Below are 914459 nucleotides of genomic sequence, written 5' to 3'. Positions count from 1 at the left end.
GACGACGGCCACCGTCACGGCCGCGCTGCTGACGGGGCTGGCGGCGCTGCTGCTGTCGCTGCTGGTGTTCAAAATGCTCAAACGCCTGGAACTGGTGCGCGATGCGCTCGACGATATCGCCTCGGGCGAAGGCGACCTGACGCGCCGCCTCGACGCTTCCGGCGTGGATGAACTGGCGCAGATCGCCGGCGCCTTCAACCGCTTCATCGACAAGATCGCCGCCGTGCTCGTGAAAATCCGCACGGCCAGCGAATCGGTGAAGGTGTCGTCCTCGGAAATCGCCGCCGGCAACCAGGACCTGTCGTCGCGCACGGAACAGCAAGCCAGCTCGCTGGAAGAGACGGCCGCCTCGATGGAAGAGCTGACCAGCACCGTGAAACAGAATGCGGACAATGCGCGCCAGGCCAACCAGATGGCGCAATCGGCGTCCGGCGTGGCCAGCAAGGGCGGGCAAGTGGTGGCGCAGGTGGTCGATACCATGGCCTCGATCAACGATTCGTCGAAGAAGATCGTCGACATCATCAGCGTCATCGACGGCATCGCCTTCCAGACGAATATCCTCGCGCTCAATGCTGCCGTGGAAGCGGCGCGCGCGGGCGAGCAGGGACGGGGCTTTGCCGTCGTGGCCACGGAAGTGCGCAGCCTGGCGCAACGCTCCGCCGGCGCGGCCAAGGAAATCAAGCTGCTGATCGACGATTCGGTGGGCAAGGTCGATTCGGGCGCCCGCCTGGTCGACGAGGCGGGCGCGACGATGCAGGAAATCGTCGACAGCGTGCGCCGCGTGACGGACATCATGGGCGAGATCACGGCCGCCAGCGCCGAGCAAAGCTCCGGCATCGAGCAGGTGAACCAGGCGATCGCGCAAATGGACCAGGTGACGCAGCAGAATGCGGCCCTGGTGGAGGAGGCAGCCGCCGCGGCGGAAAGCCTGCAGGACCAGGCCAGCACCCTGGCGCAGGTGGTGGGCGTGTTCAAGCTCGATGAGGGGCAGGCGCCGGCGCCTGTCAAACCGGTGGCGCGCCCACCCGTCGTGCAGCGCATCGCCAGCCGTCCTGTCGCCAAGGCGGCTGCCCGCAAGACGGAACAGTCCGAGGAGTGGGAGACTTTTTAAGTCGTGTTCAGACCCGCCGGGGTGCCAGGGTCGGCGCCATCTGCCTGGCCACCTCGAAAAAGGCGTTGGTGGCCGGCGTGTTCTGGCGCCGGTCGCGCACGGCCAGGCCCACCTTGCGGCTGACGGGCGGATTGAGCGGCAGGGCGGCCAGCTCCGGATACTGCTCGCGCAGGCGCTGCGGCAAGGCCAGTTCGGCGACGATGGACAGGCCGTCGCCGCGGCTGACCATGTCGAGGATGGTGATCACCTGGCTGATGCGGTAGGGCACATGCGGCTGCAAGCCCGCGTTGGCGAACAGCGGCTCGATCAGGCAGGCGCAGCCCGCCTCGGACATGATGAACGGCCCTTCGCACAGCTGCGCCAGGGTGATGGCGGTTTCGCCTGCCAGCGCATGGCTGCGCGGCACCAGCGCCATCATCTGGTCTTCCACCAGCGGCGCCGTGTCGAAACGCTCGTCGGGCAGCACGACGAAGCCGACATCGACCCGGCGTTCGCGTATCCACTGCACCACCTCATGGTCGGCCCCTTCGTCGATGCGCAGGTCGATGCCCGGATAGCGCAGGCGAAATTGCGCCGTGATGGCCGGCAGCAGATTCAAGGAAGACGTCGGGCCGAAGGAGCCGATGCGCAGGCTGCCCTGGCGCTGGCCCAGCACGTCGGCCGCTTCCTGGCGCATGGCTTCCGACAGGCCGAGGATTTCGCGCGCACGCACGAGCAGCTGGCGGCCCACGTCCGTCAGCTCGGCCGACGCCTGGTGGCGCACGATCAGATCGACGCCCATCTCCTTTTCCAGCGCCTTTAACGCATGCGAGACGGCCGACTGGCTGATGCCCAGCTGCGCGGCGGCGGCGGAAAAGCCGTGCAGTTCGGCCACCAGGGTAAAAATTTCCAGTTGCGTGAAGGTCATGGTGTGGTTTTGTTGAGTTATGAGTATTTGCTCATTATTTCATGAGTTGATATTAGTATTAATATATACGCACACCACCCGCCACACAAGCGGCCTTCAGGATGCACCCTAGGATATCCCATGTCTTCTTCCGCCGTACCCCAGGCTCCGCTGCTCGCCGCGCAGTCGCCGCTCGTCTACATCAAACTGATCTTCGTCGCCCTGTTCTGGGGCGGCACCTTTATCGCGGGGCGCGTGCTGGCGCAGCAGATGCCGCCCATGACGGCCGCCAGCGGCCGCTTCGGCGTGGCCGTGCTGTTGCTGCTCGTGCTGGCGTGGAAGCTGGAAGGGGGCTTGCCGCGCCTGGACCGCAAGCAGCTGGCGACGACGGCGGCCCTGGGCCTGACGGGCATCTTCCTGTACAACCTGTGCTTCCTGGCGGCCCTGTCGCGCATGCCGGCGGGACGCACGGCCCTGTTCGTGGCCCTGAATCCCATCGTCACGGCGCTGGCCTCGGCGATGCTGTTCCGCGAACGGCTCGGTTCCTTCAAGTGGCTGGGCATCATGCTGGCGTTTTGCGGCACGGCCATCGTCATCACGCGCGGCGATCTGGCCGGCGTGCTGCACGGGACGGGCGGCGGCATCGGCATGGGTGAAGTATTCATGTTCTGCGGCATTTCCAGCTGGGCCGCCTACACCCTGATCGGCCGCGTGGCGCTCAAGGGCTTGTCGCCGATTGCCGCCACCACATATGCATCGATGTGGGGCCTGGCCTTTTTGCTGGTGGGGGCGGCCGTGGAATTCCCGACCGTGCCATGGCACAGCTTCGGCTGGCAAGTGTGGGCCGCCATCGGCTACCTGGGCGTGTTCGGCACGGTGATCGGCTTTGTCTGGTATTACGAAGGCGTGAAAGCGCTGGGACCGTCGCGCACGGCCGTGTTCAACAACCTCGTGCCCGTGTTCGGCATCGTGCTGGCGGCGGGGCTGCTGGGCGAACCCGTGCTCGTCTCGATGCTGGTGGGCGGCGCGGTGACGATTGCCGGTGTGGTGATGACCAACCGGCAAGCGAAATAACTATTTTGCGCGGCGGCGTTTACCAGGCTTCGCCGGCGCCTTCTTGTGCCGGCTGACGGAGGCGCGCATCACTTTCGGTTCTTCGATGCCGTTCTCGGCCGCCAGCATGCGGCGGATGTTGACGGCGTCCATGGCGCGCACGGAATTGGCGCGCGCGTTGAGCAAAATCATGGTGGCGAACTTGCCGGCCGACTTGATGCGCATGATCAGGCAGCGGCCCGCTTCATTCGTGTAGCCCGTCTTCGACAGGCCGATATCCCAGCCCTTGGCGCCCACCAGGCGGTTCGTGTTGTGGTATTCCACGTCGCGCCCCTTGATCTGGATCACGTCCTTCGAATCGGTGGTGATGCGGCTGATTTCCGGGTAATGCGAGGCGGCCACGGCCATCTTGACGAGGTCCGCCGCCGTCGACTGGTTGTTCGGCGACAAGCCCGTCGGTTCCTCGATCACGGTCTGGCGCATGCCCAGGGCCTTGATCTTGGCGTTGACGGCCACGGCAAACGCCGTCGGGCCACCGGGGAAGGTGCGCGCCAGCGAGGCGGCGGCGCGGTTGTCGGACGACATCAGCGCCAGTTGCAGCACGTCGTGACGGCTCAGGGTGGCGCCCACGGGCACGCGCGAGGTGCTGTGCTTGAGGGTATCGACATCCTCGCGGTCGATGCTGATCTCTTCCTGCATATTCGCCTTGGAGTCGAGCACGACCATGGCCGTCATGAGTTTGGTCAGCGAGGCGATGGGGACCACCACGTTGGAATTTTTTTCAAGCAAGACTTTGCCTGTGCCGTCTTCGACCACCAGTATCGACTGGGAACCGAAGGGCACGGCGATGGCCGCTGTCGAAAGCGTCATCAGCACCGCGGCGAACATTTTTTTGAGCATGGGATTGTATGTGGGAAAGCAGTTTTGGGGCGCCATCGTGGGCGCTGCGCGCAAATCCGGAAGCGGGCCGCGCGGGGACGCGGCGTGTATCTCGGAGGCAATATTTGCCAAGCTTAAACAATACCATTAAAGATCAAGCGATGTCTACGGGATAAGGGCGCCACAGGCTGTGTAGCGGCCAATTTGGCAAATAAACGGGGCTATTCTTGCCGTAGTGAAAATTGTTGCGCGATTATTGATTTCGTCTTGGAAACTTCGTATTATTTCAGCAATATTGGCAGCCATGGTCCGGCAGGCGCCGCGCGCTTCGTCGTTGATGCCTGCCGCTTCGTGCTTCGTCGCCCCACGCTATGCCCTGCAACAGGGGCGCCGTAGACTGCGTTCATGCCTGATTGACACGACAAGGAGAACGCAGCATGTGGGAAAAATTTGCCGGATGGTATCGCTGTTACGACGATGAAACCCTCAGGGTGCTTGCGCATCCGGACACGGCGGCCCAGTTGCCGCCTGGCTGGCGGCGCTGGGTGGCGTTGCGGCTCATCACCCTGACGCCGATCGAGCGCCAGCAATTCCACGCCTTCATGCTCAAGTACCGGGGCGCCGGCTTTTACCTGGCGGCGGCCAGGCTGATGCTGCTGTTCAGCTGCATCGGCGTCGTGCTGCATTTGCTGCTGCCTGACAAGGTCGGCTGGGCCAAGGCTGTGGCGTTCAGCAATGTCCTGGGCCTGGCGATGGCCTGGGGCGTGCTGGGGGTCTGGTTCAATTACCGCAAGCTGGCGCAGCGCAAGCTCAAGGTACTGTTGCTGCTGCTGGTGCCGGCCCTGGCCGGTGTGGCGATCGGCGTGCTGCGCGCCATGCTGGAAGGCCATGCTTCCATCGGCGTGGCGCTCGAGCGGGGCGCGCGCGTGGGCGGCTGGGCCGCGCTGACGGCCGGGCTGGTGTATATGGTGCCGATGACTATCGTCGTGCTCTGGCGCAACCGCCAGTACGAGGCGCTGGCCCTGCAGCTGCAGCAGGATGCCGAGCGCGACCGCCTGGCGCGCGAACTGAGCGAATCGCAGCTGCGCCTGCTGCGCGCGCAGATCGAACCGCATTTCCTGTTCAATACCCTGGGCGCCGTGCAGCAGCTGGCCGAGCAGGGCGCCCACGGGGCGGCGCAGGCGGCCGCGCTGACGGCCAACCTGATCGCCTTCCTGCGCGCCAGCCTGGCCGAGATGCGCGCCGACCAGGTGCCCCTGCAAACGGAATTCGACGTGGTGCAAGCCTATCTGCAAGTGATGCAGGTACGCCTGGGCGCGCGCCTGTCCTTCCGCCTCGACTTGCCGCCCGGCCTGGCGCAGATACAAGTGCCCAGCATGATCTTGCTGACCCTGGTGGAAAACGCCATCAAGCATGGCATCGAGCCATCGCTGCGGGGCGGCGAGATCGTCGTCTCGGCCGTGCTGGACGGGGACGGCGCCATGCGCTTGCGCGTGCAGGATAGCGGCGTGGGCCTGGGCGCCGCGAGTGCGCCTGGAGGCGGCCTGGGCCTGGAAAATGTGCGCCGCCGGCTGCAGCTGGCCGCGGCCGCTGCCTGCGTGCACGTGCAAAATGGCGAGGAAGCGGGCGTGCTCGCCGAAATCGTGTTGCCGATGGATTTGAAGGAAACCGCCGCATGAATGCCACCATCCTGATCGCCGAAGACGAACCCCTGATGCGCGAACGCCTGCAAACGATGCTGGCGCTGGCCTGGCCCGAGGCGCGCATCGTGCTGGTGGCGGAAAACGGCAACGATGCCTGGGACGGTTTCCTCGAGCATGAGCCGGACGTGGTCTTCCTCGACATCCGCATGCCGGGCCTGTCTGGCCTGGAAGTGGCCGAGCGTATCGGCACGCGGGCGCACGTGGTATTTGTCACCGCGTATGACCAGTATGCCGTCGACGCCTTCGACGCGGGCGCCGTCGATTATCTGTTGAAACCCGTGCAGGCCGAGCGCTTGCAGCGGGCGCTGGCCCGGCTGCGCGACAAGCTGGGCGCCCAGCCGGCCGACATGGCTCATCTGCTGCAGTCGCTGCGCGCCGCGCTGCCGGCGCCGCCGCGCGAAAAACTGAAATGGATCAAGGCCAGCGTGGGCAAGCAGATCCGCCTGATCGACATCGACGACGTGCTGTTCTTCCAGGCCGACACCAAATACACGCGCGTGGTGCTGGCCGGCTCGGAAGCGCTGGTGCGCACGCCGCTGAAGGATTTGCTGGGCGGGCTGGATCCCGCACAGTTCTGGCAAATCCACCGCGGCACCATGGTCAACGTGAAAGCCATCGAGGCGGCCGAGCGCATCGACGCCGAGCGCATGCAGGTGCTGCTGCGCGGCAGCACGGAAAAGCTGCCCGTCAGCCGCACGTTTACCTATTTGTTCAGGGATTGATATGATGGCAATGTTTTTAATCTGCCACCATATGGACTTTTCATGACAATTCTACGCCGCTGGTTCGCCGCCATCCTTCTTTCCTTGCTCTCCTGTACTGCCGCCCACGGGGCGCAGAAGGAGGAAAAGGTCGTGTATCACGTCAATGACGCCAGCAATGCCACGGCTGCGCTGAGGAATATCCGCAACCACCTCGATGCCAGCCCGCAGGTGACCATCGTGCTGGTCGCCCACGGTCCCGGCATCGACTTCCTGCTCGACGGCGCCATCGACAAGCAGGGCACTCCGTATGACGTGGCGGTGCGCGAGCTGGTCAAGCGGGGCGTGAGCTTTCGTGTCTGCAATAACACCTTGCAAGGACGCAATATCGACCGCCAGCGCGTGCTGCCCGAAGCCGTCATCGTGCCGTCGGGCGTGGCCGAACTGAGCCGCCTGCAGGCGCAGGAAGGCTATGTGTATATCAAGCCCTGATGCACGCGCCGTTGCCAGATGGCAACGGCGCGGCGCATGGACAGGCGATGCTTACTGGATCTTGGCGATCGACACCTCCGTCGATTTCACCAGCGCGATGACTTCGCTGCCCACTTTCAAGTCCAGGTCCTTGATCGAGCGCGAGGTGATCACCGACGTGACGATGCCGTGCGGCGTTTCCACGTCCACTTCCGACACCACGGGGCCAAAGATGATTTCCTTGATCTTGCCGCGAAACTGGTTGCGTACATTTACTTCCGAGATAGCCATGATATTTCCTTTGTACCCGTAATACGCCGTGCGGCGCGACATGGCCAGAGTACGGCGCGCGCGCGCTTTTGACCACGAATCGATGCGCATATCGATATGCGGAAATGGTGCGCGGATGCCGCCGCAAGCATATTATTCGCCTATACTCGTCCGTCTATCCACGCGGAGGTTTGCCATGCGTCCATGCTTGCTGTCGTTCCTGTTGTTGCCCCTGCTGTTGCCCACCTCTGCCGCGCTGGCGCAACCGGTCGCTGCCCTGCAGCCGATGGCTTTCCTGGCCGGGCATTGCTGGAAGGGAGAGTTTCCTGGCGGCAGGCAGACGGATGAGCACTGTTTCCAGTGGTTGTATGGCGGCCGGATGCTGCGCGACGTGCACACGGTGCGCAGCCCCGGCAAGCCCGATTATGTGGGCGAAACCACGTATTACCACGATGCCGCCGAAGGCAAGGTGGCCTTTCTGTATGTGGAAAACAGCGGCGGCTACAGCCGCGGCACGATGCTGCCGGCGGACGGCGGCCTCGACTTTCCTGCCACGCAATACGTGGGCGCCAGCGGCAAGGCGCTGACGTACCGCGTGCGCTGGACGCCGTCGGGCGATGCCTATGAGGCGGCCAGCGAGATGCTGGTGGACGGGCGCTGGCTGCCGCAATTCAAGCTGCTGCTGAAAAAGCAGTGACGCGGCGGCGGCAATAAAAAAAACCGGGACTCGTCCCGGTTTTTTTATTGATGTGGCGCAAGCTTACTTCTGATAAATCTTGTCGAACTCGCCGCCATCGTCAAAATGTTTCTTTTGCGCTTGTTTCCAGCCGCCAAAGACGTCATCGATGGTGAACAGGGTGATCGGCTTGAAGCTGGCCGCGTATTTCTTCGCCACTGCCGCCGAACGGGGGCGCAGATAGTGCTTGGCGACCAGTTCCTGGCCCGGTTCCGAGTACAGGTATTGCAGGTAGGCCGTGGCTTCCTTGCGGATGCCGCGACGGTCGACGACCTTGTCGACGACGGCCACCGGCGACTCGGCCAGGATGGAGATGCTTGGATACACGACTTCGAAGTTGTCGCCGAATTCGGCGCGCACCAATTGCACTTCGTTTTCAAACGTCACCAGCACGTCGCCGATTTCGCGCTGCGTGAAGGTGGTGGTGGCGCCGCGGCCGCCGCCGTCGAGCACGGGCACGTTCTTGAACAGCTTGGTAACGAGGTCGCGCGCCTGCGCTTCGCTGCCGCCTTTTTTCACGGCATAGCCCCACGCCGCCAGGTAGGTGTAGCGGCCATTGCCCGAGGTTTTCGGGTTCGGCACGATGACCTTGATGCCGGGCTTGGCCAGGTCGTCCCAATCCTTGATGTGTTTCGGGTTGCCTTTGCGCACCAGGTACACCATGGTCGAGTAGAACGGCGCCGCATTGTTCGGGAATTTCTTGGCCCAGTCGGCCACCACCAGGCCGCGGTCGACGAGGATGTCGATGTCATTGGCCTGGTTCATGGTCACGACGGATGCTTCCAGGCCATCGGCGACGGAGCGCGCCTGCTTGCTGGAGCCGCCGTGCGATTGCTTGATGGTGATGGTTTCGCCCGTTTTGGCTTTCCAATCTGCAATAAATGCGGGATTCACGTCCTTGAACAGTTCGCGCATCACGTCGTAGGACGCGTTCAGCAAGACCACCGGTTCGGCGGCGCTGGCGGCCATCGGCAGGCTCATGGCGGCAGCGGAAGCGGCCAGGGCGCTGGCCAGGAACCAGCGGCGCGAGCGTTGGGTGAGCGTAGCTGCGGCAGTCGATACGGCGTTGGAATGGGTCATGTTGAACTCTTGTTGTGAGAATAGATAGACATAGTCTAAAATTCCGGCCGGAAAAGAAACGAATTTTTCGTAATATGCTTAGAGCCTATCCCAGCAGATGAATACATCCCCTGCTGGCGCCCCTCAGAAGCGGGGACTGCGTTGCTCGTCGTCGCGTGGCTCGCCACGCGTCCTCCTCACGCCTTGTCCGCGCTCCTGATGCGCTGCCAGCAGAAGACGCTCCCTGCGGGGATAGGCTCTTAGATTCGATTCCCGTTTGCGCTAAAAAACATATATCGATTTCTGGAAACATTCGTGGGCAAGATGCGCATCAGCACTTAGTCTGCACGCATGGCGCCATAGGCAAAACCGGTCCGTGGCGTGCGGCAAAAAACCCGAAAGCGCCGCTTGGTGTATAGTCGAATCGCACGATACAGGGGTAAAACCGCCTGCATCGGCAACTGGAATATTTTGTGAGCGTACATGAGTCTTGAAATTCGTATTGCAACATCGACCGACGCTTTCGAGGCGTGCAACGTATTACGACGCTCCATCGTCGAATGCTGCAGCCTCGATCATCGGGACGATCCGGCCATCCTGGAAGCCTGGCTGGGTAATAAAACACCGCAGATGGTGGCGTGCTGGTTCGCGTCGCCCACCAATTTTTCGCTGGTCGCAGTCGAGGCGGGCGCCGTCGTCGGCGTCGGCTTGCTGACGCGCGCCGGCAAGCTGGCCCTGTGCTACCTGCTGCCCGAGGCGCAAGGCCGCGGCGCCGGCAAGGCGCTGGTGGAGCAACTGGAAGCGCAGGCGCGCGAGTGGGGCATCAAGGCCCTGCAACTGCACAGCACGGCCAGCAGCCAGGCCTTTTTCGTCAAGCAGGGGTATGTCGAGGCGGGCAATGTGCGCTCGCCGTATGGCGTGGAAACGATTTTTTGCTGGAAACAGATTGACCCCGCAGGCATCGCCAGCGGCGACCCCAAGCGCAAGCGCTTTTGCAACTGCAATTCGGCCTGACGCCGGTCTTGCCCCTCAGCCCGCCCATCCGGCGGCGGGCCATTTCCTCCCTTTGAATATTTCCCTTCAGTAACTGATCTGGATATACACGCCTTGTTGCGCGCTATCGTTTGCCGGCAGCAAGGTGCCGCCGGCAAACAGTTTCAGTTCGCCGGGCGCGAACGCCAGCCAATCCTCGTTTTGTGTCAATGGATGCGTGGCGATGACGGCGATGCGGTCGTCCAGGTGATTATGCTGGCGAAAGTCGATGCTGCGCTCGCAGTCGATCAGTTGCGCCACGGAAAACGGGTATTCGCGGATCACATAGTGCAAATGCGTGGAACAGTGGGCAAACAGCAGTTCGCCGTCCGACAGGATGAAATTGAAGGTGCCGTGCGCGGCAATCTCGCGCGCCACTTCGCCGATGGCGGCGCGCAAGTGGGCGCGCGCTGGTTCGCCCAGGGGAAACTGCGTGCGCAAGCGGGCCAGCAAGTGGCAGAACGCTTGTTCGCTGTCCGTGTCGCCGCTGGCGTGGTAGTGCGCATTGGCGGGCGCGCGCCACGTTTTCAAGTCGCCATTGTGGGCGAAGGACCAGGTCTTGCCCCACAGGTCGCGGGCGAACGGGTGCGTGTTTTCAGGCGCGATGCGGCCTTGCGTGGCCTTGCGGATGTGCGCGACGATGTTTTTCGCTTTCACGGGATGCTGCTGCACCCGGGCCGCCAGCGGCGAATCGATGGCCGCCAGGTGATCCGTCAGCAAGGTGCAGCCGCTACTGGAATGATAGGCGATGCCCCAGCCGTCGCGGTGCTCGTCCGTGCGTCCGCCCCGTTCGGCAAAGCCGGCAAAGGAAAATCCCAGCGCGGCTGGCTTGCTGCTGTTCATTGCGAGTAACTGGCACATGGCGGCCCTTCCTGATGGTATCGGTACACGCCCACAGTAAAGGCCGGGGCAGGCCGCTGGAAGGAATGTTTCCGACTATCGTTATGCACTGCCCGTCGTTGCGGCCATATATGCTGGACGCATATCAAATGGCGAAACCATTCGTTCTCCTTTGGTTGGCGCTGCCTTACTCTGCACACTTTGGCGCCGCCTTCCCCATCAGGGCAGCTGGCGCAGCCCGATGAAGGAGCACGTATGCCATTTCCCGTCCTGAAAAACTACCTGGCCCGTTTGTCGCACCAAACCCAGGCGGGCACCAGCGTCTGGCTCGACGGGGAGGGCAGGGCGCTGGGGCGCTTTTTCAATTGCACCATGACCAGCGCCTTCCAGCCGCTGCGCGAACTCGAAAGCGGCAAGCTGGTGGCGTTCGAGGGCCTGGCGCGCAGCGTGTCGAAGGCGGACGAGGGCTTGTCGCTGTGGCGTTTGCTCGACCATGCGGCCAGCGACGATGAATCCGTGGAACTGGACCGGCTGTGCCGCATGTTGCACGCCATTAATTTTTTCCGGCAGGCGGAAGCGGAGCAGGCCGACCTGTACCTGAACGTGCATGACCGCCTGTTGAGCGCCGTCAGCAGCAATCACGGCCATGCCTTCCAGCGCATCCTCGACGCGCTGGGCTTGCCCATCGAACGCATCGTGCTGCAATTGCCGACGGTGACGCCGAATCAGGGTTGGCTGCTCAACTATGTGGCCGACAATTACCGGCGCAATGGTTTCCGCCTGGCCATCAACGTGGCCAGCGTGCATGAGGCCACGGGCATGCTGGAGCGCCTGCACCCGCATGCGTTCAAGCTCGATGCGGGCAACCTCAGCGACGAGCAGGCCGTCGCCAGCTTCGTCACCCTGTGCCATGCGGCGAAAATCCGCGTCGTCTTCAAGCGCCTCGACACGCCGGCCGCGCTGGCTGCGCTGCAGCGCGTCGCCGCCATCACGGGCTTGCCCATCGTGGCCCAGGGTTATCTGCTCGACAAGCCATTGACGGCGCTGGCGCAGGCAAAGCAGGACGCGGCCGCCAGCGCCGCCGCGTGAGCGGTTTCCCGCTTAAGCAGGCTCAGCGGAAAATACGTGAGAAACAGGCAGAGACGATAGAAAATGAGGGTTTTTCTTCGCAGCACAATACGCTATAGTATTCCCATCGTTATATTGGACTGACTATGGCATCGCGCAGAAACTTTCTACACCATGGTATGGGCCTGGCCGCGTTGGGCCTGGTTGCCACTCCTCTCATCGGCTGCGCCTCGCGCACGGCCGCTCCCGCCTCCGCTTCGGCCAGCGCCAAGCCGCGCGCGCCGCGCACAGGCGTGCCGCCCCAGCCGACGCAACTGGCCAGCATCGACCGCTCGATCACCTCGCAGCAGCGCCCGGCCATCACCGAGATGGAACCGCCTCCCGACATCTTCGACGCACAGGCGCTGGACCTGGAATTCTGGCTTAAGCCCCGCACCCTGGAAGTGGTGCGCCCGGCCAGCAATGAAAAAGCCAGGCTGCTGTACTGGAAAGATGGCGAAGTCATCGATTCCGCCTACCAGGAACTGTGCCACTTGCTGCGCGACGTGAACGGCAAGAAGACGGCGCCCATCGACCCGAAACTGCTGGAAACCCTGTGGGGCACGCAGGCGTTCGTGGCCCGCTACGGCATCGAGCAGCCGCTGGAAATCTTGTCGGGCTACCGCACGGCCGAGTCGAACAGCCGCCTGCGCGAAGCGGGCGTGCCGGCTGCGCGCCAGTCGCTGCACATCTCGGGCCGCGCCGCCGACATCCGCGTGGCGAACTTGAACGCGGAAGTGCTCGGTTCGCTCGTGCGCAGCTTCAAGCAGGGCGGCGTGGGCTTCTATTACCGCTCCGGCCCCCGTGGCGGCTGGATCCATGCGGATACGGGCCTGCAGCGCACCTGGAAGGGGTAAGCGTTAGCACTGAGCGCTAGTCACGCTAGTCATAGTGATACGGCGGTTCCGGCACGCTGTCGTTGCCGGCGCGCCGCCATGCGTCGAAATTCACGGGGCGTTCCCAGTAAATGCGCCAGCCCAGGCGCTGGCTGGCTTGCGCCTCGGGATGCGCTTGCAGATAGCCGTCGATAAAGCGCGTGAATTCCGAGACATAGCCGCCGCGGCGGTAGGGAAGTGGACGAGTCATGGCTCCTCCTGCTGTTGACATTTCTTTCATTCTATCGCCAGCGGCGGAAAAGCGCCGCCCGTTTCCAGCTTCCCATGAAACTTTCCAGCCATAACATCGAACTGTTCCTGGCCGTCGTCGACGGCGGCTCGTTCTCGGCCGCCGCGCGCGCCTTGCGGCGGGCGCCGTCGGCCGTCAGCATGGCGATGGCCAACATCGAGGCGGAACTGGGCATCACCCTGTTCGACCGGGGCGCGCGCGAAGCCGTGCCCACGCCGGCCGCGCTGGCCCTGCTTCCCCACGCGCGCCTGATCGCCGAGCAGTTGAAGCAGTTGCACCTGCACGTGCAGGAATTGTCGCAGGGGCTGGAAAGCCGCATTTCGCTGGGCATCGCGGCCGAGCTCGACCATACGCCTTTCCTGGCCGCCGTGCGCGCGCTGTCGCAGCGCCATCCGCTGCTCGACATCGAAGTGCTGACGGCGCCGCAGGACGATGTGCTCGACATGCTGCACCGGGGCCGCATCAGCGCCTGCATGGCTTTCGCTGGCGGGCGCATCAATCACGAGGAACAGTTCCAGCTGGTGGGCAGCGATGCCTTGCTGGCGATTATTTCCACCCAGCATCCGCCCAGCGCGGCGGGCCAGCCCCTGTATATCGAGGAATTGGTGAATTTGCGCCAGATCATCGTCGCCAGCCGCGAACTCGACCTGGCCGATGCGCGCCCCGTGGTGGGGCTGTCCTATTGGCGCACGGACAGCTTGCCGATGGCGCTGGCCATGGTGGAAGCGGGCTTGGGATGGGGCAACTTTGCCGCCTCGGCCATCCAGCATTCTCTGGCGGCGGGGCGGGTGCGCTGCGTGGCGTTCAAGAATACGGGCAATGGCCTGGTCGTGCCCATCCACCTGGTGTGGATGAAGGACCGGCCGCTGGGCATGGCGGCGCGGTCCTTTCTTCAGTTGCTCAGCGAAGCAGCCTGAACGTCAGTGGCTTCTTCCTTCGGCTGCTGCGCCGACAGGGGCACGCCGAACAGGCCGTCGAAGAAGTAATTGAAAATGAAGCTGTAGCACGGGATGATCAGCATCAGCGCGAAGTCCAGCACGAACGCTTGCCACAGGCTGATATCGAGCCACCAGGCGATCAGCGGGATCAGGTAGATGACCAGGGTGATCTGGAAGCCGATCGCGTGCAGGATGCGGCGCCAGACGGTGCGCGTGCGCGACACCTGGCGGATTTCCCAGTATTCGAAGGCCGTGTTGTAGAGCAGGTTCCAGATCACGGCGATGGTGGTGATCATGATCGCCAGGGGCCCCGTGCTGGTGGGCGACTCGCCCGAAAGCAGGGTCAGCCAGGCCGTGGAAATGGCCATGCCGATGATTTCAAAGGCGGTGACGTAGACGATTTTGCGTTTGATGCCTTGCATGTAAAGCCTGTAAAGAAGAGATGGCGCGTATTTTAAGTCAGGTGTGCTGATGTTTGAAGTCGATAGCTGTCAGTTTTTCTGATGGATTCGCTGTGGGAATACCGTGCATGGCGCGAACGGTGGATAATGGCGGCTGGCAGGCAACCGGTCCCGCCGCATCACCGCAGAAAAGGTCAACGAGCATGCAAGGCGCAGCAGACAGCAATATCCCCGATACCCCCGCCGATACCCCCGCCGGCGCGGACGAACGTCCCCGTTTCCGCCCCCGTCCGTGGGAGCACCTGGAAACGCCGTACGACGTGGAAGTGTGGGTCGAAGAACATAACCGCAGCATGCAGGACAATATCCGCGCCACGGAAACGGGCGTGGGCATTTGCTTTACCCTGGTCGAAGGGGGCGATATCTATATGCAGACGAGCGCCGATGGCGCCGTCGTGCTCGACGTGACGCCGGACGCGGCCTGGGTCTCTCCCCTGATCAGCGCAGCCACGGGTTGCGAGGCGCCGGATGGGGCGCTGTGGATCTTGCCTGACGATAAGTTGATCCAGCTGATCGTGGGGCTGTCGAGCCTGGTGGCCAGCACCTTGCTGGTGGTGGGCCATGATTTCGGCTTGCGCCGGCGCGGCATGGGCCGCTGAGCCGTTCGCGCGCCGCCGGGGCCGGGCGGCCATGCTCCATGCCTCTTGTCCCGCTCCCGTTTGCGCTGTATCATGCGGGCGTTGCAAAATATGCCATGCCCGCGCCTGGCATGCCTTCCGCCTACATTCGATGAAAAGCCTGTAATGCATAAAGACAAGCTGGACCTCCGCGACATCAGCCTGGTGTGCGTGGAAACGCGTTATCCCGAGCTGGCCAGTTTTGCCATCGAGCGCTGCCTGGCCGGCGCCGATTTCAAGGAATGCCTGCTGTTCACTTCCCGCCTGCATGACTTGCCCCCGCACATACGCCAGGTGCTGATCGCCCCCATCGAGAGCGTGGAAGCGTATTCGGCATTCATGGTGCATGAGCTGGGCGCCCATTTCAGCGGCACGCATGCGCTCGTCATGCAGTGGGACAGTTTCATCGTTGATGCGCGTCAATGGCAGAGCGCTTTCCTCGACTGCGATTATATCGGCGCACCGTGGTCGCATCGCCCGGTAGCCGTCGGCAATGGCGGCTTCTCGCTGCGTTCGCGGCGCCTGTATGACATCTTGCCGCAGCTGGCCATCACGCAACCCCATCCTGAGGATTATGCGATCTGCGAATTGCATGGCGACCGGCTGCGCGAGGAGTTCGGCGTGCGTTTCGCCGATGCGGGCCTGGCCTCCAGCTTTGCTTTCGAAGGCATCATGCCGGCCGGTCCCACGTTCGGTTTCCATGGTTTTTTCAACTTTGGCGAAGTGCTGGACGACACGGAACTGACCGATTACCTGCGCAAGTGCGACGATGCCATAATGCATGCGCCAACCGCGCGCGGGCTGATCAAGCAGCTGTACCGCTCCGGCCGCTACCGGATGGCGGCACGGATATTGCGCCGGCGCATCAACGGCGGCGCGGCGCTATTCGGCGATGCCTGCCTGCTTGCCTTGCGTACAGGCATGCACGCGCTCACGCACGCCCGCTCGCGCCCAGCGTCGCCGCGCGCCTAGCCGTCCTGGCGGCCGCCGCGCCGGCTGGCGCCATGCATCGCTCGACACTGAGCCTTGCGCATGCTAGTCTCGGGACAGCATCCGCCTGATCGCCTGGGCGGTGGTGCAAAGGATAGCCATGGACAATACACCGCATGCGGTCTCAGCTCCTGATTCCTCCCTGCATGGCCAGGACCCCGTGTCGTGGCCGGCCACTCCCTTGCTTGACGATGGCGTCTTCAGTCCGGAACGGGTGAAGGCCGAGCGCGAGCAAGCCTATTTCAACGATTTATACCTGCTGGCGCCCGTCGCCTATTTCGTGCTCGGTCTCGATGGCGTGATCGTGCAAGTCAACCTGGTGGCGGCCGAATTGTTCGGCCTGGTGCGCGAGCGCCTTGGCCACGTGCTGTTCCGTTCGTATGTGCACGAGGCGTTCCGCCACGATTTCGAGCAATTCGTGCAGCGCGTGCTCAATAGCAGCGAGCCCGAACGCATCCAGTTGCAGGTGCGGCGGCGTCCCGGCGCGCGCGAGGCCGGCTTGCCCGTCAGCCTGCTGGGCAGCGCCGATCCGAACGGCCAGGCGCTGCGCCTGGTGCTGGAGCAGGCCGAAGGCAAGCTGGCCGCGCTGGAACGCAGCGAAGAGCGTTTCCGGCGCATCGTGCACAGCGCCGAAGAGGGCATCTGGGAAATCGATGCGCAGGCGCTGACCAGCTTTGTCAATCCGAAGATGGCGCAGATGCTCGGTTGCCAGATCGAGGATATGCTGGGCCAGCCGCTGGCCGCCTTCATGGATGACGAGGGGCGCGCCATCCTGGAGCGTAACATTGCGCGGCGCCAGGATGGCATCGTCGAGCGCCACGAATTCAAGTTCCTGCGGCGTGACGGCAGCACCTTGTGGGCCACCCTGGCCACCAATCCCATCTTCGACTCCGGCGGCGCCTACCTGGGCGCGCTGGCGCTGGTCAGCGATATCACGCTGCAGCGCACGGCGTCCGAGCGCCTCTGGCGGCAAGCCAATTTCGACCCCTTGACGGGCTTGCCGAACCGCCACCTGTTGCTCGACCGCTTGCAGCACGAGGTGCGCCACGCCAGCCGCGAAGGCGGTTGCCTGGCCTTGCTGTTCATCGACCTCGACCATTTCAAGCTGGTGAATGACCGCCTCGGCCAGGAGAAGGGCGACATGCTGCTGCGCCAGGCGGCGCTGCGCATCTGCGAGCGCGTGCGCGCCAGCGATACGGTCGCGCGCCTGGGCGGCGACGAATTTGCCGTCATCCTGGCCGGCGTGCGGCAGCTGGGCGGCATCGAGCGCGTGCTGCAGGAGCTGACGACGGCGCTGGCCCTGCCTTTCGTGCTCGATGGCGACACGGCGCACGTGTCGGCCAGTGTGGGCGTGGCGCTGTATCCGGCCGACGCGGAGTCCACGGACAGCTTGCTGCGGCATGCCGACCAGGCCATGTATGCGGCCAAGAGCGCGGGGCGCAACGGCTACAGCTACTTCACGCCGGCCTTGCAGCAGGCGGCCGACCTGCGCCGCGCGACGGTGCGCGAGATGCGCCTGGCGCTGGCGCAGGATCAGTTCGAAGTGCATTACCAGCCCATCATCCGCCTGTGCGATGGCAGCATCGAGCGGGCCGAGGCGCTGCTGCGCTGGCGCCATCCGCTGCGCGGCTTGCTGCTGCCCGCCGATTTCATCGCCTTTGCCGAGGCCAACGGCCTGATCATCGATATCGGCGAGTGGGTCTTCCGCCAGGTCGTAAGCCAGGCGCGGCAGTGGCAAGCAGCGCATGGCGCCGTGTTTCAGATCTGTATCAACAAGTCGGCCGTGGAATTTCGCTGCGATGCCGCGCTCTACCAGGACTGGGGCAATGCGCTGGCGCGGGCCGGCCTGGCGCCGGGCGCCATTATCATCGAGGCAACGGAAGCCGTGCTGCTCGACGAGACGCGCCCGGTGGCCGACCGTCTGCGCCAGTTCCGCGCCATGGGCCTGGCGCTGGCGCTCGACGACTTTGGCGCCGGCAACACTTCGCTGGCTTGCCTGAAGCGGGGCGATCTCGAGGTACTCAAGCTCGACCCTTCGCTGGTACGGGAACTGGGGGCGGGAGGCGCGGCGCCGGCCGTCTGCGCGGCCATCATCAGCCTGGCGCAGGGGCTGGGCCTGAAAGTGGTGGCGGAAGGGGTAGAAACGGCCGCGCAGCGTGAGTTGCTGCGGGCCGCCGGTTGCGATTATGCGCAGGGTTATGTATTTTCAGGCGCGGTGCCTGTGGAGCAGCTGAGTGCAATGCTGGCCGCGGGCCGGCGTTTTTAATCCAGGCCCAGCAGCGCGACGACGCGTTCGCGGCTGATGCCGACCAGCGCGGAGCTGATCGCCAGCAGCGATTCATAGCCGGGCTGGCGGGCCTTTTCCATGAAGTTTTCCGCCAAGGTATCCATGCTGACGTGCACTTGTACCGGCTGCGCGCGGGCCACCCGTCCCGTCGCTTGCGCCAGGGCCAGGCTGACGGAGCTGCGGGCCGCCTGCAACTGCGCCAGCGCCTGCACCACTTGCTGCAAGGTAGCGCGAAGGGCTTCCGTGTCGCCGGTATTCCATTCTTCCGGGGCGATGGCGGCCGGTTCCGCATCCGTGCGCACGCGGCTCATCTGGCCGGTCGGGTAGCGGATGCCGCTGCCGCGCACGGACAGGCTGTCGCGCACGTTGGCCCAGGCCGCTTCCGAGGTGCTGAACACCAGTTCGCCGTTCTCGCCCAGCTTGACGCCGATGCCGGACGGCATCAGTGCGCGGTCGAAGCGGGAAACGATTTCGCTCTGGCTCAAGCCAGGTTCGATGTTGACCGAGCGCAAGGCCTGGTTCGCGCCGCCGACGGAAAAGGCCAGCACTTCCTGCGGGCCTTCCTGCAGGCTGGCCATGGTCAGGCCGCGGATGCTGAAGTTCTGTTGCGCCGCCTGCGGGCTGGTATAGCTGAGCTGCGCGTCGAGCGTGCCGCCCGAGGCGCTGGCGCGCTGGCGCCAGGTATTGCTGAACTGGCGTACCCTGGCCTCGACTTGTCCTTCGCGGCCCTGGCGCGCGGCCAGCTTGGCCGCCAGTTCGCTCTTCAGCGCTTGCAACTGGCTGCTGCTGCGGTCCAGGTAGTCGAGGGTTTGTTGCGCGTTAGAAATTTCTCCCTGCAGCTGGTGATCCCAGTTGCTCAGGCCACGCTGCAGGCTCGCCGTCGAACTCCTCGCCGCCGGCGCCTCGCTGCGCGCGCTGGCGCCGCTTTTGACCGCGGCGGACGCGTCATCGACGACGCGGGCTGTGCCGGCGCCTTTGGCATTGACGCCGGACGAGGAGGAAGTCTGAACGATTTGCATGATGGTCAGAGAAGATCAAACAGGGAAAGGGTGCCAACCTTGGCGTACGCCTTGTATGTTGCCTGCAGGGCCGTCTGGTAGCCGTTCAGCTCGATGGCGGCCGCGCCCATGTCGGTCTTCTTCAAGTCGGACAAGGCCATGTCGTTCGACAACGAGACGTTGGCCAGGTTGCCGGAGAGCGTGGTCAGGATGTTTTGCGCGCCGCCAAAGATGGCGATCTTGCCAGAGAGTAAATCCATGCCGTCATCGGTGCCATCGAGCGCCGCGCCCACCACGCTGCGCACGGCCGGGTCGTTCGGGCTGACGCCAGGCTTGCCCAGCGTATCGATGGCCTGGTCGATCTTGTTCAGCCACACTTCCAGCTTGTCCACGTCGACGTTGGCCGCCTGCGTCACGCCATTGCCCACCACCACGGTCTGCGTGGCGGTGTTGCCGTTGTACGTGTAGCGCAAGCCGGGAGCCGCAGCGGGATTGAACGCGATGGCCGGCTTGTCGGTATCCGTGCCGGAAAACATGTAGCGGCCTTCCTGGTCCTTCAGGTTGGCCGTGTACAGCACGCTGTCGCGCATGGCGATCAGCGATTGCGTCATCGCATTCAGGTCGTCCGGCGCATTGCCGCCGTCGGCGGCCCATACCAGCAGGTCGCGCGCCTGGCCCATGTCGGTGACCATGCTGGTCAGATAGTTTTCGTTTTTCAGCAGGCGCACTTTCACCGTGGCGATATTGTCCTGGTATTGCGTGACCATGGCTTGCTCGCGCGTCAGGCGCGAAATGCGCACGTTGCCGATCGGATCGTCCGATGGCAGCTGGATGCGCAAGCCCGAGGCCATCTGCTGGGTCAGGTAATTGATGCGCTCTTGATTTTGCTGAAGAGAAATATTAATCAGTGATTGGTACTGGCTGCTGGCGACACGCATGATCTTCTCCTTAACCCATCATTTGCAAAGTGGCATCAAACAAGGTATTCGCCACGGAAATGACTTTCATGTTTGCCTGGTACATATTCTGGAATTCGACGAGGTTCATCGCTTCCTCGTCCTTGTTCACGCCGCTGGTCGACTTCCAGTCGTCGATGGCTTGCGCGCGCACCGTGTTGGAAGTCTTCAGCAGGGCCTGGTTCTGCTGGCTGTAGATGGCCAGCTTGCCGACGAGCTGCGTGTCCGCATCGCTCATCAGGACCGAACCCACCCAGCTGACGCTGATCGGTTGATTCTTGATATTGATCAATTCCTGCAAATTGCCGCTGTCGCCGGCCGCACCTGTCAACGACAGGGCCAGGTCCTTGGCGTTGAAGCCGGGGGTAATGCTCAGCTTGCCATTCGCGTAGGCCAGCAGGGGACCGCCGGATGTGCCAGCCATGGTCTTGCCCAGGGCCAGTTGCGCGTTGACCTTGCTGGTCAGCTGGGTGGCCATGTCTTGCAGCGATTGCTGCAGCGGTTTCAGGGTATTTTTCTCGAATTCGCCCAGGCCACCCATCTGGCCGCCGATGGCCACCAGATCGAGGTTGTACGACGACTTGGCGAAATCGAGGCTCAGGACCTGGTCGCCCGTGTTCGTCATGCTGCTGGTCAAGGTGCCGGCCAGGCTGCCGATGACCAGCGGCTGGCCCGACTTCAGCGCGATATTGCGCGAGCCGTCCGGCTGGTCGAGGACGTCGATGCCCATTTGCGAAGCCAGGCCGTCGATCAGCTGGTCGCGCGCATCCATCAGCGAGGACACGTTTGTGCCCGAGGCCGTGGCGGTGCTGATGCGCTGGTTCAGCGCGGCGATATTGGCCAGGGTGGTATTGGCTTGCGGCACGATCGCTGCGCGTTGCTGTTGCAACGACAGCAATTGGTTGCCCATCACGGTGCTGATGCTGTTGAAGCGCTGCGCCATGGAGTCGGCGGAGGTGATGATCTGCTGGCGCAGCGGTGTCGACGTCGGGTCGACGGCCGAGGCGTTGAGGGCGGCGAAAAAGCCGTCGATGCCGTTGCTGATGCTGGAAGCATCGTCGCCCATCACGCGCTCGAGCTGGGTCAGGTAAGGCTGGGTCTGCGAACGGGCGCCCTGGTCGGACGCGGCGCGCCACATTTGCTGGCTTTTATATGCATCGGCAAAGCGCAGCAAGGCGGACACTTCCACGCCATTGCCGGCCGAGCGTACGCCGGCGGTGGCGCCCAGCGATGACAGCAACACACCCTGGCGCGTGTAGCCCGCCGTTTGCAGGTTGGCGATGTTCTGGCTGGCCGCATTGAGTGCGGCCTGGGCGGCGATGCTGCCTGACAATGCATTGCTGATGATGCTCATTGGGCAAGTTTCTTTCGTGAAGAGTGTGGCGCGTGCGGGTGGGCAAGCATTGAATCGTTGTTACCTTGTACAGGCGACGCTTCAGACGGATTTATTAAGCGGTGCCGCAATATTGTCGGTATTGACAGTGCTTTTGGCGGCCACGGGGGCGCCGGCCGCCGGCAGCAGCTGGCGCAGGATGGCGTCGGCGATGCCGAAGGCGCGCTGGCCGGCCATCTTGTCGGCCACCAGGTTGTCGGCCATTTCCAGCATGTCGCTGTTGATGGGGTCCTTGAAGACGCTGTCTTCGCCCGCCATCTCGCGCGTGCCCGAACGCATCTGGCGCAGCATGTGCGAGATGAAGAACGCTTCGAACTTGACGGCCGCCTCGGTGGCCTTGGCCGCATAGCGCGGGTCGGCCGGCGTGGCGGCCGCAGGGGAGCGGTCGTCGAGCGCCGAGGGCAGGGCGCTGCTGCTGTCGTTGATATTCATCATATGACCACCAGTTCGCCTTCGATGGCTCCCGCCTGGTCGAGGGCTTGTAAAATTGCCATGATGTCATCGGGCGACGCACCCAGGCTGTTGACCACGTCGATGATCGATTGCAGCTTGGCGCCGGCCGGCCATTTGAACATATTGCCGTTGCCCTGGTCGACGGACACCTTCGATTGCGGCGTGACGGTGGTCTGGCCGCGGCCGAACGGCGCCGGCTGGCTGACGGCCGAGCTTTCGGAAATGACGACCTTGAGCGAGCCGTGCGTGACGGCGGCCGCCTTCACGCGCAAGCCTTCGGCGATGACGACGGTGCCCGTGCGCGAATTGAAGACCACTTTCGGCGTATCGACGCCGACGTCGACGCTCAAGGCTTCCAGCTTGGCCATGAAGGCCACGCGCTGGGTCGGGTTTTCCGGCGCCAGCACTTCCACGCTGGTGGCGTCGCGCGTGGTGGCGACGGCGCCAAAGCGGCGGTTGACGGCTTCGACGATATTGATGGCCGTCTCGAAATGCGGGTGGCGCAAGTTCAGGGTGACGGTCGGCTTGGTCGAGAAATCGCTGAGGATCTCGCGCTCGATGTTGGCGCCGTTGGGAATGCGTCCCGAGGTGGGCGTGTTGACGGTGACGGACGAGCCGCTCTTGCCGGTGGCGTTCAGGCCGCCGACGACGACGTTGCCTTGCGCCAGCGCATACGTTTCATTGTCGGCCGCGCGCAATTGCGTCAGGAGCAGGGTGCCGCCGCGCAAGCTTTTCGCATCGCCCAAGGACGACACGGTGACGTCGATGGCCTGGCCACGGCGGTATCCTGGGGGAAACACGGCGCTGACCATGACGGTGGCGACGTTCTTGCTTTTCGCTTCGGCGCCGTCCGGCATCTTCACGCCGAACTGCTTGAGCATGTTGACCACGGACTGGCTGGAAAACTTCACCTGGGTGGTGTCGCCGCTGCCGTTCAGGCCCACGACGAGGCCGTAGCCGACCAGCGGGTTGTCGCGCACGCCCTCGATACTGACCAGGTTGCGCAGCACTTGCGCGGCGCTGGCGGGCAGGGCAAAGCCGGAGAGCGCGGCCAGCATGGCTGCCAGGGGCAGGGCGGAACGAAATTTCATGAGGTCACCTTAAAACGGCATCCATGGGCCGACGAAGAAGCGCGTCAGCCAGCCTGGTGTATTGGCTTCGGCCAGGGTGCCCTGGCCGGAATAGGCGATCTGTGCATTGGCAATGCGCAAGGACGAGACCTGGTTGCTGGAATCGATGTCGGCCGCGCGCAGGTAGCCGCGCAGGCGCACGAATTCCTCGCCCTGGTTCAGGGTCAGGGTTTTTTCGCCCTGTACGCGCAGCAAGCCGTTCGGCAGGACTTCCTGCACGATCACGGTGATGGCGCCGGACAGCGCATTTTGCTGCGTACTGGTCGAGTCGCCGGCGAAGTTGCGGTCGGCCGACAGGTCGACGCCCGTCTTGGGCAGGGTCTTGCCGAGGATATTGGCCGCCTTCACGCCGACGGACGAGCCCTTGTTGAACGAGGTGCCCGCCTTCTTGCTGGCCTGCGTGGTTTCCTGCAGCGCCACCGTGACGACGTCGCCGACGCGGAAAGCGCGGCTGTCCGAGATCAGGTCCAGGCTTGCGTCGGGATTGAACACGCCGCCGGCCACGCCGCCGCGCGCAGCGCTGCGCGGCGCCACGGGCAGCGGCGTATCGGAAAAGCTCGGTGCCACCGGCGCGGCCGGCTGGCTGGCGCAACCGGCCATCAATACCAGCAGCATGGCTGCCGTGGCTTTCATGGCGACTGTCATCAGCGTGCCGCTTGCGCCAGGTATTGCAGCATATTGTCGGCGGCCGACAGCACCTTGGTGTTCATTTCATAGGTGCGCTGGGCAGCGATCATGTCGACCATCTCTTCGACCACCTGCACGTTCGAGCCTTCCAGCGCGAACTGCTTCAGCTTGCCCAGGGCGCCTTCGCCGGGACGGCCCTCCGTCGGCGTGCCGCTCGATGCCGTTTCCTGGAACAGGTTTTCACCGAGTGCCAAGAGGCCCGTCGGGTTGACGAAGCTGGAAAGGTTCAGCTGGCCCAGCTGGGTGCCGTTGACATTGCCCGGGACGGTGGCCGTGACCATGCCGTTTTCGCCGATGGTGATGGCCGTGGCGTTGTTCGGCACGGTGATCTGCGGCACCAGGGGCAGGCCCTGGGCGTTGACCATCACGCCGTTTTCATTGATGCCCAGCTGGCCGGCGCGCGTGTAGGCCGCTTCGCCGTTCGGGCGCAGCACCTGCAGGAAGCCGTTGCCGGTGATGGCGACGTCGAATTCGCGGCTCGTCGTTTGCAGGCTGCCGGTGGTAAACACCTTTTGCGTGCCGACCATGTGCGTGCCGTTACCCAGCTGTACGCCCGAAGGCGAGAGGGTGTTGTCGGCGCGCTGCGTGCCCGGCTGCTGCTCGACCTGGTAAAACAGGTCTTCGAAGACGACGCGGTCGCGCTTGAAACCGACGGTGTTGACGTTGGCCAGGTTATTCGCGATGGCTTGCAGTTTGGCATCTTGTGCCTGCACGCCGGTCTTGCTGATCCACATTGCTGGATTCATGTGTTGCTCCTAGTAATAGATTGGCGTGGGGCTCAAGCGCCCAGCAGGCGGTTGCCCGATTCCGTCATGGAATCGCTGGCCTTGAATACTTTCATCTGCATCTCGAAACTGCGGTTCAGGCTCATGGTGGCGACCATTTCCTCGACGGCCGAGACGTTGCTGCCTTCCAGGTGGCGGTCGCGGATGCGTACCGCCGGATCGGCCTGCAAGTCTTCGCCGCTGCGCGCCACGATCAGGCCCGCCTCGTTCTTGGTCAGCTCGCCCGCTTCGGCGTTGACCAGCTTGAGCTTGTCGACCGTCTGCATTTGCGCGGTGCCCGGCACCTGGATGGAAATCGTGCCATCGCTGCCGATCGACAGGCTGGTGTGCTCGGGAATCGTGATCGGGCCGCCTTCGCCCAGCACGGGCCGGCCATTGATGGTCAGCGCACCCGTTTCATCGAGATCCATGGCGCCGGCGCGCGTGTAGGCTTCGCCGTTTTGCCACTGCACCGCAAGAAAGCCGGGGCCCGTGACGGCCACGTCGAGTTCGCGTCCCGTTTCCTTGATGGCGCCCGTGCGCGTGCCGACGGCGCTCGACTGCGTCTGCGTCATGTGGCGGTCGTCGTAGCCATAGCCGTTTTGCAACGGCTGGGCAGTGGACACTTCCAGGTTGGCGCGAAAGCCGCCCGTCTCGATGTTGGCCAGGTTGTTGGCGTGTACCTGCTGTGCCCGCAGGGCACGGTCGGCCCCGCTCATGGCGGTATAAATCAGCGCATCCATTGCTCTTTACCTTTGCGTATCGTGGATTACAGCGCTTGCATCAGCGATTGCAGCATGGCGTTCTCGGTCGAGATGACCTTCGAGTTCGCCTGGTAGTTACGCTGCGACGTCATCAGGCCCACCAGTTCGGAGGTGATGTCGACGTTCGACTGTTCCAGCGAGCTCGTCGTCAGTTTGCCGGCCATGCCGACGCCCGGACGGTCATACATGGCGGTGCCGGACGTGGTCGAGGCGACCCAGCTGGTATCGTTGACGGCCGTCAATGCGCCTTCGTCGGGGAAGGTGGCCAGGGCGATCACGCCGATGCTTTGCTTCTGGCCGTTTGTGTATTTCGCCACGACGGAGCCGTCATCGGCCAGTTCCACGCCCGTGTAGGTGCCCGAGGCATAGCCGTCGGCGCGGTCGGTCGAGGTGGTCGCTTCGCCGGCGAACTGGGTGGTGCCCGTGTAGTCGATGGCGATCGACAGCGGCGCGGCGCCTGCCGGCGTGCCCAGCGCCAGGTTGACCGGCGCGGTCAGGTTCAGCTTGCCGGAAGTGTTGAAGGTCATGCTCGTCACCGTCCCCAGATCGGCGTTGTCGAGGGTGTAGTGCACGTCCACGCCCGTTGCCGTCTTGACGAAGTACTGGCCCACCGAGTGCTTGGCGCCCAGCGAATCGTAGACGATCGAGGACTTGGCGCTGTTGTAGCTCAATTCATTGGTCTTGTCGAAAGCCGGGGTCTTGATGGTCCATTCGGACGACATGTTGGCGGCATACGCCAGCTTGGTCGATGCCACGGCAGGAATCTGGCCCGTCGGAATGTTCATGTCGCCCATGGTGCCCAGGGTGGTGCTGCCCTTGACGGCGGCATAACCCTGCACCAGGCGGCCGTTCGAGTCGATCAGCTTGCCCTCATTGCTGGCCGAAAAGATGCCGACGCGGCTGTAGGTCATGGTGTTTTGCGCATCGCGCGTGACGAAGTAGCCGCGGCCATCGATGGCTGCGTCGAGCGCGCGGCCCGTGTTCAGCACGCCGCCATTGAGCGACATGCTTTGCGTGATCGAGCCCACTTCCGTGCCCGTGGCGCGCGAACCGGCGTACATGGCCGAAAAGTTGGCGCGGCTGCTCTTGAAACCGTAGGTGCCGGCATTGGCGATATTGTTACTGGTGCTGTTCAACTGTTGGTTGATGGACTGGATACCGGACAGGGCGATGTCGAAACTCATGTTGACTTCCTTTAGTGAAGGACGAGATTAGTGTGCAGGAAACGAAGGGGCGAGCGGATCAGGCCGTCTTGCCGTTAAAGCCGGTGATCGCGCCAGGGTTGACTTCGCCCAGGTTCGACACGCTCAAAATCATGCTGCCGCTGGACGACAGGCGCACGCTGTTGAGCTTGCCTGCAATGTCGACCGTTGGTTTTTCGGCGCCGCTGGTGCTGACCGTCATGCTGTAGGTGCCGGCAGGCAAGCCCAAGGCCACGGGATCGATGGTGAACGGCACCGTGCCGGGCGCCTTGGCGCCCAGTTCGATCTTGTATTCCTTGTCGTCCAGCCCTTTCAGGGTCACGGTGGTCTTGGTGGTGCTGGCGGCCAGCGCGATGGTGCCGCTGACCTTGCTCTTGTCGAGCTGGACCGTTTCAGTGTTGACCATGACTTCCGAACCCACTTGCGCGCCCAGGGCCAGCACTTGCATCGATTGCAGCACGCTGGCATTGGCGCTGGTCAGCGCCGACAGGTTTTGCATCGCTTCCGTCTGCGCCTGCTGCGTCAATTGATTGACGAACTGGCTCGGATCGGTCGGCGCGAGGGGATCCTGGTTCTTGATCTGCGCGACCAGCAACTTGGTGAACATATCCTGGGTGGCATTGCTTTGCGACTTGACGGCATTGCTGTTGCTATTGCTGCCGCTGGTATTATTTGTAAAGAGGTTGGTTTCCATGGATTATGCTTCACCTAATTTGAGGAGCGATTGCTGCATCGACTTGATGCGGCCCAGAACTTCGACATTTGTTTCAAACGCGCGCGACGCCGACATCATGTCGGTCATCTCGGCAACCTGATTGACGTTGGGATAGAACACCATGCCATCGGCATTGGCCATCGGGTGGCCCGGTTCATAGACCTTGCGCAGCGGCTCATCGCTTTGCACCACGTCGAGTACCTGTACTCTTCCACCGGCGCCGCTGGCGCCCGGGCCGTCCATCACGGCCGCAAACACGGGCTTGCGCGCGCGGTAGGTTTCGCCTTCGGAACCGGCAACGGAATCGGCATTGGCCAGGTTGCTGGCGATGGTATTGAGGCGCACGGTTTGCGCCGCCATCGCCGAACCGGCGATCTTGGAAATGTCCTGGAAGCTCATGCTGATCCTTATTGTCCGGAAATGGCCTTGGACAGACCCTTCAGTTTCATGTTGACGAAAGTGAGGCTGGTCTGGAAGTCGGTGGCATTCTGCGAGAACGCCGCCTGCTCGACGCCGATTTCGACGGTGTTGCCGTCGCGGCTAGGGTGGTAGGGGACGCGGTACAGGGCGCTGGCATCGTCATCGGTCGACAGCAGGCCCGCCTCGTTGTCCTGCAACTGCTGCAGGGCGCTGCCGAAATCCATGTCCATGGCCTGGAAGCCGGGCGTGTTTTCATTGGCGATGTTGGCGGCCAGTACGCGTGTACGGTCGGCACGCAGCGCGAGTGCATCGGCGTGCACGCCCAGCGCATCCTTGAAATTAATCCCCATGGTCATCCTTTGTGTTGAATTCGATCGTGCTTTTTGCGGTTCGGGCCAGAAAATAGGTGGTGCAGAGGTAAAATCCCAGCCTGGTCATGTTGACGCATGGTAAGGTCATGCCGCTTCAGTATCTTTGATTAAGGTTAGCAATGATTTACTTTGAGAACTATTCCGTGATGTGGAACAAGGCGCAATGTCGTCACATACTGCTTCCGGGCCTCTTTTTACTGACCAGCCTATATAGTAGTGCAGGATGCGCAGAATTGCCAGCCGACAATATATTTTCGCGTGTGGAACAATTGGCGCGCGAGCAATTGGTGCAGCAAGCAGCCTCGGCGGGACTGCTGGAACCGCAGTTTCAAGTGGCCGTGGTCAAAAGCACGCGCCCCGTGCCGGCGTGCGCGGCGCCCGTCGCGCTGGAAACGGCGGACAGCCGTTCGGCGCAGCGCATGCGCTTCGTGGCAGTGTGTCCTGGAAGCAACGGTTGGCGCTATGAAATGCTGGCGCGCGGCAGCATTACGGCCCAGGTCGCGGTGATGAGCGCCCCCGTGACGGCGAATACGCCGTTGCAGGCGGGCGACGTGACCCTGGCGCGGCGCGATGTGACGATGGTGCCGGACAGTATTTCCTCCTTGCCCGGCGCCGTTGGCCTGTCGAGCCGGCGCAGCTTGCGTGCCGGCGAAGTGTTGCGGCAAGGGCAACTGGCGTCGCCCGTGTTGATCAAGCGGGGCAGTGCGGTGAATATCGTGGCCCGCAAGGAGCAGGTGGAGGTGAGCATGGCCGGCGAAGCGCTGGATCCGGGCGCGCTGGGCGAGGTGATTCGCGTGCGCAACGCCACCAGCGGCACGGTGATACGTGCCAGGGTGGTCGATGCGGGCGTGGTGGAACCGGCCGAACTTCCCGGCCGTTAAGGAAACTACTCGGCGGCGGCCGTGCGCTGCAGACGCGTCGCCAGCTGGGTCAGCTTGGCGGCGTAGTTGGGGTCGGTGGCATAGCCGCCGCGCGCGAGGCCTTGCGCGAAAGCGCCCGCGTCGCTACCCGTGTTCAGGGCGGCGCGGTAGCGTGGATTGTCGAGCAATACTTGCGCATAGTCGCGGAAGGCGCTGGCCTGGTCCGGATAACTGCGGAAACGTTCCGTTTTCTTCAGGGCCGTGCCGCTGCCCGCCTCGTATTCGGTGGTGACATTGCTGGCCACGTCGCCTTGCCATTTGCCGCCGGCCTTGATGCCGAACAGATTATTTGTGTCCGCGCCCGTGCCCTGGCGCAGCGGACGCTGGCCCCAGCCCGATTCCAGCGCCGCGTGGGCGGCGACGATTTCCGGCGCCACGCCCAGGCGCGCGCCCGTTTCGTGCGTCCATGGCTTGATCGAGGCGAGGAATTGCTGCTGCGTTTCGCCGATCTCGCCGCCCTGGTTGATGCTGCCCAGCACATTGACGGGCTGGCTCTGTTCCAGGTAGGCGCGGCCTTGCGGGTTCAGGCTGGTGGCGTTGCCGCCGCCCTGTTCGATGAAGCGGGCCACTTCGCCCTGTACTTGCCGGAACACGCTGCTGAAACTGCCGGCGCCTGCCGTGGCAGGGGTTGCGTGCATATTGCTTTGCACGGCATTCGTCGCCATCGTCGACGGCGTGGCGGCCATGGCGCCCATCTGTGAAAAATCAGCCTGGCGCATACGTATCTTCCTCGCCATGCAGCACGCGCTGCATGATGCTGTACTGCTCTGTTAATAAATCGCTGTTGCGGGCATTCAGGCGCTTGCATTCGAGCACCATCTGCTCGAGCGCAGCCCAGTCGCGCTCGGCGGTGGTGCGCGCGTCATCTTGCAATAACGCAAACAATTGCGGCATATCGCCTTGCGGGCCCAGCAGGGCCGTGACGAGGCTGACCCGCTGGCGGCGGCGCGCATCGAGGGGCTCGACGGCGGCGATGACCTGGTCAGCCAGTGCCGTCAATTGCGCGCTCTGATGGTGCAAGGTCGCCTGGAATTGCTCTTCCAACACGGTTTGCAGGGCGGCATAGCCGATGCTGTCGTCTTTCATGCCTTGCAGCACGCGGCGCATGGCTTCCTGGCGCGTGATGCCCTTGCGCGGCGCGGTCACGATTCGCCGCCGTGGAAACGCTGGATCAAGCCTGCCAGTTTCGACGGATCGAACGGCAATTCGCCCTTGGCCAGCGCATCGCGCAGCATGGCCACGCGCTCATGGTCGATTTCGGGCATGGCGCGCAGGGCGGCCATGGCCGGTTGCAGCACGGCCGATTGCAGTTCCGCCCCGGCCGACGAGCCGCCCATGGCGCCGGCGGCGCCCGCGTTCTCGGCGATCGCCTCGGCCGGCGCGACGGCGCTGCTGCGTACGGCAGCGCCGGTATTGCCGGAGGAGATTTTCATACGTTGTCCCTTGCCCTTAATTTGCATGCTCATCCCGCTCCTTCTTTGCGGGCAAGCCCAGTTTCTCGCGCAGGCGCTGCAAGGTGCCCGAGTCCGGTTCGCCCACTTGCAATTCTTCGCCCTGCGGCTTTTGTCCGGCCATGCCGAACATGGCGGCGATGCTGTCAGCCTGGCCACGCGTCAATATTAACAGTTCGATGCGGCGGTTGATGCCGGCGCTGGCGTTTTTTACGTCCAGCGGCGCGCGGTCGGCCATGCCGACCACTTGCAGCACGCTGTCCGGACTCATGCTGCCGATCAACAATTGCGCGCGCGCCGACATGGCGCGGTTGGCCGACAGGGTCCAGTTCGAAAAGCCTTCATAGCCGGTATTGGCGTATTGCATCGAGTCGGTGTGGCCGACGATCAGCATCTGGTTATCCATTTGCGCAAACACGGGGCCCATCTGGCGCAGCAACTTGCGGAAACGGTCGGTCGGCACGGCGCTGCCGCGCACGAACATGCCTTGCTTGTCCGTGTCGTGCAGCATGACGCGCAAGCCGTACGGCGTGATCACGGATTGCAAATTGCTCTTCAATCCCGCTTCATCGCTGAGCTTATCGAGCGCGCGCGACAGGCTCAGCAAGTCTTCCGGCGACTGGTAGCTGACCTTGGTCTGGTTTTGCGGTGCGGCGCCAGCCTTGCCGTCCTGCATCTGCTTGCCTTCCGTGCGCGTGTCGCCCGTGCCCTTGCGGGGCATGGGGAAGCGCTCGATCAGGCTGCCGCGCGGGCCGCCTTTCTGTTCCGGCATGACGCCCTGGCCTTCGCCCTGGCGGCTGCCTGCCGACGCATCCATCATGATTTCCTTCATCGCCTGCTGCTCGCGCGCGGCCATCAGCCACAGCACGAGGAAGAGCGACAGCAGGGCCAGGCAAAAGTCGGCGAACGCTACTTTCCAGGCGCCGCCATGGCCATCGTCGTCGTGCTTGCGGCCGGCACGCTTGATGATGGCCTGTTCATGTTTCTCATGCGGCTTTAGCACGGCGGCCTCCCCGGCCTTGGCCTTGCTCTTGTTCGGCGCCGCCATCTTCCAGCGCATTGATCCAGCTTTCCAGCTGGGCGAAGCTAGGCTTGATGTTCAGCTGCACCAGGCGGCGGCCCGCATCGATGGCCAGCAGGGGCGGTTTGCCCGCCACGTGCGTGACCAGCACGACCTTCACGCATTCCATGGTCGAGCCTTCCTCGCCCACCAGCTGTTTCATCATGTTGCACATCGGATCGAGCACGCCGTAGCAGAAGAAGATGCCGATGAAGGTACCGACCATGGCGGCGCCCACTTTTTCCGAGATTTCCGCCGCATCGGCGCCGTCGGCCACGGAATTCATGGCCATCACGATGCCCAGAACGGCGGCCAGGATACCGAAACCGGGCATGGCTTCGGCGATCTTGTGCAAGGATTTCGACGGTTGCAGCAATTCGTCGTGGATGGCTTCCAGTTCCTGCTCCAGCACGCCTTCCAGCTCATGCGCGTTGATCTTGCCCATCGCCATCAAACGGAAGTTGTCGACGATGAAGGCGAGCAGCTTCGGCTCTTCCAGCACCAGCGGATAGCGCTGGAACAGGGCGCTTTCGCGCGGCGCCTCGACGTGGGCGTCGAGCGCCTTCAGGCCGCCGGCGGCCGTTTGCAGCAGTTCATACATCAGCAGCAGCAACTGGCGCTGGAATTCCGAGCCTTGCTTCTTGTGCGTGACGATCTTACGCATCTGGTGCAGCATTTCACCGAGTACATGCTTGGGGTTGCCCAGCACCAGGGCGCCGACGGCGGCGCCGATGATGATGATCAGCTCGACCGGTTGCCAGATCGCGTGGACGGTGCCGCCCATCAGGGCGAAGCCTCCGAATACACACCCCATCACGATTAAGATACCGATAATTACCATGTCAACTGCCTTTCTGCGTCATTGTGCTGCGTCAATTTGATGGATAGTGCTGAAACTTATGCGTCTTGCAGCATGGTTTTCATCTTGCCCAGCGCCGTCTTGTTCAACTGGCAGACGCGGGCGTCGCTCAGGTCTAGCACGGCGGCAATTTCTTTATAGCTCAGTTCGAATTCGTAATACATCTGGATCACGCGCTGTTCCCGTTCGTCCAGCGTGCGCAGCGCCTGTTCCAGGCTGCGCCGCACCATCAATTGCTCTTCCGGGCTCGGTGCGCTGTCGGCTTGTCCCAGGCTTTCCTGCAGCACTTCATCAAAACTGGCGATCAGCTCGGCGTTTTCCGCCAGCTGGTACTCCTGGAAGGCTTCCGGCGTCAGCTTCAGGGCCGCCATGATTTCCGCTTCCAGCGGCTCGCGCCCCAGGCGCCGGGTCAGGGCGCGCACGCTGTCGCGCAGGCGGTGGCTTTCCTGGCGCACGGCGCGCGGACGCCAGTCCTGGCGCCGCAATTCATCGAGGATGGCGCCGCGGATGCGCAGGCTGGCATAGCTGCCGAACGACTGGTCCGGCACGCCGTAGCGGCGCAAGGCCTCGAGCAAGCCCATCAGGCCGATCTGTTCCATGTCGTCGCGGTCGATGGCGCCCGACACCTGCGAATTGAGCTGGCGCACGATGCGTTTCACCAAAGGGGAGTACGCCACCAGATGTTGTTGTTCTTCGGCAACACTGAGCACTGCCGCGCAAGCGCTGGCGGCGGCATATTCGCCGGCGCCATACGCTTCCTGGTATTGCTCTACATAGGCCAAGGGATCTCCCACTAGGTCGGCTGGCGTGTTGGCTTATTCAATGATCAGCTTGCCGACCATGACTTCGGTGAACGGTTTTTCCATCTGTTCGCGTTCATAGCTGACATTGAAGGCCTTGTTGATCTGTTCGGCAAATTGCTCCACCGTCATCGTCTGTGCCTTGTCCATCGGGAAACTCGACAGGGTGCTGACGGCGATCGAACGCATCAGCGGCAAGTGGTCCTTGGTCAGCTTTTCCTTTTCTTCGGTGGTGGCGATCACCAGGTCGGCCGACAGGTAATGCGTTTCGCCTTCGCCGGGGCCGCGCCGCAGCATCACGATGACCTTGTCCAGCGTGAGGAACTTGCGCGCCTTCTTGCCTGTGGCCGGCGGCGGGGTCTTGGCTTCGGCCACCTCGGCATGGCCGGCAACCGGCTTGGCCAGGTACCACATGGCGCCGCCAGCGGCGCCGGCGGCCAGCACGGCCACGGCGACAAAGCCGCCTATCAGTTTCATTTTCATATTCATCAGGCAGTCTCTCGCTCATGCATGGCGTAAGTGGTACCGGCAGGGCTGCCGTCGGACAGGGCGCGCCCCGGTTCCGCGTCGTCGTTCTGGCGGCCCGGTTGACGCTGGCCGCGCGCATCGCCTTCGGCAAACGCCTGGGCGGCGGGGCTGCGCGGGGTGGCGCTGATATTCACGGCCACCTCGGTGTACTGGCGCTGCGCCAGGTCGCTGCGCATGTTTTCGCCGATGCCTTGCAGCTGGCGCAACACTTCCGAGTTCGACGCCGTGACGTTCACCTGCAGCGCGCCAGCCGTGTGGCGGATGGAAATTTCAATGCGGCCCAGCATGGGCGGGTCGAGGCGGATTGTCGCGTGTTCGCTGTTGCGGCCGATCTGCGTCTGCAGGCGTTCGCCCAGCGCTTCGCGCAGCGGTTCCTGCCATTGCTGGGCAGGGCCGTTGAGCTTGATGGTATCGCCGGACGGAGCCGCCGGGGCCGTATTGCCGACCGCGCCCGTCAAACCCAGGTTGGGCGTGGCGGGTGCCGGCGTCGCGGCGCCGCGTTCGCCCTCGCGCGCGGCAGGGGCGGCGGCGGCCGTCACGGGAGCGCCCTGTTGCAGCAGCGCTTCGAATGGCTGTGCCGGCGCGCTGCCCTTGGCGGCGGTCGCCGGGTTGGCGGCGGCCAGCGGTTCGCGCGTGTCGCGCCCTGGCGCTGGCGCCATTGCCGGCGCGGACGCGGTGAGGGTGACGGCCGCGGGATGCAGGCTGATGTTGAGTGCAGGGTTGGCTTGCGCCGCATTCGCCTGCACCGGTGTCTGTGTTTGTGTCTGGGCTGCGGCGCGCGCCTCGGCTGCGGCCGCGTCCGTTGGCGGCAGCATCGTCACCGGCAAGCCGATGACGGGGGCGGCCATGGCCGGCAGGCTGCTGTCGGCCTGGGTGTCGCTGTCACCGTCCTTGGCGGGTGCAGGCGCGGGCGTGCCGGCGTCGGCCGTTTCCACGGCGGTCACATCGAGCACCTGCGCAAACAGGGGCAGGGCGGAGGGCGCCGTTGCGGTGCTGCCATAGCCTGGCGTGCCGGGCAAGGCAGCGGTCTGTGCCGGCGCTGGCGCCGGTGCGGATGCAGCGGAGGCCGCCGGTGCCGGAGCGGCCGGCGCCGTGTTGAAGTTCATGATCATGCTTGATTCCCGTCCGAGTCGTATTCGCCGAGCGCGGCGTAGGCGACCCAACCTTCCTTATTTGCCTGTAATGCACCCAGGTGTAACCCCAGGCGTTCTTTTTCCTCAGAGCAAATTTTAACCGCTTGCGCGTGAATTTTGCGCAATTGCAACAATTCTGTTTGTTCCAGCGCATTCCATGCGCCCCGTTCAGCCAGCAGCGGGATGTTTTTCGCCAGGCTGGCCGAGAGTTTTTCCATCGCCTCCCAGTCCGGCTGCGCGATGGCCGCGCTCAATTGCCGGCTCAGCTGCTGCAGCGCGGCGCGCCTAGGCATTGTTGGCCTGGACGCCCACCCAGCCGCGCTTGATGGTGGTCATCAAGGTCGTCACTTCGTCGATCAGGGTTGGGTCGAGCTTGATGCCGGCCGTGTACAGGCGCGCCACGCAATAGTCGTACAGGCGCGCCAGGTTGACGACCACTTCGCCGCCATTGTCGAAATCGAGCGAGCTCGACAGACCGTTGATGATCTGCGTGCATTTATCCAGGCTGATGGCCTTTTGTTCGTAGCGCTTGCCCACGATATGCCCGCGCGCGCGCGCCAGTTCTTCCAGCAGGCCGTCCGTCAGCACCAGTACCAGTTCGACCGGTGTTGCGCGGGCGGTCTGGGCATCCAGGTTGACGGCGTGGTAGTTGCCGTAAGCTTCATTGTTTAACATGATTGTATTCTCGCTATGTTAACTGTGGCGGCGCGGCAGGCGCATCCGCCTTAGGATTTATTGTTGCTAAACATGGCATCGAACATATCGGACGTCTTGCTCATTTGCTCCTGCAATACTTGCAGACGCGTAAATTGATCGAGGAAGCGTTTGTATGCCGTGTCATATTGGGCCGTGAGGCGCTCGCCGCTCTTGACCAGGCTTTTCTGCAGCTTGTCCGTGGCGGCCTGGCGCTGGGTGATCTGGCCCTTGGTGACATTGCTCCACTGGCCCAGTACCTTGTCCAGGCTGCCGAGCACGCCGGCCGGGGCGGACAGGCTGTTGTTGCCAAAAAGCTTGTCCAGGCCCGTCGGGTTGTCGGCCAGCTTGGCCGTCAGCTTGGCGGCGTTGAGGCTGATGGTGCCGTCGCGCTGGGCCGTAATGCCGTAGGACACGAGCGAGACGCCATTGATGTTCAGGCGCAGGGCGTCGCCCATGCTGCTGCGCAAGGCATTCAGACCGGAATCATGGGCGAAGATGCCCGCGGCGATGTTCTTTTCCGGATTGCCGGGGCTGGCCAGGCCATCCATCAGGGTTTTCAGCTTGTTGTAGGCATCGACGAACGCCTGCACGTTGGCGGCGGTGCCGGAGTTGTCGGTGGCGACGGTCAGTGTGACGGGCGCTTCGGCGGCACTCATGGCGCGGGTGAACGTGATTTTCACGTCCTGCACGTTGGTGAATGTATTCGATGCCTGCGTGATGGCCGTGCCGCCGGGTTTGCCGCCCAGCCAGACGATGGCGTCGTCAGCCTTGACGACTTCCTTGATGTTGGCTGGAGCGATCAGCGCGCCTTTCAGCGCGATATTGTCGACAGCGCTGGCGTCGAGCGTGGCGGCGTTGGCAATGCCCGTCGCATTCGACGTCAGTACCAGTTGCGCCTGGTTATTGATGGTCACGATGGAGGCGGTGACGCGCGAATTGTTCTTGCTGTTGCCGTTGATGGCGGCAGCGATTTCCTGCGGTGTCAGTGTGCCGTTGCCATCCTTGTCGGCGGCGGCCAGGTCGATGTTGAGCGTGTTGTCGCCCACGCCATCGCCGATTTTCACTTTCAGCGTACCCGTGCCATCGGCGGTATTGACGTTGCTCAAGCCGCCATACGACATCTGGCTGGCCGTGGCCAGTTTTTCAACAAAAAAGGAATAGGTGCCCGGCGTCGCATTGATGCCGGCCGTGGCCGTGCCGTAACCGGCGGCGGGGAAGGTGGCGGACTGGCTCAGCACCGATTTGCTGCTGGTCATGGACGACATGGCGCTCTGGAAGGCGGAGATGGCCGACTTCAGGTTGCCCAGCGCCGTGCTGGTGTTGCTGGCCAGCGTGTTCTGCGCCTGCAGGGCGGCCTTTTGCGCGGCGATAGCCTTGGTAGCCAGTTTTTCGGCCGTTGGGATCGGATCGTATTGCGGTGCAGTAATTACGCTTGCCATGCCAGACTCCTGAATAAAGGGATATACCGGTACAAGGCGACCCCCATTCCCGTTTTGTGAAGTTTTCCTGAAAGAAACTTACACAAACCTCATTTTACCTGCCCGCGGAACCAGAATTGCGTCGCCAGCTCGTCTTGCCGCTTGGCATCGACACGTTGTTGCTCGTTTGCAACATACTTTTGTTTCTGCGTGAGGACCTGGTCCAGCACTTCACGCTTGGCCCAGGCCGTATTGAGCGCGCGTTGCGAAACGGCCATGTTGGCTTCGTGCAAATGCAGATCGGTACGGTGCTGGTCGGCCATCTGCATGACGGCTTGCTTGAAGTTGCCGCAGTTGACGGACAGGGCCAGGGGCAGGGCGCCGCTGGGGCCGCTATCCGTGTACAGGCCCGTCAGACGTTCCAGGTTTTTCTGGTAGCGCTCGCGCACGGCCGTCTGCGCCGCCATTTCGCCTTGCAGGCGTTCCACTTCGGTGCTGCGCAGGCCGACCAGGGTGGTCAGGTTGCGGATGGTATGCGCGTCGCTCACGTATGCTCCTAGGCCATGATCTGTTCAAGTTGTTCGATGCACGGCCCCATCGGCGCCTCTTCCTTGGTGCCCTGGCACAGGAAGGCTTCGATGGGCGCGTGCAGCTGGACGGCGCGGTCGGTGATCGGGTCGGCGCCGGGCACGTAGGCGCCCAGCGGGATCAGGTCGCGCACGCGCGCATGGCGCGCCATCGACGCTTTCAGCGCGCGCGCCGCCTGCATGTGGCTGGGCGTGATCACCTGCGCCATGCAGCGGCTGATCGAGGCGGCGATGTCGATGGCGGGGTAGTGGCCCCGCTCGGCCAGTTCGCGCGTGAGCACGATATGGCCGTCGAGAATCGCGCGCGCCGTGTCGACCACGGGATCCTGCTGGTCGTCGCCTTCGGCCAGCACCGTGTAGATGGCGCTCATGCTGCCTTCCGGGTGGGCGCCGTTGCCGGCGCTTTCCACCAGTTGCGGCAAGTTCGAAAAGACGGACGGCGGGTAGCCGCGCGTGGCCGGCGGCTCGCCCAGGGCCAGCGCCACTTCGCGCAAGGCCATCGCATAGCGCGTCAGCGAATCGACCAGCAGCAGCACGTGCTTGCCCTGGTCGCGGTAATGGGCGGCGATCGAATGGCACAGCTCGGTGGCCATGATGCGCATCAGGGGCGACTCATCGGCCGGTGCGATCACCAGCACGGCTTTTTTCAAGCCTTCGGCGCCCAGCGACTTTTCCACGAATTCGCGCACTTCGCGGCCCCGTTCGCCGATCAGGCCGACGACGACGACATCGGCCACCGTCTGGCGCGTGATCAGGCCCAGCAGCACGCTCTTGCCCACGCCGGAACCGGCCATCAGGCCCACGCGCTGGCCCTTGCCCAGGGTCAGCATGCTGTTGATGGCGCGCACGCCCACGTCCAGCGGTTCGACCACCGGTTGTTTCTTCAGGGGATTGATCTTCGGCGGCGTGACTTCCAGGATGTGTTCGCCACCGAGGCGGCCCAGGTCGTCGATCGGCTCGCCCAGGCCATTCACCATGCGGCCCAGCCACGACGGGCCGATCTGCAGGCTGGCCTTGTCGGGCAAGGGCAGAACCCTGGCGCCGGTGGTCAGGCCCGTGGCCTTCTTGAACGGCATCAGGTAGGACAGTTTTTCGCGAAAACCGACGACTTGCGCATCGAGCCACTCGCCGCTCACAGTTTCAATTTGACAACGCTGGCCCGTGTGCAGGCGGCAGCCGGCGCTTTCCAGCAGCAGGCCGGACGCGCCGACCAGGCGGCCGGTGGGTGTCGCGACCGGGATATCTCCGATCTCGAAACTGCGCAGCGTGTCGGCGATCATGCAGGCGCGCCCTGGTCTGCGTGTTCGGCGGCCAGCGCCAGGTGGCTGCTGACTTGCTCCATGCAGGCCGACAGGCGCTGATGGCAGCCCGCGTCGACTTCATTGTCGCCCGCCTTGATGCGGCATTCGCCCGCGTCGAGGCGCGCGTCGGCGATCAGGTTCCAGCGCTTGGCGCGCTTCGGATCGAGTTCGCTGATGCGTTTGAGTTCTTCCGGATTGAGGAACACGTCGATTTCCTCGCGCGTGGGCGGCATCGAGGCCAGGGTCTCGTCGACCAGGGCCAGCAACTGCACCGGCTGCAGCGCCAGTTCCGCGCGGATCACCTGGCGCGCCACCTTGGCCACCAGGTCGACCACTTCCTTGCGCTGCGCTTCGCGGTAATCGGCGCGCACTTTTTTCAGGTCGCGCAGGATGGCGTCGACGGGGCGCGCCAGGCGGTCCAGCGCCACCAGGGTTTCATTGCGGCCTTCTTCGCGGCCCTGCGCCATGCCGTCGCTGCGTCCGGAGTCGTAGCCGTCCTGCTGGCCTTGCACCAGGCCCACTTCGTAGCCGTCGCGCTGGCCCTGCTCGAAGCCTTCCGAGACGGACGCCTGCCACTGGCCGTCCGTGTCCTCGTTGGAGGCACGCTGGCCGGCGGCGATGAATTGCGACAGGGGCGGGAAACGATACGAGCGGAAGTGTTTCATTCGATCACCGCTTCGGCAAACAGTTGCACTTCGATCTCGCCCGCATCGGCGAGGCCCTTGACGGTGGCCATGATTTCCTGGCGCGTTTGTTCGATACGGCTCAAAGGCACGGGGCCGGAACGGCGCATCATGTCTTCGAAGCTCTGCGCCTGGCGGCGCGGCATGGTTTTCAGCACGGCGTCGCGGATCGACGGTTCCGCACCCTTGAGCGCGATGGCCCACTGTTCCATCGGCACGTCTTCCAGGATGCGCGTGAGCGTGACATCGCTCTGCGTGGCCAGGATCAGGAAGTCGTACATGCTCAGTTCGATTTCCGACACCACTTCCGGGTCGTGCGCGCGCAGCAGTTCGACCAGCGCGGCGCGGTTGCCCGGCATGCGGTTGAGAATCTCGGCCGCCTGGCGGATGCCTTCCACGCTGGTGCTTTGCGTGTCGAGCGTGCCCAGGCAGCGGCCCACCAGTTCGTCGAGCTCGACCAGCAGGTCGCGGTCGATCTCGTCCAGGCGCGCCAGGTTCAGCAAGACCAGATCGCGGCCTTCGACGGGCAGGGCGTCGAGGATCTGGCCGGCCAGCGCGGGCGGCAGGAAGGCCAGGAACACGGCTTGCATCTGCACGTGTTCATTGACGATGTATTCGGCCAGCCATTTTGGCGAAGCCCACTGCAGGCGCGCCATCTTGGGGCGGATCGCATCGCCGTAAATGTTGTTCAGCACGCTATTTGCGATATCGCTGCCCAGCGCCATGTCCAGCGAACGCTTCAGGTAGCTGCGCGAGGCGCCGTGCACGCCGCTTTGCTGGCGGTAGTCGTCGAAGAAGGTCTGCATGGCCGTTTTCACGGATTCGACCTTGATGCCGCTCATGCGCGACATCACTTGCGTGACTTCCAGCAATTCTTCGCGCGACAGGCAGCGCAGCACGTTGGCCGCCTGTTCTTCGCCTATGCTCAGCAGCACGATGGCAGCCTGTTCCACGGGGTTCAGGCTGGCGCTTTCGTATTCGGCGCCGTCGGAGGGATTATTGTTGTTGAGTTCGGCCATTTTTCTGCATCCATTGTTTGACGACTTCGGCGACACGCTCGGGTTCTTTTTCAGCCAGCACTTTCAGGTGGTCGACCATCACGTCGACCGCCGAGCCAGGTGGCGGCAAGTCATAGTTTTCCAGCAGCGGCACGACCGGCATGCTGCCGCCGGCGGCTTCGCCTTCGAGCGCCAGCGGTGTGCCATTCACGCCCAGGGCAGGCGCGCCGGCAACGGCCGCGCCGTTGGCGCCGGCGGCGGCGCTGCCGCCCAGCGCCAGGGCAGGGTCGAGCTGTTTCAGTGCCGGCGGCGCCAGGCGCGTGGTCAGCAGGCGCAGCAGCGGACGCAGGATCAGGAAGTAGCCGAGGATGGCGCCCAGTGCGTACAGCAGCCAGCTGCTGAAATCGACGACGGTATCGCGCTCTTCCCACCACTGCGCCACGGGCGGCTTGGCGGGGAAGGCCAGCGCCGTCAGGCTCAGGCTGTCGCCGCGCTGGGCGTTGATGCCCAGGCCGCTGTTGAGCATTTTTTCAATATTGCCCAGTTCGGCAGGAGTCCAGCCCGTTTTCGGGTTCGGTGCGGCGGCGCTGTTGAGGACCACGGCGACGCTGAGTTTTTCCAGGCGGCCACGGCTGCGCTTGATCTGCGTGATGCTGCGGTCGTAGGCGTACTGGCGCGTGGTGGCGTTCTTGCGGGCCGTGCCGTCGTCGGACGGTTTCGGCGCGCCGTCGGCGGGTGCGGCGCCGGCGGCGTCGGCCGGTGCCGGCACGGCAGCCGCCGGCGGACGGTTCGACAGACTGCCGGGAATGCCGGCCACGGTGCGGTTGCGTTCCTGCTCTTCGCGCATCGCTTCGCTCGTCACTTTCGGGGCTTCGCCGTATTTTTCCAGCGTTTCGTCCACGCGGTCGTTGTTCACGGCGGCCGTCACGCTGAGCTTGAAGTTGTCTTCGCCGATGACGGGACCGAGCAAGCCCGTGACGTTGCGGCGGATTTCATCCTGGAAACGTTTCGCGCCTTCATTGCCGGCGGCCGAGGCGTCGAAGCCGTCCGTCAGGTCGACGTGCGCAGACAGCAGGTTGCCGCCCTGGTCGACCAGGCTCACGCGCGTTGGAGCCAGGCTGGCGACGCTGCCGGCCACCATGTTGATGACGGCGGCGATCTGTTCCGGCGCCAGGGTGCGGCCCGGTTTCAGCGCCACGACGATCGAGGCGGACGATTTGTCGCCGTCGCTGGCGACGAACGATGTCGACTTCGCAATCGACAGATGGACGCGCGCCGAAGCGATTGCGTCCATCGTCATGATGCTTTGCGCCAGTTCGCCTTCCAGGCCGCGGCGGAAGCGCACGTCCTGCACGAATTGCGATACGCCCAGCGGGTCATTCTTGTCCATCAGCTCCAGGCCGGCCGGCAGTTGCGCCGTCACGCCCTTCGAGGCGAGCAGCATGCGCACCTTGCCCAGCATGGCGTCGGGCACCAGCACCTGGCCGCTGTCCGGATGCAGGCGGTAGGGGATGTGTTCGGCGTCCAGCGTGGCCATCATGTCCGTCACGGCCACTTTTTCGCGCGCGCCAAACACCGGCTTGTAGTTGGCCTGGTCGCGCCAGGCATACATGGTCACCATGGCGGTGATGCCGATGGCTAGCACGACGATGGGAACCAGGTTTTTCAGCAGGGCGGGCGGGATGGCGGGCTGGGCACCAAGGCGCCAGCGCGCAAATGCGGACTTCATGGGGGTAATCACTTGGGGTAACTTTCGCTGGGAGGCTGGGCGTGGATCAGGACGTGAAGATTACAGAGGCAGTTTGATGAGTTCGTCGACGGCGCCCATGACCTTGTTGCGCACTTGCATCAACATGGAGAAGGACAGGCTCGCTTCCTGGCTGGCCAGCATGGCGCCGACCATGTCGTCGCTCTTGCCGCTGTCGACGTCGCTCATTTTCTGCGCCGCCATGCGGTCATCGCCGTTGACCTTGCCGATGGCGTCTTTCATGCTTTGCGCAAAGGAGAAGCCGGATTGTTCCGGCGCGCCGAACTGGGCGGCGGGCGCGATGCTGGCGCCCAGGGCGCGCGCGTCATTGCTCAGTGCTGCCAGATCGGCCTTGATCAGACCTGCGAGTTCGTTGCTCATCGTGCCCTCTACTTTCAATATGCGGTGACGTATCAATCAGAAATTACTGGTGTTGCCATTCCGGCAGGCATGACATCCCGCGCCATCTTGCCCGGCCCGCTTACAGGGCCCATCAGTTTTATCAGTTGCCACACCATCCGCTCAAGCAGATTCAAACAAACCCGGCAGACCTGCGCCGACGTGATTCACATGGCCATGACAACTAATAATTATCTGATAAAAGTTTCTTCTGGTGGCAATAAGCGGGACTGGAAACTGCCATAAAAACCGGAATCAGGTAAGCGGAATGGCGCACTGCAAATCTATATTTTGTCGCTATAAGCTTACCTCGCGGCAACTATAAAGTAAAGAGAGGATTGCCTCAAGGAATATTGATACATGGCAATATTTAGCTTTTTCATGTATTGTTCAGCACCGTAGTCATCCAGCATGCGATACGATGCGCAATCGTTTGCTTGCAGACCGGTACGCCAGGTCAAGATGATGCTGTATTTAATTTCGGGCGATCCGTATAATTTGTTCTGCCACCGCAATACCGACATGACCACTACATGACAATCCTTACCAAGACAGATCAAACTGTGCGCCATCAAGTCCTCGATTCCTGTCTGCTTGGACGTCCTGTCCATTTGCTGCATGTATTCGGCGCCCAGCTGCGCGACGACCTGGCCGTGGCCCTGCGCCAGCCGATGAGTCGCCGCTACTGGGGGAATTTCCAGATCGATGCCGTGACCTTGTCGCGCGTGGAAAACGAGGACAGCGTGAACCGCTGGCTGAGTTTCTCCACGCCGGCCAGCCAGACGGGCTTTGCCCTCGAACGGCAGATACTCTTGAGCGTGCTGAACTATCGCTATGGTAGTGCCGGCGCCAAGGGCGCGCTGCCCGATCCGGCGCAGGTGCGCGTGACGGCCACGGAAGAGCGTCTCGCTGTGGTGCTTGGACAACAGTTGGTGAACAGTTTGTTCTCCCGCGTGCACAAGAACCTGCAAACCCTGGGCAAAAGCAGCGACATCGACACCAGTGCCGAGGTCGCCGCGCAGTCGGGCGTGCATCCGGTGCGTGGCAGCTGGATCGTCACGGTGGCGCTCAGCGACGTCGAGGCGGGGCAGAGCGGCCAGTTCTGGTTCTCGCTGGACAAGCGCCTGATGGCCGACGTGCTGCGCGGCTTGCTGCCCGAGCGCGCGCAGGCGAAGAAAGCCTTGCGCGGCAGCGTGCGTCCGCTCGCGTCGCGCCTGCAAGTGACCCTGGAAGGCCGGCTCGTCAGCAAACAGGTGCAGCTGGGCGCCTTGTTCGACTTGCGCGTGGGCGACGTGATTCCCGTTAGCCTCAGCCGCACCGACGTCATGCTCGACGACTCCCGTCTCTTTACAGCTGCTGTTTCCGAACACAAGGGCAAGCTCTGTTTAACCTCCTTTGAAGATGTCGAATAATATGAATATGACCGATACCAACCAGAGCGAAACCCTGCTGGAAGACCTGGGCGATGACATGATCATCGACCAGGGCGACGTGTCCGACGTGGCCAGCGGCCGCGCGCGGCGCGACATTCCGCAGATGATGCGCAAGATTCCCGTCACCCTGACCCTGGAAGTGGGCTCGGCCCGCATTTCGCTGGAAGAATTGATGGCCATCGGCCCGGAAAGCGTGATCGAACTCGACATGCTGGCCGGCGAACCGCTGGTGATCAAGGTCAACGGCACGCCGATCGGCCGTGCCGAAGTGGTGGTGGCCGGCGAGAACTATGGCCTGAAAGTCATCGACCTCGACGGCCTCAATCTCGACCTGATGACAGCATGAAGCTGGCGGTACCCGGCTTGAGCCGGCGCCGCGGCGCGCTGGCTGCCGCGCTGGCTGTTCCCGTTCTGATGCTGTGCTGCAACGCCGCTGGCGCGCAGGACCTGCTGTCCGGCGTGGTGCCGGGCGCGAAGACCGACCTGTCGGTGAAGATGCAGATCCTCGTCGTCATGACCCTGCTCGGGCTGCTGCCCGTGATGGTCATGATGATGACCAGCTTTACCCGCTTCGTCATCGTGCTGTCCCTGCTGCGCCAGGCCCTGGGCCTGCAGCAGGGCTTGCCCAACCGCATCGTCACGGGCATCGCCCTGATCCTCACCCTGCTGGTCATGCGCCCCATCGGCGACCAGGTGTGGAAGGAAGCGTTCGTGCCTTACGACCGCGACCAGATCGGCATGCAGGAAGCGCTGAAGATCGCCGAAGTGCCGATTTCGCGCTTCATGCTGGCGCAGACGAGCAAGGCCGCGCTGGCGCAGATCGCGCACCTGGCCGGCGAACCGTCGACCATGCGCCCGCAAGACCACAGTTTCACGGTCAAGCTGGCCGCGTTTGTGTTGTCCGAACTCAAGACGGCGTTTCAGATCGGCTGCATGCTGTTCATACCGTTCCTCATCATCGATCTGGTGGTGGCGTCCGTGCTGATGGCCATGGGCATGATGATGCTCTCGCCGCTGGTGATTTCGCTGCCGTTCAAGCTGCTGCTGTTCGTGCTCGTCGACGGCTGGACCCTGACCGTCAACACGCTCGTTACCAGCATACAGGGCTATTGATCCATGTTTACCCCTGAAGTCGCCGTCGACCTGATCATCGAAGCGCTGCACGTCGTGATGCTGCTGGTGGTGATCCTGGTCGTGCCCGGATTGCTCATGGGCCTGCTGGTCGCGCTGGTGCAGGCGGCCACCTCGATCAATGAACAGACCATGAGTTTCCTGCCGCGCCTGCTGGTCACCCTGCTGGCCCTGATCCTGGCCGGCCGCTGGATGGCCGGTTACCTGATGGATTATTGCGTGTCCATTTTTCAGCGCGCCGCCACCCTGGTCGGATAGCGCCGCGCGCCATGGATCAGATTTTCAATCAGGTGCTGCCGTTTCTGCTGGCCGTGTGGTGGCCGTTCTGCCGCATCCTGGCCATGCTCAGCGCCTCGCCCGTGATCGGCGACGCCATGGTGCCCGTCCCCGTGCGGGTGCTGCTGTCGCTGGTGCTGGCGATCCTGATGCTGCCCGTGATGCAGGCGTCGGGCATCTCGCAGGACTTGCTGAAGATCGATCCGTTTTCCCTGCACGCCGCCGTCGCCACCCTGGAGCAGGCCATCATCGGCTTCGTCCTCGGCCTGGCCTTCCACTTCGCCATGTCCGTCATGTCGGTGCTCGGTTACCTGGTGTCGAGCCAGGTGGGCTTTTCCATGGCCGTGATGAACGACCCGCTCAATGGCACCTCGTCGGACGTGATCACGGGGATGCTCACCATCATGTGCATGATCGTGTTTTTCGCCATCGACGGCCACCTCGTGCTGACGGGCGTGATCGGCGCCAGTTTCACGGCCTGGCCCGTGGGGCAGGGCTACGGACCGCTGCTGCTGCAGACGGTGGCGTATAACGTGGCGTGGATTTTCGCCGCCGCCATGCTGCTGGCCTTGCCCATCGTCTTTTCCACCATGGTGGTGCAGCTGGGCTTTGGCTTCCTGAACCGGGTGGCGCCGTCGCTGAACCTGTTTTCGCTGGGTTTTTCCATGATCACCGTGTTCGGCCTGCTGATGCTGGGGCAGATCGTGCGCTTTATCCCCGAGCACTACATCGCCATGACGAATCGCGTGCTGGAAATGATCGCCGAACAGATGCGGGTGGCCCATGGATAGCGCACGTGCCGACAAGCTGCTGCGCAGTCCACTTCCGGGCATCCGTTGCTCGCCGTACCTCCGTACAGCTGCGCTACTCAACCCGGCATTGAACTTGCTCGCTACGCTTGCAGGGCACGTGCGGAAAGGTGTGGCGCATGGCGGATAGCAGCACGGGCGACAAGACAGAAAAGGCGTCACAGCAAAAGCTGAAGAAATCGCGCCAGGAAGGGCAGGTGGTGCGTTCGCGCGACCTGTCGACGGCGCTGGGCATCCTGATCAGCATGAAGGTCTTCATTTACCTGCTGCCAAGCTATCTGCTGAGCTTTCGCGAGCTGTTCGCTATGGCTTTCATGCCGCTCGACAGCAAGGGCGCGCTGGAAAATGCCATGTCGATGGCGTTTACGACGTCGGTGGGCTTGCTGATCAAGATGATCGTGCCGCTGTTTTGCGTGCCCCTGTTCGTCGTGCTCGGCTCCTTGATCCCTGGCGGCTGGGTCATCAGCACGAAGAACTGGATGCCGAAGATGGAGCGCCTGAGCCCGGCCAAGAACCTGGGCCGTCTGTTTGCGCCCAAGCATGCTTTTGAATTCGGCCTGTCCATCGCCAAGGCCGCCGTGCTGGGCATGGTGCTCGTGCATGTGAGCCGCTCCAGCCTGACGCAGTATGTGGATTTGCAACACCGGCCCCTGCAGCAGGCCATGCTCGACGGCTCGGCGCTGATGCTCGACGGCTTGATGGCGCTCATTTCCGTCTTTGTCCTGTTTGCCATCATCGACGTGCCGGCGCAGGCGTTTTTCTTTGCCCGCAACCAGCGCATGAGCAAGCAGGATGTCAAGGAAGAACATAAAAGCAGCGAAGGGCGTCCCGAAGTGCGCCAGCGCATCCGCCAGCTGCAGCAGCAGATCGGCCGGCGCAGCGTGCGCAAGACCGTGCCCGACGCCGACGTGGTGATCGTCAATCCCGAGCATTACGCCGTTGCATTGAAGTATGACCAGGACCGCGCCGAGGCGCCGTTTGTCGTTGCCAAGGGCGTCGACGAGATGGCGCTGTATATCCGGCAAGTGGCGAAGGAACACGATATTGAAACGCTGGAGTTGCCGCCGCTGGCGCGCGCCATCTACAACACCAGCCAGGTGCAGCAGCAGATTCCCGTGCAGTTGTACCAGGCCGTGTCGCAGGTGCTCAACTACATCCTGCAGCTGAAAGCATTCCGTTCTGGGCAGCGCGCTGCCCAGCCCCCATTTCCCACCGAGGTGGTCGTGCCATCTCATTTGAGCGAGGTAGTACCTTCATGAATTTCCTGAACCGGTTGGTTGCCGAAATGCGCCGCCACAAGTTCGCCACGCCGCTGTTCCTGCTGGTGATCCTGGCAATGATCATCCTGCCGCTGCCGCCGGTGCTGCTCGATATCTTGTTCACTTTCAATATCGTGCTGGCACTGATCGTCATCCTCGTCAGCGTGTCGGCCAAGCGGCCGCTCGATTTCTCCGTCTTCCCGACGGTGATCCTGGCCACCACCATGCTCAGGCTGACCCTGAACGTGGCGTCCACGCGCGTGGTGCTGCTGCACGGCCACACGGGCGCGGATGCGGCCGGTAAGGTGATCGAGGCGTTTGGTAACGTCGTGATCGGCGGCAACTTCGTCGTCGGTATCGTGGTCTTCGTGATCTTGATGATTATCAACTTCGCCGTCGTCACCAAGGGCGCCGAGCGTATCTCGGAAGTGTCCGCGCGCTTTACCCTCGATGCCTTGCCGGGCAAGCAGATGGCCATCGATGCCGACCTGAACGCCGGCCTGATCAACCAGGAAAAAGCCCAGATCCGCCGCAAGGACGTGGCCGCCGAAGCGGATTTTTACGGCGCCATGGACGGCGCGTCGAAGTTCGTGCGCGGCGACGCCGTTGCCAGTATCCTGATTTTGATCATCAACATGGTGGGCGGCGTGGCCATCGGCTCGCTGATGCACGACCTGTCGTTCGGCGACGCTTTCCGCCAGTATGCACTGCTGACCATCGGCGATGGCCTGGTGGCGCAGATTCCGGCGCTGCTGCTGTCGGCTGCGGCCGCCATCCTGGTCACCCGCATCAGCGATTCGGGCGACTTCGAACAGCAAGTGGCAGGCCAGGTGCTGACGTCGCCGACGGTGATCTTCAGCGCGGCCGGCATGATGGTGGCGCTGGCGTTGATTCCGGGCATGCCGTGGTTCATGTTCATGACCTTTGCGGCCGTGCTGGCCTTCGTGGCCTGGCGTTTGACCAAGCGCGTGAAGGGACCGGACGCGGCCGGCATGGCGGCCATCGAGGCAGCCTTGCGCGAGGAGCGCCCGGCCGAGCTGGAGTGGCAGCAACTGCCTGCCGTGCAGCCGCTGATGGTGATGCTAGGCTATAAACTGGTCGGCATGGTTGATAAAACGCAAGGCGAACCGTTGAACAAGCGCGTCAAGGGCGTGCGCCAGAGCCTGTCTGAAGCGATGGGCTTGCTGCTGCCGAATATCGGCGTGCGCGACGACCTGGCCCTGAAGCCGTCGCAATACGCGATCGTGCTGTCGGGCACCGTGGTGGCGCAGGCGGAAGTGCAGGCCGACCGCCTGATGGCGATCCCGTCGCCGAACGTGTATGGCCAGCTGGACGGCATTCCCGGCATCGAGCCGGCCTACGGCATGCCCGTCACGTGGATCGAGCCGGGCGAGAAGGCGCATGCGCTGGGTCTCGGCTACCAGGTCATCGAGGCGCCCAGCGTGATCGCCACGCACTTGTCGAAAATGGTGCGCGAATACTTGCCGGAACTGTTCCGCCACGAAGACGTCTCGAACATGATGGAACGCCTGACGGCCCTGTCGCCCAAGCTCGCCGGCGCGCTGGACAAGGCGCTCACGCACACGCAGCTGCTGCGCGTGTTCCGCGTCTTGCTGGCGGAAAATGTGTCACTGAAGGATATCGTGCCCATCGCTACCACCTTGCTCGACAGTTCGGAAACGACCAAGGACCCGATCCTGCTGGCGGCCGAAGTGCGCTGCGCGCTGCGACGCCAGATCGTCAGCGGCCTGTTCGGCCAGAAGATGGAAATGCAGGCGTTTAACCTGGGCGGCGAACTGGAAAACATGTTGCTCGGTTCGCTGAACCAGGCGCGCCAGGCGGGCAAGGTGACTTTGGATAACTATCCGATCGATCCGCACCTGCTGTCGCAGCTGCAAGTGAACATGCCGGTGGCGCGCGAGCAGATGAAGCAGCAGGCCACGCCGCCGTTGTTGCTGGTGCTGCCGCAGATCCGTCCGCTGCTGGCCCGCTATGCGCGCCTGTTCGCGCCGGGCCTGCATGTGCTGTCGTACAACGAAATCCCGGAAAACCGCGAAGTGAGCATCATCGGCACGGTGGGATAAAACGCTGGCATGAAAAGAAAAACGGCGCTGCGGGCGCCGTTTTTTTATGCTGTATCAATTCTGTTGCGTCAATCCTGCTCGTCGATGGGCGGCAGCAGGTCGTGCTCCTGGCCGTCGGCCAGCAGCAGCACGGTGCGGCCTTGCGCCGCTTCTTCGTCGTCGCCATAGTCGTAACCGAGCGGCGCCGCCACTTCCTTCGAAACGATGATGGTTTCCTCTTCGGCCGCGTCCGCGGGGGCTGCGGGCGCATCGGGATCGGCCGCCGCTTCCGCTTCCGGCTGCGTCAGCAGCAGCGCCACTTCGGCCATGGCGCGGAACAGGGCCAGCGACAGCGAGGCGGCGCCCGCCTGCATCGGGTAATTGCCGTGCACGCGCTGCGCGTGCAGCTGGCGGTTCAGGCGGCAGCGCACCACGCGCAGGCCGGCGCGCCGCACGGCGTCGGCGATCTCGGGCAGGGCCAGGCGCACATGGCGCAATGCGGCTTCCTCGTCGGCGGCCAGCTCCAGCAGCACGCCGTCGCCGGACGGTTCCATCTGGATCACGACCCGGCCGATGCCGATGATGATCAGTTCGACGCGCAGCGCCACCTTGCCGCGCCGCTTGGGCGTTGCATCGTCTTCCTCGTCGCTGGCCAGCACGCGCAGCAGCAGGCGCTGGCCGCCCCAGCCATACACGGCGAAGCGCCACGCTTCGCTGTCGACCGTCAACGGCGGGCGGGCGCCTTCGCGCAGCAGGGCCGGTTGCTGCTCGGCCATGAACAGGTTGCCCGGCACGTGCTGGCCGCGCGCCTGTTCCTGCAAGGCCGCATATTGTTCGCCATACGTCTTGACCATCACGCGCCACGAGGCGGCCAGCTGCGCCGCGTCGGGCGGCTGCCAGACCAGCTGGCGCGTGAAGAACAGTTGATTGACTTGCATGGCGCTGCTGTCGCGCGGCATGGCGCCGCCCGTCCCGTCGGCATTCGGCTTGATGAGGGACGCCAGGCTGTCCTGTCCCTGCTGTTGCAGCTGGGCGGGCAGGGTGCCGGCGTCGGGCGCGGGCGCCATGTAGGGCCCGATGGGCACCAGCGGCTGGACCACGCCCGGCACCATCGGCGTCGCGGGGCTGACGTCGAAGCGCTGGGTAATCAGGGGAACCGGGTTGCCCGATGAAATGCGGTCTATCGCCATGTCACTGTGTCCAGATGAAAGTCTATAAGAGCCGGTGAATCAGGCGGTATCAGCCATCATGGCTGCAACAGGGACAGTATCATTTTCTGCATGCTCTGGCTTTGCTTGAGCATCGCCGTGCTCGCCTGCAGCAACATTTGTGCCGACACCATGTTGGCGCTTTCCGCCGCGTAATCGACATCCATGATGCGGCCGATGGCGGCCTTGGTATTGGTGACCATGTTGGCCAGGTTGTTGTGCACGTGGTCGAGGCGGTTGGCCGCCGCGCCCAAGGCCGAGCGCACGCCGCCGACCTGGTCGAGCGCTGCCGCCAGCTGGTCGATCATGTTGTTGGCGCTGCCATTCGTGCCGATTTCGCTGCCGGCCGTGCCGCTGGCGGCAAAGTTGGCCGAAATGGCTTTCAGCAAGGTGTCCAGGCCGCCCATCTTGCCTGACACGTCGAACTGCATGGTTTCACTGCTGCTGGCGCCGATCTGGAAGGTCATCGCCTCCGACAAGGTGCCCTTGCCGGCACTGCCGTTGCCCAGCAGCAAGCCGCCGCCGTAGGAAGTGTTGGTCATGACGTTGTACAGCTCGAGCCCCAGCGCATCGTATTCGGACTGCATGGCGTCGCGGTCGGTCTGGTTGGACGAAGCGTCGGCCGCCTGCGTGGCCAGGTCTTTCATGCGCACCAGCATGTCGGTGACTTCGCCAAACGCGCCTTCGGCCGTCTGCAGCATCGAGGTGCTGTTCTGCGTGTTGCGCATGGCCACCGTCATGCCGCTGACCTGGGCACTGAGGCGCGTGGCGATCTGCAAGCCGGCGGCATCGTCCATGGCCGAGTTGATGCGAAAACCGGTGGACAGGCGCTGCATCGACGTCGCCAGCCGGCTTTGCGCACTGGCGGCGGCGCTTTGGGCGTACATTGCGGCGATATTGGTGTGAATGCTCAGCACAAGGCGGCTCCGGTGGGCGGTGAGGGTGAATCGGGTCTACCTTGTATAGGCGACTGCGCCGTCCGCATTGTTAAATCGAAAGGCAATATAGTCAAATAAATACGTTTCGCGCATAAAAAAAGCCAGACCGCAGTCTGGCTTGGCGTTGCTGGCCGCAAGCGGCCCGGCAAAGATTATTGCAGCAAGGACATGACCATCGAGGACATGCTGTTGCTTTGTTTTAGCATCGCGGTGCCGGCTTGCAGCAGCATTTGCGACGAGGTCATGTTCGAGCTTTCGGTGGCGAAGTCAACGTCCATGATGCGGCCGGTAGCGGCCTTGGTGTTGGTGGCGATGTTCGACAGGTTGCTGTTGACGTGGTCGAGGCGGTTGGCGGCGGCGCCCAGGGACGAGCGGATCGTGCCGACATTGTCGATGGCATTTTTCAGCAGGTCGATCGTGGCGTTTGCCGTGCCGGTCAGTTCCGTGCCGACGCCGGCGCTGGTTGCCTTGAAGTTGTTGGCGGACAGGCCTTTCAGCGCGCCGTCCAGCGTGACCATGCCTGCTTGCACGGTGAAATCCATGGTTTCCGACTTGGCGGCGCCGATCTGGAAGGTCATCTTGGCTTCCGACAGGGTGCCCTTGCCGGTCGTGCCGTCGCCCAGCAGATTCTGGCCGCCGAACGTGGTATTGGTCATCACGTTGTACAGTTCCAGGCCCAGTGCGTCGTATTCGGCTTGCATGGCGGTCTTGTCGGCCGTGTTCGACGAAGCATCGGCAGCTTGCGTGGCCAGATCTTTCATGCGCACCAGCATGTTGGTGACTTCACCGAACGCGCCTTCAGCCGTTTGCAGCATCGAGGTGCTGTTTTGCGTGTTGCTCATGGCGACCGTCATGCCGCTGGTCTGTGCTTTCAGGCGGGTAGCGATCTGCAGGCCGGCAGCGTCGTCCATTGCCGAGTTGATGCGGTAGCCGGTCGACAGGCGGGTCATCGAGGTCGACAGTTGCGATTGGGTCTTGGCGATCGAGTTCTGTGCGGACAGCGATGCGTTGTTGGTGTGAAGGCTCAGCATTGTATTGCTCCTGGTAAGTGAATTCGTCGAGCGGCAGGTAATTTCTTGCCCTCACCCCTACAAGGCGACAGGGGAGCGTCTTTCATTAAATTCCACATGGAAATTTTTTATCTGGCGCGCCGCCATGAAAAAAAGCCCCGGCAATCGCTTGCCGGGGCTTTCATACAGCGCGAGGCGCCGGTGATTATTGCAGCAAGGACATGACCATCGAGGACATGCTGTTGCTTTGTTTCAGCATCGCGGTGCCGGCTTGCAGCAGCATCTGCGACGAGGTCATGTTCGAGCTTTCGGTGGCGAAATCGACGTCCATGATGCGGCCGGTAGCGGCCTTGGTGTTGGTCGAGATGTTCGACAGGTTGCTGTTGACGTGGTCGAGGCGGTTGGCGGCGGCACCCAGTGCCGAACGTACCACGCCGATGCTGTCGATGGCCGAAACCAGGCTGCCGATGGCCGTGTTGGCCAGGGTTTTCAGTTCGGTGCCGCCGGCGGTACCGGCGAAGTTGGCGGTGGCCGAACCCAGTGCGGTGGCGACGCTGCCCATCGAGGTGGACAGGTTGATGGTCATCGTTTCCGACTTCGCGGCGCCGATCTGGAACGTCATGGCGCTGGCGATGGTGCCGCCGGTCAGCAGAGCTTGGCCGCCGAACGTGGTGTTTTTCATCACGTTGGACAATTCCAGGCCCAGTGCGTCGTATTCGGCTTGCATGGCGTCTTTGTCGGACGTGTTCGACGAAGCATCGGCAGCTTGCGTGGCCAGATCTTTCATGCGCACCAGCATGTTGGTGACTTCACCGAACGCGCCTTCAGCCGTTTGCAGCATCGAGGTGCTGTTTTGCGTGTTGCTCATGGCGACCGTCATGCCGCTGGTCTGTGCTTTCAGGCGGGTAGCGATCTGCAGGCCCGCAGCGTCGTCCATTGCCGAGTTGATGCGGTAGCCGGTCGACAGGCGGGTCATCGAGGTCGACAGTTGCGATTGGGTCTTGGCGATCGAGTTCTGTGCGGACAGCGATGCGTTGTTGGTGTGAAGGCTCAGCATTGTATTGCTCCTGGTAAGTGAATTCGTCGAGCGGCAGGTAATTTCTTGCCCTCACTCCTACAAGGCGACAGGGGTGCGCCTTTCATTAAATTCCACATGGAAATTTTTTATCTGGCGCGGCGCCATGAAAAAAAGCCCCGGCAATCGCTTGCCGGGGCTTTCATGTGGCGCGAGGCGCCGGTGATTATTGCAGCAAGGACATGACCATCGAGGACATGCTGTTGCTTTGTTTCAGCATCGCGGTGCCGGCTTGCAGCAGCATCTGCGACGAGGTCATGTTCGAGCTTTCGGTGGCGAAATCGACGTCCATGATGCGGCCGGTAGCGGCCTTGGTGTTGGTCGAGATGTTCGACAGGTTGCTGTTGACGTGGTCGAGGCGGTTGGCGGCGGCGCCCAGTGCCGAACGTACCACGCCGATGCTGTCGATGGCCGAAACCAGGCTGCCGATGGCCGTGTTGGCCAGGGTTTTCAGTTCGGTGCCGCCGGCGGTACCGGCGAAGTTGGCGGTGGCCGAACCCAGTGCGGTGGCGACGCTGCCCATCGAGGTGGACAGGTTGATGGTCATCGTTTCCGACTTCGCGGCGCCGATCTGGAACGTCATGGCGCTGGCGATGGTGCCGCCGGTCAGCAGAGCTTGGCCGCCGAACGTGGTGTTGTTCATCACGTTGGACAATTCCAGGCCCAGTGCGTCGTACTCGGCTTGCATGGCGTCCTTGTCGGCCGTGTTCGACGAAGCATCGGCAGCTTGCGTGGCCAGGTCTTTCATGCGCACCAGCATGTTGGTGACTTCGCCGAACGCGCCTTCAGCCGTTTGCAGCATCGAGGTGCTGTTTTGCGTGTTGCTCATGGCGACCGTCATGCCGCTGGTCTGTGCTTTCAGGCGGGTGGCGATCTGCAGGCCGGCAGCGTCGTCCATTGCCGAGTTGATGCGGTAGCCGGTCGACAGGCGGGTCATCGAGGTCGACAGTTGCGATTGGGTCTTGGCGATCGAGTTTTGTGCGGACAGCGATGCGTTATTGGTGTGAAGGCTCAGCATTGTATTGCTCCTGTAGGATATATTCAGCGAGACGCGCTATTTTTCTGCTCTCACAAGCACAAGGCGGCTATTTCTGCTTATGTATTAAATGCTACATGGAAATATTTTTTAGCTGGCCGCTGGCCTGCGATGATTTTTATTGCCATGGAAATTATGATTAAAAATGCATCTTTAACTATTTTTCACGGCATCCCGCGCGCGCAATTGCTCTTCCGCAATTAACAGCCCCTGGTCGCGGCTGTTGATACGCTTCGCCGGTGTGCCCGCATAGATTCCCCACGCCGGCAGGGACCTGGTGACCAGGCTGAGCGCGCCCACGGCGACGCCTTCGCCAAGCTGCGCGCCGGGCAGCACCACGCTGCCCGAGCCGATGATGACGTGCCTGCCCAGGTGGACGGCGCCGCTCTTGCAGTTTGTAAATTCCGCCGGCACGGTGGGGTTGGTCATGCTCGCTCCGCTGTAGTCATCGGTCTTGCTGTACAGGCGCACGCCTTGCGACAAGCCGGCGTAGTCTTCCAGCGTGATGCCTGCGCCGCCGGAGAGAAAGCAGCCGCCGCCAATGTGAACGTAGCTGCCGATGCGGATATGGCCACCCGCCGCCACCAGCGTGCTGTAGCCATCGATGCGCACGTTGTTGCCGATGGCGATATTGTCGATGCCGATGATGACGCAGTTCCTGGCGATGCGCACGTTGTGGCCGAGGCTGCGAAACCCCGCGCCGTGCAAGTCTTCTTCGGTGTAATAGCCGGGATTGAAAAGTTCAGACATGGTCATCCTTGTGCGGGTGTGCGGCGCCGGCGCCGGCTTCCAGGTGGCGGCGCTTGCTTTCCGCCAGTTCTGCTATGACGCGCAGCGCCTCGCCGTCGTCGGCCGTCATGTTTTGCAGGAAATGCGCATTATTCTCGCGTATCCAGCTCAGCGGCAGTTCCCACCAGGCCAGCGCCAGCAGGGCTGCGCGCACTTCCTCGCTGAAGCGGAAGCGCAGCAGCCGCGCCGGCGTCCCGGCGTAAATGCCGTAGGGTTCGCTGCGGAAATTGGGCGGCACCAGCGTGCGCGCACCGATGACGCAGCCATTCTCGATGACCGCGCCGCCCAATATCATCGCCTCGTCGCCGATCCACACATCGTTCTTGATGACCGTATCGGCATATTGGGGAATCGGGCTGTTTTCCAGGCCCATGCCGCCCAATGCCAGAAGATACGTGGAAATGGTGCGCATGTCGTGCTGGCCGTTGAGGATGAAGCGCAGATTCGCGCCGCCGGAAACGTAGCGCCCGATTTGCAGGTGCTGCGCGGTCGAATCGTATTTGGCTTGCGAACCGATGCCGATGCCGGAACAGCGGCCAATGGTAAATTGCCCGAAGTCGGGCTCATTGCCCAGCCAGTTACGGAAAAAGCCATGCGGTATCAGGGTCTGTCCGCCACTTTTATAGGACAGCACGGTAAATTGTGCCGCCCAGCGATGGTCGTCGATGGTGCCGAAAAAGTCGGTGTCTGTGGAAATATTCATGGAGTCAGGCCGGCCTGTGCGTGACGCTCGACGATGGCGCAGATGGCATCGACCTGATCGAGATCCAGGCCGGGATAGATGGGCAGGCAGATGATTTGCCGCGATGCCTGCAGTGCGTTCGGCAGATTGCTGTGGGCGGCGGTCGGCATGCTGCGGTACATGGGGAAGTCGCTGATGAGCGGATAGAAATAGCGGCGCGCATAGATATTCTCGTCCCGCAGCAGCTGGAACAGTGCGTCGCGGCTGGTGCCGTAGGCTTCCTTGACGAGTATGGGGAAGTAGGAATGGTTGGCCGATTCTTCCTCTCCCGCCGGCAGGCAGTCGATGCCGGCGATGGCCGCCAGCCGTTCCCGGTAGCGGCCATCGATGGCGCGCCGCTGCAGGCGAGCCGCGTCGATGCCCTTCAATTGCAGGAGGCCGAATGCGGCGTTGATCTCGCTCATCTTGCCGTTGATGCCGGGCGCCACCACCGTCACTTCGTCGACGAAGCCGAAATTTTTCAGATGGTCGATGCGTTGCTTGGTCTTGGCGTCGGGGCAGACGATCGCGCCCCCTTCAAAGGTATTGAAAATCTTGGTGGCGTGAAAACTCAGCACGGACAGGTCGCCGCAATTGAGCACGCTGCTGCCCTTGTGCCGCACGCCGAACGCATGCGCCGCGTCGTAGATGACTTTCAAGCCATAGTTGTCGGCGATCTTTTCGATGCGTTCCACGTCGCAGGGACGGCCATAGCAGTGCACCGGCATGATGGCGGTCGTGTGCGGCGTGATGGCTGCCTCGATCCTGGCGGGATCCATATTCAGGCTCAGCGGGTCGATATCGACAAAAATGGGCTTGATGCCATTCCACAGCAGCGAATGGGCGGTGGCGACGAAGGAATAGGGCGTGGTGATCACTTCGCCGGTGATGCGCAGCGCCTGCAGGGCCGTGATCAGCGCCAGCGTGCCATTGGTAAACAGGCAGATGTGCTTGACGCCAAGATAGTCGCACAGCGCCTGTTCCAGTTGCTGGTGGAACGGGCCGCCGTTGGTGAGGATCTTGTTTTCCCAGATTTCTTCCAGATACGGCAGGAAATCTTGCAAATCCGGCATGAGCGGCTGCGTGACGTAAATGGGCTTCTTGTCGCTCATGACTGCACCGCCTGCTTGCTGGCGTCGTCGGGCGCAATGGCGAACGATGCGGGCGGCAAGCCGCCGCACCAGCGCTGCCACATGGTGCGGAAAGCCTGTTCCATATTGTGGGCAATCGCCCGGGAGTCGGCCAGCGCCGACTCTTGCATGCGGTTGCGCAAGTCTGCGCGCAGGACGGCCAGTTGCATGATGTTGTTAGACAAGAATATTCCTTTCCGGACGAAATCGTCGTCGTCGGTCGCGATGAAGGCGTCGAGCCCCACATGCTGCAAGATGCAGGCGCCGGCATGGCTCGGTACGCTTGTACCCTTGAGCGTCAGCGTGGGCACGCCCATCCACAGCGCGTGCAGCGTGGTGGTGCCGCCCGTGTACGGGAAGGTGTCGAGGCAAAGGTCGATTTGCTGGTGCAGGGCCAGATAGCCGCCCAGGTGGGTGCGGCCGTGGAAGGTCAGGCGGTCGGCGGCGATGCCTTCCTGCGCGAACCAGGCTTGCAAGGTGGCGATGTCGCTGTCCTTTTGCATGGCAGCCAGATGCATTTTCGCTTCGGGCAGGGCCCGCAGCAGCTTTGCCCAGCGGGCGATGACGCCTGGATTGAGCTTGCTGAGCCGATTGAAGCTGCCGAAGGTCAGGTAGCCGTTGCCCAGCGCGGGCGCGCGGACCAGTTCCGGGGAGTCCGACGATGGCAGGAAGGGCACGCTGGCGGGCAGCAGCACGACTTTTTCCGTGAAGTACTTTTCATCGACGTCGAATTGCGGGTCCGTCAGGTAGTAATCCATGGTTTTCAGGCCAGTTGTGCCGGGATAGGCGATCCAGCTGACCTGAATCGGCGCCAGTTTGCGGCCAAAGGCCGTCAGGCGGTTGAAGGCCGTATGGCTGGACAGGTCGACCAGGATGTCGATGCCGTCTTCGCGGACCTTTTCCTGCAAGTTGCTGTCACTCACTTCGATAATGTTTTGCCAATGCGGGAAATAGCCGCGCAGGCGCTGCGTGACGGCGTCTTCCAGCGTATTGTTGTAATAGGCATACAGGCTCAGGCCGGGGCTGGCGCTCAGGTGCGCGATCACGGGCACGACGAAATTGGACACCACGTGCGAATTGAAGTCGCCCGAGACAAAGCCGACCCTGATGCGCCGCGCGGGATTGTTGTCGTTGTGGAAACCTTGGCCTTCCGCCGTCCCGGCCGTGGACGGGTGGTCGAAGGCGTCGCCGAAGCGGCAATGTTCCTCAAACAGGCGTTGGGCGTCGATATCGATGCTATGGCTGAGGCAAAACAGCAGACCGCTGTGGCTTTCCGGAATATGCGGCGCCACCGTCCGCGCGCGATAGCCGCTGGCGATGGCTTCCTCCAGGTGGCCTTCGGCATGGAGTAGCGAGCACAGATTGATTTCCGCCGCTGCGTAGTCGGGCTTGATTTCCAGGGCGCGCTGGAACGCGGCCAGCGCTTCCTTGCTTTTGCCCATGGTGCGCATGACATTACCTAAATGAAAGTGCAATTCTTCATCATCTGGTTCGGATTCCATGGCCGTGTTGAGGCACGTCAATACATCCTGATACTGTTTCAGCGCCAGGTAGGCGGCGACCAGATTGTTCCGTGCCGCCCGGTAATCGGGTTTGATCTGCAGCGCGCGCTGGAAGCTGCGCACGGCGTCCTGCACATTTTTGTTTTCGTGCAGCGCCTGGCCGAGCCGGTTGTGCGCTTCGGCGTCGTCGGGCAATGCAAGGGTGGCGGCGCGGAAGCTGTCGGCAGCGGCGCCAAACTGTTTCTGGCGCAGCAGCGCATTGCCCAGGTTAAATGCCGCCAGCGCGTAGTCCGGCTTTAAGGCAAGGGCGCGGCGATAGCTCGCCACGGCCTCGTCCAGCCGGTTTTCCGCCTGGAGCAGGTTGCCCAGGTTGCAGTGCGCCTCGGCGAACGCAGGCTCGATTTCCAGCGCCCGCAGGTAGCAGTCGCGGGCTGCATCGAGTTTGCCGGCCGTTTGCCAGGCATTGCCCAGGTGGCCATGCGCCTGCGCATCGTGCGGCGTCAGTTCCACCGTCCGCTGCAGCGTGGCGAGGGCATCCTTGCCTTGCAGTTGCAGGGCCGTGCCCAGCACGCTCCAGCCGAATGGCGAGTCGGGATAGCTTGCCAGCAATTGCCGGCAGGCCGCTTCCATCTGCGCATGCTGGCCTGCCTGGTACAGCTGTACGATGTGGTCCATTTCCGGCTGCGACGGCGACAGGGCCGCCAGCGCGACGGCTTCCTGCGCCTGCCGGCGCAGCGCTTGCGAAGCATCGTTGTCCAGTCCGCGGCCGATGGCGGTGTCGACGATGTCGAGCGCTTCGTCGGGCTGTCCCGCCTGCAGCAATCCCTGCGCATAGGACAGCCAGAACTGGCCTTCGTCCGGGGCGACGGACAGCGCCTTGCGCAAATACGGCAGGCCGGCCACGTGCTGGCCCACTTGTCCGGCCAGCAAGCCCAGGTTGTGGTTGGCGATGGCATGGTAGGGATGGGCCTGCAGGATCGACAGGTAAATCTCTTCCGCCTCGGCAAAACGCCCTGCCTGGTGTTCAGCGATGGCTTGCTGTAATTCGGTGTCGGGGGAGACTGCGGGAGGGAGGGTCGGGTGCATGGGCTGAGGCTGGCAGAAATGTTTAGCAACGGGAATTGTAACTGGTGACAGTGCCCGTGAGAAACTTTCCGAGGGGAATTTGTTGACGTACGCCGCGCGAATGCGCACTTGCTGTTGCAGTTGGTCCAAAGTGCGGGCAATTCTGATCCTTCCGACAAAAAAACAGCGCACTGCCGGATGGGAGTGCGCTGTTCTGGCCGATTGTCAGCCGCTGCTGCGGAGCCTTGCGATTACATATTCGGATAGTTCGGCCCGCCGCCGCCTTCCGGTGTCACCCACACGATGTTTTGCGTCGGATCCTTGATGTCGCAGGTTTTACAGTGCACGCAGTTCTGTGCATTGATCTGCAGGCGTTCGGCGCCGTCGTCGTTCTTCACGAACTCGTACACGCCGGCGGGACAGTAACGGGCTTCCGGACCCGCATACGTGGCCAGGTTGACGTCGACGGGCACGCTGGCGTTCTTCAGCGTCAGGTGGATCGGCTGGTCTTCCGCGTGGTTCGTGTTCGAAATGAACACGGACGACATCTTGTCGAAGGTCAACTTGCCATCGGGTTTCGGATACACGATCTTCTTCGACTGGGCGGCCGGTTTCAGGCATTCGTGGTCGCCATGCGAGTGGTGCAGGGTCCACGGCGCCTTGCCGCGGAAGATCAGCTGGTCGATGCCCGTCATCAGGCTGCCCAGGTACAGGCCTTTCGACAGCCATGGCTTGACGTTGCGCGCCACGTGCAGCTCTTCATGCAGCCACGATTGTTCGAAGGCGACAGGGTAGCTCGTCAGTTCGTCGTGCTGGCGCTGTTCGCCCAGCGCGCCGAAGGCCGCGTCCGCCGCCAGCATGCCGCTCTTGATGGCCGCGTGGCTGCCCTTGATGCGGCTCATGTTCAGGAAGCCCGCATCGCAGCCGATCAGCGCGCCGCCCGCGAACACCAGTTTCGGCAACGATTGCAGGCCGCCGGCCGCAATCGCCCGCGCGCCGTACGAAATGCGCTTGCCGCCTTCGAAGAACTTGCGGATTTCCGGATGCGTCTTGTAGCGCTGGAATTCCTCGTACGGCGACAGGTACGGGTTTTCGTAGTTCAAGCCGACCACATACCCCACCATGACCTGGTTGTTTTCCAGGTGGTACAGGAAGGAGCCGCCGTAGGTTTTCGTGTCCAGCGGCCAGCCGCTCGAGTGGATCACCAGGCCCGGCTTGTGCTGGGCGGGGTCGATTTCCCACAATTCCTTGATGCCGATGCCGTAGGACTGCGGGTCCTTGCCGGCATTCAAGTCATACTTGGCCATCAATTGCTTGCCCAGGTGGCCGCGCGCGCCTTCGGCGAACAGGGTGTACTTGGCGTGCAATTCCATGCCCAGCTGGAAGTCGGGGCCCGGTTCGCCGTCGCGCTTGACGCCCATGTTGCCGGTCGCCACGCCTTTGACGGAACCGTCGTCGTTGTAGAGGATTTCCGCGGCAGGGAAGCCGGGGAAGATTTCCACGCCCAGGTTTTCCGCCTGCTGGCCCATCCAGCGCACCACATTGCCCAGCGAGACGATGTAATTGCCGTGGTTTTCAAAGCAGGCCGGCACGGCGAAGCCCGGCGTCTTATACGCTTTCGTTTCGGTCAGGAACAGGATGCGGTCTTCCGTCACTTCCGTGTTCAGGGGCGCGCCCAGTTCTTTCCAGTTCGGAATCAGTTCGGTCAGCGCTTTCGGGTCCATGATGGCGCCCGACAGGATGTGCGCGCCCAGTTCGCCGCCTTTTTCCAGCACGCAGACGGACACTTCCTGGCTCTTTTCAGCGGCCAGCTGCTTCAGGCGGATCGCCGCGGCCAAGCCTGCGGGGCCACCGCCGACGATCACCACGTCATACTCCATGGTTTCGCGCGGTCCGTACTGTTCAACTAAGTTATTAGGCTGTGTCATGGTCTCGATTTATAGTCACTCAATTAGGTAGCAAGGATAGGGAATAAAGCATCATCGGGGAAATTTAAGCACGAGTGTGCTTGTTTTTGACGAGGATTGCAACTTTGGCGCCATTTTGCGTGACATTGCCCCTCGCCGCAATCTAAATCCGGCCATTTTGTGTAATGATGGCGTTTACCTTTGCTCAAGTGCGACGCAGGGTATTTTGCCCCTGCGCCATCGGCACGGCGTAAAGTGTTATCTAAAATAAAACAGGAGTAGCTCGTGGGCATAGAAGTCAATTTCGAGGGCAAGATTGCCCTGATTACCGGCGCATCGAGCGGCCTCGGCGCGCGCTTTGCGAAAGTGCTGGCCCAGGCTGGCGCGCAGGTCGTGCTGGCGTCGCGCCGCACCGAACGCCTGAAGGAATTGCGCGCCGAAATCGAAGCCGATGGCGGCGCCGCGCACGTGGTGTCGCTCGACGTGACCGACTTCGCCAGCATCAAGTCGGCCATCGCGCACGCGGAAACGGAAGCGGGCCCCATCGATATTCTCGTCAACAATTCCGGTGTCTCCACCACGCAACGCCTGGTGGACGTCACGCCCGAGGATTACTCGTTCGTGATGGATACCAACCTGCGCGGATCGTTCTTCGTGGCCCAGCAAACGGCCAAGCGCATGATCGCGCGCGCCAAGGGCGACCCGAAGAAGCAGCACCGCATCATCAATATCGCCTCGATGGCGGGCTTGCAGGTGCTGCCGCAGATCGGCGTGTACTGCATGAGCAAGGCGGGCATGGTGCACATGACGCGCGCCATGGCCGTGGAGTGGGGCAAGTACGGCATCAACACGAACGCCATCTGCCCCGGCTACATTTCCACGGAAATCAACGAAGATTACTTTGCCACCGAACAGGGCAAGAAATTGATCGAAATGCTGCCGAATAAACGTCCGGGCAAGCCGGAAGACCTCGACGGCCTGCTGCTGTTGCTGGCGGGCGAGGATTCGCATTTCATCAATGGCGCCATCATTTCCGCCGATGGCGGCATGAGCACCTTTTAACGCCATAAAACCTGCTGCGCGTTGCGCTTCTCGGCCACAAATCGCTGCCGCTCGCGACGGTTTTACTTGGCGTTAAACGATAGTCACCTTGGCTGCAGCCTTAGCGCTGCAGCTGCAAGCCCACCAGCTTGTGCACCAGCTCGGACGACGTGGAGGCGGCGAACTTGCGCATCAGCTTGGCGCGGTGCATTTCCACCGTACGGGGGCTGAGGTCGATCTGGCGGGCGATGACCTTGCTGGTCTTGCCTTCCACCAGCAGGGCGGCGATTTCGCGCTCGCGCGGCGTCAGTTCCGCCGTCACGGGACGTTTCTCGCTGACATCCTCGAACGTCCAGATGCCCGGCCCCAGCGGTTCCCGCGGTAGCATGGCGTGGCCCGTGACGTGGCACCAGAACAATTCTCCATTACTGCGGCGCATGATGCGTTCGTCCGAATAGCGGCCCTTGGCGTTCATGATGGGGATGATGCGGTCACCCGTGCGCAGGAATTCGTCGTGCGTGGGGTAGAGTACTTCGAATGACTGGTCGTCCAGCTGGGCGCGCGCATAGCCGAACATGGCCGCCAGCGCTTCGTTGCAGCTGCGCATGATGCGGTTTTCCGACATGCACATGCCCACGGGCGCGTGCAGGAAGATACTTTCATAATCGATGGCTGACGCGGCGTTCATCTGATACGTATCACTCTCACAGGGGGATTGCCGGCACGGCGCCGGTAGTTCTACGGTATTGTACTTTCCACTCGCGTATTTTATGCTGAGTCGCTGCCTGAGTCATGGACTCAAGACCAAAGCTTAACAAAAGATAGAGGGACACCCATGAATAAAGTTTATCCTGACGCCGCCTCGGCGCTGGCCGGTATCGTCCAAGATGGCCAGACCATCGCCGTTGGCGGCTTCGGCCTGTGCGGCATACCCGAAGCCCTGATCGGCGCCTTGCGCGATTCGGGCGTGACGGGCCTGACGGCCATTTCCAACAACGCGGGCGTGGACGGCTTCGGCCTGGGCCAGCTGCTGACCACGCGCCAGATCAAGAAAATGATCGCCTCCTATGTGGGCGAAAACAAGGAATTCGCGCGCCAGTACCTGGCCGGCGAACTGGAACTGGAATTCACGCCGCAAGGCACCCTGGCCGAGAAGCTGCGCGCCGGCGGCGCCGGCATTCCCGCCTTCTTCACGAAAACCGGCGTGGGCACCATCGTCGCCGACGGCAAGGAACTGCGCGAATTCGACGGCGAACAATACGTGATGGAACGCAGCCTCGTGGCCGATGTGTCGCTGGTGAAAGCCTACATGGCCGACCGCGCGGGCAATTTGGTCTACCGCAAGACGGCGCGCAATTTCAACCCGAACGTGGCCATGGCGGGCAAGATCACCATCGTCGAAGTGGAAAAACTGGTCGAAGTGGGCGAGATCGACCCGGACCAGGTGCATACCCCCAGCATCTTCGTGCACCGCATCGTGGTCAATGCGAACCCGGAAAAACGCATCGAGCAGCGCACCGTGCGCACTGACTAATAAATAGAAGATTTACGCATGGCAAAACCGTAGCGAGCGGCAGTGATTTGTGGCTAAGAAGCGCAACCGTACTTTAGTACGGTGAGCATCGCAGGCCGCAAAGCGCGCCGCACAGTAGGTTTGGACAGGCGTTCCACGAAAATTGAGGGAGATGATAATGGCTTGGACACGTGACGAAATGGCCGCGCGCGCGGCAAAGGAATTGCAGGATGGCTTTTATGTGAATCTGGGCATCGGCTTGCCGACCTTGGTGGCGAACTATGTGCCGGAAAATATCGAAGTGTTCCTGCAGTCGGAAAACGGCTTGCTGGGCATCGGCCCGTTTCCCACGGACGAGGAAGTCGATGCCGACCTGATCAACGCGGGCAAGCAGACGGTGACGGCCTTGCCGGGCGCCGCCTACTTCAGCTCGGCTGACTCGTTCGGCATGATCCGCGGCGGCAAGATCAACCTGGCCATCCTGGGCGCCATGCAAGTGTCGGAAAAGGGCGACCTGGCGAACTGGATGATCCCAGGCAAGATGGTCAAGGGCATGGGCGGCGCGATGGACCTCGTCGCCGGCGTCAAGCGCGTCGTCGTGCTGATGGAACACGTGGCCACGGCCAAGGATGGCACGACGTCGCACAAGCTGCTGAAACAGTGTGACCTGCCGCTGACGGGCGTGGGCGTGGTCGACGTCATCATCAGCGACCTGGGCGTGATCGACGTGACGGAAAACGGCCTGAAGCTGGTGGAACTGGCGCCGGGCGTGACCAAGGAACAGGTGCAGGCGGCCACGGGCGCTGAACTGGACGTTTCCGCCGTATAAACGGATCGTTGCAGGCAATGAAAGGGCGGACAGCGATGTCCGCCCTTTTTTTTATGCGCTTGCCTTGCCGCGCAAGCCGTCCAGGCTGTAGGCGCCGGCGCCTGCCACTGCGAAATACAGGAAGGTGAAGCAATACATGACGGCCATTTCGCCGCCGTTCAGGATCGGCAGGAAGCCGGCAGGCGCATGCGCCATGAAGTAGGCGGCCGCCATCTGGCCCGACAGGATGAAGGCGACGGGGCGCGTGAACAGGCCCACCAGCAGCAAGCTGCCGCCGACGAGCTCGATGACGCCGGCCGCGCCCATCACGGACAACAGTTGCAAGCCGTCGAACATGGCCACGTGCGGCGCGCCGAACAGTTTGGCCGTGCCGTGTTGCAGGAAGAGGAAGCCGAGGATGATACGCAGCAGGCCCAGCAGGCGTGGGTTCCAGGTGGCGTAGAAGGCGGGCGAGAGGGACATGACGTACTCCATTCAAAGGTGAGGATGGTTCGGTGTCAGGCTTGCATTAACGCAATGTCATTATGCGGGAACCAGGTGGCGAACAGGTGACAGTACTGTAATAGTTTTTCATTCATTGATCATTCAGTAAAATATTGATGGATGATTTACTGTTTGTTGATCATGCTGGCAAAAGCCTGCGCGCATGAAAAAAGCCCCGCAGAGTGATCTGCGGGGCTTTTCAATGAAGCGTACGGCTTACTTGACGATATTCACGGTCGGGGCGACATACGCATCGTCGGTCGGGTGGGTTGGATGGGCCAGCTCGCTGTGCAGCTTGTCCATGTCCAGTTCTTTTTCCCATTTCGACACGACGATTGTGGCCACGCCGTTGCCGACAAAGTTCGTCAGCGCGCGGCATTCGCTCATGAAGCGGTCGATGCCCAGGATCAGCGCCATGCCGGCCACGGGGATGGTCGGCACGACGGCCAGGGTGGCGGCCAGGGTGATGAAGCCGGCGCCCGTGATGCCGGACGCGCCTTTCGAGGTCAGCATCGCCACGCCCAGGATGGTCAGTTCCTGCCAGATGGTCAGTTCCGTGTTGGTAGCTTGCGCCACGAACAGGGCAGCCATGGTCATGTAGATATTGGTGCCGTCCAGGTTGAACGAGTAGCCGGTAGGCACGACCAGGCCGACGACTGGCTTGGAGCAACCGAGGCGTTCGAGTTTTTTCATCAGGGCCGGCAGGGCCGATTCCGACGAGCTGGTACCGAGCACGATCAGCAGTTCTTCCTTGATGTACAACAAGAAGCGGCCGATGGAGAAGCCCGTGTACTTGGCGATCAGGCCCAGCACAACGAAGACGAACAGGAAGCAGGTCAGGTAGAAGGAACCCATCAGTTTCGCCAGCGGGATCAGCGAAGCCAGGCCGTATTTACCGATGGTAAAGGCCATCGCGCCGAATGCGCCGATGGGAGCGACTTTCATGATGATGTTGACCATGCCGAAGATGGCATGCGACAGCTCGTCGATCAGCTTGGTGACCGGACGGCCGCGCTCGCCCAGCAGGGACAGCGAAAAGCCGAACAGGATGGCGATCAGCAGCACTTGCAGGATGTCGCCCTTGGCGAAGGCGTCGACGAAGGTCTTCGGGATGATGTTCATCAGGAAGTCGACGGTGCTCATGCCTTCGGCGTGCGTGTATTGCGCGATCGACTTGGCGTCCAGGTGGGCCGGATCGGCGTTGAAGCCGGCGCCCGGTTTGAGGATGTTAGCAACCAGCAAGCCGATGGCCAGCGCGAAGGTGGAAACCACTTCGAAGTACAGCAGCGCCTTGCCGCCCACGCGGCCGATTTTCTTCACATCCTGCATGCCGGCAATGCCGGAGACCACGGTACAGAAGATCACCGGGGCGATGATCATCTTGATCAGTTTGATAAAGCCGTCGCCCAGCGGTTTCATGTCGACGGCGTTCGATGGGTAGAACACCCCCAGCAGCACGCCAGCCACGATGGCGAACAGCACCTGTACGTACAGGATTTTATAGAATGGTTTTTTCACGAGTGGTCTCCTCTTGCGGGTTGATGCTGCGATCATCCGCCCATTGCCAGGCAGGCTCAATTGTGGATAACCGCAGATATGCATTTTCGCTATATCGGGTATTGCGCCATGGCGAAGGTGCCAGTGCTGTGCTGCGCCGCAGCATTTCAGGCGCGCGCTTGGAGCATTGCCCGCGCTGCGCTACACTGCCGTAGCGTCGCGCGCGGGACACCCCATGGCTGGCAGGAAGCGGTGCTCTTTTTATATCGAATAAGGAAATCGCATGATCGAAGCGAGCATCAAGTCAGTGCAATGTATCTCCCCCGCAGGCTTGCACACCATGTCGTATAAAGAGTGGGGCGCGGCGGACAATCCGAACGTGCTCGTCTGCGCCCATGGCGTGACGCGCGTGGCGGACGACTTCGACAACCTGGCGCGCGCCATGGCCAGCGATTACCGCGTGATCTGCCCCGACGTGGTGGGACGCGGGCGCTCGGGCTGGCTGGCCAACCCGCAGTTTTACCGCGTGCCGCAGTATGTGAGCGACATGGTGACCCTGTTGGCGCGCGTGCTGGCCAATGGCGAGCGCCAGACGGTGGACTGGTTCGGCACCTCGATGGGCGGCTTGATCGGCCTGGGCCTGGCATCGTTGCCGGACAGCCCGATCAGCAAGCTGGTCTTGAACGATATCGGCCCGACCCTGGCGCCGGAAGCCTTGCAGCGCATCGGCGACTACATCGGCCAGGACCTGCGTTTCGAGACATTCGAGCAAGGCGCCAAGTTTGTGCGCGACGTGTCCGCCAGCTTCGGCCCGCACACGGACGCGGAATGGCATAAACTGGCGGTGGATGTGTTGCGCCAGGATAAGGATGGCCACTGGCGCCGCCACTATGATATGGGACTGGCCATGCCGTTCCGCTCGGCCACGCCGGAATCGGCGGCCAGCGACGAAGCCATGCTGTGGGCCGCGTATGATGCCGTGCGCTGCCCCACCTTGCTGGTGCGGGGCTCGGAATCCGATCTGCTGTCGCACGAGACGGCCACGCGCATGCTGGGCCGCGGCCCGAAGGCGGAACTGGTGGAAATCGCCGGCGTCGGCCATGCGCCCACGTTCGTGCACGACGACCAGATCGCCATCGCCCGCAAGTTTTTGCTGGGCAAGTAGTACCGCTGTACAGATTTTGAAACAACCGAAAGAAGAAGCATGGAAATTACACGACTGCACGTAGGCAAACGCCTCTCCGAAGTAGCCATACACAACAACACCATCTACCTGGCTGGCCAGATCGCGGAAGACACCACGCAGGGCATCGTCGGCCAGACGCGCGAAGTGCTCGGCCACGTCGACCGTCTGCTGATGGAAGCGGGCAGCGACAAGACTTGCATCCTGTCGTGCCAGATCTACATCGCCGACATGAAAGATTTTCCCGGCATGAATGAAGTGTGGGATGACTGGGTGGCTTCCGGCCACACGCCGCCGCGCGCCACGGTGGAAGCGAAGCTGGCCAATCCGGCTTGCCTGGTGGAAATCGTCATCATCGCTGCAGAGCGTTAAGTTATTCAGTTGTTGAGTTATTAAGTTTAAAGGTATTACATGGTTTCCATCTCGGCCCCGAATAGCGTCACCTCGGAACAACTGGTAGAGGGCTTGAGTGCGCCGGACAGCGCGCGCGTGCTGGACGCGCTCGCGTATGCCACCGAAGCGTATGGCGACAAGCTGACCTTTGCCGGCCGCTCCGCGCTGGACTTCGCCGTCGGCGTGGCCACCACCCTGGCGTTCCTGCGCAGCGATGCGGAAACGCGTATCGCCGGCCTGATGTTCGAGCTGACCCTGTTGGAACCGGACACGGCGGCCGACATCGAGCCGCGCTTCGGCAAGCAGGTGTGCGACCTGGCGACAGGCGTGCGCCAGCTGATCCGCTTGCGCGCGCTGACCCAGGCGCAGCACGGCAGCGCTGGCGGGCGCGGCAAGAATGCGGCGCAGCAAGCCGTGGCCCAGGTGGAAACCCTGCGCAAGATGTTGCTGGCGATGGCTTCCGACATGCGCGTCGTGCTGGTGCGCCTGGCTGCCTGCGTGACCACCTTGCGTTATTTTGCTGAACTAAAACTGTTCAATGAAATGACGCGCGAGTATGGCAAGGAAACGCTGGACCTGTACGCGCCGCTGGCCAACCGCCTCGGTATCTGGCAGCTGAAGTGGGAACTGGAAGATTTGTCGTTCCGCTTCATCGAGCCGGAAGCGTATAAACGCATCGCCAAGATGCTGGAAGAAAAGCGCATGATGCGCGAGGGTTTTGTTTCCTCGGCGATTCTGCGCCTGCAGACGGAGCTGGCTTCGGCCGGTATCCAGGCGGAAGTGTTTGGCCGCCCGAAACACATTTACAGCATCTGGAACAAGATGCGCGGCAAGGAGCTGGACTTTACGGCCCTGTACGACGTGCGCGCCTTCCGCGTCATCGTTGCCGACGTGAAAACCTGCTACACGGTGCTGGGCGTGGTCCACAATATCTGGACCCCCATCCCGAAAGAATTCGACGATTACATTTCGCGGCCGAAACCCAACGGTTACCAGTCGCTGCACACGGTGGTGACGGCCGAGGATGGCCGTCCGCTGGAAGTGCAAATCCGCACGAATGAAATGCACAGCTTTGCCGAATACGGCGTGGCCGCGCACTGGCGCTACAAGGAAGAGGGCGGTTCGAACTTTGCCGGCCAGAAATACGACGAAAAGATCGCCTGGCTGCGCCAGTTGCTGGCGTGGAAAACCGAGGTGGCCGACGCCGTCGTGGGCCAGGAAGAAATCCAGCGCGAATGGGTGGAAAAGCTCAAATCCGCCACCCTGGACGACCGCATCTTCGTCATGACGCCGCAGGCGCGGGTGCTGGAATTGCCCGTGGGCGCCACGCCCGTCGATTTTGCGTATCACTTGCATACGGACGTGGGCCACCGCTGCCGTGGCGCCAAGGTCGACGGCATCATGGTGCCGTTGAATACGCAATTGAAGAACGGCCAGACCTGCGAAATCATCACGGCCAAGGGCGCGCCGGGCACGGCGGGGCCGTCGCGCGACTGGCTCAGCGCCGGTTACGCCGTCAGCACGCGCACGCGCTCGAAGATCCGCGCCTGGTTCCACGCCATCGACATGCAGGAAACCCTGGCCCACGGCCGCGCGCTGGTGGAAAAGTCCTTGCAGCGCGAAGGCAAGACGGCCGTCAACCTCGAAGCGCTGGCGCAAAAGCTGGGCTTTGCGAAAGTCGACGAGCTGTTCCTGTCGGTCGGCAAGGATGAATTCAGCCTGCGCCACGTGGAGCACGCGCTGCACGACAATGGCGAAGTGGTGGTGCCGGAAGACGCCGTGCTGGTCGGCAAAAGCCGCGCGTCCAGCGTGGAGCAGGGCGCCAAGTCCGGCGTGCTGGTGGTGGGCACGGAAGGCCTCATGACGGTGCTGGCCAAGTGCTGCAAGCCGGCGCCGCCGGACAGCATCGTCGGTTTCGTGACGCGCGGCAAGGGCGTCTCGATTCACCGCGCCACGTGCAAGAACTTCGAGGAAATGCGCGCCAAATCGCCCGAGCGCGTGATCTTCACGGAGTGGGGCAGCACGGGCGGACACGATACGGTCTACCCGGTCGACATCTTCATCCTGGCAGGCGACCGCCAGGGCTTGCTGCGCGACATCTCTGAAATCTTTTCGCGCGAAAAGATCAACGTGATCGGCGTCAACACCCAAAGCGCCAAGGGCCAGGCCCGCATGACGTTTACGGCCGAGATCAGCTCGACGGCGCAGTTATTAAAAGCGCTGAATGTGATCAAGGATGTCAGTGGCGTGCTTGAGGCACGTCGTAGCTGACGCCTGACCAAACCTACTGCGCATCGGTATAGGCGGCCTGCGATGCTCACCGTACTAGAGTACGGTTGCGCTTCTCGACCACCTCTACCTTCCGCTCGCTACGGTTTTGTCAAGCGTTGTGACGCTTGTTGAACCTGGTGTTAATGCGTCTTGTCGCTCGCATGCAGCCCCGCCATCGTGGCCGTCTCCGGCTGCAGGGTAATGTGGTCGATGCCATGCTTGCTGAGTAACATCTTCTTGATCGCCCGCAATACCTTCGGCCAATGGTCGAGGTGCTCGATTTCCACGTGGCCGATCAGGGCCGGCTGGCCCGGCGACATGTCCCACACGTGCAAGTCGTGCACGGCAATCACGCCGTCCACTTCCTCCACGTCCGCACCCACCTGGATGTAGTCGATATGCATGGGCACGCCTTCCATCAGGAAGTGGTAGGACTCGCGCAGCACGCCGAATGTCGACTTTAAGATCAGCAGCGACACCAGCACGGACAGCAGCGGGTCGATCTGCATCCAGCCCGTAAAGTAAATCACGGCGCCGGCGACGATGGCGGCGACCGAGCCCAGCAAATCGCCCATCACGTGCACGAGGGCGGCGCGCGTGTTCACGCTTTGCTTGTCTTTCGACAATACCCACGCCACGACGATATTGATCGCCAGGCCGATGAAGGCGACGATGAAGACCATGCCGCCCTTCACGGGTTGCGGGGAGGAAAAGCGCAGCGCCGCTTCGTAGCAGATCCAGCCCACCACGCACAGCATGGCCAGGCCATTGACGAAGGCGGCCAGCGCCTCGGCGCGGCCAAAGCCGAACGAGTGGCGTGGCGAAGGAGGGCGGCGCGCGATCAGTTGCGCCAGCAGGGCCAGGCCCAGCGCGGCCGCGTCCGTGACCATGTGGCCCGCGTCGGAAATCAGGGCCAGCGAATTGGACAGGAAGCCGGCCGCCACCTCGATGCCGGCAAATGACAGGGTCAAGCCCAGCGCCCAAGCGAGGATACTCTGGCTGCGCCCCTCGAACGAGTGGGTGTGTTTGGCGTCGCCCTTCAGGTGGGCGTGCAAATGGGTGGCGTCGTGTTCGGTGTGCGTCGGCTGCATGGAATGCTTTGTGGAATGATGTTGCCGCCAGTGTAATTGAAAAGCAACAATATAGTCGGCACGAAAAAAAACCTGCAGGCCCGGAGGACTGCAGGTTTTTGATGGAACAGGCAATTTTATTGCGCCGCCGTCTCGCCAAACTTCCCTTCACGGAAATCCTGCACGGCCTGGAACACTTCCGCCTGGGTATTCATGACAAACGGGCCATATTGCGCGATCGGTTCGTTCAAGGGCTGGCCGGCGACGAGGATCACGCGGCCGCCTTGCGGCGCTTCGATGCGCACGCCGTCGGACCCTGGCGTGTTGGCGAAGATCGCCATGCGCAGGGCGGGCACGGCCTTGCCATCGACTTGCACTTCGCCACGGAAGGTGTACAGGAAGGCGTTATGGCCTGGCGGCAAGGGCTGCTCGAAGCTGGCGCCAGCCGGCAAGTCGATGTCGAGGTACAGCGGTTCCGTCAGCTCGCGCTGCACGGCGCCCGTCACGCCATGGCTGGCGCCGGCGATCACTTGCACGGTCACGCCCGCATCCGTCGTGTAGCGGGGGATTTCGCTGCTGTCGAAGTCGCGGTACCACGGCGTGCGCATCTTGTCGCGCGCGGGCAGGTTCAGCCACAGCTGAAAACCTTCCATCACGCCTTCTTCCTGTTCCGGCATTTCCGAGTGGATCACGCCGCTGCCGGCCGTCATCCATTGCACGCCGCCCGAGGTCAGCAAGCCTTCGTGGCCCGCGCTGTCCTTGTGGCGCATGCGCCCCGTGATCATGTACGACACGGTCTCGAAGCCGCGGTGCGGATGCTCGGGGAAGCCGGCGATATAGTCGTTCGGCTTGTCGCTGGCGAAATTATCGAGCATCAAGAACGGGTCGAGGCGGCGCTGCAGCTGCTGCGTCAGCACGCGGTTGATCTTCACGCCGGCGCCATCCATGACGGCCTGGCCGGCGATCACGCGCTCGACGGCGCGTGGCTTGTTGACGGTGGTGGTATCGCTCATTGTTCTCTCCTCTAGGCCAGGACGGCGCCAGTGCGCCGCCCCTTTCACTGCTGGGAATTACACCAGGATCGCGTTGATCTCGGCGTCCGCCTGGGCTTGCGCCTTGGCCACGGCTTCCGGGCCCATGCCCATGCCTTCCGAATACACGTATTGCACGTCGGTCAGGCCCAGGAAGCCGAACATGGTGTTCAGGTAAGGCACCTGGCTATCGTTGGCGCTGTCGCGGTGCAAGCCGCCGCGGGACAGGCCCACGTAGACTTTCTTGCCGGTCAGCAGGCCCACGGGGCCGTTTTCCGTGTACTTGAAGGTGACGTTGGCGCGGGCAATCGCGTCGAACCAGCTTTTCAGTTGCACGGTGATGCCGAAGTTGTACATGGGCGCGCCGATGACGATTACGTCCGCCGCTTGCACTTGCGCAATCAGAGCGTCGTCCAGGGCGATGCGGGCCGCCTGCTCCGGCGTACGCTTGTCCGCTGGCGTGAACAGCGCCTGCAGGGTCGGCTCGTCGAGCACGGGATGCGGTGCGGCAGCCAGGTCGCGGCGCACCAGGGCGGCGCCGGGGTTGGCCGCTTGTACGCGGGTAACGATGGCGTCAGCCAGGCGGGTCGAGGCGGAACCGGTGCTGCGGGCGCTGGAATTGATTTGCAGGATGTTCATCTTGTTTCTCCGTTGTGAGGTGTCTTGCGATGGATGAACTATAGCAATTCCAAAATTGATGCGGAAGCCGTTAAAATGGATAACATTAATCCATTAGTGGAACAATCGAACGTAAAGGTCAGTGATGGATATCGATCCCGGAGATTTGCTGCTGTTCGCCCGCGTCGTCGAATGCGGCAGTTTCTCGCGCGCCGCCGTGCGCGTGGACTTGCCCAAGTCGACCCTGTCGCGGCGCATCTCGCTGCTGGAAGCGAAATTGGGCGAACGGCTGCTGCTGCGCACCACGCGCAAGCTGGCGCTGACGGAATTCGGCGCCAGCCTGCTCGAGCATGCGCGCAAGGTGGTGGAAGAAACGGAGGCGGCCGGCGCGCTGGCCCAGCACCGCCAGGCAGGCCCTAGCGGCTTGCTGCGCATTTCCATGCCGGCCGATTTTGGCGACACGCTGATGCGCCAGGTGCTGGCCGAGTTCGTGCGCCGCTATCCGGCCATTTCGCTGGAACTGGACTTGTCGGCGCGCCGCGTGGATTTGCTGGAAGAGAACTTCGACCTGGCCATCCGCATGGGCAACTTGCCCGACGATGCCAGCCTGGCCGCGCGCCGCGTGGCCTTCAGCACCCTGGCCCTGTATGCCTCGCCGCAATACACGAGCGTGCACGGCTTGCCCGAGCATCCCGACGATCTGTATGGCCACGATTTATTGAGCTTGCCACGCGCCGTGCATGGCCTCGTGCACTGGACTTTGATCCGCGGCAAGACGACGTGGGAACGGGACTTGCCCGTGCGCCTGCTGGCGAATTCGCCGGAACTACTGGTGCGCATGGCGTGCACGGGCGTGGGCATCGCGGCCAGCACGGACCGCTTTGCCAAGGCGTATGTGGCGACGGGGGAGCTGGTGCGGGTATTGCCGGAATGGAGCTTTCCGCTCGTCACGGGCTGGGCCGTGTTTCCCGGCCGGCGCTTGATGCCGGCCAAGACACGCGCATTTCTGGACTTGATGGAGGAAATGTACCGGACCGACGCGCCCGTGTAGGCGCGCGTCTTGCTGCCTTACTTGGGCAGCTTGCCCATGACTTCGCCCAGCTGCACGGGGCCGGCCGGCTGCCAGCTGGCATTGAAATCGACCGTGTTTTTCGGGAACAGCATGACGACGGTGGAACCAAGCAGGAAGCGGCCCAGCTCGTCGCCTTGTTTCAGCACGACATTGTCGTTCGCATAGCTCCAGTCGCGAATTTCACCCGTGCGGGGCGGGTTGACGACGCCGTGCCAGACGGTGGCCATGCTGCCGACGATGGTGGCGCCCACCAGGGTCATGACGAAGGGGCCGTTGGCCGTGTCGAACACGCAGACGACGCGCTCGTTGCGGGCGAACAGGCCGGGAATGCCGCGCGCCGTCGTCGGGTTGACGGAAAACAGTTCACCGGGAACATAAATCATGCGCGTCAAGCGGCCATCGCAGGGCATGTGGATGCGGTGGTAGTCGCGCGGGCTCAGGTACAGATTGGCGAAGCTGCCGTGTTCGAACTGGGCTGCCAGGGCCGCATCGCCGCCGACCAGGGCCGTCGTGCTGAAATGGTGGCCCTTGGCCTGGAAGATCTGGTCCTTGTCGATCGTGCCGAACTGGCTGATGCGGCCATCGACGGGGCAGACGTAGTCCGCTTGCGCCAGCGGACGCGCGTCCGGGCGCAGCGCGCGCGTGAAAAAGTCGTTGAAGCTCGCGTAGTGCGTGATGTCCGGGTCCAGCGCCTCATCCATGTTGACGTTGTAGCGGCCGACGAACCAGCGGATCAGGCGCGTCGTCATGGCGCCGCCCTTGGCACCGGCGATCCGGCCGGCAAAATTGGTCAACGCTCCCTTGGGCAGCAGATATTGAGGCAAAACGGCAAGACGGTCAGACACGATGGGAAGCCTTTGACGGGGTGATGGGAACAATGATGAAAACGCATTATAGCGGCGATGTGGCGCGCAATGATATGTACCGTATGCAAGGGGGTGTAGCGCAGCCGGCCGCCGAATTTAATTTGCCATAGGAAATATTTTCAGGAAACTGTGCCACGCGGAAAAAATTACAGCACAATACAGCGGCCTGTTTTTTAGCTTTTAGCCATTTTTATTCAGCCAACTTTTTTAGCCAGGTCATGATGCCACGCCGTTGCCTTCGCCTTACCGTCCTTTGTTCCTCCGTGTTACTTGCCTGGAATGTCCAGGCCCAGCAATCCGAAACGCCAGCCGCGGATGCCGCCGCTGCGCCGCTGAAGGCCGATAAGGCCGATAAATCCGCCGCTCCCGCCATGCAGACCGTCGAAGTGAAGGGCAGCGGCTACGATCCGCGCCGCGACGATACGGCCAGCAAGATGATCGTGGGCAGCGAGGAAATCCTCAAATATGGCGACACGAATGTCACCGATGTGCTCAAGCGCTTGCCCGGCATTACCGTTTCCGGCGCGGCCGGACGCTCGGGCGGCGAAATCCGCATGCGCGGACTGGGCAGCGGCTACACGCAGATATTGCTCAACGGCGAGCGGGCGCCGGCCGGCTTTTCGCTCGACACCCTGTCGCCCGACGTGATCGAGCGCATCGAGATCTTGCATGCGGCCAGCGCCGAATACAGCACGCAGTCGATCGCCGGCACCATCAACGTGGTGCTGAAAAAGGCCGTCAAGACGGCGCAGCGCGACGTCAAGCTGGGCGTGGGGGGCGGGCGCGATGCGTTTTCCAGCAATGGCAACCTGCAATTGTCGGACAAGGATGGCATTTTTTCCTATTCGCTGGCGGCCTCCTTTTATCGCTACGACTATCACTATGCAAACCCGGCACGGGACCTGGGCTATGCGCCGGAAGGCCAGCAAAATCTGCTGCGCAGCAGCAAAGGCACGGGCGATGGCCGTTCGGAAGGCATCAATATGTCGCCGCGCCTGAACTGGGCTTTTCCCGGCGGCGACAATCTGACGGCGCAATTTTTCCTGAATGTGGGACGCAACGAAAGCCGTACGCACAGCCGTACCGACACGCTCATGGGCTTGCGGCCGGACTACGATACGAATGACAGCGACGGCGGCAACCATTATGTCTTTGGCCGTACGGACCTGACCTGGGTACGCAAGCTCGATGGCGGCGCCAGGCTGGAACTGGGACTGCGCGTAGGCCTGAGCAATAATTCCTCCGATAACCATCCGCTCGGCCATATCGATGGCGTGGGACTGGCGCTGGACCGCAGCGCGCGCGTGGATGCGTCGGAAAAGAGCGTGTCGTCCACCGGCAAGTATTCTTCGCCGCTCATCCCGGGCCATGCCTTGTCGATGGGCTGGGATGGCAGCTACGGCAAGCGGGACGAAGAGCGCTGGCAGCGCGAGCTGGCCTTGCCGGGCGGGCGCCCTCCATTCAACGTCGATGAAGACTTCAATGCCGACATCAAGCGCCTGGCGCTGTATGCGCAGGACGAGTGGGAGATCACGCCGCGCTGGTCCATGTATGCGGGCGTGCGCTGGGAAGGCATCGATACGCGCAGTATCGGCAACACCTATGACGAGGTACAGCAGCGCAGCAGCGTCTGGAGCCCGCTGCTGCAAACCTTGTGGAAATTGCCTGATACCAAGGGCGACCAGGTGCGCCTGGCCTTGACGCGCACCTACAAGGCGCCGGCCACTTCCAGCCTGATTCCACGCCGTATGATGTCGACGAACAATAGCCAGACCGAGCCTGACCGCGAAGGCAATCCGAACCTGAAGCCGGAGCTGGCGCTGGGCATCGACGCTTCCTACGAACATTACTGGGCCGAAGGCGCCTTGCTCAGCGCGCGCGCCTCGGCCCGCCGCATCGATGGCTACACGCGCCAGGGTTTGTTATATATCAATGAGCGCTGGGTATCGACGCCCGTCAACGATGGCCGCGCGAATACGCAGACACTGGAACTGGAAGCGAAGTTCCCGCTGCGCGCCGTGCTGGCCGCGCCCGTGCCGGCCATCGACCTGCGCGCCAGCGTCAGCCGCAACTGGTCGCAGGTGGAGCACGTGCCGGGACCGGACAACCGGCTCGACCAGCAAACCCCCGTCAGCGGCAACTTTGGTCTCGACTACAAGACGCCCGATGGCATGCTGACCACGGGCGGCAGTTTCAATTTCCGCAATGGCGGCCCCGTGCGCATCACGGAGCGCCAGAGCGCCTACACGTCGCCGCGGCGCGACCTCGACATTTATGCGCTGTGGAAATTCGATGCGAAGAACCAGCTGCGCCTGGCCGTGTCGAATTTGCTGGCGCAGGATTTTGAAAGCACCACCACGTATGCGGACGCCAGCGGCACGATCGTGCGCAACAACATTTCACCGAGTTCGCCGCAGGCGCGCGCCACCCTGGAAATGAAGTTCTGATGGCGATGTTTTAGTCGTGAAACCCCGGCCGGCATCCCCGCTGGCCTATAATCTCGGCAATCGCGCGCACGGCCCGTCCGTGCGCGCCACCTTTTCCTTTGCCAAGATTGCTTTTCCCATGACGTTTTCCTCCCTCGGCCTGATCGATCCCCTGGTCCGTAAACTTGACGAGCTCGGCTATGCCAAGCCCACGCCCGTGCAGGCGCAAGCGATTCCTGCCGTGCTGGCCGGACGCGACCTGATGGCCGCCGCCCAGACGGGCACGGGCAAGACGGCCGGCTTTGCCGTACCGCTGCTGCAGCGCCTGACCCTGGAAGGCGTGGTGGCGCCCCAGTGCGTGCGCGTGCTGGTGCTGGTGCCCACGCGCGAACTGGCCGAGCAAGTGTATGCGAGCTTCCGCAGCTATGGCGGCAACTTGCCGCTGCGCAGCTTTGTCGCGTATGGCGGCGTGCCCATCGAGCCGCAGATCAGCAAGCTGCGCAAGGGCCTCGACGTGCTGGTGGCCACGCCGGGCCGTTTGCTCGACTTGCAGACGCAGGGCGCCGTCAAGTTCGAGCAGGTGCAAACCCTGGTGCTGGACGAGGCGGACCGCATGCTGGACCTGGGCTTCGAGCGCGAACTCGATATATTGCTGATGACCATGCCCAAGCAGCGCCAGACGCTGCTGTTCTCGGCCACCTTCTCGGACGCCATCCGCGCCATGGCGAAAACCATGCTGAAGGATCCCGTCTCGGTGGAGGTCAGCGCGCGCAACAGCACGGTCAAGGCCGTGAAACAGTCGGTGATCGTGTGCGACAAGAAACGCAAGCCGGAACTGTTTTTGCACTTGCTGAAGAAAAAGCGCTGGGGCCAGGTATTGGTCTTCGTCAAGACGCGCAAGGGTGTCGAGCTGCTGGTGAACACCTTGCTGGAGCAGGGCGTGCGCGCCGATTCGATTCACGGCGACAAGACGCAGCCGAACCGCCTGCGCGCGCTGGCCCGCTTCAAATCTGCCGAGGTGCAAGTACTGGTAGCCACCGACGTGGCTGCCCGTGGCCTCGATATCGATCAATTGCCCGTCGTCGTCAATTTCGACTTGCCCACCGTGGCGGAAGATTATATTCACCGCATCGGCCGCACGGGCCGCGCGGGCGCCTCGGGCGAAGCGGTCTCGCTCGTTTGCGCCTACGAGGTGGAATTGCTGTCGGCCGTGGAAGCGCTGACCCGGCAAACCCTCAAGCGCGGCGAAGAACCGGGCTTCGAGGCCGAGCACCGCGTGCCGGGCACGTCCGCCGGCGGCACGATCCAGAAGAAGGTCGTCAAGGTGCTGGCGCCGAAGGCGGCGGAGCGGGCGAAAAAACGCCGCTTCTACAAGTAAGCGGGGAAGTTGGCCGGGCAGGGCAAGGCGCGCAGCACGGATATGCCATTCGTGCCATCATGCGCCTATGACCTCGATACCTTTGTTCCCGCTCAATACGGTGCTGTATCCCGATGGCTATCTGCCCCTGCAGATCTTCGAGGTACGCTACCTGGACATTATACGTCAGTGCATCATGGGCGAGCAGCCGTTCGGCGTGGTGCAGCTGCTGGACGGCGCGGAAGTGCGCAAGCCGGGCCAGCAGGAAACCCTGGCGCCCGTGGGCACCTTGGCGCGCATCGTCGACTGGGCTGCGCCCCTGTCGGGTTTGCTGCAAATCAAATGCATGGGCATGCAGCGCTTTCACATCGTGTCCAGCGAGCAGCTGAAGCACGGCTTGTGGGTGGCGCGGATCGAAACTCTGGCGCCCGACAAGACCATCCCCATCCCGCAAGAGCAGCAAAACGTGGCCGACGCGCTCGGCGCCCTGATCCGCACCTTGCAGGAGCAAAAGATCCCGCCTGAGCAAATGCCCCTGCAGCCGCCATACCGGCTCGACGAATGCGGCTGGGTGGCGAACCGCTGGTGCGAGCTGCTGTCGCTGAACGCCATGCAGAAGCAGCTTTTGCTCAGCCAGGACAATCCCGTGCTGCGCCTGGAACTGGTGCAGGATATGCTGACGGAAAATGGCTTGCTGGAAGAATAAATCAGCCGAAGCCGCATGTTTGCACACGCTTCCGTTGTGCAATTGCAATTTCTATTGAGAAATACTTTACGCTTTGCCGCCGCTGGCATAAGATAATGCCCCTGGGCAAGATTGCCCTGAGCAATATTCAAGAGTAAACGACATGGCAAAAGTAAGCGCGGAACAGATCAATGCGGCAATGGAAGCGATGGCGGGCGAAGGCCAGGCCATCACGGTGCGCGCCTTGCGCGAACGGCTGGGCAACGGCGCCTGCCTGGGCACCATCAGCAAGCTCTTGCAGCGCCGCAAGGCCGGTGCGCAGCGCCAGATCGCTGCCGCCGCGGAACTGTCGCCCGTGCTGCAGCAAGCCATCCTCGATTATGTAGGACAGGAATTAAGCGCCAGCCACAGCGCGCATGAAGCCGAGATGAACGACAATCAACAGGAATTGATGGACCTGGCCAGCGAGAACGAGCGCCAGCAAGAGTTGCTCGACTTGCAGGCCGGCGAGCTGGAAACCTTGCGCGAGGAGCTGGAACGGGAGCGGCAAGTGGCGAACCAGGCCCGCACGGACCTGGCCAAGGCGCAACTGCGCCTGGAAGGCTTGCCGCGCCTGGAAGAGGCGGCCGAGCAGGCGCGCATGGACCTGGCCAAGGCGCAATTCAAGCTCGAAGGCATCCCGCGCCTGGAAGAGGCTGCCGAAGCGGCACGCGCCGAACTGATCCAGGCCCAGCTGAAGCTGGAAAGCCTGACGCGCGTGGAAACGGAACTGGCGGCCGCGCGCCTGGAACTGGAAGCGGAACGCGAAGAGCTGGGCGAAACGCGCGCCGAGCTCGATGAAGAGCGCACCTTGCGCATCAAGGCGCAGCAGTTCATCGTCGATCCGATTTTCAAGACGCCCGTCTGAGGGCGCCTGGCCCCGATGCATCCCAGGGTGACATGGCGTCATGCGGCCCTGTGTTAGGCGGCGCACGGAATCGCGATGCAAGGCGCCGCAGAATAACTGCTGGACCTGAGCGCGAAAGGGGCCGGCATGGAAACGCTGATCGTCATGGGCGCCTCGGTGGGCGGCGTGGAAGCGCTGTCCGCCATCTTTTCCGCCTTGCCTGCCAATATGCCGGCGCCCGTGCTGGTGGTCGCGCATGTGGGGCGGCGCAGCAGCGTCTTGCCCGAGATTCTCGCTAAAACCTCCGCCTTGCCCGTGCGCTTTGCCGAAGAGCGCGAACCCGTGCGCGCGGGGCGCATCCTGCTGGCGCCGCCGGACCGGCACATGCTCGTTGCCAACCTGGCTGGCCAGGCGACGGTCGGGCTGAGCCGGGGCCCCAAGGAAAACCATACGCGTCCCGCCATCGACCCGCTGTTCCGCAGTGCCGCCGCCGCTTTCGGGCCGAAGGTGGTGGGCGTGATTCTCAGCGGCTATCTCGACGATGGCACGGCGGGCTTGCAAGCCATCAAGGCTTGCGGCGGCAAGGCGCTGGTGCAGGAGCCGCAGGACGCGGTGGCGCCGTCGATGCCGCAAAGCGCGATCGAGCATGCGGGGGTGGACTGGCGCTTGCCGGCCGCCGAGATCGGTTCGGCGCTGCTGGCGCTGGCCAGCGGCACGCCGGCCCGCGTCGCGCAACCCTTGCCGCCCGCGCCCCCATGGATCGCCGTGGAAAACCGTTTTGCCCGGGGAGTGGGAAATATGGACCAACTGGAAAAAATTTCCACGCCATCGACTTTCACCTGTCCCGAATGCCAGGGCACGCTGTGGGAGCTGCACGGCCAGCAGCCGCAGCGTTTTCGCTGCCATACGGGCCACAGTTTCACGGCGCAAATGCTGGGCGAGTTGCAGCATGACAAGGCGGAAGACGCCATCTGGGCGGCCGTCAGGGCACTGCAGGAAAAAGAACGGCTGTACCTGAACCTGGCCGCCAAGGCCCAGGCCTGGCTGCATCCGGGCACGGCCAGCGAATATGCCGCCAAGGCGCGCCAGGCGGGCGAGCAGGCCGATGTGCTGAAACGGACCTTGCTGGCTTAAAATAGCGCACTGTCGCGCCATGCCGCGCGACGCCTGATCGCAAAGAAGATTTATGTCTGCAGAAAAAAAAGAGCCGCTCCCGCTTGCAGCAGCCCCCATATCGACGCGCGCACTGCCGCCCAGGCCGCCGGCAGAATTCAGTTCTGCCGCAACAGCCCTTGCGCATAAGCAAGCGCGCGAAGCCAAGGATGCGCAGGTGCGCGGCGTCACCTCGATCGACGCCATGCGCGAGGCCATCAAGCAGGCGGCGCGCGACTTGCCCAGCATCACCGAGGTGCCGCGCCTGGCCATGCTGGACGCCGCCGCCTTCCGCGCGCGGGCCGCGCTGGGCCTGCCTTTCCTGATGCGCGGGCTGGTGCAGCGCTGGCCCCTGTCGGCCATGGGTTCCGACGTCTTGCGCGAGCAGTTCAGCCACGTGCCCGTGCGGGCGCGCGTGGGCGACTACATCAACACGGCTTTTGCGGCCGACCGCGCCATGCAGGATATGTCGATGGGGCAATACCTGGACCTGGTGGCAGAGGGCAGGCACGCGTTGCCGCCTTACCTGGGCAACCTGGAATTGCGCGAACTGAACCGTTTGTGCCACTGGCCCACGTATTTCGACAAGATGGGCCCGCCGCGCTTCTGGGGGGGGCCGGCCGGCACGGTCACGCCCCTGCATTGCGATTACGACGACAATATCTTCGCGCAAGTGTGGGGCCGCAAGCGCATCATGTTATCGCCGCCGCACCACGATGTCTTCCTGTATCCGAGCGAAGCGAACGCCATCCTGTTCGGCTCGCCCTTCGACCCGGAAGCGCCCGACTTCGAGCGTTTTCCCCTCGCGCGCCAGGCTGCCATGATCGAATGCCTCGTCGAGCCGGGCGACATGCTGTACGTGCCTGCCGGCTGGTACCACCAGGTGCGGGCGCTGACGTTTTCCCTGTCCTCGAACCGCTGGGCCAGGGCCGTGCCGCTGGCCTTGCATGGCGATGCGGCGCTGCGGCGGCGCGGGGACTGAAGCTTATGGCTGCACGGCCTTGGCCGCGCCGCGGCCCCGCTTCGGCCGCCATTCGCTGAGGATGCCCGCACAAATGATCAGAATCGCGCCCACGATGGCCAGGGCCGGCAGGCGCTCGCCGGCGATGCGTCCGATCACGCCGGCCCAGACCGGTTCGCCCGCATAGATCAAGGTGGCCTTGGTGGCGGAAATGCGCTTTTGCGCCCAGTTCATCACATACTGGATCAGCGCGCTGGCGCAGCCCAGTGCCAGCACGCTGAAGATGAAGGTCTTGCTGAGGACGGGCGGCGCTTCGCCCATGACGGGCATCAGCAGCAGGGCGATCAGGGACGCCGTCGCCAGTTGCACGATGGTCACGCGCAGGATGTTCAATTGCGGCGAGACGCGGCTGATGAGGATGATTTCCAGGGCGATCGCGATGGCGCCCACGGCAGTGATCAGCTCACCCGTGCCAAAACCCATGCTCAAGCCATCCGTGCCCGTCAATAACAGCAAGCCGATGAAGGCCAGCACGACGGCCGCCCACACGGCAGGGTGGGGCCGCTGCTTGAAGGCCAGCCATTGCACCAGCGGCACGATGGGCACATAAAAGGCCGTGATGAAAGCGGACTTGCTGCTCGTGATATACATCAAGCCATAGGTTTGCAGCGCATAGCCGCCAAAGATGCTCACGCCAATGGCCATGCCCGTCAGCAACTCCGCCTTCGTCAGCTGGCGCAGCTGGCCCCGGCAAATCAGGGCGCCGATGCTGGCGGCCACGGCAAAGCGGGCGGCGACAAAGGCCAGCGGCCCGCTGACCGTCATGGCATGTTGCACCACGAGAAAAGTGCCGCCCCAGATGAAGGTGATGGCGATCAGGGCCAGTTCGGGCATGCCGAGGGCGGGCGGGGGACTTGCGTGTGTTTTCATGGGGAGCTATGCTATGAGCAAAATATTTCCCATCATGATAGGAGCAATATATTGCGCAGTCAAGCCGAGGCCGGTGGCGTGCTGGAACACCTGGCCAAAAATCTGCGGCGCTTGCGCCTGGCCGCCGGCCTCAGCCAGGACGAGCTGGCGCGCAAGTCGGGCCTGAGCCGGCGCATGGTCAACGGCGTCGAGGCGGGCGGCACCAACATCAGCCTGGCCAACCTCGACCACGTGGCCGCCGCCTTGAACGTGGCCTTCGTCGACCTGGTCCAGCCGCCGCGGCAGCCGCACGACAGCTTGCGCGTGCTGATGTGGCAAAGCGCATCGCAAGCGAGCCAGGCCGTGCTGCTGGGGGCGGCGCCCGCCAGCCGCCAGGTGGAGCTATGGTCGTGGATACTGGCGCCGGGCGAGCGCTACGATGCCGATCCTGACCCGGCCGGCTTCAGCGAAATGCTGTACGTGCTGGAAGGCGAGCTGCAGCTGGAGCTGGCGGCCGGGACGAAAACGCTGGGCACGGGCGATTTCTTCGTGTTCAGCAGCGCGCAAGCGTATAGCTATGTCAACGCTGGCTCATCCACCTTGCGCTTTACGCGCAACGTGGCCAGCTGAGGGGGACTACCCAGGCCGCAGCCGATGAGGAGGAGCATCGGCCGCTCGCGCTCTTCCGCCAGGGCCGGCTGCAGGGCGACCTGCTCTTCGCTGGGACCCCATTCTTCCACGTGTTCCAGCTGGAAACCCGCTTGCAGCAACGCATTGATGGTCGTGCCCAGCGTGCGGTGCTGCTTGATCACACCGGGTGCCAGCCAGTCGGACACGCGCGGGCCTTGTTGCTGGTAACTGTCGACGGGCCAGCGCTTGCGGCCTTGCGCATCCGTCAGCCAGCCGGGTTGGCGCGGCGCCATGAAGATCGGATGCTCGATGGAAAACACCAGCTTGCCGCCCGGCTGTAAACCCTGGCGGATGGCGGCCAGCAGGGTGGCGTAGCCTTCGACGTAGTGGAAGGCCAGCGAACTGTAGACGAGGTCGTAGCTGGCCGGCGGCAAGGCCAGTTGTTCCAGGTCAAGCCGGGCATAGCTGACGGCCGCATGCTCTCCCATGCCGGCTGCCTGCGCCAGCATCTTTTCCGACACGTCCACGCCCAGCACCCGCGCCGCGCCGGCCTCGGCAGCCCAGCGGCAGAACCAGCCATAGCCGCAACCCAGGTCCAGCACGCTTTTTCCTTGCATCTCCGGCAGCATGGCGCGCAGGGCCGGCCATTCGGGGGCGCTGTCGAGTCCGCCGACGGAGCGCGGCAACTGGCTGTAGGCCGTGAAGAAGGCGTCGCTGTCGTAGATATTCTGCGTCATGGCTCGGGTTCCTCGCGGGGCGTGCGCTTGGCGTGGCCGCCCCGCTGCGCCCGGTAAATGCCCGCGTGGCCGGAAAACAGGTAGGCCACGACGCAGGCGATGGCCGCGTACACGCCGATCTCCGCACCGAACAGTTCCATCGCCATCAGGGTCGAGGCGATGGGCGTGTTGGCGGCGCCCGCAAACACGGCGACGAAGCCGATGGCGGCCAGCAGGGTGACGGGCTGGTGCAGCAGTGCTCCCAGCGCATTGCCCAGGGTCGCGCCGATGAAGAACAAGGGCGTCACTTCGCCGCCCTTGAAACCCGTGCCCAGCGAGACGATGGTAAACGCCATCTTGCCGAGGAAATCCCAGGCGGGCAGCGGTTCCTTGAGCGCATCGACGATGGTGGGGATGCCCAGGCCGATATAGCGATCCGTGCCCAGCAGCCACACGGCGAGCGCGACGACGAGGCCGCCTATCAGCGGGCGCAGCGGGGCGTAGGCAATCTTGCGTTTCATCCAGCCGCTCAAGCCGTGCGTGGCTTGCGCAAACACTTTGCCGGTCACGCCGAACAGCACGCCAGCGATGACCATGGCGCACAAGGTCCAGGTTGAAAAGGCGGGAATCAGCGGTACGGCGTAATGCGTATGCTGGACGCCCCACAGCAGGCCCACCTGGTCCGCGATGACGGCAGCTAGCAGGCAAGGCAGCATGGCTTCATAGCGCAGGCGGCCGATGGCCAGCACTTCCAGGCCGAAGAGGGCGCCCGCCAGCGGCGTGCCGAAGACGGAGGCAAAGCCGGCGCTGATGCCGGCCATCAGGATGATGCGGCGGTCTTCATTGTTCAAACGAAACATGCGGGTCAGCTGGTCGGCCAGGGCGCCGCCCATCTGCACGGCCGTGCCTTCGCGTCCGACCGAGGCGCCGAACAAATGCGAGACGACGGTGCCGCCCAGCACCAGCGGCGCCATGCGCAAGGGGATGATTTTTTTCGGGTCGTGGATTTCATCGATGAGCAGATTCGCGCCGCCTTCGACGCTGCTGCCGTAGCGCAAATACAGCCAGCCGACGGCAAAGCCCGCCACGGGCAGCAGCCAGATCAGCCAGGCGTGCGCCAGGCGCGTGCGTGTCGCCCAGTCCAGGGCGAACAGGAAAGCGGCCGAGGCCGACCCTGCCAGCACGGCCACGACGCTCGCCAGCAGCAGCCATTTCAACAGATGCTTTAACAGATCGGTGAGGGCGCTGAGGCGGTGCATCGGGCATCCAGTCAAGGTTGATGGGTGGAACGTTCTTACAATCCCAGTTCCGCCACAAGCGCCTGGCCGATGGCCCGCTGTTCGGCCAGGATGGCGCGCAAGTGGTGGGGGCGCGTCTTGACATTCGTCATGACCACGCGCAGTACATTGGTCGGGCCGGGGTAGCGCGTCGATTCGAGTACCGTGCGCGACACAAAGCTGTGGCCTTGCGCCTTTTGCCGGTTTTGCAGCTTGGCGTTCAAGGTGTTCAGCTGCTTGTTCAGTTCGGTCGCCGCGTCCACCTGGCCGCCGGCCAGCAAGGCCTCCATGCGCTGGCGCAAATGCGCGGGCACGTAGCGGTAGGTCAGGATGAAGGTGTCGGAGCGCGTGACGAGTTCGAAATCCTGCTGGTCTGCCAACAAGTCCTGCAACTGGCCGGACAGGGTGGCCGCCTGCTGCAGCAAGGTCGTGTAGCCGGACACGCCCAGCACCTTGAACGAGGTCCACAGTTTCAAGGCATCGAAGCGGCGCGAGCCTTCCAGCGAAGTCTGGCCCAGGTCGCCCGAGTTGTCGCGCAAGATGTAGTTGGCGTTGTGTTTCAGCAAGTTCAGGCTGGCGCTATCCTTGAACAGCACCATGCTTTGCGCCATCGGCACCCACAGCAATTTATGCCCGTCGATGACGACGGAGTCGGCCAGGGCGATGCCGTCGTAGAGCGCGCGGTACTGTTCCGCGATCAGCAGCGCGCCGCCCCAGGCCGCATCCACATGGAACCAGATGCTTTCCCGCGCGGCAATGGCTGCCATGGCGGCCAGCGGGTCGATGGCGCCCGTTTCCGTCGTGCCGGCGATGCCGATCATGGCGACGACCTTGATATTGCGCAATTTCAAGTCGGCAATCGTCGCTTCCAGCGCCTGGACGTCGATGCGGTTGTCGCGGTCGACGGCCACCAGGTGCAAGGCGTTTTCACCGAGGCCCAGGGTCGCCAGCGCCTTCTTCACGGAATAGTGGCTGCGGGCCGAGCCGATCACGGCCAGCCCCGCGTAGCCGGATTCTTGCATGGCGGCAAACAGCCCCCGCTTGCGCGTGCCGGGCAGCTGCTGTTCCAGCGCCACGGCCAGGGCTGTGAGGTTGCCCATGGTGCCGCCGTTGACGACATTGCCCAGCGCGCCGCTGGTGGCGGCCATCGCTTGCGTGTAGACATGTTCGGGCTGCTGGTACACCTGGCGGTGCAGCCAGCCCAGGATCTGTTTTTCGATCAGGGTCGACACGTACGCCGTCTCGATCTTGACCTGGTTCTGGTTCAGGGTGGCCGTAAACGCTTCGGCCAGCACGCTGATCCACGGCAAGGCCTGGGTCATGTGGCCGATGTATTGCGGGTGATTCAGCTGGGCCGTATTGGCCAGCACGGTGGTGTCGAGTTCTTGCAGGAAATCCGCCACGGGCATGCCGTGCGCGGGCAGGCTGGTGTCGGACAGCTGCGTCAGCAGCTCCGCATACGGCGTGTGCGGATAGGCCGTGTCGCGCTCGGCGGCCAGCCAGCCGCCCAGCATGCCCAGCGCCTGCCGCAGGGGCGCGGGCGCCTGCCGCAATGCATCGATGGAAAAATGCTGCTGCAGCAGCTGTTCGACAGGGGTATCGGTCATGGCGCGTTGTTTTCTCTACGGATTGCTGGTGCCACGGTGACAAACGAATTGCGCCCAGGCGGAAGCGGGATTTTACCCGACTCCGCCTGAGCGCATCAGTTTGCTATGTCAGTTTGCTATTGCTGCTGATCAGAAGTAGTTCAGGCCCAGCGCCGACTTGACTTCATCGGCCGTGCGGGCCGCCACTTCGCGTGCCTTGAAGGTGCCTTCTTTCAGCATCTGGATGACTTGTCCCTTGTCCTTGGCGAACTCTTCGCGGCGGGCGCGGATCGGCGCCAGCATTTCCTGCAAGACCAGGTCCAGGCGCTTCTTGACGATGCTGTCGCCCAGGCCGCCGCGCACGTAATGGGCTTTCATGTCGGCCAACGCCGCTTTTTCCGGGTCAAACGCATCCAGGTACGTAAAGGCGATATTGCCTTCCAGGTGGCCCGGATCTTCCACGCGCAGGTGCAGCGGGTCGGTATAGACTTTTTTCACGGCAGCCGTGATTTCGGCCGGGGTCGCGCCCAGGTTGATGGTGTTGCCCAGCGACTTGCTCATCTTCGCCTTGCCGTCGATGCCGGGCAGGCGGCCGATGTCCGGCACCAGCGCCTTGCATTCCATCAATACTTCGCGGTTATACATGCGGTTGAAGCGGCGCACGATTTCATTCGTTTGCTCGATCATCGGGATCTGGTCTTCGCCCACGGGCACCACGCCCGCCTTGAAGGCCGTGATGTCGGCCGCCTGGCTGGCCGGGTAGGTCAAGAAGCCGGCCGGAATGTCGCGCTCGAAGCCGCGCAGGCGGATTTCTTCCTTGACGGTGGGGTTGCGCTCGAGGCGCGCCACGGTGACGATGTTCAGGTAGTAAAAGGTCAGTTCGGCCAGTTCCGGAATCTGCGACTGGATGAACACGGTGGTTTTCGTCGGGTCGATGCCGACGGCCAGGTAATCGAGCGCCACTTCGACGACATTGCGGTGCACCTTGTCGATGTCGTCCATATTGTCCGTCAGCGCTTGCGCGTCGGCCAGCATGATGAATTGCTTGTAGCTGTTCTGGTAGCGCACGCGGTCGCGCAGGCTGCCCACGTAGTGGCCCAGGTGCAAGGGGCCGGTCGGGCGGTCACCCGTCAGGATCACGGATTGCGAAGCGATGGCGGCGGCGGACAGCGGCGCGGCGTCGTTCTGGTCCTGGGTGTCGGGGGTATCGGGCGTATTAGGCAAGCTCATCAAGTTTCCTTTTGAGCCGCCTGCATCGGGGATGATCCAGGCTGAGCCTGTTACGCCACCGATCGAGGCGGCGTGGATCAAATTCACATCACTATGCAGTGGCCGCGCGAAAGTGAGCGGGACCACCAATTTAAGCAGGCGTGTTGTGAAGGGATAAATTTCATGGCGTTATGGTTGCAGTTCGGGCGCGTTCTGTCAAGTTTGCGCCCGGATTTATCTGCTGCGCCGCGTCAGAGGCTTGCCTTATGTAAAACTTGCTTTCCGAGTACTATTGCCGTTCGGCCACTTTTGCGTGGCATGAATCATTGGAGAACAGTATGCGCATGTCGTCCCCCGTCCGGCTCACCGGCCTGGCTCTTGTTATCAGTTCCTTGTTTGCAGCACCCGCGATGGCGCAAACGCCGCCCATGACGCCCGATATCGGCGCCAAGCTGGCCATGCCCGACCTGAATGATTACGTCAAGCGCGTGGTGATGATCCCCATGCGCGACGGCGTCAAGCTGTACACGGTGATCGTCGTGCCGAAAGGCGCCCAGAAAGCGCCGATCATGCTCACGCGTACGCCGTACAATGCGGCCCGCCGCGCCCAGCGCGCTGCCAGCCCCAGCATGCTGGCCGCCTTGCCGCAGGGTGACGATACCCTGGTGGAAAACGGCTACATCCGCGTATTCCAGGACGTGCGCGGCAAGCATGGCTCGGAAGGCGATTACGTCATGACGCGCCCTGTGCGCGGGCCGCTGAACCATACCAAGGTCGATAACGTGACCGATGCGTGGGACACCATCGACTGGCTCGTCAAAAACGTGCCGGAAACGAATGGCAAGGTGGGCATGCTGGGTTCCTCGTACGAGGGCCACACGGTGCTGATGGCCCTGGTTGACCCGCATCCGGCGCTGAAGGTGGCCATTCCCATGAGCGCCATGGTCGATGGCTGGCGCGGCGACGACTGGTTCCACAACGGCGCCTTCCGCATGCCGAGCCTGTCCTACCTGGCGTGGCAGACGAGCGCGCGCGGCAGTAGCGAGGCGCCGGCGCTGGGTGTGTATGACGAATACGATGCGTATCTGCGCATCGGCTCGGCCGGCGATTACGCGAAGAAGTTCGGCATCGACAAGCTGACCTACACGAAAAAGCTGTTCGAGCACCCGGCCTATGACAGTTACTGGCAGGAACAGGCGCTCGACAAGATCCTCGCCAAGCGCCCGCTGATCGTGCCCACCATGCACGTGGTGGGGCAGTGGGACCAGGAAGACATCTATGGTCCGTACGCCACCTACACGGCGATGGAGGGACGCGACAAGCGCAACAACCTCAATTACCTGGCCATCGGCCCGTGGCGCCATAGCGGCGTCAACTATGACGGCTCCAGCCTGGGCGCCCTGAAGTTTGACGGCGACACGGCGCGCCAGTTCCGCGAAAAAGTCATGCAGCCATTCCTCAATCAATACCTGAAGGATGGCGCGCCGGAGGCGAACACGGCGCCCGTGGTGTCGTACCAGACCGGCACCAACCAGTGGCAGCGCCTGCAGCAGTGGCCGCTGGCCTGCGAGACCTGCGACACCAAGCTGACGCCGATCTACCTGCAGGACGGTTCCAGGCTGGGTTTTGCGGCGCCATCGGGCGCTGCGGATGCGGCTGAAGGCGCTTTCGATGAATACGTGGCCGATCCCGCCAAGCCCGTGCCTTTCGTGCCCCGTCCCGTGCGCCTCATGGACCCCGACGTGTGGAAGCCATGGCTGGTCAGCGACCAGCGCGGCTATGCCGACCGCACGGACGTGCTCAGCTATGTGTCCGAACCGTTGAAGACGGCCGTGCGCATCGCCGGTGCGCCGATGGTGAACCTGTTTGCCGCCACCAGCGGCACGGATGCCGATTGGGTGGTAAAACTGATCGACGTGTATCCGGACGAAGTGCCGTCGCAGCCGGCCATGGGCGGCTACCAGCTGGGCGTGGCGATGGATATCTTCCGCGGGCGCTACCGCGACAGCTTCGAGCACCCGACGCCGATACCGGCGGGCAAGGTGGAACGCTACCGCTTCGCTTTGCCGAACGCGAATCACGTCTTCCTGCCCGGCCACCGCATCGCCGTGCAAGTACAGTCGAGCTGGTTCCCCCTGTACGACCGCAACCCGCAAAACTACGTGCCGAACATCTTCCTGGCCGACCCGGGCCATTATAGAAAGGCGACGCAGCGCGTGTACCACGCGACAGGGGCGGCCAGCGCGATCGAGTTGCCGATTGCGCCGCTCGACGCCCGCTAAGCGATTCGCATCAGGATGGCGCCCGCCGCGATCAGGCCGATGGCCAGGTAGCGGCGGGGGCTGATTTTTTCGCGCAGGAACAGGGCAGCGATGGCGATGGCGAACAGGATCGACGTCTCGCGCAGTGCCGCGATGGCGGCCACGGGCGCCTGCGTCATGGCCCACAGGGCCAGGCCATACGAAGCGAGGGTGCCGAAGCCGCCAACGGTGGCCAGGCGCCATTGCGTTTGCGCATACGCAAGCAAGTCGGCGGGACGGCGCAACGCCGTCCACAGCAGTAGTCCTGCGCCGTTCAAGACAAAAATCCACATGGTGTAGGCGGCCGGCGCGCCGGACAGGCGCACGCCGATGCCGTCGATCAAGGTATAGCTGGCGATGACGCAGGCGTTGCCGAGCGCAAAGGCGGTGGCGCGGCCCGTGTTTTTCGGCATCCTGCCGATGGCGCCCGTGCGTGCGGCCACATACAGGCCGAGGATGCCCGCGCAGATGCAGGCGACGGCGCCCATTTGCATGGAAGAAAGCCGTTCGCCGATCAGCGGCCAGCTGGCCAGCGCCACGAGCAATGGCGCGCTGCCGCGCATCAGGGGGTAGGCATGGCTCATGTCGCCCGCCCTGTAGGCAGCCGCCAGCAGCGAGTAATAGGCCAGCTGCGCCACGGCCGAGGCGGCCAGGTAGGGCCAGCTGGCGGGTGCGGGAGTGTTGACGAAGGGCAAGACGGCCAGCGAAATCAGGGCCGCGCCCACGGAAACGAGCACCGTGCTGAGGAAGGTATCCTTGCCCGACTTGACGATGGCGTTCCAGCTGGCGTGCAGCAGGGCGGCAAACAGGACGACGGCGACGACCAGACCGGACATGCAGGCCTTAGCGGGGGCGTATGCTCAGCGACAACAGTTCCTGGCGGTGATGGCGCTGGAAGCCGTCCATCACGGCGCCGGAGCGGCCCGCCCTGTCGAGCAGTTCGCGCAGGGTCGCCTGGTCTTCCGCCGTCAGCGACTTGCGCGACAGGTAGACGCCGCTCATGCCCCACGGCAATTCCGGCAGCGCTTCCAGGCGCAGGCGGTCGGCCAGGCCATATACGCGCGCATCGTTTTGCGCCACGCCGGCGAGGATGGTGGGCGCCATGATGGTGGCGTCGATGAAGCCGCTTTGCATCAGGCGCGCCACGGACAGGGCGTCGACTTCGTAGAACAGGCGGCCCTGGCTGCTCAGCTCCTTCGCCAGCGCCTGGTACGGTGCGCCATAGTCGTAGCCGCGCACGAGCGCCACGCGCAATTCGCGCCGCTCGATCAGTTCCTGCATGGTGTTGATGGGCGGTCGCGCGCCCTGGAGCGAGATCAGCAGGGGGCGGCTGCCCAGCATGGGGATGAACAGGCCATGCTGGTCGCGCCGCAAGGTGCTGCTGGCCGGGATCAGCAAGTCGGCCTTGCCCGCCTCGAACATCGCTTCCAGGCGCGCGCGGGGCACGGCCGTGAAGATGAAATTGCAGCCGAGCTTGGCACCCATGCCGCGCAGCAAGTCGGGATAGATGCCGCTGATGGTGGCGCCATTCACCACCACGCTGGCGCCGATGGCCGAGACGGGCACCTGGATGTCGCGCGAGCATTGCGCGCCCGCCAGCGATGGCAGCGCCAGCGCCAGCATGGCCACGGTTCGGCGCCAGGCGCTGGAATAAAAGTCAGTCATACCCATCCTTGCTCACCATCGTATCGCCGGCGTCGGCAACGCCCGCTTGATTATCCCATTCTCGCCTATTTATTTCCCAAATACAATATTATCCCGCCGACTACTTTGTGGTGGAAACCATAAGTCTTGCCTGGCGTTGCGCCTTGAAGTAGCGCCAGGCCACCAGGATGCCCAGGGTTTGCATGATGGCGCACAGGTAGAAGGTGCTGCCGATGCGCCAGTCTTGCGGCGGCAAGTGGCTCACTTCGCCGAGGATCATGCTGCCGAGCAAAGGCATGAAGATGATGCCCAGGCTGCTGATCGATTGCAAGGAGCCCATCAGCTCTCCCTGTTCGCTGGCGTTGGACGACTTCGAGATGATGCCTTGCAGCGCCGGTCCGGCGGCAAAGGCCAGCAGGTTGCACAGGATCAACGCATACATCATCCAGCCCTGCGTCGCCAGGCCGTACAGCAGGTAGGTGAGGGCGCCCGAGGCCATGCCCAGCAGGGACAGGCGCACTTCGCCGAAACGCTTGATGAGGATGCCCAGCAAGCCCGCCTGCACGACGGCCGCGCACAGGCCCACGCAGAACAGGGCGATGCCGTTCTGGCGCGGTGTCCAGTCGAAGCGGAAGTGCGTGTACAGCACCCAGGTGGTGTTGAGCATCATTTGCGCAAACGTCATCAGGCCGAAGGCCAGCACCAGGCCGCGGATCTCCACGCGGCGCACCAGCTTGAGCAGGGCGGCAAACGGGTTGATGCGCGCCAGGGTGAACGGTGCGCGCGGACCCGGCTGCAGCGATTCGGGCACGCAGAAATAGCCGTAGATGAAATTGGCCGCCGACAGGCCCGCCGCCACGTAAAACGGCAGGTGCAGGTTGATCTCGCCCAGCAGGCCGCCCAGCATGGGGCCGCAAATGAAGCCCAGGCCGAAGGCGGCGCCGATCTTGCCGAAGCTCTTGGCGCGGTTGTCGTGCGTGGAGACGTCGGACGCGTAGGCGGACGCGACCGACATGCTGGCCGACGAGACGCCGCCGATGATGCGGCCGATGAACAGGCAGGCCAGGTTCGGCGCCCAGCCCGTGGCGAGAAAGTTGATGCCCATGCCAGCCATCGAATACAGCAGCACGGGACGGCGTCCCACGCGGTCGCTGATGGCGCCCAGCATGGGCATGAAGATGAATTGCAGCAAGCCGAAGACGGCCGCCATGATGCCGTACCAGAATGCTTGCTCATCCTTGCCGTTGACAAAGTCGCCGATCAGGATGGGCAGCACGGGCACCACCAGGCCGATGCCCAGCATGTCGATGAAGACGCAGACGAGGATGAAATTGAGGTTGCCGGCGCGCGCGGGCGCGGCGGGCGATGACGGTGAATGGCTGTCGGGGCTGGTTTTATCGGACATGCATGCTTTCGGCGCGCACCCCGCGCCGCCGTGCGGCGTGCGGAGTTCAGTTGTTGGCGTGGCGCCGGCGCGTGGCAGCTTCCTGCTGGCGCGCGGCGCGATAGCTGAGCCTTGCATTATAGACAGCGTGGGCCATGCTGGCTATCGCCACCCATGCTAGAGAGCAATTCCCCATTCGTCGGCAAAGGCGGCGCGGAAATCCGTCAGCACGGTCAGCCGCTGTTCGGCCAGCGCGCGGCCCGCCGCCGTCTGCATCTTGCCGGGCAGCTTGTCGAGCTTGGTGACGATATGGTCGAGCGCGTAAGCCTTGTCGTCGAGCGGACGCTGCTGTGCCAGCGGGTCCGTGCCGTGCGCCAGCGCGCTATCCATGCGCGCCGCCGTATAGAACAACCGCGCCAGTCCCACGGCGCCCAGCGCATCGATGCGGTCGGCATCCTGCACGATTTGGGCTTCGAGCGTGTGCGGCGGCAAGTTGGCGGAAAAACTGTGCGTCTCGATGGCGTGAGCCACGCCGGCCAATTTTTCTGATGGGAAATCCAGTTCCGCCAGCTGGCGGCAAGCCAGCGTTGCGGCCTGGCGCGAGGCCAGGTGGCGCTCGGGGTGGTTCTTTGGCAGGTTGACCAGGTCGTGCAGGTAGCAGGCGGCCATCACGGTGAGGGCGTCCGCGTCCGCATGTTCTTGCAGCAGGACACTGGCATTGCGCCAGACGCGGTGCAGGTGGTTGAGGTCGTGGGCGCCGTCATCGCCCAGGCCGGCCGTAGCCAGCGCCAGCAGGCGTGGTTGCCATTGGGAAAGCAAAGAATGCATGGTTCAAGGTCATAAAAAGCAGGGGCCGCCAGTGTGGCATAAAACACCGCCGCGTGCGGTGGCAAGCCTGGCACTGCTGCGTGCCGTATTCACCACATAACTTGCATTTGTGAAAAGATTTGATCAGGTGATCGCTCTTTTTTAGTGCATGTAAAATTTACATGGGGTAACATTGCCGCACGGAAATTAGAGGCATAAGCTAATTGCGAGAAAGTATTTGCAAAAACATACAAGTGGCTGCCATGTCATCGTGCATGCTTGGCCTGCGCCCCAGGCGAGTTAACTAAAGGATTATCATGAACACCAATTCCAGCGACACCGGCGCAACCGTTGCCAAGGCTGCCGAATACCTGGCCTTTACCCTGGGCCAGGAAGAATATGGCATCGACATCCAGAAAGTCAGCGAAATCCGCAGCTATGAAACGCCGACCCGCATCGCCAACGCGCCCGAGTTCGTCAAGGGCGTGGTCAACCTGCGCGGCATCATCGTGCCGATCGTCGACATGCGCATCAAGTTCAACCTGGGCACGCCCAGCTATGACCAGTTCACCGTCGTCATCATCCTCAATATCGGCAACCGCGTCGTCGGCATGGTCGTCGACCGCGTTTCCGACGTCACCACCCTGATGCCGGAACAGATCAAGCCGGCGCCGGACATGGGCCGTTCGATCAACACGGAATACGTGATCGGCCTGGGCACCATCGACGAGCGCATGCTGATCCTGGTCGATATCGACCAGTTGATGTCCAGCGCCGATATGGGCTTGATCGAAAAATTGGCAGCCTAGGCCGCCAGGAAAAGTCCAGGACGGCGTTGCATTGCCTCGCCGTACATTCGTACTGTCTTCGGCAACGCGCCTTGCCCTGAACATTTCCTGACACCCTAGTGCGAGAGGGTTTTTTAGAAACAATTGACCCCAAGCATTGTTTGCTTTTTCTGCAAGGCGCACGCTAGCGCATTTCCTGGCGCACGGTTCAGCCGAACCGTGCGCCAGTTTCACTTGAGTTTCACTTTTTACACCCGTTTCGCCATGGCAGCCAGCCCGCAGCAGCGCGAAACTGCCAGCCATGGCATCAGGGCTCTTTAGGACAGTCACATGAATTTATTACGCAACGTCAGCATCGGTGTCCGTCTGGGACTCGGTTTTGCCGTGATTTTGCTGTTTTCCATGCTCATTACGGGCATCAGCGTCTGGCGCTTGCACGATGTGGCCAGCGCCACGCGCGTCATGATGGAGCAGCCGCTGGCGAAGGAACGCTATATTTCCGACTGGTATGGCCGCATCGACAGCGCCGTGCGCCGCACCATCGCCATTGCCCGCAGCAGCGATACCTCGCTGAGCGGCTATTTCGCCGAAGAATCGAAAGTCTCGTCGTCCAGCTCGGCCGAGCTGCAAAAGAAAATCGAGGCGCTGATCGACAAGCCGGAGGAAAAAGCCATGTTCGCGGGCTTGCTGGAACAGCGCAAGGTGTACATCGGTTCGCGCGACCAGGTCTATAAGCTGAAGGGCGAAGCGCAGGTCGATGCCGCCAACGACGTGTTTGAAAAGACGTTCGTGCCGGCTGCCGCCAAATACCAGAAGATGGTGTCGGACTTGTTGGAACACCAGCGCGCCACGATCGACGCCACCGCGCGCGAGATCGACGCCGTTGCCAATACCAGCCGCAACCTGATGCTGGTGCTGGCCGCGCTGGCGCTGGCTTTCGGCGTCGTGTGCGCCTGGGTCTTGACGATGGGCATCGTGCGCCCCCTGCGCACGGCCGTGGACATCGCCCGCAAGGTGGCCGATGGCGACTTGACGGCGCAGATCGACGCCAGCGCCAAAGATGAAACCGGGCAACTGTTGCTGGCCCTGAAGGACATGAACACGAGCTTGCTCAATATCGTGGGCGAAGTGCGCAGCGGCACGGACAGCATCGCGACGTCGTCGACGCAAATCGCCGCCGGCAACCAGGACCTGTCTTCCCGCACGGAAGAGCAGGCCGGTTCCCTGGAAGAAACAGCCTCGTCGATGGAAGAGCTGACCAGCACCGTGAAACAGAATGCGGACAATGCGCGCCAGGCGAACCAGTTAGCGGCCTCGGCGGCGCAAGTGGCCGTCAAGGGCGGCGCAGTCGTGGCGCAGGTGGTGGGCACGATGGAATCGATCAATGCTTCGTCGAACAAGATTGTCGACATTATTTCCGTCATCGACGGCATCGCCTTCCAGACGAACATTTTGGCCCTGAACGCGGCCGTGGAAGCGGCGCGCGCGGGCGAGCAGGGCCGCGGCTTTGCCGTCGTGGCGTCCGAAGTACGCAACCTGGCCCAGCGTTCCGCATCGGCGGCGAAAGAGATCAAGACCCTGATCGGCGCTTCCGTGGAGCAAGTCAACGCGGGCAGCATGCTGGTGGCGCAAGCCGGTTCGACCATGAACGATATCGTCGACAGCGTGCAACGCGTGAGCGACATCATCACGGAAATCACGGCGGCCAGCAGCGAGCAAAGCGTGGGCATCGACGAGATCAATCGGGCCATCGGCCAGATGGATGCCGTGACGCAACAAAATGCGGCCCTGGTGGAAGAATCGGCGGCCGCCGCCGAATCGATGCAGCACCAGGCGCACAACCTGGCGCAAGTGGTCAGCGTCTTTAAACTCAATGGCCAGCAGGCCGGCGCCGGCGGCGTGAAGGGTGTGCAGCACGCGCAGAAACGCCCGGCAGCGCCGCAAACCACTTTGCGCATCGGCACGCGCTGATGCCGCCGCGGCTGCCCCGGGCAGCCGCAACCCCTTTTATATAGTCTGGTTCCGCTTTTTTAGGATATTCACATGAATTTGTTAAGAAACGTCAGTATTGGTGTGCGCCTCGGCCTGGGTTTTGCCGTGATTTTGCTGTTTTCCATGCTCATTACGGGCATCAGCGTGTGGCGCTTGCACGACGTGGCCATGGCCACGCGCACCATGATGGAGCTGCCGCTGGCGAAGGAACGCTATATTTCCGACTGGTATGCAAAGATCGATAGCGGCGTGCGCCGCACCACGGCTATCGCGCGCAGCAGCGACACGTCACTGGGCGCGTATTTTGCGGAAGAGGCCAAGCAATCGTCCGTCGTGTCGGGCGAATTGCAAAAGAAAATCGAAGCCTTGATTTCCAGCCCGGAAGAAAAGGAACTGTTCCGCCTGGTGAGCGAACAGCGCAAGGTCTACCTCGATTCGCGCGCGCAAGTGTCGAAGCTGAAGGCGGATGGACAGGAAGCCGAGGCAGAAAAGGCGTTCCAGGGCATCTTCGTGCCCGGTTCGACGAAATACCTGAAAGTGGTCAACGACATGCTGCAGCACCAGCGCGCCAGCATCGACACGACGGCGCGCGAGATCGACGAGGTCGCCAAGACGAGCCGTAACTTGCTGCTGACCCTGGCCGTGCTGGCGCTGGGCTTTGGCGTCGTCTGCGCCTGGCTGTTGACGACGGGCATCGTGCGCCCCCTGCGCACGGCCGTGGAAATCGCCCGCAAGGTAGCTGATGGCGACTTGACGGCGCAGATCGACGCCAGCGCCAAAGATGAAACCGGGCAACTTTTGCTGGCCCTGAAGGACATGAACACGAGCTTGCTCAACATCGTCAGCGAAGTGCGCGCAGGTACGGACAGCATCGCGACGTCGTCGACGGAAATTGCCGCCGGCAACCAGGACCTGTCTTCCCGCACGGAAGAGCAGGCCGGTTCCCTGGAAGAAACGGCATCGTCGATGGAAGAACTGACCAGCACCGTGAAACAGAATGCGGACAATGCGCGCCAGGCGAACCAGTTGGCGGCCTCGGCGGCGCAAGTGGCCGTCAAGGGCGGCGCAGTCGTGGCGCAGGTGGTGGGCACGATGGAATCGATCAACGCTTCCTCGAACAAGATCGTCGACATCATTTCCGTCATCGACGGCATCGCCTTCCAGACGAATATCCTGGCCTTGAACGCGGCCGTGGAAGCGGCGCGCGCAGGCGAGCAGGGCCGCGGCTTTGCCGTCGTGGCGTCCGAAGTGCGCAACCTGGCCCAGCGTTCGGCGTCGGCGGCGAAAGAGATCAAGACCCTGATCGGCGCTTCCGTGGAGCAAGTCAACGCGGGCAGCATGCTGGTGGCGCAAGCCGGTTCGACCATGAACGACATCGTCGACAGCGTGCAGCGCGTGAGCGACATCATCACGGAAATCACGGCGGCCAGCAGCGAGCAAAGCGTGGGCATCGACGAGATCAACCGGGCCATCGGCCAGATGGATGCCGTGACGCAACAAAATGCGGCCCTGGTGGAAGAGTCGGCGGCCGCCGCCGAATCGATGCAGCACCAGGCGCACAACCTGGCGCAAGTGGTCAGCGTCTTTAAATTGAATGGCCAGCAGGCCGGCGCCGGCGGCTTGAAGGCCGTGGGCGGCGGCAAGCGCCCGGCGGCCAAGGCGCCGCAAGAGGCATTGCAGATCGGCCGCGCCGCCTAAACGGCAAGGGGTGGAGGGTCTTCCTCCACCCAGCCGGCGATCGCCAGCTGCGACAGCCGGTCCGCCTCGCCATTGCGGTGGCGCGGCAGCCAGCGCAGCGTTACATCGTGTAATTGTTCCAGCAGGGCCACTACGGTGGCCCTGTGTATTTCCAGTCCCTTGGCGCCTGCCGCCGCCGTTCCCAATACATCGTTGATCACCACCTGGCTGTCGCCGTACAGCAGCAGTTGCGCGGGCGGCGGGCGCACGCCGAGTGCCGCCTGCAGCACGGCCGTCAGGGCCGCGTATTCCGCGTCGCTGCTGCTGCCATAACCGGCCGCCTCGCTCACTTCGATACGTTCGCCGTTCGGCCCCAGCAGCAGGGCGCCGATGCCCAGCTTGCCCGGATTCGGGTGGGCGGAGCCGTCGAACCAGCCGCGCCAGGCCGAAGCGGGGCCAGCCGGCAGGCGCCTGGCCGCTTGCGCCTGCTGGCGGTCGCTGATCTTTTGCGCCTTGCGCTGCGCGTCGGCCGCGCGCGCCTGCGTCCGTGTCGCCAGCAGGGCGGCAAGGCCCTGCGTGCCTGCCGCCTGTTCCAGTATGCGCTGCAGCGCCGCGTCGCCGGCGATGCCTTCCAGCGCCGCCAGCCGGCGCGCCTGTATCCGCTCGCTCTTGAACGCTGCTGCCAGCAATGTTTCCAATTCCTCTTGCATGGGACTTTCCCTGTTCGTTGTGCCGCGAATCTACGCGAGTGCGGCGCGGACCGCAAGACAGGCTGCGCCTTTTTCAGCATGTCCGCTTGCGTCGCATAACGCGGAGTGATATAGTCTGCGTTATCAAATCAAGGAGAAAAAACATGACACAGCGCGTATTGATCATTGGTGCCGGCTTTGCCGGCTTGTGGAGTGCCCTGGCCGCCGTGCGCCGCCTGCGGCTGGAAAACGTTGCGGCAGGCGACATCGAAGTGGCGCTGGTGGCGCCGGAAGCCGTGCTGACGATGCGCCCGCGCCTGTACGAGCCGGCGCCTGCCGGCATGGTGGTGCCGTTGCAGCAACTGTTTGACGACACGGGCGTGCGCTTCATCGCGGGCAAGGTCGAGGCCATCCGCAGCGCCAGCGACGAGGTCGACATCGTGGCCGCCGACGGCAGCCGTTCGACCCTGGCCTATGACCGCCTGGTGCTGGCGGCGGGCAGCAGCCTGTTCCGGCCGGATATTCCTGGCTTGCAAGAATTTGCCTTCAGCACCGACCAGCGCGACGACGCGGTGGCGCTCGATGCGCACCTGCATGGTCTGGCTGCCCGGCCCGCATCGGCCGCGCGCAATACGGTCATCGTGGCCGGTGGCGGCTTCACGGGCATCGAGCTGGCGGCCGAGCTGCCGGCCCGCCTGCGCGCCATCCTGGGGCAGGATGCCGAGATCAAGGTGATCATCGTCGAGCGGGCGCCCGACATCGGCCCCGACCTGGGACCGGGACCGCGTCCCGTGATCGAGCAGGCGCTGGCGGAGCTGGGCGTGGAATGCCGGCTCGGTTCGGCCGTCGCCGCCATCGACGGGGACGGCTTGACGACGGCCGATGGCGAGCGCATCGAGGCGGCCACCGTGGTGTGGACGGCGGGCGTGCGGGCCAGCGCGCTGACGGCGCAGATTCCCGGTGACAAGGACGCGGCGGGCCGCCTGCGGGTGGCGAACGACTTGCGCGTGCCTGGCGCGGGCAAGGTGTTTGCCACGGGCGACGCGGCCGTCGCGGCCACGGACGACGCTGGCAATCACACGCTGATGAGTTGCCAGCACGCCATGTTCCTTGGACGTTCCTCGGGCGATAATGCCGTGGCCGACCTGCTGGGCCTGGCCACGCGGCCCTACCGCCAGCCGTATTATGTGACGTGCCTGGACCTGGGGGCGTGGGGCGCGGTCGTCACGCAGGGCTGGGAGCGCAAGGTGTGGATGACGGGCAGCGAAGGCAAGGCCTTGAAGGTGGCCATCAATGGCCGCGTGATTTATCCGCCCGCCGACAGCGCGGCGGCGCTGGCGGCCGCCGATCCCGCGTTCGAGCTGTCGCTGTAGCCTTGCGGCTGCAAACGGGGAGTGCTACAGTCCCCGTTTTGCAACGGAGGAATGGCATCATGGCACATTATGGAAGCGGCACCGAGTATGGCTTGCATTGCCTGCTGTATCTGGCGCAGCCGCTTGCCGAGCCTGCCAGCAGCCGCGACCTGGCGGAATTGCAGGGCATTTCCGTCTCTTTCCTGGCAAAAATCTTCCCCAAGCTGGAGAAGGCGGGCATCGTGACGGCGTCGGAAGGCATACGCGGCGGCTACCAGCTGGCGCGTCCGGCTGCCGAGATCAGCGTGCTCGACGTGGTGGACGCCATCGAGGGGCCGAAACCGCTGTTCGATTGCCAGCAGATCCGCAGCCGCTGCACCCTGTATGAAGGCGAGCCGCCCGGCTGGATGACCAGCGGCGTGTGCGGCATCCATGCCTTGATGCTGCGCGCCGAGAAAAGCATGCGCGCCGAGCTGGCCAAGACGACCCTGGCCGACCTGGCGCAAGGCGTGGGCAGTGCGGCGCCGGCCGGCTTTGGCGAGGATTTGCAGGGCTGGTTCAGCGACCGCGTGCAGGTGCGCAGCGAGGCGCGCATCGCTGCCGTACGCGGACCGAAGCCGCGCCGCGTCAAGGGTGATGCCGTCTGACGCCAGCGACCTTAGGGTTTCAATAGCATGGTATCGACGAGGCTGCCGATCCAGCATGCCACCAGCACACCCACGGCCACCGTCATGGCGGGGCCGTCATGGGCCGACAGCGCATCGACTTTTTCCGCGATCAGTTGCACGTCGAGGGGCAGGGCGCCGCTGTCGATCTGCGCCATAACTTGATCCAATCGTGCCATGATCTGGCGCAATACGAGCACCAGCGCGACCAGCGCGGGCACAATGAACAGGCAGCCGCGCGCCTTGCGCTTTAATAAGAAATGCCCGCTGCCGGGAAACACGAGGCCCGACAGCAGCAGGGCCTGCGTGCGTTTGGATAGGGATGAAGGTGAGGGGGAGCCGCTCATGCGTGCCTTGTGTAGGGGTAAGAGCGGCCCATCATACTATTGCCAGCCGAATTTGCGCAGGTACACGCGTTTCATGAACGTCGTCAGCAGGGTGTAGCAGACGAGGATGCCCAGCAGCCATGGGAAGTAGCCCAATGGCAAGGCTTGCAGCTTGAAGTAAGTCGCCAGCGGACCCATCGGCAGGAAGACGCCCACGGCCATGATCAGGGTCGTGGCCACCAGCAGGGGCACGGAAGCGATGCTGTCGATGAAGGGCAGCTTCGGCGTGCGGATCAGGTGCACGATCAGCGTCTGCGTCAGCAAGCCCACGACGAACCAGCCGGACTGGAACAGGGTTTGCTGTTCCGGGGTATTCGCGCCAAATACATGCCACATCAGGATAAACGTGCTGATGTCGAAGATCGAGCTGATGGGGCCGAAAAACACCATGAAGCGGCCGATGTCGCGCGGGTTCCAGCTCAGCGGCTGCTGGATCAGTTCGGCGTCGACATTGTCGAACGGGATGGCGATCTGCGACACGTCGTACAGCAGGTTTTGCACCAGCAAGTGCAGCGGCAGCATGGGCAGGAACGGCAGAAAGGCGCTGGCCACCAGCACGGAAAACACATTGCCGAAGTTCGAGCTGGCCGTCATGCGAATGTATTTGAGCATGTTGCTGAAGGTGCGGCGGCCTTCCAGCACGCCTTCTTCCAGCACCATCAGGCTCTTTTCCAGCAGGATGATGTCGGCCGCTTCCTTGGCGATATCGACGGCGGAATCGACGGAAATGCCGATATCGGCCGCGCGCAGGGCGGGCGCGTCGTTGATGCCGTCGCCCATGAAGCCGACGATGTGGCCATTGCCGCGCAGGGCGCGCACGAGGCGCTCCTTGTGCAGCGGGCTGAGCTTGGCAAATACCGTGTTGTCCTCGGCCGCCTTGGCCAGGGTGGCGTCATCCATGTCGTCCAGTTGCGGACCTTGCAGCACGCCATGCACGGCCAGGCCCACTTCGCGGCAAATCTTCGCCGTCACGAGGTGGTTGTCGCCCGTCAACACTTTCACGGTCACGCCGTGTTCCGCCAGCGCGCGCAGGGCGGGCGCCGTCGATTCCTTCGGCGGATCGAGGAAGGCGACATAGCCGATCAGCGTGAGCGCCGTTTCATCGGCCACGCCGTACACGGTTTTATGGGGCGGCACTTCCTTGACGGCCACGGCCACCACGCGCAAACCTTCCGCGTTCAGGCCATGCGTGGTTTCCAGCACCTTGTCCAGCAGAGCCGCATCGAGGGGAATATTCACGCCGCCCAGGCGCAAATGGCTGCAGGCGGCGAGGATTTCCTCGACGGCGCCCTTGCAGATCAGTTCATGGTGATCATTCTTTTCGGAAACGACGACGGACATGCGGCGGCGCACGAAATCGAAGGGGATTTCATCGACTTTTACATAGTCGCGCGCCAGCTGCATTTCCGTCTGCAATTCCACGTGGTCGAGCACGGCGCGGTCCAGCAGGTTTTTGAGGCCCGTCTGGTAGTGGCTGTTCAAATAGGCGAATTGCAGCACTTCATCGGATTGCTGGCCGAACACGTCGGTGTGGCGCTCGAGCACGATCTTGTCCTGCGTCAAGGTACCCGTCTTGTCCGTGCACAGCACGTCCATGGCGCCGAAGTTCTGGATGGCGTCCAGGCGCTTGACGACGACTTTCTTTTTCGACAGTTTCACGGCGCCCTTGGCCAGGGTGCTGGTGACGATCATGGGCAGCATTTCCGGCGTCAGGCCCACGGCGACGGACAGGGCGAACAGGAACGCTTCCATCCAGTCGCCCTTGGTCCAGCCATTGATGAGGAACACGAGCGGCGCCATCACGAGGGCGAAGCGGATCAATAGCCAGCTGACGCTGTTCACGCCCGCTTCGAACGCCGTCGGCGTGCGCTCGGTGGCCGTCACGCGCGTGGCGATGGTGCCGAAGTAGGTGCGGTTGCCCGTGGCCAGCACCAGCGCCGTGGCGGCGCCCGAGATCACATTCGTGCCCATGAACAGCAGATTGGCCAGCTCCATGGGGTCGCGGCCAGCGCTGTCGGCCAGCTCGGCCATCTTTTCCACCGGCAAGGATTCGCCCGTCATGGCGGCCTGGCTGACGAACAGGTCTTTCGCGGACAGCAAACGGCAATCGGCGGGGATCATGTCGCCGGCCGACAGCACGATGAGGTCGCCCTGCACCAGCTGGCGGATCGGCAGTTCGACTTGCTGGCCATTGCGCAGCACGGTGGCTGTATTGCTGACCATGGCTTTCAGGCGCTCGGCGGCGCGGTTCGAGCGGCCTTCCTGCACGAAACGCAGCAAGGTCGACAGGATCACCATGGTGCCGATGACGATGGTCGCCTTCGGGTCTTCCGTCAGGTAGGACACGATGGCCAGCACGGTGAGCAGCAGGTTGAACGGATTCTTGTAACATAGCCACAGGTGCTGGTACCAGGCCAGCGGTTTTTCATGCTCGACCTCGTTCGGACCCGTTTGCGCGCCGATCACTTGCGCTTCGGCATCGCGCAAGCCTTCCAGGCGCGTGTGCAGGCGGTTCAGGGCGCTATCGAGGTCTTCGTGGGCGGCGGCCAGCAGCTGGCGCGCCAGGTGGTCGGGCACGGGGCGGGCCGTGCTGTTTTCCAGCGGCATGGCGCGGCGGCGGAAGTTGCCTGCCGTATGGCGCTTGCGCAGGAACGATTCGAATAAGCGGGTGAAGAGATTCATTGCTCTTCCTTTCACGACGAGGTGTTGACGGGCGGCGCAGCCGCAGGCAAGACTTGCGTGCCGCCAAAGCACGATAGTGCTGGCGGGCAATCCGGGTCAGTAGCCGGTCGCGATCGGAAAGAGGGGGGAGAGGCGCGCGGCCGGACTGGCCGCGCGAGACACCGCACCTTGCTCAGCAAGGCACGGAGGAAACGGAATTCCGCGTTGCTTGCTGTTTAGCTGCCGAGGCAATCGCCGATACAAGATCGGCTACTGTCACTAGAACAAGTACCCACGTGGGACTCCGTAAATGAATAATGGGGGCATCTTATGCACATGCTGCAAGAGTGTCAACTGAAGAAATCTTAGGTTTCCAAAGTGTAATGTGACTGTGGCAGGCCGCATGCTCAGCCATGTTGCGCCGCCATCGCCAGCGAATCGGACAATATCTGCCACAGCGCCGCGTGGCGCTGCTGCAGCGCGGCGCCGCCCGCGTAGATCAGCTCTACGTGCAGGCTGTCGACGATGCCCAGGTAGGCTTGCGCATACAGGTCGATGCGCTGCGGCGATAACGTGGGCGCGAGACGGGCCAGGCTCTGCACGTAATACCGCTGCAGCTGCGCCAGCAAGGCTTCGTAGCCCGTGCCCACTTCCACGCGCAGGGGCGCGGGCGGCAAATACGCCGTGCGCAGCAGAAAGCGCAAATGGGCCGAGTCCGCATAGCGCTGCGCCATGCGGTCGCAGTACAGGGCGCCGGCTTGCTGGCCGCCGGGCGCCGCCAGCGCCGCTTCGTCGGCGAAGCAGCTGTCCATGAAGGCTTGCTCTTCGGCCAGGGCGTCGGCAAACACGTCGAGGAAGAGGGCGTCCTTGCCGGCGAAGTGCGAATACAGCGACGCCTTGCGCATGCCCGCCTGCGCGGCGATGTCGCTGAGGGACGAAGCGTCGTAGCCGTGTTCCGAAAAGTGGACGACGGCGACGGCACAGATGTTATCGGCCGAGGCCGAGCGTTTTTTCATCATGGGGGTGATATGGGGTGAGGCGTCAGTGCGCTCCCAGGCTGCTGGCATGGACCGGATGGACGCGCGCAGTGGCCAGGGTCAGCCATGATACCAGCAGGCCGGCCACGGTCAAGAACAGCAGCCACGGCAGCGGCCCCCATTCGGACAGGCTGGCCGCCAGCGGCGTGGCCAGCGACGACAAGGTCATCTGGATGGCGCCCAGCAGGGCGGCCGTGGAACCGAGCGCGCGCTGCTGGGAACCCATGGCCATGGCCATCAGCGCCGCTTCCGCGATGCCCAGGCCAAACAGGGCCACGAACATGCCGGGCACGACGGCTGCAATGCCTGCTCCCGCCCAGGCGCCGAGCAGGGCCAGCCCCGCGCCGCCCAGCATGGCCACGCTGCCCGCCACGCAAAGGCGCGCCACGCCGTGCTTTTCCACCAGGCGGCCGCTGGCCATGGCGCCCAGCAGCACGGCCACGCCCGTGGCGCCGAAGACGAGGCCGAAGCTGCCCGCGGACAGGCCGAAATCGCGCTGATACACGAGCGATGCGCCGCCGATATAGGCAAACAGGAAAAAGAAAGTGGCCGACAGGGCCAGCGCGGGCAGCAGGAAGGCGCGGTCCAGCGCGATGCGCGCATACGTGCGGTGCATGCCGCGCGGCGCGACGCGCCGGGCCGCTGGCAGGGTTTCTGGCAGGAACAGCGCGCTATTGAGCAAGGTCAAGACACCCAGCGCGGCCAGGGCCAGCATCACGGCGCGCCAGCCGTAGTGGGCGTCGAGCAAGCCGCCCACGGCGGGCGCCAGCACGGGCGCCAGGCCGACGATGGTCATCAAGAGGGCAAACAGCTGCGCCGCTTTGACGCCATCGGCCACGTCGCGCACCATGCTCATCACCACGACCAGGGTCAGCGCGGCGCCCATGCCTTGCAGCAAGCGCGCCAGCAGCAGGGTGCTCAATTGATCCGCCTGCGACGCCCACACGGCGGCAAGAATGTACACGGCGATGCCGGCCAGCAGCGGACGGCGCCGGCCCAGCATGTCGGTCAGCGGCCCGCACAGCAATTGCCCGCCGCCCAGGGCGAGCAGGAAAACCGTCAGGCTCAGCTGCACGTTCGCATACGAGGTGTGCAGCTCGCGCGCCATGGCGGGCATCGAGGCCAGGTACATGTCGATGCCGGCTGGGCCGAGCACGGCCACCAGGGCCAGGGAAGCCGCCAGCCCGAGACTGGCGGCGGGGAGAGTGGTTTGCTGCTGCATTGCGCTTCCTTTGTATCGTCAAAAAACACGGCATGGACATTGCCGTCTTTTTTATTGTACACTGACTACCTACCGATAGGTAGCCAACTCAATAAAGGCAAAGGATGACGACGATGATGAATGTAACAATGGCGGCTGCGCCGCATCTGCGGGGAGAGCGGACATGACGGAAGTGGGTATTTCGCTCAGCGGCGTGGCCGTGGCCTTGCTGTTTGCCGCCTGGAGTTCGCACCGTGCCCGCTGCGAGCGGCGCGATGTCGTGCTGCTGACGATGCTGGGCACCGCCCTGGGATTGCCGGGCGCGGCCTTGCTGGCGCTGTAACGCGGCGCATAAAAAAACGGCAGACCTTGCGGCCTGCCGTTCTGGTTTAATGTTCCCGGTTTTCGCCGGGATTTTAATTCCTGATTACTGAGTATCGACGCCTGACAAAACCGTAGCGAGCGTCAGCGATTTGTGGTCGAGAAGCGCAACCGTACTTCAGTACGGTGAGCATCGCCGGCCGCAAAGCGCGACGCGCAGTAGGTTTGGTCTGGCGTTATTCCTCTTCGTAGGAGCTGATCGGTGCGCAACCGCAGAACAGGTTGCGGTCGCCGTACACGTTGTCGGCGCGGCCGACCGGCGGCCAGTATTTGCGCTGGCGCAAGGAAGCGACGGGGTAGGCGGCGATTTCGCGGCTGTACTTGCGTTCCCAGTTGTCCGACATCAATACCTGTGCCGTGTGCGGCGCGTTTTTCAGCGGGTTGTCGTCGTGGTCGAATTCACCGCTGGCGACCTTGGCGATTTCCGCGCGGATGGCGATCATGGCGTCGATGAAGCGGTCGATCTCCACTTTCGATTCGCTTTCCGTCGGCTCGATCATCAGGGTGCCCGGCACGGGGAAGCTCATGGTCGGCGCATGGAAACCGAAGTCCATCAAGCGCTTGGCCACGTCTTCGTTGCTGATGCCGGTGGCGTCCGTGATCGGGCGCAGGTCCAGGATGCACTCGTGGGCGACCAGGCCGTCGTGGCCCGAGTACAGCACCGGGTAGTGCGGCGCCAGGCGGCGTGCGATGTAGTTCGCCGCCAGGATCGCCGTCTCGGTGGCGGCCGTCAAGCCTTCCGCGCCCATCATGGCGATGTACATCCACGAAATCGGCAGGATGCTGGCCGAGCCGAACGGCGCGGCGCTGACGGCGCCGATGCCGGCGGCGTCGCGCTGGTAGCCCGAGGAACGCTGGTTCGGCAGGAATTTCGCCAGGTGGGCGCCGACGCCGATCGGGCCGACGCCTGGTCCGCCGCCGCCGTGCGGGATGCAGAAGGTTTTATGCAGGTTCAGGTGGGATACGTCGCCGCCAAACGAGCCGGGAGCGGCCACGCCGACCAGCGCGTTCATGTTGGCGCCGTCGATGTAGACCTGGCCGCCGTGCGCGTGGATGATTTCGCACAGTTCCTGGATGCCTTCTTCAAACACGCCGTGGGTGGACGGGTAGGTGACCATTACGCAGGCCAGGTTGGCGCTGTGCTTTTCCGCCTTCGCCTTCAGGTCGGCCAGGTCCACGTTGCCGTTGGCGTCGCAGCTGGTGACGACCACCTGCATGCCGACCATGTTGGCCGAGGCGGGGTTGGTGCCGTGCGCCGACGACGGGATCAGGCAGATGTTGCGGTGGCCTTCGCCGCGCGATTCATGGTAGGCCTTGATCACCAGCAGACCCGCGTATTCGCCCTGCGAGCCGGCGTTCGGCTGCAGCGAGACGGCCGCGTAGCCCGTCAAGGCGCACAGCATCTCTTCCAGCTGCGAAATCATCTCGCGGTAGCCGACCGTTTGCGCGTCCGGCGCGAACGGGTGGATGTTCGAAAATTCCGGCCAGGTGACGGGGATCATTTCGCTCGTCGCGTTCAGCTTCATGGTGCACGAACCGAGCGGGATCATGGTGCGGTCCAGCGCCAGGTCCTTGTCGGCCAGGCTGCGCAGGTAGCGCAGCATTTCGTGTTCCGAATGGTAGCTGTTGAAGACGGGGTGGGTCAGGTAGGCGCTTTCGCGCGCCAGTTGCGCCGGCAGGGCGCTGGTCACGCCCGCTTCCACGCTGTCCAGGTCCGGCGCGGCAGGCGCGTTGGCCAGGCCGTGCGCGAACACCTTCCACAGCAGCGCGATATCGTCGCGCGTGGTGGTTTCATCGAGCGACACGCCCACGTGGGTGTTGTCGATCTTGCGCAGGTTGACGCCGTGGTGCATGGCCGTCGCGTGCAGCTGCGCCGCATCGACGACGTTGATGGTCAGGGTGTCGAAGTAGCTCGCATTGACGACGCCATAGCCGAGGGTCTTCAGGTTGGCGGCCAGCACGCCCGTAAAGCGGTGCACGCGGCGGGCGATCTGCAGCAGGCCGGCCGGGCCGTGGTAGACGGCGTACATCGAAGCCATCACGGCCAGCAGCACTTGCGCCGTGCAGATGTTCGAGGTCGCTTTTTCGCGGCGAATATGCTGTTCGCGCGTTTGCAGGGCCAGGCGGTACGCCTTGTTGCCTTGCGCATCGACGGTCACGCCCACCAGGCGGCCCGACATATTGCGCTTGAATTCATCGCGCGTGGACAGATAGCCCGCGTGCGGGCCGCCGAAGCCGAGCGGCACGCCGAAGCGCTGGCTGTTGCCGACGACGACGTCGGCGCCCCATTCGCCCGGAGGCGTGAGCATGGTCAGGGCCAGCAGGTCGGCCGCGACGATGACCATGGCGCCGTTCGCGTGCAGTTTTTCCACGCCGGCGCGGTAATCGCGCACGACGCCGTTGACGCCAGGGTATTGCAGCAGCACGCCGAAGCAGGCGTCCAGCGATTCGATTTCCGCCGGATCGAACGTGCGCACTTCGATGCCGATCGGCTGGGCGCGCGTCTGCACCACTTCCAGCGTTTGCGGCAGCACGTCATTGGCCACATACAGCACGTTCGACTTCGACTTGCCCACGCGCTGGATCAGGGTCATCGCTTCGGCGGCGGCCGTGCCTTCGTCCAGCATCGAGGCGTTCGAGATGCCCATGCCGGTCAGATCGGTGATCACTTGCTGGAAGTTCAGGATCGCTTCCAGGCGGCCTTGCGAAATCTCAGGCTGGTAAGGCGTGTACGCCGTGTACCAGGCCGGATTTTCAAAGATGTTGCGCAAAACGACACCGGGCGTGAATGTGTTGTAGTAGCCTTGGCCGATCAGGGATTTGAGAACCTGGTTCTTGCCGGCGATGGCTTTCAGGCGCGACAGGGCTTCCTGTTCCGGCATCGGCTGCGAATAGGCGCCCAGGGGCAGGGCGCCCTTGTTGCGGATGTTGGCCGGTACCAGGGCGTCGATCAGCGCGGCGCGCGATGGATAGCCGAGGGTCGCCAGCATGGCTGCTTGTTCGGTGTGGGAAGGGCCGATGTGGCGGGCGATGAAGGCATCGCGTGCTTCGAGTTGGGTCAGGCTGGTGCGGGTCATGATATAGAGGCCAAAAAAGACTGAAAAACCGGGATGCGGCGCGCGGGCGCAGCGCAGAAAAAATGCAAACGGGCCGCGATTGCGGCCCGTGAGTCAAACGCGATTAGGCGCCGGTGGTGGCGCCATAGGCGGCAGCGTCGAGCAAGCCGTCCAGGGCCGACACGTCGGCTGGCTTGATCTTGAACAGCCAGTTGGCGTAGGCGTCGGCATTGATCGACTCGGGCGAGTTGACCACGTCGTCGTTGACGGCCACGACTTCGCCGGCGATCGGCGCGTAGATGTCGCTCGCTGCCTTGACCGATTCCACCACGGCGGCGTCGTCGCCGGCGCCGTAGGTGTTGCCCACGGTTGGCAGTTCGACGAAGACGATGTCGCCCAGGGCGTCCTGCGCGTACTCGGTGATGCCGACGGTGATCGTGCCGTCGCCTTCAAGGCGTACCCATTCGTGGGAAGCGGTGTACTTCAGGTCTGCAGGAATGTTCATGTGTGGCTCCAGATGGTAAGTGTTCGTTATTGATTATGGTTGTACGGTCTTGCGGGCGGCTCTATAAAACCTTACGCAGCCAGGATTTTACCGTTACGCACGAAAGGCAGCTTGACGACGGAAGCGGCCAGCTGCTTGCCGCGGATTTCCACGTGCACGGTGTCGCCCACGGCGACGCCGTTCGGCACGCGCGCCAGCGCGATCGCTTCCTGCATCGTCGGGCTGAAGGTGCCGCTGGTGATTTCGCCCGTGGCTTCGCTGCCGGCGATGATGACTTTCTGGTGGGCGCGCAGCACGCCGCCTTTTTCGCGCAGGATCAAACCGACGAATTGCGCATTCTGGCCCTTGGCCAGCAGGGCCGCCTTGCCGATGAAGTCACGCTCGCTGACCAGGTCGATGGTCCACGCCAGGCCCGCGTCGAGCGGGTTGACGGTTTCATCCATGTCCTGGCCGTACAGATTCATACCCGCTTCCAGGCGCAGGGTGTCGCGCGCGCCCAGGCCGGCCGGCTTGACGCCGGCCGCCGCCAGGGCGTTCCACAGCGCTTCCACCTGGGTCGCGGCCACGCCGATTTCAAAGCCGTCTTCGCCCGTGTAGCCGGTGCGCGCCAGCATGACTTCGCCGAAGGCCGTGTCCTTGACGATGACGACGTTGAACGGCTTGATGGCTTCGGACGCGGCTTGCGTTTCCGGCAGCACTTGCCACACCTTGGCGCGCGCGTTCGGGCCTTGCACGGCCACCAGGGCCATCGGATTGTTGGCATTGCGGCGCTCGGTGATCGTCAGGCCGCTGTTGGTGTTGGTGTTTTGCTGCTGCATCCACGCCACGTCTTTTTCAGCCGTGCCCGCGTTGACGACGAGGCGGAACCAGTTTTCGTTGAAGAAGTAGACGATCAGGTCATCGATGACGGTGCCTTCGGCATTGAGCATGCACGAGTACAGCGCCTTGCCCGACACTTGCAGCTTGTCAACGTTGTTGGCCAGCAAGCCGCGCAGGAAGGCGCGCACGTTCGGACCTTCGATATCGACCACGCACATATGGGACACGTCGAACATGCCGGCATCGCCGCGCACGGCGTTGTGTTCTTCGATTTGCGAGCCGTAGTTGACGGGCATGTCCCAGCCGCCGAAATCGACCATGCGGGCGCCGAGGGCACGGTGGGCGTTATTGAGTGGGGTCGCTTTGAGCGTCATGGATTCCTCGGGACGAAGGTAAAAGGGGAGTTAACAAAACATAGAATAGCCAAACACGGCTTTCCAGCGTGATCACTGACCCCCCTGTCCTTTGTACCTGAGAGATTACGGGGGCTTGCCCCGTGCGCCCCTTCGGTGGGCCGCCGGCAATAGCCGCGGCCGCTCTCCAGAGTTGAGCTGAAACGTGTCGCCAAAGCAACAGCTTCAGTCCGCCTGATCGGTCCTTTTGCCTGAGAGTTTTTGGGTAGTGCCCCTTCGGCGGCAACGCTGGTTTGCCCTCTCCCGATCAAGTGGGAGGAATATATGCCAGCAGGGTGTTTCTGTCAATCTGAAAAGACGTTGCCAAATTGCAGCAAAAGCCCCGGTTTGCGGGGCTGTCAGGGGGCTGGCGGCGCCGCAAAAGGGCGCCCGGCCGCGCGGGAATGCGCTATGATGAAATTCTGGCTTTCTTGCGGGTGCCTGCCATGAACACTACACAAAGCGAGACGCAAAACAACACCGAGCAGCACGGTTACTTTACCCTCTCGGGCGACGTCAACAGCGATATGGTGCGGCGCGTCTTCAACGCCGCGGCCGACATCACGGAAGACAAGCTCACCACCGCGCACATCCTGATCCAGTCGAACGGCGGCTATGTCAGCGACGGCATCTGTCTGTACAACTTCCTCAGCAAGTTGCCGCTCGACATCATCACCTACAACGCGGGCGCCGTGGCCTCCATCGCCGTCACCCTGTTCCTGGCGGGGCGGCACCGCCATGCCAGCGACACGGCCCGCTTCATGGTGCACAAGTCGCATGCGACGGCCTCGCCCGGTTCCCGCCCCGACGCGCTCAGCATCATCGTCGAGGGCTTGCGCGCCGACGACATGCGTACCGAGCGCATCCTGCGCGGCCACGTCAGCCTGACGGAAGAGCAGTGGCAGGTGCACGCGTATTCCGACCTGCACCTGACGGCCGACCAGGCGCTGGAAGTGGGCATGATCGAATCGATCCGCGACTTTGCGCCGCCCAAGGGCAAGCGCCTGACGAATATCTGACGCCTGCCGCGCTATGCCATGCCGGGCCGATGGTTTCAGCGTGGAAAGTTTGTAATCGAATGTAATTCTTCGCTGCAGCACAGCAAAAGCCGCGCGGAACAGGGCAGAGTCGTGGCATAGTGCAAGCTGATCATGAAATAAGTGCAGGCGCGATGACTTGGTGGAATGGGATTTCTTTTGCGGCCGATATGTCCGTGATGGGGCCGGCTGGCGTGGCGATTGCCCTGTGGCTGCTCGTCTCGCGCCAATGGCGCCTGGTGCTCAGCTGGAGCCTGTGGTACGGCGGCGGCCTGGCCCTCGTGGTGCTGTCGAAGCTGGCTTTCATGAGCTGGGGCGTGGGCAGCAGCGCGCTCGATTTTACGGGCTTCAGCGGCCACGCCATGCGCGCCGGCGCCGTGTTTCCCGTGCTGATGTATGTGCTGCTGCAGCGGGCCGCACCGCGCTGGCGCCATGCCGGCGTGCTCGTCGGCGTGGCCTTTGCCGTGCTGGTGGCCATTTCGCGCGTGGTCGTGCATGCGCACAGCGTGTCGGAGGCAGTCAGCGGCTGCGTGCTGGGCCTGGCGCTGGCGCTGGGCTTCATGTGGAGCGCCCGCGGCGCCGTGAATATCGCCGTCAGCCATGCGCTGGCCCTGGCCAGCCTCGTGCTGATGGTGGGGCTCAGCTTCAAGGCGGAGCCCATGCCGACCGAGCAATGGCTGCAAAAACTGGCCCTGGTACTGTCCGGCCATGAGCGTGTTTTTTCCCGCGAAGACTGGAAACTGGCGCAGGATGGCCGCCCAGCCCCGTAAGGCGGGGCACGCCGGCGCCTGGCGCTGCGGTTTTTTGGCCAGAAAAGCATCAGGAAATGGTATGATGAACCACTCCCTGCGGTGAGTGGCCGGACTGTTGCCGCAAGGGTGGCCAAGGTGGCCATGAACTGAATATGAACCGGGTTCACCCAAATATAACCGCCAGCATAGGCCAGGAACTCTAAAACACGTGCGTCTCTCTTCCATCAAGTTGTCGGGATTTAAGTCTTTCGTCGATCCCACCAATTTCCAGGTGCCAGGCCAGCTCGTGGGCGTGGTCGGGCCGAATGGCTGCGGCAAGTCGAACATCATCGACGCCGTGCGCTGGGTGCTGGGCGAATCGAAAGCGTCGGAATTGCGCGGCGAATCGATGCAGGACGTCATTTTCAATGGCTCCACCCACCGCAAACCGGCCGGGCGCGCTTCCGTGGAATTGGTGTTCGACAATAACGATGGCAAGGCGTCCGGCCAGTGGGGCCAGTACGCCGAGATCGCCGTCAAGCGCACCCTGACGCGCGACGGCACCTCCACCTATTACATCAATGGCCAGCCCGTGCGCCGGCGCGACATCCAGGACATCTTCCTTGGCACGGGCCTCGGCCCGCGCGCCTACGCCATCATCGGCCAGGGCATGATTTCGCGCATCATCGAATCGCGCCCGGAAGAATTGCGCGTCTTCCTCGAAGAAGCGGCCGGCGTATCGAAATACAAGGAACGCCGCCGCGAGACGGAAAACCGCTTGCAGGACACGCGCGAAAACCTGTTGCGGGTGGAAGATATCTTGCGCGAACTCAATGCCAACCTGGAAAAGCTGGAAGCGCAGGCCGCTGTCGCCACCCGTTTCCACGCCTTGCAGGCGGACCAGGAAGAAAAACAGAAGCTGTTGTGGCTGCTGCGCAAGAACGAGGCGCAAAACGAGCAGACGCGCTATTTCCGCGAAGTGGAACAGGCGCAGACGGACCTGGAAGAGCAGACGGCCAAGCTGCGCAACGTGGAACTGACCCTCGAGCAGATGCGCCAGGCGCACTTTGCCGTGGGCGACCGTTTGCATACGGCGCAAGGCCATCTGTACCAGACGAATGCGGAAATCGGCAGCCTGGAAGCGCAGATCAAGTTCGTCATCGAATCGCGCGCCCGCCTGCAGGCGCAGCTGGCCACCCTGACGGCCCAGCGCGACCAGTGGACGAGCCAGGGCGGCGAATACCAGGAACAGATCGAAGAGGCGGAATTCCACCTCGAAGAGCTGGCTGCGAAGGTGGAACAGTCGCAAATGATGGCGGAACAGAAGGGCGAGCAATTGCCCGAGCTGGACGCCGCCTGGCGCGCCGCGCAAAACAAGAGCACGGAATCGCGCGCCCGCATCATGCAGGCCCAGCAGCAGCTGGAGCTGGAATCGGCGCACCAGCGCAACGCCTCGAACATCCTGGCCAGCCTCTTGAGCCGCCGCGAGCGCCTGCAGCAGGAAAAGAACAGCCTCAGTCTGCCCGACAGCAGCCACCTGGAAAACCTGAAGCTCCAATTGGAAGAAAAGCAGCAAACCCTGGAAGAACAGGGTTTCTACCTGGAAGAAGCTTTGGAGCAGCAACCCAAGCTGGAACAGGAACGGGCCGAGGCGCAGGCGCAAGTCAATGCCGAGACGGCGGCGAATGCCCAGCTGGAAGCGCGTCTTTCCGCTTTGAAACAATTGCAGGAACGGGTGCAGACGCAGGGCAAGGTCCAGCCCTGGCTGAAAAAGCACGAGCTCGACACCTTGCCGCGTCTGTGGCAAAAGTTGCAGATCGAAGCGGGCTGGGAAGCGGCCATGGAATCGATCTTGCGCGAGCGCACGTCGGCCTTGCAACTGTCGAATATCGACTGGGCCAAGGCCTTCTTTGCCGACGCGCCGCCGGCCAAGCTGGCCCTGTACGCGCCATCCACGGTGGCGCCCCTGTCGCTGCCGGAAATCGCCGGCCTGAAACCCTTCCTGAACTTGTTGAAACTCAACGATCCGGGCTTGCGCGGCTTGCTGCAGGATTGGCTGTACAACGCCTATGCCGTGGAAGACGCGGCCGAAGCGCTGGCCGAACGCGCTAAATTGCCGCCGGGCGGCTATTTCGTCACGCGCGCCGGTCACGTCGTGACGGCCACCAGCGTGCGCTTCTATGCGGCCGATTCGGAGCAGGAAGGCATGCTGGGCCGCCAGCAGGAAATCGACAATATCGGCAAGCAGTTGCGTGCCCAGCAATTGCTGGCCGAAGAGGCGCGCGCCCGTTCCGTGCGGGCCGATGCGGCCGTCGCCACCCTGACGCGCAATCTGTCCGACTTGCGCTTGCGCATACAGCAACTGACGTCTTCCGTGCATACTCTGCAACTGGACGTGGTGAAACTGTCGGAAGTGGAAGCGCGTTTCAACCAGCGCAGCACGCAGATCGGCGCCGACCTGGCCGAGATCGCCGCGCAGGAAGCGGAGCAGATGCAGACCAAGCTGGAATCGGAAGAAAAATTCGAACAGCTGGACATGGAGTTGGGCAACTTGCAGGAAGCGCACGAAGACGGCCACACGGATTTCCTGCAGAAGGAACAGCGTCTGGCCGAGGCGCGCGAAGCCTTGCGCGACCTGGAACGGGCCGCCAAGGATACGGAATACGCGGAAAAAGCCCACCGCGCGAAGATCGAGGAATTGCGCCGCAACATCGCCACGGCCAGCACGCAGGCGCAGCAAGTGACGGAAAGCCTGCAGGCGGGCGAACTGGAATTGGCCAACCTGGAAAGCGGCGCGGCCGCCGACGGCTTGCAGGACTTGCTCGAACGCCGCACGACGCAGGAGCGGGCGCTGGCGGACGCGCGCCACGAACTCGATCAGATTACGCAGCAGCTGCGCCTGTCCGAAGATGCGCGCACGCAATCGGAACGCAGCTTGCAGCCGCAGCGCGACAAGATCATGGAAATGCAGCTCAAGGAACAGGCCGCGCGCCTGAACCAGGAGCAATTCGCCCAGCAATTGCTGGAAGCGGGCGCCGACGAGGTCGCGCTGACGGAGAAATTGCACCCGGACATGCGTCCATCGTATCTGCAGGGCGAAGTGACGCGCCTGACGAACGCCATCACGGGCCTGGGCGCCGTCAACTTGGCCGCGCTGGACGAGCTGGCGCAGGCATCCGAGCGCAAGAATTTCCTCGACGCCCAGAATGCCGACCTGACGGAAGCGATCAATACCCTGGAAGACGCGATCCACAAGATCGACAAGGAAACGCGCGACTTGCTGCAAGACACGTTCGACAAGGTCAACCATCACTTTTCCGAGCTGTTCCCGATTCTGTTCGGCGGCGGCCAGGCCAGGCTGACCATGACGGGCGACGAGATTCTCGATTCCGGTGTACAAGTCATGGCGCAGCCTCCCGGCAAGAAAAATGCCACCATCCACCTGTTATCGGGTGGAGAGAAGGCGCTGACCGCGACCGCATTGGTGTTTTCCATGTTCCGCCTGAATCCGGCGCCGTTCTGCCTGCTCGACGAAGTCGATGCACCGCTGGACGATTCGAACACGGAACGCTTCTGCCGCATGGTCAAGCGCATGTCCGACCAGACCCAATTCCTTTTCATTTCGCATAACAAGATTGCGATGGAAATGGCCCATCAATTGATCGGTGTGACGATGCAGGAGCAGGGCGTATCGCGCATCGTGGCGGTGGACATGGAGTCCGCCGCAAATTTTGCAACCGAGGCACAAGCAGCATGACAGACCTTCAAATTACCTTGTTCGGCGCCGGCGGCGTCTTTATCGTCGGTGTTTTCTCGTACAACAAATGGCAGGAATACAAGGCCAAGAAAAGCGTGGAACGGGCTTTTTCCACCGACCACGACGACGTGCTGATGCGCGAGGGCGACGCTCCTGCCGTGGAAGCCCAGGAACCCGTGCTGCGCCAGGAACCGCGCTTCGACGCCGCGCCCGCCGCCAAGGCCGAACCGTCGTTCGGTGCGCCGCCAGCGGCCGTGGTGCCGGACGCGCCCGTGCATGCGGAACCGTCGCTGGCCGATGCCGACCCTGCACCCGCCGCTCCTGCCGCGCCGGCGCAGCCGGAAGTCAGCGCCGCCAGCGAACAGGCGACCAGCCTGGTCGACCCGCTGATCGATTGCCTGCTGCCTTTGTCGCTGGAAGCGCCCGTGCGTGGCGACAAGATCCTGCCCGTGCTGCAAACCCTGCGCCTGGTGGGCAACAAGCCCGTCCACTTCATCGGTTTGCACGTGAATGGCGACTGGGAACCGATCACGCATGGCGGTGTCTACACCAAGATGCAGGGCGGCGTGCAGCTGGCCAGCCGCAGCACGGCTCTGAATGAACTGGAATACTCGGAACTGGTCACGCGCCTGCGCGGCGTGGCTGACGAGATCGGCGCCGAGCCGGAAGTGCCCGACATGATGGAAGTGATGGCCGAAGCGCGCAATCTGCACCGCTTCGTGGCCGGTCACGATGCCCAGCTGGGCGTCAACCTGCACACGAATGGCGCGCCATGGGCTATTTCCACCTTGCTGTTCGCGCTGGAAAAGCAGGGCTTCGACGTGCGTCCGGACGGCCGTTTCGTCATGCCCGACGGCGAAGGCGGCTATCTGTTCTCGCTGTCGACGAATGTCACCCTGGCCGAGGAAACGACGCCGCGCCTGACCCTGCTGCTGGACGTGCCATGCGTGGCGCCCGCGCGCGACGGCTTCGGCGCCATGGTCGCTTGCGCCAAGGCACTGGTGGGCCGCCTGGACGCCACCATCGTCGACGATTACAACCAGGCCTTGTCCGATGCGGCGCTGGCCGAGATCGCGGGCCAGGTGCAAGAGTTTTACCAGGAAATGGACGCGGCCGACATTCCGGCCGGTTCCACCCGCGCCCTGCGTTTATTTAGCTGAAGAATCCCGCAACAATGACTGATCCGATCAACCAGGACGCCGCCCAGCGGAATGCCGCTCAGCGCGTCCTGGCACTCACGGCCGAACTCAATCGGCATCTGCACGCCTACCACGTGCTCGACAATCCCACCATCCCCGACGCCGAGTACGACAAGCTGTTCGTCGAACTGCAGGCGCTGGAAGCGGCCCATCCCGACTTGCGCACGCCCGATTCGCCCACCTTGCGCGTGGGCGCGGCGCCCTTGCCGCAATTCGAGCAAGTCACGCACACGGTGTCGATGTTGTCGTTGAACAATGGTTTCACCGATGACGATATCGTCAACTTCGACCGCCGCGTGCGCGAAGGCCTGGACCTTGACGGTGCCGAAGTCGATTACGCTGCCGAAGTGAAATTCGACGGCCTGGCCATCAACCTGCGCTATGAAAACGGCCTGTTCGTGCAGGCGGCCACGCGCGGCGATGGCGCCACGGGCGAGGATGTGACGGCGAATATCCGCACCATTTCCGGCATCCCGTTGCGCCTGCATGGCGACCGGATTCCTGCCGTGCTCGACGTGCGTGGCGAAGTCATGATGTTCAAGGCCGATTTTGCCCGCCTGAACGAACGCCAGCGCGAAGCGGGGCAGAAGGAATTCGCCAACCCCCGCAATGCGGCGGCCGGCAGCCTGCGCCAGCTCGATTCGCGCATCACGGCCCAGCGCAAGCTGCGTTTCTATGCGTATGGCATCGGCGCCCTCGATGGCGCCGCCATGCCGGCGTCGCATTCTGCCTTGCTGGACTGGTACGACACCCTGGGCATTCCCGTATCGAAGGAGCGCCGTGTGGTGCAGGGCGCGCAAGGCTTGCTCGATTACTACGCGGACATCGGCGCGCGCCGTCCCGCCTTGCCGTATGAAATCGACGGCGTCGTCTACAAGGTGAACGCGACGGAAGACCAGCAGGAGCTGGGCTTTGTCTCGCGCGCGCCGCGTTTTGCGCTGGCGCACAAGTTTCCCGCCGAAGAGGCGCTGACGCAGGTGCTGGATATCGATATCCAGGTGGGCCGCACTGGCGCCATGACGCCCGTGGCGCGCCTGGCGCCCGTCTCCGTGGGCGGCGTGACGGTCACCAACGCCACCTTGCACAATGAAGATGAAGTGCGGCGCAAGGATGTGCGCGTGGGCGATACGGTCGTCGTGCGCCGCGCGGGCGACGTGATTCCGGAAGTGCTGTCCGTGGTGCTGGAAAAACGGCCGGAACCGGCGCCGCCGCCGTTCAAGATGCGGGAAACGTGCCCCGTGTGCGGCTCGCACGTGGTGCGCGAAGAGGGCGAGGCGATTGCCCGCTGCTCGGGCGGTCTGTTCTGCTCGGCGCAGCGCAAGGAAGCGTTCCGTCATTTCGCGGGCCGGCGCATGATGGATATCGAAGGCCTGGGCGAACGTTATATCGATACCCTGGTCGAACTGGAATACGTGCATGGCCTGGCCGACTTGTACAGCCTGACCCTGGATAAATTGCTGGAAATGAAAGTGCGCGCCGACGAGCGCGACGGTTCGACGCCAGAAACAGTGCAACAAGGCAAGATTCCCACCAAGTGGGCGGAAAACTTGCTGGCCGGTATAGAAGCGAGCAAGCGCCCGCCGCTTGAGCGTTTCCTGTTCGCGCTGGGCATCCGCCACGTGGGCGAATCGACGGCCAAGACCCTGGCCGAGTGGCTCGGCAGCCTGGCGTATGTGCGGCAAGCGCCAGCAGCCTTGCTGCGCGTGCTGCCCGATATCGGCGGCACGGTCGCCGAGTCGATTGCCGATTTCTTTGCCGAAGAAAAGAACCAGCAGGCGCTGCAGGCGTTGCTGGACGCCGGTGTCGCGCCGCAAGGCGAACATGCGCCCAGCGCCAAGCTGCGCACGCAGCTCGAACAAACCACCTTGCTTGCCGCCATCGGCATCCCGAAGCTGACGGAGCCGCGCAGCAAGCAGCTGGTGGAGCGGGGCGTGACCCTGGCCAGCCTGGCCGCGCAGGGCGCCAGCTTCCATGCGGGCTTGCCTGCCGCCGTGGCCGAGTCGCTGGCGCAATGGCTGGCCGATGAGGGCAATGTCAAGCTGCTTGGTCAACTGGACGCCCTGCGTCATGAATTACTGTCACAATTGCCTGAAATGCCAGCCGCTGGCGGCAAGCTGGACGGCAAGACTTTCGTCCTGACGGGTACCTTGCCCAACATGAGCCGCGACGAGGCGGCGGAGCTGATCGAAGCGGCCGGTGGCAAGGTCAGCGGTTCTGTTTCGAAGAAGACAGGATATGTCGTGGCCGGCTCGGATGCCGGCAGCAAGCTGGCCAAGGCCCAGGAACTGGGCGTGGCCATCCTCGACGAGGCTGGCTTGCTGGCTTTGCTCGCGCAGGATTAATTCTTAAAATATTACAGAAGACCCATGAAAAAAATCAGAAAAGCAGTCTTTCCCGTCGCCGGCCTGGGCAGCCGCTTCTTGCCAGCGACCAAGGCACAACCGAAGGAAATGTTGCCTATCGTCGATAAACCGCTGATCCAGTACGCGGTGGAAGAAGCGGTGGCGGCCGGTATCACGGAAATGATCTTCATCACGGGACGCAACAAGCGCGCCATCGAAGACCATTTCGATACGGCTTACGAGCTGGAATCGGAGCTGGAAGCGGCCGGCAAGCGCCAGTTGCTCGACATGGTGCAAAACGTCATTCCCAAGCATATCAATTGCATTTATATCCGCCAGTCGGCGCCGCTGGGCCTGGGGCATGCCGTGCTGTGCGCCCGTCCCGTGATCGGCGACGAGCCGTTTGCCGTCTTGCTGGCCGACGATTTCATGGATGTGCAAGAAGGCGTGCGCCCCGTGCTGGCGCAGATGACCGATGTCTTCCAGTATGAAAATTGCTCGCTGCTGGCCGTGCAGGACGTGCCGCGCGCGGAAACCAAGCAGTACGGTATTGTGTCGGCAAAGAATTATCAGCCCGACCTGGAGCTGGTCTCGGCCATCGTGGAAAAGCCCGCGCCCGAAGAGGCGCCGTCAACCCTGGCCGTGGTGGGCCGTTATGTGCTGACCAGCCGTATCTTTAACCATCTGGAAAATATCGGCACGGGCGCCGGCGGCGAAATCCAGTTGACGGACGGCATCGCCGCCCTGATGCGCGAAGAGCGCGTGCTGGCTTACCGCTACCAGGGGCAGCGTTATGATTGCGGCTCCAAGCTTGGTTACCTGAAGGCAACGACGGCGATGGGCATGAAACATCCGGAAACGGGCGCCGCCTTCCGTAGCTATCTGCAACAACTGCAAGCGACACTGGAAACAAAATGACGGTACGTGACATCCTCAAGATGGGCGATCCGCGCCTGCTGCGCATGGCCGAGCCCGTGCGTGAATTCGATACGCCCGAACTGCATGCCTTGATCGCCGACATGTTCGACACCATGCATGCGGCCAATGGCGCGGGCCTGGCGGCGCCGCAGATCGGCGTCAACCTGCAGCTGGTGATCTACGGCTTCAAGCAGAACCTGCGCTACCCCGATGCGCCGCAAGTGCCGGAAACCGTGCTGATCAACCCTGTGCTGACGCCTTTGTCGGAACGCAAGGAAGAGGGTTTCGAGGGCTGCCTGTCCGTGCCCGGCCTGCGCGGCAGCGTGCCGCGCTGGAGCGAGCTGCACTACGAAGGCGTGGACCAGTTCGGCCAGCCCATCAGCCGCGACTGTGACGGTTTCCATGCGCGCGTGGTGCAGCATGAAGTAGACCACTTGCACGGCATTTTGTATCCGATGCGTATCGTTGATTTTACGCAATTCGGCTACACGGAAGTGATGTTTCCGGATTTAGATCCAAACGACGACGATTAATTGCCGCTTAATCTGGGATCAGACCCGCCGGGGCAGATCCCAAACGTTGCCGGTGGTAATGGTTAATGAACAAAAAATGGCCGCGCAGCATCAGCTGGGCGGCCATTTTCCATGCGTGAAGCGAAGCTAGCGCACCTTGCGGCTGCTGCCCAGGTTGTCGAGCAGCATCTTCAACTCATCCTGCATGGCATCCGTCAGGTTCAGGAAGCGGCAGCCGATCTGCACCTGCTCGCCCAGCAGGAAGGAGCGGAAGGTGCGCGACAGGCGGATTTCCAGGTCGGCGATCATGACCTTGTTCGGTCCCAGCTCCAGGCGCACGCGCGACAGCTTGCGCCCCACGTACAGGCCTACCGTGTCGCGCGGATGGGCGCGCATGCCGATGCCGCCGGCCGAGAAATCATATAGTTGCAATTCATACGGACGCCCCTCGAGCACGAATGCGGCCAGGTAGTACACGCCCAGCGGCGTTTCCAGGCGTGCCGATTCCCGTCGTTCCAGCACCAGACAATGGCTGGGGAAGTTGGTCAGATACACGTTTGGCCGCTCGGGATACGCTTCCCATTCGCCATTGATGGTAAATTGCAACTTGGCGCTTTGCACCCACGACACAAACGTGGCGCCGCCTTCGGGCAGGGTGGCGCCTTCATTCAGTTCCAGCACGAATTGCGGCAAGTCGTCGTCGACGGACAGGATGCGCGCCATGATGACGTCTTCGCCGCCCGCCGGGTAGATGGAAATGGCGTCGCCGTTGTCTGCCAGGCTGCACAGGGTTTCGCCGATATCCCACGGATCGCTCATATGGTGCGGCTTGGTGCCTGGCGCCATCGGCTCGGCCACGTCAGCCAGGCTGGGCGCGCCTTTGCGCAGGGGATTGGGGATGGGATCGTTCACGACAGCGTATCTCTTTTGTTCTGATGGGGAATAGTGTATAGGTTTAAAGCAATATTTACTAAGTAAATCACAATAATTGTTTTTATATCACTATATTCCTGTTGCTTATATGGCTTGGCATGCCCTGCGGCATGCCACTTTGATACCGTCGCTTAAAACTGTTCGTCCGCGCTCAGGTAACGCCATTGGCCCGTCGGCAAGTCGCCCAGTTTGACCTTGCCGATGCGCACGCGTTTCAGGCCCAGCACTTTCAGGCCGACGGCTTCGCACATGCGGCGGATCTGGCGTTTCTTGCCTTCGCGCAAGGTAAAGCTCAGCTGGTCTTCATTTTGCCAGCGCACCTTGGCCGGCAGCAGCGGCTTGCCGTCGAGCCACAGGCCGTGGTTGAGCTTTTTCAGTTCGCTGTCGGGCAGGGTGCCGCCCTTGGTGTAGCTCACGCGCACCAGGTATTCCTTGTCGATATCGGTATCGTGGCCGATCAGTTGCTTGGCCACGCGGCCGTCTTGCGTCAGGACGAGCAAGCCGACGGAATCGATGTCCAGGCGGCCGGCCGCCACCAGGCTGCGCAGCTGGGTGGGGTGGAACTGTTCCGGGCTGCGGTCTTCCGCCCAGCGGTTTTCCGCCTTGATCAGGGCCACGGCCGGCGTGTAGCCGTCTTCGGCCTGGCCGCTGACATAGCCGACGGGTTTGTTGATCAGCACGGTGACCCGCTTCGATTGCTCGGCCGCCGCCTGGCGTTCCACGGTGACCCGCTGGCTCGGGTAGACCTTGCTGCCCAGCTCGGACACCACCTTGCCATCCACACGGACCCAGCCGCGTGCGATCCATTCATCGGCTTCACGGCGGGAGCACAGGCCCAGTTCGGACATGCGTTTGGACAAGCGTAATAATTCTTCGGTCATGTTGTTTCAGTTTCAGTAAGGTAGGCGCTGCGCGGAAAGTCTACACTTTCAGTGCATCGAGTAAGTCGGTTTCCAGCAATATCTGGTTGCGGGCATTGTTGAGCGCGGGACCGTCGACGAGGAAAACGTCTTCGACCCGCTCGCCCAGGGTCATGATCTTGGCTGTGTGCAAGTTGATGCGATACTTGGTCAGCACGTTGGCGATCGCATACAGCAGCCCCGTGCGGTCGTTGGCCGCTACCGACAGCAAATAGTATTGGCCCTTTTCATCGGGCCGCAAATCCACGGTCGGCTGGAAGGGGAAGGTGCGCGACAGGCGCGACAGCCGTCCCTTGCCCGGCGGCGGCAGCGGCGTTTGCGACTGCAGCAGCTCGCCCAGCTCATGCTCGATCAGGCTGATGATGTCGCGGTAGCTCTTGGCGAAGTTTTGCTCCGTGACAAGGAACGTGTCGAGCGCATAGCCATTCTTGGTCGTGTGGATCTTCGCGTCGAGAATGCTGAAGTTCTTGCGGTCGAAATAGCTGCAGATGCGCGCGAACAGGTCGGGCTGGTCGGGAATGTACACGGCCACCTGCAAGCCTTCGCCGATGGGCGCCAGCCGGCATTTTACCACCGGCAACTTGCTGTCGAGCTTGTCATACAGCGAGCGCGTCTGCCAGGCGATGTCGGACGCGTCGTGGCGCAGAAAATACGCCACGTCCAGCTGCTGCCACAGTTTCAGATGCGCGTCCGGCGGCAAGCCGTACAGGCGCAGGGTGGCCAGCGCTTCCTGCTGGCGGTTCTTCAGCTCGCGGTCGGCCGTGTGCGGCTCGCCGCCCAGCACGCGCAAGGTGATCTTGTACAGGTCTTCCAGCAGCTTGCCCTTCCAGGCATTCCACACTTTCGGGCTGGTGCCGCGGATGTCGGCCACCGTCAGCAGGTACAGGCCCGTCAGGTGGCGCTCGTCCTTGACCACCTTTGCAAAGGCGGCGATGACGTCGGGATCGGACAAATCCTGCTTTTGCGCCACTTGCGACATGGTCAGGTGATTTTCCACCAAGAAAGCCACCAGTTCCGTGTCTTCTTCCGACAGGCCGTGCTCCTGGCAGAACTGGGTGGCGTCGGCCACGCCCAGCTTCGAATGGTCGCCGCCGCGGCCCTTGGCGATGTCGTGGAACAGGGCCGCCACGTACAGCAGCCACGATTGCGAGAAATCGGCCATCAGCTGGCTGCAGAACGGGTATTCGTGCGCGTGTTCGCTCATGGTGAAGCGGCGCATGTTGCGCACTACCATCAAAATGTGCTGGTCGACCGTGTACACGTGGAACAGGTCGTGCTGCATCTGGCCCACGATGCGGCGGAAATTCGGCAGGTAGCGTCCCAGGATGCTCATCTCGTTCATGCGCCGCAGCGCATGGATGATGCCGACCGGCGCTTGCATGATGCGCAGGAAGAGGGCGCGGTTGACGGGGTCCTGGCGGAAGGCGGCGTCGATCTTGAAGCGCGCGTGCCACAGGGCCCGCGTGGCGCGCGAGGTCATGCCCTTCAGGGCGGGGCGTTCCGTCATCAGCACGAAGACTTCCAGCATGGCCGATGGGTATTGCTCGAAGGTATCGTCGGCGCTGATGTCGATCAGGCTGTTGACTTCATTGAAGCGTGCGTTGATGGGCACGGCCACATTGTCTTGTGGAAACAATCGCGCTTCGATGTTTTGCAGCAAAATCGTGTTGAGCTGGGTCACCGTCTTGGCGGCCCAGTAGTAGCGCTGCATGAGGAATTCGCTGGCGCGGCGCATGTGCGGCCCGCTGCCCGTCGCCTGCAAGCCCAGCGATTCGGCGATCGCCGTCTGCACGTCGAACACGAGGCGGTCTTCGCGCCGCCCGGCATGCAGGTGCAGGCGCACGCGGATATCCTTGAAGGCGCGCTCCTTTTCCATCAGCTGGCGCGCTTCCGTCAGGGTGATCAGGCCGCCCGTGGCCAGGGTGCGCCACGAGTTCGCCAGGCCCGCCGCCTTGGCTACCCACAGGATCACCTGCAAGTCGCGCAAGCCGCCCGGGCTTTCCTTGCAATTCGGTTCCAGGCTGAAGGCCGTGTCTTCGTATTTGGCATGGCGCTGGCGCATTTCCGCCGTTTTCGCCTGGAAAAACGCCTGCGGGTCCATGGCTGCGTCATAGCGTTGCTGCAATTGCGCGAACAAGTCCGCGTTGCCGCACACGAGGCGCGCTTCGAGCAAGCTCGTTTGCACGGTGATGTCAGCCTTCGATTCGACCAGGCATTCATCGACCGTGCGGATGCTGTGGCCGATTTCCAGGCCCAGATCCCACAGCAGCTGCACCAGTTCCTCGAGCTTTTCCTGCGTGGCCCCATCGGGCGGTTGTTGCAGCAGGATCAGCAGGTCGACGTCGGAATACGGAAACAGTTCGCCGCGGCCATAGCCGCCCACGCCCACCAGGGAAGTGCCTGGTGGCAAGCCCGCTTCCTGCCAGGCGCGCGCCAGCACGCCGTCGACGCTGTGGCGCAGGCTGCGCAGCAGTTTTTCAGGCTTGCCGTCGGCCTGGAAGGCCGCAATGACGACCTGGCGGTCGGCTTTCAGTTGCTGTTTCAGCTGTTCCCGAACTTGCTTTTTCATCTGGGCCCTGGGTGGCGGTGCGTGGGGTGGAGAATCAGGCTTTGTTCAGGATCAAGGCCGGTGGCGGTGGCATGCCGGGCGAGACGGTCAGCACTTCATAGCCCGTTTCCGTCACCAGCACCGTGTGTTCCCATTGCGCCGACAGGCTGCGGTCCTTGGTTTTGATGGTCCAGCCATCGTTCATTTCGCGGATTTCGCGGCGGCCCGAGTTGATCATCGGTTCGACGGTGAAAATCATGCCCGCTTCGAGGCGTTCCAGGGTGCCTGGCTTGCCGTAATGCAACACTTGCGGTTCTTCATGGAAGACCTTGCCGATGCCGTGGCCGCAGAATTCGCGCACCACGCTGTAGCCGGCCTTTTCCGCGTGCTGCTGGATGGCGTGGCCGATATCGCCCAGGTGTGCGCCGGGCTTGATCTGGGCTATGCCCAGCCACATGCATTCATAGGTGATTTCCGACAGGCGCTTGGCCAGGATGGTGGGCGTGCCGACGAGGAACATGCGGCTGTTGTCGCCGTGGTAGCCATCCTTGATGACGGTGATGTCGAGGTTGACGGAGTCGCCGCTTTTCAAGACCTTGTCGCCGGGGATGCCATGGCAGATGACGTCGTTGACGGAGGTGCAGATGGCTTTCGGGTAGGGCGTGTAGCCGGGCGGGCAATAGTTCAGCGGGGCAGGGATGGTGCCTTGCACGTTGACCATGTATTCGTGGCACAGGCGGTCCAGTTCGCCGGTCGTGACGCCGACCTTGACGAAGGGAGTGATGTAGTCGAGCACTTCGGCGCCGAGTTTGCCGGCAACGCGCATGCCTTCGATGTCGGCGGCGGTATTGATACGGATGGTGGACATGATGTAATTCGCAATCTGCAAGTTGTTCGGGTGAAAAGCACAGACGAATCTCAGCGTAGGAGGAAAAGTCTGCAAATATGTCGAAATTATAAACGAGGCGCCCTGTATCCGCCGCCTCCATCCTAGGGCGGGCAGGCGTTTTTTGCGGGAATGGCCATGGCGGATACGCCTTGCACCAGCGTGGTGCAACGCTTGCCGTCGCTGCGCGCGCGATTTGCGCCGTGGGCTTGATGAAATGGGCATTTCGGTGTAGAATCCCGGGTTGCTTGAATTCTCTTTTAAGCAATGTAGTAAAACAGTGTCTTTAATTTATATAAACACGCGAATCCGGTCGACAAGGGTGCCTGTATGGTGACTGATCGGATTCCAGACCCAACCCTGGAGTTAATAATGTCCGTAACAATGCGCGAAATGCTGGAAGCCGGTGTCCACTTTGGTCACCAAACCCGTTTTTGGAATCCAAAAATGGCACCGTTCATCTTCGGCCATCGCAACAAGATCCACATCATCAACCTGGAAAAAACCATGGCGATGTACCAGGACGCAATGAAGCACGTGCGTCAACTGGCTGCAAACCGTGGCACCATCCTGATGGTTGGCACCAAGCGTCAAGCTCGCGAAATCATCGCTGCTGAAGCACAACGCGCTGGCGTGCCTTTCGTTGATCAACGTTGGTTGGGCGGCATGCTGACCAACTTCAAAACGATCAAAACCTCGATCAAGCGTCTGAAAGACATGGAAGTGATGATCGAAGACGGTTCGATCGAGAAGCTGTCGAAAAAAGAAGCGCTGATGTTCTCCCGCGAAATGATCAAGCTGCAAAAATCGATCGGCGGCATCAAGGACATGGGCGGCATTCCTGACGCAATCTTCGTCGTCGACGTCGGCTACCACAAAGGTGCGATCACCGAAGCAGCTAAACTGGGTATCCCGGTCATCGGCGTTGTCGATACCAACCACTCCCCAGAAGGCGTGAACTTCGTGATCCCAGGTAACGATGACTCCTCGAAAGCCATCATGTTGTACGCTCGCGGTGTTGCTGATGCAATCATCGAAGGCCGTGCAGCTGCCGGTAACGAAGTTGTTGAAATGGTTAAAGCAGCCGCTGGCGACGAATTCGTCGAAGTAAACGAACAGGCTTAATGGCCAGGCTATCGCAGGATAGCCGTTTGTAAGCACAGCAGTAAGGGAAAAGGGGTGGCAGCAGCTCCCCCTTTTTTTTAACAAAAAAACGATAGTGACCGCTGGCGAGGCATGCATGCCCGGCCGCGACTATCGACTCACCGAATCAGGAGAAACACATGGCAGCGATTACAGCAGCGATGGTAGGCGAATTGCGCGGCAAAACCGACGCACCAATGATGGAATGCAAAAAAGCACTGACCGAAGCCGAAGGCGACATGGCTCGTGCGGAAGAGATCCTGCGCGTCAAACTGGGCGGCAAGGCATCGAAAGCATCGGCACGCATTACCGCTGAAGGCGTCGTGGCAACTTACATCGCCAATGGCGTAGGCGCCTTGGTCGAAGTGAACTCGGAAACCGACTTTGTTGCGAAAAACGACGATTTCCTGGCACTGGCCAACAACGCTGCCCGTCTGGTAGCAGAACACAACCCGGCTGACGTCGCTGCCCTGCTGGCCCTGCCACTCGATGGCAAGACCCTGGAAGACGTGCGCGCTGCCCTGATCGGCAAAATCGGCGAAAACATGACCATCCGCCGCTTCCAGCGTTTCGAAACCAGCGCCAAGCTGGCTTCGTACCTGCACGGTTCGCGCATCGGCGTGATCGTCGAATTCGACGGCGCCGATGAGCAAGTCGGCAAAGACGTGGCCATGCACATCGCTGCCATGAAGCCAGTGTCGCTGTCGTCGAACGAAGTTCCTGCGGAACTGATCGAAAAAGAGCGTTCGGTTGCACAACTGAAAGCCGAAGAAGACGCAGCCAAAGCGGCCGCCGAAGGCAAGCCAGCGCAATCGCCGGAAATCCTGGCCAAGCGCCTGGAAGGTTCCGTACAGAAGTTCTTGAAAGAAGTTTCCCTGCTGAACCAAGCTTTCGTGAAAAACGACAAGCTGTCGGTTGAGCAAATGCTGAAGGCGGCTAACACCAGCGTCAAAGGTTTCGCCATGTACGTAGTGGGCGAGGGCATCGAGAAGAAGCAAGACGACTTCGCAGCAGAAGTCGCAGCACAGATGGCTGCCTCCCAGGGAGCGTAAGTAAAGCGGGCCGAGAGGCCCGTTTTTTTGGCCCGCCCGCACCTGTCGTGCCGGGCGGCGGCATGGGCAGCTTCCTCCCGCCTATCCGGCGCTGCAAGGCGCTGCGCCATGTCATACTCGAATAACCTCATTTATGGAGCCCCAGCTCATGTCAAAACCAGCCTACAAGCGCGTCCTCCTCAAGTTGTCCGGCGAAGCCCTGATGGGTGATGATCCCTACGGCATCAACCGCGCCACGATCGAGCGCATGGTGGCCGATGTGGCCGAGGTGGCAAAGTTGGGTGTGGAACTGGCAATCGTGATTGGCGGCGGCAATATCTTCCGCGGCGTCGCGCCTGGTGCGCAAGGCATGGACCGCGCCACCGCCGACTACATGGGCATGCTTGCCACGGTGATGAATGCCCTGGCCCTGGCCGATGCCATGCGCCACGTCGGCATCACCGCGCGCGTCATGTCGGCCATCGGCATCGAGCAAGTGGTCGAGCCGTACGTCCGCCCGAAAGCCCTGCAATACCTGGAAGAAGGTAAAGTGGTCGTCTTCGCCGCCGGTACCGGCAATCCGTTCTTCACCACCGACACGGCAGCCGCCCTGCGCGGTTCCGAGATCAGCGCCGAGATCGTCCTGAAGGCCACCAAGGTCGACGGCGTCTACACGGCCGATCCGAAGAAGGATCCGAATGCCACCCTGTTCCACACGATTACGTTCGACGACGCCATCGCCAAGCACCTGCAAGTGATGGATGCCACCGCATTCGCCCTGTGCCGCGACCAGAAACTGCCAATCAAAGTGTTTTCGATCACCAAGCCGGGCGCGCTGATGCGCGTCATCATGGGCGAAGACGAAGGCACGCTGGTCCACGTATAGAAATAAGGAGCGCCGAGAAGCCGTCCATGGCTGCGTTGCAGCGCCTCGCCGTACATTAAGTACTGTCTTCGGCGCTGCGCCTTGCCCTGAACGGTTTTCGGCACTCCCGACTGCGCGGGTTTGTTTGCTGAATCCGGCAAAGTAGAATATTCATTGTTATCAAGATTGGAGAGCAGCATGTCCTTAGCTGACGTTAAAAAGAACACCCAGGAACGCATGACGAAGTCGCTGGAAACACTGCGGGCCGACTTGGCCAAAGTGCGTACCGGCCGCGCCCATACGGGTATCCTGGACCACGTGATGGTCGATTACTACGGTTCGCCGACGGCGCTGACCCAGGTCGCCAACGTGACCCTGATCGACGCGCGCACCATCGGTGTGCAGCCGTACGAAAAGAAGATGGCCAACACCATCGAAAAAGCCATCCGCGACGCCGACCTGGGTTTGAACCCGTCGGCACAGGGCGACCTGATCCGCGTTCCGACGCCGCCGCTGACGGAAGAGCGCCGCAAGGAAATGGTCAAGCTGGTCAAGAGCGAAGCGGAAGACGCGAAGATTGCCGTGCGTAACATTCGCCGCGATGCGAACGAGTCGCTGAAGAAACTGGTCAAGGAAAAAGCCTGCTCCGAGGACGATGAGCGCCGCTCGTCGGAAGAAGTGCAGAAGCTGACGGACAAGTTTATTGCCGACATCGACAAGATGGTGGTCGACAAAGAAAAAGAAGTGCTGACGGTCTAGTTTTCAGTTCTTTTGACACTGCCCGGAAAAGCATGGCTTTTCCGGGCAGTGCTATTTGGCGCATAATAGCTATCTTTTATTTTTGGTATTCGTGTTTTCATGATCTATTCGAGTTCGACAACGGCAGTACCTGAGGTGGGCACGGTGCCGCGCCATGTGGCAATCATTATGGATGGCAATGGCCGCTGGGCAACCAAGCGCTTCCTGCCCCGCGTGGCTGGCCACGTCAAGGGCGCCGACGCCGTGCGCGGCATCGTCGAGACTTGCCTCGATCGCGGTGTCGAGTACCTGACCCTGTTTGCCTTCAGTTCGGAAAACTGGCGCCGCCCGGAAGAAGAGGTGTCGATGCTGATGCGCCTGTTCGTCACGATGCTGGAACGCGAAGTGGTCAAGATGCACGCCAATGATATCCGCCTGAAGGTCGTGGGCGACCTGTCGCGCTTCAATGAGCAGTTGCAAACCCTGATCGCCAATGCGGAACGCAAGACGGCGAACAACACGCGCCTGACGGTGTCCATCTGCGCCAATTACGGCGGCCGCTGGGATATCATGCAGGCAGTCAACAAAATGACGGCCGAGGCGGCAGCCAACGGCCAGAGCGCCGGGCACGCCTACACGGAAGAGCAATTGGCGCCGCACCTGGCCATGGCTTACGCGCCCGAGCCCGATCTGTTCATCCGCACGGGCGGCGAGCAGCGCATTTCCAATTTCCTCCTGTGGCAACTGGCGTACACTGAGTTGTTTTTCACCGAGACTTTCTGGCCCGACTTCAATGACGAGTGCCTCGACGCGGCAATCGCGTCTTACCAGCAGCGCGAACGGCGCTTTGGCCGTACCAGCGCGCAATTAACTGAAAAGACAAACTGATGCTGAAAACACGGATAATCACCGCCCTGGTCTTGTTGGCGGTCTTGCTGCCGGTTCTGTATCTGAATTACTTCCCCGCCTTCGCCGTGATCGCCACGGCGTTCTTCGGCGCCGCCATCTGGGAAAGCTTCCGCATTTTCAAAAATCGCCAGGCGCTCCTGATTGCCGCCATCTGGACTGCCGCCTTCGCTTATACGTTTTTTGTCGGCAACGGCATGGCGCAGCTCAATTTCTGGTTCGCCCTGTGCGTGGCCATCTGGCTGATCCGCTTCGTGCCTTCGCTGGCGACGGGCTTGCCGCCCACCGAAGGCCTGGGCAATACCTTGCTCAGCCTGGTATATCCGGTGACCATCGTCGGCTGCTTCGTCGCCATCATCGCCTTGTTCCTGCATAGCCCTTTGTACCTGCTGTCAGTGATGGCCCTCGTGTGGATCGCCGATATCGGCGCCTACTTCTCGGGCAAGGCTTTCGGCAAGCGCAAGCTGGCGCCAAGTATTTCCCCAGGTAAATCTTGGGAAGGCGCCATCGGCGGCGGCATCGCCGTGCTCGTCATCGCCGCCATCACGATTTTCGCCGCGCCAGCACTGCCGGTCTTGCAAGACACCTTTGCCGTGCAGCTGCAATTGCGCCGCGGCTGGCTGGTAGCCCTGCTGGTGCTGCTGCTGATCGTCGCCGCCAGCATCGTCGGCGACCTGTTTGAATCCCAATTGAAGCGCCGCGCCGGCATCAAGGACAGCAGCAACCTGCTGCCCGGCCATGGCGGTGTACTCGACCGCATCGACGCGTTGATCCCGGTCCTGCCATTTGCCGCCCTCGTGGCCAGCTGGCTTTAAGGAAACTCATGCAATACATCACCATCCTTGGCGCGACCGGTTCGATCGGCGTGTCCACCCTGGACGTGCTCGCGCGTCACCCGGAGCAATACAGCGTGTACGCGTTGAGCGCGCACAGCCGTGTCGCCGAACTGGCCGCCCAGTGCCTGCAATTCCGTCCCCAGCGCGCCGTCGTCGGCACGGCTGACGCCGCCCTTGAGCTGACGCGTTTGCTGCGCGGGCAGGGCGTCGATACGCAAGTCGAGTACGGCGTGGAGGCACTGTGCGCCATCGCCAGCGCGCCGCAAGTGACGGGCGTGATGGCGGCCATCGTCGGCGCGGCCGGCCTGGCGCCGACCCTGGCTGCGGCCCGTGCTGGCAAGAAAGTATTGCTGGCCAACAAGGAAGCGCTGGTCATGTCCGGCCAGCTGTTCATCGATGCCGTGCATGACAACGGCGCCGTACTGCTGCCGATCGACAGCGAACATAACGCCATCTTCCAATGCATGCCGCATGCCCATGGCCGCGCGCCCGGCGCTGCGGGCGTCGCGAAAATCGTGCTGACGGCGTCAGGCGGCCCCTTCCTCACGCGCGACGTCGAGACGCTCGACACGGTCACGCCGGACCAGGCTTGCAAGCATCCGACCTGGGCCATGGGGCGCAAGATTTCCGTCGATTCGGCCACCATGATGAACAAGGGCCTGGAAGTGATCGAGGCGCACTGGCTGTTCGGCGCGCCGGCGGAGCAGATCGAAGTGCTGATCCACCCGCAAAGCGTGATCCATTCGATGGTCTCGTACATCGACGGTTCCGTGCTGGCCCAGCTGGGCAATCCGGACATGCGCACGCCGATCGCGCATGCGCTGGCATATCCACAGCGTATCAACTCTGGCGTGGCGCAGCTTGACCTGGCGCAAGTGGCCACCTTGCAGTTCGAACGTCCCGATTTCCGCCGCTTCCCCTGCCTGGCGCTGGCCTTTGACGCTCTGCGCGCGGGCGGCACGGCGCCGGCCTTGCTGAACGCGGCCAATGAAGTGGCGGTGCAAGCCTTCCTCGACGAACAGATCGGCTTCCGCCAGATCGACCGGGTCATCGCGCACGTGATCGAGACGGTGCCGCACGGCGCCGCTTCGAGCATCGAGGCTGTGATGGAGCAGGACCGCCTCGCCAGAGCGGCCGCGCACGCGTACATCGCCCACAGGCTGGCCGCATGACCCTGATTACCACCTTGCTGGCGTTCATCGTTGCGCTGGGCTCGCTGATCACCCTGCACGAGCTGGGCCACTACCTGGTGGCGCGCTGGTGCGGCGTGAAGGTGCTGCGTTTCTCGATCGGCATGGGAAAAGTGGTGTATTCGCGCAAGTTTGGCAAGGACCAGACGGAATGGGCGATTTCCGCGCTGCCGCTGGGCGGCTATGTCAGCATGCTCGACAGCCGCGCGCAAGACCTCAGCGATTTGCCGGAAAACGAATTGCGCCGCGAATTCACGCGCCAGAGCGTCTGGCGCCGCATCGCCATCGTGGCTGCCGGCCCGCTGGCCAACTTCCTCGTCGCCATCGTGCTGTATGCGGGCCTGTTCATGCATGGCATCGAAGAGCCGTCGAGCAAGCTCGGCCCCGTAGCCGAGCAGACCGCCGCCTATGCGGCCGGCTTGCGCAGCGGCGATACGGTCGAAGCGGTGAATGGCAAGGCCGTGGCCAGCTGGTCCGAGCTGCGCTGGGAACTGATCCAGGCCACCCTCGACAAGCAGCCGGCGCGCATCGAAGTGCGCCGTCCCGACCGTGGCCAGCAGGAAGCGACCTTGCCGACAGCCAGCCTGACGGAAGCGGACCTGGAAGGCGACGTGCTGGGCAAGCTGGGCCTGACCCTGGCCCGTTCCGCGCCCACCTTGATGGAAATCATGCCCGATGGCGCCGCCGCGCGCGCCGGCCTGCAGAAAAACGACCAGATCCTGGCCATCGACGAACAGCCCGTGCACGACGTGGCGGCCGTCATCGCCACCCTGAGCCAGGCGCCGGGCCGGACCTTGCAATTGCAGCTCTTGCGCCAGGGTCAGGACCTGACCCTGTCCATTACGCCGGACGCCGTACCGGGCGCCGGGGCAGAGGGAGCTGTAACAGTTGGTAAGATACAGGCAAAGCTGGGACAGGTGCCGGATATGATCACCGTGGCCTCCGGACCGTTCTCTGCCGTGGGCAAGGCGTCCGCCAAGGTCTGGGATACCAGTGTCATGAGCCTGAAAATGCTGGGCAAAATGATCACCGGCCAGGTCTCGCTGAAGAATGTGACGGGTCCCATTACCATCGCCGATTACGCGGGCCAGACGGCGCGCATCGGCCTGGTAAGCTACCTGAGCTTCATTGCCTTCATCAGTATCAGTCTGGGCGTGATGAATTTGCTACCCATTCCTGTTCTGGATGGCGGGCATTTGCTGTATTATTCGCTGGAAGTTTTGACCGGACGCCCCTTGCCGGAGCGCGTAGGCGAGATTGCCCAGCGCCTGGGGATCGGTTTGTTGCTGACCTTGATGGTGCTTGCCGTCTTTAATGACGTGTTGCGATTGCTGAATTAGGGCGGTGGTTGATGCCATTGCGTGAGTCGCACAAGCAATCTTTTGTGTATGTTGTCCATTGATTTACCATTGAATAACCCCAATGAAATTACATTCTGCTCGTTTTGCCTTGCCTTCCTTTCGTCGCAGCCTGATCGGCGCCGCCGTCATGGCCATCTGTTCCGGCCACGCGCTGGCCGTCCAGCCATTTACTGTCAAGGACATCCGGGTCGAAGGGATCCAGCGTACCGAAGCGGGCACCGTCTTTGCCTACCTGCCGGTGCGGGTCGGCGAAACGTTCTCCGACGAGAAGAGCGTTGCCGCCATCAAGGCCCTGTATGCGACGGGCATGTTCAAGGATGTGCGCCTGGAAGCCGAGGGCGACGTGCTGGTGGTGCTGGTCGAGGAACGTCCGGCCATCGCTTCCGTGGCATTTACGGGTACCAAGGAATTTGAAAAGGATGTGCTGGTCAAGGCATTGAAGGAAATCGGCGTGGGCGAAGCCAAGATTTTCGACAAGGCATCCGTTGACCGCGCGGAACAGGAACTCAAGCGCCAGTACCTGTCGCATGGCCTGTACGGCGTGAAGATCACCACCACCGTCACGCCGATCGAGCGCAACCGCGTCAACGTGGTGTTCGCCGTCGACGAGGGCGACGTGGCCCGCATCAAGCAGATCAACATCGTTGGCAACAAGGCCTTCACCGACAAGGAACTGCGCGAGCAGTTGGCCCTGAACACGGGCGGCTGGTTCAGCTGGTACACCAAGGCCGATCAATATTCGAAAACCAAGCTGACGGGCGACATCGAGTCGCTGAAGTCCTACTACCTGGACCGCGGCTATATCGAGATGCAGGTCGATTCGACGCAAGTGTCGATCACGCCCGATAAAAAAGACATTTACCTGACGATCAATATCACCGAAGGTGAAAAGTACAAGATCGCCGGCACCAAGTTCGAAGGCGAGATGTTTGGCCGCGAAGAAGAGCTGAAAGCCCTGAACCTGATGCGCGAAGGCGAAATCTATTCGGGCGCGCGCCTGACGGCGACGAACAAGCGCATCCAGGACCGCCTGGCCACGTTCGGCTACGCGTTTGCCAACGTCAACGCCAATCCGGAAATCAACCGTGAAAAGCATGAAGTCGGTTTCACCTTCTTCATCGATCCGGGCAAGCGCGTCTACGTGCGCCACATGAATATCGCCGGCAATACCACCACGCGCGATGAAGTCATCCGCCGCGAATTCCGCCAGTTCGAATCGTCCTGGTATGACAGCAACAAGATCAAGCTGTCGCGCGACCGTGTCGACCGTCTGGGCTACTTCAAGGACGTGACCATCGACACGCCGGAAGCGCAGGGCACGACCGACCAGGTCGACGTCAACGTGACGGTGGTGGAAAAACCAACGGGTAACTTCCTGATCGGCGGCGCTTTCTCGCAATCGGAGAAATTCACCCTGTCGGCGTCGATTTCGCAGGCCAACTTTGCCGGTAGCGGCAACACGGTCGGCATTGAACTCAATACCAGCCATTACAGCCGCACGATTGCGTTTTCGCAAACCAATCCGTACTTCACGGACGACGGCATTTCGCGCAGCTTTGAAGTCTACCTGCGGACGACGGAACCGCCAGCGCTGAACATCGGCAGCTACAAGATCAAGCAAACCGGTGGCCGCGTCAGTTTCGGCGTGCCGTTCTCGGAAGTCGACACCGTCTTCTTCGGTATCGGCGGCGAGCGCTCGCGCATCGAGACCGACGTCACCAGCCCGATCCGCTTCAAGCAGTACGTGGTGGACAATGGCGGCCCGTCCGACGGTATCGGTTCGGCCACCACCAATTCCATCCCGCTGACGGCGGCATGGCAGCGCGACAGCCGCGACAGCGCCCTGACGCCATCGATCGGCCGCTACCAGCGCGTCAACCTGGAGGCTGACCTGATCGGCGACCAGAAGTACTTCCGTGCCATCTATGAGCACCAGTACTTCCGTCCGCTGTTCAGCAAGGTCACCCTGGCGCTGAAGGGCGAGATCGATTACGGCCACGGTATCGGCAAGCACGTGTATCCGGTCTTCAAGAACTTCTACGGCGGCGGCATCGGTTCGGTGCGCGGCTATCTGAGTTCCTCGCTGGGCGCGGTTGAACCGAGCACCAACGATGCCCTGGGTGGCGCTTCGCGCTTGATCGGTAACGCGGAACTGCAAATGCCATTCCCCGGTTCGGGCAATGACCGCAGCCTGCGCTGGTTCGGTTTCCTTGACGGCGGCCAGGTCTACCAGGAAGGCGAAAAAATGCGGATTTCGCAATTGCGCTATTCTGCTGGCTTGGGCATCAGCTGGATTTCACCGGTGGGCCCGCTCAAGCTGAGCTATGCCAAGCCGCTGAACGCCAAGCCGACGGACCGCCTGGAGCGCTTCCAGTTCCAGATGGGCACCGGTTTCTAACCGGCCATCTGAAACGGGGCGACAGCTTTTACTTTTTGACCATGGAGTATCATGAACACCGCATCCGCCACCCTGCCCAAGTCCCTTGCCATGATTGCATTGTGCTGGAGTTCGCTGTTGCCGGTGCAGGCGCAGGCTCAGGAGTCGAAGATCGCCTGGATCAGCAGCGAACGTATTTATAACGAATCGAGGCTGGCCAAGCTGGCCAGCGCCAAGCTGGCCGAAGAGTTCCGCTCGCGTGAAAAAGCCGTGCAGGAACTGGCGGCCCGCTTCAAGGTCGCCAACGAAGCCCTGGAAAAGGACATGCCGACCCTGAGCGAGGCGGAGCGCGCCAAGCGCCAGCGCGAGTTTTTCGAGCTGGACAAGGAACTGCAGCGCCGCCAGCGCGAGTTCCGCGAAGACCTGAGCCAGCGCACGAACGAAGAGCGCAGCGCCATCGCGGAAAAAGCCAACACCATCATCCAGCAGATGGCGCATATCGAAGGATATGACATCGTGCTGCAGGAAGCCCTGTGGGCCAGCCCGCGCATCGACATCACCGACAAGGTCTTGAAGGCGCTGGACAAGTAATCGAAACGGTTTCAAGCCTGCCAGTGCATGCTCTGCGTGCACTGGCAGGCGTATTTATAAAGGTAATCAGATGGGCACTCGACTAGGAGAATTGGTCGAACGCTTCGGCGGGCAATTGGCGGGCGATCCGAACCTGGAAGTCACAGGCATCGCACCGCTGGCCGACGCCGGCGCTTCGCACATCAGCTTTCTCAGCAATACCAAATTCCGCGCGCAGGCGGCCCAGAGCGGCGCCGCCGCGCTGATCCTCACGCCGGCCGACGACGCGCTGATCGGCGACGAGTACGCGGGCGCGCGCATCGTCACACCGAATCCCTATGTGTATTTCGCGCGTGCGGCGCAGTATTTCGCCGCCTTGCACGAGATCAAGGCCCCGGTCGGCATCCACCCGGGCGCCTTTGTCGACGCCAGCGCGCAGGTTGACGCCAGCGCCTCCGTCGGCGCGCATGCGGTGATCGAAGCGGGCGCCGTGATCGGTGCCGGCTGCGTCATCGGGCCTGGCTGCGTGGTGGGGCGCGACGCCGTCATCGGCGCGGGCACGCAGCTGCTGGCCAACGTGACCTTCCATGCGCGCTGCGTGATCGGCCAGCGCGGCATCATCCATTCGGGTGCCGTGATCGGCACCGACGGATTCGGCTTCGCCAACGAAGGCGGCGTGTATATCAAGATTCCGCAGACGGGCAGGGTGGTGATCGGTGACGATGTCGATATCGGCGCCAACACCACCATCGACCGCGGTGCACTGGCCGACACCATCATCGAAGATGGCGTCAAGCTCGATAACCAGATCCAGATCGGCCACAACTGCCGCATCGGCGCGCACACGGCCATGGCCGGCTGCGTCGGCGTGGCCGGCAGCGCCATCATCGGCAAGTACTGCACCTTTGGCGGCGCCGCCATGGTGCTGGGCCACCTGACCATTGCCGACCGCGTCCACGTGGGCTCGGGCAGCATGGTCTCGCGTTCGATCGCGGAGCCGGGGCAGTACACGGGTTTTTATCCGCTGGCCAAGAACGCCGACTGGGAAAAGAGCGCCGCCATCGTGCGCAACCTGTCAAGCATGCGCGAGAAGATCCGCGCGCTTGAAAAAACAATTAAAACACTGACCACGCAAGACGAAAAATGACTACTGAAAAAAAGACCCTCGACATCCTGGCCATCAAATCGCTGCTGCCGCACCGCTATCCGCTGCTGCTGGTTGACCGCGTGCTGGACTGGGAAGCGAACAAAACCATCACCGCCATCAAGAACGTGACGGTCAACGAAGAGTTCTTCCAGGGCCATTTCCCGCACAAGCCGGTCATGCCCGGCGTGCTGATGATCGAAGCGCTGGCGCAAACGGCGGCCTTGCTGTCGTTCCTGTCGATGGGCGTGAAACCGGACGAAAATTCGGTGGTGTACTTTGTCGGCATCGACAATGCGCGCTTCAAGCGTCCTGTCGAACCGGGCGACCAGCTGAAGATGGATGTGGAAATCCTGCGCGTCTCGCGCGGCATCTGGAAATACAAGGCAGTCGGTTCCGTCGACGGCAAAGTGGCGTTGGAAGCGGAACTGATGTGCACCATCCGCAGCGCGCAGGATGCGAGCCAGTCTGCGAGCCAGCCAGCGGGGCAGTAAGATGGCGGCCATCCACTCCACGGCAGTCATCGATCCGAAGGCCGAGCTCGACAGCTCGGTCGAGGTGGGCCCGTACACCATCATCGGTCCGCACGTGCGCATCGGCGCCGGCACCAAGGTCGGCCCGCACGTGGTCATCGACGGCCACACGACGATTGGCAGCGACAACCACCTGTTCCAGTTTTCTTCCATCGGCGCGCAGCCGCAGGATAAAAAATGGGCAGGAGAGGCGACGCGCCTGGAAATCGGCGACCACAACACCATCCGCGAATTCTGCACCTTCAACACGGGTACCGTGCAGGGCGGCGGCGTGACGCGCCTGGGCAACGACAACTGGATTTCGGCATACGTGCACCTGGCGCACGATTGCCTGGTGGGCAATAACACGATTTTTTCGAACAACGCCCAGCTGGCGGGCCACGTGGAGATCGGCGACTTTGTCATCATGAGCGGCTTCGCCAATGTGCACCAGTTTTGCAAGATCGGCGCGCACGCCTTTGTCGGCATGAGCACCAGCCTGACGCAGGACGTGCCACCCTTTGTGTTGTTGAACGGCAATCCGGCGCAGGCGCATGGCGTCAATATCGAGGGCTTGAAACGCCGCGGCTTTACGCGCGAGCAGATCAACGGCATCCGCACCGCGTATAAACTCATTTACCGCTCGGGACTGACCCTGGAAGAATCGAAGGCAGCCCTGTTCGAAGAAGAAGCGGCGTCGTCGCCCGAGGTGGCGCAACACATTCGCGCCATGCGCGAATTCCTTGGCGTGGCCTCGCGTGGCATCGTCCGCTGACCAGGCCAGCGGCCTCGGCGTCGCCAACGTCGCCATCGTCGCCGGCGAGGTGTCGGGTGACCTGCTGGCCAGCCGGCTGCTGTCCGGCCTCGTGCCGCAGCTGCCCGGCACGCGCTTCCACGGTATCGGCGGCGAGCACATGGCCAGGCAGGGCTTTATTTCCGACTGGCCGCTCGACAAGCTGACGGTACGGGGCCTGTTCGAAATCATTCCCCGCTACCGCGAAATCAAGGGCATCCAGAACGCGCTGCGCGACCAGTTGCTGGCCGAGCGTCCCGCCGTCTTCATCGGCGCCGACTATCCCGGCTTCAACCTGGGCCTGGAACAGCAGCTCAAGGAAGGCGGCATCCCCACCGTGCACTACATCGGGCCGCAGATCTGGGCCTGGCGCGGCGGGCGCATCAAGAAAATCATCAAGGCCGTCTCGCACATGCTGGTGATCTTCCCGTTCGAGGAAGAGATCTACCGCAAGGCGGGCGTGCCCGTCACCTATGTCGGCCATCCGCTGGCCGAAATGATCCCCTTGCAGCCCGACGAAGCGGCCGCGCGCCGCACCCTGGGCTTGCCGGACGATGCGAACGTCGTGACCCTGATGCCGGGCAGCCGCATGGGCGAGCTCAAATACAATACGGTGGCGTTCGTGGCCGCCTGCAAGCTACTGCTGGCGCGCGACCGCTCCCTGCGTTTCGTCGCGCCCATGGCCGGTGAAAAACAGCGCCAGTACTTTTTGCAGCTGATCCGCGAAGCGGGCCTGCAGGACGTCGAGATACTGCTGACGGATGGCGGCTCGCATACGGCCATCTGCGCCGCCGATGCGGTGCTGGTGGCGTCCGGCACGGCCTCGCTGGAAGTAGCGTTGTACAAGAAACCCATGGTCATCGCCTACAAGATGATGCGCGCCTCGTGGGAAATCATGCGCCACATGGGTTACCAGCCGTGGATCGGTTTGCCCAACATCCTGGCGCGCGACTACCTGGTGCCCGAGCTGCTGCAAAACGCGGCCAGCCCGGAAGCGCTGGCCGAGGCCATGTGGCAGCAGCTGAGCGACGTGCCGGGCCGCCTGCGCCTGGTGCAGCGCTTCACGGACATGCACCACAGCCTGCTGCGCGACAGCGCGCGAGAGAGCGCCAACGCCGTCATGCAAGTCATCGCCGCCAACCGCAAGTAAGCCCCGATCACCGCTTCAACCGCAGTACCAACCAAAGATTCAACGTGAAAAATATCTATCCCGGCCTGTTTGACGACTTGCCATTCTCGCTCGATGAAATCGTCTGCGGCGTCGACGAGGCAGGACGCGGTCCGCTGGCCGGCCCCGTGTTCGCCGCCGCCGTGATCCTCGACCCGAACCAGCCTATCGACGGCTTGCGCGACTCGAAAAAACTCAGCGAAACCAAGCGCGACCTGCTGGCGCCGCAGATCAAGGCCAAGGCCCTGGCCTGGGCCATCGCCGAAGCGTCGGAAGAGGAAATCGACCGCCTGAACATTTTGCAGGCGTCGATGCTGGCCATGCGCCGCGCCGTCGAAGCGTTGGCTACCGTGCCGACCCTGGCCCTGATCGACGGCAACCGCTGCCCCGTGATGCCGATACGCGGCATGGCCATCATTGGTGGCGACGACAAGGTCGATTCGATCTCCGCCGCCTCGATCCTGGCCAAGACGGCACGCGACGCGGCCCTGGTACACCTGCATGCGGCCTATCCCGAATACTGCTTCGACCAGCACAAGGGCTACGGCACCAAGCTGCACCTCGAGCGCCTGCACCTGCACGGCGCCTCGCCCGTGCACCGCCGCTCGTTCGCGCCCGTGCGCAACGTGATCGCCTTGTTTGGCGGACAGGAGGTGGTGGCATGAAGACGATTACCTCGCGCGACAATGCGCAATACAAGGATTTGCTGAAACTGGCGGGCAGTTCGCAGGCGCGCCGCAAGTCGGGCCGCACCCTGCTCGACGGCGTGCACCTGTGCCAGTCCTACCTGCAGCTGCGCGGCATGCCGGAGCAGTGCATCGTCAGCGAAAGCGCCTTGCAGAACCCGGAAGTGGCGGACATCGTCGGCCAGCTGGAAAGCCAGCGCGCGCACGTTCTGGGCTTGCCCGACGCGCTGTATCACGCCGTGAGCCAGGTAGAGCACGGCGTGGGCGTGATGTTCCTCATCGAGACGCCGGAACGGGCCGTCACGCAGCCGCTGAGCGTGTCGGCCGTGCTGCTCGATAACCTGCAAGACCCGGGCAACGTGGGTTCCATCCTGCGCAGCGCGGCGGCCGCCGGTATCACGCAGGTGTATTGCAGCGCCGGCACGGCCTTCTGCTGGTCGCCGAAGGTGCTGCGCGCGGCGATGGGCGCACACTTCGTGCTCGACATCTTTGAAAACGTCGACCTGGCAGCGCTCGTTTCCGGCGCCAAGGTGGCGACGCTCGCCACCAGCGGCTATGCCACGCAGCGATTGTACGACGTCGACCTGCGCCAACCGGTCGCCTGGCTCTTCGGCCATGAAGGGCAGGGCGTCGCCGATGATTTATTGTCGATGGCGACGCACCAGGTGGTCATTCCCCACCTGGGCCAGATCGAATCGCTGAACGTGGCCGCCTGCGCCGCCGTCTGCTTCTTCGAGCAGCTGCGCCAGGGCCAGGCCTGAACAGGGTAGCCATGTCCTTCCCCCTGCTTGCCGACGGTGCCGCACGTGACGAGGCTTGGTGGCGCCAGGTGGCCGCCTTGTATCCTGCGCCGCCGGACGCCATCGTCAATCTCGAACACGGCTATTTCGGCGCCATGGCCGCGCCCGTGCAAGCGGCCTTCGAGCAGGCGGTGCGCTACACCAATGAGCAACTGAGTCCTTTCGTGCGCGGCGAATTCACGCGCACGCATGTGGCTATCCTGCGCCGGCGTGTCGCTGAACTGATCCATGCGGAACCGCACGAAATCCTGCTGACCCGCAGCGGCACCGAGTCCATGCAGGTGCTGATCACGCAATACCACGGCCTGGCGCCCGGCGATACGGTGCTGTGGAGTAATCTCGACTATCCGGCCATGCGCACGGCCATGCGCTGGCTGGCGCAGCGCCGTGGCGTCACCAGCACGCAAGTCACATTGCGCTTGCCCATCAGCGATGACGAGATCGTCGCCAGTTACGCGCAAGCCATGCGCCAGGCCGTCAAGCCCAGATTGCTGCTGCTGTCGCAGGTGACGCCGGCCAACGGCCAGCAACTGCCGGTGCAGGCCATCATGGCGCTGGCGGGCGAACACGGCATCGACGTGCTGCTCGACAGCGCCCATGCGCTGGGGCAGGTCGACGTGGACGTGCAGGCCATGGGCGTCGATTTCGCCGGTTTCAATCTGCACAAATGGCTGGGGGCGCCGGCGGGACTGGGTGTCGTGTATATCCGCGCCTCGCAGCTGCACAAGATCGAGCCGCATTTTGGCGACGAGGATTATCCGCCCGACGATATCCGCGGCCGGCTGCACATGGGCATGCCGCCGATCGGCGCCATCCTGGCCGCGCCTGCCGCATTGGATTTTCATGCGTGCCTGGGCGGTACGCCGGCCAAGATGGAGCGCCTGGCCTGGCTGCGCGATTACTGGGTCAGCCGCGCCGCGCAACTGCCCGGCGTGCGCATCTTGTCGCCGCTAGATGCGAAACGGGGCACGGCGCTGGTGGCCTTTGCCGTCGACGGCATGAGCGCGCGCCAGTTGCAGCAAGCCTTGCTGCAACGCTTTGGCATCTTCACGGTGGAGCGCAATATCGGCGATACCGACATCGTGCGCGCCACGGTGGCTATCACGACGCAGACCAGCGAACTCGATCAACTGGCCGCCGCGCTGACAGTGCTTTCGAGCGAAACGAACGCCTGACAAAACCGTAGCGAGCGGAAGGGAGAGGTGGCCGAGAAGCGCAACCGTACTTGGTACGGGGGCGCCGAGCCGGTGAGCATCGCAAGCCGCCTATACCGACGCGCAGCAGGTTTGGTCAAGCGTTCTAGTACTCGCGGCGGTTCGGCTTGATCTCTTGCAGGATCGTCGTGGAGATCTCTTCGATCGACTTGGTGGTCGACGACAGCCAGCGGATACCCTCGCGTTTCATCATTTTTTCCGCCTCGTTGACCTCGTAACGGCAGTTTTCGATGGCCGCATACTTGCTTCCAGCGCGTCTTTCGTTGCGTATTTCCGACAAACGTTCGGGCGTAATGCTTAATCCGAAAATTTTATTCTTAAATTCCAGCAAGGCCGATGGCAGCTTGTCGCGCTCGAAATCGTCGGGAATCAGCGGATAATTGGCCGCCTTGATGCCGTACTGCATGGCCAGGTACAGGCTGGTCGGGGTCTTGCCAGAGCGCGAAACACCCACCAGAATGACATCGGCCGAGGACAGGTTCTTGTGCGACTGGCCATCGTCGTGCGCCAGCGAATAGTTGATCGCCTCGATGCGGTTCTTGTATTCCTCGCTGTCGACAATGTTGTGCGAGCGCCCGATGGTATGGGTCGACATCACGCCCAGTTCCTGCTCCAGCGGGGCGACAAAGGTCTGGATCAGGTCCATGTGCATGCCGCTGGACTTGCGGATCACGGCCGACAGGTCGTTCTTCACCAGGGTCGAGAAAATGATCGGGCGCTGCCCATCGGTGGCGAAGGCTTCGTTGATCTTGCGCGCCGCCTCGTAGGCCTTGTCCATGGTATCGATGAAGGGCAGGCGGATCTGGCGGAAGCGCAGATCGAACTGCGTCAGCACCGAGTGGCCGAACGTCTCGGCGGTGATGCCGGTGCCGTCGGAAACGAAGAAGACGGTGCGGGCCGCGGAGGGCAGAGGAGGGCGTGGTTCTTGTGTCATGGGTTTTCGGATCAAGATTGTGCGTCGTCAATTTGCGCCGCACAAGGTAAAATGGCTGCAACGGTATGATTGTGCTGCACGACGCCAAGAATAACAAGAAGACTGTCTGTGCGCCGCGCGTAAAGATTTCTATCATCAGTAAGGGTGTCATTATGACCAACGCAGTATCGCAACAGCAGGAAGACAAGGACGCGGTGTATGTTGCCTCGTTCGAGCATTTGCGCATGACGGATGTCGAATCCGTCGGCGGCAAGAACGCCTCCCTGGGCGAAATGATCAGCCAACTGGCGGAAGCCGGCGTGCGCGTGCCCGGTGGCTTTGCCACCACGGCGCAGGCATTCCGCGATTTCCTGTCATATAGCGCCAACGGCGGCTTGCCGCTGGCCGAACGCATCGCCCAGCGCCTCGAAGGGCTGAACATCGATGACGTGCGCTCGCTGGCGCAAGCCGGCGCCGAGATCCGTCAATGGATCGTGGAAACGCCATTCCAGCCACGCCTGGCCGCCGAAATCGATCAGTTCTACGCCAAGCTGGTGGCCGATTCCGACACCGAAATGTCGTTTGCCGTGCGTTCCTCGGCCACGGCGGAAGACTTGCCGGACGCGTCCTTTGCTGGTCAGCAAGAAACCTTCCTGAACGTGGTCGGCATCGACAACGTGCTCGAAGCCATGAAGCAGGTGTTCGCGTCGCTGTACAACGACCGCGCCATCTCGTACCGCGTGCACAAGGGCTTTACGCACGCTGAAGTGGCCCTGTCGGCCGGCGTGCAGCGCATGGTGCGCTCCGACCTGGGCGCGGCCGGCGTGATGTTTACCATCGACACTGAATCGGGCTTCAAGGACGTGGTCTTCGTCACTTCCAGCTACGGCCTGGGCGAAACCGTGGTGCAGGGTGCCGTCAATCCCGACGAATTCTATGTGCACAAGCCGATGCTGGAAAAAGGCAAGTCGCCTGTGATCCGCCGCAATATCGGCTCGAAACTGCTGAAGATGGAATTCACGAATGAAGCGAAAGCCGGCCGTTCCGTGAAAACCGTCGACGTGCCCGTCGAAATGCGCAACCGCTACTCGCTGAACGACAGCGAAGTGGTGGAGCTGGCCAAATACGCCGTCATCATCGAAAACCACTACGGCCGTCCGATGGACATCGAGTGGGGCAAGGATGGCCGCGACGGCAAGCTGTACATCCTGCAGGCGCGTCCTGAAACCGTCAAGTCGCAGCAAAAGGCGACCGACGTGCAAGAGCGCTTCAAGCTGAAAAGCACCGGCACCGTGCTGACCTCCGGCCGCGCCATCGGCCAGAAGATCGGCGCCGGCCCCGTGCGCGTGATCCACGACCCGGCCGACATGGAACGCGTGCAGCCAGGCGACGTGCTCGTTGCCGACATGACGGACCCGAACTGGGAACCGGTCATGAAGCGCGCTTCGGCCATCGTCACCAACCGCGGCGGCCGTACTTGCCACGCGGCAATTATCGCGCGTGAGCTGGGCGTGCCTGCCGTGGTCGGCTGCGGCAACGCCACCGACGTGCTGAAAGACGGCACCTTCGTCACCGTGGTGTGCTCCGAAGGCGACGAAGGCAAGATCTACGATGGCTTGCTGGAAACGGAAGTGTCGGAAGTGTCGCGCGGCGAATTGCCGAAGCTCGACACCAAGATCATGCTCAACGTGGGCAATCCGCAGCTGGCGTTCGACTTCCAGTCCGTGCCGAATGCGGGCGTGGGCCTGGCGCGCCTGGAATTCATCATCAATAACAATATTGGTGTGCACCCGCGCGCGATCCTGGAATACCCGAACATCGATGCCGACCTGAAAAAGGCCGTGGAATCGGTGGCGCGCGGCCATGCTTCGCCAAAAGCGTTCTATATCGACAAGCTGGCCGAAGGCATCGCCACCATCGCCGCCGCGTTCTGGCCGAAAAAAGTCATCGTGCGCCTGTCCGACTTCAAGTCGAACGAGTACAAGAAGCTGATCGGCGGTTCGCGCTACGAGCCGGACGAAGAAAACCCGATGCTGGGCTTCCGCGGCGCGGCGCGCTACCTGTCGGCCGACTTCTCCGAAGCGTTCAACATGGAATGCGAAGCGATGAAGCGCGTGCGCAACGACATGGGCCTGACGAACGTGGAAATCATGGTGCCATTCGTGCGCACCCTGGGCCAGGCCGAGAAAGTCATCGACCTGCTGGCGAAGAATGGCTTGAAGCGCGGCGAGAACGACTTGCGCGTCATCATGATGTGCGAAGTGCCGTCGAACGCCATCCTGGCCGACCAGTTCCTCGACCATTTCGACGGCTTCTCGATCGGTTCGAACGATCTGACCCAGCTGACCCTGGGCCTGGACCGCGATTCCGGCATGGAATTGCTGGCCGCCGACTTCGACGAGCGCGATCCTGCCGTGAAAGCCCTGCTGGCCCTGGCCATCAAGGCTTGCCTGGCACGCGGCAAGTACATCGGCATTTGCGGCCAGGGGCCTTCCGACCATCCGGACTTCGCCGTCTGGCTGATGGAACAGGGCATCGAATCGATGTCGCTGAACCCGGACTCGGTGATCGATACCTGGCAAAAGCTCGCTGCGCTGAAAGCGTAAGCGTCTTGTCCGCCTTCTGAAAACCCGCTGCCGCTCACCCGGCAGCGGGTTTTTTTATGCCTGTCATGCGGCGCACGCCTGTATTCGATGGCATTGCGCCAGATCAGCTAAAATGATTCCACCAATACATTGAAACGGGAGTTCTCATGGCAAGCAAGAAACCGAGCAAAGTGGCAAAGATCGACATCGGCATTTCCGAGGCGGACCGCGCGAAGATTGCGGAAGGCCTGTCCGGCCTGCTGGCCGACAGCTACACCTTGTACCTGATGACCCATAATTTTCACTGGAACGTCAAGGGGCCGATGTTCAACACCCTGCACCTGATGTTCATGACGCAATACACGGAGCAGTGGGCCGCGCTGGACCTGATAGCCGAGCGCATCCGCGCCCTCGGCTATCCTGCGCCCGGCACCTACAAGGAATTCGTCAAGCTGGCCTCGATCAAGGAAATCGACGGTGTGCCGCCGGCGCTGGATATGGTCAGCCACCTGGTATCGGCACAGGAAGCGACCGCGCGCACGGCGCGCCGCCTGTTCCCGCTGCTGGAAAAAGCCAATGACCAGCCGACGGCCGACCTGATCACGCAGCGCCTCGATTTGCATGAAAAGACGGCGTGGATGCTGCGCAGCCTGCTGGAAGAGTAATTGCCGGGCCTGCGGCGCTAATTCGCCCCTGCCTATTGACGCCATCAGGAATTGCGTTAGACTGCTTGTATATAGGTGTTTGGCAAGAATAATATCAGGCAGTAATACGCATTAAACCCCGTCGCTTATATAGGCTGCGGGGTTTTTTATTTTCGGATTCGCAAAGATGGAGGCATCATGGCTGAATGGGTAGGCTGGTTTGTGGCGGCTGGCGCGGTATTGATCCTGGAGCTGTTTACTGGCACGTTTTATTTGCTGATGATCGCCATCGGTATCAGTGCCGGAGGACTGGTGGCGCTGGCGGGCGGCAATGGCGGCTGGCAAGCCCTGACGGTTGCCATTGTCGGCGTGGCGGCCACCCTGTTATTGCGGCGCAGCCGTTTTGGCAAGGCGGCGCGGCGCGATGCGGCGCAGGATCCGAATGTCAATCTCGATATCGGCCAAAGCGTGGCGGTCGCGCATTGGGTCGATGGCGCGGCGCGCGTCATGTACCGCGGCGCCTTGTGGGATGTGGAACTGATTCCCGGCAGCGATACGCAAGCCGGCCATTACACCATACGCGCCGTGCGTGGCAGCCGTTTGATTGTTGGATAACCTGGAGAGTAGATTATGGAAGTAAGCATCGGAAGCATGTCGTTGATCTTGTTATTGCTGGCATTGGTATTTGTCTTCAAGACGGTCAATGTGGTACCGCAGCAGCATGCCTGGGTGGTGGAGCGCCTGGGCAAGTTCCATGCGGTATTGGGCCCTGGCTTGAATATCGTCGTGCCTTTTGTCGACCGTATCGCCTACAAGCACGTGCTCAAGGAAATTCCGCTCGACGTGCCGCCGCAGGTATGTATTACGCGCGACAATACGCAATTGCAGGTCGATGGCATTCTGTATTTCCAGATTACCGACGCCATGCGTGCTTCGTATGGCTCGTCGAATTATATCGCCGCCATTACGCAACTGGCGCAAACGACCTTGCGTTCGGTGATCGGTAAAATGGAACTCGACAAGACATTTGAAGAACGCGACCATATCAATACGGCCATCGTGAATGCCATCGATGAATCGGCGGCGAATTGGGGCGTCAAGGTATTGCGCTATGAAATCAAGGATTTGACGCCGCCCAAGGAAATCCTGCATGCGATGCAGGCGCAGATTACGGCTGAACGCGAAAAGCGCGCGCTGATTGCCGCCTCGGAAGGGCGCAAGCAGGAGCAGATCAATATCGCCAGCGGCGAGCGCGAAGCGGCGATTGCCCGCTCGGAAGGCGAAAAGCAGGCGTCGATCAACCGTGCCGAAGGCCAGGCCACGGCCATCGTCGCGCTGGCGCAAGCCAGTGCCGAGGCGCTGCGCCAGGTGGGCGCCGCCATCCGCGAGCCGGGCGGCGAAGATGCCGTCAACCTGAAAGTGGCCGAGCAGTATGTGGGCGCGTTCGCGCAATTGGCGAAAACAAATAACTCGATTATCGTGCCGGCCAATCTGGGCGATATGAGCGGTTTGATCGCCACGGCGATGCAGGTGGTGAAAACGCAAAAGCCGAAAAGCGGCGTGGCGATTCCCTGATTGCCTGGTGAATAGCAAACTCGTAGCAAGTTAGTCGTCAAAACTGCCCGCCATATCGCGGGCAGTTTTCATTTGCGCTGCTGGAATATATGCTGGCAACAAGGCTCGAGTATCTGCGTTCTAAATGGCAATGTTGAAAATATTTTCTTTATGCTATGCTATGCGCACTTTCGGGATTATATGCTGCCGTGCGACGCTTATCTTTTTGATTGAAGTAGAATCTGCTGCTCATGCATTGCGATGATTCAACCGATATCCGCGGCGGATACTTGGGTAGTGTTTGGGAGCCGATGCATCATTGGCGATAGTATTGCTCCCATGTATATTTTGAATTGCAATTTATGATTACTATAAATTGCAATGAGGTAGAAAGTGCTGCAAAATAAATACTGTCGATGGTGCTGCATTGAATCGCGATCGCACAAGGAAGGGAAGTCGGCGCAGACAGTCGGTCCGGCGCGATGTCCGCTCCCTGGATTGAAGACTTACATCATCTGAAGGTCGGGGAAGTCGGGTTTTTGGTAAGAGAATTGTAAAAAACAATCAAATCTCAAGAAAAATCACCTCAGTCGCGTTACAATTGGATAGAATTTAACTGTTCAGTTATATTTTTCAACTCACACAAGGAAATATCATGGATCTGTCCAGCTTATCCCTGTCCGAACTGCGCACCTTGCAGGACGACATCAAGAAGCAAATGAAGAAACGCGAACAGGACGATCTGTCCAAAGCGCGTGAACAAATCCTGGCAATCGCCCAGAGCGTTGGCGTTTCCGTAAAAGATCTGGTTGGTACCGGTATCCGCGCTAAAACCGGCACGGTCGCAGTACGCTATCGCAATCCGGATGATGCGACGCAGCAATGGACTGGCCGTGGCCGTCAACCGAAATGGGTCAAAGAGTGGACCGATTCGGGCAAGTCGCGCGATCTGCTGAAGGTTTGATCCTGAAGGTTTAACAAACCGTTCATTCGGATGCTTGTCCTGTGGAGTAGTACAGGTGTAGTACAAGGCAGCATGCAAGCATCCGGAACTTTCCTGATTAATCGTCTTTGGCCAGGCAGGCAAAGCTGATTCATTCGCTTATCTCCATGGTATTTTCGATAATATCTGTCTTATTCCCGCAGTATTTCTTCCTTTTCCTGTTTTCATCCCATTGCGCTGTGCATTTCCGTTTGCCGCAGGTACCGGCAAAATAAAACCCGGCATATAGCCGGGCTTGGTGGTATTGGCGCAGATCGCTGCGCGTGGTGCCGGATCAGCGGCGGTGCGACTTCATTGCCGCCTGCACTTCGCGCGCGCCGTCGCGGTCGCGTTCCGCTGCCCGCTTGTCGTGCTGTTTCTTGCCTTTTGCCAGGCCGATTTCGCATTTGACGCGGCCGCCCTTGTAGTGCAGGTTGAGCGGCACCAGCGTATAGCCGGAGCGTTCCACCTTGCCGATCAGTTTATCCATTTCCGTGCGGTGCAGCAGCAGCTTGCGCGTGCGTACGGCTTCCGGGTGGATGTGGGTAGAGGCGGTCGGCAGGGCGCTGATATGCGCGCCGAACAGGAAGAGTTCATCGCCGCGGACGACAACGTAGGCTTCCTTGATTTGTACGCGGGCGTCGCGGATGGCTTTGACTTCCCAGCCTTCCAGCACGATGCCGGCTTCGTAGCGATCCTCGATAAAGTAGTCGTGGAAGGCTTTTCTGTTGTCTGCTATGGTCATGAGATGGTAAATGTGCGCGGGTCGGTTAAACTACTGTCTCGCGCAAGCGCGATAAAATCAAATGTATCCAACATCATAGCAAATGGTTCTTCAATGGCAGTAGTACATAAATCAGTTTTTCTCGGCTATAGCGCCGAACAAATGTTCGCGCTGGTGGCGGCGGTGGAGGATTATCCCAAATTCCTGCCCTGGTGCGGTGCGGTCGAGATTCGCGAGCGGGGCGAGAACACGGTCGTCGCCAGCGTGGGCATACATTACCACGGCGTGCGCCAAAGCTTCACCACGTCCAACGAGAACGTGCCGCCGAGCTCCATCAAGATGAAGCTGGTGGACGGTCCTTTCAAGACCCTCGACGGCGTGTGGACCTTCAAGGCCCTGCGTGACGATGCGTGCAAGATCGAACTGGACCTGCACTACGAGTTTTCCAGCCGCGTGCTCGAGCAGATCATCGGCCCCGTCTTCGGCATGATCGCCAACAGCATGGTCGATTCCTTCTGCAAGCGCGCGGAGACGGTGTATGGCTGAAGTGAGCATCCAGGTGCAAGTCTGCCATGCTTTGCCGGATAGCAGCTTCCTGCGCACCTTGACGGTGGCTGCAGGCGCCACCATCGGGCAGGCGGTGGAGCAGAGCGGCTTGCTGCAGGAAGTCCCCGGCATCGACCTGGCCGTGAATATGGTCGGCATCTATGGCAAGAAGAAGCCATTGGACACCGTCTTGCGCGAGCATGACCGGATCGAGGTGTACCGTCCGCTGCAGGCGGACCCGAAAGAAGCGCGCCGCCGGCGTGCCAGCGGCAAGCCCGCCAAGACCTGACGGGTCTGGAAGGGGGCAGGGCTGCGGCTGGCGGCTGGCCCTGGCGGGACATTTTTTTGCTATTTCCAAATATCTTTTCTATGCTGCAAGGACGGAGGGCGCTTTTTTCTGTATAATCTGCTTTTGCGCCAATAGGAAATGCTATGCGTCTACTTCAAAAAGCACTCACATTCGATGACGTGCTGCTCGTCCCAGCCTACTCCAACGTTCTGCCCGCCGATACGTCCCTCAAAACTCGCCTGACCCGCAATATCACCCTGAATATTCCCTTGCTGTCCGCAGCCATGGATACGGTGACGGAAGCCCGCCTCGCGATCGCGATGGCCCAGGAAGGCGGCATCGGCATCATTCACAAGAATTTGAATCCGAAAGACCAGGCACGTGAAGTGGCCCGCGTGAAGCGTTTCGAAGCCGGCGTGCTGCGCGACCCGATCACGATTCCGCCGGAAATGAAAATCCGCGACGTGATCGCCCTGACGGAACAATACGGCATCAGCGGTTTCCCTGTTGTCAAAGGCAAGGAAGTCGTCGGCATCATCACCAACCGCGATTTGCGCTTTGAGCAGGAACTCGACGCGGAAGCTTCCGCCAAGATGACCCCGCGCGAAAAACTCGTGGTCGTCAAGGAAGACGCCGATACGGCCGAAGCCAAGCGCCTGATGAACAAGCACCGCCTGGAGCGCGTGCTGGTCGTCAACGACGCGTTCGAGCTGCGCGGTCTGATCACCGTCAAGGATATCCAGAAGTCGACTTCCCACCCGTTCGCGTCGAAAGACAGCCAGGGCAAGCTGCTGGTCGGCGCTGCCGTCGGCGTGGGCGCCAAGGATGAAGAGCGCATCGACCTGCTGGTCGCTGCCGGCGTCGACGTGCTGGTGGTCGATACGGCCCACGGCCACTCGCAAGGCATCCTCGACCGCGTACGCTGGATCAAGACCAAGTACCCGCAAGTCGAAGTGATTGGCGGCAATATCGCTACCGCCGCCGCCGCCAAGGCGCTGGTCGAATACGGCGCCGATGCGGTCAAGGTCGGCATCGGTCCTGGCTCGATTTGCACCACGCGTATCGTCGCCGGTGTGGGCGTGCCGCAAATCACGGCCATCTCGAACGTGGCCGAAGCGCTGGAAGGCACGGGCGTGCCATGTATCGCCGACGGCGGTATCCGTTTCTCGGGCGATATCTCGAAAGCGCTGGCCGCTGGCGCTTCGACCGTCATGATGGGGTCCATGTTTGCCGGTACGGAAGAAGCACCGGGCGAAGTGATCCTGTACCAGGGCCGCAGCTACAAATCGTACCGCGGCATGGGTTCGCTGGGCGCCATGTCCGATGGTTCGGCTGACCGTTATTTCCAGGACGCCACCATGAAGGCCGACAAGTTCGTGCCTGAAGGTATCGAAGGCCGCGTGGCCTACAAGGGCAGCGTGCTGGCGATCATCTTCCAGCTGGTGGGCGGCGTGCGTCAATCGATGGGTTACTGCGGTTGCGCCACCATCGACGAACTGCGCGAAAAAGCGGAATTCGTGGAAATCACCTCGGCCGGCATGCGCGAGTCGCATGTCCATGATGTGCAGATCACGAAAGAAGCGCCTAACTACCGCTCCGAGTAAGCGTACTGGAGAAACTGTCCATGGCTGCGTTCCAGTGCCTCGCCGTACTGTTCGTACTGTCTTCGGCACTGCGCCTTGCCCTGAACAGTTTTCCAGCTACGCTATTGTGGTAGCGAAAGTCCAGACCGGCGCCCAGTGCGCCGGTTTTGCAATTGACCCTGAATAAAGCTCCGACCATGCACTCTAAAATCCTCATTCTCGATTTCGGTTCCCAAGTCACCCAGTTGATCGCCCGCCGCGTGCGCGATTCCGGCGTGTTTTCCGAAGTCTTCCCGTATGACGTCAGCGATGAATTCGTGCGCAACTATGGCGCCGCCGGCGTGATCCTGTCGGGCAGCCACAATTCCACGCTGGACGGCGATTCGCCGCGCGCGCCGCAAGCCGTGTTCGAGCTGGGCGTGCCCGTGCTGGGCATCTGCTACGGCATGCAAACCATGGCAGCCCAGCTGGGCGGCAAGGTGGAGAACGGCCTGGTGCGCGAATTCGGCTACGCCGAAGTGCGCGCCCGCAGCCATACCAAGTTGCTCAACGGCATTGCCGACTTCGTCACCGACGAAGGCCACGGCATGCTGAAAGTGTGGATGAGCCACGGCGACAAGGTGCTGGAAATGCCGCCAGGTTTCAAGCTGATGGGCAACACTCCGAGCTGCCCGATCGCCGCCATGGCCGACGAAGAGCGCCAGTTCTACGGCGTGCAATTCCACCCGGAAGTGACGCACACGGTGCAGGGCAAGGCCATGATCGGCCGCTTCGTGCATGAAATCTGCGGCTGCAAGTCGGACTGGAACATGCCCGATTACATCAGCGAAGCGGTGGAAAAGATCCGCGCCCAAGTCGGTACGGATGACGTCATCCTGGGCCTGTCCGGCGGCGTCGATTCGTCCGTCGCGGCTGCCCTGATCCACCGCGCCATCGGCGACCAGCTGACCTGCGTCTTCGTCGACCACGGCCTGCTGCGCCTGGACGAAGGCAAGATGGTGATGGACATGTTCGCCAAGAACCTGGGCGTGAAAGTCATCCGCGTCGATGCGGAAGACCAGTTCATGGGCCATTTGGCCGGCGTCACCGACCCCGAGCAAAAGCGCAAGATCATCGGCCGCGAATTCGTCGAAGTCTTCCAGGTCGAATCGGGCAAGCTGGTCAACGCCAAATGGCTGGCGCAAGGCACGATCTACCCGGACGTCATCGAATCGGCAGGTAAGGGCAAGAAAGGCCAGACCATCAAGAGCCACCACAACGTGGGCGGCTTGCCGGACACCATGAAGCTCAAATTGCTCGAACCCTTGCGCGAACTGTTTAAGGATGAAGTGCGCAAACTGGGCGTCGCGCTCGGCTTGCCGCATGACATGGTCTACCGCCACCCATTCCCGGGCCCGGGCCTGGGCGTGCGCATCCTCGGCGAAGTCAAGAAAGACTATGCCGATCTGCTGCGCCGCGCCGATGCCATCTTCATCGAAGAGCTGCGCAACACGCCGTACGAGTTCGTCGCCGGCCAGGCCGTCGACCCGGATGCGCTGCCAGCGAACTGGTACGAAGCGACCAGCCAGGCGTTCGCCGTCTTCCTGCCAGTCAAATCGGTGGGCGTGATGGGCGATGGCCGTACCTACGAATACGTGGTGGCCCTGCGCGCCGTGCAAACGCAGGACTTCATGACGGCCCACTGGGCGCATCTGCCGCACAGCTTGCTGGGCAAGGTCTCCAACCGCATCATCAATGAAGTGCGCGGCATCAACCGCGTCGTCTACGATATTTCGGGCAAGCCGCCGGCGACCATCGAATGGGAGTGATGAGCTCGCTTTAACTGTTTGATTTTAAAGTGAAAAATTGATGGCCGTTGATAATTCAAAAAGAATTATCAACGGCCATTTTTTTGATGTGCGTGCGGTTGATCCGTCGCGCCAAGGAAATGCGTGCATTGACGTCTCCACTGCGATCCCAGGTCAATGAATCCAGCCAGTCATCAGGCAGTTTTTTACCTACACAGGTCAGCGCATGGATCACGCTGCGCGTACTTCCCCGTGAGCCGCACCACTCCATCTGCCGCGACTTCTCGGCAAGGTAGTGATCCGGTTATTTCTCGCTCTTGCTTGCGGACTCGGCGCAATCCAAGGCTTTTTTGGGGATGGCTTCGAGGCCTTGATGCGCGAGGTCCAGCAGCGCTATTTCTACGGTGCAGCCATTTTGCATGGACAGGCGCTTCACGGCGGAGGCAAGCATGGGGGGAAGTTCCAGAAAATGCAGGATCAGCGCCCCTCCGGCCGCTACTGGCGGGTCGATTTGCGTCCCTCTGGCGATGGGCAACGTCCCATGCATTAACCAGGCGGTGCTGACGTCGAGGGCAGCGGCAATCTTCTCTGCCGCGTCCATAAGCAGTTTGGCTTTGCCTGATTCATAGCGATACAGTTGCGTGGGATTGATGCCCGCCTGTTCGGCAAGCAGCACTTGTGAGATACGAAGATTCTCGCGGCAGCTTTTGAGGCGCTCAGAAACATGGGTGTTGCCAGACATACATATTGCCTTTCAATATACGAAGTTCGTGAATGACCGGCTGTGGTGCAGCTGTCTCCACGGTGATGACAGGAGCAAGAGCGTTCTGCCAGCCACAGCTTGGTCAACAGCAATGATTTTACCGCCCGGGAGCGGCATGGCGGCATCCCTTGTTTCGTATTTCTTCCGGTGGGCATGGTCAATGTTGAGATCGTGTACGGATGCCGGATCTGACCCCGCTCCGCGCAGGGGAGGGAGCTGGACGCAGTTGAGCTTGCTAAGAGGTGGCCTGCGTTGCATGAGCTACCTTGCTTGACCTCGCTCTCAGGTCCTGGATGTCAGGGCTCAGGATGGATGAAATACTGACGAATACGGTTTTTCTTGCGGGAGCATGTGCTTTGCTTCCTCAAATTTCTCTTGGGCGAGCAACGCATGGATTGCATGGGCCAGCGGCGTCACATCCGCCACCCTGGTTATCCATTGATGTACGTAAAGTTCTACCGCCTTTTTGCTCAGGCCGATCTGAATGGCTCTGTGAGCTTGCGGCCGCAACAGCAGATCCCGTTCTGGATCCCATTGGATGCGCACGGGCGATGCCTCTTTTTTCGCCGACCATTCGTCCTTGCTCATAGACGTATCCGGGTGGCTCAGGCAGCCGTGCTCCAGTGCCCATTCAAATCCCGCTCGACTGATATCGATCGCCAGTATGCGTTGCTGACCAGCATCTTTGAATCCCCAGCCGGCGCGATACATCATCCATAAGAAAGACGGTTTAATCCACGTCATGCGTTCCATTTTGAATGGGGGCGAAGTAAATGTGCCGTTCGTTAATGCGTCATCTGCGATCACATCCGAATAGGCCTGATAGACACGGATGGTCGATTCGTCGTAGGTGGCCCTGATCTGACGTTCAGGGATGGCTGATGTTGGGTGCTGATCATCTTGCATTGTTACCTTGGTTGAAGCCAGGGAGAATCCCGGCAAGTTTTAACGTGACGCTGACAGTGCCGCCCGACTCCTGCGCGTGGCCTAAGCAATCCTTGCTGCCAGCCATACGTCGCCGGTTGATAGCCCATGCCGATGGGCCCATCAGGATGGTGGCAAGGTGGATGGCCCGACTGGCGAAAGTGGAGCGTGGTCAGCTTTGTAAATCTTACACGACCTTGGCCTCGTCCCGCTGCATGCGCAGGGTGCGCAGCTTGCCGATCAAGGCGATGGGGAGGCCGGGGGTATTCTTACCCGATCTCAGCCCATAGGGTACGCATCAGTTTCTCAAATGTGTATACGGTTCGACTGACTGTCTTACTCGCGCAGTGAAAAGCGCAAGATATGGTGACCGGTATGAGCGAACGGGCTTGCCTCTGCCCTCCAGTCCGCGACAAATCGGACAGGATGGATATATCCGGTGAGAGTATTTGCGAGGGTAGCAGCAGTTTAGTGGTTTGAAAATGTAGAACAGCCCATGGCTTAGCTATCCCATTGAGCATCGAGTTGGAGTAAGTTTTTTGTGGGAAACTTTGTGTATCGGAATGACTGAGCAAGCTGAAGACCTGTTTGACAGGGCTCTTTTATGGGCTCATGTCGATGCACCATCTCCTACTCACCTGTTTTGCTAGTGGTAATTGGATAGTTGAAAGGTGGTTACCAAAGAGGTAAAGTTCTCAAGAAATAAATAAAATTGCCATGCGGAAATAATTATTTTATAATCTACTTAAGAAAATATTTACGTAAGGCAACATATGCACCTGCGCTTGACGCCATGGTGCGGTGTATTTTTGTTTAGCGGCACCTTGTGCGCCGCCGTGTCCGCGCAGACCCGTCCTGAAATTGCACCGCCCCTTCCCAATCCGCCTGGCGCCAGCCAGCGCGACGATGCCAGCCAAGAACTTATCCGCCAGCAAGAACGTGAGCGCCTCCTGCGCCAGCAGCAGGAACGCACTCCCGACGTGCGCCTGCTCGATGCACCCGCGGCCGCGTCCGCCAACCGCCTGCCTGCGGGCGAATCGCCATGCTTTACGATTGACCAGTTGGTGTTGCGAGGCGAGGGCGCCGCGCAATTCCAGTGGGCGCTGGCTGCCGCCGGGCGCGACGACCTGGGTGCGCCGGACTCTGCGCTGGGACGCTGCCTGGGCACGCAGGCCATCAATGTGCTGATGGGGCGGCTGCAGAACGCCATCATCGCGCGCGGCTATGTCACCACGCGCGTGCTGGCCGAACCGCAGGACTTGAGCAAGGGGACGCTGGCCTTGACCTTGATACCGGGGCGCATCCGCCAGATCGGCTTTGCGCCCGGCACGAATCCCCGCGCCACGTGGTGGAATGCCGTGCCGGCGCGCCCTGGCGACTTGCTCAATGTGCGCGATACGGAACAGGCGCTGGAAAACTTCAAGCGCGTGCCGACGGCCGAAGCCGATATCCAGATCATGCCGGCCGAGGGCGGCAATGCGAAGCCGGGCGAGAGCGACCTGCAGATCCAGTGGAAGCAGGGCTTGCCATTCCGCCTGGCGCTGGGCCTCGACGATGGCGGTTCGCGCTCGACGGGCAAGCTGCAGGGCAGCGTGACCCTGTCGTATGACCATTGGCTGACCCTGAACGACCTGTTTTACCTGAGCCTGAACCAGAACGTCGACGGTGACCGCGACGGCCCGCGCGGCACGGCCGGCATGGTGGCCCACTATTCGATTCCCTACGCCTACTGGCTGCTGGCCTTCACGGTCAGCGACAGCCATTACCACCAGTCCGTGGCCGGCATCAGCCAGGACTACAACTACAGCGGCGCCAGCCAGAATCGCGAAGTCAAGTTGTCGCGCCTGGTGTACCGCGACGCCTCGCGCAAGACGACGGTGTCGCTACGGGGCTGGCAACGTTCCGCGCAAAACTTCATCGACGACACGGAAGTGGAAGTGCAGCGCCGCCGCATGGCCGGCTGGGAAATCGGTATCGGCCACCGCGAATTCATGGGCCAGGCGACCCTGGACGTGAACCTGCAATACCGGCGCGGCACGGGCGCGATGGAGGCGCTGGCCGCTCCCGAGGAAGCGTTTGGCGAGGGTACCTCGCGCATGCGCTTGCTGCTGGCCGACGCGGCCGTGTCGGCGCCGTTCATGCTGGCTGGCCAGCCGTTGCACTACACGGGTAGCTGGCGCACGCAGCACAACCGTACGCCGCTGGTGCCGCAAGACCGCTTCGCCATCGGCGGGCGCTACACGGTGCGCGGCTATGACGGCGAAAGCAGCCTGTCGGCCGAGCGTGGCTGGCTGCTGCGCAACGAAGTCGGCGTGCCGCTGGGTAGCAGCGGCCAGCAAGCGTATGCGGGACTCGATCATGGCGAGGTATCCGGGCCGTCCGCGGAATGGCTGATCGCACGGCGCCTGACGGGCGGCTTCGTCGGCTTGCGGGGGCAATGGCTGGGCGTGCAGTACGACGCTTTTGTCGGCTGGCCCGTGCACAAGCCTGAACTCTTCCGCACGGCCAGCCATACGGCCGGTTTCAGCCTGAACGCCAGTTATTGATATTTAGCAATGTAGTTACGTAGTTTTAAAGAATTAAGTCACTAAACGCAGCCATCCGCCAGACGTTTTCCTTTCCCTGTATTTGGCCGCTATTAGGACTTTCATGAACAAGAACCTGTACCGCATCATCTTCAACAAACGCCGTGGCCAATTGATGGTCGTCGCCGAAAATGCTTCGTCGCAAGGCAAGGCTGCCAAGGGGGAGGGAGGCCTGGACAGCGGCGTGTTTGGCGGTGATGGCGGTGGCGGGGTCAATGCCAAATTGCGGCCCCTGGCCTTGGCGATATTTGGCGCGCTGGGCATGGTGAGTTTTGTCGCCGGGCCGGCCATGGGACAGATCGTGGCCGATCCGAACGCGCCGGGCCGCCAGCGTCCGACCGTGGTGCAAAGCGCGAACGGCGTGACACAGGTCAACATCCAGACGCCGAGCGCGGCGGGCGTGTCGCGCAATACCTACAGCCAGTTCGACGTGACGGCGAATGGCGCCATCCTGAACAATAGCCGCGGCAATGTGCAGACGCAGACGGGCGGCTGGGTGCAAGGCAACCCATGGCTGGCGGGCGGCAGTGCGCGCGTGATCCTCAACGAAGTCAACTCAGCCAACCCGAGCCAGCTGCGCGGCTATGTCGAGGTGGCGGGCCTGCGGGCCGAAGTCGTCATCGCCAATCCGGCCGGCGTGGCCATCGACGGCGGCGGTTTCATCAATGCCAGTCGGGTCACGCTGACGACGGGCACGCCTATCCTCAACGGCGGCAACCTGGACGGCTACATGGTGCAGCGCGGCGTGGTCAGCATCAACGGGCGTGGCCTGGACACGTCGCTGAGCGACTACACGGCCATCCTGGCGCGCGCCGCACAGATCAATGTCGGCATCTGGGCGCAGGAATTGAAAGTGGTGACGGGGGCGAACCAGATCGATGCGGCGCATGGCGTGGCGGGCGGTATTGCTGGCGTGGGGCCGGCCCCGGCCTACGCGCTGGACGTGGCACAGCTGGGCGGCATGTACGCGGGCAAGATCACCCTGATCGGCACGGAAGCGGGCCTGGGCGTGCGCAATGCGGGCGTCTTGGCGGCCACGGCGGGTAATCTGGTGCTGCAATCGAATGGCTGGCTGAGCAACAGCGGCAATATCCAGTCCGCCGGCGCGGGCAGCCAGACCAGCATTGCCGTGACGGGCGACGTAGCCAATAGCGGCACCGTGTATGCGGGCGGCGACAGCCAGGTGCAGGCGCAGGGCAACATTGCCAACAGCGGCGTGATCGCGGCCCAGGGCAATGCCAAGGTGCATGCCACGGGGGCGGCGGCGCGCATCGATGCCACTGCTGGCTCGGTGCTGGCGGCTGGCTTGAATCTGGACAATACCTTGGCTGCCAGCGGCAAGCTGAGCGTTTCTGCTGGCGACACCATTGCCGTGCACGGCACGGCCGTGGCTGGCGGCGACAGCAGCCTGGCGGCGCGCCAGCTGGACCTTGCTGGGGCGCAAGTTTCGGGCGGGAATGTCAGCCTGGGCGCCAGCGCTGGCGACCTCGATGCCAGCCGCGCGCAGGTCACCGCCCGCGACCGCCTGCAACTGGACGCGGCGCACACCGTGCGCAGCGATGCGGCGCAACTGGTGGGTCAGCAATTGGGCGTGAACGCGCACGACTTGTCGAACGTGGGCGGCCAGATCATGCAACTGGGCAACGGTGATCTGGCCATCCGCTTGCCGGGTGCACTGGACAATACGCGCGGCGTCATCGCCACGAATAGCCAGGCTTTGCGTCTGCATGCTGCCAGCCTGAGCAATCAGGATGGGCAAATCCAGCATGCGGGTACGGGCGCGCTGGAGATCGGCGCAGCGCAAGTCAACTTGCAGCGCGGCAGCATCCTCAGTAATGGCGCCATGGCGCTCACGGGCGAGCACATCGACCACCGCGCTGCGCGCACGGTGGCGGGGCAGCTCAGCATCGACGCCGCAACCCTGGACAACCGGGGCGGCAGCCTGGCGCAGAGCGGCCAGGGCGCTACCGGCGTGCACGTGCGCGGCGGGTTGGACAATCGCGGTGGCGCGCTGGAAAGCAATGGCGCTTTGAGCGTGCAGGCGGGGAATGTACAAAATCAGAAGGGCCGTATCGTCTCGGGCACGGATGTGGCGCTGTCGACAGGTGCGCTGGACAATACCGAGGCGACCCTGGCGGCGGGCGGCAAGTTGCGCCTCGACAGCGGCGACGTCGACAATACGCGCGGCCAGATCCAGGCGCTGGCGGGCGATGCGGCCCTGACGGTGGCAAAGCTGAACAATACGGCCGGCAGCGTGTTTGCCGGTGGCAACCTTGCCACCCGGGCCAACGAAGTGCTCAATAGCGGCAACCTGTATGCGGCCGGCAGCCAGGCGCTGCAGGTCAGCGGCGCCGTCAGCAACAGCGGCGTCATTGCCGCGCAAGGCGATAACCGCGTCGACGCCAGCCGCATCGACAGCGCTACTGGCAGCCTGCTGGGCGCCGGCATCCGCGCCGACGGCAGCCTGGCCGGCAACGGCCAGTTGCAACTGACGACTGCGCAAGCGATCAGTGCGCACGGTCAGAACCTGGCCGCCGGCAAGACTAGCATGCACGCAGCGGCCATCGACCTGAGCGGCAGCCAGACGGGCGGCGCGGCGATTAGCCTGAACGCCAGCGCCGGCAACGTCGTCACCGATGGCGCACTGGTGACGACCACGGGCCTGCTGTCCGTGACGACGGCCGGCAGCGGCCAGGCCCTGTCGAACGTGCGCGGCACCCTGAGCGCGGGCCAGTTGGATATCACAACGGGATCGCTCGACAACCGCGGCGGCACCTTGATCCAGACGAGCGCTGGCGACACGGTATTGACAGGCAGCACCCTGGACAACACGGGCGGACGCATCGCCGTCAACAGCGCCAAGCTGGCGCTGACTGCGGAACAGGTGACTAATCGCGACGGCAGCATCGAGCACGCGGGCACGGGCAGCCTGAGCATCGACGCGGTGCGTTTCGATGACGAGCGCGGCAAGGTGACGGGCAATGGCCTGGTTGATATCCAGGCGGAAACAATTGATCACCGCCATGCCGTCACGACCGGGCAGCAGGTAACAGTGCAGGCCGACAATCTGGACAACCGCGACGGTACCCTGCAGCAGACGGGACCAGGACAGATGCGCGTGGACGTGGCGCAGACCCTGGACAATACGCGCGGCAACATTGCCGGCAATGGCGGCGTGCAAGTGCAGGCTGCTGTGGTGGACAACAGCAAGGGCCGTATCACGTCCGCTGCCTCGGCAGATATCACCAGCAAGGGCGCGCTGACCAATACGGACGGCGTGATTGCTGCGACTGCCGACTTGCATGTGGCAGGTGTAAATATTGACAACACGCATGGCGTATTGCAGGCGGACAATTTACGTCTGGGTGCGGCGACCTTGCTGAACCAGCAGGGCACGCTCAGCGCCGGTTCGGACCTGAGGGCGCGCCTCAGCGCAGACTTGAGCAACACCGGTCTGCTGTACGCGGGCCGCAACCAGCAACTGACGGTGGGCGGTGTGCTGAACAACAGCGGTTCCATCGCCTCCGTTGGCAACACCAATATTTCCGCTAATAAAGTGACCAGCAGCGGCTTGCTCGGCGCCGGCGTGAAAGCGGACGGCAGCTTGGGCGTGGCAGGTGATCTCAGCATCAACGCCGATGGCGTCTTGCAAGCGAGTGGCCAGAACCTGGCGGCGGGCAGCGCCGTGCTGGCGGGCGACAATGTGGACTTGTCGGGCAGCCAGACGGGGGCAAGCAACATCGCCATCACCGCGCGCAGCGGCGACGTATTGACGAACAAGGCCGTGATTTCCGCCAGCAATCTGCTGGCTATTACCGCCAATGCGAACAATGGACAATCGCTGGTGAATAGCCAAGGGCAACTGGTGGGTGGGCAGTTGCAGCTGAACGTGGTGAATGTGAACAACGCCAGCGGCGAGATAGTGCAGACAGGGAGTGGGGATACCGTCATCAGGACGGACAAGCTGGACAACACGGCCGGCCGTATCGCCGCCAACAGCGCGAACCTGGCGTTGAACGCGACGGTGTTGACGAACATCAATGGCAAACTGGAACACGCGGGTGCAGGCGTTCTGGCCATTAACGCAGGTCAGTTCAACAACCAGTACGGCAAGATCACGGGCAATGGCAAGCTTGACATCACTGCCGCCGCCATCGACCACCGCAATGCGACGACGGTGGCGAATCAGCTGATCGTCAACGCCGGCAGCCTGGACAACCGCGCCGGCAGCCTGGCGCAAACGGGTACAGGTTTGATGAGCCTCAATGCCGGCGGCTCGCTGAACAACACGGGCGGCAAGATCGAGGGCAATGGCGATGTGCTTGTGAAGGCAGCAACCTTGCTGAACAGCACGGGCCGCTTCGTGGCGGCGCAGGATGCCGAATTGAATGTGGGTAGCCTGGACAATACGGAAGGGATCGTGGCCGCAGGGCGCAACCTGGCATTGAGCGGTGCTGACATCAACAATACCAAGGGCCAGTTGCAAGCCGTGGCCGGCAACGCCACCTTGAACGTCGCGAACTTGAACAATGCGGCAGGCAACGTGTTTGCCGGCGCCAACCTGAACGCGACACTGGCCAGCCTGAATAATACAGGCAGCCTGTATGCGGCCGGGAATCAATCCCTGAACGCAACAGGCGCCATCGTCAACACGGGCGTCATCGCGGCGCAGGGAGATACCAGCATCACGGCCAATCGCCTCGATAGCAGTGCAAGCAGTCTCATTGGCGCCGGTATCCAGGCCGATGGCAAGCTGGGCACGTCTGGCGACCTGGCGATCGGCACCGCGCAAGCACTGAATGCACACGGCCAGATTTTGGCGGCCGGCAATGCCAATCTGACAGGTGCCACGCTCGACATCAGTGGCAGTCAGGCCAGCGCGGCCAACATCGGCCTGACGGCAACCCAGGGCGAGGTCAGCACGAACAAGGCCGTGGTGACGACGCCGGGCACGTTGAACGTGACGACCAGCGCCACGTTGCACAACACGGACGGTACTTTGCAGGCGGCCCAGCTCGACCTGCATGTGGCAAACCTGGACAACGCCAAAGGTACGTTGCTGCAAACGGGTACGGGTAACGCCGTCATCCAGACCGGCAATCTGGACAACACGGCTGGCCGCATCGCCGTCAACAGCAACAAGTTGGCCCTCGATGCGACTACGCTGACGAACCGCGATGGCAAGATCGAGCATGCGGGAACCGGCATCCTGTCCGTGCAGGCGGGCGTGCTGGACAACAACAAGGGCCGCATCACGTCGGCGGCAGCAGCTTCTGTCATCAGCAAAGGTGTGCTGAACAATACGGATGGCGTGATCGCCGCCACCACCAATCTGCAGGTTGGCGGCACTGCACTGGACAACACGCGCGGTGTATTGCAGGCGGACAATTTGCACCTTGATGCGGCGGCCTTGCTGAACCAGCAAGGCACGCTCAGCGCCGGCACGGACTTGACGGCGAAAGTGAGCGGTGACCTGAACAACGCTGGCCTGCTGTACGCGGGCCGCAACCAGCAATGGACGGTGGGCGGCGTGCTGAATAACACGGGGTCGATCGCCTCCGTCAACAACACCCATATTACCGCTGGCAAAGTGACCAGCAGCGGCTTGCTGGGTGCTGGCATCAAGGCGGACGGTAGCTTGGGCACGGCAGGCGATCTGACCATCCATGCCGATGGCGTGTTGCAAGCGAGCGGGCAGAACCTGGCGGCGGGCAGCGCTCAGTTGAAAGGTGGATCGGTCGATTTGTCGGGTAGCCAGACTGGCGCGGTGAATATCGCCATCATGGTAAATATTGGCGATGTAGTGACGAACAAGGCGGTGATTTCCGCCAGCAACGTGCTGGCCATCACGGCCAACGCGCATAACGCGCAGTCACTGGTAAATACGCAGGGCCAGCTGGTGGCCGGCCAGTTGCAACTGAACGTGGCCAACCTGAACAACGCCAGCGGCGACATCGTGCAAACGGGCACCGGCGATACAACCATTACCACAGGAAAACTCGACAACACGGCGGGTCGTATCGCCGTCAACAGCGCGAACCTGGCTTTGAACGCCACGGTATTGACGAACATCAATGGCAAGCTGGAGCACGCAGGCGCCGGCATCCTGGCCATCAACGCGGGCCAGTTCAACAATCAGTTCAGCAAGATTACGGGTAATGGCAAGCTCGACATCACGGCGACTAGCTTGGATCACCGCAATGCCACGACCATCGCGAACCAGCTGACGGTCAATGCGGGCACGCTGGACAACCGCAGCGGCAGCCTGGCGCAAACGGGTACAGGTTTGATGAACGTCAATGCGACTGGTTTGTTGGACAATACGGGCGGCAAGATCGAAGGCAATGGCGATGCGCTGGTAAAGGCCACTACCTTGCTGAACAACAAGGGCCGCATCGTGGCGGCGCAGGATGCCGCGTTGAATGTAGATCGTCTGGACAATACGGAAGGGATCGTGGCTGCAGGCCGCAACCTGGCATTGAGCGGTGCTGACATCGACAATACCAAGGGCCAGTTACAGGCCGTGGCGGGCGATGCGACCTTGAATGTTGCGACCTTGAATAATACGACAGGCAGCGTGTTCGCTGGCGGTAACCTCAGCGCTACGCTCGATACCTTGAATAACAGCGGAAGCCTGTATGCGGCTGGTAACCAGACCTTGACCGCCAGCGGCACCATCATTAACACGGGCGTGATCGCGGCACAAGGCAACACCAGCCTCACGGCAAAGATCCTCGACAGCAGCGCAAGCAGCCTCATCGGCGCCGGCATGCAGGCCGATGGCAAGCTGGGTACGGCTGGTGACTTGACCATCAACACCGCGCAAACGCTGGCTGCACACGGCCAGAATCTGGCGGCGGGCAAGGCGACCCTGACAGGCGCCAGCATCGACATCGGCGGCAGCCAGACCAGCGCGACGAACATCGGCCTGACGGCCACTCAGGGCGATGTTGCCACGAACAAGGCCGTGGTGATGACGCCAGGCACATTGAACATCACGAGCAATGCCGCCCTGCACAACACGGAAGGCACCTTGCAGGCGGGTCAATTCGACTTGCATGTGGGCAATCTGGACAACGCCAAGGGCACTCTCTTGCAAACGGGCACGGGCGATACCGTCATCCAGACGGGCAATCTTGACAACACGGCTGGCCGCATCGCCGTCAACAGCACGAACTTGAGTATCTATGCCGTCAAGGTCACGAACCAGGATGGCAAAATCGAGCATGCGGGCATGGGGACGCTGAATGTGCAGGCGGGTGTGCTGGACAACAACAAGGGCCGCATCACGTCGGCGGCAGCAGCTTCTGTCATCAGCAACAGTGTGCTGAACAATACGGATGGCGTGATCGCCGCCACCACCAATCTGCAGGTTGGCGGCACTGCACTGGACAACACGCGCGGCGTATTGCAGGCGGACAATTTACATCTTGAGGCGGCGACCTTGCTGAACCAGCAGGGGACAGTGAGCGCTGGCATGGACCTGACGGCGAAAGTGAGTGGTGATTTGAATAACGCTGGCCTGCTGTACGCGGGCCGCAACCAGCAATTGACGGTGGGTGGCTTGCTGAACAACAGCGGGTCGATTGCCTCTGTGAATAACACGACGATTACCGCTGGCAAAATGACCAGCAGCGGCTTGCTGGGTGCCGGCGTGAAAGCGGACGGCAGCCTGGGCACGGCAGGCGACTTGACCATCCATGCCGATGGCGTGTTGCAAGCGAGCGGGCAGAACCTGGCAGCGGGCAGCGCTCAGTTGAAAGGTGCATCGGTCGATTTGTCGGGTAGCCAGACTGGCGCAGCGAATATCGCCATCACGGCAACTACTGGCGATGTCGTGACGAACAAGGCGGTGATTTCCGCCAGCAACGTGCTGGCCATCACGGGCAACGCGCATAACGCGCAGTCACTGGTAAATACGCAGGGCCAGCTGGTGGCCGGCCAGTTGCAACTGAACGTGGTCAACCTGAACAACGCCAGCGGGGAGATCGTGCAGACGGGCACGGGCGACACCGTCATCACCACCGGCAAGCTGGACAATACGGCAGGCCGCATCGCCGTCAACAGCGCGAACCTGGCCTTGAACGCCTCCGTCTTGACCAATATCAATGGCAAGCTGGAACACGCGGGCGCGGGCATCCTGGCTATCAACGCGGGCCAGTTCAACAACCAGTTCGGCAAGATTACGGGCAACGGCAAAGTGGACCTCACCGCTGCGACCTTGGACCACCGCAATGCCACCACCGTGGCCAATCAGCTGACGGTGAACGCGGGCAGCCTGGACAACCGTGCCGGCAGCCTGGCGCAAGCGGGTACAGGTTTGATGAATGTCAATGCGACTGGTTTGCTGGACAACACGGGCGGCAATATCGAAGGCAATGGCGATGCTCTGGTGAAAGCAGGTACGTTGTTGAACAACAAGGGCCGCATCGTGGCGGCACAGGATGCCAAGTTGAACATCGGTAGCCTGGATAACACGGAAGGCACGGTGGCGGCGGGGCGCAATCTGGCATTGACCGGTGGCGATATCGACAATACCAAGGGTCAGTTGCAGGCCGTGGCGGGCGATGCGACCTTGAAGGTTGGCAAGCTGAACAACAACGCGGGCAGCGTGTTTGCCGGCGGCAACCTGAACGCTACGCTCGACACCTTGAACAACAGCGGCAGCCTGTATGCGGCCGGCAATCAAACCTTGACCGCCAGCGGCGCCATCGTGAACACGGGCGTGATCGCGGCGCAAGGCAACAACAGCCTCACGGCGAAAAGCCTCGATAGCAGCGCAAGTAGCCTGATCGGCGCCGGTATGCAGGCCGATGGCAAGCTGGGCACGGCTGGCGACTTGACGATCAGCACAACACAAACGCTGGCCGCGCACGGCCAGAACCTGGCGGCGGGCTATGCCAATCTGACAGGTGCCAGCATCGACATCGGCGGCAGCCAGACCAGCGCGACGAACATCGGCCTGACGGCAACAACGGGCGATGTCAGCACGAACAAGGCGGTGGTGTCGACACCAGGCGCGCTCAACATCACGACGAGCGCCAACCTGCACAACGCGGAAGGCACATTGCAGGCGGGCCAGCTCGACTTGCATGTGGGCAACTTGGACAACACCAAGGGCAGCGTCATCCAGACGGGCACGGGCGATACCGTTATTCAGACGGGCAATCTCGACAACAGCGCGGGGCGCATCGCCGTCAATAGCGCCAATCTGGCCCTGGGCGCGGCCACCTTGACGAATGCGGGCGGTAAGATCGAGCATGCGGGTGCTGGCACCCTGGCCATCACGGCAGCAAACTTGCAGGGGGCCGGCGGCAGTATCATCGGCAATGGCGCCGTCGATCTGAAGGCAGGCTTGTTCGACCACGCCAACGCCACCACCACGGGACGGTCCCTGAACGTGCAGGCCGAGAGCCTGAGCAACCGGGGCGGCCATCTGCTGCAGACGGGCGCGGGCGGCATGACGGTGGCCGTCACCGGCCAACTGGACAATTCAAATGGCGAAATCGTTGGCAACGGCACCTTGTCGGTGCAGACCGGCAGCCTGGACAACAGCAAGGGCAAGATCACCTCGGCCACGTCCGCCGACATCGCCAGCACTGGCGCGCTCGTCAATACCGATGGCGTGATCGCGGCGGCAACCGATTTGCACTTGGGCGGCGCCATCGACAATACGCGCGGCTTGCTGCAGGCGGGGACCGGCGCCTTGCGCCTGGATGCGGCCAGCCTGCGCAATGCGCAGGGCACGCTCAGCGCGGCCACGGATATCACCGCCAAAGTCGTCGGTGATGTGCTGAACGCTGGCGTGTTGTATGCGGGGCGCAACCAGACTCTGGATATCGGCGGCTTGCTCAGCAATACAGGCTCGCTGGCAGCCCTCGGCAATACGACGATCACGGCGGGCAGTCTGAGCGGTAATGGATTGCTGGCGGCAGGCATGCGCGCCGATGGCAGCTTTGCCGCGGCCGGTGACCTGACCGTGACGGCCCGTGGCGCCTTGCAGGCTGGTGGCCAGAACATGGCGGCCGGCCAGCTGCAGCTGACGGGCGCATCGATCGACGCGGGCGGCAGCCAGATCAGCGCGGCGAATATCGGCTTGACGGCCTTGACGGGCAATGTGACGAGCAGCAAGGCGGTCGTGTCGACGAATGGTTTGCTGGCTATCACGGCGAATGCGGCCAATGGGCAGGCATTGATCAACCAGGGCGGAAGTCTGAGTGCGGGGCAACTGTCCCTGCGCATGGCCAACCTGGACAACGCCAAAGGCATCTTGATACAGACGGGTGCTGGCGACACGGTCATCGAAACAGGCAAGCTGGACAATACGGGCGGGCGCATCGCCGTCAACAGCGCCAACCTGCGCCTGCAGGCGGGCGACTTGACGAATATCGACGGCAAGATCGAGCATGCCGGCAAGGGCGTGCTGGATATCCGCGCCACCAATTTGTATGGCCAGCGGGGCCAGCTGACGGGCAATGGCGCGCTGCAGGTGGCGGCCAATTACCTCGATCACCGCAATGCGAGCCTGCTGGCGCAGCAGGTGAACGTCTCCGCCGGCATCCTCGATAATCGCCAGGGGCAGATCACGCAGCTGGGCACGAGCGCGGCGACAGTGCTGGCCAGTACGCGCCTGGACAATAGCGGCGGCAAGATCGAGGCGAATGGCAATGTGCGCGTGGAAACGGGCGAGTTGCTCAATGAGCATGGCCGTATTGCTTCTGCACAAGATGTCAATGTGGCAGCAACGGGCAAGCTGGACAATACTAGCGGCGTGATCATTGCCGGGCGCGACCTGACGCTGGCTGGCGGCAAGGTAGACAATACCCTGGGCCAGTTGCAGGCGGCAGGCGGCAATGCGCAATTGACGATGGACGAGCTGCTCAATGCGCAAGGCAGCCTCGTTGCCAGCGGCAATCTGACGACGACGGCGGGCAGCGTGCGCAACAGCGGCAGCCTGTTTGCCGGCACAGAACAAACGCTCACCGTGACGGGCGCGCTGGAAAATGCCGGCGTGATCCTGGCCCAGGGCAACAACACGATCAGTGCCAACAGCGTCAACAGCGGCGCGGCCAGCCTGATCGGCGCGGGTGTGAAAGCCGATGGCAGCCTGCAGACGAGCGGCAATCTGCAAATCACGGCGCAGCAGGCATTGGGAGCGCATGGGCAAGTGTTGGCGGCAGGCAATGCCGTCCTGCGCGGCGGCAGCGTCGACCTCGGCGGCAGCCGCAGCAGCGCTGGCAATATCAGCCTGACGGCGACAAGCGGTGATGTCAGCACCAGTGGCGCCGTGGTCACTACGCCCGGCGCCTTGACGATTACATCTGGACAGGCAAGCTGGAACAACCAGCGCGGCGACATCAGCGCCGGCCAACTTGCCGTCACAGCCGGCAACCTGAACAACCAGCAAGGCAGCATCGTACAGACGGGTGCCGGCAATACGGCCATCGACTTGACATCGCCAGCAGGCGTGCTGGACAACACGGGCGGGCGCATCGCCGTCAACAGCGCCAACCTGGGCCTGAAAGCGGGTACGCTGACGAATACGGATGGCAAGATCGAACATGCGGGCAGCGGCACCTTGAGTCTGCAGGCCGCGCAGTTGAACGACCAGCGCGGACAGATCACGGGCAATGGCGCGCTGGTCGTCACGGCCGGCGCCATCGACCACCGCAACGCCAGCACCATCGCGCAGCAAGTGAGCGTGACGGGCACGATCCTGGACAATGCGGGCGGCAACCTGACGCAGCTGGGCAAGGGCGATACCAGCATTCAATTGACGACCAGCCTGGACAACCGCGGCGGCACGATTGCCAGCAACGGCAACACGACGATTGTTGCACCGACCCTCAACAATCAGGGCGGCAAGCTGCAGGCGGCCGGCACGGCCAACCTGACGCTGACGGCAAACAACGTGCTCGACAACCGCCATGGCGGCGTCATCGCCGGCGGCGGCAATGTCGTGCTGGGTGCCGGAAATCTGCTGAACCAAGGCGGCAGCGCCACGGCGGGCGGGCAGCTGACGGCAAATGTGGTGCAGGCATTGAACAATGCGGGCGGCTTGCTGGCCGCCACGGGCAATATGACCGTGAACGCGGCCAGCGTCGACAACAGCGCCGGGGGTAAGTTGGCCTCGGTACAAGGCCTGTTGGCGGTCACGTCCACGGGCGCCACCGTCAACAATGGCGGCACTCTGCAAGCGGGCGGCGATATCATCCTGCGCAATGGCGGTCTGTGGAACGGGCAGGGCACCATTGCGGGCGCGAATGTCACGCTCGACACGCACGGCCAGGTTTTCAACAATACGCAGGGCACGCTGGCGGGCGCAGGCACCGTCAACTTGCAGACGGGCATCCTGGACAACGATGGCGGCTTGCTGCAGTCGGGCGGCGCCATGACCATCGACACGCACGGCAACGCTTTACTCAACACCAATGCGGGCGCGTATGCCGTGCGCCATCCGGGCAGCGCGGGCGGCATCAGCAGCGGCGCAGGATTGACCCTGCAAACGGGCAGCTGGAACAATGCGGGCGGCTATCTGGGCGCGGCCGGCAACATCACGGGCAGCGTGGGCCAGCTGGATAACCGTGGTGGCCAGATCGTCGGCAAGTCGGCGCTGGACCTGACCCTGAGCGGCTTGCAGAACCAGGGCGGGCAAATCCAGGTGCTGGGCAATATCGGCCTGAACGCGGGTGGCGGCAGTATTAATAACCAGCAAGGCTTGATCCGCTCCGGCGCGGCCGTCACGGTGACGGGCGGCACCATTGACAATGCCAGCACGCTGGGTGCGAACCAGGGCGTCGAAGGCATCCATGTGACCCTGAACAGTGCCAATGTCAGCAATGTGCAGGGCGCGGTGCGCGCCGATGGCAACCTGGCGATCAACAGTGCAGGCATTATCAACAACACACTGGGCATGCTCAGCGCCGGCGGCGCGCTGGCACTGCAGGACACGGGCCCCGGCCGGGGACTGGCCGTCACCAACTCGGGCGGCACCATCATCGGCGGCCAGCGCACCGACATCCGCGCGGGCAGCTTGAGCGGCGACGGCAAGGTGTTGTCACAGAAAGATATGGCGCTGGACCTGGCCGGTAACTTTACGCTGAACGCGGGCGCCGAGATCATGGCCAACGGTAATGCGGATATCACCATCGGCGGACAGCTGGCCAATGCCGGGAAAATCCAGGCGCTCAGCATGCTGACCCTGGGCGCTGCGAATTTCGATAACACAGTCACGGGCGACATCAACGCGGGCACAACGCGCGTCAACGTCGGCGGCGTACTGAACAATCGCGGCGTGATCGATGGCATCAGCACACAACTGAACGTCGGCACGCTGAACAACGTCGGCACGGGCCGCATCTATGGCGACCATCTGAGCATAGCCGGCGGCACCGTCAACAATGACGTGGGAGGCGGCGTGGCGGCCACCATCGCCGCACGCGAGCGGCTCGATATCGGCGTGACGACACTCAACAACCGCGAACACGGCCTGATCTTCAGCGGTGGCGACATGGCCATCGGCGGCTACCTGGACGGCAACCGTATCGCCACAGGCTGGGCGGGAGCGGTGACGAATGCCAGCGCGACGATCGAGGCGTTGGGGAGCTTGAACCTGGGCGCGAGTCAGGTGAATGTGCTCAATAACCATCTGGTTTTTGAGGAAGGGCGGATGACGACGGAGAATATATCTGAGTATCAACCAGATGGGAGCGATATCACGTATGCAGAGGGTACTCCAGGCGTGATTCTGGATCGTATTGGTTACAACGATCCCAGCGACCTTTCTATATCGTTGGTGACACCTGGTGATATCTATCATCAAAATTTTATCAAGCGTGAAGTAATTCGTACAACCTATGAGAGCGTTGTCGTTAGTTCCGATCCAGGGAGAATTATTGCAAGCAATAATTTAAAAATTAGCTCAGGTTCGATTGTAAATGACAATAGTCATATTATTGCCGGTGGGACATTGGATATAGATCGGGCGATTCTTAATAATAAGACAACCAAGGGGGAGAAAGTTGTACATGAAAAAGGAAAAATAACCCGCTACCGTGTGAATAATAACCCTGGTTTGCTTCAGACGGGGATAAGCATCCGGCCCGTTGACATGACCAGGACTATTCCAGCCAGTTCTGTCAGTACGTCGCGCAATGAAGGAAATGCCAATACCGGCGGCCAGGGCACAAAACCAGGCAGTGCCGTCAAAAACGGCGTTGGTGGTGCGGCGGAACGCATAGGCGGTGCGGAAACGCAGGTGCGCACTTCGGCTTTTTCTACGGAGGCAACAGAAATCCGGAAAGCCGATGTCAGCGGTCAAGAAACTAATCGTGTCGATGGCGGCAGTGTTGTCCAAAAGACTGACCGTGCTGGCAATCCCGTCACCGATGCGGCTGTTGGCGTCACGCCAGGCAGCAAGCTTGATGGCGCGACAGGCATCGCTGCAGATACAGGGACATCACTGAACCACGTGTCGACAGGCGCGGCAGGTAGCGTTGCCGCACAGGGCGCCGCCACGGTGTCGGGCGCTCACGGTGCGACGGGCAGCACGCGTACGGGCGATGCGGCCCGTACTGTTGCCGTTGACACGGTTTCCGGCGCGCACGTTGATGCGGCCAGCGGCGCTGGCCAGCATGGCGCAGGCGTTGATGCGGCCTTGCTGTCTCGCTCGTCTGTGGGGGCGGTCACGGCCGTGTCGGGCGGCAAGGGGCCGGGCGGCGCGGCCCATGGTGGCGTCCTTGGCCAAGCTGGAGAGCTTGGGGCGGTGAATGCTGCCCAGTTGAGTGGCATTGCCGGCAGCCACGCCAGCTCGCATACAGGCCTTGGTCCCGTAGCCGGGGCCGGCATTGCGGCAGATCAAGTGCAGGGCAAGGGCGGACCAGGCGGTATTGCCGATGCCGCCAAGCTTGGCCGGGCCGGCGAAATTGCAACGCTGGCGTCGACTGCGCTGGCGGGTGTCAACGGCGCGCAAGCAAGCGCCGGAACCGGATTAAACCCGCTGAAAGACGTGGCTATTGCAGCCTCGACAGGCAGCGCGGCATACGCAGGTGCTGTCGGTGGAATAGGGCAGGTGCGCATGAATGGCATTACCCAGGTGAAACTGGGCAATCCATCCACGCGCGCACAAGTGGTGCGGACCACGGGTTCATCGCTGCAGATTCCGAACGCCAGCCTGTATAAAGTGAGCTCTGCGCCATCATCCCGCTATCTGGTGGAAACGGATCCGCGCTTTGCCAGTTATCGGGAGTGGACGGGTTCCGATTATCTGCTCAAGCAGGTGAAAAACGATCCCTCCGTGACGCAAAAGCGCCTGGGCGACGGTTTCTACGAGCAACGCCTGGTGCGCGAGCAAGTCGCAGAGCTGACGGGGCAGCGTTTCGTCGGCGATTACACCAGTGACGAACAGCAGTACAAGGCACTGATGGATCAAGGTGTCGCGTTTGCCAAGCAATGGGACCTTCGTCCCGGTATTGCGCTGACAGCGGAGCAAATGGCGGGGCTGACCAGCGATATCGTCTGGCTGGTGGAACAGGACGTCGTGCTGGCCGACGGCAGCACGCAAAAAGTGCTGGCGCCGCAAGTGTATGTGCGCGTGCGTGAGGGCGATATCGATGGCCAGGGCGGATTGTTGGCCGGCAAGGAAGTCAATCTGAATCTCGAAGGCGATTTGACCAATAGCGGTACGATCGCCGGACGCACGATCGTCAAGCTGAATGCGGAAAATATCGACAACCTGGGCGGGCGCATTACTGGCGACGCCATTTCGGCCCATGCCAGGAATGACCTGAACAACATCAGCGGCACCATTTCTGCCAATAGCGAGCTGCAAGTCAGTGCGGGAAGGGATATCAACGTGAAGACGTCCACGCTGACGTCCAGCGGCGGCGATGGCAAAAACAGCTTCAGTCGTACCACCCTGGATAATCTGGCGGGCCTGTATGTCACAGGCAATGGCACGGCCGGCAGCGGTAATTTGCTGGTATCTGCGGGGCGCGACGTGACTATCGCGGGTGCATCCGTCGTGAATACGGATGCCGGTGGCGGCATTGGCATCGCAGCTGGCCGTGATATTGCCGTCACGACAGTGAACAGCGGTAGTGAGTTCACGTTGGCAGGTCCTGGGCAGCGGCATATGACCGATACGTCCAGCAAAGAAACCGCCAGCACGATTGCATCTGCCGGCGATATTCGCCTGAGTGCCGGTGACAATATCCAGCTGAAAGCGGCAAATGTCCAGGCAGCGGAAACGCTGCAGCTGTCTGCGGAACGCAATATCGACATTTCTACGGCACGGGATACAGAAACGCGTCAAAGCTGGTATGGCAACAGCTCGACCAAAGGCACTAGCCAAGGCAGCGAGCTGGGCGGCAAGCAGATCGTCATGCTGGCCGGCAATGATATTAATAATACTGGCGGCCAGGTGATCGCGACAGACAAGCTCATCGCAAGCGCCGGACGAGACATCAACATCGTCACGACCACTGTCAGCAATGCCAGCAAGAAAGGGATGGGCAATAGCGAAACCAGCACCGTCGTCGACAAGGTGGCAGGCCTGTATGTGACCGGCACGGGTGAAGGCAATACGCTGGTCGCCCAGGCGGGCCGTGATATGACGCTGACCGGAGGCGTCATCGCCAATGCCGGCGTGAATGGCCAGACCAGCCTGGTCGCAGGTAATAACCTGACTCTCAATACCGTCGCCGTCGCCTCGACGCACGACCAAGTGCGCAATGCGGACAATTACCGCAAAGAAAGCAAGACAGGTGAAGTGGGCAGCCAGATCATGGGCGCCGGCAACGTCAATTTGCAGGCGGGCCATGATCTGACGGCGCGCGCGGCGGACGTGCAGGCGCGCGGTACCTTGGGCCTGGTGGCGGGCAATGACATCAGCCTGGTGAATGGTTTCCAGAACGAAGTGACTGATGTTGCCAGCAAATCGACGAAGAAGGGTTTCTGGAACAAGACCACGACGACCAAGCACGATGTGGTCGATACCACCACGGCCATCGGCACCTCGCTTGGCGGTAGCAGCGTGACGGTGCAGGCCGGGCATGATTTGCAAGTTACTGGTTCGAGCATCTTGAGCGACGACGCGACGCGATTACTCGCGGGCAACAACATCACGATCGACGCGGCCACCAATACGGTATACGAACTGCATCACACGAGTACCAAGAAAAGCGGCTTCATGAGCAGTGGCGGCATCGGCTTCAGCTATGGCACCAAGACCACGACCGTAGACCAGGAACGGGACGCCACCTTGCAAAGCGGCGAGGCGCGCAGTTCGATCGGCGCCACAGGCGGTGCATTGACGATGGTTGCCGGCAATAACGTGACGATAGGCGGCAGCGATATTCTTGCCGCGACGGATCTCGATATCATCGGCAAGAGCGTCACCATCAAGCCGGGCCAGGACAATGAGAAGGGGAAATTTGAAGTCAAGACGACGCAGGATGGCTTGACCCTGGCTTTGGGCGGCAGCGTGATCAGCGCCATCCAGACCTTGCAAACCATGAGTTCGGCGGCCAGCACGGCCAAGGACGGCCGTGTCACAGCGATGGCGGCGGCCACGGCGGCCATGGCCGCCAAGGACGCTGCCAAGGACATGATGAAGGAAGGCGGTCCAAGCATCAGCATCAGCCTGACGGCGGGCCATTCGGAAAGCATCCAGACGCAAAACACGGCCAGCACCACCCATAGCGGCAGCGTATTGACAGGCAACAATATCAACATCACGGCCCTGGGTGGCGGCAAGGATAGCAACATCAATATCCTGGGCAGCGACCTGAACGCGAAGAACGATATCCGCCTGCATGCCGACAATAACGTCAATCTGCTGGCCGCGCAGGACACGGAAAGCCAGCACAGCAAGAGCTCGAGCCTGAGCGCCTCCGTGGGCGTGAAGGCGATCGTCAGCACACAGGGCACCTCGTTCGGCTTCACGGCCAGCGTCAGCGGCAGCAAGGGGCATGAGGATGGCGATGGCACGACGCAGCTCAATACCCATGTGAATGCAGGCGACAAGCTGGTTATCACAAGTGGTGGCGACACCAACATCAAGGGCGCCGTGGCCAGCGCCAACCAGGTGATTGCCGACATCAAGGGCAATCTGAACCTGGAAAGCTTGCAAGACCTGGCCAAGTTCGACAGCAAGAGCCAGAGCATTTCCGCCAGCGGTACGGTGGGCATTGGCGCCAGCTTCAGCGGCAGCTATAGCCAGAGCAAGATGCACAACGACTATGCCAGCGTGCAGGAGCAAAGCGGCATCAGGGCAGGCAACGGCGGCTTCCAGATCAAGGTGGGCGGCAATACGGACTTGAAGGGAGCCGTCATCAGTGCCACGGAGGCGGGCAAGCTGAACAGCAGTTTGACGACCGCGACCCTGACGCATAGCGACATTGCCAACCATGCGATATCGAAGGGTAGCAGTGTGGGTGTTTCGGGCGGTTTTTCGGTAGCGGGCAAGGAGACCGAAGAGAATAAGAATTTGACCAATGTTGGCGGTAAAGGCGGCACCACCGCAGGCCTGCCTGCCATTGTCGCGCTCAGCGAGAACGCTAGTAGTACTACGCGTAGCGGCATCAGTGGCGGCACTCTGGTCATCACCGATGATGCGGCTCAGCGTGCAGCGACGGGCAAGGGAGCGGATGAAGCTATCTCCGATCTGAACCGCGATGTAACGACTGGAGTGGATTCCAGCGGTAAGATTGGCAATAATTTTGACAAGGCAGCGCTGCAGGCGACGATGGATGTGACGGCGGCGTTTGCGGCAGCTGCTGCAGAGAAGCTGGGGACCTATGCTTCCGATAAGCTGAAAGAAGCGACTGCATTGGCAGATGAAGCATATAAGCTTCGAGAAACCGATCCTGAAAGAAGCGCAGAGTTAACGCGTCAAAGTGTTGAGTTAACAGAGAATTGGAAAGAGGATGGACTCGCGCGTGTTGCCTTGCACACGGCAATTGGCGGGCTTGCCGGTGGCGCCAATGGTGCTTTGGGCGCAGGCGCGGCGGCGTTGTCGACTGATAGCATCGCCAAGCAGCTGAAGCAACTTGATATGCCTGAAACGCTGCGTGATGCGTTGACGCTGGCGGCGGGCGCTGCGGTGGGCGCCGCTGCTGGTGGGGCGACGGGAGCGGCGACCGCGGCAAATGAGGTGGCGAATAATTATCTGAAACACAAAGAAATTCTCGAACTTAGCGCCATATCAAAAGCATGTTCCAAGGATCCGAAAGGGAGTGGCTGTGATAAAGAAAGAGAAAAGCAGTTGCAAGCAAGCAGTGCTGAGCGGGATGCGAAGCTGGAGAGTTGTAAGTCAGATACAAGTGCCCAATGTCAGGCACTCAGAACGGAGCTTCGTTTGGCTGTTGATGAAATCGACAGGCTAGGTGGTGGGTATCGTGATAGCGTATATTTGCAGGAGAAAAAAAATGCGAAGGCAGAATTATTTGGAAAGAATATTTCCGATACATATAGAATAAAAGCCACAAGTTATCGTGAAATGAGTGAGGTAAAATTACCTTTTTTAATTGCATTGATTAATGATCCTCGCCCTGAATATGCCGCTGTCGCTACACAACTTGAACGTTATGCAAAAGCAGCAGAGGGGGATAAGAAAGCAATTGCGGAAACAATAATTATTGATGTCATTGCACCAATCGCAGGTGGAAAAGCTATTGCGAGTAATAATCGTGGCACGAAGCCGGGGCAGGGCAGGGAGGTATTTCAGGCCGAAGCTGTATTAGAGACGAAACCTGCAACCGTTGGAGTCCGACCTCATGTTCCAGTGGGAGATGAGCCTTATGCTGGTGCTAAAGGAATTTCAGATGGAGGAATGGCCCATCCAGTATCGGTGGTGCAGAGTCGGCCAAGTATAGATATTTCAAGCGGGCAAAACATAACAGATCGTGGGACGTTGTTGAATTTATATCCAGATCATGCAGTAGTAGCTCAATTTCCTGTGAGGAATTTATTGCAAGACGAAAGTGGACGTTATTGGTTGAAAAGTCCTGAAGGTAAAAAAATAACACCATCTGGATCGTATGATTTTGTTACTTTGCCGAATGGTGAAATTAAAGTGACAAGGCCAAATAGCAATCCCGATTTCTCCACGCACCTTGGTTTAAGTGGTGGAGGTGAGGTTAATTTTGCTGGATCCATTCGGTTCTTTAATAATATGGGGCCTAATCGAGGTGCAATTAGCAACTGGACAGACAGATCTGGTCATTATAAACCTCCAGCTACGTTGATTGATAATGCTGGATTGCCAAAAAATGTATTTAACTCCAAAGGGGGAAGGTAAAAATGGGTAATGATGTGAAAAATGAAATTGCCAATCTTAGAAAAATTCCAACTGACGAGGCGGTAGATTGGTTGTTGTTGAATTATTCTGTGGAGAATCCGGATTATTGGAAGGCCTTGCAAATAATTCCGCATTTGTCATGGCGCAGGGGGGATCAGATTCGTTTGGCAAAACATTATCTAAAAAAAATTCCTTTTGCTAATGGGAAAGTTTATGATATTTTCTTGTCTATTATGTCATTTAAGGTCTTTATAAAGGTCATGGAGGAGAAGCTTCCTATTAAAGGAGAAAATATTGAATTGTTGTTGTATTACCTAATTCCTGCTTTGGAACGTTATGCAAAAACGGATGATGAATATGAGTTGCTACATTCTTTTGTTTTGAAAATTAGGGAAGGCGATATTTAGAAACGTAATCGGTACAAGGGGTGGGATCAGATACCAATCCACCCAAGTTAAGTATAGATGTCCTCAAACTGTCTTGTAAGTCATGTATTTATGGGGTTTTTAAGCACACAGGGCCAGGGTCAGGTCCGCCATTTGTACATGATCTCCGCTTTAGTCATCTCTATTTGCGGCAAGTTGCGCTTTATTAATTGCCGATACGGCCCGACTGACTGTCTTGCTTGAGACGTGAAAAGCGGCGGTAGTGTGGGACAGGGTAAAAGCGGCAGACAGATAAGCTCGTCCCATTGTCTCGTCTCTGTCGCTATAGCGGGCTTGATATGGCGTTAATGACAGGGTGACAGCGCGGCGCTGAAGATCGGCGTATCCTTAAATTTATCGCGCGCTTTGATTGCTGCTGTGCTGAGATGAAGGCGTTGTCGCGACAAACCGGCAATAGCGGATTTTGCTGGTGAGGGTATTTTTGAGGGTATCGGTAACTGAATGGTTTGGAAGACACTGAAAAATCAAGCGCTTAGCCATCTCATTGACTATCGAATGGGAATAGTCACTCATTCGGCAGCGTCAGCTATGCCGTCTGCCCCAAGCTGGCCAGGCGCGCCAGGGTTTCCTGCGCATTCATGCTCTTGGCCAGTGAAACGGCAGTCATGCCGCGGCTGTCCACGGCATCGATGCGGGCGCCGTGTTGCAGCAGCAGGTCGAGGATGGCCAGGCGGTTGAACATGGCGGCCATCATCAAGGGGGTCTTGCCATCCGGACTGCTGCCTTCCACCTTGGCGCCGTGCCGGAGCAGCAGTTCGGCGATGTCCAGGTAACCCTTGTAGGCCACGCCGGCCAGCGGCGTCTGGCCCTGGTCGTTGGGGACGTTGGCGTCGGCGCCCGCTTCGAGCAGCAGGCGCGACGTTTCCAGGTGGCCGTGGTAGCTGGCCAGCATGATCAGGCTGTCGCCTTTTTCGTTGCGGAAGTTCACTGGCACGCCCTGAGCCACCATGGCGCCCAGTTGCTGCGTATCGCCTTCGCGCACCAGGGCGAACAGGCCCTGGATGAATTCCAGCGTTTCCGCATCCATCGTTGCCGGGATTTTTCGTGCATCGGTGTTCATCGTTTTCTTTCCGCGAAGGTGGGCTATGCCTGCAGTGTAAATGGATGTTGAAGCATTGGCCCGGAAGTTTCAATTGTACGATCCGTCTCCGCATTTGAGGTAAGTGCGGCAGGTGCTCTGCTTGTAAATTTCCATTATTAAACTATATTGGAAAATGATGTGATTTTTATATTGTGTCAGTTATTCCAATTCGGAAATTTAATACTTCCAGAAATTCCAAAGGAGGGGCGGGTCATGAGTGCGATGTTAGAAAAGAAATCCTTGGATAAGCCGGACGAAGTCCGACCATTCAAGGACGGAGCCGGCCGGATGGCTGTCTTTACGCTTGGCGAACAGACCATGGGGCGCGGCGAATTTGAGCCTGGCTGGCGTTGGAGTCTGCACGTAAAACCGATTGCAGGAACCGATTCGTGCCAGGCAGCTCATACCGGCATGGTCCTTGAGGGACGGATGGTGGTAAGGATGAATGATGGCGCCGAAATGGAATATGGCCCGGGTGACGTCTTCTATATGCCACCAGGGCACGACGCCTGGGTGGTTGGAAACCAGCGTTGTGTACTGTTCGATGTAACAGGCGTCGCAAAGTATGCCAAACCGCAATAAGCGGGGCCAATGCATGTGCGAGACAGTCGCTTACGCGCCCGCCGCCAGCGCCTTTTGCCGCGCGGCCAGCGCCGCGCCGATGAAGAGGGCGATGGCTGAGGCGATCAAGCCCCGTTCCAGGCCGGCAGGGCCGTCGGCGATCCAGCCGACAACGATGGGGCCGACGATCTGGCCCAAGGCGAATACCGTCGTGTAGGCGCTGATGCCTGCCGTCCAGGATTGCTGCGGCAGGTTATGCCGCACCAGGGCCGTGGTCGACGCCACCACCGACAGGAACACGGCGCCGAAGACGAGGCCGGAAAGGAACACGACGGGGACAAAGCTCGTCAGCGCGGGCAGGATGGTCGCCGCGCCCAGCACGCCATTCAATATCGCCAGCGATTCGCCGCCCTTGTAGCGGTCCAGCATGCGTGCCCAGATGCGCGACGACGCCACCACCGCCAGGCCCAATACCGTGTAGAACACCGTGATCAAGGTGGGCGGCATGCCTTGCTGCTTGAGCAGGGCGATGACGAAGGTCATGTAGCCGATGTAGCCGACGCCGAACATGAAGTAGCCGGCCAGGCTGGGGGAAAAGTCGCGCCAGGCGAAGCGCCGCGGCGTGTCGACGGTGCGCGGCGCTTCGCCGATCGCTTTCGCCGGCAAGGCCATGATGGTGGTGGCCAGCAGGCAGGCAATGCCCAGTGCCAGCCAGGGCCATTGCCACGCATGCGCGGCGCCGTGTTCCTGGGCGGACGCCAACGCGGCCGGCACCAGCAGGGCAGACAAGGCAATGCCAAAGCCCGTGCCGCCATAGTACAGGCCGATGTAGAAGCCGGCGCGCTGGCTGTGCATGGAACCGAGCCGCGCCGCCAGCACGCCGCCGGCGATGAACATGAAGGCGCTGGCCACGCCCGCGCACACGCGCTGCAGGAACAGGGCGGCCGTATCGCTGACGAGGCCCGACATCAGCATGAAGATGCTGGCCAGCACGGAACCGACGATCAGCAAGCGCCACACGCCCAGGCGGCGCATCAGGGCCGGCGTGGCCAGGGCGCCGAGAAAATAGCCGAGCGCATTGAAGGTGTTCATGGCCCCTGCCAGCAGGTAGGACCAGCCCAGGTCGGCGCGCATGGGCGGCAGCAGCAAGCCATAGGAAAAGCGCGACAGGCCCAGGGCGACGGCCGCGCCCAGCGAGAGCGCCAGCGCCGTGGCCAGCGGATGGGCCGGGGAATGATCGTGTATCGGCATGGCCAGGAGACCCGTCCAGGTGGAAAGCGTGGAGTTGGCGCCGGAGTGGGGCGGGCCGGCGGGCGAAGTCCGTGAAGGACGGTGGCACAGGGCGCTGACGGCGCGCTTTTTTACTACTAAGTTAATGAATCGGCCCGGGGAAGTCAAGCAGGGCCGCGCCTGAGTAGCGCCGGCAATCATGCAATCCTTGCCATCGTTACTTTTGGAGAGAATTGTGAGACATGCAATACCATATAATTGCCATTAGGAAATTAACTTGCCAAAAATCAATTTCGCAGGTTGCTCCTGATCCTCCATATCATAAGGGCACTATGAACAAGAATAAACCCGGCGCGTTGTTGATTGCAGCGCTGATTGGCGCGGCGTTGGCTGGTTGCGCTTCCGAATCCTCGCAAGCTTTGGCTGTCCCCACGGTTGCCAGCGCAGCCCGTCCCTACGTTGGTCCACGCACCCTGATCGCTGTCGGCAAATTCGACAACCGCTCGAACTTCATGCGCGGCATCTTTTCCGATGGCGTCGACCGCCTGGGCAGCCAGTCGAAAACGATCCTGATCGCGCACCTGCAAACGTCCAACCGTTTCAATGTGCTCGACCGCGACAACATGGCGGAACTCAAGCAGGAAGCCGAGTTCAAGAAGCAGGGCCAGAATATCAAGGGCGCGGATTTCGTCGTCACGGGCGACGTGACCGAATTCGGCCGCAAGGAAGTTGGCGACAAGCAATTGTTCGGCATCATGGGCCGCGGCAAGACGCAAGTGGCATATGCCAAGGTCACCTTGAACGTCGTCAACATCGCTACCTCGGAAGTCGTGTTTTCGGCCGCCGGCGCCGGTGAATACAGCCTGTCGAACCGCGAAGTGTTGGGTTTTGGCGGTACGGCCAGCTATGACGCGACCCTCAACGGCAAGGTGCTGGACCTGGCCATGCGCGAAGCGGTCGAGCGCCTGGTGGCTGGTGTCGAAGCGGGCGCAATGCGCAAACAATAAGGTATCCCATGAAAACAATGATGAACAAGGGCGCAGCCCTGCTGGCGCTGCTCGCCTGTGCCGCCCTGACCGGTTGCGCCACGCAATCGAAGACCCTGTACCAATGGGAAGGCTACGAGCCGCAAGTGTACGAATACCTGAAGGGTGAAAGCCCGGAACAGCAGATCGCCGCCATGGAAAAAGACTTGCAAGTGATCGGCGCGAAGGGCAACCACGCGCCGCCGGGTTTCCATGCCCACCTGGGCATGCTGTACTCGATCGCGGGCAAGCCGGAGCAAGTCGAAGCGCAGTTCGAAGACGAGAAAAAACTGTTCCCGGAATCGACGCCGTACATGGACTTCCTGTTGGGTAAAATGAAAAAAGGCGAGAAATTATGATGTCGCGCATGTTGAAAATGGCCTTGTGCCTGGGTCCCGCCATCTTCATGGTCGGTTGCGCCACCAAGCAGGCGGCCTACGATTACACGGCCTTCAAGGCAGCCAAGCCCCGCTCCATCGTGGTCTTGCCGCCGTTGAACAACTCGCCGGAAGTCAATGCCGGCAACAGCGTCTACGCGCAAGTGACGTATCCGCTGGCCGAAGCGGGATACTATGTGCTGCCGGTGGCCGTGGTCGGTGAAACCTTCAAGCAGAACGGCTTGACGAACGCCGCCGATATCCACGGCGTCGATGCGAAAAAGCTCAACGAGATCTTTGGCGCCGATGCGGGCCTGTACGTGACGATTTCCAAGTACGGCACGACCTATGCCGTGATCGACAGCGTGACGGTGGTGTCGGTCGATGCCAAGCTGGTGGACCTGAAGACGGGCGCCTTGCTGTGGCAGGGCGCGGCCAGCGCGTCCAGCAACGAAGGCAACAACAGCGGTGGCGGCGGCCTGGTCGGCATGCTGGTGACGGCGGCCGTCAAGCAGATCATCAATACCAGCACCGATGCCAGCCATCCGCTCGCCGGCACGGCAAATGCGCGCATGCTGTCGGCCGGCGTGCCGAATGGCTTGCTGTACGGTCCCCGTTCGGAACGCTATCTGGCGCAGTAAACGTTCGCGAGTAGCGTGCTCACGCCCTGCATCAGGCACGGCAGGGGCAGTGACAACCGGCGCCGGAGGAAATCGTGGACTCGTCCTCCGGCGCTGTCTTTCCTGAGTTCGTGCAGATTCCAGGCAGGGAGCAAGCGATGGGCATTCAATTCAACGTCCGTTACAACGTGGAAACAGACGATTTGCAAGGCAACTCCGTGCTGGTCTTCCTGAAGCTGCAGAACCCGCAGGGCCATTACCGCAGCCATGCCTGGCAGGTGTTGACGGGGTCGGCCGGCGCCACCGAATCGTTCCACTACGAGGACAGGATCTCGACTGACGTGAACAGTTTCGGCATCACCGGGAACAAGATCGTCTCGGGCCGCCAGGTCATCGCGCCGGGCCAGCTGCTGTCGGCCGTGAGCCCGCATGGCTTGTCGCCGCTGCTGCAGCCGGCCGCCGCCTCGCTGGCGCAATCGAAGCTGACGCCGGCACAATGCGGCGTCATGAACGAGACCAGCCCATTCATCCCATTCAGCTGCAACTGGTACGTGAACGACCGGCCGGTCGCGACCATGCCCGATGTCGATGCCAACATGACGGTCGGTTTCGAATACCTGCCCAGCCTGTATTTTGTGGTGGCCATGCGGCCGGCGGCGGGCCAGACCTACAGCCTGGAGAGTTTCCAGGACATGACGCAGTATGCGATGCCGGTCTCGGCTACCGAAGTGGACGTTACCTTGCACCGCAGCCAGGACGCGTGGCGCTTCGACTTCGCCGCCCGCTAGCGCGCCGCGACCGGCGCTGCTCACACTTCGACGGCCAGGTCGTCGAAATCGGCCAGGGTGCCGCCATTGGCGATCAGCTGCTCGAAGCTTTGCCGGCGGCGCAGATCGATGTCCGTGTTGCTGACTCCCCGTTTCCAGTAGCCCGCCACCAGCACCTGTTCCTTGGACAGGCCCGCGTCGACGCGAAAATGCTGGCGGATGGCGCGCATTTCATCGCGCTCGCCGGCGCCCCAGATCGCGTAATCGTGCGGATCTTGCAAGGCCCTGGCCTGGGCCGCCAGCGGCCCGTCCGGCGCCACGTGGGCCGTGCCGAGGCGTTGCAATGCCAGGCCCGGCACGGTGGGCAGCTCGGCAAAGGAGGCCGCATCATCCGTCACCACCCAGCCGATGCCGCTCGCGCCGGCGGGCCACTGCTGCAGCATGGCATACAGCGCGGGTATGCCCGTTTCGTCGAGGAAGAGGGCGATTTTCTTTTCGGCACCAGCAGGAACGATGAACTGCGGGCGCGGCCCCGTCAGGCGGAAGACCTCGCCCACGCGCAGGTTGTTACCCCAGTGCATCATCGGACTCGCGTGTGCATGCCGCACGATATCGAAGGTAAACGCGCCTGCCCGCGCGTCAAAGCTGCGCACGGTGTAGATGCGCGACGCGCCGCCATCGAGGTGGATGCGGAAAGCCACGTTGGGCAACGCCCATTGGGGATCGTCGCCGGAACGGTCCAGGCGGGCCGTGACGCGCAACACGCTGGGAACGGGACGGGCGATGGCGACGACGGCGGCCGTGACGTCATGCAGGCTGCGGTCATGCTCGGCGTTGCGCAAGGGACCGTTGGATTGCTGTTCTACTGGTGTTGCCATGGTAAGTACTCCTTGGTATTGGGTAATTAGTTTCATCATGCTAAACTAATTAACTGAAACCGACAACGCAGCTGCCGCCACGGACCATGACGATGACTATTGCAAGCACTTCGCCCCGCCCCGGGCGTCCCCCCAGCATCACGCGCGAACGCATCGCCGACGCCGGCATGGCGCTGGGCCTGCCCGCCATGACGTTTACCGGTGTCGCCACCTTGCTCGGCGTTAGCCATGTGGCGTTGTACAAGCATGTGGCGAACCTGGCGGCGCTCAAGCTGCTGGTGGCAGAGGAAATTTTTGTTCGATGGAAACTTCCGGCGACGGGCAACGACGACCTGGAGGGCTACCTGCTGCGTTTCAGCGCCTCGCTGCGCGCGCTGGTCAAGTCGCATCCGGGGCTGGCGCCGTACTTGCTGCGCAGAAAAGCGACGACGCCGGCCATGCTGGCCCGGATCGACGCCCACCAGGCGCAAGTGGCGGACAGCTACCGGCTGCCCAGGGAGCGCGCCCGCTGGCTGCTGTCGACCGTGGCCTTCCACTGCGTGGCCCTGGCCGACACCGTGTATGCGCCGGCCCGCGACGCCTGGGAAGCAGAGGACGATGCGCTCATCGAGGCCGAGTTCGAGCTGGGCATGCGCGCGCTGGTGATCGGGGCGCTTGCCATGCAGCCATAGCGGCAGCGCGTGGCAGCACGGCGGCGCAGCGATTTTTTTGCGGGCCGGCGGGTCAGCGGGCCGCGAGCGGCCGGCGCCGGCTCCAGAATGGCGCCGACGGCCAGCGTGTTTCTTGGCCGTAACAGTATGCCAGGTGGCGTCCGTATGCCGCGCCGATGGCCGCCAGTTCCGCGTTGTATTGCTGGCAAGCCGTGGTGTCGCCCTGCAGCGTGCGGTCGGCCGCTTCGGCGGCGGCCAGGCCCGTGTACAGGGCGTTGAAGATGCCTTGCGACGACAGCGGATCGAAGCTCAGGGCCGCGTCGCCGGCGGCGAACCAGCCCGGTCCGGCGGCGGCGTCCAGGGCGGCCGTATGGGCGGGCGTGGCCAGGGCCGGTGTATCGGCCCCGTAACCTTGCTGCTCCAGCAATTCCCGCGTGGCCGGCAAGCGCCGTGCCGCCGCTTCCAGCCAGCCGGCATCGCGCAGGGAGGTGTTGCCGAGCAAGTCCGCATCCGTATGCAGGGCCAGCACGCGGCGCTGGCCGGGCAGGGGCGCGCTGTACCACCAGCCGTATTCGCACGCCTCGATGTGGGCAAAGCCCCGCGCGGAGGGCGTGCGTTCATGTCCGTATTGCCATATAGATATCAGCCGGTCGCTGTGCCGGCGCTGCGCGCCCGCTTTGCGGGCCAGCCGGGCGCTGCGTCCCGTGGCGTCGATGACGATGCGCGCCGCCGCGTCGCAGGTGCCGTGCCGCGTTTCCAGCCGTACTCTCCAGCCGCCATCGTCCGGCGCGATGTCCGCGACCCTGGCCGAGGCCAGCAGGGCGGCGCCGCGTTGGCGCGCTTCGTCGCGCAGCCACAGGTCGAATGTGCCGCGCGCCAGGTGCCAGCCGTGGCCATCGGGGTCGCTGAGGAAGTGGTGTTCCGCCCAGGCGCCGTTCCACCACGCGCGGTTGCCGTGGTAGGGCGCATGGCCCTGGCGCAGGAAGGCGTCGAGCAAGCCCATGTCTTGCAGCAGGCGCGCGGCGGCGGGCGGCAGCGATTCACCGATGCGCGCCAGCGGCGCGGCCAGCCGGTCGACCAGCAAGACCCGGTGCCGCCCCGCCAGGTTCAGGGCGGCCGTGGCACCGGCCGGACCGGCGCCGACGACGAGCACGTCGGCCTGCAGCACCGTCACGAGCGGTGCCGCTGCAGATGCCGCGCTTTTTCCGTGCCTTCCAGGTCGACGTCGACAAACTCGTCCGGTATGGGCGCCGCGGCACGCAATGTATGCTTGCCGGCGATCGCTTGCGGCAGGTTTTCCACCTGCAGGAAGGCGGGGAAGCCGCTCACGTCCGTGGGGCCGGGGCGCACCTCGACCACGCCCACTTGCGCCAGGTCGGCGATCATGTTGTTGATTTGCTCTTCATAGCTGATGTTGCCCAGCGGACGTATCCACGCGGCGCGCCGGGCGAAGGCGGCCAGGCGGTCGTCGGTGGGGGCTTCCCGGTTCATCACCGTGTCGTAGGCGAGCTTGCTCATCACCTGGTTCGGCACGCGCGCGGGCCAGAAGGTCGGCACATAGGGATCGTAGTCGGATTGGTAGCCGGAGCGGCAGCTGGCCGTGTCCGTTTGCCAAGGCACGGCCATCCAGCGCGTGACGCCGCCGGCGATCTGCGCCGAGCAGGGGCTGCCGATATTGTCCGGCGTCAATACGGCACCGTAATCCGGCTCCACCCAGCCGGGCGGCCGGTGCGCCAGGCGGAATGGCGCGCTGTACATGCTGGCCTGGCGCATGGGCCAGGTCATTTCGCAGCCAGGGTGGAAAGCGTCGGCCAGGCAGAATTCCATGGCCGCGCGCAGCAGGGTGTCCGGTTGCTGCGCCACTTCCACGTCGGCCAGGCTTTGCGGCGGCGTCTTGCCGGGCGCATAGTCGTCCGTGAACTTGCCGTCGGCCCATTGCTTGAGGAAGCGCAACTGCAAATTGCTCAGCGCGCAGTTCTGGCGCGGCGTGTCTGCCGGCGGGATGGCCATCGCATCGCCATACAGCCATGGCCACGGCGATGGCGCCCAGGCGTCGCGCTCGAACTGGCGGAACTGGTTATAGATGACGTTGCGCCACTCCTTGCGGTTTTCGGACGGGCTGGCTAGGCGCGCCATCCATTCGTCGCGGCTGAATGGCGTGCTGCCATCCCAGCCGAAGGCGGCCGCGAAGCCGGCGTTGACCCATTGCAGGTTGGACAGGCGCTCGAAAATGGGACGGATGTCGTCCTGGAACGAGGGAACGGCAGGCGCGGTAATTTTGTTTTCGGAAACAAACAGGTCGCGCATCAAGTCCCACATGGTGCGCACCGACTTTTGCTGCGGCGCGTAGTCGGGCGGCGCGACGACCACCCAGGCCATGTCGACGGGCAAGGCCTGGCCCTGGTAGTGCACCGTGGCGCAGACGGGGCCGTCGGCCGTGTCGTCATGCCAGCCTTCGTTGTTGGCGAAGGTGATGGCGCGCGCGCCATTCCACGAGGCGGACTTGCCATGGCCGCCCAGCACGATCAGCCGTCCCATGGCGTCCGTGCGCAACTCGCCCAGGTAGACGGGCGTGCCCATGAAGCGGCCGCTGTCGAAGGCGACGGCCGGCTGTTCGCTGCCGCCGATCTTGCGCTCGCCCGGCGTGATGGACAGTTGCGCGCGGTCGGTGACGGCCATGTTGCGCAGGAACGAGGGCTGGGTGGCATTCGCCTCGGGAATGTCGAGCGCGATCTGGAACTGGTACCACGCCGCCTTGGTGTTGGCCAGCGTGACGGACCATTCGATGTCGGCATTGCTGGCGTTCAACTCGGCCACCGCCACGCCGGCGGCGTTCAAGCCGTAGATGCGAAAGCCCGCCGCCTGGCGCTTGATGGCCCCGGACGCATCGCGGTAATAGCCGGCCGGCCGCGGCGCCGGTTCCGGCACCTCCGGTCCCATAAAGTATTCGCTGGGGCTGTTGCCCACGCGGGCAATGCCGATGGGCGGATAAATCGCCGCCTTGACGATGACGGTATCTTGGGTGGAACTGGACATGGCATGCCTTTCCAGATGCGTGGAGGGAAGGAAAATATACCGCATAAAAAACGCGCCAAATGCGCACATAGTCACGGTATCGCGAATTCACGCCATGCATGGCATGGGCGGACACGGGGGCAATTCAGTTGCTGCGGAGATTGACTTGTTGCCGGCATGTAGCTATCTTGGACTGGCATTGCCTGTTTATCAATATACGAAATAATGTATTGATCCGATATTTTTCTATGCAAACTTTGAAGGAATGATATGAAAATCAAGGCTATTTTCTGTGTTGGCGCGGTATCCCTGCTGGCCGTTCTGCCCGTATCGCAAGCGGCCCAGCCCGGCGAGGCGCTCGCTGCGGCGGCACCGCTTGCGAAAGGCGTGGCGCTGTATCCGCAAGAAGGCAATATCCCGCCGTTCCGCGGGTCCGGGTCCAGGTAAGGCTACCGCGGCAGCCCCTGCGGCGCGGCGCCAGTCAAGGTAAGATGGTGGCTTTTTCAAGACTTTGAGAGGCCCGCGTGCGCGTGTTGCTGGTGGAAGACGATCCGATGATCGGGGAAAGCCTGGTCGAGGGCTTGCGCGGCGAGTGCTATGCCGTGGACTGGGTGCGCGATGGCCACGATGCGGAGCTGGCGCTGGCCGGCTTCGCCTACGATTTGATGCTGCTGGACCTGGGCTTGCCCGGCAAGGAGGGCATGGACGTGCTGCGTGCCATGCGCGCGCGGGGTGCCGAGTTGCCCGTGCTGATCATCACGGCGCGCGACGGCACGCCGGCCCGCGTGGAAGGGCTCGACAGCGGCGCCGACGATTACCTGGTCAAGCCGTTCGACCTCGACGAGCTGCTGGCGCGCATCCGTGCGCTGCTGCGCCGCCGCGTCAGCCGTTCGCGCTCCGTCATCGAGCATGGCGCGCTGATCCTCGACCTGGCCAGCCACGACGTCACGTTCGAGGGGGAGCTGATCAAGCTGCCGCCGCGCGAATTTTCCGTGCTGCGCGCCTTGCTCGACCATCCGGGCAAGGTGGTGTCGAAGCGCCAGCTGAGCGAAAAGCTGTACGGCTGGGATAGCGAAGTGGAAAGTAATACCGTCGACGTGTATGTGTACCAGCTGCGCAAGAAGCTCGGTGCGGATTGCATCCAGACCGTGCGCGGCGTGGGTTACAAGATGCGGCTGACGCCATGCTGACCATCCGCCGCCAATTGCTGCTCGGTTTGCTGGCCGCCACCCTGCTGTGCGTGCTGGGCGCCGGCATTTCCCTGTTCCGTTCGCTGCTGGAAGAAACCAATGAGCTGGCCGACTTGCAGCTGCGCCAGCTGGCCGTGGCCTTGCCCGACGAGTTCGAGCCGCAGGAGGGACTGGCCGCCGCGCAAGAGCCGGAAGAAGCGTTCGTGCTGCAGGCGTGGGACGAGGATGGCCAGCCCTTGCCCGTCCTGCAGGAGCAGCCGGCACTGCCGCGCTATGCGCTGGCCGGTTTCGCCGATGTCGAGCTGCACGGCGAGGATTGGCGCCTGTACGGCGAAACGCGGCGCGGCCGCTACGTGCAGGTGGCACAGGCGCAGGCCGTGCGCGACCAGCTGGCCTGGCGGATGACGATGCGGGCCGGCGCGCCCCTGCTGGTGTTCGCGCTGATCCTGGCGCTGCTGATCGTCGCCGTCGTGGGACGCGCGCTGGCGCCCCTGCACCGGCTGGCCGAGTCCGTGGCGGGCCGTTCGCCGGACGCCCTGATGCCTCTGGCGGCCGACGACATGCCGCCCGAACTGCGGCCCGTGGCGCTGGCGTTGAATAGCCTGATGGGGCAGTTCGAGGCGGCGCTGACGGCGCAGCGCACCTTTGTCGCCGATGCCGCGCATGAATTGCGTTCGCCGCTGACGGCATTGAAACTGCAGCTGCAGGTGGCCGAACGGGCCGGCAGCGAGGAAGAACGCCGCGTGGCGCTGGCGCGGCTGCACGAACGGCTGGACCGCAGCACGCACCTGGTGCGCCAGTTGCTGAGCCTGGCGCGCCATGAAACGGCGCTCACGGCCAGCCAGCTGCACACGGTGGACCTGGGACAATTGCTGGAAGCGGCCGTGGGCGACCATAGCGCACTGGCCGACAGCCGCGCGATCGACCTGGGCGTGGTGGAAGCGCTGCCCGCCAGGGTGCTGGTGCAGGCCGATCCCGACGGCTTGCAAGTATTGCTGAACAACTTGATCGACAACGCCTTGCGCTACACGCAGCAGGGCGGCCGGGTCGATTTGCAGGCGGCCGTGGAAGAGGGCAGGCCCTTGCTGCGCGTGTCCGACAACGGCCCCGGCGTGCCGCGCCAGCACCATGCGCGCCTGTTCGACCGCTTCTTCCGTCCCGACGGCAACGACGCCTGGGGCTGCGGCCTGGGCCTGTCCATCGTGCGCCACATCGCCGAGCACCACCAGGCCGATATCGCGCTGGCCGACGGCGAGGCGGGGCGGGGATTGCAGGTGACGGTGCGTTTTCCGCAGGCGGCCTGAACGGTCAAAAAATAGATGTCGATCAGTATGACATCACTGCTCAACACGCTAAAAATGAAGTACCTGCTCTAGCCCATAGCATTGTCCAGTGCGGTCTCTAGCCTTTTGCGGCTACTGGCTCGAACGTGATGCATACCAAGTCGCTTGGCCATCGCCATCACAGCATTGTCGCCAGAGCAACCTTCGCCGGTAATCAGTTGGGCGAGGGAGATCAGTTCCGCCATGCAAATTTCGTCCACGCTGCGTCCGCCGTTCCCGTTGTGGCTGAATATAATAGGACGCTCAGGTTCTCGGTCCCGTGCCCAGAAGAATATGCCGACGTCTTCCTCTGTGAATTTCAGACACGAAAGCGCTATCGAGGAGACGCGCTCCTGAATGCGCGCCCCGGTACGCTGCCAACCGTGCGCCCGTGCGATCCTGCGTGCCAGTACGGTGTCGCGTGATGGCCCATCGAAATCAATGATCTGCTCAATCATCTCTCGAAGATGGCCATCGTAGGATGCTTCAAAAAAGGCGTCGGCGTTCACGCCGCCTACCACTGCAGGGTCAGTCATTTCAAATTGCTGGGTGATCGGTGAGTCAATATCCTGACCGACGACAAAGCGTGAGGCGTATTGGATATCAAGAGCAGGTCTTGTTAATTCGATCATTTCTGTAGGTGCCATCGTTTCTGCTTGTGTCTTGGTTAGGATTTCCTTTGCCTCAGCCTCGGCCGCCTCGCGCTCCGCCACCTTGCTGCGCCTTTGCCGGCTGAACTCCAGCAAGCGCTCCAATGCAGCATGCGTCTTTTCAAGTGTACCTGCCCGGTCTATCCACCAGTCAGTAGACCAGATACGCACTATTTCCCACCCTAAGCCGCGCAATACCTGCTCACGTAACATGTCCCGGTCGCGCGCCGTTGCCGAGCGGTGGTAGGTGGCGCCGTCGCACTCGACTCCGCACAGGTAGATGCCAGGCGCATCGGGATGCACCACGCCCAAGTCCACCCGGAAAGACGAGGCACCGATTTGGGTATGCACCTGCCAGCCGCGAGAGGCAAGTGCTGTGGCGACTGCTTCTTCAAATGGACTGTCGAAGCCACCCAGGCTACCTTTGGTCACCTCGGCCAGTGCGCGGGGGCCACGTTCGGCAAACTCCAGAAAGTGTTTGAGGTCTCGCACTCCTGCGGCCTGCGTGCGAGACAGGTCGAACTGCTCCGGCTTCAGACTAGAAAATACTCTCAACTCCTGGCGCGCGCGCGTGATCGCGACATTCAGCCGACGCTCGCCGCCATCGCGGTTCATCGGGCCAAAGTTCATCGAGACAGCGCCCGCCAGGTCTGGACCATAGGTAATCGAGAAATAAATGATATCGCGCTCGTCACCCTGCACCGATTCCAGGTTCTTGATAAACAGCGGTTCGAGTTCCGTCTCCGAAAAATATGGTTCCAGAGCTGGGTCCTTCCGGCGTTCTTCGTCAAGCAAGTCTTCGATCAGGTTCATCTGTTCGGTATTGAAGGTGACAACACCGATTGTCAGTTTCGATTCCTGGAAGTTTGGCGCGCGCAGCTTTGCAACGATATCGGCCACCAGTTCCTTCGCTTCGCGTTTGTTGATGCGCGCGCCACCTTTCTCGTACACGCCATCTATGTGATGGAAGCTGACGGCACGGTCGTCGGCGACCGGCGATGGGAATGTTACCAGGCCACCGCCATAGTAACGATGGTTGGAAAATGCGATCAGGGATTCGTGGCGGCTGCGATAGTGCCAGGCCAGATTCATTGTCGGCAGGTTCGCCCCCATGCATTCGTCGAGAATACTTTCCAGATCGCCTTCGACATCTGCGTCATGGTCCGACGATTCGGCGCGATCAAAAAACGCGGTCGGTGGCAACTGTTTGGGATCACCCACCATCACTACCTGCTTGCCGCGCGCCATGGCGCCTATCGCATCCCATACTGGAATCTGCGATGCTTCGTCGAACACCACCAGATCAAATGCACTGGCATCAGTTGCCAGATACTGGGCAATCGATAGCGGACTCATTAACAGACATGGCGCCAGCTTGCCCAGTACCGAGGGAATCTTTTGTATCAGCTCGCGCAATGGCATGTGCTGCTTCTTTTTGTTGATTTCATGACGCAAATCGCCCCATTCCGATTGGCGCGCAACTTCCTCGGAGCGCGGCATGCCGGCGCACAGCGAGGCGCGCACCCATGCGCGCGTGACGTCCGTAAATTGTCGGTCAAGTGCGCGGAAGTCCCCGATTCGCTTTTCATGTTCGACAGAAACGAAGTTGCGTATGACGGTTTCGTTGTCGACAGCCTGATTGAGCCACCAGCGGCTGTAATTGGTTTCAAATGCGCGCAGTGCTTCCGCCGGTTTCACCGTGCCGGTCTCCATTGCGTCGACCAGCGATGCCAACGACAAGGACAGCGCTTCTGTGCGCACCTTGCGCCACGCGCACCATGCTTTCAGGCGTGGTTCTCCGGCAACGATCTGTTTGCAGCAGGTGATCAGCTCGTTTAATGGCAGCTCGTTGAACTGCATGGCTACGCCTTCGCTGAATGTGCCGACGGCGGCAAGATTGGCGAGTACGGGCTGCAGGGCGTTATGCGCGGCGCGATACTGAGCGCCAGCACTGGCTAGTACACCGGACGGTGCAAGTAGTGCGTTGCCTTCAACCACCAATTGTTCAAATGCCTGACGTAGCACGCCAGCGTCTTCGATTGTCTCGGCCAGGTTAGCAATTGCCACTGTAAGTACCGAATAAAAGGCTGCTACGCTGTCGATGTCGTCTGCGCGTGTTTGCAGGCCAGCCCAAGTGCCGCCAGTTGAGGCGCGCAGATAATCAAAGGCGCGCAGCTTTTCTTCAAGGATGGCGCGCTGGCGCACATGTTGGTAATCAGTCGCCAGCGCCGGGCCACAGTCTGACGTCGCGACCTCCGCGTGCTCGCCTTGCAGTGCGCCAGCGTCCTGCACAGCGCGCAAGGCAAGCGCGAAGCGCATGGCTGCTGCCAGCAGATGTGGATGTGTCACCTGGCCATTCCACAGTCCACCTGTCTCTGCGTTCAGTGGCTGCATGTCGGCGATCTCGGTATTGAGCGCGCGCAGTTGCCGCAAGCGCTCTAACTCCAGAGCAAGCAACTTGCCACATCGCCCGTTCTCGATGATGTCAAATCCCTGGTCATCCCAGGCTTCCTGTCGGCGCGCCTGCCCCAGCACATGCTGCAAGTAAAGCGCTGCCTGAACAAATTCAGGGCGCGTCTTCAAGCCCGCCCAGACACCTTCGCTTACCGGCCCCATTTCTACCTTGTCGATTGCGGACCGCAATTCGCGGATACGTACCAGCAAAGGCAGGTCGCGTGTGACATCGGTATTGCCGTCGCCGGTCACGCAGTCGGTCAGTACTTTGGTGATCTGGCGCTTGCGTATCCACGACAAGGGCCATGTACTGCGTTCTGCTTCGACCCACCCACGTTGAAGCTGGTGCACATTTAGTGCGTCCACCTGTTCGCCATACTGCACGGAAAGGCTGCTTGTACTCGCGGCCAGATCGTCGAGCAGTTTCAATCCTTTCTCTAACTCGGTCTGAATATCGTCAGACCACGGTTGGCCCAGTAGTGACATCACGCGGTCACGCTCGTCGAGCAGCGCCAGCGCTTTTTTGCATCGGGCGACGACGGACTCGTTCCATGCAGGACAGATGCGCGCATTCAGTTCACGATGCTGAAGCAGCAGTTGGTGCCCTTCACGTAGATCAGCCAGAAGCTCGCGCGCCTCAGGCCGAAACACGAAGCCCCATTGACGGCCAAAGGCATCAGGCAGCGCCTGCGACAGATCTGCTACTGCCAGGCGCGCGCGACGGCCAGTCGGCAAGCCCGCAAGACTAGTTGCATTTTCAAAATTCGTGATGGCCAATTGTAGTTCTTCAGCTGCTGGCGCCACCGCTCTGGTTGCGCTGATGAATGCCTGTTGCCAGGAAGGTGTCCACTCCGCTTGCCTGACTGCCATCAGCGGTCCCTTGAGTAATTCGCTGGAGCCAACCGCCTCGGCATTGACCTCCAGGCGGACACTCAAATCGCGCATCGCCTCAAGCTGGGTATGGTCATGCGCATTGGCATCGGCCCAGGAAAGATCGAGTTTAGGTACATCTTCGCCATCGACCACTATGCCGATCGCCTTGTAAATTGTCAGGCCATTGGGATGTCGATGGTGCAGTCGAGCGACATATTGGTTCAATTCATCGCGCAGTCGCTTCAACTTGACCGCCTGAGCGTTCCATTCTTCGGGATTGACTTCGCCTTGAGCCTCCCAAGCTTTTTGCAGCTGGGTGATCACATCGAGCTTGCGTGCCTTGTTCGAGTGCAGTTCTAGACAAAACTCGCCCAAACCCACTTCGCGCAAGCGCCGGTACACGACGTCAAGCGCTGCGATCTTCTCCGATACAAACAACACTCGCTTTCCCTCGGCCAGACACTGGGCGATCAGGTTGGCAATGGTCTGGCTCTTGCCTGTACCAGGTGGCCCGATCAGTACAAAATTTTTGCCCTTGGCCCCAGCCATGACTGCAGAGAGCTGTGACGAGTCGGCAGGAAGTGGACAGAATGTCTTATCAGGAGAAAATTGCGCATCGAGTTCTTTCGGCGGCGGAAACGCTACCGTGGACGGATAGGGGTCGCGCGGACTGTCGATCAAGTGGCGTACGACCGGGTTCTGGCGCAATTGATCCGTTCGCTGGGTCAGGTCAACCCACATCAGATATTTGGCGAACGAGAACGACGCTAGTACCACTTCGTCTGACACTTCCCAGCCCTTGATGTCTCGCACGGCATGAGAAACGGTACGCCAGATCAGCGCGACATCAAGTCCAGCGGCATCCTGCGGCAACTTGCCATCCATGACACCCAGGTTGAGATGGAAGTCTTGCCGCAGCATCTCGATCAGCGTCGGATTAAAGCGCGGTTCGTCTTCATGCAGGCATAAGGTAAAGCCGGAGCGCGCGCTCTTGCGCTGCAGCGACACTGGAATAAGAATCAACGGCGCCTTGCACTTCTGTCCCGCTTTGTCATCGCGCGTCCAGTTCAAAAAGCCCAGTGCTAGGAACAGCGTGTTGGCTCCCCCCTCTTGCAATACCGTGCGAGCACTACGATAGAGATCGACGAGTCGGGTCTCCAGTTCCGGCTCGTTCACGTTGACGAATACTTCGCGCCGTTTCAGTGCATCGAGGGCGTGCTCGCGACGTACATCTTCACGTGCGCGCTGTTCGTGTACTGCCTGGTTACGTGGATCTTGCCCATCCATAAGGTCCGGTCTTGGTAGCAAGCGTATCGGCGCACCGTTGGACAGCACATCCTCCAGCACGCCTGGTTCCGGTGCGTCGATCCTGAGGGATTTTTTACCGGTTTTGAAATTGAGAAGATTGTTCCGTAGCGATAGGTCAAGCAATTTGCGTTGCCATCGGGCCAACCTGTCGTTCGGATCGAATCCTGAGGGCTCGGTCGTCACCCCGTAGTCCGGCAAATCAGGTGCACCATCGTCAAACGTGGTTGCGGTTGCTTTCATCGCACTATCGGTGGGTGGAAGGATGACCGGGCTTGCACCGCTGGCAAGCGGTTTGATTCGTTGCATGCGGGCACGCCGTATATCAACCACCAGCTCGAATTGTTCTTCGACCTGTTCGGCGATCTGATTGGCTGCCAGATCGGTTGCATACGTAAAGGATGGCGCCGGCCGCGAGGTAATCAGTGTTGTTTCGAACAGGATCAGTTCTTTCAACCGGATGCGTTTGCGGATGGCCGTCACGTCATCGACAACTACTGTGGAAAATTCTTCCTGGCGTAGCCATACGCCAGCGAACGCGTGACCCTTCGTGAATACGACAATAGGATTCAAGCCCGCCTGCTCCAGCGCAGAGCAAAACATCAGCGTCAGGTCGAGGCAGGTGGCAATGCGGGCGTCCATCACCTGCGCCGCACTGCGTACCTTCTGGCCTCGGTGCTCGAAACTGGCTGGCGGCAGTGCGTAGTCCAATCCCAGCCCTGCCACGGCTGTCCACAGAGCCGAGGTCAGCTCCCATGCTCGTTTTGCACCCCCCTGATAGCCATCCAGCGCCGGGCTTTTTCCCGCCTGTCGCAATACCTCGGCGACTTGCTTGAGCAACCGGTCGATTGCCGGCTCATTTGGTTGCACGAATGCCGCTACAAGGTCGGGGAGGTGGGATAGTCCTCCCCACTGGTTACGCGGCAACAGCTCAACCTTGCGCTCTTCTGTCGCTAGCACACGCTCCGGGGACGAGCCGGCCTTGCCAACCAGTGTCAATGTAATTGTCGAGGTCTCAGCTTCGGTCAATTTGCCCAGTACGATGCCATCCAGCTGAACATCGCAGTCCCTGATGTCATAGTTGGACTTCGCCTGACAGGCATCTATCAACCAGGTCTTCGATTTCAAAAACGGAGGAAATGATTCTAGGCGCAACCGCAAGTCGGTGATCTCTCCATTACCGTCATTGATAATGGCCAGTTCACGTAGCAGAGGAATGGAGTTCTGGAAGTCTGCTAGGTTCAGCTTGCTGGCATTTGAGATGCGAATTGCGTACTCAGGTGCAGCTTTGACGGGCTGTTCCGCCAGGTCTTCTACTTGTTCCACTTACTTCCCCGTTAATGAATTCAATGAATTTTGTGTCTATTTTTGCAAATTAATTTGCTATAGAGATATTCATCGAACGACATTAACACATGGAAAGAGACAATTACTCACCAAATCTCACTTCAATGAGATTCGGTTCCGTTAGAGTGTTCTTACAGCGACTTGTCCGCGCTGCATGGCCAAGTTAATCAAGGGTGCGGGTGAGTCGCCATGAAAAAAGCGGATGCCGGTGAGGGCATCCGCTTTTCAGTCACGCTCGGGGCGCTTACACCAGCTCGGTGATGAATTGCTCGCGCGCAGGGCGCACTTTTTTCAAGTCCACCAGCCAGTCGCCTTCGTCGGCGCGGTAGCCCAGCGGCAGCATGACGACGGAACGCAGGCCTTTTTCGCGCAGGTTCAGGATTTCATCGACCTTGGCCGGATCAAAACCTTCCATCGGCGTCGAATCGACTTGTTCCTGCGCCGCGGCGATCAGGGCCGTGCCCACGCCGATGTAGGCCTGGCGTGCCGCGTGCTGGTAGTTGGTTTCCGCATCGCGCTGCGGATACGTGGCCAGGATTTGCTGGCGGTACGCTTCCCAGCCTTCATTCTTGAAGCCGCGCACCTCGTTGACCAGGTCGAAACGCGCGTTGATGCGTTCCACCGTGTAATTGTCCCAGGCGGCAAACACCAGCAGGTGCGAGGAATCCGTCACCTGGCCCTGGTTCCATGCATGCGGCTTGATCTGCTCGCGCAGGGCCGGATTCGTCACGACGAAGACTTCATAAGGATGCAGTCCGCTGGAGCTGGCCGTCAGGCGCACGGCTTCCAGGATGCGCTCGACCTTGTCTTGCGGCACCGTTTTCGTCGGGTCCATTTTCTTGGTGGCGTAGCGCCATTGCAGTGTTTCGAGCAGTGCGGACATGTAAATCCCTTTCATAATGAATAGTTCAGACTGGAAATGATAGCGGATTCAGGCATTTCAAGTGCGGCGGGCAAAAAGAAGCGATATTGCGTACTCAAATTAGCGTACTCGAGTACGCTTGTCTACAGGCCAAGCATGGCAAGTTCCACGTCCGGATAGCGCGCGCCTTGCACACTGGCGGGCGCGATGGCGGCGCCGATGGCGGCCAGCTCGCTGTCGCCCAGGGGGATACGCGCGGCGGCCACGTTTTCTTCCAGGTGCGCCAGGCTGCGGGCGCCGGGTATCGGCACGATGTCGTCGCCTTGCGCCAGCAGCCAGGCCAGGGCCAGCTGGGCCGCCGTGACGCCGCGCGCCGCCGCCAGGCGCTGCAATTCTGCCACCAGGTGCGCGTTGGCCGCCATCGCCTGCGGCTGGAAGCGGGGCAGGCTGTGGCGATAATCGTCGGGCGCCAGCATCGCGCTGGACGTGAGCTGGCCCGTCAGGAAGCCCCGGCCCAGCGGGCTGTAGGGAACGAAGCCGATGCCCAGTTCACGGCAGACGGGCAGCACTTCCGCTTCCACGTCGCGGCTCCACAGCGAGTATTCGGACTGCACGGCCGCGATCGGATGCACGGCATGCGCGCGGCGCAGGGTGGCGGCCGACACTTCCGACAGCCCCAGGTGGCGCACCTTGCCTGCGCGCACCAGATCGGCCATGACGCCGACGACGTCTTCGATGGGCACGGCGGGGTCCACGCGGTGCTGGTACAGCAGGTCGATGCATTCGATGCCCAGCCGGGACAGCGAACCCTCCACCGCCTGGACGATATGTTCGGGGCGGCTGTCGACGCCCGCCATGCGTGCCAAGCCTTTTCCTTCAGACAAGATCTTGAAGCCGAACTTGGTGGCGATGCTGACCTTGCCGCGCAGCTCCTTCACGGCGCGGCCTACCAAGTCCTCGTTGGCGTAGGGGCCGTAGACTTCCGCCGTATCGATCAGGGTCACGCCCAGTTCCACGGCCCGGTGCAGCACGCGCAGCGAGGCGGCTTCGTCCGCGCCGCCGTAGGCAAAGCTCATGCCCATGCAGCCCAGGCCGATGGGGGCGACGCGCAAGCCGGAGTTGCCCAGTGTTCTGTGTTCCATTTTTCATTCCTCTTCAAAAAAAGATGCAAGGAGTATGGATGAAGCAACAGCATGCGATAAGATGTCTAATCCTGCATGTATTGCTGAATATTGCTCATGAATTGCTTCCTGAATAATGACTGACCTCAACGAATTGACGGCCTTTGCCGCCGTCGCCCGCCTGCGCAGCTTTCGCAAGGCGGCCCTCGAACGGGGCGTCTCCGCGTCCGCCCTCAGCCATGCGCTGCGGACGCTGGAAGAGCGCCTGGGCGTGCGCCTGCTGAACCGCACCACGCGCAGCGTCACGCCGACGGAGGCGGGGCAGCAGCTATTGGCGCGGCTGGCGCCGGCCATGCGGGAAATCGATGATGCCTTGCTGGACCTGAGCGCCTTGCAGGATGTGCCCGCAGGCAAGCTGCGCCTGAACGTGCCCCGTCCGGCCGCGCGGCTGCTGCTCGCGCCCATGCTGGCCAGCTTCGTCGCCCGCTATCCGCGCGTGCAGGTGGAAGTGGTGACGGATGACGGCATGATCGATATCGTGCGCGACGGTTTTGATGCGGGCATCCGCTTTGGCGAGCAGGTGGCGGCCGACATGATCGCCGTGCCCGTGGGCGCGCCGCAACCGTTCGTCGTGGTGGCGTCGCCCGCCTACCTGGCGGCGCATGGGGCGCCAAGCACGCCGCGCGACTTGCTGGACCATGCCTGCATCGGCCGGCGTTTCCCCAGCGGGCGCCAGTATGCGTGGGAGTTCGAGCTGGAAGGGGAAGCCGTCAGCATCGCCGTCGGCGGCCCGCTGGTGTTCGACGACGATGAATTGATGCTGCGCGCGGCCCGCGATGGCGCGGGACTGGCGTATGTGTACGAGGCCGATGCGCGCGCCGATCTCGCGGCGGGGCGCCTGGCGTGCGTGCTGGAGCGCTGCCTGCCGCCGCCGCCCAGGTATTTCCTGTACTACCCGGGCCGGCGGCAGATGCCGCCCGTGCTGCGCGCCTTCGTCGACATGCTGCGCGCCCCGCCCGTGTAGTCAGCCGGCGGGCGGCGGGGCGCCATGCTCGACCGGCCACTTGATGGTAAACAGGCTGCCGCCCGCCTTGCCACGCGTGCAGACGGCGCTGCCGCCGTGGGCGCGCGCGATGGCTTCCACCACGGCCAGGCCCAGGCCGCTGCCCGCGTTCAGGTCGACCCTGGCGCTGTCGCCGCGGCGGAACGCTTCGAACACGTGCGGCGCCAGGTCGTCGGCAATGCCGGGACCCGCATCTTCGACGCTCAGGTAGTACTGGCCGGCCTGCACGCGGGTGCGCACGCGCAGCAAGCCCGGATGCGCGTAGCGGCGCGCGTTGTCGAGCAGGGCCAGCACGATTTGCCGGATGCGCGCCGCGTCGCAGCAGACGGGATGGTCGGACAGGTGCAGTTGCAGCGTAAAACCGGCCGCTTCCATCTCCTGCGCCAGCAGGCGGCGCACTTCCCCGATTTCCAGGGTCAGGTCCGTCCACGCCATGCGCAGCTGCATGTGGCCGCTGTCGGCCAGGCTCAGGGTGCGCAAGTCCTCGATCAGGCGGCCCAGGTCCTCGACTTGCGCCAGCAGGCTGGAAAACGGCACTTCCTCGGGCTTGAAGACGCCGTCGACGACGCCTTGCAAGGTGCCGCGCAGTATCGTCACGGGCGTGCGCAATTCGTGCGCGATGGCCGCATTCCACGTCTCGCTTTCCTTGGCCGCCCGCTGCAGGCGCTCGGCCATGCTGTTGAAATCGTCGACCAGCATGGCCGTCTCGCCCAGGCTGCGGTCGCCCGCGAAGGCGCGCGCGGACAGGTCGCCATGCGCCACGCGGCGCACGCTGTCCATCACGGAATTGATCGGCTTGAGAATGCGCGAAGCGAGCTTGATGGCGAAAAACGCCGCTAGTCCCAGGCCGAAGATGGTGATGGCGAAGATCCACAGCCATTCGGCCGTCGTCGGCGACCAGTCGTCCGGCTCGGACAGCATGCCGGGGTCGATCTTGAAGGCGATGGCGAAGAAGGTCCAGGAACCGATCCAGATGATCAGGATGCCGCTGACCATCAGCACGGACATCGACAGCACGATCTGCCGGTTCAGGCCCGTGAAGCGCATCAGAGGTCGCTTTCCAGGCGGTAGCCCACGCCGCGCAGGCTGGCCGGCATGTTCATCACGCCCGCTTCTTCCAGTTTCTTGCGCAGCTTGCTGACGTGGCTGTCCACCGTGCGTTCCATGGAATTGCTCTCGGGCATGCATGACTCCAGCAATTCCAGGCGGCTGCAGACGCGGCGCGGCGTGCGCGCCAGGTGGGCCAGCAGGCGGAATTCCGTCAGGGTCAGGCTCAAGGGCACGGGCGCGCCGTCGCGCAGCACGCTGGCCACGTACGTTTCCTGGTCGATCTCGATGGGGCCGCAGCGCAGGCGCTGGCCGCCCACCGGGTGGTGGCGCACGCGCGAGCGGCGCAGCACGGCCGCCACGCGCGCCACCACCTCGGCCGGATTGAAGGGCTTGATGATGTAGTCGTCGGCGCCCACGCGCAGGGCGGCCAGTTTGTCGGCATCCTGGTCGCGCGCCGTCAGCATGATGACGGGCGTTTCGCCGCGCCGCCGCACTTCCGCCAGCACGCCCCAGCCATCGACCCTGGGCATTTGCACGTCGAGCAGCAGCAGGTCCGGCGCCAGCGCCAGGTGCTGCTGCAGCGCTTCCTGGCCATCGTGCGCGAAGGCCGTGCGATAGCCGTCGCGCTCCAGGTAACCGGCGAGGATGCGGGCGATTTGCGGTTCATCTTCGGCGATCAGGACGAGGGCGGAAGGGGGCGTGGTGGCAAGGAAGGAGGGCTGGCTGGCGCTGTGATGATAGTTCATATAAATAGTCTAGCATTCTTCGCCGTCTCCATCGAATCTCCACATTTCTTTGACGGAACATCCATGTTGGCCTTCTATGCTCTTGTTATCTGTCGACCGGACCGCCGGTTGGGATCTGCCATAGAGAAAGACCATGCATCCGAGCCACCTCACCAAGAAAAACATGTTGATCGCCGCGGCACTGCTCAGCCTTGCCGCCTGTTCCAAACCCGCGCCGGAAGAAGGCGCGGCGCCGCCCGCCGCCGTGACGGTACTCAAGCTGCAGGCGGCGCCCGTCGTCCTCAGCGATGAATTGCCGGGCAGGGTGGCCGCCTTCCGCACGGCTGACATCCGCCCGCAAGTGGGCGGCATCGTGCTGCGCCGCCAGTTCGAACAGGGCGCCGAAGTAAAGGCGGGACAGAAGTTGTTCCAGCTGAACCCTGCGCCGTTCCAGGCGGACGTCGATTCGGCCGCCGCCGCCCTGCAGCATGCGGTGGCCACGGCGAACCGCGCCAGCAGCCAGGCCGACAGGTTGAAACCGCTGGTGGAGGCGGACGCCATCAGCCGCCAGGCGTATGACGACGCCGTGGCCCAGCGCGAGCAAGCTGTGGCCACCGTGGCGCAGGCGCGCGCCGCCCTGGCGCGCCGCCGCCTGGACCTGGCCTTCGCCAGCATCGAGGCGCCCATTGCCGGGCGCATCGGCTCGGAACTGGTGACGGAAGGCGCGCTGGTGGGCCTGGCCGATGCCACGCCGATGGCGCGCATCCAGCAGATCGACAAGGTGTATGTGGACGTGCGCCAGCCGGCCGCCGCGCTGGCGGCATTGCAAGCGTCGGGAACGGGCGGCGCGGACAAGCTGCCCGTGACCATCCTGGGCGCCGATGGCCAGCCGCATCCCGTCACGGGGCGCATCCTGTTCTCGGGCATCAGCGTCGATGCGGGCACGGGCGACGCCGTCATCCGCGTGCTGGTCGACAATCCGCAGCGCCAGTTGCTGCCGGGCATGTTCGTACGCGCCCGCATCGCCCGCGCCGTGCAGGCGAATGGCGTGCTGCTGCCGCAGCAAGCCGTCCTGCACAGCAGCGGCGGCCAGGCGCAGGCCTGGGTGCTCGACGGCACGAACAAAGCAAGTCTTAAACCCATCAGCGTGGGCGACGTGATCGAGCACCAGTACGTGGTCAATGGCGGCTTGAAGGCCGGTGAAACCGTCGTCATCGAAGGCCAGGAGCGCCTGCAGCCGGGCGCCACGGCCGCGCCGCAACCGTGGAAACCAGCCGTCGTGGCAACGGCGGCTGCCGCCAAGGCGCGTTGATGCACCATATGAATACAATGAAAGCCTAATGACATGCCTCAATTTTTCATCAACCGCCCCGTCTTCGCGTGGGTGGTGGCGGTCTTCATCGTCCTGTTCGGACTGATCGCCATACCGCAATTGCCGATTGCGCGCTTCCCCTCGGTGGCGCCGCCCAGCGTCAGCATCAGCGCCAATTATCCCGGCGCCACGCCGCAAACCATGAACGATTCCGTGGTGGGCTTGATCGAACGCGAACTGTCGGGCGTCAAGCACCTGCTGTATTTCGAGTCGTCCACCGATACCTCGGGCTCGGCCTCGATCACCGTCACCTTCCAGCCGGGCACGAATCCGGAAATGGCGCAGGTGGACGTGCAAAACCGCCTGAAAGCCATCGAGCCGCGCCTGCCGCAAGCCGTGCGGCAAAACGGCTTGACGGTGGAATCGGCGTCGTCCGGCTTTTTGATGATCGTCAGTTTGATCTCGGACAATGGTCAGCACGATGAAGTGGCGCTGGGCGACTACCTGGCGCGCAACGTGACGGAAGAACTGCGCCGCATTCCCGGCGTGGGCAAGGTGCAGCTGTTCGGCTCCGAGCGGGCCATGCGCATCTGGGTCGATCCGGCCAAGCTGGTGTCGTACAACATCGCCATGGGCGAGCTGACGGCCGCCATCGCGCAGCAGAATGCGCAGATCGCGCCGGGCCGCCTGGGCGACTCGCCCGCCGTGCACGGCCAGCGCGTGACCATCCCGCTGACGGTGCAGGGCCAGCTGCAAACGCCGGCCGAATTTGCCGCCATCGTGCTGCGCGCGAATCCCGACGGCTCGAAAGTGACCATCGGCGACGTGGCGAAAGTGTCGCTGGGCGCGCAAAGCTTCAATTTCAGCATCCGCGAAAACGGGCAAGCCGCGTCGGGCGCCGCCATCATGCTGTCGCCGGGCGCCAACGCCGTGCAGACGGCGGCCGCCGTGCGCGCGCGCATGGCCGAACTGGCGCACACCATGCCGGCCGGGATCAAGTATTCGGTGCCGTTCGATACGGCGCCGTTCGTGAAGATCTCGATCGAAAAGGTCATCGTCACGCTGCTGGAGGCGATGGTGCTGGTGTTCCTCGTCATGTACCTGTTCCTGCAAAAGATACGCTACACCCTGATTCCCGCTATCGTCGCGCCCATCGCCCTGATGGGGACGTTTACGGTGATGCTGCTGGCCGGCTATTCCGTCAACGTGCTGACCATGTTCGGCATGGTGCTGGCCATCGGCATCATCGTCGATGACGCCATCGTGGTGGTGGAAGCCGTCGAGCGCCTGATGGCGACGGAAGGTTTGTCGCCGAAGGAAGCGACTTCCAAGGCCATGCGCGAAATCACGGGCGCCGTGGTGGGCATCACGCTGGTGCTGACGGCCGTGTTCATCCCGATGGCGCTGGCCAGCGGTTCCGTGGGCGCCATCTACCGCCAGTTCACCCTGGCCATGGCCGTGTCGATCCTGTTCTCGGCGTTTTTGGCGCTGACCCTGACGCCGGCCCTGTGCGCCACGATGCTCAAACCCATCGGCCCGCATGACCATGACAAGAAGGGATTCTTCCTGTGGTTCGACCGCCAGTTCGAGCGCATGACGGCGCGCTATGAAAAGGGGGTGGTGGCGATGCTGAAACGCGCTGGGCGCTCGATGGTGCTGTACGGCGCCATCGTCGCGGCGCTCGGTGTGGCCTTCATGCAGCTGCCGTCGGCCTTCCTGCCGGAAGAAGACCAGGGCTATTTCATTACTTCGATCCAGCTGCCGTCCGACGCCACCATGGAGCGCACGCTCGATGTTGTCAAGCGGTACGAGCAGCACGTGGCCACGCGGCCCGGCATTGAGGTAAATCAATCGATCCTTGGCTTCAGCTTTTCCGGCGCGGGGCCGAATGCGGGCCTGGCGTTCACCATGCTGAAGGACTGGAAACAGCGCAACGGCGCCACGGCGCAGGAAGAAGTGGCGCTGGCGCAGGCCGCCATGTCGCAGGCGAAGGAGGGCGTGATCATGAGCCTGATGCCGCCCGCCATCGATGAACTGGGCAACTCGTCCGGCTTTTCCATGCGCCTGCAAGACCGCGCCAACCAGGGTATCGCTGCCCTGCAGGCGGCGCAGAACCAGCTGCTGGGCCTGGCCGCGCAAAGCAGCAAGGTGGCGGGCGTGTATCCGGACGGCTTGCCGCCGGGCGCCAGCGTGCGCCTCGATATCGACCGCACCAAGGCGGAAGCGCTGGGTGTGTCGTTTACGGCCATCGCCGACATGCTGACGGCGGCGATGGGCTCGACCTATGTCAACGATTTTCCGAATGCCGGCCGCATGCAGCAGGTGATCATCCAGGCCGATGCGCCGTCGCGCATGCAGCTGAACGACGTGCTGGCCTTGCGCATCCGCAATAACGCGGGCGGCATGGTGGCCCTGGGCGAGCTGGTGCGCCCCGTGTGGAGCGAGTCGCCGCTGCAACTGGTGCGCTACCAGGGTTATCCGGCGGCGCGCATTTCGGGCAGCGCGGCGCCCGGCGTGTCCAGCGGCGACGCCATGCTGGAAATGGAGCGCCTGGTGAAGCAATTGCCGCCCGGTTTCGCGCTGGCGTGGACGGGGCAGTCGCTGCAAGAGAAGGAATCGGCCTCGCAAGCGCCCATGCTGATGGCGCTGTCGATGCTGGTGGTCTTCCTCGTGCTGGCGGCCCTGTATGAAAGCTGGAGCATTCCCGTCTCCGTCATGCTGGTGGTGCCGCTGGGCTTGCTGGGCGCCGTGCTGGCCGTGATGTTGCGCGGCATGCCGAACGATGTGTTCTTCAAGGTGGGCATGATCACCATCATCGGCCTGTCCGCGAAGAACGCCATCCTGATCGTCGAATATGCGCGCCAGCTGCAGGCGCAGGGCAAGGGATTGGTCGAGGCGACGGTGGAAGCGGCCAGGTTGCGCTTGCGCCCGATTTTGATGACGTCGCTGGCGTTCGCGCTGGGCGTGGTGCCGCTGATGCTGGCCACGGGCGCCAGCGCCGAGACGCAGCACGCGATCGGCACGGGCGTGTTCGGCGGCATGATCACCGCCACCGTGCTGGCCGTGTTTTTCGTGCCCGTGTTCTTTGTCGTGGTGCTGGGCGCCGTCGACAAGATGGACCGTTATTTCAACAAACGCAGTAATCGCATCGCCGTCAAGGCAGTGGAAGGAGAGTTGTAATGCGTTTGATTTTTATCACACCGCTGGCCGCGCTGGCCTTGTCGGCCTGTTCATTGACGCCGCCGCTGGTCAAGCCGGCGCCGCCGATTCCCGCCGCGTATGCCGAGGCCGCCGCGCCAGGCACGGCCGACACGGCGGCCAACCTGGGCTGGCGCCAGATGCTGCTCGATGCGCGCCTGCAGCGCCTGGTCGACATCGCGCTGGAAAACAACCGCGACCTGCGCGTGGCGTCCCTCAACGTGGAAGCCGTGCGGGCCCAGTACCAGATCCAGGATGCGGGCCGCTATCCGGCGATTGGTCTCAACGGCGGCGGCACGCGCCAGCGCGCTGCCGATGCCACGGGACAAAATCCCACGGTGCAAAACCAGTTCACGGCCGGCATCGCCATGAGCGCGTTCGAAATCGACCTGTTCGGCCGCCTGCGCTCGCTGTCGGAGGCCGCCTTTGCGCGCTACCTGGCCACGCAGCAGGGCCAGCGGGCCGCCCACATGGCCCTGATCGGTGCCGTGGCCGACGCCTACCTGGAACTGCGGCTGGCCGAGGAGCAGCTGGCGCTGGCCCGGCAAACCCTGCTCGATTGGCGCCAGGCCCTCGTCTTGACGCAGCGCCTGCACGGCGCGCAGCAGGGCAGCGGTCTTGATGTAGCGCAAGCCGAAGGACAGGCGGCCACGGCGGAAGCGGACGTGCAGGCCCGCGAGCGGGCGACTGCCCTGGCGCGCAACAACCTGGAATTGCTGCTGGGCGCGCCGTTGCCCGCCGACTTGCCGGCGGGCCGGCCGCTCGACGGCCAGCCCGTGCTGACGCAGCTGCCGCCCGGCCTGCCGTCGGACTTGCTGGCGCGCCGTCCCGACATCCTGCAAGCGGAATACGCGCTGGTGGCGGCGAATGCGGAAATCGGCGCCGCGCGCGCCGCCTTCTTCCCGCGCCTGTCGCTGACGGCGCAGCTGGGACTGGCCAGCCCGGAACTGGGCGATTTGTTCCGCGGCGGCGCGCGCAGCTGGTCTTTCGCGCCGCAAGTGACGCAGCCGCTGTTCCAGGGCGGCCAGCTGCGCGCGGAGCTGCAGCTGTCGCGCCTGCGCAAGGACGTGGCCGTGCTGCAATACGAGCAAGCGATCCAGGCGGCGTTTCGCGACGTGCGCGACGGCCTGGCGGGCAGCGCCACGTATGCGCAGCAGATCGCCGCGCAGGAACGCGTGGTGACGGCGGCGCAGCAGCGCCAGCGCCTGTCGCAGCTGCGCTACGACGCGGGCCAGGACAGCCGGCTGGAATTGCTCGACGCGCAGCGTCAGTCGTATGCGGCGCAGCAAGCCTTGCTCGACGCGCGGCGCGACCAGTTCAAGTCGGCCGTGGCCCTGTACAAGGCGCTGGGGGGCGGGCTGGAAGAGTAGCCCGCTTTGCGGAGGGCGGCCAGCGGGGCGTGGGCTTGCCAGGCTACGCGCCGGGCCAGTCGATCAACAGCGGTTGCGGCATCCACGGGTGCCGGATGGCAGCCAGGTTCCACGGCAAGCGGCTCAGCAGTACATCGAAGGGATTGCGCGCGACAGCCAGCGTGCATTTCCCGTCGCCTTTTTGCAGTCGGCCTTCGCGCTGCAGAAAGACCTGGCGCAATCCCTCGGGCGAGGTTTGTCCCACCGCAGGCCAATGGCGCATCACGGCGGCCAGCACTTGTTCGCACAGGGCCCGTTCTTCTTCGCCGAGGTCGACGGGTGGAGCAGGGAAGTCCGGTTCCAGGCCGCACAGCAGCTTGTTCAGCAGCAATTGCTGCTCCGGCGCGACGCTCCTGCCATCGACCAGGTATTGCAGCAAGTGAACGGCGCGTGCGCCGTGTTCGCCGCGCAGCTGCGGCCTGCCATCGCCGCCAGTGGCGAGCAAGTCCAGCCGCTGGAACATTGTGGGCAGGAACGGGTGGAGCAGCGCCAGGCCGGCGTTGCCGATGTCGGCGATGTCAGTCGCGTGTACAGCGTCGTTCATGTGCTTATCCTGTAAATGCCCCGATCGGGCGGTTGCGCGCCAGGCTCCAGCCCGTCGTCTGCTGGTCGCCGGGCTGGCCGTCGGCCTGCTGCACGCTGTACGTCCAGAGGATTTCCGTAAAGTTCAGCTTGAACTGCTCGGTGGGCATGTCGTCGGGATGGGTTTGCAGCTGGATTTCGCTGATCAGGGCGTCGTGCAGGGCGATGGTGATGAGGTTGGCCGTCTTGTCGCCCGTCTGGCGGGTGATGTACAGCCTGGTCGGCTGGTCCGGGCCGCTGCCCAGCGGCTTCGCCCGCAGGCACAGATCGTACAGCCTGACCGAGGTCGCATCGACATACTTGACGCAGGTAAATTCGGTGATGACGGGCCGGCCGGACGTGCGCGCAGAGTTGCTGACGTCGGTCGTTATTTGCTGCTTCATGCCTTGATGTAATGACACCAGCTCAATGCACCGGCCCATGCCCCGCAGCGCGGCGGCGTCGCGCCAGATGGCGTCGATACCGCCGCTCTTGCTTTCACCGACCTGCGCCTTGCCGAACACGAGTTCCCCGTCGCCGGGTTCCAGTAAGATCAAATCCATGACGAATTCCTCCGCTTGATGGTCAGGTGCCGCCGTGCGACAGGCAACCTTTAAATCGGTGTGGCCGGGCCCAGCCTGCCTCGCCCGGGTGGTCGACAAAGCAGATGGTCAGTTGCGCGAAGCCTTGCGAAGTGAAATACACGCTGGCCGAGGCGTCCTGCCGCTCACGGGTGAGGAACCAATGGGCGTCGCCATGCGCCAGGCCCCAGCTGCTCACCCGCTGCACCAGCAAGTCGGCGTTGCCGCGCTGCACGATGGCCACGCGCACGTCCGCTTCGCCCATATTGTTGGTCTGGTAAATGCGCGCCATGTATGCTTCCTTGTTCGATCCTGGTGTCAACGGTGCTGCGACTATACACCGATTAAATTGCTTAAAGACAATCATAAATGGTGGCGCCCACTTTTTTTTGCGCCGCCGGCCTCCCGGCTGGCATGGCGCTGCAGTGAGGCGCAAGCACTGCGGTTTTGCGTTGATTCAATAATTCCAGTAATATAGAAGTATTGTTTTATTTCACAGGCTGCGGCGCATGGTGCCCGCGACGCCGCATTGCACGGGACCATTACCGCATGCTGACCGCTTTCCTGATCTTCCTCGCCACCCTCATCCTCGTCATCTGGCAGCCGCGTGGCCTGGGCATCGGCTGGAGCGCCGTCATCGGCGCCTGTGTCGCCTTGCTGGCGGGCGTCATCCACTGGGGCGACATCCCCGTCGTCTGGCACATCGTGTGGAACGCCACCGGCACCTTCATCGCCGTGATCATCATCAGCCTGCTGCTGGACGCGGCCGGTTTCTTCGAGTGGGCCGCCTTGCACGTGGCGCGCTGGGGCGGCGGCAGCGGCAGAAAACTGTTCGTGCTGCTGGTCTTGCTGGGCGCCCTGGTTTCCGCCGTGTTCGCCAACGACGGCGCCGCGCTTATCCTCACGCCCATCGTCATCGCCATGCTGCGGGCGCTGAAGTTTTCCGCCAAGGCCACCCTGGCCTACGTGATGGCGGCCGGCTTCATCGCCGACACGGCCAGCCTGCCGCTGGTGGTGTCGAATCTGGTGAATATCGTTTCGGCCGATTTCTTCAAGATCGGCTTTGCCGAGTATGCGGCCGTGATGGTGCCCGTCAACGTCGTCGCCGTGCTGGCCACCTTGGCGGCCTTGCTGCTCTTTTTCCGCCAGGATATTCCCCGCGATTATGCAGTGGCGCAGCTGAAACGTCCGGACGCCGCCATCCGCGACCTGGCCACCTTCCGCGCCGGCTGGCTGGTGCTGGCGCTGCTGCTGGTGGGATTCTTCTCGCAAGAAAGCCTGGGCGTGCCCATCAGCCTGATCGCCGCCGTGGGCGCCGCGCTGCTGCTGGGCGTGGCCGGCAAGGGCCACGTGATTTCCACGCGCTACGTGCTGCGCCATGCGCCATGGCACATCGTTGTCTTTTCGCTGGGCATGTACCTGGTCGTGTACGGCTTGCGCAATGCGGGCTTGACGGCTTACCTGACGGGCATGCTGAACCACTTTGCGCAGTACGGCGTGTGGGGCGCGGCCATGGGCACGGGCGTGCTGACGGCGTTACTGTCGTCCGTGATGAACAATCTGCCGACGGTGCTCGTCGGCGCGCTGGCCATCGACCCGACGACGGCGCAGGGGGCCGTGCGCGAAGCGATGATCTACGCGAACGTCATCGGCAGCGACCTGGGGCCGAAGATCACGCCGATCGGCAGCCTGGCCACCTTACTGTGGCTGCACGTGCTCGACAGCAAGAACATCCACATTTCCTGGGGATACTATTTCCGCGTCGGCATCGTGCTGACCGTGCCCGTGCTGCTGGTGACCCTGGCCGCGCTGGCGCTGCGCCTGTCCTGAGTTCCGTGTATGGTGGTGGCTGTGAGCAACTTTATACTGGGATGCAATGAAATTACTGCTCGTAGGCGCTACCGGTCTCGTCGGCAGCGAAGTGCTGCGCCTGGCGCTGATGGATGCGCGGATCACGGCCATCGTGGCGCCCGTGCGCAAGCCTTTGCCGTCGCATCCCAAGCTGGCCGCGCCTGTCATTGATTTCGATCAATTGCCGCTGGACGCATCCTGGTGGCAGGCGGACGCCGTCATCTGCACCCTGGGCACGACGATGAAGGTGGCCGGCACCCGGCAAATATTTTCGCGCGTGGACCACGACTATCCGCTGGCCGTGGCGCGGCTGGCGCTGGCGGCCGGCACGCGCACGTACGTGCTCAATTCCGCGGCCGGCGCCAACGCTGCTTCGCGCATCTTCTATAACCGCGTCAAGGGCGAGCTGGAACGCGACCTGCAAGCGCTGGGTTTTCGTTCGCTCACGCACGTGCGCCCGGGGCTGATCGGCGGCGAGCGCGCCGTGGCGCGGGCGGGCGAGGGCGCCGCCTTGCGCATCCTGCGCGTGCTCGGTCCCGTGCTGCCGCGCCGCTGGCGCATCAATCCCGCGCCGCGCATCGCCAGCGCCTTGCTGGAAGCGGCGCTGGCCGCCGCGCCGGGCGTGCACGTGGTGACGTCGGAGCAGCTGCTGTGAGTGCGCGCCCGTATAATCTGCGTTCCTGTTACTGAAGGTACAACACATGCAGATTGTACGCCCTTACCAGGCCGGCGACCGCGACGCCTGCCTGGCCCTGTTCGACGGCAATACACCGCGCTTTTTCGACCCGTCCGAGCGCGCGGACTTTGCCGCCTGGCTCGATACCTCGACGCATCCCTACCTGGTCATTCTGCGCGATGGCCGCATCGTCGCCTGCGGCGGCCATGCCATCGAGGCGGGCGGCAGCGTCGCCAGCCTGTGCTGGGGCATGGTGGCGCAGGATGCGCATGGCCAGGGACTGGGCCGGGCGCTGACGCAGGCGCGCCTGGACGCCATCCGCGCCGTGCCGGGCATCGCCAGCGTGCGCATGAATACCAGCCAGCACACGCAAGGCTTTTATGCGGGCTACGGTTTCGTGACGGTCAACGTGACGCCGGACGGCTTCGGGCCGGGCATCGATCAATGGGACATGGTGCTGCAACTGCCGGTGTAGCGGCGGCAGGCATGGCGCCGTGCCGCGCTCAATAATTGATTGAAATGCTAACGTTAATCGCTTACTATCGCTGGGTGTTTCAACTAGGAAAGATGCCCATGCACCCCTCGTTCTTGCTTGATTTTCCGCTGAAGATTGCCGCCAGGCAAGGATGGCTGCATGGCTGACCCATCCCCGCTCGTCATCATCGCCAGCAGCGGCACCGGCGGCGACATGCAGCCGTTTATCGCGCTGGCGCAGGGCTTGCAGCAACGGGGCCGGCGCGTGCTGCTGCTGGTGCCGGGCTGGCAGGAAGCGGCCGCGCAGGCGTCAAAGTTGCCGTATCGCACCTTCGGCAGCGCGGAAGAAGGGCAGGCCATGCTGGGCAACCCCGGCCTGTGGGATGAACGCAAGGGCTGGGGCGTGGTGTGGAACGGCCTCGTGCCGCACCTGGGCGCCGTGCGCGACATCGTGCAAGGCTTGCCGGCCGATGAGGCTTGCGTGGTGCTGTGCCATCCCATCCTCGTGCCGATGGCGGCCCTGGCGCGGTCCGTGCGCCCGGACTTGCGCATCGTCGCGGCGTATCTCGCGCCATCGAACCTGTGCAGCAGCCATGATTTCCTGACGGCCGGTTCGCTGCGCATTCCCGCGTGGGTGCCGCTGGCCTGGCGCCAGGCCCTGTGGCGGATGATCCACCGCGCCATGATCGACCCGGTGCTGCTGCCTGGACTGAACGGCGCGCGCGCGCAGCACGGCTTGCCGCCGGAAGCGCATTTTTTTGGACACATGCTGGCCGTGCCGGACGCTTCGCTGGGACTGTTTCCCGCCTGGTTCGCCGCGCCGCAGGCGGATTGGCCGCCGCACTTCGCGCAAGCCGATTTCACCGCCGCCGCCATGCCTGGCGCCGCAGCGCTGCCGCCGGAACTCGAACGTTTCCTGGGCGAGGGCGAGCCGCCCATCGTGTTTACGCCCGGTACCGGCCACCAGCACGCGCAACGCTATTTCAGTATCGCGCTGGACGTCTTGCGGCGGCTGGGGCGGCGCGGTCTGTTCCTCACGCCCCATGCGGCGCAAGTGCCGCAGCACTTGCCGGCTGGCGTGCTGTGGCAGGCGCACGCGCCGTTCGCGGCGCTGTTGCCGCGCGTGGCGGCCGTGGTGCACCACGGCGGCATCGGCACCAGCGCGGACGCCTTCCGCGCGGGCATCCCGCAGCTGATCGTGCCGTTCGCGTACGACCAGTTCGACAATGGCTGGCGCGCCAAACGGCTCGGTGTGGGGGAAGTCTTGCTGGCCAAGCGCTTGTCTGCCGGGCGCATGCAGCGGCAGCTGGCGCGCCTGCTGGCCGCGCCCGAAGTCAGGCTGGCGTGCTGCGAGCTGGCCCGCCGGATGGGCCAGGGGCTCGAATCAGCGCGCCTGCTGGATCACGTCGAAGCGGCCCTGGCCGAGTAGTCTGCCTAGGGAAGCCAGGTATCGTCGAGGGCGATGACCCGGTCGTTTGCGCCGGGCACGCAGCCGTCGGCGATCGGTTCCCAACCCCGGTGCACCACCACCTGCTTGCCGTCGTGGCAGATTTCCACGCGTTCGCTGGCGGGCAGGCGCTGGCGCGCGAACGCTTCCAGGCTGGCCGGCAGGCTCACCGCCAGCCGCATCGAGCGAATTGCCTCAGGCGGGTGGTCATCCATGTGCACGAGGGGCACGAAGATGGAGCCGAGCATCAGCCAGCGCGCACCCACGTCGACGGGGGCGGGCGCATATGGTGCGGCGCGCAGCCAGTCCTGGGCGCGGGCGCGCAAGTCGCCGCCTGCCGCCAGTTCGCCCCAGGCCGAGGCCAGCATTTCCACCACCCACTGATTGCAATTCTGGTATGTCAAATTGAAAGCATACGCGTTGGCGCTGTAGCGGCCCGCCAGCAACTGCTGCACGCGCACGGGGTCGAGCAGGGCGCGGCGCAGGGGCGGCACGGTTTCGGCCGGCAATTTCACGAGCGAGATGTAGCCGAGCGCCGGGTTTTCCGTGCCCATGGCAAAACCGGCCGTGCCCTGGTCGAAGATGCGCGGGCGCCCTTCGTCGCAGGCGTAGTACAACTGGCGCGCGGACCAGCCGCTGTCATTGTCGTGGCGCCAGGCCAGCGCGGCGTGCGAATAGCGGATGCCGAAGCGGGCCAGGTCCAGGCCGGAGCGGCTGATCAGGGCCACGCTGCCTTCGCTGGCGGCCAGTTCCTCGCGCACGACGGCGGCAAAGCGCAAGAGCCGGTCCTGTTCCGTGGCCGTGAGTTCCTGGGCGCGGTCGCAAAAGCGCGAGGAGGACATTGAGGTGCCTGCCTGGGCGGCGCCAGCCAGGACGAGCGCGGCGCAGCCGGCCAGCAGCGGCGCCAGTTTGCGCAAGATCAAAGGCTGACGGGACGCGTGGCCATTTCGCCGTACCAGTCGTCGGCCAGCACGAGGAAGAAGGCGGCGCGCGTGTCGTTGCGCGAGAATTCGATGCCGTAGGCGCGGTTTTGCGCATGCACCACGTCGCCCTGCGCAAGCTGCTGCTTGTCGAGAGCCGCTTGCGGCAAGTCCAGCACCAATGGCGTGGCCGTGGCGTCGGCCTGCATGGTCAAACGCGTCATGCCGGCGCGGCCCGGCACGGCGGCCACGTCGATGATGCGGTAGGGGCCATTGGCCACCTTGTTGTCGCGCGAAGAGCTGTTGCTCGAACCGTTGAGCGAATCGGAAATGCTGCCGCTCGACTGGGAACCGGCGCTGGAGGCCGAGGAAACGAAGCTGTCGGCGTTGGCGTTGCACGCCATGGTCAGAGCTGCGGCCAGGCCGAGCATGCGTAAGGAGGTAGTCAAGGCAGTTTTCCAGTGAGCATCAATGAAAGCGGACCGGGTCCATCCCGGCTCGCGCCATCATAGCAGATCGGCCATCAGCTGAGCAGTACCTCGATCAGGCCCTTCGCTTCGGCCGACGGCTGCGTGCGCAGCGCCTGCAGCACGGGATCATGCTCCAGATAGGCTTGCAGCGCCTCGCTGACGGTGACGCTGGCCTGCGGCAGCGGCGAAGGGACGGGAGAGAGCGCCTTGGCCAGCAGCAGGGTGTCGCGCAAGCCCTCGGGCGGCAGCATGATGGTGGAGCCGGGCAAGGCGTTGACGGCGTCGGCCACCGGCAGCGGCACGCCCAGCTGGCGCATCAGCGCGCGGCCGATCACTTCCAGCGTGGACGCCATCTGCGTTTCCAGCTGGGCGTACAGGCCCGGAGTCTTGTCGGCCTGGGCCAGCAAATAAAAGCCGGCCACTTCATGCACGATGCCGGCGAACAGCGCCGTATCGGCATCCGTCTGCGTGACGGTGGTGGCCAGCCCGTGCGCCAGCGCCGCCACATGCACGGTGTGCGCCCACAGCTGGGTGGCGCGGGCGCGCAAGGCTTCGTCGCGGATGCCCGCGTTCAGCTGGCGGATGACGGCCGCCGTCGCCAGCGCATACAGGTTGCGGTGGCCCAGCCGCTCGACGGCGGCGCGCACGCTGGTGATGGCGGGCGCCTGGCCGGGCGAGAACAGGGCCGAATTGGCCAGCGCCACGGCGCGCGCCGACAAGGTCGGTTCGCACAGCAGCAAGCGGCTGATGTCGGCCGAGTGGCAATCCGGGTTGGCCAGTTCCTTTTGCAGGAGCAGGGCCGTATTGATGCTGGTGGGAAAAGCCAGGGTTTCCGTTTCGGCGCTGGCCAAAAGTTGCGCCAGGCTGCTGAGCGTGTTGACGTGCATGGATAGGGGAGCGGGAAGTAGCAATGTCCCCATCTTATCAGGCAATCCAGGCCGCATGGCGCCCGGCTGCCTTTGCTGTCAGGCACGGCTGGCCGATGGTGCCATTCATAAGCTGTACTTATAGACTTTAGTGGATTTGCCTGTCTATTCATGGTGGGCGAGGGCGGGTACGCTTGATCTGCCACAAGCGTGCCTCGTACGCGGCTTGTTCCATATCAATGTTTACAAGGAAAATACAGATGCGTGATGAACTCCCCCAGCCGCAGCGGCGCACGTTCCTGAACACCTCGCTGGCCATGGTGGCCGGCGGCGCCGGCATGGCCCTGGCAGGCGCGGCCCAGGCGCAAGCACCGGCGTCCGCGCCCACCCGGCCCATGGTCGTGGGCCATCCCCGGCGCAACGGCGTCGCTATCGAACGCGTCGCGTTCCCCAACACCAGCGCGCAGACGGTCATCGCGGCCAACCTGTTCACGCCGGCGCGCTTCGATGCGGCCAAAAAATATCCCGCCATCGTCATCGGCCACCCGTTCGGCGGCGTGAAGGAACAGACGGCCGGCTTGCACGCGCAAAAACTGGCGGAGCTGGGCTATGTGACCCTGGCGTTCGACGCTTCGCATTACGGCGACAGCAGCGGCTTGCCCCGCTACACGGAAGTGCCGGGCACGCGCGTGGGCGATTACAGCGCCTGCGTGGATTTCTTCAGCAATCATCCGGCCGTGGACCCGGCGCGCATCGGCGTGCTGGGCATTTGCGGTGGCGGCGGCTATGCCGTCAGCGCGGCGCAGGTCGACCACCGCATCCAGGCCATCGCCACCGTCAGCATGTACGACATGGGCCGCGCGCGCCGCCAGGGGCTGGGCGACACGCTCACCTACGAGCAGCGCATGAAGACCTTGGACGAGGTCGGCGAGCAGCGCACGCGCGAGGCGCGCGGCGAGCCGCGGCGCGACATCCGCGCGCTGCCCGAGTCGGCCGGGCCGGACGCGCCGGAAATCGTGCGCGAATTCCTCGACTACTACGCCACGCCCCGAGGCCAGCACCCGCACTCGACCAGCCTGTACGCCTTGACGAGCCTGGCGCCGATGATGAATTTCTTCCCGTTCGCGCAGATCGAGACGATCGCGCCGCGCCCGTTGCTGATGATCGTCGGCGAGCGCGCCCCGTCGGCCTACTTCAGCGAGGATGCGTACGCCAGGGCGGCGCAGCCGAAAGAGCTGTTCGTCGTGCCGGGCGCCTCGCACGTGGACCTGTACGACCGGCCGCCTTACATCGCGCAGTCGCTGGCCAGGCTGGACGCCTTCTTTCGCCAGCACCTGGGGGCGTGATGGGCGTTTTTTCGAACAGCATGAAAGCGGGCTTCCTGGCGGCCTGCCTGGCGCTGCCCGTCTTTGCGCCAGCGCAAACGCTGGATGCGCAGAGCAAGCCGCCCTCGCGCGCGCAACAATTGATGGGGGACCTTGCGCCGAAGATGGCCGACCTCACGGACAAGGTGCTGTACGGCGACATCTGGGAGCGTCCCCAGCTGTCCAAACGCGACCGCAGCCTGGTGACCGTCAGCGCGCTGGTGGCCATGCACCGTCCCGAGCAGCTGAAATCGCACCTGTTGCTGGCGCGCCAGAACGGCTTGACGGAGGACGAGCTGGTCGAGGCGATCACCCACCTGGCCTTCTATGCGGGCTGGCCGAACGCCGTCTCGGCGCTGGCCGTGGCGAAAGAAGTCTTCCGCAAATAACGACCGCCGCCCCGCGCGGCAAGAAAGGATATCCATATGCACCGATACGCCGCGGCACTCTTGCCGCTTTGCCTGCCCGCCGGGGCCGTCTCCGCCGAGCCGGCTGCCGCGCCAGCGGCCGTCACCGTCACGCGCGCCGCCGCTTTGCCCAGCAGCATCGGCGACGCCGCCTATTTCACGGGGAAAGTCGCAGTCGACGCCAGGTTCCAGCGCCTGGCGCCGGCCCGCGTGGGCGGCGCCATCGTCACCTTCGCGCCCGGCGCCCGCACGGCGTGGCATACGCATCCGCTGGGCCAGACCCTGATCGTCACGCAAGGCCAGGGCTGGGTGCAGCACTGGCAGGGCCCGCTGCAGGCGCTGGCCGTGGGCGACGTGGCGTGGATACCGCCCGGCGTCAAGCACTGGCATGGCGCGACGGCCACGTCCGCCATGCAGCACGTCGCTATTGCCGAGGCGCAAGATGGCACGGCGGTGACGTGGCTGGAACAGGTGGCGGATGACGGCTATCCGCGCCAAGGCGCTCAATGACGATGCCGCGCCGGGCGTTCAGGCAGATTACGGCAGCAGCAGCGCATGCTGGCTGGCCGTGTGGAAATCGCGCCACACGCGGTTGATGGTGCTGTCTTCGCGGGCCGCGTACAGGCCGCAATACGGATACACATCACCGACGGCCGCGCGGCATGCGGCGACCAGGTCCAGCGAACGGTCCTGCACGGCTTGCATGGCATCCGCGCCGAGCGCCGCGCCGCCCGCCACCTGCGCCCAGCTGTCGTCCAGCACGGCATAGAAGCGGGTGCGGGCGGCCGCGAACGCTTGTTTCCTGGCTTGCAGCATGGCGGCCACTTCCGGCACGTCCAGCAGCGGCAAGCCGGCGCGCGCATGGCGGCGGTGGCGCATGCCTTCTTCGGCGAGTTGCATGAAATGGCTGGCCATGCCGGCCACGTTGGCGGCCAGGGTCACGTAGGCCAGCGAATAGAACGGGTAGCGGTACAGGGGGCCGTCGGCCGTCGCGGCGCTCGCATCGATGGCGAAGCCGTGTTCCTTGGCTACCCATTGACCGTCGATGCGGTAGCTGTGCGAGGCGCTGGCGCGCATGCCGATGCTGTTCCACGAGGGCACCAGCTGCACCAGGGCGGCGGGGACGAGGAAGGCGCGGATGCGCGGCTTGCCTTCCGCATCGAGCAGGGGCTGTCCATCGCGCCGCAGCCGGGCGTTCAGCGTGAAGTGGGTCGCCATCGGCGCGCCGCTGGCGTAGTCCCAGCTGCCCGTGATGCGGTAGCCGTCGCCTTCCTCTTCCGCTTCACCGGTGGCCGCGCCGCTGCCGCCCAGGCAGACGCGGGGCGTGCCGATGATGGTCCGCGCCATGTCGGGCGCCAGGAAGCCCGCAAACCATCCCGCGCCCGCGCACAGGGTCAGCACCCAGCCCATGCTGCCGTCGACGGCGGCCACGGCTTCCTCCAGGCGCACCACCTGCGGCAAGGGCAGCTCGGCCCCGCCCGCGCCGCGCGGCGCCAGCATCGTCAGCCAGCCGCGCCGGTGCAGCAGCGCTTGCTGGGCCGGATGCAGGAAGCGGGCGGCGTCGGCGGCTGGCGCATGGCGCGCGATGCGGCGCGCGTCGCGCTCGGAAAGGGTAGCTGGGGTAGCGAGGGCAGCGTGCGGCATGGGCAGAATCCGGCAATGGCGAAGGCGGGCATTTTCGCACAGAGCTGCATGCCGTGGGCGGCGCGAGCGCGTTGCACCGTGCAACGCCGCCCCTTGCGTCAAATCACTTTCCGATCTGTTTGCTGACCACATTTTCCTGCTGGTTCAGCGCGCGCTGGTCCGCCTTGGTGATATGGCCGTTATCGAGCTTGGCCATGCTGCGCTCTTCGCGGCGGATGCTGCGGTCCTCGCGGTGCAGGGCGGCCGCCTGTCCCTTGCTGATCTCGCCTTCCTTGACTTCCTTATGGATGCGCGCGTTCTGATGCGCGAGGCGGTTGTTCACCTGTTCGCGGCGGGGATGGTTTTTCTGCCAGGTCGTTTCTGCGGCAAAGCTGCTGGCGGCAGCCGAGGCAAGCACGATCACGGTGATGGCGGACAGGACGGTGGTTTTCATTGTAGTCTCCAGGTGGTCGATCAGGGATGTCACACTGCCTGAACGCGCTGCCGGGGCCGCCGGTAGACAGTTTTTATGTATAAAATGTAAGCAAATGTGGCCGGAAACACCGTTCTTGCCGCATCATGGAGCGGACTAGCGCCACCCACCAGGAGCTTCCATGAGCGCATCGGCTGCGACGCAAATGAACCGCTGGCAAGATGCCAGCGCCGGCCTGTCGATTGCCGGCCTGCTGCTGCCGGAAGCGGTGGCGTATGCCAGCATCGGCAACATGGCGCCCCAGGCGGGCATCCTGGCCCTGTTTGCGGGCTTGCTGTGCTACGGCGTGCTGGGCACGAGCCGCTTTGCCATCGTCTCGGCCACGTCGTCCTCGGCCGCCGTGCTGGCCGCCGCCATGGCATCCATGCCGGGCGGCACGGCGGGGCACCGGCTGATGCTGATGGCGGGACTGGTGATATTGACGGGGGCATTTTTCCTGCTGGCCTGGCTGGCCAGGCTGGGCAGCATCACGGAATTCATCGCCAAGCCCGTGCTGCGGGGCTTTTCCTTCGGCCTGGCCATCGTGATCATCGTGAAACAGTTGCCCGGCGTACTGGGCGTGCAGCCGGCGCACGGCGACGTGCCGCATCTGCTGGCGGGCCTGCTGGCAGGCGAAGGGCAGTGGAACGGGAGCGGCGCCGGCCTGTGCGCGGCGGCGCTGCTGTCGCTGTTCCTGCTGCGGCGGCTGCAGCGCTGGCCTGCCGGCCTGATCGTCATCGCGCTGGGCATCGCCGCCGGGCAATGGCTGGACTTGCCGCGCCATGGCGTGGCCCTGGTGGGCGCCATCGATGTGCGCCTGGCCATGCCTGTCCTGCCGCGCCTGACGCAGGAGGAATGGACGCGCCTGGCCGAGCTGGCGTTTGCGCTGGCGCTGATCCTGTATGCGGAATCGTATGGCGCCATCCGCAGTTTTGCCTTGAAGCATGGCGACGCCGTGGCGCCCGAGCGCGACTTGCTGGCGCTGGGCGCGGCGAACGTGGTGGCGGGCCTGTTCCAGGCCATGCCGGTGGGCGCCGGCTATTCGGCCACCTCCGCCAACGAGGCGGCCGGCGCCACCTCGCGCCTGGCGGGGCTGGTGGCGGCCGCCGTCGTGGGCGTCATCGTGCTGACCCTGCTGCCGCTGGTGGCCCTGATTCCCGTGCCCGTGCTGGCTGCCGTGGTCATCCATGCCGTCAGCCATACCCTGAACCCTGTTTCCTTGCGGCCTTATTTCACCTGGCGCCGCGACCGCCTGCTGGTGCTGGCGGCCATTGCCGGCGTGCTGCTGTTCGGCGTACTCGACGGCTTGCTGGCAGCCATCGCCATGAGCCTGCTGCTGATGCTGCGCCGCCTGTCGCGGCCGGGCCTGTCCGTGCTGGGCCGGCTGGGCGACAGCCACGATTACGTGAAACTGGCGTTGTACCCGGCGGCCCGCGCGCAGCCCGACACGTTGATCCTGCGCCTCGATGAACCCTTGTTCTTCGTCAATGCCGAGCGCAGCCTGCACCTGGCGCGCGCCATGCTGGAAGAGCGGGCCGGTCCGCTGCGCAAGGTGATCCTCAGCCTGGAAGAGTCGCCCGACCTCGATGGCAGCAGCGTCGAAGCCTTGCGCGACTTTGCCGCGTTTGCGCGCCAGCGGGGGCTGGCCCTGGCGCTGGCGCGGCTGAAGGAGCCGGCGTGCGCCGTGCTGCAACTGGCGCTGCGCGACATGCTGGCCGCCCAGGCGGGGCCGGCGCTGCTGCTCAGCGAATTGAGCGTGGCCGAGGCCGTGCGCCTGCTGGGCTGCGCCACGCCTGAAAAGTAGCGGCGACTATGCTACGCTGGCGGCCAGGCCATGCATCTGGGAGACGGTATGACAAGCGCGAAACCGCAACTGGTCAAGGGACGGCTGAACAAGCTGCTGCCCACGCAAATCACGGTGGGCATGGCCGAGGTGGCGCTCAAGCGCGCGCATTGGGCCAGCCTGGGCCGGAAAGCGCGGGCGGCGGCGCTGGCCGACCACTGGTTTCCCAGCATCATCGGTCCGGAAGGGCGCCACTACATCGTCGACCACCACCATTTCGGCCTGGCGCTGCACCAGGAAGGCGTGAAAAGCGTCAGTTTGATGATACTCAAGGATCTGTCCTGGCTGGAACCGCTGCACTTCTGGCATGTGATGGACCACCACCAGTGGGTGCACCCGTACGACAGCGAAGGCTTGCGCCGCGATTTTTCCGCCATCCCCCGGCACCTGAGCGGCTTGCACGACGATCCCTACCGCAGCCTGGCCGGCGAATTGCGCAGCGCGGGCGGCTACGCCAAGGACGTGACGCCGTTCAGCGAATTCCTGTGGGCCGATTTCTTGCGCAGCCGCATCGCGCCCGCCAGCCTGCAGAAAAATTTCCCCAAGGCACTGGCACAGGCCATGAAGCTGGCGCGCAGCCAGCAGGCGCGCTATTTGCCGGGCTGGAGCGGCATCGTGCCGCCCGCCTGAACCGCCTGCCGCTACAGCAGGAAGGCGCTGCCGGCCGCCAGTATGCCGGCCGCCGCCGCGCCCACCGAGCCCCACAGCAGCCAGCGGCGCCGCGTCAGCACGGTGATGGCGGCCAGCGCTACGGCGATCTGGATGAAGGTCAGGGCCATGGCCAGCCGTTCGTGCGGGCGCAGCTTGGCTTCCGACGCCTCGCCCAGCTTTCTCGACTGCTCTTCCAGCTGGCGCGCCTGCGCCTGCACCAGGGGCTTTTCCCGTTCCTGCCTGGCCTGTTCCGCCAGGAAGCGGGCCCGTACCTCGGGTACGCTGGCCAGAGCGGCCGTCGCTTCGGCGATATGGCCCTTCGTCGACTTCGCCTGGTACAAGGCCCACTGGTCGCTCGCCTGTGCCTGTTTCAGGATGCTCTCGTTCTTCAGGAACATGGCCTCGTTCTGCGCATTGCCGCTCTGGTAGCTGATCAGGGCGCCGATGGTGGCGAGGATGGCCGTCATCAGGGCGATTTTCTGCGTCAGGCCATCGCGCTCCTTCTCCGTCGCCTCTTCCACGGCGTGCTCATGGGGGCTGGGTACTTCGTATTCTTCTTCCATGGCGGACCTTTCGCGGGGGCAGGAGGAGGGATCATGTGTCGACATGGCGATACTACCGCATCCGCCGTGCAAGCCGGCGGGCGCTGCGACATGGTGCGAACGGGCATAAGCGGGTACAGTAAGGCGTTCTCCCCTTGAAAGCGCACAGCCCATGAGCACGTCCCGTCGGCCCGACCCGCACTTCGCCGAGAAAGTCCGCGCCAGTTTCGATCTGCAAAACGCCATGACCCTGATCCAGGCCAGCCTGCCCGTGGTCAGTCACGGCAGCACGGAAATTCACGTGCCGCACTGGCGCGGCATCGAGCAGCAGCACGGTTTCGTGCATGGCGGCGTGGTGGGCATGATCGCGGACTCGGCCGCCGGCTACGCGGCCATGACCATGGTGGCCGACGGCGCGTCCGTGCTGACGGTGGAATACAAGATGAATTTGCTGGCGCCCGCCGATGGCGAGAAATTGATTGCGCGCGGCAAGGTGGTGCGCCCGGGGCGCACCCTGATCGTCACGCAAGCCGAAGTGTTCGCCGTGCGCGATGGCAAGGAAACCCTGTGCGCGCTGATGCAGCAAACCATCATGGTGATGCACGGCAAGTCGGAAAAGACGTGAGCCGTGCACCGGGCGATGGCGCTCAAGCCGCCTTGGCCAGTCCTTCCGCTTCCAAAGCCGCCTTGACGCTGTCGCGCTGGGCTACGCGGGCCAGGAAGGCTTGCACATGCGCCAGCGCGGACAAGTCCACGCCCACGCCTGGCGCCCAGCCCGTGATGACGAACAGATAGGCGTCGGCGACCGTGAACGTGTCGCCCGTCAGGTAGGCCCGGCCTTCCAGGCGGCTGTCCACCCATTTGTATTTCTTGCCCAGTTGCTGGACGAACAAGGCCTTGGCGGCCGCGTCGATGCGCGGATCGAACAGGGGACTGAACGATTTATGCAGCTCGGACGTGATGTAGTTTTGCCATTCCAGCACCTTGTAGCGGGCAAAACTGCCCACGGACGGCAGCAAATCCTGCCGGCCAGCCTGTTCCGCGATGTACTGGGCGATGACGGGGCCTTCGCTCAAGGTCGTTCCATCGGCGAGCGCCAGCAGCGGCACCTGGCCTTTCGGGTTGAGTTCGTAGTAATTGCCGCCTTCCTGCGTCCGGTGCTGGCCCAGGTCGACCTTGACCAGAGTGAATGGCGTGCCCGTTTCGCGCAGGATGATGTGCGGCGCCTGCGAGCAGGCGCCCGGCGAATAAAAGAGTTTCATGGCGATCCTTGAACAGGTGGGAAAGTAGCCACTATAGTCCTGCGCCGCCGCACGGTAAACGCATGTTCGTTTGGCGACTGTCCACGCCCGGTGGACGATTGCGCTGGCTCAAACGCGGGGATAGCGCAAGGTGTCGAGCAGCAAGGTAAACGCGGGCGACGGGTGGCGCCGGCTCGGGTAATACAGCTTGTAGCCCGCGTACGCGGGGCACCAGTCGTCCAGCACGCGGACCAGGCGGCCATCGGCCACGTAGGGCAGGACCACGTCTTCCGGCATGCAGGCCAGGCCCAGGCCATCGAGCGCCGAATGCAGGCGCATGGCCATGTTGTTGTAGATCATCTGACCTTCCACGCGCACCTTCAGTTCCTGCCCATCCTTGGAAAATTCCCAGGCAAACAGGCCGCCCAGGGTGGGCAGGCGCATGTTGATGCAGTTGTGCGCCATCAAGTCCTGCGGCGTGACGGGCGGCGGATTCCGGCTGAAATAGGCGGGCGAGGCAACGATGGCCATGCGGAAATCGGGACCGATGGGCATGGCGATCATGTCCTTGGCCACCTGCTCGCCCAGGCGCACGCCCGCGTCGCAGCGCGCGGCCACGATGTCGGTCATGCCATTGTCGACGATGACTTCGATGTGGATGTCCGGGTAGTGGGGCAGCAAACGGGCGATGGCCGGCTGCAGCACCGTCAGCGCCGAATGCTCGCCCGCGCTGATGCGGATGTTGCCGGCCGGCTTGTCGCGCCGTGCGCTGAGCAGGGCCAGTTCCGCCTCGATTTCGTCGAAGCGGGGCGCCACCGTGCGCAGCAGCTGTTCGCCCGCCTCCGTGGGCGAGACGCTGCGCGTGGTGCGCACCAGCAGGCGCAAGTCGAGCCGTTCCTCCAGCGCGCGCACGGTCTGGCTCAGCGCCGACTGCGACACGCCCAGCTTGGCCGCCGCCCGGGTAAAACTGCCTTCGCGGGCCACGGCCACGAAGGCGAGTATGTCGTTGAAGTTGGTTTGTGCCATGGCGGATGTCTTTTCAATTCATTAGTTGCGCTAATAAGTTCATGCAGACTTTACCATCTATTCATGGTAATGCATACGGCTTACAGTGATGGCATGAACAATCCGCCAGTTGCTACTCCCTCTGCCGCGCCGCCCAAGGCGGCCATCCTCGCCATCATTCTCGTCAGTTACGTGATGATCGTGCTCGACACGTCCATCGTGCTGACGGGCTTGCCGAACATCCACCAGGAACTGGGCTTTACGGATACGGGCCTGGCCTGGGTGCAAAGCGCGTATACGCTGACGTTTGGCGGCTTGCTGCTGCTGGCCGCGCGCGCCGGCGACGTGGTTGGCCGGCGCCGCCTGCTGCAGCTGGGCCTGGCGCTGTTCACGCTCGCGTCGCTGGCCATCGGCCTGGCGCGCTCGCCGGCCATGATGATCGCCGCGCGCGCCATCCAGGGCGTGGGCGCGGCCATCCTGGCGCCATCCACCCTGGCCTTGCTGCAAACCACGTTTGCGGAAGGACGCGAACGCACGCGGGCCATCGCCCTGTACAGCGCCGTGGCGGGCATCGCCGCCAGCGTGGGGCTGGTGCTGGGCGGCGTGCTGGCCGAGTGGCTGTCGTGGCGCGTGGGCTTCTTCATCAACCTGCCCATCGGCGCCGCCATGCTGCTGGCCGCGCGCCGTTTCATCGCGGAAAGCTCGCGCAGCCGGGGCCGCTTTGACGTGGCTGGCGCGGCCAGTTCCACCCTCGGCATGTCGGCCCTCGTGTATGGCTTGATCCGCTCGGCCGGCGCCGGCTGGGGCGATTCCTTGACGCAAGGTGCGCTGGCGGCGGGCGTGCTGCTGCTGGCCGCTTTCATTGCCATCGAACGGCGCGCCGCGCAGCCGATCCTGCCGCTGCGCCTGTTCGCCGATGCGCAGCGCAATGCCGCGTACGGGGCCAGGGTGCTGTTCCTGGGCGCCATGATCGGTTTCTTCTTTTTCACCACGCAATTTCTGCAAGTGGTGCTGCGCTATCCGCCATCGCTGACGGGCCTGGCTTTCCTGCCCATGACCCTGGTCAACTTCGGCATGGCCCTGTGCGTGCCGCGTTTGACGCGTCGCCTGGGCAATGCGCGCCTGCTGGCCATGGGATTGGCGACAACCTTGCTGGGCATGGCATGGCTGAGCCGTATCGATGCGAACACGGCGTACTGGCTGGGCGTGGCCCTGCCCATGGTGCTGATCGGCGCGGGGCAGGGCATGGCCTTGAGTCCGCTGACGGCGGCCGGCGTGGCGGGCGTGCCCGCGCAGGATGCGGGCGCCGCCGCGGGCATCGTCAACGTGGCGCACCAGCTGGGCAATTCGTTGGGGCTGGCGGCGCTGGTGGCGATCTCGTCCTTTGGCGCACACCAGCGCGTCGGCGCGGCGCTGCTGGCGCACCGCGTGACGGTGGCCCTGGGCGGTGCGAGCGCCATGCTGGCGCTGGCCTTGCTGCTGGTGCTGTCAAGCCGCCGCGGCGGCTGACCACTCGCGCAGCAACTGTCTGAACGCTTCGGCCGCCGCCGTGCTGCCGGCGGCGCGCCACAGCAGCTGGAAGCGGGCGGCGGGCAGGGCGGGCAAGCCATGCTGGCCATCGATGACCACCATGCCGGGCTCCAGGTCGCCTTGCGGCAGGGCCGTGATGGCCAGGCCCGCCAGCACGGCGGCGCGCAAGCCCTGCTGGCTGGGCGAAGTAAATGCCACGCGCCAGTCGATTCCGGCGCCCTCGAGGGCGCCGACGCCCACTTGCCGGTGCATGCAGGGCGCCGGTGAAAACGCCAGCGGCAGGGGCAGTGCGCCATCGTGCCGGAAATCCTGCGCGCCCGCCCAGACGAAGCGCGTGCGGCGCAGCACGGCCGCTTCATCTTGCCCGTCCGCCAGGGTCATGACGACGGCCAGGTCCAGCGCATCGGCGGCGACCAGTTTTTGCAAGTCAAGATAGGTGCCGACCGTCACATCAAGGCGCACGGCGGGAAACAGGTGGGCGAACTGCGCCAGCAGGGCCGGCAGGCGTGCGCCCATGAAATTTTCCGGCACGCCAAAGCGCACGGCGCCGGCAAGCGAGGAACGCTGGAAGCGGCGCGACAGCGCCTCCTGGGCCGCCAGCACCTGCCGCGCGTGGCGCAGGAAATCCTCGCCATCTTCCGTCAGGCGCAGGCTGCGCGTCGTGCGCACCAGCAAGGGCGTGCCCGCTTGCTCTTCCAGGCGGCGGATCTGGTGGCTGATGGCGGACTGGCTCAGGTGCAGCCGTTCGGCGGCGCGCGTAAAGCCGCCCGTGTCCGCGACGGCGACCAAGGCGCGCAGCAGGGCGGTATCGAAGTCCATGGAGGTTCCTGTGATTCATGATGAAAATGAATGAATTGTACAAAATTTTATCATTTCCATCATGAGTCGAGGTTTTCTAGAATGCGGGCTCCCGGTGCGCCGCCTCTACGCGCCCCTCCATGACTACCGACATCAAGGCTTCGATGCTACCGACTACTTCGCAACAAAACGCACTGACCCTGGCCGCCGTCTGCCTGGCCTCGCTCATGTTTGGCCTGGAAATTTCCAGCGTGCCCGTCATCCTGCCCACCCTGGAAACCGTGCTGCATGGCGACTTCAAGGACTTGCAATGGATCATGAATGCCTACACCCTGGCTTGCACCACCGTGCTGATGGCCACGGGCACCCTGGCCGACCGCTATGGCCGCAAGCGCCTGCTGCTCGCCAGCCTGGCGCTGTTCGGCCTCAGTTCGCTGGCCTGCGGCTGGGCCGGCGGCATGGGCGTGCTGATCGCGGCGCGCGCGCTGCAGGGCATGGCCGGCGGCGCCATGCTGATTTGCCAGGTGGCCGTGCTGTCGCAGCAGTTCCCGGCCGGCGCCGCGCGGGGCCGGGCGTTCGGCGCCTGGGGCATCGTGTTTGGCCTGGGCCTGGGCTTCGGCCCTATCATCGGCGCGGCCATCGTCGCGCTGTCGAATTGGCAGTGGGTATTCCTCGTGCACGGACCGCTCGCCGTCGTCGCGCTGCTGCTGGCGGCCCTGGGCGTGAATGAATCGCGCGACCCGCAGCGGCGCAAGCTGGACGTGGCCGGCATCGCCACGCTGTCGCTGGCCGTGTTCAGCCTGGCGTGGTGCCTCACGCAGGGGCCGGCGCTGGGTTTCGATGATCCCCGTGCGCTGGCCAGCCTGGCCGTGGCGCTGGCCGGTTTTGCCGCGTTTGCCGTCATCGAACGGCGTCAGGCGGAACCGATGATCGACTTTTCCGTATTCCGCATCCGCCGCTTCTCGGGCGCGCTGCTCGGTTCGGCGGGCATGAATTGCAGTTTCTGGCCGTTCATGATTTATCTGCCCCTGTACGTGCAATATGGCCTCGGCTACAGCAGCCTGGACACGGGCCTGACCTTGCTGGCCTATACCTTGCCCACCTTGCTCGTGCCGCCGCTGGCCGAGCGGTTGGCGCTGCGCTACCGGGCCGATGCGGTGATTCCTGCCGGCTTGCTGGCCATCGGCACGGGTTTGCTGCTGATGTGCTGGGGCAGCCGCGCGGACGCCGCCAGCTGGCTGACGATCTTGCCCGGCTGCCTGCTGGCGGGCACGGGCCTGGGATTGACCAACACGCCCGTCACCAACACGACGACGGCTGCCGTGCCCGGCGAGCGGGCGGGCATGGCGTCCAGCATCGACATCAGCGCGCGCATGGTCAGCCTGTCCATCAATATCGCGCTGATGGGTTTTATCCTCGTTGCAGCCATCCAGTCCGCCTTGCGCCGGCATGTGCCTGCCGGGATTGACGGGGCGGCATTGCGGGCGTTGGCGGAGGCAGTGTCGGCAGGCAAGGGCGGCGCGCTGCCGGCCGGCGTGGCGAAGCTTGCGCTGGCACAAGGTTTTGGCGCCGTGATGCTGTACGGCGGCGTTGCCGCCTGCCTGTTCGCCGTGGCCAGCTGGCTCGTGTTTGGCGTCGGACGTGCGGGTGCGCCAAGGCTTGGGAGGCTATAATCTGGGCACGTTGACAAGTGTTGCTCAACGTCATTACGAGGCCGTCCATGCATAAACTGATTTCCGAACTCACCCGCCTGTACCTGTTCGATGAACAGCAGCACTATGTCGATGGCGAGGGCGGCGTGCAGCCGCTGACGCCGGCCGTGCTGGCGCGCCATCTGTCGGGCGAGCAGACGGTAGCGGTGCAACTCGTGACCGGGAGCGGCCTGACGCGCGCGCTGGTGCTGGAGTTTGGCGGCAAGGGCGGCGGCGAGGCGCACTGGAGCGCGCTGTGCACGATCGCCAATGCCGTGCAGCACGAGCTGGACTTGCCGGCGCCCGCCGTCAGCATCTCGGGCACGGCGTTCCAGTTATGGCTGTCGCTGGCCACGCCCGTGCCCGTCGCTCAGGCGCGCCAGTTCGTGCAACTGCTGCGCTCGACCTTTTTGCCTGCCTCGACCGACATCCTCGCCGCCGCGCCGCCCGCCGACGTGGAACAGGTGGCGCTGCCGCCAGGCCTGCAGCCGTCCGGCAAGTGGGCCGCCTTCATCCACCCCAGCATGGGCGCCGCCTTCGTCGACGAACCGGGCCTGGACATGCCGCCGCCGCCCGCCGCCCAACTGGGCTTCCTGGAAAGCTTGCGCAGCATCAATCCGGCCCAGTTCGCGCAGGCGCTGGCGAAATTACAGGGACATGCGGGCCTTTCGGAGTCTTCGCCAGCGCCTGTTCCCGTGGCCGCATCGCCTGTTGCATCTTCCGCCACCGCGCCAGGCTTGCTGTTGCAGGACGCCACCCTGGAAGACATCGTGCGCTGGCTGCATGCGCGCAACATCGAACCGACCTTCCGGCACCGGCTGCCGTAGCCACGGCATGGCTGGCCTGAGGTGAACAAGCAATATATATCGACATTCAGAACAATTGAAATTTCGGATGAAAGGCAGTATTCAATGGATTTCCATGTAGTCGCAAATTCCTATAATTGCTACGGTGGTCACACAACGTTGTCTCCGATCGGGGATTTTCTTCTCGCGGGCAGCGGCAGTTTTGGCGACGCGATCCAGGAAATTGCGGTCACGCTTCACTTCAGGGACTCTGGTCCGGCAAAGAAGACGCTGGAATCTCTGTTGGAGGCGCACAATAATTTCCGCGCAACGCTACCGAAGATCACTTATCGAAGAGCAAAGGGCAAGGTCGAGATCGACATCGCCAGCGAATTGATGGAAGGCCGGGACTGGACGCGTTCTTCAATATTGTCTTTGCCACTTTTTAAAGCAGGTGTGGATGAAGTCATCCATGCATTAGGGCTATTGAGCAAGCGATTGAAGCGCACTGATGATTTTAGCCTGGAGAAATTTCTGGATCACTGTGAAGCTGCCAGAAAACGCGTCCCGGATTCCGAGGAAGCCCTGCAACTCCTGGCATCCGGGCTGGAGGCAGCGGCACAAGCCAAGCGTGATGGAATGTCGGCCTGGGAGCAGTTGGGAATCGACTGGGAAGACTTTCATCCCAAGGCACGCGAGATATTGGATGATCCATTTTTTTGGAATTGCACGGATGATTTCTCGCCGAACGGCAATGATACTGGCGCTGATCTTCTGGAGAGCTATCTCGATTGGCACAAGACGCACAAGGAGGTCACGCCAATTCGATTCCTCGAGAAACTGGCAAAGCAATGGGGATACGCCGACATACACGCCATGGACGATGACGTGCGCTGCGAAGCGTCGATTGCTCTCGCATTTGCGGATATAAAGTTAAGAGCGGCATGCAACCAACAGGCGCGACAACTGGCATTGGACGCTATCGGGCAGCAAAGAGCCCAGGCGCTGGCTGCGGGGGACTGGTCTCATCGCGAAGAAAAGCTACATGCTTTGGATCAGATCGAAGCAAAGTTGAAGCAGATGGATAACACCATGCTGCATTTGACGGACTGAAGCGCAGCGATCACTTTGACGTTGAATGTGATTTCGGGCGGCACAATGGGGCGGAACCTGCCAATGACAGCAGCCACAAGCGGCCATGGGAAAGCACTTTTCCGCTAACCCAGTCAATATTACAGATGCACTTGATTAGAGATGTACTTGAAAAAAAATCAGAAAATGATATGCGTGGCGCTAGGTGCGATGCTGTTGTGGCCAGTAGTGGCGCAGGCCGATATTATTCAGCGACACGTGTTTACGGCTATTTCTAACGAGAAAGATAGCAAAGGCGCCGATGTGCTGACCGTGGCGGAATCTACGGCCTGCGGCGGCAATCAGCTGCGCATAAAAGAGGGGATGCTGGAAAACAAAGATGAGTATGCGAGCCTCAGACCCGCACTCGCCGAGCGCATCCGTGACAAGACAGCAATGGTCGTGACCTTGTTTGGCTGCCCTGTCGGGAAAGCCGGCGATGAGGCCATTCCGTTTGCGCGCATGATGACCGACTGTGGCCCGGACTCCTGTCCCGACGGCAAGGCGCGCCTCTACCTGGACGAACAGCTGATGCCGCAGGTCAAGCATCGCTCGCCTTATGTGCTGGTGCTGCCCTTACCAAAAGCAGCGTTGCCCGGCACTTGGAAGGTGGAGATTTTCGATACCATCAAGAGCGATCTGGTACGAATCTCCGGACAGACCAATGCAGCCGATTTTGTTTCTGGCAAGATGGTTGGCGGTTACCGCTATTATGATCGAGATGGCAATATCAAATCGCAGGTAGAGCTAGATGAGCATGGCCGCCAACACGGCGTAGCAACTACGTATTTTAGTCATGACAAGCTGGAGTCGCAGGGGCAATGGCGCGATGGCCAGCCCGTGGGTGTGCAAAATAGTTACCATCTCAACGGTAAGGTAAGCATTCGTCAGGTTTACAGTGATAAGGGCGTGCTGCTGAGTACCCAGCAGTTCAACGAGCAAGGTGTGCTGGTGTATTCAAGTGGTCAGAAGTCGAAAAAATGAACTGATGCGGTATGCCAGGCTCCCAGAGTATGTAGAGAGACGTAGCAGTGATGCACGACGTCGTGGGGTTCCGGTTCGTTTTGAAGGTGGAGTGGTTGGCTGAAATAGGCCAAGAGCGGGCATTCGTAGTACATGAATCACGGTGTAATAATGAAAGAATCGAGACAGCATGCGATGGTCGCAACTTAAGAAGCAGCTACACGATCGCATCGCGAAGAGCGTTGTGGCGAGCATTGATCTCAACCAGACACGATATCGCTATTCTCATGACGAAGAAGGAGAGTTCTGGATAAGTTTTCACGGTAGCCGAATCTTTAGCACTGGGTCGCTAAGCTATTTGTCATCGCTTGCAGCCTTGACTGCGAAGAATCGCGCCGATGGGTCAACGCCCGCACAGGCATACGAGCTGGCTTGGCCTGTCATGGACGCTAGCGGGCTGTTTCTTCTGGAGCAGATGAACAAGGATTTGTTCTGCAGTCTTAGCCTGACGGTTGAGGAAATGTTGGATCACAACAATCCAGTCGTTAGGGGTTTAGCGATCATCGACGCTCGTTACGGCAAGCGTCGGCTGGCCATGTTGAATCCAATTACCGAACATCCTCTTGTTCAGAGACTACATAATCTGCGGTGCGAAGCAGAAGGCGTAGAAGCTCATACCTTATCGTAACTCCTGGCTACAGCAGGTGCCGATGCAGGGTATTTGCGAACGCGTGGAGGTCCGCTTCGGGGCGACAGCGGACGCTCGCCCAGGCGACGAGTCTGCCTGCAGGCTGTGTCCACATTTTTTGTTCGTCCACACTCGATTATTGAAACAGGAAAATGCCAGCGATGAAGAATATCCTGCTTGCCGTTGCGCTGTGTTTTGCTACTGGTGCGCCGTCAGCGGCGCTTGCCGCCGACGCCGCGCCTGTGGTCACCATCGAGAACGCGTTTTCCCCCGATGGCGGGGCGGAGGCGCTGGTGCTCAAGGTCATCGATAGCGCTGCGTCGAGCATCCGGCTGGCCGCCTATTCGTTCAGTTCGCCCCATGTGGTCGAGGCCTTGCTGCGGGCGCGGCAGCGGGGCGTGGATGTCAGGGTGCTGGCCGATACGCGGCGCAACGCGCGCAAGAACAGCCGGGCCGCGCTGGACCGGCTCGTCGGCGCGGGCATTCCCACGCGCCTGATTTCCCGCTATGCCTTGCATCACGACAAGTATATCGTGGCAGATGGCGTGACCGTGCAAAACGGCAGCTTCAATTACACGGCCGATGCGGCCACCGCCAACAGCGAAAACGTGCTCGTCGTGTGGCACAGCGAGCGCCTGGCGCAGTCGTATCTGGCGCACTGGGAAAACCGCTGGGCCAGCGGCGTCGACTATGCGCGCGCGCCGCAGCCCTGATCATTGCCCCTGCGCCGCACCTTGCGCGCGCAGCCAGTCGAACACTTGCCCGACGATGGCCGAACGGGGATGTTCCGCCACGCCCGACAGCCACCAGGTGGCGCCCGGCACCCTGGGATAAGCGGGCAACACGTGCAGCAAGCCGCGCGCCAGGCTGGCATCGACCAGCAGGCGCGGCAGGCAGGCGATGCCGCGTCCGTCGAGCGTGGCGTCCAGCAACAGGCGCGCATCGTCGTAGATGGCCCGCTTGCGAAAGCGCGCCAGCGGCCCCAGGAACAATGGCGCCGTAGTGTCGCCCGTCAAGCTTTCTTCCAGGCACACCAGATCCGCGTGCAGGTGATGCGCATCCTGCGGCACGCCGGCCAGCCGCGCCGCCAGCTCGCTGTTGGCGACCATCACCCATTCATCGCGCAGCAGGGGGATTTCCTGCAAGTCCGGCTGCAGGATGGGGCGCTCGCCGATGGCGATATCGACGTCGATTTCATCGACGAAGCGGGCGCTCTCGTCGACCGACAGCAGCAAGCACAGTTCGGGCAGCCGCGTTTCCAGTTCCCGCAGCCGGGGCTGCAGCCAGCCGTGCAGCAGGGGTGCCGGACACACCAGCACGACCAATCCCGGATCGAGATAGGTGGCGATGCGCCCCAGGCCGCTGCGCAGCACGGTCATCGAGCGCTGCACGCTGCGCAGCAGCACTTCGCCCGCCACCGTCAGTTCCACGCCCCGTCCCGCGCGGCGGAACAGCGGCTGCTTGACTTGTTCTTCCAATAATTGCACCTGGTGGCTGATGGCCGATTGCGTCACGTGCAGCTCGTCGGCCGCGCGCGAGAAATTGCCGTGGCGGGCGGCCGCTTCAAAGCCCATCAAATACTTCAGCGAGGGAATGCGATGTTCTGACATATGAGAAAACCTAATGAATTTTGGTAAATCATATCATTTGTTTTCATATCTTGATCGCTCCACAATGCCGTCCATGCCAACGCATCGACTGCGCGGCACTCTGACTAACTAATCAAGGATGGATATGAATACACGTCGATATTTCTTGCGCCATTGCATGCTGGGCGGCAGCGCGCTGGCCATGGGCGGCATGCTGGCCGGCTGCGGCGGCGGCACGCCGGAAGCTGGCCCGGTGGCGCCATTGCCTCCGATCAATAGCGGCGGTGGCGTCAACCAGACCGACGGCTGGCGCATGCCCGACGAGGCCGAAGCCCACAAGGCGACGTGGATGGCGTATGGCGCCTCGAACGCCGTCTGGACGCGCGCGCAAGTGCCGCAAGTGCAGCTGGCGCTGGTGCGCATCGCCAACGCGATCGCCGCCTACGAACCCGTCAACATGCTGGTGCGTCCCGCCGAGCTGGCCAGTGCGCGGCAGTTGCTCGACGCCCGCGTGAACCTGATTTCCGCCGAGATGGACGATGTCTGGATGCGCGACACGGGGCCCGTCTTCGTGCGCAAGCCGAATGGCGAGCGGGCCGGCGTGAAGTTCAACTTCAATGGCTGGGGCAACAAGCAGCAGTCCGGCAAGGATGGCCAGGTGGCCGACGTGGTCGCGGCCCAGGCCCGGGTGCCGCTGCTGGCCACGCGCCTGGTGCTGGAAGGCGGGGCGCTGGAAGTCGATGGCAAGGGCACGGCCATCATCACGGAAAGCTGCGTGCTGAACAGCAACCGCAATCCGGGCTGGAGCAAGGCCGATTGCGAAGCGGAATTGGGCCGGCTGCTCGGCATCCGCAAGGTGATCTGGCTGCCAGGCATCAAGAACCAGGACATCACGGATGCCCACACGGACTTTTACGCCCGCTTCGTGCGCCCCGGCGTGGTGGCGGCGCACCGCGAGATGGATCCGGCATCGTACGATTACGCGCTGACCCGGCGCCACCTGGAGATTCTGCGCGGCGCCACCGATGCGGATGGCCAGTCACTGCAGATCGTCGTCATCGATGGCCCCGAGAAAATTCGTCCCGGAAACAACCCGAACACCTTCGCCGCCGGCTACATCAATTACTATGCCACCAGCAGCGCCATTTTCCTGCCAGAATTTGGCGATGCGCAAGCGGACGCCAGCGCCAGGGCGCAGTATGCGCAGCTGTATCCGGGACGCGCCGTGATCCAGATCAATATCGACCCCATCGCGGCCGGTGGCGGCGGCATCCATTGCACCACGCAACAGGAACCGGCGTAAGCGCGCCGCACAGGAGAACAGCATGCAACGACGACATTTTCTGACCAGCGCCATGGGCCTGGCGGCCAGCGCCGCAGCCGGTTTGCCGGCCTTGTCCGCGCTGGCGGCCGGCGCCGGCTGGCGCATGCCCGACGAAGGCGAGCGCCACGCCGCGACGTGGATGGCCTTCGGCGCGAATGACGACGTCTGGGGCAAGCGCCTGAAGGCGGGCGCGCAGGCGGATCTGGCGCGCATCGCGCAAGCGATCGCCAGCGTCGAACCCGTGCACATGCTGGTCAACGAGGAAGATTACGACGTGGCGGCTCGCCTGTGCGGCAATAAGGTCAAGCTGCTGGTGCAGCCCATCGACGACCTGTGGATGCGCGACACGGGCCCCGTCTTCGTGAAAAAGGCGGGCGGGGCGCTGGCCGGCGTGAATTTCAATTTCAATGGATGGGGAGAGAAGCAGGACTATGACGACGATGCGCGGGTGGCCCCTTTCGTGGCCGGACGCGCCGGCGTGGCCGTGCTGGAAAGCAGCCTGGTGCTGGAAGGGGGCGGCATCGAAGTCGATGGCCAGGGCACGGCCATCATCACGGAAAGCTGCGTGCTGAACGCCAACCGCAATCCCGGCGTCGGCAAGGCAGCATGCGAACGCGAATTGCGCCGGCTGCTGGGCATCGAGAAAGTCATCTGGCTGCCCGGCATCGCCGGCCAGGACATCACCGATGGCCACACGGATTTCTATGCCCGCTTCTGCGCTCCCGGCGTCGTGGCGGCCGGTTTCGACAGCGACCCGGCGTCGCCCGAGCGCGCCGTCACCCAGCGCCACCTCGACATCCTGCGCAAGGCCACGGATGCGCGCGGCCGTGCGCTGCAGGTGGTGGTCTTGCCGGGCCCTGGGTCAGTCCGTCCGCGCTATGAAAACAAGGACTTCGCCGCCGGCTACATCAATTTCTATGTCTGCAACGGCGCCGTGCTGTGCCCGGAATTTGGCGATGCGGCAGCCGACCGCACTACCAAGGCCATCCTGCGCGAGCAATTCCCCGGCCGCGACATCGTGCAGCTGAACATCGACGCCATCGCGGCCGGTGGCGGCGGCATCCACTGCACCACGCAGCAGCAGCCGGCGTAGGCGCTGATAGCTGAGGGAAATTCGCTGCTTTCCTGACGCGCGCCTCGTGTAAGATTTGCCAGCCGCGCGCATGCGCTTACAAGAATGGGAAGAAAATGAATAGTTGGTCTCCTCGCACCGTCCGCGGACTGCTTTTTTTGGGTATCGGCATGTGTGCCTTTAAATTGCAGCCGGTGATGACTGCCGCCCTGGCCAGCTCATTATTCTGGTCCGGCTTGTCGCAAGCGGGATTGAGCCTGGTCGGCATGGTCTGCTTGGCTGCTGGCGTTTATTTGCTGGCGACGCGGTATAAAAAATAAGACACGGGGCAGTCATCCGTCCACTGCCAGCCGTGCGAGGCAAGCCCACAGGCTGTCCTTGTAGTACGTCACCTCAACGCCATCCTGGAATCAGCGGGCCATTTCCCGCGCCAGGGTGGCCACCAATTCCTCCGCCCCCATTTCCCGCGCCAGCGGGGCGCCCTGGCCGGCCCACTGCGCGGCAAATTCGCTGTCGCCGCGCTGGCTGGCTAGCGCGTTCAATTGCTTGGCGGCATCGTAGGCGACGGGATAGTCGGCCGGCGGCGGGCTGCCCGGCGCTTCACCATGTTCGATCAGGCGGTTCACCATGCCGCGCGCCAGGCGGCCCGACAGCACGCTGGTCAGCCGGGTGGATGCCGCCCGCGCGCTTTTCAGGTTGGCCCGGTAGCCTGCATTGGCCGACGATTCCGGGCACAGCACGAATGCCGTGCCCAGCTGGGCGGCAGCCGCGCCCAGGTCCAGCGCGGCACGGATGCCCTGTCCATCCATGATGCCGCCGGCGGCGATGAGGGGGAGAGTGGTGCGGCCCGCCAGCAGGCGCAGCAGCACGGTGGTGCTGTGGCGTTCGTCCGGCGCTTGCGGGTCGAAGACGCCGCGATGCCCGCCCGCTTCCACGCCTTGCGCCACGATGGCGTCGACACCCGCCTGTTCGATCAGTGCTGCCTCGTGCACATTGGTGGCCGTGGCCATCGTGTAGATGCCGGCCTGGCGCAGGGCGGCGATCTGCTGCTGCGTCGGCAAGCCGAAATGGAAGCTGACGACGGCGGGACGCTGTTCCAGCAACAGGGCAAACGCCGCCTCGTCGCCGATGAACGTTTTATAGATCTCGTCGAGCGCCTCTGGTACGGTTGCACCCAGCTCCGCAAACAGGGGCGCCAGATGGGCCAGCCAAGCCGCTTCGCGCCGCGCATCCCTGACGGCCGGCGCATGGCAGAACACATTGATATTGAAGGGCTTGTCCGTCAGCGCGCGGGTGTCGGCGATCATCTGGCGCGCCTGCGCCACGGTGCCGGCGCCGATGCCCAGCGAACCGAGGCCGCCCGCGCTCGAGACGGCGGCGGCCAGGCGCGGTGTGGAAACGCCCGCCATCGGCGCCTGGATGATGGGCGATTGCAAGCCGAGACGGTCGAGGAAACGCTGGATTGACGTCATGATGATTCCTTCATGAGGTTGAGGATGCTGTATTTAATTCGTATTTTAAGAATATAATATCATAATCATTTTCAAAAAGAGAATACGATGGATTCGGAATCATTGCGGATTTTTTGCTCGGTCGCCAGTGAACTGAGCGTCACCCAGGCCGCCGCGCGGCTGGGCCGCGCGCCGTCCAGCGTCACCACGCGCATCCAGCAGCTGGAAGCCGATATCGGCGCGGAACTGTTCGTGCGCACCAATAAACGCATGGCCCTGACGGCGGCGGGCGAGCGCTTTCTCGAGTATGCGCAGCGCCTGCTGGCGCTGGCGGAAGAGGCGCGGCATGTCGTCACGGGCGGGCGCGAGGGCGGCACCTTGCGCGTCGGCAGCATGGAAAGCACGGCGGCCAGCCGCTTGCCGGCCTTGCTGGCCGCGTATCACGCGCGCAATCCGGCGACGCGCCTGGCGCTGGGCACGGGGCCGTCGCGGCCCCTGATCGAGCAAGTGCGCACGGGCTTGCTCGACTGCGCTTTCGTGGCCTTGCCGCCGGCATTCGGCGGCGCCGCCGCGCTGGCGGAGCTGGGCCTGGCATCGAGGCCCGTGTGGCGCGAGGAACTGTGCCTGCTGCTGCCGGCCAGCGAAGCGCAGGCGCGCCGCGCCATGGATGTACGCACGCGTTCGCTGGCGGCGTTTCCGCAGGGCTGCACCTACCGCGGCATCGCGGAAGAGGTGCTGGGCGTGGCCGGCAGCACGCAGTGGCGGGTGCAGGAAATGAGTTCGTATCACTGCATGATCGCCTGCGTGGCGGCCGGCGCCTGCGTGACCCTGCTGCCTGCCAGTGTGCTGGCGCTGTCCGGCGCGCCGGCCACCCTGGCGACTATTTCCGCTGGGCAAATTGACACCGTGCTGGTGTGGCGCGCGGGATTCGACGTGCCCGCGTTCCAGCACTTGCTGACGCAGCTCGGCGAGGCGGCGTGAGCGGGGCGGCCAGGCTGCGCGCGGCCATCGCCGCGGCCGTCATCCTCGCCATCGGCATGGGCTTCGGCCGCTTCGCCTTCACGGCCATCTACCCGCACATGCTCGAGGAAGGCGTCTTGACCTTGCGCGACGGCAGCCTGGCCGCCTCGGCCAACTATGCCGGTTACTTGCTGGGCGCCATCCTGGCCATGCGCGCGCGGGCGCACAGCGCGCACCGGCTGTGTTTATGGTCGGTGGCCGGCACGGCCCTGTGCCTGGGCGTGCTGGCCTGGCCGATGCCCGTCTGGCTTATCGTGGCGGTGCGCGGCGTGGCGGGCGTCTTCAGCGCCCTGGCCATGGTGGCGGCGTCGCTGTGGCTGCTGGTGCAGCGCGGGCAGGCGCGCGGCGCGCCGTTGCTGTACGCGGGCGTGGGCGCCGGCATCGCCGTCTCGGCCGAATTGCTGGTGCTGGCGTCGCACCTGGGCTGGCGCAGCGCCGGTATGTGGCTGCTGCTGGCCGGGGTCACCGTGCTGGCGGGGCTGGCGGCCGCGCCCGCGCTTGCCGTGAGCGGCCAGGCGACCCCGGATGCGCCGCCGCCAGCCGCCGCACCGGCGCTGGCGCCCGTGTCGCCCTGGCCGCTGGTGCTGATCTATGGACTGGCGGGACTCGGCTACATCGTCACGGCCACCTATCTGCCCGTGCTGGTGGGCGTAGCCTTGCCGAATCTCAATTCCGCCCACGTGTGGGCCGTGTTCGGCCTGGGCGCGGCGCCTTCGTGTTTCCTGTGGCACCGGCTGCACGAGCGCCTGGGCACGCGCCAGGCGCTGCGGCTGAACTTGCTGCTGCAGGCGCTGGGCGTGGCCTTGCCCGTGCTGGCGCCCTCGGCCGCCGGCTATCTGCTCAGCGCCATCCTCGTCGGCGGCACGTTCGTCGGCACGGTGACCATCGCGATGCCGGCTGCGCAGCGGGCAGCCGTCAAGGCGGGCGCCAGCATGATGGCCATCATGACGGTGGTATATGGCATCGGACAGATCATCGGCCCCGTGCTGGCCGGCAGCCTGTATGCGCAGTCGCACAATTTCAACGGTGCACTACTGGCGGCGGCCGGCGCGCTGCTGCTGGCCATCGCGGTGAGCTTGCGCCTGTAAACCTCAGAGGCCGAATGCGCAGCGCATGAAGTCGCCCCGCAGCGCGTTGACCCGGGCGGAATCGCGCGTGTAGTACAGCTTGTTCGTCAGCAGCACGGCATAGCGGCCGCGCCGTGGGCTGAGCCACATGGCCGTGCCGGTGAACCCCTGGTGGCACCAGACGTCGTCTTCCGGCCCGGTGCCTGCCGCCGGATGCCAGAACAGGCCGCGCGAGGGATTTAACGAACCCGTCTGCACCGTCAGCGAGGCGCGCACCCAGCCGGCGTCAAACACCTGGCCTGCGCCATGCAGGCCCGACGCCAGCATGGCCCGCAGGAAGCGCTGCAAGTCGGGCACGTTGGAAAACAGCCCGGAAATACCGCACACGCCGCCCAGCAGCCGGGCCGAAAAATCATGCACCACGCCGGCAAGGTGGGCGCCCGCCTGTTCGCAATACTCGGTCGGCGCCACTAACTGGCCGTGGCGTGGCGCCAGCGGGCCGTAGCCCGTGGCGGCCATGCCCAGCGGCTGCAGCACATGCTCTGCAAGCGCCTGTTCCAGCGGCTGGCCCAGCAGGCGCTCGATGACAAAGCCGAGGATCAGGGCGGCGCGGTCCGTGTATTCGACAGCCTGGCCCGGCGTGCCTTCCAGCGGCTCGCGCAGCACGCCGCGCACGATATCGTCGTACACCTCGCCATAGCTGGCGCGCAGGCGGGCGCGCAGCGGCAAGCCGGCCGTATGCGTGAGCAGCTGGAAAATCGTGATGGGCGCTAGCGCGTAGCCCGCCGTGCCGGGCAGCAGGTCGGCCAGCCGGTCGTCCAGGCGCAGGCGGTTGCGGCGCACCAGCCAACCCGTCAGCGACCAGACGCTGACGATCTTGGTCAGCGAAGCGATATCGAACAGGGTATCGACCTGCATGGCGGCGCTGGCGGGCTCCGGCGTGAGCCGCCCGGCCGCGCCCGCCACGCCGTGGTCGACGGTGCCGACGGCCCACGCCGCGCCTGGAAAAATGTGTTCGTGCACGCCGGCCTCTGCCAGCGCCGTCAGTTGCTCCGTGCGATAGGCTATCGGCATGATGATTGTGCCGTGTTGGTCTGCTCATCGCCTGCCGCTGCCACCCCCAGCCAGCGCGCCACCGACTGCGCCAGCCATTCCCCCTCGTCGAGCGGCAAGTCGTGCCCGGCGTCGCCGTGGATCAGGCAATCGGCTTGCCAGGCGCGGGCCAGGCGTTGCGAACAGCGGTGGTCGACCAGCTGGTCTTGCGCGCCGGCCATCACCAGCACGGGCATGGCGGGGCGGACGAGGGGCGCGCGGTAGCGGGCAGCAGACAGCAGCTGGCGCAGCGCGTTGCGGCGGCTGACCGGGTATTCCTGCTGATAAGTCAACCAGTCGGCCAGCAGCGCAGGGTGGCCGCCAGCATGCCGGCGGCTCGTCAGGCGCAAGATCAATGCTTCCTGGCTGGCGGCATCGCCCAGCAGCAGCTGGCGCAGCAGGGCGCCATAGTTTTGCCAGCGCAGGCGTTGATGGAAGGGATTGAACGGCCGCATGCTGGTGTTGATGAGCACGCAGCGGGCGATTTCCTGTGGGTAGCGGCTGGCCCATTCCACGGCCACCATGCCGCCCAGGGACAGGGCCAGCAAGTGGTAGGGTGCCGGGATGCCCCGCGCCAGCAACCCCCGGCGGCAGTCTTCCACCATGTCGGCCACGCGGGTGGCGCTGTCCTGCGCGTGGCGCGTGCCGTTGCCGGGCAAGTCGGGCGTGACGATGCGGGCGCCGGGCAGGGCGCGCGCGAGGGTGGCGGGGAAGCTGCCCCAGTGGCGCTGTTCGCGCATCAGGCCGCGCAGCAAGACCCAGTTATCGTGCGTGTTGATCTGCGTCATGATTCATACCATTGCGCCAGGGCGCGCCGGCGCTGTGCCTTGCGCAGCAAGCCTTCCGGCATCCAGCGGCCGTGGCTGCTGGCGGCGCGCATGAGGAAATCGAACCACACCAGGTGCCGGCGCAGCACGCGCTGCAGGCGGTGCGCGGCCGTGGGGTTGAAGATGCTGACCCGGTTGAACAGCTGGCGCGGGTTTTTCTTGACCCACAGCCAGGAACCCATTTCCAGGGTCAGCGGCAGGAACACGCGCCCGGTATAGCTGGTGCCGTTCAGGTACAGATAATCCCACAGGTCGCCATGCGTGCGGTATTGCCGGCTTTGCGGCTCGAATACATAGTTGTGGTTGGGGTAGCTCTGGCTGAACAGCTCTTCCAGCGCGCCGATTTCGGCCAGGTGTTCGATGGGCACCTTGGTATGCGCGTGGGGAAACCAGATGCGGTCGCGCAAGCCGAAGCCGGAATGGCAATCGAGGGCAATGCTGAACTGGCGCGACAGCAGTTCGCGCTCGACGAGGTCGCACACGGCGGCGCTTTCCAGCTCCATCGGCCCCCCGGCCGCGCCCCGGTACCAGGGCAGGCGGGCGCTGTAGCGCTGTCCGCCCAGCATGAACGGCACTTTTTCGCGCGCGCTCAGCGGCGCGTTGCGCATCAGGTCCACGCCGCGCGGATTGCAGCGCGTGGCTTGCCACATGCCGCCCGGATTGACCAGCGGCATGAACACGAGGCGCATGCTTTCCAGCTGCTGGTGCAGGGTGGCATCCCAGCGCAGGCGCGCGACCAGGCTTTCCAGGAAAGACAGGATGACTTGCGTGCCGATGCGCTCGAGGCCGTGGATGCCGCCGAAAAAGCCCAGCACGGGCACGTCTGGGCTCGGATTGCCCAGCGCGATGGAGTACACGGGAAACTCGCGCCCATCCATGGCGATGCTGCAGGGCGCGGCCACTTCCAGGTGGCTGCCGCCCTCGTCGATGAGGCGCTTCAGCATGACCAGCTCGGGCAGATTCTTTTCGATCATCAGGCGTCTGAAAGGGAAAGTGACAGCCAGTGTAGCCGAAATAGGTGGCGCGCCGGACGTCCCGCATGGCGAAATTTATGCACGCTGACGATGTCACGAAGCTGTCATTTTTTCTGTGTAGGCTATTGCAGTTGATGCAAGAGTTGTTACTTGGCAATGCCTTGTTTCCACGCAATTCCCCCCTCACACGATAGCGACTCGATAGCGATATGACAGGCAGCCCGGCATCCGTCCATGTGCTTGCGCTGGCAGGATACCTGGTTTTGCTGGGTTTCCTGGCCGCGGTGGGGCCCGTGCGGGCGCAGCCGGCCGACGGCCCCGTGCTGCAGTTCGATATCGCCGCGCAAAACCTGGGCGACGCGCTGGACCTGTACAGCCGCCGCACGGGCATCGCCGTGCTGATGGACCAGCGCTACGCGCAGCGCCAGTCGGGGGCCGTGCGCGGCGCCCATGCGGCCGGCGCGGCCCTGCAAGCCTTGCTGGAAGGCACGGGCCTGCAATCGCGCCTGTCCGACGCACAAGCCGTCATCGTGTACGCCCCGGCCGGCGCTGCCGCCGCGGAGGAGCTGCCGCAGGCCGCCGTCGTGGCTGCCGCTGACATCCCGGGCGCCACGCAGGGCGGCGGCGACCATGCGGCCTATGTGAGCCGCTTGCAGCACGTGCTGCTGGGCTTGCTGTGCCGCGCGGCGCAGACGCGTCCCGGCGGCTACCGGCTTGCGCTGCAACTGTATCTGAACCGCGCCGGCGTGGTGGACCGCGTGCACCTGCTCGACAGCACAGGCTTGCGCGCGCGCGACACGGCCATTGCGCGCCTGGTGCTGGGCATGCGCGTGGGCGCGGCGCCGCAGCCGTCGATGCCGCAACCCGTTTCCATCCTGCTGCTGCCGCAAGGGCCGGGCAGCGAAGTCGATTGCGCCCCCGGAACAATGGGAAGGCTCGCGCCATGAGCATGCCCGACCTGCGCACCAAGCTGAAACGCCACCTCAGTTCGCGCTACGCCGTGCTGCGCGGGCGCCTGGAGCGCGTGGTCGGCTGCAAGCACCATGCGGCCGATGCGCTGCAGGAAACGTGGCTGCGCCTCGAAGTGATGGTGGCGCCCGGTCCCGCCGCCGCGCCCGTCCACAACCCGGACGCCTATCTGCTGCGCATGGCGGCCAATATCGCTACCGATGCCTACCGCCGCGACCGCATCATCGTCACCGAGCGCGAGCGCGAAGAACTGATGCACATGGCCGACGAGGTGGGCGACGACATCAGCGACCCGGCCCGCATCGTCTCGGCGCGGCTCGACGTGCAGGCGCTCGACGCGGCGCTGGCGGGTCTGTCGCCGCGCCGCCGCGCCATCCTGGCGGCCGCCAGGGTCGATGGTTTGCTCAATGCGGACATTGCCGAGCGCTTCGGCATTTCCGTGGCGATGGTGAAGAAAGAATTGCAGGCCGCCATGCAACACTGTAAAACGTGCATGGCCGACGCCGACGCCGCCCAGCGTAGCGATGTGTCGGGCCGCCGTAAATATTGATGAATCTCATGACTGCTCCTGACCGCGATCCACGCGCCCCTTCCCATACCGCCGACAGCGACGCTGACATCGGCCGGCAAGCCGCTGCCTGGTGGGCGCGGCTGCGCGGCGACGATTTCACGCAGGCGGACGCCGACGCCTTGCGCGCCTGGTGCGCGCGCAGCCCCGCGCATGCGCGCGCCTGGCGCGAACTCCAGCAAGTGTGGCAGGCGCTGGCCCCCGCGTTGGACCGCGCTGCCGATGCCGCGCCGCAGCGGGCGAACGTGCTGGCGTTCCCGGCGCGCCCCGGGCGCCGGGCTTTCCTGGGCGGCGCGCTGGCGGCCGGCGTGGCCGTGCTGGCCTTGCGCCCGCCGCTGGGCGCCTGGCCGTCGCTGCAGGAATGGAGCGCCGACTACCGCACGGGCACGGGCGAGCAGCGGCAGGTGGCCGTGTCGCAGCAGATGACGGTACAGATGAATACGCAGACGCGCATCGATGTGCGGGCGCCGGAAGCCATCGAATTGCTCGGCGGCGAAGCGGAAATCCTCGCCAGCGGCGCGCGCCAGCCCGTCACGGTGGTGGCGGGCGCGGGGCGCTTGCTGGCGCAGTCGGCCCGCTTCAACGTGCGCCACACGGATGACGCCGTCTGCGTCACCTGCCTGGCGGGCGCCGTGGACGTGGTCTGGCAGCAGCGGCGCCAGACCCTCGATGCGGGGCAGCAACTGGTCTACGACGACCGGGGCGTGCAGGCGGCCACGGCCGCGCCAGCGGAGGAGGCCAGCGCGTGGCGCACGGGCGCGCTGTCGTTCGTCGGCAAGCCGCTGGCCGAAGTCGTCGATGAAATCAACCGCTACCGGCCGGGCCGGGTGGTGCTGCGCAATGCCGAGCTGGGGCGCCGCCTCGTGCGCATGCGTTTTTCCATCGGGCAAACCGATGGCGCGCTGGCGATGATACGCGACCTGTACGGCGCGCAAATGACCAGTTTGCCGGGCGGCATCGTGCTGCTCAGTTGATTTCCGCTGATTCCAGGTTTCCCTTTGGCAGGCTTATTTGAAAATATTTAAAAATATTTTTCAAAAAACATTATCCCTTCCGCCATCCGGCTACGTCATGGAGGCATGGACGCTTGCGCTACCGCCAGGCTCCGTTCCCTTCTCTCTAGCCAGGAAACCATTGCCATGACCAAGTTTCACACTGCCCAGCGCCCAGTCCCGAACGTCGACATGGACGCGCAGCGTACCTCCACGCTGGGCAGCCGCTTGCGGCTCACGCCGCTCGCCTACGCACTGACCACCATGCTGATGGCGGGCGCCTTTGCCACGCCGGCCCGCGCGCAGCAGGCGTTCAGCGGCGGCTGGTTCGCGGCAAAGGGCGCGGCGCAAAATACGGCGGCCACTTCGGGCCGCTTGCCGAATGGCCAGCCGCTGCCGCTGGGCAGCCGGCCCGAGGGTCAGCAACAGCAGGCGAACCAGCAGTTGCAGCGCTCGCTCAACAACCTGAACCTGGCCGCGCGCGCCATCGCCGCGCAGCAAGCGGCCCAGGCGCAGGCGCGCCAGGCGGCGGCCGGCGTGCCCGGAGCACCCGATGGCCTCGTGAAATGCGGCTTGCAGGTCGACACCAACAGCCTGACGGCCGGCTGGCTCAACGCCCAGGCGCCCGTGCAGACGGTGGCGAACGGCAAGACGGCCGTGGTGGTGCAGCAGACGGCGGACAAGGCCATCCTGAACTGGGAAACGTTTAACGTCGGCAAGGACACGACCTTGACGTTCCAGCAACAAAAGGATTGGGCCGTGCTGAACCGGGTCAACGATCCGCAAGCCCGTCCCAGCCAGATCCAGGGCCAGATCAAGGCCGACGGCACGCTGCTGCTCGTCAACCGCAACGGCATCGTCTTCAACGGCGCGAGCCAGGTCGATACGCGCAGCCTGGTGGCGGCCGCGGCCCGTATCAGCGATGCGCAATTCCAGAAAAACGGCATCTACAGCCCCGGCACGGCCGGCGCCACGACGTTCACGGACGCGGCCGGCAAGGTGCAGGTGCAGGCGGGGGCGCGCATCGCCAGCAATGCGCCCAAGGGCAGCACGGAAGGCGGCGGCTATGTGATGCTGCTGGGCAAGGAAGTCCACAACGGGGGGGAGATCAGCACGCCGAAAGGCCAGGCCCTGCTGGCCGCCGGCGACAGCTTTACCATTAAAAAAGGCGTGGGCACGGATGGCAACCCCCTGTCGACCACGCGCGGCAGCGAAGTCACGCCGCAGTTCGCGGCCGGCAGCACGGCGGGCAAGGTGGTCAACACGGGCCTGATCCAGGCGCGCGAAGGCGACGTCACCCTGGCCGGGCGCGATGTGCGGCAGGACGGCGTGCTGCTGGCGACCACCACCACGGCCACGCGCGGCACCATCCACCTCAACGCCCTGGGCAGCGACGCCGCCGTCACCGTGGGCCGCGGCGCCACCACGGCCGTCCTCGTCGAGGATGACGGCAAGACGACGGCGCTCGACAGCCAGCGCGACGCCATGCGCGGCCCGGCCGTGACGTCCACGGAAAACATCCTCGCCGTGAACGACCGCCGCGACCAGTCGCGCATCGAGATCGGCAGCGCCGGCACGGTGGAATTCATGGGTGACTCGCTGACCCTGGCCACGGGCGGCCAGATCGCCGTCAACGCGGCCAGCCGCAGCCTGCTGCGCGACGGCGCCCAGCTCGACGTTTCCGGCGCCGTGGGCGTGAAGGTGGCGATGGAAGCGAACAATGTCGAGATCAACGTGCAGGGCAACGAGCAGCGCGATGCGCCCGTCAACCGCGACGGCAAGGCTTTGATCAATAACAATATCTGGGTGGACCGCCGCAAGCTCGTGTTCGTGCCAAAAGGCACGAACGGCTACGACAGCGACCGCTGGTACACGGCGGGCGGCTTGCTGGAAGTGGCCGGCTACCTGGGCACGCAGGGCCACTCCGTCAGCGAATGGATGGCGCAGGGCGGCACGGTCAGCTTCGGCGGCAAGGATGTCGTCACGCAGCTTGGCTCCAGCATCAACCTGTCGGGCGGCACCCTGGACGTGCAGACGGGCGCGCTGCGCCAGACCTGGCTGAAAGGCGCGGACGGCAAGTTGTACGAAGCGGGCAGCGCGCCCGCCGACTTGCCGTATGCGGGCGTGTACAAGGGTTACGAGGAAGAACATGTGCGCTGGGGCAAGGATGCCAGCGCCTTCTACGCCAATCCTTTGATCGCCGCGCAAAAGCGCCTGGAAAACGGCTACACGGTGGGCCGCGACGCGGGCAAGCTGGTGGTGGCCACGGGGTCGGCCGTGCTGGAAGGGGGCATCGCGGGCGACGTTTTCCAGGGCGAGCGCCAGGCGCAGGCGCCGCAAGCGCTGCTCGACGGTTACCAGCAGTCGCAGCTGGCGGCCGCGCAGCGGGGGCAGCTGATCGTGGGCCAGTACGTGCCGATGTTCGACAAGCGCACGGGCGTGCTGCAGCATGCGCTGTCCGCCGTCATGGACGAGGTGCGCCTGACGCGCGTGCAGGACGGCATCGCCGCCGGCCTCGACGTGACAGGCTTGCTGTCCACTGAGCGCGAGGGCAAGCTGCTGCTCGACACCACCTTGCTGAACAATCAGCAATTGGGCGCCCTGCGCATCGCCGCCAAGGGCGCGATCACCGTCGACAGCGCGCTGCAGGTGGCCGATGGCGGCAATATCACCCTGTTCGGCAAGGACGTGGCCATCAATGCCAGCCTGCGCAGCCGCGGCGGCAGCATCGCGGCCGGCAACGTGCTGAACCAGATCGGTTCGCTGGGCATGCTCGATACCTTCGTCAATCCTGGCGTGCCTCCGGGCACGCTGGTGCTGGCTGACGGCGTCAGCCTCGATGCCAGCGGCCTGCTCAGTAACGTGCTGCGCGACCCGCTGGCCGCCGCCGGCCTGCCTTATATGAACGGCGGCAGCGTATCGTTGCGAACGTATGGTGACGTGCGCATCGGCAATGGCAGCCTGGTCGACGTCGGTTCCGGCGCGGCCATCCTGGCGCAGGCGAAACAGCAGGGCGGCAAGGGCGGCAACGTGACCCTGGCCAGCTACGGACCGAAGGCCGACCTGGTGCTGGGCAAGGGCGCGCAAGTGCGCGGCCATGGCGTGGCGGGCGGCGGCAAGCTGGAATTACAGGCCAACAAGATCATGATCGGCCACGTTGAAAAACCCGAGGCCGGCACCCTGCAGCTGGACGGCGGCTTCTTCGACAAGGGGTTTTCCAGCTACAGCCTGGTCGGCAAGCAGGGCGTCACGGTAGCGGACGGCACGCAGGTGGACGTGCGCATGCCGGTATTGCGCGTGGCGGACAATGAAAAACTGGTCCTGTGGATGCCGGAACAGGTCACGGAAAATCCGCTGAAGGGAACCTTGACGCAGCGCAAGGGCGCCAGCCTGGCCCTGCAGGTGGGCGATATCCAGTCCGGCGCGGCCGACATGGCCATCGCCGAATTGCTGGTGAGCAAGAATGCCGTGGTGAGCGTCGATGCGGGCCAGTCCATCAAGCTGTCCAGCGTGGGCCAGCTGACGGTGGAAGGGCGCCTGAACGCGTGGGGCGGCAAGATCAGCCTGGGCGGCGTGGGCGTCGACCGGACGGTTTCCGAAGCGGTGGAGGCGGCCGGCCATGGCCGCTCCATCTGGATCGGCGAGAACGCCGTGCTCGACGTCGCGTCGCGCGCCGTCAGCGCCACGGACGCGCAGGGCCGGCGCTACGGCAAGGTGGTCGATGGCGGCAGCATCGTCGTCGGCGGCGAGATCGACCATGCGCAGGGCGGCACTTCGGCGGCCAGCCTGTTCGTCGTCGTGCGCGACGGCGCCGTGCTCGACGCGTCCGGCGCGCACGCCGTGCTCGACGTCAATGGCGACGCCATCGACGTGGCCAGCGCGGGCGGCAGCATCGCGCTGGCGTCGAACAATGGCTTGTACCTCGATGGCCAGCTGCGGGCCAGGGCCGGCGGCGCGGGCGCGGCGGGCGGCACCCTGTCCGTGGCCACGGGCACGCCCGAATACCTGAAAGTGCTGGCCACGCCGCAGGTGCTGCAGGGCCGCCAGCTGGCCATGACGCAGCGCCAGGGCGCCAGCGACCTGGCCGCGCACGCGAGCGCGCAGGACGCCGCGGCAACGCTGCAGTATGGCCACGGCCGTTTTTCCGTGGAGCAGGTGGAGGCGGGCGGTTTCGCCAACCTGGCGCTGCTGGGCGCCGCTTCGTTCGACGGCGACGTGGCGCTGCGGCTGCAGCAAAGCTTCCAGCTGTACGGCGCGCCCGTGCTCACGCCCGGCAGCCAGCCCGGCGCGCGCATCAGCATCGCGGCGCCGTATGTGCGCCTGGCCAGCATCAAGCCGGCCGGCCGCGATTTCTATACGACGCCGGGCAGCGCGGGGGCATCGCCGGTCGCCAGCCAGATCAGCATTGCGGGCGACCTGATCGACGTGCGCGGCACGGTGAACATGCTGGCTGACGACGTGCGCCTGAGCAGCCGCGGCGACCTGCGCTTCCTGCTGTCGCCCTTGGGCTGGGACGGCAACCAGGCGACGACGGTGTTGTCCACGCCGGGCGACATGACCCTCGTTGCAGCCCAGCTGTATCCGGAATCGGGCGCCGGCGCCGCCGTGCGCGTGGGCTATGGTTCCGTTGGCGGCAAGTTCGGCTACGATCCTGCGCGCAGCCTGACCATCGGCCGCGCGACCGACGCCGTGCCGGCCATGCCGTATTCCGCTTTCGGCTCGCTGGAGCTGGAAGCGGCGCATATCGAGCAGGGCGGCGTGGTGCGCGCGCCGCTGGGGCGCCTGGTGATCGGCGCGGCCCGCTATGACAATGACAAGAGCCTGAGCGTGAATCTGCTGGCCAACAGCATCAGTTCCGTCAGCGGCGCGGGCCTGGTCATGCCGTATGGCGGCACCGTCGATGGCCAGACCTGGAACGTCAGCGGCAAGCCGGTCACCTTAATGGGCGTGGGCGGCATCAATGCGCAGGGCGGCCTGCGCATCGGCGTGGAATTGGCGGGCGTGGCCGTGGATGTGCGGCCGGGCGCGCTGCTCGACCTGTCCGGCGGCGGCGAATTGACGGGCGCCGGCTTCATCGCCGGCCGCGGCGGCTCCACCGATGCGCGCTACCATCCGCTGGCGCAGGTGGGCGCGAACGGCGGCTTTGTGTTGCCGGGCCTGGCCACCAACCCCGTGTACGCCATCGTGCCGGGCGTGCAGGCGCCGCAAGCGCCTTCGGGCGGCGAAAAGGCGGCGTCTGATCCGGCCGTGGGCCGGCAGGTGACGATAGGCAGCGGCGTGCCTGGCCTGGCGGCCGGCACCTACACGCTGATGCCGTCCACCTATGCGCTGTTGCCGGGCGCCTTCCGCGTGGAACTGAACGGTTTGGCGGGCCAGGGCGGCGCCGGCAGCGTGGCGCAGCCGCTGCGCAACGGTTCCTGGGCCGCGCCCGGCACCCTGTCGATCGCGGGCACGGACATCCGCGCGCCGCTGGCCAGCCAGCTGATACTCACGCCGGCCAAGGTCTTGCGCACGTATTCGCAGTACAACGAGACCGGCTATGCCGCATTCGCGCTGGCCGACGCGCAAACGCGGGGCATTCCCCGCGCGCTGCTGCCGTCCGATGCGAAAACGCTCAAGCTGAGCATGATGCAGGACGGCGGCCTGGACACCTTCCAGTTCAAGGGCACCGGCAAGTTCGGCGCCGCCGAGGGCGGCTATGGCGGCACCGTGATCGTGATGCCGAGCAATAGCGCCAAGGGCGACATTGAAATCCTTGCCGACGGCGCGCCGGCCACCCGCGACGCCGGACTGGTCAGCGTGCGCGCCTCGAGCCTGAACAGTATCGGCGCAGCCCGTATCCTGGTGGGCAATGCGCCGTCGGTGGAATATGGCCAGGCCGGCAACTACGTGAGTTTCGGCGCCAATTCGGCGCGCTCCATCTACCTGCGCGCGGGGGCCGTGCTGTCGGCGCCCGAGGTGTTCCTCGTCGCCCAGGACCCCAGCAGTTATCTGCTGGGCGACGGCTTGATCGATATCGCGGCCGGCGCCGGCATCAGCACCCTGGGCAAGGGCAAGGCCGCGTATGACGCCAACGACGGCTTCATCTACAAGAAGGGCCGCGAGGACGTGCACATGCTGGCCGCGTCGAACGGTTTGCTCAATGTGGCGCCGGTCAGTGGCACGGCGCGCGGCGGCATCCGCATCGGCACGGCCAGCCTGTACTCGGAAGGCACCTTGCTGCTGTCGACCAATGGCAGCTTCGCGCTGGACGATTCCGCCCGCTACGGCACGCGCAACCTGGGCCTGGCCGTGGGCGCCATCAACATGGGCAGCAGCGAAGCGCTGGCGGCGGCCCAGGCCAACGGCACGCGCGCCAACGGCCTGGCCATGAACCAGGGCGTGCTGGACCGCCTGCTGCGCGGCGACACCAGCGCGGGCGCGCCGGCCCTGCAGGCGCTGGTGCTGAGCGCGGCGGACGGCGTCAATTTCTATGGCGACGTGGTGCTCGACACCTACGACAAGACGACGGGGAAATCCACCTTGGAGCGCCTGGTGCTGACCACGCCCGCCATGTATGGCCAGGGCGATGCGGGCACGGTGGCCACCATCCGCACGGCCAACCTGGTCTGGGGCGGCGCCCTTTCGCCGGCCGGCAATGTGATTGCGCACGGCGCCGGCACGGGCAGCGGCACCCTGAACCTGGAAGCGGAACGCATCGATTTCGGCTTTGGCCCGTTCACGCAGCCGGCCAGCGTCGCTTCGTTCGACCGCCTGGCGCTCGGTTTTGGCACGGTCAACCTGAAAGCGTCGGGACAAGTCACGGCCAACCACAAGGGCAGCCTGTCCGTCTACCAGTCGCAGGGCGGGTATGAAACGGGCAAGGGCTACCAGTACAGCGGCGGCAACCTGAACATCAGTACGCCGCTGCTGACGGGCGACGCCGGTTCGGCGCACAGCTACACGGCGGGCGGCGCGCTGAAGGTGGCGGCGCCGGCCGGCGCGGCGCCAGCGGCTCCCGCCAAAAATAGCGCCGCGCTGGGCGCCCAGCTGGCCTTGAACGGCGACAGCGTCAGCGTGGCGACGGCCGTGGTGTTGCCTAGCGGCAAACTCACCGTCAACGCCCTGCACGACATCACCGTGGCTGACGGCGCGCGCATCGACATGGCGGGCCGCAAGACCACCTTCTTTGACGTGGACAAGTACAGCTGGGGCGGCGACGTGACCCTGGACAGCCGGGCCGGCGATATCCGCCAGGCTGCGGGCGCGGTGATCGACCTGTCGGCAGAGAACAACCGCGCCGGCAGCCTGAAGGCCGTGGCGCTCGATGGCGCGGCCGGCATGGTGGATTTGCAGGGCAAGATACTGGGCGGCGCCAGCGGCAGCTACGACGCGGGCGGCACCATGGTGCCGTACAAGAAGGGCAGCGTGGACGTGCGCGCGCAGACCCTGGGCGCCGGCGGCACCCTGGACAGCCAGTTCGCCTCGCTGAACAAGCGCCTGACGGACGGCGGCGTGACGGGCGCGCGCAGCTTCCAGCTGAAACGGGGCGACTTGACGATCGGCAATGAGGTCAAGGCGGGCGAGGTGCAGGTGGCCGTCGACAATGGCCGCCTCACCGTCGCTGGCGTGATCGATGCCAGCGGCGAGCGCGTGGGCAGCATCCGCCTGGCCGGCAAGCATGGATTGACCCTGGCCGGCAACGCCGTGCTCGACGCGCACGGTACCGTCCTGCGCGTCGACAGCTATGGCAAGATCATCGACAGCCCGAACCGCGCCACGGTGGAGCTGAATGCGGGCGAGGGTGCATTGAACCTGGCCGGCGGCGCGCAGATCGACGTGCGCCACGGCACGGCGGCCGTGGCAGGCAAGGGCAAGGGCGAACACGACGGCGTGGCACGCGGCACGGTGGAGCTGAGCGCGCCGCGCCTGGGCAGCGGCGGTGCGCGCACGGACCTTGACGCGGCCACCTTTGGCGACATCGCCATCGCCGCCGGCGGCGGCTTGACCATCCGCGGCGCGAAATCCATCGCCGTCAACGCCATGCAGCGCTACGACGACGCGGCCTACGCCACGGACCTTTCGGTCAGCGGCCGCCCTTACCAGGTGATCAACCAGGCTTACCTCGACAGCAAGCATGGGGACAGCACGGCCTTCATCGATGCGGCGCTGGCCAATACGAACTTGCGCAACGGCAAGCTGGCGGGCCTGGCCACGGCCGCGTATGCCGACGCGCTGCATTTGCGTCCCGGCGTCGATATCGTCAGCAAGACGGCGGACGGCGACCTGGTGGTGCAGGGCGACCTGGATCTGTCGGGCATGCGCTACGCCAGCCTCAATCCGCGCTTTCAAGTAAGCAATTTGCGGGGCTCGGGCGAGGTGGGCAGCCTGCTGCTGCGCGCCGGGGGCGATTTGAGCATCTATGGCAGCATCAATGACGGCTTCGCGCCGCCGTCCGCCACCCAGGACGACAGCGGCTGGAAACTGTTGCCGGGGCGCGACATCAACGGCAGCGACGTCATCGTGCCGGGCAAGGGCGTGACCCTGGCCGACGGCACCTTGTTCCCGGGAGGCATCGCGCTCAATTACGATTTGCCCGTCAAGGGCTTCAATCTGCTCGCCGACACGCGCCTGCCCGTGGCCGTGACCCTGGACCAGGCGATCACCTTGCCGCCAGGCACGGTGCTGGCGGCCGCCGTGCGCGACAGCGCCGGCAATATCGTCCACGCGGCGGGCACACTGCTGGCCACGGAGCAGACCTTGACCGCCGGCATGCGCCTCGATGCGGGCAGCGTACTGAAACAATCGGTGACGCTGCGCGCCATGACCTGGCCCAAGGGCGTGCCCCTGCCGGGCGTGGCGGGCGAGCGCTCGGTGTTCGCGCTCAACGTCCAGCTGGCACTGGCCGTGGGCTCGCTGATCCCGTCCGGCACCGACGTCAAGCTGTTGCCCAATGTGGATTCAATCGGCCTGCGTCCGGAAGTGGCGGGCAGCCAGGGCAAGCTGTGGGCCATCGCGCCCATGCTGGCCGAAGGCTCGCAAGCGTGGGGCATGCGCCTGGTGGCTGGCGCCGACCTGGACGGGGCCGATACGCGCGGCGTGCAGGCGCATCCCGCGCGCGGCACCCTGCGCCTGGCCGACAGCCACTACGGCATGTACGGCATCCTGGTCCCGCCGAAGGGCGTGCAGTACTGGACCAAGGAAGCGCAGGAGCTGGGCGAGCGGGAAGGCATTCCCGGCATCGTGGCGGGCGAACCCATCACCGAGGAATTTACCAGCCAGTTCGGTCAGACTGTCGAGGTGTTTTGCGCCAACGACCCTACCATGTGCCTGCTGAAGGTGGCCTATGTATGGACCAGGGAAGGCGCGGAAGAGTTTGGCGACCCCAAGACCAAGGCGGGCGACCTGCTCGATCCGGTGGCGCTGGGCTGGCCCACCATTTGCGAGGAAAACCCCACCTGGTGCGGCACATCGAACCCCACGTTCGACTACAAGGCGAGCAGCCTGCGCTACAGCGTGCTGCGCACGGGCACGGGCGACCTGGACCTCGTCAGCGGCGGCAGCCTGCGCATGGACAGCCTGTATGGCGTGTACACGGCCGGCATGTCGACCACGCCGACGGCGGCCGGCGACCCGTACAACCTGCCGCGTTCGCGCAATGCCGACGGCAAGGTGCTGGGCAACCCCGACGGCGCGCATGAACACCTGGTCGACGGCGGCGCCGACAGCATCTACCGCGCCTGGTATCCGGAGCAGGGCGGCAACCTGCTGCTGAAGGTGGGGGGCGACTTGAGCGGTTCGCTGGTCGATAAGTCCAGCGAAACCAACCAGCGTCCGGTCAGCAAGGATGGCATGGCCGATTCTGTGACAGTAGGCAACTGGCTGTGGCGCCAGGGCAGCGGCGGCGTGGCTACGGGTGGCCAACCCCAGCCGGTGGCGTGGTGGATCAATTTCGGCAGCTACGTGGGCCGCCCCACCCTGGCCGACACGGTGCTGGGCTTTACGGGTTTCGGCACCCTGGGCGGCGGCAATGTGCGCGCCGAGGTGGCGGGCGCCGCCGGCGTGCTGGCGCCGCTGACCGGCAGCACGTATAACGGCAGCATCAATCCCCGTTCGCAGGGCTTGCTGCTGGCCGTGGGCGGCACGGGCCGCATGCAGGCCGACGGCAGCCTGCTGCAGACGGGCGGCGGCGACCTGGACTTGCGCGTGGGCGGCGCCCTCAACCCAGGCGGCGGCTCCGGTGGCCGCCACCTGAATGGCGCGCTGGTCGATTTGCGGGGCCATGCGGAAGCGTCGGCCACGCAACTGGGCAGCGTGGCGCTGCAGTACGGCACCTGGGGGGGCGATCACGTGCCGCTGGAATCGCGCGCCTACGATGCCTTCCGCGCCACGCGCGCCACGCCCCGGGGCGCCATGACCCTGGTGCCCGGCGACGCCACCTTCAGCGTGGCAACCCTGGGCGACCAGGTGCTGCAGGATGTGGCCGACCCAGGCCGCGTGACCCCGTTCAATGCCACGCCGTTCACCGGCGCGGCGGGCGAGCAGGGGTATGGCTACAGCTGGTTCAGCCTGTGGACGCCGCGCACGGCGCTCGATCTGTACTCCGCCGGTGGCAACATGATCCCGCTGACTGCGGCGATCGACACGGACACCGACCTTGCCGTCGTCTATCCGTCCATCGTGCGGGCCGCGGCCGCGAATGGCAGTTTGTATTATGGCAAGGCGATCGGCAATCCGAATACCATCCGCGAATATGACCACCCACTGCTGCTGGCGCCGTCGCCCAACGCCCAGCTGCAATGGATGGCCAGCGACTCCATTTATGCGGGCGGTTTTTCCGTCAGCCAGTCCGGCGCCTCTGCCGACAGCATGGCGACGCCGTTCAAGCCGGGTTTCACGGGTTGGGATGTCCAGCCTAATGTGACCGATCCCCTGGCGGCGAATATCTCGAGCACGGGGACGGCGGCGACGAAATGGAACTTCCCGCTGTTCGCCTTCGGTCCCAACTCCTCGGCCGGTCCCGCCAACAGCGGCACGCAGACGGCCCGCATCTATGCCGTCACGGGTGACCTGGTGGGCGTGAACAGCGGCCGCATCCTCGAATTTTCCAATGTCAGGCGTGCAGGCATCACCTGGTACGAGGGCGGTCAGCCCGTGTGGATGAAGGCGGGCCGCGATATCGTCGGCAGCGGCACGGCGCAGCTGGAAGCCATTAACGGCAATACCAGCGGCAGCGACATGAGCTTCCGCAATATCAGCAACCTGGTCGTGCATAACAATGTGTATGACGTGTCGGTGGTGTCGGCCGGGCGCGATATCCTGAACAGTTCCTTCAACGTGGCCGGTCCCGGCACGCTGGACATCAGCGCCGGGCGCAACATATTGATGCAGGACAAGGGCAGCGTCGTCAGCCTCGGTCCCGTGGTGGCGGGCGACAAGCGTCCGGGCGCCGGCATCGCCATGCAGGCGGGCGTGGGCGCGGCCGGTCTCGACTACCTGCGCTTCGTCAAGCCGTATCTCGACCCGGCGAACGTGGCGCAGAAGGGCGTGCCGCTGGCGGACCAGGCCGGCAAGGTCGTGAAAGCGTACGACAGCGAACTGGCGGTGTGGCTGGGCGAACGCTATGCCTTCAAGGGCACGGCCGCCGAGGTTCTGGCCTTTTACCTGGCCTTGCCCGAGCCGCAGCAGCGCGTGTTCGCCCGCAATGTATATTTCGCGGAACTGAAGGCGGGCGGGCGCGAATACAACGACTGGGACAGCTCGCGCTATGGCAGTTTCCTGCGTAGCCGCAACGCCATCGCGGCCCTGGCGCCGGCCACGGACGCCAACGGCAAGGCGCTTGCCTATGCGGGCGACATCGTCATGTACCGCGGCCTGTACGCGGTGCGCAATGACGGCGAGCAGCGCTGGGATTACTTTCCCCGCAGCGGCTACGTGCACACGAACTTCGGCGGCGACATCCAGCTGCTGACGCCAGGCGGCAGGCAGGTGTTCGGCATCGAAGGCGAGGCGCCGCCGGCGACCTCGGGCGTCATCACCAAGGGCGGCGGCAATATCGAGCTGTTTTCGCACGGCAGCATCCTGCTGGGCCAGAGCCGCATCATGACGACGTTTGGCGGCGATATCCTCGGCTGGTCGTCGGAAGGCGACATCAACGCGGGGCGCGGTTCGAAGTCGACCATCGTCTACACGCCGCCCAAGCGCGTGTATGACAACTGGGGCAACGTGACCCTGTCGTCCGACGTGCCGAGCACGGGCGCCGGCATCGCCACCCTGGCGCCGATCGCGGAAGTGCCGGCCGGCGACGTGGACTTGCTGGCCCCGCTGGGTACCATCGACGCGGGCGAGGCGGGCATCCGCGTCTCGGGCAACGTCAACCTGGCCGCGCTGAAAGTGATGAATGCGGCGAACATCCAGGTCAAGGGCGAAGCGAAGGGCATGCCGACGGCGGCGTCCGTCAACGTGGCGGCCATGACGAACGCCAGCGCGGCTGCTTCCCAGGCCACGGCGGCGGCGCAGGACGTGGTGCAGCGCGAACGCGCCGCCACCCGTTCCGCGCAGCCATCCGTGTTCACGGTGCGCGTGCTGGGCTTTGGCAGCGAGGCGCCGCCCGACAGCGCGCAAGCGGCGCCGCAGGAGGGCGCGCGCATCGAGGCGGCCGACTACAACCCGCGCAGCGCCGTGCGCGTGCTGGGACTGGGCACCTTGCCGGAATCGGCCACGCGCCAGCTGACGGCGCAAGAGCGCAGCAGGTTGTCGCCATGATGGCCGGCATGGCGAATGTGGCTGCTGCCTTGCCCCTGCGCGCGGCGGGGCATGCCGGCATGGCCTGGTGCCGGCCCGCCATCCGGCCCCGCCTGCAGGCGGCCAACGACGTGGCGCCCCTGCCGATACCGGCGCCGGCGCAGGGCGCCCGGCTGCAGGCGGTGCTGGAAGGCAATTACGCGGGACTGCACCGGCGCCTGGCGCGCCACCTGGGCTGCGCCGAGCTGGCCAGCGACAGCCTGCACGACGCCTGGCTGCGGCTGGGTGCGCTGGCGGCCGGCGACGGTGCGGCGCTGGCGCACAGCCCCGTCGCCTATGTCTTCCGCGTGGCGTGCAATGCGGCCATGGACAGCCTGCGCCGCAACCGCGCCTGGCTGTATGCGGACGAGGGCGGTGACGATGGCGCCGCCGGCCTGGTCGATTTCCTGGCCGATACGGCGGCCGGGCCGGAACGCCTGGCCGAGCTGCAGGCGGACGTGCGGCGCCTGGCGCAGGCCGTCGACTTGCTGCCGCGGCGCCACCGGCAAGTGCTCGAAGCGCTGCGCGTGGACGAGCTGACCCGCCAGGAAGTGGCCGAGCGGCACGACATGTCGCTGCGCAACGTCGATACGGCCTTGCGCCAGGCGCTCGACCATTGCGCGCGCCACACGGGTTACGCGGCGCAGGGGGGCGTCGGCACGACCCGGCGCGGCCTGCGGCTGAACGTTCGTTCACCAGACTGCTGCTTCGGGCCTGCTATCCGCTGACCCTCGACAAGCTGCTGCAGGGGCTGCCTGTCATGACCTAGCCTCGGCCTGGCGTCCTGGCGTCGCTGCGCGCGTGACAAAGCGTGTATTTTTGGTAATTTTCAAGTGCTATGCTCGGAACGCATCTTGCGGGGCAGGTTTCAGGTCCGCAAGGCCATGCCGCCAGGAGAATGCATGAACAGTTCACCAATGCCGCCGCGGATACTGATCGTCGATGACGAGCTGGCGCATGTGCGCGCGCTGTGCGACACCTTGCGCGGCCAGGCTTACGACACAACGGGGCTCGCCTCGGGCGAGGCGGCGCTGTCGCTGCTGGCCGTCGAATCGTTCGACCTGCTGCTGGTCGACCTGATGATGCCGGGCATGAACGGCATCGCCGTGGTGGAAGCGGCGCGGCAGATCGATCCCGACCTGGCCTGCATCATCATGACGGGCGAAGGCACGATTGCTTCGGCCGTGCAGGCCATGCAGGCGGGTGCGCTCGATTACGTCGTCAAGCCGTTCAAGGTGTCGGGCATCCTGCTGATACTGGCGCGGGCGCTGGAAACGCGCCAGTTGCGCATCGCCAATGCGCGCCTGGAATTGCTGCTGCGCCAGCACACGGCCGAACTCGACGCCATGAACAAGGATTTGCAGCTGGCGCGCGAAGTGGCCGAGCGGGCGAACCAGGAAAAGACCAATTTCCTGTCCAGCATGAGCCACGAGCTGCGCACGCCGCTCAACGCCATCCTGGGCTTTTCGCAGATGCTCACGTCCGATTCCATTCCCTCGACGGCGCAGGAAAGGAAAACCTTTGCCTCGCACATATTCGGCGCCGGCCGGCATTTGTTGACCTTGATCAACGATATCCTCGACATCGCCAGGATCGAGTCGGGCAATATGTCGCTGTCGATGGAGCCCGTGGACCTGGCCGGCATCTACCACGAATGCTGGCAAATGATGGAACCGCTGGCGCACAAGCGCGGCATCACCCTGACGTTCGTGGAAGCGGTCGGCCTGCATGTGCTGGCCGACCGCACGCGCCTCAAGCAGGTGCTGATCAACCTGCTGTCGAACGCCGTCAAGTACAACCGCGAACAGGGCGAGATCCACGTCGATTGCCAGCCCGTCGATGCGCACCGGCTGCGCCTGTCCGTGCGCGACACGGGCGCCGGGCTGAGCGCCGCGCAGCTGGAGGCGCTGTTCCAGCCCTTCAACCGCCTGGGACGCGATGCGCGCGACGAGGAGGGCACGGGCCTGGGACTGGTGGTCAGCAAGCGCCTGGCCGAAGCCATGCAGGCCAGGCTGGGCGTGGCCAGCACCCCCGGACGCGGCAGCACCTTCTGGCTCGACATCGCCAGCTGCCCGGCGCGCCAGCCGCTGCAGGAAAGCCCGCGCCTGCCCGCCATCGCCCGGCGCGCCGAGCCGATAACGTTGCCGGAACGCAAGACGCTGCTGTATGTGGAAGACAATCCCCTGAACGTGACCCTGGTGGCGGGCCTGATCCATTTTCGCCCCGATCTCGACCTGCTGTCGGCCGGCGACGGGCAAACGGGCCTGGAGATGGCGCGCCGCCACCTGCCGCAGCTGATACTGATGGATATCGACCTGCCCGACATCAGCGGTACGCAAGTCATGCAGCTGCTGCGCGCCGATGCCCGCACGGCGCATATTCCCGTCATCGCCCTGACGGCCGTGGCGGGGCCCGGCGATGTCCGCCAGGGGCTGGCGGCCGGCTTTTACCGCTATCTCACCAAGCCGGTCGACGTGGTGGCGTTTTCCGAGGCCGTCAACAGCGCGCTGGAGTTGGCCACGGCGCAGTGCAGCGCATGAGCGGCCCGACGCCAGCGCGGCGGACGGTCTGGCTGGCGGCCGCACTGCTGCTGGCGGTGCTGGCCGCCATCGCCCTCTGGCGGCTGTTTGCCCGTCCCGCGCCGCCGCCCGTCCCCGTGGAAGAGCTGCGCCTGGCCGTGAACGCGGAATACGTGGGCAGCTGCCCCGTGCTGGCCGCGCACGGGCAGGGCTATTTCGCGCGCGAAGGCATCCACGCGCGGCTGCAATCCTACTCGTCGGGCAAGGCGTCGCTGGAAGCCGTGTTGCAGGGCCAGGCCGACCTGGGCACCGTGTCCGATATTCCCGTGGTGCTGGCGAGCCTGAAGAATCAGTCCGTCGTCATCATCGCCAGCATCTTCGAGGCCGAACGCGACCACGGCATCGTGGGGCGCCTGGACCGCGGCGTGTCCACGCCCGCCAGCCTGAAGGGCAAGCGCATCGGCGTGACCCAGGGCACCTCCGGCCAGTTCGCGCTGGACGCCTTCCTGAACCGCCAGAAGCTGCTGCCCGGCGAAGTCACCCTGCGCAACTACGCGCCGGACCAGCTGGCCGCTGCGCTGGCCCGCGGCGAGGTCGATGCGGCGGCCGGCTGGGAACCGTTCCTGACGGCCATGACGCACGCCATCGCGGGCAAGGCGGCCATCTTCTATGGCGAGGACGTGTACGCGGGCCTGTTCAACGTGGCCGGCGCGGGCGATTACGTGCGCGCGCACCCGGCGACGATGCGCAGGGTGCTGCGCGCGCTGATCGCCGGCGCGCGCTTTTGCCAGGACGAGCCCGACGCCGCGCGCGCCCTGTTTGCCAGGGCGTCGGCCAGCGAGGCGGCGCGCATGCAGGCGGCCTGGCACGGCTATCAGTTTGGCGTCGTGCTCGACCAGGGCTTGCTGCTGGCGCTGGAAGACGAGGCGCGCTGGGCCATCAAGAACCGCCTGGGCGAGCGCGGCGACATGCCGAATTTCCTCGACGCCGTCTACCTGGATGGCCTGGAAGCCGTGGCGCCATCGGCCGTGACGGTCATTCATTGAGAGGGCCACCGTGAAAATCGTCACGCGCTTCAAGCTGGCCCAATTGTTTTGCGTGGTGCTGGTGGCCATCATCGTCGCCGTGTTGTTCTCCACCACCATGGCGATGCAGCGCGAACTGGCGAAGAACAAGGCGGCGGCCGATATCCTGCAAGCCGTCACGTCGCTGCGCTACCTGTCGATCGAGTATGCGCTGCACCACGGTGCGCGCACGCGCGCCCAGTGGCAGCTGCGCAGCGAGTCGCTGTCCACGGGGCTGCTGGCCACGCCCGCCTTCAACGGCGACGAGGAGCGCAAGCTGCTGCGCGAATTGCAGGGCGACCTGGCCGGCGTGGGCGGCCTGTTCGAGCTGTTTGTCGCGAATCACCGCGAGCTGGGGCAGGATCCGCAGCGGCGCGAGGTGCTGGGCGAGCTGGAAGCGCGCCTGTCGGGCCAGATCATGGGCAAGGTGCAGGGCATGATTTCGGATGCGATGCGGCTGTCCGAATTGAGCCGGCAAGGCGTGCTGGAGGCGCAGCAGCAGGCCAACGTGGCCGTGATGCTGTTTGGCGGCATGATCATCGCGCTGGTGGCCGGCTTGATCTACTTCACCATGACCAGCGTCACGGGACCGCTGGAAAAGCTGCGCCAGGGTACCCTGATCGTCGGCGCCGGCAAGCTCGATTTTGCGCTCGGCGTGCACACCAAGAATGAAATCGGCGACCTGGCGCGCGCCTTCGACGGCATGACGGAAAAGCTGCGCCGCACCACCGTTTCGCGCGACGAGCTGGCGCACACGAATGCCGCGCTGGAAACGCAGATCGCCGAACGCCAGCTGGCCGAGCGCAAGGTGCATGAACAGCTCGAGCGCCTGAACCTGCTGCAGCAGATCACGCGCTCGATCGGCGAGCGGCAGGACTTGCGCAGCATCTTCCAGGTGGTGGTGCGCAGCCTGGAAGAGCAGCTGCCCATCGATTTCAGCTGCATCTGCCTGTATGAGCCGTCGCAGCACGCGCTGCAGGTGACGTGCGTGGGCGTGCGCAGCGAGGCGCTGGCGCAGTCGTTCATGATGAGCGAACACGCGCACATTCCCATCGATGAAAATGGCCTGTCGAGCTGCGTGCGCGGCAAGCTCGTGTATGAAGCCGACATCGCCGATGTGGCGTTTCCGTTTCCGCAGCGGCTGGCCCAAGGGGGGCTGCGCGCCCTCGTCATGGCGCCGCTGCTGGCCGAAAACACGGTCTTCGGCATCCTGATCGTGGCGCGCCGCGCCGCGCACAGCTTCACCAGCGGCGAATGCGAATTCCTCAGTCAGCTGAGCGAGCATGTGGCGCTGGCCGCCAACCAGGCGCAGCTCTACGGCGCGCTGCAACGCGCGTATGACGATTTGCGCCAGACCCAGCAGTCGGTGATGCAGCAGGAGCGCCTGCGCGCGCTGGGGCAGATGGCCAGCGGCATCGCGCACGATATCAATAACGCCATTTCCCCCGTGGCCCTGTACACGGAGTCCTTGCTGGAGACGGAAACCAATCTCAGTCCGCAGGGCCGGCATTGCCTGGAAGTCATCGAACGGGCCATCGACGACGTGGCCGCCACCGTGGCGCGCATGCGCGAATTCTACCGCCAGCGCGAACCGCAACTGGCGCTGTCGCCCATCAATGTCAACCTGGTGGTGCAGCAGGTGCTGGACTTGACGCGCGCGCGCTGGAGCGACATGCCGCAGCAGCGCGGCATCGTCATCGCCCTGCGCATGGAGCTGGCGGACGGGTTGCCCATGCTGCCCGGCAGCGTGGGCGAAATCCGCGAAGCGCTGACGAACCTGGTCTTCAACGCCGTCGACGCCATGCCGGAAGGCGGCACCCTGACCGTGCGCACGGCCTGCATCGCCGGGCCGGGCCAGGCCGGGGTACGGCAAGTGCAGGTCGAAGTGGGCGACACGGGCATCGGCATGGATGAGAATACCCGCCGCCGCTGCCTGGAACCGTTTTTTACCACCAAGGGCGAGCGGGGCACGGGCCTGGGTCTGGCCATGGTGTACGGCATGATGGAGCGCCATGGGGCCGGCATCGACATCGTCACGGCGCCGGGGCAGGGCACGGCGGTGCGCCTGGCGTTTCCCGCCTGCGCGGAAGGCGAGGGTGCGGAGGTGCCCGACACGGCCCACGCCGTGCCGCCGCGCCTGCGCATCCTCGTGGTGGACGACGACCCGATGGTGCTCAAGTCCCTGCGCGACATCCTGGAAATCGACGGCCACGACGTGGTGTCCGCCGATGGCGGCCAGGCCGGCATCGACTGTTTCCTGGCCGCTTGCGACAGGGGCGAGCATTTCGCGGTGGTCATCACGGACCTGGGCATGCCCCACGTGGACGGGCGCAAGGTGGCCAGCGCCGTGCGCCAGCATTCGCCGGCCACGCCCATCATCATGCTCACGGGCTGGGGCCAGCGCCTGGCGGCCGACAGCGACTACCCGGAACACGTCAACTGCGTGCTGGGCAAGCCGCCCCGGCTGAAGGAATTGCGGCGCGCCTTGAACATGGTCATTTCGACGGGGTAGGGCCGTGCCGGCGGTCCGATGTAAAAATACAATCAGAATCATTATCATTCGTGAGTCTGATAGATGAGTCTCCGTACTATCTCTCTTGCCGCATGAGCAATCGCTGGCGGCCCGCCTGTTTTACGGGATACAAGGGGATGGGTGCTGCAACGCCTGCTGTTACGGCTGCTCAACAAAACAGAAGCGCAAGACGTGGCTTCCGAAACAGTCGTGCGCATTCTGCACACGGGACAGCTGGTAGCCATCCGCGATCCTATCTGAGTATGATGGCTGAGAGCATCCTGCTGCTGCAATGGCGGCGCCGTGACCTCGAGCGTGCGGACATTGAGACCCTGCCGCTGCCGCCGCAATGTACTGGTTTTTTTGGGCGAGGAGCGAATTATTCCGTAAGGGAGAGGTCTTATTTTAGGTCTATATATGTCTGTACGACACCCATATGTTGGGTGCCATGATTAATTACTATTGTCAACGGAGGGGGGTATGTCATCCGGAAATCAATATACCCCATCGACAGACGCGCCAATGCCAACTGAGGTGCTAGAAAGAAACGATGCCAATACCAAACGCATAGAAAACGTCAATCACCTCGCATCATTGGCATACAAAATTGCCATTGCTATTGGCGCTATCGTCGTATTTTCATATTTATTTTCAATTAAATTTTTCCCTTCCGCCTTGGCGCCAGGCGAGATAATTTTGTTTGTATTTATTGCGTTGGCCTTCAGTTTTATATATGGAATACTCTGGATTTATGGAACTTTTTCTGCTTTATGGTTACTGCAGATTGTCAATTACATAAGATACAAGTGCCGGTTCAGGCGTAAGAAATTATCGCCATTTCGTCCATTGCGATATATCCAGGAAATAGCGGCCCTTCCGACTTCTCGCTGGTGGCCCCGTTTGCGTTGGATTCCAAAGAAAATACGTCAGTTTCGCAAGGGGGCGACGAGAAATAGCAGGACTCCACTCAATAAGCTGCCAAGTCCGCTGCGCGGCTTTTTTTCAGTATTATTTTCCCTCGTCGTGTTCATCGTGATGTTGAGTCTGGTTCTCGTCAAAGGCTTGATGGTTTTTACCTTCTTATTAATCGGCTGCTTCCTGGCTGGATTTTTCACCTTGCTGATGCTGATTGCGGTGACGTCAAGCGAGCAGCCAGACGCGGTTACGCGCCAATCCATACGTTCAGTCGTTTGGTGGCAATATGCTTTTTTCTTTTTTTTGCCACTTGCCTTTGTGCTTTTTTACTCCGGACCCATGACATTGCCGCAGATGGCTTTCAATGCCATGGGTATTCGAAGCTCGAATGTAAGTATTGAGGTAGCTGAGGCGGAATTGGGTACGATTGAACGCGCCACCGAATTTATAGGCAGACCTATTCTGGACTGTCGTAGAACTGCAGAGGGGCGATTGCTATTGCATGGCGCTGATGTAATGTGGACAGGCATAGGCGCTATCTCTCTTGTGAGCTTCAGCCTGCGAGGGCCGGATCGCTCCACTATCTTCGGTACCGAGCAGGTGGTGCGAAGAAAAATTTCCCTTCGATTCGACTCGGTTTCATTGCGTGTCATTACCAGCAGTCCTGCGATGGATATTTGTTTCGATCTTACGCATGACCTTGGACTTGAATCGCGTGGCGAGGAGTTGAACGCTGACATTCTGGAGCGGCTGCACGACGTACTCTTGACAGTTCGTGGCGCGGGTGTTCCGCGCAGCATTTTGGTCCTTGTGCAAGGCGTTCGCCAGAATCAGAATGTACTACTTCCCAACGATAAAGATGGCAATAAGTATTTTCAGCAGTCGCAGTTACGTGCCCGGGTAGTTGCCAATGCAATCAGGAAGGTAATGAATGACGACAATATCAAGATTGTGTCGGAAGCAGGGTTGATTGCTGGAGTTGAGCCTGATCGGGTCTTGGCTGGGTCATGCACACCCGATGTCCGAACGAGTTCATTTGATTGGAAACCATGCGATGCTCCGAATTTTCATGTTGAATTGCACGTGAAATACGCGACCGCGCACACGGACGAGCTTAGATAGGCATGAATCGTGTTGCTACCAGTGCCCGTCCTGCGTGTACGCTAAATACTGGCTGCTACGTTAAAACCGGTACGTCAACGTCCCCCGCACGCTGCGCGGGACGCCATACGTGCCTTGCGCGTAGGTGTTGATGTTGATGTACTTCTTGTCCAGCGTGTTTTCCACGTTCAGCTGGGCCGTCAACTGGCGCGACAGCTGGTACGTGGCCATCAGGCTGACTGTGCTGTAGGCTTCCTGCGTCACTCTTTCCTTGCCGTTCGGGCCTTCGTCGTCAAAGTAGAACTTGCTTTGCCAGTTGACGCCGCCGCCCACCGTGAGGTTGGGCTTTACCTTCCAGGTGGTGAACAGGCGCGCCGTCGAGCGGGGCGACAGGGTGTTGATATCCTGTTGCTCGCGGTCCCTGGCGCGGAAGTGGCTGGCGCTGGCCGTCACGTTCCAGTCCGGCGCCAAGCGGCCAGACAATTCCCCCTCGATGCCGCGGCTGGTGGCGCCGCGCGCCGCGTAGTACGCCTGCGTGGTGGTGCCGGGAATCCTATGCGCGCCGTCCGGCTGGGCCAGCTTATCCTGTTTGATTTCAAAGATGCCGATGGAACCGTTGGCCCGGCCCCCGGCCAGTTCTCCCTTCAAGCCCACTTCCATGCTTTGCCCCGTCAGCGGGTCCAGCCAGGCGCCCGTGCGGTCCTGGTTTTCCTGCGGGCGGAAGATGTCCGTGTAGCTGGCATACATCGAATAGGTGTCGTTCAGATCCACCACCACGCCCGCATACGGCACGAACTTGCTCTTGGCGAAGGCAAAGCGGGCGCTGCCGTCAAAGCCGATGCGGTCCTTGTCCCAGCGGCTCAAGCGCCCGCCGAGTATCAATTTGGTGTTGTCGGCAAGGTTCAGGCGCGCCGCGCCATACGCGCCATATTGCTTGGTCGTGTATTTTTCCGACAGCACGAGTTCGCCCCAGGCCGGCTGCGGGTAGCTGCCATCCCAGGCGAGGAAATTGCCGATCGGTTCAGGGTCGAGCGCTTCCTTGACGCTGAACTCGGCGTGCTGCACCGTGTAATTGGCCCCGACGATGACTTCATGCTGGCGTCCGCCCAGGGTAAACGGGCCGGACAGCTTCATGTCGGCGCTGCTCTGGTCGCGCGCGCCGATGTAGCGGTTCGGATAGCCGAGCATGCCCAGGCCCGTGATTCTATCGGGCCGCTCCGCCAGGAATACCAGCGGCGTGTCTTCCGTGTGCTTGCTGTACATGGCTTGCGCCTGCGCTTTCCAGCCCTGGCCCAGCGCATGTTCGACGGTGGCGTGCACATTCGTCTGTTCCGTGGCCCAGGCGGCCCAGCGGGGCGCCGTCGTGACGGATCGGTCGAAATTGGTGCGCGTGCCGTCGCTGTACCACAGGGGGAAGCCACCCCAGTTGCTGCCTTTCGGGTCGTTCTTCTGGTAGCTGGCGCCCAGCATGGCCACGGTGCCGGGCGCCAGGTCCGCCTCGACGGTGGCGTAGACGAGCTGGCGCTGGTTCGAATAGCCATTGGTAAACGACTTGCGGTCTTGCCAGGCGCCGGCCACGCGGCCGCGCACGGAGCCGTCGGCATTCAACGGCGTGGCCAGGTCGAGCGTGCCCCGGTAATCGCTCCACGAGCCGGCAGCCAGCGACCATTGCCCTTCGAATTGCCTGGCGATGGCCCGCTTGCGCACCAGGTTGATCGAGGCGGATGGATAGCCGGCGCCCGTCAGCAAGCCCGTGGCGCCCCGCGTCACTTCCACGCGGTCGTAGATGAGCGAATCCATTTCCGATTCGCCGCCCGAATACTGCACTTTATAGGTGGTGGGCACGCCGTCGTACTGGAAATTGTCGACGTCGAAGCCGCGCGCGGAAAAGGTGCTGCGTTCCGTGTCGAACTGGTTGACGGCGATGCCGGGCGTATTGCGCAGCACGTCGCGCACCGTCAGCAAGTCCTGGTCGTCCATGCGCTGGCGCGTGATGACGCTGACCGATTGCGGCGTCTCGCGCAGCGACAGCACCAGGCCCGTGGCGCTGGCCGTGGCCGGCGTCGTGTACGAGCCCGTGCCTTCCGTGCTCGTGCTGCGCTCGGCCGTGGCGCGCACGGCGATGCCGGGCAGGGTGGCAGCGTCGGCCGCCGAAGGCAGCTTGCGCACGGCGTAGTGGCCGCCGCCCTGGTCGACAGCGTATAAGCCGCTGCCATCGAGCAGGCGGGCGAAACCGTCGGCCACCTGGTAGTTGCCGTTCAAGCCGCGGCTGTTCAAGCCCGCATACAGGCCGGCGGCGCCGGAAATGCTGACCCCGGCGTCGGCCGCAAACGCGGACAGGACGGCACCGAGGGGGCCGGCGGCCACCTGGTAGTGGCGCGCGGGCGCCTGCTGCGGTTGCTGCTGGGCGGATGCGGGCGCGGTCAAGGCCAGGCTGCCCAGCAGGGCCAGGGTGATGCTGGTGTGGCGGTAGTGCTTCATTGCTTGTTTCCCTTCGTTCATGTGTTGGTCCTGTGTGGATTGACGGGGCACATGACGGAAAGGGACATTGTTCTCAAAAATTTTTATGCGGGCTCGACAGAAATCCACCAACGGCCGTGGCGCCGCACGCGGATGGGCAGCGACGCTTGCAGCAGGGCCAGCAGGGCGTCCGTGTCGCGCAGCTGGTACACGCCCGACACGCGCAGCCGCGCCACGGCCGGATCGCAGCGCACCACGCCGTGGCGGTAGCGGGCCAGCTGCGCCAGCACCTGCTCCAGCGGCGTGTCGTCCGCGTACAGCAAGCCCTTGAGCCAGGCGGCTGCGTGCGGCGCCAGCGGCTGCGGAGCGCCGGCGGCCGTTTCATCGAAACTGGCTTGCCAGCCCGCCCGCACGGTGACGGGCCGGCCTTCGGCGGGCCGCACTTCCACGGCGCCCTGCGAGACGGCCACGTGGGTGCGCGCGCCCAGCAGGCTGTCGTCCTGGCGCACCGTGAAGCGCGTGCCCAGGGCGCGGATGCTGCCGTTGCTGGTGCGCACGATGAAGGGGCGCCCGAGGGGATCGGGGCTGGTCGCCACGTGTATCTCTCCGCCGCGCAGCTGTACCAGGCGCAGGGATGCGCCGAAGGCGACATCGGCGGCGCTGGCCGTATTCAGGCTCAGGCCGCTGCCGTCGGCCAAGGTGAGGTGGCGGATTTCGCCTGTCGCCGTGCGCAGGTCGGCCGTCCATGCCTGCCATGGCGCCACGCGCAGCATGGCCCAGCCGGCTGGGCCGGCGACGATCAGCACGGCCAGGGTCTTCAGGATGGCGCGGCGCTGCGCGCGGGCCGGTCGGTCCAGCACTTGCCTGGACAAGGGCATGGCCAGCGGCGGAGGCAGCATGCCGAAGGTGCGGCACACTTGCTCGGCCCGCTGCCACGCCGTTTCATGGTCGGGGTGGGCGGCGCGCCAGCGGGCCAGCCCCTGTTGCGCGGCAGCGTCGAGTTCGCCGCCTTGCAGGCGCATCATCCAGTGCGCCGCTTCGCGCGCGGCGCGTGCATCGAGGGCCGCGCTCATGTCAGGCCAGCAGCAATATGCATTGTTCGAACGCCTGCACCATGTAGCGCTTGACGGTGCGCTCGCTCACCTTCAGGCGCGCGGCGATGTCCGCATACGCCATGCCTTCCAGCTGCGACAGCAGGAAGGCCGTGCGCACCTTTGCCCCCAGGCCGTCGAGCATGGCGTCGATCTGGTGCAGGGTTTCCAGGATCAGCAAGCGGTCTTCCGCCGACGGCGTGACGGGGGCGGGCAGCTGCGCCAGGGTGGCCAGCCAGGCCTGCTCCAGCGACTGGCGGCGGTAATGGTCGATCAGCAGGCGGCGCGCCACGGTGGTCAGGTAGGCGCGCGGCTCGCGCAGGCTGACGGCGCGCTCGCCGGGCGTGGCCAGCAGCTTGATGAAGGTATCCTGCGCCAGGTCGGCCGCGTGGTCCGTGCAGGACAATTTGCCGCGCAGCCAGCGCAACAGCCACGGATGGTGCTGGCCATACAGCAGTGCGACAGGATCGGCGGCGGGCGATACGGCAGACGTCACGATACACTCCAGGTTGGCGCTGAAGTTCCCCCAGGCCGCCGGCAAGTGCAGGTTCTTCTTGAATGCGAATGGTTCTCATTTTACATTGGCGTGCCTGAATGTCAATGCGCCAGCGCCATTGGCGGGGCAAGCATGGCCTTTCCGCTATACTGGCCCCCCCGATATTGCCGCCATTCCTAGAAAATCACCATGGACCTGAGTACCCACGCCGCCGTCGTCAATTGCGAAGCGTATCGCGACGGCAAGAAGATCGCGCACTTTGATATCGACAAGGTGGGCGACTTCCTCGGCGACCCCGATTGTTTCGTGTGGATCGGCCTGGCCAGCCCCGACGTCACGGCCATGCAGGCGTTGCAAGCGGCCTTCGGCCTGCACGAACTGGCTGTCGAGGATGCGCAGGGCGCGCACGAGCGCCCCAAGCTGGAAGAGTACGGCGACACCCTGTTCATGGTGATGCACACGGCCACGCTGGACGGCGAGGCCATCGTCTACGGCGAAACCCACGTCTTTCTCGGCCCCCGCTTCATCATCACGGTGCGCCACGGCGCTTCGGCCGGCTATGCGAAGTTGCGCGAACGCAAGGAAAGCATGCCCGAGAAGCTGGCCAGCGGTCCCGGTTACGTGCTGTATTCCATCATCGATTTCATCGTCGACCAGTACCAGCCGTGCATCGACCATTTGCAGGCCCGCTTCCAGCACCATGAGCTGCAGCTGTTCAAGCCCAGCTTGAGCGAAGACAAGCTGCAGGATTTCTACCAGCTCAAGACGGAGCTGCTGAAGCTCGACGCGGCCGTCAACCCCCTGCATGACATCTGCACCCAGCTGATCCGTTTCCATGGCGATATCGTGCCCAAGGAAAACCGCATCTATTACCGCGACATTCTCGACCACGTCAAACGGGTCACGCACACGGCGGGGCAGATGCGCGAGCTGGTCAATTCGGCCATGCAGGTGGCGCTGGGGCAGATTTCCATCCGCCAGAACGAGGTCGTCAAGCGCCTGGCCGCCTGGGCCGCCATCCTGGCCGTGCCCACCATGGTCTTCAGCCTGTACGGCATGAACTTCGAATTCATGCCGGAGCTGAAGTGGCGCGGCAGCTATCCGGCGGTGATCGTCGTCATCATCGCCGGCTGCTGGTGGCTGCACCGCCGCCTGAAGCGCGAAGGCTGGCTGTAGCCGGCAAGCTTACGCTGCGGCCACCGCGCCCGCCGCCTCCAGGATCAGCGCCGCCACTTCCACGGGGCGCGAGGCCAGCGACGCGTGGCTGGCGTTCAGGGTGATGACTTTGCGCGCTTGCAGGCGCGCCGCCATGCGCTCCTGGTTGACGGGGGAAATCATGCGGTCGGCACTGGACACCTGGTACCAGCTGGGCTTATGTTTCCAGGCCGGGTCGCTGACGGTGTCGCCGAAGGTGCTGGCCAGCGGCGCTTTCTGCACCACGCCCAGCACGGCGCCTTCTTCCGCGTCGAGGTCCTGGCAAAAGCTGTCATGGTATTGCTCGGGCTTGACCCACAGATAGCCGTCGCTGTCGCCTTCCAGGCTGGCCGCGCCCAGGGGCGGGTGTTCCTGTGTGATGCTGCCCGGGCTTTCGCCTGCGTCGGGGGCAAAGGCGGCGATGTACACGAGGCCCGCCACATTCGGCGCATTGCCGGCCACGCTGATGACGGCGCCGCCGTAGGAGTGTCCCACCAGCAACACCGGGCCATCGACCTGCGCCACCATCTTGCGCGTGCGCTCGGCGTCGTCGGCCAGCGACGTCAAGGGCAGTTCGACGGCGCGGATGGCCGTGTGGCCGTGGCGCCGCAATTCGACGATGACGCGGCTCCAGTGGGCGGCGCCGCCCCAGAAACCGTGGACGAGGACGATGGTGGCTTGCTTGCTCATGCGGAACTCCTTGGGACAAGGGAAACGGAGAAGACCGCGCCGTGTGCGAGGCGGCACTGCGCGGCGGCTGGCTGCACGCCTATTGTAGACCTTCCCAGCGCATGGCCTCGATGGCGTCGACCACCGTGCTCTCGTATTCGATGAAGAAATCGCTGTGGAAGCCGTTGCGCATCACCAGGTGGCTGCTGCCGGGCAGGGCGGCGGCCAGGCGCTCGCCGTCAGCCAGGCGCAGGGGCCGGATAAAGTCGAGTACTTCCTGCGCGGCGGCCCGCGTGGCGGGATCGGCTTGCAACAGCCATGGAAACAGGTTGCGCAAGGTGCCGGGATCGACGGTGACGACCAGCGCCGGCGCGCGCACGCGGCGGTAGTCGGGCGAAAAATTGTGCGCGGCCACGTCCATGGCCCTGGCGATGGCGGGCGGCGTGTTCGGCCGCACCGAACCGTCGGGCAGCACTTCCAGCGCATCGCGCCAGTTCGCTTCCAGCGCGGGCCACCATTGCTTGTTGATGCGCCTGGCATAGGCGATCGAGGCGTCCAGCGATGCCAGGTCGGCCGGGCCGGGCGTCGGTTCGTCGTAGGGCGTCGGTGCGGGTTCTTCATAGCCGCCGCTGGCCAGGTAATCGAAGGTCGTGTCCAGGTAGGCGAGGCCCCGCACGCGCCGCGGGTGGCTGCCCGCGAACAGGGTCAGCTCGTTGCCGGCGATGGAGTGCCCGGCCAGGATGATGCGCGGCACCTTCAGTGCGTCCAGCACGGCCAGCAGGTCGGCCACGAGGGTGGCGGGAGAGTAGCTGGCGTCGCTGGCGGGCGTTGGCTTGCTCGATGAACCGTAGCCGCGCCGCGTGATGGCCAGCACGCGGTGGCGGCGCGCCAGCGCGGGCGCCAGGCTGTCGAACGCATGCGCATTGGCGCCCAGGCCGGCCAGCAGCACGATCACGTCGTCGCTGTCGCCCCGTGCCGATGGCCAGTCGCGCACGTGCAGGCTGACGCCGGGGGCGACGCCGATCTGCCGGTCCGTCACGCCGGATGCGCGCGGCAGCGAATTGCCGCCGCATGCGGCGAGGCTGGCCAGCGCCGTCATCCCCGATAGAAAGTGTCTGCGGGCGTGGAAATGCGCGGGGGCGCCGTGTGTCTTGCTCATGCTGTACTCCTGGTGTGGGTGAGGGCATGAGCAGTGTCGCCGCCGCGCATGAAGCGCGGATGAGGGGCGGGTGAAGGAAGGCTGAAGGTCCTCCGGCCGCGCTAGTGCGACACCAGCACCGGCAAGGTCGTCTCCTGCAGCACCGTGCGCGTGACGCCGCCCAGCAGCGCTTCGCGCAGGCGCATGTGGCCGTAGCAGCCCATCACGACCAGGTCGCAGCGCCGCTGCGCGGCCATGGCCAGCAGGGCCGTTCCCACGTCCTGGCCCGGCGGCGTGTCGTGCTGCAGCACCTCGACGTTGACGCCATGGCGCGCCAGGTACAGGGCCAGGTCGGCGCCCGGCTGCTCGCCGTGCGCGGCCGGCTGGGCGTGCGAATTGACGACGGCCAGGGTGACTTGCCGCGCCTTTTGCAGCAGCGGCAGCGCATCGGTGATGGCGCGCAGCGCTTCGGCGCTGCCGTTCCAGGCCAGCAGCGGATGCTGCGCGGCGCCCGCCGGCGCGGCGGAGGGCGCGTGCGGCACCATCAGCACGGGCCGGCCGCAATGGAGCATCAGGTATTCGGCCGTGCCGGCGATGACGCGCGACGGCGTATCCTGCGCATCCGTCTGGCCCAGGATCAGCAAGTCGCAATAGCGCGCCTGCAGCAGCAGCGCGCCTTGCGCGTCGTCGTCGACGAAGCGCGTTTCGTAGGCGCCCAGGCCTTCCTCGCGCGCGATGCGCTCGAAGTCGTGCAAGGCTTCGCTGGCCTGGGTGCGCAGCGCCTGCATCTGCGCCGGCGCAAACTGCAGCGCGTTGACGCCGCCGCCATATGCATAGCGCGAGATGCCGCTCATGGCCGAACCGATCAGGTGCGCCCCTTCGGCGATGGCCAGGCGCACGGCCAGGCGGATGCGCTGGGCGCAGTGGCGGGAATTGTCGACGTGGACCAGCAGGGTGGTGTAGGGCATGGCGTTTCCTCGGTTGTCAGTTGTCAGGTCTGCAGCACGTAGCTGCCCGGCGCGTCGCCCAGGTCGGGGCCCATGGCCGGCGGCGCCACTTGCGCGCCCGCTTGCTGCGCCAGCCAGGCTTGCCAGGCGGGCCACCAGGAACCGTCATGGTGCGGCACGTCGCGCTGCCAGCTGTCCGCGTCGACATAGGGCGCGTCGTGGCGGTGCGTGGCCAGCTGGTAGCTGCGGCGCGGCTGGCCCGGCGGCGAGACGACGCCCGCATTGTGGCCGCCCGAGGTGAGCAGGAAGGTGACGTCCGTGTCGGTCAGCAGCTGCAGTTTGTAGACGGAGCGCCACGGCGCCACGTGGTCCGTCAGGGTGCCGACGGCAAAGATGGGCGCATCGATGTCGGGCAGGGCGATGTGGCGGCCTGCCGTGCGGTAGCGGCCTTCGGCCAGGTCGTTGTGCAGGAACAGGCGGCGCAGGTATTCCGAATGCATGCGGCAGGGCATGCGCGTGGCGTCCCCGTTCCAGGCCATCAGGTCGCTGTCCTGTTCATCTTGTCCCAGCAGGTAGTGGTTCAAGCGGCGCGACCAGATCAGATCGTTCGAGCGCAGCAACTGGAAGGCGCCCGCCATCTGCTTCGTATCGAGGTAACCCTGCTTCCACATGGCCGCTTCCAGGAAACTGACCTGGCTGTCGTCGATGAACAGCGACAGTTCGCCCGGCTCCTTGAAGTCCACCTGCGAGGCCAGCATGGTGAGGCTGGCCAGGCGCGCATCGCCGTCGCGCGCCATCGTCGCGGCGGCGATCGCCAGCAGGGTGCCGCCCAGGCAGTAGCCGGCCGCGTGCACCTGCGGCGCGCCCGTGATGCGGGCAACGGCGTCGAGCGCATCCATCACGCCCAGCTGGCGGTAGTCTTCCAGCGACAGTTCGCGGTCTTCTTCCTGCGGGTTTTTCCAGGAAATCATGAACACCGTGTGGCCCTGGCCCACCAGGTAGCGCACCAGCGAATTGTGCGGCGACAGGTCGAGAATATAGAACTTCATGATCCAGGCGGGCACGAACAGCAGCGGCGTGGCATGCACGCTCTTTGTCGCGGGCGCGTACTGTATCAATTCGATCAAGTCATTGCGGTAGACCACCTTGCCCGGCGTGACGGCCACGTTTCCGCCCACCTTGAACGTGGCTTCGCCGGCCGCGCCGGCGCCCATGGCGGCGCGCCGCCAGTCGTCGGCCGCGTGGACCATGCCGCGCGCCAGGCTGGCGCCGCCGCTCGCGAGGGTAGCTTGCTGCACCACGGGGTTGGTCAGCAGGAAGTTCGACGGCGCCAGCATGTCGAGCCACTGGCGCACGGTGAACGTGACGACATCCTCGTGGTGCGGCGAGACGCCGCGCACGCCCGTGGTGGCGCGGTGCCACCACTGCTGCTGCAGCAGGAAACCCTGGTAGACGAGATTGTAGGGCCAGCGTTGCCAGGCCGGGTCGTCGAAGCGCCGGTCCTGCGGCAGCGGCGCGATGCACGGCGGCTCGGCGGCGCCGCCGGTCAGGGCCGATTGCCAGGCATATTGCTGCCAGCGGCCGATCTTCTTCCACGCTTCCTGCAGCAGCGTTTGCTGCTTCGACGGCGCCAGCGCGAGGTGGCTGAGCCAGTCGGCATACGCGTTGCCCAGCGCGGCTGGCGAAATGCCTCCCGTAAATTTGCCCAGCCAGGCGTTCAGCAGCAGGTCGAGCGTGGCGCCTTCCGGCGCGCTTTCCGGATAGCCGGGAACCGGCACGCCTTGCCAGGCGCTGCCCAGGCGCTCATGTGCAAACTTTTGCTCCGCATTGCTCGACTGCGTCTTGTTCATCCGGGGCTCCCGTCATTTTTTTACAGGATAGCAAGAGCTTGTTCAAAAAATTATGATCTACATCAAGTTTGGCGGGATGCCTGCGGCCGGCAACCTGCCGCCGGGATGGCCAAGTCCGTTTGTTGCATAAACGAAATGCATTCCAACGAATTTACTGATTGCAATGATTAAAAGTGAATTTTTCATGCGCCGATACCCGGATTCGATGGCGGCGCCAGCCTCCAGTGCCCCATTTTACACTCTGTCAAGGCGGATTTCTTTGCGCCACGATGCATGCTGGCAAACAACAAAATTTGTTTCTTTTTGGATTTATTTATTGTATTTGGTAAATTTATGCAGCAAAATGCCATTGCAGCCTGAGCAGCAGGCGCGCAGGCCGTTCAAGCCGGCGGGACAGGCCGGTAACCGGAATCGAGGAGAGGGACATGCTTACGAACAGGATGACAAGCGGCAGGGCAGATGCCTGCAGGGGCAATACGGCGTTCAGGCGCGGCATGGCGCGCGATACCGCGGGCGCTGTGCGACCGGCCCTGAGCCGCCTGCAGGTGCTCGCCTACCTGGCGCTGCTGTTGGCCGTGCTGCCCGCCGCAAGCTGCATTGCCATGGGACGCGCCGGCGTACCGGTGCTGTTCAGCACCGCGTGCGGCGTGGTGTCGTGTGCGGCCGGGGGCGATGTGTTCTAGCGCGTGGCCTGCGCTTCCTCGCAAATCCATGTCATGAATGCCTGCACGGCGGGGCGCGCGGCTGCGTCGGGCCGCGTCACCAGGTAGTAGGCAAAGCGCGCGGGCCACGGCAAGTCCAGCACTTGCACCAGGCGCCCGGCGGCGATTTCTTCCTGCGCATACAGCTGCGGCACCAGGGCCAGGCCCTGGCCCGCCTCGGCCGCGCGTATCAACAGAAAATCATCTTCGAAGGCCGAGCCGCGCAGCGCCCGTGCCGCATCCTCGCTGCCGTCCGGCGCGCCATGCGCGGCCAGCCATAGGGGCCAGTCGGCGCGGTCCGTGTCGTGCAGCAGCGGGTAGTGCAGGCAATCGGCCGGCGTGGCGATGGGCGGCTGGCCCGCAATCAGGGATGGACTGGCGACGGGCACCAGCACGGGCGCCATCAAACGCGTCACCTGCAAGCCCGGATAGTCGCCCAGGCCGTGGCGCAAGGCCACGTCGACCCGGTCGCGGCGCAGGTCGACCAGCGCGGATGTCGCTTCCACGCGCACCTCGATATGGGGATGGCGCTGGTTGAAGCGGCCCAGGCGCGGCACCAGCCACGCGGCGGCAAAGGTGGCGACCGTGCTGACGGTGAGCGTCTGGCGCGCGCCCATGTCTTCCAGCGCCTGGCTGGCGCTGGCGATCTGCGCGAAGGCGCCCAGCAGGGCGGGGTGGACCCTGACGCCCGCCTCGGTCAGGCGCAAGCCCTGGCGTTCGCGCGTAAACAGGGGCATGCCGACCCGCTCTTCCAGCAGGCGGATTTGCTGGCTGACGGCGCCCGACGTCACGTGCAGCGCTTCGGCGGCCGCCTTGATGCTGCCGCGCTGGCCCACTTCGACAAAGGCGCGCAACGCCTGGAGCGGTAAAGGATAGGTCATCGATATAGTTTTTCTCAAGTCAGGCGCGAAAAAACATCGTTTCTGTTTCGCTCTAGGAAAACGCATTATAGGGGAATGCGGCGTTCTTTTGACGTCGAGTAAAACTATATCGATAGGATCTCCATGTTACTTTCACATCGGCAGCTTTGCCTGCTTTTGCTGTGCACCACGCAATTCGTTGCCTTGCTCGATTTTTCCATCACCATGATCCCCTTGCCGCAAATCCAGCACAGCCTGGGCTTCACGCCCGGCGGGCTGCAATGGGTGATCAATGCGTATGGCGTGGCCATCGCCGGCTTCCTGCTGCTGGGCGGGCGCGCGGCCGACCTGTTTGGCCGCCGCCGCGTCTTCATCGCGGGGCTGTTGCTGTTCACGGCCGCCTCCCTGCTGGGCGGCTTTTCGCACAGCCCGGCCATGCTGGTGGCCACGCGCGCGCTGCAGGGCTTCGGCGCCGCCATGTTTTCGCCGGCCGCGTTTTCGCTGCTGCTGGCCGTGTTTCCCGAGCCGGCGCAGCGCAACCGGGCGCTCGGCGCCTGGACGGCCGTGGCGGCCAGCGGCTTTGTCGCGGGACTGATACTGGGCGGCTTTATCACGGACTTGCTGGGCTGGCGCTGGGTGCTGTGGATCAATGTGCCCGTCGGCTTGCTGGTGCTGGCCCTGTCGCCTGCCTTGCCCCAGGGCCGGCCCGATGCCGCTGCGGCTGGCGGCTCGCTCGACGTGTGGGGCGCGCTGCTGGTGGCGTCGGGCGCGGCGACGCTGGTGTTTGCCTTTGCCAATAGCGAGCATGTGGGACTGGCCCATCCGCTCACGTTTGCCCTGGTCGCGCTGGCGCTGGCCTTGCTGGCGCTGTTCGTCTGGGTGGAGGGGCGCGTGGCCGCGCCGCTGATGCCGCTGGCCGTCTTCCTGCGCCGCTCGACGGGCGGCGCGAATATCGTCTCCCTGCTGGCCAATACGGCCCTCGGCCCCACCTTTGTCGTCGTGGCGCTGGCCATGCAGGAAGTGCTGGGGTTTTCCGCCACGCGCACGGGACTGGGCTTGCTGCCGATGGCCGTCGCCTTTACCCTGGCCAGCGCGTGGGCCGGACCGGCGCTGATCGCCCGCTGCGGCACCAAGCCCGTCATCGTCGGCGGCATGCTGCTGTTCATCGGCGGCCTGGCCATGCTGGGCGCGTCGCTGGCCACGCTGGCGTCGTGGGCCGCATCCATCCTGCCAGGCACCGTACTGGCCGGCATCGGCTATGGCCTGGCGTTTCCCGCCTGGACGGTGGCCGGCATCGATGGCGTGCCGGAAGCGGACCATGGCCTGGCGGGCGGCATGCTGACGACCACGCAGGAAGTCGGCTCGGCCGTCGGCCTGGCCGTGGGCGTGGCGGTCAGTATCGCCGTGCTGGCCGGCGGCGGCACGGCCGCACAAGGCTACAGCGGCGCCATCCTCGTTTCCGCCTGCCTGGTGGCGGCGGGCCTGGCCTGCGCCATCGTCATCCTGCCCGGCAAGGCCGCGCGCCAGGAGGCGGCGCCATGATGGAGCTCTATACCGACAGCTCGCCCAACGGTTTCAAGGCCACCATCGCGCTGGCCGAACTGGGCTTGCCCTATCGATTGCGCCATGTGCGCATCGAACAGGGCGAGCACCGCTTGCCCGCCTTCCTGGCCCTCAATCCGCACGGGCGCATTCCCGTGCTGGTCGACCACGACACGGGCATCACCGTGTTCGAGTCGGCCGCCATCCTGCGGTACCTGGCGGAAAAGACGGGGCGTTTGCTGCCGGCGCAGCCACGGCAGCGCTGGGCCGCCATCACCTGGCTGCAATTTCACGCGGCCAGCATGGGGCCGATGCTGGGCCAGCGCGTGCATTTTGAACTGGCCGACGGCGGCGCGAATGTCGCCGCCACGGCGCACTTCCGCCACTTGTGCGACGCCGCGCTGGCCACCATGGATGGCCGCCTGGCGGATCACGTCTACCTGGCCGGCGACGACTATTCCATCGCCGACATCGCCAGCTTCGGCTGGCTGCACATCGCCGACCTAGTCGGCTTCAAGCTCGATGACTGGCCGCACGTGGCCGCCTGGTACGCCCGCGTGGCGGCCCGTCCGGCCGTGCAGCTGGGCATCACGCTTCCCGCGCCCGCCACGGGTGCTTGACCTACATCAAGGAACAATATGACGATCGATACCGGCGGCGCGTCCTCGCACGCGTTTGCCCACCATGCAGGCTACCGCCGCATGTTCGCGCCCGGCGCGCTCACCCTCGGCATTTATCTGCCGCTGCGCTTTTACCAGGGCGACATGCAGGCGCTGGCCGGCCAGGCGGACCTGGTCGCCGCCATGGACCGGCAAGGCTTTGCCGCCGCCTGGGTGCGCGACATTCCCCTGTTCGACCCGCGCTTCGGCGACGCGGGCCAGCTGTTCGACCCGTGGACCTATCTGGCGTATCTGGCGGCGCGCACGGACTCGCTGGCCCTGGCCACGGGCAGCGCCATTTTCACCCTGCGCCATCCCATCGACCTGGCCAAGGCGGCCGCCAGCATCGACCAGTTGTCGGGCGGACGCCTGGTGCTGGGCACGGCGTCGGGCGACCGGGCCAGCGAATTTCCCGCGTATGGCGTGCCGTATGCCACGCGCGGCGCGCGCTATGCGCAGGCCGTGCACATGTTCCGCCAGCTGCTGCGGGCAGGTCCCGCCAGCATCGACGGCCCGCTGGGCAGCCTGGCGGGCCTCGAACTGCTGCCCAAGCCCGTGGCGGGCGCCATTCCCCTCGTCGTCACCAGTTCCTCGGGCCAGCCGCTGGAGTGGATCGGGCGCCACGCCGATGGATGGCTGACGTATCCGGAAGCGACGGATACGCCGGACGGGCCGCGCCGGCTGGCGGACAAGATCCGCGCCTGGCGCGCCTGCATACCCGATGGCGGCTTTCGCCCGCACATGTGCAACGAGTGGCTGGACCTGGTGGACGACCCCGATTATCCGCGCACGCCCGTGCGCAGCGGCTATGTGCTGCGCACGGGACGCAAGGGCTTGATCGACTTGCTCGGTGAATGGCGGGACGCTGGCGTCAACCATGCGGCGCTGGGCATCCAGCATGGCCAGCGCCCGGCCGCGGAGGTGCTGCAGGAACTGGCGCAGGAAGTGCTGCCGCATTTTCCCTCGCATGCGGCGCCGGCCAAGGCCGTGCCGCGCTGGTGAAGGCGGCCTAGAACAGCTGGGTAGCCGTATAAATCAGCAAACCGGCCAGGCCGCCCACGACGGTGCCGTTGATGCGGATGAATTGCAGGTCGCGCCCGATGGCCAGTTCGATGCGCTCGCTCATCTCGTCCTTGCTCCACAGGTCCAGGCGGGCGGCGATGAAGGCGCCCACCTCGCCCCGGTAGCGGCGCACCAGCGCGCCGCTGCCGGCGACGATGGCGTCGTTCAGCCATGCCCGCGCGGCCTGGTCCGCGCCCAGCACCGTGCCCGTGTTGCGCGCCAGGCTGGCGATGGCTTGCGCCAGCACGGGCTGGTCGGCGTGCAGGTCGGCCAGCAGGCGCGCGCGGAGGTGGTTCCAGACGTCGCCCAGCATGGCTTGCACCGTGTCGCTGGCGATCAGCTGCAGCTGGTAGCGGCGCACCGTGGCTTGCCACTGCGGGTCGGCCTTCAGGTGCAGCGCGCTGTCGGCGATCCAGCCGGCGATGCGCTGGCGCAGCGGGTGGGCCGGATCGACGCGCACGGCGAGGGCGAATTTCTGCAGCGAGGCGATCATGCGCGGCTCATACGCTTTCACGGCTTTTTTCACCAGCGCGTTCTCGATCTGGAAGGCGCCCAGCACGAAGTCGCCGATGGCGGCGTGGTGGTGCTCATCGTCCAGGTAGGCGGCGCTGCGGTCGAGCAGGAAGTCCAGCAATTCCTGCGGCTTGCCGTCGGCGATCAGCGCATCGATGCAGTCGGCCGCCACGTCCGACACATTCAATTGGCCCAGGTAGCCGCTGACCTGCTCGCGCAACAGACGCCCCAGTTTGTCGTGGTCGGCCATCGCCAGCAGCTGTCTGGCGACACCGGCGCCGGCCATGCCCAGCTGCCGCGCGTGGGTCTCGTCGCCGAGCCAGGCGCCCAGGCGCGCGGCGGGGTCGGCTTGCACGATGCGCTCGGCGATGCCTTGCTCGGTAATGAAATGGTTTTCCACGAAGGCGCCCAGGCTGCGGCCGATGTCCGCCTTGCTGTTCGGGATGATGGCCGTATGCCACAGGGGGATGCCCAGCGGGTGGCGGAACAGGGCGACGACGGCGAACCAGTCGGCGATCGCGCCCACCATGGCCGCTTCGGCGAACGCTTCCACGTAGCCCCAGGCGGGATGGCCGTCCCGCTGCGAACGGGCCACGGCGAAGACCAGCGCGGCCAGCAGCAGCAAGCCGACGGCCAGCCACTGCATGTTGCGCAGGCGCGCGCGTTTGAGCTGGTCCGTGCTCTGGTCCAGCTGTGCGATGAGGTCGGGGGAACGTTGCATGGATGGCGGCCTGCGGTGGTTGCGAGACCGCCATCTTAACTGGGGCAGCGACAGGATATGTCGCTGCAGGGGATTTTTTACTGCGGCGGGTGCAGCAGCGAACGGCGACGCGCGTAGCCGAAGTAGATGACCAGGCCGATCACCAGCCAGATGGTGAAGGCCACCCAGGTGACCCAGCTGAGGAAGCTCATCAGGCCCACGCACAGGATCACGGCCAGCGCCGGCACGTACGGCACGCCGGGGCAGCGGAAGGCGCGCGGCAGGTCGGGACGCTTCTTGCGCAGCACCACCACGGCAACCGACACCATGGTGAAGGCGGCCAAGGTGCCAATGTTGATCAGCTCGGCGAGGATGTTGAGCGGGATCACGGCGGCGATCAGGCCGAAGACGATGCCGACCAGCCAGGTGGCGAAGAACGGCGTGTGGAAGCGCGGGTGCACGGTCGACAGGCGCTTGGGCAGCAAGCCGTCGCGCGACATGGCGAAGATGATGCGCGTCTGGCCAAATGCCATCACGAGGATCACGGTGGTCATGCCGAGGATGGCGCCCAGGTCGACGAAGCCGGCGATCCAGTTTTCGCCCGCATACTGCAGGGCCAGCGAGACGGGATGGTCGACGCCGAGGAATTTCTGGTACGGCACGATGCCCGTCATGATGGCTGACACCACCACGTACAGCACGGCGCACACGGCCAGCGAGCCGATGATGCCGATCGGCAGGTCGCGCGACGGTTTCTTGACTTCCTCTGCGGCCGAGGTGACGGCGTCAAAGCCGATGAAGGCGAAGAAGACGAGGGCGGCGGCGCTCAGCATGCCGTGGTAGCCGAACGGCATGTAGGGCTGCCAGTTGGCCGGCTGCACGTGGCGCGCGCCGAAGATGATAAACAGCAGCACCACGCCCACCTTGATGGCGACCATGATGTTGTTCAGGCGCGCCGATTCGCGCACGCCCCAGCCCAGCATGGCCGTCAGGGCCAGCATGATGACGAGGGCCGGCAGGTTGATGAAGGTGGTCACGCCGGGCAGCGCGCCGGGGGCGGCGGTGAGCGCGACGGGCAGGGCGATGCCGAAGCCCGACAGCAGCGACTGGAAGTAGCCGGACCAGCCGACGGAGACGGCGGCAGCGGCCAGGCCGTATTCGAGCAGCAAGTCCCAGCCTATCATCCAGGCGGCCAGCTCGCCCAGGGTGGCGTAGCTGTAGGTGTAGATGGAGCCGGCCACCGGTACGGTGGAGGCAAATTCCGCGTAGCACAGGGCGGCGAAGCAGCAGGCGACGGCCGCCACGACAAACGACAGCGACAGGGCGGGGCCGGCCGTCAGCGCGCCCGTGCCGGTGAGCACGAAAATGCCCGTGCCGACGATGGCGCCGATGCCCATGAGGACAAGGTCGAAGGGCCCCAGCACCTTGGCCAGACCTCCTGGCTTCTTGCTGTGGGCAATCATGTCATCCAAATTCTTGGTTCTAAATAAGCTCACTGTGTCTCCTGGTGGTTTTTGTCATGGCGCCATTGCCGCCTCGTGAGTAGCACGACGCAGCCAGATTCTAGCCCAGGCGGCCAAGATTCCAGAAGGAAAACCGTACTTTGGCGTGCGCACCAGCCCGGAAGCTTGTCTTGCGGGCAAAAAAACAGCCCCGGAAGCGGCCGGGGCTGGAAAGGAGACTGCTACAAATGGTTACTTTGGCTTACTTTGAAAAGTGCGCCTCGATCTCTTCCAGTGTCTTGCCTTTGGTCTCCGGCAGCAGGAAGGCCGCCGCCAGGAAGTACAGCACGGTGCAGCCGGCGCCAAAGAAGAACAGCGTCGAATAACCGTGCAAGCCCACGGTCGGCAGGAAGATGGCGGCGATCACCGTCGAGACGAATTGGTTCACCAGCAGGGCGATGCTCATGCCGTTCGAGCGGATGCGGGTCGGCATCAGCTCGGACAGGGCCAGCCACACGCACACGCCCGGTCCCACGGCAAAGCTGGAAACGAACACGCAGATGGCAATCGCCACCAGCCAGCCGTGCGTGGACGAGGGCACGGGGCCCAGGCTGGCCTTCTCGATGCGCAGCGGCGCCTCGCGCCCGGCGGCCGGGTCGGCGAAGGGGTTCAGGTGCAGCTTGCGGAAGAACACGCCGATCACGCTGTCGGCCTGCACGGCGTCCGCGCGGGCGATCGTCACCTGGCGCAGCACGGGATCGTCGCTGCGCAGGCTTTTCACGTTGGTGAACGGGCCGTAGGCGTAGGCGATGGTCAACTGCTGCGGCGTGCCGTCGGTTGCCGCGCCCAGCGCCGCCAAGGTGGCCGCATCGAGGTGCAAGGCCAGGCTGTCCGCTTGCACCTGCGCGGCGATGGCAGGGCGCACGTCGGCCAGGTGCGCTTCGGCGCCGCGGAACAGCAGGCCGGCCGCCAGCAGCGAGACGACGATGCCGCCCGTGCCCAGCATCAGCAGGAACTTGCGGCCCTTGCGGTCCACCAGCAGCACGGCCACCACCGTCATCACGGCGTTCAGCACCTTCAACAACACGTCCGCCATGTTGGCGGAGGCGCCGGACAGGCCTGCCTGGTTCAAGATATTGACGACGTAGGCGAGGATGGAATTGATGCCCGTCGCCTGGGTGCAGGCGAGGATCAGGCAAGCGAGCAGGAAGGGCAGCACGTAGCGGCGGCTCAGCAGCGGATCCCTGGCCTTGCCGCCGGCCTTGGCCGTATTTTCCGGCGTATCCTGCATCTCGCGCAGTTCGATGTCGGCGTCGGCGGGCAGGCGCGTGCGCAGCAGCGACTGGCGCGCCTGTTCGATGCGGCCCCGTTGCGCCAGCCAGCGCGGCGATTCGGCCAGCAGCAGCGCGCCGATGGTAAACACCAGGCCGGGCGTCAGACAGACCCAGAAGATGCTGCGCCAGGCGTGGTCCTTGGCGGCAAAAATGGCGGCGATGCGGCCCGCTTCCGGCAGCGCTTGCGCCGCCTGCGTGGCCGTTTCCACCGTCTGCGCTTGCAGCAGGCCGATCAGGGCGGCGGCCACCAGGCCGATGGTCAGCAGCAGCTGGAACAGGGCCGCGCCCCGTCCGCGCTGCTGCGCGGGCAGGCATTCGGCCAGGTACAGGGGCACGACGACGCCGATCAAGCCGCCGCTGATGCCTTGCAGCAGACGGCCCAGCAGCAGCGGCATGTAGCCGTCGGCCAGCGCGATCAGCGGGATGCTGGCGCTGAACAGGGCGCCGGCCAGGAACATCACCCAGCGCCGGCCGAGGATATCGGCCAGGGCGCCGGCGAACAGCGAGGAGAGGACGGAGCCCAACAGCACGGCGGCAACGATAAAGCTCAGCTGCTGGGCCGTCAGTTTCCAGGCCACGGACGCCGTCGATTCCAGGTAGGGCAGGGCGCCGGCGATGATGCCGATGTCTATGCCGTACAGCAATCCCCCCATGCCGGCAATAAATAGCAGGTAGCGCATGGCCCACACGGGGGCCTTGTGTGACGTGTCGTGCATGAAAACTCCGGGACGGGGTTGAGGTTGGGGGCTGGGTCTAGAGACTGAATCTAGCGGGTGGAAAGATCGATGGCCGCGCCTTCGACGAAGACGGACACTGGCTGTAATGTGGAATCGAGGACGACGATATCGGCCCAGGCGCCGGGCGCCAGGCGGCCCCGTTCGGATTCGCCCAGGTAGTCGGCCGGGTACAGCGACAAGCGGTTCGAGGCGTCGGCCAGGTCCAGGCCCAGGTCGACGAAATTGCGCAGGGCCTGGTCCATGGTCAGCACGCTGCCGGCCAGCGAACCCGTGGCCAGGCGCACGCAGCCCAGGCATTTGTAGACGCGCTGCGTGCCCAGGCCGTATTCGCCATCGGGCATGCCGGTGGCCGAGGTGGCGTCCGTCACGCCGTACAGGCGGGGGATGGCGCGCAGGGCCGCGCGCAGGGCGCCCTTGGCCACGTGCTGCAGGTCGGGGATGATTTCTGCGTACTCGGCATGCGCCAGCGCGGCGCCCACCATGCCCGGATCGTAATGCGTCATGCCCGTCATGCCGTTGTACAGGTGGGTAAAGCCGGAGACGCCGGCTTCCAGCGCCGCCACGCCTTCGTCATACGTGCCGGCGCTGTGGCCGATCTGCACGCGGATGCCCATCGCCGCCAGTTGCGGGATCAGTTCCAGGTGGCCGGGGATTTCCGGCGCCATGGTCAGCACCTTGATGGGGGCGATGGCGTGGAAGCGCTGCACCAGCGCCAGGCTCGCCTGTACCACGTCGGGCGGCTGCGCGCCCAGGCGGTGCAAATTCAGGAACGGGCCTTCCAGGTGCACGCCCAGCATGCGCGCGCCGTTGGCGGGGCGCTCGGCGATGACGCCGGCCAGGCCTTGCAGGGCGCGCAGGATCGACGGCTCCTTCGCCGTCAGGGTGGTGCCCAGCAGGGCCGTGGTGCCGTGGCGCGCATGCACTTGCGCCACGGTGGCGCCCGCGTCGCCGCCTTCCATGATGTCGACGCCGGCCGCGCCGTGCACGTGCAGGTCGATGAAGCCGGGCAGAATGGTCAGCGCGCTGTCGGCGGCAGGGTCTTCTTGTATCTGGACGATGCGCTGGTCAAAGGTGATGGTGCCCGTGATCCAGCCAGATGGGGTAAGGATTCTGCCGCTCAGCATGTGTTATTCCGCTATAAAAAGTTCGATGCCCAGCTTTTGCAGCCCTTCGCGGTACTCCTGGCTGATGCTGGCATCGGTGATGACGGTATCGACGCGGTCCAGCTGCACGATGCGGTGCAGGCTGACGCGGCCGAACTTCGAGGCGTCCGTGAGGACGATGATTTTCTTTGCCCGTTCCACCATCTTGTGGTTCAGGCTTGCTTCCGCTTCGTGGTGGGTAGTCACGCCAAACTGCAGGTCGAAGCCGTCCACGCCCAGGAACAGCTTGTCGAAGCTGTACGCCTGCAGGCAGGTTTCGGCCTGGCTTCCCTGGATCGACAGCGACTGCTTGCGCAGCAGGCCGCCCGTGAGGATCAGATCCACGCCGGGCGCATCGGCCAGTTCCCATGCGATGTTCAGGCCATTCGTCGCCACCGTCACGCCCGTCGCATCGCGCAGATGGCGCGCCAGCGAGATGGTGGTGGTGCCCGAGTCGATGATGATGTTGTCGCCCGGTTCCACCAGCCGCGCCGCAAAGGCGCCGATGCGCTCCTTCTGCTCATGGTTGATGGCATCCTTCTGGCGTATCGTGTGCTCGGGCGGCGGCGTGCGCGTCAGGGTCGCGCCGCCGTGGCTGCGCGTGGCCATGCCTTGCGCTTCCAGCGCATTCAAGTCGCTGCGGATGGTGACCGCGGACACGCCGAGCTTTTCCACCAGATCGGTCACCTGCACCGAGCCCTGCTGGGCAAGCATTTGGAGGATGGATTCACGGCGTTGGCTGGTATTTCGCATGGTGGCGGGCTCAGTAAAAAATGAAAATACCGAGCTTAACAGATTGCCGCTTCGGCAATGACGGGGACTGCCGCATTGCGGTTGCAGGCGCGCGCATATTGCGCCAGCAAGCTGCCGATCTTGTGCTCGATCAAGGCCGGCGCCTGCGCTTGCAGGCTGCCCTGCACCACGGCCAGGTACTGTTCCGGCAAATGCTGGCTCAGCAGCGGCAGCGGAATGGCCACGGCGTCCAGGTTGGCCAGCAGCTTGCCGACGGCGGCCGCCACTTCCGGCTCGCCCCAGTAATAGCGGCAACGGTCGCTCAAGCCGTAGCGGCGCATCAATCGCTGCTCTTCCGGCGTACCCAGGTAATGCTTGATCCAGTTCTTCGGCTTGGCCACCATCACGTCGTCGAGCACTTGCATCAGCTGCGAGGTGGCGTGCGCCGGCAGCAGTTCTTCCTCGATCTGGCACAGGGCGAACAGCGCCTCGCGCAGGGCGAAGGTGGCGGCCGGGCCCACTTTCAGGATGGCGAAATGGTCGCGCACCATGGCGTGCAGCGCCGTTTCGCGCTGGTAGTCGGTGGAATGGGCTTCGAACACGAGGCCAGGCTGCTCGGCGACAAAGGCCGACAGCTCGGCGGCGGCATCGGCGTCGTAATGCTGGATGCTGCTCTGGTCGAAATCGACGCCCGGCTGCACCACCATGGCGATGACGCGGCGCCAGGCGCCATGCAGGCCGTTGTCGAGGAAGGCGCGGCGGTGCACGTCCAGGGTGCGGCGCGCCGCTTGCGGGCTGGTGACGGCGCCGGCCTGCGCCAGCGACGCTTCGCCGCCGGGAATCGGCACTTCCGTACCGATCACATAGACGGGCGGCGCGAAGCCGGCGGCCGCCGCCGCTTCCTCGGCGACGATGCACAGGCGCGCGGAACGGGCAGCCACGGTTTCATCGTCGAGCTGCAAGGGGTCATCCACGCAGCGCATGCTGCAATCGAGGTGGATTTTATGGAAACCGGCCGACGCATACGCGGCGATCAGGGTTTCGGCATGGTCCATGGCGGTGGCCGCATCAAGGTGCTGCCAGGCGTTCGGACCCAGATGGTCACCGCCCAGCACCAGGCGGCTGGCGGGGAAGCCCTGTTCGCGGGCCAGGGCCAGCATGGTGTCGCGGAAAACGGCCGGCGTCATGCCCGTGTAGCCGCCGAACTGGTCGACCTGGTTCGAGGTCGCTTCGACCAGCAGCACGGTGTCGTATTCGCTGGCCACGCGCATGGCGGCGCGCAGCACGTTCGGGTGGCTGCAGCAGACGGCGTACAGCCCCACGCGCTCGCCGCGGCGGTGCGCCTTGATCACTTGCTGGATCGGGGACAGGGTAAAAGTCGGGTTTTCCGCTTGCTTCATCATGTTGACGCCTTTGTATGTTGTCGTATCAAAAGGGCCGCGCCGCGCGCGCCGCCGGCGTCGCCAAAGCGGGGCGGCAGGATAGGCGGCACGTGCACGCCGGGGAACAGGTGGCGCTTGACGGCGGCCGGCAGCTTGTCGTACAGGTGCGGCAGCTTGGACAAGCCGCCGCCGAGCACGATGACGTGCGGGTCGTAGGCCAGCACCAGGCCGGCCAGCGCGTGGCCCAGCACATCGAGGTGCACGGCGACCGTGCGCTGGGCCACGGCGTCGCCCATGTTGGCGCGCGCCACGATGGCCAGCGGTTCGGCGCCGTCGCCGCCAAAGTGCGCGTGGAGCTTGCGCATGGCGGGTCCGGAGACATAGCGCTCCAGGCAGCCCGCCTTGCCGCACGGGCAGGGGTATTCGGCCAGGTCGTGCTGCGCCAGCAGGGTGGCGGGCAGGCTCCAGTGGCCCCATTCGCCGGCCACGCCGTTAAAGCCGCGCAGCAGCTGGCCGCCCACGCAGTAGCCGCCGCCGGCGCCCGTGCCGAGGATGGCGCCGAACATGCTGGCGGCATTGTCGGCCGCGCCGCCCTGCGCTTCCGACAGGGCGAAGCACTGGCAATCGTTGCCGATGGCGACAGGGCGCTGCAAGGCTTGCTGCAGGGTTTGCGCCACCAGGCGGCCGTTCAGGGCCGGCACGTTGGAACTGAGCTGGCGTCCGCTGGCGCTGTCGATCACGCCGGGCAAGCCGATGCCGACGGGCGCCGTCGTGCCCAGGGCGGCGTCGCCGCGCGCCACCAGGTCGACGATGGCTTGCACGAAGGCGGCAAAATCGTCGCCCGGCGTGGCCACCCGTTCGCGGAACACTTCCGTCAGCGCGCCGTCGCGGTCGGCAAAGGCGACCAGCTCCATCTTGCTGCCGCCGATGTCGATGCCGTGGTAGCCGGCGGCGCGATTAGAATTGGTCATGGCCATAGATGGTGACGCCCTGCACGACACGGTTGACGATGCCGCCGGCGAATGGATTGTCGGGGCGCAGTTGCAGCAGCGCGGACTGGTGCAGTGCATATTGCTGCGCCATCAGCAGCCACAATGGCGCCAACCAGGCGTCGGGCCAGGCCGGCGCATCGGCCGCTAAGTTGGCAGATAAGTCGCCGCCGATGCCTACCGTCAGGCAGCGCTGCGCCACGCTGTCGCGCTGCAGTTCTTTCAGCAGGTCGTCTTCGTACTGGCGCGCCAGCGGCTTGCTGCTGCGCAGCAGGATTACCAGCGACTCCGTGGTGACGGCCGATTTCGGGCCGTGGCGGAATCCCAGTGCGGTATTCGCCATCGCCATCACGCGGCCGCCCGTCAATTCCAGGATTTTCAAGGCCGCTTCCTTGGCCAGCGCTTCCAGCGGGCCGCTGCCCAGGTAGACGACGCGCTGCACGGGTGTTGAACCCAGCTGCGCCACGGGCGCCGACCAGTCGTGCAAGGCTTGCTCGCCCAGCTGCGCCAGGGTGTCGAGGCGCGTGAGATCCGTGTCCTTGCCCAGCACCGACAGGGCCGCCAGCAGCATGCTGGTAAAGCTGCTGGTCATGGCGAAGCCGCGGTCGCAGCTGCCTTCCGGCATCAGCAGATTATAGGTGTTGCTGTCGTTGGCGCCCTGGCGCGCCAGCTTGCCGTCGGCGTTGCAGGTGATGTTCAGGAAGCGCGCGCCGGGCACGACCTGGCGCAGCAGTTCCACGGCCGCCAGGCTTTCCGGGCTGTCGCCGCTGCGGGCAAACGAAACGAGCAGGGTGGGCGCATCCGCTTCCAGGTACAGCTCGTGATGCGTCAGCAGGGTGGTGGTGGCGATGGCGCGGATCTGCGCAGGCCAGGCCGCGTTCAGGGTATCGACGACGATCTCGCCCACATAGGCCGAGCTGCCGGCGCCCGTCAGGATGACGCGTTGCTGCGGATTGGACAGCGCGTCGCCGAGGAAGGCGGCCAGGCTGGCTTGCTCGTTGCGCAAAATGCCGGACAGCGCGCGCCAGATGGCTGGCTGGTGGGCGATTTCCTCGGCCGTGTGCAGGCCGCCGATGTCGCGCCAGGTTTGAATGTCACGCTGAAGAAGGGTAGTCATGGAGTGTCAGTAAAGTGTTTGTTGGAGAAAGCATAAATACTAAATTTCGAAAAGTCAAATACGAAAGTAAAACGAAAGTAAATTTTTAATGGACTTGCGAAATTGTGTCGTTTTAACGGTGTGATAGTGTGCTGCAGTGCAGCGTGAAAGCGTGTGACGGCGTGGCCTGTCGCTGAAATGCGACGATAACGAAAGTATGTATCGTGATTTTTTGGTAAAACGTAAGATAAATGAGCTGATTTTAGGTATTTTATTAATAAATTTGCGTCAAAACTTTCTTTTGGTTGACGATATTTATTTTTCTTCTTAAAGTAATTTCATTGAATTACTTCTGAAAGCCAGCCGATGAAACCTCTCCCGCTTCCCCGCCGCCTCCTTGCCGCCTGTGTCCTCGCCGCCCTTGCCACCCTGTCAGCGCCTGGCTTGCAGGCCGCGACCATCGGCAATCTGCAGTCATTGTCCGCCGTGCACCCGGCCGACGTGGTCAAGGGCGAGGCGCTGGGCTGGGATGTGCGCAGCGACACGGGCATGCAGTTGCGTATCAGCCTGCCGCAGGCGGACGTGCTGCGCATCCAGGCGGGCGGCAAGGGGGGCTTGACGGGCCCCGGTGACAAGGCCGCGCCCATCGTCGTGGGCCAGCCGGCCGCACAGGTGGCATACCAGATCGACGAACAGCCCGGCCATATCCTGATCAGCACCGAAGCCCTGAGCCTGCGCATCGACCGCAAGCCGCTGCGCTTTACCTTGTACCGCAAGGGCGACGCGGTGCCCCTGTGGCGCGAAGTGCAGCCGCTGTCGCTCGACGACAAGCAGGGCGTGCAGGTGCTTTCCAGCCTGCCCGGCGAACGATACTTTGGCGGCGGCCAGCAGAATGGCCGCTTCGAATTCAAGGGCAAGCAGGTGCCCGTGTCGTATTCGGGCGGCTGGGAAGAGGGCGACCGGCCGAATCCCGCGCCATTTCTCATGAGTTCACGGGGCTGGGGCATGCTGCGCAATACCTGGTCCGACGGGAACTACGACTTGCGCGACAAGGAACAGATATCGCTGCAGCACGCGGAAGGCCGCTATGACGCGTATTTCTTCGTCGGCAAGGACGTGCGCGACGTCGTCGCCCGCTACACGGACTTGACGGGCCGCGCCCGCATGCTGCCCCGCTGGGCGCTGGAATACGGCGACGCCGATTGCTACAACGATGGCGACAACGTGAAAAAGCCCGGTTCCGTGCCGAAGGGCTGGACCGATGGCCCGACCGGCAAGACGCCGGACGTGGTGGAAACGGTGGCGCGCCAATACCGCGAACACGACATGCCGGGCGGCTGGATTCTGCCCAACGATGGCTATGGCTGTGGCTACACGAACTTGCCGGAAACCGTGAAGGGCCTGGCCGGCTATGGCTTCCGCACGGGTCTGTGGACGGAAAACGGCGTCGACAAGATCGCGTGGGAAGTGGGCCAGGCGGGCAGCCGCGTGCAAAAGCTGGACGTGGCGTGGACGGGCAAGGGCTACCAGTTTGCCATGGACGCGAACAAGTCGGCCTACGACGGCATCCTGAACAACTCCGACAGCCGTCCGTTCCTGTGGACGGTGATGGGCTGGGCCGGCATCCAGCGCTACGCCGTGGCGTGGACGGGCGACCAGAGCGCCAGCTGGGACTACATCCGCTGGCACATCCCGACCCTGATCGGCTCGGGCCTGTCCGGCCAGGCGTATGCGTCCGGCGACGTGGACGCCATCTTTGGCGGCAGCCCGGAAACCTATCTGCGCGACTTGCAGTGGAAAAGTTTTACGCCCGTCCTGATGGGCATGTCCGGCTGGGCCGCGGCCGAGCGCAAGCATCCGTGGTGGTTCGAGCAGCCGTACCGCGACATCAACCGCCGCTATCTGAAGCTCAAGATGCGTTTGACGCCGTATATGTATACTCTCGTGCGCGAAGCCGAACAATCGGGCGCGCCGCTGGTGCGCGGCCTGATGTGGGATTATCCGCAAGACCCGGCCGCCTACACGGAAGCCTATAAATATCAATTCCTGCTGGGCCGCGACGTGCTGGTGGCGCCTGTCTACCGCAGCCAGGCCGTCAGCGGCGGCTGGCGCAAGGGCATCCACCTGCCGCAGGGCACGTGGTACGACTACTGGGACGGCCGCCAGGCCACGGCGGACGCGAAAGGGCGCGACCTGGACATGCAGGTCACGCTGGACAAGTTGCCCGTGTTCGTGCGGGCCGGCGCCATCCTGCCCATGTATCCGGAAATGCTGTATGACGGCCAGAAGCCGAAGGATCAGCTCACGCTCGATATCTACCCGCACGGCGATTCCGAATACACGCTGTATGAAGACGATGGCAACACGCGCCAGTACCAGGGCGGCGCCTTCAGCCAGCAAGTCATCCGCATGCGCCAGACGGGCGGCGACGTGCAGGTCGACATCGGCGCTGTCGATGGCCAGTACCAGGGCCAGGAAGCGCGCCGCGGCTACGCGCTGCGCATGCTTGCGGGCCAGGCCCCGGCCGCCGTGCGGGCCGGCGAACGGCTGATCGCGGCAGCCGGCGACCGCGCCGGCTACGACAAGGCGTTTGATGCCTGGTATTTCGATGCTGCCGACCGCCAGGGCACCCTGCACGTGAAGGTGGCGGCGCAGGATATCCGCCAGGCCTTGACCTTGCAAGTGGCCGGCGCGCTGGCGGCTGCAAGAATCGACGCCGATTTCCCGGCCGCACCCGTGCCGGGCCGCGCCTTGCCGGCCGATGCCATGCAGGTGGTGGGACGTCCGTTTGAGGAAAATGGCTATCCGCTGGAAAACGCCTTCGACGGCAAGCCGGAGACGTGGTTCCGCACCGTGCGCAGTCCGTCCGTGAAGAGCGGGCCGCACGAATGGGTGATCGGCTTTACGGAGCGGCGCATGGTCGACGGCATCGAACTGGCGCCGCGCAACGACCAGCACTGGAAGCATGGCCAGGTGCGCGACTATGAAATCTACATCGGCGACAACAATGGAGAGTGGGGCGCACCGCTTGCGCGTGGCACCCTGAAACTGGAACAGGGCAGGCAGACGATCAGTTTCCCTGCCACGGCCGGGCGCCTGCTGCGCTTCCGCGTGATGAGCACGCAAAATCCGGAAGGCGATGGCGCGGCGTCCACCGACCCGATGGTCACGGCGGCGCAAGGCGCACCGGTGGCGCGCGCGTTCGATGCGGCGCTGGCGACCGACGTGGCGCCCGTCACCCTGTCCGAATTCCGCGTGCTCGAGCACCGCGTGGCCGAAGGCGAGGAGGTGCAGCGCTATCTGTCGGACCTGGCGCTGCCGAAGCATATCGCGAAAGACAGGCCAGCCGGCAAGGCAGCCGAGATGCGCATGAACGGGCTGTGGTTCCGCAAGGGCCTCGGCGTGGGACCCGCCAGCCGCATCGACTTGCAACTGGTGGGCAACTGGAATCTGCTGCGCGCCGACCTGGGCGTGGACGATAGCTGCCGCAGCGCGGGCGGCTTGCAATTCCAGGTCTGGAGCGGCGAGCGGCTGCTGTATGACAGCGGCCTGGTCACGGCTCCCGGGGTGGTCAAACCCGAAATCGACGTGCGCGGCCTGAGCCAGCTCAGTTTGCGCACCCTGGGCGCGCGCGGCGCCCACCCGGCCCGGGTCTGCGGCAACTGGGCCAACGCCGTGTTGACCGGCACGGAAGGCGCGACCGTCAAGCCGCGCTAAGCAACTTCACTTCATCATTTCACCAAAAACGAGCCCCTCTTCGGACCGGGGAGGGGTTCTTGCAACCTGACGAAAACAAATCACTGATAAAAAGGGAGATGGGAATGCACTTGAAAAAACTGATGGCCGCCATGGTGGCGGTAGGATTGGCGTCAACGGCGCTGGCAGCAGAGGAAGAAAAGCTGGCGCGCGTCGAAGTGACGGGGTCCAGCCTGAAGCGCATCAACGCGGAAACGGCGTCGCCCGTACAGGTGATCAACGCCAAGCAGATCGAGAACATGGGCGCGCTCACCTTGCTGCAGGTGCTCGACAACCTGCCCGCCGCCCGTCCGGCGCAGCAGGACTTCCGCTCGATGTTCACGGGCTCGGACGGCGGTTCGCAGGCGAACCTGCGCGGCCTCGGTGCGCAGGGCACCCTGGTGCTGTTGAATGGCCGCCGCCTGTCGTTCTATGGCGCGCCGGCCGGCTTCCAGACTATGTTCGTCAATATCGACGCCATTCCCGCCGCCGCCATCGAACGCATGGAAATCCTCACGGATGGCGCGTCGGCCGTGTATGGCTCCGATGCCGTGGCCGGCGTCATCAACGTCATCACCAAGAAGTCGTATCAGGGGCTGGAGGCGCGCGCCAACGGCGAGTTTTCGCCCAGCGTGAAATCCTATGGCGAGCGCCAGGCCAGCGTGCTGTATGGCCTGGGCGACCTGGCCAGCGACGGCTACAACATCTACGGCTCCGTGAACGTCTACCAGCGCGACCGCATCGCGCTGGCCGACACCTGGCGCAAGCGTCCCGCGTATTTTTATGCGAATAATCCCAACTTCATCCCGAACATGCGCGTGGGCGTCGGCAGCGAACCGGGCACGATGAACCCGGGGACCTTCTTTGTCTTCGACAAGGCCAACAACAATGCGCGCGCCCAGCGTGCCGCGCCTGGCTGCAACACCAGCATCACGGAAGCGTCGGGCACGCGCTGCGTGTGGAATGCGCTGCCCAACCAGCTCGATACGGGCCCCACGTCGGAGCGCGCCACGGCTTATTTGAGCGGCCGGTTGAAACTGGGCGGCGACCTGGAAGCGTTCGCGGAAGGCGCCTTCACCCACATCAAGATGCGCGGTGAAAACGGCCCGTCCAGCTTTAACAGCGGCAGCACGAACAACTGGTTCGCGCGCAATACGGGCAATACCCTGAACACCTTCGCCACGCCTTTCCTGAGCCCCAACAACGTCTACCTGAAAGGCAAGCTCGATGCCGACATGGTGGCCAAGATGGGCGGTGCGGCCGGTTTGAACTACCTGCTGCAGGATGCGACGGGCCACTTCGGCCAGAAGAACGTCGATGAAAACTACCGCGCGCTCGTCGGCCTGCGCGGCAGCATCGGCGGCGGCTGGGATTTTGAAACGGCGCTCAGCGTGGCGGGCAGCCATTCCACCTTGTTCCAGACGGCGAACATCAACATCAAGGGTTTTGAACAGGCATTCGGCCCGTTCACGAAAGACCCCGTCAGCGGCCGCACGTTCATTTCGGACAATCCCGCCTACAAGTTCGGCGAAATCAGCGAGGCCAATGCGGCGCTGCTGCGCAGCGCCTACCCGACCTTCGCCATCGAATCCTGGACCAAGCTGATGACCTGGGATGCGAAGCTGGAAGGCACCTTGTTCAAGCTGGGCGAGCGCGAAGTGCGCGCCGCCGTGGGCACCAATGTCATGCGCGAGAGTTTTCTCACGCCCGGCAACACGGATGCGGCCAATGGCCTGATCACGCAGCAGGGCGGTTCCTGGTTCGATGGCCGGCGTACCATCGCCGCCGTGTTCGGCGAGGTGGTGGTGCCGCTTTCCGACACCCTGGAAGTGAATGCGGCCGCGCGCCTGGACAAATATCCGCACTTCGCCGCCAACCTGGCGCCCAAGCTGGGCGTGATCTGGCGCGCGCGGCCCGACCTGATGCTGCGCGGGACGTATTCCGAAGGCTTCCGCGCGCCCAACCTGGCCGAATCGGGCACGGGCGGCGTCTTTGCGCAGGTGGGCGGCATCCGCGACACGGTGCGCTGCGATGAAACGAATGCCATGGCGCGCGCGCTGATGAAGTCCAAGGTGGCGACGGATGCGGACCTGGGCAAGAGCCTGCTCAATTCGAATTGCTCCACGACCGTGGGCGGCCTGACGCCGCCGAACCAGAACCTGCGTCCGGAGAAGGCCAAGATTTCCACCGTCGGCCTGGTGCTGCAGCCGGCCAAGGACGTGAGCATCTCCATCGATTACTGGTTCATCAACCGCCGCGACGAAATCGTGCGCCAGGACTTCAACGAGCTGTTTACGGAACTGGTGGACAAATACGGTCCGACCCTGGCCGGCACGCCCAGCGCCATCCGCAATGACCTGACCGACGCTGACCGTGGCAATGTGGCGGCCGTGGCGGCCATGTGCGCCAATCCCGCCAACGCGGGCGTGTGCGCGGGCGGCGTGCCCGGCTACTCGGTTGGCAACCTGGGCGGCTTGATCAACTCGTATTCGAACCGTGGCCGCACCCTGATGGACGGCGTCGACATCGATGCGCGCACGCGCTTTTCGCTGGGAGACATGGGCAAGCTGAGTACGGGCATTGCGGCCACCATCCGCAAGCGCGACACCCACGACAGCGAAGACGGCAGCGACATCAAGGGCAACACCGTCGGCTACTACGATTCGCCGCGCTACCGCGCCACCGTCAACGCCGACTGGAGCTACCGCAACTTCGTCAGCAGCGTGTTCGTCAACTACTCGGGCAAGACGCGCTGGGCATACGGCCCCTGGGACAAGGACAACACGCCGGAAAACTGCACCGCTGCCTCGGTGGCGCTGCCGGCCGGCCAGTGCAAGGGCGCGCCGTCGTACACCACGGTGAACCTGGCGTTCAGCTGGAAGCCGATCAAGAACCTGGACGTGGGCCTGAACGTGAAGAACGCGTTCAACAAGCAGCCGTACTACGACCCGAACGGCTGGGAGGGCTACAACCATAGCCAGGACTTGTTCGGCCGCCAGTTTGCCCTGTCGGCCAGCTACAAGTTCTTTTAAGGCGTGATGATGCCCCGGCCCGCCAGCCTGCCTGTGGCGGGCAGGGGTTTTTCCATGGAAAAGAAAAGACAATGTTCCGAAATGCACAATACGAAAGATAAACGTAAGCGAAAGACGTTTACCCTGTCACCTTTCGTGTTTTTCTCTCCTGATTCCCGCCCGTATCGTCCTCTGTTTGCCACCTTCTTGCAGACGCGTGTATCTGTCACGCCACGATAACGAAAGTTATTCGACGCAGCACTGATTAAATCGAAAGATAAATTGCATTTATTTGCTCGATTGAGCGATAAATTACCGTTTTAACTTTCTTTTTGTTGACGATACTTATTTTTCTTTTTAAAGTAATCCCAAGAAAACGAAAATCAGCCGATGCGGACTGATTTCCCGAAAGGTGCAGCTGCCTGGCTGCACCGGCCGACGACCACCATAAAAATTGCGCTCCCCCGACTCCGCCCTGGAGCGGGGAGGGCGCGTATAACCCTCGATATAGACGGAGAGACATCATGCATAGCACCCGACTCAAATTGCGCGACATCAGCCGCGCCGCCGCGATCGTGATCGCACTGGCGGCCGGCGTGCCAGGCCAGGCCTGGGCACAGTCGAACGCCACGAGTACCATTTTCGGCGAAGTGAGCGCGCCGGCCGGCGCCACCGTGGTGCTGGAAAACCTGGCGACGGGCGTGCAGCGCAGCCTGACGCCGGATACGTCGGGCCGCTATGTGGCCAACTCCATGCCGCCAGGCCGCTATGCGGTGCGCGTGCTGCGTGCCGGTTCGGTGGAAGCGTCGCAGGAAGTCGAGGCCCTGATCGGCGCCGGCGCGGAAGCGAACTTCGGCCCGGCCAGCGCGGCTGGCCCCGTGGGCCAGGAGCAGACCGTCGTGGTGAAGGCGTCGCGCAATCCGATCGACGTGTCGAACACCAACAATGGCGTGATCTTCACGGCCAAGGAATTGAAGGCGCTGCCAGTCGGCAACGATGTCGCCTCCATCGTGCAGCTGACGCCGGGCGTGGCGCGCGGCACCAACAGCGTGTATGGCAATGCACCGTCGATCGGCGGCTCGGGCCAGTCCGAAAACGCGTTCTACGTCAACGGCTTCCCCATCACCAACCTCCTGACCCAGGTGGGCGCGTCGGAGCTGCCGTTCGGCGCGATCTCCAACCTGCAGGTGCTGTCGGGCGGCTACGGCTCGGAATTCGGCCGCTCCACGGGCGGCGTGATCAACATCACCACCAAGAGCGGCGGCAACAAGGTCGAATTCGGCGGCAAGGTCTCCATCATCCCCCGCTCGCTGAAGGGCACGACGGAAAACCGGTACTACCCGAACACGGGCGCCAATCCGGAGACGGATGGCACCTTGAAGTACTGGAACCGCGATAACGGCAGCACCAGCAAGGTGGTCGGCTTGTACGGCAGCGGACCGCTGATCAAGAACAAGCTGTTCGCCTTCGTGGCGCTGGAACAGACGCGCACGGACGGCGGCGCCGTCGCCGGTGCGCGCGACGACCTGGTGGACAAGGTGCTGCCGAACGGCTGGCGCGAGAGCAAGAGCAAGGTTGACCGCATGATGGCCAAGCTGGACTACAACCTGACGGACGACCATCACTTTGAATATACCAAGCTGTATGACCGCACGACTACGGACAGCCAGAGCTATGGTTTTGACTATGCCACCTTGAAACGCAACAACGTGGCTGGCGGCGGGAGCGAGACCACCATCAACTGCTGCGGCTCGTCGGCCGCGCCGGGCGCGAATGTCGACATCTTCAAGTACACGGGCTACCTGACGGACAACCTTACGGTGACGGCGATGATGGGGCAGTCGCGCACTTCGCACCGCCGTACCCCGGAAGGCTACAATCCGCTGCTGGCGCAAACGTCGTCGAATGAATCGACCCAGGTGCCTGGCCTGACGTACACCAATCCGCAAATGGTGACCGGTACTCTGGTCGACCCGTCGTCGGAAGACCGCCAGAAAGCCAAGCGCCTGGACCTGGAATACAAGCTGGGCAAGCATTCGCTGCGCGGCGGCATCGACCGCATCGACGTGGAATCGAAAGTGGGCCTGAGCCTGGCCGGCGGCTACCGCTGGAAGTACCAGAAGGTCAAGGATCCGACGCTCCTGATCAACGGCGCCTTTGAAACGCCGGCCCAGGGCGGCGGCTACGGCAAGGACGGCTATTACGTCAGCAAGGAATTGAACGCCAACCTGGCGCGTCCTACCAGCGTGCAATCGGCGCAATACATCCAGGATCACTACCAGGTCACGGAACGGGTGCTGCTGGACCTGGGCCTGCGCCGCGAACAGTTCACCAACTACAGCACCGATGGCGTGGCTTTCATTTCGCAGCGCAACATGATCGCCCCCCGCGTGGGCGCCACCTGGGATTACCTGGGCGACGGCACCCTGAAATTCTTCGCCAACGGCGGCCGCTACCACCTGCCCGTGCCATCGAATTTGTCGAGCAACATGGCCAGCCCCTTCCTGGCCACCAGCGAGATGTTCACCTACACGGGCGTCGATCCCGTCACGGGCGCGCCGACGGGCCTGCACGCCATCAGCAAGCCGTATTCGGCCAACAACGCGTATGGCCAGAGCCGCGATGCGCGCGAGGTGACAGCCGTGGGCCTGAAGCCGCTGTCGCAGGATGAATTCTCGCTGGGCTTCGAACGCGCCCTGAGCAAGAAGCTGGTGGTGGGCGCCAGCTTCCTGTACCGCAAGCTGAACGACACCAACGACGACGTCTGCGACGAGCGTCCGCTGCAAGCCTGGGCCACGCGCAACGGCGTCGACACGGGCAAATGGAGCGGCTTCCAGTGCGCCATCATCAACCCGGGCCGCGACAACAGCCTGATGGTGGACTTTGACGATGGCAAGGGCCTGCGCCGCGTGGATATTTCGGCGGCGGAGTGGGGCAACCCGCTGCCATCGCGCACCTACCGCGCCTTGAACATGTTCATCGAGCACCCGTACACGAATGGCTGGTACGGCAAGCTGACCTACACCTTGTCCGGCCTGAAGGGCAATATGGAAGGCCAGACGGACAGCATCGGCGGCGGCGACGTGGGCCTGACGGTCAGCGACGACCACAAGGAACTGATGTACAACGCGTATGGCTACCTGCCGGGCGACCATCGCCACGCCTTCAAGGCCTACGGATTTATGCAAGTCATCCCGGACGTGATGGTGGGCGCCAACCTGTCGCTGACCTCGGGCGCACCGCGCAACTGCATCGGCGCGCTGCCCGATAACCTGAGGTTCGAGAAAGACTACGGCGATTCCTACTTTTATTGCAATGGCAAGCCGGCGCCGCGCGGCAGCCAGGGCCGCCTGCCGTGGCAAGCCCAGCTGGACATGAATGTGGCCTATACTCCCAGCGCCGTCAAGGGCCTGAGCCTGAAAGTGGACGTCTTCAATGTGTTCAACAGCCAGACCGTGACCCGCTACACCGAAACGCGCGAAGACCATGGCGCCATCTCCCGCAATTACCTGCAGGTCGATGGCCGCACGGCGCCGCGTTCGGTGCGCTTCACGGCTGAATACACCTATTAAACTGCAGCCGGCCCGCTGTATGGCGGGCCGGCGACGAACATTACCAATGGAAGCGAGTAGAGACCAATGACAACACAAATCAATCGACGCAATTTCCTCTCCGCCAGCGCCGCGCTGGCCGGTGGCGCCATGGCCGGCAGCGCACTGCTGCCCGGCGCCGCCAACGCCGCCCCCGTGGCCGGCCGCGACAAGGTCCGCCTGGGCGTGATCGGCACGGGCATGCGCGGCCAGGTGCTGCTGGCTGAACTGGTGCGCCGCGACGACGTGGAAGTGGTCGCACTGTGCGATATCGAGCCGATCATGCTGAAACACGCGCTGGGCCAGGTGGAAAAGGCGGGCAAGCCCCGTCCGCGCACGTATGGCGAAGACCGCGACCAGAAAGCATACAAGCGCATGCTGGACGCGGGCGGCCTCGATGGCGTGATCATCGCCACGCCGTGGGAATTCCACGCGCCCATGGCGATCGCCGCCATGCAGGCGAAGATCGCCGTCGGCTGCGAAGTGGTTGCCGGCATCACCCTGCAAGACCACTGGGATGTCCTGAACACCCAGCTGAAAACGGGCACGCCGTACATGTTGCTGGAAAACGTGTGCTACCGCCGCGACGTGATGGCTGCGCTGCAGATGGTGCGCGCGGGCCTGTTCGGCGAACTGCTGCACCTGCAGGGCGGCTACCAGCACGATTTGCGCGCCGTCAAATTCAACAGCGGCAATCCGGCCAAGCCGTATGGCGGCGGCGTGGAATTCGGCGAAAAGGGCTGGTCGGAAGCCCATTGGCGCACGCAGCACTCGGTCGAGCGCAATGGCGAACTGTATCCGAGCCACGGCATCGGCCCATGCGCCATGTACACCAACATCAACCGCGGCAACCGTTTTACGCGCATCAACGCCTTCGCCACCAAGGCGCGCGGCTTGCACGACTATATCGTCAAGCAGCCGGGCGGCGCGCAGCATGCGAACGCCAAGGTGAAATTCAAGCTGGGCGACGTGGTCACCACCACCCTGGCGTGCGAAAACGGCGAAACCATCATCCTGCAGCACGATACGAGCCTGCCGCGCCCGTATTCGCTGGGCTTCCGCGTGCAAGGCACGGACGGCCTGTGGATGGACTTGAACAATGCCATCCATATCGAGGGCGTCAGCAAGCCGCACCAGTGGGATGACTTCAAGACCTACCAGGACAAGTATGAGCACCCGGTATGGCGCAAGTATGCCGCGCAAGCGGAAGGCGCGGGCCACGGCGGCATGGACTTCTTCGTCATCCACGCCTTCGTCGAAGCGCTGAAGGCCAATGCGCCGATGCCGATCGATATCTACGATGCCGTAACGTGGAGCGCCATCACACCCCTGTCCGAGCAATCGATCGCCGCCAACTTCCAGACCCTGGACTTCCCGGACTTCACGGGCGGGCAGTGGAAATCGCGCAAGCCTATCTTCGCCCTCGACGGCAAGTACTAAGCCCCATTCGCCCGCTACCGCGCTTGCCGCCGTAGCGGGTTTTTTCTGTCCCGATCCGTTTTTCAACCGCGGCGCACGCCGCAGGACTTCTTGCGCCTGTTGCACGCCGTACCACCAGGAGACGTTGATGAAACACAGAAGTTCATTACTCTGCGCAGTCCTTCCCGCCATGCCCTTGCTGCTGGCAGCCTGCGGCGGCGCCACTGCCACCGCTACCCCGGACATGGGCGGCACCGCCTTGCTGGTCACGGGCATGGCCGCACCGGTCACGCCCGCCACCGTGGAACTGGCCGGCAATGCCTTCATCACCAGCGGAGACAAGGGTGCCGTCATCGGCGAACATGGCCTGGTCGGCTGGAGTGATCCCGATGCCGTCGCCAGCACGTATTTCCGCGTGGCCGGCGCGGGCCCCGTCCAGGTGGCGCTCGACGCCAGCCTGGCCGATGGCGGCAACAGCACCATCCGCGTGAAGATCAATGGCGCGCCGTTCGACGTCAAGCTGGCCGGCAAGGCCCGCAAGACCTACGCCGTCGGCACGGTCAATGTGCCGGTGGCCGGCTATGTGAAGGTGGACTTGCAGGGGGTGACGCGCGCAAAAGCCACGTTTGGCGACGTCGCCGCGCTGAAGGTGACTGCGAACGCAGCGCTCACGTATGCCAACGACCCGGCCAATTACTACTGGTCGCGGCGCGGCCCGTCCGTGCACATGGGTTACACGGTGCCGGCCAATACCGAGTATTTCTATAACGAGATGACGATCCCCAAGGGCCAGGACGCCATCGGCTCCTACTTCATGGCCAACGGCTTTGGCCAGGGCTATATGGGCATCCAGGTGAAATCGACCAGCGAGCGCTGGATATTGTTTTCCGTGTGGGACGCCGACAATGGCGCGAGGACCACCCTGGTCAGCAAGGGCGCCGGCGTGGTCGATAACGCGTTCGGCGGCGAAGGCACGGGCGGCCAGACCTATTTGTCGTACAACTGGGCGGCCGGCACCACCTACCGCTTCATCACGCGCGCGCGGCCCGACGGCAAGGGTGGCAGCGACTACTCGGCCTGGTTCTACGCGCCCGAGACGGGCAAATGGCGCTACATCGCCACGTGGAAGCGGCCGGCGATTTCCACGTATTTGACGGGCGTGCATTCCTTCCTCGAGAACTTCATCGATACCCTGGGCTACACGGAGCGCTGCGTCCAGTTCGGCAACCAGTGGGCGAGGAACGTTTCAGGCGCCTGGTCGGAAGTGACGGCTGGGAGGTTCACGGGCGACGCCACGGCCACCAATGGGCAGCGTATGGATTACGCGGGCGGCCTGGAAAACGGCAAGTTCTACCTGCATAACGGCGGCTTCTTTGCCGACTACGTGAAAACCAGCCAGAACTTCACGCGTCCGGCCACGGGCCAGGCACCGGCCGTCGATGTGGCGGCCTTGCCGATGCAATAGGCGTTGATCCTTACCCCGGCCGCTTGCCCACCATCGCTTCGATGCCGCGATAGTAGGTGAGCGGGCGGCCTATCGTCACTCCCATCAATGCCGCCGCCTGGATGATGTCGTTTGTATCGCGCCGGTACACGACCAGCGCATCCATCTGGTCGGTGCCGTTGCCGTCGATCTGGATCAGTTCATAGCCGCCTTCGTCCACGGCGCGCTGCGCCAGTTCCGCGTCCAGCCACTCGAAATAGGGCAGCGCGCTACCGTCGCCTCCCTCGAGCATTGCGTACGGAAAGTCGGGGAATTCGTCGAACATGTCCTGTATCTGTTCGTGCAGCTCATCGAGCTTGTCGCCCGACGCCGTATAGCCAGCCAGGTGCCAGAGGATCGCCACCGCGTAGGCATGCGCATCGCTGTCGATCCACTCGTCGCGTGGCGCGGACGGCGCGTTGGTGATGGCGGTGACGGCCGCGTCGAGTTCCTCGCCTTCCAGGTCACCGCAGGTCAGCTTGGTCAGCAGTTCAGATAACAGCATGTTTGCCTTTCAATGGAGGGACGCCAGGCCAGGATGGCCGGCTGGGTGATGTTGTCAATACTATCATTGCCGCGTGCCGAGGCGCGCCCGGTAGAACTTGCACCGTGCATTGCGCCGGCGGATGCGGCCAGCCTGGAAGTTTTGGCAAGAATCGCGTCAAACTGGCATTTGCAGGCCGCTTGCGCCGCAGCACCACCTGGATATAGAATGCGAATCATTATTATTTGCGACCCAGGGAGCATGCGACGTGTCGGCAGCCCAACCCGGCGTTCACCAGGAGGTGGGCAGCCTGTACCACGATCACCACCGCTGGCTGCAAGGCTGGCTGCGGCACAAGCTGGGCAACGCGTTTGACGCGGCCGACGTGGCGCACGACACCTTCATGCGCCTGCTGAACCGTGACGAGGTCATCGCCGCCCGCGAGCCGCGCGCCTTCCTCACCACCGTGGCGAAGGGCGTGCTGGGCAATCTGTACCGCCGTCGCGACCTGGAAGCGGCCTACCTGGAAACCCTGGCCAACCTGCCCGCGCAGTGCGCGCCCGATCCCGAGGCGCAGGCGATCCTGCTCGAAGCCCTGTTCGACATCGACCGCCGCCTCGATGGCCTGGCGCCTGCCGTGCGCCGCGCCTTTCTGCTGTCGCAGCTCGACGGCATGCCGCAGGCGGCCATCGCGCTGGAACTGAACATCTCGCTGGCCACCGTGCAGCGCCACCTGGTCAAAGCCATGCACCAGTGCTTCTTTTCCCCGTCGGCGCCGTGATGGGCGCCCTGAGGCCGGAAGCGGCCAGCCTGCAGGCTGTCGAATGGCTGGTGCGCTTGCAGGCCGGAGACGCCACGCCCGAAGTGGAGCAGGCCTGGCGCGCCTGGCGCGGCAGCGACCCGGAAAACGAGCAAGCCTGGCAGCACGTGGAAGGCTGCATGGCGCGCATGCGTGCCTTGCCCGCGCCGCTGGCGCACGGCACGCTGGCGCGCAAGCCCGCGCATGCGCAGGCCAACGCGGCGCGCCGGCAGTCGCTCAAGCTGCTGGCGCTGCTGGCCGTGGGCGGCGGCGCCTGGTTGGCGGGCGGCGACGAACAGGCGGCCTTCTGGCTGGCCGATTACCGTACGGGCACGGGCGAGCTGCGCCACCTCGTGCTGGCAGACGGCACGCGCATCGCGCTCAACACGGCGTCCAGCATCGACGTGCGCTACGATGCGGGCCAGCGCCTGGTGACCTTGTTAAAAGGCGAGATCATGGTCAGTACGGCGCGCGATGCGGCTGGCCGTCCCTTTTTCGTGCGCACGGCGCAAGGCCGCTTGCAGCCCGTGGGCACGCGTTTTGCCGTGCGCGCGGAAGGGGGACGCACGCACCTGGGTGTGTTCGCGGGCGCCGTCGATATTCTGCCGGAACAGGCGCCCGCCGCCGTACGCAGGCTGCAGGCCGGCCAGCAAGCCAGCTTCACGGCGGCGCAGATCGGTAGCGTGCAAACCTTGCCTGCCGGTGCGGATGCGTGGACGGCCGGCATGCTGGTGGCGCACGACATGCCGCTGGCCGATTTTGTCGGCGAGCTGGCCCGCTATCGCCAAGGGCGCCTGGCCTGCGATCCCGCCATCGCCCACCTGCGCGTGTCGGGCATCTATCCGCTGGCCGACACGACGCAAGTGCTCGACATGCTGACGCGAACCTTGCCCGTCGACGTGCGCCAGAGCACGCGCTTCTGGGTGAGCGTGGTGCCGCATCGGAAGCACCCGTGATTATTTTCCGAAAAAGTGAGGGGTTTTCGATTTTCGCGTGACATAGCGAGTGAACCCTTCATTCACTTTCAGGAAAACAGTCCGCATGCCCAGCACAACACCTATTTACGCCTCTTCCATTTCCAGCACATGCCGCCGCAGCGTGGCGGCGCTGGCCGTCAGCCACGCCCTGTGGCTGCTCGCCGCCGGCGGCGCCTCGGCCGCCGCACCCCTTGCGCAGGCAGCCAATGCGGCGCGCATCGAGCTGGCGATACCCGCCGGTACCCTGGAACAGGTGCTGGTGCGCTTTGGCCAGGAGACGGGCACCATGATTTCCTACCAGGCCGCCGCCGTGGCGGGCAAGCGCAGCGCCGGCCTGGCGGGCAGCTACAGCGTGCCGCAAGCGCTGAGCGCCATCGTCGCCGGCTCGGGCTTGCGCGCCGTGCCGCAGGCGAACGGCGGTTATGTGCTCGACATGGCGGCGGCCGATGGCGGCCAGACCATGCCCGAGATGAAGGTCAGCGCCAGCTTTGATGCGAACGGCGCGACGGAAGGCAGCGGTTCGTATACGACGCAGACCATGCGCTCGGCCACGCGTCTGGGCCTGTCCGTGCGCGAGACGCCGCAAGCCGTCAGCGTGGTCACGCGCCAGCAGATGGATGACCAGAACCTGCAAACGGTGGAAGAGGTGCTGCAAAACGCGGCCGGCGTGGCCATCAACCGCTACGACAGCGACCGCACCTCGTTCTTCGCGCGCGGTTTTTCCATCGCCAGCTATCAATACGATGGCATCCCCACCACGGTCGACAATGCGTTCAGCGTGGGTGACAGCACCCTGGACATGACGGCCTACGATCGGGTCGAGATCGTGCGCGGCGCCACGGGCCTGCTGACGGGCGCGGGCGAGCCGTCGGCCACCATCAACCTGGTGCGCAAGCGCGCGTCATCGAGTCAGCTCGCCGGGAATGCAACCCTGAGCCTGGGTTCCTGGAGCAATGCGCGCGCCAGCGCGGACGTCTCCACGCCGCTCACCACGGATGGCAAGGTGCGCGGGCGTGTCGTGGCCAGCTACCAGGACAGCGAATCGTATGTGCGCCTGTATCACGCCAAGAAGGCCATGGCGTATGCCACCGTGGAAGCGGACCTGGCGCCCGGCAGCGTGCTGATTGCCGGCTATGAGTACCAGGATAATCGCCCGCGCGGCGGCATGTATGGCGGCTTGCCGCTGTGGTATGCGGATGGCGAACGGGCCACCTTGCCCCGTTCCGCCACCACGGCAACCACCTGGAGCCGCTGGTTCAGCACCAGCCAGACGGCCTTTTTGCGCCTGGAGCAGGACCTGGGCAAGGGCTGGAACCTGACGGCCATGCTGAATCACGGCTGGGGCAATTATTCGGCCGCCGAGCTTTTCGCCAATACCTGGCCGGACAAGGTCACGGGGCAAGGCGTGACGGGCTACGCCGGATTTTACTCGGGCACGCGGCGCCAGGACAGCGTCGACGCCTATGTGCAGGGCCCCGTGCAACTGCTGGGGCGCACGCACGACCTGGCGTTTGGCGTCTCGGGCAGCAACCAGTTCTCCAGCAATCCGGGTATTGCCGGCAGCAGCGTCGATTACGGCAATTTCTACCAGTGGCAGGGCGTGGCGCCGGAGCCGGACTGGAACACTCCGAGTTTCTCGCGCTGGCAGTTGCTCGACACGGTGCAGCAGCGCGGCATCTACGGCACGGCGCGCTTTTCGCTGGCCGATCCCTTGAAACTGATCGTCGGCGCGCGCTACAGCCGCTACAAGGCGGACCACGTCGATGACTGGGGCGGCAGCTACGCCTATGCCAAGCATGCCATCACGCCGTATGCGGGCCTGGTGTGGGATATCGACGCGCAGCATGCGCTGTACACCAGCTACAGCAAGATATTCAAGCCGCAGGGCTACCAGGACCGGCTCGGCCGCTACCTCGATCCCGTGCAGGGCAAGAATGTGGAAGCGGGCGTGAAGGGCGAGTATTTCGGCGGCCGATTGAACGCGGCGCTGGCCGTGTTCCGCATCGCGCAAGACGGCCTGGCGCAGGAGGACACGGGGCATTTCGTCGGCAATTCGCTGACGCAGGCGTATTACGCGGCGGCCGGCACCACCAGCAAGGGTGTGGAACTGGATGTCTCGGGCGAGCTGGCGCAGGGTTGGAATGTCTCGGCCAGCGTGTCGCACGCGGCGGCCGAGGACAACACGGGCGCGCGCCTGAACAGCTATGTGCCGCAGACCCTGGCGCGCGTGTTTTCCACGTATCAGCTGCGTGGCGACTGGCGCGCGTTATCGGTGGGCGGCGGCGTGAACTGGCAGAGCGGCGCCTACCGCGACGCCACCGGGCCGAAGGGCACGGAGCGCGTGGAGCAGGGGGGGTACGCCGTGGCCAGCCTGATGGCGAAGTACGCGCTGTCGCGCCAGCTGTCGCTGCAGGCGAACGTCAACAACTTGTTCGACAAGCATTACTACAGCCAGCTTGGCATGTACAACCAGGGTTACTGGGGCGCGCCGCGCAATGCCAGCGTCACGCTGCGCTACCTCTTCTGATGTATCAGAGAGGCCAGGCCTGTTTGGTCACGGCCACGGCGATGATGTAGGCGAATACCAGCACGGCAAGCGCGAAGGCGGCGCCGCGCACGGCTGGCGTCTTGCCGCGTTTCAGGGCGATGGTGCCCAGCACGATGTAGGCCACCAGCGCGCACAGCTTGGCGGCCAGCCACGGCTGGCTGCCCGGCGACTGGCCGCTCCACACGGCCAGGGTGATGGCGCTGGCCAGCAGGGCTGTGTCGACCAGGTGCGGCAATATCTTCACCCAGCGCTGCTGCAAGGCGGGCGAGGCGCGCAGCATCCACGCGCCGCGCAAGAGGAAAAGAAAGCCGCTGGCGGCGGCGCAACCCATGTGGAAATGCTTGAGGCTCAGATAATCCATGCGTGTGGTGGTCGGCGTTGATTGACGATGGCGCCAGCATAGCCGCCTTTGTCGCGCCGCGCCATACGCCGTCAGGATAAGGCGGCCCTAGCGCAGGAATTTGACATATACGAGTTCAGGGTCGTTCTCGTCGAGATGGTCAATCTGGCCGCTGCGCACGAAGCCGGCGCTGGCGAACAGCCGTTGCGCGGCGCTGTTGGACTGGTTCGTCGAGGTGAACAGCTTGGCCGTATGGCAGGCACTTTCGGCCGCCGCCAGCAGGCGCAAGCCCACGCCGCGCCGCTGCTGCCCGGCGGCGACCACCACCAGCGAGACGAAGCCGTAGCCGAAGAAGTCGTCGTGCGTGAGGACATAGCCGGCCACCTGGCCCGCGTGCAGGGCGACCAGGCACTGCCCCTTGCCGACGGCGTCGCGCACGGCATCGCCACGCTCCGGGTGCGCCTGCGCATAGGCATCGCAGGCGAGCATGGCGTCGATCTCTTCGGGTCTTGCAGTGCGGACCAGCACGGTGCTCTCGTCACCCTGTGCGGCGCTGTTTCCTGCGTAATACATCAATGAATGCTCCTTTCCAGTCGGGTTTTCCCTTGTCGATATCGCCCAGCGGGCATGCGCGGTCATGCAGGCCGCTGCCATCATCATGCGTCTTTCTCGCCACGCCGGCAAACACGCCGGCAAATCGCATGAGGCGCCGGCGGGTTTGCGCCTTGCCGCCCGGACGAAGAAGCGGGCGGCAATCATCCGCGCTCAGTCCGGGGCGGACATCAGCCGCGTCAGCATCGCATGCACGGCGGACATCTGCGCTCCCGAGCGGAACGCGTAGTTCTGCCCCGTATAGCCGATCCAGTCCCAGCATCCGAGGGGGTTGAGGATGCCGACACGCCGCAGCTGCGGATACAGGATGATGATTTTATTACTGTCAGCCCAATCGTTATAGCCGGTTTTTTCATAAAAGGCATCGGCCACATCCGCCTGGGTCTGCTCGCAACCATGAAATGCCACATGGATACGGCAGCCGGGCTCGCGCAGGCAGATGGCGGGGATATACACATGGGCATCGGCATCCAGGCTGGTCCAGCCCATGGAAAATTCGCGCTGATTGAAGCTTTTCGCCTTGTCCGTGCGCTTGCGCACCGGCGGATTCAAGTCGCCATAGATGTGCTTGAGTATCGCGCCAGGCTGGTCATATGCCGCGCCGTCGACCTCGCAGTGGTTGATGTACTGGTCCCCATTCGTGGCGCAGTCGCCGCCATACGATGGCGATATCATGGCATGTCCAGCAGGAACATTCTTGATGTACAGCATATTTTCGGCGGGAACGCCGGCATCCCTGAAAAAAACGGCCGTAGCGTCGACCAGGGGCGGTACCACGACTTTGTCATTCAGGCCGCTGAATATGTAGATCCGCTCGTGCCTCAAGTTGTCGAGCGGGTCGATCAGGCCCATGGCGGCGAAATATTCGGCCGCGAGCAGCATTCGCTGCGGCCACGGTTCAAGAGGACTCATCCAGCCCATGCACAGCGCGGTACGTGTGGCCATGCCGGTGGCACAGTAATACGGCCCCCCGGCGACGATGCCCGCGCCGATCACCGATCCCGAATAGGCGACCTGGTATTGCACAGCCATGAATGCGCCTGCGGAAAGGCCGGAAACGGAAGTTTGCGACTGGTTGGCGGCCAGCGCGGGCAGCCTTCCGCTGGCGCGTGGCGATGCCGGGAGCGCCTGTAAAAGTAGCAACAGGATAGTGAAAAAGAATATCTTCATGGTAACTCCTCTTGGTGAAGCTCTTGCCGCTACTGGGGAATGCAGGCGGCGGGAGGCGAATAGGATAGAGCGGTGATGCGGCAAGGCGGTTTCGCCAGGCAATTTCATGTTCTTGATGCAGATCAAGGCATGGCGGGAATTGGACTGCCCGCGGGCCTGCTTTTCCTGGCTGGGCAGGGCGGAGGTCCGCACGAGCCTGGCCTGCCGTTCAGCCTAGTGCGGCGCCTCCCTGTCTAGTCACTTTTGCCGATACGGCTATCCAGATTGCCTTTCCAGAATCACCCTGTGACCGATAGTGCCTTTCCCCTCTGCCACGTAAGCTGGTCGGGACGGCTGGCCAGACGGCCAGTGCATTCATGGAGAAACATCGTGGCTACCCTAGATGGCACTAAGAACAACAGTAGTAACAAGGCAGTCGAACCCGGCATGCGGCGCAAGCAGTTTTCCGTGTTGGTCAGCAGCACCTTCGCATTTACCATCTGCTTTGCAGTCTGGATGATGTTTGCCGTACTGGGCATTCCCATCAAGACCAGCCTGGGCTTGACTGAAACACAATTCGGCCTGCTGGCCGCCATGCCCGTGCTGACGGGCTCCCTCGTGCGCGTGCCCCTGGGCATCTGGACGGACAAATACGGCGGACGCCGCGTCTTCTTCTGGCTGATGCTGGCCAGCGTGGTGCCGATCTACCTGATCTCCTACGCCACCGCCTACTGGCATTTCCTCGTGCTGGGCATGTTCGTCGGCCTGGCGGGCGGTTCGTTTTCCGTCGGCACGCCCTACGTGGCGCGCTGGTATGAAAAGGAGCGCCGCGGCCTGGCGATGGGCATTTTCGGTGCCGGCAACTCCGGTTCCGCGCTGACCAAGTTCGTCGCGCCCGGCATCGTCGCCGCTTTCGGCTGGCAAATGCTGCCCAAGGTGTATGCGGTCACCATGCTGGCCACTGCCATCATCTTCTGGCTGTTTTCGTACTCGGACAAATCACATCTGGCGCCGTCGGGCGAAAGTTTTTCGGCGCAGATGAAGGTGCTGAAGGATCCCCGCGTGTGGCGCTACTGCCAGTATTACTCGGTGGTGTTCGGCGGCTACGTGGCGCTGGCCCTGTGGATGACCAAGTACTACGTGGCCGAATACGGCTTTGACCTGAAGCACGCGGCGCTGCTGGCCGCCTGCTTCTCGCTGCCGGGCGGCGTGCTGCGCGCCGTGGGCGGCTGGATCTCCGACAAATACGGTGCGGCGAAAGTCACCTGGGCCGTGATGTGGGTGTGCTGGGTGTGCTTCTTCCTGCTGTCATATCCGCAAACCCAGATGGTGGTGGAAACCGTCACCGGGCCGCTGGCCTTCCATATCGGCCTGTCGCCGCTGTGGTTCACCGTGCTGCTGTTCATCGTCGGCATCGCCATGGCCGTGGGCAAGGCGTCCGTCTTCAAGTTCATCGGCGATGATTTTTCCGACAACATCGGCGCCGTCTCGGGCGTGGTCGGCCTGGCCGGCGGTCTCGGTGGCTTCATCCTGCCCGTGATGTTCGGTGCCCTGGTGGACTTCACCGGCGTGCGTTCGAGCTCCTTCATGCTCTTGTACGGCACCGTCTGCGTTTCCCTCGTCTGGATGTATTTCTCGTTCAAGCCGCTGCGCGCGGCGCCTACCAACCAACTCGCAGGAGCGAAAGCATGAGCCGCTACATGATCAATACGTGGGAGCCGGAAACCCCGAGCTTCTGGCAAAACACGGGCAAGGCCACGGCCGCGCGCAATCTGTGGATCTCGATTCCCGCACTGCTGCTGGCGTTCGCCGTGTGGATGGTGTGGAGCGTAGTGGTGGTCAACCTGCCCAACATCGGCTTCACCTACAGTAACAACCAGCTGTTCTGGCTGACGGCCTTGCCGGGCCTGTCCGGCGCCACCTTGCGCATCTTTTATTCGTTCATGGTGCCGATCTTCGGCGGGCGCCGCTGGACGGCCATTTCCACCGGGTCCCTGCTGATTCCCGCCATCGGCATCGGCCTGGCCGTGCAGGATGTGAACACGGGCTATCCGACCATGCTGATCCTGGCCCTGCTGTGCGGCTTCGGCGGCGGCAATTTCGCCTCGTCGATGGCCAACATCAGCTTTTTCTACCCGAAGGCGAGCAAGGGTTTCGCGCTGGGCATGAATGCTGGCCTGGGCAACCTGGGCGTGTCGGTGGTGCAGTTCGTCGTGCCGCTGGTGATCACCTTCGCCGTCTTCGGCGCCTGGGGCGGCGATTCGCTCACCTGGGTCAAGAATGGCGTGAGCAAGGACATGTGGCTGCAAAACGCGGGCTTTATCTGGGTGCCGTTCATCGCCTTGAGCACCTTGCTGGCCTGGTTCGGCATGAATGACCTGGCGTCGGCGAAGGCTTCGTTTTCCGAACAGGCGGTGATCTTCAAGCGCAAGCACAATTGGCTCATGTGCTGGCTGTACACGGGCACCTTCGGCTCCTTCATCGGTTATTCGGCCGCCTTTCCGCTGCTGATCAAGATCCAGTTCCCCGACGTGAATCCGCTCGATTACGCCTTCCTCGGTCCCCTGGTCGGTGCGCTGGCGCGCGTGGCCGGCGGCGTGATTTCCGATAAATTAGGCGGCGCCCGCGTCACGTTATGGTCGTTCCTGCTGATGATCGGCGCCGTGCTGGGCGTGCTGTACTTCATGCCGCAAGCCGGCGTGGGCGGGAGCTTCACCGGTTTCTTCTGGATGTTCATGCTGCTGTTCGCCGGCACCGGCATCGGCAATGCGTCGACCTTCCGCATGATCCCCGTGATCTTTTTGACGGAACACCAGCGCGCGGCCGCCGGCAAGGGCAAGGCGGAGCAGGAGCAAGCCATCGTCGACGCCAACAAGGAAGGCGCTGCCGTCCTGGGTTTCACCTCGGCCGTGGCCGCGTATGGCGCCTTCTTCATCCCGAAAAGCTATGGCACCTCGATCTCGCTGACGGGCAGCCCCGACGCGGCCCTGTGGTGCTTCATCGGCTTTTATGTCAGCTGCATCGCCATCACCTGGTGGTGCTACGCCCGTAAAAACGCGCCGATGCCTTGCTAGTTAGCGTCAGAATGCCTGGCAAGTCCTGCTTGCCGGGCGTTGTATTCAGTAAGAGGTAGTGATGGAAGAACTGGAAAAATTCGTCAACGGCTTCAGCCTGTTTCAGCAGCAGTATTTCAGCGAGCCGCAGACTTTGTACGACAGCCTGCGCGACGGGCAGCGGCCCTCGACCTTGCTGATCGGCTGCTGCGATTCGCGGGTCGATCCCATGCTGCTGACGGGCAGCGATCCGGGCGACATGTTCGTCGTGCGCAATATCGCCAACCTGGTGCCGCCGTGCACGCCCGACGCGCCGCCCGGCGTCAGTTCGGCCATCGAGTTTGCCGTCTGCAAGCTGGAAGTGGCCAGGGTCATCGTGCTCGGGCATGCGCGCTGCGGCGGCATCCGCGCGCTGCTCGAACCGCAGCCGCGCGCGGAAGGCCAGGAAACGGACTTCGTGGGACAGTGGATGCGCATCGCCGAACCGGTGGCGCAAAGGGTGCGGCGCGAGCTGGCGCACCGTTCGTCGGCGGAACAGCACCACGCGTGCGAACTGGCCAGCATCCTGCAGTCGCTGGACAACCTGCTCACCTACCCATGGCTGAAACGGCGGGTGGAGCAGGGATTATTGAAATTGCATGGATGGTATTTCGATATCGACAGCGGGGCGCTGATGGCGTATTCGGCGCGCCAGCAGCAGTTCTTGCCGCTGGTCTGTCCCATCGAAAGGGCGCGCCACCTTCACGAGCGCCCTTGGCCGGATTCAGCTAAAACGTAACAAATCCCCGCTGCGGTCAAACGCCAGCAGGCTGTCGATGCGGCCTTGCTCGATGGCCGTCACCATGGCGCGCAGGGGCGCTTCGCATTCCCGCGCCGCCGGCGGCTGACCGTCCTGGCCCGCCAGTCCCGCCACGAAGACCACGTCCCAGTGCGTCTGCATCTGTTTCGACTCCTCCTTCAATGTCTCGAAGTTGTCCAGTTCCTCGGGCAGCTTGTCGGCGCACATCACGGGCGTGAGGGACTTGCCCTGGCCGCCAGGCTGGGCCTGCGCCTGGGTAAAGGTGAACAGCAGGCGTTGCGGCTGTTCCTGGTTGCGGGCGCTGCGCAGCAGGCTGGCGTAATCGGTAATCGACATGGTGCTCTTTCTCTGTGTTGAACGATGACGACAGGTATACCGCAGCGCCGCCTTACCGCCCATAGGCAATAGTGACTATCCGGGTGACTACGCGTCTATGCATTCCTGGTGCCGGAAACCGACTTCTTGCCAATACCGCCGGGCAGGGCGCATCGATAGACTGTTTGTATCGACGCTTGAGCCATCCTGCTTGCAGCGTTTTTTAAGACCTGGCGCCGCTGTCTGCGGCGCACTGTGGAGGTAGCATGAGTCACTTTCTGGACCGCCTGAAATTTTTTAGCAAGCCCGCCGAGCCGTTTTCAAACGGCCATGGCACCGTGGTCGATGAAGACCGTACCTGGGAAAACGCCTACCGCCAGCGCTGGCAGCACGACAAGATCGTGCGCTCCACGCATGGCGTGAACTGTACCGGCTCGTGCAGCTGGAAGGTGTATGTCAAGAATGGCCTGATCACCTGGGAAACCCAGCAAACCGATTACCCGCGCACGCGGCCCGACCTGCCCAACCACGAACCGCGCGGCTGTCCGCGCGGCGCCAGCTATTCCTGGTACGTGTATTCGGCGCAGCGCGTGAAATACCCGATGGTGCGCGGCCGCCTGATGGAAATGTGGCGCGAAGCGCGCAAGACCATGGACCCCGTCACGGCCTGGGACTGGATCAGCCAGGACCCCGTGCGCTCGCAGCAGTACAAGTCCATCCGCGGCCTGGGCGGCTTCGTGCGCGCCACGTGGGACGAATCGAATGAAATCATCGCCGCAGCGAATGCGCTGACGATCAAGAAATACGGCCCGGACCGCGTCGTCGGCTTTTCGCCGATTCCCGCCATGTCGATGGTCAGCTATGCCTCCGGCACGCGCTACCTGTCGCTGATCGGCGGCGTGGCCCTGAGCTTCTATGACTGGTACTGCGACTTGCCGCCCGCCAGCCCGCAAGTGTGGGGCGAACAGACGGACGTGCCGGAATCTGCCGACTGGTACAACTCGACCTATCTGATGGTGTGGGGCTCGAACGTGCCGATGACGCGCACGCCGGACGCCCACTTCTACACGGAAGTGCGCTACAAGGGCACGAAAACCGTGGCCATCTCGCCCGACTACGGCGAAATGGTGAAGTTCGGCGACATCTGGCTGGCGCCGAAGCAGGGTACGGACGCCGCGCTGGCGCTGGCCATGGGCCACGTCATCCTCAAGGAATTCCACTCGGAAGGGCAGAGCGCCTACTTCCGCGACTATGCGCGCCAGTACACGGACTTCCCGATGCTGATCCTGCTCAAGGAGCATAACGGCACCCTGGTGCCCGACTACTTCCTGCGCGCTTCGCACCTGGACAACAACCTCGACGAAACCAACAATCCGGAATGGAAAACCCTCGTCATCGATGAAACCACGGGTGCGATCACCGCGCCGGCCGGCTCCATCGGCTTCCGCTGGGGCGAATCGGGCAAGTGGAACCTGGAGCAGAAGGCGGGCGGCAGCGGCGCGCCCATCGTGCCGATGCTCTCCATGATCAACGACAGCGACGCCGTCACGGAAGTGGGTTTCGCCTACTTCGGCGGCAAGGATGCGTCCGACATGCTGCTGCGCAAGGTACCGGTGAAAACCATCCGCCTGGCCGACGGCAGCACGGGCCTGGTGACCACCGTGTTCGACCTGACCCTGGCCAACTACGGCATCGACCGTGGCCTCGGCGGCGAAAACGTGGCCGAAAGCTATGACGACGACGTGCCGTACACCCCCGCATGGCAGGAGAAGCACACGGGAGTGAAGCGCGCCGACGTCATCACGGTGGCGCGCCAGTTCGCGGAAAACGCGGACCAGACGCGCGGCAAGAGCATGGTCATCGTGGGCGCCGGCCTGAATCACTGGTACCACATGGACATGACCTATCGCGGCATCATCAACATGCTGATGATGTGCGGCTGTATCGGCCAGTCGGGCGGCGGCTGGGCCCATTACGTGGGCCAGGAAAAACTGCGTCCGCAAACGGGCTGGACGCCTTTGGCCTTTGCCCAGGACTGGGTGCGTCCGATGCGCCAGATGAACGGCACTTCTTTCTTCTATGCCCACACGAGCCAGTGGCGCCATGAAAAGCTGGAAACGGGCGATATCGCCTCGCCATCGGCGGCCGGCGGCACGGGCGACCTTACCCTGCTCGACTACAACGCCAAGGCCGAGCGCATGGGCTGGCTGCCATCGGCGCCGCAGCTGCAAACCAATCCGCTGGAAGTGGCCAAGGCCGCGAAGGCGGCAGGGCAGGCGCCGGCCGCATATGCGCTCGACCAGATCAAGGCGGGCCAGTTGCAGTTCTCGTGCGACGACCCGGACAATCCGGCCAACTTCCCGCGCAATATGTTCGTCTGGCGCTCGAACATCCTCGGCAGCTCGGGCAAGGGCCACGAGTACTTCCTGAAATACCTGCTCGGCACGCAGAACGGCTTGCTCAGCGATGAAGAGGACTGCCTCACGCCGAAGCAGGTGAAAGTGCGCCCGGCCGCCGAAGGCAAACTCGATCTGCTGGTGGTGCTGGACTTCCGTATGTCGACCACGTGTCTGTATGGCGACGTGGTGCTGCCGACGGCCACCTGGTATGAAAAGGACGACTTGAACACGTCGGACATGCATCCGTTTATTCACCCCTTGTCGGAAGCCGTGCAACCCTTGTGGCAATCGAAATCGGACTGGGAAATCTACAAGGGCATCGCCGAGAAATTCTCGGAAATCGGCGGCGAGCTGCTGGGCACCCAGCAAGACATCATTTTGACGCCGCTGATGCACGACACCCCGGGTGAACTGGGCCAGCCATTCGATCCCAAGGATTGGCGCGCGGGCGAATGCGACGCCATTCCCGGCAAGACCATGCCGAACATGACGGTGGTCGAGCGAAATTACCGCGACGTCTACAAGAAATTCACCTCGATCGGCCCGCTGCTGGAAACCATCGGCAACGGCGGCAAGGGCATCTCCTGGAAAACGGGGCATGAAGTCGAGGTACTGCGCGGCGTGAACCGCACGGTGCTCGACGAGGGCGTGTCGAAGGGCCAGCCGCGCCTCGATACGGCCATCGATGCGGCCGAAATGATTCTGTCGCTGGCGCCGGAAACGAATGGCCACGTGGCCGTGAAAGCCTGGGCCGCGCTGTCCGCCATCACGGGACGCGAGCACACCCACCTGGCGCTGCCGCGCGAGCATGACAGCATCCGCTTCCGCGATGTGCAGGCGCAGCCGCGCAAGATCATTTCCTCGCCCACCTGGTCGGGCCTGGAAAGCGAAGAAGTCAGCTACACAGCCGGCTATACCAACGTGCATGAACTGATCCCATGGCGCACCCTGACGGGCCGCCAGCAGTTCTACCAGGATCACCTGTGGATGCGTGATTTTGGCGAGGGGCTGTGCGTGTACAAGCCGGCCATCAACACGAAGACGACGGAAGCGCTGCTGGGCACCAAACCGAACGGCAACAAGGAACTGGCGCTGAACTTTTTGACACCGCACCAGAAGTGGGGCATCCACTCCACGTATTCGGACAACCTGCGCATGCTGACCCTGTCGCGCGGCGGACCCCACGTGTGGCTGTCGGAAACCGATGCACAGACGGCCGGCATCGTCGACAACGACTGGATCGAGGTGTTCAACGTGAATGGCAGCCTGACGGCGCGTGCCATCGTCAGCCAGCGCATCCCGGCCGGCATGACGATGATGTACCACGCCCAGGAAAAGATCATCAACGTGCCTGGCGCGGAGATGACGGGCAAGCGGGGCGGCATCCATAACTCGGTGACGCGCGCCGTGCCCAAACCGACGCACATGATCGGCGGCTACGCACAACTGGCGTACGGTTTCAATTACTACGGCACGGTGGGCTCCAACCGCGATGAATTCGTATTGGTGCGCAAGATGAACAAGGTCGACTGGCTCGAAGGCCCGTTGCAGGAAGAAGGAGCATAGTATGAAAATCAGAGCGCAAATCGGCATGGTGCTGAACCTGGACAAGTGCATCGGCTGCCACACTTGTTCCGTCACCTGCAAGAACGTGTGGACCAGCCGTGACGGCGTCGAGTACGCATGGTTCAACAACGTGGAAACCAAGCCAGGCATCGGCTATCCGAAGCAGTGGGAAAACCAGGACAAGTGGAATGGCGGCTGGCGCCGCACGGACGCGGGCAAGATCGAGCCGCGCCAGGGCAGCCGTCTGAAGATCCTGGCGAATATCTTCGCCAACCCGAACCTGCCCGCCATCGACGAGTACTACGAGCCGTTCACCTACGACTACGAGCACCTGCAAAGCGCGCCGCTGTCGCAGACGCCGCCGACGGCCCGTCCCATCTCCGTGCTGACGGGGAAAAAGATGGAGAAAATCGAGTGGGGTCCGAATTGGGAAGATGACCTGGGCGGCGAATTCGCCCAGCGCAGCAAAGATAAACTGTTCGACAACATGCAGAAGGAGATGTACGGCACGTTCGAAAACACCTTCATGATGTACTTGCCGCGCCTGTGCGAGCATTGCCTGAATCCGACGTGCGTGGCCTCTTGCCCGTCCGGCTCCGTGTACAAGCGCGAAGACGACGGCATCGTGCTGATCGACCAGGACAAGTGCCGCGGCTGGCGCATGTGCATCTCCGGTTGCCCGTACAAGAAGATTTACTACAACTGGTCGTCCGGCAAGGCGGAGAAGTGCACCTTCTGCTTCCCCCGCATCGAAGCTGGCCAGCCGACCGTGTGCTCGGAAACGTGCGTGGGCCGCATCCGCTACCTGGGCGTGCTGCTGTATGACGCCGACAAGATCGAGGCTGCCGCCTCCGTGCCGCAGGAGCAGGACCTGTACCAGGCGCAGCTCGACCTGTTCCTCGATCCGCACGATCCGGCCATCATCGCCGAGGCGCGCCGCCAGGGCATCCCGGATCTTTGGCTGGAAGCGGCCGTCAAGTCGCCCGTCTACAAGATGGCCGTCGAGTGGAAAGTGGCGTTCCCGCTGCATCCGGAATACCGCACCTTGCCGATGGTGTGGTACGTGCCGCCGCTGTCGCCGATCCAGGCGGCCGCCGAATCGGGCAAGCTGGGCGTGAACGGCATGCTGCCGGATACGCAAAGCCTGCGCATTCCCGTGCAGTACCTGGCCAATCTGCTGACGGCCGGCGACCAGCCGCCCATCGTTTCGGCGCTGGACCGCATGCTGGCCATGCGTGCCTACATGCGCAGCAAGACCGTCGAGAAGGTGGAAAACCTCACGGTATTGAAGCAGGTGGGCTTGACCAAGGCGCAGGTGGAGGACATGTACCACATCATGGCCATCGCCAATTACGAAGACCGCTTCGTCATCCCCAGCAGCCACAAGGAAATGGCCGAGGACAGCTTCAACGAGAAGGGTTCGTGCGGCTTCAGCTTCGGCAACGGCTGCTCGGACGGCACCAGCGAACCGACCTTGTTCGGCAAGAAAAAACACGGTTCGGCCATCTTCATGCAGATGCCGAAGTCGCGCAAAACGGCGCCTGGCGCATAAGGAATCGATATGAACAACCCGATGAACCATTATCACATCCTCTCGCGCCTGCTGCTGTATCCGGAGCCCGAGCTGATCGCGCACCTGCCGCAACTGGACGCCGCGCTGGCGGCCGTGCCGGAACAGCACGCGCTGCTGCGGCCCTTGCTGGCGCACCTGGAAAGCAGCAGCCTGATCGACCTGCAGCAGCAGTACGTGGCCACGTTCGACCGCAATCCGTCGCACTCGCTGCACCTGTTCGAGCATATCCACGGCGAATCGCGCGACCGGGGCCAGGCCATGGTCGACCTGATGGAGGAATACAAGCGCCACGGCCTGCAAATGGTGGGCGACGACTTGCCCGACTTCGTGCCCCTGTTCCTGGAGTTCCTGGCGCAGCTCGACGAGGCGGCTTCGGCGCCGCTGCTGGGCGACGCCGTCCACGTGCTGGCGCACATCGGCCGCAAGCTGACGGCCAACGGAAGCCCGTATGCGCCCGTCTTCACGCTGCTCGAACGCCTGAGCCCAGTGGCGGCAGAAATGCTGGCCGAACCGCCGGTGCGCGACATGGATGAAGCGCTGGAAACCTTCGGTCCCGGTGCGGACGGCGTCGAGCCGTTGCTGCGCCAAGGTCAGGGCCAGGTCGCGGGCGGCGTCCATCCCGTGCATTTTCACCCGCAGCCGCGGCGCGCAGCTTGAATCGCGTCCGCATGAGGAGAGTACATCATGAGTAACTATTTGCATCAATTTGTGTATGGCATTTATCCATACATCGCGCTGGCCATCTTTTTCCTGGGTAGCCTGATCCGTTTCGACCGCGAGCAATACACGTGGAAGTCCGATTCCAGCCAGTTGCTGCACCGCGGCAGCCTGCGCTTGGGCAATATTCTGTTCCACATCGGCATCATCGGCCTGCTGTTCGGCCATGCGGCCGGCTTGCTCACCCCCGTCTGGGTGTGGGATACGCTGGGCGTGTCGCATAGCCTGAAGCAGGGCGTGGCCATGGCGGCCGGCGGCGTGATGGGCGGCCTGTGCCTGATCGGCATCCTGATCCTGCTGGCGCGCCGCTTCGGCAATGAACGGCTGCGCGCCGTCACCACGGCCGGCGACAAGCTGGTGATGCTTTGGATCTTGCTGACCTTGCTGCTGGGCCTGTCGTCGATCTTCGTCTCGGCTTCGCACATGGATGGCCACATGATGGTCTTGCTGATGAACTGGGCGCAGCACATCGTGACCTTCCGCGGCGACGCCGCCAGCTTCATCGTCGATGCGCCGCTGGTGTTCAAGCTGCATCTGTTCATGGGCATGTCGCTGTTCGTCATCTTCCCGTTCACCCGCCTGGTGCACGTGTGGAGCGGCTTTGGCGCCATCGGCTATCTTGGCCGCGCCTATCAACTGGTGCGCCGCCGTTAAGAAGAAAGGAGCTACATCATGGGAATCTCCGTCAATGGCATCGATATCGACGATGCCGACATCGCGCAGGAATTGCCGCATCACGACGGCGCCGGCAATCCGCTGAAACAGGCCGTGCATGAACTGGTGCTGCGCCGGCTGCTGCAAGACGAGGTCGAACGCCTCGGCGTGCAGGGCGGCAGCCTTGACGACCGCATCGAAGCGCTGTTCGCGCAGGAAGTGCGCGTGCCGCCCGCCGACGATGCGGCTTGCCGCACCTTTTATGCGCAGCGTCCGCAGCTGTTTAGCAGCGGGGCGCTGGTCGAGGCGCGCCACATCCTGTTCCAGGTGACGCCCGAGGCGCCTTTGGAACTGCTGCGCACGACGGCGCAAGCCGTGCTTGACGCCCTGAAACTGGCGCCCGAGCGCTTCGGCGAACTGGCGGCGCAGTATTCGAACTGCCCCTCGGGCGCCCTGGGGGGCAACCTGGGCCAGCTGTCGCCGGGCCAGAGCGTGCCGGAGTTCGACGCGCTGCTGTTCCGCCTGGAAGAGGGTGCGCTGGCCGGCCATTTGCTGGAAACGCGCTTCGGCTACCACATCGTGCAGGTGCTGCGCCGGGTCGAAGGCCAGGCCATCGCTTACGAGGCGGTGCAGGCGCAGATCGCCGACCGCCTGTCGCGGGCCGCGTGGCAGCGCGCCGTGCACCAGTATCTGCACTTGCTGGTGGGGCGCGCGGAGATCGCCGGCGTCGAACTGGAAGGCACAGCCAGTCCGTTAGTGCAATAGACCGGAAGGCGTAGGCCGCTAGGCCTTCTGGGGCACAGCCAGATCGTGCCTCAGCCTTTACAATCAAGGAAGAAACAGGAGTAGCGTCATGGGTAGCGTCAAGTTGCAGGACCGTTTTGGCCGTTCGATCGATTATGTGCGGCTGTCCGTCACCGACCGCTGCGATTTGCGCTGCAGTTATTGCATGCCCAAGGGCTTTCGCGGTTTCGAAGAGCCGAAGGACTGGCTGACGTTCGACGAGATCGAGCGCCTGCTGGGTATTTTCGTGCGCCTCGGCACGCGCCGCGTGCGCCTGACGGGCGGCGAGCCCCTGTTGCGGCGCAATCTGCCGGAACTGGCGCAGCGGCTGTCCGCGCTGCCCGGCTTGCAGGATTTGTCGCTGTCGACGAATGCCACGCAGCTGGGCAAGCACGCCGTGGCCCTGCGCGCGGCCGGCGTGGACCGCATCAATGTCAGCCTGGACTCCCTGGACCGCGCCTGCATGCAGCAGATCACGGGGCGCGACAGCCTGCAACCGATTCTCGATGGCCTGATGGCGGGCAAGGGGGCCGGTTTCGACCCGATCAAGATCAATATGGTGGCCATGCGCGGCGTCAATGACAGCCAGATCGAGGCCATGGCGGCCTTCTGCATCGAGCAGCAGTTCATTCTGCGCCTGATCGAAGCCATGCCGATGGGCAGCACGGGCCGCAATGCCCGCTACATGCCGCTCGGTCCCGTGCGCGAGCGCCTGGCGGCCCGCTTTGGCCTGGTGCCGCAGGCGATGGAGCTCGGTGGCGGGCCGGCGCGCTATATGGCGACACCCGATGGACGCTCGAGCATCGGTTTCATCACGCCCATGTCGCAGCATTTTTGCGCCACCTGCAACCGCGTGCGCCTGTCCGTCGATGGTACCCTGTACCTGTGCCTGGGCCAGGAAGAAAAATTCGCCTTTGGCCCCATGCTGCGCGGCGGGGCCACGGATGCGGAGATCGAGGCGGCGATCCGTGCCGCCATCGAACTCAAGCCGCAGCAGCATGATTTCAATACGCAGCCGGACAAGATTATCCGTTTTATGGCCCAAACCGGAGGCTGAACGGGGCGGTGCCAAGTAAAGGGTGTATGAAATTTAAAGCGATGTTTTCCTCCTGGCAGAAGCTGTCGACCAAAATCGTCGGCGCGCTGCTGCTCATGCTGGTGCTGGCCCTGAGTGCCATCGGCTGCACTCTGTTCCTGTCGTGGCAGCTCGAAGGCAGTTCGGCCGCCATCAACGAGACGGGCCGGCTGCGCATGCAGACTTACCGCCTGACCCTTTTGCTTGCCAGCGATGCGGGCGAGCAGGCGCGCCAGCAAGTGCTGCTGATCGACGAGACCCTGGCCAAGATCGGCCATGGCGACCCGCAGCGCCCCTTGTTCCTGCCGCCCAGCAGCGCCATCAAATCCGAATTCGAGCGCATCGGCACCGCCTGGCGCGGCGCCCTGCGTCCGGCCGCCCTGGCCGCCGATTCCAGCGTGCGCGCGCGCCAGTTCGAGCATGACGCCGATACCTTCGTCGGCCAGGTCGACCAGCTGGTGCGCCTGATCGAACACGATAGCGAACAGCGCACCTTCTGGCTGCGCGCCTCGCAACTGATCCTGGTCGGGATGGCCGTCATCGGCACGGTCAGCATGATTTACCTGATGTTCATGCTGATCATCGAACCGGTCACGCGCCTGCGGCTGGGCATGCAGCGCATGAAGGAACGCGACTTCAGCGTGCGCCTGGCAGTGGAGAGCAATGACGAATTCGGCCAGCTGGCCAGTGGCTTCAACCAGATGGCCGACCGCCTGCAGGCGCTGTACGGCAACCTGGAAGAGGGCGTGCGCAGCAAGACGGCCACGCTGGAATACCGCAACCGCGAACTGGCGCTGCTGTACGAAAGCGCCGCCTTCCTGCAGCGCCCGCAGCCCCTGGAAGACATCTGCGGCGGTTTCATGCAGCGCATCGTCGACTATTTCGAGGCCGACGGCTCCACCGTGCGCGTGCTCGACGCCGAGCGGGGCAACCTGCACATGGTGGTGCACCACGGCCTGTCCGAAGAACTGGTGGCGTCCGAGCATTGCCTGAAGGTGGGCGACTGCCTGTGCGGCACGGCCGTCGAGATGAAGGTGGCGAAGGTGCACGACATGCGCCGCATCGACAAGGCGCACGAGCTGCGCTGCCACCGCGAGGGCTTTGCCACCGTCTCCGTCTTCCATATCCACGCGCATGAACAGCACCTGGGCTTTTTCAACCTGCATTTCCGCCATGCGCGCGTGTTTTCCGCGCGCGAGCTGGCCTTGCTGGAAACGCTGGGCCAGTTGCTGGGCATCGCGCTGGAAAACCTGCGCCTGGCCGCGCGCGAACGCGAAATGGCCATTTCCGAAGAGCGCAACCTGGTGGCGCAGGGGCTGCACGACAGCATCGCGCAAAGCCTCAATTTCCTCAACCTGCAAGTGCAGATGCTCGACGACTCCGTGCGCAACGCCCGTTTCGACGAGGTGGCGGGCATCGTGCCGGCCCTGCATGCGGGCGTGAAGGAAAGCTACGAAGACGTGCGCGAACTGCTGGCCAATTTCCGCAGCCGCCTGATGGAAGATGACCTGATCGGCTCCCTGCGCGCCGCGGTGGACAAATTCCGCCGCCAGACGGGCATCGACGCCGAGCTGCTGGCCGATGTCGATGGCGCGCCATTCCCCCGCGAGCAGCAATTGCAGTTATTATTCATCGTGCAGGAAGCGCTGTCGAACATCCGCAAGCACGCCCAGGCCAGCCACGTCGAGGTGCGCCTCGCCGACCACCAGGACTTTACCTTGACGATCAGCGACAATGGCGTCGGCTTCGACGCTTGCGCCGTGCTGGAAAAGGGCGACAGCCATGTCGGCATCCACATCATGCGCGAGCGCGCGCAGCGCATCGACGCCACGTTCGACGTGCACGCCTGTCCTGGCGGCGGCACCACCGTCGAACTGCATTTGTCGCGCGAGCAGCGCCGCGCCGCCTAAGTAACCACCTGAAAGTACAAAAAAATGGAGACACCCGATAAACCGATCACCGTCATGCTGGTGGACGACCACGCGCTGTTCCGCAGCGGCATACGCTCGCTGCTGCAGCGGCATACGGACTTTTCCGTCGTGGGCGAGGCGGCCGATGGCGTGGAAGGCATCAAGCGCGCCATCCAGCTGCAGCCCGACGTGGTGCTGCTGGACCTGAACATGGCCGGCATGTCCGGCGTGGAAGCGCTGCAGCTGATGCAGCACGATTGCCCGGACACGGCCATCGTCATGCTGACCGTGTCCGAAGACGCGGAAGACCTGGCGACGGCCCTGCGCGCGGGCGCCTGCGGCTACCTGATCAAGAATATCGACGCCGATTACCTGGTGCGCGCCATCCGCCGCGCCGCCGCCGGCGAAGTCGTCATCGCCGAAGCCATGACGGGCAAGCTGGTGGCGCAGCTGCAGGCGGGCACGCGGCGCGAGGAGCCCGTGTCGGAACTGGACAAGCTCACGCCGCGCGAAAAGGAAATCATCGACTGCCTGTCGCGCGGCGAGAGCAACAAGGGCATCGCCCGCACGCTGGACCTGGCCGAAAGCACGGTCAAGATCCACGTGCAGAACGTGCTGAAAAAACTCAACCTCACCAGCCGCGTGCAGGCGGCCGTGTACGCGGTCGAGCACCGCCAGGGCAAGTAGCCTGCGCCGGCGGCTAGTCCTTGCGGGCTAGCCGTCTAATCCTTTTGCCGATGGCGGCAGCTGCGCTTTTAAAGTAGTATATTGAATATATCTTTAAATGCGAGCCCATCATGGCCATCACCCCGATCAGCGAACCATCTCCTTCTCCCTCCGCCCCCGGCGCTGCGCCCTGGCATGCCGGCCACGCCGTCTGGCAACTGGGTTTCCGCCCGTTTTACCTGCTGGCGGCCGTGTTTGCGGCCATCAGCATTCCCCTGTGGCTGGCCAGCTACTTCGGCGTGCTGGCGGGCGGCTTGCACGTGGGGCTGGGCTGGCATATGCATGAAATGGTGTTCGGCTTCGCGCTGGCCGTCGTCGTGGGTTTCCTGTACACGGCGGGGCGCAACTGGACGGGCTTGCCCACGCCGCACGGCGCGCCGCTGATGGCGCTGGCGGCGCTGTGGCTGGCGGGGCGCGTGGTCATGCTGTGCGGCCCGAGCCTGCTGGCGGCGCTGGTCGACTGGCTGTTCCTGCCGCTGGCCGCCTGGCCTCTGTATCGGGTGCTGCGCCGCTCGGGCAATACGCGCAACCTGTTCCTCGTCGGCTTGCTGGCCCTGCTGGCGCTGGCCAATGGCCTGTTCCACGCGGCCGTACTGGGCTGGCTGCCGCTGTCGCTGTTCCTGCCCGTGCAGGCGGCCATCTTCATCATCGTACTGATCGAATCGGTGATCGGCGCGCGCGTGATCCCCATGTTTACCCGCAATGGCGCGCCTGGCAGCACGCCGGTGGCCAGCCCGCAGCGGGCTTTGATCGCCGTGGCCTGCATGGCGGCGGCCGCGATCGCGTGGCTGGCTGGCGCGCCATCCTGGCTGACGGCGCCGCTGGCCTTCTGCGCTGCCGGCGTCTCGCTGACCAACCTGCTGGCCTGGCAGCCGCAGCGCACCCTGGGCGTGCCGCTGCTGTGGATACTGCACCTGTCGTATGCGTGGATAGGCATCGGCTTCGCGCTGCTGGCGGCCGCCAGCCTGGGCCTGCTGCCGGCCAGCGCCGCGTTTCACGCGCTGACGGTGGGCTCGATGGCGGGCTTGATCATCGGCATGATGACGCGCACCACCCTGGGTCACACGGGCCGCCCGTTGAAAGGCGGCAGGGCGGAAGCGGCGATGTACTGGCTGATCCAGCTGGGCGCGCTGGCGCGCCTCCTGGCTGCCGTCGGTCCCGCAACGCTGGCCATGCCGCTGCTGCTGGCAGCGGGCGCCTGCTGGTCGCTGGCCTTTGGCCTGTATGCGTGCGTGTATGCGCCGTACCTGTGGCGCGCCAGGGTGGATGGCCGTGAAGGCTAAGCGTCAGAAAGGGCGCCAGGCCAGCAGTTTCCTGATTTCCGGGGTCCAGTAGGACAGCGATTCGCCCACGACGAATAGCAGCAGGCCCAGCATCAAGGCTCTCAGCAGTAAATCCCTGCACCAGATCATGGCGTCTCCCAAATTTTCATATTGGCAAGTTTATCATTGGCATGCCCGGCCATGTTGCGTTTCTGGTACGGCCGCCTGGTCGGACGGCGGCGTCCGTGCCGTGAAGGTCGCGACGGCCTCGATGGCGTGCGCCAGCGCCTGCTCCAGTGTGTCGAGCGCGGCGGCCGCATCGTCGCCGGCGTGCAGCAGCTGTTCGGCATGCCGGGCCGCATGCAGGGTGGCGGGCAGGGCCAGGCTGCCCGCCTCGCCGGCCAGCTTGTGCGCCAGCGCGGCCGCGTCGCTACGCGCATCGGTCGCCAGCAGCGCCCGCATGGCGCCGACCGTGTCGCCGTAGGCGTTGCTAAAACGCAACAGGTGCTGGCGGTAGGGTGCTTCATCGAGCCACTGCGCTATCCCTTGCGCCAGGTCAATGGCGGGCGCCGCGCCGCCCGGCGGCTCGGTCGTTGCCATTTCGGCCATGACAGGCGGCAGGGCAGGCAGCCCTTGCGCATGACGCCGGTGCGCGCGCGCCACCAGGGCGATGGTCTGCGGCACGTCGAACGGTTTGCTGATGAAATGGTTCACGCCCGCTTCCAGTGCCGCCGTGCGCTGCGTCTGGAAGGCGCCGGCCGTCAGCGCCACCACGGGCAAGTCCTGGAACTGCGGCAACTGGCGCAGCGCGCGTGTCGCCTGCAAGCCGTCCATGACGGGCATCTGCACATCCATCAGCACGATGTCGACGTCGGCGGGGTGGGCCAGCAGCCAGTCCAGCGCCTGCTGGCCATCGCAGGCGAACGAGGGCACGGCGCCCTGGTCGCACAGGATATGCCTGACGACGTCGCGGTTGATTTCGCTGTCGTCGACCACCAGCACGCGCACGCCGGCCAGCTGGCGCTCTTCCAGCGGAACCAGACTGGCGTCCAGGCCGGCATCTCTGGCCCGCTGCTGGCGCGCAGCCATCGCCGCGTTGTACAGGCTGGAAGCGGTCACCGGCTCGTTGAGGATGGCATCGGCGGCATAGACCGGGTCGGTGCGCCGCCGTGCCGGCGCCATTGCCGGCGTGCCGCTGGCGGCCAGGATGACGACGGGGCAGTCCTGCGGCGGCAGGTATTCGCGCAGCGCGCGCGCCGTCGCTTCGCCGTTCAGGTCCGGCATGCGCGCGGCCAGCAGCACGACGCCGGGCCGCTCGCCTTCGGCGCAGGCCAGCGCATAATCGAGTGCCGCCTGGCCGCCGGACACGGCATGCACGCTCCAGCCCAGGCCGCGCGCCACGGCGCCCACCGCCTCGCGCGTGCCGGCGTTGTCGTCGGCCAGCAAGACATGCAGGCCCTGCATGTCGGGCGAGGACAGGGCGCCGGCGGGCATCAATTGCAGGGGCACCGTGAAACTGAATTCGCTGCCCTGGCCCAGGCCGCTTTTCAGCTGCAGGGTGCCGCCCATCAGGCGGACCAGCTGGCGGCAGATGGTCAGGCCCAGTCCCGTGCCGCCGAAGCGGCGCGTGGTGGAACTGTCGGCCTGGGCGAAGGCGGAAAAGATCGCTTCCTGCACCTCGGGGGCGATGCCGATGCCCGTGTCGCGCACGCAAAAGCGCAGCACCGCGGCGTCGCCGTCGCGGCTGTCCAGCGTGCTCAGCAGCTCGACCGTGCCCTGCGGCGTGAACTTGATGGCATTGCTGCCCAGGTTGACCAGCACCTGTTCCAGCCGCAGCGCGTCGCCCAGCATGTGATCGATACCGTCGGGCAGCGGCCCGATCCGCACCTCAATCGGCTTGTCGTGCGCGGCAACGCCCATGCTGGCGGAAATTTTCTCGATCACCTCGGCCAGGCGGAACGGCGCCTGCTCGATGCGCATGTGGCCCGCCTCGATTTTCGAGACGTCCAGCACGTCGTTGATGATGCCCAGCAGGGACTGGCCGGCGGCGCGGATCTTGCGCGTCATCAACAGTCCCTCTTCATCCAGGCGGCCCCTTTCCAGCAGCCAGGCCATGCCGAGGATGGCGTTCAGCGGCGAGCGGATTTCATGGCTCATGTTGGCGAGAAATTCCGCCTTGCTGCGGTTGGCCGCTTCGGCCCCGTCGCGCGCCAGCAGCATGGCCGCCTCGGCCTGTTTTTGCGCGGAAATATCCTGGGCAAAGATCAAGGTGGCCGGCCCATCCTTGAGCATCACGCGCGTGCTGGTCTTGAGGATGGGCACGGGCCGGCCCTGCTTGTCGAGGCCGATGGCTTCAAACACCTGTTCGCTGGCCGAATCGGCCTCGATCAGCGCCTCGTTGCTTGCCAGCGCCACTTGCGAGTCGGCCGTGAGCATGGTGCGCCAGGCCAGGCCGCTGAGGTCATCCTCGGGCGCATAGCCATGCAGGTGGCGGTAGCGTGGGTTGGAATACACGAAGCGCCCATGGCGCAGGATGGCGATCGCCACGGGCGCATCTTCGATCAGGGTGCGAAAGCGCGTTTCGCTGTCGGACACGGCTTGCATGGCCTGGCGTTCCCTTTCCTGTTCCACCTGCCAGGCGGCCTGCTGCCGGCGCCGCCGCTGGCTCCAGAACAGCAGGCTGGCCGCGGCCAGCGCCAGCATGGCAAAGCCCAGCATGTAGCCCAGCGCCTGGCGCCGCAGCGGGGCGGCGATGGCCGCTTCTTCGCGGCTCAGGCCGATGATCAGGGCGCGGTCCATGTGCAGCGCGGCGGGGGCGATGGTTGCCATCGCCATGACGCGGGGGGCGGCGCCGTCGATCTCGACGCCGCTCAGCACGCCCGCCTGAAAGCCGCTGTCGCGAAAGCGCCGCAGGAAGCTGCCGGGCGCGTCCACATTGCCGCCATTGGCGTTCCTGGGGGGATAGTTCAGGAATTGCCGGCCGTCGCCATGCACGACCACGGCCCAGACGTCGGGCGCATACATGGCGGTGCGGAACTTGGCCGTGAAATAGTCGGGGTCGAAGGTGGCCACGACGACGCCGGCAAAGCGGCCTTGCCGGTCCTGCACCATGCGCGCCGCCGTGATGACCAGGTCCCGCTTGAAGGATAGGAAAGGCGCCGAGATGTACAGCATGCGCGCATCGGGGGCGTCGCGCGCCGTCTGGAAGTAGCCGCGGCGGGAAAAATCCTGGCCGGCCAGTTCCGGGATGTTGGTGGCGACCGGCTTGCCGCCGGCATCGATGACCAGCATGGTGCGCACGCCCGGCATGGCGTCGACCAGCGCGGCCAGGCGCCGGGGCAGCGCTTGCCCGGCGTCGGGCGCGGCGCCGGCGGCAAGATAGTCGCGGATCACGCCGTCGAGCACCAGGTTGGTCGACGCCAGGTCGACTTCGATATTTTTTGCCAGCAGCGCCGTCAGCACGCTGAGCCGTTCGCGCTCGGCCGCATCGTGCCGCGACGCTTCGGCCAGGTGCGCGTAGGCGAGGGCGGCAGCCACGATCAGCAGCCCGAGGAGCAAAAACAGCCATTCGATCAATCGCCTGTGCACTGCCGCCGCGTCTGTGTGATAGGTCATGTGGCGATGCTATACCCGATATGCACGGAGAACAACTTTTGCGCATGACTACGCAGGTGATAGTGTGGCCAATTTGCCGCCAGGCGGCAGGCGGAGGCTAGCGCGCCAGCCAGCGTTCCACCATGGCGCGCAACTGGGCGGCCGTGAAGGGCTTGGACAGGTAATCGTCCATGCCGGCCGCCGCGCAGCGCTGCCGGTCGTCGTCCGTGACGCCGGCCGTCAGGGCGATGACGGGCAGGCGCGGCGCGCCGCTGGCCGCTTCGCGGGTGCGCAGGGCCTGGCACGCCTGGTAGCCGTCCATGACGGGCATCATGCAATCCATCAGGACCAGGTCGTACTGTTGTTCGGCCAGCGCTTGCAGGCCCAGCGCGCCGTTCTCCGCCGTGTCGATGGCGTAGCCGCAGGTGCCCAGCTGCAGGCACACCAGCTGGCGGTTCAGCGCCGTATCCTCGACCAGCAGGATGCGCGCGCCCTGCGCTATCTCTTGTTCCGGCGGCTTGGCGGCATCCGCTGGTGGTGCGCGCTCCTGCAGCGCCAGCACCGTGGCCGCGTCGCGCTCCTGGCGCCGCAGCAGGGCCAGGATCAGCGCGACGGCCGCGGCCAGCACGAGCAGGCTGACGACGGCCGCGCCGCCCATGGTGAGCAGCATGCGCCGCCAGCCCGCCAGGTAGACGTCGTCCGTCACGGTCACGTTGATGGCCAGCGGATAGTCGCGCACCAGCCGTATGGCGGCCAGGCGGTCGACCGCGCGCCCCTGGTCGGCCGCGCGCGGCGAGTCCACCTGCAGCACGCCATCGGTCTTGCCCTGTTCCAGCAGGCGGTAGGTGCTGCCCGTCAGGTTGCGCTTGCCCATCATGGCGGGTACGGCCGGCCAGCGGGCCAGCAGCGTGTAATCGCTGCGGTACAGGGAAAAGGCCGTGTGTTCGCCGATGCTGGTGTTCTGGAAGAATGTGCTGAAGAAGTCGCACGACAGGCCCACCAGCACCACGCCCAGGAAGCGGCCGTCCGTGCCGCTGATGCGCCGGCTGATATAGAAGGTCCAGGCACCATCGCCCTTGTTTTGCACGGGCGCGCTGACATGCATGCCGCCGTCCGGGTGGCGCCGGTGATACTCGAAGTAATCGCGCTCGTCGAGGCGGAGGGGCGGCGCGGGAAAGGCGCGGCTGAAGGCCAGCACCTTGGCATCGCCGCCGATGATGGACACCCCGTCCACTTGCGGCACGCCGCCGATCTTGTGCCGCAGCATCTGCTGCATGGCCGGGGTGCCGACGGCGGCGGCCAGCGCTTGCGCGTCCGCCGGGGCGGCGGCATCGATGTCGCTGCTGACGCCGTCGAGCACCAGCCTGGCCGCCGTCATGCTCTGCGCCGTGTTTTCCGCCAGCAGCAGCGACAGGTTGGACAAGTCCTGCTTCCAGTCATCGACGGCTTCGCGGTGCAGCAGCACGCCGGAGACGACGATGCGCAGCGCCAGCAGGCCCACCAGCACCAGGCCCACGACGGCCGCCGTGGTGCGCGGCCGATAGCGGTGCACCAGGCGCAGGGCGGCCTGGCGCGCGTTCATGCCTGCGCGCCCGTGTAGTCGAGCATGCTGCGGCGTACCTCCTGCTCCACCGCGCCGACCAGCGCCGCCGTTTCAGCTAGCCAGCCTGCTGCCGCCACGCCCTGGTGGCGCACCAGCTGCTCGAATTCCGCCAGGCGCGCCGCCAGGGCGCTGGCGCCCAGCAGGACGACGGTGCCGCGCAAGGTATGGCAGCTGTGCACGATGGCTTGCGCCGCACCGCCGCGCACGGCCTGCTCGACGCGGGCAAACATGGCCGGCGCCGTATCGAGGTAGGTCTGCGACAGGGCGCGGAACATCTCCAGGTCGCGCCCGGTGGCCTGGAACAGCACGGCAGGATCGATGTGGTGATAGGCTGGCATGGCGGCTCCGTGGCGGGGGGAAGGCGGTGGCCGGCTAGGCGGCCAGGCTGTTGCGCCGCGCATGGCCGGCGCAGCAGGCGCGCAGATAGCCGCGCAGTTCGTCGTAATTGACGGGCTTGGCAAAAAATACCACGCCGGGCGGCACGCCGCCCCGTTCTTGCAGTTCCTCCGGCGTCAGGCTCGACAGCATGGCGATGTGCATGTCCGCCAGCAGCGGGTCGGCCAGGATGGTGCGGATCACCTCGTAGCCGTCGATGCCTTCCATGATGATGTCGGCCAGCAAGATGTCGGGCTGGTCGCGGGCGATTTCCATCAGCGCCTGGTAGCCGTTTTCGCAAAAGCGCAAGTCCGCCTGCAAGCCCCAGGAACCGATCTGCTTTTCATACAGCGCCCGTTCGATCGGGTTGTCTTCGATGACGAGGATGGACGGCGGGCGGCCGGACGGGGCGGGGCGGTTGGCGCGTGCGGCGCGCTGGTCCTGGCCCGGCTGGCCGGGATTGCCCTTGTAGGCTTCGACGGCCGCGAGGGGAATGCGCCGGTGGCCGCCCTTGGTCTTCCAGGCTTCGATCACGCCGGCCTCGACCAGTTGCTGCACCGATGTGACCGAGATGCCGAGGATTTCGGCGGCCTTTTGGGTAGTGCAAACGTCTGCAGTGTGCATGATGGGCTGTCTGGTTGCGGATGAAGTTGAAGAGGATGATACGCAATCGCGCTCAAAAAATCAATTTTAACGAATTAGATGAATTCACTAAAAACCTGGCTTGCGGCGCGCCGGGTCCCGCTGCGCGTGCGGCAGGGGACGACATGCGCCTGCGGTTCCAGGATCTCGCACCATTCGCTCCACTCGGCGTTGCTGTGGCGTAGCAGGGTTTCCATGTACTCTGCGTCCATGCCCAGTACCCGCGCGGTGGCCAGGGCCGGCGCGCGCGATCCCGCGCCGTTGCGCAGTATCAGGTCGGCGAAGCTGTCAGCCAGCTTCAGCAGCCAGGCCAGTTCCGTCATGCGCCCGGCCCGCCCGAAACCGGGCGGTGCGGCATGGCAGAGTACGGCGTCGCACAGGATGTCCGGCATGCCCCAGCCCCGCATCAGCGTGGCCGACAGCGCCAACTGGTGGTGGCCGAAGCGCTGCGATTCCGCGCACAGCAGCCGGGTTCTGGCGGCATCGCCGTATTGGCCCAGCAATTGACCGTACTCCTGCGGATGCAAGGTGGCCAGGGCCAGTTGGCCGCAGTTGGCCAGCAAGCCGCAACTGTACAGCTCATCGGCCGGCGCCAGCTGCAGCGCGTCGCCTGCCACGCGGGCGGCGCACGCCATGGCCAGCGAGTGCGACCAGAAGCGCTGCGCGTCGAAGTGCTCGCACGCGGCCGTCGACACGGCGGGGGCGGCGAATGCCTGGCGCAGGGCGGGCAAGCCGATGGCCGCCAGCATCGCGGCGTTGACCGCCGCATGCCTGCGCTCGCCCGGTGGCACGCCGGCATTCGCCAGGCCGATGATCTTGCCGCTCAGTGCCGGATCGCCGCCCAGTTGTTCTGCCAGCTCATCGAGCGGCAATTGTTGCTGGCACAAGGTCGCCAGCCAGTGGCGACGCCAGGCGGGCGAAGGCAGGATGGCGCCGCCGAGCAGGCGCGCCAGGTCGATGTCGGCGCTCATGGCCGGCTGCCTGCGCCGCTGCGCTCCTCGGCCAGCACCGCGCCCGTTTGCAGCGCCGTGACCGCTTGCGACAGCGCGTCGAGCGCCATCAGCAGTTCCGCGTGCAGGCGGCGCAAGGCGCCGATATCGTTGGAAAAGCCCGCATGCACGGCCTGGCGCGCCAGCGCCTGCAAGGGGAGCAGGCCCATGGCCAGGCTGCCGTCGAGAATTTCCTGCGCCAGCACGCGCGCCGGGGCGGTCCGCTCGCAGCGCAGCGCATGGGCGATGCCGGCGAGGCGGTCGCGCGTCTCGGCCACGAACAGGGCCAGAATCTCGCCCTGCAGGCGCCGGTCGTGGCCGAACATGGCGTCCAGGCGGGCCAGTTCGAATGGCGGCGTGCCCGGCGCCCTGGGCGCTTGCGGCGGCGGTGCGCTGTCAGCCCCCCTGGCCGGCGGGGCCGCTTTGCGCATCTGCAGCAGTTGATGCAGGTCGGACGGCGTGCTGCCGCCGGCCGCTGGCGCGCGGCCGGCCTGGCGCCAGCGGGTGCGGCGCCAGAGCAGGGCGGCCAGCAGCAACAGCAAGCCTGCCAGCGCCAGCGCCGGGCGCATCAGCGACAGCTCTTCGCAGCGCAGGAAGGGGTGGATGGAGAGAAAGGCGTTCATGGCGGTGCTCCAGTGCGGACGATGCGCGTGATCCTGCGTGAGGACGGACCTAAAATACTTCCCAGTCGCCGGCATCGGCGGCGGCCGGCGCCGTGTTCCTGGCCTGGCCTGCTGGGCGCGTGGCGACCAGCCTGAGCGTGGCCTTGTGCTGTGCCGGCCGCCGGGCGGCAGGCGCGCGGGGCGCGGCGGCGGCTTGCCCTTGCGCCAGCTTGAAGGTGCCCACCACGCCGGCCAGGTTGGCCGCCTGCTCCTGCAGCGATTGCGATGCCGCCGCCGCTTCCTCGACCAGGGCCGCATTCTGCTGCGTGACTTCATCCATCTGCGTGATGGCGCGGTTGATTTCCTCGATGCCCGTGCTTTGCTCCACGCTGGCGGCCGAGATTTCGCTGACGATGTCGGTGACGCTGCGTACCGTGTCGACCACTTCCGTCATGGTCGCGCCGGCCTGCTGGACCAGCTTGCCGCCTTGTTGCACCTGTTGCACGGAGTCGCCGATGAGTGCCTTGATTTCCTTGGCGGCCGCCGCCGAACGGTGCGCCAGGTTGCGCACTTCCGTCGCCACGACGGCAAAGCCGCGTCCCTGTTCGCCGGCGCGCGCCGCTTCCACTGCCGCATTCAGGGCCAGGATATTGGTCTGGAAGGCGATGCCGTCGATGACGCCGATGATGTCGGCGATCTTGGCGGACGAGCTGTCTATCGCTTGCATGGTGCGTATCACGTCGCCCATCACTTGCCCGCCCCGCTGCGCCTGGTCCGAGGCGCTGACGGCCATTTGCCGGGCCTGGCGGGCGTTGTCCGCATTTTGCCGCACGGTGGCCGTCAGTTCTTCCATGGCCGAGGCGGTTTCTTCCAGCGAGCCGGCCTGCTGCTCCGTGCGCGCCGACAGGTCCAGGTTGCCCGCCGCGATCTCGCTTGACGCCGTGCCGATGGTGTCCGTGCCGGCACGCACTTCGGCCACGATGCGCACCAGGCTGGCGCTCATCTCCGCCAGGGCCGTCATCAGCTGGCCCACCTCGTCGTGCGAGGCGGCGCTGACCTGCACGCTGAGGTCGCCGCTTGCGATGGTGCGGGCCACGCCGATGGCGTCGGCCAACGAGGCGGCGATGCGCCGGGCCAGCAGCAGGCCCATGCCGGCCACCAGGGCCGTCACGGCCAGGGCCAGGCCGCAGGAAATCCAGCGCGCGCTGGCCGCGGCTGCGGCGCCGTCGGCAGCCCCCCTGGCGGCCAGGGTTTCGTTGTAGCGGTGATGGGCGGCGAGGGCGTCGACCAGTTCCTTGATCAGGGGCTGGCTTGCCATCAGCAAGTCGCGTGCGGCGTCGAGTTCGCCCGCCTTCGACAGCGCCAGCACCTTGTCGCGCACGGCGTCGTAGCGCAGCAGCACGGCGCGGTCCGCGGCCAGCAGCGCCTTGTCTTGCTCATCTGAAATGTTTTCCTTTTCATACTGGTCGAGCGCCTTGCCGACCGCCGCGCGCGCCTCGTTGATGCCCGCTTCCAGTTTGTCGCGCCTGGCGGCGTCCTTGCTGGCCATGTGCTGCCAGACGGCCGTGCGCATCTGCGTGAACGGCACGAACGCCTGGTTCAGGGTCAGCAGGCTGGGAACCGTGTTGACAGTGGCATAGCTGGCCGCCGTGTACACGCGGTCCATCTGGTAGATGCCAAAGCCAGCCAGGGCGGCCAGTCCGATGACGACGGAAAGGATCAGGGCATACAGCCGTTTAGCGATGGTCATGATGGGCGCCGCTCCAATGAAGTGAAATTCAAGAAAAATACTTTGCCTGGATGAGTTTTTTCATTTTACGCCAAAAATTTGTTTTATTCGAGAAATTTGTTGTTTATCTATTTTAATTGATGTTTTTCATCAAAATCGCATCGCGGAAGCTGGCTAAACGGGCATGCCGTGTATAAAAAGCCACACGGCACGCGGCGGGCGTTCTGGCGTGTGGCACGCTTTGCCAATTAGTGAAAAAATGCAATGTCCTTGATTGCCATCAAATACGGTGCGCAGGCGCGTGCCGCCGACTGACTCTTGTAAAGGAGCATCATGACTGCCTCTGCCCGGCCTGGACCCTTGCTTGTCATCACCGCAGTCATCTTTATCTTGCTGGGCCTGGCGCTCGTTGGCGGCGGCGCCTGGCTCGTCAGCCTCGGCGGTTCCTGGTACTACGTCGTGGCGGGTATCGGCATGATAGTTGCCGGTGCGCTCGTGTGGAAAAGGCGGCGCAGCGCCCAGCTCTTCCTCGCGCTGCTGCTGTTCGGCACCCTGATCTGGTCCGTGATCGAAGTGAAGTTCGACTGGTGGCAATTGTTGCCGCGCCTCGATATCTGGTTCGCCGCCGCCGTCTGGCTGTTGCTGCCGTTCATCGACCGCCGCCTCGATCCGTCGCTGATCGCGGGCGCAAAGCCGCGCGACGCCGGCAAGAGCGCGCTGCTGGCGGCCGTCGTGGTGACGGCCGCCGTGGGCGTGTTTTCGCTGTTCCAGGATTACACCACCTTGCACGGCGAAGTGCCGGCCGAGAACATGGCGGCCGTGCCCGCAGGCGATTTCGCGCCCGGCGTGGCGCCCAACGACTGGGCCGCCTATGGCCGCTCCGGCTATGGCGACCGCTATGCGCCGGCCGCGCAGATCACGCCGGCCAACGCGGCGCAGCTGAAACAGGCGTGGGTCTACAACACGGGCGACTTCAAGGGGCCGACGGATCCGGGCGAGATCGCCAACGAAGTCACGCCGCTGAAGGTCAACGGCATGCTGTACCTGTGCACGCCGCATAACATCGTCATCGCGCTGGACCCGGACACGGGCAAGGAGCTCTGGCGCCACGATCCGAAGATCAACCGCGACGCGTCCAGCTACCAGCACATGATTTGCCGCGGCGTCGCCTACTGGGACGTCAATGCGGGCCGCGCCAAGGACAGCCCGGCGCCAGAAGCGGCCAGCATGGAGTGCCCGCGCCGCATCTTCGCGCCCACCATGGATGCGACCTTGATCGCCGTCAATGCCGATACGGGCGAAGCGTGCAAGAGCTTTGGCGAAAATGGCGTCATCGGCCTGTACCACGGCATGGGCATGAAGAAGCGGGGCTTCTTGATGCCGACGTCGCCGCCGGCCGTGGCGCAAAACGTGGTGGTGATGGCCGCCAGCGTGACCGACAATTTTTCCACGGAAGAGCCGTCTGGCGTGATCCGCGGCTACGACCCCGTCACGGGCAAGCTGATGTGGAACTGGGATGCCTCAAACCCGGACGACACGGCGCCGATTGCCGAGGGGAAAACCTACACGAACAATTCGCCGAATTCCTGGGGCGTCTCCAGCGTGGATGAAAAGCTGGGCATGGTCTACATTCCGATGGGAAACGAAACGCCCGATACGTGGGGCGGCAACCGCAACCCCCATGGCGAGAAATACAATAGCGCCATCGTCGCGCTGGACCTGGCGACGGGCAAGGTGCGCTGGGTGTACCAGACCGTGCACCACGACATCTGGGACATGGATATCGGCGGCCAACCGACCCTGGTCGACATCGACACGCCGAAAGGCAAAGTGCCATCTGTTGTTGCCACGACGAAACGGGGCGACATCTACGTGATCGACCGGCGCGACGGCAGCCTGGTCGTGCCGGCGCCGGAAAAACCCGTGCCGACGGCCAACGCGGCGCCCGGCGACAAGCTGTCGCCCACGCAGCCATTCTCGGCCCTCACTTTCTTGCCCGAGAAAAACATCAGCGAAACGGATATGTGGGGCACGACGCCGTTCGACCAGCTGGCGTGCCGCATCATCTTCCGCCAGCACCGCTATGAAGGGCCGTTCACGCCGCAAACGGTGGCCGAAGGCAAGATCAAGGGCGCCATCATCTCGCCCGGTCCGCTCGGCATCTTCGAGTGGGGCGGGGCGGCCGTCGATCCCGTGCGTCAATTGCTGCTGGTGAACCCCGACTACATGGGCTTCCTGGAACGCCTGGTGCCGCGCGCGCAAGCCAATGCGCCGGGCGGCACGGGCACGGAAATGGGCTTGCAGCCGCAGACGGGCGTACCGTTTGCCGTGGAAATCAAGCCCTTTTTGTCGCCGCTGGGCTTCCCGTGCCAGGCGCCGCCGTGGGGCTATATCGCCGCCGTCGACTTGCGCACCATGAAAAAAGTGTGGATGCACAAGAACGGCACCACGCGCGACAGCGCCCCAGTCCCCATCGCCTTGCCGCTGGGCGTGCCCAGCCTGGGCGGCATCAGCACCACGGGCGGCGGCGTAGCCTTCCTCAGCAGCACGCTCGACTACTACATCCGCGGCTACGACGTGCGCAACGGCAAGACCGTATGGAAAGCCCGCTTGCCTGCCGGCGGCCAGGCCACGCCGATGAGTTATGTCTCCGACAAGACGGGCAAGCAATATGTGGTGGTGATGGCCGGCGGCCACGGTTCGCTGGGCACGAAGATGGGCGACAGCCTGGTGGCGTTTGCCTTGCCGGACGAAGCGGTGAAGGAGGCGGGGAAAGGAAAGTAAGCGTTACGCATCCGCGGCATGGACCGCCCATGCCGCGGATGCGCTGCCATTGAAGCGTTCGACCTTATTGCAAGCGGCGATTCAAGACGATCAGTTCGGCATTGCCCGCGTTATCGTCTGCCATCGGGTAGAGCACTACCGCATAAGCACGATCGCTCGTCTTGTTGATGCTTGAAATGATCAAGTTGTCACGGGGTATAGACAAAAGCTCGTTGGTCAGCAAGTTCCTGTAGCCTTGCTCATCTTTGCTATAGAAGATTTCCAATAACTGATCATTTTTCGTGGTCAGCCAGCCATTTCCAAACTCGCTATTGAAGCGGGTGATGAAAGTGTCGTCGGCGATGTTGACCGGTTGCCATGTGTTGAACAATGGGTCAGAAAAATCCACCAATTCAATGACGGTACTTGCACCATTCTCATCTATTTTCTGGATAACGAGCTTGTCTTTTTCCTGCGCCAGCAGATAAGAATTCCCATCGAAGGAAGCGCTTAATATCTGCAAGACATAGATGCCATTCGAGTCGATTTCGCGATGGCGAATCACATTGCCTTTTTCATCAAGCTCCCGGTGCAGCAGCAGGCTGTCTTCATTGGCCAGCAAATGAATCGCCTTGTTGGCAATGCTGATTCTGTTATTTGCGGGCAATGGGATCTTGATATTGTTTTTCTTTTTTAGTTTTCCATTGATAAATTCGATGGCCAGGATCTTATCGGGTTTGCTGTCATAGAAATCCACATCGTGAAATATCGAACAGGTTTCCGTTGTTCCAATGAAGGTTCCTGTAAATGGACGGCTGCCCTTCGGTATTTCCACGTCTTCACGATCAAAGATGGGAATGCTGATTTCCAATTCCTTGTCATGATGATAGGGGACGACGGACACATAGTTTTCCTGATCCGGACTCAGGAACAGTGTCGGCAAGATGCCGTCATCCTCGATGTAGTTGTCGATATTGCCATCAATCCCGACCACCGTATAAATCAGCTTGTACGTGTCATTTTTCCCGTATACATAGTTCGCCAGCAGCGTCTTTTCAGCAAATGCAATGCTGTCTTTTGCCGATACCTGTGTTTCAGCGACGAGCGTTGTCATGGTACACAAGTCGCCCTGTATAACAGACGATGCATAGGGCGTTACCTTGTCGAGGTTTTTCATGCGTCAGATTATCTCCGTGTCTTATTGCGTGGCCAGTCCCAGCTTCAGTCCCACCAGCTTGCCCGGCGCGGCATCCGTTTTTTCGGGCACGCCCGCGCTGACCCTGGCCGCCGGCGTGCCGTCCTGCTGCAGGGCCGCCAGGATGGCCGCGCTGCGCTGGGCGCCCAGCTTGCTCAAGGCGTCGGCAGGCAAGGGTTGTTTGGCTTCCAGCTGCTCGCGCAAGCCGTTGTAGAAGGCGCCCGTGTCGGCCACTTGCGGCTCGCCCTCGATCAGCTTGCCCAGGCGTTGGAAGACGGGAATCTTCGCCGCCGCCGGAGCGGAGGCTGCCGCCGCTGTGGCTGGTACGGCCGATTCCGCCGCCTTTTTCTGCTTGTCCAGCTCGGCCTTGCCGAAGCGTTCGCCGTACAGGTCGCGCAGGGCGCCCCGTATCTTGCGTTCGCCCAAGTTCAACGGTCCCGGTTCCTCGCCCGCTTCCAGCTTGATGCCGGCCTTGGCGGCGACGGCGCGGCGCACGGCCTGGGCGCGCAGGGCGGCCGCATCCGTGTCGCTGTACTGGCCCGGCACGGCCAGCTTCAGCTGTTCGCGCTTGGACAGGATTTGCGCCACCTGCTTGAGCTTTTCCCGTTCCGGCGGCAGCAGCACGGCGCTGCCCGCATCGAAGTCGATGGCTTCGAGCTTGTCGGCGCTGATGCCCAGCAAGTTGCCCAGCGCGCGGAACGGCGCCGTGACGATTTTCGTCAGCACATTGCCCACGGCTTTCCAGATCAGGGCGCCATAGCTGAATTGCGGGTCGTTCATGTCGCCCGACACGGGCAAGCCCAGGTCGATGCGCCCGTCGCTATCCTTGAGGATGGCCAGCGCCAGTTCCAAAGGCAGTTTCAAGGCGTCCGGGCTGTCGATGCGCTCGCCCAGGGTCAGCTTGTCGAGCACGATCTGGTTGGTGCCGTCCAGCTGGCGGTTGCGCACCTTGTATTGCAAGTCCAGCGAAATCTTGCCTTCAGCCACTTTGTAGCCGGCGAACTTCATCGTGTACGGCGAAGCGGACACCATGTCGACGTTCTTGAACACCACGTTCAAGTCCGTATTGTCGGTCGGGGCGAACGGATTTAATTGACCACGCACGCGGGCCAGGCCGAATTCGTCGATGCGGCCGTCCAGTTCGATCTGGCTGCGCGCATCGCGCTTCGTCGACAGGCCCGTGACGACGCCATTCAATTCATATATCTTCGCGGCGAACTGGGGCCGCAAGCTCAGGTCGGCAAAGTCCAGCTTGGCATTCTGCAGGCGCACGCGGCGCACGCGCACGGGGAAGGCGGCATCGGCGGCCGGCGTGGCGGTGGCCGACGCCGCGGGTGCGGGCGCGGCCGGTTCCGGCGCTTTCACCAGCAAGCGCTGCGCGTTCAGGCTGCGGTCGTTTTCGATGATCAGCTGGGCGTTCGGTTCGACCACGCGCAATTCGGGGATGTCGACAAAATCGGGGCCCACGCTGGCCGTCAGCTTGTCGGCGCGCACGCTTTTCCACGAGGCAAAACGCTTGCCATCCGTTTCATTGAGCACGAGGCCGGCGATGTCCACGCCGCCCACATAGCGTACCTTCGGCGCCTTCGGCGCGCCGCCGCCCGTCGTCAGGCGGCCGCTGCCGGAGAGCGAGCCGCCCGCCAGCTTCAGTTTCAGATGTTGCGCCAGCAAGGGTTGCACGGGGGCCAGGGTCAGCTGTTTCAAATTCAATTGCGCATCGACGGCGCCCGTGCCCGGCACGAACTTGCCGTTGGCAGTGAGCAAGCCGCCTTCGCGCAGGCCCACGCCCAGTTCGAACGGCAGCGCCTGCTGCATATCGTTGCTGACGGTCTGCAGGGACAATCTGGCATCCTGCAGATTGCCCTTGATGCCAGTGCCCGCATCATCGAAACGGGCGCCGAACTTGCTCAGCTCTACCTTGTCTACCTTGGTGGACCACGGTGCAGATGGCGCATCCTTGGCCGGGTCGGTTTTGCCGGAGGTAAACACGGGCAGCTTTTGCGCAATCGCAAATTCGCCCTGGCGGTTGCGCGCCAGGTCGATCTGCGCGCCGCTGGCCGTCACGGAACCCAGGTGCACGGCATGCGCCGCCAGGTCGATCTTGCCTTCTGTAAAGCCCAACTGGGCCAGCTTGAACGGCGTTTGCGCCCCCCGCTGCATGGCGAGGTCGGCCAGGCTGAAGCTCGCGCCGTCGATCACGGTGGCCATGCCCGCTGGACCTTGCTGCAAGCCCAGTTGCAGCTGCAGTTGTAATTGTTTCGCGCTCAGCTGCAAGGCTGGCGAGACGGTTTCATCGATGGCGGACACGTCCACATTGGCCAGCGCCAGCTGTTTCAAGTCCACCTTCCATTTGCCAGGCTTGGCTGGTGCGGTGGCGGCGGGCGCGGGATTGCCCGGCAGCATCAGGTTCGCCACGTCGATCTCGCCCTTGCTGTCGCGGCGCACGGCGACCTTGCCGCCGTACAAGTTGATTTTATCCACGCTGACGCTCTGGCGCGCCAGATCCACGTTCACGCCGGCGACGCCCAAAGTATTGAGCGAAGTAAATGCTTCTCCTTTTCCGTCGCGCACCAGCGCTAGGTCGCGCAGGGCCAGGCCCGCGCCTTTGACGGTCGCTTCCAGCTTGCCGTCCGCATAGGAAAAGGCGTAGGGCAGGCGCGCCGACAATTGTCCGCTCGTGACCGTGGCGCGCGTATAGGCTTTCAGGTAGGCGGCCAGGCCGGGCAGGGAAGCGTCGTTCAGTATCAGTTCGCCCTCGCCCCGGATCGGGCTGAGCGAGGCCGTGCCGCGCCAGTGCAGCTTGCCGCCGCGCGCCGCGTCGGCGCTGAGGCTGTAGCTGCCGTTGGCGTCGGGCAGGGTCGAAATATTGTCGAGCGTAAAGTTGATGGGCGTGAAGTTGTCCGCATAACCCGCCTTCTGGTCGTGCCAATCCACTTTGCCTTGTTCCAGCGCAAAGTGGGCGATGACGAGGCGCGGCATGCCGCCTTCGCTTTTTTCCGGATGGTTGCGTTGCCAGGTGGCCAGCACTTCGGCCAGGTTGAACTTGCCGTCCGGCGTGATCGTCAGCTGGGCTTGCGGCGCCGTGATGCGGATTTCCGCCAGGCTCCAGGCGCGGCGCACGATGGATTTCCATTCCAGCTGCACGGCCAGGGCGCCGATGGATAGCAGCGGCGCGCCGCTCTTGCCATCCGCGCCGGCCGCTTCCTTGAAGGCGATCTGGTCCGCTTCCAGGCGCAGGGTAAACGGGTTGAAGCGCACGTCGGCGATGCTGGCCTGGCGGGCGAGTTCTTTCTCGGCAAATTTGGGCAGCTGGTGCTTGATGACGTAGGGCACCAGCCAGAAGCCGGCCGCGCTGTAGGCGGCCAGGGCGCAGCCTGTGCCCAGGGCCCAGCGCTGCCAGCGTTTCCAGCGAAATGTTTTCGTCTGCACGCTTTTGTTGTCGATTGTATTCACGAACTTACCTTTTGATCTTGTTGGGCGGCACATCTTGCACGCCGTGACTGTCAGTATGCCTCTTTGCGGCTGTGTCTGCAAAATCCAAACGTGTTCAAGTGATAACAGGCGGCCTGGCGGACTGTTTATCTTATGAAATTCTCTGATTCTCACGAATTGTCACTTATTTATTGCGAATGATTCTCGTTACGGATATTATGCGCGGTAACTTGAAGTTTCCTTCTATCACTGTTCTCTGTTGAAAGACCCGTTTATATGCGCGCAGCTTTTCCTTCCTTGCAACTACTTCCAGTGGCCGCAGCCCTGTCGCTGGCTTTCGCTTCCCACACGGCCTGCGCCGCCAATGGCGCCAATGGCCAGGACGACTTGACGGCTGGCGATGAGAAAGTCATGCAGGCGGTGCAGGTGACGGGTGCGCGTGCGCAAGGCCTGGTGCCGACCACCACCGAGGCGGGCAGCTTCCGTGGCGCCAACATCATGGACGTGCCATCGACCGTCAACGTGATCACGCGCGAACTGCTGGAACAGCAAGCCGTGTCCGGCCTGTATGACGCCGTGCGCAATACGGCTGGCGTGACGCGCCAGCAAAACGGCGGCGATACCTGGGATCAGCTGGTGGTGCGCGGCATCGCCGTGGAAAACCGCACGAATTACCGCCTCAATGGCTCGCTGCCCATCATGAACTTTTCGCAAGTACCCATGGAAAACAAGGAGCGCGTGGAAGTGCTGAAGGGAGCTTCTGCCCTGTATTACGGCTTCACCTCGCCGGCTGGCGTGGTCAACTTCGTCACCAAGCGGGCCGGCAGCAAGCCCGTCACGAGCATGGGCTTGAGTCTCGACGACCGGGGCAGTGCCGTGGCAAACGTGGACATCGGCCGCCGCTTTGGCGCGGAGCAGGAATTCGGCGTGCGCGTGAATGCAGCCGGCGGCACCCTGGGTTCATGGCTGGGCAATGTCGGCAACGGCAACCGCAGCTTCATTTCCACGGCGCTGGACTGGCGCGTGACGAACAAACTGCTGCTGAAAGCGGACCTGGAATACGACCGCCGCCGGGTGACGGAGCAGGCGGGCGTGGCCTTGCCCACGGCCGTGAAAGGCGTGATCAGCTTGCCGCGCGCCGTCGATCCGCGCAAGCTGATCGGCCCCGACTGGTCGAATTTCGAGGCGCAGACGAAAAACGCGCAATTGCGCGCCGACTACGCCATCACGGATGGCTGGGCCCTGACGGTCGAGGCGGGTCACTCGGAAACGGCGCGCGACCGCCGCCTGGCCATCTTCCGCCTGAACAATGCGGCGGCGCTGGCCACGGGAGCGGGCCGCATCACGGGCAATATGCAGCATCACGTGACGGCGTCGGACTTGCTGCGCGCGGAACTGGCCGGCACGTTCAATACGGGTTTCATTGCCCATGAACTGACCCTGGGCGCCTCGCGCACGGACAAGTCGCAAGACCCTATTTACCAGAGCAACTATACGATCGCCTCGCAAAACCTGTACAACCCCGTGCCCGTGACGAATGTCGTGTTCGGCCCGAAGCCGACTTCGCCGACGACGGCCGCGCTGGACACGCGCGACACGGGCCTGTATGCGCTCGACCGCATGGTCTTCAGCCCGCAGTGGCAAAGCGTCATCGGCGTGCGCCGCACCAGCTATCAAAGCGACCAGGGCGCCAGCCACTATGACGTCAGCAAGACGACGCCCATGGTATCGCTGGTCTACAAGCTGACGCCGGCCATCTCGTTCTACGCCTCGTCGGCGCGGGGGCTAGAAGAGGGCGAGACGGGGCCGACGGGCACCGTCAACCAGAACGTCAAGATGGCGCCCGGCGTGAGCAAACAGAAGGAACTGGGCGCGCGCTGGCTGACGCCGGGCGGCACCCTGGTGTCGGCCGCGCTGTTCGACATCACGCGTCCCGGCTACTACACCAACAGCAGCAACGTGTTCACTTCGGATGGCGAACAGCGCTACCGCGGCCTGGAATTGTCGACCCAAGGCAAGCTGACGCGCCAGCTGTCGTGGCAAACCTCGGCCCAGTTCCTCGACCCGAAATTCGAGCACATCAACGCCGACTACAATGGCAAGGCGCCTGAAAACGCGTCCAAGCGCACGGCCAGCGCCTTCCTCGCCTACGCGTTCGACACCGTGCCGGGCCTGTCCGTCAATGGCGGCGCGTATTACTACAGCGCCCGTCCCGTCAACGACCTGAACCAGGCATTCCTCGGTGGCGTGACCTTGTTCAGCGCCGGCGCCCGCTATGCCAGCACGGTCATGCACAAAGCCGTCGTCTGGCAGCTGAACGTGGAAAACGCGGCCGACAAGCGCTACTGGGCTGGCGCCGGCACGCGTCTGGCGTCCGGCGCGCCGCGCGCCATCAAGCTGAGCATGAAGGTGGACCTGTGATGCGTCTCGTCAAAACCGCGCTGGCGGCGGCACTGCTGGCAGGCACCTTGCATGTGCAGGCGGCGCAGACTGCACCTGGCAAACAGGTGTTGCTGGTGGTGCGCCTGGAAGGCAAGAGCTTGCCTTTCGACCAGAAAATCAAGGAACACCTGGAATCGCGCGGCTATGCCGTCACGCTGCACAGCCAGTATGCGCCCGTGTCCGGCGCGCAAGGCAAGGACCTGGTGATCCTGTCGTCGACCATTCGGGGCCGCGACTTGCTGGGCGCTTACCGCAACGTCACGGTGCCCGTGCTGACGTGGGAAAACGATTTGTATGACGACCTGTCGATGACGGGCAAGCGGGCCGGCGTGGACTATGGCACGGTGGAAAAGTCGCGCTATGTGTGGCTGGTCAACGCGCCCCACGCGCTGGCGGGCGGCTTGCCGGCCGGCACGGTAGATATTTATCAAAAGCAAGCCACCATGAGCTGGGGCAAGCCTGGCCTGGGCGCGACGACCATCGCCACCATCTATGGCGAACCGGAAAAAGCGGCCATCTTTGGCTATGAAAAGGGCGCCACCATGGATTACGACAGCCTGGCACCCGCGCGCCGGGTCAGCTTCTTCCTCGACAATGAAACGTTTACGAATCTGTCGCCGGCCGGCCTGCGCCTGTTCGACGCGGCCGTGGACTGGGCCAGCGATGGCAAATAGCCCATCCTTGCCGCTGGCCGCGCTGATGCTGGCCATGTCCGCACCGGCAGCGGGCGCAGCCGCACTCGAGCCCGCCTTGCCCGCCTACGCGCCGCAGCCCGTCAAGGTGCCGGCCACGGCCGGTTACCTGGACCGCAAGACGGGCGCGGCCATGATAGGCGGCGCCGAACACGTGGCTACCGTCGTTGGCCAATGGAATGCCCTGTTTTCGGCCAGCCATCCGGGCATCGTCCTGGGGTTTGACGGCAAGGGTACCAGCAGCGCCGTGCCGCTATTGATGCACGACAAGGTGCTGTTCGGCGCCATGGGTCGCGCCATCAATCCCATCGAGCTGGTGCCATACCGCAAGATCGTGGGGTGCGACGCGCTGGAAATCCGCATTGCGCACACGGCATCCACGCCGGGCGAGCACCTGGCCACGTCCTTGGCCGTATACGTGAACCGCGCCAATCCCTTGACGCAGCTGACGGCGGCGCAAGTGTCGCAAATTTTATCTATCGGCAATCCAGGCGGCGACTTCAGCCGCTGGGGACAGCTGGGCTTGAGCGGCGAATGGCGCGAGCGCGCGATCCACCCGTACGGCACGGCCGCGTACACGGGCTTTGGCGACTACTTGCAGCGTGAACATTTCCAGGGCCGGGCGCTGGCAGCCAGCCACGAAGAGCTGGGCAACACGGCCGCCATCACGGGCCGCATCGCGCAAGACCCGGCCGGCATCGGCGTGGCCGCGCTAGGTGTGCAGCACCCGCAGCTGCGCCAGGTGGCCATCGTGGGCGCGGATGGCCGGGCGACGACGGGCACGGACGAGGAAGTGGTGGCGCAACGCTATCCGTACGGCCGCTACGTGTACCTGTACGTGCGCCGCTTGCCGGGCCAGGCCGTCGATCCGCTGGCCAAGGAATACCTGCGCCTGGTGCTGTCGCGCGAGGGACAGGCCATCATCGCCGCGCAGCCGGGCGGCTATCTGCCCCTGACGGCCGCGCAAGCCAGGGCTGAACTGGAGAAACTCGAATGACGCTGTTGAACAAGACCGCACTGGCCGCTTGCTGCGTGCTGGCGTCCGCCGTGCAGGCCGCGCCCCTGGGCGTTGATCCCGCGCAAACCTATGTGAACCGTGACGGCACGGTGGCCATCGTCGGCAATGATGGCCTGGAAGAAGTGATTACGCAGTTGAACGCGCTGTTTACGCGCCAGCATCCGCAGGTGCGCTTCAGCCTGCACATGGAAGGCTCGTCGGCCGGCATGCCCGCACTGACGGCGGGCGCCACGGCGTTTGCGCCGCTGACGCGCGACATGTGGCCGGGCGACCAGGCGGCATTCCGGCAAGTCTTTGGTTACGACGCCACTCCCGTGCGCATCGGCTACAACGGCCACGGTCCCCGTCCGCCGGCGAAGACGCCGCCCGCCGTGTACGTGCACCGCGACAACCCCTTGGCGGGCTTGACGATGGAACAGCTGGGCCAGGTATTCACGGCAGGCGCACCGGGAGGCGACGCCAACCTGTGGTCGCAGCTGGGCGCGACAGGGGATTGGGCGCCGCGCCGCATCCACGCCTATGGCTTGCGCGACGATGGCGGCTTCGCCACGGGCTTGCGCCATGCGCGTTTCGGCAAGCGTCCGTTTGCCGCCAGGTACGAGGCGCTGGCCTCGCGCGAAGCCGTGATCCGCGCCGTGGCCGCCGACCGCTATGGCATCGCCGTGCTGGGCTGGGTCAATGTGGCGCCCATCTCGGACCAGGTGCGCGTGCTGCCGCTGGCGGCGGCCCGGGGCGCGCCATACTACGGTCCCGACAAGGTCACCGTGCGCGCCGGCAATTACCCGCTGACCATGCCCGTGCAGCTGTACGTGAACCGCGCGCCGGGGAAGAGGCTCGATCCGCTGGTGAAAGCGTACCTGCAGCTGGCCCTGTCGCCGCAGGGACAAGCCATCATTCTGGCCCAGCAAGATAGCGAAGAGGGCTACTTGCCGCTCAGCGAACAGGACTTGCAGGCCGAGATCAAGAAACTGGACGCTTTGTAAAGTTTCTTTGACCACATGGCTGGCTGCAGGGCAGGGCGGCCGCTATAATGCCGCCATGTTTATTCGCCAAGGCCGCGCCGTCGTCGTCCTGTGGATCGCGTGCCTCGCCATCCTCATGGCCGCGCTCGCCCCCACCTTGTCGCGCGCGTTCACGGTCGCCAGCGGGCAGGCCGTGCCCAGCTTCGAGATCTGTTCCGTGGCGGGCGGCATGAACATGCTGCCCGTGAAATTGTCCACGGACACACCCGATCCCGCCAAGGACGGCATGCGCATGGGCGATTGCCCGTGCTGCAGCATGCATGCCGATACCCTGGCGATACCGCCCACCTCCCTCGTGCTCGCTTCCGGCGAACTCATCACGGGCTTGCTGCCCGAGTTGTTTTACCAATCCGCCACGCCATTGTTCGCCTGGACGCCCGTCCAGCCCCGTGGCCCGCCCGCCGCTTTCTGATCTGTCCTTTCCCTGAACGGCCTTGCCTCGCACTTGTCGTGCGCTGGCGCCTGTTCGTCTTGCCCATACAGAAACTGAAAGCAGCACCATGAAACATTTACCGTTATTGATTTCCCTCGCCATCGCCATGCCTGCCGTGGCGCAAACGCGTACCGAAGCCGGCACCACCGTGTTGCCCGAAATGAAAGTCATCGTCACGGCCATAGGCGACGGCTACCGTCCTGCCGCCGACACGGCATTAATGCTGTCGAGCACCCCCGGCTACAGCGTGGCGGCCGGAGGCGGCGTGTCCGGCTTGCCGGTAGTCAATGGTTTCGCGGATGACCGCATCAAGATCCGCATCGACGGCATGGAACTGACGTCCGCCTGTGCCAATCATATGAATGCGCCGCTGTCCTACATTGATCCGCAACAAGTGCAGCGCATTCGCCTGATCGCGGGCGTGACGCCCGTCAGCGCGGGCGGCGACAGCATCGCCGGCACCATCGAGGTGCAGTCGAACGCGCCCGTGTTCGCCCAGCCCGGCGCGGGCTTGCTGACGCAAGGCAGCTTTGCCGTCTCGGGACGCAGCGTCAACAACAGCGTGGCGACCAGCGTGAATGCGTCGGCCGCCAGCGAGACCTTGAGCGTCGGCTACAGCGGCGCTTACACGCGCGGCCACAGCTATGAAGACGGCCATGGCAACACGGTGCTGGCCAGCATGTATGAAAGCATCAACCAGTCCATCGTGCTGGCGGCGAAAGGCCAGGGCCAGCAGCTGACCCTGCGCGCCGGCGTGCAGCACATCCCGTACCAGGGTTTTCCCAACCAGTACATGGACATGACGGACAACCACGGCCAGTTCGCCAATCTCGCTTACAAGGGCGAATTCGGCTGGGGCGTGCTGGACGCGCGCGCCTACTGGCAGCAGACGGACCACGAGATGGGCTTTTTCAGCAGCGAGCGCAAGGGCTCGATGCCGATGCTCACGCATGGACGCAATACGGGCTATGCGCTGATGGCCAGCTTGCCGACGGCGGCGGGCGAGTTGCGCCTGGGCCAGGAGTGGCACGGCTTCCGCCTTGACGATTACTGGCCGGCCGTGCCCGGCTCCATGATGATGGGTCCGCGCACCTACCTGAACATCAATGACGGCAAGCGCGACCGCACCGTGCTGTTTGGCGAACTGGAAACGCGCCACGATGCGCGCTGGACCAGCGTGCTGGGCGTGCGCGGCGAATCCGTGCGCATGGACACGGGCGACGTGCAATCGTACGGCACCAACATGATGAACATGCCGGACCTGATGGCCGCGAATGCCTTCAATGCGCGCAGCCGCAGCCGGCGCGACACGAATATTGATGCCTCGGCGCAAGCTACTTTCACGCCCGATGCGGCCAGCAGCTACGAATTTGCGCTGGCGCGCAAGGTACGCTCGCCCAATCTGTACGAGCGTTATTCCTGGGGCCGCGGTTCGATGGCCATGACCATGACCAACTGGTTTGGCGACGGCAATGGCTATGTGGGCAATATCGACCTCAGGCCCGAGACGGCTTACACGGCGGCATTGACGGCCGACTGGCATGGCGGCGGCGAGGAGGGCTGGTTCGTGCGCGTCAATCCCTATTACAGCAAGGTCGACGATTACATCGATGTCGACGTGCTGGCATCCTTCCATCCGTACATGAAAATGGGCGCGAATGGCAACTTGCTGCGCTTTGCCAACCACGACGCCAAGCTGTACGGCGCCAATGTGGCATGGCAGCTGACGCTGGCCAGCAGTGCCCGCTGGGGCCGTTTCATGGCGATGGGCAATGCCGCTTATACGCGGGGCAAGCGCAGCGATGGCGGCGACCTGTACCGCATGATGCCGTTCAACGCCTTGCTGGCCGTCGAGCACAAGCTGGGCGCCTGGAGCAACCGCATCGAAACGAAGATCGTGGCCCGCAAGGACAAGGTCGATGCGCGCCGCTTCGAACCGGAAACGGGCGGCTATGCCCTCGTCAACCTGCGCAGCAGCGTGGCATTGAACAAGATGGCCAGCCTGAGCGCGGGCGTGAGCAACCTGTTCAACCGCGCCTACGCGGACCCGCTGGGCGGCGTGTACCTGTCGGGCTTGAAGGCGAATGGCGGGGCGCTGCAAGCCTTGCCGGCCGAGGGCCGGTCGATTGATCTGGGCTTGCAGCTGAAGTTCTAACAGCAATGGCGCCTTCCCGTTGCCGACACGGAGGGGAAGGCGCCTGCCGTATGCACCGCATCGGCGCTGGCCAGGTGCTTGTGACAATGTGCGCATGTTTCTTCTTGGTAATTTGTTATGCTGCATGGCGTCCGGTTTTCGGCGTTTGCCGCACAGGCGGGCGATGGCGAGGTTTGCGGGTGTGGTATGAAGCGGGTGCCGTGCCGCTAAAACCGTAAGGGGATTACTTTTCCTGGTTAATTCATCGTCGTCCTGCTACCCCCGTTCGTGCCATCGGAAACCTGTGAAATATCAAAAAATACTCGGCGAAGATGCCGCCGCCATCGTGCTGTCCCTGAGCGTTGTTGCATATGTGGCATCCCTGTTTTTAACGGCAATCGTGGACTCCCACGAAGTCTTGCCGGGCGGGGGCGTGTTATTGCTCGGCTGGCTAGGGCCGTTGGCCGGCAGTTTTGCCTGGTTTGCCAATCCGCTGCTTATTTTTGCCATGTATTTTTCGAAAGAGAAGCCCAGTGCCGCGATGCTGGCCGTCTTTTTTGGCTTTGCGCTGGCACTGACCACCTTTGGCATCAAGACAATTCCCAGTGATAATGGTGACGCCACGGTGCTGGGCTTCGGTGCCGGATGCTATCTGTGGCTGGCCTGTTTTCCAGCCGTGTTTATTGCATCGTTCTTGAGCAGCAGAAAATCCAGGGCGCTTGCTCCTGGAAAATAGCCTTGTTTTTTCTGTTGCGGCATCAAAGGTGATCTCCCGTCACCTGTTGCCTGATCAACCATCCTTTGCCAGGCGCGTCCGGATGCGGTCTAATCATGGCTTGTTCCTTTCCGAGGTTGCCATGTTGCCCACTTCCGCCATCGCCGCGCTGTGCGAAAAATTTCCCCTGATTACAGAACTGATGGCCTTGCAGCCCTTGAGCTGGTTCAATCCCCGCATTGCGCCGGCGGCCGAGGCCTTGCACGACGTGGGCTTGACGGCGGACGATGTGGCGGATGCCAGCGCGCGCCTGGCGCGCTTTGCGCCATATCTGGCCAAGGCGTTTCCGGAAACGCAGGCCAGCGGCGGCGTCATCGAGTCGCCCGTCGTGCCGCTGCCCGCCATGCAGGCGGCGCTTGGCATGACGAGCGGTCAGCTATGGCTCAAGCAGGACAGCCATCTGCCCATTTCCGGTTCCATCAAGGCGCGCGGCGGCATCTATGAAGTGCTGAAGCATGCGGAAACGCTGGCGCTCGACGCCGGCTTGCTGAAGGAGGGCGACGATTACAGCGTGCTGGCCAGCGACGCCGTGCGCGCCTTCTTTGGCCAGTATGCGATCGCCGTCGGCTCCACGGGCAATCTGGGTTTGTCGATCGGCATCATGAGCGCGCGACTGGGCTTTCGCGCCACCGTGCACATGTCGGCCGACGCGCGGCAATGGAAGAAGGACAAGCTGCGCAGCCACGGCGTCACCGTCGTCGAATACGCGACCGACTACAGCGTGGCCGTGGAAGCGGGGCGCAGGCAGGCGGAGAACGACCCGACCTGCCACTTCGTCGACGATGAAAACTCGCACGACCTGTTTCTCGGCTACGCGGTGGCGGGCCAGCGCCTGAAAGCCCAGTTCGCCGCAAGCGGCGTCGCGGTCGATGCGGCCCACCCCCTGTTCGTGTACTTGCCGTGCGGCGTGGGCGGCGGCCCCGGCGGGGTGGCCTTCGGCTTGAAACTGGCCTTTGGCGATGCCGTTCACTGCGTCTTCGTCGAGCCGACCCACTCGCCGTGCATGCTGCTGGGCGTGCACACAGGCTTGCACGAGGGAATCAGCGTGCAGGAAATCGGCATCGACAATGTCACGGCCGCCGATGGCCTGGCCGTGGGACGCCCGTCCGGTTTCGTCGGACGCGCCATGCAGCGGCTGATCGACGGCTACGCCACCGTCACGGATGAAGAACTGTACCGCTTGCTGGCGACGCTTGAGCAAACGCAAGGCTTGCGCCTGGAACCGTCCGCCGTGGCCGGTTTCGCCGGCATTCCGCCCGTGCTGGCCGCGCCGCAATACCAGCAGCACCTGGAAACGGCCACGCATCTGGTGTGGGGCACGGGCGGCAGCATGGTGCCGGAGCAGGAGATGGCCGCCTACGTGGCGCGCGGCCGCGCCTTGCTGGCGGCCGGAGCCGCTTGATGCCGGCCGGCGCGCCGATCAGGGCCACGCTTGGGGCCACGCTCACGGCCAGCCAGTTCGCCAACCTGCACACCTTTCTCGTGGCGGCGCGCCATGCCAGTTTCGCGCTGGCGGCGCAGGAACTGGCGCTCACGCCCAGCGCCGTCAGTCACCGTATCGCGCGGCTGGAAGCGGGGCTGGGTCTGCGCTTGTTCGAACGCCTGACGCGGCAAGTCAGGCTGACGCAAGATGGCGAGCGCATCTTCGCGGCCCTGCAAACGGGCTGGGACAGCCTGCATGCGGCCCTTGCCGGCGGCGATGCGCTGGCGGGCAGCGTCACCGTGCATGCGCGCCCGTCGGTCGCGCAATGCTGGCTGGTGCCGCGCCTGGCGGGCTTCGCTGCACAGTATCCGGACGTGTCGATTGACTTGCGCGTGGGCAATGACGCCGTCGACTTTCGCGCCGGCCAGGTCGACCTGGCCTTGCATTACGGCGACGGCCACTTTCCCGGCCTCGTATCGCGCAAGCTGATGGACGAATGGCTGGCGCCCGTCTGCAGCCCGCAGTATGCGCGCGAGCACGGCTTGCTCGATGCGCCACACAACTTGCCCGGCGCGACGGTGCTGCACGACACCCTGGCCTGGCCCGCCTGCGCGCCCGATGCCGAGTGGCGGTTGTGGCTGGACAAGCAGGCACCAGGGGCGAGTCTGCCCGCGCGCAGCCTGCGCTTCGACCGCGCCGACCTGTGCGCCCAGGCAGCCATCCACCACGCGGGCGTGGCCATGGGCCGGCGCCAGCTGGTGCAGCCGTGGCTGGCCAGCGGCCAGCTGATCCTGCCGTTCGGCGGATTCAACTTGCCCAGCCCGCAGGCGTATTACCTCGTGCACGCCGCGCGCACACCGCTGCCAGCCAGAGTGCAGGCGCTGTCCGACTGGCTCGTGGGGCAGGCAATTTGATACACTGCGCGCCTTACCAAGCAACGCGCCAGAAAGCAGCCCCATGCAACCATCTCCCTTGACCTCCACCGCGCCAGCGGAATTGCGTGCATCTGCGCTCGCTTGCCTGCTCGAACCCGACCCGGCGACGAAGGTGGCGATGGTGGCGGCCATGGCCGCAGCCGAGCTGGCGCTGGACGTCAAGGTGCCGCTGGCGCCGTCCGGCGCCGTGCCGGGCCGGCCCGCGCGTCCGGAACTGGTGCCGCCGCGCCTGGTGGGACGGCGCTCGATGATCACGCCGGAAGGGCGCGCCATGCTCGTTCACGCTTTGGCGCACATCGAATTCAATGCGATGAACCTGGCGCTCGACGCCCTGTGGCGCTTCCCGGACCTGCCCGCTGAATACTACACGGACTGGCTGCGCGTGGCGAAGGAGGAAGCGACGCATTTCGCCATGCTGCAGGCGCACCTGCAGGTGCTGGGCCACACGTATGGCGACTTTCCCGGCCACGACAGCCTGTGGGAAATGGTCGACAAGACGCGCGGCGACGTGCTGGCGCGCATGGCGCTGGTGCCGCGCACCCTGGAAGCGCGGGGCCTGGACGCGATTCCGCCGCTGCGCGCCAAGCTGGCGCAGGCGGGCGACATGGCCGCCGCCGCCATCCTCGACATCATCCTGCGCGATGAAGTGGGGCACGTCGAGATCGGCAACCGCTGGTACGGCTACCTGTGCGATCAGCGGGGGCTGGAACTGCGCGCCACCTATGCGGAGCTGGCGCTGCGCTACGAAGCGCCCACCCTGCGCGGCCCGTTCAACCTGGAAGCGCGGCGCCGGGCGGGGTTTTCGGAGCTGGAACTGTCCGACTTGCCTGCCTGAACACGCCCGGGGCGCCGCCCGGCTGTTCAAGGATGGGCCGTCATGCTCAGATGCCAGTGGTGCAAGTGTGACGGGTCGATGCTCACCTTGAGGGGTTTGGTCCACACCGGCACGCCCGGTATCCGCGCGTGCGGCGGGCTGGCGAAACAGCCGTCGATGAGGGCCAGCTTGATGAAACGGTGGCCGATGTAGACGACGCGCGTGCTGGCGGCGCCCGCTTCCAGGGTCAGCATGGCCCGGTTGGCCGTGATCCACGCGCCCAGCCTGGCCAGTTTCGGCTTTTTCGGCAGGCCGGCCGCCACTTCCGCTTCCGCATCGTTGATCAGCTGCAAAATGGCGGCGCCATTGCCCAGGCCGCCCAGCTCGTCCGAATAGCCGCCCGCGCCATCCGCGTAGCGCATGTCGATCTGTTGGCCATCGCTGTGGCCGTCGTGGTCGAGGATGGAACGGCCTGACGCCTCCTGTGTCACGTGCTGGCCGCTGATATCGTTGAAACGGTAGGGTTTTCCCGCCAGCCAGGCGATGGTCAGGCGCGTGGCCCACGAGTCGCCGCCGTCATCGCGCGGCCCGTAGCGCCGCTTCGCCAGCGCCGCTTCGTTGTGGGCAAGATACAGCGGGATGAACGCCGTGTCGCCCTTGAGCGCCACTTGTCCCCCTTCCGCGGGATCCGACACGGCGTTGGCATTGCCGACGCGTCCCTTCAGGCGGACGGTGAGCACGGCTTTCCTGTCGATTTTCGGCCCCGGGAAGTCGGGCAGCCTCAGACGCGGGAAGGTGATCCTGTCCTTGCCGCGGATGTTGGCCTGGTCGAGCAGATTGACCGTGCTGAAGGCCGGGTTGGCGCCATCGGCCGACATGCCGATATTCACCTCGGTCAAGTTGACCCGCTCCGGCGAATAGCGCACTTCCAGTGAGATGGTGTGTTGGTCGGGCGTGTTCTGCGGCACGGACACGTAGGGGCCGGGGAGGTTGTGCGTGAGATTGCGCGGCTGCAGCACGGGATGCAGGTCCGCATTGATGGGGAACAAGCGCGCCCGCGTGATCTTCAAGCCCTTGCAGGCCAGGCTCAGTTCCACCGTGGTGAGCGTGGCCAGCAGGCTGTCGCCGATATTCGTGGCGCTGACGGCGCCCGTGATGAGGAGCGGTCCCGCCCTGGTTGCCTGGCTGACATCCACGCATTCCGTCCTGACGGTAGTACCCTGCGTGAAGTGCGACTGGTTGACGGCGCCCATGCTTGCCAGGTCGACGCCCGGCAAGCCGACCACGACGTAGGACCAGGTATCGTTGTACTGGCTTTGCTGGGTCGTATAGGTGGGATATTCCGCCGTCCTGACGGTGATTTTCACGCCCACGTCCTGCGTGCCTTTCGGTACCGTGTAGCTGAAGGGCCGCACGACGGTCTGGTTTTGCGGGCCGGCCGTGGCGGTGAAGGACTGGGTGTTGTCCTCGTCCTCATCCTGCGGCGTGGCCGGCGCCGGCGCGGCCATGGCCTGCGCCGCTTGCCGCACCGGCGGCGCGGCGCCATCCTGCGTCACGGCTGCGGCGGTCCATGGCGCCGTCGCCGCCTGCAAGCCGGGGCCGGCGGCATACGGGTAGGTGATGCTGACGTTGACGATGGTGCTGGTGGGGAAGATGGCCGTGCTGATGCCGACGACATTCGGATGGTCGAGGTCGTTCAGGGTCAGCTGGTAGGTGTCGGGAATGACGCCGTCGAAATGGAAGGCGCTCGCCGCGTCGATCACGGCCACGCGGCGCAGGTGGAAGTTATAGCCAGTGAGCAAGATTTTCTTGCCGGCCAGGCCGCTGGCGTTGCCGCCTGCCGGCGTGCGCATCTGGCCCTGCAGCACGGTGGCGGCCTTGATGACGGTGAGCGCGTACGACACGGCAAATTCGCCATCCTGCGTGACAAAATTCAGGTGCAGCTGCAGCGCGCCGGCCGGCAGCACGTTCAGCAGTTGCTGCATGGCCGTGGCGCTGATGCTGAAGCTGCCCGTGTCCGCATGAAAGACCCAGTAGGAATGGATGGCCACCGTCGCGCCGCCTTGCGCCGCCAGGAAGCCGCCGCTGTCGTTGCGCAGGTTCATCGGCGCCACGCCCTCGAGGCGGAAGGAGAGGCCGCCAGGCTGCAGCGTATTGTTCGGCCCCAGGCCGCCGATGGCCAGCTTCGGCGGCGCGGGCGGCAGCGAGCCGTTCTCGAGCGGTTCGACATACACGTGCAGGGCGGTCGGCAGCTCGCTCTGGATCAGCAGGTCGAGGGTGGTGACGATGTTGCCCTTGGTGACAAAAAACTGCGCGTGCTGGTCTTCGCCCGTGTCGCCCGGGGTGGAAAAGCGCAGGCTGCCATCTTTCAGCAGCACGTCCGTCACGGCGCCGCTGGCCGCGACCTTGTCGGCGCCGGCGGGAAAGCCCAGTTCGGCCAGCGGCAGGCTGACCACCTGCGCCGGACGCACGGGGTCGAGCGCCACGCTGGCGCCGGACGTGATGTTCCACGCCAGGCCGCCAAGCTCGAACGGACGCGTGCGGTCGATGCGCAGGGTGATGGTGTCGTCGGGGGTGACCGTCGCGCCCGCGTCCATGCCGCCGGCCAGGACGCTGTCGTCCACGATGCCGGCGCCGACGGGCACGCTGGCCAGGACGGCGCGCACGTTGCTTGCCGCTTCGCTGCCATTGTTGCGGATGCTGATGCGGAACGTGTATTCGTAGATGCGGCGGTTGATGCGCTGCTCGCCCACCTTGCGCAATGCCGTCACCGTGAAGGGGCCGGCAGCCAGGCCGGCGTCCGCGCTGGCCGCCAGGGGCGCGGCCGTGTCCGGCCCCAGCGTATCCGCATCCGCCGCCAGCATGACTTTCGGCGTGGGCGGCTGCGTGGGATCGTTCGAACCGCCGCAGGCGCACAGGCTCAGGGTCAGCAATGGGGCCAGCACGGCGGCGGCCAGCTGCCGGCGCCGCAGGCACAGCATGGCCAGCACGCCGGCCAGCAGCAGCCAGGGTGTGGAGGGCAGGGCGACGGCGGCCGGCTGGGTGCTGCCGGAGTCGAGTTCGATGAAGGAAACGGGGTCGAGGATGGAAAACGGCTGGGCGCCGGGGCTGCCCGCGCCCAGGTAGTCGAAGGTGACGGAAAAGCCCGTGGCCGTGGCGCCGGGATTGATGCCGCCGGCCAGCGCCAGCGCGTCGAGGTAGCCGCTGGCGGGGATGGCGGGATCGGGCTGCACCAGCAGCACGTCCCAGCCGGGCGCCGTGGAAACGCTGTGCAGGCTGGCATACCGGCCCACGCCGAAGAACAAGGTGAATTCCCCGATGGGCACGCCCAGGGTGGTATTGCTGACGGTATAGTCGTAGCGCCACTGCGTGCCGCCCAGCGCGGTTGCCGTGTAGCCGATGTGGGTGGCGTGCGCGGCGGACATGACGCAGAGCAGCAGCGCCAGCAGCGCCTGTTTGATGAAACCCATGATCGTTCCCCCGTTGACTGGCGCCAAGCGTGCCCAGCCAAGAGGTCAAGCAGGAAGCGTTCCCGTACAAAATGTGCTGTAAAAACAAGGGCTTGGCTGAGGCGGGGTGGCGCCGGTGTCAAATCCGCCGACACGGGTTTTTATGGCTGAGCCTGTCAGCGCTGTCCTACTTATCTTGTCGAAACTGTCTGATTGTATGCCTTGCGGAAACACGCGATGATGATGTTCATGCTGCAACAGCCAACCAGTCCGACGGAGTATGCGATGCAAAAGCCAGTCCAGTCCATCCACGTGAACAAGCCGTTCCTGCTGATCTGCCTGTTTACTTTCTCGACCCTGGCGGCCACCTTGATGAATACGGACGAGGCGCGGACGGACGATGCCCCACCGGCGCCCGTGGCGCGCGATGCAGGTCACGGCGCCTTGCCCGTCTGCCGCAGCGACGCCCTCACACTGTCGGCCCAGTGCCAGCCCCAGCCGGCCCGCCAAGCTTGATGGGGTCAAGCCTGCAGGCGCTGCTGCAGCAAGGCCAGCACGGCCGCTTCTTCCGGCGCCAGCGCCGGCAAGTCTTCCTGTAATTGCTGCCGCGCCCGCGCGCGCATGCCTTCCCATAAGCTGCCATCCAGATACGATTCCAGCACGGCCGGGTGCACATAGCACTTGCGGCAGATCGTCGGCGTGTTGCCCAGTTTTTTTGCCACCGACTCGATCGCTTGCACGATGTTTTTCTTCGCTTGCGCCTCGGAATCGACTTGCTCGAACGCTTGCAGGGCCAGCGCGGCCAGCAGGGTGCCGGACCAGGTGCGGAAATCCTTGGCCGTGTAGTCTTCGCCCGTCACTTCGCGCAGGTAATCGTTGACGTCGCCCGAATCGACGCCGTGGCGCGCGCCATCCTCATCGACATATTGAAACAGTTCCTGCCCCGGCAGCTCGCGCATGCGCTGCAGCACTCTGGCCAGGCGCCGGTCGCTCAGGCGGATATCGTGGCGCACGCCGCTCTTGCCCTTGAAGCGGAAGGCCACGGCGCTGCCGTCGAGCTGCACGTGGCGCGTGCGCAGGGTCGTCAGGCCGAATGATTTATTGGTGCGCGCATATTCTTCGTTGCCGATGCGCATCATCGTCAATTCCAGCAAGTGCACGATGGTGGCCAGCACTTTTTCACGGGGCAAGCCGGGCAGCTGCATACCGCGCGCGACGGCGGCGCGGATGGCGGGCAGGGCGCGGCCAAAGCTGAGCATGCGCTCATATTTCACTTCATCGCGCACCTGGCGCCAGCGCGCATGGTAGCGGTATTGCTTGCGGCCCCGCGCATCGCGCCCCGTCGCCTGCAGGTGTCCCGTCGCGTGCGGGCAGATCCACACGTCCGTCCAGGCGGGCGGTATGGCCAGTGCCTTGATGCGCGTCAAGGCGGCGGCATCGCGCAGGAACTGGCCGTCCCCGTCGCGGTAGCGGAATTTGCCGGGTTTGCCCAGGCGGGCGATGCCGCGCTGGTGGTCGCCCGTGTAGCGCAGGCCGGCGGCGCGGGCCGTGGTGGTGGCGGATATTTCCATGACGCTAGCTTACCTTGCACGCCGCGCGCCCGGCGCGCCGTTATGCTAAGGTGCGCATTCGTAACGCCGTGCGCGGCAGACAGGAGCAGCAGATGTTTGGCAGAAAAAAGAATCTGGAAGAAGACCACGCCCCCCAGGCCGACAAGCAGTATGAAAAGAAATACACGGATGACAGCTTCTGGGACAAGGTCGTCAAGTTTGCCAAGACGGCGGGGCGCGAAGTCATCGAAAAAGCCCTGTGGCTGTATTACGCGGCACAGCAGCCGAACACCCCGCTGTGGGCCAAGACGGCCATCTACGGCGCGCTCGGCTATTTCATTTCGCCCATCGACGCGATTCCCGACATCACGCCCGTCGTCGGCTATGCGGATGACCTGGCCGTGCTGGCGGCGGCCGTCGCCACGGTCGCCACCTACATCACGGCCGACGTCAAGGAACGGGCCGCCGAGAAACTGCGCGGCTGGTTCGGCGCCTAGGCTTTCTTTGCCGCCGGCGCGCCGCTGCCCCCATGGGCCAGCAGGCGCAGCACGACTTCTTTCTGGAATGAACGAAATTCCTTGTCCGCGCTGACGTTGGCGAAGGCCAGCACGGCCGTCTTGCTGGCGCGGTCGACGCAGACGACGGACGCGGCGCCCGGGTCGCCGCCGCTGTGCGTGGCCAGCGGCTTGCCGTCGACGTCGCGCAGCAGCCACACCAAGGCCTGGCGCACGGATGAATCGGCGGGCACGACGGGGGCCGCTTGCGGGGCGAAAAACAGTTGCAGGGTGGCATCTTGCAGGTAGCGGTGGCCATCGACCCGGCCGCCATTGCTGAAAATGGCCAGGAAACGGGCGAAGTCATGCGCCGAGCTGCGCAGCAGGCCGGCCGGCCAGTCCGGATAGCCGACGGGCGGCAGCACTTGCAGGCCCGGCTCCTTGTGCACATACGGCTGGGCGACGACGGCGCGCCGCGGCAAGCCTGCCAGGCTCCACGCCGTATGGTCCATGCCCAGCGGTTCGAACAGGTGCTCGTGCGTAAAGGCGTCGAGGCCATCGGGGTTCACGCGGCCCACCAGATAGCCGAGCAGGGCGATGCCGACATTGCTGTAGCGCCATTCCGTGCCGGGCCGTGCCGCAAACGATACATCCGCGTCGTACCAGGCGCCGCCGCGCGACAGATAGCCCTTGACGAAGTCGCGCAGCGGTAATCGCGGGTCGCCCTGCACGGCAAACGCCGTCGTCTTTTCGTACACGGCGTCGGAAATGCCCGAGGTGTGGTTGAGCAGATGGCGAAAGGTGATGGGCACGTCGGGAAACTTCGGGTGCATGAGCGGGAAGTCCAGGTAGGCCGCCACCTTGTCGTCCAGCTGGAAGGCGCCCTGTTCCAGCAGCATCATGACGGCCGCGGCCGTGACGAGCTTGCTGACGGACGCGACATGGAACACCGTGTTGGCATCGGCCTTCTTGCCGGCCTGGATGTCGGCCCAGCCATAGCCGCGCGCGAAGATGGTCTGCTCGCCGCGCACCACGGCCACGCCCATGCCCGGCGTTTCCGTGCGGGCCAGTCCATCGCGCATGAAGCCGTCAAATTCCGTTTCCCACGCCAGCCTGGCCGGATCGGTGGCGCAGCCCGTTTGCAGCAGGGCCAGTGAGACGCCCAGTCCCAGCACGCTTCGTCGTTTCATTGATTCTCTCTTTTGCCATTTTTAATTATCTTAACAACATTTCCGCCCGACATAGGGGCGATTGACAAAACATTGCTTTGAACCAATGACAAAGTGGGCCGACTGGTGCCTATTTGCGCCAATAGCGTTCCAGCAGGGGCTTGACCGTCAAGCCGTGCGCGACGATGGACAGGATGACGACGACCAGGGTGATGTCGGCCAGTTCGCGCGCGAGGCCCTGCGGCAAGCCATGCGCGATGGCATAGCTGAGGTAATACAGCGAGCCGATGCCGCGCACGCCGAACCAGGCGGCCAGCCCGCGCAGGCGCACGCTGGTGCCCGAAGCGAGCAAGCCGAGCATCACGCTGGCCGGGCGCGCCACCAGCAGCAGGAACAGCGCCACGCTCCACGCCTGCCAGCGCCAGGCGGCAGCCGTGACGGCGCCGCCCAGCAGCAGCACCAGGGTCAGTTCGGACAGCCGTTCCAGATGTTCCTTGAAGACGAGCGACTCGCCGCTGACGGTCAGCGGCACTTCGCTGTCGTGCGGCTGGGCGGCGGACACGGCATGGGTGTCTTGCGCCTGCAGCAAGCCTTGCCTGTCCTTGGGCGCGCCGGCCAGCCGCAGTTCCGTCTGGCGCAGGGCCACGCCCGCAAAGAACACGGCCAAAAAGCCCCACGCGTGCAGCCAGGTCGCCACGCCGTACACGCAGGCGATCAGGCCCAGGGCCGCCAGGTCGTCCAGCATCGCATGTTTCGGTTCCTTGGCGCGCACCTGCCAGCCCAGCCACGCCAGCAGCGCGCCGCCGGCCGCACCCAGGGCGATGGCGGCCCCGCTGGCCCACAACAGATCGCGCCACAGCCAGGTGGCGCCATGGGGACCCAGCTCATGCAAGCCCAGCAAACCGAGGCCCAGCATGACGAAAGGAAAGCCGCTGCCATCGTTCATGCCCGCTTCGCTGGTCAGGATGAAGCGCAATTGCTCGCTGTCGCCCGCATGGCGCAGCTGCACGTCCGTGGCCAGCACGGGGTCGGTGGGCGCGAGAATGGCGCCCAGCAGCACGCCCGCGCCCAGAGGCAGGCCCAGCACCAGGCATGCAAAGGCCGCCACCAGGGCCACGGAAATGGCCATCGACAGCCACGCCAGGCGCAGCGACGGCAGCCAGCGCGCCAGGCTGAACGGCACGGGCATCTTCACGCCGGCGGAAAACAGGGAGATGAGGACGGCGATTTCCGTCAGGGTTTCCAGCAGGGGCGCCTGCCGCACCAGGTCGAAGGCAAACAGGCCGAGGAACATGGGCCCCAGCAGCAGGCCCACGCCCAGGTAAGCCATGGCCGAGGTCAAGGGCAGGCGCGCGATGCCGTCGGCGCCCAGGCCGCGCGCCAGCATCAGGCAGCCGATCAGGATGAACCAGGCGGTGGTGCTCATGCGCCTTATTCTAGCGGCGCGCGGGCGAGGGCAGCGCGCCGCAGGTTTTTCAAGCCTTGTGCTGCGCCTTGTACAGCGACACGCTGTCGTTCTGCGCCTGCATGGCGTGCAGCTCGATGGGGTCGTGCGTGGAACGCAAGCGGGGCAAGCCGTGCGGATAGTGGGCCGTGATAAAGGCCAGCATCTGCTCGCGCACGATGCAGCGCAGCTCGAAAGCGAGGCCCGAATCTGCCGCACTGACGAGGAAGCGCACGCGCACGGCCCGCTCGTTCGAATCCGTCGCCTGCACCGTGCAGACGCGGCCATCCCATTGCGCGGCTCCTTCGCAGATGCGCGTCAGTTCCGCGCGCAGCGGGTCGAGCGGGATGCTGAAATCGAGCCACAGGAACACCGTGCCCAGCAGGGTGGACGAGCTGTGCGTCCAGTTCTCGAACGGATTTTCAATGAACCATTGCAGCGGCACGATCAGGCGGCGCTCGTCCCACACGCGCACGACGACATACGTGCCCTTGATTTCCTCGACCTTGCCCCATTCGCCATTGACGATCAGCACGTCGTCGATGCGGATGGGTTGCGAAAACGCAATTTGCAGCCCAGCAATGAAATTGCCGAGCACGGGCCGGGCGGCGATACCGGCCACCAGGCCCGCCACGCCGGCCGACGCGAGCAGGCTGGCGCCGATCTGCCGCGCGCCGGGCAAGGTCAGCAGCACGAAGGCCAGGCCCAGGATGACGACGATGGCGTGCGCGCTGCGCGTGAGCACGCGGGCTTGCGTGATCAGGCGGCGCGCGCGCAGGTTGTCGGCCACGTCGACGGGGTTGACTTCGGAAATCGTGATGGACAGGGCCTGGATGCATTGCATGGCCAGCCAGGTCAGCGCGATGATCAGCGCCACGCTGGCGAGATGCGACATGGCCAGCAAGCCCGGCGTGTCGTCGGGCGCGCCGGCCAGCACCATGCGCAGGCCGAAGACGATCACGCACAGCTGGCTGGCGCGGAAGGCCACGCGCGTGGCGTTGGTGGTGAACGGGCGGCCATTGGCCAGCCTTTTCAGCAAACCAATGCCGGCCCGGTGCACGCCGATGGCGACCACGGTGACGAGCAGGGCGGAAACGAGCACGGTCAGCGCCGAGCGCAGCGGGCCTCCCATCAGCGAGTGGAACGTGCTGAGATCCATAGGCGAAAACTCCTTGTTTTTAGTGAAATGGATGTCGGAAGCGGTATTTTACGGGCAGATGGCGTAACGGGGGCGTGCGTTGCCGTACGGATAAGACCTGCGTCAAGGTGGATACTGGAAGAAATTGCTGCGCTGCGCCATGCCACGTTGACGTTTCGCTACGGAAAGCAAACGGGCGTCGCCGCAGTGGAAACATAGTCATACTTGCCATGCTTTTTGTTTTTGCAAAGGAAAACGATGATAGTACGATCACTCCGAATGTCCTTGCGCTTCATCCTGCCACTGGCTCTGGTGCTGGGATTGTTTGCTTATATCGTGGTACCCCTGCTCGACAACATCACCCTGCGCTGGTATGTGCGCGACCTCGACAGCCGGGCAGAATTGCTCGCTGGAACCCTCCGGCCCTCGCTCACCGAATACCTGCCAGCGCAAGACGCCACGCGCGTCAAAGAACTGTTCCAGGGCGCCACGCGCGACGAACGCCTGATCGCCATCGGCTTTTGCGACAATGCAGGCCACTTGCTGTACCAGTCCGCGCAATACCCAAGCTCCATCGGCTGCTGGAGCACGCCTCCCACGGGCGGCCTGTACAAATCCCTGGCGCAATTGCCGCAAGGCCAAGTCCACCTCAGCGAAACCCCCGTCATGCAGGATGCCTCCCAGCTGGGACGGCTGGTGCTGGTGCAGGACATGAGCTTTGTCGAGCGCCGCAATACGGATACCAAGCGTTTCATCTTTGCCTTCCTGGCCGTGCTGGCCGTGCTGATTTCCCTGATGACCGTGTTCGTGGCCCACCTGAGCTGGCGCGGCTGGCTGTCGGCCGTGAAAGATATTCTGCGGGGCGAATTGTTGCCGAAAAGTAATGGGGCCGTGGACGCCGCCGCACCCGCCGCCGCGCCCGCGCCGCCGCCGGAAATGCAGCCGCTGATCGGCGACTTGCGCGAATTGCTGCAGGAATACCATCTGGAACGCCAGAGCGATAACGGCTGGTCGTCCGACTGGACGCCGGACAAGCTGCGCGCCTTGCTGGAAGCGGACTTGCAGGGCGACCAGGTGCTGGTGGTATCGAACCGCGAACCGTACATCCACACGAAAACAGATACCGGCATCGCCGTCCAACGTCCCGCCAGCGGCCTGGTGACGGCCGTGGAAGCCGTGATGCGCGCCTGTTCCGGCACGTGGATCGCGCATGGCGCCGGATCCGCCGACCGCGAGACGGTGGATAAACTCGACCATGTTCCCGTGCCGCCCGACAATCCCAGCTATACCTTGCGCCGCGTATGGCTGACGGAAGAGGAAGAGCAGGGCTATTATTATGGTTTCGCCAATGAGGGCATGTGGCCGCTGTGCCATATCGCCCATGTGCGCCCCGTGTTCCGCTCGTCCGACTGGGAGCAATATGTGAAGGTCAACCGCCGCTTCGCCGACGCCGTGATCGCCGAAGCGAAGACGGACAACCCCGTCGTGCTGGTCCAGGATTACCACTTTGCCTTGCTGCCGCGCATGGTGCGCGAAGCCTTACCTAAGGCGACGATCATCACATTCTGGCATATCCCCTGGCCCAATTCCGAATCCTTCGGCATTTGCCCATGGCGCGAAGAAATCCTCGACGGCTTGCTGGGCAGCACCATCCTCGGCTTTCACACGCCATTCCACCGCAAGAATTTCCTCGAAACGGTGGACCGCTACCTGGAAACCCGCATTGAGCCGGAAGCGTCGACCATTTCCTACGGCGGCGAGATGACGCAGGTCGAGGACTACCCGATTTCCATCGCCTGGCCCGAGGACGACCCGGCGCAGCCCGACGTGGCCACCTGCCGCGCGCAGATCCGCAGCGAGCTGGGCGTGGCCCAAGACCACTTGCTGGGCATCGGCGTGGACCGCCTCGATTACACGAAAGGCATCGTCGAGCGCTTCCAGGCCGTCGAGCGCATGCTGGAGCAGCAGCCTGGCATGGTGGGCAATTTTACCTTTGTGCAAATCGCCGCCCCCAGCCGCGCTTCGCTTGATGAATATCAAAGTTTTGACGCCAGGGTGCGCAAGATGGTCGAGCGCATCAACCGCCGTTTCGGCAGCGGAGATTACGTGCCCATCCTGCTGAAAGCGGAGCACCACGGCCAGGACGATTTGCAGCGCTATTTCCGCGCCTCGGAAGTGTGCATGGTGACAAGCTTGCATGACGGCATGAATTTGGTGGCCAAGGAATTCATCGCCGCGCGCGACGACGAACTGGGCGTACTTGTTTTAAGTCAATTCACGGGCGCCGCGCGCGAGCTGCACGAAGCGCTGATCATCAACCCGTATCACATCGAGCAGGGTGCCGACGCCCTGTACCGCGCCCTCGTGATGCCGCCCGTGGAACAGCGCGAGCGCATGAAGAGCATGCGGGCCCGCGTGAAACATTTCAATGTCTACCGCTGGGCCGGGCGCATGCTGCTGGATGCGGCCCGCTTGCGCCAGCGCGACAAGGTCATGACCAAGATCGACGCCCACAGCCGCATCAAGCGGCGCAAGGGGATGATCTGATGGCCGATATACCTGACGATAGCGCAGCCTTGCTGCAGTTGCTGGGTACGCCCGGCACAGGCGTTTTCCTCGACTTCGACGGCACCCTGGTCGACCTGGCGCCCACGCCCGACGGCGTGCGCCTGGAAGCGGGCGTCATTGAGGCGCTGGCGCTGCTGGCCGAACGTCACGGCGGCGCGCTGGCCGTCATTTCCGGGCGTCCCGTGACGCAGATCGACGCCATGCTGGCGCCCCTGGTGTTGCCGGTGGCGGGCGTGCATGGCGTGGAGCGGCGCGGCGCCGATGGCACGTTCAGCGTGGCGGCCACGCCCGACGTGTCGCCCGTGCTGGCGCGCGCGCAGGCGCTGGCGGCGATGCACCCCGGCTTGCTGGTGGAATGCAAGCGGGGCGCCGTGGCCCTGCATTACCGGCTGGCGCCCGAACTCGAACAACTGTGCATGCAAGAAATGACGGCGGCCGTGCAAGCGTGCCCGGGGGTAGTGCTGTTGCATGGCAAAATGGTCCTGGAAGCCAAGCCGTCCGCCACGGACAAGGGCGGCGCCATCGCCGCCTTCATGCAGGAAACCCCGTTCGCCGGCCGCCGGCCCGTGTTCGCGGGCGACGACACCACCGATGAGGCAGGCTTTGTCTTTGTTCAACAAGCAGGCGGGCAGGGCGTGAAAGTGGGCAGCGGCCCCAGCGCCGCCACCTTGCGCCTGGCCAGCCCGCGCGCCTTGCGCGCCGCGCTGCTGGCCGCGTCCGTATCCCCTTTCAAGGAGTAGCCGATGACCATATCCCATGAACAAGCTGATGACACCCCCGGCGGCGCGTCCGCGCCAGCATCCCTCAACTGCGGCGTTGTGGGCAATTGCGCCTTCAGCGCGCTGATCGACCAGGCGGGGCAGGTCGTTTGGTCGTGCCTGCCCCGTTTCGACGGCGATCCCGTCTTCAACCGCTTGCTGGACGACACTGAAAACGGCAGCGTGTGGGCCATCGACATCGAAAACTTCGCCCGCAGCGAGCAAGTCTACGAACCGAATACGGCCGTGCTGCGCACGCGGCTGTACGATACGCAGGGGCGCGGCGTGGAAATCACGGATTTCGCGCCCCGATTCCTCAGCCGCGACCGCATGTTCCGCCCGCTGATGCTGATACGCCGCGTGCGGCCGCTCGACCACGCCGTGCGCATCCGCGTGCGCCTGCGTCCCCGCTACGACTGGGGCAAGCTGGTGCCGCAGATCACGCAGGGCAGCCACCACATCCGCTACGTGGGGCCGGAACAGACCTTGCGCCTGAACACCGATGTTTCGCTCAACTATGTGCTGAGCGAAACATATTTCGTGCTGGGCGGCACGGCCAACTTCCTGCTGGGCCCCGATGAAACCCTGGCCGGCGGCGTCGACGAGACGGCGCGCATCTTCGAAAAGGAAACCATCAACTACTGGCGCACCTACACGCGCCGCCTGGCCGTGCCCCTGGAATGGCAGGACGTGGTCATCCGCGCCGCCATCACCTTGAAACTGTCTTTATATGAAGACACGGGCGCCATCATCGCCGCCATGACCACCAGCATTCCCGAAGCGCCGGGCAGCAGCCGCAACTGGGATTACCGCTATTGCTGGCTGCGCGACGCCTTCTTTGTCGTGCGGGCATTGAACAGCCTGTCGGAAGTGGGCACCATGGAGGAATACCTGCGCTGGCTGACGAATATCGTCGCCCGCTCGAAGGGCGGCCACATCCAGCCCCTGTACGGCATCGGCCTGGAAGAGCAGTTGCCCGAATCCATGCTCGACCACTTGCCCGGCTACCGGGGCAACGGCCCCGTGCGCGTGGGTAACCAGGCGCAGGAACACTTCCAGCACGACGTCTACGGCAACATCGTGCTGGGCGCCGCGCAAGCCTTCCTCGACCACCGATTGTTCCACCGGGCGGGAAAAGCCGAGTTTGCAGCACTGGAAGCCGTGGGCGACCAGGCCTTCCGCCTGCATGCGGAGCCGGACGCGGGCATGTGGGAACTGCGCACGCGGGCGAGGGTCCACACTTCATCCATGCTGATGAGCTGGGCGGCCTGCGACCGCCTGGCCAAGGTCGCGCACAAGCTGGGGCTGGACGACCGGGCCGACCACTGGAACAGCCGCGCCGTGCTGATCCGCGAGAGATTACTGCGCGAAGCGTGGAGCGAGGAGCGCCTAGCCTTCGCGGAAAGCCTGGGCGGACGCGACCTGGACGCCTCCGTGCTCTTGATGGCGGAAGTCAACTTCATCGACCCCATGGACCCCCGCTTCATCGCCACCGTCGATGCGCTGGAAGCCTCCCTGTGCGACGGCCCCTACATGCGCCGCTACGAAGCGCCCGACGACTTCGGCAAACCGGAAACAGCCTTCAACATCTGCACCTTCTGGCGCATCGACGCCCTGGCGCGCATCGGCAGGAAGGACGAAGCCCGAAAAATCTTCGAAACGATGCTAATGGCGCGCAACCACCTGGGCTTGCTGTCGGAAGACACGCACCCCGTGACGGGCGAAATGTGGGGCAATTTCCCGCAGACGTATTCGATGGTGGGGTTGATTAACTGCGCGGTGAGGTTGTCGGCGCCTTGGGATAGTACGATTTAATAGTGGAAGAATTGGCGATGGGATTAGCTTGACCAAGACAAGGTGCAGCCTATCTCCGTCGTCATCTCAAAAGATGAAGGAACGCAGCCGGATTCATTTATTAAAGTGACTATGTGAACATTGGTGCTTAAACAAGTAACCCGTTTTTTGCCAAAACCTCTGCGTCATGTAACACCTGACTATAAAGGGGCTTATCTAGTTTTGGTGCCACAAGTAGCGTTTCATCCAAACCTTCATCAGTCATTATTTCAAGTACAACCTTTGTGTAGCGAGATACAGGTAACGCATCAATATTCGAGCGCGATAATCGTTCTTCAACGTTTCTTACCAGAAACTGACTATTTATGTCTCGGCGCACCAGCGACAAAGGGATAGCTCCCGTACGAATCGAAAAATCCTCAAATTTCGCTTCTGAAATGTCCAGAGCCCATGGGACGACTGCGTAAAAATTCTTTGCTTTCGAATGATGCGCTTCTTTAATAGTTACATCGGGATTTGAATTTGGAAGGCCGTGCAAAATTAATGGGCTTATTTTTCCTTCAAGCACAACTTGATCGAAGAGGGTACCCCAGCAAATTAACATGTCGCCTGAAAGATCGCATATTCGAGTGGTGTGTATCTCTGCCGGCCCCATCAGGCATTTGGATAGCTTGCAGTCGATTAGTTCACTATTCCTGATCGAATCACGTTTTTTGGAAAATGGAATACTGTTATATCCGAATGCGCAATTTTCAAATTTCCATTTTTCTATAGTTATCCCGGAAATGTCGTATGTGCTGAGGAAGCGACGTCCCTGAGCTTTAATTTTTTTCCCGTAAACCGTGTCTGTGTGCATATGCATTAAAATCAGTATCCTCAGAATATTGAAAAGTAATTAATTTGCTGCTGGTGAATTGGTAGTCAGTTAATATAACGACTTTTCAATTACCGACCTCGTCTCTACGCCCATACAACCTGCACTCCGCCGCCAGCGCCAGCAGATTCGGGTCGCGCTCGCGGCTGCTCAGCATCAGCAGGGTGATTTGCTGGTGCGAGCCGTAGCGGGCGTCCAAGGGCAGCAGTTCGATGCGCGAGCTGAAGGCGCGGACTCTGCCGGGCAGCAGGCTGTAGCCGATGCCGCCGCTCACCAGGTTGATCAGCGAGAAGATGTCGCCCACCCGCATGGCCGTGTCGGGCACGAAGCCCGCCAGCTCGAATGCGTGGTTGAAGCTTTGCGAGGTGACGAATCCCTCGTTGAGCGTGACGAATTTGTCGTCGCGCAGCGCCTGCAAGTCCACGGACGCGGCCCCCGCATAGGGCGAGGCCAGCGGCGCGGCCAGGAAGATGTCGTCCTGGAACAGGGGCACGGCCACCAAGCCCGCATGGTGTTCATCTTCCTGCACGCCGACGATGATTGCGTCCAGCCTGCCGTCGGCCAGGCTTTGCAGCAGTTCGCGGTTCGAGCCCAGAGTCAGGTCGATGTCCAGGCCCGGCCGGCGCAGCTTCAGGGCGATCACCAGTTGCGGAATGCAGTGCAGGGTCAATGAATACAGCGAGCCGATCTTCAGGCGCACGGGGTTGATGCCCGACATTTCGCGCACCTTGCGCACGCCTTCCTCGCATTCGGCCAGCGCGCGCCGCGCCGATTCGGCAAAGGTGTAGGCCGCATGCAGGGGGATCAGGCTGCGGCCCTCGCGCTTGAACAGGGGGCAGCGCAAGCCGTCTTCCAGCGAATGCAGGGCGCGGTGCACGCTGACGGTGCTCTGGCCCAGCGCATCGGCCACCCGCGCCAGGTTATTCAATTCCATAAAGCTGAGAAACACTTCCAGCTTCTTCAAGGTAATTTCTTCATTGATGGCCATGGCTAGCCTCTTTTATGGCAGTTCATTAACTTCAAGGTAATGAACATGGTAGCAGGTTGATTGTCGCGGTGACGCTTTCGTTCTATCGTCGGGGTTCGATAGCTCATTCCGGAGGCATGATGTCAACCGCCACAGCAGCGCCAGCGCAGCGGCAAAAACAATGGGACACGCGGCGCACGGAGAAGCGCCGCCGCCTGGAGGCCGTGCGCCAGTACGCGAGCGGCCCCGTGCTGCAACAGGGCGACATGGTCGCCGTGCTCGAAGCGCTGCTTGCGCCGGGCGACCGCGTCGTTCTTGAAGGCAATAACCAGAAACAGGCCGACTTCCTCGCCCGCATGTTGACCCAGGTCAACCCCGACAAGATCCACCATCTGCACCTGATCATGCCCAGCGTCAGCCTGCCCGAGCACCTCGACCTGTTCGAGCGGGGCATCGCCCGCAAGCTCGATTTTTCGTTTGCCGGCACGCAAAGCCTGCGCATCGCGCAATTCCTGCAGGATGGCTTGCTGGAAGTGGGCGCCATCCACACGTATATCGAGCTGTATGCGCGCCTGTTCGTCGACCTCACGCCCAACGTCGTCATGGTGGCCGGCTACATGGCGGACCGCCAGGGCAATCTGTACACGGGCCCCAGCACCGAGGACACGCCCACCCTGGTCGAATCGGCTGCCTTCCGCGACGGCATCGTCATCGCCCAGGTGAACCAGATCGTCGACGACGTGAGCGACTTGCCACGGGTCGACGTGCCCGGCTCGTGGATCGATTTCGTCGTGCAGTCCGACAAGCCATTCTTCATCGAACCCTTGTTTACCCGCGACCCGCGCGTCATCAAGCCCGTGCACGTGCTGATGGCCATGATGGCGATCCGCGGCGTGTATGAAAAACACCAGGTGCAGTCGCTCAATCACGGCATCGGTTTCAATACGGCCGCCATCGAACTGATTTTGCCCACCTACGGCGAGCAGTTGGGCTTGAAGGGCAAGATTTGCCGCAACTGGGTGCTCAACCCCCATCCCACCCTGATTCCCGCCATCGAGACGGGCTGGGTCGAGAGCGTGCACTGCTTCGGCGCGGAGCTGGGCATGGAAGGCTATGCGGCCGCCCGGCCCGACGTGTTCTTCACGGGCCGCGACGGTTCCATGCGCTCGAACCGCGCCCTGTGCCAGCTGGCGGGCCAGTATGCGGTCGACCTGTTCATCGGCGCCACCCTGCAGATGGATGGCCTGGGCAATTCGTCCACCGTCACCAACGGCCGCCTGGCCGGTTTCGGCGGCGCGCCCAACATGGGCCACGATCCGCACGGCCGGCGCCACCCGACGCCCGCCTGGCTGGACTTGATCGAGACGGACGATCCGCTCGCGCGCGGCAAGAAGCTGGTGGTGCAGATGGTCGAAACGTTCCAGGACGGCGGTCAGCCGACCATCGTCGAATCGCTCGACGCCGTGGCCGTGGGCCAGGCCAGCGGCATGCCGCTCGCGCCCGTGATGATCTATGGCGACGACGTCACCCACGTGCTGACGGAAGAGGGCATCGCCTACCTGTACAAGGCCCGCTCGCTCGACGAACGCAAGGCCATGCTGGCGGCGGTGGCCGGCGTGACGCCCATCGGCCTGCGCCACGACCCGAAGACGACGGCGAAACTGCGCGCCGACGGCTTGATCGCGCTGCCCGAGGATATCGGCGTGCAGCGCGGCGCCGCGAACCGCTCGCTGCTGGCCGCGAAAAGCATCGCCGACCTGGTCGAATGGTCCGACGGCCTGTATCAACCACCCGCCAAATTCAGGAGCTGGTAATGATGACAATGATGACCACAATGACGACGACAGTGCCGGTGCAGGTACGCCCTGCGGCGCTGGCGCGCCAAGTGCTGCAGGCGCTGCTCGATGAAGTGACCCTGACGCCGAAACCGGGTCTGGTCGATTTGCGCAGCCGTGGCGCCCATGCGGACTTGAACTGGGCCCTGATGTGCCATTCGGCTTGCGTGCTGGAGCCCGTGTTTGCCGCCATGGCGCAGGCAGGCTGGGAAAGCGGCGATGACGACGACGGCCTGCGCCAGCGCATCGGCGCCATCGGCCGCGACGGCGAAGCGCTGATGCTGGCAGCCACGGGCGGCGTGAACACGCACCGGGGCGCCATCTGGGCGCTGGGCCTGCTGGTGACGGCGGCGGCGCAGCAGGGCGCGCGCGGCGCCTCGCTGGCGCCGCAAGCCGTGGCGGCACGGGCCGGCGCGCTGGCCCGCTTGCACGACCGCGGCGCGCCTGGCGCCACCGGCAACAAGGGCGAGCTGGCGTGCCTCCGGTACGAAGTCGATGGCGCGCGGGGCCAGGCCCGCGCCGGTTTCCCCCTGGTGACGGGTGCGGGACTGCCCGCTTTGCACGCCTCGCGGGTACGCGGCGACAGCGAAACGACGGCGCGCCTGAACGCCTTGCTGGCCATTCTCAGCGGCCTGGACGACACCTGCGTACTGTCACGCGGCGGCGAGGCGGCCTTGCTGGCACTGCAATCGGGAGCGGCGCGGGTGCTGGCTGCCGGCGGCGCGGCCACGGCTGCCGGTACCGAGGCGCTGCTGGCGCTGGAAGCGGTGGCGCTGGCGCGCGGCGTGTCGCCGGGCGGCGCGGCGGACTTGCTGGCGGCCACCCTGTTCCTCGATCGATTGACAGAAGGAGAAGCGCATGGAAACGCGTGACTATACATTCCCGGCCGGGCCAGCGGCGGCGGGGCGCGCCCTGGCCGGCGTGGTCGGCTCGGGCGACCTGGAAGTGCTGCTGCAGGCTGGCGACGATGGCGTGACCCGCATCGTCGTCAACACCTCCGTCGATGGCAAGGGCGCCGTGTGGGATGCGCTGTTGCAGCGCGTCTTCGGCGGCGAGCCGCTGCCGGCGGCGACCATCGTCATCAACGATTGCGGCGCCACGCCGGGCGTGGTGCGCATGCGCATCGAGCAAGCGTATGAAGAATTGCAAGCGGGGAGGGCGGCATGAGCACATTGACGCAATTGCTGGAGCGCGACAGCTTCATCGAGCGGGGGGCACGCAGCCGGGCGCGGGCCTTGCTCGATGCGGGCAGCATGCGCGAGCTGCTCGACCCGTTCTGCGGCATCGCTTCGCCGTGGCTGCCAAAGCAAGGCGTAACGGCGCAGGCGGACGACGGCGTGGTGGTGGCCAAGGGCCTGTTCGACGGCCAGCCGGCCGTGGTGCTGGCCATCGAAGGCGCCTACCAGGGCGGCAGCATGGGCGAAGTGGGCGGCGCGAAGATCGCCGGCGCGCTGGAACTGGCGGCGCGCGACAACCGCAACGGCGTGCCGACGCGGGCAGTGATCCTGTTCGAAACGGGCGGCGTGCGCCTGCAGGAAGCCAACCTGGGTCTGGCAGCCATTGCCGACATCCATGCCGCCATCGTCGACTTGCGCCGCTTCCAGCCCGTGATCGGCATCACTGCCGGTACGGTGGGCTGCTACGGCGGCATGTCGATCGCGGCGGGTTTGTGCAGTTATCTGGTCGTCACGCGCGAGGCGCGCCTGGGTCTCAACGGGCCGGCCGTGATCGAGCAGGAGGCGGGCGTGGACGAATTCGACTCGCGCAACAAGCCCTTCATCTGGAGCCTGACGGGCGGCGAGCAGCGCTTCCACAGCGGCCTGGCCGACGCCTATGTGGAAGACGACACGGCGCAGATGCGCGCCACCGTGGCCGCATTGTTCGCGCGCGGCGTGCCGGCGCAGCACCGCAGCGACCAGGCGGAAGGCTACCTGGCCCGCCTGGCGCAAGTCGACGCCGGCCCGCAAGCCACGCCGGAAGCCGTGCGTTTGATCTACAGCAAAGGAGCCGCAGCATGAACGCCATTACCGACACGAGCCGCGGCGCCGTCTGGCTGGCGGCACTCACGAACAACGCTGCGCCGCTGGACGGCTATCCGCCCTCGGTGCGAGTGGTCGACGCGCCGCTGGCGGGCGAAGCGGCGCGCTACCTCGCCGTGCTGCCCGATCCGGACAACCGTTTTACGCGCGCCCGCACGGGTGAAATCGGCCTGGTCGAGGCGTGGCAGCTGGCGCGCGCCGTGCAGCAGGTGCTTGCCGAGGACCGCGACCTGGCGGTGAAACGGCCCATCGTCGCCGTCATCGACGTGGCCAGCCAGGCCTACGGCAGGCGCGAAGAAGCGTATGGCATCCACCAGGCGCTGGCCGGCGCGGCGGGCGCGTATGCCGAGGCGCGCCTGGCGGGCCATCCCGTGATCGGCCTGATCGTCGGCAAGGCCATGTCGGGCGCGTTTCTCGCCCACGGCTACCAGGCCAACCGGCTGATCGCGCTCGACGACCCGCAAGTGATGGTGCACGCGATGGGCAAGGCGTCGGCCGCGCGCATCACCCTGCGCACCGTGGAAGCGCTCGAAGCGCTGGCCGCGACCATCGCGCCCATGGCCTACGACATCAGGAACTACGCCACCCTGGGCCTGTTGTGGCAAACCTTGCGGGTGGCGCAGCCGGACGGGCCGTCGGAGCTTGATCTGGCGCAAGTGCGCGCCAGCCTGCAGGCGGCGCTGGCCGATATCCGCGCCGATCCGGAACGGGGACTGGCCAGCCGCCTGGGCGCGCCGCACCGCCAGGCATCGGCAAGAGTCAGGGAGGTGCTGGGGCAGCAGTGGTAGGTGCAACAACAGAGAAGACATCAAGTCATTCCTATTCCTATAACGGAGACAATCATGATCATTTACGGAACCGCATTGCTGGCCCTGTGCCATTTGCTCGGCATCTTCCTGGGCGACCTGCTCGGGCAGCTGATGGGCGTCAAGACCAACGTGGGCGGCGTGGGCATCGCCATGCTGCTCTTGATCTGCGCCCGGCTCTACATGCAGCGCCGCGCGTGGCTGCCGCAGATGACGGAGCGGGGCGTCGAATACTGGGGCGCCATGTATATTCCCGTGGTGGTGGCCATGGCGGCGCAGCAGGACGTGGTGGCGGCCCTGCGCGGCGGCCCGGTGGCCGTGCTGGCCGCCATCGGTTCCGTGCTCGTTTGCGGCGCCGTGATTTCGCTGATTAACCGGTCGGAAAGCCCTGCCGCCATCGCTGCCGCTGAAGCCGACCGCGTGCAAGCCGACTCGATGCTGATGAAGGAGCACCGTCATGCTTGAAATCTTTGAAAAAGCCGCCATCCACAATGGCCTGGTGACGGCCTTCGCCTTCGTCGGCCTGATCATGCTTGTCTCGGTGACGCTGTCGAAATACCTGACCCTGGGCCGCGTGCACGGCTCGGCCATCGCCATCGTGATCGGCCTGGGTCTCGCGTACTGGGGCGGCGTGCATAGCGGCGGCCACAAGGGCCTGGCCGATTTGTCGCTGTTCGGCGGCATCGGCTTGATGGGCGGCGCCATGCTGCGCGACTTCGCCATCGTCGCCACGGCCTTCGAGGTGCAGGCGACGGAAGCGCGCAAGGCGGGCCTGATCGGCGTCGTGGCGCTGATGCTGGGCGTGGTGCTGCCGTTCCTCGTCGGCGCCGGCGTGGCCTATGCGTTTGGCTATTCGGACGCCGTCAGCATGACCACCATCGGCGCCGGCGCCGTCACGTACATCGTCGGTCCCGTCACGGGCGCGGCCATCGGCGCCAGTTCGGACGTCATGGCCCTGAGCATCGCGGCAGGCCTCATCAAGGCCATCCTGGTGATGGTGGGCACGCCCGCCGCGGCGCGCTTTTTGCGCCTGAAGACGCCCCGTTCGGCGATGGTCTTCGGCGGCCTGGCCGGCACCGTCAGCGGCGTGTCGGCCGGCCTGGCCGCCACCGACCGCAAGCTGGTGCCGTATGGCGCGCTGGTGGCCACGTTTCATACGGGCCTGGGCTGCTTGCTGGGGCCATCGCTGCTGTTCTTTGCCGTCAAGGCGGTGGTGGCTTGATGGACGCCTGGCGCGCGCATGACTTGCTGTGGGGGTCCGGCCTGCCGGACGACGCATCCTTGCCCGCCTGGGCCGACGCGGCCTGGCTGCAAGCGGCGCCGCTGGTGGTGCGGCGCGCCAGCAGCGCGCCCGGACGCATCCCCGTGGGCTTGCGCGGCCGGCTGCGCAGCGAACGGCATGCGTGCGAAGTGGAGTCTTCCGCCGTGCTGCGCCGCGTGACGCCGGAAATGCTGGCGCGGCTGGCGCACACCCCGCCGTCCGGTTTTGACTGTACTGCGCTCGATGCGCTGCGGCTGGTGGCGCCCCTGCTCGACGCCACGGGCTGGGCCTGGGGCCCTACGGGCGGCGTGGGCTTCGCCCTGGCCAGCGGCTTGCCCGTGCTGCGCGCCGACAGCGACCTCGATCTGCTGCTGCGCATCGCCGCGCCGCCGGACGCCGCGCAAGCCGACGCCCTGCGCGCCATCGCCGCCACGGTCACGGCGTGCCGGCTGGATCTGCAAATCGACACGGGCCATGGCGGCTTTGCGTATGCGGAATGGGCGGCGGGCCGGGGCAGGGTCTTGCTGAAAACGGACCACGGTCCCGTGCTGACGGCCACGCCCTGGGAGCAGGCATGAGCGTATTGTTTACCTTTCCGGGCCAGGGCGCCCAATATCCCGGCATGCTGCATGCGCTGCCCGACGATGCTGCCGTGGCGGCGGCCCTGGCCGAAGCGGCTGACGTGCTGGGCCAAGATTCCCTGGCGCTGGACACGGCCGAAGCGCTGGCGTCGACGCGGGCCGTGCAACTGTGCTTGCTGATCGCAGGCGTGGCCATGGCGCGTTCGCTGGCGGCGCGCGGCGCGCTGCCCGACATGGTGGCCGGCTTTTCCATCGGCGAGTATGCGGCAGCCGTCGTCGCCGGCGCGCTCGATTATGCGGATGCCGTGCGCCTGGTGGTGCGGCGCGGAGAGTTGATGGAACAGGCCTATCCGGCCGGCTACGGCATGGCGGCCATCATCGGACTTGATCTGGCGCAACTCGAATCGTTGCTGGCGCAAGTGCATGGCGCCGCGAACCCCGTGTATGTCGCCAACCTGAATGCGCCGCGCCAGATCGCCATTGCCGGCAGCGAGCCCGCCTTGCAAGCCGTGATGGCGCTGGCCCTGGCGCACGGCGCCAGCAAGGCCAAACGCCTGGCCGTCAGCGTGCCGTCGCATTGCCCTCTGCTGGAAGGCGCGGCGCTCGACATGGCCGCCGTTTTTGAGGGCGTGACCGTGCGCCGCCCCTCGCTTGTCTACCTGAGCAGCAGCGCGGCGCGCGCGTTGTTCGACCCGGCCCGCATCCGCGACAGCCTGGCCGCCAACATGGCGCGCCGCGTGCAGTGGACCGCCACGTCGCGCCTGGCGTGGGAGCGGGGCGCCCGGCTGGCGCTGGAAATGCCGCCCGGCAGCGTCCTGACGCGGCTGACGGCGCCCGATTTCACGGACGGTGTGGCCGTCTGCTGCGACGGCAACCGGGGCGACAGTGTGCTGGCGCTGGTGCGGCGGGAGCGAAACGGCAGCGTGCCTTAAAGCCTGGCGCTCAAGCCAACTTGAAAGCCACGGCCCGGCAGGGGCGCAATGTATTTCAGTGGGGAATTGTGCGGCCTGGCATCTGCATCGAGCAGGTTGCTGCCGCTGATAAACACGTCGATGCCTGCAAACGGCGAATTGGCTACCTGCAGGGCGCGGCTGACCTGGAAGTTCACCATGGTGTAGCCGTCGAGCGGCACTTCCTCGCTGACACTCTTGCCCAGGTACTTTTGCTTGTCGTAGCGGGTGCCGGACAGCCTGGCTTTCCACCCCTTGTTTTCCCACTGTACATTTGCGCCATAGCGGTTGGTGGGCATATTGGGCAGGTATGCGCCGTCGTTGTGCGCGCGCAGCTTGTCCGGATTGTCCGCCTTGTTCTTGACGAGGTCGGCAAAGGCGGAGAGGTTCAGCTTGCCGTAGCTGCCAAGCTGCACGACCTGGGAGGCGTCGACCTCGAAGCCACGGACCGTCGTATCCGTCTGCTTCCAGTACTTCAAGGGCAGGCGATTGGCCATCTGGGCTCCCGAGTGGCCAAGGTAGAGATAGTTCTCGTACTTCATGACGTAGCCGGTGGCCGACAGCTGGAAGCCGCGGTTGGCGAACAGGCCGGTGAGCTCGGTATTTCGAGCGCGCTCGGCCTTCAGGTTCTGGTTGCCTTCTTCCTGGGTCATGATCGAATAGTGGCGGTTGCTTGCATACAATTCATTGACGTCGGGCGCTCTTTCCGACGATGCGTAGCGCAGCTTCGCGCCGAACAGCTGGCCCAGCTTGGCCGAGGCGCCCAGGCTATAGCTGTTCAGGCTGAACGACCTGTCCTTGAGTCGGGAGTTGCTCGCATTCCTCGACGTCTTGAAGCCGCTCTTGCGGATCTCGTGCTCGACTTTTTCATGGCGCAAGCCCGCGTCGAAGGTGGCCCAGTCGACGTCGAGGCTTTCCTTGAGGAACAGCGCGCGGCTGACCGTGTTCGCGTCGGGAAGGTACAGCTGCGGCCCGCTGCCGGCGATATCCCTGGCCTTGTGGCTCAAGCCCAGCATGCCGCTCAAGGGGCCTGCGCGCCGGTGCGCCAGCAGAAGCTCGGCTTGATTCGTGTCGAATTGGTAATCGTTCGCCTTGGTGGAACCCAGGCGCTCTCCCGATGCATTGTTCAGGCGTGACATGCGCAATTGCACGCTTTCAAGATACGCAACGGGGCTGGACAGCCGGGCTTCCAGCGCATATTTATCCTGCTTGATTACGACGCCGACGGGCAACCCCTCGTCATAATTCGCCCCGAACGACTTGTTTTCCATGGAAAAGCCCGGCACGCCATACTCGCTTTCCTTGGAGTCGAGACTGACGGCCACGTAGCCCTGGTCGAAAAAGTAGGTGGTGCCGACGGCAAAGTGGGCATTGCTGGCATGGCTGTTGCCCAAGGTGCCGTGGTAATCGGGGGTGACGTCCTTGTTGATCTTGCTCTGCGTCATCGACGGCGTACCGGACACGTAGGCGGGATTGGCGGGATTGACGTAGGTCTTGCGCTGCCAGACGGAGGTGGGATTATTGGTGTAGAAGGAAAAATCACCGTCCGCCCAGTCCGGATTTTCCTTCATGAACTGGTCGATAAACGGTTGCGACGCCTTGTTGTAGATTTGCTGGATGCGCGCTTCCTTCTGGCAATTGTCGGCCAGGAAGGTGTTGACACCGCCGTTTGCAGGGAACAGCTGGCTGTTGCACACGCCGGCCTTGCTGTTGCCGGGAATATCGTAATGCCCGATCTTCTGGAAGGACAGTTGCAGATTCGTCGAGAAGCGCTTGCCATCGTTGAAGTTGACGCGCAAACCTTGCGCGTCGGCATCGTTGAATCCCTTGCGCAGGATCAATTCCACGTCCTTTTGTTTGTCCTCCATCTTCCTGGAAACGATGCCGGAATCGACGTCGACGCTGCCGCCGATGGCATTGCCGCCGAAACGCACGGCGTCCGACGATTTGTTGACGGTCACGCTGCGCGTGAACAGCGGATCGAAGGGGATGTTGATATCGCCGCTGAGCGCATTCATGCCGAGGATGGACTGGCCATCTTCGAGGATCTGCACGCGGCTGCCGCTCAGGCTGCGGATCACCGGCGCGCCCGCATTCGGCCCGAAGGCGCTGCTTTGTACGCCCGACACATGTTCGAGCATGCCGCCCAGGGTCCGGTTCTGGGTTTGCGTATTCTCGACGAGGACGACGCTGTCGATGCTGGAAGGCCGGTCAGCCCGGACCTTGATGGTTTGCAGGGTGACGTCGTCCGCCGCGTAAGCGAGCGGGGTAGTGGACAGCATGGCAGCTGCGAATACGTGATGGCGCATAGGACTTTCTAAAAAGGCGGAAGGTGGTGCTGGACGCGGGTCCGGCGTGAAGGTATAAATGCAATTGAGTTGCAATAATAGCTTGCGCCCAATGCTATTGCAAGTAAACTGCATTTGATGGCATCGGCGGACTGGCGCACGGAAGCTGCGCAGCGCAGGCAGCCGGCATGTGCCGGCTACTGGGTTGTAAAGGGGGGAGGTGTGCTGGCCTTGCGCGTTGCGCGTGATCAGGCCGCTGGCAAGGTGTGCGGCGCAGACTGCATTGGTCCGCCTGCGCCGTGATGGAGTCGCTGCTTCAGGTGAAGTTCGCTGGCTTTTTCGCCTGCAGTCGGCGCGCGCGCCGTTTTCTTTCCCAGATGACGATGCCCGTCACCGACAGCATGGCCACCATCAGGCCCATGCAGGACATCAGTATGCGTCCCGGCAAGCCGAGGATGCGGCCCGAGTGCAGGGGGAATTGCAGTTGCACGAAGACGTCGGCGGCCGTGCCTTCCCACGGCTTGTGCTGGCCGATGATGCTGCCGTCCATGCCGTCGACATACAGGTTCGACAGGCCCATGCCGGCCGCGCCGAATTCGTCGGCCGGGTCGAAGAACGAGACGTTGTAGAACGAATAATTGCCGCCATAATAAATGCCGCCGATGGGCGCCGTGATGCCGCGCTGCGCGGCTTGCTTTTTGGCAATCTCCACGGCCTGCTCGAAGCCGATTGCTGGCGTGATATACGTGCCATAGGGCGCCGGCACCTGCGTTTCGTACGGTCCCGGCGTGGTGGTGGACACGAGCGACATGACGGGATAAAACACTTCGCGGTACAGGTTCAGCGAAAACGAGGTAAACGCGACGACGATGATGACGGGCCATACCCACAGTCCGCCCGCGCGGTGCAGATCGAAATTGAGCTTGTAGCCGCCGGCCGCCCAGCGCAGCACCCACGACGGTTTCCAGCGCTGCCACCAGCTGGCGGCGTCGCGGTGGCGCGGTGCCTCGTCCTGCGCGCGCGGGCGCAAACGGCGCGGCGTGGTCAGATAAAACGCCACCATGCTGTCGAGCAGCCACACCAGGGCCACCGTCCCCATCAGCCAGTAACCCCAGCGGTCCGTGCCCCAGAAGGCGGGCACGTGCAGGCTGTAATGCAGGTGGCGCAGGAACGGCATCAGGCTGCGGCGCGACAGGGAAATGGCCGTTGAATCGCGCGTGCCCGTGATCTGCGCCGTGACGGGGTCGATGTAGACGGTGTTGTAGTCGAGCACGAACGGCTTGTTCGTGGCCGGGTCCGTCAACGGACGCACCATGAAGGCGGCCGCATGGCCTTCTTCCAGGCCCAGGGTCATGTAATTGACTTCCACGCGCGGGTCGGCGGCGGCGACTTTTTGCGCCAGCACAAACGGCGGCTGCAGGGGGCCGCGGCCCGGCGTGTCCATGATGTCGGCGTTGAGCCATTCGTCCAGTTCGTGGTCCCACGACGTGACGGCGCCCGTGAGGCCCGCGACGATGAGAAAGAGGGCGATGGTCAGGCCGGCCCAGCGGTGTATGACAGTCCAGAAAGCGCGCATGCGGTACAAACCTTTAACATAAAACCGGCTTGTTGCCGCCAGCAGGCGCCACGGGGGCGCACAGGGAAAAGCCAGGCACACGCCTGCTATTTTGATAATGGGAATCGTTCTCATTATCCGCCGTGGCGTGGCGTTTGTCCAGCGCCAATGGTGTTGCCTAGGGTCAAATGGCGCATGCTAAGATGCTAGCAAGAAGTTAATTTACATTCCACATGGAAATATTCAAGGCTGAGGCGGCATGCGCATAGAAGACCGGAACAATGTCCGCATTCGCGAATGCAACGGTGCGCCGCAGGCGGGCGCGGCTGCCACCATGGTGTTCATGCATGGCTTTGGCTGCGACCAGACCATGTGGCGTTACCTGGAGCCGCTGTTTCGTGCGCGCTACCGCACCGTGCTGTTCGACCTGGTCGGCAGCGGCGCTTCCGACCTCAGTGCCTATGATTTCGATAGCTACGCGCGGCTCGACGCGCATGGCGCCGATTTGCGCCAGGTCATCCATGCCGTCGGCGGCGGCCCCGTCATTTGCATCGGCCATTCCGTCAGCGCCATGAGCGCCTTGCTGGCCAGCATCGCCGAGCCGGAGCTGTTCGCCGCGCAAGTCATGCTGGCGCCGTCGCCGTGCTATGTCGACGATGCGGCGGCCGGCTATCGGGGCGGCTTCAGCCGTGCCGATATCGACGACTTGCTCGATGCCATGGACAGCAATTACCTGGGCTGGTCCGCCGGCATGGCGCCTGCCATCATGGGCGCGCCAGGGCAGCCGGCGCTGGGGCAAGACCTGGCGAACAGTTTTTGCCGCACCGACCCCGTCATCGCCCGGCATTTCGCGCAAGCCACGTTCTTGTCCGACCACCGCGCCGTCTTGCCGCAGAACAGCACGCCGGCCCTGATTGTGCAATGCAGCGACGACTTCATCGCGCCACCTTGCGTGGGTGTGTACTTGCGTGAAATGTTGCCGCACAGCAGCCTGCACGTGCTCGAAAACGTGGGCCATTGTCCGCACATGAGCGTGCCCGACGCCAGCTACCGCGCCATCCGCCACTTTCTCGACGGCCAACACCTGTAATGCGCGACACGATGCCTTCCTTGCCTGACGCCGCTACCCTGTTCCAGCACGCAGCTTGCGGCTTGCTGCTGTGCACGGCCGACGGCACCATCGTGCAGGCGAACGCCACCTTTTGCGGCTGGCTCGGCTATGGCGCCGGGGAGTTGCTCGGGAAAAAGAAACTGCAGGACTTGCTGACCATCGGCGGGCGCGTATTCCACCAGACGCATTGGCTGCCGCTGATGCAGGTGCAGGGCAGCGTGTCGGAAATCCTGCTCGACATGCGCCAGCGCCAGGGGCAGTCCATCCCCATGCTGTTCAATGCCGTGCGCCGCGAACATGATGGCGTGCGTTATGACGAGATCGCCGTCTTTGTCGCCAGCGACCGGCGCAAGTATGAACAGCAGTTGCAGCTGGCGCGCAAGGAGGCTGGCGAGCTCAACGAGCAGCTGGCGGCCGCCGATCGGCGCAAGGACGAGTTCCTGGCGACCCTGGCGCACGAGCTGCGCAATCCGCTGGCGCCCATGCGCAATGTGCTGGAAGTGTTGCGCCTGGCGCAACTGGACGACCCGCAGCTGCGCTGGGCACGCGACGTGCTGGGCCGGCAAGTGGGGCACATGACGCACCTGGTCGACGATTTGATGGAAGTGTCGCGCATCACGCAGGGGCGTTTGGAACTGCGCCGCGCCAGCGTGGAACTGGCGCCCGTGGTGGAGGCGGCCCTGCACAGCGTGGCGGAGCTGGCGGTGCAATCCGGCCACAAGGTGCTCGTGGAACAATGGCCGCAAGCCATCTGGCTCGACGCCGACGCCACGCGCCTGGGGCAGATGATCGCCAACCTGCTGACGAACGCCATCAAGTATACGCCCGCCAACGGCGTCATCGGGCTGGAAGTGGCATGCACGGACAACGACGTGCACATCAGCGTGCGCGATTCGGGCATCGGCATCGCGCCCGAGCACCTGGACACGGTATTCGACCTGTTTTCGCAGCTGGAACCGGCCCTGTCGCGGGCCCAAGGCGGCCTGGGCATCGGCCTGTCGCTCGTGCGCGGCCTGGCCGAGTTGCATGGCGGCAGCATCATCGCGCACAGCGATGGCGTGGGGCAGGGCAGCACCTTCGCCTTGCGCCTGCCGCTGCCCGCCGTACCCTTGCAGGCGCCGCCCGAACCCAACCGCCGCCTGCTGGCCGGCACGCGCGAAGGCAAGGTACTGGTGATCGACGACAGCGCCGACGCGGCCGAGAGCCTGGCGCTGGCGCTCGACATCCTCGGCTATGACGTGCGCACGGCCTACGACGGCGCGGCGGGCATGGCGGCGGCGCAAGTTTTCATGCCGCAAGTGATCTTGCTCGACATCGGCTTGCCGCACATGAATGGCTACGACGTGGCGCGGCTGTTGCGCAGTGAGCTCTGCGGCAAGGACGCCATCCTCGTGGCCGTCACGGGCTGGGGCCAGGACAAGGACCGCCAGATGGCATCCGACGCGGGCTTTGATTTACATCTGACCAAGCCCGTGGATTTTTATGAGCTCGATGCGGTGCTGCAGAAGATGCTGCAAACGAGCTGAGTTGCCGTAGCGCCATCCTGCCCGCCTGCGGCGCCCATCACATCCCCTGTTTTCTTTCTTTTCATTATCTGTTTCCGTTGATATACCTCTATTGTTTGCGGTAAATCAAACACGGAATTTCAATGTTATAAATAAAAGAAATTTCATTTAAAAATTAAATGTTATTAATGGATAGATTCTAAATATTATTAAAAATAATTTGACTTGCGAAAATAAACGAAATATCCTCACTTCGTGGTTGCGGTAATGAGGGTAAAAAAACATCATTGGTCATCAGGCGTATTATCTTATCGATAGATTTGGTGATTTATTGATATATTTTGTGTATTTTTAATTGATACATTTCGCGTATTTTTATGCACCAGTGATGGAATCCGATTACGCCGCGAGCGCTGCCGGAAACCTGAATGGGTCTTCATTATTTCATCGCACAAAGGATAGTTGTAATGTTTAATTCCATTCCAAATAGGGGTAAAATCATGGCAACAATTAATGTACTGGTAGCGGTCAATGTTGGTCAGGCAGTGGCACAAAAAAATCTGAGCAAGTACGTCTTCATGGTCGATACGACCGGCTACTCGGGCAATGGCAACGAAGGCGGCAATGAACTGGTGACAACGTGCAAGAACGGCGACACCATCGTCTGGAACGTGAGCTCGCTGGACCCGGCCGAACAAGTTTCCATCCACAACTTCGATGGCACCGCCATCACCAGCGGCATGATCAATCCGGCGCCTTACCCGCAATATGACAGCACCGTATGGGGTGGCCGCGTCAATGCCAAAGGCAGCAATGTGCAATATACGATAACCTTGTTGTTGGCGGGCAATACTCTGCTGACCTTCGATCCATTCATCGTGGCGTCGAATCCGCAATAATCGGGCAAGGGCCATGTTCGGCATGCCGCGCGCATGGCCTGTTTTGATGTTTCTTTAAATAAATACTTTCCAGATAAACCTGGATTTTCCATTTTTGTGAATCGTTTTTTTCCTGTCCCGAATAAATTCCCCGCTATGCGGCAGTGTAATTAATCGCTCCTCCCTCTCTTTTTTATCGAAGCGTTCCCATTCCTCCCGCTCATTATCCGGTACGGGCTTTCCACTGTCCGTCGTATAATATGCCCGCCATACTCTTCGTTCCGCGTGCCGGGCACCGTTCGCCGTTTATGGCAATTGGCCGGGCCGGAGTCGAATCATTATGTGCATTGACATCCATTTATGCGCACGGGAAAAATAACAATGGAACAATTGACGGAACTTGAGCTGGAATGCTTTCAGCTGCGCCATGGCGATGGCCGGGCGGACCGCTGCGTGGACTGGGCCGTGGAGCGTTTGCGCCTCGACCAGGAAGGCGACGACCTGGAAGTCGTGCTGCTGGCCAGCGCCCGGGGCCGCGACGAGGTGCTGCCGCTGGCCGAGGTGATCATCGCGCGCTACCGGGGAACGCAGCGGCTCAGTGAACAATTCCTGGCCGGAAAATACATCGTCGAACTGCGCGCCGCCTACCTGGCGGGCCGGGAAAGCGCAGCGTCGCTCGACGCCATCTTTACCCGCCTGTACCCGGCGCTCGATTATCCCGACTGGCTGGTCATGCTGAGCCGCAATTGCGAGTATGCGACGGATGTAGCCGATTTCGAGCAGCCATTCGAGGATGAATTCCGCTATATCGCCAGCCTGTGGGCGCAGGCGGATAGCCTGGCCGCGTTCGAGCGCGAATACAGCCGCGAGGCATCCAGCCAACATGATGCGGCAAGCGTTTGATTGTGCCAAATGGCTGCAATATGAAAAAAATCGATATTTTTGTCTGTTCCGACGCCGAGATGCGCGCATGTGCCAGCTGGCAGGATGCCTTCGACTCCTTTCCCGTCACGGGTATTGCCTTGCCCGGCGAACTGGATTTTGCGTCGCTGGGGCAATTGCTGACCCATTCGGCAGCGCCTGCCATCAGGCCCGTGTCTATCCCGGGGCGTGAGCTTTACGTGTTTGCGCATGCCATGGGGCAGGCTCTCGAGCGGCTGACGGCCGACGACTTGGCCGATATCGCGGTGGCATGGGCGCAGACGGCGCCATGGGCCGGGCTGGATGTCAATCCCTTCGATCTGGCCGGATTTCTGATGGAGTTGCAATCGATCTGGCATCAATCCGCCACGCCGGACAAGGCGCTGTTTGCGTGGATCGACGCCTAAGGTCGGCATGCGCGTGGCGGGCGGCCGCTATCGTATAATTTGCGCAATTCTTTTCGCAGGGAATAATGTGCAAAACAAGACTATCGGTTTACTTGGCGGCATCGGCTGGGCTTCGACCCTCGAGTACTACCGGCTCATCAATGAAATGCTGGTGGCGCGCATCGGGCCTGCGCACAGCGCGCGCATCCTGCTGGTCAGCATGGACCAGGCCGATTTCGTCGCGCACGCATCTCAGCCCGATTCCCATGCCATTGAGCAATTCCTCGTCGGGGAAGGGCAGCGCCTGCGAGACATGGGCGCGGACTTCTTCCTGCTGTGCGCGAATGGCGCGCACCGTTTCGCGCCGGCCGTCGTGCCGCGCATCGGCTTGCCTTTTATCAGTATCGTCGAGGAAACGGCAAAGCGGGTGCAGCAGTCGGGCATACGCAAGGTGGGTTTGCTTGGCGTCAAGCAGACGATGGCGGGCCGCTTTTATCACGATGCGCTGGAGCAGCGCGGCATTGCCACGGTGACACCCGATGCGGCCGACCAGGACATCCTGCACGACCTGATCTATACGGAACTGGTGCAGAATATCTTTACCGACGCCAGCCGGAAAATTTTCCTCGCCATCATCGAAAAACTGCGGCGGCAAGGCGTGCAGGGCGTGATTTTGGGATGTACGGAGATACCGCTGCTGATCCAGCAGGGCGATGTGGACTTGCCGCTATTTAATACCACGGCCATTCATTGCGAGGCGGCGGTGGCGTTTGCCATCGAAGATTAAGCGCTGGCAACAGAGCGGCTGCCTGGGCAGGATGCCGCTCTCGTCAGCATCAAGCCGGCTGCGCGCCGCTCACATTCCGGCTGCGGTTTTCCACCAGCACGGAGATGCCGAGCACGACGATGCCGCCGCAGGCCAGCATGGCGCCCACCCAGCCCGTCGAGCGCAAACCCATGCCCATGGCGATGGCGATGCCGCCGGCCCAGGCGCCCAGGGCGTTGGCGATGTTGAAGGCGGAATGGTTGAGGGCGGCCGCCACGGTTTGCGCGTCGCCGGCCACGTCCATCAAGCGCGTCTGCACTGCCGGGGCGACGGCGATGCCGGCGCCGATGGCGAACAGGTTGATCGCCGTCAACCAGACATTGCTGCTGGTATAAGTAAAGGCGGCCAGCGCGGCCACGTTCCACAGCAGCACGCCGAAGATGGTCCACAGGCGCGAGCGGTCGGCCAGCCAGCCGCCGATCAGATTACCCACCGTCATGCCGATACCGATGATGGCCAGCAAGATGGAAATGACCAGCGGCGACACTTTCGTCACTTCCAGCAGGGTTGGCGTAATAAACGTGTAGACGGCGAACATGCCGCCGAAGCCGATCGCCACCATCAGCAGGGTCAGCCACACTTGCAGGCGGCGGAACACGCCCAGTTCGCGGCGCGGGCTGGAATCGCCGGCGGCCACCATGGGCACGAAGATGCGCACCATCAGCATGGTCAGCAGGCCCAGCGCGGCGACCAGCAAGAAGGCCGAGCGCCAGCCCAGGGTCTGGCCGATGTAGGTTGCCAGCGGCACGCCGAAGATATTCGCCACGGTCAAGCCCATCAGGACACGGGCCACGGCCTGGCCGCGCCGGTCCGGTTCGGCCAGCGCGGCCGCCACCAGCGCCGCCACGCCAAAGTAGGCGCCGTGCGGGATGCCGGCCACGAAGCGGGCCACCACCAGCAAGCCGTAGTTGGGCGCGATGGCGCTGAGCAAGTTGCCGCCAGCGAACATCAGCATCAGACAGATCAGCATCAATCGGCGCGGCATGCGCGCCAGGAAGATGGTGATCAGGGGCGCGCCGATGACCACGCCCAGCGCGTAGGCGCTGATCATGTGGCTCATCTGCGGCAGGGTCGTGCCCAGGTCGTCGGCCACCACGGGCAGGATGCTCATGGAGGCGAACTCGCCCGTGCCGATGGCGAGGCCGCCGATGGCCAGGGCCAGGTCGGCGTATCCAGCGCCAAAAGGCGCGGTGACGCGCGGAATCAGGGGATCTACGGAGGCGTGCATGTTCTTGTTAGTTGGGTAAAGAATGACAGGGCGGAGGGGCGCGCAGTGGCCCAGCCGGAGGTGGCAATGCGCCACCAGAGTCGACGGATGGCCGGTATTTTCGGGCTAGAAGAGCTGCCCAAAGACAACATTGTAAGAGATTCGGGCAAGCTCTGCAGGGCGCCGGCTAAAATCTGCTGCACTGCACACAACAGCGTTTGCTCTTGTTGTTAACGATAACACGGAATCGGCGCGATTCCGCCACAGGGAGAGCGAAGAAAGCCTGGCTGTGGCGGAAATGGTCTTCCTTGCGTATTACTTCGCTAACGATTGCTGCAGCGCTTCCAGGCCCGCCACGTAGATGCCGTGGAACAGGTCCGTCACTTCCTGCTCGCTCACGCCCACGGGCGTGAAGCGGCCCGACCAGGTGACCCGCGCGCCATCGCTGCCGGCAAGTGGTTCCACTTGCAGGGTCGACAGGTAATCGGTGGCGGGAAACGGCGCCTGCAGGATGGAATAGCTGTAGCTGCGGGCCGTGTTGTCGTACGCTTCCAGTTGCTCGACGATGACGTCGCCTGCCGGGTTGGCCAGGTGGCGGATGCGGCCCCCTGCGCTCAAGGTGCTGCTGGGAATATAGGGCAGCCAGTCGGGCAGGGAGTTGAAGCCGCCGATCAGTTGCCATACTTGCGCCGGCGTGGCGGCGATGTCGATCGAGGTGGTGGTGTGTGCCATATGCATTCCTTATCTATCAGTTGGCGCCAGTAGGCAGCGGGGCGAATGGCGACACGAGTTGCTCGGCGCGCATGTCGTGCCAGAAGGCGGCGGGGATGACGGCGTGTAGCGCTTGCTGGTCTTCGGCCAGGCGTTCCGGACGGCTGGCGCCGGGGATCACGGCAGCCACGGCAGGATTGGCCAAGGAAAATTGCAGGGCGGCAGCCTTGACGCTGACGCCGTGGCGCACGGCAATGGCCTTGATGCGTTCTACTTTGGCAATGATTTCGGGCGAAGCCTTCTGGTATTCGAAGTGCGCGCCGCCGGCCAGGATGCCCGAACTGTAGGGGCCGCCCACGACGATGTCGACGTTCTGTTTTGCCGCGGCCGGCATCAGGCGCTGCAGCGCACGTTCATGGTCGAGCAGGGTGTAGCGGCCGGCCAGCAAGAAGGCGTCCGGCTGGGCTTCGGCCAGGTCCAGGGTCAGTTCCAGCGGTTCCACCTTGTTCACGCCCACGCCCCAGGCCTTGATGACGCCTTCTTCGCGCAAGCGGGTCAGCAAGCGGAAGGCGCCCGTGCGGGCAATCTCGAATTGCGCCAGCCAGTTGTCGCCGTGGAAATCCTGGGCGATGTCGTGCACCCAGACGATATCGAGGCGGTCCGTATCCAGGCGTTTCAAACTGTCTTCGATCGAACGCAGGGTGGCGTCGGCCGAGTAGTCATCGACGATCTTGTTCTTGCGGCCAAATTCGAACAATCCCCCTTTTTCGCCCAGTTCGCGGGCGGCGGGGTCTTCCAGTTCGTCGAGGATCAGCCGGCCGACCTTGGTGCTCAGCACGTAATCGTCGCGGCGGCGCTGCTTCAGGGCGGCGCCCAGGCGCAGCTCGGCCAGGCCGGCGCCGTAGAACGGGGCCGTGTCGAAGTAGCGGATGCCCGATTCCCAGGCCGCATCGACGGTCGCCAGCGCTTCCTGTTCCGGAATGTTGCGGAACATATTGCCCAGCGGCGCCGTGCCGAAACCCAGTTTGCCTGTCAGTAAGTGTTTGATTGTCATGCTGTTTTCCTTCAATGAGTGAGTCAGTGCAGACAGAATAGCTGGACAAGTTAAGCCTGTCCAAGACATAATTGGCGCAACTTGAGTCCTGAAAGGTCTGACATGCTGGACATACGCCAATTGCAATACTTCATCGCCGTCGCCGAGGAAGAACACGTGGGACGGGCCGCCGAGCGCCTGCATATTTCCCAGTCGCCGCTGAGCCGGCAGATCGCCCAGCTCGAAGACCGGCTGGGCCTGACCCTGTTCGAGCGCAGCGCCCAGCGCATCCGCCTGACGCGCGACGGCCACACCTTCCTGGCCGAAGCGCGCGCGTTCATTACCCACGGGAACCGCCTGGAAGCGCTTGCGAAACGCCTGGGGCGCGGCGACGAGGGCGGCCTGTGCATAGGCTACATCGAAAACGCCATGCATGCGGGCGTCTTGCCGGAGGGGCTGCGCGCCTTGCGCGCCACGCGGCCGCAAGTGCACGTGGCCCTGTACAACCTGCATTCGGCCGAGCAGATCGAGGGCTTGCGCCAGCGCAGCCTCGATATCGCGCTGCTGTGCGAGCCGCCGCTGCCGAACGACCCGGACCTCGATTGCGCGCAAGTGCTGAGCGACCCCATGCTGCTGGCCTTGCCCGCGACGCATCCGCTGGCGGCCAAGGCCCAGCTGACCCCGGACGACCTGGCGGGCCAGGAGTGGATCGCCGTGCTGCACAAGGAAAGCGTGCTGAAACACGATAACTTCATCGCCGCCTGCGCGCGCGCCGGTTTTACGCCGGACATCCGCATGGAAGCAACGGAACCGCTGACGGCGCTGGGCCTGGTGGCGGCCGGACTGGGCATGGCCATGATCCAGCACAGCCTGCGCCAGCACGCGCCGGCCGGCGTCGTCGTGAGGGAATTGCCGTGGTTCAGCTACCGCACTCCATTGTGGCTGGCCTGGCACAAGGTCAATCTGCGTCCGCTGGTGGGGATTTTCCGGGCAACCTTGCTGCAGCAGGCGGGCGTGGCCGCTTAGCAACACCTAACAAAACCGTAGCGAGCGGGATGAGTTGTGGCTGAGAAGCGGAGCTGTGCTTGAGCACAGTGAGCATCGGAGGCCGCAAATCGCGACGCGCAGTAGGTTTGGTTAGGTGTTCTAGATTTTCCTGGCGCGCTTCAGGTGCAGGGGCAGCCACCACCACATGCAGACGATGAGCGAGCCCATCAGCACGCAGGCGACGATGCCGGCGACGTGGCCGAACACTTCCGACATCACCAGATTGGTGCCGAGGATGAACGCCAGCGCCAGCGAAAAGGCGCCGCACATCATGATGCGGTCGGCCACGCGCTTGAAGCGTTCGCGGTCTTGCAGGGGGCGCATCACGCGGTGCTGGATGGCTGGCGCGCTGAGCAGCACCAGGCTGGTCATGGACAGGAAAAACGTCAGCAGGAAGACGATTTTTTCCGCCTGCACGATCTTCGCGAAGCCGCCGTTGAAGGGCAGGATGATGAGGAAGGCCGTCAGCATCTGCGCGCCCGGCAAGAGGATGCGCAATTCGCTGAGCAGGTCGGACAAGTCGCCTTCCTCGCCTGGCTGATTATTGTCGTCATGTGGCGGGGTGTGCGGCATGGCGCTATTCCTGTTGGTGGCGATGGGGCCAGTCTACGCACAAGCGGCCAGGCCGACTGTGGGCGGGCGCACCTTCGGAAGCATTGCGTCAGAACCAGTGCGGGTAGCGTTGGCGCAGCCGCCACAAGGGCGTCGAGACGATGGCCGTGGGACTGTGCGAGGCGTCGTGGCCGCAATGGCCGCAACTGTGGCGCCGGTGCGGAGCCAGGGCGAAGTCGCCCAGGTCCAGGTGCGGGTGGCCGCAGCGGGCGCAGTCGCTGCAGCCCGGTGGCGCGCCAGCCTGCAAGGCGGCGGCGAACGCCTGCGCGGCGGGCGGCGTGATATTCAGTTGCACTATGTCGGGAGGAAACAGGCCGGGCAGGGCGCGGCAGTCGATGGTCAGGGCTGGCAGGTCGCGGCTGAACAGGGCGCCGCCGTCATTGGCCCGGGCGCGCAGTTGCAGCAGGCCATCATTGCCCAGGCGCAGGGTGCTGGCGTGGAATTGCGTGGGGTCGAACAATTCCGGATACAGCACATAGCCCATGGGGCTGGCGTGCTGGCGGCACTGCATGGGTTGCGCGGACGGGCAGGCGGCCAGGTCGGCTTGCGTGCCCCAGTAGCACTGGTGCGTGCGGCACCAGTGGCGTGCCGCGCCATTGCGAAATTTTCCAGTGGGCAGCAAATCGCACACGATGATGGCGTCCAGTCCCGCGCCGGCCCGAAAGTGGCCCGTGATGTGGGACGTGGTGACGGCAAGATGGCCCGTGCTCGCGTGCAGGGGCCAGCAGATGCCGGGCAGGGTCAGCGGCGTGGCCAATGGCGCCTCCGCGCGGCTATCGGCTTGCCAGCCGCCCGCTGGCCGGAAGCAAAAAACCCGCCGGTTGGGGCGGGCTGTGCTGACGGGGATGCCTGAGGCATGGCCCGGTCTATTCTTCCGTATCGGCCAGGGTGACGATGGCGCGCGCCCACTTCGAGTATTTCAGGTTTGCCAGGTCGCGCACGGTCTTGATATTGAATGCCTGCTTGAGCAGCTCCGCATCCTTCTCGCTCACGCCTTGCAGCGCATCGACGGGTGCATCAGCGATTTCCTTGAACGTCTTTTTTTCGTAAGCCTTGTCTACCGCTTTATTGATGTTCATGTGTTGATACTCCTCAGTAAGTGGGAAAATTAATTCTACACGTTTTTGCGAACCGTCAATTTACGCTTGCAAGTTGTGCCGAACTAAATATGATGGAGGTGGGCGCCTCGACAGTGAGGCCGTCTGTGCGTTCGCCTTGAGATTGTAATTATGTCACTGTTATTATTCATAGTATAATGATTTCCATGGCGGAGAATGGTCTGCGCCATGCCGGACACCGCGGTCACGCGGCACCAATCGATAGCGTTCAGGAGAATACGATGAGTTTGCTAGATCAACTTGCAGGACAGGCGATGAGCGCTTTGGGCAATAAAAGTGCTGACGGGGAAGCCCCATCGGGATTGATGGCCAGCGTGATGGACCTGGTCAACCAGCATGGCGGCTTGCCCGGCCTGCTGCAGAAATTCCAGGAAAGCGGCCTGGGCGACCAGGTGGCCAGCTGGATCGGCACGGGCGCCAATGCGCCCGTCTCCGGCGAACAGATCAAGGATGCGCTGGGCAGCGACACTATCACCCAGATCGCTGAAAAAGCGGGCGTCGCCCCGGACGCGGCCTCGGGCGGCCTGGCAGCCTTGCTGCCCCAGCTGATCGACAAGCTGACCCCGGACGGTCAGGTGCCGGAAGGCAACGACCTCGTCAGCCAGGGCTTGAATATGCTCAAGGGCAAGATCTTCGGTTGATTCCCTGGTCTTGCAAATGAAAAACCTCGCAGCGATGCGAGGTTTTTTTATGTGCAAGGTTTCTGGGGGATCAGAGTTAACGTCGGAAAAGCGCCTGTGGCTAGGCGCCGCCCCGAAGACAGTACGCGAGTACGGCGAGGGGCCGGCAACAACGCCACGGGCGTTTTTCAGGCGGCGGCCATTATTCCCAGGCGCTGCGCCATATACGCCGGTTCGCTGGTCAGTCTGGCCGTACTCCCTTCCACCAGATACGAGCAATACCGTCTCCGCTCGGCGCTGCCGCCGCGCCGTTCCATCAGCTCGCCCAGCATGGCGACGGCATCGGCGGCCATCTTTTGCACGGGCTGGCGCAGGGTGGTGATGTCGTAGCTGAGCCAGCCGGACGCTTCCAGCGCGTCGAAGCCGGCCACCGACATTTGCAGCGGCACCTGGATGCCCATCTGGTGGCGCGCCGTGTCCAGGCAGCCGATGGCCATGATGTCGTTGCCGCAAATGACGGCATCCGGCACGCGGCCCAGGCGGTCTATGACCTTGCGCAAGCCCCGTCCGCCGCTGGCGTAGTCATAGTTGCCGCTGACGACGATGGGCGCGGGCAAGCCCAGGGTCAGCAAGCGATCCAGCATGCCGGCCTTGCGTTCCTGCGCGACGGCCGAATCGCCGGGGCCGTCGATGATGGCGAACTGGCGGTGGCCCGCTTCGGCCAGGCGCGAGACGAGCAGGCGCGCCGCTTCGCCCTGGTCGCACAGCACGGCATGCACGGCGTGTTCGCGCGGGCTGCGGTTGAACAGCACCAGGGGCACGTCGCGCCGGCCGAATTCGGCCATCTGCTCGTCCGACAGGCAGGCGGCCACGACGGCGCCGTCGACCTGGTATTGCCACACATCGCTGAGGACCTTGCCGATATCCGCTTCGCGCTCCAGGGTAAACAATAACAGGCGCTTGCCCTGGCGGGCGATGTGCTGGCTCAGGTCGGACAATACTTGCGGATAGTACAGATTGGCCAGGTTGGAAATGATGACGGCCACCAGGTTCGAGCGGCGCGTGATCAGGCTGCGCGCGGCCGCGTTGGGGATGTAGTCGAGGCTGATGGCGGCCTGCATGACCTTGGCGTGGGTGGCTTGCGAGATGCTGGCGCCCGGCTTGAAGCAGCGCGACACGGCCGATTGCGACACGCCGGCCAGCAAGGCCACGTCATACGAGGTCACGCGCCGTCCGGCGCCGGGTATGGCGCGGCTGGCGGTGCTGGGTGTCCGGGCTACAGTATTCTTTTTTCGCATATTGGTCTGGCAAGCAACCTGTCTCAAAGTATTCCTGCAGGCCCGGCCGCTTGTGGCGGCCTGGGCGGGCAGAATGAGCATAGCGTAAAAGATTGCCGCATGGCAAGACTGTTTTCTTGTTCATGTTGCAAAAAATATGACTGAATGGCAAGTGGTATGCTTGCTCCTCAATCGGCGCTGTCGCAGGGCCCGCTGCCATAGGGGCTGAGGCGTCCCGGCGGGTCCACGCGGCGTGCGCTGAAATCGCTGGCCAGCGTGGGTAATGGCCATTCCGCCGTGGCGCTCGCTTCCGTGCCGCTGACGGTGCCGCGCACGGTCAGGGCCACGTGCACCCAGGAACCATAGTTGCGCGGATAGCTGACGGTGACGGTGGCCATGCCCAGCGCGTCGCTCAGGCCGCTGGCGCTGACGGTCAGGGGGATGCCCGGATCGAGCACGCCATTGCCGTTGCGGTCGTAGGCGGCGTCAAAGATGCCGTTGCGCAAGACATCTTCATTGGCGCAGCTGTAGAGGGGCAGGGCCGGGCGCCAGACGCCCGTGTCGGGGAACTCGGGCTTGTCCGCCTGCCACACGTAAGATCCCTTGGCATAGCGGCTGGGCCAGGCGGCGGCCGTGATGGCGACGCCCGGCACGGCATTGCCGGCGCTGTCGGACACGAACACGGCAAAGTCCTTCTGCAGCACGCTGGGTGAATATTCGCGCAGCAGGCTGCCCGTGCCCAGCTTGATCGACAGCGCTTGCCGCGCCACCGTCAGGCGCACGAGGGCCGTGGCCGCCGCTTGTGGCGCGCCTTCGATGCGGGCCTGGATCAGCACGCCGTCGCGGCCGCTGTCGGCCGGCCCCGCCACATACACGGCGCGCGCCAGGCCGTCGCTGCCCGTCAGCACCCGGCCCGCCTGCCGTAAATAGCCGCCGCTGGGGTCGCTCAAGATGGAAAACAGCACGGGCGCGTTCTTGACCAGGTTGTTGGCCGCGCCATCGCGCACCACGGCGCTGATGGTGCTGATACTTGTGCTGACGTTGTCGGCCGATGCCGCCGAAGTGGTCGTATTCGCGCGCAGCACTGCCGGGTCCGCTTGCACGGCCAGCTTGCTGGCGCCGCTCAGAGGCGCGACGAATTCCAGCCGCGTCTGGGCCGAGGGGCCGCCCGCCACGGCAGCCGTGAGGGTGGCCACGCCCGCGTTGGCCGATTGCACATAGCTGCGCGGCAAGTTGCCGTTGCTAAAAATCAAACTGGCAGGCAAGGCCTGGCTGCAGGCGCTGTCGCTGAACAGGCTGCCGCGCGAGGTCGACAGGCTGGCGCTGCCCGCTTGCGGCACGCCCGCCTTGTCATAGCGCGCGTCGATGGGCTGGCACGCCAGGGTCGCCACTTCCGGCAGCACGTCCGCGCCGCTGGCGTCCTGGCCCACGGCCGGACTCAGGCGCAGGTCGCTGCCGGCCACGGCATACGCTTGCGTGGCGGCGGCGCCCAGCGCGCTGACGGACACGGCATCCTTGCCCAGGCTGCCTGCGGTCAGGCGCAGCACCAGCTGGCCTTGCGCATTGCTGAGCGCCGCGCTCCCATCCTTGACGCGCACGCCGTTGCCGGCGCCCGTGCTGTAGGCGATGGCGGCGCCGGCCACGGGTTTGCGCGCCGAGTCGCGCACGGTGACGGTGAGGTCGGCGCCCTGGCCCAGCATCAGGGCGGCCGGCCCCAGCACTTCCACGCTGCTGCCCGTCACGGCCACCGTGCCCTTGCCGCTGCGCGCGCCGACAGTCGCCGTCACGGTGATGCTGCGGTTGCTGTTGGCGCCGCCCGTGCCAAGCAGGGCGCGCGCCTGGCCATTCTTGTCCGTCACGGCGTCGACGCTGCCGAGGATGCCGGAATCGGCGGCAAAGGAAATCTTTGCGTTTGGCAAGGCGAGATTGGCGCCATCCTTGACGAGGGCTGTGACGGCCACTTCGCTGCCGGCCGATCCCGCCGAGGCCAGTTCCGTGCTGGAAAAGACCAGGTTGACGGCGCTGGCCAGGCTGGCCGGCTCGGGCGGCGTGACGGGAGGAATCATGGGGGGCGTCACGGGCGGGGTGACCGGCGGCTTCACGGGCGGCACGGTGGGCGGCGGGCTGCCGCCGCAGCCTGCCGTGCTGTGCAGCGAGCAGCCGGCGCCGGCCTGGGTATCGGCGGAACCGCCGCCGCAGCCGGCCAGGGAAACGAGGAAGGTTGCCAGCAAGGTAGCAGGCAGCAAAGCGGCGGGCAGGTGGCGTGGGTGGCGCAGGCGGGCGAGGGGCACGATGGGTCTCCGGGAGCTGGCCGAGTTGCTCGGCATTCATTTCCCAAGAGTAGCTTTTGCGCGCGGCCGCTACTTGATGCAAAGCAAGTTTATGCTGTTGACCCCGTCGAATGGGTTTTGCTGGTGCAATAGCCTGCCTTCTGATAACATAACGCCCCTTTATTCAGGGAAGGGTCGACATGGCCAATGCTTGCGGCGTCGATTTCGGCACGTCAAATTCCACGGTAGGCTGGGCACGTCCCGGGCAGAGCACCATGCTCGGCCTGGAAGATGGCAAGACGACCTTACCGTCCGTCGTCTTCTTCAATGCGGAAGACGAGGAAGTCAGTTTTGGCCGCGCGGCGCTGGCCGGCTATCTGGCCGGTTACGAGGGGCGCTTGATGCGCTCGCTGAAAAGCTTGCTGGGCACGAGCCTCATCGATGGCCAGACGGAAGTGGGTGGCCGCGCCTTGCCATTTCGCATGTTGCTGGCGCAATTCATTGGCGAAGTGAAACGCCGCGCCGAGCAATCCGCGGGCCGCGAATTCTCGTCCGCCGTATTCGGCCGTCCCGTCTTCTTCATCGATGACAATGCGCAAGCCGACCAGCTGGCGCAAGACACGCTGGCCGAAGTGGCCCGCTCCGTCGGTTTCAAGGACGTCGCCTTCCAGTTCGAGCCGATTGCCGCCGCGTTCGACTACGAGTCGCAAATCGACAAGGAAGAACTGGTGCTGATCGCCGACATCGGCGGCGGTACGTCCGACTTTTCGCTGGTGCGCCTGTCGCCGGAACGGGCGAAGAAAACCGAGCGGCGCGACGACATCCTCGCCACCGGCGGCGTGCACATCGGCGGCACGGATTTCGATAAATACCTGAGCCTGTCTTCCGTCATGCCTCTGCTGGGCTATGGCAGCCGCCTGCATAACAATAGCGAAGTGCCGTCCAGCTATTATTTCAACCTGGCGACCTGGCACACGATCAACCTGGCCTACACGAAGAAGATCTGGGTGCAGCTGGCCGACGTGTGCCGCGATGCGCGTGAGCAAGACAAGATGGGCCGTTTGCAAAAGCTGATCGACGAGCGCGCCGGCCACTGGCTGGCCATGAAAGTTGAAGAAGGCAAGATTGCCCTGTCCGACGCGGCTGAAGTGCAGCTGGAACTGGACCGCCTGTCGCCCGCGCAAAGTCTGTTGCTCAAACGCACGCAGTTCGACGAGGCCATCGGCCACCTGTGCGGTTCCGTGGAAGAAACCGTGCTGCGTCTGCTGCGCGACGCGGGCGTGGCGCCGGAAGCCGTCGACACCGTGTTCTTCACGGGCGGCTCCAGCGGCGTGCGCCTGCTGCGCGAAAAGATCGCAGCCCTGGTGCCGGCCGCGCGCAAGGTCGAAGGCGATCTGTTCGGCAGTATCGGTGCGGGACTCGCGCTGGACGCCGTGCGTAAATTTGGTTGATAAAATGTGCATGGCGGCGTTGCCGCGTCTTGCCGTACTGGTGTACTGTCTGCGACACGGCGCCTTGCCCTGCGCATTTTATCGATACCCCCACTGTTGCACCCACGAAAGAACGCCCCATGAATGTGTTTGACAAACCGATCGTCATGATCGACTTCGAGACGACCGGTTTATCTCCCGACATGGGCGACCGCATCACGGAAGTGGCGGCGCTGCGCATCGAGGGCGGGCAGATCACGGACCGCTATGTGACCCTGATCAACTGCAATGCGCGCATTCCCTCGTTCATCACGGGTTTGACGGGCATCACGCAAGCGATGGTGGACAAGGCGCCGCCCGTGGCCGAGGTGGTGCCGCAGTTGCTCGACTTCATCGGCAGCGATGCCTTGTCGGCGCACAATGCCAGCTTCGATGAAAAATTCCTGCGCGCGGAAAGCGCCAGGCTGAACCTGACACCGGCGCACCAGTCGCTCGTGTGTTCATTGAAACTGTCGCGCCGCGTGTTTCCCGGCATGGCCAGCTACAAGCTGGGCTTGCTGTCCAGCCAGCTGGGCATCGCCTTCAAGAGCGCCGCCCACAGGGCCGAGTCCGATGCGGAAGTGGCGGCACAAGTGCTGATCCATATCGGCCGCCATTTGCGCAGCAGCTATGGCATCGCTGACGTCGACGCGGATTTGCTCGTGTCGCTGAACAAGCTGGCCGCCGCCAAGGTGCCGCAATTCCTGCAAAAACATCCATCACGCCGTTGAGCGCCATGCCTGCCTAAGCGTGCTCATCAAAACGATATAATTTTGTTATTTCGTTTGAGCCTGCTCAAGTCCTTCCCCCGCATCGAATTTAAAATTTAAGCAACACATGATTTCGCCGCCCTGGGCCGCCGTTTTGCGCGTGCTGCCAGCAAGCGCAATGTGGATGGGGGCGCACATGGACAAGCACCATACTGCCAGAGATAGCCACGAGGCGTATATCTGGTTCCGCACGGCTGCCGAGCAGGGCAATGCCTACGCCCAGTTCAATCTGGGCTTGATGTACAAGAAGGGCGAAGGCGTGGCGCAAGACGATGCGCGCGCCTTTGTCTGGCTACGCCTGGCCGCGCTGCAAGGGCTGGCGTTCGCGCAAAACCACCTGGGCGCCCTGTATTACCACGGCCGCGGCGTGGCGCAGAGCGACGAGGACGCCGTGCTGTGGTTTCGCCGCGCGGCTGCGCAGGGCGATGCGTCGGCCCAGCAAAACCTGGGACAGATGTACCGCAAGGGACGGGGCGTGCTGCAGAGCGACGAACTGGCCCTGGCATGGTTTTACCGCGCCTCCGAACAGGGCGTGGCCAGCGCGCAATCCTTGCTGGGCGAAGCCTATGCGCAAGGCCTGGGCGCGAAAAAGAACGATGCGCTGGCCCTGGCGTGGTTCCGCAAGGCAGCCTTGCAGGGCGATGCGCAGGCGCAGCTGAACCTGGGGCTCGTCTACAAGCGGGGCCAGGGCGTGGCGCAAAGCGATACGCAGGCGCTGGCCTGGTTCCGCCAGGCCGCCGCCCAGGGCCTGGCCGTGGCGCAGCGGCAACTTGGCGTGGCGTATGCGGAAGGCCTGGGCGTGGCGCCCGATCAGCTGCGCGCCTACGCCTGGCTGCAGCGGGCGGCCGAGCAGGATGACGCCGACGCCCAGTTCAACCTGGGCCTGATGCTGGCGCGGGGGCAGGGTGTGGACAAGGACGAGGCGCGCGCCGTCGTCTGGTACCGGCGTGCCGCCCTGCAAGGTCACTGCATGGCGCAATACAATCTGGGCGGCATGTTTGCAGGCGGGCGGGGCGTCGCGCGCGACCTGCGCCAGGCGCTGGACTGGTATGCCAGGGCGGCGGCCCAGGGCGCGTCGAATGCGCAGTTCAACCTGGGCGTGATGTATGCGAATGGCCAGGGCGTGGAGCGCGACGAGGTGTGCGCCGTGCGCTGGTACCGCACGGCGGCCGAGCAGGGCGATGCCAGTGCGCAAAACAACCTGGGCGTCATGTATGCGAGCGGTCACGGCGTGCCGCAAGACGATGGCCTGGCCGTGCAATGGTATGCGCGCGCGGCCGGCCAGGGCCATGCGCTGGCGCAGTACAACCTGGGCGGCATGTACAACAGCGGGCGCGGCGTGGAGAAGGATCCCGTTTGCGGCTATATGTGGCTGGCGCTGGCGGCCGAGGGCGGCGATAGCGGAGCGGCCAGGGCGCGGGAAGCGGCTGCCGCCAGGCTGGAGCCGGCACAGCTGCAAGAGGCGCAGCAGCGCATGCGGCAATGGCACCAGGTGCGTTCCCCGCCACGGCCGCCACGGCCAGCGCGCGACTGAAGCGTGGGCGCGGACGCGGGCTGCGTGCGATAATTGCTGGCAGGAATGTCGCGAAGGCGGCGTGGTTTTTGGCACAGCGAAAGGTGGAACATGGTAAGGCAGGCAGGCGAGGATGCATCCGAACAAAAAGTCATCGACGACATCGCCACGCATGGCTGGCATGGCGTGCATATCAGTGCCGATGAAGAGGGCCCCGGCTACGCCTTCACGATAGGCGCTTGCCACAGCTTTGGCCAGCCTGAATTTCTCATCATGGGCTTGCCGCGCGCCGTGGCCCACCAGATACTCGACGTGGCGCTGGACGCCGCGCGCAGCGGCGCCATCACGGATTTCACGGCCACCACGGACGTCTTGCTGAAGGGCCATCAGTGTGCCTTCGTGCGCGTGCCCGTCGAGCAATACCGCAACTATGTCGGCTATGCGCGCTGGTATTACCAGGGTGACGAGTTTACCGTGTACCAGATCGTCTGGCCGTCGCGCGATGGCCATTTTCCATGGCAGGCGCAAGCCAGTGCGCAGTACGTGGAAAGCCAGCCACTGCTGGGACCGGCGCCGCTGGCGGCATGACGAGAATCGTGACCGGCACGGCCACCCTGTGCGTGTTCGATCCGGCCCTCTTGCGCCACAAGCTGGAAGATGACTGCGATTGGTGGAGTATTCCCGGCGCGGAACTGGCGGCCGTGAACGCGGGGCAGGTAGCGTTTTTCAACGTCGGCGGCGACGGCGCGTATGACATCGCCTTGCACGCCGAACTTGCCGAGCCGCATGTGGTCGTGCATCTGGCCGTGGTCTCAGGCCGGGTCTTCATCGGCGCAGGGGAAGACGTCACCGGCGGCGGCCTGGAACCGGACACGGCATATGGTGGCCTGTTCGTCGACGTGCCCGCGGGCAGTTACCGCTTGCAGGCGCGCCGCGATGAGGCACGCATCAGCCTGGCATTCGTGCCCGATGCCCGCAGCAGCAATGCGTTTGGCGACCTCGTGCGTATTTGAGTGCGGCTGGCCTGTCCCCGTCCAGCTTTGACTATTGCCCCTGGCTACGCATCCATGCGCGCCGCGCCCGCGCCTTGCCGCCGGTCCAGGAACAGGCTGTTGCCGTGGATTTTCTTCGCCTGCTTCTTCGCTTCCGCCGCCTGCGTGGCAATCTGGTGGTGCGTGTAATACTGGTGCGCTTCCACCTTGATGACGCCCAGGGATAGGCTGATCAGGGAATAAAACACTTTCTTGCCTTGCCGGTCTTCGCTGATGTAGCCGCCCCGTTCGCAATCGCTGGTGCTGTAATAGGCGAGGATGGCGGCCGCGAAGTCGTCCAGCATGGCCTGGCAGCGCGCTTCCCAGTCTTCGCTCTGGAACAGGATCATGAAATCGTCGCCGCCGATGTGGCCGATGAAGTCGCGGTTCGGGTCGCAATGGCTGCTGAGGATTTCTCCCGTCAGCTGGATCACGTCGTCGCCCTTGCGGTAGCCGTACACATCGTTGAAGGGCTTGAAGTGGTCGAGGTCGCAATAGCAGACCCAGAAGCGGCTGCCACTGTGCAGCAGGCGGTCGATATGCTCGTTGATGGGTACGTTGCCGGGCAGTTGCGTCAGCGGGTTGGCATAGCGGGCCGCGTTGATCTGCATCTGCGTGATTTCGCGCATCAGGTCGTGTCCCGTGCCCATGCCCAGGTAGCGGCCGTGTTCGGTAATGATGAAACCGTTGAACAGATGGTGGGCGCTCGATTGCACCATGGTGTAGCTGAGTTCCTGCAAGCTCGTTTCGTGGTCGGCGATCAGGGGCGTGGCATCCATGAACAGGCTGCATGATTTCTTGCCATACAGTTCGCGCTGGTAGGGCCGGGCGAAGTGGTCGATCATCTCGAAGCGGCTGATCAGGCCCAGCGGCACGCCATCGTCGACGACGGGAATGATCATCAGCTTCGGGTCTTTCAGGAAAATATCGTACACCTCGTTATTGTTTCTCTCGGGCGAAACGGCCGCCACGCGGTGCAGCAGCTTGCGGATGCTGGCGCCGTTCTTTTCCAGGCTGCTGCGCTGCGGATACACGGCCACGCCGTTGCGTCCCAGCGCCTGCACCACTTCGGCCGGCAGGGCGCGCGCCGGCACCGCGTTGGGCCGGCCCAGGTGATAGCCTTGTCCGAACGCCACGCCCAGGTCGCGCAAGACGAGCAATTCCGTTTGCGCCTCGATGCCTTCGGCGATCACCAGGGTGCCCGATTTTTCCGCGATTTCCTGGATCGAGCGCACGAACTGCAGTTTCACGGGGTCATTATTGATGCCCTGGATGAAATGCATGTCGATTTTCACGTATTCGGGGCGCAGTTCCGACCACAGGCGCAGGCTGGAAAATCCCTCTCCCAGGTCGTCGATGGCGATCTGGAAACCCATGTTGCGGTAATGCAGCACCGCTTCGCGCATCAGCTCGTAGTCATACGTGGGCTGGTTTTCCGTCAGCTCGATGATGACGCGGTCCGGATTGATGCCGATGTGCTCGATGTATTCCAGGGTCTCGCCATGGCGGGCATTGCGCAGCAACAGGCATTCGGGGCTGACATTGAGAAACAGCTTGCCCGGCAGTTGCAGTTCGGCGAAGCGTTCGAGCACCACTTGCCGGCACAGGTGCTCCACTTCCAGGGTCAGGTCATGCGCGCGCGCCACCTTGAACAGATTCATCGGCGCGTGCAATGGGCTGTCGGACGGCCCCCGTATCAAGCCTTCGTAGCCGATGATGTCGCCGCTGTGCATGTGGATGATGGGCTGGAACAGCGCGCTCAGCTTGCGGCCCGCAATGATCTCGTGCAAGGCATCCGTCCCTTCGATGCTCATGGATACCGATGGCGGCTTCAGGTAAGCCACATTCGATGGCACCGCGCCGGGCGGCGCGGCGGTGGCGGTGGGGAGGGCGAGAGTGTGCATAGGCGGATGTGGCGGCACGGCCTCTGGACGGGCCATGAACATGTTGCCGATAGTAAAGAAGATTTATGACGGCTTGATGAAACGACTTTGTTTTTGATAATGTTTCTTGCATGAACGTCAGTTTGCCGATTCCGGCGAAAGCGAGATTTATCATGGCTATTCACGTAAATTCCCCAAACAAAAGACGGTAAATCCACTGGATAACTGTGCTTTAAAAGTGGCAATCCGCGCTATGATTTCTCTTGGCGAAAGTCAATATGGGCAGCCGCCGCGCATGCAGGCGGCCTGCTTTCCTCGACATCCAACAATGAGACAACAACCCATGCAATTACGTAGTGCAACCCTCATATTCAGCTTGATGGCCGCCTTCGGTGGCAATGCCCTGGCGCAAAGCGCCGCGATGCCATCGTGCCCGGCCGGCGATGGCGCACCCGTGACGTATCCGGTCAGCAAAAAAGTCGACCAGCAAGACAGCTATTTCGGCACCACCATCGCCGATCCGTACCGCTGGCTGGAAGATGCCAACAGCGCCGAGACAGGCGAGTGGGTTGCGGCGCAAAACAAGCTGACGCAATCGTACCTGGGCACCATCCCGGAGCGCGCCGCGATCAAGCAGCGCCTGACCAAGCTGTGGAATTATGAGCGTTTCTCTACGCCAACGAAGCAGGGCGGCCGTTACTTCTACAGCCGCAATGACGGCTTGCAGAACCAGGCCGTGCTGTACACGGTGAAAAAACTGACGGACGAGCCGCGCCTGCTGCTGGACCCGAACACCCTGTCCACGGATGGCACGGTGGCGCTGGCCGGCACTTCGATCAGCCCGAACGGCAAGTACCTGGCGTATGCCACGTCCGCTTCCGGTTCCGACTGGAACGAGTGGAAGGTGCGCGACATCGAATCGGGCAAGGATTTGACGGACCACATCAAGTGGGCCAAGTTCTCCGGCGCTTCGTGGACCAAGGACAACACCGGTTTCTTCTACAGCCGCTATGACGCGCCGAACGAAGCCACCAAGCTGGCCGATATCAATTACTTCCAGAAATTGTATTTCCATAAAATCGGCACGCCGCAAAGCGACGACGTGCTCGTCTTCGACCGTCCCGACCAGAAGGAATGGGCGTTTGGCGGCAGCACCGTCAGCGACGACGGCAATTACCTGATCATCACGGCCACGCAAGGCACGGAACGCAAGAACCGCATTTTCTACAAGGACTTGCGCCAAAAGAACGCCAAGGTGGTCGGCTTGCTGGAAGCATTCGATGCGTCGTACTCGTTCATCGACAATGACGGCCCCGTGTTCTTCTTCAAGACGGATAACAAGGCGCCGAAATCGCGCGTGATCGCCATCGACACGCGCAAGCCTGCCCCTGTTGACTGGAAGGAAATCGTGCCGCAAAGCGCGGAAACCCTCGTTGCCGTCAATCTGATCAACAACCAGCTGGTGCTCGATTACCTGAAAGATGCGCAAACGCAAATCAAGATCGTCGACCTGAACGGCAAGCTGGTGCGCGAAGTGGCCTTGCCGGGCATCGGTTCGGCCGGCGGCTTTGCCGGCAAGCGTGGCGACACGGAAACGTTCTACTCGTTTACCAGTTTCACGACGCCAGCGACCATCTACCGCTACGACATGAAATCGGGCAAGAGCAGCGTGTACCGCCAGCCGAAGGTCGATTTTGACCCGAACGCCTTTGAAACGCGCCAGCAATTCTTCACCAGCCGCGACGGCACCAAGGTGCCGATGTTCATCGTCTCGAAAAAAGGCATGAAGCTCGACGGTTCGAACCCGACCTATCTGTACGGCTATGGCGGCTTCAATATTTCGCTGACGCCGAGCTTCTCCGTGGCAAATCTTGCCTGGGTGGAAATGGGTGGCGTCTACGTGATGGCCAACCTGCGCGGCGGCGGCGAATACGGCGAAGCCTGGCACCAGGCTGGCACCAAGCTGAACAAGCAAAACGTGTTCGACGACTTTATTGGCGCGGCGCAATGGCTGGTGGACAACAAGGTCACTTCGCCATCGAAGCTGGCGATCGGCGGCGGCAGCAATGGCGGCCTGCTGGTGGGCGCGGCCATGACGCAGCGTCCCGACCTGTTCGCCGCGGCGATCCCGCAGGTGGGCGTGCTCGACATGTTGCGTTTCCACAAGTTCACCGTGGGCTGGGGCTGGGTGCCTGACTACGGTTCGTCGGACGATGCCGAGCAATTCAAGGCGCTGGTGAAATACTCGCCGCTGCACAATCTGAAGGCGGGCGGCTGCTATCCAGCCACCATGATCACGACGGCCGACCACGACGACCGCGTCGTGCCTGCCCACAGCTTCAAGTTCGCCGCCGCGGCCCAGGCAGCGCAAGGCGGCGCGGCGCCCGTGCTGATCCGCATCGACAGCAAGGCCGGCCATGGCGCCGGCAAGCCGACGACCAAGCAGATCGAAGAAGTGGCCGACCGCTGGGGCTTCCTCAGCCGTTCGCTGAAGATGACGCCGGTAGTGGCGGAGCCGGCCAAGGTGGCGGCGCAGTAATCAGGTAGTGTTCAGGTAAAAAACGCGGGTGCCGTTGGCCCGCGCTTTTTTTACGTCCGCTGCAAAGGCGCGATGCGCGCCAGCACGCCGTTGCCAAACGTGGACTGGAACGGCAAATCCTTGCGCTGCGCATAGCCGATATAGCAATCGCACTTGAAGCGGGGGCAGGATTTCTCTTGCAGCATGTCCGCCAGGTCGTCCGTGTACAGGTTGCCCAGGCGCTCGGGCACGAAATGGCAGCGCGCCAGCTCGCCGTCGCCATCGACGGACAGCGACGCCTCGCCCGCCAGACAGGGCTTGCCGCGCGAGGGCGAAGGGCGCCGGTTTTGCGCGAACCACGGGTCGACGGCGTCCAGCCAGGCCAGGTCTTCCACCGCGTAGTAGCCGGGACCACGCCGGTCATAGGCGTTCAGCCACAGGTAGACATGCGCGGGCAGGGCCGCGCGCAGGGCGCGGATGGCGTCCAGGTGCTCGTTCATCGCCACGACGCCGACGGAATAGCGCACGCCCATGGCGTCCAGGCGCGCGCAGCGTTCGAGAAAGCGGGCCAGCGTCGTCTGGTCCGGGTGGTAGGTACACCACAGGCCGATCTTTTCCAGCCCATCCATCCCCTGCAGCCAGTTCAGGGGGCCGGACAGATTCGTTTGCAGCGCCACCTGGCGCACGTGCGGCAGTGCGGCCAGGGTTTGCATGGCCGCGCGGTAGTGGCGCCGCACCAGCGCTTCGCCCCAGGGGGTGAACAGCACGCCGATGGGGCGCGTTTGCCGCGCCACCCAATCCGTAAAACGCGCTACTTCGCGCGCATCGCGGGCCAGCGCGGCGCGGCTGTCGCGCTTCTTGGCAAACGGGCAGTAGCCGCAGGCGTAATTGCAGCTCGCCAGCGTGCCCCGGTACAGCAGGGACAGAGTGCCAGGCGGCGTTGTCAGCACGCCTGGCCCTCTTGCGCCATCAGCGTGCGCACCGTCTCGGAGGCCAGCCACGGGCCGATGGTGTCGGCATAGCTGTAGCCGCGGTCATTGAGGCGCAGCAGCGGACCATTCTCCTGCACCAGCTCCAGCGCGTGCAGTTCGGCCAGCTGCGGCAGATCCATCTCGCAGCGCGTGCCGAAGCGCGCCGTGTAGGCGTCGCGGTCCAGGCCCGGTTCCGTCAGCAGCGACTGGATCACGTAGCGCCGGCGCTGCTCTTCCTCGCCCAGCACGTAGCCGTGTTCGGCCTGCGCGAAGCTTACTTCGTCCAGCGCCAGGTAGTTGTCGATGATACCGATGGTCTCTGTTCGTGCCACCGCGTATTCGCTCGAATAATGCAGGCTGGCCGTGTAGGAGCGCGCGCCCGCGCCCAGGCCCACCATGCCGTCATTCTGGCAGCAGTACGAGGGACCGTTTTGTTCCGGCGCATGAGGAGCGCGGAACATGCGCATCGATACCTGTTCATAGCCTTGTGCGCGCAAATGGTCGCGCGCGGCCGCGTACAGGGCCAGCCGGCTGTCGCCGTCCTGCGCCAGCATGATGGGGTTCAGCGTATCGGCGCCTTTGCGCCGCGCGATCTTGCCAAGGCCCGTCTGCTCGCGCACGTACAGCGGATACAGATAGATTTCCTCGGGCCGGAAGGCCAGCGCGCTGTCGATGGACGCCAGCAGGCTGGCGACGGTTTGCCCCGCGATGCCGTAGATCAGGTCCAGGTTCAGGGTGGGAAAGCCGGCCGCGCGTATCAGGCCGATGGCGTGATGGACGGTGGCGTTTTGCTGGGGCCGCGCCAGCGCGCGCATCTCGCCGGCGGCAAAGCTCTGGATGCCCAGGCTGACCCGGTCGATGCCGTGCGCGCGGCAGACGGCCAGGCGCTCGGCCGTGATGGTTTCGGGCGACGCTTCGATGCCGGCCGGCGTGGCCTGCAAATCGATGCCGAGGATGTCGCGCGCGCCGCACAGCAAGGTGTCCAGCTGCGCCGGCGACAGATAGGTGGGCGTGCCGCCGCCCAGCGCGAAGCGGGCGAAGCGCCGTTCGCCCAGTGCGCCGGCCAGTGCGCGCATCTGCACCAGCACTTGCCGCACGTAGCGTTCGACCATGTCGGCGCCGGGGCGGGCCATGGCGAACAGGTTGCAAAAGCCGCAGCGCATCTCGCAAAATGGAATATGGATGTACGCGAACAGGGCGGAGCGGTCTTGCCGCGCCCACAGGGGCGCCAGCGGCGCCGCCTGCGGCAAGGCGCGGTAGGCCGCCTTGTGCGGATACGAATACGAATACGCCTGGTAGGGCGTGTGGCGCATGCGCTGCGCCAGGGTGCCAGGTTGTTCGGTTGGGTTCACGGTGGGGACTCCTTGGGAGGTGTATCGGGGGCGATGAAGAAGTGCGCATACGGCACGTTCCACACGCTGTCGTGGGCGATGCGGTGGCCGCGGTAGCCATCTTCGCCATAGGCGCTGCCGTGATCCGAGCAGACGATGGCAAACGTGGGCGCGCGCGCGGTGCAGGCGGCAAACAGGGGCGCCAGCGCGCCATCCACATAGCGCAGCGCTGCCGCATGGCTGTCCAGATTGTCGGCGCGGCAGCCGGGCAGGTAGGCGCGGTTCGGCGTGTGCAGGGCGGCCACGTTGATGAACAAAAAAGTGCGCTGATCGCCGTCCGCCAGGCGGGCTATGGCCAGCGCCACCTGCTTTTGCGTCGAATGGCGGCTGGCCACGCCCATGCCCGCGCTCCAGTGGCTTTCCTGGAACAGCGACGGCAGCACCGTGCCCAGCGCCGTTTGCTTGTTGAAGAAGCCCACGCCGCCGATGCAGATGGTGCGGTAGCCGCGCGCGGCCAGCGCGGCGGGAAGGTTCGCTTCCTCGAAGGCGAACGTGTGCTTTGACGTCGTTTCGCTGCCCGCAAACGCGCTGGCGAACAGGCGCGGATGGCGGCCCGGCGCGGCCGGCGTGGGCAAAAAGCCCGCGAAGAAGGCCTGGTGCGCGGCATAGGTGAACGTGGCGGGCGAGTGGCGCCGTTCCCAGCCGCCCGGCGGTAAAAAACGTCCCAGCACGGGCAATTCACCCGCCTCGTACAGGGCTTGGGCCACGTCAAAGCGCAGGGTGTCGAGCGTGAGGAAGACGATATCGTGGCTGCCGACGATGGCGTGCATGTCGGGGATGGCCGGTGTGTCCGGTGTATCTTTAAGCATGTGTCAGTTGCGTCAATTGCGCCGCATAGGTGTCCGCGCCTTGCCACAGCAGGCCTGGCAGCAGGTCGCCGAAGGCGTTCGCTTCCAGCACGTGGGCCTGGCCCTGGCGCACGACGAGGTCGTAGCCCGTCACGTGGCTGGCGGGGAAGGCGCACGCGGCCTGGGCGGCAGCCGCTTCCAGCGCCTCCAGGTCGGCTGCGTTCAAGAGGCCGGATGCCTCGCCGCGCCGGTTGTCGAGGTGCAGATTGGTCATCATGTGCTGTCCGATGCGCGCCACCCGGTGCGCGGGCTGGCCCGCCAGGGTCACGACGCGCAGGTCGTAGTGGCTGTCGCCGCAGCGCGGCTTGTTCAGCCACGTTTCCGCATACAGTTCCTGGGCGGCCAGCGCGTCGACGAGGGCGGCGATGTCGTGCCGCGTGTCATAGCGCGCCATGCGCTTGACATTGAACAGGCGCGCCGCGCCATCCCCATGCTGCAGGGCGGCCGAGGTGGTGGCTTGCTGGCGTCCTGCCTTGTTCCTGCGGTAGGCGACGACGCCGGACGCGGACGAGCCGTAGCGCGGCTTCAGATACACGCGGTCGAGGTCATGCTGGCGCAGCAGCGCTTGCAGATGCTCGTAGCCATGCACGGGGCCGAGCAGGGGGGGAATGGCGATGCCGTGCGCGGCCAGGTGGCGCTGGCAGGCCAGCTTGTCCGTCATGCGGACAATCTCTGCCGGCGCATTGAAGACGCGTATGTGCGGCAAGGCCGCCAGTTGCCCCGCCAGGTCTTGCATGGCGCCGGCAAAGCCCGCAAACCACGCATCCATGGCCAGCAGTTCGCCATGTTCGGGCGCACGCGCGGGGGCGCGGTCCAGCCGCCGCCAGCCCGCCTGCAGCAAGAGAAAATGGGCAGAAGGATCGTCGCCGGGCGGCTCGATCTTCAACAGGCCGGGCTGGCGCAAGGCGTCTGTCAGCAGCGCCGGCTGCGCCAGCCAGTCGCGCCATTCCAGCACCTGCGCGGGCGGCAGGCGCAGTTGCGCGCGCGCCGCCTGCATCAGGCGCACGCGCTTGCTGCCGGCGCTGGCCAGCAGGGTGAGGGGTGTAGCCAAAGGAAAAGACTCCGCTTATTCGCCCACGGCCACGTAGCGGTAGCTTTCGCCGTCGTCTTCGTCCGCTTCCTGCGGGTCGTCCAGCACCACTTCGAAGGGCAGCGCCTTCAGCTTGGCCTGGTTTTCTTCCGAGATGTAATGGTGCGACAGGTCCAGGCGTTTCAGCTTGCCCAGCTGCGTGTGATTGAGCACGGCCACGGCGCCCAGGTCGCCGATGGTGCCCAGCGACAGGTCGAGCGTGTCGAGCTGCGCCACCAGCGGCTCTTCCGCCAGCCACACGGCCAGGTCATCGGCGATTTCCGCGTCGCGCAAGCCCAGGTAGCGCAGGGTCGGCACGGTCAGCTGCGCCAGCACCTTGCGGTACAGGTCGACGTCGCCCGAGAAGCCGTATTCCTCGGTGCCCAGCCACAGTTCCAGGTGTTCCAGCTGCGGCATGCTCGATTGCGCCAGCGCTTCGGCGATCTTTTGATCGAGGCCGCCCGTTTCGATGGTGAAGCGGCGCAGGTGCTGGTGCGCGAACGGTTCGATGACGAGCTCATTGCCGCCGCGGATGCGCAATTCTTCCAGCTGCGGGAAGGCGTCCAGCAGGGGCTTGTAGCTGCCTTGCACGATCCACGAGATTTCGCATTCCTCGTACGTCATGTCGCCGATGAACAGGGCGCGCACATTGGGCAGTTGCGGCGCGTGGGCGATCAGCGCGGCGATCACTTCGTCGGCGCCCGATTCGTACGGATCGCCCCACATGCCGATGATCAGCGCTGCGAGCGCATTCTGGTCCGCCTTGGCGAGAAAGCCGGCGATCAGCTCGTCCATCTTGCGCTTGTCGTCGTACTCGAGCGACAAACGGTAGACGATGTCGGGCGAGGCGTCGAAGGGCAGGTCAGGGTCGTACTGGACGACTTTCTTGTTGTGGAAGGTGGTGGTGCTGTCGGAAATGGTCATCGCGTGGGCTCCGTAAAAAACAGTTGGGGCCTGGATGCCGCGCAGGGGCGTAGCAAGGATGGGGCGAGCCGGGATGTGCTGCGGCGCTCTGCAAAGACATCCAGGCCTGGAAATCTTGTCTATTGCGAAATCTTAACATGGACAAAAGGACTTATTGCGCACGGCTGCGCGGCAACGCAGCGACTGAAAATGCCTTGAAAACAACAATGTTGTCAAATAAGTTTACATTTTTGATATTTAATCGTATCGTGCATTTTTCTTGGAGGAATGATGAAAATAATTCGGAACGTTACGCTTTCCCTGTTTTTCAGCTCCATCAGCCCGCTGTTGCTGGCGCAGGGGGCGCCGGCATCGCGGCCACAGTTTACCGTCACGGTGTTCGACAATGCGTCTCACGCCAACCTCACGGTGGGCAGCATCAGCGCCATGGGGCAGATTTACGGCGTGGGCCGGCTCGACGGCGTCGACATGGTGTATGCCACGGCGGGCAGTCAATTGACGGTGGCGCCGAAGGCCGCGGTGAGTAACCTGGTGTTTGCCAGCAATGCGGCGGGGGACAGCCTGATACGCTCGGCCGGCAGCAATGGCAATGAGATGGTGCACATCCTGTCGGGCGGCGTGGCCACCTCGCTCAATATCGCCGGGCAAACGACGTGGTCCGGGAGTATGAATGCTGCAGGGCAAGTTGCCTTCAATGCGGGCTTCGGCAGCTATGCCACTTTCGACTACACGACGAAAGCCTATCTGTACGACCCGCAAACGGGCATACGGGCGCTGGGCACCCTGGGCGGCAGGGACAGCTATGTCACGGGCATCAACGACGATGGCGTCGTCGTCGGCGCTTCCGCGATGGCGCCGACTCCGGGCGGTTCGCAAGGCTTCATGTACAAGGATGGCGTGATGACCAGCGCGACGGGCTGGGGCGGTTACCAGAGCACGATTTCGGGCATCAACAATGCGGGCCAGATGGTGGGCCATGTCACCCCCGACTGGAACCAGGACCGGACGCGCGGTTTTCTCCAGACCGACGGCAACAACACGGTCCTGAAATCCATCTCCACACCGATCGGCGTGGATGGCTTGGGCCAAGTGCTGGGGACAAACGCCATGTTCTACAGCAATGGGGTGACTTACAGCCTGGAAAGTCTGGTGCAGGGAGAGGCGGGCTGGAGCTACATGGCCGTCGGCGGCATCAACGAGGCGGGACAGATTTCCGCGCGCCGTTGCCAGTCGCTCATTTGCGAGATTGTCCGCCTCGATCCCGTCAGCGCCGTGCCCGAGCCGCAAACCTATGCCATGTTGCTGGCTGGCATGACCTTGCTGGGCTTTGCGGGGCGCCGGCGCCGACAGCGCCCGTGTGATGCCGTAACGTAATACTTTCTGCCAGACAGGATGGGCCGGCGCGCTAGCGGTGGATCACTACCAGCAGCGCCTTACCCTCCGTTTTTCCCAGATTCCTGATGGTATGCGGCAAGTCCGCCGGATACCTGGCCGTGCCGCCATTCTTGACCTTTTTCTTCGCCGTTCCCACTTCCAGTTCCAGGTTGCCATGGATCACCGTCAAATGCTCGGTGGTACCCGGATCGTGCGGCTGCGACGCCAGTTCGCCGCCCGGCGCCAGGGTCACCTCATACCATTCATATTTGCCGGCCAGTTCCATCGGCCCCAGGATGCGCAGCACGTAGCCCGCGTGGTCGCCGGGCAGGGTGGGGGTTTCGTGGGCGTCCGTGATGCGGATGGTTTCCACGGCTTTTTCCGCGCTGGACAGCAATTCGCCGATCTGCACGCCCAGGGCGTTGGCCAGGCGCCACGTGATGGCGATGGTGGGATTGGCCTTTTCGCGCTCGATCTGCGACAGCATGGACTTCGAGACGCCCGCGATGCGCGACAAATCCTCCAGTGTCAGGCCGCGCGCAAGGCGCAACCGTTGCAGGGTGGCGCCCACTTCGGGCGGAGAATTGGTCGAAACGCTGGTTTTCATCGGCAGGTGGCTTGCAAAGTTCAAAAGGCTTGGGTAATATCCACTATATTGAATTTCAGTTCGAAATAGTGGATTTTGAGGAAAAACACGGAAACGTGTAGACTTCAAACAGCGCTTCACGGTACAGCATTGTGCGCGCACCGGTCAAGCGGACGCTTTTCCCTATGGCAACTGAGCTCACCCGGATAGCACACATACAACAGGGACACACAAGGATCATCATGAGCGAGCAAGCGAAGAACACCTTTTTCAGCGGTCTGCAACAGAATCTCGATCAACTGCGCCAACAGGGCTTGTACAAGCCCGAGCGCGTGATCGCCTCGCGCCAGGGCGCCGAAGTGGTGTGCGACGATGGCCGTACCCTGATCAATATGTGTGCGAACAACTACCTGGGCCTGTCCGGCGACGTGCAGACGCAGGAAGCGTCTATTGCCGCCACGCAAAAGTATGGCTACGGCCTGTCGTCCGTGCGCTTCATTTGCGGCACGCAAACCGTGCATAAAGAACTGGAACAGGCGATTTCCGCTTTTCTGGGCACGGAAGACACGATTCTGTACGCGGCCGCATTCGACGCCAACGGCGGCGTGTTCGAGCCCCTGTTCGATGAAAACGACGCCATCATCTCGGATGCGCTGAACCACGCTTCCATCATCGACGGCATCCGCCTGTGCAAGGCTGGCCGCTACCGCTACGCCCATAACGACATGGCCGACCTGGAAGTGCAGCTGCAAGCGGCGATTGCCGCCGGCAAGCGCCATAAAGTCATCGTCACGGACGGCGTATTCTCGATGGATGGCACGATCGCGCAACTCGACAAGATCTGCGACCTGGCCGACCAGTACGGCGCGCTGGTGATGATCGACGAATGCCACGCTTCCGGTTTCATGGGCGCGACGGGCCGCGGCACGCACGAACACCACAATGTGATGGGCCGCATCGACATCATCACGGGCACCCTGGGCAAGGCCCTGGGCGGCGCCATGGGCGGTTTCACGTCGGCGCGCAAGGAAGTCATCGACACCCTGCGCCAGAAATCGCGCCCTTATCTGTTCTCGAACACCCTGGCGCCATCGATTGCCGGCGCCTCGCTGTCGGTACTGGAGCGCCTGGCCAAGTCGACGGAACTGCGCGACCGCCTGCATGAAAACACGGCTTTCTTCCGCAGCGAGATCGAGCGTATCGGCTTTACCATCAAGCCGGGCACCCATCCCGTCGTTCCCGTGATGCTGTTCGACGCTCCCGTGGCGCAGAAATTCGCCGCCCGCCTGTATGAACTGGGCGTGCTGGTGACGGGCTTCTTCTACCCGGTCGTGCCGATGGGCCAGGCCCGCGTGCGCGTGCAGCTGTCGGCCGCCCACACCCGCGAACAGCTGGTGCAAGTGCTGGCCGCCTTCGAGCAGGCTGGCAAGGAACTCGGTTTGCTGACCGCCACGACCACTACCAACTAACAGGAATTCAGGAAAATAGCATGGAACGCATCTTAGTCATTGGCGCAAACGGCCAAATCGGTAGTGAACTGGTGGGCGCACTGGCGCAGCAGCACGGCGCGGACAACGTCATCGCCAGCGACATCGGCACGAATAATCTGTACCAGGCCAAGCGCTATGCGCAATTGAATGTGCTGGACAAGGACGGCCTGGCGAAGATCATCGCCGACGAAGGCATCACCCAGGTGTACCAGCTGGCGGCCATGCTGTCGGCCACGGGCGAAGCGGCGCCGCTGAAGGCGTGGAGCCTGAACATGGATGGCTTGCTCAATATCCTGGAACTGGCGCGTGAGCGGGGCGAAGCGGGCAAGCCGCTGCGCATCTTCTGGCCGTCGTCGATCGCCGCCTTCGGCCCGAACACGCCGCAGGTGAACACGCCGCAAATGACGGTGATGGACCCGACCTCGATGTACGGCATCAGCAAGCTGGCCGGCGAGCGCCTGTGCGAGTACTACTTCAACAAGTACGGCGTGGACGTGCGCAGCATCCGCTACCCGGGCATCATCAGCTACAAATCGCCTCCGGGCGGCGGCACCACCGATTACGCCATCGCCATCTTCCATGCGGCCTTGCGCGGCGAGCGCTATGACTGCTTCCTCGATGCGAACACCACCTTGCCGATGATTTACATGCCCGACGCCATCCGCGCCACCATCGAACTGATGGATGCGCCTGTGGCCCAAATCAAGATCCGCTCCTCGTACAACGTGGCCGGCGTGTCGTTCAACCCCGAGCAGCTGGCCAAGGCCATCGTGCGCATGGTCCCGGACTTCAAGATCAGCTACAAGCCGGACAGCCGCCAGGCCATCGCCGACAGCTGGCCGCAAAGCCTGGACGACAGCAAGGCCAGCGCCGACTGGGGCTGGAAGGCGCAGATCGGCGTCGAGCAGATGGTCACGGACATGCTGGCCAATGTCGATGTGGGCCATGCGGCCAAGGCTGCCTGAAGTACGAACCCGCTTGCATAAAAACATACTAATATAAAGAGACACTACATGGACATGAGCGTATTTGACCTGTTTAAGATCGGCATCGGGCCGTCGAGTTCCCACACGGTGGGCCCGATGGTGGCGGCGCGGCGTTTTCTGGTCGAATACGGTCCGCTGGACCAGGTAGTGGGCGTCGAGGCGGCCCTGTATGGCTCGCTGGCACTGACGGGCGTGGGCCATGCGACTGACAAAGCCGTCATTCTGGGCCTGATGGGCGAGACGCCGCAAGACGTGGCGCCCGATGCCGTCGACACCAAGCTGGCCGCTATCGAGGCGGCCGGTGAAATCGCCTTGCTGGGCACGCACGTGGTGCCATTCACGGCCGCCACGGGCTTGATCTGGCACAAGAGCGAATCCCTGCCCGAACATCCGAACGGCATGCGCTTTACCGTGAAACTGGCGGACGGCAGCCGCGTCGACAAGGTGTATTACTCGATCGGCGGCGGCTTTATCCGCGAAGCGGGCGAGGCCCAGGCCGAGGCGGCCGTGGAGTCGGCGGCCAGCGCGCGGGTCGTCTTCCCCTTCGATACCATGGAACAGTTGCTGGCGCACGGCGTGGAAAGCGGCTTGTCGATCCCGGAAATGCTGCGCGCGAACGAATGCGTCAAGCGCAGCGACGATGAATTGAACGAGGGCCTGGACCGCATCTGGCACGTCATGCGCGACTGCATCGCGCACGGCCTGGAAACGACGGGCAACCTGCCGGGCGGCTTGAACGTGAAGCGCCGCGCCGCGAAATTGTGGCGATTGGCGCAGGAAGCGAAAGCATCCGACAACCGCGCCAACGACTTGCCGCACGACGCCGTGCACCTGGTCAGCCTGTACGCGATGGCAGTCAACGAGGAAAACGCGGCGGGCGGCCGCGTGGTGACGGCGCCGACCAACGGCGCCGCCGGCATCATCCCGGCCGTGCTGCGCTACTACGCGCAGGATTGCCGCCCCAGCGACCCGGTCGGCGGCGTGCGCCGCTTCATGCTGACGGCGGCCGCCATCGGCATGTTGTGCAAACGCAATGCCTCGATCTCGGGCGCCGAAGTGGGTTGCCAGGGTGAAGTGGGCGTGGCCTGCGCCATGGCGGCGGCCGGCCTGGTGGCGGCCCTGGGCGGCACCAACGAGCAAATCGAAAACGCGGCCGAAATCGGCATCGAACACCACCTGGGCATGACGTGCGACCCGATCGGCGGCCTGGTTCAGATTCCCTGCATCGAGCGCAACGGCATGGGCGCCGTGAAAGCCATCACGGCCGCCTCGCTGGCGCTGAAGGGCGACGGCACGCACTTCGTCAGCCTCGATGAAGTCATCGAAACCATGCGCCAGACAGGCGCGGACATGCAGGACAAGTACAAGGAAACGTCCTTGGGTGGCCTGGCCGTGCATGTAATCACCGTCAACCATGCAGCCTGCTAAGTGCCGGGGTCAGACCCGCCGGGACTCGGCGTCCCCGTCTGACCCAGATTTCCGCTGCGCCTTATGGCAACCTCACTCCTCCTCAAACAGGCGTAAGCCGACATCACCATGGCAGCAAGCCATCACCCTTACTCCTCCTCAAACAACTGCTCCAGCCTCCTCGGGTAGTTATTCAGGAAATCGCGCGTGACGGCGTAGTGTTCCGTGTCTTCATACGCCACTTCGTGGATGCCGCCGCCCGTAAAACTGAGGATTTTCGCATTCGGATAGGCCAGCAGGATGGGCGAATGGGTGGCGATGATCAATTGCGAGTCGTCCTGCACCAGCTGGTGGATCACGGACAATGCTGCCATCTGGCGGCTGGGCGACAGGGCCGCCTCGGGTTCGTCCAGCAGGTACAAGCCTTTTCCCCGCAGTTTGTTGATCAGGGTGGCCATGAACGCTTCGCCGTGCGATTGCGCGTGCAGCGACTTGCCGCCGTAGCTGGCCAGGTATTCCGGCATGTCGTCCATGTAGGTGGCGACGTTGAAAAAGCTCTCGGCGCGCAGGAAATAGCTGTCCTCGGGTTTTTTATAGCTCTTGCTCAGGCGCAAGTGCGCGTGCAAGCCCGATTCCGCGTCCGACGGCAGGGCGATGCGCACGTTGCGCGTGCCGCCATCCTTGCCGAAACCGAGGGCCACGGCCAGCGCTTCGAGCATGGTCGACTTGCCGCTGCCATTCTCGCCCACGAAAAACGTCACGTCGCGGTGGAAGTCCATGTGCACGAAGTCGCGGATGGCGGGAATGGTGAACGGATAGTGGTTCAGGTCGACGACGGCGTCAGGGCGCAGCGCGGCGCTTTGCAAATACGGTTTTTTACTCAGCGACATGGCCGGTTTTCGACTCCATAGTGGCCCCGCTCCGGGGTAACAGCTGCAGTGTGGCGCAAATTGGCGGCGCGCGCCAGTGCGCGCACAGGCCATGTCCACCTGTCTTGATCTCAAGCATTATGTGTGGTTTGACAACAGCATGGCTCTCCAATTGTCACGCCGGCAACCGGCGTGCGCCACGCGATTCGCCTTGGACGGCGGCTGGCACTATAATATCCGCTGCCATTCATGATCAACCGCACTCAGCTCAACTGGACTCTTCAAATCTATGCACTACGTGTCTACCCGCGCTGATAAAGCGCCAATGAATCCGCAGCAATTCTCCGACATCCTCCTGGGCGGCCTGGCCCCCGATGGCGGACTGTATCTCCCTGAACAGTACCCGCAAGTCACTGGTGCCGAGCTCAATGCCTGGCGCACATTGTCGTATGCCGACCTGGCCTACGAAATCCTGAAGAAGTTCGCCACCGATATCCCGGCCGCGGACCTGAAGGCGCTGACGGCGAAAACCTATACCAAGGCAGTCTACAAGAACGCCCGCGCCGGCGAAAACGCGGCCGATATCACGCCGCTGCGCGTGCTCGAAGAAAACGTCGTCAAGGGCGGATCGACCACCCTGATCCTGCAGGCGCTGTCGAACGGCCCGACCCTGGCCTTCAAGGACATGGCCATGCAGCTGCTGGGCAACCTGTTCGAATACACGCTGGCCAAGCACGACGCCGAACTCAATATCTTCGGCGCCACCTCGGGCGACACGGGCAGCGCGGCCGAATACGCGATGCGCGGCAAGAAGGGCATCCGCGTCTTCATGTTGTCGCCGCACAAGAAAATGAGCGCCTTCCAGACGGCGCAGATGTTCAGCCTGCAAGATCCGAACATCTACAACATCGCCGTCGAAGGCGTGTTCGACGATTGCCAGGACATGGTCAAGGCAGTGTCGAACGACTTGCCGTTCAAGGCGAAGCAAAAGATCGGCACCGTCAATTCCATCAACTGGGCGCGCGTCGTGGCGCAAGTCGTGTACTACTTCCGCGGCTACCTGGCGGCCACCACCAGCAACGAGCAGAAAGTGTCGTTCACGGTGCCGTCTGGCAACTTCGGCAATATCTGCGCCGGCCACATCGCCCGCATGATGGGGCTGCCCATCTCGAAACTGGTGGCCGCGACGAATGAAAACGACGTGCTCGACGAATTCTTCCGCACGGGCGTCTACCGCGTGCGCAAGTCCGCCGAAACGTACCATACGAGCAGCCCGTCGATGGATATCTCGAAAGCGTCGAACTTCGAGCGCTTCGTCTACGACCTGGTGGGCCGCGACAGCGGGCGCGTGCGCGCGCTGTTCACGAAAGTGGAAACGCACGGCGGCTTCGACTTGTCCGGCAAGCCGGGCAGCGATGGCGACGAGTTCAAGCTGGTGGCCAAATATGGCTTCAAGTCGGGCAAGTCCACGCACCAGGATCGCCTCGACACCATCCGCGACGTGGCCGACGACTACGGCATCACCATCGACACGCACACGGCCGACGGCATCAAGGTGGCGCGCGAGCACCTGGAACCGAACGTGCCGATGATCGTGCTGGAAACGGCGCTGGCGGCCAAGTTCAACGAAACCATCCTCGAAGCGCTGGGCGTGGACGCGGAGCGCCCGGCCGGCTTCGAGAGCATCGAAGACTTGCCGCAAAAGTTCGTCGTGATGGATGCGGACGTGGAAAAAATGAAGGCGTACATCGCCTCGAACACGGGACTGTGATGACAGACGCGAGCACTGTACGTAAACCCATGCTGTCGGTGGCCGAGGCGCAAGCCTTCATGCTGGGCGCGGCGCGCCCGGTGGCTGACGTGGAGCTGGTCGACACCATGCGCGCCAACGGCCGCGTGCTGGCGGCCGCGCAGACCTCGACCCTGAACGTGCCCGAGCGCGACAACACCCAGATGGATGGCTACGCCGTGCGCGCGCAGGATTGCGCCAGCGGCGCGGCCAGCCTGCCCGTGTCGCAGCGCATCGCGGCCGGCCACGTGGGCCAGCCCTTGCAAGCGGGGACGGCGGCGCGCATCTTCACGGGCGCCCTGATCCCGGACGGCGCCGATTGCGTGGTGATGCAGGAGCAGTGCACCTTGCTTGATGGCGTGGTGACGGTCAATCACGTGCCGCATGCGGGCGAATGGGTGCGGCGCCAGGGCGAGGATATCCGCGCCGGCGGCGAAATCCTCGGCGCCGGCCGGCGCCTGCGCAGCCAGGAAATGGGCCTGGCCGCCTCGGTGGGCCTGGCGCAAGTGCCGGTGCTGCGCAAGCTGCGCGTGGCCGTGTTCTTCACGGGCGACGAGCTGGCCATGCCGGGCGAGCCTTTGGCGCCGGGCGCCGTCTACAACTCGAACCGTTTTACCTTGCGCGGCTTGCTGGAAAATCTGGGCTGCGAGATCACGGACCTGGGCATCGTGCCCGACAGCCTGGAAGCGACGCGCGCCGTGCTGCGCCAGGCGGCCCAGGGCAATGATTTGATCATCACTTCGGGCGGCGTGTCCGTGGGCGAGGAAGACCATATCAAGCCGGCCGTGGAAGCGGAAGGGCGGCTGAACATGTGGCAGATCGCCGTCAAGCCGGGCAAGCCGCTGGCCTTCGGCGAAGTGCGGGACGCGTTCTTTGTCGGCTTGCCCGGCAATCCCGTCTCCAGTTTCGTCACCTTTTTGCTGTTCGTGCGCCCGTTCATCCTGCGCCTGCAAGGCGTGGCGGGCAGCCTGGCGCCGCGCAGCTACAAGCTGCCGGCCGCGTTCGAGCGCCTGAAGGCGGACAAGCGCAACGAGTTCTTGCGCGCCAAGGTCAATGACGAGGGCGAACTGGAACTGTTCGCCAACCAGAGTTCGGGCGTGCTGACGTCCACCGTGTGGGGCGACGGCTTGATCGATTGTCCGCCCGGATTGTCGATCGCGCGCGGCGACATGCTGCGCTTTATCCCGTTTAACGAATTGCTGTACTAAGGAAGTCTTGATGAAGATCAATCTGCGTTTTTTTGCCAGCGTGCGCGAGCTGGTGGGCACGGGCCAGGAAGCACTGGAAGTGGCCGGGCCGCTGACGGTGGGCGAGGTGCGAGCCCTGCTGATCGCGCGCGGCGGCAACTGGGAATATGCGCTGGCTCAGGGCCGCGCGCTGCGCATGGCGCATAATCAGGTGATGTGCGACGCCGACACCGTGACAGGCGACGGCGACGAGGTGGCGTTCTTCCCGCCCGTGACGGGCGGCTGATCCCGCTCGTCAAATGAAACGGCCACTTCATCGAAGTGGCCGTTTTTTCATGGCGCCTTGGTTTTCGGCTTGCCGGCCGTGGTATCGCCGCAGGTGGCGCAAGCGATGGCTTTCTTGTAGCGCCAGTATTTCGAGCCGATGAAGATAGCTGACGCCACCAGCGACCAGGCCAGCGCGCTGAGGATGTCGGCGCGGCTGGTGGTGCCCTTGCTGTACTCGACCACTGTCAGGATGATGAATAAAATCGAACTGGCCAGCAAATAACGGGAAATCCAGAATCCTGCGCCCATGTGTTTCTCCTCTTGTCGTCGCGTTGTCTCGTGAAGTCGAAGTGCCGATCGCTGCAGCATGTCCGCGCAGTATGCATCATTTTTCGGCCTTCTTGCCATCCGCCGGCCTTATCTCGACTAAAATGCCGGGGTTTTCACCGTCTTTCCAGCTCGCCATGACCCAAACCAGTTCCCCTCCGTTTCACATCGCCGTCATCGGCGGCGGCCCCGCCGGCCTGATGGCCGCCCAGGCGGCCACCGACCAGGGAGCCAGGGTGGAGCTGTTCGACGCCATGCCGTCCGTCGGCCGCAAATTCCTGCTGGCGGGGCGGGGCGGCATGAATATCACGCATGCGGAAGGCTACCAGGCCTTTGTCTCGCGCTACGCCAGGCAAGCGCACCGGGTGAAACCGGCGCTGGACCAGTTCGGCCCGCAAAAGGTGCGCGACTGGGTGCATGGCCTGGGCGTGGAAACCTTTGTCGGCTCCTCGAACCGCGTCTTCCCGACCGACATGAAGGCGGCGCCCTTGCTGCGCGCCTGGCTGCACCGCCTGCGCGAAGCGGGCGTGCAATTTCACATGCGCCACCGCTGGACGGGCTGGCAAGACGGCCGGCTGGCGTTTGCCACGCCGGACGGCGAACGGCTATTCGCTTTCGACGCCGTGATCCTGGCGCTGGGCGGCGGCAGCTGGGCGCGGCTGGGATCGGACGGCGCCTGGGTGCCGCTGCTGCAAGAGCAGGGCGTGGCCGTGACGCCCCTGGCGCCGGCCAATTGCGGCTTCGACGTGGACTGGAGCGAGTATTTCCGCAGCCGTCATGCGGGCGAGCCGCTGACCACCGTGGCCATCACGGCGCGCGATATCGATGGCTTGACGATCAAGCGCCAGGGCCAGTTCGTCATCACGGCGGGCGGCGTCGAGGGCAGCCTGATCTACGCGCTGTCGGCCGCGCTGCGCGAGCAGATCGCCGCCGAGGGCAGCACCACCATCTGGCTCGACCTGGCGCCCGACCACAGTCATGAACGTGTGTTCGCGGAAGTGACGCGCCCGCGCGGCGCCCGCTCCATGTCCAGCCACCTGAACAGCCGCCTGGGCATCAAGGGCGTGAAATCGGGCTTGCTGCGCGAATGCCTGAGTGCCGCCGACTTTGCCGACGAAGCCAAGCTGGCCGCCGCCATCAAGCTGCTGCCCGTCACCTTGCAGCGTCCGCGCCCCATCGATGAAGCCATCAGCAGCGCCGGCGGCGTGGACTTCGAAGGCATCGACGGCAGCATGCTGCGCACCATGCCGGGCGTGTTCCTGGCGGGGGAAATGCTGGACTGGGAAGCGCCGACGGGCGGCTACCTGCTGACGGCCTGCCTGGCGCAAGGCAAGGCGGCCGGCGAGCAGGCGGTCAGCTGGCTGGAAGAGAACGTTAGTGCCAAGTAATTTCGCCCGAGCCGCTTTTCTGCGTCTCGCGCTGGCGCGGGTTGCCGTGGACGTGGATGTCGCCGCTGCCGCGCAGGGTCAGGTTGGCGGCGTCGCGCACGAAGACGGTGCTCGTGCCCGAGCCTTGCAGGCTGACGCTGGCCTTGTCGGCGGCCAGGTGCTCGGCATCGATGTCGCCTGAACCGCTGAGGTCGGCGCGCAGAAATTTCGTGTTGCCGCTGGCGGCGATGCGCCCGGAGCCCACCATTTCCAGCACCACGCTGTCGCTGTTGCCGGCATTGATGTCGAGGTCGCCACTGCCGTTGACGGTGGCTTGTACCTGCTTGTAGCGTCCCGTGAAACTGACGTCGCCGGAACCCGTCAATTCCAGGATGAAACTGTCGCCGGAAAAGCCCGTGATCTTGCTGTCGCCATTGCCGTGCACTTCGACGCGCACGAGGGCCGGCAGCACCAGTTCCACCTGCAGCGGCTGGCGATGGTGGAACAGCATGCCTTTCGGGCCGATATGCACGGTCGTGCCATCCTGCGTGGTGTCGACGTTCGACAGCAAACGCTGTTCGCCGCTGACCTTCAGCGATGGCGTGGCGCCGCGGCGCAGCACCAGGTCGATGGGGCCGGCCAGGTCGATGCTGGTGATGTCGGCGGAAATCGGGCGCGTTTCGCTGCGCACGGCGCGGCCGGCAGCGCTGCTGGGATTGCTGATTCCCTTGGCGCGCAGCGCCGCATACGACATGGCGATCAGGACCAGTGCCAGCAAGAGCATGGACAGGCCAACTTTGAGCAAGCGTTTCATGGCAGCCTTTCTAGTGACCTTTGAGCAGGGAAACATTCATGGCAACGTAGCGCTTGATGCCGATCAAGGTATAGCGCGTTACGACCAGACTGAGCAGGAAGATGGCGATGCCGCCGAGCAGCATGCCCACGCCAAACACGGTTTGCGTGGTGCGCGCATCGCGGTCCATGTCGGTGGAGATGCGGATGCCGCCGCCGGCCAGCGCTTCGGCCCGCTCCATCATGCGCGACGAGGCGCCCGGTGCCTCGGGTGCGGACTCGGCCTTGACGGGGCCGGGCACGTGGTCGACTTCGATGCCCGTGTCGCCGATGGTGATGCGCGTTTCGCGCCGTTCGCCGCCTTCGCCGCCGTCATCGTCATGGATGAAGACGTGGCGCAGGGGGCCGTCGAGCACCAGTTCGTTGGCGCCGGACAAGCCGCTGGCCGTGATGGCGATGCCGGCCAGGTAAAAGCTCAGGCCGACGGCGTACAGGGTGGCCAGCAGGGCCGCGTAGACGGCGGCAGGCACGACCATGAACAGGTTGAAGATGGCCAGGCCCACCAGCGAGACGAGCAGGCGCAGCAGGTTGACGGGCGTTTTCTTTTGCTCGAAAGCCTGGCGATGGGTGCTGCTGCGCAAGGTAAGGGCGATTTTTTTCGGGTCGCCCAGGTCGTCGGCGATTTCGTGCTCGCTGCGGCCGGCCGCAGCGCCTTCGATGAAGGTCTGTTCGTAATAATCGAGGGTCTTGGCCACCAGGTCCGGTGGCAAGCCTGCCAGTGCGCGCCGCAGCGCGTCGAGATAATCTTGCTTGTTCATCATATTCTTCCTGTCCGCCGCTTCAGCCCACTGCCGGCAGCAACATGCTTGCCTGGCTCAGCAGCAACGGCGCCTGTGGCGCCTGCTGTACCTGCATGACGATCAAGGTGGCCAGCACCACACCCGCCAGCAGCGCCAGGGCTTTCAAGCTGTTTTTCAAGTGCAAGGTGGTGTGCATGGTATTCCCCGTGGCATGGCCGTTGTCGATGGTCTGACTGTACCCAAGCGCACGCGAGCGCACCAGCGCGGTGCGACAGAATGCAATTTCGCGGGGGCGAGCGACGCCAGGGGAGGATGCACCGTCAAGTCTACTTTGCCGCCTTGCCCGTGGTGACGACCTTGGCCGCCGCCACGCCGCTGCGCACGGCCGCCTCGATGGTGGCCGGATAGTCAAGCGTGCGGTCGTCATTCGCCGTGTAGTCGCCGGCCAGCAGCAGGCCCGGCACGCCGCTGGCGTTGCCGGGGCGCGCCAGGTCCGGCGTGCAGGCGAACGTGGCGCGCTTTTCCGTGATCAGCTGGGTCCACAGGGGCTGGGCCAGGGCAGGGCGCTGCAAGACCTGCGCCAGCTGCGCCGCGATGGCTTGCGCCAGCGGCCCGTGGCCTTGCTCGGCGGCAGGGCCGGAAGCGCTGATGACGACGGCCAGCAAGCCGGCCTGTTTGCTGTCGAGCTGGCCCCGGTCGAAGACGAACTGGCCCCAGTGCCGGTTCGCCGGCGTATCGACGAGGGCGTAGAACGGCAAGTCCAGGCGCACCGAGGCGTCGTATTGCAGGTAGCAGGTACTGATCGCTTCCGGTGTGAAGGCTTGCATTTTGGCAATAACGTCATCGAGGCGCGCGTCCTGCAAGCCTTGCAGCAGGCTGGCCGCTTGCACGGACGAGGTGGCGACGATGACGCCGTCAAAGATATCTCCATCGTCGACGCCGTCATCGAGTCGCCAGCGGCCGTCGGGCAGCGCCTGCAGGGCGGCCACCTTGGCGCCCGTGCGCACTGCGCCGCCATGTTGTTCCACATAGCGGGCGGCCGCGTCGGGCAAGACACTGCTCAGGTCCGCCTTCGGGACCAGCATGTCCGAGGCGCGGCGGCGGCTGGCGCCCAGGCTGTCGCGCAGCACGTTGAGGAAGACGCGGGCTGAGGCGCGCTCGGGCGGGGTATTCAATGCGGCCAGGCACAGCGGGTGCCACATCAGCCGGCACAAAGTGTCCGTCTGGTCGAAGCGCTGCAGCAATTCGCTGACCGTGCAATCGTTGTACAGCTGCCAGCCCATCGTCCGCATGGCGGTGGAAAAGCGCATCAGGGACAGTTTGTCGGCGCGCAATAATCCCGTGGCGCGCAGCAGGGCCCAGACCAGGTGCAGCGGCGCGGGCAGGCGGGGGGCGATGAAATCCATGCCCCCGGAGCCGGCCGGATAGCGCATCTGCAGGGGCAGCGTAAGGATCAGTTCGTCCGGGTCTTGCCCCGCCAGTTTGATCAGGCGCAAGGTTTCCGTGTAGGCGCCCAGCAAGATATGCTGGCCGTTGTCGAGCACAGTGTTTTCTCTCTCGACGCGGCGCGCCCGTCCGCCCAGGGTGCGCGCCGCCTCGAAGACGGTCACCGGGTGACCGGCGCGCGCCAGTTCCATGGCCGCCGCGCAGCCAGCCCAGCCGGCGCCGATGACGGCGTAGCGTTGCTTCACGATAGGCTTAGCCACGAACCCAGGTCTTCCAGGCCAGCCACAGTTTGCGGATCGGCGTGAGCGAGATGCGCTGTTTCAGCACGTGGTAGCCGTCGCGCTCGACTTCGTTGAGCAGGGTGCGGTAGATGGCGGCCATGATCAGGCCCGGACGCTGGGCGCGGCGATCCTCGGCCGGCAACAGCGCGAAAGCTTCGTCATACGCCTTTTGCGCGCGCGCCACCTGGAAACGCATGAGGTTTTCAAAGTTTTCGCTGTGGCGCGCGTTCAGCAAGTCGGCCGCCGTCACATTGAATTGCTGCAATTCGCTGATCGGCAAATAGATGCGCCCCTTGCGCGCATCTTCGCCCACGTCGCGGATGATGTTGGTCAACTGGAAGGCATGGCCCAGTTTTTCCGCGTACAGCAGGGTTTCCGGGCGGGTCGCGCCAAAGATGCTGGCCGACAAGATGCCCACCACGCTGGCCACATGCCAGCAATAGCGGCTCATGGCCTGGTAATCGAGGTAGCGGGTCTGGTTCAAGTCCATTTCCATGCCGTCGATGATGGCCTGCAAATGCTTTTCTTCCAGTTGATACACGGCCAGATGCGGTTCCAGCGCGCGCATCACGGGATGCGTGGGGATGCCCTCGTACATGGCCTTGACTTCCTTGCGCCACCAGACCAGCTTGGTGCGTGCCACGGCTTCGTCCGTGCATTCATCGACCGTGTCATCGACTTCGCGGCAGAAGGCGTACAGGGCCGTGATGGCCTTGCGGCGCTCGGCAGGCAGGAACAGGAAGCTGTAGTAGAAGCTGGAGCCGCTCTGGGCGGCCTTTTGTTGGCAGTATTCGTCGGGAGACATAGTCAAAAGAGCAAGGGTTGCAGATCGAAGCCGCTATTCTATCGTCTTACAGAGTGGGCGACGGGGGAAAAGCCGTTTTTACTTGTGTCTCTTGATGCAAGCTTTTGCGCGACATGCGCAGGGCGCGCCAGAAAATGATCAGCCAGTCGCGTTTCTCCAGCTTGGGACGGCGCCGGAACACGTCGTAATTGACGGCTTCGATGCATTCGAGGATGCGCAAGCCGCCTTGCACCACCAGGCGCAATTCCCAGCCGATGCGCCCGCGCAAGCGCAGGGCCAGCGGCGCACCGGACAGCATCAGGGCGCGCGTGCGGGCCACTTCGAAGCGCATCAGGGCGCTCCACTTGCCGTGTGCCTCGGGCCGCTCGAAGGCGGCGGCGGAGACGGCAAAGCGGCTCAAGTCTTCCATCGGCAGGTAGATGCGCTCTTTTTGCTGGTCGATGGCAACGTCTTGCAAGAAATTAATTAGTTGCAAAGCTGAACATATCGCATCGGAATCGCGTACATTCTGTTCATCGGCCGCGCCATACAGGTGCAGCATCAGCAGCCCCACGGGGTTGGCCGAGCGGGCGCAGTAATCGAGCACATCGTCATAGCTGGCGTAGCGCGTCGTTTCCACATCCTGTTTAAATGCCGACAGCAGATCGTAGAACGGCTTCAGCGGCAGCTGGTGTTTGGCGATGACGGCGGCCAGGCGCTCGAACATGGCGGCGTTCTCGCCGGCATGGCCTTCGTGGCGGTCCATGCGGCCCAGTGCTTCTTCATAGGCGTGCAGGGCCGCCAGGCGCTCGGCCGGCGTGGCGTCGCCCTCATCGGCCAGGTCGTCGGCGCTGCGGGCGAAGGCATAGATGGCTTCGACGGCGGGCACCAGGCGGCGCGGCAGTAAAAATGATGCAACAGGAAAATTTTCGTAATGGTCTACAGGCATGAACACACTTCTCTAGTCTTGCGTTTGTCCGGCACCTTCACACGCTGGAATGGGGCCGGACGTTGTACGTCTCAAGATTAATGACGCAAAAGTCACTAAAAACTTTTACGCACGATTATAATTAATAACCAGAAAGTCATTAGGGGAAAATCGCTCCCCGCGATGACCAAGCTGATATTGTCACAAATTTAAGGATATCGCGTGCGAAAAAGTTTGGCTTGGCCCAAAGGACAAGCAAAAAGTTTCTCCGCATAAAAATATTGCAGCCCGCATAGTAAAGGAAAATACCTTGTTTGCCCTGAAAACCCTGCGCCGCGAGACCGGCGCTCCCGCACTTCCCGCCCTGCGGCTGATTGCCGCCGCCGCCCTCGCGCTGACCCTGGCGGCTTGTTCCAAGCCTGCCGTCAAAGTGGAAGACGTGCGCCCCGTGCGCGCGATCGTATTGTCTAGCAGTAATGTTGACGTGAGTGCCGAGCTGTCGGGCGAGGTCGTGCCCCGTGTCGTATCGCAGCTGGGCTTCCGCGTGGGCGGCAAGATCGTCGCGCGCAAGGTGGACGTGGGCGCCAGCGTCAGGAAGGGGCAAGTGCTGATGCAGCTCGACCCTGCCGACTTGCAGCTGTCGCAGGCGCAGGCCAAGGCTTCGCTCGTCAGCGCGGAAACGAGCCGCGACCTGGCGCGCGCGGAACTCAAGCGCTACCAGGATTTGCGCGAGAAAAATTTCGTCAGCCAGGCCGTGCTCGACGGCAAGGACGCCACCTACAAGGCGGCGCAGGCGAACGTGGAAGCGGCCCAGGCCCTGTACCGTGGCCAGGCGAACCAGTCCGGCTATGCCAGCTTGCTGGCCGACGTCGATGGCGTCGTCACGCGCATCGAGGCCGAAGTGGGGCAGGTGGTGGCGCCCGGCGCGCCCGTCGTGCAAGTGGCGAAGAGCGGCGAGAAGGAAGTCGTGATCGGCATTCCTGAAGACAAGGTCGAGACCTTGCGCGGCGTCAAGGATGTCGTGGTGCGCCTGTGGGCCGACCCGAAGCAGGGCTTGCCGGGCAAGATACGCGAAGTGTCGCCCGTGGCCGATGCCGCCACGCGCACCTATATCGCCAAGGTCAGCATCCCGGACGCGCCGCAGGCGCGCCTGGGCATGACGGCCGTGGTGCAGTTCGCCTCGCAGACGGCCACGCCGCAGATCAAGGTACCGCTGACGGCCCTGTTCAATGAGAAATCGCAAAGTTCCGTGTGGGTGGTGGAAAACGGCGCCGTGAAGCTGGTGCCGGTGACGGTGGGCGGCGTGGCGGGCAATGAGCTGCTGCTGACTTCGGGCGTGAAAGCGGGCCAGACCGTGGTCACGGCCGGCGTCAACCTGCTCAAGCCGGGCCAGAAAGTGACCATCCTCGGCGCCGAACTGGCCAGCAAGCCAGCCGCCGGTGCCGCCGCCGTCAGCGTGGGTGCGGTCAAATGAAGGGCGGCTTCAATCTGTCGCGCTGGGCGCTCGAACACATCCCGCTGACGCGTTACTTGATGGCTGTGCTGCTGATCGGCGGCATGCTCAGCTATGCCAGCCTGGGCCAGGATGAAGATCCTCCGTTTACTTTCCGCGCCATGGTGCTGCAAGCGTACTGGCCTGGCGCCACGGCTTTGCAGATGGCCGAGCAGGTGACGGACAAGCTGGAAAAGAAACTGCAGGAAACGCCGTACATCGACGAAATCACCAGCTATTCGAAGCCGGGCGAAACCCTGATCCTGCTGGAGCTGCGCGAATCGGCGCCGCCCAAGGAAACGGCGGCCGCCTGGTACCAGGTGCGCAAGAAGATCGGCGATATCAAGGGCTCCTTGCCGGCCGGCGTCGTGGGGCCATTCTTCAATGACGAGTTCGGCGACACGTATGGCTCCATCTTCGCCCTGTCCGGCGACGGTTTTACCTACGCGGAGATGAAGGATTACGCGGACAAGGTGCGCCAGGAATTGCTGGCCGTGGGGCAGGTATCGAAGGTGGAACTGTTCGGCGTGCAAGATGAAAAGATCAATATCATCTTTTCTCACAAGAAATTTGCCCAGCTGGGCATTCCATTCGACGCCATCGTGCAGCAATTGTCCGAGCAAAACAGCATCAACGCCACGGGCGTGCTGGTAACGCCGACGGATAATCTGCAAGTGCGCGTGACGGGCGCCATGCTGACCGTCAAGGACCTGGAAAACCTGGAACTGCGCGCCAACGGCACCACCTTCCGCCTCGGTGATTTTGCCACCGTGAAACGTGAACTCATCGATCCACCCAAGGACAAGATGCGTTTCAACGGCAAGGAAGTGATCGGCCTGGGCGTGTCGATGGAAAAGGGCGGCAATATCATCGACATGGGTAAGGCCTTGCAGGCAACGGTCGCGCGCATGAAGAGCGAGTTGCCGGTCGGCATAGAACTGCAGCGCGTGTCGAACCAGCCGGAAGCCGTGTCCGCCTCCGTGGGCGAGTTCGTGCATACCCTGGTCGAAGCGATTCTGATCGTGCTGGCCGTCAGCTTTGTCGCGCTGGGCTTGCACACGAAACCGCTGCGCATCGACGTGCGTCCGGGTCTGGTGGTGGCGCTGACCATCCCGCTGGTGCTGGCCGTCACCTTCCTGTTCATGCGCCTGCTCGACATCGACTTGCACAAGATTTCGCTGGGCGCCCTGATCATCGCGCTGGGATTGCTGGTCGATGACGCCATCATTGCCGTCGAGATGATGGTGCGCAAGATGGAAGAGGGTATGTCGCGCTTCGACGCGGCCACCTTCGCCTATACGTCGACGGCCATACCCATGCTGACGGGTACCCTGATCACGGTGGCGGGCTTTTTGCCCATCGGCCTGGCCAAGTCGGCCGCCGGCGAATACACGTTCTCCTTGTTCTCCGTCAATGCGCTGGCCCTGATCATCTCGTGGGTGGTGGCCGTCGTCTTCACGCCCTACATCGGCTATGTCTTGCTGAAAGTCAAACCGCACGCGCACAACGACCATGAATTGTTCGATACGCCGAACTTCCGCCGCTTCCGCCGCGCCGTCACCTGGTGCGTGGAATGGCGCAAGACGACGATTGCCGCCACCCTGGCCATCTTTGCGCTGGGCATCTACGGCTTTAACTTTATTGAAAAGCAATTCTTCCCCGATTCCAGCCGTCCCGAACTGATGGTGGAACTGTGGTCGCCCGAAGGCACGACCTTTGCCGCGAATGAAAAGCAGGTGAAGAAATTCGAAGCCTTCGTGGGCAAGCTCGACGGCGTGGAAAGCGTCACCAGCTATGTCGGCACGGGCAGCCCCCGTTTCTACTTGCCGCTGGATCAGATTTTCCCGCAGACCAACGTGTCGCAAGTGGTGGTCTTGCCGAAGAGCCTGGCCGACCGCGAACGCTTGCGCCAGCAAATCGTCGATGTCTTCAAGAAAGATTTCCCGGAAGTGCGGGGCCGCGTCAAACTGTTGCCGAATGGACCGCCCGTGCCGTATCCCGTGCAATTTCGCGTCACGGGACCGGAAGTGGCCGGTGTGCGCGCCATCGCCGACCAGGTCAAGGACATCATGCGCGCCAATCCGAACACCCTGGGCGTGAACGACAACTGGAATGAATCGGTGAAAGTATTGCGCCTGGACCTGGACCAGGACAAGATGCGCGCGCTGGGCGTCACGTCGAAAACGGTGATGCAGGCGGCCAATACGATCCTGTCGGGCACGGTCATCGGCCAGTTCCGCGAAGACAATAAGCTGATCGATATCCAGGTGCGCCAGCCGCTGGAAGAGCGGGCGACGATTTCCGTGTTGAATGACACGAATATTCCGACGGCGACGGGCAAGTCCGTGCCCATCTCGCAGCTGGCCCGCGCGCATTTCGTGTGGGAACCGGGTGTCGTCTGGCGCGACAAGCGTGAATGGGCCATTACGGTGCAGTCGGACGTGATCGACGGCATCCAGGGCGCTACCGTGTCGACGCAGCTGGCGCCGCAGCTGGACGCCTTGCGGGCCAAGTTGCCGGCCGGCTACCGCATCAATGTGAAGGGCGTGGCGGCCGACAGCGGCGAAGCGGAAGCGTCGATTTCGGCGAACTTGCCGCTGGCTATCTTCATCATCTTCACCTTGCTGATGCTGCAGCTGCACAGTTTCTCGCGTTCCCTGCTGGTCTTCCTGACGGGGCCGCTGGGCGTGGCGGGCGCCGCGTTTGCCTTGCTGCTGCTGCACCGTCCGCTGGGCTTCGTGGCCAACCTGGGCGTCATCGCGCTGTTCGGCATGATCATCCGCAACTCGGTGATCCTTGTCGACCAGATCGAGCAAGACATCCGCGATGGCTCGGCTCCATGGGATGCCATCATCGACTCGGCCGTGCGCCGCTGCCGTCCCATCGTGCTGACGGCCGCAGCCGCCGCGCTGGCCATGATCCCATTGTCGCGCTCCGTGTTCTGGGGCCCGATGGCGGTCGCCATCATGGGCGGCCTGATCCTGGCGACGGCCTTGACTCTGCTGTTCCTGCCGGCCCTGTATGCGGCCTGGTTCCGGGTCAAGAAGCCGGCGCCGGCGACCGCAAAAGAAGGCTAGCAGCCAGCGCCAGGGCATAGGCAAAAAAAGGCGGCATTCCTCTGGGAAATCCAGTAGAATGCCGCCTTTGCTTTGCCGAGGGCTTGCTCGTTGAGTCTGCGGTAGCCAGATCGCTCCCGAGTTGTTAAAATCAGGGAGGCGCAGACGACAGTCTGCGCGCCGGCAGTCTGTTGCTGGAAGTGAAAAAATGCGGATGTGGTGGAATTGGTAGACACGCTGGTCTTAGAAGCCAGTGCTTCGGCTTGGGAGTTCGAGTCTCCCCATCCGCACCAATCCGGGTTGTTCCAGCCCGGACGTGCAGCACCATCAAGTTGTTCTTCAGCCTCGTGCAGGCATCTTCCTGTTTTTCTTCCCGTTCTTCCCGTGTTTTCGTCATGGGATGCGTCTTCCATCGCGCTATTTTTCGTCCGGCACGGCAGGATAGGGCGGGGTATGGGCGGCGATTTACCTGAAAAATGGCCAAATTGAGATAAATCAAAGGTTTTTTGCCCGAAATCTTCGCTATGAGCGCATTTCTTTGTTTCGGACGGGGCGCCAGTTCGCATATACTAATGAACGAAGCAGGCTGGAAAGCCTGTCTCTGGCGAAACAAAGAATGCCGGGGCAAGAGTAAAGACAGGGCACCCCCAGGCTGTGGCGACTCGTTCGCCGCCGCTGGTATCCTCTGTGGCCGGGCTGCAAAGCCAGCCACTTTCCCGAAGTCCTTTGTTATAATGCCACGCTTTACCGAATGATGGCCGGCCCTGCATTTACTTAGAAGCAAGGCTGGACGCTCGGAGCCCTGTCGCAGTACTGGAAGCGGCGGATTGTTTGGTGCCTGGTGCGGGTTTTCCCTCAGCCGGGTAGACCAGGTCCATTGTCCTGTTTGCAGTACTTTTACAGATGATATATGCGAGCGAGTGAAGCTGGACCCATGTCTTGCCGCCAGTGATGGCGCAAGGGGTCGGGTCTTCTTTTCTCGCACCAACAGTGTTTATTTTTTGGACGATTTTTTACATGGCAACTGCAGTCGAAACCTTGGGCAAACTCGAACGTCGTATCACGATCTCCTTCCCGCTGACGGACGTCCGCACGGAAGTTGAGAAGCGCCTGAAAGTGCAAGCCCGTACGGCTAAGGCACCGGGCTTCCGTCCGGGCAAAGTGCCGTTGAAAATGGTCGCAGCACAATACGGCTACCAAATTGAATCCGAAGTGCTGAATGACAAAGTCGGCCGCGCGTTCAACGACGCCGCCAACGAAAACAATCTGCGCGTGGCCGGTTTCCCGAACATCGTGCCGAAAGAAGAAGCAGCCGAAGGCCAGCTGGCTTTCGACGCAACGTTCGAAGTGTATCCGGAAGTCGCCATCGGCGACCTGACGGCCGTTGAAATCGAAACCGTGCAAGCCGACGTGTCGGAAGCCGAGATCGACAAGACCATCGACATCCTGCGCAAGCAGCGCGTGCACTTCCACACCAAGGGCGAAGCTGGCGAACACGGCGACGGCGGTGAGCCGATCGCTGCCAACGGCGACCGCGTGACCGTCGACTTCGTCGGCTCGATCGACGGCGTTGAATTCCCGGGCGGCAAAGCTGAAGGCTACGCTTTCGTGCTGGGCGAAGGCCGCATGCTGCCAGAATTCGAAGCAGCAACCCTGGGCCTGAAAGTGGGCGAGTCGAAGACTTTCCCATTGTCGTTCCCTGATGACTACCACGGCAAGGACGTAGCCGGCAAAACCGCTTCGTTCACCATTACCCTGCAAAAGCTGGAATGGGCGCACCTGCCGGAAGTCGATGCTGAATTCGCCAAATCGCTGGGCGTTGCCGATGGCGACCTGGCCAAAATGCGCGAAGACATCAAAGTCAACCTGCAGCGCGAAGTCGCTGGCCGCGTGAAAGCACGCAACAAGGAAGCCGTCATGGACGCGCTGATCAAAGTTGCTGAGCTGGAAGTGCCAAAAACGCTGATCGCTCAGGATTCCGAGCGCCTGGCTGAAATGACCCGCCAGGACATGGCGCAGCGCGGCATGAACGTCAAGGACGTGCCTTTCCCAGCAGAACTGTTCGCAGACAAAGCCGAGCGTCGCGTACGCCTGGGCCTGATCCTGTCGCAACTGGTGGGTGACAACAAGCTGCAGGCTACGCCTGAGCAAGTCAAGGCGCAAATCGAAGATTTCGCCCAAAGCTACGAAGATCCACGCGAAGTGCTGAAGTACTACTACAGCGACCGTCGTCGTCTGGGTGAGATCGAAGCCCTTGTATTGGAAGAAAACGTCGTCACTTACGTGTTGGGCCTGTCGAAAGTCACGACGAAAGCAGTTGCTTTCGACGAACTGATGGGAAGCAACGCACAAGCGTAAACCAGTTGGTATTGGGATGCCATGATCGCTTTTAACACCTGATAAAACCGTAGCGAGCGGATGGGAGTTGTGGCTGAGAAGCGGAGCTGTGCGAATGCACAGTGAGCATCGGAGGCCGCAAATCGCGACGCGCAGTAGGTTTTGTCAGGTGTTCCAAGGTGGTGGTAGCATCCCCTAACTGCTTCACAAGGAAATGAAATGACAGGTATGAACCGTAACCCAGCGCTGGACACAGAGATGCTCGGCCTGGTGCCGATGGTGGTGGAACAAAGCGGTCGCGGCGAGCGCTCGTATGATATTTACTCGCGCTTGCTGAAGGAACGCTTGATTTTCATGGTCGGCCCGGTCAATGACCAGATGGCCAACCTGGTTGTCGCCCAGCTGCTGTTCCTGGAAAGCGAAAATCCGGAAAAGGAAATCTCGCTCTACATCAACTCGCCAGGTGGTTCGGTCTCGGCCGGCATGGCCATCTACGACACCATGCAGTTCATCAAGCCGGACGTCTCGACCCTGTGCACGGGCATGGCTGCTTCGATGGGCGCTTTCCTGCTGGCCGCTGGCGCCAAGGGCAAGCGTTTCTCGCTGCCGAACTCGCGCATCATGATTCACCAGCCGTCCGGTGGTTCGCAAGGCATGGCGTCCGACATCGAGATCCAGGCGAAGGAAATCCTTTACCTGCGCACCCGCTTGAACGGCATCATGGCCGAGCGCACGGGCCAGACGATCGAACAGATCGCCAAGGACACCGACCGCGACCGTTTCATGTCCGCCGACGAGGCCGTTGAGTATGGTTTGATCGACAAAGTGTTGACCAGCCGCGCTTGATGAGCCCCTACCGGTATTGCTAAGTACGTAAGTAAACGCCCGGGCGCTCAAACGTTCGGGCGTTTCGCTTTTATTTCGGGTAGCATGGAGCTTGTGCACGTTGTTGACTTGCGCCATGGGGAGTTGCCTTAACGGGCGGCAACCATCATCCGGCTTGCGATTTTGCAATATTGTTAATGCAGTTCCAACCAAAATGCCTTATGTCAGACAAAAAATCCTCTAGCGGCGAAAAATTACTGTATTGCTCGTTCTGCGGCAAAAGCCAGCACGAGGTGAAGAAACTCATCGCCGGCCCGTCCGTATTCATTTGCGACGAGTGCATCGACCTGTGCAACGACATCATCCGTGATGAAACGTCGAGCATCGAGACGGTGACCGGTACCAAATCCGACCTGCCGACGCCGCAAGAAATTGCCGCCTTGCTCGATCAGTACGTGATCGGCCAGCAGACTGCCAAGCGCATCCTGTCGGTGGCGGTGTACAACCATTACAAGCGCCTCAAGCACCTGGGCAAGAAAGACGACATCGAACTGGCCAAGAGCAACATCTTGCTGGTCGGTCCTACCGGCTCGGGCAAGACCCTGCTGGCACAGACCCTGGCGCGCATGCTCAACGTGCCGTTCGTGATCGCCGACGCCACCACCCTGACCGAAGCCGGCTACGTGGGTGAAGACGTGGAAAACATCATCCAGAAGCTGCTGCAAAGCTGCAACTATGACGTCGAGAAAGCCCAGCGCGGCATCGTCTATATCGATGAAATCGACAAGATTTCGCGCAAGTCCGACAATCCGTCCATCACGCGCGACGTGTCGGGCGAGGGCGTGCAGCAAGCCTTGCTGAAACTCATCGAAGGCACGATGGCTTCCGTACCGCCACAAGGCGGCCGCAAGCATCCGAACCAGGATTTCGTGCAGATCGACACGACCAACATCATGTTCATCTGCGGCGGCGCCTTCGACGGCCTGTCGAAAGTGATCGCCAACCGTTCCGAAAAGAGCGGCATCGGCTTCTCGGCCACGGTGCGCAGCAAGTCGCAAAGCTCGGCCAGCGAACTGATGCTGCAAGCGGAGCCGGAAGACCTGGTGAAATTCGGCCTGATCCCGGAACTGGTGGGCCGCCTGCCCGTCATCGCCACCCTGGCGGAATTGACGGAAGAGGCGCTGATCCAGATCCTCGTCGAGCCGAAGAATGCGCTGATCAAGCAGTATTCGAAGCTGCTCGAGATGGAAGGCGCGGAACTGGAGATTCGTCCGGCCGCCCTGCATGCGATCGCCAAGAAAGCGCTGGCGCGCAAGACCGGTGCCCGTGGCCTGCGTTCCATCCTGGAACATGCTTTGCTGGACGTCATGTACGAACTGCCGAGCGAACAAAATGTGGTGAAGGTCGTCATCGACGAAAATACCATCACCAGCGGCGCCAAACCTTTGTTGATTTATCAAGAGACTGCCAAAGCCTCCGGAGAAAATTGAAAACTGCCGAGACAAATGCATAAAAAGGGTTTTGATTCCTTAATGCATGGCAGTACAATTTAAATCAATGAGTGCAGGCTTCAATCGGAAAGCCACTCGCGGCGCTTAGCTGCGCGTGGCTTTTTTACTGTGAAAACTGCATTTATTACCGTCATGCGGGTGTGTTTTGCGAAATAAACAGAAAAATGTTTGTTTCACAGAATTATTTATTCTCGCCGGTCTTGTGTTTTGGCAGCGAGCGCCAACATCGTAAACACGCTTTCTATAAGGTACGCCATGACAACTTCCAAATTAACTGAGCAAACTCAACTGCCGTTATTGCCGTTGCGGGATGTCGTCGTTTTCCCGCATATGGTGATACCGCTGTTCGTTGGCCGTCCAAAGTCGATCAAGGCGCTGGAAGCTGCGATGGAGCAGGGCAAGAGCATCATGCTTGCCGCTCAAAAAGCAGCCGCGAAGGACGAGCCGTCTCCTTCGGATATCTATGAAATTGGCTGCGTTGCCAATATTCTGCAAATGCTGAAGCTGCCCGATGGCACCGTCAAGGTGCTGGTCGAAGGCGCGCAGCGTGCCCGTATCAACCACATCAGCGATGCGCCGACGCACTTCATCGCCGACCTGACGCCGCTCGAGTCCGAGCCGGGCGACGAGTCGGAAGTCGAAGCCATGCGCCGCGCGATCGTGCAGCAGTTCGACCAGTACGTCAAACTCAACAAAAAAATCCCGCCGGAAATCCTCGCTTCCCTGTCGGGCATCGACGATGCCGGCCGCCTGGCCGACACGGTGGCCGCGCACCTGCCGCTGAAACTTGAGCAAAAACAAGTCATCCTGGAAATTTTCAGCGTGGCCAAGCGCCTCGAGCACCTGCTGGGCCAGCTCGAAGGCGAACTCGACATTCTGCAGGTGGAAAAGCGCATCCGCGGCCGCGTGAAGCGCCAGATGGAAAAATCGCAGCGCGAGTACTACCTGAACGAACAGGTCAAGGCGATCCAGAAAGAACTGGGCGAGGGCGAAGATGGCGCCGACCTCGACGAGCTGGAGAAAAAAGTCGCGTCGGCCAAAATGCCGAAGGAAGCGCTCGACAAGGCTACCAACGAGTTGAAAAAACTCAAGCTGATGTCGCCGATGTCGGCCGAAGCCACCGTCGTGCGCAACTACATCGACACCCTGGTCAACTTGCCGTGGAAAAAGAAATCCAAGGTCAATAACGACCTGGCGAACGCTGAAAAAGTGCTCGAGGGCGACCACTACGGCCTCGACAAGGTCAAGGAACGCATCCTGGAATACCTCGCGGTGCAACAGCGCGTCGACAAGCTCAAGGCGCCTATCCTGTGCTTCGTCGGTCCTCCGGGCGTGGGCAAGACCTCGCTGGGCCAGTCCATCGCCCGCGCAACGAACCGCAAGTTCGTGCGCATGGCCCTGGGCGGCGTGCGCGACGAAGCGGAAATCCGCGGCCACCGCCGCACCTACATCGGCTCGATGCCGGGCAAGATCCTGCAATCGCTGTCGAAAGTCGGCGTGCGCAATCCCTTGTTCCTGCTCGATGAAGTCGACAAGATGGGTGCCGATTTCCGTGGCGACCCGTCGTCGGCCCTGCTGGAAGTGCTCGATCCGGAACAGAACCACACGTTCTCCGACCATTACATCGAAGTCGATTTCGACTTGTCCGACGTGATGTTCGTGGCCACGTCGAACTCGTACAACATTCCGCCAGCCTTGCTCGACCGCATGGAAGTGATCCGTCTGTCCGGTTACACGGAAGATGAAAAGACCAGCATCGCGCAGCGTTACCTGCTGCCGAAGCAGATCAAGAACAATGGCTTGAAGGAAGAGGAAATCTCGGTGGCCGAGTCGGCGCTGCGCGACATCATCCGCTACTACACGCGGGAAGCCGGTGTGCGTTCGCTCGAGCGGGAAGTGTCGAAGATCTGCCGCAAGGTGGTCAAGATGCTGCTGCTGAAGAAATCCGACAAGAAAGTCATCGTCAACTCGAAGAACCTGGATAAATTCCTCGGCGTGCGCCGCTATGATTTCGGTGTCGCAGAGAAAGAAAACCAGGTAGGCCAGGTGGTCGGTCTGGCATGGACAGAAGTGGGCGGCGATCTGCTGACCATCGAAGCCGTGTCGATGCCGGGCAAGGGCGGCATCATCCGCACGGGTACCTTGGGCGACGTCATGAAAGAGTCGATCGAGGCAGCCCGCACGGTGGTGCGCAGCCGGGCACAGCGCCTGGGCATCAAGGCGGACGTCTTCGAGAAGAGCGACATCCACATCCACGTGCCGGAAGGCGCGACACCGAAGGACGGTCCTTCGGCTGGCGCGGCCATGACGGTGGCGATGGTGTCGGTCTTCACGGGTATTCCCGTGCGCGCCGACGTGGCGATGACGGGCGAGATCACCTTGCGCGGCGAAGTATTGCCGATCGGGGGCTTGAAGGAAAAGTTGCTGGCGGCCCATCGCGGCGGCATCAAGACGGTCCTGATTCCAGAGCAAAACGTGAAAGACCTGGCCGATATTCCGGACAACGTCAAGAACAAACTGGAGATCGTACCGGTGCGCTGGATCGACAAAGTGCTGGAAATCGCCCTCGAACGCATGCCTGAAGCGTTGGCGGACGTCGCTGCGGTGGAGGCTGTCACGGCCGCCGCGGCCAAGCCTGACGCGGCCGGTGAGGTAGTAAAACACTAACGTTTTACCCCTGTTTTCCCCAAACAAGCGCTTTTAGAGCGCTTGTTTTATATTGAAACGTGAATTGCGCCCCCAAAGCGCTTGACACATATACAGTGTGGCTTGTTTAATACGCCTGCACATTTTTTTCGCCGGACAGCTGTGGTGCCAAAAGTGCCGCAACGATACGGTAAACGTTTTATACCTTTGTAATTGGGGATGCTAGTGAACAAGACTGAATTGATCGACCACATTGCTGAAAAAGCTGACATTTCCAAAGCCGCCGCTGCGCGCGCACTCGACGCTGTTATCGGCGGCGTGACGGAAACTTTGAAAAACAACGACAGCGTGACGCTGGTTGGTTTTGGCACTTTCTCGGTCAGCGAACGCGCTGAGCGTACCGGCCGCAATCCGCGTACCAAAGAAGCGATCACGATCGAAGCAGCAAAAGTTCCAAAATTTAAAGCTGGTAAAGCTTTGAAGGATGCTGTAAACTAACGGACTTCGGTGAGGTGACAATCACCGGAAACATTTGGCGGCGCCTCCGGGTGCCGCGATTTCAGGATCGACGTTCTTGAATGGCGATCCTGGATACAAATGCAAGTAGTACTGTGTATTTTTCGGAGTGGTAGTTCAGTTGGTTAGAATGCCGGCCTGTCACGTCGGAGGTCGCGGGTTCGAGTCCCGTCCGCTCCGCCAAAAAAATACGCTCTTAAGGAGTGGTAGTTCAGTTGGTTAGAATACCGGCCTGTCACGTCGGGGGTCGCGGGTTCGAGTCCCGTCCGCTCCGCCAGAATATAGAAGCCCGCGCTGCTGAATAAGTAGCGCGGGTTTTTCTTTTCCAGCGCCAGATTATCTCGGCGCGCCTGCTTTTTAAAATTCCCGCCTGCCGTGTTGAATAAAAACGCCGGCGTTTAAATCCTCTTTAAGCTGCGTCGGGTTAAATGCCCGAGTCCGGCGCCTTGCCATCCAGGCGGCGCCAGGGCAGGGCGCGCGCCCTGATTTACTCTTGCTATAGCGCTATGGGCATTGTAGAATCAGGAGATAATGGCTTGGGCGTCAGAATCCTGCTTTAGTTCCAGCGCCAAGTTGTTGAATCTAAAGGGGAAGTGGACATCTGTCCCGTCCATTCCGCCGAAGAAATCAAGGCGAACGCATGTTCGCCTTTTTTTATAGTGATCCACTCATCCCGAATTGGCTGACCATGTTTGAATTTATTCGTACCCATCGACGCTTGATGCAGTTTCTCCTGATGCTGGTCATCGTCCCGTCTTTTGCACTGGTCGGTATCAGCGGCTACCAAAGCTTCGGCGATGGCGCGAACACCATCGCCAAGGTCGGCGACCAGGTCGTTACGCAGCAGCAATATGAAGAAGCGCAACGCCAGCAGATCGACCGCTACCGCCAGATGATGGGCGAGCAGTTCGACCAAAAAATGTTTGACACGCCGGAAGCGCGCCAGAGCATCCTCGACAACCTGATCGCCGAGCGCGCCGTGGCCGCCGAAGTGGGCCGTAGCCACCTCGTCATCAGCGATGCCGTGCTGCAAAAGGAAGTGCTGGAAATCCCAGGCTTGACCTTGCCGGACGGTAAATTCGACCTGGAACGCTACAAGGCCATGCTGGCAGCCCAAGGCATGACGCCGCAGATGTACGATGCGCGCCGCCGCAGCGACCTGGCCCTGCAGCAACTGGCCGGCGCCGTGCAAGGCACCGCCTTCGCGCCGAACACCGTGTCCAAGCGCCTGTCCGACATCACCTCGGAAGAGCGTGAAGTGCAGGAACTGCTGTTGCCGATCGCCCAGTACGTGTCGGAAGTCAAAGTGACGGACGCCATGATCAAGGCGTTCTATGACAAGAACAGCAAGTTCTTCGAAATCCCGGAACAAGCCAAGATCGAATACGTCGTGCTGGACGACAGCGCCGCCGGCGAGCAAGTCGACGTGACCGACGCCGACGTGACCGGCTACTACGCGAAGAACCAGAAAGCCTACACGACGGAAGAAGCGCGCCAGGCCAGCCACATCCTCGTAGCCGTCAAGAAAGACGCCTCGGCCGCCGACAAGGCAGCCGCCAAGGCCAAGGCTGAAGCGATCCTGGCTGACGTGCGCAAGGCGCCTGCCAGCTTTGCCGCCGTGGCGAAAGCCAAGTCGGAAGACCCGGCCTCCGCGGAACAGGGCGGCGACCTGGGCGTGATCGGCAAGGATGGCTTGCCGGCACCGCTGCTGAGCGCTATTTCGAAACTCAAGCAAGGCGAAATCAGCGATGTCGTCGCTTCCGATTTCGGTTTCCACATCCTGACCGTCACCTCGCTCAAGCCGCAGCACGTGCGTGCGCTCGATGAAGTGCGCGGCGAAATCACGGCCGACCTGCGCAAGCAATTTGCTGCCAAGAAATACTCGGAAATGGCGGAAACGTTCACCAACACGGTCTACGAGCAATCGGACAGCCTGAAGCCGGTGGCCGACAAGCTGAAACTGAAAGTGGAAAGCGTCGCCAACCTGTCGCGCACGCCGTCGCCGGCACTGGGCAAGGCGCCGTTCAACAACGCCAAGTTCCTGGCCGCCATCTTCTCGAACGATTCGCTGAAAGACAAGCGCAACACGGAAGCCGTGACCGTCGCACCTAACGTGCTGATCGCTGGCCGCGTGGTGGAATTCAAGCCGGCAACGAAGCGTCCGCTGGCCGAAGTCGAAGCGATGATCCGTCAGCGCGTGACCCTGGAAGAAGCGGAAAAGCTGGCCAAGAAGGCGGGCGAGACCAAGCTGGCCGCCTTGAAGGCGTCGGGCGATGCGACGGGCTTCGGCGCGGCGCAATGGGTATCGCGCAGCAAGCTGGACGGCATCAACCGTGCCGCCATCGCGCAAGTCATGAAGGCCGACACGAGCAAGCTGCCAGCCTATGTGGGCGTGGATCTGCCAGCCCTGGGCTACGGCATCTACCGCATCGGCAAGGTGCAGCAGCCGGCGCAAGTGGACGCGGCGCGCCGCCAGCAAGAGAAAGACCAGATCGGCGGCATCCTGGCGCAACAGGAAATGTTCGATTACGTCGAGTACCTGAAAGCCAAGGCCAAGGTGAAGATCGTCAAACCGCTCACCGCCCCAGCCGTCGCAGCGCCGGAAGCGCCGTAAGATTTAGTTTCCACGCATAAAAATAGCCGCTCTCGAGCGGCTATTTTTTTGTCTGCGGAATGTGCGTGCCAATGAACTGACCATGACCATCAGCGTAGAGCTGGGGTCAGACCCGCCGGGTCTGACCCCGGATTTTTGCCTCGGGCTAGAGGTAACGTCAACAACTGGCTTACTTGGCTTTCAGCAAAGGCGCCAGCTGCGGCCAGATGTTTTTCAAAATCGTCGGATGCGCCTTGGCATTCGGATGCATGCGGTCGGCCTGGAACAGCTGCGGCTGGTCGGCGATGCCTTCGAACATGAAGGGGACCAAAGGCGCCTTCCATTCCTTTGCCAGCTTGCCGTACACGCCATAGAATTGCTCGCCGTAGGCGCGGCCATAGTTGGGCGGCATGCGCATGCCCACGAGCACCACCTGCGCGCCCGATTTCCTGGCCGCCTCGCCCATGGCGCGCAGATTCGCTTCGGCGGCCGCCACGGGCAAGCCGCGCAAGCCGTCGTTGGCGCCCAGTTCGATCAGCACGACGTCGGGCTGGTGCTTGGCCAGCAGGGCGGGCAGGCGCGCGCGGCCGCCGCTGGTGGTCTCGCCGCTGATGCTGGCGTTGACGATGCGCGTGTCGTTCTTTTGCGCTTGCAGCCGCTGTTCCAGCAGCGCCACCCAGCCCGTGCCCCGCGCCAACCCGTACTCGGCCGACAGGCTATCGCCGAGCACCAGCAGCGTTTTTGGTGCAGAATAGGCGTTCGTCATGCCTGACACCAGGAGCAGGGCTGCCGCAGGAAGCAAGGACAGGGTGCGCCGCCGCAGGCGGTTGCCGCCCTCGACACTTATTTGTTCACGAAATTTTTTAAGATAGATCAGCATGCCCGAATTCCCTAAAGCGACTTCCACCAGTTTTCTCCCGTCCGACGCGGCCGCCCAGCGGCCTGCCGCACCTAACAGTCAAAACAGCCAAAATGCCCGGCCGGCCATCGAAGTGGTCCAGCTGGCCAAGCGCGTACCCGATGCCGATGGTGAGCTGACCATCCTGCATCGCGTCGATTTTACCGTGCAAACGGCCGAGACGCTGGCCATCGTCGGCGCCTCCGGTTCCGGCAAGTCTACCTTGCTGGGCTTGTTGGCGGGACTGGACACGCCCAGCGAGGGCAAGGTCATGCTCGACGGCACCGATATCTTCGCCCTCGACGAAGATGGCCGCGCCGGTTTCCGCAAGGAAAAGCTCGGCTTCGTGTTCCAGTCCTTCCAGCTGCTGGCCCATCTGACGGCGCTGGAAAACGTCATGCTGCCGCTGGAATTGCGCGGCGACCCGGACGCGAAGGAAAAGGCGCAAGCCATGCTGGGCAGGGTGAACCTGGGCAGCCGCCTGAAACACTATCCGAAATACCTGTCCGGCGGCGAGCAGCAGCGCGTGGCGCTGGCCCGTGCCTTCGTCACGGAACCGCCGCTGCTGTTCGCCGACGAGCCGACGGGCAGCCTGGACGCTGCCACGGGCGAAGCCGTGATCCAGCTGATGTTCGAGCTGAACCGCGAGCGGGGCTCGACCCTCGTGCTCGTCACGCACGACAGCTCTATCGCGGCGCGCTGCGGGCGCACGATTACGATTGCGGCGGGCAGGCTGGTGTGATTGGTGCTGCTGATTGTCGGATTACGCGCTGACGCGCTAATCCGACCTACTTGCTGTCAGGCGTCGTGACATTCCTTGTTATACGTCGTTATTACGCCGACAAGGCATTGATCAACCGGCGGATGGCCGGTATCAATTCTCCCGCCGTCAACCCGATGGGGCCGCTGCCTGCGGCCACCAGCGCATCGGCCGCCGCGCCGTGCAGCCAGACGGCGCCCAGCGCCGCTTCCCATTCCGGCCAGCCCTGCGCCAGCAGGCTGCCGCACAGGCCCGCCAAGACGTCACCCGTGCCGGCCGTCGCCAGCGCGGGGCCGCCCGTGTTGTTGACGACGACCTGGCCGTCGGGCGCGGCGATCACCGTGCCCGACCCTTTCAAGACGACTATGACGCCCAGCTGCGTGGCCAACTGGCGCGCCGCGCCCAGGCGGTCGGCTTGCACTTCGGTCACCGTCATGTCGAGCAGGCGCGCCGCTTCCAGCGGATGCGGGGTCAATATCGTCGCCCCCGCACCCGTGCGCACGGCCAGCGCCGATTGCAGTTCCGGCTCAGCCGCCATCAGGTTCAGCGCATCGGCGTCCAGCAGCAGGGGGCTGTCGCTGTCGAACGCCCGCAGCAGCAGCTCCACCGTGCCGGCCTTGTCGCCGAGGCCGGGGCCCGCCACCAGCGCGGCGAAGTGCAGGCCCGAGAAATCCACGTCCCGGGCGTGCCGGCACATGAGTTCCGGCTGGCCGCTGTCGAACGCGGGCGGCGCGTCGGGAAAGGCGAGATACACCCGTCCCGCGCCCGCATGCAGGGCCGTGCGGGCCGCCAGGATGGGCGCGCCGGCCATGCCTTGCGCGCCGCCGATGATGGCCACGCTGCCGTAGCTGCCCTTGTGCGTGTTTTGCCGGCGCGGCTGCAGCTGGCGGGCGAACAGGTGCAGGCCGCCCAGCTGCGCCTTCGCCGGCAGCAGCAGGGCGGGATCGATGGCCAGCGCGGCCACTTCCACTTCGCCCGCATGGTCGCGGCCATTTGCCGTGTGCAGGCCAGGCTTGTCGCCGATGAAGGTGAGCGTGTGCGTGGCGCGGATGGCGACGCCGTCGATGGCGCCCGTGTCCGCGTGCAGGCCGCTGGGCACGTCGAGCGCCAGCACGGGGCAATCGAGCTGGTTCACCAGATGGACCACGTCGCGGCATTCGCCGTCCAGGGGACGCGATGCGCCGATGCCGAACAGGCCATCGATGACGAGGTGCCAGGGCGCGGCGCCCACGGCGGCCGACGCCGTGCTGGTTGCCGCGTCCATGCAGCGCGCGGCGCTGTTGCGCGCGCGGCTCAGCGCCTGTTCGCGCTCGGGCGACGTGGCTTGCGCCGCGGGCGCCAGCCAGACGAGCACCTCGGTGCCGCTGCCGGCCAGGTGCGCGGCCGCTTCCAGCGCGTCGCCGCCGTTGTCGCCGGGGCCGGCGAGCACCAGTACGCGCCGGTGGCCCGCATCGCCGCCTTCTTCCTGGGAGTGCAGCAGCTTCAGGGCGGCACTGGCGGCGGCCTGGCCCGCGCGCTGCATCAGCAGCCCTTGCGGCAAGTCGCGCATGGCCGCCTGTTCGATGGCGCGCAGTTCGGCGATGGAGTACAGCGGTGTTGCAGAGTCGATCAGGGGCATGGAGCGTGTTCCGTTAGTCAGCATGTCTTCAACATAAGGCCGATGCGGGCGAAAGGCAAGGCGCGCACGCCTGAAATGCGCGCCCGTTTGGCGGCTACAATAGCCATCTCACATAAGCGCGGGGGGCAAGGCGATGGACTGGCAATTCTGGATCGACCGTGGCGGCACCTTTACGGACATCGTGGCGCGCCGTCCCGATGGCAGCCTGGCCACCTGCAAGCTGCTGTCGGAAAATCCGGGCCAGTACCGCGACGCGGCGCTGGCCGGCATGCGCCGGCTGATGGGCCTTGCGCCCGGTGCGCCGCTGCCCGTGGAGCAGGTGGGCGCCATCAAGATGGGCACGACGGTCGCCACGAATGCGCTGCTCGAACGCAAGGGCGAGCCCACCGTGCTGGCCATCACGCGCGGTTTTCGCGACGCCTTGCGCATCGCCTACCAGAATCGCCCGCAATTGTTCGCGCGCAAGATCATCCTGCCCGAACTGCTGTATGGTGACGTGATCGAGATCGACGAACGGGTGGGCGCCCATGGCGACGTCGTCACGCCGCTCGACGAGGCGGCCGCGCAGGCCGCGCTGGCGCAAGCCCATGCGCGCGGCGTGCGCGCCATCGCCATCGTGCTGATGCACGGCTACCGCCACCACGCGCACGAGGCGCGGGTGGCGCAGCTGGCGCGCGAAGCCGGTTTTACGCAGGTGTCCGTGTCGCATGAGGTCAGCCCCATGATGAAACTGGTGGCGCGCGGCGACACCACCGTGGTCGACGCCTACCTGTCGCCGATCCTGCGCCGCTATGTCGACCAGCTGGCGATGGAGCTGCCCGGCGTGCACCTGCAATTCATGCAGTCGAACGGCGGCTTGACGGATGCGCGCGCCTTCCAGGGCAAGGACAGCATCTTGTCCGGCCCCGCCGGCGGCATCGTCGGCATGGTGCGCGCCAGCGCGCTGGCCGGTTTCGATAAGGTCATCGGCTTCGACATGGGCGGCACTTCGACGGACGTGTCGCATTACGCGGGCGAGTTTGAACGCGTGTTCGAGACGCAGATCGCCGGCGTGCGCATGCGCGCGCCCATGATGAGCATCCACACGGTGGCCGCGGGCGGCGGCTCCCTGCTGCATTTCGACGGCGCCCGCTACAAGGTGGGGCCGGACAGCGCGGGCGCCAATCCGGGCCCCGCCAGCTACCGGCGCGGCGGCCCGCTGGCCGTCACCGACTGCAACGTCATGCTGGGCAAGCTGCAGCCCGCGTTCTTCCCCCGCGTCTTCGGCCCCGACGCCGATGAAGCGCTGGACGCGGCCACGGTGCGCGCCCAGTTCGAAGCGCTGGCGCGCACGGTCAATGCCACGCCGGAGGAGGTGGCCGAAGGCTATGTCGCCATCGCCGTGGGCAATATGGCCAACGCCATCAAGCAGATTTCCGTGCAGCGCGGCCACGACGTCACGGAATATACGCTCACCAGCTTTGGCGGCGCGGGCGGCCAGCATGCCTGCCTGGTGGCCGACGCGCTGGGCATGCGCACGGTGTTCATCCACGGCCTGGCGGGCGTGATGTCGGCCTACGGCATGGGCCTGGCCGACCAGAGCGCCATGCGCGAGCGGGCCATCGAAGCGACACTGGGGGCCGACCTGGCGCGCGATTTCGCCGCCCTGGGTGAGCAGGCGCGGGGCGACTTGCTGCGCCAGGGCGTGGCAGGCGAGCGCATCGCGCTCGTGCATCGCGTGCACCTGCGCTACGAAGGCACGGATTCGGCCCTCGTCGTGCTGTTCGATACGGTGGCCAGCATGCAGGCGCAGTTCGAAGCGGCGTACAAAAAACGCTTTTCCTTCCTGATGCCGGCGCGCGCCTTGATCGTCGAAGCCATCTCCGTGGAAGCCCTCGGCGCATCCGACGCGCCGCAAGTGGCCGCGCCGGCGTATGCGGCCCGGTCTGGCACGGTGGCGCCCGTGCAGACGGTGGCCATGTACTGCGCCGGTGCATGGCGCGACAGCGGCCTGTATGCGGCGGACAGCCTGCGCCCGGGTGATGCCATCGACGGCCCGGCCATCGTCAGCGACGCCAACGCCACCACCGTCATTGAGCCGGGCTGGCGCGCGCAAGTGACGGCGCATGGCCATTTGATCTTGCGCAGGGTCGTGGCCTTGCCAGAGCGGCGCGCCATCGGGACTGATGCCGACCCCGTGATGCTGGAAATATTCAACAACCTGTTCATGTCGATCGCCGAGCAGATGGGCTTGCGCCTGCAAAATACGGCCCATTCCGTCAACATCAAGGAGCGGCTCGATTTCAGCTGCGCCATCTTCGATGCGCAAGGCCACTTGATCGCCAATGCGCCGCACATGCCCGTGCACCTCGGTTCCATGGGCGAGAGCATCCGCACCGTCATGACGCGCAATGCGGGCGCCATGCGGCCGGGCGATGTGTTCATGTTGAACGACCCGTATCACGGCGGCACGCATTTGCCCGACGTGACGGTGATTTCGCCCGTCTTCGATGAAAAGGGAGAATCCATCCTGTTCTACGTCGGTTCGCGCGGCCACCATGCGGACATCGGCGGCACCACGCCCGGTTCCATGCCGCCGGACTCCACGCGCATCGAGGAAGAGGGCGTGTTGATCGACAATTTCAAGCTGGTCGACGGCGCCACGGGCGTGATGCGGGAAGACGACACCCTGGCTTTGCTGGCGGGCGCCAGCTGGCCGGCCCGCAATCCGCGGCAAAACCTGGCCGACCTGCGCGCCCAGGTGGCGGCCAACCAGAAGGGGGCCGAAGAACTGCATAACATGGTCGCGCATTTCGGTTTGCCTGTCGTGCAAGCCTACATGGGCCACGTGCAGGACAATGCCGAGGAAGCCGTGCGCCGGGTCATCACGACCCTGAAGGATGGCAGCTACGCGTTGGACCTGGACAACGGCGCGCGCATCCAGGTGGCGATCAAGGTCGACGTGGCGCGGCGCAGCGCCGTCATCGATTTCACGGGGACCTCAAGCCAGCTGCCGAACAACTTCAATGCGCCATCCGCCGTCTGCATGGCGGCCGTGCTGTACGTGTTCCGCACCCTCGTCGACGACGAGATTCCCCTGAATGCGGGCTGTCTGAAGCCTTTGACCGTGATCATCCCGCCCGGCTCCATGCTCAACCCGCGGTATCCGGCTTCCGTCGTCTCGGGCAACGTGGAAACCTCGACCTGCATCACGAATGCCCTGTATGGCGCGCTGGGGGCGATGGCCGCCTCGCAGGGGACGATGAACAATTTCACGTTCGGCAGCGCCAAATACCAGTATTACGAGACGATATCGGGCGGCTCGGGCGCAGGCCCCGGCTTCGACGGCACGGACGTGGTGCAGACGAACATGACCAATTCGCGCCTGACGGACCCGGAAATCCTCGAGTGGCGCTTCCCCGTGCGCCTGGACAGCTACAGCATCCGCGCCGGATCGGGTGGAGCGGGGCGCTGGCACGGCGGCAATGGCGGCGTGCGCCGGGTGCGCTTCCTGGAGCCGATGACGGCGGCGATCCTGTCGAACAACCGGATGATTCCGCCGTTCGGCATGGCCGGCGGCGAGGCGGGCGCGCTGGGGCGCAATTACGTGGAGCGGGCTGACGGCAGCATCGAGCACCTGGCGCATATCGGCAAGACGGACATGCAGGCGGGCGACGTGTTCGTCATCGAAACGCCGGGCGGCGGCGGCTACGGCAAGACGGAATAGGCCAGGTCGGCACTGGCACTGGCGGCCCCGGCGCCGCTGAGCTGCGCGCGCACCTGACCCACGTCGCGCATGGGCGCGCGGCCGAACTGGCGGCTGTATTCGCGGCTGAACTGCGATTCGCTGGCGTAGCCGACCCGGTAGCCGGCCGTGCCCGCGTCGATCTGCTCGACCAGCATCAATCGCCGCGCTTCCTGTAGCCGCAGCAGCTTCTGGTACTGCATCGGCGTCATGGCGGTAATCGCCTTGAAGTGGTGGTGCAGCGACGACATGCTCATGTTCGCCATGCCGGCCAGGTGCTCGATGCGCAGCGGCTGCGCGTAATGGTGCTTGATCCAGTCGATGGCTTGCCCCACCTGGTGCGACTGGCTGCTGGCCAGTGCCATGTGGCGCAGGCGGGCACCCACGGGGCCATTGAGCAGGCGGTAGGTCAGCTCGCGGCGGATCAGGGGCGCCAGCGCGGCGATTTCCCCCGGCTTGTCGAGCAGGCGCACGAGGCGCAGCATGGCGTCGAGCAGCTCGGGCGACACGTCGCTGACGGAAATACCGCGCGTGGCGGGCAGGATTTTCTGCTGCGCGGCGCTGTCGCCGGCGCTTTCGCTATCGAGCAGCGCGGCCACGTCGGCGATGTCGATGCCCAGCACCACGCACAGGTGCGGCTTGTCCACGCTCGCTTCCACCACGCGCACCTGCACCGGCAAGTCGACGGACGTCAGCAGATACTGCATGCGGCTGTAATGGAAGGTTTCCGTGCCCAGGGTGACGTCCTTCGCTCCTTGCGCGATGATGGCCACGCTGGGGCGCGCCGCATGGAACAGCGATTCCGTGACGGAGGACTGGCGGTGGAAGGTGAGGTTGCCGATGGCCGTCGCGTAATCGCCCGTGCGCGGCGCGTGGCGGCTGATCAGGGCGGCGATTTCATCTTGGGGCAGGAGTAAGGTAGGCATGGGTGGCAGTATGCGTCAGGCGAGGGAGGGCAGGGGTTGATCTTACGCAGATTTGGAGGATCGTGCAAAGGTCTTGCAGGATCGCGGTAACGGCGGGGCGGCTTCTCGGGCACACTTGTGCAATCGCATGCATGGCACGCGTTCCCCCTCGTTACACACATATAGATACAGGAGTTTTCATGACCACCATCGCCAAAGGCTACGCCGCACTGGGCCCGACCTCCGCACTGCAACCGTTCACGTTCGAGCGCCGCGCCCCGCGCGAAGACGACGTGGCCATCTCGATCAAATACTGCGGCGTGTGCCATTCCGACATCCACCAGGCGCGCGATGAATGGGGCGGCGCCGCCTTCCCGATGGTGCCCGGCCATGAAATCGCCGGCGTCGTCACGGCCGTCGGCGCCAACGTCAGCAAGTTCAAGGTGGGCGACCACGTGGGCGTGGGCTGCTTCGTCGACTCCTGCACCACTTGCAAGACGCGCAACGTGGACCTGGAACAGTACATGCCCGGCCTGATCCAGACCTACAACGGCGTCGAAGCGGACGGCAAGACGGCCACGCAGGGCGGCTACTCGGACAGCATCGTCGTCAAGGAAGGCTATGTGCTGTCGATTCCCGACAACCTGCCGCTGGACGCGGCCGCACCGCTGCTGTGCGCCGGTATCACCCTGTACTCGCCGCTGAACCACTGGAAGGCCGGTCCTGGCAAGCAGGTCGCCATCCTGGGCATGGGTGGCCTGGGCCACATGGGCGTGAAGATCGCCCACGCCATGGGCGCCGAAGTGACGGTGCTGAGCCAGACCCTGTCGAAGCGCGAAGACGGCCTGCGCCTGGGCGCCGATCACTACTACGCCACCAACGACGCGGAAACGTTCAGCAAACTTGCCGGCACCTTCGACCTGATCATCTGCACCGTGGGCGCTTCGATCGACTGGAACCAGTACATCAACCTGCTGAAGGTCGATGGCAGCATGGTCATCGTCGGCATTCCCGACGGCGCCGTGCCGCCGATCAGCGCCTTCGGCCTGGTGGGCGCGCGCCGCAGCCTGTCCGGTTCCATGATCGGCTCGATCAAGGAAACCCAGGAAATGCTGGATTTCTGCGGCAAGCACAACATCGTGTCGGACATCGAGATCATCCGCATCCAGGATATCAATGAGGCGTTCGAGCGCGTCGTGAAGAGCGATGTCAGATATCGTTTTGTGATCGATATGTCATCGCTGGCTGAGTAATTTGACAAGGGGTCGGACCGGTCGGGTCCGACCCCAGCTTTTCCGGTGCTGAGCCCTGAGCACCATTGGATACTCCGAGCGAGGCACAAGGCTGGGGTCAGACCCATCGGGTCTGACCCCTTGGTCGCCGCCAACACCTCATCCCCCGCCAAAAATCAAGCTCCCACATCAATTTTTCTTTCCTTGCGTCAAAAATCGGCATAAAATGAAACCGTACAGTACAGTTTCACTACGTAGATTTAAAAAAATCAGCCATCCCCGCATGTTGGCCTGGGCAGGGGAGGCGTCATGGATAAAAAATGGACACTTCAACAAAGAATGGAGCGGCGGCGATCCCGGCGGTCTCCAGGGGCAAACGCATTGCCCTGGCGGTTTTTGGCGTTTTTCTCGGACTTTCCGGCCTTGCCCTGGCGGCGGGCGGCATCGAACTGATTAGCCTCGGCGGTTCCTGGTATTACCTGCTGGCCGGTCTCGGTTTAATACTGGCGGGCGTGCTGTACTGGCGTCGCAAGCCGCTGGCCAGTGGCGTGGTCGCCGCGCTCGTGCTGGCTACCTTGCTGTGGGCCGTGTGGGAAATCGGCTTCGCCTTCTGGCCCATGGTGCCGCGTTTGGCGCCATTCCTCGTCATCGGCCTGGCGGCCGCCTTGCTGCATCCGTGGCTGGCAGGCCGTGGCCACGGCGGCCAGTCGCGCGGCTTCGCGGCCCTGTTTGCCGTCGTGCTGGTGGCCGGCTTTGCCTCCATGTTCCGGCCGCACGGCGTGCTGGAAGCCACCGCGCAGCCGCAGCACGATACCGTGACGCCCGTCAATGACGGCAGCGCCAACTGGGCGCATTATGGCCATGGGCCGAAAGGCACGCGCTTCGCGCCCTACACGCAGATCGACCAGCAGAATGTCGGCCAGCTGCAAGTGGCGTGGAGTTACCGCACGGGCGAGCTGGCCGAGGGCGCGTCCGAATCGCAGAATACGCCGCTGCAGATCGGCGACACCCTCTATACGTGTACGCCGACCAGCAAGGTCATCGCGCTGGACGCGGACACGGGCAAGGAGCGCTGGACTTTCGATCCGAAGCCGGCCAACACGAAGACGTGGAACCGCTGCCGCGGTGTCGGCTATTACGAGCCGGCCAAAGTGACAAAGCCGTTCCGTGTCGAGGGCATGCAGGCGGCCGGCGCGCCGGCGGCGGGCGCGTGCGCCAGGCGCATCGTGCAAGTGACCATGGATGCGCGCCTGATCGAGATCGACGCGCAGACGGGCAAGCAGTGCGAGGGCTTCGGCGACAAGGGTTCCGTCGACCTCACCGTCGGCCTGGGCAAGGTGAAAATGAACGTGCCGTACTACGCCTACACATCCGCGCCCACGGTGGCGCGCAACCTGATCATCCTCGGCGGCTGGGTCTTCGACGGCCGCTCCACCGATGAACCGTCGGGCGTCGTGCGCGCGTACAGCGCCGACACGGGGGAACTGGTGTGGGCCTGGGACCTGGGCAATCCGGCCATCACCAAGCTGCCGCCGGAAGGACAGACCTACACGCGCAGCACGCCGAACATGTGGTCGACCCCGGCCTTCGACGATGAATTGGGCCTCGTCTACCTGCCGACGGGGAACGAGCAGCCGGACTTCTGGGGCGGCAAGCGCCCGCCGCTGACGGAAAAATACGCGTCGGCCATCGTCGCCCTCGACATGGCCACGGGCCGCGAACGCTGGACGTATCAAACCGTCCACCACGATATCTGGGACTACGACGTGGCGGCGCAGCCGGCCCTGTACGACGTCCCGGACGGCAAGGGCGGCAAGATTCCCGCACTGGTGCAGCTGACCAAGCGTGGCCAGATATTCATGCTGGACCGCCGCACGGGCAAGCCGATTGCCGAAGTCATCGAAAAAGCCGTGCCGCAGGAGCACGCGGCCGGCGACTGGGTGGCAAAGACGCAGCCATACTCCACCGGCATGCCGGCCCTCGGCGCGGAAACCCTGACGGAGCGCGACATGTGGGGCGCCACCTTCTTCGACCAGCTGGCGTGCCGCATCAGCTTCCGCAAGCTCAATTACAAAGGGGAGTTCACGGCGCCAAGCACGCAAGAGACCTTGATTTATCCAGGCTACTACGGCGGCTTCAACTGGGGCGGCGCTGCCGTCGATGAAAGCAATGGCTATATGTTCGTCAACGATATCCGCATGCCGCAAGTGGTCAGGCTGGTGCCGCGCGAAACGGTGGACGTGGCCAAGCTGACGTCGGGCCACGGCGTGGGCAGCACCTATCCGATGGATGGCACGCCCTTCGTCATCGACCACAAGGCCTTCAATTCGCCGCTGGGCATACCTTGCCAAAGCCCGCCGTGGGGCGTGTTTGCCGCCATCGATTTGAAGACGCGCACGAAAGTGTGGGAGCGTCCGGCCGGCACGGTACGCGATGCCGTCATCCACGGCGTGCGCGCGCGGCTGCCCATCCCGCTGGGCATGCCCACCCTGGGCGGCGGCGTGAGCACGGCGTCGGGCCTCGTGTTTTATGCGGGCACGCAGGATTATTATCTGCGCGCCATGGACATCGCCACGGGACGTGAAGTGTGGAAGGCGCGCATGCCCGTGGGTTCGCAAGGCACGCCGATGACGTACGTGTCGCCAGCCTCGGGCCGCCAGTACGTCGTGGTGGTGGCGGGCGGCGCCCGCCAGAGTCCGGACCGGGGAGATTACGTGATAGCATACGCGCTTCCCAAGACACAGTAAGAGTTTGCTTCATGCCCCAGTTGCGCACCGTTCCAGCTTCCCCGAGTACCCGAAGCGAGGAGCGGCGGCGCAAGCTGCTGGTGGCGGCGGCGGACCTCTTCCTCGCTTCCGGCTACGACGGCGTCAGCATGGACGCCATCGTGGCCGAGGCGGGTGGCTCGAAGGCCACGGCCTACCGCTACTTCGGCAGCAAGCAGGAGCTGCTGGTGGCGGTGGTCGAATACCTGTGCGCCGATTTCATCATCGACCTGCGCCGGCTCGATACCTCGCAAGCGGGCCTGGAACAGGGCTTGCAGCTGATCCTCGATGAACTGGTGGCCGTCGTCACCAGCCCCCGCCACGTGGATTTCTACCGCCTCGTCGTCACGGGCGCGGCCGCCGTGCCGGCCGTGGGCCTGACCTGGTACGAACACGGCCCGCAAGTGTGGCACGCACTGATCTTGCGCCTGCTGGAACAGCAGCGCGCTCAGGGCCGCATCGCGCCCGACACTTCGTTTTCCAACCTGCCGCAAATTTTGTTCGACGCCGTCTTTTCGCACCTGACCACGCGCACCGTGATGCTGGGGCAGGGCGGTAATGCGGCTACGTTCCGGCCCCTGATCGCGGAGCTGATCGAACTGGTGGTGGCAAGGGTGGCGCGCAAGGCGGAGTCGGCCCGCTAGGACCGTAATCCGAGAATAGTCTGTTGGCCGGTGGTATTCGGATGACGCGCTTGCGTGCTTCGGCGGCCCTGTTAATCCGATCTGCGCGACCGGGATGCGGTTGGCCGCCTTTCGGCGATGTTGATGAGCAATTCTGCGGTGTCGTGTGAACCCGTCGCAATCTAAAAAATATTTTTGCATAATGATGCAAAATAAATGCGGTTTCCATCTCCGAGAAACGTCTGGCTTATGTAAGTCACTATTTACATAAGGTTGCATCATCAATGGCTCAAAATTTAGTAGTCCCTCCCGGATTCGTGCCCTATCCTGATCCAGACGACGTCTTTATGGAAGACGTCGGGCTTCATCTGAAGGTGTTCCATCCTATTCTAACCATACCCGCAGCACAGGTCGACCCTACGTGGACCGGGCAGTTCCACTTCGTCTTGCCCATAGAGCCGTATGATGGTGCTTTGGGCGAAGGCAGCACGGATTATTACGGTCCTCACTGTGGCGAAGCATGGATTAAGTTCGTTCGGATAGGATCAAAGTATCGATTCGCCGGGGATTGGCGCTATTTTGCGATTAATCGGGAGCATGATGTGGAGGCTGACTTCTGGTACGGGGAGGCCAACAAAAGCTATGCCGAGCGTAGGCGCGCATGGCATGAGCAGGGTCTCATGAATCGGCAATCTGACAGCTTTGGTTGGGGCACCGCTTTTGGAGGAAATGCCCTGGCCGGCAACTGGACCAACGATCTCTCCTTGCCTGATGAGGTGGCTAAATGGGGATTCAGGCCATCTCGGATGATGCGCGAGGACGAGACGGTTAATGGCGTCAACTTCACTCATCCGCTAAACGAACAGGGGCAGCGATATCGATTAATTGGGATATTGCTTGGGTATCGCTATCGGGACCATGGAGCAGATAAACTTTTGATGTTCTACGACACTCCATCGAGTACTATTTTAATCATGTTGGACTTTAGCTAAGCCGGCCTGTTGCACCTGCCTCGGAAAGAAATAAGCGTCACCTGCCTGCGAGTTCCGCCGGAGCGCACCATCAGCAGAGCTTAAGCGGCCAGGGCTGGCGTCTATTTTGGCGTGATGCCGCCAGGGGGCGGATGATATAGTGGCGGGAATGTATACACTGAAAGAAACTGCCATGAAAAACGACGCAACCGCGCGCCCGCAAGCCAGCCAGGCACCTGCCAGGCTCAGCAAAGGGGACTTCGTCACCGCATTGCGCAAACTGCTGCAAGAAGAGGGAAAGGCCGGCAAGACCAGCGTGGACGTGCGCGCTGCAACCCTGCACACCGACGTCGGCGTGTATCCGGCGCGCGGCCACTCGATGCCGACCTGCTGCACGGTGATGTATGAAGAGATGCTGCCCGGTGACGAGATACTGCTGACGCCATCCGGCGGCAAGGGACCTACGCTGCTGATACGGTACAAATTGCCCCGCTGACAATCGCGGTCCTGGAAACAGCTTACAACCTGGCGCAAATGCAGGCGATGACCTGTAGCGCGCCGTAGCTGGCGCGCTGCTGATTCCCGCCCGGTCGGGCAGGGCATCCTAAGCCATCCGTCAGGGCGGGGATGCCCCGTTGGCCCCAGACGCCATCCATCCGTTTTTCACCTTATCTCGTCTCTCACCTTCCTGGGTTCCACGCGGCAGCCTCCGGCGGCAGCAGCCGCAAGCGTTTTCAAATATGTAAAATATTTATATAAGCTCTTATGTAAATGGTGCTACCATGGTTCCATGAAACCTGGACTCGGCACACAATTACGACATCTCATCGAACTGCTGGACGGCGCGGTCGAGCAAGCCTACGTGGACGCGGGGCTGGATTACCGGCCGCGCTACACACCGGTGATGCGGGTGCTGGCCGAGCAGGCTAGCGCGACCGTCGGCGAGCTGGCGGCCCTGGCCGGCCTCACGCAGCCGGCCGCGACGCAGACGGTGGCCTTGATGGTGAAAAAGGGCCTGTTGACGGTGGCCGCCGGCGGCGCGGACGGCAGGCAGCGCGTGGTGCGGCTCAGCGCCACTGGCGAAACGCTGCTGCCGCGCCTGCGCGTGTGCTGGCAGGCGACCAAATCGGCGGCCGACAGCCTCGATGCGGAACTGGCGTTTCCCTTGTCCGCCTGCCTCGGACAGGCGATCGCCGTACTCGAGACACGCTCCTTCGGTGCGCGCATCCGCGACGCCAACTTGCAGCGCCTGCGTGACGGCGGGCCGCAGCTCGATACCGCTCCGGCGCAGGCACGGCCACACCTGGACGATCAACCCGAATGATGCAGGCTTGCCTGCCCAGGCGCCGCTTCGATGACGCGCCCGGGGGCATCACGCGTATTTTTTTTATGCAACGATCAATCGCTTCGCAGTCCAACTTGGAGGAATGTATGTCAGGTAGCAAGAAATTTGTCGCAGCTGTTGTATTGAGTACGCTGGTGTCGTTTCAGGCTTTTGCGGCGGCGGACACCGCGTTGAACGCGTCCGGCCGCGCTGCGATCGTGCAGACACTGGTCACGAAAATGAACGCGAACTACATCGAGCCGGCCGTGGCCGAACGGGTCGGCACTGCGATCGCCAGGAAAAATGCCGAAGGAGGCTATGCGAGCGCCGCCAACACCCAGGCGTTCAGTGCGGCGCTGGCAAAGGACTTGCGGGAATTGAGCGGCGACTTGCATTTCGGCACTGCGGTGTACGAAGGCCTTCGCGAGCGCAGCGCCAACCCCGAGCTGCCTAGCCGCGCCAAGACGGACGAGTGGCGCGACCAGACCGCGCGGCGCGGCTATGACATCGAGAAGGTCGAACGCCTTCCCGGCAACGTCGGCTATATCGAGCTGCGCGGCTTCGGCGGCCCGGAATACGTCAGCGCGGCGTACACGGCGGCGATGTCGCTCATGGCGGGGACGGATGCGCTGATCCTCGACCTGCGCCGCAACGGCGGCGGCAGCCCGGCCAGCGTGGCTTACCTGATGAGTCATTTCTTCCCGCTCGGCGACGAGCGCCACCTGATCGACATGTACGATCGCCCGACCGGTCTGACGCGGCAGTTCTGGACCGTGAAGACGGTCGCACAGCGCTACGACAAGCCCGTGTACGTGCTGACATCGGCCCGCACGTTTTCCGCGGGAGAGGATTTCTCGTATGGCATCCAGGCGCAAAAGCGCGGCACGGTGGTCGGGGAAACCACCGGCGGCGGCTCCAATCCCGTGAGCTGGTACAACCTGGGGCAGGACATCATCGTCTCGATCCCGACCGCGCGCACGACCAATGTCGTCACCAAAACCAACTGGGAGCACGTCGGCGTGAAACCGGACATCGCCGTGCCTGCGGCGCAGGCGCTGCAGACGGCGCATGTCGCCATCCTGCGCAACCTGGTGTCATCGGCCAAGGAGGGCAGCGAGCGCAAGGAACTGCAGCGCGTGCTTGCGATGGCGGAAAAAGGCGAATCCGAGAAGCCGGTCTACACGCTCAGGGGCGAGCCTTGATGCAAGCCGCCGGACATGCCCGCGAAGAAGCGCGCGGCTCGCTAATCCGACCTGCGCGTTTTTGACGCCAACGCACGTCACGACGCCTCTGAAAACCGTAGCGAGCAATCCCAATGTCGGGTTGAGCAGCGCAGCCGTACTTTAGTACGGTGAGCAACGCCAACCCGAGAGTGGGCTGCGCAGCAGGTTTGCAGCGTGTCCCTCCACTCAGGTCGCAATACCATATTTGTGCTGCGTGGCCGCATACTGCTGCTTGAGCGACTCCAGCTTCGGATGCTTGGGGTCGATCTTGCGGATCACCTGCATCTGGTGCTGTGCCTGTTCGGCCAGCGGGGCTTCCCAGCCCAGCATATTGAGCTGGCGCAAGATGGCGTCGACGGAGGCGAACAGCACCGGCAGGTTGCCCGGCGTCTTACGCAAGGCCTGGCGCAGCACGAAGACGGCGCCCTTGAGCTCTCCGCTTTCCGACTTGCTGGCCGCATCCTGCATCAGTTCCTGCACCTGGTTCGTGATCTGCTGGCCCATGCCTTGCGCCAGATCATGGCGGCCCGCCTTTTCAAACACGTCCACGGCCGCTTCCATCGTCACCTCGCTATCCGCTTCGTTGACGAGTTTCATCATGACGTCGGACGCCGCCTGTTCCAGATTGTTCTTCAGGCAGCTTTGCACGAGGCCCACCTTCAGCTGCGTCGACAGGCCCCGCGCAGTGTCCAGGGCGGCGGCGGCCAGCTGCAGTTCGCTGGCGGCGGCGATGTCGTTGCCCGACAATTCATGCAGCATGGCGGCCGAGATGGCGCGGCACGCTTCCACGTTGGCGCCGCCGCGCAGCGAGCGCTCCATGTCGCGCAGCACGCCGCTCGCCTGCGGCGCATCGCCTTTCTTTACCAGCGTCTTCACCAGGTTGACGTGGTCTTCCGGATCGCGGAATTCGGAGTACTTCGCTTTCGTCACGACCTGTTTATACGCCCGTTCGGCAGCGCCGATGTCGCCCGTGTCATACGCGATGCCGCCCAGGTGGCGCAGGCGGCGCACCATGTGCGGCGAGATGGCCACCGCGTCTTCGAGGATTTTCTTGGCCTGCAGCTGCTGGCCCATGGCTTCATGGTTCTTCGCCAGCAAGTCGTAGGCGGCCATGAAGCGGGGATAGATTTCCACCAGTTCCAGCAGCGCATCCTGCGCCTCTTCGTGGCGCTGCTGCTCGAACAGGGTGCGCGCCAGTCCCAGGTGGGCCCAGGCCATGGGGCGCGTGGCCAGCATGTCGGCGTACAGCTGCTCCGCTTCCTTCCATTCGCCCAGGGTGAGGTGCAGCTCGGCGCGCAGGCGGGTGAAATCGGCCGCCAGGCGCGGATGCTGCAGCTCGGCCGCGCGGCAGCTTTTCACGGCTTCGCGCAAGTCGCCCTTGTCGATCAGCTGATAGGTGGGCAGGAACATGGCGCGCCGCTCGATGGCGCGCGCGATGCGTCCGCTCAGCACGTCGACGGTGAACGGCTTTAATATGTAGTCGGACGGGGTCAGTTCGGCCGCGCTGATCACCTTGCTGTGGATGGCTTCGGAAGTCAGCATGATGAAGATCGTCCACAGGCCGATCAGCTTGTGGTGGCGCAAGTCTTCCAGCAATTGCTGGCCATCCTGGCCATCCGTGCCACTACCAAGATCGTATTCGCACAGGATGATGTCGAACGGTTTCTTCGTCAGCAAGCGGATGGCCGTGCCGGAATTGACGGCATATTCCACCTTGGTGATGGCCGCCTGGTTCAGCATATTGTGCAGATTGCCCCGCATGCTGGGGTTCGGGTCGACGATCAGGACAGATAAGTCGCTAGTTTCTGGCATTGTTCAGCTCTCGTTCATCTGTGTATGGCTCTGCGGCTCGATGGTACGACGGTCTAATAATATTACTATTTGTCAGCATACTGCAAAGCCAGTGCAAATCGCTAACAAAATGCAGGCGAGTGCGCGCGGCGCGACACGGCAGGCGCGCGCGCTTGCGGGCAGGGCAGGCGCGGGGTATCCTAAAAGCAACCTTTTGCGTTCGCTCATGTCTGACACCACGCCTGGAAAGCCGCCATGTACTTGACCGACACTCGCAGGCAAACCCTGCACCACCTGCTTTTCGGCGGAGGACGGACGCATGCCGAGAAGTATTTTCCCGAATTGCGCCGCATGGCCGTCGTCAGCGAGTCCTTTGGCCTGGCCAGTATCTTGTTCGTGTGGGCTTTTATTCCCCATGTGAATACGCTCGACAGGGGCGCGCTGCTGTATGCGCTGGCCGGCATCGTGCTGGCGATCGGCATCAATGTGGCCGCGCGCGCCATCTGGGTGCTGAAACTGGGGGGCGCCGTGGGCATGTGCGCCATTGCCTTTTGCTTTCGCCTGCTGGCGGAGGCGGCGGGGCAGGCGGAATTCTGGATGCAGCCCGTGGGCGTGTTCATGGTGCTGCTGGCGGCGCCCATCTTCAATGGCTGCGTCGTGTATCTCATCGTTGCCGCGGCAGTCTGGCTGATACTGGGCTACGGCCATTTCCCGATCGATCCCGCCATGGCGCATGCAGCCTGGGCGAACTTGCTGATCGTCTACAGCATGCTGTTCGGCCTGGTCCTCAGCATCAGCTTTAATCTGTTGCGCCTGCGCGACTTCCGCGCCAGGGAGGCGCTGACCCGCCTGGCCTACCAGGATGGCTTGACGGGCTTGAACAACCGTCGCCGCTTTACGGAACTGACGCAGCAATTGCAGCAGCGGCCGCAACCGATGTACTTCCTGATGATCGATATCGATAATTTCAAGAAAATCAACGATACCCTGGGCCATGACGCGGGTGACGTGGTGCTGGTTAAGACGGCGGGCATCATCGCCGATGCCTGCGGCGGCCACCTGTGCGGACGCCTGGGCGGCGAGGAGTTCGGCATCGTCTACGCGGGGGACCGGCGCGCCGTCTGCCAGTTCGCCGCCAGCCTCGTCGATGCCGTCTACCTGGCCTTCAATCCGGGGCAGGCCGTGTCGATCAGCGTGGGCATTGCCGAGCTGGCCTGCGACACGGAGCTGGCGCACAGCTACCGCCTGGCCGATGCCTCGCTGTACCAGGCCAAGCACCAGGGCAAGAACCGCTACGTCATTGCCTGACGGCATGCACATGAGTCTTGCGGAGGCGCCAGGGAGCGGGTATTCTGTTTGTATTAATATATCAGCCGCAGGCAGGCGCGATGTGGCGCAGACGCAGAGTTTCACCGTGACGTGACCGCTGGCGTTTTACCTTTACCAGAGAAAATCCAGCCTTCGTGATGCGCCTTCCTTCCATGAGTACCCTGCGGCGCATTGCCGTCCCCCTCGCTTTTGGCGGCAACAGCGAGCAGCAGCACACGTATTTCGCGGAATTGCACCGGGTCGGCATGGTGACGCAGCTGCTGGGCATCATCGCCTACAGCCTGACCTGGCTGCTGATGCCCGATCCCTATCATCCGAACTTCTCGCACGCCGTGCTGGCGCTGCTGGGCATGTTGACGAGCCTGATCGTGCGCTATCGCTGCACCACCTTGCCCGTGCTGACCATTACGGGCGCCTGCGCCGTGCTGACCCTGACCTTCGGCTTGCGCACCATGGCCGACGCCGTCCATCACGCCAGCTTCTGGGTCTTGCCCGTAGGCGTCTTCATGACCCTGGCCATCGCCTCCATCTTCAATGGCGGCCTCAGTTACCTGGCCGTCGTGGCCGGCGTGTGGTGGAACGTGGGCCACGGCCTGTATCCGGTGAACGCGGGCTTGCCCGACGAATCCTGGGCGCCGCTGATGATCGCCGTCAGCGTGCTGTTCGGGCTGGCGCTGAATGTCAGCTTCAGTTTATTGCGTTTGCGCAACTATCACTCCAAGGTGGAATTGACGCGGCTGGCCTTCCAGGACGGCTTGACGGGCCTCAATAACCGCCGCATGTTCACGCAGCGCGCCCAGCAGATGCATGGCGCGCCGCACGGCGGCATGCTGTACTTCCTGATGATCGATATCGACGATTTCAAGATCATCAACGACCAGCAGGGCCACGATGCGGGCGATGAGGTGCTGGTGCGCACGGCCGCCATCATCGCCGACAAGGCGCAAGGCCATCTGTGCGGGCGCCTGGGCGGCGAGGAGTTCGGCATCGTCTACGCGGGCGACCGCGACGCTGCGCGCGCCTTTGCCGGCGCCCTGGTCGAGGCCGTCAGTCAGGCTTTCCATGCGGCACAGTTTGTGTCGATCAGCGTGGGCGTGGCCGAGCTGGACCGGGCCAAGGAGCTGGGTCACAGCTACCGGCTGGCCGACGAGGCGCTGTACCTGGCCAAGCGGCAGGGCAAGAACCGCTACGTGATCGCCTGATCGTCGGCTGACGGTGTTGTTGTCGCGTCATAAATGGCCGCCGTGCGGGGCAAAAGGGTGGCAAAGGCCCAAGTTCCGGTCATAAGGCAGGGGTAAAACGGGTATAATGCGCGCAAAGGAAATTTGCCGTACGAAAGATATTGTCATACCTACCTTTAACCCGCAGCCACGCTGCATCAACCACCTTCCAATCATGTTGATACTGCCGGGTTCCAATGCCCTGTCCCATTTCCGTAGCCACCGTCTGTTAAGCCAACTGCAAGCCGTTTCGCCTGCGATTGTTGCCGTGCAAGCACGCTATGTCCATTTCATCGATGCCAGCGCGCCTCTCACCAACGACGACAGCACGCGCCTTGGCGCCTTGCTGACGTACGGCGAGCCGGCCCACGCTGACAATACGGAAGGCGCTGCCGAAGAATTCTTCGTCATCCCCCGTTTCGGCACGATTTCGCCGTGGGCTTCGAAAGCCACCGACATCGCGCACAACTGCGGCATGGCGCACATCAAGCGCGTCGAACGCGGCATCGCTTTCCGCATCAACCTGAAATCGGGCATCCTGGGCAGCGCCATCGGCGCTGGCAAACTGACGGACGAGCAGGTACAGGCCGTGGCCGACCTGCTGCACGACCGCATGACGGAATCCGTGCTGCGCAGCGCGGACGACGCCAAGGACCTGTTCCGCACCCTGGAAGCACGCCCATTGGAATCGATCGACTTGCTGGGGCAGGGCAAGCTTGCTTTGGAAACGGCGAACACGGAACTGGGCCTGGCGATGTCGGAAGACGAGATCGACTACCTGGACGCCGCCTTCACCAAGGCCGGCCGCAACCCGACGGACGTGGAACTGATGATGTTCGCGCAGGCGAACAGCGAGCATTGCCGCCACAAGATCTTCAACGCCGACTGGACCATCGACGGCGTGGCGCAGCCCAAGTCCCTGTTCGGCATGATCAAGAACACGCATGAACTGCAGCCGAAAGGCACCGTGGTCGCCTACAGCGACAACTCGTCCATCATGGAAGGCGCCACGGTGTCGCGCTTCTACCCGCGCGGCGACAAGCACGAATACGCGGCATCGACGGAATTGACGCACACCCTGATGAAGGTGGAAACGCATAACCACCCGACGGCCATCTCTCCATTCCCCGGCGCCTCCACGGGCGCGGGCGGCGAGATCCGCGACGAGGGCGCGACGGGCCGCGGCGCCAAGCCGAAAGCAGGTTTGACGGGTTTCACCGTATCGAACTTGTCGCTGCCGGACGCCGTGCGCAGCTGGGAAACGGCCGCTTCCGTGACGGCGCCATTGGCCGCGCGTATTGATGCAGATCATGCAGATCAATACGGCAAACCGGAACGCATCGCTTCGCCCCTGCAAATCATGATCGAAGGCCCATTGGGCGGCGCCGCGTTCTCGAACGAATTCGGCCGTCCGGTTCTGGGCGGCTACTTCCGCACGTATGAGCAGAACGTCGGCACGGACAAAGACGCCGTCTTCGGCTACCACAAGCCGATCATGATCGCTGGCGGCATCGGCAATATCTCGGCGCAGCACACGCACAAGAACGATATCCCCGTCGGCAGCCTGCTGGTGCAGCTGGGTGGCCCGGGCATGCGCATCGGCATGGGCGGCAGCGCCGCCTCGTCGATGACCACCGGCAGCAACACGGCCGACCTGGACTTCGACTCCGTCCAGCGCGGCAATCCGGAAATGGAACGCCGCGCCCAGGAAGTCATCAACGCCTGCTGGCAAATGGGCGCGGACAATCCGATCATCTCCATCCACGACGTGGGTGCGGGCGGTTTGTCGAACGCGTTCCCGGAAATCACCAACGACGCCAAGCGCGGCGCGATTTTCGACCTGCGCAAGGTGCCGCTGGAAGAATCGGGCATGGCGCCGAAGGAAATCTGGAGCAATGAGTCGCAGGAACGCTACGTTCTGGCCATCGCGCCGGAAAGCCTGCCGCTGTTCAAGGCCATGTGCGAACGCGAACGCTGCCTGTTCGCCGCCGTGGGCGTGGCCACCGAAGAGCGTCAATTGAAGCTGATCGACCCGGAACTCGGTAACGAGCCCGTCGACATGCCGATGGACGTCTTGCTGGGCAAGCCGCCAAAGATGCAGCGCGACGTGGTCCACGTGGCCAACGATTTCCCTGCCATCGACTTGACGGGCATGGACCTGGTTGATGTAGCGCAAAAAGTGCTGCTGCTGCCGACCGTGGCCGACAAATCCTTCCTGATCACCATCGGCGACCGCAGCGTGGGCGGCATGACCGTGCGCGACCAGATGGTGGGACCATGGCAAGTGCCGGTGGCCGATTGCGCCGTCACCACCATGAGCTTTGAAGGTTATCTGGGCGAAGCGATGGCCATGGGCGAACGTACGCCGCTGGCCGTCATCGACGCCGCCGCCTCGGGCCGCATGGCCGTGGGCGAAGCCGTCACCAACATCGCCGCCGCGGCGATTGCCGACATCTCCGACATCAAGTTGTCCGCCAACTGGATGGCCGCCTGCGGCCAGCCTGGCCAGGACGCGGCCCTGTACGACACGGTAAAAGCCGTCGGCATGGACCTGTGCCCGGCGCTGGGCATCAGCATCCCCGTCGGCAAGGATTCGCTGTCGATGCGCACGACGTGGAAAGACGAGGGCACGGGCGCGGCGAAATCCGTCACGTCGCCAGTGTCGCTGATCGTCTCCTCGTTCGCGCCAGTCACGGACGTGCGCAAGTCGCTCACGCCGCAGCTGAAGACGGACAAGGGCGACACGTCCTTGATCTTGATCGACCTGGGCCGCGGCAAGAACCGCCTGGGCGCCTCGGCGCTGGCGCAAGTCATGGGCCAGCTGGGCAATGAAACGCCGGACGTGGACAGCGCGGAAGACTTGAAAGGCTTCTTCGCCGCCATTCAAAAGCTCAATAGCGACGACAAGCTGCTGGCCTACCATGACCGTTCGGACGGCGGCCTGTACGCCACCCTGACGGAAATGGCCTTCGCCGGCCACACGGGCATGTCCGTCAACCTGGACATGCTGACCATGGAAGGCGAGCACTCGAGCGATTGGGGCGACGCCAAGAACTGGACGGGCCAGGTAGCGGAACGCCGCAACGAACTGACCCTGCGCGCCTTGTTCAGCGAAGAGCTGGGCGCCGTCATCCAGGTGCGCGCGGAAGAAAAGTCGCTCGTCATGGACGTGCTGCGCACGTTTAATTTGGGCGCCTGCAGCCATATCATCGGCAAATTGAACGACCGCGACGTGATCGAATTCACGCGCGACGCCAAGCTGATTTACACCCAGTCGCGCGCGGAACTGCACCGACTTTGGAGCGAAACGAGCTGGCGCATCGCCCGCCTGCGCGACAATCCAGCTTGCGCGGACGCCGAATACGACCGCCTGCTGGACGCGCAAGACCCGGGCATGTCGCCTATCGTCACCTTCGACCAGAACGACAACATCGCCGCGCCATTCATCGCCACCGGCGTGCGTCCGCGCGTCGCCATCCTGCGCGAGCAGGGCGTCAACTCGCACATCGAGACGGCGTACGTGATGCATCAGGCAGGGTTTACCGCTGTTGACGTGCACATGAGTGACCTGATTGCCGGCCGCGTCAAACTGGACGACTTCCAGGGCGTCATCGCCGTGGGCGGCTTCTCGTACGGCGACGTGCTGGGCGCGGGCGAAGGCTGGGCGAAAACGATTCTGTTCAACGCCAGCCTGGCGGAACAGTTCGCGCGCTTCTTCAACCGCAAGGACAGTTTTGGTCTGGGTATCTGCAACGGCTGCCAGATGATGAGCAACCTGAAATCCATCATCCCTGGCGCCCACGCCTGGCCTAAATTTACGCGCAACAAGTCGGAGAAATTCGAAGGCCGCTTTGCCATGGTCGAAGTGACGGATTCCCCATCGATCTTCTTCAACGGCATGGCCGGCACCCAGGCCGGCATCGCCATCGCCCACGGCGAAGGCTACGCCGACTTCTCGCAAACGGGCGACATCACCCAAGTCAGCAAAGCCATGCGCTTCGTCGACAACAAGGGCTTTGCTACCGAAGCGTACCCATACAACCCGAACGGCTCGCCGGAAGGCATTACCTCTGTGACCACGCCAGACGGCCGTTTCACGGTGCTGATGCCGCACGCGGAGCGCGTGTTCCGGTCAGTCCAGCAGTCGTACCACCCTGAAGCGTGGGGCGAGGATTCGCCGTGGATGCGCATGTTCAGGAATGCACGGAAGTTTGTGGGGTAATTAGTTCGCTTGCAGGGCAGTGCTGGAATTCAAGGCGCTGTTGCTGGGGGAGGAATGAGAAAGCCGCTGTCGGGAGACAGCGGCTTTTTTATTTTGCATAAGAAAAATAAATCATGGACTGAAATTAAGGGGCCTCATTTTTCTTCGGCTTTACTAATTTTAATGCGTGGATTATCGGATCTACAGGAATGGAAGTGGCCGAAACACTAAATCCCATCATCGAAATTGCTTTAATGGCTTGTTTTAAAGTCACTTTGGAAAAAAAAGGAAGTTCTAGAGGAATATTCTTTTTTGTTGCTATCGCATAAACTATTTCATATTCTTTGGTTTCTGGACGTCGCTTCGGGAATTGTAATTTCGCCGGAAGAGGCATTTTTTCACTCAACTTTTTCCTAAATTCTGGTTCCCCAATGAATGCTTGAGCTGCGACAGCCCCCTGTGAAAATAGATGACTAAGTGTTGCTGAGCTCCGATAATATTTTACGTGTATCCATTTTTTATTCTTATAGATTAGGTCGCAGAATTCAACCTTGTCAGATGGCCCGCCAATTTTAATTAAATTTTTATCCATTAAATGAAAATCTAAATTTTTTGCAACTTCTTTATTATAGTCGTCCTCATTATTGAATTTGTATTCTGGCATCGCCACATCAGATTTTTTTAAATTTTCGGAGAGAAATTTATCTAGGGTTGCAACATAGTCATTGGCAACTTTGTACCAAATTCCGTTTCGTAAAATATTATATCTGTCTGCGTATAAAATTTCTGCACATATACAACGATAAGCACTCCATGATTTTGAAGATTGATAGTCAGAATTGTTTATGTGAATGAGAGTAGATTTAATCTCGCGAACACAAAAAGAAAGTCCTTTATTTTTTATGTATTCGACTAGGTGTTCGAGCTGTAATACAGGGTGGCGATAGGTGTTTGCTCTCAAATCAAACGAATAGCCAATTTGGTTTTCCCAGTCAACTATTTCTGGCTCTCCTAGATAAATGTTCGATAGGTCACCTTTCTCTATGGCTTGATCTAATTCAATGTCCAATATCTCAATTTCATCTGGATCTTTTATTCTATTGATGTTGTCAATCCAGTCAAATTGTTGTGGCAGTTTCTTTCGATATCTATGAAGTGTTTCTTCGAGAATTTCAGAAATGCCATCTATGTTTGCCGTGACCGCTAAACTAAGTGCATCTCTTCCAGTTACATGAGATCCAAAAATTGGAACTTCTGAAACTCCTGTGACCGCATATACCAATTCCAGTTCCGAGTCTGTGCGCAGTTGAAAAATATCGACTTCTCTACTGCTTTGTATTCTGGAATTTAATGGATTGTTTTCGTAACTCGCTTTATCTAAACTTCTAAGTTTGTCTGGGTCGACAGAATTTAGTGTTACTCTTAATCCAAAATCTCTTTCAATTGAATCTTGTTTTAATAAGTGATGGCCAGTTCCGAATGTTAAAACAAAAATCTTTCCGAATTTTCGCATTATAAATGCTGCGCCAACTGATCTTGTACTCCCGAAAATTCCTTCTTCAATCTTTTGATGACTTGTGAAAAGATTTGTCCATGATGGAGGTGGGTGTGCACTTTCTTTCTTTACATATAAAACTGCACTGCCATTTTGTATATTGATTTTTACCGGGTCTTTTGAGTCTTCTAGTTTTAATATCTCAGAATCGTCTGCTAAGTCATTTTTTAATAAGTATATTGATAGCTTTTCTTTTCTTTCTATTTTTTTGGTTAGCGCTAATAATTGATCAGTAGGAACGTCGATTTTTGAACTTTTTACGAGGTAGGTAGTCATTAGATTTATCCTTTTTTTTCATTTTTCCTCGAAAATAGATGTCATAAATTAAAGTCTTATAGCACCTTTGCCACCCCCACAATCACCACCGCCGACGGCACCAGCAAAAACTGCGCAATCAGCGTTCCCGCCAATCGGCTCCCCACCAGCCACACCACCGCCCGCCGGAATTGCGATTCTTCGATCTTGCCCTCGATGACGTCATCCGTCATGCCCGACATGTGCGGGTCGATGAAGACGGCCATCATGATAGTGGCGCCGCCGTTGATGATCGATGAAAGCGTGCTGGAGGTGACGCGCACGCTGGGGTCGAGCACGCCCGCGTACAGGGCCGCGAAGACGCCTACCGTCCACAGGGCCGTGGCGATGACGTTCATGGCGGTCATGGAGACGGAAACGCCCGATTGTTGGCGCAGGCCCGTGACGTTGGCGGGCTTGGGCAGGCTGGCGGAGGTTTTGAGGTAGGACAGGCCGCCCTTGAAGACGGCGTGCAGCAGCAGTTTCGGCACGGACCTGTGTACCTGGAAATGCTCGACGGCGCGGCAGAAGGCGCGCTGAAAGGTGGGGATCAGGATCGCGCCGAGTATCGTTGCCAGGCTGGCGGAGAACAGCAGCCAGCGGAAGTCGAGCAATAGCGTGCTGGCGGCCACATGCTGGTCGATTCCCGTTTCCACGCGCTTGGCGAGAAATGGTCCCAGGAAGGAATTCGAGGTGCGCGACAGCAGCATCAAAATGCTGAACAGGGCCAGGGACACGGCGATGCGGCGCGTGCGAATGCCGGCGATGCGCACAGAATAGGCGAGGGTACCGATAATGTGGATGATGAACGTCAGTGCGCAAATCAACAGCAAATGCTTGTCCATCACAACCTTGCAATATGGAAAATGTTATTCCAATGCTGCCATGAAGTTACTTATTTTTCAACTGCAAATAAGATAATTATCACGTGATCTAGCTTTTGTGGTGTTTTTTGTGCGTTAGTGTGGCGTTGGCTGAATTTCACCCCAAGGCACAAACTGGGGTCAGACCCCGGCTCTTTGCCTGTGGGTTGGGCCATGCGGTCAGCGGAGGCAAGGCATGCTTCCAGCGCTTGCATTCCACCCCCGCGCCCCCAGCTAGGTGACAGTGGTAGCCTGTAGCGCTGCCGCACCAACACCCACCAGGAGAACCGCCATGAGTTTCGATTCCTTTCTGTCCAAACTGAAGAGCAAAGCCAGCGAACTGAAAACCGAAGCACTGAAGTTCAAGAACAAGGATTTCCTGAACGCCGCCATGGCGGGGTCGGCCCTGATCGCCATGGCCGACGGCAGCGTCAGTGCGGAAGAGAAGCAGAAGATGGTGAAGTTTATTGAAAGCAATGACGCGCTGTCGGTGTTTACCACCACGGACGTGATCAAGGCTTTCCAGGAATATGTCGGCCAGCTGGAGTTCGACAAGGATATCGGCGAAGCCAAGGCCTACCAGGCGCTGGGCAAGATGAAGTCGAATGTGGAGGCGTCGCGCCTGCTGGTGCGCATGATCATCGCCGTCGCTTCGTCGGACGGCAATTTCGATGCCAATGAGCAACGCGTGGCCAGCAAGATCGCGCGCGAGCTGGGCTTGAATCCCGGTGAGTTCGAGCTGCAATAACCGCCAGGCCAGCCGGCCAGCCGGCCCCGGCTGGCTAGCTTAATCCTTGTCCCACCACGGCGGCGCGTCCTCCGACCTCGGGCATGCCGTCTTCAATGCACTTATCTTGTAGCGGATCTCGATCACCTGCCCATGGTGAAACGGACCGCGTATCCAGTCGCCGGAATGAAATAGGTAGGACTTGCCATTGATGCAGCGTTCGGTCGGCAGGTCGCCGATGGGGCCGGTCGAACGCAGGGTGACGCGCACTTCGCCAGTTGCATCGAGCGGCGCGTCGGCGCTTGCATACAGTATATCTATGCCGACATCGCAGACACTGGTGCTGCCTATCTTGCTGCAGTACTTGATATACGTTTGCTGGCGCGCCGTGACCATGTGAGTTTCATGCCGCATCGGCTTGCCGTCGTCAAAGGTAAAGCGCAGGACGACTTGCGTGGGTTCGCTGGCAGGATGGCGCGTGGTGGTGGTGCAGGCGGCGCTGACGAGGGCCAGCAAGGGCCAGGCCAGCAGGCGCAGGATGCCGCGCAGCAGCTTCGAGATCGGGTTGTTGCCGGATGGATGCTGCATGTGGCGTTGCCATTTGTCTCATGAACGGGGCGCCGATCATAGCATGCGAAGGCAGCGGTTCCGCTAGCACGCGCCGCGATTCAATTCCTGCAGCACTTTCTTGCATAACACCCCATAGCCCACGCCCGTGCCCCGTTTGTGTGCGGTCAGGTCGTAGCCGGCGCTGATGTCGTCCCACGCCACGCTGCCGGGCAGGGGGCGCAAGTCGTCGTCGAGGTCCATCTCGAAATGAATGAAGTGGCCATCGGCGCTCAGCAGCTTGCCGTACACGGCGGGCATGCCGGGGCAAGCCAGTTGCAGGTCGAGCATGAGGGCCGTGCCCAGCGCCACGCCATGGCTGGCGGCGCATTGGCGCAAGGCGTCGGGCAGGGGACGGGCGCGCCACCAGGCCGCCGTCTGCTTGATGGCGGCCTGGGTCAGCGCGTTTTGCTGTTGCACAGAATACTGTTTGCTCATGGCTGTCACCCATGCGGCATGCGGCTTGCCGCCCTAACGCGATGCCAGGCTCATGCTTTGTACACGGGCGGGCACAATCTCGCCGCTGGCCAGTTTTTCGGCCGGTACCCGCATCAGCACTTCACCGCCCACGCTGCCGTCGTCGCGCAAGTCGATGCGCATGGCCAGCTGCTGGTCGAGCGCCACGAAGCTGTCGCTGCCGGTGGCGATGATGCGGTGTTCTTCCTGATCATCGATGCGCGCATACATCATGGCGCCGATAGTTCCCGCGTTGCGCAGGTAGAGCACTTGCCCGTTCGACAGCTCATAGCCGCCGCGGAATGGGGCAAACCTTTCCGCACTCATGAAATGTTTGTGTGCCGGCAATTCGATCGTGTGCAGGCGTCCGCCGGGAACGACGACCGTCTGGCTGTCGGGAAGCGTTTGCGCATTTGCCAGCAGGGCGCAGACGCCCAGGGTGCCGGCCAAGATCCATGTTTTCATTTCTTTACCCATCCTTGAACTGTGGTGCCGTCCCGCTGCCGGCGCGGCGATGTTGATGTGGGTGACAGGGAAACCGCACCGGCTGGTCCGCAAGCGCTGCTGTCACACTGGCAAGGCGCGGGCTGCCGGTCTTGCCAGTGTAGGCAGGCAACATGCGCCGCGCATCATCCGATCGGATGACACGGCCTCATGCATCGAGTACGGCCAGGTGCGCCGTGGCGCCGTGGATCAGGGCGATCAGCTCGCCCTGGCGCCGCGTATCCGTCTTTAAATAGGTGTGGTGCAGGTGCGTCTTGACGGTGTTGACGCTGATGCCGCCCTGCGCGGCGATTTCTTCGATGGTGGCCCCCTGCGCCAGCGCCTTGCCCACTTGCGCCTCGGCTTGCGTCAAGTCAAACAGTTGGCGCAAGGCAGGGACGGACGTGCACGTTTTCGTGGGGTCGCGGGCGATCAGCAGGGCGCAGGTGGGCTGGCAATCGGCAAGCGGGGTGACGGTCAGGGCCAGCGGCGCTTGCTGCTTGCGCGGCAGGCGCAGCGACTGGCATTGCGCTGCGCCACCGGCGCTGGCGATCACCAGGCGCACGGCGCGCACCAGGGCGGGCGGGGCCGCGTGTTCCAGTTGCGCCGCATGCAGGGCGTGTCCGGCGGGGGTGGCGAAGCGCAAGGCGAGGTTGCCATCGAGCACCAGCACGGCCGCGCCCATGGCGTCGAGCGCCGCCAGCGCGCAATGGCTGGCCAGTTGCGCCTCGCGCAGGCGTTGCTGCAGGCACAGCGCGCGTTGCAGATGCGGCAGGAGTTCCTGCCATTGCTGGCCGTTCAGTCCAGCGTTGTCGAGCTGCGGCCAGTCGCCCGTGCCGCAGGCCGAGTCGTACATGGCGCCGATCAGTTTGCCCACATCCGCGGTGACTGTCCCTGTGTGCATGCTTGCCCCCAATCCTGATTACATCAGTGTGCCGCAGGCGTGCAGGTGCGGAACTGGGTAAGGGCGGTGTTGCGCAGCGATCCGCCCCACCTTTGTGAGGAGGGGCGGGTCGCTGCCATCTGTCCTGGGCAACTATCAAGATAGTACATACGCGGCGCCACCGCAATGCGGCGCCGCCGATGCAATCGTGCTCCTGGATAAAAAATTCCCCGATACAATAAAAAATTGTCAAAAATATAAATTTCAGGCGTGGGGCGGGAGTCGCATGTCATTCACTTAGCGAAAGTTCTTATGCAACCAAGCAAGCATCACCCGACGACGTTCCTGGCGCTGGCCCTGTGCGCGGCGCTGGCGTTTATCGGTGGCAACCCCATGGCGCAGGCTGCCGACAAGGCGCCTCCGCCCGCCTCCAGCGGTGCGCGGCAGGTCAAGGTCAAGCCTGCCGATACCGCCAACCGGGTCAGCCATCTGCGGCGCGTGATCACGGATGAAACGAATGACACGCCGCCGCGCGTGCTCAATGCTTTTGTTGCCAAGTACCAGCAGCGCGCGCTCGATGCGGGAATCGATGACCTCGACCGGCAGACGCAAATAGGCAACCGTCGAGGCGCGACAACAATGCAGAATTGACAGCGTCATTCATACGCGATTGCCGAGGCTATCCCATGCTCAAGAATCTTTTTTCGATGAAAGCGGTGCTGATCGGATTCCTGTGGCTGTTCACGGCTTTGCCGCACGCCGCGCAGGGCAAGGAAAGCCGGGAGCTGACGGTGAATTTGAGCGGCTACAACCATACCGATCACGGGGTGGGAAGCTATGAGGTGACCTTGCAGAACGGCGCCACTGCGGGGGCGGGCTATCTGGACGCGGGCCAGGGCGGCGGCGGATTGACCTGCTGCCTGTCCATTCCCCGCGTGTGGCAAGCGGGAATGACGGCAAATATCGTCATGCATACCATCAAGAATGGCAAGGATATCCGGGTGGAACAAACCGTGCCGGTGCCGAAGTATGCGGCTGGCGATGCGGGCCGGTTCGTCGTGCATTTTCTTCACGATGGCAGCTACAAGGTCTTCGTGACCAAATACTCGCTGGGTCATCGAAAATATCCGCTTTCCGGCAAGGAGGCGGAACTGGAGCCGGGCGTGCCCTTGGAAATCATCTGGGAATAGTGCTGCTAACTTGCGGCTGTACGTCGCGCACCGTCGGCTGTCAGGCTTTGCAGCAGCATGTGCGATTTCGCGTCCGTGACGCGGGCATCCTCTATCCTCGCGAGCAACTCGCCTGGATCAAATTTTTTGATTAATTTGCAATAATCTTCTGTTTCGCGCGGACAGAATGCGAGACTGAGCAACTCGCAGGTTTTCGCGATCAAGCCACGCCGTTGCATCTCGGACAGCAGCTCCGCACGTCGCCTTAACGCCCTGGCGAAACCGCTCTTGATGATCTTGCCGAAAGGCATGCCAGGATCCTTTGTCAATATCAGGACGGCGATGCGCACGGCAGAGGCGTTGCCGTTGCGGATGTCCAGCGTCACCCGCCTGCACGCATGCGACAGCCGCAGCCCCGGATGCGCGATTGGCGGCCCAGCATCGTACGGGTCCAGTTTTTCTCCCAGGAATTCTTCCAGCGCTTCCAGACTGGCGATCGGTATCATCATCAAGTTTGCTTATATGGCCGTTGCCGGGCGACCTGAATGGCGCAGTGTACGAGGTTGTTGCTTTCAGAGCAAGTTCGCCGGGCGCGCGATGGGGGAGGGATGAAAAAAACCCTGAAAATTAGTACTTTGATAGCGCATGGCGCAATCCCAAGCAATCGGACGCATGGAAAACATATCCATAGGGTAAGCTTCGGGGCTAGGCTATTTCGCAACTCTATCAAAATTACATGACTTCCATAATGATCCCCGACGTCGCCCTGGTCGACAATACCGAACAACGCACGCCGCTGGTGCTCGTGCTGGACTGCTCCGGCAGCATGGATGGCGAACCCGTCTCGTTGCTGAACGAAGGCCTGGCCTTGCTGGAACAGGAACTCAAATCCGACGTGATCGCCGCCAAGCGCGTGCGCATCCTGGTGATTCAGTATGGCGCGCACGACGAGGCGGTCGTCGCCAGCAACTGGTGCGACGCCATGGATTTCACGGCGCCTCGTCTTGAAGCGAACGGCACCACGCCGACCGGCGCGGCCGTGGAGCTGGCGCTGGCGGAAATCGAGCAGGAAAAGCAGCGTTTCCGCCAGGCGGGCGTGGCGTACACGCGGCCGTGGCTGTTTTTGATGTCGGACGGCGAACCGACGGATCGCTGGCAGCATGGCGCCGAACAGGCGCGCGCGGCCGAGCAAGCGAATAAAGTGGCGATCTTCCCCATCGCCGTGGGCGACCATGCGAATATCGATTCCCTGGGCGAATTCTCCAGCCGTGGCGAGCGGGGCGTGAAGCAGCTGAAGGGCTTGCAGTTCCGCGAACTGTTCCTGTGGCTGAGCGCCAGCATGCAAGTGGTGTCGCAATCGCGTCCCGGTGCGCAGGCCCAGCTGGCCTCGACGGACGGCTGGTCGGTCGTGAATACGTGAAAGCCCGCTGATCCATGACTGCAGTACAGAATATCTGGCGCGTGTTCGGCGCCTCCGTCACGGGCAAGGCGCACCTGGATAAAAACATCGCTTGCCAGGATGCGCATGCGCACGCCGTCGTGAATGACGTGCTGGTCGCCATCGTCTGCGATGGCGCCGGTTCGGCCAGGCTCAGCGAGCAGGGCGCGCAGTTTGTTGCAACGCAAACCGTGCAGGCGCTGGCCGGACGGCTGGAGCAGGGCGCCACCGTGCAGGATTTGCATGACGGCGCGCTGGCTGGCACCCTGGCGCAGATCCGCGCCGCGCTGGACGACATCGCCCGCGCCGCCAATGCCACCCTCGACGACTACGCTGCCACCGTCGTCGGCGTGGTCATGGGGCAAGATGCTGGCGTCTTCTTCCACCTGGGCGACGGCCTGGGCGTGGCGCAACTGGGCGATGGCGGCGAACTGATCTCGCTGCCCGCCAATGGCGAATACGCCAACGAAACATATTTCATCAGCGGCGAGCGCTGGCGCGAGCAGTTGCGCCTGTTGCCGATTCCCGATGCCGCGTGCGGCGTGGTGCTGATGTCGGACGGCTGCATGCCCTTTGCCATGAGCAAGAACAATGGGGGCCTGTACGCGCCGTTCATGGATGCCGTGCAAGGCTATCTGCGCACGGTTGAAAGTATCGAGCTGGGCAATGCGGCGCTGGCGTCCACCCTGGCCGACCCGCGCACGCACCAGATCACGGGCGACGACAAGACCCTGCTGCTGGCCTTGCGCGCATGAGCCGGAAGCAAGGCGTGACACCCGGCCTGAGTCCGGGTGGAAAAATCTGGCTGGATAAAGTCCGCAGTTTGATCCTGGGCAAACTCGTCAAGAGCGGCGGCGCGGGCAGCGTGTATCTGTTGCCCGGCGCGCCCACGCAGGTTGCCAAGCTGTACCACCCGCATCTGGACCGGGCCGCCAACCGGCGCAAGCTCGAAGCGATGCTGGAACTGTCGCCCGAGTTGCCCGATCAAGTGGAAAACGGCAAGCGCTACGTGCAGATCGCCTGGCCGCAAGCGGCCGTGTTCGACGGCCAGGGCGGCTTTGCCGGTTTCGTCATGCCCTTGCTTGACATGGCGCAAACGGCCGAGCTGGAACAGATCATGCAGGAGCGGCAAGCGCGCGCGGCCGGCCTGCCCACGGGACTCGGTCCCAAGCTGACCCTGGCCGCCAACCTGGCCGCCGTCCTCGATGCGCTGCACCAGCAGCAGCATTACGTGGTCGATTTGAAACCCGTGAATCTGCGCTTTTACCGCGATTCGCTGTACATCGCCATGCTCGATTGCGACGGTTTCAGCATCCAGGGCCATGCGGAGAGATTTCCTGCCGAGCAATTCACGGCCGATTACCTGGCGCCGGAATTCCAGCGCAAGGGCATGCCGGCGGGCACAGAAATGGCGCAAGACCGCTTCGCCCTGGCCGTCATCATCTTTCAGCTGCTCAACTTCGGCATCCACCCGTACAGCGGGCGGCCCGGCAATGCGCAGGTGGCCACCGATATCCCCGGGCGCATCCGCGACGGCTGCTACGCGTATGGCGTGAAGCGCCACAAGCTGCTGGCGCCGAACGCCACCAGCGGCCATGCGCTGATGCCGCCCGAATTGCGCGCCATGTTCGACCGCGCATTTTCCCAGTCGCCAAAACCCCAGCGGCCCGCGGCGGCCGACTGGGCGCAGTTGCTGCGCGGCTATGCTCAGCGCAGCGGCGGCAAGCTGACAATTTGCACCGTGAATGCCGAACACCAGCATTTTGCGGGTCACGGTTGCGCCGCGTGCGCGCGCGACAAGGTCATCGGCGCGGCCGCGCAGGCGTCCGTGCAGGCGCAGCAGATGCAACTGCAACAGCCGCCGCCGCAGCGCAGCGCGCGCCGCACGGCGCCGGGGCAGGCGCCCGTCGCCATTCCCGCTGCGAATTGGGCTGGCAATGCGGCCGGCAATGTGGCGGGCAACGCGGGCGGCGGCATCACGGGCAAGGGCTGGGCCGTGGTGGTGCTCTTGATCGTGCTGTTCCTGATCGGCTTTACGGCCTGGACCTCGTCGTCCGATGAAGTCAAGGACAAGGCCAACTTGCAGGCGCAGGCCGACCAGGCGGCTGGCCTGGAAGTATTTCGCTGGCGCCCGCGCAAGGCGGCAGGTTTCCAGCCGTCCGATGCGCGCAAGGCCGTGCGCAGCCTGTCGCAAGCCGTCAGCAAGGGCGACGATGACGCCGTCACGCGCGGCTTGCAGTTGCTGTACCGGGCCGGCGAAGAAAAGCAGTCCGGCTACGGCGGCGACCGCACGCAGGCGCAGCTGCGCGCCTCGTTGCTGGAAGGCCTGGGCTGGGTGCCCGGTTATGAGCCGGCGCTGGTCGCCAGTTATCTTGATCTGCTGCAAGCCAACCCGCGCGACCATCTGGTGGCCGCGGCCATGGGCCGCATGCACCTGAGCCTGAACGAACCGCAGGCGGCGCGCCAGTACTTCGAGCAAGCCGTGTGGGCGCGCCCGACCGATGGCACGGCCTGGCTGGGCATCGCGGCTGCTGCACAGCTGCGCGGCGGCGACGAGCGCGATGCCGTCAATCTGGTGGCGCTGGCGCGGCTGACGGCTTACCGTTATGCCGTGCAGAACGCCTTGCCGGCGGAACCGGGCGAGCCGGCCGACAATGGCGTCGCGCGCACGATGCAGCGCATGGACCTGACCGCCAGGGTGTTGCGCCTGGCGCAACCGGGCGCCTACCAGAAGCGCTGGGACAAGACGCTGGCCGATGGCGCGCTGCTGGCGCAAAAACTCCAGGCCATGCCGCCGTTGCGGGACCAGGTCGGCGGCGTGCAGCGCGAGACGATGACGACGGTCGACTATGGCGTGCTCGATGCAAAGCACGCGACGGGCGAAAACCGCTTGATCCTGTCGATTGCGGCCGACGGCAGCCTGACGCTTGCGGCAGCGGAATTGCCGATGGAACCCATGCTCAACAAGGTGCTGCTCGATAGCGTGAAGCGCTGGACCTATCTGCCGGCCGTACAGCACGGTCAATTGATGGATGCCAAGGTGGTGGTGCTGGTGCGTTACCGCGATGGCCGGGTCAGCTTCGTGCCGGGCGGTGTCGCCGTCACGGCGGAAAATTAGAGGAATACCATGAAAATCAAGACGATATGCGCCGTGCTGGGCGCTTCCTTGCTGTATTCAGCCATGGCGCAGGCGGAAATCGTGCAGCGCCTGGTGGTGACAGCGATGGCCAGCGAACCCGACAGCGAAGGCGGCGATGTGTTCACTATCGCGGGCACGACGGCCTGCGGCGGCAAGCAGATCCGCATGGATGCGCGCTCGGTGAACCTGGACGAGGCGCCGTACGAGGCGCTGAAAGTCCAGCTTGCTGAACGCATGCGCGCCAGGACGCCCATGCTCGTCACCGTGAAAAAATGCCCCGAGGATGCGAGCGTGCCCATCGTGCGCCAGATCGCCGCCTGCACGCCAGCCGCCTGCGCCGATGGCCGGGCGCGGCTGTACCTGCACGAAGGTTTCTACCCCATCGAGCAGGAAAACGCACCGAACGTGCTGCTGTTGCCCTTGCCGAAAGGCAAGCTGCCAGGCACGTGGAAGGTCGAGATTGTTAGCGTGGCGGGCCACAAGCTGCGCCTGTCCGGCCAGGTTAACAAGGCCGATTATGCCTCCGGCGAGCTGGTGGGCGGCTATGTCACATATTACCCGAATGGCAAGATCGAGAAGCAGGTGGCGCAGGATGGGCAAGGCCGCCAGCACGGCATCGGCAGCAAGTATTATCCGGACGGCACCCTGGAGCTGCGCGGCAACTGGCGCCATGGCATGCCCGAGGGCGAACACCAGCGCTATCACGCGACGGGCAAGCTGAGCGAGACGAGCAGCTACCGCAATGGCCAGCGCCTGGACGGGCCCGTGCAAACCTTCGATGAAAATGGCAAGCCGAGCACCAGCTACACTTTGCGCGGCGGCAAGATGGAAGGCGAGATGCTCACGTATTTCCCGGATGGAAAAGTCTCCAGCCGCTCGGAAATGCAGAATGGCAAGTCCAATGGCGTGACGACGAATTACTACCCCGATGGCGCCGTGCACGCCAGGATGACGCAGGTCAACGATTTACCCACGGGCGAGGCGCTGGAATTTTATCCTGACGGCAAGGTGCAAAGCCGTCAGCAGTATGGCGACAAGGGCGGACTGCTGAGTATCCAGCGCTACAGCCCCCAAGGCGTGCTGGTGCTGGAGCGACGCTGGGATGCGCAATGGCGCGAGCAGGGCACGTCGCGCTCGTGGTATGAAAATGGCAAGCCCGAGCAAGCCATCGAGTATGTGAACGACCGGCGCGACGGCTGGAGCCGCAGCTGGCACGAGGATGGCAGCTTGAAGGGCGAGTGCCGGTATTTGGCCGGCAAGGCCCAGGGCGCATGCGGGGAAGCGCCGCCGGCGCCGGCGCCGGAACTGCAGCGCAAGGAGCAGGCATGGCGCGCCTTGTGAAGCACGTGCTTGGCGCCATGCTGCTGTTGCCGGTGCTGGCCCAGGCCGAGATCGTGCAGCGGCAAGTGGTCACGGCGATCACGGCCGTGCCCGGCAGCGGCGATGTGCTGACCGTGGACGAGGACACGGGCTGCGGCGGCAGGCAGCTGCGCATGGATGCGGCGTCAGTCGGACTGAACGAGGAGCAGTATGGCGTCATGAAGGCCGAGCTGGCCAACATGATACGCGACAGGAATCCCTTGCTCGTGCGCTTGCGCGCCTGCCCGGCGCCAGATCAGGCCGAGGCCAAGGCCGAGGCGATTCCCGTCATCCACATGCTGCGCGGCTGCGATGAGCATTGTGCCGACGGCAAGGCACGGCTCTACCTGAACCACAACCTGTCGCGCGGCGAGGTGATGGAAGAGGCGCGCTATGCGCTGGTGCTGCCGCTGCCGCCCGGCAAGCTGCCCGGCACCTGGCAAGTCGAGATCTATCATGTGCGCGAAGGCGAACCGAAGCGGCTGATTGGCCAGGTCAACGCTCCCGATTACCTGCGCGGCAAGCTGGTGGGCAACTACAGCATGTATTACCCACATGGACAAGTCGAGATGCAGATGGAGCGGGATGGGCGCGGCGTGCAGGAGGGTGCGCAGACCCTGTATTACCCGGACGGCAAGGTTTCCATGCGTATTACGTGGCGCAATGGCGTGCAGGAAGGCGAGGAGCAGCGCTACCATCAAAATGGCAAGCTCATCGACTCGCGCACCTACCGCAACGGCGCCCGTGCCGATGGCGTGATGGAAACGTTCGACGAGGACGGCAAGCTGAAAACGCGCACGACCCAGGTCAAGGGCAAGACGGACGGCGAGCTGCTGTGGTTCTATCCGGACGGCGCCATGGAAAGCCGCAGCCAGCATGACAACGGCATCATGACGGGCCCCAGCATCGGATATTTTCCGGATGGCACGGTGCAGCGCACCGCCAACTACGTCGACGGCAAGCCTGTCGGCGAGAGCGTCGAATATTACCCGGACGGCAAGGTCGCCAGCAAGCGCACGCACATCGATCACTTTGTGTTGCGCAGCGAACAACGCTTCAGCCGAACCGGCGTATTGATCGTGCACAAACTGTGGAATGCGGGCGGACGCGAGGAGGGCGCATTGCGCTCATGGTATGCCGATGGCAAGCCGAGGCAGCTGATCGAATACGTGGATGGCGAACGCCAGGGCTGGACCCGGCACTGGCGGGAAGATGGCAGCGTGGAAAGCGAGTGCCGCTATGTGGCGGACGAGCCGCAGGGGGAGTGCACGGGCGCGTCGGCCAAGATGTCGTACACGGAGGATGGCATCGAGCCGCTGAAACCGGAATCGTGAGCCGGGAACGTCATCGCCGTTCGATCACTGATGCGTGGCCAGCCTTTTTGCCAGGCATGCACGGGTAATGCAGGGATACCGGATGGCGGATGGCATCCGCGATTCGTCCGGTCGCGGCACCGTGCCGGTGGCGTCAAACACCGTTGCCAGCCCGGACTGAACCGCGGCGCATGGCTACTTGCGCCGAGCAGGGCCTTTTGTGGTCGGCTGCTTTCGGCCTATTTACAAGCGCCCGTCGTTCGAACCATGGATCGAAGTACTCGGAAGCAGAAGCCTTGCCTCCCTCATTGGCGCAGCAAACCGTAACACGGCGCCTGACGTTGACAGCACCAACACCAAGCCGCCCTTGATTGTTATTTGATCAAAGGGATTGGATTGATCCGAAACAAACGTCCAAACAGGTTCATGATTTTGCAGCGATTCCAAAACGACTACGCCGATTGAGCCGTGTTCCGCAGCCTCTCCGCACTTAACGATGTACTGTCCGCCATACAGCTCTTCTTGCGCCAGAATCGCGACATTGAGCCAACCGCCAAGTTCCTGTTTTTCACGTACTCTGACCATTCTGGTTTCGTGCACGTCGTAGATATCACCATTGCTGCACACGAGGCCATTGTGGCTTCGCACCTCCTGGTTCTTCCACTTTGTTGCCATCACTGTCATTGATTCCATATTTAGCAATGGGCGACTGCATGCCCTGAATTAAACAGCCTCTATCTTGCAGCAGTTAGCCTCGCTGAAAGTAGCCCGGGAAAATTCGACGCAAAATCGACTTGGGTTCAGCATCGTTGAAGACGATTGTGTTCTTGCCCGTAAAGGCAGGCCAGAAGCAGCGCATGCCTGTTCAACGGCTGCTTCTGGCCGCTTGAAGCCACCTCAAATTGCATACTTGTTCTGAACGGCGGCCTCAAGCTCAGCCTGCGCCAAGCCTGCTTGCCGCCAAAATTCAAAAAAATACTCCAATGTTTCGGCAGCAGCGCCAATATCCATGGGATGCAGGACGCATATGGCAGTTCTTATTTTCAAAACGTCTGGCTCGTCCGATTGGTCTCGCCCTTCGATTGCTCGCCAGAGGCGTACGCGCTCAGCAATGACTTCCTCAGCCGTCGCCGCACCGGTGATGTATCGATTCGCCACAGCGGCTGCTGACTTGGCAACATCAGGCAATTGTGAAGTCACTCTGCCAATAGCCTCAATCATGAATCGCTGAGCTGAAGATTGCTCTGCAGGGTCATCCAGGTCCACCGCAGATGCAATCGCATCAAAAAGTTTCTTATTCAACATTTGCATTACGTTTCGGTGATTGCGCCATGCCTGCGGCGGGGCCGCCTGTGGCAAATGGCGGCACACCGCCACGATTCATCGCACGATGCGCCTGCTTTCAGTATCAGCAGGCGGTCGTGTTTGTCGTCTAGCGGTGCGGCGGCGTCAGCACGCTGGCGATGGCCTTCGGCAACGTTTCCGGATAATCGCGGCTGAAGTGCAGGCCGCGGCTTTCGCGGCGCGACAGGGCGCTGTTGACGATCATCGAGGCTACATCGACGAGGTTGCGCAGTTCCAGCAAATCGTGGGTGATGCGGAAGTTGCGGTAGTACTCGTCGATTTCTTCCTTCAGCAGCGCGATGCGGTGCTGGGCCCGCTCCAGGCGCTTGGTCGTGCGCACGATGCCGACATAGTTCCACATGAAGCGGCGCAGCTCGTCCCAGTTGTGGGAAATCACCACTTCCTCATCCGCATCCGTGACCCGGCTTTCATCCCAGTCGGGCAGGTATGGCGTGCCCAGCTTTTCCTTGCTTTCGATATCCTGCGCGCAGGCGCGGCCGATGACGATGCATTCCAGCAAGGAATTCGACGCGAGGCGGTTCGCGCCATGCAAGCCCGTGCACGCCGTCTCGCCCACGGCATACAGGCCCGGCAAGTCGGCGCGGCCGGACAGGTCCGTCACGACGCCGCCGCACGTGTAGTGGGCGGCGGGCACGATGGGAATCGGCTGCTTGGTGATGTCGATGCCCAGTTCCAGGCAGCGCGCGTAGATGGTGGGGAAGTGTTCGATGAGGAATTCGGCCGGCTTGTGGCTGATGTCCAGGTGCACGTAATCGAGACCCCGTTTCTTGATCTCGAAGTCGATGGCGCGCGCCACCACGTCGCGCGGCGCCAGTTCGGCCCGCTCGTCGTGCGCCAGCATGAAGCGCGTGCCAGCCGCCGCGCCCGCCTCGGGCGGCAGTTTCAGCAAGCCGCCTTCGCCACGGATGGCTTCGGTAATCAAAAACGATTTCGCATACGGGTGGTACAGGCAGGTGGGATGGAACTGGATGAATTCCATGTTCGACACGCGGCAGCCGGCGCGCCAGGCCATGGCGATGCCGTCGCCGCTGGCCGTGTCCGGGTTGGTGGTATATAAATACACCTTGCCGGCGCCGCCCGTCGCCAGCACGGTGTGCTCGGCGGCAAAGGTGAGGACTTTCCCCGTTTGCTCATCCTGCACATACAGGCCGTGGCAATGCGGTTGCGCGTTGCGCTGGGCCGGCTTCATGCCCAGCTTGTCTGAGGTGATCAGGTCGATGGCGCAATGGTGTTCGAACAGGCTGATGTTCGGGTGGGCGCGCACCTTTTCCTCCAGGGTCACTTGCACGGCGTGCCCGGTGGCGTCGGCCGCGTGGATGATGCGGCGCTGGCTGTGTCCGCCTTCGCGGGTCAGGTGGAAACCCAGTTCGGCCGTGGCGTCGCGCGTAAACGGCACGCCTTGCTCGATCAGCCATTCGATGGCTTCGCGGCCGTGCTCGACGATGTAGCGCGTGGCACTCTCGTCGCACAGGCCGCCGCCTGCGATCAGGGTGTCTTCGATGTGCTGCTGGTGGCTGTCGCCCGAGTCCAGCACGGCCGCGATCCCGCCTTGCGCCCAGTTGCTGGCGCCATCGAGCAGCGCGCGTTTGGAAATGATCGCGACGGTGCGCGTCTCAGCTAAATGCAGTGCAACCGATAAACCCGCCAGGCCACTGCCGACAATCGCTACATCAAATTTCATGACATTTATCTTTTTTCAGGGGAAGCATACTATAGTCCATTTCACATCAATCGGTAATGTGTTGAGATAAATTCTGCCGGTGAAAGATAGCTGGGGCCGTAGCTTGTGGCGTATCAATGTCTTCGTGGAACAGTTCGCCATGATGGCAGGAGAGCAGCAGGCCGCCATGAGCGCAGCGTGTTGCCTTTGCCGCAGGAGGCCCCATGATCCGCATCTTCAGCCATTACGTCTCGAAAACAGCGTTTATCTTGCTGTTGCTGGAAATCCTGATCCTGCTGCTGTCGGCCACCCTGACGTCGCTGCTGTGGCTGGCGGATGGCAGCCGCCTCGTGCGAGCGAGCGAGGTGTATTTGTCGTCCTCGATCTTTGCCCTGGTCATCGTTTTCAGCATGAGCGCGCTGGGCATGTACCAGCACCGCTCGCGCGAAGACATCCGCAACACCTTGCTGCGCATCCTGCCGTCGTTCGCGCTGGGTTTTGCCGTGCTCAGCGTCTTGATCCGTTTTATTCCTTCCTTGCATTTCGGGCGCGGCAGCGTGCTGATCTTCGGTCTGGGCGCCATCGGCGTGCTGCTGGCGCGCCTGGTGGTGTTCAAATCCTCGCAATCGGCGCTGATGGAGGGACGGCTGATCCTGGTGGGCGGCGGGGCGCTGGCGCGCGAATGCATGGACTTGGCGGCGAGCAAGATCGGTTTCCACCAGTTTACCGTCGTCGGCTGCATCGATGTGGCTGGCGAGCAATGCTGCGTGCCGGCCTCGGCCTTGCTGCCGGCGGAACCGTCGCTGCTGGCCATGGCCCAGCGCCATGCGGCGCATGAAATCGTCGTTTCCGTCAGCGACCGGCGCAATGGTGCGTTTCCTGCCAAGCAACTACTGGAATGCGCGCTGGGCGGCGTCAAGGTCATCGACGCGGCCACGTTTTTCGAGCGCGAAGCGTGCCAGATCCGCATCGATTCCTTGCAACCGAGCTATCTGATCTATGGCGGCGGCTTCGACCAGAGTTTTTTCCGCGCCGCCTCGAAGCGGTTGTTCGACCTGGCAGCCAGCGGCGTCATCTGCCTGGCGGCGCTGCCCGTGATGCTGGCGACGGCCGTGTGCATCCGCCTGGAAGACGGCGGCCCCGTGTTTTACCAGCAAGAACGGGTGGGGCGCGACGGCTTGCCCTTCAATGTGCTGAAATTTCGCAGCATGCGCTGCGATGCGGAGCGCGATGGCAAGCCCATCTGGGCGCTGGACAACGATGCGCGCATCACGCGCGTGGGCAGGCTGATCCGCAAGCTGCGCATCGACGAGCTGCCGCAAATGCTCAATGTGTTTCGCGGCGAGATGAGTTTCGTGGGGCCGCGCCCCGAGCGCGCGTATTTTGTCGAGCAATTGAAGCAGCAGGTGCCGTACTACAACATTCGTCACAGCATCAAGCCGGGCATCACGGGCCTGGCGCAGGTGCGCTATCAATATGGCGCCTCCGTCGACGACGCCGTCAAAAAACTGCAATACGATCTGTATTATGTGAAAAACAATAGCCTGTTCCTCGACTTGCTGATCTTGCTCGACACGGTGCAGGTGGTGCTGTTTGGCAAGGGCAGCCGATGATGCGGGCGCAGTCGGACTGGCTGGCGGCGGCCGATGCGGCGGCCCTCAGCCACGGCCTGGCGTCGCTGGCCTTCTTCGTGCTGGCGCTGCTGCTCATCAGCAATTGGCGCGCGCGGCAAAACGTGCGCGCCTTGCTGGTCGCCTGCCTGGCGACGGGCGGCTGGGCGACGGGCACGGTGGTGCTGGTGCTGCTGGGACAGCGCACGGCGCTGGCCGGCGATGCGCTGGAACTGCTGCGCACCCTGGCCTGGCTGGTGTTTTTGCTGCTGCTGATCGAACCGGCGCGGTCCCGTTTGCGCCTGGTGCTGTCCGGCATCGCCCTCACGGCGCTGGCGCCCTGGCTGCTCTCCATGGCCTCGTCCTGGCTGGCGCTGCCTTTGCCGGCGCGATTCATCGCCAGTGTCTGTCGTTTGTTGCTGGCCGTGCTGGGCATGTTGCTGGTGGAACAGTGGTACCGCAATACGCCGCCCTTGAAACGCTGGGGCATCAAGTTTGCGTGCCTCGGTGTCGGCGGCCTGTTCGCCTACGATTTCTATCTGTACAGCGACGCCTTGCTGTTTCGCGCGGTCAACGACGACATCTGGGCCGCGCGCGGCATCGTCGACGCCCTGTGCGCGCCCCTGCTGGCCATCTCGGCCGCGCGCAATCCGGGCTGGGCGCTGGGCTTGTCCGTGTCGCGCCAGATGCTGTACCGCTCGGCCGCCTTGCTGGGCTCGGCCATCTATTTGCTGGCCATGGCGGCCAGCGCCTATTATTTGCGCTACTTCGGCGGCACCTGGGGTTCCTTGATGCAAATGGCTTACCTGGGCGGCGCGGCCTTGCTGCTGGCGGGCGTGCTGTTTTCCGGCAGCTTGCGCGCCAAGCTGAAGGTGACGATCAACAAGCATTTCTACAATGCCATCTTCGATTACCGCGAGGAGTGGCTGCGCTTTACGCGCGCGCTGTCCGAAGACGGACCGGACCTGGGCGAACGCACGATACAGGCCATGGCGCAGCTGGTGGAAAGCCGCGCCGGCGCCCTGTGGATCTTGCGCGAGCAGGGCCAGTTCGCGCCGGCCGCCAGCTGGAACTGGCCGCCGGGCACGTGGAGCGAGCCGGCGTCCGGCCCCCTGTGCCAGTTTCTGGAAGCAAGACAATGGGTGATCGACGTGCCCGACTGGGTGCAGAATCCGGACCAGTACGGCGGCTTGCCGTTGCCGCCCGCGCTGCTGGCGCTGCCCGACGTGTGGCTGCTGGTGCCCTTGATGCTGCATGGCCAGCTGTTCGCCTTTGTCGCGCTGGCGCGGCCCCGCACGCGCATCGGCTTGAACTGGGAAATCCGCGACGTGCTGAAAATTGCCGGCAGCCAGGCCGCCAGCTACCTGGCGCACCGCGAATCGCTCGTCACCCTGACGGTGGCGCGCCAGTTCGACTCGTTCAACCGCATGTCCACCTTCATCGTGCACGACTTGAAGAACCTGGTGTTTCAACTCTCCCTGCTATTGAGCAATGCGGAAAAGCACCGCGCCAATCCCGCCTTCCAGGAAGACATGCTGGGTACGCTCGACCATTCCGTGCAGAAAATGAAAACCCTGCTGCAGAAACTGGCGCGCGGCGAAGCGCCGGAAGCGCCCGCGCCGCTGCTGCTGGACGGCTTGCTGCGCCAGGCCGTGGCGGCCAAGGCCAGCCTGGCGCCGGCCCCGTGCCTGGAAATCGTCGATGGCGAACTGACGGTGCTGGCCAACCGCGCGCGGCTGGAGCGCGTGCTGGGCCATTTGATCCAGAACGCCATCGAAGCCACGGCCAGCGACGGCAAGGTGGCCGTGCGCTTGCGGCGCGTGCAGCATACGGCCGTCGTCGAGCTCGACGATACGGGGCAGGGCATGAGCGAACAGTTCATCCGCGAACGTCTATTTACACCGTTCGACACGACCAAGACGGCGGGCATGGGCATCGGCGTGTTCGAAAGCCGCGAATACCTGCGCGAAGTGGGCGGCAGCCTGGAAGTGCGCAGCGAGCCGCAAGTGGGCACGACGTTTCGCGTGATCCTGCCGCTGCATGCGGCATAGCAAAGGAGTGCCATGGGCAAACAGAAACTGCTGGTCATCGAAGACGATCCCGGCCTGCAAAAGCAGTTGCACTGGAGCTTTGACGGTTACGACGTCTTGCTGGCGGGCGAGCGCGAGGCGGCGCTGGCGCTCGTGCGGCGCCACCAGCCGGCCGTGGTGACGATGGACCTGGGCTTGCCGCCCGACCCGGACGGCGCCACGGAAGGCCTGGCTACCCTGCAGCAAATCCTCGCGCTGGCGCCGGACACGAAAGTCATCATCCTGTCGGGCAACCAGGAGCGCGCGCATGCCTTGAAGGCGATCGCGCTGGGCGCCTACGATTTTCACCAGAAACCGTTCGAGGCCGACATGCTGGGCCTGGTCATCGCGCGCGCATTTTACTTGCACGCGATGCAGCAGGAAAACCGCCGCATGCTGCAGACGCAGGCCGATTCTCCCCTGGCCGGCATCGTCAGCCGCGATCCCGGCATGCTGAAACTGTGCCGCAACGTGGAAAAAGTGGCGCCCTCGTCGGCCAGCGTGATGCTGCTGGGCGATTCGGGCAGCGGCAAGGAGCTGATCGCGCGGGGACTGCATGCGCTGTCGAGCCGCCATGCGCAGCGTTTCGTTGCCATCAATTGCGCGGCCATCCCGGAAAACCTGCTGGAAAGCGAGCTGTTCGGCTATGAGCGGGGCGCGTTCACGGGCGCGGCGCGGCAAACCCTGGGCAAGATCGAACTGGCCCACGGCGGCACTTTTTTTCTCGATGAAATCGGCGACATGCCGATGCCGCTGCAGGCGAAATTGCTGCGCTTCCTGCAGGAGAGGGTCATCGAAAGGGTAGGCGGCCGTGCCGAGATCGCCGTCGACGTGCGCATCGTCTGCGCCACGCACCAGGACCTGAAAGTGCTGGCGGAACAGGGACGCTTCCGCGAAGACCTGTTTTACCGCCTCAGCGAAATCGTCTTGCGCATTCCGCCCTTGCGCGAGCGGGCCGGCGATTGCACCTTGCTGGCGCAGCATTTCAAGAACAAGTTCTGCGCCAGCGAGGGCCGCAGCAACCTGCATTTCAGCGCGGGCGCGCTGCAGCTGATCGAAAGCTATGGCTGGCCCGGCAATGTGCGCGAAGTGGAAAACTGCATCAAGCGGGCCGTCATCATGTGCGACGGGCCGCAGATCGCCGCCGACGACCTGGGCTTGCCCGCCAGCGCCCGGGCGGCGCCCGCGGACGAGCCGCTGAACCTGCGCCAGGCGCGCGAAGGGGCCGAATACAAGGTGATGGTGCGCGCGCTGGCGCGGGCCGACGGCAATATCGCCAAGGCGGCCGAGCTGCTGGGCGTGAGCCGGCCCACCCTGTACGACCTGATGGGCCATCACGGCATCAAGTAGGCAGTAACTAAATATCAAGATTGTGTATGGCGTCGCACATACGGGGCGGCGCCCGCACGGCATGCTTCTCCCAGCAACTCAATCAAGTCAACAGGGAGAATTTCATGCAAGCTACACAACTGTCCGTCTCGGACTTGAACAATCCGGGCGTCTCCTGGGGCGCCGTGCTGGCGGGCGCTGCCGCGGCGGCGGCCTTGTCCTTCATCCTGCTGATCCTCGGCGTGGGCCTGGGCCTGTCGTCCGTGTCGCCGTGGTCGTTCAATGCGACGGCCATCGGCGTGTCGACCATCGCCTGGCTGGCCTTCATGCAACTGGCCGCGTCCGGCATCGGCGGCTACATGGCGGGCCGTCTGCGCGTGAAATGGAGCTCCATCCATACGGATGAAGTGCATTTCCGCGATACGGCGCACGGTTTGCTGGCCTGGGCCCTGGCCACTCTGATCACCGTGGCAGTGCTGGCCGGCGGCACGCGGGCCGTGCTGAGCGGCGCCATCGATGCGGGCAGCGGCGTGGCGGCGGCAGTTGGCCCGGCTGCGGCAGCGGGCGCAGGTGCTGCTGGCGCTGCAAGCGCCAAGCAAGGCGAGGGCAGCGGCGCCAATCCGCTCGACTATTTTTCCGACATGCTGCTGCGCGCCGCCCCGGCGGCCGGGGCGGGTGAAGCGGGCGGCGTATCCGCCGGGCAGCGCGGCGAAATCGGCAAGATCTTCGCCACCGGCCTGTCCACGGGCAGCCTGGCCGCCGATGACCGCGCCTACCTGGGCCAGGTCGTCGCCAGCCGCACGGGCTTGACGCAGGCGGAGGCGGAAGCGCGCGTCGACGCCGTCTACGGCCGCGCCGCCAAGGCTGCTGCCGATGCCAAGGCGCAGGCACAGCAAGCGGCCGAAGCGGCCCGCAAGGCCGGCGCCCACACGGCGCTGTGGATGTTCGTCGCCTTGCTGCTGGGCGCTTTCGTGGCCAGCCTGGCCGCAACGTTTGGCGGCCGCCAGCGCGACCATGAGCGCGTGCTGCGCCATGTGACCATCTAATTCACCGATTAATCCACCAATCCAATCCAGGAGACTGCCATGCGTTCCATCCTCTTGCTGCTGCTGGGCATTCCATTGCCCATCGTCATACTGATCGCCCTGTTCGTACGCTGACAAGGCCCACATGCAAACCGGCGTCCGCTGCAAGGCGGGCGCCGGTTTTTGCGTGAAAGCGGGCGCATGTGTAATATGGCGCCATCTTTCCACCGAGACTATCCATGAACGTGACCGCCTTTCGTCCCTTGCTGAAAACCGCCGCCATCGCCGCCTTGGCCTGCAGCGTGCTGGCCGCGTGCTCCACCCTGATCGGCCCGCGCGACGTGAATGTGTCGCTGAGCAAGATGCAGCAAGGCCTGGAGCGCCGCTTTCCCATCGATAAACGGGTGCTGTCCGTGCTGGACGTCAAGCTGACGCATCCGCAATTGTCGCTGCAGCCCGAGCGCGAAAGAGTCGCCCTCAGCGTGGACGCCAGCGTCTTGCCGCCATTCATACGCCAGAGCTGGCGCGGCAGCCTGGCCATGTCGGGCCGCCTCGTGCTTGACGCCCAGCGCAACGCCGTCTACCTGAGCGAGGCGAGCGTGGACAAGGTGATCATCGACGGCATGGACGAGTCGCAGCAGCGCCAGTTCGCCAAGGTGGCCAGCCTGGTGGCCGACCAGCTCATGCATGAAACGCCGATCTATACCTTCAAACCCGACGAGCTGCGCTATGCGGGCGTGCAATTCGTGCCCACGCAGATCCGGACCACGGGCAACGGGTTGACGGTGACGTTCGAACCGGTGAAATAAAAGGCTAGGCCTGGAACGCGGGCGTGGTGATTTGCGTGGCCGTGTTGTTGCGCGGCGTCGCCTCTTCATGGAACAGGTCCGCCAGGTATTCGCATAACGCATCGCCTTGAATATCGTCGGGAATAATGAAATCGGCGGGCCTGCGCTTGCCTTCCGCGCCGAGATAGAAGGCGCGCCATGCTCCTTGATGTCCCCGGACGGCAATCAGCGTGCCGAAAATATTGAATCTGCATTCCTGCATCAAACTTCTCCAGTCCAAGAGCCAGGCAAAAAAGGTGGTGAGCGACAGGTATGGCTATTGCTAGATGGTAACATTTGCTGATCATCGGCGCGGGCGCGAGGCGTGCTTCAATGCACATCGGATCACCGGGATTGTTCAACCGACATTGTTTCCCCACAAGCATGCCGACTATAATCCGACCTCTCATGCCTGGATACAGCATGTTCCCCAACATGAAGTCAAAACAATTAAAGGAATCTTCGTGAAACGTTCGCTTATCAGCGCCGCCTGCTGCGCCTTGTTCGCCTTGTCTTCGCCGTCGCTGCACGCCCAGCAAGGCGCTACCGCCGCCGCACCCGTCTCCGGCATCGACCTGAAAACCCTGGACCCGGCAGTCAGCCCGCGGGACGACTTCTACGGCTACGTCAACGGCGTCTGGACCCGCAATACGGACATCCCGGCCGACAAATCCGTCTGGGGCACGTATATCGAATTGCGCGAAATCGCGCAGGGCCAGTTGCGCGGCCTGATCGACGCCACCGTCAAGAACCCCGGCAAGCCCGGCAGCGAGGCGCACAAGATCGCCGACCTGTACACGAGTTTCATGAACGACAAGGCGCGCAATGCGGCCGGCTTCAAGCCGCTGCGCGCCGAGCTGGCCCGCGTGGCTGGCGTGAAAGACAAGAAGGACTTGCCGGCACTGCTGGCTTACCTGCAAGGCAATGGCGTTGCCACGCCGTTTTCCGCCTACGTGGCGCCCGATGCGCAAGACCCCGAGCGCTACACGGTCAACATCAGCCAGTCCGGCCTGGGCTTGCCTGACCGCGATTATTACCTGAAGGATGACGACGCCAAGCTGCAAGCCGTGCGCGCCAAATACCTCAAGCACATCGAAACCATGCTGGCCATGAGCGGCGACAAGGCCGCTGCGGCGCACGCGGCGCAAATCCTCGACCTCGAAACGCGCCTGGCGGCCGTGCAGTGGACGCGCGTGCAGATGCGCGACCCCGTCAAATCGTACAACCGCGTCGATTTCGACAAATTCGCGGCGCTGGCGCCGGCCTTCGACTGGAACGCCTACTTTACGGCTGCCGGCCTTGCGCCAAAAGCCGCCTCGGCCGTGGTGCGCCAGCCCAGCTTCATGACAGGTTTCGCCGAGACCGTGGCCGCCGTGCCGCTGGAAGCGTGGAAGAGCTATCTGAACTGGCGCATCATCGAAAGCTATGCCTCCTACCTGGACAGCGCCACCGTCAAGGAGCGCTTCGCCTTCGACGGCACGGTGCTGCGCGGCGTGCCGCAAAGCGAACCGCAGTGGCAGCTGGCGCTGCGCTTCACGGATAACGCCATCAGCGACGCCGTCGGCAAGCGCTATGTGGAAATGTATTTGCCGCCGGAAACCCGGCCCCGCGTGATGGCCATGTTCGACAATTTCGTCGCCTCGTTCAAGGATGGCATCGAGCAGCTGGACTGGATGGGCCCGGAAACCAAGAAGGAAGCCCAGCTCAAGCTGGCCGCCCTGAAGCCGAAGATCGCGTATCCCGCTACCTGGCGCGACTACGGCAGCATGAAGACGCAGCCGAACGACTTGATCGCCAACGTGCGCGCCGCGCGCGCGTGGAGCCGCCAGCAAAACCTGGCCAAGCTGGGCAAGCCGGTGGACCGCGACGAATGGTCGATGACGCCGCAAACCGTCAACGCCAGCTACAGCCCGGCCCTCAACGCCATCACGATCCCGGCCGCCATTTTGCAGCCGCCGTTCTTCAACGTGAAAGCGGAAGATGCCGTCAATTACGGCTTGCTCGGCATCACCTTCGGCCATGAAATCAGCCATGCCTTCGACGATTCGGGCAGCCAATACGACGCCAAGGGCCGTTTGCGCAACTGGTGGACGGCGGAGGACCGCGCGGCCTTCAAGGCGCTGGCGGCCGGGCTCGTCAAGCAATACGGCGCCTACAGCCCCGTGCCTGGCTACCACATCAACGGCGAGCTGACCCTGGGCGAAAACATCGGCGACAATTCCGGCCTGTCGATCACCTACAAGGCGTACCAGCGTTCGCTCGGCGGCAAGCCGTCGCCCGTCATCGATGGCTTGACGGGCGAACAGCGCCTGTACATCGGCTTTGCGCAGAAATGGCGCGCGAAATTGCGTCCGGAAGCGGCCATTGCGCAGATCAAGAGCGACCCCCATTCGCCGGGCGAATTCCGCGCCAAGGGCACGGTCAAGAATCAGCCCGGCTTTTACGAAGCGTTCGGCATCAAGCCGGGCGACCCGATGTATCTGCCGCCCGAGCAGCGCGTGATCATGTGGTAATCAGGTAGGGCGTTGGGCAAGCGCGCCGGGGACTATTCCTTGGCGTGGTTGAGCGTGTACCTGGGCAGTTCAAGCGTCAGGTCTTCCTGCGCCATTCGCGCCTGGCAAGACAGGCGCGAGTGGGGCTGCAAGCCCCAGGCCTGGTCGAGCATGTCTTCTTCATTGTCGCCCAGCGCATTGAGCGAGTCGAAACCCTGCACCACGACCACGTGGCAGGTGGAACAGGCGCCCACCTGGCCGCACGCGTGTTCCATGTTGATCTTGTTGAGCAGCAAGGCGTCGCAAATGCTCATGTTTTGCGGCGCGTCAAACACGGCGCCTTCGGGGGCCAGCTCGGGATGGGGTAATACGGTGATGGTTGGCATACGATAATCTCCTTGAGTACCGCTACCTTGCACCTTCCCGTCTGGACAAGGTCAAGCGCAATGTTGCGCCTGACGGGGATGGCTTGCCCTTACAGCTTCGAGGCCGGATGTTCCGCGAGCGGGACAAACTGGCCGGTGGACTCGTCGAGCGCATCGAGCGAGCCATTTTCGATGTCATACACCCAGCCATGCAGGGTCAGGCGTTTTTGCGTGATGCCCAGCGCCACCGAAGGGTGGGTGCGGATGTTGTTGAGTTGCGCCACGACATTGGCCCGCACCATGCCATCGATGCGGTCCTGTTCCGTCGCATGCTCGATCGATTCATTGATCATGCGCGCCGCGTCAGAGTGCCGCAGCCAGTTCTTGACTGCCGGCATGTGATCGAGGCAGGTGCAGGTGGCGATGGCTTTCATCGCGCCGCAATCGGAGTGGCCGCAAATGACGATGTCCGTCACATTCAGGGCCGCCACGGCAAATTCGACGGATGCGCTCACGCCGCCCGGTTCCGGGCCGAACGAGGGCACGATATTGCCCGCGTTGCGGATCACGAACAGTTCGCCAGGTTCGCGCTGCGTCACCAGTTCCGGCACCATCCGGCTGTCGGAGCAGGAAATGAACAGGGCCTTGGGTGTCTGTCCCGTGGCCAGTGTCTTGAACAGCTCTCGGCGTTCAGGAAAGACTTCCTTCTGGAAACGTAGAAATCCGGCAATGATGTCGCGCATAAATAAAAGAAGAGAGTGGTGTGAACCCGTATTATCGCCTATGTCAGCGCGGCTGGCTTGCCGGCCGGCCCGTTTCAGGGGCCGCCGTGCAGCGCCCGAGATGCTCGAGCAATTGCAGGAACACGCGTTTGTCGGCCATGTGGTTCAGCGTGTTGCTCGTGAAGACGTCGCTGGCGGCTGCTGCCACGGCGTTGCGGGCGTGCGCGCAGGCGGAGTGCAGTTGCGCGCGGTCAAGGTCTACCAGCGCCGCAGCGATGCCTTCGGGCGTGAAATCGAAGGCATCCATGCCGCAACAGCCGGCCACGCAATAGGTTTCCAGGCGGCAGATCAGCGGCCACAGTTCGTCCAGCAGGGCATCGATGTCGATGGCCTGGTCATAGCGGCCGTCAAGGCTGATGAACTCGATCCATGCATCGTCGCCGATCTGGATATCGTACTGGCGGTCGCGTTCGGTCATTTGCAGATTCTCCTGGTGAGTGGCATCGCATTATAAAAAAAACCGCCCGAAGGCGGTTTTTGTCAAAGTGGCGATGCCGGCGTCTAGATAAAGTAGATCAGCGCGATCACGCCCACGACGAGGGCCACGCGGGTGACCTGGTACGCCGCCTTGTTCCACGCCTTGAAGCGGCGGCGGTACTGGCCCATGGTCCAGGAAATCTGGAACAGCTTGCTCACGCCGCCCACCTGGTCGCCCAGCTCGTTCGGCGAGGCGGCGGCCGTCATCAGGGTGCGGCCCAGCCAGCGGTTCAGCGCTTGCGCCCAGCGGTAGCGCATCGGGCGCTCGATGTCGCAGAACAGGATGATGCGGTCGCTGTCGGCGTCGTTGCGGGCCCAGTGGATATACGTTTCATCGAACATCACGGCCTGGCCGTCGCGCCAGCTGTGGCGTTCGCCATCGACGTCGATGAAGCAGCGGTCGTCGTTCGGCGTCTGCAAGCCCAGGTGGTAGCGCAGGGAGCCGGCGAACGGGTCGCGGTGCGGGTTGAGCTTGCCGCCCTGCGGCAGTTCCGCGAACATGGCCGCCTTGATCGAGGGAATCGATTGCAGCAGCGCATAGGTTTGCGGGCACATCTGTTGCGCCGACGGGTGGTTCGCGTCATACCATTTCAGGTAGAAACGCTTCCAGCCATACTTGAAGAAGGAATTGAAACCCACGTCATTGTTCTTTTCAGCCGCCTTGATCTTTTTCATTTCCTGCATGCGCAGCGCTTCATCGCGGATGATCTGCCAGTTCTGCTGCAGCGGCGCCAGTTCCGGGAATTGCTCGACGGCTAAATAGGGCGTGGCCGGCACCTTGGAAAAGGTGTGCATGAACAGGTTCAGCGGCGCCATGAACGAGGAGTGATCGAAGATCTGGCGGCGGAACGGCAGGCGTACCTTGCCACGAAAATGAATATGTAAAACAGAAAACACAAAAATGCCCAGCAAGGCCCACTTCATACACAACCTCGTTTTTTAAGAATGGGGCAATTATAACCAGTTAATGCCGGCGCCACCCCGTGCCACGGTGAAGGAAAGATGAAGCGGCGCGCGGCAGCGCTCTGTCCTACAATGGCTGTTCTCCCCACTGATATGAGGTAACGATGGAAATCTGGCACGCACCGCTCGACCTGGCCACCCTCAACGCCGCCAGCGAAGGCACGGCCATGCGCCACCTGGGCATCGAATTTAGCGCCTTCGGCCCCGACTGGATCGAAGCGACCATGCCCGTCGACCACCGCACCATGCAGCCTTTTAAACTGCTGCATGGCGGCGCTTCCGTGCTGCTGGCCGAAACCCTGGGCAGCATGGCCGCGAATGCCTGCCTCGATTCCAGCCGGCAAGTGAGCGTGGGTCAGGAAATCAATGCCAACCACGTGCGCGGCGTGCGCGGCGGCCAGGTGACGGGGCGTGCCACGCCGATCCACCGGGGCCGCACCAGCCAGGTCTGGGAAATCCGCATCGCCGACGACGATGGCAAGCTGTGCTGCATCTCGCGCATCACCATGGCCGTCATCGATACGCCAGGCCAGCGTTAATTGTCTTTTTTGATATGCGTCAAGGCACTAAAAGTGGACACGTGGAATCATCCGTAACGCTGTTCGCTTATAATTCAGTGTGCTGTTGTATGGCGCAGGGTATGTCCCGCGCGCCTGCATTGCCCGAATTTAGAAGCTGACTGCCCAAAAAACGCCAGTTAGAGGACCATCCTGCGCTATGCAGGAAAGGCAACGCGACGGCGAGCAGATCGCTGGTTTTTAAATAACCAGCAACAATCAACTTTATTTACAGGGCAATAACAACAATGATGTCATTCAATCGTTTGACGATAGGCGCGCGCCTGAGCGCAGGCTTCGGGCTGCTGGTGGTATTCATGCTGGTGCTGGCGGCTTTCGCGCTGCTGCGCATCGGCGCCATCTCCGGCGCCATGGACGCGCAAGACAAAGTCCAGCTGGAAAAACTCGAACCGCTGTACGTGGCGCGCGAAGCGCTCGACCAGACGGGCCTGGCCGCCCGCAACGCGTATATCTTCCATGACCAGGCCGCCGCCGAAAAAGAGCTGGCCATCCTCGACAGCCAGAAGGCGCTGTACCTGGAAGCGCTGGCGCGCCTGGCGCCGCGGTTCGCCGGCGATCCGCAATTCGAAAAAGTCAGCGCGGGCTTGAACACCATGGCGCAGCAATTGCAGCGTCCGCGCCAGTTCCGCGCCACGGGGCAGATGGAACAGTACGGCACCTTCCTCGTCGAGGAGTGCAGCCCCCTGCGGCGCCAGATCGTCGCCGACATCGATACCGTGCTGAAAAACGTGCAGCGCGAGTCGGAGCAGGCCAGCGTGGCCGCGCGCGCCATCTACGGCCAGTCGCTGCGCTGGATCGGCGTGCTGGCCGCCCTCAGCGTGCTCATTTGCATCTTTGTTGCCACCGTCATCACGCGGGGATTGCTGCGCCAGCTGGGCGGCGAACCGGGGTATGCGGCCTCGATCGCGGGGCGCATCGCGCTCGGCGAACTGGCCATCGACGTGCACACGCGCCACGGCGACGACAGCAGCCTGCTGTTTGCGATCAAGACCATGCGCGACAACCTGGCCGCCATCGTCGGCAAGGTGCGCCACGGCACGGAAAGCATTGCCACGGCCTCGACCGAGATCGCCTCGGGCAACCGCGACCTGTCGCAGCGCACGGAGCAGCAGGCCGGCTCGCTGGAAGAGGTCGCCTCATCGATGGAAGAACTGATTTCCACCGTGCGCCAGAATGCGGACAATGCGCAGCAGGCGAACCACCTGGCGCGCGAAGCGTCGAAGGTGTCGGAGCAGGGCGGCAAGGCGGTGGCCGAAGTGGTGCACACCATGAGCCTGATCAATGCCTCGTCGAACAAGATCGTCGACATCATCGGCGTGATCGACAGCATCGCCTTCCAGACGAATATCCTCGCCTTGAACGCGGCCGTGGAAGCGGCGCGCGCGGGCGAGCAGGGGCGCGGCTTTGCCGTCGTCGCCACGGAAGTGCGCAACCTGGCGCAGAGGTCAAGCGCCGCCGCGCGCGAAATCAAGCTGCTGATCGACGATTCCGTCAGCAAGGTGGGCACGGGAACCTTGCTCGTCGAGCAGGCCGGCGTCACCATGCATGACGTGGTGGCCGGTATCGGCAGGGTGACGGGCATCATGGCCGAGATCAGCCACGCCACGCAGGAGCAGGGCGCCGGCATCGAGCAAGTCAACCGCGCCATCGTCGACATGGACCGCGTGACCCAGCAAAACGCGGCCCTGGTCGAGCAGGCGGCTGCCGCCGCGCATGAATTGCAGCAGCAGGCGGCGCAGCTGGAACAGGAAGTGGGCATCTTCAAACTGGCCAAGCCGGCCAACGGTCCGTTGCGCCTGGCGGCCTGACGCCGATAGCGCGGCAGCGCGGCGCGCCATGCGCCGCGCTCCACAGCCATGCGCGAACAGTCCTATTCCGCGCTACAATGAGCGCTGGATCACCGCCAGGACTACTCATGCAAGTGCGCAGCAGCCATGATCTCTCCAGCCCGGACGACGACGGCCCGGCGCCTCCCGTGCTGCAGCTGGCCCTTGCCGGCCTCGGCTGGGGGTTACTCACTTGCATGCTGTGCTTTGCCATCCTGTTCCTCACCAAATGGCTGTTGCCGCCCGAATACTGGGGCGCGCACACGGGCTTGTCCAAGTTCAAGCGCGAAATGTCGCTGCCCCTGCTGGTGTTCTGGGTCGTCATCTATTCCCCCATCCTGGAAACCTTCCTCGGCCAGCTGCTGCCGCTGGAAATCCTCCGGCGCCTGGGCGCCAGCCGCCAGCTGAGCATTTTTATCGGCGCCATCCTGTGGGCCATCGTGCATTTCATCAGCGGCGGCTTGCTGCACGCCATCGTCGCGCTGGGGTCGGGCGCCATGTTCAGCTTTGTCTACCTGCGCTACCGCGGCCCCAGTGTCGCCGTTGCCTACGCCACAACGACTTTTTCCCGCGCCTGCAACAACATCGCCATCCTCGTCGCCGTGTTTTACGGCCTGGACGCCTAGGACGCCTGCCCAAACCTGCGGCGCGTCGGTTTAGATGGCCTGCGATGCTCACCGTACCTGAGTACGGTTGCGCTTCTCGACCACCTCTACCTTCCGCTCGCGACGGTTTTGTCAAGCGTCGTGAAGTTCTCTTTTCTTGAGTAAATACGGCACCAGCGCCGCCAGCGCCACGGCCAGCACGGCCAGGCCATTGAGCAACTGGCGGAAGGCCGCGTCATAGCTGGCGCGCAGCAGCGCTTCGTGGCCGCCCAGCAGTTGTGTTGCCTGTTGGATATCGCCGAGCGCGGCGCGGCTGGCGGCGGCCAGCACGGGCAGGCCGGCGGGCAGCTGGTGCTGCAGCGCGGCGCCGATCAGGCTGGCCAGCACGGCGCCCGCCAGGGCCAGCGCCACGCCATCGGCACTGATGCGCACGGTATTGAAGATGCCCGTCGCCATGCCGGCCCGCGGCGTGTCCACCACGTTCAGGGCCATGCCGTCCATCAAGCCCCACGGCAAGCCGATGCCGGCGCCTACCAGCAGCAGCGGTCCCGCCAGCGCGGCGGTGCCGCCGTTGCCCAGCACTTGCGCCAGCCAGGCCAGTCCGGCGGCCGCCAGCAGCAATCCCGCCGCGCACACGGTGCCGGCCTTGAACCAGCGCAATAGCAGCGCCGCCAGCATGGGCACGACCAGCAGGGGCGCGGCCAGGGCGATCATCAGGCGACCCGCCGCCAGCGGCGACACGCCGTCGATGCCGATGAAGCGCCCCGGCAGCATGACGATCAGCACGATGAACAAAAAGGCGGGCGAGGCGGCCAGCACTTGCACGGCGACGAAGCGGCGCTGGCGGAACAGGGTCAAGTCCAGCATGGGCCGCGCCGTCCTGCGTTCGACCGCGACAAACACGCAAAACAGCAGCGCGGACGAGGCGATGGACAGTTGCACTACCCCGTTGCGCCAGCCATGTTCGGGCGCCAGCAGCATGCCCAGGGTCAACAGGGACAGCGCGCCGCTGAAGCTGAGGGCGCCGGGCCAGTCCAGCCGCCCTTGCGCACGGGGCGCATCGGCCGGCACGCTGGCCAGCACCAGCAGCGCGCCGATGGCGCCCAGCGCGGCCGTGGCGTAAAAGATGGCGGGCCAGCGGGCCAGTTCCAGCATGGCGCCGGCCGCCAGCGGGCCGAAGGCCAGGCCCAGGCCGAACGTCGTGCCCAGCACGCTCATCACCCGGCTGCGCGCCGCGCCGTGGAACAGGGGCGCCAGCGACGACATGGCGGCGGCGAACGCGGCCGTGCCGCCCAGGCCCTGCATGAAGCGCAGCGCGGCGACCAGCGCGACGGACGGGGCCATGGCGATGGCCAGGGTGGCCGCGCAAAACAGGGCCAGGCCCGCCAGCCAGACGCGGCGCCGGCCCAGCACGTCCGTCAGGCTGCCGGCCACCATCATGGCGCTGCCATAGCTGAGGATATATGCATTGATGACCCAGTTCAGGGCGGCGGCGCTGCCGCGCAATTCGGCGCCGAGGGCGGGCAGCGCCACGGCCGGGCCCGTGAAGCACAAAGGAATCAGCAAGCCCGTCAGGCAGGCGGCCAGCACTTGCAGGGCAAGCGTCAAACGTGGGGAAGAGGGCATGGAAGTGGGCTCGGAGAGAAGGAGCGGCAAGTATGGCGCGCCCGTCATTGAAGAGAAATGGGCTAAACTGATCAACATATAGGACACATTTGTCTTTAATGGGGAGCGCATGGATAGTCTCGGCGGCATCGCCATGTTTGTACAGGTGGCCGACAGCGGCAGTTTCTCGGCCACGGGCCGGCTGCTGGGCCTGTCTTCGTCGGCCGTGGGCAAGAGCGTGGCGCGCATGGAAGCGCGGCTGGGCGCGCGCCTGTTCCAGCGCAGCACGCGGCACCTGGCGCTGACGGCGGAAGGGGAAAAATTCCTGCAGCGCTGCAAGCGCATCCTGGCCGAGGTGGAAGCGGCCGAGCGGGAATTGAGCGAGGCCAGTAGCGGCCCCAGCGGTCGCCTGCGCATCAGCCTGCCACGCTACAGCGGCTTGTTCGAGCCGTCCATCGGCGCTTTCATGCAAGCCTATCCCGCCATCGAACTCGATCTCGATTTTTCCGACGCCATGGTCAACCTCGTCAGCGACGGCTTCGACGCCGTCGTGCGCACGGGCGAGCTGGCCGATTCAAGCTTGATGCGGCGCAAGCTATGCACGTTCCGCCGCTTGCTGGTGGCGTCGCCTGCCTACCTGGCGCGCCATGGCTGGCCCGCCGATGGCGCCGCGCTGCTGCGGCACGCCCGCCTGGACTACCGTTTTCCCGCCACGGGCCGCCTGGAGCCGTGGCCGCTGATGGACGCGCTGGCCCAGCCGGCGTCCGGCATGGTGTGCAACAGCGTGGAAATGCGCGTCTTCCTGGCCTTGCAAGGGCAGGGCATCGCCTACCTGCCAGCGTTCGCCGTGCAGCGCGAGCTGGCGGCGGGGCAACTGGTTTCGCTGCTGGACGCGCATACGCAGGCGCGCACGGCATTCTGGCTGCTGTGGCCGGCCAGCAGCCATCTGCCGCCGCGCTTGCGCGTGTTCATCGATTTCCTGGTGGCGCAACTGCAGGAGCAGACGTTTGGCGCCGGGCCGTCAAGCGAGAGCTCTCCCCCAGCCGCCTGAAACCAGACGCCATCGCAGCGGGCGCGCCCGCGCGCTTCCTTCCCCGCCTCCCTTCTACCATGCAGTGTGACATTTGCATGACAAATAACAGTGCTACACCCGCTTGAACGTCAATACGGCGTGCATGCGAGGCGGCGTTCAATCGCGCGCCGTCCCTGCGCCGAAAGTGCCGGATCGTTGAAGGTGCACGCTGAACTGCAAGTGGAGGCGGCCGGAACTTTTGCCTTGCATGTCAGCTTGCGCCGACATATTCACTCTTGGTTTTGACGTTTAATGACAGGAAACTGCAACATGACTGAAAAATTTGCATCGCAAACTTCCACCTCCGCCGACGGCATGTCCGCCATCGAGGCATACCTGAACAGCGTCGCGGCGGCACCGCAGCGCTTCATCGGCACGGCGAACGCGGATGTGCTGACCGGCACCACGGGCGCGGACGTGCTCGAAGGCCTGGCCGGCGACGACACGTATTACGTCAACGACAGCGGCGACGTGATCGTCGAACTGGCCAACGGCGGCAACGACAGCGTGTACACCAGCGTCAATTACACGGTGGCCGAGAACGTGGAGAAAGTCTACCTGACCGCCGCCGGGCTGACCGTCACGGGCACCGCCAATACCAATAATATCTTTTACGTCGATACGGCCGGTGGCAACAGGATCGATGGCGGCGGCACGGGCAACTCGGTCGTGTATGTCGGTTCCCGCACGGGCGTGACGGCAACACTGCTGGGCGCGAATGACCCTCTGACGGCGCCTGCGGGCAGCGACGTGCTGGTCAACCTGATGAGCATCTCCGGCAGCAAGTTCGACGATGTCCTCACCGGCAACGAGCTCAAGAACGGCCTGATTGGCGGCTTGGGCAACGATACCTTACGCGGTGGCAAGGGCGACGATCTGCTCGTCGGCATGCAGGGGGACGACACCTATATCTTTGCCCGCGGCGACGGTGCCGACGGCATCACCGAGATGGTGGAAGGGGGCAGCCACAACGTCGTCTCCTTCCTGGCCGGCGTCAGCGCCGACCAGCTGTGGTTCCGCCAGGTGGGCGTGAACCTGGAAGTGAGCACCATCGGCACGACGGACAAGGTTACCGTCAATGGCTGGTTCAGCGGCGGCATCGTGCCCCGCATCCAGGAATTCCGCACGGCCGACGGCCGCGTGCTGCTGGGCGGCGACGTGCAAAACCTGGTGCAGGCGATGGCGGGACTGACGCCGCCGCCGCTGGGCCAGCTGACTTTGCCTGTCTACGAAGCCACCGTCCTGGCGCCCGTGCTGGCGCAGAACTGGCGCACCGAGGGACCAAGCCAGCCCGCCAATGGCGTTTTCACCGGCACGGCGAATCCCGACATCATCAAGGGTACGGCGGGCGCCGACGTGATGGCGGGCCTGGGCGGCGACGACATTTATTACGTCAACCATGGCAACGACGTGGTAACTGAACAGCCTGGTGGCGGCCGCGACACTGTCTACACGACCGTCAACTACACCATGGCCGCCAACATCGAAGAACTGCACCTGGCCGCAGCGGGCCTGGGTGTGACAGGCAACGGCAGCGGTAACGTCTTTCACGTCGACGTAGCCGGCGGAAACTTGTTGTATGGCATCGGCAACAATAATTCCGCCACCTATGCCGGTTCCAGGGAGGGCGCCACGGCGACCATCGCTCCCGCCGGCGGCAGTACCGCATTCCTACCTGGCAGCGATGTGCTGGTCAATATTTCCAGCGTGACAGGCAGCGCCTATGACGATGTGCTGATCGGCAACGAACTGGCCAACAGCCTGTCCGGCGGCCTCGGCAACGACACCTTGCAAGGCGGCCAGGGTGCCGACACGCTGGCCGGCGGCCTGGGCGACGATACCTACGTCTTTGCCCGCGGCGACGGCGCCGACGTCATCACCGAGCTTTCCGCCGACGCCGGCTACGACGCCATCGCCTTCCTGGCCGGCGTGAACATCGACCAGCTGTGGTTCCGCCAGGTGGGCGCGGACCTGGAAGTGAGCACCATCGGCACGACGGACAAGATCACCATCCGCGCCTGGAACGCGGCCGCGCCGAACATCGAGGAATTCCGCACGGCCGCCGGCCACGTCCTGCGCGGCGCCGACGTGCAATCGCTGGTGCAGGCGATGGCGTACCTGGCGCCGCCGGCGCTGGGCCAGCTGACCTTGCCTGCCGCCACGGCCGCCGCCCTGGCGCCCGCGTTGGCCCAGGCCTGGCACTTCAACGGCCCCACGCAGCCGACGGGGCAAACCTTCACAGGCACGGCGAATGCCGACGTCATGTATGGCACGGCCGGCGCCGACCTGCTGCAGGGCCTGGGCGGCGACGACACGTATTACGTCAACCACGGCGGCGATTTCATCGACGAACGGGACAACGGCGGCAACGATACCGTGTTTACCACGGTCAACTACACGGTGGCCGACAACGTCGAGAATGTGCGCCTCGGGGGCTCTGGCCTGACCGTGACGGGCAGCTCCTTCACCAACAACATCTTTTTCGTCACTACCCCCGGCGGCAACGTGCTCGACGGCGGCGGTGCGGGCAACGCGCTCAATTACGTCAACGCAAGCGCCGGCGCGACGGTTGCCTTCGCAGCCGTAGGCACGGCCCTGGCGGCACGTCCGGGCGTGGATGTGGTGGCCAATTTCAACGCGGTCGTCGGCAGCAAGTTCGATGATGTGCTGATCGGCAATGAACTGAAGAACACCCTGCTGGGCGCCCTGGGCAACGATATCTTGCAGGGTGGCAAGGGCGACGACGTCCTGGCCGGTGTGCTGGGCAACGATACCTATATCTTCGCCCGCGGCGACGGCGCCGACATGATCAATGAAGCCAACGAGGCGGGCAGCCGCGATGTGGTGTCCTTCCTGGCCGGCGTCAGCGCCGAGCAACTGTGGTTCCGCCAGGTGGGCACGAACCTGGAAGTGAGCACCATCGGCACCACGGACAAGATCAGCATCACTGGCTGGTATGCGGCGACGGGGGCGAGCATCGAGGAATTCCGCATGGCCGATGGCCGCGTCTTGCTGGGCAGCGACGTGCAAAAACTCGTGCAGGCGATGGCGGGCCTGACGCCGCCGCCGGCTGGCCAGCTCACCTTGCCTGCCGGCACGGCCGCCACCCTGGCGCCCGTACTGGCGCAGAACTGGCGCGCCGCGCAACAAACCCAGGCCGCCAGTGCGGGCGGCTATGGCGGCTGGCAAGCGGATGCGGCGCAGCTGGTGCAAGCGATGGCCGGCTTTGCCGTGCCGGCGGCCGCATCGGCGCCGTGGTCGGCCCATGGCGGCCCGGCGTCGCAGATCCAGCTGGCGGCGGCGCATTGATCGTTTAATAGGCTAGTTTCACCAGCACGCAGCCTGGCCGGGGTGAGCAGCCTCGGCCTGGCTGCGCCATTGAATTTCTGACATGATCCGATGACCGCATTTTCATATTGCCACGATACGTCCCCCCTGGAACCTGCCGCGCCCGACACGGGCTTGCTGTCGCTGCTGCTGATGGCCAGCCTGCATGGCATCGCTGCCGACGGCGCCCAGCTCAAGCACGCATTCGGCCAGTCCGTGTTCACGCGGCAAACCGTCTTGCTGGCCGCAAAACAGCTGGGCTTGACGGCCAAGCTGGTGCAGCAAGCGCCTGAACGGCTGGCGCAGGCGCCGCTGCCGGCCATCGCCATCGGCCGCGACGGCCGTTTCTTTGTCCTCGGCAAGGTCGACACGGGCGACGGCGGCGTGAGCAAGGTGCTCGTCCAGCATTCGGGCCAGCCGCCGCAAATCCTGGGCCGCGACGATTTCCTCGCCATCTGGTCGGGCGAACTGATCTTTTTCACCAGCAAGGCCAGCTACGCGGGCGAGACGGCCCGCTTCGACTTCAGCTGGTTCATCCCCGCCATCGTCAAATACCGCCGGCTGCTGGGCGAAGTATTGCTGATTTCCTTCGTGCTGCAGCTGATCGGCCTGGCCACGCCCCTGTTTTTCCAGGTGGTGATGGACAAGGTACTGGTCAACCACGCCATGCAGACCCTGAACGTGGTGGCCATCGGCCTGGTCTGCGCCACCGTCTTCGAGGCCGTGCTGGGCCAGATACGCACCTATGTCTTTGCGCGCACCAGCAGCAAGATCGACGTGGAACTGGGCGCGCGCCTGTTCCGCCACCTGCTGGCCTTGCCGATCGCGTATTTCCAGGCGCGCCGCGTGGGCGATTCCGTGGCCCGCATCCATGAATTGGAAAGCATCCGCTCCTTTCTCACCGGCAACGCCATGACCCTGGTGCTCGACGTGCTGTTTTCCTTCATCTTCATCGCCGCCATGCTGTGGTACAGCGCCGCGCTGAGCGTGATCGTGCTGGCCTCGATTCCCGTGTATGCGGCCCTGTCGATGCTGCTCACGCCCGTGCTGCGGGGGCGCTTGAACGACAAATTCAACCGCAGCGCGGAAAACCAGTCTTTCCTGGTCGAAACGATCAGCGGCGTCGACACGGTCAAGGCCATGGCCGTCGAGCCGCGCTGGCAGCTGCAGTGGGAAAAACAGCTGGCCGGCTACGTGTCGGCGGGCTTGTCGGCGAACAATATCGGCATGCTGGCCAGCGGCGGCGTCACCCTCGTCAGCAAGCTGGTGACGGCCGCCATCATGTGGTGGGGCGCCACCCTCGTCATCGACGGGAAAATGACGGTGGGCGAGCTGGTGGCCTTCAATATGCTGGCCGGGCAGGTGGCTTCGCCCATCCTGCGCCTGGCGCAGCTGTGGAACGATTTCCAGCAAGTGGGCATTTCCATGAGCCGGCTGGGCGATATCCTGAATGCCCGCACGGAATCCGGCGGCCTGGGCGGCAGCCAGAAGGCGCGCATGCCGCGCATCGCGGGCGCCATCGAATTCCAGCAGGTGGGTTTCCGCTACCGGCCCGACGCGGCCGAGGTGCTGCGCGACGTGTCGATCGCCATCGCGCCCGGCGAAGTGATCGGCATCGTCGGGCGTTCCGGCTCCGGCAAGAGCACCCTGACGCGGCTGGCGCAGCGCCTGTACATCCCCGAACGGGGCAGGGTGCTGATCGACGGGCAGGATATCGCCGTCATCGACACGGCCTCGCTGCGGCGCCAGATCGGCGTGGTGCTGCAGGAAAATATCCTGTTCAACCGTTCCGTGCGCGACAATATCGCGCTGAGCGACCCGGCGCTGCCCATCGACGCCGTCATTGCCGTGGCGAAACTGGCGGGCGCCCACGATTTTATCTGTGAGTTGCCAGAAGGCTACGACACCATGGTGGGCGAGCACGGCACGGGCCTGTCGGGCGGCCAGCGCCAGCGCATCGCCATCGCCCGCGCCCTCGTCGGCAATCCCCGCATCCTGATTTTCGATGAAGCGACGAGCGCGCTCGACTACGAGTCGGAAAAAATCATCCAGGACAATATGCGCGGCATTTGCGCGGGGCGCACCGTGCTGATCATCGCCCACCGCCTGTCGGCCGTGCGCGAGGCGCACCGCATCGTCGTCATGGAGCGGGGCCAGGTGGCCGAGCTGGGCACGCACAACGCGCTGCTGGCCAGGCCGAACGGCATCTACGCCCACCTGTACGGCTTGCAGCAGGGAACGACCGGGAGCGCCGCATGAGCGCCGGCCACCGCCTGGCCGCGTATGGCGAACTGCTGGCCCGCTACGGCCAGGTGCTGCGGCACAGCTGGCGCATCCGCGCCACCCTGGGCGGTCCCGTGCTGAGCGAAGACGAGGCAGCCTTCCTGCCGGCCGCGCTGGCGCTGCAGGAGCGGCCCGTGTCGCCGTCGCTGCGCTTCACGGCGCGCGTGCTGATGCTGCTCGTCGGCTGCGTGGTGCTGTGGGCCGTCTTCGGCAAGGTCGACATCATCGTCAATGCGGCGGGCAAGATCATTCCGTCCGGCAATACCAAGACCATCGCTTCCGTCGACGTGGCCGCCGTGCGCGCCCTGCACGTGCGCGAAGGGCAAGCCGTCACAGCGGGCGAGCTGCTGGTGGAGCTCGACAGCCGCGGCCCCGACGCCGAGCGCGACAAGGCTGCCGGCGACGCCGTGGCGGCCGCGCTGCAGATGGCCCGCTCGCGCGCGCTGATCGCCGCCGTCGACGCCGTGCGTGCGCCGAAACTGGCGCCGCCCGCGGAGGCTTCCGCCGCCGACGTCGCCGCCGCGCAGGCGCATGTGGACGGCCAGTACGCGAGCTTCCGCGCCCGGCTGGCCCATCTCGATGGAGAAATCGCCCGCTATGCGCAGGCGCTGCCGCTGGCGGTGCAGCGCGCCGGCGATTACCGGGCGCTGGCGGGGACGCGCGACGTGGCCGAACACGCGTGGCTGGAAAAGGAGCAGGCGCGCATCGATCTGGCCGGTCAGCTGGCGTCGGCCCGCAGCGAACGGGCGGCCCTGGTCGCGCAGACGCGCAAGGATGCGTACGACGCGCTGGCGGAAGGCGCCAGGGTGGCGGCCGCCAGCGGCCAGGATGCGCGCCGCGCCGGCGCCCGCGGCAGCCTGCTGCGCTTGACGGCCCCCGTCGACGGCACGGTGCAGCAGCTCAAGCTGCACACGGTGGGCGGCGTGGTGCCGGCCGCGCAGGCGCTGATGCAGATCGTGCCGCGCCAGGGCAGGCTGGAAATCGACGCCATGCTGGAAAACCGCGACGCCGGCTTCGTGCAGGAAGGGCAGGCGGTCGCCATCAAGGTCGACGCCTTCGACTACACGAAGTATGGCACCGTGCCCGCCGTCGTCAGCAGCGTGTCGCGCGACGCCATCGAGGATGAGAAGAAGGGCCTCGTCTATGCCGTCAGGATCACGCTGCAGCAGCCGGCCATCGTCATCGACGGCAGATTGGTGCCGCTGTCGGCCGGCATGGCCGTGCGCGCGGAAATCCGTACGGGCACGCGACGGGTGATCGAATACGTGCTCTCGCCGCTGGTGCAGCACCAGAAGGAGGCGCTGCATGAACGCTAGATGCCGCGCCGCCTTGCTGGCCGCCGCCTTGCTGGGGACCTTGCCCGTGCGGGCGCAACCGCTGCAGGAGCTCGCCGCCGCGCCATGTCCGTCCAGCTGGGAGTCCGAAGTACAGCTGACCTTACCATTGACCCTGCCGGCGGCCGTCGACCTGGCCCTGTGCCGCAACGCGCAGGTGCACGGCGCCTGGGCCGGCATCCGGCTGCAGGCGGCCGGCGTGGGCGAGGCGAGGGCCGCCTATCTGCCCACCCTGAATGGCAGCCTGAGCCGCGTGCATGACCGCACGGCCTATCCCGGCGCCAGAACGGCTTCCAGCAGCCTGGACAGCAATACGGGTTCGCTCGGCCTGTCCTGGCGTCTGTTCGACTTTGGCGGCCGGGCGGCGGGCCGGCGTTCGGCGCAGGCCTTGCTCGATGCGGCCCTGGCCAACCGCGACGCCGTGCTGCAAAAGACCCTGGCGGCGACGGTCAGCGCGTATTTCGATGCGCAGACGGCGCGCGCCAGCGTGCAGATGCGGCAGGCATACGAGGCGCTGGCCCGGGAAACGGTGCAGGCGACGCAGCGGCGCGCGCAGCGGGGCCTGGGCTCGCACAGCGATACCCTGCAAGCGACGAGCGCCCTGGCCAAGGCGGCCCTGGGCGCCAGCCGCGCGGACGGCGACGAGCGCAAGGCCCGCGCCGTGCTGGTGTACACCCTGGGCTTGCCGGCCGACACGGCGGTGCTCGTGGACGACGACGGGGATGGCGCAGGGGCGGGCTTGAGCGCGGGCTTGCGCGACGACTTGGGCGCCTGGCTGGCGCAGGCCAGGGAACGGCATCCGGCCATCGTGGCGGCGCAGGCGCAGCTGGCGGCCGCGCGCGAGCGGGTGGCCGTGGCCCGTTCGGAAGGCCGGCCCAGCATCGACCTGACGGCGAATCTGTACCAGAACGGCCGCCCCAACCAGGGCTTGTCGCCGGCCTCCACGCGCGAAACCTTGGTGGGCATCTCGCTCAACATCCCCCTGTTCGACGGTTTTGCGCGCCACTACAAGGTGCGCGGCGCGCAGGCGCAGGCCGAGCAAAGGGAAGCGGAGGCGCAGGAAGTACAGCAGCAGACCCTGATGGACCTGGTCAGGACGCATGCGGAGGCGAGCACGGCTCTGGCCAACCTGGCCGCGGCGCAGACGTGGCTGGACGCGGCGCAGGATGCGCTGGCCAGCGTGCAGCGCAAGTTCGGCCTGGGCGCGGCGGACATCCTGGAAATGCTCAATACGCAGTCGGCGCTGCTGGAAGCGCAGCAGGAACGCATTCGTTGCCAGGCGGAATGGCGCTCGGCCCGGCTGCGGCTGCTGGCCAGCGCCGGCATGCTGGGACGCGCCGATATCGCGCAAGAGGGTGGCGCAAGCGGCGGCACAGGCGGCGGCAAATTGCGCGCCTCGACGGCGCGATAGTGACTATGATGGAGCACTGGCCTTCCCGCACAGGGAAGGTGTTTCTACTTCGGCCAAGGGAGACATCATGCACAGCGTACAAAAGATTACCCCATGTTTATGGTTCAACGGCAACGCCGAGGCGGCGGCCCGGTTTTACACTGAAATATTTCCCAATTCAAAGATCGGCCAGATCCTGCGCTATGGCGAAGAGGGCAGGGAAATCCACGGCCAGGAGCCGGGCAGCGTGCTGACGGTGGCCTTCGAGCTGGACGGCCAGACGTTCACGGGCTTGAATGGCGGCCCCCTGTTCCAGTTTTCCGAGGCGATCTCGTTCCAGGTCAATTGCGAAACCCAGGACGAGGTCGACCATTACTGGCGCCTGCTGTCCGAAGGGGGGCCGCCGGAAGCGCAGCAATGCAGCTGGCTCAAGGACCAGTTCGGCGTGTCCTGGCAAATCGTGCCCACCCTCATGATCAAGCTGCTGACCGATCCCGATCCCGTCAAGGCCGGGCGCGTGATGAAGGCCATGATGGGCATGAAAAAGATCGACATTGACGAGATCAAGCGGGCGTACGCCGGTTAGAAGCTGGCCCGCAAGGTCAGCTGCGCGTTGCGCGGATCGCCATAGTAGCCGCTGCCGTACAGGCCGTAGCCACTGTAGTAACGCTTGTCGAAGACATTATTGATATTCAGCACGGCACTGAGCCGCTTGCCGAACTCGTAGCGCGCCATCAGTCCCGCCACGCCAAAGCTGCCTTCGTCGGCGCGCGCCGGCACGTCGCCCGCCAGGACGGTGTGGTAATAGGTCCGGCCTTGCCAGTTGATATTGCCGCCCACGCTCAAGCGGCGCCAGTCGCCGCCCAGGCGGTAGCTGGTCGCCAGCTTGACGCTGCGTTCGGGGCGCGTCGTATCGATGCGCTGGCCATCCTTGTCGCGCGGCCGGCTTAACGTCGCGCCCGCCTGCACTTGCCAGCCGGGCAACAGCTGGCCCGCCACTTCCAGCTCCACGCCGCGCGTGGTGGTGCCGTCGATGGGGCGGTAGACTTCCCGTTCGTTGGCGTCCGTGCCCACGTAATCGGCCAGGTTGTCTTGCTGGATGTGAAAGATGGCCACGCTGGCATTCAGCTTGCGCTCGAAAAACTCGCCCTTGATGCCGCTTTCCCAGGATTTGCCCGTGGTGGGCGGCAGCGCCCTGGCATTCACGTCGCTGACCGATTGCGGCTCGAAGATGCTGGCATAGCTGAGATACGCGGAATACGTGCCGTTCAAGTCATAGACGGCGCCCGCATACGGCACCAGCCGGTGTTTTTCCTTCGCGTCGTCGCGGCCCGTGCCGCCCCAGCCGTAGATCAGGTCGCCCGTGCGCTCATAGCTGTTCAGGCGGCTGCCGACGATCAGCGACAGGCCATCGGCCGGCTTGAAGCGGGCCGCGCCGTACGCCGCGTACTCCTTGAAGCTGTATTTTTGCGTCAGGCTGACGGCCATGCTCGCCGGCAACGGCACATTGTTGTTCCAGTGGCGGTAATCGGTTTCCACATTGCCGCCGCCATACGCCAGGTAGTCGGACGTGCGGTGACTGGCGTTGACGCCCAGCACCAGCTCATGCTGGCGGCCCAGCCACTGGAATGGTCCCGTGGCATACGCATCGAGCGAATTGCTGTCGATGACATAGGTTTTCGCGCCGCGCTGCACGGTGGCCAGGCCCGTGGCCGGGTTTGGATACGGCCCCCAGCTGATGATGTTCGCCTGCAACTGGTCCGTATCGCCTTTCCAGTGGCTCGCTTCCGCCTTGACTTGCCAGCCATTGTCGAACAGGTGCTCGGCGGCGGCGAACACGCGCGTGCTGGTGCTGCCCGCGTCCGTCCAGCGCGCGGCGGGGTTGAAGGCGCGCGCGAACCGCGTGCGGCTGCCATCGGCGTAAAACAGGGGATTCTGGCCGAACGACGACCCCTTCGAATCGATTTTCTGGTAATCGATGCCGGCCAGCACGCGCGTGCGCGGCGTCACATCGGCCTCGATGACGCCGTACACCACGCTCTTGTCCTGCTGGTAATAGTCGATGTAGGAGCCGTGCTCCTGGTGCGCGGCCACCAGGCGCGCGCGCACGGAACCGTCCGCATTCAAGGGGCCGGAGACATCGGCTTCCGCGCGGTAGCGGTCCCAGCTGCCGATGCCCGCCTGCGCATACGCCTGGAACTGGCGCGTGGGTTTCTTGCGCACCAGGTTGACGGCGCCGGCCGGGCTGCCGGCGCCGCTCATCAGGCCATTCGCGCCGCGCACCACTTCCACCCGGTCGTAGATGGCCATGTCGCGGATGCCCAGGCCGTTCGAATTGGTGCTGAAATCGAAGGTGGGCACGCCGTCATACTGGAAGCTGTTCAGGCTGAAGCCGCGCGCATAGTAGTTATAGCGCTCCGTATCGTCGTGCGAAACGGTCACGCCCGGCGTCTGCTGCAGCACGTCGGCCAGGCTCAGGACGCCCTGGTCATCCATCTGCTGGCGCGTGATGACGGTCAGCGATTGCGGCGTTTCGCGCGGCGACAGGGTAAAACGCGTGGCCGTGCCGGCCAGCGCCGCCGCATAGGCGCCGCTGCCTTCCGTTTCCAGCGCCGGCTCGCCGCCGGCCGTGACCGTGATTTCGGCCAGTTGCTGCGCGCCGTCGGCCGCCGCGTTCGCGGACTTGGGCAGGGGGCGCAGGACGAAATCGTTGGGCGCCAGCCGCAGCGCCGCCAGGCCGCTGCCGGCCAGCAGCGCATCGAGGCCGGCCGCGGCGCTGTAATTGCCGGCCAGGCCGGCCGTGCGCAAGCCGCGCACCTCGGCCGCCTGGTAGGTGAGCGTCAGGCCCGCCTTGCGCGCCAGCTGTTCCAGCGCCGCATCGAGCGGGCCGGCGGCGATCTGCAGGGCATACGTGGCGCTGGCGCTGCTGGCCTGCGGCGGCTTGTGCTGGGCCAGGACGGGCGGCGCGCCGAGCAGCAGCAGGGCGCCGGCGACGGCGCCGGCCAGGCGGGAGCGGGCGGGAGACCGGACAGGAAAGCGGGCGGGAAGCGGGGGGAATGGCTGGGGGCGGGGCAGGAAAGAGTGGTTCATAATCGCTATCAAGTTGGGGGGTATCAAGCTGTATGCCGTGCGGCCAGCCCGATCCCCTCATCTTTTTTACGCTTTTTTCAGCGTGACCCAGAAGCGCGTGCGGTACACGGCCACGATGGGCTGCGTCTGCAGCAGCACGCGCAGGGCACGCTCGGGGTCGTCCAGCTGGAAGACGCCGGAGACGGGCAAGCTGGCGATATCGGCGTCGCACAGCAGCAAGCCGTGCCGGTGGCGCGCCAGTTCGGCCACCAGCTGGCCCAGGGGCATGTCGCGCGCGGCAATCACGCCGTCGAGCCAGGCGGCCGGATCGTCATGGACCGGCTCGCGCCAGGTGCGCGCGCCATCCGTCACGACGCTGTCGCCGGCCCGTACCAGCACGGGACTGGCCACGCCTGTACCTGCCTGCAGCTGCACCGCATGCTCCTGCACGGCCAGGCGCGTCAGCATGCCGTCGGCGCTGGCGAGACGGCGCACCGTGAAGCGCGTGCCCAGCGCCAGCATGCGCGCTTCGTCCGTGTCGACGAGAAACGGCCGGCGCTGCGGGTCGGCTTGCGTGGTGACGGCCAGCTCGCCATGCAGCAAGGTCAGCAGCCGTTGCTTGCCGTCAAAGCGCAGCCTGACGGCCGTTCCCGCATTCAGGTGCAGCAAGCTGCCGTCCGGCAGGCGCGCGGCCAGGCGTTGCCCCGTGCCCGTGCGGTAGTCGGCCTGCGTGTCGATGGCGAACCAGGCGGCCGTGCCGGCAAAGCCGATGCCGGCCAGCACTTTCAATGCCTGGCGGCGCTGGCGGCGGCGCGCCAGGCTGGCGTCGAGGGTGGCGCGGCTCGCTTCCGGCGGCAAGCCCGAGAATTGGTGGCCGATGGCGGCCAGGCGCTGCCACGCCTGTTCGTGGCCGGGATCGGCATCGCGCCAGCGCTGCAGCGAGAGCAGGGCGTCCGGCGTGGCGCCGTGCATCTGCAGGCGCACGGCCCAGGCGATCGCTTGCTCGACGGGGTCATCCTGCACGGCGGCCGTCACTGGAAATACACGCGGTAGCAGGCGCGCCAGGCGCTGGCCAGGTCGCGCTCGACGGTGGCCAGCGAGACTTCGAGCCTGGCGGCGATGGCGGGACCCGTCAAGCCGTCCAGCTGGGCCAGCAAAAAGGCCTGCCTGGCGCGCGGCTTGAGGGCGTCGAGCGCCGTATCGAGGCGCACCAGGGTGTCGATGATCAGCAGCCGCGTCTCGGGCGACGGCGCCGTCTGTTCGGGCAGGGCGACCAGCGCCTGCAGGTAGGCGTATTCCACGTCGCGGCGCCGGTAATGGTCGATCACCAGGCCTTGCGCGATGCGCGTCAGGTAGGCGCGCGGTTCGCGCAGGGCCGGCTGCGGCCGTTCGCGCCGCTGCAGCAGGCGCAGGAAGGTGTCGTGCGCCACGTCGGCCGCATCGGCGCCGCAGCCCAGCTTATGCCGCAGCCAGCCCTGCAGCCAGCCGTGGTGGGCGCGGTACAGGGTGGCAAGGTCGGGCGGTGCGGCAGGGTTCATGGCGGCAAGGACGATGGTCGGCGACAGTTAATTGAGAATCATTCTCAATTATTGCATTGACTGCGGGCGCTGGCAAGTGCCGCCGCCAGCGCCTGCACCATTGGCGCACCCTGTCCAAGCGGGCCGGCATTTGTTATAGTCCCAGCCATCTTTCCATCCGCCTACAGACCCTGCCATGACCACTCGCACCACCAGCAGCACCATCGCGCCCCGCACCTTCGGCACACCGCTGTCGCCCACCGCCATCAAAGTCATGCTGCTCGGTTCCGGCGAGCTGGGCAAGGAAGTGATCATCTCGCTGCAGCGCCTGGGCGTGGAAGTGATCGCCGTCGACCGCTATCCGAACGCGCCGGGCCATCCGGTGGCGCACCGCTCGCACGTGATCGACATGAGCGACGGCGTGGCGCTGGCTGCCTTGATAGCCCTGGAAAAGCCGGATCTGATCGTGCCGGAAATCGAAGCCATCGCCACCGATACCCTGGCGGCGCTGGAAGCGGCCGGGCAAATCACGTGCATTCCGAACGCGCGCGCGGCCGTGCTGACGATGAACCGCGAAGGCATCCGCACCCTGGCCGCCGAAACCCTGGGCGTGGCGACGTCGCCGTACCGCTTCGCCAGCAGCCTGCAGGAGTTGCAGGATGCCTGCCGGGAAATCGGCTTCCCGTGCGTGGTGAAACCCGTGATGTCGTCGTCGGGCAAGGGCCAGTCCAAGCTCGATGGCGCCGCCGAGGTGGACGCGGCGTGGGCGTATGCGGCCAGCGGCAGCCGGGTCGATACGGGCCGGGTCATCGTCGAGGGTTTCATCGACTTCGATTACGAAATCACCCTGCTGACGGTGCGCGCCGTGGGTGCTTCGGGGCAGGTCGAGACGCAGTTTTGCGAGCCGATCGGCCACCTGCAGGTGCACGGCGACTACGTGGAATCGTGGCAGCCGGCCCGCATGGCGCCGCTGGCCCTCGAACGCGCGCGCGAGATCGCGCGCAAGGTGACGGACAACCTGGGCGGCCTGGGCCTGTTCGGCGTGGAGCTGTTCGTCAAGGACGACATGGTGTGGTTCTCGGAAGTGAGCCCCCGTCCGCACGACACGGGCATGGTCACCATGGCCAGCCAGGTGCAGAGCGAATTCGAGCTGCACGCGAAAGCCATCCTCGGCTTGCCCGTCAACGTGGCGCTGCGTTCGCCCGGCGCCTCGGCCGTCATCTATGGCCAGCTGGAAGCGAAAGGCATCGCCTTCGAAGGCGTGGCCGACGCCTTGAGCGTGCCGGGCGCGGACTTGCGCCTGTTCGGCAAGCCGGAATCGTTCGCCCGCCGCCGCATGGGCGTGGCGCTGGCCACGGCCGACGACATCGACACGGCCCGCGCGCGCGCCGTGCTGGCCGCGTCCAAGGTCAAGCCGGTGGCGCCGTAAGCGTGTTGGCCGATACAACAGTCATCAACATGGAAGCCGGCGCATGACGGAACTCGATCATTATCTCGCGCAGCACTATCTGGACGAGACGCAGCTGGCGGCGGCCGCCGCCATGACCATGGAAGAAATCGACGCCCTGATCCAGGCCCGCCTGGTTCCCGCGCCGGCATACGTGGTCGATGCCAGTGGCAATCTGTGCTCGTTCGTCTTTGGCGCCATGGCGGCGCCCGGGTCCAGGGCCGGCCGCTATTTTCCACCGTCCCAGCTGGCCTGGATCGCCGTGGCGCTGCACGCACTCGCCGAGGGGCCGGAAACGGCGCCAGCGCGCCTGCAGGCGCAATTTGCTTCCCGCTACGGGGCCGCGCTGGCGACCCTGAACCTGACGACCTGGCGCCTGCGCGACAGTTTCGACGACAGGGGCGCGCCGATCGCGGACGGCTTGCGCGCCCGCACCGACAGCGCCTGGATGTATTTCTTGAACGGCACGTTTTCCCTGTGCGTGGCCAATCCCATGTCCGAGGCGCACATCGCCTGGAAGGAAGTGTTGCAGGAAAAGCTCGCGCAGCAAAGCGGGAATGGCAGCAAGACGCTGTTGCCGCATGCGCAGGCGGAGCAGATGCATGCGCTGATCGATGCCTATGCCACGGCCGCCATGCCATTTTCGCCCATCGAATACGCCTTGAGCAGCCGCAAGCGCCTAGTCGAGGATCTGCGGGCGAACCTCCGCGTGAGCGACGCGCAGGAGACGCCCGCATGACGGCATCAGCGACGCACAGCCTGCCGCAGGCCGATGCGGGCGGCGACGACGTCAAGCGCAAGCTGCGCGGCCACATCGCGCGGCGCAACCTGGCCGGCGCCGCCAACGACTGCAAGTGGAACGCGTTGCTGGCCTTCATGCGCGGGCAGCCCGACTGGGCGCCGTCTTACCGCTACGGCTCCGTCACCGGCTACGTGTCGCGCTGGGATACGGAATGGGATTACCACCCGCCGTTCCCGTTCATGGGCGTGGAATGGTTCGACATCAGCCTGTACTCGGAAGAACACGTGGGCATGCTGCTGCCCAAGAAAATCATCGACCATGGCGTGTGGATCGTGCCGGAACTGGCACGCATCGGCTTCGATTTCGAGGTGCGCGACCGGGTGGCGCGCATCTGGGGCTATCTGCCCCGTTCCTATCATGACTTTTCACCTGCCGACTAATTCAAGAGTATTCCCATGTCTCAAAACGAACACGATATTCCCCAGGTAGCGCAACCGGACGACGCCGTCGTCGGCAAGGAAGCGGGCGCGCGCATGCTGGCTGCGGCCTGCGCCGCGCGCGACGCCTTCTACGCCACCCTGGGCACTGTAGATGCCGACGTGCTGGCGCCCCTCGTCAATCCCGCTTTCATGGGAGGCCCGCGCTGGCCATCGTTGCGCCAGGCGTGGCGCGTGATCCGCCGCGCCGAGTCGATCATTCTCGCCAGCGATGGCTTGAGCGATCCGTTCGAGGATGACGATGACGTGTTCGTCCCGCGCGGCCACCTGCTGGAAGTGTGCATCGAAGCGCCGCTGTCCGCCTTCGACGACCAGGAAGTGGCGCAATCCTGGCTGTTCGACGTGATCTACCAGGTCAGCCAGAACGTGGCCGACCACGGTTCCATCGATTTGCTGGTGCAGCGCCACGGCAGCGTGTCGATGGTGCTGGATGTGCAGGATGCGCCGGCAGGACTGGAAGACGAAAACGAACAGGTGGGCGTGTTGCTGGCCCAAGGCGTGGCCACCATTCCCCCGTCCTTCGCCACGCCGTACGGCGAAGTGATGCTGCTCACCGCCACCGTGCTGCAGCCGGCGGAACTGGCGCATATCGGCAATGCTGCCGACAAGGCGCAGTCGCGGCGCGACCTGGCCGCCGCGCTGGCCGCGTCGCCGACCGGGCATGTGAGCGTGGCCGGGCGGCCCGCCGTCATTCCCCGCTAGGCTGTTCGACCGGCGGCACGGCCGGTTCTGTCGCTGCCTTCGGTGCTTCCTGGGCTTCCATGGCGGCCGGCGGCGGTTCTTTCCACTTGCCCGCCGCCTTCAGCTTGTTCTTCAGGCCCGGCAAGGGAAAGCCCAACGCGTAGGCTTTTTGCGCGTGCGCGCTGGCCTTGTCGTATTCCTTCTTTTTCACATACATCAAGCCCAGGTTGTACTGGATGGTGGCCTGGTCGGGCGCCAGGCGGCTGGCAGAGTCCAGCTGTTCCAGCGCCGCCGCGTCCTGGCCCGTGGCCAGCAGGTAGCTGCCATACACCATGCGCGCCGTCACGTCGTGCGGCGCGAAGGCGATCGCCCGTTCGAAGTAGCAGTTGACCGTGTAGCGGGCGCCGACGGGTTGCGCGCTTTTCAGCCGCAAGCCGAGTTTTGCCATCGACGCCAGCGCCCGGTGGTGATTCGGGAAGTGCTCCAGCGTGTAGCTGATGTCGCCGCCCAGGCTGGTCGTCATGCCTTGCGTGAGCGTTTCCACGGCGCGCGAAAAATGGAATTTCTCGACCACGGACAGGCCGGAACGGTCTTCCTCGCTCGTGTAGTCGCCGCCCGGCGTATGCTTGACGTAGGGCGGGCATTCGGCCGCGCCGGCATGGGCGCAGCAGGCGGCGAGGGTACAGGCAAGCAGGCGATGCTTCATGTCGGGCTCCTGTGACTGACCTGGTCCAGCAAGGCGGCCAGGGCGTTGCTGCGGGCTTGCCGCGATTGCAGGGCGATGGCGGCGGGGCTGGCCAGCGGCGCCTGGCCCTGGCGCGCCAGGGCCAGGAAGCGCAGCAGGGCGCGCGCGCAATCGCCGCTGGAGGCCAGCTGGCCGATGGTGTCGATGCCGCAGTGGCGCAGCTTGGCCGCGCTGTCGCCCGCCGCGTCGGTCAGCGCGAGGATAGGCCGGCGGCAGCGCAGGTATTCATACAGCTTGGCGGGAATCTGCCCATTGCAATTGGCCGCCTGCAGCAGCAGCAAGCCGTCCGCGGCTTGCATTTCCTGCAGCGCCGCGCCGTGCGGCTGCAAGGGTTCCAGGCGCACCAGGTCGAGGATGGCGTATTTCACCAGCAGGCCCGCCAGCCACGCATCGTGGCCCGTGGCGCGCAGCACTAGCTGGAAATTGCACGCGTGGAGCACGCCGTCGCGGCGCAGCCGGGCGAGCGCGTCGAACAGCGCTTGCGGATCGCGCTCGGACGGGTAGATCACGCCGCTGTGCAGCAGCAGGAAGCGGCCGCGCTGGCCCGTGCGTTCTTGGGTGTCCGCATAGCCGTCTTCGTCGTAACCGTTCTCGATCAGGTGGAAACGCTCGCGCGCCACCTGCGCCAGGCGCCGCTGGTGCGCCGCGATGGCGCCCGGCGTGGTGCAGACGATGGCCGCGCTGCGTGCCGCGATGCGCTGTTCGATCCACGCATGCATGCGGTGCAGGCGCGGCTCGGGCGGATACGGCGCCTGCGGGTCGCTGTCGTCGAGCATCGGGTCGCGCTGGTCGGCGATCCACGGCAGGCCGCTGAGTTTTTGCAGGGTCAGCGCGATCAAATGCGCCGTGGCGATCGGGTATGTCGACCAGATGGCGTCCGGACGGTAGGCGCGGATCATGCGCAGGCCGGCCGGCACGGCGCTCAGCCACCAGGAACTCCAGCGGTCGGGCAGCGCCAGGCAGCGCGGATAGCGCCCGCCGATGGCGAAATGGCGCGCCGCGTCCAGCGCCAGGGTGCGCCGCACGGTGGCTTGCGCACCGGCCTGCGCCAGCTGCGTATCGCCCCGCTGCGCATACGCGCTGGCGCTGGGGCTGAGCACGAGCGGCTGCCAGCCGCAGTCGGGCAAATGGCGCGCAAAGCCCAGGGTGCGCAGGATGCCGCTGCCGCCGGCCAGGGGCGGAAAATGGTAGGCGACCATCAGCACCCGTTTTGGTCGGGCCGCTACCATGACTGCAGCCACCGCGCGCACAGCTGTTCGACCGCGCCGCGCCAGGCGGCGCTGGCAAACGTGTGGTTGGCGCCGTCGACCTGCGCCTGCGTCCATTGCGTGCGGGCGGCCACGGCGCGCCACGCCGCGTCGCCATCGAGCAGCGCTTGCCACTCGCGCGCGCCCAGGTCGTCGCCGCTGAGGATCAGCAAGACCTTGCCCTGGAATTGCGCCAGCGCCCGCAGCAGGGCCGGCGCGGGCGCGTCGTCTTCCCCCGTTGCCTGCGCCTGCCCCCGCGTGGCGGCCGCCACCTGGCGCAGCGACGCCAGGCTGGCGCCAAGCCGCAATCCGCCTTTGGCCAGCTTGCGCCAGAAATCGCCTTGCAGCAGGCGCGCCAAATAGTAATGGCGCAAGGTGGCGCGCGCCAGGCCGGCGCTGCTGCGCACCCACGGGTTGAGCAAGACCAGCGCCTTGACGCGCGCGTCGCGCGGCGCATGGCAGGCGGCGGCCGTGGCGCCGTCGCACAAGCCCCACAGCGCCACTTCGCGCAACGAGGGCACGGCGTCGAAGAATTGCGCCAGCGCCCCGGCGATGTCGGGACCGGCGGCGCGGTAGTCGCGCGCGCCGCCCTCGCTGTCGCCCATGCCGCGCAAGTCGAAGCGCAGCACGGGCCAGCCTTGCGCGGCCAGCGCGCGCGCCAGCAGGACGAATTGGCGGTGGCTGCCGATTCTGTACTGCGGTCCGCCCGTGACGATCAGGACGCCGCGCGGGCCAGGCGCGTCGGGCAGGCTGAGGATGCCGGCCAGGCGCGCCTGCGCCTCCTCGTCTTCGGCTGCGCTGCGAAAGCGCAGGGCCAGCTCGCGCACGGCGTGCGCCGCGGGGTGCTGCCGGCTGTCGTCGCGCTTCATGGCGGAGATCTTTCCTCGTCGAGCCAGTCGCGGCACAGTTCCCGCGTGGCGTACAGCAGTTGCGGACACGCGAGCAGCTCGCCGCTGTGCCAGAACGGGCCGTCATCGAAGCTGGCCACGTGCACGGCGGCGCCGCGTTTGCGCCATTGCCGCGCCAGCAGCGGCGGCGACCAGGCGTCCTTTTGCTCCGCCGCGCGGTAATCGAGCCAATAGACGGGCACGCAAGGCAGCAGCGTCGACGCGTTGACACCGTCGATGGCGTGCGCCAGTTCGGGCGCCAGCAGGTAGCCTGCCACTTCCACAGGTTTACCTTCCGCCAGCGCGGCGCGCGCCTGACCGGGCGCTTCCTGCGAGGCCCCGGCCAGCATGTGGGACGCCAGGCGCAGGCGCAGGAAGCGGTCGATGCTGCGCCGCCCGTCGAGTTCCGGTTGCCACAGCAGCAAGCGCGCCAGGGGCAGCGGCGCGCGGCTGGCGAAATCGAGGGCCAGCAGGGCGCCCAGGCGCAAGCCCCATACGCTCAACGGGCCGTCGACGCGCTGCGCCAGCCACGCGCAAGCCAGGTGCAGGTCGTTGTGCCAGATGTCCCAGCGCGCTTCGCCAAAGTCGCCGCTGCTGTCGCCGCAGCCGAACAGGTCGATCTGCAGCACGCTGTAGCCGGCCGCGGCGAAGGCGCGCGCCTGCGCGGCGGCCACGTGGCGGCTCTTGTTCAGCTCTTCCGCGAATGGATGCACGTAGAGGATGCCGCCGCGCGCGGCCTGGCCCGGCGGCGGCAGGTGCAGCAGGCAGTAGCGCTGGCCGCCGCTGGCGGGCAGGAAGAAGGGCAGCAGCGGCAGGGCGTCGAGGGCGGCGCGGTTCATGCCCGCAGCTTTGCAAACACGAAATCGTGCAGGGTGCCCACGGTGGCGAAGTGGCGCGCATGGATGTCGTCGTCGGCGACTGTGATGCCGAAATGGTCTTCCAGCGCAGCGATCACGCCGATCACGGCCATCGAGTCGAGTTCCGGCACGCTGCCCAGCAGCGGCGTGTGGGCTTCCAGCAGGCGCCCGTTCAAGCCCAGCGTCGTGTCGAGGATGTGCTTTACTGCTTCAAGATGCGGCATGTCAGCTCCAGGGAAGGGTAGTGCGGCAGGGAAGACGTATCGAAGGCCAGGCAGGGCATATCGTCGACGCGGCGCGACAGGTGCAGATACGGCGGCAGGCTGGCGGCCATCGCTTGCCAGCGCCCGCAGCGAATGAAGGTGGCCGTGCCCAGCGCGTGCGTGCCCAGGCGCGCATGGGCGCCCAGCGAGGCGCGGTTGAAGCGCGAGATGCGGCTGCACGTCCAGCGCACGCCTTGCGCGTGCAGCACGGCGTTGGCTTCTTCCCACAGGCGCGCGAAGACGAGGCCGCCGCGCCGTTCGGGATGCACCCATACGTCCAGGTCCCACGACGACTGCTGCGACGTCAGCGCATAGCGGGCGCGCACCTCGTCTTCCTGGCAGCCGTGGCGCAGCAGCCAGATCCAGCCCAGCATGCCCGACGCGTCGCGCGCCACCAGGCATTGCGCGCCTTGCCGGTAGCGCTCGCGCAGGGCGCCGGGCCGGCGTTCGGGACCGGGCGGCAAGTCCGCTTCCGCCAGGCAGGGCGTCACCTTGATCGACTGGCCGCGCCCGCGGCACAGCGAACCGGGCGCCACGGCCTGCGCGACGAACTGGTAGCGATATAGCGCGCAGCGTCCGCCCGGCGCCATCGCCAGCAAGCGCGCCACGGCCAGCCAGGCGCTGTCGCGCCAGCCCAGTTGATCGAGGCTGGCGGCCAGTCGTTGCAGCAGGGGAAATTGCGGGGACAGGGCCATGGCGGTAACGGATGGGGCGGCTATGCAGCCAACGCTGTCCATTAGAGCGCAGCGGCCAGCGGCGGTCTTGCGCCGGCTCAAGCTGTGTTGCTGAAACTGTTAATTGATCAAAATCAAGACCGCTGTGGCCGTTTGTCTGAATCATAGGGGAATGCATGGCAATCATGGCAACCCGGGGATGACACGATGGCGACACTGATACACGATCTGATCTTTGAAACGGCGCAGCGCGCGCCGCAGGCGCCGGCCCTGTCGTGGCAGGGAGAAGAAATGCACTATGCCGCGCTGGCGCAATCCGTGCGCGAGGCGGCCTGCACCCTGCTGGCCCTGGGCTTGCAGCGTGGCGCGCGCGTGGCCGTGTACCTGGAAAAACGCCCGGAAAACGTCAGCGCCATGTTTGGCGCGGCGGCGGCCGGCGGCGTGTTCGTGCCCGTCAACCCGCTGCTCAGGCCGGAGCAGGTGGCGTACATCCTGGCCGATTGCAACGTGGACATCCTCGTCACGTCGCGCGAACGCCTGGCGCAGCTGGGCCCTGCGCTGGCCGCGTGTCCGGACTTGCGCACGGTGCTGCTGACGGGCGAAGCGCTGCCGGAATCGCGCCTGGGCAAGGTGCGCGTGCTGGCGTGGACCGTCGTTCCCGCAAATGTGCCCGCCAATGTGCCCGCCGGCGCGCCCGCGCCCCGGCCGCATGCGGCGATCGACGCGGACATGGCCGCCATTCTATATACCTCGGGCAGCACGGGGCGGCCGAAAGGCGTGGTGCTGTCGCACCGCAACATGCTGGCGGGCGCGCTCAGCGTGTCGGGCTATTTGCGCAATACGCCGCAAGACCGCATCCTGTGCGTCCTGCCGCTCAGTTTCGATTACGGCCTGAGCCAGCTGACGACGGCGTTTGCCAGCGGTGCCTGCGCCGTGCTGATGAATTATCTGCTGCTGCGCGATATCGTCGAAGCCGTCGAGCAGGAAGCCATCACGGGCCTGGCCGCCGTGCCGCCCCTGTGGGTGCAGCTGTCGCAGCTGAGCTGGCCCTTGTCCACGCCCTTGCGCTACATCACCAATTCGGGCGGCGTGATGCAGCGCGCCACGCTCGACCGGTTGCGCCAGTCGCTGCCGCGCGTGCAGGTGTACCTGATGTATGGCTTGACGGAAGCGTTCCGCTCCACGTATCTGGCGCCGGAACAGCTGGAGCGGCGCCCCGATTCCATCGGACAGGCGATCCCCAACGCGGAAGTGCTGGTGCTGCGCCCGGACGGCAGCGCGTGCGACACGGACGAGCCGGGCGAACTTGTGCACCGTGGCGCGCTGGTGGCGCTCGGCTACTGGAACGATGCGGCGCGCACGGCCGAGCGCTTCAAGCCGCTGCCGCCCCAGGCGAGCGGCCTGGTACTGCCGGAACTGGCCGTCTGGTCGGGCGACACGGTGCGCCGCGATGCGGACGGCTACCTGTATTTCGTGGGCCGCAGCGATGACATGATCAAGACATCCGGCTACCGGGTCAGCCCGGCCGAGATCGAGGAAGTCGTGTATGCGAGCGGGCTGGTGGGCGAGGCGGCCGCGCTGGGCTTGCCCCATGCCGTGCTGGGCCAGGCCATCGCCTTGCTCGTCACGCCCGCGCCGGGCGTCGTCTTGCTGCGCGACAGCGTGCTGGCCGCCTGCCGCGCGCGCCTGCCCAGCTATATGGTGCCGCTGTGGGTGGACATCCGCGACGGCGTGCTGCCGCGCAACCCGAACGGCAAGATCGACCGCCCCTTGCTGGCCAGGGAACTGGCGCATGCGTATGCGGTCCAATCAGGAGATGCGGCATGAAGGACTTGATACGCTCGAACAATACGGAATTGCCGTCGCACCCACCGCTGTGCCAGTTCGCAGTGGAAAACGACATGCTGCAGATCGGCGGTGTTTCCTTGCGCCGGCTGGCCCAGCGGGTGGGCAGCACGCCGTTCTACGCCTATGAGCGGGCGCACATCGCGCGGCGCGTGGCGGATTTGCGCGCCGCCTTGCCCGCCGGCGTGCACGTGCATTACGCCATGAAGGCCAACCCCATGCCGGCCGTGGTGCAGTCGCTGGCGGGGCTGGTCGACGGCATCGACGTGGCGTCCGGCGGCGAACTGGCCACCGCGCTCGATACGCCCATGCCGGCTGAACGCATCAGTTTTGCGGGGCCGGGCAAGAGCGATGGGGAACTGGCGCGGGCCGTGGCCGCGGGCGTCCTGGTCAACGTGGAATCGGGCGCCCAGCTGGAACGCCTGGCGCTGGCCAGCGAACGGCTGGGCCTGACGGCCAGGGTGGCCGTGCGCGTGAATCCCGATTTCGCCTTGCGCCGCACGGGCATGCGCATGGGCGGCGGGGCGCAGCCGTTCGGCGTCGACGCGGCCCTGGTGCCGGCGCTGCTGGGGCGCATCGGCCAGTTGGGACTGGATTTTCACGGCTTCCACCTGTATGCGGGATCGCAAAGCCTGTCGGCGCAAGCCTTGGCCGAAGCGCAGGCGCTCAGCGTGCAACTGGCCCTGCAACTGGCCGACAGCGCGCCGTCGCCCTTGCGCACCCTGAATATCGGCGGCGGCTTCGGCGTGCCGTATTTTCCCGGCGACCAGGCGCTGGACCTGGCGCTTGTCGCCGAAGGCTTGCAGCGGCAGCTCGCCATCCTGGCCCAGGAAGCGCCCGGCGCGCGGCTGAACCTGGAACTGGGACGCTATCTGGTGGCCGAGGCGGGCGTGTATGTGTGCAAGGTGCTTGAACGCAAGGTGTCGCATGGGCAGGTATTTCTCGTGACGGATGGCGGCTTGCACCATCACCTGGCCGCATCCGGCAACTTTGGCCAGCTGATCCGCAAGAATTACCCGGTCGCCATCGGCAACAGGCTGCTGGGCGGGCCGCGCGAAGTGGCGTCCGTCGTGGGGCCGCTGTGCACGCCGCTGGATTTGCTGGCCGATCAAATGGAGATGGCGCGCGCCGAGGAGGGCGACCTGGTGGTGGTGTTCCAGTCGGGCGCCTACGGCTTGACGGCCAGCCCGACGGCGTTTCTCGGCCATCCGCTGCCGGCCGAGGTGCTCGTATGAGCGGCCTGTGCGGTTGGCTGGCCGCGCCTGGCGCGGTGGCGCACGGCGCTGCCAGCCTTGGCGCCGCGCAAGGCGGCACGGCGTCCGATGGCGCCGCGCCCAACGCGGCCAGCGCGGCCACGGCGCTGGCAAGCATGGCGGCGCCCCTGTCGCGTTTCGATGGCGCGCCGCTGGCCAGCAGCTTGAGCGAAGTGGGCGGCGTTGCCGTGGCCGCCATCGACGGCAGCCGCCATGTGTATCAGCAAGATGGCTTGCAAGTGGCCCTGTGGGGCCGGCCCGAGCTCGACGGTTCGGCCGACGATGTGGCGTGCCGCCTCGCTTCCCTGTGGCTGAGCCGGGGCGTGGCGGCCTGCGCCAGCCTGTCCGGCCCCTTTGCGCTGGCCATCCTCGACGCCTTTTCCGGCTCGGCCCTGCTGGCCGTGGACCGCGCCGGCATGCATCCGCTCAGCTATGCGAGCAATGCGCAAGGCCTGTTCTTTGCCTCCTCGGCGGACGCCTTGCTGGCCCATCCGTCCGTGCGGGGCGCGCTCGATCCGCAGGCCCTGTATCACTACCTGTACTTCCACATGGTGCCTGGCCCGGCCACGGCTTACCTGGGCCAGCAGCGCCTGCTGCCCGGCGAATACCTGCATATGCGGGGCGGCAAGCAATGCAAGGGCAGCTATTGGCAGCTGACCTTCCAGGAGCCGGCGGCGCGCACGCGGGCCACCTTCGCCAGCAACAAGCAGGAATTTCTGCGCCTGCTGCGACAGGCAGTGGAAAGCAGCCTGGGCGCGGATGGGGCGGATACGGGCGCGTTTCTCAGCGGCGGCACGGACAGTTCCACCTTGGCCGCCATCATGGGGCAAGTGACGGGCCGGCCCGCGCGCACGTATTCCATCGGTTTCGACTTTCCCGGCTATGACGAAATGGCGTATGCGCGCCTGGCGGCCAGCCATGCGGGCAGCCTGCACCACGAACGCTATGTGACGCCAGGCGACGTGCTGGCCGCCATCCCCGCCATGGCGGCCATTTTCGACCAGCCTTTCGGCAATGCCTCGGCCATTCCTGCTTACTATTGCGCGCAGATGGCGCGCGAGGATGGCGTGACGCGCTTGCTGGGCGGCGACGGCGGCGATGAACTGTTTGGCGGCAACGAGCGCTATGCGCACCAGGCCTTGCTGTCGCAGTACGAGCGCTTGCCCGTCATGTTGCGCCAGGCCATCATCGAACCGCTGCTGTTCCGTGAACAGACAGGCAAACCGTGGAGGCTGGGCGACAAGGCGCGCCGCTACATCGAGCAAGCCAGCTTGCCGCTGCCGGCCCGCCTCGACGGCTACAACTTGCTGCTGCGCCATGGCTACCGCACGGTGCTGGAAGCGGGCTTCATCGACACCATCGACCCCGGCATGGCGCCTGGCTGCGTGAACGGCGCATATTGGGAGCGGCAAGGCCAGGGCTTGAGCCAGATCAATGAACTGCTGGCTCTGGACATGCGCTTCACCCTGGCAGACAACGACTTGTTCAAGGTGCGCAAGGCGTGCGAGCTGGCCGGCGTGGAAGCGGCGTTTCCCTTCCTGCACGATGCGATGGTGGCGTTTGCCGCGCGCCTGGCGCCGCGGGACAAGCTCGACGGACAAAATTTGCGGCCGTTCTTCAAGCGGGCGCTGGCCGAGATCTTGCCGCCGGCCATCGTGCGCAAGAAAAAGCACGGCTTCGGTCTGCCGTTCGGCCAGTGGCTGCACAGCCACGTGCCGCTGCGCGAGTTTGCCTTCGACAACCTGACGCAGCTGCGCGGGCGCGGCATCGTGCGGCCCGCCTTCATCGACGATCTGCAAGGGCGCTTGCTGGCGGAACACCCGGCCTATCACGGCACCATGGTGTGGCTGCTGCTGATGCTGGAACAGTGGCTCAGCCAGCATCCGGGCGCGCTGGGTGCGCTTGCCGGCGGTTTTGCCGCATGCGCCACAGAAACGCCAGCCGTCCTCGATCCCACGGCGTAAAGCGGGGCAGCTGCAGCAGGTCCAGATCCGCGCCGGGGCGCGCAACGCCCCAGTCCGTCGCGACGGCCGCCTGGAAACCGAGGCGCTTGACCATCGCCACGTGCGGCGCGCCATAATCGCGCCCGGCCTTGCCGTTCGGATAGGCAAACAGGGTGACGGGCGCCTGGACCAGGCTTTCCAGCTGCTGCTTGCCATTCGCGATGTCCAGCTGCGCGGCCCGCTCCGCCAGGGTCGATAGAATCGGATGGCTGGCCGTGTGCCCGCCCAGCGTCATGCCGGCCCCGTGCAGCTGGCGCAGTTGCGCCGTGCTCAGCATGGCTGGCGCGCTTGCCCGGGCGCCCGCCTGGCGGCGGATGTGCATGGCCAGGCGCTGGCGCTGCGCAAAGGGCAGGTATTTGAGCCGGCCCAGCAAGGTGGCGATGGCCGCCTGCCGCTGCGCCAGGGTGGCGATGGGGAAGGTCCCCAATTCCTGTGCGCGCAAGTCCAGCACGGCGCCTGGCGCCTGGCGCACGGCGTCGATCACCGTGTCGTTCCACATCTGTCCCCCGTCCAGGTAGCCCGTGGCGATAAAGAACGTGGCTTGCAAGCCGTGGCGCAGCAGCAGCGGCAGGGCGACTTGCGCATTGTCCGCATAGCCGTCGTCGAAGGTGATGCAGGCGGCGCGCGGCGGCAGGCTGCCATCCTGCAGGCGCCGCACGGCGTCGCCCAGCGGCAGCGGCGTATAGAAACGCTTTAACAGGCGCAACTGGCGCTGGAACAGGGCCGCATCGACTTCGCCGGGAAACAGCGGGTCGGGCCGCGCCAGCACGCGGTGGTAGATCAGGATGGACAAGGCGGCCGTCATGGCTGCTCCGCGATGGCGGTGCGGGGCTTGGCCTGGCGCAATGTCGGGGCCGGCGCCTGCTGTTCGACGACGATGCGCGTGGCGATCAGGGCGGCCATCAGGTAGTACGGCATGTCGAAATACAGCAGGCTGAGGAAGGCGCCGCCCACGGCAAAGCCGATCAGGCTGGCCTGGCTCATGGTGGCCAGGCCGTGCGCCCAGCGCAATTCTGGTTTGCCCCGCGTGCGGCGGATGATGGCGGCCGCCGTGCGCCAGGTGGCGATGCCCAGCGCCAAGTAAATCAACAAGCCGATAAAGCCGTGCTCGCCCAGCGCCTGGAAGTAGATGCTGTGCGCCGCGTGCACATCCATGGGGTTCGGCGCATAGCGGGCGAAGACGGCGGCGTCGGAGACGTCGAAGCCGCCGCCGGAAAAGCGGTCGCGCGCCAGGTTCCAGGCCATGCGCCACGCATTCAGGCGGCCCATGGCGGATTCGTCGTCCTGGTAGGTATTGATGGTGTCCATGCGTTCGGCCCAGCGCTCGGGCATGAAGGCCAGCAACAGCGGCGTGACCGCGGCGAGCAGCGCGCCCAGCACCAGCTTGCGGTCGCTTTTCAGCCACATGAACAGGCCCATGGCGGCGATGGCCAGCAAGCCGCCGCGCGAATACGAGCCCAGCGCGGCGAGGGCCGACAGCAGCATGGCCCCGGACAAGCCGTGGCGCAGCCAGCGCCGGTCCGTGTTTTGCTGCAAGTAATACATGAGGGGGATGGTGATGATCAGGGCCAGGGCCAGCGCGTTGTTATCGCCGATAAACGTGTCTTCCGGCCCCCACACCCGTTCCGTGCCGCCGCTGCGGATGGTGAAGACGCCGCCTTTCACGCCGTAATAGCCGATCGAGCCCACCAGCACCCAGACCAGGCGCACGATGTCGCGCCGCGAGCGTATCACCATCATCACGACAAAGCTCATCAGCATGATCTTCATGACCTTGTTCCACTGCACCCACGACGACTGGGGCAGCAGGGCGAACGGCGCCGTCACGTTCATCCACGCGACGAACAGCAGCAGCAACACGCTGACGGGCGTCAGCGGCAAGTTCTTCGGTTCGCGCGTCATGAGCAGGCCCAGCAGGGTGGCGATGGCGATGATGAAGGCGAACGGCATGTGGGTGGCGAAACCCCAGCCCTGCGTGTGCGGGTTCATGACGCTGACCCAGACCCACATCAGGCCGCCGATGGCCGGCGCCTTCAGGATGAAGGGCAGCGAACCCAGGATGATGACGGTGATCAATATGTCGCGCATGAAGGGGGACGCTCCTGGTGTTGCCCGGGTTGCCAAGGTCTTGATGCCTGTCAACGGGCCGGCGGGCAGGCTCAGTACACTGGTTCAATACCGCCCGGCGTTGTTGAAACTGCCAATCAGTTTTGTCATGGTAAGACCAAGGAGGCATGTCCTTGTTGACCGTTCTCATGGCGACCTACAATGGCGCCGGCACCTTGCCCCAGGTATTGCGCGCCTACATGGGCTTGCAGTCGCCCAGGGGCGGCTGGCGCCTGGTCATCGCCGACAATGGCAGCACCGACGCCACGGCCGAGGTGATCGCCGCCTTTCGCGGCCGCTTGCCCTTGAGCTATATCTACGTGGCGCGGCGCGGCCGCAGTCCCGCCCTGAACGGCGCCGTCGAACACGCCCTGCGCCAAGGGGGGGATGGCGGCGAGCTGTTCGTGTTTGGCGACGACGACGCCATGCCCGCATCCGACTGGCTGTGCCGCCTGCAGGACAGCGCGCGCGCCCACCCCGGCTACGCCCTGTTCGGCGGCGCCATCGTGCCCGCCTGGCGCGAGCAACCGGAGGCATGGCTGCTGCGCCTGACGCCCGTCGGCTTGACGTGGGGCATTACCAGCCCCGACCTGCGCGACGCCCCCGTCTATCCTGGCCTCGTCTGGGGCGCCAACATGGCGATACGCCGCCGCATCTTCGAGGCGGGCGCCCGTTATGACGAAAGCATCGGCCCGCAGGGCGCCAATTACGCCATGGGCAGCGAAACCCGGCTCAACCTGGAGATGCATGCGGCCGGCAACCCTTCCTGGTTCTGTCCGCGGGCGCAAGTGGCGCACATCATCCGCGCCCCGCAAGTGCGGCGCGCCTGGATACTGCGCCGCGCCATGCTGTTCGGCCGTGGCCAGTGCCGGCTGGCGTCCTTCGCCCCCAGCGTGGAGCTATTCGGCGTGCCGCGCTGGATGCTGGGCAGATATGTGCGCGATACCCTGGGCGCCATGCGGGCCTGGCTGCGGCGCGACCACGCCGACCTGTTCCTGCGCCAGTGGGAACGGGCCTGGCTGCGCGGTTTCTTCCATGAAGCGTGGCGGGGACGGCGCAAACGCTTGCCGCGCATCGTCATCAGCAGTTATTCGGGCGAGCTGGGCGGCATGGAACTGCGCATGGCGCAAGAGGCGAAGATGCTGGGCGCGAACGGTTATGAGAGCGTGCTGGCCCTGCGGCGCTTTCCCGGTTTTACTGCCTGGGCGCAAGGCTTGCGCGCGCAGCAGCTGCAGGTACAAGTGTATGAGCCGCCCTTGTTTCTCGAACACTGGGCCTGGCGGCGCTGGAACTGGCTGCGCGCCAGGCTCACGGGCGCGTGGCGGCTGCGGCGGCTGCGGCCCGACATCGTCCACGTGGCGTTTTGCTGGACCAGCTATGGCGCTTCCATCCTGTGGCTGGCCCGGCAATGCCGCTTGTCGGCCGTGATCAGCGTGCACAATGCGTTTCCCCTGGAACCGTTCAGCGACTGGCAGCGGCCCCGGCTGCAGGAAGCGTTTCGCGCCGTCAAGGGCGTGTATGCCGTGTCGGCCTCGTCCATGCGGCACTTCCTCGACCTGTACCGCGACATGCTGGCGCCGGACACGCGGCTGGCCGTGATTCCCAACGGCGTCGATACGGAGACCTTCATCGTCTCGCCGGAACGGAGAATGCTGGCGCGCCAGCAGCTGGGGCTGCCGCCGGACGCGCTCGTGCTCGGCTGCGTGGCGCGGCTTTCCGCACAGAAGCGCCCGCAAGCGCTGCTGGCCCTGTTCGCCTGCCTGGCGCCCCGGTTTCCCCATTTGTATCTGGTACTCGTGGGCACGGGGCCGCTGGATGCCATGCTGCGGCTGCAGGCGCAACAGACGGGCTTGCAGGACAGGGTCGTGTTTGCCGGTTTCCAGCAGCGCGTCGAATGGCTGATGCCCGCCTTCGACCTGCATGTGCTGCTGAGCAAGAACGAGGGTTTCGGCATCGCCACCATCGAAGCCATGGCGTGCGGCGTGCCGGCCGTGGGGACGGATGTGCCGGGCACCCACGATATCCTGCACGACAGCGCCGGCGGCTTGCTGCTGCCGCTGGACGACGAACACGCGGCCTGCGCGGCCGTGGCGCAACTGCTGATGGATGCGCCGCGGCGCGCCCGCATGGGACGGCTGGCGCGCGAAGAAACCGTGCAGCGCTATTCGATGCCGCGCCTGGAGCGCCAGCTGCGCCAGTTCTATGCCGGCCTCGTGTAGGCGCCGCTCACGGGGATGAATGCCACCCGCCATTCGTTTTTCTTTTCCTTCGCCGAAAAATACACGGTGCTGCTGCTGGGCATCATCGCCACCATGGTGCTGTCCCGCCTGCTGACGCCGGCCGAAGTGGGCGTGTATTCGCTGGGCGCCGTGCTGGTGGCCCTGGCGCAAGTGGTGCGCGACTTTGGCGTGGGGCAATACCTGATCCAGGAAAAGCAGCTCGATGCGGTGAAATTGCGGGCCGCGCTGGCCACCAGCCTGCTCGTCGCCTGGCTGCTGGCCGGAGTGGTGCTGCTGGCCAGCGCGCCGCTCGCGCAATTCTATGGCGAACCGCGGCTGACCCTCGTGCTGCGCCTGCTGGCCATCAATTTTGTCTTGATCCCGTTCAGCGCGCTGACCTTGCCGATGCTGCGCCGGCAACTGCGCTTTCGCGCCATCTACGCCATCAATGCGGCCAATAGCGCCGTTAACCTGCTGGTGGCCGTGCTGCTGGCGCTGCAGGGCTGCAGTTACATGAGCATGGTGTGGGCGGCGCTGGCCGGTTCCTGCGCGTCGCTGCTGGTGAGCCTGCTGGTGCGTCCCAAGGAGCTGCCGTGGCTGCCGGGACGGCGCGGCATGGGCGCCATCGGCCGTTTCGGCGCGTATGCGACGGGGGGCGGCCTCGTCGACGAGGCGGGCGTGGCGGCGCCGGACTTGATCATCGGCAAGCTGATCGGCATTGAAAGCCTGGCCCTGTTCGGCAAGGCGCAAAGCGTGCTCAATATCTTCAACCAGGCCATCACCAGCGCCATTTCTCCCGTCGTGTTTCCCCTGTTCGCGGCGCGTGCCCGCGGGGAAGGGGGGCAGGGCGGGGCGGAACTCGTGTATTTGCGCACGATCAGTTACATGACGGCGCTGGCCTGGCCGTTTTTTCTCTTTCTCGCCTGCATGGCTTTGCCCTTGGTCAAGGTGTTGTATGGCACGCAATGGCTAGGCTGTGTGCCCTTGATCCGCATCATGTGCCTGTCCTCGGCCGTGTATAGCATGTTCAGCATGGCCCGCTACCTGTTCGTGGCGACGGGCCAGCTGCAGGCGCAAGTGCGGCTCGATGCCTGCGCCGGCGGCATCAAGGTGGCGCTGCTGCTGGCGGCGGCGCCGTTCGGCCTGCTGGCCGTGGCTTGGGCCGTGGTGCTCAGCAACGTGCTGCGCAGCTGGCTGAACTACGGCTGTCTGCGGCGCTTGAGCGCCCTGGACTGGCGCATCCTGGCGCGGGCCTTGCGCAAGAGCCTGCTGCTCTGCGGCGTCAGTGGCGTCGCGCCCGTCGCTGCGCTGCTGTGGCTGCCCGTGGACACGCCGGCGCTGCTGGCGCTGGCGGGCACGGCGCTCGTCACCTTGCTGTGCTGGCTGGCGGGGATTTTCCTGTTGCAGCATGAGCTGGCCGGAGAATTTTTGTTATTGCAACGCAAGCTGGCGGGACGCTGGCTGGCAGTCAAATGGACGAAAGGATGACCATGCGTGTCGGTATCTTGTCCTACCCGATGCTGTTCCAGCGCGACGGCGGCTTGCAGATCCAGGTACGCGAAACCATTGCCGCGCTGAACCGGCTGCCCCAGCTGCCGGCGCGTCCCCTGGCCGTGCAGCTGGTCGACGCCAACCATCAGCGGCTGGCCGATTTCGACGTGCTGCACGTGTTTTCGGCGAGCAATGGCACCTACCGCATCATGGAAATGGCCAGCGAGCAAGGCGTGCCCGTGGTGCTGTCGCCGCTGCTGTCGCCGGGCTGGGGCCGGGCCAACGCCTGGCGCGCGCGGCTGGCCGACCGGCTGGCGGGGCGCTTGACGGAATGGATGGTACAGACGAGCTATGCGCAGACGCGGCGCGCCCTGCAGCTGGCCGACGTGGTGATCGCCCTGGGCGAGGCCGAGCGCGACGGCATCGTGCACGGTTTCGGCATGCCGGCGCAAGCCATCCGCGTCTTGCCGAACGGGATCAACCCGCATTTCTTTACGGCCAATGGCGACCTGTTCCTGCGCGAGACGGGCATCGCGGGGCCGTTCGTGCTGATGGTGGGCAGCATTTCGCCGTATAAAAACCAGCTGGGGCTGGCGCAGGCGCTGGCGGGCGCCGGCTTGCCCCTGGTGCTGATCGGCGCCGCGCCGCGCGAACAGCAAGCATATCTGCAGCAATTGCTGGACTTGCCGCACGTCAGCTGGCTGGGCGCACTCGACCACGCCGACCCGCTGCTGGCCAGCGCCTACCATGCGGCGGCCGTGGCGGCCTTGCCCAGCCAGGGCGAAGTGTTTCCCTTGAGCGTGCTCGAAGCGCTGGCGGCCGGCACGCCCGTCGTCATGACGGCGCAAAGCGCGCTGGACTTGCCCGATTCCGCGTTTGCGCTGCGCAAGGTGCGCTGGGACGATGGCGCCGCGCAGCGCCAGGCCATCCTCGCATTGCTGGCGCTGCCCCCCGGACGCGCCCGCGTGCAAGCCCTGGTGGAACGTTTTACGTGGGAACGGGTGGCGGCGCAGATCGCCGAGTGCTATTACCAGGCGCAAGCGCTGCCTGCCAGGAGGCAGCATGCTGTTTAATTCCTTCGCCTTCCTGTTCGGCTACCTGCCCATCGTGCTGGCCGGCTATTTCCTATTGGACCGCTGGGCGCCGGCCGACGGCGCGTCCGCCAGCTGGCGCCGCCTGGCGCCTGCCGCTTGGCTGGCCGGCGCATCGCTGTTCTTCTATGCCTGGTGGGACGTGCGCTATTTGCCGCTGCTGCTGGCATCCATCTGCGTCAATTACGCCGCCGGGCGCCTGATCGGCGCGCGCGCAGGCGCGGCCCGCAAGCGCGTGCTGCTGGCGGCGCTGGCCCTGAACCTGGGTTTGCTCGCCTACTATAAATATGCGAATTTCTTCATCGACAGCGTGAATGCCGTCGCCGGACTTGCCGGTGCTGGCGCTGGCAGCCTGCCGTGGTCCGGCCTCGACATCATCCTGCCGATCGGCATCTCGTTCTTTACCTTCACGCAGATCGCCTTCCTCGTCGATTGCTACCGGGGCGAGGTGCGCGAATACCGTTTCATCCATTACGTGCTGTTCGTCAGCTACTTTCCGCACCTGATCGCCGGGCCCGTGCTGCACCACCGCGACATGATGCCGCAGTTCGCCGACCCGGCCAACGCCCATCCGCGCGCCGCCAATTTCGCCATCGGCCTGTCGATCTTCACCATCGGCCTGGCAAAGAAGGTACTGATCGCCGACAACCTGTCGCCGCTGGCCATCCCCGTCTTCGCGGCCGGCGCCGAACCCACGCTGATCGAGGCCTGGATCGGCGTGCTGGCCTACACCTTTCAGCTGTACTTCGATTTTTCCGGCTATTCGGACATGGCCATCGGGCTGTCGCGCCTGTTCGGCGTGAAATTGCCGCTGAACTTCAATTCGCCGTACAAGGCGGCCAATATCGCCGACTTCTGGCGCCGCTGGCACATGACCTTGTCGCGTTTCCTGCGCGACTATTTATACATACCGCTGGGCGGCAGCCGCCATGGCCAGGCCATGCGCTACCGCAACCTGATGCTGACCATGCTGCTGGGCGGCCTGTGGCACGGCGCCGGCTGGACCTTCGTCATCTGGGGCGGCTTGCACGGCCTGTACCTGGTGCTGCACCAGGCGTGGCAGCGCGCATTCGGCGCGGCACGGTCGCGCTGGTGGCCGGGCTTGCTGACCTTTCTCGCCGTCATGCTGGCCTGGATCTTCTTCCGTGCGCCCGACGTGGCCACGGCGTGGGACATCGCGGGCGCGCTGGTGGGGGGAAATGGCGTGAGCCTGCCGCGCGGCCTGGCCAGCCACGCGGCCAGCCTGGCGCAGTGGGGCCTGCATCCGGCCTTCGGCGGCATCCGCTGGATCGAATTGGCGGGCCCGGGCTTGCCCGTGCTGCTGGCGGCGATGCTGCTGGCCTTCAGGGCGCCGAACACGCAAGAAATATTCTTTCTCTATGAGCCTGCCATTGAAAGAATATTTCAACCGGCAGGGCGCTGGGCCTTCAGTTGGCGCCCCACGCGCCGCTGGAGCGTGGGCTTTGCCGCGCTGTTCATCGCTTGCATCTTCGGCATGAACCGGGTCACCGAATTTCTCTACTTCCAGTTCTGAGCATGGACACCGCCGCCCGCCGCTATCTTGTCTGCTTCCTCGCCTGCGTCGTGCTGGTGCTCGGCGCCGTCTCGTTCCTGAACTACCAGGTCGATCCCTACCTGCTGCACCAGTGGGACACTCCCTTGCTGCAGCGTCCGCGCCAGCTCAATGAAAAGCTGGGCGCCTGGGCCAAGACCTATGCCGTGGCGCGCTACCGTCCCGCCATCATCTACATCGGCAATTCGCGCACGGAATTGGGCTTGCCGACGGGCGTGCGCGCCATGTTCGGCGGCAAGAGCGTCTTCAACAGCGCCGTGTCCGGCGCCTCGATCGGCGACGCCATCCGCCTGGCCGAGCATGCAGCCAGGGTCAGCCGCGTCGAGACCATGGTGTGGGGCGTCGACGCGCCCACTTTTTCCCTGGACATGGGCGCGGCGCGGGTGGAAGACAGCCTGACGGGCGCCGAGCACGGCTTTTTCGCCCGGCGCGCCCTGGTCAACCTGAAGCGGGGCCTGACCCTGGACATGACGGAAGACAGCGTGCGCATCCTCACGGGCAAGGCCGGCGACGTCTGCCGCTCCAACCTGGCCCTGTACGGGCAGCGCGACGAGACGTGCACCCGCAAGGGCATGCGGCACTGGCTGGGAACGAAGGACGCCATTCCCGTGCGGCTGCAGGAATTCGGCGACGGACTGGGGCCGACGCCGCCCTCGACACTGGCGCTCGACGCCAGCATCGCCAAGCTGTGCCGCAGCAGCCTGCGCCTGCGCCTGTACATCAACCCCACGCACGCGCTGACCTTGTACGCGCTGCACTGGCGCGGCAAGTGGGATGCCATGCAAGCCTGGCAGCGGGGACTGGTGCAGCTCGTCGAGCGCCACCGCCTGCACGGCTGCGACGTGCGCCTGCATGATTTTTCCGGATTTAACAGCATCACGACGGAAGCGACCCCGCTCGTCAGCGGCAAGCCCGACATGCATTATTACTGGGAAGTGTCGCATTACCGGGACAATGTGGGCCGTTTGATCCTGGCGCGCCTGTTCGGCGGCGACACGCCGCCGCCGGCCGATTTCGGCGTGGAGCTGACGCAGGCCAACGTCGACGACCACCAGGAGGCCATGCGCGCGGCGCGCGACCGCTATGGCATGGAACACGCGCGCGAGGCGGCCTATGCGCGGCAGGTGCTGGACGGGCCGCTGATCCGGCGCTGAACGCCATTTCTCTACTCATGTTGCTACTTCCCGTGCTGACCATGGATACCACCGCCCGCCGCTATCTCGCCATCTTCTTCGCCTGCGTGCTGGCCGCGCTGGCCCTCGTGTCCGCCGTCAATTACCACGTCGATCCATATCTGCTGCACCAGTGGGACAGCCCGCTGCTGCAGCGATTGCGGCCGACGACCGAAAAGCTCAGCGTGTGGGGCAAGACGTATGCCGTGGCGCGCTACCGGCCGGCCGTCGTCTACATCGGCAATTCGCGCACGGAAATGGGCTTGCCGACGCATCGCGTGCGCACCTTGTTCGCAGGCAAGAGCGTCTTCAACAGCGCCGTGTCGGGCGCCTCCATCGGCGAAGCCATGCGCCTGGCCGAGCATGCGGCCAGGGTCAGCCATGTCGACACCATGGTGTGGGGCATCGACGCGCCTTCGTTCTCGCTGGAACTGGGCTCGGCCGGCGTGGAGCCGGGCCTGACGGACCCCGGCCCCGCGTTTTTCGCGCGGCGCGCCTTGCTCAACATCAAGCGCGGCCTGACTGTCGACATGACGCGCGACACCTGGCGCATCCTCAGCGGCAGCTATGACGGCGTGTGCCTGTCCAGCCTGGCCTTGCACGGCCAGCGCGACGAATCCTGCCTCACCAGCCGCAACCGTACCTGGACCGGCACGGCGCGCGCGTTCACGCCGCGCCTGCAGGAATTCAGCGACGGCCTGGGCCCCACGGCGTCCGCGCTGCACGCCTTCGATGCGAGCGTGGGGAAACTGTGTCGCGGCGGCACGCGCTTGCGCCTGTACATCAATCCCACGCATGCGCTCACGCTCGATGCCCTGTACTGGCGCGGCAAGTGGGCTGCCATGGAAGCGTGGCAGCGCGACCTGACGAACATGGCTGGACGCTACCGGCGCCAGGGTTGCGACGTGCGCCTGCTTGATTTTTCCGGCTTTAACAGCATCACCAGCGAGCCGATCCCCCAAGTGACGGGCGCGCGCGAGATGCGCTATTACTGGGAAGCGTCGCACTACCGCGACAATGTGGGCCGCTTCATCCTGGCGCGCCTGTTCGGCGGCCCGGAGCCGCCGCCGGCGGACTTCGGCGTGGAGCTGACGCAGGCCAGCATCGACGCCCACCAGGCGGCCATGCGCGCCGCGCGCGAGCGCTACCACGCGCAGCACGCCGAGGAAACGGCCTACCTGCGCCACGCGCTGACCTTGCCCCGCGAACCCAAATAGGCGACCGACGGCGCCAGCCGTACGGCGTGGGGCAGGGCGCTTGCGCTATGATAATGTTTTGCCATCCAGCAAGTTCCAGGACTCCCCATGAAAATCGCCTTCTTTGCCAGCCAGCCCTACGACCGCCGTTTCTTCGACGAAGCCTTGCCGGCCCAGCCCGATTCCGCCGGCATCGAACTGGTCTACCACAGCGCCTTGCTGAGCCAGGAAACCGTGGTCCTGGCGCAAGGGGCCGACGCCGTGTGCGTCTTCGTCAACGACGTGCTCGACGCGCCCGTGCTGGAAGCCTTGCATGGCTACGGCGTGCGCGCCATCCTGCTGCGCTGCGCAGGCTACAACAACCTCGACCTGGAAGCGGCCAGGCGCCTGGGCCTGTTCGTCGCCCGCGTACCCGCGTATTCGCCGGAAGCCGTGGCCGAATACACCTTGGCCCTCGTGCAAACCCTGAACCGCCACACGCACCGCGCCTACGCCCGCGTGCGCGAAGGCAATTTCTCGCTGGACGGCTTGCTGGGCGCCACCCTGCACGGTAAAACGGTCGGCATCGTCGGCACGGGCAAGATCGGCCTGGCGACGGCGCGCATTTTCAAGGGTTTTGGCTGCACGGTGCTGGGCCACGACCCGTATCCGGCGCCCGCGTTCGCGGACCTGGGCACGATGGTGGAGCTGCCGCGGCTGCTGGCCGAGTCCGACATTGTCTCGCTGCATTGCCCGCTGATGGAGAGCACGCGCCACATGATCAGCGAAGCAACGTTGCCGCTGATGAAGAAGGGCGCCATGCTGGTGAATACGTCGCGCGGCGGCCTGATCGACACGGGTGCCGTCATCGAGGCGCTCAAATCGCGCCAGCTCGGTTCGCTCGCCATCGACGTGTACGAGCAGGAAAGCAATCTGTTCTTCCAGGACCGCTCGTCCGACATCATCGACGACGACATCTTCCAGCGATTGATGACCTTCCCGAACGTGCTGGTGACGGGCCACCAGGGCTTCTTCACCATGGAAGCCCTGCGCGAGATCGCCGCCATCACGTATCACAACCTGGCGTGCTTCCGCCAGGGCAAGGCGTGCGAAAACAGCGTCTTAACCAGCTGACACCTGTTTTTTAGGCTTGGGCGGCGGCTTGGGTTTCGGCAGCGGCAAGGCGTCCGCCGTGCGCCGTGCCAGCTGGCTCAGCCAGTCGAGCTCGTCCCACAGCCCGCCATCGATGAGGAAATACGGCTTGGCTTGCGGATAGGGCGGCGCTTCTTGCAGCGTGCCTTGCGCGCTGATCCAGGCGCGGCCCGCGTCCGTCGGCTTGATGAACAGCTGGTCGTCGGCGACGATGGCGAACATCTTGCCGTCGCAATACAGGCCATACTCGCCAAACATTTTTTTCGCGCTGATGCTGCCCGCGCCCGCCATCTGGTCGAGCAAAAAATCCACCGTGCCTTGCTGTGATGCCATGTCGTCCTCCGTGTGAAAGAACAGTGTAGCGCACTGGCCAGGATGGGCCGGCACGGCTACACTATCGCCATTATTTATTTTGCATTAGCTATTTTGCCATGACACCCCAGCATATTGTTCACCGCGGCATCCGCATCGCCACCCTGGCCGCCGGCGATGCCATCGAATCCCATTGCGCACCGGGCCAGACGGCCATCCGCGAGCAGGGCGACGGCTGGTGGCTGTACTTTGTCGACGAGGATGGCAAGGTCGACGGTTATGACAGCCCGTTCGCCAGCCACGCCGAAGCGCTGTGGGCGGCCAAGGCCGCAGCCGAGTTCAGCGCGCAATGAAGGCCAGTCCCTGGGCTTTCCTGGGCTTGCCGCAAGCGCCCGTGCCGGAAGCGGAAAGCGCGGACTACGGCGCCTGCCGCGCCGACCTGCACGGCAAGCGCCTGGTCTTGCGCGTGGCCAAAACCACGCCGACGAAAATCGGCCAGTTCGTCACCGTCTGGAAGCGCCCCCATCCCGACGCCGACATCGCCCCGCTGGATGAAGCGGACCCCGTCGACATCGTCATCATCGCCGTGGCTGACGACGTTGGCGACGGTGCGCGGCGCGGCTTTTTCATTTTCCCGCGCAGCGTGCTGATCGAGCGCGGCGTGATGTCGCGCGCCGCCCAGGGCGGCAAGCGTGCGCTGCGCGTGTATCCGCCGTGGTGCGCGCCGGAGTCCATCCAGGCACAGCGTACGCAGCGCTGGCAGGCGGCGTGGTTTGTGACGGCGGGGGAGCAGCAAAGGCTGGAACAGCTGCTCGGGCAGTGATTGTTTCCGTTCACCTTAGAATTTATCTGCGCCTTGCCGCTGTGATATAAGGGCTTGAGAAATCTCTTTTTATCAGGGTGGTAATAAAATCTTTGCTGAGGTATTGTAATTGTCCGCTGGCGGCCAGCAGCGGGCAGTTGTGTGCGTTTGTTCCCTCCTATATAGAGACCTTTGCCATCATTGCTCCTACATGCCCACATCACAACTTACTAAATATGCTGGATCACGATGCTTATGAATTGGATGAAAGAGGACTACCAAGTTTCTACTGACGACGGATTGTTACAGCTCGACGTGATATATGAGAATCTCAGCCGCAGCACTTGGGCTCGTGGAATTGACGAGGAGACTGTGGCTAACGCGGTCAAGAATAGTCTCAATTTTGGTCTGTACCATAGAGGCCGGCAGGTCGGATATGCCCGGTTAATTACCGATTACGCTACTTTTGCCTATATGGCGGACGTTTTCGTGATTGAAGAATATCGTGGCAAGGGACTTGGCCGGTGGCTTGTCGAGTGCATGCTGAGCTATCCTGGCGTCGACCGCTACCGGCGGCTGCTTCTAGCGACCACGACTGCCGATTGGTTGTATGAAAAGCTTGGCTTCTCGACGCCGGAAAATCCCAAATTATTCTTGCAGATTAACCGACCAGCCATCTACGAGAAGTAGACAAGGATCGATGACCGGCAGCCCCACGGTCTTTTACGCGGTCTTTCAATTTCTGGGCCAGCTGGCTCAGCTACAAGTCAGGTTGCGACATGGAGTATTCGTTTTCACGCTTGATCATTGCGGCTGGCTTGGCTTGTTCAGTCATGGGCATGGCTGCTATTCAACAGATGCGCCTTGCTCGCCCGCTTCGTAAAGCGACGTACTTTCTGCTGAAATTGGCGGCGTTGATCTGGCTGGTGAGCGGCCCATTTGTCGGAACATTCTACAGTCACGGATTCGATGTGGCGTGGTACATGTTTGGTGCCGCCGTGAGTCTGGCCGGATGTGTCGTTGCCGGCACTGTGCTGCTTGCGTGGGCGGCTTTCACACGGAAAAGGCCAAGTTGAATGTGGAATTTTTTTAAGCGTAAAAATACGCCAGAATTGCCTATCCCGCCTCAGATTGTGGCGAAGGTTGAAGTTGAGACAGGTCAAAACAGGTCTGCAGAAACAAATAGAATATCCTTCTTGCGCGCCGAAAAAATTCTTGCGTGTTTTGAACATTCCCAGGGACTTCCAATACCTGACAGCGAGAGTGAACTTGAGACGCCGCGGGTACGCCAACAACTCTACAAAATTCTGCTGGAGCGGCCACTCGCGCCATACTCCACGCTAATTCGACAAGTCTTCGAGAAGGAAGTGCAGTATAGAATTGCGCTTTGGGATGGGACAATAAAAGATGATGGTGATTCTTACGAAGGAATTTATCGTTGTGCCTTCTTGCTTTATCGCCTAGGCAGCACAAGCGATATCCATAGCCTTTGGGTAGCAAAGCATATAAATATGGATGTCGGAACATCAATGGGCGTGGAATTTTTTATTGGGGCGGGATTTCAAGCGACAGTTTCATATTTGGCAGAATCGAACTTGCAGGATGCGGATGAAATATCCTCTTACGTAGCCGGCTGGTTCGATCAGGACGATTCAGAAAAATGGCAAAAGCACTGGGAGCGAAGTATGGTGCAGAATATTTCAAGTACCGGCGATTCGTGAAAGCCCGCAACGGCGCAAAACCTGCCAACGGCGGCAAGCAGCCGGAATTCGGCACGCCAGCAAACGCGGGCCGCAACTCATCCGGGAAAATGACCGTCCATGACTGATATTTGACGGCCTGTCGCAATCCCGCATGGCGGCAGGGTGCGCTGACGTATCGTCAACGTTTCCTTCCTGGCATCCGTCCATCACCGTTGAAAGAATCGTTCATGCGAGTTCATCCCCTGGCACTGGTTTTTCCCCTGTTGTTTGCAAGTGGCGCCCGGGCGGACGCATTGGACGACATCGTCAAGGCCGAAATGAAGATGCGGCAAATCCCCGGACTGTCGCTGGCCATCATCGAGAACGGTAAGATTGTCAGGGCGCAAGGGTACGGTGTCACGGAAAAGGGCGGCAAGACGCCGGTCGGCCCGCACACGCTGTTCCAGGCCGGGTCGGTCAGCAAGCCGGTGGCCGCGCTGGGGGCGCTGCACCTGGTAGAGCAGGGCAAGCTTGGCCTTGACGAGGACGTCAATCCCCGCCTGCTCACGTGGAAGTTGCCGGACAGCGCCCTGACGGCCGAACAGAAGGTGACCTTGCGCAGGCTGCTCAGCCACAACGCCGGGCTGACCGTGCATGGCTTCCCCGGCTACGCCAGCAATGCGCCGCTGCCCACCGTGGTCCAGGTGCTGAACGGCGAGCAACCGGCGAATACGGCACCCATCCGCGTTGACATGGTTCCAGGCAGCAAGGTGCGTTACTCCGGTGGCGGCTATACCGTCATGCAACAAACGGTGGCCGACGTGAGCGGCCAGGCGTATCCCGACTACATGCGCGACGCGGTCCTCACGCCCCTGGGCATGCAGGAGAGCTCCTATGTGCAACCGCCGCCGGCCGAGCGCGCACGCCGGAATGCCAGCGGCCACCTTGCCGACCGCAGCCTGGTGGCGGGACGCTGGCATGTGTATCCGGAAATGGCGGCGGCCGGTTTATGGACCAACGCGTCGGACCTGGCGCGCTTCGCCATCAGCGTGCAGCAATCGCTGGCCGGCACCTCCAACCCGGTCATCTCGGCAGCCTTGACGCAACAGATGCTGACCCCGCAAATAGAGAACGCGGGCCTGGGCGTCTTCCTGCACGGCAGCGGCAGCGCGCAACGCTTCTCGCACGGCGGGCGTGACGACGGCTTCGACACCTTGTTGACGGCATTTTCCCGCACGGGCCAGGGCGCCGTGATCATGATTAACGCGAATGACAATTCCCGCATGATGGACCGCCTGACCGCCGCCATCGGCCGCGCCTATCGCTGGCCGGATGCCGATTACGCCGTCTTGCGCAAGCATCCCGCCATCAAGATCGATGCCAGGGCGCTCGGCCGCTACACGGGCCGCTACGAGTTGGCGAACAACACGATAGGCACCTTCGATATGCAGGGGGGCCGTCTGCGCAGCATTTACGATGGCTTGCCCGACGAAACTTTCGTGCCTGTCGGCGCGCACCGCTTCCAATCGACGTCGCGCAATTGCGAACTGGCGTTCGCCGTCGATGCACAAGGCGAGGTGACAGGCGTCGTCGTGACGACCAAGGACAAAGCCAGCACGGCGCCGCGCATCGGCCCGCTGATGCACACCTTGAAAGCACGCACCGACCCCAAGCCTGCGCGTACCAGGAGTGTGCAAGCCTTGCTGGCCGACATTGCGCGTGGCGGCAGCGCCCTGGCCAATTCGGATTTTGCCACGCCGGGCATCAAGAGCAACTTTGGCACGCAGGCGATTGGCGAACTCGCCAATGTGAAGTCGCTGACTTTTTTGCACGAGCAAGCTGTTGCAGGCCGCGCGATCGAACGGCATGGCAGCAAGGTGGACAGCGTCCTTGCCTTCCACGTCAGCGGCATCCAGCCGGAGCGCACGCTGCTGGTTTACCTGACGGCGGACAGCTTGTTTGCCGACTTCGATCTGGTGGATGACTGAACATCCGGCGTGCCAAGCCAGTTACAAGCAAGGCAGGGAGCTTGCTGCTTCATGATGGGGGCAGTCAGAATTTCTGTCTGCAGCACGGGAAAATAGGAAAGCCATGCGCAGGCAACGATTTCGTCGCCGACTAAGTGCTAGGCGAGAGGCACAGGAACACAACATGATCCATTGATTTCTCATTTTCCAGAAATTGTGGGTTAGTATAGACTATGCCTATTTGACCGCAATGTTAAATATTTACAACCATTAGCCGTGTGCAGCTAGGTAGCGCGTTAAAATATTGCATAAACCTCTCGCGCTGGAAATCTGATTGATTTATCTCGATAGATTCAAAATTAAGGTCAGAATTCTCTATGCTCAAGAAATTAAATTTCAACAATAAAAATAAATCTTTTGGTGTCATGAGATCTTCTCTCGAATATTCCATGTTTAGTCTTGACGCCTTAATCGGATCGGAACACCAATAGCGTAGTGTTCCAAGTTTATCTGAAAAATAGAGATGGTGAGTTTTTCCATCGTTTGGAATCTTACTGCTAATGTCCACTTTTGTCAGACATAAGTCATCGATGTGCTTCCTGGATGGATAACCATCAGATTTTATAAATTTAGGCGTACAGTAAGCTACGGATGCGTTTGGCACCTTGGATAGCCGAACAAGCGCCTCATGCTGACCATATGGGCGGATTTTTTTACCTTTATCATATGGCTTAGGTTTAATGTCCAGTTTTGCCCGGTAGGCGGGTTGTTCTTCTTTGAAATTGCAATTCTTTGCAAGATAGCCAAGTAAATGTTTATCTTTTATTCTTGATAATTTGGCAACTTCTTCGACTAGCTTGTATTGGTAAAAATAAGCGAATAGTAAGATGCTTTCTTTATGCGATGGATTCTGTACCCGTTCTTTTATCCATTCGAAAAAATCATCTGCTGTAAATTTAAATTTGCTCTTTTGTGCCGAAAATCCCAAATCGAAACCAACATGAACCTCTTCCTTTCCTGGAATGAAGGTTTCTATTGTTGCTGCCTTAAAGTTTTTGAGAAAATGCTGTTTCCATAAATCGTAATATTCAAGTTCGAGTTTCTTTTCGCTAAATGTTGCGCTCATAAGGTTCACATATAATTTTTAAATTAACCAGCCAGGAATGGGAGGATTTTTACTTTCTACATCGGCAGCTAGAAGAGCACTGAAAGGATATCACTCTAGATAATGTTAAAATACGCAAAATGTCACAGATCGAGTTGGTAGTGCTTACGGACTAGCTTTGCGCAGTCTTGCAGCAGGCTTATGTAGAGCAATTTGACTTAAATGCCAGTCTTAGGTCTTATGTACCTTTGCTAGTAATTGCTGACGTCGCATAGGGGGCTACGCTCATGGTCCTTGGGGCCGTCTTTCAGGATGCGTTCTTGGCTACCGCTAATTGCTGCTACGCTCCGGTGACAGCTGGAACGACGGACGAAGCTGCTATTTAACGTTGAGATCGTTCCGTCATGTCAAACCTGCTTCTTTTCGACTCCACCGAGCATCGTTCGGGCCCGCTTGTCGCGCCGGATGAAGTCATCGACAATATGGCATGCCAATCAAGATATCGCCTAAAAAATTCCTGCTGTGCCTGCTCATCCTCAGCCCGGCCTGGTATGTCGCCGCATGCTGCGTGTTTTCCAACAGCCGCAAGGCGGCGTTCTATCAAATCCAGACGGGCGATACGCGGCAAGCGGTGCTTGACCGTTTCGGCGCGCCGACGCATGTCGAGCGTGCGGGAGTCTCTTTCAAACAGTATTCCACCACGCCATGCGCGGCGCCTTGCGTCGAGCGGCTGTGGTTCGAGAACCGCTTGAACACGGAACTGGAGGTATGGTCCTTAGAACTGGACCGGCATGGTCGCGTGGTGGGGAAGAATTATCTGATGTCGTCGTAGGCCGCCTGGCTAGGCGACTTTGCTGAGCACATAGCGGTACTTGCCCGACGCCTCCGCCGCGATTTCGTCGACTTCCTCGATAACGACGTCCACTTGCGCGCCCAGTCTGGCCTGGAAACCGGTGACGATGACGGCGCGGGTGGCGTCGTCCAGGCGGGGCTGGCAGACCAGCAGCACGCGCGTGCGCAGCAGGGTTTCCTGGATGATCTTGAAGCTGCGCACCTGCGGCAGTTCGCGCACGATGTAGACGAGGGCCAGGCCGTGCATGACGGTGCCGTCCGCGGCGGTGAGGAAATCCGTGCTGCGCCCCTCGATTTTCTGCAGCAGGGGCAGGCCGCGGCCGCAGGCGCACGGCTGCGTGCCCAGCGCGCCCACGTCGCCCGTGGCGTAGCGGATGAATGGGTAGTCTTGCGTGGCCAGGTGGGTGACGACGATTTCGCCCGTCACTCCCGGCGGCAGCGGCTGGCCCTGGCCATCAAGGATTTCCACGATCACGTCTTCGGCCGTGATGTGCATGCCGCCGTCCGGGCATTCGTGGGCGATGAAGCCCGCGTCGCGCCCGCCGTAGCCGTTGGCCACGGGGCAGCCGAAGGCGGCGGCGATCTGCGCGCGCTGTTCGTCGTACAGGCGCTCGGCCGTGACGAAAGCCACTTTCACGCCCAGGCCGTCGAGCGGCAGGTCGCGCGCGCCGGCGTGGCTGGCGATGCGGCACAGGGCCGACGGGTAGCCGAACAGCATGCGCGGACGCCAGCGGCGCAGCTGCCGCACGTAGCCGTCGAGGCGGTCGGGCGACATGGCAAACGCGGGCAGCAGGGTGGTGCGCAGCAGCGCGTCGCGCAGGCGGCGCACGCGGTCTTGCGCATGCAGCTCGATGGGCGAACCCCACAACACGGCTTCGCGGTCGCCGATGTCGACGCCCCACCAGCGCGTGGCGCGCCACTTGGCGGCGATGTCGTGGCTGACCCTGCGCCGTCCGAGAAAGAACTGCAGCGGCTCGCCGCTGGAGCCGCCCGTGGCGAACGGGCGCAAGCCCACGGCGCGGGCGGACTTGAAACTGTCGCGCGCAGCCGCGATGTCGCGCTTGCGCAGCAGCGGCAGGCGCGCCAGATCGGCCAGCTGCCGTACCTGTTCCGGGTCGAAGCCGCTGCGGGCGAACAGGGCGCGGTAATGCGGCACGTGCGCGCCCGCGTGGCGCAGCAGCGCGCGCAGGCGCGCCAGCTGCCACGCTTCCAGCTGCTGCGCGCTCCACCACTGCGAGCGTTCCAGGCGGCGCAGCAGGCGCGCGCTGTGGTGCCCCTTCAGCCATTCGTGCAGGGGAAACAGCCAGCGGGCGACGCAGCGCGTGTAGGCGCCGGGGCGCGGCGCGGCGCGGATGCGGCGGTAATGGGCGGCCAGCCTGGGCGCGACGCCGGGCCAGCCGAAGGTGGCGGCGTGCGCCAGGCCCGCGTCTGCCATGGCCCACGCACGGGGCGGGTCGCGCAGCAGCGCCACGATGGCTTGCGCCATGGCGGCCGGCTCGCCGGGCGGCACCAGCAGCGCCGTCACGCCGTCCTGCAGCAGGGCGGGGATGCCGCCCACGTTGGTGCTGACGACCGGCACGCCGCAAGCCAGCGCTTCGAGCACGGAATTGGGCATGTTGTCGGCCAGGCTGGGATTGAGGACGATGTCGCTGGCCTGGTACAGGGCCGGCATGGCGGCGTTGTCGACGGGGCCGGCGAAGCGCACGGCATCGAGAACGCCGAGCGACCTGGCCAGGCGCGCCAGCGCCGCGCGCTGCGGCCCGCCGCCTGCCAGCACCAGGCGCGCCGTGGGATAGCTCCGTCGCACGAGGGCGAAGGCGCGCACGGCGCTGGCGTTGTCGTACAGGCTTTCCAGGTGGCGCGCCACGAGGATGCATGGGCCATCGGCCGATGCCGGCGCGGCACGTGCGGCGTGGGTAAAACGCTGCAAGTCCACCACGTTCGGCACGATGTGGGCCGTATGGCCATGGCGCTCGAAGACGCCGGCCAGGTAGGCCGAAGGCACGACGATGGCGCTGGCGCGGCGCAGGCTGAAGGCCACCAGGCGCGGCGAGCGGGCGAAAAAGGCGGCCGCTTCGCCACCCCGGTAATTGAGCAGGGCCGGCTTGCCTTTCAGGCTGGCGATCCACAGCGCGGGCGCGGCCTGCAAATGCCAGGACCAGCCGGAATTGGCCATGATGTGGAACAGGTCGACCGTATTGGCGGCGCGCCACAACCGCCACAGGTGCACGGGCAGGCGCAGCGCGGCGCGCAGGTAGCGGATGCGCGCCAGCCAGGGCGGCAGCAGGGGGCCGTTGACGGCCAGCAGCTGCACTTGCGCGCCATCGTCGCGCAGCATGCGCGCCAGTTGCGCCGTCTGATTCGCCATGCCGCCGGCCGGCGGCGGCAGCGGGCCGACCAGCGCGATGCGCAGGCCCGTGAAGATCATGGCATCGCTCCCGCCGCCACGCGTGCCGCCGCCGCGCGCGCATACACGGGCGCATAGCGGCCCACGCTGGCGTCCCAGCTTCGCTCCGTCTCGACGAAGGCGCGCGCCTGGCGCCGCAGCGCCGGCCAGCTGGCAGGCGCCAGCAGCAGGGCCAGTATGGCGTGCGCCAGCGCGTCGGCGTCGCCGGCGCGAAACAGCATGCCCGTCTTGCCATGCTGGAGCAGTTCGCGGTGGCCGCCCACGTCGGACGCCACCACGAGGCGGCCCTGGGCCATCGCCTCGAGCGGTTTCAAGGGCGTCACCAGCTCCGTCAGGCGCATCGGCAGGCGCGGGTACACGCAGATGTCGATCAACTGATAATACGTGGCCACCTGCGCATGCGGCACCCTGCCGGCGAAGACCACGGCGTGGGCGATGCCCAGCTGGGCCGCCAGTGCGTGCAGCGCCGCTTCCTGCGGGCCGCCGCCGGCCAGCAGCAGCCGCAATGCCGGCTGCGCTGCCAGCAGGCGCGGCATGGCGCGCAGCAGCAGGTCCAGTCCCTCGTAGGCGTAAAACGAGCCGATGAAGCCGATCGTCAGGTGGCCATGCAGGCCCAGCTTGTGCGCCAGCCAGTGGTCTTCGGCGGCGGTGGCGCTGAAGGCGGCCGCATCGACGGCGTTCGGGATGACGGTGATTTTATGCGCGGGCACGCCGCGCGCGCACAGTTCGCGCCGCAAGCCGTCGCAGATGGTGGTGACGGCGTCGGCGCGGCGCAGCGCGTAGGTTTCCAGTGCCCGCGTGAGGCGGTAGCGCAGGCCGCCGGGCCGGCTGCTGCCATGGTCGGCGGCCGCGTCTTCCCAGAAGGCGCGCACTTCATATACGACGGGGATGCCCAGCGCGCGGCCCGCGTTGAGGGCGGCGATGGCGTTCAGGGCGGGCGAATGCGCGTGCAGGATGTCGGGCTTGAGCCGCCGCGCCAGCCGGCGCAGGCGCACGGCCAGGCCGGTGATGACGGCCACCTGCCGCAGCACGGGCAGGCGCGCCCACCAGCGCGCATCGGGCGCCGTGCGATAAAAATGCCAGCCGTCGACCAGCTGCTGCGCGCCATCCGTCGGCCCCTGCTTGGCACTGGTGAGCTGCATCGTGTGCCAGCCCAGCGCGCGCTGCTGCCGCAGGATGGCCAGGGTGCGGAAGGTGTAGCCGCTGTGCAGGGGCAGCGAGTGGTCGAGGATGTGCAGGATGCGCATGGATTTACTCCATTGCCATGGCCGGCGCGGGCGCCGGCGTCTTATTTGCACCCGCCGGCAGCACCTGGCGCAGGAAGGACTCGAACATCAGCAGCGCCCACAGGGGCGCGCTGTAGTCGCGCCGGCCGCTCGCGTGCTGTTCCAGCAGCAGGCGCACGTAATCCATGTCGAACAGGCCGCACTGCGCCAGGGTGGGACCCAGCAGCCGCTGTTGCAGGCGCTGGCGCAGCGGGCCGCGCAGCCAGTCGGCCAGCGGCACGGAAAAGCCCATCTTCTGGCGGTACAGCAGGGCGTCGGGCAGCAGCGGGCGCAGGGCTTTTTTCAGCAGGTACTTGCCTACGCCGCGCCGCAGCTTCAATTGCGGCGGCAGGCCGGACATCCACGCCACCAGTTCATGGTCGAGCAGGGGCGAGCGCACTTCCAGCGCATGCGCCATGCTGGCCCGGTCGACTTTGGTGAGGATGTCGCCGGGCAGGTAGGTTTTCAAGTCCAGGTACTGCACCTGCGACAGCGGGTCTTGCGCGGGACTGGCCAGCGCGTGGCGGCGCAGCACTTCCACGGCGCGGTAGCCGTGCAGGCTGCGCCGCAGCTCGGGACTGAACAGGCGCGCGCGCATGGCGTCGCCCAGCAGGCTGACGCCGTGAAAATACGCGTCCGTCGTGTCGCGCGCCAGGCCTTCGAACGTGGTCTTGGCGCGCAGGAAACGGGGCGCCCAGTCGGCCTTCGGGTACCACCGCCCCAGGGTGCCGAACAGCGACTGGCGCAGGCCGGCCGGCAGCAGCGGGTCCATGGCCTTGCGCACTTTTTCCTCGCGCGTGTGCAGGCGGTAGCGCCGGTAGCCGGCCAGGCTTTCATCGCCGCCGTCGCCCGACAGGGCCACCGTGACGCGCTGGCGCGCCAGCTGACAGACGCGGTAGGTGGGCATGGCGGAACTGTCGGCGAACGGTTCGTCGTACAGATTGGCCAGCAGGTCGATCAGTTCGAAGTCGTCCTGCTCGACCTGGCGCGCGTGGTGCGCCGTGGCGTAGCGGCGCGCCACCAGGTCGGCGTAGCGCGCCTCGTTGTACGCCGGGTCGCCGAACGAGATGGAGCAGGTGTTGACGGGCGTGCTGCTGGCCCCGGCCATCAGCGCCACGACGGCGCTCGAATCGACGCCGCCGGACAAAAAGGCGCCCAGTGGCACCTCGGCCACCATGCGGATGCGCACGGCTTCGCGCAGGCGCGCCAGCAGTTCGTCGGCCGCCTGCGCTTCGCTGGCGGGCGGGTTCGGCGTGAACGGAACGTCCCAGTACGGCTGCGGCGCGGGCAGCGGCTGGCCGGCGCGAATCGACAGGGTATGCCCGGGCGGCAGCTTGCGCGCGTGCTGGAAGATGCTGCGCGGCTCGGGCACGTAGCCGTAGGCGAAATACTCTTCCACGGCCAGCGGGTCGAGCGCGCGCGGCATGGCCGGATGCGCGAGCAGGGCCTTGAGTTCGGAGCCGAACAGCAGGGTGCCGTCGTCCGCCTCGCCGTAGTACAGGGGTTTCACGCCCAGGCGGTCGCGCGCCAGGAACAGCAGGTGGCGCCGGCGGTCCCACAGGGCGAAGGCGAACATGCCGCGCAGGCGCTGCACGCATTGCTCTCCCCATTGTTCCCACGCGTGGACGATGACTTCCGTGTCGCTGCTGGTGCGGAACGGGTGGCCGAACTGGCGCAGTTCCGCCATCAGGCTGCGATAGTTATAGATTTCGCCATTGAAGACGATGGCGATGCTGCGGTCGGCGTTGAACAGCGGCTGCTGGCCGCTGGCCAGGTCGATCACGGACAGGCGCCGGTGCGCCAGGCCCAGTCCCGGCTCGCGGTGCAATCCCCCTTCGTCCGGCCCACGGTGGCGCAGGCTGTGGTTCATGCGCGCCAGCAGCAGCACGTCGATGTCGCGCTGGCCCTGCAAATCAAAGATGCCGCTGATGCCGCACATGGGAGGCCTTTCAGGGAGTGGTGGACAGGGGGGAGGGCTGGCGCGCGCCCGTCAGGCGGTCGTACACGGCCAGGTAGGCGCCGGCCATGGCGGGCAGGCTGTGCTCGGCCAGCACTTGGCGCCGCCCGCGCGCGCCGTGGCGCGGACCCAGTTCGGGCATGCTGTAATAGTCGAGCATGGCGTCGGCCAGCATCTCGGGCGATCCGGGCGGCACCAGGGTGCCGCTCCAGCCCGACTGCACCAGTTCCGCATTGCCGCCCACCTGCGTGGCGACGATGGGCAGTCCCGTCGCCATCGCTTCGAGGATGGTGTTCGAGCTGCCTTCGGCCAGCGACGGCAGCACGAACAGGTCCATGGCGCGCAGCAGCTGCGCCACGTCGTCGCGCGCGCCGGGCAGCCAGGCCAGGTGCGCCACGCCGGACTGGCGCAGCAAGTCCAGGCAGGCCTGGCGGCACGGTCCGTCGCCGACGATGATCAGGCGCAGGCGCGCGCGGGCGCCCGGCTGCGCCAGCAACAGTAAAAAGGCGTGCACCAGCGAGGCGTGGTCCTTGACGGCCGCCATGCGGCCCACGCTGCCGATGACGAAGGCGCCGTTGCACAGAAAGCCGGGCGGACCCACGGCGGCCGGCGGGCCCAGGCGCGGATGGAATTGCACACTGTCGACGCCATTGCCGATGTGCGACACCTGCGCGGGCGCCGCGCCGATGGCGTCCACCAGCCATTGCCCCAGGTCGGCGCTGACGGCGATGAAGTGCTGCACCAGCGGCAGCATGCATTTGCGCAGCAGCCGGTATTTGCGGCGGGTGCCGTGCAAGTCGCTCATGTCGCGCCCGTGTTCGCCATGCACGCGCAGGCGCACGCCGGCCAGGCAGGCCAGCAGTTGCGCTTCGAGGCAGCCCAGGTTGCGCGTGTGCACCAGCGTCGGGCGCAGCTGTTTCAGCACGCGGTACAGGTGCAGGTAGTGGCGCCAGTCCTTGCCCTCGCGCTTGTCCAGGCTGATGATGTCGACGCCGGGCGTGGTCAGGCGCTGGCGAAACGCGGTGGCGTTCTTCAGGCAGACGATGGCGTGCCGGTAGCGTTCCGGCGGCAAATGGTTGATCAGGTTCACCAGGCCGTTTTCCAGCCCGCCCACGTCGAGCTGGTGGATCACGTGCACGATCAGCGGGGCCGTGCTGGCCGCCGGCGCGCGGCCCGTGTCGGTGTCAAGGGCCATGCGGCAACTCCTGCAAGCGTTGTTCGATGACGGGCAGCGCCGCCCGCAGGAAGGCTTGCAGGTGCGCGCGCGGCGGCGGCGCCAGCTCGTCGTAGGCGGCAAAGACGATGAGGTCGGCGCCATCCTGGCGTCTGCCCAGCAGCTTGGCTTGCGCCAGCAGCAGTTTCACCAGCACGGGCCGGGCCGTAACGACGCCGCCCTGGCGGTAGACGCGCCACACCAGCAGGCGCTCGCCGCCGTGGGCCAGCACGCTTTCGCGCACGTCCAGGGCGCCGCCGGGCAAGCCGACCTGCCACACGCGCTGCGCCAGGGCCGTCCAGCGCGCGCCGTAGGGCGACGATAGATGCGTCAGCAATTCGGCATCGCGCACCTGGCGCGCATACCAGCGCAGTTGCAGTCCCACCGGCGCGCCGTCGCCGTCCTGGCGCGCATATGTGGCTGCAAACAGCGCGGGCTTGCCCGCATACGGCGCCTGCCAGTTGATATTCCCCGGTGCCGCATCGTGCAGCCGCCGCCAGGCGGGCGGATCGGGCAAGGCCAGCACGATGGCGGGCAGCGCGGCGCCGTCGTCGCGGTGGCTGGCCAGCGCCAGGGCCGGCCACAGGGCCGCCAGCAGCAGGCAGGCGGCGCTGGCGCGCACGACGGCGCGCGGGCTGGCCGCGCCGGCGCCGGGGCGGACGGACGGGGTTGGCAAGGCGGGCGGCAAAGTCGGCGCCGGCGGCAGTTCGCGCCAGCGCGCGGCCAGCCAGAACAGCAGCAGCGCCACCAGGCCGAAGAACAGCCAGCCGTAGATCAGGTGATCGACGCCGACGGCCAGGCGCATGTTGCTCAGGTGGCCCAGCATCACGATCATATAGGCGCGCACGCCATTGGCGAGGATGGGCACGAGCAGCGCGGCGGCCATGACGGCCAGGCGCCGGCGCGTGCTGTGGAAGTTGACATGCGCGAACAGGGCGCCCAGGGCCAGCGCGGCGATCAGGTAGCGCAAGCCGCTGCACGCTTCCACCACCGACCAGTTGCCCGTGGGCAGAGAAAAATTGCTGCCATCGCGAAATACGGGCACGCCCGTCCATTGCAGCGCGGTGACGGTGAAGGCGGCCGTGAAGTCGATCAGCGGTTCGAGGAAGACTTCGCCGAACGGCACGGCGAGGAACAGGTACGCGAGGGGAAAGGCCAGCAGGCGCACGGCCGGCCAGCCGAGGATGGCCAGCACGCAGGCGGGCAGCATGGCCGTGGCCGCATATTGTTCCACCACGGGCACGTTGGCGGCGTCGGCCAGCAGCCAGGCCAGGCCCAGCGCGCCCAGCAACAGCAAGCCTGGCCGCGACGGCTGGGGCGCCAGCGCGGCCAGGCGCGCGCGCCGGCGCCAGGCCAGCCAGCAACTGATGGGCACGATCAAGAAGCCGTGCGCGAAGGTCTGCGAGCGCGACCACAGTTCCAGCATCGACCAGAAGGTGGCGTGGTACAGCAGCACGACGGCGGCCAGGGCCAGCAGCAGGAGTGGCAGGGCATGCCGCTGGCCATGCCCGTCCGGCCGGACGGCCGCATCCGGCAAGCAGGCAACCGGGTCGAGTTGCACGCTCATGTGGAGGGTTCCCGCACGGGCAGCATGGGCGCGGCGGCGCCGCCGGCCGGCGTATTCGACCCGGCCTCGGCCTCGGCCGATATGCCCAGCATGGCGCCCAGGCCGCGCAGATTGCGCTCCCAGTCGTAATCCTGCAAGACCAGCTGGCGCGCCGCCGCGCCCATGGCCGCGCCGCTCGCTTCGGCCGCGCCGCCCTGGGCATGGCGCAGCACGCGCGCGGCATGGTGGATGAATTCGGCCTCGTCGCGCGCCAGCAGCAGTTCCAGGCCCGGCTGGGCGGCGATGCCTTCCAGCGCCTGCGGCGTGGCCAGCACGATCTTGCCCATCGCCATCGCTTCCAGCACCTTGTTCTGCACGCCGCGGGCGATGCGCAGGGGCGCCACGGCCAGGGCCGCGCCCGCCAGGTAGGGGCGGATGTCGGGCACCTTGCCCGTCACCACCACGCCAGGAATCCTGGCCAGCGCCGTCACGGCGGGCACGGGTGCGCTGCCGACGATATAGAACTGCAACCGGGGAAACTCGCGCCGCAGGGCGGGCCAGACGTGGCGCACGAACCATTGCACGGCGTCGACGTTCGGCCAGTAATCCATGGCGCCCGTAAACACCAGCGCCTGCACGCCGGCCGGATACACGCCGGGCCGTGCCGGCTGGGGCGTGAAATACGCCGTGTCGACGCCGTTGTTGAAGTATCCCGTCTTGCGCCGCGCCATCGGCGCGCACTGGCGGAACAGGGCCGCTTCGGCCGGCGAGACGAAGCTGGCGGCCGTGAACTGCTGGGCGATGTGGCGCTCGTACTGCAGCAGCAGCTGCGCTTCGCGCCGGTACAGCAGCGACATGGGCCAGGGTTTGCTGTCGCCGTACTGGCGCCACTTGTCGGAATCGACGTCGACGAAATCGATCACGCGGTGCAGGGCGCGGCCCGCGCTGCCGTCGATGTATTGCGCCATGGGCCCGGAAAAGGCCAGCGCATGGCGTACCTTGCCGCCGGACAGCAAGCCGTCGACCCATTGCAGCAGCCGCGCATCGCGGTAATAGTGCACGCTCATGGCTTGCCGCGACAGCAGCGCCTGCATGGCGCGCCAGCGGGCCGTGCCGCGCTGCAAACCGATGAAGCGCGTGCTGGCGCACAGGGCGGCCACGCTTTTCGCGTGCCGCCAGTCGTCGTCATCGTCGATGAAGCAGCCCAGGTGCACGCGGAAATGCCGGCTCAGGTATTGCAGCATGTGCCACGAACGTATCTTGTCGCCCTTGTTGGGAGGATACGGCAGGCGGTGGGCGAGGAAGAGCAGTTCGCGCATGGTATGTTCCCTTGCTTAGCCCAGTTGCCGCACGATGTGCGGCCCCAGCAGGTTGGCCAGCGGCAGCGGCAGGCGGCGCCAGGCGCGGATGAACAGCGCGTATTTCGGATTCAGGGGATTGACTTCCGGCAACGCCTTGGCGCGCACGAGCCGGCACGCATACGGCAGCGGCTGCGGCGTAAAACCCCAGTTCTTCTTGAAATCGTATGCCCCGGTGCCGAGCTTGCTGCGGCCGAAATCGAACAGGCGGCAGCCGCGCGCGCTGGCGCGGCGCATCGCTTCCCAGTACATGAAATCGTTGGCGCCCGTGCGGCGCGCCAGCACGCTGCCGCCGCCATAATACGGCAGCACTTCGTCGCGGAAATAGAACAGCAGCACGCTCGCTTGCGCCTGCTGGCCGTGATACACGGTGAGGATCTCGCAATCGCCGCCAAACACCGTGCGCAGCAGGGCAAAGTGGCGGCGCGCGAAGACGGGCGTGCCCAGCCGGTGCACGCTGGATGCGTAGAGCGGGTAGAAACGCTCGAGGTCATAGTCGATGGCGCTGTGCAGGCCGCCCGCCATGGCCTTGCGCACGACGGCGCGCTGCTTGCGGGGGATCGCCAGCAGATTCTGTTCCGCCTCGGGGTGTAATGCCCGGCGGAAGGTGGCGTACAGGGGTTTGTGCAGCCAGGCCGCGTCCGGCTGTTGTTCCGCCTCGCGCCAGCGGTATTCCAGGTGGCCCACGCCGAGGCGCCGGGCCAGCGCCAGCGCCGCGCTGTCGAGGGCCTGGCGCACGGCCGCGCCGCCGCCGGCGATGCCGCCGTACAGGCAAAAGGGCAGCGAGACGAGGGACGAACCGAACAGGCGGCTGCGCAAATGGGCCAGCGGCAGCACGCCGGCGATGTGCCCGTGCTGTTCCGCGTACAGGAAATGGCTGTCGTGCCGGAAACCCTGCTGCATGATGGTGTGCCAGCCGGCGCGGTGGAAGAAGGTCGCTTCCGGGCACGTGTCGACGAAGGCGTCCCAGCGCGCATGGTCGTGCCCCTGCAGCGAGCGCACGGCGATGGCGGCGCTGCCATGCAGCGGGTCGGGAGGAAGGCTGGCCTCGTGCATCATGTGCTTTCCAGAAAAATACGGTCCATGCGGTCCCAGGAGAAATCGCCCGTCAGGCGCGCCAGCCGCGCTTCCATGCGCCCCAGGTTCAGGTAGTGGCGAAAGCGCGTCCTGGCGTCGAGGCCCGCCGGGCGCGGCTGGCCGGGATCGAGTTCCCAAGGATGAAAATAGAATATGCCAGCTTGCCCGTCGCGCGAATTGATGCGTCGCAAAAGCCAGCGCGACAGTGCATACGGCATCAGCCTGAAATAACCGCCGCCGCCGGCCGGCACGTTGCGCCCGCGCAGGCGCACGGTGCTGACGGGCAATTCCAGCACGCCCAGCGGTCCCCGCGGGCGCCAGGCGAAGCGGGGTGCGTCCGGCATGCCGTAGTGGTCGTGGCGGATCGGGTAGATGCTGGAACTGTAGCGGTAGCCCGCTTCCTGCAGCACGTCGAAGGCCCACAGGTTGGCCGCGCCGATGGAAAAGCTGGGCGCCCGGTAGCCGTGCACGGCCAGCCCCGTTATTTGCTCGAGGATGGTCTTGCTGTGGCGCACGTCGTGGGCGAATTGCGCGGTCGACTGGTCGCAGGCGCGCTGGTGCGCATAGCCATGGCTGGCCACTTCGTGCCCGGCGTCCGCCACGCGGCGCAGCATGGCCGGATAGCGCTCGGCGATCCAGCCCAGGGTAAAAAAGGTGGCGTGGATGCGCCGGCCTTCCAGCAGCAGCAGGATGCGCTCGATATTCGCCTCGACCCGGCATTCCAGGCGGGGCCAGTCGGCGCGCGCGATGTGCGGCGCGAAGGCGGACACCTGGAAATAGTCTTCCACGTCGATGGTCAGCGCATTGCGCAAGATCAAAGATGACGGCGGCGTCATGGCGTGCCCCGGCGCGCCGCCAGCCAGGGCGCGACGACGGCGGCGATGCGTTCGGCAGCATGGCCATCCCACAGGGGCGGAAGGCGACCGCGCTTGCCGCCCGTGTCCAGGATGCCCCGCGCCAGCGACAGCATGGCGGCCGGCTGCGTGCCGGCCAGGGTATTCGTGCCGTCGCTGACGGTGACGGGGCGCTCCGTCGTGTCGCGCAGGGTCAGGCAGGGCACGCCCAGGGCCGTGCTTTCTTCCTGCACGCCGCCCGAATCCGTCAGCACCAGGCGCGCCTCTTGCATCAGGCCCAGCATTTCCAGGTAGCCCAGCGGCGGCAGGCTGACGATGGCGTGCCGCGCCAGCTGCGCTTCCAGGCCCGCCAGGCGCAGGCCGGCCAGGGTGCGCGGGTGGATGGGAAACAGCAGCGGCAGCCGGCGGGACAGCTGTCCCAGCGCCTGCAGCAGCGCTTCGAGTTGCGCCGGGTCATCCACGTTCGACGGCCGGTGCAGGGTCAACAGGCCATACGCGGGCGGGCAGGCGTGGCCGTGGGCGCGCAGGGTGGCGGCGGGCGGCATGGCGCGCGGCAGCTGCTGCCGCAGGCTGTCGATCATGACGTTGCCCGTGAAGTGGATGCGTTCGGCGGCGATGCCTTCGCGCAGCAGGTTGGCGCGCGCGCCTTCCTCGCTGGTCAGCAGCAGGTCGGACAATTGATCCGTCAGCACGCGGTTGATTTCCTCGGGCATGCGCCGGTCGCCGCTGCGCAAGCCCGCCTCGACGTGGATCACGGGCGTGCCGCGCTTGGCCGCCACCAGCGCGCACGCCAGCGTGGAATTGACGTCGCCCACCACCAGCACGGCATCGGGCGCCAGCGGCGGATGGGCGTCGAGCACGGCGTCGAAGCGGCGCATGATCTCGGCCGTCTGCTGCGCGTGGTTGCCGGAGCCGACGTCGAGGGCGATGTCGGGCGGGCGCATGTCCAGGTCGATGAACAGCTGTTCGTTCATGGCCGTGTCGTAATGCTGGCCCGTATGCAGCAAGGTCACGCGCACGGCGGGAGCATGGCGCGCCAGGGCGGCCAGGATGGGCGCCATCTTCATCAGGTTGGGGCGCGCGGCCACCACGCACAGCAGGTGCGCCGGCGCGGCGGATGACAGCGAAGGGTCGGACATGCTGCAGCCTCCTTAGAATTGCATGGTGAGCGTGGCGCTGACGCCGTTTTCGCGGTAATCGCCGCCGCGGTTGCTGGCGTGCCGCGTGTGCCGCACGTCGATGCTGGCCGTCATGTCCGGCTGCAGGATGCGCGTGTAGCCGGCCGTCAAGGTGATGTTGTTGTCGCGCCGGGGCGCGCTCAGCGAACGCACGCCGGCGTAGCCGGCATTGACATTGACGGTGGTGCGCGAATTGGCTTGCCAGCCCCAGCCCAGGTTGCCGCCGACCTGGCGCGTGCGGTCTTCGCTGCCGAACTCCACGCCGGGCAGCAAGCCGCTGTCGATGCCGCTGGCCGTTTGCGCCGTGCGGTCGACGGCCGTGACGCCGACGATCATCGTGCTTTTCGCCGTGGCGCGCGCCATCGTCAGCTTCAGCTGCTTTTGCAGGAAATAGCGGTGGCTGAAGTAATTGATGGCGCCCCGTTCCGGCCCCAGGCTGTTGGCGTAGCGCAGGAAGGCGTCGATGCGCAAGCGCCGGTCGCGCGCATTGGGAAAGATGCCGCGCCACAATTGATCGAGCAGCCGGCCCGCATCGCGGTCGCCCAGGCGCGAAAACTGCGTCGGCATGGTGGTGATGTTTTCGCCGTAGCTCAATTGCCAGTTGGTATGGCGCTGCAGGAAGGTGGCGTCCAGGCTGTAGGTGGTGCCAAAGAAGCGCTTGCCCGTGCTGAAGGCCACGCTGGTGCGCGGCGACGGCGTCCACACGCCGCCCAGCGACCAGAAGCGGCCCGCCGGCGCCTTGCCGCTGGTCGACAGATAGCCTTCCTTTTCCATGCCGCCGCTGGCCGTGGCCGCCCACTTGCTGTCGATGGGATAGCGCAAGCCCGCGCTGCTGCGCTGCATGCGCACGGGCGCCAGCTTGCTGTCCTGCGTGCGGCGCACGTCGTGGCTGGCGTTCCAGGTCCAGCCGTTGCCGCGCGGCTCGCCATTGAGCAGCAACTCCAGTTCATCGCTGTGCACGGAGAGCAGGTCGCCGCCGCTGTCGACCGTGTTGCGCGTGTAGCGCAGCTCGGCCGAGGCCAGGCCGCGGAAACGGTGGCGCAGGTAGGGGCTGATGCCCGTCGTGCGCACGGTGCTGGCATTGTCCGTGTCGGGCAGGCCGTCGATCAGTTGCGGGCCGAATGGCGAGATGTTGCGCCGGCTCACGCTGGCGTCCGCATCGATGAAGAACCAGTCCTGCACCAGCTCGGCGTCGGCCGAGGCGCGCAGTTCGTGGGTATCCGTATCGGCGCGCTGCCCCGACAGGTATTTGCGCCAGCTGTAATCGAGGTGCACGCGCAGGCGGGGACCCGTGCCGATGAGGGCGATGGCGGGCGCGATTTCCGTGATGAAGTCCGATTGCGCCTGGCCGGACGGCGCGCGCAAGGCATTGTCCGTATAGCTTTCGCGCAGGCGCAGCGACGGTTTCACCAGCCAGTCGACGGCGCCGGCCGGCAGGGGCAGCAGCAGGGACAGGAACGGCAGCAGCGGCAGCGGAACCCGGCCGCTAGTCGTAATAGCCATAGCCGTAGTAGTCGTTGCCGGGGAACGATTTGGTCTTGTTGTAGATCAAATGAATGTGTTCGCACGACTCGATCTGCCGCAGCGCTTCCTTGACGGCGTGCTGCGTCGTCGTTTCCGCCTCGACCACCATCACCACTTGTCCCATCTGCCCGACCAGCGCGTGCGCCTCGCTGGTGATCAAGAGGGGCGGCGAATCGAAGATGACGACGCGGTCGCTGTAGCGGCTGGCAATTTCCGCCAGCAGGCGGCTCATGGCGCGGCTGGCCAGCAATTCCGTCGCATGCTTGTTGCTGCGCCCGGCGGGCAGGATGCTCAGGTTGGCCACATTGGTTTTCAGGATCACGTCGCCCATGGCCAGTTGCGGGTCGAGCAGCACGTCCATCAGTCCCGGCTCCGGCGGCAGGCCCAGCACCTTCAGCACGGACGGGCGCGCCACGTCGGCATCGACCAGCAACACCGTGATATCCATTTCCATGGCGATGCTCATGGCCAGGTTGACAGCGCAGTAGGTCTTGCCTTCGCCGGGCATGGCGCTGGTGACGACGATCAGGTTGCCGTGGCGGATGGCCTCGGCGCCGGTGGCGCGCGCCTGGCGCAGCAGCGGGCGCTTGATGATGCGGAAATCCTCGGCCACCGAGCTGCGTCCGCCTTCCTGCGTGAGCATGCCTTGCTCCGCCAGCCGGGCCAGGTTCAGGGGGCGGTACTGGGGCGACCGGGCCGCGTCCGCGCCATCCGCACCCGCCGCGCCCGCTGCGCCGTACGGCACGCCGGCCTCGGCCACGCCCAGGATGGTGGGTTCCTGCTTGCCGCTGTCCTTGCTGCTCATCGTCGCTCCCTGGGATCTAGAATTTCAGCAGCGCGGCCGTCATGACCCCGCCGTACAGCACGAACAGGCTGCCCAGGCAGGCGCCAAAGCCGTAGCGGGCGCGGCGGCGGCGCACTTGCTGCAGCGCCGTCCAGTTCATCGATACCGTGCCCAGCACGTTCAAGCCCGTGGCGTCGCGCAGTTCGGCGGGGCTGAGGAAGGTGGGACGCACCTGGCTGATGAGCAAGGCCGTGGCGATGCCGGCCACCAGGGCCGCGCCCAGCGCCGCGCTGAACAGCAGCGGGCGGTTCGGGCCGACGGGCGCATACTGCACCGTGGGCGGGTCGATGATCTTGAAGGCCATCATTTCCGTGGTGGAACTGAGTTCGCCCGACAGCTTGGCCGCTTCGCGCCGGCCGATCAGCTTTTCATAGTTTTCCTTGTTGATGATGTAATCGCGGTTCAGCTGCGCCAGCTGCGATTCCACCTCGGGCACGGCATTGCTCTGCGCCAGCAGGCGTTCATTGCGCGCGTTGTATTCCTGCACGCGGGCGCGGATGGCGGCCACCTTGGCGTCTGCATCCGTCAGCGCCACCTTCAGCTGCTGCAGCATGGGGCTGTAGTTCTTGCCCGGGTCGCCGGCCGCCGTCTTCAGCTTGCTTTCCTCGATCTTGCGTTCTTCCAGCTGGGCAATGAGGCGCTTCGAGGAAATGATGTCGGGGTGCAGTTCCGTAAATTGCATGCGCAGGCTGTCGAGGTTCTTGTTGAGCGTGGCGATGCGCTCGTCGAGTTCGGGATTCGCGATGGCCGATGCGTTCGGTTCCAGGTCGAGCACGGGCTCGTCGCCTTCGATCTGGCTCTGGATGGCCTTGCGGGCCTGCTCCGCCTCGACCAGTTCCAGTTTGGCATTGTTCAGGCTATCGGACGACATCAGCAGCTGGCTGCCATAGTCGATGCCCTGGCGCGGCAGCAGCAGGTTGTTGCGGATCTTGAATTCCTTCACGAGGTTTTCCGCCGCGCTCAGCTTGTCTTCGTAATTCTTGATCTGCTCGTCGATGAATTGCACCGCCTTTTGCGAATCGCCTTTTTTTCCCTGGAAACTGCCTTCGACAAAGATGGTGAGCAGGCTTTGCACCACGTCACGCACCAGCTTCGGGTCGCGCCCGCTGTAGCTGATCGTGTAGATGTCATACGCGTTGGTGCCGGTGATCTTGATGCGGCTCATCAGGTCGTCGAGCTGGGCCTCGTGTTCGCGCACGGTCTTCGAATCGAGGTCGAGGTCGACCATGCGCATGACGCGCTCCACGTTCGGGCGGCTGAGCAGGGTGCGGCTCATGATGGCCACCTGCTGTTCCGTGTTCGGCACGCTGGTCATGCCGGCCATCAGCGGCTTGAGGATGGTTTGCGTATCGACAAACACGCGCGCCGACGTCTGGAAGTCGTCGGGCAGGGTGATCACCTTGATGAAGCCGACGATGGCCACCAGCCACGCCACCAGCACCGCATGCCAGCGGTACTTCCAGATGCCTTTCAGGCTGGAAAGCAATTGCTGTATCAATTCTTCCATGTCGCTTCCTTCAGGTGACGGTGCTGCACGGTCGATGGGCTGGCGACGGCGTCTTGCAAGAAATGCTTGCCTGTTGAGTAAGCAAAGTATAGGGCGGCTGGGAGGCAAAATTTCCCAAGATGATTGCTTCTTGATACGCCTCAAGGTTGACTTGCCGGGTTTTAATAATCATAGGAAGTTCGCGGCCCAGGCTGGTTCTGCGCGGCCGGCCATGGACGCGCCATCGACTCGAAGAGGCTCCGCATGAATCCGTTTCGCCGTGCATTTGTCTGCAACACGCTGGGCCTGGGCTTGGCCGCCGGCTTGCTGGGCGCCTGCCGCACGTCCCATCCGCTGGCGCCCTCCGACGACAGCGCGCCCATGCACGACTACCTGATCGGACCGGGAGACTCCGTCAACATCATCGTCTGGCGCAATCCGGAAGTGTCGCTGACGGTGGCCGTGCGGCCGGACGGCAAGATCACCACGCCGCTGGTCGAGGATTTGCCCGCCAGCGGCAAGACGTCGACCCAGCTGGCGCGCGACATCGAGCAAGCGTTGGGCAAGTTCATCCAGCAGCCCGTGGTGACGGTCATCGTCACCAATTTCTCGGGCCCGTATGGCGAGCAGATCCGCGTCATCGGCGAAGCGGCCAAGCCGCAGGCGCTGCCGTACCGGCTGGGCATGTCGCTGATGGACGTGCTCATCGCCGTGGGCGGCATCACCGATTTTGCGGCCGGCAACAAGGCCAGCATCATCCGCATGCGCGAAGGCAACCAGCAGCAGCTGGGCGTGCGCCTCGACGACCTCTTGAAGCGTGGCGATATTTCCGCCAACGTCATGATGCGCCCTGGCGACGTGCTGCTGATACCGGAGAGCTTCTTTTAATAGCGGACTCGGCAATATCAAAACAGCACATATATTTGTCATTTTGTACTTGCAGGCAAATTTCAGCATGCAATTTTGCTATTAAATAGCATATTTCTTCTGTTTTTTTTGCCAGGCGCGGGAACTTCTCCAGTTTTTCTCTTGTCACAAGGCATTGGCTTCAGTCCGTCTCGACGGCGGCCGATGAACGTGAGGACAAGATGAGCTTTGAAGATGAACCCATTATTTCCTTCGACACGCCCGGTACTTTCAATGACCTGGTGGTGGGCGAGGGGCAGATCGACCCTGCCATGGAGCATGAGCTCGACCTGCAGCGCTTTCATATCCGCATGGCCAATTCGCGCGGCCGGCGCGAGGCGGCCAGTTTGCTGATCCGCAAGATGTACGGCTGGCGCGGTTATGCCGTCGATCCCGGCATCGCGCATGCCCTGAATAAAATCACGCTGTTTGCGGAAACGGCCGGCACCACCGTCGGCACCATGACCCTGTGCCTCGACAATGACGAGACCGGCTTGCCGGCCGATGAAAACTTCCGCGACAAGCTCGACATCCTGCGCGAGGAAGGCCGGCGCCTGTGCGAACCGTCGCGCCTGGCCATCGACAAGGGGGTGAGCAAGCGCGTGTTCGCGGCGCTGATTCATATCTCTTATATCTATGCCCACAATATTCACGGCTTTACGGATTACGTGATCGAAGTCAACCCGCGCCACGTGGTGTTCTACAAGCGCATGCTGGGATTCCAGGACTTCGGCGGCGAGCGCGAGTGCACGCGCGTGGGGGCGCCGGCCGTGCTGCTACGGCTGGACCTCGATTACATGGGGGCCCAGATCCGTAAGTACGGTGGCCTGATGGAACAGCATGGGGGTGAACGGTCGTTTTACCCCTTTTTTTTTCCGACATGGGATGAGCCTGGCATTACTGACCGGCTGAGGCAGGGGCGCAATTGATTACTCATTTGTTTTTCAGCAAGAGCGTCTGCATGTAGCTGCCCGGAATCGCGTAGGTGATGCCGCTCGGGGCGCTGATGGCCGCTTCCTTGAGGCCCTTGACGTACACCATGTTGACGATGCCGTAGACGAGACCGGTCTCGGGATCGAACAGGGGGCTGCCGCTGCTGCCCGGATACGCCGTCGCGTCCAGCTGGAACACGGTGTACGGCGCCTTTTGCAGCTGCGCCAGGCGCCGGATGTCGAGGCGCTGCGCGTTTTCGCTGGGCATGACCACCGGCGTCAGCGATGACACGGTGGCCCGGTGCGTCACGTGGTGCAGCCCGAGCAAGGTGCCCAGCGGAAACCCCGTAAACGCCATGGCCTGGCCTTCGCGCACCGTGGCCGCGTCGCCCAGCGCCAGGGCGGGCAGGGGCGCGCCCGCCAGGCGCAGCAAGGCCAGGTCATGTTCCGTGTCCAGCGCCTGGACCCTGGCGGGGCGAAATTGCGCCGCCTCGCCCTGGCCCGTGAGGATGCCGATGACTTCGTTCGGATTGGCGTCGAGCAGTTTCTGGATCACGTGGGCGCAGGTCAGCACGCTCAAGCCGTCGCCCGTCACGAAACCCGTGCCGATGAAATTCATCGGCGGCGTGCGCGTCTTTTGCAGGCTGCCCACGCCGACGATGGACGGTTTGATGCGCGCGATGGTTTGCGCCAGCGGCGCATCGGCGCGGCACGGCGCGCTGGCCAGGGCCAGGCAGAATAGGAGGGCGGAAAACAGGGTTGTCATGGCGGCGCGCTTTCTAGGTGGGGAGGTGGCGGGGAAGGCGCGGGCTGCAGCAGCGCGCACAGCAGCATCAGATGGCACAGCAGGGCGAGGCGCGGCACGTCGAGCAGGCTGTCGAACAGGCCGACGACGAGAAAACCCAGTAGGGCGGCGGCGCAGGCCAGCGCGCCCGGCTCGCCCCGCGCGGCGCGGCGCAGCAGGCGCAGGCCGGCCACGGCCAGCAGGGCCAGCATGGTCAGTGCGCCGCACCAGCCCGTTTCCACCAGCAGGTGCAGCGCCATGCTCTTGATATGCCAGGGCAAGTGATGGTGGTCGCTGCTGAAAAACCAGCAATTGTTGGCCTGCGTAAAACGGCCGTTGGCGATCAGTTCCTCGCCGCCGGGCGCGCGCAAGCTCAGGTTGTCGACGTCGAGCACGGACGAGGCGGCCGTGCCGCTGACCGCCAGTTCCAGCTGCACGGGCGGGCGCAGCAGCCAGGCGCCCGTGCCCAGCCAGGCGCTGTCGAACGGCACGTCATAGTGTTGCCAGGCCGCTGGTGGATTGCCGGGCGGGGGCGGGCGCAGGCGCAGGGGGATTTCCACGCAATTTTGTGCATACAGCAATTGCCGCTGGCACAGGCGCACCTGCAGCACGGGCATGGGGCCGCTTCTGCGCACGTCGAGCGCCAGGGTGTAGCGCGTGGCCGGCTGCACGCGCAGGCGTTGCAGCAGCCGCAGCAGTTCGCCATAGCCGGCGCTGTAGCCGGGACTGGCCAGGCGCACATAATAATTGCCGGGCGCGTCCCTGTCCTCTGCATACGCGATGCTGGCCGGCACCTCGCGCCCCGGATTGTGCCAATAATAGGTGGCGGGAAAGCTGCCGCTGCCCATGCCGAACAGGCGGTTGCCCCAGTCGGGCGGCTGCATGGCCAGCACTTGCCGCCAGTGGCGCAAGCGGCCCTGCATGTCGAAGGCCGTGGTGGCGAAACGTTCGGTGGCGTAATAGCTGGCCGACACGGGGATGGCCAGCAACAGCAGGATGCCGGCCGCGCCCGCGATGCTCAGGCTGGCCCGGTCCAGCCGCCACAGCGGCGGGTGCAAGCGCCCGTTGCACAGCATCAGCATGGCCAGCAGCACCACCAGGCCGGCCGGCAGCAGGGCTGGCGGACCGGCCCAGTGCCAGCCTATCCAGGCGAGATTGCATGCCAGCATGGTCCACGCCATCATCGCCAGACCCAGCCTGGCTGGACCCTTGCCGCCGGCGCCGCCCGGCCACAGCGTGCCCGTCAGCAGCATGGCGGCCAGCAGGAACAGGAAATACGGGCCTTTCAGCCAGCCGGCCGTTGGCTGGCCGGCCGGCTCCGGCCACCAGGCGGCCAGCAGACCCTGCAGGCACAGCGCGCACAGCAGGCTGGCCGGCGCCAGGCGCCACGGCAGGGGCCGCGCGGCCAGCACGAAGCTGGCGGCGAGCAGGACGGCGGCGGCCAGCAAGCCCCGGTAGCCGGCCAGGCTGAACATGTACAGCAGCAGGGCGGTGCCCAGGCCGGCCAGCAGCAGCTTGAGCAAGATGCTCCGCACGGGCGGCCGGCCTTGCGGTGGTCGCCCTGCGCCGGGCGCCGTCCGCAGGGCTTGCCACAAGGCCAGCAGCATGGCCGCCGCCAGGGCCGCGTACAAGCCCCGTGAAAAGGTGGTGAACGCCGCGTGCAGGGCCAGGGCCAGCAGCAGCAAGGCGAGCGCCGCCTGCCAGCGGCTGCGCGCGCGCGCCAGCCACAGGCCAGCAAAGGGCAAGCCCAGGGCCAGGTAGCCGTCCAGCGCGGCGCCGCCCGTGTGCATGGCGGAAAACGGCGCCGTGATGCGGTAGTCGCTCGACAGGTTCAGCAGTCCGGGAAACACGGCCCGTTCCCACAGGGCGAACAGGGACACCATGGCCAGCCCGGCCAGCATGCCCGGCAGCGCGTAGCGGCGCAGGGCGTGCGGATGCGCGTCGCGCAGCAGCAGCGGCAGCAGCAGCATGCTCCAGGCCCAGGCCTTGCCCAGCCGCAAACTGTTGTAGGGGCTCAGATAATTGTCCCAGGCATTCAGGTCGAGCGGCGCCAGCGGCAGGACGCCGCGCAGCAGCGCCGCCAGCCAGGCCAGGCTGCACAGCAGCAAACATAGGCGGGCGGCGGGCGACAGCCGCGCCGCTGCCGGCTGGCCGGGTCCGCCCAGGCGCCAATAGCCGCAGGCCACCGTCAGCAACAGCAGCACGTCGATTTCTTCGAGGAAGAACCAGCCCGTCCACGGCGCCAGGTCCAGCACGGGCAGCAGGGCGGGCACGCAGAACAGCCAGCAGGCGGGACGCCAGCACAGCAGCAGGAAATACGCGGGCAGCAGGATGGCAAACAGCAGGCCGGGCCAGCCGTGGCCCAGCGGATAATGGCGCAGGGCCAGCACGCAGGCCGCGCCCGCCAGCAGGGCCAGCGGCCGCGCCGCCACGCCGGGCATGGCCGCTTGCACAGCCATGGCCTACAACTGGGTCAGCAAGGCCTGCGCCGCGGCCCGCTGCGGAAAGTCCTTGTTGGCGGCCAGCAATTGTTCCAGTTGCTTGCGCGCGCCGCCCTTGTCGCCCGATTTCGCCAGGGCCGCGCCCAGGTGGTATTGCACTTCGGGCGATGCGGGCGCCAGGCCCGCCGCCTTGCGCAGCAGCGTCGTGGCGCGCTTGACGTCGCCTTGCTCCAGCGCGATCCAGCCCAGGGTGTCGAGCACGGCGGCATTCTCGGGCGCCAGCTTCAGCGCCTGCTCGGCCGTGGCCAGCGCGCGCGGATCCTTTTCCTGCTGATACGCCCAGGCCAGGTCGTTCAAGGCCACCACGTTGCCCGCATCCTTGGCGACGACATACTGGAACTGTTCGATGGCGGCGCGGTATTGCTTCGCTGCCAGCCGGGTGCCCGCCAGGTAGGTGCGCGTCGGCAAGTCTTCCGGATGCTCTTTCAGCCACGCGGCCATGCGCGCATCGGCTTCGCGCTCCTGTCCCGACGCTTGCAAGGCGCGGTACAGCTGCACTTGCAAGGGGCCGATGGGACTGATGCCGAAGGCGTGCTGGTACAGCTTGACGGCTTGCTGCGGCAGTTTTTGTTCCATCAGCACGTCACCCTCGAGCTTGTAGCCGGCCGCCAGCTTCGGCTGCTGTTCCTGCACCTGGCGCGCCACGGCCAGCGCCTCGCGCTGGCGGTTCAGGGTCAGCAGCATGGCCACTTCCACCACGCGCGCTTCCAGCAGGGCCGGGTCGAGCGCCTGGGCCCGCTTGACGGCTTGCAGCGCATTGTGATGGTCGCCCAGCGCCATGTGCAGGCTGGCGATGCGCATCTGCAAGGGCGCCGACGTGCTCTGTATGCTGGCCAGCTTGATGTAGCTGTCGAGCGCGGCCGGCGCCAGGCCGGCGCTGTATTCCACCTGGGCGCGCAGGGCCAGCGCATCGGCGTCGCCCGGATGGCCCGTCTGCAGGGTGCGCGCCAGTTCCAGCGCCTTGTCGGGCGCGCCCGTCTTCAGGTAAAAGTTACTTAGCAGCAGGGCTGGCGCAACGGCGTCGGGATTGTCGCGGTGGGCCCGTTCGAGCCAGCGCCGCGCCTCGTCCGTCTTGCCCTGCGACGCGGCCAGCTTGGCCAGCGCCGCGCACAGGTCGGCATTTTTCGGCGCCTTCGCCAGCGCCCGCTCGAAGCGCTGCCTGGCTTGCTCCGGCTTTTTCTCGACCAGGTCGATCTGCGCCAGATTGTTCAGCGCGGGCAGGTAGACCGGGTCCATGCCCAGCGCTTGCTCGAAGCTGGCGCGCGCGGCCGGCAAGTCGTGCAAGGCCAGGTAGACGCCGCCTTTCAGGTTCAGCAGCAAGGGATTCGTGCCTTTCTGCTGTTGCTCCATCATCTTGACGCTGGCCAGGGCCTTGTCGTTCTGCTTGTTGCGCAGCAAGGTCATCACCAGCATGGTGCCCGCCTGCGGCGTGCTCTTGTCGAGCATGCTGGCCCGTTCCAGTTCACTGATGGCGCGGCCGTTCTCGCCCTGGCCCAGGCGGCTGATGCCCAGCGCCGCGTGCAGCCTGGCCGTGTCCGGCGCCAGGATGCTGGCCTGTTCGAAATACGCTGTCGCCTTGTCGTACTGGCGCGCGCGCAAGTGGGCTTCGCCGGCCAGCGACAGCAATTCCACGTCTTCGGGGAAGGCGGCCAGCATCGGCTGCAGCAAGTCGATCGCCGCGTCGGTCTTGTTGCGCATCAATTCGATCGACGCCATCATCTTGACGGCATACAGGTGCCGCGGATACACGGCCAGGAAGCGCCGCAGGTAGCTTTCCGCCTGGGGCGGCGAGCCGAGCGCCAGTTGCACGGCGCCGGCCAGCAGGATGGACGGCATGTGGTCGGGCGCCGCCTTGAGCACCAGTTGCAAGCCTTGCAAGGCGGCCTTGTGCTTGCCTTCGCGGAAATCGAGCAGCGCCTGGGTTTGCAGCAAGCCCAGGCTGTTGGGCGCCGTCTTGCGCGCCGTGGCCAGCTGGGCCGCCGCTTCCAGGTAGCGGTTTTCCAGGATGTCGAGGTTGGCCAGGTCGATGTGCGCCTGGGTATTGTCCGGCTTTATCTTGAGGATCTGCATGTAGGCGAGCCGCGCCGCGCCATTCTTGCCTTGCAGGCGCAGCAGGTCGCCCTGCAGGCGCAAGGCGTCGAGGTTGGCGGGCGCGCCTTTCAACGCTTGCGCCAGCAGCAGCTCGGCCGCCGGCACCTGCTGCTGCAGCGCGGCCAGGCGCGCCAGGCCCAGCAAGGCTTCGAGCTGGTCGGGATGGGCTTCCAGCAGGCGCGCGTACACGGCGCGCGCCTCGTCCTGGCGGCCCAGGGCCAGCAAGGCGTCGCCGCGCAGGGCCAGCACGCTGGCGGGCTGCGCCGCATCGTCGGGGATCTCGGCCAGCACCTTGTCGAACTGGCCCAGCATCAGCCAGGCCTTGCCCAGCAATGGCATCACTTGCCGCGACGCCAGGCCCAGTGATTTTGCCTTGCGCAATTCTTTCTCGGCCGACAGCGCTTCGCCCGTGTCGATGTAGATGCTGCCCAGCAGCAAGCGCGCGGCCTTGTTGTCCGGCTCCTTTTGCAGCAAGTTCTTCAACTGGATGATGGCGGCGCGCGCTTCGCCTTTCTGGCGGTACTGCTGCGCGTCGGCCAGCAGGGATTCACTGCTCTGCGTGCCGTGGCAAGCCGTCAGCAGGGGCAGCAGCAGGGTGCAGCACAGCGCGGCGGCCGGCAGGCCGGGGAAAGGGCGGGGCAGGGAACGGGCCATGGAAGTCTCCGGTAGCGGCGTGCATGAGTGATCGGCATGGCCTAGCTTAAAAAGATGGCCGCCGCTCTCCTTGATTGCGCTCAACAAGCCGCCGATTCTCCGCGCGCCTGCCGGCCGCCGCCCCGCGTTCCTTGTTCCCGCTCAAGAATGGCCGGACCGGCGACCGTAGAATTTCCCGGACGGCGATGCTCAGGCCGCAACCCTACGGAGCACATGCATATGGATAGCAAGGCGGATAGCAAGGTGGATGGCAAGGCGGGCGTGGTGGCGGTGGTGGGGCTCGGTTATGTGGGCTTGCAGCTGGCCGTGGCGTTCGGCATGCGCCAGCGCACGATAGGCTTCGACTTGTCGGCACGCAAGGTGGAAAGCTACCGGCGCCACATCGACCCGACGGGCGAAGTCAGCCATGAACAGTTGCTGGCGGCGCAAGGGCTGAGCGTCGGCTGCGATCCGGCCGAGCTGCAACTGGCCGATTTCATCGTCGTGGCCGTGCCCACGCCCGTCGACAGCGCGCACAATCCCGATTTCTCGGCCCTGGCCGGCGCCAGCGCGGCCGTCGGCCGGCACATGCGGCGCGGTGCCATCGTCATCTACGAGTCCACCGTGTATCCGGGCGCCACCGAGGAAATCTGCATCCCCCTCCTGGAACAGCATTCGGGCCTGCGCTGGAAGGAAGACTTTCACGTGGGCTTTTCGCCCGAGCGCATCAACCCGGGCGACCGCGACCATACCCTGCACAGCATCCGCAAGGTGGTCTCGGGCGACGACGCCGCCACCCTCGACAAGGTGGCCGCCCTGTACGAAGGCGTGGTCGAGGCGGGCGTGCACCGGGCGTCCAGCATCCGCGTGGCCGAGGCCGCCAAGGTGATCGAAAACACGCAGCGCGACCTGAATATCGCGCTGATGAACGAGCTGGCCATCATCTTCGACCGCATCGGCATCGACACCCTGGAAGTGTTGCAGGCGGCGGGCACGAAATGGAATTTCCTGCCGTTCCGTCCCGGCCTGGTGGGCGGCCACTGCATCGGCGTCGACCCCTATTATTTGACGCACAAGGCGGAAATGCTGGGCTACCATCCGCACGTGATCCTGGCCGGGCGCCGCATCAACGACGGCATGGCCAAGTTCGTGGCGGAAAAGACCATCAAGGAAATGGTGCGGGCCGGTTTCAAGCTGAAGGGCGCGCACGTGAACGTGCTGGGCCTGACCTTCAAGGAAAATTGCCCGGACTTGCGCAACTCGAAAGTGGTCGACATGATCCACGAACTGCAATCGTACGGCGTGCAGGTGCACGTGCACGACCCGGTGGCCGATGGCCGCGAAGCGCTGGAAGAATACGGCCTGACCCTGGAAAGCTGGGAGCAGCTGCCGCGTGCCGAGGCCATCATCAGCGCCGTCTCGCACCAGGCCCTGCTGGCCCGGCCGCTGGCGGATTTCCAGGCCAAGGTGCTGGAAAATGGTTGCTTCATCGACATCAAATCGCATTTCGACCCCCGTCCGCTGGAAGACGGCGGCTTGCACGTGTGGCGGCTGTGATGGCGGCCGGTGCCTTCGATCGGGCGGCGGGCGCGGCGCAAGGCGCCCCCTCTGGCGCTCCCACTGGCCTTATCGCTGGCGGCCCGGCTGCCGGCGCGTACGCGCTGGCCTGCGCACGGCTGGCGCAAGCGCCGCACCGCTGGCTGGTGACGGGCGTGGCCGGCTTCATCGGTTCGCACTTGCTGGAAACCCTGCTGAACCTGGGGCAGGAAGTGCGCGGCCTCGATAATTTCATGACGGGCCACCGCCACAACCTGGAGCAGGTGCGCGCCAGCGTGGGCGAGCAGGCGTGGCGGCGCTTCACCTTCATCGAAGGCGATATCCGCGACCCGCAAGCGTGCGCGCGCGCGTGCGGGGCAGGCGCTGGCATGGCCGGCGCAGGCGGCGTCGCAGGTGCAGGTGCCGACATCGCCAGCATCGGCGCCCCTCATGCCGGGCGCCATGCGGGTCATGCCGCCGGTGCAAGCGACGGCGGCGAACCTCCGGACGGCCGTGCAGGTCCGGACGATCCGGACGGTCCCGTCGCCGGTGACGGCGTTGCCGTCGACTATGTGCTGCACCAGGCGGCGCTCGGTTCCGTCTCCCGTTCGCTGGAAGACCCGCTGCTTTGCCACGCCGTCAATGTCAGCGGCTTCCTGAACATGCTGGCCGCCGCGCGCGAGGCGGGCGTGCGGCGCTTCGTGTATGCCGCTTCCAGCGCCACGTACGGCGACCATCCGGACTTGCCGAAAGTGGAACAACACATCGGCGCGCCCCTGTCGCCATACGCCCTGAGCAAATATGTCAATGAACTGTATGCGCAAGTGTACGCGCGCTGCTACGCCATGCAGACGGTGGGGCTGCGCTACTTCAATGTCTTCGGTCCGCGCCAGGACCCGCTGGGCGCCTACGCGGCCGTCATTCCCCGCTGGATCGCCGCCATGCTGGACAACGAGGCCGTGCACATCCACGGCGACGGCGCCACCAGCCGCGACTTTTGCTTCGTGCACAATGCCGTGCAAGCGAATATCCTCGCCGCCACCGGTACCGACCCGGCGGCCGTCAACCAGGTCTACAACGTGGCCGTCAACGCCCGCACCAGCCTGACGCAGCTGCACGCCACCATGCAGCAGATGCTGCTTGCGGCCCGCCCGCAACACGTGCCGCAGGCGCCGCAGTACGGCGAGTTTCGCGCCGGCGACGTGCGCCATTCGCAGGCGGACATCGCCAAGGCGGCCCGCTTGCTCGGCTATGCGCCCACGCACGACCTGGCGCAAGGTCTGCGGCACACCATCGCCTGGTATGTGGCGCAGGCGGACGGGGCTTGAAAAACACGCCGGTCAGGCAGGCACGTGCCGGCCGCGCTTGCGGTACGCGCGCAAGCGGCCGACGGCGTCCGTGTCCCGCACTGGTCATCGGCAACTTTTCATTGCCAGATATGCATACCGACATACATATCAGATACCCATACCCGATACCCATACCAGATATGCCTACCAGATGCACATGCCAGATACCCGATACCTATACCAGATGCACATGCCGGATAGACATGCCAGATGCGCTGGCTCGCCATCCGTCCGCCTGCCGCCCGGCCGCGAGACCTATTGGTGCCTGGTGCCTGGCGTTCAGCGTTGCGTGGGCGGCACTGTCGGCGTTGCTGACGTTACTGTTGACGTTGTTGCTGACGCTGTCGGCGCGGGCGGCTCGGGTACGCCGTCGCTCTTGCTGCGCAATACCCGGGGCGAGCCCCGGAAGTCGGCCGTATGCAGGGTGACGGGACGGCGCCAGACGCGGGCGATATACGCCAGCACCTGTTCCGCCCGTTCCAGGTCGAGGCCGCGCCCATCGCGCAGGTGGTCGTGGCGCAGCACCAGGCTGCCGTCGTCGTTGAGCAGGGTGACGGCGATGCACGGTGCGCCATAGTTGTATTTGGGCGCCAGGATGGCTTCGCGGATGACCCGCAAGTCGCGGCTGGCCAGGCGCGTTTCGCCGTCGCGGCGGCTTTCGTGCACGAACAGGCCCAGGCGGTCAGCCAGGTCGGCGTCCAGATAGTTGCGAATAAAACTGCAGTCATCGTCGTCGCGGCAAATCTGGCGCGCCCGCGCCAGTCCTTCGCGTTCGATGATGTGTTCCCACATGCAAAAGCCCAGGTGATAGGGATTCACGGCCAGCGCCTGCTGGTGCTCGCCCGCGTAAGGACGCACCACGTCGGAGTGCGACTTGAGGGCGGCCAGGTACAGGGCCGGCGGCAGGAAATCCGCTTCGCGCAGCAGCCGCGCATGCCAGTACGAGGCCCAGCCTTCGTTCATGATCTGGCAAGCGTACACGGGATAGAAGTAAAACGACTCTTCGCGCACGGCCAGGAAAATGTCGCGTTCCCAGTCGGCCAGATCCGGCCCATGTTGCGCGATGAACCATAGTAAATCGTATTCGGGCTGCGGCGGCAGGAGCGGGCGCTGCGTCACGCGCGCCCGTGCCGCCTCGCGCGCCGCCAGCGCGGCCGCTTCGCCGGGCAGGCGCCGGTAGCGTCGTGCAAACGGATCGTCTCCCCCGGCGCCGCCACGCCTGCCGGCGACACCGGCCGGTCCGGATAGCGCGGCATAGGGCGGGCGGTGCAGCTCGGCGTGGATGTCCACGTGCTGCTCCAGCGCCAGTGCCGCGTCGAGCACGGTTTCCACCTGTTCCTGCCCGTGGCGTTGCAGCGCCATTTCCAGACGTTGCGCCCGCGCCGCGCTCTGTTCCAGGATGTGCTGGCCCGCCATGGCGCCGAAACGCAGGAACAGGGCATTGCGGCTGGCGAAATCCGCGTGGCCCAGCACGTGGGCCGTGACGAGGGTGTTTTCCGCCACAGAATTGTGTTCGGCCATGTAGGCATGGCAAGGGTCGCCGGGAAACATGACTTCGAACATGTGCGAGTTGCCCATCTTTTGATGCACGAGCTGGTGGATGTAGCGCACGCCGAACGACCAGTGGCGCATGCGCACGGGCAAGCCATAGATGGTGATCTCGGCCATGAAACTGTCCGGCACCAGCTCGAACTCGACGGGGGCGAACGCCAGCCCCAGTTGCCGCGCCAGCGCTTCGATGCGCGCCGCGTAGCCGTCCAGGCCAGTTGTGTTTGCCGTGTCCGCTGTATCGGCCATATCGGCCGTGTCGGCGTGGCGCCGGGCGTCATGCTGCGTCATGCCGCATCCTCCGTATCGGCCGCCTCGTGCCGGAAAAAGGTGCGGATGGCTTCCCACACGTCGTCGCTCTTGCCGAGGATGCTGCTGTGCAAGGGCAAGCCGCGCCGTTCCTGCTCGGCGAACAAGCTGTGCATTTCAGTTTCCAGGCTGCGCGGCACGCCGGGCACGGTTTCCACATAGCCCATATAGTTAAGCAAACCGGCCAGTTCGCTCAGGGCCACGCTGGCTGGCCCCCGGTCTTCGCTGAAATTCTCGCCATCGGAGGCATAGAACAGATAGGCGTTGTAGCGGCCCGGCGCGTAGTGTTCCTGCAGCAATTCGCGGCTCAGGCGAAAGGCGGTGGACGCCATGGTGCCGCCCATGCCATTGACCTGGAAGAACTCGGCTTCGGAAAATTCCCAGGCCCGCGTCGTATGGGCGATAAAGCGCGTTTCCACGCGCGCATACCTGCGACGCAAGCCTTGCAAGGCAAAGAAAAAGAACGATTTGGCCAGCTTGCGCTCGGGCTGCGCCATGCTGGCCGACACGTCCAGCACGAAAAACACGACGGCGTTCGTGCTGGGCCGGGGTTGCGGCAGCACCTGGCGGTAGCGCAAGTCCTCATTGGTGAAGGGCACTGGCTGCGCTTGCAGGGCGCGCCGCTTGATGGCTTCCTTGACGGTGCGCCGCCGGTCCAGCCGCGAACGGGCGCCATGCCGGTCCAGGCCGCTACGCACGAGCCGCACGTCGTCGATGGCGCCCAGGTGGCGTGGCGTCAGGTGCGGCAACTCGAAGGCGTCCCACAGCCAGTCGAGTATGTCGGCGATGGGAAACTCCAGCAGCAGGCGCACGGCCCCCTCGCCATCGCCGCCGTCACCTTGCGTGCCGGCCCCGCCCGTGGCGGCGGGCCGGGCCGGGCGCAGGATATCGCCGGGCTGGCCGTCACCCTGGCCCGCGCCCAAGCTGCTGCGCGCGGGCGCCAGGCGGAAACGCGCATGTTCGAGCAGGCGCATGGGCACTTGCACCGTGCGCTGCTGCGGCCCGCCGATCAGGTCGGGCGTGGCGACCAGCTCGGGCAAGTGCGCCTGCACGGCTTCGCGCACCTTCTGGTTGTGGCGCAGCCAGTCGCGCGCGCCGCGCGAGAACAGCGCGTACCAGGGCCGGGCCAGGGCTGGCGCGGCACCCGCCGACGCGCCGGCGGAACCGGCGGAGCCGGACGTGGCGGCGGGGTCCGCCGTGCCTGTGGGGGCCGTGGAATCAAGCCCTGCCGGATGGCCATCCTGTGTGCCGCTGCCTGGCGTCGTGGTGGCGGCCATGGCTATTCCTGCGCCAGCAAGGTGGTCACGTAGTTGAGCGCTTCGCGCGCGCTATGGGAGTCATAGCCGTATTCGTCGACCAGGCGCTGTTCGACGGCGGAGATCCTGGCCCGCACGTCGTCGTCGGGCCGCTTGGCCGAGCCGACCAGGCGCAGCACGTCGCGCCGCTGCTCGAACAGGTATTGCTGGATGGCGTCGTGCAATGGCGCATGGCTGGCAAGGCCAAACGCTTCGCCCCGCTTGAAGGCGCTCATGGCCTTGCGCACCACTTCTTGCCGGAAAGATTGCTTGCCCGAGTCGCTGATGTGGATTTTCTCTTCCACGGCGCGCAGGAAGCGCTCGTCGGGACGGCGCTCTTCGCTGGTGATGGGATCGCGGATCTGGCGGTTGTCGAGCATGGCTTCGACTTCATCGAGATATTTGTTCAGCAAGTCTTGCGCTTCTTGCTCGAATGATACGAACAAGGCCTTGTGCACGTCGGCCTTGACCCAGCGGTTATAGAAATCCTTGCGCGTGAGCACCAGGTAATCGACCCATTTGCGCTTGCGCCGCGGTTCGATGCGCGCATCATTTTCGATGCCGTCTTTCAGGGCCAGCAGCACGTCCATGGTGGACAGGCTGTTGCGCTGGGCGGAAATGATGGCGTGCGACAGGGCATTGATGACGAAGCGGGGCGACACGCCCGACAGGCCCTCGTCGGGCGACTTGTCGCGCTCGCGCATGCGGCGCAGGTCGGCAGGCTGCAAGTCGTCGACATCTTCGTTCGCGTAGATGCGCAGTTTCTTGACCAGCTCGGCCTCCTTGTCCTCGCCCTCGGGCATGCGGCTGAGGATGGCAAACACGGCCGCCGCATGCAGCACGTGCGGATCGAGGTGCACGTCGCGGAAGGCGGGCGCGGCCGCGAGGATCAGCTTGCGGTAAATGCGCGCTTCTTCGCGGTAATTGAGCGTATAGGGCACTTGCACGATGACCATGCGGTCGAGCAGCGCCTCGTTTTCGCTTTCTTGCAGGAATTTGCGGAATTCGGCCAGATTCGTGTGTGCGAGAATGGTTTCATCGAGGTAGATCAGGGGGAAGCGCGACACCTTGACATTCTTTTCCTGCGTCAAGGTCAGCAGCAAGTAGAGGAATTCCCGCTTGACCTTGAGGATTTCGATCATTTCCAGCATGCCGCGGCTGGCCGCGTACACGGCGCCGGACCACGACCAGGCGCGCGGATCGCCTTCGTCGCCGTATTGCGCCACTTTCGACAGGTCGACGGAACCGACCAGGTCGGCCAGGTCGGCCGTCGTGGGATCGTGCGGCGCATACGTGCCGATGCCGCAGCGGCCCGCCTCGGATAAATGGATGCGCTCGACGGGCATGCGCAGGAAGTCGCCCGCATACTGCTCTTCCAGGCGGGCGCGGCAATGTGGGCACAGTTCGCCCTGCAGCTCGGCATCATAGCTGGCGCGAAAGTCGGCGCGCATGCTGTGCGGCACCAGGTGCAGCGGCGATTCGTGCACGGGACAGCCGGCGATGCCGTACAGCGCGCCTTCGCTGCTGTGGCTGTATTCTTCCAGGCCCCGCTTGAGCAGGATCACCATGGTCGACTTGCCGCCCGATGGCGGGCCCAGCAACAGCAACATGCGCCGGCCCACTTCGGAACCGGCGGCGGCCGCCTTGAAGTAGGCGGCGACCCGGTCGATCGCCTCGTCGATGCCGAACAGCTCGTCGTCGAACAGGCGGCAGCGGAAGCGCCCGTTGTCGTCGGTCTGGCCATTCCAGCGCATCATGTCCCACAGGTACTGGTGCGCGCTGCGCGTCAGCAGGGCGGCGCGGCCGGGCAGGATTTGCTCGAGGAAGTCGGCAAAACTGCCTCGCCAGGGCGTGATGCGGTGTTTTTCCGCCCAGGCCGCCATGCCGTGCACGAAACCCGCATGCTGGGCCGCGCCACCGGCGTCCGTCGTATTGTCGGCGGCTGTATTGGCGCCGGCTGAGGCCGCTGCCGCAGAGGCGTCGTCGGATTGGCGTGTCATACCAGGGCTCGTTATTGCAGGGCTCGTCATTGTTTCCCCATCCTTGCTGTTGCTGGCGTTGCTGCCGTGGAGCAGGCCCGGTTCCAGCCTGTCGGCCAAGTATACGGCGGCGCCTCTGCCCGCACGCCTGATCCCGCTCAACCTTGACGAGGGAACTATTTTTGTACTCGCTGGCCCCCATTGGGGCAGGGCGGCCAGGCATCCGCGCGGTTCAATCCAGATCAATACCGGCCCGCGCAGCCCGTCCACACTGGAAGCTTGCGGCGACCCACGAGGAGAACACGATGATAGGCAACGAGAATGGTTTCAGCGCCCCGCCCGGCAGCAGCGGCAGGGGACAGAGCGCGGACGATGAAGAGGCCGTCGGCCAGTTTTCCGTCCCTGGCGAAGACGACAATACGATCGAGAGCGCGTCCGTCGCGGACGTGCCCGACGCCCTGAGCGGCGTCAGCATGGAATTGCTGGAAATCAAGCGCAGCATCGAGGACGGCATGCGGCAAAGCATCGCGCAAGCGGGCGGCGCGCGCGCGGCCGACGCCTTCAGCGACAGCGGCAATATCCAGGGCGTGTCCATCGGCCTGGGCGAGGGCGCCAGCGACAGCTCGTCCGGCGAACCGGGCTTGCCGGCCCTGACCCTGTACGTGGCCGAACCCACTTCCGTCGACCGGGCCAAGGCCGCCATCGTGGGGGCCATGGGCGTGCGCGCCGTGGCCAGCGACAAGGTGCCCGTCAACATCGTCGTCACGGGCGTGATCGATGCGCAGCCCCACCGTTTCCGCCTGCGCCCCGCGCCGGGCGGCGTGTCGGTCGGGCATTTCCGCATCACGGCCGGCACCATCGGCTGCCTGGCCGTGGGGCGCAGCGCGCCGCGCAACAGCCGCCTGATGATTCTTAGCAATAATCACGTGCTGGCCAATTCCAACGGCGGCGTGTTCAACGATTGTATCGTGCAGCCTGGCCCCATCGACGGCGGCCGCTGCCCGCAAGACCAGGTGGCCGTGCTCGAGCGTTTCGTGCCCATCAATTTCAGCGGCGGCGTCAATTTTGTCGATTGCGCCACCGGCTGGGCCTGGCCAGACAGGGTGCGTCCCGAACTGGTCTACCTGAGCGGGGGCGTGCCCGCGTACTTCCGCATCAGCAATGCGCTCGTGGCGCCCGCACTGGGCATGATGGTCGGCAAGTCCGGCCGCACGACGCAATTGACGCAGGGCCGCATCACGGGCCTGGGCGCCACCATCAACGTCAATTACGGCGGCGGCAGGATCGCCCTGTTCCAGGACCAGATCGCCATCACGGGCGTCAGCGGGGCGTTCAGCGCGGGCGGCGATTCCGGCTCGTCCATCTGGATCTGGAACCAGCAGCGCAATCCCGTCGGCCTGCTGTTTGCCGGCGGCGGCAACATCACGTTTGCCAACCAGATGCGGCGCGTGGTGGTGGCGCTCGACATCAATTTGTACACTTGAGCACGCTTTAGGAGCAGGCAAGGCGGCCCCGCGCCGCCTTGCCTGACGCTGTTTTTTGCACGATGACGATTTTGCTCAAGTATTGCTCAAGTCTTGCGCAAGGCCGGCTGTCGCGCATGGTCTTGGCCGGCGAAGCGTGCTGCAGTGCCGGATGGCCGGGTGTATCATGCAAGGCATCAGGAGGGTTTGTCATATCAGGAGGGTGTGTCATGTCAAACAGTAAGTTCGCACAATCGCCATATGCCGTCTTCGAGGACGCCGCCATGCCGTATTTGCCGGATACCCCTCCTGGACAGGGCCCGGGACAGCATGCCCAGGCCGCGCCGCCGGGCCGCCTGGAAGCGGCCAGGCGGCGCAACGAGCGGGCGCTGATGGCCATCGACGGCGTGGAAGGCGTCAGCCTGGGGCAGACGGCCGTGGGCAAGGAAGCGCTCGTCGTGTACTTGCGCGACTCGTCCGTCAAGCGGCGCGTGCCGTTGCAGGTCGAGGGTTATCCGGTGGAAACGAGCATCACTGGCCAGATCGATATCCAGCAGCGCTAGGCCAGCCGGCCTGGCAGTGGGGGCATCAGGCCGCGGATGGCGGCGGAAGGCCTGTCGCCAGGCCTTCCGGGTTCACTGTCAGCCTGGACTCAGGCGGCCGATCGCTGCGGCCACGCCCGCGCCATAGGCGGGGTCGCACAGGGTGCAGTTGCCGATGTGGCGTTGCTTGACTTGTTCCGAGGCTCCCGAGATGGCGCGTGCGGTGTTGTCGAACAAGGCTTGCTGCTGCGCCGCGGTCATCAAGCGGAACAGGGCGCGCGGCTGCGAATAGTAATCTTCGTCGACGCGGTGGTTCCAGTGGTCGGCCGCACCTTCGATGCTGAGCGGCGGCTCGCGGAAATCGGGCTGCTCAGCCCATTCCTGTTCGCTGTTCGGTTCATAGCCCAAGGTCCCGCCATGGTTGCCGTCGACCCGCATCTGGCCATCGCGGTGATAGCTGTGGAACGGACATTTCGGCGCGTTGACGGGGATATGGCTGTGGTTGACGCCGAGGCGGTAGCGCTGCGCGTCGCCATACGAGAACAGGCGGCCTTGCAGCATCTTGTCCGGCGAAAAGCTGATGCCGGGCACCACGTTGGCCGGATTGAAGGCCGCTTGCTCCACTTCCGCGAAATGGTTGTCGGCATTGCGGTTCAATTCCAGCACGCCCACCTCGATCAGCGGATAGTCGCCGTGCGGCCACACCTTCGACAGGTCGAACGGGTTGAGGTGATACGTGCCTGCCTCTTTTTCCGGCATGATCTGCACGTACAGGGTCCAGCGGGGGAAATCCTTGTTTTCGATGCTTTCATACAGGTCGCGGTGCGAGCTTTCGCGGTCCTTGCCCACCAGCGCCTCCGCTTCCGCATCCGTCAGGTTCTGGATGCCTTGCTGGGTTTTAAAGGTGAACTTGACCCAGAAACGCTCGTTTTGCGCATTCAGGAAGCTGAAGGTATGGCTGCCGAAGCCGTGCATGTGGCGGAAGCTGCGCGGCAAGCCCCGGTCGCTCATCACCACCGTCACCTGGTGCAGGGCTTCCGGCAGCGAGGTCCAGAAATCCCAGTTGCTGTTGGCGCTGCGCAAGCCCGTGCGCGGGTCGCGCTTGATGGCGTGATTCAAATCGGGAAATTTCAAGGGGTCGCGCATGAAAAACACGGGCGTGTTGTTGCCGACCAGGTCCCAGTTGCCTTCTTCCGTATAAAACTTCAGGGCGAAGCCGCGGATATCGCGTTCTGCGTCCGCCGCCCCCCGCTCGCCCGCCACCGTGGAAAAGCGCGCGAACATCGGCGTTTGCTTGCCCACTTCGCCAAAGATTTTCGCCCGCGTGTAGCGCGTGATGTCGTGCGTGACAGTAAACGTGCCGTGCGCGCCGGAACCCTTGGCATGCATGCGGCGCTCGGGAATGACTTCGCGGTCGAAGTGGGCCAGCTTTTCCAGGAACCACACATCTTGCAGCAGGGCGGGGCCGCGCGGGCCGGCCGTCTGGATGTTCTGGTTGTCGACTACGGGCGCGCCAAAGGCGGTGGTCAGCTTTTTCATTGGACTCTTTCTTTATAGGGGAGGTCAACGGACGAGCCAGGGCCTACCCAAACACTGGCTGGGCTGAGCGTGTACGACGTGCTCACCGAGGCTGGTCCAGAGTAACAAATTTCTAAAAAGCAAATTCAGTGTAATCCATTTCGGAGCCGGCAACAGCCCCGCCGCGTCCGGGGAAGCGGCTTGCCCATCATAGCCTCTCGGCCTTGTCCAGCCCAACACGATTGACCTGGCGCAAAGCGCAGCGTGATTTTCCGACGTATTGGCGATATGTATTGGCGGTATCAGCGATATTGGGCCCAGTTCGCCCGCAGCCACGTCAGCACGGCGGCATGGCCGCGTATGTCGGCGGGCAAGTGGCGCTGGATCAGGCGTTCGCATTTCAAGGCCGTGGCCAGGCTGCCGCCGGACCAGCTGTTGCAGCTGTACAGCACCTCATACCATTCGTGGCGGTTCAGCAGGCTGCTGTCGGGGATGCCACGCTGCGCCGGGTCGTCGCCCGCCGCCGGGCCGTCCGGATAGCTGAACTGCAAGTCGCTCTTTGTCATGGGGCCCAACCGGTGATCTGCCATGCCTGCCTCGCGATGAAGTTGTGCGCGAACAGCTGTCCGTGCCAGGCAAGCTTATGCCACCGGCAAGCATTCCATTTGGCAATATGGGCCGGCCTTGACCTGGCTTAAAACTTGTTCCAGTTATTGTGCCGGTGCTCCGTCGCTTCCTTCATCAGGTGGCCGGCGCGCAGGGCGTCGTCCGCTTGCACCGTCATGGCCAGTTCCTGGATGGCGGGCGGGTATTCGTGGTGGGCCGCTTCTTCCAGCAATTCGCGGCCTTTCGCCGGGTCGCGCGGCACGCCGCGGCCTTCGCGGTAGGCGTTGTAGAGCAGGAACATGGCGTGTGGATTGCCCAGCTCGCTGGACTTGTCCAGCCAGTGCGCGGCGGTTACGGAGTCTTTCGGCACGCCTTCGCCATTCGCGGCAAGCAAGCCCAGCATCAGGGCCGCCTTCGCGTGGCCTTGCTGCGCCGCCTGGCGGTACCACAGCCAGGCCTGGGCCGGCGTGGCCGCGCGCAGCATCTGGCCCAGCTCGAAGGCCGCTTCCGTGTCGCCCGCGCGGGCCGCCTGTTCGAACAGGCTCAAGGCCTCGGCACGGCGTTCGGCGCGGGGCTGGTAAATCAGCGCCAGTTCGCGCTCGGCGACGGGCATGTCCTTGCCGGCCCAGCTGCGCACCTTGCGCTCGGCCTGGTGGTCGCCCGCCTGGCGCGCATGCATGGCGACGGCTTCGATTTCCGCCGCCGTGGGCGGTGGCGACGCCTGGCAGGCGGCCAGGACGGCGGCCAGCACGACGGCGGGCAGGGAGAGTGCGTGTTTCATTGTGATCAGCTTTCATCAAAACGGGCCGGAACTGCGCTTGTTCCGGCCCTCGGACCTTATTTGCTCAGGTCGATGCGGTACTTGGCAAAGCCGCTGGCGTCGAGTCCGCCTTCGGCCGCCACGTTGGTGATGCCGCTGCCTTGCGCCAGCGCCAGATGGCCGGGCGCCGAGCGCAGGATCACGGGACCTGCCGTGGCCGTCTTGACGAAGCTCCAGCTGCGCGCGCTGCCATTGTTGGCCAGGGTCACCTTGCCGCCCTTGGTGCTCAGCGACGCCAGGTAGTTGCTGACCACGGCCTGGTTCGCATCGGGCGACTTGATGATGGTCTTGCTGCCATCGATACCCGGCACGGCGCCGCCGCCGCCGGCGCGGTAGTCGTTGGTGGCGACGATGAAATCATCGCCATCGGCCACTGGCGCACCCTTGTAGGTGAGGTTGACGATGCGGCTGCCCGGCTTTTTCGTCACGTCGATCTGGTACGTCAGCGCATTGTTTTCCGCGTAGAACACGTCATAGTTATAGATCGTCCCATACGACGGCACCAGGTCTTGCTCGGCCGTACTGGCCGGGTCGATCTGCTTGAATTGCGTGGCCGACGTTTCCAGCCAGGCTTTCAAGTCCGCACCCTTGATCTTCACGGCTTGCAGGTTGTTGTTGCTATATAAATACAGGTCGCCCGGATTGCGCACTTGCAAGCCGACCGGCGCGGCCGGGGAGGCGCCTGCCGCCACGTCCGTGAAGTCCGATGGCCCGTTGCGGCCCGCCTTGAATGGCGCGCTGCAGGAAATGACGGGGATGTTCTTGTAGCTGGACAAGGTGGCATCCGTGCTGGTGGCGATGAAATTTTTCACGTAATCGAGCTGCGCCTGGTTCACCAGCTGGATGGCGCTCACGTCGCCCACCAGCGCGAAGTAGGCGGACATCTCGAAATCCGTGCTGATGCCCAGCGGTTGCTTGGCGTAGGCGATGGTGGCCGCGTGCTCCGTGGCGACCAGCGGGGCGATCGCCGGGTCCGCGTTCACGAGCGTCTTGCCATCGGTGTATTTGAAGCCGCGCGATTCCACCGTCGTCTTGGCCGGCTGCACCACCCACTTGCCGCCCTGGTAGGCCATGGTCAGCTTGATGATGCCCAGGCGGCGGCCCCAGCTTTGCGCCATGACGGTGGGCACGCCATTGACGAAGCCTTTCTCGGCATCGATCTTGGCGCTGGCGGGGAAGGCGCTAAACGAGGCGTCCAGGGCGGCCGCGCCCGTTTCCTTGCCTTTCGGGAAGATCAAGTGCGAGTGGCCGATCATCAAGGCATCGATGCCCGTGCTGGTCAGGTGATAGCTGCCGTTTTCCATCTTCGGGCTGTAGGCGCTCGTGTCCAGACCGCCGTGCGACAGGGCCACGACGAGGTCGGCGCCCTTGCTGCGCAATTCCGGCACGTACTGTTTCGCCGCTTCCTGCACGCCCGTCACGCTGACTTTGCCAGCGAGTACTTTCTGGTCCCATTCGAGGATTTGCGGCGGCACAAAGCTCAGCACGCCCACATTGATTTTCACGGTCAGCTTGCTGCCATCGGGCGCCGTGGCGGCGAAATCGCGGGGCAGCAGGGTGTAGGGCTGGAAAATCGGCTTGCCGCTGGACACGCCGACGACATTGCTCAGCACGGAAGGGAAGGCGGGCGCGCCGCACGTGCCCGTCGGCTTGGCCACGCCGGGAATGCCGAAATCCGTGTTGGTGATCTGGCTCAGGTAAGGCAAGCCGTAGTTGAATTCGTGGTTGCCCATGCCGCCCGCATCGTATTTCAGCGCGTTCATGGCCTTGTGCACAGCCAAGGTGCCGCTGCACGGAACGGGTGCGGCCACGGCTTGCAGGTCGGCCAGCAAGGTGCCCTGGATGACGTCGCCATCGTCGAGCAAGACGTTGTTCGGATTTTCCGCGCGCGCCGCCTGGATCAGGGTCGACGTGCGTTCCAGGCCCAGGCTCGTGTCTTCGGCCAGCGCGTAATAGTTATAGCTGAGGACATTCGAGTGGATGTCCGTGGTTTCCAGCAAGGCGACGGTGACCGTCGTGCCTTCGGGAATGGCCGGCGCCGTGTTCGAACTGCCGTTGCAACCGACGAGACCTGCACTTGCCAGCGCTGCCAGCATGACCCAATTTGTTTTCATTGCCGCCCTTAGAATGATTCAAAAGACGCGACTGTAACGCCGCCATATGACGCCACCATGACAGTGTGGCAGGGCGCATGGCGTCGTGCCGGCGCATCAATGCGCCGGCAGCTTTATAAACACCTCATTGCTGAAGTATGGTTCATCCTCCACCCAGAAAATATAGTCCAGGCCCAGGTAATTGCGGGCAAAGTCGAGGACATCCTCGACCGAGTTTTTTTTCCCGGTGCGGGGATTGATCTGGCGCAGATTGCCGTCTTGCACGGCCATGCCTCTGACCAGATCGGCCGGGTAGTCCTTGATGAAGCCGTAGCTTTGGCCCATATGGCTTTTTCGATATGGCATCAGGTCGGGGCCGCCCACGCCCATTTGCAGCGTTTGCGCTTGCGCAAACACGCTGCGCATATAACCCTTGTCGCTCCACGGAAGCCATTCACCTGGCAAAAAATTCAAATACACCATGGTATTGGTGTGAGGAAAGGCGCCGGCCAGCACCCGCATGTTTTCCTTGATGGCATCGACATACTGTTGCGGCTTGAAATCATCGGGAAAAATCGTATTTCCTTTACCGTCTTCGACGCCGATGTCGATCGAGCTTTCGCTGAAATTAATGCCCTCGATTTTTCCGTCGAATTCCTGGCCCAGCGCCCGGATCAAGTGCTGGTAACGGTCGCGCACCGGTTGTTCCCACATCTTTGGCGACCAGCCGTATTCATCATCCGTCACCGGTTTGTGCGGGTCGCGCTCCGGCGCCGAGAGCATGCTTTGCTTGATGATGCCGCCCTGGTAGCGAGGATCGCTGAGCAGATAGGCCGGCACATTATGGCGCGGCGTGAAGGATTTTTCCTGCAGTTGTATCCACAGTTTTTTGCCGATTGAATCGAGATAGGCGATGTCGTGGCGGATCGCCGAAAAATCATACCGGTCCTGTTGCGGCTCCAGGCTGCGCCAGGTGTAGACGATTTGCGCGCCACGGAAGCGGGCATCGTTTAACGCTTTATCCGAGCGGATGTTTTCCCCGTTCAGTTCACGGTGACTAAAGTAAAGATAGTGCTGGATCGGCTTTTTTATGTCTGCGGCAATGGCGCTGCCCATCATCAAAACAAGTACGGCAAGAAGCCTTATGGAGTTGCGCAAGAACATCGATTCCTTGGTGATTGTGAAAATTGAACTGTGGCAAGATGGAGTATCTTCACGCGCCATGCAAGCACAATTGATCAAGCGCGACAAAATCTAATTTTGTATTAAATCTATATCTTCTGCTGATCTTTTGGCCAATTCAGGATTATTGCTATTATTTAAAACCCAGAGAGCAAGCTTGCCATTTTCAATAATTTCTTTTTTGGAATATATTGTACTAAAATAATCCTGTAGTTTGTTATTGTCTGTCGGTAACGGCAAATTTTTCATCTCTTCAGGGATATCTTCGAAGTAATACCTTGATTTTTCCAATGAAGGATACTTCTTTAGCAAATAATCATTCACGGTATATGGCTCATAATTTCCCACGAATAAGTCTTTTGTCAAAATTCCTGTAATTGTAATTTTATTGATATGTTTTTTTAAATATTCAAAATTCTCTTTTGTGGTCGAGAAGTCGGATTGTAAAATTGTGTTATTTTTCGACAATTGCCTGACCACAGAAAGCCGAACATGATCGCCATTGATCTCTATTACTTTGAAAATGTAATAATCCGTTTGAATGCTTTGGCTTCCACCATTAACCCCTGTTGTTTTGTTGAAAATAAAACTTCCAATTTGCAATTTATGCTCAGGGCTGTTAATGGTTTGTTTCCATATATACGGGTTGTAAATCATTTTCTTAAAAGAATATATGGAGATGAGAGCGAGCAGGCTTATTATCAGTATTTTTTTCATTGGCTAGGCGAGAATAAAATATTTAAGAGCGGCTTGCTAAGGGCTAATAAAATCGAAGCCAGCCGATGTGATGCTCGCGCGGCCGCACGGCTGAGAAGCACGGCTGTATGTCTGCACGGGGGGCAGAATCAGTCTTCATCGCATCATCCAGGGGCTGTTGACAACAGTTCAGCCGCCATGCGCTTACTTCGATGGCATCGCCGACGAGTTCGCACTCTAGCACGTCGAGGGCCGGGATACTGATCCTGCTGGTAGCGCATGGATTCCTCTTTTTCACGGTGGCAGGCAAAGATCGCCATGTAAATGCAGGTTAGTTGCATTATAATTCGAAAACGCAATTCATTTGCATTAGTGCGACATTCGCCAACCCAGCAACTCAGCTAGCCTAAGGAATCCCCATGCCACAGCGCAAACTCCCCGTCACCGTCCTGTCCGGCTTTCTCGGCGCCGGCAAGACCACCTTGCTCAACCACATACTGCGCAACCGCGAAGGCAAGCGCGTGGCCGTCATCGTCAATGACATGAGCGAAGTCAATATCGACGCCTCGCTCGTCAGGGACAGCGCCGAGGCGGCCGGCGCGGCCCTGTCGCGCACGGAAGAAAAGCTGGTGGAAATGTCCAACGGCTGCATCTGCTGCACCTTGCGCGACGATCTGCTGCTGGAAGTGCGGCGCCTCGCCGCGGAAGACCGCTTCGATTACTTGCTGATCGAATCGACGGGCGTGGGCGAACCGATGCCCGTGGCCGCCACCTTCGACTTCGAGGACGAGCACGGCGACAGCTTGAACGACGTGGCGCGCATCGACTGCATGGTCACCGTCGTCGACTGCGCCAACCTGCTCAACGATTTCCACAGCGAAGACAGCCTGGAGCAGCGGGGCGAGATCGCGGGCGAGGGCGACGACCGCCAGCTGGCCAATTTGCTCACGGAACAGATCGAATTTGCCAATGTCATCGTCCTCAACAAGGTCGACATGGTGGCGGCGGACGAGCGCCTGCGCGTGCTGGCCATTTTAAAAGCCTTGAATCCCGGCGCGCGCATCATCGAAACGAACCAGTCCATCGTGCCGCTGGACGCCATCCTGGGCACGAACTTGTTCGACCTGGAACAGGCGGCCGGCATGCCCGGCTGGGCCCAGGAGCTGGCCGGCGTGCATGCGCCGGAGACGGAAACGTACGGCATCCGCAGTTTTGTGTACCGCGTGAAAGAGCCGTTCCACGCGCAGCGCCTGCACGATTACATTGCCCAGCCGATCAAGGGCGTGGTGCGCAGCAAGGGATATTTCTGGCTGGCCAGCCGGCCCGAATGGGTGGCCAGCCTGTCCGGCGCGGGCAAGTTGATGAATATCGAACCCGTGGGCCTGTGGTGGGCGTCCGTGCCGAAGGAGCGCTGGCCCACGGATGCGGCCTCGCTGGCGGAAGTCAAGGCAGGCTGGAGCGAAACGTATGGCGACCGCTACCAGGAGCTCGTCTTCATCGGCCAGGACATGGACCAGGCCGCCATCGAGGCGGATTTGAAGAAATGTCAATTGAACTATACGGAAACGCGCCAGGGCATGGCCGCCTGGCGCAAGCTGCCCGATCCGTTCCCGCAGTGGCAGCGCATGGAAGAACTGGAAGATTAACCATCGATAGGAAAGACATATGACAGAATTGATCCCCGTCACCATCATCACGGGTTTTCTCGGCAGCGGGAAAACCACCTTGCTCAAGCGCATATTGCAGGGCAATCACGGCGTGCGCATCGCCGTGATCGAGAACGAATTCGCCGCCGAAAGCATCGACCATGGCTTGCTGGTGCAGGACAGCGACGAGCAGATCGTGGAAATGAACAATGGCTGCATCTGCTGCAGCGTGCGCGGCGACTTGATCCGCATCCTGGGCGAGCTGCACGCCAAACGCGCATCCGGCACTATCGCCTTCGACCACGTGATCATCGAAACGACGGGCCTGGCCGCGCCCGGCCCCGTGGCGCAAACCTTCTTTGCGGAACCGTCCGTCAGCGAGTACTACATGCTCGACGCCATTTTGACGGTGGTCGATGCGCGTCATGCGCAGCAGCAATTGACGGCGCACAAGGAAGCGCAGGAACAGGTGGGCTTTGCCGACCGCATCCTGCTGTCGAAGACGGACCTGGTCGGCAAAGACGAGCTGGCCGCGCTGCGCCGGCGCCTGGTCGCCATCAATGGCCGCGCCAGCATTCAGAAAGTGCGCTTTGGCAATGTGCCCTTGCGCGATATCCTGAACATCCGCGGTTTCAATTTGAACGCCATCGTCGAGCTGGAGCCGGATTTCCTGGGGGAATTGGGGCACCGCCATGGCGACGGCGTGCAATCGTTCGTCTATCACCAGTCCCAGCCCCTCGATCTGTTGCAAGTGGAAAATTTTCTCGATGCCGTGGTGCAGCTGTTCGGCAGCCAGCTGATGCGCTACAAGGGCATCCTGTACGTGGCCGACGTGCCGTGCCGCGCCGTCTTCCAGGGCGTGCACATGCTGATGGGCTCGGAACTGGGCGCGCCGTGGGGCGACGGGGAAACGCGCGCCAGCAAGATGATCTTCATCGGCCGCGACTTGCCGCAGGATATGCTGATTCGGGGCCTGGACCGCTGCGTGGCCAAGGCGGACAGCCCCGCTGAGGTGGCGGCGTGAGCGTGGAAGCGGGCTTGCCCGCCCTGGCGCTGATTTTTTTGCTGGGCATGCGGCATGGGCTGGAACCGGACCACCTGGCCGCCGTCGACGGCCTGACCCTGCGCAGCCAGGCCGCGGCGCCGCGCTGGACGCCGTGGATGGGCGCGCTGTTTGCGCTGGGCCATGGCGTCACCGTGCTGGCCATCGTGGCCGTGGCCGCCGTGGCGTCACAGCAATTTTCACCGTCGGAAACCGTGTTCGGCTGGCTGGAATGGCTGCCCATCGCCTTGCTGCTGCTGATCGCGGCCCTGAATGCGCGCAGCTTGCTGGCCGGCGCCCAGCTGGCCGAGGTGCGCGGCCGGCTGCTGCCGCGCTGGCTGCGGGGCGCATCCGGGCCGCTCGCCGCCATTCTCGTCGGCATGCTGTTCGCGCTGGTCTTCGACACGGCCCTGCAGGCGGCCGCCTGGGGCTACGCGGCCGTCGCGCTGGGCGGCATGCAGCCGGCCTTGCTCACGGGCCTGGTGTTTGCCGTCGGCATGGGCGTGACGGATACCTTCGATGGCTGGGTTACGGCAAAAGTCATGCGCACCGGCCAGATTGATCTCGTGCGCGCCTTCCGGCGCCGCCTGGGCTGGCCCATCGTCGCCATCTGCGTGGCCATGGCCGCTTGCATGGCGGCCGGCAAGCTCGATCCGGCCTGGTCGCTGCCGGAAAGCTGGACGGCGGCACTCGGTGCGGCCATGGTGTTGCTGATGGCGGCCCTGTACGGCTGGACCTTGCTGGGTTTGCGCCGCGTGCGTGCCTGAGGCGGGGGCGTGGGTATAATGGAAAAAAACTGCCGGATTCCACCATGCCCGCACCTGAAATCGTCATCCGCCTGCTGACGCCAGCCGACACCCCCGCCTTTTGCGCGCTGCGCCTGCGCGCCATACTCGATTCGCCCAGCTCGTTTTCCTCGTCGCGCGAGGATGAGCTGGCGCGCACGCCCGAAGAACACGTGCAGCGCATCGCCGACGGCCCGCTGCACCGGGCGTTCGGCGCCTTCGATGGCGAACGCCTGGTCGGCCTTGCCGGCTTGCGGCGCGAATCCATGCGGCAACTATCGCACAAGGCCTTGCTGTGGGGCGTGTTCGTCGATGTGGCGCAGCGGGGCAAGGGCGTGGCGCGGCGTCTCGTGAACGCCTGCATCGCCCAGGCCGAAGCGGACCCTGCCGTCATGCAAGTGCATTTGAGCGTGAATGCGGAAAACAATGCCGCCCTGGGTCTGTATGAATCGCTGGGATTTATCGCGTACGGCACGGAACCGCGTTCGATGCGCGTGGGCGAGCTATTCTATGACGAGCATCACCTGGCTTTATTGATCAGGTAATGCTGCTGCCGATTACTTGCAGCGCGGGCACAAGCCCTTGATCAGGTAATCGACTTCGCCGCCGCTGAAACCTTCCGGCAAGAGCACGGGCGGGGGCAGCTTGACTTCATTGAAGCAGGTGACGTTCGCGCATTTCGTGCACTGGAAGTGCGCGTGTTCGTGCGCCTGGTGGCCGGCGCCCGCGCTGAAGCGCCACACCTGGTCGGCACCCGCGATGCGGTGCACCAGTTCATTTTCCGTCAGCCATTCCAGCACCCGGTACAGGGTGACGGAATCGATGTCGCTGTCCTGCGACAGCGCTTGCTGGATTTCATGGTGGGTCAGCGAACGGCTTTGCGCCATTAAAAAGTCGAGCACCTTCACGCGCGTCTTGGTGACGCGGGCATTGGTGTTGCGGATCAGCGATTCGGCTTGCGGTGTAGAAGATGATGTCAACATGATAGGCCTGCTTGCGGGGGATCGGCTGGCGGCGTCATCGCCGTGCCTTTGCCACCCTCTGGGCCGTATCTTAGCATGCGTGCCGCACTCGATGGAACGGCGTCACGGTTTGAACGTCCAATAGCGCCCGGCCACCGTATCGACGGGGTCGAGAAAGCGCTGGTCGGCGCGCGCCTGGTTGCGTATCAGATAAAACATGTCGGACAGGGCCGAGCGCTTTTCCGCAAAGTAAGAGTGCTTCATGAAGCTGGTGTCGACCCCGGTGGCGTCGATGGTTTCCACGCCCGCCACGATCAGCATGCCGGCGCCGCTGTCGCCCGCGCGCGGGTAGCCGTGCACGGCTTTCGAGGCGGCCAGGGCCAGGTCTTGCGACGAGGCATACAGAGTGACGGGATTGCGCGCGCCAGCCAGTTTCGGCGCGATATCGTGCTTGAAGATGGCGGCGTCGATATCGGGCGCAGACAGGATGATTTCCGTGATCTTTTGCGCCAGTTGCGGCTGCGCGGCCAGCAAGTCGGCCACGGCGCGCGCCAGGCCGCGGCTGCCCATGCTGTGTCCGACCAGATACACTTGCGCTGCCTCCGTGCTGGCGAGAAAGTCGGCCAGGAAGCTGGCGAGGTGGGGCGTGCTCCACTCGATATTGTTTTCATCGATGGTGTAGCCGGCCACCTCGCCGCGCGACGGCCAGCTGTAGAACACGGGCGCGCCGTCAAAGCCCAGGTCGTAGGCCATCTGTCCCGTGCGCCGCGCCGCATCCTCGAAACTCACGTTATAGCCATGCACGAAGATAAAGGCGCTCTTGCCGGCCGAGGCGCGGATCTGGGTCTTCAAGGCGGCAAAGAAGTTGCCGCGGTCTTGCACGTCGGCCGACAGCACCACCACGTGCTTGGCCGGGTCGTCGCGAAATTCCAGGCGCCACAGCGACGGCGATTCCAGCTGCCCCATGCGATGGTCGCGGGGGATGCTGATGTCGCAGCTGCCATAGCTGAGGGGGCCATTGCCGCCCATGATGTTGCGTTCGCCGCTGAAGCGCTGGGCCGGCGGCTTGCCCACGTCGCGCTGGCGGTCCGTGGCGAAATACACTTTCACCACCGCATAGTTCGACACGACGGCGCCCTGGTCGGCAGGGGCGGGCGACGGGGGAAATGGACGCAGCGGGGGCCGCACCGCATCGAGCAAGCCTTGCGCGGCAAACAGGGTTTCCATGTCGTCCGGCACTTTCGCGGCCGACAGGGCGGCCGACAGGGCCAGTTGCAGCCGGGTATCGGCAGGTTCGGTTTCCAGCGCGGCGACGGCGGCCAGGATGGCGGCGGCGCCGTCGAACTTGGCGATGGCTTGCTTGAGCCGTTCATAGTGGCTGGCGACGGCTTCGGGAGCATGGCCGGGCGCGCCATGCCCGATGGCTGCCACGACGGCGGAAGTGATCAAGTCCATGCTGCCCACCTTCCTGTGCAATTATTGATATTGCCATATAAGCACGATGTCATGAACTTGTCCAGAGGGGTTCGCAACGCATGGAAGATCTGTCAAGCTGCTCGGATAGAACCATTGTTCTTCCGACTCTGGCCTGGCCGCGGCCACCACAACCGCCTATGTGAACAGATACTTCTGGAGCTGTAAATTGCGTGCGCAGATAGCCTTGATGTCGGCAACAGGAATTGCTATCGCACCTTGAAGATCAATAACACCAAGCGCAAAGATATATGCAACCAAGGCCGAAAAATAAAAACGCTCATAGCGTTCAACATCCGCCTTACTGGTGCGGAACGGGCTTAACATACTGCCATGCGCGCGCTCATTGCGAGAAGTGAATAATAGTAAAGATAGAAAAAACTCGATTCTTTTCTTATCCTTGGGCTGGTTTTGCACCCTAGTCATATCCAGTGCAGTATGCGTAGCAGGATTTTTCGGCTTGCCGCCAAACGAACCCGATATGTAGAGTTTGAGAAAACTCGCACACAGATCGATTTTCTTGGCATCGACAGGCGGTGGATTTGAAAGTTTTGGCTTCCCTTTCAGTTTTGCTCCAACCGTTTGAGGCGCGACCGGTGGCGGCACCGCGAATTTATCCATAAATTCGTCATAGCGCACTTCGCCAAAAAAATCTTTGGCGCGTCCTCTGATAAATTCGTTCTGAATGCCAGGTTGTACATGTGCGTAGCAAATGCGCTTGGCCACATATTTATATGAACCAAACGGCATTGCATCGGCCAGTAGCTTGAGTATGTCATTCCAACCTTTTTGGTTGGCTAGGGTCAGCTTCCCCCCCAATCCTTGAACTATGGCCTTGCCACCTTTGGAAAACAGCGGAGTTGCGCCCTTGTCTATGACACGAAAGCAATGATCAAACAGATAGTCTGGACGGGTAGGCAGGCATTCTATGCCATCAATCAGGTGCCCCACCAGTACTTGGAAATTAGCATCGCTGCTAAATTGTAGGTGCACGGGTTCAAATACCTGAGGATGGTGCTTCATCACCAGCAAATCAGCAAATTCCTGTTCCGCCTTAAATAGCATAGCCGTAGGCCAGCAATTATGTTTATCTACCCGTGCCTTTTGAAAGTTCATTGCTGCTTCCTTTTATATTGCAATATTGAAAAATAGCGCCTTCCGGAATCGAAAGGCGCCAGTTTAAATAGTGACATGAAATTAAGAGGCAATGTTGAGAATGAAAATTTTTATTTTCTTGTTGTTCGATATAGATTGCACCCCTATAGGCATATCAATAAAGCAATATTTGCACGTAATCTGTGAAGCGTTTTGCATGCGACGAGGCAATGCCTGTCACGACAGGCGCTGTCAACCACAGATCAATGCTGCTTGTCGTCGCTGAACTGCTGCGCCAGGGATTGCAGGGGCGCCACCGTCAGGCCGCCGCGGCTCACGTGCTCGGGGATGGCCACGCGTACGGGCTTGCTGTGCATGTTGGCCGACGATAATACGTTCGTCGTCGTTTCCGGCGCCGCATTCCACACGGGATCGACGATGCCTTCGAACACATGCTTCAATTGTTCGCCCCACGTATCGCGGATCATGCGGAAATACTGGTTCTTTTCATCGATGGTGACGAAGCGCGTGACGGCCAGGCTGCCCGTCTCGTAGACGAGCAGGTCCAGCGGCAAGCCGACGGAAATGTTCGAGCGCAGGGTCGAGTCCATGGAAATGAGCGCGCACTTGGCCGCCTCGTCCAGGCGCGTGAACGGATTGATGACCCGGTCGATGATGGGCTTGCCGTATTTCGCTTCGCCGATCTGGAAATACGTGTTTTCATCGTGCGATTCGATGAAATTGCCGGCCGAATACACCTGGAACAAGCGGCAGCGCTCGGCGCCTATCTGACCCCCGAGAATGATGCTGACATTGAAATCGATGCCGCAGTCGGCCAGCGCCTTCGCTTCGCGCAGGTGCACGGTGCGCACGGCTTCACCCACGATGCGCGCCGCGTCGTACATGCTGGCCACGTTCCAGATGCTGCGCCCGTCCGCATCCACATGTTCGGACACGATCTGGCGGATCGCCTGCGAGATCGACAAGTTGCCGGCCGTCATCAAGACCAGCATGCGGTCGCCCGGGTTTTCGAACACGCTCATCTTGCGGAAGGTGCCCACCTGGTCCACGCCGGCGTTGGTGCGGGAGTCGGACAGGAAGACCAGGCCTTCGTTCAGGCGCATGCCTATGCAATAAGTCATCGTCGTAAATCAAATCAAAAGGGGAAGCATTTTACACCAGCCGGGTCCGGCCTACCGCCTGCAAGGCCCGGCCAGCCTCATTCCTGCCCGTTTACACGGGCACGATCTGCACATCGACTCTTAACGTTTCCGTGCCGCCGCCCTGGCGCACGCCGCGCACGGGGGCGGCCGAATCGTAGTCGCGTCCGATGGCCAGGCGGCAATACGCATCCGTCATCAGCCGCGCATGCGTGACGTCGATGCTGACCCAGCCCGCGAAATCCGCGTCTTCCACCCACGCGTCGACCCAGGCATGGCTGGCCGCGTGGCCCGTCGTGCCCGGATCGATATAGCCGGACACATAGCGGGCGGGGATGCCCCAGGCGTGGCAGCACGCAAGGAACAGATGGGCGTGATCCTGGCACACGCCGCGCCCCAGGGCCAGGGCGTCGCCGGCCGTGGTGGTGACCATGGTGGCGCCGCTTTCATACGCGACCTTGCCGACGATGTGCTCGGCCAGGCGCAGCAGATGGCCCGTGCCGGCCGTCACGCGGCGGTCCGGCAGGCTGGCGGCCGTCAGTTCGAGGATGGCCGGATTGGCCTGGGTCAGCGGCGTCGGCATGGTAAACAACAGCGGCGACAGGGTATCGACCAGGTTCAGCCGTCCCTTGTGCGGATAGATGGTTTCCACCACGCCGTGCGCCACCAGGCTCAGCGACTGATGGCTGCCGTTAATCGTCAGCATGTGCGACAGATTGCCGTAGGCATCCGTGTAGGCGTGGCACCGGCCCGGCGTGGCGATGTGCCAGGACAGGGCGCGCTGCTGCGGCTCGATACGCGGCGTCAGGTGCAGCTGCTGGATGGTGTAGGCCAGCGGCGCACTATAGGCGTAATGGGTTTCGTGGCGGATGGTGAGCTGCATCAGGCCGCCAAGGGAACGAGGAAGTCGCGGCTGACCCGGTTGCCCAGGTCATAGATGTTTTCCAGAAATTCCGTCAATGTATGGTGCAGGCCCGCCTTCATGATGTCGTCGATATGGCCGAATTTCAGTTCCGCATGCAATTTGCCGGCGAAACGCTCCGTATCGGCCGACACGTCGTTGCGGATATGTTTCAGGTTTTCCACCACGTCATCCATGCAGGCCAAGAGCGACCTGGGCATGTCGCCGCGCAGCATCAGCAATTCCGCCACCCGCGCCGGCGTGATCACGTCGCGGTACACTTTGCGGTAGATCTCGAAGCCGGAAACGGAGCGCAGCAGGGCCGCCCAGTAGTAGAAATCGCGCTGGGTGATGTCTTTCGACGTGTCGCGCGCGCCGTGGAACTTCACGTCGAGGATGCGCGCCGTGTTGTCGGCCCGCTCCAGGAAGGTACCCAGGCGGATGAAGTGGATGGCTTCATCCTTGAGCATGGTGCCCAGGGTCACGCCGCGCGACAAATGCGAGCGGTATTTCACCCATTCGAAGAACTGGCTGGGGTCCGTTTCCAGCAGATTGCTCTTCAGGCGCTTTTGCATGTCGAGCCAGGTGGCGTTCTGGATTTCCCACACTTCCGTCGTCAGGGTGCCCCGCACGGCGCGGGCGTTTTCGCGCGCGCCCGTCAGGCAGGCCAGGATGGAAGACGGGTTGTTCGGGTCGCGCACCATGAAATCGAGCACGTCGCGCGTGTGGAAGCGGCCATATTTGTGGTCGTAGGCGCTTTGCAGCTCGGAAATGCCCAGGGTGGCGCGCCAGCCCTGTTCCGCGTCCTGCTCCGATTGCGGCAGCATCGACGTCTGCATGTTGACGTCCAGCATGCGCGCCGTGTTTTCCGCCCGCTCCGTGTAGCGGGCCATCCAGAATAAATGATCGGCGGTGCGGCTCAGCATGTTTTCTCTCCTGCAAAAGCGGATGTGGCTTCCAATACCCAGGTATCCTTGGTGCCGCCCCCTTGCGAGGAATTGACCACCAGCGAGCCTTCACCGAGCGCCACGCGGGTCAGGCCGCCCGGCACCATGGAAATTGTCTTGCCGGACAGCACGAACGGCCGCAAATCGATGTGGCGCGGCGCAATGCCGGCCTCGACATACGTGGGGCAGGCGGACAGGGCAAGTGTCGGCTGGGCAATGTAGCCGCCCGGATTGGCCAGCAGGCGCTGGCGGAAATCCTCGATCTGCGCCAGGCTGGACGCCGGCCCCACCAGCATGCCGTAGCCGCCCGCGCCATGCACTTCCTTGACGACCAGTGTCGGCAAATTCGCCAGCACGTAGGATAAATCGGCCGGTTTGCGGCATTGGTACGTGGGCACGTTGTTCAATATCGGTTCCTGCGACAAGTAAAACTTGATCATGTCGGGCACGAACGGATAGATCGACTTGTCGTCGGCCACGCCCGTGCCGATGGCGTTCGCCAGGGTCACGCGGCCCGCGCGGTACACGGACAGCAGGCCCGGCACGCCCAGCGACGAGTCGGAACGGAAGGCCAGCGGGTCGAGGAAATCGTCGTCCACGCGGCGGTAGATGACGTCTACCCTCTTCGGGCCCCGCGTCGTGCGCATGTACACGGAGTTGTCGTTGACAAACAAATCCTTGCCTTCCACCAGTTCCACGCCCATTTGCTGGGCCAAAAACGCGTGTTCGAAGTAGGCGGAGTTGTACATGCCGGGCGTCATGACGACAACGGTCGGGTCGTCCACGCCCATGGGCGCGACGGAACGCAGGTTGTCGAGCAGCATGTCCGGATAATGGTCGACGGGGGCAATGCGGTTGCGCGCGAACAGTTCCGGGAACAGCCGCATCATCATCTTGCGGTCTTCCAGCATGTAGGACACGCCGGAGGGCACGCGCAAATTGTCTTCCAGTACATAGAATTCGCCCTGGCCGGCGCGCACGATGTCGACGCCCGCGATGTGGGCGTAAATGTCGGAAGCGACGGAAATACCCTGCATTTCCGGTCGGTACTGGGCATTCTTGTAGATTTGCTCGGCGGGAATGATGCCCGCCTTGATGATGTTTTGCTCATGATAAATATCATGGATGAACATGTTCAAGGCTTGCACGCGCTGCACCAGGCCCGTCTGCATCTGCGCCCATTCGGCGGCGGGGATGATGCGGGGGATGGTGTCGAACGGAATCAGGCGTTCCGTGCCGGCATCGTCGCCGTAGACGGCGAACGTGATGCCGACCCGGCGGAACGTGAGGTCGGCTTCGGCCCGCTTGCGGGCGATGGTCTCGGGCGATTGCTGTTCCAGCCAATTGCTGAATTCACGATAGTGTTCACGTACCTTGCTGTCCGTACCCACTTCATTTGCAGTCATTTCATTGAAAAAATTTGCCATGTTGTGATTTCCCTTGAGCCGTGTCTGGGTATAGCTCAGCAGGAAGCGTGCCAACAGGGCGGGCGTGAACAGGTGTAAAGATGACCACTTTTGTGGCGTCGCGCCATTCCTTGCACCAATACGGTGCGCTAGGCGCCACTCTTGGGGACGTCGGCGGACGGGACGAAGGGGCGGCAATCGACGGGCACGTCGAAGATGAAGCTGGTGCCCGTTTCGGACGCGCTGTCGACGGCGATGCTGCCGCCGTGGCTTTCCGCCACGCTTTGCACGAAGGGCAGGCCGATGCCCCAGCCTGGCGCGGGGTTGTCGTTTTCGCGGCGCAAGTAGTCGAAGATGCGTGCGGCCTGTTCCGGCGCGATGGCCTGGCCGCCATTGTGGACGGTGACGATCAGGCGTTCGTGGACCGCTTCCACGTGCACGCTGATGGGCGTGTCGTCGCCATACTTGAGGGCATTGCCGAGCAGGTTTTCCAGCGCCCGCCGCAGCGAGTTCTCGCACCACCAGCCGGTGACGGCTTGCCCGCTGACCCGGCATTTGTCCGGACGCTGCAAGTTGACCTGGCCGGCCACGGCGTGTACCAGCGGCAGCACGTCGAATTGGCTCAGCACCAGCGGCAGCTGCTGGCCCTGGTGGTAGCTGAGGCCATCGAGCAATTCCTCGATCATGCTGTCGAGCCGCTTGCTGTGCTCGACAATCTTGTGCGCCAGCAATACCACCCGCTCCGGGTCGGCTGGCCTGAACAGCAGCTGGGCGCTGGTGCTGATGACGGCCAGGGGATTGCGCATGTCGTGCGACAGGCCGGCCGCGACGCGGCGCCGGAAGCTTTCATGCATGCTGGTAAATTCGCGTATCGATTCGCGGATGCCCACGTCGATCGACTTGTTGATCACTTGCCAATCCTTGCTGCGCAGGGTGATGCCGGACTCATGCGCAGTGGCGGCGAAGCAGTCGCGGAAGATCTGGTACTCCTGGATCACCTGTTCCGGGCCGTAATTGGTCATGCGCGCCCGTTCGTTGCCATGCACGGCGGGCACGTTGCTGTTGCTGGCGGCGTTGTCGCGCGGGTGGCCGGGGGTGAGGGCTTCGGCCAGGTTGTCGAAAAAGGCCGGCAAGGTATTGATGAGTATGGGCGTGAGCAGCTGGTCTGCGCCGCGCACGCTGGCGCGCACGCGCTGTTCCCAAGCCTCGAGGACGGCGTCGCGCATGGCGAAGATGCGCTGCGCGCGCTGCAATGGCTGGTGCGCGCCGGCCTGGCGACCCGCGTGCTGATCCGTGCTGATGCTCACCTGGCCTCCCTGACCGCAGTGACTATGCTTGCAATAGTATGCGCCTAATCAGCCGGCGGGGAAACGCTTTATTGTCCAGTATCGGCCTGGCGCAAGGCCGCATACAGGCGGGAAAGCGAGGCTGACCACTCGGTCAGCGAAAAGTTCTGTGGGTCATCATGACCATTCGCAAACCCTGTATCGAGCACGGCGTGGAAGGCGGGAATCAGCCACGTTCCCTTGCGCACGCTGGCGGCGATATACAGCAGGGCCAGGCGGTCGTATTGCGCAGGCGTAAAGCCGGGATCGGGCGCCAGGCCATCGTTGCCCTTGCCGCCGCCGGGCACGGAGTTGCGCGGTTGCACCAGTTCCACGTGCAGGAACAGGCCCGTCAGCGACGGCTTGTCCTTTTCCAGCTTGCTGGCAAAGCTGGCCGTGCCGAAATCGCGCACCTGCAAGGAACCGCCCAGGCGGTTCACGTAGACATGGCCTTTCGGACCGCCGCCCAGCGCCGGATTGCGCAAGCTGAAGTCGTTGAAATCCCAGCTCGCGTCGTTGATGTAGTCGGGAATGGTTTCTAACAAGAAATTCGGGTAGCTGGTGTCGTGGATGACGAAATAGCGGGCCATCGGCGCAGCCAGCCGGCCCACGGCGCGCGACAGGGGCGCGTCGACGGCGCCGCCCACGTCCGCCTCGGCGATACCCTGTTCCGTCAGCCAGGCGCGCAGGCGGGCCGGCGCGATGCCCGCGCGCTGGCCGATGCGGGCGGCCAGGAAGTCCGGCAGCGGCGCGCTGTCGCCCAGGCGCGCATACAGCTTGACGGGACGCAGCAAGCACGTGGCTTGCGCCAGCGCATCGCCCTTGAAGCCGCTTTTCCAGGCGGCATACGGGCAGGCGGCTTGTTTTTGGGCAGCGGCCGGCAGGGACAGGCAAAGCAACAGCAGCAGGGCAGGGAGTCGTTTCATGTCGGCATTGTCGCCGAAGCGCGCCTTGCGGCACAGGCGCACACATGAAAAAAAGCTGCCCGAAGGCAGCTTTTCATCGTGCGACAGGCGCGCGCGGTCTTTAAAACGCCACGCTGGCCGACACGACCACGGTGCGCGGCGCGGCCAGCACCAGCGAGCCGATATTGAAGGACGACACGGCCGACGACCAGTAATTGCGGTCCGTCGCGTTGTCCACGCGGGCGCGCAAGGTCACGTCACGGCCCGCCACTTGCGTCAGGTAGCGCGCGCCGATGTCGAGGCGGGTCCACGATGGCAGCTGCCGGGTGTTGGCCAGGTCAGCGTATTGCGTCGAGGTGTAGATGGTGCGGGCGTTCAGGGTCAGGCCTGGCGCGCCGGGCACGTCCCATTCGCCGCCCACGCTCATCTGCGTTTCCGGTGCGCCGATGGGTTTCTTGCCATTGTTGGCGGCCACGCCGGTATTGCTGAGCTTTGCATCGAGCCAGGTCAAGCCGCCCAGCAGGCGCACGCCCTGCATCGGCGTGCCGAAAATCGATAATTCCAGGCCGCGGTTGCGTTGCTCGCCATCAAGTTCGGCTCGCTTGCCGAGCACGGCCAGCAAAGGCTTGCTTGTCGTGAACAGGGCTGCGCTCATGCCCAGCTTGCCGCCGTCATACTTGACGCCGATTTCCTTCTGCTTCGATTTATACGGCGCAAACACCTCGCCCATGTTGTCGACATTGACCTGCTGGCCGTTTTCCAGATACGTTCCCGTGGCCGTCGGTCCCTTGACCAGCGCCTCGATGTAGTTGGCGTACAGCGACACGTCCTTGCTGGCCTTGAAGACGATGCCCGCCACGGGCGTCGTGGCGCTCTCGTCATAGGCCTTGCCTTGCGGCGCCGAGGTGTTGTAGTCGTAAGCGGCATCCTTGATCTGCTGGCGGCGCAAGCCCACGGTCAGCAGCAGCTTGTCGTCGAGGAAGGCCATGGTGTCGGCCAGGGCGTAGCTGTTGAGGATGGTTTTCTGGGTGATGCGCGGGTCGCTCATGATGCCGCCCGTGTAGGGCGCCGGCGGCGGGCTCACGTCGACCGGTGCGTAAATGTTGGTGGCAAACTTGTCGCCGATCGCATACGCGTTCTTCGCTTCATTCCAGTGCCCGGACCAGCTGGCCACCAGGGTGTGCTTGACGGCGCCCGTAACGAGCTTGCCGCGAATGCCCAGTTCGCCCGTGCGGATTTCCTGCTTGCGGGCATTGTCGAAGCGCGACGCCGTGGCGTCGCCATTGATCGAAGTCAACGTCGGCTCGGCCAGGCTGTTGGCTTCCTTGGTCGAGCGGGAGCCAAATGCGGCCCAGGCCACGACATCCTTGGCCAGATCCACTTCGGCGCGCGCCGTGCCGAACACATCGTGTTCCTTGGAATAGCTCCACGGCTGGGCAAAGTTCTTCGACGCATCGGGTGCGGATGGCAGCACGGCCACGCTGCCAATGCCGACGGACGGGCGCGGCGATGTCAGGTCGAAATTCTGGTAGCCGGCGTCGGCCGACAGGCGGTAGCCGCTGCCGCGGTAGTCGAGGCCGACCGAGAACATGCCCACGTCGTGGTCTTCGCGCTGGATGCCGGTCTCGCCCTGGCGCTTGGCGGCGTTGACGCGCACGCCGAATTCCTGGCGCTCGCCAAAGCGGCGCGCCACGTCGATGGCTGCATAGGCGTGGCCGCCCGATTCCACGCCCACCGTCAATTCCGTCAGCGGCGCATTGCCGGCGCGCTTGGGCATCAGATTGATGGCGCCGCCGATGCCGCTGCCGCCCGGCGCCGCGCCATTCAGGAAGGCGCTGGCGCCACGGAACACTTCCACGCGCTCGAGCAATTCCGGCGATACATATTGACGGGGCAGCACGCCGTACAGGCCGTTGTACGCCACATCGTCGGAATCGAGGGCGAAGCCGCGGATCACATACACTTCCTGGAAATTGCCATAGCCGCGCGACATGCGCACGGCCGGATCGCTCTGCAGCAGGTCGCCCACGCTGCGCGCTTGCTGATCGGCAATGAATTGCTGCGTGTAACTGGTGCTGCCGAATGGCGAATCCATCATGTCCACGGCACCGAGGATGCCCATGCGCCCGCCGCGCGCCACCTGGCCACCCGCATACGCCTTCGACAACCCTTCCGCCGACGCATCGGCCGAGGCATTGACGACTACCGTGGGCATGGTTTGCGCGTCGCCGGCCGGCGCGGTGGTGGTGGCTTGGGCGTGGGCGGCGGCGCTGGCCAGCAGCAAGGCGGCCAGGGCGAACGGGGTAGGGACGAGGTGGAAGGTGCGCATGGAGTTATCTGGATATTAATGAGAATGATTATCATTATATTCCAGCGTGGCGCAGCGCGTGGGAAAGTGTGAGAAAGCGGGCAAAAATGTCGCCATTCGTACAACACCGGGCAGGCCAGGGTGCTGGAATCTGGCGGAAAAAGGCGCGCCAGGCGATACCTTGTGGATTTATTAATGCACATATCCAAGTTTCGCTAGAATAGGCCATCGCGCCCCGCGCCCACAGGACACCGCATGCCATTGCTTCGCCATTTACCGTCCGCTTCCATGCGCATGCGCATACGGGACGGCTTGAGCCTGAAAGGCGCGGCCGTCGCGCTGATCCTGGCCATGCACGTGCTGGGCCTGTATTTCCTGCTCTTGCCGGCGCGGCAACTCAAGCAATACACGGAAGTGGCGTTCATGACCTTGCTGCCGCCCCGTGCGCTGCCGCAGACGCCGCCGATGGCCTTGCCGATGCCCATGCCGGTTCCTGCGCCGCGCGCGCGGGCCGTTGCGCCGCCCGCCGCGCCGCCCGTCTTCTTCGCGCCGCCGCCCGTGGCGGCCGAAGCGATCACCGTACCGGCCGAGGAATTTCCCGCCGCGCCAGCCACGGCGCCTGCCACGGCCGACTTGCGCACGCGCGCCCGGCTGGCGGCGGGCGCCGCCGACAAGGCCCTGCGCGCCGAACGCAGGCAAGACCAGCCGTGGATGGCCGCTGCCGACCTCAAAAGCGAAAGCACCTTCCAGAAACTGGTCGCCTCCGCCCGGCGCGGCGGCCCCGTCATCCGCGTGGAGGACTACCTGACGGCCGACGGCCGGCCCGCCACGCGCGTCGTCAGCGCCGGCGGCGCAACGTGCTTTGGCATGGCCGAGAATCCCGGCTCGGGCGCCGACCCGGCCAGGACGGGCGGCAAGGTCAAACGCGTGCCTTGCCCGGGCTAAAGTTTCCGCGCAGTACACGGTTTTCACGGCATACGGGGCGCTCAACCCCGGCCGGTTCCCAAATATGCTAAGTTGCGTCTGCTAATCCTGCCGACACCAACCTGGACGCCCATGCTCCCCGAACTCCTCATCCTCGCTCCCAGCCCTTCGGCCGCCGTCAACGCGCAGCTGGAGCAGCACTACACCTGCCACCACGCCTGGCAAGTGCCGGCGAACGAGCGCCATGCGTGGCTGGCCCAGCGCGCTTCGGCCATCCGCGGGGTCGTCACGACGGGCGCGCTGGGCTTGAACGCCGCCGACATGGCCTTGCTGCCGAAGCTGGAAATCGTCGCCGTCAATGGCGTGGGCCTCGACGGCGTGGCGCTGGACGTAGCGCGCGAACGGGGCATCGCCGTCACCACCACGCCGAACGTGCTGACCGATGACGTGGCCGACGTGGCGCTGGCCTTGCTGCTGGCCAGCGCGCGGCATATCGTGGCGCTCGACCGTTTCGTGCGCGACGGCGGCTGGGAACGCCGCGAGGCCATCGTCCCTGCATCCAGCCTGCGCGGCAAGACGGCCGGCATCTTCGGTTTCGGCCAGATCGGGCAAGCCATCGCGCTGCGCCTGGCCGCCTTTGGCGTCAAGGTGCGCTACTTCCAGCCGCGCGCCATTGCTGGCACTGCCGTGCCGCGCGCGGAATCGCTGCTGGCCCTGGCGCAGGAAAGCGACTATCTGATCGTCTGCGCGCCAGGCACGCCGGCCACGCGCAAGATCGTCGAGCGCAGCGTGCTCAACGCGCTCGGCCCGCAAGGCACGCTGATCAATATCGCCCGCGGCGCGCTGATCGACGAAGACGCGCTGATCGCCGCCTTGCAGGATGGCCGCCTTGGCGCGGCCGGCCTCGATGTGTTCGCGGACGAACCGCGCGTGCCAGCCGCCTTGCGCGCCTTGCCGAACGTGGTGCTCACGCCCCACGTGGGCAGCCTGACCGTGGAAACGCGGCACGCCATGGGCCAGCTGGTGCTGGATAATCTGCAAGCCCACTTTGCCGGCTTGCCGCTGCTCACGCCCGTGCCTTGACGCTGCGCCGCCGCGTCAGGGCCGCACCACCCAGCGCACGTCTTCGAGCGACAGCAGCAGTTGCTCGGGCGCGCCGTCCGTAAAGAAGTTCAGGCGGAAATCCATGGCGGCGCCGCCATCCGTCGTCGGCTGCTGCGTGTCATACCATTGCTGCACCTGGGCCACCAGGGCCATGGGCGCGGCGGGAGGCTGGGCCGCATCAATGGGCGCGAGCACGGCCGGCAGCAGGCTGACCGGCAGCGAAGTGCGGGGAAAGCCCGCCACGGCCGGCATCACGCTGTAGGAATAGCTGCCATCCATGGCGATGCGCACGCTGCCGGAGGCGCCCGTGAAGAGGGCGTTGAAGAAGCCTCGCATATAGGCCGCCACATCGCTGCCGCCCACCGGTGCGACTTGCCGCAAATCATAGCCTTGCCAGCTCAGGCGTGGCAGGATGGGGTCGCTGAACTTGACGACCGGCGTCTGGTACAGGAAGGCGTGCATGGTCGACACCTGCGTCTGGCTGGGCGGGCACAGGTAGCGGTTGCGCTGCACGTACAGCGAAGCCTGGGCGTTCTTGTACACCATCACGTTCAGCCCCGGCATGCGCACCTCGCGGCCGGTATTGGCCAGCGCGGCGGCAAACGACAGGTCGGGCGCGTCGGCGGCGATGGCCGCGTAGCGGTAGGCCAGCAGCGCATCGGGCGGCGTGGGCGTGGCCGGCGTGGCCCGGTACTGCTGCGCATCGATGTCGAGCACGGGCACGGGCACGCTGACGATACCGTTGCTCAGGGTGCCGGACAGCGGGTCGTAGGTGGCGGGCGCGCCGCCGACGGTGACATTGAGCAGCGCATACCAGGCGTCGCCGCCATGGTCTTCCAGGCGCGCGTCGAATTCCACGGCCACGCTGGTCTCGCCTTGCGCCGCCGCCAGCCGCGCCGTGCCGAAATGCTGGCCATAGCTGGTTGCCACCTGGGTCACCAGCTGCTGGAAGGCGGTGGTGGCCAGTGTTGCCTTGGCGACACTATCGGGCGTGTCCTGCTTGCCGTCGAGGGGCGCGAGGAAGGCGTCGAGGTCAGCCGAGATCAGCGGATAGTTGCTGACGAAGGCGGCCAGCGCCGTGAACAGGTCGGGACCGGTCGCCGCGGACAGCCTGGCAACCTGCGACGGCACGTTGAGCACGACGCTGACGTGCACGGCATCCTGCGCCGCCTGGCGATAGGTGTAGCTGAAGCCGTAATCCCACTGGGCCAGCTGGGCCGGTTGCAAGCCACCGGCGGCCAGGCGCATGCGGCCGCCCTGCGGCGCGGCGGACGCGGTGGCGGTCTGCCGGTTGACCGTGGGCGGCACGGGCAGGGCGCGGTTCAGCACGGGGATATATTGCGTGCCATTGCCCAGCGGTACCTCAAACGGACCGGTGATGAACAGCAGCCACTGGCTTTGCAGGTAGTTTTCGATGCCGGGCACGGGGCGTTGGTCGAATTCCATGTGCGTGATCTGATAGCGCAAGTCCAGCGGCACATAGGCCTGGCCTTCGACGTTCTTCGAGATGAAGTTGAATGACAGCCGGCTCTGGTCCTGCGCGGCCGTGCCTAGCAAAGGCAGCCGGGTCGGGAACAAGGTGTAGTTCTGGTTGCCGTCGCCGGCCGCGCCGTCGGCTGTGCCTGCGGCGGCGGGCTGGCCGTACAGCGCTGGCGGCGCGCCCTCGTCGTCCGCGCCCGTGACCTGGTCCACGCCGTACACCACCACGGCGCCGGCGGCAAAGGCCGGCCCCAGGGTGGTCAGCAGCTGCTGCCGCATGGTGGCGGCCGCGCTGACGCGCGTGGCTTCGTCCCCGGCGCTGCTGCTGAGCACGGGGCTGACCGTGGTGCTGATGACGTCGGCCAGCGTCTGTTTCGCCTTGAGTACGAGGCCCAGCTGGCCGCTCTGCAGCGGATCGGCGACGCCGTTGAGGCGATCGAGGATGTAGGCGGGCGGCGCATAGGTGGCCGAGAGGAACTTGTCGATGGCGTCGAGACAGCTTTGCAGCCACAGGTTCAGGTCGACGCTATTGAGCGTCAGCGCATGCGGCGTATTGGTCGGATAGGCGTCGATGCTGACCGTGCGGCTTTCCAGCGAATTGGCGACGGGCAACGGCGCGTAGTAGCTGGCTTGCTGGCCCAGGCGGAAATGGATGCCCTGGCCCGGCGTGTCGCTGAAACGCACGGCGAACAACTGCTGCGTCTGCTGTCCGGCGCTGCCCACGCGCGTCAGCCCCGCGCCCGCGCGCATCGACCATTGCGGTGTCTTCAAGCACGCTTCGAGCGCCTTGGCAAACGTGGTGAAACTGGACGCGCCGCCGTTCGTGTCGGCCTGCGGCAGCACGGCGCTGACCACGCTGGCGCCGTCCGGCAGGGCCGCCAGCACGGGATCGAGCAGGATGGCCTGGCGCGTCAGCACCAGCGCCACGTCGAGCGCGATGCGGTTGGCGCTGGCCAGTTGCGCCAGCGGCACCGGCACCGACAGCGTGGCGGCGGGCGCCGTGGCGCTGCCGCCGTTGGCCAGGGCTTGCAGGTAGATGGCGCAGGCGGCGGCGAAGTCGCGCACCTGCCGCGACCGGGCCTCGTCCAGCGGCTGCAGCGGCGTGGCCAAGAGCGAGTTGCTGAGGGAAATGCTCACCGCATTTCCGCTCAGTCCGGGCACGCCCAGGCCCGTATAGTCCTGGTGCAGCTGGAAGTACAGGCGTTGATAGAAAGGCAAGTCTTGCGCCGCGTCGGCTGGCGTGGCGTAGGCCAGGCCATCCATGCGCAAGGTCAGCAGCAGCGCGGGCGCGCCGCCCGCATCCGTGCCATACAGGTAGCTGGCCTGGACTTTCGGCCAGGCGGACAGGCCCAGCAGGCGATCCGTGTAGCGCAGCGGAGCGGGGGCCTGGTCCAGCGCACCCGTGTAGCCGGCCGGCGGCGCCTCGAACGGCGTGACGGTGGTGTTGCCGAACAGGTCTTGCCAGCGCAGGGCCAGCGACGCATGGCCGCCCACGCCCAGGTAGGGATTGTCGGCGGCGGGCGGCAGGCCGGCCGGCGGATTGGCCGGCGTCGCATTGAGCGTGGCGAACGGCCGTCCCTGGCTGTTGTTGCCCAGGTAGCCCAGCGCCTGGCGGTAGTCGTAATCGGCCAGCGCCGCGGCCGCATAGCGCAGGCGGTGGGTTTCGCCATCGTCGCCATCGTCGCCGTCGTTCGCATGGTCTTGCGGTCCGAAAGGCAGGCTGTAGGGACTGGGCAGGAAAAACGGGTTGCGGCCCAGGCCGGCCGACAGCGTGTTGTACAGCGCGGACAGGGTCGCCTGCGCATATTGCTGCTGTTGCTGCGGCGTGGGATTGGGCGGCAGCACGGGCACGCCGTCGTTGGTGCGCTTGAGCTGGAACGACAGGTTGCCCGGCGCCAAGGTCGCTTGCGCATCGAGGGCCAGGCTGTCGACGTCGAGCACGGCGCCATCGGCGTACAGGCCTTCGGTGTCGGCCGCGCCCAGGGCCAGGGCGTCCACCGACAAGCCGTAGTAGGCGGCCAGGGCGGCGAAGGTATTGCCGGGACCGCCAGAGTTGGTGGGCACGCGGTAGACGAGCGGCGGAATGCGCATGGTCGCGCCCAGCGCCACCGTCACGCCGGGATTGTAGGCGGCGATCTGCGCCGCGCTCAGCGGGGTGGCGCCGGCCGAGTAGTACGCGGCCAGCTGTTCCAGCGTTTGCGCGGGCGCGGCCATGTCTTGCTGGTTCAGCTGGTGCAGGATGCCGGCTACGGGCACGCTGGCGCCGGCGCGCAGCGGCCGCACGGCGTTTTGCCGCGCCAGCTGTCCCACGCCCATGCCGTACGTGGCGGCCACGGCGCTCAGGGTGCGCGTGGCCGACAGGGCCAAAGGCTGGCTCTTGGCCGGCTTGCTCAGCGATTCGAACACCAGCACGTCCTGCTGCGGATCGATCGCTTGCGTCGTCAGCAGGGCGTTGACGAAGTTCGGCACGGTGTCGGCGGCGTCCGCCGCCTGGCGCGCCAGCGGCACCACCAGGGTCAGCGTGGCCGTGCCCGTGGCGTCGAAGACGGATGGGGGCAGGCCGGCGCCCGACACCATGTCCTCGAAATACAGATAGTAGCCGCCGCCGCGCACCACCGATTGCTCCCACAGCAGCTTGATGAATTGCGAGGGGCTGTTGGCTATGCCGCGCGGCAAGACCGTCCCCGCCGCGTCCAGCAGCATGCGGCTGGCCGGCGGATGGCTTTCCGTGGACAGATTGGTTTGCGTCAGGAAGCACAGGTAGTCGGCATCGGCCTGGCCCGTCAGCGCCACCTGGTCGCTTCCGCCTTCGCTGTACAGCAGGAACAGGCCGGCCACCAGGGTTTCGCCCACGGCGGCCATGCCGCTCAGCAGGTATTCCAGGCGCTGGGCATCGGCGGCCGACGGCCCCACCAGCTCGTATACGTGGGCCAGGGTGGCGGCGCTGGCCAGCGCGGTGCCGCTGGCGTCGTTGGTGGCCACGGTGGCGGCCGGCATGCGCGTGATCTGGAAGTCCACGCGCGTGGCATAGGCATAGCCGCCCAAGTCCTGGAACACCGTGCTGCTGCTGTTGGGCGGCGTGTTGCCGATGCGGGGACGATAGGCGGGCATCAGGGCCAGTATGTCCGCGTATGGCGCCTGGGGGTACAGCGTCTGCAGCGTATCCTGGCGCTGGGTGATGCTGGCCAGCATGGCGTCGGGCAATTGCCACAGATACGGCGCGGGCGCGGCCTGGCTGGCGGCGGCGCGCGCCCCTGGCGCGGCGCCGGACGTCACGGCCGTCAGGCGCGCCAGGTCGGCGGTGATCCAGGCGGCGTAGCCTGCCGCAGGGAACTGCCGCGGCTGCAAGGACGCCAGCGGCAGGATGTGCAGCGCAGGCGACGGCACGAAGTGGCCCGCCTGCGCATACGCCAGCACGCCCGACAGCAAGCCGTATGCGGCGCCCAGGTCGATGGGCAGGCTGGTGCCGGGCGCGCCGGCGAAGGTGATGAAATCGAGGGCGACGCCATGCGAAACGGCATTGCGTCCCAGGCCGATGCGGTAGCCGCCGGCGGCGCTGGCGGGCGTGGGGAATTGCTGGCCCGTCAGCTGGTACAGCGCGTAGTCGGTTTGCGTCCTGCTATACAGGAAGGATGGCGACAGGCTCAGGCCCGCCGCCACCGGCAGGCGCAAGCCATAGGTGACGAAGCGCGCGACCTGGCCGGCGGCCTGGGCCACGGCGCCGCTCGCCTGCACGCCGCTCCACAGCTGCTCCAGCGGCAAGGCGTCGAGGTGGGCGATGGCCAGCCGGCCCGGGGCCGCGGCGAACAGATTGGCGACGCCGGCATTGTCGCGCCCCAGCGCGGCCGTCGTGGCGGCGAAGCGGCTGGCGATGCCGGCCAGGGTATCGCCGGCGACGGAAGCATAGGCCAGCGGCGGCACGGCGAGGATGGCCGTCGGCAGCAGCAGGTCGGCGCGCGCATACAGCGATGCCTGCTGCGCCAGGGTGGCCAGCGGCACGCCCAGCGCGGCGGCGATGGCGCCGAAGCTGTCGCCGGGCGCTGTGACGTGGCTGACGGCGCCGGCGCCGAAGTCGAAGACCAGCGTCACGCCCGTGCGCAGCGCGCGCGGTTCGGCATTCGCGCCGATCAGCTGGGCCGCGGTGGTGTGCCAGCGCCCGCCGGCGCCGGCCGGATCCGTGTAGCGGGCGGCGATGGCCGCCAGCGTATCGCCGGCCTGGATCACGGCGGACAGGCCGCCGACCTGCAGCGGCAGCGCGCCGTTCAGCGGATACGTGGCATTCGGCAGCGACACGTCGTCCGCGTCGATGGCGTTGCCGGCCCGGTTGAAGGCGGCGACGATGCCGGCGATGCTGTCGCCCGGCTGCAGCGCATAGCTGTAATTGTCGAAGGCATCGATGGCCGATTGCAGCAGCGCGCGGCCGATCAGGCTGAAGACGTCGACGAAGATGAAGGCCGCCATCGATTCGGGCTCGGTGTCGTCCTGCGCCAGCAGCGCGGGCTTGGCGGGCGCCTTGCCCACCTTGGCGGCCACCTGGCGCAGCACGCCGGCCACCGTGCTGCGGTACTGTTCCGTCGCCGTCGCGTAGGTCTCGAGGTCGATCGCTTGCGTGCCGGCGCCGCCCTGCGGGTCGGGGACGTCCAGCCGCAGCCCGTCGAACAGTGGGAAGAGCGTGGCGCCGTCCATATTGGCTCCCGGCGCGCTGATGTTCACGATGAAGCTGTCGGCGAGGAAGTGCAGCAGGTCGCCCATGCCGAATGGCTGCATGGCGGGGTCGGCCAGCACCTGGATGCCCGCCACCAGCTGCGCCAGCGTGACGCTGGCGGTCGCGGCGGCAGCCAGGTCCAGCGCCGCGCCGTCGGCCCGCACCGCCGGCTGCAAGGCGTCGAGCAGCCACGGGAAATACGCCTTGCACAGCAGGTCGAACGAGGTCGTGCCGGTGCCCGCGCCGCCGGCGGCCGGGTCCGGCGCATCCATGGCGAACAGGCAGACGAACGCGCCTTGCTGCGCGCTGCTGGCGGTGGCGCCCTGCGGCGCCAGCACCGTGAATTGCGGCGCCGTCACCAGTTGCAGCACCGGCTTGGCATCGGTGCGCAGCACGCGTCGCGGCTGGCGGCGCGGCGCGGCGCGCAGCATGGCGGCCTGCAATTCCATCGGCAGGGTGCGCGCGCGGCCGCGCGCCAGGCTGTCCAGGCGCAGCGCGCCGCCGCCGTCCCACGGCGCGCGGCTGTCGTCGCCGATGCGGAATTGCGCGCTGACGGTGGCGGAAAAGCCCACGGAAATGGTGAAGCTGAAGATGCCCAAGTCGATCTTGACGCGCAGGCTGATGCGCACCGAGGCCGTCACGGACAGGGGGACGGCGCGGTAGGATTCGTAGCCGATCTGTACCGACACGGTGATATTGACGAGCAGTGAAGCGCTGATGATCTTCAAGTCCACTTCGCCGTACAGCATGCCGATCACGCCGAACGTGCCCGTCAGCTTGAAGTAGCTGCTTTCCTGGACGCTGCCGGAGGCGCCGGCGTTGGCCAGCGCGACGGCGTTGCTGCGGTCGTACGGATGGTAGGTGGCGATCACGCCTTCGATGATGCCGAACACGGTCAGCGCGAAGCCGGCTTTCAGCGGCCCCTTGACGAAGTTGTAGCCCAGGCCCAGCTGCAGGCCCAGGCCGAAGACGATGACGGGATTGAAATACCCGAGATCCGTTTTCGGCACCTGCGTCGCCGTCGCGCCCGACAGCTTGCCGAAATACACGCCGCCCGAGCCCAGCACCGGCACGCCGTAGACGATGGCGCTGAAGCTGAACGAGCGCGTAAAGTCCATATTGTAGGGAAAACCGATGTCGATCAGGAAATCGCCATTCGTGTAGATCTTGATGCCTATCATCGGCAGCACCACGCTGACGGCGCCGAAGTTCAGGTTGCGGATGCTGTCGGGGAAGGTGAAGTCGATCTGGAACAGGCCCACGTCGTCGCTGATTTTCTTGTACAGGATGTCGACCACCAGGCCGGCCAGGCCACCCATCTTGGGGCTGCCCAGGGTCAGGCGCAAGCCGTACAGGTTGGGATCGTTGAAGACGATCTGGACGTCGACGGCCCACACGCCAGCCGTCTGCAGCACGCCGAAATGCGCGGCGATCAGCCAGTTGCTGTCCGGCTGGTAATACGGCTGGCCGTGCACGCCGCTGCCCGGGTTGACGGGATTGTTCTTGTCCGTGGTGGGCGGCACGCCCGCCAGCGCGTCGATGACGGCCTTGGTCGAGCTGAAGTCGGACGCGCCGTTGATGGCCACGCGCTGGCCCAGCATCAGCAGGAAGACCTTGAAATAGCTGGAACCGGCGCCCGGCACGCTGGGCATCTCTTCCACGTCCTGTCCCTTGTCCGGGTCCAGCAAGTCGCCCATGCTGCCTTTGAGCAATGGCGGCACGGTGGCGTCCAGCGCCAGGGTCACCTTGCCGTCCGTATTGCGCTTGAAGACGATGCTGCGGATGACGATGAAGCCCAGGTTGAGGGGTGAACTGAGCGTGTAGGTGGCGCTGAGGCGGTTCTTTTCGCCGGTTTTCAGCGACACGTTGACGGACAGGCCGTCCAGCGTGACCTGGTTCAGCAAGTCCCACGGCGACGGCAGCACGAAATACGGATCGCCCAGCGTGCGCACGAGCGCCTGGATCAGGCTGCCCAGGGACCAGCCCGCCAGGGTGAAGCTGAGCATCTCGTTGCCGCTGGCATAGGTTGCCGTGAAGCCTTCCCAGCTCACGTACAGCGTGTGGTTCGGCCCCTTGTCCGTCGGCTGGAACGCATAGCCGAAGCCCAGCTTCAGATTGATGGCGGTATAGATCCATACGGCGTCGGCCTTGCCCGAGAATTGCTGCGCGGCCGGCTTGGCGCCGTCATACTGCACCGAGAGCGTGGCTTTCTGCAAGCCGATCTGTTGCTGGCCAAGCATGAACAGCCAGGTAAAGGTGGTGTCGACCGTATAGCTGGTGGCCAGGTCCGTGCTGGGCTTGCCGCTGGGAATGACCGCGTCGATGGCGAACGCGGAAATCTTCAGGTTGCCCGGCAAGAAGACCGGGAAATCATAGATGCCGCCGGCGGCAAAGAATTGCTTGATCATCTCGCCCACGTCGAGTTCCTGCGCGAGCGAGGCGGAGAGGGTCCAGCGGGGCGGCGTTTCCTGGCTGGTGTAGGCCACGCTGACGGCCGCCTGCAGGCTGGCGCCCACGCCCAGCAAGCCGGAAATGGAACCGGCCCAGGCCGTGCCGGCGCCCGCCTTGCCGGCCTCGACAAGGGCCAGCGCGCCTTCCTGCTTGTCCGCGGCCACCGTGGCGCTGATGCCCGACAGGCTGATCTGGCCATCCGAAATGCTCAGGATGGGCGCGCCGCCCACCGTCAGGAAGGACAGGCTGATGGCGTAGTCGCTGGAAAACGCGAAGGACTGGGCCGCGCCGTCTATGCTCAGCGCGATATTCGACACCTCGGCCTGGATGGTGTCGGGCAGGCTGACGAGGCCGTTCGAGACGACGGACAGGAAGTCCGACAGCGTGGCCTTGCCGGGAAAGCTGGCCTGGAACAGCTGCGCCGAGTTGAACTGCACGTCGAATTCGCCGCCCGGCGTGCCGTCGAGGTTGCGAAATACCGTGGGCAACAGGGTGAAGGTGGTGCCGAACAGGTATTCATAGCGCGACTTCCCGCTGGCCTTGCTCGCCAGCGGCTGGTAAGCCGTCCAGTCGAGGAAGAACGAGGTGATGGTAAAGCTCAGCGCGGGCGTGGGCGCCGGGATGGGCTGCCAGCTGAGATCGCGCACGCTGCGCAGCTGCAGCGTGACCTGGTCCACCGTGGGCGCCGCCTTGGGCGGGATGCTGCCGCTGATGGTCATGCCGCCGAGGCCGAACGACGTCAGGAACTCCTGCAGCACGGCCGGGGTGGCGCGGAAATAGCTGGCGCCCCCGCCGATCAGGCCGATGGCGGCGGCGGGACTGAGGGGCGGCCCGTCGCTGCCCGCTTCCAGGCTGACCGCGTAGTTGCCGTCGCCGTCGGCGTTCGATGGCTGCAGCAGCAGCGACAGCGTGTAGTCGGTGGCGCCGGCGCCTTCCACGCTGAGCGTGGCCGTCAGGGCAAGCGTGGCGGCCTGGTCGCCGTCGGCCGCTTCCTCGTCGTCCGCTTCGCCGGCGCCGCGCAGCAACAGCTGCATGCCGCCGTCGAGCAGCAGGGCGTCGGGCGGCGGCGCATCGACGGGCGGCGGGATCGTCACGGTCAGGCTGGGCGCCGCCACACGCAGGTAGCCGGCGAACGTGCAGTCTAGCTCGCTGAGCGCGGCCGACAGCACGCCGCTGGGCATCAGGCCGCCCAATTCGAACGTCTTGCCGTCGTACAGCGCCATGTCCAGGTAGCCGCCGATCTGCAGCTTGCCCGGCGGCGCCGCCAGGTCGGAAAACAGTTCCAGAAACGGCGTCACGAAGGCGGGCAGGGCCACACTGGCGCTGAGGTTCTGCTTGGCGCCGCCCGTGACGGACAGCGCGCTGTCGCCGCCCCATGGATAGACGCCGTCGGCGCTGGAAAACACCAGCAGCGCGCCCGACAGCGGCAACTCGCTGAACGGCCAGCCGCCCATGAAGGGAAAGCTGCTGTCCCAGTTCCAGTCGGCGGGACTGGCGGCCACCTGCACCACCAGCATGGCCGCGTCATCCCCGCCGTCATCCCCGTCCTCGCCCGGCGTGCGCGCGGCGGCAGGCTGCGTGGAAAACACCAGCGTGGCCGGGGTTTGCAGCAGGCCGCCGATGAAGGGCAGGCTCGCCTTGCTGACCGTAAACACGCCGTCGCTCACGGCGCCCACGTCGGCTGCCGCGCAGCTGATCAGGAACTGCGCCGCGTCGATCTGGAATGCCTGGCCGATGATGGCGTCGAATTTTTCGGGCGGCGCGACGTCCGGGTCGGCCAGGCCCGCTTCCAGGAAGGCGGCATCGAGGGCGAACGGGCCACTACTGGCGGCGTTGACGATGGCTTGCTGCAGGTTTTCCAGCGCGGTATCGGTGGTGGCCATACGAACTTGCTCCTTGAATCAGTCATGATGTCCGGGGCGGACGCTCGCACCCGCCCGGACGCTCTGTCTACAGCACGGCAAACAGCGCCAGGTGGTCGCTGGTGCTGCGCAGATAGCCGTAATTGGCCCAGCCGTTCAGGGTGCGCGCCTGGCCTACGGCATACACGGCCGCCGGCGATTGCGGCCAGGCCATGCCGGCAGGCACGTTCGGAAATTGCGCGGGCAGCGGGCGCGTGCCGATGGGCACGCCCGGGGGCATGGCGCCCGCCACCGTGAACGGCGTGCCCGACACGGGGTTCATCACCGTGAACTGGTAGTTATTCGCCGGTACCAGCGGGTTGACGAGCATATTGTCGATCGAGAAAAAGTTGCTCACCATATCGCTGCCGATATAGTTATAGCCGGGATACGGCGCCGCCACCAACGCGCCGCCGGCCGTATTGTCGGACCACAGGAAGCGCGATTGCTGCGTCAGCTGCTGCTTGGTGCGCTTGGGACGGATATGCGTGGCCAGGTAACCCTGGTACGCATCCAGCGTCAGGTTCGGCGCCGCCGGCATGGCGGGCGGCGGGTCCAGCAGCGGTATGTAGTTGATCGCGCGCAACTGGTCGTAGGCCGTCGTCCGCCCGCCCGCGCCGGGCGGCTGCGCGTAGATGGCGTTCAGGTTGAAGTCGCCGCAAATCATCTTGACTTCATTGTGCGGCGCGCCGGCGGGCGGCGCCGCCACGTCGAGCACGCCGCGCAGCAGGATATTGATGAAATTGGTGGCGCCGCCGTGGTTTGGCGGCGCATGCACGGCAAACAGGGTCAGGTTGCGCGTGATGACGTCGGCCCGGTTGGTCTCCACGAAAGTGACCATGAAGGGCTGGCGCAAGCCGTTGAAATTGACCAGGCCGCCAACGACGGGCGGCACGGCCGGCGCCGGCGCGGGGGCGAAGGCGATGCGCGCCGCCGCCATGCCCTCGGCCAGGCCGCCGTTGTGCTGCGCGCCGGCCGGGATGGTGCGCGCCGGCTGGCCTTGCGGATTGAGCAAATCCTGGATATCGGCTGCGCCGGCGCCCCCGGCCGGGTAGGCGGCTGGCACGGCGCCGGCCGCCACTGCCGACACGCCGCCGCCCGTCCACACGTTCGGCCCCGTGAAATAGCGCCGCACTTCCGTGGGCGTGCCAACCGTGCCCGATATGCCGCGGTACAGCACGGCGACCGATTCCGTGCGTCCGCCCGTGCCCACTTTCAGCGGCGGCACCATGCGCCAGGCAGCGCGGTTGGGGTCGGCGGGGTCCGTGCGCAGCTGTTGCAGCAGGAAGATCGCGCCCTGCAGGCCGCCCGTGTCGGGCGCCAGGTCGCCGGCGCCGGCCGCGCTGGCCGACACCTCGATCAGGACGAAGATATCGGGCTGCGTGGCGCGCAGGATGGTCAGGATGTGATTGCGGCGCTGCAGCGCGGCCACGGCCGGCAGGTTGCCGCCGCAGCGGCCGCCTTCGCCATAGCGGGGCCGCTTGCGGCTGGGATTGTTGACCTTGTTGATGCCGAAGTTCTCGATATTCCAGTACACGACGTTGGTCATGCTGCGCTCCCCAGTGAAATGGCCGGCAATGGCAGCGCGGCCAGTGCCTGCTCCTGGCGGGCGGCCGCATCGGCGATGTACGCGGCATACCAGCCCAGGCTGCCCGTATTCTTCGGGTCGCCAAACAGGAAGAACTGGATGTTCGCGTCGGGCGGCAGCTTGGCAATGCCGAGGAACTTGATGGCGATATTGTCGAGCCGCAGGCAGTAATAGTAGGAGTCGCCGTCGGGCACTTTTTGCCGCATCAGCCCGATATTGTCGATGGCCAGCTTGAAGATGCCTTGCAGGCTGATCAGCCTGGCGCCCGGCGCCGCGCCGGGCAGCGACAGGCCGACGAAGACGGCTTGCTCGTCGTCGTCGGCCGTGCTGGCGGGCGACCAGGCCAGCAGCAGGGTCGAATGGAAGCCGGCGGCCGAGACGAGCGCGCCCGGCCCGCCCATGGTGACGTCGTACACGATGCCGTGCCATGGCCCGTCGAGCGTGCCCAGGTTCAGCGCCGTGCTGACGGGCAGGAAGCCGAAATCGGCCGGCTTTTGCCCGTCGGCGGCCGCGATAAAGCCCGACAGTTCCAGGCCGAAGCCCTTGAACAGGCTGTCCGGCCTGGCCTGGCTGGCGTCGAGGTCGTAGGCCAGGTTGGCCGTCACCTCGTCGAAGCGCACGGCCGACGGCGTCGTCTGCGGATAGCGCATGTCGATCACCAGGTTGGAAAAGGCCAGGCCTGCGCCGTCCGGCGGCAGGTCCGGCGCCAGCGCGCCGAACGACAGCAGGTCCAGCACGGCGCCCGTGCGGTCGTCCAGGCTGGCGAAGTCCAGCGTGCCCCAGACGGAAAAACGGTTCAGCACGGTCGCGCCCGCGTCGGTGGTGCCCAGGCAGTTGAACTGGATGCGCTGGAACGCCACGTGGCGCAGCAGGTTGCTGTCGAGGCTGAATATCGACGGCGTGGCTTGCTCGAAGATGTAGATGCCGGTGCCGTTCTGGTCGATATAGCTGCCGTCGAGTACCACGCCGTTGTTCGGCATCGCATTGCCGCCGAAGGTGGTGGCCGTCACGCGCGAGCCGAGCAGGCCGTTGACGGCCAGCTGCACGTAGCTCTTGAAGGTCTTGATGACGGCATTGTCGAACAGCACCTGCAATTGCAGCACGCGGAATGCATAGTTGTCGGTGTCGGGCAGGGCGATGGGGGTATCGGGCGGCAAGCCGTTGCGCTGGCCGGCGGCGAAGGCCGGATCCTGGTAGTCGACCAGGCCGAAGGTGCTGGAATTGCCGTCGAGGGTGATGCTGCCGTCGCCATGCACCGTCACGCGGCTGGCCGTGAAGCCGAAATGGTGGGCGACGAAGCGCGTCAGGTCGAGGCCGGCCGCGATGCCTTGCAGGCCGGGCGGCAAGCTGGACGGATCCAGGTCCGCCTGCAGCACCAGCACGCCCGTCCAGGAGGGATCGCTGACCAGTTCCAGGAAATGCCGGTACGGCGATTCGGGCTTGTCCTCCGCCAGCACCTCGGCCGCTTCGATGACATCCTGCAGCCATTGCGACAACCCCGTGTAGGCGATGCCCTGGACGTCGGGGCCGGCGTCGGCGGCCAGCGAAAAATCGGGCGCGCCCGACCAGGCGTTCGGATTGGCGACGCGTTCCCTGACGCTGCCGCTGCAATACTTGAGCAGCATCACGTTGCGGTAGGACGTGGGCGTCACGCCGACGCCCACCTGCGCTTGCATGGTCCAGCCCGCGATGCCCACGGTATTGTCGAAGTGCGCGGCGCCGTCCGACAGGTGGGCCGCGTTGACGGCCACGAGGAACAGCTGGTTGGTCTGCAAGGCATCCTGCAAGGTCGCGTCCGGGAAGCGGAAGCCGAACGGCAAGACCTGGCCGCCGCCGCCCAGGGTCTGACCCAGGGTCACTGACAGGAAGGCGTCCTGGTCCTGCGCCTGGCTGGACACGGTGGCGACCGCTCCCTGCGGCGTGGTGCGGTAGTGCGGCGCTTCCGCCACCGCGTCGCCGGCGGCCAGTCCGCGCACGCGGTGGCTGGCGGCCGCACGCGCCTGCCAGGTGGCGCTGGCGCCGCTGGAAATGACGGCCTTGCGGGTGGCGGCCACGATGCTGCTTTCAAAGCTCGACAGCAGGGCGGCGCTGACATCCAGCGGGCCGCCGCTGACGGCGCCGCCATACGGCAGCAGGGGAAAGGCGTGCGCGGCGCCCTGCGGCACGGGCAGCGAGGGCGGGGTCGAGGCGAGCACGGTATCGGCGGCCACGGCGCGCAGCAAGGCGGCGGCCCGGGCGGCCGGCGGCAGGCCGTACATGGGACTGCCCGCCGGCTCCGCATGGTATTGCGGCGTGGCCGCGCCGCCCTTGAGCACGCTGGCCCAGCAGCCGAGGTAAACGGCCGTCAGCGGCGTGGCCACGTTACCGGAATCGGGCAAGTCCAGGGTCGCGGCCTGGAACGGAAAGACGGACGCGTAGGCGGGCGAGGCGGGCACGAACAGCAGGCTGTCATTTTCCGGCGCGGCGCCATCATAGGTCGTCATGCTCAGCTGTTCCGAGCCGAAGATGCCGCATAACAAGTTTGTCTGCGCCCCGTCAGCCTGGCCGATGGCGCTCAGGCCGAAGCGCCCGGCCGGCGTCAGCAGGGCCTTGCTGGTGGCGGGCTGGGAAGGCGACTGCGCGGCGCAGCCGAAGGCCAGGGCGCCCGACTGCAGGCCGATCACGGGCGGCTGCCCGCTGGCGGCGCCCAGCGGCCGCAAGATCGTCGCATGGCCCAGCGCCGTGCGGTAGGTGGACGGCAAGGCGGGCCGGTCGGCCGGCAGCAAGCCGCAGCGCAATACGCCTTCCAGCCTCGCCTTGGCGGACAGCTTCTGATTGTAGGGATCGAGCGGGTCGACCGTGCCGACCCAGGCCAGGCTGTCCGACAGCCCGGTGGGCGCGCTCAGCGCCGGGTAGAACAGCTGCTGCAGCTGGCCGCTGGCCGTGTCGCGCGCGGTCATGGGGAAGCCGACGGCCAGGCCGCTTGGGCCGAAGGTGACGGGAGGGTTGACGGTGGCCGTAAACGTCAGGCAGCCCGCATTCGCGCCCGCCAAAGGCACGAACGTGCGGATCGTGCCGTCGCTGCCCGAGACGCGTATGCCGATATCGCTGGCATTGCGCTGGAAGGCCAGCGCCGGCGGCGTAGCCAGCGGCGCGGCCAGCCGCAGACTGCCGCTGGCGGCGTCGATGGACAGGCCGACGCCGGACAGCACGTTGAACAGCAGGTCCTGTCCCAGCCGGAAATTGACGTTGGTGCTGGTGGCAAAGCCCTTGGTCAGCTGGTTATAGGTGTAGCTGCAGCCGTAGTTCTTGAAGGAATCAATCGGCGCTGCATCGGTGTCGCGCAGCCACAGCAGTGCGTTCAGGTTCAGTCCCGGCGCCGATGACTGCAGGTCGATATACGCGACGAGGGCGGCGATGAAGGGGCCGGGCGCCGCGTCCAGCGCCGCCGGACGGGCGCTGGCAAACACGTAGCTGCCCATGCGCTGCGGCGACAGGCTGTCGGCATAGCTGATGCTGTCCGGGGGCGTGGCCGGCGGCGCGACGGGCGGCAGCAGGTAGCCGGCCCACGCATGCTCCGCCTGCGGCGGCGATTCATACAGGCTGACCTTGCTGGCGGGATCGGTGGCGACGAAACTGAAACCCATGACAACCTCCACTCAAGACGCGACTCGGGCTGCGATGCGGCGGCATGGCTGCCGCGCGGCAACGCAATCGTTTACAACGGGTGGGCCCGGAAGGGCGTCGGATGGCCAGGCGGCTTGCCTGGATGCGGTGGCGGGCGGCCATCCGGAGCGCCCGCCCGCAGGCGGGCGCGGAACCGCCGCTTACTGCGAGTTGGAGGTAAAGGTGGCCAGCACGAAGCCCGTGTAGCTATACAAGGTGCCGCTGTCGACGATGTCGCCGGAGAGCAGCACGTTATACAGGCCCGTGCTTTGCGGCGAGTAGGTGACCGTCAGGCCGGCTTTCCACGTGACGACGCCGTTGCCCGTGTCGCTGGCCAGCTTGGCCGTGGTAAAACCCGTGGTGACGCTGGGATTCCAGTACGTGGTGCGGCCCTGGAACTGGAAGGCGATGCCGGTCTGGTTGTTGCTGTCGCCGCTGGCGATGGACAGCGCGATGCTGTTCGGCGTGGTGTTGGTGGTGACGCTTTGGCCGGAGGCCAGCGTATGGTTGGTGACTTCGACGCGAGGTAAGTTAGACATGACATTCTCCATGAGGTGATATCGGCCTGCACTTGCGGTGGGCGCCCCGTGGCCGACAGGTTCGGGGCAGTTGGGTAAGTCGGTAGAAATGGTGTTGCGACGGCTTTGCGACCATGCCATAAAAATATGGCGGGACAATACGCAATTTCAAATAAAGACAAGACATTTGATATTAATCAATCCGGAATTGATTAATATATTTCGTATTTGCTTATTCAAAAAAGTAGTTTCCGGCTATTCGTAATATAACCATGCCGGCTCTTGCGCATGACGAGTAGCGATTCTATGCCTATTTTTTTGCGCGATTCTCTCGAATTGTCGCGAAGGCAAGAATAATGCGGCTTCCGGGCGCGGCGCGGGAATGCGCCGCCGGCCATTTTGCGCGGCGGCAGGCAAGCGGAATAGGAAATGCAATTGAATATAAACGGTTTATTGATTTAAATGGATGGCATGCGCGGCTTTATTGCGCGGCCGGCGCGGGCAGGGCCGGACAGCGTTCAAAAACGGCTACCACCTTGCCAGTCAGTGTGTATTGCGTGCCGTCATCGAGGATGGGGCCATCGATGAGGATTTGATATTGTTGCGGACCGAGCGCCTGGAAACGCAGGGTCAGTCCTTTCTGAAACGTCACGATGGCATCGCCGCGGTCGGCGCCCAGCTGCAGCAGGATATTCGCTGTTGACAATAAAACCGTCCAGTACGCGGTGCCGTTGGCGCGCAGCGCCACCTGGGTGTTGTCATTGATATCGTTGCTGGCCGTGGCGACGGCGTCGCTGTTGACCGTCAGCGCCATGGTTTGCGGCGCCCGGCACGCGGGGGCCGGTTCGGCCAGCTGGCGCGCCAGCGCCGGGGCGTCGCCGCCGAGCGATAGCAGCAGCACGGCAGCGAGCCAGGGGCCGCGCCAATTCAGCTGATACATGGTGGAGGTGGTGTCCCGCGCATGCGGCCCATCGTAACGAAATTCGGACGGAAGAGCAAACGCATGCCGACCGCAGCGCGCCGCCATGGCCGCCATCCCCATCTGCTATCATCGTGCCGTTTTGGCCAGCGCCGCGGGCGCCGGTCCGGTATTTATGCAAGGAAAAAAATGAATAATCGCATTTCCCTGCTGCGCCAGCGCGGCGTGCAGGACAGCGGCAAGGTGGGCATGATCGAGCTGTTCTTCGACCTCGTGTTCGTATTTGCCGTCACGCAACTGTCGCACGGCTTGCTGGCGCACCTGAGCGCCATGGGCTGGCTGCAGACGGGCCTGCTGTTGATGGCCGTCTGGTGGGTGTGGATCTTTACCTCGTGGATCACCAACTGGCTCGATCCCGAACGCATTCCCGTGCGCATCAGCCTGTTCGCCATGATGCTGGGCGGCTTGCTCATGTCGGCCTCGATTCCCGAAGCGTTCGGCACGCGGGGCCTCGGTTTTGCGGGCGCCTACGTCGCCATGCAGGTGGGCCGGCCCCTGTTCGCCTGGTGGGCCGTGCGCCACGAGGAACTGTCGCGCCGCCGCAATTTCCAGCGCATCGCCCTGTGGGCCGTGCTGTCCGGCATCTTCTGGATCGCCGGCGGCATTGCGTCGCCCGAGCAGCGCATCTTCTGGTGGGGCGCGGCCCTGCTGATCGACCTGGCCGGTCCCTGGATGCAGTTCGGCATGCCGGGCTTGGGCCGTTCCTCGACGGCCGACTGGGATGTCGACGGCGGCCACATGGCCGAGCGCTGCGCGCTGTTCGTCATCATCGCCCTGGGGGAATCGCTGCTGGTGACGGGCGCCACCTTCGCCGGCCTGGAATGGACGGCCGCCAACTGGCTGGGGTTCCTGTCGGCCCTGGTCGGCAGCATCGCCATGTGGTGGATTTATTTCGACACGGGCGCCGAGGCGGGCCACCACCGCATCGCCCACTCGAAGGATCCGGGGCGCATCGCCCGCAAGGCTTACACGTATATCCACGTGCTGATCGTGGGCGGCGTGATCGTTTCCGCCGTGGCCGACGAACTGGCCCTCGTGCATCCGGACGAAGCGAGCTTCGCCGGCATCAGCGCCTTGCTGGGCGGCCCGATCCTGTATCTGCTGGGTAATGCCTTGTTTAAATGGGTCAGCAACGACCGCGCCACGCCGCCGCTGTCGCATCTGCTGGGCATCTTGATCATCCTGGCGCTGATCCCGATGGCGTATGGCCGGCTGTATTCGCCCCTGACCCTGGCCTGCATCACCAGCTGCGTGCTGGTATTGGTGGCCGTGTGGGAACATATGGCGCTGCGCCGTCCGCCGCCGGAGATCGATCCCTGACGTCTGTTTTACCCTTGGCCGGACGGCGCAATGCCGTCCGGATCGCTGCGCGTGTCGAGCTGCAACTGCAGGAACGCCAGGTCCAGCCAGGCGCCGAACTTGGTGCCTACCTGGCGCATCAGTCCCACCTCTTCGAAGCCCAGCTGCTTGTGCAGGGCGATCGAGCCGGCATTGCCCGCTTCGATGCCCGCCACCATCACGTGCTTGCCCAGGCCGCGTGCCCGCGCGATCAATTCCCCCATCAAGGCCTTGCCGACCCCGGCGCCGCGGCGATCGGCGCGCACGTACACGGAATGCTCGACCGTATGGCGAAAACCCTCGAACGGGCGCCAGTCGCCGAACGAGGCGTAGCCAGCGACAGTTCCTTCCACATCGATGGCGACGAGCACGGGATAGCCCGCCTTTTCGCGGTCGGCCAGCCAGGCGGCGCGGTTGGCCACGTCGACCGTCCGTTCATTCCAGATGGCCAGGGTATTGCTGACGGCATCGTTGTAGATGGCCGTGATGGCCTCGATGTCGCCCGCATGGGCATCGCGTATCTGCATGTTGCTCTCCTTGCTAGGCGTCTACTATAATGGACAAATCATAGATTGCCGCCCACGCTTTTGTCCAATAAATCCTGATCATGTCCACTAAACCAGACGAATTGAACCAACGCATCGGCGCCAGGGTACGCCTCGAGCGGGAAAGCCTGGGCTGGTCGCTGACGCAGCTGGCGGCCCGCTCCGGCGTGTCGCGCGCGATGGTGCACAAGGTGGAGCGGGGCGATTGCAGTCCCACGGCCACCTTGCTGGCGCGCCTGTCGGGCGCCTTCGACCTGAGCATGTCCGAATTGATCGCCCGCGCCGAAATGCGCGCAGGGCGCTTGCTGCGCCAGGCTGAGCAGCCCGTGTGGATCGACCCGCAGAGCGGCTATGTGCGGCGCCACGTGTCGCCCGCGTCCGACATGCCGCTCGACCTCGTGCATATTACCTTGCCGCCCGGCGCCGTGGTGGCCATGCCGGCCGCCGCCTATGCGTCGCGGCGGCAACTCATCTGGTCGCTCAGCGGCAGCCTCGTCTTCCTCGAAGGGGAGACCCGCCACGTGCTGGACGAGGGCGACTGCCTGGAACTGGGCCCGCCGGCCGACTGCGTGTTCAGGAATGAAACGGCCACGGCCTGCACCTATGCCGTGGCCGTATTGAAGGGCGCTTGACCTTAAGCCAGCGCCGCCGCGCGCAGCTGGGCGATGAAGGCGCGCGCGGCGGGCGCCTGTTCGTGGCGGCGGAAGGCCACGGCGATTTCCGAGCTGATCTGCGGCCCTTCCAGCTCGCGGAATACGACGCCGGGCAATTGCACGCTGGCCATCACCGAGTGGGGCACGATGGCGCAGCCCACGCCCAGGGACACTTCCGTCAGCACGGCCACCAGGCTGCCCGGACGCGACACCACCTGGGCCGCAAAGCCGCCGCGCCGGCTCGCCTCCAGGGTTCCCAACTCCTGTTCCGGCACGATGAACGCCTGCTGCGCCAGCGCGGCCGGTCCCGCCACGCCGAGGCGGGCGAGCGGGCTGTCGGCCTGCACGGCCAGCACGAAGCGGTCGCGCAGCAAGACCACGCTGTCGAGTCCATCCGGCAAGTGCAGGGGCGGGCGCACGAACGCCAGGTCCACCCGGCCCTGGTCCAGCAAGCCGGGCAGGGCATCCATCGCGTATTCGCGCGCACCGATGTGGATGCCGGGGTGGCTGGCGCGAAAGCGGGCGAACTGGTCCTGCAGCACGCCTGAGTAGGCGGCCGAGGCCACATAGCCGATTTCCAGCCGTCCCAGCTCGCCCCGTCCCGCCCGCCGCGCCACTTCCTGCGCCTGCGCCAGCTGCGCCAGCGCGCGCGCCGCCTCGATGACGAACAATTCTCCGGCCGCCGTCAGGGCCACGGCGCGCTTGCTGCGCTGGAACAGGCGCGTGCCCAGCAGGCTTTCCGTTTCCTGCACCTGCTTGGTCAGCGCGGGCGGAGAGATGCCGAGCTCGGCGGCCGCCCGCGCAAAGTGCAGGCTGTGCGCGACGGCCAGCACGCAGCGGAAATGCCGCAATTCCATGTCTTTGTCTGTATTCACCATCAGTAAATTATAAGGCGATCATCTTATAACAGGAAATAATACAATCCTGCTTAAAATACAGGCATGAAGAATACCAACTGGACCCTCTATACGTGCTCGGGCGTGTGCGCGCTGATCATGCTCGACACCAACGTCGTCGCCGTCTCGCTGCCGTCGATCGCCCGCTCGCTCAACGCCAGCTTCGTCGACGTGGAATGGGTGGTCAGCGCCTACATGCTGGCGTTCGCCTCATTCCTGTTGCCTGCCGGCAGCATCGCCGACCGCCTGGGACGGCGCAGGGTGATGCTGTTTGGCCTGGCCGTGTTCGCGCTGGCGTCCCTGCTGTGCGGCCTGGCCTGGACGCCGTTCGTGCTCAACGTGGCGCGCGCCGTCAAGGGACTCGGCGCCGCGCTGCTGCTGACGTCCGCGCTGGCCGTCATCGGCCATACCTTCCACGCGGAAAAGGAGCGGGCGCGCGCCTGGTCCGTGTGGGGCGCGGCCATGGGCGTGGCCATGACGGTGGCGCCGCTGCTGGGCGGCCTGATCACGAGCGCCATCAACTGGCGCTGGATTTTTTACCTGAACCTGCCCGTCGTGGCCATCTTGATGTGGCTGGTAAGCAGGCACGTGGACGAGTCGAAGGATGCGTCCAACGCCAGCTTCGACCCGGCGGGCGCGCTGCTGTTTTCCGCCGGCCTGTTTTGCATCATCTGGGGCCTGATCGACGCCAGCGTGGCGGGTTGGTCCAGCCGCGCCACCTTGCTGCGCTTTGCCGCCGGCGCGGCGCTGCTGGTGGCGTTCGTGCTGGCGGAGCGGCGCCAGCGCGCGCCGATGGTCGATTTGAGCCTGTTTGGGAGGCGCGTGTTCGTCGGCGCCGTGTTGGGCATGTTCGGCTACGCCATTGCCGCGCAAGTGATGATGACGTTTTTACCGTTGTATCTGCAGAACGCCTTCGGCTTTTCCGCCGTGCTGGCCGGCTGCGCCATGCTGCCGTTTGCCGTCGCCATGGTCGTGCTGTCGCGCCTGGCGCCGCGTGCCATGCGGGTGCTGGACGACCGCGGCATCCTCGTGACGGGTCTGCTGATCGTCGCCGTGGGCAACGTGGCCACGGCCCTTGCCGCCGGCAGCCTGCAATATGGGCTGGTGGCGGCCGGCATGGTCGTCACGGGCGCGGGGGCCGGATTGCTCAATGGCACGACCCAGAAGGCCATCCTCGCCTGCATCCCCAGGGAGCGCACGGGCATGGGATCCGGCATCAGCACCACCACGCGCTTCGTCGGCATCGTGCTGGCCGTGGGCGCGCTGGGCGCCGTGCTGGCCATGCGCACGGCCGCCTCGTTCGAGAAACTGGCGTGGCTGCACGGCTTGAAGGCTTCGCCGGAAATGATCGGGCGCATCGTCGCCGGCAACGCGGCCGACGCCTTCGGCCAGCTGCCGCCCGCCATGCAGGCCGTGGCGCAGGAAGCGGCGCGCCACGCCTTCATCGACGGCTTTGCCAGCGTGCTCTACCTGGCCGGCGGGCTGGCGGCCGTGGTGGCGGCGCTGGTGTTCGTGCTGGCGCGGCCGCTGGAAAAAGTGTAACTCTTCAGTAATATGCGCGTGCGCCGCCCGCACTTGTAATATGATGCCATCGAGCAATACATGGCAATCATATAACTATCGCAGGGAGTAGCATGCGCAGAAAACGCATCATCGTGACCAGCGTGCTGGTCGCCGTCATCGGCGTGGCCGCGCCCCTGAGCCTGGCCTTCTATCTGTCGTCCGTGCGCGCCGAGCAGGGCGAGCAGGAACGCCTGCGCCTGCTGGCCGGCTACGCGCTCGAGCGCGCCCACCGCTCGATCGCCTCGGCCAGCGCCGCCCTGCGCAGCGCCGATGCGCTGGACCTGGCGCCGTGCTCGGAAGCGCATATCCAGCAACTGCGCCGCATCACCATCACCACGCGCAGCATCGACGATATCGGCTATGTGGAAAACGGCTTGCTCAAGTGCACGTCCACGGGCATCGAAGAGGCGCGCATCCCCGTCACACCCGCCGACTTCACGCTGGACAATGGCATGGGCATCGATTTCAACCTGCGCCCCGTCGTCAGCGGCGGCAAGCGCATGGTGGGACTGACTTACCGCGCCTATAAAGTGCTGATCGATCCCGTGCGCTTTTCCGACGTCATTGTCGACAGCGACATCCAGATGGCCGTGGCCATCGGCAAGGAAGGCGTGCTCGACACCTTGCACCATCCCGACCCCGCGCTGGTGCAAAGCTTGCTCGCCGGGCTGCCGGCGAACGTAGACGCGGCGCACGACGGCCACATCCATGCGACGCTGTACCGCGACGGCTTGACGGCCGTCATGATCGAACCGCGCAGCAAGCTGAACGACAGGCTGCGGCGCGAACAGCTGCTGCTCCTGCCCATGGGTTTGTTGATGGCCGCCTTCATCGTCGGCATCGTCGTGTGGCTGTCGCGCCGCCGGCTGTCGCTGCGCGGCGAACTGGAAACGGCGGTCGAGCGGCGCGAATTCTTTGTCCATTATCAACCGATTATTGCCCTTGACACGGGCGTGTGCGTGGGCGCCGAGGCGTTGATACGCTGGCGCCGTCCCGACGGCAGCATGATACGGCCCGACCTGTTCATCCCCGTGGCCGAGGAAAGCGAGCTGATTCTGCCCATCACCGACCAGGTGATCGCCTGCGTCATCGCCGACATGCGCGCCGCGCTGCTGGCCGACCGCGAATTGCACATCGCCATCAATCTGTGCGCCAGCGATATCGAGACGGGCAGGGTGCTCGACGTGCTCGAACGCGCGCTGGCCGGCACCGGCATCGAGGCGCAGCAGATCTGGCTGGAAGCGACGGAGCGGGGCTTCATCAACGTGGAAGCGGCGCGCGCCACCATCGACAAGGCCCGGGCGCGCGGCCATGCCGTGGCCATCGACGACTTCGGCACCGGCTATTCCAGCCTGTCTAGCCTGCAAAACCTGCCGCTCGACGCCTTGAAGATCGACAAATCGTTTGTCGACACCATCGGCACGGACGCGGCCACCAGCAGCGTCACGCCGCACATCATCGCCATGGCCCGCACCCTGAACATGCTGATCGTGGCCGAAGGCATCGAAACGCAGCAGCAAGCCGATTATCTGCTGGAACGCAAAGTCGAATTCGGCCAGGGCTGGCTGTTCGCCAAAGCGCTGCCGGCTGCGGAGTTCCTCGCCTTTTATCAAACGCGCCGCGCGCCGCCGTCCCCATGAAACCGCCACGCTTTCCCTATCCCTTGCAGCCGCTGCGCGTACCGGGCGGCTGGCACATCACCGTCAATACCCTGTTCGAAGTGGAGCCGGGCCCGGACACCATGGAATGGTTCAGCAGCGCATTGCTGCTGTGGGGCAGCTGCCGCGACAGCGGTTTCTGCTTCAATTCGCACTTCGAGCCGGAAGACGATCCGCAGGGCGAATTCGTACTGGAGATGGGCAAGGTGGCGTACGACCGCGACGGCAAGATCGTGCAGGGCAGCGACGCCTTCCTGGGCGAGTTTCGCACGCGCAGCAAGGCGGAATTTGTCGCCAGGGTCGAGCAATTCATGCAAGACCCGGCAGCTTGATCGCTACGGCTTGCGCGGCAAGACCGTGTCCTGTCCGCTTTGCTTGAGCACGGCGCTGGCGATCTTGCCCGCCGCATCGCGCGTAAACGCCAGTTCCGCGTCGATGGCGCGGAAAAAGAATTGGTCTTTCGCGCTGGCAAACAAGGGGGCGGATCCCATGCCCGTGCCGGCCGCTTCCAGGCCCTGCTTGCCCAGGCTCACCGTCAAGGTGAAATCCTTGTCCAATGGATACTCGCCAACGTACTCGGCGAGCGCGGCGCGCGGCACGTCGATGGCCGCTTGCGGCTTTTTCAGCGGCGGCAGGGGCGTGCCGGGCAGCAAGGTGGACAAGCCCAGCGCATCGACGTCGCGCGCCGTATTCGTCAATACCACCACGCCCCGCTTGCCGTCCGTCGTGAACGCCGCATAGCTGCTGTAGCCGCCCGTCTGGCCGCTGTGCCAGGCGTAGGCCTGGCCCTGCCGCTGTTCCAGCAGCCAGGACAGGCCGATTTTCGTGTCGTCGCCGGACGCCACCGGACGCTGCGGCTGGATCGCCAGCGCATACGGGCGCAGCGGCTTGAACATATACGCCTGCAGGTAGGCGACCATGTCGCGCGCGCTGGAATACACGCCGCCGGCCGGCGCCACCACATTCAAACCCCAGGCAGGCGTGGCTTCGCCCGACAGCAGATGGCCGGGCGCCAGGCGCGCCAGCATGCCGTGCGTGGGCTTGTTCGAGGTGGAACGCATGCCGAGCGGCACGGCGATGCGCTTTTGCAGCAGCGCTTCATAGCTGGTGCCGGCCTGGGCCGCCAGGGCCGTGCCCAGCACGGCATAGCCGATGTTCGAGTAGTCAAAGGCCGTGCCTGGCGCGCGCGGCAGGCGATAGGCGGCGAGAAACTGCCGCTGCTTCGCTTCCGTGTAATCGGCATACGGGTTGGCCGGGTCCTTGGGCGCGAAGTTGTCGGGCAGGCGCGGCAGCGAGGAATAATGCGTGGCCAGGTCGAGCAGGCTGATCGTTTTTCCATCGAAGGCAGGCACGGTATAGCCCGGCAACAAGGCCGCCACGGGCTCGTCGAGCTTGACCTTGCCTTCGACGACGGCGTTGGCCAGCAGCAAGGCCGTCATGGTCTTGGTGACGGAACCGATCTGGTAGACGGTGTCGGCGCCAGGCTTGGCGCTCTTGCCTGTCTGGCTGCTGCCAAAACCATACACGGCGCTGTCCTTGCCTTCGATTACGGCGATGACGATGCTGGCATGCAGGCCCGTGCGCGTGAGTTCTTCCGCGCGCTGGCGCACGGCGTCATCCAGCGCGGGCGCGGCCAGTGCAACGGTGCCGGCGAGGCAAAGGGGGAGGAAGGCGAAAGTGGGTGTCATGGGTAACCTTGTCCAGGGTGGATCGAAGGCACGCCGGCGCATGGGAAAGGTGGCTGGCATGCCTGGTGAAGGATACGGGCCCAACATGAAGGTTGCCTGAGTTTTATGTTTGCCGGTATAGCAAGGCTTGCGTTTGCTCAATGTTCAGCCATCGGCGCTTCCAGCAGGCACGCCAGCTGCGCGCGCATATCGGCAGACATGCATTGCAGCAATTCACCGCGCCGGCGCGCATCGGCCCGTTTCTTCGACGGCACATCGGCCAGGTCGGGCGCCCGGTAGGGCGCGCAGGGCAGGTGATAGTTGCCGTCGCGCATGCGCAAGGCATGCAATTCCTGCCACGCCAGGTCGTAATCGGCGGCGATATGGCGCCGGCGCCGCGCATTCAGGGCGATGCGGTTGTCGTTGCTGATCAAAAACAGGTTATTGCAGGCAAAAAAATCGCCGAAATCGCGCAGGGCCGTCACCATCAGGTTTTTCGGGCGGCAACCGTGCAGCGCCCGCGTGGCTTCCTTGACGGCCAGCTTGCCGGCCTCGCAGCGCAAGCCTTGCAGCGCGCCCAGCTGCAGGGACACGCCATCGGCGCGCGGCAGGAACAAAAAGCTGGCCAGGTACAGAGGCTGGCCGTCGCGCGTCAGGCGCAGGCACAGCTCTCCTTCGCGGTAGCTGTCGTGGATGGCCGTCAGCTGCAGGCGGTACAGCGCCCCATCCTTGCCTTCGAACGCGGCCAGCACCAGGGGCTGGCGCGCGGCCCGCTCGACCAGGGCGCGCGCCCCGGCTTGCCACAGGAAGCGGTAATGCCCTTCCAGCAAGGCCAGTCTATCCGTGCAACCGAGCTGGCGCGAGGCGTAAGGGCGGTAGATCTTGAAGCGCAGACAGGGATGCAGCTGCGCCAGCGAACTCAGGCCGGGCATGCTGCCCAGGAAAGCTTGCCAGCGCGTGCGCTGGCGAGGAAAGAAGAGGGCGCCCAGCGCCGCTTTCAGGCGGTGGCCGCTGGCGGGGTGTGGTTGCACTGCGGGTGGCGCGGCGGGCGGCACGGCGGCGCCGTGGCGCAGAGCTAAAGCGATGTCATTCATGATTCTGCCGGAAAAGGGCAGGCGCTGCACAATGAGAGCCTTGCCAATCTGAATGCTACGCGGGCCAGGTGAATTTCCTATTAAGAAGCCATGCACGCGGGCTTTAGAGGATGGCAACTAAACATTTGCCTTCTGGCAATATGGACGGTTATGCTCGCGGCACCTTCACTCCTTGACTGATACCGCTCATGAATCACCGCCCATTGCTTGCCATTCCCATGCTCGTCGCCGCCCTGGCCGCCCAGGCGCAAGACCGCACGGCCGATCCCCTTGGGCCGTTGGCGCAATGCATCAACCGCAGCGAGTTCCAGTTCCGGCAGCAGGACCGCTTGCCCGCGCACGTGACGACGCGCAGCGTCAAGCTGGCGACGGGAGAGGGGCAGGTATCGACGGCCGATGGCTATCGGCTGATGCTGTTCCGCAAGGGCAGCCTGCCCTTGGTGAACCTGAAAATCGAACGCAGCGCCGAAGGCAGGTTTGCCGCCGACCGCGACACCATCGTGGCGCAAATGCAGCAGTTGGCCGCCAACAGCAAGGCGCCGCAATTAGTATCGCTGGAAACGGACACGCGCCAGGGCGTGGAAGTGCTAGGATTGAACAATCCCAATGTCACGCAATCGGCGGGCATCATCAGTTTATACACCTTGCTGCATGCCGCCAGCGGGACGGTCGCCACCGCCTATCTGCTCAACCAGCCGGCGGACAAACGGGAATTCGCGACGGATGCGCAGTACCGGGCCTTGCGCGACCAGTTCATCAGCTCACTGGCCGCTTGCATGGCCGATTCCGCGCCGTAAGACAGGCGCACACGGGCAAGCCAGGAAAGGAGATCACCGCCATGAAAAAAGCAGAGCCAAGCACGCAGTCCCAGGATGGCGCGGTGAGCGCCGAGTCCGCTACTCGCCTGATCGATGCGAAAATCGCCGCGCTGGCCGACTGGCGCGGCAAGACGCTGGCCACGGTGCGCGCGCTGATACGCCAGGCGGATCCGGACGTGGTCGAGGAAGTCAAATGGCGCGGCGTGCCCGTCTGGTCGCACGCGGGCATGATTTGCACGGGCGAAACCTATAAACTGGCCGTGAAACTCACCTTCGCCAAGGGCGCCGCCTTGCCCGATCCGGCCGGCCTGTTCAATGCCAGCCTGGACGGCAACACGCGCCGGGCCATCGACCTGCATGAAGGCGCGCACCTCGATACGGCGGCGTTCAAGGCGCTGATACGCGCCGCCGTGGCGCTGAATACGACACCGAAACCAAAACGGACTCCGACTTGAGACATTATCTGTATCTGTGGCACGACCCGGCCGAGCGCATGCTGGTCGCTTCCGGCATCGAATTCAAGGATTTTCTCCCCGCCCTCGGCGAGGCTGGCGGCATCGTGCTGCGCAAGGGCAGCGCCGGGACGGCCAGGAAGCCGGCCGGCTACCAGACCCTGGCGCGGCAGCAGTTGCCGGCCCTGGCCAGGGAAGACCTGCACGCCTGCGGCAGCCATGCCTGGGCCGACTGGCGGGGCGCGGCGCCGCCGCCCCAGGATGCGGACGTGGCCGCGGCGCTGGCCTATCGCGCCGCCGCGTCGCGGCGCACGGAGCTGGCCGCCCTGCAAAACCGCTTCCTCGCCTTTGCCCACGACGACGGCTGGTACCTGAAACTGTTGTATGCGGCCTGGGACGATGCGGCGGCTGTTCTCGCCGGCGCCATCCCGCCAGCGCTGGGCACGCTCGATCTGGACGCGCTACGCCAGGCGGGCGACGGCTACTGGCTGCAAGACGGCAGGCTCGAAGTGGAACTGAAAACCCACGATATCGACAGCGTGCTGAACCGCCGTTTGTGAGCATATAATGGCATTCCGATAACTGATACACGCCCGCCATGCTTCGTCCTCATTTCGCCACGGCATCGCCTCGCTTGCGCGCCGCCGCATGACGCCAGCCACGCTTCGGCCATTCGCGCCGGCGGACGCGGCTTCCTGCGCCGCCATCCTGGCGCTGGCGGGGCGCGACACCTTCGGCCCTGTCGCCAGCGTCGCCGCTTTTACGGCAGCGACGCAGGGCGAAGATATCCTCGTTGCCGAGCGTGACGGCATCGTCGCCGGCTTTGCGGCCGTGCACACGGGCGACGCGCCCGAGCATTTCCTGCACCATTTATATGTGCACCCGGCGCACAGCGGACTGGGCATCGGTACACAGCTGCTGGCCGCCGTGGCGGCGCGCTTCGGTCCCCGCCTGAGCCTCAAGACGCAGCTGGCCAATACGGGTGCGCGGCGCTTGTATGCGCGCGCGGGCTGGGTCGAAGACGCCGGCGACGGCGGCGTGGACATTCTCGGCGCGTGGATACGGGTGCGCTACCGCGCCGCACCGCCCGGGCGATGAAAGACCCTGGCGCCATCGACCCCGCCCTGGCAAGAATGATGGGCTGGTTCCTGATCCTGCTCGCCCTTCCCACGGCGTATTTTTCCTTCTGGCGCGCGTATGACAAGCTCGCCTCGCCAGCCTGGCCCGTGACCAACGCCGAAATCGTGCGCAGCAGCATGTATCAACGCACGGGCAAGTCGCAGGACTGGTGCGTCAAGCTCAGCTACCGCTACAGCGTGGATGGCAAGGCCTACCGCAGCTCGCGCATCGGCGTCTCGCGGATAGGCAACGCCGGCTGCCACCGCGAACAGGCCGTCACGGCCTGGCGCCTGGCCAGCATGGCGCCCGGTGCGCACATCCGCGTGCATTACCGGCCGCGCGACCCGAACGATACCGCCGTGTTCCTCGCCGGCCTCGATTTCCTCGATTATTTTGGCGTCGTGCTGTGGGTAGTCCTGTTCGTGCTGGGCGTGTCGGAAGCGCGCAAGCAGGCGCCGCCAGCCGGATCCGCTTTGCCAAATGTGACATCCATGGCAGCACGGTCATAGTTTTGCTCGGGCGGCGCGCCGATCGGCGTCAACGTGAAATGCGGCGCATATTTGCTCCGTCGGCCGTCATCAGGCAGACGAAAAAAAAATGGGGCAGTCGTAGCTATCCCAGGCCATCAGCACTCAAACCCGGCGTTGCTCCTTGTTGTCGGTTAGCAGGGCCAGCCTGGCTGCCATGCCGGCATTGTCGCGCAGCAAACCGTCGCGCTCCTGCGCCAATGCTTCCATTTTCTGTTGCGATAGTTGCCCGTTTTCCGCCAGCATGTCGAGCTGGCGGTCTTGCGCGGCCAGCGCCACCTTGGCGTCGTTCAGCGCCAGCAGGGCCGTGTCGAGCTTGGCCAGCAGGGCGTCGGCGGACGCCGCCGCCTGCAAGTATTGAAATTCGAACTGGTCGCGCTCGGGGCGCACGGTCGCCAGGGCTTCGCGGTCTGCCGCGGCCTGGGCCGCCAGCGTCGTTTGTTCCGCCTGCAGCTGGGCCAGGCGCATGTCTTGCTGCACCAGCGTGGCTTGCTGGCCTTGCAAGCGCTGCTGCAGCTGGGCGTTGTCCTGTTCCAGGCGACTGATCCGTTGCTGCGCCTGGGCCCGTTCCTCGCTGCGCTGCGTGGCGGCCGCTTCCTGGTAATGGTCGAACTGCGAACGCACCTGCGCCAGCTGGCGGTTCAGGGCGGCGATTTCCTCGCCCCGGTCGGCCAGGCGCTGCGTCAAGCCTGCGTTATCGCTGTGCAAGGTGGCCAGGGTGACGGCGCGGAAATGGTGTTCTTCCTTCAATTGCGCCAGCGCGTGCTGCGTGGCGCGCAATTCCTGGGTGAGGGCGGCGCGCGCCTCCGTCAGTTTCAAGCGTTCCGTTTCCGTCTTCTTCAGCTGCGCCAAAGCCGCGTCGAGTTCGGCGCGGTTTTCCCGCATCCCCGTTTCCAGCTGCTGCGCCACGTCGCGCTGCTGTTTGTCGTACACGCCGCGCATCGCTTCCATCAGTTCGGCCGGCAAGCCTGATTCCGTTTTCACGCCGCCCGCGCCCTGGAACTCTTCCTTCCAGCGTTTCAGCAGGGGAGCGATGGTGCTCTTGCTGCCCGTGCTGCCCAGCGCTTCGCGCACGCTGTCGACCGTGGGATTGCGCCCATCGGCAGCGACGATTTGGGCTGCTTTCATAACATCAGAGTACAGAATGCCGGTGCGGGCCATGAAATCACCTATGAACGAAATTTAGTAACATATTACATGATACGTAATATCGCATAATATTACGATATAAATTTTAATCTTTTTTGAAAAATATATATCGCGATAAGATCGCTTATCACGGGTTATGGGGGTGGTTTGCATGGTATTCTGCGTATGTCCCAGTACACCAGCCCGATTTCAGCGATTCCATGCCCGATTTGCCCCTTTCCAAACGCCGTGGCGCCGCGCCCAAAAGCGCCGCCCTGGCTCCTGTGCCGTTACACGGCGCCCTGATCGATGCCGAGCTGGCCGCGCGCCACCAGGCGTTTCTCGCCGCCGCCACGTCCGACAACACGCGCCGCACCTACCGTTCCGCCATCCGCCACTTCCAGGCCTGGGGCGGGGCGCTGCCCGCAGACGAGTCCACCGTCATCCGCTACCTGCTGGCGTATGCGGACAATCTGAACGCCCGCACCCTGGCCCTGCGCCTGACGGCCCTGTCGCAATGGCATGTGTACCAGGGCTTTGCCGACCCCGCATCCACGCCCACCGTGCGCAAGACCCTGGCCGGCATCGCGCGCCTGCATGGCAAGCCGAAGAAAAAGGCCAAAGCCTTGCCGCTGGAAGACCTGGAGCTGATCGTCGCCAGGCTGGCCGCGCTGGGCAGCGTCAAGGCCTTGCGCGACAGCGCCTTGCTGCAGCTGGGATTTTTTGGCGGTTTCCGGCGCAGCGAACTGGCGGGGTTGACTATCGAAGACGTGAGCTGGGAGCCGCAGGGCATGGTGATCACCTTGCCCCGCTCGAAAACGGATCAGCTGGGGGAGGGCATCGTCAAGGCGATCCCGTTCGGCGACGGCGTCTGCTGCCCGGCCACGGCCTTGCGCGCCTGGTTGGCCGCGGCGCACATCCGCACGGGGCCGCTATTGCGCCCCGTCAATCAATGGGGCCACGTGAGCGCGAAAGCGCTGCACGCGAGCAGCATCAATACCATACTGGAAAGCTGCGCCAGGCTGGCCGAACTCGATTACGTGCCGGAACTGTCGAGCCACAGCCTGCGCCGCGGCATGGCTACCAGCGCCCACCGGGCCGGCGCCGATTTCCAGGCCATCAAGCGCCAGGGCGGCTGGCGCCACGACGGCACCGTGCATGGCTATATAGAAGAGGCGGGCCGCTTCGAGGAGAATGCGGCGGGCAGTTTATTGAAGGCGAAGAAGAAACCGGCGGGGTGAGGGTGCCCGGCAAGACCTTGCAGCGGCCGGTCAGCGGATGCCCATGCGGGCGCAGCGCCTTGGGGGATTACGCAGGGGCTACGTCGACACGCTCAATTTCCAGCTCGGTGGCGGAGCTTAATTGCGCCGCAATGAGAGCGCTCATATCCACGTCCGCACCGCCATCGGATACGTCCGCGCAGGTATCGATAATTAGCTGAAAACAGTTGTCGCGCATCTCCCGCGTGTCCATATCCGGCGGTGGAGGCGCCAATAGCGCGATTTCCAGTCCAAGCGCGAAGGCGCGATACGCCGGATATTCCTCGTATTTCCCTTCCTCGTCAGGCGAGAACCTAATACCCAGTGCCTCAGCCAGAACGACAACAGTTGCTTCGAAGGACAGCGTTGGCCGAATGTTCAGACAAGCCGTAAAATAGCTTCCACTTTGACAATTGCGCATGCAACCTCTGGTATAAATTTAAAATAGATGATCTATTGTCATGTCACGTATGGACGCCCGCTCCTGGCTGGCTGAAGCCACTTCAAATGCCATACTTGTTGTGAACAGCGGCCTTCAGCTCAGCCTGCGGCAAGCCTCCTCGCCGCCAAAACTCAAAAAAATACTCCAATGTTTCGGCAGAAGCGCCAATATCCATAGGATGCAAGACGCAGATGGCAGTTCTTATTTTCAAAACGTCTGGCTCGTCCGATTGATCGCGCCCTTCAATGGCTCGCCAGAGGCGTACACGCTCAGCAATGACTTCCTCAGCAGTCGCCGCGCCGGTGACGTATCGATTCGCCACAGCTGCGGCTGATTTAGCAGCTACAGGCAATTGTGAAGTCACTCTTCCTATCGCCTCAATCATGAATCGCTGAGCTAAAAATTGTTCCGCAGGGTCATCCAGGTCCACCGCAGATGCGATAGCATCAAAAAGTCTCTTATTCAACATTTGCATTAAGTTTCAGCGATTGCTCGGGGCCGCTTCAGGTCGGCTGCGGTCGCTGGCGACTATCGCCCCATTGCCGACCTTTATTTAACATCATGTCCCTGGGAGATTTCGGCGCAATAATGTTGCTCAAACTCCGCGCGGCTGGAGACACTCCCCCATAGCGTCGAAATGTAGTGGAATTCAAGTTCGAACGGCTCTTCGAAAGCGCTTACGTCTGTCGCGTATTCGCAATTCCGACTCAGCATTCCTAGCCAATTTTGGTATCCCAATTTCGAATAGAGCGGTGTCAGCTTCATGTCGATTGTCCAGATCGTTTCCTTGCCTTGGAGATAAGCGTTCCTGAGCTCTACAATATATTTTCCCGCCGCCAGCTGGTCATCGAGCCGCTCAGAACCTAGATATCGCTCAATGATCACTTCCACCAACGGCAGCACCTCATCAAGTCCTCTTGCACTTGCCAGCAAGATTATCTCTAAGTCATCGTCCTCTTCGTCCAAGTCCAGGCGCTCCACTGCCCAATCGACACATGCGGCACACACAGCACCGTTGACAAAGCCATGACGCAGTTTGAAATACAGGGTTTCGAGTTGAGCAATACTCTTCATGTTACCTTTGGATCTCAACATTTTTAGGCGAGCAAAACGGCTGCTTTTGGCCGAATCCTGGCCGATAGCGGACGGCCAGAATGACTCAGTGTATGGCATTGTTGCTCTTTTGAAAGGTAGAAGACAGGAAAGTGATTTTACGAAGCGTTCTAGGACAAGGCTTTGATGAAATGAATGCGCTCGCTGACGGGATCGCCAAAGTGCTCCACCAGTCGGATCTGATAGCCGTTGCGGATCAGCAAGCGCAGCATGGCGGAATAGCGGTTCATCGATTTTACGGTGACGGCCGCAAAGCCGTGCTCGCTGGCCCAGGCTTCCTGGGCTTCCAGCAGCCGCTGCGCCAGGCCCGTCTTGCGGTGCGCGGGCAGCACGCCGCCGAGCCAGCTATACAAGGAGCCATCCTCGGCGGCATAGCCCAGCTTGCAGCCGACGGGCTGGCCGTCCGCTTCCGCGATCAGCACCAGCGCGCCGGCGGGCAGGCGCTCCTGCAATTGCGCCAGGCTGCGCTCTTGGTCGAACTCTGGGATGGCCTGCAGCACCTGCCAGGCTTCCTCGATGTTGCCAATACGGATCATGCGGCCGCTTGTTCCCGCTGGGCCGGGCGGATGATCATGCAGGTGGCCGTCGCGTGCGCATACACTTTACCGGCTTCGTCGCGGATCGTGCCTTCGGAAATGACCAGGTTGCGTCCCGCATTGATAACTTTGCCTTCCGCGTAGACCGTCACGTTGAAGGGCAGGGGGCGGCACATCTTGATGTTCAGGTCCGTCGTGCCGTAGCTTTCGCCGGCCGGCAAGACCGTGTGCGTGGCGCAACCCGTGACCGTGTCGAGCACGGTGGCGGCAAAACCGCCGTGCACGCCGCCCATGGGATTGGTGTGGTTTTCATTCGCCGTCGCCGTGAAGATGACCCTGCCGTGCTCGATCGTGTGGGCGTCCATCGGCATGGTCTTGGAAATGCCGGGCCGGGGAAACAGGCCTTGCGCGAAAGCTTGCATCAGTTGCAAGCCGGTCATGTCGTTGGGGTGCATGGTAACTCCTGTGGGGTGAGGGTTGGGTTAAACGTCTTGCCGATTAAACGTCTTGCTGGAAACGCAGGCGCGAGGCGTGCAGCAGGAAGCGGGCGACGACGGCCAGTTCTTCCTCGCTGAAACCTTGCTTCAGTTGTTCATTCAGGCTGTCGAGCAGGGGCAGGGCGGCGGCCAGCACCTCGCCGCCCCTGGGCGACATGTGCAGGGTGCCGGCGCGCGCGTCGAGCGCCGACTGACCGCGCACGATGAGGCCGTTTTCTTCCATGCGCGCCACGAGGCCCGTGACGGCCGAGTTTTTCAGCTGCAGCGCCCGCCCCAGATCCTTCAATTGGCAGCCTTCCTCGCCCTTCAGGGCAAACAGGGCGACCACTTGCGTGCCGGAAAACCCCAGTTCGCTGGTGAACACGGCATCGGCCGAGCGAAACAGGTTCTGGCGCGCCAGGTTGAGCAGATTGAACAGGCGCGGCGAACGCTCGCCCAGCGGGCAGGCGGCGGCATCGGGTAGGTCTGGGGTGGGGGAGGTATTGGTACGCATGCGGAGTATACTACTACGTATGCGTAATAAATCAAGTGTCGATTGTCAGTCGCGCTGGTGGCGTCCGATGTAGCGTGCGCGTGGCCGTATCAGAACCGCGCTGTCTGCCTGCTCGATGGCATGGGCGATCCAGCCGGCCGAGCGGGCCAGCGCAAATACGCTCATGCCCGCGCCCTCGGGCCAGCCGAACGCCAGTTCCATGGCCGCCAGCGCCAGGTCGGCGTTCGGTTTTACTTCGAGCAACTCGCCCGCCGTGGCGCACGCGGCCAGGATGGCGTGCAGCTGTGGGTACCCGCGCGACATCGCGGACAAAATTCCCAGCAGATACGCGGCGCGCGGGTCGCCCAGCGGGTACAGCGGGTGGCCGAAACCGGCGAATTCCGGCGCGATGGCTGTGTAAAAGGTAGCGATGGCAACCCTGGCATCGGGCGCGGCCAGCGCCTGCGTCAACATGCACCTGGCCGCCGCGCTGCCGCCGCCATGCTTGTCTCCGGACAAGGCCGCCAAGCCCGCACCCAGCGCCGCCGGCAGGCTGGCGCCCGTCGAGGCGACGCAGCGCACGGCAAACGTCGACGCATTCAATTCATGGTCGGCCAGCAGCACGAGGGCGGCGCGCAGCAATGCAGACTGCTGCGCATCGGCTTGCCACGCCTGGGCCAGTTGCCGGTGCAGCGGCAAGGCGGACGGCGCCGTTTGCAGCAGGGCGGCTGCCAGGATGCGCATCGCGGCCGGGCCGGATTGCAGCGAGTGCGGCATGTCCGCTGTCGTCAGCATGGCCATGGCCAGCATGGCGCGCGCCAGCGGCGGCGCGTCGGGCGCGCTGGCCAGCCCTGGCGGCTGGGCGGGCGCGTCTTGCTGAAAATAGTCACTCGCACCATCGTCCCACAACAGGCTGGCGGTCATTTCCAGCGTCGCGTGCCGCGCCAGCGCCGCCGCATCGCAGCCGCGATACAGCAAGCGGCCGTCGAGGATGTGGGAAATGCGCGTCTCCAGCACGGGCAAGCCCCAGTGCATGGCGGCCACGGCCGTCTGGCCGCCCCGCTTCGCGTCATTCTTGCGTGCCGCCAGGCGCAGCACGTCTTCCTGCGGATAGCGCTTGCGGCGCGACGCACCGTTGCTGACGGAAGCGAGCAAGCCCCGGCTCACATAGGAATACAGGGTGGGCAGGCTGACGCCCAGCAGGCGCGCCGCGTCAGGAGCGGACAGATCGTTGTTCATGGCGGCCATTGTAGCGTTTGTCACTTTATATTGATTCATGGAATCAAGATTGACGGGCCGGGCCACGCGTCACTAGACTCATGCCTTTCCAGGAGTTTCCATGAGCACCTTTGCCATACGCACCCTGCGCCCGGACGACGCCGCGCCCTTGTTGGCCTTCGAACAAGCCAACCGGGCGTGGTTCGAGCGCCATATCGACCGGCGTCCGGACGCTTTTTACAGCATCGACGGCATCCACGCGCACGTCGCGCAATTCCTGGACGAGCATGCACAGGGGCGCATGCACCCCTGCGTCATCGTGGACGAATACGGGCAATTGATCGGGCGCGCCAACCTCAAGGACATTGACCGGGAGCAAGGCGTAGCCGAAGTCGGCTATCGCATCGGGGAACAGCAGACGGGCAAGGGCCTGGCCACGGCCGCGCTGCAGTACCTGATTGCCCTGGCGCAAGACGAATGGCGGCTGGCCAGCCTGTGCGCCTACGCCATCGATGGCAATGCGGCGTCGATCCGCGTGCTGGAACGCTGCGGTTTCGCACAGGGAATGGCCGTGCCCGATATTGCCATCGTGGAAGGCAACGTCGTCGATGGCCACCGGTTTGCGCTGGAATTGCGGGCGGCTGGGGTAGACTCTGCCCTATGATAAATATGCAAAGTTGCCAAATATGAATCAAGAAACCTCAAAACGCATCGTCGTCATCGGCGCCGGCATCGTCGGCGCATCGCTCGCGTACCACCTGGCCAGCAAGGGGGCGCAAGTCACCGTCGTCGAGGCGGGCGGCATCGCTTCCGGCGTGACGGGCACCTCGTTTGCCTGGCTTAACGCGTCCTGCGCGGGGATGGATCCCATCGCGGCCCTGCGCGGCGGCGCCATCGCCGCCTGGCGCCGGCTGGAAACGCAGGTGCCCGGCTTGGCGGTGCGCTGGCATGGCGCCTTGTCGTATGGCACGCAGGATGGGCGCGTTTCTCCCTCATGCATGGTGATCGACCGCACCCGCATCGCCCAGCTGGAACCGCAGCTGCGGCAACCGCCGGAGCAGGCGCTGTACGAGCCGGAGCAGGGCGCCCTCGACGCCGTCGCCGCGACCCTCGCCTTGCTGGCAGCGGCCCGGGCGCTCGGCGCGACGGTCCGCACGCACACGCCCGTGCTGGGCTTTGCCGTCCAGGACGGGAAGGTGACGGGCGTGGAAACGGCCGCTGGCGTCATCGATGCGGACGTGATCGTGCTGGCGGCAGGTACCGCCACTGCCGCGCTGGCGGAGCAGCTGGGCGCCAGCCTGCCCATCCACGCCTCGCCCGCCGTCTTCCTGCGCTACCAGGCGCCGCCCGGCTTGGTGCGCGGCATTATTTCCAGCCATGCCATGGAAGTGCGGCAAGACGAAGACGGCACCATGCTGGCGGCGGAAGATTATGTGGACGAAGCGCCTGAAAACCAGCCGGCCGCCATGGCGCAACGCACGGCCAGCGCGATCCGCAGTGAACTTGAGGGCGCCGACACCATCACGCCGGAATTCGCCTGCATCGGCCTGCGCCCCATGCCCGTCGATGGCGTGCCCATCATCGGCTACTTGCCGCAGGTCGAAGGCGCGTACGTGTGCGCCATGCATCCGGGCGTCGTGCTGGCCAGCATCGTGGGACAGCTAGCCAGCGGGGAAATTGTCGATGGACAGCCAGCGTCAGCCCTGGAAGCTTGCCGGCCCGCGCGTTTCCTGGCGTAAATAACGTGAAGACCCCGTGCCGCGCCGATTCCTACGGCACGGGCACGACAAATGCGGGCAGGATGAACGGCGGCGACTCTTGCTCATCGCCGTCCTCCGACGGGGCTTGCATGAAATCTTCGTTGCGCCAGTCCCCGTTCACCACGCGGTCGGCGATCAGCGCCAAATCCTGCGTTTCGCGCACCTCGCAGCGAAACGGCAGCCGGCCATGCGAGCGCGACACCAGGCTGAAGCGCAACTGGCGGCACTGCACATCGTGCCAGCAATAGAACAGCATCTGCTCGCCAGCGAGCGCATTGCCGCGTGCCGCGATCAATTCCTCGATGAATGCAACGATATCGGCCGCATGAATCTGCGGCGTTTCCTCGTCCGTGGGCGAAAAGCTCCACATGTTCTCCATCGCTTCGCGGTTGATGTCGTCGGCATCAATGAACACTTCATCGTCTTGCGCCATTTCCAGCCATGCATTGACTGTCCTGCAATTCATCATGTCGTCATGCATCCCATGTTTTAAAAGCCGTCCATACCGAGCGCCATGCGCCATGCGGAAGTTTGGCCTGCATGGAAAGTGACAGTCCGCCGTCGCCCATACGATCGCCTGGCTTCCATTGTTTATTCTTCAGATTAAGTGCCCGTGCTCTTCCCATGTCGACAGTTTTCATGTCTTTGATGTCATAGCCGACTTCCAATACGGGATGCAGCACTTCTCCATTAGCTGTCAAATATAAAGTATCGACATGGACCTTGGGTTTGTCAAAACGTTCGTAAAGCCTTGTTGCAGCGGATTTAAAACCCTGGCCAATGGCGATGCTGATGGTCGTTGGACCATTGCAGCCCAGAAGCGCGGCAAGCGCCCAATAGTCATGGTCAGCAGTGACAAGCCTGGCCAAACAGCGTTCTATCCATGCCAATTCATCAGTTCTGAATTCTTTCCAGTATGGAGCAAACGAATTCTGCAGGTAGCCGACTTCGTGCAGCGCGCCGACCAGGTTAATCTGCTTGTCCACGCAGCCAATATCCTGCAACAGATGGGCTGCAGCTGCGGCGACCGCATACTCGCCTTTGGCCATGGCCTTTTCTTCGAGTTTTTTCAGTTTGGTGTTAATACTCATTCTTTTCCTGGTGCGGACGGTACCGCGCTCGTTATGATTGCTGGCGTCTCTCGGAAGCGGGGACTGCGTTGATCGTCGTCGCGTGGCCCGCATTGGCGCAAGCTTGAGCGAACGCGACTAAAGATACGCCGGTCGCCAACGCTCCATGCCTTCCTCTTCATCAAGCCATTCTTTTTTATCAATAAACCATTGCTGGTTTTTAAGACCAAATGTATATCTGTATCTATTCTTGAATCCCGAAGTCTGCTGCGTGGAAATGACAGCTTTACTTCCTGAGATGCATGAATTTAAAAATATTTCGGTGGGTGAGTATTCAGGAGGATCGCTGCAGAGCAATGACATCTGGCGACCTTGTTTTCTTTCTTTTTTGGTGCAAAAGCAATCAAAAATAGCATCAAGATCCTGCTTCATTTTTTCTTTGAGAGTAATCAGCCCTTTCTCTCGCACCTCGGGGTAGTAATGAAGTTCCCAACCATTCATGACCAGAATAAAATCCTTCAATACATTTTCCACATCAACTATTTCAATACTCATCATTTCCCTTGGCTAGCAAATGTCGCTAGTGTCAATAAAGATGCCAGCGCCCGTCATTTCATGCTGCCATCTTTGATCATTCAAGTTCAGACCATTCAGGATTGTGCCATACCTCGGCATTTAACTCTGCTTCCTTGTCGCACCGGATCAGCACCCAGGAACTCGCTTCTATTGAGCATTAAAAACATCCACATTTCTACATGGACTTGCATGCACTCACCCCCGCGGCCCATCCAGCAACAACTCCGCCAATCTGGTCGTCAGCCAGAAACTCGTCTCGCTGAGTTTCTTTCCATGTATCGATAGCCGCCGCACGGGCAGGCGCGACAAGGCCAGGGGACTTCCTGAGTTGTGGCTTCCCGCTGATTCACAGCAAAATTCTCGGCTGAATCGGGCTTGCGATGACTGCGACTGCAAAGCGTACTCCGTCGAAAAGTAATTCTTGAATTCAGGCCTGGGAAGTACATCAATGCTCAGCTCAGCTTCACCCGACTGCGGATTGCGGATTGCGGATAGACCATTCTAAAACCATGATGCTGAGATTGCATTTTAATGCATAATCCTTGATGGAAATTCTCCTGAGTCAGATCATCCACAATGCAGTGCAAGTTAACACCAGGTGGTTGAACGATCAATGTCAGTTGATAACTTAGGATTTCCTCATTCTCCGCGGAGTAATACGTTTTCATTGCCTTGTTTTTTACATATGCTCCGGCTTTTCTCAATGCTTCATTAATCAGGTATGTTATATTATCGTCCAGCGTCACATCCAAATTGTCAGGGCCATTATATTTGCATAGTATTGAAATTGGAAATTCCACCGCTATTTCAACTTTTCTTGCATGGTCGCAGTCTATTTTCATTATTTCATGTCCTGCTGGAAATTTAATTTTAAATAACTTTGGCTAATATCAATGGCTTGAATAAAATGCTACAACTCAAAGGCTGGCGCCGACTCAAGATGCTGCGCGGCAGGGAATGCCTGTACCCGATAGCGCACTGGATAGCAATCGACTTCCTGCATCAGTTCACCGCAGATGGCCAATGCATCATTCCATGCCAGCATCTTGGTGGTGCTTTCGCCGCCGGCATCGTCAAGCTCCACCATGGCCACTACATCAGTGCGCGGCAGCAGCGTGTTGACACCGCGGGTCCAGCTTGCCGCAGATGTAACGCGCTGGCCATCTTTTGACTTTATCAACATGCAAGTGGCCACGAAAATATCCTCTCCAATGCTGTCGTTGACCCGATCCCACTGCTCTTTCTGCAGCTCGTAGTGATGTGCGCGCATTAACTGTTGAAAGTGCGCCAAGGCTCCGGCCACGGCCGCGTCCGATGGCTGGAACACGGCGATTTTTCCCTGTTCAATGCGATACATGGTGGCCGAGACCAGGCGTCCCTCGTCCTGCACCAGCTGGTCGGCCAGGGAGATCATGCGCAATTGCCCCGCTACATTATGTGACGATGCCAGCAGGAAACGTCCACGCGAGGGAATCATCGCCAGCGGTTCGGCGTCTTTGCAGACGCGACTCAGCAAATCAGGCAGCAGCAGGCGCGATGAATCATAGTCGTCCTGCCATTCGCCCATCAGCAGTCCATCGCCCAGATCCGTAAAGCTGTACGGCGTGCATTCGCGCAGATTGTCCATGGCCGCCGTCAGCGCTGCATCGAACGTCACGCCCCATTGCGCCAAGACGGCCTGGCCGACGATTGCCATGTGCGAGTCTGTGTTGTAGGCCAGCATGATGATCGTATCGTCGTCCAGTGAGCGGTAGGCATCGTTCACTTGCTGGCGCTCTGGCTGGGCCAGCGCCACCAGGCGCAAGTAGTCGCCTTGTGCCCGGCTGCGTACCACCGGCATCAGGCAGGGTTTGGCTTCGGCAAAGCTGGCAGGCAGGCCGGGCACGACCATGCTGGCCAGATAGTTTTGCAGCACTTGCGCACGCATCTTGCGCGGCGCGGCGCAATAATCGTGATAGGCATTATCCAGATTGAAGATATGCTGACTGTTTTCACCCATTAGAATGCGAAACTGCTCCGCATCGTAAATCAATTTCTGTACCTGGCCGTCGGCGCGCGCTTGGCGCATGACTAGGGAGGCAAAAGAATCTGGTGAGGGACGCGTTCGGAAAAAATCGAGTAGATTCATGGAATTTTTAATTGAAAGATAAAAAGATCATGGCGGATTATAATCGTGATTAACAATGATTGTAATGCGCACTGTTCTTTCAATAAACGGGATAAATTCAAATTATATTGTCATGACCAAGGCCAGTGAATTTGTCGATCAATAGTGACTTTGTTGCACAAATAAACTCAGTGACTGCTTAAAAACTTCGTAGCAACTTTCCAGCCAAAGCATCTTTGATGTTTTGGGGCGAGTGGCGATGTGGACGCAAGTCTATCGAGTGCTTACGCTTCCAATGTTCTGTATTAACTACATGACCTCACCCCCGCGGCCCATCCAGCAACAACTCCGCCAATCTGGTCGTCAGCCACAAACTCGTCTCGCTGAGCTTCTTGCCGTGGATCGATAAGCGCCGCACGGGCAAGCGCGACAGGGCCAGCGCAGGGCAGGGCACTTCCTGCAAATAACCCTTGTAGTTGTCATAATTGGCGATGTTCAGGGGCAGAATTGCCCAGCCCAGCTCGTCCGCGACCATTTCCGCGATGCTGTAAAAACTGTCGGAAAACCAGACGGCGGGGCTGAACGCGTGTTCGCGGTTCAGTTCTGAATCCATGATCAGCTGGCGGTAGCGGGTCAGCTCGTTGCGGCTCACTTCCTGGCCGTGGGCCATCGCGTGGCCTTTGGCCACGAACACGCCTTGCGCCACGCTGCCGATGTGCTGCTGCTCCAGCACGGGGGAGATGGGGCCGCGGTCGAAGTGGAAGGCCACGTCCGCTTGCTGCTGCTCCACGTATTGCGCCACTTCCGACGCCGTGGCGTTGAGCATCACCAGTTCCAGCGCCGGGTAGCGCGCCGCCAGTTCCTTCACCAGGGTGCTGATGGCCAGGTAGGGCAGGGCTTCGTCCAGGGCCAGGGTCAGCTGCGCTTCCGGCGCCTCGCTCAGCAACTGGGCGCGCAGCTGCAGCCGCTCGGCCTGGCGCAGCAGTTCGCACGCTTCCAGGTGCATCACCTTGCCCGCTTCCGTCAGCACGGCGCTGCGGCGCGAACGGTCGAACAGTTCCACGCCGAATTCCGCTTCCAGCAAGCCGATCGAGGTACTGACCACCGATTGCGCGCGGCCCAGCCGGCGCGCCGCGCCCGAGAAAGAGCCGGCCGCGACGGCCGCCTCGAAGTAGCGCATTTGTTCCAAAGTCCATTGCATGGCATCCACCTATCTGTTTTACAGATGGATTTTAACTTGAATGCCATTCAGGGGCGACATAAAATGCATTTACATTTTCAACAACACGAGATCCGCCATGAAAAACGCTCAAGCCCATACCCCCGTCATCAGCTTCAGCTGGTGTCACGACGCCACCGCCGAAGACGCGCTGTGCCAGCTCTACCTCGACAACGTCAGCGCCGACTACATCTCCCATTCGGAGCTGCAGGGCGAGCGTGCCGATGCGCCGGGCAACTGGCGCGCGGACTTGCCTGAGGTCATACGCGGCGAAATCCGCGCCGCCCTGTCGCATGACTGGGCGCATGGCGATTCAACCCTGCTGGCCATCGCCACCTCGGGCGAGGCCATCGTCGGCATGGCCCTCGTTTCCATCGACACGCGCCAGCGCGCCTCGAAATCGTTCGCCGCGCTGGACGACCTGGTCCTGCTGCCTTCCGTGCGCGGCAGCGGCATCGGCAGCCAGCTGGTGGAGTGGGTAGCGAGCGAATTGCGCAGCCACGGCATCGCCCGCCTGTTCCTCGAATGCGGCGCGCACAACCTGACGGCGCAGACCTTCTTCCAGGGCCGCGGCTTCAAGCAAGTGTCCGTCGTCATGCTGCGCGAACTCGACGTGCCGGAAGTGACGGCCGCCGTGGATGACAAGGATGGCGACCGTGGCTGACGCCCGCCGCCCCCGACCAGCCCAGGCCCGTGGCAGCCTGGAACGTAAATATTTGCGCAGCACCAAATTCATCCATACCGATAGTTGTTAAAAGTTACACTAAAATCCATGAGTTGTTTATGCATCCAATGAAAAAATGGCTGACGCTGGCCATCGTCTCCAGCGCCTTGTTCCTCATCGTGGTCGACATGACCGTGCTCTACACCGCCTTGCCCGCGCTGACGCGCGACTTGCAGGCCACTTCCTCGCAAAAACTGTGGATCATCAACGTGTACGCGCTGGTCGTCTCCGGCTTGTTGCCCGGCCTCGGTACCCTCGGTGACCGCTTGAGCCACAAACCCGTTTTCCTCGCCGGCCTGGCCGTGTTCGGCATCGCCTCGCTGTGCGCCGCGTTTTCGCCCGCGCCGGAGTGGCTGATCTTTGCCCGCGTGCTGCTGGCCATCGGCGCCGCGCTGATGATGCCGGCCACCTTGTCCATCATCCGCCTGACCTTTACGGATAACCGCGAGCGCTCCTTCGCCATCGGCGTGTGGGCGGCCATCGCCTCGGGCGGCGCCGCGTTCGGCCCCGTGCTGGGCGGTTTCCTGATGGAACATTACTGGTGGGGTTCCGTTTTCCTGATCAACGTGCCCATCGTCCTGCTGACCCTGGTGCTGGCCGCCATCGTCCTGCCGAAGCGGGCCGGTAACCGCGACAAGCCGTGGGACTTGAAGGGTTCGCTGCAAGTCATGATGGGCCTGCTTGGTGGCGTGTATGCGATCAAGGAGCTGGGCAAGTCGCAGCCGTCGTATGCGCTGGCCGCCGCCTCGTTCGCCGTGGGCGCCTTCTTCATGCTGAAGTTCGTGCGCCGCCAGAAGCGGCAAGCCAGGCCGCTGATCGACTTCGCCCTGTTCCGCGAACTGCCGTTTTCCAGCGCCGTGGCCGCCGCCATGGTGGCTTCCGCCGCCCTGATCGGCATGGAACTGGCACTAAGCCAGCACATGCAGCTGGTGCGGGAACTGTCGCCGCTGGAAGCGGGCTTGCTGCTGTTGCCGTTGCCGCTGGCATCCGTGTTTGCCGGCCCGTTGACGGGTTTCATGTTGCCGCGCGCCGACAAGGCCAAGGTCTTGTGGGGTTCCTTGCTGGTGTCCGGCATCGGCATGGCGTCTTATCTGCTGCTGCATGACGCCGCCGTCTCGGCCCAAGTGGCCAGCCTGGTGATCCTGGGCCTGGGCCTGGGCGCCGTCATGACGGCCGCGTCCAGCGCCGTGATGCTGAACGTGGCCCCGCAACAGGCCGGCATGGCCGCCTCGATCGAGGAAGTGTCGTATGAACTGGGCGCCGTGATCGGCGTGACGGTGCTGGGCACCATCTTGTCGGCCGTCTACAGCGCCACGCTGGTGATCCCGGAAAGCGCGGGCCTGCTGCCGAATGCCCATGACACGCTCGACGCGGCGCTGCTGGCCGCCGAGCAATTGCCGGCCGAACTGGGCTTGCAAGTGTCGGAACTGGCCCGCTCGGCCTTCGACAAGGCGTTCATTGTCGTGCTGGCCACGGCTTCCGCCATCCTGATGGCGGCCGCAGCCACCATCCGCCACCTGCATCTGCGGGCACGCCGCGCGGTCTGATCGACCGCCCCTTGGGTGCTGGCGTCGCCATGAGCGGCGGCGCCAGCAGGATTCGGTTCTGGAAGAATAGTCAGACGCAACATTACCAAACACCGGCCCAACGATGTGTACAGTGTGTTGCGTTGACCGATTGAATCCGTAGTCAGAAGCAGTCATTCGCGTTGACGTGACAATGTGTGACTTTTCACGCTGGGTAATTCGTTATGCTCACGGGCCGCCGGCGGCGAGAAGCGATCCTTCGTCGTTGCACAGCCCAAATCCACAAAGAAAACCAGCATATGCCTACAGAAAACGCTCCCTTTCGCCCACCAGGCGATGAGGAAATGAGGTCGACCCAGGACCGTTCAAGGGTTGTTTTTCATTCCGGCTACCACGTGGCGCGGCTGTGAACGAATATCCGGTCAACTCCCTGGACGATGACGACTCAGCTGGCTGGTCCGCCATCGACGCCAGCCTCGCGTCGCTGTATGGCGAGCAGAAGCCCCAGCATATGGGCCCGCTTATTAACTATCGCCTGGGCGGGCCGGACCCGCTGGACGGTATCAGCGCCTATTACCGCGCGCATCCGGTGCCGCATTGGCATTACGTGACATTCGGCTTGTCGGAACTGTATGAAAAAGTGCAGGAAGACGAACAGGTGAGCGGCTATGGTTTCGAACTGACTTTCCGCTTGCGGGCGATAGAGGGCGCCACCGAGGCGCCGAAGTGGGTGTTCTCAATGCTGCAAAATCTTGCGCGCTATGTCTTCAAGACCGGAAATGTCTTCAGGCCGGGCGAATGGATGACGGCCAACGGCCCGATCGCTCTCGGCACTGAGACCAGGATTTGCTCCATAGCGATGACGCGCGACCCGGAGCTACCTGCCCTGGAAACGCCGAACGGACACCTCGAGTTCATCCAGGTGGTTGGCCTCACTTTGGAAGAAGAGTCTGCGGCGAAGCTGTGGTCGCCGCAGCATGTGCTGGATACCTTCCTGCCCCGCATGCCGCTGTGGATTACCGACCTGGAGCGCGGTTCGCTGATGGACGACCCGGCCCTAGCCGCACAAATGAAGGCCGGGATGGAGCGAGACGGCTCCGGGAACGGCTTCATGTACACGGAGGTGTTGGGCGTTGAGCAACACAAGCGCCTGCTACGCGCGCCGCTGACCGAAGTGACGCTTGGCGCGCGCCAGGTAGATGAACTGTGCTCCCTGCTGCCGCTGCGGATTCCATTCGGACGGCCCTTCACGCTGGCCGGGCGCGACTGGCAGCTGCAACTAGAGCCCGGCGAAGCGTGCAGCGTCACCATGCGCGATGGTAGCGTCGCGATCACCATGACGCCCGCATGCGCGCAGGACTTCGCCCGCACCATGCGTCCGCAGGCCGGCCGCTACCAGTTGGACCTGCTGCCGACCGTGTCGTGGATCGTGCAACAGACTTCCATCCGCGACGCCGACGGCAATATCGTCACCACCATCGGCTGAGCGCTGCGCCATACAGAGCAAACCTTGGCGGCCGGTAGTTGCGGGGAGGAAGCATTTGCACGCGCGGCGCGTCGAAGTCGCTCGCCTCATGGCGGGCTTGCGTCAAACTGTATGGTTCGTCCACCTTACTCCGTGACAATGATCTTCCCATTCATCTCCTCGTGGCCGCTGCCGCAAAAGTTGTCGCATAAAAAGGCGTATTCACCGGCCTTGCCGGGCGTCAGCCTCACTTCGGTGACCTGGCCCGGCAGCAGGTCGGCGCGGATGCGCATGTCCGGGATGAAGAAACCATGGATGAAATCGATGGCCGTGAACGCCAGCACGACCGCTTCATCCTTCTTCAAGGTGATTTCGTTCGGCGTGTAGACGAATTTCTTCGCCTGGATGGCGATGATTCTTTCCTTTCCGGCAATTTTTTTCACGCCCTGGGCGTCGATGGCGGCTACCGTCAGCAGCGCGCCGATACCGCAGGCCAACCTTGCACATAGCTGTCTTCTTGCACGGTCCATGGCTCAGCTCCTTGTGACGGGAAATTCCGTGAGCTTGTAGTCCTTGTTTGCTTCCGCCTCCACTTCGCGCAAGCCCAGGCCCTTGTTCGGCGCGGCCGGGTCCCAGGGCATGGGCGTGCGCTTTTCCTGCGATCCCGGTGCCGGCAAGGGAAAAATCAGGGATTTGGCGGCGTGGTGCGCGATGTGCTCCATCATGTGGTGATGTTCCTGGTGGATATGGCCATAGAACACGGTCACATTGCTGTACGGCATCAATAGCGCCATCGCCTTGTCGCCGTCGCGCGTGGCCCAGTCCCATTTGGGCACGAGGTCGAACAGGGGCCGGTGGGTGAAGACGACGATGCGCGCATCCTTGGCCTGCTTGTCCAGGTCGTTCTTCAGCCACTCCAGCTGCGTGTCGCCGATGCGCGCGCCGGGGTCGGAGACGTTATCGAGAGCAATGAAATGCACGCCCTTGTGCTCGAACGCGTAGTTGGACGGGCCGAAGTTTTCCTTGTAGGCGGCGCCGTTGTCGAGCGACGCGTCGTGCTCGCCGGGGATGAAGCGCACGTTTTTCACCGTCAGACCGGCCGCGATGTCCTTGAATTCGGCCATGCGCTGGCGGCGCTCCTTCGGGTCGTCCGTGGTATGCGTGAGGTCGCCCGTAAAGATGATGAAATCGGGCTGCACCTCGAGCGCGTTGACGGTGGCGACGGCCTTCCTGAAGGTGTGGAGGGCATCGGGGTTGGCGGCGCCCGTGAAACCCCAGTGCACGTCGGACAACTGGACGAAATAGAAATCCTCGTAGGGAGCGGCTGCCGTCTTTCCGGCCGCCGCCGGCGCACGCCCATAGAGTCCGGACATGAACACTGCGCCGCCGCCGACGGCGGCCAGTTTCATGAAGCTTCTGCGGTCCATCATGATGTTTCTCCTTGAAATGCCTGGCAATGGCTGGCAGGCGGTGGCACAACTGTCTCTATTTGGTGGCCTGGGCAGGGCTGGCCCGTGCGGATTCCTGCTTCAGATAAGCGATCAGGTCGGCGCGGTCCTGCGCGGACGGCACCAGGTAGCCCATTTTTTGGCCGGGAATCAGTTTTTCCGGACCCGACAGCCATTGGTCCAGCGTTTTCTCGCCCCACACGATGGCGGACGCCTTCACGGCGGGCGAATAGTTGTAGTCGGCGACACTGCCGGCTTTCCTGCCGAACACGCCCTTGTGCGCGGGTCCCACGCCGTTGTAGTCGATCGAGTGGCAGGATATGCACATGCTCTTGTACAGTACCTGGCCGTGCATGGCGTCGCCGGCGGTGGCGACGCCGCTGAACGCCATCAGCGTGGCCGCGGCCAGGCCTGGGAGGAAGCAGGGGTGTTGCATGTCGAGCTCCTTTCGCTTTGCGGTTGCCAAGCCCCGATGCAATCGGGGCCTGCACATGCTATAACTGCGAAGGCGCGGCAAATATTCCCGCCTGTGCCGGTTTATTTTCTGCCGTAAAAAAACCGCCATATCGGGAATAAACGGCAGGCAAAGCGAGTCTTGGGAGTTGAGACGCCAGACAGGCGGATGGGTGTTGATTTGAACGACATCGATAAAACCCGGTTCTTTGAAAAAATGGCCTTGCCTCACCTGGACGCCGCCTACAAGCTGGCGCGCTGGCTCACGCGCAATGACCAGAATGCCCAGGACCTGGTGCAGACGGCTTTCCTGCGCGCTTACCGCTACATGGACGGCTACCATGGCGACGGCGCGCGCGCCTGGCTGCTGACGATCGTGCGCAATACGTATTACACGGCCCTGCGCGATGGTCGCGCAGAACACGCTGACATCGGCTTTGACGAGGAACTCCATGGCCACGATGAGGAGGGATGCGGCAACCCGGAAGACATCCTGGCCCGCGCCGATGCGAAGGAGGCGGTCAACCATGCCCTGGATACGCTGCCGCAGCCATTCAGGGAAGTGCTGGTGCTGAAAGAGATCGACGATTTATCCTACAAGGAGATCGCGGACATCGTCGGCATCCCGATCGGCACGGTGATGTCGCGCCTGGCGCGCGGACGCAAGCTGCTGCTGGCGCGCCTGAAACAATCTGATGGTGAGAGCTGACATGGAGTGCAAGGAATCACAAGACAGGCTGTCCGCCTATGCCGATGGCGAGCTCGATGCCCCGGCCATGGCGCAACTGGCGCAGCATCTGGCCCAGTGCCCGGACTGCGCCAGGGCTTGCGAGCAGCTGTTTGCCCTGCGCGCGGCGGTGAAACAGCATGCCGCCGGCCATGCTGCGCCCGCTTTCCTGCAACAGCGCCTGCGCCAGGCGCTGCAGGAAGAGGGCAAGCAGGCAAGGAAAGCCCCGCGCGGCAGGAAATGGGCGCAATTGCCGTGGGCATGGATCAATTTTGGCGTGGCCAGCGTCAGCACGACGGCCCTGGCCGTCACCCTGGCGCTGTACCTGTCCGTGCCCTCGGACGCGGAACGGCTCGACCAGGAGATCGTTGCCAGTCATTTCCGTTCGCTGATGCCCGATCATCTGGCCGACGTGGCGTCCTCCGACCAGCATACGGTCAAGCCATGGTTCAGCGGCAAGCTCGACTTTTCTCCACCCGTGGTTGATCTGGCGCAAGAAGGTTTTCCCTTGATCGGCGGGCGCCTCGACTATATCAACGCGCGTCCCGTCGCCGCTCTCGCGTACCGCCGGCATCAGCATGTGCTGAACCTGTATGTCTGGCCCGACGGGGCACAGCGCGATGCGCCGCCGCGCCTGGCTGTCAGGCAAGGCTATCATTTGATACGCTGGAGCCGCTCCGGCATGGATTATCGGCTCATCTCGGACCTGAATGTGGCGGAGCTGATGGACTTCGAGCGGCGCTTCACGGCACAGATCGACAAGGAAAGTGTGCCGTGAATGCGCCGTGCGCTTTACTTCAGCAGCGGCGCCACCTTGTCGCGCAAGACCGTCCATTGGGCGTCGTGCACGGCCTGGTTGGGGTCGTGTCCGGCCCGTTTCACCACGGTAAAATCCTTGGCCGGCGCCGTGATGCTGTCGAAGTAGCTGCGCGCGATGGCGGGCGAGGTCAGCAAGTCCGCTTCGCCCATGATGAAAAACACGGGCAAGTCGAAGCGCGTGCCCAGCGCGGGCAGGTCGACCTTGGCGAACATGCCGTCGCCCCGCAGGCCGATGAACTGGATGTACGAGTAGTCATCGGCCGCCTCGGCATCGGCCAGCGCTTGCGGCGTGGCGTAAAACGGCGCCGGCTGCCACCAGTGCTTGGGCGGCGCATCCGTTGCCAATCCTTCATATTTGCGGTCGAAGCGGCGCAGGATGCCGAAGTTGCGCGGATCGCGCCATGGCGGCGCGCCGAGCGCCGTCAGCTTGTCCACCGTGGCGGTATCGCCGGCCGCTTGCGCCAGCGCAAGCACTTCCCGGTACATGCCGGCCTCGTTGGCCCGCGCATTGACCACCTGCGCCGTGCCGATATACGCGTGGAACAGCTCTGGCTGCGCCTTGGCCATGTGCACACCGAGGATCGAGCCCCAGGAACTGCCCATCAAAATGACTTTCCGCTGGCCCAGATGCTGCCCGATATAGCGGGCCACGGCGATGCCGTCGTCGCGCATCTGTTCCAGCGTCAAGGGCAGCTCTTCCGATGGGCGCTGTTTGCCATACGTCATGCCCGCGCCGCGCTGGTCCCACTGCACCAGGGTGTAGTGGCGTTCCCAGCCCGCATAGATGGCATCCGCGTAGGGACTCAGCGCATTGCCGGGGCCGCCGTGGATGAACAGGATCACGGGATTGCCGCAAGCGGCGCCCGTGACCGTGATCCATTGCTCGATGCCATTGATGGGCACAAAGCCCTGTTCGCGGACGGACTGTGCGGGCGAAGCGCAGATGGATGGCGAAGCAGGCGGCGCCGCTTGTGCCGCGCCGAAACAAGATAACAGCAGCAATGCCAGGCCTGTGATGCGCATATCGTCCTCTTAGTTAGTTGGTGGGAACTGCAGCGTGCAATCCTGCGCCGGTTTGCCGGCGATAAAGCGGCTGCTGGCCTGTTCAAAACAGGCGGGCGCCGTCCACAGGAGGAAATGCGGGGCGTTGTACACGGTGGACAGGGCCACCTTGCCGGCCTTGTTCTGCGTCAAGGCCTGCACTTGCGCCTGCGCGCCCGCGTAGGGCGTCTTCGGATCCAGGGTGCCCTGCAGTACCAGAGTGGGCGGCACTTTCGCCGGCAATGCGCCAAAATAGGCGTCGCGCGAGTAGGTGGGCAAGCCGCCGCCCAGCAGGATGCGGGGCAGGGGACTGGTAAACAGCAAGTCCGCCTCGTCGCGGTCGATGTCGGTAGCGGCCCAGCCGGGGCGCAGCGAAGCTTGCAGATTGTTTTCCGAATTGCTGATGATATTGACCAGCGGTATCGACAGCGGCGACTGGGGATAGCTGCCCAGGCCAGCTGCCGCGTCCGTCAACGTGGCGCGCACGGACGCCAGTTCCCCATCCTTGCCCTGATCCAGCTCGCGCAGCAGGTAGGGAATGCGGGCGCGGGCGGCCGGAACGTCGAGCATGCCGCCCAGGAAGTGCTTCAGGTTCTTGCCGGGCATCTTCGCCAGCAGCGCGGGATCGGCTTGCGCCTTGTCCAGCACGCGGCGGTACAGGGTTGCGGCCGGCTCGCCCAATGCCGCGTGGCAAGCGGCATCCGCATCGCAGCGGGCCAGCACCTGCATGCCGACCGTGTTGACCACGTGCGAGCGCTGGCTCAAGTCCCAGCGCGCATCCGTCTGCGGCGGTACCAGCGAGTCGAGGATGACGCCCTTGACGGGCAGCGGTCCCAGCTGCAAGGTGCGCAAGACCAGCTGCGTGCCATACGACACACTGTATACATACATCGGTGGTTTGTTCTTGCCCTGTTCGCCTGCGATCAAGGCTTGCAAGTCGCGCGCCGCCATGGTGATGGAAAACTGGCCCGCGTATTCCGGCATCAAGTTGATGCCGGCAAAGCAGCTGCCCCATTCGGCACCCGCCAGGGCGCGGCCGCCGGGACTCCGTTCCGACTCTTCCACCTTGCACAGGCGCGAAGAATGACCCGTGCCGCGGTGGTCGGGGATGAGGAATTCAAAGCCGGGAAAGCTGCGGCGCAAGGTGGGCAGCAAGTTGTAGAACGAAGCGCCCGATTCGCCGGGGCCGCCCGCCACCAGCCACAGGGTGCCCTTGGCGGGCTTGCCGGCAGGCACATCGGCCGCAAACTTGCGCACGAAAACGTGCATGGCGTCCGGCTCGCCCACGGCGCGGCCCTGGGCATCGTAGCTGCCGGGCACGTTCAAACCCGAGCACAGGCTGCCGGGCACGGCCGTATCGGAGCAGGGGGTGAAGTACATCGGTTCGGCATGCAGGGAGGCAGCAGCCAGCAAGGTGGCCAGCAGGGGGAGGCGGGGCAGAACGGTCATCGGCTACTTTGGCGAAGGTGGAGATCAAGCGCCAAAGTAGCGTTTTTTACAGCAATTGTCCAGATGGAAATATTTCTGCGTGGGACTATGTTTGCTTGCTATTGCGCAACAATCTCAAACCGTTGGCCACCACCAGCAGGCTGGCGCCCACGTCGGCGAACACGGCCATCCACAGGGTCGCCATGCCGGCCAGCGCCAGGCCGAAGAACACGGCCTTGATGCCGATGGCAAAGCTGATGTTTTGCACGAGGATGCTGCGCGTGCGTTGGCTCAGGCTGATGAATTCGGGCAACTTGCCCAGTTCATCGTCCATCAGGGCCACGTCCGCCGTTTCGATGGCCGTGTCGCTGCCGGCCGCGCCCATGGCAAAGCCGATGTCGGCCTGCGCCAGGGCAGGGGCGTCGTTGACGCCGTCACCGAGCATGGCGACCACGCCGAATTGCTGCTGCAAGGCCTTGATTTCATGCAGTTTATTCTCTGGCAGCAATTCCGCCTTGACCAGGCTGACCCCCACTTCATTGCCGATGCGCTGGGCCGTCAGCAAGTTGTCTCCCGTCAGCATCACGGTGGTCACGCCCAGCGCATTCAGGCGGGCAATGGCGGACGCCGCCGTCGGGCGCAGCACGTCGGCCACGGCGATGACGCCCAGCGCGCCGGACGAGGTGGCCAGCACCATGGCCGTGTAGGCTTGCTGTTCCAGCCGCGCCAGGATGGCTTGCAGCTCCGGCGTCAGGGCGTTCAATTCCGTCATCAGGCGCGCATTGCCCAGGTAATACGTTTGTCCATCGATGCTGCCGCGCACGCCGCGCCCATGCAGGGCGGCAAACTGGGTGACGGGCAAGTGGCTGCTGGCGGGCGGGCCCGCCTTGACGATGGCGGCGGCCAGCGGGTGGGCGGAATTGGCGTCCAGGCTGGCGGCCAGCAGCAGGATGGCGTCGCGGTCGCTGCCTTCCAGGGCCACCACGTCCGTCACGGCCGGTTTGCCCATGGTCAAGGTGCCCGTCTTGTCGACGGCGATGGCCTTGATGCGGTAACCCGTTTCCAGGAATTGCCCGCCTTTCACCAGTATGCCGCGCCGCGCGGCCGCCGTCAGGCCGCTGACCACGGTGACGGGCGTGGAAATGACGAGCGCGCACGGGCAGGCGATCACCAGCATCACCAGCGCCTTGTAGATCCAGGCCATGAAGGGCGCGCCGAAGAGCAGCGGCGGCAGCACGGCCACGAGGATGGCGAAGACGACGACTGCGGGCGTGTAGTAGCGGGCGAAGTTATCGACAAAGCGCTGCGTGGGCGCCTGTTTTCCCTGGGTTTCCTCGATTACCTTGACGATTTTCGCCAGGGTGCTGTTGCCGCTGTTGGCCGTCACGGTGACGTCGAGCAAGCCCCGTTCATTGATGGTGCCCGCATACACGACGTCGCCCACAGCCTTGTCCACCGGCATGCTTTCACCCGTGATCGGCGCCTGGTTGACGGACGATACGCCGCTTTGCACGATGCCGTCGAGGGCGATGCGCTCGCCCGGCTTGACGCGCATCAACGTGCCGATGGCCACCGTGGCAACGTTCGCCTGGCTCCAGGCGCCGCTGGCGTCGGCCACGGTCGCCGTGTCGGGCGCCAGCTGCATCAGGCTTTGCACGGCGTTGCGCGCGCGGTTCAAGGACAAGCCTTCGATCAGCTCGGCAATGGCGAACAGGAAGATGACCATGGCCGCTTCCGGCCATTGGCCGATGGCGATGGCGCCGAAAACCGCTAGGCTCATCAGGAAATTGATGTTCAGGGTGAACGTTTTCAGGGCGATCCAACCCTTTTTCAGGGTCGGCCAGCCGCCCGCGGCGATCGACAGCAGGGCCAGGGCGATGACGAGGGGCGAACTGTCCGCATGCGTGGTCCACGCCAGCGCTTCGGCGCCCGCCGCCGCCAGGCCGGAGACGACCAGCAAGCCCTTTTGCATGCCGCTGAGACTGCCTTCGTCCGGGTTGCGCGAAACGGCGGCGTCCGCCTCCATGGGAATGGCTTGCATGCCGATGCCGTGCAGGGCCGCTTCCACCGTGGCCAGTGTAGGCAGGGTGTGGTGCACGTCCAGCACGCGGTTCATCAGGTTGAAATCGAGGCCCACGACGCCGGCCATGGTGGCCAGCTTGTTGCGGATCAAGCGCTCTTCCGTGGGGCAATCCATGTTGGCGATGCGGTATTTGGCCGTGTTGGCGCCGCCGATGGCGGCGCTGGGCAGCGCTGGAGCGGACGCGGCGGCAGGCGTGGACGAGCACGCATGCTGGCTGGAACAGCAACTGGCCGCCTTGGGCGCAGGGCTGGGTTCGTGCGCATGCTTGTGGTCGTGCGCATGGGTATGGTTATGGCTATCGTGCGGCATCGCATCGTCCTTCCGGTTTCGTGTATGCTTCCATTAGAAACCCTGTAGCGGCTACAGGGTCAAGCGGAATTTGCAAGTTGAAATGAAAAAAGGGGATGCCATGCGTATCGGAGAATTGGCCAAACGGACAGATTGTGACGTGGAAACCGTGCGTTACTATGAAAAGGCGGGCTTGCTGCAGGAACCGGGCCGCAACAGTGCCGGCTACCGCGAGTACCGGGAAGAACACCAGGAACGGTTGCAATTCATCCGCCATTGCCGCTCTCTGCAGATCGGCTTGACGGATATCCGCGCCTTGCTGGAATTTAAGAACAACCCGGCCGAAGGTTGTCAGAGCGTCAATGAATTGCTCGACCACCACATCCTGCGCATTGCCGAACAAATGGCGAACCTGCAAACCTTGCAGCAGCAACTGGTGACCCTGCGCCACCAGTGCGACCAGCCGCAGCCGTCGCAAGACTGCGCCATCCTGCAAAACCTGTCCGAGGCGGCCAGCGGCCACGACTGCGCCTGCCACACCGAACTTCACTAATCTATCTACCTTCATGCCAACATTGTTTTCTAAAAGTACTTTATTGACACTTTCCCTGCTGTCACCCCTGGTTCATGCCGCTGAGCAAGCCCAATCCGCCTTCTATCTGACCCTGTACAGCGTGCCCGGCGTGCCGCGCACCGACGATCCCTATACTTGGAGCACGGCCGGCGGCCAGCAACTGCTGAAAGGCTTGACGAACGAGGCAGGGCGGGCGTTCGTGAAGCCGGCCGAAGGCGAAGAAAATTACGTTCTGGAAACAGTCAGCATGCGCTGGAATATGGCCGTGCCCGCTAAATGCTGGCAAGGCGAGCCTGCCGCCCTGCAGCAATGCGCGCAACTGATGCAGAGCGCCAGCCGCTACGATATCGAACAGGATGCGGCCAAGTTACTGCTGAAGAAGACGCAAGCGCAGCTGCAAGTCAAGGCCGAGGCGTATGCCGTGGCGGCCAGTGCCAACAAGGACGAACTGGCCTGGCTGGGGCGCCTGCCTGCCACCTGGTCGATGGATGACTATGGCATGCGCTTGCTGGAATTGGTCGACAACATCCAGGGCCAGATCAGCAAGGATATCAAGGCGGGCGGGGCCGATGTGCGACAGTTCGTCTGCCGCGCGCCCGCATCCTACGGCCCCTTGCCGCAGCAGGCCGCCGTCGATGCCTGGTCCGCCACGGCGCGCCAATCGCAGCTTGAGCGGGGCGGCCCCGCCTGGGATGCGCTGGTGGCGGCCGCCGCCAAGGGCAACTGGATGGCCCGCGCCGAACTGTATTATGCGCTGGCCGGTCGCAATGTCAGCGAGCTGAGCTACCTTGAACAATACCGCATCGTGCAATTGATGGAATGGCTGCACGAGCAGCAGATCGGCGCGCTGTACAGTCTGTTAAACATAGGTTATGCGGCCGTCGATTACGGCGCGGGCAAGGGCGGACAAGACCAGGTGTATGCCTACGCCGCCATGCGCGGCAGTTATGCCGACCAGTACAGCGTCGGCACGCGCCTGCAGACGGACTCCGATCCGGCCCTGGCGCAAGCAGGCGACAAGATGGTCGCCTGCGCCAAGGCCGCCATACCCAGCTTGCGCTAAGGCGCCAGCAACGGTGGGCCGCCTTCGCCCAGGCGGAAGGCGTCGACCACGCGCAATAAATCATGCGCCTGGTCCTGCATGCTTTGCGCGGCAGCGGCCGACTGTTCGACGAGGGCGGCATTGCGCTGGGTCAATTCGTCCATTTCCGTGATGGCATTGTTGACTTCCTCGATGCCCTTGCTCTGGCGCTGGCTGGCCGCCGTGATGTCGTTCATGATTTCCGTCACTTGCTGGACGGAGGCGACGATATCGCCCATGGTGCGCCCGGCGCTGTCGGCCAGCTCGCTGCCCGTTTCTATCCTGGCCACGGAATCCTCGATCAATTGCTTGATTTCGCGCGCCGCCGTGGCCGAACGCTGCGCCAGGCCCCGCACTTCCGTGGCGACGACGGCAAAGCCGCGTCCCTGTTCGCCCGCGCGCGCCGCTTCCACGGCCGCGTTCAAGGCGAGGATATTGGTCTGGAAGGCAATGCCGTCGATGACGGCGATGATGTCGACGATGCGCCCGGAACTGGCCTTGATCGAGCCCATCGTCTCGACCACCTGGCCCACCACGCGGCCGCCTTCCAGCGCCACGTTCGACGTCGACAGCACCATCTGGTTGGCCTGGTGCGCATGGCTGGCGTTTTCGCGCACGGTATCCGTCAAGGCATGCATGGATGATGCCGTTTCCTGCAAGGAATGAGCTTGCGACTCCGTGCGGGCCGACAAGTCCGCGTTGCCCAGCGCGATTTCACTCGCTTCCACCGTGATGGTGGAGCCTGCCTGGCGGATGTCGCCCAATAAAGTGTTCCAGTTTTTCAGCACCGTGGCCAGGGCCCGCGCCAGCTTGCCCACCTCGTCGTCGCCCCGAGCGTCGATGCGCGTGGTCAAGTCGCCGGCGGCCAGCGATTCGGCGGCACGGCAAGCTTCGTCGATGGGGCCCACCACGGAGCGCGCCACCCAGGTGGCGATCAGGGCCAGCAGGGCAAAGCCGATGGCCATGGTGCCCAGCGACAGCCAGCCGGCGCGCTGGCCCGCATTCTTGGTATCCTGCAAGGCATCGACAGTGCGGTGGTCGAGATTGAGCAACACCTGGCGCAACTGCCCGCGCACTTGCTGGTAGTGCGTGGCGGCATTTTGCATCGCCGCCACGCCTGTATTCGGGTCCATGGACGCCAGGTCCAGCGCCTGCGCCACGCTGGCACGGTAGCGTTCGATACCCGGCAGCGCCTGGCCCGCCTCCGTGGCGGCGCCCGAGAATGTCTGCAATTGCTTCAAGCCTTGCGCAATGGCGTTCAGCTGGCCATCCGTTTGCGCGCCGAATTGCTTGAATTGTTCATCCGACAGGCTGGCCGCGATGGCGATTTTCGCATACACGTCGGCGTGCACCTGGCCCAGGGCAATAGCTTGCTGGTTCGCAAGCCGCTCGGCCGTCAGGGTGACGTCTTTCAGTTCGCGCATGCGCTGCTCGTTCTGCTGCATGGCGAAGTAGGACAAGGCCCCCATGGCCAGCAGGCAAGCCAGCGCGACCACCGGGACGATCAACATCTTCTGTGCGATTTTCATCGGAGCCCCTATCGTCAAGAGAGCGGACAACCATCCCGGCGCCGGCGGCGCGGCGGCTGGCTACAGGTAGATGCCGCCGCAGACGACGGTCTCGGCCAGCTTTTCGCAATACATCACCTTCGGCTCGATCTTCTTGGTTTCCGGATTCGTGAATTTGTATTCCTGCCAGAACGTGCCCTTGCTCTTGGCCAGGTCGACGCGCTCCTTGACGAAGGCCTTGCCATCGATATCTTTCAAGTCGATCAAGTTCTTGCCCACCATTTTCGGGTTGGCGCCATGCGCGGCGACCGTGCCGTCGAGCTTATACACGACCAGGTACAGGTCGTGCAGGATGAATTGCGGGGACTTGGCCGTGATCTCGCCATACGCCTTGGCGTCGCCGGCGCTCTTGATGTAGGCCACGCCTTTCTTGACCATGGCTTCGGCGTCGGCGCGCGTGGCGCCGCCCTCGGCAGCGCTGGCGACACCGGGCAAGGCAGCGGCGGCAAGCATGAGCGACAAACACATGGCAGGGGCGAACTTGGGCATGAGAATCTCCTTCACATTGCGGCTGGGGGAGGCCGGCGGGGGAACCGGCGCGGTAAGGCGGCGCCTATCGAAGTGCCGACGGCTCATGGTAGCGCGATGCCAGTGGGCATGCGCTGGTGCAACAGATATTTTTTCAGACGGGCGTTTTTGCAACGGCGCGTGCACATTGCCGCAATGGATATTTCATAGGGGAAAGGAGGGCGCAGCCTATCGTGTCGATAGTGTGGCGCGTGCGCCGCGCTACCAGCTGGCCGGGTCTTCCGCCGCCGCGCGCGCCAGGTCGTCGCGCCAGTCTTGCCGCACCAGGCGGTAGATATCGGCAAAGAAGGCGCGCGGGTCGTGCATTTCGTCCCACAGGGCCGGCAGCGCATGCGTGCTTTCGGGGTCATGTTCGAGGATGGCCTGGAAATCGTAAGCAGGGTCTTGCAAGGCCTGCGCCAGCACGGCCACCAGCGCATGGCGGTGGCGGTAGCTGAGTTCCTTGTATTGCGACGTGATGTCGCGCCGTATCAGCGCCGCGCGCTGGGCAGGATCGTTCATGTCCCAGGCATCCAGCTCCACGCCCAGGGTTTCTTCGCGGTCATACACGTCGAAGGGACCGAGGAAATGGTGCAAGGTGGGAAGGTAGGGGGCGTCGCTCCAGGGGCCGCGCAATCCTTTTGGCTGTGGCATGATAAGTCCCCGTTTCACGCGCACTCGGGCAAGGTCCAGCCTTCATAGCCCAGGTCGGTCGGGTAGATGGCGCGGTTCTGGCCCCAGCGGGCGTGGTCGAGAATGCCGTCTTCATGCATGTCCAGCACCCATTCCGTGCTTTCCAGCATGGTGCCATCCTTGTGGTACACGCGGAAGAAGGTGGACGTGCTGAACGCGCGCACGATGTTGTTCGGCACGCCGTTGCCGTAGTGCGGCACATAGGTCTTGATCACGCACGTGCCCTGGTCGTTCCACTGCTGGGCATACACGGTGGCATTGCGCGCCGCGCTCACCTTGATGAAGAGCCAGCCTGCCAGCAGGATGAGGAACAGGAAGGCGGCGGCGATCAAGCCGGTTTTCTTGAGTAGCTGCATGAGGTCATGGCATGGCCGAAAACGAAGTTGCCGCATTGTATGTCAAGAGCAGAAATACTTGCTGTACAGCACGTACTGCAAGTATTTCCCCGCGTATGGCCGTCTATTTCGCCAATGCCGCCTGCAGCGCATGCGCCATTTCCAGGTGATGTTGCAACGCCGGCAAGGTTTTCGCGGCAAAGGCCTTGATGTCGGGATCGCTCGCCTTTTGGCTGGCATCCGTGAACAGTTTCACGGCCTCCTTGTGCGCCGCCACGCCGATGGTGGCCGCATATTCCCTGTCGAAGGCCTGGCCTTCCAGGCGGCCCAGCCGGTCGATCTGCGCCTTGTGTTTCGCGGCGAGCTGGTCGCTGACCTCGATCTGCTTGCTGCTGGCCAACTGTTTCAGCGCGTCGGCCACTGTCGTGTGGGCGGTGACCATGGCGTCGGCGAATTGCTTCACTTCCCCATTGCTGCTCTTGCTTTGCGCTACCTTGCTGGCGGCGATTTCCGTACTGCCCGCATCGGCGGCCTTGCTGAGGAATCGCTTGTCGTACGCGCCCGGCGCGGCGGCGGCGATGCTGTTGATGGCGATGCCGCTCAACAGCGCGACGGCCGCGCCGATGGCCACGCTTTTCAGGGAGGGGGTACGGGAACTGGTGGTGGAGATAGGCATGGGAAATCCTTTCAAGTATGGCGTTTTATGCAAGCTGATGACAATGTTAAGCCCTCAGCCTGCGCACACCCATAGGACAGGCGCGGCCATGCCCGTAGGACTAGTCCTGTTCGTTAGCGCACAATTCGACTTGTTTAATAGCAAATAAAGCGGCGATGCCCGCATCGCGGCGCCAGGCGGGCATGCCGATATCGAGCCACTGCGCCATCGCTTCCAGGTGGGAGGGTTCCGAAACGCTGTGTTCGAGTTCCTCCAGCACCGTGTCGCGGTCGATATACAGGCTGTCCAGCCAGGCGTCGAACGAGGGCGCCAGTTCCATCAGGCCGTGGGCGCGCTTGCCCGTCCACTCCGGCAATTCCTGCACATAGGCCAGCACCCGGCCGCCGCCTTCTTCCGTCAAGTCCAGGTAGAGCATGGAATTGCCGCCATCGCGGGCGAACGGCAGGATGCGCACCGGCATGTCCGCATGCTGGCGCGCGGCTCGGATTTCGCCGACCAGGGTTTCATCGCAGAAATCGCCTTCGTCGGCGCTGAAAAAGGTATTGAAGCCCATTTTTTCCACGCCGCCATTTCCGTCCGGCACATCGCACGTGTAATCGAACCAGGCGCCGTTGGCGACCCGCAAGAACGCCAGGAAGGCGGGCGGCAAGGGCGCTTCCAGCAAGGCTTCGATGGCGGCAATCTGCTGCGCCGTGGGGGCAGGCTTGGCGCCCTCGAGCGCCAGGTGGCGGTACTGCGTGTAATGGTTGCTCATTGAGACTCCTTGTCGTTATTTTTGTTCATATGCACTGGCGCCGCATCGTCGCAACCCGTCTCCACCTTGGCCAGTGCATCGACGAGGCCGGCGCGCAGCACGGCCATCGAACGGGCCTTGTCATCGATCTGGGCAATTTTCGTTTCCAGCATGGTCCGTTTGGTCAGGGCATCGAGTGCGTTTTCTTGCCAGACGGCAATGACTTCGGCGATTTCCTTCAAGGTAAAGCCCAGCGCCTTGGCGTGGCCGATCAGCTCGATGCGCCGCAACGCTTGCGCCGAGTATTCCTTGTAGTTATTCGTCATGCCCGGCTGCGGCGCTTCCTCCAGCAAGCCCTGGCGCTCGTAAAAGCGCACCGTATCCTTGCTGACGCCCGTCAGGCGGGTGATTTCACCGATGCGCATCGTTTTTTTGACTTTCTACTCATTTGTGGAACGTGAAAAATGTGCAGGGCAAGGCGTATAGGCGCAGACAGTACGGTAGTACGGCAAGACTATGCAACGCGGCCATGCGCACTTTTTTGCGTTCCACGCTTGACCGTGGACTAAAGTCTACAGTTTACATTAGAAACACTCTCAACTACGACACGTTTGCCATGCTCCCATACGACTACACCAACCAAACCGTGCTGATCACGGGCGCCTCGTCCGGCATCGGCCGCGTCTTTGCGCAAACCCTGGCCGCGCGCGGCGCGCACTTGCTGTTGCTGGCCCGTTCCGGCGCCGTGCTCGACAGCCTGGCCAGGGAACTTTCCCAACGCCACGGCATCCGCGCGCACGCGCTGGTGGCCGACCTGGGCTTGCCCGGCGCCGCGCAAGACGCCTACGCACAGGCGTGCGCCTTGGGCATGCCGCCCGATGTGCTGATCAATAACGCAGGATTCGCCACGCATGGCAGGTTCGAGAGCATCGACCTGGCGCGCCAGGCGGCCGAAGTCACCGTCAATTGCACGGCCCTCATGGAATTGACGCACTGCGCCTTGCCCCACATGCTGGCCCGAGGACGGGGCGCCATCATCAACGTGGCGTCCACGGCGGCCCTGCAGCCCGATCCCTACATGGCGATCTACGGCGCCAGCAAGGCATTCGTGCTGTCGTTCTCGGAAGCGCTGTGGGCGGAAAACCGCAGCCGCGGCGTGCGCGTGCTGGCCCTGTGCCCTGGCGCCACGGACACGGCCTTCTTCGACGTGGTGGCCGCGCCCGAAGCGGCCGTGGGCAAGCGCATGGCGCCGCAAGCCGTCGTCGCTGAAGCGCTGCGCGCGCTGGACCGGGGCCGCAGCAGCCATGTGGCGGGCCGGCCCAACCGGCTGCTGGCCTGGCTGCCGCGTTTGCTGCCCCGCCAGACCGTGCTGGGCATCGTGGAAGGCATGCTCAAGCCGAAGACGGCCTAGGCTTCAAAACGCCATGGTGGCGAACATGGCCAGTACGGCCGTTGCCATGACGATGGTCGACAGCCAGCCCAGCGCCCGCAGGCGTCTTGAAATGGTGAGCGTGCCCATGATGGCGGGGCGCGAGGCCATCACCATCATCAGGGCCATGATGGGCACGGAAATGACGCCATTGATGACGGCGCTCCAGTACAAGGCCTTGATGGGGTCGAGCGGCGTGAAGCACAGGGCCGCGCCGATCACGGTGGCCGTGACGATGATGCCGTAGAACTTCTTGGCGGCCCGGGGCGCCAGTTCCAGGCTGTTTTTCCAGTGGAAGGCGCCCGCCATGGCGTAGGCGGCCGAGCCGGCCAGCACGGGAATGGCCAGCAAGCCCGTGCCGATGATGCCCAGGCTGAACAGGGCAAACGCGAACTCGCCGGCGATGGGGCGCAGGGCGGAGGCCGCTTGCGCCGACGTGTCGATATGCGTGATGCCTTGCGCGCCCAGGGTCACGGCCGTCGTCAGCATGATGAAGAAGGCCACCAGGTTGGAAAAGCCCATGCCGATCGCCGTGTCCATCTTGATGCGCTGGAATTGCCGCGGCGCCTGTTCCGGCGCCCGGCGCAGGGCTTGCGCGCCGGCATCAGCCTGCAAGTCTTCCACTTCCTGCGACGCCTGCCAAAAGAACAAGTACGGGCTGATCGTCGTGCCGAACACGGCCACGATCATGGTCACCGAGGCGGCCGACCAGGCGAACTGGGGCCAGGCGGTGCGCAGCGCCACTTCGCCCCAGGGAATGTGCACGGTCAGCACGGTGGCCACATAGGCCAGCAAGCCCAGGGTCAGCCATTTCAGGATGCGTACATATTGTTGGTAGGGAATAAACACTTGCAGCAGCAGGGACAGCAGCCCGAAACCGACGGCGTACAGGTGGGTGGGACCGCCGATGATCAGGGTCAAGGCGTCGCCCATGGCGGCCACGTCGGCGGCGATATTGATGACATTGGCCAGCAGCAGCAAGCCGACGATGGCGTACAGCAAGGATTTCGGATAGTGGCGGCGGATATTCGTCGCCAGCCCGTGCCCGCTGACCCGGCCGATCTTGGCGCTGATCACCTGGATGCCCAGCATCAAAGGGAAGGTCAGGCAGACGGTCCACAGCATGCCGAAGCCGAACTGGGCGCCCGCCTGCGAATACGTGGCGATGCCGCTGGGGTCGTCGTCGGCCGCGCCCGTGATCAGACCGGGGCCCAGCTTGCCCAGCCAGGTGTCGGACGGGGCCGCCTGCTGGCGGGCGGCATCCGCGCGGCCGCTGTCAATCTGCATGCGTGGCTCCTGTGTGGTGGAGCGAGCAGCGTATCACAGGCGGGCGGCGTCCAGAAGGGGCGCCGCCGGGGAAACACGCGTCTCAGTAGCGCGCATCCTTGGGCTTGCCGCCCTTCGGCCAATCCTTGACCTTGTCGGGGAAGTCCGGGCGCGGCATGTGCGTAAAATATTCGGCCACGTCGACGGCGTCCTGGTCGGACAGGTTGCCTTGCCCCAGCGGGAATTTCTGGCCGTGGCCCATCACCATGTTCGCCTTGACGAAGCCGGCCGCCGTGTAGGTGCGGGCCATGCCGGCGCCGATATTGAAGGAGCGGTCACCCCACAGCGGCGGGAAAGCCACCACGCCGTTGGCGCCCCGGATGCCTTCGCCATTCGCGCCATGGCAGACGGCGCATTGCTCGGCGTACACTTTTTTACCATGCACAGGGTCGGGCAGCAGATTGCGGTCGATCTTCGCCACGCCCCGTCCCGGCACCTTGTCGTTCGCCTGCGTGGCGCCCTTCATCCAGTCGATATAGGCGACCATGGCCTGCAGGTCGGGGCCGTCCACGGGCAGGGGCTTGCCGTGCATGGAGCGGCGGAAGCAGCCGTTGATGCGCTCGCCCAGGCTGATGACCTTGCCCGCGCGCGGCGCTTCCGCCGGGAAGAAGGCGGAAATGCCGAGGAAGGGCGAACCGTTGGCGACGGTGCCGCCATTCAGGTGGCAACTGCTGCAATTGAGGTCGTTGCCCACGTTTTGCGGCAGGCGGGCGCGGGTTTCCGTCATCAGCTGCATGCCGTGGATCAATTGATTGGCGTTCGGATCGGCCGTCAGGGCGGCAAAGCGGGGCGTGACGAAGCCGCCCGCATCCGGCGCCTTGAGCTTGAGCTCCTTGCGCACCTTGGCGATGTGGCCGGGCGTGACGGGCGCGCCGTGGTTGCCCCACTTGCCGCGCACAAAGGTGAGGATTTCCGCCAGTTCCGTGTCGGACAAGCGGTCATACGCGGGCATGCCGAAGGAACGGGGCGACTGCTGCGTGATGGCCGACTGCCAGCCGGTCAATGCGATATGGATGACGGAAGTGGCGTCCTTCGACTGCACCGAATCATTCTGCGCCAGCGGCGGGAAGATGTTTTCCACGCCGCGGCCGTCGCGGCGGTGGCAGGTGGCGCAAAACTGCAGGTAACCGAGGCCGCCGCGCGTGTTGTACAGCGCGTCGTTGCTGGCCGCGACAGCCGGCGCCGGTTTACTCTGCTGCACTGGCGCGCCCGGCTTGGCGGGCAAGCCGTGCAGGTAGTGCGCCAGCGCATCGAGGTCGCCGTCCGTGAAGTACTGCGTGCTGTGCGTGATGACTTCCGTCATGCTGCCGGCCGCCGTGCCGAAGCTGTTGCGACCCGTTTTCAGCAATTGCACGATGTCGGCCGGCGTCCACAGATTGCGCAAATTGACGGCATGCCAACCGTCGAAGGTGAAGCCGGACAGATAATGCTTGCCGCTGCTGCCATCCTGGCCCATGGTTTTTTCCTGGAAGGCCACGCCACGCGGCGTGTGGCACGAGCCGCAATGACCGAGCCCCTGGGCCAGATAGCTGCCCCGGTTCCACATGGCCGACTTGGCGCTGTCGGGCTTGAATGGCGCGTCGTCGAGGAAGACGGCGTTCCACAACGACAAGCCCCAGCGCATGCTGAACGGCCATTTCATGTCCGTTTCGCGGTTTTGCTGCGCCACGGGCGCCACGCCCCGTTGCAAATACGCGTACAGGGCCTGCATGTCGTCGGGCGTGATCTTCGCGTAGGAAGGGTAGGGCATGGCCGGATACAGATTGTGCCCGTCCGCCGCCACGCCCTTGCGCATGGCGCGGTCGAATTGCGCGAAGGTGTACGTGCCCAGGCCCGTCTTCGCATCCGGCGTGATATTCGTGCTGTAGATGGTGCCGAACGGCGTTTTCAATTCCAGGCCGCCGGCCATGGCGGCGCCGTTCGGGCTCGTGTGGCAAGCCACGCAGTCGCCCAGGCGGGCGACATACTCGCCGCGCTTGATCAGATCGGCCGAGGCCGTGGGCGCAGGTGCGGCCCAGGCGCTGGCGCAGCAGGCCAGCATGCCCAGGAGCATGACGGCAAGCCGGCCAAACAGCGAGGGGGAGGAAGCAGGAGGGCGGCGCGAGCCGCGATGCAGGATGGAAATGACGTTCATGGTGACCCTTTATTATTCGGGCCAAGCTTACGCATTCCTTCCCAAGGCGAAAATTGGGAGTTTCTTTCGATCGACTAGGTAATTTTGCCTAGTGCATTGCGGCAACAATTCGTGTATGCCAACGCCCGCGCCCGCCTGCCTCAGGCCATGTATGCATACTCGGGCAGCGCGATGGCATCCGCCTTGGGCGTCAGGAACCTGGCCAGTATCGTCTTGATAATTGGCACGTTTGACATGCGCAACAGCGCATGGCCGATGGCGATCCCCGCGCGCGAGTGCGGCGAGGCCAGGCGCGGCGCGAAGGTGGGCACGCTTTGCGCCTGGTCAACATACGGGCGCATGATCGCTTCATACGCGGCAAAGGCTTGCGCGTGATCGTCGTGGCGTCCCAGTTCCCCCGCCAGCACGTAGGCGCCGCACATGCCCAGGCTCGTGCCCATGCCGCTGATGGGCGAGGCGCAATAGGCGGCGTCGCCGACGAGGGCAATCCGTCCCTTCGACCAGCGCGGCATTTTGACCTGGGAAATCTGGTCGAAATACAGGTCGGTGGCGTCATCCAGGGCCGCCAGGATGCGCGGCGTCTCCCATTTCAGGGCGCCGAATTTCTCCTTCAGCAGGGCCTTTTGCTCGCCAATCGGCAGTTTTTCATAGGCGCTGGGCGCTTCCTGGAACGACAGCAGGGCGCGCGTGGTGCCCAGGTTATCGGGACGCAGGCACACGCTCAAGCCGCCAGGGGCGTTGAACCAGCGCATCTGGCGTTCGTCGCCCGGCGCGCGCGGGATGGTGAAATAGGCCGTATAGAGCTTGAACGAGCGGCGTTGGACTTCATCCCCGAACACGAGTTTGCGCGTATGCGAACCGACGCCTTCGGCGCCGATGACGAGATCGAACACTGCTTCGCCGCCCTGTTCGAAGCGCACCTTGACGCCATGCGGCAATTCTTCCAGCGCGGCGATGCTGTCGCCAAAGCGGTAGTCGACCGCGTCGCGGCCATGCTCGATCAGCAGCTTGGCCAGTTCCCCCCGCAAAATTTCCAGCTCGGCCACGGGACCGTTGCCGCCAAAGGCCCCGATGCCGAATTCCGCCTGCGTGCGGTCTTGCGCGTCGACAAACCGGAGTCCATCCTCATGCGTGGTCTTGGCGCGGATGGCGCTCTCGAGTCCCATGCGCTGCGCCACCAGCTTGCCTGCGCCGCGCACGTCGATCGTTTGTCCGCCATCGCGAAACTCGGGCGCCCGCTCGACAACGGTGACGTCCATGCCCAGGCGCGACAGCCAGTAAGCCAGGGTCGGGCCGGCAACGCTGGCCCCCGTGATCAGGATTTTTCGTTTGATCGTCATTTGATTTTCTTTTCTGCTGTGGTTGGCAAAGTGGTCTGGTAAACCGTGATCACTTGCTGGAGAAAGTGTTCTATCGTCGTCCGTTCGCCGGCGGACAAGCCGCTCAGCACCGCGTCCAGTCCGTTGAGCATCGGCGCGATATGCGTGTAGGTTTGCGCCACCGAGGCTGGCACGGGATGGACGAGCACGCGGCGCTTGTCGTCCTGCTGGCGCACGCGCGTCACGTGGCCGGCCCGTTCCAGGCGGTCGATGACGAGCGTGACGCCCGCCGTCGTGACGGCAAGGCGCGCAGCCAGTTCATTCGGAGACAGCGGACCGTGCGTGATCAATTGCTCCATCAGGGCCAGGTCGGTCTGGTTGATGCCCATCGCGTTACTCAGGTGCAACGCCGTTTCGCGGGTCAGGATCGCGATATCCTGCAACTGGCGGCCGATGACGTCGCCCGCGATGTGCATGCCACGGGGATCGTCGGCCGCGAATGCTTGATTGTGTGTTGGCTGGTCATGCATGATTTACCTCAAGTTCAGATTTTGCAGCAGTGGGAAAGAAGAACGTCACGCCCATGAAAGCGATGAGTATGCCGGTTTGGATCGTCAATGCGGCGCTGAGCGCCCGGTCCGGCGTCACAGCCGGATGCGCGGCAAAAAATGCGCCGCTGAACAGGGCCACGCCGATCGATGCGGCGATCGACTGCACGGCAGACAGCACGCCGGAACCGGAGCCGATCTGCTTGTTGTCCAGCGACGCCAGAATGATGCTGAACAAGGCTGCGATCACGAGGCCGGCGCCGATGCCGCAGACCAGCATGCCGGGCACGACATGCCATGCAGAAAATACCGCCGTATTGCCCAGTTCAAATTGCAGCAGCGCCACGCCGGCAAGCTGGACCCCGGCGCCCAGTTGCAGCACCTTGCGCCCGAAACGGGCCGCCAGGACGGCGCCGCTCAGGGTGGCGCCGCACGCCGTGCCCACAGCGAATGGCAGATTGGCAATACTTGCTTCGCCCGCCGTCAATCCATGTCCAATTTGCAAGAAAAGCGTCAGCACCAGCTGCATGCCGACGAGCGAGCAAAAGAACAGGGCGATGCCGGCCAGCCCGGCCGTGTAGGCGGAGCGCTGGAAGATCGACGTCATGATGAGCGGCGTCTGCCCGGCGCGCACCATCGCGGACTGGCGCAGGCCGAACAGGCCGAAACCCAGCACCGCCATCGCCAGCATCGGCCATCCCCACACCGGCCACGCTCCTGCCTCGCCCAGCGGCAAGACGAGGAACACGGACGACAGCACCAGCAGGCTGGCGCCGGGGACGTCGATGTGGACGGAGCGGTCTCCCGGACGGTGGGGCAGGTAACGGCGCGCCACCAGGAAGCAGGCGATGCCGATCGGAATATTGATCAGGAACATGGCTCTCCAGCCCAGGCCGAACACGTTCGCTTCGAGCAGCATCCCGCCCAGCACGGGACCGAGTATGCCCGCCAGGCCCAGGATGGGGCCGAAGATGCCAAACACCCTGGCCAGGGCCGCTCCCTGGTAGTTTTCACGCAACAAGCCCAAGCCTTGCGGCAACAGCATCGCGCCGGCCAGCCCTTGCAGCAGGCGAAAGACAATCAAAAAAGCGATGGTCGGCGCCACGGCGCACAACAGCGAAGCGATGGTAAAGGCGGCCAAGCCGCATAGAAACATGGCGCGCCGCCCGTAGCGGTCGCCCAGCCTGCCACCGAGCACCAGGCCGGCGCCCAGGGCCAGCGCATAGCCGCCGATGACCCATTGCATCTGGGCGGAACTGGCGCCCAGCGACTCGATCAGGGCAGGTCCGCCGACGTTGACGATGGTGGATGCGGCAAGGTCCATGATCTCGGAAACGATCATGACCAGTAAAATGGGCCAGCGAGGCAGTGCAGCAGTCTTCATGCGAATTAATAGCTAACTTAGTTAGTAATAAAGCGAGACAGTATACGGCCTGATGCTCTTTGTCAATGGCTCAAGCGGGCTTTTCGTTCCACGCCATGATGCGCTCGCGCAGCCAGCGGTGCGCCGGGTCCAGGTGCATGCGCTCGTGCCACACCATCGCCATCTCGTAATCGGGCAGGGTGACGGGCGGCTCCCACGTGCGCAGGTCGCCCAGGGCGTTTTTCAGCAGGCGCGACGGCAGCAGGGCCACCATGTCGGACGCGGCCAGCAGGGGAGGGACGATGAGGAAATGCGGCACGGACAGCACCACCTTGCGCGTCCGTCCCAGCGTTTCGAGCGCCGTATCGACGTTGCTGCGGAAACCGCCGCCGTTGGGCGAGACGACGATGAATTCCAGCGCACAGAACCGCTCGAGGTCGGGCGGCGCCTGCAGCAGCGGGTGGTCGCGGCGGCCCGCCAGCACATAATGTTCGCTGAACAGGGTGCGGTGGCGCAAGCCGGGCGGCGCTTCTTCCTGCGCCAAAAAGCCCAGGTCGACCTGGCCGTTTTCCAGCGCATGCGCCATGCGCGCCGGCACGGCTTCGAACACGGCCATGCGCGACAGGGGCGCCTGCGCGCGCAGGGACGGCAGCATGGGCAACAAAATCGCATACTCGGTGGCGTCGGCCGCCGCCAGGTTCCAGCGTACCTCGGCCGTGGCCGGGTCAAACGCCTGTTCCGGCTGCAAGACTTGCTCCAGCTGGACCAGCACGGCTTGCAGCGGCGCGAACAGGGCCAGCGCGCGCGCCGTGGGCAGCATGCCGCGCGGGCCGGGCAACAGCAGCGGATCGTCGAAGGCGGCGCGCAGCTTGCCCAGCTGCACGCTGACGGACGGCTGGCTCAGATGCAGCCGCGCCGCCGCCCGCGTGACGTTGCGTTCAATCAACAGGGCGTTCAGGGTCAGCAGCAGGTTCAAGTCCAGCTTGTGCAAATTGCTCATGACTATACCTCGTATATCAACTATTCATTTCCACTATGATAGCGCAAGCCCTAGAGTAGTTCCTGTGATATCCACTCTTCATCCATTACAGGAATAAACTGATGCAACTCCATGAATATACTAGCTTTGATGGTCTAGGACTGGCCCAGCTGCTGCGCGACGGCAGCGTCTCGGCCGCCGAATTGCACGACGCGGCCGCGCGTGCCTGCGCCGCCGTCAACCCGCTGATCAATGCCGTGGTCGAGCTGTGGCCGGCGGATTTGACTGCCATCGACAGCACAGTCAGCACTGCGGCGTTCGCCGGCGCGCCCTTCCTGATCAAGGACGTGGCCGTCACGATGGCGGGCCGGCGCAGCGAAGCGGGCAGCCGCCTGGGCGCCGGCCATGTCGCCGCATTTGACTCCCACCTGATGACGCAGTTCCGCGCAGCCGGCCTGGCGACGTTCGGCCGCACGAGCACGCCGGAAATGGCGTTTGCCACCACCACGGAACCCGTGCTCTACGGCGCCACGCGCAATCCCTGGAACCTGGCCTTGAGCGCGGGCGGCTCCAGCGGCGGCGCGGCGGCGGCCGTGGCGGCCGGCATCGTGCCCCTGGCCCATGCGACGGATGCGGCCGGCTCCATCCGCGTACCGGCCTCCTCGACGGGCTTGTTCGGCCTGAAACCAAGCCGTGGCCGGGTCTCGAACGGCCCCGCCATGGACGAGATCTTTAGCGGCCTGGGCGTGCAGCTGGGCGTGAGCCGCACCGTGCGCGACAGCGCCGCCTTGCTCGATGCCGTGCAGGGCGTGATGGCAGGCGAACCGTATGTGACGAATCCGCCCGGCCACAGCTGGCTGTCGCAGGTGGGCGTGGCGCCGGGCAAGCTGCGCATCGGCGTGCAGCGCGCCGCCTGCAATGGCACCCGGCCCGTGCCCGCCATCGAAGCCGCGCTGGACGCCACCGTGCGCCTGCTGGAAAGCCTGGGCCACCACGTGGAAGAAGTGGCGCCCGCGCTGGGCGTGTCGTGGGAAGCGTTCGTGCACGCGAATGCCGGCATCTGGTGCGCCAACCTGGTGCCGTGGATCGATGGCCTGGCGCAGGAGAGCGGGCGCACCGTGTCGCTGGAGACCCTGGAAGCGGCGACCCTGGCCTGTTACCGCCATGGCAAAACGGTCTCGGCGGTCGACTTCGTGGCGGCCCTCGACGTGCGCAACACGGTCACGCGCCACGCGGGCGCCTTGTTCGGCCAGTACGACGTGCTGCTGACGCCCACCTTGCCGGATATGCCGTGGCAACTGGGCCGCTATGGCGAAAAGGAGGACCAGCTTGACGGTGTTGGCTGGACTGCGCGCCTGTTCGAGCATTCGCCGTACACGCCGCTGGCGAACGTGGCGGGCTTGCCGGCCATGTCCGTGCCGCTGGGCATGTCAAATGAGGGGGTGCCGATCGGCATGCAATTCATGGCCGGCTACGCCAGCGATGACGTGCTGCTGCGTCTGGCGGGCCAGCTGGAGCGGGCGGCGCCGTGGGTGCAACGTCGGCCGCCCGTGTGGGCAGGGAACTAGGAAGGGGGAGAAGAGGAAGACTACAGGACGGCGAGGCGGGCCGCACCGCGGCTTTCCAGGCGAAAGCGGGCTTTTTCCCACAGCCGGTCGTGGAAGGGCAGGACGATCACATTGCAGATCGGCTCGACCACGGCCAGCAAGCCGCCGAAGGCCATGGACCCCGTGGCCCAGTACATGACGCCGAAGGCCACGCCCATGTGCAGGGTTGTCTGGCTGAGTTTTTCGCCGGCCAGGGCGGCAAAGCCCAGGCCGCTGGCGGCGTAGCGGCGGCGAATCGCGTGCCAGGCTTTTTCATGCCACGGCAACAGGGCAACGTTGATGATCGGTTCGATGATCGCGGCCAAGCCACCGAGCGCCAGGGACCCCGTCAGCAAGTAGGCGAGGCCGAAGGCGATCGACATGTGCGTGCAGACCTGGCTGAATGTTTTGATGGCTGTGAACAAGGGATGCTCCTTTCTGTTGAATTCGCTTATCCTTGATTTAGATAGTAACGATTCTCATTTACAAAAGGAAGTAAAATATTTCAACCGAACCCATAGATTGAGGCTATGGTTTGAGAAATATCAATTGCCCCTGCTGCGCACACCTCCCGCAGCCGCCATGGCCGTCAGCGTATCGCCGTCGCTTGCGACCACACGGCTTGCCAGCGCCCAGCGCGCCGCTCATAGCTATCGATATGCCAGTAGCGCGCGCGGGGCACGGCCTGGCCGGCGAAATGGATTTCAAGCTGGGCCTGGTATCGCAAGACGGCCGCATCGCCATGCACGCGCACAGCGATCTCGCCCGGTTCCCAGCTCAGATAGCGCATGTGGCCCGCCGCGATGGCGCCCAGGTACTCTTCCCGCGACAGCAGGCCGCCGATGGGCGTGACCAGCTGAAAATCGTCAGCGTGCAGGGTGCGCGCCAGCGCCACGTCGCCGTCGACGAGCGCGCGCAGGCGGCCGCGTTCGATGTCGCGCAATTGTTCCTGCATAGCCGCCTCGGAGCCAGGGTGCTGTTCTTGCATGATTCCATCCTTCGCTGTGGAGATTGACACTTTGACGTAATTTGTCCAAAAGCCATGTTGACACTATATATATAAAATGTCAATATGCCAGCATGTCACCCCACACCCTCAAGACCCAGCGCATACTCGACGCGGCCCTGGCCGTGTTTTGCCGCTATGGCTACCGCAAGACATCCATGCTCGACATCGCGCAGGCAGCCGATATGTCGCGCGCCGCGCTGTACCTGCACTTCAAGAACAAGGAAGACGTGTTCCGCGCCGGGTCCGAACGGGCCCATGCCACGGTCATGGCGCAAGTGGCAGCGGCGCTGGCCGAACCCGGCCCCGTCTTCACGCGCATCGAAACGGCGCTGCTGGCATTCCAGCAAGGCTTGATGGCGGAAATTTCCGCCAGCGCCCATGGGCAGGAATTGTTCGACGCCAATATGACCCTGGCCGCCGACATCACCTTGACGGCGCGGGCAACACTGGTGGCGTCGCTGGCCGGCGCGCTGGAACAGGCCGAGGCGGCGGGCGATATCGCGCTGCGCCGGGTGGACGCGACCGCCGCGCAGGTGGCCGGTTTGCTGGTGGCCACCATGGATGGCATCAAGCATGCGCAAGGAGGAGGGGAGGCGTTGCGCCAGGGCGTGGCGCTGCACATGCGCTTGCTGGGTGCGGCGCTGCTGCGCATGTGAGCGGCCAAGCTCGCATGCGCAGTCGGGCCTGGGCTCTTACGGCAGGGTCTTCAGCACATTCTTCGTCGGCACGGAGAAATTATAGTTGTCGTGGCGGTCCCAATTGATCGACCACGTCATCACGCCGCGGAAGTCCGGATACGCCTGCAGCGGCTTGATGGTGCCGCAATTGAGCAGGCGCGTCAGGCAATTCAGGGCATTGCTGACGTCGGCATTCGTCGTAAAACCCGAACCGGCCGAGCTGCGGCCCGACGGCACGCCGAAGCCCACCTGGTCCGGACGCAGGCCGGCGAAGGTATTGCCGCCATAATTGAATCCCTCGATCAGCATGCGCGCCGTGGCCACCAGCTGGTCGGCCGAACCCGCCTTGATGGCGCCCGTCGCGTACGGCGTGTAAATGTCGCCATTGTTGTAGTACTGCGGGTGCAGCACCGTCAGCTCGCTGCGCAAGGCGTTGATGATGGGAATGTAGGCGCCCCAGATGCTGCCATAGCTCGTGTATCCCCCTTCCACATACACCCATTCGGGCGCCATCGACAGGTAAAAACTGCTGCCGACCTTGGTTTTCAGGTTTTTCACGGCGATCGGCAGATAGGTCTGGATGGCCGCGCCTTGCGCCACGCCGTTTTCCAGGTCCAGGTCGATGCCGTCGAAACCATATTTCGTGATGATGGCGTACAGGCTGTTGGTGAAATTCGTCGCTTCGGCCGTGTTGCCGACGGAAACGGAACCGTTCTGTCCGCCCAGCGACAGGATGACTTTCTTGCCCTTGGCCCGCTTGGCCGCCACGTCGGCGATGAATTGCGCTTCCGTGCCCGCACCCGGATCGATGGTCAGGCTGACATTGCCGCCGCCCGCGTTGTCGCCGAACGAGACGACGATCACGTCCCAGTCATCGCTGACCTGGCTGATCGGATACGTGGCGCCGCTGGGGTTGGTGAAGTTGTGCCAGTAGCCGATCAGCGCGTGCTTGGCCAGGCCGGTGGGCGTCGGCGTCGGTGTTGGAGTCGGGGTAGGCGTCGGAGTCGGAGTCGGGGTAGGCGTTGGCGTTGGCGTTGGCGTTGGTGTTGGGGTGGGAGTCGGCGTAGGTGTCGGAGTTGGGGTGGGCGTAGGTGTCGGGGTAGGAGTCGGCGTGCCGCAGTCTCCCACCGCCGTCCAGGGCTGGCCGCTGCCGGCGCCGCCGCTGCTGGTCGATGGGTTATTGCCTTGTGTCCACCAGTTGGCCGTGTAATTGACGTTGTTGTAACTGGCCTGACCGCCGCCGTTGTAGGCAGTGCCGCTATTCCACGGCGTGTAGCAGGCCACTGCTGCGGTCGCGCCGGTCAGCAGCTGGCTCGCGCCCCCGCTGGATCCGTCGCCGCTGCCGCCGCCGCAGGCCGCCAGGGTGCCGCCGAAGAGGGTAAGGATGAGGGTATTCATGACTGTCCGGTTCATTGCATCTCCTTGTGTATTTTTTAGCATGGCCGGGCGGCTGGACACCGTCCGATTTTTCAGAGTGCAAGCATTGCAGGTGGTAGTCAACTGGTTTTATTCTTTGCGCAAGATCACAATACCAGTTGCAGCCTTGCCCCGGTATAAGGGCGATGCGGGCCATACCAGCGCCTGTTTTCCAGTGCGCTGGTATGGTGTCCGGAATGGCGCCGGAAGCAGGGCGGGGAAGGGCGGTGGACGCCAGGCAAGGTCTATGGCACCGTTTCCTTGCGCAAATCGGCATACGGCACGCGCGACAGATCCAGCAGCATTTGCGTCAAGGCCACGGTCTGGCGCTGCATCAGCCGGTAATCCACCCGGGTCACGCTGTCGATGCCATAGTAGAGCAAATAGGTTGGTTGCGTGACGTAATGCACCGTGGGAATGTGCTGCGCCTCCCATAAATACCGGCCTGCGCCAGGCCAGGCGGCATTCTTCGGACCGCCATCGCCCGCAGGACTGGAGGCTGGCAGCACGAACGCGGGCGCCGCATCGGCCTGCTTCAGCATGGCGTAGGAGGCGTCCATCAGGGCAGGCGTGCGGGGTGAAAACACGGCGGCCGGCTCGAACCTGCCCGTGAGGCGCAAGTAACCATTGCTGTCAGGCAGCACTTCCAGCGCGCCCAAGTTCCCGATGGTGAGCATCGTGGCGATACCTTGCATCAAGCCATCGTCCTGGTGGCGATCCATAAACTGCTTCATGCCCACGCCGCCCGCGAAATGGCCGCTCGTCAACAGCAGCATGACGCTGCGCGGCAAGCTGTCCTGCGGCAGGCGCGTCAGGTACTGGGCCATGTCGACGATGGCGTTTGGTCCATTGTCTTCCAGCGCGTTCGTGCCATCCGTGTGGCTGCCCAGCACCATCAATTCCGCGGACTTGCCGGGAATGATGCCGACCAGGTTGCGCGTCTGCACCTGGCGCACGGTGGCAGCCATGGTCAGCCGCAAGACAGGCGCCGTGCCCGCCAGCACGCTCTCGCGCAGGCGCCGCCCCCGGTCACGGTCGATAAACATGCCGGGCAGCTGGCGCACTTTGCCGTCGTATGGCGCATACAAGCCGTTCATCGACATGGGCGGCGTATCGAGAATGACGATCACGCCCGCCGCACCGGCCGCCTGCAGGCTGTCCAGCAGGGAGATGAACGGCCCCAGCATCTGGAACTGGCGCGCATACGGCGTGTCCGGCCCCATGGCGTGGTCCGGATCGTGGACATGCACGGCGGACCGATGGAAAACCTTGCCCGTCCACGCCACGGCGGGCATGTCGACGAGCACCAGCTTGCCGGCCAGGCTGGCATCGGGACTGGCCCCCGGCGCCAGATAGGCGATGCGCCCCGTAATGCCAGACGGCGGCGTCACGCCCGAGTACGGAATGTAGCCAGCCGTGGGCAGCACGCCAGACCTGTCGTCGTGGACCACTTCCAGGCCCCAGTCTTCCGGCTGCACCGACCATTGCCGGAAACTGACCGGCTCGAAGCGCAGTTGTTTGACACCGGCGCGCGCCAGGCGTTCATGCAGGACGTCGATATACGCTTCATGCCGGGGCGAACCCGTGGCGCGCAGGCGGCGTTCGTCCAGGTCGACTTGCCAGTCCACCAGTTGTTTTCTGGACAGGAACTGCGTGGCATCGACCGTCACGGCAGCCGACGCCGGCAGGGCGCGCGCAGGCCAGGGCCCAGGCTTGCTGGCACAGCCGCACAAGGTGGCCGCGATGGCCAGCGCGCCGGCAAAGGACAGGAAGCGCCGGCAAGGCGGTAAAAGCAACGCCGTGCGTGAAGGCTGCCGGGTCATGCGGATCTTGAGACTTCTCATGCAAAATAGTCGGCAAACGCCTGATTTCATTGATATTGTAGGTATTGGAGATACTTCTCACGGACGGCAATTTACCACGAGACAAGGCGCCAGGCCGGCACGCCTCACCGGATTCCATGTCCTGGTTCACGCCAATCTGCTGGGCAACGACATGAAAAACCAGGCCAACAGCATCATTGCCGCCATGCGGGCCTCCGGTGTCGAACGCCTGGTTTTCATGCTGTCGATGGGCATCTACGGTGAAGTTCCTGGCACATTCGGCGAACGGAACAACGCTAGGCTGGCGCAACACCTGAAACCATTCCGCCGCGCCGCCGACGCCATCGAAGCACCGGGCTTCGCATACATGATCGCGCGTCCAGCCTGGATGACGAACGAAGACGAAGTCGGCGACGAACGAACGACGCACGCGCCATTAGAAGAGTGGCAGACCTGATCGTCAACATCATCGCAGCTCTGGGCGTGAACAAACCGAACATGGACGGGGACAAGCCGTGTATTTCATGCAGCTCGTTCAAGCGCGGCGGCGCAGCATCAGCGACAGCGGCGCGCAGAGGGGGAAATCGCATTTGCGATTGGGGAGTTGGCGAAATGGAGGTTTTCTCAACTCCTTACATAACTTCGCATAATTTATATTATGTCAAATGGCTAAAAGAGTGCAGAATCAAAGCAGTACATTCAGTTCCTCGAAAAAGTCTAGCTTTTTACGAAATTATGTAAAACGCCAAATCCCCCTCTATTCCCCGTTTTGCCGCCCGAAGGCGCCGGGCATTATATCCTAATGAAAAAGACAACCACACGCCGCAAGCCGAAGCCGCCAGCAGCCTATTTTTCCTATCAGCTACGCCAGCCAGCAATCGACCTCTTCGGAGAGATTGCCGTCATTGAGGAAGATTTATACGATTGGGTGGCCTCCGTCGCGCCACTACACCTCAGCCCCAGGGCCTTCGCCAACTACGTGCGCGGCTACGATGTGGCCGCCAAGGTTCGCCATGCGAAACTGCACGACCTGTTCGACGCCATCAAGGATCGCCCGTCCCGCCCATGGCATGCCCGCCTTGCCATGCACGCCATCATGTGAAAAGGCCCGCGATCTGCGGGCCTTTTTCTATGCTCGACGGACAATCGCCTGATTTATTGCTTCCACCACCTCGCTGACGAACGGCTTTACTTTGCTTTTCAAGGCCCGATGCTCCCCGGACGCGCTGGCAAGCGTTACCGTATAGTGCGTTCGTTGAAAGCACATCCAGATTAGCCCTGGAAGCAAGATAATGGCCCAATGCCAGATAGACAGAGTTGCTAAGTTTTTGCCACTTGTGAGCGCCAATAATTCAAAAATTATGAGCGCCGCGGGCAGTATCCTATTCGGCTTTTTCACTTCAAGCTTGACCGATGTAATGCCACTTATTGCATGCGTTTCGCCATCGACCATGAAACGGGCATTTGTGACGGTTACCCTGTCGTTCGTGTAATACGTGGTTTCTGCTGCGCCGCTCATTGTTTCTCCCAAGAAATGAGATTCAATGTTATCAAGAATTCCCGATACAGCCTAGCTCCTGTACGCCATCGGATAGCGATCGTTCAGCACGTTGGCCGCCTTGTGCTGCTTATACATGAAGTACGCGGCCACGGCGGCGGCCAGTATCAGCATGTGTTTCTGGCTCAGCCCGCTCATGCCTTGGCGCCTTCACGGATGGCGCCGGCCAGCGCACCAGCCACGCCCGCCAGGCACTGCGCACAGATATGGAATGGCGGCGGCAGGAACGGCGACACGGACAACGCCACGCCCGCCACGCCCGCCCAGGTGGACGCCTCTTTAAAACTATCGAAAAATCGTTTCATTCTCATCCCTTAATAAATGGTGTTGCCCTTGTCATCTTTGATGGTCAGGCTGTTTTGTGTGACGAACTTTTGCAGCTTTGGAAACCGGGACAGGATGAAGGCCGCCACCAGCAGCCCGCCCAGGACGATCAGCGCCTCACGCGCCACTTGCGGCCCCGTAGGGATAATGCTTTTCAGGTTCAAAAGAAACTCCCGATGAATTTTCCAGCTGGACATGCAAAGCTGGCGTCCCAGGTGCGACCCTCGGCAAGTGCCTTCTCGCATTCCGTCATGTTGGTACGCGGCAGACCTATTTGATCGCCAATGCCGAGTGCAACGCCACCGACAACACCGCCAGCCAGATCAGCAGCCGCCTCACCGACAGCGATCCCCACATCCGCAGCCACACCCTTTTTTTTTACCAGCACCAGAAGCGCCAGGGCCGCTACCGCCACGCCGATCAGCATGAATTTGCCTTGTCCCAACATCAGTTCCACCAGCCTTTCACCACGATGCTGTCCGGCTGCGTGCCGCCCAGGCGCGGGCTCGTGATCGTGGACAAGTAATCCTTGCCGCCATACGTCCAGTCGTTCGTTGTGCCGCTCAGCAGCCCGGCCAGTCCGAACGAGCCAAGGGCTGTATTCTGGTCATACGGCGCGCCCTGCATCGGGTTGTAACTCGTGCCGATCTGGCCGTTGAGGATGGGCGACAGCGCACCAGCGGCACCGCCCACTACCTTTCCAGGCTTGAATTGTGTGTACAGCACGTAGCCCAGGGCGACGACAGCCGCGCCCATGACCAAATCTTGAATGTCGCTCTTGTTCATGCCAGTTGGCCCCCTGCGTTGAGATATGCGGTTTGCAGCTTCGCCAGGCTGTTCTCGCGCTGGCCGTAGCCGGCGCCCGGCAGACTGGCCCATTCTTTCCGGCACTTTTCGACGGCGGCGGCAAACTCGCCGTTCATGGCCAGGCGGAGGCCTCCGCGCTGGCGGATCAGTTCGACGCATGCTTGATCCTGGCTGGCCGGGCTGAAATCGGGCAGGCCGAGCTTGCCCTGCACACCATCCCAGGTGCGGCGGATGATCTGGAAGGCGCCCGCCGCACTGGAATAGTCGTTGATACTTGGGATCCAGATTTTCTGGCGCGGATGGTCGGAATAGTCGTCAAACAGCGAACCGCCCACGATGGTGCGGTATCCGTCCGGCCCTGCCGTTCCCTCGCTGACGCGGATCATTTTCATGAACGCGGCCAGGTTGCGGCCCTGCTGCTCTGGTGAAACGCTTGAATTCATATCGGTAAATTCCTGAAAAAGTGCATCGGCCTGGTCAAGCAGACCTGGCTCCTCATATGCCGTGTCGCCGTCATCCGCCCCGCCCTGCTCGCTTCGCATCAGGATCAGCAGGGCAGCGGCAACAACGGCGCCGACAATGACGAGCTTTGTCATCCCTTGAATTTGACGCTGTTCAGCGCGATGTAAGTCACGCCGGCCGCGCCATAAATTTTTGCGCTTCCGTTCGGCTCAATGGCGAGGCGGGCAAAACCCGACGAGGTGGCGACGATACAGACGCATGCGGCGGACGGCGTGAAACCAGCCGGCAAGGTGAAGAGTACCGTCCCATCAACCAGTGTTCCGGCGCTAATCGTGCCCTGCAAATTTACCGCGCCATCGAGTGACAGCCAGAAACTTGCATTGAGCGCCGAAGGGGCCGCCGTCCATCCGCTCACCAGGAACGGCACCAAGTCGCGCAATGCGCCCAGGGATGGCCCCCAGGCGTTATTAAATCCGAGGCGCGCCGAAATGCCATATCCTTGCGTCGCACCGTAGAGTGGCGTATTTAATTGCAGCACGCTCGAGTCCGCTTGCTTCAATGTGTAGAAAGTGCCGTTATACGGGTCACCGTTTTTGCCACCCGGAGGCGCGACAGTGACCATCGTAATTCCGTCAAAATAGGCGTTTGGCAACTGCGCATAGGTGCGCGATTTTGTCCCGGCCGACCAGTTGTAGATGGCATTGCCCACCCAATCAGCCCCGTGACGCGGCAGCGCCAGGTCTGCCACGGCAGCACAAATATGCTCTTGCATTACGTCAAGCGGATGCACGGCACCGCCCGCGCTGTTGTCCATCCAAACACCCAAGGCGTCATGCGAGTTTTGTAATATCGAGTAGACGTCGACAAAGGCGCACTGGAAATCGCGCGCCAACTGCTTATAGCCTTCGATAATCTGTTCGATTCGCCAGCCTGTCCGGTTGTTGGCCGGGTCAGTCATCGTCGTTGGCGTACGCAAGATGATCGACATTTGCTCAGGCGTGCGCGCCGCACGCAGTCGTGTAAGGCCCGTGCGCATATCTGCCAAGAGCTGCTCAGCGGTACGCCCCAGGCCGAAATCGTTATCCCCCCATCCAATGACGAGCAAATCAGGGTTTGCATCCAGATCGCCCTGTAGAAACATATCGATCCACTGGAAGGCGGCGGCACCTGGCTGTCCGTGATTGATTACCGAAACGTTTTTATACCCGCGCTGGCCGGCCAGAATATCCAGCACGTTTGCCGGCACGCCTACTGTGCTGCCTGAACCGTACGTGACCGAATCGCCCGACAACACCATGCACTTCACAGCGCCGTCGCCGGACGCCACCGTGTTGGAGTTCCTGGCAAACAGGCCAAACCAGTGTTGCAGCGTTTCGGCGCCGAATACCTGCATAAATTTGTGCTGCGATGGATTGAACACGCGATGCGTTACCGCATGCACTGCGACGCCATCCGGCGTTACATCAACCCCCATCGGGTTTGAAAACGAACTCACCTTGTACTTGCGCAGCTTGACAACATCGCCAACCGTTGCGGCAACAGCCGCCGTGTCATCGGCAACGCCATCACCAGCGCCGCCAGCATCGAGCGGCGAAAAAATGCGCGCCAGCTTGGCGGCCACGGTGGTATTTTTGAAGCCGATCAGGACTGCACCGCCGGCGGCCAGGGCGGCGCGCCATTGCACAAAACCACTCTTGATAATGCCCATTATTTCAACCCTTGAATTTGTACGATCCCGCCCGACACATCAGCCAGGCCGAACCATGCCGCGCCTGGCGCATCGTTTTCGATAAATACATCACCCGGTTCCAGGAAAAAGACAGCATTGGCCATCGTCACCCCGGCGCCACCCAGCGCGATTACCGCAAGCGCACTGTCATTGCGAATAACGAGGCGCTTGTATGCTGCATCGCTTGAAATGGCCGTCGCAGCAAGGCCCACTGCCACAGGAGCAGCATCAACGATCAGCGTTCTTTTTTTGTCATCCACCGTGAAAACAGCGGTCGCCTTCGGCTGGACAAAAACAGCTTGCGCATCCGTGTTGTTGACTGACACGGGCAGCGGCACCGCATTGTTTACGTGTACCTCGAATACCTCGCCCGGCTTTTGCAGCATGGGGATGGCTTCGGCGTTGGTGTTGTCCACCTTCACGACGCCCAGCACAGGCGATACCGTCCCGGCGAAGCTGACCGGGATCGGCTGGGCCGGCGTATTGTTGACGCGGATGCTGGCCAGCGATACGGGAATCGGCGTGGTGTTGCTGCTTGACGTTAGCGTGACGGGGATCGAGTGCGCCAGGTCATTTGTCACGGCGACGCCGGTCGGAATGACCACCTCGCCGCCGGCCGTGCCGCCGAGCTGCACATCGTTGATTGACAGGAAGATGCCCACCTCGCAATCGAGCGCCGAGCGCAGCAGCACGCCGCCGAAGTCTTCCACCAGGCGGAAACCCGCCTGGCGGCCTGGAATGTATGGTGCTGGCGTGCCGTTGCGCACCAGGGCAATATCGACGCCCTGCCCTGTCGATACGGAATCGACCAAGATCAAGCGCCCCGGAATGTCGACGCGCATTTCAAAGCCCGCCGACAGGCGGATTAACTGGTAACTCATGCTTTCCCCATCGCTTTGAAGGCTACGACGGCGACCAGGGCCAGGCCCACGCCGACGAGTACTTTTTGCTCACCGGCTTTGCTGTTGGTGTAGGCCGTTTCCATTTTGCTACTTACGTCGCCGTAGGCATCTTTGACCGACTGCAGCGCGTTTTTTGCCACCGCATCCGAGCGCGCACCAGCGGCGGCCAATTCGTTCGCGGCGCCGGCTGTAATATCCGCGGCGAATTTGAACGCGCCGCCCAGGGCGGCATCGTTCGACTTGAATGCACTGTCGGATACGGCGTTGGCGAATTTGAAGGAACTGTCCTGCGCGGCGCGCGTCGTGTCCAGGCTGTCTTTGACGCTGGCCTTGATAGTGCTCAGCGCTCCCGTGACGGTGGAATCGGCAAATTTCAGGGCGCCGTCCGTCAAGGCGTTGCCGAACTTGAAGGCGCCATCAACCGCACCGTGGTCGGTTTGGCTGATCGATACATCGCCGATATTGGAGCGGCTGGCCACCAAATTGACCGACTCGCCCGAGCCGGTAATGCGGTTGTCTGCTGTTTCTTGGGACTGCGACTGCGAGGCCGTACTTTTGCTTGAACTCATTTTATTTTCTTCCCCATGCAGTAGGCGTCCAGCACCCACCCCTGTTTTTTCAATTTCCTGACCAGGCCAGGGCGCCGCGTGCGCAGTGTCATGCGATCCGCGCCCGCGCCCTGCCGTTCAATGCTTGGCAGCACGGAGGCGACCAGATCGACGCCAGGAAGGCCGCCAGAAGCCGCCACGACGACGATTTCGCGCCCGTTGTCGTGCTGATCCATCCGCAGGGCGTAGCGTGCCACCACGGCGCCAGCAACAACGACTTCGAACAGTTCGGCGCCACGCATGGCCGCATCCATCGAACCCAGCCCGCCCCCGGTTTCCCGGTCTGGCCGGTACGCTGCAGCGTAGGCCGCCCGCGCCGCGTCATCCAGCACGCCGGCACGGATGACGCCTACCGTTTCAAGAGGAACCATGCGCCGCCCGCAACCGCCAGCAACAGCCACGTTTTCGTGGACATGCCACTACTCGCACCGGCACCACTGTTCACGATCCAGTCGCCACTGCTGGCGCCGCCGAATCCGCCCTGGTTGCCGCCCTTGGCGCCCGAGGTGGACGCCATTTGCAGCGGCGGCAGCGGAGGCAATGCCGGGTTCATTTCTTCACCAGGAAGATCAGGCCGGCAGCGATGGCCGCCCACAGCAACAGGTTGTTGTTGCGCACTTGCTGCACGGCGACTTGTTGCTGCACGGCCTGTTGCGGCGCATTGGCCACGGCCGTAAATTGCCGCTGATCGCGGTACATGGCGTAATTGAGCGCCGTATTCAGGCTACCCAGCACGAAATTACCCGCCTTGGAGTCGAAGAAGTCGCCAAAGCCGTTGCCGGTTGACGTGCTCGTTTCCATCGCCGGGGAACTCCACGACACGTCCGGCAGGACGGTAGCGCCCGTGCCCAGCGTGTTATATGGGTCGGAATCGTAGTCACTCGATCCGAAGCCCAGGAAGTTATCGAATTGGCTCATGACGCCGCCTTATTTCAGGAGCTTGATGTCGGAAACGTAGTCGATGTACGCTTTCAGGCTGTCCGGTGCGTCGGTCGTGATGCGCAACAGCGCTTCGGTGATACGCGACGTGTCCAGCATGTTCATCAGGTTGCCGTCGCCGATGAAGTCGAGCACCAGCAGGTTTGCTTGTGGCACCAGGCGATTGCGCTTTTGTTGGTAGTTCAGTTCGCCCACCTTGGCGCGAATGCGCGGCGTACCATCGGTGCGCAGTTCCGCGACCGTGATGTGGCCCGTGTGGTGCAGCCAGATACGCTTGATCAAGCCACCATTGGCCATCACCGGCAGCATCACGTCGTTTTCGCCAATCAGGGTCAGCGGAACATTGAAGTCCTTGCGTTGCAGGACGAACGGGTTTTGCGTGCCGTCGCGGTATTCCGCCACCGCCTTGATGTCGCTGCCCGCTGCCGCCGCCTGCTTGATTTCGATTTCGAACGTCAGGCTGGCCAGCATGTTGCGCGGCAGTGCCGACAGGTACTGTGCAGCGGCGCCGCCACGGGTGTTTGGCTCCGTGAAGTCGAGCGTGATGACGTTCTCGTCAACGAACAGGCCTTGATAGGCGTCGCGCACGCCCAGCAAGGCGCCATCGTCCACGAAGAAGGTCACGCCGTTGGCCTTGCCTTCGATACGGCCCACGTTGGCCTTCGTCAGACCGCCCGACAGCATGAAATGCAGCTTGTCGAAGGTGGCGTTGTACGACAGTTTCAGCACCGCCGTAGCGCCTGGCTTGACGTTTTGCAGATCGATCATGCGATCAATATTGGAACTCATATTATCTTGTCCTGATGGTGGTGTTGGTGAAAGTTACCGCTGCCCGCTGGGCTGGGTTACTGGCCGCCCGGCAGATAGACGCCGACGACGGGGATTTTCACGAACGATTTTTGGATGAAATACACACCGGCGAAAGCAGCCAGGGCGATCAGCGCGGTATGGATGGTGGCCTTGTTCATATTCGGTTCCTATGGGGTTATTTGTTCGGTATTAACAAGCCCCGATGCTGCCCGCCCCACAGGAAACCGGCAATAAGCTGTAACGGTTACGGTATCCGTTACCGTTACAGCGATTTATTCACCCCGCGCCGCGTCGAAAGGTCAGGATTTTTGTGAATAAAGTGGAAATTCGGCAGCGTGCGGATCTGCTGTAGTGGCTTCACCGCCACAGATTTACCGCCCGTGCCTGGCTCATACTGCGTTTGCAGGCCCAGCGAGTCGGCCATCACCTTGGCGTCATTGTCGTAATTGACGCGGTAGCAACGGATTTCCGTGCAGTTGCCCAGAAAATCCTTGTCGATGGTGGCCGGTCGCTGGCTCGTTCCGATGATCGTCAAGCCCTGATGGCGGCCTGCTGTAGACAGGTTTTTCCAGGCTTGCGGTGACCAGCTGGCCATGGTGACGCGGCTCAACTCTTCCACCAGCACCGTGGCGCCGTTCAGTTCCCACACGATGCGGCAGAAGCGATCGAACTGCGCTTTTACCTCGGCATCGCTGCCGGTGGGCACGTAGACGATTGCGCGCGCGCCGCTCTTGACCTGGGCGACCAGCTCGGAAATCTTGCCCGTGACCACGACACCCTTGCAGAAACCGGCGTAATCGTCCGTCTTTTCCAGCGGCGACCAGACCAGCAGGCGCAGATACCGTTTCAGCAACTCGCCCTTGATGTACGAGGACTTGCCCGTGCCGCTGGCGCCAATCACGGCGATGATGTCGGCCTTGTTCTTCGTGCCGGCTGTGGCGGCCGTCGCCTTATTCCGGGTCAACGAAGCCTCCCGGCGCCTGGCTCATTGGATGATCGGTGGACGGCGTAATGTCCTTTTCCTGGCGTGGCGGCGCCTTCTCGCGCTCCTTTTCCTCGCGGCGCGCCTTGATCGCCTGATAAGTCGGCACCACCAGCGGCACGGATGCCACCGCCAAGGCGATCTCAGGGCCGAAGCGCCCGATTACCTCACCGGCGTCCCATCCGTACTTGTCGGACACCGCAGCCATGCCTGCGCCCCATTGATAGCATTTCTCTTCCGTGTAGACGCCTGCCAGTTCTGGCATGGCCATGGACAGCACCTTGCCGAACATGAAGGGAATTTGCCCCCAGGTCTGCGCCGGGTCGATGCCAGGCGGTGGCGGCGGGTCGATAAAGTCGGCATCTGCCTGGGCCTGCGCCCGCTCCTCGCCCAGGGCCTCCATGGCGATGCGGTCGAGCGGGTCACTCGGGTCGAGCTTGGCCTGTTCGGCCTGGCTCTCGTTTAAGTCGGCCATGGCCTATCCTTGTGCTAAAAGTGGTTGAAACCAGCCGCCCGGCTTTTTGACGGGCGGCGCCTTGTCGGCTGCTGGCGGCGGCGCCATCGCTGGCACAGGCGCTGTAACGGTAACGGTATCGCCCGTTACCGCTACCGTTACAGCCCGCATGCGCGCCCTCAACTTGCCGTTGCGGAATTCGTTCCGGGTGAAGGTCTGCGCGTTACAGTCCGTACAATGGATGTAGGCATGGCTGTTTTTGTCTTCCTTCACCTGGGCGTCCGGGAAGTCGCAGACAGGGCATGCCACATGCCCGATGGGAGTTTTTTTCATGATGTACGCGGCCCGCTAGGCCGCGCCCGGTTATTTGCGCTTGGGCTTCGCCGCTGGCTTTTTCGCCTGGGGCTTGCGGGTGGCCGGCGCGGGCGCCGGGGCTTTTTCCTCGTTCACGATGGAACTTTTCAGGTAGTCCGCCCGGTCTTCGGGCGGCACGTAGGGATTGCGGTTGACCATTATTTCGCCACTTTCATCAGGTCTTGCCATTGCAGGTGAATTGCCAGTTTGCGAAAAAATGCCTTCGCCGGGCCCGGCAAGAAAAACCCGTACTGCTGGTACAACGCGACGGCCTCGCGCTCAAGCGCCTGGCCCTGTTCGATATTCGTCACTGGTGACGCTCCTCATGTGGTTTTTCGATGAATAAATCAGGATTGAAGTCGCCGAACTTGTCAAAACAGGCGAAATCGCAGTCGGCGAAGTACGCCAAATCGTGGTGCGGCGCTATTTCTTCCGGCCACGGCGCGTCCCGCTCCCACTTCACGTCCCTGTCTGGCGTACAGTTATTGACAGGACTCCAAGGACGGCAAACCCGCACGTCAACAGCAACCCCGACGCGGCGCCACGTGAATCGGGTAGATACGTACATCTGTGGCGGGCCGATGAATTCAGGATCAGGCTTGACGAACAGGCCCACAGGGCCACGCCCGAACAGGCCATATCGCCCCGCCTCAGTGCGCGCCGCTTGCGCCACACGCACCCGATAGCCCCGGCCCATGTTGATTCCGCCCTGCGCCCGAATGTAGGCCGCCCAGGAGCATTTTTTCTGCCCGGCTATCTCGCCGGTTTCCTCGTCCACCAAGTCAAGGCGGTTGCCAGCAAGCCAGATTTCCTTGACGCATTCCGGCGCCTGCTCCACGACGGCCTCAGCGACGCGGCGGCCCTCGCGGTACGGCGTCACGGGTGGCTGGCCGAACGCCTGAAACTGCCTGATGCCCCATACGCCCGCCCAGGCATTGACGCGCATTTCCTTGGTGATAATGTCGCGCCCGTTCGCGTCTTCCTTGATGTCTTCGGCATCAATGTTCTTTGCCGTGTACTTCATCATGTAGGCGGCGGCGCTGCCCTTCGCTGGATCGAGCGCCTCAAACTTCACACGGTGCTTGTCAGCGCCGGGATCGTTCGCGCCCTCTTGCAGGGCGAACTTGCGCAGGTTGTTTTTGAATATCTCAATATCGTCAGCAGGCATGAAAACCATCATGTGCCAGTGCGTGCAGCCGTCATGATGCGGCTCAGCGACGCGGAAGCCGTAAGGGGCAATGCCGTCACGGTCGTTCTGTGCGCGGGTGCGGCCCCACAGGTCGCGCAGGTGCAATTGCGTTTCGCGTGGCGTGGCGCCGTTGTACTTCGGATTCGGCATGCTGCTCGATTCCAGCACGGCATGGTAGGCGGCGGGCGCGGTCAGCGTGACGAACAGGCCTACGTGACCGTTTTCAATGGCTATCTCGTCCACGCCGTCCATGCGCATCATCAACTCATCGTGGCGGATTTTCGGATTTGCCGTGCTCTTGTCGGCCAGTTCATCGAGCGCGAACTCTTGACCCGTTTCCATGTTGCGCAGCACGGTGTTTTGCAGCACTTTTTTGTTGCGGCGGCGCTGCCCTACCCGGCTTTTCGCCGCCTCGTCGCTGCAATACTTGCCCTTGCGGCTCGACACGAAGCCCAGGCGCATTGCCGCATGCTCACGGGCGCGGCCATGGACTGTGCGCAGATTGCGACGCCACCATGCCGGGTCTGTGTAGCGCTTGACGGCCTGGCGGTCATCCTTGATGGTGGACACGTCCATGTCGTACATACGCACGATCAGTTCGACGCACGCGCGCAGGGTTTCCGCGTCGTGGGCATCCAGCGCGACATTCATGCACTCGTTCGCGCACCGCTCAGCCAGCATCGTTAGCTGGGCCTCGGTGCTGTCCAGCGGCAGCGGGCAGGCCGTCACCTCGTCCAGCATGGCCGACAGGCGCTTATAGCCCTCAGGCATGGCGCCAATGGCCCCTTCCTGCGCCGCATGCAATTCGCGGTAGGCAGGGATACCCCAGCGCAGGGGCAATCCCTTGACGCTACGGATACCGTTTTCTTGCTGGATGGTCGGCATCAGTGCAGCACCGTCGTCGTGCTCGTCGTCACGTCGCTGTCGTTCATGCAGGACTCAGCCACGGACAGGTGCGTCATCATCGAGCGCAACGCGGCAGTGATGCGGGCGCGCTCGGTGCGGTTAAAGGCCGTCAATTCGTCATTGGCGCGGGCGTCTGGCATATCAGCGAAGGCCAGCACCAATCGGCGCACCGGATGCGGCAGCAGCATCCATATCGTGATGCGGGCCTCCTTCCGGCTGTTTGTCGACGTGGCGGCGGTTTTCATCGCACCCCCAGCGCGTCGACAACGTTGCACATTCTTCCTGCAGGTGAAATGTGCAGTCTGCTCGAGCACGTTGCACAATTTGCTATCGCAAAATATGCAGAGCCTGGCTTTTCACTTTTCATTGCTATCCCTGAATTTGTAATACGCGCTGCACATCGCTGAATGGCTCGTGAATTCATACGGTACAAGACCAATCCCTACCGCACTACCGCTGTAAGCCGGGTGCCTTTTCTGGTCTTTTTCCTCCGTTATCAGCGTGCGTAGGCTCAGTCTCAAAAACGGCGCGTATTGCGCCTGAGTCATCCCCCGCGCCCGCCGAAGCGATTTTATGAATGCGCCGAAGCTGTCTCCGTTTTCCCCGGCCCCATACCAGCGCCCCATTACCGTTTCCTCAGCAGTTGGGTGCGGATCAGGTGCGCGATGACGGTGCTTTGCTTTTTTCCCTTCGACGTGAGCCAGGTCATGAACTCAGCGTGAAGCGCTTCCGGTAACTGGACAGTCATGGGCACAATGCCATTACGCGCCATGTAGGCGCGCTGGCGGGCGGCAGGGTCGGCATGGAGGGCCGGACGCCCCCGCTTTTTCGTCACTGGTGGCAGTTTGATGCCTGGCAATTCCAGCGTGGCGTTGTCGTTTGGCGATCTCATTTGTTCCGGCCCCGGTAGAGCCGCACCAGCACGACGAGGCACGCCACGATGATGATCGTGACCCAAATATTTTCGACTTGGTATGCGGGTAGCGCGTTCATGCTACGCTCCCGAATTTACTTAAGGAAACAACATGGGTGCATCCAAAAAGCTCGCGGCCAGCAAAGCAGAAAAAGCAGCTTCGGCCACTGACCGAAAAAGCACTCTTGACGGCCTTTACGCTGTTGGAGGTTCGATTGCCCGAGCATGCACCGATGGCGTTGTTGACGGGGAGCGCGAAGAAATCGCGGAACAGCTTCTCAACCTCTATAACGACATCGGGTCGAGCCTTCCCAAGGCTGAATTTCTTGAAGTGGTCAGGGGCGCTCTGGCCGCCCTTGGCTACGAGGTGAAGAACATCGGCAGCTGAGCATAAACGCTTTGCTTTTTTGTAATTTTGTGTAACTGGCATGATCGCCTCCCAAGGCATATCTCCCTGGCAAAGGAATGTGAGCGGCCCCGCATGCCTGCGGGCTTTGCCTTGGGAGCGATGGATAAAACCGCCCAACAGGACGTAATGTAGTCGCATGACCTATGACTAGTCAAGGGCATTCTGACGGTTGCATGTCATGTCACTTGTGACTATGCTCTGTACATACCGTCTGGGCACAGACGGATTAATGCCTTGGGAGAAACACTATGAACACTATGGAATACATGCAAGCCGTGAAAACGAAGCTTGGGATTGAATCCGACTATGCGCTTTCAAAAGCACTTCAGGTAACGAAGCAGACCGTCAGCCGATACTCCCAGGGAAAGGGATATTTTGATGATGCTGTGGCCGTCAAAGTTGCTGAATTGCTGCAAATCCATCCCGGCCTTGTCATGCTTGATATGCACCGCGAACGCGCCAAGACGCCAGCAGAGCAGTCTATCTGGCAGGAGATTTTTGAGGGTTTTCGCACACTGTTGCCACACGCTAAATCGGTTCGGAGTCTTGCACTCCCCCGGTAGCAACAGCTTATTTTTTAGCCAATGACTTAGTTGTATTTATATTATGTCAAATTAAGGAAAGAGGTTGAGAGTACTTTTAGTACCTCTACCACTTCTTAACCTTGTAAAACTGTCCGCCCCGATCTTGCAACGGACCCCCTACTCATGACGCGCTAGTTTTCACACCAAACATTTGCTGTTTTCGCATCGAAAATCTGCACTTTACAATGAAATTTGTGCCTTATCGACTCTATGTGGTCAGCATCAGCCTGAGAGTAAACTCCAATGTAAATACTCCAGAGCTTCGGCGGCTTCTTTGATTGTGCATGAGCAGCTTTGTTTAACGCCTCAATAATGTGCTCGTCATAGGGGCCAAAGTTAAACCCGAATGTCACTACTGACCCATCAACTTTGGAAAGTTCCTCATAACAATGAGTAAGATAGCGATTGTGCATAATGTGATTCAACTTCTCATCACCATTCCCTGCCGTTACAAAAACAGGATAAATCCCATCATTTAGTCTAGTTTTAATATTTTCAAGTATGTAACCAGCTGAATCATATTGCTCCTTTAAAATATCCTTCCCAGAATCAAAGATGTGCAAGGCACCATGCAAATAATGAACATTTTGTTTATCTGTGTTTGGCCCCCAAACTAGACCGGACCATTCCGCTTCCTGTTTCCCCAACGCCAACTCTTGTGCGTTTAATAATTCCCGTCCAAATCCGTCAATAGCATCAGGAACCGCTTGTCGCATAAGCACCCAATAGAGTAAGAGATCATAATTAGTGCTGAAAATATGACCTCCTGTAGCTAAAAAGAAGCTAAGAAACTTTGCGCAGATTGCACTCTTTTCTTCGGCCATTTTAAATACATGCTCTGGGTGCAATTGCTGTATTGAATCGAGAAGTCCTTTTTTTAAATGTTCGGCTGCATTGACAATCTGTTTCTTAAGATCATCATCAGCATCAAATGCATTTAACAAGGAAATAGTTGTGTCCAACTGTTGCATAACCAATTCGAAATTCTTTGTCTTAATGGCGCCAAATAATTTATTTATTAGCGCATCATCTTTCGATGCTATGAAATTAAATAATGCATTATATGAAAATATATCTTTATCGTATGACATACTAAAACCGTTGCCCATCAATAGCGAAGACGTACGTTTCTTGGCAGTTAAATTTTTTAAAACCTCATCGAAAGAAAGCATTTTTTCATCACTCCAAATTTTAAGGCTGGATTTGCGATATATTTTCAATAATGAAAATATATTTTATGCTTTTACATTTTCCATTAAATGGAATTCTGACTTTTTCCTAGTTCAAAATCAGTACATGTTAGCAGCTACAATTTTAACCTTTTCTGCCACGTGTTGGAATTTTATTTTTTCGTCAATTTTCATATATCAAAATCTCCACGCTTTGCTCGACCACAAATCCTATGAAATCTAAGTTTATCCTTAAAACATCGTTCACAGACACGTAATCGCAAACAATAACGGGCCTGCTGTACTGCCCATTTTGGCACTCCAAGCATATACATGATGGCCGGAAAGCGCCTGGAATGCGACCTGCGCCGCGCTCAGCATGTTTGTACAAAACGGCACCCGCCATACATCGACTTCCGGCACCACAATGCCCCTGGAGCGGAAGTAGCGTTTCTGGTCAAGCGCCCTGCACTGCATTTCCTTGCCGCAGTACTTCGCTATGTAGCTGGCGATCTTGTGCGCCCCGGTCACTCCAAAGCCGAAACGGTGCGGGTCGCGGACTTGGCCCATCTGTTCGCCGTTCGGACCGCGTCCCAGGATGCTTTGCCAGATGGAGCGCAGCAGCGCGTACATCTGCCGTCCAGCGACGGCCACATGAAAATGCAAGGCGCCACGAGCCTGTTCTTCAACGTCCGCTACATAATGAAATTGTTTATGCTTACCAAGCTTTCAGATAAGAAGGAATTCGTTCCACTGCTGTTGCCTTAGAGCGCTGCCAGCGGTGAGTTCGCGTGCCGCTGAGCATGGACTTCAGCTCCTTTATTCACAAGCTGGCTCTTGAGATGGTTCATTTCCCATCTATCGGAGTATCCGAGTAAATTAGACCACAGTAAACTGATGCTACGGGGTTAGGCATCTCAAAGTCCGTCAGGCCCACCAAATGCTATAATTACTATAATAAAACCATTATTTATTTAACATGACTAACCTTGTAGTCTGGAAGCGCCCAGCAATTTCTCTTCAACACATTACGGACAATCGACGCGATGAGTTTTTTATCGAGGGTACTAATCGCCCATCAATATGGGTTATTGCAGACACTCGGGTAACAGATCCTTCCAAGATCACTGATCAGGCAACAAAAATCTTGGAACTTGATGCGACCACTTATAAAAAAATTGAGGGCCATGGATACCAAAGCATGTGGAACCTTTCCATCGGATTCGCTTATGCGGGGGCGGTCTTTCCAGCAATGATGACATATGCCGCATTGAAGGTTTTATTGAGCAATCTGGCGCCAGGGGAGGCTAGGTTGCCGACCCTACAACAAATCGCAAATCTGACCGCCTATATTGCAGAACAATATGTACGCGACGGAAAAAAGGCATTCGGTGAATTCCCGCATTGCCATATCGTTCTTACCGGTATGTCAGGCTACGATGGTGAATTAGCTGCAATGCTCGTCGCTCCTAAGGAGGAATACCCTGATTTTCAATATAAAAGCCGAGTATTGGACTTAGACGTTGTTCATGTTTTCGGTGACAAAGTAAAGGAACTCAAGGCTGCGATACAGCACCTCCAAGATGAAGCCGACGAAACGAGACTAGGGTTGGAGCCAAAAATTGCGCTGGAACTTAGGATTGCAGCGGCTGAATCTTCAAAGGTAGGTGGTACTTTGCAATATGGTGTACACGACGGAAAATTCAAAGCCTACGCAGTAAATGATTCGAAGAAAAATCTCTTCCTTGGATTTGACCTCAACGCTGTTGCAAAGCAGATCGGTTTCGACATCTTGCTCGACGGCTTGATGTAAATGCAAGGCAGGACTCTCGTTCAATAACCGAGAGCCACTCAAGTATAGATACAAAAGCGGGCAACCACAAAGGCCGCGCAAGCTATCGGGCAGACTTCAAGCGAGGTCTCGCCATCGAGGCTTGCATACCTAATTAGTACGTTTAAATGCCGACCTATCCTCAATAAATACCCAACCGACCAACCCCAACAATGACCTGACAGTACCTGGACAAGTGCCCCCTTCCCCGATCTTTCTGCAAACACCCTACGCCCGCAATTGCACATCGGCAAACGCGGGCACTTCCTGCGAAACCGGCCTGCTTGTTAAGTTTTACCGACGATACCCAGGCTTTCCATAACCCTGGCGGCATTATCCTTGCAGTCCACATCCTCCGGTTTTGCATCGATCAATTGAATCAACGACAAAAGATGGGCCTTGTTTTGCGCCAGGCGTACTTCCAGCGATTCGATATCGGCTATCTTCTTTTTGAGCGCAGCCATCAATTCATCATGTTTCCATGATGAACTATCTTCCGGCAAGACTTGCTTGATTTCGTCCAGGGAAAAGCCCGCCTGCTGCGCGTCGCTGATAATCGACAGTACCGCCACCGCTTCCAGCGGATAGTCGCGGTAGCCGTTCGATTGGCGGCTCACGGCTTTCAACAAGCCCTTGGATTCGTAGAACCGGATCGTGGACGCCGCCAAGCCGCTGCGCTTGGCCAATTCGCCAATTTTCATTATTTTTCCCGCTGAAGTTGTAGTTTGTTATTCTCTAAAGCCTTGAGCAAAGCTTGCGCCACTTCCTTGCTGGAACCAGGGTTCTGGCCGGTGACGAGGCGGCCGTCCGTCAGCACGAAGCTGCCAAACGGGAAAAAGCCTTTGGCATACAGCGCCCCTTTGCTCTCGACCTCGCTTTGCAAAAGGTAGGGAACCTGGTCCTTAATGCCGGCAAGCGATTCTTCCAAGTTGGAAAATCCTGTCACGCTGCGCCCTTTTATCAGTGGCTCGCCCTTCTCGTCCTCCAGATCCAGCAAGCCAGCGGCGCCATGGCACACGGAGGAAACGACGCCGCCGTTGCGGTAGATGGCCTCGGCAATGCGTTTGAGGTCCTTGTTGCCCTTGAAATCCCACATCGTTCCATGGCCGCCCGTGTAGAAAACAGCCCCATAGGCAGCGGGATCGATGTCGGCCGCAGCTTTTGTCGATTGCAGCAATGCCATGAAAGCAGGATCACTCAGGTGACTTTTTGCCGCCTCATCCATGTACAGCCATCCCTGGCTGCGCTCATCCAGCGGCACCGCACCGCCGCTGGGACTGACGAAGTCGATGCCATACCCGGCTTCCTTCAGCACATCATACACATGCGTCAATTCCGTGAGCCACAGCCCCGTATGGTCGTTTCTGCTCGGATATCGGGAATGATTGGTCATGACTATCAGCACTTTTTCCATGGCCGGATCGCGCATGGGGGACACCGGTTCAGCAGCAACCATCTGCAGGAACAGCAAGGGCATGACAGCCAGGAGCAGTTTCTTGAAAACAGACATGGGATCGTCCTCCGAATAGTTGAGTAGTCTGGGCCATGTCCGCCGAACACAGCGTGATCAACTATAAGCTTAAAGCCAACTTGAATGTCAAGCGGCAGATCGGCTGCCACGGGATTTTTGTGGTTCAAGGGGAGCGGCCCTTCTTCAAACCAGTGTCCCGAACGCGACAGTGCGATTTTTTTTCGTTTCAGGGCTTGACCTTCAAGTTAGCTTAAAGCTTATCGTGAGGCTATCGCAACCTTGGAGATCAGCATGAAACCCTTTACCGCACTGACATTGCCCAATGGGACAGTCATTCCGAACCGCCTTGCCAAAGCCGCCATGGAAGAAAACATGGCCGACAAGGACCACGCGCCGTCAAAGGAGCTGATCCGCCTGTACCAGTCGTGGGCGGACGGCGGCGTTGGCCTGATGATCACCGGAAACGTGATGATCGACCGCCGCGCCATGACGGGACCCGGAGGGGTGGTGCTTGAGTCCGAGCAATTTGGCGCCCGCTTCGAGCAGTGGTCCCGCACCGCACGGTCACGCGGGGCGCAGATCTGGATGCAGATCAACCATCCAGGGCGCCAGATGCCTGCCGCCCTGGGACAGGAAACCATCGCGCCGTCTCCTGTGCCCATGGATATGGGTAACTTTTCCAGGCAATTTTCGGCGCCGCGCGAGATGACGGAGGCCGATATTGCCGACGTGAAGCAGCGCTTTGTCAACAGCGCCCGGCTGGCCGAGCGGTTTGGCTTTACGGGCGTGCAAATCCATGCGGCGCACGGTTACCTGATCAGCCAATTCCTCTCACCGCTGACCAATCAACGCACGGACCGCTGGGGCGGATCGCTGGAAAACCGGGCGCGCTTGCTGGTCGACGTCGTCAACGGGGTGCGGCAAGCCGTCGGCAAGGGCTTTGCCGTCGCGGTGAAGCTCAATTCGGCGGATTTCCAGAAAGGCGGCTTCAGTTCGGAAGATGCGAAGGAAGTCGTATCCATGCTCAACACCTTGGGCGTGGACTTGATTGAGTTGTCCGGCGGCAGTTATGAAGCGCCTGCCATGCATGGACAGACCCGCGATGGCCGCACGCTGGCCCGCGAAGCCTATTTCCTGGAGTTCGCCAAGGAGATTGCCACGGTGGCCAGCATGCCCCTCATGGTGACGGGCGGCATACGCCGCTACCAGGTGGTCGAGCAAGTGCTCGACAGCGGCATTGCCATGGCCGGCATGGGAACGGCGCTGGCGATCGATCCGCAATTGCCCAAGGCATGGCGCGCCGATCCATCGGCGAGCCCCCTGCTCAGGGCCATCACGTGGAAAAACAAGGTGCTGTCGTCCATCGCCTACATGGCGATGGTCAAGTACCAGCTGCGGCGCCTGAGCCAGGGCAAGCATACCAGGCCCCAGGTGGCGCCCGCCCTGGCGCTGCTGATGCAGCAATGGGAAACCGCCATCAGGAACCGCCAGTATCGCCGCAGGATGAATAGCGGGATTTGAACTGAATTTTTCCACATCCAACATTGAAGGTGCAAGCCATGAACATGAAAATTGCCGCGGCAGTCGCCGCCTCAGTATCGACATTGATGCTGAGTCTAGCCGCAAACCCGGCGCGGGCCGAAACTCCTGCCGAAAGCACGCCAGTCATCATCGATATCGCCGGCCATGCCGTCCCGGTGGCCGCTGGTGGCCTGTACGAGCGCTTCCGCTCAAATCCGCCCTTATCGGTCATTGCGTCGGAAGCGCCGGACCTTGACCTGAGCTGGTTCAAGGGCATGCAGAAAGAAAAGGTCGACATCGGCTTTGCCTCGTATTCGCCGAATTTCTATTACAAGAACCGCAAGATCACGGCGGTATTTACGGCCGACCTTTCCCGCTTGAAGGAATTGATGCCGGAAGACATATTGAAGGCAGTCCAGCCGCTGCAAGTGTGGCCAGGCCGGGGGGCCGTGGCGTTGACGGCCTACGCCTATGAATACTGCGACAACGACAGCTACAATGAAATTTCATTGGCGATTGTGACCAACAAGCCCGGCTCCACCAGTTTTGGCCCTTTGACCTTGCTGGGCCAATCGCTGTCCCATGATTTCTGGGGCTATGTGCTCAAGCTTCCCGTCAACACGGAACTGGCCAGGGTGCGTGGCGTGGTTGGCTACAACTTGCCAAAGTGGCTGACCGGTATCGACATACAGGAAACTGAAGCAAGCGTTTCCTTTGCCGTCACGGACAGCGCGACGGGCAAGCTGGATTTTGTTTTCGAAGGCAAAAAACTGGGCGACCTGTCGCACGAGGCCGAGGTGGTGAGCAACAGCTTCACCAACAAGGATGGCGCCGGCAAGCTGACGTATGGCTATGCCGTTTCACGTCTGCTGAGCCATGCATCGAGCACGCGCGCGGAATCGGTCGACCTGAAGCTGGGCGACGGCAGTTTTTCCACGTATATGAAATCATTGAAGCTGGGGAAGATGATGAGCTATGAATACGTGCCGGCCTTCCAGAATGCGCTGTATGCCCCGCAGCCGCTGGCGGCCCTCGGTGCCGGCAAGTGATTGGCTAAACAGCCGCCAGCGAAAAAGCACCGTTCCAGGTGCTTTTTTTATCGCCTCCCCTCCCGGTATATGTTGATGTAGATCAATCAATTTTCCTATTGTGTGCAGCAGAATATGATCATTCGCAAACCTCTGTTGAACAGACCATGGCAGAGTGCCTGCGTCCTGCATTTGCCACTACATAAGGAATAACATGATCCCCACCACCATGAAAGCCGCCGTTGTCGAACAGCTGGGTCAACCGCTGGTGCTGCGCGACGTCGCCGTGCCGGTGCCCGGTCCCGGCCAGATCCTCGTCAAGACGGAAGCGTGCGGCGTGTGCCACACGGACTTGCATGCGGCGCGCGGCGACTGGCCCGTCAAGCCGACGCCGCCGTTCATTCCCGGCCACGAAGGCATCGGCCTCGTGGTGGCCGTGGGCACGGGCGTGACGGAAGTGCAGCTGGGCGACCGGGTCGGCGTGCCCTGGCTTTACTCGGCGTGCGGCCATTGCGAACATTGCCTGGCAGCCTGGGAAACCGTCTGCGCCGAGGCGCAGTTCGGCGGCTACACCAAGAATGGCGGCTTCGCCGAATACATCCTGGCCGACCCGCGCTACGTCGCGCACATTCCGGCCGGCTTGTCCGCCGTGCAGGCGGCGCCCATCATCTGCGCCGGCGTGACCAGTTACAAGGGCATCAAGGAAACGGGCGCGCGGCCGGGCCAGTGGCTGGCCGTGTCCGGCATCGGCGGACTGGGCCACCTGGCCATCGAATATGCGGTGGCCATGGGCTTGCGCGTGGCGGCCGTCGACATCGATGAAGGCAAACTGGAGCACGCGCGCGCCCTGGGCGCCGAAGTGACCATCAATGCGCGCCAGGGCGATCCGGTTGCGGCCTTGCGCGAAGCGACCGGGGGCGGCGCCCACGGCGTGCTGATCACGGCGCCGTCGATCGATGCCTTCCAGCAAGGCGTGGCGATGACGCGCAAGCGCGGCACCTGCGTATTGGTCGGCTTGCCGCCGGGCGACTTCCCGACGCCGCTGTTCGACGTGGTCGCCAATTGCGTGACGATACGCGGCTCTTTTGTGGGCACGCGCCAGGACATGGCCGAGGCGCTCGCCTTCGCCGCCACGGGCAAGGTCAAGGCCGGCGTGGAATTGCAGCCGCTGTCGGCCATCAACGAGATCTTCAGCCGGCTGGAACATGGCCAGGTTGCCTCGCGCGTGGTGCTCGATTTCAGCGGCAGCTGAGCGGCACGCCGCCGGCAGGCTGCTCGGTGTGTCGTGCGACGGCAATGAGATTGATGTTGCTATGATGGCATTTCCTAAAAGACACACCGAGGATACACCGATGAAGAAATCCCTCTCCCGCCTGCTGGCCTGCGCCGCCCTCGCCTGGTCGTTTTCGGCCAGTGCGGCAGACTCGGCCCCGGCTACGCTACCCGGACACTATTACCTGCAAGGCGTCATGGAAACGGGCTCCGAACTGCTGCTGAAAAAGGACGGCACCTTCGAATGGATGCTCAGCTATGGCAATACCGACGAGCAAGCCAGCGGCGAGTGGCGCGTTGCCGGCGACGTGGTGACCCTGGAGGCGGGCAACGGCGGCAAGGAGCCGCAGTTTCGCGTGTTCGAGGAAGCGGAAATGCGCATCCAGAAACCCGCAGAAGCAGGCCTGTGGGTGGCCATCGTCGGCTACCCCCAAGTAGGGCCGATGCCCGGCGTGGAAGTGAAGTTCGAAGCGCAAAGCGGCAAGACGGCCACGGCCGTCAGCGTGGCGAACGGCGACGCCATCGTCCGCATGCCGGCGTCGGAACGCTGGGTGCGCGCCGGCCTGCGCCGCCAGGGATCGAAGGCCGACTATCAATGGCTGGCCGTGCCGCCCGCGCGCGCGCAGGAACGCATCGCCGCGTTCGCCGTCACCGATCCCCAGTGGTTGCGGGGCCAGGCTTTCCAGAAGCTGGCCTTGCGCGTCGTCGAGGGCGGCCTGAAGGTCGACGATGCGGACAACGGACTGGCCAGGGGCCTGTACGCGAAAGCGGCATCGAAGCAATAACCTTCCCCCCTCGTTTCATTCTCCTGGCGGCTTGTCCGGGTCAAGAACATTGACCCGGACGACGCTGTTTGCGCCCGCGCACGCCCGTGCGCCGTTGACACCCCGCACTGTCTGTCCTATAGTCGCCGGGTTAACGACAAATGAGAATGAGAATCATGTTCAGTTCTATCAAGAAATGGCTCGTGTGCTATCCGCTCGTGGCCGCCAGCCTCAGCCTCTTACTGGCAGGCGGCGCGCAAGCGCAAGTGGCCGACCAGGGCGCCGGCGCCAAGCAGTTGTGGCAATTGATCGATTATGTTGCCGTCGATTACAGCGGCGCCGTCGAGCACGGCAAAGTGGTCAGCGAGGCGGAATACGCGGAAATGCTCGATTTCACGGACAACGCGACGACGCAGATCGCCGCCCTGCCCGCCCACGCTTCCAAGGCGGCCATTGCCGCCGCCATCGCCGACCTGCGCAAAGCCGTCGTCGCCAAGGCGGACGGCGTGGAAGTCAAGCGCCTGGCGCACCACGCGAACGGCTTGCTGATTGCCGCCTACCCGATTCCCGTGGCGCCGAAAGTGCTGCCCAACCTGGCGCGCGGCGCGGCCCTGTACGCGGCCCAGTGCGCGTCTTGCCACGGCGTGGCCGGCGGCGGCGACGGCCCCCTGGCGGCCAGCCTGGAACCGAAACCGATCGCCTTCACGGATGGCGAACGGGCGCAGTCGCGCAGCCTGATGGCCCTGTACCAGGTCATTTCGCAAGGCGTGTCCGGCACCTCGATGGCCAGTTTCGGCCAGTTGTCCGAGAACGAGCGCTGGGATCTGGCGTTCTATATCGGCGGCATGTCGCACGACGCGGCGGCAAGCGCGCGCGGCGAAAAGCTGTGGCAGGACGATCCGCGCAGCAAAAAGCTGTACGCCGACCTGGCTGCCGTGACGACCCTGACGCAGGAAGCCGTGGCCGCCAAGCTGGGCGCGGACGAAGCGCAAGCGCTGACGGCCTACCTGCGCAGCCACCCGGACAAGGCCGAGGCGCACAAGCCGGCCGGCCTGGCCCTGTCCCGCTTGCGCCTGGCGGAAAGCCTGGCCGCCATGCATGCGGGCGACCGCGCGGGCGCCACGCGCCTGGGCCTGTCCGCCTACCTGGACGGCTTCGAGCCGATCGAGCCGATGGTCGGCGCGCGCAACAAATCCTTGCTGCTGGCCGTGGAAAACGCCATGCTGGCGTACCGTTCCGCCGTGGCCAAGGGCACGGTGGCCGACGCCGAGGCGGCGGGAGAAAAGCTGCAGCAACTGTTTACCCACGTGGAAGCGGAGCTGGGCGACGCCAAGGCCGAGCCGATGACGACCTTTGTCGGCGCCCTGACGATCCTGCTGCGCGAAGGCGTGGAAGCGCTGCTGATCGTGATCGGCATCATCGCCTTCCTGCGCAAGGCCAAGCGCAACGATGTGCTGCCCTACGTGCATGCGGGCTGGGCCAGCGCACTGGTGGCAGGCGGCCTGACGTGGGTGGCGGCAACGTATCTGGTGACCATCAGCGGCGCCAGCCGTGAAGTGAGCGAAGGACTCGGTTCCGTATTTGCAGCCCTGGTCTTGCTCAGCGTGGGCTTGTGGATGCACCAGAAGAGCAGCGCCGGGCGCTGGCAGGAATACCTGCACGAAAAACTCACGGCGGCGATGTCGCGGCGCTCCGCCTGGGGCCTGTTCGCCCTGGCCTTCATCGCCGTCTACCGCGAAGTCTTTGAAACCGTGCTGTTCTATTCCGCCCTGGCGGCGGACGGCAATGGCGGCGCCCTGCTGGGCGGCTTCCTCGTGGCCATCGTGCTGCTGGTGGTGATCGCCTGGGCCTTGCTGCGCACGAGCGCCCGCATGCCGATCGGCAAATTCTTCTCGTGGACGTCCGCCTTCGTGGCCGTGCTGGCCGTGATTTTGATGGGCAAAGGCGTGGCCGCGCTGCAGGAAGCGGGCTGGGTCGGCGTCACCCCCGTCGATTTCATGCGCGTCGACTTGCTGGGCATCCTGCCGACCCTGGAAACCTTGCTGGCGCAGGCTGCCATCCTGGCCATCATCGTCGCCGGCTATGGCTGGAACCGTTTCTCGGCAGGCAAGCACAAGCTGGCCTGACCCTGTGACGCCCCGCAGTAACTGAAAGCCCCCCGATAGCTGCCTGCAGCTATCGGGGGCTTTTACATTGCGGCTGCTTATCGCGTCACTGCCCCTGGGGATGTGGCGGCGCTGTGCACTTGCACCCCTGCCAGCCAGGTTTCCTCCACCACGATGTCGCGCAGCTTGCGCACGTTCTCGTCCAGCGGGTCTTGCGCCAGGATCACCAGGTCGGCCCGCTTGCCGGCTTCCAGCGAGCCCACCAGATGATCCATGTGGCAATGCCAGGCGGCATCAAGCGTGACGGCGCGCAATCCCGCCATGCGGCTGATGCGCTCATCCGGATTCAGCACCTCTTTCCCTGGCGCACCTTCCATGGTGCGGAACACCGCCTGCTCCATCATGCGCAAGGGGCCCAGCGGCGAGACGAAATGGTCCGAGTGCAAGCTGATGTGCATGCCCGCATTCAATGCCGAGTGGCAACGGTCCAGCAACTGGGCCCGCTCCTGGCCAAAAATGGTCTGCTGGAAGGTGTGTCCCCAATAGCCGACGTGGCCGATGAGGAAACTGGGGTTCAGCTGCAGCGTCGCCATTTTCGTGATGGCCTCGTCATTCAGCAGCGAGGCGTGCTCGACGCGCAGGCGCAGCTGGCGCCGCTTTTTCGCTTCCTCTTCGCTGATGCCGCCTGGCCGTGGCGTCAATACCTTGTCGTAGCTGTGCAGCACATATTCCACCGCCTTGTCGCCGTTGGCGTGCACCAGCACGGGCCAGCCGCGCCCCACTGCCTTGTCCAGCATGCGGGAAAACACGGACGTGTCGGGGTAATTGCTCAAGCCGGTGGGCGGCACCTCAGGTATCGAATGTTCATCCGAGCAGGCATAGGGCTGGCTCTGGTAACCGGTCAAGCCCTGGTTGGAGCCGTCCGCGATCAGCTTGATCGCCTTGATGCTGAAACGCTGGTCGCCGTGATTGTCCAGGTCCGGCTTGTAATGATCGAGCCAATTGTCCAGTGCCTTTTCGTCGGGTTTGGTGAACAGCGCGGCGCCGATGCGCACGGGACCGAGATGGGCCGCCAGCTTGAGCAAGCCGATTTCCACCAGCGGCGCATCGGTGGCGCCCAGGCCCGCGTCGAAGACGCTGGTAAAGCCCATGGCCGAGGCGTTGTCCAGCACCTGCTTCAGGCACGCGATAAACTCCGGCAGCTTGGGCAGCGGCGCAACCAGCAGCGCCTTGGCGATCCTGATTTCGGTCAGCACGCCGGAAGGGCTATCCTCGATGTTCGCCGCCTTCAGTGCCGCGGTATTGAGATAGGCCAGGTGGCCGGACGAGTTCATCAGCAGGATGGGCACCGTGCTGCTCAGCTTATCGAGCTCGCTGGCGGTGATGTCTTCCCACGACAGCATCAGCGAGGGATCGACGCCGAAGCCCAGCACCCAAGGGTTGCCTTTCTTGTCTTTCGGCAGCTGGTCCGGCTGCCCCAGCGCCGCGCCAATTCGCCAACTGATGCTCTTGAAACTGTATTCCGGATCCAGTTCCTGCTGCCGGGGTGCGCTCAGGAACGGCGTGAGCGACAGCCAGCTCTTGTACAGCGCGCTGGGCAGGATGTGCATATGGGGTTCGACAAAGCCCGGCAGCAAGGTGCGGCCGCCCAGGTCCACCTCGCTTGCCTGGTGCGGCTGCATGGCCTGGCGCACTTCGTGCAGCGTGCCGGTGGCAATGATGGTGCCGCCGGCGATACCCAGCGCCGCCACCTGGTCGCTGCCATCCGCGGCCATGGTATGAATGTTACCGTTATGGAAAATCGTCGCTTGCGGCGTCAGTTTCTGGGCGTGCTGGGGATATGCCTGCTGGAACGCCGCGTCCAGTTCACCGCTGAGTGCGGTTCCCGTCAACAGGCCGCTTGTCAGCGTAGGCAGGTGTGGCAGGTTGCAGCAGGCGCAACCGAGGTGGTCATGGCTCATGCAGATTCCTATCAGAGGTTAATAATTTAAATCAATGAAGTCATCCTTTATTCCGGCTCGAATATACCCAGCAACAGAATATCGGGGAAACGCGACGCCTGGACTGGCTTGCTTTTTGCCAGTAACTTCTTCGAAGCATAACGAATTGCCGATCAAAAAAACTCAAACATTGTCACGTCAATGCAAATGGCGGCGCGGCTGCTTTCCATTTCTTGCCTTGAATTTATTTTCTGCAATGCCTCCCATATAGTTTCCCTGAAGTAAATATATGGCTATTTATCGGCCTGTGACAATTGAATAGTAAATCTTTTAAAAATCCAACTATATTCAGCATTGCAGTGATGACACCGGCCGCCCGGATTCCGGCCGCATCCGCAATAGCCCATCCATTGAACGCAGCACCAACGAAAGCTTACCGATGAAAATTCAACGCGCAACAACCTGGTCGCTTGGTCTTATCGTGGCAGGCGCCCTGTTCTCTTCCCAAGCCTATGCGGCGAAAATCCCCGATTGCGGCAAAAGGGAGCCGAGCAAAACCCTGCCCACCCCGCAAAATAGCGAATACGATGCATACCGCAACGCGAAAACGAGCGCCGTGGCGGGCGGTCCGGGCAATACCGTCTTCAATAATAATGAAAAGCGTCTCCCTGCCGCCGGCAAGGACGAGATTTATTATGAATATTATCTGGGTATCGGCGGCGATGGCGGAGCAGGTTCGCATCGTGCGGTATTGCTCGTGCAGACTCCGGCGGGTAAACGCAAGCTGCTGGAACGCTATTACACGCAAGACCACTATGCTTCCTTTTGCAGCCTGAAGAACTAATCGTTCTTTATTAATTTCCAGCGTTATTCAAGCGGCTCTGGTAGATTCCTGGTGCCGCTTGAAATACCCGCATATCACGCTCGATATTCAACTGCGCTGACTGCGCTTATTTAATGGATATTAGCGGACGCCCGCAAGACAGGCTTTGATCTGCAACAAGTCATTGCCCTCCGTGTCATTCGCCATATTCCATATATCAACGGCGCCAGCCAGTCGCGAAACCGGTCCGCGGGCAGCACCACGGCGCTGAAATCGAACGCCTGCCATTGGTCCTCCCGTGTCGGCACCGGGCTCATAAATGCCGCGCCAGGCGCCCGAAGTGCGGCGCGCTACCGCCGCGCAGCAAGGCGATCACATGGCGATGCCCGCGCCGAAAGCGGTGGGTAACAGTAGCGCGTTCATCAGGCGCTGCTTACGCATGGTGGATCGGCGCGAACGATGCGGCAAACAGATCTGGCCGGTAACCGGCGGCATTGAACAGGTGAGCGCAGGATTCGTCGATCGCGCAGCGCAGCCTTGCCTGGTCCACCCCCAGCACGACGCCACCGCGTTTGCGCACGCGCCCGTTGATGATGACGGTATCGATATTGCTGCGCTCTGCCGCGTGCACCACGGTACCGATGGCGTTGTTGACCGGGTAGAGGTTGAGGTCGCCGGTGCGTATCAACACCAGGTCGGCCTGCTTGCCAGGCGCCAGGCTGCCGATGCGTTGCTCCAGCCCCGCACACGCGGCACCGTCTATCGTGGCCGCCTCCAGCAAGCGAAACGCATCGGTGGGCGCCGCCGCATGGTGATGTCCATGCAGGCGCTGGGTATGCCCCAGGACCCGCTGCAGGTAGAACGCCACGCGCATCTCCATGAACATGTCGCCGCTGTACGAGGTCTCGTTGTCGACACTGAGGCCGGGGCGTATGCCGTGCTGGAACGCCGCCTGCCAGGCGTTCATGCCATCCTCGATACCGTAGTGGGCATCCGAACGCGGGCATACATTGACGCGCACGCCTGCCTCGCGCAAGATTTTCCAGCCCGATTCCGGCAGGCAGGTGCAGTGGTTGAAGATGTTGTCGCTGCCAAGCATTCCCTGCTGGTGCAGGCCTTCGAGCTCGGCTGCCATGCCACCGCCAAAAAACTCGGTCACGATGGGAATGCCCAGTGCCCGCGCGACGGCCCACTGCTCCGGTTCCAGCTGCGCCATCATGGCCAGCGTCACCAGGCTGCCGGGATTGGCAAAATACTTGGCCTGCAGGCGCGCGAGGTTGCCCGGCCAATGCGCCTCATCCCAGTCGCCCGATACGGGCGCACCGGATGCGTGCACGGCGCGGATGCCCGTATCGAGCAAGGCTTCGACGGCCGCGTCGGAGTGCGCCGCGGTGCGGCTGTTATGGGAGTTGTCGATCACGGTCGTGATGCCGGCGTCGATGCAGCCCAATGCCGTGAGCAGGTTGCCCACGTAAATGTCGCGCGGCCGGTAGTACTTGGCAAACGAGAAATGGGTGGCGTTGCAATAGTCCTCGAGCGTCGCCGCATTCGGGTTGATGCGGCGCAGCTGGCCTTCCCAGGAATGGCGATGGGTATCGACCATGCCCGGAATGGCGATCATCTGTGCGGCATCGATCACTTCGGCACCGTCGGCCTCCAGGTGCACGCCGATGGCGGCAATGGCGCCGTCGGCGATCAGGATGTCGCCCTTGGGCAAATTGCCGACCTTGCCATCCATGCTGATGATCGTCGCGCCGCGGATCAGCATCGTGCGGGGGATCGGGGCCAGTGGCGCCAGCACAGCCGGCAATTGAGTCACTTGTTCAAGCATGCTTGCTTCCTGCGATAAGTAATGGGTTGCACGCAGTCTAGTGCAGGCAAGCAGGCGGAAAAAGTAGCGGCGGGCGTTTTCAGCATGCAGAAAATCCGAACAATGTTGGGTTATAGTGCCGTTTCCTTTAGCGCCACACGGACAAGACATGGATCGCGTACAAGCAATGCAGGTATTCCTTCGCGTGGTCGAGAGCAGGAGTTTTGTGCGTGCGGCAGAGACCCTGGGCTTGCCCGCATCGTCCGTCACCGGCATCATCAAGCGGCTGGAAAAACACTTGCAGACGCGCCTGCTGAACCGTTCCACCAGAAACCTCAGCCTGACACCCGAAGGCGAGCGCTATTTCCACCGCTGCCGCGAAATACTCGACCTCATCGACGACACCGAAGCGAGCCTGCAAGGCCCGGGCGAGCGCCCGCAAGGAAGGCTGCGCGTGGATATGCCAGGCGGCATTGCCCATGCCGTGATCCTGCCGCAGTTGCGGCAATTCCAGCAGCGCTACCCGGATATCTACCTGATGATCGGCGTCAATGATCGCCAGGTGGACTTGATACAGGAGGGAGTCGATTGCGTCATCCGCACCGGCAGCCTGGAAGACTCGGCGCTGGTGGCGCGCCGCTTGGGCGAGCTGCGCTGGATCACCTGCGCGGCGCCGTCCTACCTGGCCGAACACGGTGTTCCCGAGGTCCTGGAGGATTTGCAGCGACACCGGGCCGTCCACTACTTTTCCGGCAAGACGCGGCGGGAGAGCGATCTGCATTTCGTCGACGATGGCGTCCGCGTCGCGGTGCCGGTCCCTGGCACGGCCGCGGTCAACGAGACGGGGCTGTACATCAAGCTGGGCCTCGACGGCCACGGCCTGATGCAGCTGGCCGGGATCCTGGTGCGCGACCATTTGCAGGTTGGAGCATTGGTCGAGGTGCTGGCCGACAGGCGGCCGACACCGGTGCCGGTATCGCTGCTCTATCCCCACCACCGCTTTCTCTCCCCTGCAATGCGGGCCTTCACCGACTGGACTACCGAGCTGTTCAGCAACGCCCGCCTGATTTGACCGCGCCGAGCGCCGCCCGCAGGCGCGGCGCATCGCGTGCACGCTGTTGGAAATTGCGATATGATGATCATCATGCAGAATTCACCCAACAAGTCAGCGGCCAGAATCACGGCGCAAAGCCGCAAGGAAGCCACCCACGAACGCATCGTCGAGGTGGCCACGCGCGCCATCCGCCGCAGCGGTTATGCGGGCACGGGCGTGGCCGACATCATGAAGGAAGCGGGCCTGACGCACGGCGGCTTTTATGCGCACTTCGCCTCGCGCGACGCCCTGCTGGCCGAAGCGGGCGACCGCGCGGGCGCCGAAGCGGTGGCGCTGGCGGCCAGGGTGGCGGCTGCCGCCCCTCCCGGCCAGGCCCTGCAGGCGATGATGGCCGCGTATCTGTCGCCCGAACACATCGCCGCCATCGAGGTGGGCTGCCCCGTCTCGGCGCTGGGTTCGGAAATGCCGCGCCAGGCGCCCGAAGTGCGGCGCGCCGCCACCATCCACATCAAGGAAATGATCGACCTGTTCGCCCGCCAGCTGCCGAACTGGGGCCAGCCCGAAGCACACGCGCAAGCCATGGCGACGGTGTGCGCCCTGATCGGCACCACCATCCTGGCCCGTGCCGTCGACGAACCGGCCCTGTCGGACGCGCTGTGCGCAGCCACGCTGGCGCAATTGCAAGCGACCGGCTAATCGCACCGCCCGTGGCGCTGATCCGTCCCGGGCTTTTTTTTCAACATCAATATGATGATCGTCATATTTTATATCCCACGCTGTCAATCACTGAAGGAACTGCCATGAAAAACAAGCAAATTGCCCTGGTCACCGGCGCCTCGTCCGGCATCGGCGCGGCCACGGCCCAGCGCCTGACGCAAGCGGGCTACACGGTGTACGGCACCAGCCGCCGCGGCGACCAGGCGGCCGCGCCCGGCCATGCGATGCTGGCGCTCGACGTCACCAGCGATGCGTCCGTCGCCGCCGCCGTGGCCGAGGTGATGCGGCGCGAAGGCCGCATCGACCTGCTGGTGAATAACGCCGGTTTCGGCGTGGCCCCGGCGGGCGCCGAAGAAAGCAGCATGGCGCAGGCGCAAGCCATCTTCGACACGAATTTCTTCGGCGTCGTGCGCATGACGCAAGCCGTGCTGCCGCACATGCGGGCCCAGGGCGGCGGGCGCATCCTCAATATCGGTTCCGTCGTGGGCTTCCTGCCCATGCCTTACGGCGCGCTGTATTCGGCCACCAAGCACGCCATCGAGGGCTACACGGAATCGCTCGACCATGAAGTGCGGGGCTGGGGCATCCGCGCCAGCGTCATCGAGCCGGCCTATACGAAAACCACGTTCGAAGCCAATCTGCTGGCGCCCGACACCCCGCTGTCCGCCTACCGGCAGGTGAGCGCGGCCGTCATGCGCCGGCTGCAGGCACTGATGGCCGCAGCCGATGACCCTGGCGTCGTGGCCGATACCGTCCTGGCGGCGGCGCAGGCAAGCCGGCCCAAGCTGCGCTACACGGCCGGGCCGCTGGCGGCGCGCCTGCGCCTGATGCGCCGGTTCATGCCCGCCGCGCTGCTGGACGCCGGCTTGCGCAAGGACCTGCGCCTGGCCTGAGCCCCGGCGTCCTTTTCAGCTATCAGGGAGAACTTCATGCAAGCATTGCAACTCAAACAATACGGCGGCCTGGATCATGTGGCGTTTGCCGAACTGCCCCGCCCCACTCCCGGCCCCGGCGAACTGCTGGTGCGGGTGCACGCCGCGGGCCTGAACCCCATCGACAACCTGATTCCCAAGGGCGACTTCAAGCCGATTTTAAGAATGCGCTTGCCGGCCACCCTGGGCAGCGACCTGGCCGGCGTGGTGGTGGAAGTCGGCAGCGGCGTCACGCGTTTTCAAGCGGGCGACGCCGTGTATGCGAGTATCTTCGACACGCCATACGGCAGCCTGGCCGAGTTTGCCGTCGTGCCCGAGCAGGCGGCCGCGCTGAAACCGGCGAACCTCGATTTCGTGCAGGCGGCGTCGATTCCCATGGTAGGCCTGACGGCCTGGCAAGCCATGCAGGAACGCATGCAGCTCACGGCCGGCCAGAAAGTGTTCATTCCGGCCGGGTCCGGCGGTATCGGCACGTTCGCCATCCAGCTGGCCAAACACCTGGGCGCCCGCGTGGGCACCACCACCAGCACGGCAAACGTGGAGCTGGTGCGCGGCCTGGGCGCCGATGACGTGGTCGACTACAAGCAACAGCCATTCGAGGACGTGCTGCGCGACTACGACGCCGTGCTGGGCACGGTGCGCGGCGACGGGCTGGAAAAAGCCTTGCGCATCGTCAAGCCTGGCAGCCACGTCGTCTCGCTGGTCGGCCCGCCGGACGCCGCTTTCGCCCGCGCGCGCGGCATGAACGTGGTGCTGAAGCTGGTGTTTGGTTTGCTCAGCCGCAAGATCATCGGCCTGGCGAAGCGACGCGGCGCCAGCTATGCCTTCCACTTCGTGCGTCCCGACGGCGGCCAGCTGGCGCAGATCGCCAGCCTGCTCGAAGCGGGTACCATCCGTCCCGTCATCGACAAGGTGTTTCCTTTTACGGAGGCAAAACAGGCGCTGGCCTACCTGGCGCAGGGGCGCGCGCGGGGCAAGGTGGTGGTGCAACTGGCCGTGCCTTGAGTTACCCCTGGATTGCTTTTTACGCCGTGACTATGTGTGAGTTTTTTGTTGGCAATTTCCTCCATACTCGTTGTCAACCCCATGCCTATTGATACCGCTCAATCTCCATAAAGGTAGCTCATGCGCTTTTTCCGGAACTGCTGCTGGCTCGCGATCACTCTGGGGGCCGGCATCGGCCATGCCGCCGAACCGGGCGTCACCGAGACGCAAGTCCGGCTGGGCATGGTCAATGCCCAGACGGGGGCGGCGTCGGGGCTGGGGCGGGCCATGCTCGACGGCGCGACGGCTGTTTTCCAGGAGGCGAACCAGCGCGGCGGCATCCATGGCCGCAGCATCGAGCTGGTGGTCGCCGACGACGGCTACGATCCGGACCGCGCCATCAGCGAAACGCTCAGACTGGTCGAGGAAAAACAGGTGTTCGCCCTGTTCGGCAACGTGGGCACGCCCACCACCAACGCCGTCATACCGATCGTCCAGGAAATGAAGGTGCCGCTGGTGGGCGCATTTACGGGCGCGATGACCTTGCGCCGCCCCGTGGTGCATGAAATCATCAACTTCCGCGCCAGTTATGACGATGAGTCCGATGCCCTGGTGCAGTATTTCACCAGCCGGGGCGTCAAGCGCTTTGGCGTGCTGTACCAGGATGACGGTTTCGGCAATGCCGTGCTCGACGGCACCGTGCGCGCCCTGCAGCGGCGCGGCATGGCGCTCGTTGCCAAGGGTTCCTTCCAGCGCGGCACCACGGCCGTCAAGGCGGGCTTGGCGGCGCTGATCGGGCACGACCTGCAAGCGGTGGTCATGGCCGGCCCCTACACGCCGGTGGCGGCGTTCGTGCGCGAGGCCAGCCAGGCCGGGCTGAAGGCGGCCCTGTCCACGGTGTCGTTTGTCGGCACGGACAGCCTGCTGCAACTGCTGGGCAAGGAAGGCGACAACATGGTCATTTCGCAGGTAGTGCCCCTGCCGGAAGAACACCAGCTGCCCATCGCCGCCGACTGCGCCGCCCTGCTGGCCAGGCACGTGCCGGCGGCCAGGCTGTCTTTTGTCAGTTTCGAAGGCTGCATCTCGGCTACCCTGATGGTGGCGGCGCTGCGCCGCGCGGGCGCCGATCTCACGCGCGAACGCCTGATCCGGAGCTTCGAAACGTTCGACCGGCTCGATCTGGGCGGCTTGCGGGTCACGCTGGGCCCGGACAACCACCAGGCGTCGACGGCCGTCTTCCTGACCCGCATTGCCGACGGCAGGATCGTTCCTGCCGACCCGGCGCCCGGCGCGAAGTGATGCGCGCGCCCCTCTCCTGGAGCCTGGCATGAAAATCAGGACCAAGCTGATCATCAGTACCACCGTCCTGCTGGCGGGCGTGGCGGCCATGGCGGCGGCCAGCCTGCTGCTGGTGAAAGGCATCGAAACCCATGTGCACGGCTTGACCGACCGGACCGTGCCGCTGTACACGGAGGTGTTGCGCCTGCGCTATACCGTGCAGGACATGACGTCGGATTTTTTCGAACTGGGCAAGGCGGAAGACCTGGCGCAGCTGGAGCAGGTATCAAGCAAGATCGTCGCCAATATCCGGACCGCCGAGAGCATCAGCCAGGACTTGCGGCGTCATGGCGAGTCGCAGGCGCCCCGCTATCACTCGGCTTTCGAACAGGAATTCCAGCGCATGCGCGTCGCCGTGCGCAAGCGCCTGGAAAACGAGGCCTATTACAAGGCGCAGGCGATGCAGATGCGGCAAGTGCTGGCGCAGATCAAGGCCGCCGCCAAGGCTGCGCGGGGCAAGATCCGCCTGGTCGACAGCCAGGCCCAGGCCACGGCCGCCGAGGTGCAGCTGGAAAGCCAGCGCCTGAACGAGAACGCCCGCTACCTGACCGACCTGCGCAAGAGCATCCACGACATGCAGATTGCGCTGGCCGAAACGGAGGCCGTGAAGAACCGTTTCCGCATCGCCCCCTTGCGCGAGCGCCTGGCGGCGGCGATGGCGCACCTGGCAGGAACCAGCGAGCGCGACATCAGCCCGGCGCAGCAGGCGCTGCGGGCAAGACTGCTGGCCACGGCGCGCCAGATGCTCGATCCCGCCGCCGGCTTGCTGGCCTTGCGCGCCGGTCTGCTGGCCGAGGGCGGCGCCAGCGCGGCGCAGCAGGCCGCCTATGCCGCCCTGAAGGAGCACACCAGCGCCGCCCTGGCCGGCGCCCACCTGCGCCTGGCCGAGGAGCTCGACCCCATCGAACTGCAGCTGGCCATCGGACGCGACCGGCTGGCGGAGGCCGGCCGCTACATGCACACGTCGGCCCGCATCGAAGACGCCAGCGGCGAAATCAACCTGGCCGTCGACGCCATCAGCATCGACGTGGGCGAAGTCATGCTTGCCACGGCAGCCGGCGACGTCACGCGCCTGGGGCAGGATATCGCGCAGCGCATCAGCGCCCTGCACCGCGACATGGCGACCATGCAGACCTTGCTGCAAAGCATAGGCCAGCTGGCCCTGCTGGCCGAAACGCGCGGCGTCAACACCCAGCTCGATGCGGTCGAGCGCGCGGGACAGCGGCTGGTGCAGGCCAAGGGCAGCGTGCTGGACAGCCAGACGGCGCTGGACGAGGTCATCGCCCACGTGCGCGCCTTCGAGCGCGAGCAGGCCGCCTATTCCACGCAGCAGGTGGCGCGCATCACGGGCCAGCAGCAGGACGCGGTGGCCAAGGTGCGCGAGGGCGTGCGCCATGCGTTCGTGCTGATCTTCGGCATCGCGCTGGTCCTGCTGCTGGCCTGCGTGGCCATCACGGGACTGATCAGCGCTTCCATCGCCAGGCCGCTGGCGCGCCTGTCCCATGCCATCGCCCATATCCGCGACGGCAAGGCGCTGTCGGTGCGCGTGGCGCAGCATGGCAGCGATGAACTCGGGCAATTGATCCTGGGCTTTAACGGCATGCTCGAGCACGTCGAACAACGCGACCTGGCGCTCAAGCAGGCCAAGGCCGAGGCCGACGCCGCCAACCGCGCCAAGTCGGCATTCCTGGCCAAGATGAGCCACGAAATCCGCACGCCGATGAATGGCGTGCTGGGCATGACGGAATTGCTGCAGCGTACAGAACTGAGTCCCAAGCAGCAGCGTTTCGTGCACACGGTGCACCGTTCGGGCGAAAGCTTGCTGAGCATCATCGACGACATCCTCGACTTTTCCAAGATCGAGGCGGGCAAGCTGGTGCTCGAGCACATCCCCTTCGACCTGCGCCAGGTGATCGACGATGTCGTGGCGCTGTTTGCCAACGGCATCCAGCGCAAGGCCATCGAATTTACCTGCCGCATCGCCGCCGACGTGCCGCAGCACGTGCGCGGCGACCCCGTGCGGCTGCGGCAAATCCTCACCAACCTGCTCAATAACGCCACCAAGTTCACCGAGCGGGGCGAGATTGCCGTCGATGTCAGCCGTCCCGCCGCCGGCCAGATCCGGCTGGAAGTGCGCGATACGGGCATCGGCATGACGCCGGAAGCGGCAGCGGCCGTCTTCCAGCCCTTCCGCCAGGCCGACAGCACCACTTCGCGCAAGTACGGCGGCACGGGACTGGGCCTGGCCATCATCAAGCAACTGGCGGAGATGATGGAAGGCAACATCGTGCTGAAATCCGTGGCGGGCCAGGGTTCCAGCTTTGCCGTCACCGTCGCCGTGGGCAGCGTGGCGCCCGGAGACGCGCCGCCGGCGCCGGCGCTGCCCCGCCAGCGCGCTGCGCCGGACACCGCCGCCGCAGGCCAGGCGCCGCTGCGCATGCTGCTGGTGGAAGACAATGCGATCAACCAGGAAATCGCCCTGGCCATGCTGGAAGACAGCGGCTACGAAGTCACGCCGGCCGACAACGGGCGGCGCGCGCTGGCCCTGTGGGAGCGGCAGACCTTCGATGTGATCCTGATGGATTGCCAGATGCCGGAAATGGACGGCTTCGAAGCGACCCGGCGCCTGCGCCGCATGGAAACCGAGCAAGGCCGCGTCCGCACGCCCATCATCGCCCTGACGGCCAATGCCATCCTCGGCGACCGCGAACTGTGCCTGGACGCGGGCATGGACGACTACCTCGCCAAGCCGTACACGCGCGCCGCCCTGCTGGCCGTGCTGGCCCGCTGGCGTCCGGCGTCCGCCGCGCCGCCTGCAGCCGGGACGGTGGCAGCCATAGAAACGGCGCCAGCCACGGTGGAAGCGGCCGCCATCCTCGACGCGGCCGCCCTGCAAACCCTGCGCGCCATGCGGCGTCCCGGCCGTCCCGACGTGCTGGGCCGCATCATCGACCTGTTCTACAGCGACGCCCCGCGCCTGCTGGGCCAGCTGGAAGTGGCTGCCGAAGCCAGCGACGCGGCGGCCCTGCAACTGGCGGCGCACACGCTCAAGTCGAGCTGCGCCAACGTGGGCGCGCTGGGCTTGTCGGCCACCTGCCGTGAAATCGAACAATACGCGCGCGGCAATGACGTCGGCAGCGCACTCAACCATATCCGCGGCATCCAGCAAGAACTCGACCGTGTCCTTGCCGCCCTGGCCCTTGAGAAGGAAGCCATATGAATACCGCACTGCCCCTGCAACCCCTGGTCCTGGTGGTCGATGACGACACCATGACACGCATTTTGGTGACGGAAGCGCTGGAGCCGGAAGGCTTCCGCATCGAGGAAGCGGCCAGCGGCCTGGAAGCGCTGGCCGCCTTCCAGCGTGGCGTGCCCGACCTGATCCTGCTCGACGTCGCCATGCCCGGCATGAGCGGCTTCGAATGCTGCGCCCAGCTGCGCCGGCTGCCCGGCGGCGCGCACGTGCCCATCGTCGTGCTGACCGGCAACGACGACGATGACTCCATCAAGCAGGCGCTGGAAGCGGGCGCCAGCGATTTTATCTCCAAGCCGATGCAATGGCGGCTGCTGGCGCACCGGCTGCGCTACCTGCTGCGGGCCAGCAGCGCCCTGACCGAGTTGAGCCGCATCCAGGAAAGCCTCAGCCACGCGCAGGCGCTGGCCCGCCTGGGCAACTGGGAATACCGGGTCGCCGACGGCGACGGCTACTGGTCGCCGGAACTGCTGCGCATCCTGGGCCTGGACGCGGGCTCCGGCCCCACCAGCTTCGAGCGCCTGCTGCAATGCCTGCCCGAAGAGCAGCGGCCCCTGCTGCTCGATGCCTTCATGGAATTGCATGCCAGCGGCACCAGCTACGGCCTGGAACACAAGGTGCTGCAGCCGGACGGCGGCGAATGCATCGTCTTTCATCAGGCAGAGGCCGTGCGCGAAGGCCGCCAGGTGCTGCTGATGCGCGGCACCGTGCAGGACATCACGGAGCGCAAGCTGCAGCAGCGGCGCATCGAATACCTGGCCAACCACGATGCGCTGACGGATTTGCCCAACCGCCAGTTGCTGAACGACCGCATCGGCCAGGCCATCGCCCATGCCCGCCGCACCCGTTTGCACCTGGCCACGCTGATGCTCGATCTCGACCGTTTCAAGTTCGTCAACGACAGTTACGGCCACCCGGTGGGCGATGCGCTGCTGCAGGAAGTGGCCCGCCGGCTGAAGGTGGCGGTGCGCGAGGGCGACACCGTGGCCCGCCAGGGCGGCGACGAGTTCGTGATCCTGCTGACGGACCTGTCCGACATCGACACTGCCGAGCAGATCGTGAAAAAGGTGCTGGCGGTATTCGCCGATCCCTTCGTGCTGGGCGAACATACCCTGCACGTGAGCACCAGCATCGGCGCCAGCGTGTTTCCGTCCGACGGCGACAGCGGCGACATGCTGCTGAAAACGGCCGATGCGGCCCTCTACAGCGCCAAGGACAAGGGCCGCAACGGCTACCAGTTCTACAACCACAAGATGGGCGTGCTGGTGGAAGAGCGCGCCGAAATCGAGCACGCGCTGCACCAGGCGCTGGCGCTGGGCGAGCTGGAACTGCACTATCAGCCCAAGGTCGACCTCACCAGCGGCAAGATTTATGGCATGGAAGCGCTGCTGCGCTGGCGCCGCGACGGCATCGGGCTGGTGCCGCCGGACCGCTTCATTCCCCTGGCCGAGGAAACGGGCATGATCGTGCCCATCGGCGAATGGGTGCTGCGCACGGCTTGCGCGCAACTGGGCGTCTGGCATGCCTACGGCTTTACGCATCTGACGATGGCGGTGAACGTGTCGGCGCGCCAGTTCCGCCAGGCCGACATGCCGCAACTGGTGCGCGAAGTGCTGGCCGACAGCGGCGTGCCGGCCCACTGCCTGGAACTGGAGCTGACGGAGAGCGTGCTGATGCAGAACCGCGACCTCGTGGTGACGGCGCTGGAACAGTTGAAGGAAATCGGCATCACCTTGTCGCTGGACGACTTCGGCACCGGCTACTCCAGCCTGTCCTACCTCAAGCAGTTCCCCATCGACGTCGTCAAGATCGATCAATCGTTCATCCGCGACGTGACCGACAGCGTGGATGGCGCGTCGCTGACCCGCTCCATCATCGCCATGGCCAAGTCGCTGCGCATGACCACGGTGGCCGAAGGCGTGGAAACGGAAGCGCAATTGGGATTTCTCAATACCAACCGCTGCGACGCCATGCAAGGCTATTACTTCAGCCGCCCGCTGCCCGGCGCCGAGATGGATCTGATGCTGTATGCCGGCACCCATTTGCCGCCCGAAAACTGCCATGCCGACGCGCCGCAACGCGTGCTGCTGCTGGTGGACGACGAGGAGCATATCCTGTCCTCCCTGCGCCGTTCGCTGCGCAAGGAAGGCTACCAGATACTCAGCACCAGCAAGCCGCAGGAAGCGCTGGAACTGGTGGCCGCCCACGCGGTGGGCGTGATCCTCACGGATGCGCGCATGCCTGGGATGTCCGGCAGCGAGCTATTGCGCCGCATCAAGGGCGTCTATCCGGAGATCGTGCGCGTGATGTTGTCCGGCTACCCTGAATTGCATTCGGTCACGGCAGCCATCAACGAAGGCTCGGTGTACAAGTTCATCACCAAACCGTGGGACGAGACCCTGCTGAAAGACCATTTGCGCGAAGCCTTCCAGCGTTTCGAGTCCGGCGTGCAGCGCCCGCCAGTGGGGCCGCATGGCGTCGAGATCAGCAACCGTGCCGCCTAGGCGCGCCACCGGGAGCCATCATGCAGGAGCTGCTGTTCTTCGAAGGCTTGCGCGCCCTGGCCGAAGCCGCCTTTCCCAAGCATTGCGCCTGCTGCGGGCGCGTCTTCGCCACGGCGGACGAGTTCATTTTGCAGACGCAGGCGATGCGCCAGCATGTCTCCGGGCTGAAACAAAGCTTCGATGACAACAACGTGGCCATCGTCGAGGTCTACCGCAACTGCCTGTGCGGCTCGACCCTGATGGACTTCTTTTCGGACCGGCGCGGCACGTCGGAGGCCAGCCAGCAGCGGCGCCAGCTGTTTGAGCGTCTGTTACCACTTCTGCAAGAAAAAGGCATGGAACGGCACGCGGCGCGCGAATATCTGCTGCACGTCGTGCGCGGCCGACTGCCGTGACGGGGCTGCTGGCGTATATGATGCCGCCTGTACACACTGACAGGAAAAGGCTGGCGGCGAACCATGACAACCATAACACAACGATTGCAGGAATGCGGCATCGATGCGGCGCAGGCAGACGCCCTCGCGCAGGATATTCAACACAAGAAATATGGTCCCTTGCTGCAGCAGTTGCTGCTGCGCGGCCTGTGGTCCGACGTCGTCGACGAGTCCATGCCGCAGCCGCAATGGCTGGAACGCTGGCGCGAACTGGGAGAATCAGGCTTTCCCTTCATCAACTCCCCTGCCCTGCAGCGCTTGCTGGACGCCGGCGTCGACGTGCACGACCTGACGGACGTCGTGCGTTCCGCGCAGGTATTGACGATCTATAACATCGCCCAGCTGATCGACGAACCTTGCCGCGACCTCGGCTACGATCTGGAGGAAACGCCCGATCTGGCGCTGGCGGCCGTGGACGACGCCGGCATCACGCACCGTTACGGCAGCCTGCATGATGCGCTGGAAGAAAACGACCCGGCGGGCCGCCACGGCCAGCCCCGCACACTGGAACTGCGCCAGTTCAGCGGCTTGCCGGGCGAATTGCAGAAAGAAATCAAGGACTTGCTGGCGCAAAAGGCGTGGTCGCAGGCGGCCGCCCTGTGGAAACGCGCCGCGGGCGGCGAGCTCAAGCACTGCCTGGCGACGGTGCAGAGCCTGGCGCGCCAGCTGTAGCGGCGGTGACAGCCTGCGTTACCAGTAGCCGAGCACTTTCCACCAGGTGGTGCCCACGACGGCAAAGATCAGCAGTTCCACCACGCACATGATGAAGCCGACGCGCCACCAGTTGCCCATGGTCACGAAACCGCTGCCGAAGATGATCGGCGACGTGCCCGTCGCATAGTGGGTCAGTGTCATCATGATGGCCGAGCCGGCCGTCATCATCAGCATGAACGGCACGTGGTATTCGGCCGGGATCAGGTGCAGGCCCACCGTCAGGAAGGCCAGCAGCATGGCGCTGATGTGGGCCGTCGTGCTGGCGAAAAAGTAATGCGAGAAGACAAACACCAGCACGAGGACGCCGGCGATCGGCAGCCAGTCCATGCCGCTGGCGATAATCGCCGCCTTCATGCCGGCCGAGAACCAGGCGATCACGCCCGTCTTGTTCAATTGCTCGGCCATCATGACGAGCGCGCCGAACCACACGAGGGTATCCCAGGCGCTCTTTTCCGACAGCACGTCATCCCAGTCGATGGTGCCGGTAATGATCAGCACGAACAAGCCGACAAAGGCGACGACCGTCGCATCGAGCGAAAACGCGGGACCGAGCAGCATGGCTGGGACGTTGGCCCACAGCAAGAGCAGCAAGGCGAAGGTGCCCAGCATGACTTTTTCCGACGGCGACAGCGGGCCCATGCTTTTCAGTTCCGCCTTGGCGTAGGTGACGGCGTCCGGTGTAGCTTTCAGTTCCGGCGGCGACAGCCAGTAGATGATCAACGGCATCGCCAGCAGGCAGACCAGGCCCGGCAGCAGCATGCACAGGGCCCAGGTGGTCCACGTCAGGTGAAAAGCCTGGCCGCTGGCCTTGGCCACGAAGTCGACCACCAGCGGGTTCGGCGCCGTGGCCGTCAGGAACATCGCCGACGTGATCGGGTTGGCGTGGTAGTTGACGAGGGCCAGATAGGTGCCCACCTTCTTTTCCGTGCCCTTGGCCGGGTCCGAATCGAAGGCGTTGGCGATCGACTTCATGACGGGGTGGACGATGCCGCCGCCACGCGCCGTGTTACTTGGCGTAAACGGTGCCAGCACCAGTTCGCAAATCGCCAGGCCATAGCCGATGCCCATGGTGCGCTTGCCCAGCAGCGAGATGAACAGCAAGCCGATGCGGCTGCCCAATCCCGTCTTTTTCAAGCCGCGCGAAATCAGGATCGCCACGACGATCAGCCAGATCAGGGGATTCGAAAAACTGCTGAGCGCATCCGTGATGGCGCCCTTGGACGAGGTCGACGTCACTTGCGACAAGGACACGATGACGATGGCCATCATCGCCATCACGCCGATCGGCATGACTTTCAGGATGATCGCCAAAATCGTGGTGAGGAAGATCGCCACCAGGCCCCAGGCCTTGGGCGTCAAGCCATCCGGCGCCGGCAGCAATAACATGCTCACCAGCAAGGCCGTGCAAATCAGGGCGGGAACGAGGCGGAATGGGACGGCTTCCTTGAAATGCAGGAACATGTCGCGCACTGTTTTATACATCTTTATTACCTTTCGCTGTGGGTCAGGCATCCTCGCGGTCGGAATCGTGCACGCAGATTCATGGGCTGGAAGGCGCACAAACCACGCGCCCGCAAGATGGCAGATGCCCAACAATTCTGTTCGGCAATATCATACACGCAAGACTTCCCCGCCCCCGGCTCCGTTACGGCAGCGCGCGTCCTTATCTTCAAAATCATTGACCGGCAAGCGACACTTGTCACATAATTGCCCCTTACGTCGCCAACCATCTTGCGAAGGACTCATATTGAATATCCGGAACAGCCATATCGACGCGCTGCGCGGCGCCGCCATCCTGTGCGTGCTGGTGCTGCACTTTGCGCTCGCCTATGGTTTGAAGAACAGCCCGCTCGAAATCCTGCCATCCTGGCTGCTGCGCGCCGCCTACCAGGGCAATTACGGCGTGACCATGTTTTTCGTCATTTCCGGCTATCTGATCACCTCGACCTCGCTGCGCCGCTGGGGCGACCTGGCGCGCATCGACCTGGCGGCGTTTTATGCCTACCGCATCGCGCGCCTGCTGCCCGCGCTGCTGCTGGCCCTGTCCATCATCGTACTGCTGGGCGTGCTCGACGTGCCCTTCTTTGCCAATTCCGATGGCGGCAAGGACTTGCCCGCCAGTTACTTCGTCATCGCCATCGCTTCCGTCCTGACCTTCTGGCACAACGTGCTGATGCAAAGCGCCGGCTATTTCAATTACTGCCTGAACGTGTACTGGTCGCTATCCATTGAAGAAATGTTCTATCTGCTGCTGCCCCTGTCGTGCCGCGTGCTGCGCCAGCGGCACTGGATCATGCTGCTGTGCAGCGCCGCCATCGTCGCCGGCCCCGTGTACCGCAGCCTGCATGTGGGCAACGAGATTTACTTCATGTACGGCTACCTTGCCTGTTTCGACGCCATCGCCATCGGTTGCCTGACGGCCCTGCTGACGCAACACTGGCAACCGGGCGCGCGGGCCGGGCGATTCTTGCGCTGGATCGCGGGCCTGGCCCTGACGGCCCTGTACGTGCGCGGCATCGGCGGCCATGAGGTATTCGGTTTTACGTGGATCGCCGTGGCCGGCGCCGCCTTCATCGCGGGCGCCACGGCGGGCCAGGCGGCCGGCCGGGGCCTCCCCGGCCCGCTGCAATGGCTGGGACGGCACAGCTATGAGCTGTATTTGTTCCATATTATCGTGCTGGCCGGCATGCGCAATGTGGTCGACAAGGCGGGCCTGGGCTACGCGGAACGGCTGCCTTGGCTGGCGCTGTTCCTGGCAGCGACGGCGCTGGCGGCCGCCCTCGTGGCCCGCTACGTGTCCGACCCGGCCAATGCCGCCCTGCGCCGGCGCTTCCGGGGCGCCGCCACGGCCGCGCCGGCGTGCGCTGGCGGCAGCCCTGGCGCGGCGCTCTGAAAAACTGAGCCAGGTCAAGAGTCCGCATGCCCGCAGCCCGTTTACGGGCGAATTCCAGCCCGATCTTGCCAGCCGCACTATAATGTTGGCACCGTGTGCGGCAGCATTGGCGGCGATAGACGGTAACAATTTCGTGTGGAGGCCGGTACAATAGCGTCTGGGCCTACACAGGGTTTCACTTTTGCCAGCAGTTGCCAGCAACTAACCATTTTTTTGACCAGCCAACAAATACTATGAGTTCGATGAATGAAGAGCGCGTTTTAAGCGTGCACCACTGGACGGATACCCTGTTCTCCTTTACCACCACGCGCGACCCGTCGCTGCGTTTCTCGAATGGCCACTTCACCATGATCGGCCTGCGCGTCGACGGCAAGCCATTGCTGCGCGCCTACAGTATCGCCAGCGCCAACTACGAAGACCACCTGGAATTTTTCAGCATCAAGGTACCGGGCGGTCCGTTGACGTCGCGTCTGCAACACTTGCAAGTGGGCGACACCGTGATCGTCGGCCGCAAGCCGACGGGCACCCTGGTGTCCGACTACCTGCTGCCAGGCAAGCGCCTGTACATGCTGTCGACGGGCACCGGCCTGGCGCCTTTCCTCAGCATCGTGCGCGATCCGGACATCTATGAGCGCTTCGACGAATTGATCCTCGTGCACGGCGTGCGCCAGGTCGATGAACTGGCTTACCACGACTTGCTGGAAGAGCATCTGCCGAAGCATGAGTTCCTGGGTGAAATGGTCAGCGACAAGCTGCGCTACTACCCGACCGTGACGCGCGAAGACTTCCGCAACATGGGCCGCATCACCGAACTGATCGAAAACGGCAAGCTGGCCGAAGATCTGGGCGTGCCGGCACTCAATCCTGCCGAAGACCGCGTCATGATCTGCGGCAGCTCGGACATGCTGCGCGACCTGAAAGAAATGCTGGAAGCGCGTGGCTTCAAGGAAGGCAATACCTCGACGCCTGGCGACTTCGTTGTCGAGCGCGCGTTCGCCGAGAAGTAATCCGCAAGGTATCAGCAAGACCCGTAGGCCCGGCGCCGCACACTGCGGCGGCGCCGGGCCTTTTTCATTGCCGCGTCAGCGGGCCAGCCGCGCGCTGGTAGCGCAAGCCATTCATGAAGCGCTGTACGGGCAAAAAGGCGCTGCTGAGGATATCGTCCTGCGCCGCGTAATAGCGCGTCTCGATCTTCAGCAAGCCCAGCACGGTCGCATCGAGCTTGTCCGTCTGGTAGGGCCGGCTTTCCAGCGCGGCGCGCGCGGCCGCCGATTGCGGCGCCTGCCGGTTATTCCAGATCAACATGGGAATTTCATAGCCGCTCTTGTCCGAGGCGGAATGGCCCGCGTGATTGCGGTTGTAGCCCACTTCCTGCCCGTGATCGGAAACGAACAGCAGCGACGCCGCGCGGTCCGTCTTGGCCTTTTCCGTCATGCCGATCAGCGTACCGAGCACATAATCGCCATAGCGGATGGCGTTGTCGTACTCGTCGCGCTGGCTGCGTATCCAGCTTGACCTGCCCTGGTGTTCCATCTGCGCGCTGACGGCGTCGTGCGCCCGGTCGAAATGTGCAAAGCGGCTGGGGTAGCGCATGTCATAGCTGGGATGCGCGCCCAGCAAATGCACGACGATGAGCTTTTTCGGCGCCTCGTCGCGCAGCGCATGGGCGAATGGCTGGAACAGGTTGCCATCAAAATTGTTTTCGCCACGGCCGGTGCCGTAGTTGATGAAGTCGCTTTCATCGGCCTCGCCCGCCAGCAGCCCGATCCAGCCATCGTTGCGCGTCTGGTTCGACACCCAGAACGTCTTGTAGCCGGCCGCCTCGGCCAGCATCAGCAAGTTCGGCTTGGCCATCCACGCATCGGGGTTGCCGATATCGGCCGGCGTGAGCATCGTCATCATCGATTCCACCGTGCTGGCAGCCGGCGAGATCACATCGTTAAATACCAGCAGCTTCGAGCGCAGGGCGTCGAGCTGGGGCGTGGTGGCGCGCGGATAGCCGTACAGCGACATCGAGGCGCGGTTGGTGCTCTCGCCGATCACCAGGATGACGGTGCGGGCATCCTCGCCCGCATAGCGCACGTTCCAGTCGCGCGGCGCGGCCATGGCCGCCGTCAGCGCGTGCTGCATGGACTTCATCGCCTCCAGTTGCGCGCTGTATTGCTGGTAGCGCAGCGGCCAGAACAGGGCCGGATTTTCGCGCCGCATGGTGGTATTGACGTGCAAGGACACGAGCAATGCGGCCATGAAGACGGCAAAGCCCTTTTGCGGCAAGCCCGGCGGCGTACTGTCGCGCCCGGCCTGCCGGCGCTGCAGCTGGCGGTCAGCCAGCAGCACCGCCGCCGTCACGAGCACGAACCAGCCGGCCGCTTGCGCCAGGGCGACGCTGTTGTGCAGGAAAAACTCTCCCGTCTCGGCTTGATCTGTCGCAAACATCGCCTGTAAAACCGCATTGGGATTCGGCCGCATGCCAAAATAGCCACGCAAGAAGCCCTTGATGGCGACATCGAGGTAAAACACGGGCACGACGACGCGCACCAGCACGGTAATCGCGCTGGCGCTGGCATTGCCGCGCCACGCATGCAGCACGCCGCCCACGCCCAGCAGGCAGGCCGCCAGCAGGACGCTCAATTTCAGGCATTCGTTCGCGCTTAACTGATCGAAGAGGAAGAACAGCAGCAGGCCAGCAATGCTGAGCAGGACACGGCAAAACAGAATCAGCATGGAGGCGGCAAGTAGGAGGTAATCAACAGGCGTACATGGAACAGTGTCATGCCCGCGGTAACGGGCCTGCGATTGTAGCGCAGGCTGTTGCAACTCGTGCCATCATTTTGCGTGGGCTCCTGACAGAAATTGTCAGTGCTTTTTATTATGCTTTCGGCACCAGCAGGCCAGCCAGCCTGTATTCATATTGATATCTCCACCTGCGACAGGACTTTTCATGACACGTGCCATTACCATTCTGACCGAGAACTTTGCCGATTGGGAAACCGCCCTGATCAATTCCACGGCGCGCCTGTACTACGGCTTCTACACGCAGTTCGCCACGCCGGGCGGCTTGCCCGTCACTTCGTCCGGCGGCATGCTCGTCACGCCGCAACTGGCGCTGGAAGAAATCCATCTCGAGGAACTCGATTTGCTGATGGTGTGTGGCGGCAGCCACTGGCAAAGCGGCAAGGCGCCCGACCTGGGCCCGTTGCTGCGCGCCGCCCGCGACAAGAATGTCGTGCTGGCAGGCATTTGCGACGGCACGCGCGTGCTGGCGCAAGCCGGCGTGCTCGACACCGTGCGCCACACTTCCAATTCCGCCGACAACCTGGCCAGTACCGGCTATGTGGGCGCCGCCCTGTACCAGGACGTACCGTGGGCCGTGGCCGACCAGCGCATCATCACGGCGCCCGGCACGGCGCCTGTCACTTTCACGCGGGAAGTCTTGCGCGCCCTGGACATCGCCGATGACAACCTGGCCGCCTACCTGGCCATGCACGGCGCCGAGCACGGCAAGACAGCACCTTAGTTGGCGCCCAGCACGCGCAGGCGCTCGGTGGCGTGCGTATTGCCCGGGTCCAGTTCCAGCGAACGGCGGTAATGCGTGATGGCTTGCGCCTTCGCGCCGTCCGCCTCGTACGCTTCGGCCAGGCTGTCGTGGCCATTCGCCCCTTGCGGGTACAGTTGCACGCCCAACTGGAAGACGGCGGCCGCCTGTTTCGTCCGCTGCTGCGCCAGCAGGCGGTAGCCCCAGGCATTCAAATCGTCTTCCGTGGGGGCGGACAAGCCGTGCTGGCGCCGGATGGCCACCAGCTTCTGCTCCAGCCCGTCGAAACCGCTGCTGGCCGCCTGCTGGCGCAGCAGGTGCGCGGCATACGCGCCGCCCCGCTGCTGGCGCAGGGCGGGAAGGTAAAAGCCGGCGACGGTATCGATCAGCTGTTCCGGCTGGCCGCCGGCCAGGTTGCTCAGGATAACAACGGCCAGGTCATCGTCCGGATACACATAGAAAGCCGAGCGGGCGCCGCCGATGCCGGCCACGGCGCGGTGCGCATCGCGGCCGATGGCGGGCCAGCCCAGCGCCCACGCCCCCGGCTTGCCATCCTTCAGGCTGGTCGGCTGCCACAGCCGTTCCACGCTGGCGGGCGCCAGCAAGCGGCCCGACTGCAGCGCGACGAGCCAGTTGGCCAGTTCGCCCGCATTGCTGTTGATGCCGGCCCCGGCCCGCATGAACACGGGGAAATCCTCGATCACGTTGCGGTAGCCCTTGCCTCCCCGGTCCAGCACGTAGGAACTGGCCTTGTTGGCGACCACGTCCTTCGCATCGCCAAAGCCGCTGTGCGGCATGCCCGCCACGTCGAATTGCCGGCGCTGGATGAAAGCGGTAAAGGGCTGGCCGCCTTGCAGCTCGATCAATTGCGCCAGCAACACGTAATTGGTCTGGTTATAGCGGTAGCGCTCGCCTGGCTGGGCTTCCACGGGCAGCGCCTGCACGGCAGTCCACGCCGCAGCGGCGTCGTCCGGCTGCGGCCCCACGAGCTTGCCGCTGCGCTGGTCCAGCACGTCGGGCAAGCCCGAGGTATGGTTGAGCAATTGGGTCACCGTCACGGCTTGCCAGGCGGCAGGCAAGCCTGTCAGGTACTGGCCGATGGGTGCCGCCAGGTCGATCTTGCCCTCTTGCACCAGTTGCATCACGGCCACGCCCGCAAACGCTTTCGTTGCCGAATTGATGGAAAACAGGCTGGCATCCGTCACCGGCACCTGGTATTGCAGGCTGGCCAGGCCGAAATTGCGCGACAGCACGACCTTGCCATGCTGAATCACTGCCAGTTGCAAGCCAGGAATCTGGCGCTCCTGCATTTCGCTGCGCACAAAGGCGGCGATATCCTGTTCCGCGCGCAAGGCTTGCGGCTGGCTGGTGGCAGCGGCAGCCGCGGTGACGGGAGCCGCCACGGCAGCGAGCGCCATGACGAGCAGGAAAGACGGGAGGCGTGGGTTCAAGATAAGGCTTTCGACAATTGAAAACGGAACAGCAGCATCCCATACCTATTTATCAACGTCAACGACAATCTTGCCGGTCGGAAAGTTACTCTTCCAGCCACACATCCTCATACCCTTCCCGGTCGAGGATGAACTTGGCGCCGCTGGGCAAGGCCAGGTAATCGACCACCTGCGGCAGCATCTGGTGCAGGTGGTCCGCATGCAGGGGCTGGTAAAAGCCGCTGGCATCGTCGTGCTCGCCGCAGTGGATGAACCAACTGATGGTGCCGTTCTCCGGCAGCACGATGCGCGTGCCGTAGATGGGCGACTGGTCCAGGCTGCCGATGGCGAGGGCCACCATGGGCTCGGGCGCTTGCGCTGGCATGCCGAATTTGTCGCAGATGCGCTGCTGTGTTTCGCTGATCGGTGCGGTCATGGTGTTCTCAGGATCCGATGTAGTGGTAATGGAGGCGCAGCGCGCCGTCGTGGCCGGACATTTCCAGGTGCAAGGTTGCCTCGCCCGGCTGGCCATCGGCCAGCAGCAGGCATTCCAGGCCCAGCGGCCCGGCATCGGTGGCATACACATCGACGGCCACGCGGCCCCCCTTGCCCGGCACGAAGGCTTGCGCCAGCGGCGCCAGGGACAGCGCCTGGTTTGCCGCAAAATAACTGTCGAGCATCTCGATGATCTCGTCGGCCACGCCGGGCGACAGGCCCCAGTCGCGTTGCAGCGCAACAGGATCGCGCGTGTCGAGCGTCTGCACGAACGCGGCGGCCTGCGCATATGCAAGCTGCCGCAAGCTGTCTGTGATGGCCATGTCCATAGAGCGATTCCTGCCTTATCCATTCAACAGGCGCCATTATAGTGCGTGCCCGCGCGTATGGTCGATCCGTTTTCCATCGATAATCAGGCATATTGCCGCCCATTTAAAATGGGCCGATATTATTTATCGCACTGCAATAATAAAAATGGCCTGCGTGATATTTGGTGAGTATTTCAAAAAGATAATAGCGAATACGATTCAATTCAAGTTGACGCTTATTTATTCCAGCGCTAAGATCGAATGGCCACATACCATGGCATACAACGCAAGCAGTACTTAACCATCACAAGAGGATAGTACAATGCAAAATCAAACCAAATTGTTCGCATTCAAACTGGCAGAGAAACAGGAACAAAAACCGGCGGTGCCCGCCACCGCCTGGAAAGTGCGCGACGGCGTCGCCGTGGCCGGCTGCACCGCGGTGCAAGCTGAGCAATACCGCGACTCTTCGCGCTTCCAGCCGAACGACCGCGGCCAGTATTGCTGATCCCCGGCACGCCATAACCCCTGCCAGGCGTGGGGGTTTTATTCAATCTTCCATATTCAAACTGGCGCCGGCGCCAATTCCGGCGCGGCTTTTCTGCGCGCAATGCATAGCGCCATATGATCGCCTTTCAATTGGCAATTCCATTTTTTAAAATATGTATTTACCGGTAAAAATCGAAACATAACCATTCCTAGAGGATATTCCCATGCATAAAGAAACCAAACTGTTCGCATTCAAACTGGCGGAAAAGAAGGAACAGGAAAAACCGGCCCTTCCCGCGCCCTGGAAGGTGCGCGACGGCGTCGCCGTGGCCGGCTGCACGGCGGTCGACAGCGAGGAGCAATACCGCTATTCGCGCATCGGTTCCAGCGATGGCGGCGAGTTCTGCTGATACATTCCAGCTGAAAGCCTTGCCACGGCAAGGCTTTTTCACCATCCCTTACGCAGGCCCCCTCCATGCACAAAAAGGTCTTGATCATCAGCCATAGCGGCGATCTGCACGCCGACCTGGTCGGATCGCTCCTCGCCGCCCGCGGCCGTGCCCCTTTCCGTATCGACCTCGATGCCTTTCCCCGCGATTACCAGCTGTGCCAGCGCGTGCAGGACGGCCGCGCCAGCGCGCGCCTGCGCCGCCTGCCCGACGGCGACTGGCTCGACTTGCAGGACGTGGGCGCCGTCTGGCTGCGCAAGGCGGCCGACTATGCCTATGCCAGCGCCGACCTGACGCCGCAGGAACGCGCTTACGCCCAGCTGGAAACGGAGCAAGCCGTCTTCAGCGTGCTGTACGGTCTCGATTGCTACTGGCTCAGCCATCCGCTGGCCTTGCGCGGCGCCCAATGGAAAGGCGAACAGCTTGCGCGCGCCGCGCGCATGGGCTTTCGCGTACCCGCCACCGTGATCACCAACGTGCCCGACGACGTGCGCGCTTTCCGTGCAGCCGTCAAGGGACCCATCATTTTCAAGTCCATGTCCACGCCCAGCCTGGCCGCCGAAACAGTCGAAGAGGTTGACAGGGTCAGCGCCGGCATCGGCACCACCATCGTCGACGACGCCATGCTCGACAGCCTGGACGCCGTCGGCGAACTGAGCTGCCAGTTCCAGGAATATATCGCCAAGCAATACGAACTGCGGATCACCGTGATCGGCAAGCAATTGTTTGCCGCGCGCCTGTATTCCCAGGACGATGCCCGCACGGCCATCGATTCGCGCGACATGTCGGCCCCCATCCGCTATGAGGCCTGCACCTTGCCGGCGGAAATACAGCAGCGCTGTCTCGCTTTCGTGCACAGCTATGGCCTCGAATATGGCGCGCTGGACCTGATCGTCACGCCCGAGGGCGAGTATGTTTTCCTGGAAAACAATCCTGTGGGTCAATTCTTGTACGTACAACAACTGGTGCCCGCCCTGCCCCTGCTGGAAAGCGTGGCCGATACCCTGATCGAAGGAGCCGTATGCCGCAGCCCGACCTGAACCGGATCCCCGTCCAGCTGCGCGAGCTGGAACAATGGCGCGACAGCCGGGCCATCGTCCTGGCCGCCTCGCACCTGGACATGGAACTGCTGCCCGCCTTGTACGAGCTGTGCCAGGGCCTCGGCCCCGTGGCGCGCCTCGACGTGGTGCTGCACGGACGCGGCGGCATCGTCAACGCGGCGCGCCGCATCGCCCTCCTGCTGCGCCAGCATGCGCGTCACCTGAGCTTCATCGTACCTTTCCACTGCGAATCGGCCGCCACCCTGCTGGCCCTGGGCGCGGATGACATCATCGCGGGCGACCTGGCCCTGTTCTCGCCCATCGACCCGCAGCTCGAAGGCGCGGATGGCGGCGCCTTTTCCAGCCTGGACATCAAGGTGTTCGGCGACATGGCGCAGCAATGGTTCGGCGTGGATGCGGCTGAAGCGCGCCAGCAATCGCTGTCCCTGCTGTGCGGCAGCATCTTCCCCCCTTCCCTGACGGCCTTTTACCGCACCACCTTGGAACTGACGCAGATCGGCGAGGAATTGTTGGCCTGGCAATTGCCCGAGGCCACACCCGAGGCACGGCGCGCCATCGTCGCGCAACTGGTGACGGGTTATCACTCGCACAACTATGCATTGACGCGCGAAGAGCTGGCGCAGCTGGGCTTGCGCATGGCGCGTGATGCGCACGCGGAACGGCTGGGCTGGGCCATTTCCACGCAATTGCAGGCCAGCATAGGCGGCGCCCTGCGCAGCGCACCGGACGAGCCGTGGAACGATGCCCTGCTGGCCACGCGCGACGGCGTGCAGCTGCGGCGCCAGCGTCCGGGCGGCTTTGCGCCCGTGTGGAGCACACAATGCTGACGTCCGTGCTGGCCACATTACTGGCCGACACCGCGCGCTATTGCATCGCCTTGCTCCTGCTGGCGGCCAGCGTGGGCAAGCTGCGCAGCTACGGCGACTTTCGCGGCAACCTGGTCACCTCGTTCGGCGTGCCGCCCGCCGCCGCCAGCCTGGCCGCGCCGGCCCTCGTGATGGCGGAATTGTCGCTCGCCGGTTGGCTGATGGCGGGCGGGACCCATATACCGATGCTGCTGTCGCTCTTGCTGTTGACTACCCTCACGGCCGTCCTGGCCTGGCGCTATTTCACGCACAGCGTGGTGCGCTGCAGCTGCTTCGGCGAAGCGGCGCGGCCCGTGTCGCGGTACGACTTGCTGCGCAACGTGCTGGCGGTGGGCATCAACGGCGCCTACTTTGCGCTCGCGCAAGAAGCGACCTTGCCCGTCGCCACCACGGCATTGGCAGCTGGACTGGCTGCCATCGTCTGCGTGGCCACGATTTCCCTGCACGACATCGCCACCCTGGCAAAGGCCGACTGATGGATGCCACCACCTTGCAATGGGTGCTGGCGGCCCTGGCCTTTGCCGTTGCGGGCAATATCTGGCTAAGCCTGGCCGTGCTGCGCGCCGGCCGCCGCGAACGCCTCGCGCCCTTGGCCCTGGAGCCGGGCCAGCCCCTGCCCGCCGTGCAAGCCCGTCCGCTGGCTGGCGGCCCGCGTTTCCAGCCGGGCGCGGCCGGCCAGGCGGCCGTGCTGCTGTTCCTGGCCAGCCGCTGCCCGAAATGCGGGGAAAAGCTGGCCGGCATCGAGCGGCTGCTGCCGCTGGCGCGGGAAGCGGGCCTGGCCCTGTGGCTGCTCAGCGAAGAGCCGGCCCGCCGGCTGCGCGCCTTCTTGCCCGGCGATAGCCTGCGCTCGGCCACGGCGCGGCTTGCCCTGCGCGACTACCGGCGCGTGAATCCCCTGATGAGCTCGCCATCTTATGTCTTTGTCAATTACCAGGGACAAGTGGAAGCGGCCGGCCTGATCGGCGACGAAGACTGGCTGGCCCTCGTCGGGCAATTGCACGCCGAACCGTCGCAGGAGCGCGCCGCATGAGCCATCTGAATGTCGGCCCCCATCTCGAACGGCTGCGCCTGCTGTATCCCGTGCGCTGGCGCATCGCCGCCGGCTTGCTGTGCATGGCCCTCACCGTGGGTGCGCAGTTGGCGTTTCCGCAAGCCATCGCATATTTCATCGACAACGTGGCGGAACTGACCCGGCGCGGCGTCACGCCGGGCATGGTGGCCGCCATGCTGGCCTTCAGCCTGCTGTATGCGCTGATCACGACCGCGCGCTTCTATCTGCTGCAGTCGGGCGGCCACATGATCGTCATGGGCGTGCGCCGGCGCCTGTTCGACGTGGTGATCAACCAGCCCATCGCCTTCTTCGACAAGCACCATGGCGGCGAACTGAACAGCCGGCTCACGTCCGACGTGTCGGCCCTGCATGAAAGCCTGACCATCGGTGCGGCCAATGCCCTGCGCTCGCTGTGCGTCTTCGTGGGCGGCATCGCCATGCTGCAGCATCTGTCACCGATGCTGAGCCTGCCGCTGGCCCTGTTCATTCCCGTCAGCCTGTATCTGGGCAAGTTATCTGGCAGCAACTACCGGCTGCGCGCGCGGGCCATTTCCGCCAGCCTGGCCGCCAGCGGCAAGGTGGCGCAGGAATACTTTGCCCATGCGCGCCTGGTGCAGGCCTTCAACCAGCAAGGCGGCGCCATGGCCCGCTACGCGCAAGCCATGCGGCAATTGCTGGACGTGTCCCTGGCCGGCACGCGGCTGCTGGCCGTGTTCCAGGGCGCGCAAGGCTTGCTCGCCTTCGTGGCCCTGCTGACCACCCTGTGCTTCGGCGCCCACCTGATCGGCCAGGGCCGCTTGAGCGTGGGCGAGCTGACGGCCTTTGTCATCTATGCCAGCATGGTGACGGACACGGCCGGCTCCATCAGCGAGTTCTGGAACACGTGGATGCGCACCATGGGTTCGACCGACCGCATCTTCGACATCCTGCGCAGCCACCGCGCCGTGCCCGAGGCGCCCCCGCAGCCGCCGCTGGCCGGCCATATCGCGCTGCGCGACGTGCGTTTTTCGTATCCCGAGCGCGCGCAAGTCATGGCCCTCGACGGCGTCAGCCTGTCCATCCGCGCGGGCGAAAAAATCGCCCTGGTGGGCGCCTCTGGCGCGGGCAAGTCCACCATCGCCAGCCTGGTGCTTGGCCATTACCGGCTTGACGGGGGCAGCCTGCAATTCGACGGCATCGATGCGCACGTGCTGGGTGTGACGCAGCTGCGCCGCCAGATGGCCGTGGTGGAGCAGGAACCGGCCCTGTTTTCCGGCAGCATCGCCGACAATATCGGCTTTGCCGTGCCGGACCGCCAGGTGACGCGCGACGAGATGCTGGCGGCGGCGCGCCTGGCGCACGCCCACGATTTCATCACGGCCTTTCCGGACGGCTACGAAACCCTGGTGGGCGAACGGGGCGTGCAATTGTCCGGCGGACAGAAGCAGCGCATCGCGATCGCCCGCGCCATCCTGCGCGCGCCGAAAATCCTCATCCTCGACGAAGCCACCAGCGCGCTCGACGCCGCCAGCGAACAGCAGGTGCAGCTCGCCCTCGATACCCTGATGCAAGGGCGCACCACCATCATCATCGCCCACCGCTTTTCCACCATCGTCAAAGCGGACCGCATCATCGTCATGGACAAGGGCCGGATTTGCCAGCAAGGCACGCACGCCGAGCTGCTGCGCGCGGGCGGCCAGTATGCGCGGCTGATGCAGCAGCAGTTGTCGCAATTCCAGCAGTTGCATGACAGCACGGCAACACTGTAAAGTAAGACACGATGAAAAAAACCTGTCATGGCAGTTGCCACTGCGGCGCCGTGCGCTTCGCGGCCGAGATCGACCTGGCGGCGCCCAGCCTGCGCTGCAACTGTTCCTATTGCCTGAAAATCCGCTGCTGGGCCAGCCAAGTGCCGCCCACGGCCTTCCGCCTGCTGGCCGGCGAGGCGGACTTGAGCGAATACCGCTTCGGCGCCGGCCGCGAACGCCACTACTTTTGCCGCCACTGCGGCGTGCGCCTGTTCGGCCGTGGCGATTCCGCCCGCAGCGGTGCGTTTGTCGGTATCGGCGTCAACTGCCTCGACGATGCCTCGGCGGCCGAACTGGCCCGGGTGCCCGTCACCTTTGTCGATGGCTTGCATGACGAGTGGAATGTGCCGCCGCAGGAAACACGGCATCTGTAGGGCGTAGGCATCGCTGGGAAGGGGAATGCAGGAGCGCAGCGCCGCGGCCGGCCAGATAAGCATGCACACCCCGTTGTCTGGATCGGCATTCTGGGCGATAATTACGCCCATGAACGATACCACCACCTTACCCCCATTGCCCGATCGCCTGTCGATCGACCCCAGCAGCCCTTACCACGTTGCAGCCGTGTTCGAGAACGACGTCGGCATCCGCTTCAACGACAAGGAACGTCTTGACGTAGAAGAATATTGCATCAGCGAACGCTGGATCAAGGTCGCTTCCACCAAGTCGCTGGACCGCCGCGGCCGTCCGCTGCAGATCAAACTGAAGGGCAAAGTCGAAGCGTTTTACCGCTAAGCAACGCATTCAGCTGTCATCGAGGCCGATTTTCATCGGCCTTTTTTGCGTCCGCCGCTTGTTGTTCAGGCATCGCAGGCGACCAGCCCGGCCGCGGCCGCCATGGGCAGCCACAGCATGGCGTCGGCCAGTACCTCGTCCTGGGCCCTGCCGCTGGACTGCGCCGCCTGCCGCGCGCACTGCGCCAGCGGCGCGCCGCCAGCCAGCGCCTGCAGCCAGTAAAATTGCCAGGGCTGCAACTCTTGCATGGCAAGCCGGTAATGCATGCGCGTAATGGCGACAAAGGCGGGACGTGCCTCCGGCTGGGCCGGCACGGCGTCGCCGGGTGCGGCCTGCGCCCGCTGCCAGTAGTCGCACAGGGGAAACGACAGGGCCAGCAGCCGCGTGCACGGCGCCAGGCGCCAGGCAGGTGTATTTCCTAATAGCAAGTCCAATCCGGAAGGCAGTATGGGCGGCGCCAGCTTTTCCAGGCCCGGCGCCCTGCCCGCCTCGCTGCGCGCCCGTTCCAGCTGCGCCAGTTCCACGGGAAAGCGCAAGGCTGCCCCTTGCGCGCCGGCGGCACGCTGGCTGGCGGCGAGGAAATCGGCAAAACCGCCGCCCAGGTCGTACAAGGTCGCAGAAGCGGACGGGTGGCGCCAGACATAGGCGCGGGCAAAGAAGGCGAACAGCTCGTCGCCCATGACCTTGCGCAAGACGGGATAGTCGGCTTGCAGGCATTCGAGCAGGCGCAGCACATAGCCGTCCGCATGGATGTGCAGCGGCGCCGGCCCGCCCCTGGCCCGTTTCAATACTTGCTCCTGCGTCAAGCCATGGCGCTCGCTGGCCAGCTGGATGCCGCGCTCCGCGCCGCCCGGCGCCGTCATCGCCGTCAGGAACCACGCCTGCAATTGCGCCAGCGGTGCGCGGGCGTCGCCAGCCCCCTCCTCGTCCCCGGACGCGCTATGGCGCATGGGCCGCCTCCAGGTGAAAGCCCAGCGGCGCGGACACGGCGGCGGCAGCCGTGGTGGGCGCCGCATCCGCGAATTCTCCCCGTTCGGCCGCGCGCGCCTTGTCCAGTTCAGCCAGCAGTTGCGGGTACGGGGGAATGCCGGCATCCCATTCCAGCAGGGCCGACACGCCGCCCGTCAGCCGCTGCGCCAGCGCGTACAGGCGCCAGACGGCGGCCGGCACGGGCGCGTCGTGGGTGTCGATCAGCACGGCGCCGCAGACGGTAGGGCCGGCCAGGTGGATCTGCACGATGTGCGCGTGCGGCAACTGGCGGATGTAGGCGGCCGCGTCATAGCCGTGGTTATGCGCGCTGACGTGGACATTGTTGACGTCAAGCAAGATCCCGCACCCCGTATCCTCGGCCAGGCGGCCCAGGAATTCCCATTCCGGCATGCTGGACTGGGCAAACTCCACGTAGGTGCTGGGGTTTTCCAGGACCAGGGGACGGCCCAGGAATTCCTGCACCTGCCGCACGCGTCCCGCCACGTGGCGCAGGCTGGCTTCGTCCAGCGGCAGCGGCAGCAAGTCGTGGCTGTTGAGCGAGGCGGCGCCCGTCCAGCACAGGTGGTCGGAAATCCACGCGGGCCGGAGCTCGCCGGCCAGCCGGCGCAGCTTGCGCAGGTAGCCGAGATTGAGCGGATCGCTGCTGCCGATCGACAGCGAGACGCCATGCATGACGATGGGCACCTGCGCCGCCACCTGCTCCAGCACATGGCGCGCATAGCCGTGGTTGTCGATGAAATTCTCGCTGATGATCTCGAACCAGTCCACCTGCGGCCCGTGGCGCAGGATGTGTTCATAATGCGGCGGGCGCAGCCCCACGCCCAGGCCCAGGTTCGGCAAGCCCAGGCGTGGCGGCACCCCGTGCGTGGCCCGCATCAGGTCGACGGCGGCAAGGCCAGGCGCAGGTCGGTGGGCGGCGGCGGCGCTCCCACCGGCGTGCCGCGCGCCGCCATCACCTTGCCATAGGCTTCCCAGGCCTTGTCGTAGACATTGTCGCCCAGCGCGAAACTCATGGTCTGGCCCAGCGGAATGCTGCGGTGGTCGGGTGCGGGACCGAAATCGTACAGGGTCATGGTGGCGGGCTCGGGCGGTTCCTTGCCCGAGGTGTTCGGATACAGTTGCGAGGCCGAAATCGGCACGGCGCAGCCGCCGAAGCCCCCGCATTTGTTGTCGCTGGGCGCGCTGTAGACCTTGTCGGGCTGCGGCGGCGGTGGCGGCACATAGCACGGTGTGCCCGGCGACGCGGCCAGCTTGACCGAGTGGCCGCAGGACGAGCCGCCCGTGTCGGCCTGGGCAAAGCCGCAGCCGCCCTGGGCGTGGCAGCCGTTGGAGCCGCGGCAGGTATGGTAGACGGCCAGTGCGGCGCAGGTGGACGACGCTTCGCCCTCCAGGTGCATGCCCTGGCAGGCATGGTACAGCACGCTTTTCTCGGCCAGCGGCACGCCCGTTGCCAGGTTCGGCGCCTGGCCCAGCACGGCCCAGCAGATGGCCATGCGGTCGCCCGCGCCCACCATCGACGGATACGGGAAGTCCAGGTCCTGGTTCAGCCAGTACTTGTCCAGCACGGAAGTGATGCCATAGATGGCGCCCGTGGCGACCGTGCTCAGCATCCCCAAGGTGCCGCTGCTATCCTTCAGGCGGTTCAGGGCGCCCGCCACGGCCGCCGGCGCCGGGATATTCCTGGGCGCGGTGGCCGGGTTGTAGCGCTCGTTGGTCAGCATGGCCTCGCTCCAGCGCCCCCCGTCCTGGTGCCAGCCGGCCCAGGTTTTTACGGGCAGCATGGCCTTCACCTGGCCGAAACGCTCGTAGTGGTCGAACGGGGCGCTGTCGTGGCGCGCCTGCGCGTCGCGCGATTCGGCATCCTTGCCATTGTTCGCGTAGGACGGATAATCGCACTTCAGGGCGGCCAGGTCTTCGCGGTAATCGGGCTGCACGGCCATCAGGCGCTGCGCCGCGTCGCGGCGGTAGCGCTGGATGGCCGTTGCGCTGCCTTCGCCCTGGTCCGTGATGGCCGCCATCATGTCGATGGCCTTGTTGAACGAGCCCGTCTGGCCGCCATCCTGGTCTTGCGGGCCGAAACAGGTGTCGAACTTGGGAAATTCTGCCCGCGCATGGCCCTGCACCTGGCTGTTGAACATGTCTTGCTGCACCGAGCCGTTGACGAACAGTTTTTGCCACAGGGTCTGGCCATCCGCGTATTCGATGCCGATGTAGCGCGCATAGCATTCGTACATGTAGCCGATGGTGCCGAACAGGGGCAGATCATGCACGTGCTTGCCCGGCGTCCAGCCCACGAACGGTACCTCGGGGAAATATTTGGTGTGGTTGTGCTTGTCGAACTCGGCCAGCTGGGCGCGGGCCTGCTCCTCCGGCTGCTCGATGGCGAGGAACAGGTCGCACTGGTTGGCGTTCAGCTCTTCCAGGTTGACGCGCACGTGGCGGTAGCCGGACGTGTCCTGCAAGTCGACGATGTGCGGGATCACCGTGCAGCTTTTGCCATAGCAGGTCCAGCCGTGGTCCTGCGATTGCAGCTCCGAACCCGTGAAGCATGGCGCCGTGCCGATGGCCGTGGCCAGGTTGGCCGCCATCTGCAGGTGCAGCATTTCCTGGATGAAAACGCTGAAGATGATATTGAAGGCCTTTTGCTCCGCCAGTTCGGGCCGGGCCGTGGTGCCCATGCCCGGCCACTGGCGGCCTTCGTAATACGTGATGCCTTTCGAGTTGATCTGGTGCGTGCCCTGGATCGAATACATGGTGGCCATGTACAGGGGAATGGTGAACAGTTCCACGCTGACGGCCGCCTGGGCGATGGCGCGCACGGCGGCCTTGTCGGTGTCCAGCATGTCGAGCGGACGCCCGGTGATGGCGGGCTGGGTGCTTCCTAAAACGGGCATTTTCATTCTGTATCTCCACAGGAAGGATGCGTTTCGGATATCGGGCCGCGCCGTGCCATCTGCGTGCGCCGATCACGGCACAGAAATCATACGCCTGAGAAAGATACTTTTGCGGCAAGATTTATGCGCCGATCCAGACATTGACCTGCGTCAATATCACCACCCTTATGCCGTGAAAATAGGCGTTTCAGGCGGTCATTCGATGACAATTGAATAGAATCGGCAAAACGCGCGCGTGTATAAGCGCCGCGCCGGCAAACGCCGGCGCGTGGCTTGCATGGTGATAGTCAGGCGCCGGGCGGCGGCTGGAAGGCGCAAAAGCCGGGCCACTGGTCGCGGCTGTCGCACACTTTCAGGCAGCCTTTGTCATCCTTGAACGTGGCGACCACCTTGATGTGGAAACCATATTTTGGCGTGGTGGCCAGGAAGGCGGACGGGCAGCTTTGCTCGTTGCTGAAACGGAAAGTGATTTCTTCGCGGCGGCCCTTGCGCTCAAAGCCCAGCATGAAGGTTTCATTGCTGTTCCACTGCGCCTTGCCCGGCACGCGGAAGCGGTAGCGCGGGCTGCCCTGCTGCTGGCCGTCAAGTTTCTGGCCGAAGACGCGGCTGCTGGCCGTGGCCGTTTCGACCTTGGCGATCGGATAGGGCACGGCAAACATGTAGGTGCCGGCAAAACCCTGGTCGAAGCCGAGGCCCTTCTGGTAAAACGGTACGACGATATGCGGCGCGCCCGTGTATTCCACGGTATTGCGGGCCGTTACGCGCGACGTCAGCTTGTCATCGGGTGCTTGCCCGAAGACCACGTCCAGTTCCAGCAAGGCTTGTTGCTTGTCGATGTCTTGCGCCAGATAATCCTGGGCGAATATTTCCCCGTGCACGCAGCCGGCCAGCAAGATGGCGGCGAAGCAGCCGGCGATCAGTCCAGGTATGCTCATGGCTGTTCCCCCTCGGGCGGCGCGGAAATGAGGCCCAGCCCCGTCACCTGCAAGCCGTTCTTGCCCTGTTTCCATTGAAATTGCTGGCCGAACCAGGCCAGTTCCAGCTCGCGCTGGATGCGGTTCGAATCCGTGCGGCCCTGGCGCGCCTTGATGGCGGCGCCCGCCTGTTCGGCAGCGGCCTGCGACAAGGGCTTCAGCCACCGTTGATAGGTGTCGGGCGGCAAGGCCAGCACGCCGGCCACGCCGTCGTCGCGCGTGGCGACGACGACCTCCACGCTGGTCGCCCTGCGGGCCAGATAGGCGCCGCGCCGGCTGTCGGGCGAGACGGAGACCAGCATGGCGGGCGCGTAATCGCCGGTGACGATGCCCGGCATGTCAAACCACAGCAGTTCGCCCGTATCCGTATCGAGCGCGCGGCCGTCGCGGGCAAACAGCAGTATTTCACTGCGGCCCGGCTGCGGCACGCCCCATTCGGGGTCGCGCTCCGTGCGCACCATGTCGTCGCGCCGCAAAGGACTGACGGGGCGCATCAGCGGTTCGCCGTTCTGCACGCCGATCAATATCGTGCCCTGGCCCGTATAGCCCTTGGTAAACGCCAGCAGCATGGGCTGGCCTTCGCGCCTGGCCTTCAGGGGCCGCACTTCCACCACTTCGCGCGCGCCGCCGGGCCAATAGCCGTGCTTACGGAAAGACAAGTTGACGAGCGGGTCGTGGCGGTCGCGCGTGACGACAAAGTCGCCGTATTGCTGCATCACCGGCACGTATGGCGTTTGCGCCTGCGCGGCGGGCAAGACGGTGGCCAGCAAGCTGGCGGCGGCCGCCAGGCGGCATAAAGGAAGGGACAGCATGGCATCCTGCAAGGGTCGCACGGGGCGAAGGAACAGCATCATAGACGATTCTTCGCTAGCAACACTGTCCGATAGGAAACATCAGTGGCGCTGGATTTCGATCAGCTCGATCTCGAACAGCTTGGGCCACAGTTTCCCCGTGACAAACAAACGCTTGCCGCGCGCATCCCAGGCGATTCCGTTGAGCACGGCGTCGGGATTGGCCGTGCCCCGCTGCTCGGGCGGCAGCAAGCCCGTCAGGTCGATCCAGCCGACAACTTTGCCGCTGGCCGGGTCGATGCGGGCGATCACGTCCGCGCCCCACACATTGGCAAACAATTGCCCGTCGACCATTTCCAGTTCATTCAGGCGTTCGATGGGGCGGCCCTCGGCCTTCACTTCGAAGCGGCGCACCTCGGCCAGGGTTTTCGGATTGAGCACGCGGATGGCGGCCGTGCCGTCGCTCATGTAGACGAAATGAGCATCGCTGGCCAAGCCCCAGCCTTCGCCCTGGTAGCTGAATTTGCGCTTCAGCTTGAACGTTTTCTGGTCGAACACATAGCCCGTTTGCGAAATCCACGTCAGTCCCAGGATTTCATCGCCCACGTCCGTGATGCCTTCGCCAAACACATTCTTGTCCAGCATGCTTTTCTGCAGCACCTTGCCCGTCGTCAATTCCACCTTGCGCAAGGACGACTGGCCGTTCTGGCCCGTGCTTTCATACAGATGGCCATCCTTGAACAGCAAGCCCTGGGTAAACGCCTGGGGGTCGTGCGGATAGGTATTCTTGACGAAATAGCCATACACGGGAATGGCGGCCTGGGCGTAGCCCATTTCGCTCATCAGGCCCACGGTGCATAGCAATCCCAGCAGCAGCGAGCCTGCCGTGCGTTTGATTTTGGCTGTAACCTTGGCGTTGATGTTCATCTGGTCGGACGGAAGTTGGCGAGCGCCTATTGTAAACGTGCCGCGTCCGTCATGCGCGCCCTGACGAGCTCCAGCCAGGCACGGGCGGCAAACGACAGCCGCCCGCCGCGGCGCCAGGCCAGCATCAGATTCCATTCTACGGGCGGGCCGTCCAGGGGAATGACGGCAAACTGCGACGGTTCCAGGGTGTCGCAGTACATCTTCGGCAGCAGGCAGATGCCCACGCCCAGCCGCACCAGCGAGGCAATAAAGTCCCACTGACCGCTGCGGCCCGTGATGCGCGGGGCGAAACCGGCGCGCTGGCAGGCGTCCAGCACGATGTCGTTCAGGGCAAACGCGGCGCCATAGAAAATGAAGGGGCTGTCGGCCAGTTCGGCCAGGGCGACGGAAGAACGTCCCTGCCACGGCGAGCCGGGCGCGGCCAGCAGGCACAGCGGCGAGCGCACGAGGGGCAGCGCCTCGAAATCCTGCCAGGTGGCCGCATTGCCCGGATAGTCGAGCATGGTGCCCAGCTCCACCGTGCCCGTGCGCAAGTCTCGCTCGATCGCTTGCGTGCCGCTTTCATACATTTTCAGCTCGATGCCCGGATAGCGCTGGTGGTACTCGGCCAGCCACGGCGCCAGGGTGGAGTGGGTTTGCGGCGACACGCCGACCCGCAACTCTCCCCGCTCCAGATGTTGCAGGTCGCGCAACTCCACCTTCAGTTCCGCGTGCAGGGCCAGCAATGTATGCGCGCGCGACAGCACCACCTTGCCCGCGTCCGTCAGGGTAAAACGCTTGCCGGCGCGGTCCAGCAAAGCCAGGTCCAGCGACTGTTCCAGCTGGGCAATCATCTTGCTCACTGTCGGTTGCGTCACGTGCAGCCTGGCGGCCGCGCGCGTAAAACTGTTCTGTTCCACCACTTCGACGAAGTAGCGCAGGGAGCGGATATCCATGATGCATTCCAATATCGAATGATTTTCATGAGTTTAAGTCATTTTATCTTTTGATGTGTGGTCTCTACAATGAAAACTTCCCCCTGCCGTTTGAAAGCCTGCCGTGAAAGCCTTGCACTGTTCCACCGCCGCCCTGCCCGCCATCCCTGCCTGGCGCCAGCCCGCACAGACCGTGTGGCAAGTGGGCGTGCTGATCGCCGCCTGGTGGCTGGCCGATGAGGCCGCCTCCGCCCTGCACCTGCCGTTTTCCGGCGGCGTCGTGGGCCTGTTCGTGCTGGTGGCCCTGCTGCTGGCGGGTTGGGTGCGGCCAGCCGCCATCGAACTGGGCGCGAACTGGCTGCTGGCCAATATGCTGCTGTTCTTCATTCCGCTGGTCGTGTCCGTGGTGCAATTTACGCAACTATTGAAGTCGCAAGGCCTGATGCTGTTCGTGAATATCGGCCTGGGCTTCGCCAGCGTGATGCTGGCCACGGCGTTGACGGTGGAATGGGTGTGCCGCTATGAGCGCAAGTTGCGCCTGCAGAAACTGCTACGCCGGCGCGCGGCGAGGACGGCCGCATGAACACCCTGCTGTTGTCCCTGCTGTTTTTGCTGCTGACCCTGGTGCTGTTCTACGCCAACCAGGCGCTGCACCGCCGCCATCCGCATTTCCTGCTCACGCCCGCCATCTGCACCTCGGCGATATTGATCGTCATCGTGCAGGCGACGTCGACGCCGTTCGCCACGTATTTCGGCGAGACGCGCTGGCTGCCGTGGCTGCTGGGCCCGGCCACCATCGCGTTTGCCCTGCCCATTTTCCAGGAGCGCAAGCTGATCCGCAAACACTGGCTGGCCCTGTCGCTGGGCAGCTGCGCCGGCATCGTTGCCTCGGTGGCCGCCACCCTGCTGCTGGACCGGCTGCTGGGCGTGCATGGCGACATGGCGCGCAGCCTGCTGGCCCGTTCCGTGTCCACGCCGTTCGCGCTGGAAGCGTCGCGCCACATGGGCGGTTCGGCCCAGCTGACGGGCATCTTCGTCGTGATGACGGGCTTGTTCGGCTTGATGCTGGGCAAACCGCTCTTGAAACTGCTGCCCTTGCGCATGCGCATCGCCCGTGGCGCCCCGTATGGCGCGGCCGCGCACGGTTTTGGATTATCCGTGGCGCGCCGGGTGGGCACGGAAGAAGGCGCCGTGGCCAGCCTGACGATGATTTTCTCGGGCGTCGTCACGGTATTGCTGGCGCCGTTGCTGGGCAGATTGTTGGGCTAAAAACACCTATCAAAACCTACTGCGCGTCGTAATTTGCGGTCTGCGATGCTCACTGTACATTCGTACAGTTGCGCTTCTCGGCCACAACTTCCTTCCGCTCGCTACGGTTTTGTTAGGCGTATTAAGCCACCACCGCACGGGCGTTTATCGGGGATAATACGTCTTTCCCCATTCCAAGCAGCCGCGCCACGATGAAATACCCTGCAGTGCTTCCCTTCAGCGACATCCTGCCGCGCCTGAATGAATTCGATGCCATCATCGACGTGCGCAGCCCGTCCGAGTTCGCGGAAGACCACTTGCCGGGCGCCGTCAACCTGCCCGTGCTGGACGACGAACAGCGCGTGCGCGTCGGTACCCTATATAAACAGACCAGCGCCTTCGAGGCGAAGAAGCTGGGCGCGGCGCTGATCGCCAGGAATATCGCGCAGCATATCGAAGACGGTTTCCTCGGCCATCCGCAGCACTGGAAACCCCTCGTGTATTGCTGGCGCGGCGGCAACCGCAGCGGCGCCATGGCGCACATCCTCGCGCGCATCGGCTGGCCCGTCACGCAGCTCGAAGGCGGCTACAAGGATTACCGCCGCCACGTGAATGCCGAGCTGGCCACCCTGCCCGAACGCTTCGACTTCATCAACGTACTGTGCGGCCCCACGGGCAGCGGCAAGAGCCGTTTGCTGCAAGTGCTCGACAGGCAAGGCGCGCAAGTGATCGACCTGGAAGACCTGGCGGCCCACCGCGGCTCCGTGCTGGGCGGCTTGCCCGAGGCGGACCAGCCGGCGCAAAAAGCGTTTGAAAGCGCGCTGTGGCAGCAACTGCGCCATTTCGACCCGCAACTCCCCGTCTTCATCGAATCGGAAAGCAAGAAAGTGGGCCGTTTGCGCGTGCCCGATGCGCTGATGGACAAGATGCGCGCGGCCGCCTGCACGGATGTGCGGCTGGCCACGGAGCAGCGCGTGCAATTGCTGATGCAGGACTACGAGCATTTCGTCGGCGACCCGGCGCGCCTGAACGTGCAGCTGGCCCTGTTGACGCAGCTGCATGGCAAGGAGAAAATTGCCCACTGGCAGCAGCTGGCCACTTCCGGCCGCATGGCCGAGCTCGTGGAAGAACTGCTGGTGCAGCATTACGACCCCGTCTACCGGCAATCGATCGCCCGCAACTTCAGCCGCTACGCCCAGGCGACGCCGCTGGTCTTGCCCGACATTTCAGAACATGCCTTTGAGCAAGCCGCGCGCGCATTATGTGCTATCGTCGGCGAACACCGTGCCGCCAGCGCCGCGTAAGCGCCGGCGCAGCTTTTGATGACCTTTTTGAGCAGGATGACGACCATGTCCGATAGCGCAGCAACACCCGATACCCCCATCCGATTGACCGAATTTGCCCATGGCGGCGGCTGCGGCTGCAAAATCGCGCCGGGCGTGCTGGCCGATATTTTAAAGGGCAGCGGCGGTTTTCCCCTGCCGAAGGAATTGCTGGTCGGCATAGAAACCTCGGATGACGCGGCCGTCTACCAGCTCAACGACGAACAGGCGCTGATCGCCACGACGGATTTCTTCATGCCCATCGTCGACGACCCGTTCGACTTCGGCCGCATTGCCGCCACCAACGCCATTTCCGACGTGTACGCCATGGGCGGCACGCCCATCATGGCGCTGGCCTTGGTCGGCATGCCGATCAACAAGCTGCCCGTGGAAACCATCGGTCTCATCTTGAAAGGCGGCGAAACCATCTGCGCCCAGGCCGGCATCCCCATCGCGGGCGGCCACACCATCGATTCCGTCGAACCGATCTATGGCCTGGTCGTGCTGGGCCTGGTCCACCCCTCGCAGGTGAAGCGCAACGCGGGCGCGCGCGCCGGCGACAAGCTGGTATTGGGCAAGCCGATCGGCGTGGGCATCTTGTCGGCCGCGCTGAAAAAGAACGCGCTGGACGCGGACGGCTACGCTTCTTTAATCGACAACACCACCAAATTGAATACCCCGGGCAAGAAACTGGCCCTGCTGGACGGCGTGCATGCGCTGACGGATGTGACGGGCTTCGGCTTGCTGGGCCACACCCTGGAACTGGCGCGCGGCGCCAAGTTGCAGGCGCGCATCGCCATGCACGACGTGCCGCTGCTGCCGCAAGTGCAGCAACTGGCACAGAACGGCAATATCACGGGCGCCTCGAACCGCAACTGGCAGGGCTATGGCGCGCAAGTGGCGCTGGACGACAGCCTGAGCGCCATCGACAAGGCCATTTTGACGGACCCGCAAACGGCCGGCCCCCTGCTGGTGGCCTGCGCGCCGGAAGCCGTCGAGCAAGTACTGGCGATTTTCCGCGCCGAAGGCTTTGGCGACGCCGTCGTCATCGGCGAGATGCAGGAAGGCAGTACCGGGGTTTCCGTAATCTAATGAATATTTTTTGCAAAGGCAGTCCCATGACCACATTCTCGAACTCATTTAGCAAGTTCCCCGCCATCCTGGCCACCGTCGCCGCCACCCTGGCCATCCACAGCGGCCTGGCGCAAGCGCAGCAAGTGCTGCGCGTCTCCGCCATCCCCGACGAAGCGCCGACGGAATTGCAGCGCAAGTTCAAGCCGCTGGGCAGCTACCTGGAGAAAAAGCTGGGCATGAAGGTGGAATTTACGCCCGTCACCGATTACGCGGCCTCCGTCGAAGGCTTGATCAATAACAAGCTGGACATGGTCTGGTTCGGCGGTTTTACCTTCGTGCAAGCGAACGTGCGCAGCGGCGGCAAGATCGTGCCCCTGGTGCAGCGCGAGGAAGACACGAAGTTCCGCTCGGTATTTGTAACCACCAGCAAGGACATCAATCAATTGTCCGACCTGAAGGGCAAGAATTTCACGTTCGGCTCGGAATCGTCGACCTCGGGTCACTTGATGCCGCGCTACTACTTGCTGGCCGCCAAGATCAACCCGGACACGGACATGAAGCGCATCGCGTTTTCCGGCGCGCATGACGCCACCGTGGCTGCTGTGGCCGGCGGCAAGGTCGATGCGGGCACCTTGAACATTTCCGTGTGGGAAAAGCTCGTCGAAGCGAAAAAGGTCGATCCAAGCAAGGTGCGCGTGTTCTACACGACGCCAGGCTACTACGATTACAACTGGAGCGTGCGCGCCGACATGAACCCCGTCGTGCGCAAGAAGCTGACGGACGCCTTCCTGGCGCTGGACCCATCGACGGCCGAAGGCAAGGAAATCCTCGAACTGCAGCGCGCCACCAAGTTCATCCCGACCAAGGCCGAAAACTACAAGGATATCGAAGCGGCTGCGCGCGATGCCAAGTTGTTGAAGTAACTGCTGAAACTTGCCGGATGGCGTCCTGCGGACGCATCCGGCACACTCCCCCACACCGACACATCGCATGACATTCCAACTTCACAAGGTCAGCGTCCACCACGCGGGCGCCGCAGGCAATGCGCTGGCCCTGCGCGACCTGGACCTGGACGTGGCCCAGGGTGAGCAGATCGCCCTGATCGGCCCGTCCGGCGCCGGCAAGACCAGCCTGCTGCACACACTGGCGTGCGCGCTGCGTCCCGAATCCGGCACCTTGGACATCCTGGGCATTTCTCCCTGGCAAATCGGCAGCGCCGAACGCCACGCCTTGCGCGCACGCCTGTTCCTGGCGCCGCAAACGCCGCCGCTGCCGCCGCGCCAGCGCGTCGTCAACGCCGTGCTGGCGGGCCGCTTGCCCCAATGGAGCTTGTGGACGGCCATCCGTTCGCTGCTGGCGCCCGTCGATCCGCGCGCCGCATGGGAAGCTTTAGGTAAATTCAACCTGCAGGATAAATTGTATGCGCGGGTCGACCGCCTGTCCGGCGGCGAACGCCAGCGCTGCGGCATGGCGCGCGCGCTCGTGTCGGATGCGCAAGTCTTCCTCGTCGACGAACCGCTGTCCGCGCTCGACCCCACGCTGGCCTTGCAGACGATCCACGTGCTGCAAGCGGAAGCGACGGCGCGCAACGCCACCCTGATCTGCAGCCTGCACCAGGTGGAAATCGCCCGCGCCTGCTTTACGCGCATCGTCGCCTTACGCGACGGCAAGATCGTCTTCGACTTGCCCGGCGCCCAGGTCAGCGACGCCATGATCGCCGAACTGTACCGCAACAAGGCGGATACGGCGCCGCAGTTCGAGGCCGTGGAAACGCAGCTGGACGCCGCGAGGCCCCTTTGCTGAAATCCGCCAACGCCGCGATGCCGCGCGACCCCGCCTGGCGCGGCCGCCTGACCGGCGCCGCCATCGTGCTGCTCGTGCTGTGGCCGATGCTGGTGCAGGCGGAATTCAAGCCGTGGATTTTATGGGATGCGCAAAGCCTGGCGGCCACCTGGCAATTCCTTGCCAGCTTCGTACCGCCCGCCCACTCGCTGGAATTCCTGCAACTGGTGGCCATTTCCAGCTGGGAAACCATCGCCATGGCCACGGCCGGCATGGCCCTGGCCATGCTGGGCGCCATCCCCCTGACCTTGCTGGTGACGGAACGATTGTCGATTTCGCGCCTCGGCTCCGGCCGGGTGGCGCCCCTGGCCGCCGCCCTGCGCCACGCGGTCCGTGCCTTGCTGGTGCTGCTGCGCAGCGTGCCGGAACTGGTGTGGGCCTTGTTATTGGTGCGTATCGTGGGACTGGGGCCGACGGCGGGCGTGATCGCCATCGCCCTCACCTATTGCGGCATGCTGGGCAAGGTCTACGCGGAAATCCTCGAATCGTCGGATGCGTCCGCCTGCAATGCGCTATTGCACAACGGCAGCGGCCGCCTGAAAGCCTTGCTGTACGGCGCCTTGCCCGAATCGGCCGCCGAACTGGTGTCGTACACGATTTACCGCTGGGAATGCGCGATCCGCGGCTCCGTCGTCATGGGCTTTGTCGGCGCGGGCGGCCTGGGCCAGCGCATGGATGAATCGATGAAGATGATGGCGGGCAGCGAACTGGCCACCATGCTGATGGTCTTCGTGCTGCTGGTGGCGGGCGCCGACGCCGTCTCCGCCATGCTGCGCCGGAGGCTGGCATGAAGAGCGACACGTCCATGCTGCCTGTTTCAGAGCCTGTCCGTTGGTCCACCTGGGCCTTGCTGGCCGGTTTGTTGCTGCTGGTCATCGCCAGCTTCGCCACCCTGCCCCTGAAATGGGGCGAGTTTTTCAGCGCGGACGCCGTGCGCACGAGCGCCGACTTCCTGCACGGCTTCGCCCCGCCCGAGCTGGCCAGCCCCTTCCTGATGAAAGTCGGCGTGGCCACGTTCGAGACCCTGGCCATGTCGGCCATCGGCACGGTCATCGCGGCCGTGCTGGGCGCGCTGCTGGCCCTGCCCGCCAGCGGGCGTTTTGGCACCGTGGCGCGCAACGCGACGCGCGGCGTGTTGAATGTGCTGCGCTCGATCCCCGAACTGGTCTGGGCGTCGATCTTGCTGATCGCCGCCGGCCTGGGCCCGTTCGCGGGCACCCTGGCGCTGGCGCTGCACACGGTGGGCGTGCTGGGCCGCTTGTTTGCCGACGCCTTCGAGAATTGCCCGCCCTTGCCGGCGGCGACCTTGCGCATCAACGGCGCGCGGCCCGCCGTGGCCTTCCTGTACGCGACCTTGCCGCAATGCAGCCCGCAAATGATGTCCTATACCCTGTACCGCTGGGAAAACAATATCCGCGCCGCCGCCATCCTCGGCGTCGTCGGTGCGGGCGGCCTGGGGCAGATGCTGAAATACCATCTGTCGCTGTTCCAGATGCAGAACGCCGCCACTGTCATCGTCGCCATGCTGCTGATGGTGGCCGCCGTCGATGGCCTCAGCTACCTGCTGCGCCGCGCCATGACCCGTTAATTGTCACTTTTCGCAAGGATAGCCCATGTCAGGCTGGTGGACCATTATCTCGACAGAAACGCCGGAACAGCTGGCCGACATGACGAAAATCAACAAGGATGCATTTCTCGCCACCTGGGAAGCGGGCCTGTTCGGCGCCGACTGGATCGCGCAGCTGTGCACACAAGGCAAGGCGACCCAGTTGTCGTCGAACGGTTTTCCCAACCGCTACACGGCTTCGGCGGACGTCATCGCGCCCCTGCTGCAGGTAGGCATTGCCGAGGCGCAGGATGGGGAATTTCCGCAAGATACGCTGACGGGCTGGCCCGGCACCATCACCGTGCATCCGGAGCGCATCGCCGCCTGCCAAGCCGGCCAACTGCTGAGCATCGAAGTGTGGGACCAGTCATGACACAAGCGTTGATCATTCGCAAGGAAACCGCGGCCGACGTCGACGCCATCGACCACCTCACGCGCGACGCCTTTCTGCATGCGGAACACACGGACCATACGGAACAGTTCATCGTCAAGGCCTTGCGTGCCGCGGGCGCCCTGAGCGTGTCGCTGGTGGCCGAACTGGAAGGCGCCATCATCGGCCACGTGGCCGCCTCCCCCGTCAGTATCAGCGACGGCACGCCGCGCTGGTATGGGCTGGGCCCCGTTTCCGTTGCCCCTGGCCATCAGCACCAGGGCGTGGGCAGCCAGCTCATCGGGCAATTGCTGGACGACTTGCACCAATTGGGCGCGGCCGGCTGCGTGGTGCTGGGCGATCCACGGTATTACGGGCGTTTCGGCTTCCGCGCGGACGCTGCCTTGGTCTTGCCGGGTGTGCCGGCCGAGTATTTCCAGACACTGCATCTGGCGGGGTCCTTACCAACAGGCAACGTGACCTACCACCGCGCGTTTGAGGCCAACAGCTAGGCAAAGTCTTACGCGCATACAACACTGCAGCATGCACGGGCACCAGCAAGGCATTGATGCTGTTAATATTGCCAAATACTTAAATAACTGGCGCCATCCATGGATGCGCGCCACGCCATTCAAGCATGACGGACGTCTTTCCCGCCTATGCGGGCCACCCTTGCATGGAATTGCCGGCACCATGAAAAAATTGTTTTTTGGTATTACCACCGCCTGCTGCGCGCTGCTCACCAACGCCAGCGCCGCGCCTGTCGAAGACTTTATCGGCACCTGGAAACTGGAACGCACCACCGTCCCGAACTATGTCGTCATCAAGCAGGAAGGCGAGCGGCTCGTGGCGCTGCGCTATGCGCGCAATGTCCTCACCAACAAGATCGTCGAACGGCGCTTTCCCGCCAGCTATGCGAACGGCGACATCACCATCGCTGCGGGCGAGACAGTCATCCAGGCCCGCAGTGTGAACGACGTGGCGACCGTCACGATGCTGGCGGAAGCGTACAAGAAGATTTCCTCGTCCACGGCCGTGCCCACCAGTGAAGAAATGTCACAGATTTGAGCCACATCGTCATCCGCCCCACCAGCGCCGCCGATTGGCCGGCGCTGAAGTCCACGCGCCTGGCCGCCCTGCTCGACGCCCCCACGGCCTTTGGCGCCAGCCACGCCAGCGCGGCCGATTTTTCGGACGCCGACTGGCAGCAACGCGCCGTCAGCACGCCGCAGCGCACGTTTTTCCTCGCCTTTAACGCAGAACAACCCATCGGCCTGGCCGCGCAAGTGGTGGCCGGCAATGGCGAGTGCCACCTGATCGCCATGTGGGTACGTTCCGAATATCGCGGCCTGGCCGTGGCGCAAGACCTGGTCGAGGCCGTGAAACGATGCGCCGTCGGCAATGGCCACGCGCGGCTGGTGCTCGACGTCGCGCCGGAAAATGCGCGCGCGGCCGCGTTTTACCAGAAACAGGGCTTTGTCTTTTTACCGGAATGGGAAGCGCTGGAAAGCCATCCCCATATCCGCGTGCAAAAAATGGAATGGCTGGCGGTGGCATGAGTTCGATCACTGCGCGTAACGGCCATTCTTGCGTCCCTCCGAGGATGAGTCGTGCTTGACTGGATTTTTGACGGCATCGTCTGGATCGTTCGTCTGCTGATCTATAACCTGTTAGGAACGATCATTGAAAAGCTGTTCTATTGGCCGGGCTGGGCAATACTACGGCTACTCACGCTGGGCCACTACCCGCCGGCGAGAGCGTTGCCGCATAATCGCTTTGCCGTCGCCCTGTTTGCTGCGGTAGTCATCGCTTCCGGCCTGTTGATGGCATTGGCGTAATATAGTGTTTTAGCGAGTAAATCATTCATGGCAGATACGCGCATCGACGCGGCATCGGCACAACGTTGCTTTCTTTTCCCAATGCCGCTAAAAAACAGCTGATTCAAGCATTCCATTGCTCCAGATTGACACTCTGTCCTAAAAATCCCCATTCATCGCCATTCTTTTCTACACTTATGTTTCCTTGAATGGGCAGGAAAAACAGACTGCTCTGACTTGATAAACAATGACGTGAGAGGCAAATGAACAGGATGAATATGCGTGCAATCGCCGGACTTCTGCTATGTGCATGCGGCGCCGCCGTCCACGCCCAGGCCGATGTGGAACAAGCCGTGGCGCCGGCCGTGGAACAGGCTGAACCGGATACGGCGCCGTCCGTCAATGTCAAAGGCATCCGGGATCCGGACTGGAAACCCTACAGCGCCATGCTCAAGGGCGTCAAACGCTTCGAGGAAAAGCATGCGCTGGCGCCTGGCGCCGAATTACGCTTCATCCTGGAGCCGCGCCGTGCCGATGTCGACATGCATGCCATCGCGCTGCGGCTGGAAAGCGACGAGGCGGGTATGGCGATACCGCTGGGGGAGCGCAATATCTTCAGCCTGCCCGTCGAACAGGGTCCTCTGTATGAGAAGGCCGAGCTGACCGTCAACCGCAAGGCGGGGTCGGTCAGGTGGATACCCTACGTCAGGAGCGCGGCCACCAGCGACACGCTGCGCCGCCTGGGCGACCTGCGGCTGGCGTGCGAAGTGCATTGGGCCATCGACAAGGAAACCTTGCCTTTCGCCATGCGCACGGCGATGAGCGCATTGGGCGGCCCGTGCAATTTCGTGTCGCAAAAGGGAACCTACAGCTTTTCCGAGCCGCGGCGCATTACGGCGGCAACGATCAGTTTTAATGGCAAGAGCGCGCCCGTGCCCTTCAGCGGTTCGTCGTTCACGCCGCCGCTGCGGGAACAGGACTGGAGCGACGACAGCGTGCTCGAACTGACGTTCGCCGACGACTAGCTGGCGCGGCGCCCTACTTCACCCGCTGCTTTTCCAGCTTGCGCGCTAGGGTGCGCCGGTGCATGCCCAACCTTCTCGCCGTTTCCGAGATATTGAAATCCGTCTCGGCCAGCATTTCGTGGATGCGTTCCCATTCCAGGGTCTTGATGTTGGTGGCGCGGTTCGTCAGTTCGATGTCCGCGTTGCCGGCCACGTGGCCGAAGGCCGCTTCGATGTCGTCCGTGTTCGACGGTTTCGCCAGGTACTGGCAGGCGCCCAGCTTGATGGCTTCGACGGCCGTGCCGATGCTGGCGTAACCGGTGAGCACGACGATCAGCATCTCCGGGTCGTGCTGGTGCAGCATCTGCACGCAAGCCAGGCCTGACGTATTGCCATTGAGCTTCAAATCGACGACGGCGTAGTCGGGGCAATGCTGTTCCAGCAAGGCGCTCGCCTCATCGAAATTCGTGGCCAGGATGACCTGGTAGCCGCGCCGTTCGAACGAGCGGCCCAGGGTGCGGGCAAACGCGGCGTCGTCTTCCACGATCAGTAACAGACGGTCATCCTGCATGGTGGTCGCTTTCTCTTTCCAGTTTGATGGCCGCCAGCGGCAAGGCCAGGTGCACCACCGCCCCGCCCTGCACCCTGTTGCGCGCCGTCACCGTACCGCCCAAGGTACGCGCAACATTCACCACCAGGAACAGGCCGAGGCCGCCGCCGGGCTTGCCCTTGCTGCTTTGATACGGTTTGCCCAGGTGCGTCAGCATCGATGGCTCGAAGCCGGGGCCCGCATCGGTGATGACCAGGTGCAAGGCATCCGCTTCGCGCGTCGCTTCGAAGCGCAGCCAGTCGGGCGACGCTTCCAGCGCATTGTCGAGCACATTGCAGATGGTTTGTTTCAGGGTCGAATCGAAGACGACGGGTACGTCGTGCTCGATGCGGTTATCGTACTCGAAATCCTGGATCGGGCGGCTGGTGCGCCACTCGTCGACCAGGTCGTTGAGGAAGGTGTTGATCGTCGTTTTCACGGACGATTCGCCGCGCGCTTCGCCCGCAGACAGCAAGATGCCGCTGACGATGCTCTTGCAGCGCTGCAATTGCGCCTGCATTTCCGTGATTTCTTCCAGCAATTCGCTGTTCTTGCTCAGTTCCGGCATGCGGCGCCAGTCGCCGAGGATCACGGACAGGGTCGCCAGCGGCGTGCCCAGCTCGTGCGCGGCGCCCGAAGCCAGCAAGCCCATGCGGATGATGTGCTCTTCTTCCGCCGCGCGCTGGCGCAAGTCCGCCACCTTGGCGTCGCCGGCGCGCTGGTTGCGGTTGATGCGCGTAATAAACACCACCAGCAAGGCGGCGTTCAGGATGAAACAGATCAGCAAGCCTTGCACGTACAGGCTGGAAAAGCCCCGTTCCGGGTCGATCGGCAGGATCAAGGGGCCGGGCAGCAAGGCCAGGCCCGCCAGGCATAGACTGGTGATGGCCACCATGATCCAGGTCGACCACACTTCCAGCAGGACGGCGCTGAGGATGACTTGCAATAAGTACAGGAAGGCAAACGGGTTGCTGATGCCGCCGCTCAGGTAGAGCTGGGCCGTCAGTACGGTGACGTCGACCAGCAGAGCGAGGAACAGGGCCGTGTTGGACACGGGCTGGCGTTCGTGCCAGCGCAGCAGGCTGGCTAAATTAAAAGCGATGAGGCAGGACAGCACTTCGAGCATGTAGGGCACGGGCAAGGCGATGCCCAGTCCCACGCCCACGCCGAAGATCGTGCTGATCTGGCCGATCACGGCCAGCCAGCGCAGCTGGATCAGCAGCTTCATGTTCTGGTGGCCGGCCGGATGTTCCATCTCGGCCGCCACCGCACCGCGTTCTAGCACCTCGCGGTTGGGCAGGATCTCAATCCTGCCCGGCATGGTCGCTTTCTTGCGATAGATCAAGGTGCTGTTGGGACAAGCTGGCCTTGCGCGCGCGGCGACGTTTGTCTTCGCGCACGATCCACCAGCTGATACCGGCTACCATCAAGGCCAGGGTGAACCACGTCAAGGCGTACACGAGGTGGCTGTTGTGGAAGGAAATCACGGTCAGCCCGCCGACGGGGGCGTCCGCAGCCGTTTCCGACTTTGCCTTCGCATCGACGAAGTATGGCGCCACGTTGGTCAGCATGTGCGAGGCGCCGATGGCGGCCACGTCGCGCGAATACCAGTGCTGCGTGGCAGGACTGTTTTCGCGCAGGAAACCGCCGCCCGTCTCGCTGACGCGCAGCAAGCCGTCCACGTGGACGATGCCGGCCGGCGTGCTGGCGGCGATGCCTTCGCGTTTGGGCACGAAGCCGCGGTTGATCAGCACGGTGCTACCATCGGCCAGGCGCAAGGGCGTCACCAGCCAGTAACCGCTGCCCAGTGCCGTCGTTGCTTGCACCAGGGTATTGAAAATGGGGAGATACGTACCGGAGAGTCGCACATGGCGGTATTCATCCGTTTGCTGCGTGACACTGGCCCAGGCTGCGGGTCCAGGTGCGTCCGTTGCGGGCGCATGTACGCGTTGTTCGACGCGCTCGATCAGGTCAAGCTTCCAGAACAGGCGCTTGACTTGCCAGGTGCCCAAGGCACAGAAACCGGCAAACAAGATCCCCGCCAGCAAGGCCAGTGCAATTTTCGAATAATGCACAGCCATGCCGCGTGGGCCTGGCGCGGCATCTTGCGATGCGGCGCCAGGGGCGCGCCCGGTGTTGCTTGGGCGCGTATTACTCATCATGGAGCCGTTTTCGTATGCATGTACTCAGGCATCAGATCCGGCATCATGTTGTGGTTCATGTGGTACATGACCCACAGGGAACCGGCCATGGCAATACCCACGATCATGATCGTGAAGATCAGCGCCATCATGTTCCAGCCGCCTTCGGACTTGGTGTTCATGTGCAGGAAGTACACCATGTGTACCACGACTTGAACGGCCGCGAACGCCAGCAGGACCAGGCCCATGGTGCCCGAGTTGGTGATGGCTTTCGTCATCACCAGCCAGAAAGGAATGGCCGTCAGGATCACCGACAGGATGAAGCCGATGGTATAGCTTTTCAGGCTGCCATGATCGTGATTGTCATGGTGGTGGCTATCGCCGTGTGTGTGGTGGTCGCTCATGGCAGCACTCCCATCAGGTAGACAAAGGTGAAGACGCCGATCCAGATGACGTCCAGGAAATGCCAGAACAGCGACAGGCACATCATACGACGGCCGTTTTCCGGGGTCAGACCATGCTTGTTCAACTGGAACATCAAGGTCACGAGCCAGATCACGCCGAACGTCACGTGCAAGCCGTGGGTACCGACCAGGGCGAAGAACGACGACAGGAACGCGCTGCGCTGCGGACCGGCGCCTTCGTGGATCAGATGAATGAATTCATACATTTCCAGCGACAGGAAGGCCAGGCCGAACAGGCCCGTGATGGCCAGCCAGACCAGGGTGCTGCGCAATTGCTTGCGCTGCATGGCCAGCATGGCGAAGCCGTAGGTGATCGACGACAACAGCAGCATGGCCGTGTTGACGGCCACCAGCGGCAGGTCGAACAGCGCGGCGCCCGTTGGGCCGTCCGCGTAGCTGCGGCCGACCACGGCGTACGTGGCGAACAGACAGGCGAAGATCAGGCAATCGCTCATCAGGTAGAGCCAGAAACCCAGCAGGCTGCCGTTTTCCGGGTGGTGCTCGCGCACAAAGTAGCTGCGCGTGCTTGGTGCGGCGCCAGCGGCGCCGGTGTTATGGGCGATGGTATCAGACATGGCTGCTCAGCAATTTAGTATAAGCGTCTTCGGTACGGACCACTTCTTCCGCAGGAATGTAGTAATCGCGCTTGTAATTAAAGGTATGGACGATGATGGTGACCATCATGATCACGAAGCCAATGCTGGCGACGAGCCACATTTGCCAGATCAGGCCAAAACCGACCAGTGCGGACAGTGCGGCGATCACGAAACCAGCCCAGGTGTTCTTCGGCATGTGGATCTTCGTGAAACCGGACGTCGGACGCTGGTAACCATGTTTCTTCATGTCGGTCCATGCATCGAGTTCATGCACTTGCGGCGTGAAGGCGAAATTATAGTCTGGCGGTGGCGACGACGTCGACCATTCCAGCGTACGGCCGCCCCATGGGTCGCCGGTCACGTCGCGCAGGGCGTGACGGTTGCGGTAGCTGACGAAGAACTGGATCAGCATGGACGCGATGCCCAGTGCGATCGAGACGGCGCCAAACCAGGCGATGATGGTCCAGATTTGCAGCGATGGATCTTCAAAGTGGTTGACACGACGGGTCACGCCCATCAGGCCCAGCACGTACAGCGGCATGAAGGCCAGGTAGAAGCCGACGAACCAGAACCAGAACGAGCACTTGCCCCAGAACGCGTCGAGCTTGTAACCGAAGGCTTTCGGATACCAGTAGTTAATCGCAGCGAAGACACCGAAGACCACGCCGCCGATAATCACGTTATGGAAGTGGGCGATCAGGAACAGGCTGTTGTGCAGCACGAAGTCCGCTGGTGGTACGGCCAGCAATACGCCGGTCATGCCGCCGATGGTGAAGGTGACCATGAAGCCGATCGTCCACAGCATCGGCAGTTCGAAGCGGATACGGCCGCGGTACATGGTAAACAGCCAGTTGAAGATCTTCGCGCCCGTCGGGATCGAGATGATCATCGTCGTGATGCCGAAGAAGGAGTTGACGCTGGCGCCCGAACCCATGGTGAAGAAGTGATGCAGCCATACCAGGTACGACAGGATCATGATGACGCAGGTGGCGTACACCATCGAAGCGTAGCCGAACAGGCGCTTGCTGCTGAAGGTGGCAACGACTTCCGAGAACACGCCGAACAGCGGCAGGATCAGGATGTACACCTCTGGGTGACCCCAGATCCAGATCAGGTTGACGTACATCATGGCGTTGCCGCCCAGTTCCGTCGTGAAGAAGTTAAAGCCTGCAACGCGGTCCAGCGACAGCATGGCCAGCACGGCCGTCAGCACCGGGAAGGCGGCGACGATCAGGATGTTGGTGCACAGTGCGGTCCAGGTGAAGACCGGCATTTTCATCCAGGTCATGCCTGGCGCGCGCATCTTGACGATGGTGGCGATCAGGTTGACACCGGACAATAGCGTCCCGACCCCGGCAATCTGCAAGGACCATATGTAATAGTCTACCCCCACGTCCGGACTGCCGACGATGCCCGACAGCGGTGGATACGCCAGCCAGCCCGTGCGGGCGAATTCGCCGACGAACAGCGAAGCCATGACCAGGGCGGCGCCCATGGTGGTCATCCAGAAGCTGAAGTTGTTCAGGAAAGGGAAAGCCACGTCGCGCGCGCCGATTTGCAGCGGCACCACGTAGTTCATCAGACCCGTCACGAAAGGCATCGCGACGAAGAAGATCATGATCACGCCGTGGGCGGTGAAGATCTGGTCGTAGTGATGCGGTGGCAGGAAGCCGGCATTGTCGCCAAAGGCGATTGCCTGCTGGGTGCGCATCATGAGCGCGTCGGCAAAGCCGCGCAGCAGCATGACCAGGCCCAGGATCATGTACATGATACCGATTTTTTTATGGTCGATACTGGTGATCCAGTCGCGCCACAGGGTACCCCAAACGCGGAAATACGTCAGTGCCGCAACGAGTGCGATACCGCCCAGGGCGACCATTGCAAAGGTCGCCAGCAGGATAGGTTCGTGAAATGGAATTGCATCCCAAGTCAGACGGCCGAATATAAGCTTCGTCAGATCAATATGGTCTAGCATTGTTACTCTCAGAGAAAAAAGGGAGGCGCCAGGCAAGCGGCGCCAGTATCTGCAGCGCAATGCGCTGCGGGATTCATGCAGTCGTTACTTGGCTTGAACGCCCTTTTCAACTACTGCATCGCTAGCGACTACTGCCGTTACGGCCGCTACCGGGCTATTTGCCATCGTCAATTTGTATGGCTCGACCGGCGTCACGCACAGAGCGTCGGAAACGATGGTGCGGTTCAGAATTGCCTTGTACAGATCGCTAGGTACGGCGCTGTAGCGGCGGACCGGGTCGCGTTCGCTAGGCTGGGCCAGCGACAGGTAGTCGTCGCGGTTCAGCGCGCCGCCACCGGCACGTGCCGATTCCACCCATTTGTCGAAGTCCGCATCATTCACGCCGTGGAACTTGAAGCGCATGCCCGAGAAACCGGCACCGCTGTAGTTGGCGGAAAAGCCCTTGTAGACGCCAGGCTTGTTGATGACGGCATTCAACTGCGTTTCCATGCCAGGCATGGCGTAGATCTGACCTGCCAGTGCGGGGATGAAGAACGAGTTCATGACGGACGACGCGGTGATCTTGAAGCGGATCGGACGATCGACTGGCGCGTACAGTTCATTCACGGAAGCGATGCCTTGCTCCGGGTAGATGAACAGCCATTTCCAGTCCAGCGCCACGACTTCGACGATCATCGGCTTGTGGCTGGCAGGAATCGGACGGTTGGCGTCGATACGACTCAGCGGACGATAAGGATCGAGGGTGTGGGTGCTGATCCAGGTCAGCAGGCCCAGCACGATGATGATCAGCAGGGGCGCGCCCCAGATGATCAGCTCGAGGCGAGTCGAGTGGTCCCAGTCCGGCTCGTATTTGGCCGCGGTGTTGTTTTTTCTATAGCGCCATGCGAAAAGCAGGGTCAGGGCGATTACCGGAACGATAATCAACAGCATCAGCAATGTCGAGATGACAATCAGATTGCCTTGCTGAACTGCGATGTCTCCGGACGGATTCAGTACCACCGTATTGCAACCAGCCAACAATGCGAGAGGTAAAAGAAGCAGTCCGCGACGAACTTTTAATGAAAACATACAGGAAAGTCCAGTACAGGGGATGAAGATATGGTACTGTATTCTCACTGGAGCGCGTTGGCAATTGGACGTTTTGTCCTACCCCTTGCTCGGATTTTCACTCGGTAGTTGCGGAGTTTTCCTACAGCTATCTATTGAATAGTCCTACTCCGGGCGTGAGACACCCGGGGTATGTTACGCGTTGGCCGAACTCGAAACTATATTGGAGACGATCATCATGTCCAGCACGCGCATACACAGCGGGGATGTACCCGCCGACTTTTCCCCTCACTCCCTGCGCGACGCAAGCGGGGCCGGCACGGTCGAATCGCATATCGACCCCGGTGAGATCGCCGTCGGCGTGATCATCGGCCGCGCTTCCGAATACTTCGACTTCTTTGTCTACGCCATCGCCTCGGTGCTGGTGTTTCCGCGCGTCTTCTTCCCATTCGAAGAGCGGCTGGAAGGGACTTTATATGCCTTCCTGATTTTCTCGTTCGCCTTCATCGCCCGTCCGTTCGGCACCGTGATCTTCATGGAGATCCAGCGCCGCATGGGGCGCAGCGCCAAGCTGACCTTCGCCCTCTTCCTGCTGGGCGTGTCGACGGCCGGCATCGCCTTCCTGCCCACGTATTCCCACCTGGGTTTTGCCGCCATCATCTGGCTGTCCGTGCTGCGCATCGGCCAGGGCGTGGCCCTCGGCGGTTCGTGGGATGGCTTGCCCTCGCTGCTGGCCCTGAACGCGCCGGAAAACAAGCGGGGCTGGTACGCCATGCTGGGCCAGCTGGGCGCGCCCGCCGGCTTCCTGATCGCTGCCGGCCTGTTCTGGTTCATGCTGACCACCCTGACGGATGAAGACTTCCTCGACTGGGGCTGGCGTTATCCTTTCTATGTGGCCTTCGCCATCAACGTGGTCGCCCTGTTTGCCCGTCTGCGCCTGGTGTCGACGAATGAATATGCGCGCCTGCTCGACGAACGCGAACTGCAGCCCGTGAGCGTGTTTGAAATGAGCCGCGGCCAGGGCCGCAACGTGCTGATCGGCGCCCTCGCCGCGCTGGCCAGCTATGCCCTGTTCCACCTGGTGACCGTGTTCCCGCTGTCGTGGATTTCCGTCTACCAGACGCGTTCCGCGCCGGACTTCCTGCAAATCCAAATGCTGGGCGCCGTGCTGGCCGCCGTCGGCGTGGTGATTTCCGGCTTGCTGGCCGATAAAGTGGGCCGCCGCACCACCCTGGGCGTGCTGGCCGTGCTGATCGCCATCTTCAGCGCCTTCGTGCCGACCCTGATGGGCGGCGGCAATACGGGCCAGGACGTGTTCATCCTCGTGGGCTTCAGCCTGCTGGGCTTGTCCTACGGCCAGGCAGCCGGCGCCGTGACGGCCAACTTCCCTGCCCGCTTCCGCTATACGGGCGCGGCCCTGACGTCCGACCTGGCCTGGCTGGTCGGCGCCGGCTTCGCTCCGCTGGTGGCGCTGGGCCTGTCAGCCAACTTCGGCCTTGCCTACGTCAGCTTCTACCTGCTGTCGGGCGCCGTCGCCTCGCTGGCCGCCCTGAGCCTGAACCGGGCACTGGAAATCCGCGACTGACATATATATAGTGTGCAGTACGCACAGCACTGAAAAACGCCGGCTCCGTCCGGCGTTTTTTTCATCCCCGCGCCAGCTTGACGCCACGCTTCCTGGTCACGCTTACTGTATCGCCAGCTGCCGCCCGCCCGTGCCTTCCTTCTTCGGCAAGTCCAGCAGCAACACGCCATTTTCATAACGGGCCTGCGCACCGGCCTCGTCCACCTCATGCTGCAGCACGAAGCTGCGGTATTGCTGGCCGTACTCGCGTTCGCTGCGCACGACCTTGCCGCCGCCGTCGCGCGTCACCCTTTCATTCTTGAGTTCGGCGCTGATGGAGACGCGGTTGCCATCGATGGACACCTGGATATCGTCTTTATTCACGCCTGGAATGTCCGCCTGCAACTGATAGGCTTGTTCGGTTTCGGCAATGTCGACGCGCATGCGCCCATTGCCCACGTCGCGCACATGCAAGGCGGGCGCGAAAAAGTCGCGCATGAATTCTTCCATGTCGCTGAAGGGGTCGAAACGTCCCAGCGGGTGCTGCGGATCGCGGTGGATCAAATGATTGGCCATGATGTCCTCCTGCATGGGTTGGCTTGCACACGGCGGCCGCCCGCAAGGACGCCGCCACCTCCTGCATCTTAGGATGACAACAACCAATCTCTTTGACCTGCCTCAATCGTGGCCAGCTTGATTTTCCCGCCACTTTGATCTGTGCGTTGCCTCGCCTTGCACAGGCGTGCGAGTCGGCAATTGGGCACAAGACTGTTATGCTAGCGCACGCCATGCTTGACCACCAGAAAACTTGCATTTCAATTAAAATTGATTCTTTCGCGACAGCCTTACACGGACATGATGAATACCAAGACCCCGATCGATTCCTTCAGCTTTCGCCGCATCCTCACCCGCAACGTCACCTTGCCGCTGGTCATCGGGGTCATCACGGCCCTCGTGTTCGTCGCCCTGATCGCCTACCTGCTGTCGGCCCTGCGCTCGGTCGAGCATTCCGAACGGGTGATCGGCAATGCGAACGAGGTCATGAAATTGTCCGTCGACCTGGAAACGGGCATGCGCGGCTACTTGCTGACGGGCGACGAAACGTTTTTGGCGCCATATAAATCAGGCAAGGCAAAGATCGCCGTCGAAATGAACACGCTGCTGGAACTGGTGTCCGACAGCCCCATCCAGGTCGACCGGCTGCGCCGCATCCGCGCGCTGCAAGGCCAGTGGCTCGATTATGCCGAAGGCGTGATCGCCCAGCGCCGCAGCAACCAGGAATTCCTCGCGCGCGTGCGCCAGGGCGAAGGCAAGCTGGAATTTGACGAAATCCGCCGCGAATTCCTCGCCTTCCTGTCCATGGAGCAGCGGCTGCGCCAGGAACGGGCCGACACGGCCGAAAGCCGCACCATGCTGGCCGTGGTGGTCTTCCTCATCCTCAGCCTGGGATTGTCGGGCTTGCTCGCCTACCTGGGACGGCGCGAACTGCTGCGCCTGTCCGACATCTACAACGATGCGCTCGAGCAGCGCGGCAAGGACAATGACGTGCTGCAGGAGCAGGCGTGGCTGCGCACTGGGCAGACGGAATTGGCGGCCCACACGAGCGGCCAACTGGGCTTGCCGCAGCTGGGACGGCACGTGCTGGACTTCCTCGCTCACCGCCTCGACGTGGCCGTCGCCACCCTGTACGTCGTCGACGAGGATGGCAGCCTGCGCCGCACGGCCGTGTACGGCTTCAGCGACCAGGGCGTCAAGGACAAGCCCGTCTTCAAGCTGGGCGAAGGCCTGGTGGGCGAGACGGCGCGCGAAAAACGCCTCAAGCATGTGCAGCAAGTGCCCGACAATTACCTGACCGTGACATCGAGCCTGGGCCACGGCACGCCGCTGGAACTGGTCTTGACGCCCGTCAATAACGAAGGCGTCGTCAACGGCGTCATCGAACTGGGCTTCACGCATCCCGTCAGTGCCCGCGCCAAGGAATGGCTGAACCTGATTGCCGCGAATGTCGGCACGTCGCTGGAAGCGGCCCTGTACCGCCAGCGCCTGCAAAATGTGCTGGAAGAAACCCAGCAATTGAATGAAGAACTGGAAGTGCAGCAGGAAGAATTGCGCACGGCCAATGAAGAACTGGGCGAGCAATCGCGCGTGCTGGAACAGTCGCAAGCCCACCTGGAAGAGCAAAAGGCGGCACTGGAACAGTCGAACGAGCAGCTGGCCGTGCAGGCGCTGTCGCTGGACCAGAAAAACATGGCCATCGGCGAAGCCCATGCACAGCTGGAAGCGCGCGCCGAAGAGCTGCAGCGGGCCAGCCGCTATAAATCCGAATTCCTGGCGAACATGTCGCACGAACTGCGCACGCCGTTGAACAGCTCGCTAATCCTGTCGAAGCTGCTGTCGGACAACACCAGCGGCAACCTGACGCCGGAGCAAGTGACGTTTGCGCAAACCATATATTCGGCCGGCAACGACTTATTGACCCTCATCAACGATATCCTCGACATTTCCAAGGTCGAGGCGGGAAAGCTGGAATTGACGCCGGAAGCCGTGCCCTTCGACGAGCTGCTCAGCAGCATGAAGATGCTGTTCGGCGCCCAGGCGCAGCAAAAGAAACTCGTCTTAGACGTCAAGGTGGCGCCGGACGCCCCGCCATCGTTTGTCAGCGACCGCCAGCGCCTCGAGCAAATCCTGAAAAACCTGCTGTCGAACGCCATCAAGTTTACCGACACGGGCAGCGTATCGCTGCACGTGAGCACCGCTGCGGCCGGCCAGGTGCGCTTCGAGGTGCAGGATACGGGCATCGGCATCGCCGGCGACCAGCAGCACAAGATTTTCGACGCCTTCCACCAGGCCGACGGCACCACCAGCCGCCGCTACGGCGGCACGGGCCTGGGCCTGTCGATTTCGCGCGACCTGGCCGCCTTGCTCGGTGGCAGCATCGAGCTGGCCAGCACGCCCGGCCAGGGCAGCACGTTCACCCTCGTGCTGCCGGCCGTCATGCCGGAACGCGCGGCGGAAGCGGTCACCGTGCCCGCCGCCGCGCCGCAGGCCCCCGCCAGAATCGCGGCCGCCGCACCCAAGGCGGCGCCTGCTGCCAAGCCCGTGCCGCTGCCCACCTTCGAGGATGACAGGAATAGCGTGCCAGCGGCCAAGACGGGCCAGCGTTCCGTGCTGGTGATCGAGGATGAGCCGTCGTTCGCCGGCATCCTGTTCGACCTGGCACATGAAATGCAATACCGCTGCTTGGTGGCGCACGGCGCCGACGAAGGCTTGCGCCTGGCGCAGGAATTCCTGCCCGACGCCATCCTGCTCGACATGGGCTTGCCGGACCGCCCGGGCTTGCTGGTCTTGCAGCAGCTCAAGGAAAACCCGCTGACGCGCCACATTCCCGTGCACATCGTCTCCGGCAACGACCAGATGCAGGAAGCCATGCAATTGGGCGCCATCGGCTACGCCACCAAGCCGCGCACGCGCGAGCAGCTGAAGGAAGTGTTCCGCAAGCTCGAATCGAAGTTCACGCAAAAGATGAAGCGCATCCTGCTGGTCGAGGACGACGAACGCCAGCGCGAAAGCGTGGTGCACCTGATCAGCGACGACGACGTGGAAATCACGGCCGTGGCGCTGGGCGAACAGGCGCTGGAATTGCTGAAAACACAGATTTTCGACTGCATGATCATCGACCTCAAGTTGCCCGATATCCAGGGCAACGAATTGCTCGAACGCATGGAACATGAAGAGCTGTGCTCGTTCCCGCCCGTCATCGTCTACACGGGCCGCAACCTGAGCCGCGAGGAAGAAGCGGACCTGATGAAGTATTCGCGCTCCATCATCATCAAGGGCGCCCGCTCGCCCGAACGCCTGCTCGACGAAGTCACCCTCTTCCTGCACAAGGTGGAGTCGGAACTGTCGAGCGAGCGCCAGGGCATGCTGCAGCAGGTGCGCAGCCGCGAACGCGTGTTTGAAGGGCGCAAGATCTTGCTGGTGGACGACGACGTGCGCAATATCTTTGCCCTGACGAATGCGCTGGAACAGAAAGGCGTGGTGGTGGAAATCGGCCGCAACGGCTTCGAAGCCATCAGCAAGCTCAACAGCGTGGACGATATCGACCTCGTATTGATGGATGTCATGATGCCGGGCATGGATGGCCTGGAAGCGACGCGCTTGATCCGCGCCGATGGCCGCTACAACAAGCTGCCCATCATCGCCATCACGGCCAAGGCCATGAAAAATGACCAGGAAGAATGCCTGCAGGCGGGCGCGTCCGACTACCTGGCCAAGCCGATCGACCTGGACCGTTTGTATTCGCTGCTGCGCGTGTGGATGCCGAAGATGGAACGCATGTGATGACACGCCATGCCCGGGAGCGGCGCTGATGTCCCAGCGCACCACGGACGCACAACTGCAGGCGCTGATGGAGGCAATCTATCAGCGCTACAGCTATGACTTCCGCGACTACTCTTTACCCTCGCAGCGGCGGCGCCTGCATCAGGCGCTAGAACGCCTGCATTGCGCCGACCTGCCCGCCTTGCAGCAGCTGGTGCTGGACGATGCCGCCGCCTTTGGCAAGCTGCTGCAGATTTTGACCGTGCCCGTCACGCAAATGTTCCGCGACCCGGCGTTTTTCCGCGCCTTGCGCGAACAGGTGGTGCCCGTGCTGAAAACCTACCCGTCGCCGACCATCTGGGTGGCCGGCTGCTGCACGGGCGAAGAAGCGCTGTCGCTGGCCATCCTGCTGCACGAGGAAGGCTTGCTCGAACGCAGCACGATTTACGCCACGGACATCAATCCGCAAGCGCTGGCCACGGCCGCGCGCGGCGTGTATCCGCTGCACCGGCTCGATGAGTACGGCGCCAACTACCTGGCCGCCGGCGGCCTGGGCCATCTGGCCGACTATTACACGGTCGAGCATGTCACTGCGCGTTTCCAGCAGCACCTGCTCGACAGGATCAACTTTGCCGACCACAGCCTGTCCACGGACAGTGTTTTTATTGAAACGCAATTGATTTGCTGCCGTAACGTGCTGATTTACTTCAACAAAACCTTGCAGGAACGGGCCCTGGGCCTGTTCCACGACTCGCTGTGCCACCGGGGTTTCCTGGGCCTGGGCAGCAAGGAAAGCACGCATTTCACCCGCTTTGCCGCCGAATTCGAGCCATTGCCGGGTCCCGAAAAGCTCTACCGCAAGCGTGCGCCGTCGCACGCCGCTTCCCACTACGCTGGACGGCAAAGCCATGCCAGGAATGAAACATGATGAATGAAACAAGCACCAAACTGCTGATCGTTGACGACTTGCCGGAAAACTTGCGCGCGCTCAATGCGTTGATACGCGAGAGCGACCGCAGCGTCTACCAGGCATCCTCGGGCGAAGAAGCGCTGGCCCTGCTGCTGGAACACGATTTCGCGCTGGCCATCCTCGACGTGCAAATGCCGGAAATGGATGGCTTTGAGCTGGCGCAATTGATGCGCGGCACGGAAAAAACGCGCCACATCCCCATCGTCTTCGTCACGGCGGCCGGCAAGGAAATGAATTTCGCCTTCCAGGGCTATGAAAGCGGCGCCGTCGATTTCCTGCACAAGCCGCTCGACATCAATGCCGTGCAAAGCAAGGTCAACGTCTTCGTTGCCCTGCACCAGCAGCGCAGCGAAACGCGGCGCCAGGTGCAGGCACTCGAGCACAGCCGCCAGCAGCAGGAAGCGCTGCTGAAGGAATTGCGCGCCACCCAGGCGGAACTGCAGCGTTCGCTGCGCTTGCGCGACGAATTCATGTCCATGGTGGCGCACGAGCTGCGCACGCCGCTGAATACGCTGTTCCTGGAAACGCAGATGCGCACCGTCAACCTGGAACGGGGCAACCTGGCCGCCTTCGAACCGGAAAAGCTGGGCAAGATGGTGGCGCGCGACGGGCGGCAAATCCGCAGCATGGTGCGCCTGATCGACGACATGCTCGACGTGTCGCGCATCACCAGCGGCAAGCTGTCGATCCGCCGCGAAGCCGTCGACCTGACCAGCCTGGTACGCCGCGTGGCGGACGACCTGGTACCGTATGCGGCCGCCGCCGGCAGCGTGCTGGAAGTGCTGGCCTTCGAACCCATCCAGGGTTACTGGGATGCCTTCCGCGTCGAGCAGATCGTTGTCAACCTGATCAGCAATGCCGTGCGCTACGGCCAGGGCCAGCCCGTGGAAATCAGCCTGGCGCACACGCAGAACAGCGCCGTCATCGAAGTGCGCGACCATGGCATCGGCATCAACGCGCGCGACCAGGAACGCATCTTCGACGCCTTCGAGCGCGTCATCCACCAGGACCGCACGGGCGGCCTGGGCCTGGGCCTGTTCATCACCAAGCAGCTGGTGGACGCGCACGGCGGCGCCATCACCCTGCAAAGCCAGCCCGGCAATGGCGCCCTGTTCAGCGTCACCCTGCCGCTGGCCGGCAGCTGAGGCCCGCATGAGCAGCACTCCTGCCACCAGCAGCCAGGCCGGCGCCAGCGGCGTGGCCTTCCTGCTGCAACTGGAACGCCGGCTGCGCCTGCTGCAAGACACGGGCGAGATCCTCGCCCTGTCGGCCCAGCTGCTGGGCCAGCGCCTGGGCGCCCAGCAAGTGGCGTGTTTCGATATTGACCAGGTCCTGCAGTGCCCCACCCTGCAGCATGCGTGGAGCGATGGCCTGGCGCCGGGCGCCGCCGGCGAATATTTCCTCGGCGATTGCGCGGCAGGCCTGGCCGAGGCGCTTGCCGCGGGCCAGGCGCTGGCCGTCAGCGACGTGATGAATGACCCGCGCACGGCCCAGCCCGCCGCGCAAGCCACGTTTGCGCGCCTGGGCATCCGTGCCTTCCTGAACATTCCCATTGCCAAGGATGGCCAGCTGGCGGCCCTGTTCGTCGTGCACAGCCGCGCGGCGCGCCTGTGGCATGCGGACGAGATCGAACTGGCCGTGCAAGTGTCGGAACGGGTCTGGTCGACCATTTTGCGGGCCCAGGCGGAAGCGCGCCTGCGCGCCCTCAGTGCCAGCATGGAAACGCAGGTGGCCGAGCGCACGCGCGAATTCGGCCGCACCTGGAACGTGAGCCCCGACTTGCTGGGCGTGCTCAACCTCGACGGCTATTTCGAGCATTCGAACCCCGCCTGGCAAGCCACCCTGGGCTGGTCGGCCGAGGAAATCCGCACGACGAAATTCCTCGAACTGATCCATCCGGACGACTTGCCGCGCACCCATGCGGCCTGGGATGCGGCCAACCAGGGCCAGCCCGCCTTGCGTTTCGAAAACCGCTACCGCCACAAGCTGGGCGGCTGGCACTGGCTGTCGTGGGTGGCCGTGCCCGAAGGCGACAAGGTGTATTGCAGCGCGCGCGACATCACCGTGGAAAAGAAGCTGGAAGCGGACCTGGCCGCGCGCAACAGCGAGCGCGAGCGGCTATGGCGCAGCGCGCAAGACTTGATGGTGGCCATCGATGCCGAAGGCTGCTTTGCCGCCGTCAACCCGGCCGCCGGTGCCATCCTGGGCTGGTTGCCCGAGGAAATGCTGGGCCGCAGCATCTTCGACTTCGTGCTGCCCGAGGATGCCGCCGCCACGCGCCAGGCCTTGCTGCAAGTGGGCAAGGAATCCATGCCCAGCTTTGAAAACCGCTACCGGCACCGCGACGGCGGCCACCGCTGGCTGTCGTGGGTGGCCGCAATCGAAGGCGACCTGGTGTTTGCCACCGGACGCCACGTCACCCTGGAAAAGGAAGCGCAGAATACCTTGCGCCGCATGCAGGAATCGTTGCGCCACAGCGAAATGGCCCTGCTGCAATCGCAGAAGCTCGAAGCGCTGGGCAAGCTGACGGGCGGCGTGGCCCACGACTTCAATAACGTGCTGCAAATTATCTCGGGCAATTTGCAATTGCTGCAGCTGGGCCTGGATAACGACCCGCAGGCCGCCAAGCGCATCGCCAGCGCCTCGGCCGCCGTGGAACGGGGCGCCAAGCTGTCGGCCCAGTTGCTGGCCTTTGCGCGGCGTCAACCATTGAAACCGCTGGTGACGGACCTGGCGCAGCTGCTGCGCGCAACGGAAGAGCTGCTGCGGCGCGCCACCGGCGAAACCATCGAGACGCGTTTGCTGCTGGCCGACGACTGCTGGCGCGCCCTGGTCGATCCGCACCAGCTGGAAAACGTCATCCTCAACCTGGCCATCAACGCGCGCGACGCCATGGAGGGCCAGGGCCAGCTGACCATCGAACTCAGCAACTGCGTGCTGGGCAGCGACTACGCGGCGCGCCATGCGGACGTGGCGCCTGGCGACTACGTGCAGCTGGCCGTGTCGGACACGGGCACGGGCATTCCCGCGGAACTGCTGGACAAGATTTTCGAGCCGTTCTTCACGACCAAGAAAGAAGGCGAAGGCACGGGCCTGGGTTTGAGCATGGCGTACGGTTTCCTGCGCCAGAGCGGCGGCCACCTGACCGTGGACAGCCTGCCTGGCCATGGCAGCACCTTCCGCATCTATCTGCCGCGCTCGCTAGAAGCGGAAACGGAACTGCCGCTGCAACTGGGCGGCCCCGTGCTGGGCGGCAAGGAAACCATCCTCGTCGTGGAAGACGACGTGCAGGTGCAGACGACGGTGGTGGACATGTTGCGCGGCCTTGGCTATGCCGTGCTGCGCGCCAGCGATGGCGAAAGCGCGCTGGCCATCATCGGCAGCGGCGTGCCCATCGACCTGCTGTTTACGGACGTGGTGATGCCAGGCAAGGTCGCCAGCACGGCGCTGGCGCGCCAGGCCCGCGTGCTGCTGCCGCAGCTGGCCGTGCTGTTTACCTCGGGCTATACGCAGGACGCCATCATGCAGGGCGGGCGGCTGGAACCGGGCGTCGAATTGTTGAGCAAACCCTACCGGCGCGAAGACCTGGCGCGGCGCATCCGCCACTTGCTGGCGAATGGCCGCCACGTGACGGCCCTGCACCAGTACCGCGCACAGCTGCCGCCACAGCCGGCAACAGCGCCGCCGGCAGGCCGCCATATCCTTCTGGTGGAAGACAATGCGGACGCGCGCGCCATGACGGGCGACCTGCTGTCCATGCTGGGACACACGGTGCTGGCCGTGGGCACGGCCGAGGAAGCCTTGCCCCTGCTGGACACGCCGGGGCTGGACCTGCTGCTGACCGATATCAGCCTGCCGCGCATGTCGGGCGCCGAGCTGGCCGAACTGGCGGCGCGCGACCATCCGCGGCTGGAAGTGGTGTTTTCCACGGGCCACGCGCCGGCCAATTCAGGCGTGCTGGACCCGCAAGCGCGCTTCCTGGTGAAACCATTTACCGTCGAGCAATTGCAGCAAGCCTTGCTGCCGACAGCCTAGTAAACGTCGAGCCGGCGCGCCTTCAGTGCGCCGGCCAGCTCTTCCAGGCCAAACGGCTTGCGCAGGAAGCGCGCGCTGGCGTCCTGCATCAGGCTGGCGCCCCAATCGTGCCCGGAAGCAAATACCACGTCCAGCTGCGGCCAGTGCGCGCGCGCGTGGCGCGCCAGTTCCAGGCCGGACATGGTGGGCAGGCTGATATCCGTCACCAGCACGTCCAGGCCCGGCAAGGCCAGCAGGGGCAAGGCTTCCTCGGCGCTGGACACGCCGTGCACGGTGTGGCCCAGCATATTGAGCATTTCCGTCGTCATTTCGCGCGCATCGTCATTGTCTTCCACCAGCAGGATGCGTCGCCCGGACGGGTCGGGCGCGCCCACCAGGCGGCGATCGGCCAGCACGTGGCGGATGCGCCGCGCCAGGTCTTCGCGCTGATACGGTTTGCTCAACAATTCAACGCCCGGATCCAGCCGCCCGCCCTGCATGATGGCATTGTGCGTGTAGCCCGAAGTAAACAGGACGGCCAGTTCCGGCAGCAGCAGCCTGGCCTGCTGCGCCAGTTCCTTGCTGCTGACGGGCCCCGGCATGACGACGTCCGTAAACAGCAGGTCGATGGCCACGCCCGTGCCCAGCAGGGCCAGGGCCGAGGCGCCGTCATCCGCATGCAGCACGTCGTAGCCGAGGCCGCGCAGCATGTCGACCACCGTATGTTGCACCGGGGCATCATCCTCCACCACGAGGATGGTCTCGCTGCCGCCCAGCACGGGGCCCGTCAGGCCAGGCGGCGGCTCGGCCAGCGTTTCCAGCGAACGGGGCAGATAAATCTTGAACGTCGTGCCGGCGCCCGGCGCGCTGTGCACCTTGATGTGGCCCGCGCTCTGGCGGATGAAGCCGTAGGCCATGGACAGGCCCAGGCCCGTGCCCTCGCCTTCGCGCTTGGTGGTGAAAAAGGGCTCGAAGATCTGGTCGATCACGTCGCGCGCCATGCCGTGGCCCGTGTCGGTGATGGTCAGCAGCACGTATTGCCCTTCCAGCACGTCGGCATGCCGGCTGGCGTAGTCCGCATCGAGCGTGACGTTGCTCAAGGTAAAAGTGAGGCGCCCGCCCTTGTCCATCGCGTCGCGCGCGTTGATGGCCATGTTCAGCAGCACGTTTTCCATCTGGTTCGGGTCGACCAGGGTATGCCACAAGCCTTCGCTGATGAAGGTTTCCTCGGCAATCGCTTCGCCCAAGGCGCGGCGGATCAGCTCATGCATGCGGCGCAGCAAGCGCCCCAGGTCCGTCACCAGCGGCCGCAACGGTTGACGCCGCGCAAAGGCCAGCAGTTGCGACGACAGCTTGGCGCCCCGCTCCACGGCCGAAGCGGCCGAAGCGAGGCGCCTGGCCGCCTGCGGGTTGTCGGCCACCGTCAGCTTCAGCAACTGCAGATTGCCCGAGATAATCTGCAGCACGTTATTGAAATCGTGGGCCACGCCGCCCGTCAGCTTGCCGATCGATTCCAGCTTCTGTGCCTGCAATAAAGCTTGCTCGCTGCGCACCAGTGCCAGCCGCGCCTCCTTCTCGTCCGTGACGTCGCGGCCGATGGCGTGGATCAGCTTTTGCGCCGGCACGGCCGTCCAGGAAATCCAGCGGTAGCCGCCATCGCGGCGCCGGTAGCGGTTTTCCATGCGCAAGGTGGGCGCGCCGTGGGCCAGGCGCGACAAGTCCTTCAAGGCCGCCATGCGGTCGTCGGGATGCACGAGGCTGATGAAATCCATGCCCAGCGACTCGATTTCCGGCCGGTCGAGGATCTTGCTCCAGGCGGGATTGACGGCGATGATCATGCCGGCCAGGTCCGCCACCAGCATGATATCGGTCGACAGCCGCCACATGCGGTCGCGGTCGGCCGTGCGGTTGGCCATTTCCACTTCCAGCGAGGAATTCAGGTAAGCCATCTTTTCCAGCACGTTCTTCTGTTCCTGCACGTCCGTATTCGTGCCCACCCAGCGCAGCACCGTGCCCGCCTCGTCGAACAGGGGCAAGGCGCGCGCCAGGAACCAGCGGTAGGCGCCGTCGCTGGCGCGGCGCATGCGGAATTCGTGTTCGTAGGCGCTGGCGGTGGCGACGGCCCGTTCCCAGCTCTTTTGCGTGGCCTGCACGTCGTCCGGATGCACGCAGTGGCGAAAACCGCTGGTGACGAGCGATTTCAGCGACTGTCCCGTGTATTCGCAGACCTGCTCGTTGACCCAGTAGGTAGCGCCGCTGCCATGCGCCAGCCAGGCCTGGTTGGGCATGGTGGAAGCGAGCGAACGGAACTGCGCTTCGCTGTCGAGCAAGGCGTTGCGCGCCTGCCAGTGTTCGTCGATATCCTCGCACGAGCCATACCATTTCGCGGGCTGGCCGCGCTCGTCTTGCCGGCAGTAGGCGCGCGAGTGCATCCAGCGGTAGCGGCCGTCTTGCCGGCGCACGCGCATTTCCTGGTCGAAAGGCTGGCCGCTGCCCACGGCTTCGCTCCAGGCCGCCAGGGAATGGGGCACGTCCTCGGGGTGGATGGCGTCCAGCCAGCTGGTGCCCAGGCCGCTGCTGCCCGTCCATTCGCGCCAGCGCTGCGCCACATAATCGAGCTTGCCGTCGACGTCGGCCGTCCACAGCACTTGCGTGTTCAGTTCTATGGCGTAATGAAAATGTTCGCGGCTGTCGTGCAGCGATTGTTCCAGCTGGCCCCGCTCGATGACATGCGCGGCCACGCGCGCGGCCAGCGCCAGCAATTCGGTCTCGGGTTGCGTGGGATGGCATGGCGCCTGGAAAAACAGGCCCAGCACGCCCAGGATATGTCCCTTGGCGCCAAAGACGGGGGCGACCCAGCAGGCGCGGTAGCCGTGCAGCATGGCTTCCTTGCGTCCGGCACTCCAGTTCACGTCACGCGTGATGTCGCCGCAATACACGGGCGCGCCGGAAAAGGCCGCCGTGCCGAACGGGGATGGCTGGTCGCCGCCGTGGCGCAGGGCCAGGCACAGGTCTTGCGGCAGGCTGGGCGCGGACAGGCCGCAAAAGCGGTCGGCTTCGTCGATGAGCACGAGGCAGGCATGCGCGCCGCCCTCGGCCAGGTCTTGCAGCGCCAGCAACAAATGCTCCAATGCATGAGCCAGGTCGGCGCCGGCCGCGATGCTGCCCAGCGCAGTATGCTCGGCGTCCAGCAAGGAAAGAATGTTGTTTGCGTGCACCGTGTCGATAAGGGGAAAACTGATGCCCGAAATATACCATGGGGCACCCCTCTTGCAGGAGGAAAACAGCTCAGCGCTTGATCTCTGCGCCCACGCGGGCCTATGCTAAAGTGTTGCTCTCTTCTCAAGCGAATTCCAGCATGCCTACCTCCTTGCCCTCCTCCCTGATCGCTACCGCCCTGCTCGCCTCCGCCCACGGCGCCGTCGCCGCCCCCATGAGCCTGGACGATTACCTGGCCCTGAACGGCCCTCCGCCCACGGCGCAGATCGCGTATGGCCCCGCGCCGTCGCAATACGCGCAGCTGTTCCGGCCCGACGGCAGCGGACCGTTCCCCGTCGTCGTGCTCGTGCACGGAGGCTGCTGGACGGTGGCCTTCGGCGGCATCCAGCAGATGCGCAACGTGGCCGGCGCCCTCGTGGCGCAAGGCATCGCCGTGTGGAATGTCGAGTACCGCCGGGTCGACGAGCCGGGCGGCGGCTATCCGGGCACCTACGAAGATATGCACGCGGCGCTCGACAGCCTGCAACAGCATGCCTCCCAGTACCAGTTGGACGTGAACCGCATCGTCGCCATGGGCCACTCGGCCGGCGGCCAGCTGGTGCAGTGGATCGCAGGCAGGGAAAAGCTGCCCAAGACCAGCCCCCTGTACCGCGACCAGTTCCTGCCAGTCAAAAACATCGTCAGCCTGGGCGGCCTGGCCGACCTGCGCCATGAAAAGGAATTGATCAAGACCAGCTGCGAGCGCGACATCGCCCAGCTGGCAGGCAGCGCCAGCACCGAGCGCCCGGACATCTACAGCGACACCAACGCAGCCGACCTGATGCCCAACGGCAGCCGCACCGTCCTGATCACAGGCGAGCTCGACACCATCTCCCCACCCAGAGTCGCGCACGACTACGCGGCCAAGGCCAAGCTGGCCGGCGACCATGCGGAAGTGCTGATTTTGCCCGGTGCCAGTCATTATGACGAGATTGCGGCGACGTCGAATGCTTGGGGGATGATTTTGCCGCTGGTTCGGGGGATGTTGGGGATGAACGCGCAATGATGACAGTGCTGCTTGAAGAACAAGCGGCTGAGCAGATTTCTGAGGGGCGCGATCACTGACGCTGGAGCAAGTGTGGTCGCAAAAGCCCGGGGCAGACATTCCGCTATTCGGGCGCGTTCCTCGATTCGATTTTCATCCTGAGCCGCTCCCGATTCCTCCCAACCGCACCTGTATCAATTCCAGCAAAGCCCGAACCCGCGCAGTCACGGAATGCCGATGGCTGTACACGCCAAGCAATTGCAGCGGCGCAGGACACAGGTCCAGCGGCACTTCCCGCAAGCGGCCGGCGGCAATATCTTCCTGGCATGGATCGGCCGCCACTATCGCGAAGCCAATGCCTTGCCGCGCGCCCGCCAATGCCAGTTCTCCGCTGTTGACACGATAGCGGCTACGCACGGATACCTTCACGATTTCGCCTGTGGCGTCGAGAAACTGCCAGGGCTGGCCCTTCAACGCGCTCAAGGTGGTAATGCAAGGCAATGACCTGAGTTCGCGCACGTGGCGCGGTATTCCAGTCTTGGCTAGCAGGGCGGGCGCCGCGACCACGATGCTGGGCAGCGTAGCGAGTTCGCGGGTGATGAAGGTACTGTCATCCTGGCGCCCACGATGGAAGACGATGGACAGGTCCATGTCTTCCCGCAGAGCTTCCAGACCGGTCAGGCGCGTGTCGCATTCCAGTTCGATGCCGGGATGGAGGCTACAGAATTCGGCCAGGATGGGCGCTAGCAGCTTAGGCGCTTCGCCTGGCATGCACATCCTTAGGGGGCCGCGCAGTTCACGCTGCACTGCGCCAAGCTCTTCCTCAGTGGAGAGTAAGGCGTCGAGCAAGGGTTTTGCGCGTTCGTAGAGTAGCCTGCCAGCTTCCGTCATGCGCAGGTGGCGGGTGCTGCGTTCCAGCAAGCGCACGCCCAGCGTGCGTTCCAGCGAAGCGACGTGGCGGCTGACGTTGGATGATGGCAGGGTCAGCAGGCGTGCCGCGCCGGCAAAGCTTTGTTCATCGACGACCGCCACGTAGACGCGGACGGTATTCAAGTCGAGGGCATTGCGCATGATTATCCCGATTAAGGTATGAAAGCTGCCCATTTTCACATACTAGCGCTCGACAGTGGTGGAATCTAAGATACCGTCTCGTCCGATGGATCGCCGCCGGCGGTGCGTCGGGACGGATTGAATAGGAGAGCTTCAGCATGGAAATCGGAATACTTGGCGCCGGCATTGCAGGCTTGAGCGTGGCGCTTGCATTGAGCAAGCGGGGCTACAGTCCCCGGGTATATGAGCGCCGGACGGGGCCTGCGACGATGGGGGCTGGCGTTACGCTCTGGCCCAACGCCGGCTTTGTGCTGGAGGAACTGGGGCTGCTGCAAGACATCGCTGCAGTGGCAGGCCGGCCAGTCGCAATGCACCGTCAGGATGCCGCGGGCAATTCTTTGGGGGGCATCGATATTGCGCTGCTGGACCAGATGATGGGACATCCGACCCATACGATATTGCGCCGGGACTTGCAGGCGGTACTGCTGGATCATGCGGCACAGGCCGGGATCCCGGTAGAATTCGGGCATCGGGCGGTGGCGATCGACCTCGATGCTGGCGGCAAAGCCGTGGCGCGGTTCGAAAACGGGGCAAGCATTCGTCCGGATCTGCTGATCGGCGCCGATGGCCGCATGGACTCGGTGGCACGCCGGTTCGTTGCGGGGGACAACACGCCAGTGTATCAGGGCTTCGTGAACTGGGTCGGTGTGGCGCAGGGAGAGAGTGCATTGGTGGACGATATCGCGATTCAGGATTATTGGGGGGCCGGTGATCGCTTCGGTTGCGTGGCGGTCCGGCCGGATCTGGTCTACTGGGCGGCGGCGCAGGCACGGCCATTACCGGGGGCGGCGCCCGCAGCGGATATGCGTAAGGAGATTGAAGATCTGTTTGCGCGATGGCCGGAGCCTGTCACCCGCATCATCCAGGCGACACCGGCGCATGCGATCCGACTGATTGCCGTGCACGACCTGGAGCCGCTGCACACGTGGAGCCGGGCCAATGTGCTGCTCGTGGGGGATGCGGCGCACGCGCCGTTGCCGACATCTGGCCAGGGCGCTTGTCAGGCGCTGGAAGACGCCTGGCATCTGGCGCGCTGTCTGCTTGGGACGGACGGCAGCCTCGATGCAGCCTTGCTGCGCTTCGCGCAGATCCGCGGGCCAAAGACCGCAAAGCTGGCCGAGCAGGGCCGCGTTTTCGCGCGCGGTCTGTTTGCCACTGATCCTGAAACCTGCCGCATTCGCAATGAGCGCGCCAAGGCGTCCGATCCCTTGCGTGACGTGCATGCCTTGGCAGCAGGATGGGCGCAGGGTTTGCCGATGGCCGGCTGCACGGACGGCACGCCGACGGACAGCGTTGGCTCCGGCAGTCTGTACCGCCTCTGAAAGACTGCAATTTAGACACCGCATGGCGTCTCCGGCCGCGAGACGCCTCACTATTGAGCGAACCGGGCATTTTCGGACTGAATCGCCATCAGTAGCTTAGGCTCTCCTGATCCATACTTCTTGAAAGATGAAAACCCGATGGATCGTGGTATGGCCTGCGTGTCCTGTTAGGCACCTGGTGCGCAATCTCGTAGCAGCCTGATCCAATGCCGAGATCGGGTCTGGCCTGTCTTTCTCCCCTGCCCTGCAGAGACTCATGCCACGCGTGAGCATAAGCTACTTGAGCTTCGGCAGGTCCGTGCATTAACGTTCCCGCGGCAAAACGCCTTGCGACGGTAATCTTGGGCTTCGTGTGTCGCGGAGCAATCGATTCGAGTTATCTCTCGCATCATTTCCACTCTGCAACGATGCATTTAAGTTAAAGTGTTGCGTTGATCGATTAAATCCGCAACAGCAACCGGCCAGACGCGGTCTTCTATCCCATCCTTAAAAGACACAAGGTACTCTGAAAAAATGGATAAGCTCACTGTAGTTTTGGTCGATCCACCAGATGAAGAAGCCGCGTCAGTTACTCTGCGCAGCGAGAAAGGTGAGCTCGTCGTGTTTTGCCATCCGTGCAGCTTAGAGGCCGGCGACGTTATCGAAAATCGCTTATCGGTTCTAGATGCAGATGTCCACGCCACATACCTGGCTGACTGGCCAGAAAGCGAAAAAGAGGCATTGTCTACGGAGTGGATTGAACGTACCGGACATTACGCATATCGTGGGCGCGGGCATGTGCTCGATCATGGGGACGGTCTGGTCGAGGTACAAGGATTTATTATCGACATGGGTGCAGTATGCGTCGGTCACGTCGACTTCGAAATCAGTCGGCTTGATTTAAGCACCTGACTTCTTCGGTGGAGATTCTGATCTTTTTCATTGAAATTGTTTTCTCCAGCACGGAGCCTGTCGACGACGGCAACCGGCCAGAAGCGGACAGTCGGCAATTGACCAATAAAGCTTTACTCAGAAAGTCAGCATGTCTCACCGTGATCCTTTTGATGTTATTTCATCCACCGTTGATCTGGATGATCCGGTAGAGCACGGTGATGCTCAACGCTTTATGGTTAACGCTTTGGCTCGGGTGATCGAATGTCTACCCGTTACCGCGCAGTCTTCTGTTTTGGCTGCTAAACGATATCTTGAGGGCGCGGCAACGGATAGCGAGGCCATAGCTGTCCGGGTGAGGCTTTGGGAGACCATCCGAGGACGCGATATGTCGGATGACCCTGAGGTGTTGCATATCAGAACCACGATTTGTGCGCTGCACGGCATGGACGCTGAAGCACCTTACGACAAGTTGGAATACTTTCTGTTTTTTTGGGAGCGCAGCGGCTTAAGCATGGTCGAGCTAGCTGGAGCTATGTTCGACACATACGGCGTTGTTTATCACGACGCTTAATCGGCTGCGGTGGCATATGTCGAATGCGTCAGATCTATGTCTGCTTCGGGCGAAAGCAGACCTTCCTCATCCGCAAACTGGCAACGACAGCAAGAACCCGCCCCCGCCCCAAACCCAGGCTCCCCGGGCCCAGCGGGCCTGAAAAATGGCCAGGGCAAGGCGCGCGGGCGAAGGCAGTACGCATGTACGGCGAGCCCAAGCAACGCAGCCATGGGCATTTTCTCAGGCCCGCGGCTCTGGCCCGCTCTTCAATAAGCAATAAAAACCTACTGAACACGCGCCAGGTACTGGGCCAGCTGGGCGAAGGTAGCCTTGAACCCCTCCTTCATCGACTCAAACCCCTGCTTGAAAGTCTCATGCTGCTCATCCGTGGCCTTGTGCGGCGTCGACCGCAAGGTCATCGTCGTCTTGCCGTTTTCCTCCGTGAGGGTCATGGTATTGAACGACTCCAAAGGCCAGGTGGCGCTGACCGGATGCTGCACCGCATTGCCCTGCTTGTCGGCGAATGACAGGATGGACACGATCTTTTCCGGCGCTTCGATCGCCTGGTAGGTGAACTTGCCCCACATCTCATAGCCATTGTCGGCACGCATGCCGTAGTGGAAAATGCCGCCCGGCTGCAAGTCCAGCGCCAGCACGCTCAATTCGAAGCCGACGGGGCCCCACCATTGGGCCAGGCGCTCCGGCTCCACCCACGACTGGAATACCAGTTCGCGTGGCGCGTCGAAAGTTTGCGTGATGACAAAGTCGCTGCTGTCGCGGTGCTGTCCGTCCTGCTTCTGTTCTGCGGTGGTCATGGCGGTCTCCTCAGGGTGATGGTCTGGCACTAATGTACCAGCGGCGCAGATAAACGGGAAGGCCTGTACGCCTGTCAAACCAGCATGCTAAAATATTAGTTAGATACCTAACCATTAGACGACTCACCTTATGACTTCTATCGAAGAGCGCTTTTCCGCCGCCCTCCACAAGACGGCGCGCGGCTGGCGCCATGCCATCGACCGGCGCCTGAAAGACCTGGACCTGGGGCAAGCAAGCTGGATGTGCATCGCCATGATCGCCAAGTCGCCCCAGCCGCCTTCGCAAAGCGAACTGGCCCATCAATTGGGCGTGGAAAACCCCACCATGGTGTCGATGCTGGACCGGCTCGTGAAATCGGGATTCGTGCAGCGCCAGCCATCGGAAACGGACCGCCGTGTCAAGCTGGTGGTGCTGACCGAGGCGGGCATGCAGGTCTATGACACCGTGCGCAAGGAAGCGGATGGTTTCCGCAAGGAACTGCTGCAGGGCATTGATCCTGATCAATTGCGGGCCGCCACCGAACTGCTGGAAGCGTTACAGGCGGCCACGGAGAAATCCGCATGAGTTCGGCCACAGCCGGCGCCACACCGGCGCTGCCCGCTTCACAGGACCCCAGCCTGAACCGGCGCATGATCACGATTTCGATCATGCTCGCCACCATCATCCAGGCGCTCGACGGCACCATCGCCAACGTCGCCCTGCCCCACATGCAAGGCAGCCTGTCCGCCTCGCAAGACCAGATCACCTGGGTACTCACCTCCTTCATCGTCGCCGCCGCCATCGCCACGCCTCTGACGGGCTGGCTGTGCGACCGTTTCGGCCAGAAGAACACCTTTCTCGTTTCCGTGGCCGGTTTTACGCTCGCTTCCGTGCTGTGCGGCCTGTCCGGCACCCTGTCCGAGATCGTCGCCGCCCGTCTGCTGCAGGGCGTGTTCGGCGCGGCCCTCGTGCCGCTGTCGCAGGCGGTCTTGCTCGACATCAATCCGCGCGAAAAGCACGGCTCGGCCATGGCCATTTGGGGCATGGGCGTGATGATCGGCCCCATCCTGGGACCGACCTTGGGCGGCTGGCTGACGGACAGCTACAGCTGGCGCTGGGTCTTCTTCATCAACATCCCCATCGGCGCCATGGCTTTCTATGGCATCTGGCGCTACATCCGCAAGGACCCGCCGAACCGCCGCATGAACTTTGACATGTTCGGCTTTGCCACCCTGAGCCTGTCCATTGGCGCGCTGCAGATGCTGCTGGACCGGGGCGAGCAGAACGATTGGTTTTCTTCCACGGAAACGTGGATCGAAGCCATCGTGCTGGCCATGAGCTTGTGCTACTTCGTCGCCCATACGGCCTTGCGCCCGGCCGGCAAGTCCTTCCTCGACTACCGCTTGCTGAAGAACTCGAACTATGTGAGCGGCTTGCTGTTCATCTTCATCGTCGGCATGGTGCTGTTCGCTACCCGCGCGCTGACGCCGTCGATGCTGCAAGGCTTGATGAACTATCCGGCGGCCATCGCCGGCCTCGTGACGGCGCCCAGCGGCCTGGGCACGATGCTGGCCATGCTGATCGTCGGCAGGCTGACGGGCAAGATCGATACGCGCATCCTGCTGGGCGTGGGCTTTTCGATTACCGCGTTCTCGCTGTGGCAGATGGCCAATTTCACCCTGGACCTGGTGCCGAAGACCGTCGTGTGGAACGGCATCATCCAGGGCATCGGCCTGGGTCTCGTCTTCGTGCCCCTGAGCGCGGCCACGTTTGCCACCCTGTCGCCGCAGATGCGGGCGGAAGGCACGGCCATCTACAGCCTGGTGCGCAATATCGGCAGCAGCATCGGTATCGCCCTCGTGCAGACCTTGTTGGTGCGCAATACGCAGATCGCCCATGCGTCCCTGACGGAACACGTCAACATCGCCAACCCGGCCCTGCATGACCCCGCCATCGCCGGCGTCTACAACTTGGGTACGGCTTCCGGCATGGCGGCGCTGAATGGCGAAATCACGCGGCAGGCATCGATGATCGCCTACCTCGACGACTTCTGGCTGATGATGTGGCTGACCATCCTCGTGCTGCCGCTCTTGCTCCTGATCAAACCACCGAAGAAGAATGCGCCCGTCGTGGTCGACCACGCGGCGATGGAATAACCCTCATGCATACACCTATGAAACTCTCCCTGAGCGTCCTTGCGCTAAGTTTGGCCCTGGCCGGCTGCGCCAGCATCCCGCCCGACACGCAGCAGTTGCCGCAGCAAGACCTGGCCACGATGCAGCTGGCGGCCGACATCCACCTGGCCAGCGAAGGCTGGCCCGCCGCGCTGTGGTGGCGCCAATTCCAGGACGCCCAGCTGGACCAGCTGATTGAAAGCGCCCTGTCCAGCAGCCCGAACCTGGACGTGGCGAATGCCCGCATCGGCTCGGCCCTGTCCGCGTTTGACGCACAGCATGCGCAGCGCGGCCCCAGGATCGACCTGGGCGCGAATGCCAGCCGCCAGCGCTATTCGGGCAATGGCTTGATGCCCGCCCCCATCGGCGGCAATTACTACAATGAAACCACCGTGGGCGTGCAAGCCCATTACGACCTCGACTGGTGGGGCAAGCACAAGGCGCAGATCGCGGCCAGCCTGGGCGAAGTCAACGCGCGCCGCGCCGAATACGCGATGGCGGAGCAGATGCTGGCCGCCGAGATCGCCCGCCACTACTTCAGCATGCAAAATGGCTGGGCACGCATGGACAACCTGCATGCGCTCGTCAAGCTGCAACAGCAGTTGGTGGTCGACAAGGAAAAGCGCATCGCCAACGGCCTGGGCGTCAGCGACGACCATTTGTCCGCGCAAACGCGTTTGAGCTTGCTGCAGCAGCAGATCGCCTTGCTGGAAACGCAGGTCGTCACGGAACGGGAAGCCTTGCGCGCGCTGTTGGGAACATCATTGGGTGCGGATGCCTCGGCCCTGGCCAGTCTGCAGCCCAAAGAAGCCCAGGCATTGCCGCACGCCCTGCCCGGCAAGCTGGGCATGGAATTGCTGGCGCGCCGGCCCGACTTGCAGGCGGCCCGCTGGCGAGTCCAGGCAGCCATGAGCACGATCGAGGCGGCGCAGGCATCGTTCTACCCCGATATCGACCTGGGTGCCTCGTTCGGCCTCGACGCGATCAAGCTGGGCAAGCTGCTGCAGTCGGGCAGCCGCACCCTGTTCATCGGCCCGGCCCTGTCGCTGCCCCTGTTCGACAGCGGTCGCCTGCAGGCGCAGCTGGCTGGCGCCCGCAGCGAACGCAATGAATTGATCGCCGAGTACAACCAGAACGTCTTCAATGTCGTGCGCGACGTGGCGCAGGCGGGCGCCCGGGTGCAGGGCGTGGAAAACCAGCTGCGCCTGCAGCAGGAAAACCTGCGCGCCAGCGAAGCGCAGTTGCGCAATGCCAATGCCCGACTCAAGCAAGGTCTGGCCGACCGCGCCACGCAACTGAATGCGGAAATGACCGTGCGCGGCCAGGTGGACCTGGGCATGCAGCTGCAAAACCAGCGCCAGGACGCGGAAATCAACCTGACCGTGGCCCTGGGCGGCGGCTACCGTGGCAGCAGCGATTTCGCCGCCGGCGCCGACACCGTCACCACCAAACAATAACCAACGATTACGGAACACATCATGAGCAGCGATACCACCTCCACCTCCGCATCCACCGACAACCCGGGCAAGCGCAAGACCGTCCTCATCGCCATCACGGCCGCCTTCCTCGTGGCTGGCGCAGCCTGGGCCGCCTACTATCAACTGGTACTGTCCAGGGAAGAAGTCACGGACAATGCCTACGTGGGCGGCAACCTGGTCACCCTGTCCGCGCAAGTGACGGGCAATGTGGACGCCATCCGCGCCGACGAGACGCAAATGGTGAAAGCGGGCGCCCCGCTGATCACCCTCAATGCCATCGATGCGGAGCTGGCCCTGAGCCAGGCCGAGGCACGATTGGGCAACGTCGTGCGCCAGGAGCGCGAACGCTATGCGAACGTGGCGCAGTACGACGCCGTCATCGAGCAGCGCCGCCTGGCCCTGGCCACGGCGCAGGGCAACCTGGCGCGCCGCGCGCCGCTGGCGGCGGACCAGACGATCTCGGGCGAAGACTTGGCCCATGCGAAACAGGCCGTCGACGATGCGAAAGCGGCCTTGACGGTGGCGCAGCGCCAGGCCGAGTCGGCCAAATCGGGCGTGGCCGGCGTCAGCCTGGCCAGCCATCCGGCCGTCTTGTCGGCCAGGGGCGACGTGCTGCAGGCGTGGCTGGCCGTGCGCCGCAACGCCGTGGTCGCGCCCGTTTCGGGCTATGTCGCCAAGCGCAGCGTGCAACTGGGCACGCACGTGACGCCGGGCACGCCCTTGATGTCCATCGTGCCGCTGGATCAATTATGGGTCGATGCGAACTTCAAGGAGTCCGAATTGCGCAATATCCGTGTGGGTCAGGCGGCCACCATCGAAACGGACTTGTATGGCAGCAAGGTGGTCTACCACGGCAAGGTGCTGGGCATGTCGGCCGGCACGGGCAGCGCGTTTTCCCTGCTGCCGGCGCAGAATGCCACGGGCAACTGGATCAAGGTGGTGCAGCGCGTGCCCGTGCGCATCATGCTCGACCCGAAGGAACTGGCTGCCCACCCGCTGCGCATCGGCCTGTCGACCACGGTGACGGTCGATACCAGCCATGGCGAAGGAGCCACCCTGGACCAGCCGATGGTGGCCAGCACGGTCTACACGACCCAGGCGCTGAGCCAGCCCGTGGATGAGGCGGAGAAGATGGCGGACGCCATCATTGCGCAGAACTCAAGCCACTGACGCCTACTTCGCCTTCCCCGCCGCCGCCACCTGGTCCAGTATATGCTTGGGCACGGCCGCATAGTGCTTGAATTCCATCGTGTAGGTGGCGCGGCCCTGGGTCAGCGAACGCAAGGTTGTCGAGTAACCGAACATTTCGGCCAGCGGCACCAGGGCCTTGACGATGCGGCCCGCGCCGCCGGGAATGTCGTCGACGCCCTGCACCATGCCGCGCCGGGCCGTCAAGTCGCCCATCACGTTGCCCATGAACTCTTCCGGCGTTTCCGCCTCCACCTGCATCATCGGCTCCAGCAGCACAGGATGGGCCTTGCGCATGCCATCCTTGAAGGCGATGGAGCCGGCCATGCGGAACGCGTTTTCGTTCGAATCGACGTCGTGGTAGGAACCGAAGGTCAGCGTCGCCTTGACATCGACGACTGGATAGCCGGCCAGCACGCCCGATTTCAAGGTTTCGACGATGCCCTTGTCGACGGCCGGGATGAATTCGCGCGGCACCACGCCGCCCTTGATGGCGTCGACGAATTGATAACCTGTGCCTGGCGGCAAGGGTTCCAGCTTGAGCACCACGTGGCCGTACTGGCCCCGCCCGCCCGATTGCTTGACGAACTTGCCTTCCACGTCTTCCACCGCGCGGGTGATGGTTTCGCGGTACGCCACTTGCGGCTTGCCGACATTGGCTTCCACGCCGAATTCGCGGCGCATGCGGTCTACTAAAATTTCCAGGTGCAATTCCCCCATGCCCGACATGATGGTCTGGCCGGATTCCTCGTCCGTATGCACCCGGAACGACGGGTCTTCCTGCGCCAGGCGGTTCAGGGCGATGCCCATCTTTTCCTGGTCGGGCTTGGTCTTCGGTTCGACCGCCTGGGAAATCACGGGTTCCGGGAAAATCATCTTTTCCAGCACAATGATGTGGTCGATGGCGCACAGGGTGTCGCCCGTGGTCACGGCTTTCAGGCCCACGGCGGCGGCGATGTCGCCCGCATACACTTCCTTGATTTCCTTGCGCTCGTTCGCATGCATCTGCAGGATGCGCCCCAGCCGCTCACGCGCGCTCTTGGTGGGGTTGTAGACCATGTCGCCCGAATTGACCACGCCCGAATACACGCGGAAGAAGGTCAGCTGCCCCACGAACGGGTCCGTCATGATCTTGAAGGCCAGGGCCGAGAAATGCTCGTCGTCCGTCGGATGGCGCTCCACCTCGTGGTCGTGCTCGTCGTGGCCCATGATGGGCGGCACTTCCATCGGCGACGGCAGGTATTCGATGACGGCGTCCAGCATCGCCTGCACGCCCTTGTTCTTGAAGGCGCTGCCGCACAGCATGGGCACGATTTCATTGCGGATGGTGCGCGCGCGCAAGGCCTGCTTCAGCTCCGCTTCCGTGAACGTATCGCCATTCAGGTAGCGTTCCGTCATCTCCAGCGTGGCTTCGGCCGCCTGCTCGACCAGGTGCTCGTGCCATTCCTGCGCCTGCGCCAGCAGCTCGGCGGGAATCTCGCCATAGCTGAACTGCACGCCCTGGCTGGCGTCATCCCAGGTGATGGCGCGCATTTTCAGCAGATCGATCACGCCCGTGAAATGCTCTTCCGCGCCGATGGGCAGCTGGATGGGCACGGCCACGCCCTTCAGGCGCTCGGCGATCTGCTTGCGCACGCGCAAGAAATCCGCCCCCACCCGGTCCATCTTGTTGATGAAGGCGATGCGCGGCACATGGTATTTGTTGGCTTGCCGCCAGACGGTTTCCGATTGCGGCTGCACGCCGCCGACGGCGTCGTAGACCATCACGGCGCCGTCGAGCACGCGCATCGAGCGTTCGACCTCGATCGTGAAATCCACGTGGCCGGGCGTATCGATGATGTTGATGCGGTGCTCGGGGAAGTTGCCGGCCATGCCTTTCCAGAAGGCCGTGGTGGCGGCCGAGGTGATGGTGATGCCCCGTTCCTGCTCCTGCTCCATCCAGTCCATGGTGGCGGCGCCGTTGTGCACTTCGCCGATCTTGTGATTCACCCCGGTGTAGAAAAGGATGCGCTCGGTGGTGGTGGTCTTGCCGGCGTCGATATGGGCGCTGATGCCGATGTTGCGGTAGCGCTCGATAGGTGTTTTGCGGGTCATCACAATCTCCATGGCTAGCCCGGCGCGCCAGTGTCAGCACCGGTTTTCCAGTGTAGCAGACATCGATTTGGGCGGCACGGGTGACTGGTTTTTACCATGCGTACAACACTGTTACCCCCGCGCACGTCTGGCGGACGGGGCAATCGAGGTATTCCGCTATACTTTCAAAGCTATTAATCCAACAAAGATTAATCAGGATCAAGACGCACGGTGATTTATCGTGTAAGGCGACGCCGCCGGCATGCAGCCCAGGTGCGCACCGAACGACATGCCCCACTCAGCCTATGACTATCCGACTAAGAAAAATAATTCTCTCTTCCCTGCTGGCGTCGCCGGCGCTGGCCATGGCCGGCGAACTGGAACAGCAAATGCAGCGTTGCGCCGTCCTCGGTGACGCCAGCGCCCGCCTCGGTTGCTTCGACACCCTGGCCAAGGCGGCGGAAAAGGCCACCATCGCCGCCGGCGGCGATCCCGCCACGGCGGCGGTCACCCTGGCGGCAGCCGCCGAAGTCGCCCCCCTCACGTTTGTCAGTCCGCCTGGCGTGGCCACGCCGGACGCCGTCAACGCCGCCATTCCCGCCATCGCGCAGGCTGGCGCGGCGCCGCCGGAAGCACCAATTTCGCGCACGCAACAGTCCTGGGAGCTGAACGACGCCTCGAAGCGGGGACTGTTCAACTTCCGCCCCCACCGCGACACCTATCTGTTGCTGGCCAATTACAGCGACGCGTCCAATGACGAACCGTTCCAGGATTTCACGCCGGCCGGCATCAAGAGCCAGCACGTGGAATTGACGTTCCAGCTGAGCTTCAAGATGAAGCTGCTGGAAGACATCGCCGGCACGCCCATCGACATGTGGTTCGGCTACACGCAGCAAAGTTTCTGGCAGGCATATAACCGCAAGGCGTCGAGCCCCTTCCGCGAGACCAATTACCAGCCGGAACTGATGCTGGTCATGCCGATCAACAAGAATTTCGCGGGCATCGAATTCAATTACCTGAACTTCGGCCTCGTGCACCAGTCCAACGGCCAGACGTCGACCCTGTCGCGTAGCTGGAACCGCGTGTATGCCGAGCTGGGCATGGAGAAGGATAACCTGGCCGTCGCGGCGCGCGTCTGGCACCGCCTCGACAATAGCGCGGTCGATAATGACAATATCGATATCACCGATTACCTGGGACATGGCGACTTGCGCGTGAGCTATCGCAACAAGGGGCACGAGTATGCGGTGACGGCGCGCCGCAATTTCAGCAAGAAGCATGGCTCCATGCAGGCAAGCTGGGCATTCCCTTTGAAGGCCAACCTGAAAGGCTATCTGCAACTGTTCTCCGGCTATGGCCAGAGCTTGATCGACTACAACTATTCGCAGAAATCGATCGGCGCCGGCTTCATGGTTGACCTGTAAGCGGCACATATATGACAAATGGCGCCGAGGGCGCCATTTTTTATTGCGGAAACGTAAATCTCAACGCCGCCCGCCGCCCAGCACGCGGGCCGGCAGCATGACGATGGCGCGCAGCAATTCGAACACGCCTTCCACGCCGATGCCGATCAAGCGGAATGGCAGCAACAGCAGCCAGGCCAGCGGATACAGCACGAGGGCCAGCAAGGCCAGGGGCCAGCACACCAGCAAGAGCAGCAGCCACAGCACGAATCCCAGCATTGCGTTCCCCCTAGAATGAAATGTGCGGAGCAAGCCGTGCTTGCCCCGCTACCGTGACAGCACTATAGTAAAGCGCCGCGACGGCGGCAACGGCCATGCGATGAACTGCGTACAGCGGGGATGAACGGTACGAAAACGGGAATGAACGGGGCTTATTGACCGACGCAAATCACTTTCGTGACGTATTCATGCGCATTCGGCTTCTTGCTGGTGGCCCATTTGATGGCCTGGTTGGCATCTTCGATGGTCATGACGGTGGCCTTGTCCTTCGACTTGATGAAGGACACGCCTTCGAACACGCCTTCCTTGCTGCGCATTACCTTGGCAAACACGGGCGGCCTGGTCTCGCCATCGCTGATTTTGTTCTGTTGCACGAGGTAACGCTGATCGATCTGTTCCATGATAGTAAAGCTGTCCAGTGGGTAAAAGACGAAATATACCCTGAATGGACAAACGCCGCAGGATGAAATCGCTGCGGCGTTGCCTTTACATTAATGATGCTTACGCATACACGGCACTCTGCGTCACCGGCTGCAAGTTGACGTCATAGATCACCTGCGCGCGAATCGACGCTTCCAGCGAGGGAATCGAGCCGCCCGCGCGGTACTGGAAAGTCACCTGCAGCACGTCGCCCGCCTTCACGGCGACCGGCGTGGCCAGCGGCAAGCACATGTAGTGGTTCAGCCAGTCGATGGTGGTCGAACGCTCGGGCACGACGGCTAGGATGTTCTTGGTGACGAAACGCAAGGCGTTCAGGGTGCCGCTGCGCTCGACGACAAACTTGCCGTCGAAGCCGAACACGCTGTCCGTCGGCTGGCTGAAGTCGATGATGCTGTAGACGGAAGGCGGCGCCAGTTCCTGCACGCCAGGGTGAATGGCCGTGGTTTCCTGGAATTGCACGATGGGCGCATAAAACCCCTCGAAATCGTATTCCTGCTGCATCGGCTGCACGGCCATGATGACGGCCTCGGGCAGGAAGATGGGCAACGGGCCGCCGAAGCGGGCCAGGTAGCGGCGCTTGAACGATTCGATCACTTCCACCTGTTTTTCGCGCAGCATGCCGACATGGATCATTTCGCAGATAACCACATCGACGGGTTCCGGCGGCAGGTATTCGAAGGCGTCCGCGTGGACGACCTCGACTTTTTCACCGTTGGGGTTGAGCGCCAGCATCTTGCGCGCTTCCTTGACCATGTCCGGATTGAATTCCACGCACCACACCTTGTCGGCGCGCGCGGCCGCAAACCACGACAGCACGCCCGTGCCGCCGCCCAGTTCCAGCACCTTCATGCCGGGTTTTACCGCGTAATCGATCGCCGACTTGAACCCGTGCATGCGGTTCTGGTCCATCAACATATTGTGGTGGTAATGGACGGGGATAAATTGCCCCAGGTAACAACTCTCGATTTCTCGTTCATTCAGCATGTCTGTCCTCTTGGAGTCTGGCTCCGATGGCCGATCGGTTTTGTCATTCCAGAAAGCAGTGATATCGCACGGGCTGCGCGAGGGGCGGCGACAATACAGCCGGCGCCTGACGGTGATCTGATGACCCATGCGAGGTATCTCCTGATTAATGCGACACAATCATTATCGTTAATCGGCAGGGAGAACAAAGGGCTGAGGTGAGAGGCAATTCCATGCCAGTTTCAGCGCTGGCATGGAAAGTATTGAAATTAAAACATTACTTGCAGGTACTTATTTACGTCTTGCGCGCGCCTTTTGTGCCGCTTCGATGATGGCGACCACGCCGGGCTTGTCGCCCGCCTGGGCGAACTGCACGGCCGTCCAGCCATGGTCGCTTTTCAGGCTGGCGTCCGCGCCCCAGGACAGCAGCAGCTTGACGGCGCCCTCCTGGCCTTCGCGGGCGGCAAACATCAGCGGCGTGATATTCGCGGGGGCGCGCGCATCGACCATGGCGTCGCGGTCGAGCAATATCTTCATGATGGGCAAGTCGCCAGCCGAGGCCGCATAGTGCAGCGCCGTCCAGCCGCTCTGGTTGACCTTGGCGCCCTTGGCCAGCAAGGCGTTCACGGCTTCCAGCTTGTGCTTGTAGGCTGCCATCATCAGCGCCGTGTTGCCGTTGGCCGAACGGGCTTCGATGTCGATGCCGGGCGCGTCGAGCAATACCTGGAACACCCGGTCCGCATCGTCGCGCAGGGCCAGCACGAGGGGAATGTCGCCCCGCTGCGCGTCAGGCTGGTTCGGATTCATGCCGTCAAGCAGCATGCTGCGCACGCCGCTGACATTATTGACGGAGACGGCGCGGAAGAAAGCGTCCGGTTCCGGCGCCGCGTGGCTGGCCGCCGCGCAGCACAGCAGCATCGCCAACGCGAGTTTTTTCATCATGTCTGACCTTAAGAAGTTATGGCAACTGATTGAATAATTTGAAGAAATTATCCGTCGTCTGACGTGCCACCTGGTCCAGGGGGATGCCTTTCAAGGTCGACAGGTATTCCGCCACGTGGGCCACATAGCCGGGTTCGTTCATGCGGCCGCGGAACGGCACGGGCGCCAGATACGGCGAATCCGTCTCGATGAGGATGCGCTCAAGCGGCACTTCCAGGGCCACGGCCTGCAAATCCTTGGCGCTCTTGAACGTGACGATGCCGGAAAAGGAAATATAGAAGCCCATGTCGATGGCCGCGCGCGCCACTTCCAGGGATTCCGTAAAGCAATGCATGACGCCGGCCACGCCGCCGTCGGACACGCCGGCACCCTCTTCGCGCATGATGCGTATGGTGTCTACACTGGCCGCTCTTGTGTGAATAATCAAGGGCTTGCGCGTGATTCTTGAAGCTTTGATGTGAGTGCGGAAACGCTCGCGCTGCCACTCCAGGTCGCCCGTCAAACGGAAATAGTCGAGACCCGTCTCGCCGATGGCGATGATCTTCGGATGGTCGGACAAAAGGACCAGGTCTTCCACGGACGGTTCAGGCGTGTCCTCGTAATCGGGATGCACGCCGACGGAAGCAAAGATATGCGGATACTGCTCGGCCAGGGCCAGCACCTGTGGAAAGTCCGGCAAGTCGACGGACACGCACAGCGCGTGCGTCACCTTGTTCTCGGCCATCTTGGCCAGGATCTCGGGCATGCGAGCAGCCAGCTCGGGGAAATTGATATGGCAATGGGAATCGATATACATAAGGCGGGATTGTACCGGAGCACGGGAAAACTGGCAGGGGGAAGGTGCAAATTCCTACTGCCGCCGACTGCTCCCGCGTGGTTCGCCTACTGCCCCTGCGGCGGCTGCCACAGCTCCACCTTGTTGCCCTCGGGATCGATGACCCAGCCGAACTGGCCATACTCGGAATCGGGCGCCTTTTCCAGCACGTTGCAGCCTTCGTCGCGCAGGGCTTGCAGCAGCGCGTCGAGGTCGTCGACGCGGTAGTTGATCATGAAGGAGGCCTTGCCGGGCGCGAATTGCTCGCTGTCCTTGGCCGCGACGGACCAGATGGTGGTGCCGGCACTGGGTTTGCCATCGGCGTCCGTCCAGGTGAAGGCGGCACCGCCCCAAGGCTGCACGTCCAGGCCCAGGTGGCGCTGGTACCAGGCGCGCAGCGCGGCCGGGTCTTGCGCGTGGAAAAAGATGCCGCCGATGCCAGTGACTCGTTTCATTTGACGCCTCCGGTGCGGCGCTGCCGCGTGGTTTGCAAAGATGACTGACTGTAACACCGCGTTCCCGGCATGGCAAACGGACCTGGCCTGGGGAAGTGGCCAGCCTTGACTTGCATGGCTAGGCAGAAATATTATCAAGATGTATAGTGGCTTGCCGGAGTGCAACCATGGGGTTGCGCGCGGAACCGTGGAGATTGTTCATGCTGAAAGTTGCCGGCCCTTTGATACTGTTGGCCAGCCTGGCCCTGACAGCGCATGCGCAAGACAAGCGCGATGCGCCGAAGGCCATCCCCGATGCCGGACTGTGCCAGCCCGTCTGCGCCTCGGCGCGCCAGGATTGCCGCGCACAAGCGCAAGGCGCCACGGAAAACGATAGCAGCCCCATGCTGTTGATGAAGCCGAGCAGCAATCCCTACGTTGCCGCTGGCAAAGAAGCCGGCGCCCAGTCGCAGCAGTTGCTCCCGACGGAGGCCGAAGCCTTCCGCGCCCGGCGCGCCGAGCGCCAGCAAGCGTGCGAAGTGCAATACCGCAGTTGCACGCGCACCTGCGGCTAAGTCATTCCAAACGGACAAAAAATCGCACAATCCGGATTAACTTGGCAGCGCAAGTGCTTGATTTTATTGGCAACTGGATGCGTAGTCGAGCAACATATCTTCCAGGAACAGCTTGGGCGACAGCGGATGCTCGGCAATCGCCCGGCGTTCGTTGGCGGCCTTGATGGCGGCCATCAAACGGCTCACGTTGATGCGTCCCGCCAACGCTTCCAGCTCGCGCCGGTGGCGCGGGTAGTAGCGGATGGTGCCGGACAGCTTGACTGAAAACACGTCGTACAGCCAGCGCTGGAGCGATGCCACGAGCGGCGCCAGCGGAGACTTCTGCAATTTATCCGCCGCCTTCAGGGCCGCTTCCACGCCAGGGTTAGCCAAGACTTGCAACAATTGTTCCGTCTCTTCGCGGCCACCCGATTCGGACTGGGCCAGCGCGGCCAGCGGCGCGCCGCCCTGCTCGCGCAGCCAGCTGTCCGCATCATTCAAGCCTTGTTGCTTGAGCCACGTCAAGGCTTGCTCATGGCTGGGCATCGGCAAGGCAAATTTCCTGCAGCGCGACAATATCGTCGGCAGCAGGCGGTCCAGGCTGTTCGATGCCAGCAAGAACAGGGTGCCCGGCGGCGGCTCTTCCAGCGTTTTCAGCAAGGCGTTCGAGGCGGGCGTGTTCAGCGCCTCGGCCGGGTACAGCACCACCACGCGCAAGCCTTGGCGGTGCGTGGAAATGTTCATGAAGTCGGCCAGGTTGCGGATTTGCTCGATCTTGATGTCTTTCGACGGCGTCTTGGTCTTGGCGCTTTTCTTCGCGCCTTCGCCCTCTTCGCCATCGTCCGCCACGTCGTCTTCCAGCGCTTCCGGACGGACCCGGCGGTAATCGGGATGGTTGCCCTGGCTAAACCAGCCGCACGAGGCGCAGGCGCCGCAGGCATGGCCGTCGGCGCGCACGTCTTCGCACAGCAATGCCTGCGCGAAATGCTCGATGAAGTCGGCCTTGCCGATGCCCTGCGCGCCATGGAACAGGATGGCGTGCGGCATGCGTGGGCGCAAGGCTTGCAATTGCTGCCAGGCGTCCTGTTGCCACGGATAGAGAGAAGTCGTCATTTTATTCTTTGCAAATCAACACGTTGCGATGCTTTTCTCAAGTAACACGTCAAGCAGTTGCGCCAGTTGTACTTGAATATCGGCAATGCTTTGCGTGGAATCGATGATGCGGAAACGCTGCGGGAACTGGGCCGCGCGGCGCAAATATTCGTTGCGCGTGGCGGCGAAGAAGTCGGCCTGCTCCTGCTCGAACTTGTCCAGCGCACGCGTGGCGTCTAGGCGGGCGCGGGCGACGGCCAGCGGAACGTCGAACAGGAACGTCAGGTCCGGCTGCAGGTGCGGGTGCACCCACGCTTCCAGTTGCTCCATCTTGCGCAAATCCATGCCACGCCCGCCGCCCTGGTAGGCAAAGCTGGCATCGCTGAAGCGGTCGGAAATGACCCATTCGCCGCGCTCCAGCGCGGGGGCGATGACTTGCGCGATGTGTTCGCGGCGGCTGGCGAACATCAGCAAGGCTTCCGTTTCCAGGTGCATCTTTTCATGCAGCAGCAGTTCGCGCAGCTTTTCGCCCAGGCTGGTGCCGCCCGGTTCGCGCGACGAGACGAGGGTCACGCCCCGCTGCTGCAGGTAGTCGGTGACAAAGCCGATATGCGTCGACTTGCCCGCGCCATCGATGCCTTCGAAGGTGATGAAACGGGGTTGATAGTGTGGTGTCATGAAGCTTCTAGTTTGAAATAATTAACGCTGGTATTGATTCACGGCGCGGTTATGGTCGGGCAAGTTGGCCGAGAACTGGCTGGTGCCGTCGCCGCGTGCGACGAAATACAGCGCCTGCGTGCGAGCCGGCGCCAGCGCCGCCGTCAGCGATTGCGCGCCAGCCAGGGCGATCGGCGTGGGCGGCAAGCCGCCGCGCGTATAGGTATTGTACGGGGTGTCCGCTTCCAGGTCGCGTTTGCGGATCTTGCCCTGGTAGTTGTCGCCCATGCCATAGATTACGGTCGGGTCCGTCTGCAGCAGCATGCCTGTTTTCAGGCGGTTGACGAACACGCCGGCGATCATGGCGCGCTCGGACTTTTGTCCCGTTTCCTTTTCCACGATGGAGGCCATGATCAGCGCCTCGTACGGGTTTTTATACGGCAAGGCCGGATCGCGCTTGTCCCACGCTTCGGACAGGCGGCCGATCATGGCCGCGTGCGCCTGCCTGAAAATCTGCATTTCGCTGGCGCCCTTGGCGAACAGATACGTGTCCGGGAAGAACAGGCCTTCCGGCAGCACGTATTCCGGGCTGATCTTCGCCATCAGTTCCTTGTCGGACAAACCCACGGTATCGTGCTTGAGGCCCGGATGGCTGGCCATCGCCATGCGCATCTGCCTGAAGGTCCAGCCTTCGATGATGGTCAGCGACTCTTGCGCGAACTCGCCGCGCGCCAGTTGCGTAATCAAACGCTGCGGCGTCGTGCCCGGTTTCAGCTCGTAGGAACCGGCCTTGATCTTCGACGTCTTGCCTTCGATGCGCGCCAGCATGTTGAACAGGATGGGCACGATGGGAACGCCCGCGTCCGCGATCTGCTGGCCGGCCGCATGCGCGCCGCTGCCCGGGCTGATCGTAAACGGAATCGCTTCGCCGTCCGTGGTGATGGGCTGCTGCGCCCAGTACACAAAAGTACCACCGACGCCGATGGCGGCGATGACCGAGCTGACTACAAGTTTTTTAAAGAAAGCCATTGTTCCGATTCTTGTGATGCGGGCGCTGATGGCCAACGTCCGCTTGTTATGATCGTTCATTTGTGAAGCAAGTGCGCGCAAAGCGGCGCCAACACTGGCAATCTTGCCGCTGCCGACGCAATCTGCGCGACATCACTATAATGAACCCGTAATGATAATGCTTAATCGCTGATCTAATGGAAATTATGAATAACTGGAATCAATTTTTAACCGCACAAGGCGCCCGTCCCGTTGCCACCGATGGCGCGCCTGACAGCACCGCCCCCATCGCCGCCGCCGCCATCGCCGATTTTGGCAACTCCCTGACAGTGTCCCAACTGCAAGAAGGTTTTGTCGCGGCCATCACGGACCAGGGCTTGATCGGATTGAACGGCGACGAGGCAGCCAGTTTCCTGCACGGCCAGCTGACCAACGACGTGGAACACCTGAGCCCAGAGCAAGTGCGCCTGGCCGGCTACTGCACGCCGAAAGGCCGGATGCTGGCCAGTTTCCTGATGTGGCGCAACGCCACCACCATTTATCTGCAATTGCCGCGCGCCATACAGCCAGCCATCCAGAAGCGCTTGCAGATGTTCGTGCTGCGCGCCAAGGCCAAGCTGCACGATGCATCCGGCGACGAAGCGAACCAGGTCGTCCTGGGCCTGGGCGGCAAGCACGCCAACGCGGCCCTGTCCGCCTGGTTCCCCGTCCTGCCCGCCACGCCGTTCAGCAAGGTCGAACACGCGTCCGGCACCCTGCTGCGCGTGGCCGACGCTTTCGGCAACCCCCGCTATGAATGGCTGACGTCGGCCGCCACGGCGCGCGACGCGTGGACGCCATTGACGACACAGCTGGCCAAGGGCGGCAATGACGCCTGGCATTTGTCGGACATCCACGCGGGCATCCCGCAGATCACGGCCGCCACGCAAGAGCAATTCGTGCCGCAAATGGTCAATTTCGAGCTGCTGGGCGGCGTCAATTTCAAGAAAGGCTGCTACCCGGGCCAGGAAATCGTCGCGCGCAGCCAGTATCTGGGCAAGCTCAAGCGCCGCACCACCCTCGTCAGCATCGCTGACGCAAGCGTCGCCGCCGGTGGCGAACTGTTTGCCGTCAGCGACCCCGAGCAGCCTTGCGGCATGGTCGTCAACGCGGCGCCCAACGGCGACGGCGGCATCGACGCCCTCGTCGAAATGAAGCTGGGGGCGATCGAAGAAGGTTCAAGCGCCGCCGGCGCCGTGCGCTACGGCTCGGCCCAGGGCGCCGCCGTGCAGTTCCTGTCCATGCCTTACGTGCTCGACGCACTCGACTTGTGAGAATGCCATGAAAGATCTGTACGTTTACTATCAGGTAAAAGAAGAGCACGCCCAGGCGCTGGAAGCGCGGATCCGCGCCCTGCAAGGCAAGCTGGCGGCCGCTTCCGGCGTGGCGCCGCAGCTGAAGCGCCGTCCGGAAGCCAAGGACGGCTTGCAGACGTGGATGGAAATCTACCCCGTCGTCGGCGAAGGCTTTACGGAACTGCTGGCCAGCGTGGCCGAGGAAGCGGGCTTGCTGTCCCTGACGGCTGGCGCGCGGCATACGGAAGTGTTCATGGATTTGCCCCCATGTGCCTGATCGTTTTTGCCTGGAAAGTCAATCCGCACATCCCGCTGATTGCCGCCGCCAACCGCGACGAATTCTATGAACGCGCCAGCGCCCCCGCCGGCGCCTGGCCCGAGCACCCGCAAGTGTATGCGGGCCGCGACTTGCAGGCGGGCGGCAGTTGGATGGGCATCACCCAGGCCGGCAGCGGCAGCTCGCGCTTTGCCGCCATCACGAATATCCGCAGCCCGCAAGACCGCAACCCGGACGCCCCCTCGCGCGGCGCCCTGGTGGCAGACTATCTGGCTGGCAATATGTCGCCACAGGATTACATCGCACAGATCCGTCCCGGCTGCACAGCCTACAACGGTTTCAACCTGGTGCTGGGCGATGCGGATACCCTGATCTGGTTTTCCAACCGGGGCGACGGCGATGCGCGCAATGGCCAGCCCTTGGAACCGGGCATCTACGGCCTGTCGAACGCCCTGCTCGACGCGCCGTGGCCGAAAGTGCTGAAAACCAAGGCCCAGTTCGCCAGCCTGCTGTGCCAGGGCGCGCCCGACGAAGCGTACTTCGACATGCTGGCCGACACCACGCGCGCGCCCGACTTCCGCTTGCCGGACACGGGCGTGCCGCTCGACCTCGAGCGCGTGCTGTCCGCCGTCTGCATCGAAACGCCGGGCTACGGCACGCGCACGTCCACCGTCGTGAAACTGTTCCCGGACTCTCCCGGCGAATTGCACGAGCTGGTGATTCAGTAATTGCTGCGGGGCCGGCACCGTCCGGCTCCGCCCCGCTTCCCTCATCCATTCCCTCCCGCGCGGCTTGCTTGCCTTGGCAAAATATCGTTCGCGCAAAAAAAGAAAGCGCTTGCGCAAGCGCTTTCTTTTGTTTACGATAGCTTCAATCGCGGCGACACAGCCGTACCCAATCGCAGTACACAATAATAAAAAAAACCTCAGGAGACACCATGGCCACCATGGAAGATGTAGCGCGGGCGGCGGACGTATCGCTGTCGACCGTCTCTCACGTAGTCAACGGCACCCGCAAGGTCAGCCCGAAAACCGTCGCCGCCGTCAACGCGGCCATGCAGCAGATCGGCTATGTGCCGAACATGCTGGCGCGCGCGCTGGCCGGCTCCTCGTCGGGCACCATCGGCGTGGCCATTTCCGCCTTCACCAATCATTACTTCAGCGAGACCGTGCGCGCCATCGAGGCGGCTTGCACGCGCCACGGCTTGATGATGCTGTTTTCCGATACGCATGACGACCCCGAACAGGAGTTGAAAGTGGTGCAAAACTTGCACCAGCGCCGCGTCGACGGCATCGTGCTGGCGCCGTCCGGCGATCCGCACAACCGCGCCCTCGACTATTTAAATAGCAACAAGATCGCTTCCGTGCTGGTCGACCGCATGTCGCCCCAGCCCTTCGACCAGGTGGGCGTGGAAAACACGCACGCCACGGCCGAGCTGGTCAGCCACCTGATCACCGTCCACGGCCACCGCCGCATCGGCTTCATCGCGGGCGCACCGGGCCTGTCCACGACGGACGAGCGCATCGACGGCTACCGCCTGGCCTTGCAGCACGCCGATATCGCCTTTGATCCCGAGCTGCTGCGCTCGGGCGACTCCAACCTGGAGCGCAGCGGCGCGGCCACGCGCGAATTGCTGGCCCTGCCCGCCGCACAGCGTCCCACGGCCATCGTCGCCGGCAATAACCTGATGACCATCGGCACCATGCATGCCTTGCGCGACGCGCACATTGCGGTACCTCAAGACGTCGCGCTGGCCGGCTTCGATGATTTCGACTGGGCCGATTATTTCAGCCCCCGCCTGACCGTGATGGCGCAGCCGCTCGAAGAGCTGGGCGCCATGGCCGTCGACCTGTTGATCGACCGCATCGCCAATCCGGGCCGCGCGCAGCACGTGCAGCGCCTGTCGCCAACCTTGCGCGTACGCAACTCCTGCGGCTGCCCCTGACCTTTACATATAGACACACCATGCATCCAGCAATTTCCCTCGGTATCGACCTCGGTACCTCCGAACTGAAAACCGTGCTGATGGACAGCGCAGGCAGCGTGCGCGGCCAGGCGTCCGTGCGCATCGACACCAGCCGCCCGCAAGCAGGCTGGTCCGAACAAGCGCCGCAAGACTGGTGGGCCGCCTGCGTTCAGGCGCTGGCCCAGCTGCGCGCCGGTTGGCCGCAGGACTATGCACAGATCGCCTGCATCGGCCTGTCGGGCCAGATGCACGGCGCCGTGCTGCTCGACGCCAACGATGAAGTCATCCGTCCCGCCATCCTGTGGAACGATGCGCGCGCCGAAGCCGAGGCCGCTACCCTGGCGCGCGACTATCCCGCGTATGCGGACGTGACGGGCAGCCTGCCCATGGCGGGCCTGACGGCGCCGAAACTGCTGTGGCTGCAAACGCACGAGCCGGCCGCCTTCGCCGCCATCGCCTGCCTGCTGTCGCCAAAGGACTATCTGCGCCTGCGCTTGACCGGAATCAAACTCACGGACATGTCCGACGCGGCCGGCACCCTGTGGCTGGACGAGGCCCGACGCGCCTGGTTCGCGCCCATGCTGGCCGCCTGCGGCTTGACGCCGGAGCAGATGCCGGCGCTGGCCGAAGGCGACGCCGCCACCGGTACCGTGCTGGCGTCCATCGCCGACCAGCTGGGCTTGCCGGCGGATGTGGTGGTGGCGGGCGGCGGCGGCGACAATCCCGTCTCGGCCGTGGGCATCGGCGCCGTCAACGGCGGCGACAGTTTTATCTCGCTGGGCACCAGCGCCGCCATCGTGTCCGTGACCGAAGCCCCCCTGGGCAATCCGGCCGGCGGCGTGCACAGCTTTTGCCACGCCTTGCCCGGCCGCTGGTATGCGATGGGCGCGATCTTGTCCGGCGCCAGCTGTTTGCGCTGGGCCACCGGCGTGCTGGGCCAGCCGGACGAAGCAGCCCTGCTGGCGCTGGTGGAAGCGGGTTTGCCGCTCGACGCCCCCGTCGCCCCGTCCGCGCCCCTGTTCCTGCCCTATCTGTCGGGCGAGCGCACGCCGCATAACGACCCGCAAGTGCGCGGCGCCTTTTTGCAACTGGGCCACGACAGCACGCCGGCGCAGCTCGGTTACGCCGTGCTCGAAGGCGTGGCCTTCGCCTTGCGCGACGCCATGGCGGCCGTCACGTCGACGGGCGCCGTCGTTCCCCACTGCATGCTGGTGGGCGGCGGCGCGCGCAGCCAGTACTGGGCGCAATTGCTGGCCAATGTGCTGGGACGCGAAATGCGCACCCTGCACAACAGCGAACTGTCGGCCAGCCTGGGCGCGGCCAAGCTGGGCTTTGCCGCCATCGGCCAGCGCCAGCTGCTGTCCACCGGCTTGCCCATCAAAAACACTTTCCTGCCCGATGCCGCGCACAGCGCAGCCTTGAGCATCCGCTACGGCCGCTACCGTAGCCTGTTTCCCGCCGTGCAAGCCTTGCACCAACTCAGTGATAAGGAATAGTAATGAATCAGCTGCAACAATTGAAGCAACACAGTACCGTCGTCGCCGACACGGGCGACTTCCTGCAACTGGCGCGCTTCGCGCCGCAAGACGCGACCACCAACCCGTCGCTGATCTTGAAGGCCGTGCTGCAGCCCGATTACGCGCCCTTGCTGGAAAGCACGGTCGCCGCCCATCCAGGCGCCTCGCTCGACGATATCGTCGACCAGGTGCTGGTGCGCTTCGGCCTGGAAATCCTGAAGGTCGTGCCGGGCCGCGTCTCGACGGAAGTCGATGCCCGTTTGAGCTTTGACCGCGACGCCACCGTCGCCCGCGGACGCCGCCTGATCGCCCTGTACGAGCAAGCCGGCGTGGCCCGCGAACGCGTGCTGATCAAGGTCGCCGCCACCTGGGAAGGCATCCAGGCCGCGCGCGAGCTGGAAAAAGACGGTATCTTTTGCAACCTGACCCTGCTGTTCGCGTTTTGCCAGGCCGTCGCCTGCGCCGATGCGAACGTGCGCCTGATTTCGCCGTTCGTGGGCCGCATCTACGACTGGCACAAGAAGTCGCAGGGTGCGGCATGGGACGAAGCGGCGCGCAGCCTGTCCAACGATCCGGGCGTGCAATCGGTCACGCGCATCTTCAATTACTACAAGCAACATGGCATCGCCACCCAGGTGATGGGCGCCAGCTTCCGCAACGTGGGCCAGATCACGGCCCTGTCCGGTTGCGACTTGCTGACCATCAGCCCGGACTTGCTGGCCAAGCTCGAAGCGGCGGATGCGCCATTCGAGCGCGCGCTGGGCGGCGACCTGGGCGCGCCGCAGCCGGCCGTCAGCTACGACGAAGCGGCCTTCCGCTACGCCTTGAACGACGACGCGATGGCGACCGAAAAGCTGGCCGAAGGCATCCGCGGCTTCGCCGTCGATGCGGGCAAGCTGGACGCCATGATCGAGAAATTGCGCACTCGCTAAGTTTTTACCCAGTTTTTACCGTAGCACCGTTTGTTTTTTACAATAAAAACCCTTGGAGATCCTCATGAAAAAAGTCATTACCGCCTCCCTGCTGCTGTCCGCCGCCTGCGGCGCCTTCGCCGCCGACAAACCGCTGAAATCCATCGGCGTGAGCGTGGGCGACCTGGCCAACCCGTTTTTTGTCGCCATCGGCCGCGGCGCGGAAGAAAGCGCGAAAAAACTGGGCGGCCCCGGCGTGAAAGTCACGACTGTTTCCAGCAAGTATGACCTGAACACCCAGGTGGACCAGATCGAGAACTTCATCGCCAACAAGACCGACATCATCATCCTGAACGCCGTCGATTCCAAGGGCATCGCGCCAGCCATCAAGAAAGCGCGCAATGCGGGCGTGGTCGTGATCGCTGTCGACGTGGGCGCCGTGGGCGCTTCGGCCACCGTGATGTCCGACAACACCATGGCGGGCGACGTGTCGTGCGCCTACCTGGCCAAGCAGATCGGCGGCAAGGGCAATGTGGTGATCCTGAACGGCCCGCCGGTCACGTCCGTGATCGACCGCGTGAATGGCTGCAAGAAAACCCTGGCCGCGTTCAAGGATATCAAGATCCTGTCCGACAACCAGAACGCGGGCGGCAGCCGCGACGGCGGCATGACCGTGATGTCGAACCTGCTGACGGCCCATCCGAAGATCGACGGCGTGTTCGCCATCAACGACCCGACGGGCATCGGCGCGGAACTGGCGATCAAGCAATCGAAGCGCACGGACGTGAAACTGATCACGGCCGTCGATGGCGCGCCCGATGGCCAGAACGCCCTGAAAAACAAGGCCGGCCTGTTTGCCGCCACCTCGGCGCAAAACCCGTACCGCATGGCCACGGACGCCGTGCAGATGGGCTACGACATCATGAACGGCCGCACGCCGAAACAGACCATGGTGCTGTTGCCGACCCCGGCCATCACCAAGGAAAACGTCGCCACCTACACGGGCTGGGTAAAGAACTGATCTGCCTGACCTGAACCACGCGGCGCCGCCGGCCAGTTACCAGGCGGCGCCAGTTTCACCAGCAAGGAAGGACAGTCATGAGCAACGATATTATTTTTGAAATGCGCGGCATCGAGAAGCGCTTTGGCGCCACGCGCGCGCTGCGCGGCGTGCACCTGACGGTGCGCAGCGGCGAAATCCATGCCGTGATGGGCGAAAACGGCGCCGGCAAGAGTACCCTGATGAAGATTCTGTCGGGCGTATACACACCGGACGCGGGCGAAATCATTCTCGACGGCAAGCCGATCCGCATCCGCAACCCGGGCGAGGCCCGCGCGCTGGGCATCAACCTGATCTACCAGGAATTGAGCGTGGCCAAGAACATGACGGTGGCGCAGAACGTCTTCATGGGCAGCGAGCCGCAAGGACCGTTCTGGACCGTCAAGGGCGGCGAAATGCGCGCGCGCACGAACGCCATCCTGGCCGACCTCGGTTCCCGCTTCGACGCCGACACCATGGTGTCCACCCTGTCGATCGCCGAGCAGCAGCAGGTGGAAATTGCCCGCGCCCTCGTGCACGAAAGCCGCATCCTGATCATGGACGAGCCCACTGCCGCCCTGTCCGACCGGGAAACAGAACAATTGTTCCGCATCATCGAAGAACAGCGCGACAAGGGCCTCGCCGTGCTGTACATCAGCCACCGCATGGCCGAGGTGGAACGCCTGGCGCGCCGCATCACGGTGCTGCGCGACGGCGCCTATGTGGGCGAGCTGGGCAAGGATGAGCTGGATCAAAAGAAAGTCGTGCAAATGATGGTGGGCCGCCCCGCCGACGACTTTTATTCGCACCAGCGGCGCACCACGCGGGGCGCCGAGCGCTTGCGCGTGGAAAACGTGGGCGGCGGCAAGGTCAAGCCCGCCTCGTTCAGCCTGCATGCGGGCGAAGTCACGGGCCTGGCCGGCCTCGTCGGCGCGGGCCGCACGGAACTGGCGCGCCTGATCTTTGGTGCGGACAAGAAACAATCGGGGCAAGTGTGGCTCGACGGCCAGGAAGTGCATATCCAGCGCCCGCTGGCGGCCATCCGCCACGGCATCGGCTACCTGCCCGAGGACCGCAAGAGCCTGGGCCTGTTCATGCAATTGTCGGCCATGGAAAACATGTCGATGAATATCCTGTCCAAGCATGCGACGGCGGGCGTCGTCAACCGTGGCGCCCTGACGCAGCTCACGCGCGAAGCGATCAGCAACCTCAACGTCAAGGTGTCGGGGCCGGACGGCATCGTCGGCGGATTGTCTGGCGGCAACCAGCAGAAAGTCTTGCTGGCGCGCTGGCTGGCCATCGCGCCGAAAGTGCTGATCCTCGACGAACCGACGCGGGGCGTGGATGTGGGCGCGAAGAGCGAAATCTACAAGATCATCCACCAGCTGGCCGATGCGGGTACGGCCGTGCTGTGCATTTCCAGCGAGCTGGCCGAGCTGGTCGGCATCTGCGACCGCGTGATGGTGATGTGCGAAGGACGCCTGACGGGCGAAGTGACGGGCGACGACATTACGCAGGAAAACATCCTCGCCTATGCCACCCAGCTGGAAGCGGCATAAAAATAATCATTCAGGAGATTCAACATGACAACGACTACCACCCGCGGCGCCGCGCGCGCCGGCGAACCCTTCAATGCCTCGAACCTGATGCGCCGCCTGGGCATGCTGCCCGTGCTGGTGGTGCTGTACCTGGCCATGTATGGCTTGACCGTGTATTTCTCGGCCGACGGCACGTCCACGTTCATGACCAGCAACAACACCATGAACATCTTCCGCCAGGTGTCGATCAACATCGTGCTGGCGTCCGGCATGACTTTCGTCATTTTGACCAGCGGCATCGACCTGTCCGTCGGCTCCGTGCTGGCCGTCTCGGCCGTGGCAGGCATGCTGATGTCGCTGTCGGCCCAGTTCGCCGGCTTTTCGATTCCCGCCTTCCTCATCGTCGGCCTGCTGCTGGGCGCGCTGAACGGCGTGCTGGTGGCCCTCGTCGGCCTGAACCCCTTCGTCGTGACCCTCGGCACCATGACGGCCCTGCGCGGCGCCGCTTACCTGCTGGCGGATGGCACCAGCGTGCTGAACACGGAAATCCCAAGCTTCGAATGGATGGGCAACGGCAGCTTCCTGGCCGTGCCCTGGCTGATCTGGCTGGCGGCGGCCGTCGTCGTGCTGACGTGGTTCATCTTGCGCAAGACCACCCTGGGCCTGCATATCTACGCCGTCGGCGGCAATATCCAGGCGGCTCGTTTGACGGGGATCAAAGTCGGTCTCGTCTTGATGTTTGTCTACACGATCAGCGGTCTGTTCGCGGGCCTGGGCGGCGCCATGTCGGCCAGCCGCCTGTATGCGGCCAACGGCAACTGGGGCACGGGTTATGAACTCGACGCCATCGCGGCCGTCGTGCTGGGCGGCACCAGCCTGATGGGCGGCGTCGGTTCCGTCTGGGGCACCGTCATCGGCGCCCTGATCATCGGCGTGATGAACAATGGCTTGACGATTTTGGGACTGTCGTCGTTCTGGCAGTATGTAGCCAAGGGCGTCGTGATCGTGCTGGCCGTGATTCTCGACAAATGGCGCCAGAGCCACGCGCAAAATTAAGCGTAGCCGCACGGCGTCCGTATTCTCGGACGCCGTGCGAACCACGCCTGCTTGATTAATCAGGCAAACTGCAGGCGCATTTCCACATGCGCAATCCCCGCCTCTTCAAATTGTTCCCCCTGCTGCACGAAACCGTGGCGCGCATAGAATGGCGCGGCTACGGTTTGCGCGTTCAGCACCACCGCCTTGTCGCCCCGTTCGCGGGCTTTGTCCATCAGCAAGGTCAAAATGGCGCCGCCCACGCCCGTGCCGCGGCCCGGCTGGCGCACGGCCATGCGGCCGATGTGGCCGTCAGGCAATAGCCGGCCCGTGCCGATGGCATTGCCGGCATCGTCGTAGGCCACGGCGTGCAGGCAGACGGCGTCCATGTCGTCGAGTTCGATCTCGGCCGGCACTTTCTGTTCATCGACGAAAACTTCAAAACGGATGGCGGTGGCGTCAGGGCCCAGGGTGGCCCAGTCGCCGAGGCGGATGGTGTGCTTGGTCATGGTAGAGAGTAGTAAAAGACAGGCCGCAATTGTCGCACGACCTGCCTTTCCACAGAGAGATCAGCTGAGCTTGACCAGCTGCTTGCCGAAGTTACGGCCTTTCAACAGGCCGATGAACGCTTCGGGCGCGCTGGCCAGGCCGTCGGCCACGGATTCACGGAATTTCAGCTTGCCCGTCGCCACCAGCGTGCCCAGTTCACTCAAGCCTTGCGGCCAGAATTCCGGCTGCTCGGAAACGATGAAGCCCCGTACGGTGAGGCGGTTGGTGAGGATCAGGCGCGCATTGTCGAGCGGCGTCGGTTCGCCGTTGTAGCCGGCGATCCAGCCGCACACGGCGATCCGGCCAAACGCGTTGGTGCGCGCCAGGGCCGCATCGAAGATGGCGCCGCCCACGTTTTCAAAGATGGCGTCGATACCGTCCGGCGTGGCCGCCGCCAGGTCGGCCTCCAGATTGCCCGCCTTGTAATCGACGCAGGCGTCGAAACCCAGCTCATTCACCACATACGCGCACTTGTCGGCGCCGCCGGCGATACCGACCACGCGACAACCTTTCAATTTCGCCAACTGACCCACGACGCTGCCCACGGCGCCGCTGGCGGCCGACACGACCACCGTTTCACCCGCTTTCGGCGCCATGATCTGGTTCAAGCCATACCACGCCGTCATGCCCGGCATGCCGACGGAACCCAGGTAGGCGGAAGCGGGAATGTGCGTCGTATCGACCTTGCGCAGCATGGTGCCGTCCGATACGGCCACTTCCGTCCAGCCCAGGGTGCCCACGACGGTGTCGCCCACGGCAAACTTCGGATGCTTCGATTCCAGCACCATGCCCACCGTGCCGCCTATCATGGTTTCATCGAGCGCCTGCGGCGCCGCATAGCTTTTATTGGCGCTCATGCGTCCGCGCATATAGGGGTCGAGCGACAGGTACTGGTTGCGCACCAGCAATTGTCCATCCTGGATGGCGGGAATCTCTTTGGTTTCCAGACGAAAATGTGCCGGCTGTACTTCCTCATTGGAGGCGGGGCGCGAGGCGAGGACGATGCGTTGGTAGGTGGTCATGAATGCTCCTTATCAATAGATAGGATCAGCGGAAGGCTGGGGTCAGACCCGCCGGGTCTGACCCCGGGTGTCTGATGCGTAACGACTAAATCTCATAATCCATACATTGGCGCGCTTCCCGCACGGCGCCAAAGAATGGCTTGATTTTCACGTGCTCGGGGTGATTCTGGTAAGCGTCGAGCGCCTCGCGGCTGGCGAACTCGCTGTACAGCACGATGTCGTAGGTCGCTTCCAGGCCAGGCTTGGCCACGGCTGCCTCGAATTTCAAGATGCCCGGCACCAGGTCCGAGCAGGAATCGAGCAGGGCTTTCAATTTCAATGCATTGGTGGCGCGGTCGGCGCCTTCGGCGTGGTCTTTGAGTTTCCAGAAAACGATGTGCTTGATCATGGCGGCAGGCTGCTTGTTTATTAATGAAGCATTACTGTAACCGCTATCGGCGCGTCTTGCAGGAACAGGGCGCGCAATGCAAACGGGCGGCCCTGGAAGCCGCCCGCAGACAAGGTTTACCTATATCACAGCACTTCGAACAGCCCGGCCGCGCCCTGCCCGCCGCCTATGCACATAGTCACCACCACGTATTTGACGCCGCGACGCTTGCCTTCGATTAAGGCGTGGCCCGTCAGGCGGGCGCCCGACACGCCGTACGGGTGGCCGACGGCGATCGCGCCGCCGTTCACGTTCAGGCGGTCCATGGGGATGCCCAGGGTGTCGGCGCAGTACAGCACTTGCACGGCGAACGCTTCATTGAGTTCCCACAAGCCGATGTCGGCTACAGTCAAGCCCGCCTTTTTCAGCAGTTTCGGGATGGCAAACACGGGGCCGATGCCCATTTCATCGGGTTCGCAGCCGGCCACGGCGAAGCCACGGAAGATGCCCAGCGGCTGCAGCCCTTTCGCTTCGGCCACTTTCGCATTCATCACGATGGCCATCGAAGCGCCATCGGAAAACTGGCTGGCGTTGCCGGCGCTGATGACGCCGCCCGGAATGGCCGGGCGGATCTTCGCCACGCCGTCATACGTCGTGTCCGCGCGGATGCCTTCGTCTGCCGAGATCGTCACTTCGCGCGACACCAGCATGCCGCTGGCCTTGTCGGCCACGCCCATGACGGTGGTCATCGGCACGATTTCCGCATCGAACAGGCCGGCAGCCAGGGCCGCGGCGGCGCGCTGCTGGCTTTGCGCGCCGTAGGCATCCTGGCGCTCGCGCGAAATCTGGTAGCGCTTGGCCACGGTTTCGGCCGTCTGCAGCATGGGCCAATACACTTCCGGCTTGTGCTGCTGCAGCCAGACGTCGCGGTACATATGCGTATTCATTTCATTTTGCACGCAGGAAATCGATTCCACGCCGCCCGCCGCATAGATATCGCCTTCGCCGGCGATGATGCGCTGCGCCGCCAGGGCGATGGCCTGCAAGCCCGACGAGCAGAAACGGTTGACGGTCATGCCGGCCGTCGTGACGGGGCAGCCGCCGCGCAAGGCCACCTGGCGCGCGATATTGCCGCCCGTGGCGCCTTCGGGAAAGGCGCAGCCGACCAGCACATCTTCCACTTCCTCCGCCTCGATGCGCGCGCGCTCGACGGCGGCCGCCAGCACATGGCCGCCCAGGGTGGCGCCATGCGTCATGTTGAACGCGCCCTTCCAGGACTTGGCCAGGCCCGTGCGGGCGGTCGATACGATGACGGCTTCATTCATGCTGTGTCTCCTTGTGGGAATGTTATATGGTCGGGTGATAGATCTGCGGAATCAGAATAGCACATTTAAGTACGGTCGTTCGCAAAGTTGAAATGAATGGCAATTTGTAAGCTTGCTGTAAGTTTCAAGCAAGCATGACGTAAGGTTCGGAGAACACACTCGCCTCCAGCTGTTGCAAGAATGGTCAAAAAGACCGCGGCAATGGTTCACTATAAAACATAGGGAGACAAACCATGGCATCACCATCCGGCTCTGCCGACGTACGGAAAATTTCCACCAAAGGAACGCCGATTACGCCAGAGGAACGCAAGGTCATCTTTGCATCCTCCTTGGGCACCGTCTTTGAATGGTACGATTTTTACCTGTACGGTTCGCTGGCATCGATCATCGCCAAGCAATTCTTCATCGGCGACCCCACCACCACCTTCATCTTCGCGCTGCTGGCCTTTGCCGCCGGCTTCATCGTGCGTCCGTTCGGCGCGCTGGTCTTCGGCCGCCTGGGCGACATGATCGGCCGCAAGTACACTTTCCTGATCACCATTCTGATCATGGGCGGCTCCACCTTCATCGTCGGCTTGCTGCCGGGCCATGCGTCCATCGGCATCGCCGCACCGATCATCCTCGTCATCCTGCGCATCCTGCAAGGCCTGGCGCTGGGCGGCGAGTACGGCGGCGCAGCCACCTACGTGGCCGAGCATGCGCCTGAAGGCAAGCGCGGCGCGTTCACGGCGTGGATACAGACGACGGCAACCCTGGGCTTCTTCCTGTCGCTGATGGTCATCCTGGGCACCCGCCTGGCGACCGGCGAGAAGGATTTCGAAGCGTGGGGCTGGCGCATTCCCTTCCTCGTCTCCGTCATCCTGCTGGGTATTTCCGTATGGATCCGCCTGGCCATGAATGAATCGCCGGCGTTTGCCAAGATGAAGGCCGAGGGCAAGACCTCGAAAGCCCCGCTGACGGAAGCGTTCGGCAAGTGGAAAAACCTGAAGATCGTCATCCTGGCCCTGATCGGCCTGACCGCCGGCCAGGCAGTCGTGTGGTACACGGGCCAGTTCTACGCCCTGTTCTTCATGATCCAGACCCTGAAGGTGGACCTGGCAACGGCCAACGTGCTCGTCGCCGTCGCCCTGCTGCTGGCCACGCCGTTCTTCCTGTTCTTCGGCAGCCTGTCCGACCGCATCGGCCGCAAGTACATCATCCTCGGCGGCTGCCTGATCGCCGCGGCCACCTACTTCCCGATCTTCAACGGCCTGACCCACTTCGCCAACCCGCAGCTGGAAGCGGCACTGAAGAACTCGCCAGTGGTGGTCGTCGCCGATCCGGCGTCCTGCCACTTCCAGTTCAACATGACGGGTACCAAGAAGTTCCCATCGTCGTGCGACATCGCCACGGGCTTCCTGTCGAACAGCTCGGTGAACTACACGAAGGAAGACGCGCCGGCCGGCAGCATCGCCAAGGTGCGCATCGGTACGAAGGAATTTAGCTCGTTCAACGCCGTCATGACGCCGGACGGCCTGAACTTCGATGCGGACAGCAAGGCCCACGAAGCGGCGCTGAAGAAAGAACTGGGCGCCGGCATCAAGGAAGCGGGCTACCCTGCGAAAGCCGATCCGGACCAGATCAACAAGCCGATGGTCGTCTTGCTGCTCTTCATCCTGGTGCTGTACGTGACCATGGTGTATGGCCCGATCGCCGCCATGCTGGTGGAAATGTTCCCGACGCGTATACGTTACACCTCGATGTCCCTGCCCTACCATATCGGTAACGGCTGGTTCGGCGGCTTGCTGCCGACCACGGCCTTCGCGCTGGTGGCCTTCAAGGGCGACATTTATTATGGCCTGTGGTATCCGATCGTCGTCGCCCTGGCGACTGTCGTGATCGGCACCCTGTTCGTCAAGGAAACCAAGGACAACAATATCTACGCCGACGATTAAATGGATGCCAGCCCCGGCCGCAAGACCGGGGTCCGCAAAGCAAAACGCCGCTGACTGGTCAGCGGCGTTTTTTTATGTGGCGTCTATGGCGGCAGGCTTACTTGTCGTTTTTCTTTTTCAGCTGGTCGCGCTGCTGCACGTATTCCTGGTAGCTGGTCTGGTTGCGCTTGCGACAGGCGTTGCGGTCGTCAAAATTATTGAGGCTGTTGCAATACTCGCCGATCTTGTCCCGGTTTGCGTCATACAGTACTTCACAGCCAGTAATGGCCAGCAAGAAGGGAATGATCAGATATTTCATTGCTACTCTCATGGATAGGGACGGGATTGCGCGAAAAACACCAGATTGCCCACTGGAAAAGCGGCCAGCTTTATCTTAACGCGATCCTGGCGAAAAGTACAAGCGCTCGGTATTACTTATTAGAAAGGATTACCTGCGCGCGCGCCACTGCATGCTATGGTGGAAGTTTCTCTTACCAGACTCGTCCACAGGCATGCCGACCATCGCCCCCGCCCCCTGCGGCCCGCTGCAGCACCATTTCGACGCCTTGCTGCAAGACGTCTGCGCCAGCCTGGCTGCGCACGCCGGCAACTTGCTGGACGGCATATACCTGTACGGCAGCATCGCCCGCGGCGACGCCACACCGGGCGTATCCGACCTCGACCTGACCCTGGTGCTGCGCCAGCCGCCCACGCCGCCGCAACTGGAAACGCTGGAAGCGCTGCGCCTGGCCCTGCAGGCACGCCACCGGGAAGTACTGAAAATCGATTTCGATATCGGCCACCGTGCCCAGGTGCTGGCGCCGGAGCACCTGTACAGCTGGGGCTACTGGCTCAAGCACCAGTGCCGCTGCCTGTGGGGCGAGGACCTGGCGCCGCACTTTGCGCCGTTCGCACCCTCGCGCGCCATCGCCCAGGCCGTGAATGGCGACTTTGCCCGCGTGCTGGAAGATTATGCGCGGCGCCTCGATGACGAGCGCGACCCTGCCGCCATCGCCCGCCTGCAGCGCGAGGCATCGCGCAAGCTGATCCGTTCCTGCAACCTGCTGCGCCAGGATGGCGATCCCGGCTGGCCCGCCAGCCTGGACGAGCATGCCGCGCTGTTGCTGCACCGCTATCCCGCCATGCAGGCGCAGGCAGCCTATTTTCTTGCCCAGGCCAGGCCCGGCGCCGCGCCGGCCAGCGGCTTTGCGCCGGCGCTGCGCCGATTCACGCAGTGGCTGGTGCAGCAACAGGCGGGCTAGACGCCGGCCTCGTCGTTCAACAGCGGATTGCCGGCCGCAAACGCCGCCAGGTGCTCGAGCAGCACGCGCACGCGGGCCGGCAGGTAGCGCCGCTGCGTCCACACGGCGTACACGTGGCGCGGCTGCGGCATCCAGTCGGGCAGCACGCGCACCAGGCTGCCGCTGGCCACTTCGTCACGGCATTGCAGAAGCGGACACAGCAGGATGCCGATGCCCGCGTCGGCCATCTCCACGGCCAGGCGCATCTCGTTTACGCGCAGGCGCGCCTGCGGTTCGATCACCATTTCGGCGCCGTCGCCGGGCCGCCGCAAGCGCCAGGTGCGCAGCGGTTCGGCCACGATCAGCTCGTGCTTTTCCAGTTCCTGCAAGTCGCGCGGCACGCCGGCGCGCGCCAGGTAGCCGGGCGCGGCCACCATCACCAGCGCGGCGCTGCCCAGGCGGCGCTGCATCAGCGAGGAATCGTCGAGCGAGCCCACGCGGATGGCCAGGTCGGCGCCGCTGCCCACCAGGTCTTGCAGCAGGTTCGACAGTTCCAGCTCCAGGCGGATGTCCGGATACTTCTGCATGAAGCTGACCCAGGCCGGCGTCAGCAAGCCGCTGGCGAAGTTGACGGGCGCCAACACGCGGATGCTGCCCGAGACGGCCGACAGGCTGGCGTCGAGCTGCTGCGTGGCTTGCCGCAGGGCATGGACCAAAGGACGGCACTGCTCGTAGTATTGCCAGCCTTCCGCCGTCGGCTGCAAGCGGCGCGCGCTGCGGTTGAGCAAGCGGTAACCGAGCTGGCTTTCCAGCTTTTGCAGCCGGCGCGTGACGGTCGCGGCGGGCAAGTCTTCCTTCACGGCCGCCGCATGCAGGCTGCCCGCCTCGACAATGGAAACAAACAGGGCTAAATCATCGAGCATGATTGCATTTTCGGAATTTGAAATTAAAAATATGGCTCTAGTATAGATTGCTGCAAGTTGTTACGCTGCCCTTTCCTTACCATTTTGAAAGTGTCCCATGTCCGAAGCCCTGCGTTTGCGTTGCGTATTTGCCTTCCTGATGTCGCTGGTCATGACCCTGCTGATGAGCGCCTGGGTCACCTGGCTCAATATCGGCCTGCAGGCGGACTTCCTGCCCCGCTGGCGCCACGCGTTCTTCGCCGCCTGGCCCGTGGCCTTCTGCGCCGTGATGCTGTTCGCGCCCCGCGTGCAAGTCATCAGCCGCAATATCGTCACCCGGCTGGCGCGCCCGGCACCAGGCTGCCCCGCCTGCGCGGCCGATGGGCCATGTGCGTGCGTCCGCCGACCTTAACCAGCAGTCGGCCACCGGCAGTATCACTCGGTCACTCCTGCCCACGGCCGCCCTGATCCGGGCTATGCTATGGCCGTCCTTGTTCTTACTGCGGAGTGACCATGCTCGACCACGTTTCCCTCACCGTCAGCGACCTGGAACGCGCCGAGCGCTTCTACGACGCCATCTTCGCCGCGCTCGGCGTGCCCAAGGTGGGCAGCGACCATGCCAATGCGTGGATAGGCTATGGCGAGCGCAGCGATGCCGAACACCCCGAACGCAGCTATTTTTCCGTGCGCCTGGGCCCCGCGCCCGGCGACGCGCCGCGCCGCCATTGCTGCTTCAAGGCCCCCTCGCGCGCGGCCGTGGAAGCGTTCTGGCACGCGGGACTGGCGCAGGGCGGCATCGACCTGGGCGCGCCCGGCTTGCGCCACTATCACGCCAGCTATTACGCGGCCTTTTTGTTCGATCCGGACGGCAACCGCATCGAAGCCGTCTGCCACCGCGCCGACGCCGGCTGACAGGACGGGAAATCCACCTCTGTTCGGCATTTCCACTTCGTGACGATTTGCCTATAATGGCTGGCACGCCATACCGGTCCCCGGTCCCTGTATCAAGAAGGAGATTCATGCACCATCTATTCGTCGGCCGCCCTGCGCGCACCATGCTCCTCTCCAGCGCAGGCTTGCTGCTGGCAGGCTGTTTTTCCGGCTGCTCTCTGTTGCCATCGCCCCCCGTCATGCCCGGCGTGCCGGCTACCGCCGCCCTGCCCGACGCCAGCATCGCCTACACCGTGAGCGGCCAGGGCGGCATACCCGTCGTGTTCCAGTCTGGCATGGGCGACGGCAAGGATGTGTGGGCGAAGGTGGCGCCCGAAGTGGCCAAGCAGCACCGCGTGCTCGTGTACGACCGCCCCGGCTACGGCGACAGCAAGAAAACCACCACGCCGCGCGACCCCTGCACCATCGCTGCCCAGCAGCGCGCCCTGCTGGCGCAAGCTGGCTTGAAACCGCCGTATGTGCTGGTCGGCCATGGCTTGGGCGGACTGTACCAGTATGTGTATGCGAGGCTGTACCCGCAGGACGTGGCCGGCCTGGTCTTGCTCGATCCCACGCACCCGCAGCAATGGAACCGCCTGCAGACGGACGCGTCCACCTACGCCATGCTCGTCAAGACGCGGCGCAAGCTGATGTTCAACAGTACGGAATCGACCGAATTTGATGCCCAGACGCAATGTCTGCAGCACGTCGACATGGGCAGCCCGCTGCGCGTGCCCGCCATGCTGCTGGTGCGCGACAAGTTCGGCATCGAGGAAATGGGCTCGTTTGAAAACGTGGTGCGGGCCCAGGAAAAGGATTGGCAGCGCCTGTCCGGCGCGCCAGCCATCGAGCGCATCACGGGCGCCGGCTACTACATCCAGAAGGACAACCCCGTCATCGTCAACGAAGCGATCAAGATGGTGGCGAAGAAGAAATAAAAAAAGGGCAGAGAAATCTGCCCTTTGTCATTCAACAGCCCAACATCAACTATTGAAGCCCTTGCCCTCGCCCGCCAGCTTCACCAGCAGGGGCGCCGGCGTCCACGCTTCGCCGTGGCGGCCTTTCGCATAGCCGGCGATGGTGTCGAGCACATTCGGCAAGCCGACCGTGTCCGCGTAGAACATGGGGCCACCGCGGAACAGCGGGAAGCCGTAGCCCGTCAGATACACCATGTCGATGTCCGACGCGCGCAGGGCGATGCCCTCTTCCAGGATGCGCGCGCCTTCGTTGACAAGCGCATACACGAGGCGTTCGACGATTTCCTGGTCGCTGATCTTGCGCCGCGCCACGCCGATGTCGGCGGAATGCTGGACTATCATGGCGTTGACCTGTTCCGAGGCGTACGCCTTGCGGTCGCCCGGCTTGTAGTCATACCAGCCGGCGCCCGTCTTCTGGCCATAGCGCCCCAGTTCGCACAGCAGATCGGCCGTCTTCGAATACGTCACTTCCGGTTTTTCCACGTAGCGGCGCTTGCGGATGGCCCAGCCGATGTCGTTGCCGGCCAGGTCGCCCATGCGGAACGGGCCCATGGCAAAGCCGAATTTCTCGACGGCCTTGTCGACCTGTTCCGGCAGGCAGCCTTCTTCCAGCAGGAAACCGGCTTGGCGGCTGTATTGCTCGATCATGCGGTTGCCGATGAAACCGTCGCACACGCCGGAAACGACGCCCGTCTTTTTCAGCTTTTTCGACAACGCCAGCGCCGTGGCCAGCACGTCCTTGCCCGTTTCCTTGCCGCGGACGATTTCCAGCAGTTTCATGACGTTCGCCGGGCTGAAGAAATGCGTGCCGACCACGTCTTGCGGGCGCTGGGTGAACGCGGCGATCTTGTCCAGGTCCAGGGTCGAGGTGTTCGAGGCGAGGATGGCGCCCGGCTTCATGACGGCGTCGAGCTGCCTGAACACGGTTTCCTTGACGCCCAGTTCTTCGAAGACGGCTTCGATGACGATGTCCGCCTGCGCGATGTCCGCATACGCCAACGTACCGGAAACGAGCGCGATGCGCTGCTCGGCCTTGTCCTGCGTCAATTTGCCCTTCTTGACCGTGTTTTCATAATTCTTGCGGATGGTGGCCAGGCCCTTGTCCAGCGCTTCCTGCTTCGTTTCCAGCAAGGTCACGGGGATGCCCGCGTTGGCGAAATTCATGGCGATGCCGCCGCCCATGGTGCCGGCGCCGACGATGGCCGCGCTGGCGATGGTGCGCACGGGCGTGTCGGCCGGCACGTCGGGCACCTTGCTGGCGACGCGCTCGGCAAAGAAGGCGTGGCGCAGGGCTTTCGATTCCGGCGACTGCACCAGTTGCATGAACAGTTCGCGCTCGTACTTCAAGCCCTCGTCGAATTTCATCGTCACGGCGGCCGCCACGGCATCGACGCATTTCAGCGGTGCGGGGAACGGGCCGGACATGGCTTTCACGGTATTGCGCGAAAATTGCAGGAACGCTTCGTGGTTCGGGTAATCGACCTTGCGCTCGCGCACTTTCGGCAGCGGGCGCACGTCGCCCACTTTCGTGGCGAAGGCCACGGCGGCGGCCAGCAAGTCCGCGCCGGGCGCGATGACTTCGTCGAACAGGGCCGTGCCGGCCAGTTTTTCCGACGCCACGGGCGTGCCCGAGACGATCATGTTCAAGGCCATTTCCAGGCCCAGCACGCGCGGCAGGCGCTGCGTGCCGCCCGCGCCCGGCAAGATGCCGAGTTTGACTTCAGGCAAGGCCATCTGCGCGCCAGGCGCGGCCACGCGATAGTTGCAGCCCAGCGCCAGCTCCAGGCCGCCGCCCATGCAGACGCTGTGGATGGCTGCCACGACTGGCTTGGTCGATTGCTCGACGACATTGATCAAGGTGTGCAGCGTTGGTTCCGTGAGCGCCTTGGGCGAATTGAATTCCTTGATATCGGCGCCGCCCGAAAAGGCCTTGCCGGCGCCCGTGATGACGATGGCTTTGACGGCGTCGTCCGCCAGCGCCTGGCGGATGCCGGCCACGGCGGCCGTGCGCGTCGCCAGGCCCAGGCCGTTGACGGGCGGGTTGGCCAGGGTAATGACGGCAACGGCGCCGTTCACTTGATATTCAGCACTCATGTCTCTTCCTTGTTGGTCTATAGGTTTTTGCTTGGCGATGAGGTGGTTGCAAGGGATGAAGCTGCACTATACCGCATAAAAGAACGCTCGTATTATTTTTGTCGTGCGCGCGCCGGCGCCAGCATGGTACGCCATGGTACAACATCATTTGCGGAAAGATTCTGCTGCATGCAGCAAGGTCCAGTAGAAGCTATCACTTGAATATTCATTTAAATAATAAAAGCACAATAATAATAACGCCGTTTTATTATGTAAGAAAATACGTTTGTTATATGCCGGCATGGGCCAATTACGACAGTTTTTACATTATTTATTCCCGCCCCTTGTTTTTCGCCAGATGCTGGGGAATAATAAAATTGTTGATACAAATCAATACTCTACAATTTATCTACAATAAGGCATACCGCAGGAAAAACACTGGCGGCCGTTCTGCGCGCACATTCTCACCGATTATCACCAGATGTCGACCGCGGCAATAACATTGCTGCCTTTTATGGATAGCAGTAAAAGTAATAGCAGCGGCATTATCGTTCCCATTCCTCTTCTCACCCCGAAGGAAATACTATGGACGCAGCCAGCCATGTCAGCCACTCCCAGGATCTGGACTTACAAGCGATAAATACTGCATTGAACCGTGTCCAGGCCGTGATCGAATTCGAACTCGACGGCACCATCCTGCATGCGAACGACAATTTCCTGCGCGTCGTCGGCTATACCCTGGCGGAAGTACAAGGCAAGCACCATGCCATCTTCTGCGACCCCGAATATGTCAAGACGGATGAATACAGCAACTTCTGGGCCAAGCTGGGACGCGGCGAGTTCGACCATGGCGAATACAAGCGCCGCGCCAAGGATGGGCGCGAAGTGTGGATCAACGCGTCCTACAACCCCATCCTCGACGCTGACGGCAAACCGTATAAGGTCATCAAGTTTGCCACCGACATCACGGCCACCAAGCGCCGCAACGCCGATTACGAAGGCAAGATCGACGCCATCAGCAAGGCCCAGGCCGTGATCGAATTCCGGCTCGACGGCACCATCCTCGACGCCAACGACAATTTCCTCAAGTCCGTCGGCTACACGCTCGACGAGATCAAGGGCAAGCATCACCGCATGTTTTGCCTGCCCGACTACGCCAACAGCGACGACTATGCGCAGTTCTGGCACAAGCTGGGGCAAGGCCAGTTCGACGCGGGCGAATACAAGCGCGTCACCAAGGACGGCCGCGAAATCTGGCTCAATGCCTCGTACAACCCCATTTTCGATACGGAAGGCCGGCCCTTCAAGGTGGTCAAGTTCGCCAGCGACGTCACCGCCCTGAAAAAGCGCAACGCCGAGTACGAAGGCAAGGTCAGCGCCATCGGCAAGGCGCAGGCCGTGATCGAATTCGACATGCAGGGCAATGTGCTGGATGCGAACGACAATTTCCTCGCCGTCATGGACTATGACTTGAGCGATATCAAGGGCGAGCACCACCGCATGTTTTGCGAACCCGAGTATGCGAGCAGCGCCGAGTACAAGAAATTCTGGCAAAAGCTCAACCGCGGCGAATTCGACGCGGGCCGCTACAAGCGCCTGGGCAACCACGGCAAGGTGGTGTGGATACAGGCCACCTACAACCCCATCCTGGACCTGAACGGCAAGCCGTATAAGGTGGTCAAGTTCGCCATCGACATCAGCGAACAGGTGAACCTGGAAAACAGCATCCAGTCCAAGGCCGCCAACGACAGCCGCAAGGTCAATGCCTTGCTCGAGTCGGTGGCGCGCGCGGCGCAAGGCGACCTGACCTGCAATATCGTGCCCGAGGGCGACGAGCCGATCGACCTGCTGGCCGGCGGCATCAGCAAGATGATCATCGACTTGCGCGGCGTGATCGGCAACGTGGTGTCGGCGGCGAACGGCTTTGCCGACGCCTCGCACGCGATCGCCGAACGGGCCACGGGCGTGGCCGTGGGCACGCAGGCGCTGGGCGCCACGGTGGAAGAAATGAACGCCTCCATCGACGGCCTGACCTTTTCCATCAATTCCATCGCGGAAAACACCTCGAACGCCGATTACCTGGCGAAAGCCACGCAGCAGGAAGCGGAAGCGGGCGCGCGCGCCGTCGCCAAGTCGATCGAGGCGATGGACTTGATCAACCGCTCGTCGGAAGACATCGGCGAAATCGTCAAGGTCATCAGCGAAATCGCCAACCAGACCAACATGCTGGCCTTCAACGCGGCCATCGAGGCGGCGCGCGCGGGCGAGCACGGGCTGGGCTTTTCCGTCGTTGCCGACGAGGTGCGCAAGCTGGCCGAGCGCTCCTCGCAGGCAACAAAAGAAATTTCCAAGCTGATCAACGAATCCGTCAAGCGCGTCTCGACAGGCAGCGAGATTTCGCGCCAGGCCAGCGACGCCTTCGACAAGATCGTATCGGGCGTGGCGAAGACCACGCTGGCCATCTCGGATATCTCGAAGGCGGCCAACGAGCAGCTGCTGACGGCGCGCGAAGTATCGACGGCCATCCAGTACATCGCCGAGGAAACGGAAAAGTCGGCCGCCAACTGCGACAGCATCGCCCGCTCGACGGATGGCTTGAACGAGCGCGCGGGCAGCCTGAACCAGACTGTCTCCGGCTTCGTGGTGTAGGCCATGAGCCACGCGGCCACCTTGACGCCCGAGGTGCTGACGACCCTGATCGCGCTGGTGCGTCAGCATACGGGCATCGCCATGACGGCACGCAAGAGCGTCTTGCTGGAGCGGCGCTTGCAGCCACGGCTGCAGGCGCTGTCCCTGCACAGCTACCAGGCTTACCTGGACCGCGTGGCCAGCGACCGCGACGAGGTGGCCTATTTCATCGACCTGGTGACCACCAACGACACCCTGTTCTTCCGCACGCCGTCCATCTGGGATTACTTCCGCGACCGCTACCTGCCCGCCTGGGCCCGCGCGCATCCGGGAGGCTGCCTCGCCATCTGGTCGGCGGCGGCCGCCAGCGGCGAAGAACTGTATTCGATCGCCATGCTGTGCGAGCAATTCAAGCTGCAGGCGCCCGCCTTCCGCTACCAGATCCTGGCCAGCGACATTTCGCAGCAGATCCTGGGCGCGGCGCGGGCCGGCCAGTACAGCGGCCGCTCCGTCGAGCGCATCCGCCTGTCGCATCCGGACTTGCTGCGCAAATATTTCACGCCCGCACCGTATGGCGTCAAGGTCAACGAGGAGTTGCGCCAGCACGTCAGCTTTGCCCAGCACAATCTGCTGGAAGCGCTGCGCCCGGCCCAGCGCTTCGACCTGGTCTTCCTGCGCAATGTGCTGATTTATTTCGACGCCGAGCACCAGGAAACCGTGCTGCGCCAGGCGCGCCTGAGCCTGAAGGAGGAGGGCCGGCTGATCCTGGGCGAGTCGGAAACCATCGCCCGCCTCGGCACCGGCTATCAATTCGAGTTTCCCATGATTTATAAGGCGGGTACCGCATGAGCATCATCATCGAGCATAAGCTGCCACTGCAACATGTTGGCATGGGGCAACTCAGCGTGGGCACGCAGGGCGAGCAGCTGCAAGCCTTGCTCGGTTCCTGCATCGGCATCGGCTTCATCTGGAAGAATGGCCCGTGCTGCGGCCTGGCCCACTGCCTGCTGCCGGAAGCGCCCGGTACCGCCGGCGCCCCTGGCGCTCCGAATGCACGCTATGTGAGCCAGGCCGTGCCCTCGCTGCTGCGCCTGATGGGCGTGCGCCAGGCCGATTACGCCGATATCGAAGTGGTGCTGGCGGGCGGCGCCAGCATGTTTGGCCCCGCGAATGGCCATGGGCGCCTGCAGGTGGGCCGGCAAAACGCGGAAGCGGCGCAAAAATACCTGGACCAGTGCGGCTTGTCGGTGAGTTTTTGCGCGCTGGGCGGCCGCCACGGGCGCCAGTTGCTGATCGATTGCGCCCGGCACAGCTATGCCGTCACCGATGTGGTGGCGCAACCCGAATTGATTCCACGCAAGGAAGGCGCATATGGATATGCATGAAGCAACGGGCTTGCAAGCGCAGGGCGCCAGCGACACGGCCACCGAACTGTTCGGTTCCTTCCACCTGGGCGACGATGAATTCGCCCTGCCCGCCAGCTGCATCCGCGAAGTGGTGAACTACCCTGCCAAAGTCACCGCCCTGCCCCTGTCGCCCGCCTACCTGGAAGGCATGTTCACCTTGCGCGGCAGCGTCATTCCCGTGGTCAACCTGGGCCGCTTGTTCCGCGCCGACGCGCCGCGCGCCGTGGCCACGGACAAGATCGCCATCCTCGACTTCCAGCAAGTGCTGATCGGCATCGTTTTCCAGGATACGGGCGAAATCCTGCGCGTGCCCGCCAGCGCCCGCAGCGCCCTGCACTATGCGGCCGGCGACAGCCACGCCGTCATCGCCGGCACGATCCTGCAGGACGGCGGCGCGCGCCTGCTGCAGGTACTCGACCCGCACGCCCTGCTGCGCATCGAAAACGTGCCCCACGTGCTGGCCCTGCAGGCGACGGGCGCCAGGCTGAGCACGTCCCGCTATCACGCGCAAAGCGAACGCCGGCAGTGCGTCAGCTTCCATGCGGCGGGCGCCACGTTTGCCTTCGAAATGCTGGCCATCCAGGAAATCATCCGGGTGCCGGAACTGCACAGTTCCCTGCTGAACAGCGAACTGTGCCTGGGACGCATGCATTTTCGCGGCAGCCAGGTGGCCGTCGTCGATTTCGGCGCCCTGCTGCAGGCTGGCGAGCCCGGCAAGGCAGCCACCGGCGACCAGCGCATCATCGTCGTGCGCCTGGAAGACACGACCGTGGGCTTCCTCGTCGACTCCGTCGACAGCATCGTGCATTTCTTTGGCGACGAAGTGCTGCCGATTCCCCTGCTGAGCAAGGCGCGCGCCGCCATGTTTGCCGGTTGCATCACGAAAGAAGGCCTGGGCGACATCATTTTCCTGGACCACAAGGAAATCCTGTCGCAGGCGGAGATCGTCGAGATGCGCGACGGCCACGCGCGCCTGTACCCCAGCGACCCGGAAACGGCCACCGCCGCCACGCGCAAGGCGCAGCGCCGCGTCTACATCACGTTTACGGTGGAAACCCGCTTCGCCGTGGAAATCGGACAAGTGCGCGAAATCATCGATTTCAGCGGCGCCATCACCACGCCGCCGGGCATGCCGGCCTTCATGCGCGGCATGCTGAACTTGCGCCAGCAAATGATCAGCATCATCGACTTGCGCCAGCTGTATGCGATGCCGGCCTTGCCGGACGCCAGCGCGGGCAAGATCCTGATCGTGGAACGGGGTGACGAGCGCTACGGTTTTCTCGTCGACCATGTCGATAACATCATGACGATTTCCGACAGCCAGCGCTTTGCGGCGCCGCAAATCATCCGCACGGGAGAACATGACGACTTGCGCAGCGAAATGGATGAAATGATCGATATCGGCACGGATGCGCAGCGCCAGACCCTGTCCGTCTTCCAGTGCGATCATTTGCTGGAAAAACTGGGGTCGGCGCTGCCGCAGGCGGCCTAGGCTGGATTACATCCCCGGCAGCTTGTGCCCCTTGAACTGCTCGCGCAGCTTGTTTTTCTGGATCTTGCCCGTGGCGCCCATGGGCAAGGCGTCGATGAACAGCACGTCGTCCGGCGTCCACCACTTGGCGATCTTGCCTTCGAAGAATTGCAATAGCGCATCGCGCGTGACCGTCATGCCGGGACGCAGCACCACCACCAGCACGGGGCGCTCGTCCCATTTCGGGTGGAACACGCCGATGCAGGCCGCCTGCAGCACGGCCGGGTGCGCCATGGCCAGGTTTTCCAGGTCGATGGTGCCGATCCATTCGCCGCCCGACTTGATCACGTCCTTGCTGCGGTCCGTGATCTGCATGTAGCCGTCCCCGTCGATGGTGGCCACGTCGCCCGTGGGGAACCAGCCATCCTGCAACACCTCGCCGCCCTCGTTCTTGTAGTACGAGGAAATGATCCACGGCCCTTTCACCAGCAAATGCCCGTAGGCCACGCCATCCCACGGCAATTCCTTGCCATCGTCGTCGACGATCTTCATGTCCACGCCATAAATCGCATGGCCCTGCTTTTGCAGGATCTTGCGCTGCTCCTCCTTCGGCAAGTCCAGGTGCTTGGTCTGCAAGCCGCCGGCCGTGCCCAGCGGCGACATTTCCGTCATGCCCCAGGCGTGGATGACCTCGATGTCGAACTTGTCGATCAGGGTATCCATCATGGCGGGCGGGCACGCGGCGCCCCCGATCACCGTGCGGCGGAAAGTGGAAAACTGCAAGTTATTCTGCAAGGCGTGATTGAGCAAACCCAGCCAGACGGTGGGTACGCCGGCCGAGAACGTCACCTTTTCCGCCTCGAACAGTTCATACAGCGACTTGCCATCGAGCGCCGCGCCGGGAAACACCATGCGCGCGCCGGACAGGGGCACGGAGTACGGCAAGCCCCACGCATTCACGTGGAACATGGGCACGACGGGCAACACGGTGTCCGAAGCGCGCACGTTCAGGGCGCTGGGCATGGCCGACGCGTACGCGTGCAGCACGGTCGAGCGGTGCGAATACAGGGCACCCTTGGGGTTGCCCGTCGTGCCCGACGTGTAGCACAGGGTGGCGGCCGCATTTTCGTCGAACAGGGGCCAGGCGTAATCGTCGGAATGCGTGGCGATCAAGTCTTCATAGCACAGCAGGTCGGGAATCGTGCTGCTGGCGGGCATGCGGTCGCGGTCGCACATCAGCACGAAGTGACGCACGAACGTGCAGTCGGCGGCGATTTTCTCCACCACGGGCAAGAAGGTCAAATCGAACAGCAAGACCTGGTCTTCGGCATGGTTCGAGATGTAGGCGATCTGGTCGGGGAACAGGCGCGGATTGATGGTGTGCAGCACGGCGCCCGAGCCGGACACGGCATAATAGGCTTCCAGGTGGCGGTAGCCATTCCAGGCCAGGGTGGCGACCCGGTCGCCCATGCCGACGCCGAGGCCATGCAAGGCGTTCGCCAGCCGGCGCGCGCGCTGGTGGCAGTCGCGGTAGGTGTAGCGGTGCATATCGCCCTCCACCCGCCGCGAAATGATTTCGCTGCCTCCATAATGACGCGCTGCAAACTCGATAATGCTGGAAATCAGCAGGGGCTGATTCATCATCTGGCCCATCACTGGACTCAAGGGAAATGCCGACATCGTGTCTCCTGGGTTGGATACTCGGTTATTGTTGGAATTTAAAGATTTTCCTTAGTTTCGTACGGTCGTGCGGAAATCGTCAACGCATTTCGATATTGCATTGCAGCATGGAATTTTTGATTCCGTTTTTTGCCGCCTTGGCCCCCATTTCCACGCCCGCCACGCGGCTTGGCGCCGTGCGGTAAAATCGCCTTCCAGGCTGGCGCACCGTGCCGGTCCCTCTTATCTGACTGGAATTGCCATCACCGCTCATACCTTACCACTGGATAACGCCTTTGCGGCCTTGCCGCCCGCGTTCTATACGCGCTTGATGCCCACGCCCCTGCCCGCCCCGTATTTCGTGGCCGCCAGCGCGCCGGCCGCCAGCCTGGTCGGCCTCGATGCCGCGCGCCTGGCCGGGCCCGATTACGTGGAGCTGCTGAGCGGCAACACGGTTGCCGAGCGCTCGATTCCCCTGTCGGCCGTGTATTCGGGCCACCAGTTCGGCGTCTGGGCCGGCCAGCTGGGCGACGGCCGCGCCATCTTGCTGGGCGATATCGCCACCGAACACGGCCCGATGGAGCTGCAGCTGAAAGGCGCCGGCGCCACGCCGTATTCGCGCATGGGTGACGGGCGCGCCGTGCTGCGCTCGTCCATCCGCGAATTCCTGTGCTCGGAAGCCATGGCGGCGCTGGGCATTCCCACCTCGCGCGCACTGTCCATCATGGGTTCGCAGCAAGGCATCATGCGCGAAACGGTCGAGACTGCCGCCGTCGTGACGCGCATGGCGCCCACTTTCGTGCGCTTCGGCTCGTTCGAACACTGGTTTTACCGCAAGAAGCCGGACGAGCTGAAAATCCTTGCCGATTACGTCATCGACGGTTTTTATCCCCATTTGCGCGCCGCATCAAATCCATATCAAGCCTTGCTGGCCGAAGTGTGCGTGCGCACGGCGCACATGATTGCGCACTGGCAAGCCGTGGGCTTCATGCATGGCGTCATGAACACGGACAATATGTCCATCCTGGGCCTGACGCTCGATTACGGCCCCTTCGGCTTCATGGAAGCGTTTGACGCCGAGCACATCTGCAACCATACGGACCAGCAGGGCCGCTATTCCTACGCCAACCAGCCGCAAGTGGGCCACTGGAACTGCTATGCGCTGGGCCAGGCCCTGCTGCCGCTGATCGGCGAAGTGGAGCTGGCGCAGGCGGCGCTGGACAGCTACCAGCCCGCGTTTGCGGACAAGATGAATGCCTTGCTGCGCGCCAAGCTGGGTTTGCGCACGGTGCAGGAAGACGATACGGCCCTGTTCGACAGCATGTTTGCGCTGATGCAAGCCAATCACGTGGATTTCACCAACTTCTTCCGCGCGCTGGCGACCTTGCAAGTGGCGGCCCCCGAACACGACACGATGCTGCGCGACCTGTTCATCGACCGCCCCGCCTTCGATGCGTGGGCGGCACAATACCGCGCGCGCCTGCTGCTGGAAAACAGCGTCGATGCCGAGCGCCAGGCGGCGATGAACCAGGTCAACCCGAAATACGTGCTGCGCAACTACCTGGCGCAAGTGGCCATCGAGAAAGCCCAGCAGCACGATTACACGGAAGTGGCGAAATTGCTGGAAGTTTTGCAAAAGCCATTTGACGAACAGCCCGAACACCAGCACTATGCGGCCCTGCCGCCCGACTGGGCCAGCCACCTTGAAGTCAGCTGCTCATCCTAAGGAGTCCTTATGACCACGAATAAAGTCAAGAAAACCGACGCCGAATGGCGCGCCATGCTCGACTCGATGCAATACGAAGTCACGCGCCACGCGGCCACGGAACGGGCCTTCACGGGCAAGTTCTGGGACCACCATGAACACGGCGTCTACACCTGCGTCTGCTGCAACACGCCACTATTTGCCTCGGACACGAAATTCGACTCCGGCTGCGGCTGGCCCAGCTATTTCCAGGCGCTCGACCCGGCGAATGTCACGGAAATCGTCGACCGCAGCCACGGCATGGTGCGCACGGAAATCGTCTGCGCCGTCTGCGACGCCCACCTGGGCCACGTGTTCCCGGACGGCCCGCCGCCGACCGGCTTGCGCTATTGCATCAATTCGGCTTCCCTGCGCTTCGATCCGCAGCCGTGATGCCGGCAATGGCTTGGGCCTTGCTCCTAAGCCATTCCTAAGATGATTTTAATAAGACCAGTGTAAAGTCTCGCCATGAAATTTCTATTCGACCTCTTCCCCCTGATCGCCTTCTTCACCGCCTTCAAACTGGGCGGCATGTATGAAGCGGCCACGCACGATTTCGTGCAGCAATATCTGTCCGGCTTCGTGTCCGGCGGCCTGATCAAGGCCGACCAGGCGCCGTGGATACTTGCCACCCTCGTCGGCATCGTCGCCACGGCTTGCCAGGTCAGCTATCTGCTGCTGCGCGGGCGCAAGGTGGACGGCATGCTGTGGCTGTCGCTGTTCATCTTTGTCGTGTTCGGCGGCGCCAGCATTTACCTGCATGACGATTTCTTCCTGAAATGGAAGCCGACCCTGATCTACTGGCTGTCCGGCCTGGCCCTCCTGATCGCCCACGTGGGTTTCAAGAAAAACCTGATCCGCAAGACCATGGAAGCGCAAGTGCAATTGCCGGATGCCGTCTGGAACCAGCTGCTGGCCGCATGGATCATTTTCTTCGGCGCCATCGGCGCACTGAACCTGTTCGTCGCCTTCGTGCTGTACAAGGGCGACATGGCTGCCTGGGTCAGCTTCAAGGCGTTTGGCGCGACGGGCATTTTCTTTGCCTTCATCGTGGCGCAAACCCTGTTCCTGGCCAAACATATCAAGGAAGACGCATGATGCACACCACCACCGAAAATACTTCGCCGGAAACGCGCATGCAGCGCATTCGTACCCGCCTGGAAACGGCACTTTCCCCTCTGGAATGCGTGCTGGAAGACGACTCGGCGCGCCACCGGGGCCATGCGGGCGCCGCCTCGGGCGGCGGCCATTACAATCTACGCATTATTTCTAGTCAATTTGAGGGGCTCAGGCTCGTCATGCGCCATCGACTGGTGTATGATTCCGTGCACGATATGATGCATAATGAGATACATGCATTGGCGATTGTGGCATTGGCGCCGTCCGAGGTAGCATAAGGATGGCGTTTTTGGCGTACCCGGATCACTTGGGTATGCCCTTGCTTCTGGCGCCATGCCTGGATTTCTTTCCATGCGTTTTTTACGAAACTTTCCCTAACAGGATTTAATAATGACTTTTAAGCCAGCCCGCTTGCTGATCGCACTACTCGCCGTTGTCGCGGTACCTGTTTTTGCGCAAAATGTTGCCGTTGTTAATGGCAAGCCTATCCCATCGTCGCGCGTTGATGCAGTCGTCAAGCAAGTCGTCGCCCAAGGCCAGCAACCGGATTCGCCGCAATTGCGCGAAGCCATCAAGAAGGACTTGATCGGCCGTGAAGTGCTGATGCAAGAAGCGGAAAACAAAGGTTTCGGTAAAGATGCAGCTGTCAAACAGCAAATCGAGAACGCACGCCAAGCCATCGTCATCAACGCCCTGGTCGGCGACTACCTGAAAAAGAATCCCGTCAACGACGCTGAAATCAAGGCTGAATACGACCGCTTCGTGGCTCAGACGGGCGACAAGGAATACCACGTACGCCACATCCTGGTGGCCACCGAAGCCGAAGCGAAAGACATCATCGCCAAGCTGAAAGGCGGCGCCAAGTTCGAAGACCTGGCCAAGCAATCGAAAGATGCCGGCTCGGCCGACAACGGCGGCGACCTGGACTGGGCAGCCCCATCGTCGTTCCCGAAAGTCTTCTCCGACGCCTTCGTGAAACTGCAAAAAGGCCAGGTCACCGAGACCCCGGTGCAAACGCCTAACGGTTTCCACGTGATCAAGCTGGACGACACCCGCGCGGCAAAACTGCCGACCCTGGAAGAAGTCAAGCCACAGATCGCCGAAGCGCTGCAGCAAAAGAAACTGCAAGCGTATCAGGAAGAAATGATCAAAAAAGCGAAAGTTCAATAAGAACTGACCTCCCCGGCGCCCTTTTCGGCGCCGGTCGTGTATTCTGCGCCTGAATGCGAACTGCACGGCAGTCGCGTTCTCCGTATCGGTTTTTGTATATTTATTAGGAATGAACATGATTTTGAAGCCAGCCCGCCTGATCTTAGCCCTGGTCGCCGTAGTCGCGATCCCTGCATTCGCGCAAAACGTCGCCACCGTGAATGGCAAGGCCATCCCATCGTCGCGCGTTGACCAGGTCGTCAAGCAAGTCGTCGCCCAAGGCAAGCAAGCTGATTCGCCGCAATTGCGCGAAGCCATCAAGAAAGACCTGATCGGCCGCGAAGTGCTGATCCAGGAAGCCGACAAGCAAGGCTACGGCACCCGTCCGGAAGTCAAATCGCAGATCGACAATGCCCGTCAAAGCATCATCATCAACGCCCTGCTGGCCGACTACGTGAAGAAGAACCCCGTCAAGGACGCTGAAATCAAGGCCGAGTACGACAAGTTCAAGGCACAAGCGGGCGACAAGGAATACCATGCACGCCACATCCTGGTCGCCACCGAAGCGGAAGCGAAAGACATCATCGCCAAGCTGAAAGGCGGCGCCAAGTTCGAAGAACTGGCGAAAGTATCGAAAGACGGTTCCGCTGCCAATGGCGGCGACCTGGACTGGGCTAGCCCAGCTTCGTACGTGAAGCCATTCTCCGACGCCATGGTGGCCCTGAAACCAGGCCAGGTCACGCAAACGCCCGTGCAATCGCAATTCGGCTTCCACGTGATCAAACTGGAAGAAACCCGTCCGACGAAGCTGCCGGCACTGGAAGAAGTCAAGGGTCAAGTGGCCGAGTCGCTGCAGCAGAAGAAACTCGCCGCTTACCGCGACGAACTGATGAAAAAAGCCAAAATCCAGTAAAAACGCCTGATATAAGCTACTGCGCGTCGCGCTTTGCGGCCTGCGATGCTCACCGCCTCGGCGGCCCCGTACTTTCGTACGGTTGCGCGTCTCGGCCACAAATCGCTGCCGCTCGCTACGCTTCTATCAGCCGTCTGGATGGCTGGACAAGAGCGCTCTTCGGGGCGCTTTTTTTACGCCTGAAACTTAACGAGATGCGATGGACCAATCGATGGATTTACATGCAGAATTGAAGGTCGCGCTGGAAGCGGTTGCCGAACCGGGCCGTGCGGGGCCCATGCAGGCCTATATGCGCGACCAGTTCGTTTTCCTGGGCGTGGCAGCGCCGCAGCGGCGAACGGCCGCCAGGGCCCTGCTGGCGGGCCTGAAGGGCATCGATACGGAGACGCTGCTGGAACATGCGCAGCTGCTGTGGCAACAGCCGGAACGCGAATACCAGCACGTGGCCCTCGACATGCTGGCCCTGCACCGGCGGCAACTGGGCATCGAACATATCCCCGCCCTGCTTGGGCTGGCCCGCCAGCGCGCGTGGTGGGACAGCATCGACGGCATGGCGGGCATCGTCGGCGACGTGCTGCAGGCGGAATTGCAGCGCGGCGGCGACGGCCGTGCGCACATGGATACAGCCCTGCGCCACGACGACTACTGGCTGCGCCGCATCGCCATGCTGCACCAGCTGGGCTGGCGCGGCGACACGGATGCGGCCTGGCTATTCGGCGCAGCGCTGGCGCTGGCCCATGAAGACGAGTTTTTCATCCGCAAGGCCATCGGCTGGGCCTTGCGCGACTACGCGCGCCACGCGCCCGAAGCCGTGACGGCGTTTGCCGACGCACACCGCCAGCAACTGTCTCCCCTCACCCGCCGCGAAGCGCTGAAGCACCAGCCGCGCTGAAGGACGAGCCGCCCAGCAGGCGCAGCGCGGCGTCGATGCGGGGTCCGGCATCCCAGGCGGGCACGGGCGCCAGCAAGCCCAGCGCCATCTGCCGCAGCGGTTCGGCTATCACCATGGCCAGCAGCAAGCCGGCCAGTTCAGGCGCATTGCCGACTGCCACGTGGCCGCGCGCGGCCTGGCGTCCCAGCCACTCGGCCAGCAAGGCCGTGCCCCGCTCGATGCCGTTGCGCTGATACACGGCAAGTAAATCCGCGCGGGCGGGAAACTCCGTGCACAGCAGGCGGAACAGTCCCACGGCATCGGCCGTCAGCACGCGCGCCGCCATCGCCTGCAAGATCTCCTTCAGCAAGGGCAGCACCTCGCCGGGCGCGGACGCATCATGCGCCATGGCCGGCAGGAAGCCATCCGTCCAGCCGCGCACCACGAGGGCGACGAGTTCCTCGCGGTTGGCCGCATATTGATATAGCGACTTCTTTGCCATGCCCGCGTGGCGCGCCACCGCTTCCATGGTGGTGGCCGCATAGCCTTCATGCAGCAGCAGCCACGTGGCCGCCTGCACGGCCGCCTCGCGCGCTTCCTCGGGCGGCCGCGCCGGACGGCCCCGTCCACGCACGGCCTTGCTCTCTTCTTGCTGCATGCCAGCTCCCATCTTGATCGATGGGCAATTTTACACTGAAACATATTTTGGAAACGATGTTCGTTTCTTTAATATATAATTGTCTCACCCTAACAAAGGAGAACGACATGACGAGCTACACGCATATTCAATTTCCATGGAGCATCACCGGCACGGGCGACTTGCTCGATCCGTTTCCCCTGCACCTGGAAACGGGCATCACGCGCCTGGCCGACGGCTGCCTGCTGGTGGCGGCCCGCACGGAACTGCACGGCTGCAGCGGGCGCATGCTGGACTGGTGGTTTACGTTTTTCGAGACGACGCAGCACATCAAGTGGTGGCATCCGCACGACCACGTGGCGCACCATGGCTGGAACAGCGCATGGAAAAAAGGAGAGAGTTACTACGGCGCCTCGATCGAGGCGGTGGAATCGCTGGGTGACATTGCGCCCGTGAAAGCCAAGCTGAAGTTCCACGATCCGAAACACGTGTTCGATCCCGCGCAACTGCAGCTGGCCAGGGACAGCGGCGCCCTGTCGGCGGCCGTCTGCGCGCGCATCGGCTTCGGCGACCATGTGGTGCTCGACCCGCATGGCGATCCGCTCGATGGCGAAATGCTGCACCTGGCGCGCGACACGCCCACGGGCTGCGTGCTGCGCAGCCGCTTCCTGCTGGGCCGCAACAGCTTGAACCCCGTGCGCGACGTGCCCGACGTGCTGGGCCTGAACCTGCTGCGCCATTGCTACAGCGAATTTACCTATCTGTCGCGCTTTTTGCCGTCGCTGTACTACGGCGAACATGGCAACGGCGAAAAGGCCCCGCTGCCCTGGTAAGGCAGGTCCTTACAGCCGCTTGTGCATGCGCGCCAGCGGCAGTTTGATGTCATCGGGCAAGTCCAGATGAAACTCTTCGGTCACGGCAAAGCCGCTGGCCAGGTATAGCGGCACGCCGGGCAAGGTGGCGGCCAGTTCCAGCGCACCGAAACCGGCGGCCTGCGCCTGGCGTTCGCAATGGCGCATCAGCATGCTGCCCAGTCCCTGGCGGACGGCCGCCGGCTCGACAAAGAAGGCGCGGATGCGTCCCGGCTGGCTGGCCGGATCGAGCAGCGGGTCCGGCCCGCTCTTGGCCCGGTCGGCGCCATACAGGGTGGCGCGCCGGCTCCAGCCGCCGCAAGCCAGCATGGCGCCATCGCGCTCGATCACGAAATACGTCTGGTCGGCCACGAGCTGCGTATCGACGCCGAACACGTGGCGCGTGACGGCCTGGGCTTGCTCCTGCGTATAGAATCCTGCGCTCAGTTCCACGCCGGAACGGGCGATCAGCGCATTCATGGCCGGCACATCGGCCGGCAGCGCCACGCGCAAGCGGGTCAGCGGGCCAAAGCTGAACCAGGCGCGCGCGATGCGTCCCTGCACCACTTCATATGTCGCCACCAGTTCCTGCGCGGAAACACCGTCCGGCGTGTCGCCATGGACGATTTCATGGTCGATCACCAGCTTGCCGCAGGCGATGCGGTTGAGCAACTGCGCCCGTGGCCGGCTGGCGGCAAAGCGGGCCGTGAAACGGGGGCCGATTTGCGCGCCGCCCGTGGCCAGCAAGGTATCGGGGTGCTCGAATTGCTGCGCGTCATCGGCATAGATGGCCAGCAAGGCGGCAACATCGTGGGCGTTGTAGGCGTCCAGTTGGGCCTGGACCACCGCCGTGGGCGAAATGCGTGTATCGTTGCCAAGTGCCATGCGTGTACCTGTTGTGGAGTGGGTAAAAAGTTGCAAAGGGTAACATTGTCGCCCCTGTCGCGGTGCGGTTTGCTGCGATAATAACAAGATTCGTCGCAAGAGGCATCTTGAGGCGTCAACAATCAATCGCACAATCGCAGCAGGAGTAAATATCATGAAATGGGAAGGCAATCGCGAAAGCGACAATGTGGAAGATCGCCGCGGCGAAGATGGCGGCGGAGGCGGCGGTGGGGGCGGCTTCGGCTTTGGCGGGCGCTCGATCGGCATCGGCACCATCGTCATCGCCCTCGTCGGCTCGTATGTGCTGGGCGTCAATCCCTTGACCTTGCTCAACATGCTCAGCGGCGGTGGCGGCCAGATCAGCACCCAGCAAAGCCAGTCGCCCGCGCGCCAGCCGCCCGAATCGGACGAGATGGCCCGTTTCGTGAAAACGGTGCTGGCCGATACGGAAGACACGTGGGGCGCCCTGTTCAAGGCGGAAGGCGGCAACTATGTGAAACCCAAGCTGGTCCTGTACTCGGGCAGCACGCCGACGGCTTGCGGCACGGGCCAGAGCGCAAGCGGTCCCTTCTATTGCCCCGGCGACCAGAAAGTCTACCTGGACCTCGATTTCTTCAACCTGATGCAGCAGCGCTTCAAGGTCTCGGGCGAATTTGCCGAAGCGTATGTGATCGCCCATGAAGTGGGCCACCACGTGCAAAACCTGATGGGCTTGTCCGAAAAGGTCGACAATGCACGCCGCTCGCAATCGGAGCGCCAGGCCAACGCCATGTCCGTGCGCCTGGAATTGCAAGCGGACTGCTTTGCCGGCGTGTGGGCGTATCACGCCAATGCCGACCGCAAGATCCTGGAACAGGGCGACGTGGAAACAGCGCTCAAGGCGGCCACGGCCATCGGCGACGATGCGCTGCAGCGCCAGTCGCAAGGCCATGTCGTGCCGGACTCGTTTACGCACGGCACTTCGGAGCAGCGCGTGCGCTGGTTCAGCAAGGGCATCGAGAGCGGCCAGATTTCCCAGTGCAACACGTTTGAGGCGCGCCAGCTGTAACGGCGGCGCACCGTTCCCTGCGGCAGGCCAGCCTGCCGCAGGGTCACCTGGCTGGCAGCAATCGCTGCCGCCTACTTCAGGTCGATGCGCCCATATTGCCCATGCGTCTCGTCATGCGGTCCCGCTGCATAAAACAGGGTATTGACGGGCTGGCTGTTGAGCCCATTGCCGAAGGCGATGCCCCACAGGCCGTCGATCACGAGCGGCGTGCCATCCACCTTGCGCAGCGCTCCCCTCGCCTCGCCCGTGGCCAGGTCATAGGCATTGATCTTGCCATCGCCAAAATTCCCTATCAATAACATATTGCTGGCAGCGCCGAAGTCGGCTGGCGCCAGCGCCATGCCCCACGGCGCATTCAAGGCCCCGCCGCTCACCAGCCGCTTGATCAGCTTGCCGCCGGTGTCGTACACGTTGACGATGCCCAGGCCCGCGCCAGCCTGCTCATCGTCGCCGCTGGCCTGCCGCATGGCATACGCGACATAGATGCGCTCGCCGATGGCCTGGATGCCAAACGGCGCATAGCCGGCCGGCAAGCCGGGGTCGCTGAACGCGCCAGACCAGCTGAGCCTGGCGAAACTGGCATCGAAGACGTCGACGCGCTGGTTATGGAAATCGGCCGCATACAGGTAATTGGCGCCCGCATAGGCGGCAATGGCCAGGCCCTTGTAGACGCTGCCGCCCCCGCTGCCATCGTACACGACCACGGCGGTCGTCGGGCTGACCGTGGGCGACCACGCCGCAATGCTGCCGCTCTCGCTGGCGAAAATGAAGGGACTGGCCGCCGTCACGCCGTTCTGGCTCAGCTTGAAGTCTTGCGTGCCGTTGAATACGATGCCCGTCGGCCCCGCCGGCGTGCTGACCACCAGCGCCTGGGGCACGCCGTTGCCGTCGTACAGAGTGGACTTCGCCGTGCCATTCGCGACCACCCAGACGAAGCCGCGGGGATTGAAGGCCACGCCCCAGGCGTTGACGAGATTGGGATCGGTATGCGCGGCGGCGGGCACGGCGGTCGTATCGGACACGAGGCTGGTCGCCGCATACGTGCTCAGCGCGGGTGGCTTGTGGTGATGATGGCCGCCGCCGCAGGCAAGCAGCACGGCGGCCAGCGCCGCGGCGAGACAGGCGTACACGATCTGCGTGGTGGTGTGCGTTTTCATGGCCTTCCCCTTCTGCGTGGTGGGCAGCGTTGCACTGCCTGTCATCAGGGTATAACCGGGCCTGGCCGGACGCTTGAGGCGCGTCAAGCGGGGGGAAGATAGACCGAGGTCAGGGTACGGCCACGTCGTAGCGCTTGCCCAGTCTTTTCAGCTCGCCTGTCTCGATCAGGGTATTGAGTTCCTGGTCGAACTGCAGGCGCAGCTTGTCGAAGGCAGGCGAACGGGGAAAGGCAAAATAGCCGTTCTGCACTTCGATGACCCTGGGCAGGGGTTTCACCTGGCGTCCATAGCCGAGGCGGGCGATCACGGGATCGGTATTGCGGCGGTTGCTCACGAACACGTCGACGTGGTTGTGCACCAGCATCTTCAAGCCGTTTTCCACGTTATTCGCCACGCTGACCTGCAAGCCGGGCCGCACGCGCTCCCAGTCCGCGCCATAGGCCCAGCCATTGAGCAGCACCACCCGGCGGCTCTTCAGCGCCGCGTAGTCGCCATCCCAGGCGAAACTGGCGTCCTGGCGCGTATAAAAGACCATCTGGTCCTGATAGAACGGCTTGTCGGAAAAGCCCATGCTGGCGATGCGCTCGGGCGTCTTGTAGGGGCCGATGAGGATATCGGCCTGCCCCTGCACCAGCATGGCTTGCGCGCGCGCCCACGGTACCATGCGAAAACGCACGGTATTGCCCGTGCGCGCCGCCATCAGGCGCAGCAGTTCCGCGCCCAGCCCCCCATACTCGCCGCTGTCCTGGTACTCGAAAACGCGCTCGAACTGCGCGCCCACGGCCAGCAGCTCGCGCGCCTGCGCCGGCAGAGGCGCGGCAAGCGCGGGCCACAGCAGCGCCAAGGCCAGCAGGCGCCGCCCGGCTCCGCTCATCAGCCGACGATGCGCAAGGAGTAATCGGTGGCCCGCACGTCCTTGGTCAGGCTGCCGATCGAGATGCGGTCCACGCCCGTTTCGGCGATGGCCCGCACGGTGTCGAAATTGATGCCGCCCGACGCTTCCAGCAAGGCGCGGCCTTGCGTCAAGGCCACGGCGTCGCGCATCATATCGTTGCTGAAGTTATCGAGCAGCACGGAAACGGCGCCCGCATCGAGCGCTTCCTGCAATTGCGCCAGGGTTTCCACCTCGATCTGCACGGGCACGCCCGCGTCGAGGTTGCGCGCGTTTTCCAGGGCCTGGCTGACGCCGCCCGCGGCGGCGATATGGTTTTCCTTGATCAGGATGCCGTCGTACAGGGCCAGGCGCTGGTTCTTGCCGCCGCCCACGCGTACCGCATACTTTTGCGCCAGGCGCAGGCCCGGCAAGGTCTTGCGCGTATCTAAAATGGATGCCTTGGTGCCGGCGATCACGTCGACATACTGGCGCGTGGCCGTGGCCACGGCCGACAGCAGCTGCAGGAAATTGAGGGCGCTGCGCTCGGCCGTGAGCAGCGCGCGCGCCGGCGCTTCGATCGTGCACACGACGCTGTCGGCCGTCATCATGTCGCCTTCGGCATAATGCCAAACGATATCGATGCTGCGGTCCAGGCTTTTCATGATGCCTTCGAACCATGGCGCGCCGCACAGCACGGCTGCTTCGCGCACGATGACGCGGGCCGTGACGATGTGGTCGGGCGGCACCAGCTCGCCCGTCAGGTCGCACTGGCCCACGTCTTCCAGCAAGGCGGCCAGCAAATTGCCTTCGAATGCGCGCGCCAGGGCGGGATCGAAAGGAGCGAAAGAATTAACGAGGGTACTCATGCTGGACCGATTCCTTGGAACAATGTAGTTTCTTTTGCCAGATCCGCGCCCGGCTTGAGGCCCGCCTTCTTGGCGGCGGCGAAGTCGAGCATGCGGTTGATCGAGCGCACAGCCAGCTGGCCGACGGCAGGATCGACGTGGATTTCGTTGTGCATGCTTTCCAGCGTCTGCGCTAGGTTCAGCAAGCCGTTCATGGCCATCCACGGGCAGTGCGCGCAGCTCTTGCACGTGGCGCTGTTGCCGGCCGTGGGCGCTTCGATGAAGCGTTTTCCAGGCGCGGCCGCGCGCATCTTGTGCAGGATGCCGTTGTCGGTGGCGACAATGAAAGTGTCCGTGTCCATGCTTTGCGCTGCCGCAATCATTTGCGACGTGGAACCCACCATGTCGGCCAGCGCCACCACGTTGGCGGGCGACTCCGGGTGCACGAGCACCTTGGCTTGCGGATACTCTTCCTTGAGCAAATCGAGTTCGATACCCTTGAACTCGTCATGCACGAGGCAGCTGCCCTGCCACAGCAGCATGTCGGCGCCCGTTTCCTTCTGGATATACGAACCCAGGTGTTTATCGGGTGCCCACAGTATTTTCTTGCCCTGCGCATGCAGGTGGGCCACGATATCGAGGCCGATGGACGACGTCACCATCCAGTCCGCGCGCGCCTTCACGGCCGCGCTGGTGTTGGCGTAGACGACGACGGTACGGTCCGGATGGGCATCGCAGAAGGCCGTGAATTCGTCCACGGGGCAGCCGAGGTCGAGCGAACAGGTCGCGTCGAGGTCGGGCATCAGTACCGTTTTTTCGGGACTGAGGATCTTAGCCGTTTCGCCCATGAAGCGCACGCCGGCCACGACCAGGGTCTTGGCCGGATGGTCGCGCCCGAAGCGGGCCATTTCCAGGGAGTCGGAGACGCAGCCGCCCGTGGCTTCGGCCAGATCTTGCAGGTCAGCATCAACGTAGTAGTGGGCAACGAGCACGGCTTCGCGCTCGATCAGCAGGCGCTTGATGCGCGTGATCAGTTCGGCTTTTTCAGCCGGGGAAGGCGTCGCTGGCGTGCGTGCCCAGGCGTGGGCAGTGCAGCTGGCTCCGTCTTGTGGATGTTCATACTCGACGGATTTGATGGCTAAAGTTTGCATGGCTGTGTCAAACAAAAACGGGATAGACCGGCACGAACGCAATAAAGCAGGTGCGCCGGAACGAAAGGACCGCGGCGCGTCGGTGTGGTGCTGGCGGCTGGCGTTGTAATGTCGGATTAGGCTACGCCTCGGCGGCCCGCTAATCCGACTTACCCAAACCTGTGCCAACCGCTTGCATCTGACGTAGGTCGGATTAGCGCACAGCGCGTAATCCGACAAACCTCTATGCAAGCATCAATCAATCAATCAATCAATACCTTGGCTCTTCAAGTAGTCTTCGTAGTTGCCGCGGTAATCGACCACTTCATCTTCCTTGATCTCGATGATGCGGTTGGCCAGCGACGAGACGAATTCGCGGTCATGCGACACGAAGATCAGGGTGCCCGCGTATTTTTCCAGCGCGATGTTCAGGGATTCGATCGATTCCATGTCCATGTGGTTGGTCGGTTCATCGAGCATCAGCACGTTGTGGCGGCCCAGCATCAGCTTGCCGTACATCATGCGGCCCTTCTCGCCACCGGACAGTACCTTGACGGCCTTTTTCACATCGTCGCCGCCGAACAGCAAACGGCCCAGGATGGAGCGCACGGCCTGGTCGTCGTCACCCTCTTTCGTCCACTGGCCGATCCAGTCGGTCAGGTTCGTGTCCTTGGCGAAATCTTCCGTCGGATCTTGCGGCATGTAGCCCACGTTGGCGTTTTCCGCCCACTTCACGCGGCCCTGGTCCGGCTGCAGGCCGGCGATGTCGCCCGCGATGCAGCGCAGCATGGTGGTTTTGCCGGCGCCGTTGGCGCCGATGATGGCGATGCGCTCGCCCGCTTCGACCATGATGCTGAAGTTCTTGAACAGCTGGCGGTCAAAACCTTTCGAGATATTCTCGACTTCCACGGCCAGGCGGTGCAATTTCTTTTCGCCGTCGAAACGCACGAATGGATAGGCGCGCGACGATGGCTTGATGTCGTCGACCTTGATCTTTTCGATCTGCTTGGCGCGCGACGTGGCCTGGCGGGCCTTCGATTTGTTCGCGGCGAAGCGGCGCACGAATTCCTGCAGCTCGGCAACCTTGTCTTTCGCTTTCGCGTTGTTGGCCAGCTGCTGGTTGCGCGCCTGGGTCGAGGCGAACATGTATTCGTCGTAGTTGCCTGGATAAATCTTCAGGGTGCCGTAGTCCATGTCGGCCACGTGGGTGCACACCTGGTTCAGGAAGTGGCGATCATGGGAAATGATGATCATGGTGGAATTGCGCTCGTTGAGCACGTCTTCCAGCCAGCGAATCGTGTTGATATCCAGGTTATTCGTCGGCTCGTCGAGCAGCAGGATGTCCGGGTTCGAGAACAGCGCCTGCGCCAGCAGCACGCGCAGCTTCCAGCCTGGCGAGACATTGCTCATCGGGCCTTGATGCAGGTCAATGGCGACACCGGCGCCCAGCAGCAGTTCGCCGGCGCGCGATTCGGCCGTGTAGCCGTCGTATTCGGAAACTTTGCCTTCCAGTTCGGCGGCCTGCATGTAGTCGTCGTCCGTCGCTTCCGGGTTCGCGTAGATCGCGTCGCGTTGCTGGATGGCGGCCCACATTTCCGTGTGGCCCATCATGACGACGTCGAGGACGCGCATGTCTTCAAACGCAAACTGGTCCTGGCGCAGCTTGCCCAGGCGCTCGTTGGTATCGAGCATGACGTTGCCGCCCGACGGATCCAGGTCGCCGCCCAGGATCTTCATGAACGTCGACTTGCCGCAGCCGTTCGCGCCGATCAAACCATAGCGGTTGCCGTCGCCGAACTTGACGGAGATATTCTCAAACAATGGCTTGGCGCCAAACTGCATCGTAATATTTGCGGTTGAAAGCATGTGATATTAGGTCTTTATTCAGTTAAAACAGCTAGTTAAGTACTTTTCCCCCATTATACAGCACCCACCCTCTTCCACTCTATAGTGGCCCGGCAGTCGCAGCCGGAGCCTATGCGCAGGCATACGGCGCAGAAATAATGGCAAGAAAATATGATTGCCGTATTCCCATTTAGCAGCTACGCTGCGTGGCATTGTTTTCTACCCTTCACCTCACAGGCATCACTTGAAAAAAATCACCATCGCCGCCGCCGTGGCCGTCATTGCCGTTGCTGTCACCGCCTACGCTTCGCCCTACTACACCTTGCACCAGATCAAGACCGCGCTGGCCGAGCGCAACGCCGACGCGCTGGCCGCACACGTGGACTTCCCCGCCCTGCGCGCCAGCGTCAAGACGCAGCTGGAAGCGAGCATGGCGCGCAGCATCGAGGCGACCGCCGGCAACGGCAACCCGCTGGCCGCGCTGGGCCAGTCGATCGCCAGCGCCATGCTGGGCAAGATGGTCGACACCATGGTCTCGCCCGCCGGCGTGGTGGCGCTGGTCAACAAGAGCGCCATCAGCCCGCAAGCAAGTGACACGGCAGATGCGCCCGCCGATGGCGCGCGCAAGCAGGCCGATTATTCAGCCGGCTATGCCGGCCTGAACACCTTCATCGTGCGCGCGAAGGATGGCAATGCGCAGGAAGGCGCGCTGGTCCTGCTGCGCCATGGCGTGTGGGGCTGGAAGCTGAGTTCGATCGAGATTGCGTCGGCGATGGCCGCACGCTAGAAGAAGCGCGCATGCGCAGGCAATCTGATACACAATGCAGGCCACTTGTATCCGATTGCAGGAGATTTCATGCTGAAACACACGACCCTGGCGCTGGCCATGGCCTTTGCCGGCGCCGCACCATCCGCCCATGCCCACGATGGGATCGCCGCCGCCGACCGCAGCCACTCCGTTGTCGCGCGCATGCAGGCGGAAACGTCCAGCGCCGCCGATCCGGACGCCCCGGCACCGCTGCCCGTGCCCAGCGACATTTCGCTGGCCGAGCTGGAGCGCCGCCTGGCGCTGGGACAGGCGCAGGCCGCTGAAAAACACTATACCAGCGCGCTCGATCCGGCCGTGCTGAGCACCCTGGCGCAGCAGATGGGCTGCGACGATATCGTCGGCATGCAGCCGTTCGGTTTCCCGCTGGAACAAGCGCCAGCGGCCGTCCTGAGCGGCGCGCACCTGCTGGCGCGGTGCCCGGATCGGGCCTATGTGACGATCACGGCCATGTCGATGGCAGGCAAGACGGGCAAGCGCGCCCATATTTCGCCGCAATCGTTCAAGCAGCAGGTCGATGGCAGGCCCGCGCGGCGCCTGTACTACAAGGCGCCCAACGGCCGCCAAAAGGAGTCGCTGACCATCATCGACGGCAGTTATGCGTATGCGCTCGAGTACTGGTCGCTCGATGACAGCCAGCAACGCGGCATGGTCGGCATTCGCAGGATGGAAACATTGACGTTGCCGCAATAAAATAGACGCGAACAGGCGGAATACTGTATATTCATACAGTTATCTATTATCCCCTTTTCGAGCATGCCTGCACACCCGCCCATCCAATTACCCTACACCATCTGCGTGAGCGCCACGATCGACGCGGAAGTCGAGCAAACCATCCTCGAGGGCTTGAATGCCTACAACGATGCCATCACCGGCTATAGCGACAGGCAGGTATTGAGCGTCGTCGTGCGCGACCGCGACAGCCAGCGGGTGCTGGGCGGCGCCATGGGCCGGACTTCGCTGGGCCTGCTGTTTCTCGATTTGTTTTATTTGCCCGCCGCCTTGCGGGGACTGGGACTGGGCAGCCGGATACTGGCGCAGTTCGAAGAGGAAGGACGCCGGCGCGGCTGCGCCTCGGCGGTGCTGTACACCATCACTTTCCAGGCGCCCGAGTTTTACGAGCGGCGCGGCTGGCGCCGCTTCGGCGAGATTGCCTGCAGTCCCGAGGGGACGAGCCGGGTATTCATGAGCAAGCCCCTGTAGGCGGCATGCGACCAGGGCTGGCGACAAACCTGCCGCCAACCCGGGTAGCGACCTCTGCTTACATGCCCAGGGACTTGAGCAGGTCGGCGTTGTCGTCGTCTTCCGGTTCCGCGGCAGGCGCCGGGGCGGCGTCCCGTTCGCGGTTCGCGAATTCGCCATCCATCAGCGAGTCGGCGTCGACTTCGCGGGAATCGAAATCATGCAACTTGATGAACTCGGTACGGTCGATCGCCAGTTCCAGATAGAAAATATTGTTCTTTTCCGTGTAGAAAGTGACGCGGCGCATTTCCGGGCGGTCCAGCGGCGTGTCGACGCTGAGCATCACCTGCTTGTTCAGCACCAGCATCTTCGGCTGGCTCTGGGTGATATTCGTTTGCAGCTCGCGCCGTACCTTGCCCGTGAAGTCGCCCACGATCTGGTTCATCAGCTCGCCCATGATGTTCGACACTTCGTCCGACGTGTAGAAGCTGGCCAGCTCCGACTTCGGCATACCCATGTGCAACATGTAGCGCTCGTAGATTTCCATCGCCGTATCGGCGGCAAAATTGAGCACCACCAGGCCCGTGAAACCGCCATCGAACATGACGAAACAGCCGATATCCGGCTTCAGGCCCGTCTTGGTGATGCGCTGCACCATGCCTGAATAATTGACCTTGCTTTGCGTTGCAACGTTGAGCACCCGAACCACCGAGTTGCACAAACTCATCAACAAATCTTCTGTACCGTACACAACATCCTTTTCTGCATCCATGAGCAACCTCTCCTACTATTTTAAAGATGACAGCACTGTTCCCTGCCCGCCGCGAGCCGAAACCTGACAGTTTCGCTCAGCTGGCGGACGACTTCACCTTTGCATGCCTGACCTTGCGTGGCGGCGCGCGCCGCGTTGCCGCCGCCCCGAACCGCCCTCTTACCTTTTTCTGTATAGAAATAAGTATCATGCGCAGAATACCCAGATGTAACATTTCCGTCCAGCCATACCTGCATTTACTTGACGATCTGTGCGGAAATACCAATACACTGCAATGCAACATTATGCGGAAGATAAGCATGCAGGAAGAATCAGGCTGGCACGGTTGAAACCATGGCGAAAAGGCAGCATCACGTATACTGCCCCGCGGGACGCAACTACCGAAAGGCATGAGAGGATGAGTACACTGCAGGAACAGGCAACGGCGGAAATGATGGCGGCCGTGGAGGCGTGGTTTGTCGAGCGCCTGAAGCGCACCGATCTGGAAAGCGCCGTGAATCGGACCACCTTGCAAATGGGTATCTTTAACGATCTCTTGCTCGACTACAAACCCGGCCGCACCACGGCCGACGATTACCATCTGGCCGATGCCGGGGATTTCACGCAGAGGACGCCATCGCGCCTCGATGAAGCCGTCGTACGCGACAGCATCGCGCCCCAGCTGGTTGCCATGGTGCAAGCGAAACTGGCAACGCTGGCCGACACGCCCCTGATCGACTACCGCTTCAGCTTTCGCGGCAAATTCCAGACGGCACAGGGCACGCTGCACCTGAATCTGCTCGATCATGTCAACGAAGGCAAGCGCAGCGCCCTGCTCGCGCGCATCCACAGCTACGTCGAGCAAAAACTCGAGCGCGGCAACCGGCCGACGAAAAAGCTGGAAACCTTCTTCCTGGCGCGCCACCTGCTCGATCCCCAGCTGTTTCCGCAGCCCGACATCGCCTGGACCATCGCACAATTCGAGCGCATCGAACAGCTGAACAAGTCGCGGCCGCAAGCGCTGGCCGAACATCGCAGCGACATCATCCAGGCCGTGTCGGCCTGGGCGGAAAAACAGTTCTTGCCGCAGTTCTATGACGTGCAGACCTCAAGCTACAGCGGCACGGAATACACCTTGAAAGCGGGCACGGCGCCCGATGCCCAGGCGCTGGCGCCGATCGACCTGCTGCTGTACGGGGCCGTGATGATCTTGCGCCACGAACCGAGCTACGCCAAATCGACGGGCCTGAAATTCCTGGAAATCGCGCGTGAACTGGGCAGCGAACGGGCCGTGCGCATGCTCAAGGAAGGCAGCGGCACCTTCCCCGACGGCGACATCCACGTCAAAAATGCGCTGCTGGAATGCCGCGCCAACGACGTATTTGCCACGATCAGCATCACGATTGCCCAGGAAGAAGAAGGCGCGTATGCGCAGGCGCTCGCGTTCATCACGCACCTGCTGAACAACGGTTTCCCGAAAAGCTACCGGATCAAGCTCAAATCGAAGGTCAAGGAATATCTGCCCTTGAAAGGCCTGGCCCGCTCCGACACGCACCGCTTCTTTGCCAACGCCCTCGCCCATGCATCGCTGCAGCCGCAACTGGAAGCGTATGCGCGCGCCGCCATCGAGCAATACGAGTTCTATGCCGACACGGAAGGCGAAAAGAATTGCATGCCCGGCAGTTACGCCACGTTTGGCCTGGGCTTGCTCGATGCACGCCATTTCCCGCTGGTGCAGCACTACATGGCCAACGTCGACGAGGAACACCAGTCCGTGCAGGATCAGTTCACGGCCGCCTTCGCCGAGCGGCATGGCGTGACGACGGAGTCCATCCCCGTGCTGGCGGCCTGCCTGCGCGCGTGCACGGATAACGCCAAAGTCAAAATCCAGGCGGAACTGGAAGAGGTGGAGAAACTGGAACTGTTCTGCCAGCAACTGCAAGGGCTGGAAGGCTACCTGGTCGAGCACATGCTGTATCCCATCTGGGGCAAGCTGGAAAAACTGGCGGCCCTGGCGCGCAAGGCGCAAGGCCGGCGCAGGGAGCTGCTGCAGGCCTTGCTGGAAGCGGCCAGCAAGACCGGCGCCTGAGGTGGACAACGTTGCGTGCGCAACGTTATGACTTTCACCATATATAATGCGCGGCGCCAGAGTTGCTTTAAGGCATCTTTTGGCGCCTGACATTGAATCGTGGAGAAAATGCATGCATCAAACACAACAAACATCGCGCACCTTCCTGCTGGCAGCAAGCTTTGCCGCCGCCGTGGCGCTGGCCCAACCCGCCATCGCCGCCGACGCCGCGGAACTGGCCCCGCTCGATGCGGCCGACCTGTACATCAAGACCATCATCAACCAGGATGAAGCCAGCGTCGCCAAGCTCAACGCCTACCTGCGCCCCACCCGCCTGGCCGGCCACCAGAGCGCCGAATACGCGTCGTACAGCGACATGAAGGAAGCGGACGCCAAGTTTCCAACGGAAACGGGCAAGCTGATCGCCGACCTGTTCCCCGCAACCATGCGCGCGGCCGTGACGCCGGCCGCCGAATTGCTGGCGGCGAACGTCATCGCCGCCAAGAAGGGCGCCGTGTGCCAGGCCACCAAGGCGGACCCGGTGACGGTGGAAAACGGCATCCAGACGGCCGCCGTCAGCTTCGAATGCCAGATCGTCAAGGTACCGCTGGCATGGGCGCCTGCCGCCCAGCAACTGGCGAAGAGCGGTTGCAAGGTCGAGCAATGCAAGGCCGGCTTGCAAAAGATCGCCGCGACCTACACGAGCTCGCCGAAACAGGCGTGGCGCGCCGTGTTTGCCGTCAGCCGCGAAAAAAACTCGGAAGCCTGGCGCAACGATTTCGCGCGCGAAACCTTCGATGAAATCTGGGAATACCTGTAATCCTTCACTCATCCCTAAGGCTGCCGGTGGATAAACCCAAACTGACACCCGTCGCCCAGCCGGCAGGCCTGGCGCTGCTGCGCCTGCTCGATCCCGACCACGTGGACGGTGCGCTGAGCAAGCAGGTATTGGCGCAAGACCTGGCCAGCCTGCACGGCAAGCAATTGCTGGCGCTGCTGCGCCGGCTGCGTGCCGCGCAATCCAACCAGCAGGATTATGCAGGCGCCAGCCCAGAGCAGGCCGAGCAGCAGTTCGGCGCCGCCATCGCCGCCGTCAAGGCGGTGCTGGCCACGCGCCCGCACATCCCCAACAAGCAGGAAGCGAAGGCCTTGCGCCAGGCGACGGCCAAAAAGCGTTAATCGAGGCGCAAGCCGGCCGCCAGCAAGGCCATGCCCTCGCCGAACGCGGGGGCGATGACGCGTACCTCGGTCGGATCGAGGTCGCCGAAGTTGACGTACGCCAGGGCCGGCGCCGCGCCCGCGCGATAATCGAGCAGCAGGCATAGCGGCCCGCCATCGGAACCGATCCCCAGGCACTGGCCGCCCAGGTAGCGCTGCAGTTGATACGCGCCATTCAGCGCCACCAGCTCGCGCGCGGGCCACAGCGACAGCGATTGCCCATCGACATCCCCTGCGCCGCCATCGGACCAGCACAGGAAGTCGTGTAAATCCGGCGGCAACGGCAGGCCCATGGCCTGTTCGATGGCAGCCAGGGATGCCGGCGTGGCGCCAGGATTGGCGCGCCAGTACGGCGCGACGGCGGCGATGACTGGGGCAAGACGCATAGAGGTGGGTTTCCATTGAATGGGCGCGCGGCGGGCTGCCGCACCGCGCCATCATCGGCGAGCGGACGCCGGGCGTCAAGCGGCCATCCAGCCGTGCGCGCAAGCTCGTCGGCCCCCTCCTATAATCTGAGGCTCTATTGTTTCCGCTACAGAAAGTTCCCCATGTTCATACAATTTCCCCGCCATGTCATCGGTTGCGCCGTATTGGCCTTTTCCGCTTTGGTCGCCATGCAGGCCGCCCATGCCGAAGAGACGGGGCCCATCGATGCGCGTGCCGTCTGGCAGGAACGCTCGCTGTCGGCCTGCCGCACCGGGCAATCGCACTCCGCGCCCGACGTCTGCCTGCTGCGCACCATGAAGCGTACCGGTGCGCCCCCGCAAGCCATCGCCGCCGCCAGGATGCTGGTCGGGGCAAACATGCCAGGCTACATCTCTGCCTGGCGCCCGCTGGGCAAGGTGGCGCTGGCCACCGTCACCTATCCGTTTCGCGCCAACACGAATGAAAGCACCTTGCTGATCGGCAGCGATGGCGCGGCCATCGATGTCGACGAGCACTCCGTGCGCGAGGAAGACCGGGCCACGCCTGCCTGGCAAGCGTTTACCGCCGCCCACCCGGACGCCATGCCGTTCGCGCCCGCCGAGTTCGTCGGCAGCACGGCCACCGGCGATGGCGGCCAGAGCGTGCTGTTTTCCACGCCCCTGATCACCTGCCACGCCTGTGCCGACGATGGCGCCCTGCTGGTCGCCTACACGATCGACAAGGCCGGTATCGTGCGCGAGAGAAAACTATTGACGATCAAGTAAGGCTGCATCAAAGACAAGAAAGATGAGATAGAATTGCTTGATGGCATGTCTATACGAGTACATGCCATCGATCCAAACTTACTTATCACAGGAAACCATGCGCCGCTCTTGCCTTGCACTGCACCTCACCGCCGCCCTGCTGCTGTCCAGCCCCTTCCACCTCGCCAATGCCGCGCCCGCCGCTACCGCTTCCTCCAGCGCAGCCACGCCGCTCGTCATCGGCGAAAGTTTCAGCATCGATTCACAGGCGCTGAAAGAAAAACGCCACATCAATGTGTACATGGCGCGCGCCTGGGATACGCCCCCCGACGCCCCGCTGCCCGTGCTGTACATGCCGGACGGCGGCGTGGCCGAAGACTTTTTGCACGTGGCCGGCTTGCTGCAAGTGTCCGTGGCGAATGGCACGATGCGTCCCTTCATGCTAGTCGGCATGCAAAACACGCAGCGCCGGCGCGACCTGACGGGGCCGACCGGGAATGCGGAAGACCGCAAGATCGCCCCCGTCGTGGGCGGCGCGGCCGCCTACCGGACCTTCATCCGCGATGAGCTGATGCCGGAAATCAAGCGCCGCTACCGCACGACGGGCGAGACGGCCATCGTCGGCGAATCGCTGGGGGGCCTGTTCGTGGTGGAAACCTATCTGCTGGAACCGCAGCTGTTCGACCATTACGTGGCGTTCGACCCCAGCCTGTGGTGGAATCAGGGCGCCCTGCCGCGCCAGGCGGCAGCCCTGCTGGCGAAAGGCACGCCAGGCAAGCACAGCCTGTATCTGGCGTCCAGCAGCGAAGCAGGCATCGCCGTGGAAGTGCAGCGCCTGGCCGACGTGCTGGAAAAACAGGCGCCGCGCGGCTTGCAATGGCATGTGGAAAAGATGCCGGAAGAAACCCACGGCACGATCTATCACCCGGCCGCCCTGAAAGCGTTTCGCAGCGTCTTCAAGCCGGCCACGCCGCCGCAATAAGCGGGACGGGAACGGGGACGGCTACGGCGCCGGCAGCGCCTGCCCCATCTGCTCGCGCAGCCAGTGCAGCAAGGTGGTGCGGCGCGCATCGCCATCGAATGGCAGCGGCGACAGCAGGAAATAGGCGCTGCCGTCGCGCCGGAACCCGAAGGGCGCGACCAGGCGCCCGCTGTCGAGGTCTTCGCGCGCCATGAAGACTGAGCCGATGGCCACGCCGAGGCCGGCGCAAGCCGCTTGCAGGCTCAGATAGAAGTGCTCGTAGGTCTGGCTGCCGCCCTGGCCGCCGCCGTCGGCATCCTTGCCGGCGGCGCGCCAGTGGGTCCAGGCGGCCGGGCGCGACGCCGTGTGCAGCAGGCGCTGCGCGGGCAGGTCCAGCCGGCCTTGCCGCAGCAGGGCCGGCGCGCACACGGGCGCGATCCATTCATCGCACACCTTTTCCGCATGCAAGCCCGCATCCCACAGAAAGTCGTTGCGGCGCAGCGCCACGTCCACCGCGTCGCGCTGGAACGCCACCGGCCCGCCCGAGGCGAACAGGTGCAGCGGCACCTCGGGATGGCGCTGGTAAAAGTCGCCGAGGCGCGGTATCAGCCACTTCATCGCGATCGTCGGCTCGCACGACACCACCAGCGGCCCCTGGCGCACCGGCTGGCGCACGGCGTCGAGGGCAGCGTCGAGCCGCTCGAATGCTTGCTGGACGGCATCGCGCAGCTGCGCGCCCGCAGGCAGGAGGAACACGCCGCGGTTGCGGCGTTCGAACAGGGGCGTGCCCAGCGACGTTTCCAGCAGGCGGATTTGCCGGCTGACCGCCCCATGCGTGACGTGCAGTTCCGCGGCCGCCTGGACGAAACTGCCCAGCCTGGCCGCAGCCTCGAAGAAACGCAAGGTGCCCAGCGCCGTCTGTCTAGTCATGATCTGTCACTTTTTCTCACACACATCCGCAAGATATCATCGTTTTTCATGGAAGGCCATTCTAGCGATAATTTGTCTTCCGGCAGCCCGCATGCGCGCCGCGCCCTTGCCCAACAGGCGAGAAATAGTCATCGATGGCCGTGCGGGCGCCACCACTGTCCAAGGAAGACACATGATTGCATTGCTTGCCGTTGCCCTGATTACCCTGCTCGCCTCCATCGTTCCGGGCCCCGATTTCGCGATGGTCACGCGCAACAGCTATCTGCATGGCCGCCGCGCCGGCCTGCTGGCCGCGCTCGGCATCGCGCTGGGCGTGCAAGTGCACGTGTTCTATACGATGTTTGGCGTAGCGCTGCTCATCGCCGGTTCGCCTGGACTATTTACGGCGATCAAGCTGGCCGGCGCCCTCTACCTGGCCGTGATCGGCTGGAAAACCTGGGCCAACCGCGCCGGACTCGTCATCGACCTGCATGGCGGCGCCAGCGTGCCCCGGCGTCAAATCTTGCTCAACGGCTTACTGACCAATGCCCTGAACCCGAAAACGACCCTGTTTGTCATCAGCACCTACACCCAGGTGGTGCAGCCCGGCACGCCGTTGGCAGTCCAGTTCGGTTACGGGCTGTGCATGTCCGCCATCCACCTGGCCTGGTTCGCCCTGGTGGCCGTCTTTTTCTCGCAAGCGCGCTTCCGCATGCGCATGGTCAGCCACCAGCGGACCATCGACCGGCTGATCGGCGCGGTCCTGATGGCGCTGGGCCTTGCGCTCGCTTGCGCCAACATGGACAAACTGTAATCTGGCGCGGGACGTGCCCGCCGCATCCGGCGGGTAAAATCGGCGACCCCTATTCCCCCCGCCGAGTACAGATACCCATGAGTTTTTTGCAACTATTTATTCTTTCCATCGTCCAGGGCTTCGCCGAGCTGCTGCCCGTGTCCAGCTCCGCCCACGTCATCATGGCGGAAAAACTGATGGGCCTGGACCCCACGTCGCCGGAGCTGACCATGCTGCTGGTGATGCTGCACACGGGCACCATGTTCGCCGTCATCGTGTATTTCTGGAAATCCTGGCGCGCCACGTATTTCAGCTCGGCCACCGCCTTCCGCAGCAATGCCTTGCTGCTCGTGGCCGCCACGGCCCTGACGGGCATCGTCGGCTTCGGCTTGCTGAAGGGCATTACGCACGTCATGAGCAAGGATGCGCCCGGCTTTGAAATCGAGCACCTGTTCGGCAACGCGAAACTGATGGCCGCCGCCCTGGCCGCCGCAGGCGTGCTGATCATTGTGTCGTCGCGCCTGCAGGCGCGCCAGCATGGCACCTTGTCCATCGGCAAGGCGATGGTGATCGGCGCCGTGCAGGGACTGTGCCTGCCCTTCCGGGGCTTTTCCCGCTCGGGCGCCACCATTTCCGCCGGCATCGCCATGGGCGTGCCGCAGCGCCGCGCCGAGGAATTCAGCTTCGCCCTGGCCGTCGTGCTGACGCCGGCCGTGCTGGTCAAGGAAGGCTGGCGCTTCTATCAGGCCGTGGCAAACGGCAGCCTCGACCATCTGGAACACGGCAACAGCCTGCTGCACCTGCTCGGCCCCAGCCTGCTGGGCATGCTGCTGTCGTTCCTGGCCGGCTTGCTGGCCCTGCGCTGGCTGTCGCGCTGGCTGGAACAGGGGCGCTGGCATTTCTTTGGCACATATTGCCTGCTGGCCTCCTTGGTGGTGCTGTACGTAGGGTAAAATCGCCGGGTTTGCGTTAAACGCCTATAAAACCTACTGCGCGTCGTGATTTACGGCCTGCGATGCTCACTGTACCTGCATACAGTTGCGCTTCTCGACCGCAACTCTCTTCCGCTCGCTACGGTTTTCTTCGGCGTTGTTGCTTTACTATCCCAGCCAGGTTTTACTGAAAGCCAACGATGAATTTCGCCGCCACCGCCGCCCTCTCGCTTGCCATGTCCACCGATGCCTTCGCGGCCGCCGTGGGCAAGGGCGCAGCCCTGCACAAGCCGCAATGGCGCGAAGCGCTGCGCACGGGGCTGATCTTTGGCGTCATCGAAGCCATCACGCCCATCATCGGCTGGGCCCTGGGCAGCGTGGCCGCGCCCTACGTGGAAGCGTGGGACCACTGGATCGCCTTCAGCCTGCTGGGCATCATCGGCTTGCTGATGATACGCAATGCCCTTTCCGATGCCGACGAGGAAGAGGCGCCGGCCCAGTCGCACTCGTTTTGGGTACTGGCCGTGACGGGCCTGGCCACCAGCATCGACGCCATGGTGGTGGGCGCGGGCCTGGCTTTGCTCGGCGCCAACATCGTCGTGACGGCCGCCGCCATCGGCTTTTCCACCTTCGTCATGGTCACCCTGGGCGTGATGCTGGGCCGCGTGCTGGGCACGGTGGCGGGCCGGCGCGCCGAGCTGGTGGGCGGCCTGGTGCTGATCGTCATCGGCTGCGTGATCCTGTACGAACATATCGGCCATCCGGCCTGACGCCGGGCAAGGCCTGCGCACGCCATGGCCGGCTGCGCAGGCGACGCGCCACTTTGTGCTACATTCAAGGCTCTGCATTCCTGTCCCGCAAGGTGACCATCATGGAAACTCTTGAGCTGCTTTTTGCCTCGCTGGTGCGCGAAACGGCCGAATCGATACGCGACCACCACGTACCTTTTGCCATCAAGCACGACGAGCGCGCCTATTTCGAGTGGATGGATGGGCATCCGCTCGATGGCTACATCCAGGAAGCGTATCGGGAGATCGAAGAAACGGCCCAGCAGATCCGCGCCATCCGCGCTGGGTGATGACGGCAGCCGCAAGCTACTGCGCGGGGCGCTTTGCGGCTGGCGATGCTCACCGCACGTCAGTGCGGTTGCGCTTCTCAGCCACACATCCGCTCCGCTTGCGACAAGCGCCGAGACTTGCGTTGAATCGTGGCTTGAAATGGCGGTCTTGATTCAGATCAAACACTCTGCTGTTCCTATCGAATTGATGGCCCAATGCCGTGACAATGGAATTGGAGGCGGGAGACATGGATCAGGAACAAAAACACCAGATCAGGGGTTATGAATTTCATGTGACGGGGGCGCTGGAGAAGGATGGGCGCTACCGGGGCATGATCTTGATCAGCAAGCGCGGCGATACCTTGCAGGCGTATGCCAAGCCCGTGCTGATTGAAACGCCGAGCAGTTTCAAATCCGTGCATGCGGCCTTGATCGAGGCCTCGGCGTACGCCCAGGAACTCATCTATAACGGCGCCATCAAGGCGCTGCTGCCGGCCGAGGCGCCGCTCGCGGGTACACAGGCCGATACGCAGGCTGGTACGCAAGCGCCGCAGCCGCCGGATTTCGTCGGCAACTGACGCCGGCAAGCCCGTCCTGCGCCCGGGGCGCGCGTATAATAACGCGCTTTCCCGGATGAAAACCCAGAACCATGGAATATGTGAACTTGCCGCTGCTCTTCCTCGTCGGCTGCGCCCTGATTGCCTTGCTGGCCAAGAAGAATGGCTATTCGTGGTACCTGTTTTTCTTTGCCATCGCCGTGCCCACGCCCCTGTTGCTGCTGGCCTTGCCCCATGTGGTGGGCGTGGAGGCCGCTTCTCTGACCTCCGTACGGCTGGGCACCGCCCTGCTGTTCCCCGTGGCCGGCTTGCTGCTGGCCCTGCGGCGAAAACACTGACCGAAACACTGACCGGCAAGCGGTCTCAGCGTACCGGCACGCCATCGGCCAGGCGCCAGCCGACGGACAGCGCCAGTTGCTGCGCCTCTTTTTCATTGCTGCAATCGTCGTAATCGCAGGTGTCCGCATATGCGCCGCACGCCTGGTTCTGGCTGACATACGAGCCGACCCAGCGGCCATCGCGGCGCTGGCTGGCCGTGGCGCTGATGGTAAAACCCTTGTGGATGGTGGGATTTTCAAAAGGCATAATTCCTCCGATGCAAGAAGCGTCAGGGACCTGACTGGCTTCCACTGTGCGCCTTGCGGCCGCCCACGTCTGTACGTTTGACCACACTCACGAAAAGGGCGCGCGCCGCGCTCGCGCCGGCAGGCGATCGGGTATGATTTCGCCATGTGTGGACGATTCGATCAAAATGACACGGCGCGCGTGCTGGCGTCATCCTTCGGCTGGACCGACGCGGTGTTCGACAGCGAGGCGGAACCGCATCTGAACGTCTCGCCCGGCACCTACCGGCCCATCCTGCACATCCAGGATGGCGTGCACCGGGTCGACGATGTCTTCTGGGGCTACCGCCCCGCCTGGGCCGCCGCGGCCACGCCCGCTCCCGGCAAGAAAAAAATCCCCATCGCCATCAATGCCCGCCTGGAAAAGCTCGCCGGCGCCTACTGGAAACCCTTGCTGCGCGCGGGGCGCGGCATCGTCTGCGTTTCCGGCTGGTATGAATGGACGGGCGAGAAAGGCGGCAAGCAGCCGTGGCACATCCACCGCAAGGACCGCGCGCCCCTGTTCCTGCTGGCGCTGGCCCAGTTCGGCCCCTACAAGGTCAATCGGGAAGAAGCGGGCTTCGTGCTGGTGACGGCCGACAGTCTGGGCGGCATGGTCGATATCCACGACCGGCGCCCCGTGGCCGTCAGCCGGGAAGACGCGCACCGCTGGATTGACCCCGCCCTGACACCCGAGCAGGCGCTGCACCTGGCGCGCACCTGCATGCTCGACGTGGACTTGTTCGAATGGCATGCCGTCGACAATCCGCTGGTGCCGTCCGCCAGGGCCAAGGCGCCGCCGGCCGCGGCGCAAAGTGCGTTCGACTGGGGTACGGATTAAGGCAGGCGCGCCAGACGGCGCCACAGCGCTTCCATGGGACCTTGCCTGAAATGGCGCAGCCAGTAGCGGCTCAGCAGCACCTGACTCGCCATCATCACGACCGCCAGGCCCAGCATCTCGGCGGGACGCAACTTGGCGCCCCAGCCCAGGCCCGGCCCCTGCAGCAGCCAGGTGCCGATCAGCGATTGCAGCAGGTAATTGCTCAGCGCCATGCGTCCCACGGGCGCCAGCCATGCACCGAGCCAGCGCAGCATGAAGGGACCGGCCAGCATCAGCGCGGCCACATAGCCGGCCGCCAGCACGGGGCCGCCGGCGAACAGGCCCACTTCGAACAGGGCCGTGTCAAACACGGTTTGATACGGATCGGCCACCTGCCACGCGACGGCTCCCGCCGCCAGCAGGTTGAACGGCAAGCCTGCGCCCAGGCCCACGACGCGCACCCGGCGCCACAGGCGCTGGTGGCGCAGCGGCTGCGTCAGCCAGCCGAAACGCACGGACAAGATGCCCAGCAAGAACAGCACGACGATATGCGGCAGCATGACGGCCGAATACAGCAAGGAGACGAGGAAATCGTTGGCGCGCAGCCTGGCGACGGCCCATGCGCCGCCCTGCGTGTAGACCGCGTAACGTTCCGCAAAGGCTTGCAGGTCGCGCGCGATGTCCGGCGCGCCGCCCTGCTGGCCCACAGGAATCAACAGGCACATGAATAATAGAAAACCGGCCGCCACCAGCCAGGCGCGGTTGCGCACGCGGCTGAGCCTGGCGGACAGCAGGGGCAGGATCAGCATGCCGGCGACGGCATACGAGGTCAGCACGTCGCCGCTCCAGATGCAAAAGCCGTGCAGCAGGCCGAACACGAGCAGCCAGCGCAAACGGCGCCGGTAAGCCGCTTGCGCCGCCTCCCAGCTCCCCAGCTGGCGCCGCAGGGAACGTGTCTGCAAGGCAAAACCGGCGCCGAACAGAAAGGCGAAGATGGGGTAAAACTTGAATTGCGCCAACGCCGCCACGCCGAAAATGACGAGCTGGTCGAGCACTGGCGGCTGCGCCGGCAAGGTGCCGTAGCGCAAGGACAGGCTGCCCCAGGCAAACGACCAGATATTCACCAGCAAGATGCCAAACACGGCCAGGCCGCGCAGCACATCGAGCTGCAGCAGGCGTCCGGGTTTGGCGCTCATGGGACCGAGGGCGCTCAGGCGCGCGCCAGGGTCGGGTAATCGCCCACCTGCAGGCTGAAGCCGGACGCATCCGATTGCAGCCGCGCCTGGCCGCCGAACGGCAAGGTGACGCGGCGGCGGATGTGGCCGAATTCCAGTCCCGTCAGCACGGGCACGGGCAGGCGCTCGCGCACGTAGGCCAGCATGGCGTCGAAATCGTAGCCCTTGTCCATCGGGCTCAGTTTATAGCCGGAAAAATCGCCGAGCACGACCGCTTGCTGGCGCTGGATCACGCCCGCGTGCAGCAGTTGCAGCAGCATGCGCTCGACCCGGTACGGGTGTTCGTTGACGTCTTCCAGGAACAGGATGCCGCCATCGATCTGGGGGAAATACGGCGTACCCAGCAAGTGAACCAGCATGGCCAGGTTGCCGCCCCACAATTTTCCCGTCAGCTCGACCTGCGGATTGCCCGCCGCCGCGCCCGTGACCGTGTGCGTGGGACCGGCCAGGCACGACCACAGTTGATCCAGCGTAAATTGCTCGGGCTCGTCGCGGATAAAATCGTCACAGATCATGGGGCCGGCAAAGCTGGCGCGGCCCGTTTTTGCCAGCAAGCCCATGTGGAAGGCCGTGAAGTCGCTGTAGCCGACAAACAGCTTGCCGCTGGCGGCCATGCGGTCGAAATCGATGTCGGGCAGGATGCGGCTGATGCCGTAGCTGCCGCGCAAGGCGATCACCACCTGCACGGCCGGGTCGGCGGCGGCCGCGTTCAGCTGCGCCAGGCGGCCCGCATCCGTGCCGCCGAAGCGCTGGAATGTGCGGTCGGGGTCGTAGTAATTGTGGACGGTGGCGCCTTGCGCCTGCAAGCGGGCGATGCCGCGCGCCAAAGCCGCCTCGTCGGGCGCACAACCGCCCGGCGCGACGATGGCGATGCCAATCTCAGGTGTCTTCAAAATATGCCTGGCTAGTCAAGTGGTGGGCGCGCCTGGCTCAAGCTGGCTGGGAGCGCATCTGGGGCGCCATCTTACCTTGCAGATGCACATCGATCAAGGCGAGCAGGCGCTCGATCAGCTGGGGCGGCATGTCGTGCCCCATGCCTTCGATCACTTCCAGCCGGGCGCCGGGGATCAGCGCCGCCGTATCGATGCCGCAGGCGACGGGGATCAAGGGGTCGGCCGCGCCATGGATCACCAGCGCCGGACAACTGATGCTTGGCAGCAAGGCCGTGCGCTCGCCCGAGGCGGCGATCGCCACCATTTGCCGCGCCACGCCTTCGGGGCAACTGCCCCGCTGCAGTGCCGCTTCGATACGCTGGTACAGCAGTTTTTCCGACACGGGATAAGCGGGACTGCCGATCACGCGCACGGTGGCGGCCATGTGCGCCATCAGTTCGGCGCGGCTGGCGTTGCGTTTCGGGCGTTGCAGCAGCGCATTGCGCGCGGCCCGCGTGGGGCCGGGCAAGCCGCGCCGGCCGCTGCTCGACATGATGGAGGTCAGGCTGAGCACCTGCAGCGGCGCGCGCGCCGCCATCACTTGCGCGATCATGCCGCCCATCGACACGCCGATCACGTGCGCCTGGGCAATCCGCAGGGACGCCAGCAAGCCCAGCGCGTCGTCCGCCATGTCATCGAGGGTGTAGGAAGTCTTGAGGGGCCAGCCCAGCAGGTTTTTCACGTAGGCCAGCGGCAGATACGGCTTGCCCGCCAGCGCCATCTTGCTCGACAGGCCGCTGTCGCGGTTGTCGAAACGCACGACCCGGTAGCCTTGCTCGACGATGCCTTCGACGAAGTCCGCCGGCCAGGCAATCAGTTGCATGCCCAGGCCCATGACCAGCAGCACGCACGGGTCATCGGGGTTGCCGTGGCTCTCATAAGCTATGTTGAGGCCGTTCGCCATGATGGTTGCCATGATTGCCTCTCTTCAGGAACCAGCACGCAGGCACGATCGCTGCGGCCTTGCAATCAGCATACCACTATTGTGCTTCAGACATGAGACCGGCACGCGGTACACAAGCTGAAGTGTTGCCGCGCCGGTACGGCGCGCGGCAACCGTGCAGAATCATCGCTACTGCTTACTTGGCCTTCGGCAAGGAATCGGCCAGGTCCACCCAGCTTTGCGGCTGCGGTTTGCCGCGCTCGCGCACGCCGAAGAAGGAGACCACTTGCGTGCCGTCGTTGTCGAAGAACTCGACGGAAGTGACGCCGCCGCGCTTGACGATCCAGCCGCTGCGCAGGGCCGTGTCGCGGATGTGCAGGTTGAAGTCCGGGTCCAGCACGTTGAAGAAGCCGCCGGCGGCCATGGTTTTCCCGATCTTGCCGCTGTAGATCTGCGTCAAGCCTTCATTGCCCAGGAACACCATGATGGCGACCTTGTCCTTGGCCGCGTTTTCCAGCAGGGTGCGCAGCGCCGCTGGCGTCACGCGCTCGACCACGCCGGCCGGCGCCAGGCGCAGGGCCTGTTCGCGCGACAGGTGGAATTCGCGCATGATTTGCGCAAACTGGTGCACGTCCGTCATGTCTTTCCAGGCCAGCTGGAATTCCTTGACGTCGATCTCGGCATCCGGCTTTTCCGCCGCTTTCGGCGCCACGGCCAGCACGTTCAGCTCCGCGCTTTGCTGGGGCATGCGGAAGGTGGCCACCAATTTATCGTAGACGGCCACGCCAGGCTCATTGCGCAGGTAGATCTTGTGCACGGCCGTGCCGTTGGCGTCGAAGAATTGCAGGCTGCGCGTCGGCTTGCCATCGCGGCCTGCTTGTTCTACCGCAAATGCGTATTTCCAGTTTTCAAAGTGGAAACGCAGGTCGATCTGGCCGCCCAGGTAACCGCCGGCGATATTGCGCTGGCGCGCTTGCGTTTCCGGGTCCTTGGTGTCGGCCTGCTCGGATTTGTCGCCCGCCTGCTTGAATTTGCTGGCGACGCCCGTCGTTTCGATGACGCCGTTTTCATTGCGCGTGATCGCTTGCACGATGCCCAGGTCCAGCGCGGCGCGCATGATTTCGCGCGGCTGGTTGCCGTCGGCCTGCAGGCGCGTGACGCCCTTGCCGATGTTGGTTGCCAGCAATTGCGCTTCGGATACACCCAGCGCGCGCGCCGCGTCGCGGATCTGCAGCTTCGGCTGCTCCGTGCGCAAGGTGAACCAGCGTTCCGCCAAAGTGGCTGGGGCCGCATATGCGTTTGCGATCAGCAGGCTGCCTAGCAGGGATAGAACGAGTTTGGATAACTTCATAGAGAGACCATTCAATCAAACATGGAAAAAAAGAGGGGCAAGCACCCCTCCCCGGTAAAAATCAATAGTTGACGCTGAGGCTGGCGGCGACGTTGCGGCCCGGCTTGGCGTAGCGCTCGATCTCCAGGCGGCTGGCAGCCGTGGTGCCGGCGGCCAGGCTGCGCGCGGCGGCGTAATCCCAGTACTTGCGATCCGTCAAGTTGTACACGCCGACGATGATCTTGGCGTTCTTGTGCACGTTCCAGTAGGTCGACAGGTCGAAGATGGTGTACGACGGCACCTTGAAGAGCGGCGCGGTCCCGCCCATCAGCAAATCGTTCGGCGCCTGTTTCTCGCCGGCATGCAGCGCCGTCAGTTCCAGGCCGAACAACTTGTTCGTATGGTCATAGCCGAAGGTCAGCGCCGTCTTGGCCGGCGCCACCGAGGCCAAGCCGCCGCTCTCGCCCGTCAGGGTATTGAAGGAGCGGCCCTTGGCCACGCCCGTGGCCAGGTCGACGCGGTAGCCCTGCATGGCCGGCAACCAGGTTCCCAGCTCCGCGCGCAGGCTCAGCTCGGCGCCCCAGGTGCGCGCATTGCCAATGTTTTCCGGACGGAACAGGCCCAGGGTGAGGGTCGGGTAATTCACCGGATCCAGCTCTTGCGCCACGTACTCGATCATGTTCTTGTACTCCGTCTGGTAGACGGACGCCTGCATGCTCAAGCCCCTGGTCACGTCGCCTTTCAGCCCCAGTTCATATGCCTTGCTGGTTTCCTTGCCCAGATTCGGATTGCCCAGCACGGCATAGCCATTGCCCGTGCCCGTATAGCTGATGGAATCATAGGTACCCGTGCGTTCGATCGCCGTCGGCAGGCGCGTGCCGCGCGTGAACGTGGCGTAGGCTTGCATTTGCGGCAGCACTTCCACGGACAGGCTCAGGCTCGGCGTGAAGTAGGAATCGCTCTCCTTGCGCACTTCCTTGGCCGCATTCGGCACGCCGATCAGGTAGTTCTGCAGGTTTTTCGGCTCCAGCTTGCGGTAGTCGGCACGCAGGCCCGGCGTCAGCACGGCTTTCTTGCCGCCCAGGTCGAAACTGAGGTCGTCGCGCACGTACAGGGCCAGCTTGGTGGCATCCATGTCGGCCATGCGGTTCTTGCGCGTGATCTGGTGCTCGCCCGTGGCGATGAGGGTGCGGTCTTCCATCCAGGGCCGGCGCGATTTGGCCTGTTCCAGCTGCACGCCGTACAGCAGCGCGTTGTCCGCATTGAGCTGCTTGAACGCTTCCGAGCTCAGGCCGATGCTGTCATTCTTGAAGCTGGTGTCGATGGCGCGCTGGGAGTTGCCGCGGTAAACATAGCGGCCCTTGCTCTTGTCCTCGATCTTCGCATTCTGCAGGTAGACTTTCGAGGTCAGGCGGTCGAACAGGGCGAAATCCTTCAGCACCACCTCGTGGCCCAGGCTGACGCGGGTGCGCTTGGTGGTGGAATCCTGCTGCACGCCGTCCGGGTACATGGCGCTGACTTTATTGTTGAGGTCGCGCTTGTTCTTGCGTTCGAACATGTCGACCGTCAAGTCCAGCTTTTGTTCGCCCGGCAAGGCCCACACCAGCTTCGACAGCAAGGCGTTCGAATGCCAGTCATCCGGGTTGACGGTGGCGCTGCCGCGGCTGTCCAGCTGCTCGCCATCGCGGTGCACGTACACGGCCAGGCCTTGCAGATTGGCGCCGATCTTGGCGGCGCCCGTCAGGGTATGCGCATTGCTGCGGTCCACCGTGGCGCGGCCGTATTTATACGCCACGTAATGGTCCACCCCTTCGCCCAGGTAATCTTCGGGCGACTTGGTGATGAAGGCCACGCCGCCGCCCAGGCCGGGATTGGCGCCGCTGACGGCCGTCGTGCCCGAATCGATGCGCACTTCGCGGAAAGTTTCTGGATCAAAATAATCGCGGCCCATGCCGAAGGCGTTCATGTTAGTGCTGTCCGGCTTGGGTGCCGCGTCGGGCAGGGAAATGCCGTCGAGTTCCAGGCTGACCCGGTTGCCTTCCAGGCCGCGGATGTTGTAACCGGTATTGCCCGCGCCATCCCACATGCCGCCGCCGCCCGAGGCCGCCATTGACGTGCTGATCAGCGGCTGATAGCGCACGACGCCGGCCATGTCCGTCACGTTGCGGCGCTCCAGGTCATCGCTGCGGATCACCGTCTTGGTGCCCGCGCGGCGCTCGTAATCCTGTTTGGCGTTCACGACGATTTCCGGGAAGACAGGCAGCTTGGCCGGTTCCTGCGCGGCCGTGCCTGCATTGATGGCGGCGTTTTGCGCGGCCACGGGCAGCAGCGGCGCGGCGAACAGGCCCAGCAAGGCTGCGCGCAGCACCAGGTTATGGCGGCGGACAGGCAGGTGAGCTGGGGATACGACGGGTGCAGCGAGGCGCTGCGTAGGCACAGTAGTCATGATGATCCGGTGGAAGAGTAAAGGCTGGCTCTTGAACCCGGATCGATAACGAAAGTGTTAACGATGCATAAGGAAAGTTTGCTGGCGAAAACAATACTGTAACACGAATCATTCTCATTTGAGAATGGCAAAGTGGTCTAGACAGATGTTATTTCGCAACAGTTATGAAAAATGCCAGCCGGGGTGGCTGGCATGGCTGGCACGCGGGACAAGGCCGTGGCGGCCCTGCCCTGTCTGGGGCGAAATCAGGCCGGAGGATGGGCCAGCTTGCGCGCTTCCGCCTGCGCGCGGCGGCGCTCGGCAAAGAAACGCTTGAGGAAAGCGCCGCACTCATCGGCCAGCACGCCGCCAGCGATGGCCGTCTGGTGGTTCAGCGCCGGCTGTTCGAACAGATTCAGCACGGAACCGCAGGCGCCCGTCTTCGGGTCGCCCGCGCCGTACACGACGCGCGCCAGGCGCGCATGCAGCATGGCGCCCGAGCACATCACGCACGGTTCCAGCGTCACGTACAGCTCGCAGCCGGGCAAGCGGTAGTTGCCCAGTTTTTCGGCGGCCGCGCGCAAGGCCATGACTTCCGCGTGCGCCGTGGGGTCGTGGCGGCCGATGGGCTGGTTGTAGCCGACGGCGATGACTACCCCATCCTTGACGACGACGGCGCCGACGGGCACTTCGCCCAGGTCCCATGCGTGCTGGGCCTGTTCCAGGGCCAGCTGCATGTAGCGCGCGTCCTGCGCGCTAGCGTGCGTTTCAGTCATCGGTCACTTCTGCCCAGCAATTCGGCGTTTCATGCAGCACCAGCTTATGCAGGTGCAAGCCCGTGCCGAAATGGTCGGTAAATGCGGCCTTGAGGATGTCGAAGGCGATGCGCGCCAGGTTTTCCACGGTCGGAATGCGGTCGATGACGACGGTTTTATGGTCGGGCAGGCTGGCCAGGAAGTCGCGCACGGCCGTATCTTTTTCGTAGACGAGGAAGGCGTGGTCCCACACATCGACCAGGTGCTGCTTGGCCAGGGTTTTCACGTCGGAAAAGTCCATGATCATGCCATTGTCGGAATTGCCTTCCGCTTCGATGACCTTGCCGACCAGGGTGATTTCCACCGTGTAGCGGTGGCCGTGCAGGTTGCGGCACTGGCTTTTGTGGTCGGGAATGCGGTGGCCCGCGTCGAATTCGAGCTTGCGTGTGATAGTCAGCATATTATTTGTTTTAAGGGATTTGCAGGAGTTTATGGGTTTGCAGGCTCAGCTTCCACTTCGGGTTGCTTTTGCATGTTTCGATGGCCAGCTTCATGTTGTGCGCGGCCAGGGGGCCGTCCATCGCCTGCACGAAGAAGTTCTCGAAGTCCAGTTGTTCGTAGGCGGCCAGGTCTTGCTGGAACTGGGGAATGACCACCTTGATTTCATTGCCTTTGTGCACCACCAGGGTGGAACCCATCTTCGGGCTGACGCAGATCCAGTCCACGCCGGCCGGCACGGGCAAGGTGCCATTGGTTTCGATGGCGATGGTAAAGCCCACCGCGTGCATGGCGTCGATCAGGGCCGTGTCCAGTTGCAGCAGCGGTTCGCCGCCCGTAAACACCACGTATTTGCTGGGCGCGTAGCTGGCGGGCCACAGGCTGTCGATCAGCGCGGCCAATTCCTGCGGCGTCTTGAACTTGCCGCCCAGTTCGCCGTCCGTGCCGACGAAATCCGTGTCGCAGAACTGGCACACGGCCGTGGCGCGGTCGCTTTCGCGGCCCGTCCACAGGTTGCAGCCGGAAAAGCGGCAAAACACGGCCGGACGGCCCGCGTGCGCACCTTCGCCCTGCAGGGTATAAAAAATCTCTTTGATGCTATAAGTCACTGTATTTCCTAAGAGCTGGCTGGCGTCATCGCGCAGGGCGAACGCATCGGGGCTGGCGCGTGGCGCCGTTACCGCAAAAGCCGATTGACAACCCTCTATTATATGCCGCCGCGACACTTCCCGTGCAAATGCCGTGCCCGCCGCCTGCCGCTGCGGCGTCCGGGGCCGGAAATCGACATGGGCAGGCATAACTGCGCGGCTTTTGCGTTTAGACAATGTAAATGATCTCAAGTTAATATATTTTCTGTAAGAACATTGCCTGATGGAAAACATTGAGGGAGCATGGACATGCTGCGACGCTGGCTACGCCCGCCGTACCGCCTGAGTATTCTGGCCTGCCTGGCGGCGGCCGCACTCGCGGCCCTGCACGCCGGCCATGCCGCCGGGCCGATGCAGCCGGCCGGCACGCCCTCCCCCTTGATGCTGGCCTGTGCCGTGCTGCTCGGTGCGCTGGCGCTGCTGCTGTGGCGCCAGCACCGCCTGGCGCTGCGCCTGCAGGCACTGGAACAGTTGCGCGCGGAGGCGGAACAGGCGCGCCTGGCCGGCGAACAGCACAAGGCGCGCGCGCAGGAACGCCTGCGCATCGGGCGCGACATCCACGACGACCTGGGCCAGCATCTGCTGACCCTGAAAATCGACCTGGCCATGCTGCAGACCAGCACGCACGACGCCGCCCCCTTGCTGGCGCGCCAACTGGCCATGATGGCGCGCAATATCGACCTCAGCATCGCGGCGCTGCGCTGCGTCATCCACGACCTGCGCCCGCCCGCCCTCGACGCGGGCCTGCAAGCGGCGTGCGACGGCTTGCTGGCCGATTTCAAGCGCATCACGGGCATCGCTTGCAGCTGCGACTACCGGCTCGACGCCGCCGCCGGCAGCGCGCACGGCCCCCTGCTGTATCACGTGCTGCAGGAAGCGCTGGCGAACATCGCCCGCCATGCGCGCGCCACGCATGTCCAGCTGAGCCTGCTGCAAGCGGGAGCCACCCTGGCATGCCGCATCAGCGATGACGGCGTCGGGCTGTCGGGCTCGCCACCGCGCCTCGGCTGCGGCCTGTCCGGCATGCATGAGCGCGTGGCCGCCGCCGGCGGCAGCCTGCACATCGAAAGCCGCAGCGGCGCCGGCACCACCTTGCGCCTGTCCCTGCCGCTGGCCGCCTGCGAGGAGGCGCCCCTGCTGCACGACTGATCGTGGCGCCATAAATATTGCTCAATATCAACACCTTCCGCCCCGCTGCGCTGCATCATGGCCAACGAGCCAGCCCCATTCACCCCAAGAAAGATGCTTACATGCCGGATAGCCATGCTCATGCCAGCGCATCGCCCTGCGATGCAGCCCAGGGTTTTGCCGTCAAGATGATGGAATTGCTGGTGGTGCCCACCTTTGTCCTCGACGTGCATGGCCAGGTCATGATCTGGAACCGCGCCTGCGAGCAGCTGACGGGCGTGCCGGCGGCCGAAGTGCTGCGCACGCGCGAGCCGGGCCGCTGCTTCTACAACGACGAGCGCCCCACCCTGGCCGACCTGCTGCTGGCCGGGCGCGGCGGCGACATGCGCGCGCTGCACGCCCAGCAGCAATACCGCAGCAGCACGGGCGGCAATCTGTGCGCGGAAAACTGGTGCGACATGCCGCGCACGGGGCGGCGGCGCTACCTGGCCGTCGATGCCAGTCCCATCTATGGCAATCACGACGAGCTGATCGCCGTCGTCGAAACCCTGCGCGACATGACGGATGAAAAACGCGCGCACGTGGAACTGGAACGCCTGGCCACGCGCGACGGCCTGACGGGCCTGGCAAACCGGCGCTGCTTCGACGACACCATCCTGGCCGAGTGGCAGCGGGCCCAGCGGCAGGGCCAGCCCCTGTCGCTGCTGATGGTCGACGTCGACAATTTCAAGGAATACAACGACAGCCACGGCCACCAGGGCGGCGACCTGTGCCTGCGCAAGGTGGCCGGCGCCGTGGCCAGCGAAATGCGCACGAACGACCTGGTGGCCCGCTATGGCGGCGAGGAATTTGCCGTGATCCTGCCAAACCAGTCGCTCAAGGGCGCGGCCATCGTGGCCGAACGCATCCGCCAGCGCGTGGAGCGGCTGCAACTGCCGCGCAAGCGTCCGGACGGCGCCTGCGTCACCGTCAGCATCGGCGCCGCCACGGCCCTGCCCGGCCCCGGCACGGAACTGGGACAGCTGATCCACACGGCCGACTGCGCCCTGTACCGCGCCAAGCACCTGGGCCGCAACCGCATCAGCCTGCCGGAAACGACGCTCACGTAGGCAGCCAGGACATCGCACGCGGCGACGTGGTATCCGAAGAAGACTCCCTGTCCCGCCTCGACCAGGATTGACATGACGCCGTGCACGACGTCGTGCACATCCGCATGCTCCTGCCCACCAAACGCGACTTCCTCGCCCACTTGACGGCGCGCATCCTGCGGCCCGACTGTTAGCCCCTATGCAGGGCGGCACGAATATTCTATGCTGCGGCGTTGCACTTTCATAACATCCAAAAAAGAAGGAGCCTTCGTGTCAAGAATCATGCCCGCTTTATTACCCGCTTTCGCCCTGGCCCTGTCGGCCATGGCCGCGTCGAACCTGGGCGCCGCGCCCGTCAAACCGGCCGCCGCCCATGGCGCCGCGGCCAGCAAGGCCGATCTGCTGCCATTCAAGGCGACGGAAAAGACCTTGCCCAACGGCTTGAAGATCATCATCGTGCCGACCGGCTTCCCGAACCTGGTCTCGCTGCAGATTCCCGTGCAGACGGGTTCGCGCAACGAAGTCGAGCCGGGCAAGTCCGGTTTCGCCCACTTCTTCGAGCACATGATGTTCCGCGGCACCAAGGCTTATCCGCCCGAGAAATACCAGGAAGTCATCACCCGCGCCGGCGCGCGCCAGAACGCGTATACGAGCGACGACTTGACCAATTACCACACGACGTTTGCCAAGCAAGACCTGGAAACCGTGCTGAAGGTGGAAGCGGACCGCTTCCAGCACCTCGATTACGCGGAAGACGCGTTCAAGACGGAATCGCGGGCCGTGCTGGGCGAGTACAACAAGAACAGCGCCAATCCCGTGTCGAAACTGTTTGAAGTGATGCGCGACAGCGCCTACACGACGCATACCTACAAGCACACGACGATGGGCTTCATCCAGGACATCGAGGACATGCCGAACCAGTACGCGTATTCGAAGATCTTCTTCGACCGCTGGTACCGTCCCGAGCGCACCACCATCATCATCGCCGGTGACGTGGAGCCGCAGCAAGCGATCGCGCTGGTGGAAAAATACTGGAGCAGCTGGCAGCGCGGCAAGCAGCAGGCGGCCGTGCCCGTGGAACCAAAACCGCACGGCCCCGTCTACAAGCATGTGGCCTGGCCCACGCCGACCCTGCCGTGGGTGGCCGTGGGCTTCCACGCACCCGCGTTTTCCGTGAAGGACAAGGACCAGGCGGCGCTGGCCACCCTGCTGTCGCTGTCGTTCGGCCGCACCTCTCCCCTGTATAAACGCCTGGTGCAGAACGAACAGAAGGTCGACCAGTTGTTCGACATGACGCCGGACCGGGTCGACCCGACCCTGGCCGTGATCGGCGCGCGCGTGAAGAACATCGACGACGCCGTCTACGTGCGCGACGCCATTCTGGCCACCGTGGCGCAGCTGCGCGACACGCCCGTCAGCGAGAAAGACCTGGCGGACGCCAAGTCGGCGGAAAAATACGGCTTGATCCGCTCGCTCGACAACACGGAACAGATCGCCGGCACCCTGGCGTCCTTCGTGCATTTCGACCGCTCGTATGCCACCATCAACCAGTACTACCGCCTGATCGATACGCTCACGCCGGCCGACCTGCAGGCGGCCGCGCGCAAATACCTGACGGACGAGGGTCTGGTGGTGACGACCCTGTCGCACCAGCCGATGGCAGCCGCCATCGCCGCCACGCCAACGCTGGCCAGCCGGCTGCCGGCCGCCCCGACCGCGAAGTTCGACGTGCTGGTGCAAAAGTCGGCGCTGCCGCAAATCCGCTACAAGCTGCTGTTTACGGCAGGTTCCGCGCAAGACCCGCAAGGCAAGGAAGGCCTGGCCGCGCTGACGGCGTCCATGGTAGCGTCCGGTGGTTCGTCCGAGCGCAAGATCGACGAAGTCAACCAGGCCCTGTTCCCGCTGGCCGGCAGTTTCAGCCAGCAGACGGACAAGGAAATGACGACGTTTACGGGTTCCATCCACCGGGATAACTGGACCCAGTTCAACGCCATCGCCCTGCCGCTGCTGCTCTCGCCCGGTTTTCGCGAAGACGACTTCCGCCGCCTGAAGGATGCGCAAAAGAACGCGCTGCTGCTGGACCTGAAGGACAATAACGAAGAGGAATTCGCCAAGGAACGCCTGCAAACGAATGTGTATGCGGGCACGCCGTACGGCCACCCCGTGCTGGGCACGGTCGCCGGCATCGACGCCATCACCCTCGACGACGTGAAACAGTTCTGGAAGAGCGCGTATGCGCAAGGCGCCGTCAAGGTCGGCATTTCCGGCGACGTGTCGGACGCCATGACGGCCTCGCTGACGCAGGCGCTGGCAAGCTTGCCGGCCGGCCCCGGCTTGCCCGCCACCGTGAAACCCGCGGGCCGCAAGGCGCAGGGACTGGAAGTGGAAATCATCGAGAAAAACACGCGCGCCACGGCCATTTCCTTCGGCTTGCCGCTGGACGTGACGCGCACGCACCCGGACTTCCCCGCCCTGTGGCTGGCGAAGACGTGGCTGGGCGAGCACCGCGCCTCGAATTCCTACCTGTACCAGCGCATCCGTGAAATCCGCGGCATGAACTATGGCGATTACGCATACATCGAAGCCTTCCCGCGCGGCATGTACCAGTTCTTCCCGAACCCGAACCTGGGCCGCAAGGCGCAGCTGTTCGAAATCTGGATCCGCCCCGTGGCGCCGGACAACGCCCATTTCGCCCTGCGCGTGGCACTGACGGAACTGGGCAAGCTGGTCGACAACGGCTTGACGCAGGACGATTTCGCCACCACGCGCGACTACCTGATGAAGAACGTCTTCGTCATGACGTCGACGCAGGACCAGCAACTCGGTTATGCGCTCGATTCGCAATGGTATGGCACGCCGGAATTTACCAAGCTGATGCGTGATGGCTTGTCGAAACTGACGCTGGCCGACGTCAACCGCGCCATCCAGCAGCACCTGTCGGCGAAGAACCTGTCCGTGGTGATCGTCGCCAAGGATGCGGCCGGCTTGAAGGATAAGCTCGTCAGCGACGCGTTCTCTCCCATCAAGTACGACGGCAACAAGCCGCAGGCGCTGCTCGATGAAGACAAGGTCATCGGCGCGATGAAGCTGGACATCAAGCCGGCGGCCGTCACCGTCACGCCGGCGGCACAGGCCTTCGCCAGGTAAGTTTGTGCCAGATCAACCTCGTCCGATGCAGCTTGCCGGATGGGGTTGGTCTGGCATTCGGCGCGGCCAAACCCGCCTTCATTCCGCAAATCCCGGCCTTGGTCGGAAAGTAGCATCTTGGCAATCTGGTTATCCCCATACTGTTTTTCGACTCTTCCCGAGTGAAAACCATGACAAGGACAACCATGCACCTGTTCCATCCCCACCTTTACGCCACCTGCTTCCTCGCCGCTGCCGCGCTGCCGGGCGCCCTGTACGCGCAAGCGCCGGCCCTCGCCGGACAGTGGCAATTCCAGACGGCGACGGGCACGACCACGACGAATGGCGTCGAGGTCGACCTGATCGACACGGGCATCCTCGACATCAGCGAAGAGCAAGGCGGCTTGCGCGCGACGATCGCGTGGCTCGACGAACGGGGCCAGCTCACGCCGCCCCGCACGGTCAGCGGCACGGCAGGCCCCGCCGGCGCCGTCTTCCGGCATGGAGGCAAGCGCGTCAGCACGGGGCGCAACGGCAAGGAGATCAGCACCGACGTGACGATACGCTGGACCCTGCAAGCCAAGGGCAACGTGCTGAGCGGCGAGCGCCTGGTCGAAACCGATGAGAACGAACCCAAGCCCGTGAGCGGCACGCGGCTCACGGAACGCTATGTGCCGCCCACGCTGCCGGCCACACCGCCAGCGGCAAGCGGCGCCGCGCGCGGCCCTTCCACGCCGGCCGAGCGCGCGCGCGTGGTGCGGATGGCGAACGAGGCGCAGCGCGATCCCCTGGCCGTGCAACAGCGCGACGGCGCCTGGCTGGGCGCATGGATAGAAGCGATTCCCGACTTCACCTTACCGGCCAGCGCGCTGGAAAACTGGCTCTCCATCGCCGGCCGGCCGGCCATCCGCGAGGCAACGGTCTTTCAATACCTGGCCAGCGCGATGGCCTTCCAGATCGAACACCCGGAGCAGGCTGGGCAGCAGAGCGCCAGCGACCTGGCGGCCATGCAGGGCGTGCTGCGCGCCTACGAAACCCTGTTGCGCCAGAATAAGCTGAACCGTTCCGCGAAGCTGGATGCGGCGCTGGCGGCGCGCCGGCAAGACAGGCTGCCCGCCTTCCTCGCCACACTGTCCGGCAGAAATGCCGGCATCGACGCCGCCACGTCGCCGTCCAACGACGCCACGGCGCGCCGGATCGTGGCGCTGGGCACCGGCGAGCCGCGCGCGATGGACTGGCTCGACATCCTCAGCAACCGCTTCGGCGGCCGCATGGCCGGCAGCGACGCCTACACGCATGCGGCGCAATGGGCGCGCATGCAACTGCGGCAATGGGGCGTGCAAGCGGAGCTGGAAGAAGCGGGCCAGATGCCCGTCGGCTTCAACCGCGGCCCGTGGTCGGGCAAGATGCTGGCGCCCGAGGAACAGCCGCTGCGCCTGGCGACGCCCACCTATTCGGCCGGCACGCGCGGCGTGCAACGGGGCCTGGCCATGATGGGACCGGCCACCCTGGAAGAGGCGCAGGCGCGCGCCGCGCAATTCAAGGGCAAATGGGTGCTGATCGGCGGTGAAAACGGGGGCGGCGGGCGCGATGGCAGCACCATCCACCAGCCCAGGGCCATCACCCGCGTGCTGCTGCAGGCGGGCGCCCTCGGCACCATCCAGTCCGGCGAAGAACCGCTGTATGCCGCCAGCGCCGCGCCCGCCGCGTGGGCAGCCCTGCCGACCTTGCCCGACATCAAGCTGGCCGCGCCTCAGTACGCCGACATCCGCCAGCGCCTGGCGCGCGGCGAAGCCGTCACCCTGGAGTTTGACGTCCGCAACTGGTTCTATCCGGGCCCGGTGACGTATCACAACGTCGTCGCCCGCATTCCGGGCACGGAAAAGCCGGAGGAAATCGTGCTGATCGGCGCCCACCTAGACAGCTATGACGGCGGCACGGGCGCGGCCGACAATGGCGGCGGCGTGGCCACAATGCTCGAAGCGATGCGCCTCCTGGCGCTATCCGGGGCGAAGCCGCGCCGCACCATCATGCTGGTGGCCTTCGGCGCGGAGGAAATCGGCCGCAAGGGATCGTTCGCGTTCGCCGAGCGGCATGCGGGGCAATTGGAGCATATCGTCATGATGCTCAACCGCGACGGGCGGCCCGGCGCCATCGACGGCATCGCCATTCCCTCGGCCTGGAAGAGCGTGTTTGGCCGGGTCGAGCTGGCCCTGCAAGACATCCACCCCGTGTTCGGCTTCGCCGCCAGCATCAATGACGTGCCGCGCGACGCCAGCAAGGCGATGAGCGCGCGGGCAGGCAGCGATGACGCCGTCTTCAGCCTGCATGGCGTGCCGACGCCGAAATTTACCGTGCTCGGCGACTTCGACTATGCGCGCGTGCATCACACGGTGCTCGACACCTACGACAACGTGCAGCCTTTCAGCGCGGCGCAGCAATACTCGGCCATCGCCATCGCCTTGACCGCGTATGAAGTGGCGAACGCGCCGGAAGAGATCAACAGGAAAGGCTACTATCGCGCCGCCAAGGCGGCGCCGTAGACGTCCCCGCCAGCGTCACTCGAAGGGATTGGCCACCGACGTCACTTCGGGCGGCGGCAGCTGGTCGGGCAATTCCTGCTTTTCCAGTTGCGCCACCACGTCGCCCAGCAGTTTTTGCAGCTGTTTCGCCAGCGCCAGGCCCGGCTTGTCCAGGGTCAGGTCGATGTCGCCGCTGATGCTGATGCGGTCGATCCTGTTTTCGATGCTCAGGCTGCCGATCTCCAGCACATCGCTTTCATTGGCGTACGGGACGAATTTCTTTGCGCACATGGGATTTCCTCTCAAAGGGATTATTTTTTCGACTTGCTATTGATCTTGGGCAAACTCAGCATGCGCAACTTTTGCTGGCGCGTCAGCGACGGTAACAGATCGATGCCTATCCTGTCTTCCAGTTGCGCAATGCTCAGCACTTCATACGCCTTGGTATCGACGTTTTCAATGAAGTAGGCGGCGCCGGCGCGCTGGCGCGGGCTGTACACGGCCTTGTACAGATGGCTGGGCACAATGACTCTTCCCACCTTGCGCAGGTTGCCGCCAATGAAAGCCGGACCCGTGATCACGTACAGGTCGCCCTCCTTCTTCGCCATCTTGCGCACGGCGCCCTCGATGCCGGCCCACACATAGCGGTTGTTGCGCGCATCCTGCGGCACCATGTTGGCCAGGGTAAAGCTGTCGCGCTGGCTCTGGCGGTCCGGCATGTCGCCGTTCGGCGCCATGTGGCCACGGTCGAAGCCGCTGCGCGCATAATCGGCCAGCTCGGCGCGCTGGGCGGCGGGCAGCTTGCGCTCGGCATGGAAGGAATTTTCGCGCGACAAGTCCTGCGCCGCTTCCAGGTTGTTCGCCGTCAAGTGTTCAGCCGACCACAGCGGCGTGCGCGTAATCCCCGAATGCATCACGCCAAACACGTTGTAGCACAGCTCCCTGGTTGCCACGTCCAGCTTGGGGTTGGTGATTTCCGGCTTGCGGCCATCGACGTAGTGGGCGGGACAGGCATCGGCATGCGCCAGGTTCGCGGCAAAGGCGGAAGCCAGCAAGCCGCACGCCAGGGTCAGCCTGGCGATCGATCGTTGAAACATATTTCCCTCTGAAATCTTTGCAGGCCAGCATTCTAGCGGACGGCGGCCCTCGCCACAAACCGGCACAAACCTGGCGTGCGCGGCGGCGAACGGGCGTGCAGGCGGGCGTGCGGGCGGCCCTGTGCAGAGCTGGCGCAAATAAAGGCCAACAGGCCGCGCACAGCCATTCATATCTGCTAAGATTGCCTTGATTCGTTCGCATCGACCATTCAAGATTTGGAGAGCATATGATCAAAAAAACCCTGCTGCTGATCGTTGTCGTCGTCGCCGCCATCCTCGGCTATGCCACCACCAAACCCGACACCTTCAGTGTCCAGCGCGAAATCACCATCAAGGCACCGCCCGAGAAAATCGCCGCCCTGATCACGGACTTCCACTACTGGGCCGCCTGGTCGCCGTGGGAAAAGCTCGATCCGGCCATGCGCCGCACGTTTACGGGCCCCGCCAATGGCCTGGGCGCGCAATATGCGTGGACGGGTAATGACAAGGTGGGCGCCGGCCGCATGGAAATCACGGAAGCGGCTCAGCCCGAACGCACCGTCATCAAGCTGGACTTCCTCAAGCCGTTCGAAAGCCATAACACCACCACGTTTGCCATGACACAAGAAGGCGACAGCACCAAGGTAAACTGGACCATGACAGGCCCCAGCCCTTACGTGAGCAAGGTCATGACGGTCTTCGTCAGCATGGATACCATGATCGGCAAGGATTTCGAGAAGGGCTTGAACAACCTGAAGGCGGCGGCAGAGCGCTAAGCCTTTTCCGTCGCGATGAAAAACAGGGCCGCGCGGCCCTGTTGTCGTTGGCGCCGCCCCTTGCGGGGCAGCCGGCTCAGAACTGCTCGATCCAGGCCGCCAGGTGGTCCGGCGTGAGCGCCGGTTCAGCCTGCACCACCTTGCCCTGCAAGCCCATTTCCGTTTTACTCAGCTGCAAGGACCAGCCGCGCCGCGCCAGCCACAGCAAGCTGGCCAGCCAGAACGAGTGAATGGCCGAGACGGGCGTGGTGGTGGGCGTTTCCAGGAATTCCGTCAGCAGGCGGCCATCGAGGAACAGCGCCGTGCCGCCCTGGTTTTGCAGCGCCGCGCCGAACACGGGCAGCAGCATGTCGATCGCCTGTTCCACGCCGCGCCCCGGATGCTCGCGCTCGAGCGTGTCGAGCTGCTGGCGCACGGCGGCGGCAAAGGCCGTGCCGCGGAAGGCTTCTGAACTGACCAGGTCGGCATAATCCATCAACAACCAGTCCGGCTCCGGCGGCGTGACGCCGGCCGTCAGGGCCGCCGACAAATACGCTTCCACGGGCAGCTGCTGTTCCGGACCGGCCAGGCTGGCGCACAACGCGTACAGGCTGCCGATGCGGTTGGCGACGGCTTGCCGCTGGCGCACCATCAGCTTTTCGCGCAGCAATTGGGCGTGCTCGTTGCGCAGCCGCGCCAGTTCCAGCGCCTGCTTGAGTTCCATGCGCAGGGCCGCGATATCCCACGGCTTCTGGATGTAGCGGTGGATCTGCCCCTGGTTGACGGCTTCCACCGTGTGCTCAAGCTCGGAATACGCGGTGGTCAGGATGCGCACGATGTGCGGATGGCGGTCCCAGGCGTACGACAGCAGCTCGTTGCCATAGGCGCCCGGCATGCGCTGGTCCGACACCAGCACGGCGATGCGGTCGGCCTGCTCGTCCAGGATGCGCTTGCCCTCCTCGACCGAGGTCGCCGTCAGCACGTCGGCCAGCGGCGCGATGGCGCGCTGGAAGTATTTGAGGGCGTTGGCCTCGTCATCGACATAGAGTATCGTCGGCAAGCCTTGCGCCGGCTCACGCTGAGCCGGTAAACGCAGATTGGCGTCAATCATGCTCGTTCCTTATATGTACTGGAAAATTCAGGGTTACCGTGGTGGAAGTGCCAAACTCGGTGGCGATGTCGAGATTGCCGCCGAACGACTGCATCATGCGGTGGCAAAACACCATGCCCCAGCCCTTGCCTTCGTCGCCGTTGGCACTGACGGGGTCGATCAACAGCTGTTCGACGATCTCGGGGGCGATGCCGGCGCCATTGTCGCGCACCTTGATGCGGCCGGCGTCGATGCGGATGCCGATCGCCGGATGAGCCTGCTCACCGGCCGAGCGCAAGGCATTCGCCAGCACGGACGATAAAATCAGCGCGACGCAATTGGGGGACTCGGCAATGGAGAAATCGTCGCCCACGTCCACCGTGATGGCGGCGCGCTGGGCCGTGCTCAAGGGATAGCTGTCGAGCAAGGCGGCCAGCAGCTGGCGCGCGCTGCCGGCGCGGCGTCCGCCCTGCATGCCCGGCCCGGCACTGGCCAGGCGCACCGTGTCGATAAAGCTGGCCAGGACGGACAGGCAATAGCGCGCATTGTCGTGCATCAAGGCGGCTGCTTCGCCGATCTCGGCCTGCGGGGCCGCGTCCGCCTGCGCGCGCCGCGCGATGCCGCGCGCAAAATTGGCGATGGCCGCCAGCGGGGTGTTCAATTCATGCGCGAGGAAAGCCAGCGATTCCTCCATCGCCACCAGGCCCTGGCGGCGCGCGGCGCGCTCGCGTCCCGTCTGCACAGCCAGTTGCAGCGCCGTTTGCATGGCGGGCAAGTCGAGCGGCTTTTCCAGCAAGCGGAACACCGCGCCGCCGTTGATCAGTTCGAGCAGCACATCCTTGTCCGCATACGCGGTCACCAGCATGCAGACGATGTGCGGATAGCGCTGCGCCACTTCCTGCAGCAATTCGCTGCCCAGGCGGTCCGGCATGCGGTAATCGGTGACGAGCACGTCGATCTGGCCGGCGTCGTCATGCAGCAGAGCGAGCGCCGCATCGACGCTCTGCGCCGTCAGCACGCGGTAGCGGGGACCGACGGCGCGCTCGAAATACTTGCAGGCGAGCGCTTCATCGTCCACGTACAGCACGCTGGCGCGGCTATCGTTATCCATGCTAGCGGCCCTCCCAATCGGAGCGCTGCAAGTCGAAATTCATGCTGGCCCACACGCCCAGCTCGCTTTCGGCGCTGAGGGTGCCGCCGTGGCGCTCGATCACGCCATAGCTGATGCTCAGTCCCAGGCCCAGGCCCTGCCCCACTTCGCGCGTGGTAAAGAACGGTTCGAACACGCGCGCCAGGTTTTCCGGCGCGATGCCAGGGCCGTTGTCGCGCACGCTGATGCGCAGGCGGTTCTCGTCCCAGTGGGCCGTGATGCGGATCTCGAACGGCGGCGCATTGCCCTTGCGCATGGACAGCACGGCATTGCCCAGCAAGTTGATCAGCACGCCCACGATGGCCGCCTCGTCGCCGCGCACCAGGGTGTCGACGGGCAAGTCGTGGCTGATGCTGACATTTTTCGTTTCATGCCCCACCAGGCGGATGGCCGCGTCGAGCGCGCTGCGGAACTGGAAATGCCCCGTTTCCAGCTGGTTGCCGCTCTTGCGGTAGGCAAAGGTCTTCAAGTCGGACACGATGTGCTGCACGCGCAGCATGCCCTGCTTGGCGTCGGCCAGGCATTCGCTGACCAGTGCGCTTTGCTGGGCGGCAGGGTCTTCGATGGCCACCTCGATGGCCATCATGCAGAAATTCACGGGGTTATTGACTTCATGCAGCATGCCGGCGGCCAGGGTGCCGATGGCGGCCATTTTCTCCTGCTGCAGCATCTGCCCCTTGATATCGGCCAGGCTCTTGTTGGTTTCTTCCAGCTGCGTGTTCTTTTGCGCCACTTCCGCCTTCAGCTGGAACAGCATGAAGCGGGCGCGCTCATTAAAATAGGTAAATACGGCGCTGATGCTGGCCGACATGATGAGGAACAGGCAGTTGACGACAAACGTGCCCGGCAAGTCGAAGCCGCCCGCATGCCAGGCGCAGGCGGCCACGTACAGCAGGCAGGAGATGGCGCCGAAGACCATGTTTTGCCACAGGCCGAAAGCCAGCACGATGCCCGACGAATAGATGGCCAGGGTCATGCCCACATAATAGATCGAGGTGGCGCCTTCCGTGACGGCGATCATCCAGGCGATCATGATTTGCGGCAGGATCAGCCAGACAAACGTCAGGCCCTGGATACGGTCTTGCGCCCAGCGCGTGCGCATGGCCAGCACGACACAGAAGATCAGCACGGACACGACGATGCGCGCACTGGTAAACGCCGATTGCTTGTCCGGGTACAGGGCCGAATCGAGGCCCATGCCCAGCAGGATCAAGACGATGCCCGTGTAGGCCCCGCCGCGGCTGAATTCCAGGCGGAAGTCGCGCAAAACGGCCGTATAGCCGGCGTGCAGGCCTGGAGTATCCATCAAGGAATGCTCACTTCCGCGAACACATTCACGCCCGTGGCGTCGACATAGATTTTCGGGTCCGTTGCATGTTCGGGCAGCAAGGCCGACAGGCCCGCCTCATTGCGATAGATCAAATGCCATTCCAGCAAATGCTCCATGCCGAACTTGCCCGGATTATCCGCGTGCACATTCGTCACCAGCAGACGCCCGCCGGGACCCACGCGCGAGGCGAAGTGCATCAGCAGGCGCGCGCACACCTTGTCGGACAGATAGTCGAACAGGCCGGCGCAATACACGGCGTCGAAACTGCCGGGCAAGCCCGTGATACCGGCGCCATGGCGGCGCTTGAGCAGGTTGTGCACGGAATCGTGCACATAATCGATCTCGACCACTCTTCCCGTGCGCTGCATGATGGTCGTCAGCCGCGCGCGCGTCCAGTCCAGGGTCTCGCTGCTGAAGTCGACCAGTTCGAAGGCCAGCCACTGCGCGTCCGGGCACGTTTCCAGGAAGCGCTGCACCTCGATGGCCGGGCCGCAGCCCACGTTGAGCACTTTATACACGCGCCCGGCAGCGCGCGCCGCGGCCGCTTTCTGCGACAGGAATTCCGTCAGGATATCGATGCGGTTGCGGTGCGCCGTGGCTACGGCCGCCTGCAGGAAGGCCGCATTGACGATCTGAAAGTACGTGCTCGGCCCCTGGCGCGGGTCGTCCAGCAGCTGGTTCACCATCTGGTAATCGCCCGCGTAACCGAGCGGCTTGGTAAACGTGCGGAAGACGAACGGCGCGCGCAGGATCAATGGATGCAGCGCCGCCTGGGCGAAGGCGCGGTGCGCGGGCGCCCGCTCTTCCTCGACGAGCGACGCTTCCACTTCCAGCTGGCGCAGATACAGCTGGGTCTGCTCCATCAGCGGCAAGGCCAGTTCGTCGAAGATATCGGGGCGCAGCCGGCCGTTTTCCTTGGGCAGCGAGTCGGACAAGTCGACTTGCTCGACCCAGCGCGACACTTCCGACAGGAAGGCGCGCATTTCGTTGACGACGATCTGGTAATCGCGGCGGATGCGGAAACGCTCGCCCCAGCCGGCAACAAAGGCGCTGGACTCCTTCTGCACGGCGCCCTTGACCACCACCACGTCGCTCAGCTCGCGCCACTCGTCGATCAGGGTCACGGAAACGATGGCGGTCAGGCCCGTGTTGACGCTGCTGATGACGACGGCCTTGCCCACGTAGGCGTTTTTCGCCCCCATGCGCACCGTCACGTCATTGAGCACCTCGCTGACCTGCACAATCGAGTATGGATTATAGATTTCCATGACCAGCGAATTGCGCTGCAAGTTGAAAATCGTGCCGCGCACCGCCTCACCCTGGGTGTTGCGGAAACTGACGACTGGATCGATCTGCGATTGTGAATACACGATTGAGCATTATCAAGTTGCCCGGTTTCCGGCGCACCCCACGGGTGACGCCAGTTTCCAGGCTGGGTTAAGGCACGGCACACCGGTCGTCTGCCGCCGGCACCGCCATCAGGATGACGGTATTGCGGCGTCGCGTGACGCCGTGCCGGAGCGCCTCAAAGCGCGTCTGTTCGCTCTCTGATCGAGTGTACTATGGATGTAGCAGAACGGGCAATTGTTCCCGCAGGAACGACTGTCCGTGGCGCTGGCGCGCAACGCCGCGTGCGGAACGTCTTTAACCAGCAACAAACAAGGCCAGTGCGTGACGCAATAACTGCGGCGTTTGCCCCGTCCAGCGCTTGAACGAGCGGCGGAAGTTGGTGGCATCATGAAAGCCAAGGTAGGCGGCCACGGCATCGTTGTCGTAGCCATGCGCCTGAAACAGATAGATCGCCTTGTGCGCGCGCACCTGGTCCAGCTCGGCCTGGAAATGTGTGCCATGGCGCGCCAGGTGGCGTTTCAGGGTGGCGGGACTGACGCCGAATTCCTGCGCCGTGCGCTCCAAGGTCGGCGCGCAGCGGATATTGGCCAGCAGGTAATCGTACAGCGCGCCGAGCAGGCTCACTGCCGGCGCGGGCGCCAGGGCCGCCGCCCGCAAGGCCAGCGCGGCCGCCGTGGCATTGCCGCGCGGCCAGGGTTTGTCGAGCCAGCTGGAATCGATGAGCATGGCGTCGACCTGGCAATCGAAACGCAGCGCCTGGCCCAGGTGCACCTCATGCTGCTCGACGTGGCGGGGCCGCGCGCGGTTAAAGCAGAAGCGCCACGGCAGGGACTGCCCGGCCAGCCAGCGGCACATGGCCGCCAGTGCCGTCATGTGCATTTCCACCAAAAAAGGCAGCTGGCTGGGCGCGCCGAATGCATCGACCCAATACAGCACGTGCATGTCGCCCGCTTCGCGCAAACGCGGCTGCAGCAGCGGACACAGCAAGGTATGAAAACCGCACAGGATGCCCAGCGCCTGGCGCAGATTCTGCGCCTGCAGCAAGGCATGGCTGGCGGCGCCGTAATGGCCGGGCAGCATTTGCTGGCCCAGCATGAAGCTGGTGTCGGCACTGTCCAGGCCGCGCGCCACGTTGGCCAGCAATTGCAGGTATTGCGCGGCGCTGACCTGGCTTTCCTCGGACGGCAGCGCGCCGCCATCGAGACCCGTGCCCTTGAGCAGCGGCGCCACGGCCAGTTCCCGGCTGCGCGCGTAATCGAGCACCAGCGCCGGCTGGTGATGGGCCGCGATGCTGGGGTCGCCTTGCTGGTTCAGCGGCATCAGGCAGGCGCGGCGGAACTGATTCCGGCACCGGAGCGCGGCGTTTCCACGGCCCGGCTCAACTCGGCCAAGACCACTTCCGGCACGCCATCGGTCAGCGAGCAGGCATGCCGCAGGCTCAGGCGGATTTCGCGGTTATCGTTGGCGTGGTGGCGCATCTGCCCCACCATGGCGCACAGGTGGCGCGCCTTCACGGCCGCATCTTCGCGCGACACGCCCGGCATCAGGACGGCAAAGCGGTCGCCCGCATAGCGGCACAGCAAATCGTCATTGCGCAAGTTCAGCAGCAGCATGTGGCCCACAGCTTGCAGCACGCGGTCGCCTTCGCGGTGGCCGTATTCGCGGTTAATCAGGTGAAAGCTGTCGATATCGAGCAAGACCAGCGCGCAATCGAGGCCGGGCCGGCGCTCCTGCTCCAGGCGCATCTGCGTGCGCAGGTAGCTGGCGTCGGCCAGTTGCGTGATACGGTCGAAGGCGCGATGGTCGCGGAACAGGCGTTCGCGCTTTTGCAGGTGTTCATTTAACCTGAACTGTTCCTGGCGCCAGTAATACATGCCGATCGTCAGCACCAACATGCCAAACGGAATCAAGGCTTCCAGCCAGTTATCCCACACGGCGCTCTTATCGACGGCAAAGAATTCATCGAGGCAATCGGCCCAGGACCCCAGCATGATGGCGCACAGGCCGCCCGCGATCAGGCGCGTCACCAGCCCGCGGGGTCGGCTACTGAGGGTAAACAAGAACCAGATGCCCGCCATGACGGCCGTGCCGCCTTCGCAGACGATATCCATCCACTTCCAGATGGCAAACGGTTTAAGCTGCCCCAGTGTGGCATACAGGAACAAGAACAGGGGCAACGCGAGCGCGGCGGCAATCAGGCTGTTACGGTGCAACGGCAGCATGTGGGAAACCTTTAAAAGTGGTGCTGTCGCCACGATAGCGCCCGCCCATGACGGCACGATGACATGCCCCGCGCCCGTGCGGCAGGTGCAAACGGCTCATCATTAGCAGTGCCGCTGGTGCGGATTTGGCAAGCCGCATCCCATGCGCCCCGCGCTGGCAGGTCATTTCAGCTCATGGCAGCGCCATTCCAGCCGGAAAGCGTTCGCATGCCGTTGTTTTCAGGGTGGCAAGCCCTTGCCTGTCACGCAACCGTCATATTTGCTGCCTAGAATCCGCCCGGTTCCTTCCCCCTAACCGAGCTCTTCATGAAAACCATGCACACATCGTTTCCCTCCCCGCTGCGCCTCACGGCCCTGGCCCTCGGCATCATGGCCGTCTTCAGCGGCCAAAGCCATGCGCAAGCGCAAGATGCGGACGGCCAGCCGGCCGCCACCGTGGTCGTCAGCGGCCAGCGCGCCAGCCTGCGCAACGCCATCGCCGCGCAAGAGAAAGCCGACAACATCATCAGCGTCATCAGCAGCGACGATATCGGCGGCTTGCCCGACAAAAACGCGGCCGAGGCGCTGGCCCGCTTGCCGGGCGTGTCCGTGCAGCGCGACCAGGGCGAAGGCCGCTACATCACGGTGCGCGGCCTGGGTCCTGACCTGAACGCCGTCACCATCAACGGCGCGCTGGTGCCGTCGCCGGAAGCGGGCCGCCGCGCCGTGGCGCTGGACATCCTGCCAGCCGGCCTGATCCGCACCTTGGAAGTATCGAAGACCTTGCTGCCGGAAATGGATGCCAACTCGCTGGGCGCCACCGTCGAGGTGAAATCGCTGTCCGCCTTCGACTTGCCGGGCAAGCTGCTGTCGGCCAACGTGGGCGCCAGCTACGATGAAAAGACGGGCAAAACCAGCCCCAGCGGCGGCGCCCTGTGGGCCCAGCGCTTCCTAGACGGCAAACTGGGCGTAGCCGCCGGCCTGAGCGCGGAAAAGCGCTCGTTCGGCTCGGACGACGTGGAAACGGGCGGCGCCTGGAGCAAGGGTAAATTGTCGGGCCTGGAATTGCGCGACTACCTGCCCGTGCGCAAGCGCGGCGCACTGGCCGTCAACCTCGATTACCGTCCCGAAACGGGCAACAGCTGGTTCCTGCGCTCCTTCGTCAGCGAATTTTCCGACGATGAAGTGCGCGACCGCCTGACCATCAGCAATATCGCGGGCGGCAGCCTGGCCGAAGGAGCCACGGCCAGCGCACGCGCCGAGCGCCGCATCCGCCAGCGCAAGTACACGCAGCAAGTGCGCTCCTTAGTCCTGGGCACGCAGCAAAAATCGGGCGACTGGACGCTGGACGTGAAAGGCGGCATGAGCCGCGCCACGGAAGACACGCCGGAGTCGCTGAACGACGGCCGTTTCCGCGGCACCAGCAATTTCGCCGGTATCAGCTTCACGGACACGCAGGAACCGAAATTGAGCGGCCCCGCCTCGCTGTACGACCCGGCCAGCTACGCGCTCAACGCCATCACCCTGCAAAGGCGCTACTCGAAGGACAATGAGCACCACGCGCGCATCGACCTGGCCCGCAAGTTCGACATCGCCACCCTGAAGTTCGGCGCAAAAGTCAGCCGCCGCGAAAAAACCAATGACACGGATCAATGGGCGTACAACAGCAGCAAGGCTTCCAGCGGCAATTACTGGGGCGCAGGCTCCACCTCGATGAGCAACTTCGTGCAAGGCCACAATCTCGACTACGACCTGGGCAACATCGGCGTGGCGCTGGACCCGGCCCTCATCCGCGCCCGCGTGGCGGGACTGGACCGCGCCAAGGCGCGCCTGGCCACCGAGTCCATCATCAATGACTACCGCATGCATGAAGACATCAACGCCATGTATGTGCAGAACAGCTATGACTTCGACGCCTGGCACATCCTCGGCGGCGTGCGCGCCGAGCGCACCAGTTTCGAGGCGGCCGGCTCGCAAGTGGACAGCGCCGGCGTCGCCACGGCCTTGACGCGCGAACGCTCGTACACCAACTGGCTGCCAAACCTGCAAACCCGTTATGACCTGGATCAAAAGACCAGCGTGCGGGCCGCCTGGACGCAAGCCGTCGTACGCGCCAACTTCAGCCAGCTGGCGCCGGGCATCAGCCTGGCCAGCAACACGGAAGCCGTGATCGGCAACCCGGATTTGAAGCCCTTGAAGGCAAACAACCTGGACCTCGGTATCGAGAGAGTCCTGGGCAACGACGGCGTGATGTCAGCCTACGGCTTCTACAAGGACATCAAGAATTTTACCTACACGACGAACCTGGCCGGCACGGGACAGTGGGCCGGCTACACGACGGCCACCTCGTATGCGAATGGCGACGCGGCCAAAGTAAAGGGCATCGAACTGGCCTACATGCAGCCGCTGCGCATGCTGCCGGCGCCATTCAATAAATTCCTCGTCGGCGTCAACGGCACCCTGAGCACCTCGAGCGCGCAAATCGGCCGCTTCGACAAGGCCAGCAACAAGCAGATGAACCGCGACATCCGCCTGCCGGGCCAGTCGAACCAGGTGATGAACTTGATGCTGGGCTATGAAACGGGGCCCGTGAGCGCCCGCCTGGCCCTCAACTACAAATCGCCTTACCTGCTGGAAATGGGCGGCGACATCCTCGACCAAAGCCAGGACCATATCGTCGCCAGCCAGAAGCAGCTCGATTTCTCGCTGTCGTACCAGATCAATAAACAGTTCCAGCTGATGTTTGAGGCGGCTAACCTGAACAACGAAAAATACTATGTCTACCAGGGCACGAAGCAATACAACGTGCAGAACGAACAATATGGCCGCACTTTCAAAGTGAGCCTGAAAGCCAGCGCCTTCTGATGATGATTTCCAATAACATGAAAAAAACCGTACTCCGCAGCGCCTTGCTGGCTGCTTTTTCTTTCAGCAATCTGGCGCTGGCTGTTCCCGCCGTTGCTTTACCTTCTTTAATGCAGGAAGCGGAAGAACTGGCGCGCCTGCCCGGCGGCGGCTGGCTGACCCTGGACAAGCACGGCTTGCACCTGTTCGATCCTGCGAGCAAGGAACAGGACCGCATCGCCGTGCGCGCCAAGCAGCTCGACACGCGCATCGATGGCAACAAGGTGCTGGCCGTGTTCCTGGAAGCGGACACGCAGCGCCCGCTGCCCGTGTCCGTGGATGTGCAGGCCGGCAAGCTGGTCAAGCTGGCGCCGTTTCCCATCCCGACGTTTTCCGTGGAAGCGTCCTGCCTGTACCGCGACGCCCAGCAGCTAGCCCATCTGTTCTTGATCGGCAAGGATGGGCAAGCGGAACAGTGGGTGATGCAGGGCGAACAGCGCAGCCTGGTGCGCAAACTGGCCTTGCCGCCGCACGCCAAGCATTGCCGGGTCGACGATGGCGCCCAGCGCCTGCTGGTAAGCGAGGCCAACATGGGCGTCTGGGCGTATGACGCCGAGTCCGAAGGCATGGGCAAGCGCGAAGTGGTCGCCCTGCGCAAGCCGTACGGCCAGCTGGACGGCGGCGCCGGTGCGCTGGCCGTGCTGCCGGGCGGCGTGGCAGTACTCGACGGCAAGGCGGAAAAGCTGCACCTGTTCGCCCATCAGGAAAGTCAATGGACGGCCATGTCACCGCAAGCCGTCGCCTTGAACGTGCGCAAGGGCGACAGCCAGCTGGCACTCAATGGAAATTCGTTGATGTTACGCGGCAAGAATGGTTGGCAGGCGCGGCCCTTGAAATGGGCTGGCCAGGCGGAAACGCAGCCTGCGGTGGCCATCATCGCCCCGCAAGCGCAGACGGAACCGATGGCGCGCCAGGGCGACGCGGCCGACGATCCTGCCATCTGGCTGTCCAGCAACCCCGCCAACGCACGCATCCTCGGCACCAACAAGAAACAGGGGCTGCTCGTCTACGACTTGCAAGGCAAGCAGACACAGCTGCTGGAAGTGGGCCGCCTGAACAACGTCGACGTGCGGCAGAACATCAGTCTTGGCGGCAGCAAGGTCGACCTGGCCGTGGCTACCCAGCGCGACGACAACAGCATGATGCTGTTCACCATCAATGCCAGCGGCGACGTGGCGGAAGCGGGCCGCTTCCCTACGGGATTGAAAAGCATCTACGGCATGTGCTTGTACCAGCCGGCCAGCGGCGGCGTGCAAGCATTCATCAACGACAAGGACGGCACTTTCCAGCAGTACAGTATCGGCCTGGAAGGCAACAAGTTCAGCGCCACCCGCTTGCGCAGCTTCAAGGTTGCCACGCAACCGGAAGGCTGCGTGGCCGACGACGCCAACGCCCGCTTGTTCCTGGGCGAGGAAACGCGCGGCATCTGGACCACCTCGGCCGACGCCGCCAAGCCGGATGCCCTCACCATGGTCTTGCCCGTGGGCACACAATTGAAGGCCGACGTGGAAGGCATGGCCATCTACCGCCAGCCTGGCGCCAAAGCCAACACGGGCTACCTGATCGTCTCCAGCCAGGGCGACAGCAGCTACGTGGTGCTCGACGCGCAAGCCCCCTACAAGGTGCGCGGGCGCTTCAAGGTGGGCTTCAACTTGCCCGCCGGCATAGACGGCACCTCGGAAACGGACGGCCTCGACGTTACCTCCGCCAACCTGGGCGGCGCGTATGCGCAAGGCATGCTGGTGATCCAGGACGGCTACAAGCGCTTGCCGGACGGACCGCAGAACTTCAAGTATGTGGCGTGGGGGGATGTGGCGAAGGCGTTGAAGCTGGAATAATCAGGCGGGGCCGGCCCGGCCGGGGGAATGCGCCTCAATGGGGCGCATTCCGATCCCGAGGAGCCCGGCCCCGATACTATCTGCGCGGCATATCGATATGAAATGGCAGGCGCTTGCTGCACAAGTCCACCATGCCCGACACGGCTAGTCGATCCGCCGACAATTCAATGATGTTGACAGCCGACACGTCACCATATTCCATCATATAGATACCCGATTCCTCTGCCTCGGGATGCATATCCAGCATCCCGATCGAAAACGCTCCTCCCTGCCCTTCCGGTATGCGCAAGCCATGCAGGAAAAAGGCAGGCGGATACAACGCCCACGACCATTCCGCATCCTCCGGCTCGGTCAAGCGCATAAACACCTCATCGTCGCCATGGATATCGATATTCAGCTCCAGCATGCCGCTGCCATGAGCTTCCAGACTAATGTTTGATTTCGCTACATTCACTTCAAAATTGGTGTTGCCGATACTAAAAACAGTCATTCAATACTTCTCCTGAGTTACAAGCAAATAGACGGTGCGATAAACAGCAAGAAATGCAGGATTGCCGTATCTTCACCATATTAATTTAACTATTATCAATGCGCACAGCAATGGCATTAAACTTTACCACCTTTAATAATGCCAATGAATGCAAGAAAGAGGCGTTTACTCTGTAAAACAGGTAAAACTTGTAATGTCCGCTTCCGCCCCAAACCGGACATCGGCAAATCCGAACTTGATTTTACGGACCCTGCAGTTACCATGTGCTGACTGGAGTTCGATACGGCTCTCGCGAAACGTCTTCCCCGTTTTTGTACGCGTACCAGTTGCCCCAACTACGGTGGGGATGAATTTGCAGGTAGTCCTCGCTAAGTTCCATGGTCATTGGTAGTGTGATGTCGTCTTTGTAGACGAATACATGAACAACATCACCAGGCGCTAAAACAATCTCTAGTGGAGTCAACTCCAGTGCCAACGTGATTGATCTCGACAGCTGGTTTTTGAAGTTAAAGATCGGGATGAAGTCTGGGGGGACATTAGTGGGTTCCATCATCATTGTGCTCCACAACTTGCAAGAAAATTTAGACGACCGCGAGAGGCCGCTTCGGGCCGAGTGCCGAAGTTCGCAAGCAAGCACGTCTTAAATGCACTCAAGACTTATATTCATCGAGTGGCCAGCCCTCTTTGAGTACAGCATCGTACAACCACATGATTAGTGGGTATGGTATTTCTAAACGATACGCGTTAAAGACGACGTAACCAAGCTCATCGTAAAAGAATGCCTCAGCCATTATGTCTCTCACGCCATCGGCAAGTTCTGACAGTTCAAGAAACACCCCGTCCCGAATCACATCACTGCCGAATAGCAGTTCGTATTGCCGACCTGCTATGCTGCGCAAATCACTCATTATTTCCCCTAGTTCGCCACGGGCGGCGAATGTCCGTTACTGGCCGAAAGCTGCTTAACGACCCAACGCCTGCCATAATAACTTTTCGAACCTTTCTTGCGCAAAGTAGAACTTCTCCCGCACTGCTATCCATTTCTCGATATCCTCGTAGGAAGGCTCAGCAATGGCCTGCAATTCATCCCAAGCATCATGATGAGCGTCTGCAGCAGTATTCGCCTCGTCTCGCGCATTGATTACAAATTCAGGTAACTGAGCCATACGATGTCCTTTCTCGATGGGAGGCTGCTTCTGGCCGATTGCCGACTCTTTTAGTCGAAATTCCGATTAGCATTGGTATCGGTCTTTGATGTGCTCATTGTAGTAAATACCCTTGGAGTAGGCACGCATGAACGCAGCATGCACATTTGGAGGTACTCGGCAAAAATCATAACTATGCCCCTGCTGGAATTGGATACGCATGCGAGCTGCTTGCTCGTCGTAACCAATTGCAACAATGGCGCTGGAATTTACCCGGACCATTTGCATGGCAGCTCCCGAAAGTGTTAAGACTCAAAATGGTAAAGGCGGTTCGATTAGGAGCGGCGACTTCTGACCATTCGTAAACAATTCCGCAACTGTAGCGTATTTTGCAACATGATATCGAAAAAGAAGCCGCGATGCACCAGTCATGTCAGCAACTACCTCGTTAAATTTCCTCGGCTTACCAATCTGCCAGCGACTGCCAGCCTCAGGCATATTAGAATACCGTCCCATGACCTCCCCCGCCTCGACCTCCGCCCTTCCCGACAGCATTTTGCTCCCGTCCCTGGCCGTACTGGGAGGGCAGATTTCCGTCAATCTGGGGGCGGCGATTGCGAAGAATCTGTTTCCTGTCATTGGCGTGGAAGGGATTACGGCGTACCGGGTGGGGTTTTCGGCGCTGATCCTGCTGGCCATCTTCCGGCCGTGGCGCTATCGCCTGACGCGCAAGGATATGCTGAACTTGCTGATCTACGGTTCCGTGCTGGGGTTGATGAATTTGCTGATTTACCGGGCGTTTGCGCTGATACCGATCGGTATCGCCGTCGCCATCGAGGTAACGGGGCCGCTGGCGGTGGCCATGCTGTCATCGCGGCGGCCCCGTGATTTGCTGGCGGTGGCGTGCGCCGTGTTCGGCTTGTATCTGCTGCTGCCCCTGCAAGGCAGTCCGGGCAGCCTGGACCCTGTCGGCGTGGCGTATGCGCTGGGGGCGGCGCTGTGCTGGGCGCTGTATATCATCTTCGGCAAGCGTGCCTCCACCTTGCAAGGCGGCCAGGCTGTGGCCTGGGGCATGACGGTGGCGGCCATGGTGACGGTGCCTATCGGCGTCGCATATTCGGGCACGGCCCTGCTGGCGCCATCGATTGCGCTGATGGGCCTGGCCATTGCCATGCTGTCCAGCGCCCTGCCGTATTCGCTGGAAATCTTTGCCCTTCGCCGTTTGCCGCAAGGCGTGTTCGGCATGTTCAGCAGCGCGGCGCCCGCCGTCAGCGCGCTGGCCGCCATGGCCGTGCTGGGAGAACTGCTGAGCCTGACCCAGTGGCTAGCCATCGCCTGCATCGTGTTTGCCTCGGCCATGGCGGCGCTGGGTGCACAGGGCGGCAAACGCTAGCGGCATTCAGCCATCCCGTATCGATCCTGCGCGCTTCCTGCAACCATTCCTGCGCCGCCTGGCATTGCTGCGCCGCTGACGGACAGGATTTGATGCCCGCCTGTAAAATGCGTCATTGCTTGCCATATCGCGCACTTCCGCCTCACCGATGACATCCACATTTCTTCTTCGCTGGTTCTCCCCTCTTGCCGCTGCAGCCCTGCTGCTGGCGCCCGCCGCCATGGTAAATGCGGCCGCTCCCGCCGCCTTGAAAGGCAATGCCGAAGCAGGCAAGGCTGCGTTTCGCAAGTGCGCGTCCTGCCACCAGGTGGGGCCTTCGGCGCGCGGCGGCTTCGGCCCCAAGCTGACGGGGGTGATCGGCCGCAAGGCTGGCGCCACCATCGACTATAAATACTCGGTAGCCATGAAGAACGCGAACATCGTCTGGACCGAACAAAATCTGGCCAGCTTCCTGCAAGCACCGAGCGACTTCATTCCTGGAAACAACATGCGCTTCTGGGGCATCGGCAATGCGCAGCAAGTGGCCGATCTGCTGGCCTACCTGCGCACGCAGTAATCGCGTGAAGTAAGCGGATGTAACCAGCGCGCATGCATGCACGCGCACACGGCATCAAGTCCTGACGCCAGATCAAGCTCCCAGCGCTTGCAGCACTCCCTTGCGCTTCTTGTGCGCCGCTTCATAGTCGCGCAGGCGACGCAACTGGGCGGCGGACAAACCGCCCAGCTTGTCGCGGATCTGCGCCACCGTCAGGTGCTGGTAGCCGGCGATGGGCAGATCTGACGCCGGTGCACCCGAGGCCGGGCTGCTGGCCTTTTTCCGCTTCGGTGCCTCCCGCGTTTCCCCCGCCTGCGCCCTTTGCTTGTTCACGATGCGCGCGGCGACCTCGTCCTCACGGCCCGGATAGCGCCCTTCCTGCTTGAACTCTTTTTCCAGTTGCCTGAATTCGCGTTCACGCTTGGGGCTGGCACCAACAGGCATGTGTCCTCCCGTCTAGGGCTTGGCCGGCAGCTTGCGCACGCACAGATAGATGGAATACAGCGCCGCCAGCCCCACCAGCACGTACACGCCGCGCGACGCCGTCGACATGGCACCGAGGATGCGGGCCACGATATCGATATCAAACAAGCCCACCAGCGCCCAGTTCAAGCCGCCCACGATCAGCAGGATCATCGAGATCCAGTCCACCACGTTCAGGCGCTTGGCCGACATTTCCTCCTTTGCCGCACCGTCCGATCCTGCCTGGATATTCGCCATGTCAGCCTCCTGTGAATAAGAAGAAAGACCCGCCGCCGGGTCCGTGCAAGGAACAGTGTAGGCGCGGCACCGCCATGCGCCAGTCGGACGATGCCGGGTATGGAGGTAGGATGCGTCTGCAATACGGCGGGTGATTTTATCTGGCAACATGCCATGCCGCTGTTGCTAAACAGGCATTGACTAATTCCAATATGGAAATATTTATAGATTACTTAGTACCGCGCTGCTACACTCATTTCACCCCGGCAACTTCAGGGGACAAGCGCCGCGTCATGCCGCAGGCATGGGAACCGGCCACCATGGGACAACAGCTGAGGGGACATGAATATTTCAAACATACGTATCGGTGTGCGCCTGACCACAGGCTTTTTGCTCACTTCGCTGTTACTGGCCGTGGTGGTGGTCATCAGCACATGGCAGCTATCGGCGGTAAGCGGGGAAATCGACAGCAGCGTGAACCAGCGCTATGCGCGCATCGCGCAATTGCAGGCCACGCGCAACAGCACGCAGGAACAGCCGGCCCTGCGGGAGCTCGACCAGCAGATCGCCACGCAGTCGGTGCAGATGCGCGCGGCGGCCGAGGCGGCCATGGCCCGCGCGCACGATACCAGCGTGCTGATCATCGCGCTGGGCCTGGTCGGCGGCGTGTTGAGCCTGGCCACAGCCTGGTTCATCAGCAGCGGCATCGTGCGGCCCTTGCGGCATGCAGTCAAAGTGGCGCGCAAGGTGGCTGGCGGCGACTTGAGCGAACATATCCGCGTCGATTCCCGCGATGAAGTGGGGCAACTGCTGCAGGCCCTGAAAGACATGAATGCCAGCTTGATCACGATCGTGGGCGAGGTGCGTGGCGGCACGCATGACATCGCGGGCGCCTCGGGAGAAATTGCCGCCGGCAACCTGGACTTGTCGCAGCGTACCCAAGCGCAAGCCAGCTCGCTGGAGCGCACGGCCGCGTCGATGGAAGAACTGACTGGCACCGTCAAGCAAAATGCCGATAACGCACGGCAAGCCAATCAGCTGGCGCAATCGGCCGCCGGCGTGGCAGGCAAAGGGGGGACGGTCGTGGCGCAAGTGGTCGATACCATGAGCTCGATCAACGCTTCCTCGAAAAAGATCGTTGACATCATCGGCGTCATCGACGCCATCGCCTTCCAGACGAATATCCTGGCCCTGAATGCCGCCGTGGAGGCGGCGCGGGCCGGAGAACAGGGGCGCGGTTTTGCCGTCGTGGCCGCTGAAGTGCGCACCCTGGCCCAGCGTTCTGCCGGCGCGGCAAAAGAAATCAAGCAGCTGATCGGCGACTCCGTCGAGCGGGTCGATGCAGGCGCGCGCCTGGTCGACACGGCCGGCGCCACCATGCGCGAGATCGTGGCCAGCGTGCACCGCGTTACGGACATCATGGGCGAGATCAGCATGGCCAGCGGCGAGCAATTGTCCGGCATCGAACAAGTCAATGCTGCCATCGTGCAGATGGAACAGGTGACGCAGCAAAATGCGGCCCTGGTGGAGCAGGCATCGACGGCGGCGGCCAGCATGCAGCAGCGCGCCACGCTACTGTCAGGCACGGTGGGCATCTTCAAGCTGAGCCGTGACCAGGTACCTGCCCAGGCCGCGCACGGCATCAGCCTGGTAGCCGGACAGGCTGCGCACGCCATTTCCGCGCCGGCAAACCTGCCTGCCACAAGCGTTAGAGCGCGGCTGAAAGCCTGAGTTCCCCCGGCCATCGCAGCGCCGCCATAGAATCGCTACAACTGCTTGTACATGATGGTGGTGGCGTCCAGCCGGTCGCCGGCCGGCGCCAGCGCATAGCCGGGGATGCTGCCGGCCACCACATAGCCGAGCGACAAGTACAGCGGTTCCGCGTGGTCGCTGCTGCGCGTATCCAGGGTCAGCAGGCTGCGCGGCAAGAGGCGCGCCTGTTCTTCCAGCGCCTGCATCAGCTGGCGCGCAAGGCCGCGCCGGCGGAAAGCGGGCGCGACCAGCAGCTTGCGCACTTCGGCCCGGTGTGCCTGGTTCGGATTGGTATCCCAGTCCAGCTGCACGGCGCCCGCCACCTGCCCGTCCACCTCAGCCACCAGCAACAGGCGCACGCCGCGCGTGACGGCCGGCAAGACGTTATCCGTCCAGAAGGCTTGGCTGGCCGCCGTGTCGAAGGGCAAGATAAAACCGATGCTGGCGCCGTCGTGCACGCAGTTTTGCAGCAAGGCCCCCAGTTCCGGCAAGCGGTCACGTATATCAGTGGATGAAAAATGGCGTAGCGATACGGGCATGGCGACCTCAGACAAGAAAGAGAAAATAGCGGGCGCCGCTGTCCGGCGGCGTCGTGAACGCGCTGGGCCCATGCAGCTGGTAGCGCAGGCAGTCGCCGGCCAGCAAATCATGGGAGCGGCCGTCGACGGTCACGTTCAGCTTGCCTTGCTGCAGCAACAAATGGTGTTCCATGCCGGGCCGGGGTGAGGCCGCGTAGGCGATCGTCACGCCAGCGCCCAGCTCGCATTCGAGCGCTTCGCCAGCCAGCGCGCGCGACGGGGGCGAAACGGAGCGGCGGATAAAGCCCGTGTCCGGGTCGCTCCACACGCTTTGCTCAGCCCGCAGCAGCAGGGGTGGAAAGTCGTCTTCCACCATGCGCAGCAGGCGCGACATGGCCAAGCCATACGCGGCGCACAGCTTGCCCAGCACGCTTGTAGTCGGGCTGACCTCGCCATTTTCCAGGCGTGACAGGGTGGCGCGGCTGACTTGGCTGGCAGTAGCCAGCTGGTCCAGCGACCAACCACGCTCCACGCGCAACTGCTTTAAACGGGCCGCCAGCCGCTGTTCCGTATCGCTTTCTACGAATGTTGAATTTTCCATATCTGAGAATTTATTCCCAATATGGAAAACAGTCAAGCTGTTTGCCTGATCCCGCTAGCCCGCCATGCGTGTGGCGTGGCGGCACAGCTCCAGGAAGCCGGCCAGGCGCGGGGAAAGGATTTTCCTGGACTGGCGGATCAGATAGAAATTGCGCTCCAGCGGCGGCAGCATGGTTTCCAGTTCTACCAGTTGCCCGCTGGCCAGCAAATCGGCCACGACGACGCGCGACAGGCAGGCGATGCCCAGCCCCGCCGCCGCGCCATATTTGATGGCTTCCGAATTGCTGAACTCGCCCGCAGCGCGCAGATAGTGCAGATACGGCACCAGCGCCTGCTCGACGGCTTCACGCGTGCCCGAGCCCGCTTCGCGCAGCAGCCAGCCCGCCTGGTTCAGCTCCGTAAAGCTGAGCAGATGGCGCAATTGCGCCAGCGGATGCGTGGGCGCGGCCACGATCAGCATCTGGTCCGTCAGCCACGGCTCCACCAGCAAGCCCGCTTCGTGGCACGGCCCTTCGATCAGGCCGATATCGACACGGAACTCCGCCACGGCGGCGGCGATGTCGGCCGTGTTGGCAATCGTCACTTGCGGAATGCTGCGCCCATATTGCTGCGCCGCGAGCGCCAGTATCTGCGGCAGCAAATAGATGCCGATCGTCGTGCTGGCGCCGATCTGCAGGCTGACGGGCACGGATGGGTCGGCGCCCGCGAACTGGCGCTCGATGCTGGCGGCCCCGTCACGCATCTGGCGCGCCTGCGGCAATAGCAGGCGGCCATTGTCGTTGAGCAGCAAACGCTTGCCCACACGGTCGAACAGTTGCGCTCCCAACAAGGCTTCCAGTTCATTCAGGGCCGCGCTGGTGGCCGATTGCGACAGCGCAATCAACTCGCCGGCCGCACTGGTGCTGCCCGTGTCCGCCACGGCGAGGAAAATCTGCAGTTGCCGCAAGGTCAACGCCATTTTATCTACCTATCTAATCGGTTAAAGATACAAAAACAATCCGTTTTACCATTTAATCGACGAACTGTACAGTCATGCCATACGAACCAGGAACCACGGAGTACGGTATGTCATCCCTCTCAACAAGCAACACAACAAGTTTCAGCGACCGTTATGGCCGCCTTCTCCCCGGCCTGCTGCTCAGCGGCGTGATCGCCTGGGGCGCCATTCAACTGGGCAAGCTGGAATGGATGCAAAGCCACGGCATGAGTGCCCTGACCTTGGCCATCATGCTGGGCATTGTGCTCGGCAATAGCGTGTATGGCCGCCTGGCGCCCACCTGCGGCGCGGGTGTGACTTTTTCCAAACAGACATTATTACGGCTCGGCATCATCCTGTATGGCTTTCGTTTGACCTTCCAGGACATCGGTCAGGTGGGCCTGGCCGGCATCGCCATCGACGCGCTGGTGCTGGCGTCCACGTTTGGCCTGGCCATGTTCCTTGGCACCACCGTATTCAAACTGGAACGCAACAGCGCCATCCTGATCGGCGCGGGCAGCTCGATCTGCGGCGCGGCGGCCGTGATGGCGACCGAGCCCGTCGTCAAGGGTCGCAGCGAAGATGTCACCGTGGCCGTCTCGACCGTCGTGGTCTTCGGCACCATCGCCATCTTTTTGTATCCATTGCTGTACCAGCTGAATCAAGGCTGGCATGTGCTGGCGGCAACACCGTCCGCCTTTGGCGTGTACATCGGCTCGACCGTGCATGAAGTGGCGCAGGTGGTAGCGGCCGGCAAGTCGATCGGGCAGGAAGCGGCGAATGCGGCCGTGATCGCCAAGATGGTGCGCGTGATGATGCTGGCCCCCTTCCTCGTCATCCTGTCGGCGGTGCTGGCGCGCGGCAAGGCCAAAGGTGGCAACGGCGGCCACGACAAGGCGGCCAAGCTGGCCATCCCCTGGTTCGCCTTCATCTTTATCGGCGTGGTGGCATTCAATTCGCTGGGCCTGCTGCCAGCGGGAACAGTCGCCACCATCACCGAGCTCGACACAGTCTTGCTGGCGATGGCCATGGCGGCCCTCGGCTTGACGACGCACATGTCGGCCATCCGCCGCGCCGGCATCAAGCCCCTGCTGCTGGCCGGCCTGCTGTTCTGCTGGCTCATCGCCGGTGGCGCCGCCATCAACCATGTGGTGGCCAGCCTGTTTGCTTAAGGCGCAGCTTGATACAAGCCGGGGCCGCAGACGCGGGAGGCGAAAACTTCGTACAATATACGTGTTTTGACTCTCAATCCGGCTTCGGCCCCACCCAGGAACACCCATGCATCTCTCGAACTGGCTGCTTTTCTGCAGCGTCGCCCTGCTCGTCACGTTTTCTCCCGGTCCGGCCGTCTTGCTGGCCATCTCGAACGCCATCGCCGTCGGCCCGCGCCGCGCAATGATCAGCAGCATGGGCAATGGTTTTGGCTTGTTTATCATTTCCGGCGTGGCCATGGCCGGCATGGGCGTCGTGCTGGCCACCTCGGCCACGGCCTTCATGCTGCTGAAACTGGCTGGCGCCCTGTATCTGGTGTACTTGGGCATCAAGCAATGGCGCAGCAAGACCAGCGTCGTGGCCGATGCGCCCGTGGTGACCGGCACGGCGAATCCTAACTCGTTCTGGAAACTCTTCCGCCAGGGCTTGACGGTGGCGCTGACCAATCCGAAAGCGATCCTGTTCTTCTCGGCGCTGTTCCCGCAATTCATTACGCCGGGCGAACCGGTGGCCATCCAGTTCACCGTGCTGACGACTTCGTTTGTCGCCTGCGCCATGCTGGCCCACCTGTTCTACGCCAACCTGGCGCGCCTGCTGAAAACCCAGCTGGCCACGCCGGGCCGCGCCAAGCTGTTCAACCGCATCACGGGCGGCGCCTTCGTCTTGCTGGGCCTGAGCCTGCTGCGCCTGCGCGCCAAGGCGGCGTAACTAGTTCTTTTCCGTCAAAAACGCCTCGATGCTGGCCGCCAGGGCCAGCGGTGTTTCATTCATCGGATAGTGTCCCGCATTGCCCAGCACCTCCAGCCGGGCTTGCGGGTACCACGACAGATACGTGCGGCGCATCAGGGCCGCATCAAAGCGAGGGTCATGTTCCCCCACCAGCGCCAGCAACGGCAATTCCACGCACGCCGCCTTGATTTCTTCACTGAAATCCGTCTCGCTCCACGCGAGGAAATACGCGGCAAACGCGGCTGGATCCGAACTTTCCCACGAATACTGTGCCTTCCAGTCCAGCCAGGTGGCTGGCAAGCGCCCGCCCGTGCTGCGGTCGATGATGGCGCGCCGCGCCGCCACGCTATCGGCGGCCGCGAGAAACGTCGCGCGGGCGGCCGCATCGAAGGCCACGCCGCAGCAGGGCACGGGCGCCACGGCCACCAGTTTGCGCAGGCGCAAGGGGGCCAGCAAGGCCAGCCGTTCCAGCGCCATGCCCCCCATGGAGTGGCCTATCACGCTGAAAGTGGCAAAGCCGAGCGCATCGGCCAGCGCCAGCGCGTCGCGGGCGACCTCGTCCATCGAATACTCACCCTCTGCGCCACGCATGCCGCCATAGCCGCGATTGTCCATGAAGACATAGCTGAAAGCGCCGCCGTCGAGACCCGCTTCCATCGGGGAAAAAGCGTTGGCGTCGCCAAACCAGCCGTGCAGGACGATGACGGCGTGGGGACCATGGCCCACGCGATGACAGGTATTGTGCATGTTCACTCCGGAAAAAGAGTGTGATGGTAAGCGGACGGCAAGCGGCCCGCTTTCGATGCCAGGTCAACTACTGTAGAGTATGGGCCATGGATAATTTTTATACGGAAGTACCGCGTCCATTGATCGCCACGGCACGCGACTATGCTTCTGGCGCAATGTTTCCCAGCCACAGCCATGCGCGTGGGCAATTTGCGTATGCGGCACGCGGTGTCATCAGCGTGCACACGCCGCAAGGCAACTGGCTGGTGCCGCCGCAACGCGCTTGCTGGGTACCTGCCCAGCTATCCCATGGCATGCGCATGCATGGCGCCGTGACCATGCACAACGTGTTTATCGACGCACCGGCCATTGCAGGGATGGGCTTGCCGTCCCACTGCCAGGTACTGGACGCTTCGCCGCTGCTGCGCCAACTGCTGGCCGAGGCCGTGACGGTCGATGGTTTGTATGCGGAACAATCGCGGGCCGGACGGCTGATGGCCTTGCTGCTCGATGAAATTGCCGCCGCCAGGCCACTGCCCCTGAGCGCGCCTCTGCCGCAGGAACCGCGGCTGGCACGGCTGTGCATGGACTTGCTGCGGCAACCGAGCCTGGACAGCAGCCTAGATGCGATGGCGGCGCAGGCCGGCATGAGCCGGCGCACCTTTACGCGCCAGTTCCGGGCCCAGACGGGGCTGGCCTTTGCCCAGTGGCGCCAGCAAGCGTGCCTGCTGGCGGCCATCGCGCGGCTGGCGGACGGGCAAGCCGTCACCCGCGTGGCGCTCGACCTCGGCTATGCCAGCCCCAGCGCCTTCACGGCCGCCTTCCGCCGCGTGCTAGGCCAGGCACCCAGCGATTATTTAGCCTAGGACATGATGGCAGCGATGCGCTGCGACAATGCCTGCGCCAGTTTCTGCACATGGTAGCCATCGACAAATCCATGGTGGGCTTGCGCGGAAAACGGTATGCGCATGCGGCCGTCCGCTTGCGCGGGGCCGAACTTGCCCCAGGTAAAGGTCGGTATGTCGGCGTCGCGGTGACGGTGGATCGGGTGTTCGATGGCCGCCAGCTCCAGCCATGGCAAACAGGTGATAAAGATATTGTTGCGCTGCTCGCGCTCACTTTCGCCCTCGCCCGTATTGATCAGCGCGGAACTGGCTTCGGCAATGCGCTTGGCTTCCAGGCTGCGCGCGATGAACAGGTCGAGCTGGTCCGTCATCGCGAAACGCGTGTAATTGAGGTTTTCATCGCCGTTGATGACGGTGTACGAAGCGGGAAAATCGTCGATCCGTATCACCTCGCCCTGATAGATGCGGTACATGAAGTTGTCGATGTCCCTGACCGTATTGAGCAGGCAAAACAGGAAAAAGTGAAACACGGGAATTTTCCGTTCCCTGCACCAGGGCCGGAAATCCGGCACGTCGAGCTGGAAATTGATGTTGACGAGGGGATTGTCAAACGCCCGGAACAAGTCATAGCGGTCGCGCCGCTTTTCAAAATTTTTCATGCGGCGAGTGTAGACGATGGGGGGACTGGCGGGCAAGTCATGCCGTATCGGCTTGCCAGTAACTTATCAATGCGACATGCAGCACCAATCGCTGCCTGTTATTCCTCACTGCGGCTTGACTGCCTGGCGCGCAAATCAAGAAAAACATGCCCCAGGATTTTTCTGCCGTGTATATCGACGATCACAGTCAGATAAGTATCATCGCGGGGAACGGGAATGCCGATGTGCTGAAACTTTCCATCTGACGACTCATAAATATGCGCGGCCTGCCAATTCCAGTCCGCGGCGTCGCCAAAGTCACTCCCGATGACCAGATCGGCATATGCCCAAAGATCGACGACTTCCCTGGCGGTCTCGGTCACCTTCAGCATGGGTGCATGGAAGGTTTTTTGATATTCGTCATTCGACAGTAAATGTGTTTTCATTTTTTATCTGCATTTGGCCGCCGACCGGGATAAGCCGGTCGCAAGCCTCCCCGTATCGGGAGGCTTATTTCCGCCGGAATTACGACGCTTGATTAATCTCGTCGTCTATCATATTGGCGAACAGGTCGAAACTCAGGATACCCGTGCCGATGCATGAAAATACGGTCGTACCCGCCGCATCCTTGATCGTCAATCTCTCGGTCCAGTCATTCTGATTCATGCACTTCAGGCTGGCGCCAGGCCAGGTGACGCCGTCCACATGCAAGCCCTGCGCCGAGAAGGCCAGTTCCTGTGTCTTGACATTCAGGAAATTGCCGAACAAGCGTTTCTTGTATACCTCGCCGCTGCTGATGTAGCGGAAAGTCACGCGCTCGCCGTCCGCCAGCTTTTGCTTCAAGACGGGCATGCGGTATTCCAGGTAACGGGAGCGAAATTCGTCCATGAATTCGTCAAAGCGCTTGAGTTCCCCCGTAGCCCATATCCAGGGCTGGTCGGCGCCCGTGCGGTAGGCAAAGTTATTGATCATGCCGGTCATGGCGGTGGAGCCGCCGGCAAACAGATACAGATCCTCGATATCGGCAAAGGCGGCATAGCTGCGAATGCCGTTCAATTCATGCACCACACCGTCTTCATGCAATTCAAAACGGCTTTTCCGCCGCTTGAGCATTATCGCGCGCATGACCAGTACCAGCACGGCGAGCAGCAATAGAAAAGCCGCCGTGCCGTACAGAATAGTCAAATTGCTGTGCGTGCCCAGCTTGGCGCCATTACGCAAGGTCATGGCCTGCGTATCGGTCAGTGTTTTCTGAGGGATGGTCGTGCTCAGGTACAAGACAAAACCTGCCACTGCCGCCAGGATCGCCGCAAATACCGCAAACAGCCTAGGCACCATCTTGCCGTGAAAATACACGGCGAGTGCTTTATTGGTTTGCGGGATACTAAAATTGCCCATGTAATCTTCCTGTTAAATGATAGGGAGGGTTTTACAACCCGGAGGTCGAAATATATTCGGCCCGGATTGTCTCCTATCTATTACAGGAATGGCCACACACGCGCACATTCAATACTGATTTCTTACAATAATGCCCCTGATTACTGACCGGCCACAGTTATTGTCTGGCATTGCAGAATTTCCCGGGCCACCTCGGCCACGCCTTCTTCCCGTTCTCCCATTGTCGGTGCATGGGCGAAGCGTTGCAATTCCCCGTCCAATTCGAATGCCAGCTCCCGTGAATGACGCACGATGCCCTGCAATACATAATACTTCCATTGTTCGTCATTACCGGCCAGCACCGTTTTTATATAGGGGGCAAGGCGCGGCCCGATGCCGGCCAGATACGGCAGGAGCACGCCGGCCACGGGCCAGTTCACATCCTGCACCCATTCCAGGATCTGCGGCATGGCTGGATGGACTTCCTCCCAGCTCAAGGCGATCAGTGCTTGCGCGTTCGGCGTATCGTGTTTATCGCGCGGCAATGGCAGGCTCATGCGAAGCGTCCCCTCATGCGGTGCCGCCGTGCGCCAGGCCCCGCTGCACCTTCCACGCCAGCGGCAAGGTCAGCAGCAATACGGCCGCCAGCGCCAGCAAGGCCGTGTGCACGCTCGTCTGGTCGCCCAGCGCGCCGAACAGCACGGGCGACAGCGCCCCGCCGCCGATGCTGCCCGTGTAGAACAGGGCGAACGCATGCTCGCGCTTGCCGGGTTCGGCCAATTCCGGCACCACGCCATACAGCACGGATGAAGTGCCATTGAGCGCCAGCCCCAGCAAGGGCAGCATGGCCATGACGCCGGCCAGCGGCAGCCACAGGGCCAGCACGATCAGCAGCGAGGTCATCGATTCCGTCAGCCACACGGTCTTCATCATGCCGATGCGCGCGCCCAGGTAGCCGCACAGCAACTTGCCGAAGGCGCCGCCCACGAACAGCAGCGATAGCGCCACGCCGATGCCGGCCGTGCCCGCGCCCTTGCTTTTCAGCAAGAATGGCAAAAAGGTGAGAAAACCCATGCGCACGGCGCTGTCCAGGGTGCCCGTGGCCAGCAAGGCGCGAAAGCTCGCCTTCGAGCCGCTGCCGGCGATGGTCTTGCCCGCCTTCTTCGCGCCCGCCTGCAGCTCGCCCGGTTTCGGCAGCAGCCACCACAGCAAGCCGGCCGCCGCCAGGCCCAGCAAACCCAGCAAGGAGACGCTGGCTTGCCAGCTGCACACCAATAACAGCAAGCCCACCAGCGCGGGAATCAGGGTCTTGCCGATATCGCCGGCAAAGTTGTAGTGCGACAGCGCTTCCTTCACACCGCCGCCCGCCTCGTGCGTGTCGGTGACGATGGAAGACGCCAGCGGATGCTGCGTGCTGGCGCCCAGGCCGCCCAGCAGCAAGGCGATCAGCAAGACGGCCAGGCCGCCCGCCTGCCCCGCGATCAGGTAGGCGACGCCGGCCAGCGCCGTGCCGCCCACGAGCATGCGTTCGCGGCCCCAGCGCCTGGCCATGCGGCTGGCCAGCAGCTGGAAGCCGGCCATCATGCCCGAGTAGGAACCGCGCAACAGGCCCACCATGGCGTAACTGATGGCAAACTGCGCCTGCCAGATGGGCAGGAGCACATAGATGACATCCGTCAAGCCGTCATGCACGGCATGCGCGCTGCAGGCGGCGAACAGCGAGCGGCGGCGGATCGATTTGTCGGAGGGGGACGATGCGGTGGCAACAGCGGCGGATGGTTCGGTCATGACTTCGGCAGGAAAACGATGTGGACAGTGCAAGCTTACTACAGGGGCTGGCGGCGCAGCAGCACCTTGCCATACGTGCTCCAGCTACGCGTGCCGCCAACTTCAGGATCGATGGCAAAACGGCAACCCTGCACATAGGTAACCGCCGCCTCGACCAGTTCCGCTGGCAAGCCTGGCGCCTCGGCCACGATGCGTGCAGGGGCGCCTTCACTGCCGATAAACATGCGCAGCACGACGCCGCTGTCATTGCTGGCCGATTTGTCGAGATTGTTATAGCCCTGGACGCGCTGGGAAGGCTGGCAGCTGCCCGGTACCAGCAAGGGACGCAAGAGCTCGGCATCATCCAGGTCCCATACATATTGAACACTAAAATTTTCCTTGGCCGCTCTATCAGCAGGGAACACGCACTGCCGCACATTGCTCAGCGCCGCATCGTCCAAAACTTTCCACCCCGAACTGCGTGCCACGGATGCCGTTGCCACCTTGCCATCCTGCTCTACGGAAAAGCGCACGCTCGTTTTACCTTCCAGTTCATACAGGCGTGCCTCGTGCGGATACACTTGCGGCGGACAGGTCGCGCCCGGCATCGCCTGGCCAAGCCCGGGCAGGAAGGCCAGCACCGCTGCCGCACAGCGTAATGGGAAGCTTGCTTCATGCATCGGCATCGTTACTCCAGCAATTGCTATTAAATAAGTTTTCAATTTTAGCAAATTGCCATGAACACCAGCAAGCCGCTGGCGAAACGACGGCAGGCGCGCCACCCGGCGAGGATGGTGCGCCTGCCCATGCAAAACCTTGCTTGCCCGCTTACTTGGCCATCGCATCCTTGGCCATGCCATCCTTTTTCATCTCATCCTTCTTCATGCCGTCTTTTGCCATGGCATCTTTCGCCATGCCATCCTTGGCCATGTGGTCCTTCTTCATGTGTTTCTTCGCCATCGGCTTGTGCATGCCGTCCTTGCCCATGGCGTCCTTGTGCATGGCGTCGGCCGAGGCGTCCTTGGCCATGGCGTCTTTCTTCATGGCATCCTGGGCAAACGCGGCGCCCGACATGAGGATGGCGGAAGCAATCAGGGCGGTGATGGTGGTTTTCATGATATGTCCTTGTCTCTGGGTTATATGGGCGAGATTGCCCGGTGGTAAAGCTGTTGCCGTGCTACGGGTACTGCCAAAATTGTTCAAGAGCCGCCGAACCAGTTGTAGCCCTGATTCTCCCAATACCCTCCCGGATACGTATTCGTCACGAAAATGGCCTGGATGTGCTTGGGATTCTTGTAGCCCAGCTTGGTCGGCATGCGCAATTTCATCGGGTAGCCGTACTTGGGCGGCAATTCCTGGCCGTCGTAGCTCAGGGCCATGATGGTTTGCGGATGCAGGGCCGTGGCCATGTCGATGCTGGTGAAATAATCGTCGGCGCACTTGAAGCCGACGTATTTCGCCGTCGTGTCGGCGCCGACCCGCTTCAGGAAGTGGGAAAACGGCACGCCGCCCCACTTGCCGATGGCGCTCCAGCCTTCCACGCAGATGTGGCGCGTGATCTGGGTTTCCTGCGGCAAGGCGCGCAGTTGCGGCAGGGTCCACGGCTTCTTGTCGGCGATCAAGCCGCTCAATTCCAGGCGCCAGGCGTCGCCATCGACTTCTTCCACCTCGTCTTCGCCGTAATACGCGTTGAAGGGGAACGGCCGCGTGATCATGGAGTCCGGGTAGGTCGGCGCCAGTTTGGTCGGGTCGAACAGCCAGCCCTGTACCCTGTCGTTGAAGCGCGACACGGCCGCCAGGGCCGTCTCGATGCCGGACGGGTCGCTGACGTTGCAGCCGGTCAACAAGGACAAGCCGCCCAGGGTCAGGCTGCGCTGCAGGAACAAACGGCGCGACGGTTGCTTGATCTGGCGCAAGGCGTCGTCCAGCATGGCCTGGCCCTGCCTTGGCACGAGGATGGTTTTTTTCATGATCGTCTCCTTAGCGGCCGCGCAGCATGGCGACCAGGGTGCGCGGCACCAGCGCCACCATCAGCAAGTGCACGCCGACAAAGCCCGTCAGCAACGCCATGGCGATGAAGTGGACCCTGCGCGCACTCTCGTAGCCGCCGATGAGCTCGCGCAGCAGGGGAAATTGCACGGACTTCCACAGCACCAGGCCGGACAGCACCAGCACGATGCAGTCGAGCATCACGAACAGGTAGGCGGCGCGCTGCACCATGTTGTAGCGGCGCGGGTCCGCGTGGGCCAGCTTGCCTTTCAGGGCCGCCATGAAATCGGCCAGCAACAGGCGCGGCGTCAGGGGAAAGAACTGGCGCCGCAGCCGTCCCGAGACGATATTGATGATCAGGTACAGCAAGCCATTGCCCGCCAGCAGCCACATGGCGGCGAAATGCCATTGCAGGGCGCCGCCCAGCCAGCCGCCCAGGGTCAGCGCGCGCGGCAGCTCGAAGGGGAAAAATGGCGCCGCGTTATAGATGCGCCAGCCGCTGGTGGCAAGCACCACGACGGCCACGGCATTGAGCCAGTGCGTCAGGCGCAGCCAGGCGGGGTGGATCACGTTCGCTTGTCCGTTCATCACATCACTCCCTTCGCGCAGGATGCCGTGCTGACGGCTTGCAGGATGGCGCTGCTGTCGGGCCGCTGCACGAAGGCGACCACTTGCAGCTGCTCCGGGCGCCAGCTGGCGGGCAGGTTGACTTCGCGGCGCAGCCGGGCGTGGCCTTGCGCCAGCGCAACGGGTCCCAGCCACAGGCGCACGGCCGCATCGTGATGCAGGGTGGCGCCGCGGTTTTCGCCGCGCAGCACTTTCGAGACGATGGCGCTTTCGCTGATGGCCACGTACAGCTGGCCGCCCGTCTGCCCATCCGCCGCGCTGGCATTGGCTTCCAGCAATAGCTTCCCCCCCGGCCCCGGCGTGGCGGACAGGCTGATGTTGACGGGCGCGGCGGTCGCGTTGATGCGGCGGATGGCGGCCGGCAGTTGCGTATCCCAGCCGCGCAATTCCGTGCCGCCCACAAAGAATTGGGGCGTGTACGCCACGTGGCGGGGCTGGTGGCGCAGCAATTCGGCCTGGCGCGCATCGAATTGCGCCTGCGCCAGCGGGTCCGTCCAGCCGATCTGGTCCCAGTAGGTGACGTGCAGGGCCAGCGGCACGATCAGGCTGGCCGCCCCCGCTTCCTTGCGCAAGGCGTTCAGGCGCTGGTCGGCGGGCGGGCAGCTGGAGCAGCCTTCGCTGCTGTACAGTTCCACCAGCGCCGCCGTCTGCGGCCCGCTTTGCACGGCGCAGCGCTGGCCGGCCGCCAGCTGCGCGTACGCGGGTGCCGTCGCGGCCCACAGGCAGAGCGGAACGAGGCTGGCGGCAAGGCGGTGCTTGATATGCATGATGACTACCCGTTATAGTGAATGAAGAAGCGTGCTTGCCTGTCAATTCGCCGCAATGGCCGGATTGGTTACAGCCGCCGGCAAAATTAGTGATATTTATTTTTTTCAACGCCTGTCACCAAAGGCCTGCATGCAACGAATACCTGTAAGCGAGCACCTGCATGGCACGGAATTGCGGCTGCATGGCTTGATGCTGCGCGGGCTCGATGGCGATGCGGCCGCGTATCGCAGTTTCTTGCAGGCCAGCAGCAGCCATTTGCGCGCATTCCT

Annotated in this window: 809 protein-coding genes, 3 tRNA genes and 2 riboswitches (2 of these 814 only partly in view); of the genes, 413 read left to right on the top strand and 399 right to left on the bottom strand. The window is 63.6% G+C overall.

Annotation, left to right across the window (positions count from 1 at the left end; translation table 11 throughout):
- Positions 1 to 1111 carry the 3' portion of a methyl-accepting chemotaxis protein gene (locus NCG91_RS07305; protein WP_251349186.1) on the top strand. The gene continues 812 nt to the left of window position 1, outside the view, so 1111 of the gene's 1923 nt are visible here — the last part of the coding sequence; its start codon lies off the left edge, out of view; the stop codon is at positions 1109 to 1111.
- A 7-nt stretch (positions 1112 to 1118) separates the two neighbouring features.
- On the opposite strand, the gene NCG91_RS07300 is transcribed toward NCG91_RS07305, so the two are convergent.
- The gene (locus NCG91_RS07300; RefSeq protein ID WP_251349185.1) at positions 1119 to 2018 is read right to left on the bottom strand and encodes a LysR family transcriptional regulator; all 900 of its coding nucleotides are present in this window, start codon (positions 2016 to 2018) and stop codon (positions 1119 to 1121) included.
- A 120-nt stretch (positions 2019 to 2138) separates the two neighbouring features.
- Here NCG91_RS07300 and NCG91_RS07295 point away from each other — a divergent pair, with 120 nt between their 5' ends.
- A complete protein-coding gene (locus NCG91_RS07295) occupies positions 2139 to 3071 on the top strand; it encodes a DMT family transporter (RefSeq protein WP_251349184.1) in 933 nt (310 codons plus the stop codon).
- Here the strand turns inward: NCG91_RS07295 and NCG91_RS07290 are convergent, their stop codons facing one another.
- Positions 3072 to 3950 (bottom strand): serine hydrolase, encoded by an 879-nt coding sequence (locus tag NCG91_RS07290; RefSeq protein ID WP_099668125.1) that lies wholly within the window; start codon positions 3948 to 3950, stop codon positions 3072 to 3074.
- A gap of 416 nt (positions 3951 to 4366) precedes the next feature.
- Here NCG91_RS07290 and NCG91_RS07285 point away from each other — a divergent pair, with 416 nt between their 5' ends.
- The 3 genes from NCG91_RS07285 to NCG91_RS07275 are packed head-to-tail and all read left to right on the top strand — an operon-like array spanning position 4367 to position 6825.
- Positions 4367 to 5608, top strand: coding sequence for a sensor histidine kinase (locus NCG91_RS07285; RefSeq protein ID WP_251349183.1), 1242 nt, complete (start codon positions 4367 to 4369; stop codon positions 5606 to 5608).
- Positions 5605 to 6354, top strand: coding sequence for a LytR/AlgR family response regulator transcription factor (locus NCG91_RS07280; protein WP_251349182.1), 750 nt, complete (start codon positions 5605 to 5607; stop codon positions 6352 to 6354). The genes NCG91_RS07285 and NCG91_RS07280 overlap by 4 nt, the downstream gene beginning before the upstream one ends.
- A gap of 42 nt (positions 6355 to 6396) precedes the next feature.
- Complete coding sequence (locus NCG91_RS07275; RefSeq protein ID WP_251349181.1) at positions 6397 to 6825, top strand: DsrE family protein; 429 nt, start codon at positions 6397 to 6399, stop codon at positions 6823 to 6825.
- A 51-nt stretch (positions 6826 to 6876) separates the two neighbouring features.
- Here NCG91_RS07275 and NCG91_RS07270 read toward each other — a convergent pair whose 3' ends face one another.
- Positions 6877 to 7095: a TOBE domain-containing protein gene (locus NCG91_RS07270; RefSeq protein WP_034757699.1), complete on the bottom strand. Its 219-nt coding sequence runs from the start codon at positions 7093 to 7095 to the stop codon at positions 6877 to 6879.
- A gap of 175 nt (positions 7096 to 7270) precedes the next feature.
- On the opposite strand from NCG91_RS07270, the gene NCG91_RS07265 reads away from it, so the two are divergent.
- On the top strand, positions 7271 to 7771 hold the full coding sequence (locus NCG91_RS07265; RefSeq protein WP_251349180.1) for a hypothetical protein: 501 nt from the start codon (positions 7271 to 7273) through the stop codon (positions 7769 to 7771).
- 63 nt (positions 7772 to 7834) lie between these two features.
- On the opposite strand, the gene NCG91_RS07260 is transcribed toward NCG91_RS07265, so the two are convergent.
- On the bottom strand, positions 7835 to 8890 hold the full coding sequence (locus NCG91_RS07260) for a sulfate ABC transporter substrate-binding protein (protein WP_152252574.1): 1056 nt from the start codon (positions 8888 to 8890) through the stop codon (positions 7835 to 7837).
- 462 nt (positions 8891 to 9352) lie between these two features.
- Here NCG91_RS07260 and NCG91_RS07255 point away from each other — a divergent pair, with 462 nt between their 5' ends.
- Positions 9353 to 9883 carry a GNAT family N-acetyltransferase gene (locus NCG91_RS07255; protein ID WP_099402317.1) on the top strand — a complete coding sequence of 177 codons (531 nt, stop codon included), beginning with the start codon at positions 9353 to 9355 and terminating at the stop codon, positions 9881 to 9883.
- Between the two features lie 66 nt (positions 9884 to 9949).
- On the opposite strand, the gene NCG91_RS07250 is transcribed toward NCG91_RS07255, so the two are convergent.
- Complete coding sequence (locus tag NCG91_RS07250; RefSeq protein WP_285817023.1) at positions 9950 to 10762, bottom strand: class II glutamine amidotransferase; 813 nt, start codon at positions 10760 to 10762, stop codon at positions 9950 to 9952.
- Positions 10763 to 10996: 234 nt separating this feature from the next.
- Here NCG91_RS07250 and NCG91_RS07245 point away from each other — a divergent pair, with 234 nt between their 5' ends.
- Positions 10997 to 11830 (top strand): EAL domain-containing protein, encoded by an 834-nt coding sequence (locus tag NCG91_RS07245; protein WP_077403090.1) that lies wholly within the window; start codon positions 10997 to 10999, stop codon positions 11828 to 11830.
- Positions 11831 to 11955: 125 nt separating this feature from the next.
- Entirely contained in the window at positions 11956 to 12705 is a 750-nt protein-coding gene (locus NCG91_RS07240) for a YcbK family protein (protein WP_435526471.1), read from the top strand.
- Positions 12706 to 12730: 25 nt separating this feature from the next.
- Here the strand turns inward: NCG91_RS07240 and NCG91_RS07235 are convergent, their stop codons facing one another.
- Positions 12731 to 12934 carry a DUF3460 family protein gene (locus NCG91_RS07235; RefSeq protein WP_251349179.1) on the bottom strand — a complete coding sequence of 68 codons (204 nt, stop codon included), beginning with the start codon at positions 12932 to 12934 and terminating at the stop codon, positions 12731 to 12733.
- 74 nt (positions 12935 to 13008) lie between these two features.
- Between NCG91_RS07235 and NCG91_RS07230 the strand changes: the two genes are divergently transcribed.
- Positions 13009 to 13890 (top strand): LysR family transcriptional regulator, encoded by an 882-nt coding sequence (locus NCG91_RS07230; RefSeq protein ID WP_099664400.1) that lies wholly within the window; start codon positions 13009 to 13011, stop codon positions 13888 to 13890.
- On the opposite strand, the gene NCG91_RS07225 is transcribed toward NCG91_RS07230, so the two are convergent.
- A complete protein-coding gene (locus NCG91_RS07225) occupies positions 13866 to 14333 on the bottom strand; it encodes a PACE efflux transporter (protein WP_099664399.1) in 468 nt (155 codons plus the stop codon). The two genes, NCG91_RS07230 and NCG91_RS07225, sit on opposite strands and share 25 nt — an antisense overlap.
- A gap of 182 nt (positions 14334 to 14515) precedes the next feature.
- On the opposite strand from NCG91_RS07225, the gene NCG91_RS07220 reads away from it, so the two are divergent.
- The 3 genes from NCG91_RS07220 (at position 14516) to NCG91_RS07210 (ending at position 18245) form a co-directional block, all read left to right on the top strand.
- Positions 14516 to 14971: a hypothetical protein gene (locus tag NCG91_RS07220; RefSeq protein WP_251349178.1), complete on the top strand. Its 456-nt coding sequence runs from the start codon at positions 14516 to 14518 to the stop codon at positions 14969 to 14971.
- A gap of 144 nt (positions 14972 to 15115) precedes the next feature.
- The gene (locus NCG91_RS07215) at positions 15116 to 15961 is read left to right on the top strand and encodes a DUF5672 family protein (RefSeq protein WP_251349177.1); all 846 of its coding nucleotides are present in this window, start codon (positions 15116 to 15118) and stop codon (positions 15959 to 15961) included.
- Between the two features lie 118 nt (positions 15962 to 16079).
- Entirely contained in the window at positions 16080 to 18245 is a 2166-nt protein-coding gene (locus NCG91_RS07210) for a putative bifunctional diguanylate cyclase/phosphodiesterase (protein ID WP_251349176.1), read from the top strand.
- Here NCG91_RS07210 and NCG91_RS07205 read toward each other — a convergent pair.
- The 12 genes from NCG91_RS07205 to flgB form a co-directional block, all read right to left on the bottom strand.
- A complete protein-coding gene (locus NCG91_RS07205; protein WP_251349175.1) occupies positions 18242 to 19285 on the bottom strand; it encodes a hypothetical protein in 1044 nt (347 codons plus the stop codon). The two genes, NCG91_RS07210 and NCG91_RS07205, sit on opposite strands and share 4 nt — an antisense overlap.
- Positions 19286 to 19290: 5 nt before the next feature.
- Positions 19291 to 20202 (bottom strand): flagellar hook-associated protein FlgL, encoded by a 912-nt coding sequence (gene flgL, locus NCG91_RS07200; protein ID WP_077403114.1) that lies wholly within the window; start codon positions 20200 to 20202, stop codon positions 19291 to 19293.
- Between the two features lie 10 nt (positions 20203 to 20212).
- Positions 20213 to 21574 carry a flagellar hook-associated protein FlgK gene (gene flgK, locus NCG91_RS07195; RefSeq protein ID WP_099664394.1) on the bottom strand — a complete coding sequence of 454 codons (1362 nt, stop codon included), beginning with the start codon at positions 21572 to 21574 and terminating at the stop codon, positions 20213 to 20215.
- Between the two features lie 81 nt (positions 21575 to 21655).
- A complete protein-coding gene (locus NCG91_RS07190; protein WP_369812162.1) occupies positions 21656 to 22048 on the bottom strand; it encodes a flagellar biosynthesis protein FlgJ in 393 nt (130 codons plus the stop codon).
- Entirely contained in the window at positions 22045 to 23157 is a 1113-nt protein-coding gene (locus NCG91_RS07185) for a flagellar basal body P-ring protein FlgI (RefSeq protein ID WP_070219890.1), read from the bottom strand. The genes NCG91_RS07190 and NCG91_RS07185 overlap by 4 nt, the downstream gene beginning before the upstream one ends.
- Before the next feature lie 9 nt (positions 23158 to 23166).
- A complete protein-coding gene (flgH, locus tag NCG91_RS07180) occupies positions 23167 to 23829 on the bottom strand; it encodes a flagellar basal body L-ring protein FlgH (RefSeq protein WP_180278556.1) in 663 nt (220 codons plus the stop codon).
- 11 nt (positions 23830 to 23840) lie between these two features.
- Positions 23841 to 24629 carry a flagellar basal-body rod protein FlgG gene (gene flgG, locus NCG91_RS07175; protein WP_171985002.1) on the bottom strand — a complete coding sequence of 263 codons (789 nt, stop codon included), beginning with the start codon at positions 24627 to 24629 and terminating at the stop codon, positions 23841 to 23843.
- A 32-nt stretch (positions 24630 to 24661) separates the two neighbouring features.
- Positions 24662 to 25390 (bottom strand): flagellar basal body rod protein FlgF, encoded by a 729-nt coding sequence (locus NCG91_RS07170; protein ID WP_099664392.1) that lies wholly within the window; start codon positions 25388 to 25390, stop codon positions 24662 to 24664.
- Positions 25391 to 25416: 26 nt separating this feature from the next.
- Positions 25417 to 26595 carry a flagellar hook protein FlgE gene (locus NCG91_RS07165; protein ID WP_251349174.1) on the bottom strand — a complete coding sequence of 393 codons (1179 nt, stop codon included), beginning with the start codon at positions 26593 to 26595 and terminating at the stop codon, positions 25417 to 25419.
- 58 nt (positions 26596 to 26653) lie between these two features.
- The gene (locus NCG91_RS07160) at positions 26654 to 27307 is read right to left on the bottom strand and encodes a flagellar hook capping FlgD N-terminal domain-containing protein (protein ID WP_099664390.1); all 654 of its coding nucleotides are present in this window, start codon (positions 27305 to 27307) and stop codon (positions 26654 to 26656) included.
- Positions 27308 to 27310: 3 nt separating this feature from the next.
- A complete protein-coding gene (gene flgC / locus NCG91_RS07155; RefSeq protein WP_034757795.1) occupies positions 27311 to 27727 on the bottom strand; it encodes a flagellar basal body rod protein FlgC in 417 nt (138 codons plus the stop codon).
- 8 nt (positions 27728 to 27735) lie between these two features.
- The gene (gene flgB, locus NCG91_RS07150) at positions 27736 to 28098 is read right to left on the bottom strand and encodes a flagellar basal body rod protein FlgB (RefSeq protein WP_034758109.1); all 363 of its coding nucleotides are present in this window, start codon (positions 28096 to 28098) and stop codon (positions 27736 to 27738) included.
- 254 nt (positions 28099 to 28352) lie between these two features.
- On the opposite strand from flgB, the gene flgA reads away from it, so the two are divergent.
- Complete coding sequence (flgA, locus tag NCG91_RS07145) at positions 28353 to 29000, top strand: flagellar basal body P-ring formation chaperone FlgA (RefSeq protein WP_251349173.1); 648 nt, start codon at positions 28353 to 28355, stop codon at positions 28998 to 29000.
- A gap of 5 nt (positions 29001 to 29005) precedes the next feature.
- Here flgA and NCG91_RS07140 read toward each other — a convergent pair whose 3' ends face one another.
- The 17 genes from NCG91_RS07140 to fliE all read right to left on the bottom strand — a co-directional run bounded on the left by NCG91_RS07140 (position 29006) and on the right by fliE (position 42681).
- On the bottom strand, positions 29006 to 29758 hold the full coding sequence (locus tag NCG91_RS07140) for a glycoside hydrolase family 73 protein (RefSeq protein ID WP_251349172.1): 753 nt from the start codon (positions 29756 to 29758) through the stop codon (positions 29006 to 29008).
- Entirely contained in the window at positions 29745 to 30185 is a 441-nt protein-coding gene (gene flgN / locus NCG91_RS07135; protein WP_099664388.1) for a flagellar export chaperone FlgN, read from the bottom strand. Before flgN ends, NCG91_RS07140 begins: the two co-directional genes overlap by 14 nt.
- Positions 30182 to 30472, bottom strand: a complete 291-nt coding sequence (gene flgM / locus NCG91_RS07130; RefSeq protein WP_034757812.1) for a flagellar biosynthesis anti-sigma factor FlgM — start codon at positions 30470 to 30472, stop codon at positions 30182 to 30184. The genes flgN and flgM overlap by 4 nt, the downstream gene beginning before the upstream one ends.
- Before the next feature lie 16 nt (positions 30473 to 30488).
- A complete protein-coding gene (locus tag NCG91_RS07125) occupies positions 30489 to 31550 on the bottom strand; it encodes a flagellar motor protein MotB (RefSeq protein WP_099664387.1) in 1062 nt (353 codons plus the stop codon).
- Entirely contained in the window at positions 31477 to 32391 is a 915-nt protein-coding gene (motA, locus tag NCG91_RS07120) for a flagellar motor stator protein MotA (RefSeq protein WP_034757817.1), read from the bottom strand. The genes NCG91_RS07125 and motA overlap by 74 nt, the downstream gene beginning before the upstream one ends.
- A 56-nt stretch (positions 32392 to 32447) precedes the next feature.
- Positions 32448 to 33191: a FliA/WhiG family RNA polymerase sigma factor gene (locus NCG91_RS07115; RefSeq protein ID WP_077403148.1), complete on the bottom strand. Its 744-nt coding sequence runs from the start codon at positions 33189 to 33191 to the stop codon at positions 32448 to 32450.
- Positions 33192 to 33224: 33 nt separating this feature from the next.
- Entirely contained in the window at positions 33225 to 33692 is a 468-nt protein-coding gene (locus tag NCG91_RS07110; protein ID WP_251349230.1) for a flagellar basal body-associated FliL family protein, read from the bottom strand.
- A gap of 5 nt (positions 33693 to 33697) precedes the next feature.
- Positions 33698 to 34849: a flagellar hook-length control protein FliK gene (locus NCG91_RS07105; protein ID WP_251349171.1), complete on the bottom strand. Its 1152-nt coding sequence runs from the start codon at positions 34847 to 34849 to the stop codon at positions 33698 to 33700.
- Positions 34846 to 35124, bottom strand: coding sequence for a hypothetical protein (locus tag NCG91_RS07100; RefSeq protein WP_251349170.1), 279 nt, complete (start codon positions 35122 to 35124; stop codon positions 34846 to 34848). The genes NCG91_RS07105 and NCG91_RS07100 overlap by 4 nt, the downstream gene beginning before the upstream one ends.
- Positions 35125 to 35155: 31 nt before the next feature.
- Complete coding sequence (fliS, locus tag NCG91_RS07095; protein WP_070219791.1) at positions 35156 to 35545, bottom strand: flagellar export chaperone FliS; 390 nt, start codon at positions 35543 to 35545, stop codon at positions 35156 to 35158.
- A gap of 50 nt (positions 35546 to 35595) precedes the next feature.
- Positions 35596 to 37005 carry a flagellar filament capping protein FliD gene (fliD, locus tag NCG91_RS07090; protein ID WP_099664384.1) on the bottom strand — a complete coding sequence of 470 codons (1410 nt, stop codon included), beginning with the start codon at positions 37003 to 37005 and terminating at the stop codon, positions 35596 to 35598.
- A gap of 89 nt (positions 37006 to 37094) precedes the next feature.
- Complete coding sequence (locus NCG91_RS07085) at positions 37095 to 37532, bottom strand: flagellar export protein FliJ (protein ID WP_077403163.1); 438 nt, start codon at positions 37530 to 37532, stop codon at positions 37095 to 37097.
- A gap of 8 nt (positions 37533 to 37540) precedes the next feature.
- On the bottom strand, positions 37541 to 38851 hold the full coding sequence (fliI, locus tag NCG91_RS07080) for a flagellar protein export ATPase FliI (RefSeq protein WP_251349169.1): 1311 nt from the start codon (positions 38849 to 38851) through the stop codon (positions 37541 to 37543).
- Complete coding sequence (fliH, locus tag NCG91_RS07075; protein WP_077403169.1) at positions 38848 to 39537, bottom strand: flagellar assembly protein FliH; 690 nt, start codon at positions 39535 to 39537, stop codon at positions 38848 to 38850. The genes fliI and fliH overlap by 4 nt, the downstream gene beginning before the upstream one ends.
- Positions 39534 to 40574: a flagellar motor switch protein FliG gene (locus tag NCG91_RS07070; protein WP_077403172.1), complete on the bottom strand. Its 1041-nt coding sequence runs from the start codon at positions 40572 to 40574 to the stop codon at positions 39534 to 39536. Before NCG91_RS07070 ends, fliH begins: the two co-directional genes overlap by 4 nt.
- Positions 40552 to 42282, bottom strand: coding sequence for a flagellar basal-body MS-ring/collar protein FliF (gene fliF, locus NCG91_RS07065; protein ID WP_077403175.1), 1731 nt, complete (start codon positions 42280 to 42282; stop codon positions 40552 to 40554). The genes NCG91_RS07070 and fliF overlap by 23 nt, the downstream gene beginning before the upstream one ends.
- Positions 42283 to 42342: 60 nt before the next feature.
- Positions 42343 to 42681, bottom strand: coding sequence for a flagellar hook-basal body complex protein FliE (fliE, locus tag NCG91_RS07060; protein ID WP_034787870.1), 339 nt, complete (start codon positions 42679 to 42681; stop codon positions 42343 to 42345).
- 551 nt (positions 42682 to 43232) lie between these two features.
- Here fliE and NCG91_RS07055 point away from each other — a divergent pair.
- The 7 genes from NCG91_RS07055 to NCG91_RS07025 all read left to right on the top strand — a co-directional run bounded on the left by NCG91_RS07055 (position 43233) and on the right by NCG91_RS07025 (position 49691).
- A complete protein-coding gene (locus NCG91_RS07055; protein WP_251349168.1) occupies positions 43233 to 44111 on the top strand; it encodes a FliM/FliN family flagellar motor switch protein in 879 nt (292 codons plus the stop codon).
- A gap of 1 nt (position 44112) precedes the next feature.
- Positions 44113 to 44478, top strand: coding sequence for a FliM/FliN family flagellar motor switch protein (locus NCG91_RS07050; RefSeq protein ID WP_077403184.1), 366 nt, complete (start codon positions 44113 to 44115; stop codon positions 44476 to 44478).
- A complete protein-coding gene (gene fliP / locus NCG91_RS07045) occupies positions 44475 to 45245 on the top strand; it encodes a flagellar type III secretion system pore protein FliP (RefSeq protein WP_251349167.1) in 771 nt (256 codons plus the stop codon). The genes NCG91_RS07050 and fliP overlap by 4 nt, the downstream gene beginning before the upstream one ends.
- Before the next feature lie 3 nt (positions 45246 to 45248).
- Positions 45249 to 45521 (top strand): flagellar biosynthetic protein FliQ, encoded by a 273-nt coding sequence (locus NCG91_RS07040; protein ID WP_034757874.1) that lies wholly within the window; start codon positions 45249 to 45251, stop codon positions 45519 to 45521.
- 11 nt (positions 45522 to 45532) lie between these two features.
- Complete coding sequence (locus NCG91_RS07035) at positions 45533 to 46330, top strand: flagellar biosynthetic protein FliR (RefSeq protein ID WP_077403190.1); 798 nt, start codon at positions 45533 to 45535, stop codon at positions 46328 to 46330.
- Positions 46331 to 46467: 137 nt separating this feature from the next.
- Positions 46468 to 47607 (top strand): EscU/YscU/HrcU family type III secretion system export apparatus switch protein, encoded by a 1140-nt coding sequence (locus NCG91_RS07030; RefSeq protein ID WP_077403194.1) that lies wholly within the window; start codon positions 46468 to 46470, stop codon positions 47605 to 47607.
- Positions 47604 to 49691, top strand: a complete 2088-nt coding sequence (locus tag NCG91_RS07025) for a flagellar biosynthesis protein FlhA (RefSeq protein WP_251349166.1) — start codon at positions 47604 to 47606, stop codon at positions 49689 to 49691. Before NCG91_RS07030 ends, NCG91_RS07025 begins: the two co-directional genes overlap by 4 nt.
- A gap of 68 nt (positions 49692 to 49759) precedes the next feature.
- On the opposite strand, the gene NCG91_RS07020 is transcribed toward NCG91_RS07025, so the two are convergent.
- The 10 genes from NCG91_RS07020 to NCG91_RS06975 form a co-directional block, all read right to left on the bottom strand.
- On the bottom strand, positions 49760 to 50860 hold the full coding sequence (locus NCG91_RS07020) for a hypothetical protein (RefSeq protein ID WP_251349165.1): 1101 nt from the start codon (positions 50858 to 50860) through the stop codon (positions 49760 to 49762).
- Between the two features lie 56 nt (positions 50861 to 50916).
- Positions 50917 to 51795: a flagellin N-terminal helical domain-containing protein gene (locus NCG91_RS07015; protein ID WP_099664379.1), complete on the bottom strand. Its 879-nt coding sequence runs from the start codon at positions 51793 to 51795 to the stop codon at positions 50917 to 50919.
- Positions 51796 to 51968: 173 nt separating this feature from the next.
- Positions 51969 to 52847: a flagellin N-terminal helical domain-containing protein gene (locus NCG91_RS07010; protein ID WP_077403203.1), complete on the bottom strand. Its 879-nt coding sequence runs from the start codon at positions 52845 to 52847 to the stop codon at positions 51969 to 51971.
- A 184-nt stretch (positions 52848 to 53031) separates the two neighbouring features.
- The gene (locus NCG91_RS07005) at positions 53032 to 53883 is read right to left on the bottom strand and encodes a flagellin N-terminal helical domain-containing protein (protein WP_251349164.1); all 852 of its coding nucleotides are present in this window, start codon (positions 53881 to 53883) and stop codon (positions 53032 to 53034) included.
- A 184-nt stretch (positions 53884 to 54067) separates the two neighbouring features.
- Positions 54068 to 54919: a flagellin N-terminal helical domain-containing protein gene (locus NCG91_RS07000; RefSeq protein ID WP_099411526.1), complete on the bottom strand. Its 852-nt coding sequence runs from the start codon at positions 54917 to 54919 to the stop codon at positions 54068 to 54070.
- 171 nt (positions 54920 to 55090) lie between these two features.
- A complete protein-coding gene (locus NCG91_RS06995; RefSeq protein ID WP_251349163.1) occupies positions 55091 to 55687 on the bottom strand; it encodes an acyltransferase in 597 nt (198 codons plus the stop codon).
- Positions 55680 to 56429 (bottom strand): CatB-related O-acetyltransferase, encoded by a 750-nt coding sequence (locus NCG91_RS06990; RefSeq protein ID WP_077403212.1) that lies wholly within the window; start codon positions 56427 to 56429, stop codon positions 55680 to 55682. The genes NCG91_RS06995 and NCG91_RS06990 overlap by 8 nt, the downstream gene beginning before the upstream one ends.
- Complete coding sequence (locus tag NCG91_RS06985; RefSeq protein WP_099664375.1) at positions 56426 to 57559, bottom strand: DegT/DnrJ/EryC1/StrS family aminotransferase; 1134 nt, start codon at positions 57557 to 57559, stop codon at positions 56426 to 56428. Before NCG91_RS06985 ends, NCG91_RS06990 begins: the two co-directional genes overlap by 4 nt.
- Positions 57556 to 60165: a tetratricopeptide repeat protein gene (locus NCG91_RS06980; protein WP_251349162.1), complete on the bottom strand. Its 2610-nt coding sequence runs from the start codon at positions 60163 to 60165 to the stop codon at positions 57556 to 57558. Before NCG91_RS06980 ends, NCG91_RS06985 begins: the two co-directional genes overlap by 4 nt.
- A 230-nt stretch (positions 60166 to 60395) precedes the next feature.
- Positions 60396 to 62072, bottom strand: a complete 1677-nt coding sequence (locus NCG91_RS06975; RefSeq protein WP_174718100.1) for an electron transfer flavoprotein-ubiquinone oxidoreductase — start codon at positions 62070 to 62072, stop codon at positions 60396 to 60398.
- A gap of 264 nt (positions 62073 to 62336) precedes the next feature.
- Here NCG91_RS06975 and NCG91_RS06970 point away from each other — a divergent pair, with 264 nt between their 5' ends.
- Positions 62337 to 63113, top strand: coding sequence for an SDR family oxidoreductase (locus tag NCG91_RS06970; protein WP_034752351.1), 777 nt, complete (start codon positions 62337 to 62339; stop codon positions 63111 to 63113).
- A gap of 100 nt (positions 63114 to 63213) precedes the next feature.
- Here NCG91_RS06970 and NCG91_RS06965 read toward each other — a convergent pair whose 3' ends face one another.
- Positions 63214 to 63780 (bottom strand): LuxR C-terminal-related transcriptional regulator, encoded by a 567-nt coding sequence (locus NCG91_RS06965; protein ID WP_166450196.1) that lies wholly within the window; start codon positions 63778 to 63780, stop codon positions 63214 to 63216.
- Positions 63781 to 63927: 147 nt separating this feature from the next.
- Between NCG91_RS06965 and NCG91_RS06960 the strand changes: the two genes are divergently transcribed.
- Positions 63928 to 64626, top strand: a complete 699-nt coding sequence (locus NCG91_RS06960; protein ID WP_099664372.1) for a CoA transferase subunit A — start codon at positions 63928 to 63930, stop codon at positions 64624 to 64626.
- 157 nt (positions 64627 to 64783) lie between these two features.
- Complete coding sequence (locus NCG91_RS06955) at positions 64784 to 65434, top strand: CoA transferase subunit B (RefSeq protein WP_251349161.1); 651 nt, start codon at positions 64784 to 64786, stop codon at positions 65432 to 65434.
- Positions 65435 to 65485: 51 nt separating this feature from the next.
- Here the strand turns inward: NCG91_RS06955 and NCG91_RS06950 are convergent, their stop codons facing one another.
- Positions 65486 to 65896: a DoxX family protein gene (locus tag NCG91_RS06950; protein WP_251349160.1), complete on the bottom strand. Its 411-nt coding sequence runs from the start codon at positions 65894 to 65896 to the stop codon at positions 65486 to 65488.
- Positions 65897 to 66133: 237 nt separating this feature from the next.
- Positions 66134 to 67471 (bottom strand): dicarboxylate/amino acid:cation symporter, encoded by a 1338-nt coding sequence (locus tag NCG91_RS06945; protein ID WP_251349159.1) that lies wholly within the window; start codon positions 67469 to 67471, stop codon positions 66134 to 66136.
- A 226-nt stretch (positions 67472 to 67697) separates the two neighbouring features.
- Between NCG91_RS06945 and NCG91_RS06940 the strand changes: the two genes are divergently transcribed.
- Genes NCG91_RS06940 through NCG91_RS06930 form a run of 3 tightly spaced genes read left to right on the top strand, consistent with a single transcriptional unit; the run spans position 67698 to position 71261 of the window.
- Complete coding sequence (locus NCG91_RS06940) at positions 67698 to 68579, top strand: alpha/beta fold hydrolase (RefSeq protein ID WP_152252621.1); 882 nt, start codon at positions 67698 to 67700, stop codon at positions 68577 to 68579.
- A gap of 39 nt (positions 68580 to 68618) precedes the next feature.
- The gene (locus tag NCG91_RS06935) at positions 68619 to 68969 is read left to right on the top strand and encodes a RidA family protein (RefSeq protein ID WP_034784210.1); all 351 of its coding nucleotides are present in this window, start codon (positions 68619 to 68621) and stop codon (positions 68967 to 68969) included.
- Positions 68970 to 69008: 39 nt separating this feature from the next.
- The gene (locus NCG91_RS06930; protein ID WP_251349158.1) at positions 69009 to 71261 is read left to right on the top strand and encodes a RelA/SpoT family protein; all 2253 of its coding nucleotides are present in this window, start codon (positions 69009 to 69011) and stop codon (positions 71259 to 71261) included.
- A 140-nt stretch (positions 71262 to 71401) separates the two neighbouring features.
- On the opposite strand, the gene NCG91_RS06925 is transcribed toward NCG91_RS06930, so the two are convergent.
- From NCG91_RS06925 to NCG91_RS06915, 3 genes are all read right to left on the bottom strand, one after another.
- On the bottom strand, positions 71402 to 72352 hold the full coding sequence (locus NCG91_RS06925) for a cation diffusion facilitator family transporter (RefSeq protein ID WP_251349157.1): 951 nt from the start codon (positions 72350 to 72352) through the stop codon (positions 71402 to 71404).
- Positions 72353 to 72468: 116 nt separating this feature from the next.
- Positions 72469 to 73344: a pirin family protein gene (locus NCG91_RS06920; protein ID WP_251349156.1), complete on the bottom strand. Its 876-nt coding sequence runs from the start codon at positions 73342 to 73344 to the stop codon at positions 72469 to 72471.
- Between the two features lie 57 nt (positions 73345 to 73401).
- On the bottom strand, positions 73402 to 74001 hold the full coding sequence (locus tag NCG91_RS06915; protein ID WP_099664366.1) for an FMN-dependent NADH-azoreductase: 600 nt from the start codon (positions 73999 to 74001) through the stop codon (positions 73402 to 73404).
- A gap of 124 nt (positions 74002 to 74125) precedes the next feature.
- Here NCG91_RS06915 and NCG91_RS06910 point away from each other — a divergent pair, with 124 nt between their 5' ends.
- Positions 74126 to 75031: a LysR family transcriptional regulator gene (locus NCG91_RS06910; RefSeq protein ID WP_077403254.1), complete on the top strand. Its 906-nt coding sequence runs from the start codon at positions 74126 to 74128 to the stop codon at positions 75029 to 75031.
- 17 nt (positions 75032 to 75048) lie between these two features.
- Here the strand turns inward: NCG91_RS06910 and asd are convergent, their stop codons facing one another.
- A complete protein-coding gene (gene asd, locus NCG91_RS06905) occupies positions 75049 to 75897 on the bottom strand; it encodes an archaetidylserine decarboxylase (RefSeq protein ID WP_251349155.1) in 849 nt (282 codons plus the stop codon).
- 392 nt (positions 75898 to 76289) lie between these two features.
- On the opposite strand from asd, the gene NCG91_RS06900 reads away from it, so the two are divergent.
- The 6 genes from NCG91_RS06900 (at position 76290) to NCG91_RS06875 (ending at position 83406) form a co-directional block, all read left to right on the top strand.
- The gene (locus NCG91_RS06900) at positions 76290 to 78365 is read left to right on the top strand and encodes a TonB-dependent receptor plug domain-containing protein (RefSeq protein WP_251349154.1); all 2076 of its coding nucleotides are present in this window, start codon (positions 76290 to 76292) and stop codon (positions 78363 to 78365) included.
- Positions 78366 to 78483: 118 nt separating this feature from the next.
- Complete coding sequence (locus NCG91_RS06895) at positions 78484 to 79722, top strand: DEAD/DEAH box helicase (RefSeq protein WP_251349153.1); 1239 nt, start codon at positions 78484 to 78486, stop codon at positions 79720 to 79722.
- A gap of 67 nt (positions 79723 to 79789) precedes the next feature.
- Positions 79790 to 80407, top strand: coding sequence for an LON peptidase substrate-binding domain-containing protein (locus NCG91_RS06890; protein ID WP_251349152.1), 618 nt, complete (start codon positions 79790 to 79792; stop codon positions 80405 to 80407).
- Positions 80408 to 80549: 142 nt separating this feature from the next.
- The gene (locus NCG91_RS06885) at positions 80550 to 81293 is read left to right on the top strand and encodes a DNA-binding protein (RefSeq protein WP_046684938.1); all 744 of its coding nucleotides are present in this window, start codon (positions 80550 to 80552) and stop codon (positions 81291 to 81293) included.
- Positions 81294 to 81419: 126 nt separating this feature from the next.
- Positions 81420 to 82406, top strand: a complete 987-nt coding sequence (locus tag NCG91_RS06880; protein WP_251349151.1) for a chemotaxis protein CheB — start codon at positions 81420 to 81422, stop codon at positions 82404 to 82406.
- 52 nt (positions 82407 to 82458) lie between these two features.
- The gene (locus tag NCG91_RS06875) at positions 82459 to 83406 is read left to right on the top strand and encodes a cupin-like domain-containing protein (RefSeq protein ID WP_251349150.1); all 948 of its coding nucleotides are present in this window, start codon (positions 82459 to 82461) and stop codon (positions 83404 to 83406) included.
- A gap of 3 nt (positions 83407 to 83409) precedes the next feature.
- Here NCG91_RS06875 and NCG91_RS06870 read toward each other — a convergent pair whose 3' ends face one another.
- Positions 83410 to 84315: a DMT family transporter gene (locus tag NCG91_RS06870; RefSeq protein ID WP_251349149.1), complete on the bottom strand. Its 906-nt coding sequence runs from the start codon at positions 84313 to 84315 to the stop codon at positions 83410 to 83412.
- A gap of 51 nt (positions 84316 to 84366) precedes the next feature.
- On the opposite strand from NCG91_RS06870, the gene NCG91_RS06865 reads away from it, so the two are divergent.
- The gene (locus NCG91_RS06865; RefSeq protein WP_251349148.1) at positions 84367 to 84924 is read left to right on the top strand and encodes a helix-turn-helix domain-containing protein; all 558 of its coding nucleotides are present in this window, start codon (positions 84367 to 84369) and stop codon (positions 84922 to 84924) included.
- Here NCG91_RS06865 and NCG91_RS06860 read toward each other — a convergent pair.
- The 4 genes from NCG91_RS06860 to trpS all read right to left on the bottom strand — a co-directional run bounded on the left by NCG91_RS06860 (position 84870) and on the right by trpS (position 89733).
- A complete protein-coding gene (locus NCG91_RS06860) occupies positions 84870 to 85661 on the bottom strand; it encodes a class I SAM-dependent methyltransferase (RefSeq protein ID WP_251349147.1) in 792 nt (263 codons plus the stop codon). The genes NCG91_RS06865 and NCG91_RS06860 overlap by 55 nt on opposite strands.
- Positions 85658 to 86899, bottom strand: coding sequence for a voltage-gated chloride channel family protein (locus tag NCG91_RS06855; protein ID WP_251349146.1), 1242 nt, complete (start codon positions 86897 to 86899; stop codon positions 85658 to 85660). Before NCG91_RS06855 ends, NCG91_RS06860 begins: the two co-directional genes overlap by 4 nt.
- 35 nt (positions 86900 to 86934) lie before the next feature.
- Positions 86935 to 88524 (bottom strand): pyridoxal-dependent decarboxylase, encoded by a 1590-nt coding sequence (locus tag NCG91_RS06850; protein WP_251349145.1) that lies wholly within the window; start codon positions 88522 to 88524, stop codon positions 86935 to 86937.
- A gap of 129 nt (positions 88525 to 88653) precedes the next feature.
- Positions 88654 to 89733 carry a tryptophan--tRNA ligase gene (gene trpS / locus NCG91_RS06845; protein ID WP_251349144.1) on the bottom strand — a complete coding sequence of 360 codons (1080 nt, stop codon included), beginning with the start codon at positions 89731 to 89733 and terminating at the stop codon, positions 88654 to 88656.
- A 371-nt stretch (positions 89734 to 90104) separates the two neighbouring features.
- Between trpS and NCG91_RS06840 the strand changes: the two genes are divergently transcribed.
- Positions 90105 to 91994, top strand: a complete 1890-nt coding sequence (locus tag NCG91_RS06840) for a CocE/NonD family hydrolase (RefSeq protein ID WP_251349143.1) — start codon at positions 90105 to 90107, stop codon at positions 91992 to 91994.
- Here NCG91_RS06840 and NCG91_RS06835 read toward each other — a convergent pair.
- The 4 genes from NCG91_RS06835 to NCG91_RS06820 all read right to left on the bottom strand — a co-directional run bounded on the left by NCG91_RS06835 (position 91991) and on the right by NCG91_RS06820 (position 95868).
- Positions 91991 to 92848: an EamA family transporter gene (locus tag NCG91_RS06835; RefSeq protein ID WP_251349142.1), complete on the bottom strand. Its 858-nt coding sequence runs from the start codon at positions 92846 to 92848 to the stop codon at positions 91991 to 91993. The genes NCG91_RS06840 and NCG91_RS06835 overlap by 4 nt on opposite strands.
- A 7-nt stretch (positions 92849 to 92855) precedes the next feature.
- Positions 92856 to 93677, bottom strand: coding sequence for a substrate-binding periplasmic protein (locus NCG91_RS06830; RefSeq protein WP_099664353.1), 822 nt, complete (start codon positions 93675 to 93677; stop codon positions 92856 to 92858).
- A gap of 100 nt (positions 93678 to 93777) precedes the next feature.
- Positions 93778 to 95061 carry a TCR/Tet family MFS transporter gene (locus tag NCG91_RS06825; protein ID WP_099664352.1) on the bottom strand — a complete coding sequence of 428 codons (1284 nt, stop codon included), beginning with the start codon at positions 95059 to 95061 and terminating at the stop codon, positions 93778 to 93780.
- Positions 95062 to 95217: 156 nt separating this feature from the next.
- Positions 95218 to 95868: an HD domain-containing protein gene (locus NCG91_RS06820; RefSeq protein ID WP_251349141.1), complete on the bottom strand. Its 651-nt coding sequence runs from the start codon at positions 95866 to 95868 to the stop codon at positions 95218 to 95220.
- 296 nt (positions 95869 to 96164) lie between these two features.
- Here NCG91_RS06820 and NCG91_RS06815 point away from each other — a divergent pair, with 296 nt between their 5' ends.
- From NCG91_RS06815 to NCG91_RS06805, 3 genes are all read left to right on the top strand, one after another.
- Positions 96165 to 96656 carry a chemotaxis protein CheW gene (locus NCG91_RS06815; RefSeq protein WP_034752308.1) on the top strand — a complete coding sequence of 164 codons (492 nt, stop codon included), beginning with the start codon at positions 96165 to 96167 and terminating at the stop codon, positions 96654 to 96656.
- Between the two features lie 309 nt (positions 96657 to 96965).
- On the top strand, positions 96966 to 98606 hold the full coding sequence (locus NCG91_RS06810) for a methyl-accepting chemotaxis protein (protein WP_251349140.1): 1641 nt from the start codon (positions 96966 to 96968) through the stop codon (positions 98604 to 98606).
- Positions 98607 to 98678: 72 nt separating this feature from the next.
- On the top strand, positions 98679 to 100325 hold the full coding sequence (locus NCG91_RS06805; protein WP_251349139.1) for a methyl-accepting chemotaxis protein: 1647 nt from the start codon (positions 98679 to 98681) through the stop codon (positions 100323 to 100325).
- Here the strand turns inward: NCG91_RS06805 and NCG91_RS06800 are convergent.
- On the bottom strand, positions 100322 to 101014 hold the full coding sequence (locus NCG91_RS06800) for a ribonuclease HI family protein (RefSeq protein ID WP_251349138.1): 693 nt from the start codon (positions 101012 to 101014) through the stop codon (positions 100322 to 100324). The genes NCG91_RS06805 and NCG91_RS06800 overlap by 4 nt on opposite strands.
- Positions 101015 to 101157: 143 nt before the next feature.
- Between NCG91_RS06800 and NCG91_RS06795 the strand changes: the two genes are divergently transcribed.
- Entirely contained in the window at positions 101158 to 102366 is a 1209-nt protein-coding gene (locus tag NCG91_RS06795) for an NAD(P)/FAD-dependent oxidoreductase (RefSeq protein WP_251349137.1), read from the top strand.
- A 59-nt stretch (positions 102367 to 102425) separates the two neighbouring features.
- Positions 102426 to 102992, top strand: coding sequence for an RrF2 family transcriptional regulator (locus NCG91_RS06790; protein ID WP_251349136.1), 567 nt, complete (start codon positions 102426 to 102428; stop codon positions 102990 to 102992).
- 11 nt (positions 102993 to 103003) lie between these two features.
- Here the strand turns inward: NCG91_RS06790 and NCG91_RS06785 are convergent, their stop codons facing one another.
- From NCG91_RS06785 to NCG91_RS06770, 4 genes are all read right to left on the bottom strand, one after another.
- Positions 103004 to 103357, bottom strand: coding sequence for a DUF6677 family protein (locus tag NCG91_RS06785; protein ID WP_251349135.1), 354 nt, complete (start codon positions 103355 to 103357; stop codon positions 103004 to 103006).
- Positions 103358 to 103393: 36 nt separating this feature from the next.
- Positions 103394 to 106078, bottom strand: coding sequence for a magnesium-translocating P-type ATPase (gene mgtA / locus NCG91_RS06780; RefSeq protein WP_251349134.1), 2685 nt, complete (start codon positions 106076 to 106078; stop codon positions 103394 to 103396).
- A gap of 386 nt (positions 106079 to 106464) precedes the next feature.
- Positions 106465 to 107076 (bottom strand): TetR/AcrR family transcriptional regulator, encoded by a 612-nt coding sequence (locus tag NCG91_RS06775; protein ID WP_251349133.1) that lies wholly within the window; start codon positions 107074 to 107076, stop codon positions 106465 to 106467.
- Positions 107077 to 107098: 22 nt separating this feature from the next.
- Positions 107099 to 108316, bottom strand: coding sequence for a Bcr/CflA family efflux MFS transporter (locus tag NCG91_RS06770; RefSeq protein ID WP_251349132.1), 1218 nt, complete (start codon positions 108314 to 108316; stop codon positions 107099 to 107101).
- A 163-nt stretch (positions 108317 to 108479) separates the two neighbouring features.
- Here NCG91_RS06770 and NCG91_RS06765 point away from each other — a divergent pair, with 163 nt between their 5' ends.
- Entirely contained in the window at positions 108480 to 108638 is a 159-nt protein-coding gene (locus NCG91_RS06765; RefSeq protein ID WP_171985004.1) for a hypothetical protein, read from the top strand.
- Between the two features lie 214 nt (positions 108639 to 108852).
- On the opposite strand, the gene gcvP is transcribed toward NCG91_RS06765, so the two are convergent.
- From gcvP to gcvT, 3 genes are all read right to left on the bottom strand, one after another.
- Positions 108853 to 111753 (bottom strand): aminomethyl-transferring glycine dehydrogenase, encoded by a 2901-nt coding sequence (gene gcvP / locus NCG91_RS06760; RefSeq protein ID WP_251349131.1) that lies wholly within the window; start codon positions 111751 to 111753, stop codon positions 108853 to 108855.
- Positions 111754 to 111856: 103 nt separating this feature from the next.
- Positions 111857 to 112237: a glycine cleavage system protein GcvH gene (gene gcvH / locus NCG91_RS06755; protein WP_077403327.1), complete on the bottom strand. Its 381-nt coding sequence runs from the start codon at positions 112235 to 112237 to the stop codon at positions 111857 to 111859.
- 71 nt (positions 112238 to 112308) lie between these two features.
- Entirely contained in the window at positions 112309 to 113430 is a 1122-nt protein-coding gene (gene gcvT / locus NCG91_RS06750) for a glycine cleavage system aminomethyltransferase GcvT (protein WP_251349130.1), read from the bottom strand.
- A gap of 74 nt (positions 113431 to 113504) precedes the next feature.
- Positions 113505 to 113610: riboswitch (glycine riboswitch) on the bottom strand.
- A gap of 28 nt (positions 113611 to 113638) precedes the next feature.
- A riboswitch (glycine riboswitch) is annotated at positions 113639 to 113725 on the bottom strand.
- A gap of 169 nt (positions 113726 to 113894) precedes the next feature.
- Between gcvT and NCG91_RS06745 the strand changes: the two genes are divergently transcribed.
- The 7 genes from NCG91_RS06745 to def all read left to right on the top strand — a co-directional run bounded on the left by NCG91_RS06745 (position 113895) and on the right by def (position 123965).
- Complete coding sequence (locus NCG91_RS06745; protein ID WP_251349129.1) at positions 113895 to 114467, top strand: ATP-dependent Clp protease proteolytic subunit; 573 nt, start codon at positions 113895 to 113897, stop codon at positions 114465 to 114467.
- Positions 114468 to 114619: 152 nt separating this feature from the next.
- Entirely contained in the window at positions 114620 to 115255 is a 636-nt protein-coding gene (locus tag NCG91_RS06740) for a phosphatase PAP2 family protein (RefSeq protein WP_251349128.1), read from the top strand.
- A 190-nt stretch (positions 115256 to 115445) separates the two neighbouring features.
- Positions 115446 to 118973, top strand: a complete 3528-nt coding sequence (smc, locus tag NCG91_RS06735) for a chromosome segregation protein SMC (RefSeq protein ID WP_251349127.1) — start codon at positions 115446 to 115448, stop codon at positions 118971 to 118973.
- Positions 118970 to 120133 carry a cell division protein ZipA C-terminal FtsZ-binding domain-containing protein gene (locus tag NCG91_RS06730; protein ID WP_251349126.1) on the top strand — a complete coding sequence of 388 codons (1164 nt, stop codon included), beginning with the start codon at positions 118970 to 118972 and terminating at the stop codon, positions 120131 to 120133. The genes smc and NCG91_RS06730 overlap by 4 nt, the downstream gene beginning before the upstream one ends.
- Positions 120134 to 120147: 14 nt before the next feature.
- Entirely contained in the window at positions 120148 to 122514 is a 2367-nt protein-coding gene (gene ligA, locus NCG91_RS06725) for an NAD-dependent DNA ligase LigA (RefSeq protein ID WP_251349125.1), read from the top strand.
- Positions 122515 to 122538: 24 nt separating this feature from the next.
- Positions 122539 to 123432 (top strand): UTP--glucose-1-phosphate uridylyltransferase GalU, encoded by an 894-nt coding sequence (galU, locus tag NCG91_RS06720; RefSeq protein ID WP_077403348.1) that lies wholly within the window; start codon positions 122539 to 122541, stop codon positions 123430 to 123432.
- Positions 123429 to 123965 carry a peptide deformylase gene (def, locus tag NCG91_RS06715; RefSeq protein ID WP_076569759.1) on the top strand — a complete coding sequence of 179 codons (537 nt, stop codon included), beginning with the start codon at positions 123429 to 123431 and terminating at the stop codon, positions 123963 to 123965. The genes galU and def overlap by 4 nt, the downstream gene beginning before the upstream one ends.
- A gap of 126 nt (positions 123966 to 124091) precedes the next feature.
- Here def and NCG91_RS06710 read toward each other — a convergent pair whose 3' ends face one another.
- The 4 genes from NCG91_RS06710 to map all read right to left on the bottom strand — a co-directional run bounded on the left by NCG91_RS06710 (position 124092) and on the right by map (position 129213).
- The gene (locus NCG91_RS06710) at positions 124092 to 124856 is read right to left on the bottom strand and encodes a flagellar brake protein (RefSeq protein WP_251349124.1); all 765 of its coding nucleotides are present in this window, start codon (positions 124854 to 124856) and stop codon (positions 124092 to 124094) included.
- A 152-nt stretch (positions 124857 to 125008) separates the two neighbouring features.
- On the bottom strand, positions 125009 to 125758 hold the full coding sequence (locus NCG91_RS06705; protein ID WP_034752263.1) for a pseudouridine synthase: 750 nt from the start codon (positions 125756 to 125758) through the stop codon (positions 125009 to 125011).
- Between the two features lie 40 nt (positions 125759 to 125798).
- The gene (locus NCG91_RS06700) at positions 125799 to 128366 is read right to left on the bottom strand and encodes a [protein-PII] uridylyltransferase (RefSeq protein WP_251349123.1); all 2568 of its coding nucleotides are present in this window, start codon (positions 128364 to 128366) and stop codon (positions 125799 to 125801) included.
- 34 nt (positions 128367 to 128400) lie between these two features.
- On the bottom strand, positions 128401 to 129213 hold the full coding sequence (map, locus tag NCG91_RS06695; protein ID WP_099668116.1) for a type I methionyl aminopeptidase: 813 nt from the start codon (positions 129211 to 129213) through the stop codon (positions 128401 to 128403).
- A 390-nt stretch (positions 129214 to 129603) separates the two neighbouring features.
- Between map and rpsB the strand changes: the two genes are divergently transcribed.
- The 17 genes from rpsB (at position 129604) to NCG91_RS06610 (ending at position 146526) form a co-directional block, all read left to right on the top strand.
- Positions 129604 to 130356 (top strand): 30S ribosomal protein S2, encoded by a 753-nt coding sequence (rpsB, locus tag NCG91_RS06690; RefSeq protein ID WP_010397614.1) that lies wholly within the window; start codon positions 129604 to 129606, stop codon positions 130354 to 130356.
- Positions 130357 to 130514: 158 nt separating this feature from the next.
- Positions 130515 to 131426 carry a translation elongation factor Ts gene (tsf, locus tag NCG91_RS06685; protein WP_034752260.1) on the top strand — a complete coding sequence of 304 codons (912 nt, stop codon included), beginning with the start codon at positions 130515 to 130517 and terminating at the stop codon, positions 131424 to 131426.
- 148 nt (positions 131427 to 131574) lie between these two features.
- A complete protein-coding gene (gene pyrH, locus NCG91_RS06680) occupies positions 131575 to 132291 on the top strand; it encodes a UMP kinase (protein ID WP_034752258.1) in 717 nt (238 codons plus the stop codon).
- 177 nt (positions 132292 to 132468) lie between these two features.
- Complete coding sequence (frr, locus tag NCG91_RS06675) at positions 132469 to 133029, top strand: ribosome recycling factor (RefSeq protein WP_034784152.1); 561 nt, start codon at positions 132469 to 132471, stop codon at positions 133027 to 133029.
- A gap of 99 nt (positions 133030 to 133128) precedes the next feature.
- Positions 133129 to 133896, top strand: a complete 768-nt coding sequence (gene uppS, locus NCG91_RS06670; RefSeq protein ID WP_099664331.1) for a polyprenyl diphosphate synthase — start codon at positions 133129 to 133131, stop codon at positions 133894 to 133896.
- Positions 133896 to 134729 carry a phosphatidate cytidylyltransferase gene (locus NCG91_RS06665; protein ID WP_251349122.1) on the top strand — a complete coding sequence of 278 codons (834 nt, stop codon included), beginning with the start codon at positions 133896 to 133898 and terminating at the stop codon, positions 134727 to 134729. The genes uppS and NCG91_RS06665 overlap by 1 nt, the downstream gene beginning before the upstream one ends.
- A gap of 8 nt (positions 134730 to 134737) precedes the next feature.
- Positions 134738 to 135922, top strand: coding sequence for a 1-deoxy-D-xylulose-5-phosphate reductoisomerase (gene ispC, locus NCG91_RS06660; RefSeq protein WP_099664329.1), 1185 nt, complete (start codon positions 134738 to 134740; stop codon positions 135920 to 135922).
- Positions 135919 to 137280, top strand: a complete 1362-nt coding sequence (gene rseP, locus NCG91_RS06655; protein WP_251349121.1) for an RIP metalloprotease RseP — start codon at positions 135919 to 135921, stop codon at positions 137278 to 137280. Before ispC ends, rseP begins: the two co-directional genes overlap by 4 nt.
- Before the next feature lie 82 nt (positions 137281 to 137362).
- A complete protein-coding gene (bamA, locus tag NCG91_RS06650) occupies positions 137363 to 139699 on the top strand; it encodes an outer membrane protein assembly factor BamA (protein WP_099664327.1) in 2337 nt (778 codons plus the stop codon).
- Between the two features lie 51 nt (positions 139700 to 139750).
- Positions 139751 to 140269, top strand: a complete 519-nt coding sequence (locus tag NCG91_RS06645) for an OmpH/Skp family outer membrane protein (protein ID WP_077403376.1) — start codon at positions 139751 to 139753, stop codon at positions 140267 to 140269.
- 70 nt (positions 140270 to 140339) lie between these two features.
- The gene (gene lpxD, locus NCG91_RS06640) at positions 140340 to 141395 is read left to right on the top strand and encodes a UDP-3-O-(3-hydroxymyristoyl)glucosamine N-acyltransferase (RefSeq protein ID WP_251349120.1); all 1056 of its coding nucleotides are present in this window, start codon (positions 140340 to 140342) and stop codon (positions 141393 to 141395) included.
- Positions 141392 to 141886, top strand: a complete 495-nt coding sequence (gene fabZ, locus NCG91_RS06635; protein WP_071077748.1) for a 3-hydroxyacyl-ACP dehydratase FabZ — start codon at positions 141392 to 141394, stop codon at positions 141884 to 141886. The genes lpxD and fabZ overlap by 4 nt, the downstream gene beginning before the upstream one ends.
- Before the next feature lies 1 nt (position 141887).
- Positions 141888 to 142679 carry an acyl-ACP--UDP-N-acetylglucosamine O-acyltransferase gene (gene lpxA, locus NCG91_RS06630; RefSeq protein ID WP_251349119.1) on the top strand — a complete coding sequence of 264 codons (792 nt, stop codon included), beginning with the start codon at positions 141888 to 141890 and terminating at the stop codon, positions 142677 to 142679.
- Positions 142663 to 143847, top strand: a complete 1185-nt coding sequence (lpxB, locus tag NCG91_RS06625; RefSeq protein ID WP_251349118.1) for a lipid-A-disaccharide synthase — start codon at positions 142663 to 142665, stop codon at positions 143845 to 143847. The genes lpxA and lpxB overlap by 17 nt, the downstream gene beginning before the upstream one ends.
- Positions 143848 to 143891: 44 nt before the next feature.
- A complete protein-coding gene (rnhB, locus tag NCG91_RS06620; RefSeq protein ID WP_251349117.1) occupies positions 143892 to 144530 on the top strand; it encodes a ribonuclease HII in 639 nt (212 codons plus the stop codon).
- Complete coding sequence (locus NCG91_RS06615) at positions 144527 to 145312, top strand: TrmH family RNA methyltransferase (protein WP_251349116.1); 786 nt, start codon at positions 144527 to 144529, stop codon at positions 145310 to 145312. Before rnhB ends, NCG91_RS06615 begins: the two co-directional genes overlap by 4 nt.
- Before the next feature lie 11 nt (positions 145313 to 145323).
- On the top strand, positions 145324 to 146526 hold the full coding sequence (locus NCG91_RS06610) for an aminotransferase class V-fold PLP-dependent enzyme (RefSeq protein WP_251349115.1): 1203 nt from the start codon (positions 145324 to 145326) through the stop codon (positions 146524 to 146526).
- 124 nt (positions 146527 to 146650) lie between these two features.
- Here the strand turns inward: NCG91_RS06610 and ppsR are convergent, their stop codons facing one another.
- Positions 146651 to 147499 carry a posphoenolpyruvate synthetase regulatory kinase/phosphorylase PpsR gene (gene ppsR / locus NCG91_RS06605; protein ID WP_035818186.1) on the bottom strand — a complete coding sequence of 283 codons (849 nt, stop codon included), beginning with the start codon at positions 147497 to 147499 and terminating at the stop codon, positions 146651 to 146653.
- Positions 147500 to 147651: 152 nt separating this feature from the next.
- Here ppsR and ppsA point away from each other — a divergent pair, with 152 nt between their 5' ends.
- The 5 genes from ppsA (at position 147652) to NCG91_RS06580 (ending at position 153225) form a co-directional block, all read left to right on the top strand.
- Positions 147652 to 150084, top strand: a complete 2433-nt coding sequence (gene ppsA, locus NCG91_RS06600; protein WP_077409088.1) for a phosphoenolpyruvate synthase — start codon at positions 147652 to 147654, stop codon at positions 150082 to 150084.
- 146 nt (positions 150085 to 150230) lie between these two features.
- Positions 150231 to 150728, top strand: coding sequence for a Dps family protein (locus NCG91_RS06595; RefSeq protein ID WP_034752224.1), 498 nt, complete (start codon positions 150231 to 150233; stop codon positions 150726 to 150728).
- 177 nt (positions 150729 to 150905) lie between these two features.
- Positions 150906 to 151322: an NfeD family protein gene (locus tag NCG91_RS06590; protein WP_251349114.1), complete on the top strand. Its 417-nt coding sequence runs from the start codon at positions 150906 to 150908 to the stop codon at positions 151320 to 151322.
- Between the two features lie 15 nt (positions 151323 to 151337).
- Positions 151338 to 152282 carry an SPFH domain-containing protein gene (locus NCG91_RS06585; RefSeq protein ID WP_099664320.1) on the top strand — a complete coding sequence of 315 codons (945 nt, stop codon included), beginning with the start codon at positions 151338 to 151340 and terminating at the stop codon, positions 152280 to 152282.
- 634 nt (positions 152283 to 152916) lie between these two features.
- The gene (locus NCG91_RS06580) at positions 152917 to 153225 is read left to right on the top strand and encodes an H-NS histone family protein (RefSeq protein ID WP_010397665.1); all 309 of its coding nucleotides are present in this window, start codon (positions 152917 to 152919) and stop codon (positions 153223 to 153225) included.
- A 313-nt stretch (positions 153226 to 153538) separates the two neighbouring features.
- On the opposite strand, the gene smpB is transcribed toward NCG91_RS06580, so the two are convergent.
- Positions 153539 to 153988: an SsrA-binding protein SmpB gene (gene smpB / locus NCG91_RS06575; RefSeq protein ID WP_034752217.1), complete on the bottom strand. Its 450-nt coding sequence runs from the start codon at positions 153986 to 153988 to the stop codon at positions 153539 to 153541.
- A 93-nt stretch (positions 153989 to 154081) separates the two neighbouring features.
- Here smpB and NCG91_RS06570 point away from each other — a divergent pair, with 93 nt between their 5' ends.
- The 4 genes from NCG91_RS06570 to guaA all read left to right on the top strand — a co-directional run bounded on the left by NCG91_RS06570 (position 154082) and on the right by guaA (position 158193).
- Complete coding sequence (locus NCG91_RS06570; RefSeq protein WP_251349113.1) at positions 154082 to 154513, top strand: type II toxin-antitoxin system RatA family toxin; 432 nt, start codon at positions 154082 to 154084, stop codon at positions 154511 to 154513.
- Positions 154506 to 154802, top strand: coding sequence for an RnfH family protein (locus tag NCG91_RS06565; protein ID WP_251349112.1), 297 nt, complete (start codon positions 154506 to 154508; stop codon positions 154800 to 154802). Before NCG91_RS06570 ends, NCG91_RS06565 begins: the two co-directional genes overlap by 8 nt.
- A 143-nt stretch (positions 154803 to 154945) precedes the next feature.
- On the top strand, positions 154946 to 156406 hold the full coding sequence (gene guaB, locus NCG91_RS06560; protein ID WP_034752206.1) for an IMP dehydrogenase: 1461 nt from the start codon (positions 154946 to 154948) through the stop codon (positions 156404 to 156406).
- A gap of 176 nt (positions 156407 to 156582) precedes the next feature.
- Complete coding sequence (guaA, locus tag NCG91_RS06555) at positions 156583 to 158193, top strand: glutamine-hydrolyzing GMP synthase (protein ID WP_101480991.1); 1611 nt, start codon at positions 156583 to 156585, stop codon at positions 158191 to 158193.
- 283 nt (positions 158194 to 158476) lie between these two features.
- On the opposite strand, the gene NCG91_RS06550 is transcribed toward guaA, so the two are convergent.
- Together NCG91_RS06550 and NCG91_RS06545 are read right to left on the bottom strand one after the other, a co-directional pair.
- The gene (locus NCG91_RS06550; RefSeq protein WP_251349111.1) at positions 158477 to 158914 is read right to left on the bottom strand and encodes a helix-turn-helix domain-containing protein; all 438 of its coding nucleotides are present in this window, start codon (positions 158912 to 158914) and stop codon (positions 158477 to 158479) included.
- A gap of 324 nt (positions 158915 to 159238) precedes the next feature.
- Positions 159239 to 159841 carry a DUF4291 domain-containing protein gene (locus NCG91_RS06545; protein WP_251349110.1) on the bottom strand — a complete coding sequence of 201 codons (603 nt, stop codon included), beginning with the start codon at positions 159839 to 159841 and terminating at the stop codon, positions 159239 to 159241.
- Positions 159842 to 160632: 791 nt separating this feature from the next.
- On the opposite strand from NCG91_RS06545, the gene NCG91_RS06540 reads away from it, so the two are divergent.
- The 3 genes from NCG91_RS06540 (at position 160633) to NCG91_RS06530 (ending at position 183150) form a co-directional block, all read left to right on the top strand.
- Positions 160633 to 162405, top strand: coding sequence for a ShlB/FhaC/HecB family hemolysin secretion/activation protein (locus tag NCG91_RS06540; protein WP_251349109.1), 1773 nt, complete (start codon positions 160633 to 160635; stop codon positions 162403 to 162405).
- A 103-nt stretch (positions 162406 to 162508) separates the two neighbouring features.
- Positions 162509 to 182743, top strand: coding sequence for a two-partner secretion domain-containing protein (locus NCG91_RS06535; protein ID WP_251349108.1), 20235 nt, complete (start codon positions 162509 to 162511; stop codon positions 182741 to 182743).
- 2 nt (positions 182744 to 182745) lie between these two features.
- Positions 182746 to 183150, top strand: a complete 405-nt coding sequence (locus tag NCG91_RS06530) for a hypothetical protein (RefSeq protein WP_251349107.1) — start codon at positions 182746 to 182748, stop codon at positions 183148 to 183150.
- Between the two features lie 565 nt (positions 183151 to 183715).
- Here the strand turns inward: NCG91_RS06530 and NCG91_RS06525 are convergent.
- The gene (locus tag NCG91_RS06525) at positions 183716 to 184249 is read right to left on the bottom strand and encodes an ankyrin repeat domain-containing protein (RefSeq protein WP_251349106.1); all 534 of its coding nucleotides are present in this window, start codon (positions 184247 to 184249) and stop codon (positions 183716 to 183718) included.
- Between the two features lie 234 nt (positions 184250 to 184483).
- Between NCG91_RS06525 and NCG91_RS06520 the strand changes: the two genes are divergently transcribed.
- Entirely contained in the window at positions 184484 to 184852 is a 369-nt protein-coding gene (locus NCG91_RS06520) for a cupin domain-containing protein (RefSeq protein ID WP_215409092.1), read from the top strand.
- Between the two features lie 30 nt (positions 184853 to 184882).
- On the opposite strand, the gene NCG91_RS06515 is transcribed toward NCG91_RS06520, so the two are convergent.
- Entirely contained in the window at positions 184883 to 186082 is a 1200-nt protein-coding gene (locus tag NCG91_RS06515; RefSeq protein WP_251349105.1) for a YbfB/YjiJ family MFS transporter, read from the bottom strand.
- Positions 186083 to 186393: 311 nt separating this feature from the next.
- Between NCG91_RS06515 and NCG91_RS06510 the strand changes: the two genes are divergently transcribed.
- From NCG91_RS06510 to NCG91_RS06495, 4 genes are all read left to right on the top strand, one after another.
- A complete protein-coding gene (locus NCG91_RS06510; RefSeq protein WP_077403418.1) occupies positions 186394 to 187068 on the top strand; it encodes a CsgG/HfaB family protein in 675 nt (224 codons plus the stop codon).
- A gap of 8 nt (positions 187069 to 187076) precedes the next feature.
- Positions 187077 to 187445, top strand: a complete 369-nt coding sequence (locus NCG91_RS06505; protein ID WP_230521897.1) for a DUF4810 domain-containing protein — start codon at positions 187077 to 187079, stop codon at positions 187443 to 187445.
- Positions 187442 to 188104: a DUF799 domain-containing protein gene (locus tag NCG91_RS06500; RefSeq protein WP_034788080.1), complete on the top strand. Its 663-nt coding sequence runs from the start codon at positions 187442 to 187444 to the stop codon at positions 188102 to 188104. Before NCG91_RS06505 ends, NCG91_RS06500 begins: the two co-directional genes overlap by 4 nt.
- A 74-nt stretch (positions 188105 to 188178) precedes the next feature.
- Positions 188179 to 188871, top strand: coding sequence for a hypothetical protein (locus NCG91_RS06495; protein WP_251349104.1), 693 nt, complete (start codon positions 188179 to 188181; stop codon positions 188869 to 188871).
- Positions 188872 to 188891: 20 nt separating this feature from the next.
- Here NCG91_RS06495 and NCG91_RS06490 read toward each other — a convergent pair whose 3' ends face one another.
- Positions 188892 to 189728: a siderophore-interacting protein gene (locus NCG91_RS06490; protein WP_251349103.1), complete on the bottom strand. Its 837-nt coding sequence runs from the start codon at positions 189726 to 189728 to the stop codon at positions 188892 to 188894.
- Between the two features lie 92 nt (positions 189729 to 189820).
- Here NCG91_RS06490 and NCG91_RS06485 point away from each other — a divergent pair, with 92 nt between their 5' ends.
- The gene (locus tag NCG91_RS06485) at positions 189821 to 190399 is read left to right on the top strand and encodes a TetR/AcrR family transcriptional regulator (RefSeq protein WP_251349102.1); all 579 of its coding nucleotides are present in this window, start codon (positions 189821 to 189823) and stop codon (positions 190397 to 190399) included.
- A 52-nt stretch (positions 190400 to 190451) separates the two neighbouring features.
- Here the strand turns inward: NCG91_RS06485 and NCG91_RS06480 are convergent, their stop codons facing one another.
- Together NCG91_RS06480 and NCG91_RS06475 are read right to left on the bottom strand one after the other, a co-directional pair.
- Positions 190452 to 191552, bottom strand: a complete 1101-nt coding sequence (locus NCG91_RS06480; RefSeq protein WP_251349101.1) for a tryptophan 7-halogenase — start codon at positions 191550 to 191552, stop codon at positions 190452 to 190454.
- Positions 191549 to 193414, bottom strand: a complete 1866-nt coding sequence (locus NCG91_RS06475; protein WP_251349100.1) for a LodA/GoxA family CTQ-dependent oxidase — start codon at positions 193412 to 193414, stop codon at positions 191549 to 191551. The genes NCG91_RS06480 and NCG91_RS06475 overlap by 4 nt, the downstream gene beginning before the upstream one ends.
- 249 nt (positions 193415 to 193663) lie before the next feature.
- Here NCG91_RS06475 and NCG91_RS06470 point away from each other — a divergent pair, with 249 nt between their 5' ends.
- From NCG91_RS06470 to NCG91_RS06460, 3 genes are all read left to right on the top strand, one after another.
- On the top strand, positions 193664 to 193840 hold the full coding sequence (locus NCG91_RS06470) for a hypothetical protein (protein ID WP_251349099.1): 177 nt from the start codon (positions 193664 to 193666) through the stop codon (positions 193838 to 193840).
- A gap of 77 nt (positions 193841 to 193917) precedes the next feature.
- The gene (locus NCG91_RS06465; protein ID WP_099664305.1) at positions 193918 to 194583 is read left to right on the top strand and encodes a response regulator transcription factor; all 666 of its coding nucleotides are present in this window, start codon (positions 193918 to 193920) and stop codon (positions 194581 to 194583) included.
- Positions 194577 to 195887 carry an ATP-binding protein gene (locus NCG91_RS06460; RefSeq protein WP_251349098.1) on the top strand — a complete coding sequence of 437 codons (1311 nt, stop codon included), beginning with the start codon at positions 194577 to 194579 and terminating at the stop codon, positions 195885 to 195887. Before NCG91_RS06465 ends, NCG91_RS06460 begins: the two co-directional genes overlap by 7 nt.
- Positions 195888 to 195955: 68 nt before the next feature.
- Here NCG91_RS06460 and proA read toward each other — a convergent pair whose 3' ends face one another.
- The 3 genes from proA to NCG91_RS06445 form a co-directional block, all read right to left on the bottom strand.
- Positions 195956 to 202513 carry an anti-phage protein ProA gene (gene proA, locus NCG91_RS06455; protein ID WP_251349097.1) on the bottom strand — a complete coding sequence of 2186 codons (6558 nt, stop codon included), beginning with the start codon at positions 202511 to 202513 and terminating at the stop codon, positions 195956 to 195958.
- Between the two features lie 265 nt (positions 202514 to 202778).
- The gene (locus NCG91_RS06450) at positions 202779 to 203417 is read right to left on the bottom strand and encodes an NAD(P)H-dependent oxidoreductase (RefSeq protein ID WP_251349096.1); all 639 of its coding nucleotides are present in this window, start codon (positions 203415 to 203417) and stop codon (positions 202779 to 202781) included.
- A 122-nt stretch (positions 203418 to 203539) separates the two neighbouring features.
- Complete coding sequence (locus NCG91_RS06445; RefSeq protein ID WP_251349095.1) at positions 203540 to 204538, bottom strand: aldo/keto reductase; 999 nt, start codon at positions 204536 to 204538, stop codon at positions 203540 to 203542.
- 115 nt (positions 204539 to 204653) lie between these two features.
- Between NCG91_RS06445 and NCG91_RS06440 the strand changes: the two genes are divergently transcribed.
- On the top strand, positions 204654 to 205541 hold the full coding sequence (locus NCG91_RS06440; RefSeq protein ID WP_251349094.1) for a LysR family transcriptional regulator: 888 nt from the start codon (positions 204654 to 204656) through the stop codon (positions 205539 to 205541).
- On the opposite strand, the gene NCG91_RS06435 is transcribed toward NCG91_RS06440, so the two are convergent.
- Positions 205542 to 206627: an ATP-binding protein gene (locus tag NCG91_RS06435; protein ID WP_099664300.1), complete on the bottom strand. Its 1086-nt coding sequence runs from the start codon at positions 206625 to 206627 to the stop codon at positions 205542 to 205544.
- A complete protein-coding gene (locus NCG91_RS06430; RefSeq protein ID WP_251349093.1) occupies positions 206627 to 207376 on the bottom strand; it encodes a response regulator in 750 nt (249 codons plus the stop codon). The genes NCG91_RS06435 and NCG91_RS06430 overlap by 1 nt, the downstream gene beginning before the upstream one ends.
- Before the next feature lie 133 nt (positions 207377 to 207509).
- On the opposite strand from NCG91_RS06430, the gene NCG91_RS06425 reads away from it, so the two are divergent.
- The 3 genes from NCG91_RS06425 to NCG91_RS06415 are packed head-to-tail and all read left to right on the top strand — an operon-like array spanning position 207510 to position 213235.
- Entirely contained in the window at positions 207510 to 208667 is a 1158-nt protein-coding gene (locus tag NCG91_RS06425) for an efflux RND transporter periplasmic adaptor subunit (protein WP_251349092.1), read from the top strand.
- A 33-nt stretch (positions 208668 to 208700) separates the two neighbouring features.
- The gene (locus tag NCG91_RS06420; RefSeq protein WP_251349091.1) at positions 208701 to 211847 is read left to right on the top strand and encodes a multidrug efflux RND transporter permease subunit; all 3147 of its coding nucleotides are present in this window, start codon (positions 208701 to 208703) and stop codon (positions 211845 to 211847) included.
- Positions 211847 to 213235: an efflux transporter outer membrane subunit gene (locus NCG91_RS06415; RefSeq protein ID WP_251349090.1), complete on the top strand. Its 1389-nt coding sequence runs from the start codon at positions 211847 to 211849 to the stop codon at positions 213233 to 213235. The genes NCG91_RS06420 and NCG91_RS06415 overlap by 1 nt, the downstream gene beginning before the upstream one ends.
- A 43-nt stretch (positions 213236 to 213278) precedes the next feature.
- On the opposite strand, the gene NCG91_RS06410 is transcribed toward NCG91_RS06415, so the two are convergent.
- From NCG91_RS06410 to NCG91_RS06400, 3 genes are read right to left on the bottom strand one after another with little or no spacing between them, the layout of a single operon-like run.
- A complete protein-coding gene (locus tag NCG91_RS06410) occupies positions 213279 to 213818 on the bottom strand; it encodes a contractile injection system tape measure protein (RefSeq protein WP_251349089.1) in 540 nt (179 codons plus the stop codon).
- 4 nt (positions 213819 to 213822) lie between these two features.
- On the bottom strand, positions 213823 to 214398 hold the full coding sequence (locus NCG91_RS06405) for an Hcp family type VI secretion system effector (RefSeq protein ID WP_251349088.1): 576 nt from the start codon (positions 214396 to 214398) through the stop codon (positions 213823 to 213825).
- Positions 214399 to 214420: 22 nt separating this feature from the next.
- The gene (locus NCG91_RS06400) at positions 214421 to 214708 is read right to left on the bottom strand and encodes a 7(1) septoil knot domain-containing protein (RefSeq protein ID WP_251349087.1); all 288 of its coding nucleotides are present in this window, start codon (positions 214706 to 214708) and stop codon (positions 214421 to 214423) included.
- Between the two features lie 257 nt (positions 214709 to 214965).
- Between NCG91_RS06400 and NCG91_RS06395 the strand changes: the two genes are divergently transcribed.
- The 4 genes from NCG91_RS06395 (at position 214966) to NCG91_RS06380 (ending at position 218846) form a co-directional block, all read left to right on the top strand.
- A complete protein-coding gene (locus tag NCG91_RS06395) occupies positions 214966 to 216246 on the top strand; it encodes an arsenic transporter (RefSeq protein WP_251349086.1) in 1281 nt (426 codons plus the stop codon).
- Positions 216247 to 216292: 46 nt separating this feature from the next.
- A complete protein-coding gene (locus NCG91_RS06390) occupies positions 216293 to 216922 on the top strand; it encodes a Rossmann-fold NAD(P)-binding domain-containing protein (protein ID WP_251349085.1) in 630 nt (209 codons plus the stop codon).
- 46 nt (positions 216923 to 216968) lie between these two features.
- Entirely contained in the window at positions 216969 to 217418 is a 450-nt protein-coding gene (locus tag NCG91_RS06385) for a GNAT family N-acetyltransferase (protein ID WP_251349084.1), read from the top strand.
- A gap of 159 nt (positions 217419 to 217577) precedes the next feature.
- Positions 217578 to 218846 carry a glycosyltransferase gene (locus NCG91_RS06380; protein WP_251349083.1) on the top strand — a complete coding sequence of 423 codons (1269 nt, stop codon included), beginning with the start codon at positions 217578 to 217580 and terminating at the stop codon, positions 218844 to 218846.
- Between the two features lie 5 nt (positions 218847 to 218851).
- Here NCG91_RS06380 and NCG91_RS06375 read toward each other — a convergent pair whose 3' ends face one another.
- From NCG91_RS06375 to NCG91_RS06365, 3 genes are all read right to left on the bottom strand, one after another.
- Entirely contained in the window at positions 218852 to 219787 is a 936-nt protein-coding gene (locus NCG91_RS06375) for a DUF2145 domain-containing protein (protein ID WP_251349082.1), read from the bottom strand.
- Positions 219784 to 220215 carry a hypothetical protein gene (locus tag NCG91_RS06370; protein ID WP_099664287.1) on the bottom strand — a complete coding sequence of 144 codons (432 nt, stop codon included), beginning with the start codon at positions 220213 to 220215 and terminating at the stop codon, positions 219784 to 219786. Before NCG91_RS06370 ends, NCG91_RS06375 begins: the two co-directional genes overlap by 4 nt.
- Before the next feature lie 92 nt (positions 220216 to 220307).
- Positions 220308 to 221174, bottom strand: coding sequence for an HDOD domain-containing protein (locus tag NCG91_RS06365; protein WP_251349081.1), 867 nt, complete (start codon positions 221172 to 221174; stop codon positions 220308 to 220310).
- Positions 221175 to 221380: 206 nt separating this feature from the next.
- Between NCG91_RS06365 and NCG91_RS06360 the strand changes: the two genes are divergently transcribed.
- From NCG91_RS06360 to NCG91_RS06350, 3 genes are read left to right on the top strand one after another with little or no spacing between them, the layout of a single operon-like run.
- Positions 221381 to 222466, top strand: a complete 1086-nt coding sequence (locus tag NCG91_RS06360) for an alpha/beta hydrolase (protein WP_251349080.1) — start codon at positions 221381 to 221383, stop codon at positions 222464 to 222466.
- 20 nt (positions 222467 to 222486) lie between these two features.
- Complete coding sequence (locus tag NCG91_RS06355) at positions 222487 to 222873, top strand: carboxymuconolactone decarboxylase family protein (protein ID WP_251349079.1); 387 nt, start codon at positions 222487 to 222489, stop codon at positions 222871 to 222873.
- A 36-nt stretch (positions 222874 to 222909) separates the two neighbouring features.
- The gene (locus NCG91_RS06350; RefSeq protein ID WP_251349078.1) at positions 222910 to 223401 is read left to right on the top strand and encodes a (R)-mandelonitrile lyase; all 492 of its coding nucleotides are present in this window, start codon (positions 222910 to 222912) and stop codon (positions 223399 to 223401) included.
- A gap of 27 nt (positions 223402 to 223428) precedes the next feature.
- On the opposite strand, the gene NCG91_RS06345 is transcribed toward NCG91_RS06350, so the two are convergent.
- Positions 223429 to 224535 carry an acyl-CoA dehydrogenase family protein gene (locus NCG91_RS06345; protein ID WP_251349077.1) on the bottom strand — a complete coding sequence of 369 codons (1107 nt, stop codon included), beginning with the start codon at positions 224533 to 224535 and terminating at the stop codon, positions 223429 to 223431.
- Between the two features lie 103 nt (positions 224536 to 224638).
- Positions 224639 to 224968 carry a hypothetical protein gene (locus NCG91_RS06340; RefSeq protein WP_152258680.1) on the bottom strand — a complete coding sequence of 110 codons (330 nt, stop codon included), beginning with the start codon at positions 224966 to 224968 and terminating at the stop codon, positions 224639 to 224641.
- Positions 224969 to 225128: 160 nt separating this feature from the next.
- Between NCG91_RS06340 and NCG91_RS06335 the strand changes: the two genes are divergently transcribed.
- Together NCG91_RS06335 and NCG91_RS06330 are read left to right on the top strand one after the other, a co-directional pair.
- The gene (locus tag NCG91_RS06335) at positions 225129 to 226790 is read left to right on the top strand and encodes a SulP family inorganic anion transporter (RefSeq protein WP_251349076.1); all 1662 of its coding nucleotides are present in this window, start codon (positions 225129 to 225131) and stop codon (positions 226788 to 226790) included.
- Positions 226791 to 226838: 48 nt separating this feature from the next.
- A complete protein-coding gene (locus tag NCG91_RS06330; RefSeq protein WP_251349075.1) occupies positions 226839 to 227459 on the top strand; it encodes a ParB-like protein in 621 nt (206 codons plus the stop codon).
- A gap of 11 nt (positions 227460 to 227470) precedes the next feature.
- On the opposite strand, the gene NCG91_RS06325 is transcribed toward NCG91_RS06330, so the two are convergent.
- Positions 227471 to 228043 carry a DUF4337 domain-containing protein gene (locus tag NCG91_RS06325; protein WP_251349074.1) on the bottom strand — a complete coding sequence of 191 codons (573 nt, stop codon included), beginning with the start codon at positions 228041 to 228043 and terminating at the stop codon, positions 227471 to 227473.
- A gap of 151 nt (positions 228044 to 228194) precedes the next feature.
- Here NCG91_RS06325 and NCG91_RS06320 point away from each other — a divergent pair, with 151 nt between their 5' ends.
- The gene (locus NCG91_RS06320) at positions 228195 to 228647 is read left to right on the top strand and encodes a PaaI family thioesterase (RefSeq protein ID WP_251349073.1); all 453 of its coding nucleotides are present in this window, start codon (positions 228195 to 228197) and stop codon (positions 228645 to 228647) included.
- 22 nt (positions 228648 to 228669) lie between these two features.
- On the opposite strand, the gene gstA is transcribed toward NCG91_RS06320, so the two are convergent.
- Both gstA and NCG91_RS06310 read right to left on the bottom strand, forming a co-directional pair.
- Complete coding sequence (gstA, locus tag NCG91_RS06315; protein WP_251349072.1) at positions 228670 to 229284, bottom strand: glutathione transferase GstA; 615 nt, start codon at positions 229282 to 229284, stop codon at positions 228670 to 228672.
- Between the two features lie 108 nt (positions 229285 to 229392).
- On the bottom strand, positions 229393 to 230289 hold the full coding sequence (locus tag NCG91_RS06310) for a LysR family transcriptional regulator (protein ID WP_251349071.1): 897 nt from the start codon (positions 230287 to 230289) through the stop codon (positions 229393 to 229395).
- Positions 230290 to 230382: 93 nt separating this feature from the next.
- On the opposite strand from NCG91_RS06310, the gene NCG91_RS06305 reads away from it, so the two are divergent.
- Complete coding sequence (locus tag NCG91_RS06305; RefSeq protein WP_251349070.1) at positions 230383 to 231777, top strand: MFS transporter; 1395 nt, start codon at positions 230383 to 230385, stop codon at positions 231775 to 231777.
- Here NCG91_RS06305 and NCG91_RS06300 read toward each other — a convergent pair.
- Complete coding sequence (locus NCG91_RS06300; RefSeq protein WP_251349069.1) at positions 231757 to 232617, bottom strand: LysR substrate-binding domain-containing protein; 861 nt, start codon at positions 232615 to 232617, stop codon at positions 231757 to 231759. The genes NCG91_RS06305 and NCG91_RS06300 overlap by 21 nt on opposite strands.
- A gap of 119 nt (positions 232618 to 232736) precedes the next feature.
- Between NCG91_RS06300 and NCG91_RS06295 the strand changes: the two genes are divergently transcribed.
- The 6 genes from NCG91_RS06295 (at position 232737) to NCG91_RS06270 (ending at position 238567) form a co-directional block, all read left to right on the top strand.
- Positions 232737 to 234269 (top strand): MFS transporter, encoded by a 1533-nt coding sequence (locus NCG91_RS06295; RefSeq protein WP_251349068.1) that lies wholly within the window; start codon positions 232737 to 232739, stop codon positions 234267 to 234269.
- 47 nt (positions 234270 to 234316) lie between these two features.
- Positions 234317 to 235114 carry a TOTE conflict system archaeo-eukaryotic primase domain-containing protein gene (locus tag NCG91_RS06290; RefSeq protein WP_251349067.1) on the top strand — a complete coding sequence of 266 codons (798 nt, stop codon included), beginning with the start codon at positions 234317 to 234319 and terminating at the stop codon, positions 235112 to 235114.
- Between the two features lie 21 nt (positions 235115 to 235135).
- Positions 235136 to 236185 (top strand): hypothetical protein, encoded by a 1050-nt coding sequence (locus tag NCG91_RS06285; RefSeq protein WP_251349066.1) that lies wholly within the window; start codon positions 235136 to 235138, stop codon positions 236183 to 236185.
- Positions 236186 to 236332: 147 nt separating this feature from the next.
- Positions 236333 to 237187 carry a toxin-antitoxin system YwqK family antitoxin gene (locus NCG91_RS06280; protein ID WP_251349065.1) on the top strand — a complete coding sequence of 285 codons (855 nt, stop codon included), beginning with the start codon at positions 236333 to 236335 and terminating at the stop codon, positions 237185 to 237187.
- Positions 237188 to 237356: 169 nt separating this feature from the next.
- Positions 237357 to 237854 (top strand): SF0329 family protein, encoded by a 498-nt coding sequence (locus NCG91_RS06275; RefSeq protein WP_251349063.1) that lies wholly within the window; start codon positions 237357 to 237359, stop codon positions 237852 to 237854.
- 161 nt (positions 237855 to 238015) lie between these two features.
- Complete coding sequence (locus tag NCG91_RS06270) at positions 238016 to 238567, top strand: phospholipase D family nuclease (RefSeq protein WP_251349061.1); 552 nt, start codon at positions 238016 to 238018, stop codon at positions 238565 to 238567.
- On the opposite strand, the gene NCG91_RS06265 is transcribed toward NCG91_RS06270, so the two are convergent.
- The gene (locus NCG91_RS06265) at positions 238568 to 239464 is read right to left on the bottom strand and encodes a LysR family transcriptional regulator (RefSeq protein WP_251349060.1); all 897 of its coding nucleotides are present in this window, start codon (positions 239462 to 239464) and stop codon (positions 238568 to 238570) included. It lies immediately after the preceding gene.
- A gap of 124 nt (positions 239465 to 239588) precedes the next feature.
- On the opposite strand from NCG91_RS06265, the gene NCG91_RS06260 reads away from it, so the two are divergent.
- The 3 genes from NCG91_RS06260 (at position 239589) to NCG91_RS06250 (ending at position 242159) form a co-directional block, all read left to right on the top strand.
- On the top strand, positions 239589 to 240746 hold the full coding sequence (locus tag NCG91_RS06260) for an agmatine deiminase family protein (protein WP_251349056.1): 1158 nt from the start codon (positions 239589 to 239591) through the stop codon (positions 240744 to 240746).
- Between the two features lie 22 nt (positions 240747 to 240768).
- Complete coding sequence (locus NCG91_RS06255) at positions 240769 to 241860, top strand: agmatine deiminase family protein (RefSeq protein WP_251349054.1); 1092 nt, start codon at positions 240769 to 240771, stop codon at positions 241858 to 241860.
- A 95-nt stretch (positions 241861 to 241955) separates the two neighbouring features.
- Positions 241956 to 242159, top strand: coding sequence for a hypothetical protein (locus tag NCG91_RS06250; protein ID WP_139144478.1), 204 nt, complete (start codon positions 241956 to 241958; stop codon positions 242157 to 242159).
- A gap of 90 nt (positions 242160 to 242249) precedes the next feature.
- Here the strand turns inward: NCG91_RS06250 and NCG91_RS06245 are convergent, their stop codons facing one another.
- Entirely contained in the window at positions 242250 to 243311 is a 1062-nt protein-coding gene (locus NCG91_RS06245) for an NAD(P)H-dependent flavin oxidoreductase (protein WP_251349052.1), read from the bottom strand.
- A gap of 87 nt (positions 243312 to 243398) precedes the next feature.
- Here NCG91_RS06245 and NCG91_RS06240 point away from each other — a divergent pair, with 87 nt between their 5' ends.
- Entirely contained in the window at positions 243399 to 244271 is an 873-nt protein-coding gene (locus NCG91_RS06240) for a LysR family transcriptional regulator (protein ID WP_251349050.1), read from the top strand.
- The gene (locus NCG91_RS06235; protein WP_251349048.1) at positions 244268 to 245398 is read left to right on the top strand and encodes a YbfB/YjiJ family MFS transporter; all 1131 of its coding nucleotides are present in this window, start codon (positions 244268 to 244270) and stop codon (positions 245396 to 245398) included. The genes NCG91_RS06240 and NCG91_RS06235 overlap by 4 nt, the downstream gene beginning before the upstream one ends.
- A 3-nt stretch (positions 245399 to 245401) precedes the next feature.
- Here the strand turns inward: NCG91_RS06235 and NCG91_RS06230 are convergent, their stop codons facing one another.
- The 3 genes from NCG91_RS06230 to NCG91_RS06220 are packed head-to-tail and all read right to left on the bottom strand — an operon-like array spanning position 245402 to position 248270.
- Positions 245402 to 246451, bottom strand: coding sequence for a serine hydrolase domain-containing protein (locus NCG91_RS06230; protein ID WP_251349045.1), 1050 nt, complete (start codon positions 246449 to 246451; stop codon positions 245402 to 245404).
- Positions 246442 to 247257 carry an alpha/beta fold hydrolase gene (locus tag NCG91_RS06225; RefSeq protein WP_251349044.1) on the bottom strand — a complete coding sequence of 272 codons (816 nt, stop codon included), beginning with the start codon at positions 247255 to 247257 and terminating at the stop codon, positions 246442 to 246444. The genes NCG91_RS06230 and NCG91_RS06225 overlap by 10 nt, the downstream gene beginning before the upstream one ends.
- Complete coding sequence (locus NCG91_RS06220) at positions 247254 to 248270, bottom strand: M14 family zinc carboxypeptidase (protein WP_251349043.1); 1017 nt, start codon at positions 248268 to 248270, stop codon at positions 247254 to 247256. The genes NCG91_RS06225 and NCG91_RS06220 overlap by 4 nt, the downstream gene beginning before the upstream one ends.
- A 209-nt stretch (positions 248271 to 248479) precedes the next feature.
- Between NCG91_RS06220 and NCG91_RS06215 the strand changes: the two genes are divergently transcribed.
- From NCG91_RS06215 to NCG91_RS06175, 9 genes are all read left to right on the top strand, one after another.
- Entirely contained in the window at positions 248480 to 249217 is a 738-nt protein-coding gene (locus NCG91_RS06215) for a hypothetical protein (protein ID WP_251349042.1), read from the top strand.
- Positions 249214 to 249789: an RNA polymerase sigma factor gene (locus tag NCG91_RS06210; protein WP_251349041.1), complete on the top strand. Its 576-nt coding sequence runs from the start codon at positions 249214 to 249216 to the stop codon at positions 249787 to 249789. The genes NCG91_RS06215 and NCG91_RS06210 overlap by 4 nt, the downstream gene beginning before the upstream one ends.
- An 8-nt stretch (positions 249790 to 249797) precedes the next feature.
- Entirely contained in the window at positions 249798 to 250781 is a 984-nt protein-coding gene (locus NCG91_RS06205; RefSeq protein ID WP_251349040.1) for a FecR family protein, read from the top strand.
- Between the two features lie 165 nt (positions 250782 to 250946).
- Positions 250947 to 263543, top strand: coding sequence for a filamentous hemagglutinin family protein (locus NCG91_RS06200; RefSeq protein ID WP_251349038.1), 12597 nt, complete (start codon positions 250947 to 250949; stop codon positions 263541 to 263543).
- Entirely contained in the window at positions 263540 to 264289 is a 750-nt protein-coding gene (locus tag NCG91_RS06195) for a sigma-70 family RNA polymerase sigma factor (RefSeq protein WP_251349037.1), read from the top strand. Before NCG91_RS06200 ends, NCG91_RS06195 begins: the two co-directional genes overlap by 4 nt.
- 174 nt (positions 264290 to 264463) lie before the next feature.
- Positions 264464 to 266101, top strand: coding sequence for a response regulator (locus NCG91_RS06190; RefSeq protein WP_251349036.1), 1638 nt, complete (start codon positions 264464 to 264466; stop codon positions 266099 to 266101).
- Positions 266098 to 267126: an ABC transporter substrate-binding protein gene (locus NCG91_RS06185; RefSeq protein ID WP_251349035.1), complete on the top strand. Its 1029-nt coding sequence runs from the start codon at positions 266098 to 266100 to the stop codon at positions 267124 to 267126. Before NCG91_RS06190 ends, NCG91_RS06185 begins: the two co-directional genes overlap by 4 nt.
- A gap of 10 nt (positions 267127 to 267136) precedes the next feature.
- Complete coding sequence (locus NCG91_RS06180; protein WP_251349034.1) at positions 267137 to 269656, top strand: ATP-binding protein; 2520 nt, start codon at positions 267137 to 267139, stop codon at positions 269654 to 269656.
- 480 nt (positions 269657 to 270136) lie between these two features.
- Positions 270137 to 271693 (top strand): hypothetical protein, encoded by a 1557-nt coding sequence (locus tag NCG91_RS06175; RefSeq protein ID WP_251349033.1) that lies wholly within the window; start codon positions 270137 to 270139, stop codon positions 271691 to 271693.
- 60 nt (positions 271694 to 271753) lie between these two features.
- On the opposite strand, the gene NCG91_RS06170 is transcribed toward NCG91_RS06175, so the two are convergent.
- From NCG91_RS06170 to NCG91_RS06160, 3 genes are all read right to left on the bottom strand, one after another.
- Complete coding sequence (locus NCG91_RS06170) at positions 271754 to 274174, bottom strand: TonB-dependent siderophore receptor (protein ID WP_251349032.1); 2421 nt, start codon at positions 274172 to 274174, stop codon at positions 271754 to 271756.
- 62 nt (positions 274175 to 274236) lie between these two features.
- A complete protein-coding gene (locus tag NCG91_RS06165; RefSeq protein WP_251349030.1) occupies positions 274237 to 275205 on the bottom strand; it encodes a FecR domain-containing protein in 969 nt (322 codons plus the stop codon).
- A 1-nt stretch (position 275206) separates the two neighbouring features.
- Complete coding sequence (locus tag NCG91_RS06160; RefSeq protein ID WP_251349029.1) at positions 275207 to 275719, bottom strand: sigma-70 family RNA polymerase sigma factor; 513 nt, start codon at positions 275717 to 275719, stop codon at positions 275207 to 275209.
- Between the two features lie 189 nt (positions 275720 to 275908).
- Here NCG91_RS06160 and NCG91_RS06155 point away from each other — a divergent pair, with 189 nt between their 5' ends.
- Complete coding sequence (locus tag NCG91_RS06155; RefSeq protein WP_251349028.1) at positions 275909 to 276895, top strand: magnesium and cobalt transport protein CorA; 987 nt, start codon at positions 275909 to 275911, stop codon at positions 276893 to 276895.
- Between the two features lie 9 nt (positions 276896 to 276904).
- On the opposite strand, the gene NCG91_RS06150 is transcribed toward NCG91_RS06155, so the two are convergent.
- The 5 genes from NCG91_RS06150 to NCG91_RS06130 form a co-directional block, all read right to left on the bottom strand.
- Positions 276905 to 277603: an alpha/beta hydrolase gene (locus NCG91_RS06150; RefSeq protein ID WP_099664246.1), complete on the bottom strand. Its 699-nt coding sequence runs from the start codon at positions 277601 to 277603 to the stop codon at positions 276905 to 276907.
- A 79-nt stretch (positions 277604 to 277682) separates the two neighbouring features.
- Positions 277683 to 278741 (bottom strand): alpha/beta hydrolase, encoded by a 1059-nt coding sequence (locus NCG91_RS06145; RefSeq protein WP_251349027.1) that lies wholly within the window; start codon positions 278739 to 278741, stop codon positions 277683 to 277685.
- 101 nt (positions 278742 to 278842) lie between these two features.
- Positions 278843 to 279688 (bottom strand): universal stress protein, encoded by an 846-nt coding sequence (locus NCG91_RS06140; protein ID WP_251349026.1) that lies wholly within the window; start codon positions 279686 to 279688, stop codon positions 278843 to 278845.
- 23 nt (positions 279689 to 279711) lie between these two features.
- Complete coding sequence (locus NCG91_RS06135) at positions 279712 to 281517, bottom strand: PHA/PHB synthase family protein (RefSeq protein ID WP_251349025.1); 1806 nt, start codon at positions 281515 to 281517, stop codon at positions 279712 to 279714.
- 331 nt (positions 281518 to 281848) lie between these two features.
- Positions 281849 to 282013 carry a hypothetical protein gene (locus NCG91_RS06130; RefSeq protein ID WP_251349024.1) on the bottom strand — a complete coding sequence of 55 codons (165 nt, stop codon included), beginning with the start codon at positions 282011 to 282013 and terminating at the stop codon, positions 281849 to 281851.
- Between NCG91_RS06130 and NCG91_RS06125 the strand changes: the two genes are divergently transcribed.
- Positions 282012 to 282200 carry a hypothetical protein gene (locus NCG91_RS06125; protein WP_251349020.1) on the top strand — a complete coding sequence of 63 codons (189 nt, stop codon included), beginning with the start codon at positions 282012 to 282014 and terminating at the stop codon, positions 282198 to 282200. The genes NCG91_RS06130 and NCG91_RS06125 overlap by 2 nt on opposite strands.
- Here NCG91_RS06125 and gcvA read toward each other — a convergent pair.
- Complete coding sequence (gene gcvA / locus NCG91_RS06120) at positions 282197 to 283099, bottom strand: transcriptional regulator GcvA (RefSeq protein WP_251349018.1); 903 nt, start codon at positions 283097 to 283099, stop codon at positions 282197 to 282199. The genes NCG91_RS06125 and gcvA overlap by 4 nt on opposite strands.
- Positions 283100 to 283222: 123 nt before the next feature.
- Here gcvA and NCG91_RS06115 point away from each other — a divergent pair, with 123 nt between their 5' ends.
- Genes NCG91_RS06115 through NCG91_RS06105 form a run of 3 tightly spaced genes read left to right on the top strand, consistent with a single transcriptional unit; the run spans position 283223 to position 286281 of the window.
- Positions 283223 to 284620, top strand: coding sequence for an MFS transporter (locus NCG91_RS06115; protein WP_251349017.1), 1398 nt, complete (start codon positions 283223 to 283225; stop codon positions 284618 to 284620).
- Positions 284617 to 285240: a glutathione S-transferase family protein gene (locus NCG91_RS06110; protein ID WP_251349016.1), complete on the top strand. Its 624-nt coding sequence runs from the start codon at positions 284617 to 284619 to the stop codon at positions 285238 to 285240. The genes NCG91_RS06115 and NCG91_RS06110 overlap by 4 nt, the downstream gene beginning before the upstream one ends.
- Before the next feature lie 18 nt (positions 285241 to 285258).
- Entirely contained in the window at positions 285259 to 286281 is a 1023-nt protein-coding gene (locus NCG91_RS06105; protein ID WP_251349014.1) for an LLM class oxidoreductase, read from the top strand.
- A gap of 7 nt (positions 286282 to 286288) precedes the next feature.
- Here NCG91_RS06105 and NCG91_RS06100 read toward each other — a convergent pair whose 3' ends face one another.
- The 8 genes from NCG91_RS06100 to NCG91_RS06065 form a co-directional block, all read right to left on the bottom strand.
- Positions 286289 to 287575: a DUF445 domain-containing protein gene (locus tag NCG91_RS06100; RefSeq protein ID WP_251349013.1), complete on the bottom strand. Its 1287-nt coding sequence runs from the start codon at positions 287573 to 287575 to the stop codon at positions 286289 to 286291.
- Positions 287576 to 287652: 77 nt separating this feature from the next.
- Positions 287653 to 289050: a branched-chain amino acid transporter BcaP gene (gene bcaP, locus NCG91_RS06095; RefSeq protein ID WP_099664236.1), complete on the bottom strand. Its 1398-nt coding sequence runs from the start codon at positions 289048 to 289050 to the stop codon at positions 287653 to 287655.
- A 208-nt stretch (positions 289051 to 289258) separates the two neighbouring features.
- A complete protein-coding gene (locus tag NCG91_RS06090) occupies positions 289259 to 291046 on the bottom strand; it encodes an MFS transporter (protein WP_251349012.1) in 1788 nt (595 codons plus the stop codon).
- A 50-nt stretch (positions 291047 to 291096) separates the two neighbouring features.
- The gene (locus NCG91_RS06085; protein ID WP_251349010.1) at positions 291097 to 292191 is read right to left on the bottom strand and encodes an N-acetylglucosamine-6-phosphate deacetylase; all 1095 of its coding nucleotides are present in this window, start codon (positions 292189 to 292191) and stop codon (positions 291097 to 291099) included.
- A gap of 3 nt (positions 292192 to 292194) precedes the next feature.
- The gene (locus NCG91_RS06080) at positions 292195 to 292962 is read right to left on the bottom strand and encodes a DeoR family transcriptional regulator (protein ID WP_285817020.1); all 768 of its coding nucleotides are present in this window, start codon (positions 292960 to 292962) and stop codon (positions 292195 to 292197) included.
- A 35-nt stretch (positions 292963 to 292997) separates the two neighbouring features.
- Entirely contained in the window at positions 292998 to 294341 is a 1344-nt protein-coding gene (locus tag NCG91_RS06075) for a D-tagatose-bisphosphate aldolase, class II, non-catalytic subunit (protein WP_251349229.1), read from the bottom strand.
- On the bottom strand, positions 294341 to 295294 hold the full coding sequence (locus NCG91_RS06070) for an ROK family protein (RefSeq protein ID WP_251349008.1): 954 nt from the start codon (positions 295292 to 295294) through the stop codon (positions 294341 to 294343). Before NCG91_RS06070 ends, NCG91_RS06075 begins: the two co-directional genes overlap by 1 nt.
- The gene (locus NCG91_RS06065; RefSeq protein ID WP_251349007.1) at positions 295281 to 296429 is read right to left on the bottom strand and encodes an SIS domain-containing protein; all 1149 of its coding nucleotides are present in this window, start codon (positions 296427 to 296429) and stop codon (positions 295281 to 295283) included. The genes NCG91_RS06070 and NCG91_RS06065 overlap by 14 nt, the downstream gene beginning before the upstream one ends.
- A 345-nt stretch (positions 296430 to 296774) precedes the next feature.
- Here NCG91_RS06065 and NCG91_RS06060 point away from each other — a divergent pair, with 345 nt between their 5' ends.
- The 5 genes from NCG91_RS06060 (at position 296775) to NCG91_RS06040 (ending at position 309628) form a co-directional block, all read left to right on the top strand.
- Positions 296775 to 300125: a TIM-barrel domain-containing protein gene (locus tag NCG91_RS06060; protein WP_251349006.1), complete on the top strand. Its 3351-nt coding sequence runs from the start codon at positions 296775 to 296777 to the stop codon at positions 300123 to 300125.
- Between the two features lie 104 nt (positions 300126 to 300229).
- Positions 300230 to 303175 carry a TonB-dependent receptor plug domain-containing protein gene (locus tag NCG91_RS06055; protein ID WP_251349005.1) on the top strand — a complete coding sequence of 982 codons (2946 nt, stop codon included), beginning with the start codon at positions 300230 to 300232 and terminating at the stop codon, positions 303173 to 303175.
- A gap of 503 nt (positions 303176 to 303678) precedes the next feature.
- Complete coding sequence (locus NCG91_RS06050; RefSeq protein ID WP_251349004.1) at positions 303679 to 306726, top strand: TonB-dependent receptor; 3048 nt, start codon at positions 303679 to 303681, stop codon at positions 306724 to 306726.
- A gap of 66 nt (positions 306727 to 306792) precedes the next feature.
- Positions 306793 to 308184: a Gfo/Idh/MocA family protein gene (locus tag NCG91_RS06045; protein ID WP_251349003.1), complete on the top strand. Its 1392-nt coding sequence runs from the start codon at positions 306793 to 306795 to the stop codon at positions 308182 to 308184.
- Positions 308185 to 308311: 127 nt separating this feature from the next.
- Positions 308312 to 309628 carry a DUF3472 domain-containing protein gene (locus NCG91_RS06040; RefSeq protein WP_251349002.1) on the top strand — a complete coding sequence of 439 codons (1317 nt, stop codon included), beginning with the start codon at positions 308312 to 308314 and terminating at the stop codon, positions 309626 to 309628.
- 10 nt (positions 309629 to 309638) lie between these two features.
- Here the strand turns inward: NCG91_RS06040 and NCG91_RS06035 are convergent, their stop codons facing one another.
- On the bottom strand, positions 309639 to 310151 hold the full coding sequence (locus NCG91_RS06035) for a hypothetical protein (protein WP_251349000.1): 513 nt from the start codon (positions 310149 to 310151) through the stop codon (positions 309639 to 309641).
- 247 nt (positions 310152 to 310398) lie between these two features.
- Between NCG91_RS06035 and NCG91_RS06030 the strand changes: the two genes are divergently transcribed.
- The 3 genes from NCG91_RS06030 (at position 310399) to NCG91_RS06020 (ending at position 314433) form a co-directional block, all read left to right on the top strand.
- A complete protein-coding gene (locus tag NCG91_RS06030; protein ID WP_251348999.1) occupies positions 310399 to 310911 on the top strand; it encodes a sigma-70 family RNA polymerase sigma factor in 513 nt (170 codons plus the stop codon).
- On the top strand, positions 310911 to 311885 hold the full coding sequence (locus NCG91_RS06025) for a FecR domain-containing protein (protein ID WP_251348998.1): 975 nt from the start codon (positions 310911 to 310913) through the stop codon (positions 311883 to 311885). The genes NCG91_RS06030 and NCG91_RS06025 overlap by 1 nt, the downstream gene beginning before the upstream one ends.
- 85 nt (positions 311886 to 311970) lie before the next feature.
- Positions 311971 to 314433, top strand: a complete 2463-nt coding sequence (locus NCG91_RS06020) for a TonB-dependent siderophore receptor (RefSeq protein ID WP_251348996.1) — start codon at positions 311971 to 311973, stop codon at positions 314431 to 314433.
- A 4-nt stretch (positions 314434 to 314437) separates the two neighbouring features.
- Here NCG91_RS06020 and NCG91_RS06015 read toward each other — a convergent pair whose 3' ends face one another.
- From NCG91_RS06015 to NCG91_RS06005, 3 genes are all read right to left on the bottom strand, one after another.
- Positions 314438 to 314815 (bottom strand): SirB2 family protein, encoded by a 378-nt coding sequence (locus tag NCG91_RS06015; protein WP_035818381.1) that lies wholly within the window; start codon positions 314813 to 314815, stop codon positions 314438 to 314440.
- 87 nt (positions 314816 to 314902) lie between these two features.
- Entirely contained in the window at positions 314903 to 315367 is a 465-nt protein-coding gene (locus tag NCG91_RS06010; protein ID WP_251348995.1) for a GNAT family N-acetyltransferase, read from the bottom strand.
- A gap of 192 nt (positions 315368 to 315559) precedes the next feature.
- Positions 315560 to 316576 (bottom strand): extracellular catalytic domain type 2 short-chain-length polyhydroxyalkanoate depolymerase, encoded by a 1017-nt coding sequence (locus NCG91_RS06005; protein WP_251348994.1) that lies wholly within the window; start codon positions 316574 to 316576, stop codon positions 315560 to 315562.
- A 426-nt stretch (positions 316577 to 317002) separates the two neighbouring features.
- Between NCG91_RS06005 and NCG91_RS06000 the strand changes: the two genes are divergently transcribed.
- The 3 genes from NCG91_RS06000 (at position 317003) to NCG91_RS05990 (ending at position 320386) form a co-directional block, all read left to right on the top strand.
- A complete protein-coding gene (locus tag NCG91_RS06000) occupies positions 317003 to 318247 on the top strand; it encodes an MFS transporter (RefSeq protein WP_251349228.1) in 1245 nt (414 codons plus the stop codon).
- Complete coding sequence (locus NCG91_RS05995) at positions 318244 to 319629, top strand: NarK family nitrate/nitrite MFS transporter (protein WP_251348993.1); 1386 nt, start codon at positions 318244 to 318246, stop codon at positions 319627 to 319629. Before NCG91_RS06000 ends, NCG91_RS05995 begins: the two co-directional genes overlap by 4 nt.
- A 61-nt stretch (positions 319630 to 319690) precedes the next feature.
- Positions 319691 to 320386 (top strand): carbonic anhydrase, encoded by a 696-nt coding sequence (locus NCG91_RS05990; protein WP_077403725.1) that lies wholly within the window; start codon positions 319691 to 319693, stop codon positions 320384 to 320386.
- Here the strand turns inward: NCG91_RS05990 and NCG91_RS05985 are convergent.
- On the bottom strand, positions 320372 to 320743 hold the full coding sequence (locus NCG91_RS05985) for a ribonucleotide reductase subunit alpha (RefSeq protein WP_251348992.1): 372 nt from the start codon (positions 320741 to 320743) through the stop codon (positions 320372 to 320374). The genes NCG91_RS05990 and NCG91_RS05985 overlap by 15 nt on opposite strands.
- 245 nt (positions 320744 to 320988) lie before the next feature.
- On the opposite strand from NCG91_RS05985, the gene NCG91_RS05980 reads away from it, so the two are divergent.
- From NCG91_RS05980 to NCG91_RS05940, 9 genes are all read left to right on the top strand, one after another.
- Positions 320989 to 324687 (top strand): nitrate reductase subunit alpha, encoded by a 3699-nt coding sequence (locus tag NCG91_RS05980; protein ID WP_251348991.1) that lies wholly within the window; start codon positions 320989 to 320991, stop codon positions 324685 to 324687.
- A gap of 1 nt (position 324688) precedes the next feature.
- Positions 324689 to 326239, top strand: a complete 1551-nt coding sequence (gene narH / locus NCG91_RS05975; RefSeq protein WP_251348990.1) for a nitrate reductase subunit beta — start codon at positions 324689 to 324691, stop codon at positions 326237 to 326239.
- 9 nt (positions 326240 to 326248) lie between these two features.
- Positions 326249 to 326917: a nitrate reductase molybdenum cofactor assembly chaperone gene (gene narJ, locus NCG91_RS05970; RefSeq protein WP_251348989.1), complete on the top strand. Its 669-nt coding sequence runs from the start codon at positions 326249 to 326251 to the stop codon at positions 326915 to 326917.
- Between the two features lie 27 nt (positions 326918 to 326944).
- The gene (gene narI / locus NCG91_RS05965) at positions 326945 to 327631 is read left to right on the top strand and encodes a respiratory nitrate reductase subunit gamma (RefSeq protein ID WP_251348988.1); all 687 of its coding nucleotides are present in this window, start codon (positions 326945 to 326947) and stop codon (positions 327629 to 327631) included.
- An 18-nt stretch (positions 327632 to 327649) separates the two neighbouring features.
- Positions 327650 to 328396, top strand: coding sequence for a peptidylprolyl isomerase (locus NCG91_RS05960; RefSeq protein ID WP_251348987.1), 747 nt, complete (start codon positions 327650 to 327652; stop codon positions 328394 to 328396).
- An 88-nt stretch (positions 328397 to 328484) separates the two neighbouring features.
- Positions 328485 to 329471 (top strand): GTP 3',8-cyclase MoaA, encoded by a 987-nt coding sequence (moaA, locus tag NCG91_RS05955; RefSeq protein WP_251348986.1) that lies wholly within the window; start codon positions 328485 to 328487, stop codon positions 329469 to 329471.
- Between the two features lie 26 nt (positions 329472 to 329497).
- Positions 329498 to 331399: a type IV pili methyl-accepting chemotaxis transducer N-terminal domain-containing protein gene (locus tag NCG91_RS05950; protein ID WP_099664214.1), complete on the top strand. Its 1902-nt coding sequence runs from the start codon at positions 329498 to 329500 to the stop codon at positions 331397 to 331399.
- 24 nt (positions 331400 to 331423) lie between these two features.
- Entirely contained in the window at positions 331424 to 332086 is a 663-nt protein-coding gene (locus NCG91_RS05945; RefSeq protein WP_034781594.1) for a response regulator, read from the top strand.
- A gap of 110 nt (positions 332087 to 332196) precedes the next feature.
- Positions 332197 to 333408, top strand: coding sequence for an NnrS family protein (locus NCG91_RS05940; RefSeq protein WP_251348985.1), 1212 nt, complete (start codon positions 332197 to 332199; stop codon positions 333406 to 333408).
- Positions 333409 to 333411: 3 nt separating this feature from the next.
- Here the strand turns inward: NCG91_RS05940 and NCG91_RS27990 are convergent, their stop codons facing one another.
- The 8 genes from NCG91_RS27990 to NCG91_RS05905 all read right to left on the bottom strand — a co-directional run bounded on the left by NCG91_RS27990 (position 333412) and on the right by NCG91_RS05905 (position 342942).
- Positions 333412 to 333537, bottom strand: coding sequence for a hypothetical protein (locus NCG91_RS27990; RefSeq protein WP_257218626.1), 126 nt, complete (start codon positions 333535 to 333537; stop codon positions 333412 to 333414).
- Positions 333538 to 333570: 33 nt separating this feature from the next.
- Positions 333571 to 337002, bottom strand: coding sequence for a response regulator (locus NCG91_RS05935; RefSeq protein ID WP_251348984.1), 3432 nt, complete (start codon positions 337000 to 337002; stop codon positions 333571 to 333573).
- Positions 337003 to 337099: 97 nt separating this feature from the next.
- Complete coding sequence (locus NCG91_RS05930; RefSeq protein WP_251348983.1) at positions 337100 to 338563, bottom strand: response regulator; 1464 nt, start codon at positions 338561 to 338563, stop codon at positions 337100 to 337102.
- Positions 338560 to 338922: an Hpt domain-containing protein gene (locus NCG91_RS05925; protein ID WP_251348982.1), complete on the bottom strand. Its 363-nt coding sequence runs from the start codon at positions 338920 to 338922 to the stop codon at positions 338560 to 338562. Before NCG91_RS05925 ends, NCG91_RS05930 begins: the two co-directional genes overlap by 4 nt.
- Positions 338923 to 338956: 34 nt before the next feature.
- Complete coding sequence (locus NCG91_RS05920; RefSeq protein WP_251348981.1) at positions 338957 to 339583, bottom strand: response regulator; 627 nt, start codon at positions 339581 to 339583, stop codon at positions 338957 to 338959.
- Between the two features lie 74 nt (positions 339584 to 339657).
- Positions 339658 to 340572, bottom strand: a complete 915-nt coding sequence (locus NCG91_RS05915) for an HDOD domain-containing protein (RefSeq protein ID WP_251348980.1) — start codon at positions 340570 to 340572, stop codon at positions 339658 to 339660.
- The gene (locus NCG91_RS05910) at positions 340569 to 341213 is read right to left on the bottom strand and encodes a hypothetical protein (protein ID WP_251348979.1); all 645 of its coding nucleotides are present in this window, start codon (positions 341211 to 341213) and stop codon (positions 340569 to 340571) included. Before NCG91_RS05910 ends, NCG91_RS05915 begins: the two co-directional genes overlap by 4 nt.
- Positions 341214 to 341262: 49 nt before the next feature.
- Positions 341263 to 342942, bottom strand: coding sequence for a methyl-accepting chemotaxis protein (locus NCG91_RS05905; protein ID WP_251348978.1), 1680 nt, complete (start codon positions 342940 to 342942; stop codon positions 341263 to 341265).
- Positions 342943 to 343254: 312 nt separating this feature from the next.
- Here NCG91_RS05905 and NCG91_RS05900 point away from each other — a divergent pair, with 312 nt between their 5' ends.
- Positions 343255 to 345705: a membrane-bound PQQ-dependent dehydrogenase, glucose/quinate/shikimate family gene (locus NCG91_RS05900; RefSeq protein ID WP_251348977.1), complete on the top strand. Its 2451-nt coding sequence runs from the start codon at positions 343255 to 343257 to the stop codon at positions 345703 to 345705.
- A gap of 64 nt (positions 345706 to 345769) precedes the next feature.
- On the opposite strand, the gene NCG91_RS05895 is transcribed toward NCG91_RS05900, so the two are convergent.
- Positions 345770 to 346861, bottom strand: a complete 1092-nt coding sequence (locus tag NCG91_RS05895; RefSeq protein ID WP_251348976.1) for a hypothetical protein — start codon at positions 346859 to 346861, stop codon at positions 345770 to 345772.
- Between the two features lie 21 nt (positions 346862 to 346882).
- Entirely contained in the window at positions 346883 to 350332 is a 3450-nt protein-coding gene (locus NCG91_RS05890; protein ID WP_251348975.1) for a DUF748 domain-containing protein, read from the bottom strand.
- A gap of 255 nt (positions 350333 to 350587) precedes the next feature.
- Between NCG91_RS05890 and NCG91_RS05885 the strand changes: the two genes are divergently transcribed.
- The 10 genes from NCG91_RS05885 to NCG91_RS05840 all read left to right on the top strand — a co-directional run bounded on the left by NCG91_RS05885 (position 350588) and on the right by NCG91_RS05840 (position 362020).
- A complete protein-coding gene (locus NCG91_RS05885) occupies positions 350588 to 352732 on the top strand; it encodes a TonB-dependent siderophore receptor (protein ID WP_251348974.1) in 2145 nt (714 codons plus the stop codon).
- Entirely contained in the window at positions 352732 to 353427 is a 696-nt protein-coding gene (locus tag NCG91_RS05880; RefSeq protein ID WP_251348973.1) for a hypothetical protein, read from the top strand. The genes NCG91_RS05885 and NCG91_RS05880 overlap by 1 nt, the downstream gene beginning before the upstream one ends.
- Positions 353417 to 354442 (top strand): PstS family phosphate ABC transporter substrate-binding protein, encoded by a 1026-nt coding sequence (locus NCG91_RS05875; RefSeq protein ID WP_251348972.1) that lies wholly within the window; start codon positions 353417 to 353419, stop codon positions 354440 to 354442. The genes NCG91_RS05880 and NCG91_RS05875 overlap by 11 nt, the downstream gene beginning before the upstream one ends.
- On the top strand, positions 354439 to 355446 hold the full coding sequence (locus NCG91_RS05870) for a PstS family phosphate ABC transporter substrate-binding protein (protein WP_251348971.1): 1008 nt from the start codon (positions 354439 to 354441) through the stop codon (positions 355444 to 355446). Before NCG91_RS05875 ends, NCG91_RS05870 begins: the two co-directional genes overlap by 4 nt.
- Before the next feature lie 55 nt (positions 355447 to 355501).
- A complete protein-coding gene (locus NCG91_RS05865) occupies positions 355502 to 355897 on the top strand; it encodes a DUF2946 domain-containing protein (protein ID WP_251348970.1) in 396 nt (131 codons plus the stop codon).
- A gap of 88 nt (positions 355898 to 355985) precedes the next feature.
- Complete coding sequence (locus NCG91_RS05860) at positions 355986 to 358073, top strand: TonB-dependent receptor (RefSeq protein WP_251348969.1); 2088 nt, start codon at positions 355986 to 355988, stop codon at positions 358071 to 358073.
- A 283-nt stretch (positions 358074 to 358356) separates the two neighbouring features.
- Complete coding sequence (locus tag NCG91_RS05855) at positions 358357 to 358788, top strand: hypothetical protein (RefSeq protein ID WP_251348968.1); 432 nt, start codon at positions 358357 to 358359, stop codon at positions 358786 to 358788.
- A gap of 121 nt (positions 358789 to 358909) precedes the next feature.
- Positions 358910 to 360229 carry a D-serine ammonia-lyase gene (gene dsdA / locus NCG91_RS05850; RefSeq protein WP_251348967.1) on the top strand — a complete coding sequence of 440 codons (1320 nt, stop codon included), beginning with the start codon at positions 358910 to 358912 and terminating at the stop codon, positions 360227 to 360229.
- Entirely contained in the window at positions 360229 to 361164 is a 936-nt protein-coding gene (dsdC, locus tag NCG91_RS05845) for a DNA-binding transcriptional regulator DsdC (protein ID WP_251348966.1), read from the top strand. Before dsdA ends, dsdC begins: the two co-directional genes overlap by 1 nt.
- Positions 361165 to 361207: 43 nt before the next feature.
- Positions 361208 to 362020, top strand: coding sequence for a ferritin-like domain-containing protein (locus tag NCG91_RS05840; protein WP_251348965.1), 813 nt, complete (start codon positions 361208 to 361210; stop codon positions 362018 to 362020).
- A gap of 26 nt (positions 362021 to 362046) precedes the next feature.
- Here the strand turns inward: NCG91_RS05840 and NCG91_RS05835 are convergent, their stop codons facing one another.
- Positions 362047 to 365469 carry a hypothetical protein gene (locus tag NCG91_RS05835; protein WP_251348964.1) on the bottom strand — a complete coding sequence of 1141 codons (3423 nt, stop codon included), beginning with the start codon at positions 365467 to 365469 and terminating at the stop codon, positions 362047 to 362049.
- 264 nt (positions 365470 to 365733) lie between these two features.
- Here NCG91_RS05835 and NCG91_RS05830 point away from each other — a divergent pair, with 264 nt between their 5' ends.
- Complete coding sequence (locus NCG91_RS05830; protein ID WP_251348963.1) at positions 365734 to 365964, top strand: hypothetical protein; 231 nt, start codon at positions 365734 to 365736, stop codon at positions 365962 to 365964.
- A gap of 5 nt (positions 365965 to 365969) precedes the next feature.
- On the opposite strand, the gene NCG91_RS05825 is transcribed toward NCG91_RS05830, so the two are convergent.
- The gene (locus NCG91_RS05825; RefSeq protein ID WP_251348962.1) at positions 365970 to 367019 is read right to left on the bottom strand and encodes a DNA topoisomerase IB; all 1050 of its coding nucleotides are present in this window, start codon (positions 367017 to 367019) and stop codon (positions 365970 to 365972) included.
- A 92-nt stretch (positions 367020 to 367111) separates the two neighbouring features.
- Between NCG91_RS05825 and NCG91_RS05820 the strand changes: the two genes are divergently transcribed.
- On the top strand, positions 367112 to 367495 hold the full coding sequence (locus tag NCG91_RS05820; protein ID WP_099664192.1) for a YkvA family protein: 384 nt from the start codon (positions 367112 to 367114) through the stop codon (positions 367493 to 367495).
- On the opposite strand, the gene NCG91_RS05815 is transcribed toward NCG91_RS05820, so the two are convergent.
- The 3 genes from NCG91_RS05815 to NCG91_RS05805 all read right to left on the bottom strand — a co-directional run bounded on the left by NCG91_RS05815 (position 367492) and on the right by NCG91_RS05805 (position 371264).
- A complete protein-coding gene (locus NCG91_RS05815) occupies positions 367492 to 368682 on the bottom strand; it encodes a serine hydrolase domain-containing protein (RefSeq protein WP_251348961.1) in 1191 nt (396 codons plus the stop codon). The two genes, NCG91_RS05820 and NCG91_RS05815, sit on opposite strands and share 4 nt — an antisense overlap.
- 109 nt (positions 368683 to 368791) lie before the next feature.
- Positions 368792 to 370087, bottom strand: coding sequence for a cation:proton antiporter (locus tag NCG91_RS05810; protein ID WP_251348960.1), 1296 nt, complete (start codon positions 370085 to 370087; stop codon positions 368792 to 368794).
- Between the two features lie 49 nt (positions 370088 to 370136).
- On the bottom strand, positions 370137 to 371264 hold the full coding sequence (locus NCG91_RS05805; RefSeq protein WP_251348959.1) for a mechanosensitive ion channel family protein: 1128 nt from the start codon (positions 371262 to 371264) through the stop codon (positions 370137 to 370139).
- Between the two features lie 258 nt (positions 371265 to 371522).
- Here NCG91_RS05805 and NCG91_RS05800 point away from each other — a divergent pair, with 258 nt between their 5' ends.
- From NCG91_RS05800 to NCG91_RS05790, 3 genes are read left to right on the top strand one after another with little or no spacing between them, the layout of a single operon-like run.
- Positions 371523 to 373790, top strand: a complete 2268-nt coding sequence (locus NCG91_RS05800) for an alpha,alpha-trehalose-phosphate synthase (UDP-forming) (protein ID WP_251348958.1) — start codon at positions 371523 to 371525, stop codon at positions 373788 to 373790.
- Positions 373790 to 374551, top strand: coding sequence for a trehalose-phosphatase (otsB, locus tag NCG91_RS05795; protein ID WP_251348957.1), 762 nt, complete (start codon positions 373790 to 373792; stop codon positions 374549 to 374551). The genes NCG91_RS05800 and otsB overlap by 1 nt, the downstream gene beginning before the upstream one ends.
- 3 nt (positions 374552 to 374554) lie before the next feature.
- A complete protein-coding gene (locus tag NCG91_RS05790; RefSeq protein WP_251348956.1) occupies positions 374555 to 376384 on the top strand; it encodes a glycoside hydrolase family 15 protein in 1830 nt (609 codons plus the stop codon).
- Between the two features lie 127 nt (positions 376385 to 376511).
- Here the strand turns inward: NCG91_RS05790 and NCG91_RS05785 are convergent, their stop codons facing one another.
- Positions 376512 to 377225 carry a hypothetical protein gene (locus NCG91_RS05785; protein ID WP_251348955.1) on the bottom strand — a complete coding sequence of 238 codons (714 nt, stop codon included), beginning with the start codon at positions 377223 to 377225 and terminating at the stop codon, positions 376512 to 376514.
- Between the two features lie 79 nt (positions 377226 to 377304).
- Positions 377305 to 378225 (bottom strand): LysR family transcriptional regulator, encoded by a 921-nt coding sequence (locus tag NCG91_RS05780; protein WP_251348954.1) that lies wholly within the window; start codon positions 378223 to 378225, stop codon positions 377305 to 377307.
- A 119-nt stretch (positions 378226 to 378344) separates the two neighbouring features.
- On the opposite strand from NCG91_RS05780, the gene mdcA reads away from it, so the two are divergent.
- From mdcA to mdcH, 9 genes are read left to right on the top strand one after another with little or no spacing between them, the layout of a single operon-like run.
- Positions 378345 to 380018, top strand: coding sequence for a malonate decarboxylase subunit alpha (gene mdcA / locus NCG91_RS05775; protein WP_099664183.1), 1674 nt, complete (start codon positions 378345 to 378347; stop codon positions 380016 to 380018).
- Positions 380019 to 380026: 8 nt separating this feature from the next.
- The gene (locus NCG91_RS05770) at positions 380027 to 380911 is read left to right on the top strand and encodes a triphosphoribosyl-dephospho-CoA synthase (protein WP_251348953.1); all 885 of its coding nucleotides are present in this window, start codon (positions 380027 to 380029) and stop codon (positions 380909 to 380911) included.
- Entirely contained in the window at positions 380898 to 381206 is a 309-nt protein-coding gene (locus NCG91_RS05765) for a malonate decarboxylase subunit delta (RefSeq protein WP_251348952.1), read from the top strand. The genes NCG91_RS05770 and NCG91_RS05765 overlap by 14 nt, the downstream gene beginning before the upstream one ends.
- Entirely contained in the window at positions 381203 to 382057 is an 855-nt protein-coding gene (locus NCG91_RS05760; protein WP_251348951.1) for a biotin-independent malonate decarboxylase subunit beta, read from the top strand. Before NCG91_RS05765 ends, NCG91_RS05760 begins: the two co-directional genes overlap by 4 nt.
- A complete protein-coding gene (mdcE, locus tag NCG91_RS05755; RefSeq protein WP_251348950.1) occupies positions 382054 to 382866 on the top strand; it encodes a biotin-independent malonate decarboxylase subunit gamma in 813 nt (270 codons plus the stop codon). The genes NCG91_RS05760 and mdcE overlap by 4 nt, the downstream gene beginning before the upstream one ends.
- 54 nt (positions 382867 to 382920) lie before the next feature.
- Positions 382921 to 383349, top strand: a complete 429-nt coding sequence (gene madL, locus NCG91_RS05750) for a malonate transporter subunit MadL (RefSeq protein ID WP_070288196.1) — start codon at positions 382921 to 382923, stop codon at positions 383347 to 383349.
- A complete protein-coding gene (gene madM / locus NCG91_RS05745) occupies positions 383342 to 384106 on the top strand; it encodes a malonate transporter subunit MadM (protein WP_251348949.1) in 765 nt (254 codons plus the stop codon). Before madL ends, madM begins: the two co-directional genes overlap by 8 nt.
- Positions 384106 to 384723: a malonate decarboxylase holo-ACP synthase gene (locus tag NCG91_RS05740; protein ID WP_251348948.1), complete on the top strand. Its 618-nt coding sequence runs from the start codon at positions 384106 to 384108 to the stop codon at positions 384721 to 384723. The genes madM and NCG91_RS05740 overlap by 1 nt, the downstream gene beginning before the upstream one ends.
- Positions 384720 to 385658, top strand: a complete 939-nt coding sequence (mdcH, locus tag NCG91_RS05735; protein ID WP_251348947.1) for a malonate decarboxylase subunit epsilon — start codon at positions 384720 to 384722, stop codon at positions 385656 to 385658. Before NCG91_RS05740 ends, mdcH begins: the two co-directional genes overlap by 4 nt.
- Here the strand turns inward: mdcH and NCG91_RS05730 are convergent.
- Positions 385655 to 387958 carry a TonB-dependent receptor gene (locus tag NCG91_RS05730; RefSeq protein ID WP_251348946.1) on the bottom strand — a complete coding sequence of 768 codons (2304 nt, stop codon included), beginning with the start codon at positions 387956 to 387958 and terminating at the stop codon, positions 385655 to 385657. The two genes, mdcH and NCG91_RS05730, sit on opposite strands and share 4 nt — an antisense overlap.
- 322 nt (positions 387959 to 388280) lie before the next feature.
- Positions 388281 to 389540: a PepSY-associated TM helix domain-containing protein gene (locus NCG91_RS05725; protein WP_251348945.1), complete on the bottom strand. Its 1260-nt coding sequence runs from the start codon at positions 389538 to 389540 to the stop codon at positions 388281 to 388283.
- A 238-nt stretch (positions 389541 to 389778) separates the two neighbouring features.
- Between NCG91_RS05725 and NCG91_RS05720 the strand changes: the two genes are divergently transcribed.
- From NCG91_RS05720 to NCG91_RS05695, 6 genes are all read left to right on the top strand, one after another.
- On the top strand, positions 389779 to 390609 hold the full coding sequence (locus NCG91_RS05720) for an alpha/beta fold hydrolase (protein ID WP_251348944.1): 831 nt from the start codon (positions 389779 to 389781) through the stop codon (positions 390607 to 390609).
- An 11-nt stretch (positions 390610 to 390620) separates the two neighbouring features.
- Positions 390621 to 392156, top strand: coding sequence for a hybrid sensor histidine kinase/response regulator (locus NCG91_RS05715; protein WP_251348943.1), 1536 nt, complete (start codon positions 390621 to 390623; stop codon positions 392154 to 392156).
- A 446-nt stretch (positions 392157 to 392602) separates the two neighbouring features.
- Entirely contained in the window at positions 392603 to 393034 is a 432-nt protein-coding gene (locus tag NCG91_RS05710) for a DUF8788 domain-containing protein (RefSeq protein WP_494337254.1), read from the top strand.
- Positions 393035 to 393394: 360 nt separating this feature from the next.
- Positions 393395 to 393916, top strand: coding sequence for a hypothetical protein (locus tag NCG91_RS05705; protein ID WP_251348941.1), 522 nt, complete (start codon positions 393395 to 393397; stop codon positions 393914 to 393916).
- Positions 393917 to 393936: 20 nt separating this feature from the next.
- Positions 393937 to 394341 carry a hypothetical protein gene (locus NCG91_RS05700; protein ID WP_251348940.1) on the top strand — a complete coding sequence of 135 codons (405 nt, stop codon included), beginning with the start codon at positions 393937 to 393939 and terminating at the stop codon, positions 394339 to 394341.
- Between the two features lie 67 nt (positions 394342 to 394408).
- A complete protein-coding gene (locus tag NCG91_RS05695; protein WP_251348939.1) occupies positions 394409 to 395107 on the top strand; it encodes an aspartate/glutamate racemase family protein in 699 nt (232 codons plus the stop codon).
- A 49-nt stretch (positions 395108 to 395156) separates the two neighbouring features.
- Here NCG91_RS05695 and NCG91_RS05690 read toward each other — a convergent pair whose 3' ends face one another.
- The 3 genes from NCG91_RS05690 to NCG91_RS05680 all read right to left on the bottom strand — a co-directional run bounded on the left by NCG91_RS05690 (position 395157) and on the right by NCG91_RS05680 (position 398118).
- Positions 395157 to 396374: an MFS transporter gene (locus NCG91_RS05690; RefSeq protein ID WP_083299622.1), complete on the bottom strand. Its 1218-nt coding sequence runs from the start codon at positions 396372 to 396374 to the stop codon at positions 395157 to 395159.
- A gap of 294 nt (positions 396375 to 396668) precedes the next feature.
- The gene (locus tag NCG91_RS05685) at positions 396669 to 397085 is read right to left on the bottom strand and encodes an SRPBCC family protein (RefSeq protein WP_251348938.1); all 417 of its coding nucleotides are present in this window, start codon (positions 397083 to 397085) and stop codon (positions 396669 to 396671) included.
- Between the two features lie 16 nt (positions 397086 to 397101).
- Positions 397102 to 398118, bottom strand: a complete 1017-nt coding sequence (locus NCG91_RS05680; protein ID WP_251348937.1) for an aldo/keto reductase — start codon at positions 398116 to 398118, stop codon at positions 397102 to 397104.
- A gap of 102 nt (positions 398119 to 398220) precedes the next feature.
- Here NCG91_RS05680 and NCG91_RS05675 point away from each other — a divergent pair, with 102 nt between their 5' ends.
- Positions 398221 to 399123 carry a LysR family transcriptional regulator gene (locus NCG91_RS05675; RefSeq protein ID WP_251348936.1) on the top strand — a complete coding sequence of 301 codons (903 nt, stop codon included), beginning with the start codon at positions 398221 to 398223 and terminating at the stop codon, positions 399121 to 399123.
- A gap of 120 nt (positions 399124 to 399243) precedes the next feature.
- Here NCG91_RS05675 and NCG91_RS05670 read toward each other — a convergent pair whose 3' ends face one another.
- The 3 genes from NCG91_RS05670 to NCG91_RS05660 form a co-directional block, all read right to left on the bottom strand.
- Complete coding sequence (locus tag NCG91_RS05670) at positions 399244 to 399717, bottom strand: DUF6328 family protein (RefSeq protein ID WP_251348935.1); 474 nt, start codon at positions 399715 to 399717, stop codon at positions 399244 to 399246.
- Positions 399718 to 399805: 88 nt separating this feature from the next.
- Complete coding sequence (locus NCG91_RS05665) at positions 399806 to 400513, bottom strand: hypothetical protein (RefSeq protein WP_251348934.1); 708 nt, start codon at positions 400511 to 400513, stop codon at positions 399806 to 399808.
- Between the two features lie 109 nt (positions 400514 to 400622).
- Positions 400623 to 400835: a hypothetical protein gene (locus NCG91_RS05660; protein WP_034751103.1), complete on the bottom strand. Its 213-nt coding sequence runs from the start codon at positions 400833 to 400835 to the stop codon at positions 400623 to 400625.
- A gap of 260 nt (positions 400836 to 401095) precedes the next feature.
- Between NCG91_RS05660 and NCG91_RS05655 the strand changes: the two genes are divergently transcribed.
- Positions 401096 to 401515 (top strand): YidB family protein, encoded by a 420-nt coding sequence (locus NCG91_RS05655; protein WP_034751100.1) that lies wholly within the window; start codon positions 401096 to 401098, stop codon positions 401513 to 401515.
- A 167-nt stretch (positions 401516 to 401682) separates the two neighbouring features.
- On the opposite strand, the gene NCG91_RS05650 is transcribed toward NCG91_RS05655, so the two are convergent.
- Positions 401683 to 402720, bottom strand: coding sequence for a LacI family DNA-binding transcriptional regulator (locus NCG91_RS05650; RefSeq protein WP_251348933.1), 1038 nt, complete (start codon positions 402718 to 402720; stop codon positions 401683 to 401685).
- A 239-nt stretch (positions 402721 to 402959) separates the two neighbouring features.
- Positions 402960 to 405062: an Ig-like domain-containing protein gene (locus NCG91_RS05645; RefSeq protein ID WP_251348932.1), complete on the bottom strand. Its 2103-nt coding sequence runs from the start codon at positions 405060 to 405062 to the stop codon at positions 402960 to 402962.
- A 179-nt stretch (positions 405063 to 405241) separates the two neighbouring features.
- Between NCG91_RS05645 and NCG91_RS05640 the strand changes: the two genes are divergently transcribed.
- From NCG91_RS05640 to NCG91_RS05615, 5 genes are all read left to right on the top strand, one after another.
- Entirely contained in the window at positions 405242 to 406492 is a 1251-nt protein-coding gene (locus NCG91_RS05640; RefSeq protein ID WP_034781446.1) for an Hsp70 family protein, read from the top strand.
- 119 nt (positions 406493 to 406611) lie between these two features.
- Positions 406612 to 407241, top strand: coding sequence for a 3'-5' exonuclease (locus tag NCG91_RS05635; protein WP_171985014.1), 630 nt, complete (start codon positions 406612 to 406614; stop codon positions 407239 to 407241).
- Positions 407242 to 407416: 175 nt separating this feature from the next.
- Positions 407417 to 408814 (top strand): tetratricopeptide repeat protein, encoded by a 1398-nt coding sequence (locus tag NCG91_RS27985; protein ID WP_285817018.1) that lies wholly within the window; start codon positions 407417 to 407419, stop codon positions 408812 to 408814.
- Positions 408815 to 408904: 90 nt separating this feature from the next.
- Positions 408905 to 409381: a DUF4262 domain-containing protein gene (locus NCG91_RS05620; protein ID WP_251348931.1), complete on the top strand. Its 477-nt coding sequence runs from the start codon at positions 408905 to 408907 to the stop codon at positions 409379 to 409381.
- The gene (locus NCG91_RS05615; RefSeq protein ID WP_251348930.1) at positions 409378 to 409806 is read left to right on the top strand and encodes a DUF6386 family protein; all 429 of its coding nucleotides are present in this window, start codon (positions 409378 to 409380) and stop codon (positions 409804 to 409806) included. The genes NCG91_RS05620 and NCG91_RS05615 overlap by 4 nt, the downstream gene beginning before the upstream one ends.
- Positions 409807 to 409850: 44 nt before the next feature.
- On the opposite strand, the gene NCG91_RS05610 is transcribed toward NCG91_RS05615, so the two are convergent.
- A complete protein-coding gene (locus tag NCG91_RS05610; RefSeq protein WP_251349227.1) occupies positions 409851 to 411638 on the bottom strand; it encodes a GGDEF domain-containing protein in 1788 nt (595 codons plus the stop codon).
- A gap of 412 nt (positions 411639 to 412050) precedes the next feature.
- Here NCG91_RS05610 and NCG91_RS05605 point away from each other — a divergent pair, with 412 nt between their 5' ends.
- Positions 412051 to 414246: a prolyl oligopeptidase family serine peptidase gene (locus NCG91_RS05605; protein WP_251348929.1), complete on the top strand. Its 2196-nt coding sequence runs from the start codon at positions 412051 to 412053 to the stop codon at positions 414244 to 414246.
- Positions 414247 to 414296: 50 nt separating this feature from the next.
- Here NCG91_RS05605 and NCG91_RS05600 read toward each other — a convergent pair whose 3' ends face one another.
- Genes NCG91_RS05600 through NCG91_RS05580 form a run of 5 tightly spaced genes read right to left on the bottom strand, consistent with a single transcriptional unit; the run spans position 414297 to position 419428 of the window.
- Positions 414297 to 415175 carry an STM4011 family radical SAM protein gene (locus NCG91_RS05600; RefSeq protein ID WP_251348928.1) on the bottom strand — a complete coding sequence of 293 codons (879 nt, stop codon included), beginning with the start codon at positions 415173 to 415175 and terminating at the stop codon, positions 414297 to 414299.
- The gene (locus NCG91_RS05595) at positions 415169 to 416548 is read right to left on the bottom strand and encodes an STM4012 family radical SAM protein (protein WP_251348927.1); all 1380 of its coding nucleotides are present in this window, start codon (positions 416546 to 416548) and stop codon (positions 415169 to 415171) included. The genes NCG91_RS05600 and NCG91_RS05595 overlap by 7 nt, the downstream gene beginning before the upstream one ends.
- A complete protein-coding gene (locus NCG91_RS05590) occupies positions 416545 to 417396 on the bottom strand; it encodes an STM4013/SEN3800 family hydrolase (protein ID WP_251348926.1) in 852 nt (283 codons plus the stop codon). The genes NCG91_RS05595 and NCG91_RS05590 overlap by 4 nt, the downstream gene beginning before the upstream one ends.
- Positions 417389 to 418486 (bottom strand): STM4014 family protein, encoded by a 1098-nt coding sequence (locus tag NCG91_RS05585; RefSeq protein WP_251348925.1) that lies wholly within the window; start codon positions 418484 to 418486, stop codon positions 417389 to 417391. The genes NCG91_RS05590 and NCG91_RS05585 overlap by 8 nt, the downstream gene beginning before the upstream one ends.
- Before the next feature lie 15 nt (positions 418487 to 418501).
- Positions 418502 to 419428 carry an STM4015 family protein gene (locus NCG91_RS05580; RefSeq protein ID WP_251348924.1) on the bottom strand — a complete coding sequence of 309 codons (927 nt, stop codon included), beginning with the start codon at positions 419426 to 419428 and terminating at the stop codon, positions 418502 to 418504.
- Positions 419429 to 419698: 270 nt separating this feature from the next.
- Between NCG91_RS05580 and NCG91_RS05575 the strand changes: the two genes are divergently transcribed.
- Positions 419699 to 420802 (top strand): PEP-CTERM sorting domain-containing protein, encoded by a 1104-nt coding sequence (locus NCG91_RS05575; protein ID WP_251348923.1) that lies wholly within the window; start codon positions 419699 to 419701, stop codon positions 420800 to 420802.
- Positions 420803 to 420833: 31 nt separating this feature from the next.
- Here the strand turns inward: NCG91_RS05575 and NCG91_RS05570 are convergent, their stop codons facing one another.
- On the bottom strand, positions 420834 to 421409 hold the full coding sequence (locus NCG91_RS05570; RefSeq protein WP_077403922.1) for a helix-turn-helix domain-containing protein: 576 nt from the start codon (positions 421407 to 421409) through the stop codon (positions 420834 to 420836).
- Between the two features lie 221 nt (positions 421410 to 421630).
- Here NCG91_RS05570 and kbl point away from each other — a divergent pair, with 221 nt between their 5' ends.
- From kbl to NCG91_RS05555, 3 genes are read left to right on the top strand one after another with little or no spacing between them, the layout of a single operon-like run.
- The gene (gene kbl, locus NCG91_RS05565) at positions 421631 to 422857 is read left to right on the top strand and encodes a glycine C-acetyltransferase (RefSeq protein WP_251348922.1); all 1227 of its coding nucleotides are present in this window, start codon (positions 421631 to 421633) and stop codon (positions 422855 to 422857) included.
- Between the two features lie 20 nt (positions 422858 to 422877).
- Positions 422878 to 423843, top strand: a complete 966-nt coding sequence (locus tag NCG91_RS05560) for an NAD-dependent epimerase/dehydratase family protein (RefSeq protein ID WP_099664155.1) — start codon at positions 422878 to 422880, stop codon at positions 423841 to 423843.
- Positions 423844 to 423891: 48 nt separating this feature from the next.
- Positions 423892 to 425292: an L-serine ammonia-lyase gene (locus NCG91_RS05555; RefSeq protein WP_251348921.1), complete on the top strand. Its 1401-nt coding sequence runs from the start codon at positions 423892 to 423894 to the stop codon at positions 425290 to 425292.
- A gap of 128 nt (positions 425293 to 425420) precedes the next feature.
- On the opposite strand, the gene NCG91_RS05550 is transcribed toward NCG91_RS05555, so the two are convergent.
- On the bottom strand, positions 425421 to 426161 hold the full coding sequence (locus NCG91_RS05550) for an AAA family ATPase (protein ID WP_251348920.1): 741 nt from the start codon (positions 426159 to 426161) through the stop codon (positions 425421 to 425423).
- Positions 426162 to 426429: 268 nt separating this feature from the next.
- On the opposite strand from NCG91_RS05550, the gene thrC reads away from it, so the two are divergent.
- The 3 genes from thrC to moaD are packed head-to-tail and all read left to right on the top strand — an operon-like array spanning position 426430 to position 429402.
- Positions 426430 to 427911: a threonine synthase gene (gene thrC, locus NCG91_RS05545; RefSeq protein WP_251348919.1), complete on the top strand. Its 1482-nt coding sequence runs from the start codon at positions 426430 to 426432 to the stop codon at positions 427909 to 427911.
- Positions 427911 to 429137, top strand: a complete 1227-nt coding sequence (locus NCG91_RS05540; protein WP_251348918.1) for a molybdopterin molybdotransferase MoeA — start codon at positions 427911 to 427913, stop codon at positions 429135 to 429137. Before thrC ends, NCG91_RS05540 begins: the two co-directional genes overlap by 1 nt.
- A gap of 10 nt (positions 429138 to 429147) precedes the next feature.
- Complete coding sequence (gene moaD / locus NCG91_RS05535; protein ID WP_077403939.1) at positions 429148 to 429402, top strand: molybdopterin converting factor subunit 1; 255 nt, start codon at positions 429148 to 429150, stop codon at positions 429400 to 429402.
- A gap of 47 nt (positions 429403 to 429449) precedes the next feature.
- On the opposite strand, the gene NCG91_RS05530 is transcribed toward moaD, so the two are convergent.
- Entirely contained in the window at positions 429450 to 429692 is a 243-nt protein-coding gene (locus NCG91_RS05530) for a hypothetical protein (RefSeq protein ID WP_251348917.1), read from the bottom strand.
- A gap of 155 nt (positions 429693 to 429847) precedes the next feature.
- Between NCG91_RS05530 and NCG91_RS05525 the strand changes: the two genes are divergently transcribed.
- On the top strand, positions 429848 to 431098 hold the full coding sequence (locus NCG91_RS05525; RefSeq protein WP_251348916.1) for a TIGR03862 family flavoprotein: 1251 nt from the start codon (positions 429848 to 429850) through the stop codon (positions 431096 to 431098).
- Here the strand turns inward: NCG91_RS05525 and NCG91_RS05520 are convergent.
- The 6 genes from NCG91_RS05520 to hpnC form a co-directional block, all read right to left on the bottom strand.
- On the bottom strand, positions 431085 to 431891 hold the full coding sequence (locus NCG91_RS05520) for a head GIN domain-containing protein (RefSeq protein WP_251348915.1): 807 nt from the start codon (positions 431889 to 431891) through the stop codon (positions 431085 to 431087). The two genes, NCG91_RS05525 and NCG91_RS05520, sit on opposite strands and share 14 nt — an antisense overlap.
- Before the next feature lie 10 nt (positions 431892 to 431901).
- Positions 431902 to 432690: a DUF1700 domain-containing protein gene (locus NCG91_RS05515; protein WP_251348914.1), complete on the bottom strand. Its 789-nt coding sequence runs from the start codon at positions 432688 to 432690 to the stop codon at positions 431902 to 431904.
- Positions 432691 to 432709: 19 nt separating this feature from the next.
- Positions 432710 to 432865 carry a hypothetical protein gene (locus tag NCG91_RS05510; RefSeq protein WP_180278542.1) on the bottom strand — a complete coding sequence of 52 codons (156 nt, stop codon included), beginning with the start codon at positions 432863 to 432865 and terminating at the stop codon, positions 432710 to 432712.
- A gap of 130 nt (positions 432866 to 432995) precedes the next feature.
- Complete coding sequence (gene hpnE, locus NCG91_RS05505) at positions 432996 to 434375, bottom strand: hydroxysqualene dehydroxylase HpnE (RefSeq protein ID WP_251348913.1); 1380 nt, start codon at positions 434373 to 434375, stop codon at positions 432996 to 432998.
- Complete coding sequence (hpnD, locus tag NCG91_RS05500; RefSeq protein WP_077403957.1) at positions 434368 to 435201, bottom strand: presqualene diphosphate synthase HpnD; 834 nt, start codon at positions 435199 to 435201, stop codon at positions 434368 to 434370. Before hpnD ends, hpnE begins: the two co-directional genes overlap by 8 nt.
- Before the next feature lie 46 nt (positions 435202 to 435247).
- Positions 435248 to 436129, bottom strand: coding sequence for a squalene synthase HpnC (hpnC, locus tag NCG91_RS05495; RefSeq protein WP_099664145.1), 882 nt, complete (start codon positions 436127 to 436129; stop codon positions 435248 to 435250).
- Between the two features lie 289 nt (positions 436130 to 436418).
- On the opposite strand from hpnC, the gene NCG91_RS05490 reads away from it, so the two are divergent.
- The 11 genes from NCG91_RS05490 (at position 436419) to NCG91_RS05440 (ending at position 451105) form a co-directional block, all read left to right on the top strand.
- Positions 436419 to 437582, top strand: a complete 1164-nt coding sequence (locus NCG91_RS05490; protein WP_099664144.1) for an efflux RND transporter periplasmic adaptor subunit — start codon at positions 436419 to 436421, stop codon at positions 437580 to 437582.
- The gene (locus NCG91_RS05485; protein ID WP_251348912.1) at positions 437579 to 440677 is read left to right on the top strand and encodes an efflux RND transporter permease subunit; all 3099 of its coding nucleotides are present in this window, start codon (positions 437579 to 437581) and stop codon (positions 440675 to 440677) included. The genes NCG91_RS05490 and NCG91_RS05485 overlap by 4 nt, the downstream gene beginning before the upstream one ends.
- A 189-nt stretch (positions 440678 to 440866) precedes the next feature.
- A tRNA-Leu gene (locus NCG91_RS05480) sits at positions 440867 to 440949 on the top strand.
- A gap of 724 nt (positions 440950 to 441673) precedes the next feature.
- Entirely contained in the window at positions 441674 to 443014 is a 1341-nt protein-coding gene (gene tig, locus NCG91_RS05475; protein ID WP_251349226.1) for a trigger factor, read from the top strand.
- A 207-nt stretch (positions 443015 to 443221) separates the two neighbouring features.
- Positions 443222 to 443839, top strand: a complete 618-nt coding sequence (clpP, locus tag NCG91_RS05470) for an ATP-dependent Clp endopeptidase proteolytic subunit ClpP (protein ID WP_369811567.1) — start codon at positions 443222 to 443224, stop codon at positions 443837 to 443839.
- Between the two features lie 200 nt (positions 443840 to 444039).
- Entirely contained in the window at positions 444040 to 445308 is a 1269-nt protein-coding gene (gene clpX / locus NCG91_RS05465) for an ATP-dependent Clp protease ATP-binding subunit ClpX (RefSeq protein WP_010398446.1), read from the top strand.
- A 276-nt stretch (positions 445309 to 445584) separates the two neighbouring features.
- Positions 445585 to 447996 (top strand): endopeptidase La, encoded by a 2412-nt coding sequence (gene lon / locus NCG91_RS05460; RefSeq protein WP_034787304.1) that lies wholly within the window; start codon positions 445585 to 445587, stop codon positions 447994 to 447996.
- A 204-nt stretch (positions 447997 to 448200) separates the two neighbouring features.
- Complete coding sequence (locus NCG91_RS05455) at positions 448201 to 448473, top strand: HU family DNA-binding protein (RefSeq protein ID WP_010398442.1); 273 nt, start codon at positions 448201 to 448203, stop codon at positions 448471 to 448473.
- Positions 448474 to 448597: 124 nt separating this feature from the next.
- A tRNA-Asp gene (locus NCG91_RS05450) sits at positions 448598 to 448674 on the top strand.
- Between the two features lie 17 nt (positions 448675 to 448691).
- Positions 448692 to 448768 (top strand) — tRNA-Asp (locus tag NCG91_RS05445).
- Between the two features lie 411 nt (positions 448769 to 449179).
- Positions 449180 to 451105 carry a SurA N-terminal domain-containing protein gene (locus tag NCG91_RS05440; protein ID WP_285817017.1) on the top strand — a complete coding sequence of 642 codons (1926 nt, stop codon included), beginning with the start codon at positions 449180 to 449182 and terminating at the stop codon, positions 451103 to 451105.
- A 169-nt stretch (positions 451106 to 451274) separates the two neighbouring features.
- On the opposite strand, the gene NCG91_RS05435 is transcribed toward NCG91_RS05440, so the two are convergent.
- A complete protein-coding gene (locus tag NCG91_RS05435) occupies positions 451275 to 451964 on the bottom strand; it encodes an arylesterase (RefSeq protein ID WP_285817016.1) in 690 nt (229 codons plus the stop codon).
- Here NCG91_RS05435 and NCG91_RS05430 point away from each other — a divergent pair.
- Complete coding sequence (locus NCG91_RS05430) at positions 451963 to 452724, top strand: ABC transporter ATP-binding protein (protein ID WP_435526470.1); 762 nt, start codon at positions 451963 to 451965, stop codon at positions 452722 to 452724. The two genes, NCG91_RS05435 and NCG91_RS05430, sit on opposite strands and share 2 nt — an antisense overlap.
- Before the next feature lie 91 nt (positions 452725 to 452815).
- Here the strand turns inward: NCG91_RS05430 and NCG91_RS05425 are convergent, their stop codons facing one another.
- A complete protein-coding gene (locus NCG91_RS05425) occupies positions 452816 to 454360 on the bottom strand; it encodes an NAD(P)H-hydrate dehydratase (RefSeq protein WP_251348910.1) in 1545 nt (514 codons plus the stop codon).
- Between the two features lie 133 nt (positions 454361 to 454493).
- Here NCG91_RS05425 and NCG91_RS05420 point away from each other — a divergent pair, with 133 nt between their 5' ends.
- A complete protein-coding gene (locus NCG91_RS05420; RefSeq protein ID WP_251348909.1) occupies positions 454494 to 458066 on the top strand; it encodes a hydantoinase B/oxoprolinase family protein in 3573 nt (1190 codons plus the stop codon).
- Here NCG91_RS05420 and NCG91_RS05415 read toward each other — a convergent pair.
- Positions 458048 to 459010, bottom strand: a complete 963-nt coding sequence (locus NCG91_RS05415; RefSeq protein ID WP_251348908.1) for an AraC family transcriptional regulator — start codon at positions 459008 to 459010, stop codon at positions 458048 to 458050. The two genes, NCG91_RS05420 and NCG91_RS05415, sit on opposite strands and share 19 nt — an antisense overlap.
- A gap of 179 nt (positions 459011 to 459189) precedes the next feature.
- Here NCG91_RS05415 and NCG91_RS05410 point away from each other — a divergent pair, with 179 nt between their 5' ends.
- The 7 genes from NCG91_RS05410 (at position 459190) to NCG91_RS05380 (ending at position 467106) form a co-directional block, all read left to right on the top strand.
- Positions 459190 to 460242, top strand: a complete 1053-nt coding sequence (locus NCG91_RS05410) for an NAD(P)-dependent alcohol dehydrogenase (RefSeq protein WP_251348907.1) — start codon at positions 459190 to 459192, stop codon at positions 460240 to 460242.
- Between the two features lie 299 nt (positions 460243 to 460541).
- Positions 460542 to 462968 carry a membrane-bound PQQ-dependent dehydrogenase, glucose/quinate/shikimate family gene (locus NCG91_RS05405; protein ID WP_251348906.1) on the top strand — a complete coding sequence of 809 codons (2427 nt, stop codon included), beginning with the start codon at positions 460542 to 460544 and terminating at the stop codon, positions 462966 to 462968.
- An 11-nt stretch (positions 462969 to 462979) separates the two neighbouring features.
- Positions 462980 to 463630: a TetR/AcrR family transcriptional regulator gene (locus NCG91_RS05400; RefSeq protein ID WP_251348905.1), complete on the top strand. Its 651-nt coding sequence runs from the start codon at positions 462980 to 462982 to the stop codon at positions 463628 to 463630.
- Between the two features lie 326 nt (positions 463631 to 463956).
- On the top strand, positions 463957 to 464601 hold the full coding sequence (locus tag NCG91_RS05395; RefSeq protein ID WP_251348904.1) for a hypothetical protein: 645 nt from the start codon (positions 463957 to 463959) through the stop codon (positions 464599 to 464601).
- 172 nt (positions 464602 to 464773) lie between these two features.
- Complete coding sequence (locus tag NCG91_RS05390) at positions 464774 to 465076, top strand: HNH endonuclease (protein ID WP_251348903.1); 303 nt, start codon at positions 464774 to 464776, stop codon at positions 465074 to 465076.
- 294 nt (positions 465077 to 465370) lie between these two features.
- The gene (locus NCG91_RS05385; protein ID WP_251348902.1) at positions 465371 to 465904 is read left to right on the top strand and encodes a MarR family winged helix-turn-helix transcriptional regulator; all 534 of its coding nucleotides are present in this window, start codon (positions 465371 to 465373) and stop codon (positions 465902 to 465904) included.
- Between the two features lie 107 nt (positions 465905 to 466011).
- Positions 466012 to 467106 carry a S41 family peptidase gene (locus NCG91_RS05380; RefSeq protein WP_251348901.1) on the top strand — a complete coding sequence of 365 codons (1095 nt, stop codon included), beginning with the start codon at positions 466012 to 466014 and terminating at the stop codon, positions 467104 to 467106.
- 207 nt (positions 467107 to 467313) lie between these two features.
- On the opposite strand, the gene NCG91_RS05375 is transcribed toward NCG91_RS05380, so the two are convergent.
- The gene (locus NCG91_RS05375) at positions 467314 to 468939 is read right to left on the bottom strand and encodes a response regulator (protein ID WP_099664131.1); all 1626 of its coding nucleotides are present in this window, start codon (positions 468937 to 468939) and stop codon (positions 467314 to 467316) included.
- Between the two features lie 234 nt (positions 468940 to 469173).
- Here NCG91_RS05375 and NCG91_RS05370 point away from each other — a divergent pair, with 234 nt between their 5' ends.
- The 3 genes from NCG91_RS05370 to purL all read left to right on the top strand — a co-directional run bounded on the left by NCG91_RS05370 (position 469174) and on the right by purL (position 475689).
- Entirely contained in the window at positions 469174 to 470226 is a 1053-nt protein-coding gene (locus NCG91_RS05370) for a GGDEF domain-containing protein (protein ID WP_251348900.1), read from the top strand.
- 158 nt (positions 470227 to 470384) lie between these two features.
- A complete protein-coding gene (locus tag NCG91_RS05365; protein ID WP_251348899.1) occupies positions 470385 to 471449 on the top strand; it encodes a GGDEF domain-containing protein in 1065 nt (354 codons plus the stop codon).
- A gap of 193 nt (positions 471450 to 471642) precedes the next feature.
- Positions 471643 to 475689, top strand: coding sequence for a phosphoribosylformylglycinamidine synthase (gene purL, locus NCG91_RS05360; protein WP_251348898.1), 4047 nt, complete (start codon positions 471643 to 471645; stop codon positions 475687 to 475689).
- A 124-nt stretch (positions 475690 to 475813) separates the two neighbouring features.
- Here purL and NCG91_RS05355 read toward each other — a convergent pair whose 3' ends face one another.
- A complete protein-coding gene (locus tag NCG91_RS05355; RefSeq protein WP_251348897.1) occupies positions 475814 to 477499 on the bottom strand; it encodes a TIGR04141 family sporadically distributed protein in 1686 nt (561 codons plus the stop codon).
- A 56-nt stretch (positions 477500 to 477555) separates the two neighbouring features.
- Positions 477556 to 478362 carry a lipid II flippase Amj family protein gene (locus NCG91_RS05350; protein WP_251348896.1) on the bottom strand — a complete coding sequence of 269 codons (807 nt, stop codon included), beginning with the start codon at positions 478360 to 478362 and terminating at the stop codon, positions 477556 to 477558.
- Between the two features lie 310 nt (positions 478363 to 478672).
- Between NCG91_RS05350 and NCG91_RS05345 the strand changes: the two genes are divergently transcribed.
- A complete protein-coding gene (locus tag NCG91_RS05345) occupies positions 478673 to 479128 on the top strand; it encodes a tellurite resistance TerB family protein (RefSeq protein ID WP_251348895.1) in 456 nt (151 codons plus the stop codon).
- Positions 479129 to 479167: 39 nt separating this feature from the next.
- Here the strand turns inward: NCG91_RS05345 and NCG91_RS05340 are convergent, their stop codons facing one another.
- The 4 genes from NCG91_RS05340 to NCG91_RS05325 all read right to left on the bottom strand — a co-directional run bounded on the left by NCG91_RS05340 (position 479168) and on the right by NCG91_RS05325 (position 481556).
- Entirely contained in the window at positions 479168 to 479695 is a 528-nt protein-coding gene (locus tag NCG91_RS05340; RefSeq protein ID WP_251348894.1) for a hypothetical protein, read from the bottom strand.
- 63 nt (positions 479696 to 479758) lie between these two features.
- Positions 479759 to 480151 carry a hypothetical protein gene (locus tag NCG91_RS05335; RefSeq protein ID WP_251348893.1) on the bottom strand — a complete coding sequence of 131 codons (393 nt, stop codon included), beginning with the start codon at positions 480149 to 480151 and terminating at the stop codon, positions 479759 to 479761.
- A gap of 33 nt (positions 480152 to 480184) precedes the next feature.
- The gene (locus NCG91_RS05330; protein ID WP_251348892.1) at positions 480185 to 480634 is read right to left on the bottom strand and encodes a hypothetical protein; all 450 of its coding nucleotides are present in this window, start codon (positions 480632 to 480634) and stop codon (positions 480185 to 480187) included.
- 187 nt (positions 480635 to 480821) lie between these two features.
- Complete coding sequence (locus NCG91_RS05325; protein WP_171985020.1) at positions 480822 to 481556, bottom strand: helix-turn-helix transcriptional regulator; 735 nt, start codon at positions 481554 to 481556, stop codon at positions 480822 to 480824.
- 291 nt (positions 481557 to 481847) lie between these two features.
- Here NCG91_RS05325 and NCG91_RS05320 point away from each other — a divergent pair, with 291 nt between their 5' ends.
- Together NCG91_RS05320 and NCG91_RS05315 are read left to right on the top strand one after the other, a co-directional pair.
- Positions 481848 to 482186, top strand: a complete 339-nt coding sequence (locus tag NCG91_RS05320) for a hypothetical protein (RefSeq protein WP_251348891.1) — start codon at positions 481848 to 481850, stop codon at positions 482184 to 482186.
- Between the two features lie 56 nt (positions 482187 to 482242).
- On the top strand, positions 482243 to 482725 hold the full coding sequence (locus NCG91_RS05315; protein ID WP_251348890.1) for a DUF3304 domain-containing protein: 483 nt from the start codon (positions 482243 to 482245) through the stop codon (positions 482723 to 482725).
- A 5-nt stretch (positions 482726 to 482730) separates the two neighbouring features.
- Here the strand turns inward: NCG91_RS05315 and NCG91_RS05310 are convergent, their stop codons facing one another.
- Positions 482731 to 483213, bottom strand: coding sequence for a hypothetical protein (locus NCG91_RS05310; RefSeq protein ID WP_251348889.1), 483 nt, complete (start codon positions 483211 to 483213; stop codon positions 482731 to 482733).
- 227 nt (positions 483214 to 483440) lie between these two features.
- Between NCG91_RS05310 and NCG91_RS05305 the strand changes: the two genes are divergently transcribed.
- From NCG91_RS05305 to NCG91_RS05285, 5 genes are read left to right on the top strand one after another with little or no spacing between them, the layout of a single operon-like run.
- Positions 483441 to 484124 (top strand): vWA domain-containing protein, encoded by a 684-nt coding sequence (locus NCG91_RS05305; protein WP_077404035.1) that lies wholly within the window; start codon positions 483441 to 483443, stop codon positions 484122 to 484124.
- Between the two features lie 14 nt (positions 484125 to 484138).
- Positions 484139 to 484897, top strand: a complete 759-nt coding sequence (locus NCG91_RS05300) for a PP2C family serine/threonine-protein phosphatase (RefSeq protein ID WP_251348888.1) — start codon at positions 484139 to 484141, stop codon at positions 484895 to 484897.
- Positions 484894 to 487260 (top strand): hypothetical protein, encoded by a 2367-nt coding sequence (locus tag NCG91_RS05295; RefSeq protein WP_251348887.1) that lies wholly within the window; start codon positions 484894 to 484896, stop codon positions 487258 to 487260. The genes NCG91_RS05300 and NCG91_RS05295 overlap by 4 nt, the downstream gene beginning before the upstream one ends.
- Before the next feature lie 9 nt (positions 487261 to 487269).
- Positions 487270 to 488622, top strand: coding sequence for a toxin-antitoxin system YwqK family antitoxin (locus NCG91_RS05290; RefSeq protein WP_251348886.1), 1353 nt, complete (start codon positions 487270 to 487272; stop codon positions 488620 to 488622).
- Positions 488607 to 489974: a toxin-antitoxin system YwqK family antitoxin gene (locus tag NCG91_RS05285; RefSeq protein WP_251348885.1), complete on the top strand. Its 1368-nt coding sequence runs from the start codon at positions 488607 to 488609 to the stop codon at positions 489972 to 489974. The genes NCG91_RS05290 and NCG91_RS05285 overlap by 16 nt, the downstream gene beginning before the upstream one ends.
- A gap of 222 nt (positions 489975 to 490196) precedes the next feature.
- Here NCG91_RS05285 and NCG91_RS05280 read toward each other — a convergent pair whose 3' ends face one another.
- The 3 genes from NCG91_RS05280 to nadB form a co-directional block, all read right to left on the bottom strand.
- Complete coding sequence (locus NCG91_RS05280; RefSeq protein WP_251348884.1) at positions 490197 to 490637, bottom strand: hypothetical protein; 441 nt, start codon at positions 490635 to 490637, stop codon at positions 490197 to 490199.
- Between the two features lie 213 nt (positions 490638 to 490850).
- Entirely contained in the window at positions 490851 to 491264 is a 414-nt protein-coding gene (locus NCG91_RS05275) for a hypothetical protein (protein WP_251348883.1), read from the bottom strand.
- 121 nt (positions 491265 to 491385) lie between these two features.
- Positions 491386 to 492999: an L-aspartate oxidase gene (gene nadB, locus NCG91_RS05270; protein WP_099664111.1), complete on the bottom strand. Its 1614-nt coding sequence runs from the start codon at positions 492997 to 492999 to the stop codon at positions 491386 to 491388.
- 203 nt (positions 493000 to 493202) lie between these two features.
- On the opposite strand from nadB, the gene NCG91_RS05265 reads away from it, so the two are divergent.
- The 5 genes from NCG91_RS05265 (at position 493203) to NCG91_RS05245 (ending at position 499820) form a co-directional block, all read left to right on the top strand.
- Positions 493203 to 494591 (top strand): TIGR03013 family XrtA/PEP-CTERM system glycosyltransferase, encoded by a 1389-nt coding sequence (locus NCG91_RS05265; RefSeq protein WP_251348882.1) that lies wholly within the window; start codon positions 493203 to 493205, stop codon positions 494589 to 494591.
- Positions 494588 to 496639, top strand: coding sequence for an XrtA/PEP-CTERM system histidine kinase PrsK (gene prsK, locus NCG91_RS05260; protein ID WP_251348881.1), 2052 nt, complete (start codon positions 494588 to 494590; stop codon positions 496637 to 496639). Before NCG91_RS05265 ends, prsK begins: the two co-directional genes overlap by 4 nt.
- A 12-nt stretch (positions 496640 to 496651) precedes the next feature.
- Positions 496652 to 498007 carry a PEP-CTERM-box response regulator transcription factor gene (gene prsR / locus NCG91_RS05255; RefSeq protein WP_251348880.1) on the top strand — a complete coding sequence of 452 codons (1356 nt, stop codon included), beginning with the start codon at positions 496652 to 496654 and terminating at the stop codon, positions 498005 to 498007.
- A gap of 104 nt (positions 498008 to 498111) precedes the next feature.
- Positions 498112 to 499032, top strand: a complete 921-nt coding sequence (locus tag NCG91_RS05250; protein ID WP_251348879.1) for a hypothetical protein — start codon at positions 498112 to 498114, stop codon at positions 499030 to 499032.
- A gap of 218 nt (positions 499033 to 499250) precedes the next feature.
- On the top strand, positions 499251 to 499820 hold the full coding sequence (locus NCG91_RS05245; RefSeq protein ID WP_251348878.1) for a DUF1439 domain-containing protein: 570 nt from the start codon (positions 499251 to 499253) through the stop codon (positions 499818 to 499820).
- 4 nt (positions 499821 to 499824) lie between these two features.
- Here the strand turns inward: NCG91_RS05245 and NCG91_RS05240 are convergent, their stop codons facing one another.
- Positions 499825 to 500061 (bottom strand): DUF7661 family protein, encoded by a 237-nt coding sequence (locus NCG91_RS05240; protein WP_099664106.1) that lies wholly within the window; start codon positions 500059 to 500061, stop codon positions 499825 to 499827.
- A 241-nt stretch (positions 500062 to 500302) separates the two neighbouring features.
- On the opposite strand from NCG91_RS05240, the gene NCG91_RS05235 reads away from it, so the two are divergent.
- Complete coding sequence (locus NCG91_RS05235; RefSeq protein WP_251348877.1) at positions 500303 to 502351, top strand: M13 family metallopeptidase; 2049 nt, start codon at positions 500303 to 500305, stop codon at positions 502349 to 502351.
- A gap of 32 nt (positions 502352 to 502383) precedes the next feature.
- On the opposite strand, the gene fdx is transcribed toward NCG91_RS05235, so the two are convergent.
- From fdx to lpxO, 4 genes are all read right to left on the bottom strand, one after another.
- The gene (gene fdx / locus NCG91_RS05230; RefSeq protein ID WP_251348876.1) at positions 502384 to 502716 is read right to left on the bottom strand and encodes an ISC system 2Fe-2S type ferredoxin; all 333 of its coding nucleotides are present in this window, start codon (positions 502714 to 502716) and stop codon (positions 502384 to 502386) included.
- Positions 502717 to 502805: 89 nt separating this feature from the next.
- A complete protein-coding gene (locus NCG91_RS05225) occupies positions 502806 to 503438 on the bottom strand; it encodes a carbonic anhydrase (RefSeq protein WP_099664103.1) in 633 nt (210 codons plus the stop codon).
- A 43-nt stretch (positions 503439 to 503481) separates the two neighbouring features.
- Complete coding sequence (locus tag NCG91_RS05220) at positions 503482 to 503895, bottom strand: DUF6331 family protein (RefSeq protein WP_251348875.1); 414 nt, start codon at positions 503893 to 503895, stop codon at positions 503482 to 503484.
- Between the two features lie 83 nt (positions 503896 to 503978).
- The gene (lpxO, locus tag NCG91_RS05215) at positions 503979 to 504878 is read right to left on the bottom strand and encodes a lipid A hydroxylase LpxO (protein ID WP_251348874.1); all 900 of its coding nucleotides are present in this window, start codon (positions 504876 to 504878) and stop codon (positions 503979 to 503981) included.
- A gap of 143 nt (positions 504879 to 505021) precedes the next feature.
- On the opposite strand from lpxO, the gene NCG91_RS05210 reads away from it, so the two are divergent.
- The 3 genes from NCG91_RS05210 (at position 505022) to NCG91_RS05200 (ending at position 507947) form a co-directional block, all read left to right on the top strand.
- The gene (locus tag NCG91_RS05210; RefSeq protein ID WP_251348873.1) at positions 505022 to 505456 is read left to right on the top strand and encodes a hotdog fold thioesterase; all 435 of its coding nucleotides are present in this window, start codon (positions 505022 to 505024) and stop codon (positions 505454 to 505456) included.
- Positions 505457 to 505722: 266 nt separating this feature from the next.
- Positions 505723 to 507303, top strand: a complete 1581-nt coding sequence (locus tag NCG91_RS05205) for a methyl-accepting chemotaxis protein (RefSeq protein WP_251348872.1) — start codon at positions 505723 to 505725, stop codon at positions 507301 to 507303.
- 107 nt (positions 507304 to 507410) lie between these two features.
- A complete protein-coding gene (locus NCG91_RS05200) occupies positions 507411 to 507947 on the top strand; it encodes a CPBP family glutamic-type intramembrane protease (protein WP_099664098.1) in 537 nt (178 codons plus the stop codon).
- Positions 507948 to 508058: 111 nt separating this feature from the next.
- Here the strand turns inward: NCG91_RS05200 and NCG91_RS05195 are convergent, their stop codons facing one another.
- Positions 508059 to 509552 (bottom strand): MFS transporter, encoded by a 1494-nt coding sequence (locus NCG91_RS05195; RefSeq protein WP_251348871.1) that lies wholly within the window; start codon positions 509550 to 509552, stop codon positions 508059 to 508061.
- 109 nt (positions 509553 to 509661) lie between these two features.
- Here NCG91_RS05195 and NCG91_RS05190 point away from each other — a divergent pair, with 109 nt between their 5' ends.
- From NCG91_RS05190 to NCG91_RS05160, 6 genes are all read left to right on the top strand, one after another.
- Positions 509662 to 510582, top strand: coding sequence for a LysR family transcriptional regulator (locus NCG91_RS05190; protein WP_251348870.1), 921 nt, complete (start codon positions 509662 to 509664; stop codon positions 510580 to 510582).
- A 291-nt stretch (positions 510583 to 510873) separates the two neighbouring features.
- Positions 510874 to 513912: a calcium-binding protein gene (locus NCG91_RS27980; RefSeq protein ID WP_285817015.1), complete on the top strand. Its 3039-nt coding sequence runs from the start codon at positions 510874 to 510876 to the stop codon at positions 513910 to 513912.
- Positions 513913 to 514002: 90 nt separating this feature from the next.
- The gene (locus NCG91_RS05175) at positions 514003 to 516189 is read left to right on the top strand and encodes a type I secretion system permease/ATPase (protein ID WP_251348869.1); all 2187 of its coding nucleotides are present in this window, start codon (positions 514003 to 514005) and stop codon (positions 516187 to 516189) included.
- The gene (locus tag NCG91_RS05170) at positions 516186 to 517529 is read left to right on the top strand and encodes an HlyD family type I secretion periplasmic adaptor subunit (RefSeq protein ID WP_251348868.1); all 1344 of its coding nucleotides are present in this window, start codon (positions 516186 to 516188) and stop codon (positions 517527 to 517529) included. The genes NCG91_RS05175 and NCG91_RS05170 overlap by 4 nt, the downstream gene beginning before the upstream one ends.
- Positions 517519 to 518958, top strand: a complete 1440-nt coding sequence (locus tag NCG91_RS05165) for a TolC family protein (protein WP_251348867.1) — start codon at positions 517519 to 517521, stop codon at positions 518956 to 518958. Before NCG91_RS05170 ends, NCG91_RS05165 begins: the two co-directional genes overlap by 11 nt.
- A gap of 67 nt (positions 518959 to 519025) precedes the next feature.
- Positions 519026 to 519523, top strand: a complete 498-nt coding sequence (locus NCG91_RS05160; RefSeq protein WP_285817014.1) for a VOC family protein — start codon at positions 519026 to 519028, stop codon at positions 519521 to 519523.
- Here the strand turns inward: NCG91_RS05160 and NCG91_RS05155 are convergent.
- From NCG91_RS05155 to NCG91_RS05145, 3 genes are all read right to left on the bottom strand, one after another.
- Entirely contained in the window at positions 519520 to 522027 is a 2508-nt protein-coding gene (locus NCG91_RS05155; RefSeq protein ID WP_251348866.1) for a TonB-dependent siderophore receptor, read from the bottom strand. The two genes, NCG91_RS05160 and NCG91_RS05155, sit on opposite strands and share 4 nt — an antisense overlap.
- A gap of 66 nt (positions 522028 to 522093) precedes the next feature.
- The gene (locus NCG91_RS05150; protein WP_251348865.1) at positions 522094 to 523029 is read right to left on the bottom strand and encodes a FecR domain-containing protein; all 936 of its coding nucleotides are present in this window, start codon (positions 523027 to 523029) and stop codon (positions 522094 to 522096) included.
- 8 nt (positions 523030 to 523037) lie between these two features.
- Positions 523038 to 523544, bottom strand: coding sequence for a sigma-70 family RNA polymerase sigma factor (locus NCG91_RS05145; protein WP_251348864.1), 507 nt, complete (start codon positions 523542 to 523544; stop codon positions 523038 to 523040).
- Positions 523545 to 523719: 175 nt separating this feature from the next.
- Between NCG91_RS05145 and purT the strand changes: the two genes are divergently transcribed.
- The 4 genes from purT to NCG91_RS05125 are packed head-to-tail and all read left to right on the top strand — an operon-like array spanning position 523720 to position 526911.
- Entirely contained in the window at positions 523720 to 524952 is a 1233-nt protein-coding gene (gene purT, locus NCG91_RS05140; protein ID WP_285817013.1) for a formate-dependent phosphoribosylglycinamide formyltransferase, read from the top strand.
- 43 nt (positions 524953 to 524995) lie between these two features.
- Entirely contained in the window at positions 524996 to 525709 is a 714-nt protein-coding gene (locus NCG91_RS05135; protein WP_251348863.1) for a DUF6058 family natural product biosynthesis protein, read from the top strand.
- Complete coding sequence (locus NCG91_RS05130) at positions 525706 to 526152, top strand: DUF6678 family protein (protein ID WP_251348862.1); 447 nt, start codon at positions 525706 to 525708, stop codon at positions 526150 to 526152. The genes NCG91_RS05135 and NCG91_RS05130 overlap by 4 nt, the downstream gene beginning before the upstream one ends.
- Positions 526153 to 526167: 15 nt before the next feature.
- Complete coding sequence (locus tag NCG91_RS05125) at positions 526168 to 526911, top strand: hypothetical protein (RefSeq protein WP_251348861.1); 744 nt, start codon at positions 526168 to 526170, stop codon at positions 526909 to 526911.
- Here the strand turns inward: NCG91_RS05125 and NCG91_RS05120 are convergent.
- From NCG91_RS05120 to NCG91_RS05095, 6 genes are read right to left on the bottom strand one after another with little or no spacing between them, the layout of a single operon-like run.
- Entirely contained in the window at positions 526898 to 527596 is a 699-nt protein-coding gene (locus tag NCG91_RS05120) for a tetratricopeptide repeat protein (protein ID WP_251348860.1), read from the bottom strand. The two genes, NCG91_RS05125 and NCG91_RS05120, sit on opposite strands and share 14 nt — an antisense overlap.
- Positions 527593 to 528864, bottom strand: coding sequence for a glycosyltransferase (locus tag NCG91_RS05115; protein WP_251348859.1), 1272 nt, complete (start codon positions 528862 to 528864; stop codon positions 527593 to 527595). Before NCG91_RS05115 ends, NCG91_RS05120 begins: the two co-directional genes overlap by 4 nt.
- Positions 528858 to 529751, bottom strand: a complete 894-nt coding sequence (locus NCG91_RS05110; RefSeq protein ID WP_251348858.1) for a hydrolase 1, exosortase A system-associated — start codon at positions 529749 to 529751, stop codon at positions 528858 to 528860. The genes NCG91_RS05115 and NCG91_RS05110 overlap by 7 nt, the downstream gene beginning before the upstream one ends.
- Positions 529748 to 530608, bottom strand: coding sequence for a hydrolase 2, exosortase A system-associated (locus NCG91_RS05105; protein WP_251348857.1), 861 nt, complete (start codon positions 530606 to 530608; stop codon positions 529748 to 529750). Before NCG91_RS05105 ends, NCG91_RS05110 begins: the two co-directional genes overlap by 4 nt.
- Positions 530605 to 530850, bottom strand: a complete 246-nt coding sequence (locus tag NCG91_RS05100) for an acyl carrier protein (protein WP_251348856.1) — start codon at positions 530848 to 530850, stop codon at positions 530605 to 530607. The genes NCG91_RS05105 and NCG91_RS05100 overlap by 4 nt, the downstream gene beginning before the upstream one ends.
- The gene (locus tag NCG91_RS05095) at positions 530829 to 531584 is read right to left on the bottom strand and encodes a GNAT family N-acetyltransferase (protein ID WP_251348855.1); all 756 of its coding nucleotides are present in this window, start codon (positions 531582 to 531584) and stop codon (positions 530829 to 530831) included. Before NCG91_RS05095 ends, NCG91_RS05100 begins: the two co-directional genes overlap by 22 nt.
- Positions 531585 to 531770: 186 nt before the next feature.
- Here NCG91_RS05095 and NCG91_RS05090 point away from each other — a divergent pair, with 186 nt between their 5' ends.
- The 3 genes from NCG91_RS05090 to NCG91_RS05080 are packed head-to-tail and all read left to right on the top strand — an operon-like array spanning position 531771 to position 536625.
- Positions 531771 to 533390, top strand: a complete 1620-nt coding sequence (locus NCG91_RS05090; protein ID WP_251348854.1) for an acyl-CoA ligase (AMP-forming), exosortase A system-associated — start codon at positions 531771 to 531773, stop codon at positions 533388 to 533390.
- Positions 533387 to 534643 carry a pyridoxal-dependent decarboxylase, exosortase A system-associated gene (locus NCG91_RS05085; protein ID WP_251348853.1) on the top strand — a complete coding sequence of 419 codons (1257 nt, stop codon included), beginning with the start codon at positions 533387 to 533389 and terminating at the stop codon, positions 534641 to 534643. The genes NCG91_RS05090 and NCG91_RS05085 overlap by 4 nt, the downstream gene beginning before the upstream one ends.
- Positions 534640 to 536625 carry an asparagine synthetase B family protein gene (locus NCG91_RS05080; protein ID WP_251348852.1) on the top strand — a complete coding sequence of 662 codons (1986 nt, stop codon included), beginning with the start codon at positions 534640 to 534642 and terminating at the stop codon, positions 536623 to 536625. The genes NCG91_RS05085 and NCG91_RS05080 overlap by 4 nt, the downstream gene beginning before the upstream one ends.
- On the opposite strand, the gene NCG91_RS05075 is transcribed toward NCG91_RS05080, so the two are convergent.
- Together NCG91_RS05075 and NCG91_RS05070 are read right to left on the bottom strand one after the other, a co-directional pair.
- A complete protein-coding gene (locus NCG91_RS05075; protein WP_251348851.1) occupies positions 536534 to 537469 on the bottom strand; it encodes a polysaccharide deacetylase family protein in 936 nt (311 codons plus the stop codon). The two genes, NCG91_RS05080 and NCG91_RS05075, sit on opposite strands and share 92 nt — an antisense overlap.
- Positions 537466 to 538752, bottom strand: coding sequence for a putative O-glycosylation ligase, exosortase A system-associated (locus tag NCG91_RS05070; protein WP_251348850.1), 1287 nt, complete (start codon positions 538750 to 538752; stop codon positions 537466 to 537468). The genes NCG91_RS05075 and NCG91_RS05070 overlap by 4 nt, the downstream gene beginning before the upstream one ends.
- A gap of 152 nt (positions 538753 to 538904) precedes the next feature.
- On the opposite strand from NCG91_RS05070, the gene NCG91_RS05065 reads away from it, so the two are divergent.
- From NCG91_RS05065 to NCG91_RS05035, 7 genes are all read left to right on the top strand, one after another.
- The gene (locus NCG91_RS05065) at positions 538905 to 540989 is read left to right on the top strand and encodes a glycosyltransferase (protein WP_251348849.1); all 2085 of its coding nucleotides are present in this window, start codon (positions 538905 to 538907) and stop codon (positions 540987 to 540989) included.
- A 15-nt stretch (positions 540990 to 541004) separates the two neighbouring features.
- A complete protein-coding gene (locus NCG91_RS05060) occupies positions 541005 to 542477 on the top strand; it encodes a lipopolysaccharide biosynthesis protein (protein WP_251348848.1) in 1473 nt (490 codons plus the stop codon).
- Between the two features lie 2 nt (positions 542478 to 542479).
- On the top strand, positions 542480 to 543553 hold the full coding sequence (locus NCG91_RS05055; RefSeq protein ID WP_251348847.1) for a glycosyltransferase family 4 protein: 1074 nt from the start codon (positions 542480 to 542482) through the stop codon (positions 543551 to 543553).
- Positions 543543 to 545105 carry an MBOAT family O-acyltransferase gene (locus NCG91_RS05050; RefSeq protein WP_251348846.1) on the top strand — a complete coding sequence of 521 codons (1563 nt, stop codon included), beginning with the start codon at positions 543543 to 543545 and terminating at the stop codon, positions 545103 to 545105. The genes NCG91_RS05055 and NCG91_RS05050 overlap by 11 nt, the downstream gene beginning before the upstream one ends.
- 2 nt (positions 545106 to 545107) lie before the next feature.
- Positions 545108 to 546298 carry a hypothetical protein gene (locus NCG91_RS05045; RefSeq protein ID WP_251348845.1) on the top strand — a complete coding sequence of 397 codons (1191 nt, stop codon included), beginning with the start codon at positions 545108 to 545110 and terminating at the stop codon, positions 546296 to 546298.
- Positions 546299 to 546339: 41 nt separating this feature from the next.
- Positions 546340 to 547533: a hypothetical protein gene (locus NCG91_RS05040; protein WP_251348844.1), complete on the top strand. Its 1194-nt coding sequence runs from the start codon at positions 546340 to 546342 to the stop codon at positions 547531 to 547533.
- Between the two features lie 87 nt (positions 547534 to 547620).
- Positions 547621 to 548625 (top strand): 2-hydroxyacid dehydrogenase, encoded by a 1005-nt coding sequence (locus NCG91_RS05035; protein ID WP_251348843.1) that lies wholly within the window; start codon positions 547621 to 547623, stop codon positions 548623 to 548625.
- Here the strand turns inward: NCG91_RS05035 and NCG91_RS05030 are convergent.
- A complete protein-coding gene (locus NCG91_RS05030) occupies positions 548614 to 548976 on the bottom strand; it encodes a TfoX/Sxy family protein (RefSeq protein ID WP_251348842.1) in 363 nt (120 codons plus the stop codon). The two genes, NCG91_RS05035 and NCG91_RS05030, sit on opposite strands and share 12 nt — an antisense overlap.
- A 98-nt stretch (positions 548977 to 549074) precedes the next feature.
- Here NCG91_RS05030 and NCG91_RS05025 point away from each other — a divergent pair, with 98 nt between their 5' ends.
- From NCG91_RS05025 to NCG91_RS05000, 6 genes are all read left to right on the top strand, one after another.
- Entirely contained in the window at positions 549075 to 549308 is a 234-nt protein-coding gene (locus NCG91_RS05025) for a hypothetical protein (protein ID WP_251348841.1), read from the top strand.
- The gene (locus tag NCG91_RS05020) at positions 549305 to 549778 is read left to right on the top strand and encodes a MepB family protein (RefSeq protein ID WP_251348840.1); all 474 of its coding nucleotides are present in this window, start codon (positions 549305 to 549307) and stop codon (positions 549776 to 549778) included. The genes NCG91_RS05025 and NCG91_RS05020 overlap by 4 nt, the downstream gene beginning before the upstream one ends.
- A gap of 243 nt (positions 549779 to 550021) precedes the next feature.
- The gene (locus tag NCG91_RS05015; protein WP_251348839.1) at positions 550022 to 550447 is read left to right on the top strand and encodes a GNAT family N-acetyltransferase; all 426 of its coding nucleotides are present in this window, start codon (positions 550022 to 550024) and stop codon (positions 550445 to 550447) included.
- A gap of 89 nt (positions 550448 to 550536) precedes the next feature.
- Complete coding sequence (locus NCG91_RS05010) at positions 550537 to 550833, top strand: hypothetical protein (RefSeq protein ID WP_251348838.1); 297 nt, start codon at positions 550537 to 550539, stop codon at positions 550831 to 550833.
- Positions 550834 to 551478, top strand: coding sequence for a hypothetical protein (locus tag NCG91_RS05005; protein WP_251348837.1), 645 nt, complete (start codon positions 550834 to 550836; stop codon positions 551476 to 551478).
- A gap of 209 nt (positions 551479 to 551687) precedes the next feature.
- The gene (locus NCG91_RS05000; protein ID WP_251348836.1) at positions 551688 to 553427 is read left to right on the top strand and encodes a serine hydrolase; all 1740 of its coding nucleotides are present in this window, start codon (positions 551688 to 551690) and stop codon (positions 553425 to 553427) included.
- A 232-nt stretch (positions 553428 to 553659) separates the two neighbouring features.
- Here NCG91_RS05000 and NCG91_RS04995 read toward each other — a convergent pair whose 3' ends face one another.
- Positions 553660 to 554532 (bottom strand): hypothetical protein, encoded by an 873-nt coding sequence (locus NCG91_RS04995; protein ID WP_251348835.1) that lies wholly within the window; start codon positions 554530 to 554532, stop codon positions 553660 to 553662.
- Between the two features lie 466 nt (positions 554533 to 554998).
- Here NCG91_RS04995 and NCG91_RS04990 point away from each other — a divergent pair, with 466 nt between their 5' ends.
- Entirely contained in the window at positions 554999 to 555343 is a 345-nt protein-coding gene (locus tag NCG91_RS04990) for a hypothetical protein (protein ID WP_251348834.1), read from the top strand.
- 9 nt (positions 555344 to 555352) lie between these two features.
- On the opposite strand, the gene NCG91_RS04985 is transcribed toward NCG91_RS04990, so the two are convergent.
- From NCG91_RS04985 to NCG91_RS04930, 12 genes are read right to left on the bottom strand one after another with little or no spacing between them, the layout of a single operon-like run.
- Positions 555353 to 557791, bottom strand: a complete 2439-nt coding sequence (locus tag NCG91_RS04985) for a glycosyltransferase (protein ID WP_251348833.1) — start codon at positions 557789 to 557791, stop codon at positions 555353 to 555355.
- Complete coding sequence (locus NCG91_RS04980; protein WP_251348832.1) at positions 557788 to 559017, bottom strand: TIGR04063 family PEP-CTERM/XrtA system glycosyltransferase; 1230 nt, start codon at positions 559015 to 559017, stop codon at positions 557788 to 557790. Before NCG91_RS04980 ends, NCG91_RS04985 begins: the two co-directional genes overlap by 4 nt.
- A gap of 4 nt (positions 559018 to 559021) precedes the next feature.
- The gene (locus NCG91_RS04975) at positions 559022 to 560974 is read right to left on the bottom strand and encodes an XrtA/PEP-CTERM system amidotransferase (protein ID WP_251348831.1); all 1953 of its coding nucleotides are present in this window, start codon (positions 560972 to 560974) and stop codon (positions 559022 to 559024) included.
- 10 nt (positions 560975 to 560984) lie between these two features.
- The gene (locus NCG91_RS04970) at positions 560985 to 562187 is read right to left on the bottom strand and encodes a TIGR03088 family PEP-CTERM/XrtA system glycosyltransferase (protein WP_251348830.1); all 1203 of its coding nucleotides are present in this window, start codon (positions 562185 to 562187) and stop codon (positions 560985 to 560987) included.
- A complete protein-coding gene (gene xrtA / locus NCG91_RS04965) occupies positions 562177 to 563772 on the bottom strand; it encodes an exosortase A (protein ID WP_251348829.1) in 1596 nt (531 codons plus the stop codon). The genes NCG91_RS04970 and xrtA overlap by 11 nt, the downstream gene beginning before the upstream one ends.
- On the bottom strand, positions 563769 to 565070 hold the full coding sequence (locus tag NCG91_RS04960; RefSeq protein WP_251348828.1) for a TIGR03087 family PEP-CTERM/XrtA system glycosyltransferase: 1302 nt from the start codon (positions 565068 to 565070) through the stop codon (positions 563769 to 563771). The genes xrtA and NCG91_RS04960 overlap by 4 nt, the downstream gene beginning before the upstream one ends.
- A gap of 15 nt (positions 565071 to 565085) precedes the next feature.
- Positions 565086 to 566165 (bottom strand): FemAB family XrtA/PEP-CTERM system-associated protein, encoded by a 1080-nt coding sequence (locus NCG91_RS04955; RefSeq protein ID WP_251349220.1) that lies wholly within the window; start codon positions 566163 to 566165, stop codon positions 565086 to 565088.
- Positions 566165 to 567022: an XrtA system polysaccharide deacetylase gene (locus NCG91_RS04950; RefSeq protein ID WP_251348827.1), complete on the bottom strand. Its 858-nt coding sequence runs from the start codon at positions 567020 to 567022 to the stop codon at positions 566165 to 566167. Before NCG91_RS04950 ends, NCG91_RS04955 begins: the two co-directional genes overlap by 1 nt.
- On the bottom strand, positions 567019 to 568179 hold the full coding sequence (gene wecB / locus NCG91_RS04945) for a non-hydrolyzing UDP-N-acetylglucosamine 2-epimerase (protein WP_251348826.1): 1161 nt from the start codon (positions 568177 to 568179) through the stop codon (positions 567019 to 567021). The genes NCG91_RS04950 and wecB overlap by 4 nt, the downstream gene beginning before the upstream one ends.
- A gap of 12 nt (positions 568180 to 568191) precedes the next feature.
- Positions 568192 to 569721 (bottom strand): TIGR03016 family PEP-CTERM system-associated outer membrane protein, encoded by a 1530-nt coding sequence (locus NCG91_RS04940; protein WP_251348825.1) that lies wholly within the window; start codon positions 569719 to 569721, stop codon positions 568192 to 568194.
- The gene (locus NCG91_RS04935; protein WP_251348824.1) at positions 569705 to 570547 is read right to left on the bottom strand and encodes an XrtA-associated tyrosine autokinase; all 843 of its coding nucleotides are present in this window, start codon (positions 570545 to 570547) and stop codon (positions 569705 to 569707) included. Before NCG91_RS04935 ends, NCG91_RS04940 begins: the two co-directional genes overlap by 17 nt.
- A gap of 16 nt (positions 570548 to 570563) precedes the next feature.
- Positions 570564 to 572093: an XrtA system polysaccharide chain length determinant gene (locus NCG91_RS04930; protein WP_251348823.1), complete on the bottom strand. Its 1530-nt coding sequence runs from the start codon at positions 572091 to 572093 to the stop codon at positions 570564 to 570566.
- Between the two features lie 243 nt (positions 572094 to 572336).
- Here NCG91_RS04930 and NCG91_RS04925 point away from each other — a divergent pair, with 243 nt between their 5' ends.
- Positions 572337 to 572960 carry an XrtA/PEP-CTERM system exopolysaccharide export protein gene (locus tag NCG91_RS04925; RefSeq protein WP_099668060.1) on the top strand — a complete coding sequence of 208 codons (624 nt, stop codon included), beginning with the start codon at positions 572337 to 572339 and terminating at the stop codon, positions 572958 to 572960.
- Positions 572961 to 573160: 200 nt separating this feature from the next.
- On the top strand, positions 573161 to 573907 hold the full coding sequence (locus NCG91_RS04920; RefSeq protein WP_099668059.1) for an N-acyl amino acid synthase FeeM domain-containing protein: 747 nt from the start codon (positions 573161 to 573163) through the stop codon (positions 573905 to 573907).
- Between the two features lie 4 nt (positions 573908 to 573911).
- Here the strand turns inward: NCG91_RS04920 and NCG91_RS04915 are convergent, their stop codons facing one another.
- Genes NCG91_RS04915 through prsT form a run of 3 tightly spaced genes read right to left on the bottom strand, consistent with a single transcriptional unit; the run spans position 573912 to position 579940 of the window.
- Positions 573912 to 574676 (bottom strand): S1 family peptidase, encoded by a 765-nt coding sequence (locus tag NCG91_RS04915; RefSeq protein WP_251348822.1) that lies wholly within the window; start codon positions 574674 to 574676, stop codon positions 573912 to 573914.
- Complete coding sequence (locus NCG91_RS04910; protein WP_251348821.1) at positions 574673 to 577153, bottom strand: hypothetical protein; 2481 nt, start codon at positions 577151 to 577153, stop codon at positions 574673 to 574675. The genes NCG91_RS04915 and NCG91_RS04910 overlap by 4 nt, the downstream gene beginning before the upstream one ends.
- A 3-nt stretch (positions 577154 to 577156) precedes the next feature.
- Positions 577157 to 579940 (bottom strand): XrtA/PEP-CTERM system TPR-repeat protein PrsT, encoded by a 2784-nt coding sequence (gene prsT / locus NCG91_RS04905; RefSeq protein ID WP_251348820.1) that lies wholly within the window; start codon positions 579938 to 579940, stop codon positions 577157 to 577159.
- A gap of 219 nt (positions 579941 to 580159) precedes the next feature.
- On the opposite strand from prsT, the gene NCG91_RS04900 reads away from it, so the two are divergent.
- A complete protein-coding gene (locus NCG91_RS04900) occupies positions 580160 to 581476 on the top strand; it encodes a nucleotide sugar dehydrogenase (RefSeq protein WP_251348819.1) in 1317 nt (438 codons plus the stop codon).
- Positions 581476 to 582783 (top strand): SDR family oxidoreductase, encoded by a 1308-nt coding sequence (locus NCG91_RS04895; RefSeq protein WP_251348818.1) that lies wholly within the window; start codon positions 581476 to 581478, stop codon positions 582781 to 582783. Before NCG91_RS04900 ends, NCG91_RS04895 begins: the two co-directional genes overlap by 1 nt.
- Before the next feature lie 300 nt (positions 582784 to 583083).
- On the opposite strand, the gene NCG91_RS04890 is transcribed toward NCG91_RS04895, so the two are convergent.
- The 3 genes from NCG91_RS04890 to NCG91_RS04880 are packed head-to-tail and all read right to left on the bottom strand — an operon-like array spanning position 583084 to position 587956.
- Positions 583084 to 584643 (bottom strand): SpoVR family protein, encoded by a 1560-nt coding sequence (locus NCG91_RS04890; RefSeq protein WP_251348817.1) that lies wholly within the window; start codon positions 584641 to 584643, stop codon positions 583084 to 583086.
- Positions 584640 to 585938: a DUF444 family protein gene (locus tag NCG91_RS04885; protein WP_251348816.1), complete on the bottom strand. Its 1299-nt coding sequence runs from the start codon at positions 585936 to 585938 to the stop codon at positions 584640 to 584642. Before NCG91_RS04885 ends, NCG91_RS04890 begins: the two co-directional genes overlap by 4 nt.
- 2 nt (positions 585939 to 585940) lie before the next feature.
- Positions 585941 to 587956 (bottom strand): serine protein kinase, encoded by a 2016-nt coding sequence (locus tag NCG91_RS04880; protein WP_251348815.1) that lies wholly within the window; start codon positions 587954 to 587956, stop codon positions 585941 to 585943.
- Positions 587957 to 588240: 284 nt separating this feature from the next.
- Between NCG91_RS04880 and NCG91_RS04875 the strand changes: the two genes are divergently transcribed.
- A complete protein-coding gene (locus NCG91_RS04875) occupies positions 588241 to 589419 on the top strand; it encodes a S1 family peptidase (protein ID WP_251348814.1) in 1179 nt (392 codons plus the stop codon).
- 209 nt (positions 589420 to 589628) lie between these two features.
- Entirely contained in the window at positions 589629 to 589961 is a 333-nt protein-coding gene (locus NCG91_RS04870; protein ID WP_251348813.1) for a hypothetical protein, read from the top strand.
- Positions 589962 to 590039: 78 nt separating this feature from the next.
- Here NCG91_RS04870 and NCG91_RS04865 read toward each other — a convergent pair whose 3' ends face one another.
- From NCG91_RS04865 to NCG91_RS04840, 6 genes are all read right to left on the bottom strand, one after another.
- Entirely contained in the window at positions 590040 to 591479 is a 1440-nt protein-coding gene (locus NCG91_RS04865; protein ID WP_251348812.1) for a catalase, read from the bottom strand.
- Between the two features lie 281 nt (positions 591480 to 591760).
- Positions 591761 to 592024 (bottom strand): hypothetical protein, encoded by a 264-nt coding sequence (locus NCG91_RS04860; RefSeq protein WP_251348811.1) that lies wholly within the window; start codon positions 592022 to 592024, stop codon positions 591761 to 591763.
- Between the two features lie 128 nt (positions 592025 to 592152).
- Positions 592153 to 592845, bottom strand: coding sequence for a tetratricopeptide repeat protein (locus tag NCG91_RS04855; protein ID WP_251348810.1), 693 nt, complete (start codon positions 592843 to 592845; stop codon positions 592153 to 592155).
- Positions 592846 to 592901: 56 nt separating this feature from the next.
- Positions 592902 to 594998 carry a bifunctional 2',3'-cyclic-nucleotide 2'-phosphodiesterase/3'-nucleotidase gene (locus NCG91_RS04850; RefSeq protein WP_251348809.1) on the bottom strand — a complete coding sequence of 699 codons (2097 nt, stop codon included), beginning with the start codon at positions 594996 to 594998 and terminating at the stop codon, positions 592902 to 592904.
- Positions 594999 to 595094: 96 nt separating this feature from the next.
- The gene (locus NCG91_RS04845; protein WP_251348808.1) at positions 595095 to 596141 is read right to left on the bottom strand and encodes a hypothetical protein; all 1047 of its coding nucleotides are present in this window, start codon (positions 596139 to 596141) and stop codon (positions 595095 to 595097) included.
- A gap of 90 nt (positions 596142 to 596231) precedes the next feature.
- Positions 596232 to 596876, bottom strand: a complete 645-nt coding sequence (locus NCG91_RS04840; RefSeq protein ID WP_251348807.1) for a hypothetical protein — start codon at positions 596874 to 596876, stop codon at positions 596232 to 596234.
- 398 nt (positions 596877 to 597274) lie between these two features.
- On the opposite strand from NCG91_RS04840, the gene zigA reads away from it, so the two are divergent.
- The 4 genes from zigA to NCG91_RS04820 are packed head-to-tail and all read left to right on the top strand — an operon-like array spanning position 597275 to position 600873.
- Entirely contained in the window at positions 597275 to 598501 is a 1227-nt protein-coding gene (gene zigA, locus NCG91_RS04835) for a zinc metallochaperone GTPase ZigA (RefSeq protein WP_251348806.1), read from the top strand.
- A 19-nt stretch (positions 598502 to 598520) separates the two neighbouring features.
- The gene (locus tag NCG91_RS04830) at positions 598521 to 599525 is read left to right on the top strand and encodes a CobW family GTP-binding protein (RefSeq protein ID WP_251348805.1); all 1005 of its coding nucleotides are present in this window, start codon (positions 598521 to 598523) and stop codon (positions 599523 to 599525) included.
- Positions 599522 to 600310, top strand: a complete 789-nt coding sequence (locus NCG91_RS04825; protein WP_099668041.1) for a HoxN/HupN/NixA family nickel/cobalt transporter — start codon at positions 599522 to 599524, stop codon at positions 600308 to 600310. The genes NCG91_RS04830 and NCG91_RS04825 overlap by 4 nt, the downstream gene beginning before the upstream one ends.
- A 44-nt stretch (positions 600311 to 600354) precedes the next feature.
- Positions 600355 to 600873: a GNAT family N-acetyltransferase gene (locus NCG91_RS04820; RefSeq protein ID WP_251348804.1), complete on the top strand. Its 519-nt coding sequence runs from the start codon at positions 600355 to 600357 to the stop codon at positions 600871 to 600873.
- A gap of 12 nt (positions 600874 to 600885) precedes the next feature.
- Here NCG91_RS04820 and NCG91_RS04815 read toward each other — a convergent pair whose 3' ends face one another.
- The 10 genes from NCG91_RS04815 to NCG91_RS04770 form a co-directional block, all read right to left on the bottom strand.
- On the bottom strand, positions 600886 to 601311 hold the full coding sequence (locus tag NCG91_RS04815; protein WP_034787417.1) for a Fur family transcriptional regulator: 426 nt from the start codon (positions 601309 to 601311) through the stop codon (positions 600886 to 600888).
- A 102-nt stretch (positions 601312 to 601413) separates the two neighbouring features.
- Positions 601414 to 602745: an alpha/beta hydrolase gene (locus tag NCG91_RS04810; protein ID WP_251348803.1), complete on the bottom strand. Its 1332-nt coding sequence runs from the start codon at positions 602743 to 602745 to the stop codon at positions 601414 to 601416.
- A gap of 156 nt (positions 602746 to 602901) precedes the next feature.
- A complete protein-coding gene (locus NCG91_RS04805; RefSeq protein WP_251348802.1) occupies positions 602902 to 603879 on the bottom strand; it encodes a hypothetical protein in 978 nt (325 codons plus the stop codon).
- 242 nt (positions 603880 to 604121) lie between these two features.
- Complete coding sequence (locus NCG91_RS04800; protein ID WP_092604876.1) at positions 604122 to 605000, bottom strand: proteasome-type protease; 879 nt, start codon at positions 604998 to 605000, stop codon at positions 604122 to 604124.
- A 91-nt stretch (positions 605001 to 605091) separates the two neighbouring features.
- Complete coding sequence (locus NCG91_RS04795) at positions 605092 to 605901, bottom strand: transglutaminase family protein (RefSeq protein ID WP_251348801.1); 810 nt, start codon at positions 605899 to 605901, stop codon at positions 605092 to 605094.
- Positions 605901 to 606845, bottom strand: a complete 945-nt coding sequence (locus NCG91_RS04790; RefSeq protein ID WP_034787425.1) for an alpha-E domain-containing protein — start codon at positions 606843 to 606845, stop codon at positions 605901 to 605903. The genes NCG91_RS04795 and NCG91_RS04790 overlap by 1 nt, the downstream gene beginning before the upstream one ends.
- Positions 606839 to 608293 (bottom strand): circularly permuted type 2 ATP-grasp protein, encoded by a 1455-nt coding sequence (locus tag NCG91_RS04785; protein WP_099668036.1) that lies wholly within the window; start codon positions 608291 to 608293, stop codon positions 606839 to 606841. The genes NCG91_RS04790 and NCG91_RS04785 overlap by 7 nt, the downstream gene beginning before the upstream one ends.
- 128 nt (positions 608294 to 608421) lie before the next feature.
- Positions 608422 to 609579 (bottom strand): sensor histidine kinase, encoded by a 1158-nt coding sequence (locus NCG91_RS28095; protein ID WP_251348800.1) that lies wholly within the window; start codon positions 609577 to 609579, stop codon positions 608422 to 608424.
- Positions 609580 to 609647: 68 nt separating this feature from the next.
- Positions 609648 to 610523 carry a hypothetical protein gene (locus NCG91_RS04775; RefSeq protein WP_251348799.1) on the bottom strand — a complete coding sequence of 292 codons (876 nt, stop codon included), beginning with the start codon at positions 610521 to 610523 and terminating at the stop codon, positions 609648 to 609650.
- Positions 610524 to 610623: 100 nt separating this feature from the next.
- Positions 610624 to 612831 (bottom strand): TonB-dependent receptor, encoded by a 2208-nt coding sequence (locus NCG91_RS04770; protein WP_251348798.1) that lies wholly within the window; start codon positions 612829 to 612831, stop codon positions 610624 to 610626.
- 234 nt (positions 612832 to 613065) lie between these two features.
- On the opposite strand from NCG91_RS04770, the gene NCG91_RS04765 reads away from it, so the two are divergent.
- Together NCG91_RS04765 and NCG91_RS04760 are read left to right on the top strand one after the other, a co-directional pair.
- Positions 613066 to 613755 (top strand): hypothetical protein, encoded by a 690-nt coding sequence (locus tag NCG91_RS04765; RefSeq protein WP_251348797.1) that lies wholly within the window; start codon positions 613066 to 613068, stop codon positions 613753 to 613755.
- A 111-nt stretch (positions 613756 to 613866) separates the two neighbouring features.
- Positions 613867 to 614817: a 2-hydroxyacid dehydrogenase gene (locus NCG91_RS04760; RefSeq protein ID WP_251348796.1), complete on the top strand. Its 951-nt coding sequence runs from the start codon at positions 613867 to 613869 to the stop codon at positions 614815 to 614817.
- A 15-nt stretch (positions 614818 to 614832) separates the two neighbouring features.
- Here NCG91_RS04760 and NCG91_RS04755 read toward each other — a convergent pair whose 3' ends face one another.
- The 5 genes from NCG91_RS04755 to NCG91_RS04735 all read right to left on the bottom strand — a co-directional run bounded on the left by NCG91_RS04755 (position 614833) and on the right by NCG91_RS04735 (position 632065).
- Positions 614833 to 625356 carry a LysM peptidoglycan-binding domain-containing protein gene (locus NCG91_RS04755; protein ID WP_251348795.1) on the bottom strand — a complete coding sequence of 3508 codons (10524 nt, stop codon included), beginning with the start codon at positions 625354 to 625356 and terminating at the stop codon, positions 614833 to 614835.
- 67 nt (positions 625357 to 625423) lie between these two features.
- The gene (locus NCG91_RS04750; protein ID WP_251348794.1) at positions 625424 to 626923 is read right to left on the bottom strand and encodes a hypothetical protein; all 1500 of its coding nucleotides are present in this window, start codon (positions 626921 to 626923) and stop codon (positions 625424 to 625426) included.
- Entirely contained in the window at positions 626920 to 630588 is a 3669-nt protein-coding gene (locus NCG91_RS04745) for a hypothetical protein (RefSeq protein ID WP_251348793.1), read from the bottom strand. The genes NCG91_RS04750 and NCG91_RS04745 overlap by 4 nt, the downstream gene beginning before the upstream one ends.
- Positions 630589 to 630768: 180 nt before the next feature.
- A complete protein-coding gene (locus NCG91_RS04740; RefSeq protein ID WP_251348792.1) occupies positions 630769 to 631146 on the bottom strand; it encodes a hypothetical protein in 378 nt (125 codons plus the stop codon).
- A 460-nt stretch (positions 631147 to 631606) separates the two neighbouring features.
- Positions 631607 to 632065, bottom strand: a complete 459-nt coding sequence (locus tag NCG91_RS04735) for a hypothetical protein (protein ID WP_251348791.1) — start codon at positions 632063 to 632065, stop codon at positions 631607 to 631609.
- Between the two features lie 168 nt (positions 632066 to 632233).
- Here NCG91_RS04735 and NCG91_RS04730 point away from each other — a divergent pair, with 168 nt between their 5' ends.
- Complete coding sequence (locus NCG91_RS04730) at positions 632234 to 633424, top strand: low temperature requirement protein A (RefSeq protein WP_251348790.1); 1191 nt, start codon at positions 632234 to 632236, stop codon at positions 633422 to 633424.
- Between the two features lie 8 nt (positions 633425 to 633432).
- Here the strand turns inward: NCG91_RS04730 and NCG91_RS04725 are convergent, their stop codons facing one another.
- Positions 633433 to 633969, bottom strand: coding sequence for a GNAT family N-acetyltransferase (locus NCG91_RS04725; protein ID WP_251348789.1), 537 nt, complete (start codon positions 633967 to 633969; stop codon positions 633433 to 633435).
- 80 nt (positions 633970 to 634049) lie between these two features.
- Here NCG91_RS04725 and NCG91_RS04720 point away from each other — a divergent pair, with 80 nt between their 5' ends.
- Positions 634050 to 634619: a helix-turn-helix domain-containing protein gene (locus NCG91_RS04720; RefSeq protein ID WP_251348788.1), complete on the top strand. Its 570-nt coding sequence runs from the start codon at positions 634050 to 634052 to the stop codon at positions 634617 to 634619.
- Between the two features lie 2 nt (positions 634620 to 634621).
- Here NCG91_RS04720 and NCG91_RS04715 read toward each other — a convergent pair whose 3' ends face one another.
- Complete coding sequence (locus NCG91_RS04715) at positions 634622 to 635518, bottom strand: LysR family transcriptional regulator (protein ID WP_251348787.1); 897 nt, start codon at positions 635516 to 635518, stop codon at positions 634622 to 634624.
- 63 nt (positions 635519 to 635581) lie between these two features.
- Between NCG91_RS04715 and NCG91_RS04710 the strand changes: the two genes are divergently transcribed.
- The 3 genes from NCG91_RS04710 to NCG91_RS04700 all read left to right on the top strand — a co-directional run bounded on the left by NCG91_RS04710 (position 635582) and on the right by NCG91_RS04700 (position 639089).
- Positions 635582 to 637078, top strand: a complete 1497-nt coding sequence (locus tag NCG91_RS04710; protein WP_251348786.1) for an MFS transporter — start codon at positions 635582 to 635584, stop codon at positions 637076 to 637078.
- Between the two features lie 92 nt (positions 637079 to 637170).
- Positions 637171 to 638739: an EAL domain-containing protein gene (locus NCG91_RS04705; RefSeq protein ID WP_251348785.1), complete on the top strand. Its 1569-nt coding sequence runs from the start codon at positions 637171 to 637173 to the stop codon at positions 638737 to 638739.
- A complete protein-coding gene (locus tag NCG91_RS04700; RefSeq protein ID WP_251348784.1) occupies positions 638736 to 639089 on the top strand; it encodes a hypothetical protein in 354 nt (117 codons plus the stop codon). Before NCG91_RS04705 ends, NCG91_RS04700 begins: the two co-directional genes overlap by 4 nt.
- A 3-nt stretch (positions 639090 to 639092) precedes the next feature.
- Here the strand turns inward: NCG91_RS04700 and NCG91_RS04695 are convergent, their stop codons facing one another.
- Positions 639093 to 640445, bottom strand: a complete 1353-nt coding sequence (locus NCG91_RS04695; RefSeq protein WP_251348783.1) for a serine hydrolase — start codon at positions 640443 to 640445, stop codon at positions 639093 to 639095.
- 137 nt (positions 640446 to 640582) lie between these two features.
- A complete protein-coding gene (locus NCG91_RS04690; protein ID WP_251348782.1) occupies positions 640583 to 641518 on the bottom strand; it encodes a VirK/YbjX family protein in 936 nt (311 codons plus the stop codon).
- Positions 641519 to 641706: 188 nt separating this feature from the next.
- Between NCG91_RS04690 and NCG91_RS04685 the strand changes: the two genes are divergently transcribed.
- From NCG91_RS04685 to NCG91_RS04665, 5 genes are all read left to right on the top strand, one after another.
- Positions 641707 to 642315 (top strand): hypothetical protein, encoded by a 609-nt coding sequence (locus tag NCG91_RS04685; RefSeq protein ID WP_251348781.1) that lies wholly within the window; start codon positions 641707 to 641709, stop codon positions 642313 to 642315.
- 41 nt (positions 642316 to 642356) lie between these two features.
- Complete coding sequence (locus tag NCG91_RS04680) at positions 642357 to 642791, top strand: DUF1801 domain-containing protein (protein WP_077404376.1); 435 nt, start codon at positions 642357 to 642359, stop codon at positions 642789 to 642791.
- Complete coding sequence (locus NCG91_RS04675; RefSeq protein WP_251348780.1) at positions 642788 to 643348, top strand: hypothetical protein; 561 nt, start codon at positions 642788 to 642790, stop codon at positions 643346 to 643348. Before NCG91_RS04680 ends, NCG91_RS04675 begins: the two co-directional genes overlap by 4 nt.
- 88 nt (positions 643349 to 643436) lie before the next feature.
- Positions 643437 to 643886 carry a GNAT family N-acetyltransferase gene (locus tag NCG91_RS04670; RefSeq protein WP_251348779.1) on the top strand — a complete coding sequence of 150 codons (450 nt, stop codon included), beginning with the start codon at positions 643437 to 643439 and terminating at the stop codon, positions 643884 to 643886.
- Entirely contained in the window at positions 643883 to 644416 is a 534-nt protein-coding gene (locus NCG91_RS04665; RefSeq protein ID WP_251348778.1) for a DUF3592 domain-containing protein, read from the top strand. The genes NCG91_RS04670 and NCG91_RS04665 overlap by 4 nt, the downstream gene beginning before the upstream one ends.
- A 123-nt stretch (positions 644417 to 644539) precedes the next feature.
- On the opposite strand, the gene NCG91_RS04660 is transcribed toward NCG91_RS04665, so the two are convergent.
- Positions 644540 to 645562 (bottom strand): DNA-binding protein, encoded by a 1023-nt coding sequence (locus tag NCG91_RS04660; RefSeq protein ID WP_251348777.1) that lies wholly within the window; start codon positions 645560 to 645562, stop codon positions 644540 to 644542.
- Positions 645563 to 645783: 221 nt separating this feature from the next.
- Here NCG91_RS04660 and NCG91_RS04655 point away from each other — a divergent pair, with 221 nt between their 5' ends.
- On the top strand, positions 645784 to 646803 hold the full coding sequence (locus NCG91_RS04655; protein WP_251348776.1) for a tyrosine-type recombinase/integrase: 1020 nt from the start codon (positions 645784 to 645786) through the stop codon (positions 646801 to 646803).
- Between the two features lie 67 nt (positions 646804 to 646870).
- Here the strand turns inward: NCG91_RS04655 and NCG91_RS04650 are convergent, their stop codons facing one another.
- The 7 genes from NCG91_RS04650 to NCG91_RS04620 all read right to left on the bottom strand — a co-directional run bounded on the left by NCG91_RS04650 (position 646871) and on the right by NCG91_RS04620 (position 651144).
- On the bottom strand, positions 646871 to 647242 hold the full coding sequence (locus NCG91_RS04650) for a hypothetical protein (RefSeq protein ID WP_251348775.1): 372 nt from the start codon (positions 647240 to 647242) through the stop codon (positions 646871 to 646873).
- A gap of 82 nt (positions 647243 to 647324) precedes the next feature.
- Entirely contained in the window at positions 647325 to 647738 is a 414-nt protein-coding gene (locus NCG91_RS04645; RefSeq protein WP_251348774.1) for a hypothetical protein, read from the bottom strand.
- Between the two features lie 74 nt (positions 647739 to 647812).
- Positions 647813 to 648436: a hypothetical protein gene (locus NCG91_RS04640; protein WP_251348773.1), complete on the bottom strand. Its 624-nt coding sequence runs from the start codon at positions 648434 to 648436 to the stop codon at positions 647813 to 647815.
- A gap of 50 nt (positions 648437 to 648486) precedes the next feature.
- On the bottom strand, positions 648487 to 648912 hold the full coding sequence (locus NCG91_RS04635) for a GNAT family N-acetyltransferase (protein WP_251348772.1): 426 nt from the start codon (positions 648910 to 648912) through the stop codon (positions 648487 to 648489).
- Positions 648909 to 649367 (bottom strand): PaaI family thioesterase, encoded by a 459-nt coding sequence (locus NCG91_RS04630; protein WP_099668007.1) that lies wholly within the window; start codon positions 649365 to 649367, stop codon positions 648909 to 648911. The genes NCG91_RS04635 and NCG91_RS04630 overlap by 4 nt, the downstream gene beginning before the upstream one ends.
- Positions 649368 to 649410: 43 nt before the next feature.
- Positions 649411 to 649902 (bottom strand): MarR family winged helix-turn-helix transcriptional regulator, encoded by a 492-nt coding sequence (locus tag NCG91_RS04625; protein WP_251348771.1) that lies wholly within the window; start codon positions 649900 to 649902, stop codon positions 649411 to 649413.
- A gap of 45 nt (positions 649903 to 649947) precedes the next feature.
- Positions 649948 to 651144 (bottom strand): citrate synthase, encoded by a 1197-nt coding sequence (locus NCG91_RS04620; protein ID WP_251348770.1) that lies wholly within the window; start codon positions 651142 to 651144, stop codon positions 649948 to 649950.
- A 76-nt stretch (positions 651145 to 651220) separates the two neighbouring features.
- On the opposite strand from NCG91_RS04620, the gene NCG91_RS04615 reads away from it, so the two are divergent.
- Positions 651221 to 651763: a GNAT family N-acetyltransferase gene (locus NCG91_RS04615; RefSeq protein WP_251348769.1), complete on the top strand. Its 543-nt coding sequence runs from the start codon at positions 651221 to 651223 to the stop codon at positions 651761 to 651763.
- A gap of 22 nt (positions 651764 to 651785) precedes the next feature.
- Positions 651786 to 652838 (top strand): NAD(P)/FAD-dependent oxidoreductase, encoded by a 1053-nt coding sequence (locus NCG91_RS04610; protein ID WP_251348768.1) that lies wholly within the window; start codon positions 651786 to 651788, stop codon positions 652836 to 652838.
- A gap of 31 nt (positions 652839 to 652869) precedes the next feature.
- On the opposite strand, the gene NCG91_RS04605 is transcribed toward NCG91_RS04610, so the two are convergent.
- The 6 genes from NCG91_RS04605 to NCG91_RS04580 all read right to left on the bottom strand — a co-directional run bounded on the left by NCG91_RS04605 (position 652870) and on the right by NCG91_RS04580 (position 657813).
- Positions 652870 to 653328, bottom strand: coding sequence for a hypothetical protein (locus tag NCG91_RS04605; protein WP_251348767.1), 459 nt, complete (start codon positions 653326 to 653328; stop codon positions 652870 to 652872).
- Positions 653329 to 653332: 4 nt separating this feature from the next.
- Positions 653333 to 653950: a hypothetical protein gene (locus NCG91_RS04600; protein ID WP_251348766.1), complete on the bottom strand. Its 618-nt coding sequence runs from the start codon at positions 653948 to 653950 to the stop codon at positions 653333 to 653335.
- Between the two features lie 117 nt (positions 653951 to 654067).
- On the bottom strand, positions 654068 to 654487 hold the full coding sequence (locus tag NCG91_RS04595) for an NTF2 fold immunity protein (protein ID WP_251348765.1): 420 nt from the start codon (positions 654485 to 654487) through the stop codon (positions 654068 to 654070).
- Positions 654488 to 654957: 470 nt separating this feature from the next.
- Positions 654958 to 655347 (bottom strand): hypothetical protein, encoded by a 390-nt coding sequence (locus NCG91_RS04590; RefSeq protein ID WP_251348764.1) that lies wholly within the window; start codon positions 655345 to 655347, stop codon positions 654958 to 654960.
- A gap of 68 nt (positions 655348 to 655415) precedes the next feature.
- Complete coding sequence (locus NCG91_RS04585; protein WP_251348763.1) at positions 655416 to 656633, bottom strand: DUF1444 domain-containing protein; 1218 nt, start codon at positions 656631 to 656633, stop codon at positions 655416 to 655418.
- A gap of 298 nt (positions 656634 to 656931) precedes the next feature.
- Positions 656932 to 657813 carry a LysR family transcriptional regulator gene (locus NCG91_RS04580; protein WP_251348762.1) on the bottom strand — a complete coding sequence of 294 codons (882 nt, stop codon included), beginning with the start codon at positions 657811 to 657813 and terminating at the stop codon, positions 656932 to 656934.
- Positions 657814 to 657910: 97 nt separating this feature from the next.
- Between NCG91_RS04580 and NCG91_RS04575 the strand changes: the two genes are divergently transcribed.
- The 3 genes from NCG91_RS04575 (at position 657911) to NCG91_RS04565 (ending at position 661567) form a co-directional block, all read left to right on the top strand.
- On the top strand, positions 657911 to 658495 hold the full coding sequence (locus NCG91_RS04575; protein ID WP_251348761.1) for a GNAT family N-acetyltransferase: 585 nt from the start codon (positions 657911 to 657913) through the stop codon (positions 658493 to 658495).
- A 128-nt stretch (positions 658496 to 658623) separates the two neighbouring features.
- Positions 658624 to 660102, top strand: a complete 1479-nt coding sequence (locus tag NCG91_RS04570) for an MFS transporter (protein ID WP_285817064.1) — start codon at positions 658624 to 658626, stop codon at positions 660100 to 660102.
- Positions 660103 to 660487: 385 nt separating this feature from the next.
- Positions 660488 to 661567 (top strand): suppressor of fused domain protein, encoded by a 1080-nt coding sequence (locus NCG91_RS04565; RefSeq protein ID WP_251348759.1) that lies wholly within the window; start codon positions 660488 to 660490, stop codon positions 661565 to 661567.
- A gap of 125 nt (positions 661568 to 661692) precedes the next feature.
- Here the strand turns inward: NCG91_RS04565 and NCG91_RS04560 are convergent, their stop codons facing one another.
- From NCG91_RS04560 to NCG91_RS04550, 3 genes are read right to left on the bottom strand one after another with little or no spacing between them, the layout of a single operon-like run.
- Positions 661693 to 662076 carry a cupredoxin domain-containing protein gene (locus NCG91_RS04560; protein ID WP_251348758.1) on the bottom strand — a complete coding sequence of 128 codons (384 nt, stop codon included), beginning with the start codon at positions 662074 to 662076 and terminating at the stop codon, positions 661693 to 661695.
- Positions 662077 to 662079: 3 nt separating this feature from the next.
- Positions 662080 to 662973 carry a metallophosphoesterase family protein gene (locus tag NCG91_RS04555; protein WP_251349219.1) on the bottom strand — a complete coding sequence of 298 codons (894 nt, stop codon included), beginning with the start codon at positions 662971 to 662973 and terminating at the stop codon, positions 662080 to 662082.
- A 58-nt stretch (positions 662974 to 663031) separates the two neighbouring features.
- Positions 663032 to 663430, bottom strand: coding sequence for a c-type cytochrome (locus tag NCG91_RS04550; RefSeq protein WP_251348757.1), 399 nt, complete (start codon positions 663428 to 663430; stop codon positions 663032 to 663034).
- A 234-nt stretch (positions 663431 to 663664) separates the two neighbouring features.
- Here NCG91_RS04550 and NCG91_RS04545 point away from each other — a divergent pair, with 234 nt between their 5' ends.
- The gene (locus NCG91_RS04545) at positions 663665 to 664156 is read left to right on the top strand and encodes a sigma-70 family RNA polymerase sigma factor (RefSeq protein WP_251348756.1); all 492 of its coding nucleotides are present in this window, start codon (positions 663665 to 663667) and stop codon (positions 664154 to 664156) included.
- Positions 664143 to 664952, top strand: coding sequence for an anti-sigma factor family protein (locus tag NCG91_RS04540; RefSeq protein WP_251348755.1), 810 nt, complete (start codon positions 664143 to 664145; stop codon positions 664950 to 664952). The genes NCG91_RS04545 and NCG91_RS04540 overlap by 14 nt, the downstream gene beginning before the upstream one ends.
- Positions 664953 to 664966: 14 nt before the next feature.
- Here the strand turns inward: NCG91_RS04540 and NCG91_RS04535 are convergent, their stop codons facing one another.
- The 3 genes from NCG91_RS04535 to NCG91_RS04525 all read right to left on the bottom strand — a co-directional run bounded on the left by NCG91_RS04535 (position 664967) and on the right by NCG91_RS04525 (position 669854).
- The gene (locus NCG91_RS04535) at positions 664967 to 666016 is read right to left on the bottom strand and encodes an alpha/beta hydrolase (RefSeq protein ID WP_251348754.1); all 1050 of its coding nucleotides are present in this window, start codon (positions 666014 to 666016) and stop codon (positions 664967 to 664969) included.
- Between the two features lie 9 nt (positions 666017 to 666025).
- Positions 666026 to 667483 carry an alpha/beta fold hydrolase gene (locus NCG91_RS04530; RefSeq protein ID WP_251348753.1) on the bottom strand — a complete coding sequence of 486 codons (1458 nt, stop codon included), beginning with the start codon at positions 667481 to 667483 and terminating at the stop codon, positions 666026 to 666028.
- 85 nt (positions 667484 to 667568) lie between these two features.
- A complete protein-coding gene (locus tag NCG91_RS04525) occupies positions 667569 to 669854 on the bottom strand; it encodes a heavy metal translocating P-type ATPase (RefSeq protein ID WP_251348752.1) in 2286 nt (761 codons plus the stop codon).
- A 100-nt stretch (positions 669855 to 669954) separates the two neighbouring features.
- Here NCG91_RS04525 and cadR point away from each other — a divergent pair, with 100 nt between their 5' ends.
- Both cadR and NCG91_RS04515 read left to right on the top strand, forming a co-directional pair.
- Positions 669955 to 670386, top strand: coding sequence for a Cd(II)/Pb(II)-responsive transcriptional regulator (gene cadR, locus NCG91_RS04520; RefSeq protein ID WP_034787498.1), 432 nt, complete (start codon positions 669955 to 669957; stop codon positions 670384 to 670386).
- Between the two features lie 43 nt (positions 670387 to 670429).
- The gene (locus tag NCG91_RS04515) at positions 670430 to 671470 is read left to right on the top strand and encodes a hypothetical protein (protein ID WP_251348751.1); all 1041 of its coding nucleotides are present in this window, start codon (positions 670430 to 670432) and stop codon (positions 671468 to 671470) included.
- Here the strand turns inward: NCG91_RS04515 and NCG91_RS04510 are convergent.
- The 7 genes from NCG91_RS04510 to NCG91_RS04480 all read right to left on the bottom strand — a co-directional run bounded on the left by NCG91_RS04510 (position 671467) and on the right by NCG91_RS04480 (position 676425).
- Positions 671467 to 673017 carry a methyl-accepting chemotaxis protein gene (locus NCG91_RS04510; RefSeq protein WP_251348750.1) on the bottom strand — a complete coding sequence of 517 codons (1551 nt, stop codon included), beginning with the start codon at positions 673015 to 673017 and terminating at the stop codon, positions 671467 to 671469. The two genes, NCG91_RS04515 and NCG91_RS04510, sit on opposite strands and share 4 nt — an antisense overlap.
- Positions 673018 to 673077: 60 nt before the next feature.
- Positions 673078 to 673545 (bottom strand): cache domain-containing protein, encoded by a 468-nt coding sequence (locus tag NCG91_RS04505; protein WP_354004581.1) that lies wholly within the window; start codon positions 673543 to 673545, stop codon positions 673078 to 673080.
- A gap of 240 nt (positions 673546 to 673785) precedes the next feature.
- Positions 673786 to 674217, bottom strand: a complete 432-nt coding sequence (locus NCG91_RS04500) for a hypothetical protein (protein ID WP_251348749.1) — start codon at positions 674215 to 674217, stop codon at positions 673786 to 673788.
- Between the two features lie 14 nt (positions 674218 to 674231).
- Complete coding sequence (locus tag NCG91_RS04495; protein WP_251348748.1) at positions 674232 to 674612, bottom strand: hypothetical protein; 381 nt, start codon at positions 674610 to 674612, stop codon at positions 674232 to 674234.
- Positions 674613 to 674715: 103 nt separating this feature from the next.
- Entirely contained in the window at positions 674716 to 675267 is a 552-nt protein-coding gene (locus tag NCG91_RS04490; protein ID WP_251348747.1) for a DUF4142 domain-containing protein, read from the bottom strand.
- 100 nt (positions 675268 to 675367) lie between these two features.
- Complete coding sequence (locus NCG91_RS04485; RefSeq protein ID WP_251348746.1) at positions 675368 to 676021, bottom strand: SMI1/KNR4 family protein; 654 nt, start codon at positions 676019 to 676021, stop codon at positions 675368 to 675370.
- The gene (locus tag NCG91_RS04480) at positions 676018 to 676425 is read right to left on the bottom strand and encodes a MerR family transcriptional regulator (RefSeq protein ID WP_251348745.1); all 408 of its coding nucleotides are present in this window, start codon (positions 676423 to 676425) and stop codon (positions 676018 to 676020) included. Before NCG91_RS04480 ends, NCG91_RS04485 begins: the two co-directional genes overlap by 4 nt.
- Before the next feature lie 191 nt (positions 676426 to 676616).
- Between NCG91_RS04480 and NCG91_RS04475 the strand changes: the two genes are divergently transcribed.
- On the top strand, positions 676617 to 677411 hold the full coding sequence (locus NCG91_RS04475; protein ID WP_251348744.1) for an SDR family NAD(P)-dependent oxidoreductase: 795 nt from the start codon (positions 676617 to 676619) through the stop codon (positions 677409 to 677411).
- A 3-nt stretch (positions 677412 to 677414) separates the two neighbouring features.
- On the opposite strand, the gene NCG91_RS04470 is transcribed toward NCG91_RS04475, so the two are convergent.
- The 6 genes from NCG91_RS04470 to NCG91_RS04445 all read right to left on the bottom strand — a co-directional run bounded on the left by NCG91_RS04470 (position 677415) and on the right by NCG91_RS04445 (position 685119).
- On the bottom strand, positions 677415 to 678716 hold the full coding sequence (locus tag NCG91_RS04470; RefSeq protein ID WP_251348743.1) for an NRAMP family divalent metal transporter: 1302 nt from the start codon (positions 678714 to 678716) through the stop codon (positions 677415 to 677417).
- 82 nt (positions 678717 to 678798) lie between these two features.
- A complete protein-coding gene (locus tag NCG91_RS04465) occupies positions 678799 to 680889 on the bottom strand; it encodes a c-type cytochrome (RefSeq protein ID WP_435526468.1) in 2091 nt (696 codons plus the stop codon).
- Positions 680890 to 681029: 140 nt separating this feature from the next.
- Positions 681030 to 682229, bottom strand: a complete 1200-nt coding sequence (locus NCG91_RS04460; RefSeq protein WP_251348742.1) for an FAD-dependent monooxygenase — start codon at positions 682227 to 682229, stop codon at positions 681030 to 681032.
- Positions 682226 to 682738 carry a MarR family winged helix-turn-helix transcriptional regulator gene (locus NCG91_RS04455; RefSeq protein ID WP_099667977.1) on the bottom strand — a complete coding sequence of 171 codons (513 nt, stop codon included), beginning with the start codon at positions 682736 to 682738 and terminating at the stop codon, positions 682226 to 682228. The genes NCG91_RS04460 and NCG91_RS04455 overlap by 4 nt, the downstream gene beginning before the upstream one ends.
- Positions 682731 to 684080, bottom strand: a complete 1350-nt coding sequence (locus NCG91_RS04450) for an MFS transporter (RefSeq protein ID WP_251348741.1) — start codon at positions 684078 to 684080, stop codon at positions 682731 to 682733. The genes NCG91_RS04455 and NCG91_RS04450 overlap by 8 nt, the downstream gene beginning before the upstream one ends.
- A 130-nt stretch (positions 684081 to 684210) precedes the next feature.
- Positions 684211 to 685119, bottom strand: coding sequence for a LysR family transcriptional regulator (locus NCG91_RS04445; RefSeq protein ID WP_251348740.1), 909 nt, complete (start codon positions 685117 to 685119; stop codon positions 684211 to 684213).
- 101 nt (positions 685120 to 685220) lie between these two features.
- Between NCG91_RS04445 and NCG91_RS04440 the strand changes: the two genes are divergently transcribed.
- On the top strand, positions 685221 to 686666 hold the full coding sequence (locus NCG91_RS04440; RefSeq protein WP_251348739.1) for an amidase: 1446 nt from the start codon (positions 685221 to 685223) through the stop codon (positions 686664 to 686666).
- A gap of 20 nt (positions 686667 to 686686) precedes the next feature.
- On the opposite strand, the gene NCG91_RS04435 is transcribed toward NCG91_RS04440, so the two are convergent.
- Both NCG91_RS04435 and NCG91_RS04430 read right to left on the bottom strand, forming a co-directional pair.
- Positions 686687 to 687109, bottom strand: a complete 423-nt coding sequence (locus NCG91_RS04435; RefSeq protein ID WP_251348738.1) for a DUF2061 domain-containing protein — start codon at positions 687107 to 687109, stop codon at positions 686687 to 686689.
- A gap of 164 nt (positions 687110 to 687273) precedes the next feature.
- Complete coding sequence (locus NCG91_RS04430; protein ID WP_251348737.1) at positions 687274 to 687672, bottom strand: nuclear transport factor 2 family protein; 399 nt, start codon at positions 687670 to 687672, stop codon at positions 687274 to 687276.
- A 92-nt stretch (positions 687673 to 687764) separates the two neighbouring features.
- Here NCG91_RS04430 and NCG91_RS04425 point away from each other — a divergent pair, with 92 nt between their 5' ends.
- Positions 687765 to 688349: a TetR family transcriptional regulator gene (locus NCG91_RS04425; protein ID WP_251348736.1), complete on the top strand. Its 585-nt coding sequence runs from the start codon at positions 687765 to 687767 to the stop codon at positions 688347 to 688349.
- 36 nt (positions 688350 to 688385) lie between these two features.
- Here NCG91_RS04425 and NCG91_RS04420 read toward each other — a convergent pair whose 3' ends face one another.
- Together NCG91_RS04420 and NCG91_RS04415 are read right to left on the bottom strand one after the other, a co-directional pair.
- Complete coding sequence (locus NCG91_RS04420) at positions 688386 to 689783, bottom strand: chitinase (protein WP_251348735.1); 1398 nt, start codon at positions 689781 to 689783, stop codon at positions 688386 to 688388.
- 248 nt (positions 689784 to 690031) lie between these two features.
- A complete protein-coding gene (locus tag NCG91_RS04415; protein ID WP_251348734.1) occupies positions 690032 to 691630 on the bottom strand; it encodes a M28 family metallopeptidase in 1599 nt (532 codons plus the stop codon).
- Between NCG91_RS04415 and NCG91_RS04410 the strand changes: the two genes are divergently transcribed.
- Both NCG91_RS04410 and NCG91_RS04405 read left to right on the top strand, forming a co-directional pair.
- Positions 691629 to 692066 carry an NAD(P)H-binding protein gene (locus tag NCG91_RS04410; RefSeq protein WP_251348733.1) on the top strand — a complete coding sequence of 146 codons (438 nt, stop codon included), beginning with the start codon at positions 691629 to 691631 and terminating at the stop codon, positions 692064 to 692066. The genes NCG91_RS04415 and NCG91_RS04410 overlap by 2 nt on opposite strands.
- Before the next feature lie 345 nt (positions 692067 to 692411).
- Positions 692412 to 692711, top strand: coding sequence for a hypothetical protein (locus NCG91_RS04405; RefSeq protein ID WP_251348732.1), 300 nt, complete (start codon positions 692412 to 692414; stop codon positions 692709 to 692711).
- 27 nt (positions 692712 to 692738) lie between these two features.
- Here NCG91_RS04405 and NCG91_RS04400 read toward each other — a convergent pair whose 3' ends face one another.
- The 23 genes from NCG91_RS04400 to NCG91_RS04300 form a co-directional block, all read right to left on the bottom strand.
- Positions 692739 to 693128: a DUF6232 family protein gene (locus NCG91_RS04400; RefSeq protein WP_251348731.1), complete on the bottom strand. Its 390-nt coding sequence runs from the start codon at positions 693126 to 693128 to the stop codon at positions 692739 to 692741.
- 51 nt (positions 693129 to 693179) lie between these two features.
- On the bottom strand, positions 693180 to 693305 hold the full coding sequence (locus NCG91_RS27970) for a hypothetical protein (protein WP_285817012.1): 126 nt from the start codon (positions 693303 to 693305) through the stop codon (positions 693180 to 693182).
- Entirely contained in the window at positions 693302 to 693472 is a 171-nt protein-coding gene (locus NCG91_RS04395) for a hypothetical protein (RefSeq protein ID WP_251348730.1), read from the bottom strand. The genes NCG91_RS27970 and NCG91_RS04395 overlap by 4 nt, the downstream gene beginning before the upstream one ends.
- A gap of 9 nt (positions 693473 to 693481) precedes the next feature.
- Positions 693482 to 693655 (bottom strand): hypothetical protein, encoded by a 174-nt coding sequence (locus NCG91_RS04390; RefSeq protein ID WP_219137056.1) that lies wholly within the window; start codon positions 693653 to 693655, stop codon positions 693482 to 693484.
- Entirely contained in the window at positions 693652 to 693948 is a 297-nt protein-coding gene (locus NCG91_RS04385; RefSeq protein WP_251348729.1) for a hypothetical protein, read from the bottom strand. The genes NCG91_RS04390 and NCG91_RS04385 overlap by 4 nt, the downstream gene beginning before the upstream one ends.
- Positions 693939 to 694277, bottom strand: coding sequence for a hypothetical protein (locus NCG91_RS04380; protein ID WP_251348728.1), 339 nt, complete (start codon positions 694275 to 694277; stop codon positions 693939 to 693941). Before NCG91_RS04380 ends, NCG91_RS04385 begins: the two co-directional genes overlap by 10 nt.
- Entirely contained in the window at positions 694274 to 694894 is a 621-nt protein-coding gene (locus NCG91_RS04375) for a glycoside hydrolase family 24 protein (RefSeq protein WP_251348727.1), read from the bottom strand. Before NCG91_RS04375 ends, NCG91_RS04380 begins: the two co-directional genes overlap by 4 nt.
- On the bottom strand, positions 694891 to 696468 hold the full coding sequence (locus NCG91_RS04370; protein WP_251348726.1) for an SGNH/GDSL hydrolase family protein: 1578 nt from the start codon (positions 696466 to 696468) through the stop codon (positions 694891 to 694893). Before NCG91_RS04370 ends, NCG91_RS04375 begins: the two co-directional genes overlap by 4 nt.
- Positions 696468 to 697370 (bottom strand): hypothetical protein, encoded by a 903-nt coding sequence (locus NCG91_RS04365; protein WP_251348725.1) that lies wholly within the window; start codon positions 697368 to 697370, stop codon positions 696468 to 696470. Before NCG91_RS04365 ends, NCG91_RS04370 begins: the two co-directional genes overlap by 1 nt.
- On the bottom strand, positions 697367 to 697960 hold the full coding sequence (locus NCG91_RS04360) for a hypothetical protein (RefSeq protein ID WP_251348724.1): 594 nt from the start codon (positions 697958 to 697960) through the stop codon (positions 697367 to 697369). Before NCG91_RS04360 ends, NCG91_RS04365 begins: the two co-directional genes overlap by 4 nt.
- The gene (locus tag NCG91_RS04355) at positions 697957 to 698370 is read right to left on the bottom strand and encodes a hypothetical protein (RefSeq protein ID WP_251348723.1); all 414 of its coding nucleotides are present in this window, start codon (positions 698368 to 698370) and stop codon (positions 697957 to 697959) included. Before NCG91_RS04355 ends, NCG91_RS04360 begins: the two co-directional genes overlap by 4 nt.
- Entirely contained in the window at positions 698349 to 698552 is a 204-nt protein-coding gene (locus NCG91_RS04350) for a hypothetical protein (RefSeq protein ID WP_251348722.1), read from the bottom strand. The genes NCG91_RS04355 and NCG91_RS04350 overlap by 22 nt, the downstream gene beginning before the upstream one ends.
- Positions 698549 to 698917 carry a hypothetical protein gene (locus NCG91_RS04345; protein ID WP_251348721.1) on the bottom strand — a complete coding sequence of 123 codons (369 nt, stop codon included), beginning with the start codon at positions 698915 to 698917 and terminating at the stop codon, positions 698549 to 698551. The genes NCG91_RS04350 and NCG91_RS04345 overlap by 4 nt, the downstream gene beginning before the upstream one ends.
- Positions 698918 to 698926: 9 nt before the next feature.
- Entirely contained in the window at positions 698927 to 699727 is an 801-nt protein-coding gene (locus tag NCG91_RS04340) for a major capsid protein P2 (protein ID WP_251348720.1), read from the bottom strand.
- A gap of 56 nt (positions 699728 to 699783) precedes the next feature.
- Positions 699784 to 699906 carry a hypothetical protein gene (locus tag NCG91_RS27965; RefSeq protein ID WP_268766380.1) on the bottom strand — a complete coding sequence of 41 codons (123 nt, stop codon included), beginning with the start codon at positions 699904 to 699906 and terminating at the stop codon, positions 699784 to 699786.
- 104 nt (positions 699907 to 700010) lie between these two features.
- The gene (locus tag NCG91_RS04335) at positions 700011 to 700712 is read right to left on the bottom strand and encodes a hypothetical protein (protein WP_251348719.1); all 702 of its coding nucleotides are present in this window, start codon (positions 700710 to 700712) and stop codon (positions 700011 to 700013) included.
- Positions 700699 to 701205, bottom strand: a complete 507-nt coding sequence (locus NCG91_RS04330) for a hypothetical protein (protein ID WP_251348718.1) — start codon at positions 701203 to 701205, stop codon at positions 700699 to 700701. Before NCG91_RS04330 ends, NCG91_RS04335 begins: the two co-directional genes overlap by 14 nt.
- A gap of 3 nt (positions 701206 to 701208) precedes the next feature.
- Positions 701209 to 701517 (bottom strand): eukaryotic translation initiation factor eIF-2-beta/eIF-5 family protein, encoded by a 309-nt coding sequence (locus NCG91_RS04325; protein ID WP_251348717.1) that lies wholly within the window; start codon positions 701515 to 701517, stop codon positions 701209 to 701211.
- 30 nt (positions 701518 to 701547) lie between these two features.
- On the bottom strand, positions 701548 to 701697 hold the full coding sequence (locus NCG91_RS04320; RefSeq protein WP_251348716.1) for a hypothetical protein: 150 nt from the start codon (positions 701695 to 701697) through the stop codon (positions 701548 to 701550).
- A complete protein-coding gene (locus NCG91_RS04315; RefSeq protein ID WP_251348715.1) occupies positions 701697 to 701849 on the bottom strand; it encodes a hypothetical protein in 153 nt (50 codons plus the stop codon). Before NCG91_RS04315 ends, NCG91_RS04320 begins: the two co-directional genes overlap by 1 nt.
- Positions 701846 to 703612: a replication endonuclease gene (locus NCG91_RS04310; RefSeq protein ID WP_251348714.1), complete on the bottom strand. Its 1767-nt coding sequence runs from the start codon at positions 703610 to 703612 to the stop codon at positions 701846 to 701848. The genes NCG91_RS04315 and NCG91_RS04310 overlap by 4 nt, the downstream gene beginning before the upstream one ends.
- Positions 703612 to 703878, bottom strand: coding sequence for a hypothetical protein (locus tag NCG91_RS04305; RefSeq protein ID WP_251348713.1), 267 nt, complete (start codon positions 703876 to 703878; stop codon positions 703612 to 703614). The genes NCG91_RS04310 and NCG91_RS04305 overlap by 1 nt, the downstream gene beginning before the upstream one ends.
- Positions 703879 to 704258: 380 nt before the next feature.
- Positions 704259 to 704525, bottom strand: coding sequence for a hypothetical protein (locus NCG91_RS04300; RefSeq protein WP_251348712.1), 267 nt, complete (start codon positions 704523 to 704525; stop codon positions 704259 to 704261).
- 133 nt (positions 704526 to 704658) lie between these two features.
- Here NCG91_RS04300 and NCG91_RS04295 point away from each other — a divergent pair, with 133 nt between their 5' ends.
- Entirely contained in the window at positions 704659 to 704934 is a 276-nt protein-coding gene (locus NCG91_RS04295) for a hypothetical protein (RefSeq protein ID WP_251348711.1), read from the top strand.
- A gap of 269 nt (positions 704935 to 705203) precedes the next feature.
- Positions 705204 to 705518, top strand: a complete 315-nt coding sequence (locus NCG91_RS04290; protein WP_251348710.1) for a hypothetical protein — start codon at positions 705204 to 705206, stop codon at positions 705516 to 705518.
- Positions 705519 to 705670: 152 nt separating this feature from the next.
- Here NCG91_RS04290 and NCG91_RS04285 read toward each other — a convergent pair whose 3' ends face one another.
- Together NCG91_RS04285 and NCG91_RS28140 are read right to left on the bottom strand one after the other, a co-directional pair.
- Positions 705671 to 706711 carry a DUF4917 family protein gene (locus NCG91_RS04285; protein WP_251348709.1) on the bottom strand — a complete coding sequence of 347 codons (1041 nt, stop codon included), beginning with the start codon at positions 706709 to 706711 and terminating at the stop codon, positions 705671 to 705673.
- A 261-nt stretch (positions 706712 to 706972) separates the two neighbouring features.
- On the bottom strand, positions 706973 to 707374 hold the full coding sequence (locus tag NCG91_RS28140; protein ID WP_435526467.1) for a hypothetical protein: 402 nt from the start codon (positions 707372 to 707374) through the stop codon (positions 706973 to 706975).
- A 313-nt stretch (positions 707375 to 707687) separates the two neighbouring features.
- Here NCG91_RS28140 and NCG91_RS04275 point away from each other — a divergent pair, with 313 nt between their 5' ends.
- Positions 707688 to 708521 (top strand): hypothetical protein, encoded by an 834-nt coding sequence (locus NCG91_RS04275; protein ID WP_251348707.1) that lies wholly within the window; start codon positions 707688 to 707690, stop codon positions 708519 to 708521.
- A 305-nt stretch (positions 708522 to 708826) separates the two neighbouring features.
- Here the strand turns inward: NCG91_RS04275 and NCG91_RS04270 are convergent, their stop codons facing one another.
- Positions 708827 to 709240 (bottom strand): MerR family transcriptional regulator, encoded by a 414-nt coding sequence (locus NCG91_RS04270; protein WP_251348706.1) that lies wholly within the window; start codon positions 709238 to 709240, stop codon positions 708827 to 708829.
- On the bottom strand, positions 709240 to 710049 hold the full coding sequence (locus tag NCG91_RS04265) for a type 1 glutamine amidotransferase domain-containing protein (protein WP_251348705.1): 810 nt from the start codon (positions 710047 to 710049) through the stop codon (positions 709240 to 709242). Before NCG91_RS04265 ends, NCG91_RS04270 begins: the two co-directional genes overlap by 1 nt.
- A gap of 252 nt (positions 710050 to 710301) precedes the next feature.
- Between NCG91_RS04265 and NCG91_RS04260 the strand changes: the two genes are divergently transcribed.
- From NCG91_RS04260 to NCG91_RS04240, 5 genes are all read left to right on the top strand, one after another.
- On the top strand, positions 710302 to 711531 hold the full coding sequence (locus tag NCG91_RS04260; RefSeq protein WP_251348704.1) for an NADH:flavin oxidoreductase/NADH oxidase family protein: 1230 nt from the start codon (positions 710302 to 710304) through the stop codon (positions 711529 to 711531).
- A gap of 86 nt (positions 711532 to 711617) precedes the next feature.
- Positions 711618 to 712580, top strand: coding sequence for an acetoacetate decarboxylase (ADC) (locus NCG91_RS04255; RefSeq protein WP_251348703.1), 963 nt, complete (start codon positions 711618 to 711620; stop codon positions 712578 to 712580).
- A gap of 196 nt (positions 712581 to 712776) precedes the next feature.
- Positions 712777 to 713811 carry a zinc-dependent alcohol dehydrogenase gene (locus NCG91_RS04250; RefSeq protein ID WP_251349216.1) on the top strand — a complete coding sequence of 345 codons (1035 nt, stop codon included), beginning with the start codon at positions 712777 to 712779 and terminating at the stop codon, positions 713809 to 713811.
- A 100-nt stretch (positions 713812 to 713911) separates the two neighbouring features.
- The gene (locus tag NCG91_RS04245; protein ID WP_251348702.1) at positions 713912 to 714616 is read left to right on the top strand and encodes a copper resistance protein NlpE; all 705 of its coding nucleotides are present in this window, start codon (positions 713912 to 713914) and stop codon (positions 714614 to 714616) included.
- Between the two features lie 155 nt (positions 714617 to 714771).
- Complete coding sequence (locus tag NCG91_RS04240; RefSeq protein WP_251348701.1) at positions 714772 to 716721, top strand: cytochrome c/FTR1 family iron permease; 1950 nt, start codon at positions 714772 to 714774, stop codon at positions 716719 to 716721.
- A gap of 77 nt (positions 716722 to 716798) precedes the next feature.
- Here the strand turns inward: NCG91_RS04240 and NCG91_RS04235 are convergent, their stop codons facing one another.
- Positions 716799 to 718661: an amidohydrolase gene (locus NCG91_RS04235; RefSeq protein WP_251348700.1), complete on the bottom strand. Its 1863-nt coding sequence runs from the start codon at positions 718659 to 718661 to the stop codon at positions 716799 to 716801.
- Between the two features lie 418 nt (positions 718662 to 719079).
- On the opposite strand from NCG91_RS04235, the gene NCG91_RS04230 reads away from it, so the two are divergent.
- Entirely contained in the window at positions 719080 to 719484 is a 405-nt protein-coding gene (locus NCG91_RS04230; protein WP_251348699.1) for a ribonuclease domain-containing protein, read from the top strand.
- A 412-nt stretch (positions 719485 to 719896) separates the two neighbouring features.
- On the opposite strand, the gene NCG91_RS04225 is transcribed toward NCG91_RS04230, so the two are convergent.
- Positions 719897 to 721294, bottom strand: coding sequence for an amidohydrolase family protein (locus NCG91_RS04225; RefSeq protein ID WP_251348698.1), 1398 nt, complete (start codon positions 721292 to 721294; stop codon positions 719897 to 719899).
- Between the two features lie 148 nt (positions 721295 to 721442).
- On the opposite strand from NCG91_RS04225, the gene NCG91_RS04220 reads away from it, so the two are divergent.
- From NCG91_RS04220 to NCG91_RS04180, 9 genes are all read left to right on the top strand, one after another.
- Positions 721443 to 722345 (top strand): LysR family transcriptional regulator, encoded by a 903-nt coding sequence (locus tag NCG91_RS04220; RefSeq protein ID WP_251348697.1) that lies wholly within the window; start codon positions 721443 to 721445, stop codon positions 722343 to 722345.
- A gap of 60 nt (positions 722346 to 722405) precedes the next feature.
- Positions 722406 to 723023, top strand: coding sequence for a TetR/AcrR family transcriptional regulator (locus tag NCG91_RS04215; RefSeq protein ID WP_251348696.1), 618 nt, complete (start codon positions 722406 to 722408; stop codon positions 723021 to 723023).
- Between the two features lie 104 nt (positions 723024 to 723127).
- Positions 723128 to 723937 (top strand): oxidoreductase, encoded by an 810-nt coding sequence (locus NCG91_RS04210; RefSeq protein WP_251348695.1) that lies wholly within the window; start codon positions 723128 to 723130, stop codon positions 723935 to 723937.
- A gap of 36 nt (positions 723938 to 723973) precedes the next feature.
- Positions 723974 to 724981, top strand: coding sequence for an NADP-dependent oxidoreductase (locus NCG91_RS04205; protein WP_251348694.1), 1008 nt, complete (start codon positions 723974 to 723976; stop codon positions 724979 to 724981).
- 120 nt (positions 724982 to 725101) lie between these two features.
- A complete protein-coding gene (locus tag NCG91_RS04200) occupies positions 725102 to 726259 on the top strand; it encodes an ABC transporter substrate-binding protein (RefSeq protein WP_251348693.1) in 1158 nt (385 codons plus the stop codon).
- A 28-nt stretch (positions 726260 to 726287) separates the two neighbouring features.
- On the top strand, positions 726288 to 729518 hold the full coding sequence (locus NCG91_RS04195; RefSeq protein ID WP_251348692.1) for a hybrid sensor histidine kinase/response regulator: 3231 nt from the start codon (positions 726288 to 726290) through the stop codon (positions 729516 to 729518).
- Positions 729515 to 732055, top strand: a complete 2541-nt coding sequence (locus NCG91_RS04190) for an EAL domain-containing protein (RefSeq protein WP_251348691.1) — start codon at positions 729515 to 729517, stop codon at positions 732053 to 732055. The genes NCG91_RS04195 and NCG91_RS04190 overlap by 4 nt, the downstream gene beginning before the upstream one ends.
- Positions 732056 to 732075: 20 nt before the next feature.
- The gene (locus NCG91_RS04185) at positions 732076 to 732450 is read left to right on the top strand and encodes a hypothetical protein (RefSeq protein WP_251348690.1); all 375 of its coding nucleotides are present in this window, start codon (positions 732076 to 732078) and stop codon (positions 732448 to 732450) included.
- Positions 732451 to 732513: 63 nt separating this feature from the next.
- Positions 732514 to 733161 (top strand): hypothetical protein, encoded by a 648-nt coding sequence (locus NCG91_RS04180; protein WP_251348689.1) that lies wholly within the window; start codon positions 732514 to 732516, stop codon positions 733159 to 733161.
- Positions 733162 to 733179: 18 nt separating this feature from the next.
- Here NCG91_RS04180 and NCG91_RS04175 read toward each other — a convergent pair whose 3' ends face one another.
- A complete protein-coding gene (locus NCG91_RS04175; RefSeq protein WP_251348688.1) occupies positions 733180 to 734685 on the bottom strand; it encodes a DASS family sodium-coupled anion symporter in 1506 nt (501 codons plus the stop codon).
- 265 nt (positions 734686 to 734950) lie between these two features.
- On the opposite strand from NCG91_RS04175, the gene NCG91_RS04170 reads away from it, so the two are divergent.
- Entirely contained in the window at positions 734951 to 736096 is a 1146-nt protein-coding gene (locus NCG91_RS04170; RefSeq protein ID WP_251348687.1) for an acyltransferase family protein, read from the top strand.
- Positions 736097 to 736329: 233 nt separating this feature from the next.
- Entirely contained in the window at positions 736330 to 737103 is a 774-nt protein-coding gene (locus tag NCG91_RS04165) for a ferredoxin--NADP reductase (RefSeq protein ID WP_035818959.1), read from the top strand.
- Between the two features lie 64 nt (positions 737104 to 737167).
- On the opposite strand, the gene NCG91_RS04160 is transcribed toward NCG91_RS04165, so the two are convergent.
- On the bottom strand, positions 737168 to 738820 hold the full coding sequence (locus tag NCG91_RS04160; RefSeq protein WP_251348686.1) for a phosphoethanolamine transferase: 1653 nt from the start codon (positions 738818 to 738820) through the stop codon (positions 737168 to 737170).
- Between the two features lie 217 nt (positions 738821 to 739037).
- Here NCG91_RS04160 and NCG91_RS04155 point away from each other — a divergent pair, with 217 nt between their 5' ends.
- Positions 739038 to 739613 carry a type 1 glutamine amidotransferase family protein gene (locus NCG91_RS04155; protein WP_251348685.1) on the top strand — a complete coding sequence of 192 codons (576 nt, stop codon included), beginning with the start codon at positions 739038 to 739040 and terminating at the stop codon, positions 739611 to 739613.
- Here the strand turns inward: NCG91_RS04155 and NCG91_RS04150 are convergent.
- The 3 genes from NCG91_RS04150 to NCG91_RS04140 form a co-directional block, all read right to left on the bottom strand.
- Positions 739610 to 741082: a serine hydrolase domain-containing protein gene (locus NCG91_RS04150; RefSeq protein ID WP_251348684.1), complete on the bottom strand. Its 1473-nt coding sequence runs from the start codon at positions 741080 to 741082 to the stop codon at positions 739610 to 739612. The two genes, NCG91_RS04155 and NCG91_RS04150, sit on opposite strands and share 4 nt — an antisense overlap.
- Positions 741083 to 741167: 85 nt before the next feature.
- Positions 741168 to 741497: an immunity protein Imm33 domain-containing protein gene (locus NCG91_RS04145; RefSeq protein ID WP_251348683.1), complete on the bottom strand. Its 330-nt coding sequence runs from the start codon at positions 741495 to 741497 to the stop codon at positions 741168 to 741170.
- 7 nt (positions 741498 to 741504) lie between these two features.
- A complete protein-coding gene (locus tag NCG91_RS04140; RefSeq protein ID WP_251348682.1) occupies positions 741505 to 741879 on the bottom strand; it encodes a hypothetical protein in 375 nt (124 codons plus the stop codon).
- 307 nt (positions 741880 to 742186) lie between these two features.
- Here NCG91_RS04140 and NCG91_RS04135 point away from each other — a divergent pair, with 307 nt between their 5' ends.
- From NCG91_RS04135 to NCG91_RS04095, 9 genes are all read left to right on the top strand, one after another.
- The gene (locus tag NCG91_RS04135; RefSeq protein WP_251348681.1) at positions 742187 to 742372 is read left to right on the top strand and encodes a hypothetical protein; all 186 of its coding nucleotides are present in this window, start codon (positions 742187 to 742189) and stop codon (positions 742370 to 742372) included.
- Positions 742373 to 742577: 205 nt separating this feature from the next.
- A complete protein-coding gene (locus NCG91_RS04130; RefSeq protein WP_099376727.1) occupies positions 742578 to 742763 on the top strand; it encodes a hypothetical protein in 186 nt (61 codons plus the stop codon).
- A 65-nt stretch (positions 742764 to 742828) separates the two neighbouring features.
- Positions 742829 to 743842 carry an ATP-grasp domain-containing protein gene (locus tag NCG91_RS04125; RefSeq protein ID WP_251348680.1) on the top strand — a complete coding sequence of 338 codons (1014 nt, stop codon included), beginning with the start codon at positions 742829 to 742831 and terminating at the stop codon, positions 743840 to 743842.
- Positions 743824 to 744690, top strand: a complete 867-nt coding sequence (locus tag NCG91_RS04120) for an SDH family Clp fold serine proteinase (RefSeq protein ID WP_251348679.1) — start codon at positions 743824 to 743826, stop codon at positions 744688 to 744690. The genes NCG91_RS04125 and NCG91_RS04120 overlap by 19 nt, the downstream gene beginning before the upstream one ends.
- The gene (locus NCG91_RS04115) at positions 744684 to 745205 is read left to right on the top strand and encodes a MauE/DoxX family redox-associated membrane protein (RefSeq protein WP_251348678.1); all 522 of its coding nucleotides are present in this window, start codon (positions 744684 to 744686) and stop codon (positions 745203 to 745205) included. The genes NCG91_RS04120 and NCG91_RS04115 overlap by 7 nt, the downstream gene beginning before the upstream one ends.
- Positions 745205 to 745759: a thioredoxin domain-containing protein gene (locus NCG91_RS04110; RefSeq protein ID WP_251348677.1), complete on the top strand. Its 555-nt coding sequence runs from the start codon at positions 745205 to 745207 to the stop codon at positions 745757 to 745759. Before NCG91_RS04115 ends, NCG91_RS04110 begins: the two co-directional genes overlap by 1 nt.
- The gene (locus tag NCG91_RS04105) at positions 745756 to 747528 is read left to right on the top strand and encodes an ABC transporter ATP-binding protein (RefSeq protein WP_251348676.1); all 1773 of its coding nucleotides are present in this window, start codon (positions 745756 to 745758) and stop codon (positions 747526 to 747528) included. Before NCG91_RS04110 ends, NCG91_RS04105 begins: the two co-directional genes overlap by 4 nt.
- 11 nt (positions 747529 to 747539) lie before the next feature.
- Positions 747540 to 747941, top strand: coding sequence for a GFA family protein (locus tag NCG91_RS04100; protein WP_251348675.1), 402 nt, complete (start codon positions 747540 to 747542; stop codon positions 747939 to 747941).
- 109 nt (positions 747942 to 748050) lie between these two features.
- The gene (locus NCG91_RS04095) at positions 748051 to 748299 is read left to right on the top strand and encodes a DUF3297 family protein (protein ID WP_010398340.1); all 249 of its coding nucleotides are present in this window, start codon (positions 748051 to 748053) and stop codon (positions 748297 to 748299) included.
- Positions 748300 to 748364: 65 nt separating this feature from the next.
- On the opposite strand, the gene NCG91_RS04090 is transcribed toward NCG91_RS04095, so the two are convergent.
- The 7 genes from NCG91_RS04090 to NCG91_RS04060 form a co-directional block, all read right to left on the bottom strand.
- Positions 748365 to 749249 carry an HvfC/BufC N-terminal domain-containing protein gene (locus tag NCG91_RS04090; RefSeq protein ID WP_251348674.1) on the bottom strand — a complete coding sequence of 295 codons (885 nt, stop codon included), beginning with the start codon at positions 749247 to 749249 and terminating at the stop codon, positions 748365 to 748367.
- On the bottom strand, positions 749239 to 750165 hold the full coding sequence (gene bufB / locus NCG91_RS04085) for an MNIO family bufferin maturase (RefSeq protein WP_251348673.1): 927 nt from the start codon (positions 750163 to 750165) through the stop codon (positions 749239 to 749241). Before bufB ends, NCG91_RS04090 begins: the two co-directional genes overlap by 11 nt.
- Positions 750165 to 752189, bottom strand: coding sequence for a ferritin-like domain-containing protein (locus NCG91_RS04080; RefSeq protein ID WP_251348672.1), 2025 nt, complete (start codon positions 752187 to 752189; stop codon positions 750165 to 750167). The genes bufB and NCG91_RS04080 overlap by 1 nt, the downstream gene beginning before the upstream one ends.
- A gap of 281 nt (positions 752190 to 752470) precedes the next feature.
- Positions 752471 to 753118, bottom strand: a complete 648-nt coding sequence (locus tag NCG91_RS04075) for a hypothetical protein (protein ID WP_251348671.1) — start codon at positions 753116 to 753118, stop codon at positions 752471 to 752473.
- The gene (locus NCG91_RS04070; protein WP_251348670.1) at positions 753115 to 754011 is read right to left on the bottom strand and encodes a hypothetical protein; all 897 of its coding nucleotides are present in this window, start codon (positions 754009 to 754011) and stop codon (positions 753115 to 753117) included. Before NCG91_RS04070 ends, NCG91_RS04075 begins: the two co-directional genes overlap by 4 nt.
- Positions 754012 to 754050: 39 nt before the next feature.
- On the bottom strand, positions 754051 to 754875 hold the full coding sequence (locus NCG91_RS04065) for a glutaminyl-peptide cyclotransferase (RefSeq protein WP_251348669.1): 825 nt from the start codon (positions 754873 to 754875) through the stop codon (positions 754051 to 754053).
- 26 nt (positions 754876 to 754901) lie between these two features.
- Positions 754902 to 755810 carry a LysR family transcriptional regulator gene (locus tag NCG91_RS04060; protein ID WP_251348668.1) on the bottom strand — a complete coding sequence of 303 codons (909 nt, stop codon included), beginning with the start codon at positions 755808 to 755810 and terminating at the stop codon, positions 754902 to 754904.
- Between the two features lie 103 nt (positions 755811 to 755913).
- Between NCG91_RS04060 and NCG91_RS04055 the strand changes: the two genes are divergently transcribed.
- The 14 genes from NCG91_RS04055 (at position 755914) to NCG91_RS03990 (ending at position 766093) form a co-directional block, all read left to right on the top strand.
- A complete protein-coding gene (locus NCG91_RS04055; protein WP_251348667.1) occupies positions 755914 to 756372 on the top strand; it encodes a CidA/LrgA family protein in 459 nt (152 codons plus the stop codon).
- Positions 756369 to 757058 (top strand): LrgB family protein, encoded by a 690-nt coding sequence (locus NCG91_RS04050; RefSeq protein WP_099667937.1) that lies wholly within the window; start codon positions 756369 to 756371, stop codon positions 757056 to 757058. The genes NCG91_RS04055 and NCG91_RS04050 overlap by 4 nt, the downstream gene beginning before the upstream one ends.
- Positions 757059 to 757249: 191 nt before the next feature.
- Complete coding sequence (mnmH, locus tag NCG91_RS04045; protein WP_251348666.1) at positions 757250 to 758341, top strand: tRNA 2-selenouridine(34) synthase MnmH; 1092 nt, start codon at positions 757250 to 757252, stop codon at positions 758339 to 758341.
- Between the two features lie 45 nt (positions 758342 to 758386).
- The gene (selD, locus tag NCG91_RS04040; protein WP_251348665.1) at positions 758387 to 759451 is read left to right on the top strand and encodes a selenide, water dikinase SelD; all 1065 of its coding nucleotides are present in this window, start codon (positions 758387 to 758389) and stop codon (positions 759449 to 759451) included.
- A gap of 26 nt (positions 759452 to 759477) precedes the next feature.
- Positions 759478 to 760356, top strand: a complete 879-nt coding sequence (locus tag NCG91_RS04035) for a putative selenate ABC transporter substrate-binding protein (RefSeq protein WP_180278788.1) — start codon at positions 759478 to 759480, stop codon at positions 760354 to 760356.
- A 67-nt stretch (positions 760357 to 760423) separates the two neighbouring features.
- A complete protein-coding gene (locus tag NCG91_RS04030) occupies positions 760424 to 761236 on the top strand; it encodes a phosphonate ABC transporter ATP-binding protein (protein WP_099667935.1) in 813 nt (270 codons plus the stop codon).
- Positions 761237 to 761253: 17 nt separating this feature from the next.
- Entirely contained in the window at positions 761254 to 762066 is an 813-nt protein-coding gene (locus tag NCG91_RS04025) for a PhnE/PtxC family ABC transporter permease (protein ID WP_251349215.1), read from the top strand.
- Positions 762063 to 762863: a phosphonate ABC transporter, permease protein PhnE gene (gene phnE, locus NCG91_RS04020; protein WP_251348664.1), complete on the top strand. Its 801-nt coding sequence runs from the start codon at positions 762063 to 762065 to the stop codon at positions 762861 to 762863. The genes NCG91_RS04025 and phnE overlap by 4 nt, the downstream gene beginning before the upstream one ends.
- A 25-nt stretch (positions 762864 to 762888) precedes the next feature.
- Entirely contained in the window at positions 762889 to 763254 is a 366-nt protein-coding gene (locus NCG91_RS04015) for a hypothetical protein (RefSeq protein WP_251348663.1), read from the top strand.
- Entirely contained in the window at positions 763251 to 763763 is a 513-nt protein-coding gene (locus tag NCG91_RS04010; RefSeq protein ID WP_251348662.1) for a GNAT family N-acetyltransferase, read from the top strand. The genes NCG91_RS04015 and NCG91_RS04010 overlap by 4 nt, the downstream gene beginning before the upstream one ends.
- A gap of 181 nt (positions 763764 to 763944) precedes the next feature.
- Positions 763945 to 764319 carry a hypothetical protein gene (locus tag NCG91_RS04005; protein ID WP_251348661.1) on the top strand — a complete coding sequence of 125 codons (375 nt, stop codon included), beginning with the start codon at positions 763945 to 763947 and terminating at the stop codon, positions 764317 to 764319.
- Complete coding sequence (locus NCG91_RS04000) at positions 764316 to 764810, top strand: GNAT family N-acetyltransferase (RefSeq protein ID WP_251348660.1); 495 nt, start codon at positions 764316 to 764318, stop codon at positions 764808 to 764810. Before NCG91_RS04005 ends, NCG91_RS04000 begins: the two co-directional genes overlap by 4 nt.
- A 51-nt stretch (positions 764811 to 764861) precedes the next feature.
- On the top strand, positions 764862 to 765089 hold the full coding sequence (locus tag NCG91_RS03995) for a hypothetical protein (protein WP_251348659.1): 228 nt from the start codon (positions 764862 to 764864) through the stop codon (positions 765087 to 765089).
- 257 nt (positions 765090 to 765346) lie between these two features.
- A complete protein-coding gene (locus tag NCG91_RS03990; protein WP_251348658.1) occupies positions 765347 to 766093 on the top strand; it encodes a hypothetical protein in 747 nt (248 codons plus the stop codon).
- Positions 766094 to 766106: 13 nt separating this feature from the next.
- On the opposite strand, the gene NCG91_RS03985 is transcribed toward NCG91_RS03990, so the two are convergent.
- From NCG91_RS03985 to cyoA, 7 genes are all read right to left on the bottom strand, one after another.
- Positions 766107 to 766643 (bottom strand): response regulator transcription factor, encoded by a 537-nt coding sequence (locus NCG91_RS03985; RefSeq protein WP_034788474.1) that lies wholly within the window; start codon positions 766641 to 766643, stop codon positions 766107 to 766109.
- Entirely contained in the window at positions 766633 to 767982 is a 1350-nt protein-coding gene (locus NCG91_RS03980) for an ATP-binding protein (RefSeq protein WP_099667925.1), read from the bottom strand. The genes NCG91_RS03985 and NCG91_RS03980 overlap by 11 nt, the downstream gene beginning before the upstream one ends.
- The gene (locus tag NCG91_RS03975; protein WP_251348657.1) at positions 767966 to 768823 is read right to left on the bottom strand and encodes an SURF1 family protein; all 858 of its coding nucleotides are present in this window, start codon (positions 768821 to 768823) and stop codon (positions 767966 to 767968) included. The genes NCG91_RS03980 and NCG91_RS03975 overlap by 17 nt, the downstream gene beginning before the upstream one ends.
- The gene (gene cyoD / locus NCG91_RS03970; protein WP_034748058.1) at positions 768820 to 769206 is read right to left on the bottom strand and encodes a cytochrome o ubiquinol oxidase subunit IV; all 387 of its coding nucleotides are present in this window, start codon (positions 769204 to 769206) and stop codon (positions 768820 to 768822) included. Before cyoD ends, NCG91_RS03975 begins: the two co-directional genes overlap by 4 nt.
- A complete protein-coding gene (gene cyoC, locus NCG91_RS03965) occupies positions 769203 to 769841 on the bottom strand; it encodes a cytochrome o ubiquinol oxidase subunit III (protein WP_251348656.1) in 639 nt (212 codons plus the stop codon). Before cyoC ends, cyoD begins: the two co-directional genes overlap by 4 nt.
- Positions 769834 to 771837 (bottom strand): cytochrome o ubiquinol oxidase subunit I, encoded by a 2004-nt coding sequence (cyoB, locus tag NCG91_RS03960; protein ID WP_251348655.1) that lies wholly within the window; start codon positions 771835 to 771837, stop codon positions 769834 to 769836. The genes cyoC and cyoB overlap by 8 nt, the downstream gene beginning before the upstream one ends.
- Before the next feature lie 84 nt (positions 771838 to 771921).
- Positions 771922 to 772905 carry a ubiquinol oxidase subunit II gene (cyoA, locus tag NCG91_RS03955; RefSeq protein ID WP_251348654.1) on the bottom strand — a complete coding sequence of 328 codons (984 nt, stop codon included), beginning with the start codon at positions 772903 to 772905 and terminating at the stop codon, positions 771922 to 771924.
- 217 nt (positions 772906 to 773122) lie between these two features.
- Between cyoA and NCG91_RS03950 the strand changes: the two genes are divergently transcribed.
- The gene (locus tag NCG91_RS03950; RefSeq protein ID WP_099667920.1) at positions 773123 to 774469 is read left to right on the top strand and encodes an MFS transporter; all 1347 of its coding nucleotides are present in this window, start codon (positions 773123 to 773125) and stop codon (positions 774467 to 774469) included.
- A gap of 102 nt (positions 774470 to 774571) precedes the next feature.
- Here the strand turns inward: NCG91_RS03950 and NCG91_RS03945 are convergent, their stop codons facing one another.
- Positions 774572 to 775024 carry an Hsp20/alpha crystallin family protein gene (locus NCG91_RS03945; RefSeq protein ID WP_099668519.1) on the bottom strand — a complete coding sequence of 151 codons (453 nt, stop codon included), beginning with the start codon at positions 775022 to 775024 and terminating at the stop codon, positions 774572 to 774574.
- Positions 775025 to 775306: 282 nt separating this feature from the next.
- Between NCG91_RS03945 and NCG91_RS03940 the strand changes: the two genes are divergently transcribed.
- Genes NCG91_RS03940 through NCG91_RS03925 form a run of 4 tightly spaced genes read left to right on the top strand, consistent with a single transcriptional unit; the run spans position 775307 to position 783773 of the window.
- On the top strand, positions 775307 to 778789 hold the full coding sequence (locus tag NCG91_RS03940; RefSeq protein ID WP_251348653.1) for a response regulator: 3483 nt from the start codon (positions 775307 to 775309) through the stop codon (positions 778787 to 778789).
- A gap of 28 nt (positions 778790 to 778817) precedes the next feature.
- Positions 778818 to 779696 (top strand): CheR family methyltransferase, encoded by an 879-nt coding sequence (locus NCG91_RS03935; RefSeq protein WP_251348652.1) that lies wholly within the window; start codon positions 778818 to 778820, stop codon positions 779694 to 779696.
- Positions 779693 to 780883 carry a hybrid sensor histidine kinase/response regulator gene (locus tag NCG91_RS03930; RefSeq protein ID WP_251348651.1) on the top strand — a complete coding sequence of 397 codons (1191 nt, stop codon included), beginning with the start codon at positions 779693 to 779695 and terminating at the stop codon, positions 780881 to 780883. Before NCG91_RS03935 ends, NCG91_RS03930 begins: the two co-directional genes overlap by 4 nt.
- A gap of 7 nt (positions 780884 to 780890) precedes the next feature.
- A complete protein-coding gene (locus NCG91_RS03925) occupies positions 780891 to 783773 on the top strand; it encodes a hybrid sensor histidine kinase/response regulator (protein WP_251348650.1) in 2883 nt (960 codons plus the stop codon).
- Here NCG91_RS03925 and NCG91_RS03920 read toward each other — a convergent pair.
- A complete protein-coding gene (locus NCG91_RS03920) occupies positions 783770 to 786970 on the bottom strand; it encodes a PAS domain-containing protein (RefSeq protein ID WP_251348649.1) in 3201 nt (1066 codons plus the stop codon). The two genes, NCG91_RS03925 and NCG91_RS03920, sit on opposite strands and share 4 nt — an antisense overlap.
- 140 nt (positions 786971 to 787110) lie before the next feature.
- Here NCG91_RS03920 and NCG91_RS03915 point away from each other — a divergent pair, with 140 nt between their 5' ends.
- Positions 787111 to 788016 (top strand): alpha/beta hydrolase, encoded by a 906-nt coding sequence (locus tag NCG91_RS03915; protein WP_251348648.1) that lies wholly within the window; start codon positions 787111 to 787113, stop codon positions 788014 to 788016.
- 132 nt (positions 788017 to 788148) lie between these two features.
- Here the strand turns inward: NCG91_RS03915 and NCG91_RS03910 are convergent, their stop codons facing one another.
- Positions 788149 to 789066, bottom strand: a complete 918-nt coding sequence (locus NCG91_RS03910) for a LysR family transcriptional regulator (protein WP_251348647.1) — start codon at positions 789064 to 789066, stop codon at positions 788149 to 788151.
- 137 nt (positions 789067 to 789203) lie between these two features.
- Here NCG91_RS03910 and NCG91_RS03905 point away from each other — a divergent pair, with 137 nt between their 5' ends.
- The 3 genes from NCG91_RS03905 (at position 789204) to NCG91_RS03895 (ending at position 791871) form a co-directional block, all read left to right on the top strand.
- Complete coding sequence (locus NCG91_RS03905) at positions 789204 to 790427, top strand: FAD-dependent monooxygenase (protein WP_251348646.1); 1224 nt, start codon at positions 789204 to 789206, stop codon at positions 790425 to 790427.
- Positions 790428 to 790940: 513 nt separating this feature from the next.
- Positions 790941 to 791318 (top strand): hypothetical protein, encoded by a 378-nt coding sequence (locus tag NCG91_RS03900; protein WP_251348645.1) that lies wholly within the window; start codon positions 790941 to 790943, stop codon positions 791316 to 791318.
- Positions 791319 to 791448: 130 nt separating this feature from the next.
- Entirely contained in the window at positions 791449 to 791871 is a 423-nt protein-coding gene (locus NCG91_RS03895) for a hypothetical protein (protein WP_251348644.1), read from the top strand.
- A 266-nt stretch (positions 791872 to 792137) separates the two neighbouring features.
- Here NCG91_RS03895 and NCG91_RS03890 read toward each other — a convergent pair whose 3' ends face one another.
- The gene (locus NCG91_RS03890) at positions 792138 to 792668 is read right to left on the bottom strand and encodes an SRPBCC family protein (protein WP_251348643.1); all 531 of its coding nucleotides are present in this window, start codon (positions 792666 to 792668) and stop codon (positions 792138 to 792140) included.
- Between the two features lie 130 nt (positions 792669 to 792798).
- On the opposite strand from NCG91_RS03890, the gene NCG91_RS03885 reads away from it, so the two are divergent.
- From NCG91_RS03885 to NCG91_RS03870, 4 genes are read left to right on the top strand one after another with little or no spacing between them, the layout of a single operon-like run.
- Positions 792799 to 793233, top strand: a complete 435-nt coding sequence (locus NCG91_RS03885) for a MarR family winged helix-turn-helix transcriptional regulator (protein ID WP_152280889.1) — start codon at positions 792799 to 792801, stop codon at positions 793231 to 793233.
- Positions 793230 to 794804 carry a DHA2 family efflux MFS transporter permease subunit gene (locus NCG91_RS03880; RefSeq protein ID WP_251348642.1) on the top strand — a complete coding sequence of 525 codons (1575 nt, stop codon included), beginning with the start codon at positions 793230 to 793232 and terminating at the stop codon, positions 794802 to 794804. The genes NCG91_RS03885 and NCG91_RS03880 overlap by 4 nt, the downstream gene beginning before the upstream one ends.
- Positions 794805 to 794821: 17 nt before the next feature.
- The gene (locus tag NCG91_RS03875) at positions 794822 to 796279 is read left to right on the top strand and encodes an efflux transporter outer membrane subunit (RefSeq protein WP_251348641.1); all 1458 of its coding nucleotides are present in this window, start codon (positions 794822 to 794824) and stop codon (positions 796277 to 796279) included.
- 21 nt (positions 796280 to 796300) lie between these two features.
- Positions 796301 to 797470 carry an HlyD family secretion protein gene (locus tag NCG91_RS03870; RefSeq protein ID WP_251348640.1) on the top strand — a complete coding sequence of 390 codons (1170 nt, stop codon included), beginning with the start codon at positions 796301 to 796303 and terminating at the stop codon, positions 797468 to 797470.
- A gap of 3 nt (positions 797471 to 797473) precedes the next feature.
- On the opposite strand, the gene fusA is transcribed toward NCG91_RS03870, so the two are convergent.
- Complete coding sequence (gene fusA / locus NCG91_RS03865) at positions 797474 to 799582, bottom strand: elongation factor G (protein ID WP_251348639.1); 2109 nt, start codon at positions 799580 to 799582, stop codon at positions 797474 to 797476.
- A gap of 284 nt (positions 799583 to 799866) precedes the next feature.
- Here fusA and NCG91_RS03860 point away from each other — a divergent pair, with 284 nt between their 5' ends.
- Positions 799867 to 800985 (top strand): phospholipase A, encoded by a 1119-nt coding sequence (locus NCG91_RS03860; RefSeq protein WP_251348638.1) that lies wholly within the window; start codon positions 799867 to 799869, stop codon positions 800983 to 800985.
- 60 nt (positions 800986 to 801045) lie between these two features.
- On the opposite strand, the gene NCG91_RS03855 is transcribed toward NCG91_RS03860, so the two are convergent.
- The 6 genes from NCG91_RS03855 to NCG91_RS03830 all read right to left on the bottom strand — a co-directional run bounded on the left by NCG91_RS03855 (position 801046) and on the right by NCG91_RS03830 (position 804858).
- Complete coding sequence (locus tag NCG91_RS03855) at positions 801046 to 801243, bottom strand: hypothetical protein (RefSeq protein ID WP_034784591.1); 198 nt, start codon at positions 801241 to 801243, stop codon at positions 801046 to 801048.
- Between the two features lie 152 nt (positions 801244 to 801395).
- Positions 801396 to 801644: a hypothetical protein gene (locus NCG91_RS03850; RefSeq protein ID WP_092708370.1), complete on the bottom strand. Its 249-nt coding sequence runs from the start codon at positions 801642 to 801644 to the stop codon at positions 801396 to 801398.
- 100 nt (positions 801645 to 801744) lie between these two features.
- A complete protein-coding gene (locus NCG91_RS03845) occupies positions 801745 to 802668 on the bottom strand; it encodes a class I SAM-dependent methyltransferase (protein WP_099667907.1) in 924 nt (307 codons plus the stop codon).
- A 270-nt stretch (positions 802669 to 802938) separates the two neighbouring features.
- A complete protein-coding gene (locus NCG91_RS03840; RefSeq protein ID WP_251348637.1) occupies positions 802939 to 803589 on the bottom strand; it encodes an ankyrin repeat domain-containing protein in 651 nt (216 codons plus the stop codon).
- A 16-nt stretch (positions 803590 to 803605) separates the two neighbouring features.
- On the bottom strand, positions 803606 to 804385 hold the full coding sequence (locus NCG91_RS03835) for a TatD family hydrolase (protein WP_251348636.1): 780 nt from the start codon (positions 804383 to 804385) through the stop codon (positions 803606 to 803608).
- 86 nt (positions 804386 to 804471) lie between these two features.
- On the bottom strand, positions 804472 to 804858 hold the full coding sequence (locus NCG91_RS03830; RefSeq protein ID WP_251348635.1) for a VOC family protein: 387 nt from the start codon (positions 804856 to 804858) through the stop codon (positions 804472 to 804474).
- Between the two features lie 200 nt (positions 804859 to 805058).
- On the opposite strand from NCG91_RS03830, the gene NCG91_RS03825 reads away from it, so the two are divergent.
- Positions 805059 to 805412 (top strand): hypothetical protein, encoded by a 354-nt coding sequence (locus NCG91_RS03825; RefSeq protein WP_251348634.1) that lies wholly within the window; start codon positions 805059 to 805061, stop codon positions 805410 to 805412.
- Between the two features lie 63 nt (positions 805413 to 805475).
- On the opposite strand, the gene NCG91_RS03820 is transcribed toward NCG91_RS03825, so the two are convergent.
- The 3 genes from NCG91_RS03820 to mltG are packed head-to-tail and all read right to left on the bottom strand — an operon-like array spanning position 805476 to position 808169.
- Positions 805476 to 806504: a DNA polymerase III subunit delta' gene (locus NCG91_RS03820; protein WP_099667903.1), complete on the bottom strand. Its 1029-nt coding sequence runs from the start codon at positions 806502 to 806504 to the stop codon at positions 805476 to 805478.
- 15 nt (positions 806505 to 806519) lie between these two features.
- Positions 806520 to 807161 carry a dTMP kinase gene (tmk, locus tag NCG91_RS03815; protein ID WP_251348633.1) on the bottom strand — a complete coding sequence of 214 codons (642 nt, stop codon included), beginning with the start codon at positions 807159 to 807161 and terminating at the stop codon, positions 806520 to 806522.
- Between the two features lie 21 nt (positions 807162 to 807182).
- Positions 807183 to 808169 carry an endolytic transglycosylase MltG gene (gene mltG / locus NCG91_RS03810; RefSeq protein ID WP_251348632.1) on the bottom strand — a complete coding sequence of 329 codons (987 nt, stop codon included), beginning with the start codon at positions 808167 to 808169 and terminating at the stop codon, positions 807183 to 807185.
- A 185-nt stretch (positions 808170 to 808354) separates the two neighbouring features.
- Between mltG and ygfZ the strand changes: the two genes are divergently transcribed.
- The 9 genes from ygfZ to NCG91_RS03765 all read left to right on the top strand — a co-directional run bounded on the left by ygfZ (position 808355) and on the right by NCG91_RS03765 (position 817786).
- Positions 808355 to 809461 carry a CAF17-like 4Fe-4S cluster assembly/insertion protein YgfZ gene (gene ygfZ / locus NCG91_RS03805; protein WP_435526466.1) on the top strand — a complete coding sequence of 369 codons (1107 nt, stop codon included), beginning with the start codon at positions 808355 to 808357 and terminating at the stop codon, positions 809459 to 809461.
- A 7-nt stretch (positions 809462 to 809468) separates the two neighbouring features.
- Positions 809469 to 809759 (top strand): DUF4936 family protein, encoded by a 291-nt coding sequence (locus NCG91_RS03800; RefSeq protein ID WP_251348630.1) that lies wholly within the window; start codon positions 809469 to 809471, stop codon positions 809757 to 809759.
- Positions 809750 to 810487, top strand: a complete 738-nt coding sequence (locus NCG91_RS03795) for an NRDE family protein (RefSeq protein WP_034784601.1) — start codon at positions 809750 to 809752, stop codon at positions 810485 to 810487. The genes NCG91_RS03800 and NCG91_RS03795 overlap by 10 nt, the downstream gene beginning before the upstream one ends.
- Positions 810488 to 810696: 209 nt before the next feature.
- Positions 810697 to 811704: a LacI family DNA-binding transcriptional regulator gene (locus tag NCG91_RS03790; RefSeq protein WP_251348629.1), complete on the top strand. Its 1008-nt coding sequence runs from the start codon at positions 810697 to 810699 to the stop codon at positions 811702 to 811704.
- Between the two features lie 32 nt (positions 811705 to 811736).
- Positions 811737 to 813221: a xylulokinase gene (gene xylB / locus NCG91_RS03785; RefSeq protein ID WP_354004584.1), complete on the top strand. Its 1485-nt coding sequence runs from the start codon at positions 811737 to 811739 to the stop codon at positions 813219 to 813221.
- Between the two features lie 2 nt (positions 813222 to 813223).
- Complete coding sequence (gene tal / locus NCG91_RS03780) at positions 813224 to 814174, top strand: transaldolase (RefSeq protein ID WP_251348627.1); 951 nt, start codon at positions 813224 to 813226, stop codon at positions 814172 to 814174.
- A 64-nt stretch (positions 814175 to 814238) separates the two neighbouring features.
- Positions 814239 to 815174 (top strand): ABC transporter substrate-binding protein, encoded by a 936-nt coding sequence (locus NCG91_RS03775; RefSeq protein ID WP_077404737.1) that lies wholly within the window; start codon positions 814239 to 814241, stop codon positions 815172 to 815174.
- 77 nt (positions 815175 to 815251) lie between these two features.
- Positions 815252 to 816751: a sugar ABC transporter ATP-binding protein gene (locus NCG91_RS03770; protein WP_251348626.1), complete on the top strand. Its 1500-nt coding sequence runs from the start codon at positions 815252 to 815254 to the stop codon at positions 816749 to 816751.
- A gap of 24 nt (positions 816752 to 816775) precedes the next feature.
- Complete coding sequence (locus NCG91_RS03765; protein ID WP_099667894.1) at positions 816776 to 817786, top strand: ABC transporter permease subunit; 1011 nt, start codon at positions 816776 to 816778, stop codon at positions 817784 to 817786.
- Between the two features lie 59 nt (positions 817787 to 817845).
- Here the strand turns inward: NCG91_RS03765 and NCG91_RS03760 are convergent, their stop codons facing one another.
- The 4 genes from NCG91_RS03760 to NCG91_RS03745 all read right to left on the bottom strand — a co-directional run bounded on the left by NCG91_RS03760 (position 817846) and on the right by NCG91_RS03745 (position 821028).
- On the bottom strand, positions 817846 to 818274 hold the full coding sequence (locus NCG91_RS03760) for a GNAT family N-acetyltransferase (protein ID WP_099667893.1): 429 nt from the start codon (positions 818272 to 818274) through the stop codon (positions 817846 to 817848).
- A gap of 60 nt (positions 818275 to 818334) precedes the next feature.
- Positions 818335 to 819336, bottom strand: coding sequence for an NADP-dependent oxidoreductase (locus NCG91_RS03755; RefSeq protein ID WP_251348625.1), 1002 nt, complete (start codon positions 819334 to 819336; stop codon positions 818335 to 818337).
- An 85-nt stretch (positions 819337 to 819421) separates the two neighbouring features.
- On the bottom strand, positions 819422 to 819724 hold the full coding sequence (locus NCG91_RS03750; protein ID WP_251348624.1) for a Dabb family protein: 303 nt from the start codon (positions 819722 to 819724) through the stop codon (positions 819422 to 819424).
- 125 nt (positions 819725 to 819849) lie between these two features.
- Positions 819850 to 821028: an acetyl-CoA C-acyltransferase gene (locus tag NCG91_RS03745; RefSeq protein WP_099667891.1), complete on the bottom strand. Its 1179-nt coding sequence runs from the start codon at positions 821026 to 821028 to the stop codon at positions 819850 to 819852.
- Positions 821029 to 821261: 233 nt separating this feature from the next.
- Here NCG91_RS03745 and NCG91_RS03740 point away from each other — a divergent pair, with 233 nt between their 5' ends.
- Complete coding sequence (locus NCG91_RS03740) at positions 821262 to 822962, top strand: MFS transporter (RefSeq protein ID WP_099667890.1); 1701 nt, start codon at positions 821262 to 821264, stop codon at positions 822960 to 822962.
- A gap of 97 nt (positions 822963 to 823059) precedes the next feature.
- Here NCG91_RS03740 and NCG91_RS03735 read toward each other — a convergent pair whose 3' ends face one another.
- A complete protein-coding gene (locus NCG91_RS03735) occupies positions 823060 to 823260 on the bottom strand; it encodes a hypothetical protein (protein ID WP_077404762.1) in 201 nt (66 codons plus the stop codon).
- Between the two features lie 193 nt (positions 823261 to 823453).
- On the opposite strand from NCG91_RS03735, the gene NCG91_RS03730 reads away from it, so the two are divergent.
- Positions 823454 to 824203 carry a nucleotidyltransferase domain-containing protein gene (locus NCG91_RS03730; protein ID WP_251348623.1) on the top strand — a complete coding sequence of 250 codons (750 nt, stop codon included), beginning with the start codon at positions 823454 to 823456 and terminating at the stop codon, positions 824201 to 824203.
- Here NCG91_RS03730 and NCG91_RS03725 read toward each other — a convergent pair.
- Positions 824200 to 825105 carry a LysR family transcriptional regulator gene (locus NCG91_RS03725; RefSeq protein WP_251348622.1) on the bottom strand — a complete coding sequence of 302 codons (906 nt, stop codon included), beginning with the start codon at positions 825103 to 825105 and terminating at the stop codon, positions 824200 to 824202. The two genes, NCG91_RS03730 and NCG91_RS03725, sit on opposite strands and share 4 nt — an antisense overlap.
- A gap of 97 nt (positions 825106 to 825202) precedes the next feature.
- On the opposite strand from NCG91_RS03725, the gene NCG91_RS03720 reads away from it, so the two are divergent.
- From NCG91_RS03720 to NCG91_RS03710, 3 genes are all read left to right on the top strand, one after another.
- The gene (locus NCG91_RS03720) at positions 825203 to 825496 is read left to right on the top strand and encodes a DUF2798 domain-containing protein (RefSeq protein WP_251348621.1); all 294 of its coding nucleotides are present in this window, start codon (positions 825203 to 825205) and stop codon (positions 825494 to 825496) included.
- Positions 825497 to 825597: 101 nt separating this feature from the next.
- The gene (locus NCG91_RS03715) at positions 825598 to 825996 is read left to right on the top strand and encodes a VOC family protein (protein WP_099667886.1); all 399 of its coding nucleotides are present in this window, start codon (positions 825598 to 825600) and stop codon (positions 825994 to 825996) included.
- A 107-nt stretch (positions 825997 to 826103) separates the two neighbouring features.
- Positions 826104 to 826952: an alpha/beta fold hydrolase gene (locus NCG91_RS03710; RefSeq protein ID WP_251348620.1), complete on the top strand. Its 849-nt coding sequence runs from the start codon at positions 826104 to 826106 to the stop codon at positions 826950 to 826952.
- Positions 826953 to 826997: 45 nt separating this feature from the next.
- Here the strand turns inward: NCG91_RS03710 and NCG91_RS03705 are convergent, their stop codons facing one another.
- Positions 826998 to 829085, bottom strand: coding sequence for a 3-hydroxyacyl-CoA dehydrogenase NAD-binding domain-containing protein (locus NCG91_RS03705; RefSeq protein ID WP_251348619.1), 2088 nt, complete (start codon positions 829083 to 829085; stop codon positions 826998 to 827000).
- Positions 829086 to 829712: 627 nt separating this feature from the next.
- Here NCG91_RS03705 and NCG91_RS03700 point away from each other — a divergent pair.
- From NCG91_RS03700 to NCG91_RS03685, 4 genes are read left to right on the top strand one after another with little or no spacing between them, the layout of a single operon-like run.
- Positions 829713 to 831713: a methyl-accepting chemotaxis protein gene (locus NCG91_RS03700; protein ID WP_251348618.1), complete on the top strand. Its 2001-nt coding sequence runs from the start codon at positions 829713 to 829715 to the stop codon at positions 831711 to 831713.
- Positions 831714 to 831716: 3 nt separating this feature from the next.
- Complete coding sequence (locus tag NCG91_RS03695) at positions 831717 to 832541, top strand: CheR family methyltransferase (protein WP_251348617.1); 825 nt, start codon at positions 831717 to 831719, stop codon at positions 832539 to 832541.
- Positions 832538 to 833077 carry a chemotaxis protein CheD gene (locus tag NCG91_RS03690; protein WP_251348616.1) on the top strand — a complete coding sequence of 180 codons (540 nt, stop codon included), beginning with the start codon at positions 832538 to 832540 and terminating at the stop codon, positions 833075 to 833077. The genes NCG91_RS03695 and NCG91_RS03690 overlap by 4 nt, the downstream gene beginning before the upstream one ends.
- Positions 833064 to 834590: a chemotaxis protein CheW gene (locus NCG91_RS03685; RefSeq protein ID WP_251348615.1), complete on the top strand. Its 1527-nt coding sequence runs from the start codon at positions 833064 to 833066 to the stop codon at positions 834588 to 834590. Before NCG91_RS03690 ends, NCG91_RS03685 begins: the two co-directional genes overlap by 14 nt.
- A gap of 6 nt (positions 834591 to 834596) precedes the next feature.
- Here the strand turns inward: NCG91_RS03685 and NCG91_RS03680 are convergent, their stop codons facing one another.
- Positions 834597 to 836249 (bottom strand): 3-(methylthio)propionyl-CoA ligase, encoded by a 1653-nt coding sequence (locus NCG91_RS03680; RefSeq protein WP_285817010.1) that lies wholly within the window; start codon positions 836247 to 836249, stop codon positions 834597 to 834599.
- A 226-nt stretch (positions 836250 to 836475) separates the two neighbouring features.
- Between NCG91_RS03680 and NCG91_RS03675 the strand changes: the two genes are divergently transcribed.
- The 7 genes from NCG91_RS03675 (at position 836476) to NCG91_RS03645 (ending at position 842045) form a co-directional block, all read left to right on the top strand.
- Positions 836476 to 837954: a protein adenylyltransferase SelO gene (locus tag NCG91_RS03675; protein ID WP_435526474.1), complete on the top strand. Its 1479-nt coding sequence runs from the start codon at positions 836476 to 836478 to the stop codon at positions 837952 to 837954.
- 9 nt (positions 837955 to 837963) lie between these two features.
- Positions 837964 to 838365: a peptide-methionine (R)-S-oxide reductase MsrB gene (msrB, locus tag NCG91_RS03670; protein ID WP_034756083.1), complete on the top strand. Its 402-nt coding sequence runs from the start codon at positions 837964 to 837966 to the stop codon at positions 838363 to 838365.
- 75 nt (positions 838366 to 838440) lie between these two features.
- On the top strand, positions 838441 to 839070 hold the full coding sequence (locus tag NCG91_RS03665; protein WP_099411909.1) for a septation protein A: 630 nt from the start codon (positions 838441 to 838443) through the stop codon (positions 839068 to 839070).
- Positions 839067 to 839369 carry a BolA family protein gene (locus NCG91_RS03660; RefSeq protein ID WP_251348613.1) on the top strand — a complete coding sequence of 101 codons (303 nt, stop codon included), beginning with the start codon at positions 839067 to 839069 and terminating at the stop codon, positions 839367 to 839369. The genes NCG91_RS03665 and NCG91_RS03660 overlap by 4 nt, the downstream gene beginning before the upstream one ends.
- Before the next feature lie 112 nt (positions 839370 to 839481).
- A complete protein-coding gene (locus NCG91_RS03655) occupies positions 839482 to 840261 on the top strand; it encodes a peptidylprolyl isomerase (protein ID WP_251348612.1) in 780 nt (259 codons plus the stop codon).
- Between the two features lie 115 nt (positions 840262 to 840376).
- Positions 840377 to 841153: a peptidylprolyl isomerase gene (locus NCG91_RS03650; protein WP_034756072.1), complete on the top strand. Its 777-nt coding sequence runs from the start codon at positions 840377 to 840379 to the stop codon at positions 841151 to 841153.
- Positions 841154 to 841364: 211 nt separating this feature from the next.
- Complete coding sequence (locus tag NCG91_RS03645; protein WP_251348611.1) at positions 841365 to 842045, top strand: DNA alkylation repair protein; 681 nt, start codon at positions 841365 to 841367, stop codon at positions 842043 to 842045.
- Here the strand turns inward: NCG91_RS03645 and NCG91_RS03640 are convergent.
- Positions 842008 to 842682, bottom strand: a complete 675-nt coding sequence (locus tag NCG91_RS03640; RefSeq protein WP_251348610.1) for a TetR/AcrR family transcriptional regulator — start codon at positions 842680 to 842682, stop codon at positions 842008 to 842010. The two genes, NCG91_RS03645 and NCG91_RS03640, sit on opposite strands and share 38 nt — an antisense overlap.
- 107 nt (positions 842683 to 842789) lie before the next feature.
- Here NCG91_RS03640 and NCG91_RS03635 point away from each other — a divergent pair, with 107 nt between their 5' ends.
- A complete protein-coding gene (locus tag NCG91_RS03635; protein ID WP_152280853.1) occupies positions 842790 to 843494 on the top strand; it encodes a DAPG hydrolase family protein in 705 nt (234 codons plus the stop codon).
- 9 nt (positions 843495 to 843503) lie between these two features.
- Here NCG91_RS03635 and NCG91_RS03630 read toward each other — a convergent pair whose 3' ends face one another.
- Entirely contained in the window at positions 843504 to 844397 is an 894-nt protein-coding gene (locus tag NCG91_RS03630) for a GNAT family N-acetyltransferase (protein WP_251348609.1), read from the bottom strand.
- Between the two features lie 154 nt (positions 844398 to 844551).
- Between NCG91_RS03630 and ypfJ the strand changes: the two genes are divergently transcribed.
- Complete coding sequence (gene ypfJ / locus NCG91_RS03625; RefSeq protein ID WP_152280852.1) at positions 844552 to 845445, top strand: KPN_02809 family neutral zinc metallopeptidase; 894 nt, start codon at positions 844552 to 844554, stop codon at positions 845443 to 845445.
- 71 nt (positions 845446 to 845516) lie between these two features.
- Here the strand turns inward: ypfJ and NCG91_RS03620 are convergent, their stop codons facing one another.
- The 5 genes from NCG91_RS03620 to NCG91_RS03600 all read right to left on the bottom strand — a co-directional run bounded on the left by NCG91_RS03620 (position 845517) and on the right by NCG91_RS03600 (position 851317).
- Positions 845517 to 846602, bottom strand: coding sequence for a TIGR03118 family protein (locus tag NCG91_RS03620; RefSeq protein WP_251348608.1), 1086 nt, complete (start codon positions 846600 to 846602; stop codon positions 845517 to 845519).
- Between the two features lie 109 nt (positions 846603 to 846711).
- Positions 846712 to 847476: a substrate-binding periplasmic protein gene (locus tag NCG91_RS03615; protein ID WP_251348607.1), complete on the bottom strand. Its 765-nt coding sequence runs from the start codon at positions 847474 to 847476 to the stop codon at positions 846712 to 846714.
- Positions 847476 to 848342, bottom strand: a complete 867-nt coding sequence (nadC, locus tag NCG91_RS03610; RefSeq protein ID WP_251348606.1) for a carboxylating nicotinate-nucleotide diphosphorylase — start codon at positions 848340 to 848342, stop codon at positions 847476 to 847478. Before nadC ends, NCG91_RS03615 begins: the two co-directional genes overlap by 1 nt.
- Positions 848339 to 849472 (bottom strand): quinolinate synthase NadA, encoded by a 1134-nt coding sequence (gene nadA / locus NCG91_RS03605; RefSeq protein WP_251348605.1) that lies wholly within the window; start codon positions 849470 to 849472, stop codon positions 848339 to 848341. Before nadA ends, nadC begins: the two co-directional genes overlap by 4 nt.
- Positions 849473 to 849718: 246 nt before the next feature.
- A complete protein-coding gene (locus NCG91_RS03600; protein WP_034756044.1) occupies positions 849719 to 851317 on the bottom strand; it encodes an ABC-F family ATPase in 1599 nt (532 codons plus the stop codon).
- Positions 851318 to 851540: 223 nt separating this feature from the next.
- Between NCG91_RS03600 and NCG91_RS03595 the strand changes: the two genes are divergently transcribed.
- From NCG91_RS03595 to NCG91_RS03585, 3 genes are all read left to right on the top strand, one after another.
- On the top strand, positions 851541 to 852083 hold the full coding sequence (locus NCG91_RS03595; RefSeq protein ID WP_251348604.1) for a DUF2939 domain-containing protein: 543 nt from the start codon (positions 851541 to 851543) through the stop codon (positions 852081 to 852083).
- Positions 852084 to 852152: 69 nt separating this feature from the next.
- Positions 852153 to 852815, top strand: coding sequence for a hypothetical protein (locus NCG91_RS03590; protein ID WP_251348603.1), 663 nt, complete (start codon positions 852153 to 852155; stop codon positions 852813 to 852815).
- A 63-nt stretch (positions 852816 to 852878) separates the two neighbouring features.
- Positions 852879 to 853325 (top strand): GNAT family N-acetyltransferase, encoded by a 447-nt coding sequence (locus NCG91_RS03585; RefSeq protein ID WP_289910081.1) that lies wholly within the window; start codon positions 852879 to 852881, stop codon positions 853323 to 853325.
- Positions 853326 to 853383: 58 nt separating this feature from the next.
- On the opposite strand, the gene NCG91_RS03580 is transcribed toward NCG91_RS03585, so the two are convergent.
- Positions 853384 to 854076: a DUF3334 family protein gene (locus NCG91_RS03580; protein WP_034784631.1), complete on the bottom strand. Its 693-nt coding sequence runs from the start codon at positions 854074 to 854076 to the stop codon at positions 853384 to 853386.
- Positions 854077 to 854473: 397 nt separating this feature from the next.
- On the opposite strand from NCG91_RS03580, the gene NCG91_RS03575 reads away from it, so the two are divergent.
- The 3 genes from NCG91_RS03575 to NCG91_RS03565 all read left to right on the top strand — a co-directional run bounded on the left by NCG91_RS03575 (position 854474) and on the right by NCG91_RS03565 (position 857302).
- Entirely contained in the window at positions 854474 to 856144 is a 1671-nt protein-coding gene (locus NCG91_RS03575) for a DUF6138 family protein (protein WP_251348601.1), read from the top strand.
- Positions 856145 to 856256: 112 nt separating this feature from the next.
- A complete protein-coding gene (locus NCG91_RS03570; RefSeq protein WP_251348600.1) occupies positions 856257 to 856943 on the top strand; it encodes a hypothetical protein in 687 nt (228 codons plus the stop codon).
- Positions 856944 to 856969: 26 nt separating this feature from the next.
- Complete coding sequence (locus tag NCG91_RS03565) at positions 856970 to 857302, top strand: hypothetical protein (protein WP_251348599.1); 333 nt, start codon at positions 856970 to 856972, stop codon at positions 857300 to 857302.
- Here the strand turns inward: NCG91_RS03565 and NCG91_RS03560 are convergent.
- The gene (locus NCG91_RS03560) at positions 857299 to 857727 is read right to left on the bottom strand and encodes an SMI1/KNR4 family protein (RefSeq protein WP_251348598.1); all 429 of its coding nucleotides are present in this window, start codon (positions 857725 to 857727) and stop codon (positions 857299 to 857301) included. The genes NCG91_RS03565 and NCG91_RS03560 overlap by 4 nt on opposite strands.
- 162 nt (positions 857728 to 857889) lie before the next feature.
- On the opposite strand from NCG91_RS03560, the gene NCG91_RS03555 reads away from it, so the two are divergent.
- Together NCG91_RS03555 and NCG91_RS03550 are read left to right on the top strand one after the other, a co-directional pair.
- The gene (locus tag NCG91_RS03555; protein WP_251348597.1) at positions 857890 to 858531 is read left to right on the top strand and encodes a hypothetical protein; all 642 of its coding nucleotides are present in this window, start codon (positions 857890 to 857892) and stop codon (positions 858529 to 858531) included.
- A gap of 97 nt (positions 858532 to 858628) precedes the next feature.
- Positions 858629 to 859492 carry an alpha/beta hydrolase gene (locus NCG91_RS03550; protein ID WP_251348596.1) on the top strand — a complete coding sequence of 288 codons (864 nt, stop codon included), beginning with the start codon at positions 858629 to 858631 and terminating at the stop codon, positions 859490 to 859492.
- Between the two features lie 21 nt (positions 859493 to 859513).
- On the opposite strand, the gene NCG91_RS03545 is transcribed toward NCG91_RS03550, so the two are convergent.
- Positions 859514 to 860401: a LysR substrate-binding domain-containing protein gene (locus NCG91_RS03545; RefSeq protein WP_251348595.1), complete on the bottom strand. Its 888-nt coding sequence runs from the start codon at positions 860399 to 860401 to the stop codon at positions 859514 to 859516.
- Positions 860402 to 860573: 172 nt separating this feature from the next.
- On the opposite strand from NCG91_RS03545, the gene NCG91_RS03540 reads away from it, so the two are divergent.
- The 6 genes from NCG91_RS03540 (at position 860574) to NCG91_RS03515 (ending at position 864057) form a co-directional block, all read left to right on the top strand.
- Positions 860574 to 861194 (top strand): LysE family translocator, encoded by a 621-nt coding sequence (locus NCG91_RS03540; protein WP_251348594.1) that lies wholly within the window; start codon positions 860574 to 860576, stop codon positions 861192 to 861194.
- A 77-nt stretch (positions 861195 to 861271) separates the two neighbouring features.
- Complete coding sequence (locus NCG91_RS03535; protein WP_251348593.1) at positions 861272 to 862126, top strand: undecaprenyl-diphosphate phosphatase; 855 nt, start codon at positions 861272 to 861274, stop codon at positions 862124 to 862126.
- 179 nt (positions 862127 to 862305) lie between these two features.
- Positions 862306 to 862875 (top strand): manganese efflux pump MntP, encoded by a 570-nt coding sequence (gene mntP, locus NCG91_RS03530; protein WP_070218395.1) that lies wholly within the window; start codon positions 862306 to 862308, stop codon positions 862873 to 862875.
- 101 nt (positions 862876 to 862976) lie between these two features.
- Positions 862977 to 863183 carry a hypothetical protein gene (locus tag NCG91_RS03525; RefSeq protein ID WP_251348592.1) on the top strand — a complete coding sequence of 69 codons (207 nt, stop codon included), beginning with the start codon at positions 862977 to 862979 and terminating at the stop codon, positions 863181 to 863183.
- 227 nt (positions 863184 to 863410) lie between these two features.
- Positions 863411 to 863740 (top strand): hypothetical protein, encoded by a 330-nt coding sequence (locus NCG91_RS03520; protein ID WP_251348591.1) that lies wholly within the window; start codon positions 863411 to 863413, stop codon positions 863738 to 863740.
- Between the two features lie 71 nt (positions 863741 to 863811).
- Positions 863812 to 864057 carry a hypothetical protein gene (locus tag NCG91_RS03515; protein ID WP_251348590.1) on the top strand — a complete coding sequence of 82 codons (246 nt, stop codon included), beginning with the start codon at positions 863812 to 863814 and terminating at the stop codon, positions 864055 to 864057.
- Positions 864058 to 864082: 25 nt separating this feature from the next.
- Here the strand turns inward: NCG91_RS03515 and NCG91_RS03510 are convergent, their stop codons facing one another.
- On the bottom strand, positions 864083 to 864304 hold the full coding sequence (locus NCG91_RS03510) for a hypothetical protein (protein ID WP_251348589.1): 222 nt from the start codon (positions 864302 to 864304) through the stop codon (positions 864083 to 864085).
- A 144-nt stretch (positions 864305 to 864448) separates the two neighbouring features.
- Here NCG91_RS03510 and NCG91_RS03505 point away from each other — a divergent pair, with 144 nt between their 5' ends.
- A complete protein-coding gene (locus NCG91_RS03505) occupies positions 864449 to 865162 on the top strand; it encodes an SOS response-associated peptidase (RefSeq protein ID WP_251348588.1) in 714 nt (237 codons plus the stop codon).
- Here the strand turns inward: NCG91_RS03505 and NCG91_RS03500 are convergent.
- The 8 genes from NCG91_RS03500 to queE form a co-directional block, all read right to left on the bottom strand.
- Complete coding sequence (locus tag NCG91_RS03500; protein ID WP_251348587.1) at positions 865159 to 866337, bottom strand: DUF418 domain-containing protein; 1179 nt, start codon at positions 866335 to 866337, stop codon at positions 865159 to 865161. The two genes, NCG91_RS03505 and NCG91_RS03500, sit on opposite strands and share 4 nt — an antisense overlap.
- Positions 866338 to 866351: 14 nt before the next feature.
- Entirely contained in the window at positions 866352 to 867269 is a 918-nt protein-coding gene (gene ldcA, locus NCG91_RS03495; RefSeq protein WP_251348586.1) for a muramoyltetrapeptide carboxypeptidase, read from the bottom strand.
- Positions 867270 to 867306: 37 nt separating this feature from the next.
- Complete coding sequence (locus NCG91_RS03490; RefSeq protein ID WP_251348585.1) at positions 867307 to 868224, bottom strand: alpha/beta fold hydrolase; 918 nt, start codon at positions 868222 to 868224, stop codon at positions 867307 to 867309.
- Between the two features lie 163 nt (positions 868225 to 868387).
- Positions 868388 to 869542 (bottom strand): hemin-degrading factor, encoded by a 1155-nt coding sequence (locus NCG91_RS03485; protein WP_251348584.1) that lies wholly within the window; start codon positions 869540 to 869542, stop codon positions 868388 to 868390.
- A gap of 61 nt (positions 869543 to 869603) precedes the next feature.
- The gene (locus NCG91_RS03480) at positions 869604 to 871967 is read right to left on the bottom strand and encodes a TonB-dependent hemoglobin/transferrin/lactoferrin family receptor (protein WP_251348583.1); all 2364 of its coding nucleotides are present in this window, start codon (positions 871965 to 871967) and stop codon (positions 869604 to 869606) included.
- A 245-nt stretch (positions 871968 to 872212) separates the two neighbouring features.
- Positions 872213 to 872722, bottom strand: a complete 510-nt coding sequence (gene tadA / locus NCG91_RS03475) for a tRNA adenosine(34) deaminase TadA (protein ID WP_251348582.1) — start codon at positions 872720 to 872722, stop codon at positions 872213 to 872215.
- The gene (gene queD, locus NCG91_RS03470) at positions 872715 to 873161 is read right to left on the bottom strand and encodes a 6-carboxytetrahydropterin synthase QueD (protein ID WP_034755997.1); all 447 of its coding nucleotides are present in this window, start codon (positions 873159 to 873161) and stop codon (positions 872715 to 872717) included. The genes tadA and queD overlap by 8 nt, the downstream gene beginning before the upstream one ends.
- Before the next feature lie 10 nt (positions 873162 to 873171).
- Positions 873172 to 873807, bottom strand: a complete 636-nt coding sequence (gene queE, locus NCG91_RS03465) for a 7-carboxy-7-deazaguanine synthase (RefSeq protein ID WP_034785949.1) — start codon at positions 873805 to 873807, stop codon at positions 873172 to 873174.
- A gap of 282 nt (positions 873808 to 874089) precedes the next feature.
- Here queE and NCG91_RS03460 point away from each other — a divergent pair, with 282 nt between their 5' ends.
- The 4 genes from NCG91_RS03460 to NCG91_RS03445 all read left to right on the top strand — a co-directional run bounded on the left by NCG91_RS03460 (position 874090) and on the right by NCG91_RS03445 (position 881731).
- Entirely contained in the window at positions 874090 to 874995 is a 906-nt protein-coding gene (locus NCG91_RS03460) for a sensor histidine kinase (protein ID WP_251348581.1), read from the top strand.
- A gap of 101 nt (positions 874996 to 875096) precedes the next feature.
- Positions 875097 to 876083 (top strand): sensor domain-containing diguanylate cyclase, encoded by a 987-nt coding sequence (locus NCG91_RS03455; RefSeq protein WP_251348580.1) that lies wholly within the window; start codon positions 875097 to 875099, stop codon positions 876081 to 876083.
- Positions 876084 to 876332: 249 nt separating this feature from the next.
- Positions 876333 to 879209, top strand: coding sequence for a M16 family metallopeptidase (locus NCG91_RS03450; protein WP_251348579.1), 2877 nt, complete (start codon positions 876333 to 876335; stop codon positions 879207 to 879209).
- 185 nt (positions 879210 to 879394) lie between these two features.
- Positions 879395 to 881731 carry a M28 family metallopeptidase gene (locus NCG91_RS03445; RefSeq protein ID WP_251348578.1) on the top strand — a complete coding sequence of 779 codons (2337 nt, stop codon included), beginning with the start codon at positions 879395 to 879397 and terminating at the stop codon, positions 881729 to 881731.
- Between the two features lie 15 nt (positions 881732 to 881746).
- On the opposite strand, the gene NCG91_RS03440 is transcribed toward NCG91_RS03445, so the two are convergent.
- Together NCG91_RS03440 and NCG91_RS03435 are read right to left on the bottom strand one after the other, a co-directional pair.
- The gene (locus NCG91_RS03440) at positions 881747 to 882001 is read right to left on the bottom strand and encodes a nucleotidyltransferase family protein (RefSeq protein WP_251348577.1); all 255 of its coding nucleotides are present in this window, start codon (positions 881999 to 882001) and stop codon (positions 881747 to 881749) included.
- 20 nt (positions 882002 to 882021) lie between these two features.
- On the bottom strand, positions 882022 to 882807 hold the full coding sequence (locus NCG91_RS03435) for a DNA/RNA non-specific endonuclease (protein WP_099667845.1): 786 nt from the start codon (positions 882805 to 882807) through the stop codon (positions 882022 to 882024).
- Between the two features lie 227 nt (positions 882808 to 883034).
- On the opposite strand from NCG91_RS03435, the gene NCG91_RS03430 reads away from it, so the two are divergent.
- Positions 883035 to 883562, top strand: a complete 528-nt coding sequence (locus tag NCG91_RS03430) for an SRPBCC family protein (RefSeq protein ID WP_077404908.1) — start codon at positions 883035 to 883037, stop codon at positions 883560 to 883562.
- Positions 883563 to 883638: 76 nt separating this feature from the next.
- Here the strand turns inward: NCG91_RS03430 and NCG91_RS03425 are convergent, their stop codons facing one another.
- The 6 genes from NCG91_RS03425 to NCG91_RS03400 all read right to left on the bottom strand — a co-directional run bounded on the left by NCG91_RS03425 (position 883639) and on the right by NCG91_RS03400 (position 890683).
- Complete coding sequence (locus NCG91_RS03425; protein ID WP_251348576.1) at positions 883639 to 884652, bottom strand: response regulator; 1014 nt, start codon at positions 884650 to 884652, stop codon at positions 883639 to 883641.
- A complete protein-coding gene (locus NCG91_RS03420; RefSeq protein ID WP_251348575.1) occupies positions 884645 to 885742 on the bottom strand; it encodes a hybrid sensor histidine kinase/response regulator in 1098 nt (365 codons plus the stop codon). The genes NCG91_RS03425 and NCG91_RS03420 overlap by 8 nt, the downstream gene beginning before the upstream one ends.
- A gap of 1 nt (position 885743) precedes the next feature.
- Positions 885744 to 887087 (bottom strand): sensor histidine kinase, encoded by a 1344-nt coding sequence (locus tag NCG91_RS03415; protein ID WP_034785939.1) that lies wholly within the window; start codon positions 887085 to 887087, stop codon positions 885744 to 885746.
- Complete coding sequence (locus NCG91_RS03410; protein ID WP_077404919.1) at positions 887087 to 888481, bottom strand: class I SAM-dependent methyltransferase; 1395 nt, start codon at positions 888479 to 888481, stop codon at positions 887087 to 887089. Before NCG91_RS03410 ends, NCG91_RS03415 begins: the two co-directional genes overlap by 1 nt.
- A 274-nt stretch (positions 888482 to 888755) precedes the next feature.
- Positions 888756 to 889781: an AraC family transcriptional regulator gene (locus tag NCG91_RS03405; RefSeq protein ID WP_251348574.1), complete on the bottom strand. Its 1026-nt coding sequence runs from the start codon at positions 889779 to 889781 to the stop codon at positions 888756 to 888758.
- Complete coding sequence (locus NCG91_RS03400) at positions 889781 to 890683, bottom strand: GGDEF domain-containing protein (protein WP_251348573.1); 903 nt, start codon at positions 890681 to 890683, stop codon at positions 889781 to 889783. The genes NCG91_RS03405 and NCG91_RS03400 overlap by 1 nt, the downstream gene beginning before the upstream one ends.
- A gap of 306 nt (positions 890684 to 890989) precedes the next feature.
- Here NCG91_RS03400 and NCG91_RS03395 point away from each other — a divergent pair, with 306 nt between their 5' ends.
- Together NCG91_RS03395 and NCG91_RS03390 are read left to right on the top strand one after the other, a co-directional pair.
- Positions 890990 to 893527 carry a TonB-dependent receptor gene (locus tag NCG91_RS03395; protein WP_251348572.1) on the top strand — a complete coding sequence of 846 codons (2538 nt, stop codon included), beginning with the start codon at positions 890990 to 890992 and terminating at the stop codon, positions 893525 to 893527.
- 17 nt (positions 893528 to 893544) lie between these two features.
- Positions 893545 to 895404 (top strand): phytase, encoded by a 1860-nt coding sequence (locus tag NCG91_RS03390; protein ID WP_251348571.1) that lies wholly within the window; start codon positions 893545 to 893547, stop codon positions 895402 to 895404.
- Between the two features lie 76 nt (positions 895405 to 895480).
- On the opposite strand, the gene NCG91_RS03385 is transcribed toward NCG91_RS03390, so the two are convergent.
- From NCG91_RS03385 to NCG91_RS03370, 4 genes are all read right to left on the bottom strand, one after another.
- Positions 895481 to 895894, bottom strand: a complete 414-nt coding sequence (locus tag NCG91_RS03385) for a hypothetical protein (protein WP_176375718.1) — start codon at positions 895892 to 895894, stop codon at positions 895481 to 895483.
- Positions 895895 to 896544: 650 nt separating this feature from the next.
- Complete coding sequence (locus tag NCG91_RS03380) at positions 896545 to 896802, bottom strand: hypothetical protein (protein ID WP_251348570.1); 258 nt, start codon at positions 896800 to 896802, stop codon at positions 896545 to 896547.
- A gap of 54 nt (positions 896803 to 896856) precedes the next feature.
- Positions 896857 to 897060, bottom strand: coding sequence for a hypothetical protein (locus NCG91_RS03375; protein ID WP_034785556.1), 204 nt, complete (start codon positions 897058 to 897060; stop codon positions 896857 to 896859).
- Between the two features lie 66 nt (positions 897061 to 897126).
- Positions 897127 to 897321 carry a KTSC domain-containing protein gene (locus tag NCG91_RS03370; protein WP_257217325.1) on the bottom strand — a complete coding sequence of 65 codons (195 nt, stop codon included), beginning with the start codon at positions 897319 to 897321 and terminating at the stop codon, positions 897127 to 897129.
- A gap of 232 nt (positions 897322 to 897553) precedes the next feature.
- Between NCG91_RS03370 and NCG91_RS03365 the strand changes: the two genes are divergently transcribed.
- Both NCG91_RS03365 and NCG91_RS03360 read left to right on the top strand, forming a co-directional pair.
- Positions 897554 to 898432 carry an EamA family transporter gene (locus tag NCG91_RS03365; RefSeq protein ID WP_251348569.1) on the top strand — a complete coding sequence of 293 codons (879 nt, stop codon included), beginning with the start codon at positions 897554 to 897556 and terminating at the stop codon, positions 898430 to 898432.
- Positions 898433 to 898580: 148 nt separating this feature from the next.
- Positions 898581 to 898988, top strand: coding sequence for a c-type cytochrome (locus tag NCG91_RS03360; RefSeq protein ID WP_251348568.1), 408 nt, complete (start codon positions 898581 to 898583; stop codon positions 898986 to 898988).
- Between the two features lie 72 nt (positions 898989 to 899060).
- On the opposite strand, the gene NCG91_RS03355 is transcribed toward NCG91_RS03360, so the two are convergent.
- The gene (locus NCG91_RS03355; protein ID WP_251348567.1) at positions 899061 to 899411 is read right to left on the bottom strand and encodes a hypothetical protein; all 351 of its coding nucleotides are present in this window, start codon (positions 899409 to 899411) and stop codon (positions 899061 to 899063) included.
- Positions 899412 to 899423: 12 nt separating this feature from the next.
- Positions 899424 to 899687 carry a DUF378 domain-containing protein gene (locus NCG91_RS03350; RefSeq protein WP_218963720.1) on the bottom strand — a complete coding sequence of 88 codons (264 nt, stop codon included), beginning with the start codon at positions 899685 to 899687 and terminating at the stop codon, positions 899424 to 899426.
- Between the two features lie 321 nt (positions 899688 to 900008).
- Here NCG91_RS03350 and NCG91_RS03345 point away from each other — a divergent pair, with 321 nt between their 5' ends.
- Positions 900009 to 901397, top strand: a complete 1389-nt coding sequence (locus tag NCG91_RS03345) for a methyl-accepting chemotaxis protein (RefSeq protein ID WP_251348566.1) — start codon at positions 900009 to 900011, stop codon at positions 901395 to 901397.
- Between the two features lie 35 nt (positions 901398 to 901432).
- Here the strand turns inward: NCG91_RS03345 and NCG91_RS03340 are convergent, their stop codons facing one another.
- The 3 genes from NCG91_RS03340 to NCG91_RS03330 are packed head-to-tail and all read right to left on the bottom strand — an operon-like array spanning position 901433 to position 903494.
- Positions 901433 to 901957, bottom strand: coding sequence for a GNAT family N-acetyltransferase (locus tag NCG91_RS03340; RefSeq protein ID WP_070279761.1), 525 nt, complete (start codon positions 901955 to 901957; stop codon positions 901433 to 901435).
- Positions 901958 to 901964: 7 nt separating this feature from the next.
- Positions 901965 to 902537: a helix-turn-helix domain-containing protein gene (locus NCG91_RS03335; protein WP_251348565.1), complete on the bottom strand. Its 573-nt coding sequence runs from the start codon at positions 902535 to 902537 to the stop codon at positions 901965 to 901967.
- Between the two features lie 54 nt (positions 902538 to 902591).
- Positions 902592 to 903494 (bottom strand): LysR family transcriptional regulator, encoded by a 903-nt coding sequence (locus NCG91_RS03330; RefSeq protein WP_034786119.1) that lies wholly within the window; start codon positions 903492 to 903494, stop codon positions 902592 to 902594.
- Positions 903495 to 903601: 107 nt separating this feature from the next.
- Between NCG91_RS03330 and NCG91_RS03325 the strand changes: the two genes are divergently transcribed.
- Both NCG91_RS03325 and NCG91_RS03320 read left to right on the top strand, forming a co-directional pair.
- Positions 903602 to 904684, top strand: a complete 1083-nt coding sequence (locus tag NCG91_RS03325) for a YeiH family protein (protein ID WP_251348564.1) — start codon at positions 903602 to 903604, stop codon at positions 904682 to 904684.
- 106 nt (positions 904685 to 904790) lie between these two features.
- The gene (locus NCG91_RS03320) at positions 904791 to 905432 is read left to right on the top strand and encodes a LysE family translocator (protein WP_034786115.1); all 642 of its coding nucleotides are present in this window, start codon (positions 904791 to 904793) and stop codon (positions 905430 to 905432) included.
- On the opposite strand, the gene NCG91_RS03315 is transcribed toward NCG91_RS03320, so the two are convergent.
- Entirely contained in the window at positions 905433 to 906200 is a 768-nt protein-coding gene (locus NCG91_RS03315) for an alpha/beta fold hydrolase (protein WP_251348563.1), read from the bottom strand.
- 86 nt (positions 906201 to 906286) lie between these two features.
- On the opposite strand from NCG91_RS03315, the gene NCG91_RS03310 reads away from it, so the two are divergent.
- Complete coding sequence (locus NCG91_RS03310; RefSeq protein WP_251348562.1) at positions 906287 to 907045, top strand: AraC family transcriptional regulator; 759 nt, start codon at positions 906287 to 906289, stop codon at positions 907043 to 907045.
- Here the strand turns inward: NCG91_RS03310 and NCG91_RS03305 are convergent.
- From NCG91_RS03305 to NCG91_RS03260, 10 genes are all read right to left on the bottom strand, one after another.
- Positions 907042 to 907683, bottom strand: a complete 642-nt coding sequence (locus tag NCG91_RS03305) for a CatA-like O-acetyltransferase (RefSeq protein WP_070279767.1) — start codon at positions 907681 to 907683, stop codon at positions 907042 to 907044. The genes NCG91_RS03310 and NCG91_RS03305 overlap by 4 nt on opposite strands.
- A gap of 98 nt (positions 907684 to 907781) precedes the next feature.
- Positions 907782 to 908108 carry a hypothetical protein gene (locus NCG91_RS03300; RefSeq protein WP_251348561.1) on the bottom strand — a complete coding sequence of 109 codons (327 nt, stop codon included), beginning with the start codon at positions 908106 to 908108 and terminating at the stop codon, positions 907782 to 907784.
- Between the two features lie 79 nt (positions 908109 to 908187).
- Positions 908188 to 909060 (bottom strand): hypothetical protein, encoded by an 873-nt coding sequence (locus tag NCG91_RS03295; RefSeq protein WP_251348560.1) that lies wholly within the window; start codon positions 909058 to 909060, stop codon positions 908188 to 908190.
- A 140-nt stretch (positions 909061 to 909200) separates the two neighbouring features.
- Entirely contained in the window at positions 909201 to 909596 is a 396-nt protein-coding gene (locus tag NCG91_RS03290; RefSeq protein ID WP_251348559.1) for a DUF5071 domain-containing protein, read from the bottom strand.
- Between the two features lie 13 nt (positions 909597 to 909609).
- Positions 909610 to 910827, bottom strand: a complete 1218-nt coding sequence (locus NCG91_RS03285; RefSeq protein ID WP_251348558.1) for an MFS transporter — start codon at positions 910825 to 910827, stop codon at positions 909610 to 909612.
- Positions 910828 to 910865: 38 nt separating this feature from the next.
- Positions 910866 to 911492: an energy transducer TonB gene (locus NCG91_RS03280; RefSeq protein ID WP_251348557.1), complete on the bottom strand. Its 627-nt coding sequence runs from the start codon at positions 911490 to 911492 to the stop codon at positions 910866 to 910868.
- Between the two features lie 142 nt (positions 911493 to 911634).
- Positions 911635 to 911922, bottom strand: a complete 288-nt coding sequence (locus NCG91_RS03275; protein ID WP_099667818.1) for a pentapeptide MXKDX repeat protein — start codon at positions 911920 to 911922, stop codon at positions 911635 to 911637.
- A gap of 83 nt (positions 911923 to 912005) precedes the next feature.
- A complete protein-coding gene (locus NCG91_RS03270; RefSeq protein WP_435526473.1) occupies positions 912006 to 912737 on the bottom strand; it encodes a molybdopterin-dependent oxidoreductase in 732 nt (243 codons plus the stop codon).
- Positions 912738 to 912786: 49 nt separating this feature from the next.
- Positions 912787 to 913383 carry a cytochrome b/b6 domain-containing protein gene (locus NCG91_RS03265; protein ID WP_251348555.1) on the bottom strand — a complete coding sequence of 199 codons (597 nt, stop codon included), beginning with the start codon at positions 913381 to 913383 and terminating at the stop codon, positions 912787 to 912789.
- On the bottom strand, positions 913383 to 914189 hold the full coding sequence (locus tag NCG91_RS03260) for a DUF1223 domain-containing protein (RefSeq protein WP_251348554.1): 807 nt from the start codon (positions 914187 to 914189) through the stop codon (positions 913383 to 913385). Before NCG91_RS03260 ends, NCG91_RS03265 begins: the two co-directional genes overlap by 1 nt.
- A 130-nt stretch (positions 914190 to 914319) precedes the next feature.
- On the opposite strand from NCG91_RS03260, the gene NCG91_RS03255 reads away from it, so the two are divergent.
- A protein-coding gene (locus NCG91_RS03255) for a sigma-70 family RNA polymerase sigma factor (RefSeq protein WP_251348553.1) crosses the window boundary here: on the top strand, positions 914320 to 914459 show its start. It continues 445 nt past the right edge of the window; 140 of the gene's 585 nt are visible here — the first part of the coding sequence; it begins with the start codon at positions 914320 to 914322; its stop codon lies off the right edge, out of view.

The organism is Janthinobacterium kumbetense, assembly GCF_023703445.1.
Taxonomy (GTDB): Bacteria; Pseudomonadota; Gammaproteobacteria; order Burkholderiales; family Burkholderiaceae_D; genus Janthinobacterium; species Janthinobacterium kumbetense.
Note: the sequence above shows the minus strand (reverse complement) of the source record. Positions and strands in the feature narration are given on the sequence as shown.

What these genes read in the sequence shown, in the direction of transcription:
- NCG91_RS04655 (WP_251348776.1), top strand. Translation starts at nt 645,784, where the DNA reads ATGCCCGATTTGCCCCTTTCCAAACGCCGTGGCGCCGCGCCCAAAAGC.
- NCG91_RS07050 (WP_077403184.1), top strand. Translation starts at nt 44,113, where the DNA reads ATGAATATGACCGATACCAACCAGAGCGAAACCCTGCTGGAAGACCTG.
- NCG91_RS05120 (WP_251348860.1), bottom strand. Translation starts at nt 527,596, where the DNA reads ATGAAGCATCGCCTGCTTGCCTGTACCCTCGCCGCCTGCTGCGCCCAT.
- NCG91_RS04995 (WP_251348835.1), bottom strand. Translation starts at nt 554,532, where the DNA reads ATGAGCGCAACATTTAGCGAAAAGAAACTCGAACTTGAATATTACGAT.
- NCG91_RS06895 (WP_251349153.1), top strand. Translation starts at nt 78,484, where the DNA reads ATGACGTTTTCCTCCCTCGGCCTGATCGATCCCCTGGTCCGTAAACTT.
- NCG91_RS04710 (WP_251348786.1), top strand. Translation starts at nt 635,582, where the DNA reads ATGAAGAATACCAACTGGACCCTCTATACGTGCTCGGGCGTGTGCGCG.
- NCG91_RS04200 (WP_251348693.1), top strand. Translation starts at nt 725,102, where the DNA reads ATGCGCTTTTTCCGGAACTGCTGCTGGCTCGCGATCACTCTGGGGGCC.
- NCG91_RS04255 (WP_251348703.1), top strand. Translation starts at nt 711,618, where the DNA reads ATGCTGAGTCTAGCCGCAAACCCGGCGCGGGCCGAAACTCCTGCCGAA.
- selD (WP_251348665.1), top strand. Translation starts at nt 758,387, where the DNA reads ATGTCCGATAGCGCAGCAACACCCGATACCCCCATCCGATTGACCGAA.
- fliD (WP_099664384.1), bottom strand. Translation starts at nt 37,005, where the DNA reads ATGGCAAGCGTAATTACTGCACCGCAATACGATCCGATCCCAACGGCC.
- NCG91_RS05060 (WP_251348848.1), top strand. Translation starts at nt 541,005, where the DNA reads ATGAATGCCACCCGCCATTCGTTTTTCTTTTCCTTCGCCGAAAAATAC.
- galU (WP_077403348.1), top strand. Translation starts at nt 122,539, where the DNA reads ATGAAAAAAATCAGAAAAGCAGTCTTTCCCGTCGCCGGCCTGGGCAGC.
- NCG91_RS05295 (WP_251348887.1), top strand. Translation starts at nt 484,894, where the DNA reads ATGAGCCGGAAGCAAGGCGTGACACCCGGCCTGAGTCCGGGTGGAAAA.
- NCG91_RS04730 (WP_251348790.1), top strand. Translation starts at nt 632,234, where the DNA reads ATGAATAATCGCATTTCCCTGCTGCGCCAGCGCGGCGTGCAGGACAGC.
- pyrH (WP_034752258.1), top strand. Translation starts at nt 131,575, where the DNA reads ATGTCAAAACCAGCCTACAAGCGCGTCCTCCTCAAGTTGTCCGGCGAA.
- NCG91_RS03365 (WP_251348569.1), top strand. Translation starts at nt 897,554, where the DNA reads ATGACCTCCCCCGCCTCGACCTCCGCCCTTCCCGACAGCATTTTGCTC.
- NCG91_RS05210 (WP_251348873.1), top strand. Translation starts at nt 505,022, where the DNA reads ATGGAAATCTGGCACGCACCGCTCGACCTGGCCACCCTCAACGCCGCC.
- NCG91_RS05930 (WP_251348983.1), bottom strand. Translation starts at nt 338,563, where the DNA reads ATGAACGCGCGCCAGGCCGCCCTGCGCCTGGTGCACCGCTATCGGCCG.
- NCG91_RS03545 (WP_251348595.1), bottom strand. Translation starts at nt 860,401, where the DNA reads ATGACTAGACAGACGGCGCTGGGCACCTTGCGTTTCTTCGAGGCTGCG.
- NCG91_RS04775 (WP_251348799.1), bottom strand. Translation starts at nt 610,523, where the DNA reads ATGAAACGACTCCCTGCCCTGCTGCTGTTGCTTTGCCTGTCCCTGCCG.
- cyoB (WP_251348655.1), bottom strand. Translation starts at nt 771,837, where the DNA reads ATGCTAGACCATATTGATCTGACGAAGCTTATATTCGGCCGTCTGACT.
- bamA (WP_099664327.1), top strand. Translation starts at nt 137,363, where the DNA reads ATGAAATTACATTCTGCTCGTTTTGCCTTGCCTTCCTTTCGTCGCAGC.
- NCG91_RS04195 (WP_251348692.1), top strand. Translation starts at nt 726,288, where the DNA reads ATGAAAATCAGGACCAAGCTGATCATCAGTACCACCGTCCTGCTGGCG.
- NCG91_RS04300 (WP_251348712.1), bottom strand. Translation starts at nt 704,525, where the DNA reads ATGAGATCGCCAAACGACAACGCCACGCTGGAATTGCCAGGCATCAAA.
- NCG91_RS04030 (WP_099667935.1), top strand. Translation starts at nt 760,424, where the DNA reads ATGACATTCCAACTTCACAAGGTCAGCGTCCACCACGCGGGCGCCGCA.
- flgL (WP_077403114.1), bottom strand. Translation starts at nt 20,202, where the DNA reads ATGCGTGTCGCCAGCAGCCAGTACCAATCACTGATTAATATTTCTCTT.
- NCG91_RS03535 (WP_251348593.1), top strand. Translation starts at nt 861,272, where the DNA reads ATGAGTTTTTTGCAACTATTTATTCTTTCCATCGTCCAGGGCTTCGCC.
- NCG91_RS06565 (WP_251349112.1), top strand. Translation starts at nt 154,506, where the DNA reads ATGGCTGAAGTGAGCATCCAGGTGCAAGTCTGCCATGCTTTGCCGGAT.
- NCG91_RS05780 (WP_251348954.1), bottom strand. Translation starts at nt 378,225, where the DNA reads ATGGCCATCAATGAAGAAATTACCTTGAAGAAGCTGGAAGTGTTTCTC.
- nadB (WP_099664111.1), bottom strand. Translation starts at nt 492,999, where the DNA reads ATGAAATTTGATGTAGCGATTGTCGGCAGTGGCCTGGCGGGTTTATCG.
- NCG91_RS06370 (WP_099664287.1), bottom strand. Translation starts at nt 220,215, where the DNA reads ATGCTCGGCCTGGCCGCAGCTCTGACCATGGCGTGCAACGCCAACGCC.
- purT (WP_285817013.1), top strand. Translation starts at nt 523,720, where the DNA reads ATGACCACTCGCACCACCAGCAGCACCATCGCGCCCCGCACCTTCGGC.
- NCG91_RS27985 (WP_285817018.1), top strand. Translation starts at nt 407,417, where the DNA reads ATGGACAAGCACCATACTGCCAGAGATAGCCACGAGGCGTATATCTGG.
- NCG91_RS04630 (WP_099668007.1), bottom strand. Translation starts at nt 649,367, where the DNA reads ATGCACCCCAACGACATGACCGGCTTGCAACTGATGCAAGCTTTCGCG.
- NCG91_RS05075 (WP_251348851.1), bottom strand. Translation starts at nt 537,469, where the DNA reads ATGACGGCCGCCTTGTCCATCCTGATCTACCACCGCGTGCTGGCGCGG.
- NCG91_RS04060 (WP_251348668.1), bottom strand. Translation starts at nt 755,810, where the DNA reads ATGGATATCCGCTCCCTGCGCTACTTCGTCGAAGTGGTGGAACAGAAC.
- NCG91_RS06505 (WP_230521897.1), top strand. Translation starts at nt 187,077, where the DNA reads ATGAAAACAATGATGAACAAGGGCGCAGCCCTGCTGGCGCTGCTCGCC.
- NCG91_RS07210 (WP_251349176.1), top strand. Translation starts at nt 16,080, where the DNA reads ATGGACAATACACCGCATGCGGTCTCAGCTCCTGATTCCTCCCTGCAT.
- NCG91_RS07105 (WP_251349171.1), bottom strand. Translation starts at nt 34,849, where the DNA reads ATGATCATGAACTTCAACACGGCGCCGGCCGCTCCGGCACCGGCGGCC.
- NCG91_RS04440 (WP_251348739.1), top strand. Translation starts at nt 685,221, where the DNA reads ATGCAACTCCATGAATATACTAGCTTTGATGGTCTAGGACTGGCCCAG.
- NCG91_RS05800 (WP_251348958.1), top strand. Translation starts at nt 371,523, where the DNA reads ATGTCCTTGCGCTTCATCCTGCCACTGGCTCTGGTGCTGGGATTGTTT.
- NCG91_RS07270 (WP_034757699.1), bottom strand. Translation starts at nt 7,095, where the DNA reads ATGGCTATCTCGGAAGTAAATGTACGCAACCAGTTTCGCGGCAAGATC.
- gcvT (WP_251349130.1), bottom strand. Translation starts at nt 113,430, where the DNA reads ATGACGCTCAAAGCGACCCCACTCAATAACGCCCACCGTGCCCTCGGC.
- NCG91_RS04090 (WP_251348674.1), bottom strand. Translation starts at nt 749,249, where the DNA reads ATGCGCCATAGCGCGTCCGGGGACGAGGAGGGGGCTGGCGACGCCCGC.
- NCG91_RS05100 (WP_251348856.1), bottom strand. Translation starts at nt 530,850, where the DNA reads ATGCCGCATCTTGAAGCAGTAAAGCACATCCTCGACACGACGCTGGGC.
- lon (WP_034787304.1), top strand. Translation starts at nt 445,585, where the DNA reads ATGACAACTTCCAAATTAACTGAGCAAACTCAACTGCCGTTATTGCCG.
- NCG91_RS03590 (WP_251348603.1), top strand. Translation starts at nt 852,153, where the DNA reads ATGCTGAAACACACGACCCTGGCGCTGGCCATGGCCTTTGCCGGCGCC.
- cyoC (WP_251348656.1), bottom strand. Translation starts at nt 769,841, where the DNA reads ATGTCTGATACCATCGCCCATAACACCGGCGCCGCTGGCGCCGCACCA.
- NCG91_RS06055 (WP_251349005.1), top strand. Translation starts at nt 300,230, where the DNA reads ATGCACTTGAAAAAACTGATGGCCGCCATGGTGGCGGTAGGATTGGCG.
- NCG91_RS04950 (WP_251348827.1), bottom strand. Translation starts at nt 567,022, where the DNA reads ATGACGCCGCCGTCATCTTTGATCTTGCGCAATGCGCTGACCATCGAC.
- NCG91_RS03305 (WP_070279767.1), bottom strand. Translation starts at nt 907,683, where the DNA reads ATGAAAAATTTTGAAAAGCGGCGCGACCGCTATGACTTGTTCCGGGCG.
- NCG91_RS04700 (WP_251348784.1), top strand. Translation starts at nt 638,736, where the DNA reads ATGAAACCGCCACGCTTTCCCTATCCCTTGCAGCCGCTGCGCGTACCG.
- NCG91_RS03400 (WP_251348573.1), bottom strand. Translation starts at nt 890,683, where the DNA reads ATGCTGCCGTTGCACCGTAACAGCCTGATTGCCGCCGCGCTCGCGTTG.
- NCG91_RS06170 (WP_251349032.1), bottom strand. Translation starts at nt 274,174, where the DNA reads ATGAACGAAGGGAAACAAGCAATGAAGCACTACCGCCACACCAGCATC.
- NCG91_RS06000 (WP_251349228.1), top strand. Translation starts at nt 317,003, where the DNA reads ATGCGGCGCAAGCAGTTTTCCGTGTTGGTCAGCAGCACCTTCGCATTT.
- NCG91_RS04320 (WP_251348716.1), bottom strand. Translation starts at nt 701,697, where the DNA reads ATGGTCAACCGCAATCCCTACGTGCCGCCCGAAGACCGGGCGGACTAC.
- NCG91_RS03550 (WP_251348596.1), top strand. Translation starts at nt 858,629, where the DNA reads ATGCGCCGCTCTTGCCTTGCACTGCACCTCACCGCCGCCCTGCTGCTG.
- tsf (WP_034752260.1), top strand. Translation starts at nt 130,515, where the DNA reads ATGGCAGCGATTACAGCAGCGATGGTAGGCGAATTGCGCGGCAAAACC.
- NCG91_RS05605 (WP_251348929.1), top strand. Translation starts at nt 412,051, where the DNA reads ATGCAATTACGTAGTGCAACCCTCATATTCAGCTTGATGGCCGCCTTC.
- NCG91_RS05390 (WP_251348903.1), top strand. Translation starts at nt 464,774, where the DNA reads ATGAAAAACGACGCAACCGCGCGCCCGCAAGCCAGCCAGGCACCTGCC.
- NCG91_RS06805 (WP_251349139.1), top strand. Translation starts at nt 98,679, where the DNA reads ATGAATTTGTTAAGAAACGTCAGTATTGGTGTGCGCCTCGGCCTGGGT.
- NCG91_RS06335 (WP_251349076.1), top strand. Translation starts at nt 225,129, where the DNA reads ATGAGCGCATCGGCTGCGACGCAAATGAACCGCTGGCAAGATGCCAGC.
- NCG91_RS03580 (WP_034784631.1), bottom strand. Translation starts at nt 854,076, where the DNA reads ATGGATGCAGAAAAGGATGTTGTGTACGGTACAGAAGATTTGTTGATG.
- NCG91_RS04525 (WP_251348752.1), bottom strand. Translation starts at nt 669,854, where the DNA reads ATGCCGCACGATAGCCATAACCATACCCATGCGCACGACCACAAGCAT.
- NCG91_RS03710 (WP_251348620.1), top strand. Translation starts at nt 826,104, where the DNA reads ATGCACCATCTATTCGTCGGCCGCCCTGCGCGCACCATGCTCCTCTCC.
- NCG91_RS06210 (WP_251349041.1), top strand. Translation starts at nt 249,214, where the DNA reads ATGAGCATGCCCGACCTGCGCACCAAGCTGAAACGCCACCTCAGTTCG.
- fliS (WP_070219791.1), bottom strand. Translation starts at nt 35,545, where the DNA reads ATGTTAAACAATGAAGCTTACGGCAACTACCACGCCGTCAACCTGGAT.
- NCG91_RS03680 (WP_285817010.1), bottom strand. Translation starts at nt 836,249, where the DNA reads ATGTCGGCATTTCCCTTGAGTCCAGTGATGGGCCAGATGATGAATCAG.
- tal (WP_251348627.1), top strand. Translation starts at nt 813,224, where the DNA reads ATGAATCAGCTGCAACAATTGAAGCAACACAGTACCGTCGTCGCCGAC.
- NCG91_RS05245 (WP_251348878.1), top strand. Translation starts at nt 499,251, where the DNA reads ATGAACGTGACCGCCTTTCGTCCCTTGCTGAAAACCGCCGCCATCGCC.
- NCG91_RS03420 (WP_251348575.1), bottom strand. Translation starts at nt 885,742, where the DNA reads ATGGATAACGATAGCCGCGCCAGCGTGCTGTACGTGGACGATGAAGCG.
- phnE (WP_251348664.1), top strand. Translation starts at nt 762,063, where the DNA reads ATGAAGAGCGACACGTCCATGCTGCCTGTTTCAGAGCCTGTCCGTTGG.
- NCG91_RS06835 (WP_251349142.1), bottom strand. Translation starts at nt 92,848, where the DNA reads ATGTCCGGTCTGGTCGTCGCCGTCGTCCTGTTTGCCGCCCTGCTGCAC.
- NCG91_RS04205 (WP_251348694.1), top strand. Translation starts at nt 723,974, where the DNA reads ATGCAAGCATTGCAACTCAAACAATACGGCGGCCTGGATCATGTGGCG.
- NCG91_RS06740 (WP_251349128.1), top strand. Translation starts at nt 114,620, where the DNA reads ATGACTTGGTGGAATGGGATTTCTTTTGCGGCCGATATGTCCGTGATG.
- NCG91_RS04545 (WP_251348756.1), top strand. Translation starts at nt 663,665, where the DNA reads ATGGCCTTGCCTCACCTGGACGCCGCCTACAAGCTGGCGCGCTGGCTC.
- NCG91_RS06765 (WP_171985004.1), top strand. Translation starts at nt 108,480, where the DNA reads ATGACGGAAGTGGGTATTTCGCTCAGCGGCGTGGCCGTGGCCTTGCTG.
- NCG91_RS06460 (WP_251349098.1), top strand. Translation starts at nt 194,577, where the DNA reads ATGCTGACCATCCGCCGCCAATTGCTGCTCGGTTTGCTGGCCGCCACC.
- NCG91_RS03900 (WP_251348645.1), top strand. Translation starts at nt 790,941, where the DNA reads ATGGATAAGCTCACTGTAGTTTTGGTCGATCCACCAGATGAAGAAGCC.
- NCG91_RS04810 (WP_251348803.1), bottom strand. Translation starts at nt 602,745, where the DNA reads ATGGACTTGATCACTTCCGCCGTCGTGGCAGCCATCGGGCATGGCGCG.
- NCG91_RS03615 (WP_251348607.1), bottom strand. Translation starts at nt 847,476, where the DNA reads ATGAGCGGAGCCGGGCGGCGCCTGCTGGCCTTGGCGCTGCTGTGGCCC.
- NCG91_RS04015 (WP_251348663.1), top strand. Translation starts at nt 762,889, where the DNA reads ATGTCAGGCTGGTGGACCATTATCTCGACAGAAACGCCGGAACAGCTG.
- NCG91_RS05705 (WP_251348941.1), top strand. Translation starts at nt 393,395, where the DNA reads ATGGAACAATTGACGGAACTTGAGCTGGAATGCTTTCAGCTGCGCCAT.
- NCG91_RS06825 (WP_099664352.1), bottom strand. Translation starts at nt 95,061, where the DNA reads ATGTCCGATAAAACCAGCCCCGACAGCCATTCACCGTCATCGCCCGCC.
- NCG91_RS06115 (WP_251349017.1), top strand. Translation starts at nt 283,223, where the DNA reads ATGTTACTTTCACATCGGCAGCTTTGCCTGCTTTTGCTGTGCACCACG.
- NCG91_RS04070 (WP_251348670.1), bottom strand. Translation starts at nt 754,011, where the DNA reads ATGATGCTGTTCCTTCGCCCCGTGCGACCCTTGCAGGATGCCATGCTG.
- narJ (WP_251348989.1), top strand. Translation starts at nt 326,249, where the DNA reads ATGAACAACCCGATGAACCATTATCACATCCTCTCGCGCCTGCTGCTG.
- NCG91_RS04475 (WP_251348744.1), top strand. Translation starts at nt 676,617, where the DNA reads ATGCTCCCATACGACTACACCAACCAAACCGTGCTGATCACGGGCGCC.
- NCG91_RS06185 (WP_251349035.1), top strand. Translation starts at nt 266,098, where the DNA reads ATGAGCGGCCCGACGCCAGCGCGGCGGACGGTCTGGCTGGCGGCCGCA.
- NCG91_RS06265 (WP_251349060.1), bottom strand. Translation starts at nt 239,464, where the DNA reads ATGTCAGAACATCGCATTCCCTCGCTGAAGTATTTGATGGGCTTTGAA.
- NCG91_RS06610 (WP_251349115.1), top strand. Translation starts at nt 145,324, where the DNA reads ATGTCCTTCCCCCTGCTTGCCGACGGTGCCGCACGTGACGAGGCTTGG.
- NCG91_RS06065 (WP_251349007.1), bottom strand. Translation starts at nt 296,429, where the DNA reads ATGACTACCCTTCTTCAGCGTGACATTCAAACCTGGCGCGACATCGGC.
- NCG91_RS06365 (WP_251349081.1), bottom strand. Translation starts at nt 221,174, where the DNA reads ATGGGGACATTGCTACTTCCCGCTCCCCTATCCATGCACGTCAACACG.
- NCG91_RS04580 (WP_251348762.1), bottom strand. Translation starts at nt 657,813, where the DNA reads ATGCAATGGACTTTGGAACAAATGCGCTACTTCGAGGCGGCCGTCGCG.
- NCG91_RS05730 (WP_251348946.1), bottom strand. Translation starts at nt 387,958, where the DNA reads ATGCTGTCCACTACCCCGCTCGCTTACGCGGCGGACGACGTCACCCTG.
- NCG91_RS06390 (WP_251349085.1), top strand. Translation starts at nt 216,293, where the DNA reads ATGAAATTACTGCTCGTAGGCGCTACCGGTCTCGTCGGCAGCGAAGTG.
- NCG91_RS03375 (WP_034785556.1), bottom strand. Translation starts at nt 897,060, where the DNA reads ATGGCTCAGTTACCTGAATTTGTAATCAATGCGCGAGACGAGGCGAAT.
- NCG91_RS05515 (WP_251348914.1), bottom strand. Translation starts at nt 432,690, where the DNA reads ATGATGAACAAGCAAGATTATCTCGACGCGCTGCGGCGCGCACTGGCA.
- cyoD (WP_034748058.1), bottom strand. Translation starts at nt 769,206, where the DNA reads ATGAGCGACCACCACACACACGGCGATAGCCACCACCATGACAATCAC.
- NCG91_RS04875 (WP_251348814.1), top strand. Translation starts at nt 588,241, where the DNA reads ATGATAGGCAACGAGAATGGTTTCAGCGCCCCGCCCGGCAGCAGCGGC.
- NCG91_RS27990 (WP_257218626.1), bottom strand. Translation starts at nt 333,537, where the DNA reads ATGATCTGGTGCAGGGATTTACTGCTGAGAGCCTTGATGCTGGGCCTG.
- NCG91_RS05340 (WP_251348894.1), bottom strand. Translation starts at nt 479,695, where the DNA reads ATGCAGCATCCATCCGGCAACAACCCGATCTCGAAGCTGCTGCGCGGC.
- NCG91_RS05105 (WP_251348857.1), bottom strand. Translation starts at nt 530,608, where the DNA reads ATGAACCGCGCCGCCCTCGACGCCCTGCCGCTGCTGCCCTTCTTCCTG.
- NCG91_RS06540 (WP_251349109.1), top strand. Translation starts at nt 160,633, where the DNA reads ATGCACCTGCGCTTGACGCCATGGTGCGGTGTATTTTTGTTTAGCGGC.
- NCG91_RS03870 (WP_251348640.1), top strand. Translation starts at nt 796,301, where the DNA reads ATGAGCAGCGATACCACCTCCACCTCCGCATCCACCGACAACCCGGGC.
- NCG91_RS04145 (WP_251348683.1), bottom strand. Translation starts at nt 741,497, where the DNA reads ATGACCGCACCGATCAGCGAAACACAGCAGCGCATCTGCGACAAATTC.
- NCG91_RS06820 (WP_251349141.1), bottom strand. Translation starts at nt 95,868, where the DNA reads ATGCATTCTTTGCTTTCCCAATGGCAACCACGCCTGCTGGCGCTGGCT.
- NCG91_RS03695 (WP_251348617.1), top strand. Translation starts at nt 831,717, where the DNA reads ATGAGCCACGCGGCCACCTTGACGCCCGAGGTGCTGACGACCCTGATC.
- NCG91_RS04695 (WP_251348783.1), bottom strand. Translation starts at nt 640,445, where the DNA reads ATGACACCCACTTTCGCCTTCCTCCCCCTTTGCCTCGCCGGCACCGTT.
- NCG91_RS04885 (WP_251348816.1), bottom strand. Translation starts at nt 585,938, where the DNA reads ATGGCCGCCACCACGACGCCAGGCAGCGGCACACAGGATGGCCATCCG.
- NCG91_RS04100 (WP_251348675.1), top strand. Translation starts at nt 747,540, where the DNA reads ATGAAAAAAACCTGTCATGGCAGTTGCCACTGCGGCGCCGTGCGCTTC.
- NCG91_RS04850 (WP_251348809.1), bottom strand. Translation starts at nt 594,998, where the DNA reads ATGAAAACAAATTGGGTCATGCTGGCAGCGCTGGCAAGTGCAGGTCTC.
- NCG91_RS06795 (WP_251349137.1), top strand. Translation starts at nt 101,158, where the DNA reads ATGACACAGCGCGTATTGATCATTGGTGCCGGCTTTGCCGGCTTGTGG.
- NCG91_RS03735 (WP_077404762.1), bottom strand. Translation starts at nt 823,260, where the DNA reads ATGAAATATCTGATCATTCCCTTCTTGCTGGCCATTACTGGCTGTGAA.
- NCG91_RS07300 (WP_251349185.1), bottom strand. Translation starts at nt 2,018, where the DNA reads ATGACCTTCACGCAACTGGAAATTTTTACCCTGGTGGCCGAACTGCAC.
- NCG91_RS03280 (WP_251348557.1), bottom strand. Translation starts at nt 911,492, where the DNA reads ATGCCGATGCATGAAGCAAGCTTCCCATTACGCTGTGCGGCAGCGGTG.
- NCG91_RS04445 (WP_251348740.1), bottom strand. Translation starts at nt 685,119, where the DNA reads ATGAGCAATTTGCACAAGCTGGACTTGAACCTGCTGCTGACCCTGAAC.
- NCG91_RS04755 (WP_251348795.1), bottom strand. Translation starts at nt 625,356, where the DNA reads ATGGCCACCACCGATACCGCGCTGGAAAACCTGCAGCAAGCCATCGTC.
- NCG91_RS05555 (WP_251348921.1), top strand. Translation starts at nt 423,892, where the DNA reads ATGGACATGAGCGTATTTGACCTGTTTAAGATCGGCATCGGGCCGTCG.
- NCG91_RS06700 (WP_251349123.1), bottom strand. Translation starts at nt 128,366, where the DNA reads ATGAAAAAGCAAGTTCGGGAACAGCTGAAACAGCAACTGAAAGCCGAC.
- madM (WP_251348949.1), top strand. Translation starts at nt 383,342, where the DNA reads ATGCTTGAAATCTTTGAAAAAGCCGCCATCCACAATGGCCTGGTGACG.
- NCG91_RS04210 (WP_251348695.1), top strand. Translation starts at nt 723,128, where the DNA reads ATGAAAAACAAGCAAATTGCCCTGGTCACCGGCGCCTCGTCCGGCATC.
- NCG91_RS05770 (WP_251348953.1), top strand. Translation starts at nt 380,027, where the DNA reads ATGATGACCACAATGACGACGACAGTGCCGGTGCAGGTACGCCCTGCG.
- NCG91_RS04285 (WP_251348709.1), bottom strand. Translation starts at nt 706,711, where the DNA reads ATGCTTTCTTTCGATGAGGTTTTAAAAAATTTAACTGCCAAGAAACGT.
- NCG91_RS06040 (WP_251349002.1), top strand. Translation starts at nt 308,312, where the DNA reads ATGAAACACAGAAGTTCATTACTCTGCGCAGTCCTTCCCGCCATGCCC.
- NCG91_RS04575 (WP_251348761.1), top strand. Translation starts at nt 657,911, where the DNA reads ATGAAAAACGCTCAAGCCCATACCCCCGTCATCAGCTTCAGCTGGTGT.
- bufB (WP_251348673.1), bottom strand. Translation starts at nt 750,165, where the DNA reads ATGCGGGCCACGCACGGGGTGCCGCCACGCCTGGGCTTGCCGAACCTG.
- NCG91_RS06790 (WP_251349136.1), top strand. Translation starts at nt 102,426, where the DNA reads ATGGCACATTATGGAAGCGGCACCGAGTATGGCTTGCATTGCCTGCTG.
- NCG91_RS06100 (WP_251349013.1), bottom strand. Translation starts at nt 287,575, where the DNA reads ATGCAACGTTCCCCCGACCTCATCGCACAGCTGGACCAGAGCACGGAC.
- NCG91_RS05195 (WP_251348871.1), bottom strand. Translation starts at nt 509,552, where the DNA reads ATGCCCTCTTCCCCACGTTTGACGCTTGCCCTGCAAGTGCTGGCCGCC.
- NCG91_RS06945 (WP_251349159.1), bottom strand. Translation starts at nt 67,471, where the DNA reads ATGATCGCAGCATCAACCCGCAAGAGGAGACCACTCGTGAAAAAACCA.
- NCG91_RS05670 (WP_251348935.1), bottom strand. Translation starts at nt 399,717, where the DNA reads ATGCCGCACACCCCGCCACATGACGACAATAATCAGCCAGGCGAGGAA.
- NCG91_RS06920 (WP_251349156.1), bottom strand. Translation starts at nt 73,344, where the DNA reads ATGAGCGATACCACCACCGTCAACAAGCCACGCGCCGTCGAGCGCGTG.
- NCG91_RS03500 (WP_251348587.1), bottom strand. Translation starts at nt 866,337, where the DNA reads ATGAGCGCCAAACCCGGACGCCTGCTGCAGCTCGATGTGCTGCGCGGC.
- NCG91_RS05035 (WP_251348843.1), top strand. Translation starts at nt 547,621, where the DNA reads ATGAAAATCGCCTTCTTTGCCAGCCAGCCCTACGACCGCCGTTTCTTC.
- NCG91_RS04380 (WP_251348728.1), bottom strand. Translation starts at nt 694,277, where the DNA reads ATGAACAAGAGCGACATTCAAGATTTGGTCATGGGCGCGGCTGTCGTC.
- NCG91_RS04635 (WP_251348772.1), bottom strand. Translation starts at nt 648,912, where the DNA reads ATGATCCGTATTGGCAACATCGAGGAAGCCTGGCAGGTGCTGCAGGCC.
- NCG91_RS03985 (WP_034788474.1), bottom strand. Translation starts at nt 766,643, where the DNA reads ATGCAGGATGACCGTCTGTTACTGATCGTGGAAGACGACGCCGCGTTT.
- mgtA (WP_251349134.1), bottom strand. Translation starts at nt 106,078, where the DNA reads ATGAATCTCTTCACCCGCTTATTCGAATCGTTCCTGCGCAAGCGCCAT.
- NCG91_RS04855 (WP_251348810.1), bottom strand. Translation starts at nt 592,845, where the DNA reads ATGAAACACGCACTCTCCCTGCCCGCCGTCGTGCTGGCCGCCGTCCTG.
- NCG91_RS04670 (WP_251348779.1), top strand. Translation starts at nt 643,437, where the DNA reads ATGACGCCAGCCACGCTTCGGCCATTCGCGCCGGCGGACGCGGCTTCC.
- NCG91_RS07220 (WP_251349178.1), top strand. Translation starts at nt 14,516, where the DNA reads ATGCAAGGCGCAGCAGACAGCAATATCCCCGATACCCCCGCCGATACC.
- NCG91_RS03875 (WP_251348641.1), top strand. Translation starts at nt 794,822, where the DNA reads ATGAAACTCTCCCTGAGCGTCCTTGCGCTAAGTTTGGCCCTGGCCGGC.
- NCG91_RS06145 (WP_251349027.1), bottom strand. Translation starts at nt 278,741, where the DNA reads ATGAGCAAGACACACGGCGCCCCCGCGCATTTCCACGCCCGCAGACAC.
- NCG91_RS03525 (WP_251348592.1), top strand. Translation starts at nt 862,977, where the DNA reads ATGGAAACTCTTGAGCTGCTTTTTGCCTCGCTGGTGCGCGAAACGGCC.
- NCG91_RS05615 (WP_251348930.1), top strand. Translation starts at nt 409,378, where the DNA reads ATGACGAGAATCGTGACCGGCACGGCCACCCTGTGCGTGTTCGATCCG.
- NCG91_RS04600 (WP_251348766.1), bottom strand. Translation starts at nt 653,950, where the DNA reads ATGAGTATTAACACCAAACTGAAAAAACTCGAAGAAAAGGCCATGGCC.
- NCG91_RS05880 (WP_251348973.1), top strand. Translation starts at nt 352,732, where the DNA reads ATGCGTCTCGTCAAAACCGCGCTGGCGGCGGCACTGCTGGCAGGCACC.
- NCG91_RS04830 (WP_251348805.1), top strand. Translation starts at nt 598,521, where the DNA reads ATGACAGAATTGATCCCCGTCACCATCATCACGGGTTTTCTCGGCAGC.
- NCG91_RS04175 (WP_251348688.1), bottom strand. Translation starts at nt 734,685, where the DNA reads ATGTATAAAACAGTGCGCGACATGTTCCTGCATTTCAAGGAAGCCGTC.
- NCG91_RS05435 (WP_285817016.1), bottom strand. Translation starts at nt 451,964, where the DNA reads ATGCTGATCTATCTTAAAAAATTTCGTGAACAAATAAGTGTCGAGGGC.
- NCG91_RS05280 (WP_251348884.1), bottom strand. Translation starts at nt 490,637, where the DNA reads ATGACAGTGATGGCAACAAAGTGGAAGAACCAGGAGGTGCGAAGCCAC.
- NCG91_RS06440 (WP_251349094.1), top strand. Translation starts at nt 204,654, where the DNA reads ATGACTGACCTCAACGAATTGACGGCCTTTGCCGCCGTCGCCCGCCTG.
- cyoA (WP_251348654.1), bottom strand. Translation starts at nt 772,905, where the DNA reads ATGTTTTCATTAAAAGTTCGTCGCGGACTGCTTCTTTTACCTCTCGCA.
- NCG91_RS06295 (WP_251349068.1), top strand. Translation starts at nt 232,737, where the DNA reads ATGACTACCGACATCAAGGCTTCGATGCTACCGACTACTTCGCAACAA.
- NCG91_RS03440 (WP_251348577.1), bottom strand. Translation starts at nt 882,001, where the DNA reads ATGTGCGCAAAGAAATTCGTCCCGTACGCCAATGAAAGCGATGTGCTG.
- NCG91_RS05355 (WP_251348897.1), bottom strand. Translation starts at nt 477,499, where the DNA reads ATGACTACCTACCTCGTAAAAAGTTCAAAAATCGACGTTCCTACTGAT.
- NCG91_RS05155 (WP_251348866.1), bottom strand. Translation starts at nt 522,027, where the DNA reads ATGAACCACTCTTTCCTGCCCCGCCCCCAGCCATTCCCCCCGCTTCCC.
- NCG91_RS05415 (WP_251348908.1), bottom strand. Translation starts at nt 459,010, where the DNA reads ATGCCTACCTTACTCCTGCCCCAAGATGAAATCGCCGCCCTGATCAGC.
- NCG91_RS05040 (WP_251348844.1), top strand. Translation starts at nt 546,340, where the DNA reads ATGGATACCACCGCCCGCCGCTATCTCGCCATCTTCTTCGCCTGCGTG.
- NCG91_RS06140 (WP_251349026.1), bottom strand. Translation starts at nt 279,688, where the DNA reads ATGCCCTACACCACCCTGCTGGTCCACGTCGACAATTCCCGCCACTGC.
- NCG91_RS06410 (WP_251349089.1), bottom strand. Translation starts at nt 213,818, where the DNA reads ATGAACGACGCTGTACACGCGACTGACATCGCCGACATCGGCAACGCC.
- NCG91_RS04745 (WP_251348793.1), bottom strand. Translation starts at nt 630,588, where the DNA reads ATGGGTTTCAGTTTCGTCGCCACCGATCCCGCCAGCAAGGTCAGCCTG.
- NCG91_RS06850 (WP_251349145.1), bottom strand. Translation starts at nt 88,524, where the DNA reads ATGACCGATACCCCTGTCGAACAGCTGCTGCAGCAGCATTTTTCCATC.
- NCG91_RS06050 (WP_251349004.1), top strand. Translation starts at nt 303,679, where the DNA reads ATGCATAGCACCCGACTCAAATTGCGCGACATCAGCCGCGCCGCCGCG.
- NCG91_RS04160 (WP_251348686.1), bottom strand. Translation starts at nt 738,820, where the DNA reads ATGCTGATTCTGTTTTGCCGTGTCCTGCTCAGCATTGCTGGCCTGCTG.
- NCG91_RS05875 (WP_251348972.1), top strand. Translation starts at nt 353,417, where the DNA reads ATGGCAAATAGCCCATCCTTGCCGCTGGCCGCGCTGATGCTGGCCATG.
- NCG91_RS04410 (WP_251348733.1), top strand. Translation starts at nt 691,629, where the DNA reads ATGCAAAATAGTCGGCAAACGCCTGATTTCATTGATATTGTAGGTATT.
- NCG91_RS07205 (WP_251349175.1), bottom strand. Translation starts at nt 19,285, where the DNA reads ATGCAAATCGTTCAGACTTCCTCCTCGTCCGGCGTCAATGCCAAAGGC.
- NCG91_RS04365 (WP_251348725.1), bottom strand. Translation starts at nt 697,370, where the DNA reads ATGAGTTACCAGTTAATCCGCCTGTCGGCGGGCTTTGAAATGCGCGTC.
- NCG91_RS05220 (WP_251348875.1), bottom strand. Translation starts at nt 503,895, where the DNA reads ATGACCGAACGCGACCGCCAGTACGATATCCAGATCGGCGACGATGCA.
- ispC (WP_099664329.1), top strand. Translation starts at nt 134,738, where the DNA reads ATGCAATACATCACCATCCTTGGCGCGACCGGTTCGATCGGCGTGTCC.
- NCG91_RS06060 (WP_251349006.1), top strand. Translation starts at nt 296,775, where the DNA reads ATGAAACCTCTCCCGCTTCCCCGCCGCCTCCTTGCCGCCTGTGTCCTC.
- NCG91_RS06595 (WP_034752224.1), top strand. Translation starts at nt 150,231, where the DNA reads ATGGCAAGCAAGAAACCGAGCAAAGTGGCAAAGATCGACATCGGCATT.
- NCG91_RS03335 (WP_251348565.1), bottom strand. Translation starts at nt 902,537, where the DNA reads ATGGAAAATTCAACATTCGTAGAAAGCGATACGGAACAGCGGCTGGCG.
- mdcH (WP_251348947.1), top strand. Translation starts at nt 384,720, where the DNA reads ATGAGCGTATTGTTTACCTTTCCGGGCCAGGGCGCCCAATATCCCGGC.
- NCG91_RS04140 (WP_251348682.1), bottom strand. Translation starts at nt 741,879, where the DNA reads ATGGCCATCACAGACAGCTTGCGGCAGCTTGCATATGCGCAGGCCGCC.
- NCG91_RS04135 (WP_251348681.1), top strand. Translation starts at nt 742,187, where the DNA reads ATGCAAAATCAAACCAAATTGTTCGCATTCAAACTGGCAGAGAAACAG.
- NCG91_RS03425 (WP_251348576.1), bottom strand. Translation starts at nt 884,652, where the DNA reads ATGATTGACGCCAATCTGCGTTTACCGGCTCAGCGTGAGCCGGCGCAA.
- NCG91_RS06995 (WP_251349163.1), bottom strand. Translation starts at nt 55,687, where the DNA reads ATGTCTGAACTTTTCAATCCCGGCTATTACACCGAAGAAGACTTGCAC.
- NCG91_RS04985 (WP_251348833.1), bottom strand. Translation starts at nt 557,791, where the DNA reads ATGATCTTCACGGGCCTGCGCATCGCGCTGGTCGGCCCGCTGCCGCCG.
- NCG91_RS05925 (WP_251348982.1), bottom strand. Translation starts at nt 338,922, where the DNA reads ATGCCAGCCTATCACCACATCGATCCTGCCGTGCTGTTCCAGGCCACC.
- NCG91_RS04050 (WP_099667937.1), top strand. Translation starts at nt 756,369, where the DNA reads ATGAACACCCTGCTGTTGTCCCTGCTGTTTTTGCTGCTGACCCTGGTG.
- NCG91_RS04935 (WP_251348824.1), bottom strand. Translation starts at nt 570,547, where the DNA reads ATGAGCAGCAAGGACAGCGGCAAGCAGGAACCCACCATCCTGGGCGTG.
- NCG91_RS05485 (WP_251348912.1), top strand. Translation starts at nt 437,579, where the DNA reads ATGAAGGGCGGCTTCAATCTGTCGCGCTGGGCGCTCGAACACATCCCG.
- NCG91_RS05870 (WP_251348971.1), top strand. Translation starts at nt 354,439, where the DNA reads ATGACGCTGTTGAACAAGACCGCACTGGCCGCTTGCTGCGTGCTGGCG.
- NCG91_RS05835 (WP_251348964.1), bottom strand. Translation starts at nt 365,469, where the DNA reads ATGGGTTTCATCAAACAGGCGCTGCTGGCGCTGCTGCTCTGCGTCATG.
- NCG91_RS07035 (WP_077403190.1), top strand. Translation starts at nt 45,533, where the DNA reads ATGGATCAGATTTTCAATCAGGTGCTGCCGTTTCTGCTGGCCGTGTGG.
- NCG91_RS03270 (WP_435526473.1), bottom strand. Translation starts at nt 912,737, where the DNA reads ATGCTGGACGACGCCTTGCGCCAGATCAAGCAACCGTCGCGCCGTTTG.
- NCG91_RS03830 (WP_251348635.1), bottom strand. Translation starts at nt 804,858, where the DNA reads ATGAAACGAGTCACTGGCATCGGCGGCATCTTTTTCCACGCGCAAGAC.
- NCG91_RS06880 (WP_251349151.1), top strand. Translation starts at nt 81,420, where the DNA reads ATGGAAACGCTGATCGTCATGGGCGCCTCGGTGGGCGGCGTGGAAGCG.
- NCG91_RS07030 (WP_077403194.1), top strand. Translation starts at nt 46,468, where the DNA reads ATGGCGGATAGCAGCACGGGCGACAAGACAGAAAAGGCGTCACAGCAA.
- NCG91_RS03935 (WP_251348652.1), top strand. Translation starts at nt 778,818, where the DNA reads ATGTCCCAGCGCACCACGGACGCACAACTGCAGGCGCTGATGGAGGCA.
- NCG91_RS04330 (WP_251348718.1), bottom strand. Translation starts at nt 701,205, where the DNA reads ATGGCCGACTTAAACGAGAGCCAGGCCGAACAGGCCAAGCTCGACCCG.
- NCG91_RS05160 (WP_285817014.1), top strand. Translation starts at nt 519,026, where the DNA reads ATGCACAGCGTACAAAAGATTACCCCATGTTTATGGTTCAACGGCAAC.
- NCG91_RS06400 (WP_251349087.1), bottom strand. Translation starts at nt 214,708, where the DNA reads ATGGCGCGCATTTACCAGACCAACAATATGGGCGAAGCGGACGTGCGC.
- NCG91_RS03740 (WP_099667890.1), top strand. Translation starts at nt 821,262, where the DNA reads ATGGCATCACCATCCGGCTCTGCCGACGTACGGAAAATTTCCACCAAA.
- NCG91_RS05865 (WP_251348970.1), top strand. Translation starts at nt 355,502, where the DNA reads ATGTTTATTCGCCAAGGCCGCGCCGTCGTCGTCCTGTGGATCGCGTGC.
- NCG91_RS06250 (WP_139144478.1), top strand. Translation starts at nt 241,956, where the DNA reads ATGAATAGTTGGTCTCCTCGCACCGTCCGCGGACTGCTTTTTTTGGGT.
- NCG91_RS03585 (WP_289910081.1), top strand. Translation starts at nt 852,879, where the DNA reads ATGCCTGCACACCCGCCCATCCAATTACCCTACACCATCTGCGTGAGC.
- NCG91_RS03340 (WP_070279761.1), bottom strand. Translation starts at nt 901,957, where the DNA reads ATGCCCGTATCGCTACGCCATTTTTCATCCACTGATATACGTGACCGC.
- NCG91_RS05425 (WP_251348910.1), bottom strand. Translation starts at nt 454,360, where the DNA reads ATGCCCCTGATCGACTCTGCAACACCGCTGTACTCCATCGCCGAACTG.
- mnmH (WP_251348666.1), top strand. Translation starts at nt 757,250, where the DNA reads ATGAAATACCCTGCAGTGCTTCCCTTCAGCGACATCCTGCCGCGCCTG.
- NCG91_RS05325 (WP_171985020.1), bottom strand. Translation starts at nt 481,556, where the DNA reads ATGCACACAGGGACAGTCACCGCGGATGTGGGCAAACTGATCGGCGCC.
- NCG91_RS07235 (WP_251349179.1), bottom strand. Translation starts at nt 12,934, where the DNA reads ATGACTCGTCCACTTCCCTACCGCCGCGGCGGCTATGTCTCGGAATTC.
- NCG91_RS04925 (WP_099668060.1), top strand. Translation starts at nt 572,337, where the DNA reads ATGAATCCGTTTCGCCGTGCATTTGTCTGCAACACGCTGGGCCTGGGC.
- mdcE (WP_251348950.1), top strand. Translation starts at nt 382,054, where the DNA reads ATGAACGCCATTACCGACACGAGCCGCGGCGCCGTCTGGCTGGCGGCA.
- NCG91_RS06075 (WP_251349229.1), bottom strand. Translation starts at nt 294,341, where the DNA reads ATGAAGCAAGCGGAAAACCCGACTTTTACCCTGTCCCCGATCCAGCAA.
- NCG91_RS03415 (WP_034785939.1), bottom strand. Translation starts at nt 887,087, where the DNA reads ATGGATACTCCAGGCCTGCACGCCGGCTATACGGCCGTTTTGCGCGAC.
- NCG91_RS04035 (WP_180278788.1), top strand. Translation starts at nt 759,478, where the DNA reads ATGACCACATTCTCGAACTCATTTAGCAAGTTCCCCGCCATCCTGGCC.
- NCG91_RS07165 (WP_251349174.1), bottom strand. Translation starts at nt 26,595, where the DNA reads ATGAGTTTCGACATCGCCCTGTCCGGTATCCAGTCCATCAACCAACAG.
- NCG91_RS06975 (WP_174718100.1), bottom strand. Translation starts at nt 62,072, where the DNA reads ATGACACAGCCTAATAACTTAGTTGAACAGTACGGACCGCGCGAAACC.
- flgC (WP_034757795.1), bottom strand. Translation starts at nt 27,727, where the DNA reads ATGAGCTTCCAGGACATTTCCAAGATCGCCGGTTCGGCGATGGCGGCG.
- NCG91_RS06875 (WP_251349150.1), top strand. Translation starts at nt 82,459, where the DNA reads ATGTCTGCAGAAAAAAAAGAGCCGCTCCCGCTTGCAGCAGCCCCCATA.
- NCG91_RS04505 (WP_354004581.1), bottom strand. Translation starts at nt 673,545, where the DNA reads ATGCCCAAGTTCGCCCCTGCCATGTGTTTGTCGCTCATGCTTGCCGCC.
- NCG91_RS06305 (WP_251349070.1), top strand. Translation starts at nt 230,383, where the DNA reads ATGAACAATCCGCCAGTTGCTACTCCCTCTGCCGCGCCGCCCAAGGCG.
- NCG91_RS03635 (WP_152280853.1), top strand. Translation starts at nt 842,790, where the DNA reads ATGACGAGCTACACGCATATTCAATTTCCATGGAGCATCACCGGCACG.
- NCG91_RS06985 (WP_099664375.1), bottom strand. Translation starts at nt 57,559, where the DNA reads ATGAGCGACAAGAAGCCCATTTACGTCACGCAGCCGCTCATGCCGGAT.
- NCG91_RS05690 (WP_083299622.1), bottom strand. Translation starts at nt 396,374, where the DNA reads ATGCACGCCTCCGTAGATCCCCTGATTCCGCGCGTCACCGCGCCTTTT.
- NCG91_RS04955 (WP_251349220.1), bottom strand. Translation starts at nt 566,165, where the DNA reads ATGCACGAGGCCAGCCTTCCTCCCGACCCGCTGCATGGCAGCGCCGCC.
- NCG91_RS06990 (WP_077403212.1), bottom strand. Translation starts at nt 56,429, where the DNA reads ATGAATATTTCCACAGACACCGACTTTTTCGGCACCATCGACGACCAT.
- NCG91_RS03405 (WP_251348574.1), bottom strand. Translation starts at nt 889,781, where the DNA reads ATGCCGCTGAACCAGCAAGGCGACCCCAGCATCGCGGCCCATCACCAG.
- NCG91_RS04480 (WP_251348745.1), bottom strand. Translation starts at nt 676,425, where the DNA reads ATGCGCATCGGTGAAATCACCCGCCTGACGGGCGTCAGCAAGGATACG.
- NCG91_RS04075 (WP_251348671.1), bottom strand. Translation starts at nt 753,118, where the DNA reads ATGAGCATACCTGGACTGATCGCCGGCTGCTTCGCCGCCATCTTGCTG.
- NCG91_RS06165 (WP_251349030.1), bottom strand. Translation starts at nt 275,205, where the DNA reads ATGAGCGCGGCCCTCGATGCACGCGCCGCGCGCGAAGCGGCGCACTGG.
- NCG91_RS04125 (WP_251348680.1), top strand. Translation starts at nt 742,829, where the DNA reads ATGCACAAAAAGGTCTTGATCATCAGCCATAGCGGCGATCTGCACGCC.
- NCG91_RS06105 (WP_251349014.1), top strand. Translation starts at nt 285,259, where the DNA reads ATGACGATCGATACCGGCGGCGCGTCCTCGCACGCGTTTGCCCACCAT.
- NCG91_RS03460 (WP_251348581.1), top strand. Translation starts at nt 874,090, where the DNA reads ATGGACATGCTGCGACGCTGGCTACGCCCGCCGTACCGCCTGAGTATT.
- NCG91_RS03845 (WP_099667907.1), bottom strand. Translation starts at nt 802,668, where the DNA reads ATGCTGAATGAACGAGAAATCGAGAGTTGTTACCTGGGGCAATTTATC.
- NCG91_RS06010 (WP_251348995.1), bottom strand. Translation starts at nt 315,367, where the DNA reads ATGTATTACGCAGGAAACAGCGCCGCACAGGGTGACGAGAGCACCGTG.
- NCG91_RS04790 (WP_034787425.1), bottom strand. Translation starts at nt 606,845, where the DNA reads ATGCTGAGCCGCACCGCCGATCATTTATTCTGGATGGCCCGCTACACG.
- NCG91_RS05350 (WP_251348896.1), bottom strand. Translation starts at nt 478,362, where the DNA reads ATGGACAAGCATTTGCTGTTGATTTGCGCACTGACGTTCATCATCCAC.
- zigA (WP_251348806.1), top strand. Translation starts at nt 597,275, where the DNA reads ATGCCACAGCGCAAACTCCCCGTCACCGTCCTGTCCGGCTTTCTCGGC.
- uppS (WP_099664331.1), top strand. Translation starts at nt 133,129, where the DNA reads ATGATCTATTCGAGTTCGACAACGGCAGTACCTGAGGTGGGCACGGTG.
- gstA (WP_251349072.1), bottom strand. Translation starts at nt 229,284, where the DNA reads ATGAAACTCTTTTATTCGCCGGGCGCCTGCTCGCAGGCGCCGCACATC.
- NCG91_RS07140 (WP_251349172.1), bottom strand. Translation starts at nt 29,758, where the DNA reads ATGCGCCAGGCTGATTTTTCACAGATGGGCGCCATGGCCGCCACGCCG.
- ppsR (WP_035818186.1), bottom strand. Translation starts at nt 147,499, where the DNA reads ATGACACAAGAACCACGCCCTCCTCTGCCCTCCGCGGCCCGCACCGTC.
- NCG91_RS04840 (WP_251348807.1), bottom strand. Translation starts at nt 596,876, where the DNA reads ATGAAAAAAATACTGATAATAAGCCTGCTCGCTCTCATCTCCATATAT.
- NCG91_RS03895 (WP_251348644.1), top strand. Translation starts at nt 791,449, where the DNA reads ATGTCTCACCGTGATCCTTTTGATGTTATTTCATCCACCGTTGATCTG.
- NCG91_RS03520 (WP_251348591.1), top strand. Translation starts at nt 863,411, where the DNA reads ATGGATCAGGAACAAAAACACCAGATCAGGGGTTATGAATTTCATGTG.
- NCG91_RS04095 (WP_010398340.1), top strand. Translation starts at nt 748,051, where the DNA reads ATGAACGATACCACCACCTTACCCCCATTGCCCGATCGCCTGTCGATC.
- NCG91_RS04310 (WP_251348714.1), bottom strand. Translation starts at nt 703,612, where the DNA reads ATGCCGACCATCCAGCAAGAAAACGGTATCCGTAGCGTCAAGGGATTG.
- NCG91_RS06515 (WP_251349105.1), bottom strand. Translation starts at nt 186,082, where the DNA reads ATGCCGATACACGATCATTCCCCGGCCCATCCGCTGGCCACGGCGCTG.
- NCG91_RS06325 (WP_251349074.1), bottom strand. Translation starts at nt 228,043, where the DNA reads ATGGAAGAAGAATACGAAGTACCCAGCCCCCATGAGCACGCCGTGGAA.
- NCG91_RS05610 (WP_251349227.1), bottom strand. Translation starts at nt 411,638, where the DNA reads ATGAGCATCGAAGGGACGGATGCCTTGCACGAGATCATTGCGGGCCGC.
- NCG91_RS06125 (WP_251349020.1), top strand. Translation starts at nt 282,012, where the DNA reads ATGGCGCGCGATACCGCGGGCGCTGTGCGACCGGCCCTGAGCCGCCTG.
- NCG91_RS06425 (WP_251349092.1), top strand. Translation starts at nt 207,510, where the DNA reads ATGCATCCGAGCCACCTCACCAAGAAAAACATGTTGATCGCCGCGGCA.
- NCG91_RS06470 (WP_251349099.1), top strand. Translation starts at nt 193,664, where the DNA reads ATGAAAATCAAGGCTATTTTCTGTGTTGGCGCGGTATCCCTGCTGGCC.
- NCG91_RS04400 (WP_251348731.1), bottom strand. Translation starts at nt 693,128, where the DNA reads ATGAGCGGCGCAGCAGAAACCACGTATTACACGAACGACAGGGTAACC.
- NCG91_RS04430 (WP_251348737.1), bottom strand. Translation starts at nt 687,672, where the DNA reads ATGCAAGAACAGCACCCTGGCTCCGAGGCGGCTATGCAGGAACAATTG.
- NCG91_RS04680 (WP_077404376.1), top strand. Translation starts at nt 642,357, where the DNA reads ATGAAAAAAGCAGAGCCAAGCACGCAGTCCCAGGATGGCGCGGTGAGC.
- ygfZ (WP_435526466.1), top strand. Translation starts at nt 808,355, where the DNA reads ATGAATAACTGGAATCAATTTTTAACCGCACAAGGCGCCCGTCCCGTT.
- NCG91_RS04615 (WP_251348769.1), top strand. Translation starts at nt 651,221, where the DNA reads ATGAGCACCTTTGCCATACGCACCCTGCGCCCGGACGACGCCGCGCCC.
- NCG91_RS05580 (WP_251348924.1), bottom strand. Translation starts at nt 419,428, where the DNA reads ATGACCATTTCCGACAGCACCACCACCTTCCACAACAAGAAAGTCGTC.
- NCG91_RS03990 (WP_251348658.1), top strand. Translation starts at nt 765,347, where the DNA reads ATGCGTGCAATCGCCGGACTTCTGCTATGTGCATGCGGCGCCGCCGTC.
- NCG91_RS05815 (WP_251348961.1), bottom strand. Translation starts at nt 368,682, where the DNA reads ATGAAACGACGAAGCGTGCTGGGACTGGGCGTCTCACTGGCCCTGCTG.
- NCG91_RS04080 (WP_251348672.1), bottom strand. Translation starts at nt 752,189, where the DNA reads ATGAAAATGCCCGTTTTAGGAAGCACCCAGCCCGCCATCACCGGGCGT.
- NCG91_RS05335 (WP_251348893.1), bottom strand. Translation starts at nt 480,151, where the DNA reads ATGAGCAAACAGTATTCTGTGCAACAGCAAAACGCGCTGACCCAGGCC.
- NCG91_RS07005 (WP_251349164.1), bottom strand. Translation starts at nt 53,883, where the DNA reads ATGCTGAGCCTTCACACCAACAACGCATCGCTGTCCGCACAGAACTCG.
- NCG91_RS04405 (WP_251348732.1), top strand. Translation starts at nt 692,412, where the DNA reads ATGAAAAAGACAACCACACGCCGCAAGCCGAAGCCGCCAGCAGCCTAT.
- lpxO (WP_251348874.1), bottom strand. Translation starts at nt 504,878, where the DNA reads ATGAAGTGGGCCTTGCTGGGCATTTTTGTGTTTTCTGTTTTACATATT.
- NCG91_RS04130 (WP_099376727.1), top strand. Translation starts at nt 742,578, where the DNA reads ATGCATAAAGAAACCAAACTGTTCGCATTCAAACTGGCGGAAAAGAAG.
- NCG91_RS03825 (WP_251348634.1), top strand. Translation starts at nt 805,059, where the DNA reads ATGCTGAAAGTTGCCGGCCCTTTGATACTGTTGGCCAGCCTGGCCCTG.
- NCG91_RS05110 (WP_251348858.1), bottom strand. Translation starts at nt 529,751, where the DNA reads ATGAAGCGCGACGACAGCCGGCAGCACCCCGCGGCGCACGCCGTGCGC.
- moaA (WP_251348986.1), top strand. Translation starts at nt 328,485, where the DNA reads ATGGGTAGCGTCAAGTTGCAGGACCGTTTTGGCCGTTCGATCGATTAT.
- NCG91_RS06910 (WP_077403254.1), top strand. Translation starts at nt 74,126, where the DNA reads ATGGATATCGATCCCGGAGATTTGCTGCTGTTCGCCCGCGTCGTCGAA.
- NCG91_RS06430 (WP_251349093.1), bottom strand. Translation starts at nt 207,376, where the DNA reads ATGAACTATCATCACAGCGCCAGCCAGCCCTCCTTCCTTGCCACCACG.
- NCG91_RS06860 (WP_251349147.1), bottom strand. Translation starts at nt 85,661, where the DNA reads ATGACGCAGAATATCTACGACAGCGACGCCTTCTTCACGGCCTACAGC.
- NCG91_RS05090 (WP_251348854.1), top strand. Translation starts at nt 531,771, where the DNA reads ATGGCGACACTGATACACGATCTGATCTTTGAAACGGCGCAGCGCGCG.
- NCG91_RS06960 (WP_099664372.1), top strand. Translation starts at nt 63,928, where the DNA reads ATGAATAAAGTTTATCCTGACGCCGCCTCGGCGCTGGCCGGTATCGTC.
- flgH (WP_180278556.1), bottom strand. Translation starts at nt 23,829, where the DNA reads ATGAAAGCCACGGCAGCCATGCTGCTGGTATTGATGGCCGGTTGCGCC.
- NCG91_RS06930 (WP_251349158.1), top strand. Translation starts at nt 69,009, where the DNA reads ATGGTTTCCATCTCGGCCCCGAATAGCGTCACCTCGGAACAACTGGTA.
- NCG91_RS06900 (WP_251349154.1), top strand. Translation starts at nt 76,290, where the DNA reads ATGCAGACCGTCGAAGTGAAGGGCAGCGGCTACGATCCGCGCCGCGAC.
- NCG91_RS03770 (WP_251348626.1), top strand. Translation starts at nt 815,252, where the DNA reads ATGAGCAACGATATTATTTTTGAAATGCGCGGCATCGAGAAGCGCTTT.
- NCG91_RS07070 (WP_077403172.1), bottom strand. Translation starts at nt 40,574, where the DNA reads ATGGCCGAACTCAACAACAATAATCCCTCCGACGGCGCCGAATACGAA.
- tadA (WP_251348582.1), bottom strand. Translation starts at nt 872,722, where the DNA reads ATGACTGAAACGCACGCTAGCGCGCAGGACGCGCGCTACATGCAGCTG.
- NCG91_RS05030 (WP_251348842.1), bottom strand. Translation starts at nt 548,976, where the DNA reads ATGGCATCACAGCAAGGCACGGTGGATTTTTTGCTCGACCAGATGGCG.
- NCG91_RS03265 (WP_251348555.1), bottom strand. Translation starts at nt 913,383, where the DNA reads ATGAACGGACAAGCGAACGTGATCCACCCCGCCTGGCTGCGCCTGACG.
- NCG91_RS03790 (WP_251348629.1), top strand. Translation starts at nt 810,697, where the DNA reads ATGGCCACCATGGAAGATGTAGCGCGGGCGGCGGACGTATCGCTGTCG.
- NCG91_RS05840 (WP_251348965.1), top strand. Translation starts at nt 361,208, where the DNA reads ATGCAACCATCTCCCTTGACCTCCACCGCGCCAGCGGAATTGCGTGCA.
- NCG91_RS05810 (WP_251348960.1), bottom strand. Translation starts at nt 370,087, where the DNA reads ATGAGCACCACCGCCTGGTTCATCCTGATCGGCTGCCTGATGCTGGCG.
- NCG91_RS04640 (WP_251348773.1), bottom strand. Translation starts at nt 648,436, where the DNA reads ATGCCATACACTGAGTCATTCTGGCCGTCCGCTATCGGCCAGGATTCG.
- NCG91_RS06080 (WP_285817020.1), bottom strand. Translation starts at nt 292,962, where the DNA reads ATGCGAAATACCAGCCAACGCCGTGAATCCATCCTCCAAATGCTTGCC.
- NCG91_RS07025 (WP_251349166.1), top strand. Translation starts at nt 47,604, where the DNA reads ATGAATTTCCTGAACCGGTTGGTTGCCGAAATGCGCCGCCACAAGTTC.
- NCG91_RS04645 (WP_251348774.1), bottom strand. Translation starts at nt 647,738, where the DNA reads ATGCAAATGTTGAATAAGAGACTTTTTGATGCTATCGCATCTGCGGTG.
- NCG91_RS05910 (WP_251348979.1), bottom strand. Translation starts at nt 341,213, where the DNA reads ATGAACGCCTTTCTCTCCATCCACCCCTTCCTGCGCTGCGAAGAGCTG.
- NCG91_RS04485 (WP_251348746.1), bottom strand. Translation starts at nt 676,021, where the DNA reads ATGAGCAACCATTACACGCAGTACCGCCACCTGGCGCTCGAGGGCGCC.
- NCG91_RS05940 (WP_251348985.1), top strand. Translation starts at nt 332,197, where the DNA reads ATGGCCATCACCCCGATCAGCGAACCATCTCCTTCTCCCTCCGCCCCC.
- NCG91_RS03315 (WP_251348563.1), bottom strand. Translation starts at nt 906,200, where the DNA reads ATGCACAATACCTGTCATCGCGTGGGCCATGGTCCCCACGCCGTCATC.
- fliI (WP_251349169.1), bottom strand. Translation starts at nt 38,851, where the DNA reads ATGATCGCCGACACGCTGCGCAGTTTCGAGATCGGAGATATCCCGGTC.
- NCG91_RS03370 (WP_257217325.1), bottom strand. Translation starts at nt 897,321, where the DNA reads ATGGTCCGGGTAAATTCCAGCGCCATTGTTGCAATTGGTTACGACGAG.
- mdcA (WP_099664183.1), top strand. Translation starts at nt 378,345, where the DNA reads ATGTCAACCGCCACAGCAGCGCCAGCGCAGCGGCAAAAACAATGGGAC.
- NCG91_RS03490 (WP_251348585.1), bottom strand. Translation starts at nt 868,224, where the DNA reads ATGGCAACCATCATGGCGAACGGCCTCAACATAGCTTATGAGAGCCAC.
- NCG91_RS03290 (WP_251348559.1), bottom strand. Translation starts at nt 909,596, where the DNA reads ATGAGCCTGCCATTGCCGCGCGATAAACACGATACGCCGAACGCGCAA.
- NCG91_RS03760 (WP_099667893.1), bottom strand. Translation starts at nt 818,274, where the DNA reads ATGACCAAGCACACCATCCGCCTCGGCGACTGGGCCACCCTGGGCCCT.
- NCG91_RS04895 (WP_251348818.1), top strand. Translation starts at nt 581,476, where the DNA reads ATGGCGGCCGGTGCCTTCGATCGGGCGGCGGGCGCGGCGCAAGGCGCC.
- motA (WP_034757817.1), bottom strand. Translation starts at nt 32,391, where the DNA reads ATGGTAATTATCGGTATCTTAATCGTGATGGGGTGTGTATTCGGAGGC.
- NCG91_RS05000 (WP_251348836.1), top strand. Translation starts at nt 551,688, where the DNA reads ATGCGAGTTCATCCCCTGGCACTGGTTTTTCCCCTGTTGTTTGCAAGT.
- NCG91_RS05055 (WP_251348847.1), top strand. Translation starts at nt 542,480, where the DNA reads ATGCGTGTCGGTATCTTGTCCTACCCGATGCTGTTCCAGCGCGACGGC.
- NCG91_RS06155 (WP_251349028.1), top strand. Translation starts at nt 275,909, where the DNA reads ATGGACCTGAGTACCCACGCCGCCGTCGTCAATTGCGAAGCGTATCGC.
- NCG91_RS05395 (WP_251348904.1), top strand. Translation starts at nt 463,957, where the DNA reads ATGGAAGACGTCGGGCTTCATCTGAAGGTGTTCCATCCTATTCTAACC.
- dsdA (WP_251348967.1), top strand. Translation starts at nt 358,910, where the DNA reads ATGTTGCCCACTTCCGCCATCGCCGCGCTGTGCGAAAAATTTCCCCTG.
- NCG91_RS06070 (WP_251349008.1), bottom strand. Translation starts at nt 295,294, where the DNA reads ATGACCAATTCTAATCGCGCCGCCGGCTACCACGGCATCGACATCGGC.
- NCG91_RS04495 (WP_251348748.1), bottom strand. Translation starts at nt 674,612, where the DNA reads ATGCAGCTACTCAAGAAAACCGGCTTGATCGCCGCCGCCTTCCTGTTC.
- NCG91_RS04235 (WP_251348700.1), bottom strand. Translation starts at nt 718,661, where the DNA reads ATGAGCCATGACCACCTCGGTTGCGCCTGCTGCAACCTGCCACACCTG.
- NCG91_RS07280 (WP_251349182.1), top strand. Translation starts at nt 5,605, where the DNA reads ATGAATGCCACCATCCTGATCGCCGAAGACGAACCCCTGATGCGCGAA.
- NCG91_RS06545 (WP_251349110.1), bottom strand. Translation starts at nt 159,841, where the DNA reads ATGCAAGATGATCAGCACCCAACATCAGCCATCCCTGAACGTCAGATC.
- NCG91_RS04970 (WP_251348830.1), bottom strand. Translation starts at nt 562,187, where the DNA reads ATGGCCCTTGACACCGACACGGGCCGCGCGCCGGCGGCCAGCACGGCC.
- NCG91_RS05080 (WP_251348852.1), top strand. Translation starts at nt 534,640, where the DNA reads ATGAGCGGCCTGTGCGGTTGGCTGGCCGCGCCTGGCGCGGTGGCGCAC.
- NCG91_RS06215 (WP_251349042.1), top strand. Translation starts at nt 248,480, where the DNA reads ATGACAGGCAGCCCGGCATCCGTCCATGTGCTTGCGCTGGCAGGATAC.
- NCG91_RS07225 (WP_099664399.1), bottom strand. Translation starts at nt 14,333, where the DNA reads ATGCAAGGCATCAAACGCAAAATCGTCTACGTCACCGCCTTTGAAATC.
- NCG91_RS03300 (WP_251348561.1), bottom strand. Translation starts at nt 908,108, where the DNA reads ATGAAAACACATTTACTGTCGAATGACGAATATCAAAAAACCTTCCAT.
- NCG91_RS05020 (WP_251348840.1), top strand. Translation starts at nt 549,305, where the DNA reads ATGAAGGCCAGTCCCTGGGCTTTCCTGGGCTTGCCGCAAGCGCCCGTG.
- NCG91_RS03380 (WP_251348570.1), bottom strand. Translation starts at nt 896,802, where the DNA reads ATGAGTGATTTGCGCAGCATAGCAGGTCGGCAATACGAACTGCTATTC.
- nadC (WP_251348606.1), bottom strand. Translation starts at nt 848,342, where the DNA reads ATGAGTACCCTCGTTAATTCTTTCGCTCCTTTCGATCCCGCCCTGGCG.
- NCG91_RS03880 (WP_251348642.1), top strand. Translation starts at nt 793,230, where the DNA reads ATGAGTTCGGCCACAGCCGGCGCCACACCGGCGCTGCCCGCTTCACAG.
- prsK (WP_251348881.1), top strand. Translation starts at nt 494,588, where the DNA reads ATGATGCGGGCGCAGTCGGACTGGCTGGCGGCGGCCGATGCGGCGGCC.
- NCG91_RS04585 (WP_251348763.1), bottom strand. Translation starts at nt 656,633, where the DNA reads ATGAATCTACTCGATTTTTTCCGAACGCGTCCCTCACCAGATTCTTTT.
- NCG91_RS04415 (WP_251348734.1), bottom strand. Translation starts at nt 691,630, where the DNA reads ATGAGAAGTCTCAAGATCCGCATGACCCGGCAGCCTTCACGCACGGCG.
- NCG91_RS07255 (WP_099402317.1), top strand. Translation starts at nt 9,353, where the DNA reads ATGAGTCTTGAAATTCGTATTGCAACATCGACCGACGCTTTCGAGGCG.
- NCG91_RS05760 (WP_251348951.1), top strand. Translation starts at nt 381,203, where the DNA reads ATGAGCACATTGACGCAATTGCTGGAGCGCGACAGCTTCATCGAGCGG.
- otsB (WP_251348957.1), top strand. Translation starts at nt 373,790, where the DNA reads ATGGCCGATATACCTGACGATAGCGCAGCCTTGCTGCAGTTGCTGGGT.
- NCG91_RS06260 (WP_251349056.1), top strand. Translation starts at nt 239,589, where the DNA reads ATGAATACACGTCGATATTTCTTGCGCCATTGCATGCTGGGCGGCAGC.
- gcvP (WP_251349131.1), bottom strand. Translation starts at nt 111,753, where the DNA reads ATGACCCGCACCAGCCTGACCCAACTCGAAGCACGCGATGCCTTCATC.
- NCG91_RS07295 (WP_251349184.1), top strand. Translation starts at nt 2,139, where the DNA reads ATGTCTTCTTCCGCCGTACCCCAGGCTCCGCTGCTCGCCGCGCAGTCG.
- NCG91_RS06855 (WP_251349146.1), bottom strand. Translation starts at nt 86,899, where the DNA reads ATGCACCGCCTCAGCGCCCTCACCGATCTGTTAAAGCATCTGTTGAAA.
- NCG91_RS07275 (WP_251349181.1), top strand. Translation starts at nt 6,397, where the DNA reads ATGACAATTCTACGCCGCTGGTTCGCCGCCATCCTTCTTTCCTTGCTC.
- NCG91_RS03950 (WP_099667920.1), top strand. Translation starts at nt 773,123, where the DNA reads ATGTCCAGCACGCGCATACACAGCGGGGATGTACCCGCCGACTTTTCC.
- NCG91_RS03430 (WP_077404908.1), top strand. Translation starts at nt 883,035, where the DNA reads ATGATCAAAAAAACCCTGCTGCTGATCGTTGTCGTCGTCGCCGCCATC.
- NCG91_RS05945 (WP_034781594.1), top strand. Translation starts at nt 331,424, where the DNA reads ATGGAGACACCCGATAAACCGATCACCGTCATGCTGGTGGACGACCAC.
- NCG91_RS05860 (WP_251348969.1), top strand. Translation starts at nt 355,986, where the DNA reads ATGAAACATTTACCGTTATTGATTTCCCTCGCCATCGCCATGCCTGCC.
- NCG91_RS05820 (WP_099664192.1), top strand. Translation starts at nt 367,112, where the DNA reads ATGTTTGGCAGAAAAAAGAATCTGGAAGAAGACCACGCCCCCCAGGCC.
- xrtA (WP_251348829.1), bottom strand. Translation starts at nt 563,772, where the DNA reads ATGAGCGTGCAACTCGACCCGGTTGCCTGCTTGCCGGATGCGGCCGTC.
- NCG91_RS05950 (WP_099664214.1), top strand. Translation starts at nt 329,498, where the DNA reads ATGAAATTTAAAGCGATGTTTTCCTCCTGGCAGAAGCTGTCGACCAAA.
- NCG91_RS03455 (WP_251348580.1), top strand. Translation starts at nt 875,097, where the DNA reads ATGCCGGATAGCCATGCTCATGCCAGCGCATCGCCCTGCGATGCAGCC.
- NCG91_RS04660 (WP_251348777.1), bottom strand. Translation starts at nt 645,562, where the DNA reads ATGAAAGCAGCCCAAATCGTCGCTGCCGATGGGCGCAATCCCACGGTC.
- NCG91_RS03925 (WP_251348650.1), top strand. Translation starts at nt 780,891, where the DNA reads ATGAGCAGCACTCCTGCCACCAGCAGCCAGGCCGGCGCCAGCGGCGTG.
- NCG91_RS06500 (WP_034788080.1), top strand. Translation starts at nt 187,442, where the DNA reads ATGATGTCGCGCATGTTGAAAATGGCCTTGTGCCTGGGTCCCGCCATC.
- hpnD (WP_077403957.1), bottom strand. Translation starts at nt 435,201, where the DNA reads ATGTCTCCCGACGAATACTGCCAACAAAAGGCCGCCCAGAGCGGCTCC.
- NCG91_RS03855 (WP_034784591.1), bottom strand. Translation starts at nt 801,243, where the DNA reads ATGCTGGGATTCGTGCTGTGGCTGCTGCTCTTGCTGGTGTGCTGGCCC.
- NCG91_RS03485 (WP_251348584.1), bottom strand. Translation starts at nt 869,542, where the DNA reads ATGAAGTTATCCAAACTCGTTCTATCCCTGCTAGGCAGCCTGCTGATC.
- NCG91_RS03650 (WP_034756072.1), top strand. Translation starts at nt 840,377, where the DNA reads ATGATTTTGAAGCCAGCCCGCCTGATCTTAGCCCTGGTCGCCGTAGTC.
- NCG91_RS06245 (WP_251349052.1), bottom strand. Translation starts at nt 243,311, where the DNA reads ATGACGTCAATCCAGCGTTTCCTCGACCGTCTCGGCTTGCAATCGCCC.
- NCG91_RS05915 (WP_251348980.1), bottom strand. Translation starts at nt 340,572, where the DNA reads ATGAGCGCCGACATCGACCTGGCGCGCCTGCTCGGCGGCGCCATCCTG.
- NCG91_RS06785 (WP_251349135.1), bottom strand. Translation starts at nt 103,357, where the DNA reads ATGAGCGGCTCCCCCTCACCTTCATCCCTATCCAAACGCACGCAGGCC.
- NCG91_RS03905 (WP_251348646.1), top strand. Translation starts at nt 789,204, where the DNA reads ATGGAAATCGGAATACTTGGCGCCGGCATTGCAGGCTTGAGCGTGGCG.
- NCG91_RS04190 (WP_251348691.1), top strand. Translation starts at nt 729,515, where the DNA reads ATGAATACCGCACTGCCCCTGCAACCCCTGGTCCTGGTGGTCGATGAC.
- NCG91_RS06360 (WP_251349080.1), top strand. Translation starts at nt 221,381, where the DNA reads ATGCGTGATGAACTCCCCCAGCCGCAGCGGCGCACGTTCCTGAACACC.
- NCG91_RS04690 (WP_251348782.1), bottom strand. Translation starts at nt 641,518, where the DNA reads ATGAATGACATCGCTTTAGCTCTGCGCCACGGCGCCGCCGTGCCGCCC.
- rpsB (WP_010397614.1), top strand. Translation starts at nt 129,604, where the DNA reads ATGTCCGTAACAATGCGCGAAATGCTGGAAGCCGGTGTCCACTTTGGT.
- NCG91_RS05045 (WP_251348845.1), top strand. Translation starts at nt 545,108, where the DNA reads ATGGACACCGCCGCCCGCCGCTATCTTGTCTGCTTCCTCGCCTGCGTC.
- NCG91_RS04750 (WP_251348794.1), bottom strand. Translation starts at nt 626,923, where the DNA reads ATGACCAACGTCGTGTACTGGAATATCGAGAACTTCGGCATCAACAAG.
- NCG91_RS03645 (WP_251348611.1), top strand. Translation starts at nt 841,365, where the DNA reads ATGGATTTACATGCAGAATTGAAGGTCGCGCTGGAAGCGGTTGCCGAA.
- NCG91_RS04245 (WP_251348702.1), top strand. Translation starts at nt 713,912, where the DNA reads ATGAAGAAATCCCTCTCCCGCCTGCTGGCCTGCGCCGCCCTCGCCTGG.
- NCG91_RS05015 (WP_251348839.1), top strand. Translation starts at nt 550,022, where the DNA reads ATGAAAGAGGACTACCAAGTTTCTACTGACGACGGATTGTTACAGCTC.
- NCG91_RS03745 (WP_099667891.1), bottom strand. Translation starts at nt 821,028, where the DNA reads ATGAATGAAGCCGTCATCGTATCGACCGCCCGCACGGGCCTGGCCAAG.
- NCG91_RS06435 (WP_099664300.1), bottom strand. Translation starts at nt 206,627, where the DNA reads ATGCGCTTCACGGGCCTGAACCGGCAGATCGTGCTGTCGATGTCCGTG.
- NCG91_RS04375 (WP_251348727.1), bottom strand. Translation starts at nt 694,894, where the DNA reads ATGACAAAGCTCGTCATTGTCGGCGCCGTTGTTGCCGCTGCCCTGCTG.
- NCG91_RS04230 (WP_251348699.1), top strand. Translation starts at nt 719,080, where the DNA reads ATGAAAATTCAACGCGCAACAACCTGGTCGCTTGGTCTTATCGTGGCA.
- NCG91_RS06950 (WP_251349160.1), bottom strand. Translation starts at nt 65,896, where the DNA reads ATGTCCCTCTCGCCCGCCTTCTACGCCACCTGGAACCCACGCCTGCTG.
- NCG91_RS04260 (WP_251348704.1), top strand. Translation starts at nt 710,302, where the DNA reads ATGAAACCCTTTACCGCACTGACATTGCCCAATGGGACAGTCATTCCG.
- NCG91_RS04930 (WP_251348823.1), bottom strand. Translation starts at nt 572,093, where the DNA reads ATGGAAGAATTGATACAGCAATTGCTTTCCAGCCTGAAAGGCATCTGG.
- NCG91_RS04610 (WP_251348768.1), top strand. Translation starts at nt 651,786, where the DNA reads ATGAATCAAGAAACCTCAAAACGCATCGTCGTCATCGGCGCCGGCATC.
- NCG91_RS04165 (WP_035818959.1), top strand. Translation starts at nt 736,330, where the DNA reads ATGAGTTCGATGAATGAAGAGCGCGTTTTAAGCGTGCACCACTGGACG.
- NCG91_RS06270 (WP_251349061.1), top strand. Translation starts at nt 238,016, where the DNA reads ATGAAGAATATCCTGCTTGCCGTTGCGCTGTGTTTTGCTACTGGTGCG.
- NCG91_RS07160 (WP_099664390.1), bottom strand. Translation starts at nt 27,307, where the DNA reads ATGGAAACCAACCTCTTTACAAATAATACCAGCGGCAGCAATAGCAAC.
- NCG91_RS04540 (WP_251348755.1), top strand. Translation starts at nt 664,143, where the DNA reads ATGGTGAGAGCTGACATGGAGTGCAAGGAATCACAAGACAGGCTGTCC.
- NCG91_RS07240 (WP_435526471.1), top strand. Translation starts at nt 11,956, where the DNA reads ATGGCATCGCGCAGAAACTTTCTACACCATGGTATGGGCCTGGCCGCG.
- flgK (WP_099664394.1), bottom strand. Translation starts at nt 21,574, where the DNA reads ATGAGCATCATCAGCAATGCATTGTCAGGCAGCATCGCCGCCCAGGCC.
- NCG91_RS04880 (WP_251348815.1), bottom strand. Translation starts at nt 587,956, where the DNA reads ATGACACGCCAATCCGACGACGCCTCTGCGGCAGCGGCCTCAGCCGGC.
- NCG91_RS03685 (WP_251348615.1), top strand. Translation starts at nt 833,064, where the DNA reads ATGGATATGCATGAAGCAACGGGCTTGCAAGCGCAGGGCGCCAGCGAC.
- NCG91_RS06355 (WP_251349079.1), top strand. Translation starts at nt 222,487, where the DNA reads ATGAAAGCGGGCTTCCTGGCGGCCTGCCTGGCGCTGCCCGTCTTTGCG.
- NCG91_RS07185 (WP_070219890.1), bottom strand. Translation starts at nt 23,157, where the DNA reads ATGAAATTTCGTTCCGCCCTGCCCCTGGCAGCCATGCTGGCCGCGCTC.
- NCG91_RS06520 (WP_215409092.1), top strand. Translation starts at nt 184,484, where the DNA reads ATGAGTGCGATGTTAGAAAAGAAATCCTTGGATAAGCCGGACGAAGTC.
- NCG91_RS04325 (WP_251348717.1), bottom strand. Translation starts at nt 701,517, where the DNA reads ATGAAAAAAACTCCCATCGGGCATGTGGCATGCCCTGTCTGCGACTTC.
- NCG91_RS05115 (WP_251348859.1), bottom strand. Translation starts at nt 528,864, where the DNA reads ATGGTAGCGGCCCGACCAAAACGGGTGCTGATGGTCGCCTACCATTTT.
- NCG91_RS05275 (WP_251348883.1), bottom strand. Translation starts at nt 491,264, where the DNA reads ATGCAAATGTTGAATAAGAAACTTTTTGATGCGATTGCATCTGCGGTG.
- NCG91_RS04105 (WP_251348676.1), top strand. Translation starts at nt 745,756, where the DNA reads ATGAGCCATCTGAATGTCGGCCCCCATCTCGAACGGCTGCGCCTGCTG.
- NCG91_RS05740 (WP_251348948.1), top strand. Translation starts at nt 384,106, where the DNA reads ATGGACGCCTGGCGCGCGCATGACTTGCTGTGGGGGTCCGGCCTGCCG.
- NCG91_RS06485 (WP_251349102.1), top strand. Translation starts at nt 189,821, where the DNA reads ATGACTATTGCAAGCACTTCGCCCCGCCCCGGGCGTCCCCCCAGCATC.
- NCG91_RS04265 (WP_251348705.1), bottom strand. Translation starts at nt 710,049, where the DNA reads ATGTCTGTTTTCAAGAAACTGCTCCTGGCTGTCATGCCCTTGCTGTTC.
- narH (WP_251348990.1), top strand. Translation starts at nt 324,689, where the DNA reads ATGAAAATCAGAGCGCAAATCGGCATGGTGCTGAACCTGGACAAGTGC.
- NCG91_RS06525 (WP_251349106.1), bottom strand. Translation starts at nt 184,249, where the DNA reads ATGAACACCGATGCACGAAAAATCCCGGCAACGATGGATGCGGAAACG.
- ppsA (WP_077409088.1), top strand. Translation starts at nt 147,652, where the DNA reads ATGACCAACGCAGTATCGCAACAGCAGGAAGACAAGGACGCGGTGTAT.
- nadA (WP_251348605.1), bottom strand. Translation starts at nt 849,472, where the DNA reads ATGCAAACTTTAGCCATCAAATCCGTCGAGTATGAACATCCACAAGAC.
- NCG91_RS04890 (WP_251348817.1), bottom strand. Translation starts at nt 584,643, where the DNA reads ATGACGCAGCATGACGCCCGGCGCCACGCCGACACGGCCGATATGGCC.
- NCG91_RS04915 (WP_251348822.1), bottom strand. Translation starts at nt 574,676, where the DNA reads ATGACAACCCTGTTTTCCGCCCTCCTATTCTGCCTGGCCCTGGCCAGC.
- NCG91_RS03480 (WP_251348583.1), bottom strand. Translation starts at nt 871,967, where the DNA reads ATGACTACTGTGCCTACGCAGCGCCTCGCTGCACCCGTCGTATCCCCA.
- NCG91_RS03755 (WP_251348625.1), bottom strand. Translation starts at nt 819,336, where the DNA reads ATGACCACCTACCAACGCATCGTCCTCGCCTCGCGCCCCGCCTCCAAT.
- NCG91_RS06450 (WP_251349096.1), bottom strand. Translation starts at nt 203,417, where the DNA reads ATGTCCGCACTGCTCGAAACACTGCAATGGCGCTACGCCACCAAGAAA.
- NCG91_RS04345 (WP_251348721.1), bottom strand. Translation starts at nt 698,917, where the DNA reads ATGAGCCAATTCGATAACTTCCTGGGCTTCGGATCGAGTGACTACGAT.
- NCG91_RS04800 (WP_092604876.1), bottom strand. Translation starts at nt 605,000, where the DNA reads ATGACTTATTGCATAGGCATGCGCCTGAACGAAGGCCTGGTCTTCCTG.
- NCG91_RS05345 (WP_251348895.1), top strand. Translation starts at nt 478,673, where the DNA reads ATGAGTTTCGATTCCTTTCTGTCCAAACTGAAGAGCAAAGCCAGCGAA.
- NCG91_RS06935 (WP_034784210.1), top strand. Translation starts at nt 68,619, where the DNA reads ATGGAAATTACACGACTGCACGTAGGCAAACGCCTCTCCGAAGTAGCC.
- NCG91_RS06005 (WP_251348994.1), bottom strand. Translation starts at nt 316,576, where the DNA reads ATGAAGATATTCTTTTTCACTATCCTGTTGCTACTTTTACAGGCGCTC.
- NCG91_RS04350 (WP_251348722.1), bottom strand. Translation starts at nt 698,552, where the DNA reads ATGAACCCGGCATTGCCTCCGCTGCCGCCGCTGCAAATGGCGTCCACC.
- NCG91_RS04240 (WP_251348701.1), top strand. Translation starts at nt 714,772, where the DNA reads ATGTTCAGTTCTATCAAGAAATGGCTCGTGTGCTATCCGCTCGTGGCC.
- NCG91_RS04785 (WP_099668036.1), bottom strand. Translation starts at nt 608,293, where the DNA reads ATGGCAAATTTTTTCAATGAAATGACTGCAAATGAAGTGGGTACGGAC.
- NCG91_RS04275 (WP_251348707.1), top strand. Translation starts at nt 707,688, where the DNA reads ATGACTAACCTTGTAGTCTGGAAGCGCCCAGCAATTTCTCTTCAACAC.
- NCG91_RS07010 (WP_077403203.1), bottom strand. Translation starts at nt 52,847, where the DNA reads ATGCTGAGCCTTCACACCAACAACGCATCGCTGTCCGCACAGAACTCG.
- NCG91_RS05660 (WP_034751103.1), bottom strand. Translation starts at nt 400,835, where the DNA reads ATGAACATCAATAAAGCGGTAGACAAGGCTTACGAAAAAAAGACGTTC.
- guaA (WP_101480991.1), top strand. Translation starts at nt 156,583, where the DNA reads ATGCACTCTAAAATCCTCATTCTCGATTTCGGTTCCCAAGTCACCCAG.
- NCG91_RS05365 (WP_251348899.1), top strand. Translation starts at nt 470,385, where the DNA reads ATGCGCCTTCCTTCCATGAGTACCCTGCGGCGCATTGCCGTCCCCCTC.
- NCG91_RS04340 (WP_251348720.1), bottom strand. Translation starts at nt 699,727, where the DNA reads ATGAGTTCCAATATTGATCGCATGATCGATCTGCAAAACGTCAAGCCA.
- NCG91_RS03285 (WP_251348558.1), bottom strand. Translation starts at nt 910,827, where the DNA reads ATGACCGAACCATCCGCCGCTGTTGCCACCGCATCGTCCCCCTCCGAC.
- NCG91_RS04305 (WP_251348713.1), bottom strand. Translation starts at nt 703,878, where the DNA reads ATGAAAACCGCCGCCACGTCGACAAACAGCCGGAAGGAGGCCCGCATC.
- NCG91_RS03345 (WP_251348566.1), top strand. Translation starts at nt 900,009, where the DNA reads ATGAATATTTCAAACATACGTATCGGTGTGCGCCTGACCACAGGCTTT.
- NCG91_RS04735 (WP_251348791.1), bottom strand. Translation starts at nt 632,065, where the DNA reads ATGTATCAGCTGAATTGGCGCGGCCCCTGGCTCGCTGCCGTGCTGCTG.
- NCG91_RS05675 (WP_251348936.1), top strand. Translation starts at nt 398,221, where the DNA reads ATGCTGGACATACGCCAATTGCAATACTTCATCGCCGTCGCCGAGGAA.
- NCG91_RS06045 (WP_251349003.1), top strand. Translation starts at nt 306,793, where the DNA reads ATGACAACACAAATCAATCGACGCAATTTCCTCTCCGCCAGCGCCGCG.
- NCG91_RS05700 (WP_251348940.1), top strand. Translation starts at nt 393,937, where the DNA reads ATGAAAAAAATCGATATTTTTGTCTGTTCCGACGCCGAGATGCGCGCA.
- fabZ (WP_071077748.1), top strand. Translation starts at nt 141,392, where the DNA reads ATGACTACTGAAAAAAAGACCCTCGACATCCTGGCCATCAAATCGCTG.
- NCG91_RS03395 (WP_251348572.1), top strand. Translation starts at nt 890,990, where the DNA reads ATGAAAACCATGCACACATCGTTTCCCTCCCCGCTGCGCCTCACGGCC.
- NCG91_RS03660 (WP_251348613.1), top strand. Translation starts at nt 839,067, where the DNA reads ATGATGCACACCACCACCGAAAATACTTCGCCGGAAACGCGCATGCAG.
- NCG91_RS06395 (WP_251349086.1), top strand. Translation starts at nt 214,966, where the DNA reads ATGCTGACCGCTTTCCTGATCTTCCTCGCCACCCTCATCCTCGTCATC.
- NCG91_RS06300 (WP_251349069.1), bottom strand. Translation starts at nt 232,617, where the DNA reads ATGGACTTCGATACCGCCCTGCTGCGCGCCTTGGTCGCCGTCGCGGAC.
- queD (WP_034755997.1), bottom strand. Translation starts at nt 873,161, where the DNA reads ATGCTGACTATCACACGCAAGCTCGAATTCGACGCGGGCCACCGCATT.
- NCG91_RS03560 (WP_251348598.1), bottom strand. Translation starts at nt 857,727, where the DNA reads ATGCGTCTTGCCCCAGTCATCGCCGCCGTCGCGCCGTACTGGCGCGCC.
- NCG91_RS07055 (WP_251349168.1), top strand. Translation starts at nt 43,233, where the DNA reads ATGACAATCCTTACCAAGACAGATCAAACTGTGCGCCATCAAGTCCTC.
- NCG91_RS27980 (WP_285817015.1), top strand. Translation starts at nt 510,874, where the DNA reads ATGACTGAAAAATTTGCATCGCAAACTTCCACCTCCGCCGACGGCATG.
- madL (WP_070288196.1), top strand. Translation starts at nt 382,921, where the DNA reads ATGATCATTTACGGAACCGCATTGCTGGCCCTGTGCCATTTGCTCGGC.
- NCG91_RS06220 (WP_251349043.1), bottom strand. Translation starts at nt 248,270, where the DNA reads ATGATCGAAAAGAATCTGCCCGAGCTGGTCATGCTGAAGCGCCTCATC.
- NCG91_RS06810 (WP_251349140.1), top strand. Translation starts at nt 96,966, where the DNA reads ATGAATTTATTACGCAACGTCAGCATCGGTGTCCGTCTGGGACTCGGT.
- NCG91_RS07000 (WP_099411526.1), bottom strand. Translation starts at nt 54,919, where the DNA reads ATGCTGAGCCTTCACACCAATAACGCATCGCTGTCCGCACAAAACTCG.
- NCG91_RS03630 (WP_251348609.1), bottom strand. Translation starts at nt 844,397, where the DNA reads ATGGCACTTGGCAACGATACACGCATTTCGCCCACGGCGGTGGTCCAG.
- NCG91_RS06890 (WP_251349152.1), top strand. Translation starts at nt 79,790, where the DNA reads ATGACCTCGATACCTTTGTTCCCGCTCAATACGGTGCTGTATCCCGAT.
- NCG91_RS04740 (WP_251348792.1), bottom strand. Translation starts at nt 631,146, where the DNA reads ATGTCTAACTTACCTCGCGTCGAAGTCACCAACCATACGCTGGCCTCC.
- NCG91_RS05680 (WP_251348937.1), bottom strand. Translation starts at nt 398,118, where the DNA reads ATGACAATCAAACACTTACTGACAGGCAAACTGGGTTTCGGCACGGCG.
- NCG91_RS03445 (WP_251348578.1), top strand. Translation starts at nt 879,395, where the DNA reads ATGCACCTGTTCCATCCCCACCTTTACGCCACCTGCTTCCTCGCCGCT.
- NCG91_RS05920 (WP_251348981.1), bottom strand. Translation starts at nt 339,583, where the DNA reads ATGCACACTGCAGACGTTTGCACTACCCAAAAGGCCGCCGAAATCCTC.
- moaD (WP_077403939.1), top strand. Translation starts at nt 429,148, where the DNA reads ATGAAGATCAATCTGCGTTTTTTTGCCAGCGTGCGCGAGCTGGTGGGC.
- NCG91_RS04860 (WP_251348811.1), bottom strand. Translation starts at nt 592,024, where the DNA reads ATGACAAAGAGCGACTTGCAGTTCAGCTATCCGGACGGCCCGGCGGCG.
- NCG91_RS06830 (WP_099664353.1), bottom strand. Translation starts at nt 93,677, where the DNA reads ATGACTGACTTTTATTCCAGCGCCTGGCGCCGAACCGTGGCCATGCTG.
- NCG91_RS05980 (WP_251348991.1), top strand. Translation starts at nt 320,989, where the DNA reads ATGAGTCACTTTCTGGACCGCCTGAAATTTTTTAGCAAGCCCGCCGAG.
- NCG91_RS05165 (WP_251348867.1), top strand. Translation starts at nt 517,519, where the DNA reads ATGAACGCTAGATGCCGCGCCGCCTTGCTGGCCGCCGCCTTGCTGGGG.
- NCG91_RS04065 (WP_251348669.1), bottom strand. Translation starts at nt 754,875, where the DNA reads ATGAACATCAACGCCAAGGTTACAGCCAAAATCAAACGCACGGCAGGC.
- NCG91_RS05265 (WP_251348882.1), top strand. Translation starts at nt 493,203, where the DNA reads ATGATCCGCATCTTCAGCCATTACGTCTCGAAAACAGCGTTTATCTTG.
- NCG91_RS07040 (WP_034757874.1), top strand. Translation starts at nt 45,249, where the DNA reads ATGTTTACCCCTGAAGTCGCCGTCGACCTGATCATCGAAGCGCTGCAC.
- NCG91_RS05525 (WP_251348916.1), top strand. Translation starts at nt 429,848, where the DNA reads ATGACCCAAACCAGTTCCCCTCCGTTTCACATCGCCGTCATCGGCGGC.
- NCG91_RS07260 (WP_152252574.1), bottom strand. Translation starts at nt 8,890, where the DNA reads ATGACCCATTCCAACGCCGTATCGACTGCCGCAGCTACGCTCACCCAA.
- lpxD (WP_251349120.1), top strand. Translation starts at nt 140,340, where the DNA reads ATGGGCACTCGACTAGGAGAATTGGTCGAACGCTTCGGCGGGCAATTG.
- NCG91_RS05130 (WP_251348862.1), top strand. Translation starts at nt 525,706, where the DNA reads ATGACGGCATCAGCGACGCACAGCCTGCCGCAGGCCGATGCGGGCGGC.
- NCG91_RS04980 (WP_251348832.1), bottom strand. Translation starts at nt 559,017, where the DNA reads ATGCGCATCCTGCACATCCTCGACCACTCGCTGCCCCTGCACAGCGGC.
- NCG91_RS06550 (WP_251349111.1), bottom strand. Translation starts at nt 158,914, where the DNA reads ATGTCTGGCAACACCCATGTTTCTGAGCGCCTCAAAAGCTGCCGCGAG.
- def (WP_076569759.1), top strand. Translation starts at nt 123,429, where the DNA reads ATGACGGTACGTGACATCCTCAAGATGGGCGATCCGCGCCTGCTGCGC.
- NCG91_RS05305 (WP_077404035.1), top strand. Translation starts at nt 483,441, where the DNA reads ATGACTTCCATAATGATCCCCGACGTCGCCCTGGTCGACAATACCGAA.
- NCG91_RS06730 (WP_251349126.1), top strand. Translation starts at nt 118,970, where the DNA reads ATGACAGACCTTCAAATTACCTTGTTCGGCGCCGGCGGCGTCTTTATC.
- prsT (WP_251348820.1), bottom strand. Translation starts at nt 579,940, where the DNA reads ATGGCCCGTTCCCTGCCCCGCCCTTTCCCCGGCCTGCCGGCCGCCGCG.
- NCG91_RS03310 (WP_251348562.1), top strand. Translation starts at nt 906,287, where the DNA reads ATGGATAATTTTTATACGGAAGTACCGCGTCCATTGATCGCCACGGCA.
- NCG91_RS03360 (WP_251348568.1), top strand. Translation starts at nt 898,581, where the DNA reads ATGACATCCACATTTCTTCTTCGCTGGTTCTCCCCTCTTGCCGCTGCA.
- NCG91_RS04760 (WP_251348796.1), top strand. Translation starts at nt 613,867, where the DNA reads ATGCTCCCCGAACTCCTCATCCTCGCTCCCAGCCCTTCGGCCGCCGTC.
- NCG91_RS05990 (WP_077403725.1), top strand. Translation starts at nt 319,691, where the DNA reads ATGGAAGAACTGGAAAAATTCGTCAACGGCTTCAGCCTGTTTCAGCAG.
- NCG91_RS04005 (WP_251348661.1), top strand. Translation starts at nt 763,945, where the DNA reads ATGAAAAAATTGTTTTTTGGTATTACCACCGCCTGCTGCGCGCTGCTC.
- dsdC (WP_251348966.1), top strand. Translation starts at nt 360,229, where the DNA reads ATGCCGGCCGGCGCGCCGATCAGGGCCACGCTTGGGGCCACGCTCACG.
- NCG91_RS06915 (WP_099664366.1), bottom strand. Translation starts at nt 74,001, where the DNA reads ATGAACATCCTGCAAATCAATTCCAGCGCCCGCAGCACCGGTTCCGCC.
- NCG91_RS04450 (WP_251348741.1), bottom strand. Translation starts at nt 684,080, where the DNA reads ATGGACCTTGCCGCATCCACCATCGTCAACGTCGGCGGACCTGCCCTG.
- trpS (WP_251349144.1), bottom strand. Translation starts at nt 89,733, where the DNA reads ATGAGCTTGCCTAATACGCCCGATACCCCCGACACCCAGGACCAGAAC.
- NCG91_RS04820 (WP_251348804.1), top strand. Translation starts at nt 600,355, where the DNA reads ATGCCCGCACCTGAAATCGTCATCCGCCTGCTGACGCCAGCCGACACC.
- NCG91_RS05530 (WP_251348917.1), bottom strand. Translation starts at nt 429,692, where the DNA reads ATGGGCGCAGGATTCTGGATTTCCCGTTATTTGCTGGCCAGTTCGATT.
- NCG91_RS06645 (WP_077403376.1), top strand. Translation starts at nt 139,751, where the DNA reads ATGAACACCGCATCCGCCACCCTGCCCAAGTCCCTTGCCATGATTGCA.
- NCG91_RS07125 (WP_099664387.1), bottom strand. Translation starts at nt 31,550, where the DNA reads ATGCGCTGGAAGATGGCGGCGCCGAACAAGAGCAAGGCCAAGGCCGGG.
- NCG91_RS06885 (WP_046684938.1), top strand. Translation starts at nt 80,550, where the DNA reads ATGGCAAAAGTAAGCGCGGAACAGATCAATGCGGCAATGGAAGCGATG.
- NCG91_RS03690 (WP_251348616.1), top strand. Translation starts at nt 832,538, where the DNA reads ATGAGCATCATCATCGAGCATAAGCTGCCACTGCAACATGTTGGCATG.
- mltG (WP_251348632.1), bottom strand. Translation starts at nt 808,169, where the DNA reads ATGGCTTTCTTTAAAAAACTTGTAGTCAGCTCGGTCATCGCCGCCATC.
- NCG91_RS05025 (WP_251348841.1), top strand. Translation starts at nt 549,075, where the DNA reads ATGACACCCCAGCATATTGTTCACCGCGGCATCCGCATCGCCACCCTG.
- NCG91_RS05805 (WP_251348959.1), bottom strand. Translation starts at nt 371,264, where the DNA reads ATGGATCTCAGCACGTTCCACTCGCTGATGGGAGGCCCGCTGCGCTCG.
- NCG91_RS06955 (WP_251349161.1), top strand. Translation starts at nt 64,784, where the DNA reads ATGGCTTGGACACGTGACGAAATGGCCGCGCGCGCGGCAAAGGAATTG.
- NCG91_RS07245 (WP_077403090.1), top strand. Translation starts at nt 10,997, where the DNA reads ATGCCATTTCCCGTCCTGAAAAACTACCTGGCCCGTTTGTCGCACCAA.
- NCG91_RS06330 (WP_251349075.1), top strand. Translation starts at nt 226,839, where the DNA reads ATGACAAGCGCGAAACCGCAACTGGTCAAGGGACGGCTGAACAAGCTG.
- NCG91_RS04465 (WP_435526468.1), bottom strand. Translation starts at nt 680,889, where the DNA reads ATGAACGTCATTTCCATCCTGCATCGCGGCTCGCGCCGCCCTCCTGCT.
- purL (WP_251348898.1), top strand. Translation starts at nt 471,643, where the DNA reads ATGTTGATACTGCCGGGTTCCAATGCCCTGTCCCATTTCCGTAGCCAC.
- NCG91_RS05385 (WP_251348902.1), top strand. Translation starts at nt 465,371, where the DNA reads ATGAAACCTGGACTCGGCACACAATTACGACATCTCATCGAACTGCTG.
- clpP (WP_369811567.1), top strand. Translation starts at nt 443,222, where the DNA reads ATGAACCGTAACCCAGCGCTGGACACAGAGATGCTCGGCCTGGTGCCG.
- NCG91_RS04940 (WP_251348825.1), bottom strand. Translation starts at nt 569,721, where the DNA reads ATGGCTATTACGACTAGCGGCCGGGTTCCGCTGCCGCTGCTGCCGTTC.
- NCG91_RS05785 (WP_251348955.1), bottom strand. Translation starts at nt 377,225, where the DNA reads ATGCATATGCACACAGACACGGTTTACGGGAAAAAAATTAAAGCTCAG.
- NCG91_RS07265 (WP_251349180.1), top strand. Translation starts at nt 7,271, where the DNA reads ATGCGTCCATGCTTGCTGTCGTTCCTGTTGTTGCCCCTGCTGTTGCCC.
- NCG91_RS06090 (WP_251349012.1), bottom strand. Translation starts at nt 291,046, where the DNA reads ATGCACGACACGTCACACAAGGCCCCCGTGTGGGCCATGCGCTACCTG.
- NCG91_RS04470 (WP_251348743.1), bottom strand. Translation starts at nt 678,716, where the DNA reads ATGCAGATTGACAGCGGCCGCGCGGATGCCGCCCGCCAGCAGGCGGCC.
- NCG91_RS05420 (WP_251348909.1), top strand. Translation starts at nt 454,494, where the DNA reads ATGGACTGGCAATTCTGGATCGACCGTGGCGGCACCTTTACGGACATC.
- NCG91_RS03435 (WP_099667845.1), bottom strand. Translation starts at nt 882,807, where the DNA reads ATGTTTCAACGATCGATCGCCAGGCTGACCCTGGCGTGCGGCTTGCTG.
- NCG91_RS05370 (WP_251348900.1), top strand. Translation starts at nt 469,174, where the DNA reads ATGTACTTGACCGACACTCGCAGGCAAACCCTGCACCACCTGCTTTTC.
- NCG91_RS04590 (WP_251348764.1), bottom strand. Translation starts at nt 655,347, where the DNA reads ATGAAAATAGACTGCGACCATGCAAGAAAAGTTGAAATAGCGGTGGAA.
- NCG91_RS04605 (WP_251348767.1), bottom strand. Translation starts at nt 653,328, where the DNA reads ATGATGAATTGCAGGACAGTCAATGCATGGCTGGAAATGGCGCAAGAC.
- NCG91_RS03840 (WP_251348637.1), bottom strand. Translation starts at nt 803,589, where the DNA reads ATGATGAAAAAACTCGCGTTGGCGATGCTGCTGTGCTGCGCGGCGGCC.
- guaB (WP_034752206.1), top strand. Translation starts at nt 154,946, where the DNA reads ATGCGTCTACTTCAAAAAGCACTCACATTCGATGACGTGCTGCTCGTC.
- NCG91_RS05145 (WP_251348864.1), bottom strand. Translation starts at nt 523,544, where the DNA reads ATGAACCCTGCCGCACCGCCCGACCTTGCCACCCTGTACCGCGCCCAC.
- NCG91_RS06580 (WP_010397665.1), top strand. Translation starts at nt 152,917, where the DNA reads ATGGATCTGTCCAGCTTATCCCTGTCCGAACTGCGCACCTTGCAGGAC.
- NCG91_RS04665 (WP_251348778.1), top strand. Translation starts at nt 643,883, where the DNA reads ATGAAAGACCCTGGCGCCATCGACCCCGCCCTGGCAAGAATGATGGGC.
- NCG91_RS05710 (WP_494337254.1), top strand. Translation starts at nt 392,603, where the DNA reads ATGTTTAATTCCATTCCAAATAGGGGTAAAATCATGGCAACAATTAAT.
- ypfJ (WP_152280852.1), top strand. Translation starts at nt 844,552, where the DNA reads ATGAAATGGGAAGGCAATCGCGAAAGCGACAATGTGGAAGATCGCCGC.
- NCG91_RS05905 (WP_251348978.1), bottom strand. Translation starts at nt 342,942, where the DNA reads ATGACCATCGCTAAACGGCTGTATGCCCTGATCCTTTCCGTCGTCATC.
- NCG91_RS03975 (WP_251348657.1), bottom strand. Translation starts at nt 768,823, where the DNA reads ATGATGAGTAATACGCGCCCAAGCAACACCGGGCGCGCCCCTGGCGCC.
- prsR (WP_251348880.1), top strand. Translation starts at nt 496,652, where the DNA reads ATGGGCAAACAGAAACTGCTGGTCATCGAAGACGATCCCGGCCTGCAA.
- NCG91_RS03540 (WP_251348594.1), top strand. Translation starts at nt 860,574, where the DNA reads ATGATTGCATTGCTTGCCGTTGCCCTGATTACCCTGCTCGCCTCCATC.
- NCG91_RS06025 (WP_251348998.1), top strand. Translation starts at nt 310,911, where the DNA reads ATGGGCGCCCTGAGGCCGGAAGCGGCCAGCCTGCAGGCTGTCGAATGG.
- NCG91_RS03850 (WP_092708370.1), bottom strand. Translation starts at nt 801,644, where the DNA reads ATGGAACAGATCGATCAGCGTTACCTCGTGCAACAGAACAAAATCAGC.
- NCG91_RS06965 (WP_166450196.1), bottom strand. Translation starts at nt 63,780, where the DNA reads ATGAACGCCGCGTCAGCCATCGATTATGAAAGTATCTTCCTGCACGCG.
- NCG91_RS04870 (WP_251348813.1), top strand. Translation starts at nt 589,629, where the DNA reads ATGTCAAACAGTAAGTTCGCACAATCGCCATATGCCGTCTTCGAGGAC.
- NCG91_RS03275 (WP_099667818.1), bottom strand. Translation starts at nt 911,922, where the DNA reads ATGAAAACCACCATCACCGCCCTGATTGCTTCCGCCATCCTCATGTCG.
- NCG91_RS03600 (WP_034756044.1), bottom strand. Translation starts at nt 851,317, where the DNA reads ATGCTTTCAACCGCAAATATTACGATGCAGTTTGGCGCCAAGCCATTG.
- NCG91_RS03750 (WP_251348624.1), bottom strand. Translation starts at nt 819,724, where the DNA reads ATGATCAAGCACATCGTTTTCTGGAAACTCAAAGACCACGCCGAAGGC.
- fliP (WP_251349167.1), top strand. Translation starts at nt 44,475, where the DNA reads ATGAAGCTGGCGGTACCCGGCTTGAGCCGGCGCCGCGGCGCGCTGGCT.
- NCG91_RS03835 (WP_251348636.1), bottom strand. Translation starts at nt 804,385, where the DNA reads ATGTATATCGATTCCCATTGCCATATCAATTTCCCCGAGCTGGCTGCT.
- NCG91_RS07170 (WP_099664392.1), bottom strand. Translation starts at nt 25,390, where the DNA reads ATGGATGCGCTGATTTATACCGCCATGAGCGGGGCCGACCGTGCCCTG.
- NCG91_RS07290 (WP_099668125.1), bottom strand. Translation starts at nt 3,950, where the DNA reads ATGCTCAAAAAAATGTTCGCCGCGGTGCTGATGACGCTTTCGACAGCG.
- NCG91_RS03295 (WP_251348560.1), bottom strand. Translation starts at nt 909,060, where the DNA reads ATGGGCAATTTTAGTATCCCGCAAACCAATAAAGCACTCGCCGTGTAT.
- NCG91_RS05290 (WP_251348886.1), top strand. Translation starts at nt 487,270, where the DNA reads ATGAAAATCAAGACGATATGCGCCGTGCTGGGCGCTTCCTTGCTGTAT.
- NCG91_RS04535 (WP_251348754.1), bottom strand. Translation starts at nt 666,016, where the DNA reads ATGCGCATCACAGGCCTGGCATTGCTGCTGTTATCTTGTTTCGGCGCG.
- NCG91_RS05190 (WP_251348870.1), top strand. Translation starts at nt 509,662, where the DNA reads ATGGATAGTCTCGGCGGCATCGCCATGTTTGTACAGGTGGCCGACAGC.
- NCG91_RS03725 (WP_251348622.1), bottom strand. Translation starts at nt 825,105, where the DNA reads ATGCTCGATGATTTAGCCCTGTTTGTTTCCATTGTCGAGGCGGGCAGC.
- NCG91_RS05790 (WP_251348956.1), top strand. Translation starts at nt 374,555, where the DNA reads ATGACCATATCCCATGAACAAGCTGATGACACCCCCGGCGGCGCGTCC.
- NCG91_RS06405 (WP_251349088.1), bottom strand. Translation starts at nt 214,398, where the DNA reads ATGGATTTGATCTTACTGGAACCCGGCGACGGGGAACTCGTGTTCGGC.
- NCG91_RS05590 (WP_251348926.1), bottom strand. Translation starts at nt 417,396, where the DNA reads ATGCTTAAAGATACACCGGACACACCGGCCATCCCCGACATGCACGCC.
- NCG91_RS06775 (WP_251349133.1), bottom strand. Translation starts at nt 107,076, where the DNA reads ATGATGAAAAAACGCTCGGCCTCGGCCGATAACATCTGTGCCGTCGCC.
- NCG91_RS05885 (WP_251348974.1), top strand. Translation starts at nt 350,588, where the DNA reads ATGCGCGCAGCTTTTCCTTCCTTGCAACTACTTCCAGTGGCCGCAGCC.
- NCG91_RS06135 (WP_251349025.1), bottom strand. Translation starts at nt 281,517, where the DNA reads ATGAACAAGACGCAGTCGAGCAATGCGGAGCAAAAGTTTGCACATGAG.
- NCG91_RS05655 (WP_034751100.1), top strand. Translation starts at nt 401,096, where the DNA reads ATGAGTTTGCTAGATCAACTTGCAGGACAGGCGATGAGCGCTTTGGGC.
- fliE (WP_034787870.1), bottom strand. Translation starts at nt 42,681, where the DNA reads ATGAGCAACGAACTCGCAGGTCTGATCAAGGCCGATCTGGCAGCACTG.
- NCG91_RS04805 (WP_251348802.1), bottom strand. Translation starts at nt 603,879, where the DNA reads ATGAACTTTCAAAAGGCACGGGTAGATAAACATAATTGCTGGCCTACG.
- NCG91_RS06380 (WP_251349083.1), top strand. Translation starts at nt 217,578, where the DNA reads ATGGCTGACCCATCCCCGCTCGTCATCATCGCCAGCAGCGGCACCGGC.
- NCG91_RS03620 (WP_251348608.1), bottom strand. Translation starts at nt 846,602, where the DNA reads ATGAAAACGCACACCACCACGCAGATCGTGTACGCCTGTCTCGCCGCG.
- NCG91_RS05410 (WP_251348907.1), top strand. Translation starts at nt 459,190, where the DNA reads ATGACCACCATCGCCAAAGGCTACGCCGCACTGGGCCCGACCTCCGCA.
- NCG91_RS03555 (WP_251348597.1), top strand. Translation starts at nt 857,890, where the DNA reads ATGTTCATACAATTTCCCCGCCATGTCATCGGTTGCGCCGTATTGGCC.
- NCG91_RS05900 (WP_251348977.1), top strand. Translation starts at nt 343,255, where the DNA reads ATGACTGCCTCTGCCCGGCCTGGACCCTTGCTTGTCATCACCGCAGTC.
- NCG91_RS04360 (WP_251348724.1), bottom strand. Translation starts at nt 697,960, where the DNA reads ATGAGTTCAAGCAAAAGTACGGCCTCGCAGTCGCAGTCCCAAGAAACA.
- NCG91_RS07215 (WP_251349177.1), top strand. Translation starts at nt 15,116, where the DNA reads ATGCATAAAGACAAGCTGGACCTCCGCGACATCAGCCTGGTGTGCGTG.
- NCG91_RS04025 (WP_251349215.1), top strand. Translation starts at nt 761,254, where the DNA reads ATGCCGCGCGACCCCGCCTGGCGCGGCCGCCTGACCGGCGCCGCCATC.
- clpX (WP_010398446.1), top strand. Translation starts at nt 444,040, where the DNA reads ATGTCAGACAAAAAATCCTCTAGCGGCGAAAAATTACTGTATTGCTCG.
- NCG91_RS05005 (WP_251348837.1), top strand. Translation starts at nt 550,834, where the DNA reads ATGTGGAATTTTTTTAAGCGTAAAAATACGCCAGAATTGCCTATCCCG.
- NCG91_RS04185 (WP_251348690.1), top strand. Translation starts at nt 732,076, where the DNA reads ATGCAGGAGCTGCTGTTCTTCGAAGGCTTGCGCGCCCTGGCCGAAGCC.
- NCG91_RS06940 (WP_152252621.1), top strand. Translation starts at nt 67,698, where the DNA reads ATGATCGAAGCGAGCATCAAGTCAGTGCAATGTATCTCCCCCGCAGGC.
- mntP (WP_070218395.1), top strand. Translation starts at nt 862,306, where the DNA reads ATGAATTTCGCCGCCACCGCCGCCCTCTCGCTTGCCATGTCCACCGAT.
- NCG91_RS04355 (WP_251348723.1), bottom strand. Translation starts at nt 698,370, where the DNA reads ATGGTTCCTCTTGAAACGGTAGGCGTCATCCGTGCCGGCGTGCTGGAT.
- NCG91_RS05380 (WP_251348901.1), top strand. Translation starts at nt 466,012, where the DNA reads ATGTCAGGTAGCAAGAAATTTGTCGCAGCTGTTGTATTGAGTACGCTG.
- NCG91_RS03890 (WP_251348643.1), bottom strand. Translation starts at nt 792,668, where the DNA reads ATGACCACCGCAGAACAGAAGCAGGACGGACAGCACCGCGACAGCAGC.
- NCG91_RS05125 (WP_251348861.1), top strand. Translation starts at nt 526,168, where the DNA reads ATGTCTCAAAACGAACACGATATTCCCCAGGTAGCGCAACCGGACGAC.
- NCG91_RS05070 (WP_251348850.1), bottom strand. Translation starts at nt 538,752, where the DNA reads ATGCGCGACATATTGATCACCGTCATCATCCTGGGTTCGCTGCCCTTC.
- NCG91_RS06020 (WP_251348996.1), top strand. Translation starts at nt 311,971, where the DNA reads ATGCCCAGCACAACACCTATTTACGCCTCTTCCATTTCCAGCACATGC.
- NCG91_RS06130 (WP_251349024.1), bottom strand. Translation starts at nt 282,013, where the DNA reads ATGCCGCGCCTGAACGCCGTATTGCCCCTGCAGGCATCTGCCCTGCCG.
- NCG91_RS05540 (WP_251348918.1), top strand. Translation starts at nt 427,911, where the DNA reads ATGACAGACGCGAGCACTGTACGTAAACCCATGCTGTCGGTGGCCGAG.
- NCG91_RS06195 (WP_251349037.1), top strand. Translation starts at nt 263,540, where the DNA reads ATGATGGCCGGCATGGCGAATGTGGCTGCTGCCTTGCCCCTGCGCGCG.
- NCG91_RS05570 (WP_077403922.1), bottom strand. Translation starts at nt 421,409, where the DNA reads ATGAAAACCAGCGTTTCGACCAATTCTCCGCCCGAAGTGGGCGCCACC.
- gcvH (WP_077403327.1), bottom strand. Translation starts at nt 112,237, where the DNA reads ATGAACATTCCTGCAGACCTGAAGTACACCGCTTCCCACGAATGGGTA.
- NCG91_RS03385 (WP_176375718.1), bottom strand. Translation starts at nt 895,894, where the DNA reads ATGACTGTTTTTAGTATCGGCAACACCAATTTTGAAGTGAATGTAGCG.
- NCG91_RS03765 (WP_099667894.1), top strand. Translation starts at nt 816,776, where the DNA reads ATGACAACGACTACCACCCGCGGCGCCGCGCGCGCCGGCGAACCCTTC.
- NCG91_RS04910 (WP_251348821.1), bottom strand. Translation starts at nt 577,153, where the DNA reads ATGGCTGTGCAAGCGGCCATGCCCGGCGTGGCGGCGCGGCCGCTGGCC.
- NCG91_RS04685 (WP_251348781.1), top strand. Translation starts at nt 641,707, where the DNA reads ATGAATCACCGCCCATTGCTTGCCATTCCCATGCTCGTCGCCGCCCTG.
- frr (WP_034784152.1), top strand. Translation starts at nt 132,469, where the DNA reads ATGTCCTTAGCTGACGTTAAAAAGAACACCCAGGAACGCATGACGAAG.
- NCG91_RS04625 (WP_251348771.1), bottom strand. Translation starts at nt 649,902, where the DNA reads ATGCGTACCAATACCTCCCCCACCCCAGACCTACCCGATGCCGCCGCC.
- NCG91_RS05170 (WP_251348868.1), top strand. Translation starts at nt 516,186, where the DNA reads ATGAGCGCCGGCCACCGCCTGGCCGCGTATGGCGAACTGCTGGCCCGC.
- NCG91_RS04295 (WP_251348711.1), top strand. Translation starts at nt 704,659, where the DNA reads ATGGGTGCATCCAAAAAGCTCGCGGCCAGCAAAGCAGAAAAAGCAGCT.
- NCG91_RS03655 (WP_251348612.1), top strand. Translation starts at nt 839,482, where the DNA reads ATGACTTTTAAGCCAGCCCGCTTGCTGATCGCACTACTCGCCGTTGTC.
- flgG (WP_171985002.1), bottom strand. Translation starts at nt 24,629, where the DNA reads ATGAATCCAGCAATGTGGATCAGCAAGACCGGCGTGCAGGCACAAGAT.
- NCG91_RS03390 (WP_251348571.1), top strand. Translation starts at nt 893,545, where the DNA reads ATGAAAAAAACCGTACTCCGCAGCGCCTTGCTGGCTGCTTTTTCTTTC.
- NCG91_RS06925 (WP_251349157.1), bottom strand. Translation starts at nt 72,352, where the DNA reads ATGCAGCCGACGCACACCGAACACGACGCCACCCATTTGCACGCCCAC.
- NCG91_RS06345 (WP_251349077.1), bottom strand. Translation starts at nt 224,535, where the DNA reads ATGCCGCACGCTGCCCTCGCTACCCCAGCTACCCTTTCCGAGCGCGAC.
- NCG91_RS03930 (WP_251348651.1), top strand. Translation starts at nt 779,693, where the DNA reads ATGATGAATGAAACAAGCACCAAACTGCTGATCGTTGACGACTTGCCG.
- NCG91_RS04110 (WP_251348677.1), top strand. Translation starts at nt 745,205, where the DNA reads ATGGATGCCACCACCTTGCAATGGGTGCTGGCGGCCCTGGCCTTTGCC.
- NCG91_RS06310 (WP_251349071.1), bottom strand. Translation starts at nt 230,289, where the DNA reads ATGGCACAAACCAACTTCAACGACATACTCGCCTTCGTGGCCGTGGCC.
- tig (WP_251349226.1), top strand. Translation starts at nt 441,674, where the DNA reads ATGGCAACTGCAGTCGAAACCTTGGGCAAACTCGAACGTCGTATCACG.
- NCG91_RS07250 (WP_285817023.1), bottom strand. Translation starts at nt 10,762, where the DNA reads ATGTGCCAGTTACTCGCAATGAACAGCAGCAAGCCAGCCGCGCTGGGA.
- NCG91_RS05825 (WP_251348962.1), bottom strand. Translation starts at nt 367,019, where the DNA reads ATGGAAATATCCGCCACCACCACGGCCCGCGCCGCCGGCCTGCGCTAC.
- NCG91_RS05520 (WP_251348915.1), bottom strand. Translation starts at nt 431,891, where the DNA reads ATGAAACGCTTGCTCAAAGTTGGCCTGTCCATGCTCTTGCTGGCACTG.
- NCG91_RS04225 (WP_251348698.1), bottom strand. Translation starts at nt 721,294, where the DNA reads ATGCTTGAACAAGTGACTCAATTGCCGGCTGTGCTGGCGCCACTGGCC.
- NCG91_RS03775 (WP_077404737.1), top strand. Translation starts at nt 814,239, where the DNA reads ATGAAAAAAGTCATTACCGCCTCCCTGCTGCTGTCCGCCGCCTGCGGC.
- NCG91_RS04180 (WP_251348689.1), top strand. Translation starts at nt 732,514, where the DNA reads ATGACAACCATAACACAACGATTGCAGGAATGCGGCATCGATGCGGCG.
- NCG91_RS06530 (WP_251349107.1), top strand. Translation starts at nt 182,746, where the DNA reads ATGGGTAATGATGTGAAAAATGAAATTGCCAATCTTAGAAAAATTCCA.
- NCG91_RS05200 (WP_099664098.1), top strand. Translation starts at nt 507,411, where the DNA reads ATGCAAGTGCGCAGCAGCCATGATCTCTCCAGCCCGGACGACGACGGC.
- NCG91_RS05995 (WP_251348993.1), top strand. Translation starts at nt 318,244, where the DNA reads ATGAGCCGCTACATGATCAATACGTGGGAGCCGGAAACCCCGAGCTTC.
- NCG91_RS06320 (WP_251349073.1), top strand. Translation starts at nt 228,195, where the DNA reads ATGAGCACGTCCCGTCGGCCCGACCCGCACTTCGCCGAGAAAGTCCGC.
- NCG91_RS03350 (WP_218963720.1), bottom strand. Translation starts at nt 899,687, where the DNA reads ATGGCGAATATCCAGGCAGGATCGGACGGTGCGGCAAAGGAGGAAATG.
- NCG91_RS03570 (WP_251348600.1), top strand. Translation starts at nt 856,257, where the DNA reads ATGCATCAAACACAACAAACATCGCGCACCTTCCTGCTGGCAGCAAGC.
- NCG91_RS05575 (WP_251348923.1), top strand. Translation starts at nt 419,699, where the DNA reads ATGAAAATAATTCGGAACGTTACGCTTTCCCTGTTTTTCAGCTCCATC.
- thrC (WP_251348919.1), top strand. Translation starts at nt 426,430, where the DNA reads ATGCACTACGTGTCTACCCGCGCTGATAAAGCGCCAATGAATCCGCAG.
- NCG91_RS03730 (WP_251348623.1), top strand. Translation starts at nt 823,454, where the DNA reads ATGCCGACCATCGCCCCCGCCCCCTGCGGCCCGCTGCAGCACCATTTC.
- NCG91_RS03320 (WP_034786115.1), top strand. Translation starts at nt 904,791, where the DNA reads ATGCATCTCTCGAACTGGCTGCTTTTCTGCAGCGTCGCCCTGCTCGTC.
- NCG91_RS06150 (WP_099664246.1), bottom strand. Translation starts at nt 277,603, where the DNA reads ATGAGCAAGCAAGCCACCATCGTCCTCGTCCACGGTTTCTGGGGCGGC.
- NCG91_RS04270 (WP_251348706.1), bottom strand. Translation starts at nt 709,240, where the DNA reads ATGAAAATTGGCGAATTGGCCAAGCGCAGCGGCTTGGCGGCGTCCACG.
- NCG91_RS04220 (WP_251348697.1), top strand. Translation starts at nt 721,443, where the DNA reads ATGGATCGCGTACAAGCAATGCAGGTATTCCTTCGCGTGGTCGAGAGC.
- NCG91_RS03885 (WP_152280889.1), top strand. Translation starts at nt 792,799, where the DNA reads ATGACTTCTATCGAAGAGCGCTTTTCCGCCGCCCTCCACAAGACGGCG.
- NCG91_RS06200 (WP_251349038.1), top strand. Translation starts at nt 250,947, where the DNA reads ATGACCAAGTTTCACACTGCCCAGCGCCCAGTCCCGAACGTCGACATG.
- NCG91_RS03940 (WP_251348653.1), top strand. Translation starts at nt 775,307, where the DNA reads ATGAATACCAAGACCCCGATCGATTCCTTCAGCTTTCGCCGCATCCTC.
- NCG91_RS04865 (WP_251348812.1), bottom strand. Translation starts at nt 591,479, where the DNA reads ATGAAAAAGCTGACCACCGCCTTTGGCGCGCCCGTAGTCGACAACCAG.
- NCG91_RS06475 (WP_251349100.1), bottom strand. Translation starts at nt 193,414, where the DNA reads ATGTCCAGTTCCACCCAAGATACCGTCATCGTCAAGGCGGCGATTTAT.
- NCG91_RS04550 (WP_251348757.1), bottom strand. Translation starts at nt 663,430, where the DNA reads ATGCAACACCCCTGCTTCCTCCCAGGCCTGGCCGCGGCCACGCTGATG.
- NCG91_RS04650 (WP_251348775.1), bottom strand. Translation starts at nt 647,242, where the DNA reads ATGCGCAATTGTCAAAGTGGAAGCTATTTTACGGCTTGTCTGAACATT.
- NCG91_RS06590 (WP_251349114.1), top strand. Translation starts at nt 150,906, where the DNA reads ATGGCTGAATGGGTAGGCTGGTTTGTGGCGGCTGGCGCGGTATTGATC.
- NCG91_RS03640 (WP_251348610.1), bottom strand. Translation starts at nt 842,682, where the DNA reads ATGCAGCAAGAAGAGAGCAAGGCCGTGCGTGGACGGGGCCGTCCGGCG.
- NCG91_RS07285 (WP_251349183.1), top strand. Translation starts at nt 4,367, where the DNA reads ATGTGGGAAAAATTTGCCGGATGGTATCGCTGTTACGACGATGAAACC.
- NCG91_RS04010 (WP_251348662.1), top strand. Translation starts at nt 763,251, where the DNA reads ATGACACAAGCGTTGATCATTCGCAAGGAAACCGCGGCCGACGTCGAC.
- NCG91_RS03515 (WP_251348590.1), top strand. Translation starts at nt 863,812, where the DNA reads ATGGAATATGTGAACTTGCCGCTGCTCTTCCTCGTCGGCTGCGCCCTG.
- NCG91_RS04490 (WP_251348747.1), bottom strand. Translation starts at nt 675,267, where the DNA reads ATGCCTATCTCCACCACCAGTTCCCGTACCCCCTCCCTGAAAAGCGTG.
- fliF (WP_077403175.1), bottom strand. Translation starts at nt 42,282, where the DNA reads ATGAAGTCCGCATTTGCGCGCTGGCGCCTTGGTGCCCAGCCCGCCATC.
- NCG91_RS04900 (WP_251348819.1), top strand. Translation starts at nt 580,160, where the DNA reads ATGGATAGCAAGGCGGATAGCAAGGTGGATGGCAAGGCGGGCGTGGTG.
- lpxA (WP_251349119.1), top strand. Translation starts at nt 141,888, where the DNA reads ATGGCGGCCATCCACTCCACGGCAGTCATCGATCCGAAGGCCGAGCTC.
- NCG91_RS06385 (WP_251349084.1), top strand. Translation starts at nt 216,969, where the DNA reads ATGCAGATTGTACGCCCTTACCAGGCCGGCGACCGCGACGCCTGCCTG.
- NCG91_RS03260 (WP_251348554.1), bottom strand. Translation starts at nt 914,189, where the DNA reads ATGCATATCAAGCACCGCCTTGCCGCCAGCCTCGTTCCGCTCTGCCTG.
- msrB (WP_034756083.1), top strand. Translation starts at nt 837,964, where the DNA reads ATGACCACGAATAAAGTCAAGAAAACCGACGCCGAATGGCGCGCCATG.
- NCG91_RS04115 (WP_251348678.1), top strand. Translation starts at nt 744,684, where the DNA reads ATGCTGACGTCCGTGCTGGCCACATTACTGGCCGACACCGCGCGCTAT.
- kbl (WP_251348922.1), top strand. Translation starts at nt 421,631, where the DNA reads ATGAGCGAGCAAGCGAAGAACACCTTTTTCAGCGGTCTGCAACAGAAT.
- NCG91_RS03715 (WP_099667886.1), top strand. Translation starts at nt 825,598, where the DNA reads ATGCTCGACCACGTTTCCCTCACCGTCAGCGACCTGGAACGCGCCGAG.
- NCG91_RS05095 (WP_251348855.1), bottom strand. Translation starts at nt 531,584, where the DNA reads ATGGCCCTGTCCCCGCAATTTCCCCTGCTGCAACGACTGGCCGCCAGC.
- NCG91_RS04555 (WP_251349219.1), bottom strand. Translation starts at nt 662,973, where the DNA reads ATGGACCGCAGAAGCTTCATGAAACTGGCCGCCGTCGGCGGCGGCGCA.
- ligA (WP_251349125.1), top strand. Translation starts at nt 120,148, where the DNA reads ATGACTGATCCGATCAACCAGGACGCCGCCCAGCGGAATGCCGCTCAG.
- NCG91_RS05560 (WP_099664155.1), top strand. Translation starts at nt 422,878, where the DNA reads ATGGAACGCATCTTAGTCATTGGCGCAAACGGCCAAATCGGTAGTGAA.
- NCG91_RS04510 (WP_251348750.1), bottom strand. Translation starts at nt 673,017, where the DNA reads ATGAAAATCGCACAGAAGATGTTGATCGTCCCGGTGGTCGCGCTGGCT.
- NCG91_RS05085 (WP_251348853.1), top strand. Translation starts at nt 533,387, where the DNA reads ATGAAGGACTTGATACGCTCGAACAATACGGAATTGCCGTCGCACCCA.
- NCG91_RS04290 (WP_251348710.1), top strand. Translation starts at nt 705,204, where the DNA reads ATGAACACTATGGAATACATGCAAGCCGTGAAAACGAAGCTTGGGATT.
- NCG91_RS03575 (WP_251348601.1), top strand. Translation starts at nt 854,474, where the DNA reads ATGAGTACACTGCAGGAACAGGCAACGGCGGAAATGATGGCGGCCGTG.
- NCG91_RS05510 (WP_180278542.1), bottom strand. Translation starts at nt 432,865, where the DNA reads ATGCACACCACCTTGCACTTGAAAAACAGCTTGAAAGCCCTGGCGCTG.
- NCG91_RS05135 (WP_251348863.1), top strand. Translation starts at nt 524,996, where the DNA reads ATGACGGAACTCGATCATTATCTCGCGCAGCACTATCTGGACGAGACG.
- flgM (WP_034757812.1), bottom strand. Translation starts at nt 30,472, where the DNA reads ATGAAAATCTCCTCCGGCAATACCGGCGCTGCCGTACGCAGCAGCGCC.
- NCG91_RS03720 (WP_251348621.1), top strand. Translation starts at nt 825,203, where the DNA reads ATGTCCGAAGCCCTGCGTTTGCGTTGCGTATTTGCCTTCCTGATGTCG.
- NCG91_RS03330 (WP_034786119.1), bottom strand. Translation starts at nt 903,494, where the DNA reads ATGGCGTTGACCTTGCGGCAACTGCAGATTTTCCTCGCCGTGGCGGAC.
- NCG91_RS03800 (WP_251348630.1), top strand. Translation starts at nt 809,469, where the DNA reads ATGAAAGATCTGTACGTTTACTATCAGGTAAAAGAAGAGCACGCCCAG.
- NCG91_RS27965 (WP_268766380.1), bottom strand. Translation starts at nt 699,906, where the DNA reads ATGAACAAGGCCACCATCCATACCGCGCTGATCGCCCTGGCTGCTTTC.
- NCG91_RS06190 (WP_251349036.1), top strand. Translation starts at nt 264,464, where the DNA reads ATGAACAGTTCACCAATGCCGCCGCGGATACTGATCGTCGATGACGAG.
- NCG91_RS05640 (WP_034781446.1), top strand. Translation starts at nt 405,242, where the DNA reads ATGGCCAATGCTTGCGGCGTCGATTTCGGCACGTCAAATTCCACGGTA.
- NCG91_RS03705 (WP_251348619.1), bottom strand. Translation starts at nt 829,085, where the DNA reads ATGAGTGCTGAATATCAAGTGAACGGCGCCGTTGCCGTCATTACCCTG.
- NCG91_RS06110 (WP_251349016.1), top strand. Translation starts at nt 284,617, where the DNA reads ATGATGGAGCTCTATACCGACAGCTCGCCCAACGGTTTCAAGGCCACC.
- NCG91_RS06745 (WP_251349129.1), top strand. Translation starts at nt 113,895, where the DNA reads ATGAACACTACACAAAGCGAGACGCAAAACAACACCGAGCAGCACGGT.
- cadR (WP_034787498.1), top strand. Translation starts at nt 669,955, where the DNA reads ATGCGTATCGGAGAATTGGCCAAACGGACAGATTGTGACGTGGAAACC.
- NCG91_RS05685 (WP_251348938.1), bottom strand. Translation starts at nt 397,085, where the DNA reads ATGGCACACACCACCACCTCGATCGACATCGCCGCCACGCCGGCGCAA.
- NCG91_RS05400 (WP_251348905.1), top strand. Translation starts at nt 462,980, where the DNA reads ATGCCCCAGTTGCGCACCGTTCCAGCTTCCCCGAGTACCCGAAGCGAG.
- NCG91_RS04530 (WP_251348753.1), bottom strand. Translation starts at nt 667,483, where the DNA reads ATGACCGTTCTGCCCCGCCTCCCCCTGCTGGCCACCTTGCTGGCTGCT.
- NCG91_RS05430 (WP_435526470.1), top strand. Translation starts at nt 451,963, where the DNA reads ATGCCCGAATTCCCTAAAGCGACTTCCACCAGTTTTCTCCCGTCCGAC.
- NCG91_RS07190 (WP_369812162.1), bottom strand. Translation starts at nt 22,048, where the DNA reads ATGATGAATATCAACGACAGCAGCAGCGCCCTGCCCTCGGCGCTCGAC.
- NCG91_RS04715 (WP_251348787.1), bottom strand. Translation starts at nt 635,518, where the DNA reads ATGGTGAATACAGACAAAGACATGGAATTGCGGCATTTCCGCTGCGTG.
- NCG91_RS03860 (WP_251348638.1), top strand. Translation starts at nt 799,867, where the DNA reads ATGACTATCCGACTAAGAAAAATAATTCTCTCTTCCCTGCTGGCGTCG.
- NCG91_RS05240 (WP_099664106.1), bottom strand. Translation starts at nt 500,061, where the DNA reads ATGCAGGAATGCAGATTCAATATTTTCGGCACGCTGATTGCCGTCCGG.
- NCG91_RS06535 (WP_251349108.1), top strand. Translation starts at nt 162,509, where the DNA reads ATGAACAAGAACCTGTACCGCATCATCTTCAACAAACGCCGTGGCCAA.
- NCG91_RS06275 (WP_251349063.1), top strand. Translation starts at nt 237,357, where the DNA reads ATGCGATGGTCGCAACTTAAGAAGCAGCTACACGATCGCATCGCGAAG.
- NCG91_RS05320 (WP_251348891.1), top strand. Translation starts at nt 481,848, where the DNA reads ATGCAACCAAGCAAGCATCACCCGACGACGTTCCTGGCGCTGGCCCTG.
- NCG91_RS05010 (WP_251348838.1), top strand. Translation starts at nt 550,537, where the DNA reads ATGGAGTATTCGTTTTCACGCTTGATCATTGCGGCTGGCTTGGCTTGT.
- NCG91_RS06770 (WP_251349132.1), bottom strand. Translation starts at nt 108,316, where the DNA reads ATGCAGCAGCAAACCACTCTCCCCGCCGCCAGTCTCGGGCTGGCGGCT.
- NCG91_RS06800 (WP_251349138.1), bottom strand. Translation starts at nt 101,014, where the DNA reads ATGCAAGAGGAATTGGAAACATTGCTGGCAGCAGCGTTCAAGAGCGAG.
- NCG91_RS06415 (WP_251349090.1), top strand. Translation starts at nt 211,847, where the DNA reads ATGCGTTTGATTTTTATCACACCGCTGGCCGCGCTGGCCTTGTCGGCC.
- NCG91_RS07230 (WP_099664400.1), top strand. Translation starts at nt 13,009, where the DNA reads ATGAAACTTTCCAGCCATAACATCGAACTGTTCCTGGCCGTCGTCGAC.
- NCG91_RS03820 (WP_099667903.1), bottom strand. Translation starts at nt 806,504, where the DNA reads ATGACGACTTCTCTCTATCCGTGGCAACAGGACGCCTGGCAGCAATTG.
- NCG91_RS06980 (WP_251349162.1), bottom strand. Translation starts at nt 60,165, where the DNA reads ATGCACCCGACCCTCCCTCCCGCAGTCTCCCCCGACACCGAATTACAG.
- NCG91_RS06035 (WP_251349000.1), bottom strand. Translation starts at nt 310,151, where the DNA reads ATGCTGTTATCTGAACTGCTGACCAAGCTGACCTGCGGTGACCTGGAA.
- NCG91_RS04815 (WP_034787417.1), bottom strand. Translation starts at nt 601,311, where the DNA reads ATGTTGACATCATCTTCTACACCGCAAGCCGAATCGCTGATCCGCAAC.
- NCG91_RS04120 (WP_251348679.1), top strand. Translation starts at nt 743,824, where the DNA reads ATGCCGCAGCCCGACCTGAACCGGATCCCCGTCCAGCTGCGCGAGCTG.
- NCG91_RS05935 (WP_251348984.1), bottom strand. Translation starts at nt 337,002, where the DNA reads ATGACCTATCACACAGACGCGGCGGCAGTGCACAGGCGATTGATCGAA.
- NCG91_RS04155 (WP_251348685.1), top strand. Translation starts at nt 739,038, where the DNA reads ATGACACGTGCCATTACCATTCTGACCGAGAACTTTGCCGATTGGGAA.
- NCG91_RS03795 (WP_034784601.1), top strand. Translation starts at nt 809,750, where the DNA reads ATGTGCCTGATCGTTTTTGCCTGGAAAGTCAATCCGCACATCCCGCTG.
- NCG91_RS05720 (WP_251348944.1), top strand. Translation starts at nt 389,779, where the DNA reads ATGCGCATAGAAGACCGGAACAATGTCCGCATTCGCGAATGCAACGGT.
- fliH (WP_077403169.1), bottom strand. Translation starts at nt 39,537, where the DNA reads ATGAAACACTTCCGCTCGTATCGTTTCCCGCCCCTGTCGCAATTCATC.
- NCG91_RS05330 (WP_251348892.1), bottom strand. Translation starts at nt 480,634, where the DNA reads ATGAAAACATGGATCTTGGCCGGCACCCTGGGCGTCTGCGCCCTGCTG.
- NCG91_RS06290 (WP_251349067.1), top strand. Translation starts at nt 234,317, where the DNA reads ATGCATAAACTGATTTCCGAACTCACCCGCCTGTACCTGTTCGATGAA.
- fusA (WP_251348639.1), bottom strand. Translation starts at nt 799,582, where the DNA reads ATGACCCGCAAAACACCTATCGAGCGCTACCGCAACATCGGCATCAGC.
- NCG91_RS05635 (WP_171985014.1), top strand. Translation starts at nt 406,612, where the DNA reads ATGAATGTGTTTGACAAACCGATCGTCATGATCGACTTCGAGACGACC.
- rseP (WP_251349121.1), top strand. Translation starts at nt 135,919, where the DNA reads ATGACCCTGATTACCACCTTGCTGGCGTTCATCGTTGCGCTGGGCTCG.
- NCG91_RS06255 (WP_251349054.1), top strand. Translation starts at nt 240,769, where the DNA reads ATGCAACGACGACATTTTCTGACCAGCGCCATGGGCCTGGCGGCCAGC.
- NCG91_RS05205 (WP_251348872.1), top strand. Translation starts at nt 505,723, where the DNA reads ATGATGTCATTCAATCGTTTGACGATAGGCGCGCGCCTGAGCGCAGGC.
- NCG91_RS04770 (WP_251348798.1), bottom strand. Translation starts at nt 612,831, where the DNA reads ATGCGCACCTTCCACCTCGTCCCTACCCCGTTCGCCCTGGCCGCCTTG.
- narI (WP_251348988.1), top strand. Translation starts at nt 326,945, where the DNA reads ATGAGTAACTATTTGCATCAATTTGTGTATGGCATTTATCCATACATC.
- NCG91_RS04460 (WP_251348742.1), bottom strand. Translation starts at nt 682,229, where the DNA reads ATGACGATCAAACGAAAAATCCTGATCACGGGGGCCAGCGTTGCCGGC.
- NCG91_RS06420 (WP_251349091.1), top strand. Translation starts at nt 208,701, where the DNA reads ATGCCTCAATTTTTCATCAACCGCCCCGTCTTCGCGTGGGTGGTGGCG.
- NCG91_RS03910 (WP_251348647.1), bottom strand. Translation starts at nt 789,066, where the DNA reads ATGCGCAATGCCCTCGACTTGAATACCGTCCGCGTCTACGTGGCGGTC.
- NCG91_RS06615 (WP_251349116.1), top strand. Translation starts at nt 144,527, where the DNA reads ATGAAGACGATTACCTCGCGCGACAATGCGCAATACAAGGATTTGCTG.
- NCG91_RS06815 (WP_034752308.1), top strand. Translation starts at nt 96,165, where the DNA reads ATGAACACCAATTCCAGCGACACCGGCGCAACCGTTGCCAAGGCTGCC.
- NCG91_RS05300 (WP_251348888.1), top strand. Translation starts at nt 484,139, where the DNA reads ATGACTGCAGTACAGAATATCTGGCGCGTGTTCGGCGCCTCCGTCACG.
- NCG91_RS06205 (WP_251349040.1), top strand. Translation starts at nt 249,798, where the DNA reads ATGACTGCTCCTGACCGCGATCCACGCGCCCCTTCCCATACCGCCGAC.
- NCG91_RS06340 (WP_152258680.1), bottom strand. Translation starts at nt 224,968, where the DNA reads ATGAAAACCACCGTCCTGTCCGCCATCACCGTGATCGTGCTTGCCTCG.
- NCG91_RS04500 (WP_251348749.1), bottom strand. Translation starts at nt 674,217, where the DNA reads ATGCCACAGCCAAAAGGATTGCGCGGCCCCTGGAGCGACGCCCCCTAC.
- NCG91_RS06705 (WP_034752263.1), bottom strand. Translation starts at nt 125,758, where the DNA reads ATGACCGAAGAATTATTACGCTTGTCCAAACGCATGTCCGAACTGGGC.
- NCG91_RS06490 (WP_251349103.1), bottom strand. Translation starts at nt 189,728, where the DNA reads ATGGCAACACCAGTAGAACAGCAATCCAACGGTCCCTTGCGCAACGCC.
- NCG91_RS05310 (WP_251348889.1), bottom strand. Translation starts at nt 483,213, where the DNA reads ATGATGATACCGATCGCCAGTCTGGAAGCGCTGGAAGAATTCCTGGGA.
- wecB (WP_251348826.1), bottom strand. Translation starts at nt 568,179, where the DNA reads ATGTCCGACCCTTCGCTGTCATCCGCCGCGCCGGCGCACCTGCTGTGC.
- NCG91_RS04595 (WP_251348765.1), bottom strand. Translation starts at nt 654,487, where the DNA reads ATGATGAGTATTGAAATAGTTGATGTGGAAAATGTATTGAAGGATTTT.
- NCG91_RS05440 (WP_285817017.1), top strand. Translation starts at nt 449,180, where the DNA reads ATGTTTGAATTTATTCGTACCCATCGACGCTTGATGCAGTTTCTCCTG.
- NCG91_RS05985 (WP_251348992.1), bottom strand. Translation starts at nt 320,743, where the DNA reads ATGTCGATTACCGATTACGCCAGCCTGCTGCGCAGCGCCCGCAACCAG.
- NCG91_RS04795 (WP_251348801.1), bottom strand. Translation starts at nt 605,901, where the DNA reads ATGCAGCTCACCATCCGCCACGAAACCCATTACGCCTATAGTGCGCCG.
- NCG91_RS03355 (WP_251348567.1), bottom strand. Translation starts at nt 899,411, where the DNA reads ATGCCTGTTGGTGCCAGCCCCAAGCGTGAACGCGAATTCAGGCAACTG.
- smpB (WP_034752217.1), bottom strand. Translation starts at nt 153,988, where the DNA reads ATGACCATAGCAGACAACAGAAAAGCCTTCCACGACTACTTTATCGAG.
- NCG91_RS06085 (WP_251349010.1), bottom strand. Translation starts at nt 292,191, where the DNA reads ATGCTGAGCGGCAGAATCCTTACCCCATCTGGCTGGATCACGGGCACC.
- NCG91_RS05725 (WP_251348945.1), bottom strand. Translation starts at nt 389,540, where the DNA reads ATGCGCGCTTTCTGGACTGTCATACACCGCTGGGCCGGCCTGACCATC.
- NCG91_RS05895 (WP_251348976.1), bottom strand. Translation starts at nt 346,861, where the DNA reads ATGAAAAACCTCGACAAGGTAACGCCCTATGCATCGTCTGTTATACAG.
- NCG91_RS06175 (WP_251349033.1), top strand. Translation starts at nt 270,137, where the DNA reads ATGTCATCCGGAAATCAATATACCCCATCGACAGACGCGCCAATGCCA.
- hpnC (WP_099664145.1), bottom strand. Translation starts at nt 436,129, where the DNA reads ATGCCTGTAGACCATTACGAAAATTTTCCTGTTGCATCATTTTTACTG.
- NCG91_RS06585 (WP_099664320.1), top strand. Translation starts at nt 151,338, where the DNA reads ATGGAAGTAAGCATCGGAAGCATGTCGTTGATCTTGTTATTGCTGGCA.
- NCG91_RS03665 (WP_099411909.1), top strand. Translation starts at nt 838,441, where the DNA reads ATGAAATTTCTATTCGACCTCTTCCCCCTGATCGCCTTCTTCACCGCC.
- NCG91_RS06015 (WP_035818381.1), bottom strand. Translation starts at nt 314,815, where the DNA reads ATGGATTATCTGAGCCTCAAGCATTTCCACATGGGTTGCGCCGCCGCC.
- NCG91_RS06665 (WP_251349122.1), top strand. Translation starts at nt 133,896, where the DNA reads ATGCTGAAAACACGGATAATCACCGCCCTGGTCTTGTTGGCGGTCTTG.
- NCG91_RS04720 (WP_251348788.1), top strand. Translation starts at nt 634,050, where the DNA reads ATGTCCACTAAACCAGACGAATTGAACCAACGCATCGGCGCCAGGGTA.
- NCG91_RS04570 (WP_285817064.1), top strand. Translation starts at nt 658,624, where the DNA reads ATGAAAAAATGGCTGACGCTGGCCATCGTCTCCAGCGCCTTGTTCCTC.
- NCG91_RS05225 (WP_099664103.1), bottom strand. Translation starts at nt 503,438, where the DNA reads ATGCGCGACATCATTGCCGGATTTCTACGTTTCCAGAAGGAAGTCTTT.
- NCG91_RS06225 (WP_251349044.1), bottom strand. Translation starts at nt 247,257, where the DNA reads ATGACGCAGATCAACACGCACGATAACTGGGTCTTGCTGCGCGGCCTG.
- NCG91_RS03980 (WP_099667925.1), bottom strand. Translation starts at nt 767,982, where the DNA reads ATGCCGGGCAGGATTGAGATCCTGCCCAACCGCGAGGTGCTAGAACGC.
- NCG91_RS06510 (WP_077403418.1), top strand. Translation starts at nt 186,394, where the DNA reads ATGAACAAGAATAAACCCGGCGCGTTGTTGATTGCAGCGCTGATTGGC.
- map (WP_099668116.1), bottom strand. Translation starts at nt 129,213, where the DNA reads ATGTCCACCATCCGTATCAATACCGCCGCCGACATCGAAGGCATGCGC.
- NCG91_RS03325 (WP_251348564.1), top strand. Translation starts at nt 903,602, where the DNA reads ATGTCATCCCTCTCAACAAGCAACACAACAAGTTTCAGCGACCGTTAT.
- NCG91_RS03510 (WP_251348589.1), bottom strand. Translation starts at nt 864,304, where the DNA reads ATGCCTTTTGAAAATCCCACCATCCACAAGGGTTTTACCATCAGCGCC.
- NCG91_RS04370 (WP_251348726.1), bottom strand. Translation starts at nt 696,468, where the DNA reads ATGGGCATTATCAAGAGTGGTTTTGTGCAATGGCGCGCCGCCCTGGCC.
- NCG91_RS04425 (WP_251348736.1), top strand. Translation starts at nt 687,765, where the DNA reads ATGTCACCCCACACCCTCAAGACCCAGCGCATACTCGACGCGGCCCTG.
- tmk (WP_251348633.1), bottom strand. Translation starts at nt 807,161, where the DNA reads ATGACACCACACTATCAACCCCGTTTCATCACCTTCGAAGGCATCGAT.
- NCG91_RS04920 (WP_099668059.1), top strand. Translation starts at nt 573,161, where the DNA reads ATGAGCTTTGAAGATGAACCCATTATTTCCTTCGACACGCCCGGTACT.
- NCG91_RS05285 (WP_251348885.1), top strand. Translation starts at nt 488,607, where the DNA reads ATGGCGCGCCTTGTGAAGCACGTGCTTGGCGCCATGCTGCTGTTGCCG.
- NCG91_RS04990 (WP_251348834.1), top strand. Translation starts at nt 554,999, where the DNA reads ATGCCAATCAAGATATCGCCTAAAAAATTCCTGCTGTGCCTGCTCATC.
- NCG91_RS04215 (WP_251348696.1), top strand. Translation starts at nt 722,406, where the DNA reads ATGATGATCATCATGCAGAATTCACCCAACAAGTCAGCGGCCAGAATC.
- NCG91_RS04845 (WP_251348808.1), bottom strand. Translation starts at nt 596,141, where the DNA reads ATGTTCTTGCGCAACTCCATAAGGCTTCTTGCCGTACTTGTTTTGATG.
- NCG91_RS05050 (WP_251348846.1), top strand. Translation starts at nt 543,543, where the DNA reads ATGCTGTTTAATTCCTTCGCCTTCCTGTTCGGCTACCTGCCCATCGTG.
- NCG91_RS04725 (WP_251348789.1), bottom strand. Translation starts at nt 633,969, where the DNA reads ATGCAGATACGCGATGCCCATGCGGGCGACATCGAGGCCATCACGGCC.
- NCG91_RS06240 (WP_251349050.1), top strand. Translation starts at nt 243,399, where the DNA reads ATGGATTCGGAATCATTGCGGATTTTTTGCTCGGTCGCCAGTGAACTG.
- NCG91_RS05715 (WP_251348943.1), top strand. Translation starts at nt 390,621, where the DNA reads ATGCCTTCCTTGCCTGACGCCGCTACCCTGTTCCAGCACGCAGCTTGC.
- NCG91_RS05960 (WP_251348987.1), top strand. Translation starts at nt 327,650, where the DNA reads ATGGGAATCTCCGTCAATGGCATCGATATCGACGATGCCGACATCGCG.
- NCG91_RS04455 (WP_099667977.1), bottom strand. Translation starts at nt 682,738, where the DNA reads ATGCATGACCAGCCAACACACAATCAAGCATTCGCGGCCGACGATCCC.
- NCG91_RS04765 (WP_251348797.1), top strand. Translation starts at nt 613,066, where the DNA reads ATGCCATTGCTTCGCCATTTACCGTCCGCTTCCATGCGCATGCGCATA.
- NCG91_RS04975 (WP_251348831.1), bottom strand. Translation starts at nt 560,974, where the DNA reads ATGTGCGGCATCAGCGGCATCTTTGATTTGCAGGGCCAGCGCGACATC.
- NCG91_RS03945 (WP_099668519.1), bottom strand. Translation starts at nt 775,024, where the DNA reads ATGGCCAATCATTTGATCCACCGCGATCCGCAGCACCCGCTGGGACGT.
- flgB (WP_034758109.1), bottom strand. Translation starts at nt 28,098, where the DNA reads ATGGGGATTAATTTCAAGGATGCGCTGGGCGTGCACGCCGATGCACTC.
- NCG91_RS03915 (WP_251348648.1), top strand. Translation starts at nt 787,111, where the DNA reads ATGCCTACCTCCTTGCCCTCCTCCCTGATCGCTACCGCCCTGCTCGCC.
- NCG91_RS05175 (WP_251348869.1), top strand. Translation starts at nt 514,003, where the DNA reads ATGACCGCATTTTCATATTGCCACGATACGTCCCCCCTGGAACCTGCC.
- NCG91_RS04395 (WP_251348730.1), bottom strand. Translation starts at nt 693,472, where the DNA reads ATGAAACGATTTTTCGATAGTTTTAAAGAGGCGTCCACCTGGGCGGGC.
- NCG91_RS06870 (WP_251349149.1), bottom strand. Translation starts at nt 84,315, where the DNA reads ATGAAAACACACGCAAGTCCCCCGCCCGCCCTCGGCATGCCCGAACTG.
- NCG91_RS05830 (WP_251348963.1), top strand. Translation starts at nt 365,734, where the DNA reads ATGCAAAAGCCAGTCCAGTCCATCCACGTGAACAAGCCGTTCCTGCTG.
- NCG91_RS05620 (WP_251348931.1), top strand. Translation starts at nt 408,905, where the DNA reads ATGGTAAGGCAGGCAGGCGAGGATGCATCCGAACAAAAAGTCATCGAC.
- NCG91_RS04705 (WP_251348785.1), top strand. Translation starts at nt 637,171, where the DNA reads ATGCGCAGAAAACGCATCATCGTGACCAGCGTGCTGGTCGCCGTCATC.
- NCG91_RS04560 (WP_251348758.1), bottom strand. Translation starts at nt 662,076, where the DNA reads ATGGACCGTGCAAGAAGACAGCTATGTGCAAGGTTGGCCTGCGGTATC.
- gcvA (WP_251349018.1), bottom strand. Translation starts at nt 283,099, where the DNA reads ATGACCTATCCTTTACCGCTCCAGGCGTTGCGCGCCTTTGTCGAAGTG.
- NCG91_RS05550 (WP_251348920.1), bottom strand. Translation starts at nt 426,161, where the DNA reads ATGTCGCTGAGTAAAAAACCGTATTTGCAAAGCGCCGCGCTGCGCCCT.
- NCG91_RS04960 (WP_251348828.1), bottom strand. Translation starts at nt 565,070, where the DNA reads ATGCGCGAACTGCTCTTCCTCGCCCACCGCCTGCCGTATCCTCCCAAC.
- NCG91_RS05405 (WP_251348906.1), top strand. Translation starts at nt 460,542, where the DNA reads ATGGACACTTCAACAAAGAATGGAGCGGCGGCGATCCCGGCGGTCTCC.
- NCG91_RS07020 (WP_251349165.1), bottom strand. Translation starts at nt 50,860, where the DNA reads ATGGCGATAGACCGCATTTCATCGGGCAACCCGGTTCCCCTGATTACC.
- NCG91_RS03505 (WP_251348588.1), top strand. Translation starts at nt 864,449, where the DNA reads ATGTGTGGACGATTCGATCAAAATGACACGGCGCGCGTGCTGGCGTCA.
- NCG91_RS05375 (WP_099664131.1), bottom strand. Translation starts at nt 468,939, where the DNA reads ATGCCAGAAACTAGCGACTTATCTGTCCTGATCGTCGACCCGAACCCC.
- NCG91_RS06230 (WP_251349045.1), bottom strand. Translation starts at nt 246,451, where the DNA reads ATGCCGATAGCCTATCGCACGGAGCAACTGACGGCGCTGGCAGAGGCC.
- NCG91_RS05765 (WP_251348952.1), top strand. Translation starts at nt 380,898, where the DNA reads ATGGAAACGCGTGACTATACATTCCCGGCCGGGCCAGCGGCGGCGGGG.
- NCG91_RS04420 (WP_251348735.1), bottom strand. Translation starts at nt 689,783, where the DNA reads ATGAACCGGACAGTCATGAATACCCTCATCCTTACCCTCTTCGGCGGC.
- NCG91_RS07110 (WP_251349230.1), bottom strand. Translation starts at nt 33,692, where the DNA reads ATGAAAATGAAACTGATAGGCGGCTTTGTCGCCGTGGCCGTGCTGGCC.
- NCG91_RS06445 (WP_251349095.1), bottom strand. Translation starts at nt 204,538, where the DNA reads ATGGAACACAGAACACTGGGCAACTCCGGCTTGCGCGTCGCCCCCATC.
- fdx (WP_251348876.1), bottom strand. Translation starts at nt 502,716, where the DNA reads ATGCCAACCATCACCGTATTACCCCATCCCGAGCTGGCCCCCGAAGGC.
- NCG91_RS27970 (WP_285817012.1), bottom strand. Translation starts at nt 693,305, where the DNA reads ATGAGCGGGCTGAGCCAGAAACACATGCTGATACTGGCCGCCGCCGTG.
- NCG91_RS06570 (WP_251349113.1), top strand. Translation starts at nt 154,082, where the DNA reads ATGGCAGTAGTACATAAATCAGTTTTTCTCGGCTATAGCGCCGAACAA.
- NCG91_RS05315 (WP_251348890.1), top strand. Translation starts at nt 482,243, where the DNA reads ATGAAAGCGGTGCTGATCGGATTCCTGTGGCTGTTCACGGCTTTGCCG.
- NCG91_RS06350 (WP_251349078.1), top strand. Translation starts at nt 222,910, where the DNA reads ATGCACCGATACGCCGCGGCACTCTTGCCGCTTTGCCTGCCCGCCGGG.
- NCG91_RS05250 (WP_251348879.1), top strand. Translation starts at nt 498,112, where the DNA reads ATGCAAGCTACACAACTGTCCGTCTCGGACTTGAACAATCCGGGCGTC.